At 71.4% G+C, this 903,992-nt stretch carries 863 protein-coding genes, 7 tRNA genes, 2 rRNA genes, 10 pseudogenes and 2 riboswitches (2 of these 884 running past the window's edge); of the genes and pseudogenes, 571 read left to right on the forward strand and 311 right to left on the reverse strand.

Annotated features, from left to right (window positions below):
• The 10 genes from JYK04_RS24295 to JYK04_RS24340 all read left to right on the forward strand — a co-directional run.
• Positions 1-2,123, forward strand: a 23S ribosomal RNA gene (locus tag JYK04_RS24295) (it extends 1,000 nt beyond the left edge of the window).
• Positions 2,124-2,201: 78 nt separating this feature from the next.
• Positions 2,202-2,318: ribosomal RNA gene (gene rrf / locus JYK04_RS24300) — 5S ribosomal RNA — on the forward strand.
• 196 nt (positions 2,319-2,514) lie between these two features.
• Positions 2,515-3,180 carry an HAD family hydrolase gene (locus JYK04_RS24305; protein ID WP_189733660.1) on the forward strand — a complete coding sequence of 222 codons (666 nt, stop codon included), beginning with the start codon at positions 2,515-2,517 and terminating at the stop codon, positions 3,178-3,180.
• A gap of 43 nt (positions 3,181-3,223) precedes the next feature.
• The gene (locus JYK04_RS24310) at positions 3,224-4,450 is read left to right on the forward strand and encodes an MFS transporter (protein ID WP_189733658.1); all 1,227 of its coding nucleotides are present in this window, start codon (positions 3,224-3,226) and stop codon (positions 4,448-4,450) included.
• Positions 4,422-5,570: an acetoin utilization protein AcuC gene (locus JYK04_RS24315; protein WP_189733803.1), complete on the forward strand. Its 1,149-nt coding sequence runs from the start codon at positions 4,422-4,424 to the stop codon at positions 5,568-5,570. Before JYK04_RS24310 ends, JYK04_RS24315 begins: the two co-directional genes overlap by 29 nt.
• A 94-nt stretch (positions 5,571-5,664) precedes the next feature.
• Positions 5,665-6,495, forward strand: a complete 831-nt coding sequence (locus tag JYK04_RS24320) for a phosphatase (protein WP_189733656.1) — start codon at positions 5,665-5,667, stop codon at positions 6,493-6,495.
• Between the two features lie 114 nt (positions 6,496-6,609).
• Positions 6,610-6,819 carry a helix-turn-helix domain-containing protein gene (locus tag JYK04_RS24325; RefSeq protein ID WP_008738568.1) on the forward strand — a complete coding sequence of 70 codons (210 nt, stop codon included), beginning with the start codon at positions 6,610-6,612 and terminating at the stop codon, positions 6,817-6,819.
• 142 nt (positions 6,820-6,961) lie between these two features.
• A complete protein-coding gene (locus tag JYK04_RS24330) occupies positions 6,962-7,060 on the forward strand; it encodes a 30S ribosomal protein bS22 (RefSeq protein WP_003948845.1) in 99 nt (32 codons plus the stop codon).
• Between the two features lie 95 nt (positions 7,061-7,155).
• Positions 7,156-8,241, forward strand: a complete 1,086-nt coding sequence (locus JYK04_RS24335; RefSeq protein WP_189733654.1) for an NAD-dependent epimerase/dehydratase family protein — start codon at positions 7,156-7,158, stop codon at positions 8,239-8,241.
• A complete protein-coding gene (locus JYK04_RS24340) occupies positions 8,241-9,221 on the forward strand; it encodes a lysophospholipid acyltransferase family protein (RefSeq protein ID WP_189733652.1) in 981 nt (326 codons plus the stop codon). The genes JYK04_RS24335 and JYK04_RS24340 overlap by 1 nt, the downstream gene beginning before the upstream one ends.
• 62 nt (positions 9,222-9,283) lie before the next feature.
• Here JYK04_RS24340 and JYK04_RS24345 read toward each other — a convergent pair whose 3' ends face one another.
• The 3 genes from JYK04_RS24345 to JYK04_RS24355 all read right to left on the reverse strand — a co-directional run bounded on the left by JYK04_RS24345 (position 9,284) and on the right by JYK04_RS24355 (position 12,868).
• The gene (locus tag JYK04_RS24345) at positions 9,284-10,492 is read right to left on the reverse strand and encodes a DUF5667 domain-containing protein (protein ID WP_189733650.1); all 1,209 of its coding nucleotides are present in this window, start codon (positions 10,490-10,492) and stop codon (positions 9,284-9,286) included.
• A 228-nt stretch (positions 10,493-10,720) separates the two neighbouring features.
• Complete coding sequence (locus JYK04_RS24350) at positions 10,721-11,533, reverse strand: ECF subfamily RNA polymerase sigma factor, BldN family (RefSeq protein ID WP_189733648.1); 813 nt, start codon at positions 11,531-11,533, stop codon at positions 10,721-10,723.
• A gap of 360 nt (positions 11,534-11,893) precedes the next feature.
• Positions 11,894-12,868 (reverse strand): HAD family hydrolase, encoded by a 975-nt coding sequence (locus tag JYK04_RS24355; protein ID WP_189733647.1) that lies wholly within the window; start codon positions 12,866-12,868, stop codon positions 11,894-11,896.
• Positions 12,869-12,966: 98 nt separating this feature from the next.
• Here JYK04_RS24355 and JYK04_RS24360 point away from each other — a divergent pair, with 98 nt between their 5' ends.
• The 6 genes from JYK04_RS24360 to JYK04_RS41945 all read left to right on the forward strand — a co-directional run bounded on the left by JYK04_RS24360 (position 12,967) and on the right by JYK04_RS41945 (position 20,469).
• Positions 12,967-13,254 carry a glutaredoxin family protein gene (locus JYK04_RS24360; protein ID WP_030012801.1) on the forward strand — a complete coding sequence of 96 codons (288 nt, stop codon included), beginning with the start codon at positions 12,967-12,969 and terminating at the stop codon, positions 13,252-13,254.
• 273 nt (positions 13,255-13,527) lie between these two features.
• Entirely contained in the window at positions 13,528-14,337 is an 810-nt protein-coding gene (locus JYK04_RS24365) for a redox-sensing transcriptional repressor Rex (RefSeq protein ID WP_189733645.1), read from the forward strand.
• A complete protein-coding gene (locus tag JYK04_RS24370; RefSeq protein WP_189733643.1) occupies positions 14,334-16,049 on the forward strand; it encodes a glutamyl-tRNA reductase in 1,716 nt (571 codons plus the stop codon). The genes JYK04_RS24365 and JYK04_RS24370 overlap by 4 nt, the downstream gene beginning before the upstream one ends.
• Positions 16,046-17,014, forward strand: coding sequence for a hydroxymethylbilane synthase (hemC, locus tag JYK04_RS24375; RefSeq protein WP_189733642.1), 969 nt, complete (start codon positions 16,046-16,048; stop codon positions 17,012-17,014). The genes JYK04_RS24370 and hemC overlap by 4 nt, the downstream gene beginning before the upstream one ends.
• Positions 17,011-18,678 (forward strand): bifunctional uroporphyrinogen-III C-methyltransferase/uroporphyrinogen-III synthase, encoded by a 1,668-nt coding sequence (locus tag JYK04_RS24380; protein ID WP_161288883.1) that lies wholly within the window; start codon positions 17,011-17,013, stop codon positions 18,676-18,678. The genes hemC and JYK04_RS24380 overlap by 4 nt, the downstream gene beginning before the upstream one ends.
• A 285-nt stretch (positions 18,679-18,963) precedes the next feature.
• Positions 18,964-20,469 carry a cytochrome D1 domain-containing protein gene (locus JYK04_RS41945; RefSeq protein WP_189733641.1) on the forward strand — a complete coding sequence of 502 codons (1,506 nt, stop codon included), beginning with the start codon at positions 18,964-18,966 and terminating at the stop codon, positions 20,467-20,469.
• A gap of 145 nt (positions 20,470-20,614) precedes the next feature.
• Here the strand turns inward: JYK04_RS41945 and JYK04_RS24390 are convergent, their stop codons facing one another.
• Positions 20,615-21,565, reverse strand: a complete 951-nt coding sequence (locus JYK04_RS24390) for a helix-turn-helix domain-containing protein (RefSeq protein WP_189733639.1) — start codon at positions 21,563-21,565, stop codon at positions 20,615-20,617.
• Between the two features lie 125 nt (positions 21,566-21,690).
• Here JYK04_RS24390 and JYK04_RS24395 point away from each other — a divergent pair, with 125 nt between their 5' ends.
• Together JYK04_RS24395 and hemB are read left to right on the forward strand one after the other, a co-directional pair.
• Positions 21,691-22,740 (forward strand): saccharopine dehydrogenase NADP-binding domain-containing protein, encoded by a 1,050-nt coding sequence (locus JYK04_RS24395; RefSeq protein WP_189733638.1) that lies wholly within the window; start codon positions 21,691-21,693, stop codon positions 22,738-22,740.
• Between the two features lie 94 nt (positions 22,741-22,834).
• Entirely contained in the window at positions 22,835-23,836 is a 1,002-nt protein-coding gene (gene hemB / locus JYK04_RS24400) for a porphobilinogen synthase (RefSeq protein ID WP_189733636.1), read from the forward strand.
• A 9-nt stretch (positions 23,837-23,845) separates the two neighbouring features.
• Here the strand turns inward: hemB and JYK04_RS24405 are convergent, their stop codons facing one another.
• Complete coding sequence (locus JYK04_RS24405; RefSeq protein ID WP_189733634.1) at positions 23,846-24,190, reverse strand: hypothetical protein; 345 nt, start codon at positions 24,188-24,190, stop codon at positions 23,846-23,848.
• 145 nt (positions 24,191-24,335) lie between these two features.
• Between JYK04_RS24405 and JYK04_RS24410 the strand changes: the two genes are divergently transcribed.
• The 7 genes from JYK04_RS24410 to JYK04_RS24440 all read left to right on the forward strand — a co-directional run bounded on the left by JYK04_RS24410 (position 24,336) and on the right by JYK04_RS24440 (position 28,811).
• Positions 24,336-24,722 (forward strand): WXG100 family type VII secretion target, encoded by a 387-nt coding sequence (locus JYK04_RS24410; RefSeq protein ID WP_189733632.1) that lies wholly within the window; start codon positions 24,336-24,338, stop codon positions 24,720-24,722.
• Between the two features lie 23 nt (positions 24,723-24,745).
• Positions 24,746-25,051: a WXG100 family type VII secretion target gene (locus tag JYK04_RS24415; RefSeq protein ID WP_189733630.1), complete on the forward strand. Its 306-nt coding sequence runs from the start codon at positions 24,746-24,748 to the stop codon at positions 25,049-25,051.
• Complete coding sequence (locus JYK04_RS24420; RefSeq protein ID WP_189733628.1) at positions 25,051-26,844, forward strand: RNase A-like domain-containing protein; 1,794 nt, start codon at positions 25,051-25,053, stop codon at positions 26,842-26,844. The genes JYK04_RS24415 and JYK04_RS24420 overlap by 1 nt, the downstream gene beginning before the upstream one ends.
• A 14-nt stretch (positions 26,845-26,858) precedes the next feature.
• Positions 26,859-27,446, forward strand: a complete 588-nt coding sequence (locus JYK04_RS24425) for a hypothetical protein (protein WP_189733626.1) — start codon at positions 26,859-26,861, stop codon at positions 27,444-27,446.
• A 43-nt stretch (positions 27,447-27,489) separates the two neighbouring features.
• Positions 27,490-27,789 (forward strand): RNase A-like domain-containing protein, encoded by a 300-nt coding sequence (locus tag JYK04_RS24430; protein WP_189733624.1) that lies wholly within the window; start codon positions 27,490-27,492, stop codon positions 27,787-27,789.
• A gap of 12 nt (positions 27,790-27,801) precedes the next feature.
• Complete coding sequence (locus JYK04_RS24435) at positions 27,802-28,458, forward strand: contact-dependent growth inhibition system immunity protein (RefSeq protein ID WP_189733622.1); 657 nt, start codon at positions 27,802-27,804, stop codon at positions 28,456-28,458.
• 80 nt (positions 28,459-28,538) lie between these two features.
• Positions 28,539-28,811 (forward strand): DUF1876 domain-containing protein, encoded by a 273-nt coding sequence (locus JYK04_RS24440; RefSeq protein ID WP_030721318.1) that lies wholly within the window; start codon positions 28,539-28,541, stop codon positions 28,809-28,811.
• A gap of 45 nt (positions 28,812-28,856) precedes the next feature.
• Here the strand turns inward: JYK04_RS24440 and JYK04_RS24445 are convergent, their stop codons facing one another.
• Both JYK04_RS24445 and JYK04_RS24450 read right to left on the reverse strand, forming a co-directional pair.
• A complete protein-coding gene (locus JYK04_RS24445) occupies positions 28,857-29,612 on the reverse strand; it encodes an ABC transporter permease (protein ID WP_189733620.1) in 756 nt (251 codons plus the stop codon).
• On the reverse strand, positions 29,609-30,544 hold the full coding sequence (locus tag JYK04_RS24450) for an ABC transporter ATP-binding protein (protein ID WP_189733618.1): 936 nt from the start codon (positions 30,542-30,544) through the stop codon (positions 29,609-29,611). Before JYK04_RS24450 ends, JYK04_RS24445 begins: the two co-directional genes overlap by 4 nt.
• Before the next feature lie 101 nt (positions 30,545-30,645).
• Here JYK04_RS24450 and JYK04_RS24455 point away from each other — a divergent pair, with 101 nt between their 5' ends.
• Positions 30,646-31,425 carry a TetR/AcrR family transcriptional regulator gene (locus JYK04_RS24455; RefSeq protein ID WP_189733616.1) on the forward strand — a complete coding sequence of 260 codons (780 nt, stop codon included), beginning with the start codon at positions 30,646-30,648 and terminating at the stop codon, positions 31,423-31,425.
• 191 nt (positions 31,426-31,616) lie between these two features.
• Complete coding sequence (locus tag JYK04_RS24460; RefSeq protein WP_189733614.1) at positions 31,617-31,958, forward strand: response regulator transcription factor; 342 nt, start codon at positions 31,617-31,619, stop codon at positions 31,956-31,958.
• A gap of 8 nt (positions 31,959-31,966) precedes the next feature.
• On the opposite strand, the gene JYK04_RS24465 is transcribed toward JYK04_RS24460, so the two are convergent.
• The 3 genes from JYK04_RS24465 to JYK04_RS24475 form a co-directional block, all read right to left on the reverse strand.
• Complete coding sequence (locus JYK04_RS24465; protein ID WP_229875003.1) at positions 31,967-32,800, reverse strand: DUF3152 domain-containing protein; 834 nt, start codon at positions 32,798-32,800, stop codon at positions 31,967-31,969.
• A gap of 3 nt (positions 32,801-32,803) precedes the next feature.
• Complete coding sequence (locus JYK04_RS24470; RefSeq protein ID WP_189733612.1) at positions 32,804-33,754, reverse strand: hypothetical protein; 951 nt, start codon at positions 33,752-33,754, stop codon at positions 32,804-32,806.
• Between the two features lie 101 nt (positions 33,755-33,855).
• Positions 33,856-34,251 carry a hypothetical protein gene (locus JYK04_RS24475; RefSeq protein WP_189733610.1) on the reverse strand — a complete coding sequence of 132 codons (396 nt, stop codon included), beginning with the start codon at positions 34,249-34,251 and terminating at the stop codon, positions 33,856-33,858.
• A gap of 213 nt (positions 34,252-34,464) precedes the next feature.
• Between JYK04_RS24475 and JYK04_RS24480 the strand changes: the two genes are divergently transcribed.
• The 4 genes from JYK04_RS24480 to JYK04_RS24495 are packed head-to-tail and all read left to right on the forward strand — an operon-like array spanning position 34,465 to position 38,718.
• Positions 34,465-34,986 (forward strand): hypothetical protein, encoded by a 522-nt coding sequence (locus JYK04_RS24480; protein WP_189733608.1) that lies wholly within the window; start codon positions 34,465-34,467, stop codon positions 34,984-34,986.
• Positions 34,983-36,749: a peptidoglycan-binding domain-containing protein gene (locus JYK04_RS24485; protein ID WP_189733606.1), complete on the forward strand. Its 1,767-nt coding sequence runs from the start codon at positions 34,983-34,985 to the stop codon at positions 36,747-36,749. The genes JYK04_RS24480 and JYK04_RS24485 overlap by 4 nt, the downstream gene beginning before the upstream one ends.
• A complete protein-coding gene (locus tag JYK04_RS24490) occupies positions 36,746-37,462 on the forward strand; it encodes an ABC transporter ATP-binding protein (RefSeq protein WP_189733604.1) in 717 nt (238 codons plus the stop codon). The genes JYK04_RS24485 and JYK04_RS24490 overlap by 4 nt, the downstream gene beginning before the upstream one ends.
• Complete coding sequence (locus tag JYK04_RS24495) at positions 37,459-38,718, forward strand: ABC transporter permease (RefSeq protein WP_189733602.1); 1,260 nt, start codon at positions 37,459-37,461, stop codon at positions 38,716-38,718. The genes JYK04_RS24490 and JYK04_RS24495 overlap by 4 nt, the downstream gene beginning before the upstream one ends.
• Before the next feature lie 7 nt (positions 38,719-38,725).
• Here JYK04_RS24495 and JYK04_RS24500 read toward each other — a convergent pair whose 3' ends face one another.
• Together JYK04_RS24500 and JYK04_RS24505 are read right to left on the reverse strand one after the other, a co-directional pair.
• Positions 38,726-38,905 (reverse strand): DUF397 domain-containing protein, encoded by a 180-nt coding sequence (locus tag JYK04_RS24500; RefSeq protein ID WP_189733600.1) that lies wholly within the window; start codon positions 38,903-38,905, stop codon positions 38,726-38,728.
• Complete coding sequence (locus JYK04_RS24505) at positions 38,902-39,687, reverse strand: helix-turn-helix domain-containing protein (protein WP_229875002.1); 786 nt, start codon at positions 39,685-39,687, stop codon at positions 38,902-38,904. The genes JYK04_RS24500 and JYK04_RS24505 overlap by 4 nt, the downstream gene beginning before the upstream one ends.
• Before the next feature lie 152 nt (positions 39,688-39,839).
• Between JYK04_RS24505 and JYK04_RS24510 the strand changes: the two genes are divergently transcribed.
• Both JYK04_RS24510 and JYK04_RS24515 read left to right on the forward strand, forming a co-directional pair.
• The gene (locus tag JYK04_RS24510) at positions 39,840-40,238 is read left to right on the forward strand and encodes an ATP-binding protein (protein WP_229875001.1); all 399 of its coding nucleotides are present in this window, start codon (positions 39,840-39,842) and stop codon (positions 40,236-40,238) included.
• Between the two features lie 252 nt (positions 40,239-40,490).
• Positions 40,491-40,685 carry a hypothetical protein gene (locus JYK04_RS24515; protein ID WP_189733596.1) on the forward strand — a complete coding sequence of 65 codons (195 nt, stop codon included), beginning with the start codon at positions 40,491-40,493 and terminating at the stop codon, positions 40,683-40,685.
• Between the two features lie 267 nt (positions 40,686-40,952).
• Here JYK04_RS24515 and JYK04_RS24520 read toward each other — a convergent pair whose 3' ends face one another.
• The 3 genes from JYK04_RS24520 to argS form a co-directional block, all read right to left on the reverse strand.
• The gene (locus tag JYK04_RS24520) at positions 40,953-41,750 is read right to left on the reverse strand and encodes a VOC family protein (protein WP_189733797.1); all 798 of its coding nucleotides are present in this window, start codon (positions 41,748-41,750) and stop codon (positions 40,953-40,955) included.
• A 104-nt stretch (positions 41,751-41,854) separates the two neighbouring features.
• Positions 41,855-43,609, reverse strand: a complete 1,755-nt coding sequence (locus JYK04_RS24525) for a hypothetical protein (protein ID WP_189733594.1) — start codon at positions 43,607-43,609, stop codon at positions 41,855-41,857.
• 287 nt (positions 43,610-43,896) lie between these two features.
• Positions 43,897-45,657, reverse strand: a complete 1,761-nt coding sequence (argS, locus tag JYK04_RS24530; protein ID WP_189733592.1) for an arginine--tRNA ligase — start codon at positions 45,655-45,657, stop codon at positions 43,897-43,899.
• Positions 45,658-45,826: 169 nt separating this feature from the next.
• Here argS and lysS point away from each other — a divergent pair, with 169 nt between their 5' ends.
• Entirely contained in the window at positions 45,827-47,554 is a 1,728-nt protein-coding gene (lysS, locus tag JYK04_RS24535) for a lysine--tRNA ligase (protein WP_189733589.1), read from the forward strand.
• A 96-nt stretch (positions 47,555-47,650) separates the two neighbouring features.
• Here the strand turns inward: lysS and JYK04_RS24540 are convergent, their stop codons facing one another.
• The 3 genes from JYK04_RS24540 to JYK04_RS24550 all read right to left on the reverse strand — a co-directional run bounded on the left by JYK04_RS24540 (position 47,651) and on the right by JYK04_RS24550 (position 50,881).
• Positions 47,651-48,982 carry a DUF2637 domain-containing protein gene (locus tag JYK04_RS24540; protein ID WP_189733587.1) on the reverse strand — a complete coding sequence of 444 codons (1,332 nt, stop codon included), beginning with the start codon at positions 48,980-48,982 and terminating at the stop codon, positions 47,651-47,653.
• A gap of 161 nt (positions 48,983-49,143) precedes the next feature.
• Positions 49,144-49,905 carry a DUF3558 family protein gene (locus JYK04_RS24545; RefSeq protein ID WP_189733585.1) on the reverse strand — a complete coding sequence of 254 codons (762 nt, stop codon included), beginning with the start codon at positions 49,903-49,905 and terminating at the stop codon, positions 49,144-49,146.
• 115 nt (positions 49,906-50,020) lie between these two features.
• The gene (locus JYK04_RS24550; RefSeq protein ID WP_229875000.1) at positions 50,021-50,881 is read right to left on the reverse strand and encodes a DUF3558 domain-containing protein; all 861 of its coding nucleotides are present in this window, start codon (positions 50,879-50,881) and stop codon (positions 50,021-50,023) included.
• Positions 50,882-51,072: 191 nt separating this feature from the next.
• Here JYK04_RS24550 and JYK04_RS24555 point away from each other — a divergent pair, with 191 nt between their 5' ends.
• Positions 51,073-52,266, forward strand: coding sequence for an RtcB family protein (locus JYK04_RS24555; protein ID WP_189733583.1), 1,194 nt, complete (start codon positions 51,073-51,075; stop codon positions 52,264-52,266).
• Between the two features lie 76 nt (positions 52,267-52,342).
• On the opposite strand, the gene JYK04_RS24560 is transcribed toward JYK04_RS24555, so the two are convergent.
• Positions 52,343-53,161 (reverse strand): LAGLIDADG family homing endonuclease, encoded by an 819-nt coding sequence (locus JYK04_RS24560; protein WP_189733581.1) that lies wholly within the window; start codon positions 53,159-53,161, stop codon positions 52,343-52,345.
• Between the two features lie 243 nt (positions 53,162-53,404).
• On the opposite strand from JYK04_RS24560, the gene JYK04_RS24565 reads away from it, so the two are divergent.
• Positions 53,405-54,214 carry a polysaccharide deacetylase family protein gene (locus tag JYK04_RS24565; protein WP_229874999.1) on the forward strand — a complete coding sequence of 270 codons (810 nt, stop codon included), beginning with the start codon at positions 53,405-53,407 and terminating at the stop codon, positions 54,212-54,214.
• A gap of 15 nt (positions 54,215-54,229) precedes the next feature.
• Here the strand turns inward: JYK04_RS24565 and JYK04_RS24570 are convergent, their stop codons facing one another.
• Positions 54,230-54,994, reverse strand: a complete 765-nt coding sequence (locus JYK04_RS24570) for an SDR family NAD(P)-dependent oxidoreductase (RefSeq protein WP_189733578.1) — start codon at positions 54,992-54,994, stop codon at positions 54,230-54,232.
• A gap of 290 nt (positions 54,995-55,284) precedes the next feature.
• On the opposite strand from JYK04_RS24570, the gene JYK04_RS24575 reads away from it, so the two are divergent.
• The gene (locus tag JYK04_RS24575) at positions 55,285-55,776 is read left to right on the forward strand and encodes a hypothetical protein (RefSeq protein ID WP_229874998.1); all 492 of its coding nucleotides are present in this window, start codon (positions 55,285-55,287) and stop codon (positions 55,774-55,776) included.
• Between the two features lie 28 nt (positions 55,777-55,804).
• Here the strand turns inward: JYK04_RS24575 and JYK04_RS24580 are convergent, their stop codons facing one another.
• Both JYK04_RS24580 and JYK04_RS24585 read right to left on the reverse strand, forming a co-directional pair.
• Positions 55,805-56,533, reverse strand: a complete 729-nt coding sequence (locus JYK04_RS24580; protein WP_189733574.1) for a Mut7-C RNAse domain-containing protein — start codon at positions 56,531-56,533, stop codon at positions 55,805-55,807.
• A 41-nt stretch (positions 56,534-56,574) separates the two neighbouring features.
• The gene (locus JYK04_RS24585; RefSeq protein ID WP_189733572.1) at positions 56,575-56,991 is read right to left on the reverse strand and encodes a winged helix-turn-helix transcriptional regulator; all 417 of its coding nucleotides are present in this window, start codon (positions 56,989-56,991) and stop codon (positions 56,575-56,577) included.
• Between the two features lie 154 nt (positions 56,992-57,145).
• On the opposite strand from JYK04_RS24585, the gene JYK04_RS24590 reads away from it, so the two are divergent.
• Positions 57,146-58,042 carry an NADP-dependent oxidoreductase gene (locus JYK04_RS24590; RefSeq protein ID WP_189733793.1) on the forward strand — a complete coding sequence of 299 codons (897 nt, stop codon included), beginning with the start codon at positions 57,146-57,148 and terminating at the stop codon, positions 58,040-58,042.
• Here the strand turns inward: JYK04_RS24590 and JYK04_RS24595 are convergent.
• Positions 58,026-58,592: a GNAT family N-acetyltransferase gene (locus tag JYK04_RS24595; protein ID WP_189733570.1), complete on the reverse strand. Its 567-nt coding sequence runs from the start codon at positions 58,590-58,592 to the stop codon at positions 58,026-58,028. The two genes, JYK04_RS24590 and JYK04_RS24595, sit on opposite strands and share 17 nt — an antisense overlap.
• A gap of 416 nt (positions 58,593-59,008) precedes the next feature.
• Between JYK04_RS24595 and JYK04_RS24600 the strand changes: the two genes are divergently transcribed.
• From JYK04_RS24600 to JYK04_RS24615, 5 genes are all read left to right on the forward strand, one after another.
• Positions 59,009-59,392, forward strand: coding sequence for a peptidase inhibitor family I36 protein (locus JYK04_RS24600; RefSeq protein WP_189733567.1), 384 nt, complete (start codon positions 59,009-59,011; stop codon positions 59,390-59,392).
• A gap of 92 nt (positions 59,393-59,484) precedes the next feature.
• Positions 59,485-60,408 carry a hypothetical protein gene (locus JYK04_RS24605; RefSeq protein ID WP_189733565.1) on the forward strand — a complete coding sequence of 308 codons (924 nt, stop codon included), beginning with the start codon at positions 59,485-59,487 and terminating at the stop codon, positions 60,406-60,408.
• Positions 60,409-60,415: 7 nt separating this feature from the next.
• Positions 60,416-62,017, forward strand: a complete 1,602-nt coding sequence (locus tag JYK04_RS41395; RefSeq protein ID WP_229874997.1) for a peptidoglycan-binding domain-containing protein — start codon at positions 60,416-60,418, stop codon at positions 62,015-62,017.
• The gene (locus JYK04_RS24610; protein WP_229874996.1) at positions 62,010-62,690 is read left to right on the forward strand and encodes an ABC transporter ATP-binding protein; all 681 of its coding nucleotides are present in this window, start codon (positions 62,010-62,012) and stop codon (positions 62,688-62,690) included. The genes JYK04_RS41395 and JYK04_RS24610 overlap by 8 nt, the downstream gene beginning before the upstream one ends.
• Positions 62,680-63,918: an ABC transporter permease gene (locus JYK04_RS24615; protein WP_189733562.1), complete on the forward strand. Its 1,239-nt coding sequence runs from the start codon at positions 62,680-62,682 to the stop codon at positions 63,916-63,918. Before JYK04_RS24610 ends, JYK04_RS24615 begins: the two co-directional genes overlap by 11 nt.
• A gap of 31 nt (positions 63,919-63,949) precedes the next feature.
• Here JYK04_RS24615 and JYK04_RS24620 read toward each other — a convergent pair whose 3' ends face one another.
• Entirely contained in the window at positions 63,950-64,558 is a 609-nt protein-coding gene (locus JYK04_RS24620) for a hypothetical protein (RefSeq protein WP_189733560.1), read from the reverse strand.
• Between the two features lie 133 nt (positions 64,559-64,691).
• Here JYK04_RS24620 and hemL point away from each other — a divergent pair, with 133 nt between their 5' ends.
• The 7 genes from hemL (at position 64,692) to JYK04_RS24655 (ending at position 72,298) form a co-directional block, all read left to right on the forward strand.
• Positions 64,692-66,014 carry a glutamate-1-semialdehyde 2,1-aminomutase gene (hemL, locus tag JYK04_RS24625; protein WP_189733558.1) on the forward strand — a complete coding sequence of 441 codons (1,323 nt, stop codon included), beginning with the start codon at positions 64,692-64,694 and terminating at the stop codon, positions 66,012-66,014.
• The gene (locus JYK04_RS24630) at positions 66,011-66,709 is read left to right on the forward strand and encodes a histidine phosphatase family protein (RefSeq protein WP_030008915.1); all 699 of its coding nucleotides are present in this window, start codon (positions 66,011-66,013) and stop codon (positions 66,707-66,709) included. Before hemL ends, JYK04_RS24630 begins: the two co-directional genes overlap by 4 nt.
• Positions 66,710-66,895: 186 nt before the next feature.
• Positions 66,896-68,131, forward strand: coding sequence for a polysaccharide deacetylase family protein (locus JYK04_RS24635; protein WP_189733791.1), 1,236 nt, complete (start codon positions 66,896-66,898; stop codon positions 68,129-68,131).
• Positions 68,132-68,220: 89 nt separating this feature from the next.
• Positions 68,221-68,862 carry a TlpA family protein disulfide reductase gene (locus tag JYK04_RS24640; protein WP_189733556.1) on the forward strand — a complete coding sequence of 214 codons (642 nt, stop codon included), beginning with the start codon at positions 68,221-68,223 and terminating at the stop codon, positions 68,860-68,862.
• Positions 68,863-68,971: 109 nt separating this feature from the next.
• The gene (resB, locus tag JYK04_RS24645) at positions 68,972-70,690 is read left to right on the forward strand and encodes a cytochrome c biogenesis protein ResB (RefSeq protein ID WP_189733554.1); all 1,719 of its coding nucleotides are present in this window, start codon (positions 68,972-68,974) and stop codon (positions 70,688-70,690) included.
• Positions 70,687-71,769, forward strand: coding sequence for a c-type cytochrome biogenesis protein CcsB (gene ccsB / locus JYK04_RS24650; protein ID WP_189733552.1), 1,083 nt, complete (start codon positions 70,687-70,689; stop codon positions 71,767-71,769). The genes resB and ccsB overlap by 4 nt, the downstream gene beginning before the upstream one ends.
• 25 nt (positions 71,770-71,794) lie before the next feature.
• Entirely contained in the window at positions 71,795-72,298 is a 504-nt protein-coding gene (locus JYK04_RS24655) for an SRPBCC domain-containing protein (protein WP_189733550.1), read from the forward strand.
• Positions 72,299-72,459: 161 nt separating this feature from the next.
• Here JYK04_RS24655 and JYK04_RS24660 read toward each other — a convergent pair whose 3' ends face one another.
• A complete protein-coding gene (locus JYK04_RS24660; RefSeq protein ID WP_189733549.1) occupies positions 72,460-72,771 on the reverse strand; it encodes a PLD nuclease N-terminal domain-containing protein in 312 nt (103 codons plus the stop codon).
• A gap of 91 nt (positions 72,772-72,862) precedes the next feature.
• Here JYK04_RS24660 and JYK04_RS24665 point away from each other — a divergent pair, with 91 nt between their 5' ends.
• The 4 genes from JYK04_RS24665 to JYK04_RS24680 are packed head-to-tail and all read left to right on the forward strand — an operon-like array spanning position 72,863 to position 75,949.
• Complete coding sequence (locus tag JYK04_RS24665; RefSeq protein ID WP_189733547.1) at positions 72,863-74,320, forward strand: menaquinone biosynthesis decarboxylase; 1,458 nt, start codon at positions 72,863-72,865, stop codon at positions 74,318-74,320.
• Entirely contained in the window at positions 74,317-74,793 is a 477-nt protein-coding gene (locus JYK04_RS24670) for a hypothetical protein (RefSeq protein WP_189733545.1), read from the forward strand. Before JYK04_RS24665 ends, JYK04_RS24670 begins: the two co-directional genes overlap by 4 nt.
• Complete coding sequence (gene mqnP / locus JYK04_RS24675; protein ID WP_189733543.1) at positions 74,790-75,713, forward strand: menaquinone biosynthesis prenyltransferase MqnP; 924 nt, start codon at positions 74,790-74,792, stop codon at positions 75,711-75,713. Before JYK04_RS24670 ends, mqnP begins: the two co-directional genes overlap by 4 nt.
• Before the next feature lie 5 nt (positions 75,714-75,718).
• Positions 75,719-75,949, forward strand: a complete 231-nt coding sequence (locus JYK04_RS24680; protein ID WP_229874995.1) for a hypothetical protein — start codon at positions 75,719-75,721, stop codon at positions 75,947-75,949.
• Here JYK04_RS24680 and JYK04_RS24685 read toward each other — a convergent pair.
• The gene (locus JYK04_RS24685) at positions 75,939-76,547 is read right to left on the reverse strand and encodes a rhomboid family intramembrane serine protease (protein ID WP_189733541.1); all 609 of its coding nucleotides are present in this window, start codon (positions 76,545-76,547) and stop codon (positions 75,939-75,941) included. The genes JYK04_RS24680 and JYK04_RS24685 overlap by 11 nt on opposite strands.
• Positions 76,548-76,633: 86 nt before the next feature.
• On the opposite strand from JYK04_RS24685, the gene JYK04_RS24690 reads away from it, so the two are divergent.
• Complete coding sequence (locus tag JYK04_RS24690; RefSeq protein WP_189733539.1) at positions 76,634-77,323, forward strand: UbiX family flavin prenyltransferase; 690 nt, start codon at positions 76,634-76,636, stop codon at positions 77,321-77,323.
• On the opposite strand, the gene JYK04_RS24695 is transcribed toward JYK04_RS24690, so the two are convergent.
• Entirely contained in the window at positions 77,320-77,457 is a 138-nt protein-coding gene (locus JYK04_RS24695) for a hypothetical protein (RefSeq protein ID WP_189733807.1), read from the reverse strand. The two genes, JYK04_RS24690 and JYK04_RS24695, sit on opposite strands and share 4 nt — an antisense overlap.
• A gap of 123 nt (positions 77,458-77,580) precedes the next feature.
• Here JYK04_RS24695 and JYK04_RS24700 point away from each other — a divergent pair, with 123 nt between their 5' ends.
• The 5 genes from JYK04_RS24700 to JYK04_RS24720 all read left to right on the forward strand — a co-directional run bounded on the left by JYK04_RS24700 (position 77,581) and on the right by JYK04_RS24720 (position 81,993).
• The gene (locus JYK04_RS24700) at positions 77,581-78,036 is read left to right on the forward strand and encodes an Lrp/AsnC family transcriptional regulator (protein ID WP_030009228.1); all 456 of its coding nucleotides are present in this window, start codon (positions 77,581-77,583) and stop codon (positions 78,034-78,036) included.
• 60 nt (positions 78,037-78,096) lie between these two features.
• On the forward strand, positions 78,097-79,260 hold the full coding sequence (gene mqnE, locus JYK04_RS24705; RefSeq protein WP_189733537.1) for an aminofutalosine synthase MqnE: 1,164 nt from the start codon (positions 78,097-78,099) through the stop codon (positions 79,258-79,260).
• Between the two features lie 98 nt (positions 79,261-79,358).
• Positions 79,359-79,883: a GNAT family N-acetyltransferase gene (locus JYK04_RS24710; RefSeq protein WP_189733535.1), complete on the forward strand. Its 525-nt coding sequence runs from the start codon at positions 79,359-79,361 to the stop codon at positions 79,881-79,883.
• A 146-nt stretch (positions 79,884-80,029) separates the two neighbouring features.
• Positions 80,030-80,302 (forward strand): DUF4229 domain-containing protein, encoded by a 273-nt coding sequence (locus tag JYK04_RS24715; RefSeq protein WP_189733787.1) that lies wholly within the window; start codon positions 80,030-80,032, stop codon positions 80,300-80,302.
• Positions 80,303-80,673: 371 nt separating this feature from the next.
• Positions 80,674-81,993, forward strand: a complete 1,320-nt coding sequence (locus tag JYK04_RS24720; protein WP_189733533.1) for a dicarboxylate/amino acid:cation symporter — start codon at positions 80,674-80,676, stop codon at positions 81,991-81,993.
• A gap of 96 nt (positions 81,994-82,089) precedes the next feature.
• Here the strand turns inward: JYK04_RS24720 and JYK04_RS24725 are convergent, their stop codons facing one another.
• The 4 genes from JYK04_RS24725 to JYK04_RS24740 are packed head-to-tail and all read right to left on the reverse strand — an operon-like array spanning position 82,090 to position 84,572.
• Positions 82,090-82,404, reverse strand: coding sequence for a hypothetical protein (locus JYK04_RS24725; protein ID WP_189733531.1), 315 nt, complete (start codon positions 82,402-82,404; stop codon positions 82,090-82,092).
• Between the two features lie 7 nt (positions 82,405-82,411).
• Positions 82,412-82,732 carry a hypothetical protein gene (locus JYK04_RS24730; protein WP_189733529.1) on the reverse strand — a complete coding sequence of 107 codons (321 nt, stop codon included), beginning with the start codon at positions 82,730-82,732 and terminating at the stop codon, positions 82,412-82,414.
• A complete protein-coding gene (locus tag JYK04_RS24735) occupies positions 82,729-84,132 on the reverse strand; it encodes a hypothetical protein (protein WP_189733527.1) in 1,404 nt (467 codons plus the stop codon). Before JYK04_RS24735 ends, JYK04_RS24730 begins: the two co-directional genes overlap by 4 nt.
• Positions 84,129-84,572, reverse strand: coding sequence for a hypothetical protein (locus JYK04_RS24740; RefSeq protein ID WP_229874994.1), 444 nt, complete (start codon positions 84,570-84,572; stop codon positions 84,129-84,131). Before JYK04_RS24740 ends, JYK04_RS24735 begins: the two co-directional genes overlap by 4 nt.
• A gap of 470 nt (positions 84,573-85,042) precedes the next feature.
• Between JYK04_RS24740 and JYK04_RS24745 the strand changes: the two genes are divergently transcribed.
• Complete coding sequence (locus JYK04_RS24745; protein WP_189733525.1) at positions 85,043-85,936, forward strand: helix-turn-helix domain-containing protein; 894 nt, start codon at positions 85,043-85,045, stop codon at positions 85,934-85,936.
• A 41-nt stretch (positions 85,937-85,977) separates the two neighbouring features.
• Here JYK04_RS24745 and JYK04_RS24750 read toward each other — a convergent pair whose 3' ends face one another.
• Complete coding sequence (locus tag JYK04_RS24750) at positions 85,978-86,811, reverse strand: DUF4190 domain-containing protein (protein ID WP_189733523.1); 834 nt, start codon at positions 86,809-86,811, stop codon at positions 85,978-85,980.
• A 216-nt stretch (positions 86,812-87,027) separates the two neighbouring features.
• Here JYK04_RS24750 and JYK04_RS24755 point away from each other — a divergent pair, with 216 nt between their 5' ends.
• The 3 genes from JYK04_RS24755 to JYK04_RS24765 all read left to right on the forward strand — a co-directional run bounded on the left by JYK04_RS24755 (position 87,028) and on the right by JYK04_RS24765 (position 91,571).
• The gene (locus JYK04_RS24755) at positions 87,028-87,918 is read left to right on the forward strand and encodes an NAD(P)H-binding protein (protein WP_229874993.1); all 891 of its coding nucleotides are present in this window, start codon (positions 87,028-87,030) and stop codon (positions 87,916-87,918) included.
• A gap of 99 nt (positions 87,919-88,017) precedes the next feature.
• Positions 88,018-89,889, forward strand: coding sequence for an AMP-dependent synthetase/ligase (locus tag JYK04_RS24760; protein WP_229875022.1), 1,872 nt, complete (start codon positions 88,018-88,020; stop codon positions 89,887-89,889).
• A 68-nt stretch (positions 89,890-89,957) separates the two neighbouring features.
• Positions 89,958-91,571 carry an alpha/beta hydrolase gene (locus JYK04_RS24765; RefSeq protein ID WP_229874992.1) on the forward strand — a complete coding sequence of 538 codons (1,614 nt, stop codon included), beginning with the start codon at positions 89,958-89,960 and terminating at the stop codon, positions 91,569-91,571.
• Positions 91,572-91,585: 14 nt separating this feature from the next.
• Here JYK04_RS24765 and JYK04_RS24770 read toward each other — a convergent pair whose 3' ends face one another.
• On the reverse strand, positions 91,586-92,182 hold the full coding sequence (locus tag JYK04_RS24770) for a dihydrofolate reductase family protein (protein WP_189733518.1): 597 nt from the start codon (positions 92,180-92,182) through the stop codon (positions 91,586-91,588).
• A 328-nt stretch (positions 92,183-92,510) separates the two neighbouring features.
• Here JYK04_RS24770 and JYK04_RS24775 point away from each other — a divergent pair, with 328 nt between their 5' ends.
• A complete protein-coding gene (locus JYK04_RS24775) occupies positions 92,511-94,232 on the forward strand; it encodes a lytic transglycosylase domain-containing protein (RefSeq protein ID WP_229874991.1) in 1,722 nt (573 codons plus the stop codon).
• A gap of 189 nt (positions 94,233-94,421) precedes the next feature.
• Here the strand turns inward: JYK04_RS24775 and JYK04_RS24780 are convergent, their stop codons facing one another.
• Positions 94,422-94,625, reverse strand: a complete 204-nt coding sequence (locus tag JYK04_RS24780; protein ID WP_030012116.1) for a cold-shock protein — start codon at positions 94,623-94,625, stop codon at positions 94,422-94,424.
• A gap of 237 nt (positions 94,626-94,862) precedes the next feature.
• Here JYK04_RS24780 and JYK04_RS24785 point away from each other — a divergent pair, with 237 nt between their 5' ends.
• From JYK04_RS24785 to JYK04_RS24800, 4 genes are all read left to right on the forward strand, one after another.
• Positions 94,863-95,726, forward strand: coding sequence for a menaquinone biosynthetic enzyme MqnA/MqnD family protein (locus JYK04_RS24785; RefSeq protein WP_030012117.1), 864 nt, complete (start codon positions 94,863-94,865; stop codon positions 95,724-95,726).
• A gap of 206 nt (positions 95,727-95,932) precedes the next feature.
• Positions 95,933-97,789: a serine/threonine-protein kinase gene (locus JYK04_RS24790; protein WP_189733516.1), complete on the forward strand. Its 1,857-nt coding sequence runs from the start codon at positions 95,933-95,935 to the stop codon at positions 97,787-97,789.
• Between the two features lie 78 nt (positions 97,790-97,867).
• On the forward strand, positions 97,868-99,067 hold the full coding sequence (gene mqnC / locus JYK04_RS24795) for a cyclic dehypoxanthinyl futalosine synthase (protein WP_033224154.1): 1,200 nt from the start codon (positions 97,868-97,870) through the stop codon (positions 99,065-99,067).
• A gap of 16 nt (positions 99,068-99,083) precedes the next feature.
• The gene (locus JYK04_RS24800; protein WP_189733514.1) at positions 99,084-99,728 is read left to right on the forward strand and encodes an imidazolonepropionase-like domain-containing protein; all 645 of its coding nucleotides are present in this window, start codon (positions 99,084-99,086) and stop codon (positions 99,726-99,728) included.
• On the opposite strand, the gene JYK04_RS24805 is transcribed toward JYK04_RS24800, so the two are convergent.
• Both JYK04_RS24805 and JYK04_RS24810 read right to left on the reverse strand, forming a co-directional pair.
• Positions 99,697-100,101 carry a response regulator transcription factor gene (locus JYK04_RS24805; RefSeq protein ID WP_189733512.1) on the reverse strand — a complete coding sequence of 135 codons (405 nt, stop codon included), beginning with the start codon at positions 100,099-100,101 and terminating at the stop codon, positions 99,697-99,699. The two genes, JYK04_RS24800 and JYK04_RS24805, sit on opposite strands and share 32 nt — an antisense overlap.
• Positions 100,102-100,147: 46 nt before the next feature.
• Complete coding sequence (locus tag JYK04_RS24810; RefSeq protein WP_189733510.1) at positions 100,148-101,050, reverse strand: DUF3152 domain-containing protein; 903 nt, start codon at positions 101,048-101,050, stop codon at positions 100,148-100,150.
• Between the two features lie 274 nt (positions 101,051-101,324).
• Between JYK04_RS24810 and JYK04_RS24815 the strand changes: the two genes are divergently transcribed.
• Both JYK04_RS24815 and JYK04_RS24820 read left to right on the forward strand, forming a co-directional pair.
• Positions 101,325-102,017 carry a demethylmenaquinone methyltransferase gene (locus tag JYK04_RS24815; protein WP_189733508.1) on the forward strand — a complete coding sequence of 231 codons (693 nt, stop codon included), beginning with the start codon at positions 101,325-101,327 and terminating at the stop codon, positions 102,015-102,017.
• Positions 102,018-102,022: 5 nt separating this feature from the next.
• Entirely contained in the window at positions 102,023-102,952 is a 930-nt protein-coding gene (locus JYK04_RS24820; protein ID WP_189733506.1) for a glutaminase, read from the forward strand.
• A gap of 90 nt (positions 102,953-103,042) precedes the next feature.
• On the opposite strand, the gene JYK04_RS24825 is transcribed toward JYK04_RS24820, so the two are convergent.
• Positions 103,043-103,570: a GNAT family N-acetyltransferase gene (locus tag JYK04_RS24825; protein ID WP_189733504.1), complete on the reverse strand. Its 528-nt coding sequence runs from the start codon at positions 103,568-103,570 to the stop codon at positions 103,043-103,045.
• Between the two features lie 97 nt (positions 103,571-103,667).
• Between JYK04_RS24825 and JYK04_RS24830 the strand changes: the two genes are divergently transcribed.
• On the forward strand, positions 103,668-104,951 hold the full coding sequence (locus JYK04_RS24830; RefSeq protein ID WP_189733501.1) for a geranylgeranyl reductase family protein: 1,284 nt from the start codon (positions 103,668-103,670) through the stop codon (positions 104,949-104,951).
• 9 nt (positions 104,952-104,960) lie between these two features.
• Here JYK04_RS24830 and JYK04_RS24835 read toward each other — a convergent pair whose 3' ends face one another.
• From JYK04_RS24835 to JYK04_RS24855, 5 genes are all read right to left on the reverse strand, one after another.
• Positions 104,961-105,248 carry a hypothetical protein gene (locus JYK04_RS24835; protein WP_189733499.1) on the reverse strand — a complete coding sequence of 96 codons (288 nt, stop codon included), beginning with the start codon at positions 105,246-105,248 and terminating at the stop codon, positions 104,961-104,963.
• 69 nt (positions 105,249-105,317) lie between these two features.
• A complete protein-coding gene (locus tag JYK04_RS24840; protein ID WP_229874990.1) occupies positions 105,318-106,538 on the reverse strand; it encodes an ABC transporter permease in 1,221 nt (406 codons plus the stop codon).
• Entirely contained in the window at positions 106,535-107,308 is a 774-nt protein-coding gene (locus JYK04_RS24845) for an ABC transporter ATP-binding protein (RefSeq protein ID WP_189733497.1), read from the reverse strand. The genes JYK04_RS24840 and JYK04_RS24845 overlap by 4 nt, the downstream gene beginning before the upstream one ends.
• Positions 107,305-108,891, reverse strand: a complete 1,587-nt coding sequence (locus JYK04_RS24850) for a peptidoglycan-binding domain-containing protein (protein ID WP_229874989.1) — start codon at positions 108,889-108,891, stop codon at positions 107,305-107,307. The genes JYK04_RS24845 and JYK04_RS24850 overlap by 4 nt, the downstream gene beginning before the upstream one ends.
• Positions 108,888-109,262: a hypothetical protein gene (locus JYK04_RS24855; protein ID WP_189733495.1), complete on the reverse strand. Its 375-nt coding sequence runs from the start codon at positions 109,260-109,262 to the stop codon at positions 108,888-108,890. Before JYK04_RS24855 ends, JYK04_RS24850 begins: the two co-directional genes overlap by 4 nt.
• A 334-nt stretch (positions 109,263-109,596) precedes the next feature.
• On the opposite strand from JYK04_RS24855, the gene JYK04_RS24860 reads away from it, so the two are divergent.
• Positions 109,597-110,007, forward strand: coding sequence for a hypothetical protein (locus JYK04_RS24860; protein ID WP_189733493.1), 411 nt, complete (start codon positions 109,597-109,599; stop codon positions 110,005-110,007).
• A 29-nt stretch (positions 110,008-110,036) separates the two neighbouring features.
• On the forward strand, positions 110,037-110,999 hold the full coding sequence (locus JYK04_RS24865; protein ID WP_189733491.1) for a hypothetical protein: 963 nt from the start codon (positions 110,037-110,039) through the stop codon (positions 110,997-110,999).
• Between the two features lie 346 nt (positions 111,000-111,345).
• Here JYK04_RS24865 and JYK04_RS24870 read toward each other — a convergent pair whose 3' ends face one another.
• Complete coding sequence (locus tag JYK04_RS24870; protein WP_189733489.1) at positions 111,346-112,182, reverse strand: C40 family peptidase; 837 nt, start codon at positions 112,180-112,182, stop codon at positions 111,346-111,348.
• A gap of 886 nt (positions 112,183-113,068) precedes the next feature.
• Here JYK04_RS24870 and JYK04_RS24875 point away from each other — a divergent pair.
• From JYK04_RS24875 to nuoN, 14 genes and pseudogenes are all read left to right on the forward strand, one after another.
• On the forward strand, positions 113,069-113,428 hold the full coding sequence (locus JYK04_RS24875) for an NADH-quinone oxidoreductase subunit A (RefSeq protein ID WP_030010013.1): 360 nt from the start codon (positions 113,069-113,071) through the stop codon (positions 113,426-113,428).
• A gap of 15 nt (positions 113,429-113,443) precedes the next feature.
• Positions 113,444-113,998, forward strand: a complete 555-nt coding sequence (locus tag JYK04_RS24880) for a NuoB/complex I 20 kDa subunit family protein (RefSeq protein WP_030162005.1) — start codon at positions 113,444-113,446, stop codon at positions 113,996-113,998.
• Positions 113,941-114,723, forward strand: a pseudogene (locus tag JYK04_RS24885) (NADH-quinone oxidoreductase subunit C); the annotation flags it as partial. The gene JYK04_RS24880 and the pseudogene JYK04_RS24885, both read left to right, overlap by 58 nt.
• Positions 114,723-116,063, forward strand: a complete 1,341-nt coding sequence (locus tag JYK04_RS24890; RefSeq protein WP_189733485.1) for an NADH-quinone oxidoreductase subunit D — start codon at positions 114,723-114,725, stop codon at positions 116,061-116,063. The pseudogene JYK04_RS24885 and the gene JYK04_RS24890, both read left to right, overlap by 1 nt.
• A complete protein-coding gene (nuoE, locus tag JYK04_RS24895; protein ID WP_189733482.1) occupies positions 116,060-116,815 on the forward strand; it encodes an NADH-quinone oxidoreductase subunit NuoE in 756 nt (251 codons plus the stop codon). The genes JYK04_RS24890 and nuoE overlap by 4 nt, the downstream gene beginning before the upstream one ends.
• Complete coding sequence (gene nuoF, locus JYK04_RS24900; protein ID WP_189733480.1) at positions 116,815-118,200, forward strand: NADH-quinone oxidoreductase subunit NuoF; 1,386 nt, start codon at positions 116,815-116,817, stop codon at positions 118,198-118,200. Before nuoE ends, nuoF begins: the two co-directional genes overlap by 1 nt.
• Positions 118,197-120,701: an NADH-quinone oxidoreductase subunit G gene (locus JYK04_RS24905; RefSeq protein ID WP_189733478.1), complete on the forward strand. Its 2,505-nt coding sequence runs from the start codon at positions 118,197-118,199 to the stop codon at positions 120,699-120,701. Before nuoF ends, JYK04_RS24905 begins: the two co-directional genes overlap by 4 nt.
• Entirely contained in the window at positions 120,698-122,053 is a 1,356-nt protein-coding gene (gene nuoH, locus JYK04_RS24910; RefSeq protein WP_189733476.1) for an NADH-quinone oxidoreductase subunit NuoH, read from the forward strand. Before JYK04_RS24905 ends, nuoH begins: the two co-directional genes overlap by 4 nt.
• Positions 122,054-122,056: 3 nt before the next feature.
• The gene (gene nuoI, locus JYK04_RS24915) at positions 122,057-122,653 is read left to right on the forward strand and encodes an NADH-quinone oxidoreductase subunit NuoI (protein WP_189733474.1); all 597 of its coding nucleotides are present in this window, start codon (positions 122,057-122,059) and stop codon (positions 122,651-122,653) included.
• Positions 122,650-123,465 (forward strand): NADH-quinone oxidoreductase subunit J, encoded by an 816-nt coding sequence (locus JYK04_RS24920; protein ID WP_189733472.1) that lies wholly within the window; start codon positions 122,650-122,652, stop codon positions 123,463-123,465. The genes nuoI and JYK04_RS24920 overlap by 4 nt, the downstream gene beginning before the upstream one ends.
• Complete coding sequence (gene nuoK, locus JYK04_RS24925; RefSeq protein ID WP_030653455.1) at positions 123,462-123,761, forward strand: NADH-quinone oxidoreductase subunit NuoK; 300 nt, start codon at positions 123,462-123,464, stop codon at positions 123,759-123,761. The genes JYK04_RS24920 and nuoK (JYK04_RS24925) overlap by 4 nt, the downstream gene beginning before the upstream one ends.
• 9 nt (positions 123,762-123,770) lie before the next feature.
• Complete coding sequence (nuoL, locus tag JYK04_RS24930) at positions 123,771-125,666, forward strand: NADH-quinone oxidoreductase subunit L (protein ID WP_189733470.1); 1,896 nt, start codon at positions 123,771-123,773, stop codon at positions 125,664-125,666.
• 1 nt (position 125,667) lies between these two features.
• The gene (locus JYK04_RS24935; protein ID WP_189733468.1) at positions 125,668-127,269 is read left to right on the forward strand and encodes an NADH-quinone oxidoreductase subunit M; all 1,602 of its coding nucleotides are present in this window, start codon (positions 125,668-125,670) and stop codon (positions 127,267-127,269) included.
• Entirely contained in the window at positions 127,266-128,921 is a 1,656-nt protein-coding gene (gene nuoN / locus JYK04_RS24940; protein WP_189733466.1) for an NADH-quinone oxidoreductase subunit NuoN, read from the forward strand. The genes JYK04_RS24935 and nuoN overlap by 4 nt, the downstream gene beginning before the upstream one ends.
• Positions 128,922-129,197: 276 nt before the next feature.
• Here nuoN and JYK04_RS24945 read toward each other — a convergent pair whose 3' ends face one another.
• From JYK04_RS24945 to fahA, 8 genes are all read right to left on the reverse strand, one after another.
• Positions 129,198-129,809 (reverse strand): hypothetical protein, encoded by a 612-nt coding sequence (locus JYK04_RS24945; protein WP_189733464.1) that lies wholly within the window; start codon positions 129,807-129,809, stop codon positions 129,198-129,200.
• Positions 129,810-129,922: 113 nt separating this feature from the next.
• Positions 129,923-132,658, reverse strand: coding sequence for a fumarate reductase/succinate dehydrogenase flavoprotein subunit (locus JYK04_RS24950; protein ID WP_189733462.1), 2,736 nt, complete (start codon positions 132,656-132,658; stop codon positions 129,923-129,925).
• 11 nt (positions 132,659-132,669) lie between these two features.
• Positions 132,670-133,434 (reverse strand): ABC transporter ATP-binding protein, encoded by a 765-nt coding sequence (locus JYK04_RS24955; protein ID WP_189733460.1) that lies wholly within the window; start codon positions 133,432-133,434, stop codon positions 132,670-132,672.
• Positions 133,431-134,345 (reverse strand): ABC transporter permease, encoded by a 915-nt coding sequence (locus JYK04_RS24960; protein ID WP_189733458.1) that lies wholly within the window; start codon positions 134,343-134,345, stop codon positions 133,431-133,433. Before JYK04_RS24960 ends, JYK04_RS24955 begins: the two co-directional genes overlap by 4 nt.
• The gene (locus tag JYK04_RS24965; protein ID WP_189733456.1) at positions 134,342-135,706 is read right to left on the reverse strand and encodes an ABC transporter substrate-binding protein; all 1,365 of its coding nucleotides are present in this window, start codon (positions 135,704-135,706) and stop codon (positions 134,342-134,344) included. Before JYK04_RS24965 ends, JYK04_RS24960 begins: the two co-directional genes overlap by 4 nt.
• 14 nt (positions 135,707-135,720) lie before the next feature.
• Positions 135,721-135,948 (reverse strand): 4Fe-4S dicluster domain-containing protein, encoded by a 228-nt coding sequence (locus JYK04_RS24970; RefSeq protein ID WP_030011381.1) that lies wholly within the window; start codon positions 135,946-135,948, stop codon positions 135,721-135,723.
• Between the two features lie 61 nt (positions 135,949-136,009).
• Positions 136,010-136,780: a GntR family transcriptional regulator gene (locus tag JYK04_RS24975; protein WP_189733454.1), complete on the reverse strand. Its 771-nt coding sequence runs from the start codon at positions 136,778-136,780 to the stop codon at positions 136,010-136,012.
• 139 nt (positions 136,781-136,919) lie between these two features.
• Positions 136,920-138,143, reverse strand: coding sequence for a fumarylacetoacetase (fahA, locus tag JYK04_RS24980; RefSeq protein ID WP_189733452.1), 1,224 nt, complete (start codon positions 138,141-138,143; stop codon positions 136,920-136,922).
• 339 nt (positions 138,144-138,482) lie between these two features.
• Here fahA and JYK04_RS24985 point away from each other — a divergent pair, with 339 nt between their 5' ends.
• Positions 138,483-139,301, forward strand: a complete 819-nt coding sequence (locus tag JYK04_RS24985) for an HAD family hydrolase (RefSeq protein ID WP_189733450.1) — start codon at positions 138,483-138,485, stop codon at positions 139,299-139,301.
• 137 nt (positions 139,302-139,438) lie between these two features.
• Here JYK04_RS24985 and JYK04_RS24990 read toward each other — a convergent pair whose 3' ends face one another.
• Positions 139,439-141,442, reverse strand: coding sequence for a CocE/NonD family hydrolase (locus tag JYK04_RS24990; RefSeq protein WP_189733773.1), 2,004 nt, complete (start codon positions 141,440-141,442; stop codon positions 139,439-139,441).
• Between the two features lie 515 nt (positions 141,443-141,957).
• On the opposite strand from JYK04_RS24990, the gene JYK04_RS24995 reads away from it, so the two are divergent.
• From JYK04_RS24995 to JYK04_RS25010, 4 genes are all read left to right on the forward strand, one after another.
• Positions 141,958-142,968: a polyprenyl synthetase family protein gene (locus tag JYK04_RS24995; protein ID WP_189733448.1), complete on the forward strand. Its 1,011-nt coding sequence runs from the start codon at positions 141,958-141,960 to the stop codon at positions 142,966-142,968.
• A 222-nt stretch (positions 142,969-143,190) separates the two neighbouring features.
• On the forward strand, positions 143,191-144,417 hold the full coding sequence (locus JYK04_RS25000) for a LolA family protein (RefSeq protein WP_189733446.1): 1,227 nt from the start codon (positions 143,191-143,193) through the stop codon (positions 144,415-144,417).
• A 106-nt stretch (positions 144,418-144,523) separates the two neighbouring features.
• Positions 144,524-144,727 (forward strand): ribbon-helix-helix domain-containing protein, encoded by a 204-nt coding sequence (locus JYK04_RS25005; protein WP_223835884.1) that lies wholly within the window; start codon positions 144,524-144,526, stop codon positions 144,725-144,727.
• Positions 144,724-145,140, forward strand: a complete 417-nt coding sequence (locus tag JYK04_RS25010) for a hypothetical protein (RefSeq protein WP_229874988.1) — start codon at positions 144,724-144,726, stop codon at positions 145,138-145,140. The genes JYK04_RS25005 and JYK04_RS25010 overlap by 4 nt, the downstream gene beginning before the upstream one ends.
• Positions 145,141-145,153: 13 nt before the next feature.
• On the opposite strand, the gene JYK04_RS25015 is transcribed toward JYK04_RS25010, so the two are convergent.
• The 7 genes from JYK04_RS25015 to JYK04_RS25045 all read right to left on the reverse strand — a co-directional run bounded on the left by JYK04_RS25015 (position 145,154) and on the right by JYK04_RS25045 (position 154,837).
• Positions 145,154-146,470, reverse strand: a complete 1,317-nt coding sequence (locus JYK04_RS25015) for a M28 family metallopeptidase (RefSeq protein WP_189733442.1) — start codon at positions 146,468-146,470, stop codon at positions 145,154-145,156.
• Between the two features lie 239 nt (positions 146,471-146,709).
• Positions 146,710-147,654 carry an EamA family transporter RarD gene (rarD, locus tag JYK04_RS25020; protein WP_189733440.1) on the reverse strand — a complete coding sequence of 315 codons (945 nt, stop codon included), beginning with the start codon at positions 147,652-147,654 and terminating at the stop codon, positions 146,710-146,712.
• 229 nt (positions 147,655-147,883) lie between these two features.
• Positions 147,884-148,954 carry a 2-oxoacid:ferredoxin oxidoreductase subunit beta gene (locus JYK04_RS25025; protein ID WP_189733438.1) on the reverse strand — a complete coding sequence of 357 codons (1,071 nt, stop codon included), beginning with the start codon at positions 148,952-148,954 and terminating at the stop codon, positions 147,884-147,886.
• The gene (locus tag JYK04_RS25030) at positions 148,947-150,890 is read right to left on the reverse strand and encodes a 2-oxoacid:acceptor oxidoreductase subunit alpha (RefSeq protein WP_189733437.1); all 1,944 of its coding nucleotides are present in this window, start codon (positions 150,888-150,890) and stop codon (positions 148,947-148,949) included. The genes JYK04_RS25025 and JYK04_RS25030 overlap by 8 nt, the downstream gene beginning before the upstream one ends.
• A 151-nt stretch (positions 150,891-151,041) precedes the next feature.
• Positions 151,042-151,701, reverse strand: coding sequence for a response regulator transcription factor (locus tag JYK04_RS25035; RefSeq protein ID WP_150262025.1), 660 nt, complete (start codon positions 151,699-151,701; stop codon positions 151,042-151,044).
• Positions 151,702-151,937: 236 nt separating this feature from the next.
• A complete protein-coding gene (locus JYK04_RS25040; protein WP_189733434.1) occupies positions 151,938-153,239 on the reverse strand; it encodes a sensor histidine kinase in 1,302 nt (433 codons plus the stop codon).
• 407 nt (positions 153,240-153,646) lie between these two features.
• Positions 153,647-154,837 (reverse strand): sensor histidine kinase, encoded by a 1,191-nt coding sequence (locus JYK04_RS25045; protein WP_189733432.1) that lies wholly within the window; start codon positions 154,835-154,837, stop codon positions 153,647-153,649.
• 147 nt (positions 154,838-154,984) lie between these two features.
• Between JYK04_RS25045 and JYK04_RS25050 the strand changes: the two genes are divergently transcribed.
• From JYK04_RS25050 to JYK04_RS25110, 13 genes are all read left to right on the forward strand, one after another.
• Positions 154,985-155,392 (forward strand): NADH-quinone oxidoreductase subunit A, encoded by a 408-nt coding sequence (locus tag JYK04_RS25050; RefSeq protein ID WP_030012240.1) that lies wholly within the window; start codon positions 154,985-154,987, stop codon positions 155,390-155,392.
• A complete protein-coding gene (locus JYK04_RS25055; RefSeq protein ID WP_189733430.1) occupies positions 155,383-155,991 on the forward strand; it encodes an NADH-quinone oxidoreductase subunit B in 609 nt (202 codons plus the stop codon). Before JYK04_RS25050 ends, JYK04_RS25055 begins: the two co-directional genes overlap by 10 nt.
• Positions 155,988-157,241: an NADH-quinone oxidoreductase subunit C gene (locus tag JYK04_RS25060; protein ID WP_189733428.1), complete on the forward strand. Its 1,254-nt coding sequence runs from the start codon at positions 155,988-155,990 to the stop codon at positions 157,239-157,241. The genes JYK04_RS25055 and JYK04_RS25060 overlap by 4 nt, the downstream gene beginning before the upstream one ends.
• Complete coding sequence (locus JYK04_RS25065; RefSeq protein ID WP_189733427.1) at positions 157,238-158,203, forward strand: complex I subunit 1/NuoH family protein; 966 nt, start codon at positions 157,238-157,240, stop codon at positions 158,201-158,203. The genes JYK04_RS25060 and JYK04_RS25065 overlap by 4 nt, the downstream gene beginning before the upstream one ends.
• A complete protein-coding gene (locus JYK04_RS25070) occupies positions 158,203-158,823 on the forward strand; it encodes a NuoI/complex I 23 kDa subunit family protein (RefSeq protein ID WP_189733425.1) in 621 nt (206 codons plus the stop codon). The genes JYK04_RS25065 and JYK04_RS25070 overlap by 1 nt, the downstream gene beginning before the upstream one ends.
• Positions 158,824-158,837: 14 nt before the next feature.
• Positions 158,838-159,419 carry an NADH-quinone oxidoreductase subunit J family protein gene (locus tag JYK04_RS25075; RefSeq protein ID WP_189733769.1) on the forward strand — a complete coding sequence of 194 codons (582 nt, stop codon included), beginning with the start codon at positions 158,838-158,840 and terminating at the stop codon, positions 159,417-159,419.
• On the forward strand, positions 159,419-159,766 hold the full coding sequence (gene nuoK, locus JYK04_RS25080) for an NADH-quinone oxidoreductase subunit NuoK (RefSeq protein WP_030726044.1): 348 nt from the start codon (positions 159,419-159,421) through the stop codon (positions 159,764-159,766). The genes JYK04_RS25075 and nuoK (JYK04_RS25080) overlap by 1 nt, the downstream gene beginning before the upstream one ends.
• On the forward strand, positions 159,763-161,796 hold the full coding sequence (locus JYK04_RS25085; RefSeq protein ID WP_189733423.1) for an NADH-quinone oxidoreductase subunit 5 family protein: 2,034 nt from the start codon (positions 159,763-159,765) through the stop codon (positions 161,794-161,796). Before nuoK (JYK04_RS25080) ends, JYK04_RS25085 begins: the two co-directional genes overlap by 4 nt.
• 38 nt (positions 161,797-161,834) lie before the next feature.
• A complete protein-coding gene (locus tag JYK04_RS25090; RefSeq protein ID WP_189733768.1) occupies positions 161,835-163,388 on the forward strand; it encodes a complex I subunit 4 family protein in 1,554 nt (517 codons plus the stop codon).
• 5 nt (positions 163,389-163,393) lie between these two features.
• The gene (locus tag JYK04_RS25095) at positions 163,394-164,917 is read left to right on the forward strand and encodes an NADH-quinone oxidoreductase subunit N (RefSeq protein ID WP_373297366.1); all 1,524 of its coding nucleotides are present in this window, start codon (positions 163,394-163,396) and stop codon (positions 164,915-164,917) included.
• 201 nt (positions 164,918-165,118) lie between these two features.
• Entirely contained in the window at positions 165,119-165,982 is an 864-nt protein-coding gene (htpX, locus tag JYK04_RS25100) for a zinc metalloprotease HtpX (protein ID WP_189733766.1), read from the forward strand.
• Positions 165,979-166,371 carry a YccF domain-containing protein gene (locus tag JYK04_RS25105; protein WP_189733420.1) on the forward strand — a complete coding sequence of 131 codons (393 nt, stop codon included), beginning with the start codon at positions 165,979-165,981 and terminating at the stop codon, positions 166,369-166,371. Before htpX ends, JYK04_RS25105 begins: the two co-directional genes overlap by 4 nt.
• A 120-nt stretch (positions 166,372-166,491) precedes the next feature.
• Positions 166,492-167,016 (forward strand): SMI1/KNR4 family protein, encoded by a 525-nt coding sequence (locus JYK04_RS25110; protein WP_189733418.1) that lies wholly within the window; start codon positions 166,492-166,494, stop codon positions 167,014-167,016.
• On the opposite strand, the gene JYK04_RS25115 is transcribed toward JYK04_RS25110, so the two are convergent.
• From JYK04_RS25115 to JYK04_RS25125, 3 genes are all read right to left on the reverse strand, one after another.
• Entirely contained in the window at positions 167,000-168,235 is a 1,236-nt protein-coding gene (locus tag JYK04_RS25115; RefSeq protein ID WP_189733416.1) for an APC family permease, read from the reverse strand. The two genes, JYK04_RS25110 and JYK04_RS25115, sit on opposite strands and share 17 nt — an antisense overlap.
• Before the next feature lie 18 nt (positions 168,236-168,253).
• A complete protein-coding gene (locus tag JYK04_RS25120; RefSeq protein ID WP_189733414.1) occupies positions 168,254-169,681 on the reverse strand; it encodes a SulP family inorganic anion transporter in 1,428 nt (475 codons plus the stop codon).
• Between the two features lie 194 nt (positions 169,682-169,875).
• Positions 169,876-170,364, reverse strand: coding sequence for a YajQ family cyclic di-GMP-binding protein (locus JYK04_RS25125; RefSeq protein ID WP_030009008.1), 489 nt, complete (start codon positions 170,362-170,364; stop codon positions 169,876-169,878).
• Positions 170,365-170,564: 200 nt separating this feature from the next.
• Between JYK04_RS25125 and JYK04_RS25130 the strand changes: the two genes are divergently transcribed.
• From JYK04_RS25130 to JYK04_RS25140, 3 genes are all read left to right on the forward strand, one after another.
• Positions 170,565-170,646, forward strand: a tRNA-Tyr gene (locus tag JYK04_RS25130).
• A gap of 222 nt (positions 170,647-170,868) precedes the next feature.
• Positions 170,869-171,828, forward strand: coding sequence for a hypothetical protein (locus JYK04_RS25135; RefSeq protein WP_229874986.1), 960 nt, complete (start codon positions 170,869-170,871; stop codon positions 171,826-171,828).
• Positions 171,829-171,979: 151 nt separating this feature from the next.
• Positions 171,980-172,420, forward strand: coding sequence for a DUF3574 domain-containing protein (locus tag JYK04_RS25140; RefSeq protein WP_189733412.1), 441 nt, complete (start codon positions 171,980-171,982; stop codon positions 172,418-172,420).
• A gap of 66 nt (positions 172,421-172,486) precedes the next feature.
• On the opposite strand, the gene JYK04_RS25145 is transcribed toward JYK04_RS25140, so the two are convergent.
• Together JYK04_RS25145 and JYK04_RS25150 are read right to left on the reverse strand one after the other, a co-directional pair.
• On the reverse strand, positions 172,487-173,143 hold the full coding sequence (locus JYK04_RS25145) for an SDR family oxidoreductase (RefSeq protein WP_189733410.1): 657 nt from the start codon (positions 173,141-173,143) through the stop codon (positions 172,487-172,489).
• Positions 173,144-173,196: 53 nt separating this feature from the next.
• Positions 173,197-174,465 carry an amidohydrolase family protein gene (locus JYK04_RS25150; RefSeq protein ID WP_189733408.1) on the reverse strand — a complete coding sequence of 423 codons (1,269 nt, stop codon included), beginning with the start codon at positions 174,463-174,465 and terminating at the stop codon, positions 173,197-173,199.
• A gap of 342 nt (positions 174,466-174,807) precedes the next feature.
• Between JYK04_RS25150 and JYK04_RS25155 the strand changes: the two genes are divergently transcribed.
• The 10 genes from JYK04_RS25155 to JYK04_RS25200 all read left to right on the forward strand — a co-directional run bounded on the left by JYK04_RS25155 (position 174,808) and on the right by JYK04_RS25200 (position 181,827).
• Positions 174,808-174,880 (forward strand) — tRNA-Thr (locus JYK04_RS25155).
• Positions 174,881-174,928: 48 nt separating this feature from the next.
• Positions 174,929-175,001: transfer RNA gene (locus JYK04_RS25160), tRNA-Met, on the forward strand.
• An 88-nt stretch (positions 175,002-175,089) separates the two neighbouring features.
• On the forward strand, positions 175,090-175,254 hold the full coding sequence (gene rpmG / locus JYK04_RS25165) for a 50S ribosomal protein L33 (protein WP_003956487.1): 165 nt from the start codon (positions 175,090-175,092) through the stop codon (positions 175,252-175,254).
• Between the two features lie 137 nt (positions 175,255-175,391).
• Positions 175,392-175,844, forward strand: coding sequence for a MaoC family dehydratase N-terminal domain-containing protein (locus tag JYK04_RS25170; RefSeq protein WP_189733406.1), 453 nt, complete (start codon positions 175,392-175,394; stop codon positions 175,842-175,844).
• A 1-nt stretch (position 175,845) separates the two neighbouring features.
• Positions 175,846-176,274 carry a MaoC family dehydratase gene (locus JYK04_RS25175; RefSeq protein ID WP_189733404.1) on the forward strand — a complete coding sequence of 143 codons (429 nt, stop codon included), beginning with the start codon at positions 175,846-175,848 and terminating at the stop codon, positions 176,272-176,274.
• A gap of 1,435 nt (positions 176,275-177,709) precedes the next feature.
• Positions 177,710-178,279 (forward strand): TetR/AcrR family transcriptional regulator, encoded by a 570-nt coding sequence (locus tag JYK04_RS25180; protein ID WP_189733403.1) that lies wholly within the window; start codon positions 177,710-177,712, stop codon positions 178,277-178,279.
• Between the two features lie 82 nt (positions 178,280-178,361).
• A complete protein-coding gene (locus JYK04_RS25185; protein WP_229874985.1) occupies positions 178,362-179,813 on the forward strand; it encodes an MFS transporter in 1,452 nt (483 codons plus the stop codon).
• A gap of 46 nt (positions 179,814-179,859) precedes the next feature.
• Positions 179,860-180,258, forward strand: a complete 399-nt coding sequence (locus tag JYK04_RS25190) for a DUF3291 domain-containing protein (RefSeq protein WP_189733401.1) — start codon at positions 179,860-179,862, stop codon at positions 180,256-180,258.
• Positions 180,255-181,394, forward strand: coding sequence for a UDP-N-acetylmuramate dehydrogenase (locus JYK04_RS25195; protein WP_268254135.1), 1,140 nt, complete (start codon positions 180,255-180,257; stop codon positions 181,392-181,394). Before JYK04_RS25190 ends, JYK04_RS25195 begins: the two co-directional genes overlap by 4 nt.
• 16 nt (positions 181,395-181,410) lie before the next feature.
• Positions 181,411-181,827 carry a hypothetical protein gene (locus JYK04_RS25200; protein WP_189733397.1) on the forward strand — a complete coding sequence of 139 codons (417 nt, stop codon included), beginning with the start codon at positions 181,411-181,413 and terminating at the stop codon, positions 181,825-181,827.
• On the opposite strand, the gene JYK04_RS25205 is transcribed toward JYK04_RS25200, so the two are convergent.
• Positions 181,817-182,836 (reverse strand): adenosine deaminase, encoded by a 1,020-nt coding sequence (locus JYK04_RS25205; protein WP_189733395.1) that lies wholly within the window; start codon positions 182,834-182,836, stop codon positions 181,817-181,819. The genes JYK04_RS25200 and JYK04_RS25205 overlap by 11 nt on opposite strands.
• A 318-nt stretch (positions 182,837-183,154) precedes the next feature.
• Positions 183,155-184,381 (reverse strand): pyridoxal phosphate-dependent aminotransferase, encoded by a 1,227-nt coding sequence (locus JYK04_RS25210; RefSeq protein ID WP_189733393.1) that lies wholly within the window; start codon positions 184,379-184,381, stop codon positions 183,155-183,157.
• A gap of 193 nt (positions 184,382-184,574) precedes the next feature.
• Between JYK04_RS25210 and JYK04_RS25215 the strand changes: the two genes are divergently transcribed.
• The 11 genes from JYK04_RS25215 to JYK04_RS25265 all read left to right on the forward strand — a co-directional run bounded on the left by JYK04_RS25215 (position 184,575) and on the right by JYK04_RS25265 (position 198,857).
• Positions 184,575-184,647 (forward strand) — tRNA-Trp (locus JYK04_RS25215).
• 104 nt (positions 184,648-184,751) lie between these two features.
• Complete coding sequence (gene secE / locus JYK04_RS25220; protein WP_189733391.1) at positions 184,752-185,033, forward strand: preprotein translocase subunit SecE; 282 nt, start codon at positions 184,752-184,754, stop codon at positions 185,031-185,033.
• A gap of 83 nt (positions 185,034-185,116) precedes the next feature.
• Positions 185,117-186,034, forward strand: a complete 918-nt coding sequence (nusG, locus tag JYK04_RS25225) for a transcription termination/antitermination protein NusG (RefSeq protein WP_189733389.1) — start codon at positions 185,117-185,119, stop codon at positions 186,032-186,034.
• A 165-nt stretch (positions 186,035-186,199) separates the two neighbouring features.
• Complete coding sequence (rplK, locus tag JYK04_RS25230; RefSeq protein WP_030008445.1) at positions 186,200-186,634, forward strand: 50S ribosomal protein L11; 435 nt, start codon at positions 186,200-186,202, stop codon at positions 186,632-186,634.
• A gap of 87 nt (positions 186,635-186,721) precedes the next feature.
• Positions 186,722-187,450 carry a 50S ribosomal protein L1 gene (rplA, locus tag JYK04_RS25235; RefSeq protein ID WP_189733388.1) on the forward strand — a complete coding sequence of 243 codons (729 nt, stop codon included), beginning with the start codon at positions 186,722-186,724 and terminating at the stop codon, positions 187,448-187,450.
• A gap of 176 nt (positions 187,451-187,626) precedes the next feature.
• Complete coding sequence (locus tag JYK04_RS25240; protein ID WP_189733385.1) at positions 187,627-188,574, forward strand: SCO4651 family lipoprotein; 948 nt, start codon at positions 187,627-187,629, stop codon at positions 188,572-188,574.
• A gap of 65 nt (positions 188,575-188,639) precedes the next feature.
• Complete coding sequence (locus JYK04_RS25245; RefSeq protein ID WP_189733382.1) at positions 188,640-189,530, forward strand: SCO4651 family lipoprotein; 891 nt, start codon at positions 188,640-188,642, stop codon at positions 189,528-189,530.
• A gap of 246 nt (positions 189,531-189,776) precedes the next feature.
• Positions 189,777-190,307, forward strand: coding sequence for a 50S ribosomal protein L10 (gene rplJ / locus JYK04_RS25250; protein ID WP_030008449.1), 531 nt, complete (start codon positions 189,777-189,779; stop codon positions 190,305-190,307).
• A gap of 110 nt (positions 190,308-190,417) precedes the next feature.
• Complete coding sequence (gene rplL, locus JYK04_RS25255) at positions 190,418-190,801, forward strand: 50S ribosomal protein L7/L12 (RefSeq protein ID WP_189733380.1); 384 nt, start codon at positions 190,418-190,420, stop codon at positions 190,799-190,801.
• Between the two features lie 576 nt (positions 190,802-191,377).
• A complete protein-coding gene (rpoB, locus tag JYK04_RS25260) occupies positions 191,378-194,860 on the forward strand; it encodes a DNA-directed RNA polymerase subunit beta (RefSeq protein WP_030008451.1) in 3,483 nt (1,160 codons plus the stop codon).
• Between the two features lie 97 nt (positions 194,861-194,957).
• Positions 194,958-198,857 (forward strand): DNA-directed RNA polymerase subunit beta', encoded by a 3,900-nt coding sequence (locus tag JYK04_RS25265; protein ID WP_189733378.1) that lies wholly within the window; start codon positions 194,958-194,960, stop codon positions 198,855-198,857.
• Positions 198,858-198,958: 101 nt separating this feature from the next.
• On the opposite strand, the gene JYK04_RS41950 is transcribed toward JYK04_RS25265, so the two are convergent.
• Entirely contained in the window at positions 198,959-201,430 is a 2,472-nt protein-coding gene (locus JYK04_RS41950) for a YfhO family protein (protein ID WP_268254133.1), read from the reverse strand.
• A gap of 368 nt (positions 201,431-201,798) precedes the next feature.
• Between JYK04_RS41950 and rpsL the strand changes: the two genes are divergently transcribed.
• From rpsL to tuf, 4 genes are all read left to right on the forward strand, one after another.
• A complete protein-coding gene (gene rpsL / locus JYK04_RS25275; protein WP_007265893.1) occupies positions 201,799-202,170 on the forward strand; it encodes a 30S ribosomal protein S12 in 372 nt (123 codons plus the stop codon).
• 2 nt (positions 202,171-202,172) lie between these two features.
• Entirely contained in the window at positions 202,173-202,643 is a 471-nt protein-coding gene (gene rpsG / locus JYK04_RS25280) for a 30S ribosomal protein S7 (protein ID WP_007265894.1), read from the forward strand.
• A 39-nt stretch (positions 202,644-202,682) separates the two neighbouring features.
• Positions 202,683-204,815, forward strand: a complete 2,133-nt coding sequence (gene fusA / locus JYK04_RS25285) for an elongation factor G (protein WP_033225050.1) — start codon at positions 202,683-202,685, stop codon at positions 204,813-204,815.
• A gap of 147 nt (positions 204,816-204,962) precedes the next feature.
• The gene (gene tuf, locus JYK04_RS25290; protein WP_030008455.1) at positions 204,963-206,156 is read left to right on the forward strand and encodes an elongation factor Tu; all 1,194 of its coding nucleotides are present in this window, start codon (positions 204,963-204,965) and stop codon (positions 206,154-206,156) included.
• A gap of 196 nt (positions 206,157-206,352) precedes the next feature.
• Here tuf and rfbC read toward each other — a convergent pair whose 3' ends face one another.
• Together rfbC and rfbA are read right to left on the reverse strand one after the other, a co-directional pair.
• Positions 206,353-206,952 carry a dTDP-4-dehydrorhamnose 3,5-epimerase gene (rfbC, locus tag JYK04_RS25295; protein WP_189733373.1) on the reverse strand — a complete coding sequence of 200 codons (600 nt, stop codon included), beginning with the start codon at positions 206,950-206,952 and terminating at the stop codon, positions 206,353-206,355.
• Positions 206,949-207,824: a glucose-1-phosphate thymidylyltransferase RfbA gene (gene rfbA / locus JYK04_RS25300; RefSeq protein WP_189733371.1), complete on the reverse strand. Its 876-nt coding sequence runs from the start codon at positions 207,822-207,824 to the stop codon at positions 206,949-206,951. Before rfbA ends, rfbC begins: the two co-directional genes overlap by 4 nt.
• A gap of 82 nt (positions 207,825-207,906) precedes the next feature.
• Between rfbA and rfbB the strand changes: the two genes are divergently transcribed.
• The 43 genes from rfbB to glmM all read left to right on the forward strand — a co-directional run bounded on the left by rfbB (position 207,907) and on the right by glmM (position 238,048).
• A complete protein-coding gene (gene rfbB, locus JYK04_RS25305; RefSeq protein WP_189733369.1) occupies positions 207,907-208,884 on the forward strand; it encodes a dTDP-glucose 4,6-dehydratase in 978 nt (325 codons plus the stop codon).
• Complete coding sequence (gene rfbD / locus JYK04_RS25310; protein ID WP_189733367.1) at positions 208,881-209,792, forward strand: dTDP-4-dehydrorhamnose reductase; 912 nt, start codon at positions 208,881-208,883, stop codon at positions 209,790-209,792. Before rfbB ends, rfbD begins: the two co-directional genes overlap by 4 nt.
• A 143-nt stretch (positions 209,793-209,935) precedes the next feature.
• Positions 209,936-210,337: a DUF2304 domain-containing protein gene (locus tag JYK04_RS25315; RefSeq protein WP_189733365.1), complete on the forward strand. Its 402-nt coding sequence runs from the start codon at positions 209,936-209,938 to the stop codon at positions 210,335-210,337.
• On the forward strand, positions 210,334-211,140 hold the full coding sequence (locus tag JYK04_RS25320) for a glycosyltransferase family 2 protein (RefSeq protein ID WP_189733363.1): 807 nt from the start codon (positions 210,334-210,336) through the stop codon (positions 211,138-211,140). Before JYK04_RS25315 ends, JYK04_RS25320 begins: the two co-directional genes overlap by 4 nt.
• 9 nt (positions 211,141-211,149) lie before the next feature.
• Positions 211,150-212,034, forward strand: coding sequence for a glycosyltransferase family 2 protein (locus JYK04_RS25325; RefSeq protein WP_189733361.1), 885 nt, complete (start codon positions 211,150-211,152; stop codon positions 212,032-212,034).
• A 25-nt stretch (positions 212,035-212,059) separates the two neighbouring features.
• A complete protein-coding gene (locus JYK04_RS25330) occupies positions 212,060-213,358 on the forward strand; it encodes a lipopolysaccharide biosynthesis protein (protein WP_189733360.1) in 1,299 nt (432 codons plus the stop codon).
• A gap of 185 nt (positions 213,359-213,543) precedes the next feature.
• Positions 213,544-214,653 (forward strand): hypothetical protein, encoded by a 1,110-nt coding sequence (locus JYK04_RS25335; RefSeq protein ID WP_189733359.1) that lies wholly within the window; start codon positions 213,544-213,546, stop codon positions 214,651-214,653.
• Between the two features lie 470 nt (positions 214,654-215,123).
• The gene (rpsJ, locus tag JYK04_RS25340; protein WP_003948644.1) at positions 215,124-215,432 is read left to right on the forward strand and encodes a 30S ribosomal protein S10; all 309 of its coding nucleotides are present in this window, start codon (positions 215,124-215,126) and stop codon (positions 215,430-215,432) included.
• A gap of 14 nt (positions 215,433-215,446) precedes the next feature.
• Positions 215,447-216,091: a 50S ribosomal protein L3 gene (gene rplC / locus JYK04_RS25345; protein WP_007265899.1), complete on the forward strand. Its 645-nt coding sequence runs from the start codon at positions 215,447-215,449 to the stop codon at positions 216,089-216,091.
• Positions 216,092-216,095: 4 nt separating this feature from the next.
• Positions 216,096-216,746 (forward strand): 50S ribosomal protein L4, encoded by a 651-nt coding sequence (gene rplD / locus JYK04_RS25350; RefSeq protein WP_030710344.1) that lies wholly within the window; start codon positions 216,096-216,098, stop codon positions 216,744-216,746.
• Positions 216,746-217,069 carry a 50S ribosomal protein L23 gene (gene rplW, locus JYK04_RS25355; RefSeq protein WP_007265901.1) on the forward strand — a complete coding sequence of 108 codons (324 nt, stop codon included), beginning with the start codon at positions 216,746-216,748 and terminating at the stop codon, positions 217,067-217,069. Before rplD ends, rplW begins: the two co-directional genes overlap by 1 nt.
• Positions 217,070-217,108: 39 nt before the next feature.
• Positions 217,109-217,945 carry a 50S ribosomal protein L2 gene (gene rplB, locus JYK04_RS25360; RefSeq protein WP_008739715.1) on the forward strand — a complete coding sequence of 279 codons (837 nt, stop codon included), beginning with the start codon at positions 217,109-217,111 and terminating at the stop codon, positions 217,943-217,945.
• Between the two features lie 12 nt (positions 217,946-217,957).
• Positions 217,958-218,239 carry a 30S ribosomal protein S19 gene (gene rpsS / locus JYK04_RS25365; protein WP_008739713.1) on the forward strand — a complete coding sequence of 94 codons (282 nt, stop codon included), beginning with the start codon at positions 217,958-217,960 and terminating at the stop codon, positions 218,237-218,239.
• Positions 218,240-218,282: 43 nt separating this feature from the next.
• Complete coding sequence (rplV, locus tag JYK04_RS25370; RefSeq protein ID WP_007265904.1) at positions 218,283-218,630, forward strand: 50S ribosomal protein L22; 348 nt, start codon at positions 218,283-218,285, stop codon at positions 218,628-218,630.
• A complete protein-coding gene (gene rpsC / locus JYK04_RS25375) occupies positions 218,630-219,472 on the forward strand; it encodes a 30S ribosomal protein S3 (protein ID WP_030230639.1) in 843 nt (280 codons plus the stop codon). The genes rplV and rpsC overlap by 1 nt, the downstream gene beginning before the upstream one ends.
• Before the next feature lie 5 nt (positions 219,473-219,477).
• The gene (rplP, locus tag JYK04_RS25380; RefSeq protein ID WP_008739704.1) at positions 219,478-219,897 is read left to right on the forward strand and encodes a 50S ribosomal protein L16; all 420 of its coding nucleotides are present in this window, start codon (positions 219,478-219,480) and stop codon (positions 219,895-219,897) included.
• A complete protein-coding gene (rpmC, locus tag JYK04_RS25385) occupies positions 219,897-220,121 on the forward strand; it encodes a 50S ribosomal protein L29 (RefSeq protein WP_008739703.1) in 225 nt (74 codons plus the stop codon). The genes rplP and rpmC overlap by 1 nt, the downstream gene beginning before the upstream one ends.
• Complete coding sequence (rpsQ, locus tag JYK04_RS25390; protein WP_030008467.1) at positions 220,121-220,402, forward strand: 30S ribosomal protein S17; 282 nt, start codon at positions 220,121-220,123, stop codon at positions 220,400-220,402. Before rpmC ends, rpsQ begins: the two co-directional genes overlap by 1 nt.
• Before the next feature lie 137 nt (positions 220,403-220,539).
• Positions 220,540-220,908 (forward strand): 50S ribosomal protein L14, encoded by a 369-nt coding sequence (gene rplN, locus JYK04_RS25395; RefSeq protein ID WP_008739701.1) that lies wholly within the window; start codon positions 220,540-220,542, stop codon positions 220,906-220,908.
• Between the two features lie 2 nt (positions 220,909-220,910).
• Positions 220,911-221,222, forward strand: a complete 312-nt coding sequence (rplX, locus tag JYK04_RS25400; RefSeq protein ID WP_150258782.1) for a 50S ribosomal protein L24 — start codon at positions 220,911-220,913, stop codon at positions 221,220-221,222.
• A complete protein-coding gene (gene rplE, locus JYK04_RS25405) occupies positions 221,222-221,773 on the forward strand; it encodes a 50S ribosomal protein L5 (protein ID WP_037792008.1) in 552 nt (183 codons plus the stop codon). The genes rplX and rplE overlap by 1 nt, the downstream gene beginning before the upstream one ends.
• Positions 221,774-221,778: 5 nt before the next feature.
• Positions 221,779-221,964: a type Z 30S ribosomal protein S14 gene (locus JYK04_RS25410; RefSeq protein ID WP_003956452.1), complete on the forward strand. Its 186-nt coding sequence runs from the start codon at positions 221,779-221,781 to the stop codon at positions 221,962-221,964.
• Positions 221,965-222,186: 222 nt separating this feature from the next.
• Positions 222,187-222,585, forward strand: coding sequence for a 30S ribosomal protein S8 (rpsH, locus tag JYK04_RS25415; RefSeq protein ID WP_007265911.1), 399 nt, complete (start codon positions 222,187-222,189; stop codon positions 222,583-222,585).
• A gap of 20 nt (positions 222,586-222,605) precedes the next feature.
• Positions 222,606-223,145, forward strand: coding sequence for a 50S ribosomal protein L6 (gene rplF / locus JYK04_RS25420; protein WP_189733357.1), 540 nt, complete (start codon positions 222,606-222,608; stop codon positions 223,143-223,145).
• Positions 223,146-223,147: 2 nt separating this feature from the next.
• Positions 223,148-223,531 carry a 50S ribosomal protein L18 gene (gene rplR, locus JYK04_RS25425; protein WP_030008471.1) on the forward strand — a complete coding sequence of 128 codons (384 nt, stop codon included), beginning with the start codon at positions 223,148-223,150 and terminating at the stop codon, positions 223,529-223,531.
• A 45-nt stretch (positions 223,532-223,576) separates the two neighbouring features.
• Positions 223,577-224,179 (forward strand): 30S ribosomal protein S5, encoded by a 603-nt coding sequence (gene rpsE / locus JYK04_RS25430; protein ID WP_030008472.1) that lies wholly within the window; start codon positions 223,577-223,579, stop codon positions 224,177-224,179.
• Positions 224,179-224,361, forward strand: coding sequence for a 50S ribosomal protein L30 (rpmD, locus tag JYK04_RS25435; protein WP_053682614.1), 183 nt, complete (start codon positions 224,179-224,181; stop codon positions 224,359-224,361). The genes rpsE and rpmD overlap by 1 nt, the downstream gene beginning before the upstream one ends.
• Positions 224,362-224,363: 2 nt before the next feature.
• Positions 224,364-224,819, forward strand: coding sequence for a 50S ribosomal protein L15 (rplO, locus tag JYK04_RS25440; protein ID WP_030008473.1), 456 nt, complete (start codon positions 224,364-224,366; stop codon positions 224,817-224,819).
• A gap of 187 nt (positions 224,820-225,006) precedes the next feature.
• On the forward strand, positions 225,007-226,320 hold the full coding sequence (secY, locus tag JYK04_RS25445) for a preprotein translocase subunit SecY (RefSeq protein ID WP_189733355.1): 1,314 nt from the start codon (positions 225,007-225,009) through the stop codon (positions 226,318-226,320).
• Positions 226,320-226,967 (forward strand): adenylate kinase, encoded by a 648-nt coding sequence (locus JYK04_RS25450; RefSeq protein WP_189733352.1) that lies wholly within the window; start codon positions 226,320-226,322, stop codon positions 226,965-226,967. The genes secY and JYK04_RS25450 overlap by 1 nt, the downstream gene beginning before the upstream one ends.
• Positions 226,968-227,070: 103 nt before the next feature.
• On the forward strand, positions 227,071-227,922 hold the full coding sequence (map, locus tag JYK04_RS25455; protein ID WP_189733350.1) for a type I methionyl aminopeptidase: 852 nt from the start codon (positions 227,071-227,073) through the stop codon (positions 227,920-227,922).
• Between the two features lie 138 nt (positions 227,923-228,060).
• Positions 228,061-228,282, forward strand: coding sequence for a translation initiation factor IF-1 (gene infA, locus JYK04_RS25460; RefSeq protein WP_003956442.1), 222 nt, complete (start codon positions 228,061-228,063; stop codon positions 228,280-228,282).
• A 73-nt stretch (positions 228,283-228,355) separates the two neighbouring features.
• A complete protein-coding gene (gene rpmJ, locus JYK04_RS25465) occupies positions 228,356-228,469 on the forward strand; it encodes a 50S ribosomal protein L36 (RefSeq protein WP_003956441.1) in 114 nt (37 codons plus the stop codon).
• 200 nt (positions 228,470-228,669) lie between these two features.
• Entirely contained in the window at positions 228,670-229,050 is a 381-nt protein-coding gene (rpsM, locus tag JYK04_RS25470) for a 30S ribosomal protein S13 (RefSeq protein ID WP_007265919.1), read from the forward strand.
• 54 nt (positions 229,051-229,104) lie between these two features.
• Positions 229,105-229,509: a 30S ribosomal protein S11 gene (gene rpsK, locus JYK04_RS25475; RefSeq protein WP_003956432.1), complete on the forward strand. Its 405-nt coding sequence runs from the start codon at positions 229,105-229,107 to the stop codon at positions 229,507-229,509.
• Between the two features lie 151 nt (positions 229,510-229,660).
• Positions 229,661-230,683 (forward strand): DNA-directed RNA polymerase subunit alpha, encoded by a 1,023-nt coding sequence (locus JYK04_RS25480; RefSeq protein WP_007265920.1) that lies wholly within the window; start codon positions 229,661-229,663, stop codon positions 230,681-230,683.
• A 140-nt stretch (positions 230,684-230,823) separates the two neighbouring features.
• Positions 230,824-231,285 (forward strand): 50S ribosomal protein L17, encoded by a 462-nt coding sequence (gene rplQ / locus JYK04_RS25485; protein WP_030008477.1) that lies wholly within the window; start codon positions 230,824-230,826, stop codon positions 231,283-231,285.
• A 110-nt stretch (positions 231,286-231,395) separates the two neighbouring features.
• Entirely contained in the window at positions 231,396-232,247 is an 852-nt protein-coding gene (gene truA / locus JYK04_RS25490; protein WP_189733348.1) for a tRNA pseudouridine(38-40) synthase TruA, read from the forward strand.
• Between the two features lie 57 nt (positions 232,248-232,304).
• Complete coding sequence (locus JYK04_RS25495; RefSeq protein WP_189733346.1) at positions 232,305-233,933, forward strand: ABC-F family ATP-binding cassette domain-containing protein; 1,629 nt, start codon at positions 232,305-232,307, stop codon at positions 233,931-233,933.
• Positions 233,934-234,003: 70 nt separating this feature from the next.
• Positions 234,004-235,314: a glycosyltransferase family 87 protein gene (locus JYK04_RS25500; protein ID WP_189733344.1), complete on the forward strand. Its 1,311-nt coding sequence runs from the start codon at positions 234,004-234,006 to the stop codon at positions 235,312-235,314.
• A 232-nt stretch (positions 235,315-235,546) separates the two neighbouring features.
• A complete protein-coding gene (gene rplM, locus JYK04_RS25505; protein ID WP_008739660.1) occupies positions 235,547-235,990 on the forward strand; it encodes a 50S ribosomal protein L13 in 444 nt (147 codons plus the stop codon).
• Positions 235,991-236,032: 42 nt separating this feature from the next.
• Entirely contained in the window at positions 236,033-236,554 is a 522-nt protein-coding gene (gene rpsI, locus JYK04_RS25510) for a 30S ribosomal protein S9 (protein ID WP_189733342.1), read from the forward strand.
• A gap of 135 nt (positions 236,555-236,689) precedes the next feature.
• Positions 236,690-238,048 carry a phosphoglucosamine mutase gene (gene glmM / locus JYK04_RS25515; RefSeq protein WP_189733340.1) on the forward strand — a complete coding sequence of 453 codons (1,359 nt, stop codon included), beginning with the start codon at positions 236,690-236,692 and terminating at the stop codon, positions 238,046-238,048.
• 7 nt (positions 238,049-238,055) lie between these two features.
• Here glmM and JYK04_RS25520 read toward each other — a convergent pair whose 3' ends face one another.
• Both JYK04_RS25520 and coaA read right to left on the reverse strand, forming a co-directional pair.
• Entirely contained in the window at positions 238,056-239,027 is a 972-nt protein-coding gene (locus JYK04_RS25520; protein WP_189733338.1) for a DUF389 domain-containing protein, read from the reverse strand.
• Between the two features lie 23 nt (positions 239,028-239,050).
• Positions 239,051-240,100 (reverse strand): type I pantothenate kinase, encoded by a 1,050-nt coding sequence (coaA, locus tag JYK04_RS25525; RefSeq protein ID WP_189733336.1) that lies wholly within the window; start codon positions 240,098-240,100, stop codon positions 239,051-239,053.
• Positions 240,101-240,397: 297 nt separating this feature from the next.
• Here coaA and JYK04_RS25530 point away from each other — a divergent pair, with 297 nt between their 5' ends.
• The 8 genes from JYK04_RS25530 to JYK04_RS25565 all read left to right on the forward strand — a co-directional run bounded on the left by JYK04_RS25530 (position 240,398) and on the right by JYK04_RS25565 (position 248,189).
• Entirely contained in the window at positions 240,398-241,168 is a 771-nt protein-coding gene (locus tag JYK04_RS25530) for a hypothetical protein (protein WP_229874983.1), read from the forward strand.
• Positions 241,169-241,276: 108 nt separating this feature from the next.
• Positions 241,277-243,124 (forward strand): glutamine--fructose-6-phosphate transaminase (isomerizing), encoded by a 1,848-nt coding sequence (gene glmS, locus JYK04_RS25535; RefSeq protein ID WP_189733334.1) that lies wholly within the window; start codon positions 241,277-241,279, stop codon positions 243,122-243,124.
• A gap of 29 nt (positions 243,125-243,153) precedes the next feature.
• Complete coding sequence (locus JYK04_RS25540) at positions 243,154-243,522, forward strand: holo-ACP synthase (protein ID WP_189733332.1); 369 nt, start codon at positions 243,154-243,156, stop codon at positions 243,520-243,522.
• A gap of 10 nt (positions 243,523-243,532) precedes the next feature.
• Entirely contained in the window at positions 243,533-244,933 is a 1,401-nt protein-coding gene (locus JYK04_RS25545) for an NAD(P)H-hydrate epimerase (RefSeq protein ID WP_189733330.1), read from the forward strand.
• Positions 244,934-245,030: 97 nt separating this feature from the next.
• Positions 245,031-246,167, forward strand: coding sequence for an alanine racemase (alr, locus tag JYK04_RS25550; RefSeq protein WP_189733328.1), 1,137 nt, complete (start codon positions 245,031-245,033; stop codon positions 246,165-246,167).
• Positions 246,112-247,371 carry an alpha/beta fold hydrolase gene (locus JYK04_RS25555; protein ID WP_189733326.1) on the forward strand — a complete coding sequence of 420 codons (1,260 nt, stop codon included), beginning with the start codon at positions 246,112-246,114 and terminating at the stop codon, positions 247,369-247,371. Before alr ends, JYK04_RS25555 begins: the two co-directional genes overlap by 56 nt.
• On the forward strand, positions 247,322-247,888 hold the full coding sequence (tsaE, locus tag JYK04_RS25560) for a tRNA (adenosine(37)-N6)-threonylcarbamoyltransferase complex ATPase subunit type 1 TsaE (RefSeq protein ID WP_268254132.1): 567 nt from the start codon (positions 247,322-247,324) through the stop codon (positions 247,886-247,888). The genes JYK04_RS25555 and tsaE overlap by 50 nt, the downstream gene beginning before the upstream one ends.
• Before the next feature lie 115 nt (positions 247,889-248,003).
• Positions 248,004-248,189, forward strand: a complete 186-nt coding sequence (locus JYK04_RS25565; protein ID WP_189733324.1) for a hypothetical protein — start codon at positions 248,004-248,006, stop codon at positions 248,187-248,189.
• A 53-nt stretch (positions 248,190-248,242) separates the two neighbouring features.
• Here the strand turns inward: JYK04_RS25565 and JYK04_RS25570 are convergent, their stop codons facing one another.
• Positions 248,243-248,797, reverse strand: a complete 555-nt coding sequence (locus tag JYK04_RS25570; RefSeq protein ID WP_189733322.1) for a hypothetical protein — start codon at positions 248,795-248,797, stop codon at positions 248,243-248,245.
• A gap of 119 nt (positions 248,798-248,916) precedes the next feature.
• Between JYK04_RS25570 and tsaB the strand changes: the two genes are divergently transcribed.
• The 4 genes from tsaB to JYK04_RS25590 are packed head-to-tail and all read left to right on the forward strand — an operon-like array spanning position 248,917 to position 251,495.
• Complete coding sequence (gene tsaB / locus JYK04_RS25575) at positions 248,917-249,579, forward strand: tRNA (adenosine(37)-N6)-threonylcarbamoyltransferase complex dimerization subunit type 1 TsaB (protein WP_189733320.1); 663 nt, start codon at positions 248,917-248,919, stop codon at positions 249,577-249,579.
• 29 nt (positions 249,580-249,608) lie between these two features.
• Positions 249,609-250,088: a ribosomal protein S18-alanine N-acetyltransferase gene (gene rimI, locus JYK04_RS25580; RefSeq protein ID WP_189733757.1), complete on the forward strand. Its 480-nt coding sequence runs from the start codon at positions 249,609-249,611 to the stop codon at positions 250,086-250,088.
• A complete protein-coding gene (gene tsaD, locus JYK04_RS25585; RefSeq protein WP_189733318.1) occupies positions 250,081-251,226 on the forward strand; it encodes a tRNA (adenosine(37)-N6)-threonylcarbamoyltransferase complex transferase subunit TsaD in 1,146 nt (381 codons plus the stop codon). Before rimI ends, tsaD begins: the two co-directional genes overlap by 8 nt.
• Positions 251,223-251,495: a hypothetical protein gene (locus JYK04_RS25590; RefSeq protein ID WP_189733316.1), complete on the forward strand. Its 273-nt coding sequence runs from the start codon at positions 251,223-251,225 to the stop codon at positions 251,493-251,495. The genes tsaD and JYK04_RS25590 overlap by 4 nt, the downstream gene beginning before the upstream one ends.
• 21 nt (positions 251,496-251,516) lie before the next feature.
• Here the strand turns inward: JYK04_RS25590 and JYK04_RS25595 are convergent, their stop codons facing one another.
• Positions 251,517-252,725, reverse strand: a complete 1,209-nt coding sequence (locus tag JYK04_RS25595) for a class I SAM-dependent methyltransferase (RefSeq protein WP_189733315.1) — start codon at positions 252,723-252,725, stop codon at positions 251,517-251,519.
• Positions 252,726-252,920: 195 nt separating this feature from the next.
• Between JYK04_RS25595 and JYK04_RS25600 the strand changes: the two genes are divergently transcribed.
• The 3 genes from JYK04_RS25600 (at position 252,921) to JYK04_RS25610 (ending at position 255,087) form a co-directional block, all read left to right on the forward strand.
• Positions 252,921-253,784, forward strand: a complete 864-nt coding sequence (locus JYK04_RS25600) for a polysaccharide deacetylase family protein (protein ID WP_229874981.1) — start codon at positions 252,921-252,923, stop codon at positions 253,782-253,784.
• Positions 253,781-254,662: a polysaccharide deacetylase family protein gene (locus tag JYK04_RS25605; protein WP_229874980.1), complete on the forward strand. Its 882-nt coding sequence runs from the start codon at positions 253,781-253,783 to the stop codon at positions 254,660-254,662. Before JYK04_RS25600 ends, JYK04_RS25605 begins: the two co-directional genes overlap by 4 nt.
• A gap of 83 nt (positions 254,663-254,745) precedes the next feature.
• On the forward strand, positions 254,746-255,087 hold the full coding sequence (locus JYK04_RS25610) for a VOC family protein (protein ID WP_189733310.1): 342 nt from the start codon (positions 254,746-254,748) through the stop codon (positions 255,085-255,087).
• Positions 255,088-255,154: 67 nt separating this feature from the next.
• Here the strand turns inward: JYK04_RS25610 and JYK04_RS25615 are convergent, their stop codons facing one another.
• Positions 255,155-255,439 carry a hypothetical protein gene (locus tag JYK04_RS25615; RefSeq protein WP_189733308.1) on the reverse strand — a complete coding sequence of 95 codons (285 nt, stop codon included), beginning with the start codon at positions 255,437-255,439 and terminating at the stop codon, positions 255,155-255,157.
• 224 nt (positions 255,440-255,663) lie between these two features.
• On the opposite strand from JYK04_RS25615, the gene JYK04_RS25620 reads away from it, so the two are divergent.
• Positions 255,664-256,131 carry an NUDIX hydrolase gene (locus JYK04_RS25620; protein WP_189733306.1) on the forward strand — a complete coding sequence of 156 codons (468 nt, stop codon included), beginning with the start codon at positions 255,664-255,666 and terminating at the stop codon, positions 256,129-256,131.
• Positions 256,132-256,155: 24 nt separating this feature from the next.
• On the opposite strand, the gene JYK04_RS25625 is transcribed toward JYK04_RS25620, so the two are convergent.
• Entirely contained in the window at positions 256,156-256,914 is a 759-nt protein-coding gene (locus tag JYK04_RS25625) for a GntR family transcriptional regulator (RefSeq protein WP_189733753.1), read from the reverse strand.
• A 339-nt stretch (positions 256,915-257,253) separates the two neighbouring features.
• Between JYK04_RS25625 and JYK04_RS25630 the strand changes: the two genes are divergently transcribed.
• Positions 257,254-257,463, forward strand: a complete 210-nt coding sequence (locus tag JYK04_RS25630; RefSeq protein ID WP_189733305.1) for a hypothetical protein — start codon at positions 257,254-257,256, stop codon at positions 257,461-257,463.
• Between the two features lie 332 nt (positions 257,464-257,795).
• Here the strand turns inward: JYK04_RS25630 and JYK04_RS25635 are convergent, their stop codons facing one another.
• The 4 genes from JYK04_RS25635 to JYK04_RS25650 form a co-directional block, all read right to left on the reverse strand.
• A complete protein-coding gene (locus JYK04_RS25635) occupies positions 257,796-259,190 on the reverse strand; it encodes an FtsW/RodA/SpoVE family cell cycle protein (protein WP_189733303.1) in 1,395 nt (464 codons plus the stop codon).
• A gap of 303 nt (positions 259,191-259,493) precedes the next feature.
• Positions 259,494-260,840 carry a sensor histidine kinase gene (locus JYK04_RS25640; protein ID WP_229874979.1) on the reverse strand — a complete coding sequence of 449 codons (1,347 nt, stop codon included), beginning with the start codon at positions 260,838-260,840 and terminating at the stop codon, positions 259,494-259,496.
• Positions 260,833-261,513, reverse strand: coding sequence for a response regulator transcription factor (locus JYK04_RS25645; protein ID WP_189733301.1), 681 nt, complete (start codon positions 261,511-261,513; stop codon positions 260,833-260,835). Before JYK04_RS25645 ends, JYK04_RS25640 begins: the two co-directional genes overlap by 8 nt.
• 583 nt (positions 261,514-262,096) lie before the next feature.
• A complete protein-coding gene (locus JYK04_RS25650; protein WP_189733299.1) occupies positions 262,097-263,137 on the reverse strand; it encodes a hypothetical protein in 1,041 nt (346 codons plus the stop codon).
• Positions 263,138-263,395: 258 nt separating this feature from the next.
• Between JYK04_RS25650 and groES the strand changes: the two genes are divergently transcribed.
• Together groES and groL are read left to right on the forward strand one after the other, a co-directional pair.
• Positions 263,396-263,704 carry a co-chaperone GroES gene (gene groES, locus JYK04_RS25655; protein ID WP_030389102.1) on the forward strand — a complete coding sequence of 103 codons (309 nt, stop codon included), beginning with the start codon at positions 263,396-263,398 and terminating at the stop codon, positions 263,702-263,704.
• 112 nt (positions 263,705-263,816) lie between these two features.
• Positions 263,817-265,445 (forward strand): chaperonin GroEL, encoded by a 1,629-nt coding sequence (groL, locus tag JYK04_RS25660; protein WP_189733297.1) that lies wholly within the window; start codon positions 263,817-263,819, stop codon positions 265,443-265,445.
• Positions 265,446-265,524: 79 nt separating this feature from the next.
• Here the strand turns inward: groL and JYK04_RS25665 are convergent, their stop codons facing one another.
• The 3 genes from JYK04_RS25665 to JYK04_RS25675 all read right to left on the reverse strand — a co-directional run bounded on the left by JYK04_RS25665 (position 265,525) and on the right by JYK04_RS25675 (position 267,823).
• Positions 265,525-266,220 carry an ester cyclase gene (locus JYK04_RS25665; protein ID WP_308430979.1) on the reverse strand — a complete coding sequence of 232 codons (696 nt, stop codon included), beginning with the start codon at positions 266,218-266,220 and terminating at the stop codon, positions 265,525-265,527.
• A gap of 111 nt (positions 266,221-266,331) precedes the next feature.
• The gene (locus JYK04_RS25670; protein ID WP_189733292.1) at positions 266,332-267,105 is read right to left on the reverse strand and encodes an SDR family NAD(P)-dependent oxidoreductase; all 774 of its coding nucleotides are present in this window, start codon (positions 267,103-267,105) and stop codon (positions 266,332-266,334) included.
• Between the two features lie 31 nt (positions 267,106-267,136).
• Positions 267,137-267,823 carry an MOSC domain-containing protein gene (locus JYK04_RS25675; protein ID WP_189733290.1) on the reverse strand — a complete coding sequence of 229 codons (687 nt, stop codon included), beginning with the start codon at positions 267,821-267,823 and terminating at the stop codon, positions 267,137-267,139.
• 89 nt (positions 267,824-267,912) lie between these two features.
• Between JYK04_RS25675 and JYK04_RS25680 the strand changes: the two genes are divergently transcribed.
• Complete coding sequence (locus tag JYK04_RS25680) at positions 267,913-268,812, forward strand: LysR family transcriptional regulator (RefSeq protein ID WP_189733288.1); 900 nt, start codon at positions 267,913-267,915, stop codon at positions 268,810-268,812.
• A gap of 163 nt (positions 268,813-268,975) precedes the next feature.
• On the opposite strand, the gene JYK04_RS25685 is transcribed toward JYK04_RS25680, so the two are convergent.
• Positions 268,976-269,302, reverse strand: coding sequence for a WhiB family transcriptional regulator (locus JYK04_RS25685; protein ID WP_189733286.1), 327 nt, complete (start codon positions 269,300-269,302; stop codon positions 268,976-268,978).
• Positions 269,303-269,682: 380 nt separating this feature from the next.
• On the opposite strand from JYK04_RS25685, the gene JYK04_RS25690 reads away from it, so the two are divergent.
• The 4 genes from JYK04_RS25690 to JYK04_RS25705 all read left to right on the forward strand — a co-directional run bounded on the left by JYK04_RS25690 (position 269,683) and on the right by JYK04_RS25705 (position 274,295).
• Entirely contained in the window at positions 269,683-270,294 is a 612-nt protein-coding gene (locus JYK04_RS25690) for a response regulator transcription factor (protein WP_003948568.1), read from the forward strand.
• Between the two features lie 360 nt (positions 270,295-270,654).
• A complete protein-coding gene (locus JYK04_RS25695; protein ID WP_030389108.1) occupies positions 270,655-271,284 on the forward strand; it encodes a sigma-70 family RNA polymerase sigma factor in 630 nt (209 codons plus the stop codon).
• Between the two features lie 243 nt (positions 271,285-271,527).
• A complete protein-coding gene (gene guaB, locus JYK04_RS25700; RefSeq protein WP_189733284.1) occupies positions 271,528-273,027 on the forward strand; it encodes an IMP dehydrogenase in 1,500 nt (499 codons plus the stop codon).
• A 143-nt stretch (positions 273,028-273,170) separates the two neighbouring features.
• The gene (locus JYK04_RS25705) at positions 273,171-274,295 is read left to right on the forward strand and encodes a GuaB3 family IMP dehydrogenase-related protein (RefSeq protein ID WP_189733282.1); all 1,125 of its coding nucleotides are present in this window, start codon (positions 273,171-273,173) and stop codon (positions 274,293-274,295) included.
• 136 nt (positions 274,296-274,431) lie between these two features.
• Here the strand turns inward: JYK04_RS25705 and JYK04_RS25710 are convergent, their stop codons facing one another.
• Positions 274,432-275,661 carry a nucleotide sugar dehydrogenase gene (locus tag JYK04_RS25710; protein WP_030011446.1) on the reverse strand — a complete coding sequence of 410 codons (1,230 nt, stop codon included), beginning with the start codon at positions 275,659-275,661 and terminating at the stop codon, positions 274,432-274,434.
• A gap of 229 nt (positions 275,662-275,890) precedes the next feature.
• Between JYK04_RS25710 and JYK04_RS25715 the strand changes: the two genes are divergently transcribed.
• The 7 genes from JYK04_RS25715 (at position 275,891) to JYK04_RS25745 (ending at position 290,011) form a co-directional block, all read left to right on the forward strand.
• Positions 275,891-277,609: a glycerol-3-phosphate dehydrogenase/oxidase gene (locus JYK04_RS25715; RefSeq protein WP_189733280.1), complete on the forward strand. Its 1,719-nt coding sequence runs from the start codon at positions 275,891-275,893 to the stop codon at positions 277,607-277,609.
• Between the two features lie 332 nt (positions 277,610-277,941).
• A complete protein-coding gene (locus tag JYK04_RS25720; protein ID WP_229874978.1) occupies positions 277,942-280,341 on the forward strand; it encodes a serine/threonine-protein kinase in 2,400 nt (799 codons plus the stop codon).
• Between the two features lie 78 nt (positions 280,342-280,419).
• Positions 280,420-282,888, forward strand: a complete 2,469-nt coding sequence (locus tag JYK04_RS25725) for a protein kinase (protein WP_189733278.1) — start codon at positions 280,420-280,422, stop codon at positions 282,886-282,888.
• A gap of 125 nt (positions 282,889-283,013) precedes the next feature.
• A complete protein-coding gene (locus JYK04_RS25730) occupies positions 283,014-284,609 on the forward strand; it encodes a serine/threonine-protein kinase (RefSeq protein ID WP_189733276.1) in 1,596 nt (531 codons plus the stop codon).
• A gap of 114 nt (positions 284,610-284,723) precedes the next feature.
• Positions 284,724-286,355 carry a succinic semialdehyde dehydrogenase gene (locus JYK04_RS25735; protein ID WP_189733274.1) on the forward strand — a complete coding sequence of 544 codons (1,632 nt, stop codon included), beginning with the start codon at positions 284,724-284,726 and terminating at the stop codon, positions 286,353-286,355.
• An 11-nt stretch (positions 286,356-286,366) separates the two neighbouring features.
• Positions 286,367-288,160: a GMC oxidoreductase gene (locus JYK04_RS25740; protein ID WP_189733272.1), complete on the forward strand. Its 1,794-nt coding sequence runs from the start codon at positions 286,367-286,369 to the stop codon at positions 288,158-288,160.
• A 189-nt stretch (positions 288,161-288,349) separates the two neighbouring features.
• Complete coding sequence (locus tag JYK04_RS25745; protein WP_189733270.1) at positions 288,350-290,011, forward strand: LPXTG cell wall anchor domain-containing protein; 1,662 nt, start codon at positions 288,350-288,352, stop codon at positions 290,009-290,011.
• A gap of 257 nt (positions 290,012-290,268) precedes the next feature.
• Here JYK04_RS25745 and JYK04_RS25750 read toward each other — a convergent pair whose 3' ends face one another.
• Positions 290,269-290,532, reverse strand: coding sequence for a chorismate mutase (locus tag JYK04_RS25750; RefSeq protein WP_030011742.1), 264 nt, complete (start codon positions 290,530-290,532; stop codon positions 290,269-290,271).
• A gap of 301 nt (positions 290,533-290,833) precedes the next feature.
• Between JYK04_RS25750 and guaA the strand changes: the two genes are divergently transcribed.
• The 4 genes from guaA to JYK04_RS25770 all read left to right on the forward strand — a co-directional run bounded on the left by guaA (position 290,834) and on the right by JYK04_RS25770 (position 295,210).
• Positions 290,834-292,420, forward strand: a complete 1,587-nt coding sequence (guaA, locus tag JYK04_RS25755) for a glutamine-hydrolyzing GMP synthase (RefSeq protein ID WP_189733268.1) — start codon at positions 290,834-290,836, stop codon at positions 292,418-292,420.
• Positions 292,421-292,555: 135 nt separating this feature from the next.
• On the forward strand, positions 292,556-293,317 hold the full coding sequence (locus tag JYK04_RS25760; RefSeq protein WP_189733266.1) for a class II aldolase/adducin family protein: 762 nt from the start codon (positions 292,556-292,558) through the stop codon (positions 293,315-293,317).
• Positions 293,318-293,419: 102 nt separating this feature from the next.
• Positions 293,420-294,676, forward strand: coding sequence for a hypothetical protein (locus tag JYK04_RS25765; RefSeq protein ID WP_189733264.1), 1,257 nt, complete (start codon positions 293,420-293,422; stop codon positions 294,674-294,676).
• An 18-nt stretch (positions 294,677-294,694) separates the two neighbouring features.
• Positions 294,695-295,210 (forward strand): TQO small subunit DoxD, encoded by a 516-nt coding sequence (locus tag JYK04_RS25770; protein ID WP_189733262.1) that lies wholly within the window; start codon positions 294,695-294,697, stop codon positions 295,208-295,210.
• Here JYK04_RS25770 and JYK04_RS25775 read toward each other — a convergent pair.
• Positions 295,156-295,380 (reverse strand): hypothetical protein, encoded by a 225-nt coding sequence (locus JYK04_RS25775; RefSeq protein ID WP_189733260.1) that lies wholly within the window; start codon positions 295,378-295,380, stop codon positions 295,156-295,158. The genes JYK04_RS25770 and JYK04_RS25775 overlap by 55 nt on opposite strands.
• Positions 295,367-296,692, reverse strand: a complete 1,326-nt coding sequence (locus JYK04_RS25780; RefSeq protein ID WP_189733258.1) for a PspC domain-containing protein — start codon at positions 296,690-296,692, stop codon at positions 295,367-295,369. Before JYK04_RS25780 ends, JYK04_RS25775 begins: the two co-directional genes overlap by 14 nt.
• A gap of 131 nt (positions 296,693-296,823) precedes the next feature.
• Here JYK04_RS25780 and JYK04_RS25785 point away from each other — a divergent pair, with 131 nt between their 5' ends.
• The 3 genes from JYK04_RS25785 (at position 296,824) to JYK04_RS25795 (ending at position 300,010) form a co-directional block, all read left to right on the forward strand.
• A complete protein-coding gene (locus tag JYK04_RS25785; protein WP_189733256.1) occupies positions 296,824-298,119 on the forward strand; it encodes an ATP-binding protein in 1,296 nt (431 codons plus the stop codon).
• Entirely contained in the window at positions 298,116-298,814 is a 699-nt protein-coding gene (locus JYK04_RS25790; protein WP_189733254.1) for a LuxR C-terminal-related transcriptional regulator, read from the forward strand. Before JYK04_RS25785 ends, JYK04_RS25790 begins: the two co-directional genes overlap by 4 nt.
• A gap of 92 nt (positions 298,815-298,906) precedes the next feature.
• Positions 298,907-300,010, forward strand: a complete 1,104-nt coding sequence (locus JYK04_RS25795; protein WP_189733252.1) for an alpha/beta hydrolase — start codon at positions 298,907-298,909, stop codon at positions 300,008-300,010.
• A gap of 34 nt (positions 300,011-300,044) precedes the next feature.
• On the opposite strand, the gene JYK04_RS25800 is transcribed toward JYK04_RS25795, so the two are convergent.
• Positions 300,045-301,106, reverse strand: a complete 1,062-nt coding sequence (locus JYK04_RS25800; protein ID WP_189733250.1) for a C40 family peptidase — start codon at positions 301,104-301,106, stop codon at positions 300,045-300,047.
• A 143-nt stretch (positions 301,107-301,249) separates the two neighbouring features.
• Positions 301,250-301,603, reverse strand: coding sequence for a hypothetical protein (locus JYK04_RS25805; protein WP_189733248.1), 354 nt, complete (start codon positions 301,601-301,603; stop codon positions 301,250-301,252).
• A 160-nt stretch (positions 301,604-301,763) separates the two neighbouring features.
• Between JYK04_RS25805 and JYK04_RS25810 the strand changes: the two genes are divergently transcribed.
• Positions 301,764-302,114, forward strand: a complete 351-nt coding sequence (locus JYK04_RS25810) for an ArsR/SmtB family transcription factor (protein ID WP_189733246.1) — start codon at positions 301,764-301,766, stop codon at positions 302,112-302,114.
• Positions 302,098-304,620: a DNA helicase PcrA gene (gene pcrA, locus JYK04_RS25815; protein WP_189733245.1), complete on the forward strand. Its 2,523-nt coding sequence runs from the start codon at positions 302,098-302,100 to the stop codon at positions 304,618-304,620. The genes JYK04_RS25810 and pcrA overlap by 17 nt, the downstream gene beginning before the upstream one ends.
• Before the next feature lie 88 nt (positions 304,621-304,708).
• On the opposite strand, the gene JYK04_RS25820 is transcribed toward pcrA, so the two are convergent.
• A complete protein-coding gene (locus JYK04_RS25820) occupies positions 304,709-306,292 on the reverse strand; it encodes a M23 family metallopeptidase (protein WP_189733243.1) in 1,584 nt (527 codons plus the stop codon).
• A gap of 221 nt (positions 306,293-306,513) precedes the next feature.
• On the reverse strand, positions 306,514-307,293 hold the full coding sequence (locus tag JYK04_RS25825; protein ID WP_189733241.1) for an esterase/lipase family protein: 780 nt from the start codon (positions 307,291-307,293) through the stop codon (positions 306,514-306,516).
• A gap of 174 nt (positions 307,294-307,467) precedes the next feature.
• Between JYK04_RS25825 and icmB the strand changes: the two genes are divergently transcribed.
• Entirely contained in the window at positions 307,468-307,869 is a 402-nt protein-coding gene (gene icmB, locus JYK04_RS25830) for a coenzyme B12-dependent isobutyryl CoA mutase small subunit (protein ID WP_030012651.1), read from the forward strand.
• 44 nt (positions 307,870-307,913) lie between these two features.
• Here icmB and JYK04_RS25835 read toward each other — a convergent pair whose 3' ends face one another.
• Positions 307,914-309,497 (reverse strand): DUF5691 domain-containing protein, encoded by a 1,584-nt coding sequence (locus JYK04_RS25835; protein WP_189733239.1) that lies wholly within the window; start codon positions 309,495-309,497, stop codon positions 307,914-307,916.
• Between the two features lie 269 nt (positions 309,498-309,766).
• Positions 309,767-311,110 (reverse strand): SWIM zinc finger family protein, encoded by a 1,344-nt coding sequence (locus tag JYK04_RS25840; RefSeq protein WP_189733237.1) that lies wholly within the window; start codon positions 311,108-311,110, stop codon positions 309,767-309,769.
• Positions 311,111-311,250: 140 nt separating this feature from the next.
• Between JYK04_RS25840 and JYK04_RS25845 the strand changes: the two genes are divergently transcribed.
• From JYK04_RS25845 to sucD, 5 genes are all read left to right on the forward strand, one after another.
• Positions 311,251-312,351 (forward strand): ATP-binding protein, encoded by a 1,101-nt coding sequence (locus tag JYK04_RS25845; RefSeq protein WP_189733235.1) that lies wholly within the window; start codon positions 311,251-311,253, stop codon positions 312,349-312,351.
• On the forward strand, positions 312,348-314,612 hold the full coding sequence (locus tag JYK04_RS25850; protein ID WP_189733233.1) for a DUF5682 family protein: 2,265 nt from the start codon (positions 312,348-312,350) through the stop codon (positions 314,610-314,612). The genes JYK04_RS25845 and JYK04_RS25850 overlap by 4 nt, the downstream gene beginning before the upstream one ends.
• 143 nt (positions 314,613-314,755) lie before the next feature.
• Positions 314,756-315,922, forward strand: coding sequence for a VWA domain-containing protein (locus tag JYK04_RS25855; RefSeq protein ID WP_189733231.1), 1,167 nt, complete (start codon positions 314,756-314,758; stop codon positions 315,920-315,922).
• A gap of 280 nt (positions 315,923-316,202) precedes the next feature.
• Positions 316,203-317,381: an ADP-forming succinate--CoA ligase subunit beta gene (gene sucC, locus JYK04_RS25860; RefSeq protein ID WP_030011549.1), complete on the forward strand. Its 1,179-nt coding sequence runs from the start codon at positions 316,203-316,205 to the stop codon at positions 317,379-317,381.
• Positions 317,382-317,402: 21 nt separating this feature from the next.
• Positions 317,403-318,290 (forward strand): succinate--CoA ligase subunit alpha, encoded by an 888-nt coding sequence (gene sucD / locus JYK04_RS25865; protein ID WP_189733229.1) that lies wholly within the window; start codon positions 317,403-317,405, stop codon positions 318,288-318,290.
• A gap of 79 nt (positions 318,291-318,369) precedes the next feature.
• Here sucD and JYK04_RS25870 read toward each other — a convergent pair whose 3' ends face one another.
• Positions 318,370-319,644: a helix-turn-helix domain-containing protein gene (locus tag JYK04_RS25870; protein WP_189733227.1), complete on the reverse strand. Its 1,275-nt coding sequence runs from the start codon at positions 319,642-319,644 to the stop codon at positions 318,370-318,372.
• Between the two features lie 119 nt (positions 319,645-319,763).
• Between JYK04_RS25870 and JYK04_RS41955 the strand changes: the two genes are divergently transcribed.
• Positions 319,764-321,368, forward strand: a complete 1,605-nt coding sequence (locus JYK04_RS41955; protein WP_189733226.1) for a cell division protein PerM — start codon at positions 319,764-319,766, stop codon at positions 321,366-321,368.
• A 134-nt stretch (positions 321,369-321,502) separates the two neighbouring features.
• Here the strand turns inward: JYK04_RS41955 and JYK04_RS25880 are convergent, their stop codons facing one another.
• A complete protein-coding gene (locus JYK04_RS25880; RefSeq protein WP_189733224.1) occupies positions 321,503-322,087 on the reverse strand; it encodes a hypothetical protein in 585 nt (194 codons plus the stop codon).
• A 243-nt stretch (positions 322,088-322,330) separates the two neighbouring features.
• Here JYK04_RS25880 and purN point away from each other — a divergent pair, with 243 nt between their 5' ends.
• Both purN and purH read left to right on the forward strand, forming a co-directional pair.
• Positions 322,331-322,954: a phosphoribosylglycinamide formyltransferase gene (purN, locus tag JYK04_RS25885; RefSeq protein ID WP_189733222.1), complete on the forward strand. Its 624-nt coding sequence runs from the start codon at positions 322,331-322,333 to the stop codon at positions 322,952-322,954.
• Between the two features lie 11 nt (positions 322,955-322,965).
• Positions 322,966-324,546 (forward strand): bifunctional phosphoribosylaminoimidazolecarboxamide formyltransferase/IMP cyclohydrolase, encoded by a 1,581-nt coding sequence (purH, locus tag JYK04_RS25890; RefSeq protein WP_189733746.1) that lies wholly within the window; start codon positions 322,966-322,968, stop codon positions 324,544-324,546.
• Positions 324,547-324,625: 79 nt separating this feature from the next.
• Here purH and JYK04_RS25895 read toward each other — a convergent pair whose 3' ends face one another.
• Positions 324,626-325,312 (reverse strand): hypothetical protein, encoded by a 687-nt coding sequence (locus JYK04_RS25895; RefSeq protein WP_189733220.1) that lies wholly within the window; start codon positions 325,310-325,312, stop codon positions 324,626-324,628.
• A gap of 248 nt (positions 325,313-325,560) precedes the next feature.
• Between JYK04_RS25895 and JYK04_RS25900 the strand changes: the two genes are divergently transcribed.
• Positions 325,561-326,421, forward strand: a complete 861-nt coding sequence (locus JYK04_RS25900) for a bifunctional methylenetetrahydrofolate dehydrogenase/methenyltetrahydrofolate cyclohydrolase (protein WP_189733219.1) — start codon at positions 325,561-325,563, stop codon at positions 326,419-326,421.
• Complete coding sequence (locus tag JYK04_RS25905) at positions 326,411-326,956, forward strand: DUF3017 domain-containing protein (protein ID WP_229874977.1); 546 nt, start codon at positions 326,411-326,413, stop codon at positions 326,954-326,956. Before JYK04_RS25900 ends, JYK04_RS25905 begins: the two co-directional genes overlap by 11 nt.
• On the opposite strand, the gene JYK04_RS25910 is transcribed toward JYK04_RS25905, so the two are convergent.
• On the reverse strand, positions 326,943-327,842 hold the full coding sequence (locus tag JYK04_RS25910; RefSeq protein ID WP_189733214.1) for a LysR family transcriptional regulator: 900 nt from the start codon (positions 327,840-327,842) through the stop codon (positions 326,943-326,945). The two genes, JYK04_RS25905 and JYK04_RS25910, sit on opposite strands and share 14 nt — an antisense overlap.
• 71 nt (positions 327,843-327,913) lie before the next feature.
• Here JYK04_RS25910 and JYK04_RS25915 point away from each other — a divergent pair, with 71 nt between their 5' ends.
• The 5 genes from JYK04_RS25915 (at position 327,914) to JYK04_RS25935 (ending at position 332,761) form a co-directional block, all read left to right on the forward strand.
• On the forward strand, positions 327,914-328,543 hold the full coding sequence (locus JYK04_RS25915) for a short chain dehydrogenase (protein ID WP_189733212.1): 630 nt from the start codon (positions 327,914-327,916) through the stop codon (positions 328,541-328,543).
• Positions 328,544-328,738: 195 nt separating this feature from the next.
• Positions 328,739-329,728, forward strand: coding sequence for a malate dehydrogenase (locus JYK04_RS25920; protein ID WP_189733210.1), 990 nt, complete (start codon positions 328,739-328,741; stop codon positions 329,726-329,728).
• A 136-nt stretch (positions 329,729-329,864) separates the two neighbouring features.
• Entirely contained in the window at positions 329,865-331,574 is a 1,710-nt protein-coding gene (locus JYK04_RS25925; RefSeq protein WP_189733208.1) for a hypothetical protein, read from the forward strand.
• Positions 331,571-331,945 (forward strand): hypothetical protein, encoded by a 375-nt coding sequence (locus JYK04_RS25930; RefSeq protein ID WP_189733206.1) that lies wholly within the window; start codon positions 331,571-331,573, stop codon positions 331,943-331,945. Before JYK04_RS25925 ends, JYK04_RS25930 begins: the two co-directional genes overlap by 4 nt.
• Positions 331,946-331,948: 3 nt before the next feature.
• Positions 331,949-332,761, forward strand: a complete 813-nt coding sequence (locus JYK04_RS25935) for a hypothetical protein (RefSeq protein ID WP_189733204.1) — start codon at positions 331,949-331,951, stop codon at positions 332,759-332,761.
• A gap of 12 nt (positions 332,762-332,773) precedes the next feature.
• Here JYK04_RS25935 and JYK04_RS25940 read toward each other — a convergent pair whose 3' ends face one another.
• On the reverse strand, positions 332,774-333,265 hold the full coding sequence (locus tag JYK04_RS25940; RefSeq protein WP_189733202.1) for a carboxymuconolactone decarboxylase family protein: 492 nt from the start codon (positions 333,263-333,265) through the stop codon (positions 332,774-332,776).
• Positions 333,266-333,312: 47 nt separating this feature from the next.
• Between JYK04_RS25940 and pdxR the strand changes: the two genes are divergently transcribed.
• Positions 333,313-334,707, forward strand: coding sequence for a MocR-like pyridoxine biosynthesis transcription factor PdxR (pdxR, locus tag JYK04_RS25945; RefSeq protein ID WP_189733200.1), 1,395 nt, complete (start codon positions 333,313-333,315; stop codon positions 334,705-334,707).
• A gap of 108 nt (positions 334,708-334,815) precedes the next feature.
• Here pdxR and JYK04_RS25950 read toward each other — a convergent pair whose 3' ends face one another.
• Positions 334,816-335,652 (reverse strand): DMT family protein, encoded by an 837-nt coding sequence (locus JYK04_RS25950; protein WP_189733744.1) that lies wholly within the window; start codon positions 335,650-335,652, stop codon positions 334,816-334,818.
• 116 nt (positions 335,653-335,768) lie between these two features.
• Here JYK04_RS25950 and JYK04_RS25955 point away from each other — a divergent pair, with 116 nt between their 5' ends.
• Both JYK04_RS25955 and JYK04_RS25960 read left to right on the forward strand, forming a co-directional pair.
• Positions 335,769-336,071, forward strand: coding sequence for a hypothetical protein (locus tag JYK04_RS25955; RefSeq protein WP_189733198.1), 303 nt, complete (start codon positions 335,769-335,771; stop codon positions 336,069-336,071).
• Between the two features lie 8 nt (positions 336,072-336,079).
• Entirely contained in the window at positions 336,080-337,282 is a 1,203-nt protein-coding gene (locus JYK04_RS25960; RefSeq protein WP_189733196.1) for a glutathionylspermidine synthase family protein, read from the forward strand.
• 180 nt (positions 337,283-337,462) lie between these two features.
• Here the strand turns inward: JYK04_RS25960 and rocD are convergent, their stop codons facing one another.
• The gene (rocD, locus tag JYK04_RS25965; protein WP_189733194.1) at positions 337,463-338,668 is read right to left on the reverse strand and encodes an ornithine--oxo-acid transaminase; all 1,206 of its coding nucleotides are present in this window, start codon (positions 338,666-338,668) and stop codon (positions 337,463-337,465) included.
• A gap of 130 nt (positions 338,669-338,798) precedes the next feature.
• Positions 338,799-338,889, forward strand: a riboswitch (ZMP/ZTP riboswitch).
• Positions 338,890-338,923: 34 nt separating this feature from the next.
• Here rocD and JYK04_RS25970 point away from each other — a divergent pair.
• From JYK04_RS25970 to JYK04_RS25985, 4 genes are all read left to right on the forward strand, one after another.
• Complete coding sequence (locus tag JYK04_RS25970; protein WP_189733192.1) at positions 338,924-340,192, forward strand: serine hydroxymethyltransferase; 1,269 nt, start codon at positions 338,924-338,926, stop codon at positions 340,190-340,192.
• 297 nt (positions 340,193-340,489) lie between these two features.
• Complete coding sequence (trpS, locus tag JYK04_RS25975) at positions 340,490-341,503, forward strand: tryptophan--tRNA ligase (protein WP_189733190.1); 1,014 nt, start codon at positions 340,490-340,492, stop codon at positions 341,501-341,503.
• A 97-nt stretch (positions 341,504-341,600) separates the two neighbouring features.
• Positions 341,601-342,215 (forward strand): 2'-5' RNA ligase family protein, encoded by a 615-nt coding sequence (locus tag JYK04_RS25980; protein ID WP_189733188.1) that lies wholly within the window; start codon positions 341,601-341,603, stop codon positions 342,213-342,215.
• Positions 342,216-342,417: 202 nt separating this feature from the next.
• Complete coding sequence (locus JYK04_RS25985) at positions 342,418-343,323, forward strand: YihY/virulence factor BrkB family protein (RefSeq protein ID WP_189733186.1); 906 nt, start codon at positions 342,418-342,420, stop codon at positions 343,321-343,323.
• Positions 343,324-343,401: 78 nt separating this feature from the next.
• Here JYK04_RS25985 and JYK04_RS25990 read toward each other — a convergent pair whose 3' ends face one another.
• The 3 genes from JYK04_RS25990 to JYK04_RS26000 all read right to left on the reverse strand — a co-directional run bounded on the left by JYK04_RS25990 (position 343,402) and on the right by JYK04_RS26000 (position 346,288).
• Positions 343,402-343,830 carry a hypothetical protein gene (locus JYK04_RS25990; protein ID WP_189733184.1) on the reverse strand — a complete coding sequence of 143 codons (429 nt, stop codon included), beginning with the start codon at positions 343,828-343,830 and terminating at the stop codon, positions 343,402-343,404.
• A 59-nt stretch (positions 343,831-343,889) separates the two neighbouring features.
• Positions 343,890-344,786, reverse strand: coding sequence for a hypothetical protein (locus JYK04_RS25995; RefSeq protein WP_189733182.1), 897 nt, complete (start codon positions 344,784-344,786; stop codon positions 343,890-343,892).
• Between the two features lie 293 nt (positions 344,787-345,079).
• Positions 345,080-346,288, reverse strand: a complete 1,209-nt coding sequence (locus tag JYK04_RS26000) for a D-alanyl-D-alanine carboxypeptidase family protein (RefSeq protein WP_229874976.1) — start codon at positions 346,286-346,288, stop codon at positions 345,080-345,082.
• 121 nt (positions 346,289-346,409) lie between these two features.
• Between JYK04_RS26000 and JYK04_RS26005 the strand changes: the two genes are divergently transcribed.
• From JYK04_RS26005 to JYK04_RS26015, 3 genes are all read left to right on the forward strand, one after another.
• Entirely contained in the window at positions 346,410-346,721 is a 312-nt protein-coding gene (locus JYK04_RS26005) for an SCO4848 family membrane protein (protein WP_229874975.1), read from the forward strand.
• Positions 346,718-347,974, forward strand: a complete 1,257-nt coding sequence (locus tag JYK04_RS26010) for a metallophosphoesterase (RefSeq protein WP_189733178.1) — start codon at positions 346,718-346,720, stop codon at positions 347,972-347,974. The genes JYK04_RS26005 and JYK04_RS26010 overlap by 4 nt, the downstream gene beginning before the upstream one ends.
• A gap of 123 nt (positions 347,975-348,097) precedes the next feature.
• Entirely contained in the window at positions 348,098-349,654 is a 1,557-nt protein-coding gene (locus JYK04_RS26015) for an ABC transporter substrate-binding protein (RefSeq protein ID WP_189733176.1), read from the forward strand.
• Between the two features lie 19 nt (positions 349,655-349,673).
• Here JYK04_RS26015 and JYK04_RS26020 read toward each other — a convergent pair whose 3' ends face one another.
• The 4 genes from JYK04_RS26020 to JYK04_RS26035 form a co-directional block, all read right to left on the reverse strand.
• Positions 349,674-350,414: a TetR/AcrR family transcriptional regulator gene (locus JYK04_RS26020; RefSeq protein WP_189733173.1), complete on the reverse strand. Its 741-nt coding sequence runs from the start codon at positions 350,412-350,414 to the stop codon at positions 349,674-349,676.
• An 11-nt stretch (positions 350,415-350,425) separates the two neighbouring features.
• Complete coding sequence (locus JYK04_RS26025) at positions 350,426-350,854, reverse strand: thiol-disulfide oxidoreductase DCC family protein (protein WP_189733171.1); 429 nt, start codon at positions 350,852-350,854, stop codon at positions 350,426-350,428.
• Positions 350,855-350,857: 3 nt separating this feature from the next.
• Positions 350,858-351,262, reverse strand: a complete 405-nt coding sequence (locus JYK04_RS26030) for a hypothetical protein (RefSeq protein ID WP_189733169.1) — start codon at positions 351,260-351,262, stop codon at positions 350,858-350,860.
• Positions 351,263-351,342: 80 nt separating this feature from the next.
• A complete protein-coding gene (locus JYK04_RS26035; protein WP_189733167.1) occupies positions 351,343-352,005 on the reverse strand; it encodes a DUF998 domain-containing protein in 663 nt (220 codons plus the stop codon).
• 145 nt (positions 352,006-352,150) lie between these two features.
• On the opposite strand from JYK04_RS26035, the gene JYK04_RS26040 reads away from it, so the two are divergent.
• Together JYK04_RS26040 and JYK04_RS26045 are read left to right on the forward strand one after the other, a co-directional pair.
• Complete coding sequence (locus JYK04_RS26040; RefSeq protein ID WP_189733165.1) at positions 352,151-352,474, forward strand: YciI family protein; 324 nt, start codon at positions 352,151-352,153, stop codon at positions 352,472-352,474.
• 74 nt (positions 352,475-352,548) lie between these two features.
• The gene (locus JYK04_RS26045) at positions 352,549-354,552 is read left to right on the forward strand and encodes a DUF6596 domain-containing protein (RefSeq protein WP_189733163.1); all 2,004 of its coding nucleotides are present in this window, start codon (positions 352,549-352,551) and stop codon (positions 354,550-354,552) included.
• On the opposite strand, the gene JYK04_RS26050 is transcribed toward JYK04_RS26045, so the two are convergent.
• The gene (locus tag JYK04_RS26050) at positions 354,528-355,085 is read right to left on the reverse strand and encodes a hypothetical protein (protein WP_189733161.1); all 558 of its coding nucleotides are present in this window, start codon (positions 355,083-355,085) and stop codon (positions 354,528-354,530) included. The genes JYK04_RS26045 and JYK04_RS26050 overlap by 25 nt on opposite strands.
• Before the next feature lie 345 nt (positions 355,086-355,430).
• On the opposite strand from JYK04_RS26050, the gene JYK04_RS41410 reads away from it, so the two are divergent.
• Positions 355,431-355,877: a hypothetical protein gene (locus JYK04_RS41410; RefSeq protein WP_229874974.1), complete on the forward strand. Its 447-nt coding sequence runs from the start codon at positions 355,431-355,433 to the stop codon at positions 355,875-355,877.
• On the opposite strand, the gene JYK04_RS26060 is transcribed toward JYK04_RS41410, so the two are convergent.
• The 5 genes from JYK04_RS26060 to JYK04_RS26080 form a co-directional block, all read right to left on the reverse strand.
• Positions 355,874-356,632 (reverse strand): succinate dehydrogenase iron-sulfur subunit, encoded by a 759-nt coding sequence (locus tag JYK04_RS26060; RefSeq protein ID WP_189733159.1) that lies wholly within the window; start codon positions 356,630-356,632, stop codon positions 355,874-355,876. The two genes, JYK04_RS41410 and JYK04_RS26060, sit on opposite strands and share 4 nt — an antisense overlap.
• Positions 356,632-358,386: a succinate dehydrogenase flavoprotein subunit gene (gene sdhA / locus JYK04_RS26065; protein WP_189733157.1), complete on the reverse strand. Its 1,755-nt coding sequence runs from the start codon at positions 358,384-358,386 to the stop codon at positions 356,632-356,634. Before sdhA ends, JYK04_RS26060 begins: the two co-directional genes overlap by 1 nt.
• Before the next feature lie 23 nt (positions 358,387-358,409).
• Positions 358,410-358,892 (reverse strand): succinate dehydrogenase hydrophobic membrane anchor subunit, encoded by a 483-nt coding sequence (locus JYK04_RS26070; protein WP_030712574.1) that lies wholly within the window; start codon positions 358,890-358,892, stop codon positions 358,410-358,412.
• A gap of 5 nt (positions 358,893-358,897) precedes the next feature.
• Positions 358,898-359,278: a succinate dehydrogenase, cytochrome b556 subunit gene (gene sdhC / locus JYK04_RS26075; protein WP_078892868.1), complete on the reverse strand. Its 381-nt coding sequence runs from the start codon at positions 359,276-359,278 to the stop codon at positions 358,898-358,900.
• A 152-nt stretch (positions 359,279-359,430) separates the two neighbouring features.
• Positions 359,431-360,063 carry a 2-oxo-4-hydroxy-4-carboxy-5-ureidoimidazoline decarboxylase gene (locus tag JYK04_RS26080; protein ID WP_189733155.1) on the reverse strand — a complete coding sequence of 211 codons (633 nt, stop codon included), beginning with the start codon at positions 360,061-360,063 and terminating at the stop codon, positions 359,431-359,433.
• Positions 360,064-360,403: 340 nt separating this feature from the next.
• Here JYK04_RS26080 and JYK04_RS26085 point away from each other — a divergent pair, with 340 nt between their 5' ends.
• On the forward strand, positions 360,404-361,147 hold the full coding sequence (locus JYK04_RS26085; RefSeq protein ID WP_189733742.1) for an RNA polymerase sigma factor: 744 nt from the start codon (positions 360,404-360,406) through the stop codon (positions 361,145-361,147).
• On the forward strand, positions 361,147-362,187 hold the full coding sequence (locus JYK04_RS26090) for a hypothetical protein (protein WP_189733153.1): 1,041 nt from the start codon (positions 361,147-361,149) through the stop codon (positions 362,185-362,187). The genes JYK04_RS26085 and JYK04_RS26090 overlap by 1 nt, the downstream gene beginning before the upstream one ends.
• 313 nt (positions 362,188-362,500) lie before the next feature.
• On the opposite strand, the gene JYK04_RS26095 is transcribed toward JYK04_RS26090, so the two are convergent.
• Complete coding sequence (locus JYK04_RS26095) at positions 362,501-363,385, reverse strand: L,D-transpeptidase family protein (RefSeq protein ID WP_189733151.1); 885 nt, start codon at positions 363,383-363,385, stop codon at positions 362,501-362,503.
• Positions 363,386-363,591: 206 nt separating this feature from the next.
• Between JYK04_RS26095 and JYK04_RS26100 the strand changes: the two genes are divergently transcribed.
• Both JYK04_RS26100 and leuE read left to right on the forward strand, forming a co-directional pair.
• On the forward strand, positions 363,592-365,172 hold the full coding sequence (locus JYK04_RS26100; protein ID WP_189733148.1) for an acyl-CoA mutase large subunit family protein: 1,581 nt from the start codon (positions 363,592-363,594) through the stop codon (positions 365,170-365,172).
• A 45-nt stretch (positions 365,173-365,217) separates the two neighbouring features.
• Positions 365,218-365,868, forward strand: a complete 651-nt coding sequence (leuE, locus tag JYK04_RS26105; RefSeq protein WP_189733146.1) for a leucine efflux protein LeuE — start codon at positions 365,218-365,220, stop codon at positions 365,866-365,868.
• 6 nt (positions 365,869-365,874) lie between these two features.
• Here leuE and JYK04_RS26110 read toward each other — a convergent pair whose 3' ends face one another.
• Together JYK04_RS26110 and JYK04_RS26115 are read right to left on the reverse strand one after the other, a co-directional pair.
• Positions 365,875-367,221: a polysialyltransferase family glycosyltransferase gene (locus JYK04_RS26110; RefSeq protein WP_189733144.1), complete on the reverse strand. Its 1,347-nt coding sequence runs from the start codon at positions 367,219-367,221 to the stop codon at positions 365,875-365,877.
• Positions 367,221-368,204: a glycosyltransferase family 2 protein gene (locus JYK04_RS26115; RefSeq protein WP_189733142.1), complete on the reverse strand. Its 984-nt coding sequence runs from the start codon at positions 368,202-368,204 to the stop codon at positions 367,221-367,223. Before JYK04_RS26115 ends, JYK04_RS26110 begins: the two co-directional genes overlap by 1 nt.
• Before the next feature lie 176 nt (positions 368,205-368,380).
• Here JYK04_RS26115 and JYK04_RS26120 point away from each other — a divergent pair, with 176 nt between their 5' ends.
• The 13 genes and pseudogenes from JYK04_RS26120 (at position 368,381) to JYK04_RS26175 (ending at position 382,436) form a co-directional block, all read left to right on the forward strand.
• On the forward strand, positions 368,381-369,730 hold the full coding sequence (locus JYK04_RS26120) for a DUF6716 putative glycosyltransferase (RefSeq protein WP_189733141.1): 1,350 nt from the start codon (positions 368,381-368,383) through the stop codon (positions 369,728-369,730).
• Positions 369,727-370,092 (forward strand): annotated as a pseudogene (locus JYK04_RS41415) (acylneuraminate cytidylyltransferase family protein); the annotation flags it as partial. The gene JYK04_RS26120 and the pseudogene JYK04_RS41415, both read left to right, overlap by 4 nt.
• Before the next feature lie 429 nt (positions 370,093-370,521).
• A complete protein-coding gene (locus JYK04_RS41420; RefSeq protein WP_229875020.1) occupies positions 370,522-371,430 on the forward strand; it encodes an N-acetylneuraminate synthase family protein in 909 nt (302 codons plus the stop codon).
• Positions 371,431-371,478: 48 nt separating this feature from the next.
• A complete protein-coding gene (locus JYK04_RS26130; protein ID WP_189733137.1) occupies positions 371,479-372,651 on the forward strand; it encodes a hypothetical protein in 1,173 nt (390 codons plus the stop codon).
• A 137-nt stretch (positions 372,652-372,788) separates the two neighbouring features.
• A complete protein-coding gene (locus JYK04_RS26135) occupies positions 372,789-374,033 on the forward strand; it encodes an amidohydrolase (RefSeq protein WP_189733740.1) in 1,245 nt (414 codons plus the stop codon).
• Between the two features lie 230 nt (positions 374,034-374,263).
• Entirely contained in the window at positions 374,264-375,325 is a 1,062-nt protein-coding gene (locus tag JYK04_RS26140; RefSeq protein ID WP_030009881.1) for a BMP family lipoprotein, read from the forward strand.
• A 231-nt stretch (positions 375,326-375,556) separates the two neighbouring features.
• Positions 375,557-377,215 carry an ABC transporter ATP-binding protein gene (locus JYK04_RS26145; RefSeq protein WP_189733738.1) on the forward strand — a complete coding sequence of 553 codons (1,659 nt, stop codon included), beginning with the start codon at positions 375,557-375,559 and terminating at the stop codon, positions 377,213-377,215.
• On the forward strand, positions 377,212-378,327 hold the full coding sequence (locus JYK04_RS26150) for an ABC transporter permease (RefSeq protein ID WP_189733135.1): 1,116 nt from the start codon (positions 377,212-377,214) through the stop codon (positions 378,325-378,327). Before JYK04_RS26145 ends, JYK04_RS26150 begins: the two co-directional genes overlap by 4 nt.
• On the forward strand, positions 378,324-379,586 hold the full coding sequence (locus JYK04_RS26155; RefSeq protein ID WP_189733133.1) for an ABC transporter permease: 1,263 nt from the start codon (positions 378,324-378,326) through the stop codon (positions 379,584-379,586). Before JYK04_RS26150 ends, JYK04_RS26155 begins: the two co-directional genes overlap by 4 nt.
• Entirely contained in the window at positions 379,583-379,981 is a 399-nt protein-coding gene (locus JYK04_RS26160; RefSeq protein WP_189733131.1) for a cytidine deaminase, read from the forward strand. The genes JYK04_RS26155 and JYK04_RS26160 overlap by 4 nt, the downstream gene beginning before the upstream one ends.
• Before the next feature lie 103 nt (positions 379,982-380,084).
• On the forward strand, positions 380,085-381,362 hold the full coding sequence (locus tag JYK04_RS26165; protein ID WP_030009876.1) for a thymidine phosphorylase: 1,278 nt from the start codon (positions 380,085-380,087) through the stop codon (positions 381,360-381,362).
• A gap of 95 nt (positions 381,363-381,457) precedes the next feature.
• On the forward strand, positions 381,458-382,048 hold the full coding sequence (locus JYK04_RS26170) for a Uma2 family endonuclease (protein ID WP_189733128.1): 591 nt from the start codon (positions 381,458-381,460) through the stop codon (positions 382,046-382,048).
• Positions 382,049-382,103: 55 nt separating this feature from the next.
• Positions 382,104-382,436 carry an STAS domain-containing protein gene (locus JYK04_RS26175; protein ID WP_189733736.1) on the forward strand — a complete coding sequence of 111 codons (333 nt, stop codon included), beginning with the start codon at positions 382,104-382,106 and terminating at the stop codon, positions 382,434-382,436.
• Here JYK04_RS26175 and JYK04_RS26180 read toward each other — a convergent pair.
• Positions 382,332-383,330 (reverse strand): sigma-70 family RNA polymerase sigma factor, encoded by a 999-nt coding sequence (locus JYK04_RS26180; RefSeq protein WP_189733126.1) that lies wholly within the window; start codon positions 383,328-383,330, stop codon positions 382,332-382,334. The two genes, JYK04_RS26175 and JYK04_RS26180, sit on opposite strands and share 105 nt — an antisense overlap.
• A gap of 198 nt (positions 383,331-383,528) precedes the next feature.
• On the opposite strand from JYK04_RS26180, the gene JYK04_RS26185 reads away from it, so the two are divergent.
• The gene (locus JYK04_RS26185; RefSeq protein WP_189733124.1) at positions 383,529-384,842 is read left to right on the forward strand and encodes an MFS transporter; all 1,314 of its coding nucleotides are present in this window, start codon (positions 383,529-383,531) and stop codon (positions 384,840-384,842) included.
• 59 nt (positions 384,843-384,901) lie between these two features.
• Here JYK04_RS26185 and JYK04_RS26190 read toward each other — a convergent pair whose 3' ends face one another.
• The gene (locus JYK04_RS26190; RefSeq protein ID WP_189733122.1) at positions 384,902-385,600 is read right to left on the reverse strand and encodes a L,D-transpeptidase family protein; all 699 of its coding nucleotides are present in this window, start codon (positions 385,598-385,600) and stop codon (positions 384,902-384,904) included.
• An 89-nt stretch (positions 385,601-385,689) separates the two neighbouring features.
• Positions 385,690-386,973 (reverse strand): MFS transporter, encoded by a 1,284-nt coding sequence (locus tag JYK04_RS26195; RefSeq protein ID WP_189733120.1) that lies wholly within the window; start codon positions 386,971-386,973, stop codon positions 385,690-385,692.
• 62 nt (positions 386,974-387,035) lie between these two features.
• On the opposite strand from JYK04_RS26195, the gene JYK04_RS26200 reads away from it, so the two are divergent.
• Positions 387,036-388,010: a LysR family transcriptional regulator gene (locus JYK04_RS26200; RefSeq protein WP_189733734.1), complete on the forward strand. Its 975-nt coding sequence runs from the start codon at positions 387,036-387,038 to the stop codon at positions 388,008-388,010.
• Between the two features lie 505 nt (positions 388,011-388,515).
• Here the strand turns inward: JYK04_RS26200 and JYK04_RS26205 are convergent.
• From JYK04_RS26205 to JYK04_RS26215, 3 genes are all read right to left on the reverse strand, one after another.
• The gene (locus JYK04_RS26205; protein ID WP_229874972.1) at positions 388,516-389,538 is read right to left on the reverse strand and encodes a helix-turn-helix transcriptional regulator; all 1,023 of its coding nucleotides are present in this window, start codon (positions 389,536-389,538) and stop codon (positions 388,516-388,518) included.
• 288 nt (positions 389,539-389,826) lie between these two features.
• Complete coding sequence (locus JYK04_RS26210; protein ID WP_189733118.1) at positions 389,827-390,198, reverse strand: cupin domain-containing protein; 372 nt, start codon at positions 390,196-390,198, stop codon at positions 389,827-389,829.
• Positions 390,199-390,279: 81 nt separating this feature from the next.
• On the reverse strand, positions 390,280-391,017 hold the full coding sequence (locus JYK04_RS26215) for an alpha/beta hydrolase (RefSeq protein ID WP_189733116.1): 738 nt from the start codon (positions 391,015-391,017) through the stop codon (positions 390,280-390,282).
• Positions 391,018-391,130: 113 nt separating this feature from the next.
• On the opposite strand from JYK04_RS26215, the gene JYK04_RS26220 reads away from it, so the two are divergent.
• The 3 genes from JYK04_RS26220 to JYK04_RS26230 all read left to right on the forward strand — a co-directional run bounded on the left by JYK04_RS26220 (position 391,131) and on the right by JYK04_RS26230 (position 393,585).
• On the forward strand, positions 391,131-392,279 hold the full coding sequence (locus tag JYK04_RS26220; protein ID WP_033219622.1) for an adenosine deaminase: 1,149 nt from the start codon (positions 391,131-391,133) through the stop codon (positions 392,277-392,279).
• A 139-nt stretch (positions 392,280-392,418) separates the two neighbouring features.
• Positions 392,419-392,676 (forward strand): hypothetical protein, encoded by a 258-nt coding sequence (locus JYK04_RS26225; RefSeq protein WP_189733804.1) that lies wholly within the window; start codon positions 392,419-392,421, stop codon positions 392,674-392,676.
• 132 nt (positions 392,677-392,808) lie between these two features.
• Complete coding sequence (locus tag JYK04_RS26230) at positions 392,809-393,585, forward strand: hypothetical protein (RefSeq protein ID WP_189733114.1); 777 nt, start codon at positions 392,809-392,811, stop codon at positions 393,583-393,585.
• A gap of 24 nt (positions 393,586-393,609) precedes the next feature.
• Here JYK04_RS26230 and JYK04_RS26235 read toward each other — a convergent pair whose 3' ends face one another.
• The 5 genes from JYK04_RS26235 to JYK04_RS26255 all read right to left on the reverse strand — a co-directional run bounded on the left by JYK04_RS26235 (position 393,610) and on the right by JYK04_RS26255 (position 396,880).
• Positions 393,610-393,810, reverse strand: a complete 201-nt coding sequence (locus JYK04_RS26235) for a PspC domain-containing protein (protein ID WP_189733112.1) — start codon at positions 393,808-393,810, stop codon at positions 393,610-393,612.
• A 37-nt stretch (positions 393,811-393,847) separates the two neighbouring features.
• Positions 393,848-394,420, reverse strand: a complete 573-nt coding sequence (locus JYK04_RS26240) for a VanZ family protein (RefSeq protein WP_189733110.1) — start codon at positions 394,418-394,420, stop codon at positions 393,848-393,850.
• Between the two features lie 109 nt (positions 394,421-394,529).
• Complete coding sequence (locus JYK04_RS26245) at positions 394,530-395,183, reverse strand: PH domain-containing protein (RefSeq protein WP_189733108.1); 654 nt, start codon at positions 395,181-395,183, stop codon at positions 394,530-394,532.
• A gap of 36 nt (positions 395,184-395,219) precedes the next feature.
• A complete protein-coding gene (locus JYK04_RS26250) occupies positions 395,220-395,831 on the reverse strand; it encodes a class F sortase (protein ID WP_189733106.1) in 612 nt (203 codons plus the stop codon).
• An 89-nt stretch (positions 395,832-395,920) separates the two neighbouring features.
• Positions 395,921-396,880 carry a hypothetical protein gene (locus tag JYK04_RS26255; protein WP_189733104.1) on the reverse strand — a complete coding sequence of 320 codons (960 nt, stop codon included), beginning with the start codon at positions 396,878-396,880 and terminating at the stop codon, positions 395,921-395,923.
• Between the two features lie 244 nt (positions 396,881-397,124).
• Here JYK04_RS26255 and deoC point away from each other — a divergent pair, with 244 nt between their 5' ends.
• From deoC to JYK04_RS26270, 3 genes are read left to right on the forward strand one after another with little or no spacing between them, the layout of a single operon-like run.
• A complete protein-coding gene (gene deoC / locus JYK04_RS26260) occupies positions 397,125-398,087 on the forward strand; it encodes a deoxyribose-phosphate aldolase (RefSeq protein ID WP_030712471.1) in 963 nt (320 codons plus the stop codon).
• A 5-nt stretch (positions 398,088-398,092) separates the two neighbouring features.
• A complete protein-coding gene (locus tag JYK04_RS26265) occupies positions 398,093-399,529 on the forward strand; it encodes an aldehyde dehydrogenase family protein (RefSeq protein ID WP_033219643.1) in 1,437 nt (478 codons plus the stop codon).
• Positions 399,522-400,424 (forward strand): aldehyde dehydrogenase family protein, encoded by a 903-nt coding sequence (locus tag JYK04_RS26270; RefSeq protein WP_189733102.1) that lies wholly within the window; start codon positions 399,522-399,524, stop codon positions 400,422-400,424. The genes JYK04_RS26265 and JYK04_RS26270 overlap by 8 nt, the downstream gene beginning before the upstream one ends.
• Positions 400,425-400,510: 86 nt before the next feature.
• On the opposite strand, the gene JYK04_RS26275 is transcribed toward JYK04_RS26270, so the two are convergent.
• Positions 400,511-400,861, reverse strand: coding sequence for a hypothetical protein (locus tag JYK04_RS26275; RefSeq protein ID WP_189733100.1), 351 nt, complete (start codon positions 400,859-400,861; stop codon positions 400,511-400,513).
• 51 nt (positions 400,862-400,912) lie between these two features.
• Here JYK04_RS26275 and JYK04_RS26280 point away from each other — a divergent pair, with 51 nt between their 5' ends.
• The gene (locus JYK04_RS26280; protein WP_189733730.1) at positions 400,913-401,614 is read left to right on the forward strand and encodes a uridine kinase family protein; all 702 of its coding nucleotides are present in this window, start codon (positions 400,913-400,915) and stop codon (positions 401,612-401,614) included.
• Positions 401,615-401,624: 10 nt separating this feature from the next.
• Here JYK04_RS26280 and JYK04_RS26285 read toward each other — a convergent pair whose 3' ends face one another.
• Positions 401,625-402,506 (reverse strand): hypothetical protein, encoded by an 882-nt coding sequence (locus JYK04_RS26285; protein WP_229874971.1) that lies wholly within the window; start codon positions 402,504-402,506, stop codon positions 401,625-401,627.
• A gap of 347 nt (positions 402,507-402,853) precedes the next feature.
• Between JYK04_RS26285 and JYK04_RS26290 the strand changes: the two genes are divergently transcribed.
• From JYK04_RS26290 to JYK04_RS26305, 4 genes are read left to right on the forward strand one after another with little or no spacing between them, the layout of a single operon-like run.
• Positions 402,854-405,112: a HAMP domain-containing protein gene (locus JYK04_RS26290; protein ID WP_189733727.1), complete on the forward strand. Its 2,259-nt coding sequence runs from the start codon at positions 402,854-402,856 to the stop codon at positions 405,110-405,112.
• A gap of 6 nt (positions 405,113-405,118) precedes the next feature.
• Positions 405,119-406,672, forward strand: coding sequence for a poly-gamma-glutamate synthase PgsB (gene pgsB / locus JYK04_RS26295; protein ID WP_189733096.1), 1,554 nt, complete (start codon positions 405,119-405,121; stop codon positions 406,670-406,672).
• Complete coding sequence (locus JYK04_RS26300; RefSeq protein WP_030009641.1) at positions 406,669-407,151, forward strand: poly-gamma-glutamate biosynthesis protein PgsC/CapC; 483 nt, start codon at positions 406,669-406,671, stop codon at positions 407,149-407,151. The genes pgsB and JYK04_RS26300 overlap by 4 nt, the downstream gene beginning before the upstream one ends.
• A 41-nt stretch (positions 407,152-407,192) precedes the next feature.
• The gene (locus JYK04_RS26305; protein WP_189733094.1) at positions 407,193-408,263 is read left to right on the forward strand and encodes an NlpC/P60 family protein; all 1,071 of its coding nucleotides are present in this window, start codon (positions 407,193-407,195) and stop codon (positions 408,261-408,263) included.
• Positions 408,264-408,418: 155 nt separating this feature from the next.
• Here JYK04_RS26305 and JYK04_RS26310 read toward each other — a convergent pair whose 3' ends face one another.
• On the reverse strand, positions 408,419-409,117 hold the full coding sequence (locus JYK04_RS26310) for a SigE family RNA polymerase sigma factor (protein ID WP_053705143.1): 699 nt from the start codon (positions 409,115-409,117) through the stop codon (positions 408,419-408,421).
• Positions 409,118-409,306: 189 nt separating this feature from the next.
• Between JYK04_RS26310 and afsQ1 the strand changes: the two genes are divergently transcribed.
• Genes afsQ1 through JYK04_RS26325 form a run of 3 tightly spaced genes read left to right on the forward strand, consistent with a single transcriptional unit; the run spans position 409,307 to position 412,090 of the window.
• Positions 409,307-409,984: a two-component system response regulator AfsQ1 gene (gene afsQ1, locus JYK04_RS26315; protein WP_063754818.1), complete on the forward strand. Its 678-nt coding sequence runs from the start codon at positions 409,307-409,309 to the stop codon at positions 409,982-409,984.
• Between the two features lie 53 nt (positions 409,985-410,037).
• Positions 410,038-411,468 carry a sensor histidine kinase gene (locus JYK04_RS26320; protein ID WP_229875019.1) on the forward strand — a complete coding sequence of 477 codons (1,431 nt, stop codon included), beginning with the start codon at positions 410,038-410,040 and terminating at the stop codon, positions 411,466-411,468.
• Positions 411,461-412,090: a hypothetical protein gene (locus JYK04_RS26325; RefSeq protein ID WP_189733725.1), complete on the forward strand. Its 630-nt coding sequence runs from the start codon at positions 411,461-411,463 to the stop codon at positions 412,088-412,090. The genes JYK04_RS26320 and JYK04_RS26325 overlap by 8 nt, the downstream gene beginning before the upstream one ends.
• Positions 412,091-412,461: 371 nt before the next feature.
• Here the strand turns inward: JYK04_RS26325 and JYK04_RS26330 are convergent, their stop codons facing one another.
• From JYK04_RS26330 to JYK04_RS26340, 3 genes are all read right to left on the reverse strand, one after another.
• Entirely contained in the window at positions 412,462-414,120 is a 1,659-nt protein-coding gene (locus JYK04_RS26330) for a phospho-sugar mutase (RefSeq protein WP_189733090.1), read from the reverse strand.
• 28 nt (positions 414,121-414,148) lie between these two features.
• Positions 414,149-414,955: a purine-nucleoside phosphorylase gene (locus tag JYK04_RS26335; RefSeq protein ID WP_150258917.1), complete on the reverse strand. Its 807-nt coding sequence runs from the start codon at positions 414,953-414,955 to the stop codon at positions 414,149-414,151.
• A 107-nt stretch (positions 414,956-415,062) separates the two neighbouring features.
• The gene (locus JYK04_RS26340) at positions 415,063-415,500 is read right to left on the reverse strand and encodes a gamma-glutamylcyclotransferase family protein (protein WP_030012228.1); all 438 of its coding nucleotides are present in this window, start codon (positions 415,498-415,500) and stop codon (positions 415,063-415,065) included.
• A gap of 173 nt (positions 415,501-415,673) precedes the next feature.
• Here JYK04_RS26340 and JYK04_RS26345 point away from each other — a divergent pair, with 173 nt between their 5' ends.
• Complete coding sequence (locus JYK04_RS26345; protein WP_030012229.1) at positions 415,674-417,113, forward strand: NAD(P)H-quinone dehydrogenase; 1,440 nt, start codon at positions 415,674-415,676, stop codon at positions 417,111-417,113.
• A gap of 175 nt (positions 417,114-417,288) precedes the next feature.
• Positions 417,289-418,239 carry a DeoR/GlpR family DNA-binding transcription regulator gene (locus JYK04_RS26350; protein ID WP_189733088.1) on the forward strand — a complete coding sequence of 317 codons (951 nt, stop codon included), beginning with the start codon at positions 417,289-417,291 and terminating at the stop codon, positions 418,237-418,239.
• A gap of 175 nt (positions 418,240-418,414) precedes the next feature.
• On the opposite strand, the gene JYK04_RS26355 is transcribed toward JYK04_RS26350, so the two are convergent.
• The gene (locus tag JYK04_RS26355; RefSeq protein WP_189733086.1) at positions 418,415-420,178 is read right to left on the reverse strand and encodes an acetyl/propionyl/methylcrotonyl-CoA carboxylase subunit alpha; all 1,764 of its coding nucleotides are present in this window, start codon (positions 420,176-420,178) and stop codon (positions 418,415-418,417) included.
• A 619-nt stretch (positions 420,179-420,797) separates the two neighbouring features.
• On the opposite strand from JYK04_RS26355, the gene JYK04_RS26360 reads away from it, so the two are divergent.
• Both JYK04_RS26360 and JYK04_RS26365 read left to right on the forward strand, forming a co-directional pair.
• On the forward strand, positions 420,798-422,252 hold the full coding sequence (locus JYK04_RS26360) for an MFS transporter (RefSeq protein WP_202186084.1): 1,455 nt from the start codon (positions 420,798-420,800) through the stop codon (positions 422,250-422,252).
• Positions 422,253-422,396: 144 nt separating this feature from the next.
• Positions 422,397-422,885 (forward strand): hypothetical protein, encoded by a 489-nt coding sequence (locus tag JYK04_RS26365; protein WP_229874970.1) that lies wholly within the window; start codon positions 422,397-422,399, stop codon positions 422,883-422,885.
• On the opposite strand, the gene JYK04_RS26370 is transcribed toward JYK04_RS26365, so the two are convergent.
• The 4 genes from JYK04_RS26370 to JYK04_RS26380 all read right to left on the reverse strand — a co-directional run bounded on the left by JYK04_RS26370 (position 422,866) and on the right by JYK04_RS26380 (position 425,565).
• Entirely contained in the window at positions 422,866-423,489 is a 624-nt protein-coding gene (locus JYK04_RS26370; protein WP_189733084.1) for a Maf family protein, read from the reverse strand. The genes JYK04_RS26365 and JYK04_RS26370 overlap by 20 nt on opposite strands.
• Before the next feature lie 41 nt (positions 423,490-423,530).
• Positions 423,531-423,665 (reverse strand): morphogenic membrane protein MmpB, encoded by a 135-nt coding sequence (gene mmpB / locus JYK04_RS41960; protein WP_263411711.1) that lies wholly within the window; start codon positions 423,663-423,665, stop codon positions 423,531-423,533.
• Between the two features lie 79 nt (positions 423,666-423,744).
• The gene (locus tag JYK04_RS26375; RefSeq protein WP_189733081.1) at positions 423,745-423,954 is read right to left on the reverse strand and encodes an acyl-CoA carboxylase epsilon subunit; all 210 of its coding nucleotides are present in this window, start codon (positions 423,952-423,954) and stop codon (positions 423,745-423,747) included.
• Positions 423,955-423,972: 18 nt separating this feature from the next.
• Complete coding sequence (locus tag JYK04_RS26380; protein WP_189733079.1) at positions 423,973-425,565, reverse strand: acyl-CoA carboxylase subunit beta; 1,593 nt, start codon at positions 425,563-425,565, stop codon at positions 423,973-423,975.
• Positions 425,566-425,696: 131 nt separating this feature from the next.
• On the opposite strand from JYK04_RS26380, the gene JYK04_RS26385 reads away from it, so the two are divergent.
• From JYK04_RS26385 to hutH, 5 genes are all read left to right on the forward strand, one after another.
• Entirely contained in the window at positions 425,697-426,563 is an 867-nt protein-coding gene (locus JYK04_RS26385; protein WP_189733078.1) for a biotin--[acetyl-CoA-carboxylase] ligase, read from the forward strand.
• A 196-nt stretch (positions 426,564-426,759) separates the two neighbouring features.
• Entirely contained in the window at positions 426,760-427,923 is a 1,164-nt protein-coding gene (locus JYK04_RS26390; protein ID WP_189733076.1) for an adenylate/guanylate cyclase domain-containing protein, read from the forward strand.
• Between the two features lie 153 nt (positions 427,924-428,076).
• Positions 428,077-428,877, forward strand: coding sequence for an enoyl-CoA hydratase/isomerase family protein (locus tag JYK04_RS26395; RefSeq protein ID WP_189733074.1), 801 nt, complete (start codon positions 428,077-428,079; stop codon positions 428,875-428,877).
• 159 nt (positions 428,878-429,036) lie between these two features.
• Entirely contained in the window at positions 429,037-430,152 is a 1,116-nt protein-coding gene (locus JYK04_RS41965) for a GGDEF domain-containing protein (RefSeq protein WP_189733072.1), read from the forward strand.
• Positions 430,153-430,259: 107 nt separating this feature from the next.
• A complete protein-coding gene (hutH, locus tag JYK04_RS26405) occupies positions 430,260-431,801 on the forward strand; it encodes a histidine ammonia-lyase (protein ID WP_189733721.1) in 1,542 nt (513 codons plus the stop codon).
• A 108-nt stretch (positions 431,802-431,909) separates the two neighbouring features.
• Here hutH and JYK04_RS26410 read toward each other — a convergent pair whose 3' ends face one another.
• Positions 431,910-432,272: a hypothetical protein gene (locus JYK04_RS26410; protein ID WP_189733070.1), complete on the reverse strand. Its 363-nt coding sequence runs from the start codon at positions 432,270-432,272 to the stop codon at positions 431,910-431,912.
• A 164-nt stretch (positions 432,273-432,436) separates the two neighbouring features.
• Here JYK04_RS26410 and JYK04_RS41430 point away from each other — a divergent pair, with 164 nt between their 5' ends.
• The 3 genes from JYK04_RS41430 (at position 432,437) to JYK04_RS26425 (ending at position 435,211) form a co-directional block, all read left to right on the forward strand.
• The gene (locus JYK04_RS41430) at positions 432,437-432,721 is read left to right on the forward strand and encodes a hypothetical protein (RefSeq protein WP_229874969.1); all 285 of its coding nucleotides are present in this window, start codon (positions 432,437-432,439) and stop codon (positions 432,719-432,721) included.
• A gap of 134 nt (positions 432,722-432,855) precedes the next feature.
• Positions 432,856-434,124, forward strand: coding sequence for a L,D-transpeptidase (locus tag JYK04_RS26420; RefSeq protein ID WP_189733067.1), 1,269 nt, complete (start codon positions 432,856-432,858; stop codon positions 434,122-434,124).
• A gap of 127 nt (positions 434,125-434,251) precedes the next feature.
• On the forward strand, positions 434,252-435,211 hold the full coding sequence (locus JYK04_RS26425) for a GNAT family N-acetyltransferase (protein ID WP_189733065.1): 960 nt from the start codon (positions 434,252-434,254) through the stop codon (positions 435,209-435,211).
• 97 nt (positions 435,212-435,308) lie between these two features.
• On the opposite strand, the gene JYK04_RS26430 is transcribed toward JYK04_RS26425, so the two are convergent.
• Positions 435,309-436,244, reverse strand: a complete 936-nt coding sequence (locus tag JYK04_RS26430; RefSeq protein WP_189733063.1) for a helix-turn-helix transcriptional regulator — start codon at positions 436,242-436,244, stop codon at positions 435,309-435,311.
• 165 nt (positions 436,245-436,409) lie between these two features.
• Here JYK04_RS26430 and JYK04_RS26435 point away from each other — a divergent pair, with 165 nt between their 5' ends.
• Entirely contained in the window at positions 436,410-437,492 is a 1,083-nt protein-coding gene (locus JYK04_RS26435; RefSeq protein ID WP_189733061.1) for an NAD(P)-dependent alcohol dehydrogenase, read from the forward strand.
• 124 nt (positions 437,493-437,616) lie between these two features.
• On the opposite strand, the gene msrA is transcribed toward JYK04_RS26435, so the two are convergent.
• The 4 genes from msrA to JYK04_RS26455 all read right to left on the reverse strand — a co-directional run bounded on the left by msrA (position 437,617) and on the right by JYK04_RS26455 (position 442,375).
• Entirely contained in the window at positions 437,617-438,285 is a 669-nt protein-coding gene (msrA, locus tag JYK04_RS26440) for a peptide-methionine (S)-S-oxide reductase MsrA (RefSeq protein ID WP_030011412.1), read from the reverse strand.
• A gap of 73 nt (positions 438,286-438,358) precedes the next feature.
• Entirely contained in the window at positions 438,359-439,513 is a 1,155-nt protein-coding gene (locus tag JYK04_RS26445) for a hypothetical protein (protein WP_189733059.1), read from the reverse strand.
• A complete protein-coding gene (locus JYK04_RS26450) occupies positions 439,510-441,108 on the reverse strand; it encodes a M48 family metallopeptidase (protein WP_189733057.1) in 1,599 nt (532 codons plus the stop codon). The genes JYK04_RS26445 and JYK04_RS26450 overlap by 4 nt, the downstream gene beginning before the upstream one ends.
• A 160-nt stretch (positions 441,109-441,268) precedes the next feature.
• Positions 441,269-442,375 carry a hypothetical protein gene (locus tag JYK04_RS26455; RefSeq protein WP_189733056.1) on the reverse strand — a complete coding sequence of 369 codons (1,107 nt, stop codon included), beginning with the start codon at positions 442,373-442,375 and terminating at the stop codon, positions 441,269-441,271.
• 74 nt (positions 442,376-442,449) lie between these two features.
• Here JYK04_RS26455 and JYK04_RS26460 point away from each other — a divergent pair, with 74 nt between their 5' ends.
• Complete coding sequence (locus tag JYK04_RS26460) at positions 442,450-443,607, forward strand: cystathionine gamma-synthase (protein ID WP_189733055.1); 1,158 nt, start codon at positions 442,450-442,452, stop codon at positions 443,605-443,607.
• Between the two features lie 304 nt (positions 443,608-443,911).
• Here the strand turns inward: JYK04_RS26460 and JYK04_RS26465 are convergent, their stop codons facing one another.
• The 3 genes from JYK04_RS26465 to JYK04_RS26475 are packed head-to-tail and all read right to left on the reverse strand — an operon-like array spanning position 443,912 to position 445,164.
• Positions 443,912-444,166 carry a hypothetical protein gene (locus JYK04_RS26465; protein ID WP_189733054.1) on the reverse strand — a complete coding sequence of 85 codons (255 nt, stop codon included), beginning with the start codon at positions 444,164-444,166 and terminating at the stop codon, positions 443,912-443,914.
• Positions 444,163-444,585 (reverse strand): sigma factor-like helix-turn-helix DNA-binding protein, encoded by a 423-nt coding sequence (locus tag JYK04_RS26470; RefSeq protein ID WP_189733053.1) that lies wholly within the window; start codon positions 444,583-444,585, stop codon positions 444,163-444,165. Before JYK04_RS26470 ends, JYK04_RS26465 begins: the two co-directional genes overlap by 4 nt.
• 57 nt (positions 444,586-444,642) lie before the next feature.
• Positions 444,643-445,164, reverse strand: coding sequence for a MarR family winged helix-turn-helix transcriptional regulator (locus tag JYK04_RS26475; RefSeq protein WP_189733051.1), 522 nt, complete (start codon positions 445,162-445,164; stop codon positions 444,643-444,645).
• Positions 445,165-445,337: 173 nt separating this feature from the next.
• Between JYK04_RS26475 and ilvA the strand changes: the two genes are divergently transcribed.
• The 3 genes from ilvA (at position 445,338) to JYK04_RS26490 (ending at position 448,584) form a co-directional block, all read left to right on the forward strand.
• Positions 445,338-446,570: a threonine ammonia-lyase gene (gene ilvA, locus JYK04_RS26480; RefSeq protein WP_189733049.1), complete on the forward strand. Its 1,233-nt coding sequence runs from the start codon at positions 445,338-445,340 to the stop codon at positions 446,568-446,570.
• A 119-nt stretch (positions 446,571-446,689) separates the two neighbouring features.
• Entirely contained in the window at positions 446,690-447,712 is a 1,023-nt protein-coding gene (locus JYK04_RS26485; RefSeq protein WP_189733047.1) for an ATP-binding cassette domain-containing protein, read from the forward strand.
• Complete coding sequence (locus tag JYK04_RS26490; RefSeq protein ID WP_189733045.1) at positions 447,709-448,584, forward strand: ABC transporter permease; 876 nt, start codon at positions 447,709-447,711, stop codon at positions 448,582-448,584. Before JYK04_RS26485 ends, JYK04_RS26490 begins: the two co-directional genes overlap by 4 nt.
• Positions 448,585-448,726: 142 nt before the next feature.
• Here JYK04_RS26490 and greA read toward each other — a convergent pair whose 3' ends face one another.
• Together greA and JYK04_RS26500 are read right to left on the reverse strand one after the other, a co-directional pair.
• A complete protein-coding gene (gene greA, locus JYK04_RS26495) occupies positions 448,727-449,224 on the reverse strand; it encodes a transcription elongation factor GreA (protein WP_030009952.1) in 498 nt (165 codons plus the stop codon).
• A 159-nt stretch (positions 449,225-449,383) separates the two neighbouring features.
• Positions 449,384-449,797: a DUF4307 domain-containing protein gene (locus JYK04_RS26500; RefSeq protein ID WP_189733043.1), complete on the reverse strand. Its 414-nt coding sequence runs from the start codon at positions 449,795-449,797 to the stop codon at positions 449,384-449,386.
• 107 nt (positions 449,798-449,904) lie between these two features.
• On the opposite strand from JYK04_RS26500, the gene mca reads away from it, so the two are divergent.
• Positions 449,905-450,786, forward strand: coding sequence for a mycothiol conjugate amidase Mca (gene mca / locus JYK04_RS26505; RefSeq protein WP_189733041.1), 882 nt, complete (start codon positions 449,905-449,907; stop codon positions 450,784-450,786).
• Between the two features lie 2 nt (positions 450,787-450,788).
• A complete protein-coding gene (locus JYK04_RS26510) occupies positions 450,789-451,013 on the forward strand; it encodes a hypothetical protein (RefSeq protein WP_189733039.1) in 225 nt (74 codons plus the stop codon).
• A 493-nt stretch (positions 451,014-451,506) separates the two neighbouring features.
• On the opposite strand, the gene JYK04_RS26515 is transcribed toward JYK04_RS26510, so the two are convergent.
• Positions 451,507-454,758, reverse strand: a complete 3,252-nt coding sequence (locus JYK04_RS26515; protein WP_189733037.1) for a tetratricopeptide repeat protein — start codon at positions 454,756-454,758, stop codon at positions 451,507-451,509.
• A gap of 433 nt (positions 454,759-455,191) precedes the next feature.
• Here JYK04_RS26515 and JYK04_RS26520 point away from each other — a divergent pair, with 433 nt between their 5' ends.
• The 6 genes from JYK04_RS26520 (at position 455,192) to JYK04_RS26545 (ending at position 465,548) form a co-directional block, all read left to right on the forward strand.
• On the forward strand, positions 455,192-456,478 hold the full coding sequence (locus tag JYK04_RS26520; RefSeq protein WP_189733035.1) for a recombinase family protein: 1,287 nt from the start codon (positions 455,192-455,194) through the stop codon (positions 456,476-456,478).
• A gap of 101 nt (positions 456,479-456,579) precedes the next feature.
• Complete coding sequence (locus JYK04_RS26525; protein ID WP_189733033.1) at positions 456,580-458,634, forward strand: thioredoxin domain-containing protein; 2,055 nt, start codon at positions 456,580-456,582, stop codon at positions 458,632-458,634.
• 241 nt (positions 458,635-458,875) lie between these two features.
• Complete coding sequence (locus JYK04_RS26530; protein WP_189733031.1) at positions 458,876-460,237, forward strand: glycosyltransferase; 1,362 nt, start codon at positions 458,876-458,878, stop codon at positions 460,235-460,237.
• Positions 460,234-461,931: an ArnT family glycosyltransferase gene (locus JYK04_RS26535; protein WP_373297358.1), complete on the forward strand. Its 1,698-nt coding sequence runs from the start codon at positions 460,234-460,236 to the stop codon at positions 461,929-461,931. The genes JYK04_RS26530 and JYK04_RS26535 overlap by 4 nt, the downstream gene beginning before the upstream one ends.
• A 6-nt stretch (positions 461,932-461,937) precedes the next feature.
• Positions 461,938-463,107 carry a glycosyltransferase gene (locus JYK04_RS26540; protein WP_189733029.1) on the forward strand — a complete coding sequence of 390 codons (1,170 nt, stop codon included), beginning with the start codon at positions 461,938-461,940 and terminating at the stop codon, positions 463,105-463,107.
• A 23-nt stretch (positions 463,108-463,130) separates the two neighbouring features.
• Complete coding sequence (locus JYK04_RS26545) at positions 463,131-465,548, forward strand: galactose oxidase family protein (RefSeq protein WP_189733027.1); 2,418 nt, start codon at positions 463,131-463,133, stop codon at positions 465,546-465,548.
• A 53-nt stretch (positions 465,549-465,601) separates the two neighbouring features.
• Here JYK04_RS26545 and trhA read toward each other — a convergent pair whose 3' ends face one another.
• Entirely contained in the window at positions 465,602-466,315 is a 714-nt protein-coding gene (gene trhA, locus JYK04_RS26550; protein ID WP_373297357.1) for a PAQR family membrane homeostasis protein TrhA, read from the reverse strand.
• 220 nt (positions 466,316-466,535) lie between these two features.
• On the opposite strand from trhA, the gene JYK04_RS26555 reads away from it, so the two are divergent.
• The gene (locus JYK04_RS26555; protein WP_189733023.1) at positions 466,536-468,374 is read left to right on the forward strand and encodes a phosphoenolpyruvate carboxykinase (GTP); all 1,839 of its coding nucleotides are present in this window, start codon (positions 466,536-466,538) and stop codon (positions 468,372-468,374) included.
• Positions 468,375-468,488: 114 nt separating this feature from the next.
• Here JYK04_RS26555 and JYK04_RS26560 read toward each other — a convergent pair whose 3' ends face one another.
• From JYK04_RS26560 to JYK04_RS26575, 4 genes are read right to left on the reverse strand one after another with little or no spacing between them, the layout of a single operon-like run.
• The gene (locus tag JYK04_RS26560; RefSeq protein WP_189733018.1) at positions 468,489-469,100 is read right to left on the reverse strand and encodes a hypothetical protein; all 612 of its coding nucleotides are present in this window, start codon (positions 469,098-469,100) and stop codon (positions 468,489-468,491) included.
• Positions 469,087-470,739 (reverse strand): substrate-binding and vWA domain-containing protein, encoded by a 1,653-nt coding sequence (locus JYK04_RS26565; RefSeq protein ID WP_373297356.1) that lies wholly within the window; start codon positions 470,737-470,739, stop codon positions 469,087-469,089. Before JYK04_RS26565 ends, JYK04_RS26560 begins: the two co-directional genes overlap by 14 nt.
• Positions 470,736-471,923 carry a toxic anion resistance protein gene (locus tag JYK04_RS26570; protein WP_189733016.1) on the reverse strand — a complete coding sequence of 396 codons (1,188 nt, stop codon included), beginning with the start codon at positions 471,921-471,923 and terminating at the stop codon, positions 470,736-470,738. Before JYK04_RS26570 ends, JYK04_RS26565 begins: the two co-directional genes overlap by 4 nt.
• A complete protein-coding gene (locus JYK04_RS26575) occupies positions 471,920-473,014 on the reverse strand; it encodes a substrate-binding domain-containing protein (RefSeq protein ID WP_229874967.1) in 1,095 nt (364 codons plus the stop codon). The genes JYK04_RS26570 and JYK04_RS26575 overlap by 4 nt, the downstream gene beginning before the upstream one ends.
• Before the next feature lie 143 nt (positions 473,015-473,157).
• On the opposite strand from JYK04_RS26575, the gene JYK04_RS26580 reads away from it, so the two are divergent.
• Positions 473,158-473,580 (forward strand): hypothetical protein, encoded by a 423-nt coding sequence (locus JYK04_RS26580; RefSeq protein ID WP_189733013.1) that lies wholly within the window; start codon positions 473,158-473,160, stop codon positions 473,578-473,580.
• Between the two features lie 45 nt (positions 473,581-473,625).
• On the opposite strand, the gene JYK04_RS26585 is transcribed toward JYK04_RS26580, so the two are convergent.
• From JYK04_RS26585 to JYK04_RS26595, 3 genes are all read right to left on the reverse strand, one after another.
• A complete protein-coding gene (locus JYK04_RS26585; protein ID WP_189733011.1) occupies positions 473,626-474,279 on the reverse strand; it encodes an RDD family protein in 654 nt (217 codons plus the stop codon).
• Positions 474,280-474,489: 210 nt separating this feature from the next.
• A complete protein-coding gene (locus tag JYK04_RS26590) occupies positions 474,490-474,882 on the reverse strand; it encodes an SCO4983 family protein (RefSeq protein WP_189733009.1) in 393 nt (130 codons plus the stop codon).
• Between the two features lie 123 nt (positions 474,883-475,005).
• A complete protein-coding gene (locus JYK04_RS26595) occupies positions 475,006-476,217 on the reverse strand; it encodes a pyridoxal phosphate-dependent aminotransferase (protein WP_189733007.1) in 1,212 nt (403 codons plus the stop codon).
• Positions 476,218-476,682: 465 nt separating this feature from the next.
• On the opposite strand from JYK04_RS26595, the gene JYK04_RS26600 reads away from it, so the two are divergent.
• Together JYK04_RS26600 and JYK04_RS26605 are read left to right on the forward strand one after the other, a co-directional pair.
• Complete coding sequence (locus tag JYK04_RS26600) at positions 476,683-476,916, forward strand: hypothetical protein (RefSeq protein ID WP_189733005.1); 234 nt, start codon at positions 476,683-476,685, stop codon at positions 476,914-476,916.
• Positions 476,917-478,163: 1,247 nt separating this feature from the next.
• Positions 478,164-478,640: a macro domain-containing protein gene (locus JYK04_RS26605; RefSeq protein ID WP_189733003.1), complete on the forward strand. Its 477-nt coding sequence runs from the start codon at positions 478,164-478,166 to the stop codon at positions 478,638-478,640.
• Positions 478,641-478,651: 11 nt separating this feature from the next.
• On the opposite strand, the gene JYK04_RS26610 is transcribed toward JYK04_RS26605, so the two are convergent.
• Positions 478,652-479,011: a hypothetical protein gene (locus JYK04_RS26610; protein WP_189733001.1), complete on the reverse strand. Its 360-nt coding sequence runs from the start codon at positions 479,009-479,011 to the stop codon at positions 478,652-478,654.
• Positions 479,012-479,201: 190 nt separating this feature from the next.
• On the opposite strand from JYK04_RS26610, the gene JYK04_RS26615 reads away from it, so the two are divergent.
• On the forward strand, positions 479,202-479,753 hold the full coding sequence (locus JYK04_RS26615) for a GNAT family N-acetyltransferase (RefSeq protein ID WP_189732999.1): 552 nt from the start codon (positions 479,202-479,204) through the stop codon (positions 479,751-479,753).
• A 31-nt stretch (positions 479,754-479,784) separates the two neighbouring features.
• Here the strand turns inward: JYK04_RS26615 and JYK04_RS26620 are convergent, their stop codons facing one another.
• Complete coding sequence (locus JYK04_RS26620) at positions 479,785-480,237, reverse strand: nitroreductase/quinone reductase family protein (RefSeq protein WP_189732997.1); 453 nt, start codon at positions 480,235-480,237, stop codon at positions 479,785-479,787.
• A 106-nt stretch (positions 480,238-480,343) separates the two neighbouring features.
• Here JYK04_RS26620 and JYK04_RS26625 point away from each other — a divergent pair, with 106 nt between their 5' ends.
• Positions 480,344-481,279 carry a LysR family transcriptional regulator gene (locus tag JYK04_RS26625; RefSeq protein ID WP_189732995.1) on the forward strand — a complete coding sequence of 312 codons (936 nt, stop codon included), beginning with the start codon at positions 480,344-480,346 and terminating at the stop codon, positions 481,277-481,279.
• 251 nt (positions 481,280-481,530) lie between these two features.
• Here JYK04_RS26625 and JYK04_RS26630 read toward each other — a convergent pair whose 3' ends face one another.
• Complete coding sequence (locus JYK04_RS26630) at positions 481,531-481,716, reverse strand: hypothetical protein (RefSeq protein ID WP_030013293.1); 186 nt, start codon at positions 481,714-481,716, stop codon at positions 481,531-481,533.
• 190 nt (positions 481,717-481,906) lie between these two features.
• On the opposite strand from JYK04_RS26630, the gene JYK04_RS26635 reads away from it, so the two are divergent.
• The gene (locus tag JYK04_RS26635) at positions 481,907-483,256 is read left to right on the forward strand and encodes a carbohydrate-binding protein (protein ID WP_189732993.1); all 1,350 of its coding nucleotides are present in this window, start codon (positions 481,907-481,909) and stop codon (positions 483,254-483,256) included.
• 81 nt (positions 483,257-483,337) lie between these two features.
• Here the strand turns inward: JYK04_RS26635 and JYK04_RS26640 are convergent, their stop codons facing one another.
• From JYK04_RS26640 to JYK04_RS26650, 3 genes are read right to left on the reverse strand one after another with little or no spacing between them, the layout of a single operon-like run.
• Positions 483,338-484,354 (reverse strand): YdcF family protein, encoded by a 1,017-nt coding sequence (locus tag JYK04_RS26640; RefSeq protein WP_189732991.1) that lies wholly within the window; start codon positions 484,352-484,354, stop codon positions 483,338-483,340.
• Positions 484,355-484,377: 23 nt separating this feature from the next.
• The gene (locus JYK04_RS26645; RefSeq protein WP_189732989.1) at positions 484,378-485,961 is read right to left on the reverse strand and encodes an N-acyl-D-amino-acid deacylase family protein; all 1,584 of its coding nucleotides are present in this window, start codon (positions 485,959-485,961) and stop codon (positions 484,378-484,380) included.
• Between the two features lie 10 nt (positions 485,962-485,971).
• On the reverse strand, positions 485,972-487,258 hold the full coding sequence (locus JYK04_RS26650; RefSeq protein WP_189732988.1) for an alanine racemase: 1,287 nt from the start codon (positions 487,256-487,258) through the stop codon (positions 485,972-485,974).
• Between the two features lie 248 nt (positions 487,259-487,506).
• Here JYK04_RS26650 and JYK04_RS26655 point away from each other — a divergent pair, with 248 nt between their 5' ends.
• Both JYK04_RS26655 and JYK04_RS26660 read left to right on the forward strand, forming a co-directional pair.
• Complete coding sequence (locus JYK04_RS26655; RefSeq protein ID WP_189732986.1) at positions 487,507-488,259, forward strand: IclR family transcriptional regulator; 753 nt, start codon at positions 487,507-487,509, stop codon at positions 488,257-488,259.
• A 26-nt stretch (positions 488,260-488,285) separates the two neighbouring features.
• The gene (locus JYK04_RS26660) at positions 488,286-488,696 is read left to right on the forward strand and encodes a RidA family protein (RefSeq protein WP_189733715.1); all 411 of its coding nucleotides are present in this window, start codon (positions 488,286-488,288) and stop codon (positions 488,694-488,696) included.
• Between the two features lie 66 nt (positions 488,697-488,762).
• On the opposite strand, the gene JYK04_RS26665 is transcribed toward JYK04_RS26660, so the two are convergent.
• The gene (locus JYK04_RS26665; RefSeq protein WP_189732985.1) at positions 488,763-490,100 is read right to left on the reverse strand and encodes a M14 family metallopeptidase; all 1,338 of its coding nucleotides are present in this window, start codon (positions 490,098-490,100) and stop codon (positions 488,763-488,765) included.
• Positions 490,101-490,225: 125 nt separating this feature from the next.
• On the reverse strand, positions 490,226-491,929 hold the full coding sequence (locus tag JYK04_RS26670) for a chitinase (RefSeq protein ID WP_189732984.1): 1,704 nt from the start codon (positions 491,927-491,929) through the stop codon (positions 490,226-490,228).
• 434 nt (positions 491,930-492,363) lie between these two features.
• On the opposite strand from JYK04_RS26670, the gene JYK04_RS26675 reads away from it, so the two are divergent.
• From JYK04_RS26675 to JYK04_RS26735, 13 genes are all read left to right on the forward strand, one after another.
• The gene (locus tag JYK04_RS26675; protein WP_189732983.1) at positions 492,364-493,269 is read left to right on the forward strand and encodes a hypothetical protein; all 906 of its coding nucleotides are present in this window, start codon (positions 492,364-492,366) and stop codon (positions 493,267-493,269) included.
• A gap of 48 nt (positions 493,270-493,317) precedes the next feature.
• Positions 493,318-494,019: a Flp pilus assembly protein CpaB gene (gene cpaB, locus JYK04_RS26680; protein ID WP_189732981.1), complete on the forward strand. Its 702-nt coding sequence runs from the start codon at positions 493,318-493,320 to the stop codon at positions 494,017-494,019.
• A gap of 7 nt (positions 494,020-494,026) precedes the next feature.
• Positions 494,027-495,307 carry a CpaE/TadZ family protein gene (locus JYK04_RS26685; protein WP_189732979.1) on the forward strand — a complete coding sequence of 427 codons (1,281 nt, stop codon included), beginning with the start codon at positions 494,027-494,029 and terminating at the stop codon, positions 495,305-495,307.
• A 3-nt stretch (positions 495,308-495,310) separates the two neighbouring features.
• The gene (locus JYK04_RS26690; RefSeq protein WP_189732977.1) at positions 495,311-495,682 is read left to right on the forward strand and encodes a TadE/TadG family type IV pilus assembly protein; all 372 of its coding nucleotides are present in this window, start codon (positions 495,311-495,313) and stop codon (positions 495,680-495,682) included.
• A gap of 1 nt (position 495,683) precedes the next feature.
• Positions 495,684-496,055 carry a TadE/TadG family type IV pilus assembly protein gene (locus JYK04_RS26695; protein ID WP_189732975.1) on the forward strand — a complete coding sequence of 124 codons (372 nt, stop codon included), beginning with the start codon at positions 495,684-495,686 and terminating at the stop codon, positions 496,053-496,055.
• A complete protein-coding gene (locus JYK04_RS26700) occupies positions 496,052-497,395 on the forward strand; it encodes a TadA family conjugal transfer-associated ATPase (RefSeq protein ID WP_189732973.1) in 1,344 nt (447 codons plus the stop codon). Before JYK04_RS26695 ends, JYK04_RS26700 begins: the two co-directional genes overlap by 4 nt.
• Complete coding sequence (locus JYK04_RS26705) at positions 497,392-498,330, forward strand: type II secretion system F family protein (protein ID WP_189732971.1); 939 nt, start codon at positions 497,392-497,394, stop codon at positions 498,328-498,330. The genes JYK04_RS26700 and JYK04_RS26705 overlap by 4 nt, the downstream gene beginning before the upstream one ends.
• 19 nt (positions 498,331-498,349) lie before the next feature.
• Positions 498,350-499,240 (forward strand): DUF5936 domain-containing protein, encoded by an 891-nt coding sequence (locus tag JYK04_RS26710; protein WP_189733713.1) that lies wholly within the window; start codon positions 498,350-498,352, stop codon positions 499,238-499,240.
• Positions 499,241-499,243: 3 nt separating this feature from the next.
• Entirely contained in the window at positions 499,244-499,930 is a 687-nt protein-coding gene (locus JYK04_RS26715) for a response regulator (RefSeq protein WP_189732969.1), read from the forward strand.
• 110 nt (positions 499,931-500,040) lie between these two features.
• Positions 500,041-500,289 (forward strand): hypothetical protein, encoded by a 249-nt coding sequence (locus tag JYK04_RS26720; RefSeq protein WP_189732967.1) that lies wholly within the window; start codon positions 500,041-500,043, stop codon positions 500,287-500,289.
• Positions 500,286-500,915 (forward strand): pilus assembly protein TadG-related protein, encoded by a 630-nt coding sequence (locus JYK04_RS26725; protein ID WP_189732965.1) that lies wholly within the window; start codon positions 500,286-500,288, stop codon positions 500,913-500,915. Before JYK04_RS26720 ends, JYK04_RS26725 begins: the two co-directional genes overlap by 4 nt.
• 31 nt (positions 500,916-500,946) lie before the next feature.
• Positions 500,947-501,534 (forward strand): hypothetical protein, encoded by a 588-nt coding sequence (locus tag JYK04_RS26730; RefSeq protein ID WP_189732963.1) that lies wholly within the window; start codon positions 500,947-500,949, stop codon positions 501,532-501,534.
• Positions 501,535-501,538: 4 nt separating this feature from the next.
• Positions 501,539-502,180, forward strand: a complete 642-nt coding sequence (locus JYK04_RS26735) for an OmpA family protein (RefSeq protein WP_189732961.1) — start codon at positions 501,539-501,541, stop codon at positions 502,178-502,180.
• On the opposite strand, the gene JYK04_RS41970 is transcribed toward JYK04_RS26735, so the two are convergent.
• From JYK04_RS41970 to JYK04_RS26745, 3 genes are all read right to left on the reverse strand, one after another.
• Positions 502,181-502,315, reverse strand: coding sequence for a hypothetical protein (locus JYK04_RS41970; RefSeq protein ID WP_268254131.1), 135 nt, complete (start codon positions 502,313-502,315; stop codon positions 502,181-502,183).
• 219 nt (positions 502,316-502,534) lie between these two features.
• Positions 502,535-503,008, reverse strand: a complete 474-nt coding sequence (locus JYK04_RS26740; RefSeq protein ID WP_189732959.1) for a carboxymuconolactone decarboxylase family protein — start codon at positions 503,006-503,008, stop codon at positions 502,535-502,537.
• Between the two features lie 94 nt (positions 503,009-503,102).
• Positions 503,103-503,630 (reverse strand): TetR/AcrR family transcriptional regulator, encoded by a 528-nt coding sequence (locus JYK04_RS26745; RefSeq protein WP_189732957.1) that lies wholly within the window; start codon positions 503,628-503,630, stop codon positions 503,103-503,105.
• A gap of 91 nt (positions 503,631-503,721) precedes the next feature.
• On the opposite strand from JYK04_RS26745, the gene JYK04_RS26750 reads away from it, so the two are divergent.
• Entirely contained in the window at positions 503,722-504,147 is a 426-nt protein-coding gene (locus JYK04_RS26750) for a nuclear transport factor 2 family protein (protein WP_189732955.1), read from the forward strand.
• Between the two features lie 44 nt (positions 504,148-504,191).
• On the opposite strand, the gene JYK04_RS26755 is transcribed toward JYK04_RS26750, so the two are convergent.
• Positions 504,192-504,773, reverse strand: coding sequence for a TetR/AcrR family transcriptional regulator (locus JYK04_RS26755; RefSeq protein ID WP_189732953.1), 582 nt, complete (start codon positions 504,771-504,773; stop codon positions 504,192-504,194).
• 131 nt (positions 504,774-504,904) lie between these two features.
• Between JYK04_RS26755 and JYK04_RS26760 the strand changes: the two genes are divergently transcribed.
• Positions 504,905-506,491 (forward strand): MDR family MFS transporter, encoded by a 1,587-nt coding sequence (locus JYK04_RS26760; protein WP_189732951.1) that lies wholly within the window; start codon positions 504,905-504,907, stop codon positions 506,489-506,491.
• 97 nt (positions 506,492-506,588) lie between these two features.
• On the opposite strand, the gene JYK04_RS26765 is transcribed toward JYK04_RS26760, so the two are convergent.
• Positions 506,589-506,975, reverse strand: coding sequence for a hypothetical protein (locus JYK04_RS26765; RefSeq protein ID WP_229874966.1), 387 nt, complete (start codon positions 506,973-506,975; stop codon positions 506,589-506,591).
• Positions 506,976-507,237: 262 nt separating this feature from the next.
• Here JYK04_RS26765 and JYK04_RS26770 point away from each other — a divergent pair, with 262 nt between their 5' ends.
• The 3 genes from JYK04_RS26770 (at position 507,238) to JYK04_RS26780 (ending at position 509,288) form a co-directional block, all read left to right on the forward strand.
• Positions 507,238-508,119 (forward strand): polysaccharide deacetylase family protein, encoded by an 882-nt coding sequence (locus JYK04_RS26770; RefSeq protein WP_189732949.1) that lies wholly within the window; start codon positions 507,238-507,240, stop codon positions 508,117-508,119.
• A 103-nt stretch (positions 508,120-508,222) separates the two neighbouring features.
• Positions 508,223-508,552, forward strand: coding sequence for a nuclear transport factor 2 family protein (locus JYK04_RS26775; RefSeq protein WP_189732947.1), 330 nt, complete (start codon positions 508,223-508,225; stop codon positions 508,550-508,552).
• A 109-nt stretch (positions 508,553-508,661) separates the two neighbouring features.
• Entirely contained in the window at positions 508,662-509,288 is a 627-nt protein-coding gene (locus JYK04_RS26780; RefSeq protein WP_189732945.1) for a hypothetical protein, read from the forward strand.
• 148 nt (positions 509,289-509,436) lie between these two features.
• On the opposite strand, the gene JYK04_RS26785 is transcribed toward JYK04_RS26780, so the two are convergent.
• From JYK04_RS26785 to JYK04_RS26795, 3 genes are all read right to left on the reverse strand, one after another.
• Complete coding sequence (locus tag JYK04_RS26785; protein WP_444545753.1) at positions 509,437-510,723, reverse strand: extracellular solute-binding protein; 1,287 nt, start codon at positions 510,721-510,723, stop codon at positions 509,437-509,439.
• A gap of 292 nt (positions 510,724-511,015) precedes the next feature.
• The gene (locus tag JYK04_RS26790; protein WP_189732943.1) at positions 511,016-511,633 is read right to left on the reverse strand and encodes an SMI1/KNR4 family protein; all 618 of its coding nucleotides are present in this window, start codon (positions 511,631-511,633) and stop codon (positions 511,016-511,018) included.
• 59 nt (positions 511,634-511,692) lie between these two features.
• Positions 511,693-512,067: a DUF192 domain-containing protein gene (locus JYK04_RS26795; RefSeq protein ID WP_189732941.1), complete on the reverse strand. Its 375-nt coding sequence runs from the start codon at positions 512,065-512,067 to the stop codon at positions 511,693-511,695.
• A 265-nt stretch (positions 512,068-512,332) separates the two neighbouring features.
• Here JYK04_RS26795 and JYK04_RS26800 point away from each other — a divergent pair, with 265 nt between their 5' ends.
• On the forward strand, positions 512,333-513,106 hold the full coding sequence (locus JYK04_RS26800; RefSeq protein WP_189732939.1) for a prepilin peptidase: 774 nt from the start codon (positions 512,333-512,335) through the stop codon (positions 513,104-513,106).
• 142 nt (positions 513,107-513,248) lie between these two features.
• Here the strand turns inward: JYK04_RS26800 and mgrA are convergent, their stop codons facing one another.
• A complete protein-coding gene (gene mgrA / locus JYK04_RS26805) occupies positions 513,249-514,286 on the reverse strand; it encodes an L-glyceraldehyde 3-phosphate reductase (RefSeq protein WP_189732937.1) in 1,038 nt (345 codons plus the stop codon).
• A gap of 129 nt (positions 514,287-514,415) precedes the next feature.
• Between mgrA and JYK04_RS26810 the strand changes: the two genes are divergently transcribed.
• From JYK04_RS26810 to JYK04_RS26835, 6 genes are all read left to right on the forward strand, one after another.
• The gene (locus JYK04_RS26810) at positions 514,416-515,177 is read left to right on the forward strand and encodes an isoprenyl transferase (RefSeq protein WP_030385783.1); all 762 of its coding nucleotides are present in this window, start codon (positions 514,416-514,418) and stop codon (positions 515,175-515,177) included.
• A 322-nt stretch (positions 515,178-515,499) separates the two neighbouring features.
• Complete coding sequence (gene phoH2, locus JYK04_RS26815) at positions 515,500-516,816, forward strand: RNA 5'-3' helicase PhoH2 (protein WP_030011185.1); 1,317 nt, start codon at positions 515,500-515,502, stop codon at positions 516,814-516,816.
• A gap of 414 nt (positions 516,817-517,230) precedes the next feature.
• Positions 517,231-517,944, forward strand: coding sequence for an aggregation-promoting factor C-terminal-like domain-containing protein (locus JYK04_RS26820; protein ID WP_189732934.1), 714 nt, complete (start codon positions 517,231-517,233; stop codon positions 517,942-517,944).
• A gap of 136 nt (positions 517,945-518,080) precedes the next feature.
• Positions 518,081-519,484, forward strand: coding sequence for an AI-2E family transporter (locus JYK04_RS26825; protein WP_189732932.1), 1,404 nt, complete (start codon positions 518,081-518,083; stop codon positions 519,482-519,484).
• Between the two features lie 104 nt (positions 519,485-519,588).
• Positions 519,589-520,305, forward strand: a complete 717-nt coding sequence (locus tag JYK04_RS26830; protein WP_189732930.1) for a hypothetical protein — start codon at positions 519,589-519,591, stop codon at positions 520,303-520,305.
• Complete coding sequence (locus JYK04_RS26835; RefSeq protein WP_189732928.1) at positions 520,302-521,006, forward strand: hypothetical protein; 705 nt, start codon at positions 520,302-520,304, stop codon at positions 521,004-521,006. The genes JYK04_RS26830 and JYK04_RS26835 overlap by 4 nt, the downstream gene beginning before the upstream one ends.
• 61 nt (positions 521,007-521,067) lie before the next feature.
• Here JYK04_RS26835 and JYK04_RS26840 read toward each other — a convergent pair whose 3' ends face one another.
• Both JYK04_RS26840 and JYK04_RS26845 read right to left on the reverse strand, forming a co-directional pair.
• Positions 521,068-521,604 (reverse strand): alkyl hydroperoxide reductase, encoded by a 537-nt coding sequence (locus JYK04_RS26840; protein WP_189732926.1) that lies wholly within the window; start codon positions 521,602-521,604, stop codon positions 521,068-521,070.
• Between the two features lie 3 nt (positions 521,605-521,607).
• Entirely contained in the window at positions 521,608-522,162 is a 555-nt protein-coding gene (locus JYK04_RS26845; protein WP_189732924.1) for a peroxiredoxin, read from the reverse strand.
• A 135-nt stretch (positions 522,163-522,297) separates the two neighbouring features.
• Here JYK04_RS26845 and JYK04_RS26850 point away from each other — a divergent pair, with 135 nt between their 5' ends.
• Positions 522,298-523,245 (forward strand): hydrogen peroxide-inducible genes activator, encoded by a 948-nt coding sequence (locus tag JYK04_RS26850; protein ID WP_189732922.1) that lies wholly within the window; start codon positions 522,298-522,300, stop codon positions 523,243-523,245.
• 121 nt (positions 523,246-523,366) lie between these two features.
• Here JYK04_RS26850 and JYK04_RS26855 read toward each other — a convergent pair whose 3' ends face one another.
• From JYK04_RS26855 to JYK04_RS26875, 5 genes are all read right to left on the reverse strand, one after another.
• Complete coding sequence (locus JYK04_RS26855) at positions 523,367-525,739, reverse strand: ABC transporter permease (RefSeq protein ID WP_189732920.1); 2,373 nt, start codon at positions 525,737-525,739, stop codon at positions 523,367-523,369.
• Positions 525,736-526,422, reverse strand: coding sequence for an ABC transporter ATP-binding protein (locus tag JYK04_RS26860; protein WP_189732918.1), 687 nt, complete (start codon positions 526,420-526,422; stop codon positions 525,736-525,738). The genes JYK04_RS26855 and JYK04_RS26860 overlap by 4 nt, the downstream gene beginning before the upstream one ends.
• Complete coding sequence (locus tag JYK04_RS26865) at positions 526,419-526,943, reverse strand: PadR family transcriptional regulator (protein WP_189732916.1); 525 nt, start codon at positions 526,941-526,943, stop codon at positions 526,419-526,421. Before JYK04_RS26865 ends, JYK04_RS26860 begins: the two co-directional genes overlap by 4 nt.
• 165 nt (positions 526,944-527,108) lie before the next feature.
• Positions 527,109-527,342, reverse strand: coding sequence for a type II toxin-antitoxin system antitoxin (locus tag JYK04_RS26870; protein WP_030010967.1), 234 nt, complete (start codon positions 527,340-527,342; stop codon positions 527,109-527,111).
• The gene (locus JYK04_RS26875) at positions 527,339-528,247 is read right to left on the reverse strand and encodes an SPFH domain-containing protein (protein ID WP_189732914.1); all 909 of its coding nucleotides are present in this window, start codon (positions 528,245-528,247) and stop codon (positions 527,339-527,341) included. The genes JYK04_RS26870 and JYK04_RS26875 overlap by 4 nt, the downstream gene beginning before the upstream one ends.
• 232 nt (positions 528,248-528,479) lie before the next feature.
• On the opposite strand from JYK04_RS26875, the gene JYK04_RS26880 reads away from it, so the two are divergent.
• Entirely contained in the window at positions 528,480-530,753 is a 2,274-nt protein-coding gene (locus JYK04_RS26880; RefSeq protein ID WP_189732911.1) for a transglycosylase domain-containing protein, read from the forward strand.
• A gap of 78 nt (positions 530,754-530,831) precedes the next feature.
• Here the strand turns inward: JYK04_RS26880 and JYK04_RS26885 are convergent, their stop codons facing one another.
• The 3 genes from JYK04_RS26885 to JYK04_RS26895 form a co-directional block, all read right to left on the reverse strand.
• Complete coding sequence (locus tag JYK04_RS26885; RefSeq protein ID WP_189732909.1) at positions 530,832-533,108, reverse strand: SpoIIE family protein phosphatase; 2,277 nt, start codon at positions 533,106-533,108, stop codon at positions 530,832-530,834.
• 309 nt (positions 533,109-533,417) lie between these two features.
• The gene (gene fomD / locus JYK04_RS26890; RefSeq protein ID WP_189732904.1) at positions 533,418-534,137 is read right to left on the reverse strand and encodes a cytidylyl-2-hydroxypropylphosphonate hydrolase; all 720 of its coding nucleotides are present in this window, start codon (positions 534,135-534,137) and stop codon (positions 533,418-533,420) included.
• A 112-nt stretch (positions 534,138-534,249) separates the two neighbouring features.
• Positions 534,250-535,653 (reverse strand): class II fumarate hydratase, encoded by a 1,404-nt coding sequence (locus JYK04_RS26895; RefSeq protein ID WP_189732902.1) that lies wholly within the window; start codon positions 535,651-535,653, stop codon positions 534,250-534,252.
• Between the two features lie 109 nt (positions 535,654-535,762).
• Here JYK04_RS26895 and JYK04_RS26900 point away from each other — a divergent pair, with 109 nt between their 5' ends.
• Complete coding sequence (locus tag JYK04_RS26900) at positions 535,763-537,292, forward strand: ricin-type beta-trefoil lectin domain protein (RefSeq protein ID WP_189732900.1); 1,530 nt, start codon at positions 535,763-535,765, stop codon at positions 537,290-537,292.
• Between the two features lie 198 nt (positions 537,293-537,490).
• Positions 537,491-537,967: a hypothetical protein gene (locus JYK04_RS26905; protein ID WP_189732898.1), complete on the forward strand. Its 477-nt coding sequence runs from the start codon at positions 537,491-537,493 to the stop codon at positions 537,965-537,967.
• A gap of 42 nt (positions 537,968-538,009) precedes the next feature.
• Here the strand turns inward: JYK04_RS26905 and JYK04_RS26910 are convergent, their stop codons facing one another.
• On the reverse strand, positions 538,010-538,783 hold the full coding sequence (locus JYK04_RS26910; RefSeq protein ID WP_229874965.1) for a glycerophosphodiester phosphodiesterase: 774 nt from the start codon (positions 538,781-538,783) through the stop codon (positions 538,010-538,012).
• A gap of 53 nt (positions 538,784-538,836) precedes the next feature.
• Between JYK04_RS26910 and JYK04_RS26915 the strand changes: the two genes are divergently transcribed.
• On the forward strand, positions 538,837-539,226 hold the full coding sequence (locus JYK04_RS26915; protein ID WP_189732896.1) for a hypothetical protein: 390 nt from the start codon (positions 538,837-538,839) through the stop codon (positions 539,224-539,226).
• On the opposite strand, the gene JYK04_RS26920 is transcribed toward JYK04_RS26915, so the two are convergent.
• Positions 539,189-539,797, reverse strand: a complete 609-nt coding sequence (locus JYK04_RS26920; RefSeq protein ID WP_189732894.1) for a hypothetical protein — start codon at positions 539,795-539,797, stop codon at positions 539,189-539,191. The two genes, JYK04_RS26915 and JYK04_RS26920, sit on opposite strands and share 38 nt — an antisense overlap.
• A gap of 314 nt (positions 539,798-540,111) precedes the next feature.
• Between JYK04_RS26920 and JYK04_RS26925 the strand changes: the two genes are divergently transcribed.
• On the forward strand, positions 540,112-540,696 hold the full coding sequence (locus JYK04_RS26925; protein ID WP_189732892.1) for a DUF6461 domain-containing protein: 585 nt from the start codon (positions 540,112-540,114) through the stop codon (positions 540,694-540,696).
• 218 nt (positions 540,697-540,914) lie between these two features.
• On the opposite strand, the gene JYK04_RS26930 is transcribed toward JYK04_RS26925, so the two are convergent.
• Complete coding sequence (locus JYK04_RS26930) at positions 540,915-542,582, reverse strand: fumarate hydratase (protein ID WP_189732890.1); 1,668 nt, start codon at positions 542,580-542,582, stop codon at positions 540,915-540,917.
• 150 nt (positions 542,583-542,732) lie between these two features.
• Between JYK04_RS26930 and JYK04_RS26935 the strand changes: the two genes are divergently transcribed.
• The 3 genes from JYK04_RS26935 to JYK04_RS26945 all read left to right on the forward strand — a co-directional run bounded on the left by JYK04_RS26935 (position 542,733) and on the right by JYK04_RS26945 (position 544,636).
• On the forward strand, positions 542,733-543,407 hold the full coding sequence (locus JYK04_RS26935) for a DUF1707 SHOCT-like domain-containing protein (protein WP_189732887.1): 675 nt from the start codon (positions 542,733-542,735) through the stop codon (positions 543,405-543,407).
• A gap of 98 nt (positions 543,408-543,505) precedes the next feature.
• Positions 543,506-544,105 (forward strand): TIGR03086 family metal-binding protein, encoded by a 600-nt coding sequence (locus JYK04_RS26940; protein ID WP_189732885.1) that lies wholly within the window; start codon positions 543,506-543,508, stop codon positions 544,103-544,105.
• 132 nt (positions 544,106-544,237) lie between these two features.
• Positions 544,238-544,636: a WhiB family transcriptional regulator gene (locus JYK04_RS26945; RefSeq protein ID WP_373297353.1), complete on the forward strand. Its 399-nt coding sequence runs from the start codon at positions 544,238-544,240 to the stop codon at positions 544,634-544,636.
• Positions 544,637-544,789: 153 nt separating this feature from the next.
• On the opposite strand, the gene glpX is transcribed toward JYK04_RS26945, so the two are convergent.
• The gene (gene glpX, locus JYK04_RS26950; RefSeq protein WP_030011229.1) at positions 544,790-545,821 is read right to left on the reverse strand and encodes a class II fructose-bisphosphatase; all 1,032 of its coding nucleotides are present in this window, start codon (positions 545,819-545,821) and stop codon (positions 544,790-544,792) included.
• Positions 545,822-546,068: 247 nt separating this feature from the next.
• On the opposite strand from glpX, the gene JYK04_RS26955 reads away from it, so the two are divergent.
• Positions 546,069-546,587 carry a DUF4245 domain-containing protein gene (locus tag JYK04_RS26955; RefSeq protein WP_189733704.1) on the forward strand — a complete coding sequence of 173 codons (519 nt, stop codon included), beginning with the start codon at positions 546,069-546,071 and terminating at the stop codon, positions 546,585-546,587.
• Positions 546,588-546,743: 156 nt separating this feature from the next.
• On the opposite strand, the gene JYK04_RS26960 is transcribed toward JYK04_RS26955, so the two are convergent.
• The 4 genes from JYK04_RS26960 to JYK04_RS26975 form a co-directional block, all read right to left on the reverse strand.
• Complete coding sequence (locus JYK04_RS26960; RefSeq protein ID WP_030712043.1) at positions 546,744-547,337, reverse strand: malonic semialdehyde reductase; 594 nt, start codon at positions 547,335-547,337, stop codon at positions 546,744-546,746.
• 121 nt (positions 547,338-547,458) lie between these two features.
• Complete coding sequence (locus JYK04_RS26965; RefSeq protein ID WP_189732883.1) at positions 547,459-547,677, reverse strand: exodeoxyribonuclease VII small subunit; 219 nt, start codon at positions 547,675-547,677, stop codon at positions 547,459-547,461.
• Positions 547,678-547,731: 54 nt separating this feature from the next.
• On the reverse strand, positions 547,732-549,030 hold the full coding sequence (gene xseA / locus JYK04_RS26970) for an exodeoxyribonuclease VII large subunit (protein WP_189732881.1): 1,299 nt from the start codon (positions 549,028-549,030) through the stop codon (positions 547,732-547,734).
• A 33-nt stretch (positions 549,031-549,063) separates the two neighbouring features.
• On the reverse strand, positions 549,064-550,467 hold the full coding sequence (locus JYK04_RS26975; RefSeq protein ID WP_189732879.1) for an APC family permease: 1,404 nt from the start codon (positions 550,465-550,467) through the stop codon (positions 549,064-549,066).
• 96 nt (positions 550,468-550,563) lie between these two features.
• On the opposite strand from JYK04_RS26975, the gene JYK04_RS26980 reads away from it, so the two are divergent.
• Positions 550,564-551,568, forward strand: a complete 1,005-nt coding sequence (locus JYK04_RS26980; protein ID WP_373297352.1) for a 4-hydroxy-3-methylbut-2-enyl diphosphate reductase — start codon at positions 550,564-550,566, stop codon at positions 551,566-551,568.
• Between the two features lie 21 nt (positions 551,569-551,589).
• Positions 551,590-552,354 (forward strand): polyphosphate--glucose phosphotransferase, encoded by a 765-nt coding sequence (ppgK, locus tag JYK04_RS26985; RefSeq protein ID WP_189732875.1) that lies wholly within the window; start codon positions 551,590-551,592, stop codon positions 552,352-552,354.
• A gap of 9 nt (positions 552,355-552,363) precedes the next feature.
• Here ppgK and JYK04_RS26990 read toward each other — a convergent pair whose 3' ends face one another.
• Complete coding sequence (locus JYK04_RS26990; RefSeq protein WP_229875013.1) at positions 552,364-552,756, reverse strand: DUF6542 domain-containing protein; 393 nt, start codon at positions 552,754-552,756, stop codon at positions 552,364-552,366.
• A gap of 264 nt (positions 552,757-553,020) precedes the next feature.
• Between JYK04_RS26990 and ychF the strand changes: the two genes are divergently transcribed.
• Positions 553,021-554,109 carry a redox-regulated ATPase YchF gene (ychF, locus tag JYK04_RS26995; protein WP_189732870.1) on the forward strand — a complete coding sequence of 363 codons (1,089 nt, stop codon included), beginning with the start codon at positions 553,021-553,023 and terminating at the stop codon, positions 554,107-554,109.
• 127 nt (positions 554,110-554,236) lie between these two features.
• Here the strand turns inward: ychF and JYK04_RS27000 are convergent, their stop codons facing one another.
• Together JYK04_RS27000 and JYK04_RS27005 are read right to left on the reverse strand one after the other, a co-directional pair.
• A complete protein-coding gene (locus JYK04_RS27000; RefSeq protein WP_189732868.1) occupies positions 554,237-554,500 on the reverse strand; it encodes a type II toxin-antitoxin system RelE family toxin in 264 nt (87 codons plus the stop codon).
• Positions 554,493-554,762 (reverse strand): type II toxin-antitoxin system Phd/YefM family antitoxin, encoded by a 270-nt coding sequence (locus tag JYK04_RS27005; protein ID WP_189732866.1) that lies wholly within the window; start codon positions 554,760-554,762, stop codon positions 554,493-554,495. Before JYK04_RS27005 ends, JYK04_RS27000 begins: the two co-directional genes overlap by 8 nt.
• Before the next feature lie 24 nt (positions 554,763-554,786).
• Between JYK04_RS27005 and JYK04_RS42150 the strand changes: the two are divergent.
• The 3 genes and pseudogenes from JYK04_RS42150 to JYK04_RS27015 all read left to right on the forward strand — a co-directional run.
• Positions 554,787-555,014, forward strand: a pseudogene (locus tag JYK04_RS42150) (type II toxin-antitoxin system Phd/YefM family antitoxin); the annotation flags it as partial.
• A 25-nt stretch (positions 555,015-555,039) separates the two neighbouring features.
• Positions 555,040-555,260: pseudogene (locus JYK04_RS27010) on the forward strand (Txe/YoeB family addiction module toxin).
• 197 nt (positions 555,261-555,457) lie between these two features.
• Positions 555,458-556,162, forward strand: a complete 705-nt coding sequence (locus JYK04_RS27015; protein ID WP_229874964.1) for a Crp/Fnr family transcriptional regulator — start codon at positions 555,458-555,460, stop codon at positions 556,160-556,162.
• Here the strand turns inward: JYK04_RS27015 and JYK04_RS27020 are convergent.
• Positions 556,142-556,657 carry a Pycsar system effector family protein gene (locus tag JYK04_RS27020; RefSeq protein WP_229874963.1) on the reverse strand — a complete coding sequence of 172 codons (516 nt, stop codon included), beginning with the start codon at positions 556,655-556,657 and terminating at the stop codon, positions 556,142-556,144. The two genes, JYK04_RS27015 and JYK04_RS27020, sit on opposite strands and share 21 nt — an antisense overlap.
• Positions 556,658-556,943: 286 nt before the next feature.
• On the opposite strand from JYK04_RS27020, the gene JYK04_RS27025 reads away from it, so the two are divergent.
• The 7 genes and pseudogenes from JYK04_RS27025 (at position 556,944) to JYK04_RS27055 (ending at position 566,106) form a co-directional block, all read left to right on the forward strand.
• Positions 556,944-557,783, forward strand: coding sequence for a hypothetical protein (locus JYK04_RS27025; protein WP_189732860.1), 840 nt, complete (start codon positions 556,944-556,946; stop codon positions 557,781-557,783).
• A gap of 225 nt (positions 557,784-558,008) precedes the next feature.
• On the forward strand, positions 558,009-560,189 hold the full coding sequence (locus JYK04_RS27030) for a hypothetical protein (RefSeq protein WP_189732858.1): 2,181 nt from the start codon (positions 558,009-558,011) through the stop codon (positions 560,187-560,189).
• The gene (locus JYK04_RS27035; RefSeq protein ID WP_189732856.1) at positions 560,186-561,904 is read left to right on the forward strand and encodes a coiled-coil domain-containing protein; all 1,719 of its coding nucleotides are present in this window, start codon (positions 560,186-560,188) and stop codon (positions 561,902-561,904) included. The genes JYK04_RS27030 and JYK04_RS27035 overlap by 4 nt, the downstream gene beginning before the upstream one ends.
• Positions 561,894-563,267: a DUF4407 domain-containing protein gene (locus JYK04_RS27040; RefSeq protein WP_189732854.1), complete on the forward strand. Its 1,374-nt coding sequence runs from the start codon at positions 561,894-561,896 to the stop codon at positions 563,265-563,267. The genes JYK04_RS27035 and JYK04_RS27040 overlap by 11 nt, the downstream gene beginning before the upstream one ends.
• 169 nt (positions 563,268-563,436) lie before the next feature.
• Positions 563,437-565,101, forward strand: a pseudogene (locus tag JYK04_RS27045) (DEAD/DEAH box helicase); the annotation flags it as partial.
• Positions 565,102-565,153: 52 nt separating this feature from the next.
• On the forward strand, positions 565,154-565,534 hold the full coding sequence (locus JYK04_RS27050; protein ID WP_189732852.1) for a PadR family transcriptional regulator: 381 nt from the start codon (positions 565,154-565,156) through the stop codon (positions 565,532-565,534).
• Positions 565,531-566,106: a hypothetical protein gene (locus JYK04_RS27055; protein WP_189732850.1), complete on the forward strand. Its 576-nt coding sequence runs from the start codon at positions 565,531-565,533 to the stop codon at positions 566,104-566,106. Before JYK04_RS27050 ends, JYK04_RS27055 begins: the two co-directional genes overlap by 4 nt.
• Before the next feature lie 68 nt (positions 566,107-566,174).
• Here the strand turns inward: JYK04_RS27055 and JYK04_RS27060 are convergent, their stop codons facing one another.
• Complete coding sequence (locus tag JYK04_RS27060; protein ID WP_229874962.1) at positions 566,175-567,221, reverse strand: SMP-30/gluconolactonase/LRE family protein; 1,047 nt, start codon at positions 567,219-567,221, stop codon at positions 566,175-566,177.
• Positions 567,222-567,300: 79 nt separating this feature from the next.
• Between JYK04_RS27060 and JYK04_RS27065 the strand changes: the two genes are divergently transcribed.
• The 4 genes from JYK04_RS27065 (at position 567,301) to JYK04_RS27080 (ending at position 571,176) form a co-directional block, all read left to right on the forward strand.
• A complete protein-coding gene (locus JYK04_RS27065; protein WP_189732848.1) occupies positions 567,301-567,738 on the forward strand; it encodes a MarR family winged helix-turn-helix transcriptional regulator in 438 nt (145 codons plus the stop codon).
• 163 nt (positions 567,739-567,901) lie between these two features.
• Positions 567,902-569,131 carry an alpha/beta hydrolase gene (locus JYK04_RS27070; RefSeq protein WP_425282272.1) on the forward strand — a complete coding sequence of 410 codons (1,230 nt, stop codon included), beginning with the start codon at positions 567,902-567,904 and terminating at the stop codon, positions 569,129-569,131.
• 243 nt (positions 569,132-569,374) lie between these two features.
• Positions 569,375-570,388 (forward strand): alpha/beta hydrolase, encoded by a 1,014-nt coding sequence (locus JYK04_RS27075; RefSeq protein WP_189732846.1) that lies wholly within the window; start codon positions 569,375-569,377, stop codon positions 570,386-570,388.
• Entirely contained in the window at positions 570,385-571,176 is a 792-nt protein-coding gene (locus JYK04_RS27080) for a trypsin-like serine peptidase (RefSeq protein ID WP_189732844.1), read from the forward strand. Before JYK04_RS27075 ends, JYK04_RS27080 begins: the two co-directional genes overlap by 4 nt.
• 17 nt (positions 571,177-571,193) lie before the next feature.
• On the opposite strand, the gene JYK04_RS27085 is transcribed toward JYK04_RS27080, so the two are convergent.
• The 3 genes from JYK04_RS27085 to JYK04_RS27095 all read right to left on the reverse strand — a co-directional run bounded on the left by JYK04_RS27085 (position 571,194) and on the right by JYK04_RS27095 (position 574,214).
• Positions 571,194-572,138 (reverse strand): EamA family transporter, encoded by a 945-nt coding sequence (locus JYK04_RS27085; protein ID WP_189732842.1) that lies wholly within the window; start codon positions 572,136-572,138, stop codon positions 571,194-571,196.
• A gap of 44 nt (positions 572,139-572,182) precedes the next feature.
• The gene (locus JYK04_RS27090) at positions 572,183-573,001 is read right to left on the reverse strand and encodes an isocitrate lyase/PEP mutase family protein (RefSeq protein ID WP_189732840.1); all 819 of its coding nucleotides are present in this window, start codon (positions 572,999-573,001) and stop codon (positions 572,183-572,185) included.
• Positions 573,002-573,119: 118 nt separating this feature from the next.
• Positions 573,120-574,214 carry a threonine synthase gene (locus JYK04_RS27095; protein WP_189732838.1) on the reverse strand — a complete coding sequence of 365 codons (1,095 nt, stop codon included), beginning with the start codon at positions 574,212-574,214 and terminating at the stop codon, positions 573,120-573,122.
• 238 nt (positions 574,215-574,452) lie between these two features.
• Between JYK04_RS27095 and JYK04_RS27100 the strand changes: the two genes are divergently transcribed.
• The 7 genes from JYK04_RS27100 to JYK04_RS27130 all read left to right on the forward strand — a co-directional run bounded on the left by JYK04_RS27100 (position 574,453) and on the right by JYK04_RS27130 (position 582,252).
• Entirely contained in the window at positions 574,453-575,625 is a 1,173-nt protein-coding gene (locus JYK04_RS27100; RefSeq protein WP_189732836.1) for a DUF4190 domain-containing protein, read from the forward strand.
• Between the two features lie 137 nt (positions 575,626-575,762).
• Entirely contained in the window at positions 575,763-576,515 is a 753-nt protein-coding gene (locus JYK04_RS27105; protein WP_189732834.1) for a GntR family transcriptional regulator, read from the forward strand.
• 441 nt (positions 576,516-576,956) lie between these two features.
• The gene (locus JYK04_RS27110; RefSeq protein WP_189732832.1) at positions 576,957-577,142 is read left to right on the forward strand and encodes an SPOR domain-containing protein; all 186 of its coding nucleotides are present in this window, start codon (positions 576,957-576,959) and stop codon (positions 577,140-577,142) included.
• A 39-nt stretch (positions 577,143-577,181) separates the two neighbouring features.
• On the forward strand, positions 577,182-577,592 hold the full coding sequence (locus JYK04_RS27115) for a (deoxy)nucleoside triphosphate pyrophosphohydrolase (protein ID WP_189732830.1): 411 nt from the start codon (positions 577,182-577,184) through the stop codon (positions 577,590-577,592).
• Positions 577,593-577,745: 153 nt separating this feature from the next.
• Positions 577,746-578,174 carry an ATP-binding protein gene (locus JYK04_RS27120; protein ID WP_189733696.1) on the forward strand — a complete coding sequence of 143 codons (429 nt, stop codon included), beginning with the start codon at positions 577,746-577,748 and terminating at the stop codon, positions 578,172-578,174.
• A gap of 200 nt (positions 578,175-578,374) precedes the next feature.
• Complete coding sequence (locus tag JYK04_RS27125) at positions 578,375-580,993, forward strand: SpoIIE family protein phosphatase (protein WP_229874960.1); 2,619 nt, start codon at positions 578,375-578,377, stop codon at positions 580,991-580,993.
• A gap of 41 nt (positions 580,994-581,034) precedes the next feature.
• Entirely contained in the window at positions 581,035-582,252 is a 1,218-nt protein-coding gene (locus JYK04_RS27130; protein ID WP_189732828.1) for a hypothetical protein, read from the forward strand.
• A 170-nt stretch (positions 582,253-582,422) separates the two neighbouring features.
• Here JYK04_RS27130 and JYK04_RS27135 read toward each other — a convergent pair whose 3' ends face one another.
• From JYK04_RS27135 to JYK04_RS27160, 6 genes are all read right to left on the reverse strand, one after another.
• On the reverse strand, positions 582,423-583,142 hold the full coding sequence (locus JYK04_RS27135; protein WP_189732826.1) for a PspA/IM30 family protein: 720 nt from the start codon (positions 583,140-583,142) through the stop codon (positions 582,423-582,425).
• Between the two features lie 38 nt (positions 583,143-583,180).
• Positions 583,181-585,307 (reverse strand): TPM domain-containing protein, encoded by a 2,127-nt coding sequence (locus JYK04_RS27140; RefSeq protein WP_373317593.1) that lies wholly within the window; start codon positions 585,305-585,307, stop codon positions 583,181-583,183.
• 107 nt (positions 585,308-585,414) lie between these two features.
• Complete coding sequence (locus tag JYK04_RS27145) at positions 585,415-586,185, reverse strand: succinate dehydrogenase/fumarate reductase iron-sulfur subunit (protein ID WP_189732822.1); 771 nt, start codon at positions 586,183-586,185, stop codon at positions 585,415-585,417.
• Positions 586,182-588,080 carry a fumarate reductase/succinate dehydrogenase flavoprotein subunit gene (locus tag JYK04_RS27150; protein WP_189732820.1) on the reverse strand — a complete coding sequence of 633 codons (1,899 nt, stop codon included), beginning with the start codon at positions 588,078-588,080 and terminating at the stop codon, positions 586,182-586,184. The genes JYK04_RS27145 and JYK04_RS27150 overlap by 4 nt, the downstream gene beginning before the upstream one ends.
• A gap of 1 nt (position 588,081) precedes the next feature.
• Positions 588,082-588,906 (reverse strand): hypothetical protein, encoded by an 825-nt coding sequence (locus JYK04_RS27155; protein ID WP_189732818.1) that lies wholly within the window; start codon positions 588,904-588,906, stop codon positions 588,082-588,084.
• A gap of 102 nt (positions 588,907-589,008) precedes the next feature.
• Positions 589,009-589,233 (reverse strand): hypothetical protein, encoded by a 225-nt coding sequence (locus tag JYK04_RS27160; RefSeq protein ID WP_030385851.1) that lies wholly within the window; start codon positions 589,231-589,233, stop codon positions 589,009-589,011.
• Positions 589,234-589,579: 346 nt separating this feature from the next.
• Here JYK04_RS27160 and JYK04_RS27165 point away from each other — a divergent pair, with 346 nt between their 5' ends.
• From JYK04_RS27165 to JYK04_RS27265, 21 genes are all read left to right on the forward strand, one after another.
• Complete coding sequence (locus tag JYK04_RS27165) at positions 589,580-591,901, forward strand: ABC transporter family substrate-binding protein (protein WP_229874959.1); 2,322 nt, start codon at positions 589,580-589,582, stop codon at positions 591,899-591,901.
• Between the two features lie 335 nt (positions 591,902-592,236).
• Positions 592,237-594,141 carry a translational GTPase TypA gene (gene typA, locus JYK04_RS27170; protein WP_189732816.1) on the forward strand — a complete coding sequence of 635 codons (1,905 nt, stop codon included), beginning with the start codon at positions 592,237-592,239 and terminating at the stop codon, positions 594,139-594,141.
• Between the two features lie 471 nt (positions 594,142-594,612).
• Positions 594,613-596,265 (forward strand): peptide ABC transporter substrate-binding protein, encoded by a 1,653-nt coding sequence (locus tag JYK04_RS27175; protein WP_229874958.1) that lies wholly within the window; start codon positions 594,613-594,615, stop codon positions 596,263-596,265.
• A gap of 198 nt (positions 596,266-596,463) precedes the next feature.
• The gene (locus JYK04_RS27180) at positions 596,464-597,390 is read left to right on the forward strand and encodes an ABC transporter permease (RefSeq protein ID WP_189732812.1); all 927 of its coding nucleotides are present in this window, start codon (positions 596,464-596,466) and stop codon (positions 597,388-597,390) included.
• A gap of 23 nt (positions 597,391-597,413) precedes the next feature.
• The gene (locus JYK04_RS27185; protein WP_189732810.1) at positions 597,414-598,337 is read left to right on the forward strand and encodes an ABC transporter permease; all 924 of its coding nucleotides are present in this window, start codon (positions 597,414-597,416) and stop codon (positions 598,335-598,337) included.
• Positions 598,338-598,346: 9 nt separating this feature from the next.
• Positions 598,347-599,438 (forward strand): ABC transporter ATP-binding protein, encoded by a 1,092-nt coding sequence (locus tag JYK04_RS27190; protein ID WP_189732808.1) that lies wholly within the window; start codon positions 598,347-598,349, stop codon positions 599,436-599,438.
• Positions 599,431-600,483 (forward strand): ABC transporter ATP-binding protein, encoded by a 1,053-nt coding sequence (locus tag JYK04_RS27195; RefSeq protein WP_189732806.1) that lies wholly within the window; start codon positions 599,431-599,433, stop codon positions 600,481-600,483. The genes JYK04_RS27190 and JYK04_RS27195 overlap by 8 nt, the downstream gene beginning before the upstream one ends.
• A gap of 128 nt (positions 600,484-600,611) precedes the next feature.
• A complete protein-coding gene (locus JYK04_RS27200; RefSeq protein WP_189732804.1) occupies positions 600,612-601,538 on the forward strand; it encodes a GNAT family N-acetyltransferase in 927 nt (308 codons plus the stop codon).
• A 107-nt stretch (positions 601,539-601,645) separates the two neighbouring features.
• On the forward strand, positions 601,646-603,274 hold the full coding sequence (locus tag JYK04_RS27205; protein ID WP_189732802.1) for a peptide ABC transporter substrate-binding protein: 1,629 nt from the start codon (positions 601,646-601,648) through the stop codon (positions 603,272-603,274).
• A 31-nt stretch (positions 603,275-603,305) separates the two neighbouring features.
• Positions 603,306-604,229 (forward strand): ABC transporter permease, encoded by a 924-nt coding sequence (locus JYK04_RS27210; protein ID WP_189732800.1) that lies wholly within the window; start codon positions 603,306-603,308, stop codon positions 604,227-604,229.
• On the forward strand, positions 604,222-605,229 hold the full coding sequence (locus JYK04_RS27215) for an ABC transporter permease (protein ID WP_189732799.1): 1,008 nt from the start codon (positions 604,222-604,224) through the stop codon (positions 605,227-605,229). Before JYK04_RS27210 ends, JYK04_RS27215 begins: the two co-directional genes overlap by 8 nt.
• Positions 605,230-605,241: 12 nt before the next feature.
• On the forward strand, positions 605,242-606,225 hold the full coding sequence (locus tag JYK04_RS27220) for an ABC transporter ATP-binding protein (RefSeq protein ID WP_189732797.1): 984 nt from the start codon (positions 605,242-605,244) through the stop codon (positions 606,223-606,225).
• Positions 606,218-607,282, forward strand: coding sequence for an ABC transporter ATP-binding protein (locus JYK04_RS27225; RefSeq protein WP_189732794.1), 1,065 nt, complete (start codon positions 606,218-606,220; stop codon positions 607,280-607,282). The genes JYK04_RS27220 and JYK04_RS27225 overlap by 8 nt, the downstream gene beginning before the upstream one ends.
• Positions 607,283-607,633: 351 nt before the next feature.
• Positions 607,634-607,828 carry a hypothetical protein gene (locus tag JYK04_RS27230; protein WP_030012369.1) on the forward strand — a complete coding sequence of 65 codons (195 nt, stop codon included), beginning with the start codon at positions 607,634-607,636 and terminating at the stop codon, positions 607,826-607,828.
• Between the two features lie 222 nt (positions 607,829-608,050).
• Complete coding sequence (mshB, locus tag JYK04_RS27235; protein WP_189732792.1) at positions 608,051-608,947, forward strand: N-acetyl-1-D-myo-inositol-2-amino-2-deoxy-alpha-D-glucopyranoside deacetylase; 897 nt, start codon at positions 608,051-608,053, stop codon at positions 608,945-608,947.
• Complete coding sequence (locus JYK04_RS27240) at positions 608,944-609,327, forward strand: DUF6113 family protein (protein ID WP_189732790.1); 384 nt, start codon at positions 608,944-608,946, stop codon at positions 609,325-609,327. The genes mshB and JYK04_RS27240 overlap by 4 nt, the downstream gene beginning before the upstream one ends.
• A gap of 205 nt (positions 609,328-609,532) precedes the next feature.
• The gene (locus JYK04_RS27245; RefSeq protein ID WP_189732788.1) at positions 609,533-611,548 is read left to right on the forward strand and encodes a peptidoglycan binding domain-containing protein; all 2,016 of its coding nucleotides are present in this window, start codon (positions 609,533-609,535) and stop codon (positions 611,546-611,548) included.
• A 150-nt stretch (positions 611,549-611,698) separates the two neighbouring features.
• A complete protein-coding gene (locus JYK04_RS27250) occupies positions 611,699-612,643 on the forward strand; it encodes an ABC transporter ATP-binding protein (RefSeq protein ID WP_189732786.1) in 945 nt (314 codons plus the stop codon).
• The gene (locus JYK04_RS27255) at positions 612,640-613,380 is read left to right on the forward strand and encodes an ABC transporter permease (protein ID WP_189732784.1); all 741 of its coding nucleotides are present in this window, start codon (positions 612,640-612,642) and stop codon (positions 613,378-613,380) included. The genes JYK04_RS27250 and JYK04_RS27255 overlap by 4 nt, the downstream gene beginning before the upstream one ends.
• Positions 613,377-614,555 (forward strand): sensor histidine kinase, encoded by a 1,179-nt coding sequence (locus tag JYK04_RS27260; protein WP_189732782.1) that lies wholly within the window; start codon positions 613,377-613,379, stop codon positions 614,553-614,555. Before JYK04_RS27255 ends, JYK04_RS27260 begins: the two co-directional genes overlap by 4 nt.
• Complete coding sequence (locus tag JYK04_RS27265; protein ID WP_189732780.1) at positions 614,552-615,169, forward strand: response regulator transcription factor; 618 nt, start codon at positions 614,552-614,554, stop codon at positions 615,167-615,169. The genes JYK04_RS27260 and JYK04_RS27265 overlap by 4 nt, the downstream gene beginning before the upstream one ends.
• 369 nt (positions 615,170-615,538) lie before the next feature.
• On the opposite strand, the gene JYK04_RS27270 is transcribed toward JYK04_RS27265, so the two are convergent.
• On the reverse strand, positions 615,539-616,333 hold the full coding sequence (locus JYK04_RS27270) for a transglutaminase family protein (RefSeq protein ID WP_229874956.1): 795 nt from the start codon (positions 616,331-616,333) through the stop codon (positions 615,539-615,541).
• Positions 616,330-617,316, reverse strand: coding sequence for a GNAT family N-acetyltransferase (locus tag JYK04_RS27275; protein WP_189732776.1), 987 nt, complete (start codon positions 617,314-617,316; stop codon positions 616,330-616,332). The genes JYK04_RS27270 and JYK04_RS27275 overlap by 4 nt, the downstream gene beginning before the upstream one ends.
• Positions 617,317-617,433: 117 nt before the next feature.
• Between JYK04_RS27275 and fdxA the strand changes: the two genes are divergently transcribed.
• The gene (fdxA, locus tag JYK04_RS27280) at positions 617,434-617,763 is read left to right on the forward strand and encodes a ferredoxin (protein ID WP_030011906.1); all 330 of its coding nucleotides are present in this window, start codon (positions 617,434-617,436) and stop codon (positions 617,761-617,763) included.
• A gap of 108 nt (positions 617,764-617,871) precedes the next feature.
• Positions 617,872-618,966, forward strand: a complete 1,095-nt coding sequence (dapC, locus tag JYK04_RS27285) for a succinyldiaminopimelate transaminase (RefSeq protein WP_189732774.1) — start codon at positions 617,872-617,874, stop codon at positions 618,964-618,966.
• A gap of 81 nt (positions 618,967-619,047) precedes the next feature.
• On the opposite strand, the gene JYK04_RS27290 is transcribed toward dapC, so the two are convergent.
• Both JYK04_RS27290 and JYK04_RS27295 read right to left on the reverse strand, forming a co-directional pair.
• Entirely contained in the window at positions 619,048-619,407 is a 360-nt protein-coding gene (locus JYK04_RS27290) for an ATP-binding protein (protein WP_189732772.1), read from the reverse strand.
• A 253-nt stretch (positions 619,408-619,660) separates the two neighbouring features.
• Positions 619,661-620,638: a hypothetical protein gene (locus tag JYK04_RS27295; RefSeq protein ID WP_229874955.1), complete on the reverse strand. Its 978-nt coding sequence runs from the start codon at positions 620,636-620,638 to the stop codon at positions 619,661-619,663.
• 87 nt (positions 620,639-620,725) lie between these two features.
• On the opposite strand from JYK04_RS27295, the gene dapE reads away from it, so the two are divergent.
• Together dapE and JYK04_RS27305 are read left to right on the forward strand one after the other, a co-directional pair.
• Positions 620,726-621,805: a succinyl-diaminopimelate desuccinylase gene (gene dapE, locus JYK04_RS27300; protein ID WP_189732770.1), complete on the forward strand. Its 1,080-nt coding sequence runs from the start codon at positions 620,726-620,728 to the stop codon at positions 621,803-621,805.
• A 64-nt stretch (positions 621,806-621,869) separates the two neighbouring features.
• Positions 621,870-622,637, forward strand: a complete 768-nt coding sequence (locus JYK04_RS27305; RefSeq protein WP_189732768.1) for an LOG family protein — start codon at positions 621,870-621,872, stop codon at positions 622,635-622,637.
• Between the two features lie 93 nt (positions 622,638-622,730).
• Here JYK04_RS27305 and folP read toward each other — a convergent pair whose 3' ends face one another.
• Positions 622,731-623,591, reverse strand: a complete 861-nt coding sequence (folP, locus tag JYK04_RS27310) for a dihydropteroate synthase (protein ID WP_189732766.1) — start codon at positions 623,589-623,591, stop codon at positions 622,731-622,733.
• Positions 623,592-623,667: 76 nt separating this feature from the next.
• Between folP and JYK04_RS27315 the strand changes: the two genes are divergently transcribed.
• Both JYK04_RS27315 and JYK04_RS27320 read left to right on the forward strand, forming a co-directional pair.
• Positions 623,668-624,021, forward strand: coding sequence for a DivIVA domain-containing protein (locus JYK04_RS27315; RefSeq protein WP_109781240.1), 354 nt, complete (start codon positions 623,668-623,670; stop codon positions 624,019-624,021).
• Entirely contained in the window at positions 624,018-624,596 is a 579-nt protein-coding gene (locus JYK04_RS27320; RefSeq protein WP_189732764.1) for a DNA-3-methyladenine glycosylase I, read from the forward strand. The genes JYK04_RS27315 and JYK04_RS27320 overlap by 4 nt, the downstream gene beginning before the upstream one ends.
• Positions 624,597-624,630: 34 nt before the next feature.
• On the opposite strand, the gene chcB is transcribed toward JYK04_RS27320, so the two are convergent.
• Positions 624,631-625,434: a 2-cyclohexenylcarbonyl CoA isomerase gene (chcB, locus tag JYK04_RS27325; protein ID WP_189732762.1), complete on the reverse strand. Its 804-nt coding sequence runs from the start codon at positions 625,432-625,434 to the stop codon at positions 624,631-624,633.
• A gap of 333 nt (positions 625,435-625,767) precedes the next feature.
• Between chcB and JYK04_RS27330 the strand changes: the two genes are divergently transcribed.
• A complete protein-coding gene (locus tag JYK04_RS27330) occupies positions 625,768-625,935 on the forward strand; it encodes a DUF3117 domain-containing protein (protein ID WP_003966491.1) in 168 nt (55 codons plus the stop codon).
• Positions 625,936-626,065: 130 nt separating this feature from the next.
• Positions 626,066-626,683, forward strand: coding sequence for a hypothetical protein (locus JYK04_RS27335; protein ID WP_189732759.1), 618 nt, complete (start codon positions 626,066-626,068; stop codon positions 626,681-626,683).
• 49 nt (positions 626,684-626,732) lie between these two features.
• Here JYK04_RS27335 and JYK04_RS27340 read toward each other — a convergent pair whose 3' ends face one another.
• Positions 626,733-627,395 (reverse strand): O-methyltransferase, encoded by a 663-nt coding sequence (locus JYK04_RS27340; protein ID WP_030385883.1) that lies wholly within the window; start codon positions 627,393-627,395, stop codon positions 626,733-626,735.
• A gap of 178 nt (positions 627,396-627,573) precedes the next feature.
• On the opposite strand from JYK04_RS27340, the gene sigE reads away from it, so the two are divergent.
• The 5 genes and pseudogenes from sigE to JYK04_RS27365 all read left to right on the forward strand — a co-directional run bounded on the left by sigE (position 627,574) and on the right by JYK04_RS27365 (position 631,939).
• Positions 627,574-628,353, forward strand: coding sequence for an RNA polymerase sigma factor SigE (gene sigE / locus JYK04_RS27345; RefSeq protein WP_189732757.1), 780 nt, complete (start codon positions 627,574-627,576; stop codon positions 628,351-628,353).
• Positions 628,350-628,832 (forward strand): annotated as a pseudogene (locus tag JYK04_RS27350) (anti-sigma factor family protein); the annotation flags it as partial. The gene sigE and the pseudogene JYK04_RS27350, both read left to right, overlap by 4 nt.
• 255 nt (positions 628,833-629,087) lie before the next feature.
• On the forward strand, positions 629,088-630,491 hold the full coding sequence (locus JYK04_RS27355) for a S1C family serine protease (protein WP_189732753.1): 1,404 nt from the start codon (positions 629,088-629,090) through the stop codon (positions 630,489-630,491).
• A 118-nt stretch (positions 630,492-630,609) separates the two neighbouring features.
• Positions 630,610-631,068 carry a sec-independent translocase gene (locus tag JYK04_RS27360; protein WP_189732751.1) on the forward strand — a complete coding sequence of 153 codons (459 nt, stop codon included), beginning with the start codon at positions 630,610-630,612 and terminating at the stop codon, positions 631,066-631,068.
• 139 nt (positions 631,069-631,207) lie between these two features.
• Entirely contained in the window at positions 631,208-631,939 is a 732-nt protein-coding gene (locus JYK04_RS27365) for a hypothetical protein (RefSeq protein ID WP_189732749.1), read from the forward strand.
• A gap of 164 nt (positions 631,940-632,103) precedes the next feature.
• Here JYK04_RS27365 and JYK04_RS27370 read toward each other — a convergent pair whose 3' ends face one another.
• From JYK04_RS27370 to JYK04_RS27380, 3 genes are all read right to left on the reverse strand, one after another.
• A complete protein-coding gene (locus tag JYK04_RS27370) occupies positions 632,104-633,264 on the reverse strand; it encodes an Mrp/NBP35 family ATP-binding protein (RefSeq protein WP_229874953.1) in 1,161 nt (386 codons plus the stop codon).
• Positions 633,265-633,306: 42 nt separating this feature from the next.
• A complete protein-coding gene (locus JYK04_RS27375; protein WP_033219039.1) occupies positions 633,307-633,882 on the reverse strand; it encodes a DUF1003 domain-containing protein in 576 nt (191 codons plus the stop codon).
• A 106-nt stretch (positions 633,883-633,988) separates the two neighbouring features.
• A complete protein-coding gene (locus JYK04_RS27380) occupies positions 633,989-635,260 on the reverse strand; it encodes a magnesium transporter MgtE N-terminal domain-containing protein (protein WP_189732747.1) in 1,272 nt (423 codons plus the stop codon).
• 241 nt (positions 635,261-635,501) lie between these two features.
• Between JYK04_RS27380 and JYK04_RS27385 the strand changes: the two genes are divergently transcribed.
• The gene (locus tag JYK04_RS27385; RefSeq protein ID WP_189733686.1) at positions 635,502-636,239 is read left to right on the forward strand and encodes a hypothetical protein; all 738 of its coding nucleotides are present in this window, start codon (positions 635,502-635,504) and stop codon (positions 636,237-636,239) included.
• 84 nt (positions 636,240-636,323) lie between these two features.
• Here JYK04_RS27385 and JYK04_RS27390 read toward each other — a convergent pair whose 3' ends face one another.
• Both JYK04_RS27390 and JYK04_RS27395 read right to left on the reverse strand, forming a co-directional pair.
• Positions 636,324-636,839 (reverse strand): hypothetical protein, encoded by a 516-nt coding sequence (locus JYK04_RS27390; protein WP_189732745.1) that lies wholly within the window; start codon positions 636,837-636,839, stop codon positions 636,324-636,326.
• 74 nt (positions 636,840-636,913) lie between these two features.
• Positions 636,914-638,029, reverse strand: coding sequence for a magnesium and cobalt transport protein CorA (locus JYK04_RS27395; RefSeq protein ID WP_189732743.1), 1,116 nt, complete (start codon positions 638,027-638,029; stop codon positions 636,914-636,916).
• A 394-nt stretch (positions 638,030-638,423) separates the two neighbouring features.
• On the opposite strand from JYK04_RS27395, the gene JYK04_RS27400 reads away from it, so the two are divergent.
• The 4 genes from JYK04_RS27400 (at position 638,424) to JYK04_RS27415 (ending at position 641,338) form a co-directional block, all read left to right on the forward strand.
• Positions 638,424-639,008 (forward strand): suppressor of fused domain protein, encoded by a 585-nt coding sequence (locus tag JYK04_RS27400; RefSeq protein WP_189732741.1) that lies wholly within the window; start codon positions 638,424-638,426, stop codon positions 639,006-639,008.
• Between the two features lie 60 nt (positions 639,009-639,068).
• Positions 639,069-639,713: a DUF6758 family protein gene (locus JYK04_RS27405; RefSeq protein ID WP_189732739.1), complete on the forward strand. Its 645-nt coding sequence runs from the start codon at positions 639,069-639,071 to the stop codon at positions 639,711-639,713.
• An 80-nt stretch (positions 639,714-639,793) separates the two neighbouring features.
• On the forward strand, positions 639,794-640,657 hold the full coding sequence (locus JYK04_RS27410) for a PHP domain-containing protein (protein ID WP_189732737.1): 864 nt from the start codon (positions 639,794-639,796) through the stop codon (positions 640,655-640,657).
• Between the two features lie 75 nt (positions 640,658-640,732).
• A complete protein-coding gene (locus JYK04_RS27415; protein ID WP_189732735.1) occupies positions 640,733-641,338 on the forward strand; it encodes a MarC family protein in 606 nt (201 codons plus the stop codon).
• 113 nt (positions 641,339-641,451) lie between these two features.
• Here the strand turns inward: JYK04_RS27415 and JYK04_RS27420 are convergent, their stop codons facing one another.
• The 3 genes from JYK04_RS27420 to JYK04_RS27430 form a co-directional block, all read right to left on the reverse strand.
• Complete coding sequence (locus JYK04_RS27420; RefSeq protein WP_167745535.1) at positions 641,452-641,604, reverse strand: hypothetical protein; 153 nt, start codon at positions 641,602-641,604, stop codon at positions 641,452-641,454.
• Between the two features lie 97 nt (positions 641,605-641,701).
• A complete protein-coding gene (locus tag JYK04_RS27425; protein WP_189732733.1) occupies positions 641,702-642,559 on the reverse strand; it encodes an alpha/beta fold hydrolase in 858 nt (285 codons plus the stop codon).
• Between the two features lie 108 nt (positions 642,560-642,667).
• Positions 642,668-644,701, reverse strand: a complete 2,034-nt coding sequence (locus JYK04_RS27430; protein WP_341875305.1) for a DEAD/DEAH box helicase — start codon at positions 644,699-644,701, stop codon at positions 642,668-642,670.
• A 471-nt stretch (positions 644,702-645,172) separates the two neighbouring features.
• On the opposite strand from JYK04_RS27430, the gene JYK04_RS27435 reads away from it, so the two are divergent.
• Positions 645,173-645,931, forward strand: coding sequence for a ferritin-like fold-containing protein (locus JYK04_RS27435; RefSeq protein ID WP_189732731.1), 759 nt, complete (start codon positions 645,173-645,175; stop codon positions 645,929-645,931).
• A gap of 124 nt (positions 645,932-646,055) precedes the next feature.
• Here the strand turns inward: JYK04_RS27435 and JYK04_RS27440 are convergent, their stop codons facing one another.
• From JYK04_RS27440 to JYK04_RS27455, 4 genes are all read right to left on the reverse strand, one after another.
• Positions 646,056-646,358: a hypothetical protein gene (locus JYK04_RS27440; RefSeq protein WP_189732729.1), complete on the reverse strand. Its 303-nt coding sequence runs from the start codon at positions 646,356-646,358 to the stop codon at positions 646,056-646,058.
• Between the two features lie 110 nt (positions 646,359-646,468).
• Complete coding sequence (locus JYK04_RS27445) at positions 646,469-646,696, reverse strand: DUF3107 domain-containing protein (protein WP_030011334.1); 228 nt, start codon at positions 646,694-646,696, stop codon at positions 646,469-646,471.
• 139 nt (positions 646,697-646,835) lie between these two features.
• On the reverse strand, positions 646,836-647,474 hold the full coding sequence (locus JYK04_RS27450) for a TetR/AcrR family transcriptional regulator (protein WP_030011335.1): 639 nt from the start codon (positions 647,472-647,474) through the stop codon (positions 646,836-646,838).
• Positions 647,475-647,647: 173 nt separating this feature from the next.
• On the reverse strand, positions 647,648-647,863 hold the full coding sequence (locus JYK04_RS27455; RefSeq protein ID WP_189732727.1) for a hypothetical protein: 216 nt from the start codon (positions 647,861-647,863) through the stop codon (positions 647,648-647,650).
• A gap of 133 nt (positions 647,864-647,996) precedes the next feature.
• Between JYK04_RS27455 and JYK04_RS27460 the strand changes: the two genes are divergently transcribed.
• The 12 genes from JYK04_RS27460 to moeZ all read left to right on the forward strand — a co-directional run bounded on the left by JYK04_RS27460 (position 647,997) and on the right by moeZ (position 662,175).
• Entirely contained in the window at positions 647,997-648,992 is a 996-nt protein-coding gene (locus JYK04_RS27460) for an alpha/beta fold hydrolase (protein WP_189732725.1), read from the forward strand.
• 5 nt (positions 648,993-648,997) lie between these two features.
• The gene (locus JYK04_RS27465; protein WP_189732723.1) at positions 648,998-650,344 is read left to right on the forward strand and encodes a DUF3152 domain-containing protein; all 1,347 of its coding nucleotides are present in this window, start codon (positions 648,998-649,000) and stop codon (positions 650,342-650,344) included.
• An 81-nt stretch (positions 650,345-650,425) separates the two neighbouring features.
• Positions 650,426-650,521 carry an Ms4533A family Cys-rich leader peptide gene (locus JYK04_RS42155; RefSeq protein ID WP_314243733.1) on the forward strand — a complete coding sequence of 32 codons (96 nt, stop codon included), beginning with the start codon at positions 650,426-650,428 and terminating at the stop codon, positions 650,519-650,521.
• Positions 650,522-650,701: 180 nt separating this feature from the next.
• Positions 650,702-652,450, forward strand: coding sequence for an ABC transporter substrate-binding protein (locus JYK04_RS27470; RefSeq protein ID WP_189732721.1), 1,749 nt, complete (start codon positions 650,702-650,704; stop codon positions 652,448-652,450).
• Positions 652,447-653,445, forward strand: coding sequence for an ABC transporter permease (locus tag JYK04_RS27475; protein ID WP_189732719.1), 999 nt, complete (start codon positions 652,447-652,449; stop codon positions 653,443-653,445). The genes JYK04_RS27470 and JYK04_RS27475 overlap by 4 nt, the downstream gene beginning before the upstream one ends.
• Positions 653,442-654,434 (forward strand): ABC transporter permease, encoded by a 993-nt coding sequence (locus JYK04_RS27480; protein WP_189732717.1) that lies wholly within the window; start codon positions 653,442-653,444, stop codon positions 654,432-654,434. The genes JYK04_RS27475 and JYK04_RS27480 overlap by 4 nt, the downstream gene beginning before the upstream one ends.
• Positions 654,431-656,143: a dipeptide ABC transporter ATP-binding protein gene (locus JYK04_RS27485; RefSeq protein WP_189732715.1), complete on the forward strand. Its 1,713-nt coding sequence runs from the start codon at positions 654,431-654,433 to the stop codon at positions 656,141-656,143. Before JYK04_RS27480 ends, JYK04_RS27485 begins: the two co-directional genes overlap by 4 nt.
• A 256-nt stretch (positions 656,144-656,399) precedes the next feature.
• On the forward strand, positions 656,400-658,019 hold the full coding sequence (gene pelF, locus JYK04_RS27490; RefSeq protein WP_189733683.1) for a GT4 family glycosyltransferase PelF: 1,620 nt from the start codon (positions 656,400-656,402) through the stop codon (positions 658,017-658,019).
• Entirely contained in the window at positions 658,016-659,023 is a 1,008-nt protein-coding gene (locus JYK04_RS27495) for a hypothetical protein (RefSeq protein ID WP_189732713.1), read from the forward strand. Before pelF ends, JYK04_RS27495 begins: the two co-directional genes overlap by 4 nt.
• Positions 659,024-659,158: 135 nt before the next feature.
• Positions 659,159-660,169, forward strand: coding sequence for an NAD-dependent epimerase/dehydratase (locus tag JYK04_RS27500; protein WP_189732711.1), 1,011 nt, complete (start codon positions 659,159-659,161; stop codon positions 660,167-660,169).
• Positions 660,157-660,912: a spherulation-specific family 4 protein gene (locus tag JYK04_RS27505; protein ID WP_189732709.1), complete on the forward strand. Its 756-nt coding sequence runs from the start codon at positions 660,157-660,159 to the stop codon at positions 660,910-660,912. The genes JYK04_RS27500 and JYK04_RS27505 overlap by 13 nt, the downstream gene beginning before the upstream one ends.
• Positions 660,913-660,996: 84 nt before the next feature.
• Positions 660,997-662,175: an adenylyltransferase/sulfurtransferase MoeZ gene (gene moeZ / locus JYK04_RS27510; RefSeq protein ID WP_030011110.1), complete on the forward strand. Its 1,179-nt coding sequence runs from the start codon at positions 660,997-660,999 to the stop codon at positions 662,173-662,175.
• A 97-nt stretch (positions 662,176-662,272) separates the two neighbouring features.
• Here the strand turns inward: moeZ and JYK04_RS27515 are convergent, their stop codons facing one another.
• The 3 genes from JYK04_RS27515 to JYK04_RS27525 all read right to left on the reverse strand — a co-directional run bounded on the left by JYK04_RS27515 (position 662,273) and on the right by JYK04_RS27525 (position 668,212).
• The gene (locus JYK04_RS27515) at positions 662,273-663,865 is read right to left on the reverse strand and encodes an alpha/beta hydrolase (RefSeq protein WP_189732707.1); all 1,593 of its coding nucleotides are present in this window, start codon (positions 663,863-663,865) and stop codon (positions 662,273-662,275) included.
• A gap of 84 nt (positions 663,866-663,949) precedes the next feature.
• The gene (locus JYK04_RS27520) at positions 663,950-665,209 is read right to left on the reverse strand and encodes an SUKH-4 family immunity protein (protein ID WP_189732705.1); all 1,260 of its coding nucleotides are present in this window, start codon (positions 665,207-665,209) and stop codon (positions 663,950-663,952) included.
• A 141-nt stretch (positions 665,210-665,350) separates the two neighbouring features.
• Positions 665,351-668,212: a lysylphosphatidylglycerol synthase transmembrane domain-containing protein gene (locus JYK04_RS27525; protein ID WP_189732703.1), complete on the reverse strand. Its 2,862-nt coding sequence runs from the start codon at positions 668,210-668,212 to the stop codon at positions 665,351-665,353.
• 119 nt (positions 668,213-668,331) lie between these two features.
• Here JYK04_RS27525 and JYK04_RS27530 point away from each other — a divergent pair, with 119 nt between their 5' ends.
• The 5 genes from JYK04_RS27530 (at position 668,332) to nudC (ending at position 679,146) form a co-directional block, all read left to right on the forward strand.
• Positions 668,332-668,694, forward strand: coding sequence for an MGMT family protein (locus JYK04_RS27530; protein ID WP_189732701.1), 363 nt, complete (start codon positions 668,332-668,334; stop codon positions 668,692-668,694).
• Positions 668,695-668,952: 258 nt separating this feature from the next.
• On the forward strand, positions 668,953-672,675 hold the full coding sequence (locus JYK04_RS27535) for an ATP-dependent DNA helicase (protein WP_373297364.1): 3,723 nt from the start codon (positions 668,953-668,955) through the stop codon (positions 672,673-672,675).
• Between the two features lie 86 nt (positions 672,676-672,761).
• Positions 672,762-676,718 (forward strand): UvrD-helicase domain-containing protein, encoded by a 3,957-nt coding sequence (locus JYK04_RS27540; protein ID WP_229874951.1) that lies wholly within the window; start codon positions 672,762-672,764, stop codon positions 676,716-676,718.
• 10 nt (positions 676,719-676,728) lie between these two features.
• The gene (locus tag JYK04_RS27545) at positions 676,729-678,135 is read left to right on the forward strand and encodes a dipeptidase (RefSeq protein WP_189732697.1); all 1,407 of its coding nucleotides are present in this window, start codon (positions 676,729-676,731) and stop codon (positions 678,133-678,135) included.
• Positions 678,136-678,189: 54 nt separating this feature from the next.
• Positions 678,190-679,146, forward strand: a complete 957-nt coding sequence (gene nudC, locus JYK04_RS27550) for an NAD(+) diphosphatase (protein ID WP_189732695.1) — start codon at positions 678,190-678,192, stop codon at positions 679,144-679,146.
• Between the two features lie 97 nt (positions 679,147-679,243).
• Here nudC and JYK04_RS27555 read toward each other — a convergent pair whose 3' ends face one another.
• Positions 679,244-679,504 (reverse strand): mycoredoxin, encoded by a 261-nt coding sequence (locus tag JYK04_RS27555; protein ID WP_030011087.1) that lies wholly within the window; start codon positions 679,502-679,504, stop codon positions 679,244-679,246.
• 170 nt (positions 679,505-679,674) lie between these two features.
• Here JYK04_RS27555 and JYK04_RS27560 point away from each other — a divergent pair, with 170 nt between their 5' ends.
• The 9 genes from JYK04_RS27560 to JYK04_RS27600 all read left to right on the forward strand — a co-directional run bounded on the left by JYK04_RS27560 (position 679,675) and on the right by JYK04_RS27600 (position 685,779).
• The gene (locus JYK04_RS27560) at positions 679,675-681,849 is read left to right on the forward strand and encodes an ATP-dependent DNA helicase UvrD2 (protein ID WP_189732693.1); all 2,175 of its coding nucleotides are present in this window, start codon (positions 679,675-679,677) and stop codon (positions 681,847-681,849) included.
• Positions 681,850-682,028: 179 nt separating this feature from the next.
• Positions 682,029-682,340, forward strand: coding sequence for a hypothetical protein (locus tag JYK04_RS27565; RefSeq protein ID WP_189733679.1), 312 nt, complete (start codon positions 682,029-682,031; stop codon positions 682,338-682,340).
• A 179-nt stretch (positions 682,341-682,519) separates the two neighbouring features.
• Entirely contained in the window at positions 682,520-682,891 is a 372-nt protein-coding gene (locus JYK04_RS27570) for a WhiB family transcriptional regulator (RefSeq protein WP_030010480.1), read from the forward strand.
• Positions 682,888-683,217, forward strand: coding sequence for a hypothetical protein (locus JYK04_RS27575; RefSeq protein ID WP_189732691.1), 330 nt, complete (start codon positions 682,888-682,890; stop codon positions 683,215-683,217). Before JYK04_RS27570 ends, JYK04_RS27575 begins: the two co-directional genes overlap by 4 nt.
• Before the next feature lie 126 nt (positions 683,218-683,343).
• The gene (locus JYK04_RS27580) at positions 683,344-684,258 is read left to right on the forward strand and encodes a ParB/RepB/Spo0J family partition protein (RefSeq protein WP_189732689.1); all 915 of its coding nucleotides are present in this window, start codon (positions 683,344-683,346) and stop codon (positions 684,256-684,258) included.
• A 52-nt stretch (positions 684,259-684,310) separates the two neighbouring features.
• Positions 684,311-684,889: a hypothetical protein gene (locus JYK04_RS27585; RefSeq protein WP_189732687.1), complete on the forward strand. Its 579-nt coding sequence runs from the start codon at positions 684,311-684,313 to the stop codon at positions 684,887-684,889.
• A gap of 56 nt (positions 684,890-684,945) precedes the next feature.
• Entirely contained in the window at positions 684,946-685,170 is a 225-nt protein-coding gene (locus JYK04_RS27590) for a hypothetical protein (RefSeq protein ID WP_189732685.1), read from the forward strand.
• An 81-nt stretch (positions 685,171-685,251) separates the two neighbouring features.
• Complete coding sequence (locus JYK04_RS27595) at positions 685,252-685,494, forward strand: hypothetical protein (protein ID WP_189732683.1); 243 nt, start codon at positions 685,252-685,254, stop codon at positions 685,492-685,494.
• Between the two features lie 78 nt (positions 685,495-685,572).
• Positions 685,573-685,779: a hypothetical protein gene (locus tag JYK04_RS27600; protein WP_189732681.1), complete on the forward strand. Its 207-nt coding sequence runs from the start codon at positions 685,573-685,575 to the stop codon at positions 685,777-685,779.
• A 13-nt stretch (positions 685,780-685,792) separates the two neighbouring features.
• Here the strand turns inward: JYK04_RS27600 and JYK04_RS27605 are convergent, their stop codons facing one another.
• Together JYK04_RS27605 and JYK04_RS27610 are read right to left on the reverse strand one after the other, a co-directional pair.
• Positions 685,793-687,121, reverse strand: coding sequence for an ABC1 kinase family protein (locus JYK04_RS27605; protein ID WP_189732679.1), 1,329 nt, complete (start codon positions 687,119-687,121; stop codon positions 685,793-685,795).
• Positions 687,122-687,193: 72 nt separating this feature from the next.
• The gene (locus JYK04_RS27610; RefSeq protein WP_189732677.1) at positions 687,194-688,327 is read right to left on the reverse strand and encodes a ThiF family adenylyltransferase; all 1,134 of its coding nucleotides are present in this window, start codon (positions 688,325-688,327) and stop codon (positions 687,194-687,196) included.
• A 155-nt stretch (positions 688,328-688,482) separates the two neighbouring features.
• Here JYK04_RS27610 and JYK04_RS27615 point away from each other — a divergent pair, with 155 nt between their 5' ends.
• From JYK04_RS27615 to JYK04_RS27630, 4 genes are all read left to right on the forward strand, one after another.
• Positions 688,483-689,121, forward strand: coding sequence for a M48 metallopeptidase family protein (locus JYK04_RS27615; protein WP_373297349.1), 639 nt, complete (start codon positions 688,483-688,485; stop codon positions 689,119-689,121).
• 186 nt (positions 689,122-689,307) lie between these two features.
• Positions 689,308-690,951, forward strand: a complete 1,644-nt coding sequence (locus JYK04_RS27620; protein ID WP_189732673.1) for a TerD family protein — start codon at positions 689,308-689,310, stop codon at positions 690,949-690,951.
• A 20-nt stretch (positions 690,952-690,971) separates the two neighbouring features.
• Positions 690,972-691,652: an AIM24 family protein gene (locus JYK04_RS27625; protein ID WP_030011152.1), complete on the forward strand. Its 681-nt coding sequence runs from the start codon at positions 690,972-690,974 to the stop codon at positions 691,650-691,652.
• Positions 691,653-691,669: 17 nt separating this feature from the next.
• Positions 691,670-692,425, forward strand: a complete 756-nt coding sequence (locus tag JYK04_RS27630; RefSeq protein ID WP_189732671.1) for an AIM24 family protein — start codon at positions 691,670-691,672, stop codon at positions 692,423-692,425.
• A gap of 69 nt (positions 692,426-692,494) precedes the next feature.
• On the opposite strand, the gene JYK04_RS27635 is transcribed toward JYK04_RS27630, so the two are convergent.
• Both JYK04_RS27635 and JYK04_RS27640 read right to left on the reverse strand, forming a co-directional pair.
• Positions 692,495-693,025: an NUDIX hydrolase gene (locus JYK04_RS27635; protein ID WP_189732669.1), complete on the reverse strand. Its 531-nt coding sequence runs from the start codon at positions 693,023-693,025 to the stop codon at positions 692,495-692,497.
• Entirely contained in the window at positions 693,022-694,428 is a 1,407-nt protein-coding gene (locus JYK04_RS27640) for a zinc-dependent metalloprotease (protein ID WP_189732667.1), read from the reverse strand. Before JYK04_RS27640 ends, JYK04_RS27635 begins: the two co-directional genes overlap by 4 nt.
• Positions 694,429-694,650: 222 nt before the next feature.
• Here JYK04_RS27640 and JYK04_RS27645 point away from each other — a divergent pair, with 222 nt between their 5' ends.
• The 4 genes from JYK04_RS27645 to JYK04_RS27660 all read left to right on the forward strand — a co-directional run bounded on the left by JYK04_RS27645 (position 694,651) and on the right by JYK04_RS27660 (position 698,168).
• A complete protein-coding gene (locus tag JYK04_RS27645) occupies positions 694,651-695,787 on the forward strand; it encodes an SDR family oxidoreductase (protein ID WP_373297348.1) in 1,137 nt (378 codons plus the stop codon).
• Between the two features lie 156 nt (positions 695,788-695,943).
• Positions 695,944-696,405 (forward strand): molybdenum cofactor biosynthesis protein MoaE, encoded by a 462-nt coding sequence (locus JYK04_RS27650; protein ID WP_189732663.1) that lies wholly within the window; start codon positions 695,944-695,946, stop codon positions 696,403-696,405.
• A 316-nt stretch (positions 696,406-696,721) separates the two neighbouring features.
• Positions 696,722-696,937: a hypothetical protein gene (locus tag JYK04_RS27655; RefSeq protein WP_189732662.1), complete on the forward strand. Its 216-nt coding sequence runs from the start codon at positions 696,722-696,724 to the stop codon at positions 696,935-696,937.
• 145 nt (positions 696,938-697,082) lie between these two features.
• Positions 697,083-698,168, forward strand: a complete 1,086-nt coding sequence (locus JYK04_RS27660; RefSeq protein ID WP_189732660.1) for a YlbL family protein — start codon at positions 697,083-697,085, stop codon at positions 698,166-698,168.
• A gap of 33 nt (positions 698,169-698,201) precedes the next feature.
• Here the strand turns inward: JYK04_RS27660 and JYK04_RS27665 are convergent, their stop codons facing one another.
• Positions 698,202-698,771, reverse strand: a complete 570-nt coding sequence (locus tag JYK04_RS27665) for a PPA1309 family protein (RefSeq protein ID WP_189732658.1) — start codon at positions 698,769-698,771, stop codon at positions 698,202-698,204.
• A gap of 127 nt (positions 698,772-698,898) precedes the next feature.
• Between JYK04_RS27665 and JYK04_RS27670 the strand changes: the two genes are divergently transcribed.
• The 3 genes from JYK04_RS27670 to JYK04_RS27680 all read left to right on the forward strand — a co-directional run bounded on the left by JYK04_RS27670 (position 698,899) and on the right by JYK04_RS27680 (position 703,965).
• Entirely contained in the window at positions 698,899-701,778 is a 2,880-nt protein-coding gene (locus tag JYK04_RS27670) for a UPF0182 family membrane protein (RefSeq protein WP_189733677.1), read from the forward strand.
• Between the two features lie 49 nt (positions 701,779-701,827).
• Positions 701,828-701,901, forward strand: a tRNA-Met gene (locus JYK04_RS27675).
• Positions 701,902-702,093: 192 nt separating this feature from the next.
• A complete protein-coding gene (locus JYK04_RS27680; RefSeq protein WP_189732656.1) occupies positions 702,094-703,965 on the forward strand; it encodes a tetratricopeptide repeat protein in 1,872 nt (623 codons plus the stop codon).
• Positions 703,966-703,992: 27 nt separating this feature from the next.
• Here the strand turns inward: JYK04_RS27680 and JYK04_RS27685 are convergent, their stop codons facing one another.
• Positions 703,993-705,069 (reverse strand): FAD-dependent monooxygenase, encoded by a 1,077-nt coding sequence (locus JYK04_RS27685; protein ID WP_189732654.1) that lies wholly within the window; start codon positions 705,067-705,069, stop codon positions 703,993-703,995.
• A gap of 107 nt (positions 705,070-705,176) precedes the next feature.
• Between JYK04_RS27685 and JYK04_RS27690 the strand changes: the two genes are divergently transcribed.
• Positions 705,177-705,773 carry a TetR/AcrR family transcriptional regulator gene (locus JYK04_RS27690; protein ID WP_189732652.1) on the forward strand — a complete coding sequence of 199 codons (597 nt, stop codon included), beginning with the start codon at positions 705,177-705,179 and terminating at the stop codon, positions 705,771-705,773.
• 47 nt (positions 705,774-705,820) lie between these two features.
• Positions 705,821-705,894 (forward strand) — tRNA-Met (locus JYK04_RS27695).
• Between the two features lie 130 nt (positions 705,895-706,024).
• Here the strand turns inward: JYK04_RS27695 and JYK04_RS27700 are convergent.
• Positions 706,025-706,441 carry a Fur family transcriptional regulator gene (locus tag JYK04_RS27700; RefSeq protein WP_189732650.1) on the reverse strand — a complete coding sequence of 139 codons (417 nt, stop codon included), beginning with the start codon at positions 706,439-706,441 and terminating at the stop codon, positions 706,025-706,027.
• A gap of 130 nt (positions 706,442-706,571) precedes the next feature.
• Here JYK04_RS27700 and JYK04_RS27705 point away from each other — a divergent pair, with 130 nt between their 5' ends.
• Positions 706,572-708,041: a catalase gene (locus tag JYK04_RS27705; protein ID WP_189732648.1), complete on the forward strand. Its 1,470-nt coding sequence runs from the start codon at positions 706,572-706,574 to the stop codon at positions 708,039-708,041.
• A 69-nt stretch (positions 708,042-708,110) separates the two neighbouring features.
• Here the strand turns inward: JYK04_RS27705 and JYK04_RS27710 are convergent, their stop codons facing one another.
• Both JYK04_RS27710 and hisN read right to left on the reverse strand, forming a co-directional pair.
• The gene (locus tag JYK04_RS27710) at positions 708,111-708,503 is read right to left on the reverse strand and encodes a CBS domain-containing protein (protein WP_030010856.1); all 393 of its coding nucleotides are present in this window, start codon (positions 708,501-708,503) and stop codon (positions 708,111-708,113) included.
• A 170-nt stretch (positions 708,504-708,673) separates the two neighbouring features.
• Complete coding sequence (gene hisN, locus JYK04_RS27715) at positions 708,674-709,477, reverse strand: histidinol-phosphatase (RefSeq protein WP_189732646.1); 804 nt, start codon at positions 709,475-709,477, stop codon at positions 708,674-708,676.
• A gap of 125 nt (positions 709,478-709,602) precedes the next feature.
• On the opposite strand from hisN, the gene JYK04_RS27720 reads away from it, so the two are divergent.
• Positions 709,603-710,145, forward strand: a complete 543-nt coding sequence (locus JYK04_RS27720) for a TetR/AcrR family transcriptional regulator (RefSeq protein WP_189732644.1) — start codon at positions 709,603-709,605, stop codon at positions 710,143-710,145.
• On the opposite strand, the gene JYK04_RS27725 is transcribed toward JYK04_RS27720, so the two are convergent.
• The 4 genes from JYK04_RS27725 to JYK04_RS27740 form a co-directional block, all read right to left on the reverse strand.
• Positions 710,111-710,434 carry a DMT family transporter gene (locus tag JYK04_RS27725; RefSeq protein ID WP_030711657.1) on the reverse strand — a complete coding sequence of 108 codons (324 nt, stop codon included), beginning with the start codon at positions 710,432-710,434 and terminating at the stop codon, positions 710,111-710,113. The genes JYK04_RS27720 and JYK04_RS27725 overlap by 35 nt on opposite strands.
• 103 nt (positions 710,435-710,537) lie before the next feature.
• Positions 710,538-711,548 carry a ribosome small subunit-dependent GTPase A gene (rsgA, locus tag JYK04_RS27730; RefSeq protein WP_189732642.1) on the reverse strand — a complete coding sequence of 337 codons (1,011 nt, stop codon included), beginning with the start codon at positions 711,546-711,548 and terminating at the stop codon, positions 710,538-710,540.
• Between the two features lie 8 nt (positions 711,549-711,556).
• Positions 711,557-712,939 (reverse strand): 3-phosphoshikimate 1-carboxyvinyltransferase, encoded by a 1,383-nt coding sequence (gene aroA / locus JYK04_RS27735; RefSeq protein WP_189732640.1) that lies wholly within the window; start codon positions 712,937-712,939, stop codon positions 711,557-711,559.
• 64 nt (positions 712,940-713,003) lie between these two features.
• A complete protein-coding gene (locus JYK04_RS27740) occupies positions 713,004-713,717 on the reverse strand; it encodes a M50 family metallopeptidase (RefSeq protein WP_189732638.1) in 714 nt (237 codons plus the stop codon).
• Positions 713,718-713,770: 53 nt separating this feature from the next.
• Here JYK04_RS27740 and JYK04_RS27745 point away from each other — a divergent pair, with 53 nt between their 5' ends.
• From JYK04_RS27745 to def, 9 genes are all read left to right on the forward strand, one after another.
• On the forward strand, positions 713,771-714,589 hold the full coding sequence (locus tag JYK04_RS27745; protein ID WP_189732636.1) for an SOS response-associated peptidase: 819 nt from the start codon (positions 713,771-713,773) through the stop codon (positions 714,587-714,589).
• 19 nt (positions 714,590-714,608) lie between these two features.
• A complete protein-coding gene (locus JYK04_RS27750; RefSeq protein WP_189732634.1) occupies positions 714,609-715,259 on the forward strand; it encodes an alpha/beta hydrolase family protein in 651 nt (216 codons plus the stop codon).
• 288 nt (positions 715,260-715,547) lie between these two features.
• Entirely contained in the window at positions 715,548-716,192 is a 645-nt protein-coding gene (locus tag JYK04_RS27755) for a sigma-70 family RNA polymerase sigma factor (RefSeq protein WP_030012983.1), read from the forward strand.
• Positions 716,189-716,494: a mycothiol system anti-sigma-R factor gene (gene rsrA / locus JYK04_RS27760; RefSeq protein ID WP_030012982.1), complete on the forward strand. Its 306-nt coding sequence runs from the start codon at positions 716,189-716,191 to the stop codon at positions 716,492-716,494. Before JYK04_RS27755 ends, rsrA begins: the two co-directional genes overlap by 4 nt.
• 200 nt (positions 716,495-716,694) lie before the next feature.
• Positions 716,695-718,206, forward strand: a complete 1,512-nt coding sequence (locus JYK04_RS27765; protein WP_189732632.1) for an HD-GYP domain-containing protein — start codon at positions 716,695-716,697, stop codon at positions 718,204-718,206.
• The gene (locus JYK04_RS27770; protein ID WP_189732630.1) at positions 718,203-719,462 is read left to right on the forward strand and encodes an HD-GYP domain-containing protein; all 1,260 of its coding nucleotides are present in this window, start codon (positions 718,203-718,205) and stop codon (positions 719,460-719,462) included. The genes JYK04_RS27765 and JYK04_RS27770 overlap by 4 nt, the downstream gene beginning before the upstream one ends.
• Positions 719,463-719,593: 131 nt before the next feature.
• Positions 719,594-720,583 carry a tetratricopeptide repeat protein gene (locus JYK04_RS27775; RefSeq protein ID WP_030011692.1) on the forward strand — a complete coding sequence of 330 codons (990 nt, stop codon included), beginning with the start codon at positions 719,594-719,596 and terminating at the stop codon, positions 720,581-720,583.
• A gap of 246 nt (positions 720,584-720,829) precedes the next feature.
• Positions 720,830-722,728, forward strand: coding sequence for a zinc ribbon domain-containing protein (locus tag JYK04_RS27780; RefSeq protein ID WP_229874950.1), 1,899 nt, complete (start codon positions 720,830-720,832; stop codon positions 722,726-722,728).
• A 77-nt stretch (positions 722,729-722,805) separates the two neighbouring features.
• Entirely contained in the window at positions 722,806-723,441 is a 636-nt protein-coding gene (def, locus tag JYK04_RS27785; RefSeq protein ID WP_189732626.1) for a peptide deformylase, read from the forward strand.
• A 15-nt stretch (positions 723,442-723,456) separates the two neighbouring features.
• On the opposite strand, the gene JYK04_RS27790 is transcribed toward def, so the two are convergent.
• On the reverse strand, positions 723,457-724,422 hold the full coding sequence (locus tag JYK04_RS27790; protein ID WP_189732624.1) for a helix-turn-helix domain-containing protein: 966 nt from the start codon (positions 724,420-724,422) through the stop codon (positions 723,457-723,459).
• An 81-nt stretch (positions 724,423-724,503) separates the two neighbouring features.
• Between JYK04_RS27790 and JYK04_RS27795 the strand changes: the two genes are divergently transcribed.
• Positions 724,504-724,731, forward strand: coding sequence for a hypothetical protein (locus JYK04_RS27795; RefSeq protein ID WP_189732622.1), 228 nt, complete (start codon positions 724,504-724,506; stop codon positions 724,729-724,731).
• A gap of 82 nt (positions 724,732-724,813) precedes the next feature.
• Here the strand turns inward: JYK04_RS27795 and JYK04_RS27800 are convergent, their stop codons facing one another.
• The 6 genes from JYK04_RS27800 to JYK04_RS27825 all read right to left on the reverse strand — a co-directional run bounded on the left by JYK04_RS27800 (position 724,814) and on the right by JYK04_RS27825 (position 732,476).
• On the reverse strand, positions 724,814-725,830 hold the full coding sequence (locus JYK04_RS27800; protein WP_189732620.1) for a ribonucleotide-diphosphate reductase subunit beta: 1,017 nt from the start codon (positions 725,828-725,830) through the stop codon (positions 724,814-724,816).
• On the reverse strand, positions 725,830-728,220 hold the full coding sequence (locus JYK04_RS27805; RefSeq protein WP_189732618.1) for a ribonucleoside-diphosphate reductase subunit alpha: 2,391 nt from the start codon (positions 728,218-728,220) through the stop codon (positions 725,830-725,832). Before JYK04_RS27805 ends, JYK04_RS27800 begins: the two co-directional genes overlap by 1 nt.
• Positions 728,221-728,363: 143 nt before the next feature.
• Positions 728,364-728,485: riboswitch (cobalamin riboswitch) on the reverse strand.
• Between the two features lie 51 nt (positions 728,486-728,536).
• On the reverse strand, positions 728,537-729,034 hold the full coding sequence (locus JYK04_RS27810) for a GNAT family N-acetyltransferase (protein WP_189732616.1): 498 nt from the start codon (positions 729,032-729,034) through the stop codon (positions 728,537-728,539).
• 138 nt (positions 729,035-729,172) lie between these two features.
• Entirely contained in the window at positions 729,173-729,370 is a 198-nt protein-coding gene (locus JYK04_RS27815; RefSeq protein WP_189732614.1) for a CstA-like transporter-associated (seleno)protein, read from the reverse strand.
• Positions 729,367-731,586: a carbon starvation CstA family protein gene (locus JYK04_RS27820; RefSeq protein ID WP_229874949.1), complete on the reverse strand. Its 2,220-nt coding sequence runs from the start codon at positions 731,584-731,586 to the stop codon at positions 729,367-729,369. Before JYK04_RS27820 ends, JYK04_RS27815 begins: the two co-directional genes overlap by 4 nt.
• A 125-nt stretch (positions 731,587-731,711) precedes the next feature.
• Positions 731,712-732,476, reverse strand: a complete 765-nt coding sequence (locus tag JYK04_RS27825; RefSeq protein WP_030016685.1) for a GntR family transcriptional regulator — start codon at positions 732,474-732,476, stop codon at positions 731,712-731,714.
• Positions 732,477-732,765: 289 nt separating this feature from the next.
• Between JYK04_RS27825 and JYK04_RS27830 the strand changes: the two genes are divergently transcribed.
• From JYK04_RS27830 to JYK04_RS27845, 4 genes are all read left to right on the forward strand, one after another.
• Positions 732,766-734,046 (forward strand): extracellular solute-binding protein, encoded by a 1,281-nt coding sequence (locus JYK04_RS27830; protein ID WP_189732612.1) that lies wholly within the window; start codon positions 732,766-732,768, stop codon positions 734,044-734,046.
• A gap of 126 nt (positions 734,047-734,172) precedes the next feature.
• On the forward strand, positions 734,173-735,192 hold the full coding sequence (locus tag JYK04_RS27835) for a carbohydrate ABC transporter permease (protein WP_189732610.1): 1,020 nt from the start codon (positions 734,173-734,175) through the stop codon (positions 735,190-735,192).
• A 50-nt stretch (positions 735,193-735,242) separates the two neighbouring features.
• Positions 735,243-736,079 (forward strand): carbohydrate ABC transporter permease, encoded by an 837-nt coding sequence (locus JYK04_RS27840; RefSeq protein WP_189733673.1) that lies wholly within the window; start codon positions 735,243-735,245, stop codon positions 736,077-736,079.
• Positions 736,080-736,086: 7 nt separating this feature from the next.
• On the forward strand, positions 736,087-737,568 hold the full coding sequence (locus JYK04_RS27845; RefSeq protein WP_189732608.1) for a glycoside hydrolase family 3 protein: 1,482 nt from the start codon (positions 736,087-736,089) through the stop codon (positions 737,566-737,568).
• 82 nt (positions 737,569-737,650) lie between these two features.
• Here the strand turns inward: JYK04_RS27845 and nagB are convergent, their stop codons facing one another.
• Entirely contained in the window at positions 737,651-738,436 is a 786-nt protein-coding gene (nagB, locus tag JYK04_RS27850; protein WP_189732607.1) for a glucosamine-6-phosphate deaminase, read from the reverse strand.
• Between the two features lie 227 nt (positions 738,437-738,663).
• On the opposite strand from nagB, the gene JYK04_RS27855 reads away from it, so the two are divergent.
• Positions 738,664-739,530, forward strand: a complete 867-nt coding sequence (locus tag JYK04_RS27855) for a leishmanolysin-related zinc metalloendopeptidase (protein ID WP_189732605.1) — start codon at positions 738,664-738,666, stop codon at positions 739,528-739,530.
• Between the two features lie 208 nt (positions 739,531-739,738).
• Here JYK04_RS27855 and JYK04_RS27860 read toward each other — a convergent pair whose 3' ends face one another.
• Complete coding sequence (locus JYK04_RS27860; protein ID WP_189732603.1) at positions 739,739-740,500, reverse strand: SDR family oxidoreductase; 762 nt, start codon at positions 740,498-740,500, stop codon at positions 739,739-739,741.
• An 85-nt stretch (positions 740,501-740,585) separates the two neighbouring features.
• Between JYK04_RS27860 and JYK04_RS27865 the strand changes: the two genes are divergently transcribed.
• On the forward strand, positions 740,586-741,182 hold the full coding sequence (locus tag JYK04_RS27865) for a TetR/AcrR family transcriptional regulator (RefSeq protein ID WP_189732601.1): 597 nt from the start codon (positions 740,586-740,588) through the stop codon (positions 741,180-741,182).
• 370 nt (positions 741,183-741,552) lie between these two features.
• Positions 741,553-743,022, forward strand: coding sequence for a sensor histidine kinase (locus JYK04_RS27870; RefSeq protein WP_189733671.1), 1,470 nt, complete (start codon positions 741,553-741,555; stop codon positions 743,020-743,022).
• A gap of 169 nt (positions 743,023-743,191) precedes the next feature.
• Here the strand turns inward: JYK04_RS27870 and JYK04_RS27875 are convergent, their stop codons facing one another.
• Together JYK04_RS27875 and JYK04_RS27880 are read right to left on the reverse strand one after the other, a co-directional pair.
• Positions 743,192-743,449, reverse strand: coding sequence for a WhiB family transcriptional regulator (locus JYK04_RS27875; RefSeq protein ID WP_003953983.1), 258 nt, complete (start codon positions 743,447-743,449; stop codon positions 743,192-743,194).
• A 324-nt stretch (positions 743,450-743,773) separates the two neighbouring features.
• Entirely contained in the window at positions 743,774-744,739 is a 966-nt protein-coding gene (locus JYK04_RS27880) for a diacylglycerol/lipid kinase family protein (protein WP_030011937.1), read from the reverse strand.
• An 84-nt stretch (positions 744,740-744,823) separates the two neighbouring features.
• Here JYK04_RS27880 and JYK04_RS27885 point away from each other — a divergent pair, with 84 nt between their 5' ends.
• On the forward strand, positions 744,824-745,273 hold the full coding sequence (locus JYK04_RS27885) for a hypothetical protein (RefSeq protein ID WP_189732598.1): 450 nt from the start codon (positions 744,824-744,826) through the stop codon (positions 745,271-745,273).
• Positions 745,274-745,312: 39 nt separating this feature from the next.
• Here JYK04_RS27885 and JYK04_RS27890 read toward each other — a convergent pair whose 3' ends face one another.
• The 3 genes from JYK04_RS27890 to JYK04_RS27900 all read right to left on the reverse strand — a co-directional run bounded on the left by JYK04_RS27890 (position 745,313) and on the right by JYK04_RS27900 (position 747,238).
• The gene (locus JYK04_RS27890) at positions 745,313-746,362 is read right to left on the reverse strand and encodes an RNA polymerase sigma factor SigF (RefSeq protein ID WP_189732596.1); all 1,050 of its coding nucleotides are present in this window, start codon (positions 746,360-746,362) and stop codon (positions 745,313-745,315) included.
• Positions 746,359-746,772, reverse strand: coding sequence for an ATP-binding protein (locus JYK04_RS27895; RefSeq protein WP_030012703.1), 414 nt, complete (start codon positions 746,770-746,772; stop codon positions 746,359-746,361). Before JYK04_RS27895 ends, JYK04_RS27890 begins: the two co-directional genes overlap by 4 nt.
• A 205-nt stretch (positions 746,773-746,977) precedes the next feature.
• Positions 746,978-747,238, reverse strand: coding sequence for a UBP-type zinc finger domain-containing protein (locus tag JYK04_RS27900; protein ID WP_189732594.1), 261 nt, complete (start codon positions 747,236-747,238; stop codon positions 746,978-746,980).
• A gap of 212 nt (positions 747,239-747,450) precedes the next feature.
• Between JYK04_RS27900 and JYK04_RS27905 the strand changes: the two genes are divergently transcribed.
• Complete coding sequence (locus tag JYK04_RS27905) at positions 747,451-749,031, forward strand: Na+/H+ antiporter (RefSeq protein ID WP_189732592.1); 1,581 nt, start codon at positions 747,451-747,453, stop codon at positions 749,029-749,031.
• Positions 749,032-749,041: 10 nt separating this feature from the next.
• Here JYK04_RS27905 and JYK04_RS27910 read toward each other — a convergent pair whose 3' ends face one another.
• Positions 749,042-749,950, reverse strand: coding sequence for a 1-aminocyclopropane-1-carboxylate deaminase/D-cysteine desulfhydrase (locus JYK04_RS27910; protein WP_189732589.1), 909 nt, complete (start codon positions 749,948-749,950; stop codon positions 749,042-749,044).
• A 153-nt stretch (positions 749,951-750,103) separates the two neighbouring features.
• Here JYK04_RS27910 and JYK04_RS27915 point away from each other — a divergent pair, with 153 nt between their 5' ends.
• Positions 750,104-750,298, forward strand: a complete 195-nt coding sequence (locus tag JYK04_RS27915; RefSeq protein ID WP_189732587.1) for a superinfection immunity protein — start codon at positions 750,104-750,106, stop codon at positions 750,296-750,298.
• Positions 750,299-750,381: 83 nt separating this feature from the next.
• Here the strand turns inward: JYK04_RS27915 and JYK04_RS27920 are convergent, their stop codons facing one another.
• From JYK04_RS27920 to JYK04_RS27930, 3 genes are all read right to left on the reverse strand, one after another.
• Positions 750,382-750,972 (reverse strand): N-acetylmuramoyl-L-alanine amidase, encoded by a 591-nt coding sequence (locus tag JYK04_RS27920; RefSeq protein ID WP_189732586.1) that lies wholly within the window; start codon positions 750,970-750,972, stop codon positions 750,382-750,384.
• A gap of 128 nt (positions 750,973-751,100) precedes the next feature.
• The gene (locus JYK04_RS27925) at positions 751,101-752,297 is read right to left on the reverse strand and encodes a globin domain-containing protein (RefSeq protein WP_189733669.1); all 1,197 of its coding nucleotides are present in this window, start codon (positions 752,295-752,297) and stop codon (positions 751,101-751,103) included.
• A gap of 166 nt (positions 752,298-752,463) precedes the next feature.
• A complete protein-coding gene (locus tag JYK04_RS27930; protein ID WP_189732584.1) occupies positions 752,464-752,919 on the reverse strand; it encodes an RrF2 family transcriptional regulator in 456 nt (151 codons plus the stop codon).
• 269 nt (positions 752,920-753,188) lie between these two features.
• Here JYK04_RS27930 and JYK04_RS27935 point away from each other — a divergent pair, with 269 nt between their 5' ends.
• The 5 genes from JYK04_RS27935 (at position 753,189) to JYK04_RS27955 (ending at position 757,322) form a co-directional block, all read left to right on the forward strand.
• Complete coding sequence (locus tag JYK04_RS27935; protein ID WP_189732582.1) at positions 753,189-754,595, forward strand: family 2B encapsulin nanocompartment shell protein; 1,407 nt, start codon at positions 753,189-753,191, stop codon at positions 754,593-754,595.
• A complete protein-coding gene (locus tag JYK04_RS27940) occupies positions 754,592-755,644 on the forward strand; it encodes a family 2 encapsulin nanocompartment cargo protein polyprenyl transferase (RefSeq protein ID WP_189733667.1) in 1,053 nt (350 codons plus the stop codon). The genes JYK04_RS27935 and JYK04_RS27940 overlap by 4 nt, the downstream gene beginning before the upstream one ends.
• Before the next feature lie 148 nt (positions 755,645-755,792).
• Positions 755,793-756,386 carry a GNAT family N-acetyltransferase gene (locus tag JYK04_RS27945; protein WP_030011814.1) on the forward strand — a complete coding sequence of 198 codons (594 nt, stop codon included), beginning with the start codon at positions 755,793-755,795 and terminating at the stop codon, positions 756,384-756,386.
• A 114-nt stretch (positions 756,387-756,500) separates the two neighbouring features.
• Positions 756,501-757,082 carry a dihydrofolate reductase family protein gene (locus JYK04_RS27950; protein WP_189732579.1) on the forward strand — a complete coding sequence of 194 codons (582 nt, stop codon included), beginning with the start codon at positions 756,501-756,503 and terminating at the stop codon, positions 757,080-757,082.
• Positions 757,083-757,118: 36 nt separating this feature from the next.
• Positions 757,119-757,322 carry a hypothetical protein gene (locus tag JYK04_RS27955; protein WP_189732577.1) on the forward strand — a complete coding sequence of 68 codons (204 nt, stop codon included), beginning with the start codon at positions 757,119-757,121 and terminating at the stop codon, positions 757,320-757,322.
• A gap of 2 nt (positions 757,323-757,324) precedes the next feature.
• Here JYK04_RS27955 and snpA read toward each other — a convergent pair whose 3' ends face one another.
• Entirely contained in the window at positions 757,325-757,993 is a 669-nt protein-coding gene (gene snpA, locus JYK04_RS27960) for a snapalysin (RefSeq protein ID WP_189732575.1), read from the reverse strand.
• Between the two features lie 209 nt (positions 757,994-758,202).
• Between snpA and JYK04_RS27965 the strand changes: the two genes are divergently transcribed.
• The 3 genes from JYK04_RS27965 to JYK04_RS27975 all read left to right on the forward strand — a co-directional run bounded on the left by JYK04_RS27965 (position 758,203) and on the right by JYK04_RS27975 (position 761,035).
• Positions 758,203-759,138 (forward strand): LysR family transcriptional regulator, encoded by a 936-nt coding sequence (locus tag JYK04_RS27965; RefSeq protein WP_189732573.1) that lies wholly within the window; start codon positions 758,203-758,205, stop codon positions 759,136-759,138.
• Between the two features lie 143 nt (positions 759,139-759,281).
• Complete coding sequence (locus JYK04_RS27970) at positions 759,282-759,911, forward strand: RNA polymerase sigma factor (RefSeq protein WP_189732571.1); 630 nt, start codon at positions 759,282-759,284, stop codon at positions 759,909-759,911.
• Positions 759,908-761,035: a CU044_5270 family protein gene (locus JYK04_RS27975; protein WP_189732569.1), complete on the forward strand. Its 1,128-nt coding sequence runs from the start codon at positions 759,908-759,910 to the stop codon at positions 761,033-761,035. Before JYK04_RS27970 ends, JYK04_RS27975 begins: the two co-directional genes overlap by 4 nt.
• A 15-nt stretch (positions 761,036-761,050) precedes the next feature.
• Here JYK04_RS27975 and JYK04_RS27980 read toward each other — a convergent pair whose 3' ends face one another.
• Positions 761,051-761,860 carry a hypothetical protein gene (locus JYK04_RS27980; RefSeq protein ID WP_189733666.1) on the reverse strand — a complete coding sequence of 270 codons (810 nt, stop codon included), beginning with the start codon at positions 761,858-761,860 and terminating at the stop codon, positions 761,051-761,053.
• Between the two features lie 154 nt (positions 761,861-762,014).
• On the opposite strand from JYK04_RS27980, the gene JYK04_RS27985 reads away from it, so the two are divergent.
• The gene (locus JYK04_RS27985) at positions 762,015-762,968 is read left to right on the forward strand and encodes a DUF4097 family beta strand repeat-containing protein (protein WP_189732567.1); all 954 of its coding nucleotides are present in this window, start codon (positions 762,015-762,017) and stop codon (positions 762,966-762,968) included.
• A gap of 1 nt (position 762,969) precedes the next feature.
• The gene (locus JYK04_RS27990; protein ID WP_189732564.1) at positions 762,970-763,863 is read left to right on the forward strand and encodes a PadR family transcriptional regulator; all 894 of its coding nucleotides are present in this window, start codon (positions 762,970-762,972) and stop codon (positions 763,861-763,863) included.
• Between the two features lie 157 nt (positions 763,864-764,020).
• Here JYK04_RS27990 and JYK04_RS27995 read toward each other — a convergent pair whose 3' ends face one another.
• From JYK04_RS27995 to JYK04_RS28010, 4 genes are all read right to left on the reverse strand, one after another.
• Positions 764,021-764,593 (reverse strand): Clp protease N-terminal domain-containing protein, encoded by a 573-nt coding sequence (locus JYK04_RS27995; protein ID WP_189732563.1) that lies wholly within the window; start codon positions 764,591-764,593, stop codon positions 764,021-764,023.
• On the reverse strand, positions 764,593-764,802 hold the full coding sequence (locus tag JYK04_RS28000; RefSeq protein ID WP_030013034.1) for a helix-turn-helix domain-containing protein: 210 nt from the start codon (positions 764,800-764,802) through the stop codon (positions 764,593-764,595). The genes JYK04_RS27995 and JYK04_RS28000 overlap by 1 nt, the downstream gene beginning before the upstream one ends.
• A gap of 58 nt (positions 764,803-764,860) precedes the next feature.
• Entirely contained in the window at positions 764,861-765,823 is a 963-nt protein-coding gene (locus JYK04_RS28005) for a zinc-binding dehydrogenase (RefSeq protein ID WP_189732561.1), read from the reverse strand.
• Between the two features lie 230 nt (positions 765,824-766,053).
• Positions 766,054-767,256 (reverse strand): NAD(P)-dependent malic enzyme, encoded by a 1,203-nt coding sequence (locus tag JYK04_RS28010; protein ID WP_189732559.1) that lies wholly within the window; start codon positions 767,254-767,256, stop codon positions 766,054-766,056.
• Positions 767,257-767,782: 526 nt separating this feature from the next.
• Between JYK04_RS28010 and JYK04_RS28015 the strand changes: the two genes are divergently transcribed.
• The 3 genes from JYK04_RS28015 to JYK04_RS28025 are packed head-to-tail and all read left to right on the forward strand — an operon-like array spanning position 767,783 to position 770,490.
• On the forward strand, positions 767,783-768,745 hold the full coding sequence (locus tag JYK04_RS28015; protein ID WP_189732557.1) for an ABC transporter substrate-binding protein: 963 nt from the start codon (positions 767,783-767,785) through the stop codon (positions 768,743-768,745).
• A gap of 39 nt (positions 768,746-768,784) precedes the next feature.
• Entirely contained in the window at positions 768,785-769,726 is a 942-nt protein-coding gene (locus tag JYK04_RS28020) for an amino acid ABC transporter permease (RefSeq protein WP_189732555.1), read from the forward strand.
• Positions 769,726-770,490 (forward strand): amino acid ABC transporter ATP-binding protein, encoded by a 765-nt coding sequence (locus JYK04_RS28025; RefSeq protein WP_030764406.1) that lies wholly within the window; start codon positions 769,726-769,728, stop codon positions 770,488-770,490. The genes JYK04_RS28020 and JYK04_RS28025 overlap by 1 nt, the downstream gene beginning before the upstream one ends.
• A gap of 83 nt (positions 770,491-770,573) precedes the next feature.
• Here the strand turns inward: JYK04_RS28025 and JYK04_RS28030 are convergent.
• Positions 770,574-770,975, reverse strand: a pseudogene (locus tag JYK04_RS28030) (SAM-dependent methyltransferase); the annotation flags it as partial.
• Between the two features lie 59 nt (positions 770,976-771,034).
• On the opposite strand from JYK04_RS28030, the gene JYK04_RS28035 reads away from it, so the two are divergent.
• A complete protein-coding gene (locus JYK04_RS28035; RefSeq protein ID WP_189732552.1) occupies positions 771,035-772,615 on the forward strand; it encodes a recombinase family protein in 1,581 nt (526 codons plus the stop codon).
• 764 nt (positions 772,616-773,379) lie between these two features.
• Here JYK04_RS28035 and JYK04_RS42425 read toward each other — a convergent pair.
• The gene (locus JYK04_RS42425) at positions 773,380-773,676 is read right to left on the reverse strand and encodes a chitin binding peritrophin-A domain-containing protein (RefSeq protein WP_189732550.1); all 297 of its coding nucleotides are present in this window, start codon (positions 773,674-773,676) and stop codon (positions 773,380-773,382) included.
• Between the two features lie 82 nt (positions 773,677-773,758).
• On the opposite strand from JYK04_RS42425, the gene JYK04_RS28045 reads away from it, so the two are divergent.
• Complete coding sequence (locus JYK04_RS28045; protein WP_189733664.1) at positions 773,759-774,097, forward strand: HNH endonuclease; 339 nt, start codon at positions 773,759-773,761, stop codon at positions 774,095-774,097.
• 72 nt (positions 774,098-774,169) lie between these two features.
• Here JYK04_RS28045 and JYK04_RS28050 read toward each other — a convergent pair whose 3' ends face one another.
• On the reverse strand, positions 774,170-774,496 hold the full coding sequence (locus JYK04_RS28050) for a hypothetical protein (protein WP_189732548.1): 327 nt from the start codon (positions 774,494-774,496) through the stop codon (positions 774,170-774,172).
• Between the two features lie 715 nt (positions 774,497-775,211).
• On the opposite strand from JYK04_RS28050, the gene JYK04_RS28055 reads away from it, so the two are divergent.
• From JYK04_RS28055 to JYK04_RS28075, 5 genes are all read left to right on the forward strand, one after another.
• Positions 775,212-776,144: a major capsid protein gene (locus JYK04_RS28055; protein ID WP_189732546.1), complete on the forward strand. Its 933-nt coding sequence runs from the start codon at positions 775,212-775,214 to the stop codon at positions 776,142-776,144.
• 162 nt (positions 776,145-776,306) lie between these two features.
• Positions 776,307-777,059, forward strand: coding sequence for a DUF6879 family protein (locus JYK04_RS28060; protein ID WP_189732544.1), 753 nt, complete (start codon positions 776,307-776,309; stop codon positions 777,057-777,059).
• The gene (locus JYK04_RS28065; RefSeq protein WP_189732542.1) at positions 777,056-777,901 is read left to right on the forward strand and encodes a helix-turn-helix domain-containing protein; all 846 of its coding nucleotides are present in this window, start codon (positions 777,056-777,058) and stop codon (positions 777,899-777,901) included. Before JYK04_RS28060 ends, JYK04_RS28065 begins: the two co-directional genes overlap by 4 nt.
• A 318-nt stretch (positions 777,902-778,219) precedes the next feature.
• Positions 778,220-779,341, forward strand: a complete 1,122-nt coding sequence (locus JYK04_RS28070) for an adenosylhomocysteinase (RefSeq protein ID WP_189732540.1) — start codon at positions 778,220-778,222, stop codon at positions 779,339-779,341.
• A gap of 4 nt (positions 779,342-779,345) precedes the next feature.
• Positions 779,346-779,888, forward strand: coding sequence for an NUDIX hydrolase (locus tag JYK04_RS28075; RefSeq protein ID WP_189732538.1), 543 nt, complete (start codon positions 779,346-779,348; stop codon positions 779,886-779,888).
• Positions 779,889-780,011: 123 nt separating this feature from the next.
• Here JYK04_RS28075 and JYK04_RS28080 read toward each other — a convergent pair.
• Positions 780,012-780,419 (reverse strand): annotated as a pseudogene (locus tag JYK04_RS28080) (class I SAM-dependent methyltransferase); the annotation flags it as partial.
• Positions 780,420-780,486: 67 nt separating this feature from the next.
• Between JYK04_RS28080 and JYK04_RS28085 the strand changes: the two are divergent.
• Positions 780,487-781,116, forward strand: a complete 630-nt coding sequence (locus JYK04_RS28085) for a CGNR zinc finger domain-containing protein (protein ID WP_189732536.1) — start codon at positions 780,487-780,489, stop codon at positions 781,114-781,116.
• Here JYK04_RS28085 and sodX read toward each other — a convergent pair.
• On the reverse strand, positions 781,020-781,442 hold the full coding sequence (gene sodX / locus JYK04_RS28090) for a nickel-type superoxide dismutase maturation protease (RefSeq protein WP_189732534.1): 423 nt from the start codon (positions 781,440-781,442) through the stop codon (positions 781,020-781,022). The two genes, JYK04_RS28085 and sodX, sit on opposite strands and share 97 nt — an antisense overlap.
• 171 nt (positions 781,443-781,613) lie before the next feature.
• On the opposite strand from sodX, the gene sodN reads away from it, so the two are divergent.
• Positions 781,614-782,009, forward strand: coding sequence for a superoxide dismutase, Ni (sodN, locus tag JYK04_RS28095; RefSeq protein ID WP_030009413.1), 396 nt, complete (start codon positions 781,614-781,616; stop codon positions 782,007-782,009).
• A gap of 131 nt (positions 782,010-782,140) precedes the next feature.
• Here sodN and JYK04_RS28100 read toward each other — a convergent pair whose 3' ends face one another.
• A complete protein-coding gene (locus JYK04_RS28100; protein WP_030009408.1) occupies positions 782,141-782,329 on the reverse strand; it encodes a DUF6104 family protein in 189 nt (62 codons plus the stop codon).
• 129 nt (positions 782,330-782,458) lie between these two features.
• Between JYK04_RS28100 and JYK04_RS28105 the strand changes: the two genes are divergently transcribed.
• From JYK04_RS28105 to fxsT, 7 genes are all read left to right on the forward strand, one after another.
• On the forward strand, positions 782,459-784,606 hold the full coding sequence (locus JYK04_RS28105; protein ID WP_229875004.1) for a VMAP-C domain-containing protein: 2,148 nt from the start codon (positions 782,459-782,461) through the stop codon (positions 784,604-784,606).
• A 42-nt stretch (positions 784,607-784,648) separates the two neighbouring features.
• Positions 784,649-785,674, forward strand: a complete 1,026-nt coding sequence (locus tag JYK04_RS28110) for an AAA family ATPase (protein ID WP_189732529.1) — start codon at positions 784,649-784,651, stop codon at positions 785,672-785,674.
• Positions 785,675-785,680: 6 nt separating this feature from the next.
• Positions 785,681-788,974, forward strand: coding sequence for an SAV_2336 N-terminal domain-related protein (locus JYK04_RS28115; protein WP_189732527.1), 3,294 nt, complete (start codon positions 785,681-785,683; stop codon positions 788,972-788,974).
• A gap of 112 nt (positions 788,975-789,086) precedes the next feature.
• On the forward strand, positions 789,087-789,281 hold the full coding sequence (fxsA, locus tag JYK04_RS28120) for an FxSxx-COOH cyclophane-containing RiPP peptide (RefSeq protein WP_189732525.1): 195 nt from the start codon (positions 789,087-789,089) through the stop codon (positions 789,279-789,281).
• A gap of 139 nt (positions 789,282-789,420) precedes the next feature.
• The gene (locus JYK04_RS28125) at positions 789,421-790,941 is read left to right on the forward strand and encodes an FxsB family cyclophane-forming radical SAM/SPASM peptide maturase (RefSeq protein ID WP_229874948.1); all 1,521 of its coding nucleotides are present in this window, start codon (positions 789,421-789,423) and stop codon (positions 790,939-790,941) included.
• Positions 790,938-792,194 carry an aKG-HExxH-type peptide beta-hydroxylase gene (locus JYK04_RS28130; RefSeq protein WP_189732523.1) on the forward strand — a complete coding sequence of 419 codons (1,257 nt, stop codon included), beginning with the start codon at positions 790,938-790,940 and terminating at the stop codon, positions 792,192-792,194. Before JYK04_RS28125 ends, JYK04_RS28130 begins: the two co-directional genes overlap by 4 nt.
• A gap of 63 nt (positions 792,195-792,257) precedes the next feature.
• On the forward strand, positions 792,258-795,281 hold the full coding sequence (gene fxsT, locus JYK04_RS28135; protein ID WP_189732521.1) for an FxSxx-COOH system tetratricopeptide repeat protein: 3,024 nt from the start codon (positions 792,258-792,260) through the stop codon (positions 795,279-795,281).
• Between the two features lie 683 nt (positions 795,282-795,964).
• Here fxsT and JYK04_RS28140 read toward each other — a convergent pair.
• Positions 795,965-796,378 carry a TetR-like C-terminal domain-containing protein gene (locus tag JYK04_RS28140; protein WP_189732519.1) on the reverse strand — a complete coding sequence of 138 codons (414 nt, stop codon included), beginning with the start codon at positions 796,376-796,378 and terminating at the stop codon, positions 795,965-795,967.
• 200 nt (positions 796,379-796,578) lie between these two features.
• On the opposite strand from JYK04_RS28140, the gene JYK04_RS28145 reads away from it, so the two are divergent.
• Positions 796,579-797,043, forward strand: a complete 465-nt coding sequence (locus JYK04_RS28145) for a hypothetical protein (protein WP_202186086.1) — start codon at positions 796,579-796,581, stop codon at positions 797,041-797,043.
• A gap of 22 nt (positions 797,044-797,065) precedes the next feature.
• On the opposite strand, the gene JYK04_RS41440 is transcribed toward JYK04_RS28145, so the two are convergent.
• On the reverse strand, positions 797,066-797,191 hold the full coding sequence (locus JYK04_RS41440; RefSeq protein WP_373297552.1) for a hypothetical protein: 126 nt from the start codon (positions 797,189-797,191) through the stop codon (positions 797,066-797,068).
• 231 nt (positions 797,192-797,422) lie between these two features.
• Positions 797,423-797,548, reverse strand: coding sequence for a hypothetical protein (locus JYK04_RS42160; protein ID WP_308431152.1), 126 nt, complete (start codon positions 797,546-797,548; stop codon positions 797,423-797,425).
• Between JYK04_RS42160 and JYK04_RS42165 the strand changes: the two genes are divergently transcribed.
• Positions 797,543-797,920 (forward strand): hypothetical protein, encoded by a 378-nt coding sequence (locus tag JYK04_RS42165; RefSeq protein WP_308431153.1) that lies wholly within the window; start codon positions 797,543-797,545, stop codon positions 797,918-797,920. The genes JYK04_RS42160 and JYK04_RS42165 overlap by 6 nt on opposite strands.
• Before the next feature lie 187 nt (positions 797,921-798,107).
• Here the strand turns inward: JYK04_RS42165 and JYK04_RS42170 are convergent.
• From JYK04_RS42170 to JYK04_RS28190, 9 genes and pseudogenes are all read right to left on the reverse strand, one after another.
• Positions 798,108-798,239: pseudogene (locus tag JYK04_RS42170) on the reverse strand (transcriptional regulator); the annotation flags it as partial.
• 54 nt (positions 798,240-798,293) lie between these two features.
• The gene (locus JYK04_RS28155; protein ID WP_189748438.1) at positions 798,294-798,935 is read right to left on the reverse strand and encodes an HAD family hydrolase; all 642 of its coding nucleotides are present in this window, start codon (positions 798,933-798,935) and stop codon (positions 798,294-798,296) included.
• 66 nt (positions 798,936-799,001) lie between these two features.
• On the reverse strand, positions 799,002-799,622 hold the full coding sequence (locus JYK04_RS28160) for a hypothetical protein (protein ID WP_189748442.1): 621 nt from the start codon (positions 799,620-799,622) through the stop codon (positions 799,002-799,004).
• Positions 799,623-799,779: 157 nt separating this feature from the next.
• Positions 799,780-800,142, reverse strand: coding sequence for a hypothetical protein (locus JYK04_RS28165; RefSeq protein ID WP_189748445.1), 363 nt, complete (start codon positions 800,140-800,142; stop codon positions 799,780-799,782).
• A gap of 175 nt (positions 800,143-800,317) precedes the next feature.
• Positions 800,318-800,941 carry a hypothetical protein gene (locus tag JYK04_RS28170; protein ID WP_202186087.1) on the reverse strand — a complete coding sequence of 208 codons (624 nt, stop codon included), beginning with the start codon at positions 800,939-800,941 and terminating at the stop codon, positions 800,318-800,320.
• 238 nt (positions 800,942-801,179) lie between these two features.
• The gene (locus JYK04_RS28175; protein ID WP_189748451.1) at positions 801,180-805,091 is read right to left on the reverse strand and encodes a multifunctional oxoglutarate decarboxylase/oxoglutarate dehydrogenase thiamine pyrophosphate-binding subunit/dihydrolipoyllysine-residue succinyltransferase subunit; all 3,912 of its coding nucleotides are present in this window, start codon (positions 805,089-805,091) and stop codon (positions 801,180-801,182) included.
• A gap of 270 nt (positions 805,092-805,361) precedes the next feature.
• Positions 805,362-806,447 carry a HAMP domain-containing sensor histidine kinase gene (locus JYK04_RS28180; RefSeq protein WP_189748454.1) on the reverse strand — a complete coding sequence of 362 codons (1,086 nt, stop codon included), beginning with the start codon at positions 806,445-806,447 and terminating at the stop codon, positions 805,362-805,364.
• Entirely contained in the window at positions 806,444-807,184 is a 741-nt protein-coding gene (locus tag JYK04_RS28185) for a response regulator transcription factor (RefSeq protein ID WP_030011297.1), read from the reverse strand. The genes JYK04_RS28180 and JYK04_RS28185 overlap by 4 nt, the downstream gene beginning before the upstream one ends.
• Before the next feature lie 166 nt (positions 807,185-807,350).
• Positions 807,351-809,198 (reverse strand): glycoside hydrolase family 3 protein, encoded by a 1,848-nt coding sequence (locus JYK04_RS28190; protein WP_189748457.1) that lies wholly within the window; start codon positions 809,196-809,198, stop codon positions 807,351-807,353.
• Between the two features lie 142 nt (positions 809,199-809,340).
• On the opposite strand from JYK04_RS28190, the gene JYK04_RS28195 reads away from it, so the two are divergent.
• Positions 809,341-809,991, forward strand: coding sequence for a TetR/AcrR family transcriptional regulator (locus JYK04_RS28195; protein WP_189748460.1), 651 nt, complete (start codon positions 809,341-809,343; stop codon positions 809,989-809,991).
• Positions 809,992-810,186: 195 nt separating this feature from the next.
• On the opposite strand, the gene JYK04_RS28200 is transcribed toward JYK04_RS28195, so the two are convergent.
• Entirely contained in the window at positions 810,187-811,140 is a 954-nt protein-coding gene (locus JYK04_RS28200) for an IS481 family transposase (RefSeq protein ID WP_189748766.1), read from the reverse strand.
• Between the two features lie 137 nt (positions 811,141-811,277).
• Positions 811,278-811,847: a hypothetical protein gene (locus JYK04_RS28205; RefSeq protein WP_189743213.1), complete on the reverse strand. Its 570-nt coding sequence runs from the start codon at positions 811,845-811,847 to the stop codon at positions 811,278-811,280.
• 54 nt (positions 811,848-811,901) lie between these two features.
• Here JYK04_RS28205 and JYK04_RS28210 point away from each other — a divergent pair, with 54 nt between their 5' ends.
• The 5 genes from JYK04_RS28210 to JYK04_RS28230 all read left to right on the forward strand — a co-directional run bounded on the left by JYK04_RS28210 (position 811,902) and on the right by JYK04_RS28230 (position 818,186).
• Positions 811,902-813,278, forward strand: coding sequence for a glycosyltransferase family 39 protein (locus JYK04_RS28210; protein ID WP_229876359.1), 1,377 nt, complete (start codon positions 811,902-811,904; stop codon positions 813,276-813,278).
• A gap of 72 nt (positions 813,279-813,350) precedes the next feature.
• The gene (locus tag JYK04_RS28215) at positions 813,351-814,250 is read left to right on the forward strand and encodes a sulfurtransferase (protein WP_189743209.1); all 900 of its coding nucleotides are present in this window, start codon (positions 813,351-813,353) and stop codon (positions 814,248-814,250) included.
• Positions 814,251-814,361: 111 nt separating this feature from the next.
• Complete coding sequence (locus tag JYK04_RS28220) at positions 814,362-815,129, forward strand: DUF4097 family beta strand repeat-containing protein (protein ID WP_189743207.1); 768 nt, start codon at positions 814,362-814,364, stop codon at positions 815,127-815,129.
• 94 nt (positions 815,130-815,223) lie between these two features.
• Positions 815,224-817,629, forward strand: a complete 2,406-nt coding sequence (gene lon / locus JYK04_RS28225; protein WP_189743205.1) for an endopeptidase La — start codon at positions 815,224-815,226, stop codon at positions 817,627-817,629.
• A 116-nt stretch (positions 817,630-817,745) separates the two neighbouring features.
• The gene (locus JYK04_RS28230; protein ID WP_033218751.1) at positions 817,746-818,186 is read left to right on the forward strand and encodes a MarR family winged helix-turn-helix transcriptional regulator; all 441 of its coding nucleotides are present in this window, start codon (positions 817,746-817,748) and stop codon (positions 818,184-818,186) included.
• 110 nt (positions 818,187-818,296) lie between these two features.
• Here JYK04_RS28230 and JYK04_RS28235 read toward each other — a convergent pair whose 3' ends face one another.
• On the reverse strand, positions 818,297-819,073 hold the full coding sequence (locus JYK04_RS28235) for a protein phosphatase 2C domain-containing protein (protein WP_189743203.1): 777 nt from the start codon (positions 819,071-819,073) through the stop codon (positions 818,297-818,299).
• A gap of 397 nt (positions 819,074-819,470) precedes the next feature.
• Here JYK04_RS28235 and JYK04_RS28240 point away from each other — a divergent pair, with 397 nt between their 5' ends.
• Genes JYK04_RS28240 through JYK04_RS28260 form a run of 5 tightly spaced genes read left to right on the forward strand, consistent with a single transcriptional unit; the run spans position 819,471 to position 825,285 of the window.
• Positions 819,471-822,473, forward strand: a complete 3,003-nt coding sequence (locus JYK04_RS28240) for a sensor histidine kinase (protein WP_189743201.1) — start codon at positions 819,471-819,473, stop codon at positions 822,471-822,473.
• Positions 822,470-822,955 carry a roadblock/LC7 domain-containing protein gene (locus tag JYK04_RS28245; protein WP_189743199.1) on the forward strand — a complete coding sequence of 162 codons (486 nt, stop codon included), beginning with the start codon at positions 822,470-822,472 and terminating at the stop codon, positions 822,953-822,955. Before JYK04_RS28240 ends, JYK04_RS28245 begins: the two co-directional genes overlap by 4 nt.
• On the forward strand, positions 822,952-823,341 hold the full coding sequence (locus JYK04_RS28250; protein ID WP_189743197.1) for a DUF742 domain-containing protein: 390 nt from the start codon (positions 822,952-822,954) through the stop codon (positions 823,339-823,341). Before JYK04_RS28245 ends, JYK04_RS28250 begins: the two co-directional genes overlap by 4 nt.
• Positions 823,322-823,954, forward strand: coding sequence for a GTP-binding protein (locus JYK04_RS28255; RefSeq protein WP_189743195.1), 633 nt, complete (start codon positions 823,322-823,324; stop codon positions 823,952-823,954). The genes JYK04_RS28250 and JYK04_RS28255 overlap by 20 nt, the downstream gene beginning before the upstream one ends.
• Positions 823,955-823,980: 26 nt before the next feature.
• Complete coding sequence (locus JYK04_RS28260; RefSeq protein WP_189743193.1) at positions 823,981-825,285, forward strand: styrene monooxygenase/indole monooxygenase family protein; 1,305 nt, start codon at positions 823,981-823,983, stop codon at positions 825,283-825,285.
• On the opposite strand, the gene JYK04_RS28265 is transcribed toward JYK04_RS28260, so the two are convergent.
• Positions 825,192-826,406, reverse strand: a complete 1,215-nt coding sequence (locus JYK04_RS28265; RefSeq protein ID WP_373297479.1) for a C40 family peptidase — start codon at positions 826,404-826,406, stop codon at positions 825,192-825,194. The two genes, JYK04_RS28260 and JYK04_RS28265, sit on opposite strands and share 94 nt — an antisense overlap.
• 678 nt (positions 826,407-827,084) lie before the next feature.
• Here JYK04_RS28265 and JYK04_RS28270 point away from each other — a divergent pair.
• From JYK04_RS28270 to JYK04_RS28285, 4 genes are all read left to right on the forward strand, one after another.
• Complete coding sequence (locus JYK04_RS28270; protein ID WP_189743191.1) at positions 827,085-827,438, forward strand: DUF1330 domain-containing protein; 354 nt, start codon at positions 827,085-827,087, stop codon at positions 827,436-827,438.
• A 101-nt stretch (positions 827,439-827,539) separates the two neighbouring features.
• Positions 827,540-827,989 (forward strand): DUF3995 domain-containing protein, encoded by a 450-nt coding sequence (locus tag JYK04_RS28275; protein WP_189743189.1) that lies wholly within the window; start codon positions 827,540-827,542, stop codon positions 827,987-827,989.
• Positions 827,982-828,494 carry an RNA polymerase sigma factor gene (locus JYK04_RS28280; RefSeq protein ID WP_189743187.1) on the forward strand — a complete coding sequence of 171 codons (513 nt, stop codon included), beginning with the start codon at positions 827,982-827,984 and terminating at the stop codon, positions 828,492-828,494. Before JYK04_RS28275 ends, JYK04_RS28280 begins: the two co-directional genes overlap by 8 nt.
• Positions 828,491-828,943, forward strand: a complete 453-nt coding sequence (locus JYK04_RS28285) for a hypothetical protein (protein WP_189743185.1) — start codon at positions 828,491-828,493, stop codon at positions 828,941-828,943. Before JYK04_RS28280 ends, JYK04_RS28285 begins: the two co-directional genes overlap by 4 nt.
• A gap of 106 nt (positions 828,944-829,049) precedes the next feature.
• Here JYK04_RS28285 and JYK04_RS28290 read toward each other — a convergent pair whose 3' ends face one another.
• From JYK04_RS28290 to JYK04_RS28300, 3 genes are all read right to left on the reverse strand, one after another.
• Complete coding sequence (locus JYK04_RS28290) at positions 829,050-830,042, reverse strand: alpha/beta hydrolase (protein WP_189743184.1); 993 nt, start codon at positions 830,040-830,042, stop codon at positions 829,050-829,052.
• An 83-nt stretch (positions 830,043-830,125) separates the two neighbouring features.
• On the reverse strand, positions 830,126-830,518 hold the full coding sequence (locus JYK04_RS28295) for an SHOCT domain-containing protein (RefSeq protein ID WP_189743183.1): 393 nt from the start codon (positions 830,516-830,518) through the stop codon (positions 830,126-830,128).
• Complete coding sequence (locus JYK04_RS28300; RefSeq protein ID WP_189743182.1) at positions 830,518-830,925, reverse strand: DUF6325 family protein; 408 nt, start codon at positions 830,923-830,925, stop codon at positions 830,518-830,520. Before JYK04_RS28300 ends, JYK04_RS28295 begins: the two co-directional genes overlap by 1 nt.
• A gap of 109 nt (positions 830,926-831,034) precedes the next feature.
• Here JYK04_RS28300 and JYK04_RS28305 point away from each other — a divergent pair, with 109 nt between their 5' ends.
• Positions 831,035-832,405, forward strand: a complete 1,371-nt coding sequence (locus JYK04_RS28305; RefSeq protein WP_229876356.1) for an FtsW/RodA/SpoVE family cell cycle protein — start codon at positions 831,035-831,037, stop codon at positions 832,403-832,405.
• Positions 832,402-833,862: a penicillin-binding transpeptidase domain-containing protein gene (locus tag JYK04_RS28310; protein WP_189743181.1), complete on the forward strand. Its 1,461-nt coding sequence runs from the start codon at positions 832,402-832,404 to the stop codon at positions 833,860-833,862. The genes JYK04_RS28305 and JYK04_RS28310 overlap by 4 nt, the downstream gene beginning before the upstream one ends.
• 241 nt (positions 833,863-834,103) lie before the next feature.
• On the opposite strand, the gene JYK04_RS28315 is transcribed toward JYK04_RS28310, so the two are convergent.
• Entirely contained in the window at positions 834,104-835,213 is a 1,110-nt protein-coding gene (locus JYK04_RS28315; protein WP_189743180.1) for a ferritin-like domain-containing protein, read from the reverse strand.
• Between the two features lie 168 nt (positions 835,214-835,381).
• Here JYK04_RS28315 and JYK04_RS28320 point away from each other — a divergent pair, with 168 nt between their 5' ends.
• Genes JYK04_RS28320 through JYK04_RS28330 form a run of 3 tightly spaced genes read left to right on the forward strand, consistent with a single transcriptional unit; the run spans position 835,382 to position 837,374 of the window.
• Complete coding sequence (locus tag JYK04_RS28320; RefSeq protein ID WP_189743179.1) at positions 835,382-836,332, forward strand: AurF N-oxygenase family protein; 951 nt, start codon at positions 835,382-835,384, stop codon at positions 836,330-836,332.
• Positions 836,333-836,380: 48 nt separating this feature from the next.
• Positions 836,381-837,094, forward strand: coding sequence for a TetR/AcrR family transcriptional regulator (locus tag JYK04_RS28325; protein WP_189743178.1), 714 nt, complete (start codon positions 836,381-836,383; stop codon positions 837,092-837,094).
• Positions 837,095-837,104: 10 nt separating this feature from the next.
• Entirely contained in the window at positions 837,105-837,374 is a 270-nt protein-coding gene (locus tag JYK04_RS28330; protein ID WP_189743176.1) for a hypothetical protein, read from the forward strand.
• Positions 837,375-837,913: 539 nt separating this feature from the next.
• On the opposite strand, the gene JYK04_RS28335 is transcribed toward JYK04_RS28330, so the two are convergent.
• The 3 genes from JYK04_RS28335 to JYK04_RS28345 all read right to left on the reverse strand — a co-directional run bounded on the left by JYK04_RS28335 (position 837,914) and on the right by JYK04_RS28345 (position 840,631).
• Positions 837,914-839,086, reverse strand: a complete 1,173-nt coding sequence (locus JYK04_RS28335; RefSeq protein ID WP_189743252.1) for a sensor histidine kinase — start codon at positions 839,084-839,086, stop codon at positions 837,914-837,916.
• A gap of 74 nt (positions 839,087-839,160) precedes the next feature.
• Complete coding sequence (locus JYK04_RS28340; RefSeq protein ID WP_229876354.1) at positions 839,161-839,880, reverse strand: hypothetical protein; 720 nt, start codon at positions 839,878-839,880, stop codon at positions 839,161-839,163.
• 106 nt (positions 839,881-839,986) lie between these two features.
• A complete protein-coding gene (locus tag JYK04_RS28345) occupies positions 839,987-840,631 on the reverse strand; it encodes a hypothetical protein (RefSeq protein ID WP_189743172.1) in 645 nt (214 codons plus the stop codon).
• Between the two features lie 187 nt (positions 840,632-840,818).
• Between JYK04_RS28345 and JYK04_RS28350 the strand changes: the two genes are divergently transcribed.
• A complete protein-coding gene (locus tag JYK04_RS28350; protein ID WP_189743170.1) occupies positions 840,819-841,658 on the forward strand; it encodes a nuclease-related domain-containing protein in 840 nt (279 codons plus the stop codon).
• 79 nt (positions 841,659-841,737) lie between these two features.
• Here the strand turns inward: JYK04_RS28350 and ku are convergent, their stop codons facing one another.
• Positions 841,738-842,817: a non-homologous end joining protein Ku gene (gene ku / locus JYK04_RS28355; RefSeq protein WP_189743168.1), complete on the reverse strand. Its 1,080-nt coding sequence runs from the start codon at positions 842,815-842,817 to the stop codon at positions 841,738-841,740.
• Positions 842,818-842,848: 31 nt separating this feature from the next.
• On the opposite strand from ku, the gene ligD reads away from it, so the two are divergent.
• Both ligD and JYK04_RS28365 read left to right on the forward strand, forming a co-directional pair.
• Complete coding sequence (gene ligD / locus JYK04_RS28360; protein ID WP_189743167.1) at positions 842,849-843,745, forward strand: non-homologous end-joining DNA ligase; 897 nt, start codon at positions 842,849-842,851, stop codon at positions 843,743-843,745.
• Between the two features lie 151 nt (positions 843,746-843,896).
• A complete protein-coding gene (locus JYK04_RS28365) occupies positions 843,897-844,799 on the forward strand; it encodes an ATP-dependent DNA ligase (RefSeq protein WP_229876352.1) in 903 nt (300 codons plus the stop codon).
• Between the two features lie 8 nt (positions 844,800-844,807).
• Here the strand turns inward: JYK04_RS28365 and JYK04_RS28370 are convergent, their stop codons facing one another.
• The 3 genes from JYK04_RS28370 to JYK04_RS28380 all read right to left on the reverse strand — a co-directional run bounded on the left by JYK04_RS28370 (position 844,808) and on the right by JYK04_RS28380 (position 847,252).
• Positions 844,808-845,800 carry a hypothetical protein gene (locus JYK04_RS28370; protein WP_189743165.1) on the reverse strand — a complete coding sequence of 331 codons (993 nt, stop codon included), beginning with the start codon at positions 845,798-845,800 and terminating at the stop codon, positions 844,808-844,810.
• Positions 845,801-845,826: 26 nt separating this feature from the next.
• A complete protein-coding gene (locus JYK04_RS28375; protein WP_189743163.1) occupies positions 845,827-846,108 on the reverse strand; it encodes a hypothetical protein in 282 nt (93 codons plus the stop codon).
• Between the two features lie 748 nt (positions 846,109-846,856).
• Positions 846,857-847,252 carry a DUF6479 family protein gene (locus JYK04_RS28380; RefSeq protein WP_189743161.1) on the reverse strand — a complete coding sequence of 132 codons (396 nt, stop codon included), beginning with the start codon at positions 847,250-847,252 and terminating at the stop codon, positions 846,857-846,859.
• A 114-nt stretch (positions 847,253-847,366) separates the two neighbouring features.
• Here JYK04_RS28380 and JYK04_RS28385 point away from each other — a divergent pair, with 114 nt between their 5' ends.
• On the forward strand, positions 847,367-847,690 hold the full coding sequence (locus JYK04_RS28385) for a plasmid stabilization protein (protein ID WP_189743159.1): 324 nt from the start codon (positions 847,367-847,369) through the stop codon (positions 847,688-847,690).
• A gap of 15 nt (positions 847,691-847,705) precedes the next feature.
• Here JYK04_RS28385 and JYK04_RS28390 read toward each other — a convergent pair whose 3' ends face one another.
• A complete protein-coding gene (locus JYK04_RS28390; protein WP_189743157.1) occupies positions 847,706-848,692 on the reverse strand; it encodes an XdhC family protein in 987 nt (328 codons plus the stop codon).
• Positions 848,693-849,266: 574 nt separating this feature from the next.
• Between JYK04_RS28390 and JYK04_RS28395 the strand changes: the two genes are divergently transcribed.
• Complete coding sequence (locus JYK04_RS28395) at positions 849,267-849,890, forward strand: hypothetical protein (RefSeq protein ID WP_189743155.1); 624 nt, start codon at positions 849,267-849,269, stop codon at positions 849,888-849,890.
• Here JYK04_RS28395 and JYK04_RS28400 read toward each other — a convergent pair.
• Together JYK04_RS28400 and JYK04_RS28405 are read right to left on the reverse strand one after the other, a co-directional pair.
• A complete protein-coding gene (locus JYK04_RS28400) occupies positions 849,883-850,809 on the reverse strand; it encodes a hypothetical protein (protein ID WP_189743153.1) in 927 nt (308 codons plus the stop codon). The two genes, JYK04_RS28395 and JYK04_RS28400, sit on opposite strands and share 8 nt — an antisense overlap.
• Before the next feature lie 935 nt (positions 850,810-851,744).
• Positions 851,745-851,969 (reverse strand): holin, encoded by a 225-nt coding sequence (locus tag JYK04_RS28405; protein WP_229876351.1) that lies wholly within the window; start codon positions 851,967-851,969, stop codon positions 851,745-851,747.
• A gap of 1,648 nt (positions 851,970-853,617) precedes the next feature.
• Here JYK04_RS28405 and JYK04_RS28410 point away from each other — a divergent pair.
• A complete protein-coding gene (locus JYK04_RS28410) occupies positions 853,618-857,130 on the forward strand; it encodes a HEAT repeat domain-containing protein (protein WP_189743149.1) in 3,513 nt (1,170 codons plus the stop codon).
• A 207-nt stretch (positions 857,131-857,337) separates the two neighbouring features.
• Here the strand turns inward: JYK04_RS28410 and JYK04_RS42175 are convergent, their stop codons facing one another.
• From JYK04_RS42175 to JYK04_RS28430, 4 genes are all read right to left on the reverse strand, one after another.
• Positions 857,338-857,790: a cytidine/deoxycytidylate deaminase family protein gene (locus JYK04_RS42175; protein WP_189743147.1), complete on the reverse strand. Its 453-nt coding sequence runs from the start codon at positions 857,788-857,790 to the stop codon at positions 857,338-857,340.
• A complete protein-coding gene (locus JYK04_RS42180; protein WP_189743145.1) occupies positions 857,787-858,470 on the reverse strand; it encodes a RibD family protein in 684 nt (227 codons plus the stop codon). Before JYK04_RS42180 ends, JYK04_RS42175 begins: the two co-directional genes overlap by 4 nt.
• Positions 858,471-858,513: 43 nt before the next feature.
• On the reverse strand, positions 858,514-859,932 hold the full coding sequence (locus tag JYK04_RS28425) for a helix-turn-helix domain-containing protein (protein WP_189743143.1): 1,419 nt from the start codon (positions 859,930-859,932) through the stop codon (positions 858,514-858,516).
• 233 nt (positions 859,933-860,165) lie between these two features.
• The gene (locus JYK04_RS28430; RefSeq protein WP_189743141.1) at positions 860,166-860,543 is read right to left on the reverse strand and encodes a winged helix-turn-helix domain-containing protein; all 378 of its coding nucleotides are present in this window, start codon (positions 860,541-860,543) and stop codon (positions 860,166-860,168) included.
• 551 nt (positions 860,544-861,094) lie between these two features.
• Here JYK04_RS28430 and JYK04_RS28435 point away from each other — a divergent pair.
• From JYK04_RS28435 to JYK04_RS28500, 15 genes and pseudogenes are all read left to right on the forward strand, one after another.
• Positions 861,095-861,397, forward strand: a complete 303-nt coding sequence (locus JYK04_RS28435) for a hypothetical protein (protein ID WP_189743139.1) — start codon at positions 861,095-861,097, stop codon at positions 861,395-861,397.
• Positions 861,394-862,038 (forward strand): GGDEF domain-containing protein, encoded by a 645-nt coding sequence (locus JYK04_RS28440; RefSeq protein ID WP_189743137.1) that lies wholly within the window; start codon positions 861,394-861,396, stop codon positions 862,036-862,038. The genes JYK04_RS28435 and JYK04_RS28440 overlap by 4 nt, the downstream gene beginning before the upstream one ends.
• Positions 862,038-863,126, forward strand: coding sequence for a conjugal transfer protein (locus JYK04_RS28445; protein WP_189743135.1), 1,089 nt, complete (start codon positions 862,038-862,040; stop codon positions 863,124-863,126). Before JYK04_RS28440 ends, JYK04_RS28445 begins: the two co-directional genes overlap by 1 nt.
• A complete protein-coding gene (locus JYK04_RS28450; RefSeq protein WP_189743133.1) occupies positions 863,126-863,509 on the forward strand; it encodes an RRQRL motif-containing zinc-binding protein in 384 nt (127 codons plus the stop codon). Before JYK04_RS28445 ends, JYK04_RS28450 begins: the two co-directional genes overlap by 1 nt.
• A 92-nt stretch (positions 863,510-863,601) precedes the next feature.
• Entirely contained in the window at positions 863,602-865,827 is a 2,226-nt protein-coding gene (locus tag JYK04_RS28455) for a cell division protein FtsK (RefSeq protein WP_229876348.1), read from the forward strand.
• Positions 865,828-865,966: 139 nt separating this feature from the next.
• Positions 865,967-866,218, forward strand: a complete 252-nt coding sequence (locus JYK04_RS28460; RefSeq protein ID WP_189743131.1) for a hypothetical protein — start codon at positions 865,967-865,969, stop codon at positions 866,216-866,218.
• Between the two features lie 23 nt (positions 866,219-866,241).
• Entirely contained in the window at positions 866,242-866,436 is a 195-nt protein-coding gene (locus JYK04_RS28465; RefSeq protein WP_030768821.1) for a hypothetical protein, read from the forward strand.
• Between the two features lie 12 nt (positions 866,437-866,448).
• A complete protein-coding gene (locus JYK04_RS28470) occupies positions 866,449-866,898 on the forward strand; it encodes a hypothetical protein (protein ID WP_189743129.1) in 450 nt (149 codons plus the stop codon).
• A gap of 11 nt (positions 866,899-866,909) precedes the next feature.
• Positions 866,910-867,416 carry a hypothetical protein gene (locus JYK04_RS28475; RefSeq protein WP_189743127.1) on the forward strand — a complete coding sequence of 169 codons (507 nt, stop codon included), beginning with the start codon at positions 866,910-866,912 and terminating at the stop codon, positions 867,414-867,416.
• A 143-nt stretch (positions 867,417-867,559) separates the two neighbouring features.
• Positions 867,560-867,928 (forward strand): annotated as a pseudogene (locus JYK04_RS41450) (DNA cytosine methyltransferase); the annotation flags it as partial.
• A gap of 348 nt (positions 867,929-868,276) precedes the next feature.
• Positions 868,277-868,435, forward strand: coding sequence for a hypothetical protein (locus JYK04_RS41455; protein ID WP_229876374.1), 159 nt, complete (start codon positions 868,277-868,279; stop codon positions 868,433-868,435).
• Positions 868,436-868,519: 84 nt separating this feature from the next.
• The gene (locus JYK04_RS28485; protein WP_189743124.1) at positions 868,520-870,502 is read left to right on the forward strand and encodes a DUF3987 domain-containing protein; all 1,983 of its coding nucleotides are present in this window, start codon (positions 868,520-868,522) and stop codon (positions 870,500-870,502) included.
• Positions 870,503-870,833: 331 nt separating this feature from the next.
• Positions 870,834-871,025 (forward strand): helix-turn-helix transcriptional regulator, encoded by a 192-nt coding sequence (locus JYK04_RS28490; protein ID WP_229876346.1) that lies wholly within the window; start codon positions 870,834-870,836, stop codon positions 871,023-871,025.
• A 182-nt stretch (positions 871,026-871,207) separates the two neighbouring features.
• Positions 871,208-872,488, forward strand: coding sequence for a tyrosine-type recombinase/integrase (locus JYK04_RS28495; RefSeq protein WP_237410264.1), 1,281 nt, complete (start codon positions 871,208-871,210; stop codon positions 872,486-872,488).
• Between the two features lie 33 nt (positions 872,489-872,521).
• On the forward strand, positions 872,522-873,172 hold the full coding sequence (locus tag JYK04_RS28500; RefSeq protein ID WP_202186088.1) for a hypothetical protein: 651 nt from the start codon (positions 872,522-872,524) through the stop codon (positions 873,170-873,172).
• 136 nt (positions 873,173-873,308) lie between these two features.
• On the opposite strand, the gene JYK04_RS28505 is transcribed toward JYK04_RS28500, so the two are convergent.
• Positions 873,309-873,380 (reverse strand) — tRNA-Arg (locus tag JYK04_RS28505).
• Positions 873,381-873,486: 106 nt separating this feature from the next.
• On the opposite strand from JYK04_RS28505, the gene JYK04_RS28510 reads away from it, so the two are divergent.
• The 25 genes from JYK04_RS28510 to JYK04_RS28630 all read left to right on the forward strand — a co-directional run bounded on the left by JYK04_RS28510 (position 873,487) and on the right by JYK04_RS28630 (position 899,582).
• A complete protein-coding gene (locus JYK04_RS28510) occupies positions 873,487-873,972 on the forward strand; it encodes a response regulator (protein WP_373297480.1) in 486 nt (161 codons plus the stop codon).
• 94 nt (positions 873,973-874,066) lie between these two features.
• Positions 874,067-874,999, forward strand: coding sequence for an ArgS-related anticodon-binding protein NrtL (gene nrtL / locus JYK04_RS28515; RefSeq protein WP_189743118.1), 933 nt, complete (start codon positions 874,067-874,069; stop codon positions 874,997-874,999).
• Between the two features lie 19 nt (positions 875,000-875,018).
• A complete protein-coding gene (gene lysA, locus JYK04_RS28520; RefSeq protein ID WP_189743116.1) occupies positions 875,019-876,410 on the forward strand; it encodes a diaminopimelate decarboxylase in 1,392 nt (463 codons plus the stop codon).
• 123 nt (positions 876,411-876,533) lie between these two features.
• Positions 876,534-877,826, forward strand: coding sequence for a homoserine dehydrogenase (locus tag JYK04_RS28525; RefSeq protein ID WP_189743114.1), 1,293 nt, complete (start codon positions 876,534-876,536; stop codon positions 877,824-877,826).
• A 6-nt stretch (positions 877,827-877,832) separates the two neighbouring features.
• On the forward strand, positions 877,833-878,903 hold the full coding sequence (gene thrC, locus JYK04_RS28530; RefSeq protein ID WP_189743113.1) for a threonine synthase: 1,071 nt from the start codon (positions 877,833-877,835) through the stop codon (positions 878,901-878,903).
• A 372-nt stretch (positions 878,904-879,275) separates the two neighbouring features.
• Positions 879,276-880,202, forward strand: coding sequence for a homoserine kinase (gene thrB, locus JYK04_RS28535; RefSeq protein ID WP_189743111.1), 927 nt, complete (start codon positions 879,276-879,278; stop codon positions 880,200-880,202).
• Positions 880,203-880,645: 443 nt separating this feature from the next.
• Positions 880,646-882,736 carry a transcription termination factor Rho gene (gene rho, locus JYK04_RS28540; RefSeq protein ID WP_189743109.1) on the forward strand — a complete coding sequence of 697 codons (2,091 nt, stop codon included), beginning with the start codon at positions 880,646-880,648 and terminating at the stop codon, positions 882,734-882,736.
• Positions 882,737-882,968: 232 nt separating this feature from the next.
• Positions 882,969-884,069, forward strand: coding sequence for an LCP family protein (locus tag JYK04_RS28545; RefSeq protein ID WP_189743107.1), 1,101 nt, complete (start codon positions 882,969-882,971; stop codon positions 884,067-884,069).
• A 183-nt stretch (positions 884,070-884,252) separates the two neighbouring features.
• Positions 884,253-884,471, forward strand: coding sequence for a 50S ribosomal protein L31 (gene rpmE, locus JYK04_RS28550; RefSeq protein ID WP_030008686.1), 219 nt, complete (start codon positions 884,253-884,255; stop codon positions 884,469-884,471).
• A 126-nt stretch (positions 884,472-884,597) separates the two neighbouring features.
• Positions 884,598-885,677 carry a peptide chain release factor 1 gene (prfA, locus tag JYK04_RS28555; RefSeq protein ID WP_150259359.1) on the forward strand — a complete coding sequence of 360 codons (1,080 nt, stop codon included), beginning with the start codon at positions 884,598-884,600 and terminating at the stop codon, positions 885,675-885,677.
• A 47-nt stretch (positions 885,678-885,724) separates the two neighbouring features.
• Positions 885,725-886,570 (forward strand): peptide chain release factor N(5)-glutamine methyltransferase, encoded by an 846-nt coding sequence (gene prmC / locus JYK04_RS28560; RefSeq protein ID WP_030008688.1) that lies wholly within the window; start codon positions 885,725-885,727, stop codon positions 886,568-886,570.
• 49 nt (positions 886,571-886,619) lie between these two features.
• On the forward strand, positions 886,620-887,267 hold the full coding sequence (locus JYK04_RS28565; protein WP_030720925.1) for an L-threonylcarbamoyladenylate synthase: 648 nt from the start codon (positions 886,620-886,622) through the stop codon (positions 887,265-887,267).
• Positions 887,264-887,920, forward strand: coding sequence for an arsenate reductase/protein-tyrosine-phosphatase family protein (locus JYK04_RS28570; RefSeq protein WP_189743105.1), 657 nt, complete (start codon positions 887,264-887,266; stop codon positions 887,918-887,920). Before JYK04_RS28565 ends, JYK04_RS28570 begins: the two co-directional genes overlap by 4 nt.
• A 238-nt stretch (positions 887,921-888,158) precedes the next feature.
• On the forward strand, positions 888,159-889,388 hold the full coding sequence (locus tag JYK04_RS28575; RefSeq protein WP_189743103.1) for a serine hydroxymethyltransferase: 1,230 nt from the start codon (positions 888,159-888,161) through the stop codon (positions 889,386-889,388).
• Between the two features lie 116 nt (positions 889,389-889,504).
• The gene (locus JYK04_RS28580) at positions 889,505-890,839 is read left to right on the forward strand and encodes an MraY family glycosyltransferase (RefSeq protein ID WP_229876344.1); all 1,335 of its coding nucleotides are present in this window, start codon (positions 889,505-889,507) and stop codon (positions 890,837-890,839) included.
• A gap of 274 nt (positions 890,840-891,113) precedes the next feature.
• Complete coding sequence (locus JYK04_RS28585) at positions 891,114-891,563, forward strand: Cg1360 family ATP-synthase-associated protein (protein ID WP_189743101.1); 450 nt, start codon at positions 891,114-891,116, stop codon at positions 891,561-891,563.
• 210 nt (positions 891,564-891,773) lie between these two features.
• A complete protein-coding gene (gene atpB / locus JYK04_RS28590) occupies positions 891,774-892,610 on the forward strand; it encodes a F0F1 ATP synthase subunit A (protein ID WP_189743241.1) in 837 nt (278 codons plus the stop codon).
• Positions 892,611-892,684: 74 nt separating this feature from the next.
• A complete protein-coding gene (locus JYK04_RS28595) occupies positions 892,685-892,933 on the forward strand; it encodes an ATP synthase subunit c family protein (protein ID WP_030008695.1) in 249 nt (82 codons plus the stop codon).
• 40 nt (positions 892,934-892,973) lie between these two features.
• Complete coding sequence (locus tag JYK04_RS28600; protein ID WP_030008696.1) at positions 892,974-893,519, forward strand: F0F1 ATP synthase subunit B; 546 nt, start codon at positions 892,974-892,976, stop codon at positions 893,517-893,519.
• Positions 893,516-894,331: a F0F1 ATP synthase subunit delta gene (locus tag JYK04_RS28605; RefSeq protein WP_189743099.1), complete on the forward strand. Its 816-nt coding sequence runs from the start codon at positions 893,516-893,518 to the stop codon at positions 894,329-894,331. Before JYK04_RS28600 ends, JYK04_RS28605 begins: the two co-directional genes overlap by 4 nt.
• A gap of 130 nt (positions 894,332-894,461) precedes the next feature.
• The gene (gene atpA / locus JYK04_RS28610; protein WP_189743097.1) at positions 894,462-896,057 is read left to right on the forward strand and encodes a F0F1 ATP synthase subunit alpha; all 1,596 of its coding nucleotides are present in this window, start codon (positions 894,462-894,464) and stop codon (positions 896,055-896,057) included.
• 20 nt (positions 896,058-896,077) lie between these two features.
• Positions 896,078-896,995 carry a F0F1 ATP synthase subunit gamma gene (locus JYK04_RS28615; protein ID WP_189743095.1) on the forward strand — a complete coding sequence of 306 codons (918 nt, stop codon included), beginning with the start codon at positions 896,078-896,080 and terminating at the stop codon, positions 896,993-896,995.
• Complete coding sequence (gene atpD / locus JYK04_RS28620; protein ID WP_030008700.1) at positions 896,995-898,437, forward strand: F0F1 ATP synthase subunit beta; 1,443 nt, start codon at positions 896,995-896,997, stop codon at positions 898,435-898,437. The genes JYK04_RS28615 and atpD overlap by 1 nt, the downstream gene beginning before the upstream one ends.
• Positions 898,438-898,600: 163 nt before the next feature.
• On the forward strand, positions 898,601-898,972 hold the full coding sequence (locus JYK04_RS28625) for a F0F1 ATP synthase subunit epsilon (protein ID WP_030008701.1): 372 nt from the start codon (positions 898,601-898,603) through the stop codon (positions 898,970-898,972).
• A gap of 163 nt (positions 898,973-899,135) precedes the next feature.
• Positions 899,136-899,582 carry a DUF2550 domain-containing protein gene (locus JYK04_RS28630; protein ID WP_189743093.1) on the forward strand — a complete coding sequence of 149 codons (447 nt, stop codon included), beginning with the start codon at positions 899,136-899,138 and terminating at the stop codon, positions 899,580-899,582.
• Between the two features lie 65 nt (positions 899,583-899,647).
• On the opposite strand, the gene JYK04_RS28635 is transcribed toward JYK04_RS28630, so the two are convergent.
• From JYK04_RS28635 to JYK04_RS28645, 3 genes are all read right to left on the reverse strand, one after another.
• Positions 899,648-901,501, reverse strand: a complete 1,854-nt coding sequence (locus JYK04_RS28635; RefSeq protein WP_189743091.1) for a glycoside hydrolase family 18 chitinase — start codon at positions 901,499-901,501, stop codon at positions 899,648-899,650.
• 173 nt (positions 901,502-901,674) lie between these two features.
• Positions 901,675-902,328 (reverse strand): response regulator, encoded by a 654-nt coding sequence (locus tag JYK04_RS28640; protein WP_189743089.1) that lies wholly within the window; start codon positions 902,326-902,328, stop codon positions 901,675-901,677.
• The gene (locus JYK04_RS28645; RefSeq protein ID WP_373297477.1) at positions 902,325-903,509 is read right to left on the reverse strand and encodes a sensor histidine kinase; all 1,185 of its coding nucleotides are present in this window, start codon (positions 903,507-903,509) and stop codon (positions 902,325-902,327) included. Before JYK04_RS28645 ends, JYK04_RS28640 begins: the two co-directional genes overlap by 4 nt.
• 163 nt (positions 903,510-903,672) lie before the next feature.
• Here JYK04_RS28645 and JYK04_RS28650 point away from each other — a divergent pair, with 163 nt between their 5' ends.
• Positions 903,673-903,992, forward strand: the 5' portion of a protein-coding gene (locus tag JYK04_RS28650; protein WP_189743087.1) for a hypothetical protein. The gene runs 265 nt beyond the window's last position; 320 of the gene's 585 nt are visible here — the first part of the coding sequence; the start codon lies at positions 903,673-903,675; the stop codon falls past the right edge of the window.

Here is a 903,992-nt window from a genome sequence, read left to right on the forward strand (position 1 = left end):
CTGACCTTAGCCAAACTCCGAATGCCGGTAAGTGAGAGCACGGCAGTGAGACTGTGGGGGATAAGCTCCATGGTCGAGAGGGAAACAGCCCAGAGCATCGACTAAGGCCCCTAAGCGTACGCTAAGTGGGAAAGGATGTGGAGTCGCAGAGACAACCAGGAGGTTGGCTTAGAAGCAGCCACCCTTGAAAGAGTGCGTAATAGCTCACTGGTCAAGTGATTCCGCGCCGACAATGTAGCGGGGCTCAAGCGTACCGCCGAAGTCGTGTCATTGCAGCAATAGGGCCAACGCCTGCTGTGATGGGTAGGGGAGCGTCGTGTGCCGGGTGAAGCAGCAGCGGAAGCTAGTTGTGGACGGTTCACGAGTGAGAATGCAGGCATGAGTAGCGATACACACGTGAGAAACGTGTGCGCCGATTGACTAAGGGTTCCTGGGTCAAGCTGATCTGCCCAGGGTAAGTCGGGACCTAAGGCGAGGCCGACAGGCGTAGTCGATGGACAACCGGTTGATATTCCGGTACCCGCTTTGAAACGCCCAATATCGAATCAGGCGATGCTAAGTCCGTGAAGCCGTTCCGGACCCTTCGGGGAAAGGAAAGTGGTGGAGCCGACGAACCAGACTTGTAGTAGGTAAGCGATGGGGTGACGCAGGAAGGTAGTCCAGCCCGGGCGGTGGTAGTCCCGGGGTAAGGGTGTAGGCCGAGGGGTAGGCAAATCCGTCCCTCATTAAGGCTGAGACCTGATGCCGAGCCGATTGTGGTGAAGTGGATGATCCTATGCTGTCGAGAAAAGCCTCTAGCGAGTTTCATGGCGGCCCGTACCCTAAACCGACTCAGGTGGTCAGGTAGAGAATACCGAGGCGTTCGGGTGAACTATGGTTAAGGAACTCGGCAAAATGCCCCCGTAACTTCGGGAGAAGGGGGGCCATCACTGGTGATCGGACTTGCTCCGTGAGCTGGGGGTGGCCGCAGAGACCAGCGAGAAGCGACTGTTTACTAAAAACACAGGTCCGTGCGAAGCCGTAAGGCGATGTATACGGACTGACGCCTGCCCGGTGCTGGAACGTTAAGGGGACCGGTTAGTGACCTTTCGGGGTTGCGAAGCTGAGAACTTAAGCGCCAGTAAACGGCGGTGGTAACTATAACCATCCTAAGGTAGCGAAATTCCTTGTCGGGTAAGTTCCGACCTGCACGAATGGCGTAACGACTTCTCGACTGTCTCAACCATAGGCCCGGTGAAATTGCACTACGAGTAAAGATGCTCGTTTCGCGCAGCAGGACGGAAAGACCCCGGGACCTTTACTACAGTTTGATATTGGTGTTCGGTTCGGCTTGTGTAGGATAGGTGGGAGACTTTGAAGCAGCCACGCCAGTGGTTGTGGAGTCGCCGTTGAAATACCACTCTGGTCGTGCTGGATGTCTAACCTCGGTCCGTGATCCGGATCAGGGACAGTGTCTGATGGGTAGTTTAACTGGGGCGGTTGCCTCCCAAAGGGTAACGGAGGCGCCCAAAGGTTCCCTCAGCCTGGTTGGCAATCAGGTGTTGAGTGTAAGTGCACAAGGGAGCTTGACTGTGAGACCGACGGGTCGAGCAGGGACGAAAGTCGGGACTAGTGATCCGGCGGTGGCTTGTGGAAGCGCCGTCGCTCAACGGATAAAAGGTACCCCGGGGATAACAGGCTGATCTTCCCCAAGAGTCCATATCGACGGGATGGTTTGGCACCTCGATGTCGGCTCGTCGCATCCTGGGGCTGGAGTCGGTCCCAAGGGTTGGGCTGTTCGCCCATTAAAGCGGTACGCGAGCTGGGTTTAGAACGTCGTGAGACAGTTCGGTCCCTATCCGCTGTGCGCGTAGGAATATTGAGAAGGGCTGTCCCTAGTACGAGAGGACCGGGACGGACGAACCTCTGGTGTGCCAGTTGTCCTGCCAAGGGCATGGCTGGTTGGCTACGTTCGGGAGGGATAACCGCTGAAAGCATCTAAGCGGGAAGCCTGCTTCAAGATGAGTATTCCCACCTCCTTGAGAGGGTAAGGCTCCCAGTAGACGACTGGGTTGATAGGCCAGATGTGGAAGCCCGGTAACGGGTGAAGCTGACTGGTACTAATAGGCCGAGGGCTTGTCCTCAGTTGCTCGCGTCCACTGTGTTAGTTCTGAAATAACGAACAGCTGTGTCAACACCAGCGTGTTCAAATTTCATAGTGTTTCGGTGGTCATAGCGTTAGGGAAACGCCCGGTTACATTCCGAACCCGGAAGCTAAGCCTTTCAGCGCCGATGGTACTGCAGGGGGGACCCTGTGGGAGAGTAGGACGCCGCCGAACAATCATTGTGGGAAAGCCCCGCACCTTATGGTGCGGGGCTTTTCTGCGTTCTGGGGCCGGGTCCGGCCGGACCGGCCTCGATCGCCCCGGCCGGCGCCTCCCGGCTGTCGTCCGAATGGCCGCAGCAGCCCGGTGACGCGTCATCGGCGGCCCGGCGAGACGGGCCCTACGTCCCTTTAGTTCGTACTGTGGGGGTATGGGCTACGACCTCGTCATCTTCGACAACGACGGCGTGCTGGTGGACAGCGAGCCGCTCGCCAACAGCATCCTCGCCGGGTACCTGACCGAGCTGGGGCACCCGACCACCTACGAGGAGTCGGTCCGCGACTACATGGGGTCCGCCGTGCACCGGGTGCACGACCTCGTCGTCGAGCGGACCGGGCAGCAGCTGCCGGCCGACTTCGACGAGACCCTGCACGCGCGGACCGTCGCCGCGTTCGAGCAGGAGCTGAAGCCCGTCCCCGGCGTGGAGGAGGTGCTGGGGGCGTTGACCGCGCAGGGGGTCGGGTACTGCCTGGCCTCCTCCGGGAGCCACGACCGGATCCGGGTCGGGCACCGGGTGGCCGGGCTCGACGGGTGGTTCGAGGAGGAGTGGATCTTCAGCGCGCAGGACGTGGGCCAGGGGAAGCCGGCTCCCGACCTGTACCTGCACGCGGCCTCGCAGATGGGCGTGGAGCCCGCCCGGTGCGTCGTCATCGAGGACAGTCCGCTCGGTGTCCAGGCCGCCGTCGCCGCGGGCATGGACGTGTACGCGTTCACGGCGATGCTGCCCGCCGACCGGCTCCCCGGGGCCACCGGGCACTTCGGTGACATGAAGCAGCTCACCGGACTGCTCGGGCTGGAGGCCGGACTGGGTATGTGATCTCTCTACCCACGGGTAGCCCGTGGCCCTACGCTGACCCGCCATGACGGATGATGTGCGGCTGCGGCGCGGCCGCGGCGCTCTGGGGTTCAGTTTCTTCGTGCAAGGCGTCGCCTTCGCGCTGCTCGTGACGCGGATCCCGGCCATCCAGGACCGGTACGGGATATCCGACGGCCTGCTGCCCGCCTTCCTCGCGGCGGTGCCGGTCCTCGCGGGGGCGTCGAGCGTGGCCACCGAGCACCTGGTGAAACGGGTGCCGCCCAGCGTCGTACTGCGGTGGGCGCAGCCGCTGGTGCTGCTGTCCCTGCTGGCCGTCGGGGCCGGCGGCCAGATGTGGCACGTGGCGGTGGCGCTGGGGGCGTTCGGGCTGTCGGTGGGTGCGCTGGACGCCTCGATGAACATGCTCGGGGTCAGCCTGCAGCGGGCGTACGGGCGGAGCATCATGCTGGGCTTCCACGCCGCGTACAGCCTCGGCGGGATCCTGGGGGCCTCGGCCGCGTGGGCGGGCGCGCACTGGCAGCTCAACCTCTTCGTCAGCTATCTGCCGGCCGTGGCCGTACTGCTGCCGCTGGCGCTGCTGGGGAGCCGGCGCTACGTCGACGGGACGGCGGGTCAGGGGGAGACCGGCGGGAAGGGAGCGGGGGCCGGCGGGTTCAAGCTGTTGCTGCCGCTCTGCCTGGTGATGGCGTGCGCGTACATCGGGGACTCCACGGTGGCGAACTGGAGTGCCAAGTACCTCCAGGACGTGCTCGGGAGCTCGGAGCAGATGGCGACCGTCCCCTACAACGTGTACATGGTGACCACCCTCGTGGGGCGGGCCGTCGGGGACCTGGGCGTGCGGCGCTTCGGGGCGGCGGCCGTGGTGCGGGCCGGGACGCTGGTGGCGGCCGCCGGGTTCGCCGTGGTGGCGGCGGCGCCGGGGGCGTGGGTGGGGATGCTGGGATTCACGCTGCTGGGCATCGGGCTGTGCGTGATCGTGCCGCAGACCTTCGCCGCCGCGGGACGCCTGTTCCCGGGGGCGTCCGACACGGCCGTCGCGCGGCTCAACATCTTCAACTACGTCGGCTTCCTGATCGGGTCTCCGCTCGTCGGGGCGGTCGGCGACGCCTGGAGCTACCGGGGCGCGATGCTGGTGCCGATGGCGCTGGTCCTGGTGACACTCTTCCAAGCCCGCTCGTTCGGCTCCGAGGGCGCCCGATACGGTGTCCGGCATGAGCGGCGAGCCGGTGACCGGGCTGTTGATGTGGGACGAGGCGGTAACGGGGTATGACTTCGGACCGAGCCATCCGATGGACCCGGTGCGCCTGGCGCTGACCATGGGCCTGGTGCGGGCCTTCGGGCTGGACCGGGCGATGGAGGTGCGGGCGGCGCCCGCGGCCGGGGATTCGACGCTGCGGCTCGTCCATCGGGAGGACTACGTGGCCGCGGTGCGCGCGGTGTCCGCCAACCCGGGGGTCGCGGACGGTTCGTACGGTCTGGGGACCCTGGACGATCCGGCCTTCCACGGGATGCACGAGGCGTCCGCGCTGATCGCCGGGCAGTCCGTGGCGGGCGCGGAGGCGCTCTGGCACGGTGAGGCCGAGCACGCCGTGAACTTCGCCGGCGGGCTGCACCACGCGATGCCGGGCGGGGCGGCCGGCTTCTGCGTGTACAACGACGCCTCGCTGGCGGTGGCGCGGCTGCTGGAGCTGGGCGCCGAGCGGGTCGCGTACGTGGACGTGGACGTGCACCACGGGGACGGTGTGCAGGCGGCCTTCTGGGACGACCCTCGGGTACTGACCATCTCCATGCACGAGCATCCGCGGACGCTGTTCCCGCAGACCGGTTGGCCCGAGGAGACCGGCGGCCCGGGGGCGGAGGGGTCGGCGGTGAACATCGCGCTGCCCGCCGGGACCGGGGACGAGGGCTGGCTGCGGGCCTTCCACGCGGTCGTGCCGGAGCTGCTGGCGGACTTCCGGCCGCAGGTGCTGGTGACCCAGCACGGGGCCGATACGCACTTCGAGGACCCCCTCGCCCACCTGGCGGTGTCGCTGGACGCCCAGCGGGCCGTCCAGGAGGCCTGTCACCGGCTCGCGCACGAGTACGCGGACGGGCGGTGGCTGGCGCTGGGCGGGGGCGGGTACGCGGTGGTGGACGTCGTCCCGCGGTCGTGGACGCATCTGGTGGGGATCGCGGCGCACCGGCCGGTGGATCCGGAGACGGCGGTGCCCGCCTCGTGGCGGGACGAGGCGTACGCGCGGACGCGGCAGTTGGCGCCGGCCCGGATGACGGACGGGCGGACTCCGTCGTGGCCGGATTGGGACGCGGGCTACGACCCGGCGGACCGGACGGATCAGGCCGTTCTGGCCACGCGTCGGGCGGTGTTCCCGCTGCGCGGCATGCTGACCTGAGCGTGCGGTACGGAACTGCCGCATCGTTACGCCAACTGTGGGGCTGTTCGGTGGAATTGATGAACCGCCAGATGCGTTGGGGCAGCATCGGAGGGTGTTGAGCACCGGCGCGCTGCGTGCGCATCTGCTGGCCGCCCGGTTGGCCGGGCCCGTCGCCACCTCCCGGGAGGAGAGCCTGCGCAGTTACCGGCTGTTCGCGGCGCGGGATCCGCGGGTGATGCTGGGGCTGGATCCGGAGTGGGCGTGGGGCGAGGGTGATCTGCTGAGGCTGATGGCGGACAAGTGCGGGGTCTCGGCGGATCCGGCGCACGTCAGCGGGCCGGACGTGATCGATCCGGAGCGGACGATGGCCGCGCTGGAGGCTTTCGCGGGGCGGCTGTGCGAGGCGGCGAGGGCGCGGTCGCCGGTGTTGTTCGGGACGGGCCATCCGCATCGACTCCTGGGTTTCTACGCCGGTTTGGCGGAGGCGCTGTCGGCGGCGGGATGTGATGTCCTCACCCCGGCGCAGGGGGTGAGTGTCGACATGACGACGCGGTTCGGCGTACGCACGCACAGCATCGAATACGTACGGGGGGTCGCACTGGTGCGGGAACCCGGCGTGCGGGTGCCGGGAAGTGCGACCGGCGTGCACACCCATTCGCCGCTGCCGGTTCGGGTGGCGCTGGGGGCCCTCGCGGAGGCCGGCGGGCCGCTGCCGGAGCTGGTGGTGGGGGACCACGGGTGGGTCTGCGGTGCAGGTCAGCTCGGTGTGGAGGCCATCGGGTTGGCGGATACGGATGATCCCGCGCTGTTCGTCGGGGAGGCCGAGGGGCGAGTCTCGGTGGCCGTTCCACTTGATGACGCGGTGCGAGCGGACTACTACCGACCGCTCACGCGGTACATCCTCGGCCGCGCGAGTCTGACGGGGCGGCAGGAGTGGCCGTAGCTCCTCTTCCCCACTCGTATCACGCGCCCCTACTCTGGGGAGTGAGCGTGCGACGACGAGGAGTAACCGGAGGGGAAGCCGGTGCCCGTCATGCGCGGAAGGTCAAGGTGTGTCATGGCTGCTGGCGAGAGGCCTCTCAGTGAGGTTCAGTTCCTGACCGTGGCGGAGGTCGCCTCGGTGATGCGAGTGTCGAAGATGACCGTGTACCGGCTGGTGCACAACGGTCATCTGCCCGCAATCCGGGTGGGCCGGTCCTTCCGGGTCCCCGAGAACGCGGTCCACGAGTACCTCCGAGAGTCCTATGTGGGGGTGGAGTCGGCCTGAGACTGAGGCTCGGGACGCCCCTGGCTACGACGCGGAAGCGCTCGGATTACAAGCTCAGAGCTCGGGCGGGTAGGCTAGGCCGACGTAGGTCGTGTGGGCCCAGACGCCCCGCACCAGTGAAGAGAAGTGAGCGAGGGTAGTCGTGGGCTCTGTTATCAAGAAGCGGCGCAAGCGGATGGCTAAGAAGAAGCACCGCAAGCTGCTCAAGCGCACCCGCGTCCAGCGCCGTAACAAGAAGTAAACGGCAGCTGTACGTGTTCTCCGCAGCCCCTCCACCATCCTTGGTGGAGGGGCTGCGGTGCAGCCGGGGGACTTCTCGAGGGAGGCGCTGAGCTCGTGGGGAAGGTCGTACTCGTCACCGGGGCTGCCCGGCAGTTGGGCGGCCGCTTCGTGCGCCGGATCCAGCGTGATCCGGACGTCGAGCGGGTGATCGCGGTGGACGCCGTGACACCGCCGCACCGGCTCGGATCGGCGGAGTTCGTCCGTACGGACATCAGACGGTCGGCGATCGCCAGAGTGCTGGCCGAGCACGCCGTCGACACGGTGGTCCATCTGGCGGTCACCGGAGGCAGCGCGGGAACGGGCGGTGCGCACAGCACCGTCAAGGAAACGAACGTCATCGGCACCATGCAGCTCCTCGGGGCCTGCCAGAAGTCGCCGACGGTACGACGGCTCGTGGTGAAGTCCAGTACCAGCGTCTACGGCGGCACCCCCCGGGACCCGGCCGTCTTCACCGAGACCACGGAGCCGAAGTCCCTGCCGGCGGGCGGCTTCGCCAAGGACGCCGCCGAGGTCGAGGGCTACGTACGGGGCTTCGCGCGCAGACGGCCGGACGTCGCGGTGTGCGTCCTGCGGTTCGCGAACATCCTGGGGCCCTTCGCGGACTCGGCGCTCGCCGAGTACTTCTCGATCCCGGTGATGCCGACCGTGCTGGGGTACGACCCGCGGCTGCAGTTCGTGCACGAGGACGACGTCCTCGAAGTGCTGCGGCTGGCGGCGCGGGAGCCCCGGCGCGGGACCTTGAACAGCGGGACGTTCAACGTCGCGGGTGACGGCGTACTGCTGCTGTCGCAGTGCTCGCGGCGGCTCGGCCGGCCCACGCTGCCGCTGCTGCTGCCCGCGTTGAACTGGGTGGGCGCCGCGCTGCGGACGGTCGGGGCCAGTGACTTCTCGCCGGAGCAGATAAGGCTGCTCACCCACGGCCGGGTCGTGGAGACCACGCAGATGCGCGAGGTCCTCGGCTTCGAGCCGCTCTACACGACCGCCGAGACCTTCGCGGACTTCGCGCGGAGCCGGGGGACAGGTCTGCTGCCGCCGGAGCGGGTCGGACGGGCCGTGGACCGGGTGGCGGCCATGCTGGACGCAGACGGGCTCGACGGGCTCGAGGACGACGCCTACGCGGCTGAAGGAGCGAAGCGATAGTGGCGGACGCCAAGGTCATTCCGTTCGACGAGGACCGGCCGCGGCGGCGGATCCCCCGCCGTGTGCGGGCGGTGCCCGCTGCCGAGCCGGTGGTGGAGCCGCCGGCGGCTCCCGAGCCGGCGCCGGCCGCGGCGCCCGGTGACAGCTGGGACCGGCGGATCGCCGGCGGGCTGGCGTTCCTGCGGCGGCGGGTCACCGGGGACTACGAGGTCGACGACTTCGGCTACGACAAGGAGCTGACGGACCAGGTCCTGATGTCCCTGATGCGGCCGCTGTACGACAAGTACTTCCGGGTCGAGGTCAAGGGCATCGAGAACATCCCGGCGGAGGGCGGCGCGCTGATCGTGGCCAACCACTCCGGGACGCTGCCGCTCGACGGGCTGATGCTCCAGGTCGCCGTGCACGACCACCACCCGGCGGAGCGGCACCTGCGGCTGCTGGCGGCGGACCTGGTGTTCATGCTGCCGGTGGTCAACGAGCTGGCCCGCAAGGCGGGGCACACCCTGGCGTGCGCGGAGGACGCGCAGCGGCTGCTGGAGGCCGGGGAGCTGGTCGGTGTGATGCCGGAGGGCTTCAAGGGGATAGGGAAGCCGTTCGGGGACCGGTACAAGCTGCAGCGGTTCGGGCGCGGCGGGTTCGTGTCGACGGCGCTTCGGGCGGGGACGCCGATCGTGCCGTGCTCGATCGTGGGGGCGGAGGAGATCTACCCCATGGTCGGCAACGCGAAGACGCTCGCACGGCTGCTGGGGGTCCCGTACTTCCCGATCACGCCGACGTTCCCGTGGCTGGGGCCGCTGGGCGCGGTGCCTTTGCCGACGAAGTGGACGATCCAGTTCGGGGAGCCGATCCCGACGGACGGGTACGCCGCGGAGGCGGCGGAGGACCCGATGCTGATGTTCAACCTCACGGACCAGGTGCGGGAGCAGATCCAGCACACGCTCTACAAGCTGCTGGTGCAGCGGCGGTCCGTGTTCTTCTGACGCACGGTCGGCGGAGGCCGAAGGAAAGGGCGGGGCTGCTTCGGCAGCCCCGCCCTTTCCTGTTACTCGGCGTCCTCCGCGCCCAGGCCCAGGCCCGGGAGGAGCCCCGGGAGCAGGGGCGGGATGGTGATGTCCGGCTTCGGATTCTCCGGCGTGCCCGAGGGGGGCGGGGTCGACTGTCCCGCGGGCGGGTTGAGCAGGTCGCCCGTACCGCCGAGGAGGCCGCCGGCGGGCGGCCGGGAGCTGCCCGAGGGGGACGGCGTCGCGGGGCTGCCGGAGGGCGTGCTGCCGGCCGCCGGGGCGGATGGTCGGGCGCCGCTGGGGGTGCCCGGCTTGGCGGACGAGCCGGGGGTGCCTCCGGTGCGGTGGGTCTGCTCCGGTGCCTTGGGGAGCAGGCTCTGCAGCGGCGCCACGTCTTCGTCTATGGCCTGGAAGACCGACTCCACCTCACCGCCGACGTCCGTGAGCTGCGCCGGGAGCTTTTCGCGGAGCTTGCCCCACGCGTCGCGGTGGGAGCGGGAGAACGACGACAGCTTCTGGATAGGGCCGAGCGAGCCGTCCCGTTCGTACGCGGCCTGGAGGAGGCGGTGGCCTTCCTCCGCGTCGTGCTTCACGCCCGCCAGGGCCCGGCGGATCGCGCCCAGGGACTCGTGGTCCAGGTCGCCCAGCCGGCCCCGTTCCATCAGCCGGCGGGCTTCCGACAGGCGGTTCGAGGCCTGGTCGAGATAGAGCTCGCCCCGGTCCGAGTCGTCGTCGGCCATCCCCAGCTTCAGGTCCTCCATGCCCCGCTTCACGGGGTAGAGGTGGTCACCGGGCAGGGCGTCGGAACTGGCAGCGGCCACTCCGCTGAAGGCCCCCGCGGCCACACCCACGGTGAGGCCGCCCGCTGCGATGCCCTTGGACCAGCGGGAGCGGGGCCGCAATTTCCGGAGCGGGGTCGCCCGGTGGGCGCCGCGGCCGGTCCGCTGTTCGGGCACCTGAGGGTCCGAGGCCGCACCGCCCCCGGCCCTCTCCTCCAGCACCATGGCCTCCATGGCGGCAATGAGCTGGGCTCGTTGCACCACTTTGACCTCGGGGTCCAGCACTGGGCGCGGCATTCTTTCGCCGAGCACGCTCGCCAGGGCCAACAGCCGGTCGTGGTCGGCAGGTTCGGCAGGTGCCTCGGACTGCTCGGCCGCCGAGTCCGGATCTGGAAGGTCGGACGGGGTCCGATCCTCCAGGGCCTGGGCGAAGGCGTTCGCCCGCCGGTGCGGGGTCACGTTCGCGATCACTGGCGGCACCTCCTCTCGTCATGACGATCGACTCCCCAAGGTGTCCGGAAGGTTGCCTTCCTTGAGCGCATCCACACTTTCGAGTGAGCGGCTTCGGGCAAAGCGTGTCCACAGGGAGCCTGCATTCCGCACAACGAGCGTCGCGGCACTTGGGTTACGGACGAAGGATGATCTGACCACAGCGTCATCGAGGGGTCACCGAATGTGAGGTTGTCTGGTGTCGGAGGGTCAGCGGGCGTCTTCGGGGAGGAGGCGGGCCAGGGTGCGCACCGCCCGGTACTGGAGCGTCTTGATGGCGCCCTCGTTCTTCCCCATCACCCGGGCCGTCTCGGCGACCGAGAGGCCCTGCAGGAAGCGCAGGGTCACGCACTCCTGCTGCTGCGGATTGAGCTTGCGCACGGCCTCCAGCAGGGCCGCGTTGGAGAGGGACTCCAGGACGGAGTCCTCGGGGCTGCGCTCGACCTCGTTCGCGTCGAGCATTTCGCCGGTGGTGACCTCCAGCCGGAAGCGGCTGGACTTGAAGTGGTCCGCCACCAGGTTGCGGGCGATCGTCACGAGCCAGGCGCCGAAGTCGCGGCCCTGCCAGGTGAAGGTGGAGATCCGGCGCAGGGCGCGCAGGAACGTCTCGCTGGTGAGGTCCTCCGCGGTCGCCTTACCGCCGACGCGGTAGTAGATGTACCGGTAGACCGTGTCGCTGTACTGGTCGTAGAGGCGGCCGAAGGCCTCGGCCTCGCCGGCCTGGGCGCGTTCGACCAGATCCATCATGCGGGCCTGGTCGCTGTCCGCCGTGGGGCGGCGGTGGGTGGTCTGGGTGCCGGTGCCGGTGGCGTTCGAGCCGCCGGCGGCGCGACCTCGTCTGCCCACCGTCGCGCCGCCGTCGGTCAGGGCATAGCAAGGACCGGCCGGGCCGAGGCCGGCAGGGACCGCGGCGGCGAAGGCGGGGGCGGCGTACGCGGTGGGGACGAAGCCGCGCAGGTGGTCGAGGACCGTTGCGCGCAGCTGAGCCAGGCCCGAGGCGTCAACCCCGACAGGTGGGTACACGGGACTCCCAGAGGCAGAGCTTCCATCACGTGCAGTGCGGAACCGTTCACCCGTCGTGGCGACAGATGGCCGGTGGCATGCGTTTGAGGAGAATAACGCTTCGTACAGGCAGCGCTACACCCAGTTGCTCAAATCACCGGTTCCGACACTTCTGTTGCGTGTCGAGGGCATATTCAGTCGCAGTTGGTGATCGATTCTTGATCGCTTGGATGCGCGGAATGGACGCTTCCAAGAGGTCCCGCGACCGAGTCGGGCATGCCGGAGTGCCGCGCCGGGGGCGCGGGTAGGGGTGTGCGAATGTCCGGGGCGGGGCCGCGGTCCGGGCGGGCCCGGGGCTCGCGGGCCCCGGGCCTGGTGTTGTTACTTGCGGCGGCGGTGCAGGGCGATGGCAGCGGCGGCGCCGCCCGCGATCGCGCCGACGCCGGCGGCCGCCGGGACGCCGACCTTCACGGCCTTGCGGCCGGTCCGATAGTCGCGCAGTCGCCAGTCGTTGGTGCGGGCATGCTTGCGCAGTTTTGTGTCGGGATTGATCGCGTACGGATGTCCGACCAGCGACAGCATGGGGATGTCGTTGTGCGAATCGCTGTACGCGGCGCAGCGTTCGAGGTCGAGCCCCTCGGCGGCGGCCAGGGCGCGGACCGCCTCCGCCTTCGCGGGGCCGTGCAGCGGCTCGCCGACCAGGCGGCCGGTGTAGATCCCGTCGACGGACTCGGCGACGGTGCCCAGGGCCCCGGTCAGACCGAGGCGGCGGGCGATGATCGTTGCCGTCTCCACGGGGGCGGCCGTGACCAGCCACACCTTCTGGCCGGCGTCGAGGTGGGCCTGCGCCAGGGCACGGGTGCCCGGCCAGATCCGCTCGGCCATGTACTCGTCGTAGATCTCCTCGCCGATCGCCATCAGCTCGGAGACCTTGTGGCCCTTGACGATGGACAGGGCGCTGTCGCGGGCGTCCTGCATGTGCTCGGGGTCCTCGACCCCGGCGAGCCGGAACCAGGCCTGCTGCCAGGCGAAGCGGGCGAGCTCGCGGCGCCGGAAGAACTCGCGCTTGTAGAGCCCGCGGCCGAAGTGGAAGATCGCGGCGCCCTGCATGACGGTGTTGTCGAGGTCGAAGAAGGCCGCGGCGAGATCGTCGCCGGCGACCGGGAAGGCGGGTTCGTCCGGGGTCTGCTCCGAGCCCTCTTCGGCGAGGGCTTCCGGTTCCGTTTCCGGTTCGGTGAGCGCGGGGGCCTCGGTCAGAGCGGTCTTGCGGGCGGCCTCGGCAGAGGCCTCGCCCGCCAGCACGCTGCGTGCGGTGGCGGAGCGCCGACGAGGGGGGAGCCATCCGAGAGCGGCCATGACGCGAGCATAGCCACTGTGTTCGGGAGTTCCCGAACCGATGGGATGCGGAGGCGTGAACTCTTCGGGGCGCTGCTGTTACGTGAGGGCGCGGGAGAATGGGTGGCATGAGCCCTTTGTTGCGCCGTAAGGAAAAGAAGAGTCCCGGCGAGCGGACGGTGACGCTCATCGGGAAGCCGGGGTGTCACCTGTGCGACGAGGCGGAGGAGGTGGTCGCGAAAGTGTGCGCCGAGACGGGTGCGCAGTGGGAGAAGAAGGACATCTCGCAGGACGAGGAGCTCTACCGGCTGCACTGGGAGCAGATTCCGGTCGTGCTCGTGGACGGGGAGCAGCACACCTTCTGGAGGGTGAACCCCGACCGGCTCCGGCGGGCGTTGGGGGCCTGACCCTCTTCCCGGTTACCATCATGGGCGATTTATGGGGTCTCGGGGGCGTATCTGTGAGGAGTGTGCACGGTTTTGCCCCCTTTGGGATTTGAACGGGTTCGGCGTACCGATGGTTCCGGCTTTACGTGCCGGAGTCGCGTGACCCCGGTCACTTTGGTCGGACAAACCGGACACAATCTTTGTGCACGCGTTCACAAAGGCATAGCCTGCTGTCGACGGGGCGGTCCTGGGACAAGTGGCCGCCTGCAGCCCCGCTCATCCCGCAGGAGCATCGTGGCAACTGGCCGAACTCACCGACCGGCGACCCGCAGCCGAGGTATTCCCGAGGCCACTGTCGCCCGGCTTCCGCTGTACTTGCGTGCCCTCACCGCGCTCTCCGAGCGATCGGTGCCCACGGTGTCCTCCGAGGAGCTCGCGGCCGCCGCCGGAGTCAACTCCGCGAAGCTGCGCAAGGACTTCTCGTACCTCGGTTCCTACGGCACCCGCGGCGTCGGCTACGACGTCGAGTACCTCGTCTACCAGATCTCCCGCGAGCTCGGCCTGACCCAGGACTGGCCGGTCGTCATCGTCGGTATCGGCAACCTCGGCGCCGCCCTGGCCAACTACGGCGGTTTCTCCGCGCGCGGCTTCCGCGTCGCGGCCCTCATCGACGCCGACCCGGCGATGGCCGGCAAGCCGGTCGCCGGCATGCCCGTGCAGCACACCGATGATCTGGAGAAGATCATCTCGGAGAACGGCGTCTCGATCGGCGTGATCGCGACTCCCGCGGGTGCGGCGCAGCAGGTCAGCGAGCGGCTGATCGCGGCGGGCGTGACCTCCATCCTGAACTTCGCGCCGACCGTGCTGTCCGTGCCCGAGGGCGTGGACGTGCGCAAGGTCGACCTCTCCATCGAGCTCCAGATCCTCGCCTTCCACGAGCAGCGCAAGGCCGGTGAGGAAGCGGCCGCCGCTGCCGCCGGCGGCTCCTCCTCCGTGGGCGGCGCCGCGGCCGCCGCGGCCGTGGTGCCGCCGGCCGGGCGGACCGCCGCCGAGCAGCGCAAGGGCGGGCCCGAGGGCGACGTGCCGGCGGTGATGCCGGCATGAGCCTGCTCGTCGTAGGGCTGAGCCACCGCAGCGCGCCCGTGAGCGTGCTGGAGCGGGCCTCGCTGTCCGCGGACGCCAAGGTGAAGCTGCTGCACGACACCCTCGCCGCCGAACCGGCGACCGAGGCGACCGTGCTGGCCACCTGCAACCGGATCGAGCTGTACGCGGACGTGGACAAGTTCCACGCCGGCGTCGCCGAGCTGTCCACGCTGCTCGCGCAGCACAGCGGGGTCGGGCTGGAGGAGCTCACCCCGTACCTGTACGTGCACTACGAGGACCGGGCGGTGCACCACCTGTTCTCGGTGGCGTGCGGCCTGGACTCGATGGTCGTGGGCGAGGGGCAGATCCTCGGCCAGATCAAGGACGCGCTGGCGCTGGGGCAGGAGCTCCACACCGCCGGGCGGCTGATCAACGACCTGTTCCAGCAGGCGCTGCGGGTCGGCAAGCGGGCGCACTCCGAGACCGGGATCGACCGGGCCGGTCAGTCGCTGGTGACGTTCGGGCTGGAGCAGCTGGCCGTGAACGTGCCGGTGGGCGAGTGGGCCGCGGGCAAGCGGGCGCTGGTCATCGGCGCCGGGTCGATGTCCTCGCTGGCCGCGGCGACGCTGGCGCGGGTCGGGGTCGCCGAGATCGTCGTGGCGAACCGGACCGCCGACCGGGCGGAGCGGCTCGCGGAGATTCTGGTTGCCTCGGGCACCGGGGTCTCGGCCGTGGCCGTGCCGATGGCTCGGGTGGCCGATGAGCTGACACGAGTCGACGTGGTCGTCTCGTGCACCGGTGCGACGGGGCTCGTGCTGAGCGCCGACGACGTGCTGGCCGCCGTCTCCTGGGGCGCCGGTGGGCTCGCGCCGGCGGAGCAGGGAGAGGCGGGGGCTGCGCCCCAGGCCGACCAGGGGCTCCGCCCCCGGACCCCCGCGCCTCAAACGCCGGCGGGGCTGGAATTGGCCGATGTGGTCGCGCGGCTGGCTGTTGCCGCGCAGACGCACGGGCGGCTCGCCGATGCCGGGGCCGTGCGGACCATCGCCGGTGGCGTCGAGGCCGACGGCTGTCCCGTCGGGCCGGACGGGCGCTCCGCGCTGACCGGGGTCGACGCCAACTCCCTCGAACTGCACGGGACCTGGGCCGACCAGGGCGAGGCCGCCGCACAGCGGCAGCCCCGCAGGAGCACCCGTACGCAGCCCCAGGCGACCACCGTCCGGCTCGCGCTGCTCGACCTGGCCATGCCCAGGGACATCGACGCGGCCGTGCACCGGATCCCGGGCGTCCGGCTCGTGGACATCGAGTCGCTCGCGGAGGCGTCCGCCGACGCCCCGATGGCGGCCGACGTCGACGCCGTACGCGGGATCGTGGCCCAGGAGGTGGCGGCCTTCGGGGCGGCGCAGCGGGCCGCGCACATCACTCCCACCGTCGTCGCCCTGCGCGCCATGGCGGCCGAGGTCGTGGCCATGGAAGTGGCGCGGCTCGACGGGCGGGTGCCCGACCTCGACGAACGGCAGCGCGCCGAGGTGACCCAGACCGTGCGCCGCGTCGTGGACAAGCTCCTCCACGCGCCGACCGTGCGCGTCAAGCAGCTCGCCAGCGAGCCCGGCGGCGCCGGGTACGCGGAAGCGCTGCGCGAACTCTTCGACCTCGACCCTCAGACGGTTGCTTCCGTCAGCCGGGCGGACGCGGCCGATCCGATGAACGACGACGACCCAGGACGGGCATCATGAACACACGTCCCGACCAGCCGCTGCGGCTCGGTACGCGGCGGAGCAAGCTGGCCATGTCCCAGTCGGGGCACGTCGCCGACGCGGTACGGGCCGTCACCGGCCGGGCCGTCGAGCTCGTGGAGATCACGACCTACGGCGACGTCTCGCGCGAGCACCTCTCGCAGATCGGCGGGACGGGCGTGTTCGTCACCGCCCTGCGCGACGCGCTGCTGCGCGGCGAGGTCGACTTCGCCGTGCACTCGCTGAAGGACCTGCCGACCGCGCAGCCCGACGACCTCGTGATCGCGGCCATGCCGCGCCGCGAGGACCCGCGGGACGCGCTCGTCGCCCGGGACGGTCTCACCTTCGAGCAGCTGCCCGACGGTGCCCGGATCGGTACCGGCTCGCCGCGGCGCACCGCCCAGCTCAACCACCTGGCGCTGTCGCTCGGCAAGCGGATCGAGACGGTGCCCATCCGCGGCAACGTCGACACCCGGATCGGCTTCGTCCACGACGGTGAGCTCGACGCCGTCGTCCTGGCGGCCGCCGGCCTCAACCGGATCGGGCGCGGTGACGAAGCGACCGACCTGCTGTCCGTCGACAGCGTCCTGCCGGCTCCCGGCCAGGGCGCCCTGGCCGTGGAGTGCCTCGCGTCCGACACGGACCTCGTCGCCGCGCTCGGTGTACTCGACGACCCGCACACCCGGGCCGCCGTGACCGCCGAGCGTTCCCTGCTCGCCGCCCTGGAGGCAGGCTGCAGCGCACCCGTGGGCGCGTTCGCCGACCTGTTGGCCGACGGGGAGATTGTCAATGAAATGCGCCTGCGCGGCGTCGTCGGAACCCTCGACGGCACGACGCTGGTGCAGCTGTCCACCACCGGTCCCGTGCCCCAGTCGTACGACGAGGCCATGGCGCTCGGCCGCGAACTCGCGGACGAGATGCTGGCCAAGGGCGCGGCCGGTCTGATGGGGGAGCGATCGCTTTGAACCCCTCAATTCCGACCACCTCCGCCTATCCGGCCGTCGCCGCCCACGGACGCGTCACCTTCCTCGGTGCCGGCCCGGGCGACCCGGGTCTGCTGACGCTGCGCGCCGTCGAGGCGCTCGCCGCCGCGGACGTACTGATCGCGGAGCCCGAGGTGCTCGAGGTCGTACGGACTCATGCGCGGGCGAACGTCGACACGCCGCAGCTGACGATTGCTGATGAAGTGTCAGCGGCCGCCGGGGTCCCGGTGATCCGGGACGCGGCCAATCTTGTCATGGAGGCCGCACGCTCCGGCAGGCGGGTCGTGCGTGCCGTCACGGGCGACCCCGGGCTCGACGGCAACGCCGCCGAGGAGATGCTCGTCTGCGCCACCGCCGGCATCCCCTTCGAGGTGGTGCCCGGTGTCGCGACCGCGGTGGGCGTGCCCGCGTACGCCGGCGTCCCGCTGCGCGACAAGCAGGGCGCGGACGTGCGGTTCGTCGACGCGAAGACCGCCTCGGCGCGCTGCTGGAGCGAGGTGGGCGCGAGCGACGGCATCCTCGTCGTGTCCGCGACGCTGGAGACCGTCTCGGCGGCCGCCGCCGAGCTGGTGAGCGCCGGGCGCAAGCCCGACACCCCGCTGACCGTGACCGTCGCCGGTACCACCACGCGGCAGCGGACCTGGTGCGCGACGCTGGGCACCATCGCCCAGGTGTTCAAGCAGGGCAAGGTGCTCCCCTCGCCCGAGGGCGCCCGGCCCGTCATAGCCGTGGTCGGTGAGCACAGCGCCGCCGCGCGGCGCGAAGACCTGTCCTGGTTCGAGTCGAAGCCGCTGTTCGGCTGGCGGGTCCTCGTGCCGCGGACCAAGGAGCAGGCCGCTTCGCTCTCCGACCAGCTGCGTTCGTACGGCGCGGTGCCCCACGAGGTGCCGACCATCGCCGTGGAGCCGCCGCGCACCCCGCAGCAGATGGAGCGCGCGGTGAAGGGCCTGGTGACGGGCCGCTACGAGTGGATCGCCTTCACCTCGGTCAACGCCGTGAAGGCCGTCCGCGAGAAGTTCGAGGAGTACGGGCTCGACGCGCGCGCCTTCGCGGGCATCAAGGTCGCCGCGGTGGGCGAGCAGACCGCCGCGGCCCTCGTGGAGTTCGGCGTGAAGCCGGACCTGGTGCCCAGCGGCGAGCAGTCCGCGGCCGGACTGCTGGAGGACTGGCCGCCGTACGACCCGGTCTTCGACCCGATCGACCGGGTGTTCCTGCCGCGCGCCGACATCGCGACCGAGACGCTGGTCGCCGGGCTGATCGAGCTCGGGTGGGAGGTCGACGACGTCACCGCCTACCGGACGGTGCGCGCGTCGCCGCCGCCGGCGGACACCCGCGAGGCGATCAAGGGCGGCGGTTTCGACGCCGTTCTCTTCACGTCCTCGTCCACCGTCCGCAACCTGGTCGGGATCGCCGGGAAGCCGCACAACGTGACCGTCATCGCCTGTATCGGGCCGGCGACGGCCAAGACGGCGGAGGAGCACGGGCTGCGCGTGGACGTACTGTCCCCGGAGCCGTCGGTGTCGAAGCTGGCGGAGGCCCTCGCCGAGTACGGTGCGGCGCGCCGCGAGGCGGCCAAGGAGGCCGGCGAGACGGTGTTCCGGCCGAGCGAGCGACGTCCGGGGGCGCGGCGGCGTCGCACGACGTGAGCGGTTTAAGGCCGGATCGACCGGTCGGAGAGGGGCCCGGGTGCGGTGAGCGCCCGGGCCCCTCTCGCGTACCCGGGCGCAATCCCTTTGTGGTCGCGTGTCCCAGCCATGCCAAATGTGGCGAACTGTCATAATCCGTCCGATTCTGTCAGTCCGGTCGGGAGGATTGCTGTGACTATCTGTCAAACCGTGAGCGGGGTGGGCGTGCAGGAGGCCCTCCCGCCGTCGGAGCCGCCTGGTCTTCGGGTGCGTCGCTCGTGGCGGGGTGGGTTGCTGCGGGCGCTGGTGGCAGGTCTCGTCCTGATGGCCGGCCTGGCCCTGCCCGTGGTGGCCCCGCAGCCCGCCCAGGCCGTACCGCCCGGCACCTACGCCTACGTCGCCAACTTCCAGGACGACACGGTGTCGGTGATCGACACGGCGACGAACACGGTGGTGGTCACGGTTCCCGTCGGCCATGCGCCGTGGGGAGTGGCGGTGTCGCCGAACGGCACCCGCGCCTACGTCACCAACCGCACCAGTGGCACGGTGTCCGTGATCAACACCGCGACCGACACGGTCGTCGCCACCGTCCCCGTCGGCCTTGAGCCCCTCGGAGTGGCGGTGTCGCCGAACGGCGCCCGCGCCTACGTCACCAACTACGGCGCCGACACCGTGTCCGTGATCAACACGAACACCAACACGGTCGTCGCCACCATCCCCGTCGGCGATGCGCCCATCGGGGTGGCGGTGTCGCCGAACGGCGCCCGCGCCTACGTCACCAATTCCGAAGCCGACACGGTGTCCGTGATCAAAACCGCCACCAACACCGTCGTGGCCACCGTCCCCGTCGGCGACTCCCCGTTCGGGGTGGCGGTGTCGCCGGACAGCGCCCGCGCCTACGTCACCAATTACGGCGCCGACACGGTGTCCGTGATCAACACGGCGACGAACATGGTCGTCGCCACCGTCTCCGTCGGCGATGCGCCCCAGGGGGTGGCGGTGTCGCGGGACGGCACCCGCGCCTACGTCGTCAACGCCGACGCCGACACGGTGTCCGTGATCAACACGGCGACGAACACGGTCGTCGCCACCGTCTCCGTCGGCGATGCGCCCCGAGAGGTGGCGCTGTCGCCGGACGGCACCCACGCCTACGTCACCAACGCCAACGGCGGCACGGTGTCCGTGATCGACACCGCCACCAATATCGTCGTGGCCACCGTCCCCGTCGACGACCTCCCGTTCGGGGTGGCGATCGGGGTCGTGCCCCGGCCGGCTCCGGCGCTGACCCTGATCAAGCTCACCGCCGGCGGGACGTTCACCCAGGGCGGGCAGGGCACCTACACCCTCACCGTCACCAACACCGGCGACCTGCCCACCGACGGCAGCACCGTCACCCTCACCGACACCCTCCCCGCCGGCCTGACCCCGGTCGGCTTCTCCGGCACCGGATGGACCTGCACCCTCACCCCGCTGTCCTGCACCCGCAGCGACATCCTCGCCCCCGGCGCCGGCTACCCGCCCCTCACCCTCACCGTCCGGATCGCTCCCCACGCGCCGAAGCAGGTCACCAACACCGCCACCGTCACCGGCGGCGGCGCCACCGGCACCAGCATCGCCACCGCGACCACCACCGTCGACAGGAAGCAGCAGCCCAAGCCCCCGCACCACGACCGCCCGGGCCACGGCAAGCCGGGTCACGGGAAGCCGGGTCACGGGAAGCCCGGCCACGGGAAGCCCGGCCACGGCAAGCCGGGTCACGGAAAGCCCGGCCACGACCGGCCCGACCACGGCCACCGCCCCGGCCCCCGGTAGCCGCACACCGGCATGACGAACGCCCCGGCGCCGGCCACCCACCCTCGGACCGCCGGCGCCGGGGCATCCCATGACCACGCAACCCCACACCACGGCGCGCCGCCCGAAGCCTGCGCCGGCCCCTCGCGCCCGACCGGACCACCGATCAGGTGGGGTTCGCGCTGCGGAACGCGCGGCGGTAGGTGTCGGGCGGGACGCCGACGACCCGTTTGAACTGGCGGCGCAGCGTCGTCGCCGTACCCATGCCGGTGGCGACCGCCACCGCCTCTATCGTCTCGTCGGTGGCCTCCAGCAACTCCTGTGCGCGGCGTACGCGCTGGGTCAGCAGCCATTGCAGCGGGGTCTGGCCGGTGACCGCCCGGAACTGCCGCCCCAGGTGGCGCGGGCTCGTACTGGCCCGGCGCGCCATGTCGGTGACGGTCAGCGGCCGGTCCAGGCGCTGCTGGGCCCAGGCGAGCAGCCCGGCGAGCTGGTGGTCGCCGCCCGTGACCTGCACCGGGGTGGCCACGAACTGCGCCTGGCCGCCGGGCCGGTGCGGCGCCATGACCAGGCGGCGGGCGATGGAGTTGGCGACGGCGGCGCCGTGGTCGAGGTGGATCAGGTGCAGGCACAGGTCCACGGCGGCGGCCTTGCCCGCGGCCGTGAGCACGCTGCCGTTGTCGGTGTAGAGCACGTCCGGGTCGACCTCGGCCAGCGGATGGCGTGCGCTCAGCTCCGCGGCGTGCGCCCAGTGGGTGGTGGCCCGCCGCCCGTCCAGCAGGCCCGCGGCGCCGAGCACGAAGGCCCCGGTGCACAGGGAGGCGACCCGGGCGCCCGCGGCGTGGGCCGCGCGCACGGCGTCGACCAGCTCGGGCGGTGGCGGCTCGTCCACGTCGGCGCAGGCGGGCACGATCACGGTGTCGGCCCGGACCAGGCGCTCCAGACCGTGGTCGGGCTCGACGGTGAAGGGGCCGACGCGCACCGGTCCGGGGCCGCAGAGCAGTACGTCGTACCAGCCCTGGGGGGCGTCGGGCGGGGGGTTGCCGAAGATCTCGTAGGCCACCGCCAGCTCGAAGTGCAGCAGGCGGCCGGCGGCCGCCAGGGCGACAGTGGGCATGTCCGAAAGTGTACGGGTGATGTCGTTCCGGACCATCACGTTCGGGCACGGCCCGCGCCGAGACTGGGTGCATCGAGCCGCACGGGGCGCACGGGCCGCAGCGGACGCAGGGGACGGGGAGAGCGATGAGCACGGTGGGTACGGCGGGCGCGGCGGGTGCGGTGGTGGTCTACGGGGCGACGGGGCACACGGGTCGTTTCATCGTCGCCGAGCTGCGCAGGCGCGGCATCGCCACGGTCGTCTCCGGCCGTGACGGAGCCCGGCTGGAGGCGCTGGCGGCCGAGGACGGGGACGTGCTCGTCCGCCCGGCCTCCGTGGACGACCCGGTCTCCCTGGACCGCGCCCTCGCCGGAGCCGCGGCCGTCATCAACGCCGCCGGGCCGTTCGCGGTGACGGGCGGTCCGGTCGTCGAGGCGGCCCTGCGCGCGGGGATCCCCTACGTCGACGTCGCGGCGGAGATCGAGGCGAACGCGGCGATGTTCGCCGACCACACGGAAGCGGCCCGTACGGCGGGGGTGCCCGTGGTGCCGGCCATGGCCTTCTACGGGGGCCTGGGCGACCTGCTGGCCGGCGCGGCGATGGGCGGCTGGACCGCGGCGGACGAGGTGCACGTCGCGTACGGGCTGAGCAGCTGGCAGCCCACGGCGGGCACCAGGAAGGCCGGAGAGGTGTCCCACGAGCGCCGCGGGGGCCGCCGGGTGAGGTTCGCGGACGGCGCCCTGCAGTACCACGACGACCAGTTGTCGCAGCAGGACTGGGTCTTCCCGGAGCCGCTCGGCCGGCGGGCGGTGATCGCGGAGTTCACCATGGCCGACGTCGTCACCGTGCCCAGCCACGTCGCCGTGCCGGAGGTGCGTACGTACATGGCCGTGGAGGCCGCCCGGGACCTCGCCGGGGCGGACACGCCGGCGCCGGAGGCCGTCGACGACCTCGGGCGGTCGGACCAGACCTTCGTCGTCGACGTCCTGGTCCGCGCGGGCGGCGTCGAACGCCGCGCCACCGCCCACGGCCGGGACATCTACGCGGTCACCGCGCCCCTGGCGGTGGAGGCCGTCGAGCGCATCCTGTCCGGGCGCACCCGGACGACGGGCGTGGCCTCGGCCGCGGCGATGTTCGACGCGCCGGACTTCCTGCGGGCGCTGGCGCCGTACCTGTCGGTGGACGTCTCGAACTGACCTGCTGCCGGCCGCACGGGTGGAGCCCGGGAACGGGGGGCCCGGGCTCTACCCTTGTCCGGACTGCTGTCGATGCTCGAAGAGGCGACTGAAGATGAGCGCGTACGGATCCTTCCCCGGTTCGCGGCCCCGCCGGCTGCGCACCACCCCGGCGATGCGGCGGATGGTCGCCGAGAACCGGCTGCACCCCTCGGACCTGATCCTCCCGGCGTTCGTCCGGGAGGGCATCAGCGAGCCCCTGGCGATCTCCGCGATGCCGGGCGTGGTGCAGCACACCCGGGACACGCTGCGGAAGGCCGCCGTCGAGGCGGTCGAGGCGGGGGTCGCCGGGATCATGCTGTTCGGTGTCCCGGCCGACGAGAACAAGGACGCGCTGGGCACGGCGGGCACCGAGCCGGACGGGATCCTGCAGGTCGCGATCCGCGATGTGAAGGCCGAGGTCGGGGACGACCTGGTGATCATGTCGGACCTGTGCCTGGACGAGTACACCGACCACGGCCACTGCGGTGTGCTGGACGAGCACGGGCGCGTCGACAACGACGCGACGCTGGAGCGCTACGCCGAGATGGCGCAGGTCCAGGCGGACGCGGGCGTCCACGTGGTCGGGCCGAGCGGGATGATGGACGGGCAGGTCGGCGTCATCCGTGACGCGCTGGACGAGACCGGGCACGAGGACGTCTCGATCCTCGCGTACACGGCGAAGTACTCGTCCGCCTTCTACGGCCCCTTCCGCGAGGCCGTCGCCTCCTCGCTGCAGGGTGACCGCAAGACGTACCAGCAGGACCCGGCGAACGCCCGGGAGTCGCTGCGGGAGCTCGCCCTCGACCTGGAGGAGGGCGCGGACATGGTGATGGTGAAGCCGGCCGGCCCGTACCTCGACATCCTGTACCGGGTCGCGCAGGCGGTGGACGTTCCGGTGGCGGCGTACCAGATCAGCGGCGAGTTCGCGATGATCGAGGCGGCGGCGGAGAAGGGCTGGATCGAGCGCGACCGCGCCATCCTGGAGACCCTGCTGGGCATCAAGCGGGCGGGTGCCGACACGATCCTCACCTACTGGGCGACCGAGGTCGCGGGCTGGCTGCGCGAGACCCGCTGACGGTCTGTCCTACGGCCAGTCGACGAGGCCGTGGAAGACGACGAAGTCGAAGACGGCGGCGGCCGGAGCGGCCACCGCGAACCACACCCTGGCGGCGGCGTAGCGCCGCTGCCAGGGCAGCCCCCACGCGGCGACCAGCACGGCCAGAACCACCAGCAGGCCGAACCCGAAGACGGGGAAGGCGACGTGGTACGAGGCGTCGAACCGGTCGCTCGCCGCGTCGCCGCAGGAGTCGCAGGCCATCGGGGACAGCCCGGCGAAGAAGAACGCGACGGCCGCGAGCGGCAGCGTCAGCAGGGTGGAGACGAGCGGCGCGACGAACGCGCGGGGGTGGCGGGCGGTGTCCGGTGTCATGGATCCAGTGAACTCCTTGCAAAGACATGGAACATGAGTGCGCGTACTCAGCTGACCCCCCTCGCCCACCTGCGAAACTCTTAGGCGTGCGTATGTATGTACGTACGCACGCATGTGGCGTGGCAGTGCCGAAGAGGGGGTGGACATGACGGACGGCGATCTCAGCGTTTCGGAGGACGGCCTCACCAGGCTCGCGGACGACCTCGACGCGATGCAGGGTCATCTGGAGCGCCAGATCCGGAACATGGACCGGGTGGTCGACAGCATCGCGGCGGGCTGGCAAGGGCCCACGGCCACGGCGTACCGCGCCCTGCACCGGGGAGCCGCCGAGGACGCCGTGCGGATCCGGCAGGTGCTCTCCCTCCTCGAAGACGCCACCAGGGCCTCCCGTGACGGCTTCACGGCCCAAGAGCTGGAGGTCCTGGCCGCGTTCAAGCGCGTCCAGAGCCAGGAGGACGTGTCCGCGTCGGCCGCGGAGCTGACCGTGCCGGACCAGCCGGCCGCCCCGCACAGCCGTCTGCAGGACATCTGAGAGCAGCGAGGAACAGCACCACCATGTCGGACGACGACCGGATAACTGTCGATTTCGCCACCCTGCAGCGCCTGTCGGGTGACCTGGAGGAGATCCTCAAGGACCTCAACGAGAAGCTGGACCTGCTCTACGAGCGCGCCAAGAAGGCCGTTCTGGGCTGGGACGGCGAGGCCCGGCAGGCCTTCATCGACGAGCTGGACAAGTGGGACCGCTCGGCCCAGGACCTCAAGGCCGCGCAGGCCTGGCTCCACGAGGTCGTGGTCAAGGGCCACCTCAACTACGCCGCTGCGAACAGGTCCGTGCTCCAGGGCTGGGGAGGCGGCGCCTGATGGCCGGACCCACCCCGGGCCCCGGCCCGGCGCAGCCGCCCGCCGGAGGCGGCAACATCGACGTCAAGCCGTCGAGCCTGTGGAACGTCTCCGGCCGGGTCGCCGGTCAGCAGGACCCCATGATGCGCGGCGGGAACACCCTCGTGCAGGAGCTGCAGAAGTACCCGGACGCCGGCGGGGCGGGCACCAGCGCCGAGAAGTTCGCGCAGGCCTACAAGAAGATAGGCAACCGCTGGCTGGAGGTGCTGGGCAAGAGCGTGGTGAGCATCGGGGGCGTCGCCGTCGGCTTCACGGAGACCGCCAACGCCTACACCAAGGCCGATGCGGCGGCCCACCCCAAGCCCGGACAGGCCCCGGAGCAGCGCCCGCTGCCCACGGTCATCGACAAGGACCCGAAGTTCGGCGACGTCCCCGACATCAAGTGGGGTGACGACGACGGCGGTGACGACCTGATCCGCGGCGCGATGGAGGGCATACCGGAGATCGTCCGGGACGTCCTGCAGCCCGTCGCGAAGCACGTCTTCCGTGTCGGCAAGGTGGCGGACGTCCACCCCTTCCCGCAGCAGCACTACCTCAACTCGCACTGCCACAGCTGGATGAACGCCTCGACCGTCCCGGGCAACACGGCAGCCGAGCTGACGATGATCGTCGGCACCATCACCAACCACCAGAAGGCCGACTGGGAAGAGGCCATGCGCACGTTCTGCAGTGCGCTGTGGGGCGGTACGGCATGGGGCCAGACCCGGCACGGCCTCCAGTGGGCGCACACCACGGGGCCGTACGGGGCGCAGGCCGCCACGGGCAGTCAGCCGGTGATGACCGTCCTGATGGACGTGGCGGTCAAGATCAGCGACTGCCTGCGCGAGTACGCGGAAGCGGCCGTCGAGCTGAACCACGACGTCTTCGAGGAGCTCAAGCGGGCCATGAAGCAGGCCGCCATGAGCATCATCGAGGACCTCGAGAAGGCCAAGGAGAAGCCCAGCCTCAAGAGCATCGCCGGTGCCGTCACCAGCGTGGCCAGCGGGATCGGCGGGGCCGCCGGATTGCTGCTGAAGTTCGACGTCAAAACGGTCCTGAAGCTGGACAAGGCCAAGCTCAACCGGATCGTGGACAAGTACACCGGCATCGTGGACGGCCTCACCACGCGCATGGAAGCGCTCAAGGACATCCTGGACGAAGCGCACCGCAGCGCCCCGAAGTTCGAGGCCGGCGTCGCCCGCGCCCACGGCTTCGGCGCCCGGTCCCTGGAGGAGTTCAAGAGCACCTCGCAGACCTGGTTGAAGATCGACTCGGCCACCGGCAAGTACGTGCTGGACCTGGGCGCCAACGAGTACATGGCGGACGGCCACACGCTGGACAAGCACGTGGGCAAGACGGACGAGCAGCTGGCGCAGCGCCTGCGCGACCAGCAGGCGAACGGCCCGACCCAGGCCTGGCCGTTCGGCAAGCCGAAGCCGAGTGCCTCCTCGGCCTTCCCGAACTACGAGCGGGCGCAGGAACTCACCCAGCACAACCTCAACGAGAACGCCGCGGCGATCGAGGCCTGGATCAAGGGCCCGCCGCCGCCGGGCGATGGCGACGTGAAGGACTTCAAGGGGACGGCGCCCAACGGTGAGGTCAGCGGCCGCAGCGTGAGCAAGCAGCCGACCGACCTGAACGATCCGCTGTCCGGATACAAGACGGGCGGCATGGACGCCAAGGCCGAGGACGTGAAGGGCATCGACACGAGGATCAAGTACGACAGCAGCCGCAATCCTCCGTTCACCGTCATGACGTCCATGCCCAGCAAGTGAAAGGCCCTTCGAAGATGTCCATCGACCAGGAGTCCTGGGAGGCGGCGGTACGGCACCTCTACGAGGACGCGTACGGGTACGTCGCCACCGGTCCGCGCAAGCACGAGGACTGGCGGATCGACGTGCTCGCCGTCATGGAGCGCGCCGTCCCCGACCCGCGCGGCTGGGCCGGGCTCGACGACGGCGTGAACGACCCCGGGCGGAAGGAACGCCCCGCCTATCCCTTCCGCCCGCCCTTCAAGGCCGATCCCCTCCGCCCGATCACCCCGGCCGACGTCGGGGAACGGCTGTGGGAGATCGACCGCGCGAGCGCCGAGAACCTGCTCCTCGCACTCACCGACGAGGGCTGCACCCTGCGGAACCTCGAACGGTTCAGCGAGAGCTTCGAGGAGTTGCAGGACATGGCCCGCACCGTCCTCGCCCGCTACGGGGACGGCTTCACCTGCCACACCAACGTCAGCACGGGCCCGCGCAACGGCACGCTGGACTTCCGGGGCGATTCCCGGGGCTGGACGCCGATGACCTTCTACGGGGAGGACTGCGGCCTGGTCGTGGTCTCCGACACGGAGGTCGGGCTGTTCTGGACCTTCGGCGACGTCTGAGCCCGTCTTCCGGTCGTTCAACGCGAATTGAGACAATGATCCGATGCTGACCCGATCCGCCACCTACCCCGACCGGGAGACCGCCCAGTGGGCCACCCAGCAGGTGGTGACCGCCAACGAGCAGGTCATCCACCGCTGGCTCGCCCAGGGAACGCGGGCCCGCCTCACCCTGGAGGCCGCCTGGCCGTCCCGTGAAGAGCCCGTGGGCCGGGTGCAGCTGCAGGCGGCGGCGCTCGCCGGCCAGGAACCCGTCGATGTCCGCGCCGCCCGTGTCGTGCTGCGCCGTGAGCCCGCCAGCCCGTACGGATTCGTCGTCCTGACCACCGTCCCGTTCTACCTGTAGAGGCAGCCGACCGTGTCCATGAAGCCCCTCGAACACGACCGGCGCTACGGCGAGCTGGATCAGGTGATGCGCGCCTACCTCGGCCGCCAAGGCGAGGACACGGCCGAGCAGCGCAGCCCTGCGCTCGACGCCTATCTGCGCCACACCTGGCACACCCGCCCCTGGGCCGTCGCGGAGGCGGAGCGCCAGCTGCGCGAGTACGGCCGCAACCCTCCGGGGCGCCTGCGGATCGACCTCGACGAGTTCTACGCCGTCCCCGACGTCGGGATCCCCCAGCCCGCCATCGGTGACTGGCTCCTCGTGCTCGCCGACCACCTCAAGCAGAGCGTCGAGAACGGCGAGGTGCCGCCGCCGGCGACCCCGCAGACGCACTGGGAGTGGCACGCACGGTTCCCGGAGACCGGGCAGCTGCTGGGCGGTTGGTTCTCGCAGGACATCGTCGACGAATTCCCCGACCACGAGGCCGCGGTCGCGGACTACGCCGCCACCACCGACCCGCAGCTCGTCGCCCGCCTCGTCGGCGAGCTCCACGAGCTGCTCGCCCTCCCGCTGGACGAAGGCGACTACGCCCTGGCCGCCGCGGAGCTCGGCATGGAGGTCGATCCGCCCGAGCCGTTCTCGTACGGAGCGTGGTTCCGGTCGGTGGCGGCGACCCTGACCGGGGGCTGACCGCCAGGAGCCCCGGCTCGCGCCGTCTGCGCTGCGGGCGCACCCTGGAGAGATGGGTGACCCCCTGGAGGTGATGCACCATGGCCACGCTCGTCGGGTGGCATGTGGAGCTCGAATTCACCGAGGAGGGCCACCGCACCAGTGCGGCGGCCCTGGTCAGGCTCGGGGACGGCTCCGAGATCAAGGCGCGGGGCTATGCCTTGCGTCATCCCTCCGACCCGGAGCAGCTGAGGGTCGGGGAAGAGATCGCGGGCGCGCGTGCGCTCATGGATCTCGCGTCGCAGATGCTGCAGAAGGCCCACGCCGAGATCGATGAGGCCACGGGCCGTCATTCCTACCCGCTCAACGGCTGAGCGGCACGCTCACAGGCCCGCTGACGGGTTCCGGCAAGGAGCCCGTCAGCGGGTCCTGCCGCGGAACAGGACCGCCGCCAGGGTCACGGCCACGGCCGTGATGCCCGCGCACCAGGTCAGGGCCACCCAGGGGGCGTTCTCCGCGGGCTGCGCCAGGAGCAGTGCGCGCAGGGATTCGATCACCGGGGTCAGCGGCTGGTGGTCGGCGAAGCCGTGGAGCCAGCCGGGCATGGTCTCGATGGGGACGAAAGCGCTGGACGGGTACGGCAGGAACATCATCAGGAAGGTGAAGCCGCCCGCCGCCTCCGGGGACTTGGCGAGCAGCCCGAGTGCGGCGGCCAGCCACGAGATCGCCGTGATGTACGTCAGCAGCAGGCCGGCCGCGGCGAGGAAGGCGGCCGGTCCGGCCTGCGGGCGGAATCCGATGGCGAGGGCGACGGCGAGGACCAGGGTGGTGGAGACCAGGTTGCGCACCACCGAGGCCGTGACGTGCCCGGCGAGGATCGGGATGCCGCCGACGTCGAGGGAGCGGAAGCGGTCGATGACGCCGTTCGCCATGTCCTCGCTGACGCTGACGGCGGTGGAGGCCGCGCCGAAGCCCGCGCAGAGCAGCATGGCGCCGGGCACCACGTACATCACGTACGCCGTGCCGGTGTCGATGGCACCGCCGAAGAAGTAGACGAAGATCAGCATCAGCATGACGGGCAGCATCAGGGCGGCGATCAGCGCGTCGGGGCGGCGGCTGCTGATGCGGAGGCTGCGGCCGGCCAGGGCGAAGGCGTGCACGGGCGGGGCGGTCATCGGTCGGCTCCCGTCAGGGCGAGGAAGACGTCGTCGAGGGTGGCGCTGCGCAGGGCGAAGCGGCCGATGTCGGTGCGGTCCGGGTCGAGTTCGTCGAGCAGGGTCCGGACGTGCGCGGCGCTGCCGTCGGTGGCCAGGCCGAGGGTGAGCTCTTCCGGGTCGAGGTGTACCGCGCGCGGGGCGAGCGCCTCGTAGGCGGCCCGGTTGGTGAGCGTGAGGTCCAGGCGGTGTCCGGCGACGCGGGCTTTGAGGTCGCCCGGGGTGCCCTCGGCGGCGATGCGGCCGTCGGCGAGGACGGCGACGCGGTCGGCGAGCCGGTCGGCCTCCTCCAGGTACTGGGTGGTCAGCAGGACCGTGGTGCCGTCGGCGCGCAGTTCCCGTACGAGATCCCAGAGGTCCTGGCGGCTGCGCGGGTCGAGGCCGTTGGTCGGCTCGTCCAGGAAGATCACCTCGGGGCGGGAGACGAGGCTCGCGGCGAGGTCGAGGCGGCGGCGCATGCCGCCGGAGTACGTCTTCGCGGTGCGTCCGGCCGCCTCGGTGAGGCCGAAGCGGGCGAGGAGCCCGTCGGCGCGGGTGCGGGCGGCGCGCGGGGAGAGCCCGGCCAGGCGGCCCATCATGCGCAGGGTCTCGGTGCCGGTCAGGAGTTCGTCGACGGCGGCGAACTGGCCGGTGAGGGCGATGAGTTCGCGGACCCGGGAGCGTTCGGCGACGGTGTCGTGCCCGGCGACGCGGACGCTGCCGGAGTCGGCGGCGGTGAGGGTGGCGAGGATCCGGACGGTGGTGGTCTTGCCGGCGCCGTTGGGGCCGAGGAGGGCGAGGACGCTGCCGCGCGGGACGGCCAGGTCGATGCCGTCGAGGACGCGGAGGTCGCCGTAGGACTTGGTGAGGCCGATGGCGTGGATGCCGAGGTCGGCGGAGGCGTGCGTGGTCATGAGGGACGGTGCTCCCTTCCCAGCTTCTGCGTATGCCTTACGCTCTTCTGTGTAAGTAATACACAGAACTAGGATGGGGGTCAATCGAGGAGTGGGCGGTCATGGCGGACGAGGACGACGAGGGCGGCGGGACCGGGCTCCCGGCCAGCCTGGAGATGGCCTGGGGCCTGCGCGAACGTCCGGGGAAGGGGCCGCGCCCCACGCTCACGCTGCCGAAGATCGTGGAGGCGGCCGTGACGCTGGCGGCCGGTGAGGGCATGGACGCCGTCTCCATGGGCCGGGTGGCCAAGGAGCTGGGCGTCTCGACGATGTCCCTCTACCGGTACGTCGCCGCCAAGGAGGAGCTGTACGTCCTCATGTCGGACGCGGGGGTCGGCACCCCGCCGCCGCTGCCGCCGGAGGCGGAGGGACGGGGCTGGCGCGAGCTGCTGACCGACTGGGCGTACGCGCAGCGGGCCGTGCTCATGGCCAACTCCTGGATCCTGCGCATCCCGATCACGGCCCCGCCCGCGACCCCGAACCAGCTGGCCTGGATGGACCGGGGCCTCGGCGCGATGGCCGGCACGGATCTGGCGGAGGGTGAGAAGCTCTCCACGATCATCCTGATCGGCGGCCTGGTGCGGAACGAGGCCACGATGGCCGCCGACATGATCGACGCCATCGTGAAGTCGGGCGTGACCCCCGAGCAGGCCCTGGCCCGGTACGTCCGCACCCTGCGGCTGCTCGCCGGCCCGGAGAGCCACCCGGCCGTGACGCGGCTGCTGGATTCGGACGCCTTCAGCGGCTCCGGCGAGCCGGACTTCCAGTTCCGCTTCGCCCTGGACCGGCTGCTGGACGGTCTGGCCGGGCTGATCGACAGCCGGAGCGGGTCCGCACCGTGAGGGCGGACCGGGCGGCGGCGGCAGCGACGTCCGTTATCCGGTCCCCCTTTTCCACTGATCGGCAACCGGGCGGTGTCCTTCGGAGGAACCGATGGTGACAGCCCGTCAGCAGTGTGGAAAACGACCAATGCTCTGACCGGTATCGGAAAGTTATGATCCGGTGCATTGTTTTTTGCACGGGGGAGCGTTCAGTGAATTTCGATGCCGACGGCAACCAAGTGGGAGAGGGGCATCCCTACTGCCCATACTGCAAACTCGGCGAGCGGGAGCGGTGGGACAAGGAAACGGAATGGATTCGTCAAGGCTTTCTGCGCATATCGGATCTCACCGCCCGGGAACTTCAGATGTTCCATGAGATGACGTGCGGGCCCTCGAACGGCGAGCTTGCGAAAAGGCTCGGCATGACCATTCGCACCGTGAAATTCCATCTGGAGAACATACGCGGGAAACTGGGCGGCATTTCCCGCACCCAGGCGTGCTTACTCGCCGTGCACCACCGGATCGCCACCTGCCCCGCCGGACACATGGCCTGAGGGGCTGCTCACGGTACGGCCGGACCCTGTATGTAGCGCCCGGCCGTGTCGTAGGGCCAGGCGTTGGACAGGCAGCCGTCGAGGCCCTTGATCTGCTGCATCATCGCGGGCGCGAGGGCGCCCGGACCGGCGCAGCTCTCGTGCCCGCGGCCTATCTCGTGGCCCACTTCGTGGTTGATGATGAGGGCCCGGTACTGCTGGACGGGCCCGTCGAACTGCGGCGAACCCCGGACCCAGCGCTTCAGGTTGACCACGACCGTGTGTCCCGTACGGCAGTTCACGTTCCCGCGGCTCGCCGGCGTGCTCACGTCGCACAGCCGGTCGGTGGTCCCGGGCGTCGCCACTTTGACGGTGAAGTCCACGGGCCCGGAGGAGACGAGCTGGAAGCCGTACGCCGTGTTCCTCGTCCAGCCGCGTGCGTGCCCGAGGATGTCGGACACCTCCCGGGCGGTCTGCGGCCCCGGTAACCGGATCCCGTCCTCGATCTCCACCCGGTAGCGCCGGATCTGCCCCTGTCCTTGGGCCTTCCCCTGGGCCTGGACGACCGTGAAGGTGCCCGGGCCGGTCTCCGGTACGTCATCACCGGGGGTCGCCGAGGGGGACGGGGAGGGCGTGGGGGACGCGGAGGGGGGAGGCGGCGGGGGCGCGGGGGGAGTCGCCGGGCCGGCGGTCGGCTCTGCCGGGGTCGCGCGCGCGGGCGGTTCGGACGGTGCGGGCAGGAGCGCGAGGGCGGTCCCCGCCCCGGCGCAGCCCACCGCCGCCACGATGGTGACGGCCAGGGTCCGTTTCTTCCTCCTGCGCCGTGCCTCGGTCCGGGTCAGGCCGGCGGCTCGCTTCCCCACGGGTCAGGCGCCGGCGATCAGGGACGCGGCGAGCTTCATCCGCTCGTCCAGCTGCTTCTTCGCCCGGTCGAGGTTCTCGGCGTTCTGCTCGATGACCCGCTTCTGGTAGGCGAGTTCCACCGTGTACCAGATGCCCACGAGGTTGGTTTCCTTCTTGCAGTCCACGTCCTGCTTGGCCATGGCGATCGCCTGCGGGCTGCTGAGGTTGGCGTCCTCGATGCCGGGCGGGCGGTCCATCGGGTTGTCGACGGTGTATCCGTGCTTGCCCATGCACTCGCTCCAGGACTTGATCGCCTTGGTGACCCTGCTGTCCTTCCGGGAGCGGGCGTAGGCGTCGAAACCGAAGCCCTGCACGACCATGGATTCCACCGTGTCCTTGGTGGGTGACAGCAGTTTCAGCGAGCTTTCGCGCGCGCAGCCGCCCGCGGGGACCTTCTGGCCGGCGACGACCGTGGTGGCGACGTCGGACTTCTCGGCCTCTTCCTGGCTCATGGGGACCGGGAGGGACGGGTCCACCTCGAGGCCGTGCAGGACCAGCTTCTCGTTGGGCCCGAGCTGCGGCTGCGGGGGCTTCTCCCGGCCGGAGAGCTGAGGGTTCTCGAAGCCCAACCGGGCCGCCTCGGCCGGATCGGAGAGCCCGTACCGCCGGGCGAAGTCGTGCTTGACCGCCGGGTCGGCCTTCTGCCGCAGTTGGTAGCGGAAGCCGTAGCGCTGCATGCACTGGTCGATGAGGATGTCCTGGGCCTCGCCGAGCACGCCCAGTTGCTGTTCGTCCGGGAGGTAGGCGGAGATCGGGAAGGTGAGGCTCCGGCTTTCGAGCAGCGTCGGCACGGCGCCGATCGCGGGTTCCTCGGCGGAGTCTTCGCCGCCCGACTGCGAGCATCCCGTCAGGAGGAGTGCCAGCACGGCTGCGGAAGCCGTCAGGACGGGGCGGGGTGAACGCGTCGAGAACATGGTGGCTCCGATGAGGGATGGCTAGGATGCAGGAGCGGCAGCTCCGCCCGGCGATTACGGGCGGAGCTGCCGTCTCTCGTGTGCGGTCCAGGCGGTGAGGCCTAGCGGGGGTACGCCGAGGAGATCGAGTTGACCCAGGTCCCCGCGAGGTTGCCGCGGGTGTTGGCGGAGAGGTAGCCGCCGTATCCCTGGCCCTTCCAGTTGGTGTAGACGTCCCAGGTGTAGGTGTCCTGGTTGATGAAGGACTCGGTGTAGTCGTTCGTGGTGTGGCCGGCGCAGCTCTGCGAACCCTTGAAGTAGTCGTTCGAGAAGTCCTCGTCGGAGCTGTAGAGGTCGAAGACCGAGTTCGTCTGGTTCGATCCGCAGAACAGGCCCAGCTCGCCGGAGGTGAGCCAGCCGTCCTTGGCGGCGGCGGAAGCGGAACCGGCGCCGACGGCCACGGCGCCGATGACGAGGCCGGCGGCCGCGAAGGCACGCAGGGAATTACGGAGCTTCATCATTCATCTCTTTCGGTGGAAGCGTTGAGATCTTCGGTGTCCGAGAACTCGTCCATTGCGGGTCGAGCCCCGAACGTCAAGGAGTGGATCACGCCATCCCGGGATTTCACAACTGTCCTCGGGTACAGGTGCGTGATCTTGTTTTTCCCCTAGGGTGTTGCTGATCCCACATGCCTCTGGAGGCCTGCTGTGCCATTTCGACGGGCCCGATCCGTGGCCGCCCCCGCGCTGTTGTCGGCGATTTTCCTGTTGTCCGGATGCGCGGGCGAGGATTCCGCATCTCCGTCTCCGTCTTCCTCTCCCTCCGTTTCTGGTTCCGTTTCTCCTTCCGCTGCCGCTCCGCAGTCCGGGCAGGCCAAGGGGGCGGTCGATCCCAAGCAGGCCGACTTCTTCCGGTGCCTCAAGGAAAAGGGGCTTCCCATGAAGGAAACGGATTCCGGAATTCCGGTCGTGGATTCGAGCAAGGCGGATCCCGCCAAGGTCAAGGAAGCCGAATCCGCTTGCGACAGCCGTCGATCGGTTCCGCCGGTGACCCCCGAACAGTTGGCCCAAGCGAAGACGTTCACCGCGTGCATGCGATCGAACGGCGTTGCCGACTTCCCCGATCCCGACCCGAAGACCGCCGAGCACGACATGGAGAAGCTCCGTCTGAAGGAGTCGCCGGAGGGTTTCGCCGCCCTGCAGAAGTGCGGTGGCAAGGGCGGTTCGCTGACCGGCGGGCAGAGCGCCGGATGACGGAGGACACAAGGGAAGTCGCGCCCGACGAACCCGCCGCGGAGGCTGCGGAGGCCGCGGAGGTCGAGGAGGTCGAGGACGCCGAAGAGGCCGAAGAGGCCGACGGCGCCGAGGCTTCCGCCGGTCTGTCCCGGCGCCGCACCTGGGTGGCGGCCGTCGCGGCGGGGGCGGTCCTGCTCTCCGCCGCCGGCGTCGCCGCCTCGCTGGTGATCAAGTCGCCCGCCCAGACCGCCGCGGAGGCGGGTCCGCCGCCCCTGGACGTACTCATCGCACGCGTCGAGAAGCGCGTGCTGCGCGACACCGTCATCCTGCGCGGCACGGTCACCTCGGCGCAGGCCGTCCAGGTCACCCCGACCGTCACGGGCGGGGAGGGTGCGGGCCCGGCCGTGGTCACCAAGGTCGCCGTCCGCCAGGGCGACAAGGTCGAGGCGGGCAAGGTGCTCCTGGAGGTGTCCGGGCGCCCCGTCTTCGCGCTCCCCGGCGGGCTGCCGGTGTACCGGGACCTGAAGCCGGGTGCCACCGGCGACGACGTGAAGCAGTTGCAGAAGGCCCTGGCCGGGCTCGGCCACGGCACCGGATCCGACGCGGCCGGCACCTTCGGCGCGGGTACCAAGGCCGCGCTGGGCGCCTTCTACAAGTCGATCGGCTACGACCCGCTGCCCGCGGTGGCCGACCGCGGCGAGGCCGTGAAGTCCGCCGAGGACGCGGTCACTTCCGCCGAGCGCTCCCTGGAGGACGCCAAGGCCGCCGCCGCGAACACCGGCACCGGCGGCACGGGCGGCACGGGCGGTACCGGGAGCACGGGCAGCACGGGCAGCACGGGCAGCACGGGTACGACGGGCACCTCCGGCACCACGGGTACGACGGGAAGTACCGGTACCACGGGCGGCTCGGGCACCAAGAGTTCCGGCGGCAGCGGTGGTGGTGGCAAGGGATCCGGCCAGGACGGCGCCCGCGCGGTCGCCCGTGCCCAGGAGGACCTGCGCAAGGCCCGCGAGCGCCTCGCCGAGGCCCGGGCGGCTGCCGGCCCCATGCTCCCGGTCGGCGAGGTCGTCTTCCTGGAGTCCTTCCCGGCCCGCGCCGACTCGGTCACCGTCCGCCCCGGCTCCCCGGTCAGCGGCTCCGCGATGTCCCTGTCGGCGGGTGCGCTCGTCGTCCGCGGCCAGCTCCAGGAACACCAGAAGGGCCTGGTCCACGCAGGCCAGAAGGTCGAGATCCTCTCCGAGATCAGCGGGGTCACGGCAGCCGCCGAGGTGCAGTCGGTCGCCGACACCGCGCAGTCGGCGCCCGCGCCGGGCACCGGGTCCAACGGCGGCCAGGGACAGGGCCAGGGCCAAGGCCAGGGGCAGGGCCAGCAGGCTCCCGCCCCCGGCGGGCCGAGCGGCTACGAGATGCTCGTACGCCCCCTCGCCCCGCTGGACACCAAGCTCGTCGGCCAAGACGTCCGGCTGACCGTGGAAGCCGCCGCGACCGACGGCAACGCGCTCGTCGTCCCGGTGTCCGCGGTCTCCGCCCAGGCCGACGGCCGCACCATCGTCACCGTGGTCGACGGTACGGGTGCCCAGCACCGCGTCGAGGTCCGGCCCGGCACCACCGGTGACGGCTACGTGGAGGTCCGGCCCACCGGGGACGGCACCCTCGCGGACGGCGACTCCGTGGTCATCGGCGTCAACCCCGGCGTCGCGAACAAGCAGCCCGGCAAGCAGAACGACGGGAAGAGCGGCGGGACCGGCGGGGGCGGCAAGAGTGGCGGCGGTTCATGACCGAGGCCACGACCGAGGCCACGACCGAGGACGAGACGCCCGTCATCGAGTTCCGGCAGGTGGGCCTGACGTACCCGGGCCCGCCACCGGTGGCCGCCTTCAAACCGTGCGATCTCACCATCCGGCGCGGTGAGTTCGTCACCGTCGTCGGCCCCTCGGGCTCCGGCAAGTCCACCTTCCTCAACATCGCCGGCCTGCTCGACGCCCCCACCGCCGGCCACTACCTCCTCGACGGCATCGACACCGGCGCGCTGGGCGACAACGACCGGACCGCCCTGCGCGGCCGCCGCATCGGCTTCGTCTTCCAGTCCTTCCACCTGCTGCCGCACCGCTCGGCCCTGGAGAACGTCGCCCTCGCCATGCTCTACAACGGCGTACCCCGCAAGGAGCGCCCCGCCCGCGCCCGGGAGGCCCTGACCCGGGTCGGGCTCGGCCACCGCCTCTCCGCGGTGCCCTCCCGGCTGTCCGGCGGCGAACGCCAACGCGTGGCCATCGCCCGGGCCCTGGTCGCCCGGCCGTCGCTGCTGCTGTGCGACGAACCCACCGGAAACCTCGACTCCGCCAACGCCGACACCGTGCTGGCCCTCCTGGACGAGCTCCACGCCGACGGGATGACCGTGCTCGTCATCACCCACGACCAGGAGGTCGCCGCACACGGCGGCCGGACCGTCGCGATCCGCGACGGCGTACTGCGCGAACAGGCCCCCGCATGAAACTGCCCCAGCTCCGCCGGTCCCGCACCACCGTCCGCGTCGAGCCCTCCCGCTTCGCCGCCCGCGACAACGTCTCGGAGGCCTTCGCCGGAGTACTGCAGCGACCGGCCCGTTCGGCGCTGACCGCACTCGGGACGGTCCTCGGCGTCGGCACCTTCGTCGCCGTCCTCGGCCTGACCGCCACCACCTCGTCCCAGATCGACAGCCGCTTCAACCTGCTCACCGCCACCGAGGTGACCGTCGAGGACATCGCCCGCGAGAAGAACAACTTCGCCGGCCCCGGATTCCCGGCCGACGCGGACCTCCGCGTCGAGCGGCTGGGCGGGGTCCAGCACGCGGGCGTCCTCTTCAAGGTCCGCCTCGACTCCACCACCGGAGGCGTCCGCTCCGCCCCGGTCGGCGGCGCCAAGGGCGGCAGCGAGAACACCGACGTGATCGCCGCCTCCCCCGGCGCGCTGCAGGCCGCCGTCCCCCAAATGGCCCAGGGCCGCCTCTACGACGAGTACCACTCCAGGACCAAGCAGCGCGTGGCCGTCCTCGGTTCGGCCGTCGCCGCCCGCCTCGGCATCACCACCCTGGACACCCGGCCGGCCGTCTTCATCGGCTCCGAGCCCTTCACCGTGATCGGCATCGTCCAGGACGTGCGGCGCAAGTCCGACCTGCTCCTCTCGGTCGCGGTACCCCGCACCACCGCCGAGGAGATCTGGGGCCCGCCCCAGAGCAGCGGCACCACCATGCTGATCTCGACCGATGTCGGTGCCGCCCAGCAGGTCGCCCGCCTGGCCCCCACGGCGCTGCGTCCCGACCACCCCGAGTACCTCAAGGCCCTCCCGCCGCCGGACCCGCGCACCCTGCGCTCCGGCGTCACCTCCGACCTGGAGCAGCTCTTCCTGATCCTGGCCGGGATCTGCCTGGTCATCGGCGCCGTCGGCATCGCCAACACCACGCTGGTCGCCGTCCTGGAACGCACCGGCGAGATCGGTCTGCGCCGCGCCCTCGGCGCCCGCGGCCGCCACATCACGACCCAGTTCCTGGCCGAATCGGGCGCGCTGGGCACCCTGGGCGGGCTCGTCGGCACCTCATTGGGCACCCTCACGGTGGTGGGCGTCGCCGTCATCCGCGAATGGACCCCGGTCATCCACCCGGCCACCGTCGCGTCGGCGCCCCTCCTCGGCCTGGTCACCGGCGTGCTGGCCGGTCTCTACCCGGCCTGGCGGGCCGCCCGCATCGAGCCCGCCGAGGCGCTCCGCCGCTGACCGTCGGCTACCGGCCGACCCACCCGGTCAGCGCCGCCCAGCTCGCCGGCCCGAGCTCCAGGACGGGGCCGTCCTGGACCTTCGAGTCCCGGACGTGGACCTGGGTCGCACCATGGGCGACTTCCACGCACTGGTCGCCGTCGGGACTACTGTGACTGGACTTGAACCACTTCAGTGCGGCGCTCATAGCTCTCCTAGCATGCGGTCCAACAGACCCCTTGTCTCGTGGGGGTTGAGGGCCTGGGTTCGCAGCATTGCATACCGCTGGGCCAGGATGCTGACGTCATCAGGGTCGGTTACGAGCTTGCTGCCACGCTGCCCTTCGAAGTAGCCGCGGTGCACGTGTTCAGGTGTTTCCAGCATGGTGAACGAGCCCGAAAGGGCTGGATGGTACGTCTGGCCGAGAGGCAGAATCTGCATGGTGACGTGGGGGATCTCCATGCAGGCCAGCAGGTGGCGTACCTGCTCGACCCAGATTGCGTCGCCGCCGATCCGGTCGCGGAGTACCGTTTCCGAGATCACGAAGGAGAAGCTCGGCGGGTGTTGCTGATGCAGCATCTGCACCCGGGAGAGCCGTCGGACGATCAGCGCCTCGATCTCCTCCGGGAGGAATGCCGGTACGCGGCAGCGGAAGAGTGCCCGCATGTAGTTCTCGGTCTGGAGGACTCCCGGAACGACCATGGCCTCGTACCAGTCGAGGGCGATGGCTTCCTTCTCGAGCTCCATGTACTCCTCCGACCAGGGAGGGCTCGCATCCCGCTCGGGCATCTCCAGGGCCGCCACGGTCAGCAGTCCCGGCAGGCCCAGGTGGAAGTCCATCAGCTCGGCGACGTTCGGCATCAGCGCGCGGCGGCCCTGCTCGATCGACGCGATGGTCTCCGCGTCCAGCCGGACCAGTTCGCCCAGCTGCTTCTGGGTCAGGTTCTTGGCGATGCGGGCTGCGGCCACCATCGCGCCGACCATCTTCATGGTCGTCGCGTTCGGCCGTACTCGTTTCCTCGGTGGCATGACAGCGAACTCCCCACCCACGCACGCGGAATACCCCGCGCGGACCCGTACTCATGAAGGAGTACGGGTCCGCGCTCAGCCACACGCTAGTCACGCAACGCGACGATCGTCCCGTGAATCCAACTATTCAGGCGGCGCTCGTACGCGAGCGTCTCTACCTGCGCTCACCCCGAACCGTCGCAGCTGCGCGCCAGTTCACACGTGACACCTTGCGGGCGTGGGGGGTGGCCGAGCGCCAGGACGAGATGTTGCTCTGCGTGAGCGAGCTGGCCACCAACGCCCTGCGGCACGGCGTCCCGCGCGGCCGCGGTTACCTGCTGCGGCTGTTCGGCTTCGAGGACGCGACCATCCGCATCGAGGTGCACGACGGCGGGCCCGGACTGACACGGATCGGCGAGCGGCCGCACGGCCGGGGCCTCACCCTCGTCACCGCGCTCGCCGACGAGTGGGGGGTGCTGGCGCGGAGCCCCGGAAAGGTCGTCTGGTGCGAGTTCCGAACCGGGCGCCCGTGACACTTTTCCTGAATAAGCTTTCCTGAAATCTCTAAATGGAAATGAATTCCACCCTCAAGAGATTCGTTTCTTCGTGAAATGGTAGCGCGTGAGGTGATTAAAGGCGAAGATGCGGCGACGTGGCGCGCCCGAGTTCCAGCTATTCGGTGCGTAGTATTCCCTTGTTCGGATCGCGACCCCATGTGCAGGCTCGCCATATCGGGCTCATCGCGTAGGGGTTCACGCCATCTCCACTCCAGAAAGAAGGCTTCCATGGCCCTCCCCCTTCCCAGCGACGTGACGGCGTTCCAGGACAACTGGCGCTTCTGCAACCACTGTTGCTCCATGTGGTGGAACGGTCGCGCCGACAACGGAGCCTGCCCCTCGGGCAACTCCCCGGACGGGCAGCACCACGGTCCGGGGAGCTGGAACTTCTACCAGCCGGCCAACCCCGATGAGGCCATCTGATCCGATCGGGTCGGGGTGTGTGGAATTCTCGGTCGCGGCCGGGGTGGTTTTGGTTGCCGATTTGATCAGCGCTCGGGGTCGTGCTGATATCGCCTTGCGTGCCGGTCGGAGAATGTCGCGCTTGCTGTAATCGAGCGAATGCCCCCCGGCTGCCGAAATCAGTCGGGGGGTATTCGCGTCCGGGATCCTTCCGTCTGCCGCGGATCGCGTGGCAGACGGATGGAGGAGGAGGCGCACAGGGGGACATTCCCTGTGCGCCCGGCCGCGTCAGGCGGGCTGCTCCGTGACCGTCGAGGTGATCACCGCGAAGGGTCCGCCCTGCGGGTCGGTCATGACGGCCATGCGGCCCGCCACCATGTCGAAGGCGGGGGCGAGGACGTTGGCCCCGGCCCGTACGGCGGCGGCCTGGATCTCGTCGACGTTGTCGACGTGGAAATACGGCAGCCAGTTCGGGGGAGTGCCGGGCGGCGACTGGTCGAGGTTCATCATCCCGCCCACCACGCGCCCGGAGGCCTTGAACTCCGTGTACCCCTCGGCGCCGGGCATGTGGGAGGCGGCCGTGGTGATCGGCAGGATGGCGGAGTAGAACGCGGCGGCGGCGGGGACGTCGCTGGTGCTGAGCTCGTTCCAGATGAGCGCGCCGTGCTCGTTGACGATGCCGGCACCGTCGAAGGAGCCCGGCTGCCACAGGCCGAACACGGCACCGGTCGGGTCGGTGACGACGGCCATCCGTCCGAGGTCCATGACGTCCATCGGGCCCATCATGACGGTGCCGTGGGCGTCGGTGACCGACTTGAGGGTGGAGTCGAGGGAGTCGGTGGACAGGTACGTGGTCCACACGGTCGGCGGCATCGGGTCCGGGACGGTGCCGTCCGGGTTCATCGCCTTCATGATGCCGGCGACCGGCCGGCCCTTGAGGGTGCAGACGGAGTAGCCGCCCTGCTCGGCCGGGCCGATCTCGCCCTGCCAGCCGAACAGGTCGCAGTAGAAGTCGAGGGCTGCCTGCTGGTCGGGGACCATCAGGTCGATCCAGCAGGGAGTGCCGGGCTTGTAGGGGCCGTTCATGTCGGGCACGGAGGCCTCCGGTGTCGCGTGGGGGAAGGACGGGCCGTCCCCTACCCGGCCCGTACGGCCCGAATCGGGCCGTACGGGTGAAACCGGGCGGGGCGTCAGTGGGTGCGGCGGCGGTGGCGGCCGGTGCCGGCGACCAGGGCGGCGCCCAGGGCCAAGGCCGTCCCCGCACCGCCCAGCGCCCAGCCGGTGGCCAGGTCGGCGCCGGTGGCGGCGAGCGCGGTGGCGCTGACGCCGGTGGGGACGGTGACGGTGCCGCCGTTCGGCTCCGGCACGTTGCCACCGGGTGCACCCCCCGGGGTTCCTCCCCCGAGAGTCTCCCCACCCGGGCTGCCGCCCCCGGGGGTTCCGCTGTCCGGGGTGCCTGCGACGGGGGTTGCGCTGCCCGGGGAGTCCCCGCCGGGTGTGCCTCCGCCGGGGGTCTCCGCTGGGGTGCCCCCTCCGGGTGTGCCTCCGCCTGGGGTGGCTCCGCCGGGTGTGCTTCCGCCCGGGGTCTCCCCACCTGGGGTCTCGGCGCCCGGAGTCCCCCCGCCCGGGGCTTCGCCGCCCGGGGTGGCGGCCGGTTGCAGGAGGGTGGCCAGTTGGCGCTTCGAGCGGGAGCCGGCCCAGGGCGGGGGTGTTTCCGCGTCGACCTGGGACGTGCCCCAGGCGAAGAAGGAGACCGAGCCGGTCGGGGCGTCGGCGGAGAAGCGGACGCGGACCGGGACGTCGAAGGCCGCGCCCGCGCCGATCGGGCCACGGACGAGGCCGCCCGCGAGGAAGTAGCCGTCCTCGTCCGAGGTGATCTCCACGGCCTGCCAGGCCGCCGGTTGTCCGTCCGCGGCCGGCCGCAGGATCTCGACCGAGATCTGCGAGACCTGCATGGAGACGAAGTCGGGCCGGGCCAGGACCAGTCCCAGGTAGAAGGCGGCCAGCTCACCCTTCCCCGCGTTGTCCACCCGGACGGAGAGGTCCGTCCAGTCGCCGCCCGCACGTACCGATTCCGGGACCCCGCTCACCGTCAGGGCGGGACCTTCGGTGAACAGCGGGTCCTCGTCGCCGCCAGGTGCGCCCGCGATCCTGGTCGAGTAGAGGGAGGTGGGGGAGCTGCCGGTGGTCGCCCCGACCCGGCCCGTCCCGTCCGCCGTCAGGTCGAACGGGACGACAGGGGTGTCCGCGGCGAAGCTGATCCGGACGTCGATCGTCCGGACCTGGCCGACGGGGACCGGGCCGGCACTGCCGAGGGCATAGCCGAGCGTGGGGGCCGCGGTGGGGACCGGCGCGGCGGCCGTCCACGGCCCGCCCGCGCTGCGGTACTCGACCTTGACGTGCGCCGGCCCCAACTGTCCGGCGGCCTGCGAGACGCCCAGCTTCGGGGTGTAGTCCGCCACGGCGACGTGGCCCGAGTTGTCGACGGTCACGGTGAGCGGAGTCCAGCTGCCGTCGGCCTTGAAACCGTCCTTCGGGATGCCTGCGACCGTGACCTCGGGCCCCACCAGGATCCGGTCGGACCCGGTGCCCGGCTCGTCCTCGACGGCCTCGGGCAGCGCCTGCGCCTGCACCTGTGTCTGCGTCGGCGGCTGTGCCTCGGCCGCGGCCGGGACGGTCGGTGTCTCCGGGCTCTCCGGGCTCTCCGGCGTCTCCGGTGCGGCCACGGCCTGCGCGGCGGGCTGCTGCGGGCCGGTGCCCTCGGCCTGTTCCTTCTCCCCGGCCTGCTCCTGCTCCGCTGCCTCCGTCGGTCCGGCGGCGTCTGCGGGTACCGCGTCCGGCGCGGTCACCGCCGGATGCTCCTCGGCCATCGCCGGTGCGGCGATCAGGAGCGTTTGGCCGGCCATCGCGGCTGCTGCCACGACGGCCATGCGCTTGAACTGCATGCTCTTTACCTCCCCGGGCTCCGGACATCAGACCGGAACCGCCCCAAACCCCTTGGGAGGCGCCCAGGTTAGTGAGACAGGCGGAGCTTGCAGAGGGCTACAGGATTGCGAAATATGTACGGTCCCACGACACGCCGTACGGGTGAACGCGGGCGTCGCGGTCGGGATGGTCGGGCCGGCCACGGCCACCGCGGCCACGGCAGCCATGCGCTTGATGGATCACGAAATGCGTCCGGCCCCGGCAGCAGCTGCCGGGGCCGGACGCATGTGGCGCGGATCGAGCCGGGTCAGAGCTTCTCGGGGGTCCGGATACCGAGGAGAGCCATGCCCTTCGTCAGCGTGCGGGCCGTCAGGTCGCACAGGAACAGCCGGTTCTCGACCTGCTCCGGGGTGTCGGCCTTGAGCACCGGGCACTCCGCGTAGAACGTCGTGTACAGCGACGCCAGCTGGTAGAGGTACGCCGCCACCTTGTGCGGGGCGTGCTCCGCGGCCGCCTCGGCGATCAGCTCGCCGAAGTGGTCCAAGTGCAGGCCCAGCGCACGCTCGGCCGGCGTGAGGACCAGCTCCGGGTGGGCGGCGGGCCGAGCGTCCCCGGCCTTGCGCAGGATCGACTGGATACGGGCGTACGCGTACTGGAGGTACACGGAGGTGTCACCCGTCAGCGACACCATCTGGTCGAGGTCGAACTTGTAGTCACGGGCCGCCGAAGTGGACAGGTCCGCGTACTTCACCGCGCCGATGCCGACCTGTGCCGCGCGCTCGGCGATCTCCGCCTCGGTGAGGTCCTGCGCCTTCTCGCGCACGACCGACGCGGCCCGGTCCACGGCCTCGTCCAGCAGGTCCACCAGTCGGACCGTCTCGCCCTCACGGGTCTTGAACGGCTTGCCGTCCTTGCCGAGCACCGTGCCGAAGGCCAGCTGCACGGCCTTGACCTCGTCGTTCAGCCAGCCCGCCCGGCGCGCCGTCTCGAAGACCATCTTGAAGTGCAGGGACTGCCGCGCGTCGACCACGTAGATCAGCTCGGTCGCGCCCAGGTTGCCCACCCGGTCGCGGATCGCCGACAGGTCGGTCGCCGCGTAGCCGAAGCCGCCGTCCGACTTCTGCACGATCAGCGGGGTCGGGTTGCCGTCCTGGCCCTTGATGTCGTCGAAGAACACGCAGAGCGCGCCGTTCGAGCGGACGGCGACACCCGACTCCTCCAGCAGCTTGCAGGTCTCGACCAGCATGTCGTTGTAGCCGGACTCGCCGACCACGTCGGGGTCCTGGATGTCCATGTCCAGCTTGTTGAAGACGGAGTAGAAGTAGATCTTCGACTCGTCGACGAACCGCTGCCACAGGTCGAGGGTCTGCGCGTCGCCGGCCTGGAGGTCGACCACCCGCGCCCGGGCCCGCGTCTTGAACTCCTCGTCGGAGTCGAAGAGCGCGCGCGAGGCCTTGTAGAGCCGGTTCAGGTTGGACATGGCCTCCTCGCCGGAGACCTCCTCGTCCGACTTGTGGTCCAGCTCGTGCGGGTGCTCCAGCAGGTACTGGATGAGCATGCCGAACTGGGTGCCCCAGTCGCCGATGTGGTGGCGGCGGACCACCTTCTCGCCCGTGAACTCCAGGATCTCCACCATCGCCGCGCCGATCACGGCGGACCGCAGGTGCCCGACGTGCATCTCCTTGGCCACGTTCGGCTGCGCGTAGTCGATCACCGTGGTGCCCGGGTTCGCCGCGAACGGGACGCCCAGACGGTCGTCACCGGCCCGCGCGGCCAGGGTCTCGACGATCGCCCGGTCGGTGATGGTGATGTTGAGGAAGCCGGGGCCGGAGACCTCGATCTCCTGGATCAGGTCACCGGTCGGGATGCCCTCGACCACGGTCGCCGCCAGCTCGCGCGGATTGGCCTTCGCCTTCTTCGCGAGCGCCAGGATGCCGTTGGCCTGGAAGTCGGCCCGGTCGCTTCGTCGCAGCAGCGGGTCCGCGCCACCGGCCTCCGGCAGGGCGGAGGCAAGGGCGTCCGCGACGCGCTGATTGACGGAAGAAGCGAGGGAAGGGACCGAGGCCATGAGCTGCCGTTCCTGTGAGGTCGTGCCGGTGAGTGCACTTGGTTGTTCCGACAAGAGCCGAGTATCCCACGCGGGGGCAAACCGTTTCCCGGTGGAAAAGCAACCTCTGAGCGACCCGTTCCGTCTGGGAGAATGGCTGAAGCCAGCATTCGAGATAGAAGGACGTGTCGTGGCTCAGAGCAGCACCGAGACCGACTGGGTCTCCCGTTTCGCGGACGAGGTCATCGCCGAGGCGGAGCGCCGAGCACCCGGCAAACCTGTCGTCGTCGCGTCCGGACTCTCCCCCTCCGGCCCCATCCACCTGGGCAACCTCCGCGAGGTCATGACCCCGCACCTGGTCGCGGACGAGATCCGCCGCCGGGGCATCGAGGTCCGCCACCTCATCTCCTGGGACGACTACGACCGGTACCGCAAGGTGCCCGCGGGCGTGCCCGGCATCGACGAGTCGTGGGCCCAGCACATCGGGCGCCCGCTCACCTCCGTGCCCGCCCCGGCCGGGTCCGCGTACCCGAACTGGGCCGAGCACTTCAAGGCCGCCTTCGTCGAGGCCATGGCCGAGATGGGCGTCGAGTACGACCCGATCAGCCAGACCGAGCAGTACACGAACGGCGTCTACCGCGAGCAGGTGCTGTTCGCGATGAAGCACCGCGGCGACATCGACGCGGTCCTCGACCAGTACCGCACCAAGCAGAAGCCGGGCGGCAAGAAGCCCCAGCAGAAGCAGGTCGACGAGGCCGAGCTGGAGGCCGCCGAGGGCTCCGGCGCCGCCGCCGAGGACGACGGCAGCACCGGCGAGGGCGGCTACTTCCCGTACAAGCCGTACTGCGGCCAGTGCGGCAAGGACTTCACCAAGGTCACCTCGTACGACGACGAGACCACCGAGATGACCTACGTCTGCACCGAGGACGAGTTCACCGAGACGGTCAAGCTCAGCGAGTTCAACCGCGGCAAGCTCGTCTGGAAGGTCGACTGGCCGATGCGCTGGGCCTACGAAGGCGTGATCTTCGAGCCCTCCGGCGTCGACCACTCCTCGCCCGGCTCCTCCTTCCAGGTCGGCGGCCAGATCGTGCACATCTTCGGCGGCGAGCAGCCGATCGGACCGATGTACGCGTTCGTCGGCATCAGCGGCATGGCGAAGATGTCCTCCAGCAAGGGCGGGGTCCCGACCCCGGCCGACGCGCTGAAGATCATGGAGCCGCAGCTGCTGCGCTGGCTCTACGCCCGCCGGCGCCCCAACCAGTCCTTCAAGATCGCCTTCGACCAGGAGATCCAGCGGCTCTACGACGAGTGGGACAAGCTGGAGGCCAAGGTCGCCGACGGCTCCGTGCTGCCCGCCGACGCCGCCGCGCACACCCGCGCCGTGCGCACCGCCGCCGCCGAGCTGCCGCGCACCCCGCGCCCGCTCCCGTACCGGACGCTCGCCTCCGTCGCCGACATCACCGCCGGCCACGACGAGCAGACCCTGCGCATCCTGACCGACCTCGACCCGACGCAGCCGCTCACCTCTCTCGACGAGGTACGGCCGCGCCTGGACCGCGCCGAGAACTGGATCACCACCCAGGTCCCGGCCGACCAGCGCACCCTCGTGCGCGAGGACGCCGACACCGAGCTGCTGTCGTCCCTGGACGACGAGGGCCGCGAGTCGCTGCGGCTGCTCCTGGAGGGCCTGGACTCGCACTGGTCCCTCGACGGGCTGACCACCCTCGTCTACGGCGTCCCGAAGGTCATGGCCGGCCTCGAACCCGACGCCAAGCCGACGCCGGAACTCAAGGTCGCGCAGCGCACCTTCTTCGCGCTGCTCTACCGGCTCCTCGTGACCCGGGAGACCGGACCGCGACTGCCCACGCTGCTGCTGGCGGTGGGCGCCGACCGCGTGCGCAAGCTGCTCGCCGTCTGAGCCGTCTGAGCCGTCTGAGCGGGCCGACCGGCCCGCCCGGAACGCGGAAGGGCCCGCACCCCTCGGGGTGCGGGCCCTTCCCGCTGTCCGTGGCCGTCAGGCGATGTGCTCGGCCTCACGGTCCTTGTGGTAGCGCTGCTTGAACGCCGGGATCATCCGGCGCAGCAGCGAACCGCTGCGCGGGTGGGTCACGCCGTAACCGTCCGACAGGTGTATGTCGAGGGCCTCCGCCGACGGGTAGTCCTGCTTCTCGTCGACCAGCGCGCAGAACACCTTGTACGCCGCCTCGGCGAACTCGGCCTCGTCAGGGGTCTCGGGACCCTCGGCCGGGGCCTCCTCCTGGCGCGGAGCCGGGACGGTGAGCTCCTGCTCCTCGTCCGGGCCCATCGGCGGCAGGACCGGGGTCGGCTCCAGGCCCTCCACGTACTGGGGGTTGTAGCCGCCCTCGTACGCCGCCTGCGGCGCCAGCGGCGCGGCGAACCACGCGCTGTTGTGCGCCGCCGGCATGGCCGTCGGGTCCACCGCGAAGGGCGGCGGGGCGGGCTGGACGGCACCGGGAACACCCGCAGCGCCCGCAGCGCCCGCAGCACCGGGCGCGCCGGCCGGGTTCTGCACCGGCTGCATCTGCTGGGCGGCCTGCTGGGCCTGCTGGGCCTGCTGTGCGAGCTCGGGTGCGGCCGCCAGCGCCGGAGCCTGCTGCGCCTGCTGGACCTGCTGCGCCTGCTGCTCGACGGGGGGCAGCACCGCCGGCTCGATACCCGTCGCCGCCAGCGCCTCCGGCGTCGTCTCCGCGAGCGGCACACCGATCTTGGCCAGCTTCAGCGGCATCAGCGCCTCCACCGGAGCCTTCCGCCGCCACGAACGCCCGTACCGGGCCTGCAGCCGGGCCTGGTAGATCAGCCGGTCCTGCTCCATGCCGACCGCCTGCTCGTAGGAGCGCAGCTCCCACAGCTTCATCCGGCGCCACAGCTTGAAGGTCGGCACCGGCGACAGCAGCCACCGCGTGATCCGCACACCCTCCATGTGCCGGTCCGCGGTGATGTCCGCGATCCGGCCCACGGCGTGCCGGGCGGCCTCCACCGTCACCACGAACAGCATCGGGATCACGGCGTGCATCCCGACACCCAGCGGGTCCGGCCACGAGGCCGCACCGTTGAAGGCGATCGTCGCGGCCGTCAGCAGCCACGCCGTCTGGCGCAGCAGGGGGAAGGGGATCCGGAGCCACGTCAGCAGCAGGTCCAGCGCGAGCAGCACACAGATGCCCGCGTCGATGCCTATCGGGAACACCAGCGAGAAGCTGCCGAACCCCTTCTGCAGGGCGAGCGCACGCACCGCGGAATACGAGCCCGCGAACCCGATCCCGGCGATGACCACGGCTCCCGCGACCACCACGCCTATGAGTATCCGGTGCGTACGAGTCAGTTGCATCGCGGCCACCCGCGATCCCCTCCCCTTGTCGAGCACATACCGAGCGCAGCGTGCTGGTACTCGGTACTGGGTACTTACCGAGCCTTTACAGAGCTGCGGCAGGCACAGCGTACGGGTGACTGGATGTCAGTGCCCCAGGAGGCCCCGACCCGCACCCGTCCCTACTGGGGCTGCGGGGACTGCGACTGCTCCGCCGGAGCCTTGTTGGCCGCGCCCACCGAGGTCACCGTCTCCTTGGCCGCGTTGATCGCGTCCTGGAGCAGCTTCCCGTGGTCCGGCGCGCCGGCCCCCTCGTACGCGGCACCGTTGTAGTCGATCCGGATGACCACGTTCTGGGTGCGCGCCACGATCGAGGTGTTGAAGGAGTCGACGTCCTTCTTCACCTTGTAGATCACCGACGACGCCTGGTCGCCGATCCCGGCCACCGCCTCCGTCTTCGGGTCCTGCGCGCCCTCCTCGGTCTTCGCCGTCTCGACCTCCTTGTTGTACTGCTCCTCCGCGCGCTTGTTGGCGTCACCGAGGGTGGCGTGGGAGTCGTAGCGGAAGAAGGAGAGCGAGAGCCAGCGGTACTGCGAGCCCTTCAGGCCGTCCTCGTCCAGACCGTTCCAGGAGCAGCTGGCACGGGTGGCCAGGTCGTTCGACTTGGTAGCCGTCCCGTTCTTGTCCTTCGCCTCCGGGACGAGCGTGTCTATCGTCGCCGTCGCCAGCGCCTTGCAGGGGTCCGGGAGCGTGGCGAACGCCGCCTTCTCCAGAACCTTGGAGGACTTCGGGTTGGGCTTGGCCGACGAGGACGAACCGGACTTCTTCTCGCCGTTCGAGCTCGTGTCCTTGCCCGAGTCGGACGAACACCCGGCGACGGTGAGGATCACCGGGACGGCTGCGCAGGCGAGAACGCGGGTGAGGCGCGAGGCTGATCGGTGCATGGTTCCTTCAGTACGTTTGTCGGTTGTTCTTCGGACGCGGGACCCGGGCAACGGTAGCCCGACCGGGTACCCGCCTGCTGTGCGCGCCATCACGCGAGAGTGCGGCGCGCACCGCTCATTCGCTGAAACGCTCGGCCAGGGCCTGCGCCAACTGCCGTGCCTTGTCCTGGGTTTCGGTGCTCGGCGGGACCGTGCCGGGCAGTGCGGGCTGCACGCTGTACTCGATGGTGACGATGACGTTCGAGGTGCGGAACACAATGCGCACGGTGCGGGACTGTGCGGCGCTGGCCCCGGCGGGGCTGAGCTTGTCCTCCAGGAAGGCGTCGCTGCCCAGGCCCTCCAGGACGCGTGAGCCGAGCTCGACCGGCGCCGACGGGCTCGCGGCCGGGGACGCCGGTGCTCCGGGGGCGGGGCCGCCGGGGGCGGGCGCGCTCTGGGGCGGGGCCGCCGGGTCGGGGGCGGCGGGGGTGGGGGCCGCCGGGGTGGGGCTCGCGGTCGGGCCGGGGAAGGGCAGCTTCGCGTCGGTGAGCCGGCGTACGTAGACCTGCTTGGCCTTGTCGTCGTCGCTGGTGGCGGTCCGGTCGTACGAGACCACGCGCTCGAAGCCGACCGCCAGCAGCCGGGTCTCCTCGGGGCTCTGCCCGGTCCAGCGGCAGCCGACGTGCCGGTCGCCGTCGTACGAGGCGTCCGCGACACCGGCGTACATCTGGTCCCGCTGCTCGGGGGTGAGGCTGTCCCCGGCCGGGAGCATGCCCTTGAGCTTCTTGCTGTCGGCGCCGGCCTTGCAGGGCGCGGGCAGACTGCGGTACTTCCCCGGTTGGGCGGGCGCGGCGGAGCTGCCGCCGGCCTTCGAGTCGCTGGTGCTTCCGCCGCTGCTCCCGCCGGTGCACCCGGTCAGACCGGCCGCCCCGGCGGCGAGCGCGGTGAGCATCGCGATGCCCGGCAGGACTCGCCCCCGTACCGCCTTGCGCTGCACGTCCACTGGCTCCCTTCGACCGGCGGGCCCCCCGACGGTCAGGAAAATGCGTTGCCGCGACTTGGGCGCGGCTGGACACAATGTCTATCGCACACGCTGGTGCTGGCGCCGGTCCCCTGTCGTATTTGGGATCAAGAGCGAGGCTTTTGCGCATTCTGACTTTTCTGTGATTTTCGGGGGATTGGTTCCTTATGTCGTATGTAGAGGTGTCCGGGGAGAAGATCCCGATCCGGATGTGGGCCGACCCGGCGTCGGTCGAGGACAGTGCGATGCAGCAGCTGCGCAACGTCGCCACCCTCCCCTGGATCAAGGGTCTGGCCGTCATGCCGGACGTCCACTACGGCAAGGGAGCCACCGTCGGCTCGGTGATCGCCATGAAGGACGCGGTCTGCCCGGCGGCGGTCGGCGTGGACATCGGCTGCGGAATGTCGGCGGTGAAGACGTCCCTGACGGCGAACGACCTGCCGGGGGACCTGTCGGGGCTGCGGTCGAAGATCGAGCGGGCGATTCCGGTGGGGGCGGGGATGCACCGGGAGGCGCTGGACCCGTCGCGGCTGTACGGGTTCTCGGTGGAGGGGTACGAGGGCCTCTGGAGCCGGTTCGACTACCTCGCTGATTCGGTCAAATTCCGTCATGAACGTGCCATGAAGCAGATTGGAACGCTCGGACAAGGCAACCACTTCATCGAATTTTGTCTCGATCAGTCAGATTCGGTCTGGTTGATGCTGCACTCCGGCTCCCGCGGCATCGGCAACCAGCTCGCGGCGCACCACATCGAGGTGGCCCGGGGGCTCGACCACAACCAGAACCTGGTCGACCGGGACCTGGCGGTCTTCCTCGCGGCCACGCCCGAGATGGCGGCGTACCGCAACGACCTCTTCTGGGCGCAGGAGTACGCGAAGTACAACCGCGCCGCGATGATGAGCCTCTTCAAGGAGGTCGTCCGCAAGGAGTTCCGGAAGGCGAAGGTCTCCTTCGACCGCGAGATCAGCTGCCACCACAACTACGTGGCGGAGGAGCGGTACGACGGCATGGACCTGCTGGTCACGCGTAAGGGCGCGATCCGCGCCGGCAGCGGTGACTACGGGATCATCCCGGGCTCCATGGGCACGGGCTCGTACATCGTGAAGGGGCTCGGCAACGAGAAGTCCTTCAACTCGGCCTCGCACGGCGCGGGCCGGAAGATGAGCCGGACGGCGGCGAAGAAGCGGTTCTCGGCACGTGACCTCGCGGAGCAGACCAAGGGCGTGGAGTGCCGCAAGGACTCGGGCGTCGTGGACGAGATCCCGGGTGCGTACAAGTCCATCGAGCAGGTCATCGACCAGCAGACCGACCTGGTGCAGGTCGTGGCCAAGCTCAAGCAGGTCATCTGCGTCAAGGGCTGAGGCCCGGGCGCGGATGTCGGGGGAATGCGGGAGCCCGGACCGATGGAGATCGGTCCGGGCTCCCGCATGTCGCTATCTATGCCTTGCCGGTGCGCAGGCGCCAGAGGCGCATGGAGCAGCTCTGCTCGGTGCGGTTGAGGGCGACTCCGGCTGCCGCGGGGTCGTCCAGCTGTAGAAGGGTCTCGTCGTCCTTCGGGGTCCAGCGCCGGCGGGGCGGAGCGACCCGCATGTCAGCCGGTCGGAGCCAGCCGCGAATTTCGGCTGCCTTGGCCTTCTTGCGCTCCAGGCCCAGGCAGCCGTCGTAGTACAGGTGTGCGGCCAGCTCCATCGCCGCTTCCTTCGTATAGAGGACGTTGTAGACCCCGTCCCGGGCATTGCGCTTGATGGTTCGCTGTGCGCCGGTGACCTTCCTGGCGAAGTGGCACAGGTATGCGCCCACTGCCGTGCTGGCGGTGGTGAGCGAGAGGAACGGATGGCCCTTGCCCGTGTAGCCGACGGATCCGTCGGCGTCGATGATCCCTCGAAGGTAGTCGCGGCGGGAGAACTCCACGCGGGGCGGCTTGATCGTCCTCGACTTGCGTCCGTAGGGCATTCCAAGCCTGTTGATCGTGCTCCGGGCTTCCAGGGAGCAGAGGCTCCACGTCGCGGAGGGGTGGGTCTCGGCGAAGTTCGTGCTCCTGACGCGCTCGGTGATGGAGCTGAAGTAGGGCGTGAGCTGCTGGAACTCGCGGAGGATGTGGATGTCCCGTGCGTTGATCTCGGCGGTGAGCTTGCCCTTCTGTCCCGCGCCCTGGGCGAGGTGCCCGTCGGCCTGGAGAAAACCGAACATGTAGGCGTAGCGGGGGTCGGTGAGGTCCATGAAGCGCGCGGCGGCGCTAGGGTCCTGTTCAGCCATGGGGAAGGTCCTACTTCCTTGTTGGTGAGGCCCTCGGCCGGGACTGCCATCCCGGTCGGGGGCCGTTCGCGTTGTGGCTGAACTTAGGCACGGATTCCCGGCGGATCCGGCGGATTCCCCGAGGATCGCTCGAACGTGTGACGGAATTTCACATTGCATCGCGCACGTCCGGATGTGGGACGCCAACTTCCGCTTGGGGTAAGGGGGTTGACCGAGGGATTGGTCTGGACCAAAGATTGCCGCATGTGGAGATCCCGCGTGCTAACCGCCGCGCTCGCGTCGTTGTCGCTCGCCCTCGGGGCCGTCGGGTCCGCCCAGGCGAAGGTGGGGCTGCCGCCCGTCGTGTCGCATGTGCCGACCCGGGAGAAGGTCGTCTTCATCACCGTCGACGACGGCTGGAACCACGATCCGGCCGCGGCCCGGATCCTGCTGGAGAAACGGGTGCCCGCCGCGCTCTTCCTGCTGCCCGGGGCGACCTCGTACGACACCGGGTACTTCACCCGGCTCACGGAGGAAGGGCGGGTCACCGTCGAGAACCACACCGTCGATCACCCGGACCTCACGACGCTCGACGCGGCCGGCCGGGACGCCGAGGTGTGCGGGGCCGGGGAGCAGCTCCAGGCGGTCTTCGGGCGGACGCCGAAGCTGCTGCGGCCGCCCTACGGGGCGGTGAACGACGATGTGCGGCTCGCGGCCAAGGCGTGCGGGGTGAAGGCGCTGGTCACCTGGACGCACGACTTCACCACCTGGGGCGAGACGCCGCCCGCGCCGCGGCTGCAGGCCGGGGACATCGTGCTGCTGCACTTCACGCCGACGCTGGCGGCGGACCTGCAGCGGGCCCTGGACGCGGCGAGGGCCGCCGGGCTGAAGCCGGCGGCCCTCATGCCGCACCTGAAGGCGGCGGGGGAAGGGGGTGTCTTGTCGATCAGGGCGGATCAGGGAGCGGGGTCTGGTGCCGTGTATCGCAAGGCGGACGAGGGAGGCGACGCGGAGCGTCGCCGACCGAGGACAACGCGGCGAGGCGCGGCACCAGGGCCCGCGAGCCCGGCCTGATCGGCAAGACACCCCCTAGAGCTCGCGGTGGACCTTGGTGTTCGAGGCCTGGGCGCGGGGGCGGACCACGAGGAGGTCGATGTTGACGTGGCTGGGGCGGGTCACCGCCCAGGTGATGGTGTCGGCCACGTCGTCGGCGGACAGGGGTTCCGCGACGCCCGCGTAGACCTTCTCGGCCTTCTCGGCGTCGCCGCGGAACCGGGTCTTCGCGAACTCCTCGGTCTTGACCATGCCCGGGGCGATCTCGATGACGCGTACGGGCTGGCCGACGATCTCCAGGCGCAGGGTCTCGGCGAGGACGCGGGCGCCGTTCTTGGCGGCGACGTAGCCGGCTCCGCCCTCGTACGTGGAGTGGCCGGCGGTGGAGGAGAGGACCACGACCGTGCCGTCGCCGGAGGCGGTGAGGGCGGGCAGCAGGGCCTGGGTGACGTGGAGCGTGCCGATGACGTTGACCTCGTACATCGTGCGCCAGTCGGCGGGGTCGCCGGTGGCGACGGGCTCGGCTCCGATGGCGCCGCCCGCGTTGTTGACGAGGACGTCACAGCGGTCCAGGGAGGCGGCGAAGGCGTCGACGGCGGTGCGGTCGGTGACGTCGAGGGCGTACGCGGTGGCCTGGTGGCCGGCTGCGGTGAGCTCGGCGGCGAGGGCCTCGATGCGGTCCTTGCGGCGGGCGGTGAGGGCGACGTGGTAGCCGGCTGCGGCGAGCTGCCGGGCGGTGGCCGCGCCGATGCCGCTGCTCGCGCCGGTGACTACGGCGGTTCGGGTGGCGGCCGTGCTCATGTGCGGGCTCCTCGGTCGTTCGTACGGGCGATTACCCGCCAGCATAGGCGTGGGTCGGGGGGCCGCGCGGGGTGCGCGTGATCACGGCTGCCGCCGTACGGGCCGAGGGTGATCGGCCCGGCGCCGATCCGGGCCCGGCCCTTGTGTGCGGGGGCCCTGCCGTGCGCACGGCAGATGGGGGTGGACGCGCCCTCGTCCGTGTGATGGTCCGACCGGTCGGGGTCGCCGGTGGCTAGCCTCCGCGCGAGGAGGTGGTGTCGGTGCGCCGTGGTGCCGTACGAAGTGTGGTGGTGGCGGGTTTGCTGGCGCTCGGCGCGGGTGTCCCCGGGTCGGCCCAGGCGTCGGCCCAGGCGTCGGTGCAGGCACCGGTCCGGGCGCCGGTGCCGGAGTGGGACGGGCCGGAGGCCGATGTGGCCTACCACGGCCGGGTGGCCCTGTCGGGGACGCGGCTGCGGATCTGGCTGGTCCCGGAGAACGACGGGCCCGCCGCGCTGCCGAACGCGACGGTGCGGGTGCGGCTGTCGGCGGAGCTCGCGGACCGGCAGGAGCTGGCGGAGGGCTGCGCGCGGGCGGGTCTGCGCGAGGTGGTGTGCGAGACGGGGCCGCTGCCGCTGCACGGGCGGGGGCGGCACATCGGGCTGCTGCTGGAGCTGCGGGACCGGGAGCCGGAGGTGGCGGTGCGGGTCGACACGTGGTGGAACGGCGGTGCGACGGACCGCAACCGCACCAACAACGAGCACGTGGTGCTCGCGCTGGACACGGGAGACGCCTACGCGTTCTAGGCCGTCGTGTGACCGCCCGCCCGGTGGCTCAGGCCGTGCCGAACTCCACGAGGGCCTCGTCGACGATCCGTTCCAGGCGGGCGTGGTGGGCGCCGCGCCAGTAGACGCGCTCGCACTCGGTGCACTGCGCGAACACGTCGTAGGAGCGGTGCGTGCCGTCTTCCAGGCGGTCGCCGACGCTCTCCTTGTCGGCCTCGTGGAGCGGGCCGTTGCAGGCGGTGCAGCGGGTCCACGGCGCGAGGGCGGGCGCGAACCGGCCGAGTACGTCGCGCAGTTGCTCGTCGGGGTTGTCGCTGTAGATGTACGCGCCGGCGAACAGCTCGCGGCGGCGCAGCAGTCCGCGGTCGCGGGAGAGCAGGACGCGCCGTTCGGCCGCGGAGCGGGTGGCGAGGGCGGGGTCGCCGATGTCCTCGTTCTCGTAGGCGGCGTCGACGCCGAGCAGGCGCAGGCGGCGGGCGAGGGTGCCGAGGTGGACGTCGAGGAGGAAGCGGAGCGGGGCGCCGGGGATCTGCTGGGGCCGCTCGACGCCGTACACCTCGACGTTCTGGCCGTCCTGGGGCACGTAGGAGACGGGTACCTCGTGGCCGTCGACGAGGAGGCGGCCGACCTCGGTGAGCGGGACGCCGGCCGATTCGACGACGTGGCCGAGGCTGGAGGCGCCGTCGGTCGCGGTCGGTACGCGGTCCGCGCGCCGGCTGGGCGGGGCGAAGAGGCGCAGTTCGGGGGCGAGGGTGAGCTGAATGCCGGGTCCGTTCACCCGCTCAGCATGCCATTTCCGGGGTGGTGGCCGCGGCCGAATTATGAGGTCGCGGTGGCCTGGTCGTAGGTGTCGCGGTGGGTGCTGACCTCGTCGAAGTGGTTCTCGGCCCAGAGCTTCACGGAGGACAGGAGGCAGCCGAGGCTGCTGCCGAGATCGGTGAGCCGGTAGTCGACGCGGGCGGGGACGGTGGGGGTGACGGTGCGCGTGACGAGGCCGTCGCGTTCGAGGGAGCGGAGGGTCTGGGTGAGCATCTTCTGGCTGACGCCGGGGATCTTGCGGCCGAGGTCGCTGTAGCGCATGGAGCGGTTCTCGGCCTGGCCGAGGGCGCTGACGATGAGGCCGACCCACTTGTCGCTGATGCGGGCCAGGAGCTGGCTGGTGGGGCACTCCTTGAGGAAGGCGTCGTAGGCGGTACGGGCTTCCTCGCGGCGGGCCGCGGCGGTGCTGGTGGCCATGGGTGCCCCACTTCCGGGTCGGGTACGCACCTTCGAGTGCGTACTTACGAAAAGAGAGTACCTCTCCTTAAGTTAGTGCTCATCAGGAACGCGAGAACACGCGATCGAACGAGCGCATCGGTGAACGGGAGAGATGAAGATGAGCGAGCAGACGATGCTGGCGGCCGTGGTGACCGGGTTCGGCGGCCCGGAGCGGGTCGAACTGGCCGAGGTCCCGGCGCCCCGCCCCGCGGCCGGCCAGCTCCGAATCAAGGTCACCGCAGCCGGGCTCAACCCGGTGGACGGCGCGGTCGTCGCCGGGGTCTTCGGCGGCGCCGGGCAGCGGCTCGGCCTCGGCTGGGACGTGTCCGGGGAGATCGACGAGATCGGCGCCGGGGTGACCGGCCGGCGCATCGGCGACCGGGTCGTGGGCCTGCACTACGGGCAGCTGAAGCCGCTGGGCACGCACGCGCAGTACGCGGTCCTCGACGCCACCGCCGTCGCGTCCGCCCCGGCCACCGTGGACGCGGTGACCGCGGCCGGGCTCCCGCTCGCCGGCCTCACCGCCGCTCGCGCCGTGGACCTGCTGGGGCTCGCCCCCGGCTCCTCGGTGCTGATCACCGGAGCCGCGGGCGTCGTCGGCGGCCTGGCCGTCCAGCTCGCCGTGCGGGCCGGCCTGGTGGTGACGGCCCTGGCGGGCGCCGAGGACGAGGAGCTCGTACGGTCCCTGGGCGCGACCGGGTTCGTCCCGCGCGGCGCGGTGCCGGCCGGGCCCGTGGACGGAGTCCTGGACGCGGCGGTACTGGGCGGGGCCGCGCTGGGCGCCGTGCGTGACGGCGGGGTCTACGTGGGCCTGATCCCGAACCACGCCCCGGCCGCGGAGCGCGGTGTGCGGGTGGTCGAGCAGGAGGTCGCGGCGGACGGGGCGCACCTGGCCCGCCTGGTGGCCCTGGTCGACGAGGGCGCGCTGACCCTGCGGGTCGCGGACACCTTCCCGCTCGGCGAGGCCGCCAAGGCCCACGCCCACCTGGCGACGCCCGGGGTCCGCGGCCGCATCATCCTGACGGTGTGAGGCCGCCTTGCGGACGCCCCACCCGGTAGCGCCAGTCGCAGCTCGGGTGGGGCACGCCGGGCGGGTACTCGAAGTCGACGTCGCCCAGGTAGGTGAAGCCGGCCCGCCGGCACACCGCGTTGGACGCCGGGTGGTCGGTGCCGGGGAAGGCGTGGACGCTGTCGCGGGTGCCGTGGGCGCGGACGTACGCCAGGAGCTCCGTGAGCGCCGCCACGGCCAGCCCGTGTCCCTGGAACTCGGGCAGGATGCCCCAGCCGGACTCGTAGACCGGCTCGCCCTGCCACTCGCGCTCCCAGAAGCCGACGGATCCGACGCTCTCGGTGCGTCCGCCGCCGTCGGCGCCCTCCCCGGCCGGGCTCCACACGACGCGGAACATCCGGCCGGCGGCCGGCTCCCGCGCGCTCAGGGCCTCGTAGCGCCGCTGCCGGTCGACGAGCTTCGCGACCGGCTCCGGGCCGCCCAGGAACCGGGTCATGGCGGGCTCGTTCTTGCGCTCCAGCAGCCAGAAGTCCCCGGCGGACCAGGGCTCCAGTCGTACGTGAGTCTGCATCGGGCCACCCTACGGAGGCGCGCGCGGCCCCTCCACGGGTTTCGGCCTCCGCGGCGTGGCGCGGGTCGTGAACGCGTCGATTTTCAGGGCGTGTTCGGGGTTTTTCCGGACCGTGTGCGTCCGGGTGGTGCGGCTCCGCCGGCGCTTCGCCGCCCCGTCCCGGCGTCCGTGGGGCTGACCTGCGCCGACCCCCATTTCCGAGGCGGGTGGCGGTGGGCCGGAATGGTGGATTCGCGTAGCGGGCACCGATCGGTGAATGATCAATTCCAATCACCAACAGCCCCTCGGGTAAAGAGAATTGACCTTTTGTTTCCGGTGGGCGTGGCCTAGCCTGATGTCAGCCGACCGGGGGGAAGGGCTTCGGCTGCCCTGCCCTCTCACTGCATCAGTCACCACCCGACGAGGGGGAGTCACGAGTGCTCAGTAAGAGGATTTCGGCCGGATTCATCGCGATGGCGGCCGTGGCCGGCGTCATCGCCGCGGCACCGTCCGCAGCGGCCGTGGACCGTACGTGTTACGACGGCAACTTCTGCATCTACAAGGACAGCAACTACAGCACCGACAACTCGATGTACCGGACGAAGTACGAGTCCGCCCGCTGGGACATCGACATGCCGGCCGTCTACGAGAACGACAGCTCCTGGTGGAACCGGCGCGGACAGTCGTCCAAGACCTACGGCGGTCGCTGGATGACGTGGGGCGTGGAGATCTGCCTCGTCCCCGGCGGTTCCGTGAACTACTACTGGGACGCCAACGACGACGGCGCGAGCAACACCCTGAACGACGGCAACAGCTGCTGATCACCGCCTGAAGGCCGGGCCGCCCCCGCGTCGCGGGGCGGCCCGGCCGCACCTTCAAGAGGACACGGACATTGAAGAAGCGCACCCGGTGTATGACGGCGATCGCGGTGACGGTGCTGCTGGGCGCGGCCGCCTCCGCCTGTTCGGAGGAAGCCCCGCGGGACTTGGAGACGGCCCGCAGGGCGCAGACGGCCCTCGACAGTGCCAACGCGGCGCTGGACCAGGAGCGTGACGCGGAGACCAAGCTGATCCGCAAGTGCATGAACGACAAGGGCTTCAAGGTCTTCCCCGCGAGCGGCACCGCCACCAACAGCGGCAAGAAGCGGAGCGAGGACCTCTCCCCGTCGGCCGAGACCGCGCGCACCGTGGGCTACGGGGCGGACCCGCGCCGGTCGGACAACCAGAAGGCCCAGGAGGGCCTGGACGACTTCGACGCGCTGCCCGAGGACGTCAAGCGGGCCCACAGCATGGCCATGGACGGGTACGTCGACAAGCCCGAGGGCGGCGTGGAGTTCGACTTCGGCGGCGGCAAGGTCATGGTGCCGTCGAAAGGCTGCCGCGGTGAAACGCTCAAGGCCGTGTACGGGGACGTGAAGGAATACCTCCGTCTCAACTGGACGGTCTACAACAGCGTCAAGCAGAACAGCGCGCATATCCTCGCCGATGACGACGGATATCAGAAGGCGCTCTCCGAGTGGGCCTCCTGCATGAAGTCCGGCGGATATCCGGAAATTCCGACTCCGGAGAAGGCCAGGGAATCGGCGCTCTCGCATTACGCGAATATTCCCGACGGTGACACCGCGGCGCTCGACAACGCCCAGCGCGCCGAGATCAAGCAGGCCACGACCGATGCCGAGTGCGGCACGAAGGCCGGTCTCAACACGAAGGCGCGGGAGGCCAAGAGCAAGGCCTCGGCCGCTTCGCTGGTGAAGCACGAAGCGGAGATCACGGCGTGGCTGGAACTCATCACGAAGGCCAAGGGCAAGGCCCAGGATCTACTGCGAGAGACGTCCTAATACTGTCATGAGCCTCGAACACCCCGATGAGACACAGGTGGAGACACAGGTGGACCAGCCGTCCGGCGGGCGGGCGGCGGGTGCGCGGCGGAGGTCCAGGCGGGGCCTGGTCGTCGCCGCCGTCGCCGTCGTGCTCTTCGGCAGCTCCGGTTCCGTCTGGTGGATCGCCTCCCAGGCCAGGACCCCCGAGCAGCGTGCCTCGAACGCAGCCGCGCCCCCGCCCTCCCAGATCACGGGGAAGGTCTCCGACCAGCAGCTCGTCGAGCGGATGGAACTCACCGGGAAGGTCGAGACGGCCTCCCGCACCACCATCACCGGCGTCCAGCCGCAGGGCACCAGCCGCGCGGTCGTGACGGCCCTGCCCGCGGCCGCGGGCAAGAGCCTCAAAGCCGGGGCGGTCGTCGCGGAGGTGTCGGGCCGGCCGGTCCTGCTGCTCCCGGGGCGCTTCCCCGCGTACCGGGACCTGAAGGCGGGGGACAAGGGACCGGACGTGCAGCAACTGCAGCGCGCGCTGCAGCCGTTGTACGGGACGGCGGTGAACGGCACGTACGGCCCGGCCACCGTGGAGGCGGTGCGCAAGCTGTACGCGGCGGCCGGGTACGAGGCGCCCGCAGGGCAGGGGCAGAGCACCACCGGCGGTGGCGGTTCCACCTCCGGCACGGCCCGTGGAGGCGGGGCGTCCCCGGGAGGCGGCACGGCTCCCCGGGGCGGCGCGGAGACCGACGGCGGCACCGGCGCGGCCCCCGGCACGAACGGCACGGGCGGTACGAACGGCACGGGTGGTGCGAGCGCGCCGCCCGCCCGCGGTGCGGACACGCCGCCCGCCGCCGGGCCGGCCAAGCCCGGCGAGGTGCTGCCGGCCGCGGAGGTCGCGTACGTCAGCGCCCTGCCCGCCACGGTGGTGCAGGTCGCCGCAGCGATCGGCGACGCGGCCGACAAGCCGCTGGTCGTCCTCGGCAGCGGCGGCCGCCAGGTGCGGGCCGCCCTGAGCGCGGACCAGCGCACGCGGCTGCGCGATCTGCCGGCCGACGCGGTCATCCGCTTCGGCACCGGCCCGTACGAGGGCCGGGAGGGCACCCTGGGCTCCCTCAACAGCCCCTCGGACGGCAAGAGCGGCGACCAGCAGGGCAAGAGCGGGGGACAGGACGGCGCGGCCACGGCCGGAACGGCGGGAGCGGGCGCGGGAGCCGGTGGCGGCAACGGCACCGGCAACGGCTCGGGTACCGCGGGCGGCCAGCACGAGGCCCTGTTCGTGCCCACCGGCGCGGAGGCCAAGGAGGGCTCGGCCCAGCAGATCAGCGTCGAACTGAGGCGCAGCCCCAAGGGCGCGCTGACCGTTCCGGTGTCGGCGGTCTGGACCGACCTCGGCGGCTCGTCCACGGTGACCGTCACCGAGGGCGGCAAGGAGCGGAACATCCCGGTCGAGGTGCTGTTCACGCATGAGGGCCTCAGCGCGGTCCACGCGCTCGACGAGAACCTCGCCGTCGGCCAGACGGTCGTCCTCGTCCGCCGCGGAGGCCCGGCGGGCGGTGACCCGGGCGGTGACCCGGGCAGCGGCTCGGGCGGCTCCGGCGGCTCCGGCGGTACCTCGGGCGGTACCGGTGACTGAGGACGCCCCGCCCCCCGTCATCGAGATGACCGGCATCGCGAAGACGTATCCGGGACCGCCGCCCGTGCACGCGCTGGCCGACGTCACGCTCGACATCCGGCCCGGCCGGCTCGCGGCCATCGTCGGCCCCTCGGGCTCCGGGAAGTCCACGCTGCTGAGCGTGCTCGGACTGCTCGACGTCCCGACCCGCGGCCGGTACCTGCTGCAGGGCAACGACACCACCGCCCTGTCCGAACGGGCCCGCACCGCCCTGCGGGCCTCGACGCTCGGCTTCGTCTTCCAGGCGTTCCACCTGGTCCCGCACCTGACCTGCGTGCAGAACGTGGCGCTGCCGCTGGTGCACCTGGGCGTGCCGCGCGCCGAGCGGCGGCCGCAGGCCGTGCGGGCACTGGAGTCCGTGGGCCTCGGGCACCGGCTCGACGTCAAGCCCACCACCCTCTCCGGCGGGGAACGCCAGCGGGTCGCGGTCGCGCGGGCCATCGTCCACCGGCCCGCGGTCGTCCTGTGCGACGAGCCGACCGGCAACCTGGACACCGCCAACTCGGCCCGCGTGATGGACCTGCTGACCGGCCTGGTCGCGCAGGACCGGGCCGTGGTCGTGGTCACGCACGAACCCGATGTCGCGGCCAGGGCCGACCGCGTCTTCAAGGTGGTGGACGGCCGTGTGGCGTAGGCGTACGAAGGGCCGGCCGCCCGGGCACCCCCGGACGTCGGCGGCGGATCTGCTCGTCCAGGCGTTCCTCGCGCTGTTCGGCCGCCGGTTCCGCACGCTGCTCACCATGGTGGGGATCTCCGTGGGGCTGGCCGCCGCCCTCGCCACGCTCGGCATCACGGCCAGCGCGGCCGGTGCCGTCTCCGACCAGTTCGACGCGCTCAAGGCGACGCGGGTGACGGTCAAGTACCCGTCGGAGGCCGTCGCCGGGGTCCGGCCGCGGCCCGACGGCGCCGACACCCAGCGGGTGCGCGACCTGAACGGCGTCCGCAGCGCCGGTCTGGTCAGCAGGGCCGGCGAGCAGCCGGCCGTCTCGCGGCTGCCCGGCGGCAAGGGCAACGACCTGCCGGAGGGCACGGTCATGGCCGCGCAGCCCGAAGCGCTGCTCGCGATGTCGGCCGAGCTCACCCAGGGCCGCTGGTTCGACACGGGGCACGACGCCCGGCGCGAGCGGGTGGCGCTGATCGACACGGCCGCCGCCTCCCGGCTGACCGTCGACGGCGGGGCCGGCAACTCGGTGATCCACGTCAACGGGGTCGCCTTCAGCGTGCTCGGCGTCTTCCGGGCTCCCACCGGTGACACGAACCTCACCGGTTCGGTGGTCATCCCCTACTGGGCCGCCCTGCAGGACCCGGCGGGACTGGGCTTCGCCCCCGCGGAAATGATCATCCGTACGGATCTGGGCGCCGCCGACCAGGTCGGCGAAGAGGCCCCCTTCGCCCTGGCCCCGGGCGCCCCGGACAAGCTCGTCGCGCTGGTGCCGCCGGACCCCCGGTCCCTGCGCCACGGTGTCGAGTCGCAGACCCGGGCCCTGTTCCTGGGCCTGGCCGCCGTCTCCCTCGGCGTGGGCGCGCTCGGCGTCAGCAACACCGCCTACGTGTCCGTGCTGGAGCGGCGCTCCGAGATCGGCCTGCGCCGGGCCCTGGGCGCCTCGCGGCGGGCGGTCGCCGGACAGTTCTGCGTCGAGAGCGGCCTGGTCGGGCTGGCCGGCGGCGTGGTGGGCACGGTGCTCGGCATCCAGATCACCGCGGTGACCTGCCTGGCCAAGAACTGGCTGGTGGTCCTCGACCCCGCCCTCACCACCGCGGGCCCGCTGGTCGGCCTGGTGGTGGGCCTGGCCGCAGGCCTCTACCCGGCCCTGGCGGCCGCCCGCATCCTCCCCGCCGAAACCCTGCGCGCGGGTGTCTGAGGGATGCCCGCGCGCCGGACGCCTTCGGCGGTCAGGGCCAGACCAGGCAGTACGGCTGGTGGCCGGCCTCGTGGAGGCGGTGGCTGAAATCCTGCCACTCGTGCAGCAGCTGGTAGACGTTGAAGGCGTCGCTCGGGCCGCCGCGGTCCGGGACCGTGGACCAGATGAAGGCCGCCGCGCCCACCGATTCCTCGCCGATCCCGCGCAGCGGGTCGACCACGGTCATCGGGAGCTTGACCACCGCGTAGTCGGGGTGGAGGACGACCAGCTCCAGCGGGGGCACCTTGTGGAGAGGTATGCCTTCGATGCCGGTCAGGACCATCGCGGCCACCGTCTCCGGCTTGATCTTGGTGAAGAGGCCGCCCATGCCGAGCTCGTCGCCGCCGAGCTCTTCCGGGCGCATCGTGACCGGGACCCGGGCCGCCGTGGCGCCGTCGGGGGCGCCGAAGTACTTGTACGTCACTCCCATGCCGCGGCCCTTGGGCAGGTCCTCGGGCGGGGTCGCCGGCCCGGGGACGGCGTCGGCCGCCTCCATGCCGTGGCGGCGGTGCTTGCCCCGTCGGCGGGCCTCGCGGGCTTCGCGGGCGCGCTGCGGATCGAGGCCGTCCGTACCCTCGCCCGGTCCACCACCGCGTTGCATATCTCCACCCGACTGGTCTTGCTCGCCCCGGCCCCGCGGCCCCCGCCACGCAGCCTGATCATCATGGCAGTGACCTCCCCCGCGGCGACGCGGTGAAACGCCCGTCCGCAAGTCTGTCGCGGCCTCTGAGACCATGGCAGGTGTGAGCTACCCGTACCCGTATGAAGCCCCAGTTTCGCAGACGCTCTTCGAGCGCGCCTCCCTCGTGACCCCCGGCGGCGTGAACTCTCCCGTGCGCGCCTTCCGCGCCGTGGGCGGTACGCCCCGGTTCATGGTGTCCGGGACCGGTCCGTACCTCACCGATGCCGACGGTCGTGAGTACGTCGACCTCGTGTGCTCGTGGGGGCCGATGATCCTCGGCCATTCGCACCCCGAGGTGATCGGGGCGGTCCAGGCGGCCGTCGCCCGCGGTACCTCCTTCGGTACGCCCGGTGAGGGAGAGGTGGCGCTGGCCGAGGAGATCGTCGCGCGCATCGAACCCGTGGAGCAGGTCCGACTGGTCTCCTCCGGCACCGAGGCGACCATGTCGGCGATCCGGCTGGCCCGCGGCTTCACCGGTCGCGCCAAGGTCGTGAAGTTCGCCGGCTGCTACCACGGTCACGTGGACGCGCTGCTGGCCGCCGCCGGTTCCGGTCTGGCGACTTTCGCGCTTCCCGACACCCCCGGTGTGACGGGTGCGCAGGCCGGCGACACGATCGTCCTCCCCTACAACGACCTCGAAGCGGTGCGGGCGGCCTTCGCCGCGCACCCGGGCGAGATCGCCTGTGTGATCACCGAGGCCGCGCCCGGCAACATGGGTGTGGTGACCCCCGCCGAGGGCTTCAACCAGGGGCTCGCGGACCTGTGCCGGGAGAACGGCGCGCTCTACATCTCCGACGAGGTCATGACCGGCTTCCGGACCTCCCGCGCCGGCTGGTACGGCGTCGACGGGGTCAAGCCCGACCTGATGACCTTCGGCAAGGTCATGGGCGGCGGCTTCCCGGCCGCGGCCTTCGGCGGCCGCGCCGACGTCATGGGCCACCTGGCCCCCGCCGGGCCCGTCTACCAGGCGGGCACGCTCTCCGGCAACCCGATCGCCACCGCAGCCGGTCTCGCGCAGCTGCGCCTGCTGGACGCGGCCGCGTACGAGAAGGTCGACGCGGTCTCGAAGGAGATCCAGGGCCTGGTCACCGGCGCGCTCGCCAAGGAGGGCGTGGCGCACCGGCTGCAGACCGCGTCCAACATGTTCTCCGTCTTCTTCACCGAGGACGAGGTGCGCAACTACGACGACGCCAAGAAGCAGGAGAGCTTCCGCTTCAACGGGTTCTTCCACTCGATGCTGGCTCAGGGCGTCTACCTGCCGCCGTCCGCCTTCGAGTCCTGGTTCGTCTCCACCGCCCACGACGAGAAGGCGATCGAGCGCATCGCGGCGGCGCTGCCGGCCGCCGCCCGAGCCGCCGCGGAGGCCACCGCATGAGCAGCAGCGCCACGCCCGCCACCCCCGAGCTCACCGTCGTGCACCTGGTGCGCCACGGCGAGGTGCACAACCCCGAGGGCGTGCTCTACGGGCGCCGTGACGGGTACCACCTCTCCGAGCTGGGCCGGCAGATGGCGGACCGGGTCGCCGAGCACCTCAAGGGCCGGGACATCGCCTACGTGGTGTCCTCCCCGCTGGAGCGCGCGCAGGAGACGGCGGAGCCGATCGCCAAGGTCCACGGCCTGGACCTGGCGACCGACGCGCGGCTGCTGGAGGCGGAGAACGTCTTCGAGGGCAAGACCTTCGGTGTCGGTGACGGCGCGCTGCGCAAGCCCGGCAACTGGAAGCACCTGACGAACCCGTTCAAGCCGTCCTGGGGCGAGCCGTACGTCGAGCAGGTGGTCCGGATGATGAGCGCGCTGGAGGCGGCGCGCGACGCGGCCCGCGGCCGTGAGGCGGTGGCGGTCAGCCACCAGCTGCCGATCTGGATCGTGCGCAGCTTCGCGGAGAAGCGCCGGCTGTGGCACGACCCGCGGCGCCGGCAGTGCACGCTCGCCTCGATGACCTCCTTCACCTTCCAGGGCGACAAGCTGGTGTCGGTGGGCTACAGCGAGCCGGCCCGGGACCTGGTCCCGGCCCATCTGCTGGCCGGGGCCAAGCCGGTGAAGGGTGCGTCCAAGGCGTTCGGCGCCTGATCGGGGGCGGCGGCCCCTGATCGGGTCTTGATCGACGGACTGTTACGGGCCGTTACGTTTCTGCACAACTAAAGAGAGGTCGCGCGGGAATCACCGTGTCAGCTCGCATATCAAATCTGATTGTCCGTTTATATGGACTTCAGGTCGGTATGGGTGATCGACAGTGGGGACGGTGACATGCGCGACATCAGGGGAGTCAGTCGGAGGGGGTTGCTGGGACTGGGACTTGGTGCGGCCGCCGCGATGGGAATCGCGGGCTGCGGCTCATCGGACACCTCCGGTCCCGGCGCTCCCGGACCCGTCAGGAACCCGAAGAACCCGAAGCCCGGCGAGAAACCGGCGGCCAGGCCCATCGGTGACGGCTCCACCGCCGACACCGGCCCCCAGCCCAACCAGCCGGACGCGCCCGTGCCGCTCCAGCCGGGCGAGACCCCGCCGCAGTTCGTCGTCTTCAGCTGGGACGGCGCGGGGGAGATCGGCAACGGTCTCTTCCCGCGCTTCCTCAAGCTCGCCAAGGACCACGGCGCGGCCATGACCTTCTTCCTCTCCGGCATCTATCTGCTGCCGGAGTCCAAGCGGCACCTCTACCGGCCGCCGAACAACCCCGTCGGGGCCTCGGACATCGGCTATCTCAAGGACGAGAACGTCCGCTCCACCCTCACGTACGTCCGTCAGGCCTGGCTCGACGGGCACGAGATGGGCACCCACTTCAACGGCCACTTCTGCGCCGGCTCCGGCTCGGTCGGCAGGTGGACGCCGGACGACTGGCAGAGCGAGATCGACCAGGCCGTGTCGTTCGTCACCAACTGGCGGACCAACACCGGTTTCACCGACCTCGACCCCCTGCCGTTCGACTACGCCAAGGAGCTGAAGGGCGCCCGCACCCCCTGCCTCCTCGGCCGGGACGGCCTGCTGCCGACCGCCCAGCGGCTGGGCTGGCGCTACGACTCCAGTTCGCCCGGCGGCCTGCAGGTCTGGCCGGTGCGCCGGTCCGGCGTCTGGGACCTGCCGCTGCAGTCCCTGCCCTTCCCCGGTCACTCCTTCGAGGTCCTCTCGATGGACTACAACATCCTCGCGAACCAGTCGAAGAGCACGACGAGGGGCGTGCCCGCCAACTACCCGGGCTGGCGCACCCAGGCCACGGCCACCTACCTGGGCGGCTTCCGGCGGGCCTACGAGACCAACCGCGCGCCCCTGTTCATCGGCAACCACTTCGAGGAGTGGAACGGCGGCATCTACATGGACGCCGTCGAGGAGGCGCTCAAGGGCATGACGGACAAAAGGGATGTTCGACTCGTATCCTTCCGGCAGTTCACCGACTGGCTGGAGGTCCAGGACCCCAAGGTGCTCGCCAGGCTCCGGGGCCTCGGCCCCGGCCAGTCACCGGCCGGCGGCTGGAGCGCGTACATGACCGCCGCCTGACGGGGCGGCGGATCGCCGCCTGACCAGGGCGCCGGCACCGCTCCGGGGGGTGCGGAAGATCCGCGAATTGCTCATGCGAAACTTTTCACATGAGCCTTAGCCGCGCGCGTATCCGTCGTAGTAGCCGCCGCTCGACCGGCGGCCGTGCCACCCTGCTGGCCGTGGCGGCCCTGGCCGGCGCCCTCACGCTGTCGGCGTGCGGGGGGCCGGACGGCGGCAAGCCGGTCAGCGGGTCCGGCGGCAACTACGTCACGGGTGCGAGCGGCATCTCCACCGTGTCCAAGGAGGAGCGCGCCGAGGCCCCCAAGCTCGACGGCGAGACGGTCGACGACGGGACCCTCGACACCGCCGCGCTCAAGGGCAAGGTCGTGGTCCTCAACGTGTGGGGCTCCTGGTGCCCGCCGTGCCGCGCCGAGGCCGGCCACTTCGCGACCGTCTCCAAGGAGTACGCGGACGCCGGCAAGGACGTCGCCTTCGTCGGGATCAACACCCGCGACAACAGCAAACAGAACGCGATCGCCTTCGAAGAGACCTACGGGATCACCTACCCGAGCCTCTACGACCCCGCCGGGAAGCTGATGCTCCGCTTCCCCAAGGGCACGCTCAACCCGAACGCCATCCCCTCCACGATCGTCCTCGACAAGGAGGGCAAGATCGCCGCCCGCACCCTGGCCCCGGTCAACGCCGAGCAGCTGCGGTCGATGATCGAGCCGGTCCTCGCGGAGAAGTGACCGCCCGGGCGATGCGGACGTTCCGCATCACAGGTTCGTGGGACAGCATCGTCAGCGACACAGAGCGGGACCCAAGGCTTCACGGTGGGGATCTGAGGACTGAAGGCACATGAGTACGACAGACAAAGCGACCACTGAGACGCCCGACGAGGCCTCGCACACGTCCGCCGCGGCGGACTCCGCCGACGCCGCCGCCGGTGCCCAGCTCTCCACCGCCCCGCTGGAGGACAGCCCCACCGGGCCGCCCGTCGGCATCGGTGTGATCGGCTGGGCCCGCTGGTTCTGGCGCCAGCTCACCTCCATGCGGGTGGCGCTGATCCTGCTCTTCCTGCTGTCCCTGGGCGCCATCCCCGGCTCGATCATCCCGCAGAACAACGTCGACGCGATGAAGGTCGCCGACTGGAAGCGGGACAACCCCTCCTGGGTGACCGTCGCCGACAAGCTCCAGCTCTTCGACGTCTACAGCTCGGTGTGGTTCTCCGCGATCTACCTGCTGCTGTTCATCTCGCTCATCGGCTGCATCGTGCCGCGCTCCTGGCAGTTCGTCGGCCAGCTCCGCGGCCGCCCGCCGGCCGCCCCCCGGCGCCTGGACAGGCTGCCCGCCCACACCACCTGGCGCACCGGGAAGACCCCGGACGAGGTCCTCTCGTACGCGCGCACGGTGCTCCGCGGCAGCCGCTTCCGCACCGAGGCCGGCGAGGGCCACGTCGCCGCGGAGAAGGGCTACCTCCGCGAGGCCGGGAACCTGATCTTCCACGTCGCGCTGATCGTGATGCTGGTGGCCTTCGCCTGGGGCCAGTACTTCAAGTCCGAGGGCGGCAAGCTGGTCCTGCGCGGCACCGGCTTCTCGAACACGCTCACCCAGTACGACGACTTCAAGTCCGGCACCCTCTTCGACCCGGACGACCTGCCGCCGTTCAGCTTCACGCTGGACCGGTTCGACGCGACGTACGAGATGACCGGCCCGCAGCGGGGCACCCCGCGCGACTTCAAGGCGTACGTCACCTTCTCGGACGGCGCCCACGGCGCTCCGCAGAAGCGTGAGATCCAGGTCAACAAGCCCCTGGAGGTCGACGGCTCCAAGGTCTACCTGCTCGGCCACGGCTACGCGCCGATCATCTCGGTGACCGACCCCACCGGCAAGGTGATCTTCAAGGACGCCGTGCCGATGCTCCCGCAGGACGCCAACCTCACCTCCACCGGTGCCGTCAAGGTCACCGACGGCTACAAGGACAAGGACGGCAAGAAGGAGCAGCTCGGCTTCAACGCCGTCTTCGTGCCGAGCTTCGCCGGTGAGGGCATGGGCACGATGTTCTCGCAGTTCCCCGCCCTCCTGAACCCGCAGCTCATGCTCAACGCGTGGCACGGCAGCCTCGGCGTGGACTCGGGTCTGCCGCAGAACGTCTACCGGCTCACCACCACCAAGATGGAGCCCTTCAAGGACGAGTCGGGCGGGCAGTTCAAGCAGAAGCTGGCGCCCGGTGACACGATGACGCTGCCCGGTGGCGCGGGCACCGTGAAGTTCGAGGGCATCGAGCGGTGGGCCACCTTCTCCGTCACCCACCAGCCCGGCAGCGGCCTCGCCCTCACGGGTGCGATCGCAGCCATCGCGGGCCTGGCCGGATCGCTGTTCATCCAGCGCCGCCGGGTCTGGGTCCGCGCGGTGACCGGCAAGGACGGCGTGACCGTCGTCGAGATGGCGGGCCTGGGCCGCAGCGAGTCCACCAGGCTCCCGCAGGAGCTGGCGGAGCTCGCCGCCCAGCTGCACCAGCAGGCGCCCACGGCGTCTGATCCTGTCGAAGAAACCCCTGAAGGAGAGCGCGGATGACGCCGCTCGCAGCCGCAGCCAACGAGAACCTGGCTGAGATCAGCAACTACCTGATCTATTCGTCGATGGCGGTCTACATGCTCGCCTTCTTCGCGCACATCGCCGAGTGGACCTTCGGCAGCCGCAGCAAGGTGGGCCGTACGGCCGCCGCGCTGACCGGCGCCGACGCGGCCGCGGCCCCGGCCGTGCAGGTGCGCGGCAAGGGCGGCGCCACCGCCGTCCTGGACCGGCCCAAGGTCACCACCCGCTCCGCCGTCGGCACCCGCGACGTCCCGGACGGCCCCGGCGCCGCCGGCGGCACCGTGCAGGGCGACCTGTACGGGCGGATCGCGGTCTCGCTGACCGCGCTCGCCTTCCTCGTCGAGGCGGCCGGAGTGGTCGCCCGCGCCCTGTCGGTGGAGCGGGCCCCCTGGGGCAACATGTACGAGTTCTCGATCACCTTCTCCACGGTGGCCGTCGGCGTGTACCTGGTGCTGCTCGCCCTGAAGAAGAACGTCGGCTGGCTCGGCCTGATCCTGGTCACCACCGTCCTGCTGGACCTCGGCATCGCGGTCACCTGGCTCTACACCGACAGCGACCAGCTGGTCCCGGCCCTGCACTCGTACTGGCTGTGGATCCACGTCTCCACGGCGATCTTCTGCGGCGCGGTCTTCTACATCGGGGCCGCGGGCGCGGTCCTCTACCTCTTCCGGGACTCCTACGAGAGCCAGCTGGAGGCGGGCCGCACGCCGGGCAGGTTCCGCACCTCGGTACTGGAGCGGCTGCCCTCGGCGGCCTCCCTCGACAAGTTCTCGTACCGGATCAACGCGGCCGTCTTCCCGCTGTGGACCTTCACGATCATCGCGGGCGCGATCTGGGCCGGCGACGCCTGGGGCCGCTACTGGAACTGGGACCCCAAGGAGGTCTGGTCCTTCGTCACCTGGGTGGCCTACGCCTGCTACCTGCACGCCCGCGCCACCGCCGGCTGGAAGGGCCGCAAGGCCGCCTATCTGGCGCTCTTCGCCTTCGCCTGCTGGATCTGGAACTACTACGGCGTGAACATCCTGCTCAGCGGCAAGCACTCGTACGCGGGCGTCTGACCGGCGGGAGTGGGACGCTGGTGGCATGTCTCTCGTGAGCCATGCCACCAGCGAGCAGCGCGGCGAGAACCGCTGGCTGCTCCGCTTCGAGCTGCACCTGCCGCACGCCTACGCGGCCCTGTGGCCCGCCCTGACCACGCCGTACGGGCTGCGCGGCTGGCTGGCGGCGGCGGACGTCCTGGAGCGCAGGCTCGGCGGGGCGGTCACGCTGCGCTGGCTGAACACCGGGACCGTGGCGACCGGGCGGGTCACCGCCTGGGACGTGGAGCGGGTCGCCGAGTACACGGTCACCGAGCACGGGCGGATCCGCTTCCACCTGGAGCCGGTCGGGACCGATTCGACCGTGATCCGGTTCGTGAACGAGCGGGACGGGACCGAGGACGAGCGCCTGGACTGCCTGGCCGGCTGGCACGAGCACTTCGAGCTGCTGGACTCCGCCCTGGCCGGGCGGCCGGCGGACTGGTCCACCTGGACGGACATCCGCTGGACGACCCTCCGCGAGGCCTACGCCTCCCTCGCCCGCGCCTAGGCCGTCTCTTCCGGATCTTGCCGGGCCCGCGACGCCCGGCACCGCACCTGGCCGCGTTGTCGGGGCGCCCGAGTACGTCCAGTACACGGTGCGCTCCTCCGCCTTGCCAGGCACGGCACCGGACGCCGCGGGCTCGGCCGACAAGATCCGAAAGAGACGGCCTAGCTCGGGCCCTGGTCCTTGTCCTGGTCCTTGTTCTTCTTCTCCTGCTCGTCGCGCAGCGACTTCAGGAACTCCGGGTTGTCGTCGGGCGCCACCCACTGCGTCCGGCGCGCCCGGCCCCCGCCCGCGGCCGCCCGGTCCTTGCCCGCGAACAGCCACACGACCGGCCCCACGATGGAGAAGAGCAGGATGATGATCACCCAGACCACCTTGGGGAGGTGCTTGACCTCCGGCTCCGGAGTGTTCAGGCAGTCGATGAAGGCGTAGATGGTCAGCGCGAGGATCAGCAGGAACGGCAGATAGCGCAGCACGGTGTGGGACCGACTCCCAGTCAGTGACGGGGGGCCCGCGTCAGGGCCCCGGTGACGCCTCCAGGGTAGTTGGTGACGGATACTGACCCCTATGGCTTACGACGATCTCCGCTCGCTGCTCCGGGCTCTGGAGCGGGAGGGCGACCTCAAGCGCATCAAGGCCGAAGTCGACCCGTACCTGGAGGTCGGGGAGATCGTCGACAGAGTGAACAAGGCGGGGGGCCCGGCACTCCTCTTCGAGAACGTCAAGGGCTCGGCGATGCCGCTGGCCATGAACGTCTTCGGCACCGACCGCCGCCTCCTGAAGGCCCTCGGCCTCAAGTCGTACGGCGAGATCAGCGAGAAGATCGGCGGCCTGCTCAAGCCGGAGCTCCCGCAGGGCTTCATCGGGGTCCGCGAGGCCTTCGGCAAGCTCGGCTCGATGGTGCACGTGCCGCCGAAGAAGGTGAAGGGCGACTCCGCGCCCGTCCAGGAGGTCGTCCTCACCGGCGACGACGTGGACCTCGACCAGCTCCCGGCCCTCTTCACCTGGCCCAAGGACGGCGGCGACTTCTTCAACCTCGGCCTGACCCACACCAAGCACCCCGAGACCGGCGTCCGCAACCTCGGCCTCTACCGGCTCCAGCGCCACGACAAGCGCACCATCGGCATGCACTGGCAGATCCACAAGGACAGCCGCAACCACTACGCCGTCGCCGCGGCGAAGGGCGAGCGTCTGCCGGTCGCGATCGCCTTCGGCTGCCCGCCCGCCGTGACGTACGCGTCCACCGCGCCGCTGCCGGGCGACATCGACGAGTACCTCTTCGCCGGCTTCGTCGCGGGCAAGCGGATCGAGATGGTCGACTGCAAGACGGTTCCGCTCCAGGTCCCGGCCAACGCGGAGGTCGTGATCGAGGGCTGGCTGGAGCCCGGCGAGATGCTCCCGGAGGGTCCCTTCGGCGACCACACCGGCTTCTACACCCCGCAGGAACCCTTCCCGGCCCTGAAGATCGACTGCGTGACGATGCGCAAGCGTCCGCTCATCCAGTCGATCGTCGTCGGCCGGCCCCCGACCGAGGACGGCCCGCTCGGTCGCGCGACGGAGCGGTTCTTCCTGCCCCTGCTCAAGATCATCGTGCCGGACATCGTGGACTACCACCTCCCGGAATCGGGCGGCTTCCACAACTGCGCGATCGTCTCGATCGACAAGAAGTACCCCAAGCACGCCCAGAAGGTCATGCACGCCATCTGGGGCGCCCACATGATGTCGCTGACCAAGCTGATCATCGTGGTCGACAAGGACTGCGACGTCCACGACCTGCACGAGGTCTCCTGGCGGGCCCTCGGCAACACCGACTACTCCCGCGACCTCACCGTCGTCGAGGGACCGGTGGACCACCTGGACCACGCCTCGTACCAGCAGTTCTGGGGCGGCAAGGCGGGTATCGACGCCACCAAGAAGCTGCCCGAGGAGGGCTACACCCGCGACGGCGGCTGGCCCGACATGGTCGAGTCCGACCCGGACACCGCGGCCCTGGTGGACCGCCGCTGGAAGGAGTACGGCCTGTGAGCCCGATCGCCGTCGACGGCCCGGAACTGCTGATCGGCACCGCCGAGGTCTACGTGGCCCTGATGCGCCCGGAGATCGACCCGACCCAGCCCGGCGTGCTCATCGCCGCCCGCGACGCGGGCGTGAGCCCGGAGGAGTTCGCGGGCACCGGTGACGTCTGGACGCTGATGTACGACGTGGACGGCGAGGGCGACGGCTTCGAACTGCCCGGCGCCCGGGACGTGGAGGCGGACGCCTTCGCGGAGCAGCTGCAGCAGGCCCTGTCCGCGGCCGAGCCGTTCACCGTCGAGGCCGGCAACTTCCTGAGCCTCGAAGCCCGCCCCTCGGGCGGCGACTGGGTGGTCACCGCCCGGGTCACCCCGCCCGAGGACGAGGAGGACGGCGCCGCCGGCCCCCGGACCCTGGAGCTCGGTGCGCTCCCGGCGGCGGAACTGCTGGCCGACCTCGAAGACTTCCGGAGAGCCCTCGCATGATGACGACCGCCGACGGGGTGATCGGGCAGAGCCCGGCGCCGCAGCCGACCGGCAAGGTCAAGGCGTTCCTGAGACTCGTGCTGATCGAGCACTCGGTCTTCGCGCTGCCCTTCGCCTACATCGCGGCGTTCACCGCCATGTTCCAGCTCGACCGGCGCATCCACTGGGGCGTCCTGCTGCTCGTCACCATCTGCATGGTGGGGCTGCGGACCTTCGCGATGGCCGCCAACCGGATCATCGACCGCGAGATCGACGCCCGTAACCCGCGGACGGCCGGCCGCGAGCTGGTCACCGGCGCGGTGTCGGTCCGCGCGGCCTGGACCGGGGCCGGGATCGCGCTCCTGGTCTTCCTCGGCTCGGCGGCGCTGCTGAACCCGCTGTGCCTGGCGCTCGCGCCGGTCGCCGTGATCCCGATGGTGGTCTATCCGTACGGCAAGCGGTTCACGAACTTCCCGCACGCCATCCTCGGGCTGGCCCAGGCGATGGGCCCGGTCGGGGCCTGGCTCGCGGTCACCGGCGAGTGGTCCTGGGACGCGGTCGTCCTGGGCCTGGCGGTGGGCGTGTGGATCGGCGGCTTCGACCTGATCTTCGCCTGCCAGGACGTGGCCGCCGACCGTGCGGAGGGCGTCAAGTCCGTCCCGGCCCGCTTCGGCGTCCCGGCCGCCCTCTGGGGCGCGCGCGGCGCGCACGCCGTGACCACGGCCTTGCTGGCCTGGTACGCGCTGGCCACCGACGCGGGCGTGCTGTTCTGGACGGGCCTGGCGGTCGTCGTCGCCGCCTTCCTCTACGAGCACACGATCGTCAAGCCGCACGACCTGTCCCGGCTGAACCGGGCCTTCTTCACGGTCAACGGCTTCATCGGCATTGCCCTTTTCGTGTGTGCGCTGCTGGATCTCGTGGTGCGGGGTCTGACGGTCTGAGCAGCGTGCGGCCTGCCATCGAGGACCGGGCCTACGCCCGGCGGGGCATTCCGAACCACCTGGTCTTCGATCAGTACCAGGCGCACTGCGTGGCGCTGTGGAATCCGGGTCCGGACGGCTACCGGGGCCGGGACACCATCCCGTACGGCGGGAAGGTCGTCGTCGGGACCGGTCTCGGGAAGCTGACGGTCGACACCTCCACCCTGCCCGTGGACCCCTGCGCCGTCAGCCGGTGAGGGCGGGCTGCCGGCGGGCCGGGCGGCGGAAGTACAGGCCCGTGGCGATGCCCGCCACGAGGCCGCACAGGTGGCCCTGCCAGCTGACGCCCGTGTCCGTCGGGAGGATGCCGGCGAAGAACGAGGTGCCCCAGACGGCGGTGACGGCCACGGCCACCGCGACGCCCAGCACCTTGCGCTCGACGAAGCCGCGTACGAGCAGGTAGCCGAAGAGGCCGAAGACGACGCCGGAGGCGCCCAGCGTCAGGGTGCCGGACGGGGATACCAGCCAGGTGCCGAGGCCGTCGCCCAGCACGATCAGGCCGCACACCGCGAGGAAGCGGCGGATCCCGGACAGGGCCGCGATGAAGCCGAGGACCAGCAGCGGGACGCTGTTGGAGGCGACGTGGTCGAAGCCGAGGTGCAGGAAGGCCGCGGTGACGACGCCGGTCAGGCTGTCCGGGTCGCGGGCGACGATCCCGTACTGGTCGAGGGCGTGGCCGGTGGCGTGGTCGACGGCCTCCAGGGCCCACAGCAGGGCCACCCAGCCCAGCATCAGCTTGGCCGCCGCCTTGGCCCGGTCGGTCTGCGTCCAGCCGTCATCGACCGTCGTGCTCATCTTCGCCCCCTCGTCGTGTCCCGTCACGGGAACGTCCCGACACCTTACTGAGTGCCCACCGGTGGTGGCCGGATAGTCTCGGAGGTATGACTGAGCGCAAGCGCACCCCGTGGGTGGTCGGGGTTTCCGGGGCGTCCGGGACGCCGTACGCGGCGGCGGTGCTCCGCGGGCTGCTGGCCGCGGGGGAGAGTGTCGACCTGGTGGTGAGCCGCGCCTCGCGTCTCACCCTGCTGGACGAGACCGGGATCGCCTTCCGTGACGCGCACTGGCGCGAGGACCTGGGGGAGTGGCTGGAGCGCGGTGCCGACGGGAAGCCCGGGACCTTCGCGCGGCCGGAACTGGACGACGTCCGGTACTGGGGCGCGGGGGACCTGGCGGCGGGCCCGAGTTCGGGCTCGTATCCGGTCAAGGGGATGCTCATCGTCCCCGCGTCCACGGCCTGTGTGGCGGGGGTCGCGCTCGGACTGTCGAAGGACCTGCTCCAGCGCGTGGCGAGCGTGACGCTCAAGGAACGGCGCCGGCTGGTGGTCGCGGTGCGGGAGACCCCGCTGAACGGGCAGACGCTGCGCCATCTGGTGGCGCTGGACGAGGCGGGCGCGGTCGTGCTGCCCGCCTCTCCGGCGTTCTATACGGGTGCGACGCACATCCAGGATCTGGTGGACTTCGTCGCGGGGCGGGTGCTGGACGCGGCAGGGGTGCCGCACCAGCTGTACCGCCGGTGGGAGGGGGAGCTGGGAGGCTCCCGTACTCCCCGGGAGGCAAGCGCCGGTGACTAGGCCTTCTTCTTGCGGCCGAGCGGCTTGCGGGCCTTGTCGACGCGGTGGGCTGCGGCGGGCTGGTGGGCACGGGATCGGTTGGCCAGCTCCTGGAGCTCCCGCATGTGTGCGTAGGCCATCTCGATCGTGAACACGGTGAACCACTCCTGAAGATCGTCATTGATCAGCTGAAAGATTTCACAGGGTGTTGACCCTGTGTGCCTTAGATTCTATACCTAGACTTGCAGGATCGCCGAATAATGGAAGGCTCCACGTAAATGGACACGGTGGACAGGCAGCTCATCCAGGCACTCCGGGAAAACGGCCGTGCCTCGTACGCGGAGCTGGGCCGTCTCGTGGGCCTCTCCGGCCCCAGCGTCACCGACCGCATCAACCGGCTGGAGACGGCCGGCGTCATCACCGGCTACCGCGCGACGGTCGACTCCGCCTCGCTGGGCCTCGGCGTCACGGCGCTGATCGGCATCTCGCTCTCCGACGCCGCGGACCACGAGGACGTGGCCCGGCGGCTGCGCGACCTCGCGGAGATCGAGGACTGCTGGTTCATCGCGGGCGACGACTCCTTCATGCTGAAGGTGCGCGCCAACGACGTGGACGGCCTGGAGAAGATCATCCGCAAGCTCTCCGGCACCAAGGGCGTATCGCGCACCCGCACCACCATCGTGCTCTCCACCAAGTGGGAGAACCGGGTCGGGGAACTTCCCGAGGAAGCCTGAGAGTACGGTTGGCCAGGGTTCGCAGGACAGGCAGAGGCATCTAGAGGAGGCGACCGGCACATGGACGCTGGGCTCAAGCGTGAGCTGGAGGAGAAGGTCCGCTCCGGCGAGCGGCTGACCCGTGAGGACGGTATCGCCCTCTACGAGTCGGACGACCTGGCCTGGCTCGGTGGCCTCGCCCACGAGGTGCGCACGCGCAAGAACGGTGACGTCGTCCACTTCAACGTCAACCGGCACCTCAACATGACGAACGTGTGCACCGCCTCGTGCGCGTACTGCTCGTTCCAGCGCAAGCCGGGCGAGAAGGACGCGTACACGATGCGCATCGAGGAGGCCGTGCGCCTGGCCAAGGCCATGGAGAACGACAACCTCACCGAGCTGCACATCGTCAACGGCCTGCACCCGAACCTGCCGTGGCGCTACTACCCGCGCTCGCTCTCCGAGCTGAAGAAGGCGCTGCCGAACGTCTCGCTGAAGGCGTTCACGGCGACCGAGATCCACCACTTCGAGACGATCTCGGGGATGTCGGCCTCCGACATCCTCGACGAGCTGATCGAGGCCGGTCTGGAGTCGCTCACCGGCGGCGGCGCGGAGATCTTCGACTGGGAGGTCCGGCAGCACATCGTCGACCACCGCACCCACTGGGAAGACTGGTCGCGCATCCACCGGCTCGCCCACGAGAAGGGTCTCAAGACCCCCTCGACCATGCTCTACGGGCACATCGAGGAGCCGCGCCACCGCGTGGACCACGTGCTGCGGCTGCGCGAGCTCCAGGACGAGACCGGCGGTTTCCAGGTCTTCATCCCGCTGCGGTACCAGCACGACTTCGTGGACATGCAGGACGGCAAGGTGCGCAACAAGCTCCAGGCGCGTACGACGATGGCGACCGGCGCCGAGGCGCTGAAGACCTTCGCCGTCTCGCGGCTGCTCTTCGACAACGTGCCGCACGTCAAGGTCTTCTGGGTGATGCACGGTGTGCAGACCGCCCAGCTCGCGCTGCAGCACGGCGCGGACGACATGGACGGCTCGGTCGTCGAGTACAAGATCACGCACGACGCGGACAACTACGGCACCCCCAACAAGCTGGGCCGTGACGATCTCCTGGAGCTGATCCGGGAAGCGGGCTTCCGCCCGGTCGAGCGCAACACGCGCTACGAGATCATCCGCGAGTACCCCGGTCCGGACGCGAGCCTGCGCGAGACCCCGCAGGCGATGCGCGTCTGACCCCTCGTCCGACCGTTCCAGGTGTGGTGGACCCCGGCCCGTGGGCCGGGGTCCGGCTTTTCTGGACGAGCCGATGAGGTAATGGATAATCTTACTCAATGACCCTTACGTTTACTCTGGACCCGGTCGTCGACCCCTGCCTGCGTGAGGGAATCCTGGCGCTGTGGGCCGACGTCTCCAACGCGGGGGGTGCCGTGGGCTTCGTGCCCCCGGTCACCCTCGACGACGTCCGCCCCGCGCTCGACAGGCACCTCGCCGGCGTCGCCGACGGGAGCTGCCGCCTGCTGGTCGGGCACGACGGGGGCGGGGCGGTCGCCGCGACCGCCGTCCTCGCGCGCAACACGCACCGGCTCCAGCTCCACTGGCTGTGGGCCTACACGGTGATGGTCCATCCGCGGCACCAGGGCAAGGGGTACGGGCGCGAGCTGATGGCCGCGACCGAAGCCGCGGCCCGCTCCATCGAGGGCATCGACGCGATCCGCCTCGGCTGCCGCGGCGGTCTCGGCCTGGAGCACTTCTACGCCTCCTGCGGCTACAAGGAGGTCGGCCGCGTCCCCGGCGCCATCCGGGTGGCCCCGGGCGACGACCGCGACGACATCACGATGCTGCTGCCGCTGCACTGACGTGCGGCCGGGCCCGCCGCCGGACCCCGGAGGCCCGCGGCCGCACCCCGGCGTGCTTCACTGGACGGGCACCGGCCACCGCAGACGACGAGAGAGAAGGGGTCACCGTGTCCCTCAAGACGAGCGCAACGATCCGCTACACCGCGATGCGCCTGGGCATCTTCGTCGGCTGCCTCGTCGCCGTCGCGGGCTTCGTCCGGCTCGGCTGGGTGCCCGCAGGGCTCGGGGACGCCAATGTCGCCTGGGTCGTGCTCCTCGCCATCGTGATCTCCGCCCCGCTCTCCTTCGTCCTTCTGCGCAAGCAGCGCGACGAGATGTCCACGCAGATCTCCGGGCGCGTCGCGGGTGCGAAGGAGCGGCTCGCCGCGAACCGCAGCCAGGAGGACCAGGCGGACGACGCGGCACGCGTCACCTCGTAACGGCCCAGTTGGCTTCATCACACATCGAACCGCCCCAGCACCGGGTATACCGCCCGTAACGCTGGGGCGGTGGTGTTTTCCGGGCCTGCGCAAGAGGGCCTCGTGCGCCGTTGTCTCAAAGCGCCCCTTTGAGATTCCCAAAGGGAAAGTGTTAGCGTGTTCAACATGTTGACCACAGTTGCGCACCCCATGATCGCGAGCCGTCCGCTCGTGACGCGCCTGCACGTCGACCTCTGCCGCCGCGCGTCCGCGGCCTGTTGCTGTTGAGCTGAATCGATACAGCAGCCGTCCCGGCCGGCCCTTCTGGCTGCTGCCGCACCGCTTCACCACCGCAGTACTTCCCCCCTGTCTTCGTGCGCCACCTCCGGAGAGTGTCCGTGTCCGCGACCCCCCAGGCCCCTGCCAAGGCCTCGTTCAAGTTCCCCTTCTGGGCCCAGATCGTCGCCGGTCTCGCCCTCGGTGTCCTCTTCGGCTGGATAGCCCGCAGCCAGGACATCAGCTGGCTCGCCACCACGCTGGAGAAGACCGGCGACCTCTTCGTCCAGCTGCTGAAGCTGGCCATCGCCCCGCTCGTCTTCTTCGCGATCCTGGTGTCGATCACCAACCTGCGGAAGGTGAACAACGCGGCGCGCCTCGCCTCCCGCACCCTCCTCTGGTTCATGATCACCTCGCTGATCGCGGTCGGCATCGGCATCGCCATCGGCCTGCTGACCGACCCCGGTTCCGGCACCGGCCTCACCGCCGCCGACGGCAAGGACCCGAAGAAGACCGGCTCCTGGATCGACTTCCTCACCGGGATCGTGCCCACCGACATCGTCACGCCGTTCACCGAGCTGAAGGTCCTTCAGATCGTCTTCCTGGCCGTCGTCGCCGGTATCGCCGCCCTCCAGCTGGGCGGCAAGGCCAAGCCGGTCCTCGACCTCGCCGAGTCCGCCCTGGAGCTGCTCCAGAAGGCCCTGTGGTGGGTCATCCGCCTCGCCCCGATCGGCACCGTCGGCCTCATCGGCACTGCGATCGCCACGTACGGCTGGGACCTGATCGGCAAGTACGCCACCTTCACCGCCGACATCTACATCGGCTGCGCCCTCGTGATGTTCGGCGTCTACCCGCTGCTGCTCGCGACGGTCGCCAAGGTCAGCCCGCTCCAGTTCTTCAAGGGCGCCTGGCCCGCCATCCAGCTGGCCTTCGTCTCCCGCTCCTCGGTCGGCACCATGCCGGTCACCCAGAAGGTAACCGAGCGCCTCGGCGTCCCGAAGGAGTACGCCTCCTTCGCCGTCCCGTTCGGCGCCACCACCAAGATGGACGGCTGCGCCGCGATCTACCCGGCCCTCGCCGCCATCTTCATCGCGCAGATCTTCGACGTGCAGCTCGGCATCAAGGAGTACCTGCTCATCGTCTTCGTCTCGGTCATCGGCTCCGCAGCCACGGCCGGTCTGACGGGCGCCACCGTCATGCTGACGCTGACCCTGTCCACGCTGGGCCTGCCGCTCGCCGGCGTCGGCCTGCTGCTGGCGATCGACCCGATCCTGGACATGATGCGCACCGCCACCAACGTGGCCGGCCAGGCCCTGGTCCCGGTCATCGTCGCGGCCCGCGAGGGGATCCTGGACAAGGAGGCCTACGCCTCCGCCTCGGCCTCCCCGCTGGACGAGCCCGCCCCGGCCGCCGAGGCGGTCGCGGTCGCGGCCTGACCCGCACCGCACACCACGCACCACCTGCCGCAGCCCCCGCCCCCGACCGGGCGGGGGCTGCGGCCTTCGCCCGGCCCGCGCCGGGGCCCCCTCCGGTCAGACCGTCTGCGCGCGGACGTAGGCGACCGTCGCCAGCAGGAACGGCAGGGCGAACCACCACCGGCCCATGGTCCGCCGGAACAGCGGGGTGATGGTGATCAGCAGTCCTGCCAGGCACAGTGCCAGGCAGCAGCCGGCCAGGAAGCGGACGTCCTCGCGCAGCACGTCGTCGTGGGGCTCCGGGCTCAGCGACAGGGCGAGGTAGCAGGTGAACACCGCGGGGACGTAGGAGAGGGCGAGCGGTATCCCGAGGACCCACTGCAGGCAGCCGCGGTCCTCGGGCAGGTCGATGTTCTCGCGCCGGAGCCTCATCCGGACCTCACCCGAGCGTCGCGCCGCGGAGGAACGCGGTCAGCCCGAGGAGGAGGGGCGGGGCGAACCACCAGGGGCCCATCGTCCGGCGCACGCTCGGTACGGCGGTGATGAGCAGGCCCAGCACGCTGAGCGACACGGAGACGAGGCACAGCGCGCCGACGTTCTCGTATCCCTGGTCGTCCCACTCGCCCTGGGGCCCGGCGAACAGGGCCCCGAACACGGCGGCGCCGTTCAGCAGGTGGACGATCCCGAGCGGAACGCCCAGTACCCACCGCAGGCAGCCCTGGTCCTCGGGCAGGTCGATGCCCTCACGGGGGTATGTCATCGCATTGCGTCCTTCGCTTGGGCGAGGTTCCCGACGAACCGGTCGCCGTAGCCCTGGGCCTTGGGGAGGTCCCAGTAGGGGCCTCCGTTGTAGCGGGCGGCGATCTCCCGCATCTGGGCCTCCGTCATCCGGTCGGCCGGGACGTCGGCGAGACCGCTCTCCGCCTTGATCTGGGCCAGGAAGCCGGCCGCTATGAAGGCATTCTGCTTGGGGTCCTGGAGCGCCTCTTCCACCAGGGTCCGCTGGTGGTCGGTGAGGTTCGCCGGATCGTAGCCGAGCACTTCGGCGCCGCGCCGGAGCTGGATGGCGATCGGCCCGTACGAGGTCTCGTCCAGCTTTCCGCCGAGCCGCCACGGAAGGTTCTCGGGGGTGACCGGGCTCAGGCCCCACGGGGCCGCGGCCTGTTCGCGGATCGTGCCGGTGACGTCGTCCAGCAGTCCGGGCTGGTAGCCGCCGATCTCCTGCCAGGCCACGCCCGCGACCAGCTCCTCCGGCAGACCGGCGTTCTTGGCAGCCGCCCGCAGGATCTCCTTGTTCTGGGAGATCCAGTCGGCGTGCTGGCCGTCCGTGACCAGCGGGATCCAGTAGTTGTCGGCGGCGTCCCCCGGCAGCCCGGCGACCTGCAGCCGGATGTCGCGCAGCTGCGGGGAGACCGGGGTGTCCGGCCCCACCGGGCCGGCCATGTCCTTCTTCGGACCGCTGCCCGGCAGCCGGGTCAGGGGGTTGGTGCGGGCCTCCGCCGCCTCGCGGCGGATGTCGGCCATGGCCGCGTAGAGGTCGACCCCGCTCGCACCGCCCTTCAGCCGGAACTCGGGCAGCAGCTCGTACGCCTGCTTCAGCGCGTGGACGCAGGAGCTGCGCGCCTCCTGCTCGGTGGTCTTCGCCAGCTGGAAGTTGCCGCCCGCGTCGTCGTGGAGGCGGTTGGCCTCGTCACGGATGTCGTCCACGTCCATCGTGAGCTCGGCGAGACCGTCGAGGAACCCGGTCGTCGCCCGCATGTCCTCCCACTGGCACATCGGCTCCGCCTCCTGGGCCGTGCGGGTGACCGCGGTGCCCTTCGTGGCGATCAGGGCGGCGAGCTTGCGCTCGGAGCCCTTGCCGTTCGCGTAGTGGGACTTGGCGGTCATCAGGGCCGCCGCGTACGCGTGCAGGGCGCTCGCGGCCTTGTCGTAGCCCTCGGCGATGTGCTGCACGAGCTGCCGCGCCTCGGACAGGCGCGCGGTGTAGGTGTGGCTGCCGTCGCTGTGCCACTCCGTACCGGTCTCGGCGCGCCGGGCGGGCTCCTCGACCTGCACGAGCAGATCGCGCAGGCGTTTGAACTCGGCGGCGTTGCGCTCCACGAGTGCCGGGTTGCACTCCTCCAGGAACTGGACGTCCTTGCGGTGGCTGAGCCCGCTCACTTGGCCTCCGGCTTCACGTACCGACCCGATTCGAGGAGGCCCGCGAGGAAGGACCGGGCGGTGCCGTCGTCCACCCGGGCGAAGTCGGTGCCGGTCGTCTTCAGGCGGGTGGCCAGGGCGGCGAGCAGGCTGATCGTGTCCTTGAACTGGTCGTCGGCGAACTGGGCGAAGCGCAGGACCTGCGCCGAGACGTCGGCGTGGGCGCGCGGGGCGCGGGCCATCGTGCCGGCGTCGCCGTCGGGCCGGCCCTCGTGGAGGAGGGCGGCGATCTCGATCAGCAGGTTGGCGTTGCCGTTGATGGAGGCGGCCCCGGCCACCAGGCTCCCGGCGGGGCTGCCCGGCGCGCTGCCGTCCCCCGGCGCGTGGTTGAGGCGCATGACGGGTGACTGCTGTGCGAGGGCGGCGGCCTTGTGCTCGGCCCATTCCGCGTCGAACGACATGTATCCCCTGGATAGTTGATAACTGGACATGGCCAGAATCAGCTGGTCATGTGCATGCTAATACGGGGATTTCCGCATGCGGAACCTCGTGGTTCCGATATGGACCGGAGACGCGGTAGGCGCCCGTCCGGTTCCGCGGGGGGCCGGGGCCGGCCGGATCCCGGGGACCCGCGACGCGGCCCGGGGCGGTGCGGGGGAGGCGGTCCCGGACCGGGTCACGGGGGGCCGAGATCCGGGGCGCTTAGCCGCATAAGACCCCAAAGGACCGGGGGAAAGAACCAACCGACCCGACCCAACCCCGGCGGCCGGGGGCGCGTCGCTCGGTCGGGTGAATCATGCCAACTGGGCTGGATTTCATACGGGTTGCCGGGCATATGCTCGCCTCGACCACCGCAGACATGAGACGGCCCCCGACGGGAGCGCAATCCCGGCGAGGGCCTCACCAACGTAGGAAGTTGACCCACTTCCCCATGGCTCATCAGAACCCTAGCGCGCCCTCGCGCCTCTCGCCCGTCGTTCCCACCGCGATCCCCCGATCCGGTGTCATCCACGTCAACGCGCGGCACGCGAGTCACTACACCGTGGTCGGCAACCACCTGCTCCAGCACCGGGAGTTGTCGGCGACGGCGATCGGGATCGCGGCGCACATCCAGTCGCTGCCGCAGGGGGCGCCGATCGGCATCAAGGCGCTGGCCGCACGGTTCCCGGAGGGGGCGATCCGGATCGGGTCCGCCCTGCGGGAGCTGGAGCGGCACGGCTACCTGGAGCGGCGGCGCGAGCGGCTGGCGTCCGGGCGGGTGGTGACCCGGACGTACTCGTACAACAAGCCGGGGAGCACCTCGGCGGAGCCGCCCACGGCTTCACCTCCGCCGCCTCCGCCGGTGGCCCGGGAAGCCGAACCCGAGGCGATGCCCGAGCCGACGCGCGAGCCTGCACCCGAGCCCGCGCCCGGGCCGGAAGCCGTTGCTCCGCCCCCTGCCCGGCGCGTGCACCCCGGTGCGGCCGAACTGCTCGCAGGGCTGCGGCGCCACGACCCGCGGCTCCTGCTCTCCGAGCGCGACGTACGGCAGCTCGCGCCGGACGTATCGGCCTGGCTGGAGCGCGGGATCACCCCGGAGGTGGTCGCGAGAGCCCTGTCCGCAGACCTCCCCGAGCGGATGCGGCGCCCCGCGTCGGTACTCGCGTACCGCCTCACCGCGCTCCTCCCGCCGCACCTGCCCCCGGCCCCGGCGGCCCCGGAGGTCCGGGACGGCAGACGGCCGGACCCGTTGCAGAACTGCGGCGGCTGCGAGCGCGCCTTCCGCGCCCCACGCCCCGGCCGCTGCCGGGACTGCCCGCCCGAGGAGGACGCGGCGGCGGCGTGAGCGGGCCCGGCCCTGCCGGGTCCCTCAGGAGCCCGGGTCCTTCAGGAGCCGGCGGCGCGGACCGAGCCGGTGGTCGGGCCGCTGGGGTCGCCGACGAAGCAGGTGACCTCGCGATCGCCGAGGAGCCAGCTGGCGGCCTGCGGGTAGTAGTAGTAGACCTCCAGCTTCTCCGAGACCTTCGGGTTGTTGCCCACGTACGAGGTGAGGGCGGTGCCGCTGCACTTCTCCTCGGCGCTCTTGGTGACCTTCTCGTTGCCCGGGTACGCACCGGCGTCCAGGTTGAAGACGGCGTAAGCCTCGCCCTTGTGCGGCTGGGTGCAGGGCACGATGCTCACCGAGCGGGCGGCCTGGGTGCCGTCCTCGTCGCCGTACTCGGCCAGATCGTCCTTCGTGTTGAAGCAGTCGCCCTTGCGGATCTCGGTCAAGCCGCTGGAGGCCGGGCGGGTGGCGGCCGGTCCGGTGGCGGCCGGTCCGGTGGCGGCCGGTCCGGTGATCTGGCCGGTGGTGTCGCGCTTCTTCGGGGCGTTGTCGCCCAGCGATCCGACGAGGCCGAGGGCCACGACGACGATCCAGAGCACGATGACCAGGCTGTGGATGACGATCGCCGCGATGGCGAGGCCCTTGCCCTTCTCACCGCGGGACTTGATCTGGGAGAGGGCGACGATGCCGAGGATCAGCGGGACCAGCGGGATGCCGCAGACGAGCGCCATGACGAACGCGACGATGGCCAGCGCGTTGGTCTTCTGCTGCTGCGGCGGGTACCAGCCCTGCGGCGCGCCGCCGTACGGCGGCGGAACGGGCTGCCCCGGCTGTCCGTACGGTCCGGGCTGCCCGTACGGGCCGGGGGACGACGGGGGCTGCGGTGGTATGGACATGCGTGTGGAGCTCCTTGCTCAGAGGGTGGGACGCAACAACGGCCCGGCAGTCGCAACGCACCGACGCATGCCTGCCCGTGGTCTTTACGCCGCCCCTACGCTACCTCCCGCTGCCGACAGGGATCGAGAACGGCCGGGCCGGAGCCTGGACGCTGGGACATGTACCTGAGCGGGACGGCCATTTCGCGTCCGGGCGCCGCCGGATTGACTGGTCGCATGACGACGAAGACGAACAACACGACGGCGAACGACATGACCGCCAAGCCGATCCTGGTCCTGGGCAGCACCGGCAAGACGGGAAGCCGGGTGGCCGCGCAGCTGCGGCAGCGCGGCCACGAAGTCCGGGGGGCCTCCCGGAAGGGGCCGGTCGCCTTCGACTGGACCGACGAGAACACCTGGGAGCGGACGCTGGAGGGGGTCGGCGCGGCCTACCTGGTCGACTCGCAGCTCCCCGACGCCGCCGAGTCGATGCGTTCCTTCGGCAAGCTGGCCGTGGCCTTCGGCGTCGAGCGGCTGGTGCTGCTGTCCGCCCGCGACTGGGTGGTGCCGGAAGGGCAGGAGAAGCTCCCCTGCGAGCGCGCGGTCCGCGAGTCCGGCGCGCAGTGGACCATCCTCAAACCGTCCTGGTTCTTCCAGAACTTCAGCGAGGACCCGTTCATCACGGGGCAGGTCCAGGGCGGCGAGCTCGTGATGTCGACCGGCGGCGGTGTCGAGCCCTTCATCGACGCCGATGACATCGCCGAGGTGGCCGTGGCCGCCCTCACCGAGGAGGGGCACGGCGGGCAGGCCTACGAGCTGTCCGGCCCGCGGCTGCTGAGCCTGGCGTCCGTGGTCGACGAGATCGCCCGCGCCACCGGCCGGGTCATCACCTACCGTCCGCTCCCGGCGGGCGAGTTCGCCGCCCACGCCGTGGCGCAGGGCGTGCCGGAGGAGTTCGCCGGCCTGCTGAACCTGCTCTACGGCTGGATTGCCGAGGGCCGCTTCGCCACCCTCGCCGACGGCGTGCAGCGGGTGCTCGGCCGGGAGCCCCGAGACTTCGAGGCCTACGTGCGGACCGCCGCCGCAACCGGGGTGTGGGGCGGTGGCGGTGGCGTGGAGCGTCCGTGAAGAACGGCTCCAGGGGCTGGTCGGAGCGGGTTACCGCTACGTAAATTACCGGCGGTAACACTCGTGCCGAGCCAAGGAGAGTGCGCCGTGGGAGCCGAGCTGAGGCCGGTCCGGGCCGTAGAACCGGTCGAACCCGTCAAGACCCTGATCGACGGAGTGGTCCGCGAGGTACGGGTGCCCGCGCTGGTGGGCCCTCCGGACCGGGGATCCCTCGGGGACCTCCCCTTCGTCAACGCCTGGGAGGCCCCCGGGGAGGCGGTGTTCGCCCGCAAGGACCAGGACGGCGTCTGGCACGACGTCCCGGCGGCGCAGTTCGCGGCCGAGGTGCTCGCCGTGGCCAAGGGCCTGATCGCCGAAGGGCTCCGGGAGGGCGACCGGCTCGCCATCATGGCCCGTACGACGTACGAGTGGACCCTGCTCGACTTCGCCGGCTGGGCCGCCGGCCTGGTCACCGTACCGATCTACCCGACCTCCTCCTCCCTCCAGGCGCGCTGGATCATCCAGGACTCCGGGGCCGTGGCCTGCGCCGTGGAGGACACCGCGCAGGCCCGGCTCATCAGCGCCGAGCGCGCCAACCTGCCCTGGCTGGCCCACCTGTGGGAGTTCGACACCGGCGCGGTGGCCCGGCTGGTCAAGGCCGGGGAGCGCATCCCGGACGCGGTGGTCCACAACCGGCGGGCCGCCCGCTCCCCGGACTCCGTCGCCACCCTCATCTACACCTCCGGCACCACCGGGCAGCCCAAGGGATGCGTGATCACCCACGCCAACTTCTTCGCCCAGGTGGACAACGCGGTGGAGCTGCTGCACCCCGTCTTCAAGTCCGTCAGCAAGGACCCCGCCTCCACCCTGCTGTTCCTGCCGCTCAGCCACGTCTTCGGGCGGATGGTGGCCGTCGGCTGCATGCGGGCCCGCGTCAAGCTCGGGCACGCCCCCAGCATCCGTACCGAGGACCTCCTCGCCGACCTCGCCGGCTTCCGGCCCACCTTCCTGCTGGCCATCCCCTACGTACTGGAGAAGGTCTACAACACCGCCCGGGCCACCGCCGAGAAGATGGGCCGGGCCTCCTCCTTCGACCGGGCCGCCCGCATCGCGCAGCGCTTCGCCGAGACCGCCGAGGCCAGGACCCCCGGGCCCGTGCTGCGCCTCGCCCGGTCCCTCTACGACCCGCTCGTCTACCGGCGCATCCGGGCCGCGCTCGGCGGCCGCGTCCGCTACGTCCTGAGCGGCGGATCCCCCCTGGGCCGACGGCTCGCCGCCTTCTACACCGGCGCCGGCATCGAGGTCTTCGAGGGCTACGGGCTGACGGAGACCACCGGCGCGAGCACCGTGACCCCGCCGCTACGGCCCCGCCTGGGGACGGTCGGCTGGCCGCTGCCGGGCACGGCCGTACGGATCGCGGACGACGGGGAGGTGCTGCTGGGCGGCGGGCACGTCTTCGCCGGCTACTGGAACAGCGGGCACGCCCTCCCGTACGGGAGCTGGCTGGCCACCGGCGACATCGGCGAGCTCGACGCCGACGGGTACCTCACCATCACCGGCCGCAAGAAGGACCTGATCATCACCTCCGGCGGCAAGAACGTGGCCCCGGCGCCGCTGGAGGACTGGCTGCGGGCCCATCCGCTGGTCGGCCAGTGCATGGTGGTCGGCGACAACCGGCCCTACATCACCGCGCTGATCACCCTGGAATCCGACGGGCTGCAGCACTGGCGCCAGATGCACAAGAAGCAGAACGTGCCGATGCGCGAGCTGGTGCGGGACGAGGAACTGCGGGCGGACCTCCAGCGGGCGGTGGACGAGGCGAACCGGCTGGTCTCGCGCGCCGAGTCGATCCGCCGCTTCGCCGTCCTGCCGGGCGATTTCACCGAGGCGCGCGGCCACCTCACCCCGTCGCTGAAGCTCAGGCGGGGCGCGATCGCCCGGGACTACGCGGACCGGATCCAGGAGCTGTACCGGGGGCCGCGCGAAGCCTGAGCGGCGGGCCCCGCGGACCCGTTCTATGGTGGACAGATGGGTCCGGGGGGCCGCCCGAGGAGGGCGCCGTGCACCGTTCCCGCGTCCGTAGGGTCATAGCCGGCGGGACAGCTGTCGGCGCGATGCTCCTGGCCTCGCTGGGGGCGGCGCCGACCCCCACACCCGCGTCCGCACCCGCGCCCACACCCGCGTCCACCTCCAGCGCGCCCGCCGGGGGCGACGACCCCCTGGCGCGGTTCCACGACCAGCGCCTGCGCTGGGGCGACTGCCCCGAGAAGCCCGTGCCCGCCGAGATGCGGTGCACCGTCGTGGAGGTCCCGCTCGACTACGCGGCCCCGGGCAAGGGCACGGTCAAGCTGGCCCTGGGCCGGCTCCCGGCCACGGACCCGGACCGGCGCATCGGCTCGATCCTGATCAACTTCGGCGGCCCCGGCGCCCCGGGCCTGGCCGGCCTCGCCGCCGATCCCAAGACGTTCGCCGACCTCGGCGAACGCTACGACCTGATCGGCTTCGACCCCCGCGGCGTGGGCCACAGCGATCCGGTTTCCTGCGGCGCCGGCGACACCGTAGGAGACCCGAGCGCCGACACGGCCGCGGCGCTGTCCGCCCTGCGGGACGAGGTCAAGCGCTGCGAGATCAACTCCGGCCCGGTCCTGGCGCACATGGGAACCATGGACGTCGCCCGCGACATGGACGTGATGCGCCGCCTCCTCGGGGACGAGAAGCTCAACTTCCTCGGCTTCTCCTACGGGAGCCGGCTCGGCGCCGTGTACGCCGCCCTGTTCCCCCGGGACACCGGCCGCATGGTCCTGGACGGCGTCGACACCCTCACCGAACCGCTGATGGAACAGGCGCTGGTATCGGCCCGCGGTCAGCAGCGGGCCCTGGACAACTTCCTGACCTGGTGCGCCCACCAGAACGACTGCGTCTACGGGACGAACACCCGTACCGCCAGGGAAAAGGTGGCGGCCCTGGTGGAGCGGACCGACACGCAGCCGCTGGTCGGCGACGACGGCACGGAGGTGAGCGGCCCGATCATCGTCCTCGCGATCGGCCAGGCCCTGTACTCACCGCTGGCGTGGCCCGCGCTCGCCAAGGCGCTGGCGCAGGCGGAGCGCGAGCGCGACCCGGCCGGGATGCTGGCCCTGCTCGGCCTGGGGGCGGAGCCGACGGACCCGACCGCCCCGCCGGACCCGACCGACCCGGCCCAGGCAGGCGGCTCCGATCCGGTGCCCGCCGACAACCTCGCCGCCGCCCTCGCCGCCGTGACCTGTGCCGACGACCCGGACCGGTCGATCGAGAAGGCCACCCCGGCCGCACTGGAGAAGGAGATCGAGGAACGGGCGGAGGAGTTCCTGAAGGTCTCCGAGGTGTTCGGGGTGCCACAGCTGTTGTCCGTGCTCACGTGTTACGGACGGCCCGCCGGCACCGACTTCATCCAGAAGATCCACCACCCGGGAGCCCCGCCGATGCTGCTGATCGGCACCCGCGGCGACCCGGCGACACCGTACGAGTGGACGGAGGAGACCGCCGAGCGGCTGGGCTCGGCGGTGATCGTGGACCACAAGGGCGACGGCCACACCGGCTACTCGACCTCGCGCTGCGTGCAGGAGTACGCCGACGACTTCCTCATCTACGGACGCCTCCCATCCGGAACCCGCTCCTGCCCGGCCGGAGAATGAACCGGTGAGACGGCCTAGGCCCGGGCGGCCGGGCGGTAGGTGCACACGTGGACGCCGGCCGGGCTGATCGCCGTGGAGACCAGTTCGAGCGTGCGCAGTCCGCCGTCGGCGGGGAAGATCGACTTGCCGCCGCCGAGCAGCACCGGCATGACCATCAGGCGGAGTTCGTCGACCAGGCCCTCGCCCAGCAGGGTGCGTACGAGGGTGGGGCTGCCCATGACCACCAGGTCGCCGCCCTCGGCCTCGCGCAGCTCCCGGATCCGGTCGACGGCCTTGTCGCCGGCGATGAGCGTGGTGTTGTTCCACGTCAGATCGGCCTCGCCCAGGGTCTGGGACACCACGTACTTCGGGACGGAGTTCATCCGGTCGGCGAACGGGTCGCCCGCCCGCTCCGGCCAGGCCCCGGCCATCGTCTGCCACGTGCGGCGCCCGAACAGCAGGGCCTCGGCGTTCTCCATCGCCTCGGTGAAGGAGCCGCCGACCACCTCCGGGTCGAAGAACGGGTGCGACCAGCCGCCGTGGGCGAAGCCGCCGTCGTTGTCCTCGCCCTGGCCGCCCGGGGCCTGTACGACGCCGTCCAGGCTGATGAACTCGGTGATGACGATACGCATGGGGTTGTTCCTCCGCCTCGGTCCGGTGTGTACGCAAGGGAGACCGCCGCGCTCCCCGGAATTCATCGCACCCGGCCGGGCCTTGTCGAGTGAGCTGGGTCACACCCTCGATGAGGGGTGGTAGAAATGGTCTGTCATCGGGGTGATTCGGGCGAGGGTCCGGGCCGGTTGTCCATTCGGTCGTGAGACCCGGGTGAAGCCGAGACGAATGGTGCGTCACATCTCCCGGAGGGACGGCGAGTCGGGGGCGAATACCTGATAGACAGTGGATATTCACGGCTCGACCAGCCATGTACCTTTGACGGCTCCTTGGGGGGATCGCCGCACTGTGAAGCCGCTTCACCGCCACCTCGTCAACACCTCGCGCAAGGTCCTGTGCACGGCCGCGCTCGCGGCCAGCCTGACCACCGCCGCGGTCGTGACCAGCCCGTCGACCGCCGACGCGGGAGAGTCCGAGCCCACTCCGGACAGTCCGCAGGCCGCCGACCGCGGTGACGCCCGGCTGGATCTGCCCGACATCATCGCCGACCCGCCGCCCGCCGGGGTGGGCGCTCCGGAGGGGGCCAGCGGGATACCCGCGACCGCCCTCGACGCCTACAACCGTGCCGAGCTGTCGGTGGCCGCCGCGCTCCCCGGCTGCAAGCTGCCCTGGCAGCTGCTCGCGGGCATCGGCCGGGTGGAGTCCGTCCACGCCTCGGGCTACGGGCTCAAGGCGGACGGCTACACCGAGAAGCCCATCCGCGGCCCCCGCCTCGACGGCAACGGCTTCGCCGAGATCCGGGACACGGACAAGGGCGAGTGGGACGCGGACGCGGTGTACGACCGGGCCGTCGGCCCGATGCAGTTCATCCCGTCCACCTGGCGCACCTGGGGTGCCGACGGCAACGGCGACTCCAAGCGCGACCCGAACAACATCTACGACGCGGCACTGGGCGCGGGCCTCTACCTGTGCGCGGGCGACCGCGACCTGTCGAACGCGGCCAAGCTCGACCAGGCGATCCTCAGCTACAACAACTCGCGCGAGTACGTGAACACCGTGCTCGGCTACATGCGCCAGTACCAGGCCGGCGGCGCGGGCGAGGTGCCGAACCCGCCCGTCGGGGACTACCCGACGCAGCCGCCGGGCACCCTGCCCACCCCGCGCGTGCCGGTCACGCCGTCGAACCCGGTGACGCCGACCCCGACGCCGACCCCGAAGCCGACGCCGACCCCCACCCCCAAGCCGACGCCCACGCCGACTCCGACGCCGGAGCAGCCGAAGCCGACGACCCCGCGCCTGGCGGAGCTGACGCTCCTCGGCGGTCCCGGCCTCACGGCCGAGGCCGGTGCGGCCTTCGCGGAGGTCCCGAAGGTCAAGGTGCTCCTCAGCGACGGCAAGCCCGCCGTCAACCAGGAGGTCGTCTTCGCGGTCGAGGGGGACACCACCGGCGGCACGCTCTTCGGGACGGCGGACTCCCTGGTGGTCAAGGCGGGCGCCGACGGCATCGCCGCCGCGCCCGGGCTCAAGGCGGGCCCCAAGGCCGGCACCTTCACCCTGCGGGCCTCGGCCTACGACCCGCAGGGCAGGATCACCGTGCAGTTCGAGGGCAAGGTCACGGTGACGGTCGCCGACAAGCTGGCCCGCGCGGGTGACGCGAAGCCGCTGGAGGCGGTCGCCGGCAAGAGCTTCACGGGGGTGGAGGTCTTCGCCACCGCCGCCGGGAAGCCCGTCGCGGGTACGGAGGTCATCGCCGACCTGGTCGTGAAGGACGCGGACGGCACGTGGGTCCCGGTGGACCCGGAGACCGCGAAGGGGCCGTTCTTCAAGGACGAGGCCGGGAAGCCGGTCTTCGGCCGGCTGCTGGCCAAGGCGGGCGCCGACGGCAAGATCGTCCTGCCGGAGCTGTTCACCACGGACGTGGCCCCGGGCACCTACTTCGTGCGCCTGACCACCAAGGAGAAGGTGACCCTGGTCCTGGAGCTCAAGATCACGGCTCCGGCCACGACGCCGACCACGCCCACGACCCCGACGAAGACCCCGGTTCCCGCGAAGGCGCCGGCCCGCCCCTGAGGCCGTACGTACGCCAGTGGCCCCCGGCACCGTTCCCACGGTGCCGGGGGCCACTGCGTTGCCCGCCCCGCTCCGCCCCGCCGGGGAGAGAGGGGAAAGGCAGGAGCCCTGCCGGATCTGCTCGCGCAGAGGGGACAGGGCTCCTTGGGTACTGCTTTTCCAACCCGCGATTTAGGTTGGCCCAGGCGACTAAGCCGGGGTGACGTTCTCCGCCTGCGGGCCCTTCGGACCCTGCGTGACGTCGAAGTTCACCGTCTGGTTCTCCTCGAGGGAGCGGAAGCCAGAGGCGTTGATCGCGGAGTAGTGGACGAAGACATCCGGGCCGCCGCCGTCCTGGGCGATGAAGCCGAAGCCCTTTTCAGCGTTGAACCACTTCACGGTTCCGGTAGCCATGAGCCCTCCTATGGGCCAAAGGGTCGCCCTGCTCCAGAACCTGCTAAGAAGTCTGAAAACTACAAAAGCCTGCGGGTCACATTCTCCGCAGGCCTCGTACTGCAAGGGAAACCAAACTGCAACTTGCGTCGAGCCTAGCACGCACCCTGCGGCCGAGACCAGAGGGAAAGATCACGTCACCCGGACGTTTGAGACCCGCCGCAAGGCTGACGCGGACCCGGCCGCTAGTCTCGCGATGTGGACGTCTATCGCAGCCGGCCCCGCGTCGGCCACATTCAGTTCCTGAACTGCCTGCCCCTCTACTGGGGGCTGGCCAGAACCGGCACTCTGCTGGACCTGGAGCTGACCAAGGACTCCCCCGAGAAACTCAGTGAGCGCCTCGTCCAGGGGGACCTGGACATCGCCCCGATCACCCTCGTGGAGTTCCTCCGCAACGCCGACCAGCTCGTCGCCTTCCCCGACATCGCCGTCGGCTGCGACGGTCCGGTCATGTCCTGCGTGATCGTCTCGCAGGTCCCCCTGGAGCAGCTCGACGGAGCCCGCGTCGCACTCGGCTCCACCTCCCGTACGTCCGTGCGCCTCGCCCAGCTGCTGCTTTCCGAGCAGTACGGCGTACGGCCCGACTACTACACCTGCCCGCCCGACCTGAGCGTGATGATGCAGGAAGCGGACGCGGCCGTACTGATCGGGGACGCTGCGCTCCGGGCCTCCCTGCACGACGCGCCCCGGCTCGGGCTGACCGTCCACGACCTGGGGCACATGTGGAAGGAGTGGACCGGGCTGCCGTTCGTCTTCGCCGTCTGGGCCGCCCGCAAGGACTACCTCGCCCGCGAGCCCGCCGTCGTACGGGAGGTCCACGAGGCCTTCCTCTCCTCCCGGGACGTTTCCCTGGAGGAGGTCACCAAGGTGGCCGAGCAGGCGGCCCGCTGGGAGGCCTTCGACGCGGAGCTGCTGGAGCGGTACTTCACGACGCTCGACTTCCGCTTCGGTCCCGAGCAGTTGGCCGGTGTACGTGAATTCGCACGCCGTACGGGATCGACGACCGGGTATCCCGCGGATGTCGACGTGGAGCTGCTGAGCACGGTGGTCCAGGAGTGCTGACCGGGTTTACCCGGCGGTAGTCCAAAGGGCGGACGGGCGGATGTGCGGTTTACCGGGAATTCCCGCCCTTTCTGCATTTCCGGCCCGGGGGCGGAAATGCAGAAAGGATGACCGCGCCCGGTCCCCGGCCCGTCCCGGCACCGCCTAGGCTGCTGCTCGGCCGGGCGGCACAAGGCGCCCGGGATCAAGGGGAATTGGGGGACGCGATGCAGCCGCTCGAAGCCGGTGAGCCGCGGACCATCGGCGCCTACCGGCTGCTCGGCCGGCTCGGCGCGGGTGGCATGGGCCGGGTCTACCTCGGGCGCAGCGCGGGCGGCCGGACCGTCGCCGTCAAGATCGTGCACCCGCATTTCGCCACCGACGAGGAGTTCCGGGCCCGGTTCCGCCGCGAGGTGGAGGCGGCCCGGCGGGTCGGCGGCGAGTGGACCGCGCCGGTCCTGGACGCGGACCCCGAGGCCCCGGTGCCGTGGGTGGCCACCGGGTACGTGGCCGGGCCCTCCCTGGACCGCGCGCTGGCCGCGCACGGCCCGCTGCCCGAGGCCTCCGTACGGGCCGTCGGCGCGGGCCTGGCCCGCGCCCTGGTGGCCGTGCACGGCCTGGGCCTCGTCCACCGGGACGTGAAGCCGTCGAACGTGATGATCACCCTCGACGGGCCGCGGCTGATCGACTTCGGCATCGCGCGGGCCACGGACGGCACCGCCTCGCTGACCTCCACCGGGGTATCCGTCGGCTCGCCCGGCTACATGTCGCCCGAGCAGATCCTCGGCAAGGGGATCACCGGGGCGGCCGACGTGTTCTCGCTCGGCGCGGTCATGGCCTTCGCGGCGACCGGCCGGCCGCCGTTCACCGGGGACAACTCGGCCACCCTCCTCTACAAGGTGGTCCACGAGCCGCCCGAGCTGGGCGCGCTGCCCGCCGGGGAACTGCGCGACCTGATCGAGGCCTGCCTGGCCAAGACGGCGACCGACCGGCCGGCCCCCGAGGCGGTCGCGGCGGCCCTCGGCGGGGCGCTGGGCGCGCCCGGCTGGCTGCCCGGGCCGCTGGTCGAGGAGGCCAGCCGGGCCGCCGTGGCCCTGCTGGACCTGGACGCCGATGCCTCCGAGGGCGGTGCGGGAGGCGGGCCTGCCCCGGCCGGAGCCGGGGTCGCGGCGGCACCGGAGGCCGCGTCGGGCCCGGTCCCCTTCACCGCCGGGTACTACACCCCCGCCGGCGCAGGCTTCGGGGCGCCGGACCCTTCGTACGGTGGCGGCGTCGGCCCGTATGCCCCGCCCGGCTCGCCCGGCGCTCAGCCCGGGACGGCCGGCCCGTACGGGAGCGCGCCCACCGGCGGCTCCGGCCTGGCGGCGGGTCCGTACGGGAGCGCGCCCACCGGCGGCTCCGGCCCGACGGCCGGTCCGTACGGCTTGCCGACCGAGACCGCCGGTGGCGGGCTGCCCGGGCAGCGGACCCCCTCCGGCGGGCGGCAGGTCACCGTCAGGGCGGCCGGGCGGCGGTTCAGCTGCACCCTGGTCCTGGCCGCGGCGGCCGCGTTGGCGGTGCTGTCCGGCGGGCTGTACTGGCTGGACGTGCTGCCCGGCCAGGGCGGCAGGGAGCGGGACCTGGCCGACGCCGGAGCGCACCCCTCCACCTCGGCGTCCGCGCCGGCCCCGGCGGCCACGGGCCCCTCGGCCCCGACGGGGAGCGCCGCACCCAAGGGGACCCGCACCGATGTCCCCAAGGAGCTCATCGGCACGTGGAAGGGCACGGTCACCACCGCCCACACGCGCCTGGCCACCGAGTTCGAGATCACCATCAAGGCCGGCAAGGTCGGTGACGCCGTCGGCCGCGACAAGTCGGTCATCCCCATCCTCGGCACCGATTGCAGCGGTGACTGGAGGCTCGCCGCGGCGACCGACCGCTCCCTCGTCCTGGACACCTCCGCCGGCCCCAACCCGGCGCCCGGCATGTGCTCCAACGGCTCCGCCGACGAGCGTTTCACGCTCAACGAGAACGGGACGCTCCACTACAAGTCGGGCGACGCCGCGGCCGGAAACCCCGAAGGCGACCTCACGCGCAGCCCCTGAATTCCGTCGCCGGACCCTGGCGTAGGCTGGATCGGTCCGGACCTTGACACAGACACACCGCCGAAAGGTGACTCACCGGTGACCGACCAGGCCGTTCTCCAGTCTGTCCTCGACCGCGCCGCCGCGGGGGGCCGGATCACCAAGGAAGAGGCGCTCGACCTCTACCGCCATGCGCCGCTGCACGCGCTGGGCCAGGCGGCCGACGCCGTGCGCCGCCGCCGCTACGCCGGTACCGAGCACATCGCGACGTACATCATCGAGCGCAACATCAACTACACCAACGTGTGCGTCACGGCGTGCAAGTTCTGCGCCTTCTACGCGGCCCCCAAGGACGCCAAGAAGGGCTGGTCCCGCGACCTCGACGACATCCTGCGCCGCTGCGCGGAGACCGTCGAGCTCGGCGGCACCCAGATCATGTTCCAGGGCGGGCACCACCCGGACTACGGCGTCGAGTACTACGAGCACCACTTCTCGGCCATCAAGAAGGACTTCCCGCAGCTGGTCATCCACTCCCTCGGCGCGTCCGAGGTCGAGCACATGGCCCGCATCTCGGGCGTCTCGGCGGAAGAGGCCATCCAGCGCATCCACGCGGCCGGCCTCGACTCCTTCGCGGGCGCCGGCGCCGAGCTGCTGCCGGAGCGGCCGCGCACGGCGATCGCGCCGCTCAAGGAGTCCGGCGAGCGCTGGCTGGAGATCATGGAGATCGCCCACAAGCTGGGCGTGGAGTCCACCTCCACCATGCTGATGGGCACCGGCGAGACCAACGCCGAGCGCATCGAGCACATCGCGATGATCCGCGACACGCAGGACCGTACGGGCGGCTTCCGCGCCTTCATCCCGTACACCTACCAGCCCGAGAACAACCGCCTCAAGGGCCGCACCCAGGCGACGATCTTCGAGTACCTGCGCATGATCGCGATCGCGCGCCTCTTCCTCGACAACATCGCCCACATCCAGGGCTCCTGGCTGACCGTCGGCAAGGAGGCGGGCCAGCTCTCGCTGCACTACGGCGCCGACGACCTCGGGTCGATCATGCTGGAGGAGAACGTCGTCTCCTCGGCCGGTGCCAAGCACCGCTCCAACCGCCAGGAGATCATCGACCTGATCCGCAAGGCGGGCCGCACCCCGGCGCAGCGCGCGACGACCTACGAGCACCTGCTCGTGCACGACGACCCGGCGAACGACCCGGTCGACGAGCGCGTGGTCTCGCACATCTCCTCCACCGCCATCGAAGGCGGAACGGCGCACCCCGAGCTGAAGCTCATCTCCACGAACTGACGACGCCCGCCGACCGATGCTGACGCTGCACACCGCCGAACTCCTGCTCCCCGGGCCGGGATCCGCGCCGCTGCCGGGCGGTGCGGTCCTCGTCGACGGCGACCGGATCGCCCGCGTGGGGCCGTACGAGGAGGTCGCCGCGGCCCACCCGCACGCCCGGACCCGTCGCTGGCCCGGGGTGATCACCCCGGGGCTGGTGGTGCGCGGGGCGGACGAGCTGCTGGAGCGCACGTACTACCCGGACGACCCGTACGAGGTCACCGAGCTCGGCGCCGACCCGATCCGGGGGGCGGCCGCGCTGGAGGCGCTGAAGATGACCGAGCCGCGGTGGGGCCACAGCGCCCGGCGCGGTACGCAGCGGCTGCTGGCCCGCGGCGTGGTGGCGGTCTGCGGCCGCTTCACGATCCCGGCGGTGCGCACGGCGGTGTCCCGGTCCGGGCTCACGATCCTGCCGCCCGCCGCCTACGAGGGGCCGCCCGCACTGGATCCCTTCGCCGGGCGGGGCGCCGCGGCGGAGGCCTTCCACGGGATCCTGGAGGCGGGGGTCCCGGCGCGCTTCGCGGTCTTCGCGGTGGCGGACGGGGCCGAGTTGCTGGAGCGGGGTGCGACCACGTGCGTGGCCACGGTCATCAGCGGGCGGCTGCTCCACCGCCGCCGCTGAGCCCGCTCTCCCCGCCGCGGGCGGTGTCCTCGGCGCGCCGGGTGTCCTCCCGGGCGAGGGCGGCCAGCAGGCAGGCCTGCAGGCGGCTGATGCCGCCCAGCTTCGCCCGTATGTTGACCACGTGGAACTTGACCGTGCTGACGGAGAGTTGAAGCTCGACGGCGAGTTCCCGGTTGGAGGCGCCGGTGGCCAGGCACAGGAACACCGCCGATTCCTGCTCGGTCAGCTGGGCTTCGGCGGGCCGGTCCCCGTCCGGTGCGGTGCCGTCCGGCACGGCGGCCCCCGGCACGTCCTCGTGCGGCGCCTGTTCCTCCGCGCCCGGCTCCTCGTACGAGGGGAACCACGCCGGGACGCTGAAGCTGACGACGCGCACGTTTTCTCCTAGCCCCCGGGCGCCCGTCCTGTGGCCGCCTCTCCCCCTATGGGACGGACGGACCGGACAGGTAGGTTCCCTTCGCGTCGTACGGCCAGGCGTTGGACTTGCAGCCGAGGAGCCCCTTGATCTGCTGCATCATCGCCGGAGCGGGCTTTCCGGGGGCGGGGCAGGTCTCGTGCCCGCGGCCGAGCTCGTGCCCGACCTCGTGGTTGACGATCAGGGCCCGGTACTCCTCGGGCGAGCCGTCGAACTGCGGCGAACCCTCCTGCCAGCGCTTGAGGTTGACCACGACGGTGTGCCCCGTGCTGCAGTTGGTCTCGCCGATGAGCTCGGGCGTGACCACCTCGCACAGGCGGTCGGTGGTCTTGGGCGTGGCGATCTTGATGGTGAAATCGACCGGCTGGCCCGCCCCGACGAGCTGGAAGCCGTACTTCGGGTCCTGGGTCCAGCCGCGCCGGTCCCCGAGGATCGCCTCGACCGAGCGGGCGGCCGACTCCGGGTCGACCCCGCTGCCGTCCTCGACCTCGATCCGCCAGCGGCGCGCGGGTCCCTTGCCCTGCGCCTTGCCGGCGGTGGTGGAGGCCTTGAAGGCGCCCGGCTGGGCGGGCGTCGCGGCGTCGGGCGACGGCGTGGGCGAGGCCGGGGGAGGCGCCGCCGGTGAGGCGGACGGCTGCGGGGAGGGGGACTCCTGGCCGCCCTGCGGGAGCGCGTTCGCGGAACCGTCGGCGGATTCCCCGGCCGTCGGGTCCGGCTTGGCCGCGGCCCGGCCCGCGGCGGCCTTCGCGTCGTCGTCCTGGGGCAGCAGCGTGTACGCCGTCGCCGAGACCACGGCCAGTGCCGCCGAGCCGAGGAGGATGGTGCGCCGCAGCCGCTTGCGCCGCTCCGCCCGGCGCTGGGCGCGCGGGCTGGTGCGGCTTGAGCGACCGGTGGAATGGCCTGGCGGCATCGTGAAGCTTCCTGTTCGCGGCGGCCGCTGCCGGACCGGCCACGATTCGGTCACCGATCCGGTGGGTGACCCTCACCGGGCCGCACCCTGTCAGTCAACGTGTCCGCCGGGGCGCGGCGTAACTGTCCTTCGGAACAGTTTCCGACACCCGTCCGATGGGAAGGGGGGCCGGGGGTGCCGGGGTGGCGGAGCCCCCGCGGCTCGCGGGGGGCGGGGCCTGAGAGGATGGGTGCGTACCCGCCGATCCGCATCGCACACCGAGGGGCGAACGCCAGTGACAAGGGCTTCCCTGGACAAGCAGCCGCACGAAGTCGCCTCCATGTTCGACGGCATCGCGGCGAAATACGACCTCACCAACGACGTCATCTCGCTGGGCCAGGCCCGGCTGTGGCGCAAGGAGGTCGCCAAGGCGGTCGGCGCGCGCCCCGGGCACGTGGTCCTCGACCTGGCCGCCGGAACCGCCACCTCCTCGCTGCCCTTCGCCGCCACCGGCGCGTACGTCGTCCCCTGCGACTTCTCCCTGGGCATGCTCATGGAGGGCAAGAAGAAGCACTCCTGGCTGCCGCTGACCGCCGGTGACGCGACGAAGCTGCCGTTCAAGGACGACGCCTTCGACACCGTCACGATCTCCTTCGGGCTGCGCAACGTCCAGGACACCGACGCCGCCCTGCGCGAGCTGTACCGGGTGACCAAGCCCGGCGGGCAGGTCGTCATCTGCGAGTTCTCGCAGCCCACCTGGGCGCCGTTCCGCACGGTCTACACGGAGTACCTGATGCGGGCGCTGCCGCCGGTGGCCCGCACGGTGGTGTCCGACCCCGACCCGTACGTGTACCTCGCCGAGTCCATCCGCGAATGGCCCGACCAGCCGGCGCTGGCCGCGCTGCTGCAGAAGGCCGGCTGGTCCAAGGTCGCCTGGCGCAATCTCAGCGGCGGCATCGTCGCGCTCCACCGGGGCATCAAGGACTGACCGCCGTGCCAGACGTCGCGCCCACGGACTACGGGCCCCTGCTGGAGCGGATCGCCGCCGACATCGCCCCGCTGATCGGCAGCGGCACCCCGGCCGAGTACATCCCGGCGCTGGCCTCCGTGGACCGGCGGCAGTTCGGGATGGCCATCGCCGACCTCGACGGCAACGTCTTCGGGGTGGGCGACTGGCGGGTCCCCTTCTCCGCCCAGTCCATCACCAAGGTCTTCGCGCTCGCCCTGGCCCTGGCGGAGGGCGGCGACAGCCTGTGGGAACGGGTCGGCCGGGAGCCTTCCGGCAACCCGTTCAACTCACTCGTACAGCTGGAGTACGAAAACGGCATTCCTCGCAATCCATTCATCAACGCGGGCGCCCTCGTGGTCACCGACCGGCTCCAGACCCTGACGGGCGACGCGAGCAGCGAGCTGCTGGAGTTCCTGCGGCAGGAGAGCCAGAACCCGGACATCGGCTTCGACGCCGAGGTCGCGGCCTCCGAGCAGGAGCACGGCGACCGCAACGCGGCCGTCGCCCACTTCATGGCCTCGTACGGGAACATCGACAACCCGGTGCCCGCGCTGCTGGAGCACTACTTCTGGCAGTGCTCCATCGAGATGAGCTGCGCCGACCTGGCCCGCGCCGGGCGCTTCCTGGCCCGGCACGGGCTGCGCGCCGACGGCACGCGGCTGCTGACGCGCAGCGAGGCCAAGCAGATCAACGCCGTGATGCTGACCTGCGGGACGTACGACGCGGCGGGCGAGTTCGCCTACCGCGTCGGGCTGCCCGGCAAGAGCGGGGTGGGCGGCGGCATCGTCGCCGTCGTCCCGGGCCAGTGCACCCTCGCCGTGTGGAGCCCGGGCCTGGACGCCCGGGGCAACTCGGTGGCGGGCGTGGCCGCCCTCGACCGCTTCACGACGCTCACCGGGCTTTCCGTTTTCTGAACGCCGGAGGGGCTGGGCATTCCAGCCTCGCCGGAGTTTGAGGCGCGGGGTCCGGGGCGGGGCGGGGAGACGGCTCCGCGCAGCGGCCCGTCAGCCCCGGCCGAGCGCCAGCTCGTAGCGCCGCGCCGGATTGCCGCCCGGCGTGGTGAACTCCTCGGCCAGGGTCATGCCCAGACGCTCCGCCACCGCCACCGAACGCGCGTTCCGGGCGTCGATCATCGCCACCACGTGCGGGACACCGGCCGCGCGGACCCGCTCCAGCGTGGCGAGCGCGGCGGCGTACGCGTAGCCCTGGCCCCACGCGGAGCGACCCAGCCGCCAGCCGATCTCGATCTCCCCGACCGGGCCCCACTCCTTCTCCCGGGGCCACGGCTGGGCGCCGGTGAAGCCGATCACCGCGCCCTGCGCGTCCACCAGGGTCCACAGGCAGTAACCCAGTTGGGCGTCGTGCATGCGCTGGCGCGCAGTGAACTCCTCGTACGCGGACAGCTCCGCGGGACCTCCCAGGAACTCCATCACGTCGGGGTCGGCGAAGGCCGCGTGCCAGGCGTGCGCGTCCTCGTCGGTGGGCACGCGGAGCTGAACGGCCGGAAGCGGCCGGGTCGGCGAGGTGGTCATCGGAGGCACCCTTCGGATCGCGATCTCTCTCGCTGCATAGACTGCACATGTCCGGTGCCGCCTGGCACCCTATATCGAGCCTTCGGGAGATCCCGCAGTGACCGAGCTCCTCTCCGAACACTCCGCGGACGTGATCGTCGTCGGGGCCGGGCCCGCCGGCTCGACCACCGCCTACTACCTCGCCAAGGCCGGATTGGACGTCCTGCTGCTGGAGAAGACGGCGTTCCCGCGCGAGAAGGTCTGCGGCGACGGCCTGACCCCGCGCGCCACCAAGCAGCTGGTGGCGATGGGAATCGACATCTCCGAAGAGGCCGGCTGGCTGCGGAACAAGGGTCTGCGGATCATCGGCGGCGGCCAGCGGCTCCAGCTGGACTGGCCGGAACTCGCCTCCTATCCGGACTACGGACTCGTCCGCAAGCGCGACGACTTCGACGAGACCCTGGCCCGCCAGGCGCAGAAGGCCGGAGCCCGGCTGTACGAGCGCTGCAATGTCGGCGAGCCCGTGCGCGACGCGCGCACCGGCCACATCACCGGCGTGCACGCGAAGCTCGGCGAGGAGAAGACCCCGGTCACCTTCCACGCCCCGCTGGTCGTCGCGGCCGACGGCAACTCCTCCCGGCTGTCCCTGGCGATGGGCCTGCACCGGCGCGAGGACCGCCCGATGGGCGTGGCCGTGCGGACGTACTTCACCTCGCCGCGGCACGACGACGACTACCTGGAGTCCTGGCTGGAGCTGTGGGACCGGCGCGGCGCGCAGGACCGGCTGCTGCCCGGCTACGGCTGGATCTTCGGCATGGGCGACGGCACCTCCAACGTGGGCCTCGGCATCCTCAACTCCTCCTCCGCCTTCAAGGAGCTGGACTGGCGCGAGGTCCTCAAGGCCTGGTGCGCCTCCATGCCGGAGGACTGGGGCTACACCCCCGAGAACATGACGCAGCCGATCCGCGGCGCGGCCCTGCCGATGGCCTTCAACCGGCAGCCGCACTACACCAAGGGCCTGCTGCTGGTCGGCGACGCGGGCGGGCTCGTCAACCCGTTCAACGGCGAGGGCATCGCGTACGCCATGGAGTCGGGCCAGATCGCGGCCGACGTCATCGTGCAGGCACATGCCCGCGCCACCCCCGCCCAGCGGGAACTGGCGCTGCACAACTACCCGAAGGTGCTCAAGGAGACCTACGGCGGCTACTACACCCTGGGCCGCGCCTTCGTGAAGCTGATCGGCAACCCGAAGGTCATGAAGATCGCCGCCCAGCGCGGTCTGACCCACCCGGTGCTGATGCGGTTCACCCTGAAGATGCTCGCCAACCTGACCGACCCGACGGGCGGCGACGCGATGGACCGCATCATCAACGGCCTCTCGAAGGTGGCCCCGAAGGCCTGAGCCGACCGGTCAGTCGTCCGTGCCCGTGCCCGCTTCGGTGGGGGCGGGCACGTCCGCGTCCGGCTCCGGGCGGCCGTGGACGGTACGGACGCACCTGGCCAGCAGGACCAGCCCGCACACCAGCAGCGCCCCCGAGGCGGTCCAGCCGAGGCCCAGCGTGAGCGGGTGGCCGGGCTTGTGCCAGGGGCGGGCGGTGGTCAGCAGCCAGCCGCCCACCGCGAGCAGGCCGAGTCCGAGCGCGGCCGGGACCGCGGTCGGGTCGCCGGCGCCGTGGGACGGGTACGGCTTCGGGTTCACGGGACCACCAGCTCCAGGGGCGGGTCGGGGCGGGTCGGGGCGGCCCCGAGGGTCGGGCGCGCGCTCCCGCTATCTTCGCAGGGCCTCGGCCGGTTCGACACGGGCCGCCCGCCAGGCGGGATGGAGCCCGGCCAGCAGCCCGGTGACCAGCCCGGCGAGCGGGGCCGCGGCGACGGTGACCGGATGGATCACCGGGGTCCAGTCCCGGGCGAGGGCGACGGCGACCACGGTCAGCTCGCCCAGCGAGGTCCCGACCAGGCCGCCGAGGCCCCCCAGGGCCGCCGACTCGGTGAGGAACTGGGCCGCGACGTGCCGCCCCCGCGCGCCGAGCGCCCGGCGCAGCCCGATCTCGCCGGTCCGCTCCAGTACGGCGACCAGGGTGGTGTTGGCGATCCCGACCGCGCCGACGACCAGGCAGATCCCGGCGAGCAGCAGGAAGAGCGCGCTCAGGTCGGCGGTGACGCCGGAGCGCAGCGTCCGCGGATCGGGCGGCGGTACGGCCTTGAGGTACTCGGGGTGGTCGGGGCGCAGCGCGAGCGGGGCGAGGCCGGCGACCTGGCGGGCGGCGCCGAGCCGGGTGGAGATCAGCATGGTCGCAGCACCGGGCGGGGGCGGCCCCCAGAGCTGCTCGGCGGTGGAGCGCGGGACGAGGACCGACATCAGGTGTTCGGGCCGGCGCCGGAGGTCCGTGACGATGCCCGCCACGGTGAAGGGCTCCTGGCCGATGTAGAGGGCGGGCCGGGTGGCCAGCGTGGTGATGCCGAGGCGGGTGGCCAGCCCGCTGCCGATGACGACGACGCGCTCGTGGCCGCGCTCGGCGAAGTCGTCGTAGAGCCGGCCCTGCTGGAGGGTCGGCACGAGGGCGGCGACGGCACCGGGGGAGGCGGCGACGACGGCAGCGCCGGTGGCCGGGTCGCCGGCGCCGGACGGCAGGGTGGCGACGGCGGTGCGCGGATCGAGCCGGACCGTCCACAGCACCCCGGCGTGCTCGATGCCCGCGACGGCGCGCAGCCGCTGCTCGGCGTCGGCGGGGAAGCCGGTCCCGGCGAACTCGTCCTGCTGGGCGGCGACGTCCTCGACGCCGACCTCGGTGGCGGTCAGGACGTCGAACCTGGCGTCGATCTGCGAGGAGAGGGTGGCGGTGAGGCCGAGCACCGCCACGAAGCTGCCCACGCCGAGGACGGTGCCGAGGGCGGTGAGCACGGCCCGGCCGGGGCGGCGCAGCATCCCGGCGACGGCCTCGGCCAGGGCGTCGCGCACGGCCAGCCGGGTGGGTGCGACGGCGCTCACGGATCCAGCCGCCCGTCGCGGATGGTGAGGGTCCGGGCGCCGCGCCGGGCCACCCCGGGGTCGTGCGTGATGACGAGGACGGTCATCCCGGCGCCGTGCACTTCGTCCAGCAGCCCGAGGACGGACGCGGCGTTCACGGAGTCGAGATTGCCGGTCGGCTCGTCGCACAGCAGCAGCGAGGGGCGCCCGACCAGGGCGCGGGCGATCGCCACCCGCTGGCGCTCGCCGCCCGACAGCCGGCCGGGCACGGCGCCGGCCCGGTGTCCGAGACCGACCCGGGCGAGGGCCTCGCGGGCCCGTACGAGGCGCTGGGCGGGCGGGACCGCGGTGTAGAGCATGGCGAGGGCGACGTTCTCCAGGGCGGACCGGTGGGGGAGGAGGTGGAAGGACTGGAAGACGAAGCCGATCCGGCGGCCGCGCAGGGCGGTGCGCTCCCGGTCGGGGAGGGCCGCGGTGTCGATCCCGTCCAGCAGGTACCGGCCGCTGGTGGGGGAGTCGAGCAGCCCGGCGACGTTGAGGAAGGTGGACTTCCCGGAGCCGGAGGGGCCGACGACGGTGACGAACTCGCCGCGCCGGACGGTCAGGTCGCAGGGGTGCAGGGCCTCGACGGGCGGCGGCCCGGGGTAGGTGAGACCGACCCCGCGGAGTTCGATCACGGGGCTTTCGCCGGTGCCCTTTCCGCCGTCGCCGTCGCCGTCGCCGCCGCCCTCGCCGCCGGAGGGCTGCCGGGACGGCAGGGACGGCCGGGTCCGTCGGGACAGGAGCTTCATCCGGTCTTTCCCCGGGTCTCGCGGGGCGCGACCCCGATCACCACTTTGGTCCCGGCGGCGAGGGCGCCCGCCTGGGCCGGGGTGACGGCCACGAAGCCGTCGCCGCGGGTGCCGGTCCGTACCTCGATGCGCCGCTGGGTGCCTTCGGCGGACACGGCGGTGACGACCGTACGTCCGTCCGCGCCCGCCGAGACGGCGGTGACCGGGACGACGAGCGCCTCGCCGTCGGTGGCGGCGGACTCGACGGTCAGCCGGACGTCCTGCCCGGCGAAGCCGGCCGGCAGCGGCTGGTCGGCGCGGACCACCATCCGGTAGCCGAGGTCGGCGCCGCCGCCCGGGCCACCGCTCCCGCCGCCCTTGGGGTTCTGGCCGGGGTCCGGCTGCGGCTGCGGTCCGGCGGGCTGCGCGGCGGACCGCTCGGTGGCGACGAGCGCCACCTTCCCGCGGACATCGGTGCCGGCGAGCTCGGAGGAGATCACCACGGTCATCCCGGCACGCAGCAGCTGCCGCTTGTCGTCCTTGAGGTAGGCCTCGACGACGAGCTCGCCGCCGGAGAGCGTGAGCACCGGCCCGGACACGGGGGAGCCCGCACGGGCGCCGACGGAGCTGACGCGGGCCGGGAAGGAGCCCAGGAACACGCTCTCGGCGGCGGGCAGCATCGGCCCGTCGGCCGCCTCGGCGGCGGCGAGCGCGGCCTGGGCCTCGCCGAGGGCCTGCCGGGCCCGCGCGAGCTCCCGGCCGGAGCCCGCGCCGGGACGGGGGCCGGAGCCGGGGCTGGCCGCCGCGCCGGGGCTGGCCGCCGCGCCGGGGCCCGGCGTCGCCCCGCCCTTGCCGGATCCGCCCTCCGCGGGCGCGCCCACGGAGCCGGTGGGGCCGCTCACGTCCTCCAGGGCCCACGTCGCGGACCGCACGGCATCCCGCGCCGACCTGAGAGCCGCGCCCCCGTCGGCGACCGCGGGCAGCGGCTCGTACCCGACGGCCCGGTAGCGGGCGGCGAGCGCGGCCTTCGTACCGGCCCCGAAGACGCCCGTCGCGTCGCCGCCGGTCCCGTGCCCGAGCTCGCGCAGGGCCCGCTGCAGCTGCGCGACGTCGTCGCCGGTGGCCCCGGGCTTCAGGTCTCGGTACATCGGCTGCGCGCCGTGCAGGGTGAACACCGGACGCCCGGACACCTCGGCGATCAGCTGCCCCGCCGTGACCGGGTCCCCGGCCTTCAGCGGCAGTTTCGTCACCAGGGCCGCGCCCGTCCCCTCGCCGGAGCGCACCCCCTGCGGGGACACGGCGACGCTCTGGTCGGCGACCACCGTCCCGCGCATGACCACGGTCTGCGCGAGCACCCGCCGCTCGACGTCCGCGGTCAGGGGCCCCTGCGCGGGCGGGCCGGTCTCCGCGGCCACCTGCGCGGGGGACTTCACCAGCGTGGTCGCCAGCAGCCCGCCGACCGCCATCAGCGCGGCCCCGCCGACGAGCGCGAGCACCACGCGCCGCCCGCGCGCGAGTCCGCCGCGGTCGTCCTCGGGGACCGCCGGGTCCGGGTCCGGGGCCGGGTTCTCGGGCTGCCCCACGAGCCGCTCCGGTCCGCTCATCCCTCCGGCCGGCACTTCTTCAACGCGTCGAGGTGGTCGCGCTTGAGCGAGCTCCACTGTTCGGGAGTGCCCTTGCGCTCGTCGATCTGGCCGGTGACCGGGTCCGGGTCCGGGTACCAGGAGATGCCCTCGGCCCGCAGGCACGCGGACTCCTGCTGCGCGGCGGCGATCCGGACGGGCGCGGCCGGCTGGGGCTTCGGCGGGGGCGGCAGCATCGGCGCGCAGGTCTTGTGCGCCTCGTCGTTCCAGGGCCTCGACTTGTCCTCGCGCGGAGCACCGTATTCCGTGTACACGATCGCCACTCCCTGCTTCTTCAGGCAGTCGTAGTAAGCGATTTCCTCCGCGGTGGGTGGCGGACTGTCGCTCGTCACAGGCTTTTTGTCGCCGCCCCCGCATCCCGTCAGTGAAATGCACAGGAGAAGGAGAGGGGGCAGATATCTCGCGTGCACGACGGGTTTCCCCTTGCGTCGGTAGGAGTGGATCGGGCGCATCCGTACGACGGGTGGGGGAGCGCGCGCCAGATAGTAGGGACCTGTGGTCGGGCAGGACAAGTTACCTATCGGACAAGAGAGTTGACGATCCATCAGCTGAGAAGGAGCTTGAACCGGCAGGGGGTTCGCTGTTGAATCCCCTGCCGGGCGGAAATGCGCCACCCCGGTCCGCCCGAACAGCCCCGATCTCCACCCGAAGAGTGAGGTAAGCGTGATGGGCAACGCAATGAGCAAGCTGACGGCCGGCTGCGTCGCCGCCGTTTCGGTGGGTGCCATTCTGCTGGGAACCGCGGGTCCGGCGACCGCCTGGGGGCGCGACGGAAATCTGGAGAACCAGGAGTTCGGGCTTTTCTACTGGCAGAACCAGTCCGGTTGCGTCTTCGACCTGGTGACGAGCGACGTGAACTTCAGCGACGACAAGTACCAGGGCTCCTGCTCGGCCAGCGGGAACTGGATCAACGACACCACCGAGTCCTACCGGAACCGGGACGTCTACGCCTGGAAGGTCGGCACCGACAAGGACCTGGGCGGCAACGTCGGGGAGATCCCGTCGAACTACGCGGGCAACGCCTCGGCGAACTTCAAGAACAAGATCAGCTCGGCCAAGTACACCCTCCACCCGTAGTCCGGAACCAGCAGAAGGAGTGCCACGCGATGGACACCTCCCGGCGCCGCCGGCCCGCCGCCCCGGCCGCGGCTCTGCTGTCGGCCGCCCTCCTGGCCGGCTGCGCAGGGACCGGCGGCTCCGGGGGCGGTGAACCGGAGCTCGGCCCCGTCGAGGTGAACCCGGCGACGGCCGCGCTGTCCCTCCCGATGGACGCGTACACGGACACCGAGGCCGAGCGGATCCGGATGGGCCGGGTCCAGCAGGCCCTGGTCTCCCGGTGCATGGCCCGGTACGGGTTCACCTACGAGGGCGTGCGCGCGGCCGAGGCCCCCGGCGCCGGCGCCGAGGACCGGCACGCGTACCTCTTCGGCCTGGCCGATCCGGCGTACGCGGCGGCCCACGGGTACGACAAGTCGGCGGGGGCGGGGAGCCCGGCGAAGCCCGCCGCCCCGCAGCTGAGCGACAGCGCGTACGTCGTGATGAACGGCGAGCGGCCGGGTGCCCAGGGCGGCACGGCTCCCGACGCGAACTCCGAGGAGGAGGCCGCGCTGGTGGACAGCGGCCTGACGGCGGCCGGGCAGAAGGTGCCGGCCGGCGGGTGCGGGCGCGAGGGGTTCCGCAAGCTGTACGCCCCGACCAAGGACAGCGTGGACCTGATGTTCGCGTTCGGCCTGGCCTCGGAGGCGCACGACCGCTCCCGGCAGGACTCCCGGGTCGTCGACGCCCTCGGGAAGTGGTCGTCATGCATGGCCGCGGCGGGATACGCCGGGATCGAATCGCCGTACGACGTCGTGGAGAAGCTGGGCCTGCAGGACGCCCCGGGCGGTCCGAAGGCCGTGACGGCGGCCAAGGCCGATGTCGCGTGCAAGCGCGAGGTGAACCTCGTCGGCATCTGGGGCGCGGTCGAGAAGGCGTACCAGGAGCGGCTCGTCGAGGAGCACGCCGAGACGCTCGCGCTCTACAGGGAGCAGCGGGAGGCCCGCTTCAAGCTGGCGGCCTCGCTGGCCTGAGAAGGGCCCGGGAGGCCCCGGGGCACCCCCTGACGGCCCGGAAGCACGAAGAACGGCCCCAGGGCCGGTACTCCGCCCCCGAGCGGGGGAGTACCGGCCCCTGGGCCGTCTCTTTCGGATCTTGCCGGGCCCGCGACGCCCGGCACCGCACCTGGCCGCGTTGTCGGGGCGCCCGAGTTCGTCCAGTACACGGTGCGCTCCTCCGCCTTGCCATGCTTCCCCTCGGCCCTGGCGGGCCTGGGGAGGCCCCATGGCACCGGACGCCGCGGGCTCGGCCGACAAGATCCGAAAGAGACGACCTAGGCGTGTCTCCCGGCCTTGCCTGGTGCCCCGGTCCGAGCGGTGCTCAGAGGACGCGGACGGCGCCAGTCGGCTTGTCGTAGCTGAGGTTGCGCTCGACGATGCCGGTGCTGGGGTTCTGCGCGCCGACGAACTTGCCGCCGCCGACGTAGATGGCGACGTGGTACGCGCTGCCCTTGGAGCCCCAGTACAGGATGTCGCCCGGCTGCAGGGCGTCCAGCGACACCGAGGTGCCGAACGAGGACTGCGCCTGGGACATGCGCGGCAGGGTGACGCCGGCCTGGCGGTAGGCGGCCTGGACGAGACCGGAGCAGTCGAACGAGGAGGGGCCGGTGCCGCCCATCACGTACGCCTTGCCGACCTGCGCGCGGGCGAAGTTGACGATGGCCGCGGCGGAGCCGGTGGCCGGGGCGGAGACGGTGCCGGTGCCCTGCGGGGCGGCGGTGCTCTTCAGCGTGGTGCGGTCGGAGCTGCGGCTGGAGCGCTCGGCCTCGGCCTTGCGGACGGCTTCTTCCTTCGCCGTCTTCTCGGCCTTCTCGGCGTCGGCCTTCTTCTGGGCCTCTTCCTTGGCCTGCTTCGCCTCGGCGGCGGCGCCGGTACGGGCGCTCTCCTCCTGGGCGGTCAGTTCGCCCTCGACGGCCGCGAGACGGGTGTTCTCGGCGGCCACGGTGACGGCGGAGGAGACGTCGGCGCCCAGGTCCAGGTTGAGGACCGGCATTTCGAGCGTCGTCTCGGCCACGGGCTCGGCGGACGGGGACGCGCTCGCGGTGCCGGCCATGGCCAGGGTGCTGAGGACGCCACCGGCAACTCCGGCGCGGACCGCGAGCTTCGAGGCGCTGCGGCGGGGCTTCCGGTGGCTGGGTATGTGAGCGGTGTGGGACATGAGGACAACCGCTATCAGGGCGTCCGGGTTCCCTTCAAGAAACGTGGGGTGCGCCACAGTTGCGCGAGAAAGGCGCGAACCGGGCGCGTCCGACTTCTTATTGACGCCGTAACGGGCGAATCGGACAGGCCCTCACAAGGCTGTGATCATGGGGTTTCGGTATTAAGTCCTAATTGATCCTTGACCTACCATCACTCCGCACAGATGGCCAAGCCCTCTTTCGGAAGGCTCGATTCGGAGTGGCGCAGGTCACAGCCGTGTCACGTCATGCGGACGCTGTGCCCCTCCCGTGACCTTCCTGTGAGCGTGCCGAGAGGTTCGTGAACGGATGCACGCACTCGCACGGTCCCCCGGGCCGGCGGCGGCGGGGGCGTCGACACGCCTCCGGGTGACCCTCCGCTCCCCCGTCGGCGCTCCCGCCCGCCCCGCATCCACCCCCGCGCCTGCCCCGTGTCCACCTCCGTACACACGGGCTCCCCCGACCGGGGGACGCCGATCCCTTTATCACCCCCGCACCCCCCTTGCCAATTTGCCTGCACCTGGCATCGTTTGATAGGGCGAGCCGCCTTCTACCTGCGGTAACAAGCTCGGATGTCACCTTTGGTAACCATGCGGATGCTTCGCGTATGAAGATCACCACTCATCGCGCTTCATGATCGTTCGTCAGGTGGTGGAGATCACAAACTCGGTGTTGTTGCCCGTGTCGCAGATCACAGACGAGCAGGCATAAGATGCGCACCAGTCCGGCTTGTGAACTGCCTCACATGCGAGCGCTCGATCGGGGGCGTGATCTTCGTGGGGCGGCGCACGCCCCCAGCTGTCGCTGGGAGGTGCCCCCGGCCGGCAGCGGTCCAACGGTCAAGGACGACTGGAAGGAGCGAGGAGCGTGAATGCGTACGCACCCATCCTCGTGCTCGGCGCCCTCGGCGCAGGGTTTGCGATCTTCTCCGTGGTCATGGCCACGCTGATCGGTCCAAAACGGTACAACCGGGCAAAGCTTGAAGCCTACGAATGCGGCATCGAGCCGACGCCGATGCCGGCCGGCGGCGGCCGCTTCCCCATCAAGTACTACCTGACGGCGATGCTCTTCATCGTCTTCGACATCGAGGTTGTCTTCCTCTACCCCTGGGCCGTCACCTTCGACTCCCTGGGGATCTTCGGGCTCGTCGAGATGCTGCTCTTCGTGCTCACCGTCTTCGTCGCCTACGCCTACGTGTGGCGCCGCGGCGGCCTGGAATGGGACTGAGGGGCTGAATTTTCCATGGGACTGGAAGAAAAGCTGCCGAGCGGCTTCCTGCTGACCACCGTCGAACAGGCCGCGGGATGGGTGCGCAAGTCGTCCGTCTTCCCGGCGACCTTCGGTCTGGCCTGCTGCGCCATCGAGATGATGACCACCGGAGCGGGCCGGTACGACCTGGCCCGCTTCGGCATGGAGGTCTTCCGCGGCTCCCCGCGCCAGGCCGATCTGATGATCGTGGCCGGGCGGGTCAGCCAGAAGATGGCGCCGGTGCTGCGGCAGGTGTACGACCAGATGCCCGCTCCCAAATGGGTCATCTCCATGGGGGTTTGTGCATCTTCGGGCGGAATGTTCAACAACTACGCGATCGTCCAGGGCGTCGACCACATCGTCCCGGTGGACATCTATCTGCCCGGCTGCCCGCCGCGCCCCGAGATGCTGATGGACGCGATCCTCAAGCTCCACCAGAAGATCCAGGGCGGAAAGCTCGGCGTGAACCGGGAGGAAGCGGCCCGTGAGGCGGAGGAGGCGGCCCTCAAGGCCCTCCCCACCATCGAGATGAAGGGGCTGCTCCGGTGAGCGAGACCCAAGAGCCGGAGAACGGCAGCAACGGAAGCAACGTCCCTGCGCCGCGTGACCAGGGCCCCGAGGTCATCGGCGTCCGCAAGGGCATGTTCGGTGCCGCGGGCGGCGGGGACACCAGCGGCTACGGCGGCCTCGTGCAGACCGTGGCCATGCCCGGCGCGACGAGCCGGCCGTACGGCTCCTACTTCGACGAGGTGGCCGACGAGCTCGAAGGTGCGCTGGAGGAGCAGGACCTGGTCCCGGGGAACGCCATCGAGAAGACGGTGGTCGACCGGGGCGAGCTCACCTTCCACATCGCCCGCGAGCACCTCGTCCGGGTCGCGCGCACCCTGCGCGACGACCCGGCCCTGCGCTTCGAGCTCTGCACCGGCGTCTCCGGCGTGCACTTCCCCGGGGACAAGGGCCGCGAGCTGCACGCCGTCTACCACCTGCGCTCGCTCACGCACGGCCGGATCCTGCGGCTGGAGGTGTCCGTCCCGGACGGCGACCCGCACGTCCCCTCGCTCGTCTCCGTCTACCCGACCAACGACTGGCACGAGCGCGAGACGTACGACTTCTTCGGCCTGATCTTCGACGGGCACCCGGCCCTCACCCGGATCATGATGCCGGACGACTGGCAGGGCTTCCCGCAGCGCAAGGACTACCCGCTCGGCGGCATCCCCGTCGAGTACAAGGGCGCCCAGATCCCGGCTCCCGACCAGCGGAGGTCGTACAGCTGATGTCCACGTCAAATCACGCCTCCGCCGATCACGCCTCCGCGCGCGAGACGACCGAGGGCACCGTCTACACCGTCACCGGCGGCGACTGGGACGAGATCGTCCAGTCCGCGGCCAAGGCCGACGACGAGAGGATCGTCGTCAACATGGGTCCGCAGCACCCCTCCACCCACGGAGTGCTGCGCCTGATCCTGGAGATCGACGGCGAGACGGTCACCGAGGCCCGCTGCGGCATCGGCTACCTGCACACCGGCATCGAGAAGAACCTCGAATTCCGGAACTGGACGCAGGGCACCACCTTCGTGACGCGCATGGACTACCTGACGCCGTTCTTCAACGAGACGGCGTACTGCCTCGGCGTCGAGAGGCTGCTCGGCATCACCGACCAGATCCCGGACCGCGCCACCGTCATCCGCGTCCTGCTGATGGAGCTCAACCGGCTCTCCTCCCACCTGGTGTGCATCGCCACCGGCGGCATGGAGCTGGGCGCGACCACGATCATGATCTACGGCTTCCGCGACCGCGAGCTGATCCTCGACATCTTCGAGCTGATCACCGGACTGCGCATGAACCACGCGTTCGTCCGCCCCGGCGGCCTCGCCCAGGACCTCCCCCCGGGCGCCGTCGACCAGCTGCGCGAGTTCCTCAAGACCATGAAGAAGAACCTGCCGGAGTACGACAAGCTCGCCACCGGCAATCCCATCTTCAAGGCCCGCATGCAGGACGTCGGCTACCTCGACCTCACCGGCTGCATGGCGCTCGGCGCCACCGGCCCGATCCTGCGCTCCGCCGGCCTGCCGCACGACCTGCGCAAGTCGGACCCGTACTGCGGCTACGAGAACTACGAGTTCGACGTGCCGACCACCGACACCTGCGACTCCTACGGGCGGTTCCTGATCCGCCTGGAGGAGATGCGCCAGTCGCTGCGGATCGTCGAGCAGTGCCTGGAGCGCCTGGAGCCCGGACCGGTGATGGTCGCCGACAAGAAGATCGCCTGGCCGGCGCAGCTCGCGATGGGCCCGGACGGTCTCGGCAACTCGCTCGACCACATCAGGAACATCATGGGCACCTCCATGGAGGCCCTCATCCACCACTTCAAGCTGGTGACCGAGGGCTTCCGGGTACCGCCCGGCCAGGCGTACGCGGCCGTCGAGTCACCCAAGGGCGAGCTCGGAGTGCACGTCGTCTCCGACGGCGGGACCCGCCCCTACCGGGTCCACTTCCGCGACCCGTCCTTCACCAACCTGCAGGCCATGGCCGCGATGTGCGAGGGCGGCCAGGTCGCCGACGTCATCGTCGCCGTCGCCTCCATCGACCCCGTGATGGGAGGCGTCGACCGATGACCGCCAGTCCTTCGAACCAAGGGGTCTCGCTGGGCATGCCCCAGCTGCCGGCCCCCGACTTTCCGGCGGAGGTACGCGAGCGCCTCGAAGCCGACGCCAGGGAAGTCATCGCCCGCTACCCCGACAGCCGCTCCGCCCTGCTGCCGCTGCTGCACCTGACCCAGTCCGAGGAGGGCCACGTCTCGCGCACCGGCATCCGCTTCTGCGCCGAGGTACTGGGCCTGACCACCGCCGAGGTCACGGCCGTGGCGACCTTCTACACGATGTACCGGCGGGGGCCCTCCGGTGACTACCAGGTCGGCGTCTGTACGAACACCCTGTGCGCGGTGATGGGCGGCGACGCCATCTTCGAGGAGCTCAAGGAGCACCTCGGGGTCGGCAACAACGGGACCACCCCCGACGGCAAGATCACCCTCGAACACATCGAGTGCAACGCGGCCTGCGACTACGCCCCCGTGGTGATGGTCAACTGGGAGTTCTTCGACAACCAGACCCCCCAGTCCGCCAAGGCCATGGTCGACGACCTGCTGGCCGGCCGCGAGGTCTCGCCGACCCGGGGCGCGCCGCTGTGCACGTACAAGGAGACCGCCCGGATCCTGGCCGGCTTCCCGGACGAGCGCGAGGGCGCGGTCGAGGCGACCGGCGGCGCCGGCCCCGCCTCCCTGATCGGGCTGCGCATCGCGCGCGGCGAGTCCGCGCACACCCCGATCGTCCACCCGCGCGGCGAGGCCACCACCGAGGGAGGGGAGTGATGTCGGTGTCTTCCGAACTGAGCAACGGGGGCAATGGGAGCACCTCCCATCCGGCGGCCGGCGGCGGTACCAGCCCGGAGAAGCTCCTCGCCCCCGTGCTGTCCGCCTTCTGGGACGAGCCGCGGTCGTGGACGCTGGAGACCTACCGGCGCCACGAGGGGTACGAGGGCCTGCGCAAGGCGCTCGCGATGACCCCGGACGACCTCATCGCCTACGTGAAGGACTCGGGCCTGCGCGGACGCGGCGGCGCGGGCTTCCCCACCGGAATGAAGTGGCAGTTCATCCCGCAGGGCGACGGAAAGCCGCACTACCTCGTCGTGAACGCGGACGAGTCGGAGCCGGGCACCTGCAAGGACATCCCCCTCCTCTTCGCCAACCCGCACTCCCTCATCGAGGGAATGATCATCGCCTGCTACGCGATCCGCTCGGAGCACGCCTTCATCTACCTGCGCGGGGAGACGGTGCCCGTACTGCGGCGCCTGCACGAAGCCGTGCGCGAGGCGTACGCGGCCGGATACCTCGGCAAGGACATCGACGGCACCGGGCGCAACCTCGACATCACGGTGCACGCGGGCGCGGGCGCGTACATCTGCGGCGAGGAGACGGCGCTGCTCGACTCCCTCGAAGGCCGGCGCGGCCAGCCCCGGCTGCGTCCCCCCTTCCCCGCGGTCGAGGGGCTCTACGCGTGCCCCACTGTCGTCAACAACGTGGAGTCGATCGCCTCGGTTCCCGCGATCCTGAACAAGGGCAAGGACTGGTTCAAGTCGATGGGGACCGAGAAGTCCCCCGGCTTCACGCTGTACTCGCTCTCCGGGCACGTGGCCGGCCCCGGCCAGTACGAGGCCCCGCTCGGCATCACCCTGCGCCAGCTCCTCGACATGAGCGGCGGCATGCGCCCCGGGCACCGGCTGAAGTTCTGGACCCCGGGCGGCTCCTCCACCCCGATGTTCACCGACGAGCACCTCGACGTCCCGCTCGACTACGAGGGCGTGGGCGCCGCCGGCTCGATGCTCGGCACCAAGGCCCTGCAGTGCTTCGACGAGACGACGTGCGTGGTGCGGGCCGTGACCCGGTGGACCGAGTTCTACGCCCACGAGTCCTGCGGCAAGTGCACCCCGTGCCGCGAAGGCACCTACTGGCTGGTCCAGCTGCTCCGCGACATCGAGGCCGGCCAGGGCGTCATGTCCGACCTCGACAAGCTGAACGACATCGCCGACAACATCAACGGCAAGTCCTTCTGCGCGCTCGGCGACGGCGCGGCCAGCCCGATCTTCTCCTCGCTCAAGTACTTCCGCGAGGAGTACGAGCAGCACATCACGGGCAAGGGCTGCCCCTTCGACCCCAGGAAGTCGACCCTCTGGGCCGACACGGAGGTGAACGCATGACCGTCACCACTCCAGCGGCCTCCGGGGGCGGAGCGGCGGTTCCACCGGAGAACACCGTCTCGCTGACCATCGACGGGGTCGAACTGTCCGTGCCCAAGGGCACCCTCGTCATCCGGGCCGCCGAGCAGCTCGGCATCGAGATCCCCCGGTTCTGCGACCACCCCCTCCTCTCCCCGGCCGGCGCCTGCCGCCAGTGCATCGTCGAGGTCGAGGGCCAGCGCAAGCCGATGGCCTCCTGCACCATCACCTGCACCGACGGCATGGTCGTCAAGACCCAGCTGACCTCCGAGGTCGCCGACAAGTCCCAGCGCGGGGTGATGGAGCTGCTGCTCATCAACCACCCGCTGGACTGTCCGGTCTGCGACAAGGGCGGCGAGTGCCCGCTGCAGAACCAGGCGATGTCGCACGGCAACGCCGAATCGCGGTTCGAGGGCAAGAAGCGCACCTACGAGAAGCCGGTCCCGATCTCCACCCAGGTGCTGCTGGACCGCGAGCGGTGCGTGCTGTGCGCGCGCTGCACCCGCTTCTCCAACGAGATCGCCGGCGACCCGATGATCGAGCTGCTGGAACGCGGCGCGCTCCAGCAGGTCGGCACCGGCGAGGGCGACCCCTTCGAGTCGTACTTCTCGGGCAACACCATCCAGATCTGCCCGGTCGGCGCCCTCACCTCGGCCGCCTACCGGTTCCGCTCCCGCCCCTTCGACCTCGTCTCCTCCCCGAGCGTGTGCGAGCACTGCGCGGGCGGCTGCGCGACCCGCACCGACCACCGGCGCGGCAAGGTGCTGCGCCGCCTCGCCGCCGAGGACCCCGAGGTCAACGAGGAGTGGATCTGCGACAAGGGCCGCTTCGGGTTCCGCTACGCGCAGCGCCCGGACCGGCTGACCACCCCGCTGGTGCGCAGCGCCGCCGGGGTGCTCGAGCCGGCGAGCTGGCCCGAGGCCCTGGAAGCCGCGGCCAACGGACTCGCCGCCGCGCGCGGCCGGGCCGGGGTGCTGACCGGCGGCCGGCTCACCGTCGAGGACGCCTACGCGTACGCCAAGTTCGCGCGGGTGGTGCTCGACACCAACGACATCGACTTCCGGGCCCGCGTGCACAGCGCGGAGGAGGCCGATTTCCTGGCCTCGGAGGTCGCCGGGTACGGGGTCGACCTCGGCGGGCAGCGGCTCTCGTACACCGCCCTGGAGGCGGCCCCGGCCGTGCTGCTCGTCGGCATCGAGGCGGAGGAGGAGGCCCCCGGCGTCTTCCTGCGGCTGCGCAAGGCCCACCGCAAGCGGAAGCAGCGGACCTTCTCCGTCGCCCCCTTCGCCACCCGCGGCCTGCAGAAGGCGGGCGGCACCCTGCTGGCCGCCGCCCCCGGCACCGAGCCCGAGTGGCTCGACGCGCTGGCCTCCCGGACGGGCCTGGAGACCGGCGGCGCCGAAGCCGCCGAGGCGCTGCGGCAGCCCGGCGCGGTCATCCTCGTAGGGGAGCGCCTCGCCGGAGTGCCGGGCGCGCTGACCGCCGCCGTACGGGCCGCCGGGGTCACCGGAGCCACCCTGGTGTGGATCCCGCGCCGGGCCGGTGAGCGGGCCGCCATCGAGGCGGGCGCGCTGCCGTCCCTGCTGCCGGGCGGCCGCCCCGCCACCGACCCGCGGGCCCGCGACGAGGTCGCCACCGCCTGGGGCCTGGACGAACTCCCGCACCGCTACGGCCGCGACACCGGCCAGATCGTCGAGGCCGCGGCGACCCGGGAGCTCTCGGCCCTGCTGATCGCGGGCGTCGAGGTCGCCGACCTGCCGGACCCGGCCCGCGCGCGGACCGCCCTCCAGGAGGCCTTCGTGGTCTCCCTGGAACTGCGGCCCGGCGAGGTCACCGACCACGCGGACGTGGTCCTCCCGGTCGCCGCGGTCGCCGAGAAGTCCGGCGCCTTCATCAACTGGGAGGGCCGGGTCAGGCCGTTCGAGGCCGCGCTCAAGCCCGACCAGATGACCCGCCGGCTCGCCCCGGCCGACGCCCGCGTGCTCCACATGCTGGCCGACGCCGCCGACCGGCCGATCGCCCTGCCCGACGTGCACGCCGTACGCCGGGAGATCGACCGGCTCGGTCCGTGGGCCGGGGAGCGGGCCGCCGCGCAGAGCGCGGACACGGTGGCACTGCCCCGTCCGGGCACCGGCGAGGCGGTCCTCGCGGGCCACCGGCTCCTCCTGGACCTCGGCCGGCTGCAGGAGGGCGACGACGCCCTGGCCGGCACCCGGCACGAGGCGAGCGCCCGGCTGTCGGCCGCCACGGCAGCCGAGACCGGCGTCAAGGACGGCGACGTCCTCGCGGTCACCGGCCCGGCCGGCTCCGTGGAACTCCCGCTCCGGATCACCGAGATGCCCGACCGCGTGGTCTGGCTCCCGCTGAACTCCACCGGCTCCGGCGTCCTCGCCGACGCCGGCGCCCGCCCGGGCACCCTCGTACGCATCGGCCCGGCGACCCCGGCCGGCGCAGGCGACACCACTGCGGAGGTGGGCGCGTGAACACCGTTCAACTCGCTGCCGAGGACCTGTCCCTGTTCGGCAAGGACGTCTGGTGGCTCGTCCTCCTGAAGGCGGTCTTCTGCTTCGCCTTCCTGATGGTGACGGTGCTCTTCTCCATCGTGTGGGAGCGCAAGGTCGTCGCCTGGATGCAGCTGCGCATCGGCCCGAACCGGCACGGACCCTGGGGCATGCTCCAGTCGCTCGCCGACGGCGTGAAGCTGATGCTCAAGGAAGACCTGATCGTCAAGCGGGCCGACAAGGTCATCTACGTCCTGGCCCCGATCATCGCGGCGATCCCGGCCTTCATGGCCATCGCGGTGATCCCCTTCGGGCCCGCGGACGACGAGATCTCCATCTTCGGCCAGCGCACCACGATGCAGCTGACCGACCTGCCCATCGCGATGCTCTACATCCTCGCGGTGGCCTCGGTCGGCATCTACGGCATCGTGCTGGCGGGCTGGTCCTCCGGCTCCACCTACCCGCTCCTCGGCGGCCTGCGCTCCTGCGCGCAGATGATCTCCTACGAGATCGCGATGGGCGCGGCCTTCGCCTCGGTCTTCCTCTACTCCGGATCGATGTCGACCTCGGCGATCGTCGAGGCCCAGGCGGACCGCTGGTTCATCGTCCTGCTGCCGGTGTCCTTCATCATCTACGTCGTCACGATGGTCGGCGAGACGAACCGCGCCCCCTTCGACATGCCGGAGTCCGAGGGCGACCTGGTCGGCGGTTTCAACACCGAGTACTCGTCCATCAAGTTCGCGCTGTTCATGCTGGCCGAGTACGTCAACATGGTCACCGTCTCGGCGGTCTCGGTCACCCTCTTCCTGGGCGGCTGGCGGGCCCCGTACCCGATCAGCTCCTTCTGGGAGGGCGCGAACCACGGCTGGTGGCCGATGCTCTGGTTCGTCCTCAAGGTGCAGCTGCTGCTGTTCTTCTTCATCTGGCTGCGCGGCACGCTGCCCCGCGTGCGCTACGACCAGCTGATGAAGCTCGGCTGGAAGGTACTGATCCCGGTCTCGGTGGTCTGGCTGATGCTGGTGGCCACCGTCCGGGCGCTGCGCAACGAGGCGTACGACTTCAGCGAGATCGTCCTCTACGTCGGCGGCGCCGTCGTGGCGATCCTGCTCCTCTCCTTCGTCGCGGACGTCTTCCGCGACAAGCGGGAGAAGAAGACGGCGGCCGCCGAAGCGGTGCACGACGCCGAGCCCTTCGACCCGCTGGCGGGCGGCTTCCCCGTACCGCCCAAGCCCGGCCAGCACCTGGCACCCGTACCGCGCAGGCGGTCCCGCACCGAGCGGGAGCTGATTGTCAGTGGTGGGACGAATACTGACAGTGACCGAGAGGAGGCTTGAGAGATGTCCGACGAGAAGTGGCAGAACCCGGTGGCGGGCTTCGGCGTGACCTTCAAGGCCATGTTCAAGAAGCGCCTCACCGAGCAGTACCCGGAGCAGCAGAAGACGACCGCACCGCGCTTCCACGGACGGCATCAGCTCAACCGGCACCCCGACGGTCTGGAGAAGTGCATCGGGTGCGAGCTGTGCGCCTGGGCCTGTCCCGCCGACGCGATCTACGTGGAGGGCGCGGACAACACCGAGGAGGAGCGCTACTCCCCGGGTGAGCGGTACGGCCGGGTCTACCAGATCAACTACGCCCGCTGCATCCTGTGCGGGCTGTGCGTGGAGGCGTGCCCGACGCGCGCGCTGACCATGACGAACGAGTTCGAACTGGCCGACTCCAGCCGCGAATCGCTCATCTACACCAAGGAGCAGCTGCTGGCCGGCCTGACCGAGGGCATGGTCGAGGCACCGCACTCGATCTTCCCCGGCACGGACGACACGGACTACTACCGGGGTCTGGTGACCGGGGCCGCCCCGGGCACCGTCCGGCAGGTCGCGGTCTCCAAGGGCGAAGTCGCTCCGGAGAACGGGCAGTCCGAGGAGGTGGACGCATGAGCGCCATCGCCGCTTCCGCCACCTCCATGACCTCCACGGGCGAGGCGATCCAGTTCTGGATCCTCGGCACGGTCGCCGTGATCGGCGCACTGGCCACGATCCTGATGAAGAAGGCCGTGCACAGCGCCCTCAGCCTGGCCGGGACGATGATCATCCTGGCCGTCTTCTACCTCGCCAACGGGGCGTACTTCCTCGGCGTCGTCCAGGTCATCGTCTACACCGGCGCGATCATGATGCTCTTCCTCTTCGTGGTCATGCTCGTCGGCGTCACCGCCGCCGACTCCCTGAAGGAGACCATCAAGGGGCAGCGCTGGCTGGCCGCCCTGTGCGGGCTCGGCTTCGGCATCCTGCTGATCGCCGGCATCGCCAACGCCGGGCTCACCCACTTCAACGGGCTCGGCCGGGTCAACTCGGGCGGGCACATCGAGGGCCTGGCGCAGCTGATCTTCACCAAGTACGTCTTCGCCTTCGAGATCACCGGCGCGCTGCTGATCACCGCAGCCGTCGGCGCGATGGTGCTCACCCACCGCGAGCGCACCGAACGGGCCGCCACCCAGCGCGAACTCGCCGAGAAGCGGGTCCGCGAGGGCGTCCAGCTCCCGCCGCTGCCCGCGCCCGGCGTCTACGCCCGGCACAACGCGGTGGACGTCGCCGGACTGCTGCCGGACGGCACCCCGTCCGAGCTGACCGTCAACCGCACGCTGCGCGCCCGCGGCCAGATCCGGGACGTCTCCAGCCAGGCGATCGACGACCTCAAGGCACTGGAGCAGGCCTCCTCGGAGCGCCTCGGCCGTGAGGAGGCCTCGAAGTGAATCCGGTCAACTACCTGTACCTGGCGGCCCTGCTGTTCACGATCGGTGCCACCGGGGTCCTGATCCGCAAGAACGCGATCGTGCTGTTCATGTGCGTCGAGCTGATGCTCAACGCCTGCAACCTCGCCTTCGTCGCGTTCTCCCGGATGCACGGCAACCTCGACGGCCAGATCATCGCGTTCTTCACGATGGTCGTCGCCGCCGCGGAGGTCGTGGTCGGCCTGGCGATCATCGTGTCGCTGTTCCGTACCCGCCACTCGGCCTCGGTCGACGACGCCAGCCTGATGAAGCTGTAAGGGGTCGCTGTGGAGAACCTGATTGCGCTGCTGATCGCGGCGCCCCTGCTCGGAGCGGTGGTGCTGCTCTGCGGCGGCCGGCGCCTCGACAAGGTCGGTCACTGGATCGGCACCCTGCTCGCGGCCGTCTCCTTCGGGATCGGCGTCGTCCTGTTCGCCGACATGCTGGGGCGCACGGCCGAGGACCGGACCCTGACCCAGAACCTGTACACCTGGATCCCCGTCGAGGGCTTCCAGGCGGACATGGCCTTCCAGCTGGACCAGCTGTCGATGACCTTCGTCCTGCTGATCTCCGGGGTGGGCACGCTCATCCACGTGTACTCGATCGGGTACATGGAGCACGACGAGCGCCGCCGCCGCTTCTTCGGCTACCTCAACCTGTTCGTCGCGGCGATGCTGCTGCTGGTCCTCGCCGACAACTACCTGCTGCTGTACTTCGGCTGGGAGGGCGTGGGCCTCGCCTCGTACCTCCTGATCGGCTTCTGGCAGCACAAGCCCAGCGCGGCCACGGCCGCGAAGAAGGCCTTCCTGGTCAACCGCGTCGGCGACATGGGCCTGTCGATCGCGATCATGCTGATGTTCACCACGTTCGGCACCTTCGCCTTCGAGCCGGTGTTCGCCTCCGTGGACAAGACCTCCGAGGGCATGCTGACGGCCATCGGCCTGATGCTGCTGCTGGCCGCCTGCGGCAAGTCGGCCCAGGTCCCGCTGCAGTCCTGGCTCGGGGACGCGATGGAGGGCCCGACCCCGGTCTCGGCCCTGATCCACGCGGCCACCATGGTGACCGCGGGCGTGTACCTGATCGTCCGCTCGGCCGCCGTCTTCAACGGGGCGCCGGACGCCCAGCTGGTGGTCACCGTCGTGGGCGCGGTCACGCTCCTCTTCGGTGCGATCGTCGGTTGCGCGAAGGACGACATCAAGAAGGCCCTGGCGGGCTCGACGATGTCGCAGATCGGCTACATGATCCTCGCCGCGGGCCTCGGCCCGATCGGCTACGTCTTCGCGATCATGCACCTGGTGACGCACGGCTTCTTCAAGGCGGGCCTCTTCCTCGGCGCGGGTTCCGTGATGCACGGGATGAACGACGAGGTCGACATGCGCAGGTACGGAGGTCTGCGGAAGTACATGCCGGTCACCTTCGTCACCTTCGGCCTCGGATACCTGGCGATCATCGGCTTCCCGGGCCTGTCCGGCTTCTTCTCCAAGGACATGATCATCGAGGCGGCCTTCGCGAAGGGCGGCACCGAGGGCTGGATCCTCGGCGGGGTCACCCTGCTGGGCGCCGGCATCACCGCCTTCTACATGACCCGCGTCATGCTCCTCACCTTCTTCGGCGAGAAGCGCTGGCAGCCGGACGATGCCGGCCACGAGCCGCACCCGCACGAGTCCCCGAAGTCCATGACCATCCCGATGGTCATCCTGGCCTTCGGCTCGGTTTTCGCCGGAGCCTTCTTCGAGATCGGCGAGCGCTTCCTGAAGTGGCTGGAGCCCGTCACGGGCTACTCGCACGGCAACCCGCCGGTCAGCGCCATGACGGTGACCGCGGCCACCATGGTGATGCTCCTCGTCGGCGTCGGCATCGCCTGGGCGATGTACGGCAAGCGCCCCGTCCCGGTCGTCGCCCCGCGCGGCTCGTTCCTCACCCGGGCGGCACGCAAGGACCTCTACCAGGACGACTTCAACCACGTCGTGCTGGTGCGCGGCGGGGAGCACCTGACCCGCTCGCTCGTGTACCTCGACCACAGCGTGGTCGACGGGGTGGTCAACGGGACGGCCGCCTCGGTCGGCGGGCTCTCGGGCCGCCTGCGCAAGCTGCAGAACGGCTACGCCCGCAGCTACGCGGTCTCGATGTTCGGGGGCACGGTGGTCCTGATCGCCGCGACCCTGCTGATGAGGGCGGTGTGAAATGAGTTTCCCGCTTCTGACGGTGACGGCCGCGGTCCCCGCGGTCGGCGCGGTCCTGACGGCGGCCGTACCGGCCGCCCGCAGGACCGCCGCCAAGTGGCTCGCGCTGCTCTTCTCGCTGGCGACACTGGCCCTGGCCGTGCTCGTCGCGGTCCGCTTCGACCCGAGCGGTGACCGCTACCAGCTCACCGAATCCCGGCCCTGGATCGCCGACTTCGGCGTCCGCTACGAACTGGGCGTGGACGGGATCGGGGTGGTGCTCATCGGGCTCACCGCGCTGCTGATCCCCTTCGTGATCGCGGCCGGCTGGCACGACGCCGACCCCCTGGAGACCAAGAGCTCCCGGTGGCGGCCGACCCAGGGCTTCTTCGCCCTGATCCTGATGGTCGAGGCGATGGTGATCATCTCCTTCGAGGCCACCGACGTCTTCCTCTTCTACATCTTCTTCGAAGCCATGCTCATCCCGATGTACTTCCTCATCGGCGGCTTCGGGGACCGGGCCCACGGTGGCTCCGAGGAGAACGCGGCCACGCAGCGCTCGTACGCGGCGGTCAAGTTCCTCCTCTACAACCTGGTCGGCGGCCTGATCATGCTGGCGGCCGTCATCGGCCTCTACGTGGTCGCGGGGAACTTCTCTCTCCAGGAGATCACCGCAGCCCGCGCCGCGGGCACGCTCGACATGTCCACCAACACCGAGCGGCTGCTGTTCCTCGGGTTCTTCTTCGCCTTCGCGATCAAGGCCCCGCTGTGGCCGCTGCACACCTGGCTGCCGAACGCGATGGGCGAGTCCACCGCCCCGGTCGCCGTACTCATCACCGCCGTCGTCGACAAGGTCGGCACCTTCGCGATGCTCCGCTTCTGCCTCGGGCTCTTCCCCGACGCCAGCAAGTGGGCCACGCCGGTGATCCTCGTCCTGGCCCTGATCAGCATCGTCTACGGCGCGCTGGTCGCGGTCGGCCAGCGGGACATCAAGCGGCTGGTCGCCTACGCCTCGATCTCGCACTTCGGCTTCATCATCCTGGGCATCTTCGCGATGACCTCCCAGGGCCAGTCCGGCGCCACCCTCTACATGGTCAACCACGGCCTGTCGACGGCGGCGCTGATGCTGGTGGCCGGCTTCCTGATCTCGCGGCGCGGCTCGCGGCTCATCGCCGACTACGGCGGTGTCCAGAAGGTCGCCCCGGTCCTCGCCGGCACCTTCCTGATCGGCGGCCTCGCCACCCTCTCGCTGCCGGGCCTCGCGCCCTTCGTCAGTGAGTTCCTGGTCCTGGTCGGCACGTTCGCCCGGTACCCGGCCGTCGGCATCATCGCCACCACCGGCATCGTGCTCGCCGCGCTCTACACCCTGGTGCTCTACCAGCGCACGATGACCGGCCCGGTGAAGGAGGAGGTCCGCACCATGCCGGACCTGCGCCTGCGGGAGGTCCTGGTGGTCGCCCCGCTGATCGCCCTGCTGATCGGGCTGGGCGTCTACCCGAAGGTGCTCACCGACATCGTCAACCCGGCGGTCGAGCACACCATGTCGGACGTGAAGCAGACGGACCCGCAGCCCGAGGTCGACGTCGAAGCCGAGCACGCCAAGAATGGGGAGGTGGCGAAGTGAGCACGCTGACTTCCGCCCACAGCCTGTGGACACTGGCGGCCGAGGCACCGGCCGAACGGATCCCGGCACCGACCATCGAGTACGCACAGCTCGCGCCCACGCTGATCGTGGTGGGCGCGGCGGTGCTAGGGATCCTCGTCGAGGCCTTCGTGCCCCGCAAGTCCCGTTACTACGTCCAGGTGTTCCTCGCCCTCGCCGCGCTGGCCTCGGCCTTCGCCGCGGTCGTCGGCCTCGCGGCCGGCGGGTACGGGTCCGGCAAGGCGCACATCGCCGCGATGGGCGCCGTCGCCGTGGACGGCCCGGCGCTCTTCCTGCAGGGCACCATCCTGCTGGCCTCGGTCGTGGCGGTCTTCACCTTCGCCGAGCGGCGGCTGGACCCCGCGGCGCACGGAAACCGGGTGGACTCCTTCGCCGCCCAGGCGGCGTCCGTGCCGGGCAGCGACAGCGAGAAGGCCGCCGTCAAGGCGGGCTTCACCACCACCGAGGTCTTCCCGCTGGCCCTGTTCGCGATCGCCGGCATGCTGATCTTCCCGGCGGCCAACGACCTGCTGACGCTGTTCATCGCCCTCGAGGTCTTCTCCCTCCCGCTGTACCTGCTCTGCGCCGTCGCCCGCCGCCAGCGGCTGATGTCGCAGGAAGCCGCGGTGAAGTACTTCCTCCTGGGTGCCTTCTCCTCCGCCTTCCTCCTCTTCGGCATCGCGCTGCTCTACGGGTACGCGGGCTCGGTCTCGTACGCGGTGATCGCAGACGTGGTCGACGGCACGGTCGCGAAGATCGACCCGGCGCTGGCCTCCACCATGGGCAATGACGCGCTGCTGCTGATCGGCGGCGCGCTGATCCTGATGGGCCTGCTCTTCAAGGTCGGCGCGGTCCCCTTCCACATGTGGACCCCGGACGTCTACCAGGGCGCCCCGACCCCGGTCACCGGTTTCATGGCGGCGGCGACCAAGGTGGCCGCCTTCGGCGCCCTCCTGCGCCTCCTCTACGTCGTCCTGCCGGGGCTGCGCTGGGACTGGCGTCCGGTGATGTGGGCGGTGGCCATCGTCACCATGCTCGCGGGTGCGGTGATCGCCGTGACCCAGACGGACGTCAAGCGGCTGCTCGCCTACTCCTCGATCGCGCACGCGGGCTTCATCCTGGCCGGTGTGATCGCGACCTCGGCGCAGGGCGTCCAGTCCGTCCTCTTCTACCTGGCCGCCTACTCCTTCGTGACGATCGGCGCCTTCGCGGTGGTCACGCTGGTGCGCGACGCGGGCGGCGAGGCCACGCACCTGTCCAAGTGGGCCGGGCTCGGCCGGCGTTCGCCGCTGACGGCGGCCGTCTTCGCGGTGTTCCTGCTCGCCTTCGCGGGCATCCCGCTCACCTCCGGCTTCACGGGCAAGTTCGCCGTGTTCAGTGCGGCGGCGGAGAGCGGCGCCGGGGTGCTGGTCGTGGTCGGTGTGATCTCGTCCGCGATCGCCGCGTTCTTCTACATCCGGGTGATCGTCCTGATGTTCTTCAGCGAGCCGAAGGCCGACGGCCCGACGGTGGCGGTCCCCTCGCCGCTGACGATGACCACCATCGCGGTGGGCGTCGCCGTCACCCTGGTCCTGGGCCTCGCCCCGCAGTACTTCCTGGACCTGGCGGGGCAGGCGAGCACCTTCGTCCGCTGACCGGTCCGGCCCGGAGGAAGGGCCCGGCTCCCCTTGGGGAGCCGGGCCCTTCGCCCGTTGCGCGGGGCTCCTTCTCCGGACGGTCGTGGAAGATCCCCGTCCGGACGCGGCCTGGGTCGTCTCTTTCGGATCTTGTCGGCCGAGCCCGCGGCGTCCGGTGCCGTAGATGGCAAGGCGGAGGGGCGTGCCGTGTACTGGACGTACTCGGGTGCCCCGACAACGCGGCCAGGTGCGGTGCCGGGCGTCGCGGGCCCGGCAAGATCCGGAAGAGACGGCCTAGTGGCCGTGCGGGTGGGCGGCGGCCGGCTTGCCCGGGGTGGGGGCCTTCTTCGGGCAGGTCAGCGCCGGGTTCCAGTTGTGGAAGCGGCCGGCCGGGTTCTCCTTGTACGCCCACATGTGCAGGTCGTAGTGCTTGGGCATGCCCGCCCAGTGGCCGGGCATCGGCCCGTCGAAGGGGAGGCCGAACATGCTCGGCCGGTCGTCGCTGGTCTTCAGGTCCTGGTCCCGGTCGGTCGACATCCACTCCACCGTCTCGAGCCTGCGGCGGCCGTTGCGGTCCTTGTCCTTGCTGTAGAGGAGCGCGGTCGGCCTGGCGGGGTCCATCGAACCCCAGTTGGCCTGCTTCACGTAGTGGTAGCCCATGGCGCCCACCCCGAACGGGTTGGTCATGCACGCCTCGCCGTGCGGGACGTACCCGTCCTTGAGCGCCGCCCGCTCGTCCGCGTACTTGGCCGTCACCGCGATCGCCGTGGCCATGTCCCGCATGGCCTGCTTGTTCCGCGGGTCGGGCGCGGGACCCTCCACTCCGTGCGCCGGGACCACGGCGGCCAGGCCCAGCGACACGGCGGCGGCGATCACGAGGGCGGTCTTGCGGACATCGGGGGACATGGGGACTCCTGCCGTCGACGGGCTTTCGTCCACCATCCCGGCGCCCCGCGGGCCCTGCACGCCGCGGACCCCCGAACGGGGGTCCGGCACCGCCGCCTGACACCGCGTGAGGGTCAGGCCGCACGCCCCGCGTACGCGCGGACGTCCGCGTCCGGGTCCGAGACCGCCGTGGTGAGGGCCGCCCGGGCCTCCGGGGTGTCCCGATGCGCCAGCAGGGCGAGGACCGCGGCCTTGCGGACGTCCGCGTTGGCGTCGGCCAGGGCCTTCGCCAGAGCCGGTACCGCCGCGGCCGGGGCGGCCGCGGACAGTCCGGCCGCCGCCCCCGCCCGGACCTGCCAGGCCGCGTCGGCAAGGGCAGCCACCGCGGTACGGGCGTACCCGCCAGGGCAGCCGACCGAGGCCAGCGCGCCCAGCGCGGCGCCCCGAACCAGCGGGTCCGGGTCGGCCAGCAGCGGGTCCAGCGGGGCCGGGGCCGGGGCGTGCACCGAGGCCAGTCCCTTGGCCACCGCCACCCGGACCTCGCGGGCCGGATCCGCGGCCGCCGCGGCCAGCTCCGGGACGGCGTCCACCGAGACCAGTGCGCGGACCGCGTGGATGCGGACCTCCGGGTCGGTGTCGGCCAGCGAGGCGGCGTACAGCTCCGCGTCGCCGAGCCGCAGCGCCCGCAGGGCTTCGAGCGCGGCGGAGCGCACCGCGGGGTCGGGCACGGCGAGGGCGGCGCGCAGGCCCGTGCCCAGCTCCGGCCCGCCCGGCAGGACCTCCACGAGCTCGCGCAGCGCGGCCGCGGCGGCCGCCCGTACGACCGGGGCGGCGTCGGCCAGGCGTGCGGCCAGCGCCGGCCCGGCGCCGGCCGGGACGGTCTCGCCGAGCGCGGCCACGGCCGCGGCCCGTACCGCCGGATCGGGGTCGGCCAGATAGGGCGTGAGGGCGGCCAGGTCGGGCGACTCCTCGGCCAGGGCGAGCAGTTCCAGGATCCGCGGCGAGGAAGCGGAGCCGTGCGCGGGCGCGGGTACCGCGTCCGGGCCGTCCGGGCCGTCCGGGGCCGGGGAGGCCTGCGCGCGGGCCGCCGGGGCCGCCTCCCGGGGGCCCGCCGTGGCCACCGGGACCAGGCCGACCTCGCCCAGGTGCCGTGCGGGGCCGCCGGCCGGGGCGAACCCGTCGACCGGCACCAGGTACGGCTCCACCGGCCGGGCGGTGAACTCCATCGCCCCCGAGGCCGATTTGCGCAGGTCCAGGTGGTGCAGCCAGCCCGTGTCGTCGCGCTCCGGGTGGTCGAGACGCTCGTGGTAGAGGCCCCAGCGGGACTCGGTACGGGCCAGCGAGGAGCGGGCCGCCATCTCCGCGCAGTCCCGGATGAAGGACACCTCCGCGCACCGCATCAGCTCGTGCGCGGTCCTCGCCCCCATCTCCGCGATCTCACCGGTCATCCGGTCGAAGGCCGCCACGGCGAGCGAGAGCTTCGCGCCCGTCTTCGGCGGGGCCACGTAGTCGTTGACGAACCGGCGCAGCTTGTACTCCACCTGCGGCTGCGGCGGCCCCTCCGGATGGCGCAGGGGCCGGTAGATCAGCTCGTGGGCCGCCGCCAGCTGGTCGGCCGGCAGCGCGCCCTCGTACGCCGTGTACCGGGCCGCGTCCCCGCCCGCCAGATCGCCGAAGACGAACGCCCCGATCATGTAGTTGTGCGGTACGGACGCCAGGTCCCCGGCCGCGTACAGCCGCGGCACGGTGGTGCGGGCGTGGTCGTCGACGCGGACGCCGGACGCCGAGTGGCCGCCGCACAGTCCGATCTCCGAGATGTGCATCTCGACGTCGTGGGTGCGGTAGTCGTGGCCGCGGCCCGCGTGGAAGGTGCCGCGGGTCGGCCGCTCGGTGGTGTGCAGGATGGACTCCAGGGAGGCCACCGACTCCTCCGGGAGGTGGCTGAGCTTGAGGTACACCGGCCCCCGGTCCGAGGCGAGTTCGGCGGCGAACTCGGCCATCATCTGCCCCGACCAGTAGTCGGAGTCGACGAAGCGTTCGCCGTGCCGGTTGACCTGGTAGCCGCCGAAGGGGTTCGCCACGTACGCGCACGCCGGGCCGTTGTAGTCCTTGATCAGCGGGTTGATCTGGAAGCACTCGATCCCGGTCAGCGCGGCGCCCGCGTGATAGGCCATGGCGTAGCCGTCACCGGCGTTCGTCGGGTTCTCGTACGTGCCGTACAGGTAACCGGAGGCCGGCAGACCGAGCCGTCCGCACGGGCCCGTCGCCAGGATCACCGCCCCCGCGCGCACGGTCACGAAGGCGCCGGTGCGGGTGTTGAAGGCGGCCGCGCCGATCGCCCGGCCGTCCTCGGGCGAGGTCAGCACCCGTACCGGCATCACCCGGTTCTCGATCCGGATCCGCTCGCGCATCTCGCGGCGCCGCAGCTGCCGGTACAGGACCTTCTTGACGTCCTTGCCCTCGGGCATGGGCAGCACGTACGAGCCCGAGCGGTGCACCTGGCGCACCGCGTACTCGCCGTGCTCGTCCTTCTCGAACTTCACCCCGTACGACTCCAGGCGCTGCACCATCGCGAACCCGCGGGTGGCGGTCTGGCGGACCGTGGACTGGTCGACGATGCCGTCGTTGGCGCGGGTGATCTCGGCGACGTAGTCGTCGGGCTCGGCGCGGCCGGGGACGACGGCGTTGTTGACCCCGTCCATCCCCATGGCGAGCGCCCCGGAGTGACGGACGTGCGCCTTCTCCAGGAGCAGGACCCGCGCGCCCCGCTCGGCGGCGGTCAGCGCCGCCATCGTGCCGGCGGTGCCGCCGCCGATGACGAGGACGTCGCAGGAGAGTTCCTCGGCGTCGCCGATGGCGGGGATGTCCATGGTGCGGCCCTTCAGAGTGAGTGGATGATCTGCTGCCGGAGCCCGGCGTACGCGGCCCCGCGGTCGCGCGGCCGCGGTACGGGGACCACCTGCGCGGCGGCGAGCAGTGCGACGCGGTCACCGAGGAACAGGGCCTCGTCCACGTCGTGGGTGACGAAGACGACGGTCGCGCCGGTGCCCGCGAGGACGTCCACGAGGAGGTCCTGCATCCCGGCGCGGGTCTGGGCGTCGAGCGCCCCGAAGGGTTCGTCCATCAGGACGGCGCGTGGGCGCGCGGCGAGGGCGCGGGCCAGCTGCACGCGCTGGCGCTGCCCGCCCGAGAGTTGGTGCGGGAACTTGTGCGCGTGCGCGTCCAGGCCGACCCGCTCCAGCCATTGCCCGGCGGTCCGCCGGCGCTCGGCCCGGCCGTGCCCGCGGATGGCGAGGGGCAGTTCGACATTGGCGCGGACCGTGCGCCAGGGGAGCAGGGCGTCGTCCTGGAAGACCAGCGCCCGGTCGCCGTCCGGGCCGCGGACCGGGGCGCCGTCCTGTTCCACCGCGCCGTCGAGCGGCGGCAGCAGCCCCGCGAGGGTGCGCAGGAGCGTGGACTTGCCGCAGCCGGACGGGCCCACGACGGCGAGCACCTCCCCGGGCTCGACCGTCAGATCGACCCGGTCGAGCACCGCGTTCCCGCGGTGCCCGAGCCGTACGCCGCGCAGCGCGAGCCGCGCCCCGTGCGGCGCGGGGTGCGATGCGGCGCCGGTACCGGTCCGGGCATCTGCCCGGGTCACGCTCATGGGGTCACCTCTCGGGTCTGGCCGGGGAAGGTCCCCGGTCCGGAACGCGCGTCGGCCACGCCGGCCACGCCGGCCGGGGCCGGGAGCGGGGCCCGGGGCGATCGGCCGGGGCCCCGCCCCGTACGGGTGCGTGCGGTGCCCGCACCCTCGCGCGCCGGCAGCCACCGCGTCAGCCGTCGGCCCGCGCGCTCCACGGCCGTGGAGGTCAGCCAGCCCAGCGCGCCGATGGTGACCATGCCGACGAAGACGCCCGGGTAGTCGATCACCGTGTAGTCCTGCCAGGTCCGGTAGCCGACCCCGTACTCGCCGGAGATCATCTCGGCCGAGATCACACAGATCCAGGCCACCCCGATCCCGACCGACAGGCCACCGAAGATGCCCGGCAGGGCCCCCGGCAGCACCACGGAGAAGAGGATCCGCGCCCGCCCGCCGCCCATGGTCAGGACCGCTTCCTCCCACACCGGGGTCAGCGCCCCCACCGCGTGCCGCGTCGAGACCAGCACCGGGAAGAAGGCGGCCGTGCAGGTGATGAACACGATCCCCTGCTCGTTGGAGGGGAACAGCAGGATCGCCACCGGTACCAGCGCGATCGCCGGTACCGGACGCAGTACCTCCAGCAGCGGGCCCAGCACATCGGCCGCGATCCGCGACCGGGCGATCGCCGTGCCCACCGCCACGCCCAGGACCGCGGCGAGCGCGAAGCCCGTCACGATCCGGCGCAGGCTGGAGGCCAGGTCCTGCCAGAAGGGCCCGGTCCCGGCCCGCTCGGCGAACGCCCCGGCGACCTCGCCCACCGTCGGGAACTGCTCGAAGCGCAGCCACACGTTCACGTCCAGCGAGGTCAGCCCCTGCCACACGAGCAGGGCCGCGCCGAGCGAGGCCACCCGCAGCAGCCGGCGACCGCCCGTCATGACGCCAGGGTCCCGGCCTCGGCGAAGCTCACGATCCGCGCCCCGGACCCCTGGTGCGCCGCCACGTACGCCTTCGCGCCCGCCGGCGTGACGAAGGCGCGCAGCTCCGTCCCCTCGGCGACCCACACCGCCTTGTCCGCGAACCAGAGCGTGCCCGTCACCGCGTCCGGCACGTACGCGGCCCGGACGTCCGCGCCGCGCGCCGCCTTCAGCAGCTCGCGCGGGGAGTCGAAGGACTGCGTGCGGGCCTGGCCCTTCAGCCACAGCTCGGGGCGGGCGGCCACCGCCTTGGGGTACTCCGCGGCCCCGGCCGCCACCCGCGCCAGGGGCTGCGGGTCCACGAACGCGTCCACGTCCACGTCACCGACCAGCTTGGCGTCCTTCAGCACCGGGACGTCCTGCTTCAGCGCGTCGATCAGCTCCGGGCGCAGGGCCGGGTCGAAGGTCGCGATGCCGTTCGCGCCGTTGTAGAGGTACACCACCTCCGCCGGCAGCCCGGTCTCCTTCGCCACCGACTCGGCGGCCGCGACCGGCTCCGCGCGCAGGTGGTCGGTGGCCCGGCGCTGTGCCCGCAGGAAGTCGTCCAGCACGCCGGCCCGCTCCTTGGCGAACTTCTCCCGCACGGTGACCCCGTGGAAGGTCGGCAGGTTCAACTCGGCGCCGTCGTACAGGGCCTTGGCCCGGCCCTCGTACGCCAGCTGGCCCGGCCACGCCACGAACTGCGAGAGCGCGTCGACGCTGCCCGCCTGGAGCGCCGAAGCGCCCACGCTGGGCTGCTGGTTGAGCTTCTCGATGCCGCCCGACGGATCGATCCCGGCGCGCTGCAGCGCCCGTACGAGCGTTCCGTCGGCCGCCGAGCCGACGCTCGTCGACACCTTCTTGCCGCGCAGGTCGGCCAGGGACTCCAGCTTCGAATCCGGTTCGGTGACCACGGTGTTGAGGCCGCCGTGCAGGTTGTAGCCGGTCACGGAGACGAGGTGGGTGGGCTGCTTCAGCTCCTTGCCGCGCACCGCGTTGATGAGGAGCGGGAAGTCGCCCATCGAGCCGATGTCGATCTTCCCTGCCGTCATCTGGGCGGTGATGGGGGCGCCGGTGGCGTAGTCCTGCCAGTCCACCCGGTAGGTGATGCCGTCCTTCCTGCCGCGCGCGGCGAGCTCCTCCTCGAAGTAGCCGAGCGAGCGCAGCAGGGTGCCGGCGGTGACGGTGTTGATGGTCTTGGACTGGTAGCCGACGGTCACGGTGACCGTCGTGGAGCCGGCCGCCCCGGCGGAGCCCGAGCAGGCCGTGGCCACGGGGGCGAGGAGCAGGGCGAGCGCGGCGGGCGCGAGTGCCTTCGTACGCGTCGTGCGCGTCGTACGCATGGGGAGGGGACCTTTCACCGGAGCAGGTAGGGCATGTTGACGGTGACCGCGCCGGTGGGACAGCGGGCGGCGCACGGGCCGCAGTACCAGCACTCGTCGACGTGCATGTAGGCCTTGCCGTTGTCCTCGCGGATCGCGAGCGAGTCGAGCGGACACATGTCGACGCAGAGCGTGCAGCCGTCGATGCACAGGGACTCGTCGATGGTCACGGGCACGTCGCCGCGCTGGGGGACCACGGGCATGGCTGTCTCCAGGAAGGTGGGTACGTTCGGTGTCGGAGGGGGCTGAGGGGGCTCGGAGGGCTCAGAGGGAGCGGCGGAGCAGGCCGCTCATGGTGATCCGGTCGCCGCGGAAGCGGATGAACTCCAGGTCCACCGGCCGGCCGTCGCCGAGGTGGGTGAGGCGCTCCAGCATCAGGACGGCGGCCCCGCGCGGGGCCTGGAGGACGGCGGCGGAGTGCGCGTCGGCGTTGACCGCCTCGAGGGTGATCTCGGCGTGCCCGAGCGGCTGTCCGGTCAGCTGCTCCAGGAGCCGGAAGACGTCGGTGTTCTCCAGGTCGCAGCCGAGCAGTCCGGCGCCGATGTCCATGGGGACGTAGGTGAGGTCGAGGGAGAGCGGCAGCCCGTTCAGGCGCCGCAGCCGTTCGATGTAGAGCACGTCGGCGTGGTCGGGCAGGCCGAGCCGCCCGGCGACCGGGGCGGGGGCGCGGACGGGGCCGACGGTGCGGACCTCGTTGGTCACCCGGCCGTGCTCGTTCAAGGTCTCCGCCAGGCCTTGCAGGCGGTCCAGGCCGTGCGGGTACTTCTCGCAGACCACGACGGTGCCCACGCCCGGGCGGCGCTCCACGAGCCGCTCGCCGCGCAGCAGGTCGAGGGCCTGGCGGACGGTGTTGCGGCCGGCGCCGTAGGAGTCGGCGAGTTCGCCCTCCAGGGGGAGGACCCCGCCGGGGTAGCCGCCCACCAGGATCTGGTGGCGCAGCAGGTCGGCGAGCTGCCGCGCCTGGTCCGCGCGCAGTCGCCGGCGGCGCGCGGCGGCGACCGGGACGGTGTGCGTGGCGGTTCGTTCGGCTGGCATGGCAGGGAACGTACCGGCGGCCCGGCGCCGGTGGTGTTGCCGCAGTGTTGCGCCACCTGACGGCACTTATGCAATGCTCTGACCTGCGGTTTCGGCGGGGTGGCGGAAAGATCCGCCACCCCGCCGACCGAAGTGTGGACTAGCGGGAGCCCACGATGCGGCCGGTGACCTCGCCGAGGCCGACGCGCGTGCCGTCCGGGCCGGGGGCCCAGGCGGTGAGGGTGACGGTGTCCCCGTCCTCCAGGAAGGTGCGCTTGCCGTCGGTGAGCTCGATGGCGTCGCGGCCGTTCCAGGTGAGCTCCAGCAGCGAACCGCGCTGGCCGACCTCGGGGCCGCTGACGGTGCCGGAGCCGAAGACGTCGCCGGTGCGCAGGGAGGCGCCGTTGACGGTCATGTGGGCGAGCTGCTGGGCGGCCGTCCAGTACATGGTGGCGAAGGGCGGCTGTGCCACCTCCTGCCCGTTGATGGAGACGGTGATGCGCAGGTCGAAGCCGCCCGGGCGGTCGAAGTCGCTGTCGTCCAGGTAGGGCTGGAGCGGGAAGTCCCGGGCGGGCGGGGCGACCCGGGCCGCGTCGAGGGCCTCCAGCGGGGTGACCCAGGCGGAGACGGAGGTGGCGAAGGACTTGCCGAGGAAGGGGCCGAGCGGCACGTACTCCCAGGCCTGGATGTCGCGCGCCGACCAGTCGTTGAGCAGGAACAGCCCGAAGACGTGCTCCTCGAAGTCGCCCAGCGCCACCGGCCGGCCGAGCTGGGAGGGGGTGCCGACGACGAAGCCGACCTCGGCCTCGATGTCGAGCTTGACGGAGGGGCCGAAGACGGGCGCCGGGTCGGTGGGCGCCTTGCGCTGGCCGCTCGGGCGCACGACGTCGGTGCCGGAGACCACGATGGTGCCGGAGCGGCCGTGGTAGCCGATGGGCAGGTGCTTCCAGTTGGGCGTCAGCGCGTCGCCGTCGGGGCGGAACATCTTCCCGACGTTGGTGGCGTGGTGCTCGCTCGCGTAGAAGTCGACGTAGTCGGCGACCTCGTACGGCAGGTGCAGGGTGACCTCGTCGAGCGGCACCAGGTGCGGCTCGACGGCGGGGCGGTGGCCGGGGTCGGTCACCCAGGCGGTCAGCGCGCGGCGCACGTCGCGCCAGGCGGTGTGGCCGGCGCCCAGCAGGGGGTTGAGGGAGGCCTGTCCGAGCAGGCCCGCGAACGGGGAGCCGAGCGCGGCCGCGGCCGCCCCCGCGTCGAGGACGAATCCGCCGATGCGCACGCCGACCCGCCGCCGGTCGTCCGCGGCGGTCGAGAAGACGCCGTAGGGGAGGTTGTGCGGCCCGAACGGGTCGCCCTCGGGGACATCGAGGGGGCTCTGCTGGGGCATGGGGTACTGCCTCGCTTTCGACGCGGTCCGGGGGTGTCCCGGTAGACACGGTGCGGGACACGCTACTCAGGATCCCGCGGGAACGCGCGGGTACCCGGTCGGAGATGAAACACACCCCGCGGCGACTCCTGTGGTCAGGTATCCACAGTTCCGGTCATATCTGATCTTTTGGTGCGTGCGGTCGATCGAGGGCTCTACCGTCGGGGTTGTGCACTTCCCTGCCCCGCCCCTGTCCCGCTCGACGCGGGAGCGCGCCAAAGTGACGGATGGGACGTGGGGGAGGCCGGATTCGGGCTCTATTTGTAGGACTTGTCCAAAGGGGTCCGTATCCTAGGCGCCGTGACTTCCGCCCCGCCTCCGGCCCTTCCCTATGCCTTGATCGCCACAGACCTGGACGGGACTCTGCTGCAAGCCGGGGACACCGTCTCCGCCCGCTCGTACGAGGCACTCGCGACGGCGCGCGCGGCCGGCGCCCAGCACATCATCGTCACCGGACGCCCCGTCCCCCAGGTCCGACACGTCCTGGACGGGCTCGGATATACGGGGCTCGCGGTGTGCGGGCAGGGCGCGCAGGTGTACGACGCGGCGCGCGGGCGCCTGCTGCACTCCGTGTCCATGGACCGGGAGCTGGCCGAGGTGGCCCTCGGCAAGATCGAGGCGGAGGTCGGCGAGGTCTACGCGGCGGTCAACCAGGAGGGCCTGGACGCGGAGATGCTGATAGGGCCGGGCTACCGGATGTGGCACCCCCACCTGCCGACGGTCCGCGTCCCGAGGCGCTGCGACCTGTGGTCGGCGCCGATCAACAAGGTGCTGCTCCAGCACCCGGAGCTGGACGACGACGAGCTGACGGAGGTGGCGCGGTCGGTGGTCGGCCACCTGGTGAACGTCACGATGGCGGGCGAGCACACGGTGGAACTCCAGCCGCCGGGCATCGACAAGGCCAGCGGGCTCGCGCGGGCGGCGGACGTCCTCGGCGTCTGCCCGTCCGGGACGATCGCCTTCGGCGACATGCCCAACGACATCCCGATGTTCGCGTGGTCGGCCCACGGGGTGGCGATGGCGAACGCGCACCGCGAGCTGGTGGCCGTCGCGGACGAGCTGACGCTGTCCAACGAGGACGACGGCATCGCGGTGGTACTGGAACGCCTGTACGGCTGACCGCCGTCTCCGGGGCTCCGCCCCCGCACCCCCGCGCCTCAAACGCCGGCGGGGCTGGTGGTTCAGCCCCGCCGGCGTTTGAGGCGCGGGGTCCGGGGCGGCGCCCCGGGGCCGCCCGCCAGGGCGGTTCGTCCTGCTCAGCCCGCCGCGCGCGGCAGCCGGCGCTCCCACGTCCGGTGGAAGACCACCTCGTCCCCCTCCCGGCACACCACCTCGTTCGACGTCAGGAAACCGCCCTCGTCGCAACTGATCTCCGACCGGGTCTCCACCCTCGCGTCCCAGCCCAGTTCCGGCCGGTGGAGCCGGATCCGCCACCGCGACCGCGTCCGCGCCGACAGCGCGTCCGCGTCCTGGATCTCGTACACCTCCTGCGCGTCCTCGTCGTACTCCAGGCCGTCCGGGTACACCCGGGTGCCCCCGTACCGCGGGTCCACCTCCAGCCGCCACGTCCCGCGTGCGACGTCCCGTACGACCAGCCGTTCCGGGCGCCGTTCGTCCAGCGTCTCCGGGAAGACCACACCCAGCGGCTCCGCCTGCTCCGGGGCCTCGAAGACGATCCCGCCGTCCGCCGCGGAGCCCGCCCGCACCGGCAGGGTCAGCGCGCTGCCCGCCGGGTCCAGGGTCCAGCCGGCCTCGGACCCGGCCCGCGGCCAGATCCAGGGCCAGTACGCGGAGGACACGGCGAGCCGGATGCGGTGCCCCGGCGCGAAGGCGTGGCCGATGCCGTTCAGCTCGAAGGCGACGTCCTCGTACGCGCCCACCGGCCAGGGCATCGCCCGGTCGCGGCCCCGGCGGGCGGAGAGGTTCAGCGCGCCCCGCGTGACCAGCGTCGAGGAGCCGTCCGGGGCCACGTCGCACAGCCGGGCCACCACCTGCCCGTACGGCACGTCGAGCCGCAGCCGCAGGGTGACCGACGGCCGTCCCAGGATTTCCACCGGCTCCTCGCGCCCCACCGGGAACTCGAAGCACGCCGACTTCGCGTCCTCCTCACGCTGGTCCGGCGGCAGGTCGGCGTCGTTGCCGAAGGGGAAGAACCGGCCCGCGTCCAGCCCGGTGTGCTGCGGGGAGGCGACCTCCACCGGCGCGCCCTGGAACACGTAGGGGACGGGGATGACGGACGCCGACGGCCAGGACCTCTCGCCGACCCAGCGGCCCGGGAGCTCCTCGTACACCGTCGCGGGCGGGTGCGACTCGCTGATCCACGTGCGCAGCAGCGGCTCCTCCATCACCCCGTTGTCCGCACCCTTCAGCCAGTGGTCCCACCAGCGCAGGGTCTCCTGCAGGAAGCCGATGGCCGGCCCCGGCGGCAGGCCGCGGTCCGGGTACTGGTGCGACCAGGGGCCGATCAGGCCCCGCACGCGGGCGGACGGCAGGTGTTCGACCAGCCGCAGCACGGTGTCCCGGTACGGGTCGTGCCAGCCGCCGACGGCGAGCACGGCCGCGCCGATGGCCGGATAGCCCTCGCAGACGCTGCCGTGGCGCCAGTAGGCGTCGCGCGTCTGGTGGGAGAGCCAGGTGTGGATCAGCGGTTCCACGGCCTCCAGCCGCTCCAGCCACTGCCGGCGCCAGTCGTCGCCGACGAACTGCGGGTCCGGCGGCCGGGAGGCGAAGGCCAGCATGGTCGCCGCCCACGCGTGCATGTCCACGGCGAGCACCGAGCCGCCCATGTAGTGGACGTCGTTGTCGTACCGGTCGTCCGTCGAGCAGACCGAGACGACCGCCTTCAGCGGCTCCGGGGCCAGCGCCGCGATCTGGAGGGAGTTGGACCCGCCCCACGAGATCCCGAACATCCCCACCGATCCCGTGCACCACGGCTGCGCCGCCAGCCACTCCACCACCGCCACGCCGTCGGCCAGCTCGCGGGCGTCGTACTCGTCACCCGGCAGGCCCCCGCTGCAGCCGTGCCCGCGCATGTCCACCCGTACGGAGGCGTAGCCGTGCCCCGCGTACCAGGGGTGGCGCTGCCGGTCGCGCGGCGCGGTCCAGTCGGTGAGCCGGTACGGGAGGTACTCCAGCAGCGCCGGAACCGGCTCGTCCGTCACCGGGCGCCAGATCCGGGCGTACAGCTCGACACCGTCGGGCAGTGGGATCCGGACATCCTCGTGGGTGGTGTCGTACGGGAAGTCGGTACGGATGATCATCTGCTCCCAGCCTCCGATCGCCTCGGACGTATCGCCTCGGACCCGGCCCCGGCGGACGGGGCGCTTGCGGCCGGCCGGACGGCGGCCACCGCCATGGCGTAATGGAGGGCAGGCGATCAGGATGCCGCCCCACAGCACGGCCCGGCACGAACCGGGGATGCGGTCGGCGAGCCATCCGCCGGCAAGGGAGACGGGGTGGACCATGGTCCCGTGGGCCGCCGGGACGGAGGCGGCGGTGCCCGGGGAAGGCATGGTCGACCTGGGGCGGCTGCCGGTCGGCCTCCGGATCCGCGGGCTCGTCCATCTCGGTCGCAGTTCTGGGCAAAACGCCTTCTCCGGTTGTTTCGTCTCCTCCAGAACATACCGGTGCTCATCGGACAGTGCGCGGGTGGTGGCCGGGAAGGCGCTCTCGGTGATCGAAAACAGACCCGATACGCTGGCTTGAGTGATGGCAGCGACACATCGACAATCCATGTGATCGTCAGCGTGATCGTCAGCAGACAGGAGTACCCCTCGTGACCGTCGTCGGGCCGTTCGGACTGAGCGTGCGGGACCAGGCTCTTGAAACCGATGTCCAGGCCGGACTGGCCGCCGTCGAGGCGGGTCTGCTGGAAGCCACCAAGAGCGAAGTCCCCTTCATCACCGAGGCCGCACAGCACCTGGTCCGGGCCGGAGGCAAGCGGTTCCGGCCGCTGCTGGTGATGCTCGCGTCCCGTTTCGGTGATCCCTACGCGCCCGGCATCGTGCCGTCCGCCGTCGTGGTCGAGCTCACGCACCTCGCGACGCTCTACCACGACGACGTCATGGACGAGGCGGACGTCCGCCGCGGGGTGGAGAGCGCCAACGCCCGCTGGGGCAACTCGGTGGCGGTCCTCACGGGTGACTTCCTGTTCGCCCGTGCCTCGCACATCCTGGCCGACCTCGGGCCGGAGGCCGTACGCATCCAGGCCGAGGCCTTCGAGCGGCTGGTGACGGGCCAGATCCTGGAGACGGCCGGCCCGCGCGACGGCCGCGACCCCGTCGCCCACTACCTCGACGTCATCGCCGGCAAGACCGGCTCGCTGATCGCGGTCTCCGGCCGCTTCGGCGCGCTCATGTCCGGCGCCGACGAGTCGGTCGTCGACATCCTGACCCAGTACGGCGAGCGGCTCGGCACCGCCTTCCAGCTCGCCGACGACGTCCTCGACATCGCCTCCGACGCGCACGAGTCCGGCAAGACCCCGGGCACCGACCTGCGCGAGGGCATCCCGACGCTGCCCGTGCTGCGGCTGCGCGAGATGGCGGCCCAGGGCGGCGACCCGGCGGACCTGGAGCTCGTACAGCTCCTGGACGGCGACCTGACGGACGACGCCCGCCACGCCGAGGTGCTCACCCGGCTGCGGGCGCACCCCGCCCTGGAGCGGGCCCGCCGCGACACCATCCAGTACGCCGAGGACGCGCGGGCCATGCTGGCCCCGCTGCCCGAGTGCTTCGCCAAGTCGGCGCTCGAAGAGCTCTGCGACGCGGTGGTGCACCGCGCCGGGTAACGGCAACGACTGCGGAACGGGCCCTTCCGCCCCGGCGACCCCTACGGGTCGGGGGAGGAGGGCCCTTTCCATGTCATCCCACGGGCGTACGCGGAGTTGCGTCCGGGGACTGACGCCCCGGGGCCGCGGATTTGGTCAGATGGAGTCATCAAACCCCACCAGATCGGGTGAGCGCGGCGACACGGTGGTCACCGCAGTCGACACAGAGGGCAGGGCACTGACATGGCACCGAACACCAAGACTTCCCGCAAGGCCGCCCGGTACGCCGTACCGGTAGCGGTGGCGGGCGTGGCCGCGGCGACCGTTGCGATGGTCCCGGCCTTCGCCAACGCCGGCGGGCCCGACCTGCCGAAGGTGACGGCGCAACAGCTCATCGAGAAGGTCGCCGCCTCGGACGTGCAGCAGCTGTCCGGCACCGCCCGGATCACCACCGACCTCGGGCTGCCGAAGATCGCGAGCGGGCTGCTCGGCGGCGGTGGCGTCGCGGGCGGCTCCGCCAACCCGGAGGACAAGGTCGCCCAGCTGGCGAACGGCAGCCACACCCTGCGCGTCGCGGCCGACGGCCCGGACCGCCAGCGGCTGACCTTCCTCGACGGCAAGGACGAGTACAGCCTCATCCACAACGGCGACGACGTGTGGGGCTACGACTCCAAGTCGAACGAGGTCTTCCACGAGAAGAACGCCGAGGGCGGCCAGGGCAAGGGCAAGGAGGGCGGCAAGGAGCACAAGACCGGCGACCGGCTGGCCGCCTCGCCGCAGAAGCTGGCCGAGGAGATCCTGAAGGCCGCCGGCCCCACCACGGACGTCAGCGTGGGCGACACCGCGCAGGTGGCCGGGCGGGACGCCTACCAGCTGGTGCTGAAGCCCAAGCAGTCCGGCTCCACGGTCGGCTCGGTCCAGATCGCGGTGGACGCCAAGAACGGCGTGCCGCTGCGCGTGCAGCTGCTGTCCGCCCAGGGCGGCAAGCCGATCGTGGACGCCGGCTTCACCAAGGTCGACTTCGCCAAGCCGGCCGCGGACACCTTCTCCTTCACCGCATCCAAGGGCGCCAAGCTGACCGAGGGCGTGGACGGGGCGGGCAAGGGCAAGGGCAAGGGTGGCGCGGACGAGCACTGGAAGGCGCTGGAGTCCTTCCCGGGCCTCGGCGGTCTGGCCGGCGGCGCGGGCGGCAAGGGCGACGTGAAGGTGCTCGGCGAGGGCTGGTCGACCATCGCCCGGATCGACAGCGGCGAGGGCCGGAGCCTGAAGGACCTGCAGAACGACAAGAACGCCCCGAAGGAGGCCAAGCAGTTCCTCGACTCCCTCGGGGACAAGGTCACCGGGAAGTTCGGTGAGGGCCGCGTCCTGTCGACCCGCCTGGTCAACGCCCTGATCACCGACGACGGCAAGGTCTACGTCGGCGCGGTCACCAAGGACGCGCTGGTCAAGGCGGCCGACGCCAACAAGTAGCCGGCAGCCGCACGGGCAGCCGCGAGGGTGGACCGGGACTGTGTCCCTGCCCACCCTTGCGGCGTTCCCGCTCCCCGTACAGCACACCCGCTGTACGGTGTTGGACATGTCGAGACACGTCACCATCCGCCTGGACGAAGAGTTCCACGAACGTCTGAAGGCGCGTGCGGCGGCACTGGGGACGACGGTCACCGCGCTGATCACCGAGGTCACGGAGCGCGAACTCGACGAGGACCGGAAGAACTTCCTCTCCGGCATAGAGGAGTTCGCCGACCACTGGGGCTACTTCCAGCAGCGGTTCGGCAATTGAAGATCACCATGGAGTGGGCCTGGACGGCTCTGGCCCACCATCTCCCGTCCGATCCCGCCGTGTGGGATCCCTCCGGGGTGGCCGCCGCGGTCGCCCGGCACCAGAACGACCTCGTCCTGGTGCCCGAACAGCCCGCCCCGGACACCGCGTGGCGGGCCGCCGCGTTTTTGCACACCCTCGCGGTGTGCCCCGCGCTGGAATCCCCGATGAACGAGTTCTACGCGGCCGCGGCCACCCGCTCGTACCTGCGGGTGGCCGGGGCGAAGCAGCTGCCCTCGCCGGAGGAGCTCGGCGACCTGGTGGAGGCCGCGAAGCTGGGCCGCGCGGACATCGCCGCCGTGGCCGAGGAGCTGCGCGCCCGCATCCAGGAGCCGCTCCAGGCGTCCTCGCAGTCCCGCGCCGAGGACGCCTGAGCAGGCGGAAGGCCTAGAAGGTGATCTTCCAGCTGTTGATGTAGCCGACGTCCTGCGCCGCCGTGTCCTTGACCCGGAGGTTCCAGACGCCGTTGGCGACCTCGCTGGAGGCGTTGACGGTGTACGTCTGGACGAGGTTGTCGGCGCTGCCGCCGGTGCGGTTGTGCAGGTTGTAGACGGTGCCGTCGGGGGCGACCAGGTCGACCACCAGGTCACCGCGGTAGGTGTGGACGATGTTCACGTCGACCTTGGTGGTCGCGGGAGCGTTGCCCGTCACGCCGGAGACCGTGATCGGCGAGGAGACCGCCGCCGCGGGGGAGTCCGGGATGTTCACGTCCGCCGTGTTCTCGAAGGACTGGCCCGGAGGGACCGGAGTGGCCGCCCCGAGCGTCCAGACCGCGTAGGCGACGGCGTCGGAGTTGCGGTCCAGGGCGGTGTCGTTGATGTTCGTCAGGCTGTCGCAGGAGGAGTGGTAGCAGCGGTCGAAGGCCTGACCGGAGGTGCCGCCCCACTTCTGCGCCTGCGCCGCCGTCTTGGTGTAGTCGGCGCCGGAGAACAGGCCGCCGACGGGGATGCCCGCGCTCTTGAAGGGGGCGTGGTCGGAGCGGCCGTCGCCCTCGGTCTCGATCTCGGTCGGGATGCCGAGGCCGGTGTAGTAGTTCTTGAAGGTCTGCTCGATCGTCGGGTCGTCGTCGTAGACGAAGTAGCCCGGGTTCGGCGAGCCGATCATGTCGAAGTTCAGGTAGCCGGAGATCTTCGCCTTCTCGGCCGCCGGCAGGTTGTTGACGTAGTACTTCGAGCCGATCAGGCCCAGCTCCTCCGCGCCCCACCAGCCGAAGCGCAGGTGCTTGGTGGGCTGCAGACCGGCCCGGGATACGGCGAGGGCCGTTTCGAGGACGGCCGCGCTGCCGGAGCCGTTGTCGTTGATGCCCGCGCCCGCGGTCACCGAGTCCAGGTGCGAGCCGGCCATCAGCACCGAGTTCGGGTCGCCGCCCGGCCAGTCGGCGATCAGGTTGTAGCCGGTGGCACCGCTGGAGGTGAAGGTCTGCAGGGTGGTCGTGAAGCCGGCCGCGTCGAGCTTGCCCTTCACGTAGTCGATCGAGGCCTTGTAGCCGGCCCTGCCGTGGGCGCGGTTGCCGCCGTTGTTGGCGGCGATGGTCGAGAGCTGCGACAGGTGGGCCTTGACGTTGGCCAGCGGTATGTCGGGCGGTGTCGGCGCCGCGGCGACCGCCGTGGGGGCGGCGAGTGCGGCGGGGACGGCGGAGGCGAACAGGCCGGCGACCGCGAACGCGGTCACGGCAGCAAGGCGCCGGGAGACGGACAGGCTCATGTGGGGGCTCCGGGATTCCGCGGGGATATGACGGAACGAGTGGGGATAGAGCGGGTGAGCGTTAGTGCGTCAGTGCGAGCCTGATGTTCAGCGAGAGTATGACTGTCCGTCAAGACCACAATTCGGTCAGGGCAGTTCGGAAAACGGACGATCCCCGGTACGGGTGGTCCGTACCGGGGATCGAGGGTGTGGAGGGCTTGCCGGCGCGAGTCCGGCGGGCGGCGCCACGGCGGGCGGTGCTACGCGGGCTCGCGGGCCGGCGTCGGCAGGACGGCCGGTGCCGCCTCCACCCTGGCCCGGGACCGCCGCGCCGTACGCAGCGCGTCCCAGGTGAGGAGCACGAGCGCGGCCCACACCAGGGAGAAGCCCGCCCAGCGCTCGGGCGGCATGGCCTCGTGGAAGTACAGGACGCCGAGGCCGAACTGGAAGACCGGGGCCATGTACTGGAGCAGTCCGAGGGTGGACAGCGGGACCCGGACCGCCGCCATCCCGAAGAACACCAGCGGGATCGCCGTGACCAGCCCGGTCGCGGCCAGCAGGAGCGAGTGGGCGACGCCGTGCGAGGCGAAGGTGGACTGCCCCTGCGCGCCGAGCCACAGGACGTATCCGAGGGCGGGCAGGAACAGCACGGCCGTCTCGGCGGTCAGCGACTCCAGGCCGCCCATGTCGAGCTTCTTCTTGATCAGCCCGTACGTGGCGAAGGAGAAGGCGAGGATCAGCGAGATCCACGGCGGCCGCCCGTAACCGATGGCGAGCACCAGCACGGCGGCGAAGCTGAGGCCGACCGCCACCCACTGCGCCCGGCGCAGCCGCTCGCCGAGCACCAGCACGCCGATGGCGATGCTGACCAGGGGGTTGATGAAGTAGCCGAGGCTGGCCTCGACGACGTGCTCGTTGTTGACGGCCCAGATGTACAGGCCCCAGTTCACGCTGATCACCGTGGCGGCCAGCGCGGTCAGGCCGAGCTTGCGGGGCTGGTGGAGCAGCTCCCGTATCCAGCCCCAGCGGCGCAGCGCGAGCAGCGCCAGACCGACCACGGCCAGGGACCACACCATGCGGTGGGCGAGGATCTCGATCGCCCCGGAGGGCTTGAGGAGCGGCCAGAAGAGGGGGACCAGCCCCCACATCCCGTAAGCGCCGAATCCGTAGAGCAAACCCGTGCGCTGCTCGTTCTCTGCCTTCACGGGGCCTCCTGTACGACTTCCAGCCAACTTCACGACGGTATCGCCGTACGGCTCAGATGTCATGCCCGTAATCAAGAGATACTCATGACATCCTTCGGGGCCCGCGCGTCCGGCGGGGCTCGGCGAGGCCTGGTGGGGCCCGGCGGGGCCGCGGTGCCGCGCCGGACGCGACGGAGCCCGGATCCTGGTGCAGGATCCGGGCTCCGTCGCGAGCGGGAGATGCGCCGCGCTACCCGACGACGGTCCAGGTGTCGTTGCCGGTCAGCAGCGCCCCGAGGTCGCCCTTGCCGCTGCGGTCGATCGCCGCGTCGAGCTGGTCGGCCATGAGGGTGTCGTAGACGGGCCGCTCCACGCTGCGGAACACCCCGATCGGGGTGTGGTGCAGCGTGTCGGGGTCGGCGAGGCGGGAGAGCGCGAACGCCGTGGTGGCACTGGCGTTGCGTGCGTCGTGCACCAGGATCCGGGCCTCGTTGGCCGCGGTGACGTCCACGACCTCCAGGTCTCCGGTGGCCGGGTTGCGTACGACACCCTTCGCGCCGTCCGCGCCGAAGCGGATCGGCTGCCCGTCCTCCAGCCGGATCACGGCCTCCAGGGCCTGGTCCTTGTCCTTGAGGACCTCGAAGGCGCCGTCGTTGAAGATGTTGCAGTTCTGGTAGATCTCCACGAGCGCCGTGCCCTGGTGGTCGGCCGCCTGGCGCAGCACCTCGGTGAGGTGCTTGCGGTCGGAGTCGACGGTCCGGGCGACGAAGGAGGCCTCGGCCCCGATCGCCAGCGACACCGGGTTGAAGGGCGCGTCCAGCGAACCCATCGGGGTCGACTTGGTGATCTTGCCGAGCTCGGAGGTGGGGGAGTACTGGCCCTTGGTCAGCCCGTAGATCCGGTTGTTGAAGAGCAGGATCTTCAGGTTGACGTTGCGGCGCAGGGCGTGGATGAGGTGGTTGCCGCCGATGGACAGCGCGTCGCCGTCGCCCGTGACCACCCAGACCGACAGGTCCCGGCGGGAGGTGGCGAGGCCCGTGGCGATGGCCGGGGCGCGGCCGTGGATCGAGTGCATCCCGTACGTGTTCATGTAGTACGGGAAGCGGGAGGAGCAGCCGATGCCCGACACGAAGACGATGTTCTCCTTCGCGAGGCCCAGTTCGGGCATGAAGCCCTGAACCGCGGCCAGCACGGCGTAGTCACCGCAACCGGGGCACCAGCGGACCTCCTGGTCCGACTTGAAGTCCTTCATCGACTGCTTGCTCTCGGCCTTCGGTACCAGCGAGAGCAGCGTCCGCTCCCCTTCGGTCACCTCAGTCATCGATGGCCTCCTTGAGAACCGTGGCGAGCTGCTCCGCCTTGAACGGCATTCCGTTGACCTGGTTGTACGACTGGGCGTCGACCAGGTATTTCGCCCGGATCAGGGTGGCGAGCTGCCCGAGGTTCATCTCCGGCACCACTACCTTGTCGTAACGCTCCAGGACCGTGCCGAGATTCCTGGGGAAGGGGTTGAGGTGGCGCAGGTGGGCCTGGGCGATGGGGAGTCCGGCGCCCCGCAGCCGGCGGACGGCCGCGGTGATGGGGCCGTAGGTGGAACCCCAGCCCAGGACCAGGGTGGTGGCACCGTCCGGGTCGTCGACGTCGATGTCGGGCACCCGGATGCCGTCGACCTTGGCCTGGCGGGTGCGGACCATGAGGTCGTGGTTGGCCGGGTCGTAGGAGATGTTGCCGGTGCCGTCCTGCTTCTCGATGCCGCCGATGCGGTGTTCGAGGCCGGGGGTGCCGGGGATGGCCCAGGGTCGGGCGAGGGTCTTCGGATCCCGTTTGTACGGCCAGAACACCTCGGTGCCGTCGGACAGGGTGTGGTTCGCGCCGGTGGCGAACTTGATCTTCAGATCGGGCAGGTCGGCGACCTCCGGGACCCGCCAGGGCTCGGATCCGTTGGCGAGGTAGCCGTCGGAGAGCAGAAAGACGGGGGTCCGGTAGGTGAGCGCGATCCGGGCCGCGTCGAGGGCGGCGTCGAAGCAGTCCGCGGGGGTCCGCGGCGCCACGATCGGGACGGGTGCCTCGCCGTTGCGGCCGAACATGGCCTGGAGGAGGTCCGCCTGCTCCGTCTTGGTCGGCAGTCCGGTGGAGGGGCCGCCGCGCTGGATGTCCACGATCAGCAGCGGAAGCTCCAGCGACACCGCGAGGCCGATCGCCTCCGACTTGAGCGCCACACCGGGCCCGGAGGTGGTGGTCACCCCGAGCGCGCCGCCGAAGGCCGCGCCGAGCGCCGCGCCGATGCCGGCGATCTCGTCCTCGGCCTGGAAGGTCCGCACGCCGAAGTTCTTGTGCTTCGACAGCTCGTGCAGGATGTCCGAGGCCGGGGTGATCGGGTAGGAGCCCAGGTAGAGGGGCAGGTCGGCCTGCTGGCTCGCGGCGACGAGACCGTAGGAGAGCGCCAGGTTCCCGGAGATGTTGCGGTAGGTGCCGGTGGGGAAGGCGCGGGTGGCGGGGGCGACCTCGTAGGAGACCGCGAAGTCCTCGGTCGTCTCCCCGAAGTTCCAGCCGGCCCGGAAGGCGACGACGTTCGCCTCGGCGATCTCGGGCTTCTTCGCGAACTTCTGCCGCAGGAAGTTCTCGGTGCCCTCGGTGGGCCGGTGGTACATCCACGACAGCAGGCCCAGCGCGAACATGTTCTTGCTTCGCTCGGCCTCCTTGCGGGAGAGGCCGAACTCCTTCAGCGCCTCGACCGTCAGGGTGGTCAGCGGTACCGGGTGCAGGCTGTAGGCGTCGAGGGAGCCGTCCTCCAGCGGCGAGGTGGCGTAGCCGACCTTGGCCATGGGGCGCTTGGTGAACTCATCCGTATTGATGATGATCTCGGCGCCGCGCGGCAGGTCCCCGATGTTCGCCTTCAGGGCCGCCGGATTCATCGCCACCAGCACGTTCGGGGCGTCGCCCGGGGTGAGGATGTCGTGGTCGGCGAAGTGGAGCTGGAAGGAGGAGACGCCCGGGAGGGTTCCGGCGGGGGCGCGGATCTCGGCGGGGAAGTTCGGCAGCGTCGACAGGTCGTTCCCGAAGGACGCCGTTTCCGAGGTGAAGCGGTCACCGGTGAGCTGCATACCGTCACCGGAGTCACCCGCGAATCGGATGATCACACGATCGAGGCGGCGCACTTCCTTGCCGCCCGGACTCTCCGGGGTGCGCTGTCCACCGACAACCGCACCCCCGGCCCCGTCGGCCTGCTCGGCTGGGCTGCTGACCTGGCTGGTCACTGAACTGGACCTCCTTCGAGGCGTGAGCACCCCCGGAACCAACCCTACGTCGGCAGGGATGAGGTCCCCAGGAGCGACCACATTCTGGACCGTAGGACCGCCCCTTGAGACGGCCCTGCCGGTATGCCATATCTGACAGAGTGTCAGTCGATCAAGATTTCAGATAGGTGAGAACGGCCAGTACTCGCCGGTGATCCCCGTCACTCGGCGAAAGGCCCAATTTCATGAAGATGTTGCTGACGTGCTTCTCCACCGCGCCGTCGCTCACGACAAGCTGCTTGGCCACGGCGGAATTCGTCCGCCCCTCGGCCATCAGCCCGAGCACCTCGCGCTCGCGCGGGGTCAGGCCCGCCAGGACGTCCTGCTTCCGGCTGCGACCGAGCAGCTGGGCGACGACCTCGGGGTCCAGGGCCGTACCGCCCCGGGCCACCCGCACCACCGCGTCCAGGAACTCCCGCACCTCGGCCACCCGGTCCTTGAGCAGATACCCCACCCCGGTGCTGGAACCGGCCAGCAGCTCGGTGGCGTACTGCTCCTCCACGTACTGGGACAGCACGAGCACACCTATCCCGGGATGGTCGCGGCGCAGCCGCACGGCCGCCCGTACCCCCTCGTCGGTGTGGGTCGGCGGCATCCTTACGTCCGCCACCACCACATCCGGCAGCGCCCCCTCGGCCGCCAAGTCCGCCACCGTCTTGATCAGGGCCTCTGCGTCCCCGACGCCCGCCACGACGTCATGCCCCCGGTCGGTCAGCAACCGGGTCAGGCCCTCACGCAGCAGCACTGAATCCTCGGCGATGACCACCCGCACCCTGTCTTCCACGACTCAGCAGCTCCCGCGTCCACTCGTTCATGCACTACCCGACTCAGCCAAGCATCCCAGTCTTGGCTCCCGGTGAAGGCAGAGCCGGGACAACGCGTCGCCGTACGGGGGGAGTTTTCGAGTACTGGAAGGTCGCATACCGCAAACGGGCGCCGCGCGCGCCGGGAGTTGCGAAGGGCCGGGCCATCCGGCCCGGCCCTTCCGTCGGCGGCTCCGCCCAGCCCCTACGGGCGCCAGGGCAGCTCGGCCGTGACCGTCGTCCCGCCGCCGGCGGGGGAGTCGACGACCAGCACCCCGTCCACGGCGTCCAGCCGCTCGGTCAGCCCCGCCAGCCCCGTCCCCTCCCGCGGCCCGGCCCCGCCCCGGCCGTCGTCGGCGACCTGGATCAGCAGCCGCTCCCCGGACTTCCACACGTCCACCGAGGCCGACCGGGCCAGCGCGTGCTTGCTGACGTTCTGCAGCAGCTCCGAGACCGTGAAGTACGCGATCCCCTCGATCGCCGCCGCGGGCCGGGCCGGCAGGTCCACGGCCACCCGTACCGGCACCGCGCACCGCGAGGCCACCGAGGACAGCGCCGCGTCCAGCCCCCGGTCGGTCAGCACGGCCGGGTGGATCCCGCGGGCCAGGTCGCGCAGCTCCTGGAGGGCGATCTTCACCTCGCCGTGGGCCTCGTCCACCATCCGGGCGGCGGCCTGCGGATCCTCGGTCAGCTTCTCCTTCGCCAGCCCCAGATCCATCGCCAGCGCCACCAGCCGGGCCTGCGCCCCGTCGTGCAGGTCCCGCTCGATGCGCCGCAGGTCGGCGGCCGCGGTGTCCACGACCACCCCGCGGTCGGACTCCAGCTCGCTGACGCGGGTGGCCAGGCTGGACGCCCCGAGCAGCCCGCCGACCATGACCCGGTCCACGGTGGTCAGGGCGCGGACCACCCACGGGGTGGCGAGGGTGGCGGCCAGCCCGACGAGGCAGGTGAGGACGATCATGGCCGGCGAGTCGAGGTAGAAGGTGTAGTCGTCGTTCTGGAAGAGCTGCAGACCCGGCTGGTCGGTGTAGGCCGGGAAGACCCAGAACCAGAGCGGGTACAGCAGGTACGCCCACCCGCACGCCCAGAGCGTCAGGGACAGGCAGAAGGAGAACACCGCCCACGGGAAGTGGATGACCGAGTACAGCGCGTGGCGCCAGGCGCTCCCGCTCTTGAGCAGCGCACCCATGGCGGCCAGCGGCCCGGCCTTCTTCGCCCGGATCGGCGCGGGGGCGGCGATGTCCGTCCCGAGCAGCGCGCGCACCCGGGCCCGCTCCACGTGCCCGAAGCCGCGGCCCATGGCGAGCACGCCGGCCAGGACCGGAACGCCGAGGAAGGTGACGAGCAGTCCGGCGCCGAGGCTCACGCCGGCGATGACGAGGGAGAAGTACAGCGTGCTCAGCGGCAGCCCGATCAGCAGGTACCCGAACTCCCGCCAGGTCCGCCCCGCGACCGGAGCCCGCAGCACCGCGCCGATCCCGCCGCCCGTGCCTGTGCCGTTGCCCATGATCCCGCCCCGCCCTTCCGGTCCTCCATGACACCCCCACCCTGCCGCCCCCGCCCACCCACAACCATGCGGCGGGTCGGCATCTCCACCGGGGGGTTAACCCCACCCCTCGGCCGCGCCACATTCAGCCCCGCCGGCGTTTGAGGCGACCCACCCACCCCGCCGGTATCCGACGCGGCGTCGCCACATTCAGCCCCGCCGGCGTTTGAGGCGCGGGGTCCGGGGCGGAGCCCTGGGAATCGGCGGCGCAGCGGAATCCGTACGGGACCCGGCCCATCCCCGCAGCCCCGCCGGCGAGGCGCACGGCGGAGCCCCGGGAAACGGCGGCGAGCCGGACACACGAACGGGACCCCCGCCCACCCTGGACAGGAGTCCCGCTCACCTACGAAACAAGGGGCCCGGGGGGCCTAGCCCCGGTCCCGCCACGGCAGCTCGGCCGTGACCACCGTCCCCGCCCCCGCGGGCGAGTCCACCACCAGCACCCCGTCCACCGCGCCCAACCGCTCCGCGAGCCCCGCCAGCCCACTCCCCCCGGAGGGACTCGCCCCGCCGCGCCCGTCGTCCGACACCCGGATCATCAGCCGCGCACCCGCCCGCCACACCTCCACCGTCGCGCCCCGCGCCCCCGGCCCCGCGTGCTTGCTCACGTTCTGCAGCAGCTCGGACACCACAAAGTACGCGATCCCCTCGATCGCCTCCGCCGGCCGCGCCCCCGGCGGATCCGCCGGCAGATCCACCACCACCTTCACCGGCACCACGCACCGCGCCGCCACCGACGACAGCGCCGCGTCCAGCCCCCGGTCCGTCAGCACCGCGGGGTGGATCCCCCGTGCGAGGTCCCGCAGCTCCTGCAGGGCCAGCTTGACCTCCCCGTGCGCCTCGTCGACCATCGCCGCCGCGCCCTCCGGGTCCTCCAGCAGCTTCTCCTTCGCCAGGCCCAGCCCCATCGCCAGCGCCACCAGCCGGGCCTGCGCCCCGTCGTGCAGGTCCCGCTCGATGCGCCGCAGGTCCGCCGCCGCCGTGTCGACCACCACGCCCCGGTCGGATTCCAGCTCCGCGATCCGCCGCTCCAGGTCGTCGGAGGGCGACAGCAGCCCCCGTACCATCGCCCGGTCCACGTTCGCCATCAGCCGCACCAGGTACGGCAGCACCGGCCACAGCACGAACAGGCCGGTCAGCGCTACCGTGAAGGTGAGTACTCCCCACGGCAACCGGATCAGCTGGTACAGCACCGTCCGCCAGCCGACCGGGTCCTTGATGCTCGTCCACAGCCAGGGGAAGAATCCGCCGGCCCGCTTCGGACCGGGGATCGGGGTCGGCTCGTCCACCCGTACGCCCAGCAGCCCGCGGGCGCGCGCCCGGTCCAGCCGTCCCAATTGCCGAGACAGATACAGACCGCACGCGAGCAGGGGAATTCCGACCGCGGTCACGGAAAGACCGCCGGCCGTGGAAACCATGACAACCGCGTAAACAAAACCGACGATCGCCAGCGGCAGGTTGCTCACGAGATAGGCGATCTCCTTCCACGTCACGCCGCTGAAGACGGCGCGTACGGGGGGAGGTCGATCGTTGTCGGGCACGGCATGGCTCATGGTCATGGGCCACACCCTGTCAAGTACGACCCGCTGATGCCATGGGGTGGCCGGGGTGCTGTGAACGGGGGATAACCCCACCCTGTGTGAGGCAGGCCCTAGACTCCCGTCCGTACCAGATCGTCGACAGTGACCGAGGAGCGAGGAACGGACGTGCCTGAACCAACGGTATCGACCGTAACCGTGCTCGCGGCGGACTACTTCCGGAGTTATTCGGTCGTCGGCCTGCTGGCCGCGCTCGGTGTGCTTTTCGTGGCCGTCGCCTTCGGCGCGGGCCGCCTGCTGCGGCCCGTCGTCCCGACCCCCGAGAAGCTGCTGACCTACGAATGCGGTGTGGACCCGGTCGGCGAGGGCTGGGCGCACACCCAGGTCCGCTACTACGTCTACGCGTTCCTCTACGTCATCTTCGCCGTCGACTCGATCTTCCTGTTCCCGTGGGCGACGGTGTTCGCCGCCGCCGGTTACGGCGCCACGACGCTGGTGGAGATGTTCATCTTCCTGGGCTTCCTGGCCGTCGGCCTGCTCTATGCGTACAAGAAGGGCGTCCTCGAATGGACGTGACACCGGCTGTGACGCCGACCGAGGGCGTGCTGCTCCCGGAGCCCAAGCGCCTCGGAGTCCTCTCCCGCCTGGCCCCGGAACCGATGAAGGTGGTCCTGAACTGGGGCCGCCGGTACAGCCTGTGGGTCTTCAACTTCGGCCTGGCCTGCTGCGCGATCGAGTTCATCGCCGCGTCCATGGCCCGGCACGACTTCATCCGGCTCGGCGTCATCCCCTTCGCACCGGGGCCGCGTCAGGCCGACCTGATGATCGTCTCGGGCACCGTCACGGACAAGATGGCCCCGGCGGTGAAGCGGCTCTACGAGCAGATGCCGGAGCCGAAGTACGTCATCTCCTTCGGCGCCTGCTCCAACTGCGGCGGCCCCTACTGGGACTCGTACTCGGTGACGAAGGGCGTCGACCAGATCATCCCGGTCGACGTCTACGTGCCGGGCTGCCCGCCGCGCCCCGAAGCCCTCCTCCAGGGCATCCTCAAACTGCAGGAGAAGATCGCCCGCGAGTCGCTGGCCGAGCGCTACGCGGCCGGGCCGTCCGTGTCCCAGCTGACGAGCGGCCTGGTCACGCCCCCTCCGGCACCCGCGCAGGGGGCCGGAGCGTGAACCTCTACGACTCCCTTCCCGACGCGGCGGCAACGGTCTTCGGCGCCGAGGCCGTCGCCGAGATCTCGTACGACGTCCTCACGGTGGACGTGCCCGTCGGCAGCTGGATCTCCGCCCTGGAGATCGCCCGGGACAAGCTGGGCTGCACGTACTTCGACTGGCTGAGCGCGGTGGACGAGCCCGGCACCGGCTTCCGGATCTGCGCGCACGTCGCGTCCCTGGAGAACCACCGGGTGCGCCGACTGCTGCTGCGCACGACCGTCCCGCACGGCGCCGCCTCCCTGCCGTCCGCGGTCGCCGTCTACGCGGGGGCGGAATGGCACGAGCGCGAGACGTTCGAGATGTTCGGGGTGACCTTCACCGACCACCCGCACCTCGTTCCCCTCCTCCTCCCGGAGAACTTCGAGGGCCACCCGCTGCGCAAGGACTTCGTCCTGGCCGCGCGCGTCGCCAAGGCCTGGCCCGGTGCCAAGGAGCCCGGCGAGGCGCACGACCCGGACGCGCCCAAGCGCCGCCAGATGCTCCCGCCGGGCGTACCGGACCCCAACGACTGGGGCCCGATGAAGGGCCAGCTCCCGCCGGCCCCGTCCCGCCCGGCCCGCACCCCGCGTGCGGCCGGCGCGGCGGGCGCCGCCGCGCGCACCCCGCGCGAGGGCGCCCCGGTCCGCCGCACCCGCTCGGTCACCGAGGGCTCGGCCACCCAGTCCCCGGCCGACGCGGCCACCGGGACGGGCGCGGAAGCCGCCCCCCGCCCGCCGCGCCGCACCCGCTCGGTGTCGGAGGGCTCGGCAAGCCAGTCGGCCCCGGCCGACGCCGCCACCGACACGGCTGCGGAGTCCACCCCCCGCCCGCCGCGCCGCACCCGCTCGGTCGCCGACGGCTCGGTGAGCCAGGCCCCGGCCCCGGCTCCGGACGCGGAGGAGGCGGCCGCCGCGCCGCGCCGCACTCGCTCGGCATCCGAGGGCTCCGCGAGCCAAGCTGCCGCAGGCGCCGCCCCGGACGCGGAGGAGGCGGCCGCCGCGCCGCGCCGCCCGGCACCGCGCAGCTCGGACGCCCCCTGGCACGACCCGAAGCCCGCCTTCGAGGAACCGGCTCCCGGGTCGGCTCCGAAGGCGGAGCCGGGGACCGGACCCGAGCCGGCCCCCAAGGCCGCACCCAAGGCAGAACCGGAAACCGGGCCCGCTGCGGGCGACGGGACCCGACCCACCACCGACCCCACCACCGACCCCGACAACGGAGGCGACGCGTGAACGACGTCCTCGACGTCGCCCTGCGGCTGATCGTCGTCTTCGCCGTCTTCCTGGTGCTCCCGCTCGTCGTCGGGCAGACCGAGCACAAGGTGATGGCCCACATGCAGGGCCGCCTCGGCCCCATGTACGCCGGCGGCTTCCACGGCTGGGCCCAGCTCGTCGCCGACGGGGTGAAGTTCGCGCAGAAGGAAGACATCGTCCCGGCGGGCGCCGACCGCCGGATCTTCCAGCTCGCCCCCGCCGTCGCGCTGCTGCCGTACCTCCTCGTCCTCCTGGTCATCCCCATCGGCCCGGGCGAGGGCGCCGTAGGCCAGCTCATCGACGCGGGCCTGTTCTTCGCGCTCGCCGTCATGGGCGTCGGAGTCCTCGGCTCCCTGATGGCCGGCTGGGCCTCGGCGAACAAGTTCTCCCTGCTCGGCGGCCTGCGCACCGCCGCGCAGCTGCTCGCCTACGAGCTCCCGATGCTGCTCGCGGCCGCCTCCGTCGCCATGGCGGCCGGTACGGTCTCGCTCCCCGGGATCGTCGAGGCCTTCGAGTGGTGGTGGCTGCCCTGGCAGATCGCCGGCGCGCTCGTCTTCTTCGTCGCCGGCCTCGCCGAACTGCAGCGGCCCCCCTTCGACATGCCCGTCGCCGACTCGGAGATCATCTTCGGCGCGTACACCGAGTACACCGGCCTGCGCTTCGCACTGTTCCTCCTCGCCGAGTACGCCGGCATCGTCGTCCTCTGCGCCCTGACCACCGTCCTCTTCCTCGGCGGCTGGCACGGCCCGTTCGGCGACGACCTCGGCTGGGTCTGGACCCTGCTCAAGATCGCGATCCTCGCCTTCGTCGTGATCTGGCTCCGCGTGAGCTACCCGCGCCTGCGCGAGGACCAGCTCCAGAAGCTCGCCTGGACCACACTCATCCCGCTCGCGCTCGCCCAGATCGCGCTCACCGGCATCGTGAAGGTGGCGATCCAGTAATGCCCATCCCCGGATCCGGCCTGGCCAAGGGCCTGGCCGTCACGCTGCGCACGATGACGAAGCGCTCGCACACGGCCCAGTACCCCGAGGTCCAGCCCGAACTGCCGCCCCGCTCCCGCGGGGTCATCGGTCTGTTCGAGGAGAACTGCACCGTCTGCATGCTCTGCGCCCGTGAGTGCCCCGACTGGTGCATCTACATCGACTCCCACAAGGAGACGGTCCCGGCGTCCACCCCCGGTGGCCGCGAGCGCAGCCGCAACGTCCTCGACCGCTTCGCCATCGACTTCTCCCTCTGCATGTACTGCGGTATCTGCATCGAGGTGTGCCCCTTCGACGCCCTCTTCTGGTCGCCGGAGTTCGAGTACGCGGAGACCGACATCCACGAGCTGACCCACGAGCGCGACAAGCTCCGCGAGTGGATGTGGACCGTCCCGGCGCCGCCCGCGCTGGACCCGGCGGCCGAGGAGCCCAAGGAGATCGCCGCCGCCCGCAAGGCGGTGGAGAAGGCCGAAGCCGCAGCCGCGGCGGCAGCCGCCGCCGAAGCCGCAGCAGCCGAAGCCGCCGCCCAGGCGGCCGAGACCGAACCGCCGACCGAACCGACCCCGGAGGGAGACGCGTGAGCCCCGCCGCCACCCTGGCCGAAGCCGCCACCACCACCGGGCCCGGCTTCCTCTCCCCGGCCGGCGTCGAGATCGCCTTCCTCCTCGTCGGACTCGCCACCCTCGGCGCGGCCCTCGTCACGGTCACCACCAAGCAGCTGGTGCACGCCGCCCTGTGGCTGGTCGTCGCGCTCGGCGGCATCGCCGTCGAGTACCTGCTGCTGACCGCCGAGTTCATCGCCTGGGTCCAGGTCCTCATCTACCTCGGCTCCGTGGTCGTCCTCCTCCTCTTCGGGCTGATGCTCACCAAGGCCCCCATCGGCCGCTCCCCGGACGCCGACTCCGGCAACCGCTGGATCGCGCTCGGCGTCGCCGTCGTCGCGGCCGTGTCGCTGGTCTGGGTGGTCGTCGACGCCTTCCGCACCACCTGGATCGACCTCGACGGACCGGCCCAGGGCTCCACCAAGGTCTCCGGCGAGATCCTCTTCCAGCACTGGGTGCTGCCGTTCGAGGCGCTCTCCGTCCTCCTCCTCGCAGCCCTGATCGGCGCCATCGTGCTGTCCCGCAGGAACGAACCCACCGACGCCACCGACGCCAGCGACAAGGGGCAGCGCTGATGCACCTCGCCTACCCCGCCGTACTCGCGGCGCTCCTCTTCTGCACGGGCCTGTACGGGGTACTCGCCCGCCGCAACGCCATCCTGGTCCTGATGTCCGTCGAGCTGATGCTCAACGCCGTCAACCTCAACCTGGTGGCCTTCGACGTCTGGCTGCGCGACGCCCTGCACGCCGGCCAGGCCCTCACCCTCTTCACCATCGCGATCGCCGCCGCCGAGATCGGCATCGGCCTCGCGATCGTGCTGATGGTGTACCGCAACCGGGGCACCTCCGACGTCGACCGGCTGCGCGACACCGCCGAAGGCCACGAGCCCGCCGCGAACAACCAGAGCGAGGTCACCGCGTGAGCACCACGACCCTCGCCGCCCTCGTCCCGCTGCTCCCCTTCCTGGGCGCGGTGGCGGGACTGCTGCTCGGCCGCACCGCCCCCGGGTTCGTCCGGCCGCTCGCGATCCTGCCGACGCTCGGGGCCGCCGTACTGGCCGTACTCGTCGCCCTCCGCCAGGGCGGCGGCGAGACGATCTATGCCGCGACCGAGCTGACCCCGACCGGCTCGGTGCCGATCGACCTGTCGCTCTACATCGACGGCTTCGCCGCGCTGGTCGCCGTCCTGGTCGGGGTGGTCGCCACCTGCGTACAGGTCTACTCGACGGCGTACCTCCGTGAGGACCCGCGCTACCCGTCGTATGCCGCTCTCGTCTCACTGTTCACCTCCGCCATGCTGCTCGTCGTCTACTCCGGCGACCTGATGGTGCTGCTGGTCGGCTGGGAGGTCATGGGCATCTGCTCGTACTTCCTGGTCGGCCACTACTGGGAGACCGAAGCGGCCCGCTCCGCCTCCCTGAAGGCCTTCCTCGTCACCAAGCTCGGCGACGTCCCCTTCCTGATCGGCCTGTTCGCGCTCGCGGCCGACGCCGGTTCCTTCGAGATCCCGAAGATCCTGGGCACCGTCGCCGCGGGCGGACTCGACCACCCGACCCTGATCGCGCTGCTCCTGCTCGCCGGTGTCGCGGGCAAATCCGCGCAGTTCCCCCTGCACACCTGGCTCCCCGACGCCATGGCGGGCCCCACCCCGGTCTCGGCGCTCATCCACGCCGCGACGATGGTCGCCGCCGGTGTCTACTTCATCGCCCGCCTCCTGCCCGTCTTCGCGTCCTCCTGGGCCGCGCTGGTGGTCATGGCCGTGATGGCGGCCGTCACGATGGTCGGCTCCGGCCTGGCCGCCATCGCCCAGGACGACATCAAGCGGGTGCTCGCGTACTCCACGATCGGTCAGCTCGGCTACATGGTCGGCGCCCTGGCCGTCGGCGACCGCGGCGCCGCCGTGTTCCACCTCCTGTCCCACGGCGCCTTCAAGGCGCTCCTCTTCCTCGGCGCCGGCGTGATCATCCACGCCGCCGGTACGAACTCCCTGGGCGTCATGTCCCGGATGGACGGCCTGGCCAAGCGCATCCCCGACGCCTTCTGGACGATGACGATCGCGCTGCTCGCGCTCGCCGCCGTGCCGCCCTTCGCCGGCTTCTTCTCCAAGGAAGCCGTCCTCGTCGCCGCCGAGCACACCGCGACCGGCCACTCGGAGTTCGCGCCCAGCGCCGCCGGCTGGCTGGTGCTCGTCGCCGGTCTGCTGACCGCGCTGCTCACCGCCGCCTACGCCACCCGGCTGTGGCTGATGGCCTTCCGCGGCCGGGGCGCCGCCGCCCCCGACCACGGCAAGGAGCCCCTCGCCATGACCGGCGTGCTGTGGCTGCTGGCGATCCCGTCGATCGGCTTCGGCCTCGCGGCCGGCCCCCTCTCCGACTGGTTCGACGGCGGGGAACTCACCCCGACCCTCGTCACCTCCGTCCTCGGCACGGGTGCCGCGGCCATCGGCGCGATGCTCACCTACGCCCTCTGGCAGCGCGCCTCGGCGAAGGCCGCCCTCGCGACCGCCGCCGGCACCGGAGCCGGTGCCGCAGCCGGTGCCGGAGTACCCGCAACCGTCGCAGTCGCCGCCGCCGAATCCGCCGCGGAAGCCCCGGAGGTGGCCGAGGTGACCCACGATCACCCCGCCGTCCCGGCCGGCCCCGCCGCCGACCCCGGCAAGGCGTTCCTCGGCCCGCTGCACCGCCACGCGGCCGTCGGTTTCCACCTCGACGCCGTCTACGACCGGCTGTTCGTCCGGCCCGTCCGGGCCGCCGCGAGCCTCGTCCGCTTCCTCGACCGCGAGGTCGTGGACACATACGTCCGCGGCGCGGGCACCGGCACCCAGCTGCTCGGCAGCCTCGTACGCCGCGCCCAGACCGGCAACGTGCAGAGCTACCTGAGCGCCCTGCTCGCCGGCGCCGTGGTCCTGGCGATCGCCACCGCCGTCCTCGCCAACGTCAACGCCGGATCGTGAGCCGTGAGTCAGCCGTGATTGATATCAGCCCGTCCGTGATGCAGTTCCTTCTGGCGTTCATCGTGGCCGCACCGCTCCTCGGCTCCGCCGCGGCGCTCCTGCCGGCCCCGCCCGGCCTCAAGGGCAAGAGCCCCGAGCAGGCCGTGCTCCGCCACGGCGTGACCGTGACCAGCGTGATCCTCGCCGCGGCCGTCGCCCTCACCCTGGGCTTCGACCACGACGCCCCGTCCCGCATCCAGGCGACGACGGACATCAGCTGGATCCAGGCGCTGAACGTCCGGATCCACCTCGGCGTCGACGGCATCTCGCTCCCCCTCCTCCTGATGACCGCGCTGCTGTTCTTCCTCTGCGCGCTCTACAGCTACTTCAAGCTGCCCGCGGGCCCCTCCCCGAAGGCCTTCGTCGCCCTGCTCCTGGTCCTGGAGTCCGGCACCCTCGCGACCTTCGCCGTCCTCGACCTGCTGCTCTTCTTCCTCGCCTTCGAGATGGTCCTCATCCCGATGTACTTCCTCATCGCCCGCTGGGGCGGTGCTCAGCGGCAGGCCGCCGCCTGGAAGTTCATCCTCTACACGCTCCTCGGCTCCGTCGTCATGCTGCTCGGTCTGCTCCTGATCGGACTGAACAGCGGCACTTTCGACATGGTGACACTGGCCTCTGACAACGGCCGCGAACTGTCCCACACCACCCAGCTCCTGGCCGTTCTCGCCATCGGCATCGGCCTCGCCGTGAAGACCCCGATGTGGCCCCTGCACAGCTGGCTGCCGGACGCCCACACCGCCGCGCCCACCGTCGGATCCGTCCTGCTGGCCGGCGTCCTGCTCAAGATGGGCACGTACGGGTTCGTCCGCATCCTGCTGCCCATCACCCCCGACGGCATGGCCACCTTCGCCCCCTACCTGGGCGCCTTCGCGGCAGTCGGCATCGTCTACGGATCGCTCGCCTGCCTCGCCCTGGCCCGCAAGGGGAACAAGGGCGACCTCAAGCGCCTGATCGCCTACTCCTCCGTCGGCCACATGGGCTTCGTCCTCCTCGGCATCGCGAGCATGACCCCCACCGGCGTCAACGGCGCGCTCTTCGCCAACATCGCCCACGGCCTGATCACCGGCCTCCTCTTCTTCCTGGTCGGCGCCCTCAAGGACCGCTACGGCACCGCCGACCTGGACACCCTCGCCGGAGCCACCGGCGCCGCCCTCTACGGCCGCGCCCCCCGCCTCGGCGCACTCCTCGCCTTCGCCGCCGTCGCCTCCCTGGGCCTGCCGGGCCTCGCCGGCTTCTGGGGCGAGATGCTGGCCCTCTTCGGCGCCTTCGACCCCGCCGAGGGCCTCTCCCGCCCCGCGTTCCTCACCTACGTGGCCGTCGGCGCGTTCGGCACCCTGCTCACCGCCGCGTACCTCCTGATCGTCGTACGGCGCGTCTGCATGGGAGACCCGAAAGCCGGTCCCGAGCTCGCCGTCGCCGACATCCAGCGCTACGAGTTCGCCGCCTGGACCCCGCTCGTCGCCCTCACCGTCCTCGCCGGCCTGTGGCCCGCGGTCCTCCTCGGCCTCACCGACCCGGCCGTCCAGAAGCTCCTCGCAGGAGGCAATTCATGACGGCCATGACGGCCCTGACGGTCCTCTCCGCCGAGGCCCCGAGCCTGGTCCAGTCCGTCGACTGGCTCGCCATCGCACCCGTGGTGATCACCGCCGCCGTCGGCCTGGTCGTCCTCGTCGCCGACCTGTTCCTCACCGAACGCCACAAGCCGGTCCTCGGCTGGATCTCGGTCGCCGGCCTCGCCGCCGCGACCGCCACCCTGCTGCCGCTGCGCGCCGGTGACCGCGCCACCTTCTGCCTCACCGGCGACCCCGCGGCCTGCAGCTACGTCGCAGACCACTTCACGCTCGTCATCCAGTTCCTGGTGCTGGCCGGCGCACTGGTCACCGCCCTGGTGTCGGTCACCGCCGTCCACGACACCCGCATGCCGGCCGGCGAGTACTGGTTCCTGCTGCTCTCCTCCGCCTCCGGAGCGGCCCTGCTGCCCGCCTCCCGCGACCTCGCCACCCTGATCGTCGCGCTGGAAGTCGCCTCGCTGCCCGCCTTCGCCCTCGTCGGCATGCGCCGCGGCGACCGGCTCTCCTCCGAGGCCGCCCTGAAGTTCTTCCTGTCCTCCGTCACCGCCACCGCCGTGTCGCTGATGGGCGTCAGCTTCGTCTACGCCGCCACCGGCTCCCTGCACCTCACCCAGGTCGCCGACCGCCTCGAAGACGTCCCCGGGCAGCTCGACACCCTCGCCATCGCCGGCGTCGTCCTCACCCTCGTCGGCTTCGCCTTCAAGACCGCGGCCGTCCCCTTCCACTTCTGGGTCCCCGACACCTACGTCGGAGCCCCCCTGCCCATCGCCGGCTACCTCTCGGTGATCGGCAAGGCCGTCGGCTTCACCGGCCTCATCCTCGTCACGGTGATCGCCTTCCCGGCGTACTCCGACGTCTGGGGCCCGGCCCTGGCCGTCCTCGCCGCCCTCACCATGACCCTGGGCAACGCCGCCGCCCTGCGGCAGTCCCCGGACCGCCCCAACAGTGCCGTACGGCTGCTCGCCTGGTCCTCGGTCGGCCAGGCCGGATACCTGCTGGTCCCGATCGCCGCGGCCGCGTACTCCGGGCGCGACCAGATCGGCTCCACCGTCGCCTACGCCCTCATGTACGCCGCCGTGAACCTCGGCGCCTTTGCCGTGGCCGCCCTGGTCGCCCGTACCAAGCCGCTCCACCGGATCAGCGACTACCGCGGGCTCTACGCCGAGCGCCCGCTGGCCGCCCTCTCCCTCGGCTTCTTCCTGCTCTGCCTGGCGGGACTGCCGCCGGGCATCATCGGGCTCTTCGCCAAGGTCACCGTCTTCCGGTCCGCGGTCGACGCGGGCCTGGGCTGGCTGGCCGTGGTCATGGCGATCAACGTCGTCATCGCCCTGTACTACTACCTGCGCTGGACGGCCCTGCTCTTCCGCACCCCCGAGGGCGCGCAGACCCGTACGCGCGCCCCCTGGCCGGTGGCGGCGGCCATCGTCGTCACGGCGATCACGGCGCTCGTCGTCTCGGCCGCCCCGGAGCTCATCCTGCGCGTCACCTCGGGCAGCCTCTTCGCCCAGTAACGGGCGCTTGTAATCCGTACGGAGCAACGCCCGCCGCGTCCCCGCCGCCCCCCGCGCAGGGGCGGCGGCGGGCGGCCGCCCCTGCGCGCCCTGGGAACCAGACGCCCTCACCTCGCGTTGACCAGGAAGGGAGGGTCCACTGGACCGTAGACCCTCAAATCCATGACGGGCTCCCCTGCCGCACCACTTGGAGGGCGTACCGTGCACCGCCGGCACAACGGGCTGAAGACCGCCGTACTCCTCGGCGGGCTGTCCGCACTCATCATCCTCATCGGAAGCTTCTTCGGACGGGGCGGCCTGATCATCGCCGTCCTCGTCGCCCTCGGGACCAACGCCTACGCGTACTGGAACAGCGACAAGCTGGCTCTACGCGCGATGCGCGCCCGCCCCGTGAGCGAGTTCGAGGCTCCCCAGCTCTACCGCATGGTGCGCGAGCTCTCCACGTCCGCGCGCCAGCCCATGCCACGCCTGTACATCTCACCCACCGAGGCCCCCAACGCCTTCGCCACCGGCCGCAACCCGCGCAACGCCGCGGTCTGCTGCACCGAGGGCATCCTGCGCATCCTCGACGAGCGCGAGCTGCGCGGGGTCATCGGCCACGAGCTCAGCCACGTCTACAACCGCGACATCCTGATCTCCTCGGTCGCCGGCGCCCTCGCCTCGGTGATCATGTTCCTGGTCAACTTCGCCTGGCTGATCCCGATCGGCCGCTCGAACGACGACGAGGGCCCCGGCCTCCTCGGCATGCTGCTGATCATGATCCTGGGCCCGCTGGCCGCCTCCGTGATCCAGCTGGCCATCAGCCGCTCGCGCGAGTACGAGGCCGACGCCTCCGGCGCCCAGCTCACCGGCGACCCGCTCGCCCTGGCCAGCGCCCTGCGCAAGCTCGACGCGGGCACCAAACAGCTCCCGCTGCCCCCGGAGCCTCGGCTGGAAGCGGCGAGCCACATGATGATCGCCAACCCGTTCCGCCCAGGTGCGGGCCTTTCTAAGATGTTCTCCACACACCCTCCGATGGCCGAGCGCATCGCCCGGCTCGAACAGATGGCAGGCCGCCGCCGATGAAGACAATCCTCAACATCATTTGGCTCATCCTCAGCGGCATCTGGCTGTTCCTGGGCTACCTCCTCGCGGGTGTGCTGCTCTGCATCACGATCATCGGCATCCCGTTCGGCATCGCCGCCTTCCGCATCGCGGTCTACGCCCTGTGGCCCTTCGGCTACACCACGGTCGAGCGCCACGACGCGGGCGCCCCGTCCTGCATCGGCAACGTCCTGTGGCTGGTGCTGGCCGGCTGGTGGCTGGCCCTCGGCCACATCGTCACGGGCATCGCCCTCTGCGTCACGATCATCGGCATCCCGTTCGGCATCGCCAACTTCAAGATGGTCCCGCTCTCCCTGCTCCCGCTGGGCCGCGAGATCGTCCCGACGGACGCGCCCTTCGCCTCGCGCTGACGCAGCCCACGGCGTCGTGAACGCCGCAGCACACCCGCCCGCAGGCCGACCGGATCGGCCTGCGGGCGGAGTTGTCCACAGGCCTGGGCGACTGTCGGTGGGGTGCGTCACCATGAACGCATGAACGAGACCGAGCAGTTGCTGGAGCAAGTAGCCGTGCGGGCACGCAACTCCGCGCAGGGGCACGGAAAGCCCCTGCCCGCCGTCCTGGGCGCACAGGAGATCACCCGGGCCGAGGGCATACTCGGCTTCGCCCTGCCGCCCCTGCTCGCCGCGCTGTACACCCGCGTCGGCGACGGCGGATTCGGCCCGGAGTGCGGACTGCTGTCACTGCACGACTCCGTCCGTGCCTACCGGGCGGGCCGCTCGTCGGCCTGGCGCTGGCCCGAGGGCGTGCTGCCGATAGCCGACTTCGGCTGCTCCATGTCCGTCTGCGTCGACTGCCGCTCCGACACCGCCCAGGTCCTGCTCTTCGACCCCGGCCTCGGGGAGCCGGAGCTCGCCTGGTCCATCGACACCCCCAGCCTCGCGGCCTGGCTGCACGGCTGGCTCGACGGCACCGCCTGGTACTGCGACGGGTCCCCGGCGGGGGAGGAGTACGACCTGGAGCTGGCGCCCTGGGACGGATTCAGATCCCGGATCTGAGCCGCCCCCGCACCCCGTGGACCAGTACGCCCACCACCAGCACCGCCGCCCCCCACGCCGCGGACGCGAGGGGCAGCGCACACGCCAGCACCACACAGCCGGACAGCCCGACCACTGCCACGGCCCGACCCTTGACAGCTGAATCGAGAGTCCACGCGGAGGCGTTCGCGATCGCGTAGTAGACGAGCACTCCGAAGGAGGAGAAACCGATCGCGCCCCGCAGATCGGCGGTGGCCGCCAGCACCGCCACGACCGCACCCACTGCCAGCTCCGCATGGTGCGGCACCTGATGCCGAGGATGTACGGCCGCCAGGGCGCGCGGCAGATGGCCGTCCCGGGCCATCGCCAGGACCGTCCTCGAAACACCGAGCACGAGCGCCAGCAACGAGCCCAGCGCGGCCAGGGCCGCGCCCACCCGGACCACCGGGGCCAGTCCGGGCCAACCGGCCGCCCGCACCGCATCGGCGAGCGGCGCCGGCGACTGCGCCAGCCCCTCCACACCGAGCACCGACAGCGCCGCCACCGCCACCGCGGCGTACACCAGCAGCGCGATCCCCAGCGCGATCGGCACCGCCCGTGGGATCGTCCGTTCCGGATCGCGCACCTCCTCGCCCAGGGTGGTGATCCGGGCGTAGCCCGCGAAGGCGAAGAACAGCAGACCCGCGCCCTGCAACAGCCCGAGGACGCCCCGGTCGGACCCGCTCAGCCGCCCCGGGTCGGCCGCCTCGGAGGACAGACACACCACGACCACCCCGGCCAGCACCGCCAGCACCACCGCCACGATCAGCCGGGCGATACGGGCCGACTTCTGCACGCCGCCGTAGCTCGCGGCGGTCAGCGCCACCACCGCCGCGACGGCCACGGCGTGCTGCCGCCCCGGCCACAGGTACGCCCCCACCGTGAGGGCCATCGCCGCGCAGGACGCCGTCTTGCCGATCACGAACCCCCAGCCGGCCAGATACCCCCAGAAGGGCCCGAGCCGCTCCCGCCCGTAGACGTACGTGCCGCCGGACGCCGGGTACCGGGCGGCCAGCCGCGCCGAGGAGTGCGCGTTGCAGTAGGCCACCAGACCCGCCACGCCCAGAGCGGCGAGCAGAGCGCCACCCGCCGCCCGCGCCGCGGGAGCCAGCGCGGCGAAGATACCGGCGCCCACCATCGCGCCGAGTCCGACGGCGACGGCGTCGGACACCCCCAGGGTGCGCTTCAACTCGTTTTCCACGGGCGGAGGGTAACCCCGCTAGATGACGCCCTCCCGGCCGGTCAGTGGCGTCCGCGTGCGCTCCCAGCCCTCCAGGGCGGTCAGACAGGCATGGTCCAGGTGGCGCAGCCCGCTCAGATCCAGCCGCACCGGCTGCCCGTGCGGCAGCGCGTCCAAGGCGTCGAGCAGCTTGGGAAGCCGCAGGAAACTGGCGTTCCCCAGGACCTGCACACACAGCTCCTCGTCCTCCCACACCTCCTCGATGTGCACGTGGGAGGTCTCCCAGGCCGCCTTGGCGACAGCGAGCCCCAGCCCGATCAGCACGCCCTCGAAGAGATTGGTGACCACGATCGCCGAGGCCGTGACCACCAGCACCACCGCCTCGCCCCGGTGCGTCCGCCACAACGCGGCCACCGCCCTGGCCGGCAGCAGCTTCCAGCCCGCGTGCAGCAGCACCCCGGCCAGCGCCGCCAGCGGCACACTCTCCAGGAGCTGGGGGAACGCCACGGCGAAGAGCAGCAGCCAGCCGCCATGCAGCACCCTGGCCGCGCGGGTCCGCGCCCCGGCCTCCACATTGGCGGCGCTGCGCACGATGACCGCGGTCATCGGCAGCGCGCCGAGCAGCCCGCACACGCTGTTGCCCACACCCTGGGCGATGAGCTCCTTGTCGTACTCGGTCCGCGGCCCGTCGTGCATACGGTCCACGGCCGCGGCGCTGAACAGCGTCTCGGCGGAGGCGATCAGTGCCAGCGCGACCACGGTGCCGACCGCGCCGACCGAGGCCAGGACCTCGAAGTCCCCCCAGCCGGGCGGGGACACGGCTGCCAGTACGCCCGTCACCCGCACCTTCTCGACGGGCAGCCGCAGCAGGATGGCCGCGGCGGTGGCGGCGGCCACCCCGACGAGCGCCCCGGGCACGATCCGCAGCCGGGCGGGCACCCGGCGCCAGGCGACCATGGCGGCGATCGTCCCGACCCCGAGCAGTACGGCGGCCAAGTCGGCCTGCGCGCCCAGCTCGTGCACCCCGCGCAGCTTCGCCAGGGTCTGCCCCGGCGCCTCCACACCGCCCAGGGCATACAGCTGCCCGGAGATCAGCACCAGCCCGATCCCGGCCAGCATCCCGTGCACGACGGCGACGGAGATCGCCCGGAACCACCGCCCGAGCCGCAGCATCCCCATGCCCAGCTGCGCCACCCCGGCGGCCAGCACCAGCACCCCGAGCGCGGGAAGCCCGTAGGCCTGCACCGCCTCGTAGACGAGGACGGTGAGACCGGCCGCGGGCCCGCTCACCTGCAGGGAGCTCCCTCGGAACCATCCGGTGACCAGCCCGCCGACCACCCCGGTGACGATCCCCAGCTCGGCCGGCACCCCGGAGGCGACCGCCACCCCGACGCACAGGGGTAGAGCGACCAGCGCGACGACCACGGATGCCCCGAAGTCATCACGGAACGTGCCGGCCCCAGCCATGCGAGAACCCCCTGCCACGCGGTGATGTGATGCCATCCAGCGTGGTGGGCGTACTCATCGTGTCCCAAGTGCCCACAGGAGTCCGCGGTGGCGCGTGCGCCGCACACGCCCCGCACACACCCCCTTCACGACCGCCGCGGCCCGGCGGTCGGTGAAGACCGCCGGGCCGGCGTGGGGCAGGTCGCGGAACAGGGTCAGCGGTAGTTCACGAACTGGATCGCGAAGTCCAGGTCCTTGCCCTTGAGCAGCGCCTGGACCTCCTGGAGGTCGTCACGGCTCTTGGAGCTGACGCGCAGCTCCTCGCCCTGGACCTGGGCCTTGACGCCCTTGGGACCCTCGTCCCGGATGATCTTCGCGACCTTCTTGGCGTTCTCCTGGGAGATGCCCTCCTCGATCGTGGCGAAGATCTTGTACTCCTTGCCGGACAGCTGCGGCTCCCCGGCGTCCAGCGCCTTCAGCGAGATCCCGCGCTTGACCAGCTTGGTCTCGAAGACGTCGAGGACGGCCTTCACGCGCTCCTCGGAGTTCGCCTCCATGAGGATCTTCTCGCCGGACCAGGCGATGGTGGCGCCGGTGCCCTTGAAGTCGTAACGCTGCGAGAGCTCCTTGGCGGCCTGGTTGAGGGCGTTGTCGACCTCCTGCCGCTCGACCTTCGAGACGATGTCGAAACTGGAGTCGGCCATGTGCTGTGGCTCCTTGAAGTCGGTTGTGATCACCCCGGAGGGCGGGGCCGGACATGCCCGGCCCGCTCGGCAAAGCCTAGCCACCGCGCCCACCCGCGGTGCTGATCAATCCGGTGGTGAAGCACCCCCGGTCATCAGGTATCGTTTACGTCGTTGCCAGGGAGCGCCGCCGCAAGGCGGAAAAAATGGCAGCAACTCTTGGCGGTGTGCCCGAGTGGCCAAAGGGAGCAGACTGTAAATCTGCCGGCTCAGCCTACCCAGGTTCGAACCCTGGCGCCGCCACGCGAGTGGAACCCCCGTTCATCTGTGGAATCACAGTGAGCGGGGGTTCTTTCGTATCCCGGGTTGCTCCGGTCAGATGAACTACTCACCTGACTGGGCCACAGCCCCGGCCCTGCCAGCGCCACAGCGAGGCCGTGGCCAGGTCGGATGGGCGGCGCGTGACGCACGCACCCCTCCCATCGCATCCCGCGGCAGCCCTCGGCGCCGGCGGGTAAGGAAGCCATGAACCTGAACCATCAGCCGGCGACGATTCAACGGCCCCGGGGGCGCTCCCGGGTTCTGCTCGCCTCCATCGCCGCCGCGGCGGCCCTCACCGGCCAGCTGATCGCGCTGGCGCCGGCCGCATCCGCGGACGGGCCCAAGCCGACGGGCCACCACGACGTGAAGCCCGTCGAGGGCAACAAGCACGGGCTCTCGGAGCACGACAAGCACAAGAAGCACTCGCCCCTGGTCGTGCACGGCCTGCGGCAGTTCACCTCGGACAACACCTTCACCCCGCCGCCGGGCGTCACCTCGGTGTTCGTCCAGGCGTGGGGCGCCGGCGGTGGCGGCGGCGGTGGCGGCGGGTCCGCGCGCAACAACGGTGGCGGCGGCAACCCGAACAACCCCAACAACTCGAACAACCCGACCGGTGGGGCCGACGGAGCCGCGGACACGGACGCAGCCGCGGCCGCGCGGAACGTCGGTGGCCACGGCGGTGGCGGCGGTGGCGGCGGCTTCACCTGGTGCGTCATCCCGGTCACCCCGCTGACGGACTACGGAGTGGACGTCGGCACCGGAGGCGCCAACGGCCTCGGCGGCGCGCCGGGCGCCAACGGCACCGCCGGCACCGCGGGCACCACCACGTCGCTGACCGTGGCGTCGAGCAACACCGTGCTCCTCACCGCCACCGGCGGCGGGGGCGGCGGTGGCGGCGGCGCCGCGGACCGCGGTCCCGGCGAGCCCGGCACGCCCGGCCTGGGCGGCACCGGAACGTGCTCCTCGGGCGGCGTCAACCACGACGGTGACCCGGGCAACCCCGACGGCACCGGCGGCGGCACCGCGGACGGCATCGTCCAGCTCCCGGACGGCACGGCCGTGGGCGGCGACGGCGGCCGCGGCGGCGGCACCAACCGGGCCATCGGCAACTCCGGCTCCCGCGGCAAGGACGGCGGCGACGGCTACGTAGTCATCTACTGGTAGCCGCACCTCCGCACTGCCGCACCACAGCACCGACCGGAAGCCCGTCCCGCCCGCCACCACGGACGGGCGGGCTTCCCGCCGCCGGCCGCCGTCGCCCGACGGCGTACCGGCCACGGCCGCAACGTCGGCAGCCCCTGTTCGTTCACCAGGGGTGAAATGGACATCTGACACGCGCGGGAAGGTCGGCGGCGGGGTGCTCGCGGCCCTGCTCGGCGCAGGGATCCCGGCTCTGGTGGGAGCGGCTCTCCACACGGACGTGGGGGATCCCTACCAGGAGACCCGGCTGTACTTCGGCACCCAACGGGCCGACGGCCGCGACCCGGTGGAGGAACGCGAGTTCATGCGCTTCCTGGACCTGGAGATCACCCCCGCCTTCCCCGAGGGGCTGACCCTCCACGACGGGTACGGCCAGTGGCGCGGCCAGGACGGCAAGATCGTCCGCGAGACCTCGTACGAGGTGGTCCTGCTCTACCCGGAGAAGGAAGCCGACGAGCGCAGCACGCGCATCGAGCGGATCCGGCAGGCGTACGAGGACCGGTACCAGCAGGATTCCGTCGGCCGGTCCGACGACAAGGTCAGCGCCGGGTTCTGAACCGCCGGACCACCGGACCGCCGCGCTGCCGGGCCACCAGGTCGCCGGACTGCCGGGGCGTCGGCCTCAGTTGCCCGCCACGTCCTTCACGGCCACCTGGACCGGCGTCGAGCCGGAGACCAGCTCCAGCGTCAGGCCCGCCGTCGCCGGGGTCTCGATCAGCTCGGCCAGCACCGCCGCCACGTCGTCGCGCGGGACGGCCCCGCGGCCCGTCTGCGCCTCCAGACGGACCAGGCCCGTCCCGGCGTCGTCGATCAGCGAACCGGGGCGCAGGACGGTCCACTCCAGGCCCAGCCGGGTCCGTACGTGGTCATCGGCCTCGCCCTTGGCCCGCAGGTACGCGTCGAAGACCTCGTCACCGCCGTGGTGCGCGTCCGCACCCATCGAAGAGACCATCAGGAAGCGCCGCACGCGGGCCCGTTCGGCGGCATCGGCGAACAGCACCGCCGCGCCCCGGTCCACCGTGTCCTTCCGCCCGATTCCGCTGCCGGGGCCCGCACCGGCCGCGAACACCGCCACGTCCGCGCCCTGCAGAATCCCCGCCACATGCTCCACCGAGGCCGATTCCAGATCGCACAGCACCGGCTCGGCGCCCGCATGCCTCAGGTCGTCGCCCTGTGCCGGGTCGCGGACGATGCCCGCGACCTCGTACCCGCGCGCGGCGAGCAGGCGCTCCAGCCGCAGCGCGATCTGACCGTGTCCACCCGCGATGACGATGCGCATGACCCGACCGTACGACGAGCCGGGCGCCGACGCCCGCGAGCGGACGGCGAACTTCAGGGCCCCGCCTCCGTACGGCCCTGCCGGGGCAGGTCCAGGGCCACCGCGACGGCGGAGTCGCAGTACTCCCGTACGGCACTCGTACGGGCTACCACGCGCCCGCGGTGGATCACGATCCGGCTGTAGGCGAGGGACAGCACGCCCGCGATCCGGTCCCCGCGCACGGCGAGCAGCTCCGCCGGGAAACCGGCCTCCACCCGGACCTCCGGCAGGCCCATGGCCTCGCGGGCACAGCGGCTGACGGATTCGTACGCCTCGCCGGCCCGGAGCCCTCCCTGGGAGGCCAGCAGGTACGCGGCCTCCAGGGGATCCCCGCGGCCGACGGGGTTCCCGGCGTCCCGCAGCGCCCCGCTGCCGGCCGCGACGCGCACACCGGCGGCCCGCAGCAGCCGGACGGGGGCGGTGCGCAGGCCGCGGCGCTCCAGGGCCGCGCAGTCGCCCTGGGGCAGGCAGGTGACCCGTACGCCGGCCGCGGCCAGCTGATCGGCGGCGCGGGCGGCCGCGTCCAGCGGGAGCCGGGACAGGCCGCCGCACGGGCCGATGGCCACTCCGGGGCGCAGCCCGCCGGCCATCGCCGCGAGCCGGGCGAGACGGCCCGGGTCGTCACCGTCTGTGTGCAGATCCACGGGGCAGCCGTGCTCGGCGGCGAGTTCCAGGACGGCTTCGAGGAAGCCCGTCGGGTCCGGGTCCAGGTCGGGGCAGCCGCCGATCACGGAGGCGCCCATCTTGACCGCGTCCCGCAGCATGGCCAGCCCGTCCGCGCCGGCCGCCCCGGTCAGCAGCCGGGGTACGGCCACGGCGGTGAGGTCGGCGAGCCCGCGCAGGGAGCGGCGGGCCTGGAGCACGGCTTCCATGGGGCCGAGGCCGTGCACGTCGCCGATGCGGACGTGGGAGCGGACCGCGGTGGCGCCGTGCCCGAGCTGGAGCAGGGCGGCTTCGGTGGCCCGGCGCTGAACCTCGTCGGGGGCGTAGGAGACGGGCCCCTCGGCGTCGGCGGTCAGCGCGGTGTCCCCGTGGGCGTGCGGCTCGGCGGGGGCGGGCAGCAGCAGATAGCCGGTCAGGTCCACCCGGGCCGGCGCGGGGGAGGGGAGGCTGCCCGCGGTGCCGACGGCCTGGATCCGGCCGCCGCCGAGGCGTACGTCGACGGTGCGGCCGTCGGTGAGGCGCGCCCCCGCGAGCAGCAGGGTGGTGGCCTCGGCGGCGGCCGCGTTGCCGTTTCCGCCGCGGGGCGCTTGGAACGGCTGCGGCGGCTGGCTGTCGGACATCGCGCTCCTGCGGTGGCTCGGGCGGTTCCTGGAGCCGTGGCCCGCGGCCCAAGATCACGCAGCGTGCTCAGAGCCTAGGGCGCGGCGCACCCCGCTTCGCGGAAGAGCGCAATAGTCGTACCGGTGTGGTGCCACGCGCCGGGGCGCTCGCGCGTGCGCCCGAGGGGCTCCAGGGCTCCGACCGGCGGGCGCCGGAGTGTGAGCCCGCCCACATTTCGCCCGAGAAGTGGGGTGGAAGTGATCGGTGGGTTGATCGAGAGCGACTGGCGGACCCCCTCGGAGCCCTGTCCCCGCAAAGGATTTGGGCGATCGGCAGGCAACCGTGTAATGTCTTCATCGCTCGCCCCAATAGCTCAGTCGGTAGAGCGTCTCCATGGTAAGGAGAAGGTCTGCGGTTCGATTCCGCATTGGGGCTCTGGTGAGAGAGGTTCCCCACCCTCGGGTGGGGAGCTGATCACATCAAAGCGGCGTAGCTCAGTCGGTAGAGCAAGCGGCTCATAATCGCTGTGTCACCGGTTCAAGTCCGGTCGCCGCTACACACAGTAGCCGATTGCGGGGTCGGTCTCCCGATCGGCTACTCTTTTATGCGTTCATCCGTCCCATAGTCCGTCAAGGAGCACTCACGTGGCTGCCACCGACGTCCGCCCGAAGATCACGCTGGCCTGCGTGGAGTGCAAGGAGCGGAACTACATCACCAAGAAGAACCGGCGTAACAACCCGGACCGTCTTGAGATGAAGAAGCACTGCCCGCGCTGCAACTCGCACACCGCGCACCGCGAGACCCGCTGACCCTAGCGAAGTCTCGAATAACAGGCACCGTCATGAGGTCGTCCCCTTCATCGGGGGGCGGCCTTGTGTCGTTTCCGTGCCCGTTCCTGTCTTTCTTCTTGCGTCATTCGTGTCCCTTCAACAGGAGGTAGTGAGTCATGGCTCTCGACCAGTCCTTCGTGGGGCGGAGCTACCCGCCCACCGATCCGTACGAGGTCGGCCGGGAGAAGATCCGCGAATTCGCGGCCGCGGTGGGTGACACCAATCCCGTCTACAGCGATCCCGAAGCCGCGAAGTCGTACGGCTATCCCGATGTGATCGCTCCGCCGACTTTTGTGTTTGCGATCACTTTCAAGGCCGCCGGCCAGGTCGTCGAGGACCCGCAGCTGGGACTGGACTACAGCCGCGTCGTGCACGGTGACCAGAAGTTCGCGTACTCCCGGCCGGTGCGCGCCGGTGACCGGCTGTCAGTGGTCTCCACCATCGAGTCCGTGAAGTCGCTCGCGGGCAATGACGTCATCGACATCCGCGGTGAGGTCCACGACGAGACCGGCGAGCACGTGGTGACGGCGTGGACGAAGCTCGTCTCCCGCGCCCCCGAGGAGGCCTGACATGGCAGCGCAGATCCAGTACGCCGAGGTCGAGGTCGGCACCGAGCTGCCGGCGGCGTCCTTCCCCGTGACGCGCGCCACGCTCGTCCAGTACGCGGGCGCCTCGGGCGACTTCAACCCGATCCACTGGAACGAGAAGTTCGCCAAGGAGGTCGGACTGCCGGACGTGATCGCGCACGGCATGTTCACCATGGCCGAGGCGATCCGCGTGGTCACCGACTGGGTCGGCGACCCGGGCGCGGTGGTCGAGTACGGCGTCCGCTTCACCAGGCCTGTCGTGGTCCCCAACGACGACCAGGGCGGGCTGATCGAGGTCACCGCGAAGGTCGCCGCGAAGCTGGACGACAACCGCGTCCGGGTCGACCTGACGGCCATGAGCGCGGGCCAGAAGGTCCTGGGCATGTCCCGTGCGGTCGTCGAACTGGCCTGAGCCGACGGCTCGACGCGAAGCGCGGCGCAGAGCGGCGCAGTGCGGCGCAGCGAAGCGAAGCGCAGTGAAGCGGGAGGGGCGGGGGCGCCGGTGGCGCCTCCGCCCCTTTTTGCTGGGTGGGGGTGGGGGTGGGGGAGCCGGCTGGGTGGGGTCGAGGGGGGCGGGGCGGGGGCTGGGGTGGTCGGGAGCCTCTCGGTCGGTATCAGAGTGGCGTGTGGGGGTTTCCCGTCAGTCCGATCGTCTCCGGGTCGGGACGGTCCCTCAAGGGCGCTCCCTTCGGTCGCGTCACTGCGTGATGGCCTTCGGCCACCCTTGACCGACCGTCCCGCCCCGGAGGAACGAAGACTGCCGGGAAACCCCCAAAAGAACGGGCCGGGCGTTCCTTTCCAGGGACGGGCCCGTCAGAGATGCCCAGCCCGGTTCCGGCGGGGCATGTCCGGCAGGCGGGGTCATCGAGACCAGGGCCTGTGTCGGGGGAAGCGCGTCCAATCGCTACGCGCTCCTCATCTCTCAGCGTCCGACGGCCGTCTGGGGCTGGACATAGGCCGCCCACGAGCTCGGTCCGCCGCTCGACCTGCGTCCGATGACCGGCCGTGGCCGGACATAGGCCGCCCCAGATCGCTACGTGCTTCTCCATGACCGCGACCGACGGCTGACAGGGCTGAGGAGCGCTGCTGGGAGGGGCTGACCGCCGGGACTTCACCTATTCCGTAGTGGGGCCGGGTCAGTGCGAGCAGGACACCACAAAGCCGCTACCAAATAGGTGTAATTGGGGCAAACGGTCGGCCTTTCGGGGTGCCCACGTGCGCTGACCCGCACCCACTACGAAATAGCCGCTGTCGCAGGTCTTTTCGCCCCGGATGACCGTCGGACGCCTCCCGAGATGAGCGTCCAAGGGGCGTGGGCGGCCTATGGCCAGCCGCAGACGGTCGTCGGACGCGGGTCGAGCGCCGGACCGAGCTCGTGGGCGGCCTATGTCCAGCCCAGGGCGGGGTGGAGACGCTGAGAGATGAGGAGCGCGTAGCGATCTGGCGCGCCCCACCGACCCGGGCCCTGGTCCGGATGGGTCCCGTCTCAAGAACATGCTCGCCGGGACAGGGCTGGGCATCTCTGATCGCCCCGTCCTGATCCTTGAACGCCCGGCCCGTTCTTTTGGGGGTTTCCCGGCAGTCTTCGTTCCTCCGGGGCGGGACGGTCGGTCAAGGGTGGAGCGCAGCGACATCGCGAAGCGACGCGACGAAGGAGCGCCCTTGAGGGACCGGCCCGACCCGGAGACGATCGGACTGACGGGAAACCCCCACACGCCACTCTGATACCGACCGAGAGGCTCCCGCCCACCGAAGCCCCCGCCCCGCCCACCGAAGCCCCCACCTCCCGAAGCCCCGACCCACCCCACCCCTTGACTTAGTTAGTGATTGAGTACTAACTTTGTCTCATGGTCAGGATGAGCGCAGATGAGCGGCGTGAGAGCGTCATTCGGGCGGCGGTGCATGAGTTCGCGCGTGGAGGTTACTACGGGACCTCCACCGAGGCGATCGCCAAGCGGGTGGGGGTTTCGCAGCCGTATCTCTTCCGGCTCTTCCCCAGCAAGCAGGCGATCTTCCTGGCGGCTGCCGAGCGCTGCCTGATGGAGACGCGCGACCTCTTCGCCGCCGCAGCCGAAGGGCTGCAGGGGGAGGAGGCCACGCAGGCGATGGCGAACGCCTACACCCGGTTGATCGCTGAGGATCCCGACAAGCTCCAGATGCAGCTCCAGATGTACGTCAGCGTCGCCGCCGCCGAGGCGGCCGGCGACCGCGAGCTCGGCGAGCTCGTGCGCAAGGGCTGGATGGAGCTCTGGGACACGGTCAACGTGCCCTTCGGCGGGGACGTCGGTGAGGCCACGACCTTCATGGCGTACGGGATGCTGATCAACACTCTCGCCGCCATGGGCTTCCCTCCCGGGCACCGGGTCTGGGAGGGTCTCTACCCGTCGGCGGGTGCCAAGGGGCGTCTGGAGAAGTGACCGGTGCGCGAGATCTGCTCGCGCGCCTTTTCATGGCCATGAAAGTTAGTCAGCAATAACTAACAAATCGCAGGGGGAAACCGTGCACACGCAAGACACCACGGACACCAAGCTCCGCGGGCCCGCCGTCTGGGCCCTCGTCCTCACCGGCGTGGCCAGCTTCATGGCCGCACTCGACAACCTGGTCGTCACCACCGCCCTCCCCGCCATCCGCGAGGACCTCGGCGGCAAGCTGGAGGACCTGGAGTGGACGGTGAACGCGTACACGCTCACCTTCGCCGTCCTCCTGATGTTCGGCGCCGCCCTCGGGGACCGCTTCGGCCGCCGCCGGCTGTTCATCGTCGGCCTCACGGTCTTCACCGGCGCCTCCGCCGCGGCCGCCCTCTCGACCGGCATCGACGCGCTCATCGCCGCCCGCGCCGTGCAGGGCGTCGGCGCCGCGATCATGATGCCGCTCACGCTCACCCTGCTCACCGCCGCCGTTCCCGCCGCCCGCCGCGGCATGGCCCTCGGGATCTACGGCGCCGTCACCGGCCTCGCCGTCGCCAGCGGCCCCCTCATCGGCGGCAGCCTCACCGAGCACATCTCCTGGCAGTGGATCTTCTGGCTCAACGTGCCGATAGGCCTCGCCCTGATCCCGCTCGCCCGCCTGCGCCTCGCCGAGTCCACCGCCCCCGGCGCGCGCCTCGACATCCCCGGCACCCTGCTGATCAGCGGCGGCCTCTTCGGCATCGTCTACGCCCTGGTCAACGCCAACTCCGAGGGCTGGACCAGCGCCCCCGTCCTGACCGGCCTGATCGTCGGCTCCGCGCTCGTCGGCGGCTTCATCCACCACGGCTTCAACAACGCCAACCCCATGCTCCCCATGCGGCTCTTCCGCGACCGCGGCTTCCTCGGGATCAACCTGGCCAGCCTGCTGATGTTCCTCGGCATGTTCGGCTCGATCTTCCTGCTCAGCCAGTTCCTCCAGGGCGTCGCCGGCTACTCGCCCACCGAGGCCGGCCTGCGCATGCTCCCCTGGACCGGAATGCCGATGATCATCGCGCCGCTGGCCGGGATCCTCTCCGACCGCATCGGCGGCCGCCCCGTCGTCGCCGCCGGGCTCGCCTTCCAGGCCCTCGGCCTCGGCTGGTTCGCGGCGATCCTGAGCGCGGACGTCTCGTACGCGGCCCAGCTCCCGCCGCTGATCCTCAGCGGGATCGGCATGGCCCTCTACTTCGCCCCCGCGGCCAACGTCCTGATGTCCACCGTCGCCCCGGCCGACCAGGGCAAGGCCTCCGGCACCAACAACGCACTGCGCGAGGTCGGCGGAGCCCTCGGCGTCGCGGTCCTGGCCTCGGTCTTCTCCTCCCAGGGCGGCTACGAATCCCCGCAGGCCTTCACCGACGGCACCGTCCCCGCCCTGTGGATCGGCGCCGGCGCGGTCGCCCTCGCCGCCGGCCTGGCCCTGCTGGTGCCCCGTAAGGCCAAGGCCGCCCAGGCTCCCGCGAGCCGGACCGCCGCCGTCCCGGACAAGGTCCCCGCGGCCGGCTGACCCCACCCCACCCGCACACGGCCCCGACCGCCAAGGAGAGCCCGCCATGCCCGACATCCCCTGGTCCACGCCCACCCAGGCCGCCCCCGACGCCGAGGTCTACGTCATGGCCTCCCGCTTCGAGACCGCCACGCTCGCCGGCGCCGTCAAGTTCTTCCTCAAGGCGCCCGGCATCATCCTCCAGATCCGCAAGGCCCCCGGTGCCCACGGCGTCGCCCTGCGCGCCCGCGTCTTCAGCCGTACCTTCCTCACCCTCTCCGCCTGGCAGGACCGCGACGCGCTCTACCGCTTCGCCCGCAGCGAGCCCCACCGCTCCAGCTCCCGCGCCGCCAGCGCCTACATGAAGGAATCGGCGTTCACCTACTGGACCGTGCGGGCCGACGAGCTCCCCCTCACCTGGGCCGAGGCCGAACGCCGCCTCGCCGAGCAGAAGCCGGACCACTGACCCCGCCGGCAGGGGGGACGAGAGAGTACGGTCCGTGGCCACGCAGGGATGCGAGGGGCACGGACCGTACTCTTGTCCACGTGCAGGAACTCCACGATGCCCCCCTCGCCCCGCTGACCACCTTCCGTCTCGGTGGTCCCGCCGCCCGCTTGGTCACCGCGACCACCGACGCCGAGGTCGTCGCCACCGTGCGCGCCGCGGACGAGAGCGGAACCCCGCTCCTGATCATCGGCGGCGGCAGCAACCTGATCATCGGCGACCGGGGCTTCGACGGCACCGCCCTGCGCATCGCGACCACCGGCTTCACCCTCGACGGCACCACCCTGGAACTCGCCGCGGGCGAGAACTGGAGCGACGCCGTCGCCCGCACCGTCGAGGTCGGCCTCGCCGGTATCGAGTGCCTCGCGGGAATCCCCGGCTCGGCCGGCGCCACCCCGATCCAGAACGTGGGTGCGTACGGCCAGGAGGTCTGCGACACCATCACCGAGGTCGTCGCCTACGACCGCACCACCGGAGAAACGGTCACCCTGAGCGCCTCCGAGTGCGCCTTCCGGTACCGCAACAGCACCTTCAAGGACCAGCCCGACCGCTACGTCGTCCTGCGCGTGCGCTTCGCCCTGGAGGACGCCGGCGGCCTGTCCGCGCCGATCAAGTACCCCGAGACCGCCCGCGCCCTCGGCGTCGAGGCCGGCGACCGGGTCCCCGCCGCCACCGCCCGCGAGACGGTGCTGCGGCTGCGCGCCGGCAAGGGCATGGTCCTCGACCCCGCCGACCACGACACCTGGTCGGCCGGCTCCTTCTTCCACAACCCGATCCTGACGGACGAGGCCTACGCCGCCTTCCTCGCCCGCGCCCAGGACCGCCTCGGCCCCGCCACCGCCCCGCCCGCGTACCCCGCCGGCGACGGCCGTACGAAGACCAGCGCGGCCTGGCTGATCGACAAGGCCGGTTTCACCAAGGGCTACGGCACCGGCCCGGCGCGCATCTCCACCAAGCACACCCTCGCCCTCACCAACCGCGGCGAGGCCACCACCGAGGACCTCCTCACCCTGGCCCGCGAGGTCGTCGCGGGCGTCCACGCGGCCTTCGGCGTCACCCTGGTCAACGAACCGGTGACGGTCGGCGTCAGCATCTGAGGAGCCCCGGCCGCCCATGCTCTGTCCCCTGCACGGGGCCGGTACGGACCCCACCCGTCTCGTGGGGCGCACGCTCAGCCGAGTCGTCGCGTCCTGGCACATCAGCGACGGCGAACGCTCCGAGGCGCCCCTCGACGTCTGGCTGATCGACAGCATCGGCGACACCATCCGGATCACCACCGGATCCGACCAGTGCCTCATCGTCGAGTCCGCCACCCCGCACGCCGCGTACGACATGGGGGAGTGGGGCCGCATCGAGGTCGGCGAGGACCTCGGCGACCACCCCTTCCTGGAGCACCTCGGCGAGACCGTCGCCTCGGTCGCCGAGTTCGCCCTGCCCGAGCAGGGCCGCACCCATCTGGAGATCGGCTTCCTGGACGGCGGGCGGGTACGCGCCGACTGCTACGAGGGGGACCTGCGGCTCACCCGGTGAGCCAGTGGTCGATCCCCGACAGCAGCTTGGCCTGCACCTCGTCGGGCGCCGCGCTGCCGCGCACCGACTGGCGGGCCAGCTCGGCGAGCTCCGCGTCCGTGAAGGCGTGGTGGCGGCGGGCGATCTCGTACTGGGCCGCGAGCCGGGACCCGAAGAGCAGCGGGTCGTCGGCGCCCAGCGCCATGGGGACCCCGGCCTCGAAGAGGGTGCGCAGCGGGACGTCCTCGGGCCGCTCGTAGACCCCGAGGGCGACGTTGGAGGCCGGGCAGACCTCGCAGGTGATCTGCCGGTCGGCGAGCCGCTTGAGCAGCCGGGGGTCCTCGGCGGCCCGCACCCCGTGCCCGATGCGGGAGGCGTGCAGATCGTCGAGGCAGTCGCGGACGGAGGACGGGCCGGTGAGCTCGCCGCCGTGCGGTGCCGCGAGGAGACCGCCCTCGCGGGCGATGGCGAAGGCCCGGTCGAAGTCGCGGGCCATGCCGCGGCGCTCGTCGTTGGAGAGGCCGAAGCCGACGATGCCGCGGTCGGCGTAGCGGACGGCGAGGCGGGCGAGGGTACGGGCGTCGAGGGGGTGCTTCATGCGGTTGGCGGCGATGAGGACCCGCATGCCGAGGCCGGTCTCGCGGGAGGCCGCGTCGACGGCGTCGAGGATGATCTCGACGGCCGGGATCATCCCGCCTAGCAGGGGGGCGTAGGAGGTGGGATCCACCTGGATCTCCAGCCAGCCGCTGCCGTCCCGTACGTCCTCCTCCGCGGCCTCGCGGACCAGGCGCCGGATGTCGTCGGGCTCGCGCAGACAGGAGCGGGCGGCGTCGTAGAGCCGCTGGAAGCGGAACCAGCCGCGCTCGTCGGTGGCGCGGAGCTTGGGCGGCTCCCCGGCCGTGAGGGCGTCGGGAAGGCGCACGCCGTACTTGTCGGCGAGCTCCAGCAGGGTCGATGGCCGCATCGACCCGGTGAAGTGCAGGTGGAGGTGGGCCTTGGGCAGAAGCGTGAGATCGCGTGCGTGCTCCATCTGGTGATCCTGCCGTACCGCTGCGCTCGGCGGGAGGGGGTTTTACCGATCGGGGGCTTGCGCGAACGCGTGAGCGGGCGCGGATCCGCTGCGCGGGGGCCTTCCGGGCGCCGCCCCGGACCCGCGCCTCAAACGCCGGCGGGGCTGAAAGATCGCCTCAAACGCCGGCGGGGCTGGATGTGGCCAGGCGGGGCTGGATGTGGGCCGGCGGGGCCGGATGTGGCCAGGCGGGGCTGGATGGTGGGGGCGGGGGGATATGCCTGAGCGGCGCCGCCCCGTGCAGGGGAGACGCCGCTCAGGTTCGGGCTGCGGGCCGCTCTAGGCCTTGGCCTCCGCCAGGAGCTTCTGGATGCGGGAGACGCCCTCGACCAGGTCCTCGTCGCCCAGGGCGTAGGACAGGCGCAGGTAGCCGGGGGTGCCGAAGGCCTCGCCCGGGACGACCGCGACCTCGACCTCGTCCAGGATCAGGGCGGCGAGCTCGACGGAGGACTGCGGGCGCTTGCCGCGGATCTCCTTGCCGATGAGCTCCTTGACCGACGGGTACGCGTAGAACGCGCCCTCGGGGGTCGGGCAGAAGACGCCGTCGATCTCGTTGAGCATCTTCACCATCGTCTGGCGACGGCGGTCGAAGGCCTTGCGCATCTCCGCGACCGCGTCGAGGTTGCCCGAGACGGCGGCCAGCGCGGCGACCTGGGCCACGTTGGAGACGTTGGAGGTGGCGTGCGACTGGAGGTTGGTCGCCGCCTTGATGACGTCCTGCGGGGCGATGACCCAGCCCACGCGCCAGCCGGTCATCGCGTACGTCTTGGCGACGCCGTTGACGATGATGCACTTGTCGCGCAGGGCCGGGACCAGGACCGGCAGCGAGGTGAACTTCGCCTCGCCGTAGACGAGGTGCTCGTAGATCTCGTCCGTGAGCACCCACAGGCCGTGCTCGGCGGCCCACTCGCCGATCGCGCGGGCGTCGGCCTCGCTGTAGACCGAGCCGGTCGGGTTGGACGGGGAGACGAACAGGACGACCTTGGTGCGCTCGGTGCGCGCGGCCTCCAGCTGCTCGACGGAGACGCGGTAGCCGGTGGTCTCGTCGGCGACGACCTCGACCGGGACACCGCCGGCGAGGCGGATCGACTCCGGGTACGTGGTCCAGTACGGAGCCGGGACGATGACCTCGTCACCCGGGTCCAGGACGGCCGCGAAGGCCTCGTAGATCGCCTGCTTGCCGCCGTTGGTCACCAGGACCTGCGAGGCCTCGACCTCGTAGCCGGAGTCGCGCAGCGTCTTGGCCGCGATGGCGGCCTTGAGCTCGGGCAGACCGCCGGCCGGCGTGTAGCGGTGGTACTTGGGGTTGCGGCAGGCCTCGACCGCGGCCTCGACGATGTAGTCCGGGGTCGGGAAGTCGGGCTCGCCGGCACCGAAGCCGATCACCGGGCGACCGGCGGCCTTGAGGGCCTTGGCCTTGGCGTCCACGGCGAGGGTGGCGGACTCGGAAATGGCGCCGATACGGGCGGACACCCGGCGCTCGGAGGAAGGCGTTGCAGAGGTCATGTGAGCAATCGTCCCAGACGGCAAAGAAGCGCCGCACACCGTTTCAGTCAACGGACCGGCGCATGTCAGCTCGGGTGCTGTTCGACGTCACGGTCCGGTTCACGTACACTCACCTGTCGTTGGACCTCACCAGCCGCTGCAGAGCGCGAGCACTCCGTGCACTCGCTCGGATGCGGTAGGTTGGGGGACGCAAAGGGTCGTAGCTCAATTGGTAGAGCACTGGTCTCCAAAACCAGCGGTTGGGGGTTCGAGTCCCTCCGGCCCTGCTCCACACTCCATCTCGGACGTGTGTGCGCAGGTACGTACTTATGCAACGCCGTGCGGCGCAACCGGGCGCGGTACGGCCACGACCCGGATTCAGGTGAGAGACGTGACGGACGCCCTGGGCTCCATCGACATGCCTGACGCCGAGGACGAGACGCGCGAGAAGAAGGCCCGCAAGGGCGGCAAGCGCGGCAAGAAGGGCCCCCTGGGCCGGCTTGCGCTTTTCTACCGCCAGATTGTCGCGGAACTCCGCAAGGTTGTTTGGCCGACTCGCAACCAGCTCACGACGTACACCACCGTGGTGATTGTCTTCGTGATCATCATGATCGGTCTGGTAACCGTGATTGACTTTGGGTTTGAAAAAGCCATCAAGTTCGTCTTCGGCTGATCCCCGCGGAGGGCGGCGCCTTGATGGTGTCGCCCGTTTTCGCATGTACCACCACCTTTTGTATCCAGGAAGAAGCAGCCACCGTGTCTGACCCGAACCTGAACGCGAGCCACGACTCCGTCGAGTCCGTCGAGGACGAGCTCGACATCGTCGAGGCGGCGGACGCTGTGGAGCCCGACGAGGCCGAGCTCGCCGACGTCGAGGCGGGTGTCGCCGCCGAAGAGGCCGCGATGCACGTCGAGTCCGACGAGGACGAGGACGAGGACGACGCCGAGGTTGACGCCGAGGTCGAGGTCGACGCCGAGGCCGAAGAGGCTGCTGACGACGCCGAGGCCGACGAGGAAGAGGCCGAAGAGGCCGCTCCGGTCGAGCCCGCCGAGCCGGTCGACCCCATCCAGGCCCTGCGCGAGGAGCTGCGCCTGCTCCCCGGCGAGTGGTACGTGATCCACACCTACGCCGGCTACGAGAAGCGCGTGAAGGCCAACCTGGAGCAGCGCGCCGTCTCGCTGAACGTCGAGGAGTTCATCTACCAGGCCGAGGTGCCCGAGGAAGAGATCGTCCAGATCAAGAACGGCGAGCGCAAGAACGTCCGGCAGAACAAGCTGCCCGGCTACGTTCTCGTCCGCATGGATCTGACGAACGAGTCCTGGGGTGTCGTCCGCAACACGCCTGGCGTCACCGGCTTCGTCGGCAACGCGTACGACCCGTACCCGCTGACGCTGGACGAGATCGTCAAGATGCTCGCCCCGGAGGCGCAGGAGAAGGCCGCCAAGGCCGCCGCGGAAGAGGCCGGTCTGCCCGCGCCCGCCGTCAAGCGCACCATCGAGGTCCTGGACTTCGAGGTCGGCGACTCGGTCACCGTCACCGACGGCCCGTTCGCGACGCTGCAGGCGACCATCAACGAGATCAACCCCGACTCGAAGAAGGTCAAGGGCCTCGTCGAGATCTTCGGCCGCGAGACCCCGGTCGAGCTCAGCTTCGACCAGATCCAGAAGAACTGATCTTCTGAGCGACAGCTTCCGGACAGGTCAGATCGCCCCGTGAAGGGCGGTCTGACCTGCTCGGTTTTTAGCCCCGCACCGATACCCGTTATCGTGGTGCGGTATGCCTCCATCCGGATGACCGGATGGGCGGCTGAAAACTCTCACTAGGACCCGGAGAGAGCAATGCCTCCCAAGAAGAAGAAGGTCACGGGGCTTATCAAGCTCCAGATCAAGGCCGGTGCGGCCAACCCGGCTCCGCCGGTCGGCCCCGCGCTCGGTCAGCACGGCGTCAACATCATGGAGTTCTGCAAGGCCTACAACGCCGCGACCGAGTCGCAGCGTGGCATGGTCGTGCCGGTGGAGATCACGGTCTACGACGACCGCTCCTTCACCTTCATCACCAAGACTCCGCCGGCCGCGCGCCTCATCCTGAAGCACGCGGGCATCGAGAAGGGCTCCGGCGAGCCCCACAAGACCAAGGTCGCCAAGCTCACGGCTGCCCAGGTCAAGGAGATCGCCGAGCTGAAGATGCCCGACCTGAACGCCAACGACATCGACGCCGCCGTCAAGATCATTGCCGGCACCGCGCGTTCGATGGGCGTCACCGTCGAAGGCTGATCCAGCCACCCCAGCACCATCAGTGGTAGGACCAAGCGCTGGTCCGCACCACGACTCCATGCCTGAAGCCAAAACACAGGAGCAGAAGTGAAGCGCAGCAAGACTCTCCGCGCTGCGGACGCCAAGGTCGACCGGGAGAAGCTTTACGCCCCGCTCGAGGCCGTCCGTCTCGCCAAGGACACCTCCACGACCAAGTTCGACAGCACCGTCGAGGTCGCCTTCCGCCTGGGTGTCGACCCGCGCAAGGCCGACCAGATGGTCCGCGGCACCGTGAACCTCCCGCACGGCACCGGCAAGACCGCCCGGGTCCTGGTCTTCGCGACCGGTGACCGTGCTGCGGCCGCGGAAGCCGCCGGCGCCGACATCGTCGGCGACGACGAGCTGATCAACGAGATCGCCAAGGGCAACCGCCTGAACGAGTTCGACGCCGTTGTGGCCACCCCGGACCTCATGGGCAAGGTCGGCCGCCTCGGCCGCGTGCTCGGTCCCCGTGGCCTGATGCCGAACCCGAAGACCGGCACCGTCACGATGGACGTCGCGAAGGCTGTCACCGAGATCAAGGGTGGCAAGATCGAGTTCCGCGTCGACAAGCACTCGAACCTGCACTTCATCATCGGCAAGGTCTCCTTCTCCGATGAGCAGCTGGTCGAGAACTACGGCGCGGCCCTGGACGAGATCCTTCGTCTGAAGCCGTCCGCCGCGAAGGGCCGGTACATCAAGAAGGCCGCCCTCAGCACCACCATGGGCCCCGGCATCCAGCTGGACTCGAACCGCACCCGGAACCTCCTCGTCGAGGAAGACCCGGCTGCTGTCTGAGCCTGACGGCTCACCGAGTGGCTCAGCGGGCCCCTCGCCCCCTTCACAGGGTGGCGGGGGGCCCGCTTCCGTGTTCAGGGCCACATATCCCTCGACGCGGGCTCAAATGGGGCGCGATCCGGCCGAGGGGGAACGTAGGGTCGGTTCGAACAAGCGATTGATCAAGGGGTGGGGGGATGCGCGTGTCCGCGTACCGGAAGAAGACCATCGGCGCGGCGCTGGCCGCCGTACTGCTCGTCGGCGGTGCCACGGCGTGCGAGAGCGGCAGGAAGGACGATGCCGGCAAGGCCGCCGTCGGGGGATCCGCGGCGCCGGACCGGCCCGTGGTGAGCGGTGCCACCACCGAGGCGCTCACGGCCGCGTACAAGAAGACCTCCGCCGCCAAGTCGGCCAAGTTCCGCATGACCATGTCGATGCCCGGGTCGCTGGGTGCGGGCGGCACCGTGGAGATGACCGGTGTCCAGGGCTGGGACCCGCAGATCATGGACGTCACCGTGAAGGGCGCGCTCGCCCCGGGGGCGGGCGCCGACTCCATGCGCATGGTCATGTCGAACAACGTCATGTTCATGGAGGTGCCGAAGGACTCCCCGATGACCGGGGGTCTGGAGGGCAAGCGCTGGATGAAGCTGGACCTCAATGCCGCGGCGCAGGCCTCCGGCGACGCCGAGGCGCTCAAGAAGCTCAGCGGCATGGGCAGCATGGATCAGAACCAGGACCCGGCCAAGCAGCTCGCCCTCCTGCTCAGCTCGCCGAACGTGAAGCACCTCGGAGCCGAGAAGGTCGAGGGCGCGGACGCCGAGCACTACAAGGGCACCCTGACCTTCGAGGAGATGCTGGCGGCCGACGGGTCCGCCAAGGTGCTGTCCGACGCCGAGCGCGCGAAGCTCGTCGAGGCCACGAAGAAGGCCGGCATCAAGGGCTACGACATGGACGCCTGGGTCGACAAGGACGGCTACCCGGTCCGCATGAAGGTCGGCATCGGGACGCCGCAGGGGATCTTGAACATGGACGCCTCCTACTCGGACTACGGCTCCGCGGCCACGGTCCGGACGCCGCCGGAGAACGAGACCTTCGACCTCTTCGCGATGCTCAAGGAACTGGGCGGGCGCGGCGCGGGGGCCTGACCGTCCCGCGCGCCGCGAGCCGTACGCATTTTCGGAACGAAGATCCACTCATGGGGGAGAACCAGATGAACAAGGCTGTCCGGACCCGGGCCGGTATCGCGGTGGCGGGCACCGCACTGCTCGTGGGCGGCCTCACGGCCTGCGGTGGCGACAAGGCCGACGGGGGCACCGCCAAGGCCGACGGGGGCAAGGGCGGCGAGACGAAGGCGCATTCCTCCGTGGAGGCGGTGAAGGCGTCCTACCTGAAGACGGTGGCCGCCAAGTTCGCCAAGGCGGAGTTGTCCATCGCCGGGGCCGACGGCAAGACCCGCGGTCAGTCCGGGACCAAGGGCTGGTACCCCTCCAGCCACGACGTGATCCTCAAGAGCGAGAAGCCCGACACCCGCTCGATCATGATCGGCGACATGACCTACTCCGGCCTGGCCCAGCCCCGGGACGGCAAGGCCTGGATGAGCATGAACCTGGCCAAGGACGGCAAGCCCGGGGTCCGGCTCAACGACGACCCGGCGGAGTACCTCGCGATGCTGCTGGGTCAGGAGAAGCTCACCCACGTCGGCGCGGAGAAGACGGCCGACGGTGTCGACGCCGAGCACTACAAGGGCAGCTTCACCACCGCGGACCTGCTCAAGGCGGACGAGTCCACCAAGGTCATGGAAGAGGCGAACCGCCAGTACCTCCACGAGGCCGTGAAGCACATCACCACCTTCGAGGTGGACCTGTGGATCGGCAAGGACGGCTACCCGGTCCGCGCGGACACCGTGAGCACGGACGCCGAGGGCACGACGAAGACCACGGCGAAGTTCTCCGACTTCGCCGCGGCCACCCCGGTCCAGGCCCCGCCGGCCGAGCAGGTCGTCTCCTTCGACGACATGAACAAGGAGACCGACCGCAAGCTGAAGGAGGCCGACCAGAAGCTCCGGGACGCCGGACTGGGCGGCCTGGACGCCGCCTCCTGAGGCGATTTGCCTCGGCTGCACCCCTTCACGTAGTCTTCCCCAGAAGCCAAAGACCGCTGGTCGTTGCCGTGCCCGCAAGGGTTCGGTGGCCGAAGGATCCGTTGAACACGGACGACCCGCGTAGGTGACTGTGGAAGGTTCCCGGAATTCGTTCCGGTCGAGCCACGCCCTGGCGCCTGCGCCGGGGCGTTTCTTGTTTGGCCCCTTCTGAGCGGTCCTCATCACCCGGAAGGAGGCGAACGCACCATGCCGACGCCCAACAAGGCTGCATCGGTAGCCGAGCTCAAGGACGCGTTCCAGAGCTCGAACGCCGCCGTGCTGACCGAGTACCGGGGTCTCACCGTCGCGCAGCTCAAGACGCTGCGTCGCTCCCTTGGTGAGAACGCCCAGTACGCCGTGGTGAAGAACACGCTGACCAAGATTGCGGCCAACCAGGCCGGGATCACCGCGCTGGACGAGCACTTCGCTGGTCCGACCGCGGTCGCCTTCATCACCGGTGACCCGGTGGAGTCGGCGAAGAGCCTGCGTGACTTCGCCAAGGACAACCCGAACCTCATCATCAAGGCGGGTGTCCTTGATGGTAAGGCGCTCACCGCCGATGAGATCAAGAAGCTTGCGGACCTCGAGTCCCGCGAGGTTCTGCTCAGCAAGCTGGCCGGCGCGTTCAAGGGCAAGCAGTCTCAGGCTGCCTCGCTCTTCCAGGCGCTGCCGTCGAAGTTCGTCCGCACCGCGGAAGCGCTTCGCGTCAAGCTCGCCGAGCAGGGCGGTGCCGAGTAATTCGGCTCGCGCACTGATCCACGCCGCCTAGTGCGTGGGTCGTAGCGGGCCGTTACGCCCGCCTCTATATACATCCGGCACCTGCCGAATTAGTGGAAGGATCGCCCATCATGGCGAAGCTCTCTCAGGACGACCTCCTCGCCCAGTTCGAGGAGATGACCCTCATCGAGCTCTCCGAGTTCGTTAAGGCCTTCGAGGAGAAGTTCGACGTCACCGCCGCCGCGGCCGTCGCCGTTGCCGGTCCGGCCGGCCCGGGCGCCGTTGCCGACGCCGTTGAGGAGCAGGACGAGTTCGACGTCATCCTCACCGGTGCCGGCGACAAGAAGATCCAGGTCATCAAGGTCGTGCGCGAGCTGACCTCCCTGGGTCTGAAGGAGGCCAAGGACCTCGTGGACGGCGCCCCGAAGCCGGTCCTCGAGAAGGTCGCCAAGGAGGCCGCTGACAAGGCCGCCGAGGCCCTCAAGGCTGCCGGCGCGGCTGTCGAGGTCAAGTAACACCTCTGAGGCCCTCCAGGGCCTCAACCAAGGGCGATCACCCGTAAGGGTGGTCGCCCTTTGGCGTACCCGCAGTGCCTGATTTGCCCTGGTCCCGTTGGGGAGTAGGGTGATCATCGTTGCTCCGACGCAGGGTCCGAAGATGATCCGCTCGGAGCAGGGGGCCTTGACGAACGGGACGCGGCGCGCAATTCTCAGTCCCGTCGAGAGGTCGACCACCTGGATCCGAGATCCGAGGCATGGATCGACTACGAAGAGGGCAGTACTGATACGCGCTCTGTGCACGAGTACGGGCGCCGCAGCGTTGGAAACAGTGTTGGTTGAACGACATGGGGAAGGCCTGTTGCCGGTTTCCGGAAACCTGGTCTGGACATCAGTGAGCCGAGTGGCTACACTGACCCTTTGCGCTGCCTGTTAGCTGTCCCCTGCCCGTCGCCAGGGACATGCCCACGCTTGAGCACACTTGATTGATCCACCCTGACCTGGCCTTTTCGGTTGGATTCGGGGGGCTTGTCTTCTGTGTCTGCTGGGACCGGTACGCGCGTAGTGAGTCCGAGCCCTCGGAAGGACCCCCTCTTGGCCGCCTCGCGCAACGCCTCGACCAATACGAACAACGGTGCCAGCACCGCCCCGCTGCGCATCTCCTTTGCAAAGATCAAGGAGCCCCTCGAGGTTCCGAACCTCCTGGCGCTGCAGACCGAGAGCTTTGACTGGCTTCTCGGCAATGCCGCCTGGAAGTCTCGCGTCGAGTCGGCGCTTGAGAGTGGACAGGACGTCCCCACCAAGTCCGGTCTGGAAGAGATCTTCGAGGAGATCTCGCCGATCGAGGACTTCTCCGGGTCGATGTCGCTGACCTTCCGCGACCACCGTTTCGAGCCGGCGAAGAACTCTGTCGACGAGTGCAAGGAGCGCGACTTCACGTACGCGGCTCCGCTGTTCGTCACGGCCGAGTTCACGAACAACGAGACCGGAGAGATCAAGTCTCAGACGGTCTTCATGGGCGACTTCCCGCTCATGACCAACAAGGGCACCTTCGTCATCAACGGCACCGAGCGTGTCGTCGTGTCGCAGCTTGTCCGCTCCCCCGGTGTCTACTTCGACTCCTCCATCGACAAGACGTCCGACAAGGACATCTTCTCCGCCAAGATCATCCCGTCCCGGGGTGCCTGGCTGGAGATGGAGATCGACAAGCGCGACATGGTCGGTGTCCGCATCGACCGCAAGCGCAAGCAGTCCGTCACCGTCCTCCTGAAGGCTCTCGGCTGGACCACCGAGCAGATCCTCGAGGAGTTCGGCGAGTACGAGTCCATGCGCGCCACCCTGGAGAAGGACCACACCCAGGGGCAGGACGACGCGCTGCTCGACATCTACCGCAAGCTGCGTCCGGGCGAACCGCCGACCCGTGAGGCCGCTCAGACGCTGCTCGAGAACCTCTACTTCAACCCGAAGCGCTACGACCTCGCCAAGGTCGGCCGCTACAAGGTGAACAAGAAGCTCGGCGCCGACGAGCCGCTCGACGCCGGTGTGCTCACCACCGACGATGTCATCGCGACGATCAAGTACCTGGTCAAGCTGCACGCCGGCGAGACCGAGACGACCGGCGAGTCCGGCCGTTCGATCGTGGTCGAGACCGATGACATCGACCACTTCGGCAACCGTCGTCTGCGCAACGTCGGCGAGCTCATCCAGAACCAGGTCCGCACGGGTCTGGCTCGTATGGAGCGCGTCGTCCGCGAGCGCATGACGACCCAGGACGTCGAGGCCATCACGCCGCAGACCCTGATCAACATCCGGCCGGTCGTCGCCTCCATCAAGGAGTTCTTCGGCACCAGCCAGCTGTCGCAGTTCATGGACCAGAACAACCCGCTCTCGGGCCTGACCCACAAGCGCCGCCTGTCGGCGCTGGGCCCCGGCGGTCTGTCCCGTGAGCGGGCCGGCTTCGAGGTCCGTGACGTCCACCCGTCGCACTACGGCCGCATGTGCCCGATCGAGACCCCTGAAGGCCCGAACATCGGTCTGATCGGCTCGCTCGCCTCCTACGGTCGCGTCAACGCGTTCGGTTTCGTCGAGACCCCGTACCGCAAGGTCATCGACGGTGTCGTCACCGACGAGGTCGACTACCTCACGGCCGACGAGGAAGACCGCTTCGTCATCGCCCAGGCCAACGCCGGCCTGTCCGAGGACATGCGCTTCACCGAGAACCGCGTGCTGGTGCGCCGTCGTGGCGGCGAGATCGACTACATCGCCGGCGACGACGTCGACTACATGGACGTCTCCCCGCGCCAGATGGTGTCCGTCGCGACCGCGATGATCCCCTTCCTGGAGCACGACGACGCCAACCGTGCCCTCATGGGCGCGAACATGATGCGCCAGGCCGTTCCGCTCATCAAGGCGGAGGCCCCGCTCGTCGGCACCGGCATGGAGTACCGCTGTGCGGTCGACGCCGGTGACTCGATCCGTGCGGAGAAGGACGGTGTCGTCCAGGAGGTCTCGGCCGACTACATCACCGTCGCCAACGACGACGGCACGTACACCACGTACCGCGTCGCCAAGTTCTCCCGCTCGAACCAGGGCACCTCGGTCAACCAGAAGGTCATCGTCAACGAGGGCGACCGGATCATCGAGTCCCAGGTCCTCGCCGACGGTCCCGCGACCGAAGAGGGCGAAATGGCCCTCGGCAAGAACCTGCTCGTCGCGTTCATGCCGTGGGAAGGTCACAACTACGAGGACGCGATCATCCTGTCGCAGCGCCTCGTACAGGACGACGTCCTCTCCTCGATCCACATCGAGGAGCACGAGGTCGACGCCCGTGACACCAAGCTGGGCCCCGAGGAGATCACCCGGGACATCCCGAACGTCTCCGAGGAGGTCCTCGCCGACCTCGACGAGCGCGGCATCATCCGCATCGGTGCGGACGTCGTCGCCGGCGACATCCTGGTCGGCAAGGTCACGCCCAAGGGTGAGACCGAGCTGACCCCGGAGGAGCGCCTGCTCCGCGCGATCTTCGGTGAGAAGGCCCGCGAGGTGCGTGACACCTCGCTCAAGGTCCCTCACGGTGAGATCGGCAAGGTCATCGGTGTCCGCGTCTTCGACCGCGAGGAGGGCGACGAGCTTCCTCCGGGCGTGAACCAGCTGGTCCGCGTCTACGTCGCCCAGAAGCGCAAGATCACCGACGGTGACAAGCTCGCCGGCCGCCACGGCAACAAGGGTGTCATCTCCAAGATCCTTCCGATCGAGGACATGCCCTTCCTTGAGGACGGCACGCCGGTCGACATCATCCTGAACCCGCTGGGTGTCCCGTCCCGAATGAACCCGGGACAGGTCCTGGAGATCCACCTCGGCTGGCTCGCCAGCCGCGGCTGGGACGTCTCCGGGCTCGGCGAGGAGTGGGCCGAGCGTCTGAAGGTCATCGGGGCCGACCGTGTCGAGCCCGGTACCAACGTCGCCACCCCCGTGTTCGACGGTGCCCGCGAGGATGAGCTCGCCGGCCTCTTCGAGCACACCATCCCGAACCGCGACGGTGACCGCCTGGTCCTCCCGTCCGGTAAGGCGCGCCTGTTCGACGGCCGCTCCGGCGAGCCGTTCCCGGACCCGATCTCGATCGGGTACATGTACATCCTCAAGCTCCACCACCTGGTCGACGACAAGCTCCACGCTCGGTCGACCGGTCCGTACTCGATGATCACGCAGCAGCCGCTGGGTGGTAAGGCGCAGTTCGGTGGCCAGCGCTTCGGTGAGATGGAGGTGTGGGCGCTCGAGGCTTATGGCGCCGCTTACGCCCTCCAGGAGCTGCTGACCATCAAGTCCGACGACGTCACCGGCCGCGTGAAGGTCTACGAGGCCATCGTCAAGGGCGAGAACATCCCCGAGCCGGGCATTCCCGAGTCCTTCAAGGTGCTCATCAAGGAAATGCAGTCGCTGTGCCTCAACGTGGAGGTGCTGTCCTCGGACGGCATGTCCATCGAGATGCGCGACACCGACGAGGACGTCTTCCGCGCGGCGGAGGAGCTCGGTATCGACCTGTCCCGGCGCGAGCCGAGCAGCGTCGAAGAGGTCTGACGGGCCTGACGGGGGGCTCGCTCAAGAGCCCCCCGTCATCCCCGGGACCGTTCAGACCATGATTGAGACTCGACCCCGAAAGAGGGATTGACGCACAGTGCTCGACGTCAACTTCTTCGACGAGCTGCGGATCGGCCTTGCCACCGCGGACGACATCCGAACCTGGTCGCACGGCGAGGTCAAGAAGCCGGAGACCATCAACTACCGCACCCTCAAGCCCGAGAAGGACGGACTCTTCTGCGAGAAGATCTTCGGTCCTACCCGGGACTGGGAGTGCTACTGCGGCAAGTACAAGCGTGTCCGCTTCAAGGGCATCATCTGTGAGCGTTGTGGCGTCGAGGTCACGCGCGCCAAGGTGCGCCGTGAGCGGATGGGCCACATCGAGCTTGCCGCTCCCGTCACCCACATCTGGTACTTCAAGGGCGTCCCGTCGCGCCTCGGATACCTGCTGGACCTCGCGCCGAAGGACCTCGAGAAGGTCATCTACTTCGCCGCGTACATGATCACGTTCGTCGACGACGAGCGTCGCACCCGCGACCTCCCGTCGCTGGAGGCGCACGTCTCCGTCGAGCGCCAGCAGATCGAGAACCGTCGTGACGCGGACCTCGAAGGCCGGGCCAAGAAGCTCGAGACCGACCTGGGCGAGCTCGAGGCCGAGGGCGCGAAGGCCGACGTACGCCGCAAGGTGCGCGAAGGTGCCGAGCGTGAGATGAAGCAGCTCCGTGACCGCGCCCAGCGCGAGATCGACCGCCTCGACGAGGTGTGGGCCCGCTTCAAGAACCTCAAGGTCCAGGACCTGGAGGGCGACGAGCTCCTCTACCGCGAGCTGCGTGACCGCTTCGGTACGTACTTCGACGGCTGCATGGGCGCCGCCGCGCTGCAGAAGCGCCTGGAGTCCTTCGACCTCGAGGAGGAGGCCGAGCGCCTCCGCGAGATCATCCGTACCGGCAAGGGCCAGAAGAAGACCCGTGCGCTCAAGCGCCTCAAGGTCGTCTCCGCGTTCCTGCAGACCAGCAACAAGCCCAAGGGCATGGTTCTGGACTGCGTGCCGGTGATCCCGCCGGACCTGCGTCCGATGGTGCAGCTGGACGGTGGCCGCTTCGCGACCTCCGACCTGAACGACCTGTACCGCCGCGTGATCAACCGCAACAACCGTCTGAAGCGCCTTCTCGACCTCGGTGCCCCCGAGATCATCGTGAACAACGAGAAGCGCATGCTTCAGGAGGCCGTGGACGCCCTCTTCGACAACGGTCGTCGTGGTCGTCCGGTGACCGGTCCCGGCAACCGTCCCCTGAAGTCCCTCAGCGACATGCTGAAGGGCAAGCAGGGTCGATTCCGTCAGAACCTTCTCGGTAAGCGTGTGGACTACTCCGCGCGTTCCGTGATCGTCGTCGGTCCGCAGCTGAAGCTGCACCAGTGCGGTCTGCCCAAGGCCATGGCGCTGGAGCTCTTCAAGCCGTTCGTGATGAAGCGCCTGGTCGACCTGAACCACGCGCAGAACATCAAGAGCGCCAAGCGGATGGTCGAGCGCGGCCGCACGGTCGTCTACGACGTCCTCGAAGAGGTCATCGCCGAGCACCCGGTTCTGCTGAACCGTGCGCCCACGCTGCACCGCCTCGGCATCCAGGCCTTCGAGCCCCAGCTGGTCGAAGGCAAGGCCATCCAGATCCACCCGCTCGTCTGCACCGCGTTCAACGCGGACTTCGACGGTGACCAGATGGCCGTGCACCTGCCGCTCTCCGCGGAGGCGCAGGCCGAGGCCCGCATCCTGATGCTGTCCTCGAACAACATCCTCAAGCCGGCCGACGGCCGTCCGGTCACGATGCCGACCCAGGACATGGTCCTCGGTCTGTTCTTCCTGACCACCGACGGTGAGCTCCGTGACACCAAGGGCGAGGGCCGAGCGTTCGGCTCCACGGCCGAGGCGACCATGGCGTTCGACAACGGCGAGCTGGCGCTCCAGTCGTCCGTCGACATCCGCTTCCCGGTGGGCACCATCCCGCCGCGCGGCTGGGTGGCGCCGGTCGCCGAGGAGGGCGAGCAGGAGTTCCAGCCGGGCGACAGCTTCCGTCTGCGCACCACCCTGGGCCGCGCGCTCTTCAACGAGCTGCTGCCCGAGGACTACCCGTTCGTCGACTACTCGGTGGGCAAGAAGCAGCTCTCCGAGATCGTCAACGACCTGGCGGAGCGCTACCCCAAGGTCATCGTGGCGGCGACGCTCGACAACCTGAAGGCGGCCGGCTTCCACTGGGCGACCCGTTCGGGCGTCACCGTGGCCATCTCCGACGTCGTCGTGCCCGAGGCCAAGAAGGCCATCGTCGCGGGCTACGAGGCGCAGGACGAGAAGGTCCAGAAGCAGTACGAGCGCGGTCTGATCACCAAGGACGAGCGCACGCAGGAGCTCATCGCGATCTGGACCAAGGCGACCAACGAGGTTGCCGAGGCGATGAACGCGAACTTCCCCAAGACGAACCCCATCTTCATGATGGTTGACTCGGGTGCCCGAGGAAACATGATGCAGATGCGACAGATCGCCGGTATGCGTGGTCTGGTGTCGAACGCGAAGAACGAGACCATCCCGCGTCCGATCAAGGCGTCCTTCCGTGAGGGCCTCACCGTTCTGGAGTACTTCATCTCCACGCACGGTGCCCGTAAGGGTCTGGCGGACACCGCCCTGCGTACCGCCGACTCGGGTTACCTGACCCGTCGTCTGGTGGACGTCTCGCAGGACGTGATCATCCGCGAGGAGGACTGCGGCACCGAGCGCGGTCTGAAGCTGAAGATCGCCGTTCGCGGCGAGGACGGCGTGCTGCGCAAGGCCGACGACGTCGAGACCTCGATCTACGCCCGCATGCTGGCCGAGGACGTCGTCATCGACGGCAAGGTCATCGCGCCGGCCAACGTCGACCTCGGTGACGTGCTCATCGACGCCCTGGTCGCCAACGGCGTCGAGGAGGTCAAGACCCGCTCGGTCCTGACCTGTGAGTCCGCGGTCGGCACCTGTGCCTTCTGCTACGGACGCTCGCTCGCCACCGGCAAGCTGGTCGACATCGGTGAGGCGGTCGGCATCATCGCCGCCCAGTCCATCGGTGAGCCCGGTACCCAGCTGACGATGCGTACCTTCCACACCGGTGGTGTGGCCGGTGACGACATCACGCAGGGTCTGCCGCGTGTCGTCGAGCTCTTCGAGGCCCGTACCCCGAAGGGTGTCGCCCCGATCTCCGAGGCCGCCGGCCGCGTGCGGATCGAGGAGACCGAGAAGACGAAGAAGATCGTCATCACGCCCGACGACGGCAGCGACGAGACGGCGTTCCCGATCTCGAAGCGCGCCAAGGTCATCGTGCACGAGGGCGACCACGTCGAGGTGGGCCAGAAGCTCACCATGGGTGCCACCAACCCGCACGACGTGCTGCGCATCCTCGGCCAGCGTGCCGTCCAGGTCCACCTGGTCGGCGAAGTCCAGAAGGTCTACAACTCGCAGGGCGTGTCGATCCACGACAAGCACATCGAGATCATCATCCGGCAGATGCTGCGCCGCGTGACGATCATCGAGTCCGGCGACGCGGAGCTCCTGCCGGGCGAGCTGGTCGAGCGGTCGAAGTTCGAGACCGAGAACCGTCGTGTGGTCACCGAGGGCGGTCACCCCGCCTCCGGCCGTCCGCAGCTGATGGGTATCACCAAGGCCTCGCTGGCGACGGAATCCTGGCTGTCGGCCGCCTCCTTCCAGGAGACGACCCGAGTCCTGACGGATGCGGCGATCAACGCCAAGTCCGACAGCCTCATCGGCCTCAAGGAGAACGTCATCATCGGTAAGCTCATCCCGGCCGGTACGGGCCTCGCCCGCTACCGCAACATCCGGGTGGAGCCCACCGAAGAGGCCAAGGCCGCGATGTACTCGGCCGTCGGTTACGACGACATCGACTACTCGCCCTTCGGCTCCGGCTCCGGCCAGGCTGTCCCGCTGGAGGACTACGACTACGGCCCGTACAACGGCTAAGAGCTCGTAAGAAGAAGCCCCCCGCCGCTCCGAGAGGAGCGGCGGGGGGCTTCTTCGTTCCCAGGGGGCCGCGGGGAGATCCCGGGCCCCCGGGTGGGTGGTCAGCGGCGCCGACGGCGCAGGGTGGTGACCTGGACCGCCGTGAGGGCCAGGAGGGACAGGGCGGCGCCTGCGAGGCCGGGGGTGAGGCCCTTCGGGGTGAAGGTGCAGGAGACCTTGGTCGTGCCCGGGGGGAGGTCCACGGCCAGCAGGCCGTGGAAGGGCTTCAGGGGAGCCGAGCACTGCCAGCCCGGGATGGCGGTCGTGGCGATGACGGCCGTGCCCCCGGCGGGCGTGGGGAGGGTGGCCTCGATGGTGTGGCCGGCGGGGCGGACCGTGGTGGCGCCGGTGGCGGTGAGGTGGTGGACGGCTGCGTCGAGCGCGGCGCGGTCCAGGCAGCCGAGCGGGTGCGCGCCCGCGTCCGCGTCGTTCGTACGGGTCTGCACGGTGACGTCGACCCGGCCCGAGGCGGGGACCGTGCCCAGCGGGGTCACGCCGGTCATCCGGTCCTCCAGGAGCCGCTGGGGGCCGTCGCCGGCGCGGACCGTGCCGTAGAGGGCGGGGGAGTACCAGTAGGCCTCGGAGCCGGGGGTGCACCGGGAGGTGTACGTCTGCTCGGTGGCGGTTCCGCCGCGGGTGACCGGCGGGACCTGGTGGACGGTGGCGCCCAGGACGTTCTCCTGGCGGGCGTAGACGCTGTCCGCCGGGTTGGGGGAGGTGTACGGCGCGCTGCGGACGGTGACCAGCGGGGGCGCGGGGAACTTCGAGGCCGTCCAGGTGCCCGGGGCGGTCCCCGGGCGGACCCGCGCGCCGATCGAGAAGATCGCGTCGAGTACCGGGTCGTCGTCGCCGAAGAAGGTCCGGCCGTCGTTCTTGAAGCCGTATCCCAGGGGCTCCAGGGCCTCGTAGGTGGCCTGGGGGAGGTAGCTGCTGTAGTACTGCGGGCCCTCCGCCCGCAGCGCCAGGGCGTCGTTGTACGCGCTCTGGGGCGCGCCCGAGTCGGTCCGGTAGGCGGGCCAGCCGGCCACATCGCGGACGGCCTCGAAGTGGTCGCCGATCGACCGGCTGGAGGTGGTGACCGGCTTGGCCCAGCGCTCGCGGGCCCGGCGGGCGTCCGCGTTCGCGGCGGCCACCGTGGATTCGGCGAACACGACGCCGATCATCAGCGCGGCGGCCACCGGGATCAGGAACCGGCGCTTCTCGCCGAGCCGCAGCAGGACCAGGGCGAGCAGCGAGACCGCACCGCCGCCGAGCACGGCCGGCCAGGTCCAGCCGCCGAAGTCGTCGGTGCGCCGCAGTACCCAGGTGGCCGCCACCAGGAGCGCCGCCACCAGGGCCAGGTGCAGCGGGCGCGGCCGGTTGGCCAGCGCCAGCCAGGCCACGATCACGACCATCCCGCTGAAGACGAAGGCCTCGCGGTACGGGTTGCCGTTCGGCACCGCCAGCCCGTGCCACAGGTACTGCGTGGGCGGGAACTGGAAGGAGGCGACCACGAGCAGGGTCGCCGCCGCCCACACCAGGCGGGTCCGCCGGGCGACCGCCGTGTTGAGGACGAAGGCGCCGGCCAGGATCAGCCCGAGCGAGGCGACGTAGAGCCGAGGGCGGCCGCCCCACAGGTGCGTGGCCGGGAGCATCCCCGCGAGGAAGAGCTCGATCCGTACGGGGTCGAAGGCGGACGCCTTCGTCGGCTGCGCGGCCCCGCTGGACAGGAACGAGGGCAGCAGCAGGGGCAACGTGAGCAGGATCCCGGTCCCGGTCGCCGTCGCGGCCCGCCACAGGGCGCGCAGCCGGTCGCGCGCCGTCATCTCGCGGGTGGCCATGCGGATGGCCAGCAGGACGCACGCGGCCATCGTGGCCATCATCGCGGTGTAGAAGTTCCCCAACCAGGCGAGCGCGACCAGCAGGGCCACGCCCGGCCAGCGGCGCTCCTCCAGGCACCACTCGACGGCGATGCCGAGCATCGGGAGCGCGACCAGGCCCCAGAGCCACATGGGGATGTACGAGGCGTCGCTCAGCGCCCAGCCGCACAGCCCGTACGTGGCTCCGAGCACGCCCCGCTGCCACCACGGGCCGGGGTGCAGTTTGCCGAGGTACACCGTCATCACGGCGGCGGCGGTGCCCATGGTGATCGGGGTGATCGCGAAGACCGCCAGGTCGACGTGGGCGCGGGGGACGAGGACGGCCAGCCACGAGAAGGGATTGCCGAGGTAGGTGTGGTAATCGGCGAGGAACTGCTGTCCGAAGCCGGCGCGCCAGGTGAACAGGACGTCGCCGGCGGCCTGCCCGTGGACCAGGTCCCACAGCGCCCGGTGGAAGGGCACGTACTGGTTGGCCTGGTCGTTCAGGGCCCGGCCGGTGTTCCCGAAGGGGAAGGTGCCGCGCACCACCCAGGCGGCGCAGAAGGCGCCCGAGGTGATCAGGAAGGCCAGCAGCGGACCGCGGGAACGGGTGATCCGGCGGACGGCCGGTCCGCGCGGGGCGGGTCTGCGCGGGGCGGCGGGACGGGCGTCGACTGTGGTCGGCTCGGGTGCCACGGTCCCCAATGTCCTGCTCCCTGCTGATCGACTCGCGGGCGTCCCGCGCCGGTCAAGCCGTCAGTTTAGGGCGCCGGGGCCGGGCGGAGGGCCGATCCGGCCGTTCCCCACTTGCGCGCGGCGGGTTTTCGTGCTGGGCATTTGTTTTGACCTACCTCTGTGAGGTAGGTACGCTCTGACCTTGTGCCTGGGGTGTGCCCTGGGCTCCCGCGTGTGCTTAAGACCCCGCGGAGAGCCGAGAAGACCACATCGCAATCTGCGCCCGACTCACTTCGGTGAAAGCGTGCAGTGTTCGACACACCCGACCGCGTGGGTCGGGGAAGTTCCAGGTTAGTTTCACTACACGGCACACAGAAACCGGAGAAGTAGTGCCTACGATCCAGCAGCTGGTCCGTAAGGGCCGGCAGGACAAGGTCGAGAAGACAAAGACCCCCGCGCTTGAGGCTTCGCCCCAGCGTCGCGGCGTCTGCACGCGTGTGTTCACGACCACCCCGAAGAAGCCGAACTCGGCGCTCCGTAAGGTCGCGCGTGTGCGTCTGACCTCCGGCATCGAGGTCACCGCCTACATTCCGGGTGAGGGACACAACCTGCAGGAGCACTCGATCGTGCTCGTGCGTGGTGGCCGTGTGAAGGACCTGCCGGGTGTTCGTTACAAGATCATCCGCGGTGCGCTTGACACCCAGGCTGTCAAGAACCGCAAGCAGGCCCGCAGCCGCTACGGCGCCAAGAAGGAGAAGTAAGAATGCCTCGTAAGGGCCCCGCCCCGAAGCGCCCGGTCATCATCGACCCGGTCTACGCATCTCCTCTGGTGACGTCGCTCATCAACAAGATCCTCCTGAACGGCAAGCGCTCCACCGCCGAGCGCATCGTTTACGGCGCCATGGAAGGCCTCCGCGAGAAGACCGGCAACGACCCGGTCATCACGCTGAAGCGCGCGCTGGAGAACGTCAAGCCGTCCCTCGAGGTCAAGTCCCGCCGTGTCGGTGGCGCGACCTACCAGGTCCCCGTCGAGGTCAAGCCGGGTCGCCAGTCGACCCTGGCCCTCCGCTGGCTCGTGGGTTACTCCCGCGCCCGTCGTGAGAAGACCATGACCGAGCGCCTCATGAACGAGCTGCTCGACGCCTCCAACGGTCTTGGCGCTGCCGTCAAGAAGCGCGAGGACACGCACAAGATGGCCGAGTCCAACAAGGCCTTCGCGCACTACCGCTGGTAGTCCCACCCCACATCGAGACCGAGAGAAGACCGAAGCCTTATGGCTACCACTTCGCTTGACCTGGCCAAGGTCCGCAACATCGGGATCATGGCCCACATCGACGCGGGCAAGACGACCACCACCGAGCGCATCCTGTTCTACACCGGTGTGTCGTACAAGATCGGTGAGGTCCACGACGGCGCCGCCACGATGGACTGGATGGAGCAGGAGCAGGAGCGTGGTATCACCATCACGTCTGCCGCGACGACCTGCCACTGGCCCCTCGAAGACGTTGACCACACGATCAACATCATCGACACCCCGGGTCACGTCGACTTCACCGTCGAGGTGGAGCGTTCGCTCCGCGTCCTCGACGGCGCCGTCACCGTCTTCGACGGTGTGGCCGGCGTCGAGCCGCAGTCCGAGACCGTTTGGCGTCAGGCGGACCGCTACGGCGTGCCGCGCATCTGCTTCGTCAACAAGCTCGACCGCACCGGCGCCGAGTTCCACCGTTGCGTCGACATGATCAAGGACCGCCTCGGTGCGGTTCCGATCGTCATGCAGCTCCCCATCGGTGCCGAGATGGACTTCCAGGGCGTTGTCGACCTGGTCACCATGAAGGCGTTCGTCTGGTCCGCCGAGGCGACCAAGGGCGAGATGTACGACATCGTCGACATCCCGGCCACGCACACCGAGGCTGCTGAAGAGTGGCGCGGCAAGCTGGTCGAGACCGTCGCCGAGAACGACGACGAGATCATGGAGCTGTTCCTGGAGGGCAACGAGCCCACCGTCGAGCAGCTGCACGCCGCCGTCCGTCGGATCATCCTGAACTCCGGCAAGGGCAAGGGCGAGCCCACGATCACCGCGGTGTTCTGTGGCACGGCGTTCAAGAACAAGGGCGTTCAGCCCCTGCTCGACGCCGTCGTCCGCTACCTGCCGTCGCCGCTGGACATCGAGGCCATCGAGGGCCACGACGTCCGCGACGCCGAGGTGGTCGTGAAGCGCAAGCCGTCCGACGAGGAGCCCCTCGCCGCGCTCGCGTTCAAGATCATGAGCGACCCGCACCTCGGCAAGCTCACCTTCGTCCGGGTTTACTCGGGCCGCCTGGAGGCCGGCACTGCGGTGCTGAACTCCGTCAAGGGCAAGAAGGAGCGCATCGGCAAGATCTACCGCATGCACGCCAACAAGCGTGAAGAGATCGCCGCGGTGGGCGCCGGTGACATCGTCGCCGTCATGGGCCTGAAGCAGACCACGACCGGTGAGACGCTGTGTGACGACAAGGCACCCGTGATCCTGGAGTCCATGGACTTCCCGGCTCCGGTCATCCAGGTCGCCATCGAGCCCAAGTCCAAGGGTGACCAGGAGAAGCTGGGTGTCGCCATCCAGCGTCTCGCGGAGGAGGACCCCTCCTTCCACGTTCACTCGGACGAGGAGACGGGCCAGACCATCCTCGGCGGTATGGGCGAGCTGCACCTCGAGGTGCTGGTCGACCGTATGAAGCGCGAGTTCAAGGTCGAGGCCAACGTCGGCAAGCCGCAGGTCGCGTACCGCGAGACGATCCGCAAGGCCGTCGAGCGTCACGACTACACGCACAAGAAGCAGACCGGTGGTACCGGTCAGTTCGCCAAGGTGCAGATCGCGATCGAGCCCATCACCGAGACCGACGGTCCGGCGTACGAGTTCGTGAACAAGGTCACCGGTGGACGCGTCCCGAAGGAGTACATCCCTTCGGTCGACGCCGGTGCGCAGGAAGCCATGCAGTTCGGCATCCTGGCCGGGTACGAGATGACGGGCGTTCGCGTCACGCTTCTCGACGGTGGCTACCACGAGGTCGACTCCTCGGAGCTCGCCTTCAAGATCGCCGGTTCGCAGGCCTTCAAGGAGGCCGCGCGCAAGGCTTCTCCCGTGCTCCTCGAGCCGATGATGGCCGTAGAGGTCACCACGCCCGAGGACTACATGGGTGACGTCATCGGTGACATCAACTCCCGCCGTGGCCAGATCCAGGCCATGGAGGAGCGTCACGGTGCTCGCGTCGTGAAGGGCCTCGTGCCCCTTTCGGAGATGTTCGGCTACGTCGGAGACCTCCGCAGCAAGACCTCGGGTCGCGCCAGCTACTCGATGCAGTTCGACTCCTACGCCGAGGTTCCCCGGAACGTCGCCGAGGAGATCATCGCGAAGGCCAAGGGCGAGTAACTCTTCCGAGTACACGCTTTAGGCTTGTCACCGGAGCCTCTGGGGCAACAGGAGTAACAATCCGTTGCCCCGGGGGGCCGGCTTTCCAGCAAAGATCACCTGGCGCCGATCTGTAAGGCGTACAGAACCACTCTCCAGGAGGACCCCGTGGCGAAGGCGAAGTTCGAGCGGACTAAGCCGCACGTCAACATCGGCACCATCGGTCACATTGACCACGGTAAGACGACCCTCACGGCCGCCATTACCAAGGTGCTGCACGACGCGTACCCGGACCTGAACGAGGCCTCGGCCTTCGACCAGATCGACAAGGCTCCTGAGGAGCGCCAGCGCGGTATCACCATCTCGATCGCGCACGTCGAGTACCAGACCGAGGCGCGTCACTACGCCCACGTCGACTGCCCGGGTCACGCCGACTACATCAAGAACATGATCACCGGTGCCGCGCAGATGGACGGCGCGATCCTCGTGGTCGCCGCCACCGACGGCCCGATGCCGCAGACCAAGGAGCACGTGCTCCTGGCCCGCCAGGTCGGCGTTCCCTACATCGTCGTCGCCCTGAACAAGGCCGACATGGTGGACGACGAGGAGATCCTGGAGCTCGTCGAGCTCGAGGTCCGCGAGCTCCTCTCCGAGTACGAGTTCCCGGGCGACGACCTGCCGGTCGTCCGCGTCTCCGCGCTGAAGGCGCTCGAGGGCGACAAGGAGTGGGGCGAGAAGCTCCTCGGCCTCATGTCCGCCGTCGACGAGGCCATCCCGACCCCGCCGCGTGACACCGAGAAGCCGTTCCTCATGCCCGTCGAGGACGTCTTCACGATCACCGGTCGCGGTACCGTCGTCACCGGCCGTATCGAGCGTGGTGTCCTGAAGGTCAACGAGACCGTCGACATCATCGGTATCAAGGAGACCAAGACCACCACCACGGTCACCGGTATCGAGATGTTCCGCAAGCTCCTCGACGAGGGCCAGGCCGGTGAGAACGTCGGTCTGCTCCTCCGTGGCATCAAGCGCGAGGACGTCGAGCGCGGCCAGGTCATCATCAAGCCCGGTTCGGTCACCCCGCACACCGAGTTCGAGGCCCAGGCCTACATCCTGTCGAAGGACGAGGGTGGCCGTCACACCCCGTTCTTCAACAACTACCGTCCGCAGTTCTACTTCCGTACCACGGACGTCACGGGTGTCGTCACCCTGCCGGCCGGCACGGAGATGGTCATGCCGGGCGACAACACCGAGATGACGGTCGCGCTGATCCAGCCGGTCGCCATGGAGGAGGGCCTGAAGTTCGCCATCCGTGAGGGTGGTCGTACCGTGGGCGCCGGCCAGGTCACCAAGATCACGAAGTAATTTCGTGCTCTGACCTGGTAGCCCGTTCATCGGGCACCAAGTTGTACTGAAGGGCCCCGGCCCATCGCCTCGGCGGTGGTACGGGGCCCTTCGGCATGTCCGCGCGTCCCCTCATGCCGGGTGGGCAGGGCGGCGGGTACGACCGAGGGCCGCACCCCGTTCGGGGTGCGGCCCTCGGTCGCGTGGCGGCGGTGGGTCAGTTCACGCGCAGGGACTCGGTGAACTCGACGCAGGCGGCGTGGTCGGGCAGCAGGCCGGTCGCGAGGGCGTCGGCCAGCGAGGGGGCGGCCTCGTCGCGGGCGGACAGCAGCGGCACGTCGGCCGGCCACTCGATGCCCAGGTCGGGGTCGAGCGGGTGCACGGAGTGCTCGCCGGTCGGGTTGTACGTCTCCGAGCAGAGGTACGACAGCGTCGCGTCGTCGCTCAGCGCGCAGAAGCCGTGGCCGAGGCCCTCGGGGATGTAGACCGCGCGGCGGTCCACGTCGTCGAGGCGGACACCCTCCCACTGGCCGAAGGTGGGGGAGCCGACCCGCAGGTCGACGATGACGTCGAGCACGGCGCCGCGTACGCAGGTCACGTACTTGGCCTGGCCGCGCGGTACGTCGGCGAAGTGGATGCCGCGGACCACGCCCGCGGAGGAGACCGAGAGGTTCGCCTGCGCCAGGTTCAGCGGGTGACCGACGACCTCGGCCAGCCGGTCGAAGCGGTACCACTCGGTGAACAGGCCGCGCGGGTCGCCGTGCAGCTGCGGGGTCACCTCGAAGGCGTCGGCTATGGAGAGTTCGCGGAACTTCATCGGGCGTCCTCCTCGGCGAGCAGCATCAGCAGGTAGTCGCCGTAGCCGCTCTTGGTCAGCGGCTCGGCGAGCGCGCGCAGCTGCGCGGAGTCGATCAGGCCGGCCCGCCAGGCCGCTTCCTCGATGCAGCCTATTTTGAAGCCCTGGCGCTCCTCGATCACGCGGACGAACTCGGAGGCCTGCACCATCGAGACGAAGGTGCCGGTGTCCAGCCACGCGGTACCGCGGTCGAGGATGGTCACGTTGAGCTCGCCGGCCTGGAGGTACGCGTCGTTGACGGCGGTGATCTCCAGCTCGCCGCGGGCGCTGGGCTTCAGGCCGCGGGCTATCTCGACGACCTGGTTGTCGTAGAAGTACAGACCCGGCACCGCGTAGCGGGACTTGGGCTTCTCCGGCTTCTCCTCGATGGAGATGGCCTGGCCGTCCTCGTCGAACTCGACCACGCCGTAGGCGGTGGGGTCCGCGACCGGGTACGCGAACACGCGGCCGCCCTTGGCGTCCGTGTGCTGGGCGAGGCGGGTGCCGAGGCCACTGCCGTGGAAGATGTTGTCGCCGAGGATCAGGGCGACGGACTCGTCGCCGATGAAGTCGGCGCCGAGGACGAACGCCTGGGCGATGCCCTCCGGGCGCTCCTGGACGGCGTACTCCAGCCGCAGGCCGAACTGCGAGCCGTCGCCGAGCAGTCGCTCGAACTGGTCGCGGTCGTCCGGGGTGGTGATGATCAGGATCTCGCTGATACCCGCCATCACCAGGGTGGAAAGGGGGTAGTAGATCATCGGCTTGTCGAAGACGGGCAGCAGCTGCTTCGAGACGGCCCGGGTCAGCGGCCAGAGTCGAGATCCGGTGCCACCGGCCAAGAGGATTCCACGCATGGGGAGAACCCTATGCGAGAGGGCGTGGGGGAGCAGAGTTCAGCACATGTGACGTTGGGCGGACCGCTAGACTCTTCGTATTATGCGCATCCTCGTGACCGGCGGCGCCGGCTTCATCGGTTCAGAATTCGTCCGCCAGCAGCTCGCTGCAGATGCCACGGCGCAGATCACTGTCTTCGACAAGCTGACGTACTCGGGCGTCGAGGCCAACCTCGCCCCGGTCGCCGACCACCCCGGATACACCTTCGTCAAGGGCGACATCTGCGACGCGGACGCCGTCGACCAGGTCATGCCCGGTCACGACGTCGTCGTGCACTTCGCGGCCGAGTCCCACGTGGACCGCTCGATCGCCGGCGCGGGCCCGTTCGTGATGACCAACGTCGTGGGCACCCAGGTGCTGCTCGACTCCGCCCGCAAGCACGGCGTCGGCCGCTTCGTCCACATCTCCACCGACGAGGTCTACGGCTCGATCAGCGAGGGCTCCTGGACCGAGGAGTGGCCGCTGGTGCCGAACTCCCCGTACTCCGCCTCGAAGGCGTCCTCCGACCTGCTGGCGCTGGCCTACGCGCGCACGCACGGCATGGACGTGGTGGTCACCCGCTGCTCCAACAACTACGGGCACTACCAGTTCCCGGAGAAGGTCATCCCGCTGTTCGTCTCGAACCTGATGGACGGCAAGAAGGTCCCGCTGTACGGCAACGGCGGCAACGTCCGCGACTGGCTGCACGTCTCCGACCACTGCCGCGGCATCGACCTGGCCATGCGCAAGGGCCGGGCCGGCGAGGTCTACAACATCGGCGGCGGCACCGAGCTCACCAACAAGGAGCTCACCGGTGTCCTGCTGGAGGCCGCCGGCCTCGGCTGGGACATGGTCGAGCACGTCGAGGACCGCAAGGGCCACGACCTCCGCTACTCCATCGACATCAGCAAGATCGGCGCCGAGCTGGGCTACGCCCCGCAGGTCACCTTCGAGGACGGCATCAAGGCCACCATCGAGTGGTACCGCGAGAACCGTGCCTGGTGGGAGCCGCTGAAGGCGAAGGCGGCCCTGCAGAAGTGACCGCGAACCCGGAAGCCGGCCGCTGGCTCGTCACCGGCGCCGCCGGAATGCTCGGCCAGGACGTCCTGGCCGCGCTGAAGGACGCCGGCATCGAAGCCGCGGGCCTGCGGCGCGCCGATCTCGACATCACCGACCCGGCAGCCGTCCGGGCCGCCGTCGAGGGTGCCGCCGTCGTCGTCAACTGCGCGGCCTGGACCGACGTGGACGGCGCCGAGACCGCCGAGGAAGCCGCCACCGCCGTCAACGGCACCGGCGTACGCGTCCTCGCCGCGGCCTGCGCCGACGCCGGTGCGCGCCTGCTGCACGTCTCCACCGACTACGTGCTGCCCGGCAATGCCGCGCAGCCGTACCCCGAGGACGCCGAGACCGGTCCGGTCAACGCCTACGGGCGCTCCAAGCTGGTCGGTGAACAGGCCGTCGCCGAGCTGCTCCCGCAGGACGGCTACATCGTGCGGACCGCGTGGCTGTACGGCGAGCACGGGGCGAACTTCGTCGCCACCATGCTGAAGCTGGCCGCCCAGCGGGACACCCTCGACGTGGTCGACGACCAGCACGGCCAGCCCACTTGGTCCTACGCGCTGGCCCGTCACCTGGTCGACCTCGGCCTCGCCGCGCTGGCGGGCAAGGCCCCGGGCGGGGTCTACCACGGCACCGCGAGCGGCCGTACCACCTGGATGGGGCTGGCGCGCGAGGCGTACCGGCTGAGCGGACTCGACCCCGAGCGGATCCGGCCGACGACCTCCGAGGCGTTCGTCCGCCCCGCGGTGCGACCGGCCTTCAGTGTCCTTGCTCACGACGGCTGGTCGGCCGCCGGGCTGGAACCACTGGCCGACTGGCGGGCGCAGCTCGCCGAGGCGATCACCCGCCCGGCCTTCGCTGATCTGCTGGGACTCCCCTCCACGAGGTGAGCCGGCGAGGCTGATCAATCACACACGCACGTCGCAGACGGGGCCCGGGATGCAACCTTTCGGGCCCCGTTGGCGTCATGTGCCGTGCCATATGCTTCTCCTATAAAGATGTTGGCCCCTTCGCGCGAAAGGCGCCGTCCGCTGTGCGACTCTCCGTTCTGACCTCCATCACCGGTCTTCTGGTGCTGGGGTACATCCTCGAGCTGCTGCGCCGCCAGCAACTGCGGGAGAAGTACGCGGCGATATGGCTCGCCATCGGACTGCTGGCCGCCCCGCTCGGCTTCGTCCCCGACCTGCTGGACCCGGTGGCCCGGAGCCTCGGCGTGGCATCCGGCGTGAGCCTGGTGTTCTTCATCGGCTTCGTCCTGGTCCTGCTGGTGAGCCTGCACCTCAGCTGGGAGACCAGCCGGCTGGAGGCGGAGACGCGCACCCTGGCGGAGGACGTCGCGCTGATCCGCGCGCACCTCGTCCAGCAGGGCGGTTACCCCAGTACGTCGCCGCGCGCGGAAGAGGCCGGCGCCATCGAGGCACAGGTGAACTCGTGAACGACGGTCGTCGCGTCCTGATCATTCTTCCCGCCTGGAACGAGGAGGACGGACTGCCCTCCGTCCTGCGCGAGATCCAGCAGCAACTGCCTTACGTGGACACCCTCGTGGTCGACGACGGCTCGGCGGACAACACGGCCGAGGTGGCCCGGGCGGCCGGCTCGGCCGTCGCCCAGCTGCCCTTCAACCTCGGTGTCGGCGGCGCGATGCGGCTCGGCTACCGCTACGCGCAGCAGCACGGCTACGACGTGGCGATCCAGGTGGACGCCGACGGCCAGCACGACCCGGCGTACGTGCCGGCGCTGCTGGAGCGCCTCGCCGTCGGCGACGCCGACCTGGTCATAGGCGCCCGGTTCGCCGGCGACGGCGACTACACCGTGCGCGGCCCGCGCAAGTGGGCGATGTCGCTGCTGTCCGTGGTGCTGTCGCGCATCACCCGGACCAAGCTCACCGACACCACCTCGGGCTTCCGCGCCTGCAACCGGCCGCTCATCGAGTTCTTCGCCCGCTGGTACCCCGTGGAGTACCTCGGGGACACCATCGAGTCGATGGTGGGCGCCGCCCGCTCCGGCTTCACCGTGCGCCAGATCCCCGTGGCGATGCGCGAACGGACCACCGGCCGCCCGAGCGCCTCCCCGTTCCGGGCGATGGTCTACCTCACCCGGGCCGGCCTCGTGCTGCTGCTCGCGATGATCCGCCGGATGCCCGGCGAGCTCAAGGCGTTCACGCCCGGCACCCCGGCGTACGCCGCCTTCCAGCAGCGCACCGCCGAGCTGGTCGCCCGCGAGCTGACCCGGGCCTAGGCGGAGAACATGTCGCGTTTCGAGATCCTCCTGCCGTACTACGGCGATGTCGCGCTGATGCAGGACGCCGTCCGCAGCGTCCTGGCCCAGGACGGCGACGACTGGCGCCTGACCGTCGTCGACGACGGCCGTGAGCCGGGCGTCCCCGAGTGGTTCGAGCAGCTCGCCGACCCCCGGGTCCGCTACCTGCGCAACGAACGCAACCTCGGTGTGACCGGCAACTTCAACCGCTGCGTCGAGCTCGCCGAGTACGAGTACCTGGTGCTCATGGGCTGCGACGACCTCATGCACCCGAACTACCTGCAGGTGGTGCGGGCCGCGGCCGACCGCGAGCCGGCCGCCGCGATGATCCAGCCGGGCGTCCTGGTGATCGGCACCGACGGCCAGGAGTACGACACCCTGGTCGACCGGACCAAGCGCAAGCTGTACTCGCCCAAGGGCCCCGGCCGGGCCCTGCTCGGCGGCGAGGAGCTGGCCGTCAGCCTGCTGCGCGGCAACTGGCTGTACTTCCCGTCGATCTGCTGGCGCACCGAGGCGGTCAAGCGCTTCGGCTTCCGCGACGACCTGGGCGTGATCCAGGACCTGGCCCTGGTCGTCGACCTGCTGGTGGCGGGGGAGACCCTGGCCACCACGCCGGAGGTCTGCTTCAGCTACCGCCGGCACGCCGGGAGCGAGTCCTCCGCCAAGGCCTACACCGGCCACCGCTTCGAGGAGGCCAAGCGCTTCTTCGTGGAGACCGCCGACCGCCTGGAGCGGCACGGCTGGCCGCGTGCGGCCAAGGTCTCCCGGCTGCACCTCTCCTCCCGGCTGCACGCCATCACCCTGCTGCCCGGCGCCGTGAAGCACGCCGGCCGGCCCGGTGTCAGTGCCATGCTCCGCCACGCCACGCGCTGAGCGTGCGGCCGATGAAAGCCACGGGATGAACCCGATCGCGAAACTGCTCAAAGCCCTGCCCCCCGGGACCGCGATGGTCGCGGGGGGCACCGCCGTACTCGGCGCCGCCTCCTACATCCACCTCGCGGTGGCCGGACACAGCCTCTCCGAGGCCGACAAGGCCGGCGTCTCGGTGCTGTGGACCCTGGTGATGTCCGTCGGGATCGGCTTGTTCTTCCCGATCGAGCAGGAGCTCACCCGGATCGTCGCCGCCCGTGTGGTGCGCGGTGAGGGCGCCGCGCCGGTGCTCCGGAAGGCGGGACTGCTGACCGGGGGCGTCCTCGGCGCGGTCCTGGCGGCGCTCGCCGTCTTCGCCCGGCCGATCGCCGACCGGCTGTTCCACGGCGACCTCCAAATGGTCGCCGTGCTCGGCGGGGCCTTCGCCGGGATGGCCCTGTGCTACCTCACCCGGGGCATCCTGGCCGGCGTCGGCCGCTTCACCGCGTACGGCTCCCAGCTCGCGGTCGACGGCGGCCTGCGGATCGTGCTGGCCTTCGCCTGCGCCGCCGCCGGGCTCCACTCGGCGCTCGCCTTCAGCCTGATCCTCGTGGTGGCGCCGTTCGTCGCCCTGCTGGTCACGCTGGCCCCGACGCTGCGCGCGGCGCGGCCCGGCGCCGTGTTCCCCACCCGGGAGCTGGCCCGCGGCCTCGGGCCGCTGACCGCCTCCACGCTGCTGGCGCAGGTGGTGGTCAACGCGGCGGTGATGAGCACCCAGCTGCTGGAGCCGACCCGCACCGCCTTGATCTCGGCCCTGCTCAGCGCGCTGGTGCTGGCCCGGGTGCCGCTGTTCGTCTTCGGTTCGCTGCAGGCCTCGCTGCTCTCGGGCCTGTCCACCGTGGTGGCCGCCGGAGACCACCAGGGCTTCGCCCGGATGCTGCGCAAGGCCTGCCTGGTGGTGCTCGGCCTCGGCGCCGTCGGCGGTGTGCCGGCCGTGCTGCTCGGCCCCTGGCTGATCGAGGTCCTCTTCCGTGCCGAGCCCGGCCAGCTCTTCCACCTCGACTTCCTCTGGTTCTCCATCGGGACGACCTGCTACATGCTGGCGATGGTGCTCGGCCAGGCCCAGATGGTGCTGCACAAGCACCGCGCGCAGCTGGCCTGCTGGGCGTTCGGCACCGCGGTGCTGCTCGGCATCACGCTGGTACCCGGGGACATCGCGCTGCGCGTGGGCCTCGGCTACGCGGTCGGTTCGCTGGCCACCGCCGCCGCGATGCTGCTGACCCTGCGCGGGGCCGTGCCGCGCCGTACGGCGGCACCGGCACCCGACGGACAGCTCACCGGGGTCTGACCCCATTGACGTGACGGTCACTTCCGTGCGGGGCGTGCCGCCCCGCCGGCTTGATCGTCCAGGAGTACGATCTTGCGATCGGGTGACGCGACCAGTCGCCCGATCGGTGGCCGAGAGGCCCCGCACCGCACGGTGCGGGGCCTCTCGGCCGTATCGGACACATGCGGATGCACACGGGGTGGGACATGGGCGGGAAAGACGAGAACGCGCGGAGCTCGGGGATATCCGACGAGGAGCTGGCGGCGTTCCTGGAGCGGGCCGCCGCGGGTGCCGGGGAGGCGCCGCGGGAGCCGTCGGCGCGGGCCCGGATGGTGACCGCGCGGCTGCGCGACCAGCAGGAGCCGCCGGGCTGGCGCACCGGTCCGACCGGGCGGGGGACGCGGGGCGGGCGGGGCCGGGCCAAGCGGGGGATCAAGATCACCCTGGCCGTCGTCTTCATCGCCGGGCTCGCGCTGGTCGCCGTACGGCCCGAGCTGGTGATCGACCGGGTCACGGGCAAGACCGCCGCCCGGCAGGACGCGAAGGCCCTGCTGCCCGCGGAGACGGCCCGGCCGACCGCGGCCCCGGGCGCCGTGCCCCCGGACCTGCCGACCCTGGCGGAGCCCTTCCGGGGCTCGCCGGCCCTGCGGTGGGCCGACGGTGCCGCCGGGATCGAGGTCCCCGAGGCCACCGCCGTGGACTGGATGCCGAAGGAGAAGGTCGCGGACGCGCTGCAGCGCGTCAGGCAGTTCCTCGTCGCGGCCAACCTGGACCCGGCGACCCTGCGCGGCGAACGCCCCGCCGCGGCCTTGGCGCTCCTGGACCCGCAGCAGCCGGACGTCCCGCAGCGGCTGGAGCAGTACCTGACGAAACCCACGGCGCAGGACAACCCGACCCTGCTGTTCACCCGCTTCGACCCGGCCGAGGTCAAGCCCGTCGGCAACGTGGTCAAGGTGCGCGGCAGCATGCGCGTGGAGCAGGGGGAACCCGGGGAGGTGCGCGTGGTGACGGACCACACCTTCGTCCACCCGATGACCAAGGGGGGCACGAGCGTGCAGCGCACGATCGTGCGCCGGCAGATCACCTTCTCCCTGCTCGACCCGGCGCGCTGGAAGGCCGACGGGAACCGGCTCCAGCTGAGCGAGTACCACGCGGAGCGGTCGAACGTGGAGTGCGAGGCGGCCGGCGGCTACGTGCACCCGATGTTCCCGCAGGACGCGCCGGCCGGTACGGCACCCACCGGGCCCGCCACGGACCCGTACGACCGCAGCACGGACATCAAGGGCGGAGCGTGCGGGACGGTCACCCGCTCCTGACCGGGGGAGAGGCCCTGCCGCGCCCCGGGCGTGGTGCAGTTTGACCACTCAGCGTGGCGGGGTATTCTCTTCGGCCCGATTGGCCAGGTACGTGCCTCGTATGGCAGACTACTCAAGTTGCTCGGCTGAGTGCCGATGCTGCGCGCCTCCCGCCGGGAGGACCGGAAGCGAGTCCCACAGTACTCGTCGTCCTTAATCTGCCTCTCGGGGCAGCAATGGGGGCGGACGTACGGGAATCTTCTGGGAAGTGTCAGCACGGTGCCCACCAGGCACTCGGTGGGTGTTTCTCCCCCGAATCGCGGTCATTGGGACCGTACCCCCTTGGATGAGGGAATTTCCGTATGGGAATTTTCTGTAGAGGGAGTGCGACACGCCCGACCGCGTGGGTCGGAGGAGAGGCCGCGGGATCCATCCCGCAGCCGACCGGGAGCCAGAGCGTTTCCACATACAGACAGGACTACGGAGTAGCCATGGCGGGACAGAAGATCCGCATCCGGCTCAAGGCCTACGACCACGAGGTCATCGATTCCTCGGCGAAGAAGATCGTCGAGACGGTGACGCGCACTGGTGCGTCGGTCGCGGGCCCGGTGCCGCTGCCCACTGAGAAGAACGTGTACTGCGTCATCAAGTCGCCGCACAAGTACAAGGACTCGCGCGAGCACTTCGAGATGCGCACGCACAAGCGCCTGATCGACATCCTCGACCCGACTCCCAAGACCGTTGACTCGCTGATGCGCCTGGACCTTCCGGCCGGCGTTGACATCGAGATCAAGCTCTGAGAGGCGTCGAGAAGATGGCAAAGCAGATCAAGGGCGTCCTGGGCGAGAAGCTCGGCATGACCCAGGTCTGGGACGAGAACAACCGTGTCGTCCCGGTGACCGTGGTCAAGGCCGGACCCTGCGTCGTTACCCAGGTCCGTACGAACGACATCGACGGCTACGAGTCGGTCCAGATCGCCTTCGGCGAGATCGACCCGCGCAAGGTGAACAAGCCCCTCAAGGGCCACTTCGCCAAGGCCGACGTGACCCCCCGCCGCCACCTGGTGGAGCTCCGCACCTCCGACGCCAGCGAGTACACGCTCGGCCAGGAGATCACTGCTGAGGTGTTCGAGTCCGGCGTCAAGGTTGACGTCACGGGCAACAGCAAGGGCAAGGGCTTCGCCGGTGTCATGAAGCGGCACAACTTCCGGGGCCTCGGCGCCGGTCACGGTGTGCAGCGCAAGCACCGCTCCCCCGGTTCGATCGGTGGCTGTGCCACCCCTGGGCGTGTCTTCAAGGGCATGCGCATGGCCGGTCGCATGGGTAACGAGCGTGTCACCACCCAGAACCTGACCATCCACGCGGTTGACGCGGAGAAGGGTCTGCTCCTCATCAAGGGTGCGGTCCCCGGTCCGAACGGCGGCCTCGTCCTGGTCCGTACCGCGGCCAAGGGGGCTTGAGGTAATGAGCACCATTGACATCCTTTCGCCGGCAGGCGACAAGGCCGGTACCGTCGAGCTCCCCGCGGAGATCTTCGACGCGAAGACCAGCGTTCCGCTGATCCACCAGGTCGTTGTCGCTCAGCTGGCTGCTGCCCGTCAGGGCACGCACAAGACCAAGCGTCGTGGCGAAGTCCGTGGTGGTGGCCGCAAGCCGTACCGCCAGAAGGGCACCGGCCGCGCGCGCCAGGGTTCGACCCGTGCGCCGCAGTTCGTCGGCGGTGGCGTCGTCCACGGCCCGCAGCCGCGTGACTACTCCCAGCGGACCCCGAAGAAGATGAAGGCCGCCGCCCTCCGCGGTGCCCTCTCGGACCGTGCGCGTCACTCCCGCATCCACGTCGTCACCGGCGTGGTCGAGGGTTCCGCCTCCACGAAGGCCGCCAAGACGCTGTTCGGCAAGATCTCGGAGCGCAAGAACCTGCTCCTGGTCGTCGAGCGCGCCGACGAGGCCGCGTGGCTGTCCGCCCGCAACCTGCCCCAGGTTCACATCCTGGAGCCGGGCCAGCTGAACACGTACGACGTGATCGTCTCTGACGACGTGGTCTTCACTCAGGCCGCTTTCGAGTCCTTCGTGTCTGGCCCCAAGGCCGATGAGACCGAAGGGAGCGACGCCTGATGTCTGAGGCGACCGTTACCAGCAAGACCTTCACTGACCCGCGCGACCTGCTGATCAAGCCGGTTGTCTCGGAGAAGAGCTACGCGCTGCTGGACGAGAACAAGTACACGTTCATCGTCGCGCCCGGCGCCAACAAGACCCAGATCAAGCAGGCCGTGGAAGCGGTCTTCTCGGTCAAGGTCACCGGGGTCAACACGATCAACCGTCAGGGTAAGCGCAAGCGCACCAAGACCGGTTTCGGCAAGCGTGCGAACACCAAGCGCGCCATCGTGACCCTTGCCGAGGGCAACCGTATCGACATCTTCGGCGGCCAGGCCTCCTAACGGAGGTCTAGTCGTCCGGAATCGGACGAGGACTGAGAAATGGGTATCCGCAAGTACAAGCCGACGACCCCGGGCCGTCGTGGCTCCAGCGTCGCCGACTTTGTCGAGATCACGCGGTCCACGCCGGAGAAGTCGCTGGTTCGCCCCCTGCACAGCAAGGGCGGCCGTAACAACACCGGTCGGATCACCGTTCGCCACCAGGGTGGTGGACACAAGCGCGCCTACCGCGTGATCGACTTCCGTCGTCACGACAAGGACGGCGTGCCGGCCAAGGTCGCGCACATCGAGTACGACCCCAACCGCACCGCGCGCATCGCGCTCCTGCACTACGCGGACGGCGAGAAGCGCTACATCATCGCGCCGAAGGCTCTGAAGCAGGGCGACCGGATTGAGAACGGCCCCACGGCCGACATCAAGCCCGGTAACAACCTGGCCCTCCGCAACATCCCGGTCGGTACCACGATCCACGCGATCGAGCTCCGTCCCGGTGGTGGCGCCAAGTTCGCCCGTTCCGCGGGTGCCTCCGTGCAGCTGCTGGCGAAGGAGGGCACGATGGCCCACCTTCGTATGCCGTCCGGTGAGATCCGTCTCGTCGACGCGCGCTGCCGCGCCACGGTCGGCGAGGTCGGCAACGCCGAGCAGTCGAACATCAACTGGGGCAAGGCCGGCCGTATGCGCTGGAAGGGCGTTCGCCCGTCCGTCCGCGGTGTCGCGATGAACCCGGTTGACCACCCGCACGGTGGTGGTGAGGGCAAGACCAGTGGTGGTCGCCACCCGGTCTCCCCGTGGGGTCAGAAGGAGGGTCGTACTCGCTCGCCGAAGAAGGCTTCGAGCAAGTACATCGTCCGCCGCCGCAAGACGAACAAGAAGCGCTAGGAGCGGGTTTAGATGCCGCGCAGTCTCAAGAAGGGGCCCTTCGTCGACGACCACCTCGTAAAGAAGGTGGACGTCCAGAACGAAGCCGGCACCAAGAACGTCATCAAGACCTGGTCCCGTCGCTCGATGATCATCCCCAGCATGCTGGGTCACACCATCGCGGTGCACAACGGCAAGACCCACGTCCCGGTGTTCGTCACCGAGTCGATGGTCGGCCACAAGCTCGGCGAGTTCTCGCCGACTCGCACCTTCCGCGGCCACGTCAAGGACGACCGGAAGTCGAAGCGCCGCTAAAGGCGGGGTGGTTATGACTATGACTTACACCGAAGGGACAACCATGGAAGCCAGGGCCCAGGCGCGGTACATCCGCGTCACGCCCATGAAGGCCCGCCGAGTGGTGGACCTTATCCGTGGCATGGATGCCACGGAGGCTCAGGCGGTCCTGCGTTTCGCCCCGCAGGCCGCGAGCGTGCCGGTTGGCAAGGTGCTTGACAGCGCCATCGCCAACGCCGCACACAACTACAACCACCCGGACGCCTCCACGCTGGTCATCAGCGAGGCGTACGTGGACGAGGGCCCGACCCTGAAGCGGTTCCGTCCGCGTGCGCAGGGCCGTGCCTACCGGATCCGCAAGCGGACCAGCCACATCACCGTGGTCGTCAGCAGCAAGGAAGGTTCCCGGTAATGGGCCAGAAGGTAAACCCGCACGGGTTCCGGCTCGGCATCACCACCGACTTCAAGTCGCGTTGGTACGCCGACAAGCTGTACAAGGACTACGTCAAGGAAGACGTCGCCATCCGTCGGATGATGACGTCCGGCATGGAGCGCGCCGGCATCTCGAAGGTTGAGATCGAGCGCACCCGTGACCGCGTGCGTGTGGACATCCACACCGCTCGTCCGGGCATCGTCATCGGCCGCCGTGGCGCCGAGGCCGACCGCATCCGCGGTGACCTCGAGAAGCTCACGGGCAAGCAGGTCCAGCTGAACATCCTCGAGGTCAAGAACCCCGAGCTTGACGCTCAGCTGGTTGCCCAGGCCGTTGCCGAGCAGCTCTCCTCCCGCGTCTCCTTCCGTCGCGCCATGCGTAAGAGCATGCAGGGCACGATGAAGGCCGGCGCCAAGGGCATCAAGATCCAGTGTGGCGGCCGTCTCGGCGGCGCCGAGATGTCCCGCTCCGAGTTCTACCGCGAGGGTCGTGTGCCGCTGCACACGCTGCGCGCGAACGTGGACTACGGCTTCTTCGAGGCCAAGACCACCTTCGGCCGTATCGGTGTGAAGGTCTGGATCTACAAGGGCGACGTCAAGAACATCGCCGAGGTTCGCGCCGAGAACGCTGCGGCCCGTGCGGGTAACCGCCCGGCCCGTGGCGCGCAGGGCGCTGGCGACCGTCCCGCCGGCCGTGGTGGCCGTGGTGGCGAGCGCGGCGGCCGTGGTGGCCGCAAGCCGCAGCAGGCTGCTGGTGTCGAGGCCCCCAAGGCCGACGCTCCCGCCGCCGCTCCGGCCGAGAGCACCGGAACGGAGGCCTGACCGACATGCTGATCCCTCGTAGGGTCAAGCACCGCAAGCAGCACCACCCGAAGCGCAGCGGTATGGCCAAGGGCGGTACTGAGGTCACGTTCGGCGAGTACGGCATCCAGGCGCTGACCCCGGCTTACGTGACGAACCGCCAGATCGAGGCGGCTCGTATTGCGATGACCCGCCACATCAAGCGTGGCGGCAAGGTCTGGATCAACATCTACCCGGACCGCCCGCTGACGAAGAAGCCGGCCGAAACCCGCATGGGTTCCGGTAAGGGTTCTCCCGAGTGGTGGATCGCCAACGTGCACCCGGGTCGGGTCATGTTCGAGCTGTCCTACCCGAACGAGAAGATTGCTCGTGAGGCGCTCACCCGCGCTGCTCACAAGCTTCCGATGAAGTGCCGGATTGTTCGGCGCGAGGCAGGTGAGTCGTGATGGCGACGGGAACCAAGGCGTCCGAGCTGCGTGAGCTCGGCAACGAGGAGCTCGTTGGCAAGCTGCGCGAGGCCAAGGAGGAGCTGTTCAAGCTCCGCTTCCAGGCGGCCACGGGTCAGCTGGAGAACAACGGCCGGCTCAAGTCCGTCCGTAAGGACATCGCTCGCATCTACACCCTGATGCACGAGCGTGAGCTCGGTATCGAGACGGTGGAGAGCGCCTGATGAGCGAGAACAACGTGACTGAGAAGACCGAGCGCGGCTTCCGCAAGACCCGTGAGGGTCTGGTCGTCAGCGACAAGATGGACAAGACCGTCGTCGTCGCCGTCGAGGACCGCGTCAAGCACGCCCTGTACGGCAAGGTCATCCGCCGTACGAACAAGCTCAAGGCGCACGACGAGCAGAACGCTGCCGGCGTCGGCGACCGCGTCCTCATCATGGAGACGCGTCCGCTGTCGGCGAGCAAGCGCTGGCGCATCGTCGAGATCCTCGAGAAGGCCAAGTAAGGCAATTCGCGCAAGCGAATTCCAAACAGACACAGTCTGAGGGGTTTCCCTCGGATTCGTTCCGCCAGGCTCGGTGGGGGCGACGCTCTCCGGAGTGAAGCCCCCGCCGGGAACCGGCAGACAAACAGGAGATACACGTGATCCAGCAGGAGTCGCGACTGCGTATCGCCGACAACACTGGTGCGAAGGAAATCCTTTGCATCCGTGTTCTCGGTGGTTCGGGTCGCCGCTACGCGGGCATCGGTGACGTCATCGTCGCCACCGTCAAGGACGCGATCCCCGGTGGCAACGTGAAGAAGGGTGACGTCGTCAAGGCGGTCATCGTTCGCACCGTCAAGGAGCGTCGCCGCCAGGACGGCTCGTACATCCGCTTCGACGAGAACGCCGCCGTCATTCTGAAGAACGACGGCGACCCTCGCGGCACCCGTATCTTCGGCCCGGTGGGCCGTGAGCTGCGCGAGAAGAAGTTCATGAAGATCATCTCGCTCGCGCCGGAGGTGCTGTAAGCATGAAGATCAAGAAGGGCGACCTGGTCCAGGTCATCACCGGTAAGGACAAGGGCAAGCAGGGCAAGGTCATCGTTGCCTTCCCCGCTGAGAACCGTGTCCTCGTCGAGGGTGTCAACCGGGTCAAGAAGCACACCAAGGCTGCGCAGAACCAGGCCGGTGGCATTGTGATCACCGAGGCCCCGGTCCACGTCAGCAACGTTCAGCTGGTTGTGGAGAAGGACGGCAAGAAGGTCGTCACCCGCGTCGGCTACCGCTTCGACGACGAGGGCAACAAGATCCGCGTTGCCAAGCGGACGGGTGAGGACATCTGATGGCTACCACTCCGCGTCTCAAGACGAAGTACCGCGAGGACATCACCGGCAAGCTGCGTGAGGAGTTCTCCTACGAGAACGTCATGCAGATCCCCGGCCTCGTGAAGATCGTGGTCAACATGGGTGTGGGCGACGCCGCCCGCGACTCCAAGCTGATCGACGGCGCCATCAAGGACCTGACGACGATCACCGGTCAGAAGCCGGCCGTCACGAAGGCCCGCAAGTCCATCGCGCAGTTCAAGCTGCGCGAGGGTCAGCCGATCGGCTGCCACGTCACCCTCCGTGGTGACCGCATGTGGGAGTTCCTGGACCGTACGCTGTCGCTCGCGCTGCCGCGTATCCGTGACTTCCGTGGTCTGTCGCCGAAGCAGTTCGACGGCCGTGGTAACTACACCTTCGGTCTCACGGAGCAGGTCATGTTCCACGAGATCGACCAGGACAAGATCGACCGTACCCGGGGTATGGACATCACCGTGGTCACCACGGCGACCAACGACGCTGAGGGCCGCGCGCTCCTTCGTCACCTCGGCTTCCCCTTCAAGGAGGCGTAAGCGAGATGGCGAAGAAGGCTCTCATCGCGAAGGCTGCCCGTAAGCCCAAGTTCGGTGTGCGTGCGTACACCCGCTGCCAGCGCTGCGGTCGCCCCCACTCCGTGTACCGCAAGTTCGGCCTGTGCCGCGTCTGCCTTCGTGAGATGGCTCACCGTGGCGAGCTGCCGGGCGTGACCAAGAGCTCCTGGTAATTCCCTTCCGTCCGTAAGGACTTGGGAAGTTCCAGAGACTCTCGGTAAGCATCTGGTCGGTGGGTGCCCAGCTCCGCATGCCGTAGGCTTGTGGGGTTGGGCGTCCGCCGCCCTATCGACTTACTACGCCGTAGGTCCCCGCACCGCACCCGTCCCGCCACTGAGTGGGGAGAGGGATGGCGCATACAGGAAACCCCGGCGAGAGAGGCCGAAGGCCACTTCATGACCATGACTGACCCGATCGCAGACATGCTGACCCGTCTGCGTAACGCTAACTCGGCGTACCACGACACCGTCGTGATGCCGCACAGCAAGATCAAGTCGCACATCGCAGAGATCCTCAAGCAGGAGGGTTTCATCACCGGCTGGAAGGTCGAGGACGCCGAGGTCGGCAAGAACCTCGTCCTCGAGCTGAAGTTCGGGCCGAACCGTGAGCGCTCCATCGCGGGCATCAAGCGGATCTCGAAGCCCGGTCTGCGCGTGTACGCGAAGTCCACCAACCTGCCGAAGGTGCTCGGCGGCCTGGGCGTGGCGATCATCTCCACGTCGCACGGTCTGCTCACCGGCCAGCAGGCAGGCAAGAAGGGCGTAGGTGGGGAAGTCCTCGCCTACGTCTGGTAGTCGGGAACGGAGGAAAAGCAATGTCGCGAATCGGCAAGCTCCCCATCCAGGTTCCCGCCGGTGTGGACGTCACCATCGATGGCAGCACGGTTGCGGTTAAGGGCCCCAAGGGTTCCCTCTCCCACACCGTCAAGGCTCCCATCGCCGTTGTTAAGGGCGAGGACGGCGTTCTGAACGTCACCCGTCCGAACGACGAGCGTCAGAACAAGGCCCTGCACGGCCTGTCCCGCACGCTGGTGGCGAACATGATCACCGGTGTGACCACGGGATACGTCAAGGCTCTCGAGATCAGCGGTGTCGGTTACCGTGTCCTGGCGAAGGGCTCCGACCTGGAGTTCCAGCTGGGTTACAGCCACCCGATCCTGGTGGAGGCGCCCGAGGGCATCTCCTTCAAGGTCGAGTCGCCGACCAAGTTCACGGTCGAGGGCATCGACAAGCAGAAGGTCGGCGAGGTCGCCGCCAACATCCGCAAGCTGCGGAAGCCCGACCCGTACAAGGCCAAGGGTGTCAAGTACGCCGGCGAAGTCATCCGCCGCAAGGTCGGAAAGGCTGGTAAGTAGCCATGGCATACGGTGTGAAGATCGCCAAGGGCGACGCGTACAAGCGCGCTGCCAAGGCTCGCCGCCACATCCGCATCCGCAAGAACGTCTCGGGTACGGCGGAGCGTCCGCGCCTCGTCGTGACGCGTTCGAACCGCAACATCGTTGCTCAGGTCATCGACGACCTCCAGGGCCACACCCTGGCGTCCGCGTCGACCCTGGATGCTTCGATCCGCGGTGGCGAAGGCGACAAGAGCTCGCAGGCCCAGGCTGTCGGCGCGCTCGTCGCCGAGCGTGCCAAGGCTGCGGGTGTCGAGACCGTCGTGTTCGACCGCGGTGGCAACCGATACGCCGGGCGCATTGCCGCTCTGGCTGACGCCGCCCGCGAAGCCGGGCTGAAGTTCTAAGCCCCGGTTCCGGGACTCACGGACGTAACAGAGAGAGGTAATCCAATGGCTGGACCCCAGCGCCGCGGAAGCGGTGCCGGTGGCGGCGAGCGGCGGGACCGGAAGGGTCGCGACGGTGGCCCTGCCGCCGAGAAGACCGCTTACGTTGAGCGCGTTGTCGCGATCAACCGCGTCGCCAAGGTTGTCAAGGGTGGTCGCCGCTTCAGCTTCACCGCGCTGGTCGTGGTGGGCGACGGTGACGGCACTGTAGGTGTCGGTTACGGCAAGGCCAAGGAAGTTCCCGCGGCCATCGCCAAGGGTGTCGAGGAAGCCAAGAAGAACTTCTTCAAGGTTCCGCGCATCCAGGGCACCATCCCTCACCCGATCCAGGGCGAGAAGGCTGCGGGCGTCGTCCTGCTGAAGCCTGCTTCCCCCGGTACCGGTGTTATCGCCGGTGGCCCGGTGCGCGCCGTTCTGGAGTGCGCCGGCGTTCACGACATCCTGTCGAAGTCCCTGGGCTCCGACAACGCGATCAACATCGTGCACGCGACCGTGGAGGCCCTGAAGGGCCTGCAGCGTCCCGAGGAGATCGCGGCTCGCCGTGGTCTGCCCCTCGAGGACGTCGCCCCCGCGGCTCTGCTTCGTGCACGTGCTGGGGCGGGTGCGTAATGGCTCGCCTCAAGATCACGCAGACGAAGTCGTACATCGGCAGCAAGCAGAACCACCGCGACACGCTGCGTTCGCTCGGGCTCAAGCGCCTGAACGACGTCGTCGTCAAGGAGGACCGCCCCGAGTTCCGCGGAATGGTGCAGACCGTCCGCCACCTCGTGACGGTTGAGGAGGTTGACTAATCATGGCTGAGAACAGCCCGCTGAAGGCCCACAACCTCCGTCCCGCCCCCGGCGCCAAGACCGCGAAGACCCGTGTCGGTCGTGGTGAGGCGTCGAAGGGTAAGACGGCCGGTCGTGGTACGAAGGGCCAGAAGGCCCGCTACCAGATCCCGCAGCGCTTCGAGGGTGGGCAGATGCCCCTCCACATGCGTCTGCCGAAGCTCAAGGGCTTCAAGAACCCGTTCCGCACCGAGTTCCAGGTCGTGAACCTGGACAAGCTCGGCGCTCTCTACCCCGAGGGTGGAGAAGTCACGGTGGCCGACCTGGTCGCCAAGGGCGCGGTTCGCAAGAACAGCCTCGTCAAGGTCCTGGGCCAGGGCGAGATCTCCGTGGCGCTGCAGGTTTCGGTTGACGCCGTCTCCGCCTCCGCCAAGGAGAAGATCGCCGCTGCCGGCGGCACCGTCACCGAGCTCGTCTAAGACGATTTCAGTGGCTGAATAGCTCGAAACCCGACCGGGGATGCCTCACATATGGGGCATCCCCGGTCGGTCGTTCCACGGAAGGCACACTCGCCGGTAAGGTGGCGTGCACCTTTGCTTTGTCGTATTCGTCGATCCCTCAGACCGTCACCTCTGACGCAGTAGCGCGGGGGTCGCAGGAGGCACCGTGCTCACCGCGTTCGCCCGGGCGTTCAAGACGCCCGACCTGCGCAAGAAGCTGCTCTTCACGCTCGGCATCATCGTGCTGTTCCGGCTCGGGTCCCATGTACCGGTACCCGGCGTGAGCTACAAGAACGTTCAGATCTGTGTCGAGCAGGCAGGCAACAGCAGTGGGCTGTTCGGCCTGGTCAACATGTTCAGCGGCGGTGCGCTGCTGCAGATCACGATCTTCGCGCTCGGCATCATGCCCTACATCACGGCGAGCATCATCCTGCAGCTGCTGACCGTGGTCATCCCGAAGCTGGAGACCCTCAAGAAAGAGGGACAGTCCGGCACGGCGAAGATCACTCAGTACACGCGCTATTTGACGGTTGCCCTTGCGATCCTGCAGGGCACCGGCCTTGTCGCCACCGCCCGCACCGGTGCCCTTTTCGGGACCTGCCCGGTCGGTCGCGAGATCGTCCCGGACCGGTCGATCTTCACCACGGTCGTCATGGTGATCACCATGACCGCCGGTACCTGCGTCGTCATGTGGCTCGGTGAGCTCATCACCGACCGCGGCATCGGCAACGGCATGTCGATCCTCATGTTCATCTCGATCGCCGCCGGCTTCATCGGCGCCCTCTGGCAGATCAAGCTCCAGGGCAAGATCGCTGACGGCTGGGTCGAGTTCGGCGTCGTCATCCTGGTCGGCCTGGCGATGGTGTGCCTGGTGGTCTTCGTCGAGCAGGCGCAGCGCCGGATCCCGGTCCAGTACGCGAAGCGCATGATCGGCCGCCGTGCCTACGGCGGTACCTCGACCTACATCCCGCTCAAGGTGAACCAGGCGGGCATCATCCCCGTCATCTTCGCCTCGTCGCTGCTCTACATCCCGGCGCTGGTCGTGCAGTTCAGCGGCTCCCAGGCAGGCTGGGCCGTCTGGATCCAGAAGCACTTCGTCAAGGGCGACCACCCGTACTACATCGCGGCGTACTTCCTCCTGATCGTTTTCTTCGCGTTCTTCTACGTGGCGATCTCGTTCAACCCCGAGGAAGTTGCAGACAACATGAAGAAGTATGGTGGGTTCATCCCGGGCATCCGCGCCGGTCGGCCCACCGCCGAGTACCTCAGCTACGTACTCAACCGGATCACCTGGCCGGGGTCGCTGTACCTGGGTCTCATCGCTCTTGTGCCGACGATGGCGTTGGCCGGCTTCGGAGCGAACCAGAACTTCCCGTTCGGCGGGACGAGCATCCTGATCATCGTGGGTGTGGGTCTGGAAACCGTGAAGCAGATCGAGAGCCAGCTCCAGCAGCGTAATTACGAAGGGTTCCTCCGCTGATGCGAATCGTCCTCGTTGGACCGCCCGGTGCGGGCAAGGGAACGCAGGCCGCGTTCCTTGCCAAGAACCTGTCGATTCCGCACATCTCCACGGGTGACCTGTTCCGGGCCAACATCAGCCAGGGCACCGAGCTCGGCAAGCAGGCGAAGGCGTACATGGACGCCGGCGACCTGGTTCCCGACGAGGTGACCATCGGCATGGCGAAGGACCGCATGGAGCAGCCGGACGCCGTGAACGGCTTCCTGCTCGACGGTTTCCCGCGCAACGTCTCGCAGGCCGAGGCGCTCGACGTGATGCTCCAGGCCGAGGGCATGAAGCTCGACGCCGTCCTCGACCTGGAGGTCGAGGAGGACGAGGTCGTCAAGCGGATCGCCGGCCGGCGGATCTGCCGCAACGACTCCTCGCACGTCTTCCACGTGACGTACGCCCCGGCGAAGGCCGAGGGTGTCTGCGACACCTGCGGCGGCGAGCTGTACCAGCGCGGCGACGACTCCGAGGCCACGGTCCGCAACCGGCTGGAGGTCTACCACACGCAGACCGAGCCGATCATCGACTACTACAAGGCCCAGGGCCTGCTGGTGACCATCCCGGCCCTCGGTGAGGTCGCGGACGTCACGAAGCGCGCGATGGACGCCCTCAAGAAGTAGTAACTCTTCGTGTGCAGGTACGGCCGCGGTGTCCCCGGGACATCGCGGCCGTACTGTTGAGAAGACCTGAACAACGCAGATCCGAAGGTGGAAGGCATTTCCCATGGTCCAGATCAAGACCCCCGAGCAGATCGCGAAGATGCGCGAGGCAGGGCTGGTCGTCGCGGCGATCCACGCTGCGACCCGTGAGGCGGCCGTGCCGGGCGCCACGACGCGGGATCTGGACATGGTGGCCCGCAAGGTCATCGCGGACGCCGGGGCCAAGTCGAACTTCCTCGGCTACGGCGGCTTCCCCGCGACCATCTGCACCTCGGTGAACGAGGTCGTCGTCCACGGCATCCCGGACGACAAGACCGTCCTCAAGGACGGCGACATCATCTCGATCGACGCGGGCGCGATCGTGGACGGCTGGCACGGCGACGCCGCGTACACCGCCTTCGTGGGCACCGGGCACGCCCCTGAGCTCGTGGAGCTGTCCCGGGTGACCGAGGAGTCCATGTGGGCCGGTATCGCCGCCATGAAGCTCGGCAACCGCCTCGTGGACATCTCCAAGGCGATCGAGACGTACATCAAGCGCCAGCCCCGCCCCTCCACCGGTGAGCACAGCCTCGGCAAGTTCGGGATCATCGAGGACTACGGCGGCCACGGCATCGGGTCCGAGATGCACATGGACCCCCACCTGCTGAACTACGTCTCGCGCAAGCGGGGCAAGGGGATCAAGCTGGTTCCGGGCCTCTGCCTGGCGATCGAGCCCATGGTCTCCCTGGGAACCGCCCAGACGGAGGTCCTTTCGGACGACTGGACGGTCATCACGACGGACGGCACCTGGTCCTCGCACTGGGAGCACTCCATCGCGCTGACGGAGGCCGGCCCCATCGTCCTGACCAGCCCGGACTGCGGAAAGGCGAAGCTGGCGGAGTACGGAGTCACCACGGCTCCGGACCCCCTCGGTTAATGATCTAGACTCTGGGGCAAACTTTCCGGATTCGTCTTTCTGGGTGCCCTGACGTAGACTGACTCGTCGGCTCTCGTGCACTTCCATGCCTGCATGGCGCACGGAGCTGATCAAGGTAGCCGATTCGAAAGGCGAAGCGTGGCCAAGAAGCAAGGTGCCATCGAAATCGAGGGCACCGTGATCGAGTCCCTCCCGAACGCGATGTTCAAGGTGGAACTCCAGAACGGTCACAAGGTCCTCGCGCACATCAGCGGCAAGATGCGCATGCACTACATCCGCATCCTCCCCGATGACCGGGTCGTTGTGGAGCTGTCTCCGTACGACCTGACGCGTGGCCGGATCGTCTACCGATACAAGTAGATCTTGCTCTCACTCCTGCCTGGGCATCCGTCCCGGTGCGGGTGGTGGCACTGACCCGGAGAACCTCACCAACATGAAGGTCAAGCCGAGCGTCAAGAAGATCTGCGACAAGTGCAAGGTGATCCGCCGTCACGGCCGGGTCATGGTCATCTGCGACAACCTGCGCCACAAGCAGCGCCAGGGCTGACGCACGCCGACCGACCTGCCTTCCGCAGTTCTTCGCGCGACGTAAGAAAACGTACATACGCAGAACCCGCCCAGCCCTTCACGGGGCCGGCGGTACCTCCGGCGGGGGCCGGGGACCCGGACGTACCATCACCCACTTCGGGGTGGTCGGCGGTCGGGGTCGGTTCTGCTGAAGACCCCCGAACACACAGGAGCCATTGAATGGCACGCGTTTCCGGTGTTGACATCCCGCGCGAAAAGCGCGTGGAGATCGCACTCACCTACGTCTTCGGTATCGGGCGCACCCGGTCCAAGGAGATCCTCGCCTCCACCGGCGTGAACCCGAACACCCGCGTTCGTGACCTGGCCGAAGAGGACCTCGTCAAGATCCGCGAGTACGTGGACGCCAACCTCCGTACCGAGGGTGACCTCCGCCGCGAGATCCAGGGCGACATCCGCCGCAAGATCGAGATCCAGTGCTACCAGGGTATCCGCCACCGTCGCGGCCTCCCGGTGCACGGTCAGCGCACCAGCACCAACGCGCGTACCCGCAAGGGCCCGCGTCGCGCGATCGCCGGTAAGAAGAAGCCGGGCAAGAAGTAGTCCTGTTCAGCGGTCTTGCGCTGTAGGACCGACCACCTCCCGTAGGAGATTTAGATGCCCCCCAAGGGTCGTCAGGGCGCTGCCAAGAAGGTGCGCCGCAAGGAAAAGAAGAACGTCGCTCACGGGCACGCCCACATCAAGAGCACGTTCAACAACACCATCGTTTCGATCACCGACCCCTCGGGCAACGTGATCTCCTGGGCCTCCGCCGGCCACGTCGGCTTCAAGGGCTCGCGCAAGTCCACCCCCTTCGCCGCGCAGATGGCCGCCGAGTCGGCCGCCCGTCGCGCGCAGGAGCACGGCATGCGCAAGGTTGACGTCTTCGTGAAGGGTCCGGGCTCCGGCCGCGAGACCGCGATCCGCTCCCTCCAGGCCACCGGCCTCGAGGTCGGCTCGATCCAGGACGTCACCCCCACCCCGCACAACGGCTGCCGCCCGCCGAAGCGCCGCCGCGTCTGACGCAGCGGACGCACCTGTGCGTTCTTGAGTGTCCGGGCGGTACGACCCCTTCGGGGGACGTACCGCCCGTACCCTTGCAGTAGCCGTACCCCCGGTACGGCGTCCCGTCGGGCGTCAAATAGTGGGCGTCCACGAATGAAGGAACACAGACATGCTTATCGCTCAGCGTCCTTCGCTGACCGAAGAGGTCGTCGACGAGTACCGCTCGCGGTTCGTGATCGAGCCGCTGGAGCCGGGCTTCGGTTACACCCTCGGCAACTCCCTGCGCCGTACCCTCCTGTCCTCCATCCCGGGTGCCGCTGTCACCAGCATCCGCGTGGACGGCGTCCTGCACGAGTTCACCACCGTGCCGGGCGTCAAGGAAGACGTCACCGACATCATCCTCAACATCAAGCAGCTGGTCGTCTCCTCGGAGCACGACGAGCCGGTCGTGATGTACCTGCGCAAGCAGGGTCCCGGCCTGGTCACCGCTGCCGACATCGCGCCCCCGGCCGGTGTCGAGGTGCACAACCCGGACCTGGTCCTCGCCACGCTCAACGGCAAGGGCAAGCTGGAGATGGAGCTGACCGTCGAGCGCGGTCGCGGCTACGTCTCCGCCGTCCAGAACAAGCAGCTGGGCCAGGAGATCGGCCGCATCCCGGTCGACTCCATCTACAGCCCGGTCCTCAAGGTCACCTACAAGGTCGAGGCGACCCGAGTCGAGCAGCGCACCGACTTCGACAAGCTGATCGTCGACGTCGAGACCAAGCAGGCCATGCGCCCGCGTGACGCCATGGCGTCCGCCGGCAAGACCCTGGTCGAGCTGTTCGGTCTGGCGCGCGAGCTCAACATCGACGCCGAGGGCATCGACATGGGCCCCTCGCCGACGGACGCGGCCCTGGCCGCCGACCTGGCGCTGCCGATCGAGGAGCTCGAGCTCACGGTCCGCTCGTACAACTGCCTCAAGCGCGAGGGCATCCACTCCGTGGGTGAGCTCGTCGCCCGCTCCGAGGCCGACCTGCTCGACATCCGCAACTTCGGTGCGAAGTCGATCGACGAGGTCAAGGCGAAGCTGGCCGGCATGGGCCTGGCCCTCAAGGACAGCCCGCCCGGGTTCGACCCGACCGCCGCCGCCGACGCCTTCGGCGCCGACGACGACGCGGACGCCGGTTTCGTCGAGACCGAGCAGTACTGATCCACCCCGCCGCCGGCGGCTGAGGCCTTGTGCCTGGGTCGCCGGCCGGGCTTGGAGTGAAATCTTTCCCGCGGCATCCGCCTCGGGGGAACTGACACCGGTACCTGACACGGCCGGTGCAGATATGAAGGAGTAACACCATGCCGCGTCCCGCAAAGGGTGCCCGCCTGGGCGGTTCCGCCGCGCACGAGAAGCACCTCCTCGCGAACCTCGCGAAGTCGCTCTTCGAGCACGGCCGCATCACCACCACCGAGGCCAAGGCCCGCCGCCTGCGTCCCTACGCCGAGCGTCTGGTCACCAAGGCCAAGAAGGGCGACATCCACAACCGTCGCCTGGTGCTGCAGACGATCACGGACAAGAGCATCGTGCACACGCTGTTCACCGAGATCGCCCCGCGCTACGAGAACCGCCCCGGTGGTTACACGCGCATCACCAAGATCGGCAACCGTCGTGGCGACAACGCCCCGATGGCCGTGATCGAGCTGGTCGAGGCCCTGACGGTCGCCCAGCAGGCCACCGGTGAGGCCGAGGCCGCCACCAAGCGCGCGGTCAAGGAGGCGGAGGCTGTCGAGACCCCCGCCGAGGAGACCAAGGAGGCCTGATCCCCCGGGATCACGCTTGCTTGAACGGCTCTGAACGGGCCCGCCCCCTTCCGGGGCGGGCCCGTTCTGCTTTTGCCTGGCGGTATCGGCTTTCTGAGAGGATCGGTCACGTGAGTGACGAGGTGGAGCCCGGGCACGTCCGGGTGCGGCTGGACCTGAGCTACGACGGCAAGGACTTCTCCGGCTGGGCGAAGCAGCGCGTGCTGCGGACCGTCCAGGGCGAGCTGGAGTCGGCCCTGCAGACCGTGATGCGGCTGTCCGAGCCGGTCGAGCTGACCGTGGCCGGGCGGACCGACGCGGGTGTGCACGCGCGCGGGCAGGTCGCCCAGTTCGACCTCGCCGGGGAGGTGTGGGCCGAGCACCACGACAAGCTGCTGCGCCGCCTCGCGGGCCGGCTGCCGCACGACGTACGGGTGTGGAAGGTCGCCGAGGCCCCCGAGGGCTTCAACGCGCGTTTCTCGGCCATCTGGCGCCGCTACGCCTACCGTGTCGGCGACCACCAGGGCGGTGTCGACCCGCTGCGCCGCGGGCACGTGCTGTGGCACCAGTGGCCGCTCGACGTGGACGCCATGAACGAGGCCGCCGCCCCGCTGCTCGGCGAGCACGACTTCGCCGCGTACTGCAAGAAGCGCGAGGGTGCCACGACCATCCGTACCCTCCAGCAGCTCAGCTGGGAGCGGGGCGAGGACGGGATCGTCACCGCGACCGTCCGGGCCGACGCCTTCTGCCACAACATGGTCCGCTCGCTGGTGGGCGCCCTGCTGCACGTCGGCGACGGGCACCGGCCCACGGACTGGCCCGGCAAGGTGCTGGCGGCCGCCGTACGGGACTCCTCGGTGCACGTGGTCAAGCCGCACGGCCTGACCCTGGAGGAGGTCGGCTACCCCGCGGACGAGCTGCTGGCCGCCCGCAGCAAGGAAGCGCGCAACGTGCGGACCCTGCCGGGCGCCGGCTGCTGCTGACCGGGCCCGCGGGCGTCCGGCTAATCCGTTTGGGCGGATCGGCGCCGGACCTGGACAATGCGCGGCATGGGACATCTCGAAGCCAGCCACCTGGAGTACTACCTTCCCGACGGGCGGGTACTGCTCCCTGACGTCTCCTTCCGCGTGGGGGAGGGGTCGGTCGTCGCGCTCGTCGGGGCGAACGGGGCCGGCAAGACCACACTGCTCAAGATGATCTCCGGCGAGCTCCAGCCGCACGGCGGCGGGATCACCGTCTCCGGCGGACTCGGCGTGATGTCGCAGTTCGTGGGCTCGGTGCGGGACGAGACGACCGTGCGGGACCTGCTGGTCTCGGTGGCCCAGCCGCGCATCCGGGAGGCCGCCAAGGCGGTGGACCGCGCCGAGCAGCTGATCCTGACGGTGGACGACGAGGCCGCCCAGATGGCCTACGCACAGGCGCTGAGCGACTGGGCGGACGTCCAGGGGTACGAGGCGGAGACGCTGTGGGACGTCTGCACCATGGCCGCGCTGGCGATCCCGTACGACTCCGCGCAGTTCCGCGAGGTGCGCACGCTGTCGGGCGGTGAGCAGAAGCGCCTCGTGCTGGAGGCGCTGCTGCGCGGGCCGGACGAGGTGCTGCTGCTCGACGAGCCGGACAACTATCTGGACGTGCCCGGCAAGCGCTGGCTGGAGGAGCAGCTGAAGGCCACCCGCAAGACGGTGCTCTTCGTCTCCCACGACCGGGAGCTGCTGACCCAGGCCGCCGAGAAGATCATCAGCCTGGAGGCGAGCCCCACGGGCTCCGACGTCTGGGTGCACGGCGCCGGCTTCGCCACGTACCACGACGCCCGCAAGGAGCGCTTCGCGCGCTTCGAGGAGCTCAAGCGGCGCTGGGACGAGGAGCACGCGCGGCTGAAGGCGCTGGTGCTGCGGCTGCGCAACCAGGCTGCGAGCAGCCCCGACATGGCCTCGCGGTACCACGCGATGCAGACCCGCTTCAAGAAGTTCGAGGACGCCGGCCCGCCGCCGGAGCCGCCGCGCGAGCAGGACATCAAGATGCGGCTCAAGGGCGGGCGCACGGGCGTGCGCGCCCTGACCGTGGAGAACCTGGAGCTGACCGGCCTGATGAAGCCCTTCTCCCTGGAGGTCTTCTACGGGGAGCGGGTCGCGGTCCTCGGCTCGAACGGCTCGGGCAAGTCGCACTTCCTGCGCCTGATGGCGGGCGAGGACGTCAAGCACACGGGTACGTGGAAGCTGGGCGCGCGGGTGGTTCCCGGCCACTTCGCACAGACCCACGCCCACCCCGAACTCTTCGGGCGGACCCTCGTCGACATCCTGTGGACGGAGGCGGCGAAGCCCCTGGGGCAGGCGATGGGCGCCCTGCGCCGGTACGAGCTGGAGCGCCAGGGCGACCAGCCGTTCGAGAAGCTCTCGGGCGGGCAGCAGGCGCGGTTCCAGATCCTGCTGCTGGAGCTGGCGGGCACCACGGCGCTGCTGCTGGACGAGCCGACGGACAACCTGGACCTGGAGTCGGCGGAGGCCCTGCAGGACGGACTGGAGGCGTACGACGGCACTGTGCTGTGCGTCACGCACGACCGCTGGTTCGCGCGCACATTTGACCGTTACCTGGTCTTCGGTTCGGACGGTGTTGTGCGGGAGACTCAGGAACCCGTCTGGGACGAACGTAGAGTCGAACGCAAGCGCTAGGGGGGCGACCGTGGCCCCCTCGGTCGAGTGAGGGGCAGGCGTCGTGGGGCTGCGGCCTAGCATCTGGCTGATGAAGTGGGAGAACCAGGTCGCCGGGAACCGGGGTGCCGGGGACGAGGGCGCCGGGGACGGGGACACGGGGGGCGGGGGAGCGGGCAGCAGGGTGATCGGCTGGCTGCTGCAGCCGGCCGCCCGGTCCTGGCAGCTGGTCTCCCTCGCGGTGCTCCTCGGGATCGCCGTCTCCACGAGCCTGCGGGCGAACTGGGGCTCCGACAACGCGTTCGTGGTCAAGGCGGCGGAGACGCTGCTGGCCGGAGGATCCCCGTACGAGGACAAGCGCTTCCTCTACCTGCCCAGTGCCGTGCTCATGGCGGTTCCCGAGGCGCTGCTGCCGCGTGAGGTGCTGCGGTGGCTGCTGCCGCTCGGGATGTCGGGGCTGCTGGGCGCCGGCTGGCTGGCCGCGCTGCGGATATTCGCGGTGCCGCTGCGCTCGCGCTTCGCGGTCGGCGGTTTCGCGGTGTTCGCCCTCGTCTACAAGCCGTACGTCAACCTCGTGCTGATCGGCAACTGGACCGCCATCTCGGCGGCCGCCCTGCCGGTGGCGCTGCTGCTCGCGCAGCGGCGCTCGTGGGGGTCGGCCGGGCTGGTGGTGGGGCTCGCGATCGCGTGCAAGCCGATGCTCGTGCCGCTCGGGCTGCTCTTCCTGGTCGCCCGGCGGTGGCGGGCGCTGGCCGCCGCCGTGCTGGTGCCGCTGGGGTTCTCGCTGGCCGGTGCGCTGGTGATGCCGAGCCCGTCGCTGTTCTTCACCAAGACCCTGCCCTTCCTGCTCCAGGGGCAGGACTCGTACGCGCTGCCGTGGGACGCCTCGCCGATCGCCGTACTGCCGAGGCTGGGCGTGCCGGCGCCGGTGGCGGTGCTGGTGGCCTTCGCGGGGGCCGGGGCGGGCCTGTGGGCGGCCTGGGTGCGGTGGCGGCGGGAGGACGCCGACGGGGGCGAGCTGCGCCTGGTGGAGACGTCCTGCATGGTGATGCTCGCCGCATTCCTGGTGTCGCGGCCGTCCTTCGACCACTACCTGCTGGTGGTGCTGCCGCTGCTGATGGCCTCGGTGGTGCGGCCGGACGCGGCGGCGCGTTCGCCCTGGTTCTGGGCGGTGCTGGGGCCCCAGGTGGCGGGCATTCCGTGGCCGTCCGAGCTGGAGGCCAAGCGGCGCGCCTTCAAGGACTGCGCCACCCTGTGCGGGCTCGCGTTCGTGCTGGCGCGTCGTGCGCTGCGCCCGGGACGGGTTACTCTGGAGCCCGTAACAACTGCGGGGTCCCCACCCAGGACCGAACCGGAGTGCGCCGCGACGCCAGCAGAATCGGCATCGCGGACCGCGTTTTGACCCGTACGGGTTTGCTTGGGTATCCTGCTGGTTTGTTATGCGTATTGGCTTTCTCATTCTCACGTGAAAGGGCCTTGCGCCGGTCCACCGGACCGATGACCAGCAGTTTCACGCGGGTGCGTCCCCGCTGTGAACGAGGGCTGTCGTGATCGTCCGTGGTGACCCTGTCAGGACCTTCCCGTGGGGCTTTGCGCCCTTGGGATACCACCACTGAAGAAGCGAAGGCATACGCGTGCGTACGTTCAGCCCCAAGCCCGGCGACATCTCGCGCCAGTGGCTCGTCATCGACGCCCAGGACGTTGTCCTCGGCCGTCTGGCGACCCAGGCCGCTGCCCTCCTGCGGGGTAAGCACAAGCCGACTTACGCCCCCCACATGGACATGGGCGACTTCGTCATCATCGTCAACGCCGACAAGGTTCACCTGTCCGGCAACAAGGCGTCGCAGAAGATGGCGTACCGCCACTCCGGCTACCCGGGTGGTCTCCGCTCGGTGCGCTACGACGACCTCCTGGCGAACAACCCGGAGAAGGCCGTCGAGAAGGCCATCAAGGGCATGCTCCCCAAGAACACCCTGGGCCGTCAGATGCTCTCGAAGCTGAAGGTCTACTCGGGCGACCAGCACCCCCACGCTGCCCAGCAGCCGGTGCCGTTCGAGATCACCCAGGTCGCGCAGTAGTTCCGGCCACCCCCTAAGACGTAGAAAATTCTGAGGAGCATCGTGGCCGAGACCACCGCCGAGACGACCCCCGTCGACGAGTTCGAGGGCAACGTCGAGGAGTACACCAGCGAGTCTGAGGTCGTCGTCGAGGGCGACTACACCTCCGAGTCCCTTGCCGGTCGCTTCGGCGACCCCCAGCCGGCCGCCGGCCTGGGCCGTCGCAAGAACGCCATCGCCCGCGTCCGGATCGTTCCGGGCACCGGCAAGTGGAAGATCAACGGTCGCACCCTTGAGGACTACTTCCCCAACAAGGTGCACCAGCAGGAAGTCAACGAGCCCTTCAAGCTCCTCGAGCTTGACGGCCGCTACGACGTCATCGCCCGCATCGCGGGTGGCGGCGTGTCCGGCCAGGCCGGCGCCCTGCGCCTCGGTGTGGCCCGTGCGCTGAACGAGGCGGACGTGGACAACAACCGCCCGGCGCTGAAGAAGGCCGGCTTCCTCTCCCGCGACGACCGTGCGGTCGAGCGCAAGAAGGCCGGTCTCAAGAAGGCCCGTAAGGCTCCGCAGTACAGCAAGCGTTAATCTGCGCCTGCTGTTCTGCAACGAAACCGCCCCGGCAGCACTCTCTGTGCTGCCGGGGCGGTTCGTTTACCGCCACAAGCGGCAAATATCTGTCACAAGCGGTCATACGCGAAGCGGAAACTCGGGAGGACAACAGTGGGACGACTCTTCGGGACGGACGGTGTACGCGGCGTTGCCAACGCGGATCTGACGGCGGAGCTCGCGCTCGGCCTCTCCGTGGCGGCTGCCCACGTACTGGCCGAGGCGGGCACCTTTGAGGGCCACCGGGCGACCGCGGTGGTCGGCCGGGACCCCCGCGCCTCCGGCGAATTCCTGGAGGCCGCGGTCGTGGCCGGCCTCGCGAGCGCGGGCGTGGACGTCCTGCGCGTCGGTGTGCTGCCCACCCCGGCGGTGGCGTATCTCACCGGTGCGCTGGGCGCCGACCTCGGCGTGATGCTCTCCGCCAGCCACAACGCCATGCCCGACAACGGCATCAAGTTCTTCGCGCGCGGCGGCCACAAGCTCGCCGACGAGCTGGAGGACCGCATCGAGTCGACCTACGAGCAGCACCGCACCGGCGCCCCCTGGGACCGGCCCACCGGTTCCGGTGTCGGCCGCGTCTCGGATTACACCGAGGGCTTCGAGAAGTACGTCTCCCACCTCATCGGTGTCCTCCCGAACCGCCTCGACGGACTGAAGATCGTCCTCGACGAGGCCCACGGCGCGGCCGCGTACGTCTCGCCCGAGGCGTTCGCCCGGGCCGGCGCGGAGATCGTCACGATCGGCGCCGAGCCCAACGGCCTCAACATCAACGACGGCTGCGGCTCCACTCACCTCGGTCTGCTCAAGGCGGCCGTGGTCGAGCACGGCGCCGACTTCGGCATCGCGCACGACGGCGACGCCGACCGCTGCCTGGCCGTGGACGGCTCCGGCGAGGAGATCGACGGCGACCAGATCCTCGCCGTGCTGGCCCTGGCCATGCGCGAGGCCGGCCAGCTCCGCGAGAACACCGTGGTCGGCACCGTGATGTCCAACCTGGGCTTCAAGCTGGCCATGGAGGCCGAGGGCATCCAGGTCGTGCAGACCGGGGTCGGCGACCGCTACGTGCTGGAGTCGATGAAGGAGCACGGCTACGCCCTCGGCGGCGAGCAGTCCGGCCACGTGATCATCCTCGACCACGCGACGACCGGCGACGGCACGCTGACCGGCCTGCTGCTGGCGGCGCGCGTCGCGGCCACCGGCAAGTCCCTCGCCGAGCTGGCGGGCGTCATGCAGCGGCTGCCGCAGGTGCTCATCAACGTTCCCGACGTGGACAAGTCCCGCGTCACCACCTCCGCCGAGCTGGCCGCGGCGGTCGCCGACGCCGAGCGCGAGCTGGGCACCACCGGGCGGGTGCTGCTGCGTCCCTCCGGTACGGAGCCGCTGGTACGGGTGATGGTCGAGGCCGCCGACATCGAGCACGCCCGCTCGGTCGCCGGCCGCCTCGCGGACGTCGTGAAGTCCGCGCTCGGCTAGGCCGTTTCTAACGGGCTCCGCCCGGCCTGCGTGGCGCACCCGGCTTCCGGACCATCCGGCCCTGCTGGGTGCGCCACAGCAGTTTCCAGCAGATGAGGGTGGCCGTTCCGGCGAGGATGATGCCGCCCAGGTTCACCGCCAGCTGCACAGCCGAGCCCCACATCTGGGACAGGTCGCCGTAGCTGAGGGCCACCGCCGCGTTCGCGCCCGCCGGGACGGTGGTGACGGAGATCGCCACGCCCACCAGCGCACCGGCCTTCGCCGAGGTCAGCGAGAGCATGCCGGCCACACCGGCGAGCAGCGCCACGACGAAGGAGAACGGGTCGGGCTGCCAGATGAAGCTGGTGTTCGGCCGGGGGTTCTCCAGCATCGACTCCTGGAACAGGCCGAGCGCGTTCATCCCGAGGCTGAAGACCGTCGTCGCCACGATCGCCGCCGTGAACCCGATGAACAGCGCGAAGAGCGAGCGCCCGGCGAGCCGCGGCTCGCGCTGCACCAGGCCCGTGCAGATGCCGGCGAGCGGACCGAACTCCGGGCCGACCGCCATGGCGCCCACGATCAGGATCGCGTTGTCCAGGACCACACCGCAGGCCGCGATCATCGTCGCCACGATCATGAAGGCGCTGTAGGTGATGGTGAGGGTGGACTCCTCGTGCGTCGACTCGGCGAGCTGCTCCCAGATCACCGCGTCGGCCGCCTCGCCGGGCGCCTCCTCCTCGGCGTCGTCGGCGCGTCTGGAGATCGACAGGTCGATGTGCTCGACGGCGATCGACCCGTTCTCGTCGATGCCGAGCGAGCGCATCTCCTGCAGCAGTTCGTCGGCCGCCTCGCGGGCCACGTCGCACAGGACGAGATCGCCCTCGGGGTCGCGGGCGGCGCCGGTCAGTACGACCAGGTGGGTGGTCCCGACCGTCCGGTCGATCAGTGCCACCACCCGCTCGGTGAGGTGGTGCGGGGTGATCATCCGCAGATGCAGCATTTTCGCACCCTAGCGACTGCGCGCTAGAGCTTGCGGAGGCTCAGCTTCTGCACCTTGTGGTCCGGTCCCTTGCGGACGACGAGGGTGGCCCGTCCTCGGGTCGGCGCCACGTTCTCCAGCAGGTTGGGCCGGTTGATCGTGCGCCACATCGTCTGCGCGTATTCCATGGCCTCCTCCTCGGAGACCTGGGTGTACTTGCGGAAGTAGGAGAAGGGGTTCTGGAACGCGGTCGCGCGCAGCTTCCGGAAGCGGTTCAGGTACCAGCGCTCGATGTCCTCGGGGCGCGCGTCCACGTACACGCTGAAGTCGAAGTAGTCGGCGAGGGCGACGCGGGTACGGCCGTCCGTGCCGGGGAGGGCCGGCTGGAGCACGTTGAGGCCCTCGACGATGAGGATGTCCGGGCGGCGGACGACGAGCTCCTCGCCGGGGACGATGTCGTAGATCAGGTGCGAGTAGACCGGGGCCCGCACCTCGTCCTTGCCGGCCTTGATGTCGGCGACGAAGCGGGTGAGCGCGCGCCGGTCGTAGGACTCCGGGAACCCCTTGCGGGAGGTCAGCCCACGCCGCTGGAGCTCCTTCATCGGGTACAGGAAGCCGTCGGTGGTGACCAGCTCCACGCGCGGGTGCTCGGGCCAGCGGGCCAGCAGGGCCTGCAGCAGGCGCGCCACGGTGGACTTGCCGACGGCGACGGAACCGGCGACCCCTATGACGAAGGGGGTGCCCTGCTGGGCGCCGTGCCCGTTGCCCGCGTCGCCGAGGAAGGTGTTGAGGGTGCCGCGCAGGTTGCTGGTGGCGCCGACGTAGAGGTTCAGGAGCCGGGACAGCGGCAGGTAGACGTCGCGGACCTCGTCGAGGTCGATGACGTCGCCGAGGCCGCGCAGCCGCTCCACCTCGTCGGCGGTCAGCGGCAGCGGGGTCCGCTCCCGCAGGGCGCTCCACTCGGCGCGGGTGAGGTCGACGTAGGGCGAGGCCTCGGGGCCCCGGCGGTGCGCGGGGCGTGTGGGGGGCCCGTCCCGGCCGGTGCGCTCCGTTGCGTCGTCCGGCGTGTTGCTTCGTGGCGGCGAAGTGATCACACCGCCATTGTCGGGGCTCCGGGGCGGTTGTGGGTGGTGTGGTCGGTCACGTGCGGAGCGGGAGGGGCCACCGTCGGACAGGGCCTGGCCCGTCCTGGTCCGGTTGTACGCCGGGTGGTTTCGATTGGAAATTCTTGGGGTCTCGTCCGGGTCACGATCCGCCGTGATCGCGGCCCGGGGCGGCGGGGTGATCCGGCGCCCCGTACATTGTTGATCACCGCAGTCATGTCCACGCCCCGCTTCCGGGGCGCCGTTCGGGCTGCCCTGTCTCAGCCGTATCCATGGGGGAGTCTTCTCGTGCGCAACGCTCTTGTCCGTCGTACCGTCCTGGCCGCGTCCGCGGTGTCGCTGACCCTGCTGGCCACCGCCTGCGGCTCCGACAAGGCCGACACCAAGGCGGACGCCAAGCCGTCCGAGGCGGCGGCGACGTCGGCCGCCCCGGCCGCCAAGGCGAAGACCACCGCCGAGCTGGCGGGCGTGCTCGTGGTCCAGGCCGACCTGCCCAACCACGTGGTCAAGGCGGCCACCCCGGCCGAGCTCGCCGCCGCGTCCGCCACCAAGAGCGACAAGCCGGAGTGCCAGCCGCTGGTCTCCGCCCAGTCGATGGCCCCGATCGGCACCGCCGCGGGCACGGCCGGGACCAAGGCCGTCGCCAAGGGCAAGGAGCCGGCCGCCGACGCCAGCCCCGAGGAGAAGCTCAAGGCCGGTCTGGCCGCCCTGAGTGCCACCGCCACCTCGGTCTCCCTCCACTCGTACGAGGGCACGGGCGCCGCGGAGGCCCTCGCCACCATCAAGAAGGCGGGCACGGCCTGCGCCGGCGGCTACACGGGCGGCCAGGGCGGCGACTCGCTGAAGATCACGAAGGTGGCCCCGGGTGCCGCCGTCACCGCGGGCGACGAGGCCCTCGCGTACACCGTGACGGGTGACGCGGACGGCGAGCCGATGAGCATGGAGCTCGTGGTCGTCCGCAAGGGCAGCACCGTGGCGACCTTCTCGGCCCTGAGCCTGGCCGGCGCCGCCGAGCAGCCGAAGGACGTCGTCGACGCCCAGGTGAAGAAGCTCGGCTGATCCCTGCCCGACGACACGTCGAACCCGCCCCGGCGCACGCGCCGGGGCGGGTTTTTCGTCTTGTTCCGCTACGGGGCAGACGGCCAACTACGGCGTACGCTGCGGCCTATGTGCGGAATTGTGGGTTACGTGGGAGCGCAGTCGGCGCTCGATGTGGTCATCGCCGGACTCAAGCGGCTCGAGTACCGCGGCTACGACTCGGCCGGGGTCGCCGTGCTCGCGGACGGCGGCCTGGCGGCCGTCAAGAAGGCCGGGAAGCTCGTCAATCTGGAGAAGGAGCTGGTCGGGCACCCGCTGCCGACCGGTTCCACGGGGCTCGGGCACACCCGGTGGGCGACCCACGGCGGACCCACCGACGCCAACGCCCACCCGCACCTCGACAACTCGGGGCGCGTGGCCGTCGTGCACAACGGCATCATCGAGAACTTCGCCGCGCTCCGGGCCGAGCTGGCCGAGCGCGGACACCGGCTGGAGTCCGAGACCGACACCGAGGTCGTGGCACACCTGCTGGCGGAGCAGTTCTCGGCCACCGGCGACCTCGCGGAAGCCATGCGGCAGGTGTGCCGGCGCCTGGAAGGCGCCTTCACCCTGGTCGCCGTGCACGCCGACGAGCCGGACGTGGTGGTCGGCGCGCGCCGCAACTCGCCCCTGGTGGTGGGCGTAGGAGAGGGCGAGAACTTCCTCGCCTCGGACGTGGCCGCGTTCATCGCCCACACGCGGTCCGCGATCGAGCTGGGACAGGACCAGGTCGTCGAGCTCCGCCGCGAGGGCGTCACGGTGACCAACTTCGACGGGTCGGTCGCCACCGTGCGGGCCTACCACGTGGACTGGGACGCCTCGGCGGCCGAGAAGGGGGGCTACGACTACTTCATGCTGAAGGAGATCGCCGAGCAGCCGAAGGCCGTCGCCGACACCCTCCTGGGCAGGATCGACGCGAGCGGCTCGCTGACCCTGGACGAGGTGCGCATCCCCGTCTCGGTGCTCAGGGAGGTCGACAAGGTCGTGATCGTGGCGTGCGGAACGGCGTACCACGCAGGCATGATCGCGAAGCTGGCCATCGAGCACTGGACGCGCATCCCGTGCGAGACGGAGCTGGCGAGCGAGTTCCGCTACCGCGACCCGATCCTCGACCAGCGGACGCTGGTGGTCGCGATCTCGCAGTCGGGCGAGACCATGGACACCCTGATGGCGCTGCGGCACGCGCGCGAACAGGGGGCCAAGGTGCTGGCCATCTGCAACACGAACGGCTCGACGATCCCGCGCGAATCGGACGCCGTCCTCTACACGCACGCCGGCCCCGAGGTGGCCGTCGCCTCGACCAAGGCCTTCCTGACGCAGCTGGTGGCCTGCTACCTGGTCGCGCTCTACCTCGGACAGGTCCGGGGCACGAAGTGGGGCGACGAGATCGAGGCCGTGATCCGGGAGCTGTCGGACATCGCCGCCGCCGTGGACACCGTCCTGGAGACCATGGAGCCGGTACGGGAGCTCGCGCGCTCCCTCGCCGACAAGAACACCGTGCTGTTCCTGGGACGGCACGTCGGGTACCCGGTGGCGCTGGAGGGCGCGCTCAAGCTCAAGGAGCTGGCGTACATGCACGCCGAGGGCTTCGCGGCGGGCGAGCTCAAGCACGGGCCGATCGCGCTGATCGAGAAGGACCTGCCGGTGGTGGTGGTCGTCCCGTCGCCGCGCGGCCGGTCGGTACTCCACGACAAGATCGTGTCGAACATCCAGGAGATCCGGGCGCGCGGGGCGCGGACGATCGTGATCGCGGAGGAGGGTGACGAGGCGGTCGTCCCGTACGCCGACCACCTGATCCGGATCCCCGTGACACCGACGCTGCTCCAGCCGCTGGTGGCGACGGTCCCGCTGCAGGTGTTCGCGTGCGAGCTGGCCACGGCGCGCGGCAACGAGGTGGACCAGCCGCGTAACCTCGCCAAGTCGGTGACCGTGGAGTAGCGGTCGCCCCAGCCAGTGGAGTTGTCGTTGTGATTATCGGCGTCGGGATCGACGTAGCGGAGATCGAGCGGTTCGGCGCGGCGCTGGAGCGCACCCCGAACCTGGCCGGGCGGCTCTTCGTCGACGCCGAGTTGACGCTGCCGAGCGGCGAGCGGCGCGGGATCGCCTCGCTCGCCGCGCGGTTCGCCGCCAAGGAGGCCCTCGCCAAGGCCCTCGGCGCGCCCGCCGGGCTGCTGTGGACCGACGCCGAGGTGTACGTCGAGGACAGCGGGCAGCCGCGGCTGCGGGTGTCCGGGACGGTCGAGGCGCGGGCGCTGGCGCTGGGCGTGAAGTCCTGGCACATCTCGCTCAGCCACGACGCCGGGGTCGCCTCCGCCGTGGTGATCGCAGAAGGGTAGGGGGCGGTCCGTGCGAACTGCTTACAGCGTGGAGACCGTACGGGCCGCCGAGCGGGAGCTGATGGCCCGGCTTCCCGAGGGCGCCCTGATGCAGCGCGCGGCCGCCGGCCTGGCCGCCGCGTGCGCCGGGCGGCTGCGGCGGACCCGCGGCGGGGTGTACGGGGCCCGGGTCGTCCTGCTCGTCGGCCCCGGGGACAACGGCGGCGACGCGCTGTACGCGGGCGCCCGGCTGGCCCGGCGCGGGGCCGCTGTGACGGCCGTGCCGATGGACCCCGAGCGGACGCACCCGGGCGGGTCGGCCGCGCTGCGGGCCGCCGGGGGACACCTGGCGCGAGCGGTCCCGCAGCGGGCGGACCTCGTCCTGGACGGACTGCTCGGGATCGGCGGGCGGGGCGGGCTGCGCCCGGCGGCCGCGGCCCTGGTGGAGCGGATCCCGCCAGGGGTCCCCGTGGTCGCGGTGGACCTGCCGAGCGGGGTGGACGCGGACACCGGGGAGGTGGCGGGTCCGGCCGTGACGGCCGATGTGACGGTGACCTTCGGGGCGTACAAGCCCGGCCTGCTGATCGACCCCGGGGCCTCGCGGGCGGGCGCGGTGCACCTCGTGGACATCGGGCTGGAACTGCCGTCGCCGCAGGTGGAGGCCCTGCAGCACGCGGATGTGGCGGGGCTGCTGCCGGAGCCGACCGCGACGAGCGACAAGTACCGGCGGGGCGTGGTCGGGATCGTCGCCGGGTCCGCGCAGTACCCGGGCGCGGCGGTGCTCGCCGTGGCCGGAGCGCTGCGGGGCGGCGCGGGTGCGGTGCGGTACGTGGGGCCGGCGGCGGAGGCGGTGCTCGCCCGCTACCCCGAGACGCTGATCGGGCCCGGCCGGGTACAGGCGTGGGTGGTCGGCCCCGGGCTGGGCGAGGGACGCGCCGGGGAGGTCGCGGAACTGCTGGCGGGGGACGCGGCGGTGCTCGTCGACGCGGACGGGCTGCGCGGGCTGGACGCGGCGGCCCTGCGGGCCCGGAGCGCCCCCACCCTGCTGACCCCGCACGCGGGGGAGGCGGCGGCGCTGCTTGGCGTGTCGCGGGAGTCGGTGGAGGCGGGCCGGCTGGACGCCGTACGGATGCTGACGCAGCGGTACGGGGCGGCGGTGCTGCTGAAGGGCTCGACGACGCTGGTCGCCTCGGGCGGTGCAGCCGTTCGGGTGAACCCGACGGGCACCCCGTGGCTGGCCACCGCCGGCAGCGGGGACGTGCTGTCCGGGCTGACGGGCTCCCTGCTGGCGGGCGGGCTGTCCGGGGCGGACGCGGGGGCGGTGGGCGCGTACCTCCACGGCCTGGCGGCCCGCCGCGTCGGGGGCCCGCTCCTGGCCCAGCAGGTGGCCGAAGCCCTCCCGGACGCCTGGCAGGACACCCGCCACCCCTGACGCCGACGACCCCGGCGCGTCGGCCGCCGGACGACATGCGCCCCCGGTTTGCCCAGCCCCCGCAAGGCCGGGCGGGGGTTCTGAGAGACTGGGAGCGATGAACGAGACAGCGACGCGCGTGTACGCCGAGATCGATCTTGACGCCGTACGGGAGAACGTGCGCGCACTGCGCGAGCGGGCGCCCCGGGCAGAGTTGATGGCCGTGGTCAAGGCGAACGCCTACGGGCACGGGGCCCTGGAGTGCGCCAAGGCGGCCCAGGAGGCCGGTGCCACCTGGCTGGGGGCGGCCACGCCCGACGAGGCCCTCGCGCTCCGCGCCGCCGGGATCCAGGGGCGCCTCATGTGCTGGCTCTGGACCCCGGGCGGGCCCTGGCAGGAGGCCGTCGAGGCCGATCTCGACGTCTCCGTCAGCGGAATGTGGGCCCTCGACGAGGTGCGCGCGGCCGCCCGCGCGGCGGGCCGCACCGCCCGCATCCAGCTCAAGGCCGACACCGGCCTCGGCCGCAACGGCTGCCAGCCCGCCGACTGGGAGGCGCTGGTCGCGGCGGCCGTCGCCGCCCAGGCCGAGGGGAGCGTCCAGGTCACCGGCGTCTGGTCGCACTTCGCCTGCGCCGACGAACCCGGGCACCCCTCGATCCAGCTCCAGCTGGCCGCCTTCCGCGACATGCTCGCGTACGCCGAGAAGGAGGGCGTGGAGCCCGAGGTCCGGCACATCGCCAACTCGCCGGCCACCCTGACCCTGCCCGAGTCCCACTTCGACCTCGTGCGCTGCGGGCTGGCCGTCTACGGGGTCTCGCCCGCCCCCGAGCTCGGCACCCCGGCCCAGCTGGGCCTGCGGCCCGCGATGACCCTCAAGGCCTCCCTCGCGCTGGTCAAGACGGTCCCCGCCGGGCACGGCGTGAGCTACGGCCACCACTACGTCACCGACGCCGAGACGAACCTCGCGCTGGTGCCGGCCGGCTACGCCGACGGCATCCCGCGGCAGGCCTCGGGCCTCGGCCCGGTGCTCGTCGCCGGCAAGGTCCGCCACGTCGCCGGACGCGTCGCGATGGACCAGTTCGTGGTCGACTTGGGGGGAGACCACGCCCGCGCGGGTGACGAGGCCGTCATCTTCGGGGACGCGGAGCGCGGTGAACCCACCGCCGAGGACTGGGCCCGGGCGGCGCACACGATCGCGTATGAGATCGTCACCCGTATCGGTGGACGTGTGCCCCGGGTGTACCTGGGCGGCTGAGCGGAACGAGGGCGGCGGCGTGAGCGAGAACTGGCGCAAGGCCGGCTGGGCCGGTGCCGCCATCGGCGTGATAGCCGCGGGCGCGGCGGCCGGTGTCGCGGTCGAACGGATCACCGTCGGACGCGGCATGCGGATGAAGGCACGCCTGGCACTCGACGCGGCCGGGGACTACGGGTCCCTGCGCGGTGCCGAGGGAATCTGCCGGGCCGAGGACGCCACCGAGCTCTACTACGAGGTCGACGAGCTCCCCGAGGACGGCAAACGGCGGCGGCTGCGGCGCAAGGCCGAGCCCCAGGCCACCGTCGTCTTCTGCCACGGCTACTGCCTCGGCCAGGACTCCTGGCACTTCCAGCGCGCCGCCCTGCGCGGCGTGGTCCGGGCGGTCTACTGGGACCAGCGCAGCCACGGCCGCAGCGCCCGCGGCCTCGCCCAGGCCGACGGCGAGCCGGTGAGCATCGACCAGCTCGGCCGGGACCTGAAGGCCGTCATCGACGCGACCGCCCCCGAGGGGCCGCTGATCCTGGTGGGTCACTCGATGGGCGGAATGACCATCATGGGATTCGCCGAGCAGTACCCCGAGACCGTCCGCGACCGCGTCGTCGGCGTGGCCCTGGTCGGCACCTCCAGCGGCCGCCTCGACGAGGTGACGTACGGGCTTCCGTCCGTCGGCATGGGAGCCGTGCGCCGACTCCTGCCGGGCGTGCTCAAGGCGCTCGGCTCCCAGGTGGAGCTGGTGGAGAAGGGCCGCCGGGCCACCGCGGACCTGTTCGCCGGAATGATCAAGATGTACTCGTTCGGCTCCCGGGACGTGGATCCCGGCGTCGCGCGGTTCGCGGAGCGGCTGATCGAGGCCACGCCCATCGACGTGGTCGCCGAGTTCTACCCGGCCTTCCAGACCCACGACAAGACCTCCGCGCTCCGGCTGTTCGCGGACCTGCCGGTCACGGTCATCGCCGGGGACAAGGACATGATCACCCCGCCCGCGCACAGCGTCGCCATCAAGGAGGCGCTCCCCGGCGCCGACCTCGTGGTCCTGGAGTCCACCGGGCACCTGATGATGCTCGAACGCCCGGAGACCGTGACGCGGCTGCTCACCGAGCTGCTGGCGCGCACCGGGGCGGCGGCCGTCCCCGCAGCGACTAACGTTGGCGGGCATGGAAGAAGTACCGCTGGAAGCACAGCGCAGCCAGGCGCCGGCACCTGAGGCCGCGGCCGGCGCGGAGACCCGGATCGTCATCGACTCCCCGGACGCGATGCAGGAATTGGGCCGCAGGATCGCCGCCCTGCTGCGCCCCGGCGACCTCGTCCTGCTGACCGGCGAGCTGGGCGCGGGCAAGACCACGCTCACCCGGGGCCTCGGTGAGGGCCTGGGCGTGCGCGGGGCCGTGACCTCGCCGACCTTCGTGATCGCCCGGGTGCACCCCTCGCTGACCGGCGGACCGGCGCTGGTGCACGTGGACGCGTACCGCCTGGGCGGCGGGCTGGACGAGATGGAGGACCTGGACCTCGACGTCTCGCTGCCCGAGTCGGTGGTCGTCGTGGAGTGGGGCGACGGCAAGGTGGAGGAGCTCTCAGACGACCGGCTGCACGTGGTGATCGCGCGCGCGGTCGGCCACGAGGAGGTCCTGGACGACGTACGGGAGGTCCTCGTGCGCGGGGTCGGGTCGCGCTGGAGTGCCGGAGCCGGGCTGGACGCACTGGCCGGCGCCCTCTCGGAGTAAACGTACCGACAACTCGTCGGCAAGATATTGCGCTGTCGGCGGCCCTCGTGGTGACATGGTACCGAGAGTTTCTTAGGTATGCCTAAGTACGGTGTCCCGGGTCCAGGAGGCAGCCATGTCGGCACCAGCAGGAGCACAGCGCGAACCCCGCCCGTCCACCGTCTCCATGTGGACGCTCCTCGCCGCCGGCGTGGCCGCCACCGCCGTCTCCACACCGCCCGTGCGGGAGTACGCCACGCGCCCGGGCGGGCCCGTCGACACCGCACGCGAAGAGGCCGCTCCGGAATCCGAAGCGGCCTGAGCGCGGTGCGAGCGGCGCCCCGTCACCCGGTCGGGTGAAGCGAGGGCGATCCGTCAGGGAACGACGACGACCTTCGACGCGATCGTCGCGAAGGCCCACATCGCATCGCCGTCGGCGCGGCTCATCCGGATGCCGCCGGTCTTCTTGTTCGGGTCGGGCTCCGGCAGCGCGCCGTCCGTACGGGCGCTGAACCCGACCGCCACACCCTCCGCGGTGGCGAACCGCACGACGTGCTCGATCGGCACGCCGTCCGAGCCGGTGACCGAACCCGAGCGCGACCCGACCGTGTAGCTGCCCGGCTTGGGGTGCACCGTGCTCGGCATCACCGTGAACGACTTCGGCGGCTGCGCGGGGTCGCCGACCAGCCACACCCGCTTCTGGCCCACCGAGTACACGACGCGCACCCCGGTGCCGGAACCCTCGGGCACCGCCGCCGGCTTCGCCGGATCCTGCTTGGCGGCCGGGCTCGCTGCGGGGGCCGGTTCCTGCACGGCGGCCTTCGGGGGACGCGCGGGCGCCGTGGCGGAAGCCTGGTAGCCGAGGAAGCCGACGACGGCCACTGCCGCGGCGGTGAGCCCGGCCACGATTCCCGAGCTGCTGCGTGCCACCTTGCTCCACCTCTCCGCGCCGACCGATACCACGTCCGGTACCCCGTCGAAAGGTAGCAGCCGCCCTGGTCCGAGACCGGCCGCAAGGGGTGCGGTCGCCGGAGTCGTAGGCTGTTCGCGTGCTCTTGCTCGCCGTAGATACCGCCACGCCCGCCGTCACCGTCGCCCTGCACGACGGTGAGTCCGTCGTCGCCGAGTCGAACCAGGTCGACGCCCGCCGCCACGGGGAGCTCCTGCTGCCCTCCGTGGACAAGGTCCTCGCCGAGGCCGGGGTCACGCTCGAAGCCGTCACCGGCGTCGTCGTCGGTGTCGGCCCCGGCCCCTACACCGGGCTGCGCGTCGGCCTCGTCACCGCCTCCACCTTCGCCGCCGTGCTGGGCGTGCCCGTGCACGGCCTGTGCACGCTCGACGGCCTCGCGTACGCCGCCGGGGCCGCCGGCATCGAGGGCCCCTTCACCGTCGCCACCGACGCGCGGCGCAAGGAGGTCTACTGGGCCCGGTACGAGGACCCGCGCACGCGCGTCGGCGAGCCCGCCGTGGACCGCCCGGCGGACATCGCCGAGCAGGTCGCGGGCCTGCCCGCGGTCGGCCAGGGCGCGCTCCTGTACCCCGAGGTCTTCCAGGACGCCCGGGGCCCCGAGCACCAGTCGGCCGCGGCGCTGGCCTCGCTGGCCGCGGAACGACTGGCCGCCGGCCTGGAGTTCCTGCCTCCGACCCCGCTCTACCTGCGCCGGCCCGACGCCCAGGTACCCAAGAACTACAAGGTGGTCACCCCGCAGTGACCCCGGCGACCCCGCACACGCTGCGCGAGATGCGCTGGTGGGACATCGGGCCGGTGCTGGAACTGGAGCACGAGCTGTTCCCCGAGGACGCCTGGTCCGCCGGTATGTTCTGGTCCGAACTCGCCCACGCCCGCGGCCCCCAGGCCACGCGCCGCTACGTCGTCGCCGAGGACGCGGCGGGCCGGCTGGCGGGCTACGCCGGACTGGCCGCAGCCGGCGACCTGGCCGACGTACAGACCATCGCGGTCGCGCGCGACCAGTGGGGGACCGGGCTCGGCGCCCGGCTCCTGACCGAGCTGCTGCGCGCCGCCACCGCGTTCGAGTGCGCCGAGGTGCTGCTGGAGGTACGGGTGGACAACACCCGCGCCCAGAAGCTCTACGAGCGCTTCGGCTTCGAGCCCATCGGCTTCCGGCGCGGCTACTACCAGCCCGGCAACGTCGACGCGCTCGTCATGCGACTGACCGACCCCGCACAAGCACGAACTGAGAGCAGTGAGAGCAATGGCTGACGAACCGCTCGTCCTCGGCATCGAGACCTCCTGCGACGAGACCGGCGTCGGCGTCGTCCGCGGCACCACCCTGCTCGCGGACGCGATCGCGTCGAGCGTCGACGAGCACGCCCGCTTCGGCGGCGTCGTGCCCGAGGTGGCCTCGCGAGCCCACCTGGAGGCGATGGTCCCCACCATCGACCGCGCCCTGAAGGAGGCCGGGGTCAGCGCCCGCGACCTCGACGGCATCGCCGTCACCGCCGGCCCCGGCCTCGCCGGCGCGCTGCTCGTCGGCGTCTCGGCGGCGAAGGCCTACGCGTACGCGCTCGGCAAGCCGCTGTATGGGGTCAACCACCTGGCCTCCCACATCTGTGTGGACCAGCTGGAGCACGGGCCCCTGCCGGAGCCGACGATGGCGCTGCTGGTGTCCGGCGGGCACTCCTCGCTGCTGCTGGCCCCGGACATCACCTCCGACGTACGGCCGCTCGGCGCGACCATCGACGACGCGGCGGGCGAGGCCTTCGACAAGATCGCGCGCGTGCTCCAGCTGGGCTTCCCCGGCGGTCCGGTCATCGACCGGCTCGCACGCGAGGGCGACCCGAAGGCGATCAACTTCCCGCGCGGGCTGACGGGGCCGCGCGACGCCGCGTACGACTTCTCCTTCTCCGGGCTCAAGACGGCCGTCGCCCGCTGGATCGAGGCGAAGCGCAACGCGGGCGAGGACGTCCCAGTGCGCGATGTGGCGGCGTCCTTCCAGGAGGCCGTGGTGGACGTGCTGACGCGCAAGGCGATCCGGGCGTGCAAGGACGAGGGCGTCGACCACCTGATGATCGGCGGCGGCGTCGCGGCCAATTCCCGGCTTCGCTCGCTGGCACAGGAGCGGTGCGACGCCGCGGGCATCGTGCTGCGCGTGCCGCGGCCGAAGCTGTGCACGGACAACGGCGCGATGGTCGCGGCGCTGGGCGCGGAGATGGTCAAGCGGAACCGGCCGGCATCGGACTGGGACCTGTCGGCGGACTCCTCGCTGCCGGTGACGGACCCGCACGTGCCGGGTACCGCGCACACGCACACGCACGGGGACGCGCAGGGGCACTCGCACTCGCACTCGCACGATCACGACCACGTGCACGAACTGAGCAAGGACAACCTGTACTCGTGAGCACCGTCGCGCTGATGTGGGAGGCCCGGGCCGCCGAGGGCCGGGGCAACGAGCTGCTGGAGTGGGCCCGCGCCCAGGTCCTCGCCCGGGAGCCGGTGCGCCGCGAGGTGTTCCGGGCCCCGCAGGACCGGGTCCTCGTGATCACCTGGTGGGAGGCCGCCGAGGGCGTGGCGGCCGACCTCCCCGAGCTGCCCGAACCCGCGGCCGACCTGATCACGCGGGCGGTGCACCGCTGGCGGTTCGAGTCGGTGGAGGTCGACGGAGCCTGACCGGGTCCGCCGGCCGGGGCCTCACCGGCCGGGCGTCGCCGCAGGCGGTACGGCGGGGGGTGTAGCGGGGGCGCCGATGAGCATCGAGGGAGCTCCCGCCACCCGGGTCAGGAAGACGGTCGCGGAGTTCGGCCCCTGCGGCTTGACCTTCTTGCGCAGCTCCTCGGGCTCGATCGCCGAGCCGCGCTTCTTCACGGTCAGGATCCCGACCCCGCGCTCGCGCAGCAGCGCCTTCAGCTTCTTCAGGCCGAAGGGCAGCACGTCGGTGATCTCGTACGCCGTCGCGTACGGCGTCGCGCGCAGCTCGTCGGCGGTGATGTAGGCGATCGTCGGGTCGATCAGCCGCCCGTCCAGCCGGTCGGCGACCTCGGCGACGAGATGGGCGCGGATGACGGCGCCGTCGGGCTCGTAGAGCCAGCGGCCGACCGGGCCGGCCGCCGGATCGGGCAGCGGGTCGGCGGTGTGCAGCTCGCGCGGCCCGGGGAGCAGGGTGGCGCGCACGGTCCCCGGCGCGGTCCCGAACCAGAGCACGGCCTCCTTGACGTCCCCCTGGTCGGAGATCCACTCGGCCTCGGCCTCCGCGGGCACGGCCTCGTGCGGGATCCCGGGGGCGATCTTGATGGCGGCGTACTTCGCCGCACGGGCCGTCTCCACCGCCCACGACAGCGGCGGCGAGTACGACTCCGGGTCGAAGATCCGGCCGCGCCCCCCGCGCCGGGCCGGGTCGATGAAGACGGCGTCGTAGCCGGAGGTGTCGACCTCCGTCACGTCCGCCTCCCGGACCTCGATCAGGTCCGCCAGTCCCAGCGCCTCGGCGTTGGCCCGCGCGACGGCGACCGTGAGCGGGTCGTGGTCCACCGCGAGCACCCGGATGCCGAGCCGGGCCAGGGCCAGGGCGTCGCCGCCGATGCCGCAGCACAGGTCCGCCAGGCTCCGTACGCCGAGGGCGGCGAGCCGCTCGGCCCGGTACGAGGCCACGGACGCGCGGGTGGCCATCTCGCCGCCGCCGGGCGTGAAGTACATGCGGAAGGCGTCCTCGGCGCCGAACTTCGCCACCGCGCGCTGCCGCAGCCGGGCCTGCCCGAGCGCGGCGGAGACCAGGGCGGCGGGGTGCTCGCGGCGCAGCCGGGTGGCGACGGCCAGCTCCTGGGAGGGGTCGTAGTCGCGGAGCGAGTCGAGGAGGGCGCGGCCCTCGGGGGCGAGGAGGGCGGCGAAGTCTTCGGGGGTCACGGGTCCATTGTCGGCGACGGGCCGGCCCCGGCCGGTGTGGGCCAGTCGAAGGAAGGTGGGACCGCGTTCGCGGTGTCTTCCGGGGAGTCCGTGTGTCGGGTGCCAGGATGCGCTGCTATGCAGCTAGTACGACAAAAGGGAAATAAGTCGCAACAGGGTCACCGGTACGCGGCAGGTCCGCGCGGCCGGTTCGGGGTGGCCGTCGCAGCCCTGCTCGTCGCCGCCCTCGGGACGGCGTGCGGCTCCGGGGACGCAGGGCCGGACAAGGCCGCGAAGGAGAAGGCCGCCAAGGCCGCGGGCGCCGCGGGCGCGCTCGGCGCCGCCGAGAAGGCGAAGGCGGCCCAGCAGGCGCGCGTCGTCGCCGCGAAGAAGTGGGGACTGCGCAAGACCCCGCTCGCCGCCCCGCCGGCGCCCAAGGAGAAGCCCCACATCACCACGCGCGACGGCTTCGAGGTGGAGGACCAGGAGGAGTACCCCAACGTCTTCACCACCATCCCGACCGAGGACAAGGTCGTCTTCCTGACCATCGACGACGGCTCGGAGAAGGACCCCGAGTTCCTGAAGATGATGCAGGAGCTCAAGATCCCGTACACGGCCTTCCTCAGCGACTACGTCGTACGGGACAACTACCCGTACTTCAAGCAGATGCAGGCCGCGGGCGTCACCCTGAACAACCACACGCTCAACCACCGCTACATGCCCGGCCTCTCGTACGAGCAGCAGCGCGAGGAGATCTGCGGCCAGCAGGACACCATCCAGAAGCAGTTCGGCAAGCGGCCGACCCTCTTCCGGCCGCCGTACGGCAACTACAACCAGGACACGCTGCGCGCGGCCAAGTCCTGCGGCATCAAGGCGGTCCCGCTGTGGAACGCGGAGGCGTTCACCAACCGGATGGACTACCGGGAATGGGACCGCGATCTGCACCCCGGTGACATCATCCTCACTCACTTCCGGGGCAAGGAAGACTGGAAGGGCACGATGCCTGACATGATCCGTCATGTCATGAAGACCGTCACGGACAAGGGATACGCCGTGGCTCGCCTGGAGGACTATCTGTGAAGCACGCGCGCCGGTTGGTAGCCGGAACGCTGGCGGCCGGCGCGCTCGCGCTGTCCCTGACGGGGTGCGGGGACAGCGCGGCACCCACCGAACGGCTGGCCGCCAAGACGGCGCAGCCGACACCGGAGGCCGGCGGCGCCACACCGTCGACGGCGTCGCCGACTCCGGCCCCGGGGGGCGCCTCCGACGAGGCGTACAAGAAGTGGGGCCTGACGGCCCCCCTCCAGTACGCGCCCAAGCCGGCCCAGAAGCCGCAGATCCCGAAGCCGGGCCCGGGCAAGGTCCCGGTGATAGACCGAATACCCGTCCCGGCGGACGACAAGGTCGTCTTCCTGACCTTCGACGACGGCGCGGAGAAGGACCCCGAATTCCTGAAGATGGCCGCCGACCTCAAGCTGCCGATCAGCATGTTCCTCACGGACAGCGTGGCTTCGTCGGACTACGGGCACTTCGAGAAGATCCGCGACAACGGCTCGTCGAGCACGATAAACAACCACACGCTGACGCACCCGAATCTGCGGACCCTCTCCTTCGAGGCGCAGAAGAAGGAGATATGCGGCCAGCAGGAACGCCTGGAGAAGCGCTTCGGCAAGCGCCCGCCGCTCTTCCGCCCGCCCTTCGGCAACTACAACGACGACACCCTCCGGGCGGCCTCGGAGTGCGGAGTCTCGTCCCTGGTGCTGTGGCGGGTCTCGATGCAGATCAACAACTTCCAGTACGCCGAGGGCTCCGCCCTCAAGCCGGGCGACATCATCCTGGCCCACTTCCGCGGCCCGTCCGAACTCAAGGGCGCGACGGAGATCCAGATGACGACCCGCATGCTCCAGCGCATCCAGGAACAGGGCTACCGCATCGGCCGCCTGGAGGACTACCTGTAGGGGCGGCTTCGGGGCGGGGTTCCGGTGGGGAGGCGTCACAAACCCCTCGGAGACGGCGCCCCGAAGATGTGATGATGACGGCCATGGCTATCGATTCAGTGGTCGTACGGCAGCGTGTCGAAGATCTGGACGCGGCTGTGCCCTTCTACGAGAAGCTGACCGGAACCACGGCAGCGCGGTTCGCCTTCGCCGGCGTGACCCTGGCGAGCGTCGGCCCCTTCCTCCTGTTCGCCGGACCCGACGAGGCGGTGCAGCGGGTCGCAGGCGTGGCGGCGACGCTCTCGGTCTCCGACCTGAACGCCGCAGTGGAGGAAGCCGAAGCGGGGGGAGCCGTCATCGTGATGCCCATCCAGCCCACCCCGAACGGTCACCGAGCAGTGCTGCGGCACCCCCATGGCGGTGTCTACGAGTACGTCGGTCCGTGACCCGGCGCCCTTCACGGCCGGGCGGGAGCCGGTCTCCAGCACTCCGGCGGGCTCGCCAGGACACCCCCTAGGCGGAGGCGACGACTTTGCCGGCGGTGACCTGGGGCGGGTTGGGCAGGAACCGGGCCAGGTTGTCGCGGACGAAGAGCGCAGCCCTCTCGACCGACTGGTCGGCGCCCGCACGGTCGCGGAAGACGCTGGTGGACACCATCACCCCGCCCCCGGCGTCGACCCAGAAGTACGCCACGAATCCGGGGACCTGACGCATGATCGGCACGAACCCCTCGTCGACGATGCGTCCGGCCTCGGCCGGGTCGGTCACGCCTTCGTAGCGCCGGACAGCTGCGTACATGGTTGATCTCCCTCAACGGTGCTCGACTGCCGTCGTTGCGAAGAGGGCGTACCCGTACCGGCCCCGCCCGTCCCGCGCGGCGCCCGGTAATCACCGGAAGGGACCCCGCCCGGCCGCGCGAACGGGCGGCGTCCCCGGGTCGTAGGAGCGCCCGACGGGCGGTACGTGGGCAGGCTCCAGTCAGCGGTGGAGCCGCGGACGCGACGTCCGGGAGGGGAAGCACCATGCCGAGGCGTGACTACGAGGACGACCCCGAAGCCCCCATGGCGAACAGTCTGGTGCCGGCCGCTTCCGCGATCGTCGTCGATGGCGAGGGCCGTGTGTTGCTGCAGCGACGTACGGACAACGAGATGTGGGCCCTGCCCGGCGGAAAGATGGAGCTCGGGGAGAGCATCGGCGACTGCGCGGTCCGGGAGACTTTTGAAGAGACCGGCATCACGGTTGAGATCGCCGGGATCGTCGGTACGTACACGAACCCCGGGCACGTCTTCGCCTATGACGACGGGGAAGTCCGTCAGGAATTCTCGATCTGCCTTCTCGCCCACTCCGTCGGCGGAAGCCTGCGGACGTCCGACGAGTCGCTCGAAGTCGCGTGGTTCACCCCCGAAGCGACCGACGATCTCCCGATGGTGTCCGGCATCCGCAAACGCATCAGTGACTGGCGAGCAGGCAGCGGGCCTGTCGTGCGCTGACCTCAAGGAGGACAGCGGACTCTCTCAGGCGTCGAAGTCGTACTCCAGCACGTAGGAAGCGGAGTCCAGCGTCATCTCGTTGATCTCCACAGCTCGCCCGCCCTCGGCGAACGCGGTGCGCACGATCTGGATGACAGGCGTGCCCAAGGAGAGCGCGAGCCGCTCGGCCTCACCGGCCGAGGGCATCCGGGAGCGGATCTCCTCCCGGAAATGCACGGGCGCATGCCCCAGCTCGGCCAGCCGCGCGTACGTTCCGCCGGGACCGGTGTCGGCCTGTGTGATGGCAGAGTCGCCGACGATGTCCGCCGGCAGGTACGACACCGCGAACAGCACGGGCTTGCCGTCAAGCACGAAGCGGCGGCTGCGGGCCCACACCTGAGTCCCTGCCGGAACACCGAGCGCGGCGCAGACGGGGCCGTCCGCCTCTTCTTCACGCACGTCGACCTGGTCGACTACCAGCTCCCGATCCTCGGAATCGGCGGACCAGACGGACCGCCCCGAGCCCCACTGCTCCCGCGCCAGCCGCTGGATACCGCGCCGCCGCAGAGGCGTGAACGCCCGGACGAACACGCCGGCACCCTTTCGTGCCTCCGCAAGTCCTTCGTTCTGCAGTACGCCGAGGGCCTGACGTGCGGTCATCCGCGCGACCTCGTAGGTGGCCATGAGGTCGTTCTCACCCGGCAGACGGTCCCCCGGGCCGTACTCGCCCGCCTGAATAGCCGCCCTCAGCGCATCGGCGATCCGCTGGTATTTCGGCTGACGGGTGCTGCCCTGGCTGGTCATGAAAACGATCACTCCTTCTCCTCTCTAGACACCCTAGGGCCAGAGGTGTGTCGCCGCATGCACCGGCACCGAGCCCCTTTTCCGCGAGATCTCTAGAGATGTATTGACGGATCGAGGTGGTGTCGGCTGTAGTGGATACATCTCTAGAGAGGCAGCCTTCGGGGTGGCCTCGCGAGTGAGGAGTGATCTGTATGTCGCAGCGCCGAGATGTTTTCACCGTCGACACGGACGACGCCCTCCCTGCGAGGGTGGCTGTCATACGCGAGCCCAGTGAAGATCTGCTGGGTCGGGCGCTGATCGGCTGGGAGCGCTTCCTCGGCACCCTGCGAGGGGTGTCCGATGAGTGAGCGTTACGAATACGTGCCGCACCGACTCCTGCGTCGGCGCGTCCGCGACATCGCTTCGGGTGTCGAGGGTGAATTGATGGCCGTGATCAACGAGAACGTCTCGAATGCCGACATCGAGCACTGGATGGAGCTGGCTTACATCCGTGGCGCGTCCGGTCGGGAATTCACCACCTCGGTCGCCAACGTCGAGGCGGCGGACTGACGATTCGTCGGCTCTCCAGCGGGTGCCTGGTCCGTCTGGCGACTGCACTCAGCCAAGCCGATGTGTACTCGGGCTTGGGTGTGGAGGTACTCACGGGGGTGACAAGAGGACGGCCACGGTCGCGCAGGCCCGGCAGCAATCGGACCCGAGGCGAGTTATCAGTGGCCATTCAGCCCCGGATGGTCGCCGGACGCTGAGACGTGGGGAGCGCGTAGCAATGTGGTGCGCTCCCCCCGACGCGGGCCCCGGTCTGGATGGGCCCCGCCTCCCGCTCGTCCCCCAAATCCGACCAGGCAGCACATCTCTGATGCTGCCCGAGCGGCTCCCGCCTTTCACACCCGCACCACCGGGGTGATCGTCGTTTCCGCCGGGCCGTGGGTGTCCGCCTCGCGTTGGCGTTCCGCGCTGTCGCTGATGCGCAGGAGCAGCGCGATCATGATCCAGTTGGCCAGGAGGGATGAGCCGCCCTTGGCCAGGAAGGGCAGCGCCTTGCCCGTCAGGGGGATCAGGCCCGTCACGCCGCCCGCGACCACGAAGACCTGCAGGGCCAGCGCCGCCGCAAGGCCCACCGCGAGCAGCTTGCCGAACGGGTCGCGGGCCCCGAGGGCCATCCGCAGCCCCCGCTGTACGAGGAGCGCGTAGAGGATCAGTACGGCCATGACTCCGGCCAGGCCCAGCTCCTCGCCCACCGTGGTCAGGATGAAGTCGCTGCGCCCCGCGAACGCGATCAGCTCGGGGTGGCCCATGCCGAGGCCCGTGCCGGAGACGCCGCCCGTGCCGAAGCTGAAGAGCGCCTGCGCCGACTGGTCCGAGGTGACTCCGGCCGGCCGGTTCTCCCAGTAGTACGACAGCGGGTTGAGCCACGCGGCCACGCGGGCCTTGACGTGCGGCTCCGTCGAACCGACCACGAAGGCGCCCGCCGAGGCCATGACCAGGCCGCAGACGATCCAGCTGGTGCGTTCGGTGGCGACGTACAGCATCACCACGAACACCCCGAAGAAGATCAGCGAGGTGCCGAGGTCGCGTTCGAAGACCAGGACCAGCATCGAGACGATCCACACCGTGACGATCGGGCCGAGCTGGCGCATCGGGGGCAGTCGCATGCCGAGGAACCTGCGGCCCGTCAGGGCCAGCGAGTCCCGGTGGATGACCAGGTAGCCGGCGAAGAAGATCGCGATCATGATCTTCACGAACTCGCCGGGCTGCAGCGAGAAGCCGAAGAGTTTGATCCAGCGCTTCGCGCCGTAGGTGTCCGCACCGAAGAAGGCGGGCGCGATCAGCAGCACCAGCGCGACGGCCATGTTGATGTAGATGAACCGTTGCAGCAGCCGGTGGTCGCGCAGCAGCGCCAGCACCAGCAGGCAGGCGGCGATCCCGACGACCGTCCACATCAGCTGGCCGGGGGCGTTCGCGTCCGAGTTGTAGCGCTCGATGTAGCCCTGGTCGAGGCGGTGCAGCAGCACCAGACCGAGGCCGGTCAGCAGCATGGCGAGCGGGAAGATCAGCGGGTCGGCGTAGGCGGCGAACCGGCGTACGCCCAGATGCCCCACCAGCGACAGCAGGGTCATGCTGATGGTGAAGTCGACGAATTTGGGCGGCAGCTCGCCGTTCATGGCGAGGCCCGCGGCGGCGTGGCCGAAGACGGCGATGGCGATGACGAAGGCCAGGAGCAGCGCCTCGGTGCGGCGGCGGGCGACCGCCGACGTCAGGGGTTTCAGTCCACGCACGGGACGCCGCCACCGTCCTTGGGGGCGGACGGGGAGGGTGAGGACGAGGGCGGGGGTGAGGACGTGGCGCCCGGTGCGCCGGGGTCAGCGGAAGCTTCGGGTCCGATCTGCTCGGCAATGAGGCGCTTTATCTTCATATCTTCTACGACGTTGATGTCCTCCCCATGGTTCCTTCCGAAACCTTCGATGGGAAGTGTCGTGAATTGCACCTTCCCGCCGGACGGATTCCGATCCCTCGTCCGTGACCACGTCCTGCGTGGCGGTCGGTGAAGGTCCCGGCCGAGTTCAGCCTCCTCCGGAGCGCTACGGGATGCGCAGCACCAGCCGCGCGCCCCCGGCGGGCGCCGACAGCGCGTGGACGTCGCCCCCGTGCGCCCGCGCGATCTCCCGGGCGATGGCCAGGCCCAGCCCGGTGCCGCCGCTGGCCCGGCCGCGGTCCGCGTCCAGCCGTACGAAGCGCTCGAAGACCCGGTCCCGGTCCGCCTCCGGGATGCCCGGGCCGTCGTCCGTGACCTCCAGCACCGCCCAGCCGTCGTGCGCCGCCGCCCGTACGGTCACCTCGGCGCGGGCGTACCGCACGGCGTTGTCCACGAGGTTGGCCAGCGCCCGCTCCAGCCACGCCGGGTCCCCCGAGGCCGGTACGGGAGCCTGCGCGTCCAGCCGTAGCGCGACCCGCGAGCCGACCCGCGAGGCGCTCCGGCGCGCCGCGTCCTCCGCGGCCAGCAGGGCCAGGTCCACCGGCTCGCTCCGCGGCGCCGACGCCGGTCCGCCGTCGAGGCGGGCCAGCAGCAGCAGGTCCGCCGCGATGGCCTGGAGCCGCTCGGTGTCGGCCAGCGCGGCCGCGACCGACTCCCGGTCGGGGCGGTCCATGGCGAGGGCCACCTCCAACCGGGACCGGACGGCGGCCAGCGGGTTGCGCAGCTCGTGGGAGGCGTCCGCGGTGAACTGCCGCTGCCGGGCGTCGGAACGCTCCAGCCGGTCGAGGGTGTCGTTGACGGTCCGGGCCAGCCGTGCGATCTCGTCCGCCCCGCCCGGGTCCGGAACCCGCCGGTCCAGCTCGCTCGCCGTGACCGCCGCCAGTTCGGAGCGGATCGCGCTCACCGGGCGCAGCGCGCGGCCGGTCACCCACCAGGCCAGGGCCGCGGCGAAGCCGGTCAGCGGGGGCGCCCCCGCCAGCAGCCCGATCGCGACCGCCCGGGTCGCATCGTCCACATCGCCGAGCACGGTCATTGCGTACACCGTGTGCGCCCCCGGCGCCTCGACGACGACCACCGCACGCCGTTCCCCGCCGGGGCGCGCGGGCGGGAGCACGGACGACCGGGAGTCGTCGCCGGGGCCGGGCAGCGGAGCGCCGCCGAGGTCGGGGGTGTGCTTCGGGTCGCCGGTGCTGGCGACCGTCCGCCCGGCCGCGTCCCGTACGAGGACCAGGTCCACCCCGCTCTCGGGCGCGGGCAGCCGTCCGCCGGTCGGCAGGGTCCGGCTGTCGAGCTGGGCGGCGACCTTGCGGGCTGCGAGCTCCGCGCGGCCGGTGGTGTTGTCGAGGAGGTTGGCCCGTAGCAGGGCGTGCAGCCACAGCCCGCCGCCGGCGAGGACGGCGGCCATCGCGAGCGCGGCGGCCGCGGCGGTGCGCGCCCGGATGCCGCTAACCACCGTCGGGGGCCATCCGGTAGCCGGTCCCGTGGACGGTGCGGATCGAGCGGCGGCCGAAGGGCGCGTCGATCTTCTTGCGCAATGAGGAGACGTACACCTCCACGATGTTCGGGTCGATGCCGTGCGGGGTGTTCCAGACCTCGTCCAGGATGTCCTGCTTGGCGACTGCCCGGCCGGGCCGCTCCATCAGGCAGGCGAGGACGCCCAGTTCGCGGGCGGTCAGTTCGATGTCCCGGTCGCCGCGGCGGCAGCGGCGGCCCTGCGGGTCCAGGACGAGGTCGCCGGCCTGCAGGGTGCCGCGGTCGGGGGTGCCGGCGCGGCGGGCCAGCGCCCGGATCCGGGCGGCCAGGACCACGAAGGAGAACGGCTTGGTGAGGTAGTCGTCGGCGCCGGAGTCCAGGCCCTCGGCCTCGTCGTACTCGCCGTCGAGGGCGGTGAGCATCAGGACCGGGGTGGTGTCGCCGTGGGCGCGCATGCGGGTGCAGATCGCGTGGCCGCCGGGACCCGGGAGCATCAGGTCGAGGAGGACGACGTCGTACGGGCCGCCGGCGAGGGCGAGGTCGAGCCCGCGGTGGCCGTCGTGGGCGACGTCGACGCGGTGTCCGTCGGCGGAGAGGCCGCGCCGCAGGGATTCGGCGAGGCCTGCTTCGTCTTCGACCACGAGGATGCGCACGGCTCCAGCGTCACATATCCCCTTCGGGCGGCCCCGCCGGATCGACGCCGAGCCCCTGCCCGGGCCCCTGCGGGGTGCTCGGCGGTGTGTTCGGCTCGGGTCGTGTGCCGGGCTCTGCCCGGACCCGCGCCTCAAACGCCGGCGGGGCTGGGTGTGGCGGGCTTGTCGGTTCGGGTCGGTCCGTGGGGCCGGGGCGGGGTGTCTCCTCGGCTCGGCGCGTGCTGCGTGTCTCGGTTGTGCCCGGTGGTCGCGCCTCGTCCTGCGGGGACACCCCGCCCCGTCCCCACTCCCCTTCCGCCGTCGAAGCCCTGCCGTGGGGCGGGGACACGCAGGAGGGTCCCCGCAGGACGAGGCGCGACCACGGCCGCCTGGCCGGGACGAGCCCGAACGCGCCGAGCCGAGGAGACCCTCGTGCGGGGCACCGCCCCACACCACCCAGCCCCGCCGGCGATTGAGGCGCCGCCCCGGCGGGGGCAGCCCGCGCCATGAACTGCCGAGCCGCCCGCAGGGCACCCGGCCCCGGCGGGGGCAGCCCGCGCCGTGAACTGCCGAGCCGCCCGCAGGGCACCCCGCAGGGGAGGGGTCACACGGACGGGAGCGGGCCCCACGAGTTGGGGTCGCCGTCCGTCTGCGGCGGGCGGTTTCGGCGACGCCTGCGGCGGTCGAGGGCGTCGCGGGTGGCCGCGGTCAGGGCCCAGGCCGGGAACGCGAAGGCGGTCAGCCCCAGGCCTATGGGCGCGAGCGAGGTGGCGAAGTCCATCTGCACCGCGTGGTCGGCCGACCGCCCGCTGACGCGAGCGCGAACCCCGGCCACCGGTCGGTCGTCGAACGTGCCGTCGATCTTGATCCCGGGGAGGGTGAACGATCCGTCGGAGGTGGTGAAGTCCCCCGCGCAGGACATCGTCCGGTCCCCGTCGGAATCGACGTCGCTCCAGGTGCAGCGCTCCGCGCGGAACGTGCCGTCCACCCCCGTCAGTTGGGTGATCAGCCGCGGTACGGCCGTGTGACACGCGAAGACGCCGACGGCGATGCCGATGGCGATCGGTACGGCGTGGATCCATCGCACACCGGAGTTCGACCTGGTCATACCGGGGACAGTAGTGAGGTCGAACGGACGTGCGTATGATTTTTCGGGGACGGTCGCCGCGGCCGCGGCGGTATCGGCCCCCGGGGCCCTGCCCCGGCGGCGGCGTCGCACGCGGGCGAACAGGTCGAGAGTGGCGGCGACCAGGGCCCACAGCGGGTAGGCGAAGCCGAGCAGCCCGATGCCCAGCAGGGGCGCCAGCGACATGAGCCCCGGCTGCACCGCCTCCTTGGCCGACGGTCCGCTGACCCGTGAGGCCACCGGTCCGGCCGGATCGGTCTCGAACAGCTCCTCGGCCGTGATCCGGTGGATGGTGAACGATCCGTCGGCGGCGGTGAAGGAACCGGCGCACGCCCGCTGCGCCACCCCGTCGTAGTCCTTCTGCTCCCAGCACTGTTCCGCGCGGAAGGTGCCCTCCACCCCCGTCAGCTTGGTCATCAGTCGCGGTCCGGCCAACGAGAACGCGGAGATCCCGATCGCCAGACCGACGGCGATCGAAATGATGTCGCGCCAGCGCAGTTCGGCGTTTCTCCAGCTCATGCGGTGGAGAGTAGCGATCCTGAGCCTGCGTGTGACCCCGGGGGGCGGTCTTGCGGATCCGGTCCGCGCAACGCCCGGGGGTCGGGAATTGGCACTCCGCTTGACCGAGTGCTAATCGCCGGAATAGTCTCGCACCTGGCACTCACCCCCGGTGAGTGCCAACACAGCGACAGGCAGATCCGGCACCCGCGACGACGGATCGACCTGGTCGCCACCTCAGACAGTTAACCCCGGATCTCCGAAGGGGGAGGTCGGATCGTGACGACCACCAGCTCCAAGGTTGCCATCAAGCCGCTTGAGGACCGCATTGTGGTCCAGCCGCTGGACGCCGAGCAGACCACGGCCTCCGGCCTGGTCATCCCGGACACCGCGAAGGAGAAGCCCCAGGAGGGCGTCGTCCTCGCGGTGGGCCCGGGTCGCTTCGAGGACGGCCAGCGTCTCCCGCTGGACGTCACCGTCGGCGACATCGTGCTCTACAGCAAGTACGGCGGCACCGAAGTGAAGTACAGCGGCGAGGAGTACCTCGTCCTCTCGGCTCGCGACGTGCTCGCGATCGTCGAGAAGTAATTCTCTTCATCAGTACTGCTTTGAGCTGCGCCCCTGGTCACCCCGCTGATTGCCGGGCGGCGAGGGGCGCAGCTCGTTAAACCCGAGTTTTCGAGAGGGCTGAACCGCTCCCATGGCGAAGATCCTGAAGTTCGACGAGGACGCCCGTCGCGCCCTCGAGCGCGGCGTCAACAAGCTTGCCGACACGGTCAAGGTGACGATCGGCCCCAAGGGCCGCAACGTCGTCATCGACAAGAAGTTCGGCGCCCCCACCATCACCAACGACGGTGTCACCATCGCCCGCGAGGTCGAGCTGGACGACCCGTACGAGAACCTGGGCGCGCAGCTCGTGAAGGAGGTGGCGACCAAGACCAACGACATCGCGGGTGACGGCACCACCACCGCCACCGTGCTGGCCCAGGCGCTGGTCCGCGAGGGTCTGCGCAACGTCGCCGCGGGTGCTTCCCCGGCCGCCCTCAAGAAGGGCATCGACGCCGCGGTCAAGGCCGTGTCCGAGGAGCTCCTCGCGACCGCCCGCCCGATCGAGGACAAGTCCGACATCGCTGCCGTGGCCGCGCTCTCCGCGCAGGACCAGCAGGTCGGCGAGCTCATCGCCGAGGCGATGGACAAGGTCGGCAAGGACGGTGTCATCACCGTCGAGGAGTCCAACACCTTCGGCCTGGAGCTGGAGTTCACCGAGGGCATGGCCTTCGACAAGGGCTACCTCTCGCCGTACATGGTTTCCGACCAGGAGCGTATGGAGGCCGTCCTCGACGACCCGTACATCCTGATCAACCAGGGCAAGATCTCCTCGATCCAGGACCTGCTGCCGCTGCTGGAGAAGGTCATCCAGGCCGGCGCCTCCAAGCCGCTGCTGATCATCGCCGAGGACGTCGAGGGCGAGGCGCTCTCCACCCTCGTCGTCAACAAGATCCGTGGCACCTTCAACGCGGTGGCCGTCAAGGCCCCCGGCTTCGGTGACCGCCGCAAGGCGATGCTCCAGGACATGGCCACCCTCACCGGTGCCACCGTCATCGCCGAGGAGGTCGGCCTCAAGCTCGACCAGGCCGGTCTGGACGTACTGGGCTCCGCCCGCCGCGTGACCATCTCCAAGGACGACACCACCATCGTCGACGGTGGCGGCAGCCACGACGAGGTCCTCGGCCGCGTCAACCAGATCAAGGCCGAGATCGAGTCCACCGACTCGGACTGGGACCGCGAGAAGCTGCAGGAGCGCCTGGCGAAGCTCGCCGGCGGCGTCTGCGTCATCAAGGTCGGCGCTGCCACCGAGGTGGAGCTCAAGGAGAAGAAGCACCGTCTCGAGGACGCCATCTCGGCGACCCGCGCCGCGGTCGAGGAGGGCATCGTCTCCGGCGGTGGCTCCGCGCTCGTCCACGCCGTGAAGGTCCTCGAGGGCAACCTCGGCCTGTCGGGCGACGAGGCCACGGGTGTCGCGGTCGTGCGCCGCGCCGCCGTCGAGCCGCTGCGCTGGATCGCGGAGAACGCCGGTCTCGAGGGTTACGTCATCACCTCGAAGGTCGCCGAGCTCGACAAGGGCCAGGGCTTCAACGCCGCCACCGGCGAGTACGGCGACCTGGTCAAGGCCGGCGTCATCGACCCGGTGAAGGTCACCCGTTCCGCGCTGGAGAACGCCGCCTCCATCGCCTCCCTGCTGCTCACGACCGAGACCCTGGTCGTCGAGAAGCCGGCGGACGACGAGGGCGACGCCGGTCACGGCCACGGTCACGGCCACAGCCACTGATCGCGCGCACCACGCCTGGAAGGCCCCGTTCCGCAGCTGCGGAACGGGGCCTTCCCGTTGCCTTCCCCGTGATGGGGCCTCAGGTTCCGTACGGGGAACCCGTTCCGCCCATCTGCTGCTGCAGGGCTCCGGGGTTGTAGTGCCACCAACCCTCGATGATCTCTCCCTCCAGGCACCGGAACGTGGTGCTCCCGGACAGGTAGTACGTCTTCCCGGTCGGTGCGACTCCCATGAACGAGCCCTTGTGGACGCCGGTCCAGTTCCACACCGTCGTGACCATGTCGCCTTCGGCCAGCTGGGCCGTCGGCTCGAAGGTCATGTCGAAGGCCGCGCGCCACGTCTCCATGTCCGACTTCATGGCATCGCGTCCGACGACGGTGGACTCCGCCCTGCTGGCGTCGTGGTTGATGTAGTTCGTCGCGAAGCACTCGTCGAGGACGCTCATGTTCCCCACCATGGCCGCTTCTTCGAACACCCGGTTGGCGAGCTGCTTGTTGAGGTGCTCATCGCGGACCACGTCGAGGTTCATGAACTTCGGCATGCCTTCGCAGAGAGCCACCATCTCCTGGAACATCCGGTCCGTTTCGGGGAGGTGGGAGTTCTTCATGGCCTCCTCGTACGAGGCGAACTCCACCATGTCCACGTAGTGGTTCCGGGCCTCGCGGTCCTGGCCGATCATCGTGTGCGTGGCGGTGCGCCTGCCGCTGCTCTGCTCCGCCCAGCGGTCGATGAGCGCGTTCATCTCGTCGAACCGCCTGGTCTCATAATCGATCACTTGTACGAATGTCATCGCGTCGCCTCCCGCGCTGGATGGGACAGGTCCAGTTTAGGGAGATTTCGCCTGGTTGGCTGCTTGTGGCGGGGCCCCTCGGGGCGCTCTCCAGGGCTACTGGGGGCCGTACTTGCGGCCCGTGCGCGAGGACATCCCGCCCAGCAGTCCGCGCGGCGTCAGCTTCACCACGCCCATCAGCGCCTTGTACCGCGGGTCCGGGATCGACACCGTCTTCCCGCGGGCCAGGTCGGCCAGGGCCGCGGCCACCAGCTTGTCGGCGTCCAGCCACATCCAGCCGGGGATGTTGTCCGTGCCCATGCCGGCCCGCTGGTGGAACTCCGTCCGGACGAAGCCGGGGCACAGCGCCATCAGCCGCACCCCGGACCCGCCCAGGTCCCGCGCCGCGCCCTGGGTGAACTGCACGACCCAGGCCTTGCTCGCCCCGTACGTGCCGCGCGGTACGAAGGCGGCCACCGACGCCACGTTGATCACGCCGCCGCGGCCGCGTGAGCGCATCGACTCCGTGGCCGCCGAGGTCAGCCGCAGGACCGCCTCGATGTGCACCTTCAGCATGGTCAGCTCGTCGGCCATGGAGACTTCGAGGTAGCGGCCCTTGTTGCCGAAGCCCGCGTTGTTGACCAGCAGGTCCACCGGGTGGGTGCGGTCGCCCAGGCGCTGCTCGACCGCCGCGATGCCCTCGTCCGTGGAGAGGTCGGCGGCCAGCACCTCGGCCTCGATTCCGTGCCGGTCGTGCAGCTCGGTGGCCTGCTCGCCGAGCCGCTTCGTGTCGCGTGCCACCAGCACCAGATTGTGCCCCTGGGCGGCCAGCCGCCGGGCGAAGGCGGCGCCGATGCCCGCCGTGGATCCCGTAATCAACGCAGTCGTCATAGGCGCAACCTAGCTTCCCGGAATGACGGCTCTACCGCGCCCCGGCCCCTGCCCCGTGCTTCTCCACGTACAGGCGTACCCGCTCGCGGGCCTCCGGCTCCATCGCGTCGCCCGCGGCCAGGGTGAGCGGCAGCAGCGCCCGCTCGGTGGTGAAGGCGCGGAACCACATCCGCACCGTGACGTCGTGGTCCGGCCGGTGGATGATCCGGATCGGGTCGCCGGGGGAGACCGAACCCTCCTCGATCACCCGCAGATACGCGCCCGGCCGGGCCTCCTCGGTGAACCGCTTGACCCAGCCGGCCTCTCCCATGGCTCCCTGGAAGGTCCGGCACGGGATGCGGGCCGAGGCCACTTCGAGGACGAGGTCCGCGCCGACCCGCCAGCGGTCGCCGATCCGCGCCGCGTTCAGGTCGATGCCGGAGGTGGTGAGGTTCTCGCCGAAGAGCCCGCCGGGCAGCTCGCGGCCCAGCAGGTGCTCCCACAGGTCCAGGTCCTCGCGGGCGTACGCGTAGACGGCCTGGTGGTCGCCGCCGTGGTGGCGCCGGTCGAAGACCGCGTCACCCTCCAGGCCGCTGCCGAGGCCGGTGGCCTTCGGGCCCGGGGCGACGACGCGGACCGGTCCGGGGACGGGGCGCTTGCCGATGCCCGTCACCCCGCCCTCCGCGTCCGTGTAGTCGGCGGCCGTGGCGCGGCCGAGGTTCACAGAGATCAAGTGCATGGAGCCCATGGGACCACGCTAACCCCAGCCGCCCCAAAGCGACTCTGGAGTATTCGCGTGGAAATCAAAGTAGGGCTTATGCTCGAAGGGTGATCGAAGCACGCCATCTCCGGGTCCTGCGCGCCGTCGCCGGGACCGGGTCCTTCTCCGCCGCGGCCCGCGAGCTCGGCTGCACCCAGCCCGCCGTCTCCCAGCAGATGAAGGCGCTGGAGCAGTCGGCCGGCACCCCGCTGCTCATCCGCACCGGCCGCGAGATGCGGCTGACCCAGGCGGGCGAGGCCCTGGTCCGCCACGCCGCGGGGATCCTGGCCGGGCTGACCGCCGCCGAGGAGGAGGTCGCGGCCATCGCCGGGCTGCGCGCGGGCCGGGTCCGGCTCGTGTCCTTCCCCAGCGGCAGCTCCACGCTGGTGCCGACCGCGCTCGCGGCAATGCGCGCCGAGCACCCGGGGACCCGTATCTCGCTGGTCGAGGCGGAGCCGCCGCGTTCGGTGGAGATGCTGCGCGAGGGCGACTGTGACCTGGCGCTGGCCTTCCGCTACGGCGGGGCGGACCATTCCGCGGCGGAGTGGGACGACCTCGTGGTGCGGCCGCTGCTGACCGACCGGCTCGTCGGGCTGGTCCCGGAGGGGCACCGGCTGGCCGGTGCGGAGCGCGTGGGCATGGCGGAGCTCGCGGACGAACCCTGGATCGCGGGCTGTCCGCGCTGCCGCCGCCACCTGGTGGACGTGTGCGAGGGCGCGGGCTTCACCCCGCGCATCGACTTCGCCACCGACGACTACCCCGCGGTGGTCGGCCTGGTCGGCGCGGGGCTGGGCGTCGCGGTGCTGCCGGAGCTCGCGGTGGAGTCCGTACGGGCCAAGGGCGTGAGCACGGTGGCGGTGGAGCCGGCCGTCGAGCGGGAGGTCGTGGCACTGACCCTGCCCGACCTGGCCCGGGTGCCGGCCGTGGCCGCGACCCTGGCCGAGCTGGAGCGGGCGGCCGCGCGCTGATCCCCGGCCGGGCGCCGACCCGCGTCCGCCCCCGGCGGCGGCCGGGGGCGCACACGTCGCAGGGCCTGGTACGGCCGAACGGGTGAAACGGGGGCCGGGCGGCGACACGCCCGGGGTGTGCTGGTGATTCGAGGAAACGTTCCTTCGGACGTTTCTGCGACTCTCAGTTCGGCGCGATCGGTCCGATCGCAGTCGACGCGGGGATCAGGCGGTGTCGGGCGCGGCCCATCAGTTCCTCGCGCTCGTCCTCGGTGAGGCCGCCCCACACCCCGTAGGGCTCTCGGACGGCGAGTGCGTGCGCGGCGCATTCCGAACGCACCGGGCATCTCATGCAGACCTCTTTAGCCGAGGCCTCGCGCGCGCTCCTGGCCGCGCCCCGCTCGCCTTCCGGGTGGAAGAAGAGAGAGCTGTCGACCCCGCGGCAGGCGGCTAGCAGCTGCCAGTCCCAGAGGTCGGCGTTCGGTCCGGGGAGGCGGGAGAAATCTGCCATTGGTAGTCCCTCTTGGTGCCGGTACTGAGGCGGATACGGTCCATGTCTCCACACCTACTGTCGGAGTAGATGTAAATATGACTCATTGGGAATCTAGCCTCAGACACGTGCCAAACGGAAGGAAAGCCGCCAAATAGGGCATAGCTCCAGATGGAGGACAAGCGGCTCGTGGCTCCTGCGCCGTGATCGCTTCCTCACGTAGAGTGCTGAAGGTGTCCGTCCGACCCGTAACTCTTTCGAGTGACCATCGTTGAGAGTGCGAAGGCGGTTGAACCAATAAGTTCTCGGACAGGTGTCCGGGGGCATCGACCGCACAGGTGACGATACGTACCAGCCTGGAGGCTCAAGGTGACGCGCATCAGCAGCTGCGGAGGGCGGTCATGACATCCGTCCTCGTCTGCGACGACTCCCCGCTTGCCCGAGAGGCGCTCCGTCGCGCGGTTGCCACCGTGCCCGGCGTCGAGCGTGTGACGACGGCTGCCAACGGCGAGGAAGTCCTCCGCCGCTGGGGCGCCGACCGCTCCGACCTGATTCTGATGGATGTACGGATGCCCGGGCTGGGCGGTGTGGAGACGGTCCGCCGGCTGCTCTCGGCCGACCCCGGCGCCCGCATCATCATGCTGACGGTCGCCGAGGACCTGGACGGCGTGGCCCTCGCGGTCGCCGCCGGCGCCCGTGGGTACCTGCACAAGGACGCCTCGCGCGCCGAACTGCGGGCCACGGTCACCCAGGCCCTCGCCGACCCGACCTGGCGACTGGCGCCGCGCCGGCTCCGCTCGGCCGAGATGGGCGCCGCGCCCACGCTCACCGCGCGTGAGATCCAGGTGCTGGAGGGCATGAGCCACGGCCGGTCCAACGCGGAGATCGGGCGCGAGCTCTTCCTCTCCGAGGACACGGTCAAGACGCACGCCCGCCGACTGTTCAAGAAGCTCGGCGCCTCGGACCGGGCGCACGCCGTGGCACTCGGTTTCCGCTGGGGTCTGGTCCGCTGACCTCCCGGTCGCGGCCGGGCCCGGCCCGGTCCGCCGCAGGCCGCGGATCGTCGAGAGAGGTCCCGTCCGCCACCCGCGGACGGGGCGGCGCGCCGCCCTCGACGGCTCCTGTTGTCGAGGGCATCCCTGTCCCCGCCGTACCCGGTGCGCACCCGGGGGTTGGCGGGGCACAATCCGGGGGACGTCTCGCTTCGTGCGCGATGCCGCATCCTTGAGGGTGTGGAGTCTCTCGGGGACTATTCGGCCGAGCGGGAGGGGAGGGCGCAGATGATGAGTTCCGGCGCACCTGCTCATAACGCTTCGATGCACAACAAGGGCCATGGCGGCGCGGATGCTCCGGCGCCAAGGCACCATGGATTGATGCGCGACGACGAGGCCCTGGGGTCACCCGCGGCCACAGGCCCGACCGGCGCCGCCAAAGGCGGCAGTGCCGGGGGCGTCAGCGCGCTCGTACGCAGGGCGGTGGAGGGTGACGAGCAGGCCACGCACGACCTGCTGGCCTTCGTGCACCCCCTCGCGATCCGCTACTGCCGCACCCGGCTCTCGCGATTGCCGGGTGACGCTCGTCACTTCGTCGAGGACCTGGCGCAGGAGGTCTGCGTCGCAGTCCTGATGGCGCTGCCGCGCTACCGGGACACCGGGCGGCCCTTCGAGGCCTTCGTCTTCGCCATCGCCGCGCACAAGGTCGCCGACCTGCAGCGGGCCGCCATGCGGCACCCGGGCAGCACGGCCGTGCCCTCCGACGAGATGCCGGAGCGGCCCGACGACTCGCTGGGCCCGGAGGAGCGCGCGCTGCTCAGCAGCGACGCCGCCTGGGCCAAGAAGCTGCTGGCCAACCTTCCGGAGAACCAGCGCGAGCTCCTCGTGCTGCGGGTGGCCGTCGGGCTGACCGCGGAGGAGACCGGGCAGATGCTCGGAATGTCCCCGGGGGCCGTGCGGGTGGCCCAGCACCGCGCGCTCAGCCGGCTGCGGGCACTCGCCGAGCAGTAGGCGGCCGCGTGCATGCCCTCGGGGCCCTGGCGGCCCCGGGAGCCCGGCGAGGGCCGTGCCGGTCCGTGCGCCACCGCGGCGGTCCGCGCCGGCGGCTCGGCGTAGCTCTGCGTGGGGCTCGGTCGCGGGCCGCAATCGTAGGAAACGACGAATCTTCTGCTTGACCTTGGTCGTGGAATGAGACGCGTCGGGATCCCGTTAGCATGGACATCCGCGCTGAGCAAGACCATTTGGGAAGGTGTCATGACCGCCGACGGAGTGCCCGACAAATTCGCCACGCTCGGACTGACCTACGACGACGTGCTGCTGCTGCCGGGCGCGTCGGACATGTCGCCTGACGCGATCGACACCTCTTCCCTCATCTCGCGCAACGTGCGCGTGAACGTTCCGCTGCTGTCCGCCGCCATGGACAAGGTCACCGAGGCCCGCATGGCCATCGCCATGGCCCGTCAGGGTGGCGTCGGCGTACTGCACCGCAACCTCTCCATCACCGACCAGGCCAACCAGGTCGACCTGGTCAAGCGCTCCGAGTCGGGCATGGTCACCGACCCGATCACGGTGCACCCGGACGCGACGCTGCGCGAGGCCGACGAGCTCTGCGCGAAGTTCCGCATCTCCGGCGTCCCGGTCACCGACCCCGCCGGCAAGCTCCTCGGCATCGTCACCAACCGCGACATGGCCTTCGAGTCGGACCGCAGCCGCCAGGTGCGCGAGGTCATGACCCCGATGCCGCTGGTCACGGGCAAGGTCGGCATCTCGGGCGTGGACGCCATGGAGCTGCTGCGCCGCCACAAGATCGAGAAGCTTCCGCTGGTCGACGACGCGGGCATCCTCAAGGGCCTCATCACGGTCAAGGACTTCGTCAAGGCCGAGAAGTACCCGAACGCCGCCAAGGACAAGGGCGGCCGGCTCCTCGTCGGCGCGGCCGTCGGCGTCGCCGGCGACGCGTACGAGCGCGCCCAGGCCCTGATCGAGGCGGGCGCCGACTTCATCGTCGTCGACACCGCCCACGGTCACTCCCGCCTGGTCGGCGACATGGTCGCCAAGATCAAGTCGAACTCCACCGTCGACGTCATCGGCGGCAACGTCGCCACGCGTGATGGCGCCCAGGCGCTGATCGACGCCGGCTGCGACGGCATCAAGGTCGGCGTCGGCCCCGGCTCCATCTGCACCACCCGCGTCGTCGCCGGCATCGGCGTTCCGCAGGTCACCGCGATCTACGAGGCCTCGCTCGCCGCCAAGGCGGCCGGCGTCCCGGTCATCGGCGACGGCGGCCTGCAGTACTCCGGCGACATCGCCAAGGCCCTGGTCGCGGGCGCCGACACGGTGATGCTCGGCTCGCTGCTCGCGGGCTGCGAGGAGTCCCCGGGTGAGCTGCTCTTCATCAACGGCAAGCAGTTCAAGTCGTACCGCGGCATGGGTTCGCTCGGCGCGATGCAGTCCCGCGGCGAGCAGAAGTCCTTCTCCAAGGACCGCTACTTCCAGGAGGGTGTGGGCGGCGACGACAAGCTCATCCCCGAGGGCATCGAGGGCCAGGTTCCCTACCGCGGCCCGCTCTCCGCGGTCGTGCACCAGCTCGTCGGCGGCCTGCGCCAGTCGATGTTCTACGTCGGCGGCCGTACGGTCCCCGAGCTGCAGGACCGCGGCCGGTTCGTCCGGATCACCTCGGCGGGCCTCAAGGAGAGCCACCCGCACGACATCCAGATGACGGTGGAGGCACCGAACTACTCCCGCAAGGGATAGCAGACCGACCGAGAGGGGCGGGCCCGGGTGACCGGGCCCGCCCCTTCGGCGTGGGCCGGTCGTCCGTACAGCGGTCACCGGAACGCGGGCCCCCGGCGTTCGGGGATACTGGACGGGCAGACCCAGAGGAAAGGCCACCACACGTGACTGAGATCGAGATCGGGCGCGGCAAGCGCGGCCGCAGGGCGTACGCGTTCGACGACATCGCCATCGTCCCGAGCCGGCGTACCCGGGATCCGAAGGAGGTCTCGATCGCCTGGCAGATCGACGCGTACCGCTTCGAGCTCCCCTTCCTGGCCGCCCCCATGGACTCGGTCGTCTCCCCGCAGACCGCCATCCGCATCGGCGAGCTCGGCGGCCTCGGCGTGCTGAACCTCGAAGGCCTGTGGACCCGGTACGAGGACCCGCAGCCGCTGCTCGACGAGATCACGGAGCTGGACGAGGACGCGGCCACCCGCCGCCTCCAGGAGATCTACTCCGCGCCGATCCAGGCGGACCTGATCCGGCAGCGCATCAAGGAGGTCCGCGACTCCGGCGTCGTCACCGCCGCCGCGCTCTCCCCGCAGCGCACCGCCGAGTTCTCCAAGGCCGTCGTCGACGCGGGCGTGGACATCTTCGTGATCCGCGGCACCACCGTCTCCGCCGAGCACGTGTCGGGCGCCGCCGAGCCGCTGAACCTCAAGCAGTTCATCTACGAGCTCGACGTCCCGGTCATCGTCGGCGGCTGCGCCACCTACACGGCGGCCCTGCACCTGATGCGCACCGGCGCGGCCGGTGTCCTCGTCGGCTTCGGCGGCGGCGCCGCGCACACCACGCGCAACGTGCTCGGCATCCAGGTCCCGATGGCGACCGCCGTCGCGGACGTGGCCGCGGCCCGCCGCGACTACATGGACGAGTCCGGCGGCCGCTACGTGCACGTCATCGCCGACGGCGGCGTGGGCTGGTCCGGCGACATCCCGAAGGCCGTCGCCTGCGGTGCGGACGCCGTGATGATGGGCTCCCCGCTGGCCCGTGCCACCGACGCGCCCGGCAAGGGCAACCACTGGGGCATGGAGGCCGTCCACGAGGACGTGCCGCGCGGCAAGAAGGTCGACCTCGGCACCGTGGGCACCACCGAGGAGATCCTCACCGGTCCCTCGCACACCCCGGACGGCTCGATGAACATCTTCGGCGCGCTGCGCCGCTCGATGGCCACCACCGGCTACAGCGAGCTCAAGGAGTTCCAGCGGGTCGAGGTCACGATCGCGGACTCGCAGCACAGCCGCTGATCGCTTCGCCGTACGCCGGAGGGCCGGCACCCCGCTCGGGGTGCCGGCCCTCCGGCGTTTCCGGGGCGTGGGCGGGTCCGGGGCGCCGGCACGGGCCCGCCCGGCCCGGGTCGGTGCGGTCGGCCCAGCCGTCGCCTCAGAGGCGGTGGGCCGCGCCCACGGGGCTGGCGCCGCGGGTGTCCAGGAGCAGCTGGGCCTTCACGGCGAGGCCCTGCAGGTCGTAGGTGCGGTGGTGCTGGAGCAGGATGGTCAGGTCCGCGTTCGCGGCGGCCTCGTAGAGCGACTCGGCGCGGGGGACCGGCTGGTCCCTGACCCGCCAGCCCGTGATGTACGGGTCGTGGTAGCTGATCAGCGCGCCCAGATCGAGGAGGCGGCTGGCGATCTCGCGGGCCGGGGAGCCCTCCTGGTCTGCCAGGTCGGGCTTGTAGGTGACGCCGAGGAGCAGGACGCGGGCCCCGCGGGCGGATTTGCCGTGCTCGTTCAGCAGGGTGGCCGAGCGCTGGATGACGTACTGCGGCATCCGGTTGTTGATCTCCTGTGCCAGGCCGACCATGCGCAGGGGGTGGCCGGGGGTGCGCGTGGTGTGGGGGAGGTAGTTCGGGTCGAGGGGGACGCCGTGGCCGCCGACGCCCGGGCCGGGGCGGAAGGCCTGGAACCCGTACGGCTTGGTCTCGGCACAGCGGATGACGTCCCACAGGTCGACGCCGAGGTCGTGGCAGAGCACCGCCATCTCGTTCATGAGGGCGATGTTGACGTGGCGGTAGTTCGTTTCGAGGAGCTGTACGGTCTCGGCCTCGCGCAGGCCGCGGGCGCGGACCACCTTCTCGGTGAGGCGGGCGTAGAAGGCGTGCGCGGACTCCGTGCAGGCGGGGGTGAGGCCGCCGATCACCTTGGGGGTGTTGGAGATGCCGTGGGTGCGGTTGCCCGGGTCGTGGCGGCTGGGGGAGTAGGCCAGGTGGAAGTCGCGGCCCGCCCGCAGCCCGGATCCGGCTTCGAGGATCGGGCGGAGGTAGTCCTCGGTGACACCCGGGTGGGCGGCGGATTCGAGGATCACGGTGGTGTGGGGGCGCAGCCGGGCGGCGAGCGCGCGGCCGGCCTCGCCGACGGCGGAGAGGTCCAGCGCGCGGTCGGCGCCGAGCTGGGTGGGGGCGCAGATGACGGCCGTGCGGACCCGGCCGAGCTCGGCGGGGTTGGTGGTGACCCGGAAGCCGGCCGCCGACATGCGGCGGATCTCGGCGGCGGTGAGGGTGGAGTCCGTGACCGGACCGCTGTCGTAGCCGACCGTCTCGATTCCGGCGGCGACGGCCGCCTGGGCGAGCGGGAGGCCGAGATGGCCGAGTCCGATGACGGCGAGATCTGCGGGCATGGGGGTGCCGTCCCTTCCCTGACATGAGGGGGCTGCCGCGCAAGTTCTCCGGGGGACAGGGGAGCTGGCGCAATGTCAGACTAGGCTTATATATGACAGATATGTCGCATTCTGGAGTGAACGCCACCGTTGTGTTGTCCACAGGCGGTGGCTGATGTGGGTGCGGGCGGTCAGAATCGTGGAACGGGGCATGTGAGCGGGATCTCACCCGCACCAACGGGAGGCAGCCGTGAGGACAGCGACACTGGGGCCGGTGCAGCGGGCCGAGGCCCTCACCCGGATGGCCGAGCGGGAACTGGACGTGCTGGTGGTGGGCGCGGGCGTGGTGGGCGCCGGCACCGCGCTCGACGCCGTGACACGCGGCCTGTCGACCGGCCTGGTGGAGGCGCGCGACTGGGCCTCGGGCACCTCCAGCCGCTCCAGCAAGCTGATCCACGGCGGCCTGCGGTACCTGGAGATGCTCGACTTCGCCCTCGTGCGCGAGGCGCTGAAGGAGCGCGGCCTGCTGCTGGAGCGCCTCGCCCCGCACCTGGTGAAGCCGGTGCCCTTCCTGTACCCGCTGCAGCACAAGGGCTGGGAGCGGCTCTACGCCGGCGCGGGCGTCGCGCTGTACGACGCGATGTCGGTCTCCAGCGGCCACGGGCGCGGCCTGCCCGTGCACCGGCACCTGTCGCGGGGGCGCGCACTGCGGGTGGCGCCGGCGCTCCGCAAGGACGCGCTGGTGGGGGCCCTGCAGTACTACGACGCCCAGATGGACGACGCGCGCTACGTCGCCACGCTCGTGCGGACGGCCGCCGCGTACGGGGCGCACTGCGCCAATCGGGCGAGGGCCGTCGGCTTCCTGCGTGAGGGCGAACGGGTGGTCGGCGTGCGGGTGCGGGACGTGGAAGGGGGGCGGGGGGCGACCGGGGAGTACGAGATCCGCGCGAAGCAGGTCGTGAACGCGACGGGGGTGTGGACGGACGACACCCAGGCGCTGATCGGGGAGCGCGGCCAGTTCCACGTCCGGGCCTCGAAGGGCATCCATCTGGTCGTACCGAAGGACCGGATCCATTCGAGCACCGGACTGATCCTGCGGACCGAGAAGTCGGTGCTGTTCGTCATCCCGTGGGGCCGGCACTGGATCGTGGGGACCACGGACACCGACTGGGACCTGGACAAGGCGCACCCGGCGGCGTCGAGCGCGGACATCGACTACCTGCTGGAGCACGTGAACTCGGTGCTGGCGGTGCCGCTCACGCGCGACGACGTCCAGGGCGTGTACGCGGGCCTGCGGCCGCTGCTGGCCGGGGAGTCGGACGCGACGAGCAAGCTGTCGCGCGAGCACACGGTGGCGCATCCGGTGCCGGGGCTGGTGGTGGTCGCCGGGGGCAAGTACACGACGTACCGGGTGATGGCCAAGGATGCGGTCGACGAGGCCGTGCACGGCCTGGACCAGCGGGTGGCGGAATGCGTGACGGAGGACGTGCCGCTGGTGGGGGCGGAGGGATACCGGGCGCTGTGGAACGGGCGGGCGCGGATCGCGGCCCGGACGGGGCTTCATGTGGTGCGGGTGGAGCACCTGTTGAACCGCTTCGGGTCCCTGACGGAAGAACTGCTGGACCTGATGGCCGCCGATCCGGGACTGCGCGAACCGGTCTCCGGGGCGGACGACTACCTGAGGGCGGAGATCGTGTACGCGGCCTCGCACGAAGGAGCCCGGCACCTGGACGACGTACTGACGCGGCGGACACGGATCTCGATCGAGACCTTCGACCGGGGGACGCGGTCGGCCCGGGAGTGCGCGGAGTTGATGGCGCCGGTGCTGGGGTGGGACGAGCGGCAGATCGAGAAGGAAGTGGAGCACTACGAGAAGCGGGTCCAGGCGGAGCGGGAGTCGCAGCGCCAGCCGGACGACCAGACGGCGGACGCGGCGCGGCTGGGGGCGCCCGACATCGTTCCGTTGTAACTCCGGGATGCGGAAGGGGGAACCGTAGACCCGGGGCGCCCGTCCGTTGCGGAGTGAGGAAGAATGAGGGTTCTGCCGGGGCGGGTTACAGCGGGCCCCGGCCGCCGGGTCGCTCAGCCGCTGGGGCAGGCGGAGCAGCGGCACGATCGCAGAGGGGACGCATGTCGAAGCCGGAGCACACCGAGTCGCCTGCCGGGTCGCCTGCCGGGTCGCCTGCGGCGAAGCCCAGCAGTGAGAAGTCCGGGGCCGGCGCCGCGGCTTCACCTGCGGGGTCGCCTGCGGCGAAGCCCGGCAGTGAGAAGGCTGTGGCTGCGCCCGCGGATGCCGGGCCGGTGGCTGACGCTGCGCCTGCGGCGAAGCAGGCCGGGGCCGAGTCGGCTGATGCCGCGTCCGAGGCGAAGCCGGTGCTGGGCAAGCCCGTGGCGAAGCCCGCCGGGGCCGGGCCGGCTGATGCCGGGTCCGGGGCGAAGCCGGTGCTGGGCAAGCCCGTGGCGAAGCCCGCCGGGGCCGGGCCGGCCGACGCCGTGCCCGCGGCTGCCGGGGCCGGGCCGGGCAAGGCCGCCGGGCCGGTTGCCGCGAAGGCTGCGGAGGCCGAGCCCGTGGCTGACGCTGCGCCCGCGGCGAAGCCGGCGCCCGGCGACGAGAAGTCCGCAGCGCCGAAGCCCGGGTTGAGCAAGGCCGTCGGCGCCGAGCCGGCTGCGAAGCCCGCGGGGAATCCCGTCGTCGAGAAGGCCGATGCCATGGCCGCCGCCGTCAAGGCCGCGGCGGCCAAGGCCGCCGCGGGCGGGGAGGACAAGGGGCGGTTGCTGGCCGGGCGGTACCGGCTGGGGGCCGTGCTCGGCAAGGGCGGGATGGGTACCGTCTGGCGGGCCCAGGACGAGACGCTGGGCCGGACCGTCGCCGTCAAGGAGCTCCGCTTCAGCACCGGGGTCGACGAGGACGAGAAGCGACGCCTCATCACCCGTACCCTCCGCGAGGCCAAGGCCATCGCCCGGATCCGCAGCGGCGGCGCCGTCACCGTCTACGACGTCGTCGACGAGGACGGCCGGCCGTGGATCGTCATGGAACTCATCGAGGGCCCCTCGCTCGCCGAGTTCATACGTGAGAACGGCCCCCTCACCCCGCACCGCGCGGCCGAGGTGGGCCTCGCGGTGCTCGACGTGCTGCGCGCCGCGCACGGCCAGGGCATCCTGCACCGCGACGTGAAGCCGTCGAACGTGCTCATCGCCGGCAACGGCCGTGTCGTCCTGACCGACTTCGGCATCGCGCAGGTCGAGGGCGACCCCTCCGTCACCTCCACCGGCATGCTCGTCGGTGCCCCCTCCTACATCTCTCCCGAGCGCGCCCGTGGCCACAAGCCCGGCCCGCCCGCCGACATGTGGTCGCTCGGCGGTCTGCTGTACGCCTCCGTCGAGGGAGTGCCCCCGTACGACAAGGGATCCGCGCTCGCCACGCTCACCGCGGTGATGACCGAGCCGGTGGACCCGCCGAAGAACGCCGGCCCGCTGACCGAGGTCATCTACGGCCTGCTCGCCAAGGACCCGATACACCGGCTCGACGACGCCCGCACCCGGGCGATGCTGGGCGCCGTCCTCGCGGCACCCGAGCCCGAGCCGGCCCCGGTAGCGGCTCCGGCGGCCGAGGAGACCCGGCAGATATCGCTGGCCGACGCCAAGGACGCCGTGGAGAAGGCCGCCGCGGACAAGGCGGAGAAGGCGGCCGAGCGGGCGGCGAAGAAGGAACGCGAGCGGCGCGAGCGCGAGCAGCGCGAACGCGCCCGCGCCGCGCTGAAGGCCGCCCGCAAGGCGGCGACGGCCGCGGCCGCCACCACGGCCGTCTCCGCCGCGGAGCCGCCGAAGTCCAAGCCGTCCCCCGTCAAGGCTCCGCTCACGGACGTCATGCAGCGCCGCACCATCGTGCTCGCGGCGGCGGCCGTGGTCGTGGTGCTGGCGGTCGTCGGCTCGCTCATCGCCTACGCCTTCAGCGGCGACGACAAGGACACCAAGGACGAGAGCAAGGGCGGCAACGGCAAGCCCACTCCGGCGGCCTCGGCCCCGAAGGACCCGGGCAGCGGCGGCGGCAGCGGCAGCGGCGGGACCGGGGAGACCTCTCCGAAGCCCTCGGGGAACACGGGGGAGACGGCCGGCAGCGGCAGTGCCGGTACCAGTACCGGTACCGGCGCCGCCACCGGCGGGCAGCCGGGCCAGGGCCAGCAGAGCCCGGGCGCGGGCCAAGGCCAGGGCGCCACGTCAGGTGGGGCCGGCGGCGCGGTCCCGGCGGGATACGCCATGATCCAGGAGTTCGGGTTCCACTTCTCGATGGCGATGCCCGAGGGCTTCAAGCAGATCGCCATAGCCGGCGACAACTCCGGCGGCATCTACGCCCGTGAAAGCGGCGGCTTCCCCAGGATCCAGGTCGACTACACCAGCAAGCCGGGCGACGACGCGCGCATCGCCTGGGTCAAGTCGGTTCCCGGCGTGGCCAGCGACAGCAAGGGATACCACCAGATCCGGATCGACCTGGTCGACTACCGGGGCTACCCGACCGTCGCGGACTGGGAGTTCGAGCGGGAGCAGAAGGGCATCAAGGTCCGTGTGCTCAACCGCGGCTTCAAGCTGGACGCGACGCACGGCTACGCCATCATGATCAGCTGTGCCGCCGACCAGTGGGACGGCCCCGAGTGCACGCAGATGCGCAACGTCGCCTTCGAGACCTTCCAGCCGCTCGGCTGACCTCGGGACGCGGGCGGCCCCGGCGACGTATCGTGTCGGAGGGGCCATGGGGAGCCCGCCGCACTCGGGGGAGGCGAAGTGGAGGAGTATGCGGGCCGGATCCTGGCCGGCCGCTACCGCCTGCCCCTGCCGCCGTCCGACGAGTACGAACTGATAGAGACCCGCGCCTTTGACACCCGCAGCGGGCAGGAAGTCCTGGTACGGCAGGTGCCGTTGCCGGAGGTCGTGGACGCCGAGCTGCTGGACGGGCCGCGGGCCGTTCCGGCGGCGCGCCGCTCGCCCGCCGATCTGCCGGCCGTGCGCCGCGCCATCGAAGCGGCGCAGGCCGCGGCTTCGATCCCGGACCATCCGCGGCTGGACCAGGTCTTCGACGTGTTCGCCGAGGGCGAGTCGCTGTGGATAGTGAGCGAACTGGTCCCGGCCCGGCCGCTGGCCGCGCTGATAGCCGATGAACCGCTGAGCCCCTACCGGGCCGCCGAGGTGGCCTCGGACGTACTGACCGCACTGAGGGTGCTGCACGCGCACGGCTGGACGCACCGGAACATCACCGTCCGGACGGTGCTGGTGTGCGAGGACGGGCGCGTCGTGCTGACGGGCCTCGCGGCCGGCGCGGCGGAGGAGGCCCTGTGCGGGTACGACCCCGTCCCGAGCGCCGAGGACACCGACGGCGGAGCGGCGGGGTGGGGTACGGCCACAGCCACAGCCCCGGTGTCGACTCCGGTGTCGACTCCGGCCCCGGATCCGGTGCCGGACCCCGCTCCGGCCGCCGCCGGTCCGGTGGACGTCGCGTACGCGCCGCTCGTGGCCCCCGGGTACGACACCGGGCCGCGGTACACCGATCACATCACCCCCGGCCGTCCGCAGGACCGTCCCGACCCGCAGGCCGCCGCGCGGGCCGGGGCCATCGCCGCCTACCGGGCCGGGGCGCGGGCGGCCGCCGCCCGGGTGATCGAGGAGCGCCGGGCTGCGACGGCCGAGATCGAGGCCGGTGCGCCGCCGGAGCGCCGCCCCGAGGGGTCGACCCTCCCGCAGGGGTACTCGTACCCGTACGGCGGCCCGGAGACCGGCGCCGCCCCATGGCACGGCGCGACCCCCCGCCGGGCGGAGCTTCCCGCGACCGCCCCGGAAACGGAGCCGGAGCCGGAGCCGGAGCCGGAGCTCGTACCCGACCCCCAGCCCGAGTACCGACCCGATCCCGATCCCGAACCCGCTCCCGATGCCGAGCAGGCACCGCAGGCACCGCCCGAGCGCACCGCCCTGCCCGCCCAACTCGCCCTGCCCCAGGGTTACCGGCAGGCCGATGTCCCGGCCCCGGCCGCCCCCGACCGGCCACAGCCCGCCGGCAACGGCTGGTCCGGCCCGCGGACCGGCCTGGACGCCGAGCGTGCGCGGCAGACCCGGATGGCCGTCGTCGGGGCCGTCACCGAGCGGTGGGCCCCCGAGCAGGCCGGCCCCGTGCACGGGCACTGGCAGCTCGCGGCCCCCGTCGGGCCCGCCACCGACCTCTGGGCGCTCGGCGCGCTGCTCTACCGCGCCGTGCAGGGGCACGCCCCGTACCCGGAGGACAGCGTCGCCGAGCTGGTCGAGATGGTCTGCGCGGAGCCGCCCGCCTTCGCGGAGGAGTGCGGGGCGCTGCGCCCGGTCGTGGAGTCGCTGCTGCGCCAGGACCCCACCGAGCGGCCCGACTTCGAGGAGCTCCGCGGCTGGCTGCGGTCGCTCGTCCGGTCCGCGCCCGAGCCGGACGCCGGGTTCGGTGCGCTTCCGATGCCGGAGCCGGATCCGGCGCGGCTGCCCGTCGTACGCCGCCGAGGTGAGGTCCACGGCCGCCACCGCAACCCCGCGGGCCCCCGCAAGCCGCGCGCCCTCGGCCGGAGCCTGCTCGTCGGGATCCTGGTCCTCCTCGCCGGCGGGGTGGCGTACGCGATGCTGTTCCTGCCCCGGTCCGCCGACCAGGAGCCCGCGGGCGATGCCCGGGGCAGCACCGCGCAGGCGCCGGCGAAGCCGAGCCCCTCTCAAGTCCCTTCGGGCACGCCCGAGTCCAAGCCCGCCCCGCAGACGACGGCGCCCGCCGAATCACCGGCGGCCCCGGCACCCGCCCCGGCCGGTTACACCACCCAGCAGGACCCGGAGCACTTCGAGATCGCGGTGCCCGACGGCTGGGAGCGCCGCGGAATCAATGAATCCGGTCAGGTCCGGTACACCGACGGGCAGTTCGTGCTGACCGTCGTCCCCGGCCGCGACAAGGTCCAGGGCAATCCGGACCCGGCGGCGTACCAGAAGGACAAGGAGCCGGAGCTGACCCCGTACCGGACGTCCACCTGGTCGACCGTCGGCGATGTGAAGACCACCAAGGTGGGCCAGCAGTTGCGCGCGACGGGCCGGTACACGTGGATCGACGGGACCGGCCGCAACGTCTTCGCCCGCAACTTCGTCGTGGCGCTGGGCGGCAGCTACCACGTCGTCCTGGTCACCGGTCCGGAGGACGAACAGTCCAAGGTCACCGAGGTCTTCGAGAAGGCCACGGCGAGTTACAAGGCGGGCGGTTGAACGGATACTGACGACTGATCAGTACGGCGATTGCGTCACAGTGCCGTCTTTCGGCGCCCGGGCGGTTCCGGCAGCCCCTCCGGGCTCCGTAATCTGGCCTGAAGTGCAGAGAGCGGCGGGATTTCGTGGAACAGCAGACAGGTGGGGGCGCCGTGTTGGCGGGCCGGTACCGGCTCGTCGAGCCGATCGGCCGGGGCGGCATGGGCAAGGTGTGGCGTGCGCATGACGAGCTGCTCCACAGGACCGTCGCCGTCAAGGAACTGACGGCGGGTCTGTACGTCGCCCAGGCCGACCGGGACGTCATGCACGCCCGGACCCAGAAGGAGGCCCGGGCCGCGGCCCGGATCCAGCACCCGGCGGTCGTCACCGTCCACGACGTCCTGGAGCACGACGACCGGCCGTGGATCGTCATGGAGTACATCGACGGGCCCTCCCTCGCGGACGCGGCCAAGGCGGCAGGGCGGATCGAGCCCCGCGAGGCGGCCCGGATCGGCCTGCACGTGCTGGGCGCGCTGCGCGCCGCGCACGCGGTCGGCGTGCTGCACCGCGACGTGAAACCGGGCAACGTGCTGCTGGCCAAGGACGGCCGGGTCTTGCTCACGGACTTCGGGATCGCCGCGATCGAGGGCGACTCGTCCATCACGCGCACCGGTGAGATCGTCGGCTCCATCGACTACCTCGCGCCCGAGCGGGTCACCGGTGGCATCCCGGACCCGTCCTCCGACCTGTGGTCGCTGGGAGCCACCCTCTACACGGCGGTGGAGGCCCGCTCCCCGTTCCGCCGTACGTCGCCCATCTCCAGCCTGCAGGCCGTGGTCAACGACGAGCCGCCGGCGCTGCGCCAGGCCGGGGCGCTGGGTCCGATCATCACGGCCCTGCTGCGCAAGGATCCGACGGAGCGCCCCTCGGCCGAGGAGGCCGAGCGGATGCTGCTGGAGGCGATGGAGGGCCGCGAGCCGAAGGCCGCGCAGGCGTACGTGCCCACGCGCGCGGTGACACCGGAGGAACTGGCCCCGGCGCAGGAACGGTTCGAAGTGCCGGTTGTGCCGGCGGAGCCCGCGCCGACGGCCGCGCCGGCGGAGCCCCTGGTGCCCGCGGCGACCACCACGACCACCTCCGACCCGGCCCGGGGCTGGCGGGGACGGGCCGTGGTCGTGGCCCTGGTGGCGGCGCTGCTCGGCGGCGGCGGTGTGTTCGGGGTGCTCAAGTACACCGGGGACACGGGGAAGGACGAGGCCCCGGACAAGGTGGCCACCTCGGCGGGCCCCCCGGCGGGCTGGACCAAGGTGACCGATCCGACGGGCTTCAGCCTCTTCGTCCCGGAGGGCTGGACGCGCCAGATGGACGGCGACCAGATCGACTACACCCCGGACAACGGGAAGCACTTCATCCGGATCGCCGCCGACCCCAGCCCGGACTACCCGAACCCGTACGCGCACCTGCTCGACCTGGAGAAGCAGGTGCAGAAGCGGCTGGACTACAAGAAGGAGCGGCTGAACCAGAACACCTTCCGGGACAGCACCCGGGCCGCGCTCTGGGACTTCAGCTGGACCGAGAAGGGCACGCACGCCGGACCGCGCCGGGCGATCGAGCAGATGTACATCGCCCCGGACGACACCGAGTACGCGATCTACATGTCGGGCCCCACCGCGGACTGGAACACGACCCGCCAGCAGTTCGACATCGTGCTCAGCGGCTGGGAGCCGCCCGCCGAGCCCTGATCGGGCCTTGGTCGGGCCTGATTCCGGCACCCTGCCAGCGATCGCTGGCGGAAATGGCAAAATCCGGTTACCGGCGGGTACCCAAAGGCTGTCCGGCGCAATACGCTCACCGGCATGACGGACTCGCAGGCCCCCGCCGCCCCCCTCCGGACCGCACCGGAGCCCACCAACCCGGTCGCCCCGGCCCCGGCCGGTGCCCGCACCGCCGCCGACGTGGTGACCCCCGACCTGGTCGCCCGGCTGACCCGCGGAGTGATCGGATCCGGCCGCACCGCCAACCACACCCCCTTCACCGGGGACCGGCTGGCAGAGCTCCCGGAGGCCACCCCCGAGGACGTGGCCGAGGCCTTCGACCGGGCCCGCGCCGCCCAGCCCGCGTGGGCGGCGGTCCCCGTCGCCAAGCGGGCGGCGGTCCTGCTGCGCTTCCACGACCTGGTCCTCGACCGGCAGGCCGAGGTACTCGACCTGATCCAGCTGGAGACCGGCAAGGCCCGCCTGCACGCGCACGAGGAGGTCCAGGCGGTCGCCGTCTCGGCCCGCCACTACGGGCGCAAGGCCCCCGGCTACCTGCGCCCCAAGGGCCACACCGGCGCCATGCCCACCCTCACCAAGGTCACCGAACTGCGCCAGCCCCGCGGGGTCGTCGGCCAGATCGCCCCCTGGAACTACCCCCTCGAACTGTCCGTCGGCGACGCCCTGCCCGCCTTCGTGGCGGGCAACGCGCTCGTCATGAAGCCCGACACCGAGACCGCGCTGACCGCCCTGTGGGCCCGCGACCTGCTGATCGAGGCCGGCCTGCCCGCCGAGGTGTTCCAGATCGTGCTCGGCGAGGGCCCCGTCGTCGGCCCCGAGGTGGTCCGGCACGCGGACTACGTCTCCTTCACCGGCTCCACCCGCACCGGCCGCGAGGTCGCCCGGGGCGCCGCAGACCGCCTCGTCGGGGTCTCCCTCGAACTCGGCGGCAAGAACGCCATGCTCGTGCTGCACGACGCCGACATCGAGAAGGCCGCCGCGGGCGCCGTCCGCGCCTGTTTCTCCTCCGCCGGACAGCTCTGCATCTCCATCGAGCGGCTCTACGTCCACGCCTCGATCGCCGACGCCTTCGTGGAGCGGTTCGCCGCCCGTACGAAGGCCATGCGGCTCGGCGCCTCCCTCGCCTACGGCGCCGACATGGGCTCCCTGGTCGGCGAGCGCCAGCTGGAGACCGTACAGCGGCACGTGGACGAAGCCGTGGCCAAGGGCGCCACCCTCGTCGCCGGCGGCACCGCCCGCCCCGACATCGGCCCGCTCTTCTACGAGCCCACCATCCTGGACGGCGTCGAGGCCCCCATGGCGGTGTGCGGCGAGGAGACCTTCGGCCCCGTCGTCTCGATCTACCGCTTCACCGACGAGGACCGGGCCATCGCCGAGGCCAACGCCACCGCGTACGGCCTGAACTCCAGTGTCTGGACCAAGGACGCCCGCCGCGGCCACGCCGTCGCCGCCCGCCTGCGCACCGGCACCGTCAACATCAACGAGGGCTACGCCCCCGCCTACGGCAGCGCCCAGGCCCCGATGGGCGGCATGAAGGACTCCGGCCTCGGCCGCCGCCACGGCTCCGAGGGCATCCTCAAGTACACCGAGGCCCAGACCGTCGCCCACCAGCGACTGCTCCCGATGGCGCCCTCGCTGGGCATGGACGACGAGAAGTACGCGGCGTTCATGACCCGCAGCCTCAAGGTCATGAAGGCCCTCCGACTCCGCTAGGGAGCAGCACCGTGTCTGAGTCCGAGTCGGCATCTGATTCCTACGACTACGACGTCATCGTCATCGGATCGGGCTTCGGCGGATCGGTCGCCGCGCTGCGCCTGACCGAGAAGGGCTACCGGGTCGGCGTCCTGGAGGCCGGACGCCGCTTCACCCGCGAGAGCCTGCCGAAGAACAGCTGGGACCTGCGCAACTACCTGTGGGCCCCGGCCCTCGGGCTGTACGGGATCCAGCGGATCCACCTGCTCGGCAACGTGATGGTGCTCGCGGGCGCCGGTGTCGGCGGCGGCTCGCTCAACTACGCCAACACGCTGTACGTGCCGCCCACCGCCTTCTTCGAGGACCGGCAGTGGGCCTCCATCACCGACTGGCGCGAGGAGCTCACCCCCTACTACGAGCAGGCCAAGCGGATGCTCGGGGTGCGCCTCAACCCGACCATGACCCCCTCCGACGTCCACCTCAAGGCGACCGCCGAGAAGATGGGCGTCGCGGACACCTTCCACATGGCCCCGGTCGGCGTCTTCTTCGGCGACGGCGACGACGGCGAGGGCCAGCCCGGGGTCCGGCCCGGGGACGAGGTCCCCGACCCGTACTTCGGCGGCGCCGGCCCCGCCCGCAAGGCCTGCACGGAATGCGGCGAGTGCATGACCGGCTGCCGGCACGGCGCGAAGAACACCCTGAACGAGAACTACCTGCACCTCGCCGAGCGCGCCGGCGCCGTCATCCACCCGATGACCACCGTCACCGCGCTCTCCGACCACCCCGGGGGCGGCTACCGCGTCCGCACCGTCCCCACCGACGGCCGCCGCCGGGGCCGGGCGAAGGTGCTGCGCGCCCGGTACGTCGTCGTCGCGGCGGGCACCTACGGCACGCAGACCCTGCTGCACACGATGAAGGACCGCGGCGAGCTCCCGCGCCTCTCGCACCGGCTCGGGGAACTGACCCGGACCAACTCCGAGGGCCTGGTCGGCGCGCAGACCGACGACCGCCGCTACCGCAAGCGGCACGGAGGCGACCGCCGCGCCGACTTCACCCGGGGCGTGGCGATCACCTCCTCCGTACACCCCAACGCCGACACCCACATCGAGCCCGTCCGCTACGGACGGGGCTCCAACGCCATGGGGTTCATGACCGTCCTCCAGGTCCCCCACAGCAAGCACCGGGTCCGTGCCTGGCTCGGCCGGACCGTGCGGCACCCGGTGCAGCTGGCGCGTTCGCTGTCCAACCGGCGCTGGTCGGAGCGGACCATCATCGGCCTGGTCATGCAGTCGCTGGACAACTCGCTGACCACGTACCGCAAGCCCGGCGGGATCGGGAAGGGCCTGCTCACGGCCCGCCAGGGCCACGGCGCCCCGAACCCGGTCCAGATCGCGGAGGCCACGCAGGCCGCGACCCTGCTGGCCGAGGAGATCAACGGCTTCCCGGGCAGCAACATCGGCGAGCTGATGGGGACCCCGCTGACCGCGCACTTCCTGGGGGGCTGCCCGATCGGCGCCTCGCCCGACGAGGGGGTCGTGGACCCGTACCACCGGCTCTACGGGCACCCGGGCATCTCGGTGGTGGACGGCTCGGCCGTCTCCGCGAACCTCGGGGTGAACCCGTCGCTGACGATCACCGCGCAAGCGGAACGGGCGATGTCGTACTGGCCGAACAACGGCGAGCGGGACCCGCGGCCCGAGCAGGGGGCCGCGTACGTGCGCCTGGACGCGGTGGAGCCGGTCCGTCCGGCGGTGCCGAAGGAGGCCTTCGGCGCGCTGCGGCTGCCGTTCATGGCGGTCCCGGAGGTTCCGCCGCGCCGGCCGTGAGGAATCCGGAACCGCTGGTGTGACAGCGGTGGGTACCGCGCTCCCCCTCCGAGCGCGGTACCCACCGCGGTACATACGTGACAGATGTTCAGCCTTGATGGTTGTACCGGAATCCGCCGTGCCGGGCTGTGGCGTCGATCACACGGTGAAGTGTGCAACTGCGACTGATGTTCGACAGTCAACGGCTTCATGAGAAAGCGCATCTCGTTGCTGGCAGCCGGCGCCCTCGTGGCCCTGGGGCCGGCCACCACTCCCGCACACGCCGCGGACCCCGTCTTCACCCTGGCCGGACCGGCCGGGATCGGTCTGCGCCCGCACCCCGGGCAGAGCGGTGAGCCGCAGAAGACCTCGGTGGAGTTCCGGATCGTCAACGACTCGGCCAAGACGTTCGACCGCCAGAGCACGTTCACGATCGACCTGAGCGGCCTCAAGGGCGTCGCCGACGTGGCGCTCGCGAAGGAGAAGGGCGCGGACTGCACGCTCACGGCCGCGGCCGTGACCTGCAAGCGCTGGGCCCTGTGGACGGGCGACAGCGCCGTCGTGAAGCTGGACCTCAGCGCGGCCAAGGACAGCAAGGCCGGCGCGAGCGCCGACCTGACGGTCACCGGCGCGGCGGAAGGCGCCACCTTCAGGTCCGCCACCACCAAGGTGCGCGTCGGCGGCCCCGACCTGGTGCTGGAGCGGGCCCGGCTGAAGGCGGATCAGAAGCCGGGCGACCGGCAGAACCTGTCGATCATCTTCGCCAACGAGGGCACCGACCCCGTCAACGGCGTGGTGCTCGAAATGCGCACCACGCACGGCATCGACCTGGTCGAGCAGTACGACAACTGCTCCTACTCCGACGACACCGGCTCCGGCCGGCCGTGGACCACGGGCTGGACCACGGTGCAGTGCCTGCTGGAAGGCGAGTACGAGCCCGGCGCGGTCTACGGCGTCGACGGCCCGCTGACCCTCAAGGCCGCCCCGCACGCCTTCATCGACGGCCTGACCTACGCGGTGTACGCGGCCGGCGACCAGCCGAAGGCGGCGAAGAACCGCGCGCCCGCGGCCGCCCGCACCAAGCTGGCCGCGGCGAAGCAGGCACCCAAGGCCGCGGCCCGGTCCGCCCAGCAGCCGGCGGACCTCGACCCCTGGGACAACATCCAGGAGTTCGACTTCGCGACGCGCAACACCGCCGACCTGGTGGCGACGGGCGTGTCCCTCAAGGGCAAGGCCGGCGAGACGGTCACCGCCGACTTCGGCTTCCGCAACGACGGCCCCGCGTGGGTCGCCTACCTGCGCTCCCACGAGGCCGTGGCCCGTACCGACATCGTGATCCCGGCGGGTGCGAAGGTCACGAAGGTCCCGGCCGGCTGCACGGGGGTCAACGCCGACGGCACCCACCGCGACCAGACCCTGGGCGCGCCGCGCTACTTCTGCTCCACCGGCCATGTCGTCGGGGAGAAGGAGACCTTCACCTACCCGTTCCAGCTGAAGATCGAGAAGGTCGTGGCCGACGCCAAGGGCGCGATCACGGTCGGCCAGTGGACGCCGGAGGGCACCACGGGCCAGCGCTGGGACCCGAACCACGCCAACGACAAGGCGGCCTTCGTGATCAACGCGAAGGACACCGGACCGGCCCCGACCACAACCCCCACCACCTCGGCCACGCCGGCCCCGACCGGCTCCGCGACGCCCACCGCGACTGCGACGCCGAGCGCCTCGGCCACCGGCACGGGTGTCACGCCGAACGGCGGCCTGGCCTCCACCGGCAGCTCCGCCCAGGCGATCGCGCTCGGCGGCGCGGTGCTCCTGGCCGTCGGCGGCGGGCTGTTCCTGGCGTTCCGCCGCAAGGCGGGCGGGCACGCGTAACGCCCGACGACGCAGAACGGCCGGCCCGGGGCGTCCCCTGGGCCGGCCGTCCTCTACGGGGTGACCGGGCTGCTGTCCCCTGCCGTCCGGTCACGCGAAGGAGCGAGGTCCCACGACGCACGCTCCACGGGGCGTGCGTCTCATCGCTCCAGCGGATCCACGCGTGGTGTTGCGGTTCCGCGGCTGGCTGACGCGGACACCCTCACCAACGAAGGGCCCCGGGGCCGGTCACGGTCCGGACGGGTGACGAACAGCCGTCACACGCGCCCCCGGCACAGTTCCAGCAGGGTCATGGCGAGGGCGGTCCCGGGCTTTCCGAGCGCATCGCTCCAGTGGGACAGCACCTCCATCTCGCGCGACAGGTGCACCCGGCGCCCTCCGGACGCGATCCGCGCGTCCTGGATGACCGTCGAGACGGCCATCCGCTCCTGGATCAGCCCGATGATCCGGTCGTCGAGGGCGTCGATGCGCGCACGGGAGTCGGCGATCAGCTGCTCGGGGGTGGTGGTGATCGTGGTCATGGCGTTCTCTCCTGTGGGTCGTGTCGTGCCGGCAGGAGCGGAAACGCGCAAGCGCCCCGGTCCTGTCGGACCGGGGCGCTTCCGGGAAGTCAGTGGCTCAAGCGAGCATCACGAGGACCCATGGCGACCGGACCGACCGGTGCCATAGGTAAAGACGAAGCTCAGCTGCTTGCGCATGGAGGGGATTATTACCTTCCTCCCGCCCCCGGGCCAAGCCGATTCGGATGGTGAGACGAAGAGGGCCCGGCGTCCCCCGTTAGAATCGACAAAACAGCCACCTCTTCCGCCGGAAGGCCGCCCCGTGCCAGAAGCACCCTCCGCCGCCCACGACAGCGCCCCGGACACGGTTCTCGTCGTCGACTTCGGCGCCCAGTACGCCCAGCTCATCGCCCGCCGCGTCCGCGAAGCACGGGTCTACAGCGAGATCGTGCCGAGCTCGATGCCCGTCGACGAGATGCTGGCCAAGAACCCCAAGGCGATCATCCTCTCCGGCGGTCCGTCCTCCGTGTACGAGGAGGGCGCCCCGCAGCTCGACCGTGCGATCTTCGAGGCCGGCGTCCCCGTCTTCGGCATGTGCTACGGCTTCCAGCTGATGGCGGTCACCCTCGGTGGCACCGTCGACAACACCGGCGCCCGCGAGTACGGCCGCACCCCGCTGGCCGTCTCCAAGGCCGGCTCCACCCTCTTCGAGGGCACCCCCGACAACCAGTCGGTGTGGATGTCCCACGGCGACGCCTGCTCCGCCGCCCCCGAGGGCTTCACCGTCACCGCGTCGACGAACGTCGTCCCGGTCGCGGCCTTCGAGAACGACGAGAAGAAGCTGTACGGCGTGCAGTACCACCCCGAGGTGATGCACTCCACGCACGGCCAGCAGATCCTGGAGCACTTCCTCTACCGCGGCGCGGGCCTCGCCCCCACCTGGACCACCGGCAACATCGTCGAGGAGCAGATCGCGGCGATCCGCGAGCAGGTCGGCGACAAGCGCGCCATCTGCGGCCTCTCCGGCGGCGTCGACTCCGCCGTCGCCGCGGCCCTCGTGCAGAAGGCCATCGGCTCGCAGCTGACCTGCGTCTACGTCGACCACGGCCTGATGCGCAAGGGCGAGACCGAGCAGGTCGAGAAGGACTTCGTCGCCGCGACCGGCGTGCAGCTGAAGGTCGTCGACGCGCAGGAGCGCTTCCTGACCGCGCTGGCCGGCGTCTCCGACCCGGAGACCAAGCGCAAGATCATCGGCCGCGAGTTCATCCGCGTCTTCGAGCAGGCCCAGCTGGAGATCCTCCAGGAGGACGGCCCCGCGGTCGCCTTCCTCGTGCAGGGCACCCTGTACCCGGACGTCGTCGAGTCCGGCGGCGGCACCGGCACCGCCAACATCAAGTCCCACCACAACGTGGGCGGGCTCCCCGACGACATCGAGTTCGAGCTCGTCGAGCCGCTGCGCCAGCTGTTCAAGGACGAGGTCCGGATGGTCGGCCAGGAGCTCGGCCTGCCCGACGAGATCGTCCAGCGCCAGCCCTTCCCGGGCCCCGGCCTCGGCATCCGCATCGTCGGCGAGGTCACCAAGGAGCGCCTGGACCTGCTCCGCGAGGCCGACGCCATCGCCCGCCACGAGCTGACCGCGGCCGGCCTCGACCGCGAGATCTGGCAGTGCCCGGTCGTCCTGCTCGCGGACGTCCGCAGCGTCGGCGTCCAGGGTGACGGCCGCACCTACGGCCACCCGATCGTGCTGCGCCCCGTCTCCTCCGAGGACGCGATGACCGCGGACTGGACGCGCATGCCGTACGAGGTGCTCGCCCGGATCTCGACCCGCATCACCAACGAGGTGCCGGAGGTGAACCGGGTGGTCCTCGACTGCACGAGCAAGCCCCCGGGCACCATCGAGTGGGAGTAGTCCCACCCGGTCCCACCCGGAACGCCGTGAAGCCGCCGCCCCGCACCAGCGGGCGGCGGCTTCGCCGTTCCTCTGGCCACTTGGCAGGGCCCCGGGTACCTTGCGCGGCGAACCGAGCCGTTCGAAGGAGCGCCCATGCCGGACCAGCCCGTACCCGTGCCCGTGGAGCGGCTCGGCTTCGAGATGCCGCCCGTGCACGACACCGCCGACGCGGCGCGCGCCCACCGCAAGGAGCGGCTCGCCGAGGCACTGCGGCTGCTGGGCCGCCTCGGGTACGAGGACGGGGTGGCGGGGCAGATCACCGCACGGGACCCCGAGTTCGAGGACTGCTACTGGGTGAACCCCTTCGGCCGGGCCTTCACCGCGCTCACCGCCGACGACCTGCTGCTGGTCGACGGCGACGGCCGGGTGGTCCGGGGCGGGCGCCGGGTCAACCAGCTGGCCTTCGCCGTGCACGCGGCGATCCACCGCCGGCGCCCCGAGGTGGTCGCCGTCGTCCGCGCGCAGGGCCCGTACGGCCGGGCCCTCGCGGCCCTGGGCGAGCTGCTGGCCCCGATCACCGAGGAGGCCTGTGCCTTCTACGAGGACCACGCGCTCCTCGACGAGTACTCCGGGGCCGACGAACCGGAGCGGACCGCGCTCGCGCTCGGCCCGTACAAGGCACTGGTCCTGCGCAACCGGGGGCTGCTGACCGTGGGGGACTCGGTGGACGCCGCGGTCTGGTGGTTCATCGAGGCGGAGCGGGCCGCGCAGGTGCAGCTGATCGCCCGGGCCGCCGGGAAGCCGGTGCCCATCGACCACCGCGCCGCGGCCCTGACCCGCGGGCGGTTCGGGTCCGATCTGGCCGCCTGGGTGAGCTACCAGCCCCTCAGGGAGCTGGTGGCGTCAACATCATGAACCGTTAATCACCTGCTCTGACATCGTGCGCAATCCGGAGCACTGCCGCAGTGGTGCACAATTCGCTGGCATTGCACCGTAGTTCAGAGAGGCGGCACGTACGTGGCTGTCCAAGAGATGTCCCGCGGTACCCACACCACCGCCTGCGCCTGCGACGAGTGCGCCCGCGAGGGCCACCGACGCGCGGTCACGGCGTTCCTCGAGAAGCGTGACGAGTTCGCCTCCGGGCAGGGCGTGCCGGCCGCCGTGGCCCACTCGCTCGGCGCCTCCCGCCAGTGGGTCTCCGACGAGCTGACCCTGTCGGCCCGCACCGTCGCCGACCGGGGCCGGGAAGCCGGGAACTCCTGGCTGTACCTGTTCTCCCGGCGGGCCGTCCTCGCCATCTGGATCGCCGCCGGGGTCCTGCTGCTGGTGCAGGTCGCCGCCGCGCTCGGCACCGGCTGGTCCACGGCGCGCACCGCCGGGCTGCTGGCGGCCCTGGTGCTGGCCGGGCTGCTCACGGTCGCGGCCCGCGCCCAGTCCGTGCGCGGCGGGCTGCTGGCCCCGCTGGTCGGCGAGGACAACCGGCTGTCCACGTCGAAGGCGGTGCCCAGTGCCTGGGTGGTGCTGACGGCCTTCGCCACGCTGCTGCCCGCGCTGCGGCTGGCCACCTCGGCGCCCGGGCCCGAGCGGCAGGCGCTGTACGCGGGCCTCGCGCTGGACCGGGCGCTGCCGCTGCTGGCGGTGGTCTCGCTGACCTCGGCCGTCGCGGTGCTGGTGCGCCGCGTGGTCTCCGTACGGATCATGGGCCAGCGGCTGCAGAAGCTGCCGGCCGACCGGCCGCGCGGGGTGGACCTCCTGACGGACGACGCGGGCCGCGGGAGCTTCCCGGACGCGCAGTACGTGCTCGTCTCGACGGTGGTGCTCGGCTACGCGGCGGCCTCGCTCGCGCGTTTCCCCGCCCGGCTGCCGCAGCTGCCGTGGGCGCTGGCCCTGCTGGTGGCGCTGTCGGCCGCGGTGTACCTGGCGGCGAAGTACGCGGAGGGCAGCCGCCCGCTGGTGCTGTCCGTGGTGCGCAGACGGGAGCCCGGGGATCTGGACGCGGCCGTCCGCCCCGGGGACGACATCGAGATCCGGGGCGTGGGCTTCGTGCCGCCCGGGGCGCAGACGCCGGAGATGCTGGCCCGTCTGGTGGTACGGGTCGGGGCGGTGCACGTGCACGTGCCGCTGGTCCCGGTGGCGGGCGGATTCACCAATCCTTCCGACGCCGTGCTGACCGTGCCGGTCCCGGCGGAGGTGGAGCCCGGGCGCGTCGAGATCCAGGTGGTCACGGCCGCAGGGGTGGAATCCAACCGCTGCACCATCGATGTTGCCGAGTGATGGGGGTACACATGTTCCGTGAACCGAACCGATGTTCTTGAAACCGACGCCCCTCGCGAGGTCGTGGGCCTGCGCGAGCTGGCCTCCCGGCACGCGCTGCTGCCCCTGCGGCTCTTCCTCGGCGTGACCTTCGTGTACGCCGGTCTCGACAAACTGACCGACCCGGCGTTCCTCTCCGCCTCCGGCGACGGCTCCATCGGGGACCTGATGCGCGGGGTGCGCGACACCTCCGCGATCCCCGGCCTCGTGGACCTGTCGCTGAACGCGCCCGTCGGCTTCGCCGTCGCCCTGGCCATCGGGGAGATCCTGGTCGGCCTCGGGGCCCTGGCCGGCCTGCTGACCCGCATCGCGGCCGTCGGCGGGGCGCTGATCGCGCTCAGCCTGTGGCTCACGGTGTCGTGGGCGGTGACCCCGTACTACTACGGCAACGACCTGATCTACCTGATGGCGTGGACCCCGTTGATCCTGGCCGGGGCGCCCTACCTGTCGCTGGACTCGGTGATCCGGTCGCGCCTGTCCCGGCGCACGGCGTAGGTCACCAGCCCGGCCAGCGCGGCGAGGGTGAGGCCGCCCATGGTGATCGGGACGACCGCGAACCAGGGCAGGTCCGCCTCGCCGGTGCTGTCGAGCAGGTAGAGCACGCCCGCCACCAGCAGGGCCAGCCCCGCGATCAGCCGTCCCGGCTGGAACTCATGACGCCGCACGGGCCACCTCCACCTGTCCGAAGTCCGCACCGAGGTGCAGTTCGATCGTCCCGCCGGCCTCCGTGCCGGCAGCCGGCGCGAGGGTCTCCTTGCGGTTCTGCGCTCCGGCCCGCTCGATCCGGTCCGCGCGGTCCCCGGGCATCTGTACGTCGCCCACCCGCCGGATGGTGACATCGGCCAGCGCGGTGACCTCCCGCGGCAGGACCACCTTGAGCCGGCCCGCTTCGATGGACGCCCCGACGGCCACGGTGGTGCCCTTCGGCACGTCCAGGCGGCTCAGGTCCAGCGTGGCGAGCCCGGTGCCCGCCTCGTACACGGGCTTCACGTCGGCCACTGCGGCCGGACGCCACTCGACCTCCCGCCAGTCCGTGCCGATCTCCTGGGGCAGGACGGCCGCGCCCGCGAGCAGGCCCGCGGTGCACACGGCCAGCACGACCGTGCCGAAGCCGGTGCGTCCCAGCAGGGAGCTGACCGCGAGGCCCAGACCGAAGACGACCAGTGCGGCGGCGAGCCCGGTCTGCAGGGCCTCGCCGAGCGGATTGCCCTCCCAGGTGGCGGCGGTCCCCGCGATCCCGGCGAGCAGCGCCAGTACGAAGACCCGGCCGCCGATGCCGCCGCGCGGGCGGGCCGGGGCGGCGGGCGCCTTCGGGGACGAGCGCGGGGAGCGGCCGGTCGGCACGGGGTCCGCGGTGTCGTCGGGCCCCCACAGGTATCCCGTTCCGCCGACCGGGCCGGTCGTACCGTCCTTGACCAGCGGGTCCCGCCACCACGACGGGCCGCCGGGGGTGGGCGGAGCCTGCGTCTCCGGCGGGGCGGGCGAGTGCGCGGCGCGGGGGGCGCTGCCGGCCGCGTCGGGTGCCTGCGCCTCGGGCGGGCCGGTGTGCCGCCTGCGCTGCGACCAGTACGAGGCCCCGCCCAGCGCCAGGACGACCAGCACCGAGAAGGCCGCCAGCCCGCCGTTGTCCAGCATCGACAGGAACAGCGCGCAGCCCACCAGCGCGGCGAACACCGCCGCCAGCGTGGCCCCCTCGACCCGGCCGGTCAGCAGCTTCTTCGCCTCGCTGTCCTCCTCGCCCTCCAGCGGGAGCAGCAGCCACGCGAAGCCGTAGAAGATGAGACCGACGCCGCCGGTGACCGCGAGGACCCCGAGGACGATGCGGAAGACCACCGGGTCCAGGTCGAAGTACCGGCCGAGGCCGCCGCACACACCCGCGAGGACCTTGTCGCGCTTGCTGCGGCGCAGGAGCGGCCTGCCGTCGGCGGCCCGCGGGGCCCCGGGTCCGGCCGGCGGGGCGTCGTGTACTTCGGTCATGGGTCCATGGTGACGGGCCGCGGAAGCGGACGGCACCGGGCCCTACCCTGGTGCAACCCTGATATCCCCCGGGTACAAGTGGGGGGATGCCCTGATGACCGGCCCCCGCCGGGCGTGTGACCCTTGGTGACATGCCCGTAGCCGCCGCTCCCCGTACCCCGCACGCACCGGACGCCGACGACGTGCCGCAGCGCAAGCTCTACCGCAGCGCCGACGGCCGGATGCTCGGCGGTGTCGCGCGCGGTCTCGCCGGGCACCTCGGGCTTCCGGTGGGCTGGGTCCGCCTGGCGTTCCTCCTGCTGTTCATGTGGGGCGACGGGCTGGGCGTGCTGCTGTACGCGGCGTTCTGGGTCTTCGTACCGCTCGGCGTCGGCGGCCGGACCGGGCACCGCTCCTTCTTCGAGACCCTCCCCGACGGGACCCGCCGGGTGCGCAAACCCGACCGGGGGCAGATCACCGCGCTGATCGCCCTGTTCATCGGTGCGGGCATCTTCATTTCCAAGGTCCAGCTCGGCGGCGCGTCCGGCCGGTACGTGTGGCCGACGCTGCTGGTCGGGGCCGGGGTCGTGCTCGTATGGCGGCAGGCCGACAACGCCCGCCGCGCCCACTGGTCCACGGCCGCCGAACGGCGCGGACGCCTCTTCCAGGTCGCGCGGGCCCTCGCCGGTGTCGTCCTGGTCGGGGTGGGCCTGACCGTGTTCATCGTCGTACGGGGCTCCGCCGCACAGCTCGGCAACGTCCTCACCGCCACCCTCGCCGTCCTCGTCGGCGTGGCCCTGCTCGCCGGACCCTGGCTGATCCGGATGACCCAGGACCTGTCCGAGGAACGCCTGATGCGCATCCGCGCCCAGGAGCGCGCCGAGGTCGCCGCCCACGTGCACGACTCGGTGCTGCACACCCTCACCCTGATCCAGCGCAACGCGGAGGACGTCTCCGAGGTGCGCCGCCTCGCGCGGGCGCAGGAACGCGAACTGCGGAACTGGCTCTACAAGCCCGAGGGCACCGGCAAGGAGGAGGCGGAGGAGCCGGCCACCCTCGCGGAGGCCGTGAAGAAGACCGCCGCCGAGGTGGAGGACCACCACGGCGTCCCGATCGAGGTCGTGGTCGTCGGTGACTGCCCGCTCGACGAACGGCTGGCGGCACAGATCCAGGCCGCGCGCGAGGCGATGGTCAACGCCGCCAAGTACGGTGGCGAAGGCGGGCCCGTACAGGTGTACGCGGAGGTGGAGGGGCAGACGGTGTTCGTGTCCGTACGGGACCGGGGACCGGGCTTCGACATCGACGCGGTACCCGGCGACCGCATGGGCGTACGAGAATCGATCATCGGCCGGATGCAGCGCAACGGCGGGACCGCACGGCTGCGGTCCGCGCCCGACGGCGGCACGGAAGTCGAGCTGGAGATGGAGAGGGCGGCGAACACAGGATGACCGAGGCCGGAGAGAACGCAGGCGCGGCGGAGACCAGGCGCGTCCGCGTGGTGCTCGTCGACGACCACAGGATGTTCCGTACGGGGGTGCAGGCCGAGATCGGCGAGACCGACCGGACGGGCGTCGAGGTCGTCGGCGAGGCGGCCGACGTCGACCAGGCCGTCACCGTCATCACCGCCACCCGCCCCGAGGTGGTCCTGCTCGACGTGCACCTGCCCGGCGGCGGTGGCGTCGAGGTACTGCGGCGCTGCGCCCCGCTGATGGCGGCGGCCGTGAACCCCGTGCGGTTCCTGGCGCTGTCGGTGTCGGACGCGGCCGAGGACGTCATCGGGGTCATCCGCGGCGGTGCGCGCGGGTACGTCACCAAGACCATCACCGGCACCGACCTGGTGGACTCGGTCTTCCGGGTGCAGGACGGGGACGCGGTGTTCTCGCCGCGGCTGGCGGGCTTCGTGCTCGACGCGTTCGCCTCGACGGACGCGCCGCCGGTCGACGAGGACCTGGACCGGCTCACGCAGCGCGAGCGCGAGGTGCTGCGGCTGATCGCGCGCGGGTACGCGTACAAGGAGATCGCCAAGCAGCTCTTCATCTCGGTGAAGACGGTCGAGTCGCACGTCTCGGCCGTCCTGCGCAAGCTCCAGCTCTCCAACCGGCACGAGCTGACCCGCTGGGCGACGGCCCGCCGCCTGGTCTGAGCCCCGGGCCGGACGTCTGACCTGCGGTGTGACCCACGCCGCAGGCCGACCTGGCAACCGGAAGCGCACACGCCGCCCTCTAGGGTGGCGTGATGAGCTTGACCGGTACACCCTTCTTCGCGACGGTGATCGCCCTGACGGTGATCGCCGTCGTCCTGCCGCTGGCCGTGTGGAGCAAGGTGCGCGGCCCGGCCGCCGTACGCACCGCCCTGCGCGCCCTGATGGTGGTGTTCGCCCAGGTCACAGCGGTCGCCGTGGTGTTCGTCGCGGTCAACCGGGCCGAGCACTTCTATGCCTCCTGGAGCGACCTGCTCGGCACCGGCAAGTACGTCACGGCCGCCCCCGACCTCGGCCCGGACGGGCTCGGCGGCAAGAAGGTGGAAGAGGCGCCGAAGGTCAAGCAGGAGTTCCAGCCGGTGGAAGGGCTGGGCGGTCGCGTCAAGAAGACCGAGCTCGACGGCAAGATCTCCGGGGTCAAGGGCGATGTCATGGTGTGGCTGCCGCCGCAGTACGACGACCCGGCCTACAAGGACAAGAAGTTCCCGGTGGTCGAGCTGATACCGGGCATACCGGGGACGGGGAAGTCCTGGTTCCAGGGGCTCAAGGCGCACGAGGTGCTGGAGCCGCTGATGAAGAGCGGCAAGGTGCAGCCGTTCATCCTGGTCTCGCCGCGCGCCATGCTGCTCGGCAATGGCGACACCGGCTGCGCCAACCTCCCCGGCAAGGTCAACGCGGACAGCTGGTTCAGCGTCGACGTCCGCAAGATGGTCGTCGACAACTTCCGGGCCTCCGACGAAGCCCGCACCTGGGGCGTGGCAGGCTACTCGGCCGGCGCCTACTGCGCCGCCAAGCTCGCCATCGCGCACCCCGACCGCTACAGCGCGGCCGTCTCCCTGTCCGGCTACAACGACCCGGGGCAGGAGCCCTCGTCTCTGGTCGCCAAGGACCCCGAACTGCGCAAGACGCACAACCTGAAGAACTGGCTCCAGGCCGCGCCCACCCCGCCCGCGGTGTCGCTGTGGATGTCGGGCGCCGAGCAGGACGGCTACCTGTCCGGCACGGACCTCAAGGCGATCGCCAAGAGCCCGACCGTGGTGCACGCGGAGAAGGTCGTCGGCGGGCACAACCTCGAATCGTGGTCCAAGCAGCTGCCGCAGACCTTCGGCTGGCTGAGCGGCGTGGTCAAGGCCCCGTAGGCCGTCCCTTCCGGATCTTGCCGGGATGCCGGGACTACGCGGGGCGGGAGGCGCCGGCCCAGGGCATGGAGTCGATCGGGGCCAGCCGGACCGTCGACCCGGGGCGCGGGGCGTGGATCATCTGGCCGTTGCCGACGTACATGCCGACGTGGGTGACCCCGGAGTAGAAGAAGACGAGGTCGCCGGGGGCCAGCTGGTCGCGGGACACGCGCCGGCCGGCGTTGATCTGGGTGTAGGTGGTGCGGGGCAGGGAGACCCCGGCCGAGCGCCATGCCGCCTGGGTCAGACCGGAGCAGTCGAAGGACCCCGGGCCGGTCGCGCCCCAGACGTACGGCTTGCCGATCGCCCCGTACGCGAAGGCAACGGCGCGGGCCGCGCGCGAACCGTCGGACGGGGGCGCGGGGGCGGCGCCGTTGGCCGGGGCGGTTGCGGCGGGCGCGGCGGCCGGTCCGCCGGGCGACCGGGCCTCGTAGGCGGCCCGCTCCTCGGCGGTGAGCCGGGCCAGCAGGTTCTTGGCGGCGGTGAGCCTCTCCTCGATCACGGCCTTGTGCCCGGCGAGTTCGTCCTGCCGGGAGCGGAGGTCGGCGAGCCGTCCGGCGGCCTGCTCGCGGAGCTTGCCGACCTCGTCGAGGCGGCGGCGCACGGTGGTGATCCCGGCGGCGTTGCGGTCCCCGGCGCGGGAGATGAAGGCGGCCTGGGAGAGGTACTCCTGGGGGTCGGAGGACAGCGCGAGCTGGACGGCGGTGCCCAGGGAGCCGCTGCGGTACTGGGAGGCGGCGAGCGTCCCGAGTGCGCTGCGGGCGGTGTTGAGCTGGTCGGTCTTGCGGGCGGTCTCCTCGCGCAGTCCGGTCAGTGCGCGTTCGGCCTCGTCCGCCCGTTCCTTCGCCCCGTTGTACTGCTCGGTCGCCGCCTCGGCCTCCTCGTAGAGCCGGTCCACCTCCGACTTGACCTGGGCGGGGGTGGGCCGGGGGTCGGCCTGGGAGGTGCCTTCGAAGACGGTGGCGGTGGCAGCGCCCGCGAGGGCGAGGGTGGCGGCGGTCGTCCGTGCCGGGCCGCCGGAGAGCGGGCGCTGCCTGGGCTTTCGATGACTGGCCACGAGGGCCTCACGTCCTTCCTCTGTCGGTGCCTGGAGGAGGACGCTAGACCTGCAGGTAACGGGCGGATGACGAGATGATCGTAAGTGGCTCGATACGACCGGAGCTGGCCGCCGAAGGCCGGAATGGATCGTTCCGGTGCGGGTCAGTGCCAGAGAACGGCGATGAAGATGTTGATCACGGTCAGCCCGCCGACCGCGCCGAACAGCGCCTTGTCCACGTGCTCCTCGTCGCGCTTGACGTAGACGAGGCAGAGGATCACGAAGAGGATCGCGAGCTTCACCCCGACTTTGATGTTGTTGACGGGGTCCCCGGCCATCTGGTTGAAGCCGACCAGGGCTACGCCGGTGACGAGCATGGTGAGCGCGCCGTGCAGCATGGCGGGCGTGAAGCGGGCGGTGCCCGCGCTCATCGCCTTCATCTGGGTCAGGAAGCCGCCGAGGAGTGCGGCGATCCCGATGATGTGCAGGCCGACGAAGGCGTTGATGAGAGCGTCCATGGCGTGAGCGTACGAGGCGGCCCGGTCGGCCCGAGAAGCGGGTCGGTCCGCCCGTGACGGCCTCCGACCGCTCCTGTGGGACCGCGGTCGGGGAGTCGACTGTACGAGATCTTCGAATGGACGAGCGGGTGTCCGTACGAGAACTGCGTACAGTGGGGTCATGCCTGCTGCCGCCGCCGAGCCGACCCACCCCGCCGCCGCCCGCATCGAGCTGGTCGAGGTCCTGGCGGCGCTCGGACACCCCGTCCGGCTGGAGATCGTCCGCAAGCTGGCCGCCAGCGAGGAGGCGTTCTGCGGCGAGGTCGTCCCCGACCTCCCCCGCTCCAGCGTCACGCACCACCTCAGGACGCTGCGCGAGAGCGGCGTGATCTGCCAGCGACCCCAGGGCCGCAAGCTCTTCCTCGCGCTGCGCCGCGAGGACCTGGAGCACCGTTTCCCCGGTCTGCTCGAACTCGTGCTGGCCTGTCGGTCCCGCCCCCTAGACTCGGAATGCGATGAGCAGCCTCTTTGACGACAGTTTCCTGGCGGACCTCACCCCCTCCGACGAGGTCCCGCCGCCGCCCGAGGATCACGCCGCCCCCGAAGCGGGCGCGGACGATCTCTTCGGGGGGCGGTTCGACGTACCCATGAGCGGGGACGCGTACTACCGGGACGGCGCCCCCAGGCCCGTCATCGACCCGGCGACGCTCCTGGACGGGCTCAACGAGCAGCAGCGCGCGGCCGTGGTGCACGCGGGCTCCCCGCTGCTCATCGTGGCCGGCGCCGGCTCCGGCAAGACCCGGGTGCTGACCCACCGCATCGGACACCTGCTGTCCGCGCGGAACGTCCACCCCGGCCAGATCCTGGCGATCACCTTCACCAACAAGGCCGCCGGCGAGATGAAGGAGCGCGTCGAGGGCCTGGTCGGCCCGCGCGCGAACGCCATGTGGGTCTCCACCTTCCACAGCGCGTGCGTGCGCATCCTGCGCCGCGAGTCCAAGCGGCTCGGCTTCACCTCCTCGTTCTCGATCTACGACGCGGCCGACTCGAAGCGCCTGATGGCGCTCGTCTGCCGCGACCTGGACCTGGACCCGAAGAAGTTCCCGCCGAAGGCCTTCAACGCCAAGATCTCGAACCTGAAGAACGAGCTGATCGACGAGGAAGCCTTCGCCGACCAGGCCGTGGACGGCTTCGAGAAGACCCTGGCCCAGGCGTACGCGATGTACCAGGGGCGGCTGCGCGAGGCCAACGCCCTCGACTTCGACGACATCATCATGACCACGGTCCACCTGCTGCAGGCGTTCCCGGACGTCGCCGAGCACTACCGGCGCCGCTTCCGGCACGTCCTCGTCGACGAGTACCAGGACACCAACCACGCCCAGTACACGCTGGTGCGCGAGCTGGTCGGCACCGGCTACCCGGACCTGCCCCCGGCCGAACTGTGCGTGGTGGGTGACGCCGACCAGTCGATCTACGCCTTCCGCGGCGCGACCATCCGCAACATCCTCCAGTTCGAGGAGGACTACAAGGACGCGACGACGATCCTGCTGGAGCAGAACTACCGCTCCACGCAGACGATCCTCTCCGCGGCCAACGCGGTCATCGAGCGCAACGAGAACCGCCGCGCCAAGAACCTGTGGACCCAGGCCGGCACCGGCGCCGTCATCACCGGCTACGTCGCGGACACCGAGCACGACGAGGCCCAGTTCGTCGCCGACGAGATCGACCGGCTGACGGACGCGGGCGACGCCAAGGCGGGCGACGTCGCGATCTTCTACCGGACCAACGCGCAGTCCCGCGTGTTCGAGGAGATCTTCATCCGGGTCGGACTGCCCTACAAGGTCGTCGGCGGCGTCCGCTTCTACGAGCGCAAGGAGGTCCGCGACGTCCTCGCGTACCTGCGCGTCCTGGCGAACCCGGAGGACAACGTCCCGCTGCGGCGCATCCTGAACGTGCCCAAGCGCGGCATCGGCGAGCGCGCCGAGGCGATGATCGACGCCCTCGCGATGCGCGAGAAGATCACCTTCCCGCAGGCGCTGCGCCGCGTGGACGAGGCCTTCGGCATGGCCGCACGCTCCACGAACGCGGTGAAGCGGTTCAACGTGCTGATGGAGGAGCTGCGCACGATCGTCGACTCGGGCGCGGGTCCGGCGGTGGTGCTGGAGGCGGTGCTGGAGCGGACGGGCTACCTCGCCGAACTCCAGGCGTCCACCGACCCGCAGGACGAGACGCGCATCGAGAACCTGCAGGAGCTCGCGGCCGTGGCGCTGGAGTTCGAGCAGGCGCGGGAGGCCGCGGCGGCCGAGGCCGCGGAGACCGGCGCCCCGGCTCCCGGGTCCGGCACCCTGGCCGAGTTCCTGGAACAGGTCGCGCTCGTCGCCGACTCCGACCAGATCCCGGACGAGGACACCGAGGGCACGGGCGTCATCACGCTGATGACCCTGCACACCGCCAAGGGCCTCGAGTTCCCGGTGGTCTTCCTGACCGGCATGGAGGACGGGGTCTTCCCGCACATGCGGGCGCTGGGCCAGACCAAGGAGCTGGAGGAGGAGCGCCGCCTCGCGTACGTCGGCATCACGCGGGCGCGCGAGCGGCTGTACCTGACCCGCTCCAGCATGCGCAGCGCGTGGGGCACGCCCTCGTACAACCCGCCCTCGCGGTTCCTGGAGGAGATTCCGGCGGAGTACCTCCAGTGGAAGCGGACGGGCGCGACCCAGAAGCCGGCCGGTCCGATGCGGAGTTCGGGGTACGGGTCGTCGTCGTCCGGATCGGGCAGGGCGGCGTTCGGCACCTCGCCGGAGGCGTTCCTGTCCTCGTCGCGTACGAAGTCGGGCCCGTCCGGGTTCGCGACGCGGCGGGCCGCCGACAAGCCGGTCATCGCCCTGGTGGTCGGGGACCGGGTCACGCACGACCAGTTCGGGCTCGGCACCGTCATGGAGGTCAAGGGAGCGGGCGCGGACGCGCAGGCCACCATCGACTTCGGGGACGACAAGCCCAAGCGGCTGCTGCTGCGTTACGCGCCGGTGCAGAAGCTGTAGGACGGCGGGCGGCCGCGCGGCCTTCGGGCCGCGCGGCGGTCACACCGGTTGCGTCGGGTGGTTGCTTCGGGCTTCGGGCTTCGGGCGGTTACGTCGGGTCCAGGCCGTGGCTGCGGAGCCACGGCAGGGGGTCGATCGCGGATCCGCCGCCGGGCCGGACCTCGAAGTGGAGGTGCGGGCCGGTGGAGTTGCCGGAGTTGCCCGAGTAGGCGATGACGTCGCCCGCCTTGACCTTGCCACCGCGGATCTTGGTGGAGCTGAGGTGGCAGTACCAGGTCTCGGTGCCGTCGGGCGCGGTCACTATCGCCATGTTCCCGTAGGCGCTGTTGTACTGGGTGCGCACGGTGCCGTCGGTGGCCGACATGACCGGCGTCCCGTAGGAGACCGGGAAGTCGATGCCGGTGTGCACCGACATCCACATGCCGCCGGCCTGGCCGAAGTTGGCGCTCAGGCCGTGCTGCTCGACGGGGATGGCGAACTTGGGGCGGGCGGCCTCCTTGGCCGCGGCCTCCTCCGCCTTCTTCTTCTTTTCCTCTTCCTGGCGCTCGCGCAGGTCGATGCGCTCCTGCGTGCGGCTCGCGCGGTCCGCGAAGTCGCCCGCGTCGGCGCTGAGCGCGACCAGTTGGGTGTCGAGCTTGGTGTTCGCCGCGACCGGTTTCACCGAGGCCGGGTCGGGCGCGGCCATCGTGGTGGGCTCCTCGGCGGGCCGGTCCGTGCCGGTGAGACCGCCGACGGAGGCGGCCGCGACGCCCGCGACGCCCATCACGCAGGCGGAGGGCACGGCCACGGTCAGCAAGGCGGAACGCTTCGCCGGGTTGCGGCGACGGCTGCTGCCGCCGCCGGTGCCGGTGCCGCTGCTCGCCTTGGCGGCGGCCTTGCCGTTGCCCTTGGCACTGCCCTTGGCGGCGGTCCGGCGCGCGGAGCGCGGAGCCGAGGTCACGGGCATGGCCTGGGTGGGGAGGTCGTGGACCGCGGGCGCCTCGGGCACCTCGGATGCCTCGGGTGCCTCGTGGACCTGCGGAGTTTCGTCGGAGAGCACCTCGAAGACGGCGGTCTCGCTGTAGGTGTCCGCCCCGGTCTCGAAACCGGTCTCGAATCCGTTCTGGTGCACGGAGTCGACGACGACGGCCTGGGTGGCCTCGTAGGCGTAGCCGACCGAGGTCGCCTGGTACGTGTACTCCTGCTGCGCGGGCTCGGGCTCCGGCGCGGGCTGGTACTCGTAGGCGTAGGCGGCCTCGGGCTGGGCCGGGGTCTCGGCGACGGTGTTCCACGCGGTGGCGTCGTAGGCGCCGGTCTCGGTGCCGGTGGTGCCGTAGCCCGGCATCGCCCAGTGCCCGGTCTGCTCGCCGGAGGTGTCGTAGCCGAAGGAGGGCTGCTGGTACTGCGCGTAGCCGGAGTAGTCCGCGCCCTGCGTGTTCCAGGCGCTCGCGTCCCAGCTCCCGGTGGTGTCCTCGGGGGCGGCCTGGGTCGGGATCGTGGACAGGTAACTGTCCTGCGAGGCCCACGCGGTGGTGTCGTACGCGCCGGTGTCGTAGGAGCCGTAGGCGGCGTAATTGACCCCCTGGCCCTGCGTTTCATAGGAAACGTAGGTCGAGTCACCAGCGAAAGCGGTGGTGGAAAGGCCGTCGTACCCGGCATCCGGATACTGGCCCGACGTGGGGCGGTCGTTCACCAACTTCTCTTTCGCCTCGGCAGTGGGGGCCTGGGTGGCCGGGAACTCAAGGTTCACCGGAGGAGAGCAGTGGCGTGACTGTACCCGGCGGTTACTCGCATCGACAATCTTCGCCGGGTCCCCAGATCTCCGGAACCGGGCATTCGGCCGTCTTTCGGTCGTCGAAATGCGGACCCTTGGCCTTGAGTTCGAAATTAGTTCGACTGCCGGTCGCTCGTCGGCTAGGCGACGGAGGCGGCGTCCGAGCCCGTGACGGCGGCCAGACCGGGCCCTTCGAGGGTGCGCCGGACCGCCGCGATGACGGCGGGATGGATGGGCAGTGCGAGATGTCCGATACCGGTGACCTGCACGTTCTCCACACACAGATCCGGATGTTCGATCCGTGCGGTCCCGACCGGGGTCATGATCGCGTCGAACTCGCTCCAGAACGCCACGCACCGGGTGGCGCAGCCGGGCGCGGGCGCGGCGAGCTCGGTCAGCACCTCGGATTCCGGGCGTATCTGCCGGATCAGCGGGTGCGCGTCCATGAAGGGGGCGACCCGGGTGCCGGAATGCGGGGTGCCGAGGGTGACGAGGGTCCGGACCCGCGTGTCGCCGCCCAGTCGCTGCACGTAGTACCGGCCGACCAGCCCGCCCAGGCTGTGTCCGACCAGATCCACCCGCTCCTGTCCGGTGCGCTCGCACAGCTCCTCGACGCGCCGGGCGAGATGGCGGGCGGTGACGCGCAGGTCGAGGGTGAAGGGCGAGTAGTTGTACGCCTCCACGTGCCGGCCCCCCGCCCCGAGGGCGCGGCGCAGCAGGACGAAGACGGACCGGTTGTCGGTGAAACCGTGGAGGAGGAGGACCGGCGGCCGTGTCGCGGGCGGCCGGGTGTCGACCTTCTCCTGGCAGACTCCGGTGGGATACAGCAGGAGGTGCCCGCCGAGCACCACCATCTCGAGCGCGCCGGCCCGCAGCGCGGCGCCGGACAAGGGCATGGACATGGGTATGGACAGCCCCATAGACGGCCTCCCCTGAGCCTTTGCGGGACCCTGGAGCTCGCGCCACCGTGCCGTGCGGCTGTCGGCACGGTGGCGCAATGCCGTCCCACGTGTGATTTCCCCCTCGTGATTGACCGCGAAACGGCGGCGTGCGCGATGCTGTACTTAACGTTCGTTCACTCGGGAGGCAGTGCGATGGGTGTGACCGGTCCGATCCGTGTGGTGGTGGCCAAGCCGGGTCTCGACGGCCACGACCGCGGGGCCAAGGTGATCGCGCGGGCGCTGCGGGACGCGGGCATGGAGGTCATCTACACCGGCCTCCACCAGACCCCCGAGCAGATCGTGGACACCGCCATCCAGGAGGACGCCGACGCGATCGGCCTCTCGATCCTCTCCGGCGCCCACAACACGCTCTTCGCGCGCGTGCTGGAGCTCCTCAAGGAGCGCGACGCGGAGGACATCAAGGTCTTCGGCGGCGGCATCATCCCGGAGGATGACATCGCCCCCCTGAAGGAGAAGGGCGTGGCCGAGATCTTCACGCCCGGCGCGACCACGACCGCCATCGTGGAGTGGGTCCGCGCCCACGTCCGCCAGTAGCCTCCGACGGCCCGCAGCCCGGCTTCCGGGCCCCGGACCCCGGCCTAGGCCGGGGTCAGCTCGGCCAGCATCGTCGCGCGGAGGCGGAGGGTCGAGACCAGGCGCTGGAACGCCTCGGCCCAGTACGCGGCCGCGCCGGGGGCCGCGTCCGGCAGGTCCTCCGCGGCCGTGGTCAGGGCCTCCAGCCGGTCCGCTTCCGCGGGGTCGAGGCAGCGCTCCGCCAGGCCCATCACCCCGCTGAAGCTCCACGGGTAGCTGCCGACGTCGCGGGCGGTGTCCAGCGCGTCCACGACCGCCCGGCCCAGTGCTCCCGCCCACGGCACCACGCACACCCCGAGCAGCTGGAACGCCTCCGACAGCCCGTGGGCCCGTATGAACTCCGCGACCCACTCCGCCCGCTCCGCGTGCGGGAGGGTCTCCAGCAGCTTGGCCCGCTCCGCGAGCGAGGCCGTGCCCGGGCCCGCCGCGGGCGGCGCGGACGCCGGGCCGAGCAGGGCCCGTGACCACGGCGCGTCGCGCTGGCGCACGGCGGCCCGGCACCACGCCGCGTGCAGCTCCTCCGTCCAGCCGTCGCCCGCGGCCACCGGCAGCGCCACTATCTCCGCCGGGCCGAGCCCCCCGAACCGCTCCCGCCAGCACGACAGCGGCGCCGCCTCCACCAACTGGCCGAGCCACCAGGCCCGCTCCCCGCGCCCGGCGGGCGGCCGCTTGACCACCCCGTCGCGGAGCATCCCCGCGTCGCACTCGGCCGGCGGAGTCACTCCCTCGGGGCCCACGCAGGCCAGTGCGCGCTCCGCCATCCGCCCCGCCAGCGCCGAGGCCGGCAGCGCCGACAGCAGTTCGGCGGCCGTGGCGCGGACATTGCGGCTGCGGTCACCCAGCGCCGCCTCCAGGAAGGGCTCGTCCCCCTCCGACAGCCCCACCCTCAGCGAATCGAGGAACATCAGCCGGTCCTCGGCCCGTTCAGTGGCCCAGGTCGTCGTCAGCAGCCGCGGCGCGGCCGTCGCGTCATGGGCCCGGACGGCCCCGAGCAGGGCCACCCGCTCCGCGAACAGCCCCTCCTGCCACAACCGTTCCACCGCCACCCGGTCCGTCACCTCCGGCAGTTCCCCTGCGCCGCCCGAACCGCCGCGCAGGGCGAACCGCCAGTCCGGATTCATCCGCGCCAGCCACAGCCCGCGCGTCCCGGCCAGGGCCAGGGCCTGCGGCCGCAGGTCCGTACGGGCCCGGGCCGCGTCCAGCAGCGCCGGTACGAGCGCCGCCGGCGAGCGGTAACCGTGCCGCGCGGCGGCGGCCAGCCACTGCGGCAGCAGCTCCGTCAGGTCCGGGGCGGTCCCGCGCCGCCCGCCGCCGTTGACCGGGCCGCTGCGGCCGGCCAGCAACTGCGCGAGCCTGCGGCCGGCCGCCTCCGGTGGCGCCGGCCGGGGGTCCCGGGGCGCGGGCTCCGGGCGCGGCCCGGCCTCGGCCGGACGCAGCCCGGCCCGGCGCCGTACGGCGTGCACGGCCGCCGCGTCCAGCAGCGCCTCCGGCGAGCCCGCCGGGCCCCCGCCCCGGCGCCGCTCGGTGCCCAGCAGCGCGGCGGCGACCAGCTCCTCCCACTCCCCGTACCCCTCGTCACCCTTGTCCATCGGGCCCCTCCCTCGTCGCTCACAGTTCGTCGTCGGTCGTCCGTCGCGTCATGGGCTCCGGTCCCGCCCCCTCCACGGGACCGGAGCTGTCGATGTCCCCGTCTGCCTGCCCGCGTTCAGCTGGCGTGGTTGTCGTTCATGCAAGCCCCCCGGCTCGTCGTCGTTTCGCGTACGGCGCCCCCCGGCGCCGTACGCCTCCTCGCCGCCCCCGTGTGACGGCACAGGACCCCCCAGGCCCCCTGCTATGTGTTCCTTGTTTCCGCTCCTGATCAGGACAGGGCGACGGGCTCGGTCGAGTCCGGCTGCCAGGCCGTCAGAGGGGTGAAGCCGCGGTGCCCGCACTCGCCGAACACCGTCACCGGACCTCCGCCCGACAACGCCGCCAGCTGCCAGAGCCCCCCGCGGGAGCGGCCGCCGCCCCCGGTGAGGGGCACCGGCAGGGCACAGGTGCCCTCCGCGTCCGCCAGCTGCCAGCCGAGCTCTCCCGGTATCGGAACCACCGGACCGAGCACCACCGGCCAGGACTCCAGCCACGGGTCCTGCCGCAGGGCCGCCCCGTACGCCTCCAGAGCCGCCCCCGTGCTCACCCCGGCCGGAACCTCCGCGCACGGCGCGGCTGCCGCGAACCTCTCACCGAGGTCCGCCCGCAGCCCCGCCGACCCGGGCCGGAAACGCATCTCCGCCTCCAGCACCAGCCCCACCGGCAGCGCCAGCCCCGGTGGCCGCCCCGGCGGTCCGAAGTCCAGCACCAGAGCGGGCCGCCCGCCCGCCAGCCCGCGCAGCCATATCCGGCGGGTGGTGAGCCGGCCGTCCGGCGACACCGCGTCGTACTGGGCGAGCACCAGCCAGCGGTCCCGTAGGGCCTCCCCCTCCCCGGAGGCCGGCAGTCCCACGCGGCTGCGCACCGTCGCCGCCAGCTCTTCCGGCAGCCCGGCCACCCCCAGCCAAGCCCGGTCGAGCAGGTGCAGCAGCGCCGCCTCCTCCAGCATCCGGGCGGGCCAGCCGGGGCCGCAACTGGGTATCGTCCCCAACTCCCTTACCCGCCCCGCCAGTCCCGGCGCCTGGGCGTCGACCATGCGGGCCGCCGTCTCCTCCCACCCCGCGTACCCCGCCTGCTCCTGGCCCGCGAGGCCGCCGCGCAGCAGATCGGCGAGCCGCTGCTCCAGCTCGGTGACGCCCGCGCCGACGCGCGCCGCCCGCCGCTCGGCCCGCTTGCGGGCCCCCTCCTCGTCGACCGGCGCGGCCCTCCCGCCCTGCGGCCGTGCGGCCTTGGCCGCCCGGTCCGCCAGCCACTGCGCGGCCCACTCCGGAGCCTCGCCCGGCTCGCCGACACCCTCCGCCGACCAGAGCAGCAACAGCCCCAGAGCGTGCTTGCAGGGGAACTTCCGGCTCGGACAGGAGCACTTGTACGCGGGGCCCGTCAGGTCCACGACCGTGCGGTACGGCTTGCTGCCGCTGCCCTTGCACAACCCCCACACAGAACCGGAAGCGGAACCTCCGATCTGCAACCACGGCCCCGCCCCGCCGAGTCTGCCCCCCGCCTTGCGCGAGGCATCGTCAGGAGCCAGATCCAGTACCTGTTCCGCTGTCCAGCGGTCCCCCTGATCAGTCATGTGAACAACCGTAGAGACCCCCACTGACAATCGCTCTGACCAGCAACAACGCTATCGGGCAGGCCCGTTGTCAGTGGCGTGGTGCACCGTGGGTACAGCAGTCGGGAGCGGCTGCCGAGCTTTGGAGGGGGACCATCATCATGCACGGGAACGAGCAGCGGGCAGAGGCTCTGCGACCGCACGCCGAAGACGCCTTCGCACACGAACTGAAAGCCCTGGCGGCCGCCGACGACCGGCCCCGCCCGACCCGTTGGAAACTCTCCCCGTGGGCCGTCGCCACGTACCTGCTCGGCGGCACGCTCGACGACGGCACGGTGATCACACCCAAGTACGTGGGGCCGCGCCGCATCGTCGAAGTGGCCGTCACCACCCTGGCCACCGACCGCGCCCTGCTCCTGCTGGGCGTCCCCGGCACCGCCAAGACCTGGGTGTCCGAACACCTCGCGGCCGCCGTCAGCGGAGACTCCACCCTCCTCGTCCAGGGCACCGCCGGCACCCCCGAGGAAGCCATCCGGTACGGCTGGAACTACGCCCGGCTGCTCGCCCACGGCCCCAGCCGCGAGGCGCTCGTCCCCAGCCCCGTCATGCGGGCCATGGCCGACGGCATGACCGCCCGCGTCGAGGAGCTCACCCGCATCCCCGCCGACGTCCAGGACACCCTCATCACCGTCCTGTCCGAGAAGACCCTCCCGATACCGGAACTGGGCGAAGAGGTGCAGGCCGTGCGCGGCTTCAACCTCATCGCCACCGCCAACGACCGCGACCGCGGGGTGAACGAGCTCTCCAGCGCGCTGCGCCGCCGCTTCAACACCGTGGTGCTGCCCCTGCCCGCCACCGCCGACGCCGAGGTCGACATCGTCGCCCGCCGCGTCGACCAGATGGGCCGCGCCCTCGACCTGCCGGCCGCACCCGAAGGCCTGGAGGAGATCCGCCGCGTCGTCACCGTCTTCCGCGAGCTGCGCGACGGCGTCACCGACGACGGCCGGACGAAGGTGAAGTCGCCCAGCGGCACCCTGTCCACCGCCGAGGCCATCTCCGTCGTCACCGGAGGCCTGGCCCTGGCCGCCCACTTCGGGGACGGCGTGCTGCGGCCCTCCGACGTGGCCGCCGGGATCCTCGGCGCCGTCGTCCGCGACCCGGCGGCCGACAAGGTGGTCTGGCAGGAGTACCTGGAGGCCGTGGTCCGCGAGCGCGACGGCTGGAAGGACTTCTACCGGGCCTGCCGGGAGGTGACCGTATGAGCCCGAGCCCGGCGAAGGGCCCGCTGCTGCTGGGCGTACGGCACCACGGGCCCGGCTCGGCCCGTGCCGTCCGGGCGGCCCTGGAGGCCGCCCGGCCCGAGGCGGTGCTGATCGAGGGCCCGCCCGAAGGGGACGCGCTGCTGCCGCTCGCCGCCGAGGAGGGGATGCGGCCGCCCGTCGCGCTCCTCGCACACGCCGCGGACGATCCGGGCCGGGCGGCGTTCTGGCCGCTGGCCGGGTTCTCACCCGAATGGGTGGCCATCCGCTGGGCCCAGGAGCACGACGTCCCGGTCCGGTTCATCGACCTCCCGGCGGCGCACTCGCTCGCCGCCGAAGGGGACGGGCAGGAAGGGGACGGGCCCGAAGCCGTCCGGCTGGACCCTCTCGCCGTGCTGGCCGAGACCGCCGGGTACGACGACCCCGAGCGCTGGTGGGAGGACGTGGTCGAGCACCGCGGCGCCGGGGGCGCACGGGAGGACGTGCTCGGCGCCTTCGAGGTGCTCGGGGAGGCCATGGGAGCCCTGCGCGAGGCGTACGGCGACGGGGGCCACCGGCGCGACCTGGTGCGCGAGGCGTACATGCGCCAGCGGATGCGGGCCGCCCGCCGGGAGTTCGGCGACGCCTACGCCGTGGTGTGCGGAGCCTGGCACGTGCCCGCGCTGCGGGCCAAGGCCACCGTGGCCGCCGACAAGGCCCTGCTGAGCGGCCTGCCCAAGGTCAAGGTGGAGACCACCTGGGTGCCCTGGACGCACCGCAGGCTCGCCCGGGCCGGCGGGTACGGAGCGGGGATCACCTCGCCCGGCTGGTACGCCCACCTCTTCTCCGCCCGTGACCGGCCCGTCGAGCGGTGGCTGACCAAGGTCGCCGGCCTGCTGCGGGAGGAGGACCGGCAGGTCTCCTCGGCACACGTCATCGAGGCGGTCCGGCTGGCCGAGACCCTCGCCGCGATGCGGGGCCGGCCGCTGCCCGGCCTGACGGAGACCCTGGAAGCGGTCCGGGCGGTGATGTGCGACGGCTCCGACATACCGCTCGCACTGATCGAGGACCGGCTCGTCGTCGGTGACGTGCTCGGCGAGGTCCCGGACGGAGCCCCCGTCGTACCCCTCCAGCGCGACCTGACGCGACAGCAGCGCACGCTGCGGCTCAAGGCCGAGGCGCAGGACCGCGAGCTGGAACTGGACCTGCGCAAGGACACCGACACGGCGAAGTCCCTGCTGCTGCACCGGCTGCGGCTGCTCGGCGTCGGCTGGGGAACACCCGCCGCCTCCCGGTCCGGCACCGGAACCTTCCGGGAGACCTGGCGGCTGCGGTGGGAGCCGGAGCTGTCGGTGCGGATCGCCGAGGCCGGGATATGGGGGACCACCGTCCTCGGCGCGGCCACCGCCAAGGCCGAGGCGGACGCGGCCGGGGCCGAGGAACTGGGCGACATAACGGCCCTGGCCGAGCAGTGCCTGCTGGCCGGGCTCGCGCAGGCGCTGCCCGCCGTGCTGCGGGCCCTCGCGGACCGGGCCGCGCTGGACACCGACGTGGCGCGGCTCGCCAAGGCCCTGCCGGCCCTGGCCCGTTCGCTGCGGTACGGGGACGTCCGGGGCACCGACGCGACGGCGCTCGGCGCCGTGGCGGCCGGGCTCGCCGAGCGGATATGCGTGGCGCTGCCGTCGGCGTGCACGGCCGGTCTGGACGCCGACGCGGCGGCGGAGATGCGCGGACACGTCGACGGGGTGCACGGGGCGATCGGCCTGCTGGCGGACGCCGGCGAAGGGCTGCGGGAGCGCTGGTCCGCGGTGCTCGCCACGCTGGCCGGCCGGGACACCGTGCCCGGCCTGATCCGCGGCCGGGCGGCCCGGCTGCTCCTCGACGACGGGCGGCTGTCGGCCGAGGAGACGGCCCGGCTGATGGGGCTCGCCCTGTCCCCGGCGTCCTCCCCGGCCGACGCGGCGGGCTGGATCGAGGGCTTCGCGGGCGGCAGTTCGGGCGGGGGCACGCTGCTCGTCCACGACGACCGGCTGCTGGGCCTGATCGACACCTGGCTGGTGGGGGTGCCGGAGCGTGCGTTCACCGACGTACTCCCGCTCCTGCGGCGGACGTTCGGCGCGTACGAGCCGGGCGTGAAACGGACCCTGGGCGAGCTGGTGCGACGCGGGCCGGGCGGTTCCGCCGCGGCCTCGGCGTCCTCGGCGCCGGACGGCTTCGCCCCGGAGCTGGATCCGGAGCGGGCGGACGCGGTGGTGGGGCTGGTGCGGATGCTGCTCGCCGGGTGAGGTGCGGGGCCGTTGCCGGGGCTCCGCCCGGACCCCGCGCCTCACCCGCCGGCGGGGCTGAAGAGGTCAGCCGGCGGGGCTGGAAGAGGGCCTCGGGCGATGGCAGGGCTGAAACAGGTGGATACGACGAGGGGGACGGACGGATGAGCGGTACGGACATGGGCACCGCCGGAGGCGAGCGGCTGCGGCGGTGGCGGATGGTGCTCGGCGGGGGAGAGGCCGACGGCACCGGCTGCGCGCTGACCGGGCGGGACGCGGCGATGGACGCCGCGCTCGGCGCGCTGTACGGCGGGGGCGGCGAGGCGGGGTCCCGCAGGACTTCGGGGGCACGGTCGGCCGGGCTCGGCGGGTCCGCGCCGAACGTGGCCCGCTGGCTCGGGGACATCCGTACGTACTTCCCGAGCTCCGTGGTCCAGGTCATGCAGCGCGATGCCATCGAGCGGCTGGGCCTGGCCGCACTGCTGCTGGAACCGGAGATGCTGGAGGCCGTCGAACCGGACGTGCACCTGGTCGGCACCCTGCTCTCGCTGAACAAGGCGATGCCCGAGACGACGAAGGAGACGGCCCGGGCCGTGGTCCGCAAGGTGGTCGAGCAGTTGGAGAAGAAGCTCGTGGCGCGGACCCGGGCGACACTGACCGGCGCCCTGGACCGGTCCGCGCGGATCAGCCGGCCCCGTCACCACGACATCGACTGGGACCGCACGATCCGGGCCAACCTCAAGAACTACCTGCCCGAGTACCGCACCGTCGTCCCCGAGCGGCTGATCGGCTACGGCCGGGCGGCGCAATCGGTGAAGAAGGAGGTGATCCTCTGCATCGACCAGTCGGGTTCGATGGCGGCCTCCGTCGTCTACGCCTCCGTCTTCGGCGCGGTCCTCGCCTCGATGCGCTCGATCGCCACCCGGCTGGTCGTCTTCGACACCGCGGTCGTCGACCTGACCGACCAGCTCGACGACCCGGTCGACGTCCTCTTCGGCACCCAATTGGGCGGTGGCACCGACATCAACCGCGCTCTCGCCTACTGCCAGTCGAAGATCACCCGGCCCGCCGACACCGTCGTCGTCCTGATCAGCGACCTCTACGAGGGCGGTATCCGCAACGAGATGCTGAAGCGGGTCGCCGCGATGAAGGCGGCGGGCGTCGAGTTCGTGACCCTGCTGGCCCTGTCCGACGAGGGAGCCCCCGCCTACGACCGCGAACACGCCGCGGCCCTTGCGGCGCTCGGGGCGCCGGCCTTCGCCTGCACCCCCGACCTGTTCCCGGACGTGATGGCCGCGGCGCTGGAGAAACGCCCCCTGCCGACCCCTTGACGCCCACGGCCCGGCCTTTGCTGTGAATCGGTGAATCACACGAACTTCCAGTTCAACCGTGAGGCGTTCTGTGACAGGTATCACCGCTCAGGTGTGATCTGCGATTTAGGGTCCCACGTCCCTCGGGGATAACCTGCGGGACGGACATGCCGCGTCCACGGTCACCGTGTGCGCCTTCCTTGTGACAGCGCCGTCACGTTGCCCTCCGCGGCACGCCCACGCAGATAGCAGACAACCGCGAATCACTGCGAATCTTTAAAAAGACAAGGGACGGACGCGCGTGGACCTGTTCGAGTACCAGGCGAGGGACCTCTTCGCCAAGCACGGTGTACCGGTGCTGGCCGGTGAAGTCATCGACACGCCTGAGGCGGCTCGCGAGGCCACCGAGCGGCTGGGCGGCAAGTCGGTCGTCAAGGCGCAGGTGAAGGTCGGCGGCCGCGGCAAGGCCGGTGGCGTGAAGCTGGCCGCCACCCCGGACGAGGCCGTCGCCCGGGCGACGGACATCCTCGGCATGGACATCAAGGGCCACACGGTCCACAAGGTGATGATCGCCGAGACGGCTCCGGAGATCCTGGAGGAGTACTACGTCTCGTACCTCCTCGACCGGACCAACCGCACCTTCCTCGCCATGGCGTCCGTCGCGGGCGGCATGGACATCGAGCAGGTCGCCGAGGAGACCCCGGAGAAGCTCGCCAAGGTCCCGGTGAACGCCAACGAGGGCGTGACCATCGAGAAGGCCCGCGAGATCGTCGCGCTGGCGCAGTTCCCGGCCGAGGTCGCCGAGAAGGTCGCCGAGGTCCTCGTGACCCTGTGGGCGACCTTCATCGCCGAGGACGCGCTCCTCGTCGAGGTCAACCCGCTCGCGAAGGTCGCCTCCGGCGACGTCATCGCGCTCGACGGCAAGGTCTCGCTGGACGAGAACGCCGAGTTCCGCCAGCCGGGTCACGAGGAGTTCGTGGACCACGCGGCCGCGAACCCGCTCGAGGCCGCCGCCAAGGCGAAGAACCTCAACTACGTCAAGCTCGACGGTGAGGTCGGCATCATCGGCAACGGCGCGGGTCTCGTCATGAGCACCCTCGACGTCGTCGCCTACGCCGGCGAGAACCACGGCGGCGTCAAGCCCGCCAACTTCCTGGACATCGGCGGTGGCGCCTCCGCCGCCGTCATGGCCAACGGTCTCGAGATCATCCTCGGCGACCCGGACGTCAAGTCCGTCTTCGTCAACGTCTTCGGTGGCATCACCGCCTGTGACGAGGTCGCCAACGGCATCGTCCAGGCGCTGCAGCTGCTCGCGGACAAGGGCGAGGCGGTCACCAAGCCGCTGGTCGTCCGTCTCGACGGCAACAACGCCGAGCTGGGTCGCAAGATCCTCTCGGACGCCAACCACCCGCTGGTCCAGCGCGTGGACACCATGGACGGCGCGGCCGACAAGGCCGCCGAGCTCGCGGCTGCGAAGTAAGGGCAGAGGTCACAGACTCACATGGCTATCTTCCTCAACAAGGACAGCAAGGTCATCGTCCAGGGCATGACCGGTGCCACGGGCATGAAGCACACCAAGCTGATGCTGGCTGACGGCACCAACATCGTCGGCGGCGTGAACCCGCGCAAGGCCGGCACCACCGTCGACTTCGACGGCACCGAGGTCCCGGTCTTCGGCTCCGTCGCCGAGGCGATGGAGAAGACGGGCGCCAACGTCTCCGTCCTCTTCGTCCCGCCGGCCTTCGCCAAGGCCGCCGTGGTCGAGGCGATCGACGCCGAGATCCCGCTGGCCGTCGTCATCACCGAGGGCATCGCGGTGCACGACTCCGCCGCCTTCTGGGCGTACGCGACCGCCAAGGGCAACAAGACCCGGATCATCGGCCCGAACTGCCCGGGTCTGATCACCCCCGGCCAGTCCAACGCCGGCATCATCCCGGGCGACATCACCAAGCCCGGCAAGATCGGTCTCGTGTCCAAGTCGGGCACGCTGACCTACCAGATGATGTACGAGCTCCGTGACATCGGCTTCACCTCGGCCGTCGGCATCGGTGGCGACCCGGTCATCGGCACCACGCACATCGACGCCCTGGAGGCCTTCGAGGCCGACCCGGACACCGAGCTGATCGTCATGATCGGCGAGATCGGCGGCGACGCCGAGGAGCGTGCGGCGGACTTCATCGCGAAGAACGTCACCAAGCCGGTCGTCGGCTACGTCGCGGGCTTCACCGCCCCCGAGGGCAAGACCATGGGCCACGCGGGCGCCATCGTCTCCGGCTCCTCCGGCACCGCGCAGGCCAAGAAGGAGGCCCTCGAGGCCGCCGGCGTGAAGGTCGGCAAGACGCCGACCGAGACCGCGAAGCTGGCGCGCGAGATCCTCGCCGCCAAGTAAGCGCGACGCGACACTGCACGGGCGTGGCCCGCACCCCTCCGGGGGTGCGGGCCACGCCCGTTCTCATCGGCTCATCGGTTCATCCGGCCTTCGGGGCGATCCGTGCCGGTCCGGCCTCCGGGTCGGCCAGCAGCTTGTCGTGGAGCTGCTTGCTCCGCTCGGTGAGCCGCTGGGGGCCGGCGAGCGGGGGCACCCCGGAGACGCTCTCGCCGGGCGCCAGCGGGGGCTCGTAGTGGGTGGGCGCGGTCATGACCGTGTAGGCCGTCGAGACGGCGATCATCGCCGTCAGGCTGAGGGTCGCCCGGGTCCACATGCGGGTGCGCCGCTCGCCGCCGCCGCGGACGGCGACCGCCGGGCGCGGGTCGAGGTCGACAGCCGGCCGCAGCGCGGTGAGCAGGTCGCGCAGCAGCGCGGACTGCTTCTCGAGCGGTACGTCGGCCAGTTCGGGGATCCGGTCGGCGAGGTCGGCGTGCGCGTGCACGAGCCGGTTGCCCGCGGTGGGCGTGGTGGCCTCGGTCTCGGCGGCGGTGTCGGGGAGGTCGAGGCCGACGCCGTCGTAGAGCAGGACCGTACGGCGGTTCGCGGGGGAGAGCGCGAGCAGGGCGTCGAGCAGGATCCGGTCGGCGGGCTCGGCGGGCGGCTTGTCGGGATGGCGGTGGGCGGGCCGGAAGCGGTGCCAGGGGGAGAGCGCGTACTCGTACGCGATCGCCCGCACCCAGCCCACCGGGTCCGGGTCGGCGGCCACCTCGGGCCAGCGGTCCCAGGCCTGGACGAAGGCCTTCTCCACGGCCTCCAGGGCGAGTGCCCGGCGGCCGGTGAGCAGGTAGGCCTGCCGGGCGAGGTCGTGGGCGGCGTGTGCGTAGAGGGCGTCGAAGGCCTCGGCGGGCCCCGGCGCCGGGACCCTCACGGGAGCCTCGTCGGGGATCTCGGCGGGGGCCTCGGAAGAGATCTCGGAGGGGATCTCGGAGCGGGCCTCGGAGAGGATCTCGTCGGGCTCGGTCCGCGCGTCCGCGGCCGGTCCGTCCGCGGCCGGTCCGTCCGCGGCGGGTGGGTCCGCGGCGGGTTCCTCTGCCGCCCTGGCCGTCTTCGCCTCCCCGGGCGCCCCGGCGGGCCCGGCCTCCTGCGGCGAGGCCGCCAGGCGCGCCAGGAACTGCGTGTACAGCTCGCGCTTGCGCCCGCGCGGGGCCGTGCGGCCCGCTTCCCAGGAGCGGATGGTCGCCGCGGTGACGCCCACGGCCGCCGCGACCTCATCGTGTGTCAGTTCCGCCGCCTCGCGCAGTCTGCGGCGCTCCTTGGGGGCGGGCAGGCTCAGCTCCGAGTCCTCTGAGGAGGTCGTCTCGACGCTTGGTGTCATGCCACACTCCCCGCGAACCTGACGCTCTGGGCGAAAAAGTACATAAACGTATATTGAGCGACACCACGGGCATTCGCCTGTTACCCGTCCATAGCGCGTGTCGTTGGCACCATGGCGGGGTGACCCAAGTGACCGAACGCGGGACCCCGTTGTCAGCGGCCCCGCGAGCCGGCGTGCGGCGCCGTTCACCGGCCGCCGCCGCATGCGTCGTGGGCGGCGCCGTGGCGGCCGGACTCGGGCTCGGCTTCCTCGCCGTGCTCGTCATCGTGCTGTGGATCAGTTCCCCCTACCCCGACAGCGGCCCCGGCGGGGCCCTGCACCTGGCCGCCGGGCTGTGGCTGCTCGCCCACGGGACGGAGCTGGTGCGCTACGACACCCTGTCCGGCGTCCCCGCACCCGTCGGAATGACGCCCTTGCTCCTCGTCGTGCTGCCCGTGCTGCTCATGCGGCGGGCCGCCCGGCTGGGGAGCGCCGCCGAGGAGGACGACGAGGAGGTGCTGCCCGCCGGAGCCGTGTTCTCGGCCGTGCTCTGCGGATATCTCGCCGTCGGGGCCCTCGTCACGGTGTACGCCGCCGGCGGCCCCCTGTCGGCCGATCCCATCAGCGCGGCCTGGCACATCCCGCTGGTGGCCGTACTCGCGGCCGCCGCCGGGGTGTGGGGGGCCCGGGGGCGTCCGCTCGGGCCGCTGCCCTCCTGGCTGCCCAAGGGCGTACGGAACGCTGTCGTGCGCCCCCGTTACGCGCTGGCGCTCCGGGCGGGCGCGGGCGGCGCCCTGGTGCTCCTGGGCGGCGGCGCGCTCGTCGTCGGCGCCTCGCTCGCGTGGCACGGCGCCGAGGTCCAGGCCTCCTTCCTGTCGCTGACCGGCGTCTGGTCGGGCCGCTTCGCCGTCCTGCTGCTCGCGCTCACCCTGATCCCCAACGCCATGGTGTGGGGAGCGGCCTACGCCCTCGGGCCCGGCTTCGCCCTCGGCGCCGATGTGACGGCCACCCCGCTCGGCTTCCCGGGCGCGCCCGGACTGCCCCGCTTCCCGCTGCTGGAGGCGCTCCCGGCAGCAGGGCCCGGAACGCCGTTGACCTGGGCGGTCGCCGGGGTTCCGGTGGTCGCCGGGCTCGCGGTGGGCTGGTTCGCCGTACGCCGGGCACGCGAGGTCTCGTACGGGGAGACCGCGCTCACGGCGGCCCTCGGCGCGGTGGTGTGCGGCCTGGCGATGACCGGGCTCGCGGCGGCCTCGGCGGGGCCGCTGGGCTCGCGGCGGCTGTCGGAATTCGGGCCGGTGTGGTGGACCACCGGGGTGGCGGCCTTCGCCTGGACGGCGGTCCTGGCCGTGCCGGTGGCGGTGGCGGTGCACGCGTGGCGGACCCGCCCGGCGATCGGGCCGGCCGCCCCGGAGGGCGATGAAGCGGTGGCTGTGGACGACCGGTGGCACGACAGCGGGGTGCGGGAGATCCGGTGGGCGGCGATGCGGAAGGCTGCGGGTGCGCTGATTCCGGATATCGCGCTCCCGCCGGTACCTCCGGTGGTTCCGGCGGATTCGGTGGCTCCGGCGGCTCCGGTGGGCGTGCCTGGGCGGCGGCGGGCCGTCACCGTGGTGTCCGGGCTGGATCTGGATCCGGGGCTGCTGGCCGGGGCGGCCGGGCCCGTGGAGGCGGCGGCGTCGGCACCGTTGGCTCCGCCGGTGGTCGGTGCGCGGGTGCTGGCCCGGCGGAAGCCGCCGCCGGAGTAGGCCGTTCGGGTGCGGCGCCGCTGCTGGGGCTCCGCCCCAGACCCCGCGCCTCAAGCGCCGGCGGGGCTGCGTTGGGTCGGCGGGGCTGGGGTGGGTCGGCTGGGCGGGTGTCTCAAGCGGCCCTGGGGGACGTTCTACTGGCGGACCTTCAGGACGTCGCCCAGGAGGTTGTCCGGGAGGAGGGTGTTGCACTGCAGTTCCGCCGACTTGGTGAGGGCGTCGTCGCGGCAGACGTAGAAGTCCTTGTAGGCGAGCTGCACGGCGTACGAGCTGAACGCCAGCAGGATCGCCAGTGAGGCCGTGACCAGGCCGCTCACCGCCGCGGTGCGCTGGGGGCGGGCCGCCGGGCCCAGGGCGTCCAGGCCGGACGGTGCCGCCGGGGCGCCCTCGGCCGTCGCCGGTGCGGGCTTGCCGCGCAGCGCGCTGATGCCCCAGTAGAGGGCGAGTGCCCCGAGCAGCAGTCCGACCGACGGGATCCCGAAGATCCCGAAGAAGAAGCCCCACATGCCGGCCAGCAGCGCGTAGCGGGCGCGGCGCTGGATCGGGTCCGTCGGGTCCCAGCGCGCCGGACCCCGCTGGCCGTCCGAGTCCTTCGGGCCGTCGCCGTTCCCGCCGCCACCACCGTTGCGCGGCTGCCACGGCTGGTCGGGCCGGCCTTCCGGCGGAGCCGCGAAGGGGTTGTCGTCGGTGGGGGAGTCGGGCTGACGGCGGTCCGGCATCGGGTGTGTTTCTTCCCCTGTGTCATGGACGTCGCGGGGACGTCGTTACGAGGTGAGGCCAGTTCGTGGCTTGTACGCCAGACGCTACCGCCCGGCCGTCCCCCCGTCCCTCGGGGGCCGTCCCGTGTACCGGTATCGTTGCAGGCGGTCGGTGGCTTCGTATGGTTCCCCATATACCGGTACCCCGAAGTTTCGTATGACCACACAAGACGAACACCGCAATCCCGCGAGAAAGGGCCTCCCATGGCCGCCTCCCGCCTGGTCGTGCTGGTCTCCGGTTCCGGCACCAACCTCCAGGCCCTGCTCGACGCCATCGACGCCCACCCCGGCGGATCCGAGGGCTTCGGTGCCGAAGTCGTCGCCGTGGGAGCCGACCGCGAGAACATCGCCGGCCTGGAGCGGGCGGAGAAGGCGGGGATCCCCACCTTCGTCTGCCCGGTCAAGGGCTACGGCAGCCGCGCGGAATGGGATGTCGCCCTCACCGAGGCGACCGACGCGTACGCGCCGGACCTCGTCGTGTCCGCCGGATTCATGAAGATCGTGGGCAAGGTGTTCATCGACCGCTTCGGCGGCCGGTTCATCAACACCCACCCCGCCCTCCTCCCCGCCTTCCCGGGTGCGCACGGCGTCCGGGACGCCCTCGCCTACGGCGCGAAGGTCACCGGCTGCACGGTCCACTTCGTGGACAGCGGCGTGGACACCGGTCCGATCATCGCCCAGGGTGTGGTCGAGGTCCGGGACGAGGACGACGAAGCCGCTCTCCATGAGCGCATCAAGGAAGTCGAGCGCCAGCTGCTCGTCGATGTCGTGGGGCGTCTGGCCCGGCACGGCTACCGCATTGAGGGACGAAAGGTAACAATCCAGTGACCGCCGCAGACATGGCAGCGAGCAACGACCCGACCACGAACCAGCGGCCGATCCGGCGTGCGCTCATCAGCGTCTACGACAAGACGGGACTGGAAGAGCTGGCCCTCGGCCTGCACGGGGCGGGCGTCGCGCTCGTCTCCACCGGCTCGACCGCCTCGAAGATCGCCGCCGCCGGGGTGCCCGTCACCAAGGTGGAGGAGCTGACCGGCTTCCCCGAGTGCCTGGACGGCCGGGTCAAGACCCTGCACCCGCGCGTGCACGCCGGCATCCTCGCCGACCTGCGCCTGGAGGACCACCGCAACCAGCTCGCCGAGCTGGGCGTCGAGCCCTTCGACCTCGTCGTCGTGAACCTGTACCCGTTCCTGGCGACCGTCCAGTCGGGAGCCACCCCCGACGAGTGCGTGGAGCAGATCGACATCGGCGGCCCGTCGATGGTCCGCGCCGCCGCCAAGAACCACCCCTCGGTCGCGGTCGTCACCAGCCCGGCCCGCTACGCCGACGTCATCGCGGCGGCCCAGGGCGGCGGCTTCGACCTCACCGCCCGCAAGCGGCTCGCGGCGGAGGCCTTCCAGCACACCGCCGCCTACGACGTGGCCGTGGCCTCCTGGTTCACGAACGCGTACGCCCCGGAGGGCGAGGAGGGCGCGCTGCCCGAGTTCCTGGCCGGCGCCTGGGAGCGCAAGTCGACCCTGCGCTACGGCGAGAACCCGCACCAGGCCGCCGCGCTCTACACGGACGGCCAGCCGGGCGGCCTCGCCAACGCCGAGCAGCTGCACGGCAAGGAGATGTCCTTCAACAACTACGTGGACACCGAGGCCGCGCGCCGCGCCGCCTACGACCACGACGAGCCCTGCGTCGCGATCATCAAGCACGCCAACCCGTGCGGCATCGCGGTCGACACGGACGTCGCCGCGGCCCACCGCAAGGCGCACGCCTGCGACCCGCTGTCGGCCTTCGGCGGCGTCATCGCCGTCAACCGTCCGGTGACCGTCGAGCTCGCCGAGCAGGTCGCGGAGATCTTCACCGAGGTCATCGCCGCCCCCGCCTACGAGGACGGCGCGGTCGAGATCCTGGCCAAGAAGAAGAACATCCGCGTGCTGAAGGTGGACGGCACCCCGCACCAGCCGGGCGACCTCAAGCCCATCTCCGGCGGTGCGCTGCTCCAGCAGAGCGACCTCTTCCAGGCCGAGGGCGACGACCCGGCCAACTGGACCCTGGCCACCGGCGAGGCCCTGTCCCCGGCGGAGCTCGCCGAGCTGGCCTTCGCGTGGAAGGCCTGCCGGGCGGTCAAGTCCAACGCGATCCTGCTCGCCAAGGACGGCGCCTCGGTCGGCGTCGGCATGGGCCAGGTCAACCGTGTCGACTCGGCGAAGCTCGCCGTCGAGCGGGCGGGCGCCGAGCGCGCGCAGGGCTCGTACGCCGCGTCCGACGCCTTCTTCCCGTTCCCGGACGGGCTGGAGATCCTGACGGCCGCGGGCATCAAGGCCGTGGTCCAGCCGGGCGGTTCGGTCCGTGACGAGCAGGTCGTCGAGGCCGCGCAGAAGGCCGGTGTGACCATGTACTTCACCGGGACCCGGCACTTCTTCCACTGAGTCCGGCACACCTGGCACACGGCGAAGGCCGCGCCCCGCACTGCGGGACGCGGCCTTCGCCGTGTGTGGAGCGGGAGCGTCAGTACTGGGGGCGGCGGAAGTAGTCCCCGGCCTTGGCGAGGCCGATGACGATGGTGAGGCCGAGGGCGAGGGAGACCAGCGACGGCAGCGAGGCGACCAGGCCGAGTCCGGCCGGGGTGTTCTCGTCGGCGCTGAGCGCGATCAGGTTCCCCAGTACGCCGAAGACGGCGAAGAGGCTCTGCAGCGATCCGAAGATGATTCCGGAGACACGGACGCCGCCCCGTCCCTTGGCCATCTTGGCCGCGGTCAGGATGGGCCACACGGACAGGCCGATGAAGAAGATCCCGAGGACGACGCCCACGGTGCCGGCGATGGCCCCCGCGTCCTCCGTGGCGGAGCCGGAGGAGCTGGCGTCCGAGAGCACCGCGGCGAACACGGCGCCCCCGATGATGACGAACAGGCCGCCGAGCACCTGCAGGGCGCCCACGATCCAGAGGATGACGCGGGCCGCCTTGGCGCCGCCGGGCATCTCCATCTGGGCGCCCGGGTAGCCGCCCGGACCGCCCGGGTACCCGCCGGGACCGCCCGGGTAGCCCTGCGGGGCCTGCTGCGGGTAGGCGTAGCCGCCCTGCGGCGGGATGCCCTGGGGTGCCTGCTGGGGGTAGCCGTAGCCGTAGCCGGGCTGGCCCTGCGGGGCCTGGGGCGGCTGCTGTCCGTACGGATTGTGCGGTTCGCCGAAGCTCATGTTGGGGTGTTCCTCCGTGGAAGTGCGGGGACGCACGGCATGAGCACGGAGGAATCCTGTCTACGGTGCGGTCCCGCCCCCCGGCACTGCCCGCGGCACATCAGTCGTTTCATCGTGGTCCGACGGGCCCCGGCTTGTCCAGTTGGTTGGTGTACGGCCGGTCACTTGTTGTGCAAGTGCAATGAACCCCGGACCCCTGCGAGTGCCTTGACTGGAACCGGGGCCACCTCATCCGGGAGGATGGGGTCATGACCGCCCAGATTCTCGATGGCAAGGCCACCGCCGCAGCGATCAAGTCCGAACTGACCGCCCGTGTGGCGGCCCTGAAGGCCCGGGGCGTCACGCCCGGCCTCGGCACCCTCCTGGTCGGAGACGATCCGGGCAGCCGCTGGTACGTGAACGGCAAGCACAAGGACTGTGCCGAGGTCGGCATCGCCTCCATCCAGCGCGAACTGCCCGGGACGGCCTCCCAGGAGGACATCGAGGAGGTCGTCCGGGAGCTCAACGCCAACCCGGAGTGCACCGGCTACATCGTCCAACTCCCGCTCCCCAAGGGCATCGACACCAACCGGGTCCTGGAGCTGATGGATCCGCTGAAGGACGCCGACGGCCTGCACCCCATGTCGCTCGGCCGGCTGGTGCTGAACGAGCCGGGACCGCTGCCCTGCACCCCGTACGGGATCGTCGAACTGCTGCGCCACCACGGCGTCGCCATCAACGGCGCGCACGTCGTCGTCCTCGGCCGCGGGATCACCGTCGGGCGCTCCATCGGCCTGCTGCTGACCCGCAAGTCCGAGAACGCCACCGTGACGCTCTGCCACACCGGTACGCGCGACCTCTCCGAGCAGCTGCGCCAGGCGGACATCATCGTCGCGGCGGCCGGTGTCCCGCACCTGGTCAAGCCGGAGGACGTGAAGCCGGGTGCGGCCGTGCTCGACGTCGGCGTCAGCCGCGACGGGGAAGGGAAGATCGTCGGCGATGTGCACCCCGGCGTGGCCGAGGTGGCCGCGTGGATCTCGCCGAACCCGGGCGGCGTCGGCCCGATGACCCGCGCCCAGCTGCTCGTCAATGTGGTCGAGGCGGCGGAACGGACCACCAGTGCAGGCTGAATCGGACGCGGAGAACGCGACGGGCGGCGGCGCGGCCCGGGCGAACGGCACCCCCGTCGCTCCGGACGTGCCCGCGAAGCCCGTCGCGCCCGGTCCCGCCAAGGCCGGGCCCGGGGCAGGGGCAGGGGCCGGGGCCGAGGCGCCGGTCAGGTCCCGCCGCTTCCCCTCCATCACCCGGGACACCGCGCGCCCCGAGGGCAGCGGCCGTGCCGTTCCCGGGGCCGTGTCCACGCCGGCCCGTCAGTGGCCGATGCTCAGCGTGCTCACCGCGACCGCGGTCGGGCTGCTGGCCACGGCCTTCGGGCACCCGCGGGCCGGCTGCCTGGCCATCGGCGTGGCCTTGATCGCCGCCTCGGTGATGCGGCGCGTGCTGCCCTCGGTGGGGATGCTCGCGGTGCGCTCCCGCTTCACGGACATGATCACGTACGGGCTGCTCGGCGTGGCGATCACGCTGCTCACGCTGGTGATGGCGGCGCCCAAGCCGTGGCTGGTGATCCCGTTCATGGAGAGTGCGGTCCGCTTCACCGTGCGGTGAGCTGCGTGAGCGACGTGAGTGCGGCCAGGGTGGCCGCGACGGCCGGCTGGGTCTCCGTGCCCGCCCGGACCACGACGTCCAGCGTCCGCCCCGGGCCCGGCAGCTCCCGTACGGCGGTGCCGGGCGGCGGGGCGTCGCACAGCAGTTTCGGCAGGATCGACACGGCCTGCCCGGTGGCGACGAGCCAGAGCCCGGACCGCAGGTCCGCGCACTCGTGCGCGATGCGCGGGGTGAATCCGGCGTTCCGGCAGGCGTGCAGCAGCATCTCGCGGCAGCTGCTCGGGGCCGGGGCCGAGACCCAGGCGCTGTTCCGCAGCGCGACGAGCCCGTCGCGCTCGTAGGCGGGGAGCAGGGCCTGCGGCAGCGCCAGGCACAGCGGGTCGTCGAAGAGCGGCACCGCGGTGGTCCCGGCCGCGGGCGGGGCCCCGAGCAGCGGGTAGGCGTAGGTCACCGCCAGGTCCAGGCGGCGCTGCCGCAGCCGCGGCAGGGCCTCCTCGGGGTCGGCCTGCACGATGCGCGGGCGCAGCCGGGGGTGGCGTACGGCGAGCTCGGCGACGAGCGGGGCGGCCACCGTGGCCAGGGCGCTGGGGGCGCAGCCGATGGCCAGCTCCCCGCTCAGCTCGGCGTCGAGGGCGCGTACGGCCCCCTCGGCCCGCTCCAGGGCCGCGAGCACCGGTTCGCACGCGGCGGCCAGGGCCACGCCGGCGGGCGTCAGGCGCAGCCCGCGCCCGTCCCGCTCGACCAGGGCCGCCCCGGCCTCGGCCTCCAGGGCGCGCAGCTGCTGGGAGACGGCGGAGGGGGTCACTCCGTGCAGATCGGCGACGGCGGTCACCCGGGTGTGCTCCGCCAGGTCCCGCAGGATGACCATGCGCTTCACATCAAGCATGAGTTCATCTTAATGATGGCTGTAGCCGAGGTAGCTGGACTTAACGGTCGGGTGGCGCCGATGCTCGTGCCATGAACGCGAAGACGAAGAAGGTCGTACTGATCGGCGCGCACGGAACCCTCGGCCGCGCGGTCCACGAGGCCCTGCGCGAGCGCGGCCACCACGTCGTCACCGCCTCCCGCACGGGCGCCGACATCCACGTCGACATCACCGACCCGGAGTCCATCCGTGCCATGTACGCCCAGGCGGCGCAGCGGGTGGGGGAGATCGACGCGGTGGCGAGCGCCGCCGGCAGCGTGCCGTGGCGCCCGCTCGGCGAGCTGACCACGGAGGACATCCGGGGCGGCCTCGAAGGCAAGGCGGTCAGTCAGATCGAGCTGGTCCGCCAGGGCGCCCGGCACCTGCCCGCGCACGCCTCGTACACGCTGGTCACCGGGATCCTGGCCCGCGAGCCCCTGCTCACCGGATCGGTGGCCGCCCTGGTCAACGGCGCCGTCGAGGCCTTCGTGCGCGCCGCGGCCGTCGAACTGCCCGGCCGCCAGCGGATCAACGCCGTCAGCCCCACCGTCTTCGAGGAGTCCCTCGACGCGTACGGGGACACCTTCGCGGGATTCGACGCCGTGCCCGTGGCCCGCGCGGCGAACGCCTACGTCAAGTCGATCGAGGGGCACCGGACGGGCCAGATCTTCCTGGTCGAATAGCGGTCCGGTAGCCGGTCGGACCTTCGAACTTCGGGGTCCGTGTGCCGCGCACCACACGGACCCGGGGATTAGCCCGGTCCCGGGTCGGATAGCCTGACCGCGGATGTCTCTTCACGTCAAGATTTACTGGGGAGCGGCGTCCTCCAGCACATGGGGCAGGGACGCCCCACCGCCAGCTGTCTAACGGAGAAGGCCATGACCCGCACTCCCGTGAATGTCACCGTCACCGGCGCCGCCGGCCAGATCGGCTACGCGCTGCTCTTCCGCATCGCTTCCGGTCACCTGCTCGGCGCGGACGTGCCGGTCAAGCTCCGTCTTCTGGAGATCCCCCAGGGCATGAAGGCCGCTGAGGGCACCGCCATGGAGCTCGACGACTGCGCCTTCCCGCTGCTCGCCGGCATCGACATCTTCGACGACCCGAACCAGGGCTTCGACGGTGCGAACGTCGCGCTGCTCGTGGGCGCCCGCCCGCGTACCAAGGGCATGGAGCGCGGCGACCTGCTCGCCGCCAACGGCGGCATCTTCAAGCCGCAGGGCCAGGCCATCAACGCGCACGCCGCGGACGACATCAAGGTCCTGGTCGTGGGCAACCCGGCCAACACCAACGCGCTCATCGCGCAGGCCGCCGCCCCGGACGTACCGGCCGAGCGCTTCACCGCGATGACCCGTCTGGACCACAACCGCGCGATCTCGCAGCTGGCCGCCAAGACCGGCAGCGCCGTCTCCGACATCAAGCGCCTGACCATCTGGGGCAACCACTCGGCGACCCAGTACCCGGACATCTTCCACGCGGAGATCGCCGGCAAGAACGCCGCGGAGGTCGTGGGCGACGAGCTGTGGCTGTCCGACACCTTCATCCCGACCGTCGCCAAGCGCGGCGCCGCGATCATCGAGGCCCGTGGCGCGTCCTCGGCCGCCTCGGCCGCCAACGCCGCCATCGACCACGTCCACACGTGGGTCAACGGCACCGCCGAGGGCGACTGGACCTCGATGGGCATCCCGTCGGACGGCTCCTACGGCGTCCCGGCCGGTCTGATCTCCTCCTTCCCCGTCACCTGCAAGGACGGCAAGTACGAGATCGTCCAGGGCCTGGACATCAACGAGTTCTCCCGCACCCGCATCGACGCCTCCGTCCAGGAGCTGTCGGAGGAGCGCGACGCGGTTCGTGAGCTCGGCCTGATCTGATCCGGTCGCCCGAGACCCGATCCGCTCTTCCGAAAGGCCCCGGCGCAGTGCGCCGGGGCCTTTTGGCGTGATCGCGCCTGTCGCGCGCCCCATGATCGCCCTATCGTTTCCCTCCGCACACCGAAAGGGGGATTCGGTGACAAGCACCGCGGACGACAGAACTCCGGTGCACCCTTCGCTCAGCGAAGCGGGCCGACTGCTGTGCGCCGGAAGCTATCTCGACGCCGCGTACCGCGACCGGGTGATCCAGGAGCTCTATGTCCACGAGGAGCGCTACGTCGCGCCCTCCTACGGCTTCGACGCCGCCCGCGTCCTCGCCCACGCGCTCCAGGCCCGCCGCGCCGAAGTGGCCTGGGCCTCGGCCGTCCTGGCGGTGTGGGGCCTCGGGCTGCTGCTGGCCCAGCCGCTCCTGCTCTTCCTGCTCCTGCCGGCCGCCTTCCTGAGCGGCGCCGGGCGGATCGCGCGACGCAGGGCGGCGACGGGGCGCGGCAGCCGCTTCCTCGAACTCCTGCTGCGCGGCTGTGGCTACGTGCTGCTCATCGGCGTCGGCCTGGGCGTGCTGCAGGGCGCGCTCCAGGGCGAGACCAACGTCGGAGGGACCGACGACTCGCTCGCGGCCTACGAGCACATCCTGCGCCAGATCGAGCGGGAGCCGTTCACCGTCGTCTTCGGGCTGCCCCAGCTCGGCTACGTGATCGCCGGCGCATACGCCTGGACCGCCCTGATCGTCTTCGCCCTCCTGACCCTGGTCGTCGGCTTCCAGCGGGGCCACTTCGCCCGCGTCATCAGCACCTCGCTCAGCCGGACGCGGTACGCCGACCCGAACGCCGACCCCGCCTCCGGCAGCCGGTTCGCCAGGATCCGCGACCGGATCCTGCGGACCCAGCACAGCCGCCTGGTCGTCTACAACGTCGACGATCCGTTCTGCGGCGCCGGCGCGGCCTACCGCCCCTGGCACCTGTCGGTCGAGCTGCGCCCCCGCACGGACGGGGTCCCGCCCGAACCGCTGGACAACGAGCGGATCGTGGCCCGGATCAGGCCCCGGCTGGAGGCCCTGCGCGTCCCGTCGCCGCACGGCTCACCGGAGGCCGAGCAGGCCGTACTGGACCGGCTGCGGGAACTGGTCGTCGACGAATGCGTGTTCCTGCCGGCCAACGGGCTGCCCGTGGCGCACCGGCCGGACCTCTCGGACCAGGCGTTCGACGCGCACCGGGCCGGAGCCGTGGAGGAGGGCGGGGAGCGCCGCCGGCACTTCCTGCGGGTACGGGTCGGCGGCTGGGACGAGAACCTCGTCATCACCGTCTTCGTGCGCGTCCACACCCAGGGCGGGATGCTGATGCTGGAAGTGGCGCCGCACGTGCTGCTGCCCGTACGGCCCCAGTTCCAGGAGGCCGACGACGTGGCCCGGCGCCACCTGCGGAACAACCCCTTCGCCAAGACGGTGTGGGCGCTGCAGCACGCCCCGCGCTCGCTCTCCAAGGCGCTCACCACCCTCTCGGGCGGCAGCCGCGGCCCGTGGCAGATCGCCACGGAGGGCCACGGCGGCGCGCTCCCGGCCGGCCCGGCCGTGTCCGTGCGCGAGCTGGCGGCGCAGCAGGACGCCTCGCTGTTCCAGCTGATGGACCTGGACCGGTACCTGAAGACCATCCAGGACCGGATCGTCGCCGGCGTGACCCTGGCCCTGCACGAAGCGGGCTGGCACACGGAGGAGTTCGCGCAGCGCGCGGTCACCGTCGCGGAGGGCGGCGTGTACATCCAGTCGGTGAGCCACAGCGCGTTCAGCGTGGGCGGCAGCGGACACCGCAACCAGACGAGCCACCACACAGGCAGGGGAGACCGGCAGTGACGCAAGACGGGGGAGCCGGGGAGGTGCGGATCGGCCGCATCGACGGCAGCACCTTCAGCATCGGCGGCACCAACATCACCAACACCACCGTCCACCACGACGGTTCCGGGGCGGCCGCCCCGGGCGCGGCGGAACTGCTGGAGGCCGTACGGGAGCTGCGCATCGCCCTCGTGCACCTGCCCCGCAGCGCCGACTGTTCGGCGCTCGACGCCGAACTGGTCGAGGCGGCCGGCGAGCTGGAGGAGGCCGGGGAGATCCGGCCCGGCCTGCCCGCCCGGCTCCGGGGCGCGCTCCAGCGCTGGGCCCCGGTGGTGGACTCGGTGAACGCGGCCGCCGCCCTCGGCGGGCTGCTCGCCGCGCTGGGGAGCTGACCGGTGTCCACGGGCGGCGGTGCCCACTGGAATCCGCAGTCGCAGCGCTGGGAGTGGGCGGAGCAGCCGCCGCCCCCGCCGCCGCTCCCGCCCTCGTACCCGCCCCGCCCAGCAGGGGCCGGGCCGGGCGGCCAGGGCGGCCAGGGAGGCCCGGGCCGGGAGCGGGCGTGGAAGGTCCCGCTGCTGGTGGCCCTCGGGGCCGCGGTGGTGGGCGGCTGCGCCGTGGCGGGATGGTTCGTCCTGGGCGACGGGGAGCCGCAGGAGCCGAAGGCACCCGCCGCGGCCCCGTCGGCTTCGGGCACCCCGGTCCCGCCGTCCGGTACGGGTCCGCAGACGGCCCCGACCGCCACCGCCTCCTCCTCCGCGTCGCCCTCGGTCCCGCCGCCGTACACGGTGGTCCGCGACGACGGCGGCTTCTCGGTCGCCGTCCCCACGGGCTGGGAGCGCAGCCGCGACGAGGACGGCAGCGGCTCCTTCTACCGGCGGCCCGGAGACCGCAGCGCGCTGATCCAGATCTTCCGCGTCGCCGAGCCGGACGGTGTCGGAGCGTGCGAGCTCCTGCGGATCTCCTCGCAGGCCCTCGGGAACCGTCCCGGCTACCAGGAGGTCTCCCTCGATCCGGCGCCCGGCGGGTCCTGCGAGCTGGTGTACGAGTACGACAACCAGGAGTCGCACGGACGCCGCCGCGCCATCGAGCGGATCACCGTCGCCCCGGACGGCAGGCGGTGGGCGCTGCTGGCGGCCGGTCCGGCCGCCGACGGCACGACGGTGCGCGCGAACCTGACGGCGGCCGTGGAGTCGTTCAGGCCGCAATGACCGGGACCGGCCCTACTTGTACATGCCCGGGGTGTAGTGGCCCGGCACCATGCGGGTGGTGACGCCGATGCGGTTCCAGACGTTGATCGTCGCGATGACGGCGATCAGCTGGGCGAGCTCGCGCTCCTCGAACTGCTCGGTGGCCTTCTCGTAGACCTCGTCGGGCACGAAGCCGTCCGTCAGGACGGTGACGGCCTCGGTGAACTCGATCGCGGCCAGCTCCTTCTCGGTGTAGAAGTGCCGCGACTCCTCCCAGGCGCCCAGCTGGATGATGCGTTCGACGCTCTCACCGGCGGCGATCGCGTCCTTGGTGTGCATGTCGAGACAGAAGGCGCAGTGGTTGATCTGGGAGGCCCGGATCTTGACGAGCTCGACCAGGGAAGGGTCCAGACCCTTCTTGGAGGCGATCTCCAGGGCGAGGACGGCCTTGTAGACCTCGGGGGCGAGCTTCGCCATGTGCATGCGCGGGGTGTGCTCGGGGGCGTGTGCGTGCGTGGTCGTCATGTGATCCACCCTAGGAGGCAGGCGGCCCACCGATATGGTCCATATCCATGACGGATTCATGGGCCACTTTCGGTGCCGACCTGCACCTGGACCTCACCGCCGGACGCGGCCTGCGGGCCGGGCTCACCGAGGCCCTGCGCGAGGCCGCGCGCAGTGGGCGGCTGGCGGCCGGGACCCGGCTGCCGTCCTCCCGCACCCTCGCCGCCGACCTGGGCATCGCCCGGAACACGGTCGCCGAGGCGTACGCCGAGCTCGTCGCCGAGGGCTGGCTGACGGCCCGCCAGGGCTCCGGTACCCGCGTCGCCGAACGGGCCCGACCGCGCCGGCCCGCGGCCGCCGCCCCCGTACGGCGCCCCGCGCGCGAGGGGCCCGCGTACAGCCTGATCCCCGGCTCCCCGGACCTGGGCGGCTTCCCGCGCGCGGCCTGGCTGTCGGCGGCCCGGCGGGCGCTGACCGACGCGCCGAACGAGGCCTTCGGGTACGCGGCCGACCCGCGCGGCCGCGTCGAGCTGCGGCAGGCGCTGGCCGGATACCTGGCGCGGGCGCGCGGGGTGTACGCCGACCCCGAACGGATCGTGCTGTGCGCGGGCTTCCTGCACGGGCTGGCGCTGCTGGCGGGCGTACTGCGGGCGCGGCGGGTGCGGGAGGTGGCGGTGGAGGGCTACGGCCTGGACTTCCACCGGAACCTGCTGGTGCGGGCGGGGCTGCGGACGCGCCCGCTGGGCGTGGACGGGGCGGGGGCCCGGACGGGGGAGCTGACCGCGTCGGCGGGCGCGGTGCTGCTGACCCCGGCGCACCAGTTCCCGACGGGCGTCGCCCTGACCCCGGCCCGGCGGGCGGCGGCGGTCGACTGGGCCCGGACCACGGGCGGGCTGATCCTGGAGGACGACTACGACGGGGAGTTCCGCTACGACCGCCAGCCGGTCGGCGCGCTGCAGGGACTGGACCCGGACCGGGTGGTGTACCTCGGGACGGCCAGCAAGTCACTGGCGCCGGGGCTGCGGATGGGCTGGATGGTGGTCCCGCCGGGGCTGCTGGAGGAGGTGCTCGAGGCCAAGCGGCCCACGGACTGGGCGTGCGGCGCGCTGGATCAGCTGACGCTGGCGGAGTTCATCACCTCCGGGGCGTACGACCGGCACGTGCGCGGGATGCGGCTGCGGTACCGGCGGCGCCGGGACGAGCTGGTGGCGGCGGTGGGGGACCGGGTGGGCGTGTCGGGGATCGCGGCGGGGCTGCACGCGGTGCTGGACCTCCCGGAGGGACTGGAGCGGTCGGTCCTGCAGTCGGCGGCCTGGCAGGACCTTGCCCTGCACGGGCTGGGGCGGTTCCGGCATCCGGAGTCCGGACTGCCGTGGCGCGACGCGCTGGTCGTCGGCTACGGGACTCCGTCGGACAGCGCGTGGGGGCCGACGCTGGCGGCCCTGTCGGCGGCGCTCCCGTGACCTGCGGCGCCGCCCCCGGACCCCCGCGCCCCAATTTTTTCAGCTACCGCTGGGAGGTGCCCCCTTGCGAGGCTGAAAGACCCGGGGCTCCGCCCCGAACCCCGCGCCTCAAACGCCGGCGGGGCTGGATTTGTCCGGGGCCGGGGGTTCGCCGAAGCGGGCCAGGGCCAGGGAGCCGGCCACCGCCACCGCGAAGCCCGTCACCGCCAGCCAGGTCAGGCCCTCGCGGGTGCTGTCGCCGAGCCAGACCACGCCCACCACCGCCGGGCCGATCGTCTCGCCGAGCACCATGCCCGCCGTCGCCACCGTCACCGAGCCGCGCGCCAGGGCCGAGGTGAGGAGCAGGAAGGCCGCGCCGCCGCCCAGCAGGAGGGCGTACAGGGCCGGGTTGCGCAGGTCCCAGGGGGAGTCGAGGAGTCGTACCGAGACCTCCACCACCCCGAAGCCCGTCCCCGCCGCGAGGCCCAGGACCAGCGCCCGCGGCCCGTCCGGGAGCCGGCCCGCGACCAGGCCGACCAGCAGCACCAGCCCGGCCACCGCCAGCATGCCCAGTTCCAGCGCCGTCGACCCGGTCCCCGTGCCCTCCTCCCCGGCGGACAGTCCGAGCATCAGCAGACCCGCGCACACCACCGCCACCGCGCCCCACTCGGTCCGGGACAGCCGCACCCGCAGCAGCCGCGCCGCGACCACCGCCGTCACCGCCAGGCTGGCCGCCAGCGCGGCCCCCACCGCGTAGATCGGGACGTGCCGCAGGGCGATGATCTGGAGCACGAAGCCGGCTCCGTCGAGGCCCAGACCCGCCAGGTACCGCCACTGCCGCACGGCCCGCAGGAACAGCGCCGTGTCCACTCCGGACCCGGTACCCGGCTCCGCCGCCCGCGCCGCGACCGCCTGCAGGACCGAGGCCGTACCGAAGCAGACCGCCGCACCGAGCGCGCAAATCATCCCAATCAGCACGAACTGACTCTAGGTCACGGATCTCACAGCGGCCGGATTCCATCGGCCGGTTACCCCGCTCTACTCTGTCGGCAGCACGCGAGGCCCCAGGGGGAGCAGCAGACATGGACAGCAGCAGCACCAATCAGCGCCGCATGCGCTCCGGCGCCGTCGCCCTCGGCGGCATGGGCCTGCTCGCGGCCACCCTCGTGGCCTGCGGCAGCAGCGACGAACCGGACAAGCGCTGCGCGTCCCGCTCCACGCTGCAGCACCTGAACAACAAGGAGTGCAAGAGCGGCGGCACCGGCTCGTACTACTACGGCGGCTACGTCAGCTCCGGCAAGGTCGCCGGCGGCAGCTTCGAGAAGTCCGCCGTCACCCGGGGCGGCATCGGCGGCCACTCCAGCTCCGGCTCCAGCGGCGGCTGACCGGCACCATGGAGCGGCACACCATCGAACCCCGTCCCGACTGGCAGAAGACCGTCGAGGAGCAGGGTCTGATCTATCCCCTGACCCGCTTCCCCGACGACTCCCTGCGCCCCTACTGGGACGAGAGCGCGTACTACTCCTTCTCGCTCCCCGAGGTCGAGGCCCTGGAGAACGTCGTCGAGGAGCTGCACGCCATGTGCCTGGCCGCGGCCGCGCACATCGTCGAGCACGACCGCTTCGCCGACCTCGGCATCACCGATCCGGAACTGGCCGCGCTGATCGCCGAGTCCTGGCGGCGCCGCGCCGAACAGCCCTCCCTCTACGGCCGATTCGACCTGCGCTACGACGGCACCGGCAGCCCGGCCAAGATGCTGGAGTACAACGCCGACACCCCCACCTCCCTCGTGGAGGCGGCCAGCCCCCAGTGGTTCTGGATGGAGGAGCGCTTCCCCGGTGCCGACCAGTGGAACTCGCTCCACGAGCGCCTCGTCGACGCCTGGCGGCGCCAGGCCGAGCTGCTCCCGCCCGGCCCGCTGCACTTCGCGCACTCCGAGACCGACGAGCTCGGCGAGGACCTGATGACGGTCGCCTACCTCCAGGAGACCGCCGAGCAGGCCGGCCTGGAGACCCAGGCCCTGTCCGTCGAGCAGATCGGCTGGGACAGCCTGTCCGGCCGGTTCGTGGACGAGAAGCTCCGCTTCATCCGCTCCTGCTTCAAGCTCTACCCGTGGGAGTGGCTGGCCACGGACGAGTTCGGCCCGCAGGTCCTCGGCACGTACGACCACGGCGGCGGCTCCGGCTCCACCTGCTGGATCGAGCCGCTGTGGAAGATGCTGCTGTCCAACAAGGCGCTGCTCGCGATCCTGTGGGAGCTCTTCCCGGAGCACCCCAACCTGCTGCCCGCCTACCTCGACGGCCCGCGCGAGCTCGCCGGTCCCGGGTCCGCCGGCTACGTGGCCAAGCCCCTCCTCGGCCGTGAGGGCGCGGGGGTCACCCTGCACGAGGCGGGCGAGGGCGGCGAGCCGTTCGTACCGGAGGAGGGGGAGCGGTACTGCTTCCAGGGCCTGGCCCCGCTGCCCGACTTCGACGGCAACCGGGTGGTGCTCGGCGCATGGGTCGTCGAGGACGAGGCGGCGGGACTCGGCATCCGCGAATCGGCGGGGCCGGTCACGGACGAGTACGCCCGCTTCCTGCCCCACGTCATCCTCTGACCGGACCGGGCGGGCCCTGGGCCGTCTCTTCCGGATCTCGCCGGGCCCGCGACGCCCGGCACCGCACCCGGCCGCGTTGTCGGGGCACGCGAGTACGTCCAGTACACGGGCGCCCCTCCGCCTTGCCATGTACGGCACCGGACGCCGCGGGCTCGGCCGACAAGATCCGAAAGAGACGACCTAGGCGCCGAGCACCGACCGGAGCTGGTCCAGGCCCCAGTCCAGGTCCTCCTTGCTGATCACCAGCGGTGGGGCGATCCGGATCGTCGACCCGTGGGTGTCCTTCACCAGCACGCCGAGCTCCATCAGCTTCTCGGAGATCTCCCGGCCGGTGCCCCGCGACGGGTCGATGTCGACGCCCGCCCACAGCCCGCGGCCGCGGACGGCGGTCACCGCGCCCCCGCCGACCAGCAGGTTCAGCTCCCGGTGCAGGTGCTCGCCCAGCTCGGTGGCGCGGCCCTGGAACTCGCCGGTCCGGAGCATCGCGATCACCTCCAGCGCGACCGCGCACGCGAGCGGGTTCCCGCCGAAGGTGGACCCGTGCTGCCCGGGCCGGAACACCCCGAGCACGTCCCGGTCGGCGACCACGGCCGACACCGGCACCACGCCGCCGCCGAGTGCCTTGCCGAGGATGTAGACGTCCGGGACGACCCCCTCGTGCTCGCACGCGAAGGTCCGGCCGGTCCGCCCCAGCCCCGACTGGATCTCGTCCGCCATGAACAGGACGTTCCGCTCGCGGGTCAGTTCCCGTACGCCGCTCAGGTACCCGGCGGGCGGCACCAGCACCCCCGCCTCGCCCTGGATCGGCTCCAGCAGCACCGCCACCGTGTTCTCGGTGACGGCGTGGGCCAGCGCGGTGAGGTCCCCGTACGGAACGATCTCGAAGCCCGGCGTGTACGGGCCGAAGTGGTCGCGGGCGTCGTGGTCCGTGGAGAAGGAGACGACGGTCGTGGTGCGCCCGTGGAAGTTGTCGGCGGCGACCACGATCTTGGCGTGCCCGTCCGGGACGCCCTTGACCTCGTAGCCCCACTTGCGGGCGGTCTTCACCGCCGTCTCCACGGCCTCCGCCCCCGTGTTCATGGGGAGCACCATCTCCTTGCCGCACAGCGCGGCGAGCTCGGTACAGAAATCGGCGAAGCGGTCGTGGTGGAAGGCGCGCGAGGTGAGCGTGACCCGTTCCAGCTGGGCGTGGGCGGCGTCGATCAGACGGCGGTTGCCGTGCCCGAAGTTGAGGGCCGAGTACCCGGCGAGCATGTCGAGGTATCTGCGGCCCTCGACATCGGTCATCCACGCGCCTTCCGCGGACGCGACGACCAGGGGCAGCGGATGGTAGGTGTGCGCGCTGTGCGCGTCTTCGGAGCGGATGGCATCAGCAGTTGTCGACACGGGGTCTCCGATCGTCCGTCCGGCGCGGTGAAGCGCCGGTGCAGCGGTGACGAGGGTGGCGTCACCTTCTTATCGTCGCTCGTATCGCGGACGCAGAAACCTCTCTCCCGGCGCGCCCGCTAAGGTGTCCGGTACGCACGGCGACTGGCGTACGGAGAACCAACTCCGGGGGAGTCGTGCGCGCTCGACCGCATACAGGGCCGCTCGCCTGGGCCTCGCGGGGTACCGATCACATCGACCCCGGAGGAGCCCGCCATGTCCGCGAGCCGCCATCCCGCCCTTCTCTCCACCGACCCCGAGCTGGCGTCCTTCGTCGCGGCGGAGGAAGTGCTGCAGGCGCAGACCCTGCGCCTGATCCCCAGTGAGAACTACGTGTCCGCGGCCGTCCTCGAAGCCTCCGGCACCGTGCTGCAGAACAAGTACAGCGAGGGCTACCCCGGCCGCCGCTACTACGAGGGCCAGCAGAACATCGACCGCGTCGAGGCGCTGGCGATCGAGCGGGCCAAGGGCCTGTTCGGGGTCGACCACGCCAACGTGCAGCCGTACTCCGGCTCGCCCGCCAACCTCGCCGTGTACCTGGCCTTCGCGAAGCCGGGCGACACCGTGATGGGCATGGCCCTGCCGATGGGCGGGCACCTGACGCACGGCTGGGGCGTCTCGGCGACCGGCTCCTGGTTCCGGGGCGTGCAGTACGGCGTCCGGGCCGACACCGGGCTGATCGACTACGACGCGGTGCGCGAGCTGGCCCTCGCCGAACGGCCCAAGCTGATCTTCTGCGGCGGTACCGCCCTGCCGAGGACCATCGACTTCGCCGCCTTCGCGGAGATCGCGCGGGAGGCGGGCTCGATCCTGGTCGCCGACGTCGCCCACATCGCGGGCCTGATCGCCGGCGGCGCGCACCCGTCCCCGGCGGACCACGTCGACGTCATCTCCACCACCACGCACAAGACCCTGCGCGGACCGCGGGGCGCGATGCTGATGTGCCGGGAGGAGCACGCGAAGGCCATCGACAAGGCGGTCTTCCCGGGCCTGCAGGGCGGCCCGCACAACCAGACGACGGCCGGTATCGCGGTGGCGCTGCACGAGGCCGCGCAGCCGTCGTTCGTCTCGTACGCCCACGCGGTCGTCGCCAACGCCAAGGCGCTGGCCGCGGCGCTGCTGCAGAAGGGCTTCGACCTGGTCTCGGGCGGTACGGACAACCACCTGATCCTGATCGACCTGACCGGCAAGGACGTACCGGGCAAGATCGCGGCCAAGGCCCTGGACCGGGCGGGCATCGTCGTGAACTACAACACGGTGCCGTTCGACCCGCGCAAGCCGTTCGATCCCTCGGGCATCCGCATCGGCACGCCGTCGCTGACGTCCCGCGGGCTGTCCACGGAGCACATGCCGCTGGTGGCCGAATGGATCTCGCGCGCGGTCGACGCCGCCGCGAAGGGGGACGAGCAGGCGCTGGCCGTGATCCGCGCCGAGGTGACGGACCTCATGGCCGCCTTCCCGGCCCCGGGCCTGCCGCTGTCGTAGCCAGCGGCACCGCTGCCGGGGCTCCGCCCCAGACCCCGCGCCTCAAACGCCGGCGGGGCTGGATCTTCCAGCCCGCCCGGCGTTTGAGGGCGTCGCGGCCGGAGCCGCCGCCGCACCATTGAGCACCGCGCAGCGGTGTCGGGTCCGGCCCGGAAATCGGTCGCTCGGCCGGGGCCGGATCCGGCCGCACCGCTACCGCCGGGTACCCCCGCACCGCACCGGCACCAGCGCTGCGACCCGGAATGATCCGGCCAGCGGCGGGCACGGGCCCGCCCCCGCACCTGAGAGAATGAAGCCATGGCTTCTGATCGTCCTCGCGCGCTCTCCGGCATCCAGCCCACCTCCGGTTCGTTCCACCTCGGGAACTACCTCGGAGCCATCCGCCAGTACGTCGCCCTGCAGGAGACGCACGACGCCTTCTACATGGTGGTCGACCTGCACGCGATCACCATGCCGCAGGATCCGAAGGATCTGCGCGCGAACACCCGCCTCTCCGCCGCCCAGCTGCTGGCCGCCGGCCTGGACCCCGAGCGCTGCACGCTCTTCATCCAGAGCCACGTGCCCGAGCACGCGCAGCTCGGCTGGGTCATGAACTGCATCACCGGCTTCGGCGAGGCCAGCCGGATGACCCAGTTCAAGGACAAGTCGGCCAAGGGCGGCGTCAACAGCGCCAGCGTCGGCCTGTTCACGTACCCGATCCTGCAGGTCGCCGACATCCTGCTGTACCAGGCGAACGCGGTCCCCGTCGGCGAGGACCAGCGCCAGCACATCGAGCTGACCCGCGACCTGGCCGAGCGCTTCAACAGCCGGTTCGGCCGGACGTTCACCCTCCCCGCCGCGCACATCGTCAAGGAGGTCGCGAAGATCTACGACCTCCAGGACCCGGCGATCAAGATGTCGAAGTCCGCGTCGTCCCCCAAGGGCCTGATCAACCTCCTCGACGAGCCCAAGGTTACCGAGAAGAAGATCAAGAGCGCGGTCACCGACACCGAGGCCGAGATCCGCTTCGACTCCGAGAAGAAGCCCGGCGTCAGCAACCTGCTCACGATCTACTCCACCCTCACGGGCGAGACGATCGCCGAGCTGGAGGCCAGGTACGAGGGCAAGGGCTACGGCGCACTCAAGACCGACCTGGCCGGCGTGATGGTCGATTTCGTCACACCGTTCAAGAAGCGGACCCAGGAATACCTGGACGACCCGGAGACGCTGGACTCCATCCTGGCCAAGGGCGCGGAGAAGGCCCGCGCGGTCGCCGCCGAGACGCTCGCACAGGCCTACGACCGCCTCGGTCTGCTGCCCGCCAAGCACTGACGAACGCAACTACGGACAGAGAGACCTGGCACGAATGGGGGTGCTGCCGCCACACTGGGGCGGCAGCAGTCCACAGCGACAAGCGGAGGAGAGATACGTGGGGACCGTAACGCTCGGCGTTTCGATCGCGGTCCCGGAGCCGTACGGCAGCCAGCTCCAAGAGCTGCGCGCCGGCTTCGGGGACGCTGCCGCGCACGGCATCCCCACGCACGTCACCCTCGTCCCGCCCACCGAGGTGGAGGCGGACCGGCTCCCCGCGATCAGGGCCCACCTCGTCGAGGTCGCGGCCGCCTTCCGGGCCTTCCGGATGCGGCTGGCCGGCACGGGAACCTTCCGCCCCCTCTCGCCGGTCGTCTTCGTCAAGATCGCCGAAGGGGTGGCGGGCTGCACCCGCCTCCAGAGCGAGGTCCGCGACCCCCAGGGGCCGCTGGACCGGGAGCTGGCGTTCCCGTACCACCCGCACGTCACGGTCGCCCACGGGATCTCCGAGGAGGCGATGGAAGTGGCCTTCACGACCCTCGCCGAGTACGCCGCCGAGTGGGTCTGCGAGGGCTTCGCGCTCTACGAGCAGGGCTCGGACGGGGTCTGGCGCAAGCTGCGCGAGTACCCGTTCGGGACCGGGCTGAACGGTGTCCCGGCGCAGGCCGGCTCACCCGCCGACCAGGCCGCCGGGACGGCCGGGGCCGCCGGGGCGACCGTACCGCCGTCCTGACGGAGCGGGCGCGGCGCCAGGGGCGGGCGCAGGGTCAGGGGGAGCCGGGCGATGCGCCGGGCACGGAATCTCAGCCTTCGCAGGACCAGGGTGTGGAACGGGCGACCCGTAGGGCGCGTTTCGGGAAAAGTCACAATCGACGACCGTAGCCGCCAGAAGCGACAATCCCGGCTATTTCCGGCGGCTGAATTACGGTGACCCCATGGACTGGCTGACGAAACTCCCGGTGATCGGGCCGATGGCGTCCCGTCTGATGCGCACGCACGCGTGGCGTTCGTACCAGCGCCTCGACCGCGTGCACTGGACCCGCCTCGCCGCCGCGATCACCTTCATCAGCTTCCTCGCCCTCTTCCCGCTGATCACCGTGGCCGCCGCGATCGGCGCGGCGCTGCTCACCCCGCAGCAGCTGGACCGGCTGGAGAAGAACCTCGCCGAACAGGTCCCCGGCATCTCCGACCAGCTCAACATCGAGGGGCTCGTCGCCAACGCCGGCACGGTCGGTCTCGTCGCCGGCGCCCTCCTGCTCGTGACCGGTGTCAGCTGGGTGGGCTCGATGCGGGACTGCCTGCGCGCGGTGTGGGAGAAGGACGACGAGGACGACGGGAACCCGATCGCCCGCAAGGGCAAGGACACGCTCGTCCTGCTCGGCCTCGGCGGCGTGGTCCTGGCCTCCGCCGCCGCCTCCATCCTCGGATCCAGCGCGGTCGGGAAGACCGCCGAATGGCTGGACATCCCGCGCGAGGGCGCGGGCGGCGCGCTGCTGCGCTCCTGCGCCTTCCTCGTCGGCGTCGTGGCCGCCTTCCTGCTGCTGCTCTACGTACTGACCCTGCTCCCGGGCGTCGAACCGCCGCGCGGCCGCCTGATCCAGGCGGCCCTCATCGGCGCGGCAGGCTTCGAACTGCTGAAACTGCTGCTCAGCGGCTATATGCGGGAGGTCGCCGCGAAGAGCATGTACGGGGCCTTCGGCGTGCCGATCGCCCTGCTGCTCTGGATCAACTTCACGGCGAAACTGCTGCTCTTCGTCTCGTCCTGGACGGCCACGCGCGACGACGCGGACGGCGACGGTACGGAGGACCCGCCGGCCGCCGAGGCGGCGCGGCCGGCCTAGTCCGTCTCCGGGCGACGCGCGCCGGTGGCGCACCGGTGTGGGGCCCGGTGCGCCACCGGGGTACTGCCGGCGGGCGCTCTACCAGGTGCCGTTGCCGCAGCCGTACACCCACCGGTGCGAGGCGGCGTTGTCGTGGACCGCCTTCCACTGACCGCTGGTGTCACCGTTGCGGGTCCAGTTGAACGACTGTGCGTTGCCCCGCAGGTTCCATTCGGTGCCGTAGCCGATACAGGCGTAGGCGCCGGTGTTGTTCTCGTTGTAGTAGATGTTGACGTGGTCGCGGCCGCCGGCGCTGCCGCTGTTGCGGACCCAGTCGACCTTGTTCTTGACCTGGTAGGGCCAGTCGCTGGAGTTGCCGGCGTTCTGGTAGAGGTAGTTGTAATCGTCCGAGTAGGCACAGAAGTTCGTGTATCCGCAGCCGCCGTCGGCCTGCGCCGCGGTCGGAACGGCCACCACCGCCGCACCGGCGATCGCGAGCCCCGCGAGGAGCGTCCTGAGCTTGTTCATCTGGGGTCCCTCCCAAAGAGTGCCGTACATGGTTCACCGCCGGTCGGCGGTACGCGATGTCAGCTCCCGGCGTGCCGGGCGACCACATCGCGAGCTGTGGGCAGGGCCGCCACCTGCAACCGCCGCATGGCGTCGAAGGCGGCCCCGTGCTCGGCGCGGATCAGGTCCGAATAGCGCCGGTGCAGGTCCTGCGCGGTGTCGGCGAGGCCGGTCGAGCGGGCGCACTCGGCCTGGGCGGTGGCCATCGGTACGTCCTCGGCCTCGGCGGCCGGACCGGTCCGTGCCAGTTGTTCGTCGCGCTGCCTGGCCGGGTGCACGGCCGGGAAGCCGCGCGCGCCGACGCACTCGCTCCACCCGGCCAGCGCCGTCCGGAAGGCGGGGTCCTGGTCGACCCGGCCCGTGCGCACCGCGCCGAGCTGCTTGACGGTCTCGCTGGAGCCGTACCAGAGGCGCACGTCCCCGTAGAGCTGCCGCCACGACGTGGCGATGCAGCCCCGGTCGCTGTGGCTCAGCGTGCCGCCGCCCGGGTTCTCGACCGCCAGCCCCTTCGCGTCGGGTCCCATGAGGGCCGCCCCCAGGGCCTCCAGCCGCTCCGCGGAGAGCCCGCTCTGGTACCGGCCGCGCGGGCCCGACGCCGCCTCCTCGTCCAGCTGCCGCTCGATCCGGCGCCCGAACCCGTGGCGGCGGGCCCAGTCCACGTCGTCCACGCCGTACGGGAAGTCCCGCCAGTCCGGGTGCGGGACGCGCGGGACCGGCCAGTACGAGAACCCCTGCGCCCGCATGCAGTCCTGTACGAGCAGCTCTCCCGCGGTGTGGAGCACGTCCAGCTCGGCGGTCTCCAGGGCGCGCGCCGGGGTCCGCTGTCCGGCGCCGTCGGCCGGCAGGGCGGTCCAGGCCGCCGCGGCGAGCAGCGTGCCGCAGGCCACCACGACGACGGCCGACCATCTCCTCCGCATGGGAGGACCCCCTTCCCGACGGCGTCATACCGTCGGGACCGAGCAAACCCTGGCGAAGTCCTGTGGTGTACCTGTGAGTTGATAGGTGGCGCGGGCCCGGGAACCGGGCTAGGCCGTCTCTTCCGGATCTTGCCGGGCCCGCGACGCCCGGCACCGCACCTGGCCGCGTTGTCGGGGCGCCCGAGTACGTCCAGTACACGGCGCGCTCCTCCGCCTTGCCATGCACGGCACCGGACGCCGCGGGCTCGGCCGACAAGATCCGAAAGAGACGGCCTAGTGCCGCTGCGGCCGTCTCAGATCAGCTCTTCGCCCCGGCCGCGGCGTCCCCGGGGCCAGCGGCGGTTGACCGCGAAGGCGCCGCCCGCCAGGACGGCCAGTACACCGCCCGCGACGGCCAGCGCGGTGCCCGCGCCGCCGCCCGAGTCCTTGCCGGCCGCCGACGGGTCCTTCTCGTGCGACTGCGCCGGGGAGCCGTGCGAGGAGGTGTCCGCACTCTTCGGCGGCACCAGCTCACCCACCGGCTTGACCTTCCCGGCGGCCGCGAAACCCCAGTCGAAGAGCGCGGCGGTCTCCTCGTAGACCGAGTTCGCCCCGCCCGTTCCCGGATTCATCACCGTGACCAGCAGCTTCCTCGAACCCTGCTGCGCGGCGCCGGTGAAGGTGGAGCCGGCCATGGTGGTGTTGCCGTTCTTCACCCCGGCGATGCCCTTGTAGGGGGTGATGCCGCCGGCTCCCGTCATCAGCCGGTTGGTGTTCTGGATCTCGAAGTAGTCCCGCGGCTTCCCGGGCTCCTGCAGTCCGGGGAACTTCGCGCTCACCGTGCCGCAGTACTCCCTGAAGTCCTGCTTCTGCAGTCCGGAGCGGGCGACGAGCGTCAGGTCGTACGCGCTCGACACCTGCTCCGGGGCGTCGTACCCGTCGGGCGACACGACATGGGTGTCCAGGGCCTGCAGCTCCTCGGCGTGGGCCTGCATGTCCTTGACGGTCTTCTCGACGCCGCCGTTCATGGCCGAAAGTACATGCACGGCGTCGTTCCCCGACCGCAGGAACACCCCGAGCCACAGGTCGTGGACGGAGTACTCGAGGTCCTCCTTGACGCCGACCAGGCTGCTGCCCGGGCCCACGCCCTCCATGTCCTTGTCGGTGACCTTGTGGACCTGGTCCTTGGGCAGGCCCGGCAGCACGGTGTCCGCGAAGAGCATCTTCATGGTCGAGGCGGGGGGCAGCCGCCAGTGCGCGTTGTGCGCGGCCAGGACCTCGCCGGACTCGGCGTCCGCCACGATCCACGACCGCCCGGTGAGGTTCGCCGGCAGCGCGGGCGCGCCCGGCAGCAGGTTCACCTGGGTCCCCGGCTGGCCGAGCAGGGATCCGCCGACCGTGGACATCGAGACGGGCGGAGCGGGGGCCGGCGGGGTCGGCGCGGCGTACGCGGGGACCACCAGCGCGGCGGGCACCAGCAACGCGGCGGAAAGGACCGTCAGCGCGGTCGTCTTGGCAGACACGCAGGTGAAAGTACATCCCGATGAGCTGGGGGAGGCAGCGGACCGGCCAATTCCAGGCAACCGACCCCGGGACAGCCCACCCCCGCGCGTCCGTCCTGGGGACGAAACCGATACTGAAGGCATGAGACTCAGTCGTACCGCCTCCTGGTTCCTGCTCGCCTTCGGCGTGTGGAGCTGGTTCATCTGGGTGTCTTTCGTCCGGAACCTGTGGAAGAACGGCAGTGGTCTTGCCTTCGATGCGGCCGGCGATCCCACTTCCTACTTCTGGGTGCACCTGACGCTCGCGGTGACGTCCTTTCTCCTGGGGACGGCGGTCGGTCTGATCGGGTTGCGCAGCGTCCTCGCCCTGCGGCGTTCGTCACGTGCGGAGGGTGCGGAAGGCGCCGAGCGCCCGGACCGTACGGACCGCCCCGACCGGGGCACCTCGGCATGACGGTCCTGGTCTTCGCACTCGTCGCCCTGGCGGTCTGCGCCCTGCTGGTCCTGGTCCACCGCTGGCTCTGGACCCGCCTGGTCCGCGACACCACCGCGCCCGGCGGCCGGACCCGGCGCATCGGCACGGCCTTGGCCATCGCCCTGCCCCTCCTCTCTGTGGCCGCGCTCACCACGGGCCGGGCGGGCGCCCCCTTCTGGCTCCAGCAGACGGTGGCCTGGCCCGGGTACCTCTGGCTCGCGGTACTCCTGTACCTGACCCTGACGATGCTGGTAGCGGAGCCGATCCGCGCGCTGTCGCTGCGCCGTCTGGCCCACCGTGATTCCGCCGGAGCGGTGGCCGACCGGCCCGAGCCCGTGGAGGTGCCCGCCGCGGCGGCACCCGCGGCCGCCCCGGCCACCGCCGAGCGGCCCGCCGCCGGCGCCGGGCTGAGCCGTCGCCGGTTCGTCGCCCGCACGGTCGGCGGGACGGCCGCCGCCGTGGCCCTCGGCACGGTCGGGGCCGGGACCTACGGGGTCCTGCGCGGGCCGAGCGTGAAGCGGGTGCGGGTCCCCCTCGCCAAACTGCCCCGCGCGGCACACGGCTTCCGGATCGCCGTCGTCAGCGACGTCCACCTCGGCCCGGTGCTGGGCCGCGCCCACACGCAGCGCATCGTCGACACCGTCAACCGCACGCAGCCCGACCTGATCGCCATCGTCGGCGACCTCGTCGACGGCAGCGTCCCGGACCTCGGGCCCGCCGCGGAGCCGCTGCGCCGGCTCGCCGCCCGCCACGGCTCGTACTTCGTCACCGGGAACCACGAGTACTTCTCGGGCGCCCGGCAGTGGATCGACCACGTCCGCGAGCTGGGGCTGAACCCGCTGGAGAACGCCCGCCGCGAGCTGCCGTACTTCGACCTCGCCGGGGTCAACGACATCCAGGGGGAGCGGGAAGGGAGCGGGCCCGACTTCCGGGCGGCGCTCGGCGACCGGGACCGGACGCGGGCCGCCGTGCTCCTCGCGCACCAGCCCGTCGTCATCCACGACGCCGTCCGCCACGGCGTCGACCTCCAGCTCTCCGGCCACACCCACGGCGGCCAGCTCTGGCCCGGCAACTACCTCGCGGAGCTCGCCAACCCCACCGTCGCCGGTCTGGAGCGCTACGGCGACACCCAGCTCTACGTGTCCCGCGGGGCCGGGGCCTGGGGGCCGCCGGTCCGAGTCGGAGCGCCGTCCGACATCACGGTCGTCGAACTCGCCTCATTCCAGGCCTGATCGGCGCCAAGCGCCCGCAGCCGCCGCCCCAACTGGCCTTCCGGAGGCCGAAATTCCGTGATGGGATGACCGTTAATCGGACAGCACGTCGCTGTCATCGGGTCATGGGGTGGGGTTCAGGGGATGCGGTCTGTCCGCTCGAAGATAATCGCGGCCGGGCTGGTCCTCGGCGTGGCCGGCGTGGGTGCCTGGCAGCTGCTGCCCGAGGACGGCGGCGGCCGCGGTGCCGTCCGCGTCGGAACGAGTGACGTCGTCTCCTCCCTCGACCCCGCCGGGGCGTACGACGCCGGTTCCTGGGCCCTGTTCAGCAACATCTACCAGTCGCTGCTGACCATCAAGCCCGGCTCCGACACCCCCGTGCCGGACGCCGCCGCCTCCTGCGGTTTCGTGGGCCAGAAGCTCACCACCTACGCGTGCGAGCTCCGCCCCGACGTGAAGTTCGCGGGCGGCCGCACCATCACCGCCGAGGACGTCAAGCACTCCTTCGACCGCATCAAGGCGATCAACTCCGACCAGGGTCCGGCTCCGCTCTTCAACACCCTGGAGTCGGTCAAGGCCGAGGGGCGCACGGTCACCTTCAACCTCTCCGCCGGCGACTCCACCTTCCCCTTCAAGATCGCGACGGGCGCCGCCTCGATCGTCGACAAGGACAAGTACCCGGCCAAGTCCCTGCGCGAGGACGGCAAGGCGGACGGCTCCGGCCCGTACACCCTGGGCGGCTACAAGGCCGGTACGAGCGTCGAGCTCAAGCCCAACGGCTCGTACAAGGGCCAGGGCAAGCCGGCCCACACGCCGGTCACCGTCAAGTACTTCAAGGACTCCGAGCAGCTCGACCAGGCCTGGAAGGCCCACCAGGTCGACGTCGCCCACCGGGACATGCCGCCCGCCGTGCTCGCCGGTCTCAACCCGGGCATGAAGGACACCCGCTACCAGGCCTCCGGCGGCAGCGAGACCCGCTCCATCGTCTTCAACGTCCGCCCCGGCTCCACCGCGGCCCCGCTCGCCGTCCGCCAGGCCGTCGCCGCCGTCCTCGACCGCGCCAAGGTGGCCACCGAGGTCCACCTGGGGACCGTCACCCCGCTGTACTCCCTGGTCCCGGCGGGCATCGCCGGCCACAGCACGCCGTTCTTCGACGCCTACCCGGCCCCGAACGCGGCGACGGCCAAGAAGCTCCTCAAGGACGCCGGGATCACCGGTCCCGTCCACCTCAACCTGGGCGTGAACGTGCGCGGCGCGAACATGCCCGAGGCCGAGGAGCTCAAGCGCCAGCTGGAGTCCACCACCCTCTTCCAGGTGACGATCAAGCCGGTCGACGTGTGGAGCGACTTCCAGAAGGCGTACGCGGCGGGCGAGTTCGACGCCTACACCATCGGCTGGATCGCGGACTTCCCGGACGCGGACAACTTCCTCGCCCCGCTCGTCGGCGCCGACTCGTCCATGAACAACGGCTTCTCCGACAAGCACGTCGACGAGCTGATCACCCGTACCCAGTCCCACGCGGAGCGGAGCGAGGCGGCCGCCGAGTTCCGCGACCTCCAGAAGCTGGTCGCCCAGCAGGCCCCGATGGTGCCGATCTGGCAGAAGAAGGACTACGTGATGTCCCGCGAGGACGTCACCGGAGCCCAGTACCTGTCCGACGGCACCGGCGTCTGGCGCCTGTGGGAACTCGACTGGCTGTAGCCAGTCGCGTTCCCGGCGGTCACGCGGGGTCCGTCTCCGGGTAGGGGTCCGAGGCCCTGCGCCGGGCCCCCGCGGTGGCCGTCTGGGCCATGCCCGGCAGGAAGTCCGCGAACAGCTCGTGCACTTCCCGCACCAGCGGCCGCAGCACCCGGAAGCGGGCCAGCACGATGCCCCGCGTCGTCAGCTGCGCGCCGCGCTCGGCGAGCCGGCGCGTCTTGTCGCTGTTCGGCGAGCGGTCGAAGACCCAGTACAGGACCAGGCCCATCTGCGCGAGCCACATCAGCTCGGGCAGTACGTCGGCCAGCTCGGCCGGCACCTTGGTCTTCGCGCCGGCCAGCACCTCGCGGTGGATGCTGATCGCCGCCTTCCGCGCCTGCTCGGACTCCGGCGAGAACGGGCTGAGCGGACTCTCGGGATCCGCCGCGTTCTTGAAGAACTGGGAGGCGAACTCGTGGTACGGGGCCGCGATGTCCAGCCAGGACGTCAACACGCCCGCGTACCGCTTCTGCAGATCGGTCTCGTTGTCCAGGATGGGCCGGACCGCCGCCTGGTGGGCGGCGCCGATCCGGTCGTAGAACCCCTGGACCAGGTGTTCCTTCGACTCGAAGTAGTAGTAGGCGTTGCCGACCGAGACGCCGGCCTCCTTCGCGATACCCCGCATCGTCGTCTTGTCGAAGCCGCGTTCTTGGAAGAGGCGGAGCGCGGTTTCGAGGATGAGCGTGCGGGTCTGCTCGCTCTTGGGAGCCTTCTGATCAGTCACGGTGTATGAGCCTATCGGGGGACGGAGCACTCGTCGTCACAGGCCGGTCCCTCGGCGGCCTCGGGGTAACCCTCGGTACGCACGGCCTGCCGCCAGGCAGAGGCCGTGTGCATGGCCGCCCGGGCGAAGGGCCGGCCGGCCGGGGTGGCCAGCCAGTTCGCCTTCGGCCGGTGCTCGGCCAGCGCCCACAGGCACACGATGAAGGCGTCGGTCCCGGTCCACACCTGCCCCGTGTCCCCGATGACGGTGATCTCCCGCAGCGTCGACGCGTGGTCGAGGCGGGGGAACCGCCGCCGCGCCTCCCAGGAGGCGGCGGGGACGAGGGCGAGCGGGACAAGCCACCGCTGCGCGAGCAGCCAGTGCCGGATGTGCACGCAGAGCGGGCAGCCGGCGTCGTAGAGGACGGTCAGCTTCCGTACGGGCGCGGCGGCGGTCGTCACGGCTCAGGCCCCGACCGGTGCGGTCCACGCCTGCGGGGGGACGGGCGGGGTCTGCTGGCGCTCCATGATCCCGCGGCGGCGCATCTTGTTCAGCACCCACACGTTCCCGAGGTGCATGACACCGAGGACCAGCAGGACGACGCCGAGCTTGACCGAGAGCGCCTCGAAGAGCGCGCGGGGGGTCTGGATCTCCTCACTCGACCGGAGGTAGAGGGTCACGAAGCCGATGTTCACGAGGTAGAAGCCGACCACCAGGAGCTGGTTGACGGCGTCCGCGAGCGTCTCGTTCCCGTGCAGGACGTCACCGATGAAGACGCGGCCGTTGCGGCTGAGCGTGCGGGCCACCCAGATGGTGAGGGCGATGCTGATGAGCAGGTAGATGACGTACGTGATGACGGTGAGGTCCATGTCCCCAGCCCCTTTGAACGTGTTCAAACTTGCTGACAGGGATGACTGTAGGCCTCTTTTTGAACAAGTTCAAGCGTTGTTCAGCGGGCGCTGCGGAGGTGGTTCGCGATCAGGGAGATCGAGAGCATCGCGGTGATGACGCCGACGGCCAGGGTGAGCGTGCCGGCCGTGCCGCCTCCCATCGCCCAGCCGTTGCCGAGCAGGAGGGCGGTGCCGCCGACGCGGGAGAGCAGGGCGTACCGGCGGTCGCCGGCGCGGCCGAAGTGGCGACCCAGGACGAAGCAGGCGGCGATCAGCGAGAGGAAGGTGACCGACCCCGCGGCGAAGTGGGCGTAGCTGTGCCAGGTGAGGGTGGTCGGCTGCCCGTACGGGGTGCCCGCGGGGAAGCCGTCGGCCGGGTCCATGACGAACACCCCCGCGGCGATCATGCCGACGCCGGCGACGCGCACCAGACGCGGCGCCCAGGTGCCCCCGGGCGTCCCGAGCAGGGCCCGGCGCAGGCCGGTCGCCCCCACGGCGAGCAGGGCCCCGACGACCAGGAAGTCGGTGATCTGCAGCCACCCCAGGGATCCGTTGCTCAGGGCGCTCAGCGGGTGGCGGGTGATGTCGAAGCCCTCGCGGAGCGCGGCCTGGGACAGGGCGACGGCCGCCCACAGAGGGGTCGCCGTGACCACGCAGGTGAGCAGCGGGCGGGTGGCGGTGCGGGTGTGGGACCGGGTCGCGGGTGCGGAGTTGGTGGTCATGGCGGATGCCTCTCGGGTCGGTCGTCTCCGGTGCTTGCGACACCACGTCGATTCGGAGATGTGACGGGGAACGGATGGCATTCCCTGTCACATCGCCTCGTTCGACGTGGTGTCGCAAGCACCGCACGACCGAGGAGAGGGACCCATGCGCTACCTGATGACGACCCGGCCTTCCGATGCCGCCCCGGACGAGAACCTGTACGCCGAGATGGGCAGGTTCATCGAGGAACTGTCGGCCGCCGGCGTGCTCCTGGCGACCGGCGGCCTGGAGCCGGGCGGCGTCCTGGTGACGTCGCTCGGGGACGAGATCACCGTGACGGACGGGCCGTTCGCCGAGACCAAGGAGGCCGTGGCCGGATTCGCCCTGATCGAGGTCCGCTCCAAGGAGGAGGCGATCGAGCTGGCCCGCCGCTTCCGCAGGATCGTCGGTGACGGCGAGAGCGTGGTCCAGCAGGTCTTCGGCCCCTGACCCGCCGGCGCCGCCGCGCCCCGCATCCGGCCCCGGCTTGCGTGCGAGCCGGGGCCGGTGCTGTGATCGTCCCTGTGCCGGACACCCATCGCACGATCGACGCCGTCTGGAAGCTGGAGTCCGCGAAGATCATCGCCGGGCTCACCCGGATGGTCCACGACGTCGGTCTCGCCGAGGAACTGGCCCAGGACGCGCTCGTCGCCGCACTCGAACAGTGGCCCGTCTCGGGGATCCCCGACAACCCCGGCGCCTGGCTGACGACCACGGCCAAGCGGCGGGCGGTCGACCACATCCGGCGCGACCGGCGACTGACGCACAAGCAGGAACAGCTCGCCCACGAGCTGGCACAGCAGCGGGAACCCGACCAGGGCGACGTCCTGCGGCTGATGCTCATCTCCTGCCACCCCGTCCTGCCGACCGAGGCCCGGGCCGCACTGACGCTCCGGCTGCTCGGCGGTCTGACGGCCGAGGAGATCGCCCGCGCCTTCCTCGTCACCGGAGCCGTGATCGCCCGGCGCATCGCCGCCGCCAAGCGGACGCTGGCCGAGCGGCAGGTGCCCTTCGACCTGCCGGACGAAGCCGAGCTGACCGAACGCCTCTCGTCCGTCCTGGAGGTCATCTACCTGATCTTCAACGAGGGGTACTCGGCGACCTCGGGCGACGATCTGATGCGGCCCGGACTCTGCCTCGAAGCCCTGCGGCTGGGCCGGCTGCTGGCGGAACTGGCGCCGCAGGAGGCCGAGGTGCACGCGCTCGTGGCCCTGATGGAGATCCAGGCCTCCCGCTCGGCCGCGCGCACCGGCCCGTCGGGCGAGCCCGTACAGCTGCACGAGCAGCAGCGCGGACGCTGGGACCAGCTGCTCATCCGCCGCGGGTTCACCGCGATGCTGCGCGCCCGGCAGGTCGGCGGCACCTCGCCCGGCCCGTACGTCCTGCAGGCGGCGATAGCCGTGTGCCACGCGCAGGCAGCCACCGCCGAGGACACCGACTGGGTCCGGATAGCCGGCCTGTACGGGGCCCTGGCGCACCTGCTGCCGACGCCCGTCGTCCAGCTCAACCGGGCCGTGTCGCTCGGGATGGCGTACGGGCCCCGGGCGGGCCTGGACCTGGTCGACTCCCTGACCGCCGATCCCGCACTGCGCGACTACCACCTCCTGCCGAGCGTCAGGGGAGACCTGCTGGCGCGCCTCGACCGGCACCAGGAAGCACGGCTGGAGTTCCACCGGGCGGCCGCCCTCACCCGGAACGCCGCCGAGCGCGCCTTTCTGGAGCGGCGCGCGGACGCGATCGCCGGCCCGGACCCGACCGGTCCCACGCTCGGGGAGGCCGCCCGCGATTTCCTCGCCCGCGACGACCTGGACCGGGCGACGGTCCGCTCCTACGGCCAGACCCTCCGGCGGCTGTGCCTGGCCCTCGGCGACCGGCGGCCGCTGGCCTTGCTGACGGCCGGTCAGGTGGCGGGCGTCTTCGCGACGGCCTGGGGCGCGGCGGCGGCCAGGACCTGGAACCGGCACCGCTCGGCCGTGCGGTCCTTCGGCTCCTGGGCCGGCCTGGACGACCTCGCGGCAGGGCTGGAGCGGCGCGCGGAGACCGGCTCCCGCGCGCCGGCGCTGGGCCCCGCCCAGCTCGACGCGCTCTGCGGCCGCCCGGACCTGCCGCTGCGCGAACGGACGCTGTGGCGGCTCCTGTACGAGTCGGGGGCCGGGGTGAAGGCGGTCCTGTCACTGAACGTCGAGGACCTCGACCTGGCGGACCGCCGGGCTCCGGCCGGCGGACCGGGGCGCCGCACCTGGGTGAGCTGGCGTTCGGGGACCGCGGCTCTCCTGCCCGGGCTGCTGGCCGGCCGGACCCGGGGCCCGGTGTTCCTCTCCGACCGGCGGCCCGGACCGGCCCGGACGCCCGCACCGGCCGACCTCTGCCCGCAGACGGGCCGCCGCCGCCTCTCCTACGAGCGGGCCGAGTACCTCTTCAAGGAGGCCACCAGGTCCCTGGACCCGGCGGCCGGCGGCTACACGCTGGGCCGGCTGAGGCCCGGCCCGGCGGAGCGCGTGCCTCACATGCTCATCGACCGCGCGTAGTTGAGCTGGCCCATCACCCACTGGTAGGTGTACGCGTCCACCGCCGGGATCATCGTGGAGTGGTGGCGGCCGCCGCTGGTCACCGTGACCTGGATGTAGCCGGTCGTGGTCTTCTGCTTCATCAGCAGGAAGAGCAGGCCGAGCAGGCAGAAGAGGAAGAAGACGATCGCGAGCACGATCGCGTGCGGCGGGATCTTCTCTTCGGTGCGCGAGAAGTCGGTCGCGTTCCACATCGCCCCCCGCAGCGGCATGGTGCCCGACGGGGTGATGATCTGGTCCCCGGCGACAGTGATGTCACCGAGGGACAGACCGGCTCCGCCGACCGGGGCGGCAGCCTGGTAGGCAGGGGAGGGGATACCGCCGCCGATGGTCGGCTGGTAGGCCGGAGGCGCCGGATAGGGCTGCGGGTAGCCGTAACTGGCCTCGCCGGGACCCCACTTGTAGTCACCCTGGCCGGGCGTGGCAGGCGTGCCGGGCTGACCGCCCTGGCCGGCGGGGTCGCTCGTGTACGGATTCGGCTGCTGCTCACTCATGCCGCCGATCCTTCCACAGGGACTTCCTCCCCGTACCCCCGGTCCCGCAACCCAGGTCAGAGCGCCGCACGGACCGGAGCCGCGATGTGCCCCGCATCAACTCACGGTCCTCGCCCGCCGGAAGGAGGAAGCAGACGGCCGTCCCGGCGCCCGAACACTCCGCTCGCGGAACGGACCGTGGAGCCGGCCTTGCCCCGGACGACGGCGCCGCCGATCTCCGCGCGCATCAGCCCGCCCGTGCTGAGGCGGTCCACCGCCCTCGGCCCAGGCCCACGGTTCGATCTCACCGCCGCCGGCGAGCACCGGCGCGGGGACCGAGCGGTCACCGGGCTCCGGGGAGTACGTGTGGCCCAGCCCCAGCGGCCGGACGATGCGGCGCTGGATCCCGTCGGCGTAGGAGAGGCCGGCTTGGTGACGCTGCCGATACGGCGGACCGGCCAGGTGCGCTTCTACCCGGTCGGCGCCCCGCAGAACGAGGCGGGCGCGTACGGCGGCGACCACGCGGTGCGGGCGCGCGACGGCCGGGACCCCGTCGAGCCGCTGCCCCTCACGGAGATACCGGCGCTGGTGCTGAGCGAGGTGCTGCGGGACGTCGACCTCTTCGTGGGCGTGGCCGGCGTCGGCAATGACCCGGCCGGCTCCGCCGCTGAGCTCCTCGGGAACGTCGAAGGCCCCGCCCCCGGACGAACCGGGGACGGGGCCGAGACCGACGGACGGAGTCCGGCGCAGCGCCTCGCAGCCGGGGAGGCCCGCCAGGGCCGAGCCGTGCGAGAGGCGCGTCGAGAAGGCTAGAAGCGGCGCGTGATCAGCGCACGCTTGACTTCCTGGATCGCCTTCGTGACCTCGATGCCACGCGGGCACGCGTCGGTGCAGTTGAAGGTCGTGCGGCAGCGCCACACGCCGTCCTTGTCGTTCAGGATCTCCAGCCGCTGCTCGCCGGCCTCGTCACGCGAGTCGAAGATGAAGCGGTGCGCGTTGACGATCGCCGCCGGGCCGAAGTACTGGCCGTCGTTCCAGAACACCGGGCACGAGGACGTGCACGCGGCGCACAGGATGCACTTGGTGGTGTCGTCGAAGCGCTCGCGGTCCTCGGCGGACTGCAGACGCTCGCGCGTCGGCTCGTTGCCCTTGGTGACCAGGAACGGCATGACGTCGCGGTACGCCTGGAAGAAGGGCTCCATGTCGACGACAAGGTCCTTCATCACCGTGAGGCCCTTGATGGCCTCGACGGTGATCGGCTTCTCCGGGTTGATGTCCTTGATCAGCGTCTTGCAGGCGAGCCTGTTCTTGCCGTTGATCCGCATCGCGTCGGAGCCGCAGATGCCGTGCGCGCACGAGCGGCGGAAGGTCAGCGTGCCGTCGAGGTCCCACTTGATCTTGTGGAGACCGTCGAGCACGCGCTCCTTCGGGTCGATCTCGACCTGGAAGTCCTGCCAGGTCGACTCCTCGGAGATCTCCGGGTTGAAGCGGCGGATCCGGAAGGTGACCGTGATGAACGGCGAGGCGGCGGCCGCCGCCTCCATCTTGTCCAGGGTGGGGGTGGCCATCAGTACTTACGCTCCATCGGCTGGTAGCGGGTGACGACGACGGGCTTGTAGTCCAGGCGGACGGAATCCTTGCCGTCGGCGCCGACCTCGCGGTACGCCATGGTGTGGCGCATGAAGTTGACGTCGTCGCGGTTCGGGTAGTCCTCGCGGTAGTGACCGCCGCGGGACTCCTTGCGCGCCAGCGCGGACACGGCCATGACCTCGGCCAGGTCGAGCAGGTTGCCCAGCTCGATGGCCTCCAGCAGGTCCGTGTTGAAGCGCTTGCCCTTGTCCTGGACGGACACGTTCTTGTAGCGCTCGCGCAGCTCCGCGATCTTCTCGACCGCGGTCTTGATGGTCTGCTCCGTACGGAACACCATCACGCACGCGTCCATCGTCTCCTGGAGCTCCAGACGCAGTTCGGCGACCCGCTCGTTGCCCGTGGAGTTGCGCAGGTGCTCGACGAGGTCGGCGACCTGCTGCGCCGGGTTCTCCGGGAGCTCGACGTAGTCGTTCTCCTGGGAGTACTTGGCGGCGGCGATGCCGGAGCGCTTGCCGAAGACGTTGATGTCCAGCAGCGAGTTGGTGCCGAGGCGGTTCGCGCCGTGCACCGACACGCACGCGACCTCGCCGGCCGCGTAGAGGCCCGGGACGACGGTGGTGTTGTCGCTGAGGACCTCACCCTCGACGTTGGTCGGGATGCCGCCCATGGCGTAGTGCGCGGTGGGCTGGATCGGGATCGGGTCCGTGTACGGCTCGATGCCCAGGTAGGTGCGCGCGAACTCGGTGATGTCCGGGAGCTTCGCGTCGAGCTGCTCCGGCGGCAGGTGCGTCAGGTCCAGGTACACGTGGTCACCGGCCGGGCCGCAGCCGCGGCCCTCGCGGATCTCGGTGTAGATGGAGCGCGAGACGACGTCACGGGACGCGAGGTCCTTCATGACCGGCGCGTACTTCTCCATGAAGCGCTCGCCGTCCTTGTTGCGGAGGATGCCGCCCTCACCGCGGGCGCCCTCCGTCAGCAGGATGCCCATGCGCCAGATGCCCGTCGGGTGGAACTGGAAGAACTCCATGTCCTCCAGCGGCAGGCCGCGGCGGTAGCAGGCCGCCTGGCCGTCACCCGTGAGGGTGTGCGCGTTGGAGGTCACCTTGAAGAACTTGCCGGTGCCGCCGGAGGCGTAGATGACGGCCTTGGCCTGGAACACGTGGATCTCGCCGGTGGCGAGCTCGTACGCGACCACACCGGCCGACTTCTTGACGCCGTCCTCCTCGACGAGGAGCTGGTCGAGGACGTAGAACTCGTTGAAGAACTCCACGCCCTCCTTGACGCAGTTCTGGTACAGCGTCTGGAGGATCATGTGACCGGTGCGGTCCGCGGCGTAGCAGGACCGGCGGACCGGGGCCTCGCCGTGGTTGCGCGAGTGACCGCCGAAGCGGCGCTGGTCGATGGTGCCGTCCGGGGTGCGGTTGAACGGCAGGCCCATCTTCTCCAGGTCGAGGACCGCGTCGATGGCCTCCTTCGCCAGGATCTCGGCGGCGTCCTGGTCGACCAGGTAGTCACCGCCCTTGACCGTGTCGAAGGTGTGCCACTCCCAGTTGTCCTCTTCCACGTTGGCCAGCGCGGCGGCCATGCCGCCCTGCGCGGCGCCCGTGTGGGAGCGGGTGGGGTAGAGCTTCGTCAGCACGGCGGTGCGGCTGCGCTTCGTCGACTCGATGGCGGCGCGCATGCCCGCGCCGCCCGCGCCGACGATGACGGTGTCGTACTTGTGGATCTTCATTGGTTTCGCCTCAGCCCCGTTGCCTAGCGGATGTTCGGGTCGAAGGTGAAGATCACCAGCGTGCCCAGAAGGATGGTGAACACCGTGGCGGTGTAGAGCAGGCCCTTCAGCCACAGCCGCGTGTTGGCACGCTCCGCGTAGTCGTTGATCACGGTACGCAGGCCGTTGGCGCCGTGCAGCATGGCCAGCCACAGCATCAGCAGGTCCCAGACCTGCCAGAACGGGGACGCCCAGCGGCCGGCCACGAAGGCGAAGCCGATCTTGGACACGCCGCCGTCGAGCACCAGCTGGATCAGCAGGTGGCCGATGACCAGGACGACGAGCACGATGCCCGAGAGGCGCATGAAGAGCCACGCGACCATCTCGAAGTTCCCGCGGGTCGAGCGCGGGGTCTTGCCGGTCCGCTTGCGCGGGGCCTCGATGTAAGGCGCCGGGTTGTCCACGTCGTAGAGGGAAACGCCCTCCACGTCGCCGACTCCCTTTTCGAAAGAAGTGTCAGAAGACATGCGTGTCACTTCCCGAACAGTTCAAGGTAGGCGTGGCCCAGGACGGGGTACAGGGCCCCGACCATCAGCACGATCCAGATGCCCACGACGGTCCAGAGCATCTGCTTCTGGTAGCGCGGGCCCTTGGACCAGAAGTCCACGGCGATGACACGGAGACCGTTGAGCGCGTGGAAGAGGATGGCGGCCACGAGGCCGTACTCCAGCAGCGCGACGATCGGAGTCTTGTAGGTAGCCACGACATCGTCGTACGCCTCGGGGGAGACGCGGACGAGAGCGGTGTCGAGGACGTGTACGAACAGGAAGAAGAAAATGAGGACGCCGGTGACTCGATGAGCCACCCAGGACCACATTCCTTCCCGGCCGCGGTACAACGTTCCAGCCGGCACGGAAAACCCTCCGGAAGCGGGGCGGGGGCCAGCCGGCTTCTTTGTCGGTCGGGCCCGGCCGGGTACGGTCCTCCGGCCCCGGACATCGTAGCGACGCTTTGTCGGTTCCCTTGCGCGGGGGCCATCGGTGTGATCAAACAGGCACGTACGGGCTATCCCACAGGGGCGAATAGCCCGATTTCCGTGGCAGTCAGCCCATCCGGCGAGGTCAGCCAGCGTGTCAGATCCCGGAGCCGGGCCTGCGCGACACGGCGCAGCTCGTCCGCGGAGATCGAGCGCTCCTCGTCGACCTCGTGGCCCATCCTCCGGCGGATCGCGCCCAGCAGCTGGTCGGCCTGCTCCTCCGGAGGGTGTCCGTCGAGGCAGATCACGAAGGCGTGCCCGAACTTCCGTTCGTACTCCGCGTGGGCCGCGTCGAGGGCGAGCAGTGCGGCGTACGGGGCCCCGTGGTCCAGCTCCGCCGAGCACTCCGCAGCGAGCGCCTCGGTCAGATCGCCCTGCGAGAGGTCGTACGAGGCCTCGTCGGCGGCGGCGAGCAGGACCCCGGCGTCCGGGTAGGGGCGGTGCGCCGCCACCCGGTGCGCCCAGCGCCTGCTGCCGCAGCAGTGCAGCAGGACGGCCCGGGCGGCCTCGGGGGACAGGGCGTTGAACCGGGCCAGTCCGAAGCCGTGGGAAGGGGCGGAGCTTCCTGTGGATCCGGTCCGGGAGGTGCGCCCTGGGGCCTGTGCCGGAAGGTGGCTGGACAGCAGGGGGCTCCTCGGGGCGCGGCGGGGGTGTACCGCCACGCTATCGACGCAGGGCAGGGTGTGTCGTACCGATTCGGGGATTTCACCCGGAAGTGAGCCGAAAGGATGACGTGAGCGCCACGGGCAGGCATGGTGAGGGCCCCGGGAAGGGGAGGGCGACCGAGGCCGCCACCCCCCACAGGAGAGGCCCCGGCCGCCATCCGTCACGGGCTCGTGCGACAAGCCCGTACCCCTGTCAGCGCCTCGGGTGCGTTTTGTGTCACACCTCGCTCCGCACAGGATTGGTTGCGCGTTGTATCACTCGTGGACGAGAGGTGCTGGAAAGCCGTAACGTGCTGATTTGCGCCACACGTACAGGACAGTGAACGGGTTGGGGACTTTGCTGGGGGACGACGCGGAGCTGACCGCCGCGGTGCTCGCGGCACAGGACGGCGACGAGAACGCGTTCCGTGCTGTGTACCGCGCCGTGCACCCACGGCTGCTGGGGTACGTACGCACGCTCGTCGGCGACGGCGACGCCGAGGACGTGACCTCGGAGGCCTGGCTGCAGATCGCCCGCGACCTCGACTCCTTCACCGGTGACGCCGACCGCTTCCGCGGCTGGGCGGCCCGTATCGCCCGCAACCGAGCCCTCGACCACATCCGCATGCGCGGCCGCCGCCCCGCCATCGGCGGCGACGACACCGAGCTGACGAGCTGGGCCGCCGAGTGCGACACCGCGGGCGCGGCCATGGAGTCCCTCTCCACCGGGCGGACCATGGCGCTCATCGCACAGCTTCCGCAGGACCAGGCCGAGGCCGTCGTCCTGCGCGTCGTGGTCGGCCTGGACGCCAAGAGCGCGGCCGAGACCCTGGGCAAGCGGCCCGGCGCCGTACGGACCGCGGCCCACCGGGGCCTGAAGAAGCTGGCCGAGCTGCTCGGCCCGGAGGGCGGCTTCGAGCCGGAGTCGGAGACCGGCTCGGATCCGGGCCCGACGGTCGGCCATAATGCCCGTGGCCAGGCATGGGGCGGCGGGGGCGGGAGGGATCTCGACGCCGTACCCGCGCAGCGTGGCCGAGGCGGGGGCTTCGCAGAACAAACCGGTGTGACGGATTCACGTTGGCGGACGCAGAAGGACATGTGATGGCCGACGAGCGCAACAGGTGGCTGGACGAAGCCGCTGCGGAAAAACTGCTGCGCGGCGAACCGGTGGAACCTGTGGGGCCGGCCGCCGATCAGCGTGCCCGCGACGAGGCCGCCCGGCTGCGTGCCGCCCTGGACGCCCTGGGTGGCGGGAACGGTTCGCTGCCCGCGGGCACGGAACTGCCCGGTGAGGCCGCGGCGGTGGCCGCCTTCCGTACGGCGCGCGGCGGCGCGCGCCCTTCCGTGACGCCCCCCGTGGTGCCGGCGGCGGCCGCGTCCGCCGAACCCCTGGTCGACCTCGGCCGCATCGTTCCCGCCCCCGCCCCCCGACGCGGCCGGGCCGTGAGCTTCGGCCTGGCGGCGGCCCTGGCCAGTGTCGCCGTCGGCGGACTGGCCGCCGCGGCGGGCGCCGGACTGCTGGAGCGGTCCCGGCACGACACCGCGGGACCCGGTCCGGCGATGTCCGTGAGCGCGGGCGAGGACCCGGCCCCGGGCATCGGCAGCGGAGCTCCGAGCGCCAGCCCGAAGCCCACGCCCACCCCGCTGCCGAGTGGCTCGAATGTGACGGCCGTCCCGGGGACGGTGCAGCCGCCCGGTGCGGACGGGCGCGGTGCGACCCCCGGGAACGGCGCGAGCACCGGCGCCTCCTCGGGCTCGTCGGCGACGGCCGGCTCGGGCAAGGACATACCGGGCGGCTCGGCGGCCACGGGCGGCACGGGCGGCAAGGACGGCGACCGGGACACCTTCGTCGGCGGCGACACGGGCGGCAAGGACCGCGACCGGGACGGCGAGAGCCGTCTCAAGGTCACCGACCTCTGCACGGAGTTCAAGGCGGGCCGGCTCGACGAGGCCCGCCGTGAGCGGCTTTCGCGCCTGGCCAACGGCCTCACCCGGATCCCGGACTACTGCAAGTCGGTGCTCGACGACGGGGGCTCCGGCGGCCCCAAGCGCAGCGGCACCCAGCTGGGCGGGACGCTCAGGGCGCCGACCCTGACGCCGACGGTTCCGCGGGGTTCGGCCGACCCGCGCACCGGCCGCTGAAACGTGCGCCGAAACGTGCGCTGAGCTGCCTGTAACACTTTTCGAACCTGCGGCGCAGTACATATCGAGCCGACTGGTCATCGGCCGCGCATGAGCCGGGGTTCCCCCCGTACCCCTGGGCTCTGCGCAACCGGCGCGGGCGGGGCACGTTCCCCCGGCCCTGCCCGCGCCCATTACGTTCGGACCGGGAAACCGGACCGAGAACCAGGAAAGCCCGAGGCGATGCCTCGGGCTTCTTGCTTGCTTCCTGTCCGTCGCGGGCACGGGGCCTCGCGGGACCGGACACCGGTCCCGCCCCCGGCCCCGGTGGGCCTCACCAGTAGACGACGACCTTGTCGCCGACCTGCACCTGGTCGAACAGAGCCGACAGCTTGCCCTTGTCCCGGACGTTCACGCAGCCGTGCGAGGCCCCGTTGTAGCCGCGGGCCGCGAAGTCGGCCGAGAAGTGCACCGCCTGGCCGCCGCTGAAGAACATCGCGTACGGCATGGGCGTGTGGTAGAGCGTCGACGTCCACTCCTTGGCCTTCCAGCCCACGTTGAACACGCCCTCACGGGTCGGGGTGTTCTCGGAGCCGAAGCGCACGTCCATCGTGGAGACGACCTTGCCGTCGATCATCCAGGCGAGGGTGCGGCTCTCCTTGCTGATGCACATGACGCGGCCCTGCATGCAGCGCGGGTCCGGAGCGTCGACCTCGTTGACGGTCGAGGGACGCAGCTCGTCGGCGGTGGGCTTCTTGCTGGCGGCCTGGATCTTCTTCCAGGTGGCCTCGTCGACCGAGCCGGTCGCGTTCAGCCCGTTCTTCGACTGGTAGGACTTGACCGCGGCGGTCGTCTTGGAGCCGTAGAAGCCGGTCGGCGCGACCGACATCAGCTTGAGCTGGCGCAGTCGGGCCTGGAGCTCGCGCACCTGCTCGTTCTCGTCGCCGTTGGCCATGAGCTGCTTCACCGACGGTGAGGGGGAGGCGGAGGAGGAGGCCGACGCGGAGGGGGAGGCGGAGGCGGACGGCGACGCCGAGGCCTCGCCGGGCTTGTTGTCGGTGGAGGGTGAGGCTTCGGGGGAGCTGCCCGCCGTGGGCGAGGACGAGACCGAGGAGGCGGAGGCGGCGGGCTCCGTCTTCTGCGGTCCGCAGGCGGTCGCGGCGAGTGCGACGGCGGTTGCCACCCCGATCGTGCGGATTATGACTCTCTGGCGCTGCATTGCAGTCCCCCCGGTTTCTACGTCGTGTATCTAGGTGATGCTCCGCGTGCGTGGACAGTTGCGCTCGGCTCCGGGATGTTGCGCCATTGTGACCGGCAGCCGTCCGCATCCTTACGAAACGATGCGCGGCTGGGGGCGCCCCAGCGGTGGCCCGGGGGAGGTCCTGCCGGTCCCGGGCCCGCTTGCTCCATGGAGGACTACGTCACATGGCACACACCGAGAGCGGAATCCCCATCGAACCCGTCTACGGGCCCGGTGACCTGACGGGGTGGGACCCGGCGGCCGAGCTCGGGCAGCCGGGCGACTTCCCCTACACGCGGGGGATTTATCCGAACATGTACACCGGTCGGCCCTGGACGATGCGGCAGTACGCCGGCTTCGGCACGGCCGCCGAGTCCAACGCCCGCTACCGGCAGCTCATCGAGGGCGGCGGCACCGGGCTGTCCGTCGCCTTCGACCTGCCGACCCAGATGGGACACGACTCCGACGCGCCCCTCGCACAGGGCGAGGTCGGCAAGGTCGGCGTCGCCGTCGACTCGCTCGACGACATGCGGACGCTGTTCGACGGGATCCCCCTCGACCGGGTCTCCACCTCGATGACGATCAACGCGCCCGCGGCGCTGCTCCTGCTGCTCTACCAACTGGTGGCGGAGGAACAGGGCATTCCGGGCACGCAGCTGACGGGGACGGTCCAGAACGACGTACTGAAGGAGTACATCGCGCGCGGGACGTACATCTTCCCGCCCGGCCCCTCGCTGCGCCTGACGGCCGACACCTTCCGCTACTGCCGGGCCGAGATCCCCCGGTGGAACACCATCTCCATCTCCGGCTACCACATGGCCGAAGCCGGCGCCTCGCCCGCGCAGGAGGTGGCCTTCACCCTGGCCGACGGCATCGCCTACGTCCGTACGGCCCTGGCGGCCGGGATGGCGGTCGACGAATTCGCCCCCCGGCTCTCCTTCTTCTTCGTCGCCCGCACCACCCTGCTGGAGGAGGTCGCGAAGTTCCGCGCGGCCCGGCGGATCTGGGCCCGCGTCATGCGCGAGGACTTCGGGGCCCGGGACCCGAAGTCGCTGATGCTGCGCTTCCACACCCAGACCGCCGGCGTCCAGCTCACCGCCCAGCAGCCGGAACTCAATCTCGTACGGGTGGCCGTGCAGGCCCTGGCCGCCGTGCTCGGCGGCACCCAGTCGCTGCACACCAACTCCTTCGACGAGGCGATCGCGCTCCCGACCGAGAAGTCCGCCCGCCTCGCGCTGCGCACCCAGCAGGTCCTCGCGTACGAGACGGACGTGCCGCACACCGTGGACCCCTTCGCCGGGTCGTACGCGGTGGAGCGGATGACGGACGAGCTGGAGGCGGCGGCGCTCGCGCTGATGCGCCGGATCGAGGACCAGGGCGGGGCGGTGGCCGCGATCGAGGCCGGGTTCCAGAAGGCCGAGATCGAGCGGAACGCCTACCGCATCGCGCAGGAGACCGAGAACGGGGAGCGGGTGGTGGTCGGGGTCAACCGCTTCGCGCTGGAGCGCGAGGAACCGTACGAGCCGCTCCGCGTGGACCCGGCGATCGAGGCGCGGCAGTGCGCGGCGCTGACCCGGCTGCGGGCGGAGCGCGGCGGGGCGGCGGTGACGGCGGCGCTGGCCGCCCTGAGGGAGGCGGCGGCGGGGACGGCGAACGTGCTGTACCCCATGAAGGAGGCGCTGCGCGCCCGGGCCACGGTGGGGGAGGTGTGCGGGGCGCTGCGGGAGGTGTGGGGCACCTACGAGCCCGCCGGTTCCACCTGGTGAAACACACTGGCGCGACAGGTGCAACCTTGTGGGACACTCCTGCCCATGCTGGGTGTGACAGATCTTCCGACTTATCTCGCCGGCCTGGTGCTGATCATTCTGCTGCCGGGGCCGAACTCCCTCTACGTGCTCTCCGTGGCCGCCCGCCGCGGGGTGCGCACCGGCTACAAGGCCGCCGCCGGGGTGTTCACCGGCGACGCCGTGCTCATGCTGCTGACCGCCGTGGGCGCCGGGGCGCTGCTGCGGGCGAGCCCGCTGGTGTTCACCGTGGTGAAGTTCCTCGGGGCCGGCTACCTGGCGTGGCTGGCCGTGGGGATGATGCGGGGCGCCTGGGCGCTGTGGCGCACGCGCGCGGAGCGGGCCGAGGCGGAGGCAGCCGTCCCCGCCGACCCGGCCGAGAACGAGCGGCCCTACCGGCGGGCACTGCTGATCAGCCTCCTCAACCCGAAGGCCATCCTCTTCCTGATGTCCTTCTTCGTGCAGTTCGTGGACCCGTCCTACGCCTACCCGGCGCTGTCCTTCCTGCTGCTGGGCGGTCTGCTGCAGACCGGCAGCTTCCTGTACCTGACGATGCTGATCTTCGGCGGGACCCGTCTCTCGGCGGCCTTCCGGCGCCGCAAGCGGCTGTCGGCCGGGGCCACCTCGGCGGCGGGCGTGCTCTTCCTCGGCTTCGCGGCCAAGCTCGCCGTCAGCTGAGGCCCCTCAGCTGACGACGCGGCGCAGCCATCCCATCCGCCGCACGGCCCGGCGCACCGCCCGGCTGCGCGGCAGGAACGACAGCTGCGCCGGGATGCCGCCCGGCAGACCGAGCGCGGTCAGCCGGCGGCGCGTGAAGTACCGCCAGGTCTGCGGGGTCAGGCGCTTGGCCAGGTAGGCCTCGGCCGCCGGACGCCGCGCGGCCAGGATCTGCGGCTGCATGGTGAACCCGACGGCGGTGAGCAGTGCGGCCGGTTCCGCCCGGACCCGCTCGGCGGTCGGGGGCGTCCAGGTGCGGACGGCCTCGGCGTCGGCGAGGTCCGGAAGCAGGGCGTCCACCAGGGCCAGCGGGACCCGGTTGCTGTTCGGGTACGGGGTCAGGGCGGCCAGCACCGCGCCGGTGCCGGTCCGGGCCACCGGGAGCCCGTACAGCGTGGCGGCGGTCAGCAGCCCGGTGGAGAAGCAGCCGACGACCAGCGCGGGGCGCAGCCGCTGGTAGAGGGTCTCGGCCAGGACCGGGGCGGCGATCACGGTCAGCCGGGCGCCGAGCCGCTCGGCCTCCTCCTCGGCCCGGCGCCAGTACGCGGCCGGGGCGCCCGGGTGCGGTTTGAAGACCAGCTCCCGGTGGCCCAGGGCGTACGCGCCCCGCACCATCGACACGTGCAGCTCCTCCTCCTCGGCCAGGGTCATGAGGTCGAGCGCGGAGAGGTACTGGCCCAGCAGGAGGGCCGGGGGCCCGGCGGGCTCGGGCGCCTCGTCCGCGGTGGCCTCGGCGAGCTCCGCGAGGACCTTGAGGAACGGCTCCGTCGGCACCAGTTCCACCCGCACCCCGAACTCGGTCAGCAGCAGGGGCTCCAGCCCGGGTACCAGGTCCAGGTGGAGCACCCGCCGTACCCGCATCCCGAGCTGCGGGTCGAGGCGGAAGCGGGTGGGTCCGTAGCTCATGAGCCCGTCGGCGTAGACGTCGACGGCCGCGCCGGGGAACAGCCGGCACAGGCTCTGGGCCGGCGGGACCTGGAGGGACTCCACGATCAGCTCGACCCGGTCCTCACCCAGGTTCCACAGCGTGCGCAGTTGCCGCTCCCAGATCGGGACGTCCTCCGCGCGCGGGGCCCAGGTGCTCGGGTGCTGCGGCTCGATGACCCGGTTCCAGTCGAGGACCTCGTCGAAGCGGGGGCGCAGGGCGGCGAAGCCCGGCATGTCCGTGACCCCCGGGGTGACCTCGGCCGTGACGGCGTGGTTGCTGGTCAGCAGGATGCGGCGGCCGGCCGGCGGGAAGGAGCCCGCGTCGATGCCCGCCGCGAGCGTGGCCGCGCCGTAGAGGGTGGAGGCCAGGAAGATCTGGGTGGGCATCAGGCACCCGCTCCCGACGGGGCGGCGCGGCGGCCGGTGCGCAGGCGGCGCAGCACGGTGGAGCGCTCGACGTCCATCGAGTCCAGGACGTGGTCCAGTACGTCCTGCGGCATGCGGCCGAGCGCGGCCGAGCTCATGAGACGGAGTTTCTTGGCCACGTCCGGCTCGAACCTTTCGATGGACCCGAAATGGTGGGCGATAATTGCACAATAAGTCCGTACGGCTTTCGGGAGCAGTCGATCGGATTCCCGGTCGGCGATGACCTCCGCGAGCGCTTGATCGAATGCGCGGATGAAATCGAGCTGTCGTTCGTCTCCGACCTGCGTCAATGAGGTGGAAACCCCGCGACGGTAGAAGATACCGGGAAGCCCGACGGCGGCGAACGACTCCGCCTCCCGGTGCAGCCGCCAGATCCACGGCCGGTCCTCCGCGGTCCGCAGCCCGTCGGTGAAGTGCAGCAGCCCCCGGTCCAGCAGCCGCCGGTGGTACATCCCGGCCCAGGCGTACGGATAGTCCACCGAGGTGGCCCGGTCGGCGGGCAGGATCGCCGTGCGCGGCCCGGCGACCACCGACTGCGGGCCGTAGGGGACGCGCTGCACGCTCCGCGACCGGCCGGTGCACCGCACATGGTCGGTACGGACGAAATCGCAGCCCAGGGCCTCTATGGCGGCCAGCGTCCGGGCCAGGTGGCCGGGCGCCAGCCAGTCGTCCCCGTCCAGGAAGGCCAGGTACTCGCCGCGGGCCGCGTCCAGACCGGTGTTCCGGGCGGTGGCCAGGCCGCCGTTGCGCTCGTGTCTGAGGTGCACCGCACCCGGCAGCTCGCGCGCCGCCCGTTCCAGCAGGCCGGGCGTCCCGTCCGTCGAGCAGTCGTCGACGAGCAGGAACTCGAAATCCTCCCGGGCGTTGAGTTCGAGACTCTTCAGGGCGTCCGGTGCGTATGTCTGGACGTTGTAGAACGGCACGACAACAGAGAGCTTGGGCACCTGCGAGACATTAGGGCGCCGCCCGTCATTCACTGTGGCCCGTATGCGGAATCCATGTGAACGGCGCGGGGCGGGCGAGTTAACCTGCACGCTTTCGCATTTCGTCGACGCGTTGTTAACCCGCTGTTGTGCGGTCGTTGGGCCGATCACCGAAATCGCGGAATAGCTTCTGCCGCGTGCCAGAACGCAAACGCGTCGCCGTACTCGCCGATTCCGACACGCGATGGAAATGGGGCGCACTCACCGCCCGCCGTCTCGTACCCGACCACCAGCTCACCGGATTCCTGCTGCGCGGCCGGGCCACGCCCACCGCGCGCCAGCTCGGCGAGGTGGGGGTGCGGGCCGACCGGCTGTCCGAGGTGACCTGCGCCGAATTCCTCGCCGAGATCGAACGCGAGCGCTACGACGTGGTCGTCCTCGCGCTCGTCGGCGGGGCCGTCCAGGCCGTCCTGCACGGGGCCCGCGCCCTGTGGCCCGCCCCGGCCCGGCGCCCCGTCCTCGTCACCGGCTACGTGGGCGTCGTGTACGAGAAGCTCGCCGACGGGCTGCTGCTGCGCCACGGCGCCGACCTCGTCCTCGCCAACTCCCGCCACGACGCACAGCGGTTCCGCGCCGTGTACGAGGGCGTCGGCGCGGACGCCGCCGCCGTCACCGAGACCGCACTGCCCTTCCTGGGCGGAGCGCCGTACGAGCCGGCCGGGAGCCGGGCCCACACGGTGGTCTTCGCCGTCCAGCCCTCCGTGCCCGACAGCCGCGCCGACCGCGCCTACCTGCTGGAACGGGCCGCCGGACACGCCCGGCTGCACCCCGGTCGGGAAGTGCTGATCAAGCTGCGCAGCAAGCCCGGGGAGCACACCACGCACCTGGAGGAGCAGCCGTACCAGCGGCTCGCCGAGAAGATCCCGGGTGGACTGCCCGCCAACTGCCGCCTGGTGTACGGGAACATGGGCGAGGTCCTGGACGGCGCCGACCTGCTCGTCACCGTCTCCTCCACGGCCGCCCTGGAATCCCTGCACCGGTCCATCCCGACGGCGATCCTCACCGACCTCGGCATCCGCGAGGCCCTCGGCAACCACCACTTCCTCGGCTCCGGCTGCCTGGCCTCCTGGAACCAGATCGACTCCGGTCTGCTGCCGGTGGGGGACCCGGCCTGGCTGGCGGCGCAGGGCGTCCTGCCCGCTGCCCACACCGCTGCGGACACGGCTGCGGGCACGGCTGCGGACACGGGCGCGGACGCCTACGCCGTCGCCCGGGCCAAGGTCGCCGGACTGCTCGCCGCCGCCCGGCTGCCCTCGCCCGCCCCGTACTACACGCGCACCACCGCCCCCGGATACCTCCCCGGGATCCTCGCCCGCCACCACCTCGCGCCCGACGGCACCCCGCTGCCCGGCGCGGTGCGCCCCGCGGCGGGGGAGTCCCGGCTGCGCCGCCGGCTCCGCGCCCACCTGCGCGAGGCCGCCCGCGGGGCCTACCGGCACGGCGTCCAGCGCGTGGCCCCGGTGATCCGCAGGCTGGGGGAGCTGTGAGGGTCCTCGCCGTCATCCCGGCCCGCGGCGGCTCCAAGGGAGTCCCCGGCAAGAACCTCGCCGAGGTCGCCGGCACCCCGCTCGTCGCCCGCGCCGTCCTGGCCTGCCGGGACGCGCCGACCGTCACCGACGTGGTGGTCTCCACCGACTCCGAGGCCATCGCCGCCGCCGCCCGCGCCGCCGGAGCCGACGTCATCGCCCGCCCCACCGCGATCTCCGGTGACACCGCGAGCAGCGAGGCCGCCGTCCTGCACGCCCTCGCCGCCTTCGAGGAACTGCACTCCCTCGCCGTGGACGTGGTCCTCCTCGTCCAGTGCACCAGCCCCTTCCTCGCCACCTCCGACGTCGAGTCGGTCGCCGTGGCCGTCGCCTCCGGGGCGGCCGACTCGGCCCTGACCGTGGCCCCGTTCCACGGGTTCCTCTGGCGGGAGGGGGCCGACGGCTCCGGGGCCGGGGTCAACCACGACGCCGCGTACCGCCCCCGGCGCCAGGACCGGCCGCAGGACCTGCTGGAGACCGGCGCCGCCTACGCCATGGACGCCGCCGGCTTCCGTACCGCCCGGCACCGGTTCTTCGGCCGCACCCTCCCCGTCGCCACCGACCCCGCGCGGGTCCTGGAGGTCGACGACCCGCACGACCTGGACCGCGCCCGACTGCTCGCCCCCCTGCTCGACCCGCGCCCCGGAGCACACCCCGCACAGCCCGCCCCGGACCACGACGCGCACCCCGGCCCGAAACCCGACCCGCAGCCCACACCCCGTACACCCCCGCACCGAAGGACGCCTCCTGCCATGACGACCCTCCCCGACTCCCGCCTGCGTACCTTCGGCTCCCGCACCGCGGGCCCCGGCCGCCCCGTCTACGTCGTCGGCGAGATCGGCATCAACCACAACGGCGACCTCGGCAACGCCTTCGCCCTCATCGACGCCGCCGCCGAAGCCGGCTGCGACGCCGTGAAGTTCCAGAAGCGCACCCCGGAGATCTGCACCCCGCGCGACCAGTGGGACATCGAACGCGACACCCCCTGGGGCCGGATGACCTACATCGACTACCGCCACAAGGTCGAGTTCGGCGAGGACGAGTACCGCGCCATCGACGACCACTGCGCCAAGCGCGGCATCGACTGGTTCGCCTCCCCGTGGGACACCGAGGCCGTCGCCTTCCTGGAGAAGTTCGACGTCCCCGCCCACAAGGTGGCCTCCGCCTCCCTCACCGACGACGAGCTGCTGCGCGCCCTGCGCGCCACCGGCCGCACCGTCGTGCTGTCCACCGGCATGTCCACCCCGCAGCAGATCCGCCACGCGGTGGAGGTGCTCGGCAGCGCCAACATCCTTCTCTGCCACGCGACTTCGACGTACCCGGCCAAGGCCGAGGAGCTCAACCTGCGGGTGATCAACACCCTGCGGGAGGAGTACCCGAACGTACCGATCGGCTACTCCGGCCACGAGACGGGCCTGCAGACCACCCTCGCCGCGGTCGCCCTCGGCGCCACCTTCGTCGAGCGCCACATCACCCTCGACCGCGCCATGTGGGGCTCCGACCAGGCCGCCTCCGTCGAGCCCGGCGGCCTCACCCGCCTGGTCCGCGACATCCGCACCATCGAGACCGCCCTCGGCGACGGCGTCAAGCGCGTCTACGAGTCCGAGCTCGGCCCCATGAAGAAGCTCCGCCGCGTCCGGGGCGAGCTCGCAGCCGTCTGACGCCCCGCCCGGCGCGTACGCGTTCCGTCCCCCGACAAGGAGCACGTGGTGACCCCCTCCAGCCCCTCCGCCTCCACCCTGGCGTTCGTCGAGAGTCCGGTCCAGCTCCTGAACGTGCTGGAGTGGGCGTACGCGCGCCCCGGAGGGCAGCCGCAGCTGGACGGCGTCCCGCGCCAGCGGGGGCGCCGCGCCGGCGGCGGGGACCTGCCCGGCCCCGCCGCCCCCCGGCCGGCGGGCGCCGAGTCACCCCTGCGGATCGTCGTCCTGCCGCCCACCGACCCGATGTCCCGCGGCCAGCTGCGCCGGGTGGCCGCGCTGGCGCGGGACGAGGGGCACGAGGTCCGGTGGCAGGAGGCGCGCGGCAGCCGGTTCGCACCGCTGAAGGCGCTCGCCGCGCTGGCGCGCGACGTGCGCGCCGCGCGCACGGTCGTCGTCGGAGACCCCTTCTCGCGCTACGTCCAGCTGCTGCTCACCCTCGTGCGCGCCGAGGAGCTCGTCGTGGTCGACGACGGCACCGCCACCATGGAGTTCATGGCCCAGACCGCCCGCGGCGAACGCCTCGTACGGTGGCACCGGGTCGGCGGCGGACTGCCCGGCCGGGTCCGCGAGCTGGCGTACGCACCCGTCTCGGCGACCGCGCGCCGCCGCTTCACCCCGGCCGCGCACCGCGGCCACCGCGTCGAGGTCTTCAGCTCGATGCCCGTCACCGCCCACGGCGGGATGACGCTGCGGGTCAACGACTTCGCCTGGACCCGTGCCCGGTTCGGCCCGCCCCGGCTGACCAAGGGCACCGACCTGGTCGGCACCTCGCTCGTGGAGACCGGGGTGGTGGACCCGGACCGCTATCTGGACGCCGTGCGCGCCCTGACCCTGGAGCACGGGGCCACCCGCTACTTCGCCCACCGCCGCGAGTCCCCGGAGAAGCTGCGCGCCCTGAGCCGGGCCACGGGACTGGAGATCGTGCGCCCGGACCTGCCGCTGGAGCTGATCGCCCGGCGCGGACCGGTCGGCCGGACGATCGTCAGCTTTCCGTCCACCGTCGTCCACACGCTGCCGTACGCCCTGACCGGTACCGGTGTCACGGTCGCCGTATGCGATGTGGACCCCGCCTGGCTCACCGGGTCCGCCTCCCCGCGCGCCCGCAGCTTCCTCGCGGGGGTCACCGACACGGCCCGTGATGTGCGCAGACTGCCTGCCCAGGCGGCTCCCACGGCCGGATGAGCGCGCGAGTTTACCCCCGGGCGCATCCGGTCATGCGTCCAGAGGCCGGGTTTCTTTCCCCTAACGGCATGAACTTTTCGTGATCCCCGGCCAGTTGACCCGTCCGTGGGCCTACCCTTCAACGGGTGAACCAGTTGATGTCCCGCGAGTCCCAGACCGCCCAGCCCGCCGCGTCCGACCGGCCCGAGCTGCCCGGCAAGCTTCCGGACCACCTGCGTACCGAACTGATCGCCTTCCGCCGGGACTTGCACATGCACCCGGAGCTCGGACACCAGGAATTCCGTACCACCGCGGCGATCAAGGCCCGGTTGGAGAAAGCCGGCCTGCGACCACGGGTGCTGAAGTCCGGCACGGGCCTGATCTGTGACGTGGGCACCTGGGACGGGGGCCGGCCGATGCTGGCCCTGCGCGCGGACATCGACGCCCTGCCCATCCCGGATGCCAAGACGCACGTCTCGTACCGCTCGACCTTCGCGGACCGCGCCCACGCCTGCGGCCACGACGTGCACACCGCGGTGGTCCTCGGCGCCGGGCTGGTCCTCGCCGAGCTCGACCGGCAGGGGCTGCTGCCCCGCCCCGTGCGGCTGCTCTTCCAGCCCGCCGAGGAGGTGCTCCCGGGCGGGGCCACCGACGCCCTCGAGTCCGGGGTCCTGGACGGGGTCGGCCGGATCGTCGCCGTGCACTGCGACCCCCGGGTCGACGCGGGGCGCATCGGGCTGCGGGCGGGCCCCATCACCTCCGCCTGCGACCGGCTGGAGGTCACCCTCTCGGGCGCCGGCGGGCACACCGCGCGGCCGCACCTGACCACCGACCTGGTGACGGCCGCCGCCCGGGTGGCCGTCGACGCCCCGGCGCTGCTGGCCCGCCGGATGGACGCCCGCTCGGGCATGTCCGTCACCTGGGGCCGGATCGAGGCCGGGCACGCCTGCAACGTCATCCCGATGCACGCCGAGCTCTCGGGAACCGTGCGCTGCCTGGACCTGAACGCCTGGCACGAGGCGCCGGACATGATCCACGCGGCGATCGACGAGATCGCGACCATGCACGGGGCCAAGTTCGAGATCAACCACGTGCGCGGGGTGCCTCCGGTGGTCAACGACCCGGTGATCACCGAGCTGCTGCGGGAGGCGATGGGCGTCCGCTGCGGAGCGGAGTCGGTCGAGGACACCGAGCAGAGCCTGGGCGGAGAGGACTTCTCCTGGTACCTGGAGCACGTTCCGGGCGCGATGGCCCGGCTGGGGGTCCGGGCGCCCGGGGACACCGCCCAGCGTGATCTGCACCGCGGTGACTTCGACGTGGACGAGGCCGCGATCGGCGTCGGCGTGGAGTTCTTCACGGCCGCCGCACTGATCGACGGGCGTCGCGCCGGGGCTGGGAGGTAGCCGGCCGGTCCGAACTCCCTACAACATCGGCGGGCCTCCCGGTGGGCATGTCCAGCCCTTGGTACGCAAGGGCTGGGCACGTAAGGAGTCACCAATCGGTCACTGTCCGGTTCGCGACGATCCGATAACGACTCATGAACGGGCCTTTAACTGACATCTACGCGCGTTACGATCGCCGCGAAACCAGCGCCGGTCGTGGCGCTTCGGTCAGGTTTTGAAGGAGCCTCCCCTTGCGCCGGATCACCAGGATCGCCACCGTGGGCATCGCGTCCGCGGCGCTGGCCCTCTCGGCCACCGCCTGTGGCGGAAAGAAGTCGTCGGACGCCTCGTCCTCCCCCTCGGAGTCGGGTCAGAAGTCCGCAGCCATCGCGTACGACATCGGTGGCCGCGGCGACCAGTCGTTCAACGATGCCGCCTACGCCGGCCTGAAGAAGGCCGAAACGGACCTGAAGGTCAAGACCGCCGAGGCGGAGCCCACCGACGGTGAGGGCGAGGCCGACAAGGTCCAGCGCCTCACCGAGCTCGCCCGTAAGGGCAACAACCCGGTCATCGGCGTCGGCTTCGCCTACGCCCCGGCCATCAAGAAGGTCGCGCCGAAGTTCCCGAACACCACGTTCGGCATCATCGACGACACCTCGGTCACCGGCCCGAACATCGCCAACCTCGTCTTCAACGAGGAGCAGGGCTCCTACCTGGCCGGCGTCGCCGCCGCCAAGGCGTCCAAGACCGGCACGGTCGGCTTCATCGGCGGTGTCGAGGTTCCGCTGATCAAGAAGTTCGAGGCGGGCTTCACCCAGGGCGTCAAGGACACCAACCCGAACGCCAAGGTGCTCTCCGCGTACCTGACGCAGCCGCCGAACTTCGACGGTTTCGCCAAGCCCGACCTCGGCAAGGCCGCCGCGCTGGGCCAGCTCGACGCGGGCGGCGCCGACGTGGTCTACGCCGCTGCCGGTCTCGCCGGCTCGGGCGCCATCGAGGCCGCCTCCTCCAAGGGCAAGTGGGCCATCGGTGTCGACTCCGACCAGTACAACCAGGCCGGTCTGGCGAAGTACAAGGACTCGATCCTGACCTCGGTCACCAAGGACGTCGAGGACTCGGTCTTCAACCTGATCAAGTCGGTCGAGGACGGCAAGCCGACCACCGGTGAGATCCGCTACGGCCTGGACAAGGACGGCGTCGGCCTGGCCGACTCCAACCCGAAGTACAAGGAGATGGCCGACGTCGTCGCCGCGGTCGAGAAGGCCAAGGCCGACATCATCGCCAAGAAGATCACCGTCAAGACCGCGCCGTAAGGCCGTTCCTGACATGTAGTCCTGGTCTCCGGGGTCCGGGAAGCGGTCACTATCGCTCCCGGGCCCCGTGCCACGTTCTGTGATCATTAGTCTGTGACCACGCGGCCTGCCTGGCCGCAAGTTTTCACTTCCGACAGTGCTACGCGCGTAGAAGCATCGTGGACGCGATACTTTCTCTCCCCGCCCTGTCCCCCCTGCCTTCCGCTCCTTCCGCGCCAAGGAGAGTGCGTCATCAACGCGTCCAGCCCGCCCCACGCCGTAGAACTGCACGGCATCACAAAGCGCTTCCCCGGCGTCGTCGCCAACAAGGACATCGCGATCACCGTCCGCAAGGGCACGGTCCATGCCTTGATCGGTGAGAACGGCGCCGGCAAGTCGACTCTGATGAAGATCCTCTACGGCATGCAGAAGCCGGACGAGGGCACCATCGCCATCGACGGGGAGCAGGTCTCCTTCAACACTCCCGGCGACGCCATCGCCCGCGGCATCGGCATGGTGCACCAGCACTTCATGCTCGCCGACAACCTCACCGTCCTGGAGAACGTGGTTCTCGGCGGCGAGAAGCTGTACGGCATCGGCGCCAAGGCCCGCAAGAAGATCAAGGAGATCTCGGACGCGTACGGCCTCGGCGTACGCCCCGACGTCCTGGTCGAGGACCTCGGTGTCGCCGACCGGCAGCGCGTGGAGATCCTCAAGGTCCTCTACCGCGGCGCGAAGATCCTCATCCTCGACGAGCCGACCGCCGTGCTCGTGCCGCAGGAGGTGGACGCACTCTTCGACAACCTGCGCGAGCTCAAGTCCGAGGGCCTGACCGTCATCTTCATCTCGCACAAGCTGGGCGAGGTCCTGAAGGTCGCCGACGACATCACCGTCATCCGGCGCGGCACCACGGTCGGCACCGCCGACCCCAAGACCGCCACCCCCAAGCAGCTCGCCGAGCTGATGGTCGGTGCGGAGCTGCCCTCGCCGGAGACCCGCGAGTCGACCGTGACCGACGTTCCGATGCTCCAGGTGACGGGCCTGACCCTCGCGGCGAGCGACGTCGTCGTCGCCGAGCCGGAGGTTCTGGTGCCCGCGCCCGCCGCGGACTCCGCCACCGTGGAGAACGTCGGGGCCGGCCGGCTCCTGCTGGACGACGTCAACCTCACGATCCACAAGGGCGAGATCCTCGGCATCGCCGGTGTCGAGGGCAACGGCCAGACGGAGCTGATCGAGGCCCTCATGGGCATGGCCGCCGCCGACGCGGGCGTGATCACGCTGGACGGCAAGGACATCACCAAGACCTCGGTGCGCAAGCGCCGCGAGGGCGGCATCGGCTACATCCCCGAGGACCGCCACCGCCACGGCCTGCTGCTGGAGTCCCCGCTCTGGGAGAACCGGATCCTCGGCCACGTCACCGAGGCGCCCAACTCCAAGAAGGGCATCCTCGACCCGAAGGCGGCCCGCAAGGACACCGAGCGGATCGTGCGCGAGTACGACGTCCGCACGCCCGGCATCGACGTCACGGCGGCCTCGCTCTCCGGCGGCAACCAGCAGAAGCTGATCGTCGGCCGCGAGATGAGCCACAACCCGAAGTTCCTCATCGCCGCCCACCCCACCCGCGGTGTGGACGTCGGCGCGCAGGCGCAGATCTGGGACGCGATCCGCGAGGCCCGTCGCGAGGGCCTGGCCGTGCTGCTGATCTCCGCCGACCTGGACGAGCTCATCGGCCTGTCCGACACCCTGCGCGTGATCTACCGCGGCCGCCTGGTGGCCGACGCCGACCCCGCGACCGTCACCCCCGAGGAGCTCGGCACCGCGATGACGGGCGCCGCTTCGGGGCACCTGGAAGCAACCGACAACCACTCCGCCGCTGCCAACGGTGACACGACGGAGGACGAGGCCCGATGAAGACATTCGACAAGGACCGGCTGATGCTCGCCATCGCCGGGCCCCTGCTCGCGCTGGTGTCCGCCTTCGCGCTGACCATGATCGTGCTGGCGGCGACGGGCATCAACCCGATCGAGCCGCTGCGCATCATGGTCGAGAACGGCGGCTACGAGGACATCCAGGTCCTCATCGTCAACCAGGCCGGCACGTACTACCTGGCAGCCCTGGCCGTCGCCATCGGCTTCCGGATGAACCTCTTCAACATCGGCGTGGACGGCCAGTACCGCCTCGCCGCGATGATCTCCGCCGTGGTCGGTGGCGCCATCGTGCTGCCCGGCCCCCTGCACATCCTGCTGATCGTGGTCGTCGCGATGCTGACGGGTGCCGCCTGGGCCGGTATCGCGGGCGTCCTGAAGGCCAAGCGCGGGGTCAGCGAGGTCGTCTCGACGATCATGCTGAACGCCATCGCGACCAGCCTCATCGCCTGGCTGCTCCTGCCGAAGAACCTCGGCGTCCAGGTCGAGGGGTCCAACGACCTCACCACCGGCGAGATCGCCCAGTCCGGCTGGTTCCCGGCGCTCTCCCTCGGCGACTCGGGCGAGATCTACGGCTTCACCTTCGTGGCCTTCGCCCTCGGCATCGTCTACTGGTTCGTGCTCAACCGCACCCGTTTCGGCTTCGACCTGCGCGCCAGCGGCGCGAGCGAGTCCGCCGCCGCGGCCTCCGGTGTCGACTCCAAGAAGATGATCATCACCGCGATGCTCATCTCCGGCGCCGTCGCCGGTCTGTCCGGCATGCCGGTGCTGCTCGGTGAGAGCCACACGTACACCCTCGTCTTCCCCGTGGGCGTCGGCTTCACCGGCATCACCATCGCCCTGCTCGGCCGTAACAGCCCCGTCGGCATCTTCTTCGCCGCCCTCCTGATGGCCTTCATCGACAAGGCGTCCGCCGGCCTCGACACGGCCGGCTACGCCAAGGAGATCGGCACGATCATGAAGGGCCTGATCGTGATCGCGGTGGTCGTCTCCTACGAGCTCATCCGCCGCTACGGCATCCGCCGCCAGCAGCAGAAGGTCGGCGAGGAGCTGGCCGCGGGCCACGCCATGAAGACCGAGAAGGAGGTCGCGGCGTGAGCGCCAGCACCGTTTCCACGAAGAAGGCGGCACCCGCCACGGGCAGCCGCAAGAAGCTCACCCTGCCCTGGATCCTGCTGATCGTCGCGGGCGCCCTCGCGCTGGTCTCCGTGGTCCGCCTGATCTCCGGGGCCAACGACCTGACCTCCGTCGGCCAGGTCTCCGGCGCCCTCTCCCTCGCCGTGCCGATCGGCCTCGCCGGTCTCGGCGGTCTGTGGGCCGAGCGCGCGGGCGTCGTCAACATCGGCCTCGAAGGCATGATGATCCTCGGCACCTGGTTCGGTGCCTGGGCCGGTTACCAGTGGGGCCCGTGGACCGGTGTGCTCGTCGGCATCGCCGGCGGCGCCGCCGGCGGCCTGCTGCACGCGATCATCACGGTGACCTTCAACGTCAACCACATCGTCTCCGGTGTGGCCGTGAACATCCTGGCGCTGGGCTTCACCCAGTACCTGTCGAACTTCACGTTCGCCGAGGCCCCGGGCGGCTCCTCCAAGCAGTCCCCGCAGGTCGAGCCGATCGCCAAGATCACCATTCCAGGCCTGTCGGACTGGATGGCCGACCTCCAGGCCAAGCACTGGTTCTTCATCTCGGACCTGGCCGGCGTCATCGGCGGTCTGGTCACCGAGATCTCGCTGCTGACCATCGTGGCCCTGCTGCTGATCCCCGGTACCTGGTGGGTGCTGTGGCGGACCTCCTTCGGTCTGCGCCTGCGCTCCTGCGGTGAGAACCCGATCGCCGCGGAGTCCCTCGGCGTCAACGTCTACAAGTACAAGTACATCGCCGTGATCGTCTCGGGCGCCCTCGCGGGCCTCGGCGGCGTGTACCTGTCCGAGGTCGCGAGCCCCATCTACCAGGAGGGCCAGACCGGCGGCCGCGGCTACATCGGTCTCGCCGCGATGATCTTCGGTAACTGGATGCCGGGCGGCATGGCGCTCGGCGCCGGCCTGTTCGGCTTCATCGACAGCCTCAAGCTGCGCGGTGGCGCCGAGAACGTCCACGCGATGCTGCTGCTGATCGCGATCCTGCTGGTGCTCGTCTGCGTCTGGCAGCTGTACAAGAAGAAGTACATCCAGGCCGGCGTCGCGGCCGTCTTCGCCGCGCTGCTGTTCCTCTGGTACGCGACGACGGACTCGGTGCCGAGCCAGTTCGTGGACGCCGCTCCGTACCTGACCACGCTGCTCGTGCTCGCCCTGTCGGCGCAGCGCCTGCGGATGCCCAAGGCGGACGGCATGCCGTACCGCAAGGGTCAGGGCAAGTGACCCCCGGCGTGTCGGTGGACTGGGAAGCCCTGCGGACGTCCGCCCGGGAAGCGATGACCCGGGCGTACGCCCCGTACTCGGGCTTCCCGGTCGGGGTCGCCGCCCTGGTCGACGACGGCCGCGTCGTGACCGGCTGCAACGTCGAGAACGCCAGCTACGGGCTGGGCCTGTGCGCCGAGTGCGGACTCGTCTCCTCCCTCCAGGCGACCGGCGGCGGCCGCCTCACGCACTTCACGTGCGTGGACGGCAAGGGCGAGATCCTCGTCCCGTGCGGCCGCTGCCGCCAGCTGCTCTACGAATTCGGCGGCGACGAGCTGCTGGTGGAGACCCCGGACGGGATCCTCCCGCTGGCGGCGATGCTGCCGCAGGCCTTCGGGCCCGACCACCTGAGATAGCCGTGCCGACGGCCCTTCGCCCCTGCCGGGGCGGAGGGCCGTCGCACTTCCGTTCCCGAACCCCTCATCTCCCTCTCTCTATGCGCGTAGAAGGAAGCACCTCATGGACGTCATCTCCGTCATCCGGACCAAGCGGGACCGCGGTGAGCTGAGCCCCGAGCAGATCGACTGGGTCATCGACGCGTACACCCGCGGTGTCGTGGCCGACGAGCAGATGTCGGCGCTGGCGATGGCCATCCTGCTCAACGGCATGAACCGGACCGAGATCGCCCGCTGGACCGCGGCGATGATCGCCTCCGGTGAGCGCATGAACTTCGACTCCCTCTCCCGCCCGACCGCCGACAAGCACTCCACGGGCGGCGTCGGCGACAAGATCACCCTCCCGCTCGCCCCGCTGGTCGCCGCGTGCGGCGCGGCCGTGCCCCAGCTCTCGGGCCGCGGCCTCGGCCACACCGGCGGCACCCTCGACAAGCTGGAGTCCATCCCCGGCTGGCGCGCGCTGCTCTCCAACGAGGAGATGCTGCACGTCCTGGACACCACCGGCGCGGTCATCTGCGCGGCCGGCGACGGCCTGGCCCCGGCGGACAAGAAGCTCTACGCGCTGCGCGACGTCACCGGCACGGTCGAGGCCATCCCGCTGATCGCCTCCTCGATCATGTCGAAGAAGATCGCCGAGGGCACCGGCTCGCTCGTCCTGGACGTCAAGGTCGGCACCGGCGCCTTCATGAAGAACATCGAGGACGCCCGTGAGCTGGCGCGCACCATGGTCGGCCTCGGCACCGACTCGGGCGTCAAGACCGTCGCGCTCCTGACGGACATGTCCACCCCGCTGGGCCTGACCGCCGGAAACGCGCTGGAGGTCCGCGAGTCCGTCGAGGTCCTGGCCGGCGGCGGCCCCGCCGACGTGGTCGAGCTGACCATCGCGCTGGCCAAGGAGATGCTGGACGCGGCGGGCATCAAGGATGCCGACCCGGCGAAGGCCCTGGCCGACGGCTCCGCGATGGACCACTGGCGCCGGATGATCGCGGCCCAGGGCGGCGACCCGGACGCGACCCTCCCGGTGGCCCGCGAGCAGCACGTGGTCACCGCCCCCGAGTCGGGCGTCCTGACCCGCCTGGACGCGTACGGGGTCGGCGTCGCCGCCTGGCGCCTGGGCGCCGGCCGCGCGCGCAAGGAGGACCCGGTGCAGGCGGGCGCGGGCGTCGAGCTCCACGCGAAGCCGGGCGACACGGTCACGGCGGGCCAGCCGCTGATGACCCTGCACACGGACACCCCGGAGAAGTTCGACTACGCCCTCGCCTCCCTGGCGGGCACGTACGACATCGCTCCGGCGGGCACGGCCTTCTCCGCCACGCCGATCGTCCTGGACCGCATCGCCTGACCTGCGGCTTCCCTTTCGGGTGAACGGGACCGGTGGACCCCCGCCGGTCCCGTTCGGCATGCTGGGATCGGTGCCAACAGCTTGAGGAGCACGCCATGAGCGCACTCACCGTCCAGCAGGAGCCCGCAAGCGGCGACGACTGGGACGAGCTCGTCCGTCTCTGGGAGGAGACGGACGCGCCGGAGGGCTGCAAGGTGGAGATCATCGAGGGGATCATCACCTTGGCACCACCGCCCGTCAACCACCACAACTACATCGCGGTCAAGGTCCAACGGGCCCTGTTGCCAGTTCTCCCCGAAGCCTGTGAGGTGTACCAGACGCTCAATGTGGCGGTCCCGTCCCGCGTGGGCCTCTACATCCCGGACCTGGTGGTCGTACCCGACGAGGCTGCCCTGGAGGAAGGCAACTACGTCCCGGCCGCCGTTGCGGAACTGGTGGTGGAGATCACCTCGAAGTCCAACGCCGTCAACGACCGCGTCGCCAAGCTGGCGGGCTACGCGACCGCCGTCATCCCGCTGTATCTGCTCATCGACGCCTTCGCGTCCGGCGGCCCGACCATCACGCTGTATGGCGAGCCGAAGAACGGGCACTACCGGATTCTTCAGGCAGGCAAGTTCGGCGAGACCTTCCACCTCCCCGCGCCCTTCGACCTGAAGCTGGACACGTCCGCCTTCCCGACGCCCTGAGGCCGGCCCGGCGCCGATGAGTTCCGGCGGCCCGGGGAGTCACCCTCTCGTGACGATGAGACGACTCGTGGTGCCCGGACCCACTCCGACCGCCACGGACGGCGCGCGCCTGTGCGCACGGCTGGTCCGGCTGTACGAAGGCGGGGCGACGGCCGTGGAGTGCGATGCCGGGGCCGTCACCGCGCCGGACCTGGCCGCCGTCGAGGCGCTGGCCCGGCTGCGGCTGACCGCCCGCGGGCACGGGGGTTTCACCGTGACCGGCGCCGACCCGGCCCTACGCGCCCTACTGGACCTCGTGGGCCTCGTCGAGCTGCTCGGGGAGGCCGAACAGCGGGAACCACCGCGCGGTGTCCAGGAAGGCGTTGAGCCCGACGATCTTGCCGTCTGAGATCTCCAGCACCTGGAGCGCCCACGGGGTGTGGCCCGGCCGCCCGTCCTCGCGCGGACGGTACTGGCCGAAGGCGGGCAGGCCGTTCGCCGTCGTCGGGACGAGCCGGGAGCCCTTGCAGCCGATGCCCTGGTTCAGGTGCCAGGCCGCGATGTCCTCGTGGCCCTGGAGCCACAGGTCGAACGGCGGCATCGAGAGCACCGCGTCCTCGTGGAGGAGGGTGGTGAGCCGCGAGATGTCGTAGGCCTCGAAGGCGGAGAGGTACCGCTCCAGCAGCTTGGCCTGGTCCGCGTCGAGCGGATCCGCCGGGTCGCTGTCGCGCAGCGACTGCCCGGCCAGGGTGGCCCGTGCCCGCTGGAGGGCGCTGTTCACCGAGGCCGTCGTGGTCTCCAGGAGCCGGGCCACCTCGTCGGCCTTCCAGGCCAGCACCTCGCGCAGGATGAGCACCGCCCGCTGCTTCGCCGGCAGGTGCTGGAGCGCCGCGACGAAGGCCAGGCGTACGGACTCCTTCGCCAGCGCCATCTCGGCGGGGTCGGCCGTCTGCGGCAGCACCCGGGCGTCCGGAACCGGCTCCAGCCAGGTCACCTCGGGGCGCTCGTTCAGCACGGCGGAGGCCTGGTGCTGCGGGGCGGTCAGGTCCATCGGGCGGGCCCGCTTGTTCCCGGCGTTCAGCAGGTCCAGGCAGACGTTGGTGGCGATCCGGTACAGCCACGACCGCAGCGAGGAGCGGCCCTCAAACTTCTCGTAGCTGCGCCAGGCGCGGATGTACGTGTCCTGCACCGCGTCCTCGGCGTCGAAGGACGAGCCGAGCATCCGGTAGCAGTAGCCGGTGAGCTCGACCCGGTACCGGTCCATCGCGGTGTCGAGGTCCACATCGGTGGCGAGGTCGCTCATGTCCGTTCATCCCCCTGGTCGTTCCGCTCCTTCGGAACCTACCGGAGGGGTGTGACAACGGCAGCCGGAAGGGCCGGAGAGCCCATGTATGTCGTCATCAAGTTTCTTGACGTCAAGATTAATCTGCGGCAGGCTTCCTTCATGTATCTCGACGTCGAGATACCTGGACGGTGGACGCGGTCGATACGGGGGACTGGGATGCGGCGCGGCAAGGGGATCCGGAAGGCACGGCAGGGGGACGGTGGTCTGCTGGCGCAACTGCGCCGGCCGCCCGGCGGCCGTGACGCGCGGATCATGCTGCTCACCCAGGCGCTGGACCGCGCGGGTACCGGCGTGTGGGCCGCGTCCTCCGTCCTCTACTTCACCTTCGTCGTCGGCCTCGACGCCGGTCGGCTGGGCCTGCTGCTGGGCGCGGCCGGGGTGGCGGGCATCGCCGGATCGCCGCTCGCGGGCCACCTCGCCGACCGCTTCCAGGTGCGCACCCTGCTGATCGGCTGCCACCTCGTCCGCCTCGGGGCCCTCTGCGTGCTGCTGGTGGTCACCGACTTCGGCCCGCTGCTGCTCCTGTTCGCCGTCACCCACCTGGGAGACCGGGCGGCCAAGACGCTGGAGATGCTGTTCGCCACCCGGGTCGCGGGCGAGCGGCGCTCCACCTACCAGGCGCTGTCGCGCAGTTCGGCGAACGCCGGATACGCCCTCGGCGCGGGCCTCGCCGCCATCGGACTCGCCGTCGGCACCCGCGGCGCCTACCAGGTGCTGATCCTGGCCAACGCCCTGTCGTTCCTGGTGGCCGCGGCCCTGGTGTGGCGCACCCGGGAGCCGAACGGCCACGGGCTCGTGGTCGCACGGCCCGGAGGGCAGGACGACGCCCCGGTGGCCGGGGCCGGGGCCGGCCCCTGGCGGGACCGCGGCTACCTGCGGTTCGTCCTGCTGGACATCCCGATGAACCTGGACGACTCGATCCTCGGTGTCGGCGTGCCGCTGTGGCTCGTCGGCCACACCGCGGCCCCGCACGCCCTGATCCCGGCCTTCCTGGTCATCAACACCGTGCTCGTCGTCGCCCTGCAGCTACGGGTGTCGGCGCGGGTACGCGACGCGCGCCAGGCGGCGGGCGCGGTCGCCCTGTACGGCCTGACGACCCTCGCCTGCTGCGCCGTCCTGGCCGCCGCCCCCGCGGGCGGGGCCCGGGCCGCCTCGGCCGCCCTGCTCGCCGCGGCCGTGCTGGCCACCGCGGCGGAGCTGATGCGCTCGGTGAGCTCCTGGGAGCTGGCGGTCTCGCTCGCACCCCGGGAGGCGCGCGCCTCCTACCTCGGGGTGGCCGGCATGGCCCAGTCCGTCCAGAAGTCCGCGGGCCCGCTGCTGCTCACCGGCGCGGTGATGGCGGCCGGCCCGGCCGGCTGGCTGGCCCTCGGGGCCGGGGTGGCGGGCCTGTCCCTCGTCCAACGCCGGGCCGCCCTGCGGCGGTTGGCCCACCTGGGTGCCGCGCCCGCGCCCGAGCCCGCGCGGGCCTAGACCGTCTCTTCCGGATCTTGTCGGACGACCCGGGCCCGGCAGGATCCGAAAGAGACGGCCTAGGTGCCGGGCTTGCGCCCGTACACGTAGACGTCCTCGCCCTGCCCCAGCAGGTTCCAGTACGCCTTGGCGTCGGCGGAGCGCATGTTCACGCAGCCACCCGAACCGGGCGGGTTCCACATGCTCTTGGTGGTCGAGTGGAAGGCGATGCCGCCGTCGAAGAACTGCGCGTACGGCATCGAGACGTTGTAGAGCGTCGACCAGTGGTCGATGTTCCGGTAGTAGATCTTCTTCAGCCCGGTGCGCGTCTCCGTGCCGTCCTTGCCGGTGCGGACCGGGACGGGCCCGTACGTCAGGGTGGCGCCGTCCTGGATCCAGCTGAGCTGCCGCGTCAGGTCCACGCAGGCGATCCGCCCCCGGTCCACCGGGCAGTCACCCGCCCTGTTCGGGGTGGTGCCGGCCGCCCGCTGGGCCAGCATCGTGCTCATCGTCTGCCAGGTCAGCGGCCCGGCGTAGCCCTGGGTCGGGGTGATCCCGTGGGTCGCCTGGAAGGAGCGGATCGCCGTGCAGTCGGCCGCCGACTGCTTCCCGTCCACCGGCCGGCCGAGGAACTGCTCGACCTGCCGCTGGTACGGCCCGGTGGTGAGGTTGCAGGAGGCGGCGGCCTGCGCCGCCCCGCCCCCCGCGACCACCACCGGCAGCGCCAGCGCGACCGCCACGCCCAGCACCGCCGCCCGCGCCCCGAACCTCGTACCCATCCGGTCCTCCCCTGCTCGCACAGCATGTCCTCCGTGTTGAATGCCCGGAAAACAAGCAGGGGTTGCCTGCGGCGGGAGCGTAGTTTCCCTCAGCGCGCGCCCATGGCCGACGCCGGCATCCGCCGCTCGGCGCGCGCCGCGTGCGACCCGTACAGGGTGATCGACACGACGCCGAGCACCGCCAGCAGCGCGATGCCGACCGTGGCCGCCCAGCCGGCCCCGTGGTAGGCCAGGGCGCCCAGGGTGCCGCCCGCGCTGGAGCCGAGGTAGTACGCCGACTGGTAGAGCGCGGAGGCCTGCGCCCGGCCCGTCTTCGCCGTCCGGCTCACCGCGGCCGAGGCCACCGCGTGCCCCGCGAAGAAGCCCGCGGTGATCAGGACCAGCCCGAGCATGATCGCCGCCAGGGAGTCGGACAGCGACAGCAGCAGGCCGAGCGCCGTGGTCGTCACGGCCAGGTACAGCGCGCCGCGCCGCCCGGTGCGGGCCACCAGCTTGCCGGCGGCGGCCGAGGAGACCGTACCGACCAGGTAGATCAGGAAGATCGACCCGACCACGCCCTGCCCGAGCGAGAACGGCTCGTCCACCAGGCGGTAGCCGATCACGGTGTAGACCGCGCCGAAGACCGTCATGAACAGCGCGCCGATCCCGTACAGGCGCAGCAGCAGCGGATCGCGCAGATGGCCGGCGACGGTACGGCCCACCGCGCGCGGGTTCAGCGACGCCGGGCGGAAGAACCGCGCCCGGGGCAGCAGCACCAGGAAGGCCACGGCGCACGCCAGCGCCATCAGGGCGACGGCCAGCAGGCCCGCCCGCCAGCCCCACAGCTGCGCGGCCCAGCCGGTGACGAGACGGCCGCTCATCCCGCCGATGGAGTTCCCCGCCACGAACAGGCCGATCGCGGCCACCAGGGCCTTCGGCTTGACCTCCTCCGCCAGGTAGGCCATCGCGGAGGCCGGGATCCCGGCGATCGCCGCGCCCTGGACGGCGCGCAGCACCACCAGCCACTCCACGTTCGGCGCGAACGGCACCAACAGGCCGACGCCGACGGCGATCACCATCGAGTACGTCATCATCCGGGTGCGGCCGAACCGCTCGGACAATGCGCTCAGCGGGAGGACGAACAGCGCGAGCGCGCCGGTGGCCGCGGACACCGTCCAGCTGGCCTGGCCCGCCGTCACCCCGAAGCCGGCGGAGATCGCGGGCAACAGCGCCTGGGTGGAGTAGAGGAGGGCGAACGTCGCGAGTCCGGCGGCGAAGAGCGCGAGGCTCATCCGGCGGTAGCCGGGGCGGCCGGGGGAGAGGGGCTGCGGTGCGGGGGACGACGGGGTGGAGGCACCCGGGATGACGGGTGCCCCGGTATGAACGGGAGGCATGCTTCGACGGTAGGCCTGTCATTTTCATGCGTCCAATGCACAGAATCGCGATAATCGATCCGCTGATGCATCAACCGAGCTCAGAGGCGTGGATGTCGATGAACCGTTACGTAGAAGACATGGCCGTGACAACCTTGCTCGCGCCGCGGCTGGCCTATTTCGTCGCCGTCGCCCGCCACGAGCACGTCACGCGGGCCGCCCACGAGCTGGGCGTCCCGCAGTCCACCCTGTCCCGGGCCATGGTCCGGCTCGAACAGGACCTCGGCGTCACGCTGTTCGCCCGCAAGGGCCGTACGGTCGCGCTCACCACGGCCGGCCGCACCTTCCTGGCCTCGGCCGAGCAGGCCCTCACGGAGATCGACCGCGCCGCCGAATCCGTACAGCAGGACGCCGATCCGGCGGCCGGCAAGGTGGCCTTCGGCTTCCTGCACACCCTCGGGTCCGAGACCGTGCCCGGCCTCATCCGCGCCTTCCGCGCCGACCACCCGCGCATCCGCTTCTCCCTCGTCCAGAACTACGGCGAGGCCATGCTGGAGAAGCTCCGGGCCGGCGAACTCGACCTGTGCCTGACCTCCCCGCTGCCGGACGCGCCCGACCTGGTCGCCCGGCGCCTCGACGAACAGCGGCTGCGGCTGGTGGTCCCGGACGACCACCGGCTCGCGACGCGCAAGCGCATCCGCCTCGCCGAGGCCGCCGAGGAAACCTTCGTCACCCTGGAGCCCGGTTACGGCATGCGCCGCATCACCGACGACCTGTGCGCGGAGGCCGGGTTCACCCCGAAGGTCGCCTTCGAGGGCGAGGAGGCCGAGACCCTGCGCGGCCTCGTCGCCGCCGGCCTCGGCGTGGCCCTCCTGCCGCCCCCGGCCGTGGCCCGCCCCGGGGTGGTCGAGCTGACGGTCACCGCCCCGCGCGCCGTCCGCGAGATCGGCGTCGCCTGGCTGGACGGCCACCCCGACACCCCGCCGGTGGCGGAGTTCAAGCGCTTCCTCCTCTCCCGCCGCGGCCGCCTGATCCCCGAACTGGAACCCCTGCCCTAGCCGCCGGGCCCTGCCCTGCCCGGACCGGGCCGCCACGCGGCCGGCCGATTCCCTTTGGCCGGGCCAATTCCGCCCCGCCCGGGTGCATTGGGCCTTGCCCGGCCAATCCAGCCTCGCCGGCGTTTGAGGCGCGGGGTCTGGGGCGGAGCCCCGGGAAACCCGGCTCCGCCGGGCACCGGGCTCCGCCCGGACCCTCCCCCAGCTACCGCTGGGAGGTGCCCCCTCCTCAAACGCCGGCGGGGCTGGGATGTGCCCGGCAGGGCTGGATGTGCCGGGGCGGGGCTGGGATGTGCCCGGGCAGGGCTGGATGTGCCGGGGCGGGGCTGGGATGTGCCCGGGCAGGGCTGGGATGTGCCGGGGCGGGGCTGGGATGTGCCCGGGCAGGGCTGGGATGTGCCGGGGCGGGGCTGGGATGAGCCCGGGCGAGGCTGGGATGTGCCGGGGCGAGGCTGGGATGTGCCCGGGCGGGCTGGATGTGCCCCTGCGGGGCCTGGTGGCCCGGTGGTCAAGGGGTCGGCGGTCGGGTCGGGGTCGGGGCGAGCAAGTAGCCCGCCTGGAAGCGGGATTTGGCGCCCACCGCGCGCATGATCTCGGCGATGTGGCGCTGGCAGGTCCGCTCCGACATGCCCAGCCGGCGCGCGATCACCTTGTCCTCCAGCCCCTCCGACAGCAGCCGGACGATCGTCTGCCGCAGTTCGTCCGAGATCGACCGGGCCGCCTCCGGGCTCACCGACGTGGGGAAGGGCTCCGCGCCCACCCAGGAGCGTTCGAAGGCCGCCGTCATGAAGTGCACGACGCTCGGCTCCCGCACCACCAGCGCCGCCCCGTTGCGGTCCGGCACCGCCATCACGCCCGTGTGTTCGTCGAAGATCAGCATCCGCATCAGCCCGTCGCCCAGGGTCCGCACCTGGGCGCCCAGCGCCGTCACCCGCTCGACGTACGCCGCCGTGGGCCGTGAGTAGCGGGCCGTGTGCTGGTAGATCGTGCGCATCCGGACCCCGCGCGCCAGCAGCGACTCGTCCCGCCCGATCGACTCCTCCAGGGTCTCCACCGGGCGGCCCCCGCCCGGCTGCGAGGTCAGCAGCTCCCGCTCGCACGCCGCGACGAGCTCCGCGATCAGCCCCCGTACCGCACCGAGGTCCGTGACCAGTTCCAGCCGGCCCGATCCGCCGAGGTCCCGCTGCGCGGCCCCCGCCTCGTACGCGGGTACCAGCGCCTCCAGCCGCCCGCGCAGCCGGTCCATCTCGTCGTGGGTCTCCCGTACGAGCAGGGCCAGCGGGGCCAGGGCCCGGGCCGCCGCGGCCCGGGGGGCCACCGCGCTCCAGCGGTCCGGTCCGTCGCCCGGCACCCGCTGGAGCAGGTGCGCGGCGGCCAGCTCGGTGATCGCGGCGGCCGCGCGCACGCCCAGGGCCCCGGTGGCCTCGCACAGGTCAAAGCCGTGCCGCTCGACGGCGTACGCGTACAGGCGCCGGGCGGCGGGGCTCAGCTCCCCGGCCGCTGCGGGCGGCCCGGATTCCTCGGCAGGCATACGCGTATGCGTCCCGAGTTGTCGGGATTTGTAAACCCCTCGTGTTCCCGCAAGGCGGCAAGACGACGCCTGGACGGGCGCCATCGGCACATGCCGATGCGGCACAGTGGTCGGCACGGCGTGAGGGGGAAGCGCGGTATGCGGCAGCGGACACCCAGGCGAGGACGGGGGCCCGTGTCCTGCCGAGTCCGCGGCCCGCCGTGGTGGTCGCGCCGGATCCGTCGGTGCCATCCGACCGTGAGGGGGCGGAACGGCGGGTACGGACGGACTGGCGCGCCCCCGAAGCCGTCAGCCGTCGGCCGGCTTCGCGTAGTCGGTGTAGCCGGTCCAGTCCAGCGCTACGCACGGCTCGTCGCCCAGGACCCAGGCGTCGTGCCCGGGGGCGATCTGGATGAAGTCGCCCGGGCCGATCTCGCCGCTCTCCCCGTCGTCCATGACGATCTTCATCCGGCCGCTCACGACGTACCCGGTGTGGGCGGAGCGGCAGCTGTCCGTGCCGGCCAGCGGCTTGATGTGCAGCGACCAGCGCCAGCCCGGCTCGAAGACCGCGCGCCCCACCGCGCCGCCCTCGGTGTTGAACAGGTCCAGCCTGCCCGTGCCGGCCTCGAAGGGCCGCGTCTCGTCGGGCTTGTCGAAGTTCCTGTGGACCAATCCGCCCATGGCCGGTCGCCTCCGGGAGTAGAGCAGCACCCCGAGTCCAAGTCCCACGGTACGCGCGCCGCGCCGTGCCGCGCCCGTGGATCACCTTCTCAGCGACCTCCCGAAGCCCGAGGCCAGCGGCATCCGCAGGCCCAGCGGCGGGGGCGCGGCCAGGGCGTCCGTCACCGGCCGCGAGTACCGCCCCGAGGCGACCGCGCCCAGGATGAAGTCCACGGCCAGCGCCACCACTTCCGGCTGGTGCTCGCGCAGCCCGTGCCCGTCCGAATGCACCTCGAAGCGGCAGGTCGAACGATTCGCCTTCTTCGCGCGCGCCGCCAGCCGGAAGGAGGCCTCCGGGTCGCTGCGCGCGTCGTTGGTGCCGTGCACGATCAGCACCTGCCGTCCCGACAGCTGTTTCACCGGTTCAGGGGAGTCGTCCCGGGCCGCCGCCGCCGCTAAGCAAGGGGCGATCAGCACCACCGAGTTGACGGCCCCGTGTCCCGCCGCCCGCAGCGCGGCCAGGCCCCCCGCGTCATAGCCGGCCAGGCACACCGGCACGTCCCCGTACCGCCGCACCGCCTCGTCCGCGGCCCACCCCGCCTGCTCCTCCCGGGCGGAGTCCCCGCCGTGGACGACCACGTGCGTGACCAGCCCCTCGGCCCCGCCCGCCCGGGCCAGCGCCCGCGCGAGCGGACGCATGGGTCCCGGCGAGAACCTGGAGGCCCCGGGAAGCAGGAGCACCACCCCGTTGACCGTGCTTTCCGTCGAACCCGAGCCGGTTCTCGCGCCGACCGCCCGCCCCAGGCGGGCCCCGCGCGCCGGCGGCGCATGCTGTGCCATGGCGGAACAGTCTCAGACCTTGAGGTGTACGCCATCCGTCCGCGCGGTCTCTGTTACATATCGACGCCCGCCGGGGACATTCCGCTCTACGCGCGTAGGAGTAGAGTGCGCAGATGACGAGCGAGACCCCCAACCTGCCGACCCCGGATCAGATCCGTCGTTCCCCGAAGGTGCTGCTGCACGATCACCTCGACGGTGGACTGCGTCCCGGGACCATCATCGAGCTGGCCCGCGAGGTCGGCTACGAGAACCTCCCCGAGACCGACGCCGACAAGCTCGGCATCTGGTTCCGCGAGGCCGCCGACTCCGGTTCCCTGCCGCGCTACCTGGAGACCTTCGCGCACACCTGCGCGGTCATGCAGACGAAGGCCGCCCTCTTCCGGGTCGCCGCCGAGTGCGCCGAGGACCTGGCCGAGGACGGCGTCGTGTACGCCGAGATCCGCTACGCGCCCGAGCAGCACCTCGAAGCCGGCCTTTCCCTCGAAGAGGTCGTCGAGGCCGTGAACGACGGCTTCCGCGAGGGCGAGCGCCGCGCGAAGGCCAACGGGCACCGCATCCGCGTCGGCGCCCTGCTGACCGCGATGCGCCACGCCGCCCGCGCGCTGGAGATCGCCGAGCTGGCGAACCGCTACCGCGACAACGGCGTGGTCGGCTTCGACATCGCCGGCGCCGAGGCCGGGTTCCCTCCCACCCGCCACCTCGACGCCTTCGAGTACCTCAAGCGCGAGAACAACCACTTCACCATCCACGCGGGCGAGGCCTTCGGCCTGCCGTCGATCTGGCAGGCCCTGCAGTGGTGCGGCGCCGACCGCCTCGGTCACGGTGTGAAGATCATCGACGACATCGAGGTCGCCGAGGACGGTTCCGTGACCCTGGGCCGCCTGGCCTCGTACGTCCGGGACAAGCGCATCCCCCTGGAGATGTGCCCGACCTCGAACCTGCAGACCGCCGCGGCCGCCTCGTACGCCGAGCACCCGATCGGTCTGCTGCGCAAGCTGCACTTCAGGCTCACGGTCAACACGGACAACCGCCTGATGAGCGGCACCAGCATGAGCCGCGAGTTCGAGCACCTGGTCGACACCTTCGGCTACACCCTCGACGACATGCAGTGGTTCACCGTCAATGCGATGAAGTCCGCGTTCATTCCTTTCGATGAACGACTGGCCATGATCAATGAAGTGATCAAGCCCGGTTATGCGGAGCTGAAGTCGGAGTGGCTGTTCCAGCAGACCGCTTCCACCAGCGGTTCCGTCTCGGCCTAGGCCATGGCATGACATAGCGAGAGCGCCCGGGAAGGATAATTCCCGGGCGCTTTCTCGTATTTAAGGATGTTTGCGGACCGGGGTTTGAAGTGACTAGTTTGCGGAGCCGCTCAATTCCCCGTCGCAAGGACAACCCTTCATGAAGAAGTCAGCTGCCAAGACCCTCGGTACCGCCGTTCTCGGTGTCGCGTTCGCCGCGGTCGCCGCCGGTACCGCCTCCGCCGCCGTTCCGGCGGTCGGCCTCACCGACGCGCTGGGCTCCGCCGCGGGCATGCTCCAGGGCGCCACCAGCCAGCAGAAGGTGGGCGGCGGGGCCCAGCAGTCGAGCGACCCCACCTCCCAGATCACCGGAGCCCTGACCCCGCTGACCGGTGCCCTGAACGGCCTCGGCAGCTGACATCGCTGCCGCTGTGACACGTACACGTGTGCGGTGGGTGCATGCTCCTCGATCGGGCATGTGTCCCGCCGTGCCGTGTGCCACGATCGCCACCAACTGCCCGCCGACGTCTTGGGTACGAGGTTCTCGGTCATGCGCATGAAGGCACGAGCGACGATGGTCGCGCTGGTCCCCGCCCTGCTGTTCGCGGCGGTGGGGTGCAGCAGTACGAACACCCCCGCGACGGGCAAGGCCCCCGATCCCAAGGGCTCCGCGGGCAGCGCCCCAGCCGCGCCCGGAGCCCCGGCGCCGTCCGCCGCGGCGACGGGATCGGCCGCGCCGAAGACCGGTGGCAGCAGGCTTGAGCGGTCCGCGCTGGCACAGGGCGACCTGCCCGGCTACCAGGTCTCCGCCCAGGGCAAGAACCCGAACGCCCCGGACGGCCAGCCGCAGGCCGACAAGAAGGCCTGTCAGCCGCTGGCCGACATCATGGGCGACAAGCCGGACCCGTCCGCGCGCGAGGTCCTCAGCCGCGGCGTCGGCTCCCAGAAGCAGGTCGGGCTGGCCGTCTCCGCCACTGTCGGTTCCTACTCCGAGAGCGACGCCAAGGCGCTGATCGCCCGGCTCAAGGCCGCCGTCGCCGCCTGCGGTTCGGGCTTCTCGGCCACGGTCGGGAAGCAGACCGGCGCCTACCGCGAGGTGCGCCCCGCCGACTACCGCACGGGCGGCGACGAGAGCGTCAGCTGGACCATGACCGCCGCCGCCGAGGGCGTCTCGGCGCAGGTCCACCTGGTCGTCGTACGCGAGGGCGACACCGTCGTGCGGCTGACGGCCCTCAACGTGGCGGCGGCCCAGCAGAAGGCGCAGGTGCCGCAGGAAGTGGCCGACAAGCAGCTGGAGAAGATCAAGAAGGTCCAGCAGGCCGGCTGACCGCAGGACCCGCCGGCCGCCGGACTACCAGGCGGCCGAAGCGGACTTCTCGTTGGGCAGCAGTACCCACAGCGCTATGTAGATCAGGAACTGCGGGCCGGGCAGCAGGCACGAGACGACGAAAATGGCGCGCATCGCGTTCGCGGAAATTCCGAAACGCCGCGCCAGTCCGGCGCAGACTCCGCCGATCCAGCGGCCGTCACGGGGGCGGACCAGGGCGCTCATGAGATTCTCCTTCGTCGGTATCGCTTTCTGCGATGGCTCAATACTCCCGCTGGACCGCCGACAGAACGTCGGTCCAGGGGCCGAGCCCGACCCTGGAAATCTTCGGGGTATCCCCCTGATAAACGGGGTGTGAGCGCCTCAGCCGCGCCCGCAGCGCCGGTACGACGGCGATGTGCGCGAGCACCACGCCGACGGTGTTCAGCAGCACCGAGTCCACGTCCACGACCTGCCCCGGAACCGCTGTCTGCAGCATCTCGATGCACACCGAGACCAGCGCGCCCGCGGCGGCCGTCCGGGCCAGCGAGGACCACGCGGACAGGGCCGACGGCGCCAGCCGTCCGCTGATCAACGGCACCAGCACCCCGAGCGGGGCCAGCAGCGCGAGCCCCTCGCCGATCTGCCGGGCCGCCTCCAGCGGTCCGAGGGCCAGGTCCGCCGCGATCCCCTCCAGCGGGCTCAGATTGGCCGCCGCGGCCCAGGGCACGTCCAGCGGCCGCAGAGTCAGCCAGCCGACGACCACGAAATGGGCGGCGAGCAGGACCCCGGCCAGGAGTCGGAGACGGAGGTGGATCGCGGTGGCGGCGTTTTCGCCGCCCTCATGACGCTGCACACCTGCGAGGACGCATCACCCGGTGGCCCCGGTTCCGAGCCTGAGGGGGGTGTGGCGGGGAGCACCCGGACAGCTCTGGGACGGGGCCCGGACCCGGCGTCCCGGCCGGTCAGCGCGTGGCGACGAGGACGATCAGGAGCAGCGCGCCGATGAGGGCGGGCGCGATGATCTCGTACGACCAGCGCACGCGCACACTGCCCTGCGCGCCCGGCCGCGCGGCGTTCAGCTCGGCCAGTCCCTGGAGCTCGTCGACGATCCGGTCGGCGTTGGCGCGCATCGGTTCGGAGGCGGCGGCGGAGGTGCGGGACCGCGCGGCGGGGTCGCCCGAGCTGCCCGGGTCGCGGCGGTCGATCGCGTTGCGGCGCATCTGCTGCCGGTTGGCCTTCTTCCGCTCCCGCAGCGAGACCGGCACGGACCAGAGCTGGTACTTCGACCCCTCGGCCAGCACCTCGGCCGAGTACCCGGCGCGCACCGCGTCCACGGCCGCCCAGGGCAGCTCGATGATCCGGAAGGGGTTCCGCACGCGCATCCGGTCCTCGTTGGCGAAGACGGCCGGGCGGATCGTGAACGCGACGATCAGCGGTACGGCGCACAGCGCCACCGCCAGTCCGATCCACGGGGTGTTGCCGGAGCCCCGCAGTACGGCGTCGCCGCAGAGCCAGGCGGTGAGCGCGAGCAGCAGTACCCCCGAGACGACGCCCATGGAGGATCGGTAGACCCGGTCTGCGTACACCGGTTCGTCGGTCGGCTGCTGGCTGCTCATGGGGTCGATTCTGCCCCACTGCGCCGCCTGGGTGTATCAGCCCACGAGATCGGCGTACAGGATGATGTTGTCGGGCCGGTGGCCGTCGGCGAGCTCGCCGCCGCAGGTGATGACGCGCAGCTCAGGGCGGGCTGTGTCGCCGTACACCTTGGCGGTCGGGAACTCCTTCTTCCCGACCTGCTCCAGCTCCCGGACGCGGAAGACGGCGGTGGTGCCGTCCGCCCGGTCGACGGTGATCTCCTCGCCGGTGCGCACGTGCGAGACGTCCTTGAGCACGGCCGGGCCGCGCGCGGTGTCGAAGTGGCCGATCAGCACGGCGGGACCGGTCTGGCCGGGCGTGACGCCCTTGGTGTACCAGCCGATCCTGTCGGCGTCGGCCGCGGAGGGCACCTCGACGGTGCCGTCGGCGGCCAGCCCCAGCCCCAGCACCGGGGAGGCGTCCACCCCGGCCGAGGGGATCCGTACGCGTACGGGCTCCGAGGCGGGCATCGGGCCGGCGGCCGGGGCCTCGGCCGGGGCGGCGGAGGCCGGGGTGATGTGCGGGGCGGCCGGCGCCGGGTCCGCGGCGGGGGCGCCGCCGCAGCCGGTCAGGGCGGCGAGGGCGAGCGGGGCGAGCAGGGCGGTGGCGCGGAGGGCGGCGCGGGACATGCGGGGCTCCTGAACGGGGACCGGCGGGCCACCACGAGGGTGGCCCGCCTGGAGGTCGGGTGGTGCGGGGGCCGCGGGGCGGCCGTTCGTCAGCTGTGGCTGCGGCGACGGCGCAGGACGGTCGCACCGACCAGGGCGAAGACCGCGAGGAGGCCGGCGCCGGCCGCGACGGTGGTGCTGTTGTCGGTGTCCTCGGACGCGATCTCGGCGCCCGCGGCGACGGATCCCTGGGGGACGACGGTGGTCTGGCCCGTGGTCTGGGTGGAGACGTTCGTGGCGGTCACCGGCTTCGCGGTGGAGGGCTCGGGCTTCGGGGCCGGGGTCTCCTGCGTGACCTGGTAATCGAGGGTGCAGCCCTTGGGGAGGGCGGGGAAGTTCGCGAAGCCGGAGGGGACGTCCAGGCCGCCCTGGGTCTTCCACTCGAAGACGGGCTTGGCGCCGCTGGGGTTGTTGATGCGGGAGAAGTACTCCGGCGAGCCCTGGGGGTTGGTGCGGGTGAGGGTCTGGGTCCAGGTGTCGGCGGGGTCGCTGCCGTGCATGACGACCTTGGGGCCCTTGGGGGACATGGTCAGGTCGGCCAGCAGGCCGGCGCCGAGGGCGACCTGCTTCACCTTGGAGACGCAGTCGGCCGGGCCCGTCGTCGCCTGCGGCAGCGGGTAGGACTTGGTCGTGCCGCCCTTGGCCACCGCGAGGGACGGGTGCGGGGAGTCCTTCCCGGCGAGCTCCAGCTCCAGGCCGTTCACCGAGGCCTTGGGGTGCGTGGCGTCCAGCGTGGCGAGCAGGCGGCCCATGTAGTCGTCACCCGGCTTCCAGTCGTCGGAAACGGCGCGGACCCAGACCTCGGGGCCCTCGGACTCGTGGCGCAGCACCGCGACGACGCCCGTGCCGATCAGGACAGGGGTGCCGGTGTAGCGGGCGGGGACGGTTCCGGCGACGGCCGCCGCGGCCGGCGCGGTGGTCGTGGCGGCGTACGCCGTGCCCGCGATCGGGGCGAGGAGGGCACCGGCGAGGACGGCGGTGGAGATGGAGGCACGGAGGGCGGTACGCATAACGACTCCTTGAAGCGTGGTCTCGGGAAGGTGGAGGAGAGTCGCATGCCGCGGTTTTCTCTGTCGGTGAGAGCCGGGTGAGTGTCTGGCGGGCTGCTGAGAACAAAGTTACGGATCGTGTGCGCGCGGAAGATCTTGCTCCTGTCATGGACCCGTAACGGAGAGTGGAGGTGTCGATTCCATAGCGGATCCGGGGGCGGGGGTGACAGGTCGCTACGCGCGTAGATATGCTCATCTGGTGACCATGCCCACCACCCTCACCGCATTCGCTGACGTGACGACGTCCGACAGTGCGCTGCGCCGCTTCCTGCACGGGCTGCCCGGCGTCGACGCTGTCGGCCTGGAGGCCCGCGCGGCCTCCCTCGGCACCCGTTCGATCAAGACGACGGCCAAGGCGTACGCCATCGACCTGGCCATCTCGATGATCGACCTGACGACGCTGGAAGGCGCGGACACCCCGGGCAAGGTCCGGGCGCTCTCCGCCAAGGCCGTCAATCCCGATCCGACCGACCGTACGACCCCGATGACGGCCGCCGTCTGTGTCTACCCCGACATGGTGGCCACGGCGAAGGCCGCGCTGAACGGCGCCGACGTCAAGATCGCCTCCGTCGCGACCGCCTTCCCGGCCGGCCGCGCCGCCCTGCCCGTCAAGCTCGCGGACACCCGTGACGCCGTCGCCGCCGGCGCCGACGAGATCGACATGGTCATCGACCGTGGCGCCTTCCTCGCCGGCCGCTACCTGGAGACGTACGAGCTGATCAAGGCCATCAAGGAGGCCTGCGTCCGCGAGGACGGCAGCGCCGCGCGCCTGAAGGTCATCTTCGAGACCGGTGAGCTGTCGACCTACGACAACATCCGCCGCGCCTCCTGGATCGGCATGCTGGCGGGCGCCGACTTCATCAAGACGTCGACCGGCAAGGTCGGGGTCAACGCCACTCCGGCGAACACCCTGCTCATGCTCGAGGCCGTACGCGACTTCCGCGCGCAGACTGGAATCCAGATCGGCGTGAAGCCGGCCGGCGGCATCCGCACCACCAAGGACGCGATCAAGTTCCTGGTCCTGGTCAACGAGACCGTGGGCGAGGACTGGCTGAGCAACCACTGGTTCCGCTTCGGCGCCTCCAGCCTGCTCAACGACCTGTTGATGCAGCGCCAGAAGCTGAGCACCGGCCGTTACTCCGGTCCCGACTACGTGACGGTGGACTGATCACCATGGCATCTGTATTCGAGTACGCACCGGCTCCCGAGTCCCGCTCGGTCGTCGACATCGCCCCCTCCTACGGGCTCTTCATCGACGGTGAGTTCACCGACGCCGCTGACGGCAAGGTCTTCAAGACCGTCTCGCCGAGCAGCGAGGAGGTCCTCGCCGAGGTCGCCCAGGCGGGCGCCGCCGACGTGGACCGCGCCGTCAAGGCCGCCCGCAAGGCCTTCGCCTCCTGGTCCGCGCTGCCGGGCTCCGAGCGCGCCAAGTACCTCTTCCGCATCGCCCGGATCATCCAGGAGCGCAGCCGCGAGCTCGCCGTCCTGGAGACCCTGGACAACGGCAAGCCGATCAAGGAGACCCGCGACGCGGACCTCCCCCTGGTCGCCGCGCACTTCTTCTACTACGCGGGCTGGGCCGACAAGCTCGACCACGCGGGCTACGGCCCGAACCCGCGCCCGCTCGGCGTGGCCGGCCAGGTCATCCCGTGGAACTTCCCGCTGCTGATGCTGGCCTGGAAGATCGCCCCGGCGCTCGCCACCGGCAACACCGTCGTGCTGAAGCCCGCCGAGACGACCCCCCTCTCCGCGCTGTTCTTCGCGGACATCTGCCGCCAGGCGGGCCTGCCCAAGGGTGTCGTCAACATCCTCACCGGCTACGGCGACGCGGGCGCGGCCCTCGTCGAGCACCCGGACGTCAACAAGGTCGCCTTCACCGGCTCGACCGCCGTGGGCAAGAAGATCGCCCGCCACGTCGCCGGCACCGACAAGAAGGTCACCCTGGAGCTGGGCGGCAAGGGCGCCAACATCGTCTTCGACGACGCCCCCATCGACCAGGCCGTCGAGGGCATCGTCAACGGCATCTTCTTCAACCAGGGCCAGGTCTGCTGCGCGGGCTCCCGCCTGCTGGTCCAGGAGTCGATCCACGACGAGCTGCTGGACTCGCTCAAGCGCCGCCTCTCCACGCTGCGCCTGGGCGACCCGCTCGACAAGAACACCGACATCGGCGCGATCAACTCCGCCGAGCAGCTCGCCCGGATCACCGCGCTCGCGGAGACCGGCGAGGCCGAGGGCGCCGAGCGCTGGTCCCCGGCGTGCGAGCTTCCGTCCTCCGGCTACTGGTTCGCCCCGACGCTCTTCACGAACGTCACCCAGGCGCACACCGTCGCCCGTGACGAGATCTTCGGCCCGGTGCTGTCCGTGCTGACCTTCCGTACGCCCGACGAGGCCGTCGCCAAGGCCAACAACAGCCAGTACGGCCTGTCCGCCGGCATCTGGACGGAGAAGGGCTCGCGCATCCTCGCGGTCGCGAACCAGCTGCGCGCCGGCGTCGTCTGGGCCAACACGTTCAACAAGTTCGACCCGACCTCGCCCTTCGGCGGCTACAAGGAGTCGGGCTTCGGCCGCGAGGGCGGCCGCCACGGCCTGGAGGGCTACCTCGATGTCTGATCAGTCAGCGGCGTCCCGCCTGCATGTCTTCAAGACCTACAAGCTGTACGTCGGGGGCAAGTTCCCCCGCTCCGAGAGCGGCCGGGTGTACGAAGTGACGGACTCCAAGGGCAAGTGGCTGGCCAACGCCCCCCTGTCCTCCCGCAAGGACGCGCGTGACGCCGTCGTCGCGGCCCGCAAGGCCTTCGGCGGCTGGTCCGGCGCGACCGCGTACAACCGCGGGCAGATCCTCTACCGCATCGCCGAGATGCTGGAGGGCCGCCGCGAGCAGTTCGTCCGCGAGGTCGGCGAGGCCGAGGGCCTGTCGAAGTCGAAGGCCGGCGCGGTCGTCGACGCGGCCATCGACCGCTGGGTCTGGTACGCGGGCTGGACCGACAAGATCGGCCAGATCGTGGGCGGGGCCAACCCGGTCGCGGGCCCGTTCTTCAACCTCTCCACCCCGGAGCCGACCGGTGTCGTCACGGTCGTCGCCCCGCAGGAGTCGTCCTTCCTGGGCCTGGTCTCGGTGATCGCCCCGGTGATCGCGACGGGCAACACGGCGGTCGTGATCGCCTCGGAGAAGGCGCCGCTGCCGGCCCTCTCCCTGGGCGAGGTGCTCGCCACCTCCGACCTGCCCGGCGGCGTGGTCAACATCCTGTCCGGCAAGGCCGGCGAGATGGGCCCGCACCTGGCGTCCCACCAGGACGTCAACGCGATCGACCTGGCCGGAGCCGATGCGGCGCTGGCCAAGGAGCTGGAGATCGCGGCGGCCGACAACCTCAAGCGCGTCCTGCGTCCACAGCCTGTGGACGACTGGAGCGCCGACCCGGGCACCTCCCGTATGACGGCGTTCCTGGAGACCAAGACCGTCTGGCACCCCACCGGGTCGCTGGGCGCGGGCGGCTCGTCCTACTAGCCCTCCCGGGGCAGGCCCCGTACGAGACCGGGCCCCGGCAGCGTCCCCCGCGCTGCCGGGGCCTTCTCGTGCCCGCCACCCCGTGCCTACTTCTTCGGGAGCACCGGTCCGAGCAGCGAGGAGGCGGCGGCGGTCGGCAGCTCGCCGACGGAGGGCCCCTGGGTCAGGATTCCGGTGACCATGCCGGTCCCCACGGACGGGAAGTCGGCGACCTTCGTGGCGACGCCGTTGTCCAGCGGGTCCACGCCGGTGTGGGCGAGCGGGTTCACCTTGAGGTTCGCGATCGGGTCGGTGACCCCGGCCAGGGCCGCCGGGACGTCGAGTTCACCGGCCTGCGCGCCACCCGCGGCCATCGCCAGGGCCGCGCCGGCCATCGAGACGGTCAGTCCTGCGCTGCGGAGCCGGTTCGGAAGGGAAGGGGCTGCGTGACGTGCCATGGAGATCCCGCCTGAGGTCGTGGTCGCGTGCGCACGCAGCGTAGTCGAGGTGTGTTCCTGGACACCAACCGGTCACCGGGAGGATCCCCTACCCGGGGGAATGGTTCAGACTGGTGTCCCGTGAGCTCCCCCTCTACTTCACCGACCCGCGTCGTTCTGCTGACCGGTCCGTCGGGCTCCGGAAAATCCTCGCTGGCCGCCCGATCGGGCCTGCCCGTGCTGCGCCTCGACGACTTCTACAAGGAGGGCGTCGATCCGACCCTCCCGCTCGTCGACGGCAGTTCCGACATCGACTGGGACTCCCCGCTGTCCTGGGACGCGGACGCGGCGGTCGCCGCGATCGCCGAACTGTGCGCGGCGGGGCGGACCGACGTCCCCGTCTACGACATCGCGACGAGCTCCCGCACGGGCACCGAGAGCCTCGACATCGCCCGCACCCCGCTGTTCATCGCGGAGGGCATCTTCGCCGCCGACGTGGCCGCCCGCTGCCAGGAGCTCGGCCTCCTCGCGGACGCCATCTGCCTGCGGGGGCGCCCCTCGACGACCTTCCGCCGCCGACTGGCCCGTGACCTGCGCGAAGGCCGCAAGTCGGTGCCGTTCCTGCTGCGCAGGGGCCTGCGGCTGATGCGCGCCGAACGCGGCATCGTGGCCCGCCATGTCGCCCTGGGCGCGCACGCCTGCGCCGGCGACGAGGCGCTCGGCCGCCTGGCGGCGGCCGCGGCGGGCCGCCACCGCACGGCGACCCCGGCGTAGGGGGTTTTGCTCAGCGGCGGGACCAGCGGTCCGTCAGGGTGGTGATCGCGGCCGCGGCCCGGTCGAGGCCGCGGTCGTCGCCGCGGAGCGTCTTGTTCAGCTCGACGTGGAGGAAGCGGGACTGCCGGTCGGCGGCGGTCCTGCCCTGTTCGTTCTCCCGCCCGGCGAGCTTGCAGCGCGCGGAGTACGCCGTGCAGACCTCCAGGCCGTCGCGCCGCAGCGCGGCGGTCAGTTGTTCCGCGTCCGCCAGGGCGCTGTCGCCGGCTCCCGTGGAGACCACCGCGTCGCGCCCGCGGAACGACTCGTCGGCGAACCCGTGCAGCTGGACCCCCGGCAGGTTCCGCCGTGCCAGCTCCTCCACCACGCCGTGGAAGACGGAGTCGTCGCGGTGCGCCACGTCCGCCGCCCCGTTCTCGCCCGCGTCGCGGTGGGCGCCCGCGAGCACCAGCACCCCGCCGGGTGCGCCGCGCAGCACCCGTGCCCCCAGGAGCTCGGTGCGGGAGTCGGCGACGGGGTGGGGGACCTGCACCGACCAGCGTGCGGGCCGGTCCAGGTCGACGTAGATCCGGCCCCAGCCGCGGCTGGTGTGGCCCGATTCACTCACCCCGTCCGCCACTTCGGCGTACCGGCGTCCGCCCGTGGCGTCCGTGACGGTACGGAGGGTGAAGTCGATCTGGGCGAAGCCGGTCCGCGCCGCTTCCTCATCGCCGTCGAGCAGGTGGGCGAACGCGCGGACGAAGGCCAGTCGTTCCTGGTCCGTGGGGGCGCGGTAGCCACCGTGCTCGCCGAAGCCGGCGGTGAAGCGGGCGATCCGCTGCTCCAGGCCGATGTCGGCGGAGCGCTGGGGAGCGGGACCGGCCGGACGGGCCGGCGGCACGCGTCCCGAGCTCACCGCCCAAAGGGTCAAAACGGCACAAAGAGAAATGAAGATGCCGCACAGAGCCGCAATCGTTATTCGCCTGGTCGGTGGAGCGCTCATAGTCATACGAAAATAACGGAGTGATGACCTCCGGTTTCCGTCCCTCCGTTCCTCGTTCCGGCTCGCCCGCCACCGGGCCGCGCCGGCGGACCGGCCCACGCTGACCGGACGGACCGAAGCCCGCGCGGCACTGCCCGCGCACCGTAAGCCCAGATCATCACATTCCCTAGGCCGCACCGGCTCCAGGACAGAACGAAGAGGAGCCCGCGTTGGCCGCGTCGCGACCGAAGCGGCGGCACCGGACCCGCCGTCGGGCTGACATGTCGCTGCTGGGCGGCATCCGTCCGCCCATCGCCGCCCTGTCCGCCCTGCTGCTCGCCCTCGCCGCCCTCACCGCGTTCCAGCTCGGCCACGTGGGCCGGGAGAGCGTACCGCCGGCCGTTCTCACCTCCCAGCAGTACTTCGCGGAAGACGGCGCCATCGCCCTGCGCGCCTCCCTCGACGAGAGCATCACGGACATCGGCAGGACCGCCTCCCTGTTCGGCTCCGGCGAACCGGTCTCCCCCGACTCCGTGCTCGACAAGCTCGGCAGCGTCTACCAGAAGTGGCGCGGCACGGCCGTGATCGAGATCAAGTCGGGCCGTCTGGAGGCGCAGCGCGGCGAGAACCTCCCGCTGACCGCCCTCGACCTGACCGCGCTCGACGGGGAGTCCGGCCTCGCCCCCCGCATGGTCCGGCTGGAGAACGGCGAGACCCGCCTGCTCACCCTCGCCCTGCTGTCCTGGCCCGGCCGCCCCCAGCAGCTCCTGGTCGCCTCCAGCAGCCTGAAGGTCCCGGGCATCAGCCTGGGCCGCTCCCGCGCCATCGCCGTCCTCGACTCCTCGGGCCAGGTCCTCGGCAGCGACGGCGTCGGTGGTTCCGGGCAGGAGAAGAAGCAGCTCGCGAAGTTCGCGAAGACCGTCGCCGAGAAGGCCGCGCGGAACCCCCTCCAGGCCAAGGAGCCCGGCTCCGGCGGCTTCGCGGGCGTCAGCGGCAGCCTGCTCGGGGACTCCAAGGACGGTCGCCGCTCCGTGGCCGGCTACGCGAAGCTCACCGGCTCGCAGCCCGGTGTGGGCACCGACGCGAGCGCCCTCGGCCTCACCGTCGTCTCGTTCGTCGGCGTCGCCGAGGAACGCTCCGCCGCCGTCGACTCCTTCTTCTGGATCGCCGCGTCCGCCGCCCTGCTGGTGCTCGGCGCACTGGCCGTGGCCCTGCTCGTGACCACCGTGCAGCGTCCCCTGCTCCGGCTGTTCCTGGAGAGCCGCCGGATCGGCCGCGGCGACCTGAACCGGCCGGTCACCGTGCCGAAGTACGGCGAGGCGGCCCGCATCGGCGCCGCCCTCGACCGCCTGCGCCGGCAGCTCCTCGGCGAGCCCGGAGCGCAGACCGGTGGTCCGCGCGCGGGCCGGCGCGCCCGGATCGGGACCCGCGCCCTCCTCGGGGTGTGCGGGGTCCTGCTCCTGGTGTGGTCGGCGCCGCTCCTGCTGACGCTCAACCGCGCGGGCGCCTCCGTCGCCGTACCCAAGACGATCGTCGAGGACCAGCGCGAACGCACCGACACCCTGGCCGACCGGGTACGCCGCGCCCTCAACGAAGGACACGCCGACCTCACCTCCGTCGCCTCCGTCATCAGCGACAAGACCACCCCGGCCGAGCTGACCAAACTGCTGGAGCGCACCCGGAACCAGCACGGACGCTACGAATCCCTGTACGTCCTGAAGGCCGACGGCACCGTCCTGGCCCGCGCCGGCGCCGCGCCCCACCACCCCGCCGGCAAGGGCCCCTCGAAGCACCCCGTGACCCTGGTCGACAGCGGCAACCGGCCGGTCATCACCGAGTACGCCGAGGCGACCGGCCTGGCCGGCGCCGCCGTGGTCGGCGAGCTGCGCATCGACTTCCTCAACGCCCTGCTCAAGCGGCCCGGCCTGGGCGAGGTCCGCGTCGTCGACGCGGAGCACCGGGTCGTCGGCGGCAACAACGGCTACCGGGCCTTCACCCCACTGTCGGACGCCGACCTCGACGCCCTGGTGAGCTCCGCCAACGACAAGAGCGGCGCGAACGACAAGGGCGACGCCGGCGACAAGTCGGACAAGGGCCCGCACGCCAAGAGCGCCCTGCTCCGCGACGGCGGCGTCGCCGTCGCCGCCGCGGCGCCGATGACCGGCGGCGGCGTGGCACAGCCCCTGGACTGGACCGTCGTCACCTGGCAGCCGGCCAAGGGCCTGGAGATCCCCGCGTACACCACCCAGAACCGCACCGTCCTGGCCGGACTGCTCGGCCTCACGGGCGCCGTGGCCTGCCTCGGCTGGATCCACATCATCGTGGTGCGGCCGTTGCGCGACCTCGCCCGGCGCGCGGAGGCCCTGGCCGACGGCGACCGCCGCACCGTCGTCTACCCGACCCACCACGACGAGGTCGGCGCCGTCACCCGCAGCCTCGAAGTCATCCGCCTGCAGCTGCTGGAGCAGCGCAAGCGGGACGCCGCCGGCGGCACCACCGGCCGGACGCCCGGCGGAGCCACCCCGGCCGGAAGGAACTGATCCACCGTGCTCTTCCTCTACTGCGTGCTGCTCTTCTGCTGCCTGGTCATGCTCGTCGCGGGCGTCGTCGAGCAGCGCCGGCACTACGCCAACCTCGCGCACATACCCAACCGGGTACTGGTCAACGGCATCCGCGGCAAGAGCTCCATCACCCGGCTGTGCGCGGGAGCCCTGCGCGGCGGCGGGCTGCTGACGGTCGCCAAGACCACCGGCACCGCGGCCCGCTTCATCCACCCGGACGCCACCGAGGAGCCCGTCTACCGGAAGTTCGGCATCGCCAACGTCGTCGAACAGATCGGCATCGTCCGGCGCGCCGCGGCCTACCGGCCGCACGCACTGGTCATGGAGTGCATGGCGGTCATGCCCGCACTCCAGGAGATCAACCAGTCGAAGCTGATCCAGTCGACCATCGGCGTCCTGTGCAACGTCCGCGAGGACCACGTCGCCGAGATGGGCCCCACCCTCGACGACATCGCGCGCTCCCTGTCGCGCTCGATGCCGCACGGCGGCATCTGCGTCACCGCCGAGAAGGAGCGCTTCCACGTCCTCCAGGAGGAGGCCGACGCACGGAACTGCACGCTCGTCTACGCCGACCCCGACACGGTCAGCGACGACGAGCTGCGCGGCTTCAGCTGGTTCACCTTCAAGGAGAACGTCGCCATCGCGCTCACCGTCGCCGAGCTCCTCGGCGTCGACCGCGAGACCGCCCTCCAGGGGATGTACGACGCCCCGCCGGACCCCGGCGTGCTCTCCGTCGAGCGGTACGTGGCCCCCGGCGGCAAGCGGGTGCGCTTCGCCAACGTCTTCGCCGCGAACGACCCCGAGTCGACGCTGATGAACATCAACCAGCTCCTCGACCTCGGCGCCGTCGACCGCCCCCTCAACGTCGTGATCAACTGCCGCCCGGACCGCGTCGAGCGCAACGGCCAGATGGGCGCGATCGTCCCGGACCTGATGCCCGACAAGGTCTTCGTGATCGGGCACCCGGCCAAGAGCGCCATCGACGCGATCCCGGCCGAGTGGCGCGGGCGCGCCGTCGACCTCGGCGGCGACCAGCGCGACGGCGAGGAGTTCATGCACGAACTCCTCGGCCACCTGGGCGAGAGCTCCTCGCTGGTCGCCATCGGCAACATCCACGGCCAGGGCGAGATCCTCCTGGAACACCTGGCGGAACTCCCCGGCTTCGAGGACGAGCCCGACCGGGAGGAGCCCCCCGCGGCGGCCCCGGACGGCGAGCCCCCCGTGCCCCGGCGGGCCGCCCCCGTACAGCCTCTGTACGTTCCGCACCTCGACCCGTACGCCGACCTCAGCGACGCCCAGGAAGCCCGGTTCACGCAGGCCCCCGTGCCGCGGCAGTACGTCCACCCGCCGCAGCAGCCCCCTCGGCCCGCCCCCCAGGGCCGGCCGCCGTACGAGGAGCAGGGCCCGTACCCGCGGCAGCCGGACGGGCAGTGGCACCAGGGCCCCTACCCGCAGCAGCAGTACGGGGAGCCCTGGCCGCCCCACCCGTACGAGCCCCACCCGAACCAGCAGTGGCAGAGCCCAGGAGACCCCCGTTGATCCCCGCAGTCCTCACCCCCGAGATCGCCGCGATCGGCATCGCGCTGGGCCTGCTGTTCTCCCTGCTCTGCTACCTGACGACGAACCTCTCGCCCGGCGGCATGATCACCCCCGGCTGGCTCGCACTCACCCTCATCGAGGACCTCCAGCGCGCCGCGCTCGTCGTCGGCATCACCGCCCTGACGTACGCGCTCACCCTCGTCACCCAGAAGTTCGTCATCCTCTACGGCAAGCGCCTGTTCGCGGCCGTCGTCCTCATCGGAGTGCTCCTCCAGGCCACGGTGGTGATCGTGCTCCAGATGAAGTTCCCCCTGCTGTACGCGAACCAGACCCTCGGCTTCATCGTCCCCGGACTGATCGCCTACCAGCTCGTCCGCCAGCCCAAGGGCGCCACGCTGCTCGCCACCGGCTCCGCGACCCTCATGACGTACGTCGTCCTGACCTCGGGCATCCTGCTCGGTTTCATGCCGCACGCCTGACCGACGCCAGCCCGATCACCCGCACCGCCCGGAGCGCACCGATGACCGCCAAGCCCGCCCGCCGCACCCACCCCGTCCTGCACGCCGCCGTCGTGGGGATCCTGCTGGCCGGCAGCGCGTACTTCACCTACGAGCTGCGCAAGGAGGAGCAGGCCAAGGCCCCCGCCGTGCTGCGCGTCACCGACCAGGCGCAGCAGGGCGGCGCCCAGCAGGGCGCCCAGAAGTGGGAGCGGCTGAAGAACCCGGAGCGCTCGGTCCTGCGGGGCGCCGACGGCGCCGTCCTCGCCACCTTCACCGACGGCGCGCGCACCGCGTCGCTCACCGGCAAGAGCCGCACCTTCACCGAACCGGCCTCCACCAAGACCCGCGTCGTCACCGACGACTGGGTCCGCCTGCTGCCGGAGAGCTGGCGCAACGGCGCGGAGCGCGAGCAGTGGTTCCAGGACTGGTTCAAGAAGTACCAGGGGAGCGAGGAGGACGACCTCTTCGCCATCGCCTTCCAGTACGGGGACCAGGCACCGGTCAAGAAGGACGCGGCGGGCGTCCCGTACGCGGGCGACGCGGCCTTCGGGCCGCTCAACCCGAAGGGCTCCGTGGGCAACGACCTCCGCCTGGAGCAGTCGGACTTCTACGACTACCTCGGCATCCCGTACACCTTCCGCAACGGCACCACGGAACAGCCGGAGAAGGCCAAGCACCGGTCCCTGGACTGCTCCGGCTTCATCCGCACGGTCTTCGGCTACCGCGGCCGCTTCCCCCTGATGGCCTCCGACACCGGAGGCAACGGACTGGCGCGCACCGCCAACGGAATGGCCCGCGCGAAGACCGGCGTGGACATCCTGCCCCTCAAGGGCGTCGGCCCGCAGGACCGGCCGGCCTCCATCGACGTCCTGCAGCCGGGCGACCTGGTGTTCTTCAAGCTCGACGCGCGCACCGGCGACCGGCTGGACCACACCGGCATGTACCTCGGCAACGACGCCGAAGGGCACAAGATCTTCATATCGAGCCGTGAAGAGGCCAACGGCCCCACCATCGGCGACAAGGGCGGCGCCTCCCGCCTCGACGGCAACGGCTACTACGCCGCCGCCCTGCGCAGCGCCAAGCGCCTGTGACCCGTGCGTCCGCGCGGCCCGCGGGCGCACCGGACATGCGAAAAGGCGGGATCAGGCGGACCCCCGTCCGCTTGATCCCGCCTTTTCCCCCCGCGACCCCCGTCCCACCCCCGTAGGACGGGCCCCCTGGCCCGATGGCTTCTGTGTGTGCCGCGTTACGCGACGAGCTCCTCGAAGGACTCCGCCTCGTCACGGCCGAAGCTGAGCGCCTCGTCCTCCCGCAGGCGGCGCAGCGAGCGCCAGATGCTCGACTTCACCGTGCCGACGCTGATGCCGAGGATCTCCGCGATCTCCGGGTCCGTGCGGCCCTCGTAGTAGCGGAGCACCAGCATCGTGCGCTGCGGCTCCGGGATACGGGTCAGGGCCTGCCACAGCACCGCGCGCAGCTCCGTACCGCGCATCGCGTCCGTGTCGGAGGCCGTCTCCGGCAGCTCCTCCGTCGGGTACTCGTTCAGCTTCCGCCGACGCCACGCGCTGATGTGCAGGTTCGTCATCGTGCGGCGCAGGTACCCGCCGACGGCCGCCTTGTCGCTGATCCGGTCCCAGGCGCGGTAGGTGGAGAACAGTGCGCTCTGCAGCAGGTCCTCGGCCTCGTACCGGTCGCCGGTGAGGTGGAAGGCCGTCGCGTACAGGGCGGCGCGCCGCTCCTGGACGTACGCCGTGAACTCCGCCTCCGAGGTGGAGGAAGGAGTCTGCTCGGCGGCGGGAACCGCCTGGTACTGGTTTGCGTCAATGGCTACGACGTGGGCCGGCCGGGGACGGGCGACCGCCACCGTACGGACACCCGCCCGGCGGTTCACATCGTGCAGCCGCGTGACAACCGCGCTGGTCGTGGTGCTGTGCAGCGTGTTCATCTCGCGCCCCCCGTCGTGGAGTGTCTGTGCTTCGGTCCGTTGTGCGTTGATGAAAAGATTGCCCCGCCGACTTAACCGCGGTGTCCGTCGACTGTCACAGCCGTGTCACAGCGACTTCTGACAGGGCCCCGACAGGATCACGTCGCACGACGGTCGAACTCCCGACGGCCGATGGGACAGAATGAGCCCGTGCCTTTCCTGTTGCTGATCGAGGACGACGACGCCATCCGCACGGCCCTCGAACTCTCCCTGTCTCGCCAGGGCCACCGTGTGGCCACTGCGGCGACGGGCGAGGACGGCCTGAAACTGCTGCGCGAGCAGCGGCCGGATCTGATCGTGCTGGACGTGATGCTGCCAGGGATCGACGGCTTCGAGGTGTGCCGGCGGATCCGCCGCACCGACCAGCTGCCGATCATCCTGCTCACCGCGCGCAGCGATGACATCGACGTGGTCGTCGGCCTGGAGTCCGGAGCCGACGACTACGTGGTCAAGCCCGTCCAGGGCCGGGTCCTCGACGCCCGGATCCGGGCCGTACTGCGCCGCGGCGAGCGCGAGTCGAGCGATTCGGCGAGCTTCGGCTCCCTGGTCATCGACCGGGCCGCCATGACCGTGACGAAGAACGGCGAGGACCTGCAGCTCACGCCGACCGAGCTGCGCCTGCTGCTCGAACTGAGCCGCCGGCCCGGGCAGGCGCTCTCGCGCCAGCAGCTGCTGCGGCTGGTCTGGGAGCACGACTACCTCGGTGACTCGCGGCTCGTCGACGCCTGCGTGCAGCGGCTGCGCGCCAAGGTCGAGGACGTGCCCTCCTCGCCCACCCTGATCCGTACCGTCCGGGGCGTCGGATATCGCCTGGACTCCCCACAGTGATCCGGGCGTTGCTCGCGGGCCGGCGCTGGACCAGCCTGCGGCTGCGGCTCCTCATGGTGTTCTGCCTGGTCGCGCTGACAGCCGCGGTCTCGGCCTCCGGGATCGCCTACTGGCTCAACCGCGAGGCCGTCCTCACCCGCGTCCAGGACGCGGCCCTCGGCGACTTCCGGCAGGAGATGCAGAACCGGGCCGCCGCGCTGCCCGCCGATCCCACCGCCGAGGAGCTGCAGCGCACCGCCGAACTGATGGCGGGCAGCAGCCCCGGCTACAGCGTGCTGCTGGTGCAGGTGGGCAAGGACAACCGGCAGATCTTCGGAGCGGCGGGGCCCGACTCCTTCGGGCTGGCCAACGTACCGAAGTCCCTGCAGAACGCGGTGAACGACCGGCAGAAGACGACCGCCGCGAACGACTCCGAGTACCACGTGTACTGGCAGCGGACGAAGCCGCACGGCAATCCGTACCTGGTCGGCGGGACGCGGATCGTGGGCGGCGGGCTCACCGGCTACATGTCCAAGTCCCTCGCGCAGGAGCGGGACGACCTGAACGCGCTCGGCTGGTCGCTGACCATCGCCACCGGTCTCGCGCTGCTCGGCTCCGCCCTGCTGGCCCAAGCCGCGGCCCGTACCGTCCTCAAGCCCGTGCAGCGGCTCGGGGACGCGGCGCGGCGGCTCGGCGAGGGCGAGCTGGACCACCGCCTCGACGTGTCGGGCACCGACGAACTCGCCGACCTGTCGCACACCTTCAACAAGACGGCCGAGGCGCTGGAGAAGAAGGTCGCCGACATGAGCGCGCGGGAGGAGTCGAGCCGGCGCTTCGTCGCGGACATGTCGCACGAGCTGCGGACCCCGCTGACCGCGCTGACGGCTGTGGCGGAGGTGCTGGAGGAGGAGGTCGACGACCTCGATCCGATGATCGCGCCGGCCGTGGCGCTCGTCGTCAGCGAGACGCGCCGCCTCAACGACCTGGTGGAGAACCTGATGGAGGTCACCCGCTTCGACGCGGGTACGGCCAAGCTGGTGCTGGACGACGTGAACGTCGCCGACCAGGTCACGGCCTGCATCGACGCCCGGGCCTGGCTCGACGCGGTCGAACTCGACGCAGAGCGGGGCATCGTGGCCCGCCTCGACCCGCGCCGCCTCGACGTCATCCTCGCCAACCTGATCGGCAACGCGCTCAAGCACGGCGGCTCGCCGGTACGGGTGTCGGTGACGGTGGAGGGGGAGTGGCTGGTGATCGCGGTGCAGGACAACGGACCGGGCATTCCCGAGGAGGTCCTGCCGCACGTCTTCGACCGGTTCTACAAGGCGAGCGCGTCGCGGCCGAAGTCGGACGGCAGCGGGCTCGGCCTGTCGATCGCCATGGAGAACGCGCACATCCACGGCGGCGACATCACGGCCGCCAACGTGGCGGGCGGCGGGGCGCTGTTCACGCTGCGGCTGCCGGTGGACGTGGGAAAGGTGATCGCGGGTGACGAGAATGCGTAGGGCGCTGCCGGGGGCACCGGTGGTGCGGGTCCCGTTCGTCGCGGCCCTGCTGCTCGCGACGTCGGCCTGCGGGATCCGGGCGACGACCGTGCCGGTGGACGTGGGCCCGGCGCCGTCGCGGGTGTCGTGCGACACGCAGGAGCAGCCGAGCGGGGTGCAGGGCTTCCGGGCCACGGTGGAACTGGTCTGCGGATCGCAGCTGGTGGGCGTGGAGCGCGTGGTCCCGGTGCCCGAGAAGAAGCCCGCACGGGACCCGCTGGCGCTGGTCGCGCAGGCGCTGCTCGAAGCGCTGGAGCGGACGCCGAGCACGGAGGAGCGGGACGCCGGCTTCACGAGCGAGGTCCCGCTCGGGCTGTCGGCGGGAGCGCCGAGGGCGGGCGACCCGGCGGGCACGGTGCGGCTCAGCCGCAGGCCGGAGGACCTGCCGCCGGTGGCGCTCTCGCAGATCGTGTGCACGCTGGCGGGCAGCGAGGCCCTCAAGGCCACCCCGGGCCCGGTGATCCTGGGCGGGCCGGACGTGGACCCGCCGCGGGCCTGGGAGTGCACGGAGGCGGTCCGCTCGCGGCCGGAGTCGGTGCCGACGCTGGGCGAACTGGTCCGCCCGACGCCCACGCCTTCCTGACGCGCCGCTCTCCTCCTCCACGCGCCGATCGCGCGGCTCGGCGCCGGGGCGCCTCCCCGGCTTCGCGCCGCCGCGCCGGCCTCCGGCCGGCGTGCGTCCGGCCCCGGTCGCGGAGGCCGGCAGGGATCGCCGCGCTTCGGCGCGGCGCGCCCGACACCCGGTCCCGCTGAGGCCGCCGAAGAACGCCACCGGCCCCCGAGCCGGAGCTCAGGGGCCGGGAGGAGTTGATGGCCCGGTCCCGCCGGACGGGGCGGGACCGGGCCGGGCAGGGGGCCGAAGCCCCGGCTTCGTGCCCGACGGACGGAGTCCGGCGCGGCGGCGCGAAGCCGGGGAGGCCCCCTGGGCCGAGGCGCGCGAGCGGCGCGGGAAGACTAGATGCCCATGGCCGCCGAGAGGTCCTTCTTGATCGCGTCCAGGACCTCCTGGCCGCGGACGCGGGCCGCCGCCAGGTCGGAGGCCTCGGCCACCGGGACCACGACCTCCAGGTAGCACTTCAGCTTGGGCTCGGTACCCGACGGGCGGGCGATGACCCGGGCCTTGTACGCGCCGTCCAGGTAGTAGCGCAGGCCGTCCGTGGGCGGGAGGGTCTCCGTGCCCTTGGACAGGTCCTCCGCCGAGACCACCCGCAGACCCGCCAGCGACACCGGCGGCTGCGCGCGCAGCGCCGCCATCGCGTCGGCGATGATCGACAGGTCCGAGACGCGCACCGACAGCTGGTCCGTGGCGTGCAGGCCGTGGGCCATCGCCAGGTCGTCCAGCAGGTCGGTCAGGGTGCGGCCCTGCTCCTTGAGCACCGAGGCCAGCTCCGCCACCAGCAGGGCGGCGGTGACGCCGTCCTTGTCGCGGACCCCCTCGGGGTCCACGCAGTAGCCGAGCGCCTCCTCGTAGCCGTAGCGCAGGCCCTCGACGCGGGCGATCCACTTGAATCCGGTCAGGGTCTCCTCGTAGCCGACGCCCGCCGCCTCCGCGATCCGGCCCAGGAGGCTGGAGGAGACGATGGACTCGGCGAAGACGCCGCGAGCCCCCTTGTGGACCAGGTGGGCCGCCAGCAGCGCGCCGACCTCGTCGCCGCGCAGCATCCGCCAGCCGTCCCCGGTGGGCACGGCCACGGCGCAGCGGTCCGCGTCCGGGTCGTTGGCGATCACGATGTCGGGCCGGACCTCGGCGGCCTTCGCGAAGGCCAGGTCCATCGCGCCCGGCTCCTCCGGGTTCGGGAACGCCACGGTCGGGAAGGCCGGGTCGGGCTCGGCCTGCTCGGCGACGAGCACCGGCTCCGGGAAGCCGTGCCGGGCGAAGGCCGCCAGCACGACGTCCTTGCCGACGCCGTGCATGGCCGTGTAGACGGTCCGCACGCCCCGGGGGGAGCCGGGGGTAAGGACGGCGTCCGTGCGCGCCAGGTAGGCCTCCAGGACCTCGTCGCCGAGCTCCTGCCAGCCGGACTCCGGGCGCGGTACGTCGGCCAGCTTCTCGACCGCCGCGATCTGCGCCGCGATCTCGGAGTCGGCCGGGGAGACGATCTGCGAGCCGTCGCCGAGGTAGACCTTGTAGCCGTTGTCCCGGGGCGGGTTGTGGCTCGCGGTCACCTCGACGCCGGCGACGGCGCCGAGGTGCCTTATCGCGTACGCGAGGACGGGCGTCGGCAGCGGGCGGGGCAGGAGGGCCGCACGCAGCCCGGCGCCGGTCATGACGGCCGCGGTGTCGCGGGCGAAGTCCGCCGACTTGTAGCGGGCGTCGTAGCCGACCACGACCAGGCCGCCGTCGTGGCCCTGCGCCTTCAGGTAGGCCGCGAGGCCCGCCGCGGCCCGGATGACCACGCCGCGGTTCATCCGCATCGGGCCGGCACCGATCTCACCGCGCAGTCCGGCGGTGCCGAACTGCAGGGTGCCCGAGAAACGGTCCGCGAGTTCCGCGGTGTCGCCGGCCTCGATGAGCGCGGACAGTTCCGCGGCCGTCTCCGGGTCCGGGTCCTCGGCCAGCCAGGCCTGCGCCCGGGTGATCAGGTCGTCCTGTGCCTGTGCCTGTTCCTGCACTGCTTCCGCCTTAGCTCTCGTACGTCGATCAGATGCGGGCGAGGACCTGCGTCAGCAGCGTGCCCATGCGGGCGGCCGAGTCGCGGCCGGCCTGGAGGACCTCTTCGTGGTTCAGCGGCTCGCCGGACAGGCCCGCCGCCAGGTTGGTGACCAGGGAGATGCCGAGCACCTCGGCGCCGGCCTCACGGGCGGCGATGGCCTCCAGGACGGTGGACATGCCGACCAGGTCGGCACCCATGACGCGGATCATGTTGATCTCGGCCGGGGTCTCGTAGTGCGGGCCGGGGAACTGGACGTAGACGCCCTCTTCGAGGCTCGCGTCGATCTCCTTGCACATCGCGCGCAGGCGCGGCGAGTACAGGTCGGTGAGGTCGACGAAGTTCGCGCCGACGATCGGCGAGGTGGCCGTCAGGTTGAGGTGGTCGCTGATCAGGACGGGCTGGCCGGGCTTCATGCCCTCGCGCAGACCGCCGCAGCCGTTGGTCAGCACGACGGTCTTGCAGCCTGCGGCGACGGCGGTGCGCACGCCGTGGGCGACGGCGGCGACGCCGCGGCCCTCGTAGAAGTGGGTCCGGCCGAGGAAGACCAGGGCGCGCTTGTCGCCGATCTTGTACGAGCGGATCTTGCCGCCGTGGCCCTCGACGGCGGCGGGCGGGAAGCCGGGCAGCTCGGTGACCAGGAACTCGGCCTCGGGGGCGCCGAGCGCCTCTGCGGCGGGGGCCCATCCGGAGCCCATGACGAGGGCGACATCGTGGGTGTCCACGCCGGTCAGCTCACGCAGGCGGGCGGCTGCGGCGTCGGCGGCGGCGAAGGGGTCGGTAACAGATGCGTTCACGCGGACGAGCGTAACCGCTTTCCGGCTACGCGCGTAGATGGCACAGCTCACGGTGTTCGGATCGTTGCCTTGTCGTTTCCGCCGAAACGTCCCCGCGGGGCCGGGGCTCAACAGGGGCGCTTGCGGATTTCCATCACGTAGTCGTGGGGAGCGCCCGCGGACTCGGCGGCATCGGCGATCTCGCCGAGGTAGCGGGCCGAGGGCAGACCGCCCTCGTAGCCGTTCAGGACGTACACCCAGGCCGCCTCCTCGCCGTCCAGCGTGTGCACGCGCACCCGCATCCGGCGGTAGATGTCGAGTCCGACACCCTCCCAGCGGTCCATCGAGTCCTCGTCCAGCGGCGCGATGTCGTACAGCGCGACGAAGACCTGGTGGCGCGGGGCTTCGACGATCGTGGCGAGAGCGCCCTCCCAGCCCATCTGCTCGCCGCCGAAGGTCAGCCGCCAGTCGTTGATCCAGCCCGTGCCGCGCAGCGGCGAATGCGGAGCGCGGCGCGTCATCAGCCGCGGGTCGAGGTTGCCGGCGTACGCGGCGTAGAGCGACATGGAGTCGAGAGTACGGGAGGGGTGCCGGTGCACGCGTGCCCGGATGGAGGGACCGGGCGCGAAGCACCGTGAACCGTGCGGGACAATGGAGCACGGAATGCATCCCCCGGGGAGACCCCCCGGAACACCGGCCGGGGCGGCAGCCGGCCGGGTAGACGTGAGGCGGACTTTTCGTGACCCGGATCGTGATCATCGGCGGCGGACCCGGCGGGTATGAGGCAGCCCTGGTGGGGGCCCAGCTCGGCGCGGAGGTGACCGTCGTCGACTGCGACGGTCTGGGCGGGGCCTCGGTCCTGACCGACTGCGTACCTTCCAAGACTCTGATCGCGACCGCCGAGGTGATGACGACCTTCGACTCCTCGTACGAGGAGCTCGGCATCGTCGTCGCGGACGACACCCCGCACATCGAGCAGGCCGCGCGCGTCGTCGGCGTGGACCTCGGCAAGGTGAACCGGCGTGTCAAGCGTCTCGCGCTCGCCCAGTCGCACGACATCACCGCCTCCGTCACCCGGGCCGGCGCCCGCGTGGTGCGCGGCCGCGGCAAGCTCGGCGGACCGCAGGGCATCGACGGCACCCGGGACGTCATCGTCACCGCCGCCGACGGGTCCGAGACGATCCTGACCGCGGACGCCGTCCTGATCGCGACCGGCGGCACCCCGCGCGAGATCCCCGACGCCATGCCCGACGGCGAGCGGATCCTGAACTGGACCCAGGTCTACGACCTCGACGAGCTCCCCGAGGAGCTCATCGTGGTCGGCTCCGGCGTGACCGGCGCCGAGTTCGCCGGCGCCTACCAGGCCCTCGGCTCCCGGGTGACCCTCGTGTCCTCCCGCGACCGCGTGCTGCCCGGCGAGGACCCCGACGCCGCCGCCGTACTGGAGGACGTCTTCCGGCGCCGCGGCATGAACGTCGTCGGGCGTTCGCGCGCCGAATCCGCCAAGCGGGTGGGCGACCGGGTCGAGGTCACCCTCTCCGACGGCCGCGTGCTGACCGGTACGCACTGCCTGATGGCGGTCGGCGCGATCCCCAACACCAAGAACATGAACCTGGAGGAGTCCGGGGTCCGGCTCAAGGACTCCGGGCACATCTGGACCGACAAGGTCTCGCGCACCTCCGCGCCCGGCGTGTACGCCGCCGGCGACGTCACGGGCGTCTTCGCGCTCGCGTCGGTCGCGGCGATGCAGGGCCGCATCGCGATGTACCACTTCCTCGGTGACGCGGTGGCCCCGCTGAACCTCAAGACGGTCTCCTCGAACGTCTTCACCGACCCCGAGATCGCCACCGTCGGCTACACCCAGGCGGACGTGGACGCCGGCAAGATCGACGCCCGCGTGGTGAAGCTCCCGCTGCTGCGCAACCCGCGCGCCAAGATGCAGGGCATCCGGGACGGCTTCGTGAAGCTGTTCTGCCGTCCGGGCACGGGCATCGTCGTCGGCGGCGTGGTCGTCTCCCCGCGCGCGAGCGAGCTGATCCACCCCATCTCGATCGCCGTCGACAACAACCTGACGGTCGAGCAGATCGCAAAAGCGTTCACCGTGTACCCCTCGCTGTCGGGTTCGATCGCCGAGGTGGCCCGCCAGCTGCACACGCGGAAGGCCGCGGGCGAGGCGTGAGCCCCGCTAACCGCCGCACACCGTAAGGGGTTTGGGGCGGGGCGCGGTTTCGTGGCGAGATGTTCACGCAACTCTCGGGCCGCGTATACCACTAGTCGCCCCGCCTTATGGACAACTTCGGTATTCCGGCGCAAAGAGCTGAAAGCAGACGGTCGTTGGCGTTACTGTCAGTTTCGTGTTCGCTGCAGAACGTCGTCAATTGATCCTCGAAATGGTGCGGGCCAACGGAGCGGTATCGCTCCGGGAGCTCGCCCGCGTCGTCCAGACCTCCGAAGTGACCGTACGGCGGGACGTGCGGGCGCTGGAGGCAGAAGGACTCCTCGACCGCCGACACGGCGGTGCGGTTTTGCCGGGCGGTTTCACGCGGGAGTCCGGCTTTCCGCAAAAGTCCCATCTCGCGACGGCGGAGAAGACCGCCATTGCCGATGTCGCCGCCTCCCTCGTCGAAGAGGGCGAGGCCGTCGTCGTCGGCGCGGGCACCACGACCCAGGAGCTGGCCCGCCGGCTCGCCCGCGTGCCCGGACTGACCGTCGTCACCAACTCGCTGCTCGTCGCCCAGGCCCTGGCCCACGCGAACCGGGTGGAGGTGGTCATGACCGGCGGCACCCTGCGCGGGTCCAACTACGCCCTCGTGGGCAGCGGAGCCGAACAGTCCCTCCAGGGGCTGAGGGTCTCGCGGGCCTTCCTGTCGGGCAGCGGTCTGACCGCCGAGCGCGGGCTGTCCACGTCCAACATGCTGTCCGCCAGCGTGGACCGGGCGCTGGTGCAGGCGGCCGCGGAGGTGGTGGTGCTGGCCGACCACACGAAGCTCGGTACCGACACCATGTTCCAGACCGTGCCCACCGACGTGATGACGCGGCTGGTGACGGACGAGCCGCCGCCGCACGACGACCGGGCGGGTACGGAGCTGCAGGCGCTGGCGGACCAGGGCGTGCAGATCACCGTGGCCGGCGGGGCCGTGGCCTCCGGCGGCGTGGACGGGATGCAGGGGCGGCGGCCGCGCCGCGAGTCGCCGCTGCCGGTGCAGCGGCGGGGCGGCCCGACGGCGCAGCTGCGCAGTGCGGCCGGCGGGATGCTGGAGCCGCAGGCGGAGCGGGCGCGCGTGGCCGACATGCGCCGCCGCTAGCCTCCGCGGGCCGTGTGCCGGGGCTCCGCCCCGGACCCCGCGCCTCAAACGCCGGCGGGGCTGAAGACCAGCCCCGCCGGCGATTGAGGTTCCGGAGGCAGCGCCCCCGGAACGGCGCCGCACATGCGAAACGGGGTCCCCGGGGCGGAAGCCCCGGGAACCCCGTAGCAGGACGTCAGTCCTTGATCTCGCAGATCGTGGCGCCCGAGGTGACCGACGCGCCGACCTCGGCGCTGAGGCCGACGACGGTGCCGGAGCGGTGCGCGTTCAGCGGCTGCTCCATCTTCATGGCTTCGAGTACGACGACCAGGTCGCCCTCGTTGACCTGCTGGCCCTCCTCGACCGCGACCTTGACGATCGTGCCCTGCATCGGGGAGGCGAGGGTGTCGCCGGAGGCGGCCGGGCCGGACTTCTTGGCCGCGCGGCGCTTCGGCTTCGCGCCACCGGCTGCGGCCGTGCGCGCCAGGGTCATGCCCAGGGACGACGGGAGCGAGACCTCCAGGCGCTTGCCGCCGACCTCGACGACCACGGTCTCGCGGCCCGGCTCGTCCTCGGTGTCCTCCGCGGCCGGAGCCGTGAACGCCGGGATCTCGTTGACGAACTCGGTCTCGATCCACCGGGTGAAGACGGTGAAGGGGCTGCCGTCGGTGGGGGCGAACGCCGGGTCGGCGACGACCGCACGGTGGAACGGGATGGCCGTGGCCATGCCCTCGACCTCGAACTCGGCCAGCGCGCGGGCGGCGCGCTGCAGGGCCTGCTCACGGGTGGCCCCGGTGACGATCAGCTTGGCCAGGAGCGAGTCCCAGGCCGGGCCGATCACCGAGCCGGACTCGACGCCCGCGTCGAGGCGGACGCCCGGGCCCGACGGCGCGGCGAACTTCGTCACCGTGCCGGGCGCCGGGAGGAAGCCACGGCCCGGGTCCTCGCCGTTGATGCGGAACTCGATGGAGTGACCGCGCAGGACCGGGTCGCCGTAACCGAGCTCCTCGCCGTCGGCGATGCGGAACATCTCGCGGACCAGGTCGATGCCGGAGACCTCTTCGGTGACCGGGTGCTCGACCTGGAGGCGGGTGTTGACCTCCAGGAAGGAGATCAGGCCGTCGGCGGAGACGAGGAACTCGACGGTGCCGGCGCCGACGTAGCCGGCTTCCTTCAGGATGGCCTTGGAGGCGGCGTACAGCTCCGCGTTCTGAGCCTCGCTCAGGAACGGCGCCGGGGCCTCCTCCACGAGCTTCTGGTGGCGGCGCTGCAGCGAGCAGTCACGGGTCGACACGACGACGACGTTGCCGTGCGAGTCGGCCAGGCACTGGGTCTCGACGTGGCGCGGCTTGTCGAGGTAGCGCTCGACGAAGCACTCGCCGCGGCCGAAGGCGGCGACGGCCTCACGGACGGCGGACTCGTAGAGCTCCGGCACCTCTTCGAGGGTGCGGGCGACCTTCAGGCCGCGACCGCCACCACCGAAGGCCGCCTTGATGGCGATCGGCAGGCCGTGCTCCTTGGCGAAGGCGACGACCTCCTCGGCTCCGGAGACCGGGTCCGGCGTGCCGGCGACCAGCGGTGCCCCGGCGCGCTGGGCGATGTGACGGGCGGCCACCTTGTCGCCGAGGTCACGGATGGCCTGCGGCGGCGGACCGATCCAGGTCAGGCCGGCGTCGATCACGGCCTGGGCGAAGTCGGCGTTCTCGGAGAGGAAGCCGTATCCGGGATGGATGGCGTCCGCACCGGAGTCGGCTGCGGCCTGGAGGACCTTGGAGATGTCCAGGTAGCTGGCGGCCGGGGTGTCACCGCCCAACGCGAAAGCTTCGTCGGCCGCGCGGACGTGCAGAGCGTCCCGGTCCGGATCGGCGTAGACGGCTACGCTCCCGATCCCGGCGTCCCGGCAGGCCCGAGCAACGCGGACAGCGATTTCGCCACGGTTGGCGATGAGCACCTTGCGCACGATGGCTCCCTCCTTGAAACAAGCTGAGTTTAGGGACAGCCCACACGGCCTTTCGACCCTTCCCCGGTGGTGACCTTGCCCACACAGAGTGTGATGCGAGGGTCGATCCGCCGGGAAACCCTTGTGGCGCCCCAGGTCAGGGGGATCCCCGACTGCACAGTAACCCCGTCATGTATCCAAGGTCTCTGTCCCCCCGGTCAGCGGCCCCGGGTGATTCTTTGTCGAGTCCCTACGAACGGCCCAGAGTTTCTTTGCGGTCGTGAGCGGAGTTGTCCCCTTGTTTACTGATTGGTAGCCCGGTCGTCCCGCAGGGCGAACAGGGACAACACCGTACCCACAGCGATGCGCCCCGTACGGGCCCGGGCGGGCGGCAGCGCGCCGGGCGTGTCCTACGAACGGACGACATCGGGGCCCGCGACCGCGCGGCGGCGGTGTCACCGGCGAGTTGACAACCCGGGCGGGCCGAACGGCGTCTTACCGGCGGCGTGGAAACGACGACGACGGCCGGACGACGGCGGGACGAGGACGAGGCGATGGCGTTGGAGGACTTTTTACCGGGGCCCGCCCCCACCCGATCCGACGCGGCGGGGGCCGGGTGCCGCCCGTCGGCCGCCCAAGCGTGAGCGCCGGCACGGACGCGCCCGCGGATCGGGCCGGGCGCCGGGTCCTGTCGGCGGCGCTGTTCGCGAGCGCCCCGGCGGAGGTGCTCGATTTCCTGCTGCCGCTGTGGGCCGGGTCGACACTCGGTGCCGGGGCCTTCGTGGTCGGTGCGCTGATCGCCTTCGAGGCGGTGCTGTCGCTGATCGTGCGCCCGCTGGCCGGGGAACTGGCCGACCGCTTCGACCAGCGACGGGTGGCCGCCGCCGGTGCGGGCCTGTACGCCCTGTCGTTCGCGGGCTACGCGCTCGCCGGCTCGCCGGTGGCGGCCTTCGTCGCGGCGGGCCTGGGCGGCGCCGGCGGCGCCCTGTTCTGGGTCGCGCTGCGGGCCTGGACGGGGCGGCGGGCGCAGGACGGTGACGCCACCTCCGCGTACGGCAAGCTGCTGTCGGCGGAGGGTCAGGGCGCCTTCGTCGGCTACCTGGTGGCGTTCTCCCTGCTGGAACGCGGCGGCTATCCGCTGCTGTTCTGGCTGGGCGGCGCCGCCTGCGCGGTGGCCGCCGGCCTGCTGCTGCGCGGGCCCCGCCAGGAGCCGGCCCGCGCCGCGACCGGGCGCCGGGAGCGGCGGGGTGCGGCGGAGCGCCGGCTGCTGCCGCTGATGGCCGTGTCCGCGGTGACGGCCGCGGCCGAGGCCGGGCTGTGGATGCTCCTGCTGCTCCGGCTGCACGCGGACCTCGGGCTGTCCCCGAACGAGATCGCGCTGGTCTTCGCCCCCGGCTTCGTGGTGTTCGTCCTGCTGCCGGCGCACGCGCACCGCCTCACCGACCGGCTGGGCCGTACGCCGGCCATGGTCGCCTCGTTCGCCGCGAGCGCGCTGTTCGCCGCGGGGCTCGCCGTGGTCTCCACGCCCCCGGCCGTCGCCGTGCTGTGGACCGTGGCCGCCGCCTGTTTCGCCGCGCAGATCCCGGTGGAGCAGGCGACCGTGGCCGCCGCCTCCGGGGGGCGGATCGGCCGGGCCATGGGCCTGTACGAGAGCGCCCGCCTGGCCGGTGTGGTGGTCGGCCCCCTGGTGATGGGCCTGCTCTACGAGGAGGCCGGCTGGGTCGCCGCCTGCGTGGCGGCCGCGGCCACCTCGGTCCTGGGGGCGCTCGTGGTGCCGTACGCGGTCCGCACCCTGGGCCTGGCGCCGGAGCGGAAGGAGTCCGGGCCGCCGACCGGTCCGAAGGCCCACGCCCGCAAGGAGCGGCGGGACTGGTACCTCCATACGGCCGTGTTCGCGCTGGGGCAACTGGTCCTGTGGGCCCTGGACTCCAGCTGGCTCGTCCGGCAGATCACGGACGGCGGCGTGCCCGACGGCGAGCGCGGACCGCTGGTCTGGGCCGGCCGGATCTGGCTGACCATCTGGGTGGTCGACACCGTCTGGTCCTGGTCGTACACCGCCTGGCCGCGGGAGAAGGAGCCGAAGCCGCCGGCGTAGGACCGCCGTAGGGCGTGGCGTGGGACGTGCCGTGGGGCGGGAGGCGTCCGCAAGCCGGGTGCGCGGATCCCTTGCCCACCGGGCTACCCGTTAGTAGCCTCCAGGGCGTCGAACGGGCTTGTGACACGTGGGGGGTGGGGCGTCGTGCTGCGAAGACTCGTGGCCGGACTGGCCGCGATCGTGCTCGTCGTGGAAGCGGCGGTGCTCGTGCTCGTCCACATCGTGCTGGGCCGGACCACGGCGAACCAGTCGATGTCGATCGCGGGCAGCGATCCGGATGTCATGTCCAAGGCGACCTACGCCACGGGGGCGGGCATGGGCGCCTTCCTCGTCCTGTGCGCCGTGCTCGCCGCCACCACCGCGCTCCGCGACCGCTCCCCGGGCCGCTTCGGCCGCGTCGTGCTCATCAGCGGCGCCGTCGCCCACGGGGTCCTCGGCATCCTCTCCGTCGTCCTCGTCGGCTGGGCCGCCTTCGCGACGATGATGCTGATCCTGTGTCTCCTCGTACTGACCCTGACGTCCTACGCCGCCCGGAACGGCGGGAACGGCGGCGGCGAGGGCGACCCGGGCGGGGACGCCCCGCCACTGCCGCCACCGCCGCCGTTCGGGGAGCTCAAGCCCACAAGTCCGTGATGGACACGTCCAGTTCGCCCAGCAGGGAACGCAGCAGCGGCAGCGACAGCCCGATGACGTTGCCGTGATCCCCGTCGATGCCGTCGATGAACGGCGCCGACAGCCCGTCCAGGGTGAACGCCCCCGCCACGTGCAGGGGCTCCCCGCTCGCCACGTACGCCGCCACCTCCGCGTCCGTGGGCTCACCGAACCGGACCGTCGTCGACGCCGTGGCCGAGACCTGACGGCCGTCCGCCGTGTCGATCACACAGTGCCCGGTGCGCAGTACGCCCGCCCGTCCGCGCATCGACTTCCAGCGCGCCGTGGCCTCCTCGGCGTCCGCCGGCTTGCCCAGGGCCTCGCCGTCCAGCTCCAGCACCGAGTCGCAGCCGATCACCAGGGCGCCCGCGGCCTCGTCCAGCCCCGCCACGACGGCGGCCTTCGCCTCGGCCAGGGCCAGCGCCAGGGCGGCCGGCTCGTCGTGGTCCAGGGTGTCCTCGTCGAAACCGCTGACGATCACGTGCGGGGCGAGCCCGGCCTGCCGCAGCAGGTTCAGCCGGGCGGGGGAGGCGGAGGCGAGGACGAGCTTGCGCCCGGTCGTCCGGGGCTCAGGTGTCGCAGTCATGGGGGCCATCGTAGGCGCGGCCCGCACCCCCCGGACAGCGTCTAGAAGTGGCCCACACCCAGGACGTACACCACCACGAGCATGGCGAGCGCGAGCACCAGGGTCAGCCGCCGGATCATCGCCTGCGCGTCGCGCATGTCCTTGGGCGGCTCGTTCTTCGGGTCGGACCAGAGCATGTCCCGATCCTGGCGCGGGAACGGCTGTGGCGCCTGAGTACGGGTACTCAGGCGCCACCACGCGTTCATATCGATCCGGCTACGCGGGCCAGTACGTACGGCCCCAGGCCCGCGGCCCCGGACGCGGAACCCGCCGCCGGGCCACCCGGGCCGGCGCCGACCACTCGTCCGCGACCGGCGGAGCGCCCGACGGGGCCATGGCCAGCACCGCCGCGCGCGCTTGGACCACCGCCAGTGCGGCGGCCAGCTCCTCCGGGGTCGGGTTGCCCTTGACGACCTTGATCACCACAGAGTCCTCCTGGAGGGGCTAGAGCGGGATGTTGCCGTGCTTCTTGGGGGGCAGGGACTCCCGCTTGGTGCGCAGCTGCCGCAGCCCCTTCACCACGTGCGCCCGGGTCTCGGACGGCATGGTCACCGCGTCGATGTACCCGCGCTCGGCCGCCGTGTACGGGTTGAGCAGCGCGTCCTCGTACTCGGCGATGAGCCGGGCCCGGGTCTCCTCCACCTCCTCGGGAGCGGCCTCCGCGATGGTGCGGCGGTGCAGGATGTTCACGGCGCCCTGCGCGCCCATGACGGCGATCTGAGCGGTCGGCCAGGCCAGGTTCAGGTCCGCGCCGAGGTGCTTGGAGCCCATGACGTCGTACGCACCGCCGAAGGCCTTGCGGGTGATGACGGTGATCAGCGGAACGGTGGCCTCGGCGTACGCGTAGATCAGCTTGGCGCCGCGCCGGATGATTCCGTTGTACTCCTGGTCGGTGCCCGGAAGGAAGCCCGGGACGTCCACGAAGGTCAGCACCGGGATGTTGAAGGCGTCGCAGGTCCGCACGAACCGCGCCGCCTTCTCGGAGGCGTCGATGTCCAGGCAGCCGGCGAACTGCATCGGCTGGTTGGCGACGACACCCACCGGGTGGCCCTCGACCCGGCCGAAGCCGGTCAGGATGTTCGGCGCGAAGAGCGCCTGCGTCTCCAGGAACTCCGCGTCGTCGAGCACGTGCTCGATCACGGTGTGCATGTCGTACGGCTGGTTCGCGCTGTCCGGGATCAGTACGTCGAGCTCGCGGTCGGCGTCGGAGACCTCGGTGTCCGCCTCCTCCGGGAAGGCGGGCGGCTCGGAGAGGTTGTTCGACGGCAGGTACGCGAGCAGCGACTTCACGTACTCGATGGCGTCCTTCTCGTCGCCCGCCATGTGGTGCGCGACGCCGGACGTGCTGTTGTGCGTGCGCGCCCCGCCCAGCTCCTCGAAGCCGACGTCCTCGCCGGTGACCGTCTTGATGACGTCCGGGCCGGTGATGAACATGTGCGAGGTCTGGTCGACCATGACCGTGAAGTCGGTGATGGCGGGGGAGTACACGGCGCCGCCCGCGCAGGGCCCGACGATCAGGCTGATCTGCGGGATCACGCCGGACGCGTGCACGTTGCGGCGGAAGATCTCGCCGTACATGCCCAGCGCGCTGACGCCCTCCTGGATGCGGGCGCCGCCGGAGTCGTTGATGCCGACGAGCGGGCATCCGGTCTTCAGCGCGAAGTCCATGACCTTCATGATCTTCTGGCCGTAGGTCTCGCCGAGGGCCCCGCCGAAGACGGTGAAGTCCTGCGAGAACACGGCCACCGGGCGGCCGTCCACCGTGCCGTAGCCGGTGACGACGCCGTCGCCGTAGGGCCGGGTCTTCTCCAGCCCGAAGCTGGTGGAACGGTGCCGGGCGAACTCGTCGAGCTCGACGAAGGATCCCTCGTCCAGCAGCAGGGCAACCCGCTCACGCGCCGTCAGCTTGCCCTTGGCGTGCTGCTTCTCCACGGCACGCGCGGACCCGGCGTGGGTGGCTTCGTCGATGCGGCGCTGCAGATCCGCGATCTTGCCCGCGGTGGTGTGCATGTCGATCGGCTCTGACGGATGTGACATCGGGGTCGCGGCTCCCTGCGTGGTGTCAACTGCCTGGTCAATTGATTGACTACTGCTGGCTACTGGTGCGTAGCGTATCGGCGGGCATGGCGCTCGGCAGTGCGGCGTTTGACACACCTACATTGGGTTGCATGACGCCATCAGATGCCTCAGCAGGAGCTTCCGCCGGTCGCTGGTCGAGCCTGGACCGGCCGCCCCTCAATGCCGCCGCCCTCCAGAGGGCCCTCGTCACCGGGGACGGGCTGTGGACCTCCGTGGAGGTCGTCGCCAGTACCGGGTCCACCAATACCGACCTTGCCACCCGGGCGGCGCAGCTGCCCGAGGGAGCCGTGCTCGTCGCCGAGGAGCAGAGTGCCGGGCGCGGGCGGCTGGACCGGAGCTGGGTCGCGCCCGCGCGGTCGGGGCTGTTCTTCTCCGTCCTGCTCAAGCCGGGCGACGCGGTGCCGCAGGAGCGGTGGGGGTGGCTGACCCTGCTGGCCGGTGTGGCCACCGCGACCGGGCTGTCCCGGGCGGCCGGCGTGGACACCGCCCTCAAGTGGCCCAACGACCTGCTGGTCACCGTGGACGGCGAGGAGCGCAAGACCGGCGGGATCCTCGCCGAGCGGGTCGAGGACGGCGTGGTCCTCGGGATCGGGCTCAACGTCAGCCTGACGGAGGACGAGCTGCCGGTACCGGCCGCGGGGTCGCTGGTGCTGGCCAAGGCCTCCGTGACCGACCGGGACCCGCTCCTGAAGGCCGTACTGCGCTCGCTGGAGGAGTGGTACGGCAGGTGGCGCGCGGCCGGCGGCGACCCGGCCGCCAGCGGCCTCCAGGAGACCTACGCGGCGGGCTGCGCCACCCTCGGCCGGCACGTCCGCGCGGAGCTGCCCGGCGGGCGCACTCTCACCGGAACGGCCGAAGCGGTGGACACCGATGGCCGCCTGGTGATCCGTACGGCCGAGGACCGGCACGAGACGGTGGGCGCGGGCGACGTCATCCACCTGCGTTCCGTGCACTGACACGGGGAGCGGGCGCTGGGTGCGGCGCCGCCCCGGGGCCGCCGCCCCGGACCCCGCACCCAGGTCGCGGGCGGGCCGGAAGCGGGGAGGGGGAGTGAGCTACGGCACACCTGCCGTATGGTTTAGGCGATCCCGGTGCTCGTGGTGATCAACCGGTTCGCAGGGCAGTGCGCACGGAATGGACAGGAGGCGGCCCTTGACCGTCGACGACCCTACGTCCAGCGCGTCCGCCGGTGGCGGCTCCGCGTCCGGCCCGGGCACCCCGATCGGCCGTGACCAGCACACCCCGCACCACGAGGTCGATCACACGGCCCAGCCGACGGCGGATCCCCTCGCCATCCGGCTGGAGCAGCTGATCCTCGGTGCCGAGCGCCGGTACACGCCGTTCCAGGCCGCCCGGAGCGCGGGCGTGTCCATGGAGCTGGCTTCGCGCTTCTGGCGGGCCATGGGCTTCGCCGACATCGGGCAGGCCCGGGCGCTGACCGAGGCCGACGTGCTGGCCCTGCGCCGGCTGGCCGGTCTGGTGGAGGCCGGGCTGCTGTCCGAGCCGATGGCCGTGCAGGTGGCTCGGTCCACGGGGCAGACCACCGCCCGGCTGGCGGAGTGGCAGATCGACTCGTTCCTGGAGGGGCTGACGGAGCCGCCGGAGCCGGGCATGACCCGTACGGAGGTCACGTACCCCCTGGTGGAGCTGCTGCTGCCCGAGCTGGAGGAGTTCCTCGTCTACGTGTGGCGGCGCCAGCTGGCGGCCGCGACCGGGCGCGTGGTGCAGGTGGCCGACGACGACGAGATGGTCGACCGGCGGCTCGCGGTGGGCTTCGCCGACCTGGTGGGCTTCACGCGCCTGACGCGGCGGCTGGAGGAGGAGGAGCTCGGCGAGCTGGTCGAGTCCTTCGAGACGACCGCGGCGGACCTGGTGGCCGCGCACGGCGGCCGGCTGATCAAGACCCTGGGTGACGAGGTGCTGTACTGCGCCGACGACGCGGCGACGGCGGCGGAGATCGCCCTGCGGCTGATCGAGACGATGGAGCTCGACGCGCAGATGCCCGAGCTGCGGGTCGGGATCGCCTTCGGCACGGTGACCACCCGGATGGGCGATGTCTTCGGGACCACGGTGAACCTGGCCAGCAGGCTGACGTCCATAGCCCCCAAGGACGCGGTGCTGGTGGACGGCGCGATGGCCGAGGAACTCTCCCGGACCGGTGCCGCCCCGGTGTCGGAGAAGGAGGCCGAGACGGCGCCCGACGAGGGCGCGTCCTACCGCTTCGCGCTGCAGCCGATGTGGCAGCGCCCGGTGCGCGGACTCGGCGTAGTGGAGCCCTGGTCGCTGACGCGCAGGAAGCCCAGGAACCCGGCCTGACGCGACCGCGGGCCGGGGCGGACGGGCGGGCCCGTGCTTCCTGCCGACGGGCCGGGGCCCAGCCGTGCCCCGCAGCGGCGCAGCCTTGACCCGGTGGCCTCCCCGCGCACTAGAGTGCGGCGATAACGCTCGTTAACCGGGAGGGTCGCAGGCATGTCTGAGCAGCGCTTCGGAGAGTTCGTCGCGGTACGTCGGGAGGGCGACGGGCACGTCGCGGAGCTGGCGATGGACCGCCCCAAGGCGATGAACGCGGTGTCGACGGAGATGGCCCGGTCGATCGGCGCCGCCTGTGCGGCGCTCGCGGCGGACCCGTCGGTGCGGGTGGTGGTGCTGTCCTCCACCGCGGAGCGGGCCTTCTGCGTCGGGGCGGACCTCAAGGAGCGGAACTCCTTCTCGGACACCGAGCTGGTCCGGCAGCGGCCGACCACGCGGGGGGCGTACGGGGGCGTGCTGGCGCTGCCGATGCCCACGGTCGCGGCGGTGCACGGGTTCGCGCTGGGCGGCGGCTTCGAGCTGGCCCTGGCCTGCGATGTGATCGTCGCCGACGAGACCGCGGTGGTGGGCCTGCCCGAGGTGTCGGTGGGCGTGATCCCCGGCGGCGGAGGCACGCAGCTGCTGCCGCGCCGGGTGGGCGCGGCGCGGGCCGCGGAGCTGATCTTCACGGCGCGCCGGGTGGAGGCGGCCGAGGCGCTGTCCCTGGGGCTGGTGGACTCGCTGGTCCCGGCCGGCCGGGACACGGCGGAGGCGCTGGCGCTGGCGTCCCGGATGGCGGCGAACTCCCCGGTGGGCCTGCGGGCGGCCAAGCGGGCGCTGCGGCTGGGGCACGGGATGGACCTGGAGGCCGGTCTGGAGATCGAGGACGCGGCCTGGCGGACGGTGGCCTTCTCGGGCGACCGGGTGGAGGGCGTCGCGGCGTTCAACGAGAAGCGCAAGCCGAACTGGCCGGGGGAGTAGCCGGCCGGGCGGTATCGGGGCGGGGATCCGGGTGGCGTCCGTGTGGTGTCCGGATGCCGCCCGCGCCCCGGTGTCGCCCGATCGCCCTTGGTGATCTTGGTGGCGCCGAAAGTCGTGCCAATTGTCTCCAAATCTGACAAAAGTCCCTAGCCTGGGGTGATGGGAGTTGACGGGCGGCTACGAGCCGTGGTGGGACTCGCTCAGGCGATGGCCGCGGCGTGCGCGCCGCGGGACAGTGTGCGGGCGGCCGCGCGGGGGGCGCGCGTGGCGCTGGACGGCTCGTTCGCCGCGATCTCCGCGTGGGAGCGGGAGCGGGGGCGCCTGCGGGTGCTCGTGAACGAGGGCGAGCGGCGGGCGGGCGAGGAGGAGTTCCCCGAGGACGAGTCCTACCCCGTGCACGACTTCCCCGAGATCACCGAGTTCCTGCACGAGCTCTGGGTGGGCGGCGGCGGCCCGCACGCCTGGGTCGAGAGCGCCGTCGGCGACCGCCCGGGGCGGCGCGGGGAGGCCCTGCGCCGGCGCGGCCGCGGGACCTGTGTGGTCGCGCCCATCGTGCTCAGCGGCCGCGCCTGGGGCGAGCTGTACGTCGCCCGGGACGAGGGGCTGCCCGACTTCGACGAGGGCGACGCCGATTTCGCCACGGTGCTCGCCGCCGTGGTCGCGGCCGGTCTCGCGCAGAACGAGCGGCTGGAGGAGGCCCGGCGGCTCGCCTTCACCGACCCGCTGACCGGGCTCGCGAACCGGCGGGCGGTCGACATGCGGCTCGACGGGGCCCTGGAGGAGCACCGGCGGACCGGGGTGGTCGTCAGCCTCGTCGTCTGCGACCTGAACGGGCTGAAGACGGTCAACGACACCCTCGGCCACGCCATGGGCGACCGGCTCCTGGAGCGGTTCGGGTCGGTCCTGAGCCTGTGCGGGGCGATGCTGCCCGGATCGCTGGTGGCCCGCCTCGGCGGCGACGAGTTCTGCCTGGTCGGGGTCGGCCCGACGGCGGACGAGATCGTGCGCGTCACCGAGGAGGTGTGCACCCGGGCGGCCGAACTGGAGCTGGGCGAGGGGGTGGCCTGCGGCGTGGCCTCCACCGGGGACCCGATCGGGCTGGTGAAGTCCTCCCGGCGGCTGTTCCGGCTGGCGGACGCCGCCCAGTACAAGGCGAAGGCCGCGCGCTCGCCGAAACCCGTCGTGGCGGGCCGGGACACCGCGGTGGTCCGGCTCGCGGACGCCGCCGCCGAGGAGGCTCCCGGGGAGCGGCGCCGCTTCCGGGGCCGTCTGTGACCGGCCGCTCGCGCTACCGGCCCGTAAGGGGTCCAACCGCGTCGCGATCGTGACGAATCCAGCTAGTGACATGAAGCGATTCAATCCGTAGGGTGCTGAATATGGATATGCACACTGTCGTGGTGGGGACGTCCGGGACCACCGCCGAGGACGTCATCGCCGTAGCCCGCGGCAACGCACGCGTCGAGCTCTCCGCGGAGGCGCTCGACGCGCTCGCCCGGGCCCGCGAGATCGTCGACGCGCTGGCCGCCAAGCCCGAGCCCGTCTACGGCGTGTCCACCGGGTTCGGTGCGCTCGCCTCCCGGCACATCAGCCCCGAGCTGCGTGCCCAGCTCCAGCGCAACATCGTCCGCTCGCACGCCGCCGGCATGGGCCCGCGCGTCGAGCGGGAGGTCGTCCGCGCGCTGATGTTCCTCCGCCTCAAGACCGTCGCCTCCGGTCACACCGGCGTCCGCCCCTCCGTCGCGCAGACCATGGCCGACGTGCTCAACGCCGGGATCACCCCCGTCGTCCACGAGTACGGCTCCCTGGGCTGCTCCGGCGACCTCGCCCCGCTGTCCCACTGCGCGCTCGCCCTCATGGGCGAGGGTGACGCCGAGGGCCCGGACGGCACCGTCCGCCCCGCCGGCGAACTGCTCGCCGAGGCCGGCATCGAGCCCGTCGTGCTCCGCGAGAAGGAGGGCCTCGCCCTCCTCAACGGCACCGACGGCATGCTCGGCATGCTGATCATGGCCCTCGCCGACCTCGGCAAGCTCTACACCTCCGCCGACATCACCGCCGCCCTCACCCTGGAGGCGCTGCTCGGCACGGAGAAGGTGCTCCAGCCCGAGCTGCACGCCATCCGTCCGCACCCGGGGCAGGGTGCCTCCGCCGCGAACATGGCCGCCGTCCTCAAGGGCTCCGGGCTCGTGCGCCACTACCAGGAGGAGACCGCCCCGCGCGTGCAGGACGCCTACTCCGTGCGCTGCGCCCCGCAGGTCGCCGGCGCCGGCCGCGACACCATGGCGCACGCCGCCCTGGTGGCCTCCCGCGAGCTGGCCGCCGCCGTCGACAACCCGGTGGTGCTGCCCGACGGGCGCGTGGAGTCCAACGGCAACTTCCACGGGGCCCCGGTCGCCTACGTGCTGGACTTCCTCGCCATCGCGGCCGCCGACCTCGGTTCCATCGCCGAGCGCCGCACCGACCGGCTGCTCGACAAGAACCGCTCGCACGGCCTGCCGCCGTTCCTCGCGGACGACGCCGGCGTGGACTCCGGTCTGATGATCGCCCAGTACACGCAGGCCGCCCTGGTCAGCGAGATGAAGCGGCTCGCGGTGCCGGCCTCGGCCGACTCGATCCCCTCCTCCGCCATGCAGGAGGACCACGTCTCGATGGGCTGGTCGGCCGCGCGCAAGCTCCGTACCGCCGTCGACAACCTGACGCGGATCATCGCCATCGAGCTCTACGCGGCCACCCGCGCCATCGAGCTGCGCCACGGTCTGACCCCGGCCCCGGCCAGCCAGGCCGCGATCGCGGGCGCCCGTGCGGCGGGTGTCCAGGGTCCCGGGCCGGATCGTTTCCTCGCGCCTGACCTGGCCGCCGCCGACGAGTTCATCCGTACGGGCGGCCTCCTGGCCGCGGTGGAGCCGGTGACGGGTCCGCTCGCCTGACGGCAGGCCGCGTACACGGCGAAGGGCCGCCCCGGGACCTGACCCCGGGGCGGCCCTTCGCCGTGTCCGGGGCCCTGCGGCCCTGGAGCTCCGAGAGCCCTGAGGGCTCTACAGCGCGTGCGAGCGGCGGACCGAGAAGGCCACGAAACCGGCCCCGACGCCGAGGAAGAGGGTCCCGCCCAGGAGGTAGGGGGTGGTGTCCACGGATCCGGTGGCGGCGAGCAGGGGCTGCGGGTGCGAGGCCGGTCCGGAGGCCGTTCCCGTGACCGCCCCGGGGGCGTCGGAAGTGGAATCGGAGTCGGCGGAGCCGGTCGCGTCGGTGGTCGTCCCGGAGGCGTTCGCGCCCGCGGGCACGCCGGAACGGGTCTCCTCGACACCGGCTGAGGTGGCGCCCGCCGAGGGTACGAACCACAGGGCGGCGAGGAGGGTGGTCGCTCCGAGAGCGGTGAGCAGCGGTCGGCGTGCGGACACGGTGCGATCCCCCTTGTGGCAGCAGCGAATTGGCCGTGTGCGGTGATGCTACGGAAAGGGGCGGGTCGTGGGAAAGTCGGGGCTTCCGCGGGCTTACTCTCCGTCGTATGAACTCTTCTGAGACATCACGTTACGTACGACTTCGGGTGGATTTGGTATTGGAGGTGCCGGACGTTCAGGCACTCACGGGAGCCGCACTCGCGCACATCAAGGCCGACGAGTTCATGCCGGACGAGGAGCGCGGCCACGCCGAGTCCGCCGTCCGCGAGGACGAGTCGGAGGCCCTCGCCTACCTCGTCGACCCCACTGACCTGGTCGCGGACATTCCCGGGGTGGAGCTCGCCCAGGCCTCCTGGAGCAGCGAGCCCGTCGAATACGACCCCGAGTCCATGGAGTGGGACCTGGACGAGGAAGATGGGGACTTCGACGAGGAACCCGACAACGCCTGACCGTGTGGTGGACCACATCCGAACGGAATGTGGAACCGGCCGGCGCCGTTAACGCGTTGTCATGACCAGGCAGGGGGTACGCCCCCTGCCGGGCCAACCCCGGGGACGGCCAGCCTCCGGGGGATCCGGCAACGATGGAGTGGCGTGTGAGGACGGACAGTATGCGGCGGAGCAGGTCCCTGGTGGCCATATCCGCCGTGCTCGGTGGGGTACTGATGCTCACGGCGTGCGGCGGCGGAGACGACGCGAAGCCCAAGGGCTCCGAGGCGGGCAAGGCGCAGGCGGATGTCGACGCGGCGGCCGCCAAGGACACCTCCAAGGCCAAAATAACCATCACGCCGAAGGACGGGGCCACGAACGTAGGCCTCAACGACGCGGCCAACGTGGCCGTCGCCGACGGCACCCTCACCCAGGTCGAGCTGAAGACCAGCGAGGGCACGGCAGTGGCCGGCAAGATCGCCGCCGACGGCAAGAGCTGGAAGCCGGACGCCGCGCTGAAGCGCTCCACGAAGTACGCCCTGGCGGCGACCGCCAAGGACGCGGACGGCCGCGAGGCGCACGAGAACGCCTCCTTCACCACCATCTCCCCGGAGAACAGCTTCGTCGGCTCGTTCATCCCGGACGAGGGCCAGACGGTCGGCGTGGGCATGCCGGTCTCGATCACCTTCAACAAGCCGATCCAGGACAAGAAGGCCGTCCAGGCGGCGATCTCGGTCACCTCCAGCAGCGGCCAGGAAGTCGTCGGCCACTGGTTCGGCGCGCAGCGCCTGGACTTCCGCCCGGAGCAGTACTGGCAGGCGAACTCCACCGTCACCATGAAGCTGGCGCTGGAGGGCGTCCAGGGCGCTCCCGGCGTCCAGGGCGTCCAGAACAAGACCGTCAACTTCAAGATCGGCCGCAGTCAGGTCTCCACGGTCGACACGAAGACCAAGAAGATGACGGTCACCCGGGACGGCGCGGTCATCAAGACCATCCCGATCTCGGCGGGCTCCCCGGAGAACCCGACCTACAACGGTCAGATGGTGATCTCCGAGAAGTTCAAGGAGACCCGGATGGACGGCTCCACCGTCGGCTTCAAGGACAGTGAGGGCAAGGGCGAGTACGACATCAAGGACGTCCCGCACGCCATGCGGCTGTCCCAGTCCGGCACCTTCATCCACGGCAACTACTGGGGAGCCGACTCGGTCTTCGGCAGTGCGAACACCAGCCACGGCTGTGTCGGCCTGAACGACGCCAAGGGCGCGGGCGACCCGAACCAGCCCGCCGCGTGGTTCTTCGACAACTCGCTCATCGGCGACGTGGTCAACGTGGTCAACTCCCCGGACAAGGTCGTCAAGCCCGACAACGGCCTCAACGGCTGGAACATGGGCTGGGCGGAGTGGAAGGCCGGCTCCGCCGCCTGACCTCCCGCACCGCGCACGCCGAACGGCGGGGACCCCTCACGGGGTCCCCGCCGTTCGTCTTGGGGCCGGCCGAGGGTGGCCGAAAAGCACTCAACGGTGGCGCCGGGGCGCGTCTAGGGTCGGGGACATGATGATCCACTCCCTCGATCTGCCTCCGTCCGACGACGCGGTCGACGCCTGGCTGGCGGTCCTGACCGACGCGGGGGCCGCCGATCTTCCGCAGCTGCCCGCGCCGTCCCGCAGGGAGGTCGCCGGGCGCCTGCGCGTCAGGCCGGCGCGCGGCCGGTACGTGCTCCTGGCGGCGGACGGGGGCGCGGGCGTAGCGGCCCTGATCCTGTTCACGGACGAGGGCAACACGCACACCGCGCTCCTGGACGTACTGACCGTACGGCCGCAGGAGCGGCGGCGGGGCGTGGGCACCGCCCTGTGGGAGCGGGTCCGCGAGGAACTGCTCGCGCAGGGCCGGACCTCGGTCATGACCCAGTTCGACCTGGGAGGCCCGGGGCAGGCGTTCGCGGAGCCACTGGGGTTCGAGAACGTCCTGCCGATGGCCTGGTACGAACAGGAACTCCCCGCCGACGGGCCCGCGCAGGTTTCGGCCGCCCCCGGATACGAGCTCCTCACCTGGCACGGCACGGTCCCCGACGCCTGGGCGCCGGCCGCCGCCGCGGCCCACGCCGCGATGGACGACGCGCCGAGCGGGGACATGGACGAGCGGCCCCCGGTCTGGACGGAGCAGCGGCTGCACGACATGCAGCAGGTGATCACCGACCGGGGCTGGGAGCAGATCACGGTCGCAGCCGTGACCGAGGCCGGCGAGGTGGCGGCGTACACCGAACTCGTCCTGCCGGACCCCTCCGGCCCGCGCGCCCTCCAGCACGGCACGGTGGTCGTCCCCGGCCACCGCGGCCACGGCCTCGGCCGCGCCGTGAAACTGCGCATGGCGGCCGAGGCGGCCGCACGCTACCCGGCGCTGCGCCGCATCGCCACGACCGTGGCCGACGCGAACCCCCACATGCGGGCGGTGAACGAGTCCATCGGCTACCGGCGGGGGCGCGAGGCGGGCATCTTCCAGCTCAAGCTCTAGGCCGTCTCTTCCGGATCTTGCCTGACCGGCAAGATCCGAAAGAGACGACCCAGAGGCGGGTTGGCCGGACACCGGCCGCCCTCGGCCGTGCCGCCGGTCACCGTGTGGCCGAGCGGCCCTCCGACGGCTCCGCCGAGCGCGCGGGCGACTGCCCGGGTGCCTGTGCGGGCCGCGCCCCGGCCCCCTCAGACGGGGCCGACCACGACGCCAGCAGGCGCAGGGCGTCCGCCGACGGGGAGCCGGGGGCGGCGTGGAAAGCGACCAGCGACTGCGCCGGATCGTCCGGGAGCTTCAGCGTCTCGAAGGACAGCCGCAGCTCACCCACGAGCGGGTGCCGCAGCACCTTCTCCCCGTGCGTCTTGTCCGCGACCGTGTGCGCCGCCCACAGCCGCCGGAACTCCTCGTTCTTCACCGACAGCTCACCGACCAGCGCCGACAGCTGCTCGTCGTCCGGGTTCTGGCCGGCGTACATCCGCAGGTTGCTCACCACCTCGCACGCCCGGCACTCCCACTCCCGGTACAGCTCCGCCGTCGCCGGGTCCAGGAACACCAGCCGCACCAGGTTCCGCTCGGCGGGCGGCAGCGCCCCGAAGTCCCCGAAGACCGCGGCCGCCAGCCGGTTCCAGCCGATGACGTCCTGCCGGTGCCCCACCAGGTACGCCGGTACGCCGCACATCGCGTCCATCAGCGTGCGCAGCTCCGGCCGCACCTGCTGCGGGCGCCGGCTGTGGCGGCGCCGGTGCGCCTTGGGCCGCGCCAGGTCCATCAGGTGCGCCCGCTCGCTCCCGTCGAGGCGCAGGGCCCGCGCGAGCGCGTCCAGGACCTCCACCGACACGTTGTGCCCGTCACGCTGCTCCAGCCGCGTGTAGTACGCGACCGACACCCCCGCCAGCTGCGCCAGTTCCTCCCGGCGCAACCCGGGCACGCGCCGGCGGCGCCCGTGGTCGGGCAGGCCCACGTCCTCGGGGCGCAGCCGCGCACGCCGGGAGCGGAGGAACTCGCCGAGGCAGGCTCGCTGATCAAGCTGATCCATTCCGCAAGTATCCCCGGGCGGCGTGCCGCGGTGCAGACGTGAGCCTGACCCCGCCAGGAGTAGGTTCACCGGTCGTAGGCAGGACAGGGGGCTGGCTGCCCGCCGGACGGACCGGCAGCGTGGGGTTCACCGCAGAGGCACGACCCCCGTTCGAGGAGCACCGCCATGTCCGTCACCCACGCCGCCCGGGACACGCACGCCGCCCACGCCACCCGGGTCGCCGCGTACGCCGCCCCCGCCGCCAAGGCTCCGCTGGAGCGCACCACCATCACGCGGCGGCCCGTCGGCGCGCACGACGTCCTCATCGACATCAAGTACTCCGGCATCTGCCACTCCGACATCCACCAGGTGCGCGACGGCTGGGGCGAGGGCATCTACCCGATGGTCCCCGGCCACGAGATCGCCGGTGTCGTCTCCGAAGTCGGCCCGGCCGTCACCCGGTTCTCCGTCGGGGACCGGGTGGGCGTCGGCTGCTTCGTCGACTCCTGCCGCACCTGCGCGTACTGCCTGCGCGGCCAGGAGCAGTACTGCGCCGAGGGCATGACCGGCACCTACAACGCCCTCGACCGCAACGGCGACCCCACGTACGGCGGTTACTCCACCCACCTCGTCGTCGACGAGAAGTACACCGTCCGCATCCCCGACGGCCTCGCCCTCGACGTCGCCGCCCCGCTGCTGTGCGCCGGCATCACCCTCTACTCCCCGCTCAAGCACTGGCAGGCGGGCCCCGGCAAGCAGGTCGCGGTCGTCGGCCTCGGCGGCCTCGGCCACATCGGCGTGAAGATCGCGCACGCGCTCGGCGCGGAGGTCACCGTCCTGTCGCAGACCCTGCGCAAGAAGGAGGACGGCCTGAAGCTGGGCGCCTCCCACTTCTACGCCACCGGAGACGAGGCCACCTTCGAGGAACTGGCCGGCCGCTTCGACCTGATCCTTTCCACCGTCTCCGCGCCGCTCGGCCTGGACGCCTACCTGGGCCTGCTGAAGGTCGACGGCGCGCTGGTGAACGTCGGCGCCCCGGAGGAGCCCGTCGCGCTCAACCTCTTCTCCGTCATCGGCGGCCGCAAGACCCTCGCCGGATCGATGATCGGCGGGATCGCCGAGACCCAGGAGATGCTGGACTTCTGCGCCGAGCACGGGCTGGGCGCGGAGATCGAGCTGATCGCCGCCGGGCAGATCAACGAGGCGTACGAGCGGGTGCTGGCGAGCGACGTGCGCTACCGCTTCGTGATCGACGCGTCGACGATCTGACCCCGGGCGGCTTCAGTACGCCCCGGGATGGGCGAACGGCCGGCCGGCGTGCCGCTCGCGCATCCGTGCCGCCGCCGCACACGCGTCAGCCCCTCGTGCGAGGCGGCGGCGACGGCGGGGGCACTCACGCCCCAGGGGCCTTGGCCACACCGATCGGGCAGGACACGCCCGTGCCGCCGATGCCGCAGTAGCCGCCCGGGTTCTTGTCCAGGTACTGCTGGTGGTGGGCTTCCGCGGGCCAGAAGGGGCGCTCCGCCGCCGGCAGCACCGCCGTGGTGATCGGGCCGTAGCCCGAGGAGGCCAGGACCTGCTGGTAGGCCGTGCGGGAGGCCTCCGCCGTCGCCTGCTGGTCGGGGGAGTGCGTGTAGACCGCCGAGCGGTACTGGGTGCCGACGTCGTTGCCCTGGCGGAAGCCCTGGGTGGGGTCGTGGGACTCCCAGAACAGCTTCAGCAGCGCGGCGTAGGAGACCTGGGACGGGTCGAAGACCACGCGGACCACCTCGGTGTGGCCGGTCAGACCCGAGCAGACCTCCTCGTACGTCGGATTCTCGGTGAAGCCGCCCTGGTAGCCGGCCAGCGTGGTCCACACCCCGGGGGTCTGCCAGAACTTGCGCTCCGCACCCCAGAAACAGCCCAGACCGAAGTCGGCGACTTCCAGGTGCGCGGGGTAGGGGCCGGACAGCGGGTTGCCCAGCACGGTGTGCCGGTCGGGCACGGCGAACAGCGGCTCCGCGCGGCCCGTCAGGGCCTCCTCGCGGGTGGGGAGCTCGGGCGTACGGCGGTACGAGAACATGGATTCCCTCCTTGTGGGAGTGACAACGTGCGAAGGGCGGGCCGGGATTCCCCGACCCGCCCTCCGCGACGGGTCACAGACCCGGCGTGACCTCGCGTACCGCCCAGTCCCGCGCGTACACGTAGCGCGACTTCGGCCAGTAGCGCCAGGGCATCGCCCCGATGTGCCCGTCGATGTGGCGGAACTGCTCGACCGCCTCCGCGTCCCGGTCCTGCCAGAACAGGAACCACGCGAGCGGGTGACGCAGCCGGATCGACCGCCAGTCGGCCGGATCGGCCGCCGCCAGGTCGACGAGGGCGGCATCGACCGCCGCGACGACCTCCGGCTCCTTGAAGAACGTCTCCGGCTTGAGGTCCGACTCGTGCAGCTCCTGCTCGATGTAGGCGATGAGCGGCAGCACGGACAGCAGCTCACCCGGCTCGGCCTTGGCTGCGCACTCGCGGGCGAAGGCGAGCGCCAGCTCGTGCGAGCCGCGCCACTTCTGGCTCCAGTACTGCATGGCGTTCGTGTGGGCCGACAGGAGCTTCGGGTCCCGCTTCATGATCTGCGCCCACAGCTGCCCGTACTCCTCGTGGGAGTAGCCCAGGCCCTGGCTGATGGACTGCTCCACCATGTACGGAACCGGGTCCGCGGGGTCCGCCAGCCGCTGGGCCTCCCGCGCCTGCTCCTGCGCCTTGAGCAGCAGCTCGCGGAAGATACGGAACTGCTCCTGGGTGGTGTGGCTGGCCCGCGCGGAGCCCCGCACGTTCCACGCCACCAGGACGCCCGTGTCCGCGTTCACCAGCGCCGCGGACGGGTCCGACGGCCGGGCCGCGCGCCAGGCGAGCAGCCAGGCGTCGTCCTCGGCCGCCGCCTCGGACAGGGGGCGCATGCGCTGCCAGCGCTCCTCCCAGTCCTGCCCGGCCGCCTCCAGATAGGCCGCGCCCGCTTCCCAGTCGCCGGCCTTGACCGCCGCGACGGCGGCGGTCTGCTCGGGCGACACGGGCAGCGCGTTGTCCGTGTCGAGCTCGGCCTCCGGTACGAAGCCCAGCGCGACGACCGCCGCGGCCTGCTGCGCCTTGCGCTCCGCCTTGGCGGCGGCCGTCTCGGCGTTCATGGCCTCGGTCCGGCCCTCGATGACGGCGATCTCGGCCTCCAGCCGCTTCGCCTTGCGGATGTAGTAGACGCCGCGCAGGAACTTGAACGCGCCGAACAGCAGCATGGCGCCCAGGACGTACAGGCCGATCACGGGGCAAGCACCAGCTTTCGCAGGGATTCGGTGTCGGGCAGGTCGGCGACGGCCGCGTCCAGGGCAGCGCCCAGGCGCTCCTCGAAGCCGTCGGCCGGGTAGCTCAGCGAGGCCGAGTCGGACCACGACAGCTGCCAGCGGGCGGCGCCGCGGCCCGTCAGCTCGACGGTGACCAGCTGGTTCAGGGCGCGCCGGACCACCGGGCGGGCGAACTCGCGGGCCGTGCGGCCGGTGGCGGCCTGGGCCTCCTCCGACTTCGGGAAGCGGTCGGCGATGCGCCAGCGCACCGCCGGGTCGGCGTCGAACGCGTCGAGCACGGCGTCCAGCCCGGGGCCGGCTCCCTCGGCGGCGAAGGCCTCGCGGATGTCCTCCGCGCCCTGGCCGACGTACGTGGTCATCGACTCGTGGACGAGGTCCTCCCAGCCGACCCGCTTGAGCGCGAGCGCCTCCGGGGTGAGGACGACCTGCTCCAGCGCGGCCAGCGCCGCGTCGGCGTCGGCCAGCAGCTCCAGGGACGGCCGGGCGGCCTGCCCGCCGCGGCCGTCGTCGGGCAGGGCCTCGATGCGGGCCACGCGCTCGGCGAGCGCGGGGTGGGAGTCGTAGGGGGAGGCGGGCTCGGTCGACAGTTCCCGGCGCAGCTCTTCCAGGTCGGCCGAGCGCGCGTCCAGGAGGCGGCGCAGGCCGCCGAAGACCTCGCCCGGGCGGGGCAGCAGGCCGGCGCCGACGCCGAGGGTGGCGTAGGAGCTCATGTAGAAGTCGTGCGCCGAGTCGAGGGCGTTCAGCTCGCGCAGCGCGGACGCGGCGGAGTCGCGGCCGGCGACCCGCACCGAGGCGAGGTCGGCGGCGAGCTCCTGGCGGCGGGAGGTGGAGAGGGTGGCGCGCATGTAGAAGTTGCCGTACGCGATGTAGATCTTGGCCATGGCGCGGTACATCGCGCCCTCGCCCCCGGTGTCGACGCCCTTGGCCTTCTTGCCCTTGGCGATCCGCTTCTCGTCCTTGCGCTCCTGCTTCGCGCGCTCCTTGGCGACCTTCTTGTCGGCCCGCTCGTGGAAGTAGCCGATGGTGCGGATCAGTTGGGCGCGGCCGCGGGCGATCAGCGGGGTCAGGCGGGTGTCGAAGTTGGCGTAGTGGCCCATCTCGTGGGCGAGCACCGCGCGCAGCTGCATCTCGTCCAGGCCCGTCATCAGCGGCAGGCCGAGGTAGAGGCGGCGGGTGCCGGGCCGCAGGCCCAGCAGCTTGGCGTCCTCGGCGACGGCCGCGTTCACCTCGTCGATCAGCACGATCTCGTCGGGGGCGCGGGTGCCGACCTGCTGCGCGATGTCGCGTACGACCGCCCACAGTTCGGGTTCCTGCGCCTCACCGACCGTGACCCCGGCCGGACCCTCGCCCCTGGGCGTGCGCAGCATGAACAGGCCGCGCACGATCGGGATGGCGAGGACGACGGAGACCAGCAGCAGCTTGCCCGCGACGGGTCCGTGCAAGTTGGTGACGACGGCGTAGTCGATGCCGCCGAGGGCGGCCAGCAGGAACACGCCGAGCAGGTAGAAGCCTGCGAGCAGGACGAGAGCGCGCAAGGCGCGCAGTGAAGCGCCCATATGGACAGATCCCCCCACGGGATGAAAGCGGTGCTGAAGCAGGTGGCAGGGCAGAAGGCCGCCACCGCCGCATCATGCGGCCTGTGATTACTTACGGCAACTTTATTGGCCGAAGCTTCTGCCCGTCCCGTGGGGCGATCCGGGGCGATCCGCCCGGCGGCTACTGCGCCAGCGTCGCCGGCGACCCGCCGTTCGCCTCGTACCCCGCCACCGCCATCGCCCGGTACACCGCGTACGCGGCGGCCGGGTCGTCCGTCTCCGACCACGGCCGAGCGCCCACGTACCCGTCCACGTGCCGCACCTGCTCCATGGCCTCCGCCCACCGCTCCATGCAGACCAGGAACAGCAGCAGCAGGTGCCGCACGTGCGCCACCATCGGGTCGTCCTGCCGCGCCGTGTGCACCGCGTACAGCGCGCCCTCCACCGCCCGCGTGACGACCGCGCCCCGGTAGAAGCTCGGGCTCAGCACGATGTCCGGCTGGTTCTCGCGCAGCGCGAACAACGGCAGGGCCGCCAGCAGCGAGCCCTGCGGGGCGCGCGCCGCGGCCGCGTGCGCGAAGGCGTCGGCCTTCTCGCGCGAGCCGTGCCACTGCGCGCCCCAGTAATGCAGCGCCGCGAGATGGGCGCCCATGTGCTCCGGGGCCCGGTCGACGACCTTCGCCCACAGCTCGTCGAACTCCGCCTCCGGGTACGCCAGTCCCCGTGCGACCGCCAGCTCCGTGATGTACGGGACCGGGTCCCCGGGGGCCAGCAGCGCGGCCCTGCGGCACGCATCCCGGGCCTCCTCCAGGATGATCCGGTGGTCGTCGGAGCCGACCCCGCCCGACTGCCGCCACGCCTGCTGCACCAGCAGCTCCGCGTGCACCTGCGCGCCGCCCGGGTCCTCGTCCGCCTCCAGCCGCCACGCCTTCAGCCACTGCGCGCCCGTCCCGGGCTGCGCCATCAGTTCCAGGGCCGCGGCCCCGCCGAAGGCCTGCACGCGCTGCCAGCGCCGCTCCCCCTCCCGCGGGGTCCCGGCGAGCAGCTGAGAGGCCGCCTGCCAGCTGCCGGTGAGCCGCACGTTGTCGAGGGCGTCCATCAGGTCCCGGTCGGGCCCGGGGACGCGGATGTCGAGCTCTTCCTGCCGGTCGAATCCGTAGTTCGCCGGGTCGGCGGCGTCGGGGCTGTCCGGCGCGACCAGGCGGATACCACCGCGCCGGCGCCGTATGTACGGACCGAGAATGAACACGATCATGAGCATCGCGAACACCAACCACAGAATCTCCATGCCTCCAGCGAACCAGACCGAGGGGGGAGCAGGCCAATAGGGGGCCGGGCACCGGGCGGGCATAGCATCGGACCATGAGCGACGACAGCCACGAGCACCAGAGCTTCGAGACCCGCGCGATCCACGCGGGCAACACGGCGGACCCGCTGACCGGCGCGGTCGTACCCCCGATCTACCAGGTTTCCACCTACAAGCAGGACGGCGTCGGAGGGCTCCGCGGCGGCTACGAGTACAGCCGCAGCGCCAACCCGACCCGGACCGCGCTGGAGGAGAACCTCGCGGCCCTGGAAGGCGGCCGTCGCGGTCTCGCCTTCGCGTCCGGACTCGCCGCCGAGGACTGCCTGCTGCGTACGCTGCTCGCCCCGGGCGACCACGTGGTCATCCCGAACGACGCGTACGGCGGAACCTTCCGCCTCTTCGCGAAGGTCGTCTCCCGCTGGGGCGTGGAGTGGTCGGTGGCCGACACCTCCGACCCCGAGTCGGTACGGGCGGCCCTCACCCCGAAGACGAAGGTCATCTGGGTCGAGACCCCCTCCAACCCGCTGCTCGGCATCACGGACATCGCCGTGGTCGCGGACATCGCGCGCTCGGCCGGCGCCAAGCTGGTCGTGGACAACACCTTCGCCTCGCCGTACCTCCAGCAGCCCCTGGCGCTGGGTGCGGACGTGGTCGTGCACTCGCTGACCAAGTACATGGGCGGGCACTCCGACGTGGTCGGCGGCGCGCTGGTCGCCGCGGACGCGGCGCTGGGCGAGGAGCTGGCCTACCACCAGAACGCGATGGGCGCGGTGGCCGGTCCGTTCGACTCGTGGGTCGTCCTGCGGGGCATCAAGACCCTGGCCGTGCGCATGGACCGGCACGCGGAGAACGCGGGCAAGATCGTCGAGCTGCTCAAGCGGCACCCGAAGGTCACCAAGGTCCTCTACCCGGGCCTGCCCGAGCACCCGGGCCACGAGGTCGCGGCCAAGCAGATGCGCAACTTCGGCGGCATGATCTCCTTCCAGGTCGCCGGCGGCGAGGAAGAGGCGGTCGCGGTCTGCGGCCGCACCAAGATCTTCACGCTGGCCGAGTCCCTGGGCGGCGTCGAGTCCCTGATCGAGCACCCGGGCCGTATGACGCACGCGTCGGTGGCCGGCTCGGCGCTGGAGGTCCCGGCGGACCTGATCCGCCTGTCGGTGGGCATCGAGAACGCCGACGACCTCGTGGCGGACCTGACCCAGGCCCTGGGCTAACCCCCCCCGCCGGGCCCACCCGGGCCCGGCACCCCCACCCTTCCCGGCTCCGCCGAGCCCACTCCGGCTCCGCCGGGGCCACCTCCAGCCTCGCCGTCCACTCCGGCTTCGCCGGGGCCACCTCCAGCCTCGCCGGCGTTTGAGGCGCGGGTCCGGGCGGAGCCCGGTGCCCGGCGGAGCCGGGTTCCCTGGGGCTCCGCCCCAGACCCCGCGCCTCAAACGCCGGCGAGGCTGGACATGCCCGGCGCAGCCGGAAAGGGCCTGGCAGGGCTGGGTGTTGCCCGGCGCAGCCGGAGTTGGTGGGTTACCAGCCTTGCAGGGGTGGGGAGATGCCGCTCGGCGGTGTGAGCCAGGGGCGGGTCAGGGAGGCCCACACCACGAAGGCCACCGCGGCAGCGAAGAGCACGGCCCACCCGAACATCCGCAGCGCCCGCCGCCGTCGCAGCAGACGGTCGCCCCGGGCCGCGGCGCCCGCCGCGAGCCCCGTCGGCACCGGCGGGTACGGACCCTCCAGGAGCCGTTTGACCTGGGCTTCCTTCCGGTCGGGGAGCCCGCTCACGCCGCCCCCCGGCCCCTCAGCGCGGCCACGGCCCGATTGCACAGCACCCGTACCCGCTCCACCGGCATCCCGAGCTGTGCCGCCGCGACCTCCTCCGCGACCCCTTCGTAGAGCCGCAGGACGAGGACGAGCCGCTCCGGCGGGCTCAGCCGCGCCAGCACCCCGGCGCCACCGTGATGGCGCCAGCCGGTCCGGGCGAAGGCCGTGCACAGCTCCTGGCGGGTGAAATCGTACGGATCGTCCCCGCGCAGGCGCCGCCAGTTCGCGTACGTACGGGCCAGCGCGCCCGCCAGCAGCCGCCGGGCCGAGTCCGGTTCACCGGTCAGCAGGAGCGCGACATGCAGCAGGCGCCCGGCCGCGCCCGCCACGAAGGCTTCGAACTCCGCGTAGGAGCCCGCCTGTTGATCAACCACCCGCATAGTCCACATAGTGCGGGCAGCGGGGCCGCTCAGGTCAAGAGGCCGGACGGACTCCGCTCAGGAGGCGGGACCGGCTTCGGCCACGGCCGCCATGAGCTCCGACAGCGACAGGTTGAAGCGCGTCAGCAGACCGGTGAAGGATTCCCGCTCGCCCTCGCTCCAGCCCTCCGTCACCCGGGCCATCAGCTCGCGCCGCGAGGAGCGGACCTCGTCCAGCCGGGCCAGTCCTCGCGGGGACAGCGCGAGCACCACGGCCCGCCCGTCCTCGGGGTGCGAGGTCCGCTTGACCAGACCGCTGTCGACCAGCGGCGCGACCTGCCGGGTCACCGTGGAGGAGTCGATCCCCATGCCGCCGGCGAGCGCCTTCACGCCCATCGGGCCCTCCAGGTCGAGCCGGTTCAGCAGCAGGTAGGCGGCGCGGTCCATCGAGTTGCGGGCCTGGCCCACACCGCCCAGACGGGTCTGCTCGGCACGGCGGGCGAAGACCGCCACCTGGTGCTGGAGCGCGTCGAGGAGACCGGCTCCGGCGGGCGCGTCCGGCGCCGCGGGCAGATCGGAATTGGCCGAGGTGGAAGGCATGGCCGTGGGCTCTCTTCGCGTGGGTCCGACAAGGATGGGGGACAGAGTACGCGGCCGTGCGGCGGCTCGTACGCCTCGTACGAGAACTGATACGGCCGGTTGGGACTCCCGCGCCGAGCGTGTCCCGGATGGCGAGATATCGACCCTCCCGCACGCCCTGCGAGACTGGCGGCATGAACTACCGCGTGCCCCAGCCCGTCCCCCAGGTCATCCTCGACGACGTCCGGGGGGCCCAGAAGATGCTGTCGGGCGTCTCGCGGGTCACCGCCATGGAGGGCAGCCGGCACCTCTCCGCACTCACCGGCTCCCCGGTCCACCTCAAGTGCGAGAACCTCCAGCGCACCGGCTCCTTCAAGCTCCGCGGCGCCTACGTGCGCATCGCGTGCCTGCGCCCCGAGCAGCGGGCCGCCGGTGTCGTCGCCGCGAGCGCGGGCAACCACGCGCAGGGCGTGGCGCTGGCCTCCTCCCTCCTCGGGGTCCGCTCGACCGTGTTCATGCCGGTCGGGGCGCCGCTGCCGAAGGTGGCCGCGACCCAGGAGTACGGCGCCGACGTGCGCCTGCACGGGCAGGTCGTCGACGAGACCTTCCTGGCCGCCCAGGAGTACGCGGACCGCACCGGCGCGGTGTTCATCCACCCCTTCGACCACCGCGACATCATCGCGGGGCAGGGCACGGTCGGCCTGGAGATCCTGGAGCAGTGCCCGGAGGTGCGGACCATCCTCGTCGGGATCGGCGGCGGCGGTCTCGCGGCCGGCGTCGCGGTCGCCGTGAAGGCGCTGCGGCCGGACGTGCGGGTCATCGGGGTGCAGGCGGCGGGCGCGGCCGCGTACCCGCCCTCGCTCAGGGCCGGACATCCGATCTCGATCGACGATCCGAACACGATGGCCGACGGGATCAAGGTCGGCCGCCCCGGGGACATCCCCTTCAACATCATCGGCGAGCTCGTCGACGACGTGCGCACGGTCTCCGAGGACGCCCTCTCCAGCGCCCTGCTGCTCTGCCTGGAGCGGGCCAAGCTGGTGGTCGAACCGGCAGGGTGCAGCACGGTCGCGGCCCTGCTCAGCGAGCCCGAACTGTACGGCGGCGGCCCGGTGGTGGCCGTCCTGTCCGGTGGGAACGTCGATCCGCTGCTGCTCCAGCGGATCCTGCGGCACGGCATGGCGGCGGCGGGCCGGTACCTGTCCCTGCGGCTGCGCGTGACCGACCGGCCGGGCGCCCTGGCCGGGCTCCTGGCGGTGTTGTCAGTGGTGGATGCGAACGTGTTGGACGTGAGCCACGTGCGGACGGACCCGCGGCTGGGGCTCACGGAGGTGGAGGTGGAGCTGCAGCTGGAGACGAAGGGCCCGGAGCACTGCGCGGAAGTCGCGCGTTCCCTGCACGGCGCGGGATACAAGGTGATGAGCTAGGAGGCGTCCCCGGCCATCCCCCGTTCGGTCGAGCAGGACATGCCCGGCGCTCATAGGATTTGCCTAGAAATGCCCTGAATATCCTGATTCTACTGGCCCGATTCACTGGGAGAATCCATATGCCAGGCGCTATCTACGCCGAAGGTCTGGTCAAGACCTTCGGCGATGTACGGGCTCTCGACGGCGTGGACCTCGATGTCCCCGAAGGCACCGTCCTGGGTCTTCTCGGCCCGAACGGCGCGGGCAAGACCACGACCGTACGCGTCCTGACCACCCTCCTGCGGCCCGACAGCGGCAAGGCCGTCGTCGCCGGCATCGACGTGCTCAAGCACCCCAACGAAGTCCGCCGCGCCATCGGCCTGTCCGGCCAGTTCGCGGCCGTCGACGAGTACCTGACCGGCCGCGAGAACCTCCAGATGGTCGGCCAGCTCTACCAGATGAAGGCCAGGGCGGCCAAAGCCCGGGCCACCGAACTCCTCGAACGCTTCAACCTCTCCGACGCCGCGGACCGCACCGCCAAGACGTACTCCGGCGGCATGCGCAGGCGCCTGGACCTCGCGGCCGCCCTCGTCGTCAGCCCACCCGTGATGTTCATGGACGAGCCGACCACCGGACTCGACCCCCGCAACCGCCAGCAGCTGTGGGGCATCATCCAGGAACTGGTCGCCGGCGGCACCACCCTGCTCCTCACCACCCAGTACCTGGAGGAGGCCGACCACCTCGCGCACGACATCTGCGTGGTCGACCACGGCAAGGTCATCGCCCGCGGCACCTCCGACCAGCTCAAGGCCCGTACCGGCGGCGAGCGCGTGGAGGTCGTCGTCCACGAGCGGCAGCACATCACCACCGCGCGCGAGGTGCTCGCCGGCTTCGGCAAGGGCGAGACCACCGTCGAGGAGCACACCCGCAAACTGACCGTGCCCGTGTCCGGCGGCGCCAAGCTGCTCGCCGAGGTCATCCGCGAACTCGACGGCCGGGGCATCGAGATCGACGACATAGGCCTGCGCCGCCCCACCCTCGACGACGTGTTCATCTCCCTGACCGGGCACGCCGCCGAACTGGCCGCGGACGAGAACGGCGACGCGCCGGCCGGTCCCGGGACCAAGGGCCGCAAGGCGGCCCGCAAGGAGGCGGCGAAGTGACCCTCACCTCCCCGAACCCGGGCGCCTCCCCGCACCGCGACCTCGCGGCGCCCCGCCCGCGCGGCGGCGTCGTCCAGAGCGTGAACGACTCCCTCGTGATCGCCAAGCGCAACCTGATCCGGATGTCCCGGATCCCCGAGATGATCATCTTCGGTGTGATCCAGCCGGTCATGTTCGTCGTCCTGTTCAGCTACGTCTTCGGCGGCTCGATCAGCGTCGGCGGCAGCACCTCACCCGCCGCCTACCGCGAGTTCCTGATGGCCGGCATCTTCGCCCAGACCGTCACCTTCGCCACCGCCGGCGCGGGCGCCGGCATCGCGGACGACATGCACAAGGGCCTGATCGACCGCTTCCGCTCCCTGCCCATGGCGCGCGGCGCCGTCCTCACCGGCCGCACCCTCGCCGACCTCGTCCAGACCACGTTCACCCTGGTCATCCTGGCGATCGTGGCCCTCCTCGTCGGCTGGCGCACCCACACCAGCCTCGGCGAGGTCCTCGCCGGCTTCGGCCTGCTGCTCCTGCTCGGCTACGCCTTCTCCTGGATCGGCGCCCTGATCGGGCTGTCGGTGCGCACCCCCGAGGCGGCCACCTCGGGCGGGCTGATCTGGCTCTTCCCGCTGACGTTCATCTCGAACGCCTTCGTCCCCGCCGAGAACATGCCGCCCTTCCTGCGCACCATCGCGGAGTGGAACCCGTTCAGCGCCACCGTGCAGGCGGCCCGCGAGCTCTTCGGGAACCTTCCGGAGGGCTACCCGGTCCCGGACGCCTGGCCCATGCAGCACCCGATCACGGCGTCCATCCTCTGGTCGGTGCTGATCGTCGTGGTCTTCCGGACCCTGTCGGTGCGCAAGTACCGCTCGGCGACCGCGTAGGACCCGCACGGGCGTCGGACCCCGGGCGTCGGACGCCGGGCCCCGGGCGCCCGTACCGGCAGCAACGCGCGATGCCCGGCCGGAAGGATCCGGCCGGGCATCGCGCGTCGTCGGTCAGGAAGAAAACGGTGACCGAGGGTGATCAGCCGGTGAAGGGCTTGACGTCAAGGATCTTGACGGAGGCCTTCTTGCCGTTCGGCAGCTCGTACTCGGCGTCCTCGCCGATCGCCTTGCCCAGCACACCGCTGCCCAGCGGGGACTGGGGGGAGTACGTCTCGAAGTCCGAGGACGCGTACTCGCGCGAGGCCAGCAGGAATTCCATGGTGTCGTCCTCGTCGCCGTCGAAGGCGATCTTGACGAGCGTGCCGGGGGCCACCACGCCGTCGGACGCGGGCGCGGTGCCGACCTTGGCGTTCTCCAGGAGCTGCGTGAGCTGGCGGACCCGGAGCTCCTGCTTGCCCTGCTCCTCCTTCGCCGCGTGGTAACCGCCGTTCTCGCGCAGGTCGCCCTCCTCGCGGGCGGCTGCGATCTTCGTGGCGATCTCCGTGCGGGCGGGACCAGAGAGGTAGTCCAGCTCCGCCTTCAGCTGGTCGTACGCCGCCTGGGTCAGCCAGGTGACGCTTTCGCTCGTCTGGGTCACGGGTGCTCCTCGTCGGTACAGGGGACTACTGGCCGCCATCGGCGGACGAAACCACGAGCCTAACAATTCGGGAAGAAAAGGGGGAGGACCCCAGAGGCTCATTGCCTCGTGGGGCGCTACTTCAATCCTCTTTCGGACCTCGGCGGACCGCTTCGGACCTCAGCGGGCGGAAGGCGCCGACTGGCAGCCGATCAGCTCGATCATCGTGGCCCGGTTCGTGGTCTTCAGGGTGACGATCTCGTCCACCCGCGACCGGTTCTGCGCGAAGGTGAAGTCCGCGCGGCCCACCTCGGCGTGCTCCTTGTCCTGGGAGCTCAGGGAGCAGACCCCGGTGACCGAGGACTCCTTGCGGACCTCCAGGTGCACCTTCACCTCGGTGTCCGAAATCACCTGGAACTTGATCACCTCGGCGCTCACGCTCTGCCCCGCGACGTAGTCCCAGCCGATCCAGCCGACCACGCCCAGCAGCGCCACACCCAGCACCGATCCGATGATCTTGAGCTTCCGGTCCGCACGCTCGTCCGCCGACCGGCCGTACCGGCCCTCGGGCAGTCCCTCGCGCACCGCGCTCATGATCGTTCCTCTCGCCGGAGACGGCTGGGTCACCCCTGGAATTTTCCGCCCCCCGGTTCGGTCACTATAGGAGCTGAGTGTCGCGCCGAATCGCAGAGGATCCTGTTTTGACCGAGCAGCTTCGACTGATGGCCGTCCACGCCCACCCCGACGACGAGTCGAGCAAGGGCGCGGCCACCATGGCCAAGTACGTGTCCGAGGGGATTCCCGTGCTGGTCGTCACCTGCACCGGTGGCGAGCGCGGCTCGATCCTGAACCCCAAGCTCCAGGGCGACAAGTACATCGAGGAGAACATCCACGAGGTCCGCGCCAAGGAGATGGACGAGGCGCGCGACATCCTCGGCATCCAGCAGGAATGGCTCGGCTACGTCGACTCCGGCCTCCCCGAGGGCGACCCGCTGCCCCCGCTGCCCGAGGGCTGCTTCGCGCTCGCGGACGCCCACGAGGCCGCCGGCGAGCTGGTGAAGAAGATCCGCGCCTTCAAGCCGCAGGTCGTCACCACCTACGACGAGAACGGGGGCTACCCGCACCCCGACCACATCATGACCCACACGATCTCCATGCTGGCCTTCGAGAGCGCGGCCGACACCGAGAAGTACCCGGAGAGCGAGTACGGCCCGGCCTACCAGCCGCAGAAGCTCTACTACAACCAGGGCTTCAACAAGCCGCGCACCATCGCCCTCCACGAGGCGCTGCTCGCGCGCGGCCTGGAGTCCCCCTACGGGGAGTGGCTGGAGCGGTGGAAGGAGTTCGAGCGCAAGGAGCGGACCCTGACCACCCACGTGCCCTGCGCCGACTTCTTCGAGATCCGTGACAAGGCGCTCATCGCGCACGCCACCCAGATCGACCCGGACGGCGGCTGGTTCCGCGTCCCGATGGACATCCAGAAGGAGGTCTGGCCCACCGAGGAGTACGAGCTCGCCAAGTCGCTCGTCGACACTTCCCTCCCCGAGTCCGACCTCTTCGCGGGCATCCGGGAGAATGCGTAGCTATGAGCGCTACGCAGGCAGCACTGACCCAGCTCCTTCCGCTGGCGGGTGACACCTTCGACAAGAACAAGGTGACGCCCGGCCTCCTCGGCTTCATCGTGTTCGCGGCCCTCGCCGTCGGCGTGTGGGCCCTGATGAAGTCCATGAACCGGCACATGGGCCGGGTGAACTTCGAGGAGGCCCCGGAGCCGGGCGCCTCCGGCGGAGACGGCACCCGGGCCCCGTAAGACCGGTCCGGGGTCGGTACGGGCCTGCGGGGACCCTCGCGTGCATGCGATCGCCCGGGCCGCCCCCGGCGCGGACGGCAGCCTCGGCCCCGTAAGGCCGGTCCGGGACCGGTGTGGCGCTGCGGGGACCCTCGCGTGCATGCGATCGCCCGGGCCGCCTCCGGCGCGGACGGCAGCCTCGGCCCCGTGAGGCCGGTCCGGGACCGGTGTGGCGCTGCGGGGACCCTCGCGTGCATGCCGCCGCCCCGGCCGGGAAGCCGGCGGCCGGGAGCTCGTGCGCGTGCGCGATCCGGCTGCCGGGTCCGCCGCGGGACGCCTCCCGCGGTTTCCCCCCGCCCTCGGTCCGCCTCCGGCCCGCGGCCCCCGGCGGGTTTCCGCCGCTTCCGGTCCCCGGGCCACCACGGAGCCGCCCGTCGGGCCGGTGGCCGGCCGAGGAGCGCGCCCTGGGGCGCGCCGTGCCGTGACCCACCCTGCCCGTCGGGACGCGAGCCCGTCAGGTCCGTGGGACCCCCATGACCTCCCGCGAGTGCAGGTTCGGGACCAGGCCGAGCCGCCACGCCTGCCAGCCCTCCGCCGGATCCACCCCCCGGCCCAGGATCACCCCGTACGTCTCCAGGCAGTCCTCCAGCCGGCCGTCCCGCGCCGGATGCGGCGCCTGCGCGAGGCGCCCCAGCTCCGCCCGCGCCTCCTCCGGCGCCGCCGGCACCGCGTACGGCAGCATCGTGCACCGCAGGAACCGCGCCCAGTCCTCCCCGCGCCGGTCCCCGTACGCGATGAACAGCCGCACCGCCTCCTCGCACAGACCCAGCGCCTGCGACAGCCGGCCGTTGCCCGCGTCGACCACCGCCAGCTCCAGACACGTCCACGCCTCGCCGTGCGCCAGCCCGATCCGCCGGAAGTCCGCCCGCGCGTCGACCAGCAGCTGACGGGCGAAGCCGGAGTTGCGCAGGTTCCCCGTCTGCGCCGCCCGCTGGTCCCGCGTCACCCGGCCCGAATGGTGGCGGGCGTACGCCAGCCCGTACACGTCCCGCATCCGCGAGAACATCGTCCGCGCCCGCTCCAGCTCCCGTACCGCCTCGTCGCGCTCGCCGCCCACCTCCAGCGCCTGCCCGAGGTAGTACTGCGTCCACGCCTCCCCCCGCGCGTCCTCCGCCTCCCGGTGCCGGGCCAGCGCCTCCCGCAGCCCGTCCACCGCCGGCCCCGGATCCCCGTCCACCACCCGGGCCCGGCCCAGCTGCGTCAGCGCCCAGGCCTCACCGCGGTCGTCGCGGGTCCGCCCGTACAGGTCCAGAGCCCGCCGCAGCTCCACCTCCGCCCGCTCCACGTCCCCGAACCGCAGGTGCACCTGACCCAGCTGGAAGTGCGCCCACGCCTCCCCGTGCACGCTCTCGCTCTCCCGGTGCAGGGCCAGCGAGGTCTCCAGCAGCCGCGCCGCCTCCGCCAACCGCGCCCGGTCCCGCTCCACCGCCGCCAGTGCGTGCAGCCCCCACGCCCGGTCGCCCGCCAGCTCCGGCGGCTCCTGCAGCACCAGCGCCTCCCGGATCCGCACCGCCGCCTCCGGCAGGTTGCCCTGGTGGTGCAGCGTGATCCCGAGCGAGATCAGGGCCATCGCGGCCGCCGCCTCCTGATCGGCCTCCATGTACTGGTCCACCACCGAGGCCAGCGTGGTGCGGGCCTTGTCGAGCTCGCCCAGCTGGCGCGCCGCGATACCCGTACGCCACTGCACCGACCGCACCAGCCGCCCCTGCTGCCCCTTCAGCCCGTTCTGGCCCGCAGCCACCACCTGCGTCAGCTCGTCGATCTCACCCAGCCGGTACAGGTCCCCGCGCAGCAGACAGAAATCGCACAGCGCGCCCAGCAGATCCAGCACCGCCTGCTGATCCACCCCCTCCGAATGCCGCAGCGCCGCCGTGATGAAGCTCGACTCGTCGTCCAGCCAGCGCAGCGCCGCGTCCAGCGACGTGAAACCGTGCCCGCCGACCGGCCCCTTGAGGAACGTGTTCGCCCGCGTCGACATCTTCCCGTCGACCATCCGGATCACCGAGTCCGCGAGCCTCGCGTAGTCGCGGATCAGCCGCTCGTGCGCTGCCGCGGCCTGCGCCCGGTCCTCGTCCGCCGCCGACCGCGCCGCCGCGTACGCACGCACCGCGTCGTGCATCCGGAACCGCCGGCCGCGCACCCGCTCGATCAGCCCGGCCTCCCACAGCTCCTCCAGCGTGCGCAGCGCCGCCGCCTCCGGTACGTCGGCCAGCGCGGCCGCCGCCGCAGCACCCAGCGAAGCCCGCCCCGCCAGCGGCAACCGCCGCAGCAGCTGCCGGGCGGGCTCGGCCAGCCGCGCGTCCGCCGCCCGCAGCGCCGCCTCCACCGGGTGCGCCACCGCACCGTCGGCCAGGGCCCGGCCCTCGCCCGCCAGCGGAGCCAGCAACCGCAGCGCGAGCGGCAGCCCGCCGCTCAGCTCCACCACCGCGGCCACGTCCTCCTCCGCCACATCCGCCGGCCCGGCCACACCCGCCTGCGGCGCCCGGAGCAGCTCCGCCGCCTCCTGCGGCGCCAGCCGCTCCACTTGCAGCTGGTACACCCACGCCGCCAGATCCGCCGGCAGCTCCAACGGCTCCCGCGCCGTCACCAGCACCAGGCTCTCCGAGCGCTCCGGAACCAGCATCCGCACCTGCGCCGCATCCACCGCGTCGTCCAGCAGCACCGTCACCGGCAGCCCCTGCAGGTGCTGGTGGTACAGCTCGCCCAGCCGCCGCACCTGCTGCTCCGCCGACGCGCCCTCGCGGAACAGCAACTGCTCGCGGGGCGCCCCCAGCCGGTTCATCAGGTGCAGCAACGCCTCCCGGGTGGACAGCGGCGCGTCCCCGGAGGCCTCCCCGGCCGACCCGCCCCGCAGGTCCACCACGCACGCGCCCCGGAACTGGTCCCGCAGCCCGTGCGCCGCCCGCAGCGCCAGCGCCGTACGGCCCACCCCCGGCTCACCGTGCAGCACCACCACCACCGGCCGGGTCTCCGTACTCGCCCGGGCCGCCTGCACCCACTGCGCGATCCGCGTCAGCTCGGACCGCCGCCCCGCGAACACCTCCGCCGGAGCCGGCAGCTGCCCGAAGGAATGCTCCAGCGCACTGCGCCGCCGCGCCTCCGCGCTGCGGTCCGTACCCCGCAACCGCGGAGCGGGCCGTGCCGCCTGCCCGGCCGCGGCGGGCCGGGCCGCCCGGGCCGCCGCGGCCACCGCACGCTGCTGCTCCAGGAACGGCCGTATCCCGCGCAGCTCCAGCGCCGACAGCCACTGCAGCCTCAACTGTTCCGGCCCGCCCGGCCGGCCCCGCTCCCCGGCCCGCCGGTTCGCGGCCGGCAGGTGCAGCGCCGTCACCTTCACCACCGTCGCCACCGCCCCGGAGATCCCCACCACGGCCCCCGCGGTCAGCGCCGTACCGGCCGCGACGCCCAGCGACAGGTCCGCGCCCACGGCCGTGGCCGCCGCGACCGCCGTCACCAGCAACGCCGTGGAATGGTCGCCCCGCCGGAAGGCGTCACCGAGCGACTGGTCCCCGGCCGCAGCCTCGTCCAGAGCCCGCACGTACGCCTCGTACTCCGGCGCCGCACTCGCGGCGAGCGCGTCCAGCGCGTCCCGGCCCCGGGCCAGCAGCGTCGCACGGTCGATGCCCGCCCCCGTTCCCCGCTGCGCCGCATCGTCCACGGCCCGCTCCAACAGCCGCTCGGCATCACCGCGATGGCTGTCCCGCATCGGCATCCCCCTCAGAGAGCTCCGGCAACGAGCCCCAAGTGTCCTGCGGGACTCCGCCGAGCGCGAGGGAATCTGAGCTAGTTCAGAGGGAAGTGCGCACTCTCCCTCAAGGACGGGTCGAATTCCGTCAACTGGCATATTCGGGCGGCAACATGACACGGCATCGCTTACGCACGGCTGGCCTGCCGACCCGGTGCGCGACGGCGCCGCTGTCGGCACTGCCCGGACGCGAACCCCCGCCGCCCGCGCGCCGGTTCGTACCACGCCACGAGAAACCGGCCGAGGCCGACCGCAACGGCTACCTCGACGCCCCCGCGACACCTGGACCGCCGACCTGACCCCACTCCTGAAACGACAGTGATGCCGTAACCCGACCATCCTTTCGTTCGTTGAAGCGAGTGTCGGACGTGAGCTCGAAAAGCGAGGGACGGCCATGGAATCCAAGCCGCACGAGACCGAGGGCGGCCGCATTCCGGTCGCGTCCTACGCACGTACATCGCAGGACGCACCACGACAGGAGGGGCGCGGCGTACGGCACCAGCACCGCATCAACGAACGCACCGCCGCACAGTACGGCTGTGTCGTCGTCGCGACGTACACGGACAGCGCGCGTACCGCCACGAAGGACGACCGGCAGCGCCCGGCCTTCGACCACTTGCTCGCCGACCTGCACCGCGGACACGCCTTCGCCGCCGGACCGTTGATGGGCGTCGTCGCGGTCGCCGACGACCGGCTGTACCGCAGGCCGGATGACTTCATCCGCTTCATGGCGGCGCTGACGAGCGAACCCGGGCGGGTGTACGTCGACCGGGCCGGCCTGCGCGACCCGTACAGCAAGGCGGGTCTCCTCCAGGGTGCGGAGTCCCTTCAGGCAGCCGCCGCGGAAGGCCGGACACGGAGCCGCAGGGTGCAGGACTGGCACTGGTCACGGGCGATGGACGGGCTTCCGCACAGCGGCCCCAGGCCCTTCGGATGGCAGGAGGACCGGAAAACCCTGCACCCGGTGGAGTCCGCACTTGTACGAAAGGCGATCGAGGACCGGACCGCGGGCAAGGCCGTAGGCCAGGTCGCGCGGGAGTGGAACGCGCTCGGCATCACAGGGACCCGTGGGGGCCGTCCCAACCCGCAGACGGTCACCCAGATCATCACTTCCCCGCGCGTTTGCGGATTCCGCGGCAACCGGGGCGAGCTGCTGGCGGATCCGGAGACGGGGGAGCCGGTGGTCGGAGCCTGGCAGGCCATCGTCACGCCCGAACAGTGGAAGGCGGTCTGCGCGACTTTCGCGCCCGGCAGTCAGTTCATGCACAGGGGGCCGCTCAGCCCGAGGCTCACCGACCGCAGAGCCGGCCCGAAGTACCTTGCCAGCGGGTTCCTGCGGTGCGGGGCAGAGCTGGAGGAAGGAGGCACGTGCGGGCGCTCGATGGGAGCCACGAGCAGCCGCAGCCAACGGAGTCCGTACAACTACGTCTGCAACGGGGCTGCCGGACGTGGCTGCGGTCGTTGTGCCATCAGCGGGCCGCTCGTGGAGGAGGCCATCGAACGACTCCTTTTCCCGGAGGACGGGCGGGGCCGGGTCAGGCTTCCGGAGCCCGTACGGCTGCGGTGGCTATCGGGTGGGATGGCATTCGAGGAGAAGCGCAAGGTGGTCACTTCGGTCCTCGCGAGTCTGGTGATCAGGCTGGGCGCAAGGGCTGCGGCACTTGGGACCATTCGCGTGTGATCCCGGTGTGGAAGTGGGCCGATCGTGTCCAACCGGTTGATGCGGCGACCTGAGGGCGCCGCCACGAGTCCACATCGTGCGCGGTGCGGCAGGATGATCCCATGCCGAACCGCCTCGCGAACGAGACCTCCCCCTACCTCCTCCAGCACGCCGACAATCCCGTCGACTGGTGGCCGTGGTCGCCCGAGGCCTTCGCGGAGGCACGTGAGCGCGGAGTGCCCGTGCACCTCAGCGTCGGCTATGCGAGTTGCCACTGGTGTCATGTCCTCGCCAGCGAGAGCTTCGAGGACGAACTGACCGCCACCTACATGAACGAACACTTCGTCAACATCAAGGTGGACCGCGAGGAGCGCCCCGACGTCGACGCCGTCTACATGGAGGCCGTACAGGCTGCCACCGGGCAGGGTGGCTGGCCCATGACCGTCTTCATGACCGCTGACGCCGAGCCCTTCTACTTCGGGACCTACTTCCCGCCCGAGCCCCGGCAGGGGATGCCCTCCTTCATGCAGGTGCTCGAAGGGGTGCGGACCGCCTGGGTGGGACGGCCCGAGGAGGTCGCCGAGGTCGCGCAGCGGATCGTACGGGATCTGGCCGGGCGGGAGTTGGACTACGGAAAGTCCGGGACGCCCGGCCCCGAGGAGCTCGCGAGGGCACTGCTCGGGCTGACGCGGGAGTACGACGCCGTGTACGGCGGATTCGGCGGGGCGCCGAAGTTCCCGCCGTCCATGGTGCTGGAGTTCTTGCTGCGCCACCACGCGCGCACCGGGTCCGAGGGCGCGCTCCAGATGGCCGCGGACACGTGCGAGGCGATGGCGCGCGGCGGGATCTACGACCAGCTCGGGGGCGGCTTCGCGCGGTACTCCGTGGATCGGGAGTGGAAAATTCCGCACTTCGAGAAGATGCTCTACGACAACGCGCTGCTGTGCCGGGTGTACGCGCACCTGTGGCGCGCCACCGGGTCCGATCTCGCGCGGCGGGTCGCGCTGGAGACCGCCGATTTCATGGTCCGGGAGCTGCGTACCGACCAAGGCGGCTTCGCCTCCGCGCTCGACGCCGACAGCGAGGACCCGCTGACCGGGGAGCACGTGGAGGGGGCCTACTACGCCTGGACCCCCGCCCAGCTGCGCGAGGTGCTGGGGGAGGCCGACGGGGAGCTGGCCGCCGGGTACTTCGGGGTGACCGAGGAGGGGACCTTCGAGCACGGGACGTCCGTGCTGCAGCTCCCCCAGGACGGGCCCGCGGTGGAGGCGGGCAGGCTCGCCGGGATCAAGGAGCGGCTGTTGGCCGCGCGGGGGCGGCGACCCGCGCCCGGGCGGGACGACAAGATCGTCGCCGCGTGGAACGGACTGGCGATCGCCGCGCTCGCCGAGTGCGGGGCGTACTTCGAGCGGCCCGACCTGGTGGAGCGGGCGACCGAGGCGGCCGATCTGCTGGTGCGCGTGCACATGGACGGCCGGGGGCGGCTGTCGCGCACCAGCAAGGACGGGCGGGCCGGCGCCAACGACGGGGTCCTGGAGGACTACGGCGACGTGGCGGAGGGCTTCCTCGCGCTGGCGTCCGTGACCGGCGAGGGGGTCTGGCTGGAGTTCGCCGGGTTCCTCGCCGACCTGGTCCTGGACCGGTTCGCCGCCGAGGACGGGTCGCTGTACGACACGGCGCACGACGCGGAGAAGCTCATCCGCAGGCCGCAGGATCCGACGGACACGGCCGCCCCGTCGGGGTGGACGGCCGCCGCGGGCGCGTTGCTCTCGTACGCGGCGCACACCGGATCCCAGGCGCACCGTACGGCGGCGGAGCGGGCGCTCGGGGTGGTGCACGCGCTCGGGCCGCGGGTGCCGCGCTTCATCGGGCACGGGCTGTCGGTGGCCGAGGCGCTCCTGGACGGGCCGCGTGAGGTGGCGGTCGTCGGCCATCCGGAGGATCCGGCGCTGGCGCTGCTGCACCGGACCGCGTTGCTGGGGACGGCTCCTGGGGCGGTGGTGGCGGCCGGTCTGCCGCGCGCGGCGGACGGCGACGACGGCGAATTCCCCCTTCTTGCCGAGCGCACACTCGTGCACGACCTTCCGACGGCGTATGTCTGTCGACATTTCGTCTGCGCGCGGCCTACGACGGATCCGGTCGAGCTGGCCGAGCAGTTGGGTGCGATTCGCCCCTGAAGCTGTCGGAGTAGCGTCAATTCCGGTTGCGCGTACATGAGTTGAGAAACAAGCTCTTTATCGACGATGCGGCTGAGTGTCATGTTCACTGCCTAATCTCGTAGCTTCGGGAGTCACCGAGACGGCGTACTGGGGGGTGCGCGCAAGGGGGAAGCGGGGGCGGCGGGCCGGGGGGCCCGCCGTGAGCCCCCGGGGGGTTTGCTGATCGCCGCCGGGGGGCGGCGGGTCTGTGGGGGACTTTTTGTACACATCTGTGTTCATTGTTGTCATTTCCCTGGCGCTCTTCTGGATGGCCGCGTTCACGCTCTGGTGGCAGATGCACGCGTGGCGGACCCCCGAGGTGCTCGCCTCCACGCGTTTCGACCGCCCCGACGGGGAGGGCCGCCTCGCCTTCTCGCTGCTGCTGCCCGCCCGCCACGAGCAGGCGGTCCTGGAGCACACCATCGACCGGCTGCTGGAGTCGAGCCACACCGACTACGAGATCATCGTGATCGTCGGACACGACGACCCCGGGACGGCGGCCGTCGCCGAACGGGCCGCCGCCCGCGCGCCGGCCCGCGTACGGGTCGTCGTCGACCACCACGAGACGAAGAACAAGCCGAAGGCCCTCAACACCGCCCTCCCGTCCTGCCGCGGTGACATCGTCGGGGTCTTCGACGCCGAGGACCAGGTCCACCCCGAGCTGCTCGCCCACGTCGACCACGCCTTCCGCTCCACCGGCGCCGACGTGGTCCAGGGCGGGGTCCAGCTCATCAACTTCCACTCCAGCTGGTACAGCCTGCGCAACTGCCTGGAGTACTTCTTCTGGTTCCGCTCCCGGCTGCACCTGCACGCCGAGAAGGGCTTCATCCCGCTCGGCGGCAACACCGTCTTCGTGCGCACCGAGGTGCTGCGCGAGGCCGGCGGCTGGGACCAGAACTGCCTCGCCGAGGACTGCGACCTCGGGGTGCGGCTGTCGTCGGTCGGCAAGAAGGTGGTCGTCGCCTACGACTCCGACATGGTCACCCGCGAGGAGACGCCCGGCTCGCTGGTGAGCCTGCTCAAGCAGCGCACCCGCTGGAACCAGGGGTTCCTTCAGGTGTACCGGAAGAAGGACTGGCAGCAGCTGCCGGGCCGAGGCCAGCGCTGGCTGGCCCGCTACACGCTGATGACGCCCTTCATGCAGGCCGCCTCCGGAGTGATCATTCCGCTCAACTTCGCCGTCGCGGTCCTCCTCGACGTGCCGGTCGGCATCGCGATCATCACCTTCCTCCCCATGATCACGGCGATGGTGACCTTCGTGTTCGAGATCGTCGGCCTGCACGACTTCGGCCGCCAGTACGGTCTGCGCGTCCGTCTCGTGCACTACGTCAAGCTCGTCGTCGGCGGCCCGTTCTACCAGGTGATGCTCGCGGGGGCCGCGATCCGTGCGGTCTGGCGCGAGCAGCGCGGCCGCAACGAGTGGGAGCTGACCAGCCACACCGGCGCCCACCTGACCGCGACCGACACCGCGCCCGCCGCCGCCGTGCCCGCCGCCCCGCCCGCCGCCGTGCCCGTTCCCGCCACCGCCGCATCCGGTGTCGTCTCCGCCTCCACCGCGATCCGAGAGGACAGCCGCCAGTGACCGCCACCCTGCCCACGGCCACTGATCCCCAGCCCGAGACCCAGCCCGGGACCCGGCCCGAGACCGGGACCCCCACCGTCCCGGCCCGGCGGGCGCCCGCCACCGGCGGCCTCGGCGTACGCCCGGCCGCGCCCGCCCGCCCGCTCGTGCGCTTCCGCTCCTCCCGCCCCGACCTGCTGCTGTGCGGCGCCCTGCTGCTGGTGATCGTGCTGGTCCAGGGCTGGAACATCACGAACTTCCCGACCCTGAGCGACGACGAGGGCACGTACCTCGCGCAGGCCTGGGCCGTCCAGCAGGGCGACGGCCTCGCCCACTACACGTACTGGTACGACCATCCGCCGCTCGGCTGGATCCAGATCGCGGGCCTGACGTACCTGCCGTCGCTGTTCGTGCCCGACTGGATGACCGTCGCCCCGATGCGGTTCTCGATGCTCGCCGTCTCCGCCGCCTCCTCCGTACTGTTGTACGTCCTGGCGCGCCGGCTGTGGCTGCCGCGCTGGGCCGCCGGACTCGCGATGGCCCTCTTCGGGCTGTCGCCGCTCTCCGTGGTCCTCCAGCGGGAGATCTTCCTCGACAACCTCGCCGTGATGTGGATGCTGCTGGCGTTCTGCCTCGCCGCGTCCCCGAACCGCCACCTGTGGCACCACTTCGGCTCCGGGCTGGCGGCCGCCACCGCCGTCCTGACCAAGGAGACGATGCTGGTGGTGCTCCCGGCGCTGCTGGTGACGATGTGGCGCCACAGCCATCGCGACACCCGTAAGTTCGCGGTCACCGGAGCGATCACCGCCTGTGCGCTGATCGGGCTGTCGTACCCGCTGTACGCCCTGCTCAACGGCGAGCTGCTGCCCGGCTCCGGGCACGTCTCGCTCATCGACGGCATCACCTACCAGATGGGCCGCGAGGGCTCCGGCTTCATCCTCACGCCCGGCTCCGGCTCGAACGGCGTGTTCCGGTCCTGGCTCTACTACGACACCGTCCTGCCGCTCGGCGGGCTGGCCGGCGCCGTCCTGCTGCTGGCCACGTTGCGCTGGTCGGTCACCGCCCGCGCGCTGGCCGGCCCCGCGCTCGCCGCCGTGATCCTCGCCGCCGTCGCGATGCGGCCCTCCGGTTACCTGCCGGCGATGTACGTGATCCAGGCGCTGCCGTTCCTCGCGCTCGTCCTGGCCGGGGGCGCGGCCAGTGTCACGCACGCCGTACTGCGCCGCCGCCGCGGGCCGGGGGAGCGCAGGCCGCTGGTGTGGGCGCGCTGGGCGCTGCTCGGCGTACTCGCCGCGTCGGCCGCGGCGTACGTGCTGCCGCGCTGGTACGACGGCGACCGCACGGCGCTGACGGTGGACGCGAACGCCCCGTACCGGCAGGCCGCGGCCTGGCTGGGCCGCGAGGTCCCCGATCCGGCGAACACCCGGGTGCTGCTGGACGACGCGCTCTGGCTGGACGCGGTGCACCACGGCTTCGAGCCCGGCCCCGGCGCGATCTGGTTCTACAAGGCGGATCTCGACCCGGCCGTCACCCGGACCCTGCCGCGGGGCTGGCAGGACATCGACTACGTCGTCTCCTCGCCCACCGTGCGCCGTGACGCGGTGAACCTGCCCAACGTGAAGGCGGCGCTGGAGCATTCGGCGGTGGTGGCGGTCTTCGGCTCGGGCGAGGACCGCATCGAGATCCGCCGGACCGACCGTACGAGTGGGAGCTGAGCGCGTATGAGCGAGGACCTGTGGCCCCTCCATGCCCCGATCGATGCGGACCTCACCCTTCCGCAGGCGGTGACCGGCAGCGTCACCCTCATCATCCCGACCTTCAACGAGGCCGGAAACGTAGGCGAGTTGCTGCGCAGGCTCGGTGACGCGCTGCCCGACCCCGCGCAACTGCCCTGCGAGGTGCTGTTCGTGGACGACTCCACGGACGACACCCCGGCCGTCATCGAGAAGGCCGCCGCCGACCACCCCTTCCCGGTGTCGGTCCTGCACCGGGAGACGGCCGACGGCGGGCTCGGCGGCGCCGTCGTCGAAGGGGTCAAGCGCGCGGACACCGACTGGGTCGTCGTCATGGACGCCGACCTCCAGCACCCGCCCCACCTGGTGCCCGAGCTCGTCGGCGAGGGCATGCGCACCGGTGCCGATCTCGTCGTCGCATCCCGCTACATCAGCGGCGGCAGCCGGGCCGGGCTCGCCGGGAGCTACCGCGTCGCCGTCTCCCGCGCCGCGACCTGGCTGACGAAAGGGCTCTTCCCGCGCGCGCTGCGCGGGATCAGCGACCCGATGAGCGGCTTCTTCGCGATGCGCCGCTCCGTCGTCACCGCGGAGGCCCTGAAGCCGCTGGGCTACAAGATCCTGCTGGAGCTGGCGGTGCGCTGCCGCCCCGGCAAGGTCGCCGAGGTGCCGTTCGTCTTCCAGGACCGCTTCTCGGGGGAGTCGAAGTCCACCGCGCGCGAGGGCATGCGCTTCCTCGCCCACCTCGCCTCGCTGCGCTCGGCCGCCCCGCTGGCCCGGATGATCGGCTTCGGGCTGATCGGGCTCTCCGGCTTCGTCCCGAACCTGGCCGCGCTCTGGCTGCTCACCCATGCGGGCATGCACTACCTGCCGGCCGAGATCGTCGCCAACCAGGCGGGGGTCCTGTGGAACTTCCTGCTCATCGAGACCCTGCTCTTCCGCGACCGGCGCCGGCACCGCCACTGGGCGGACCGGGTCGGGCGTTTCGCGCTGCTCGCCAACGCCGATCTGCTGCTGCGCATCCCGCTGATCGCGGTGTTCGTCGCCGAGCTCGGGATGGAGGTGCTGCCCGCCACCGCCCTCGCCCTGGTGACGACCTTCGTCCTGCGGTTCGCGGCCACGGAGGCCCTCGTCTATCTGCCGCGTCACAACATGAGTTGAGCCGCACAGAAAGGAACCTTTCCATGCGTCTGACGATCCGGCGGAGGGCAGGGCGGCGGGCCGCCCTGCTCGCCGTCGGGGCGATGACCGCGAGCCTGCTGCTCACCGCACCGCAGCAGGCCACGGCCGGTCCGCCCAATCTGCTCTCCAATCCCGGTTTCGAGACCGCCGGAGCCGCCGGCTCCGACATGCCGTCCTGCTGGTCCAAGTCCGGCTGGGGCGACAACGACTTCACCTTCGCCACCGTCGCCGACGCGCACGGCGGCACCAAAGCGATGAAGGTCTCGCTCACGCGCCGCGTGGACGGCGACCGCAAGGCGCTGGTCACGGAGAACGGCACCTGCGCCCCGACCGTCGTGCCGGGCAGGCAGTACGACCTGTCCGCCTGGTACAAGTCGAACACCCCGGACGTGTCGGTGACCGTGTTCCGCCATGACACGACGGCGGGCTGGCAGTACTGGACCGACCTGCAGAATCCGCCCGTCAGCGCGGCATGGGCGCGTACGGAGGTCCGTACGCCGGCCGTCCCGCCGGGCACCGACAAGATCGCGTGGGGTCTGTCGGTCTACGGGGTGGGCACGCTCACCACCGACGACTACGCGCTGGAGGAGGTGGGCGCCGTCCCGCCGCAGCCGGCATGTTCGGGTACCGCGGAGGAGTGCGCCAAGGGCACATGGCAGGTGATCCCGGCGCAGAACCCGGTGCGTTCGATGCACGCGGTCGTGCTGAAGAACGGAAAGGTGCTGCTGATCGCCGGCTCGGGCAACGACATCGCCCAGTTCAACGCGGGCACCTTCACCTCCGCCGTCTACGACCCGGCGAACGGGTCCTTCAAGACGATCCCGACCCCCGTCGACATGTTCTGCGCGGGCCACGTGCAGCTGGCGGACGGCCGGGTGCTGGTGATGAGCGGCAACAAGGGCTACCCGTCGGCCGACGGCAAGATCGGCTACCAGGGGCTGAAGGACTCGTACACCTTCGACCCGGCGACCGAGAAGTACACCAAGACCAACGACATGAACGGCGGGCACTGGTACCCGTCGGCGACGATCCTCGGCAACGGTGACGTGATCTCCTTCGGCGGGCTGAAGGAGGACTCCACGGGCAATGTGACGGCGGAGAAGTTCTCGGCGGCGCAGAACAAGTGGCTGCCGATGAACCAGGTCAACCAGACGTGGTCGTACTGGGGCCTGTACCCGTCGATGATCCTGATGCAGGACGGGCGGCTCTTCTACTCGGGCAGCCACACCTTCGGCAACGGCACCCCGGGCACCGGGGCCTCGATCTACGACTACGACGCCAACACCGTCACCGACGTACCGGGCCTGCGGAACAAGGACGAGCGGGACGAGTCGGCGAGCGTGCTGCTGCCCCCGGCCCAGGACCAGCGGGTGCTGACCATCGGCGGCGGCAACAACGAGCGCAATCCGGCGGCCAACCGGCTCACCGACATCATCGACCTGAAGCAGCCCGGTCCCGCCTACACGGCCGGCCCGCCGATCCCGCAGGGCCTGGTCGACCAGGGCCAGGGCAAGCGGCCGCAGACCGGCGCCGAGGGCAAGATGTTCGTGTCGGCGGTGCTGCTGCCGGACGGCAAGGTGCTGGAGACCGGCGGCGGGCTGCACGACCGGGCCGACCCGGTCTTCGAGGCCTCCTTCTTCGACCCGACGACCAACACCTACCAGGCGGGTCTCGCCACCGACCCGATCCCGCGGACCTACCACTCGGCGTCGTTCCTGATGCCGGACGGCCGGGTCATGTCGGTCGGCGACAACCCGGGCAACGGGACGTACAACCACAACGTGTCGATCTACACCCCGCCCTACCTCTTCAAGGGCGCCCGCCCGCAGATCACCTCGGTGATCGACACGCAGTGGGTGTACGGGGACACGCAGCGGATCACCGTCAACCGGCCGGTGGCCAAGGCGGAACTGATCCGTCCGGCGGCGGTCACCCACTCCTCCGACCCGAACCAGCGCTTCGTGGACCTGCCGATGACCGTCGTCAACGGCACGACCATCGACCTGAACGTCACCAGCAACCCCAACCTGGCGCCGCCCGGCTGGTACATGCTCTTCGCGGTCGACGCGAACGGCGTCCCGTCGATCGCGACCTGGGTGCACCTCGGCGGCCCGTCCGCGCTCGCGGCCACCCAGGAGCAGCCCTCCGCGCACGAGCACACCTTCGCCGACAAGCTGGGGCCCGCCAAGGAGAACCCGGCCCAGCGGGACTCCGCCCCGGTCGCGCCCAGCGCGGCCGGCTGCGACCGGCACTACGGCACGGCCAACGTGTGCGTACCGACCCGCTTCCCGGCCGAGGTGCGGGAGACGACGAAGGCCCGCTGCGACTGGCTGGCCGCCCACCAGTACCCGAAGCGCCTCAAGGTCAACGGCAGCGATCCGCTGCGCCTGGACCCCGACCGCGACGGCTACGCCTGCTGAAGCCGGATCCGGCGACGGACCGCGACCCCGCCACCCCACCCGGGGCGGCGGGGTCAGTGCTGGTACGCGGCGAGCGAGATGCCGACGTAGTGGGCCACGAAGGCCGCGAGGGTCAGCGAGTGGAAGACCTCGTGGAAGCCGAAGAAACGCGGGGAGGGGTTCGGGCGCTTCATGCCGTAGATGATCCCGCCCACGCTGTAGAGGAGGCCGCCGACGATCACCAGGACCAGGACGGCGATCCCGCCGGAGCGCATGAAGTCGGGCAGGAAGAAGACCGCCGCCCAGCCCATGGCGATGTAGCAGGGCGTGTAGAGCCAGCGCGGGGCGCCGACCCAGAAGACCCGGAAGGCGATGCCGGCGGCGGCCGCGATCCACACCGCCCACAGCAGGGTCCGCCCGGTGGAGGGCGGCAGCAGCAGGACGGTCAGCGGGGTGTAGGTGCCCGCGATGATCAGGAAGATGTTGGCGTGGTCGAGCCGTCGCAGGATGGCCTCGCCGCGCGGCCCCCAGGTGCCGCGGTGGTAGACCGCGCTGACGCCGAAGAGCAGGCAGGCCGTGAGGACGTAGACGCCGCAGGCGACGCGGGCCCGGGTGGAGTCGGTGAAGGCCATCAGCACCAGGCCCGCGATGACCACGGCGGGGAACATCCCGAGGTGCAGCCAGCCGCGCATCAGCGGCTTCTCCTCCAGGGCGGTCTCCGCCGCCTCCAGGGCCTCGACTACCGGTGTGGCCTCGGCGGCCGGGACGGCGGCGGCATCAGAAGTCATGCGCGCCATGCTACCTACGGGTCCGTAGGTTTCCGTTAGTGGTCTTTACGGAAGATTGACGGACGTGGCAATGCTCACGTGAGAGGCCCTCTGGACATATGCGCACATCCACCGGATGATCAGATGAGTGCGGTCGGCACCGGATGAGCGGAGCGCGAAGCGTCCGGGTCGCAGCCCCCACGGGGCAAACACCAAACACACCCCTCAACAAGGAGCAATCGTGGCGCGCGACAACGCGGCTCCCACCATCCCGACGACTCACCAGGAGCTGATCTCCTGGGTGGACGAGATCGCAGCCCTCACCCAGCCGGACCGCGTCGTCTGGTGCGACGGCTCCGAGGCCGAGTACGAGCGCCTGTGCGAGGAGCTCGTCGCCAAGGGCACGTTCAAGAAGCTCGACGAGACGAAGCGCCCGAACTCGTACTACGCCGCCTCCGACCCGTCCGACGTCGCGCGCGTCGAGGACCGGACCTTCATCTGCTCCGAGAAGGAGGAGGACGCGGGCCCGACCAACCACTGGAAGGCCCCCGCCGAGATGAAGGAGATCTTCGCCGGCGGCGAAGGCATCTTCCGCGGCTCCATGAAGGGCCGGACGATGTACGTCGTCCCGTTCTGCATGGGCCCCCTCGGCTCCGAGCTCTCCGCGATCGGCGTCGAGATCACCGACTCCGCCTACGTCGCGGTCGCCATGCGCACCATGACCCGCATGGGCAAGGCCGTCCTCGACGAGCTCGGCACCGACGGGTTCTTCGTCAAGGCCGTCCACACCCTCGGCGCTCCGCTCGCCGAGGGCGAGGCCGACGTGCCGTGGCCCTGCAACACCACCAAGTACATCTCGCACTTCCCGGAGACCCGCGAGATCTGGTCCTACGGATCCGGCTACGGCGGCAACGCCCTCCTCGGCAAGAAGTGCTACGCCCTGCGCATCGCGTCCGTCATGGCCCGCGACGAGGGCTGGCTCGCCGAGCACATGCTGATCCTCAAGCTCACCCCGCCGGCCGGCGAGGGCGACACCGAGGCCACCCCGACGTACATTGCCGCCGCCTTCCCGTCCGCCTGCGGCAAGACCAACCTGGCCATGCTGGAGCCCACGATCCCCGGCTGGACCGTCGAGACCATCGGCGACGACATCGCCTGGATGCGCTTCGGCGAGGACGGTCGCCTCTACGCGATCAACCCCGAGGCCGGCTTCTTCGGCGTCGCCCCCGGCACCGGCGAGCACACCAACGCCAACGCCATGAAGACCATGTACGCCAACACCGTCTTCACCAACGTCGCGCTCACCGACGACGGCGACGTGTGGTGGGAGGGCATGACCGAAGAGGCGCCGAAGCACCTCATCGACTGGAAGGGCAACGACTGGACTCCGGACTCGGAGACCCCGGCCGCCCACCCCAACGCCCGCTTCGCCGTCCCGGCCTCCCAGTGCCCGACGATCGCCGCCGAGTGGGAGGACCCCAAGGGCGTCCCGATCTCCGCGATCCTCTTCGGCGGCCGCCGCGCCTCCGCCGTGCCGCTGGTCACCGAGTCCTTCGACTGGAACCACGGCGTCTTCATCGGCTCGAACATCGCCTCCGAGAAGACCGCCGCCGCCGAGGGCAAGGTCGGCGAACTGCGCCGCGACCCCTTCGCCATGCTGCCGTTCTGCGGCTACAACATGGGCGACTACATGGCCCACTGGGTCAAGGTGGCCGCGGACAAGGACCAGGCCAAGCTCCCGAAGATCTACTACGTGAACTGGTTCCGCAAGAACGACGCGGGCAAGTTCGTGTGGCCCGGCTTCGGCGAGAACAGCCGCGTCCTGAAGTGGATCGTCGGCCGCCTCGACGGCACCGCCGAAGGCGTGGAGACCCCCATCGGCATCCTGCCGACCAAGGACTCCCTCGACCTCGACGGCCTGGACCTCCCGGCCGAGGACCTCGACTTCCTCCTCACCGTCGACAAGACGGTCTGGCGCGAGGAGGCCGCCCTGGTACCCGAGCACCTCAACACCTACGGCGACCACACTCCCAAGGAGCTGTGGGACCAGTACCACGCACTCGTGGAGCGCCTGGGCTGAGCCAGGACGCGCCCTGAAGAAGGGCCGATGAACGTGGGAGCCCCCGACCAAGCGGCGTCCCACCGCTGTGGGAGCCCCCGACCAAGCGGTTCCCACCGCAGCACATGACCGACCTCAGGAGCGTCCGCGCTCCTCCAGGTAGGCCGTGTGCGTCTGCTGACGGCGGGCCTCTGTTTCACGGAGGTCCGCCGTCACTCTTTCCGCCTCCTCGCGCAGGAGCCCCAGCTGCCGCTCCAGGTGCCGCTCCGGCGACTCGCCGCCCGGCGTCAGCCGGCTCCACCAGCGGGTCCGGTTGTACGCGTCCACGCTCTCCGGCACGTCCTGCCGGACCGCCCGGGACACCGCGTGCACCGCCTCCGGATCGGTCACCAGCACATCGGCCACCCACCCCGGCTCCAGCAGCGCCCCGTACAGCTCCAGCAGTCCGGCGAGCGCCTCCTGCGCCCCCGACGGCAGCTCCACCCCGTCCACGTACGCCCGCAGCCGCCCGAGGTCCTCGCGCAGTACGCCGAGCTCCTCCCGCGGATCGAAGGGCGGCGGCGCCGTCCGCTCCGGCGGGGCGATCAGCGCGCCCGCCCCGTACAGCCCCGCGACCACCACCGGCCAGTACGCACCGGCCACCCCGGCGAGGGTGAGGGCCAGGCCGGCCACGCCGCAGGCGGAGCCGGCCAGGTTCTTCTTCGACTCCAGGTACTTCAGGACCCCGGTCGCCCTACTGGTAGCCACGGATCTCCTCGAAGGCTCCGGCCAGCGAACCGTTCCCGCCGGTGGCGTCGAAGAGCCGCCCGCCGGTCAGTTCGGTGATGTGGGTGAGCTCCTTGCGGTCCGAGTCGCCGAACAGCACGGCGAAGACCGGCGTCCGCTTCTGTGCCTCGGGCAGCGCCGCGTAGAAGGAGTCGAAGTGCTTGGCCCCGACGCCCTCCGTGTTCTCCCCGTCCGTCATCAGCACGATCGAGGTGAAGGCGTCCGTACCGCCCTTGCCCAGCTGCTGGTACGCCGCCTCCAGGCTGCCGTAGACCGCCGTCCCCCCGTCCGGCTCCAGCGACTTCACGTCGCGGCGGATCGCGTCCAGGGCCGGCCCCGGATTGCCCGGCTCCACCACGTGCGTGTTCACCTTCTTCACCTTCGACCCGAAGGGCAGCAGCGTCACCTCCTCGCGGTCCCGGAACCGCTGCCCGGTGCCCGAACTGCCACTGCCCGTCAGATCGGTGAGCGCCGACTTCAGCCGCCCGATCCGGTCCTCCTCGCTCATCGAACCCGAGGTGTCCAGCACGTACACCGTCCGCGAGGGCCGGCGCAGCTCGTTCTCGTACGAGGCCAGCAGCCCGTCGGCGACCGACCGCGACCCCGGGAAGGGCAGCTCGCGCCGCTTCTCGGCGTCCAGTCCGGCGGCCGGCGCCACCCCGGCCGCGACCGGGCGGCGGAAGGTCTGCTCGGTGATCGCCTTCTGCGCCTGCGGCCCCCGCAGGTACTCCGTGAGCGCCCGCCCCGCATCACGCGCCCCGGCCGGGGCCGAGGTCAGCAGCGTCAGCGGATAGTGGGCCGTGACCACACCGTCGCGCGGCCGGACCACCGTCAGCGGAGCCCCGGCGTCCTTCGCGTCCCGGTTCATGGACAGCAGCACCGACTCGTAGTTCACCAGCGCGTCCACGTCCCCGCGCTTGCCGTACGCGGTGACGAGCCAGCCCGAGGAGCCCGACGTCAGCTTCTGCCCGGCGAAGAACTCCTTCAGCCGGGGCGTGGCCGTCTGCACGTCCGCGTCGCTCAGCGCCGCCTGCGCGCCCGACAGCCCCGAGGCCACCGAGACCAGCGCGGAGAAACCGGAGTTGGAGCGCACCGGGTCGGTCATCCCGTACGTCAGCTTCCCGGCGGCGACGGCCTCGTGCACCGCCGGCCAGGTGACCTCCCCGGGCTTCCAGCCGAGCCGGGCCAGCGCCTCCGGCTTCACGCCGAGGGCGACGGGCGAGGACATCACCGGGGTCTCGCTGGTGAGCTTCCCGGCCGCCTCCGGCCGCAGCCGCAGGTAGTCGTTGGAGGAGAGCCAGATCGCGTCGTACTTGCCGTCGGCCTGCCCGGAGGCGACCTGCTCGGCGGCGTCCAGCGTCCCGGACCACGTGAGTTTCACGGTGACCCCGGTCGCCTTCCGGGCCTGCTCCAGCACCGGTTCCATGTCCGCGAGCTCACTGGAGGCCAGCACCCGCAGCGTGCCCTCCTTGTAGGCCGTTTCCGTCGGCCCGGCCGCACCCCCGGAGGTGCAGGCCGTCGCCGCGGTGAGCACGGCGAGGGCGAGTGCGAAGCCCGTCCAGGCCCGCCGACGCCCCGGCTGCGGGGTTCCCGCGACCCGGACCCGCTCGGCCCCGCTCACAGGGCACCGCCCTCGAGCGCACCGGCGGTCCGCGTCCGCGCGAGGTACGCCGACGCGCTCTGCAGCTCACCGGCCAGCGACTCCACCGTCGCCGCCATGTTCTCCGTCGCCTGCACCTTGAACGTGTCGATCGCGTCGAGCGTCTTGTAGATCTGCGCGAACGCCGTCCGCAGCGTCTCCGCGCCCACCGCCGGATCGGCTGCGATCCGCTGGATCTCGCCGCTCTGCGTCGACAGCATCTCCGCGTTGCCCCGGATCAGCTCCTCGGTGGTCCCCTTCAGGGCGTTGACCTGCTCGATCACCTTGCGCTGGTGGTCGAGGGCCGAGGCCAGCATCACGGCGATCCGCAGCGCGGACACGGTGGTGGTGGCGGCCCGGTCGACGCCCTTGATCAGCTCGTCGTTGCTGCGCCGGACCACGTCCATCGCCAGGTAGCCCTGCGCGCAGACGGCCAGCTGCGTCAGCAGGTCCTGGTGCTTCTGCCGGACCGGGAAGAGCACGTCCGCGCGCAGCGCGTCGGCCGCGCCCGGATCGGTGTGCTCCGCCTCGGCGACCCGCTGCCCGACGGCACCGTCCAGGGCCTCGGTCAGGACCGCGTACTCCTGGAGCTTGCCCATCGTCTCCCACAGGCGCGAGCGCTCGGTGTGCAGGGCCGCGTTGTCGCGCCGCAGTTCGTCCTGGCCGCTGCGCAGCGAGCCCACGATCTTGTTGAGGGTGGCCTGTGAGGAGGCGTACTTCGCCACGTGGTCGCGGAACTTGTTGCCGCCCGGCAGCTTCGCCAGCAGCCTGCGGGCCCCCTTGGCGGGCGTGTCCCGCGGGTCGAGGTCCTCGACCGTGCGCCGCAGTTCCACCAGGGAGCCGGCGACCCGGGCCTGGGCGTCGCCGCCGCCGTCCGGGCCCAGCGAGCGCACGGCCCGCTCCAGCATCCGGTTGGACTGCTGGGCGGCGCTGCGGATGTCGGCCTGGCCGAGGCCGGTTATCTCGCCGATGCGCTGCGCGAATTCGGGGGAGCGGGTGTCGATCGAGGCGAGCGAGCCGATGTACTCCGCGGCCCGGCGGGCCATCTCCTCGCGGACGCCGTCCTGCAGCGGGACCAGCCCGGCGGCCTGCTCCTTGCGTACGGGGGCGACGGGCTCCGGAGGGCTCAGGTGGAAGGACGTGTCCTCGGGCGGTGTCAGTGTCATGGCGTGTCCCCCTGGCCCTTGGCGCGCTGGGCCAGCGCCATCAGGATCTTGACGGTGGGTGTGCCGACCTGGCGGATGCCGGTCAGCCCCGTGTTGAGGTAGGCGGTGTGCGGTGCGGTCGCGGCGGTGAACTCGGCCACGCCCTCCTGCGGGCGGAACCCGCGGAGCACGGCCAGTTCGCGCAGCCTCGGATCGGTGGCGAGGAGCGTGCCCAGCTCCCTCGCCCGCTCGGTCAGCGGCACGAAGGTGTGCGCCGAGTTGACGGTGGTGTCCGGGTAGAGCACGACCATGTCGCCCGGATCCTGCTTCTGCATCAGCAGCGAGGCCACCTGGGACTCGTACACCAGGATCAGCGGTTCGCCGCTGCCGCTGATGAAGGCCCGGAAGGGGTCGTCGGTGCTGGGCTCCAGCGCGCCCTGGACGGAGATCAGCTTGCGCATCAGCGGCGCGGTGCGGGCGATGCCGGCGTCGTCGGCGACCACGGTGTTGCCGTTCGCCACGTTGGACGTGGCGGCGAGGAAGAGGGCGCCGGAGTTGGAGGAGGACGGGTCGGTGGTCTTGATGAACACCGTGCCGGTCAGCTCGGCGTGGGCCGCGGAGCCGGGCAGCTGCTGCCAGGTGCGGTCCTCGCCGGAGGCCGTGAGGAAGGGCCCCATGAGCAGGGTCCCGGAGTGCGTGCCGGTCATCTTGGCGAGGCCGTTGTCGGCCAGCACCTTGGCCGCGCCGGGGCGGGCGATGACGACGAGGGGGGAGAAGAACGGCTTGGTCTCCTGGGCCCCCTTGAGTCCGGCGGCGGCCGCGACCTCCTTGGCGGGTTCACTGCTGCTGGGGAAGGCGAAGTCGAACTCCTTGAGGGCGAGCTGGTCCATCGCCCAGGAGCCCGAGGTCTCCGTCTTGACGGTGTAGCCCTTGGCGGCAAGGGCCTTGACGACGTCGGGGTCGCGGAAGAATTCGGACTTCTCCGAGCCGATGACGCCACGCACGGTCTTCGTTGCCGTGGTTTCTGGGTGATCCTGCCCCTGGAACGCGACGACGTAGAGCACGCCGCCGATCAGGAGGAGGCCCAGGACGATTCCTAGGATGCGTCTCACGGGTGCAGCGTGCTCGCGGAAACCCACATTCCGCGCCGATTTGAATGAACGTCAGGTGTCCAGGCGGTCCCACTTCGAAATGCTGTGTGGGCCCTCGGGTGCTGGTGGGAGGGGCGGCGGCCCGGGAGGATCGGGGCATGGGCGTGAGCACGTTGAAATGGCAGGGCTGGCTGGTCGGCCTGGTGACGGTGGCCGGGCTGCTGGTGTTCGCCCCGCTGGGTCTGTACGTGTGGGCGAGCGGCGGCGATCCGCCGCAGGCGCCGCCGCGGCCCGCGGTGGAGGACGTACGGGTCACCGGGTGCCGAATCGATCCGGCCAGCCGCCGGGTGGTGGCCGCGGTGGAGGCGGCGGGGCGGGCCGAGGGCCCCGGCGCGTACGTCGTCACGGTGGAGTTCCGCGACCGCGCCGAAGCGGACCCGCAGGCGCGGGCCGCGCAGGCGCTGGTGAAGATCCCCGGCGTGGCGCCGGGCGAGACCGAGTACGGGGAGGCGGTCGGCCCGGTGTGGCCGGTGGCGACGGTGCCCTGGTGCGGGGTCGCCGGCGCGGAGTTCGCGCGGGCGGCCTGAGAAGGCATGGCGCAGGGGTCGCCACCGGTCCTCACCGTGGGGCGATCAGCCGTTCTTGTTCACCTTGATGACGACGGTGCTGCACACCTTGTCGGCGAAGGTCTGCTTCTTCTCGTCCCACAGCGGCCACAGGTAGCCGATGTAGCAGGCGATGCCGTCGAGGAAGTGCGCCAGCTTGCGGACGAACGCCATGCCGAAGCCGAGCGTGGCCCCGTCGGCCTCGCGGTGCACACTGATGCCGACGACCTTCTTGCCGATCGTCTGGCCGGTGGTGCCTTCCTTGTAGATCTGGAAGAGGACCATACCGAAGAAGTACAGCGTGCCGATCAGGCTGAGGACGCCGGCGATCGCCTCGGTCGACTCGTCGCTGGCGACGGCCGCGCCGACACCGATCAGGGCGTACATCGGGCCCGCCATGATCAGTCCGTCGAGCAGGGCGGCGCCCACGCGCAGACCCCAGTGGGCCAGCGGCGGCATCCCCGAGCCCGGCATGCCCGGCACGGGCATCCCCGGCGGCGGGTACGCGCCGTACGGCGGCGGGGCCTGCTGCGGGTAGCCGTACTGCGGGGCGGCGCCCTGCGGCGGCTGCTGCGGGTAGCCGTACTGCGGCGGCACTCCCTGCGGGGCCTGCTGCGGGTGGCCGGGCTGACCCTGCGGGGGCTGCTGACCGTAGGGGTTGTTCGGGTCGCCGAAACTCATGCGCGAATCTCTCCAGAATGCTCGAACGGGGACGAAGCACAGTGGAGGAGATGGAGCATGTGGAGCGGCCTCCCCCGTGCAACCGCGATCTTTCAGCCCTCATCGTGTTCGGAGCACCGGATTCTGTCCAATTTCCGCCCCTGCCGTAGGCCTTCGCGCACGGAGCGTGGCACCCGGTCCGGAGCCTCCGCGGCCCCGGACCGGGGCCGTCTAGAGGGCGCCGGCCAGGTCCGAGGACTTCAGGGCGGCGGCGTGCGCGTCCATGCGCTCGGCGGCGAGGATCGCGACGGTGGTGTCGGCACGGGACGCGGCGACGAGGAGCGCGCGGGCGGCGAGGTCGTGGGCGCGCTGGTGGAGCGCGGCGGCGTCCTCGGCGGAAGGGCGCGGCGCACGGGCGGGCTGGGCCCCGCGCAGTCGTGCGACCTGGGCGGCGATCTCCGCGGCGTCCTCGTCGAGCCCGAGCTCGTCGGTGACGGCGAGCAGGGCCGCGAGGTGGCCGGCGAGCTGGATGTCCAGTGCTTCGCCGCGGCTGCTGTGCGGGTAGTCGGCCGGGGTGGCGCCCATGCGGTGGACGACCGGCTTCGTGCGGATCGGCTCGTACATGAGGTGGCCTCCTGCGTGGTCAGGAGACCATCCTACATTGGATTGGTTCTAAAGTTGAGCTGAATCCTGTTGTTGGGGGGCGTGTCTCGCCGGCTGGACTCCGGCGAGTCGCACCGTGCGCCGCTACAGCTGGCTGTAGCCGTCGAGGAAGTTCCCGATCCGGGTCACCGCGTCGGCCAGGTCCTTGGCGTTCGGCAGCGTCACGATCCGGAAGTGGTCGGGCTCGGGCCAGTTGAAGCCCGTACCGTGCACCACCATGATCTTCTCGGCCCGCAGCAGGTCCAGGACCATCTGCCGGTCGTCCTTGATCTTGTAGACGGACGGGTCCAGCCGCGGGAAGGCGTAGAGCGCGCCCTTCGGCTTCACGCAGGTGACGCCCGGGATCTGGGTGAGCAGGTCGTACGCGACGTTGCGCTGCTCCAGGATCCGCCCGCCGGGCAGGACCAGGTCCTCGATCGACTGCCGGCCGCCGAGCGCGGTGGCCACGGCGTGCTGCGAGGGCATGTTCGCGCACAGGCGCATGTTCGCCAGGACCGTGAGGCCCTCGATGTAGCAGGCGGCGTGCTTCTTGGGTCCGCAGACCGCCATCCAGCCGGCCCGGTAGCCGGCGACGCGGTAGTTCTTCGAGAGCCCGTTGAAGGTCAGCGTCAGTAGGTCCGGGGCGATGGCGGCGGTGTTGTGGTGCACGGCGCCGTCGTACAGGATCCGGTCGTAGATCTCGTCCGAGCAGACGACCAGGTTGTGGCGGCGCGCGATGTCCGTGAGCCCGCGCAGCATCTCTTCGTCATAGACGGCGCCGGTCGGGTTGTTCGGGTTGATGATGACGATCGCCTTGGTGCGATCGGTGACCTTGCGCTCGATGTCGGCGAGGTCGGGCATCCAGTCGGCCTGCTCGTCGCAGCGGTAGTGCACGGCCGTGCCGCCGGCGAGGGACACGGAGGCGGTCCACAGCGGGTAGTCCGGCGCGGGGACCAGGACCTCGTCGCCGTCGTCGAGCAGCGCCTGCATCGACATCTGGATCAGCTCGGAGACGCCGTTGCCGAGGTAGATGTCCTCGACGTCCAGGTCGATGCCCTTGGTCTGGTAGTGCTGCATGACCGCGCGGCGCGCGGAGAGCAGCCCCTTCGCGTCACCGTAACCGTGGGCGGTGCCCAGGTTGCGGAGCATGTCCTCAAGGATCTCCGGAGGGCACTCGAAGCCGAAGGCCGCGGGGTTGCCCGTGTTGAGCTTGAGGATGCGATGACCTGCTGCTTCGAGCCGCATCGCCTCTTCGAGCACGGGGCCGCGGATCTCGTAACAGACATTGGCGAGTTTGGTTGACTGGATCACCTGCATGACGGGAGCTTACGGGCCCGGGTGCGAGCTTGACGTGTGTTTTCGAGGAGAAGCCCGAAGGGTGGTTTGTCCCACTTCGGGTAATGGGTGGGTGGGGACGTGGTCCCCCCTTGGAATCCGGGGCCGCGCCCGCGTTCCGACCTGCGGAATGAGTGGGGCGCGGGCCTGCGCGAGCGCATGGTGTTGCGCTCGTCACCCCAGGTGGCCGGGTGGATCGCACATGACCGGGTAGGCCGCATGAGTACCCCGGATGAGTACGCACACTCATGTGGGCGCCCGTGCCGCGGTGGAGGCTGGGCGCATGAACCAGGGCGGGTGGAAGCCGGCGGAGCACCGCCGGGGGAACCGAACGGGTCGCCGCGGTCGTCGTCGCCGTGGCGGGCGCCCTCGTGGCGGCAGGAGCGATTTTCATGGCGCTCGTCTGGCTGGTGCACGTGTAGAGCGGCAACTGAGGAGCGCGGGACAGTGGTTTTCGTAGTCGGCGACATGGAGATCGCCACGGTCGGTACGGATGGCGACGACCGGGCGATCGAGTTCCTGGTCAGGCCGGAAGGAGTCCTGGAGGAGGCCCGCTTCGCGATCTTCCGCGAACACGACCAGGACTGGGACTCGGCCCGCCTCGCCATCGACCCCCACTCGGGCAGCGTCCCCCTGGCGGCGGTGGAATGGGCGGTGGAGTTCGCCCGCGAGTACCTCTGAGGAGGGCGGGGCGGGGTCGGGCTTCGGTGGTCGGGAGCCTGTCGGCCGGTATCAGGGAGGGGTTGGGGGTTTCCCGTCAGTCCCATCGTCCCTCCGGGGCGGGACGGTCCCTCAAGGGCGCTCGTTCCTCGCGTCGCTTCGCGATGTCGCTGCGCTCCACCCTTGACCGATCGTCCCGCCCCGGAGAAACGAAAGACTGCCGGGAAGCCCCCAAAGGAACGGGCCGGGCGTTCAAGGATCAGGACGGGGCGGCCAGAGTTGCCCAGCCCGGTTCAGCGTGAGGGGCGAGCAGGAGACGGGGCGATCCAGACCAGGGCCCGGGGCGAGGGGCGCGTCCAATCGCTACGCGCTCCTCACCTCTCAGCGTCCGACGACCGCCTTGGGCTGGACATAGGCCGCCCACGACCTCTGATGCCCATCACTGACGGCGTCCGGCGACCGTCTGTCGCTGTTCATAAGCCGCCCACGACCCGCAGGCGCTCCTCCCGGGAGGCGTCTGACGGCTGTCCGGGGTGGAAAAGCGTGAGACAGCGGCTATTCCGCAGTGGATGCGGGTCAGCGCACGTGGGCGCCCCGAAAGGCCGACCCTTTGCCTCAATTGCCCATGTTTGGTGGCGGCTTTGTGGTGTCCTGCTCGCACTGACCCGGCTCCACTACGGATCAGGCGAAGTGCAGGCGGTCGGCCCCTGCCAGGCGTCAGACGCCTCCCGGGAGGAGCGCCTGCGGGTCGTGGGCGGCCTATGTCCGGCCACGGCCGGTCGTCGGACGCAGGTCGAGCGGTGGACCGAGCTCGTGGGCGGCCTATGTCCAGCCCAAGACGGTCGTCGGACGCTGAGAGATGAGGAGCGGGTAGCGATCTGGCGCGCCCCACCGACCAGGGCTCTGGTCTCGATGACCCCGCCTGCCGGACATGCCCCACCGGAACGGGGCTGGGCATCTCTGACGGGCCCGTCCCTGGAAAGGATCCTCCGGCTCGTTCCTTTGGGGGCTTCCCGGCAGTCTTTCGTTTCTCCGGGGCGGGACGGTCGGTCAAGGGTGGCCGAAGGTCATCGCGAAGCGACGTGACGAAGGAGCGCCCTTGAGGGACCGTCCCGCCCCGGAGGGACGATGGGACTGACGGGAAACCCCCAACCCCTCCCTGATGCCGGCCAAGTGGCTCCCGACCGCCGCAGCCCCGCCCCGCCCCGCCTCGCCGCCGCCCCCGTTCGTTCCTCGGGGTGTCAGTGGTGGCGAATACCGTTCGAGGTGTGAAGCCGCTCAGGATCATTGCCGGGGATGCGACGAGCCCCCAGGCCAAGGGGCCCAAGGTCGTCGCGCATGTCTGCAACGACCTCGGGGGGTGGGGGAAGGGCTTCGTGGTGGCCGTTTCGAAGCGGTGGGCCGAGCCTGAGGCCGAGTACCGGGCGTGGCATCGGGGGCGCAGCGGGAACGACTTCGGGCTGGGTGCCGTGCAGCTGGTGCGGGTGAAGCCCGACGTGTGGGTGGCCAACATGGTCGGGCAGCGCGGCATCCGGACCGGGAGCGGGGGGCCGCCCATTCGTTACGACGCCGTGGAGCGGTGCCTTGCCGCGCTCGCCGGTCATGCGGTCGAGCTCGGGGCGAGTGTGCACATGCCGCGCATCGGGTGCGGACTCGCGGGCGGTACGTGGTCGCGCATCGAGCCGCTGATCACCGGGACCTTGTGTGCGCGCGACGTGGAAGTGACCGTGTACGACCACGGGTGAGTCGCGCGTCCTCAGCGACCGGCGAACGGCGGCCGGTGGGCGGGCCAGGCCGACGCCGGGATCCGGGGTGCGCGCCGCTTGTGTGCTTCGCGTGCGAGGAAGGCGGCCCCCGAGGTGACTGCCGTGAGGAACGGCAGTGCCAGGGCGGCCGGCCGCCAGATGGCCCAGAAACCCAGGGCGCTCACCCACGCCGCCGAGGAAGCGGCGGCCAGGACCGCCAGCAGCGTGATCCTGGCCCAAAGGGGCAGCCTGCCGCTCACCGCGACGGTCGCGTACCCGAGGACCGCGCTCGCCGTGAGGGTCACGGCCAGGGCCGCGAGCGTGACGGCGAGCCAGAGGACAAAGCCGAGGACAAGCATGGGAAGGCCCATGTCGTGCCGACCTCCGGACTCGTGGCGACCGGTCGCGAGGGCAGACGGATTCGCGTTCCCGCTGTTCCGACAGGTTCACCGGAGGTCATACTGCCAGAACATTGAACGTGTTCAACACCGCCCCCGTGTCACCCGTAGGCCCCGGTGTCGGCGGCACGGTCCGGCCGTGGGGGCGTGGCACGATCGCGGGATGGAGTACCGGTACGCCAGCGAGGCCGACGCGCCCGCCATGGCTGAGCTCTTCGCCGCCAACCACCACGACGCGCTGACGGAACGGCAGCGGGCGGAGCAGGGTTTCGTGCAGGGCCGCTTCGACGTCGGCGTGCTGCGGGCGATGGCCGGTGCGCGCGAGCTGCTGGTCGCGGACGACGCGGGCCGGATCGCCGGGCTGCTCGCGCTGTCGGCGCCCGAGGCTCTGGCCGACCCGTCGCCGCCGGTCGCGGGCCTGCTCCAGGCCCAGGAAGCCCTGGAGTGGCAGGGGCACCCGCTGGCCGAGGCGCGGTGGCTGCTCTACGGGCCGGTCGTGGTCGCCGCCGCGTACCGGGGGCGTGGTGTGGCCCGGGCGCTGTTCACCATGGGCGTGGCGGCGGCCTCGGAGCGTGCGGAAGCCGTGGTCGCCTTCATCGAGGCCGGGAACGTGCCGTCCTGGAAGGTGCACGTCGACGGCTTCGGCATGGTCCCGCTGGGCGACTACGTCGCGGGCGGGCGCACGTACAGCGCGGTCGCCGCGCCGACGTTCTGACCGTTCCGGGCCGGGCGGAGTGCTCGGTCGCTCAGACCGCGCGCTCCAGGATCACCAGCGGGATCTCGCGGGGCCGGGCCGCGGCGCGGTCCTCCTCGAACGGGGGCCACAGGGCCGTCATCATCTCCCAGTACACCTCCCGTTCCTGGGGCGTCGCGGTGCGCGCCCGCGCCGTGAAGGCGGCGGCGCCGACCTGGAGGCGGACCTCCGGGTGGGCGGTGAGGTTCCGGTACCAGCGGGGGTGCTCCAGGGCGCCGTAGCCGGAAGCCAGCACGATGTACCGGCCCGCGTCCTCGCCGTAGATCAGCGGGGTGCGGACGGCGCGGTCTCGGGTGCGGTCGAGCGTGGTCAGCAGGAGGGTGCGGACTCCGTGCCAGAGGTGCCCGTCGGCTCCCGCGGTGCTCACGTAGGCGCGTACGTGGTCGAGCCGCGGGCCGGGGTGCGGGTCGGTGGGGTGGTCCCAGTCGACATCGAGTGCGTGCATTTTCCTGTCCTTAGGGTCGTGTCCCCCTTGCGGCTAACGAGCATTAACGATTCTGGATGCGCCCGACCCGTAGCGCATGCCCACAGGTCTGGACCAAGCTCGTCGTATGGATCTGGAGCTGAGGCACCTCAAGATCGTCCGGGCCGTCGCCGACGCCGGGAGCCTGACGCGGGCCGCCACCGCGCTCGGCCTCGCGCAGCCCGCGCTCAGTACGCAGCTCAAACGCATCGAGCGGGCGCTGGGCGGGACGCTGTTCCTGCGGGGGCGCGACGGCGTACGGGCCACCGCGCTCGGTGAGCTGGTGCTGGAGCGGGCCAGGGTGCTGCTGCCCGCCGTGTGCGAGCTGCAGGAGGACGCCCGGCGGTTCGCCCGCCAGGGGGCGCACGGCTACCGGCTCGGCGGCACGCACGGACCGCTGCTCGGCGGGCTCGTGGACCGGCTCGCCCATGAGGAATCCGGCGTGCCCGTGTCCACGTACACCTCCTGGTCGGAGAAGGAGGTCGCCGCCGGCGTCGCCGACGGCCGCCTGGACTTCGCGCTGGTCGGGGTCTGCGGGGAGAGCGTGCCGCCCGAGCCGGGGCGCCTGGCCTGGATGGGGGTGGCGCGCGACCCCGTGCACGTGATGCTGGCCGAGGACCATCCCCTCGCCCTGGCCGCGCGCACCGGGATCGAGCTGGCCGAGCTGGCCGCCGAGGCGTGGACGGACGTCCCCGGCGACGGGTGTTTCGGCGACTGCTTCGCCGCGGCCTGCGTACGGGCCGGTTTCACGCCCGCCTGCGTCTACGAGACCGACACCGCCTCGTGCGTGCACCTGGTGCAGGTGGGGCGGGCGGTCGGGCTGTGCCGGGCCACGTTCCCGGTGACCCCGGGGGTGGTCACGCGGCCCCTTGCCGGGACCCCGCTCGTCTGGCGGCACCTGCTGGGCTGGCACCCTGCGGCGCGGGTCGCCGCGCGGGCTGCCGGGGTGCTGGGCCATGCGCGGGCTGCGCATGCGGAGGCCCTGGTGCGGTCGGCCGGAGGCGTTGCCTTGCCGGCGGCCTAGCCGGGCACCGGGCGGGTGCGGCGCCGCTGCGGGGGCGCTGCCCCCGAGCCCCCGCGCCTCAAACGCCGGCGGGGCTGGGAGATCGGGGCTCCGCCCCGGACCCCGCGCCTCAAACGCCGGCGGGGCTGGATCATGCCGACGGGGGCTGGAGGGGTGTCGGCGGGGCTGGAGGGGTGTCGGCAGGGCTGGAGTGGGGACGCCCCCGGCGGGGCCGGGGGCGGTTGCGGCAGTCCTCGGGCGGTTTGCCGTGGCTACGGCAGGTAGCGCTCGATGACCTGCGGGCCCTCCTTCTCCATGAGCTTCCGGGCCTTCTCGATCCGCTCCGGAGTCGGGTCGTGGCCGGTCACCATCACGAGGTCCTCGGGGTCGTACGGCCGTTCCCCGCCCGTGAAGAGCCGGTCCGACCGTGTGGGCTGCTCGTCGGGTTCACTGACCATCGCGTACCTCCTACGGTTTCCCCTGGCCCCATCCTCCGGCCGCCGCCCCATGAACGCACCTCGACCGTGCGCGGGCCGCCGGACGGCCCCGGGCATAACACCGGGGCAGGGGTCAACCGGCAGCTCCCGTACGACGGTTCGGATTTCTACGGTTTCCGCAGACCCCCACCGGAAACCGAGGAGATCCCCCATGCCCAAGCGACACGCCCGCGCGGCGTGTACCGCCCTGGCCGCCGCCGGGCTGCTGCTGGCCGGGACCGGCGGCGCCATCGCCGATTCCGCCCCCGCCGCGCCCTCCGCGGCGGCCACCCTGCGTACCGCCGACGCCCCGCCCGAGCTGCTCGCCGCGATGCAGCGCGACCTCGGCCTGACCCCCACGCAGGCCAAGGCGCGCCTGGCCCACGAGGCCGAGGCGGGGGCCGCCGCCGCCCGGCTGCGCGACCGGCTCGGCACCGCCTTCGCCGGGGCCTGGGTGGACGGGGCCGACGCCGGCACCCTCACCGTGGCCACCACCCGGGCCGCCGACACCGCCGCGATACGGGCCGGCGGGGCCCGGGCGAAGCTGGTCGGCCGCACCCTGGCCGACCTGGACGCCGCCCGGGCGGCACTGGACCGGGCCGCCGGCCCCGCGACCCCGGTCCGCTACGTCGACCCGCGCTCCAACACCCTCGTCGTCGAGGAGGCCGAGGCGGGGGCGGCGGCCGCGCTGCTGGCCGCCACCGGGACCGACCCGGCCGGTGTCACGGTGGTCCGTACGGCCGGCGCCCCGCGCCCGCTGTACGACCTGCGCGGCGGGGACGCGTACTACATGAACGGCAGCGGCCGCTGCTCCGTCGGCTTCCCCGTCACCAAGGGCTCCGTGAACGGCTTCGCCACCGCAGGGCACTGCGGGCGCGCCGGAACCGGCACCAGCGGCTTCAACCAGGTGGCCCAGGGCTCCTTCCAGGCCTCGGTCTTCCCCGGCAACGACATGGCCTGGGTGGCCGCGAACACCCAGTGGACCGCGACCCCGTACGTGAAGGGCAGCGGCGGCGCGAACGTGCAGGTCACCGGCTCGGTGCTGCAGCCGGTCGGAGCCTCGGTATGCCGCTCCGGATCGACCACCGGATGGCACTGCGGCACGATCCAGCAGCACGACACCAGCGTCACCTACCCCGAGGGCACCATCTCCGGCGTGACCCGTACGACCGTCTGCGCCGAGCCGGGCGACTCGGGCGGCTCCTACATCTCCGGGAGCCAGGCCCAGGGCGTCACCTCGGGCGGCTCCGGCAACTGCTCCGGCGGCGGGACCACCTTCTTCCAGCCGCTGAACCCGATCCTGTCCGCGTACGGACTGACCCTCAAGGTCGGCGGCAGCGACCCCGGTCCGGGCCCCGGCCCCGGTGACCCCGAGCCGGGCGGCACTTGGAAGGCGGGCACCGTCTACGCGGCCGGCGCCACCGTCACGTACGGCGGTTCGGCCTACCGCTGCCTGCAGGGCCACCAGGCCCAGACGGGCTGGGAGCCGCCGAACGTCCCGGCGCTCTGGCAGCGGGTCTGACCGGCCTCGCGAGGCCGCGAACCGGTGCCGTGACTGCCAAGGGGGGAGTCACGGCACCACCGCGTGCGCGCGGGACACGGGTCAGACGAGGACCGCCGCCAGCGTGCCGAGCCCGCCGAGGACGGTGAGCAGGGCGCAGATGGACAGGTTCACGATCCGGTGCTCCCAGAAGACCGCGACGAACTCGCGGATGGTGGCGCTCGGCCAGTAGTACTTCGCGGTGGGCGAGCCCAGCACCTGCCCGTTGACGCCGGTCTTGCGGGCCAGCATCGCCGCCCGGAACGCGTGGAAGTTGTTGGTGACCACCACGCACCGGTAGGCCGGGTCGTGCGCCGTCATGATGTTCCGGCTGAAGAGCATGTTCTCCTCGGTCGTGGTGGAGCGGTCCTCCAGCACGACGTGCTGCTCGGGCACGCCCTGCGCGATCAGCCAGTCCGCCATCGCCCGGGCCTCGGAGACCTTCTCGTCCGATCCCTTGCCGCCCGAGACCAGGAGCACCGGCGGCCGGCCGCTCCGGGCCAGCTGGGCCTCGTAGATCTGCTGCCCCTTGCGCAGGCGGGAGGCCAGCAGCGGCGGCACGCGGTCGCCGCCGATCAGGCCCGAGCCCAGCATGACCACGTGGTCGACGTCGCCGCGCACCTTGATCCGGCCGTAGAGGAAGGCGTAGCCGAGGAAGCAGAAGAAGACGAAGGAGACGTAGCCGGCGACCACGGTGACCGTGCCGGCGATGCCGCCGAGGAGGGGGGAGCCGACCACGCCGACGAGGATCAGCAGCGCGAGCAGCGCGAAGATCGTGAGGCCCGTGAGCATCGACAGCAGGTTGGCCGGCCGGAAGCCCTCCTTGCGGATCATGACCATGCCGTTGCGGACGAGGAAGACGCCCAGCCCGAGGAAGCCGAACGCGGGCGAGGCGAAGGCGAGGACGACGACCGTGATCGCCGCCCAGGTGGGCAGTTTGCCCACCTGGAGGAACAGGGCGGAGAACGCGCTGAGGAAAGTCAGCCCCAGGAGCACGGCGTTGCTGAAGCGGCGCCGGTCCTGCCGGACACTGATGCAGAAGGCGAGGAAGAGCACGGCGGCAAGCGCGAAGGCGACCATGCCGCCCATCGTAGATGTCCGATTTACCGAAGATCGCGGGCGGTTCGGCGCACCGCGCGCCCGGCCAGCACGTCCGTCCGGCGTCCGTCGCACAGCACGAAACGCCCGTCGATCAGGACGTGCGGGATCCCGGTCGGCAGCACGCGCGGCCGCTCGTACGTGGACCCGGCCGCGACCGTGTCCGGGTCGAAGAGGACGAGGTCGGCGCGGTACCCCACGCGGACCAGCCCCCGGTCGGGCAGCCGCAGGCGCGCCGCGGGGCGCCCGGCCAGGTGCGCCACGCACTCCTCCAGGGAGAGCAGGCCGAGTTCGCGGACGTAGTGGCCGAGGTAGTGGGGGAAGGTGCCGTAGGCGCGCGGATGCGGTTTCGCGCCCTGGAGGATGCCGTCGGAGCCGCCGGTGTGGACCCGGTGACGCATGATCGCCCGGACGTTCTCCTCGTGGCCGACGTGCTGGAGGACCGTCGGCGCGAGCCGGTCGCCGAGCAGGAGCCCGCGGGCGGTCTCCCAGCCGTCCAGGCGCCTGCCGACGTACGGGCCGTAGGCGGGGTCGGCGGTGCCCGAGATCTCGATGGTCGACCAGTCGACGGGGACCCCGTGGCAGCCGTCGGAGCCCTCGGTCTCCAGCGCGTGGCGGATCCGTTCGGCCTGGGCGTCGTCGCGCAGCCGCGCCAGGACCGCCTCCGGGCCGCCCTCGTGCGCCCAACCGGGCAGGAGCGCGGCGAGGGTGGTGCAGCCGGGGGTGTACGGGTAGCTGTCGAGGGTGATGTCGACGCCCTCGGCCAGGGCCGCGTCGAGCAGGTCGAGCAGTTCGCCGGCCCGGCCCCGGTTCTCGCCGAAGTTCATGGTGGCGTGCGCGAGGTGCAGGGCGCAGCCGGCCTCCCGGGCGAGGGCGACCATCTCGGCGTAGGCGGCCGGCGCGCCCCGGCCGTAACTGCGGTGGTGGGGGCAGTAGTAGCCGCCGTACCGGGCCACGACCCGGCACAACTCGGTCAGTTCGGCCCCGGTGGCGTACATGCCGGGGGTGTAGGTGAGGCCGGAGGACATGCCGACGGCGCCCTCGGCGAGGCCCTCGGCGACGAGCTGCCGCATCCGGTCCAGCTCGGCCGCGGTCGCCGGGCGGTCGTCCCAGCCGAGGGCGTACGCGCGGACCGTGCCCTGGGGGACCAGGTAGGCGGCGTTGACGGCCACGCCCTGACCGCCGTGGGCCCGGTCCAGCCGGTCGAGGTACCCGCCGACCGTGCGCCAGTCGAAGTCGACGTCGTCGCCGGGACCGTTCCAGCCGGCGATGGCGGCCCGGACCTCGCCGAGGGTCCGGTCGTCGACGGGCGCGTACGACAGGCCGTCCTGGCCGAGGACTTCGAGGGTCACGCCCTGCGCCGCCTTCGCGCTGTGGTCCGGGTCGCGGAGCAGGGCGAGGTCGCTGTGGGCGTGCATGTCGACGAAGCCCGGGGCGAGGGCGAGGCCGTGCGCGTCGAGGGTCCGGCGCCCGCCGCCCGGGAGCCGGCCGATCTCGGTGATCCGGCCCTCGTGGACGCCGACGTCGGCGGTGTACGAGGGCCCGCCCGTGCCGTCGACGACGCGGGCCCCCCGGATGACCAGGTCCACCGGCCGGTGCCTAGAAGAAGGTGCGGACGTAGTCGGTGACGGCGCCGTCGGCCTGCACGACCGGGATCAGCGGCCACTTCTCGAAGATCGTGCAGGGGTGGGACATGCCGAGGGCCACCCAGTCGCCCACCTGCACGTCCTCGGCCGAGTCGGTCTCCAGCCAGGCGTGCTGGTCGGACAGCTTGACCACGCGGACGCCGGCGGCGGGGCGCTCCGCGCCGGTGAGGGCGTCGCGGACCAGCTCGGCCTCGGGCAGCCCCAGGTCGTAGGCGATGTCGCGCTTGCCCGCGTTGACGAAGGCCTGGGTGGGGGAGGGGCGGGAGACGACCTGGGTCCACAGCCGGAACGCCGGGCGCAGACCGCCCTCCTCCGGGTGCCGGTTGAAGGGGGTCAGCCGGGTGTACCAGCCGTGGTCGTGGGAGACGTACGCGCCCGAGCGCAGCAGCTTGAGGACCGGGCGGGAGAGCTCCGGGAGCTCGGCGAACACGTCGGCGACCGCGTCGAACCAGGCCGAGCCGCCGGCGCTGACGACGATCTCGTCGAGGTCCGCCGGGAAGCGGCCGGCCTTGTCGAACTCGACGGCGAGCGCGGTGAGCCGGCGCAGGTACGCGTGGACGGAGTCGGGGTCGGCGCCGGGGACCTCGGCCTCGTAGCCGCCCATGCCGACGAGGCGCAGGGTGGCGGTGGCGGCGACCGCGTCGGCGACGGCGCGGCAGTCCTCGTCGCTGCGGGCCCCGGTACGGGCGCCCTCGCCGGCGCCGAGCTCGACGACGACGTCGATGACGGCGGCCGAGTCGCGCAGGGCGCGGTCCATGAGGTGGACCCCGCGGACGGAGTCGACGTAGCAGACGAAGCGGAACTCGGGGTCGGCGGCGAGCTCGCCGGCCACCCAGCGCAGGGCGGCGGGATCGACGAGCTCGTTGGCGAGGAAGATCCGCTGGATGCCGAAGGCGCGGTAGACGCGGGCCTGGTGGGGGACGGCGGCGGTGATGCCCCACGCGCCGTGCTCCAGCTGGCGCCGGAAGAGCTGCGGGGACATGCAGGTCTTGCCGTGCGGGGCGAAGGCCAGGTCGTGACGGGCGGCGTAGGCGCCGAGCGCGGCGAGGTTGTGCTCCAGCGCGTCCGCGTCGAGGGTCAGGACGGGGGTGGTGAAGCCGCCGGTGTACAGGTCGCGGCGCTCGGCGGCGAGCCGGCCGACGGTGAGGCCGTGCGTCTGGGCGTCCGGGGGCAGGCCTTTGAACCGGTGGTCGACCGGCTCGTCGGCGAGGTCCTTGACGGGGTCGCTGTCGCTGGCCATGCGGGGTGCCTCCCGGTTGTGTTGCGTGAGCTGCAACGGCCGTTGCGTGTGCAGCTGCATGCTGTCTAACATCCGTGTGACGCCGGGTCAACGTGCGGCGCCGCTGCCGGGGCTCCGCCCCGGACCCCGCGCCTCAACGCCGGCGGGGCTGGATCTGAGCCGGCGCGAGCCTTGGGGTCCGGCGCAGCCACGTCTAGCCTCGCCGGCGGAGCCGGTGTTTGCAGTGACGGTCACGAAAGGGACGCGGCATGAGCCAGTCCGTGGAACGGGCACTCGCGGTGCTGCCGCTGCTCGCGAAGGGCCCCGCCTCGCTCGGCGACGTCGCCGATGAGCTCGGCGTGCACAAGAGCACCGCGCTGCGCCTCCTGCGCACCCTGAACGAGCGCGGCTTCGTCTACCGCCGGCCCGACGGCCGCTACCGGCTCGGCGCGCAGCTCTTCGCGCTCGCCGCCGAGGCCATCGAGAACCTGGACGTCCGGGAGATCGCGCACCCCCACCTCGTCGAGCTGAACCGGGCCACCGGGCACACCGTTCATCTCGCCCTCCACCAGGACGACGAGGTCGTGTACGTCGACAAGGTCGACAGCCGCTACCCGGTCCGCATGTACTCCCGCATCGGCAGGCCCGTGCCCCTCACGGTCGCCGCCGTGGCCAAGCTGCTCCTCGCCGACCTGCCCGAAGCCGAGCTCCGGGCCCTCGCCGCCCGCATCGACTACCCCCGCTACACCGCCCGCTCCACCCCGGACGCGGCGGCCTTCCTGCGCGAACTGGATCTCGTACGGGAGCAGGGCTGGGCCACCGATCTCGGTGGGCACGAGGAGTCCATCAACTGCCTCGGCGCGCCCGTGCACGGGCCGGACGGGCGGGTCGTCGCGGCGCTGTCGGTCTCCGCGCCCGGTGTGGTCATCCCCGCCGAGGGGCTGCTCGAACTGCTGCCGCAGGTGCTGCGTACCGCCGAAGCCATCAGCCAGGACTACTCAGGAGCACAGGAGAGCGCGTGAGCGAGAAGAGCGTGACCGAGGAGAACGTGACCGAGAAGGTCGCCATCACGCCCGGCACCCACACGACCCCGCCGGCGAGGTTCTCGCACGGCGTGCGGAAGGGGAACATCCTCCAGGTCGCGGGCCAGGTCGGCTTCCTCCCGCACGTGGAGGGGCAGCCGCCCACCCCCGCCGGTCCGGCCCTGCGCGAGCAGACCCTCCAGACGCTGGAGAACGTCCGCTCCGTCCTGGAGGCCGGCGGTGCGGGCTGGGACGACGTGATGATGATCCGCGTCTACCTCACCGACACCGGGCACTTCGCCGAGATGAACGCCCTCTACAACGCCTACTTCGAGGAGCAGGGCCTGAAGGAGGCCCCCGCCGCCCGCACCACCGTGTACGTGGGCCTGCCGGCCGGGCTGCTCATCGAGATCGACGCCCTCGCCGTCCTCGGCTGACGCGCGGGCGGGGCGCCCCCCTGGCGGTGGGGCGCCCCCTTTCACACGCTCACGTGCCGCACGGGGTCACGGCGTCGCGCAGTACTGGGCTTCCTTGCCGATCGAGCGGTACATGCAGTCCGCGTTCTCCAGCAGCTGGAGCACCGCGTCCTTGTTGCGCGCGGTCTCGCGGTCGATGACCTCGTCCGGCGGGTAGAAGCCGCCGCCGCCGCTCTCCGGGTACATCTCGAAGGTGTAGGAGAAGATCTTCTGGTTGCCCCACAGCCAGTCGTCGATCGTCCCGTCCGTGATGTACAGGTCGCTCGACTGCTCCGGCGTGTAGCCGTTGCTCGCCGCCATGCTGGTGCCGATCTTCTTGTAGACGGCGAGGTCGTCGGCGGTCAGACCCGGGGCGGTGTCGTTGTAGGTCCAGCCGAAGGGCCACAGGACGAGCTCGCTGTAGGTGTGGAAGTCGATGGCGGCCTTGATCTGCTGCTTGCCGCCGATGACCCGGCTGCGGACGAAGTCCGCGACGACCTTCACCTCGGGCGCCGACTCGGCGGCCGCGCCCCGGTAGGTCTCGGAGCTCTTGCTGCTGCTGGAGCCGCCGCAGCAGCCCCACTTGTAGTTCCAGTTGCGGTTCTCGTCGGTGCCGACGTAGGAGGACCCGGAGTTCGGCTGCCGGTTCTTGCGCCAGGAGCGGTAGGAGCCGGTGGCGATGTCGTACTCGCCGCCGTCCGGGTTGAGGTCCGGGACGATCCAGATCTCGCGGCCGTTGACGGCGCCCGTGACCCGGGAGTCGGTGCCGTACTTGGAGGTGAACTCCTTGAGCAGGTACAGCGCCATCTCGACGGTCAGGTGCTCGCGGGCGTGCTGGTGGGCGGTGAAGAGCACCTCGGGCTCGGCCTCGTCCGCCGCGACGTTGTCGCTGATCTTGATGGCGAACATGTCCCGGCCCTGGTACGACTTCCCGATCACCTGCTTGCTCGCGATCGCGGGGTACTGCGCGACGAGCTGGTTGATCTCCGCCGTCGCCTCGGCGTAGTTGTGGTACTTCGAGTCCGCCGAGGGGAAGTCCATCGGGCTCGCCGCGATACCGGGCACCGTGCGGTCCGGGGGTCCGGGCAGGGCCGTCAGTTTGTAGCCGAGCTCCTTGAGCTTCTTGGCCTGCATCGTGTCGGCGCTGACCACGACGGTGTGGTCGTCCACCTCGTCGATCGAGACGCCCGTACGGAGCAGGGCGGTGCGGTCGGCGGCGGTGGAGGGGCCGTGGATCCGGTACTGGACGATCGCCTCGTCCTGGGTGGCGGTCGAAGGGGTGGGCGGAGGGGAAGCCGTCGCGCTCATGCCGTAGGCGGGTGCGCCCAGCGCGAGCGCCAGCAGGGCCGCCGTGAGGGCGGCCCTCCGGCGGGTATGGAGCCGCATGCGTTCTCCTGGGTCGGGAGTGTGGGGATAGCCGTGCGGACGCGCACAGCGTGCTCTCGTGGCATGTCCCGGTCAAGGGCCCGCTGTGCAGGCCGTACCGATCCGGCCATCCCCAGACGTACCGCCTACGGCAGCCCGTGAACCTTCGGACCCACCGAGTTGGACCAAGCACTACCCGCCTTGGCGTCCCAGTTGGTCGACCAGGTCATCGCGCCGCGCAGCCCCGGGTAGGTCTTCGACGGCTTGAAGGAGCCGCAGTTCGTTCCCCGGGTCAGGCAGTCCAGGGCGTTGTTGACGATCGTCGGGGACACGTAGCCGCTGCCCGCGCCGCTGGGCGAGGCCGGGACGCCGATGCCCACCTGCGAGGGGTCGAGGCCGCCCTCCAGCTGGATGCAGGCGAGCGCGGTGAGGAAGTCCACCGAGCCCTGGGAGTAGACCTTGCCGTCGCAGCCGTTCATCGAGCCGCTGTTGTAGTACTGCATGTTGACGACGGTGAGGATGTCCTTGATGTTCAGCGCCGTCTTGAAGTACCCGCCCTGCGTGGACTGCATGTCGATCGTCTGCGGGGCCATGGTGATGACGAGCGAGGATCCCGCCTTTGACGACAGCGAGCGCAGGGCCTGCGTCATGTAGGTGGGGTTCAGGCCGTTCTCGAGGTCGATGTCGATGCCCGTGAACCCGTACTCCTGCATCAGGGCGTACGCGGAGTTCGCGAGGTTGTTCGCGGAGGTCGAGTCGTTGACCGTGATGGTCCCCTTCTCGCCGCCGATGGAGAGGATGACCGACTTGCCGGCCGCCTTCTTCGCGGCGATGTCGGCCTTGAACTGGGCGACCGTGTAGCCGCCGAGACCGGCCGAGTCGAGGTTGAAGGTGATGGCGCCGGGCGTGGTGGTGGCGTCCGCGAAGGAGACGGCGATGATGTCGTACTGCGCCGAGACGTCGGAGATCCTCTGGACGGTCGCGCCGTTGTTGAAGTTCTGCCAGTAGCCGGTCAGGGCGTGCTTGGGGACGGCGGGCCCGGGGCCCGGGCCCGGGTCGGTGCCGGTGGTCGTGCCGGTCACCGGGGCGGACTTCGGGCCCTCGCCGGCCGCGTTGTACGCGCTCACCTGGAAGGAGTACGAGGTCGAGGCCGCGAGTCCGGTGATCTGGGTGGAGGCGGCGCCGCCGGTCACCGTCCTGACGCGGACGCCGTCCTGGTACACGTAGTAGCCGGCGGCCGAGCCGACCGCGTTCCACGAAAGGGTGAGGGCGTTCGCGCTCTGGCCGGAAACGGCCGCACCGGCCGGGGCTCCGGGGACCGACGGGCCGGGGTCGGTGCCGCCTCCGCCGTCCGGGCCGAAGACGCTGAACTCGTCGACGACGTAGGCCGGCTGGCCGTACCAGCCGTGCGTGTAGACGGTGACCTGGGTGGTGCTGGGGCCGGTGGTGAAGGTGGTGGAGAGCTTCTGCCAGCCGGCGCCCGACCCGGGCGTCCAGGTGGAGACGTCCTGGGTGCCGGTCCCGGTCGCGCCGAGGTAGACGTAGCTGCCCTGGACCTGCGTGCTCAGCGTGTAGGTCGAGTTCGGCTTGACCGTGACGGTCTGGCTGCAGCGGGCGTTGTCCTGGCCCGCCGGGGTGGCCTTCAGGGCGCCGGATCCGGCGTAGACGGGCGAGGAGACGGAGGCGCCGGTTCCGCCGGTGCAGGACCAGTTGGCGAGACCCGACTCGAAGCCGCCGTTGCGGGCGACGTTCACGTCGGCGGCCTGTGCGGTACCGGCGGCGAGGGCGGACAGGGCGCCCGCGGCCAAGGTGACGGCGATGGGCAGGGCGAGGGAGCGTATGCGGTTCACGTGGGCTCCGGTGGGGGGAGGGAAAGGGGTGTGGAACGAGGCGGACCGCGTGGGGTGGGTCCGACTCGAGGCGTTGGCTGCCAAGTTGGTCCAGACCAATCCCCGTGTCAAGGGTCTTCGCGATGTGGCTTGAAATGGCCCGCTATGCGATCCCTGTTGTCCGGGTTTCCGCCCCCTGTGACACGTGCCGGCAGCACGGGAATCTTCAAGGCCCTGCCCCGCCAGGGGTGACGCGGATATGGTGCTGGAGCAAGGGGGAGCGGGTCGATCGGATGCGGTCGCGCGGTGCGGGCGCGGACGCGGGAAGTCCGCATCGGATCCGCGTCGAGTCCGCGTCGGATCCGTGCCAGGTCCGTGTCGAGCGCGCGTCGAGCACGTGAAGTGCCCGCGGCGCACGGGGCGTACGTACGGGGCGTACGTGGGGGAACGGGGGAATGCGCGTGCCGACCGCCATCGCTGTCACCAGCGCCGATCTGGTACTTCCGGCCCCTGACCGGCACACGCCAGGGGCCGCGTTACTGCACCCGCCCGAGCAGCTCGACCTGGAGTCCGCGCTCGCCGAGACGGGCGCCCTGCTGGAGCGGCACGGCCACCTCGTGGCCCTCGTACCGCCGTGGCTCCCGCGCTCCACCGTCCAGCGCCTGCACACCGTGCGCGCCATCCTGGAAACCGACCGGATCGCGCTCCTCGGCATCGATCTGCCGCCGCTGGGAACGGCCCTGCTGGTGCGTCAGCTGCGCCAGCTCAGCGTCTGTGACTTCAGCCCCGGAATCATCGCCTCCGCAGCCCGGCTGCTGTCCCACTACATCTATGCGGGCGCCCTGCTGGGCTCGGTCGCCAAACTCGACCGGGTCCGGGTCCCGGTGGGACTCGGGGCGCACGCCAGGTCCTGGTCGCCGAGCGCTCAGTTCGCCGTCATGGCCCACCCGAAACCGCACCTGGCGAAACTGGGCGGAGGCGGCGGATCCCAGGGCGGCGCCCACGGCCCCCGCGGCGCGCTGCTGCCGGCCGGCCCCGAGTTCGCCACGCACCTCACCTTCGCCCGCGGCCAGCTCACCTCCGACTGGGTCACGGCCGAACTGGCGCCCGCCTGGCAGGTCCAGGGCGTCCTGGAGAACCCGCTGCCCGCCGCGTCCCCCGGCTGGTGGGGCACCCCGAAGCTCGTCGAGTTCGCCGCCGGCATCCCGGACCTGTCCGTGCTCTACCAGCTCGTCGCCTCCGTCCGCCGGGAGGAGTGCCGCTGGTGCGGCCTCGAACTCATCGGCGACCGCTGCGGCTTCTGCGCGGCACCGCTCACCGCACCGCCGCCGCCCACGAGCGCCGCCCGTTCCAGACCCTGATCACTCGAACGCCCGAATGAATGAAGAACGGCGAGGTAGGTAAGGCCCATGAACTCACGCCAGCGCCGCGGCGTCATCCTGCTGCTCCTGTCGGTCCTGTGCGCGCTCGGGGCCTTCGCCGGAGTCCTCGTGGTGATCGGCGACGTCAACTCCAAGGTCGGCGCCGAGGTCGTCGCGTACCGGGCCAAGGGCGACATAGCCCCGTACAGCCCGCTGGCGGCCGGCCAGTTCGAGGAGGTCAGGATCCCCAAGCGGTGGCTCTCCGACACCGCGGTCACCGACCTCGGCGCGCTCAAGGACAAGATCGCCCTCACCACGCTCAAGAAGGGCTCGCTGCTCCAGGCGGACATGTTCGTCGACCGGCCGCAGCTGCAGCCCGGTGAGCAGGAGATCGCCATCATGATCGACGCGGCCACGGGCGTGGCCGGCAAGATCACCTCCGGCGCCAAGGTGAACATCCTCGCCACCTTCAAGGGCGCCAAGGACGGCGACCCCTCGCGCTCGGTGATCATCGTCGCCAACGCCCGGGTCCTGGGCGTCGGCAAGCTCACGGCCCTGGACAAGGACAGCGACCGCAAGGGCCCCGCCGAGGCCGTCCCGATCACCTTCGCCCTGAGCACCAAGGACACCCAGCGCGTCGCGTACGCCGAGTCCTTCGCGGAGCACGTCCGCCTGGCCCTCGTGGCCCCCGGCACCGACTCGGCGCCCGCCCCGGGCGACCGCACGTACACCCTCGACGGGGACAGGTGAGGCCCGGATGACCACCCGAATCCTCCCCGCGGTCGGCGACGCGGACGCCGCACGCGCCATCGTGACCCTGCTCAGCCAGCTCCCGGCCGCCGAGCCGGCCGCCCCCGTCCCCGACGCGACCACGCTCCTGGACACCCTCGCCCGGCTGGCCGCCGACTCCATCGACGAACTCCCCGAGGTCGTCCTCGTCCACGAGCGGATCGGCCCGGTGCCCGCCCTGGAGCTCATCCGGGAAGTCGCCCTGCGCTTCCCGGCGGTGGGCGTCGTCCTGGTCTCCTCGGACGCCGGCCCGGGCCTCTTCTCCGCCGCCATGGACTCGGGCGCGCGCGGCCTGATCGGCCTCCCGCTCTCCTACGAGGAACTCGCCGCCCGCGTCCAGGCCGCCGCCCAGTGGTCCGTGGGCGTACGCCGCCACCTGGGCGGGGGCGCCGCCGCCGACGTCTTCACGGGCCCCGGCGGCCGGGTGGTCACCGTCGCCGGAGCCAAGGGCGGCGTGGGCACCACCTTCACCGCCGTGCAGTTCGCGCTGGCCGCGGCCGCCTCGGGACGGCGTACCGCACTGGTCGACCTGGACCTCCAGGCGGGCGACGTCGGCTCGTACCTCGACGTGCAGTTCCGGCGCTCCATCGCCGACCTGGCCGGGATCCAGGACATCTCCCCGCGGGTCCTCCAGGACGCCGTCTACGACGACGCCTCGGGCCTCGCGCTGCTGCTGGCCCCGGCGGACGGGGAGCGGGGCGAGGAGGTCGACGACCGGGCCGCCCGGCACATCGTCGGAGCCCTGCGCAGCCGCTACGAACTCGTCGTGGTCGACTGCGGCACCCAGGTCACCGGTGCCAACGCGGCGGCCGTGGAGATGGCGGACGTGGCGGTGCTGGTCACCACCCCGGACGTGGTCGCGGTACGGGCGGCGAAGCGCATGGTCCGGATGTGGGAACGGCTCCAGGTCCGCAAGGCGGAGGACACGGCGATGGTCGTCAACCGCTGGAGCAAGCACACGGAGATCCAGCCCGCCCTGATCGAGAAGATCACCAAGACCCGCGCCACCCGCACCCCGGTCCCGGCCGCCTTCAAGGAGCTCCAGGCCGTGGTCGACGCGGGCCGCGTCCAGGACCTCGACAACCGCTCGACGGTCAAACAGGCCCTGTGGACCCTGGCCGGCGAACTCGGCCTCCTCTCCACCCCGGACACCGCCACGTCCTCCACGTCGCCCGCCACCCCGGGCGCCTCCCTGGCGGTCCGTGCCTCGGGCCCGGTGGCCCGCCTGCGCCGCGGCCGGGAGGGCTGACACATGCCCGCCCGCAGACCGGGGCGCGGGGACCGGGGCCAGGTGGCGATCGAGTTCGTGGGCACGGTCCCGCTGATCCTGCTGCTCGTGGCGGCGGTGTGGGAGTGCGTACTGATCGGGTACGCCTTCTCGCTGGCGGGCAACGCGGCGGACGAGGGGGCGCGGGCGGGGGCGGTGAGCGGGGACTCCAGCCTCTGCGAGGCGGCGGCGAAGAAGCACATCGGGGAGGCATGGAAGCCCCGGGTGAGGTGTGAGAAGTCAGGGGACATCTACCGGGTGAAGGTCACCCTGGGGATCCCGGTCCTCTTCCCGGGCCTTGACTTCGGCGAGATCGACGGCACCGGCGGCGCGGCGTTGGAGAAGGAGGCGAAGTGACATGAGACGGCGACGCATTCGTTCCGACCGGGGCCAAGTGGCCCTGGAGTACATCGGCTTCGTGCCCATCCTGCTGTTCGTCGCGCTGTGCGGGATCCAGCTGGGCTGGGTCGCGTACGTCCACGAGCAGGCGGACACCGCCGCCCGTACGGCGGCGCGCGTGGAGGCCCAGCACCCGGGACGGGGGGAGGCCGCGGGATATGCCGCCATCCGCGAGGGGCTCCCGGCGACGGTGGTCGTGCCCCCGGGAGGCGATGCGGTGACCGCGACCGTGACCATACGGATCAACTCGATCATCCCCGGGCTTCCCGCCGGCGAGGCCAAGGCGACGGCCATCATGCCCAACGACGACCCGAAGGTGACCGGACCATGAGCCTGCGTTCCCGGGTCAACACCCCCGACGACCGCCACAGCCCGCGCGAGGACGGCCGCCTCGTCTCCTCCTACCGCGCCAAGCTGCTGGAGGAGATCGACCTCGCCGAGATGTCCGCGCTCGCACCCGCCGAGCGCCGGGCGCGCCTGGAGCGCGTACTCGGCCACATCATCAGCCGCGAAGGACCCGTCCTCTCCACGGTCGAGCGCGCCCAGCTGATCCGCCGCGTCGTCGACGAGGCCCTCGGGCTCGGCGTGCTCGAGCCGCTCCTCGAAGACGCCTCGATCTCCGAGATCATGGTCAACGGCCCCGACCACATCTACGTGGAGCGCGCCGGCCGGGTCGAACAGCTGCCCATCCGTTTCGCCTCGCACGAGCAGCTGATGCAGACCATCGAGCGCATCGTCTCCACCGTCAACCGGCGGGTGGACGAGGCCAATCCGATGGTCGACGCCCGCCTCCCCAGCGGCGAGCGCGTCAACGTCATCATCCCGCCGCTCTCCCTGACCGGTGCCACCCTCACCATCCGCCGCTTCCCGCGCGCCTTCACCCTGCACGAGATGATCGCCCTCGGCTCGCTCGACGAGCAGATGCTGATCCTGCTCTCCGGCCTCGTGGGGGCGAAGATGAACGTGATCGTCTCCGGGGCCACCGGCACCGGCAAGACCACCCTCCTCAACGCCCTCTCCGGGCTGATCCCCGAGGGCGAGCGCATCATCACCATCGAGGACTCGGCCGAACTCCAGCTCCAGCAGGCCCACGTCATCCGCCTCGAATCCCGCCCCGCGAACGTGGAGGGCAAGGGCCAGATCACCATCCGCGACCTCGTACGCAACTCCCTGCGCATGCGACCCGACCGCATCATCGTCGGCGAGGTCCGCGGCGGCGAGACCCTGGACATGCTCCAGGCGATGTCCACCGGCCACGACGGCTCCCTGGCCACCGTCCACGCCAACAGCTCCTCGGACGCCCTGATGCGCCTGCAGACCCTCGCCTCCATGTCGGAGGTCGAGATCCCCTTCGAGGCGCTGCAGGACCAGATCAACAGCGCGGTGAACGTCATCGTCCAGCTGACCCGTTTCGGCGACGGCTCGCGCCGCATCACCGAGATCTCCGTTCTCGAATCGCACGGCCGCGAAGCCTTCCGGATCACCACGGTCTGCCGCTTCGGGGCCCAGCCGATGGGCGCGGACGGGCGCGTCCACGGCTATTTCGAGTACTACCCGCTGCCCCGCCGGATCGCGGAACGGCTCTACATGAACAACCAACCCATCCCGCAGGCCTTCGGCGTCGCGCCGGAGGACCCCCTGACCGCCCGCATCACCCGGACCGCCCTGTGAACCCACTCATCCTCGCCACCCTCGGCGCCACGCTGCTGGCCTGCGTACTGGTCGTCGCCGGCCTCCAGGCGTACATGGCCGGCCGCGCCCAGCGCGCCGCCCTCATCGAACGCCTCTCGGCGAGTGGTGTCCCGGAGCCCGTCGGCCGCCGCCGCCGCTTCCCGGCGGTCGACCGCCGGCTGCGCAGGACGAGGCTCGGCCGCCGTATCGAGCTGAAGCTGGCGACGACCGGCCTGGACTTCACTCCCGGCGAGTTCTTCGTCTACATGCTGGGATCGATCGCGGGGGTCTGGCTCATCGCGTCCTCCCTCCTCGCACCGTTCTTCGGCCCGGTGGCGGGTGCCATCGGCATCTGGGCGGCGAACGCCTTCCTCAACTGGCAGCGGGCACGGCGTACGGAACGGTTCATCAACCAGCTCCCCGACCTGGCCCGCATCCTCGCCAACGCCACCCAGGCCGGACTGGCGCTGCGCACGGCCATCGGCATCGCGGCCGAGGAGCTGGAGGCACCGGCCGGCGAGGAACTGGCGCGCGTCGCCGACCGCCTCGCCGTCGGCCACTCGATCGACGAGTCCCTCGGCGAACTCACTGAGCGGCTGCCGTCCCGGGAACTGGTCGTCCTGGTCTCCACCCTCGTCCTGTCGGCCCGCGCGGGCGGCGCGATCGTGGACAGCCTGCGCAACCTCACGGTGACGCTGGAGCAGCGCAAGGAGACCCGCAGGGAGATCCGTACGCAGCTGTCCCAGGTGACGGTGACGGCGTACCTGGTCCCCGCCATCGGCCTCGGGTCCCTGCTGCTGGTCGACCTGATGATGCCGGGCGCGCTGGACCGGATGACGGGGGCGTTCATCGGGCAGACGGCCGTCCTGATCGCCCTCGGCCTCTTCGCCCTGGGCTTCGTCCTCATCCGCCGCCTGTCGAAGATCGACGTGTGAGGGGGTGGACGGGACGATGATCGGACTCCTTCTCGCACTGGCCGTGGCCCTGTCGGTGCTCGGCGCGTTCCACGGCATCCGCCTCTACCGCGCGGACGTGAAGCTGCCCACGGACCTCGCGCTCGCCCTGGAGGTCGGAGCCACCCGTACGACGGCGGTCGGCTCCCTGGTGGACCGGATGGGCATCCGCTGGGCCCCGGCGGTGCTGCGCCTGATGGGGCCGACGCGGGTGGCCCGCAAGCGCCGCCAGATCGACATGGCGGGCAACCCGGCCGGTCTGACGATCGACCGCTACGCGGCTCGGCGCGCGGTGTACGGGGCCCTGGGCGCCCTCGGCGCCTTCTCGATGCTGATCAACGGTCAGCTGGTGGCCGCACTCCTCATGGTGGCCTTCGGCCTGTTCTGGATCGAGGCCGGCCTGTGGTCCGCGATCCGGGTCCGCCGCGACCACATCGAGCGGACCCTGCCGGACTTCCTGGACGTACTCGCGGTCGTCGTCAGCGCCGGGCTGGGCTTCCGGCAGGCGCTGGAGCGGGTGGCGGACAAGTACGAAGGCCCCTGGGCCGACGAAATCCGCATCACGCTGCAGCAGATGAACATGGGCGTCAGCCGCCGTCAGGCCTTCGACGAACTGCGCCGCCGCAACGACAGTGAACAGGTCGCCCAGTTCGTCACGGCGCTGCAGCAGGGCGAGGAGCTCGGCTCGCCGATCGTCGAGACCCTGATCGCGATCGCCGAGGACATGCGCCGCACGGACGCCCAGAACGCCCGGCGCCGCGCGGCCCGGGCCGTCCCGAAGGCGACGTTCGCGGTGACCATGTTCATGCTCCCCGGCACGCTGATCCTGCTGGTCTGCGGCTTCGTCTACGGCGCGAACGTCGACTTCGACGCGCTGTTCGGGGGTGGCTGAGCCATGGCCCGGCTGAGCGTGCTCATCGCGGACGGCAACCCGGTCGTCAGGGCGGGCCTGGCGGCCATCCTGTGCACGGCCGAGGACCTCGACGTCATCGCCCAGGCGGCGGACGGGCGCGAAGCACTGAGCCTGACCCGCCGGTACGCCCCGGACGTGATCCTGCTGGACGTCCGGATGCCGGGCGTGGACGGGATCTCCGCGCTGCCGCACCTGGTGCAGCTGGCACCCGTACTGATGCTGACGTACAGCAGGGAAGCCGAAATCATCTGCGAGGCCCTGTCGTTGGGGGCCGGCGGCTACCTCGTACACGGCGAGTTCACGACGGACGACCTGCTGAGGGCGGTACGCGACGCCCCGCTGGGCCGCCCCCACTTCACCCCGACGGCGGCGAGCGCCCTCCTGGCAGAGCTCCGGGCCTCTTCGCATCCGCAACGAGGTGTGGCACAGTCTTCTGAGCGGATGCACAACTCTGTTGTCTTCGGGCTGAGTTCCCGGGAGGTGGAGATCATGGATCTGATCGCGTCCGGGATGAGCAACCAGCGGATCGCGGCGGCCTGCTTCATCAGCGAGAAGACCGTCAAGAACCACATCAACCGCATCTTCGCGAAGCTCCAGAGCGCCACGCGCAGCGAGGCGATAGCCCGCTGGCTGGGAACCGCCCGTCCAGGAGTGACCGGTCATGGGTAGACAGAGTGCGCAGTGGGTCCGTAATTGGGTCCCGGGACCCTTGGTGACGACTGGTGACTCGCCGTACCGTCCGCAGATCGACACCGGTACCGGCCCGGGAGGGAACCCCCATGTCACAGAACACGCTGCTGAAGGCCGCCGTGGAGGCACGGATCAGGGTGAACGGCTGGACGGACACGGCCGTGACGAGGCTCCGCAAGCGCCACGCGAACCTCGACCGCGGCCAGACCGCCTTCGAATACCTGGGCATCATCCTGGTGGTCGTGGTGATCATCGGCGCGATCGTCGGTACAGGCATCGGGCAGGAGATCACCAGCAAGATCAAGACGGCGATCAACAACATCAAAGCCGGTACGTGACCACGCGGCAGCGATTCGGTGATCGAGGGCAGGCGTTCCCCATCTATGTTGTGGTGGTGGTAGGCCTGCTCTTCGCCGCGCTCGCCTTCTTTGCCATCGGTCAGGCGTCAGTCACCAGGAGCAACGCGCAGGGGGCAGCCGATGCAGCTGCGTTGGCGGCAGCCCGAGAGGCCAGAGACCACCTGGCGCCGGGGCTGGACTTGGCGGTGCTGAAGCCCGGGGACTGGGAAGGCGTCCTCGGAGGCAAGCGCCTGTACTTGGACAGCGGCTGCGAGAAAGCGCCGAGTTTCGCGGCTATGAACGATGCGGAAGCAACGTGCCGGAGGTCGGCTCTCAGTTTCACCGTTGAGGTTAAGACGAACCGAACGGTGGGGGAGTCGGTGATTCCCGGGACCGACTCAATGCATGGGACGGCCAACGCCACGGCTGTGATCGAGCCACGCTGCCACCTCGGTTTGCTTCCCGCACCCACCAAGTCGCCCGACCCCGTCGATACGGGTGTGGAGAAGCCGGGGCCGATCAAACTCCGTTGCAAGGGCGGCCAGGAAATCGACTTCGACCCGCTGAAGCCCGATCCGTGGCGCACGTTGGCGAGGGCCCTGTTCGACGTGAGACTGACCGACTGACAGCGACCCGTGAGACAAGGAAGCAGCACACATGAGCATTCGGCACACGGTGAAGGTCCGCAGGGGAGCGGCCGTTACGGTTGCGGCGGTCATGGCACTCACTTTGGCCGGATGCGGGGGAGGCGACGACCCGAAGTCGAAGGATCCGCAGCGCCCCTCGGCGCCGCAGTCCCAAGGGGCAGGCTCGCAGGTCGCTCCCAGCCAGGCGCAGAGTTCCGCGCCGCCCCCGGTGATTGCCACGGTGGATGGCGCGAACGGCATGGTGCTGACCATCAACTCGGCGACGCGTGATGCAGGCGGTTTCCTGACGGTGAACGGGCAGTTGAAGAACAACGGCAAGGAGCCCTTCGTTGGAACTTCCGCTTGGCGGGGCAATGAGTTGACCCAGAGCGGCGAGTCGGTAGCTGGGGCGACGCTCGTGGACAAGGCCGCCAAGAAGCGCTACTACGTTCTGCGGGATACAGATGGCAGGTGCCTTTGCACGACTGGCATCTCTAGTGTGGGGGCAGGTCAGACCGTGCCTATCTTCATCCAGTTCCCCGCGCCGCCGACGAGCACCACCGAGGTTGAGTTCAGCCTCCCGACCTTCGCTACGGCCGTCGTCAAGGTATCCGGGTGACCTCATGACAAATCGCCAGCGCACTATCGCCGCAACGGCCGTCGTAGGCCTTGTCATTGCCGGTGGGCACCTGATCGGCGCCACCACCGCGTACGCCGATGGCGTCAAGCCGTCCGTCCCCCCCGGCACCGAGCCGTCCGCCGCCGCGCCCGTGCAGATCGATTCCAACGCCCCCGGGCTGAAGATCCCGCAGGGCGGGACCCTCGCTCCCGTCAAGGTGCTGGACATCGCCGAGGTCGTCGAAGACCTCGGTGGGGAGCAGCGGCGGCAGGAGACCAATCAGACCGTCATGATGGCGCTGCAGTCCGAGGTGTTGTTCCCCGAGGACAGTGCCGTGTTCAACGCTCAGGCCGCCGCCCGGATCCAGGCCATCGCCAACGAGATCAACACGCAGAAGGCGACCCGCATCCGCGTCTTCGGGTTCACCGACGACCAGGGCAGCTACGAGCACGGCAAGGAGCTCTCCAAGAAGCGGGCCGATGCCGTGCAGGCCGAGCTGGCCAAGACCGTCACCGATCCGAACGTCGTCTTCGACGTCCGCGGCTACAGCGAGGACTACCCGATCGCCGACAACGGCACCGAGGAAGGCCGCAAGAAGAACCGCCGGGTCGAGATCACCTTCCCCCGCAGCGCGGGCGGCGGCTAGTCAGCCGGTCCGCAGGCGGCGGAGGCGGCCGCGGGAGGTCTCCACGATCGTGCCGAGGGCGAGCGACTGGGCCAGTACGCAGAGGATCGGCTCGGCGAGGAAGAGCCATGTTGCGGCTGTGCCGACCGGCGCCACGAAGAGGAACAGCGGGAACGCGAACAGGGCGGGCAGCGAACAGCGTGACGCCCGTCGCGAGGGCCGCCGCGGCGCCGACGAGGCCCGGGCAGATCGCCGGGGCGGGGTTCGCGAAGGTCGGGCGGACGAGCGTGCGAGCGGTCACCGGTTCCCCCGCACCCAGATCGTTGTCCACGGGTCCGGCCCCTCCCCTGTCGGGGCCGGACCCGTGGGGCGGGATCAGCCGAACTGGCCCGGCTGGTAGTCGCCCGCCGGCTGCTGGACGATCACGTTCATGCGGTTGTACGCGTTGATCAGCGCGATGAGGGTGACCAGTGCGGCCAACTGGTCCTCGTCGTAGTGCTTGGCGGCATCGGCCCACGCCGCGTCCGTGACGCCGCCGGCCGCGTCGGCGATGCGGGTGCCCTGCTCGGTCAGTTCCAGAGCCGCCCGCTCGGCGTCGGTGAACACCTTCGCCTCGCGCCAGGCGGCGACCAGGTTCAGCCGCACCGGGTCCTCCCCGGCGTGTGAGGCGTCCTTGAAGTGCATGTCGGTGCAGAATCCGCAGCCGTTGATCTGGCTGGCCCGGAGCTTCACGAGCTCCTGCGTGGCGTGCGGCAGGGTCGAGTCCGAGATGACCTTGCCCGCGGAGTTGATGTACCGGGCGAACTTGGTCGCGACCTCGTTGCCGTAGAAGTTGAGACGCGCTTCCATCGTGATCTCCTCGCTGTGCCGACCGTTACACAGCTCTGACGGAAAACGCGGCCCGGATGTGACAGCCCTGCGGGACAGCGTGACGTGACCTGCGTCACTCTCCCAGGAGGAGCTCCGCGATCTCCCGGGCCCGGTGGGCCGGCTCCGGGCCGGGGGTCAGGGTGGCCACCGCCGTCGCCCCCTCGGTCAGGATCAGGAGCCGGTCGGCGAGGGCGGGGTCGGCGGTCAGGCCGGCCAGCAGGGCGCGGAGTTCCGCCTTGTGGATGCGGACGATCTCCGGGGCCGCCGCCCCCAGCTCCCCGTACGCGTTGAGGAACGCGCAGCCCCGGAAGTCGGGCTCGGCGAACCAGTCCGCCAGCCAGTCGAAGACCGCGAGCACGCGTGCCCGCGGCTGGGCCGGGGCGAGGGCCGCGGTGCGGAGGGAGTCCAGCCAGCGTCGGTCGCGGCGTTCCAGGTAGGCCGTGACGAGGGCTTCCTTGGCCGGGAAGACCCGGTAGAGGCGCTTGAGGGGGACCCCGGAGGCGGTGCGGATGCGGTCCATGCCGACGGCCTGGATGCCGTGCCGGTAGAACAGCTCCTCCGCCGCGTCCAGGAGCCGGGTGCGGGCCTCTTCGTCGTCCATGCGGGCAGCGTAGTCGAGATTCCCCTTGCGTGGAGAACGCTCGTTCTCTAATGTCGAGAACGATCGTTCTCGCAATCGAGAGGTGACCGTCATGACCGACATCCCCGCCGTACGACCGCCCCTGCCGCCCTTCACCGAGGAGTCCGCGCGGGCCAAGGTCCAGGCCGCCGAGGACGCCTGGAACAGCCGCGATCCGGAGCGCGTCGCGCTCGCCTACACGGAGGACTCGGTCTGGCGCAACCGCGACCGCTTCCTCACCGGCCGCGCCGAGATCCGCGCGTTCCTCGCCGACAAGTGGGCGCGCGAGCTCGACTACCGGCTCCGCAAGGAGCTGTGGGCGTTCACCGGGAACCGCATCTCGGTCCGCTTCGAGTACGAGTGGCACGACGCCGGCGGCCAGTGGTTCCGCAGCCACGGCAACGAGCAGTGGGAGTTCGCGGACGACGGCCTGATGCGCCGTCGCGAGGCGAGCATCAACGACGTCCCGATCGCCCCCGGGGACCGCCGCATCGCCTGAGCCGGTTCAGCGCGCGGCGGCGTTGCCCGTGGCGCCGCCGCGGGTCAGGAGTGCTCGTGGTGGGCCTGGGTGATGAGGTCCGTGGCGACCTCCAGGGCCGCCAGGCGGGTCTCCTCCGGGTTGCCCTCGACGTGCTGGAGGAACATCATCCCGGCGTGCAGCGTGAACAGCGCGCTGACGCAGCGGACCTGGTCCGTCAGCGGGCCGTCCTGTGTGCGGAGCAGTTCCACCAAGGCGAAGAGCCGCTTCTTCACCGTCTCGCCGATGGTGAGCTCGCGCATCGTCGCCTGGTTCTCCTGCATGAAGCGGTACAGCACGGCGCCGCCCGCCATCGCCTCGCTGTAGCGGCGCAGCACCTCGCGCTTGGTCTCCAGGGTGCGCGGCTGGCCCTCCGCCCACGTGATCAGCTCGTCGATGGGCCGCGTCAGGTCCTCGAAGAGGCTGATGATGATGTCTTCCTTGGTCTTGAAGTGGTAGTACAGCGCCGCCTTCGTGACCTCCAGCCGCTCCGCGATCTCGCGCAGTGACGTCTTCTCGTACCCCTGCTCGGCGAAGAGCTCCAGTGCGACGTCCTGGATGCGCTGACGCGTGTCGCCACGACGCCGCTGCGGACTGCTGCTGGACATGGCTCTCCCCAATTACTTACTTGACGCCCGGCTAGTTGCGGGTCTACCGTCCCCATTGTAATGAACTAGCCGGGCGGCAAGTAAGTGCCGGTGTGGGACGCAGTGCGATCGGTAGGGCCAGGGGAGTGGACATGGTGGACAAAGTCAAGCCTGCGGGGACCTCGGAGGAGGTGAAGCCGCGCAGCGTGCGGGTCGTCCTCATGGCGCTCATGATCGCGATGCTGCTGGCCATGCTCGACAACATGATCATCGGTACCGCGATGCCCACGATCGTCGGCGAGCTCGGCGGTCTGGAGCACCTGTCGTGGGTGGTCACCGCGTACACGCTGGCCACCGCGGCCTCCACCCCCATCTGGGGCAAGATCGGCGACATGTACGGGCGGAAGGGCTCCTTCCTCACCTCGATCGTCATCTTCCTCATCGGTTCCGCGCTCAGCGGCATGGCCCAGGACATGGGCCAGCTGATCGGCTTCCGTGCGATCCAGGGCCTCGGCGCCGGCGGTCTGATGGTCGGCGTCATGGCGATCATCGGCGACCTGATCCCGCCCCGTGAGCGCGGCAAGTACCAGGGCATGATGGCCGGCGTGATGGCCCTCGCCATGATCGGCGGCCCGCTGGTCGGCGGCACCATCACCGACCACATGGGCTGGCGCTGGTCCTTCTACATCAACCTGCCGCTCGGCGCGGTCGCGCTGGCCATGGTCACCGCCGTGCTGCACCTGCCCAAGAAGCGGGCGCAGGGCAAGATCGACTACCTCGGCGCCGCGCTGCTGACCGTCGCGATCACCTCCACCGTCCTCGTGACGACCTGGGGCGGCACCGAGTACGCGTGGGGCTCCGTCGAGATCCTCGCCCTCATCGTCGTCGGCGTCCTGTCGACCGCCGCGTTCCTCTACGCGGAGACCAAGGCCGCCGAGCCGGTCATGCCGCTGCACATCTTCCGCAGCCGCAACTTCACCCTCATGTCGGTGATCGGCTTCCTCGTCGGCTTCGCGATGTTCGGCGGCGTGCTCTACCTCCCGCTGTTCCAGCAGTCGGTGCAGGGTGCCTCCGCCACCAACTCGGGCCTGCTGCTCCTGCCCATGCTGCTCTCGATGATGGTCGTCTCGCTGATCGCGGGCCGCGTCACCACCAGCAGCGGCAAGTACAAGATCTTCCCGATCGCGGGCGGCGCGCTCCTGGTCGTCGGGATGTTCCTGCTCGCGACCATGGACACCGGCACCACGCGCCTCGTGTCGGGCCTCTACATGGCCGTCCTCGGCGCCGGTCTCGGCTTCCTGATGCAGATCACCATGCTGGTCGCGCAGAACAGCGTCGAGATGAAGGACATGGGCGTCGCCTCCTCCTCGGCGACCCTCTTCCGTACGCTCGGCGGCTCCTTCGGCGTGGCCCTGATGGGCTCCCTCTTCACCACCCGGGTCACGGACACCATGGCCGAGCGCCTGGGCCCGGAGGCCGCCGGAGCCGCCGGCTCCGCCCAGCTGGACGCCGCGAGCCTGGCCAAGCTGCCCGAAGCGGTACGCGACGCCTACCAGCACGCGGTCGCCGCCGGCACGCACTCCGCGTTCCTGCTCGGCGCGGCCATCGCCGTACTGGGCTTCGCGGCGGCCTGGTTCGTCAAGGAGGTCCCCCTCCGCGGTGCGGGCCCGGCCGCCCCGGCCGGCGCCGCGGACGGCGAGAAGGCGGCTCCGGCCGCGCAGGAGTCGCTCGCGCACTGACACCGAGTACGCGCCGCCAGGAAGGCGGCACCACCGGGACGACCGGGGGTGCCGCCTTCCGGCGTGTCCGGGCCCGGCAGGATCGGGACGAGACGGCCTAGCTGGGGTCGTCGGTCTCCCAGGGGTACGCGAAGGCGTCGGGGTGCAGGCCCCACGCGGTGAGCGCGGCGAGCAGGCCGGCCTCGTCCGCGGCCTCGGCGGACGCGACGAGGACCGCGCCGATGTCGTGGTCGAAGCCGTCGAGGCGTTCGCCGTCGTACTCCCGGTGCTTCAGGCGGAAGCGGCGGCCCGTGTCGCCGCGCGTCCAGCCCTCGTCCCGTGCCCGGTCGTCGGCCGGGCTCCGGGCGGGGGTCACGTCCACGAACGCGCGCCGGTCCGGTCGGGACGCCGGGACCTCCGTCACCAGTCTCCGGCCGAGGCGGAGCGCGGCGAGCTTGTCCGCCGGCCAGTCGGATCCGGTGTGCGAGGCGTCCGGGGAGTCCATGGGCTCCATTCTGGTCGAGCACCCCGGCGGTGAACCCCCGGGCGGGTGCGCCGATATGGGATCCGGAACGGGTGCTGTCGAAGACCTGTCCGTTTCGGGCGTGTTCGGGCGGGCAGGTTTCAACTCCATGCAGGACTAAAGTCCCATCGGCCCCAACAGTCCCATAACAGGGAATTTATGGGCTATTTGGTTGGAACTCCTCGGCGGCGACGAACGTCCTGATCCACAGAACGCTCCAAAGCGGATGGGGAGGGGACAGTTCATGAGCTTCTTGGCGCGCGCGAACAACAAGGGCGTCCGAACCGGTGCCGCCGTCGTGGCCTCGGCCGCCGCCGTGGCGGCGACCGTGTGGGGCGCGGCGGCCCTGTTCGGACCGGACGGAACCGCTGCCTCCCAGCAGAACGTGGCCCGGCCGGGCGCCACCGACCACTCCGGCCGCGGCGACGACGGCCGGCCCGGGCAGCAGCCGCAGGGGATACCCGACGGCATAGCCCACGCGTCCGAGAGCGGCGGCAACGCCGTCAACATCACCATCGACGACGGCCCCGACCCCCGCTGGACCCCGAAGGTGCTGGACGTCCTGCGGCGGCACGACGTCAAGGCGACCTTCTGCATGGTCGGGCCGCAGGCCAAGGCCCACCCCGACCTGGTGAAGAAGGTGGTCGCGGGCGGACACCGGCTCTGCGACCACACCATGAACCACGACACGGCCATGGACAAGAAGCCCGTCGCCTACCAGGAGCAGCAGATCCTGGAGGCGAAGAAGCTGATCGAGGAAGCCGCGGGCGGCGGCGCGAAGGTCGAGTACTACCGGGCCCCCGGCGGCGCGTTCACCCCCGACAGCCGGCGCATCGCAGCCGCGCACGGCATGCGGCCGCTCGGCTGGAACGTCGACACCAAGGACTTCGGCAAGCCGGGTACGGCCGCCATCGTGAACGCCGTCAAGCGCGAGATCGGCAACGGCCCCACCGTGCTCTTCCACGACGGCGGCGGCGACCGCGCCCAGACCGTCGACGCCCTCGACCAGGTGCTCACCTGGCTCAAGGAGCAGGGCCGGCCCACCGGCTTCCCCGTCCGCACCGCCCCGGACGCCCCCGAAACCGCAGACGCCCCCGCCACCCCCGCCACCCCCGGCGCCCCCTGACACGCCGTCCGCCGTGCGAACGGGTGACGGTCGACGACGCGGACCCGCCCGCGTTGTTCCCTGGTCGGGCACGGACGAACGCACGCCCGACCAGGAGGCTCCTGTGGCCATCGCCCCCGCCAGACTGTCCGACCCGGTGGTCGGCGCCCTCGTCGCCGCCGTCAACGCACACGACAAGGACGCCTTCCTCGCGGTCCTGACCGCCGACGCGACCATGTCCGACGACGGCTCCGACCGCGATCTGCAGGACTGGATCGACCGGGAGATCTTCGACTCCGGCGGCCACATGGACGTCCAGTCCGAGTCCGACGGCGGCCGCACCCTGCTCGTGAACTACCGCAACGACACCTGGGGCGAGATGCGCACCACCTGGCGCTTCGTGATCGCCCCCGGAGGCGGCCGGATCAGCCGCTTCGAGACCGGCCAGGCCTGAGCGGACTCCTGGGCGGGCCGCTGGGCGGGCCGCCGGGGGTGCGCTCCCGTACGGGTGAAAGCGCGCCCGGCGTCGTTCCGGCCCGCCGCGGGGTGCCGTTGGGCCGGGCATGAAGCGCACCCGCATCGCCGCTCTCGCCCTCGCCACCGCCTCCGCGGCCCTCGCACCCCTCCTGGGCCAGGCCGCCACCGCCGCGGAGGGAACGGCGTACCTCCAGGACCCGGCAGGCGGCGAGAAGACCATGAAGTCGATGTGGACCAAGGACGAGATGCACAAGGTGGAGGCGCAGTTCCGCTTCCACCCCGGGATCCAGTACCGGACGGTCACCCGCCCCGGCCCCTCGGCCGCGCCGGACTACCAGTACCAGGTCGGCGACCCGAAGACCCTGGCGTGGCTGCCCGGGTACGAGTTCGCCTGGTCGGTGTCGGACTCGACGGTGGTGAAGAAGGCGCTGACGGTGAAGGAGGGCGAGCACCCGATCGTCGTGCACGCCGTACTGCGCTCGGCCGACCGGGCCAAGGTCGCGGAGGTGCGCAGGGAACTGACCGGGAAGCCGGCGGCCGGGCGGGAGAAGGTCGCGGGCGGCAAGCGGATCGCGTGCGACACCGGGGAGTACACGGTGGAGTGGTCGGTCACGCGCTCGGGCTACGGAACGCTGGGCGGGACGCTGCGCTGGAACTCCGGCTGCGAGCAGTACCGGACGGCGTTCGCCTCGGACCACGGGCAGCAGCGCTGAGGGTCCGGGTGGAGGCCGGCCGCCCCGTGCACCTTGTGGGTGCTCGTCGGGCGACTGGGCCGAGGCCTTGGATCAAGTGCCGTAGGGGCCATGGTGCCGCACGGGGTGGTCTGCGGCAGGGGTCGAAGGTCCCGTGTCGAGGAAATTCTCAGTGCTTCTTGGCGGCCTGGGCGGCCTGTCCGGCGATGTCCTCCAGCACGCCCTTCGGGCTGCCGGTCGGTTCCACGGCGCGTCCGATGTTGCGCTTGATGGTGTCGCTGACGGTCAGCCAGGCCGGGTCGTTGACCGGGTAGAGCTGAGCGCCGCGCAGCGCGTTCAGGAACTGCGTGTCGTTCTTGTCCAGTCCGCCCCCGGCCGGGGTGCGCGAGGCGCTGACGGTGGACGGCAGCAGGTGGTAGCGGTCGGCGAAGTCCGACAGGTTCTTGTCCTGGTAGATGAACTCCAGGAACTTGCCGATCTCCGCGCGCTTGCCGTTCTGCTTGAAGGCCATCATCCAGTCGGCGACGCCGACGGTGGGCGGCGGCACACCGGTGCCGAGGTTGTCCGAGACGGGCATGGAGGTGGTCGTGACGCTGATGCCCTTGGCGCGCGCCTCGTGGGCGAGCGAGGGATAGCCGTTGACCATGCCGACCTCGCCGCGCAGGAAGGCGGCGAAGGCGTCGGCGCGGTTCAGCTGGGACGGCGGGGTCGGGCCGGTGAACCCGGTGGCGACCATCTCCTTCTTGACCCAGTCCCAGGTCGCGATGTTCTGCTCGGAGGCCAGGCTGTAGTTGCCGCTGCTGTCGGCGTAGCCGCCGCCGTTGCTCAGCTCCCAGATCAGCGCCTCGGCGTGCGCCTCCTCAGGACCGAGCGGCAGGGCGTAGGGGTACTTCACGCCCTTGTCCTTGAGCGCCTTGGCGTCGTCCTTGAGGTCGGACCAGGTCTTGGGGGGCGCCTTGATGCCGGCCTTGGCGAAGAGCGCCTCGTTGTAGAAGAGGAGACGGCTGCTCGCCACGAAGGGCAGGCCGTAGAGCGTGTTGTCGACGGAGCCCGCGTCGGCGAGCGGCTGGAGGAAATTCGCCTCGGCGGTGACCGAGAGGAGTTCGTCCGCGGGATACAGCTTCCCCTGGGCCGCGAAGTCCGAGTAGGACCCCATCAGCGCCACATCCGGCGCCTTGCCGGCCTTGACCATACGAGAGACCTCGCGGTCGATGTCGGCCCACGGCAGGAGCTTGACGTCGAGCTTGATTCCGGGGTTCGCCTCGTTGAAATCGGCCGCCATCTTCTCCCAGTAGGGCTTGGAACTGGTGGCCGGGCTGTCGCCGTATTCGGCGGCGACCAGATGCAGCGTACCGCTGTCACCTGCATCGTCTCCGGAGCCACCACATCCGGCCAGAGGCATCATCAGACCGAGCACGGCCGTGGTGGCGGTCGTGCCGGAAATTCTTCGTCGCACGGGTGTAATCCCCTGATTTTCTTTTGGATCCAGTTATTACTTATGAGTTGCTCCGGGCTGGGGTGTCCCTCGATGGCCCGTTGGCCGGAATTCTCTCCTGAGGGAGGGGTGGTTGATTCCATTGGGGGCGCACTTGTGGTCAATGCTCCAACTGGGGCTTTTCCTTATGGTGTTTTCCGATATGCGATCCGAATACTGGACGCGCGTAGACATGCCGAAAAGCCCGTTTCCGGTCTCGGAACGGGCTCTGCGGGTTTTTCGGTCTCTTGGGGCTCTTGGGGTGCGGAGCGGGCTAGTCGGCGAACTCGCCCGCGTACGGGTCGGGCTCGCCCGTCTCCGGGTTGCGGCCCTCCTGCCAGCGACGCTGGGCCTTGCGCCAGTGCACGAAGCTGAGGTGGCCGCCGTCCCAGAAGGTGATGCTGACGGGGCTCACGTCGAACTCGTCGGAGCACAGCCGGTAGAGGAACTCGGCCATGCCGTACGGATACACCGCGAAGGAGTCGGCGGTGTGCCGCCCGCAGACCAGGACCGGCCACCGGTCCGGGTCGGGGTCGGAGGTGAGCCAGCACAGGATGTCCGACCCGCCGGTGACGCCCCAGGCGATGATCGACTCGGGGTCCACGTCGAAGGCGGAGCGGCCGCCCTCCGCCTCCCAGGTCTGGCGGGCGTTGTCGGTCTCCTCGGCCATCCCGGCCGGGTCCCACTGGAGCCCGGGCTTGGGCAGCGGCAGCAGGATGCTGGCCTCGCCGTTGATGGAGCCCGCGCCGAAGCGGCCCATGAACGCCACGAAATCGGCCGGGAACCGGGTCCCCCAGACGGCCTCCACCGCCGGCCAGTCGATGTCCTCGTCGGCGCCGTGCGTCGCCGGCATGATCTGCTCCAGCGCCTTGATCCGCGCGTTCTCCGTCATGCCGCTCCCCTGATGCCCCAGCTCAACCGCCCCAACCTACTGCCAGCGAGGGGCCTCGCCTAGCGGGGAGTGAGACGCCCGGGTACGTCCACCTTGATGGTGGTTCCGGCCCGCAGGCCCCAACTCGCCATCGCGCCGGCCGCCGACTCCAGGACGTGCCGGGAGCGCAGTCGCGGCAGCCCGAGCCGGCCCGGCGCCATGGTGACCACGGCGAGTACGCCGAGCTCGCGGTCGAGGTACGCCACGTCGATCGCGAACCGCATCCGGAAGGTGTGCACGCTCGCCGCGGGGGTCAGCAGCATCGCCCCGTCGATCCCGTCCCGCCCGAGCAGCCCGCGGGTCCGCGCCCCGTACGAGGCGGCGACCTCCAGCGGGATCTCCGCAGGGTCCGCGCCGACCAGCAGGATGCCGTTGCCGTCACGCCAATTCGCCATGGCGGCCAGCCTAGGGGGCATCCTGCCCCCAGGCCGTCTCCTCCGGATCTTGCCGGGCCCGCGACGCCCGGCACCGCACCTGGCCGCGTTGTCGGGGCGCCCGAGTACGTCCAGTACACGGGCGCTCCTCCGCCTTGCCATGTACGGCACCGGACGCCGCGGGCTCGGCCGACAAGATCCGGAAGAGACGGCCTGGGCCGTGTGCCGCTGTGCGGAGCTGCTCCCCGCCCCGCGCTGCCGCAGCCGTCGGCGCTACCGTCGCCACATGGGTGTCGCCCTGATCGTTCTTGCCGCCGGATACGGCGCCACCGCGGGATGGCTGCTGCCGCGTGCCGCATACCGGTTCTCGGTCGAGCCGGGGGAGCCCTGGCGCGACCGCTGCCCGCAGGGGCACCGGGTGCGCGGCTGGCTCGGACCGGCCCGCTGCCGGGTTCCCGCGGTGGTCGCCCCGCGGGGCCCCGGCGGCCGGCCCCCCGAGTCCGCGGCGCCGCACGCCTACGGGAGGCGCGCCGTCCCCCTCGCCGCCCTCGTCGGGGCGCTCTGCGCCCTGCTCGCGGCCGCCGTCGGGGTGCGGCCCGAGGCGCCGGCCTATGTGGGGCTCGCCCCGGTGGTCGTTCTGCTCTCGCTCGTGGACCGCGCCGTGCACCGGCTGCCGGACGTGTTGACCCTGCCCCTCGCCGCCGCGGTCGCCGCCGGGCTCGGTGCGGCCGCCCTCCTGCCCCGCGCCGCAGGCGACTGGCGGCTCGCGCTGCTGGGCGGCGGCGCGCTCGGAGCGGCGTACCTGCTGCTCCATCTGATCAACCCCGCCGGCATGGGCTTCGGCGACGTCAAGCTGGCGCTCCCCCTGGGGGTCGCTCTTGGGTGGTACGGGTGGGGGGTATGGGCCGCCGGGGCCTTCCTCGGCCTGCTCTACGGGGCCCTGTACGGGCTGATCCTGCTGCTGCGCCGCCCCGACGAGCGGAATCGGGGGTACGCGTTCGGCCCCTTCATGGCGGCCGGAGCGCTCACCGGAGTGCTGCTGGGTGGTTTCGGAGCGTAATCATCGCGCGCCAATGCACGCAGCATGCTTTACGAAGGGTTATGGTGGAACCCCCCCCTCGGGCCGGTCCGTATCCCCCCCACGGACCGGCCCGTTTTTTATTCCCCGGCTTCTCGACCGTGCTGCGCGATGAAAGCGCAGGTCAGCCGCGTTGGGCCCAGATGTTGGTGCCGGGGGTGGAGACGGCGAGGGAGTCGATCTCCTTCAACTCCTCCTCCCCGAGCGGCGCGGACGCCAGCGCGGCCACGTTCTCCTCCAACTGCGGCACGCTCGACGCGCCGATCAGGGCCGAGGTCATCCGGTCGTCGCGGAGCACCCACTTGAGCGCCAGCTGGGCGAGGGACTGCCCGCGGCGGGCCGCGATCTCGTTCAGACCGGTCAGCCGGCGGAGCACCTCGTCCGAGAGCAGGTCCGGGTTCAGGGACTTGCCCTGAGCGGCCCGCGAGTCCGCCGGGATGCCCTTCAGGTACTTGCCGGTCAGCATGCCCTGCGCGAGCGGCGCGAAGGAGATGCAGCCCATGCCGGCGTCCTCCAGGGTGTCCAGCAGCCCGTCCTCCTCCGTCCAGCGGTTGATCATGGAGTAGGAGGGCTGGTGGATGAGCGGGCGCACGCCCATCCCGCGCAGGATCCGAACGGCCTCGGCCGTCTGCTCCGCCGTGTAGGAGGAGACGCCCACGTACAGGGCCTTGCCCTGCTGGACCGCGGACGCGAGGGCGCCCATGGTCTCCTCCAGCGGGGTCTCCGGGTCGAAGCGGTGCGAGTAGAAGATGTCGACGTAGTCCACACCCATCCGCTTCAGCGAGGCGTCGAGCGAGCTGAGCAGGTACTTGCGGCTGCCCCACTCGCCGTACGGCCCGGGGTGCATCAGGTAGCCGGCCTTGGTCGACAGGATCAGCTCGTCGCGGTAGGACGCGAAGTCCTGCGAAAAGATCTTGCCGAAGTTCAGCTCGGCCGAGCCGGGCGGCGGACCGTAGTTGTTCGCCAGGTCGAAGTGGGTGATGCCGAGGTCGAAGGCCCGGCGGAGGATCGCCCGCTGGGACTCCAGGGACTTGTCGTCGCCGAAGTTGTGCCAGAGGCCGAGGGAGATGGCGGGGAGTTTGAGGCCGCTGTGGCCGGTGCGCCGGTACTCCATGGAGTCGTAGCGCGAGGGCTCTGCCCGATAGGGATTGGTATCAGTCACGTTGTCCTCCCTATCACGGACTTGTGACAGACCGAGTTGGGTACCCGATCCCAGCGCGCAGTAATGTGGCGGACTCGGGGGAGGGACCGCATTTCGCACGGGGGCAAGGCACGGAGGGGCTGGAAGATCGTGAAGCTGCGCGACCTGGTGTACAGGCTTTACGCACGCCGGGTGGAAGGCCGCCTCGACCATGATGCGGCGCCCAAGCACATCGGCGTCATCCTGGACGGAAACCGCCGCTGGGCGAAGGCGTCCGGAGGCACGACGGAGCAGGGCCACCAGGCCGGCGCCGACAAGATCTCCGAGATGCTGGGCTGGTGCACCGAGACGGACGTCGAGGTCGTCACCCTGTGGATGCTCTCCACGGACAACCTGGACCGGCCGGAGGTCGAGCTCCGCCCGCTGCTCAACATCATCGAGAACACCGTGCGGGGCCTCGCCGCGGACGGCCGCTGGCGCGTCCACCACGTAGGCAACCTCGACATCCTGCCCGCCCGGACGCAGACCGTGCTCAAGGAGGCCGAGCAGGCCACCCACGACGTCGACGGGATACTCGTCAACGTCGCCGTCGGCTACGGCGGCCGTCAGGAGATCGCCGACGCGGTGCGCTCGCTGCTGCTGGAGCACGCGCGCAAGGGCACCTCCTTCGAGGAGCTCGCCGAGATCCTCGACATCGACCACATCGCCGAGCACCTCTACACGCGCGGCCAGCCCGACCCGGACCTCGTCATCCGCACCAGCGGCGAGCAGCGGCTGTCCGGATTCATGCTCTGGCAGAGCGCGCACAGCGAGTACTACTTCTGCGAAGTCTTCTGGCCGGCCTTCCGCAAGGTCGACTTCCTGCGGGCCCTGCGCGACTACGCGGCCCGTCACCGGCGCTACGGCACCTGAGTCACCGTAGGGGGCCTCCCGCCCCCGAGGCCTCCGTACCCCCTCCCCTCGAAGCCTTCACCAGGGATTCACCGAGCGTCCGTCATATGCCATGGCATGGCCTGGCCTGTTCGGGGAATATCCCTTTCAGGTCGATGCCCGATCCACGGGTGTCGAGTCTCAGCGGACGGCATGGGGTCGTCCGCCCGGGAGGCCCTTTGCACCAGGACGCACGTGCGGTTCGCACGGACGGAGTGGAGGGCCGGAAATCGGCCCTGGCATGGGTGCCGATGACCGGTCCGGTCTTCATGGCCCGACCTCTTCCGAGGGGGTACGTCCTTCCGTGGTGACCAGCACAAAGAGCCGCCTGCCCGACAGGCGGACCTACGTCCTCGACACCAGCGTCCTGCTGGCAGACCCCAACGCGATCTCCCGCTTCGACGAGCACGAGGTCGTGCTCCCGATCGTGGTGATCACCGAGCTGGAGGCAAAGAGGCACCATCCCGAACTCGGCTACTTCGCGCGCCAGGCCCTGCGCCTGCTCGACGACTTCCGGGTTCGCAACGGTCGCCTGGACGCCCCCATCCCGCTGGGCGATCTGGGCGGCACCCTGCGCGTCGAGCTCAACCACTCCGACACGAGCGTCCTGCCCGCCGGCTTCAGGTTGGGGGACAACGACTCGCGGATCCTCGCGGTCGCCCGCAACCTCCAGGCCGAGGGCTACGACGTCACGGTGGTCTCGAAGGATCTCCCGCTGCGCATCAAGGCCTCCTCCGTGGGGCTGATCGCCGAGGAGTACCGCGCCGAGCTCGCGATCACCGACGCCGGCTGGACGGGCATGAGCGACCTCGCCCTCTCCGGGGAACAGGTGGACCTCCTCTACTCGGAGGACCGCCTCTACGTGCCGGAAGCCGCGGAACTGCCCGTGCACACCGGACTGGTCCTGCAGTCCGAGCGCGGCAAGGCCCTGGGCCGGGTCACGGCGGACGGCAACGTGAGGCTCGTACGCGGCGACCGCGAGGCCTTCGGGCTGCACGGCCGCAGCGCCGAGCAGCGCATCGCGCTGGACCTCCTCCTCGACCCCGAGATCGGGATCATCTCGATGGGCGGCCGGGCCGGCACCGGAAAGTCGGCGCTGGCGCTCTGCGCGGGACTGGAAGCGGTCCTGGAGCGCAGGCAGCACCAGAAGGTGATGGTCTTCCGGCCGCTGTACGCGGTGGGCGGCCAGGATCTCGGCTATCTGCCCGGGGACGCCTCCGAGAAGATGAGCCCCTGGGCGCAGGCGGTCTTCGACACCCTCTCGGCGGTCGCCGGGCGCGAGGTCATCGAGGAGGTGCTGAACCGCGGGATGCTGGAGGTCCTTCCGCTCACGCACATCCGCGGCCGTTCGCTGCACGACGCCTTCGTGATCGTGGACGAGGCGCAGTCGCTGGAGCGCAATGTCCTGCTGACCGTTCTGTCCCGGATCGGGGCCAATTCGAGGGTCGTTCTGACCCACGATGTCGCCCAGCGGGACAACCTGCGGGTCGGCCGGTACGACGGAGTGGTCGCCGTGGTCGAGAAGTTGAAGGGCCACCCGCTCTTCGCCCACATCACGCTGACGCGCTCGGAGCGCTCCCCGATCGCCGCGCTGGTCACCGAGATGCTGGAGAACCTCTGACGGTCGAATCGGTCAAAAACCCCATAGCGGGAAGGTGAGTTGACGCCGCCCGGCAAAGGCCCCAGAGCCTAGCCGGGCGGCGTCGTGCTGCACAGGTCTTTGCCCGAATCGGCGGCGACATGCCAGGTGTGATCTTTCACACGCAATGGAGAATTGCCTTGCGGTGTCGCGTTCCGGCAGAGTCTGGTTTCCGTCAGGCCCCGCATACGGCACACCTGTATCTCCCGTGAGGTACGCGCAGCACCACAACTCCACAGCCGATCGCCGTATGCCGCCCGGAGTTTCACGCGGCAGTCCCCGCAAGGGGGTTGCCCACGGGCCCGCGCCTCCAGTGACCGTAGAACCACGGAGGCCAGAGTCGAGGGCACTTTTGCGCCCGCGCGGTCACTGCGGACGCTGCTGGAAGGACACCGTGTGAGCCGGATCTCGGTCCGGGGGTTCGCCGTGGCTTCGGCCACCGCGGTCACCACCGTCGGCGCAGTCGTAGGCGTTGCCACCGGCGACCCCACGAACGATCTCGAGACGACCGCGTCCGGCGCGACTCTCCTTGCCGACATCCCGGTCGGCGACCAGGCGCAGGTCCAGAGCGCGTCCCTGACGCAGCAGGCCGATGCCATCGCCCACGCCGCCGATGTCGACGCCAAGCGTTCCGCCGAGGAGGCGGCGCGCGTCCAGGCCGCCGAGGACGCCAAGGCCAAGAAGGCCGAGGCCGAGAAGGCCGAGAAGGAGAAGGCCGAGGCCGAGGCCAAGCTCAAGAAGGAACGCGAGGAGAAGGAGCAGGTCGCCAGCCGCTCCGCCGCCCGCGACGCCGGGGACTTCGCCCCGCAGAGCTCCTACACGGTCGCCCAGGTCAAGGCCATTGCCCAGCAGATGGTCCCGGCCGGGCAGTTCCAGTGCTTCTCGAACATCATCAACCAGGAATCCACCTGGAACTACAAGGCCGTCAACTCCTCCTCGGGAGCCTACGGTCTGGTCCAGGCCCTGCCCGGTTCGAAGATGGCCTCGGCCGGCGCGGACTGGCGCACCAACCCCGCCACGCAGATCAAGTGGGGTCTGAACTACATGGAAGACCGCTACGGCAGCCCCTGCAGCGCCTGGAGCTTCCACCAGGCCAACGGCTGGTACTAGAGGAGCCCGCGACGCCGCGAGCGCCGCAGCACCGCACAACCCCGGGCAGCCCCGCACCGTCCTACGGTGCGGGGCTCGTCGCGTGTACGGTCTTCGAGGTGAGCCCGTAGACCGGGGGCGGGGGAAGGGAAGCGACATGGCGAAGAGGGAAGGCTGGCTCGGCCGGCTCGGGAACAAGCTGAACCGGATGGAGGCGCGGCTCAACGAGCGGCGCGCCGAGGTCGAAGCCGAGACCAGCGGCGATCTGCCGCGCCCCGTCGGGCCCGGCCGGGCACCGGAGTCCGGGGCCGACCGGGCGTCCGCCGCCGCGGCGGTGGCGACCGTTCCCGCGCCGCCCTCCTACCCGCCCGTGGTCCCCGCGCCCCACCTCGCCGCCCCGGCGGTGCCCGTGCGCCCCGACCCGGCGAGCGTCGTCCCCTGGGGGATGCGCGTCGCCGCCGAGGCCAGCTGGCGGCTGCTGCTGCTCGCCGGGATGCTCTGGGTGCTGATGAAGGTGATCAGCGAAGTCCGCCTGGTCGTCCTCGCCTTCGCCGCCGCCATGCTCGTCACGGCGATGCTCCAGCCCTTCGTGGTCCGGCTGCGCAGACTGGGCCTGCCGCGCGGACTGGCCACGGCCGTCACGGCGATCCTCGGCTTCGTGGTCATCGGGCTCGTCGGCTGGTTCGTGGTCTGGCAGGTCATGGAGAACCTCGACGACCTCTCCGACCGGGTCCGCGACGGCATCAACGAGCTCAAGCTCTGGGCACTGGACAGTCCGTTCCACGTGACCGAGAAGCAGATCAACGACATCGCGAAGAACCTCAGCGAGACCATCGGCACCAACACCGAGCAGATCACCTCCGCCGGACTGCAGGGCGTGACGGTGCTCGTCGAGGTCCTGACGGGCATCCTGCTCGCGATGTTCTCCACGCTCTTCCTGCTCTACGACGGCAAGCGCATCTGGAACTGGGCGCTGGGCCTGGTCCCGTCCGCCGCCCGCGCCGGTGTCGCCGGCGCCGGTCCGCGCGCCTGGCGCACGCTGACCGCGTACGTGCGGGGCACGGTCATCGTCGCCCTCATCGACGCCATCTTCATCGGTCTCGGCATCTACTTCCTGGACGTGCCGATGGCGGTGCCGCTGGCCGTCTTCATCTTCCTGTTCGCATTCATCCCGCTGGTCGGCGCCGTGGTGTCGGGGGCCCTCGCGGTGGTCGTGGCGCTCGTGACCCAGGGCGTGTTCACCGCCCTGATGGTGCTGCTGGTGGTGCTGGCGGTGCAGCAGATCGAGGGCCACGTGCTCCAGCCCTTCATCCTGGGCCGGGCCGTACGGGTGCATCCGCTCGCGGTGGTGCTCTCGGTGGCCGCCGGCGGCATGATCGCGGGCATCGGCGGAGCGGTCGTCGCCGTGCCGCTGGTGGCCGTCACCAACACGGTGGTGGGCTACCTGAAGGCGTACTCGCGCGAGCAGCACCACCTCGGATCCGGAATGATCGGCCCCGCCCCGCACGGTTCGACGGCCCTGAGCGTCGCTCCCGAGGGCGAGGGGCACGTCACACCCTGACCGTCTCCCCGGAACCAGATATTCCGGCGATCGAGGCTGCGATGATCGAATTCATTCGCGTGCCGACGGCATCGCGGGGGAATCGGGAACACGGGGGGACAGGCATGATCACCGATCCGGAGCTCGGCGAGGAATGGAAGACCGAGGCCCTGGAGCCGGCCCGGTCGGCGGACCGGACCGCTCCGGATGAGCGGTCGACGGGCGGTCCGGGCCCGCGGTCGTGGCTGTGGGCGCTGGGCGGCGTCGTGGCCGCATCGGCGGTGTGGGGCGGCGGGCTGTACGCGTTCGGGGACCGGGCGGCCGAGCCGGAGATCTCCTACCGGGCGTCGAAGAACCTGTGCCAGGACTTCAAGGCCCGGGCGCTGAGCGGGATCACCGGTGACATGCACAACAAGAAGCCGGTGAACCTCGAGGGCGACCACCCGGCCGTGTACGCGGCGCGGTGTGGCCTGGAGAACGCCGGAAAGGACGGGGTGGCCCCGGACTTCGACGTGGTCGCCCAGGTCGCCCTGCACAAGAAGACCGATCCCTCGGCCGAGTTCGACGCACCGGACCTCCGCACCATGGCCTACGCGGGCGGCGTGCGCACTGCGGCGGTGCCGGACCTCGGGGAGCGTGCCGTGATGCATGTGATGTCCGGCGACAGCTGGCTGATCCTCAAAGTGCTGGACGGCGGCGCGGTGTTCACCGTCGAGGCGGGCGCACGCACCCTCGCGGAGACGAACGGCCGACCCGCCACCGACGTCGACGCGGTCCAGGCGGCGATGATCGAGGACATGCGTGAGCTGATGTCGGCGTTGAAGGGGCAGGGGCGGCGATGATCACGGAGCCGGAGGTGTACGGGGACGGGGAGTCGGCGCGACCGGCCGAGGTCGTGCAGGACACCGTCGTGCGCGAGGCGCGGGCGCCGGGCCGGCCGTGGCGGTGGGTGGTGGCCGCGGTGGTGGCCACCTCCGCGCTGTGGGCGGGCGGGCTGTACGCCTTCGGGGACCGGATGGCCGAGCCGGAGATCCGCTACCGGGTCACGGACGACCTGTGCGGCCAGTTCAAGGCCCCGACCCTGGACGTGGTGCTCGGTGGTCTCGCGGACCCCGCACCGCAGGCGGGCAGCCGGCATCCGGCGCTGGACTGGGCGTCGTGCTCCCGCAGCAGCGACAGGCCCGCCTCCAGCGGGAGCATTTACGTCGCGGCCGTGGTCGAACTGCACAAGAAGACCGACCCGAAGGCGGAGTTCGCCGCCAATGCCCCTGATGCCCGGTGGTTCGTCAGCGGCGACGGCGGGTGGGAGTCGGTGCCCGGTCTCGGGGAAGAGGCCCTCGTCACCAGTCCCGGGGCCGGTGGCAACATCCGGCTGCGGGTCCGTGACGGCGGCGCGGTGTTCACGATCGGCGTGACGTTCCTCGAACCGGACGGCGAGTCCGACCCCGCGGTGGATCCTCTGCCGCACCCGGACCGGGAGGCCCTGGTGGCCGCGGCGGCCGAGGACGCGCGGGCGCTGATGGCCGCGCTGCGCACGGGCTGACAGCACAGGGCCCCGCGACCGGAAACGGTCGCGGGGCCCTGTGTCGTCGTACGGGGTGCCGTTACTCGGCGGCGAGGGCGGCCTCGGCGTCGAGGGTGACGGCGACGGCCTGGATCACGGAGGCGATCTTGAAGGCCTCCTGGATCGTCTCGCGGTCGACGCCCGCCTTGCGCAGGACCTGCTCGTGCGAGTCCAGGCACTGGCCGCAGCCGTTGATCGCGGAGACCGCGAGCGACCACAGCTCGAAGTCGATCTTCTCCACGCCCGGGTTGCCGATGACGTTCATCCGCAGGCCCGCGCGCAGCGTGCCGTACTCCGGGTCGGAGAGCAGGTGCCGGGTGCGGTAGAAGACGTTGTTCATCGCCATGACCGCGGCGGCGGACTTGGCGGCGGTGTACGCCTCCGGCGAGAGGTTCGCCTTCGCCTCGGGCTCCAGCTCACGCAGGACGATGGCCGAGCGGGCGGCGATCGCGCAGGACAGGACGGTGCCCCACAGCTGCTGCTGCGGGAGGTCGCTGTTGCCGATGACCGAACCGAGGTTCAGCTTCAGGTCCTTGGCGAAGTCCGGTATGGCCGACTTCAGGGAGTCGAGGGACATCCGTCACTCACCGGCCAGCAGCGCGCCGGCGTCGATGGTGGCCTCACCCTTGTTCCAGTTGCACGGGCACAGCTCGTCGGTCTGCAGGGCGTCGAGGACCCGCAGGACCTCCTTGGGGTTACGGCCCACGGAACCGGCGGTCACCATCGAGAACTGGATCTCGTTGTTCGGGTCCACGATGAAGACGGCGCGCATCGGGAGGCCGTCCTCGCCCAGGATGCCCAGCTCGGTCGACAGCTCGCGCTTGATGTCGGACATCATCGGGAAGGGCAGGTCACGCAGGTCGGCGTGGTCCTTGCGCCAGGCGTGGTGCACGTACTCGGAGTCGAGCGAGAAGCCGAGGATCTGCGCGTCGCGGTCGGCGAACTCCTCGTTCAGCTTGCCGAAGGCGGCGATCTCGGTCGGGCACACGAAGGTGAAGTCCAGCGGCCACGCGAAGATGACCTTCCACTTGCCCTCGTAGGTCTTGTGGTCGATCTGCGCGAACTCGGCTCCGGCCTCGAGCGAGACACAGGCGGTCAGGTCGAAGGCGGGGAACTTGTCACCAACAGTGAGCACGCGCTCTCCTTATGCAGTGGAAAATAACCCTTTTGGGGGTTTTCCGATGGGGTTGGACGTATCTCACATGCTGACACACCTGCATTGATTACAGAAATAGCTACTCTTGTGCCGGGTGATCGGAGGTACCTATCAGTGGCTGTCAGTAGTAGGGGAACGAAGCAACCGACGCTCGCGCAGTTGCGCGCCTTCGCGGCGGTCGCCGAGCACCTGCACTTCCGGGACGCCGCCGCGGCCATCGGGATGAGCCAGCCCGCGCTCTCCGGATCCGTCTCCGCCCTGGAGGAGACCCTGGGGGTGCAGCTGCTGGAGCGCACCACCCGCAAGGTGCTGCTCTCCCCGGCGGGCGAGCGGATCGCGGCCCGCGTGCAGGTGGTCCTCGACGCCATGGGCGGGCTGCTGGAGGAGGCCGAGGCGGTACGGGCGCCCTTCACCGGAGTCCTGCGGCTCGGGGTGATCCCCACGGTGGCGCCGTACCTGCTGCCGACCGTGCTCGGACTGTTCCACCGGCGCTACCCGCGGATGGACCTCCAGGTGCACGAGGAGCAGACCGCCTCGCTGCTGGAGGGCCTCGGCGCCGGACGCCTGGACCTGCTCCTGCTCGCGGTGCCGCTCGGGGTCCCCGGGGTGACCGAACTACCCGTCTTCGACGAGGACTTCGTCCTGCTCGCACCCAGGGAGCACGCGCTGGCCGGGCGCCGGGACATCCCGCTGGAGGAACTGCGCGGACTGCAGCTGCTGCTGCTCGACGAGGGGCACTGCCTGCGGGACCAGGCCCTCGACATCTGCCGGGAAGCGGGCCGGACGACCGGTGCGGACGTCACGACGACCGCCGCCGGGCTGTCCACCCTCGTACAACTGGTCGCCGGGGGACTGGGGGTGACGCTGTTGCCGCGAACCGCGCTGCGGCTGGAGACCGCCCGCAACGAGTACCTGTCCACCGGGTACTTCGCCGAGCCCGCCCCCTCCCGGCGGATCGCCCTGGCCATGCGCACCGGAACCGCCCGGCAGGAGGAGTTCAGGGCGATCGCCGCCGAGCTGCGCGAAGCCGTCCGCCCGCTCCCGGTCTGGCCCACCGACTAGGCCGTCTCTTCCGGATCTTGTACGCCGCGGGCCCGGCAAGATCCGGACGAGACGGCCTAGGGGGAAGTCGGGACGCCGGGGCCTCGCCGGGAGCGGGCGGACGGGTCAGTGGCGTACGGGGTCACTCCGTGCGCAGGCCGTCCGGGCGCATCAGCCGCAGCAGCGGCGGCAGGCTGAGCAGGGTCACCACGACCACCACACCCGCTCCGGCCGCCGTCATCCCGAGCACCGACGCCCAGTCGATCCGGACCGGCTGGGCGGCCATGCCCATCAGGACGGCGCCCAGCCCCACCCCGACCCCGGCCGCCGGCACCAGGCCGAGCGCGATCGGCACGGCCGTCTGCCACAGCACCGACAGGCTCAGCGTGGAGCGCTTGGTGCCGAAGGCGACCAGGGAGGACAGCAGCCGCCGACGCTCGCGCAACTGCTCCAGCTGGGAGACGAGCAGGCTTCCGCCGATCAGGACCAGTACGGCGGTGGCGCCGAAGAACAGCCCCGTGCGGATCGAGGAGTAGCCGGCGGCCTCCTTGGTGTCCCGCAGGGTCATCGCCGTGACGAAGGGGTCCGCCTTGAACACGGCGTTGCGCGCCCGGTCCAGGGCGTCCGGACGGGACTCGTCGACCTGGACGTAGATCCGCGCGTCCGGGAAGTCGCCGATCTCCTTCGGCGCGGCCGACGGGGTGACCAGCAGGCCGCTGCGCAGCTCCCCGGTGGGGTCCGGCCGGCTGGGGACCGTACGGGCGCCGGCCGGGACCTGCCACTTCGCCGGGGCGGGCCGGTCGGCCGTCCCGGTCCCGGACCCGTACTCCCGGACGTTGCCGACGAACAGCTCGTCACCGGGCTTCGCCGTGGCTCCGTAGAGACCCTGCCCCTGCGTGACCGGTGCGGGGGAGCCGGTCAGTACGAAGGCGTCGCCTTCCGTGCAGGAGTCGAGCACCGCCACCTCACCGAGCGCGTCGCAGGTGCCGATGGTCACCTGGACCGTCTCCTCCGTCGCGGGCACCTGGTGGGCGGCCTGCGCGGAGGTCAGCGGCACGGCCCGGGTGACGCCCTGCATGGCGGTGATCCGCTGCGCGAGGTCGTCCAGGTCCGTCTGCGTATCGCGGTTCACCATGACCGCGACGGCGGCCCGGCCGGGATCCTGGCCGGTCGACCGGGTGTAGTCGCCCTCGACGCCCGCGAAGAGCATCTGGAGGGCGATGGCGCCCGCGACGGCCACGGCGATGCCGTTGACGAGGCGGGCGGCGGCGCCGCTGTTGACCTGCAGCCGGCGCACGGCCAGCTGCCAGGAGACCGGGCCGCCGGACAGCTTCGCGACGAACCGTTCCAGCAGCCAGGGCAGCAGCACGGTGACCCCGACCAGCAGCAGTACGACACCTCCGCCGACCTGCCACTGGTTGAACCTGCCGTGGTCGTTGCCGCGGCCGCCCAGGGGCACGAGCAGGCCGAGCCCGACCAGCGGGAGCAGCAGCCGCCACCAGATCCGGCGCCGGGAGGGCCTGGCCGTACGGACGACGCCCAGCGGCTCGATGACCACGCTGCGCAGCGCGAACAGCGTCACGGCCACCGCCGCCGCGGGCACCGCGAGGGCGACCAGGACGGCGAGCCAGGGCGCCGGGTCGAGGTCGGCGGGGAAGACGCTGCGCTGCTGGAGGCTGACGCTGCCGACCAGGGAGCGGCCGACCACGAAGAAGCCGCTGCCCAGCACCAGTCCGACCAGGGAGCCGGCCAGCGCCTCGCCGGCCGCGATCCGGCGCACCGTCCGGCTGTCGGCGCCGACCAGCCGCAGCGCGGCGAGCCGCCGGTCGCGCCGGTCCCCGCCGAAGCGGACGGCGGTGGCGATGAACACGGCGACGGGCATCAGCAGGGCGATGAACGTCACGACGACCATCAGCATGAGCACGGGGTCCAGGCCCTCGCGGTCCGCGTCGTAGCCGAAGCCGGTGACGCGCTCGACGCGGTAGTCCTCGGGGCCGTTCTTCAGGAGGGTGTCGCTGCCCAGGTAGAAGAGCAGTTCGCCGGGACCCACCAGCCCCGGGTCGCCGACGACCTCACTGACCCGCGCGTCGAGCCGCTCGCGCAGCAGGGCGCCGTCGGGGGACTTCAGCAACGCGTCGAGCGCCGGGGAGAGGGCCATCTCGCCCGGGCCGGGGATCCGCGTCAGACCGGGCGGCAGCGGGGCGTCCGGGCCCTCGGCCCGGACCACGTGCCCCTCGATGTCCTTGTGCCGGTACGTCTGGCCGATGCGGGCGATCAGCAGGGTGCCGGGTCCGGGGGCGTCGGCCCGCTCGGAGCTCATCGTCGACCGTGCGTCGCCGCGCTCGTACCGGGCGGCGAGCGCGCCGGGGATGGCGGTGCTGATCAGCAGCAGTGCGACGCCGAGCCCGACGCCGACGCCGGTGAGCAGGGTGCGGATCCACCCCTCACGGCCGCCGCCGAAGGCGAAGCGGGCGCCCATGCCGAGGTCGCGGGCCCAGACCTGGAGACGGCTCATACGATCCGCTCCATGTCACGGGATTTGCCGTCGCGTACGACGATCTCGCGGTCGGAGTAGGCGGCCACGCGCGTCTCGTGCGTCACGAGGACGACGGCGGCGTTCGCGGACCGGGCGGCCTCGGTGAGCAGCTGCATGACGAGTTCGCCGTTGAGGGAGTCGAGGGCTCCGGTGGGCTCGTCGGCGAAGATCACGCGCGGGTCGGTGACGAGGGCGCGGGCGACGGCCACGCGCTGCCCCTGGCCGCCGGATATCTCGCCGGGCCGCTTGGCGCCGAGGTCCTCCACCTGGAGCTGCTCCATCCGGTGCAGGGCGGTGCGTTCGGCCTCCTTGCGCTTGACGCCGGTCAGGCGCAGCGGGAGGGCGACGTTCTCCACGCAGGTCAGCTCCGGTACGAGCTGGCCGAACTGGAAGACGAAGCCGAACGCGGTGCGGCGCAGCTCGCTGCGCTCGGCGTCGCTCATGGAGGTGAGCTCGCGGCCGGCGTAGGTGATGGAGCCGGAGTCGGGCGGGACGATGCCCGCCAGGCAGTGCAGCAGGGTCGACTTGCCCGAGCCGGAGGGGCCCATGACGGCGACGACCTCGCCGGCGTGGATGGAGAACTCGGCGCCGTCGAGGGCGTTGGTGGTCCCGTACGCCTTGCGCAGGTCCGTGGCCGCGAGGAGCGAGCCGGCCGGGGTCATCGGCCCACCTCCTTGGCGAGCTGGTCGAGACGGGCCGCGGTGAGCTCCAGCCACCGCAGGTCCGCCTCCAGGTGGAAGAGGGCGTGGTCGCACACGAGCTGGTCGGCGATGTCCCCCTTGCGCTTGCGCTGGGTGAGGATGCGCATGAGGCGCAGGTGCTCGGCGCGCTGGGTGTCCAGCAGCTCGTCGGCGCGGCGGCCGGTGAGCAGGGCGAGGACGACCTTCGTGTAGAGGGTCGAGTGGAGATAGGGCTCGGGCTTCTCGGGCTGCGCGAGCCAGGCTTCGACGTCGGTGATGCCGGCGTCGGTGATGGCGTACCGCTTGCGGTCGGGGCCGCCGCCGCTCTCTATCCCGTCGACCTCGACGAGGCCGTTCTTCAGGAGGCGGGACATGGTCGAGTAGACCTGCCCGTACGCGAGGGGGCGGTCGTGGCCGAACTTCTCGTCGAAGGCGCGCTTGAGGTCGTAGCCGTGGCGCGGGCCGGCCTCTAGGAGGCCCAGGAGGGTGTGACCGATGGACATGACCCCGACTCTACACCGTGTGTATACGCGGAGTGTATAGAGGGCGGGAGGAGGGTCGGGCCTCACGGAGGGGCGGACGGGGAACGGGTGGGCGGGGCCGGAGCCGGGGCCGGGAACGCCGCACGCCCGGTGGGCCGGGTCACCGGCCCACCGGGCGTGGCGGGGTCATTCCGTGGGCTTGGGGGGCCGTCCCCGGCGGGGGATGGGGCCGGGGGCCGAGGGGAGGCGGCCGGCCTCGGCGAGGGCCCGGCGGAGCAGGAACTCGATCTGCGCGTTGGCGCTGCGCAGTTCCTCGCCCGCCCAGCGGGCCAGCGCGTCGTACACCTGCGGATCGAGCCGCAGCAGCACCTGCTTGCGTGCCTGCCGACCCGCCGGCTTCTCCTCGCCGCCGGGGGTCACTGGTAGAGGGTCCCCGTGTTGACGACCGGCTGGGCGGCGCGGTCGCCGCACAGGACCACCATCAGGTTCGAGACCATGGCCGCCTTGCGCTCCGGGTCCAGGTCCACGATGTCCTGCTCCGCCAGCCGGGTCAGTGCCAGTTCGACCATGCCCACCGCGCCCTCCACGATCTGCTTGCGCGCCGCCACGACCGCGCCCGCCTGCTGGCGCTGGAGCATCGCGGAGGCGATCTCCGGAGCGTACGCGAGGTGCGTGAAGCGGGACTCGATGATGTGCACACCGGCCGCGTCGGCGCGGTCGCGCAGTTCGGCCGACAGCTTCTCGGTGATCTCCTCGGCGTTCCCGCGCAGCGACAGGCCGCCCTCCTCGTGCGCGTCGTAGGGGTACTCGATGGCGATGTGCCGGACCGCCGCCTCGGCCTGGGTCTCGACGAACTCCGTGAAGTCCTCGACCTCGAAGGTGGCCCGGGCCGTGTCCTCGACCCGCCACACCACGACCGCCGCCAGCTCGATCGGGTTGCCGTAGGCGTCGTTGACCTTCAGGACGGCCGTCTCGTGGTTGCGCACCCGGGTGGAGATCCGCTCGCGGGAGGTCAGCGGGTTGGCCCAGCGCAGCCCGTCGGTGCGGATGGTGCCCCGGTAGCGGCCGAACAGCTGGACGACCCGGGCCTCACCCGGTGCCACCGTGTTCAGCCCGCACATCGCCAACGTGGAGGCGAGGCTCAGGAGTACGCCGAGGGCTATCAGGGCCGCCTTGACCCCGACGGCCGTGGCCACCGCGCCGGCCACGATCAGGCCCGCACTCGCCAACAGGCCCAACAGACCGAGCAGCAGTGCCAGTCCGCCGCCGACGCTGCGCGCGGTGAACTCCCGTACTCCGTCAGGGGTGGCGTTTTCGTTCGTCATGGTTTGCCCCGTTTCTCAGCTCACGGCCGGTCGGACCGTCTAGCAAAGTGATATCACTTTTTTGCGCTACAGCAACCCTTCCGCTTAGGTGGGCGTCGGTTCCCATGACGCGGGTGCTGATTCTCACGTCCGAAATGACCGTAATTAGTCATGGTTGGCCAACTTTTGTCACAGCCTGCGGTGTTAGCTTTCTGAGCTGACGTCGGGGGGGAAATCGAGCGGAGCGGGAGCGATGGGCCGAGCAGAAGTGCGTAAGGCGCAGCAGCAGCGCGGTGCGCGGCGTGCGCCGAGCGGACGCGCGCAGGGCACCGAGGGAAGCGGAAGTACCGGCAAACGCACCGGCATACGCCGCTTCTTCACCTGGAAGAAGATCCTGGGCACGTTCTTCGGGCTGGCCCTGCTCGGCATGGGCGCGCTGGTCGCCCTGTACTTCTATGTGGAAGAGCCGGACCCCAACAAGCAGGCGCTCCAGCAGAGCAACGTCTACAAGTACTCAGACGGCACGATCATGGCCAGCAAGGGCAAGGTCAACCGCGAGATCCTTGCGATCGACAAGATCCCGATGGACGTGCAGGAGGCGTTCATTGCGATCGAGAACAAGTCCTTCCGCAACGACCAGGGTGTGGACTTCAAGGGTCTGGCCCGCGGTCTGTGGAACACGGCCACCGGGCGCGGCAAGGCCGGCGGCTCCACGATCACCCAGCAGTACGTCAAGAACTACTACCTGACCCAGGATCAGACGGCGAGCCGCAAGCTCAAGGAGCTGGTGATCTCCCTCAAGGTCGACCAGCGCATGAAGAAGCCCGAGATCCTCGCCGGTTACCTGAACACCAGCTACTTCGGGCGCGGCGCGTACGGCATCCAGGCGGCCGCCCAGGCCTACTACGGCGTCGACGTCGGCCAGTTGACGCTGGAACAGGGCGCCTACCTCGCCACCCTCGTCCAGGCCCCCAGCCAGTACGACTGGTCGACCGCCAGCGATGACACCAAGAAGCGGATCATGATCCGCTACAACGCCACCTTCGTGAACATGGTCGAGAACGGCAAGCTGGACGAGGCCAAGCGCCAGACGCTGAAGTTCGCCGAGCCGATCCCGCCGCAGCCGCCGATGGGCATGGACGGCCAGAAGGGCTACCTGGTCCAGGCGGCCGAGGCCGAGCTCAACGCCCAGGGCGTCGAGCGGAAGCTGATCGACGCCGGTGGCTGGACGTTCACGCTGAACATCGACCCCAAGAAGCAGGAAGCGCTGGAGAAGGCCGTCCAGGACGAGCTGGAGTCCAAGCTCGACCGCAAGGACACCAAGGGCAAGCCCCAGGACCAGAGCGTGCAGGCCGGCGCCACCTCGGTGGACCCGAAGACCGGCGCGATCGTCGCGATGTACGGCGGCACGAGCCTGAAGGACCACTGGTCGAGCAACGCCCTGCGCAAGGACTACCAGCCGGGCTCGACCTTCAAGCCGATCGTGCTCGCCTCCGCGCTGGAGAACGGCGCGAAGACCCAGGACGGCAAGCCGATCACGCCGAACGCGCTCTACGACGGCACCAGCAAGCGGCCGGTCGTCGGCAGCGACATCCCCTTCGCCCCGCAGAACCAGGAAGACCGCAACTTCGGCACCCCGATGATGACGGTCCAGGAGGCGACCAACTTCTCGGTCAACTCCGTCTACGCGCAGATGATCGTCGACGTCGAGCCGCGCAACGTGAAGAAGACGGCCCTGGCCCTCGGCATGAAGGACCGTGAGGGCTGGCCCGAGGACAAGCCGGCCATGTCGCTCGGCACCATGAGCGCCAACACCGTGGAGATGGCCGGCGTCTACGCGACGTTCGACAACCACGGCAAGAAGGTCACGCCGACCATCATCAAGAAGGCCGAGCACAAGGACCGCGAGGTCGCGCCGGCCCAGCCCGTCGGTTCCCAGGCCATCAGCCGCAAGACCGCCGACACCGTCACGAAGGTGCTCACGGGCGTCGTCAACGACGAGGGCGGCTCCGGCAACAAGGTCCGCAGCAGCGCCTACGAGGCCGCCGGCAAGACCGGTACCACCGAGAACAACGTCTCCGGCTGGTTCTCCGGGTTCACCCCGGAGCTGGTCACCGTCGTCGCGATCTTCGGCGAGGAGCCCGTCACCGCCAAGCAGGTCACGCTGACCGGTACGGCCGGCCTCGGCCGATTGGGCGGTTCCAGCTTCCCGGCCTCGATCTGGAAGGCGTACACGCTCGCCGTCCTCAAGGGCAACGCGGGCAAGTTCCAGCTGAGCGAGGCGGAGATGGGCGCCGTGCAGACGCCGTCCCGCAGCGCCTCGCCGACGCCGTCGACGTCGCCGTCCTCCAGCTCCCCGACGGCCAGCACCAGCCCGACACAGTCCCCGACGACATCCCCGTCGCCCACGGCGACCAAGACGGCCCCGACGTCGCCGGCCCCGACGACGACGACGTCCCCGTCGCCCACGGCGACCAAGACCGGCGGTCCCAAGCCGCCGGACCCGCCGCTGGTGCCCGAGCGCTAGTCCCCGCCGGCAGATGACAGACCGCCGCCCCGCAGCCTTGGAAGGCTGCGGGGCGGCGGTCTTTCCGTCGTCGCGCGATCAGCGCCGCTCGGGCGTCCCCGGCAGCGACAGTTCGAACCAGACGACCTTTCCGCTGCTGAGCCGCGTCGCACCCCAGCGCCGGGCCATCCGGTTGACCAGGAACAGGCCGCGGCCGCCCTCGTCGGTGTCCCGCGCCCGGCGCTGGCGCGGCAGCTGCGGCGAGTCGTCACCGACCTCGCAGCGCAGTACGTCCGTACGCAGCAGGCGCAGGGTCACGGGCCGCTCCGCGTACCGGACGGCATTGGTGACCACCTCGCTGACCAGCAGCTCCAGCGAGTCCTCGAGCTCCTCCAGGCCCCACCGGGCCAGCGCCCGGCGGGCGAACCGGCGGGCCCGGCCCGGGGCGGTCTCCTCCGGGTCCAGGAACCAGTACGCGACGTCGCTCGGCGCGATCCCGTCGAACCGGGCCGCGAGCAGCGCGATGTCGTCGTCCCGGTCGCCCGGGCCGAGCATGTCCAGCACGTCGTCGCAGAGGGCCTCCAGCGGCGGCGGGTGGTCCAGGCCGGTCAGCTGGGCGGTGGTGGCGAGGCGCTCGCGGAGCTGCTCGATACCGGTCCACACGTCCCGCAGGCGCGACTCCACCAGGCCGTCGGTGTAGAGCAGCAGGGTGCCCCCGGCGGGCGCGTCCAGCTCCACGGCCTCGAAGTCCACGCCGCCGACGCCGATGGGGGCGCCGGGGGGTACGCGGAGCACCTCCGCGCGGCCGCCCAGGTGCAGCAGCACCGGCGGCGGATGGCCGGCGTTGGCGATGGTGATCCGGTGCGCGACGGGATCGTAGACGGCGTACAGGCAGGTGGCCATGCGGTCGGAGCCGAGGCGCTGCGCCTGCTCGTCCAGGTGGTGCAGCACCTCGGCGGGCGGCAGGTCCAGCTGCGCGAGGGTCTGCGCGGTGGTGCGCAGCTGGCCCATGATCGCGGCGGAGGTCATGGAATGGCCCATGACGTCACCGACGACGAGCGCGACGCGGCTGCCGGGCAGCGGTATGGCGTCGTACCAGTCGCCGCCGACCCGTGCCGTCTCGGCGGCGGGCAGGTAGCGGGAGGCGAGCCGCACGCCGGTGGGCTGCGGGAGGCTGTCGGGCAGCATGGTGCGCTGCAGCTCGTCGGCGATGTACGCCTCACGGCCGTACAGGACCGCCTTGTCGATGCCGAGCGCCGTGTGGGTGGCCAGCTGGGCGGCGACCAGGAGGTCGTTCTGCTCGAAGGCGGGCCGCTCGGGGCTGCGCAGGAAGACGGCGGCGCCGATCACCCGGCGGCGGCCGCGCAGGGGCGCGAGGACGGCCCGGTTGCCGCGCGGCAGCGGGTGGTCCACGCCGAGCAGCTCGGGCAGCGCGGCCCGGGCGGCGGCGGAGGACCCGAAGACGGGCCGTACGCCGCGCAGCACCTCGGCGAGCGCGCCGCCGGGCCGGATCTCGCACAGCTCGGCCGCGGGCAGGTCACCCTGCGGGCCGACCAGCGGCAACTGGCTGAAGTCGAGCTCGCCGGTGGCCCCCGCGGCCCCGGCGAGGTCCATCCCCGCGCCGATGGTGCTGCTGATGTCCGTCAGGTCGTCGATCGGCCGGAGCCGGTCGGTGCGCCGGAGCCTTAAAACGACCGGGCCGACGGGCCGCTCGTCGCCGACCGGGAGCGGGTCGCGCAGATAGACGAGGATGGCGTCCGAGAAGGTCGGCACGGTGGCCCGGCACAGCCCCAGCACGATCTCGTCGAGGTCGATGCCGCGGGCGATCCGCCGGGTGGCGGCGCCGACGAACCGCAGCCGGTCCCCCTCGCGGCGTGCGGCGGTCGCCTCCCCGGAGGGTACGGCGCCCCCGCCACCCCCGTGGCGTCCGGCTCCGCCGTCACCGCCCGTGATCGTGCCGGCCGGCGGGCCGTCGCCGTCATCGGTCATGTCGTCACTCCCGCCGCGCGGGCGCGGCGCCTCGGCGGGACCATCGTGCCCGGCCGCCCCGGCCGACGCGTCGAGGGCGCTCGCACCGGGCCGCGGACGGGCCGCGCCCCGGCCGGGCTCGGCCGCGGCCGGTACCTCGCCGGAGGCGGCCGCGTTGCGGCGGGGCCGGGGGAGCCCGGCGCCGCCGCCCGCGCCCGCCGCGGAGCGGGCCGCGCGCGCGTCGGAGGCCGCGGCGGCGCTGCCGCCCGGCTCCGGGCCCGTGCCCGGCGCATGCGTGCGTACGGCCTCGGTGGCGGCGATGGGCGCCTTGCCGTGGCCGGGCTCGTCCGTACCTCCGCCGGAGGCGACGGGCTGCGGGCCCTCCTGGGAGGTGGGGTACTCCGTCACGCGTGGATTTCCGTCCGTTTGCGCTCGATGTGCGCTGCACTCAACTCGGTCAGTCGCGGTATACCCGCTCAGCGGCCCGGGCACCATCACCCCGAGGTTCCTGCCCCAAACTTCTCTCCCAACCTCCGGCCGGGAGGCGCCCCTGACGGACCCCCGCCCCCTCGTCGCCTCTCGTCGTGCGTCCGACCTCCGGTCAGATCCCGTGTGCGGAGCGGCACTTGCGCGGTGGTACGGCGACCGCACCGTTCCGCGCGCGTGACCTCGTGGAGGACGATCCTACGTTTGAACCCTGGGGGCGCATCAAGGGTCTCATGAGGTCATATGCGCCGGGGTGATGTCCCAGTCATCCGGAAGGGCCGGAATCCTCCAGGCCGGATCCGGCCGCCAGTCCTCCCAGCCGCCGGAGAAGGGGACTCCCCATTCCTCGATCACCCCGACCGCCGCGCGGCCCGCCTCCCTCACCCGGTCGGCCTGCTCACGGTCCATCAGGCCGCACCGCTGCGCCTGCGCGAACTCGTCCTCGTCCAGCCACTTCCAACTGCGGTCCGGGTAGACGGCGATGTCCAGGAAGTGGTCAACGGAGTCCACTCCGCCGGCCCAGCGCGAGCGCGGCTCCTCCAGGTTGACGTACCAGTTCTTGAACTGCCAGCCGGGGCCCCAGAACAGCCACACCGACCAGGAGTCCCCGGGCCGGGCCAGTTTCAGGACACCGCCGCCGAACCATCGCGACCGTACGGTCGTGCGCGGCGCCGTGTAGCGGGTGGCGAGCGGTTCCTCGTGGACGGAGGTGCCGTCGGCGAGGACCGGCTTGACGCATTCGGTGCCGGGGGCCATCCACACCGCCAGCAGCTCGTCCGTGTCCTGGACCACGGTCACCGGGCGGCAGATGTGGACCGGGCCCTTCAGTCCCGGGGCGTGATCGCGGTAGCGCCAGAGGATCTGCTCCCCGGGTGCCCAGCGCGGACCCCGCGCGGTGCCCCGCGGCGCGCTCCGCGCCGCGGAGTTCCCGGGCTTGAAAGTACCTGTCATGCGCAGATCTTAGGGCGGGGGTCCCCGCGCCCGCTGCGGCGCAGGTCACCGGGGGGTTCGGCGATGACAATCGACCGGATCCGGCCCCCGTCCGCGGGTGCGGTCGGACGGGTCAGGGATGCGTCATGCGCAGGACGTCGAGGGCCTCGTCGAGCTGCTCCAGGGTGAGGGCGCCGCGCTCCACGTACCCGGACTCCAGGACCACCTCCCTGATCGTCTTGCGCTCGGCGAGGGACCTCTTGGCGACCTTGGCGGCCTCCTCGTAGCCGATGTAGCGGTTCAGCGGGGTGACCACGGAGGGCGAGGACTCGGCGTATTCCCTGGCCCGGGCCTCGTTGGCAGTGATCCCGTCGATCGTGCGGTCGGCCAGCAGGCGGCTCACGCTGCCGAGCAGGCGGATCGATTCGAGGAGGTTCCTGGCCATCACCGGGAGCATCACATTCAGCTCGAAATTGCCGGCCGCGCCCGCCACGGCGACGGCCGCGTCGTTCCCCATGACCTGTGCGGCGACCATCAGGACGGCCTCCGGCACCACCGGATTGACCTTCCCGGGCATGATCGAGGAGCCCGGCTGGAGATCCGGGAGATTGATTTCGGCCAAACCGGTGCGCGGTCCGGAAGCCATCCAGCGGAGGTCGTTGGAGATCTTGGTGAGGGAGACGGCGATCGTGCGGAGCATTCCGGAGGTTTCCACGAGGGCGTCCCGGGCCCCCTGCGCCTCGAAGTGGTCGCGGGCCTCGGTCAGCGGCAGCCCCGTCGTGGCGGCGACCTCGGCGATCACCGCGGCGGAGAACCCGGGCGGGGTGTTGATGCCGGTGCCCACCGCGGTGCCGCCCAGCGGCAGCTCGGCCAGCCGCGGCAGGGCCGCCCGCAGCCGCTCGACGCCGTAGCGGATCTGGACGGCGTACCCGCCGAACTCCTGGCCGAGGGTGACCGGGGTGGCGTCCATCAGATGGGTCCGCCCGGCCTTGACGACCTGGGCGAACTCGGCGGCCTTGCGCTCCAGCGCGGCCGCCAGGTGCTCCAGGGCCGGGATCAGCTCGCCGGTGACGGCGGCGGTGGCGGCGATGTGGATGGACGAGGGGAACACGTCGTTGGAGCTCTGCGAGGCGTTGACGTGGTCGTTGGGGTGGACCTCGCGGCCCAGGCGCTCGGTGGCCAGGGTGGCGATCACCTCGTTGGTGTTCATGTTGGACGAGGTCCCGGATCCGGTCTGGAAGACGTCCACGGGGAAGTGGTCGTCCCAGCGGCCGTCCGCGACCTCGTCGGCGGCGGAGCGGATCGCGTCGGCGGTGTCCTGGTCCACCACTCCGAGCTTCGCGTTCACCGCGGCCGCGGCGGCCTTGATCCGGGCGAGCGCCTCGATGTGGGCGCGCTCCAACCGCTGCCCGGAGATGGGGAAGTTCTCCACCGCGCGCTGGGTCTGGGCACGCCATTTGGCGTGCCGGGGAACCCGTACGTCACCCATGGAGTCGTGCTCGGTCCGGAACGCGTCGGCCTGCTGGTCATCCGTCATTTCTGTGACCTCCTCAAAAAGTTGAGCAATCGTCTTGTTCGAAGTGTTCCCAACTCGCCTACCGGCCAGTAAATACCGGGGGTAACACCCACTTCCGGGGAGGCGTTCCATGGCACGTTCCCGTACGAGACCCATGCTCAGATCTACCTTCGCCGCCGCCCTGGCGATCGCGGCCGCCCTGGGTGGTGTCACCGCCGTCACCCCCATGGCCCAGGCGGCACCCGCCTCCGGCTCCGTCGCCGTGCCGCTGTCGCCCGAGCTGGAGGCCATCCGGGCCGCAGAGGCCACCAAGATCTACGGCGATCCTGCCGTACGTCCGCTGAACGAGCGCAAAACAGGCTTGATCTCGCTGGGCGACAGCGAGATTTCGGGCGAAGGCGTCGGCAACTACGACCCCGCGACCAACACGCCGAACAACCAGTGCCACCGCTCGCCGGACTCGGCGATCCACCGCACCGGCATACCGGCCGACCTGACCTTCAACGTCGCCTGCTCCGGCGGCTACACCGGCAACATCAGGATCGGCGGAGCCAAGCAGTACGCCGACGAGCTGGTGCAGAGCGACAACCTGGCCGTCAAGGCGCGCAACACGAAGATCAAGATGGTCCTGCTGGTCGCCGGGGCCAACGACGACCTGCAGTTCGGCCCGGTCATGACCGACTGCGTGACCCGCTGGGTGCTCAGCCAGGGCACCTGCGAGCCCAAGTACGGGCCCGGCTGGCAGGCGCGGGTCGACGGCCTGAAGCCCAAGGTGGAGGCCACGGTCGCGGACCTCAGGACCGTCATGCGCGACGCCGGCTACGCAGACTCCGACTACAAGCTCGTCGTGATGGGCTACCCCAGCCCCATCGGGCCCGACTTCTACGACAACCCGAACTTCCCCGGCAAGCTGCCCGGCGGCTGCGCCGGCTACGACTCCGACGCCGCCTGGGGCCGCAACTACGCGGTGCCCGCCTTCGAGAAGGGCATGCGCGCGGCGGCCCTCGCCTCCGGCGCGGTCTACCTGGACAACTCGCGGCTCTTCCACGGCCACGAGGTCTGCATGGAGGACACCTGGGCCCGCGGCCTCTACCTGGACCTCGGGGACCACTTCCCGTGGGACGAGAACACCGCCCGCCAGTCCTTCCACCCCAACTACCGCGGCCACGGCGCCTTCGCGTCGTGCCTGACCCAGCTCTACGACTCGGGCCTGCGCGAGGCCTCCTGCGCCGACCCCGCGAGCACCGGGACGCCCGTCCTGCAGGCCGGGGCCTGGGACGACACGTACAAGGCCCTCAGGAACGAGGCCACCGGCAACTGCCTGGACTCCTTCGGCGGCGCCAGCGCGAACGGGACCAGGATCGTCGGATGGGACTGCCACGGCGGTCGAAACCAGGGCTGGTGGTACGACGGCGTCCGCAGGTCCGTCCACATCGAACTCACCCAGGACCGCTGCCTCGACGCCCCCGGCGCCAACTACGGCCCCGGCACCGGCCTGATCATCTGGAACTGCCACGGCGGCGCGAACCAGCAGTTCGTCCGCGACGGCGCCACCTTCCGCCCCGCCGCCGCCCCGGGCATGTGCCTGACGGTGGCCGCCGCCCACGAGCCGCTGCGCCTGCAGACGTGCAACGGGTCCGCCGACCAGCGCTTCGTGTAACCGCCCCGCACCCGCAGACCCCCCGCGCCCGGCCGGCGCACCCCGGCCGGGTGTTTCCATGCCGGGCGCCCGATGCCGTGCAGACGTTCTCGTGTTCGGCGAACGTATGTCCGCTGATCGGAGGGGGTGTTGTGGCAGGGTGACCGTGGCCCCCGGCCTCCGGTGGGCGCCGACCCGATGCCCCGCTCCCACGTAAGGGTGAGTCCGATCCTCGTAGCAGTCGCAGCCCTCCTCCTGGCCCTCCCGGCCGGTGCCTTCCTCCTCGTCAAGGTGGTGCACCTGCTGGCCACCCGAAGACCGGGCATGAGCCGCGGCGCCGTCGGCCCCTGGGTGGAATGGGCCTTCGCCTGCCTGGGCATCGCCGTCCTCGCCTATGCCCTCGGCGGCCTTGGCGGCATCAACTCCCGCCCCACGCGGCCCTGTCTCGCAGAACAAGCCGCGCAGTTCGGCCCCCAGTCCTATCGGACGCCCGACGCCGACATAAAGATCACCTCGCGGTACTTCCCCCTGTCGACGGTGTGCACGTTCCCGGGCGGCCCCAGCGTCGAGCTCGTCCCGGTGTGGACCAACCCCCTGATCGTGGCCGCGCTGGCCGGCGTCGCCGCCTGCGGGGTGGGTGCCGTACGCGCCGGCTCCTCGTCGAGGTCCTCGCGCACCGCGGGGCAGTGGGCCTGACCGGCCCCGGCCCCGGCCCCGGTTTCCGTCCCGGGGCCCGCGTCAGCGGCCCTCCAGCTGCTCCCGCACCTGCCGGGGCCGGTTGGTGATGATCGTGTCCACGCCGAGCCGCAGGCACAGCTCCACGTCCTGCGGCTCGTCCACCGTCCACACCCGCACCGACAGCCCCTTCGCCTTCAGCCGGGCCACCAGCCCCGGATCCTTGCGCACCAGGTCGATGCCCGGCCCGGCATGCCCCGCGAACGGCGGCCGGAGCGGCCGCAGCCGCCGCTCGATCAGGTAGACGGCCGGCAGGCCGGGCGCGAGCCGGTTCAGCCTGATCAGGGCGTTGCGCGAGAAGCTCATGACCTCGACCAGGCCCGCCCGGCCGTCGGCCAGTCCGTGGTCCTTCAGGACCCGTACGAGCTCGGCCTCCAGACGGCCGCCGGCGCGGGTGGGGTGCTTGGTCTCCACGGCCAGCCCGACGGGCCGGTCGGCGGCCAGCGCCTCCTTCAGGAGGTCCTCGAAGAGGAGCACCTGCGCCCCGCGGTGCTCCGCGCCCTTCCAGCCGCCGAAGTCGAGCGCGGACAGCTGCGCGTAGGTCATCTCGGAGACCACCCCGCGCCCGTCGGAGGTCCGCTCCACCCGCCGGTCGTGGACACACACCAGCTTGTGGTCGGCGGTCAGGCGTACGTCGCATTCGAGCGCGTCGGCCCCGTCGGCGATGGCCTGCCGGTAGGCGGCCAAGGTGTGCTCGGGGTGCTCGTCGGAGGCCCCGCGGTGGGCGACCACCCGGACGGTGCGGGCGGTGGCGGGGAGCATGGACTGCCGGTTCATGGGACAGACGTTATCCGGATGCGTGGAACGCCCCGGTACCGCATCCTGCCCGGGTGGCCGAACAGCAGATGTACCTGACCTTGCACTGCGAGCCGTGCGAGGACTGCGTCCAGGAGGACTGGCAGTTCATCCGGGACGGCGAGCTGCACTGGGCGGGGTTCGAGCACTGCCCGCGGTACGAGGCCTACGTCTGCGACGACGGCCGGGGCGTACCGCCGCCGTGGATCCGGGACCGCATCGTGGCCCGGGAAGGCACGGTCCACCTACCGGTCGGCGGGCCCGACGGGGTGCCGATCACGCTGCTGCGCCGGGTGTACGGGCTGAGCATCGCCGAGGTGGCTGCCGCGCGGAAGACGGGGTACCGGGCCACCCCCGTTGAGGCCCGGTACCTGTCCGACGCCGCGACTAGGACTTCGGCCGCGGGGCCAGGGGCGCCGGGGTGACCTTGAAGCCGCCCTTGGTGACCTCGGTGAAGGGGGCCGGGGCCATGCACGTGCCCACGCGGGGCTCGGACACCGATCCGTCGGGCTTCACGTCGACGTTGGCGATGCCCCACGAGAAGCCCACCCGGTCGGGCCCGCCGCGCTCCCCGTCCTGGACGCTGATCCCGATCCGCTTGCCCTCCCAGCCGACGTTCGAGGACGTGACCACCGCGGTGATCGTGGCCGTTTTGCCGCCGGTGACCATGCAGTCCACCTCCGCCTCGGCGACGCCGGTGAAGCCCGCGTCGGGCATGGCGTGGTAGACGGTCACCTTGCCGCGCGCGTCGACCGGCATGCCCTGCTCCCCGCCCGGGGCCGGGAAGGGCCTGCTCCACGGGGCGGCGTCGGCGTCGACGGTGAAACGGATGTCGTGCTCCTTCGGCACGTAGGGATAGGACACCGTCCCGCCGCCGTGCACCGAGGCGAGCTTCGGCGCGGCCGGCGCCGCGGGGGCCGGGGCCGCGCCGATCAGCGTCGCCACCAGGGCGGCGGCGGTCCCGGCCAGGACGAGCGCGCGCTTGCGGTTCTTCATCGTGAACTCCCGTTGAAAGTCGAGCCGTTCGGCTACGGGAAACAGCCTCGCCGGGAGCCCGCCGGCCTGCCATCTGCCGATGGGCGGACATGCCTGAGGGCCTCTCCCCCGAACGGGGGAGAGGCCCTCAGGCATGTCCGGTAGATCCGGCGCTTCGGTGGGCAGGCCGCAGCTCTCCTGGCGGGTACCTTCTCGTGCGGAAGCAGGCTCACGGGTCTGCTCGACCCTGCGGGGGCCCCGGTTGCGCACGACCCGGCCGTTGCCGGAATCTGCTTGCCCGTCTACCGCATCGAGACACTTCGCCAGGAGCTTATATGCCGGTTCTGGAAGATGGCCTTGCGTGGCTTCCGTCCTCCTTCCCCCAGGGGTTTTCCCTGCTGTTCGCCCGGGATGTGGAACCTCGAACACTTCTCGAGTTGATGGGATGTGAGGAAGGGTCATTCGAAGTCATGGACAGGGACGACGCCGAGGAATTCCAGCAGGAAGATCCCGAGGAACGGAGCATGCTGCGAGCCGGTTCGGTCGGACCGTGGGCATTTGCCGTCCAGTCGTGGGGGGCGCACATTCTGGAGAGCGACGCCCTGCAGAATGTTTCCGCTGTGGCCGAAACCGTTGCCATGGTGCGCACCGAGACTGTTCCGTGGTTCGCCTACGCGAAGGACGGGCAGACACTGTGCAGCTTCGATCCCGGCCTTCCTGACCTCCGTGACGGTGCCGATCGCGATGTTCTGCTTTCCCATATGGTGGAATCCGGTTTTCGGGTCGAGGGGCGGGACTCCGGCGTCTCTCCGGTCGATGCGATGCTCGGACTCGCCGAAAGGGCCTTCGGGCTGGGGCTCTCACGCGAATTGGTCGTGGACGGCGAGCTGCTCGCCGGCGTTGCCGAGGCGACGCCCTGAGTCCGGTGTGTGAAACCACGTGTGGCCCGCCGGATGTCCGGCGGGCCACACGTATATGTCACGGAAGTTCGCAGAGCGTCTGATCGCAGTTCTCGAACCCTGGAGTGCTCACGTAGTAGCGGTCCTTGTCATGCAGGCGAACCGCCGTGGTGAAGTTGCCCGACCCGCCGCCCGGCGCGGCGGCGCCGGGGGCTCTCCGGGGGCGGGGGAGTGCCGGGCTATGCCAGGCCGGGTCCGCGCACCGGGATGTGGGTGAACGTCGGCTCCGGGGCCGGGTTCTGGAAGAAGTCGTTGCCCTTGTCGTCGACCACGATGAAGGCCGGGAAGTCCTCGACCTCGATCTTCCAGACCGCCTCCATGCCGAGCTCCTCGTACTCCAGGACCTCGACCTTCTTGATGCAGTCCTGGGCCAGGCGCGCCGCCGGGCCGCCGATCGAGCCCAGGTAGAAGCCGCCGTGCCGGCCGCACGCGTCCGTCACCTGCTGGGAGCGGTTGCCCTTGGCCAGCATGACCTTGGAGCCGCCCGCCGCCTGGAACTGCTCGACGTAGGAGTCCATGCGGCCGGCCGTGGTCGGGCCGAAGGAGCCCGATGCGTAGCCCTCGGGGGTCTTCGCGGGACCGGCGTAGTAGACCGGGTGGTCCTTCAGGTACTGGGGCATCTCCGCGCCCGAGTCCAGCAGTTCCTTGATCTTGGCGTGCGCGATGTCGCGCGCCACGACCAGCGGGCCGGTGAGGGACAGGCGGGTTTTGACCGGGTGCTGCGTGAGGGTCGCCAGGATGTCGTCCATCGGCTGGTTCAGGTCGATCTTGACGACGTCCGCCGCGTCGTTCAGGTGCTCGTCCGTGGTCTCCGGCAGGAAGCGGGCCGGGTCGCGCTCCAGCTGCTCCAGGAAGACGCCCTCGGCGGTGATCTTCGCGGTGGCCTGGCGGTCCGCCGAGCAGGACACGGCGATGGCGACCGGCAGGGACGCGCCGTGCCGGGGGAGGCGCACGACGCGGACGTCGTGGCAGAAGTACTTGCCGCCGAACTGCGCGCCGATGCCGATCTTCTGGGTCAGCTCGAAGACCTGCTGCTCCAGGGCCTCGTCGCGGAAGCCGTGGCCCAGCGCGGAGCCCTCGCGGGGCAGCTCGTCCAGGTAGTGCGCCGAGGCGTACTTGGCGGTCTTCAGCGCGTGCTCGGCGGAGGTGCCGCCGACCACGATCGCCAGGTGGTAGGGCGGGCAGGCCGCCGTACCGAGCGAGCGGATCTTCTCCTCCAGGAACTTCATCATGGAGGCCTCGTTGAGGACCGCCTTGGTCTCCTGGTAGAGGAACGACTTGTTGGCCGAGCCGCCGCCCTTGGCCATGAAGAGGAACTTGTACGCGCCGCCGTCGGTCGCGTACAGCTCGATCTGCGCGGGCAGGTTCGAGCCGGTGTTCTTCTCCTCCCACATGGTGAGGGGGGCCATCTGCGAGTAGCGCAGGTTCAGACGGGTGTACGCGTCGTAGATGCCGCGGGAGAGCGCCGCCTCGTCACCGCCCTCGGTGAGGACGTTCTGGCCGCGCTTGCCCATGACGATCGCCGTGCCCGTGTCCTGGCACATCGGCAGGACGCCGGCCGCCGCGATGTTCGCGTTCTTCAGGAGGTCGAGCGCGACGAACTTGTCGTTCGAGGAGGCCTCGGGGTCGTCGATGATGCGGCGCAGCTGCGCGAGGTGCGCGGGGCGCAGGAAGTGCTGGATGTCGTGGATGGCCTCTTCGGCGAGCTTGCGCAGCGCCTCCGGCTCGACCTTGAGGAACGTACGGCCGTCCGCCTCGAAGGTGGACACGCCCTCGGCGGTCACCAGCCGGTACGGGGTGGTGTCCTCGCCCAGGGGCAGCAGGTCGGTGTACGCAAACTCTGGCATGACGGCAGTCATTCCTCACTCGGCAGACGGCGCTGGCGACCAATTGGCAGCGCGGTTAACCAGCGTAGGACCTCTCCCCGGGGGCGGGACTGTGAGGTAAGGCTCACTCAGCAGTATCGCGATCTATCGTGTCTGGCTATGCTGGGCGTCGTGGACCTGGAAAAGCACCCCGCCGCCCCCGCACCCGCTCCCGCGAACTCCGCCCCCGCCGAGCTGCGCGCCTCCGACGCGGACCGGGACCGGATCGCGCAGATCCTCGGCGATGCCCTCGCCGAAGGCCGGCTGACGGCCGAGGAGCATTCCGACCGCCTGGACACGCTCTACGCGGTCAAGACCGTCGGCGAGCTGGAAGTGCTCGTACGGGATCTGCCCGCGCCCGGCGGCGTCCATGCCCCGTCCGCGTACGCGCCCCCCGCGACCGCCCCGGGCGGCCCCGCCGAGACCATAGTGGCCGTGTGCAGCAGCTCCGCGCGCAAGGGCCGCTGGCGGCCCGGCGCGCACACCCGCGCGATCTCGGTGATGGGCGACATCAACATCGACCTCACCGAGGCGGTCTTCGAACAGCAGGTCACCGAGATCAACGTGACCTGCGTCCTCGGCAACGTCGAGGTCCTGGTCCCGGAGAACGTCACCCTGCGCGGCTACGGCAGCGGGGTCCTCGGCAACTTCGAGGTGCGCGGCGAGGGCCGCGGCGAGAGCGACCCGCAGGCGCCGGTGGTGATCGTGCGGGGCTTCGCCCTGCTGGGCAACATCGAGGCGCGGCCCAAGCCGGGAGCCCGCCTGGTGGACCTGGCCCGCAAGCTGCGCAAGCGCCTGGACGGCTGAACCCGCAGGGCCCGGCGCGGTCGCGGGGCCCGGCGCGGCCGCGGGGTCCGGCGAAATTCGGCCGACGGTCCGCACGGGCAGCCCCTAGGGTCCGGACCATGACGACGACAGAGTGGGAACTGCTCGACCGGGCGCACGCGACCCTGCGCGAGGCCGTCGCCGGGGTACCCGCCGACGGCTGGGACCTCCCGACCCCCTGCGCGCAGTGGAACGTCACCCGGGTCCTCCAGCACGCCGCGGGCGACCAGCTGGCGTACGCCGCCCGCCTGACCGGCGGGCCCGGGCCCGCCGAGGACCCCTTCGCGCCCTCCGGCACCCTGGCCGGCACGCCGGCGGGCCTGCTGGACCCGGCGCTCGCCGCCGCGGCCGAGGCCTTCGCCGGGGTCGCCCCCGACGACGCCGAGGTGGCCGTGCCGCTGCCGCCCTTCTCCGTACCGGCGGCGACGGCCGTCGGCGCCGCCGCACTCGACGCCGCCGTGCACGCCTGGGACATCGCCGTCGCCACGGGCCGGCCGCCGGGTCTGACCGACGAGCTGGCCGCCGCCCTGCGCCCGGCCGCCGACGTCCTCGCCGAGCCCCTGCGCGGCTTCGCCTACGGCCCGGCCCTCACCCTGGCGCCCGGCGCGGACGACGGTGCGGCGGCGCGCCTGCTGGCCTTCCTCGGACGGCATCCCGGGTGGGCCGCACCCGCGGCGTGACGGTCCGCCCGGCGGGGTCTCGTTTCGGACGAACCCCCGGCGGCCCGTGGCGCGCGGTGCATAGGGGCGCGTACAGCGGGTAGGGACAGGTGCGTCGTCTCTCGCTCACGTATACGTCGTCAGGAGTAGACCGTGCCGCATCCGCCGCATCAGTCCTTGCAGGTAGCCGCCGTCCAGAGTCTTCCGGGGCGTGCGGCCGCCGTGCCGAAGCCGCGGGTGCCGGCGAGGGCGGAGGACGGCCCATGGCATGCGGAGGCGGTGTGCCGCCGCGACGAGGCGGGGCTCTTCTTCGCGCCGTCCAAGGAGCCGACCGCGGCCAGGCTCTCCCGCGAGGAGGCCGCCAAGCGCGTCTGTGCCCGCTGCCCGGTGATGGTCGCCTGCCGGGAGCACGCGCTGCTCCAGCCCGAGCCGTACGGGGTGTGGGGCGGGCTCACCGCCGCCGAGCGCCGGGTGGTGCTGGCGAGGATGCGGCGCAGGGCCGCCGAGCTGCGCCAGGCCCCGGGGGCCGGGCCGATCGCCGCGGCGGGCTGAGCCGGTCGCCGGGTCGCCGGCCGCGGGCGCCGGACGTGGCGCGGGACGTGGCGCGGCACGCCGGGCATGGCGCCGGACGCCGGACGTGGATGTGCGAGAGGGGCGGTACCGCCGCACGCGGTGACCGCCCCTCTCGCTTCCTCACGCCGGTGACTAGTGCGCGCGGTCGAAGTCGATCGCGCTGTACGCGCGCAGCTTCGACAGGCGGTGCGTGGAGTCGATCCGCCGGATCGTGCCCGACTTCGAGCGCATGACCAGCGAGGACGTGGTCGCGGTCTCCGAGCGGTAGTGGACGCCGCGCAGCAGCTCGCCGTCGGTGATGCCGGTGGCGACGAAGAAGACGTTCTCGCCGGACACCAGGTCGTTCGTGGTCAGGACGCGGTCGAGGTCGTGACCGGCGTCGAGCGCGCGCTGGCGCTCGGCCTCGTCCTTCGGCCAGAGCTTGCCCTGGATGGTGCCGCCGAGGCACTTTATGGCGCACGCCGAGATGATGCCCTCGGGGGTGCCGCCGATGCCGAGGAGCAGGTCGACGCCGGTGCCCTCGCGCACGGCCATGACCGAGCCCGCGACGTCGCCGTCGGAGATGAACTTGATCCGGGCGCCGGTCTCGCGGATCTCCTTGACGATGCCCTCGTGGCGGGGGCGGTCCAGGATGACCACGGTGACGTCCTCGACGGCCATGTTCTTGGCCTTGGCGACCCGGCGGATGTTCACCGAGACGGGCGCGTTGATGTCGACGAAGTCGGCGGCCTCGGGGCCGGTGACCAGCTTCTCCATGTAGAACACCGCGGACGGGTCGAACATGGTGCCGCGGTCGGCGGCCGCCAGGACGGCGATGGCGTTCGGCATGCCCTTGGCGTTCAGGGTGGTGCCGTCGATCGGGTCCACGGCGATGTCGACCTCGGCGCCCGTGCCGTCGCCGACCCGCTCGCCGTTGAAGAGCATGGGGGCCTCGTCCTTCTCCCCCTCGCCGATGACGACGACGCCGTTCATCGAAACGGTGGAGATCAGGGTGCGCATCGCGTTGACCGCGGCACCGTCCGCGCCGATCTTGTCACCGCGTCCGACCCACCGGCCCGCGGCCATGGCGGCGGCCTCGGTGACCCGTACGAGTTCCAGTGCGAGGTTGCGGTCGGGGGCCTCCGGAGAGACTTCGAGCTGGGGCGGCAGGTTGTGCTCGGTCATCGGAGCGCACCTTTCTGTACGGCGACGGCCGGGAAGTGAGGGTGCTGGAACTCTATCGGTACGTCGACATATTGAGCAGGGCGGGTCACGTATGAGCGGCATATCGGTCAGTCGATTGTCCTGAGCGAACGTCTTGCGGTCCTCCAGGACCCACCGGGACTCTCCAGGGTCCGCCGAGGCGCGCCGCTCCGCGACCCCGGCGGTGATCGCCGCCCCGCGATGCGGGACGATGGGTCCCGTGGCAGGTATGAAAGGCAAGCAGACGGTCTGGGACATGGTCCGGTCGCTGGGGGTGATCGGCGTCGTCGTCGCCGGGATCTACCTCTTCGTCCCGCATGACGAGAAGGCCGATCCGACGCGCACGGTCGACTACCGGGTGGAGACCCTGACGGCCCGGCGCGCGGCCCCGTATCCGGTGGCGGCCCCCGTGGGGCTCCAGGAGCAGTGGCGGGCGACCTCGGTGACGTACGAGCGCAAGAACGCCAACGCCTGGCACCTGGGCTTCCTCGACCCGGAGCAGCAGTACGCGGCGGTGGAGCAGTCCACGGACACCTCGGCGAAGTACCTCGCCAAGGTCACCCAGCACGCGAAGGCCACCGGGCAGACGCAGCAGATCGGCGACCTGGCCTGGGAGCGCTGGGACGGCGAGAAGTACGACGCCCTCGTACGGCAGGACCAGGGCCACGTCACGGTGGTGACCGGCACGGCCTCCTTCGAGCAGCTCGGCGCGCTCGCGGCGGCGCTGGAGTTCAAGCAGGGCAAGTAGGACGGGCAGGGCGAGCGGCGCGCCAAGCGCGGGCGGGGCGCGCGGAGCGGGCAAGGCCTCGCGCACCTGTCCGGAGCGCGCGACGCGAGAAGGGCCGTGCGCCCCGGGATCCCGGGGCGCACGGCCCTTCTGCGTGTGCTGCTGCGGCGGCGCCGGTCAGACGGTCGTGATGACCTCGTCGAAGCCCAGGCGCGGGGAGCGGTCGAACCAGGCACCCTCGGCGGCCGGCTTGCCGATGTTGATGACCATGATCGGGGTGTGGTCGGCGTCCAGGAATTCCTTCTGGATGCCCGCGAAGTCGGCGCCGGTCATCGGGCCCGCGGCCAGGCCCGCGGCGCGGATGCCGATGATGAAGTAGGCGGCCTGCAGCGCGGAGTTCAGCAGCGCGGACTGCTCGCGGACCGGGCGCTCGGAGAAGAACGCGTCCTTGGCCTGCGGGAAGTGCGGCAGCAGCTGCGGGAGCTCCTCGTGGAACTCGTTGTCCGCGGAGAGGATCGCGACCAGCGGGGCGGTGGCGGTCTTGGCGTCGTTGCCCTTGGCCATGTGCTGCACGAGGCGCTCGCGGGCCTCGGGGGAGCGGACCAGGGTGATGCGCAGCGGGGTCTGGTTGAAGGCGGTGGGACCGAACTTCACCAGGTCGTATATCGCCTGGACCTGCTCCTCGGTGACCGGCTCGTCGGTGAACGAGTTGGCCGTGCGGGCCTCGCGGAACAGCAGGTCCTGCGCGGCGGAGTCAAGAACGAGAGACATCGGAAAGCCTTCTTCCATACGGAGGTGAAGCGATGTCCCAGACTCTACGGCGGAGGTAGATGAATTTTCAACTAAATCCGCCTCCGGGTGACCGGGATCACTCCCCGGTCAACCTCCCCGGTCACTCCTCCTCGGCCGGCTCGCGCGCCGCCAGCGCCGAGTCCAGCCGGGCCCGGGCCCCCTCCAGCCAGTGCCGGCACACCTTCGCCAGCTCCTCGCCGCGCTCCCAGAGGGCGAGGGAGTCCTCCAGCGAGGTCCCCCCGGCCTCCAGCTTGCGGACGACCTCGATGAGCTCGTCGCGGGCCTGCTCGTACCCCAGCGCCGTTCCGGCCTCTGCCATTCCCGTATCCATCCTCTGTGTGTCGTGCGACCACGTGATTGCGGCCGTGTGTCGCTATTCCGAAGCGGCTGGCGCGTCCGCCGCACCCTCCGGGGCCTCCTGGGCCTCCTGGGCCTCCTGGGCCTCCTGAGCCTCCGGGGCGTGCTGCGAGGAGACCTCCACGGAGAACGTGCCCTCCGCCACCCGCGCGCGCAGCACGTCGTGGGGAGCCACCTCCCGCGGCGAGCGCACCACATGGCCGTCGGCCCGCTGCAGCACGGCGTACCCCCGCTCCAGGGTCGCCGCCGGGGACAGCGCCACCACCCGGGCCAGGGTGTGCGCGAGCTCCGAGTCGGCCCGGTCCAGCAGGTGCCCCACCGTGCGCCGCGACCGGGCCAGCAGGGCGTCCAGCTCGTCCTCGCGGATCTCCACCATCCGCTGGGGGTGGACGAAGACCGGCCGGGCCAGGGCGTGCGCGAGGCCCCGCTCCTCCCGGTCGAGCAGCCCGCTGACCGCGCGCAGCCCCCGGGCCTGCAGCTGGCGTACGCGCTCCAGCTCCTCGCCGACGTCCGGCACCACCTTCTTCGCCGCGTCCGTGGGGGTGGAGGCCCGTACGTCCGCGACCAGGTCCAGCAGCGGGGAGTCCGGCTCGTGGCCGATCGCCGAGACCACCGGGGTGCGGGCCGCCGCGACCGCCCGGACCACCTCCTCGTCGGAGAAGGGCAGCAGGTCCTCCACGCTGCCGCCGCCGCGCGCCACGATGATCACGTCGACCTCGTCCAGGGCGTCGAGCTCCTTGACCGCCTGGACCACCTGGGGCACCGCGTGGACCCCCTGGACGGCTACGTTGCGCACCTCGAAGCGGACCGCCGGCCAGCGGCGCCGGGCGTTCTCCAGGACATCGCGCTCGGCCGCCGAGGCCCGCCCGACCACCAGCCCGATCAGCTGCGGCAGGAAGGGCAGCGGCTTCTTGCGCTCCAGCGCGAAGAGCCCCTCGGAGGCCAGGGACCGCTTGAGGCGCTCCAGCCGGGCGAGCAGCTCCCCGATGCCGACCGGCCGTATCTCCGTGGCCCGCAGGGACAGCTGCCCGCGCGGGGCGTACCACTCGGGCTTGGCCAGCAGCACGACCCGGGCGCCCTCGGAGACCACGTCCGCGACCTCGTCGAAGACCTGGCGGAAGCAGGTCACGCTGACGGAGATGTCGTGCGAGGGATCGCGCAGCGTCAGGAAGACCACCCCCGCTCCCGGCCGCCGCGAGAGCTGCGTGATCTGCCCCTCCACCCACACCTGGCCGAGCCGCTCGATCCAGCCCCCGATGAGCCGGGACACCTGGCCTACCGGCAGCGGCGCCTCGGCCGACGTATTCAGACCCATGCACGCAGGCTATCCGGCGCCGCCGACAGTGCGTCAGGTGCCGGCGCCGGTGTCGGTGCCGGTGCCGGTGTCGTGGGCGTGGGGAACCTCCCGGCGGCCGCGCTGGACGAGCAGCACGACCAGGCCCGCCGCCAGCCACCCCGCCGCCACCAGCTGCGCCGTCCAGGAGGCCTCGAAGATCACCGCGACGGTCACGGCCGCGCCCAGCACCGGCATCACCAGGTGCTTCCACCAGTTCGGCGGGCCCTCGCGCCGCTTGACCACGAACCAGCCCACCACCGAGGCGTGCAGCAGGGTGAAGGCCACCAGCGCCCCGACGTCCACCACCGACACCAGCCGGTCGAGCCCGTCGTCGCGCCGGGCCGCCCACACGGCCGCCACCAGCGTGACGGCGGCCGCCACCAGCAGCGCGGGCCGCGGGGTGCCGTCCGAGGTCCGGGCGAGCACCCGGGGCAGCCGCCGCTCCCTGGCCATCGCGAACACCAGCCGGCCGGCCGCCGCCTGCCCGGCCAGCGCCGCGAAGGCCGCCCCGATCGCCTTGCTGACCGCCACCAGGTCGTGCAGCCAGGGGCCGACCGCGGACTCCACCGCGTCGTAGAAGGCCGGTCCCTGCAGCGCCGGCTCGGCCGCCAGCCCGGCCGCGGACACGGGCATGAGCAGCGCCGCCAGATAGCTCTGGGCGATGAACAGCACCCCGGCCAGCGCCAGGCAGAACAGCACCGCCCGCGCCACCCGCTCCGAGCCGCCCGTCACCTCCTCGGCGAAGGAGGCGATGGCGTCGAAGCCGAGGTAGGACAGGACCGCGACCGACACCGCGCCCAGCACGGCGGCCGTGCTGAAGCCGAGCGAGCCGTCGCCGGTCAGCGGGGACAGCCAGCCGCGCCGCGCCCCGCCCTGGACCAGCACGGTCACCGCGGCCACCAGGAAGACGAGCAGGACCGCGATCTCCATGGCCAGCACGGCGAAACCCACGCGCGCGGCCGCCCGGACGCCCCACAGGTTCAGCAGGGTGGTGATCACGACGGCCAGGGCCGTCCACACCCACCGGGAGACCTCCGGGACCAGCGCGTTCATCGCGATCCCCGAGAAGAGGTACGCGACCGCCGGGATCAGCAGGTAGTCGAGCATCGCCATCCATCCGGCGATCAGCCCCGGGCCCTCGCCGAGACCCTTCCGGGCGTACGTGAAGACCGAACCGGCCTGCGGGGCGACCCGCACCATCTGCGCGTAGGAGAAGGCCGTGAAGGCCATCGCCACGGTCGCGCACAGGTAGACGAGGGCGACGGCGCCGTGGGACCTGGCGTCGAGCGTGCCGAAGACCCCGACCGGGGCCATGGGGGCGATGAACAACAGGCCGTAGACGACCAGATCCCGGAAGCCGAGGCTCCGCCGCAGCGCCGTGGGCGCCGCGGCACTGGAATCCGTCACGGAAGCCATCCGTCCTCCGGGGTAGGGGCAGGTCTGCGCGGTACGGGCTTTCGGGCAAGTGTGTGCCGTACGGGGGACGCCCGGCCTCCTGGAGACCCCCGTACGATGGAGCACATGACTGCTCCCGCCCCCGCTCCTGCTTCCCGCCGTGTCCTGCTCGCCGCGCCCCGCGGCTACTGCGCGGGCGTGGACCGAGCCGTGATCGCCGTCGAGAAAGCCCTCGAGCAGTACGGTGCGCCGGTGTACGTCCGCCACGAGATCGTGCACAACAAGTACGTCGTCCAGACCCTGGAGAAGAAGGGGGCCATCTTCGTCGAGCGGACGGAGGAGGTGCCCGAGGGCTCCATCGTGATGTTCTCCGCGCACGGCGTGGCGCCGGTGGTGCACGAGGAGGCGGCGCGCGGCAAGCTCGCGACGATCGACGCGACCTGCCCGCTGGTCACCAAGGTGCACAAGGAAGCCATCCGGTACGCGAACGAGGACTTCGACATCCTCCTCATCGGCCACGAGGGCCACGAGGAGGTCATCGGCACCTCCGGCGAGGCCCCGGACCACATCACCATCGTCGACGGCCCGCACGACGTGGACAAGGTCACCGTCCGTGACGAGTCCAAGGTCGTCTGGCTGTCCCAGACCACTCTCTCGGTCGACGAGACCATGGAGACGGTCGACGCACTGAAGACCAAGTTCCCGCTGCTGGTCTCGCCGCCGAGCGACGACATCTGCTACGCCACCTCGAACCGGCAGGCCGCCGTCAAGGTGATGGGCGCCGACTCCGACCTGGTCATCGTGGTCGGCTCGAAGAACTCCTCGAACTCGATCCGGCTCGTCGAGGTCGCCAAGGACGCCGGCGCCAAGGCCGCGTACCTGGTCGACTTCGCCAGCGAGATCGACGAGGCCTGGCTGGAGGGCGTCACCACGGTCGGCCTCACCTCGGGCGCCTCGGTGCCGGAGGTCCTGGTCGAAGAGGTCCTGGAGTGGCTGACGGTGCGCGGCTACGCGGACGTGGAGATCGTCAAGACCGCCGAGGAGTCGATCGTCTTCTCGCTGCCGAAGGAACTCCGCCGCGACCTGCGTGCCGAGGCTGCCGAACTGGTCGCCGACAAGTAACTCGTTTCGTACGGTATGTCCATGCAGATCTTCGGCGTGGACATCGGCGGAACCGGGATCAAGGGCGCTCCCGTGGACCTGGAGCGCGGCGACCTGGCTCAGGAGCGCCACAAAGTACTGACACCGCATCCGGCCACCCCCGAGGGGGTGGCCGGATGCGTCGGCGAGGTGGTGCGCCACTTCGAGTGGCACGGGCCGCTCGGGGTCACCTTCCCGGGCGTGGTCACGGGCGGCGTCATCCGTACGGCGGCCAACATGGACAAGTCCTGGATCGGAGTCGACGCGGCGTCGCTGATCGCGCGCGAGCTGGGCGGCATGCCGGTCACGGTGCTGAACGACGCGGACGCGGCGGGCGTCGCCGAGATGACGTACGGGGCCGGGCGCGGACGGGACGGCACCGTCCTCCTGCTGACCCTGGGGACGGGCATCGGGAGCGCCCTGTTCACGGACGGGCGGCTGGTCGCGAACTCGGAACTCGGCCACCTGGAGCTGAAGGGCCACGACGCGGAGACGCGGGCGTCGGTGAAGGCCAAGGAGGACCACGACCTCACGTGGGAGCGCTGGGCGCACCGCGTGCAGAAGTACCTCCAGCACGTGGAGATGCTGTTCTCCCCGGACCTCTTCATCATCGGCGGCGGAGTCAGCCGCAAGCCGGAGAAGTTCCTGCCGCTGATCGAGGGCGTGCGGGCCGAGATCGTCCCGGCGAAGCTGCAGAACAACGCGGGCATCGTGGGAGCGGCGATGGCGGCCAAGGCGGCCAAGGCGGCCAAGGCGGCGAAGAAGTAGGGCCGGCGCTCACTGGGTGATGCGCCGGGGCACCCGCCGCCTGCCGATCAGCACGGCCTTGCGCACGACGGCGATCAGCGCGGCGACCAGCGTCCCGGCGTACAGCCAGCCGGCGTGCAGGGACAGCGCGGACACCAGCCCCATCAGCTGCCCGCCGATGCCGCCGGAGCCGCCCGAGATGGGCCACACTCCGGCGGCGAAGGCGATGGGCACGCCGATCGGCGCGGTGATCAGGTCGGCGGGCCGTACCCAGAGCGCGGTGGCGGCCGCGACGGGCAGGAAGAGCAGCCCGTAGACGAAGAGCGAGGAACCGAACAGCAGCCAGCAGATCCCGCCCACCAGCACCATGGCGGCACACGCGAACAGCCCGCCGCCGAGCCCGGTCAGCCGGGGCCGGGGCATCCGCCGCGCGAGCGCCGACCGGCGCGGACCGCCACCGGCCTGGGCGGGCACCGCGGCGGACCGGGGACCCTGCCGCTGGGCCGGCGGTCGCTGCTGGTGAGGGGCCGATCGCGTCCTGTATTGCTCCACCCCACCAAACTAGGCGGGGAGCGGGCCGGATCGGGCCCCGGACACGCGTACATCCACCGCCACTCATCGGAAAGTAAACTGTCCGGTGGCCCACTCCCGGGCCGCCGCCCCCTCCAGCTACGGGAAGTCGCCAACGTGTCGCTCACGATCGGAATCGTCGGCCTGCCGAATGTCGGCAAGTCGACCCTGTTCAACGCCCTGACCAAGAACGACGTGCTGGCGGCCAACTACCCGTTCGCCACCATCGAGCCGAACGTCGGCGTCGTCGGTGTCCCGGACCAGCGTCTGGCCGTCCTCGCGGGCATCTTCGGATCGCAGCGCGTCCTCCCGGCGACCGTCGACTTCGTCGACATCGCGGGCATCGTGCGCGGCGCCTCGGAGGGTGAGGGCCTGGGCAACAAGTTCCTGGCGAACATCCGCGAGTCGGACGCCATCTGCCAGGTCATCCGCGCCTTCAAGGACGAGAACGTCGTCCACGTCGACGGCAAGGTCTCGCCGAAGGACGACATCGAGACGATCAACACCGAGCTGATCCTCGCCGACCTCCAGTCCATCGAGAAGGCCGAACCGCGCCTGACGAAGGAGTCCCGCCTCCAGAAGGAGAAGGTCGCGGTCCTCGCGGCCGTCGTCGAGGCCAAGAAGATCCTCGAAGCGGGCGACACCCTCTTCTCCAAGGGCATCACCAAGGGCACGGAGCAGGGCGACCTCCTCCACGAGCTCCACCTGCTCACCACGAAGCCCTTCCTCTACGTCTTCAACGTGGACGAGGACGAGCTGACGGACGACGCCTTCAAGGCCGAGCAGAGCGCGCTCGTCGCCCCGGCCGAGGCGATCTTCCTCAACGCCAAGCTGGAGCAGGACCTCTCCGAGCTGGACGACGAGGAGGCCCTCGAGCTCCTCCAGTCGGTCGGCCAGGACGAGCCCGGCCTCGCCACCCTCGGCCGCGTCGGCTTCGACACCCTGGGCCTGCAGACGTACCTGACGGCCGGCCCGAAGGAAACCCGCGCCTGGACGATCAAGAAGGGCGCCACGGCCCCCGAGGCGGCCGGCGTGATCCACACCGACTTCCAGCGCGGCTTCATCAAGGCCGAGGTCATCTCCTTCGCCGACCTGGTCGCCTGCGGCTCGGTGGCCGAGGCCCGCGCCAAGGGCAAGGCCCGCATGGAGGGCAAGGACTACGTCATGCAGGACGGCGACGTGGTCGAGTTCCGCTTCAACGTCTGAGCGGATGAAAAGACGCCACGTCGCTGACGTGGCGAACACGCAGGTCAGAAGGGGTCGACTCCTCCAGGGGTCGGCCTCTTGCTGTTTCCCGTGCGGGATGGTGCCGACGCGTCGGCGGCGTCCACCGTCAGGTCTCGTGGACGGTGGACCGGTGTCCGACGTGAACGACCCAGACCACCAGCTCCCCGTTGTCGATCGTGTACACGACGCGGTAGTCGCCGACGCGCAGGCGGCGACGTTCGGGCTGGGACACGAGTGCGGTGGTGCCGAGGCCGAGAGGGTCGGTCTCCAGCTCGGTCAGCTTGGCCAGGATGCGCAACGCCATGTCGCGAGGGATCTTCCGAAGTTCGGCCTGCGCCTCGGGGCGGAAGACGGTTCGGTACTCACTCACCGCGCGCCAGCGTCTCCCTCATGATGTTCTCGATCGGGATGCCGCGTGCGGGATTGGCCATGCGCTCGTCGATGATCCGGTTGATCTCGCGCTCTTCCCACTCCTGGTACTTGCGCAGTACCTCGATGGAGACGATGGCGGCGACTTCCTTGCCCCGGCGCGTGATCACCGTCGGCACGTCGTCGCGGTCCGCGCGCTCCACGACCTCCGCCAGGTGCGCACGTACGTCGCGGATGGACTCCATGGGCAGTGGCTGCGTCATGGGCTCAAGCGTACCGAGTGACCCATGTGTACACAGCGGCTCGGCCTCGCCGTGGCTGCGCGTGCCGGAAACCGCGTTTTCGCGGGTGGGAGCTATGCCGTCCTCATTTCGGCCGAGGACTACGCGGCGCTGCGCGAGGGCTCGTACCTGCTGCGCTCTCCGGCGAACGCCCGGCGGCTGCTCAAGGCGTACGAGAACGCCCTGGCGAACATCAACGTGTCGGAGCGCGAGCTGATCGACCCGGACTCGGCGACGCGGGTGCGGGTACGGGTGCCGCGTGAGGCTCGTCTTCGAGGACCAGGGCTGGGAGGACTGCACGTCCTGGCTCAAGGACGACCGCAAGATGCTCACCAGGATCAACAAGCTCATCGAGGACGTCAGGCGTGACCCGTTCTCAGGGATCGGCAAGCCCGAACCTTTGAAGTACCACCTGCCTGGCGCGTGGTCGCGGTGACCGGCAAGGAGATCGTCGTCCTGGCGGCCCGGTACCGCTACTGACCGCTCGGCGGTCGAACGTGAGCGTCGGAAGGGGTCGGGCTCCGTCGAGTCCGGCCCCCTCTGCGTTCCGGCGCGCGGGTGGGGGCATTTGGTGGGGGAGGGCCTAGCCTGGCGGGCGCGGGGTGTGGGTGCGGAAGGTGGAGGGTGGCGTGGGGCCGGGTGCGCAGTGGGAATGGCCGGGTCGGAGTCTGCTCGGGGTGCTGTCCGCTCCCGCGCGGGCAGAACTGCTCGGGCTGGGTTCGGAGTTGACGCTCGACTCCGGCGGCGTGCTGCTCACCGAGGGCGCCACCGATCGGCACCTGTACGTGATTCTCAGCGGGTTCGCCAAGGTCACCGCGACCGTCGAGAACGGGCAGGAGTCGCTGCTCGCCGTTCGCGTCGGCGGGGACAGCGTGGGCGAGATGGCCGCGCTCGACGGCGCCCCGCGGTCGGCCGGGGTGGTGGCCTGCGGGCCGTTACGGGCGCGGGTGATCGGGCCCGGGGCCCTGCACGCGCTCATGCTGCGGCGGCCCGAGGTCGCGATGGCGCTGACCCGGATCGTGGCCGACCGGCTGCGCTGGGCCAACCGGCGGCGGCTCGAGTTCCGCGGATACCCGGTCAAGGTGCGACTCGCGCGGCTCCTGGTGGAGCTGGCCGTGGCGTACGGGCGGCCCGAGGCGGGCGGTGGTCATGTGATCGGCTTCCAGCTCACCCAGCCCGAACTCGCCGCGCTCACCGGCGCCGCGGAGACCACCGTGCACAAGGGACTGCGCGAGCTGCGCGACGAGGGACTGCTCGGCACCGGTTACCGGACGACCACCGTGCACGACCTCGCCCGGCTCGCCCGGGTGGCCGAACTCGCCGAGCCGGTGACGCCGCCCGCCCCGCGCCGGCCCCGCGGGTCAGCCGAGCAGCGGCCGTAGCAGCAGGCAGAGGCCGGCGGTGGTTCCCATCACCGCGGTGCACACCACGGCGGCCGTGACGCAGCGGTACTTCCGCAGGGCCACGTCGGAGAGGAAGCGGATCATCGCGTGCAGCTGCCGCTCGTCCTCGGCGGTGGTGGGCGGCGACGGGTCCGCGGCCGCGGCGAGTCGGACGAAGCTGTAGTCGTTGGGGCCGGTGGGTCGCCAGACGCGCGGCCGGAGCGCCAGCGCGAGCGAGGCCGCGCCGCCGAAGAGGCCGCAGGCGAAGAGGGCCAGCAGCACCCCCGCCAGCCAGCCCAGCGGGCCGCCGCGCCGCCAGCCGTCGAGCGCCGCCTCGCTCCACGCGCCCGCCGTCCCCACGAGCGCCGCCTGCACGGCGGAGAGGATGCCGGCCTTGGCGTCGGCGTGCTGGTGCGTCGTCTGCAGGACGGTCAGCATCGTGCGCGAGGCCGGGCCGGGCGCCGCCGTCGGTGCGGTGGGCGGGATGGATGTCACGGAACCTCCAACGCGGCTCGGGTGGAGTTCCATTGAGCTGCCCGCCCGCCGGGCGGACCAGGCACTTCTACGGGATCGGACGACTGCGCCGGATCCCGTATTTCCACGGGGTGCGCGTGGCCGGTTCCGGTGTACGACTGGCAGGGCGGCCGGCGCTCCACGGGGGTGGGCAACGGTCCGGGAGCGGCATGCCGCATCGCTCTGCACCTCGTAACTCTCCTGATTCGCGAGTGAGTTGGAGGTGCGGCATGCTGTGCTTCCCGATGTCACGGACGAGGAGGACGGGATGTCCGTAGGTGCGATGGGCGTGTTCGACAGGCGGCTTCTGCTGGCCGTCGACGCGCGAGGTTACGGCAGCGCGGACACCGCGCGACAGCGCGAGATCCAGACAGTGTTGCCCCGGCTTCTCTCCGAGTCGGCCGAGGCGGCCGGGCTCGACCGGGCCTCCTGGGTGCGCCAGGCCGCCGGGGATTCCGAGTTCGCCGTGCTCCCGGCCGGCTCCGACGAGCAGGCGCTCGTCGAGCCGTTCATGCGCAGGCTGGACGCCGGACTGCGGGCCCACAACCGCGACCGGGTGCCCGGCGCGCGGCTCGCGCTGCGCGCCGCCGTGCACTTCGGCCCGGCGTCCGAGGCGCCCAACGGCTTCGTGGGCCCCGGTCCCGTCGAGGTCTCCCGCATCCTGGAGAGCGACCCGCTGCGCCGGGCCCTCGCCGCGGCCCCGGACGCCGCGCTCGCCGTCGCGCTGACCGCGCCGGTCTTCACGGAGCTCGTCGCCCAGGGGTACACCAACTTCCGGCCGGAGGAGTTCCGCGAGGTCGTCGTCGAGAAGAAGGAGTACCGGGGCCGGGCGTGGCTGTGGGTGTCGGGGTACGACGTCCACACGCTGGACCTCGGTGATTCCGTTACCGGCTCCCGTTCTGCATCGGATTCCGGTTCCGGTTCCGGTGATGGATCTGGTGATGGCTCTGGTTCCAGTGACAGTTCTGGATCTCGTACAGACTCCGGTTCTGCCTCCGGCTCGGGTTCCGGTTCTGCTGCGGCCGGCGCCGGCGGAGGCGACTCGGTCACCACCAACCTGCACGGAACCGTCTTCAACGGGAACGTCGTCTTCGGCATCTCCAAGTGAGTGGAGCGGACGGGGAGACGGGGTGCACACGTGAGATCCACGGATCGGCCCACGGAGAACCACGGAAGTAGTGGGGAAGGAGACGGCGTGCCCGGCGAACCCCGGCAGTTAACCGACGAGGCGAACGGCAGCGCCGATCCCCTCTCCGCCCCCGAGTCGCCGGCGAGTCCGACCCCGCCCGCGTCCCCGACCCCGTCCACACCCACGCCACCGTCACCCTCACGAGTGAATTCCGGAGCGAATTCCGGGCCGACTTCCGGAGCGGATCCCGGAGCCGATTCCTCCGAGGGCGACTACCGCGTCTACAACAACTTCTACGGCCCGCAGTACCACGGCCGCGCCCACTTCGGCATCGCCACCGCCGCCGAGCGGCCCGGGCGGGCCCGCGCCACCGGCCTCCTCGACGGCGACGAGATCGACGCGCTGCTGCGTTCCTACATCCGCCCCGACTGCTTCGACGAAGCAGCCCGCGAGCTCTCCCGTACCGGCATCGTCGTCCTGACCGGCCCCCAGGGCACCGGCAAGCGCTCCGGCGCGGTCGCCCTGCTCCGCGAGACCGTCGGACCCTCCGCCGACTACGTGGTGCTCTCGCCCGACATCGGCCTCGACCAGCTCGCGGAGCGCACCTTCGACGCGGGCGTCGGCTACGTCGTCCTCGACCGCACCGGAGCCGCCGCAGCGGCGGGAGCCACCGGAGCCGCCGGGACCGGTGTGGACGCCGCCGGCCCGCCCTCCGACTTCGACTGGCGCCGGGTGCGCGACCAGCTGCGCCGCCACCGCGCCCATCTGGTGATCACCACCGTGCACGGCGTGGCCGGCCGCTCGCCCAAGGCCGTACGCCACCTGCCGTGGCGGCCACCGGTCCTGGACAAGGTGGTACGGGCCCGGCTGGTCCAGGCCCGCATCCCGCGGGAGATCGTCGACCGGGCCGTGGCCGGCATCCCGCCCCGCTGCCCCATCGCGGTCGTCGCCGACGCGGCACAGCGCATCGCGGCGGGCGCCGACCCCGACCAGGCGTGGAAGGAGCACAGCGGCAGCGCGCCGCAGGCCGTCCAGGAGTGGTTCGGCGCCGAGGAGGAGCGGAGCCTGCGCGAGATCGCCGAGGTCACCACCCTCGCCTTCGCTCCCGGCATCGGGCGGCGCGCCTTCGAATCGCTCCAGGACCTCCTCGAACGGCTCCTCGGACCGGTCTACTTCACACCGGAAGCCGCGGTCGGGGCCGGGGCCGGGGCCGCCGCCGACGGTGCGGCAGCCCCCGACGCCACGGGGCAGGCCGCCGCCGACGGTCCGGACCCGCAGCAGCGCCGCCGCGCCCGCCCGGTGGACCGGCGCCGCTCGCTCTCCCGCAACGCCCTGATCACCACCGAGATGCAGGTCTACGGCGCGACCACCCGCGAGGTCATGGTCTTCGCCGACTCCGAGCTGCGCCGCTGGGTGCTGCAGGCGCTGTGGCGCGACCACCCCACCGAGTACTGGGACGCGGTCCGCCACTGGCTGGAGGCGCTCGTCGACGCCGACCCCGACCCCGCCCTCCAGCTCTCCATCGCCTCCGGACTCACGCTGCTCGGGCACATCGCCTTCGACGAGGTCGTGCAGAGCTACCTCGACCCGTGGGCGCGCGGCGAGAGCGGCGAGACCGGGCAGACCCTCGCGGTGTACGTGCTCTGGTACATGTGCCTGGAGGAGACCCAGGCGGCCGCCGCGCTCACCCTGGCCCGCACCTGGGCCCAGTCCCTCCACCCCACCCTGCGGGGCACCGCGCTGATCGCCTTCAGCGGCCAGCTCGGCGTCACCTTCCCCACCGACGCGGTGAAGTGGCTCTGGGCGGTGCTGCGCACCAGCGCCCTCGAAAAGCGGGAGGAACGCGAACACGGGCTGCGCGCCTGGGCTCAGCTGTTCCTCACGTTCGTCGACTGCCAGGAGGACGCCGGCATCGTGCTCGACGCCCTGGCGCACCGGATCAGGAAGGAACGGCGCACCCGGTCCGCCGCCTACTCGGCGACCGGCCTGCTCGTCCTCGAAACCACCCTCTGGGTCTTCACCGCCACCGAGCGGCTCTCGGGCCGCCCGGCCGTCGCCCGCTACGTCGCCGACCGGCCCGAGGAGGCCGACGTCGTCGCCGAGTTGTGGGCGGCGGTCCTCTGCTACCGGCCGCTGCGCCGCAGCGCCCTGTCCGCCCTGCTCGTCACGGTCCGTGGCCTGCCCGCCGTGACCTCCGACCCCACCGCTGCGGCCGCGCGACTCGGTCACGCCCTCGCCGCCGCGCTTCCGCAGGTCGAGCACCCCTTGCTGACAAGCGAGCTGGGCCGACTCGCGGTCTCCCGTCCCACCCGCGCCACTGGTCCCGACTGCGTCGCGACCCTGCTCGGCGCCCTGAACCGTGTGAAGGACACCGAACCACGATGACCACGATCCGCAGGACCTATCCCCTGGTCGAGGAGCGGGTGCTGGCTCCCGCGCCCCGCACCGGGCGCCGCTTCTGGAACCAGCCGACCCGCTCGCACGACGAACTGCCCCGCGTCTCCGCCCACCAGGTCCTCGTCTACCGCACCGGGGACCAGTACCTCACCGACCACGGCGTCCGCGGACCCGGCGACGAGACCGTCCTGAACGCCGGCTCGGTCACCGTCGTCGACTGCCGCACCGCCGTGCCCGTCACCGTCGGAACCGACGTACCGTCCGCCGAGACCGACGGCTTCACCGTCCAGGTCGCCTTCCACTGCACGGTCACCGACCCCGTGGCCGTCGTCCGCGAGGGCGTCGTCGACGTGGAGTCCCGGCTGCTCGGCTACCTCCGGGCGCTGCCCGGACTCACCGACGTCACCCAGGAATGGCCGCTCGAAGCCGGCAAGGAGGTGTCCCGGAGGCTGACCGCGCGCCTGATCTCGTACCTGGAGATGGAACCGCCGCGGATCGCCGGGCTCTCCGTCGGCGATCCGTACCTGACGGTGCTCACCCCGCAGGAGTTCGCCGACCAGCAGCGCCGAGCCGACGAGGAGCGGCGCGAACGCGAGCACGACCGCGTGAAGGAGGCGGTACGCCGCGAGCGCGAGCTGATGGAGCACGAGCGCGAGAAGGAACGCAAGGCGATGGAAGCCGAGCGCACGTCGCTCGAAATGCGGCACCAGCAGGAACTGGACGACCTCCGGCGGTCGTACACCCAGCGGACGGACGCCGAGGACCAGCACTACACCCACAACCTCAAGCGCAAGGACTACGAGTTCGAGCGCACGGAGGCGCTCAAGGACCTCGAGGACTTCGGCACCGACCCGGCCAACACCGACATCCTCGCCCAGCGCCGGGGCGAGATCGGGTACTCCGAGCTGTCCGAGCGGCAGCGCGAGACCGACCGGCTGCGGCGCGAGCGGCAGCGCGAGGACGAGGAGCGCCACTGGGAGAACGCCGAACGGCGGCGCCTCGCCGAACGGGAGGACCTCCGCTACAGCCTGGAGCGCGATGACCGCCACCGTGAGGTCGACCGCCAGGACCAGCGCGCCGCGCTCGACGCCGCCCGGGAGGAGCAGCGAGAGCAGCGGTCCGCGGACCGCGACGACCGGCTGCGGCAGCGCGCGGAGCAGCGCGAGGACGTGCTGGCCGACCGGGCCGAGCGGCGTCACCGGGCCGACCGGCGCGACAACATCAACCAGGAGCTGGGCCGCCAGATGATCAACCGCGGCCTCCTCGACAACGCGCCGATCGACGCCCGTGCCTTCGTCGAGCGCCTCAGCACCGGGCAGGGCCTCCTCGACCAGGACCCGCCCGCCGCCGCGCAGGTGGCCGGCGCCGCCGAGACCCCGCAGCTGAAGGAGGGCACCGGCGCGTCGTCCCGGGACCGTTCCGACGAGCGCCGCGGCCGGTCGTACGACGGGGAGGACCCGTACGAGAAGGAGGAGTACGGACGGGAGAACGGCCGGCGCGACGCCCGGCGTGACGATGCGTACGGGGACGACCGCTACGGCGACGACCGCTACGGCGACGACCGGTCCGCACGCGACGGCGGCCCCGACCGGGACCGGGACCGGGACGGGGCAGGCGACGACGACGGCGCCCGCGCCGCGCGCCGCCCCCTGATCGCCGACGACGACCTCGGTGAAGCGGGGAGGGAGGAGCGTGGCCGCTGACACCCCCGTACGCCCGCCCGAGGAGGAGTACGACGCGTGGGCGGCCGAGACCCGGCCCGCCCGCCCCTCCCACCGCTCCTACCGGGCCTGGGGTGGCCGCGGCCGCAGCCCCGCCGCGCTCCTGCGCCGCCTGATCGGCATCCGCGAGGAGATCCTCGACCGCGAGAGCGCAGAGCGCGCCCGCTACACGTGGTACGGCGCCATCGTCCTCAACACCGCGCTGCTCGGCGGCGCCTCCATGGCCATGGCGATCGGCACGGTCCGCGAGGGCACGCCGGTCGCGGTGGCCGTCGTCGTCGGCATGGTGTGGGCGTGGATCGTGCTGGCGCTGGACAGCTGGCTGGTCTCCAGCACCCACGGCTACACCGGCGGTCGGGCGGCCCGCATGCTGGTGCCCCGGCTGTTCCTGTCCGTGGTGCTCGGGCTCACCATCGCCGAGCCGCTGCTGTTCCAGATCTTCGACCGGGAAATACGCCAGGAGATGGCGGTCAGCAGGGAGCGCGACCTCGCCGACTTCCGGGGCCACCTCACCGACTGCAACCCCCTCGACGGCCAGGACACCACCAAGCGAGGCGAGTGCGGTGACTTCCATATGACGGTGCCGGGCGAGCCGGCCTCGATCAAACAGGACATAGCAGACATCGCCGCCGCCACCGCCCGTCTCGACGAGCAGATCAAGACCTACAACGACACCCTCGGCGGGAAGCTGGCGACCGAGCGCCGCGAGTGCGCCGAGGACCGCTGGATCCGGCGCGGCAACGGCTGGGACACCTCCGAGACCTGTGAGCGCGCCCGCACCGACACCAGCGCGTACAAGGAGACGAGCAAGGTCGCCGAGTACGAGGCGAAGCGCGCCGAGCTCGTCGGCAAGGGCAACGTCCTGTCCGAGCGGCTGATCAACACCGGTACCGCCTACCGTACGGACGTCAAGAAGGCGATCGACGCCAAGGTCGCCGAGCGGCAGACGTCGCAGCAGCACGACGGACTGCTGCTGCGCGCCGGCGCGCTGTCCACGGTGGCCTGGTCCGACGGTTTCGCGCTCTTCATGATGTTCCTGCTGCACGCCGTGCTGCTGCTGGTCGACGCCATGCCGGTGCTCGCCAAGCTGATGAGCGGCCCGTCCGAGTACGACCGCAGGCTCGCCGAGCGGCGCGAGGCCAACAAGCGCATCCACCTGGAGGACCAGGAGGCGCAGCGCCGGGTCGACGCCATCGACCACGAGGTCCGCCGGTACGCGGCCGAGGTGTGGGCCGAGGAGGACAAGGCCCGGCTGGGTCACGACCACTACAAGGCGCGCACCGAGCACGCCCGCATGGTCCGCGAGGAGCTCGACGCCCGGACCGCCCGGCTCCTGGGCGAGTGACGCCCGGCGGTGACCGGTTGCCCCGACCGCCCCGGCGGTCGCGGCGACCGGTCACCGTCGCGTCCGGCCCGGACCGCGCCGGTCGTCGCAGTACCCCGCCCGGGCGGGCCACGGACCCGGGTCGGTGACGGGGGGCGGCGGTGGGAGGATGCGGGGACACGGAGAGAGAGGCCGGGGCCGGATGCTGCTGGCGGGACAGGCCAAGCGGGACCGGGCGCTCGGCGCCGTCGCGGAGGTCCGAGGCCTGACCGAGGAGGCGGAGCAGGGCGCGGTGCCCGAGCTGCTCGCGCAGGCTTCGGTGGATCTGCTGCGCGGTCCCTCGACCGAGGTGGCGGCCTGGGTCGACTTCGAGCTGCGGTCCGCCGAGTACTACAGCCTCCTCGCGGAGATCTCCGGCCGCAGCCCCGACGCGGCCGCCGCCGAGGGGTTCCTGCCCGACGAGGTCGCCGAGCGGGTCCGCCGCCAGCTGCTCGACGACACGCACCGCAGGGTGTCGCTGCGCGGCTACCAGTCCTTCGGGGCGCGTTTCGCGCTGGCGCAGCGCAAGGTGATCCTCGGGGACGAGATGGGGCTCGGGAAGACCATCCAGGCCATCGCCGCCCTGTCCCACCTCGCCGCCGAAGGCCGCAGCCACTTCGTGGTCGTCTGCCCGGCCAGCGTCCTGATCAACTGGACGCGTGAGATCGAGGCCCGCAGCAAGCTGCGCGTGATGTGCCTGCACGGCCCGGACCGGCAGGAGGCGTTCGCCGACTGGAAGGGCCGGGGCGGGGTCGCAGTGACCACCTTCGACGCCTTGCGCGGCTTTCCCGCGCCCGGGGGCGGCGAGATCGGGATGCTGGTCGTGGACGAGGCGCACTACGTGAAGAACCCGAAGACCCGGCGGGCCCAGGCCGTGACCGAATGGTCCGAACGCTGCGACCGCGTGCTGTTCATGACCGGAACGCCCATGGAGAACCGGGTCGCCGAGTTCCGCAGCCTGGTGAACATCCTCCAGCCCGACCTGGCCGCGGCCGTCGGCGACCGGGACGGCGTGGCCGGCTCCAAGGCCTTCCGGAAGGCCGTCGCCCCGGTCTATCTGCGCCGCAACCAGCAGGACGTGCTGACCGAACTGCCCGCGCTCCAGCACACGGACGAGTGGGAGGAGCTGAGCGCCTCGGACGAGGCCGCCTACCGCGAGGCCGTGCGCTCCGCCAACTTCATGGCGATGCGCAGGGCGGCGTACGCGCACCCCGAGAGGTCGGCGAAGCTGAACCGGCTGCGCGAGATCGTCGAGGACGCCGCCGAGAACGGGCTGAAGGTGGTGGTGTTCTCCAACTTCAGGCAGGTCCTGGGGGTGGTGAAGGACGCCCTGGAGGCCGCGCCGGGTCCCGGCGGCGGCCGGGTGTTCGGCCCGCTCTCGGGGAGCGTGCCGCCCGCCCGCCGCCAGCAGGTGGTGGACGAGTTCGCCGCCGCGCCGGGGCACGCGGTGCTGGTGGCGCAGATCGAGGCGGCGGGAGCGGGGCTCAACATGCAGGCCGCCTCCGTCGTGATCATCTGCGAGCCCCAGGTCAAGCCGACCATCGAGAACCAGGCGGTGGCGCGGGCCCACCGGATGGGGCAGGTGCGTCCGGTCCGGGTGCACCGGCTGCTCGCCACGCGCGGGGTGGACGAGCGGATGGTCCGGATGCTGAAGAACAAGAGCCGGCTGTTCGACGCGTACGCACGGCGCAGCGCCGTCGCCGAGTCCACGCCGGACGCGGTCGACGTGTCGGACGTCGCGATGGCCCGCCAGATCGTCGAGGAGGAGCAGGCGAGGCTGGGGACGGTCGGCCGGCAGGGCGCCGGACCGGCGTGAGCGGGCCGGATTATCTTGCGGTGCAAGGAAGTCGCTGACTATCCTGTACCGCATGACAAAGGAGCCGAACGCGACCGCCGACCAACGGCGCAGTCAGCTCCTGCGCGGAGTGCTCGACCTCTGCCTGCTGTCCCTCATCGCCGAACGGCCCAGGTACGGCTTCGAGTTCGCGCAGGCGCTCGCCGACGGTGGGCTCGACCTCGTCAGTGAAGGCAGCATCTATCCGCTGCTCGCACGGATGGAACGGGCGGGGCTCATCTCCTCGTACCGTGCCCCGTCCCCCAGCGGCGGCGCCCCGCGCAAGTACTACCGACCGACCGAGGCCGGGCACGCCGAGCTGACCGGGGGGCGGGCCGACTGGCAGGCCTTCGCCGGGCCCGTCGGCCGGATCCTGAGCGCCGGTACGCACTCCACGGGGGAAGGCACACCATGACCAACGAGCAGATACTCGCGGCCTGCCGCAGCAACTGGGAGTACCGCGGCGTCGGTGAGGCCGCCATGCGGGAGATGCTCGACGAGCTCTCCGCGCACCTGGAGGACGCGGAGGCCGCCGGGCGCACGGCGCAGGACGTCGTCGGCCCGGACGTACGGGCCTTCGCCGCGGCCTGGGCGCGCGAGCGTGCCCCCTTCACCCGGCGGGCCCTGCGCACGATGGCCATGGCCTGCTTCGTCCTCGGTTTCCTGCCGGTCTTCTCGCACCTGATCCGGTGGACCGTCCAACTGCCCGTGACCGCCGACTACCTCGCCTTCTGGGTGGCCATCGGCTCGATCACGGTCGCCTGGGAGCTGCGGCGGGGCACCATGCCCGTGCACCAGCACTGGCTGCTCTCCTTCGCCGTCGGTCTGCCCGTGATGATCCTCACCAAGTGGCTGACCGGGGACGGGGTGCTGTTCACGCTCCCGCTGTGGGTCGCGGCCCTCCTGCTGCTGCCCGGGCTGCCGTACGCACTCGCCGACCTGCGGGCCCGCCGGAAGGCCAAGGCGGGCGCAACTCAGCCTTGCTGAGGGCGGCATGACGGTACGTCCGGTCGGTGTGCCGCCGGACCGGAACGCTCAGGCACCGCCGGCGCGGGTCACAGGCCGCGGACCGCGGCGACCGTGAACGTGGTGGGGGTGCCCGAGTCCGGGGACATGGGGCCGCCCTTGTCGAACTGGGAGCGGACCACCAGCGTGCGGCCCGGGGTGTGCGCGAGGGTCGTGGGGATCTGCAGGGACGGGTCCGTGATCGTGCGGGTCAGGCGGGCGCGGGTGCCGTCCGCGCAGACCTGCCAGCGGGTCAGCGTGTTGGTGGCGTTGTGCGCCACGCGCAAGGTGCCGTCGGGAGAGAGGTCGAGGCCGTCGGCGGCCTTCAGGTCGCCGCCGCCGAGGTCGACGCGGCGGACGGCGCCGGTGCGCAGGTCGACGCGGTAGAGGTCGCCCTCCGGCATGTCGACGGTGAGGAGGTAGCGGCCCGTCCGGTCGACCGCGATGCCGTTCAGGCTGAAGCCGCCGGCCGGCCGGGGGCGCAGGGCCGCGGAGAGGTCGTAGGCCTCGGTCAGGGCGCCGCTCCCGTGGGCCAGTTGCTCGGGGGTCACCCGGTAGATCACGCCGCGGACGCTGTCCGTGAGGTACGCGGTGCCGTCCGGGGTGAGGGCCAGGTCGTTGATGAAGTGGGCGGGGGCCCCGGCTCCCCGGGCCACCTCGAAGTGGGCCAGGCGGGACCCGTCGGCGGTGTCGTAGACCGCCACGCCCGCGGTCGAGTCGGTGACCCACAGACGGCCGAGCGCGTCGACGCGCAGGCCGTTCGCCGTGCGGCGGCCGTCGGTGCCGGAGGGCAGGAACACCTCGGCCTCGGGCCGGCCGGGACGGGCCCGGTAGACGGTGCCGTCCGCGTACGAGCCGACGTAGACGGTACGGGTACGGGGGTCGGTGGCGATGCCCTCCGGGTAGACCTTCCCGCCGGGCAGGGCGAAGGCCGTGGATATCCGGGGGTCGCCCGCCGGGGCGTGCGCCTGTGCCGGGGCCGCTCCCAGGCCGAGGGTCACGGCCAGGGCCGTCGCCAGGGCCGCGGTCCAGGCCGTGGTCGGGACCGGAGTGCGGGCAGGGGTGAGCGCGGCAGGCAGGAATGACTTCGTCTTCACGGGTGTCCTCTGATGAGTAGGTGAAGGCGAATCTATGTGAGAGCTCTAATGCTTGCAAGGGTGGCCGTAAGATGCGGGCATGACCTCCATGGCCCCCGAGGAGCGCATCGGCTCTCACCTCAAGCGTGCGGAGCAGGCGCTTCTCGCGGCGAAGAACACGGCGTGCAAGCCGGCCGCAGTAACGGTTCCGCAGTACGCCGCGCTGCTCTGGCTGGCTGAGAAGCCCGGCATCTCGGCCGCCGCGCTCGCCCGCCTGTGCGGGGTGACGCCGCCGACCATGAACACCGTGCTGAAGAACCTCCAGGAGCGCGGGCTCATCGAGCGGACCCCGCACGAATGGCACCGCAACGTGCTGGAGACCCGGCTCACGGACGAGGGACGCACGGCGATGGAGCTGGCGGACTCCGGTGCGGTGCGGGTGGAGCGGGCGCTCGCCGCCGCATTCACCCCTGAGGAGCGGGAGCTGCTGATCCAGCTGCTCGGGCGGTGCGCGGAGGCGCTCGAAGCCCAGCGCTGAGCCGGCCGTCCTGCCGGATCCCGGCAGGACTTTGCTCTTCCTTGGAACTGTGCGGGGCTTCCGCACATCAGAACCAGGGGGTGTCCGACCGGCAGGACGCCCTCTGGGGGATGTCCAGCCGTTCTGCCCCGGGGGGCAGTCATGACCGTTCGGAGTGAAGTCCGTGCACCAGCACCCGCAGCGCCCTCGGCCCGATGAGCAGCCGTCGTACCAGGAGTACCCGCCCCGGGAGCAGTACCAGGGGCACGAGGACTTCCCCGGGTACCCGGGCCCGCCGCAGCAGTACCGGCCGTACGGCGAGCGGCCCGCCGCCGCCCGGACCCCGGAGCCGAAGCGCTCCCGGCGCCGAATACGGATCGGCGCGGCGGTCGCCCTCGCACTCCTGGTCGGCGGCGCCGGGGTCGGCGCCTGGAAGCTCGACTGGTTCTCCGGCAACGGCGAGGAGGTGAGCTTCGGGAAGGGCACCCCGCCCCCGGCCACGGCCAAGGCGGAACCGAGCGCCCCGGCGACCGCCGCCACGCCCTCCGGCGACCCGGACGTGGCTCTGCCGGCCGGCCCCAAGTCCGGCTTCAAGCAGACCGCCAAGCTCGACGACGGCACGATCATCGCCAAGACCCGTCTCGCCGGCGCGAAGTCCGGCTTCGAGGGCGACGTATGGGTGTGGGCGCCCAAGGAGTACGACGACCCCAAGTACGCCAAGAGCGGCTTCCCGGTCCTCATCGCGCTCCCCGGCGGCAACGGCTTCCCGGACAACTACTGGGCCGACCGCAGCCTCGGCCTCCAGAAGGCCATCAGCGACGGCGCCAAGGCGGGCACCAGCCTGCCGTTCATCGTGATCATGCCGGTGCTCAACCCGGACGCCAAGTACTACTACGACGGCTCCGACATCCCCGGCCAGGCCAAGATGGGCACGTGGATGGCCGAGGACGTCCCCGACTTCGTCAAGGCCAACTTCCGTACGTACAAGTCCCGTGACGGCTGGGCCTTCATGGGCTCCTCCTCCGGCGCATTCGTCGGCATGAAGACCGTCCTGCAGCACCCGGACCGGTTCAAGGCCGTGATCGCCAGCGGCGGCGAGATCGTCCCGGACTCCCCGCTCTGGAAGGGACACCAGGCCGAGATGGACGCGAACGACCCGGAGAAGCTCGCCCAGAAGCTGATCGACACCAAGGGTCCCGAGGTCTACATCAACTTCCAGATCGGCACCAAGGAGAGCGGGAAGGAGCGGATGACGAAGTTCCAGCAGCAGTACGGCAAGGGGCCGGTCAAGATGACCATCCGCGACATCCAGAACGGCGAGCACAACGGCTGGCACTACGTCCGGGGCATGAAGGAAGGCTCCCTGGAGTGGGTCAGCAAGGTCCTGAAGGGGCCGAAGCCCGAAGCGGGCTGACCTGCCCGGCCGCGCCGCAGCCGCGCGTCCCGGCCGGCCGCGTGGTGCTCGCCACGTCACCCCCGTCCCAGGCAACCCATCCCGTCGTTCATACCTCTGTAAAGGGTGTAAGGGGGACCGATCGGTCCGACCCGCGCTCCTGGTGGGCGCCGGAGAAGGAACGGGACAAAAACCGTGCAGCAAGACCAGCAAGGCGACGGCAGCCCTGTGACCGAGGGCGGCCGTCGCCCCCATCGCCTGCGCATGATCCTGATCAGCGGCGGGCTCGCGCTCACCCTCGCCGCAGGCGGAACCGCGGCGTACAAGTTCGGCCTCTTCTCGGACATAGGGGATCCGGTCTCCTTCGGCAAGGTCCAGGAGAAGGCCGGCGCGGCCGCCGAGCTGCCGCCCGAAGTGCAGATGCCGACCGGGCCGAAGGCCTCGTTCATCCGCACCTCACGGCTGCCGGACGGCACCCAGATCGGCCGCACCACCCTCACCGGCAAGAAGTCCGGCTTCACGGGTGACGTGTGGGTGTGGGTGCCCAAGGAGTACGACGACCCGAGGTACGCCAAGAGCGGCTTCCCGGTCCTGATCTCCCTGCCCGGCGGCCGCGGCTACCCCACCAACTACTGGGGCACGGGCCCCGGCCTCGGCCTCCAGAAGGCCGTGAGCGACGGGGCCAAGGCCGGTACCAGCCTGCCCTTCATCCTGATCATGCCGGTGCACAACGCGGACACCAAGCACCACTTCGACGCCTCGGACATCCCCGGCCAGCCCAAGATGGGCACCTGGATGGTCGAAGACATCCCGGATTTCACGAAGGCCAATTTCCGGACCTTCACCTCCCGCGACGGCTGGGCCTTCATGGGCTCCTCCGCGGGCGGATTCGGCGCCTTCAAGCACGTCCTCAAGTATCCCGACCGGTTCAAGGCGGCCATCGCGAGCGGGGTCGACATCGTCCCCGACTCCCCGCTGTGGCAGGGGAACAAGCAGGCCATGGACGCCGACAACCCGGAGAAGCTCGCCGAGAAGCTGATCGCGGCGGGCGGTCCGGACGTCTACATCAACTTCCAGATCGGCACCGCGGAGACCGGCCGCGACAAGGCCGAGAAGTTCATGAACGACTTCGGGAAGGGCCCCGTGCACACCTCGCTGCAGGTGATCCAGGATGGTGAGCACAACGGAAAGTCGTACGTGCGCGGTATGAGGGAGGGCGCTCTGGAGTGGATCAGCAAGGTGATGAAGGGACCGACACCCGATCCCGGCGTGCGATGAGCACGGTGGTGAAGGGGGCGTCGGCGGCCGCCGCGGCGGGGATCGCGGCGGTGTTCGCCGTCGCGTTCCTCAAGGCGCCCGGCGAGCGGCCGGTGCTCCCCTTCCCCACCGTCGGAGTACTCATGGCGGGCGGCGAGCACTGGTGCACGGCGAGCGTCGTCGACAGCCCGCGGGGCAACGTCGTCGCGACCGCCGCGCACTGCGTGGCCCCCGCGGGCGAGGACGGCCGACCGGGCGAGGTGGCCCACGACGGGCTGGCCATCGGCGAGCTCTCCTTCGCCCCGGCCTTCTCCGGCGAGGGCGCCGGCACCCAGCCGCTGGGGGTGTGGAAGGTCAAGTCGATCCACGTGGACGACCGCTGGACGAAATGGGGCGAGGACACCGCCGACTTCGCCTTCCTCACCATCGAGCCGGACGAGGACGGGCGCAGCATCCAGGAAGCGGTCGGCGGCGGCGCCGAGGCCCCCAAGCCCGAGTGGACCTCGGGGTACGAACGGGACGTGACCGTCGTCGGCTACCCGGAGTCCGAGCACAACCCGCAGAACAAGCCCGTCTCCTGCACCACCCAGACCCGCCACGACGAGGACGACCCCGACATGCTCTACATGAGCTGCGCCGGGTTCTGGACGGGGACCAGCGGCAGCCCCTGGATCGCGGACCGGGGCGGGCCGGACCGGGCCGGGCGGCTGATCGGGGTGCTGAGCGGCGGGGACACGGACGTGGACTCCACGGCCGCGTTGTTCGACGAGCACGCGAAGGCCCTGTACGAGGCGGCCGCACGGGGCTGAGCGCGCCCGCGCCGCCGCTACTTCTTCCGCTCGGTACCGACGATCACGCCCACCGCCGCCACGACGATCGCACCGCCGACCAGGATCTGCCAGGACAGGGCCTCGTCGAGGATCAGCGTGCCGAGCGCCACGGCGACGACCGGATTGACGTACGCGTACGTGGACACCAGCGACAGCGGCGCGGCCTGGAGCAGCCACACGTACGCCGTGAAACCGACGAGCGAGCCGACGACCGTCAGATAGCCGAGGGCCAGCCAGGAGGCGGTGGAGAACGCCGCCGGGTCCAGACCGTGGTGCTCGCCGCGCAGCAGGCCGACGACCACGGCGGCGGCCCCGCCCGCGAACATCTGGTAGGCGCTGCCGGTGAAGGGATTGTCCGGCAGCTTCAGCCGCGGCGCCGAGAACGAGCCCAGCGACCACAGGACCGAAGCCGCCACGACCATCAGCACCCCCGACAGCCGCACCGAGCCGCTGAGCCCCGGGCTGGTCAGCACCGCGAGCCCGGCGAGACCCACGAGCACCCCGGCCAGGGTGCGCGGCGGGGGCCGGTCCCCGGTGCTCGCCCGGAGCACCACCACCCACATCGGCACCGCCGCCACCAGCAGCGCGGCGAGGCCCGACGGCACCGAGGTCTCGGCGAGGACCACCAGGCCGTTCCCGCCCAGGATCAGCAGCAGCCCGACCAGGGCCGCCGAGCCGAGCTGGGCGCGGGTGGCCCGCAGCGCGGCCGGACCGTACCGCCAGGCGACGACGGCGGACAGCAGCAGGCCGGCGGTGATGAACCGGGCTCCGGCGGAGAGGAAGGGCGGCATGGTCTCGACGACGATCCGGATGCCGAGGTAGGTCGAGCCCCAGACGACGTAGACGACGGCGAGGGCGGCCCAGACCGTGCCCGGGATCCTGCCGCGGGGGGTGGTGGCCGGGCCGGCGGCCCTGCCGTCGACCGGCGTTGAGGTGCTCATGCTCGGATCCTAAGGTCGTTGGCCCATGCACGCTTCCCTGTTTCTCATCCCTTGAGCAGGTCGTTCAGCTCGCTGTAGGGGAGGGAGTGGGCGAGTGCTCCGTAGGTGCCCTCCGCGATCAGCTCCTCGGTGGCGCGGCGGACCACGGCGTACGCGGCTTCGGCGACCCAGGAGCCGAGGCTGACGCGGGAGACGCCGAGGGCGCCGAAGGCGGCGACGGTCGGGGCGCCCGGGCCGAGCAGGATGTTGAGGGGCGCGTCGATGCCCTTGGCGAGCTCGGTGACGGTGGCCGGGTCGAGGACACCGGGCACGAAGACGCCGGTGGCTCCCGCCCGCAGGTACGCGGCGGCACGGGCGAGGGTGTCGTCCAGGCGGGTGGCGTCCTCGCCGAAGGCCCGCAGGTAGGTGTCGATGCGGGCGTTGATGTAGAGCGGGACCCCGGCGGCGTCGGCCGCGGCGCGGGCCGCGGCCAGGCGCTCGATCTGCTCGGCGGGGTCGCGGTGGCCGTCCTCGATGTTGATGCCGACCGCGCCGGCGGCGAGGACTCCGGTCACGGTCTCGCCCACGGCGGCGGGGTCGGCCCCGAAGCCGCCCTCGATGTCGGCGGTCACGGGCACGGGGACGGCGGCGACCACGCGGGCGACGAGGTCGAGGGCCCGGTCCCGGGCGAGCGCGTCGCCGTCGGGGGACCCGAGGGACCAGGCGACGCCGGCGCTGGTGGTGGCGACGGCGGGGGCGCCGGCGGCCGCGACGATGCGGGCGCTGGCCACGTCCCAGGCGTTGGCGAGGGCGAGCGGGGCGGCGGGGGTGTGCAGGGCCGTGAACGCCGCGGCCTTGGCGGCGAGATCAACATGGGTGGTCATGGGGTCAGTTCACCAGACCGGGTGCGTCCGGTCTCGCGGAATTCCGACATGGACGTGGGGCGGGAGGGACGGCTGGGGCGGTGGTGGTGCGCCGCCGCCTGTTCGCCGTCCGTACGGCCTAGCCGCCCGCGCCGCACAGGGGGAGCACGGCGGTGCGGCCCTGCAGGGGGTCTCCCGGGGCCGCCGGGCCCACCGCGGCCCAGCAGGCCGCTGCCGTCGGCTCCACGGAGAGGCCGCGGCGGGCCAGGTCCCGCTGGGCCTCCTGCAGCCGGTCGTCCGGGACGGTCAGGACGGTGCCGCCGGACTTGCGGACCGCCGCCAGGATCTGGCGGGCGCGGGGCGGCGCCGGGATGGCGATCCCCTCGGCCAGGGTCGGCCGCTGTTCCACCGGGGCGGCTTCCTCGGCGCCCGCCGCGAAGGCCTGCGCCAGCGGGGACACCGCCTCCGCCTGGACCGCGATCAGCGCCGGCGGCCGGACCCCGCGCCGGGCCAGCTCCTCCACGGCCAGGGCGGCCCCGAGCAGCAGGGTGCCGTTGCCCACCGGGACCACCAGGGCCTCCGGGAGCCGCCCGCCCAGCTCCTCCCACACCTCGTACACGTACGTCTTGGTCCCGTGCAGGAAGTACGGGTTGAACACGTGGCTCGCGTAGAAGACCCCCGGCGCGTCCGCCGCGGCCCGCGCCGCCTCCGAGGCGGCCTCGCGGCCACCGGGGACCACCCGGACCTCCGCGCCGTGCGACCGCATCCGTTCCGTCTTCTTCTCCGACGTGCCCTCGGGTACGAAGATTTCGCAGGCCAGTCCGGCCCGCGCGCAGTACGCGGCCACCGCCGTCCCGGCGTTGCCGCTGCTGTCCGCCACCACCCGCTGCGGTGCGAGCCGCCGGGCGAGCTCCACGAGCATCACCGCGCCCCGGTCCTTGAAGGACCGCGTGGGCATCAGGAAGTCGAGCTTGGCGTGGATCCGCTCCGCCAGCGGGACCATCGGGGTGTGCCCCTCGGCCAGCGACACGGAGAACGCCCCGGGCAGCGGCAGCACGGACCCGTACCGCCACAGCGAATTCGGTCCCGCGGCCGGTTCCAGTACCGCGGCCGGGTCCGGCGTGAAATCGAGGTCCCAGGGGCCGCCGCAGACCGGGCACCCCCACGGGGCGGTCCGGACGTCCGCGCGGGTGCCGTCCTCGGAACAGATGTAGCCGGGGAGTGCGTGCGTCATGTGGGGAACACCTTTGCTCGGTCATGGCCGGTGTACAGCAAGGATGTTACGCGCCGGTGATCACCGACGGGCTCCGTGTCACGCGCCGCCGCACGGGAGCGGAGGGCGCCGGCCGGGCCGTGCGGGGCAGCGGGGGCGACCGACCTGCCGGGCGCCCCCGCTGCGTACTATTTCGCGCATTCGTTCGCGCCTTCCGCGGCGCGCCCCGCGATGCCGCCCTGCGATGGAGTCCGCCCCCGTGAGCACCCCGCCGAGTCCTCCTCCCGGACCGGGCCACTCCTGGCCCCCGCCGCCGCCCCACTGGCAGGGCTGGGGTCCGCCGCCCGGTCACGGGCAGCAGCCGCCGGCGCTCAACGGCTTCGCACTCGCCTCGCTGCTGTCCGGGCTGCTGTGCTTCCCGCCGCTCGGCGTGGCCTTCGGCATCGCGGCCCTCGTGCAGATCACCAAGCGCGGGGACCGGGGCAAGGCCCTGGCGATCGTGGGCCTGGTGGTGTCCGTGGTGATGACCGGCGTGCTGGTCTTCACCGCCGGCCGGTTCCTGAGCGCCGCCGACGACCGGTTCCCGTCGCTGAGCGAGTACACCGACGTCGAGGGCGAGCTCACGGACCTCGGCGACCTGCGGGCGGGCGACTGCTTCAACGTTCCCGGCGGGGACCTGGTCGACGAGCGGCCGGTGACGTACCGGATCGACTGCGCGCGGGTGCACCACGGTGAGGTCACCGCCTCCAAGGCGCTGGACGCGCCGGACGTTCCCGAGTCGCGCGAGGCCGACCGCGCCTCCGAGGACGCGTGCTGGAAGGCCCAGGACGAGTACGCGATGGACACCTGGGCGCTGCCCGAGTACGCGGAGATGTTCTACTACGCGCCCTCGCGCGAGTCCTGGCGCGAGGGGGACCGGACGCTGCTCTGCGTGATCGGTACGACCGACGAGGAGTGGCGGGGCAGCCTGCGCAAGGACGCCGGAATGCTGAAGCCCGAGCAGTCGGCCTTCCTGCGGGCCGCCAACACCGTCGAGTTCGTCATGAGCCGGCCTCCCGAGGACGACGTGGAGGACGCGCTGCCCGCCTACCAGGCGTGGGCGCGCGAGGTGCACGCGGTGCTGGGCGCCGAGGCGAAGGTCCTCCAGGGGGACGCGGCCCGGGCGGGGCTGGAGAAGGCCGTTCCGGCACAGCTGGCGGAGATCGAGGCGGCGCGTGCGCAGTGGCAGCGCGCCTCGCAGGCCAGGACGCCGGAGGAGTTCGACAAGCAGTGGGACCGGGCGCTGGCCGCGATGTCCATGGAGACGGAGCGGGCGCTGCGCGGTGCGTACGGGCTTTCGACGGTCATTCCGCAATGGCTGCAGGACAGCCGGAGCGACGCGGAGGACCCGGACGGCGGGACCGGCGAGGGGCCCTCGTCCGAGTCGGTGTGACATCGCACGGGTAACGCACGGTAGCGGGTTTGAGTGACCTGGCTTCATCACTTCGAGTGAAACTCTGGCCCTTGCTTGCGGTCTTCAACCGTCGGTTGCCAGGGTGTAGCTGTCTGTCAACCTGATGGGAGTGGCCAGTGACTTTCGGTGAGCAGCCGGCCTATCTGCGCGTGGCCGGGGATCTGCGACGGAAGATCGTCGACGGTTCTCTGCCCCCGCACGCCCGGCTCCCCTCTCAGGCACGCATCCGCGAGGAGTACGGGGTCTCCGACACCGTGGCCCTGGAGGCGCGCAAGGTCCTCATGGCGGAGGGACTGGTCGAGGGCCGGTCCGGATCCGGCACGTACGTACGGGAGCAGCCGGTCCCGCGGCGGGTCGCCCGCGCCGGCTATCGCACGGGCGGCGCCTCGACGCCGTTCCGGCAGGAGCAGGCCGACGCGGAGGCGCGCGGCACGTGGGAGTCGAGCAGCGAGCAGACGGGCGCGCCCGCGGAGATCGCGAAGCGGCTCGGCATCGAGCCCGGCGAGCGCGTGATGCGGACGCGGTACGTCTTCCGCGACGCGGGGGAGGTGATGATGCTGTCGACCTCCTGGGAACCGCTGGCCGTGACCGGCCGGACCCCCGTGATGCTGCCGGAGGAGGGGCCGCTGGGCGGCTCCGGGGTGGTCGACCGGATGGCCGCGATCGACGTCGTCGTGGACAACGTGGTCGAGGAGGTCGGGGCGCGGCCCGGTCTGGCGGAGGAGATCCTGCTCCTCGGCGGCGTGCCGGGGCACGTGGTGCTGGTGATCGGCCGCACCTACTACGCCTCCGGCCGCGCCGTGGAGACGGCCGACGTGGTGGTCCCGGCGGACCGCTACCGCCTGGCGTACCACCTCCCGGTGAGGTAGCCGCTCCCCGGCGGTGTGAACCCCCGGGCGCCGCCCGGGGGTTCACGCGCGCCCGGTGCGACGCCCACGACCCGGCGGATTTCGGCGCGATGGCGGACACCCCCGGCCACCCGGCCCCCGGCGTCCCCGGACCGTTCGGTCCGCATGCCGGGACCCCCGCCCGGAGCGCCGCGGCCCGGATCGTGCCGGACGCCCCGCCGCCCCCTCGGCGCCACCTGCGCCGATGCCCGCCGTACGGCGGCGCGGCGGCCCCGCGCCGGCCTCCCGCGCGCCCCGTTCGGACCGGCGCGCACGGCCCGCTCGTACGCATGGCCGGATGCGTACGCCTGCGAGGTACCTCTTCGTGAAAAACCGTATCCGCTCTGTAAAGGTCGGGCGTAAGCTCGGGCATATGCGCAATGCGGTTTCCCGGACAGATACGTCGGCGGAGGGTGTAACGCAATGAACGACGGCGGGGCCCTGCTTCCGTGGCTGGTCATACGCGAGGACGACAACGGCAACCGCTACCGGGTGGGCCGGTACGCCACCCGGGCCGAGGCCCAGAAGGTCGCCGACAGCCTCGAGGACCGAGGACACAAGCAGCTCTACTGGGTCGAGCGGATCGGTCAGACCGCCACGATGAACTGAGCGTCGCAGCGCCCCGCGACGCTGGCATAGGCTCCGCCCATGACGGTACGAGTGGTCGTGGGCGGAGCCCTTTGTCATGAGGGGCGCCTGCTGGCCGCCCGCCGCAGCGCACCGCCCGAGCTCGCCGGACGCTGGGAGCTGCCGGGCGGGAAGGCCGAGCCGGGTGAGTCCGTCCCCGACGCGCTGGTGCGGGAACTGCGCGAGGAGCTCGGCGTGGAGGCCGAGCCGCTGGAGCGGATCCCGGGGGAGTGGCCGCTGCGCCCCGGGCTCGTCCTGCACGTGTGGACCGCCCGGCTGCTCTCCGGAGTGCCCGCCCCGCTGGAGGACCACGACGAGCTGCGCTGGCTCGGGCCGGAGGAGCTGGAATCGGTGGACTGGCTGGACCAGGACCGGCCCGCGGTCGCCGAGGCCGGACGCCGGCTGCGCCACGGCGGTGGCGGGGGCGCGTGACGCTCGCGGTCTAGGCCGTCTGCGCCACAGTGCGCCGGTGGGCGGGGATCGAGTGGTACGACGCCCCGAATATCGGGTATGTCGCTATTAATCCCTATCTCGTCCCCCTTTCGTCCCCGACGAACCGGACTGGGGTCGCTGTTGGCCCGGGAAGTGATCGGCGTGATCGACACAGACGGTGAGTGCGCCGAGTGGGCCTTCCCCGCCGAGCCCGGTGCCGTCCGCACCGCCCGCCACGCCGTCCGCGGCACCTTGCACGACTGGGGCCTGGAGGCCGTCGGCGACCTGACCGTCCTGCTGGTCAGCGAGCTCGTCACCAATTCCCTGCGGTACGCCTCCGGCCCCATCGGAGTCCGCCTGGAACGGCGCAATCCAGCCGCCGGCAGCCCCGCGGGCGGCCCCGCACTGCTCGTGGAGGTTTCGGATCCGCTTCCGGATCCGCCCCGCGAGCGGGTCGCGGACCACGACGACGAGGGGGGCCGTGGCCTGCACCTGGTCGCCGTCTCCTCGCAGCGCTGGGGGACCCGGCACGGGAAATCGGGCAAGACTGTGTGGTTCGAATTGGCTCTTCCTGGTGAGTAACAAGGAGAACGGTGGCGTGTGACCTTTCGAGAACGCCTCCCGGCGGCAGTCGGCGGGAGACACTCGGGGGAGATCGCGCGACATGGCTCGAAATCATCGAGACCGTGCTGTGATCGTGAACGCCGTGCCGTCCGGGGCCGTGGTGCTGAATACTTCGGTCATGGCCGGTCCGGTTGCGGTGAGCTGGAGGGGACGGTCGCGTGAGCGAGATACCTGCGCAGGCACATCAGGCCGACGTGCCGCGCGAGACATGGCACGACGCCCTGTGGCACAGCAGTCCGCCTGGCTCGATATATGACTACATAAAGGTCGCCTCCTTCTCGATCGGGCCGGACGGGCTCATCGACCAGTGGAGCCTGCGCGCCGAGGAACTCTTCGGGCTGAGCGCCTCCCAGACCGTGGGACGCGACCCGGTCGACGCCTTCATGCCGCCCGAGCTGCGTCCCGACGCGCACCGCAAGGTCGCCGAGATCCTCGACGGCAAGGAATGGACGGGCCTGATCCCCTTCCGGATCCCGGGCGGGAACGGCGCGCACGGCGTGGCCGAGATCTATGTGATGCCCACCCAGACCGAGACCGCCGAGCGGGCCGCGCTGTGCGTCGTCGTCGACGTGCGCGCGCTGCGCCGGATCGAATCCGACCTCGCGGCTTCACAGGCCATATTCGGCCAATCTCCCTTCGGGTTCCTGCTCTTCGGCACGGACCTCACCGTGCAGCGGGCCAACCGCCGCTTCGCCACCGTCTTCGGGGGCGCCGTCGAGGAGCACCGCGGCCGCACCGTGCACGACTACCTGCCGGCGCACGAGGCCGACCGGATGACCGAAGCCCTGCGCCGGGTACTGGACACCGGGGACTCGGTCACCGATCTGCGGATCACCGGCGCCACCCCCCGCAGCCGGGAGGACCGCCACTGGTCCATCAACCTCTACCGCGTCCACGGCGGCAGCGGCCGCCCCATCGGTGTCGCCGGGATCGGCACCGACGTCACCCGCCGCCACCTCGCCGCCCGCGAGGCCGCCGGGGTCCGGCGCAACCTCGCCCTGCTCAACGAGGCCGGGCACCGCATCGGGAACTCCCTCGACCTGGAGACCACCGCCCGCGAACTCCTCGACGTCACCGTCCCCGGCTTCTGCGACCTGGCCGCCGTCGACCTCTACCAGGGCCTGCTGCTCGGCGACGACGACCGGCCCGCCCGGCCGCAGGGCCCCGGCGTGCCCAGCCTGCCCGGCCAGGGCCCGGCGCGGACGCCCTCGGCCGCCCTGCGCCGGGTGGCCTTCGCCTCCGCCGTCTCCGACGCCCCGCTGTCCGGTCCGGGCGCACCGGTCTCCGTGGGCGACATCCACCGCTACCCGGCCGCGTCTCCGGGCGCGCTGGCCCTGCGTACGGCGCGGCCCCGGCTGATCGAGGGCGGCGGACCGGAGGACCTCGTCCAGTCCACGCTGGTCGTGCCGATGGTCGCCCACGACACCGTGGTCGGGCTCGCGCAGTTCTCCCGCACCAAGGGCAGCGAACCCTTCGGCGAACGCGACCGGGCGGTGGCCGTGGAACTGGCCGCACGGGCCGCCGTATGCATCGACAACGCCCGCCTCTACCGGCGCGAGCACGAGCGGGCACTGATCCTGCAGCGCAGCCTGCTGCCCCCCGGCGACCCGGAGGCGGCCGGCCTCGACATCGCCTGCCGGTACCTGCCCGGCAACGCGGCCACCGAGGTCGGCGGCGACTGGTTCGACGTCATCGAACTCCCCGGACACCGCACCGCGCTGGTCGTCGGCGACGTCATGGGCCGCGGCCTGCGGGCCGCCGTGGCCATGGGAGAACTGCGCACCGCCGTACGGACCCTCGCACTGCTGGACCTCGAACCGGCGGAGGTGCTCACCGCGCTCGACGAGATCGCCCGCGGCCTCGGCGCCCCCGGCGGCTCCCAGCAGGCCTCCCGGGCGGCCCTGCACTCGCGGGACGCGGACCGCTCCGAGGTGTACCTGGCCACCTGCGTGTACGCCGTCTACGACCCGGTGACGCGGCGCTGCACCATCGCCAACGCGGGCCACATGCCGCCCGTGCTGGTCGAACCCCCGGACGAGGCCGGCGTGCCGCGGCCCGCACTGCTCTTGGAGGTGCCGCCCGGAATGCCGCTGGGCGTGGGCGGCGAACCCTTCGAGGAGGTCGAGGTCGACCTGCCGGAGGGCGCCCTGCTGGCCCTCTACACGGACGGACTCGTGGAATCCCGCGACCACCCCCTGGAGGAGGGGCTGCGCGGACTGCGCGCGGCCCTCGCGGACCCGGTCCGGCCGCTGGAGGACGTCTGCGACCACGTGCTGAACACCCTCGACACCCGGCACGGCGAGGACGACATCGCCCTGCTCATGGCACGGGTGCAGGGCCTGCCGCTGGACGCGGTCGGCGACTGGCAACTGCCGCGCGAGGCCCGCTCGGTGGGCCGGGCCCGCGAACTGGCCCGGGCCAAGCTCCCGGCCTGGGGCCTGGAGGGCCTGCTCGACACGACCGAACTGCTGGTCAGCGAACTGGTCACCAACGCCCTGCGCTACGGGGAGGGCGAGATCCGGCTGCGGCTGCTGCTGGACCGCACGCTGGTCTGCGAGGTCTGGGACGCGAACCTGGTCCAGCCCCGCCGCCGGCGCGCCCGCGACACCGACGAGGGCGGCCGCGGCCTCCAGCTGGTCGGCCTGCTCTCGGCGGGCTGGGGCACGCGCCGCACCCACCGCGGCAAGACGGTCTGGTTCGAACTCCCGCTGCCCGGCGCGGCATCGGAGGCCGTCACCGAACTGTCGGCGGAGCAGCTGCTGAGCATGTACGGATAACGAGTGGCGGCCCCGTACCGCGACGGGCAGGGTGCGGGGTGATGAGCGACGAAGACGAGATGTCCTACGCCCGCCACGACCGTCTCGAAGGGCTGCTGCAACGAGGCCGGGGCCTGGGCGCCGTGAGGGCGCTGCAGGACCCGGCGGCGGCCGCGCCGTTCGTGTACGACGGGATCCGGCGGGACTGGCGGTGGGACGGGATCGACGAACGCTCCCTCTACCTGGCCCGCTTGGTCCGGGACCTGGAACTGTCCCCGACGCCGGTCGTGGAACAGCTGGCGGGGGACGAGGACGCATGCCTGCGGGCCGTCCGCGTGCTGGAGCTGCTCGCGCTCTCCGGCTCGGCCGAGGCCCGGGACGGGCTGCGGGCCCACGTCCGGGAGGGCGAGCACTGGGCCGACGTACTGGAGTCGGTCGCGGACCGCTGGCCGGCCGACTGGTGGGAGGACCTGGGCGAGGTCGCCCGGGCCCGCACGGGCCGGGAGGCGCAGCCGCCCTGGCCCCGCGAGCCCTGGATCCGGTTCGGCATCGGGACGCGGGACGTACCGGCCCGGCCGCGCCGGGGCCTGGACGGCCACAGCGACGAGGAGCTGCTCTCGCTGCTGGCCGACACCCGCGGCAGCGACCGCGCGAAGGCGGACGCACTGCGCGAGCTCGCCGGCCGGCCCGCCACGGAAGAGCTGATCCCGCTCGTGCCGTCGCTCGGCGCCTCCGCCGGCGGACGGCCGCTCGCGCCGCTGCGCCGGGCGGTCGAACGCCTCGGAGCCCGGGCCGTGCCGGCCGCGCGCGGGTGGGCGGCGGACGACCGGGAGTGGCTGGCGGAGCTCGGGGTGGACGTACTGGCCGACCACGGGGAGGCCGAGGCGCTGCCCTCGCTCCTCCGCCGGCTCGCGGACCAGTGGGAGGTGCGGGCCTGGTGCGGCCCCGACCCGACCGCGAGGCGGCTGGCCCGCTTCGGGTCCGCCGCCGCCTCGGCCGCGCCCGTCCTGCGGCTCTACTGGCTGCGGAACCCGCACTCCAGCGAACGGCCCGGCTACCTGGAGGCACTGGCCGCCATCGACCCGTCCGGCCTGGACCACGCGCACACCGAATCCCTGTGGGACTGCGAGCAGACGGCCCGCACGCTGGGCATCGCGCACGCCCCGGACCTCCCGGAGGTGCGCGAGCGGCTGGCAGCACTGCGCGAGGACCCGATGGAGGAACCGGAGGTCCGGGCGGCCGCGGCGGAGCGTTCCGCGCAGCTCGCGGAGACGGCTTAGGCCGTCTCTTTCGGATCTTGTCGGCCGAGCCCGCGGCGTCCGGTGCCGTACATGGCAAGGCGGAGGAGCGCACCGCGTACTGGACGTACTCGGGCGCCCCGACAACGCGGCCGGGTGCGGTGCCGGGCGCCGCGGGCCCGGCAAGATCCGGAAGGGACGGCCCAGGGAGCCTAGGCTGCGCGGTCTTGCTTGAGCGCGGCCAGGCGGGCCTCGATCTCCGAGGCCTTGCCCAGGTCGTCCAGGGCTTCGAACTGGGCGTCCAGGGAGGACGCGGCGAGCTCCTGCCTGCCCAGCGCCCGCGCCTCCTCCCGCCGCACCTTGTCCTCGAAACGCGCCAGGTCGCTCGTCGGGTCCATGACGTCGATGTTCTTCACCGCGTCCAGCATCGTGTTCTGCGCCTGCGCCGTCTTCGCCCGGGCCACCAGCTCGTCACGCTTCGCCTGGAGCTCCGTCAGCTTGTTCCGCATCGCGTCCAGGCCCGACTTGAGCTTGTCGACGACCGCCGTCTGGGCGGCGATCGTCGGCTCCGCCACGGCCGCCTCCTTCTCCGACCGGATCTGCCGGCCCAGCGCCACCTTCGCGAGGTTGTCGAACGTGTCGGCGTCCGCCGCCGCACCCGACGCCCGCAGCTCGTCCGCCTTCCTGCTCGCCGCCAGGGCCTTGCCGCCCCACTCGGCGGCCGCCTCCACGTCCTCCTTGTGGTCCGCCTCCAGCATCCGCAGGTTCCCGATCGTCGTCGCGACCGCCTGTTCCGCCTCCGAGATGTTGTTCGTGTAGTCGCGGATCAGCTGGTCCAGCATCTTCTGCGGGTCCTCCGCCTGGTCCAGCAGCGCGTTGATGTTCGCCTTGGCGAGCTGGGTGACGCGGCCGAGGATCGTCTGCTTGCTCATGGTGGGTCTCTCCTGGTCAGGGCCGATGTGTGTGCCGTTCAGAAGCGGCCGCCGCCGCCCATGCGGCCGCGGGTTCCGCCGCCGCCGAAGGAGCCGGGACCGCTGCCGCCCCCGCCGCCCCCGAAACCGCCGGCACCGCCCCCGCCTCCGCCGCCGAAGCCCCCGAAACCGCCCCCGCCGCCCCGCAGGATCTCGCCGAGGATGATCCCGCCCAGTACGGCGCCGCCCTGGCCGCCGCCGTACCGCCGCCCCGCGTACGGGTCCTGGAACGCCCGTACGTCCTGCTCCGCCAGCTCCTGCGCCTGCCGCGCCAGCCCGTCCGCCCGCTGGGCCTCCGCCAGAGCCCCCGCCGGGTCGGCCGCCGCCACCGACACCGCCCGCTCCAGGTGCCGGCCCGCCTCCGCCAGCCGGGTGCGGGCCTGACTGCCCACCGCGCCCCGGGTGGTGGTGATGTAGTCCGTCGCCGCGCCGATCGAACTGCGCGCCGCCAGCAGGGCCTGGTCGAGCAGGGCCACCGCCCGCTGCCGCCCCGACTCCCGTTCCCGCGCCCCGGCCAGCGCCTCGTCGAGGGCCGCGTCGGCCTCCTCGATCCGGCGCAGGGCGTCGATCGGGTCGTACCGGCCGGCCGCCTCCTCCCGCCGTACGTCGGCCAGTACGGCCTCCGCCCGGCCGATCCGCCCGCGCAGGTCCGCCGTCGAGGTCCCCTCCGCGGTGCCGGTGAGCAGCCCGCGGGCGTCCGCGAGGTCGGTGTCCGTCTCGGTGAGCGCGCCCGGCAGCTTCCCGGCCGCCTCCGCCAGTTCCTGCGCCCGCCGCTCGACCGCGTCCACCAGGGTCGCCGCCTGGTCCACCGCGCCCTCGGCGGCCCGTACGTGCACGGCCGCCGTGCCGTTCTCGCCCGCGTCGAGGGCCGCGTGGGCCAGGCCCAGGTTGGTCGCGGTGAACAGCAGCCGGTCCTTGGCCTGTTCGGCGTTGGAGGCGACGGGCGCGGACGCCGAGTCCGCGTACCGCCGGGCCAGCGCCGTCAGCGTCGCCTCGGCGGTGGCGGCGCGCCCGGTCAGGTCCAGGTAGCCCTGCTCCACGGACGCCAGGGCCTGCGGGGCGTTCTTCTCCAGGTCCCGCAGCCGGTCGAAGTCCGCCGACTCGGCGTCCAGCCGCCGGTTCGCCTCCGTGCACCGGGCGACGATCTCGTCCAGCATCCGGCGCCGGGTCGCGTCGTCCTCCGGGTAGGCGTCGTCGAGCTGCTGGCGCAGCCGGAAGGCGTGCGTCAGCTCGTCCTTGGCGAACGCCACGGCCGCGACGAACGGGCGGGCCGCCTCCTCGCCGAACTGGGCCGTCGCGAAACCGAGTTCCTCGGTGCTCGTGCGGACCGCGTCGTCGGTCTCCACCAGCAGGGTCTTGGCCGAGGCGTCCAGCTCCGGCAGCGGGAGCCGGTCCGGCGCCCCCTCGGGCCAGCCCGGCCCGGTCGTCGTACCGCGCCCGCCTCCGGCGGCGTCCCTGCGCTTGCGGCGGGTGTACGTGTACGCCGCGAGCGCCCCGGCCGCGCCGACGGCGACCACCGGGAGCACGAAGTCCCCGGCCCCGCTCTCGCCGCTCTCCTTGCCGCCGGGATCCGCCGGGCCGGGGGTGATGGTGGGCACGGGGACCGGCTGACCGCCGAGGACGGCGTTGTAGCCGTTGGCCGCGCCGATGGCGGCGCCCGCCCAGTCGTTCTGCCTCAGGGCGGGCTCGATGGCGGTCTGCGCGACGGTGGCCAGCTGCTGCTCGGTGAAACCGGAGTCGACATCGGCCGAATAGGCGTACTGGCGGGCCCCGGTCGCCACGGCCAGCAGGACGTCGTTCTGGCCGAGGCCGTTGCGCTGCGCGGTGGCGTCGGCCCAGCTCTGGGCGGAGCGCCCGGAGAAGTCCCGTACGTAGGCGACGAAGAGCTGGATCCTCCGGTCGGCGTACAGCTTGTCGAGCGCGGCGGTGACGGCGCCCTTCCGGTCGCCCAGGGCCCCCACGAGGTCGGTGATCTGCCCCTGCTGGGACAGGGTGACGGGATCCTCGGCCCGCGCGGGCACCGCCCCGGCCGCGCCCCAGCCGCCGACCGCGAGCAGCCCGGCCGCGAGGGCGAGCCCGGCCCGTACGGACGTCCTGCGGCGCGGTCTGCTTCTCGGCGGAATCACAATTCGGAGGTTATGGGTGGTTCCCGGGCCCCGCATTCGGAGTCGTACCGGTGACCGCCCCGCCCGGGCCCTCCCTCGGGGGTGTCTCGGGCCCGGGCCCGGGTCCGTCAGCCCTGCCGGCGCCCGATCTTGTTCCCCAGCCACACCAGCGGGTCGTACTTGCGGTCCACCGCCCGCTCCTTCAGCGGGATCAGCGCATTGTCGGTGATCTTGATGCCCTCCGGGCAGACCTCCGTACAGCACTTGGTGATGTTGCAGTAACCGAGCCCGTGCTCCTCCTGCGCGGTCCGTTTGCGGTCCAGGCCCGCCTCCGCCGCCGCGTCCAGCGGGTGCATGTCCAGCTCCGCCACCCGCATCAGGAAGCGCGGGCCGGCGAAGGCGCCCTTGTTCTCCTCGTGGTCACGCACCACGTGACAGGTGTCCTGGCACAGGAAGCACTCGATGCACTTCCTGAACTCCTGCGAGCGCTCCACGTCGATCTGCTGCATCCGGTACTCGCCCGGGGCCACCCCCTCCGGCGGGACGAACGCCGGCACCTCCCGCGCCTTCGTGTAGTTGAAGGACACGTCCGTCACCAGGTCCCGGACCACCGGGAAGGCGCGCAGCGGGGTGACCGTGATCGTCTCGGACCGCTCGAAGGTCGACATGCGCGTCATGCACATCAGCCGCGGCCGGCCGTTGACCTCCGCGCTGCACGAGCCGCACTTGCCCGCCTTGCAGTTCCAGCGCACCGCCAGGTCCGAGGCCTGGGTGGCCTGGAGCCGGTGGACGATGTCCAGGACCACCTCCCCGTCGTGCACCTCGACGGTGAAGTCCCGCAGTTCCCCGCCCTCCGCGTCGCCCCGCCAGATCCGGAAGCTCGCGTCGTACGTACTCATTCGTACAGCTCCTCTTCGGCGAGGTACTTGACCAGCTCTTCCTTCTCGAAGAGCGCGAGCAGGTCGGGACGGATGGGCTCGGTGCGGGTCCGTTCGAGGGCGATCCGGTCGGCGGCCGGGTCCTGCGGCGCCGGGTCCACCGGGCGGCACAGCAGGTTCACCGGCCGCCAGCCGCGCTCCATCGACGGGCAGTCCTCACGGGTGTGCCCGCCCCGGCTCTCGGTGCGCTCCAGGGCCGCGCGGGCCACGCACTCGCTGACCAGCAGCATGTTCCGCAGGTCCAGGGCGAGGTGCCAGCCGGGGTTGAACTGCCGGTGTCCCTCGACACCGGCCCGGGCGGCCCGTACGCGCAGGGTCGCGAGCCTCTCCAGCGCCTCGGCCATCTCGCCCGCACGCCGGATGATGCCGACGAGGTCGTTCATGGTCGTCTGCAGCTCCTGGTGGAGCGTGTACGGGTTCTCCGCGCCCTCGGCGGCGTGGAAGGGGGCCAGCGCCTCCGTCGCCGCCGCGTCGATCTCCGCCTGGGCGACCGCCGGGCGTCCGGCTGAGTCGGCGTACTGCGCCGCGTGCAGCCCGGCCCGCCGTCCGAAGACCAGCAGGTCGGAGAGGGAGTTGCCGCCGAGCCGGTTCGAGCCGTGCATCCCGCCCGCGACCTCACCCGCCGCGAACAGCCCCGGCACCCCGACGGTGGCGGCGGACTCCGAGTCGACCGCGATCCCGCCCATCACGTAGTGGCAGGTCGGGCCGACCTCCATCGGCTCCGCCGTGATGTCCACGTCCGCCAGCTCCTTGAACTGGTGGTACATCGACGGGAGCCGCCGCTTGATCCGCTCGGCCGGCATCCGGGTGGACACGTCGAGGAACACGCCGCCGTGCGGTGAGCCGCGGCCCGCCTTCACCTCGGAGTTGATCGCCCGCGCCACCTCGTCGCGCGGCAGCAGCTCGGGCGGGCGCCGGTTGTGGTCCGGGTCCTCGTACCAGCGGTCGCCCTCCTCCTCCGACTCGGCGTACTTCTCCTTGAAGACGTCGGGGACGTAGTCGAACATGAACCGCTTGCCCTCGGAGTTGCGCAGCACCCCGCCGTCACCGCGCACGGACTCGGTGACGAGGATGCCCTTGACCGACGGCGGCCAGACCATGCCGGTCGGGTGGAACTGCACGAACTCCATGTTGAGCAGGGGCGCGCCCGCGAGCAGGGCCAGCGCGTGGCCGTCGCCCGTGTACTCCCAGGAGTTGGAGGTGGTCTTGAAGGACTTGCCGATCCCGCCCGTGGCGAGGACGACCGCCGGGGCCTCCAGCACGAAGAAGCGGCCGGTCTCGCGCTCGTAGCAGAAGGCCCCCGAGACCCTCGGCCCCTCCTTCAGGACCCTGGTGACCGTGCATTCCTGGAAGACCTTGAGCCGGGCCTCGTGGTCCCCGTACTCCTTGAAGTCCTCCTGCTGGAGCTGGACGATCTTCTGCTGGAGCGTGCGGATCAGCTCCAGGCCGGTCCGGTCGCCGACGTGGGCGAGGCGCGGGTACTCGTGCCCGCCGAAGTTGCGCTGGGAGATCTTCCCGTCGGGCGTCCGGTCGAAGAGCGCGCCCCAGGTCTCCAGCTCCCAGACCCGGTCCGGGGCCTCCTTCGCGTGGAGTTCCGCCATCCGCCACTGGTTGAGGAACTTGCCGCCGCGCATGGTGTCGCGGAAGTGCACCTGCCAGTTGTCGCCCTCGTTGACGTTGCCCATGGAGGCGGCGATCCCGCCCTCCGCCATCACCGTATGGGCCTTGCCGAACAGGGACTTGCAGATCACGGCCGTACGGGCGCCGCGCTCGCGGGCCTCGATCGCGGCCCGCAGCCCGGCACCCCCGGCGCCGACCACGACCACGTCCCACTGCTGCCGTTCCACTTGAGCCATCTCAGAAGATCCTCGGGTCGGTGAAGGCGCCGCTGGCCAGCAGGTACACGTAGAAGTCGCACAGGGCCACGCTGATCAGCGAGGCCCACGCCAGCTGCATGTGGCGGGCGTTGAGGCGGCTGATCCAGCCCCAGAGCCGGTAGCGCACCGGGTGCTTCGAGAAGTGCTTGAGCCGGCCGCCCATGATGTGGCGGCAGGAGTGGCAGGACAGGGTGTAGGCCCAGATCAGCGTGATGTTGACCAGGAACAGCAGGGTTCCGAGGCCCATGTGGCCCCAGGCGTAGTGCTCGTCGCGGAAGGTCAGCACCGTGTCGTACGTGAGGATGCCCGCGACCGGGACCGCCGCGTAGAAGAAGTACCGGTGCGCGTTCTGGAGGATCAGCGGGAAGCGGGTCTCGCCGGTGTACCTCGTGTGGGGTTCGGCGACGGCGCAGGCGGGCGGTGAGGCCCAGAAGCCCCGGTAGTAGGCCTTGCGGTAGTAGTAGCAGGTCAGCCGGAAGCCGAGCGGGAAGACCAGGATCAGCAGGGCGGGGGACAGGCCCCACCAGCTGCCGAAGATCTCCCAGTTGGGCCCGCCCTTCATCGGGACGCAGTTCTCCGCGAGACACGGGGAGTAGAAGGGGGAGACGTACGGGGCCGCGTAGTAGTCGGCGTTCGCGAAGGCCCGCCAGGTCGAGTAGACGATGAAGGCGAACAGCCCGGCCGCGGTGCCGGCGGGGGCCAGCCACCACCGGTCGGTCCGCAGGTGCCGGGCCGCGATCGCGGCCCGTGAGGCGTCGTGGACGCCGCCGGGCCGCTGCTGGGGTCGTTCCGTGCCTGTGGCCAAAGAAGACTCCGGGAGGAGTGATGAGGGGTGCCCCGGACGGTCCGGCCGCGGACGGCCGGACCGGACGGGGCGTGGGTGGATGCGGGTCCGGGACGGGCTGCCTCAGGGGGCGCGGCGGTCGCGGGCGCCCAGGCCCTCGTCGTCGGAGTCCGTCCACAGGGAGCTGTCGTACGGGGTGTCCGGGACCGTCACCATCCGGGACGGGTCCGGACCCGCCGCCGTCGTCGACGGCTTCTGCCGGGCGGCCTGCTGTTCCAGCCGCTCGACCTTGCGCGTCAGCTCGTCCAGGTTGCGCCGTACGGCACTCAGATCGTCTTGCAGGGACATGATTTGCCCTCACTTCCGCCAGGTGCGGTGGCAACGCTCATGTGCGCCTGCGAGTGTCGCGCTTCCCGTCCCCCGTTGTGAAGGGACGTGCAGCGATTGCGGGCGCGCAGGCGTGAACCGTGCGCCCCTCCCTGCCCCCCATTCTCATCCCTCTCCCGGGGGAACGCCTCCTGCCGCGCAAACGGGATTGGTCCGCACGGGTGGGGTTCGCGGCGTGGCGAGAGGCGGCTGCGAGGGGTGCGGCGGAGCGTCGATTTCAGTGGGTTCCGGCAACCGGTGTGATCAGCTCCATATACCGCCGAACGTGATCATGCTTCCCCCACGCCCCGCCCCGGAGGTACCACCCATGTCCCAGAGAAGGCGCAGGTCCTTGGCGCTCCTGACCTCGGGAGTCCTCGCACTGCCGCTGCTCACGGGCTGCGGCGCGGGTGACGACGAGGGCGGTCAGGCCGCCGCAGGACAGGACATCGCCCCGACCACCCGCGACAAGGTCGCGGACGGGGGTGTGCTGCGCTGGGCGGTGGACACGCTCCCGGACACCCTCAACACCTTCCAGGCCGACGCGGACGCCACCACCAACAGGATCGCCGGCGCCGTGCTGCCCCAGCTCTTCGTGCTGGACGCCAAGGGCCGGCCGGTGGCCAACCCGGACTACCTGGAGAAGGCCGAGGTCATCGAGCGGGAGCCGAAGCAGGTCGTCCAGTACAAGCTGAACCAGAAGGCGGTGTGGAGCGACGGGCGTGAGATCGGCGCCGCCGACTTCGTGGCGCAGTGGCGGGCCCTGAACGGCAAGGACTCGGCGTTCTGGACGGCGCGCAACGCCGGCTACGACCGGATCGAGAAGATCGAGAAGGGCAAGACGGACCTGGAGGTCAGGGTCACCTTCAACAAGCCGTACGCCGACTGGCGCTCCCTCTTCACCCCGCTCTACCCCAAGCAGGTCACCGGTACCCCGGAGGCCTTCAACGAGGGCGCCCGCGGCGCGCTGAAGATCACCGCCGGACCCTTCGCGCTCGGCGCGATCGACAAGAAGACCGGGACCGCCGCCCTGACCCGCAACGCCCGCTGGTGGGGCCGGCAGGCCAAGCTGGACACGCTGATCCTGACGGCGGTGCCACGGGCCGAGCGCCCGGCGGCGCTGGCCGCCGGGAAGCTCGATCTGGCGGAGATCGACCGGGCCGGGGCCGACCGGATCGCACTGGCCCGCCGGGACGCGGCCGCCAAGAAGGGACCGGGCGCGGGCGGCGCCCCGGCCCACGGCCCGGAGGCCGCGCTGACCCCGGCGCAGGCCACGCTGTCCTGGGCGACCGCCTTCGGGGCGGACGAGGAGAAGGCGGCGGCGGAGACGGAGAGCCGTCAGAAGCACCTCGCCTCGGTCAAGCGGTACGCGGACGAGCAGACGGCGCTGAAGGCCTTCACCGTACGGAAGTCCCTGGAGCCGGCCTACACCCAGCTCGCGATGAACGGGGCCTCCGGCCCGCTGGCGGACGAGCGGGTGCGCCGGGCGGTGGCCCGGGCCCTGGACCGCCGGGCGCTGGCCGAGGCGGTGCTCAAGCCGCTCGGCCTGCCCGCGAAGCCGGTCGGCAGCCACCTGGCCCTGGCCGGGCAGCGGGCGTACGCCGACAACAGCGACGCGCTCGGCGGCCTGGACCCCCACGCGGCCCAGGCCCTGTTCGCGGACGCGGGCTGGCGCAAGGGCGGCAAGCTCACCGAGCCCGCGGGCGCAAAGGCCGGCCCGGAGAGCGCGCCGCAGGACGACTCGAAGACCCCGTCGGGCCCGGGCACCGGAAACGACGGGCTCTACATCGTGGGCCAGGACGACGGGGCCAACGGCGAGCCGCGGGAGGCGACCGCGGACCGCCCGAAGGCCGACACCGCCCCGGCACAGGCCCAGGACGGGCCGTCCCAGGTGCTCGCCCCGGCCCCCTTCGGGGCCCAGCAGCGGGCGTCCCTGCTCGCCCAGGCGGCCCGGGTCGCCCGGGCGGCCCGGGCGGAGGCCGCCGAGGACGACGGCAAGGGGGTCCCGGCCCGCGACGGCGAGGCCGACCCCGCCAAGGCCTCCCCGGCCCCGGCCCCCGCCAAGCAGCCCGTCCGCACCTCCGGCAGCATGCTCGCCAAGGACGGCAAGGCGCTGAGCCTGCGCTTCGTCCTCCCGGCGGGCCCCGGCTCGGAGTCCCTGCGCACGGTCGGCGAGCGGATCGCCGGGATGCTCCGCAAGGTCGGCGTGAACACCGAGACGATCAAGGTGGCCGACGAGAGCTTCTTCAAGGACCACATCGCCTCCGGCCAGTACGACCTGGCCCTGTACTCCTGGCCCGCGACGGCCTACCCGGCCACCGACGCCCGGCCCATCTTCGCCAAGCCGGAGCCGGCCGCGGACGGCTCGCTCCTCGTCGAACAGAACTACACCCGGGTCGGCACCGACCACATCGACCAGCTCTTCGACCAGGCGCTCGGCGAGCTGGACGAGGAGCAGTCCCGCGAGCTGATGCGCAAGGCGGACGCCCGGATCTGGGCCGCGGCCGGCTCCATCCCCCTCTTCCAGCGCCCGGAGCTGGTGGCGGTCAAGCCGGGCCTCGCCAACGCCGGCGCCTTCGGCCTCGGCGCCCCCCGCTACCAGGACATCGGCTGGAAGAAGGCGCCGACCGCGAAGGACAAGAAGAAGTAGGGCGGGAGAAGAAGTGATGACAAAGCGGTGCCTGTCTGGTTGACCGCAGGGTCGCAAGCTCAGATGTGACTCAAGTCCCTTGCCCGCCGGATCCTCCGGCGGGCAAGGTCGTGCGTACCCGTTGACCCGTGCGATTACCAGCAGGAACGGCGGTCGAGCCACCCCACGCAGCGCTCGGCCGCACTCATTCATCCGGCCTCTTGACAGACCCCCCGGCAGGCGGTTCCCGCCACGCGACGTACCATGGGGTAAGGCCGTGGCAGGTTTTCGCCCGGCCGAGGCGCGCGTGCCGGACCGTACGCGACGCCATCCACGATCCCGGGAGAAGCGCCGAAGTGCCCACGCGCCACGACATCCGTAACGTCGCCATCGTCGCCCACGTCGACCATGGCAAGACGACCATCGTCGATGCCATGCTCAAGCAGGCCGGTGCCTTCGCCGCCCACCAGCACCTCGACGACCGCATGATGGACTCGAACGACCTGGAGCGTGAGAAGGGCATCACGATCCTCGCCAAGAACACGGCGGTGAAGTATCACCCCAAGGACGGCGGGGCCCCGATCACGATCAACATCATCGACACCCCCGGCCACGCCGACTTCGGTGGTGAGGTCGAGCGCGGTCTGTCGATGGTGGACGCCGTCGTTCTGCTGGTGGACGCCTCCGAGGGTCCGCTGCCCCAGACCCGCTTCGTCCTGCGCAAGGCCCTGCAGGCGAAGATGCCGGTCATCCTCTGCATCAACAAGACCGACCGCCCGGACTCCCGGATCGACGCCGTCGTCAACGAGACGTACGACCTCTTCCTGGACCTGGACGCGGACGAGGACCAGATCGAGTTCCCGATCGTCTACGCCTGCGGCCGTGACGGCGTGGCCTCGCTGACCAAGCCCGAGGACGGCACCGTCCCCGCGGACAGCGACAGCCTGGAGCCGTTCTTCTCCACCATCCTGGAGCACGTCCCCGCCCCGGTGTACGACGAGGAGGCCCCCCTCCAGGCCCACGTCACGAACCTGGACGCCGACAACTTCCTCGGCCGCATCGCGCTCCTGCGCGTCGAGCAGGGCGAGCTGCGCAAGGGCCAGACCGTCACCTGGATCAAGCGTGACGGCACCCAGTCGAACGTCCGCATCACCGAGCTGATGATGACCGAGGCGCTCACCCGCAAGCCGGCCGAGATGGCGGGCCCGGGTGACATCTGCGCGGTCGCCGGTATCCCCGACATCATGATCGGTGAGACCCTGGCCGACCCGGAGAACCCGATCGCGCTCCCGCTGATCTCGGTCGACGAGCCGGCGATCTCCATGACCATCGGTACGAACACCTCCCCGATGGTCGGCCGCGGCGGCAGCGGCAAGGGCGCGGACGCCAAGTCCGCGGTCAAGGACCGCAAGGTCACCGCGCGCCAGGTCAAGGACCGTCTGGACCGCGAGCTGATCGGCAACGTCTCGCTCCGCGTGCTGGAGACCGAGCGTCCGGACGCCTGGGAGGTCCAGGGCCGTGGTGAGCTCGCGCTCGCCATCCTGGTCGAGCAGATGCGCCGCGAGGGCTTCGAGCTGACCATCGGCAAGCCGCAGGTGGTCACGCAGGAGATCGACGGCAAGGTGCACGAGCCGGTCGAGCGCATGACGATCGACGTCCCCGAGGAGCACATGGGCGCGGTCACGCAGCTCATGGGCGTCCGCAAGGGCCGCATGGACAACATGTCGAACCACGGCTCCGGCTGGGTCCGCATGGAGTTCGTCGTCCCGTCGCGCGGTCTCATCGGCTTCCGTACGGAGTTCCTGACCGGTACGCGCGGCACGGGCATCGCCCACTCGATCCACGAGGGCCACGAGCCGTGGTTCGGCCAGCTGGTGACCCGTAACAACGGTTCGCTGGTCGCCGACCGCGCCGGCTCCGTGACGCCGTTCGCGATGATCAACCTGCAGGAGCGCGGCGTCCTGTTCACCGACCCCGGCACCGAGGTGTACGAGGGCATGATCGTCGGCGAGAACTCGCGCTCCGACGACATGGACGTGAACATCACCAAGGAGAAGAAGCTCACCAACATGCGTGCGGCTTCCGCGGACAACACCGAGAACGTGGTGCCGCCCCGCAAGCTGTCGCTGGAGCAGTCCCTGGAGTTCTGCCGCGACGACGAGTGCGTCGAGGTGACCCCGGAGGCCGTCCGCATCCGCAAGGTCGTCCTGGACCAGAAGGACCGCTCGCGCACCGCGTCGCGCGCCAAGTCCGCCAAGTAACAACAGCCGTACGGCCGTTCGCCCGGGTTTGCTCGGGCGGCGGCCACGGCGGGCGTAGCCGCCCGCAGGGCCCTGGTAGTGCAGCAGCCCCTCTCTTCACGGAGTCCGTGAAGAGAGGGGCTGTTCGCTTCTGTCAAGCGGATTTTTGCGTTCAGGTGTCCGCATACCGACCGTGACGCTCCGGATGATGAGCTAACCGTCCGTTTCGCACGTGTCTGTCTCCTATCCGTTTGTCCGGATTTCGGGTTTCTGACGCGGATCGATGTTGTGAAAACGAGACCACTTAAGTGTGGTTTACGGCCTGGCAGTCCCTGAGGATGGCTCCATTGAGCTCGGGTCAATGGGTCACGCGATGTGGGGATCGCGCCGACTCACGAGCACACTATGGGCACGGAAATGCTCGCCGTCAGGGGTGTCGGCGAGGTTTTTTTGCCCCTCAAGTCGATCAGTGGACTCATGAGGAGGAAACCCATGCGCGGTGCCAAGAGCGCCAAGTGGGTCGTGGGCGCGGTTGTCGTCGCCCTGGCCGCTACCGCCTGTGGCGGCGGTGACGGTGACAGCAAGGACAAGGGAAGCGCCGACGGTGGCGTGTTCCGTCTCGGTAGCACCGAGCCGGACACCATCGACCCGGGGCGTGCCCACGAGTCCACCGGTGTCCTGCTGGCCAACGCCCTGTTCACCGGCCTGTACGGAAACACGCCGGACGGCCTGGCCGAGCCCGCGCTCGCCGAGTCGGCGACGTCGGACGAGGGTTGCACGTCCTGGACCTTCAAGATCAAGCCCGACACCAAGTTCTCCAACGGCGAGGTCGTCGACGCCGAGTCGTTCGCCCGTGGTTGGGCCCGTGCCGCGCACAAGGCCGCCGCGTCCGACGTGGCGTACCACTTCGCCGGCATCAAGGGTTACGCCGAGCTGCAGGACGGCTCCGCCAAGACCTTCTCCGGTGTCACCACCCCGGACCCGACCACCATCAAGGTGGACCTGTCCAAGGCGGACTGCGAGTTCGTCCTGAAGACGGCGCACAACGCCTACAGCCCGGTCCCGAAGGTCGCCAAGGTCGGCGAAGAGGACAAGGCGTTCGGCGAGGCCCCCATCGGCAACGGTCCGTTCAAGATGGACGGCACGTGGGAGCACAACAAGTCGATCAACCTCGTCCGTAACGACACCTACGGGCTCGAGAAGGCGTCCCTGGGCAAGGTCCAGGTCACCCTCCTCAACGACAAGACCGCGCAGCAGCTCGAGTACGACGGCTTCCAGGCCGGCACCTTCGACTACGCGCACATCCCGACGCCGATGCTGAAGACGGCCGAGGCGAAGTACAAGCCGCAGAACAAGTGGTTCGCCAAGGACACCAACGGCATGAACTTCGTTCTGCCGATCGGTGACAACGGTCCGACGAACAACAAGGACGCCCGTCTGGCGATCTCCTACGCGATCGACCGTCAGGCCATCGCCAAGGGTGTCTTCCAGGGCTTCCAGACCCCGTCGACCACCATCGTGCCGCCGTCGTTCCCGAAGGCGTACCAGAAGGACCTGTGCGTCTCCTGCGTCAAGCAGGACGTCGCCAAGGCCAAGGAGCACGCCGAGAAGGGCGGCCTGAAGCCGGGTACCGAGATCAAGTTCAGCTTCAACACCGGTGCGGGCCACGAAGAGTGGGTCCAGGCCATCGCGAAGCAGCTCGAGGACGTTCTCGGCGTCAAGGTCAAGCTGGACGGCAAGGACTTCCCGGGCATGCTCAAGGAGCAGCAGGGTGGCGGCGCCACCGGCATCTACCGCTTCGCGTGGGGCGCGGACTACCCGACCCCGGAGAACTTCCTGTTCCCGCTGCTGCACTCGACCTCGATGTCCAAGGACGCCGAGGGCAACGTGACCGGTGACAACCGCGTCCGTTACAACAACCCCGAGTTCGACAAGCTGATCGACACGGCCCGTGGCACCAAGGACGAGGCCGCGCGACTGGCGATGTACAAGCAGGCCGAGAAGATGGCCATGGACGACATGGCCCTCATCCCGACCTTCAACCGTTCCCAGTTCCGCCTGATGGCGACCGACAAGTTCAACGGTCTGGACGACATCAACTTCAACGAGGACCCGATCCTCGAGAAGATCTCGCTCAAGAAGTAATCGGTTCGGACGGTATATCCGTCAGGAGCGAACGTGCCGCGGCCCCCGGGTGACCGGTGGGCCGCGGCCCCGCTCGGCAGGCCGTTTTTACTTCGGCACCCCTCACATCCGCGGGCAATCCCCGCAGGCCGAGAGCCGGCCCGTTCCTTGGGCCGGAGGCCGCTGCTCCCAGAAGCGGCCAGGTAGAGAGGCACAAACATGGGAAGGTACGTCGCCCGTCGCCTCGGGCAGATGGTCATAGTCCTCATCGGCGCGACCATGGTTCTGTTCGCTTGTCTGTTCGTTCTCCCCGGTGACCCCGTGGGTTCGATCGCGGGCAGCGACAAGGCACGCGACCCTGCAGTGGTCGCGGAACTGAAGGCGCGTTACGGGCTCGACAAGTCGCTGCCCGAGCAGTATGTGAACTACGTGGCAAAGGTCGCGACCGGAGACCTCGGCGAGGACTTCGTCCAGCGCCGCGAGGTGTCCGAAATCCTCGGCCCCAAGCTGCAGAACACCGCGAAGCTGGCCCTGCTGGCCATCGTCCTCGTCACGGTGTTCGGTATGGGGGTCGGCATCATCGCCGCCCTCTACAGATACAGCATCTTGGACATGGCCACGACATTTTTTACGACCATGGCCGTCGGCTTCCCGACGTTCGTGATCGGCATGCTGCTCATGAAGTACTTCGCCGTGGAACTCCAGTGGTTCCCGCAGCTCGGCGGCGACAAGCTCGAAGGCATGGTCCTTCCCGCGGTCACCCTCGCGATCACCGACATCGCGTTCGTCGCCCGCCTCACCCGCGGCACGATGCTCGAGGTGCTGCGCGCGGACTACGTGAAGACGGCCGTGGCCAAGGGACTTCCGCGCCGGCGCGTGCTCTTCAAGCACGTACTCCGCAACTCGTCCATCCCCGTGGTCACCTACCTGGGCATCTCGTTCGGCGGACTCCTCGGTGGTGCGCTCATCACTGAGGCGATCTTCAACTGGGACGGTGTCGGTCTGGCACTGGTTCAGGCGATTCAGCAGCAGAACAACCCGATTGTGATCGGCGTCGTGACCTACAGCGTCGCCATCTTCGTCGTCCTCAGCCTCATCGTGGACCTGCTGTACGCGGCCCTCGACCCGCGTATCCGCCTCAGCTGACCGCCCCCAAGGAGGATTTCCTCATGTCTGAGCTCGCAACGAGCCCGGCGATCGGGGACGAGAACCCCGTGTCGTCCGCTTCGGCCCCGGCCGAACCCCGACCCAAGCAACTGAGCCAGTGGGGCGAGATCCGCCACCGCTTCGTCCAGAACAAGCTGGCCGTCGTCGGCCTCGTGATCATCTCGCTGCTGTTCCTGACGGCGATCTTCGGGAACATGCTCACCCCGTTCGACCCCGGTGCGCAGGACCTCGAGAACACCCTCGCCTCGCCCAACGGCACCCACTGGATGGGTACCGACGCCCTGGGCCGCGACATGTTCTCGCGCCTCATAGCCGGTACCCGCGTGGCCATGTTCGTCGGCCTCGCCTCGATCTTCTTCGCGGTGCTGATCGGTGTCGCCCTCGGCGCCATCGCCGGTTACTTCGCCGGCTTCGCCGACACGCTGGTCATGCGCATCGCGGACGTGTTCCTCGCGTTCCCGCTGATGATCGGCGCCGTCGTCATCATCCTGGTCACCGGTCGCGGCATCACCCCGGTGGTCATCTCGCTCGCGATCTTCTCGTGGGCGACCGTGTCCAGGCTCCTGCGCAGCTCGATCCTGTCGGTGCGCGAGATGGACTACGTCCACGCGGCCAAGGCACTCGGCGCGAGCGGCTGGCGGATCGTGCGCACGCACATCCTGCCCAACTCGCTGACCGCCGTGCTGGTCTACGCGACCTTCAACGTCGGCACCACGATCGTCGGTGTCGCGGCGCTGTCCTTCCTCGGCGCCGGCGTCCCCGTCGACGTCCCCGAGTGGGGCAACATGCTGGCGGCCGGTCAGGGCTTCATCGGTGTCAACGACTACCTGTGGTACTTCCCCAGCCTGTTCGTCGTCATCACCGTGCTCGGCTTCGCCTTCGTCGGCGACGGCCTGCGTGACGCGCTCGACCCGAAGCTCCGGTAGGGCCGCCCGATGCCCCGAGACAACATCAGCAAGCAGGACGAAGGTGGCGGCGTGACCACGTCGGAGATTCTCAGCGTTGCGGAGACGGGCGGCGGATCCGCCGTGCCGCTGCTGGAGGTCGACAACCTCCAGGTCGAGTTCAAGACCCGTGACGGGGTCGCCAAGGCCGTCAACGGCGTGAGCTACAGCGTCAGCGCCGGCGAGACCCTCGCCGTGCTCGGCGAGTCCGGCTCCGGCAAGTCCGTCACCGCTCAGGCGATCATGGGCATCCTCGACAGCCCGCCCGGACGGGTGTCCGGCGGCGAGGTGCGCTTCCACGGCAAGGACATCCTCAAGATGTCCGACGAGGAGCGCCGCAAGCTCCGTGGCGACAAGATGGCGATGATCTTCCAGGACGCGCTGTCCTCGCTGAACCCGGTCTACTCGGTGGGCGACCAGCTCGGCGAGATGTTCCGGGTCCACCGCGGCATGTCCAAGAAGGACTCGAAGGTCAAGGCCATCGAGCTCATGGACCGCGTGAAGATCCCCGCCGCCAAGGCGCGCGTGGGCGACTACCCGCACCAGTTCTCCGGCGGTATGCGCCAGCGCATCATGATCGCCATGGCGCTGGCCCTGGAGCCCGACCTGATCATCGCCGACGAGCCGACCACGGCCCTCGACGTGACGGTCCAGGCACAGGTCATGGACCTGCTCGCGGAGCTCCAGCGCGAGATGAACATGGGCCTGATCCTGATCACGCACGACCTCGGCGTCGTCGCCGACGTCGCGGACAAGATCGCGGTCATGTACGCGGGCCGGATCGTCGAGACCGCTCCGGTCCACGAGATCTACAAGCGCCCGTCCCACCCGTACACCCGTGGCCTGCTGGACTCGATCCCGCGCCTGGACCAGAAGGGCCAGGAGCTCTACGCGATCAAGGGCCTGCCGCCCAACCTGCTCCGCATCCCGGCGGGCTGTGCCTTCAGCCCCCGGTGCCCCAAGGCGCAGGACATCTGCCGTACGGAGATCCCGGTGCTGCACCCGGTCACCGAGCAGGACGGCACCGAACTGCCCGGCCGCGGCAGCGCGTGCCACTTCTGGAAGGACCAGATCCATGGCTGAGCTCAGCAAGACGACCACCGAGCGCGAGCCGATCCTCCAGGTCCGTAACCTGGTCAAGCACTTCCCGCTGACCCAGGGCATTCTGTTCAAGAAGCAGGTCGGTGCGGTCAAGGCCGTCGACGGGATCTCCTTCGACCTGTACCGGGGCGAGACCCTCGGCATCGTGGGCGAGTCCGGCTGTGGCAAGTCCACGGTCGCCAAGCTCCTGATGAACCTGGAGCGGGCCACCGCCGGCGAGGTCTTCTACAAGGGCCAGGACATCACCAAGCTGTCCGGCCGCGCGCTGAAGGCCGTCCGCCGCAACATCCAGATGGTGTTCCAGGACCCGTACACCTCGCTGAACCCGCGCATGACGGTCGGCGACATCATCGGGGAGACCTTCGAGATCCACCCCGAGGTGGCCCCGAAGGGCGACCGGCGCCGCAAGGTCCAGGAGCTCCTGGACGTCGTGGGCCTGAACCCGGAGTACATCAACCGGTACCCGCACCAGTTCTCCGGCGGTCAGCGCCAGCGCATCGGCATCGCCCGCGGCCTCGCGCTCAACCCGGAGATCATCATCTGCGACGAGCCGGTCTCCGCGCTCGACGTGTCGGTGCAGGCCCAGGTCATCAACCTGATGGAGAAGCTGCAGGACGAGTTCAACCTCTCCTACCTCTTCATCGCGCACGACCTCTCGATCGTCCGGCACATCTCGGACCGCGTGGGCGTCATGTACCTGGGCAAGATGGCCGAGATCGGCTCCGACGCCGAGATCTACGAGCACCCGACCCACCCGTACACCCAGGCGCTGCTCTCCGCCGTCCCGGTCCCGGACCCGGAGGCGCGCGAGGGCCGCGAGCGGATCATCCTCACCGGTGACGTCCCGTCCCCGGCCAACCCGCCGTCGGGCTGCCGCTTCCGCACCCGCTGCTGGAAGGCCCAGGACAAGTGCTCCACCGAGGAGCCGCTGCTGGCGATCCCGGAGCGCTTCAAGGGCGTGAACACCCTGGCCGCGCACGAGTCCGCGTGCCACTTCGCCGAGGAGAAGGCCATCCTGGCCGTCTGACCGACGCGTTGCTTTCGACGGCTGGTCCCCGGTGCCGCACGGCGCCGGGGACCAGCCGTTTCCGCGTCCGGTCCGGGACCCGGGGAAACCGGTTGCGCCCCCGCGAGCCGGGGACGGAGAGTGACGGCATGACCCTCACCGTACGGCCCGCCGGGCCCGGGGACGCGGCCGACATCTGCGCCCTGCTCAATGCCGTCGACGTGATCGAGATCGGCCGCCCGGAGACCGATCTCGGCACCGTCGAGTCCGATCTCAACGCCCCGGACGTGGACCTGGCCACCGATTCCTGGCTCGCGCACGAGGACGGCCGGCTCGTGGCCTACGCCCTCGTCTGGGCGGACTCCGGCCCGGGCCGCGTCGACGGGGACCACTACGTACTGCCCGGACACGACGAGGCCGCCGCCTCGCTGCTGGAGCGCATGGAGGCCCGGGCCCGGGAGCTGACCGGCGGTCAGGGCGTGCTGAGAATGCAGCTCAACGTGCGGCCCACCCTCGACCTGTCCCTCCTGACCGGCCGCGGCTACCGCACCATCCGCCGCTACCAGGTCATGACCCGCTCCCTGTCACCGGCCGCCGACCCGGCGCCGACCCCGCCGGACGGGCTCACCCTGCGCCACTGCGGCGAGGACGAGGCCGACCGCCACCGGGCCCACGCCCTGATCGAGCGGACCTTCGCCGCGCACTTCGGCCATGTGGACCGCCCGTACCAGACCTGGCTCGACCACATGGAGGGCCGCACGCTCGACTGGTCGCTGGTGTGGATCGCGAGCCTGCCCGGCCACGGCGACGTGGCCGTGCTGCTCACCCGGGACGACCGGACGAGCATGGCCTGGATCAGCCACCTCGGCGTGGCGAAGGAGGTACGGGGCCTGGGCCTCGGCGGCTTCCTGCTCCGCCACTGCTTCGCCGTCTACGCGGAGCGCGGCCGGGACTGCGTGGGCCTCGGCGTGGACACCCACAACGAGACCGGTGCGCTCGCGCTGTACGAGGCGCACGGCATGGGCCTGCACTACGCGGTCGACTCGTGGGAGCTTTCGTTGCACCCCCAGGGGTGACAGGGGCGGGACGCGCGGGTGCAATCGGTCCAACCAGGAGTGTGCAGGGCCCCACATAGGGTGACATTGGCCCCTAAGCGAGTCTTGGGATCCATAGGAGGCACTCCATGCGCGGAGCCACCCACGCCCAGTGGGCCGCATGTGCGGTGGCCGTCGCTCTCGCGGCGACGGCCTGCGGCGGCGGTAGCGACAGCGGCGGAGGCGGCGAGGCGGGGATCGTCAGCTCCTCGTGGGGTGACCCGCAGAACCCACTGGAGCCCGCCAACACCAACGAGGTGCAGGGCGGCAAGGTGCTCGACATGCTCTTCCGGGGCCTCAAGCGCTACGACCCGAAGACGGGCGAGGCCCTCGACATGGTCGCCGAGAAGATCGAGACGACGGACAGTCAGAACTTCACCATCACGCTGAAGGACGGCTGGAAGTTCAGCAACGACGAGCCGGTCACCGCCCAGTCCTTCGTCGACGCCTGGAACTACGGCGCGGACGTGCGCAACAAGCAGAACAACTCGCCGTTCTTCTCCGACATCGTCGGCTACGCGGACGTCCACCCCGCCTCCGGTGAGCCCAAGGCCAAGACGATGTCCGGACTGGTCGTCAAGAACGACAAGACCTTCACGGTCGCCCTGAAGAACAAGTTCTCCACCTGGCCCGAGACCCTCGGCTACCAGGCCTTCTCCCCCCTGCCCAAGGCCTTCTTCACCGACCACGCCGCCTGGCTGGACAAGCCGATCGGCAACGGCCCGTACACGGTGGACTCGTACACCAAGGGCACCGGCATGAAGCTGCGCAAGTGGGACACCTACCCCGGTCCGGACAAGGCGCAGAACGGCGGTGTGGACCTGAAGGTCTACACCGACAACAACACCGCCTACACCGACCTGATCTCCGGCAACCTCGACCTCGTCGACGACGTGCCCGCGCAGCAGCTGAAGAACGTCAAGAACGACCTGGGCGACCGCTACATCAACCAGCCGGCCCTCATCATCCAGACCCTCACCTTCCCGCTGTACGACCCGCAGTGGAGCAAGGAGGGCATGGAGAACGTCCGCCGCGGGATCTCGATGGCCATCAACCGCGACGAGATCACCAAGCAGATCTTCCGTGAGACCCGCACCCCGGCCAAGGACTGGACCTCCCCGGCCCTCGGCGAGAAGGGCGGCTTCTCCTCCACCGTCTGCGGCGACGCCTGCGTCTACGACCCGGTCAAGGCCAAGAAGCTCATCACGGACGCCGGCGGGCTCCCCGGCGGCAAGGTCACGCTGACCTCCAACGTGGACACCGGCTCGCACCGCGACTGGATGGACGCCGTCTGCAACAGCATCAACAACGCGCTGGGCGAGGGCCCGGTCTGCACGGTCAACCCGATCGGCACCTTCGCCGACTTCCGCAACCAGCAGAGCAGCTTCAAGCTCACCGGCCCCTTCCGCTCCGGCTGGCAGGCCGACTACCCCCTGATCCAGAACTTCCTCCAGCCCCTCTACTACACCGGGGCCTCCTCCAACTACGGGAAGTTCAGCAACGCGGACTTCGACAAGCTCGTCGACGAGGCCAACCAGGAGAGCGACCAGGCCAAGGCCGTCGCGAAGTTCCAGGACTCCGAGAAGATCCTCGCCGCGCAGATGCCGGCCATCCCCCTCTGGTACCAGAACGGCAGCGCGGGCTACGCCGAGCGGCTCTCGGACGTGGCGCTCAACCAGTTCAGCGTCCCCGTGTACGACCAGATCAAGGTCGGCTGACCCGCGTTTCGGATCGATCCTGGAGCAGTCCATGGGACGTTATGTGATCCGGCGGCTGCTCCAGATGATCCCGGTGTTCATCGGCAGCACGTTCCTGATCTTCTTCATGGTGTACGCGCTCGGTGACCCGGTCGCGGCCCTCTTCGGCGACAAGGCGCCCGACCCGGCCACCGCCGCGCGCATCCGCAAGGACCTCTACCTCGACCGCCCCCTGTGGGAGCAGTACGTCCACTACATGGGCCAGATCTTCCAGGGCGACTTCGGCACGGCCTTCAACGGCCAGCCGGTCACCGAGCTGATGGCCTCGGCCTTCCCCGTCACCCTGCGCCTGACCCTGGTCGCGATCTTCTTCGAGATCGTCATCGGCATCACCCTGGGCGTGATCAGCGGCCTGCGCCGCGGCAAGTCCGTGGACACCTCCGTGCTGGTCCTCACCCTCGTCGTCATCTCCGTACCGACGTTCGTGACGGGCTATCTGCTCCAGTACCTCTTCGGCGTCAAATGGGGCTGGGTGCGGCCCACCGTCTCCCCGGACGCCCCCCTCAACGAGCTGATCCTGCCCGGCATCGTGCTCGCGCTGGTCTCCCTCGCCTACGTCACCCGGCTCTCGCGCACCTCCATCGCCGAGAACGTCAAGGCCGACTACGTGCGCACCGCCGTCGCCAAGGGCCTGCCGCGCCGCCGGGTCGTCACCCGCCACCTGCTGCGCAATTCGCTCATCCCCGTCGTCACCTTCATCGGCACCGACATCGGCGCCCTGATGGGCGGCGCCATCGTCACCGAGCGGATCTTCAACATCCACGGCGTCGGATACCAGCTCTACCAGGGGATCCTGCGCAACAACTCCCCGACGGTGGTCGGCTTCGTGACCATCCTCGTCATCGTCTTCCTGCTGGCGAACCTGCTCGTCGACCTGCTCTACGCGGTCCTGGACCCGAGGATCCGTTATGCCTGAGCGCAGCGAGCCCGTCTACGACCCACTGGAACCCGGAGAGGGGGAGGCCATCGCACCCACCGGCCAGGGCGGGCCCATGGATCTGGCGCTGGACGAGGCGGAGAGCCTGGAGAAGACCTTGGGCGACGCGTCCTCCGGGCCGGGCCCGCAGGACAAGCCCCGCTCACTGTGGTCCGACGCCTGGCACCAGCTGCGCCGCAACCCCGTCTTCATCATCTCCTCGCTGATGATCCTCTTCCTCGTGATCATCTCGATCTGGCCGCAGCTCATCGCGAGCGGCGACCCGCTGCAGTGCGATCTGTCCAAGTCCCAGCAGGGCTCCTCCCCGGGCCACCCCTTCGGCTACGACACCCAGGGCTGCGACGTGTACACCCGTACCGTCTACGGGGCCCGCGCCTCCATCACCGTGGGCGTCTGCGCCACCTTCGGCGCCGCCCTGCTCGGCTCGCTGCTCGGCGGGCTCGCCGGGTTCTTCGGCGGCTGGGGCGACGCGCTGCTCTCCCGGGTCGCGGACATCTTCTTCGGCATCCCCGTCGTCCTCGGCGGCCTGGTCTTCCTGTCCGTGGTCACCAGCACCACCGTCTGGCCGGTGGTCGGCTTCATCGTGCTCCTCGGCTGGCCGCAGATCGCCCGCATCGGGCGCGGCTCCGTCATCACCGCCAAACACAACGACTACGTCCAGGCGGCCCGTGCCCTCGGCGCCGGCAACGGCCGGATGATGCTCCGGCACGTGGCGCCCAACGCCATCGCCCCCGTCATCGTCGTCGCCACCATCGCGCTCGGCACCTACATCGCCCTGGAGGCCACCCTGTCCTTCCTCGGCGTCGGCCTGCGCCCGCCCACCGTCTCCTGGGGCATCGACATCTCCAACGCGGCCTCGCAGATCCGCAACGCCCCGCACATGCTGCTCTGGCCGGCCGGCGCGCTGAGCCTGACCGTGCTCGCCTTCATCATGCTCGGCGACGCGGTGCGCGACGCCCTCGACCCCAAGCTGCGCTGAGGAGCCCCGCACATGCTGCTCGAAGTCCGCGACCTGCACGTGGAATTCAAGACGCGCGACGGAGTCGCCAAGGCCGTCAACGGCGTCAACTACTCGGTGGCCGAGGGGGAGACGCTCGCCGTGCTCGGCGAGTCGGGCTCGGGCAAGTCGGTCACCGCCCAGGCCGTGATGGGCATCCTCGACATGCCGCCGGGCCGGATCGCGGGCGGCGAGATCCTCTTCAAGGGCAAGGACCTCCTCACGATGAAGGAGGAGGAGCGGCGCAAGATCCGCGGCGCCGAGATGGCGATGATCTTCCAGGACGCCCTCTCCTCCCTGAACCCGGTCCTGAGCGTGGGCGCGCAGCTCGGCGAGATGTACGAGGTGCACCGCGGGATGTCCCGCAAGGAGGCCAAGGGCAAGGCCGTCGAGCTGATGGACCGGGTGAAGATCCCGGCGGCGAAGGAGCGGGTGGGGGACTACCCGCACCAGTTCTCGGGAGGCATGCGCCAGCGCATCATGATCGCGATGGCGCTGGCCCTGGAGCCCTCGCTGATCATCGCGGACGAGCCGACGACGGCCCTGGACGTCACCGTCCAGGCCCAGGTGATGGACCTGCTCGCCGAGCTCCAGCGCGAGCTGAACATGGGCCTGATCCTGATCACCCACGACCTGGGCGTGGTCGCGGACGTCGCGGACAAGATCGCGGTCATGTACGCGGGCCGGATCGTCGAGGCGGCTCCGGTCCACGAGATCTACAAGGCGCCGGCCCACCCGTACACGCGCGGCCTGCTGGACTCCATCCCGCGCCTGGACCAGAAGGGCCAGGAGCTGTACGCCATCAAGGGGCTGCCGCCGAACCTGGTGGCCATCCCGCCCGGCTGCGCCTTCAACCCGCGCTGCCCGATGGCGCAGGCGGTGTGCCGCACGGACGTCCCGCCGCTGTACCGGGTGACCGAGTCCCCGGTGGAGCGGACCAGCGCCTGCCACTTCTGGAAGGAATGCCTCCATGGCTGAGTCCCTGCTGGAAGTGAAGGACCTGGTCAAGCACTACCCGCTGACCCGGGGCATCCTCTTCCGCAAGCAGATCGGCGCGGTCAAGGCGGTCGACGGGGTCTCCTTCGACCTGCGCGCCGGTGAGACGCTCGGCATCGTGGGCGAGTCCGGCTGCGGGAAGTCCACCGTGGCCAAGATGCTGGTCAACCTGGAGCGGCCGACGGCGGGCGCGATCTCGTACAAGGGCGAGGACATCACCAAGCTGTCGGGGCGCGCCCTGAAGGCCGTGCGCCGCAACATCCAGATGGTCTTCCAGGACCCGTACACCTCGCTGAACCCGCGCATGACGGTCGGCGACATCATCGGGGAGCCCTACGAGATCCACCCCGAGGTGGCCCCCAAGGGCTCGCGCCGGCAACGCGTCCAGGACCTCCTGGACGTGGTCGGCCTGAACCCGGAGTACATCAACCGGTACCCGCACCAGTTCTCCGGCGGCCAGCGCCAGCGCATCGGCATCGCCCGCGGCCTCGCCCTCCAGCCCGAGATCATCGTCGCCGACGAGCCCGTCTCGGCGCTGGACGTCTCCGTCCAGGCCCAGGTGATCAACCTGCTGGACCGGCTGCAGAGCGAGTTCGACCTGTCCTACGTCTTCATCGCGCACGACCTCTCGATCGTCCGGCACATCTCCGACCGGGTCGGCGTCATGTACCTGGGCCGGATCGTCGAGATCGGCACCGACAGCCAGATCTACGACCACCCGACCCACCCGTACACCCAGGCACTGCTCTCGGCCGTCCCGGTCCCGGATCCGCAGGCCCGCGCCCACCGCGAGCGGATCATCCTCACCGGCGACGTGCCCTCCCCGGCCAACCCGCCCTCGGGCTGCCCCTTCCGCACCCGCTGCTGGAAGGCCGAGCCCCGCTGCACGGCGGAGGTCCCGCTGCTCGCGGTCCCGCAGGTCTTCCCGTCGGGCCCGGCGGCCCACCCGTCGGCCTGCCACTTCGCGGCGGAGAAGCAGGTGGTCCCGCCGTCGGACCAGCCGCCCCCGCCGCCGACGGATCCGCTGACGAAGGAGTAGGCGTCGACCGATCATTTCCGGCCACCACTGTGCGTTGTGCGGGAAGGGGTGGACACCCTCGGCAACTCCGTTTACGTGGGGGCAACTTGACCGTTTCTGCCCCGAGATCTGGGGCATGCAACCTGGATGCCGTGCGGCCGTGCGGGTGCCGACAGCCGGCCGGGGAGGCGTACAGCCTCGCCGGCCGGCCTCCCCGTGACCCCACTCATGCGCGGCATGCGCCCCTCGTGCTGCCGGATTTCGATCGATGCGCTGGTACGGATAGTTATGATCCGTAGCGCACGGTGGGTATGACTCCTGCCGAGCACGAATGCGCTTACCGATGTCCGCTCGACGTGGAGGTGAAACGCCGTGGCACTCTCGATCTCCGCCGTGGTGCTGCTGGCGATCATCGTCTTCCTGCTGGTCCGAAGGGCGGGCCTGAAGGCGGGACATGCGGTGGTCTGCGTACTGCTCGGCTTCTACCTGGCGAGTTCCACCATCGCCCCGACCCTCAGCCAGCTCACCTCGAACGTGGCGAGCATGATCAGTGGCCTCAAGTTCTAGGTCCTGTCTTCAAAGTGGCGTCTGGCCCGCGACGCCCGGCACCGCACCTCGCCGCGTTGTCGGGGCGCCCGAGTACGTCCAGTACACGGGCGCCCCTCCGCCTTGCGATGCTTCCCCTCGGCCCTGGCGGGCCTGGGGAGGCCCCATGGCACCGGACGCCGCGGGCCTTACCGACGCCACTTTGACGACAGGACCTAGGCCCCGCCTCGTAGGCTAGGCCCCATGAACGGTCTTCCCGCCCGTCGTCTGCTCCTCGTGCACGCGCACCCGGACGACGAGTCGATCAACAACGGCGTCACCATGGCCAAGTACGCGGCCGAGGGCGCCCACGTCGCGTTGGTGACCTGCACCCTGGGCGAGGAGGGTGAGGTCATCCCGCCCGGGCTCGCCCACCTGGCGGCCGACCGCGACGACACCCTCGGCGCCCACCGCGTCGGCGAGCTCGCCGCGGCCATGGCGGAACTGGGCGTCCACGACCACCGGTTCCTCGGCGGCCCCGGCCGCTTCCGGGACTCCGGGATGATGGGCGCCCCGCAGAACCACCGCCCGGAGGCCTTCTGGTCCGCCGACGTGGACGAGGCCGCCGCGTACCTCGTGGAGGTCATCCGGGAGCTGCGCCCGCAGGTGCTCGTCACCTACGACCCGGACGGCGGATACGGGCACCCCGACCACATCCAGGCCCACCGGGTCGCCATGCGCGCCGCCGAACTGGCCGCGGAGACCGCCTTCCGGCGCGACCTCGGCGTGCCCCACGCGGTCGGGAAGATCTACTGGAACCGCGTCCCGCATTCGGTGGTCGAGGAGGGCTTCGCCCGGCTGCGCGCCGCCGGGGCCGAGCTGCCCTTCCCCGCGGTGGGCTCGCCCGGGGACGTGCCGGGGGTCGTCGCCGACGAGCGGATCACCACGGAGATCGAGGCCAAGGACACCTTCGCGGCGGCGAAGGCGGCCGCCATGCGGGCCCACGCCACCCAGATCGCCGTGGACGGGTCCTTCTTCGCCCTCTCCAACGACCTGGCGCAGCCGCTGTTCACCCGCGAGTACTACGAACTCGTCGAAGGCCGGCCGGGCGTCCCGGCGGGCGAGCGCGAACACGACCTCTTCGCGGGGGTGGAGGCATGAGCGGCACGGTCACGGCCGGCCGGATCGCCGGCTGCCTGGGCATGCTGGTCGCGGGCGCGCTGACCGGCGCGGCCGGCTGGCTGGTGGTCGGCCTCTGGCCCCCCGGCGGTCTGCTGCTCGCCCTGCTGGCCGTCCTCGGGCTGTTCCTCGGGGGCCGGATCGCCCTCGGGACCGGCTTCGGGGTGGGCGGCGCCGCGGTCGGCTGGTTCCTCTCGTACGTGATGCTCGGCATTCCGCGCCCCGAGGGGGACTTCCTCCTCGGTTCGTCCGGAATCGGCGTGTACGTCTACCTTTTGGGTGGAACCGTTCTCGCTGTGATGTGTGCCACGATGCGCGGTCCGCTGGAACGGCCGGTTTCGGCCTCCCGGCCTGCCAAGTGACGTGGTGTCGGACCTCGTAGGGAGGTTCGCCGGGGAGGGCGCGCGCGTGGTCAACGGGCACTTCAGAGGGGTTTGACGGGCGCTATCAGGAACCGCTGATTCCCGCCAGTCAGTTGCCTGCGGGCGGCGGCCAGTATGGTGGACGGGCCGCCGAGCTGCCCGCGCACGGTATGACGGGCGGCGGAGCCAACCGGGAGAACCTGCCTTGAGTCGTGAAACCGACAGTTCGTCCTCCGGGCCCAAGGGGCACGGTGGAGCCGCTTACCCCTCGGGTACACCGCCGTACGGAACCGGCCAGTACCCGTCCACGGACGCTGCGGCGACCGCTCCGGAGGAGAACGCTGTGACCTCGAAGCCGTCCACGCCCGATTCCGACGGGCCCAAGACCGAGACCACCCTGACGACCCGGATCCGGATCAACATCCCGGGTTCGCGGCCGATCCCGCCGGTGGTCGTGCGCAAGGCGATGGGCAACGGCTCCGGCTCGGCCGGCGCCGGCGAGCGGACCGGACCGGAGCCCACCCCCGAGCAGGCCTCCCCGCCGCCGCTCGCGCAGCGGCGCGGACCGCAGCCGACCCGCATCGAGGCCGCCCCGGAGCCGGCCGACGCGCCCGCGCCCGCCCCGGCGGCCGAGGCCGAGGAGCCGGCCAGCAACTGGTTCGCCCCCCGCAAGTCGGCCAACCCGGCCCCGGCCCCCGCGCCCGCTCCCGCCGCGGACCGGATGCCGCCGGCGGCGGCCGCCCCGCCGCTCGCGCAGCGGCCGTTGCCCACCCGGACGCCGTCCCCGACGCCGACTCCGGCGCCCACGCCGCCGGCCATGCCGGGCGGGGGATTCGCCCCGCCGCAGCGCACCCAGGCCCCGCCGGTGCCCGGACCGGACGCCGCCTTCGCGCCGCCGCGCACCACGCCGCCGCCCGTGGTCCCGGACTACAGCCAGGGCTTCGCCCAGGCCTCCGCACCCGCCCCCACGGCCCCGATGCCCGGCGGCCCGGGCGTCGGGACGACCCAGGGCTTCCCCGCGTACGGGGGCGACCAGGACGACACCGGCCCCGTCACCGAGGCGTTCCCGGCCTACGGCGGCGGCCCCGCCGGACCCACCGGCGGCCCCGGCTTCGGCACCGGCCCCGTCGGCGGCCCGGCCGGCGCGGCCGCCTTCGACGAGGCCCCGCAGTGGCCCGGCCCCGAGCTGGACGGCCCGCTGCCCACCCCGGTACCGGCCCCCGCGCCGGCCGCCCCCCGCCCCGCGGCCGCGCAGCCCAAGGCCACCGGCAAGCCGGCCAAGAAGGGCCGCTCCAAGCTGGTCCTGCTCGGCGGCGGTGTCATCGCCCTCATCGGCGTGGCCTACGGCGCCGGGCTGCTCCTGAACCACTCCGACGTCCCCAAGGGCACCACCGTCCTCGGCGTCGACATCAGCGGCAGCCGCGACGAGGCCGTCTCCAAGCTCCAGACCGCCTTCGGCACCCGCGCCGCCGCCCCGATCCAGCTCAGCGTCGGCGGCAAGCCGGTCGAGCTGAAGCCCGAGAAGGCCGGCCTGACGCTGGACGCCCAGACCACCGTCCGCAACGCGGCCGGCAGCGACTACAACCCGATCACGGTCATCGGCTCGCTCCTCGGCAACGAGCGGGTCGCCGACCCCGTGATGCCGACCGACGAGGAGAAGCTCCAGGTCGCGCTGCAGGAGCTCGCGGGCACCTCCGGTACGGCCACCGAGGGAACGATCAAGTTCGACACCGGCAAGGCCGTCGCCGTCCCCGGCACCCCCGGCACCACCCTCGACGTGGACGCCTCCGTCCAGCTGGTGGCCAAGACCTTCAAGGACCAGGTCGCCACCGGCAAGGCGGCCGTGGCCGAACTGCCGACCACCACCAAGGCGCCGGCCATCGGCCAGGCCGAACTGGACCGGGCCATGAAGGAGTTCGCCGAGCCCGCGATGTCCGCGAACGCCACCGTCAAGGTGGGCACCAAGTCCATCGCCTTCGGCGCCCGGTCCCTGCCCAAGATCCTGAGCATGCAGCCCGTCGACGGCCGCCTGACCGAGAAGTTCGACCTGGAGGCGCTCAAGGCGACCTACGGGAACACCTTCGACGGGATCCTGATCACCCGCGGCACCGGCGAGAAGACGGCCGTCACCCCCCAGGACATCGCCGGCGCCCTCGGCAAGGCCCTGCGCGGCAAGACCACGGCCGAACGCACCGTGGTCGTCGACACCAACCCGAGCTAGTCCGTCCCGTCCCGTCCGGACCGGCCGACCGGTGCCCCCGCCCGTACCCCGGGCGGGGGCACCGTCATGTCCGCCGCATGACATCCGTCATCCGGCACACACGACGCCCGACACTGCCGCGCGGGACCCCGTACGGGCGAATCTCTACCCATGACGACGACGACCGCGACACGCACCGCGAAGCCCACCACCGACAGCGTGGTCAGCTTCGAGAACGTGACCAAGAGCTACGGCACGGTCCGGGCGGTCGACGGCCTCTCCCTCACGCTCCACCCGGGCGAGACCGTCGCGCTCCTCGGCCCCAACGGCGCCGGCAAGTCCTCCACCCTCGACCTCCTCCTGGGCCTGCGCCCCGCCGACTCCGGCTCCGTCCGGATCTTCGGCACCACCCCGCGCGAGGCCGTCGCCGCCGGCCGGGTCGGCGCGATGCTGCAGAGCGGCGGCCTGATGGAGGAGGTGACCGTACGGGAGATCGTCGCGCTCGGCTGCGCCCTGCACCCGCGGCCGCACCCGGTCGACAAGGTGCTCTCCCGGGCCGGCATCGACAAGATCGCCGACCGCCGGGTCGACAAGCTCTCCGGCGGCCAGGAACAGCGCGTGCGCTTCGCGCTCGCCACGGCCGGCCACAACGACCTGATCGTGCTCGACGAGCCGACCACCGGCATGGACGTCACCGCCCGCCAGTCCTTCTGGGCCACCATGCGGGAACAGGCCGACCAGGGCCGCACCGTCCTCTTCGCCACCCACTACCTGGAAGAGGCCGACGCGATCGCCGACCGGGTCCTGGTGCTCAGCAAGGGCCGGCTCCTCGCGGACGGCACCGCCGCCGAGATCAAGGCCAAGGCCGGGGCCCGGAAGATCTCCTTCGACCTGCCCGCCGCCGTCGGCACCGACATCGAGCAGCTGCGCGCGCTGCCCTTCCTGACGGCCTTCGAGCACCACGGCGACACCGTGCGCATCCAGTCCCGCGACGCCGACGCCACCGTCCACGCCGTGTACGGACTCGGTCTGTACCCCCGCAATCTGGAGGTCGCGGGCCTCGGCCTGGAACAGGCCTTCATCGCTCTCACCGAGGCCGAGGAGGCCACCCAGTGAACGCCCTGATCAAGCTGGAGATCGTCCGCGCCCTGCGGAACAAGAAGTACCTCTTCTTCACGATCATGTACCCGGCCGCGCTGTTCCTGATGCTCGGCGGAACCCTCGACGGCACCACCAAGGTCATGGGCACCGAACTGACCATGCCCGCCTTCTACATGGTCGCCATGGCCTCCTTCGGCGCCCTGACCGCCGTCCTGATGGGCAACAGCGAACGCATCGCCAAGGAACGGGAGAAGGGCTGGGTCCGCCAGCTGCGCCTCACGGCCCTCCCCGGCCGCGGCTACGTCCTCGCCAAGACCGCGGGCGCCGGCGTGCTCTCGCTCCCCGCCATCCTGGTCGTCTTCGCGGTGGCGGCCGCCGTGAAGGGCGTACGGTTCGACGCCTGGCAGTGGCTCGCCCTCACCGGCTCCATCTGGGCCGGCAGCCTGGTCTTCGCGGCGCTCGGCGTCGCCCTCGGCTACCTGGCGAGCGGGGACAACGTCCGCCCCATCACGATGCTCGTCTACTTCTCCCTGTCGATCCTCGGCGGCCTGTGGATGCCCACCGCGAACTTCCCGCAGTGGCTCCAGAACATCTGCGAGTGGCTCCCCACCCACGCCTACGCGGGCCTCGGCCAGGCCATCGAGCTCGGCGGCGCGCCCCGGGCCGGGGACGTGGCGCTCCTCGCGGTCTACTTCGTACTGTTCACCGGTGCGGCCGCCTGGCTGTACCGCAAGGACTCACTGAAGGCATGAAACCCGTGGCGCTGACGAAGGAAGACGAGGACCGGGACTTCCCCGAGATCGCCAAACAGCCCGAGAACCGTCATCAGAAGATGGTGAAGGCGCTCTGGATCAGCGTCTGGCTCTTCTACCTGAGCGCCCCCGTCGCCGACCTGGCCGACGGCGGGCACGGCCCCGCGGCCCGGGTGCTCGCCGGCCTGGGCCTCGCGGTCTTCGTCGCCTGGTACCTGGTGCTGGTCTTCCGCACCGCCCACCCGATGCCGGTCCGCCGGGTGCTGTTCTCCCTGGCGGTGCTCGCCGCCGAGGCCATGGTCCTGTCGCTGGCCCTGGGCCGCGAATGGCTCGTCCTCTTCGTCTACGTGGCCATCTCCTCCGGAGCCGCGCTGCCGCCCCGGTACGCCCGCTGGACCGTCCTCGTCACCACCGCCCTGCTGGCGGTCACGGCGAACGCGGTCCCGGACGGCACCGCCTACCTGGCGGGCCTGCTGATCCCGGCCCTGATGGGCGGATTCGCCATGGCCGGGGTCCGGGCGATGATCCGCACCACGATGGAGCTGCGCGAGGCCCGGGCCACCGTGGCCCAGCTCGCGGCCAACGAGGAGCGGCTGCGGATGGCCCGGGACCTGCACGACCTGCTGGGGCACTCGCTGTCGCTGATCACGCTGAAGAGCGAGCTGGCGGGCCGGATGCTGCCCGGGCAGCCGGAGGCGGCCGCCCAGCAGGTCGCCGACATCGAGCAGGTCAGCCGGCAGGCGCTGGTCGACGTACGCGAAGCGGTGAGCGGCTACCGGCGGCCCACCCTCCCCGGCGAACTCGCGGGCGCACGCACGGCCCTGGCCGCGGCGGGCGTCCTGGCCGACCTCCCGGCGCCCCCGGCCGACGACCTTCCGGAGGCGGCGGAATCGGCCCTGGCCTGGTCCCTGCGCGAAGCGGTGACGAACGTGGTGCGGCACAGCGGCGCGAAGCGCTGCCGGGTCACGCTGGAGACCAGCCAGACCCTCGACGGGCCGGTACTGGAACTGACCGTCACGGACGACGGCACGAGCGGCGTCCAGGGCGGCCCCGGCAACGGCCTGACCGGCCTGACGGAACGTCTGGAGGCCCTCGGCGGAACCCTGTCGGCGGGCGCCGCAGGCCGGACCGGCTTCGCCCTCACCGCCCGCGTCCCCCTAGGATCGAGCACATGACCTCACGTCCCATCCGCATCCTCCTGGCGGAGGACCAGTCGATGGTCCGCGAGGCCCTCGCCGCGCTGCTCGGCCTGGAACCCGACATCGAGGTACGGGTCCAGGTGGCCCGCGGCGACGAGGTGCTGGCGGCGGCCCGCGCGCACGACGTGAACGTGGCCCTGCTGGACATCGAGATGCCGGGCATGACGGGCATCGAGGCGGCCGCCGCCCTGCGCGCCGAACTCCCCGACCTGCGGATCGTCATCCTGACCACCTTCGGCCGCCCCGGCTACCTCCGCGGCGCGATGGAGGCCGGAGCCTCCGCCTTCCTGGTCAAGGACGCCCCGGCCGCGCAGCTGGCGGCCGCCGTGCGCAAGGTCCTCCAGGGGGAGCGCGTCATCGACCCCACCCTGGCCGCGGCCGCCCTCGCGGAGGGCGCGAACCCGCTGACGGACCGCGAACGGGAGGTCCTGCGGGAGGCGGAGAGCGGCGCGACCAACGCGGAACTCGCGGCGCGGCTCCACCTGTCCCAGGGCACGGTCCGCAACTACCTCTCCACGGCGATCCAGAAACTGGCGGCCCGCAACCGCGCCGAAGCCGTGCGCACAGCCCGCGAAAAGGGCTGGCTCTAGCCTTTGCCGCCCCGCCGGGGTTCGAGACCCGGGCCAACCCGGCCCCGCCGGCCGCACTTCAGCTTGGCCGGGCCAAACCCAGCCTCGCCGGCCGCCCCCAGCCTCGTTGGACCCACCCAGCCTCGCGGGCCGCACTCCGGCTTCGCCGGGGCCACTTCCAGCCTCGCCGGCGTTTGAGGCGCGGGTCCGGGCGGAGCCCGGTGCCCGGCGGAGCCGGGTTTCCTGGGGCGCCGCCCCAGACCCCGCTCCTCAAACGCCGGAGGGGCTGAATGTGGCCTGGGCGAGCCTGGAAGTGTCGGCGGGGCTGGATGTGGCCCAGGCGAGCCTGGAGGCGCCGACGAGGCCGGGAGGCGCGGGGCGGAGGCCCGGTCAGTTCAGGAGGGCGCGGGCCGAGACGGCTTCCGCGCGGATGCGGGCCGCCGCGTCGGCGTCCACCGCGGAGACCACCCCGGCGTACGCGTCGAGCTCGGCCGCCCCCTCCTGGAAGGAGCCCCGCTCCACCAGCAGCCGCGCCCGCTCGTACCGCAGCGCCGCCGGATGCGACGGCAGCAGCAGCGACAGCTCCACCGCCCACAGGGCCACCCCCGACTGCTCCGGGCGGGCCGAGGCCCAGGCCCGGATGTTCGCCAGGATCCGCTGCACGATGTCCAGCGTCCGGGCGGGCTCACGCGGCCCCGAAGCCAGCTCCGCCGGCCCGGTGCCCAGGGACGCGCCACCCGCGAAGGGGTCCACCACCACGCCCTCCTCCGGGTCCCCGAAGCCCACCACGAAGTGCCCCGGCAGCCCCAGCCCGTACACCGGCGCCCCGGCCCGGCGGGCCACCTCCAGCCACACCACCGACAGCAGGATCGGCAGCCCGCGCCGCCGCCTCAGCACCTCGTGCAGCAGCGAGGACGACAGCCGGTCGTAGTCCGCCGGGGTGCCGTGGAACCCGAGGCGCCCGCCCAGCAGTTCCGTCACCGCGTTCGCCCACGCCCGCCCGCCGCGCAGCCCGTACGGCAGCATCCCGGCCAGCCGGTCCAGCTCGATCTGCGCCCAGTCCATGGCGCGTTCGTCCAGCTCCGGGTCCCCTTCGGTGGCCAGCAGCAGGCACAGCAGCGCCAGGTCGGGCCGTTCCGCCCGGGCCTCGGCCGCGAACTGCTCCCGCCAGGCCGCGGAACTCACGAGGCCGCCCGGTAGTGGTGGTACGCGTGGTGCGTCGCGAAGCCCAGCCCGTCGTACAGCGCCAGCGCCCCCGGATTGTCCGTCTCGACCTGCAGCCACGCCGCCGACGCGCCCTCCTCCAGCGCCCGCCGGGCCAGCGCGGCCATCACCGCCGTCGCCAGGCCCTCCCGCCGGTGCGCGGGGTCCACGGTCACCGCCGCGAAGCCCGCCCACCGCCCGTCGACCACGCAGCGCCCGATGGCCCGGCCCCCGGGCAGCGCCGCGAACCACACCGACGGCCCTTCCACCAGCATCCGCCGGGCCAGGTCCGGGTCGCTCACCTTCCCGTAGCGCCCGAGCCACTCCCCGTCCGGGACCCGGGTCAGGTGTACGTCCCCGACCGCGGGCGCGTCCACGTCGGCCACCGGCGCCAGCGCCCCGATCCGTACCTCCGCCGACACCTCGTTCACCCAGCCGCGCCGCTCCAGCTCCGCGCCGAGCATCTCCTGGGTGCCGGCGGCCCCCGTCGCGACCTGCACATAGGCCGGAAGCGACCGCTCCGCGTACCAGGAGGTCACTCGCGCGAGTGCATCGTCCAGCGGTATGCCCGGGTCGCCGAGCGGCAGCACGGAATTGGCCCGCCGGGTGAATCCGGCGGCCGCCCGCAGCGTCCACCCGCCCAGCCGCTCGCTCTCCAGCGGCTGCCAGGCCCGCGCGGCGACCCGCGAGAGCTCCTCGAAGGAGGCCGCGGGACCCCGCCGCCGGGCCGGCGCCGGAGGCACGATCTTGCCCGCCACCAGCGAGGATTCCGAGATGCGGACGGATTGCCCGTCCTTCTTTGTGATCAGCAGCACACCCTGGTCCCAGGATGTGAGAACCCCGACCGTGTCCGTGAACTCGGGTGATCCGCTCACTACGGCCTCCACCCGTCGTACAGAGACTCGTTTACCCACGTCAGCCGGGGTAATACGGACCTCCAGCAGTCCACCGGCAGTGATTTCCACAGCTCTGTCCGCCCCTCCTGTTCGGATCGTGCCCGGGAACGGAGATACTAGGTGCGGGCATCGACGACGCCGCGCTCCCGCGCGATATGGAAAGCCCTACCGAGGAGGAACGAGAGCGTGACCTACGTCATCGCGGAGCCTTGTGTCGACGTCAAGGACAAGGCATGCATCGAAGAGTGCCCCGTCGACTGCATCTACGAGGGCCAGCGGTCCTTGTACATCCACCCGGACGAGTGCGTCGACTGTGGTGCGTGTGAGCCGGTCTGCCCGGTCGAGGCCATCTTCTACGAGGACGACACCCCGGAGGAGTGGAAGGACTACTACAAGGCGAACGTCGAGTTCTTCGACGAGCTCGGTTCGCCCGGTGGTGCCTCCAAGCTGGGCCTGATCGAGCGCGACCACCCCTTCGTCGCGGCGCTGCCCGCCGGTATCAACGGCGAGCACTGACCTTTCAGGCAGACGCGCCCCTCGGTCCCGTACGGCCTTCCCGCCGCACGGGACCGACGTGTTTCCGGCACCCGTACCCACCAGCACTCAGAGAGAGCAGAGACCACCGTGGCCGCAGTATCCGACCGTCTTCCCGCCTTCCCCTGGGACAAGCTGGAGCCCTACAAGGCCACGGCGGCGGCCCACGCGGACGGCATCGTCGACCTGTCGGTCGGCACGCCCGTGGACCCGGTCCCGCAGCTGATCCAGCGCGCCCTGATCGAGGCCGCCGACTCCCCGGGCTACCCGACCGTGTGGGGCACCGTCGCCCTGCGCGACGCGATCACCGGCTGGGTGCGCGGCCGCCTCGGCGCGAGCGCCGCCGAACACCGCAACGTCCTGCCGGTCGTCGGCTCCAAGGAGCTGGTGGCCTGGCTGCCGACCCAGCTGGGCCTGGGCGCCGGGGACAAGGTCGCCTACCCGCGGCTCGCCTACCCCACCTACGAGGTCGGCGCGCGGCTGTGCGGCGCCGAAGCGGTCGTCTACGACGACCCGACCGAGCTCGACCCGGCCGGTGTGAAGCTGCTGTGGCTCAACTCCCCGTCGAACCCCACCGGCAAGGTCCTCGCCAAGGAGGACCTCGTCCGCATCGTGGCCTGGGCGCGCGAGCACGGGATCCTGCTCTTCAGCGACGAGTGCTACCTGGAACTGGGCTGGGAGGCCGAGCCCGTCTCCGTCCTCCACGACGACGTCTGCGGCGGCTCGTACGAGGGCATCGTCGCCGTCCACTCCCTCTCCAAGCGCTCCAACCTGGCGGGCTACCGGGCGGCCTTCGTCGCCGGTGACGCGGACGTGCTCGGCGAGCTGCTGGAGATCCGCAAGCACGGCGGCATGATGACCCCCGCCCCGGTGCAGGCGGCCACGGTCGCCGCGCTCGGCGACGACACCCACGTCGAGGAGCAGCGCGAGCGCTACGCGGCCCGCCGCGCGGCGCTGCGTACGGCGCTGGAGGCGCACGGCTTCCGGGTCGAGCACAGCGAGGCGAGCCTGTACCTGTGGGTGACCCGCGACGAGCCCTGCTGGGACACCGTCGCCCACCTCGCGGGCCTGGGCATCCTGGTCGCGCCGGGCGACTTCTACGGCGAGGCGGGCGCACGGTTCGTGCGCGTCGCCTTCACCGCCACCGACGAGCGGGTCGAGGCGGCGGTCAAGCGCCTCGGCTGACGGCCGGATTTCACGACGGCAACGCCCGAGGGGGCCGGGAGTTCGCACTCCCGGCCCCCTCGGCGGTTCGTTCCCGAGGCGTCAGCCGCCCAGCGGCAGGCCACCGGGCAGCCCGCCCGGCAGGACACCGGAGGTCGGCAGCGAGGACGTCGGCAGGGAGGACACCGGCAGCTCCTGCGTCGCGGGCAGTCCGCCGAGCAGGCCCTGCGCGGTACCTGCCACGTCGGCGGCGGGGGCCGGGAGGGCCTTGGTGGCGCTGTCGGCGGCGTCCGTGGCCGCGTCCGCCGTCGCGGCGGTGTCGGTGGCGGTGAGCTGGCCCAGCTGCGGCACGGACTCCAGACCGGCGGCGCTGGCCGCGCCGGCCGCACCGACCACGGGCGCTGCCCCGGCTGCGATCAGCAGCGCGGCACGGGCGATCCGACGGGTCAGGGGGAGAGACATGTTGCTCCTAAGCGGTAGCGGCTGAGTACGCCGTGCTAACCGCTCCCGGGGCGGGTGGAGTTGCGGTGCCGGTGGGTAAAGGATCGGTAACGCATCGTTTAATCGGCTTCCGCGAAAAGCGCATTGGATGCGCGCCGACCAGGGATTCCGTCCTGATCGGGCATCCGTGGCCCGCTACACGGATCCCCCCGCAGGAGTGATCGCTCGCACGTGAGCCCGGGCGCCCCCGACGCGTGCCCCGCATCGGAGCGGATCAGCGGGCCATGAAGATCCGTACCTCGCCCGGCCCCGCGTAGTGGGGGTCCTTGACGCCGTCCTTCGTCCCCGTGGATCCCTTGTCCTGCCACCGTCCCCGGTCCTTGCCGGCGATCCAGCCGTGCCGGCCGTACGACACCCGGGAGATGCCCATCGCCTTCGAGTTGGCCACCGCCCAGTGGGCCATCGCCCGGCTGCGGCGCGTCGCGTCCTCGCCGCCGTTCTTCTTCTCCGTCACGGTGACCTCGGCCTCCGGGGCGGCCTGCCCGCCGCCGGTGTTCCGGCCGGCCTGGCCGCCCTGCGGGGACATGGTGTGCGTGCCGTCCTTGCCGAAGATCCGGACCAGGTCGGCCCGTACCTTCTCCGGGTCGCCCGGCCCGGTGGGCGCGGGCCCGCCGCAGTTGAGGGTGCCGCCGCCGGCGAAGGCCGCCGTCAGCACGATCGCGTCGGGCTCGTGCTTCGCGTACGCCTGCGGGAAACCGCTGCGCTGCACCTTCTGCGCGGCCACCGTCAGCGGCAGGCGCGAGTACCCCGGCACGTCGACGAGGTGGTCGTAGAAGATCCCGGCCGAGTAGACCGGGTCCGTGATCTGCGCCGGCGTGCCCCAGCCCATCGACGGCCGCTGCTGGAAGAGGCCCAGCGAGTCCCGGTCGCCGTGATCGAGATTGCGCAGCGCGGACTCCTGCATGGCGGTCGCCAGCGCGATGGTCACCGCCCGGTCCGGCAGGCCCTTGGCGACGCCGACGGCGGCTATCGTCGCCGCGTTGGCCGCCTGCTCCGGCGACATCTCGTACGTTTCGGAGGTTTCCTCCCCCCCGACCGGATCCGCGCTGGCCACGCAGAACGGGGCACCGCCGCCACCGTTCGAATCGTGCTGCACGGCGAAGTACCCGATCACCGCGAGGAGAACGAGCATGCCGACCGCCGCCCGGACCAGCCGGCGGCGACGAGGACGGGGATCACGGGTCTCGGACACGCGGCCCACCGTACTTGAGGCATATGACGCGTCCACCGGCCGGACGTACGAGGCTTCGCCGCATCCCGGGGCGTTAGGGTCAGTTCCATGTCCGAATCCGAGCTGGACCTCACCCTGGACGCCGCCGAGCTGACCGCCCGGCTCGTCGACATTCCGTCCGTGAGCGGCGACGAGAAGGTACTCGCCGACCTCGTGGAACACGCGTTGCGCGGCCTGGCGCACCTCACCGTGGACCGCTTCGGCAACAACGTCGTCGCCCGCACGGACCTCGGCCGCGCCGAGCGCGTCGTACTGGCCGGCCACCTCGACACCGTGCCGATCGCCGACAACGTCCCCTCCCGCCTCGACGAGAACGACGTGCTGTGGGGCTGCGGCACCACCGACATGAAGTCCGGTGTCGCCGTGCAGCTGCGCATCGCCGCGACCGTGCCCGAGCCGAACCGGGACCTCACCTTCGTCTTCTACGACCAGGAGGAGGTCGCCGCCGACCTCAACGGCCTCGGCAAGGTCGCCGAAGCCCACCCCGACTGGCTGACGGGCGACTTCGCGGTCCTGCTGGAACCCTCGAACGCCGAGGTCGAGGGCGGCTGCCAGGGCACCCTGCGCGTCCTGCTCCGCACCGCCGGCGAGCGCGCGCACTCCGCCCGCAGCTGGATGGGCTCCAACGCCATCCACTCGGCGAGCCCGATCCTCGCCCGCCTCGCGGCCTACGAGCCCCGCAAGCCGGTCATCGACGGCCTGGAGTACCACGAGGGCCTCAACGCGGTCCGCATCGAGGGCGGCGTCGCCAACAACGTCATCCCCGACGCGTGCACGGTGACCGTGAACTTCCGCTACGCCCCGGACCGGAGCGAGGCCGAGGCGCTGGCCCACGTACGGGAGGTGTTCGCGGACTGCGACATCGCCGAGTTCGTGGTCGACGACTCCTCGCCCGGCGCCCTCCCGGGCCTCTCCCACCCGGCCGCCGAGGCCTTCATGGAGGCGGTCGGCGGCCGCGCCATGCCCAAGTTCGGCTGGACGGACGTCTCCCGCTTCAGCGCCCTCGGGGTCCCGGCGGTCAACTACGGCCCGGGCGACGCCCTGCTGGCGCACAAGGTCGACGAACGCGTCGAGACGAAGGCGATCCTGCACTGCGAGGAACGACTCCGCGCCTGGCTGACCTCCTGAATTCCGCTTCTCGTCACCTTTGTGCGCCTACCCTGATCCAACGATCAGCAGGAGGGAGCACAGCATGGGCAACCACGGCAGTCCCGAGGGTTCCGCTCGTCGTCGGCCCGAGGAGCAGCAGCTCGGGCCGGTGCTGAGGAGGCGGAGCCAGGTGCAGGCGGGCAGTACGACGGACCAGCGGCTGCTGGACTCGGCGGGGCCCTCCGAGTGGGTGCACACCGATCCCTGGCGGGTCCTGCGCATCCAGTCGGAGTTCATCGAGGGCTTCGGCACGCTCGCCGAGCTGCCGCCCGCGATCAGCGTGTTCGGATCGGCCCGTACGCCGGAGGGCTCGCCCGAGTACGACGCGGGCGTGCGGATCGGCAGCGCGCTGGTCGAGGCCGGCTTCGCGGTGATCACCGGCGGCGGTCCGGGGGCCATGGAGGCGGCCAACAAGGGCGCCCGCGAGGCGAACGGCGTCTCGGTCGGCCTCGGCATCGAGCTCCCCTTCGAGCAGGGGCTCAACCAGCACGTCGATCTCGGCCTGAACTTCCGGTACTTCTTCGTCCGCAAGACGATGTTCGTGAAGTACAGCCAGGGCTTCGTCGTCCTGCCGGGCGGCCTGGGCACGCTGGACGAGCTGTTCGAGGCGCTGACCCTGGTCCAGACCCAGAAGATCACCCGCTTCCCGATCGTGCTGTTCGGCACGGAGTACTGGAGCGGCCTGATCGACTGGCTGCGCGGCACCGTGATCGCCCAGGGCAAGGCCTCGGAGAAGGACCTCTACCTGTTCCACGTCACCGACGACGTGGACGAGGCCATTGCGCTGGTGACGAAGGAAGTCGGCAAGTAGGCCCCGGGCCCGGGCCCTGTGCGGCCCGGGCCCGACCCGGCCCCGGGCCCGACCCGGTACGGGCGTGTCAGGCGAGCTCCGGCCGTCGGGACGTCAGGCGAGGCCGCGGCGGGCGACGGCCGGGGGGCGGTGGCCCTGGATGGACCGGACCATGTCCAGGATCTGCCGGGTCTCCGCCACCTCGTGGACGCGGTAGACCTGTGCGCCCAGCCACGCCGAGACGGCGGTCGTGGCCAAGGTGCCCAGCAGGCGTTCCTTGACCGGCTTGTCGAGGGTCTCGCCGACGAAGTCCTTGTTGGACAGGGAGACCAGGACCGGCCAGCCCGTCGCCGTCATCTCGTCCAGCCGGCGCGTGGCCTCCAGCGAGTGCCGGGTGTTCTTCCCGAAGTCGTGTCCGGGGTCGATCATGATCGCGTCGCGGCGGACGCCCAGCGCCGCCGCCCGCTCCGCCAGCCCGACCGTCACGCGCAGCACGTCCTCCATGACGTCCTCGTACGCGATCCGGTGCGGCCGGGTGCGCGGCTGCACACCGCCCGCGTGGGTGCAGACCAGGCCCGCGCCGTAACGCGCGGCGATCTCCGCGAGCTTGGGGTCCACCCCGCCCCAGGCGTCGTTCAGGACGTCGGCCCCGGCTTCGCACACGGCCTCGCCGACCTCGTGCCGCCAGGTGTCCACGCTGATCACCACGTCGGGGTGGCGGCGCCGGACCTCGGCCACGAAGCCGACCGTGCGCCGTGCCTCCTCGGCCGCGTCCACGTGCTCGCCGGGGCCCGCCTTGACCCCGCCGATGTCGATGATCGCCGCGCCCTCGGCGATCGCGTGCTCGACCCGGTCCAGCGCCGGCTCGTCGCGGAACGTCGCGCCCTGGTCGTAGAAGGAGTCCGGCGTCCGGTTCACGATGGCCATGATCACCGGCTCGTGGGTGTCGAACTCGCGCCTGCCCAGTCGCAGCATCCTGCTCTTTCCTCCTTCGGCGGCCCTTGCGCCTCGCCTGCGACCTTAACCTGGTGGCCGGAGTCTCTCAGGGGAGTTGATCGTGTTCTTCTTCTTGATGATCGCGCTGGTCGTGGTCGTGGCAGCGGTCACCCTGGCGGTGATCGGCGGCGGTTCGGAGGCCGTCCTGCCGGAAGCGGAGCCGGACCGGGTCGCGGACGGGCTGCCGGAGACCCGGCCCGTCGTACGGGCCGACATCGACGCGCTGCGGCTGCCGGTCGCCCCGCGCGGGTACCGCATGGCCGAGGTGGACGACGTACTGGAGCGGCTCGCGGCCGAACTGGCCGAGCGGGACGCGCGGATCGCGCAGCTGACGGCCGCCGCGGCGCCCGCCGCCGCCCCGTCGGACGCGCCCGGGCACGTCGACCTCAGCAAGGGCGGTGAGCGGTGAGCGGCTCGGTGGCGGGTGCGGACGGGCTGCTGCGCTGCCCGTGGGGGCTGTCCACGCCGGACTACGTCGACTACCACGACACCGAGTGGGGCCGTGCGGTGCACGGGGACGACGCCCTCTACGAGCGGCTGTGCCTGGAGGCGTTCCAGTCGGGGCTGTCCTGGATCACGATCCTGCGGCGCCGCGAGGGCTTCCGCAAGGCCTTCGCGGACTTCTCGATCGCGGCGGTCGCGGAGTTCGACGACCGCGACGCGGAGCGGCTGCTGGCCGACGAGGGGATCATCCGCAACCGGGCCAAGATCGAGGCGACCCTGGCCAACGCGAAGGTCCTCGCCGGATGGGAGCCGGGCGAGCTGGACACCCTGATCTGGTCCCACGCCCCCGAGGAGCCGGGACCGGCACCGCTGACGGTCACCGAGGTCCCGGCGGTCACGACGGAGTCCACCGCCCTCGCCAAGGCGCTGAAGAAGGCCGGCATCCGCTTCGTCGGCCCCACGACGGCCTACGCCCTGATGCAGGCCTGCGGGCTGGTCAACGACCACCTGGCCGACTGCGTCGCCCGCGACCCGGCCTGAGCCGGCCGGGCCGGGCCGGATCGCGGGAGGTGTCTCAGCGGCCCAGGTACTTCGGCGGCTGCTTCGCGAGGAAGGCCTGGACGGCGATGGAGTGGTCCTCGGAGGCCCCCGCACGGGTCTGGAGGGTGTCCTCGTGGGCCAGGGCCTCGGAGAGCGTGTGGGAGGCCCCGTAGGCCAGGGACTCCTTCAGCGCGGCGTACGCGACCGTCGGGCCGGCCGCCAGCGCGCGGGCCACCGCCTCCGCCTCGGCGTGCAGGGAGTCCGAGGGCACCAGGCGGTTGACGATGCCGAGCTCGTACGCCTCCTGGGCCTTGATCGAACGCGGGAACAGCAGCAGGTCCGAGGCGCGGGAGGCACCGATCAGCCGGGGGAGGGTCCAGGAGACCCCGGAGTCGGCGGTCAGCGCCACCCCGGCGAACGAGGTGTTGAAGGAGGCGGTGTCGGCGACCACCCGGAAGTCCGCCGCCAGCGCGAAGCCGAAGCCCGCCCCGGCCGCGACGCCGTTCACACCGGCCACCACGGGCTTCGGCATCTCGGTGAGCGCCCGCACGATGGGGTTGTAGTGGTCGGCCACCGTGGTCATGGTCAGCGAGGTGCCGGTCTCGCGGTCCGAGGCGAGGTTCCCGATGTGCTCCTTGAGGTCCTGGCCCACGCAGAAGGCCCGGTTCCCGGCCGCGGTGAGCAGCACGGCCCGTACGGCGGTGTCGGCGGCCGCCGCCTGGACCGCGTCGCGCAGGGCGACCTTGGCCTCGGTGTTCATCGCGTTCATCGCGTCCGGGCGGTTGATCGTGATGGTGGCGAGTCCGTCGGTCACTTCGTAGAGCACGCTGTCGGCCATGGCAGGGGGTCCCCCTTCGTCGCGGGCTTGGCTACCGGTCGGTACTGTCCGGTACAAAGGTCAGCATGGCGGACCGGACGTGGCGCGCACATGTGATGTGCGTCAAAGAAAGCCGATGCCGCTTCCCGGTTGCGGCGGCGAAGTATCGCAGGCGGATCCCCGAAATGAGTGGTTTTGGTCGAGCGCGTTGCCCAAGCGTTCCCTTGCGATGTTGGTCATCGGGTCCTGACATGCGGGATAATGGCTGGGAAGCAATGTGTTCGATGCCGGGTATTAGGCGCCTGAACGGGGCCGTCGGCTGACGATGAGCTGGTTTCAGGAAGGGGAACGAGCATGGCGGCCATGAAGCCGCGGACGGGCGACGGCCCGCTCGAGGTCACCAAGGAGGGGCGGGGCATCGTCATGCGCGTACCGCTCGAGGGCGGCGGTCGGCTTGTCGTCGAGCTGACCCCTGATGAGGCGGACGCCCTGGGTGACGCCCTGAAGAAGGTCGTCGGCTGACCCCACGGGGACACCGACAGCACTCCCGCCTTCTGCTTTTCCGTATTCTCTGCGCTGCCCCGACCGTGATCCCGCGGCCGGGGCAGCGTTGTGTCGTCGTCCCTGGACCCGAGCCCTCCGGAGCCGCGCCGTGCCCTTCACCCCGCCCGCGCCGCCCGCCTTCGCCGACTGCACGCCCCGCCAGAAGGCCGCCCGGATCCTCTCCGACGCGCTGGCCCCGGCCCATCTGGTGGTCGCGCTGCTCCTGCTCGTCGGATGGCACAGCACCACGGCGTGGGCCGGGCTCGGCTGGGGCCTGTTCGCCGCCCTCTTCTGCGGGGTGGTCCCGATCGGGATCATCGCCCTCGGCGTCCGTCGGGGCGCGCTGACCGACCAGCACATCCGCATACGGCGCCAGCGGGTCGTCCCGATGGCCCTGAGCCTGCTCTCCGTCGTCGCCGGGGTCGCGCTCCTGCACCTGCTGGGCGCCCCCCGGGACGTGTTCGCGCTGGTCGTCGCGATGCTGGTGGGCCTGGTGTCCTCGCTGCTGGTCACGGTGGTCTGGCAGATCTCGATCCACATGTCGGTGGCCGGCGGCACCGTGATGATCCTGCTGCTCGTCCTCGGGCCCCAGGTGCTCCCCGCGGTGCTCGTGGCCGCAGCCGTGGGCTGGTCCCGGCTGGTGCTGAAGGCGCACACCCCGGCCCAGCTCCTCGCGGGCACCGCGCTGGGCGGCACCGCGGCCCTCACCTTCGCGCTCCTCGGCTGACCCCGCGGGGCCGATGCCCCGCGGCTCAACGGCTCAACGGTTCAAGGGCTCAGCGGCGTACGGCGCACAGCAGTCCGTCGCCCACCGGGAGCAGCGCGGCCTCCAGTGCGGGGCTCTCGCGGACGCTGCGCAGCAGCTCGCGGACGCGCAGGACCTCCACCGGCTGGGCCGCGGAGTCGACGGTGCGGCCGTCGGAGAAGACCCCCTCGAAGCACACCAGTCCGCCGGGGCGCAGCAGCCGCAACGATTCGGCGAGGTAGTCGAGGGACTCGGAGGGGTCCCCGTCGCAGAAGACGAGGTCGTATCCGCCGTCGGCGAGGCGCGGGAGCACGTCGAGGGCGCGGCCGGGGATGAAACGGGCGCGGTTGCCCGCGAAGCCGGCGGCGCGGAAGGCCTGGCGGGCGAAAGCCTGCCGGTCCGCTTCGGGATCCACCGTGGTCAGGACCCCGTCGGGGCGCATTCCGTGCAGCAGGTGGATGCCGGAGACGCCGGTTCCGGTGCCGATCTCGGCGACCGCCTTGGCGTCCGCGGTGGCGGCCAGCAGGCGCAGCGCGGCCCCGGTGCCGGGGGAGACGGACCTCAGGCCCGCTTCCCTGGACCGGTCGCGGGCCCATCGCAGAGCGTCGTCCTCGGCGACAAACGCGTCGGCGAACGCCCAGCTCGTCTGCCGGTTGCCGGTAATGACCCTCTCCTGTCCCCATAGTTGGCGCAACGGTGACTGTATCCGTTGACGTCGGGAACCCGCAGATGGGACCGGGCGTTGTGAAGGGTGGAGGCGGGATAAGAAGGGACGGTGCCGGGCAGATCGACGGCCAGGACCGCTCCCGGACTTAAACCTCGCGTAAAGATACTGCAAAAACGCTTATCCGGAGCTGACAGAGGGGGTGGCTATGGTAGGGACTCCACTGGACACCACCAGAGCCGACAGGGGAGGTGCGGCTGCGCCTGTGGATCGTAGGGGCGTACTGAGACGCCTCTTCTGGTCGGCGGGTGAGCCGAAATCCGTGACCTACATTGCTGACCGCTTCCACACCGCCGACGCCGCAACCACCGCGACCTTTGCCGCCGATGCGGGCTCCCAGGCGTGGACCCCTCCTTCATGGGAGGAGATCGTCAGCACGCACAGCGCGCGGGTCTACCGCCTTGCCTACCGTCTGACGGGTAACCAGCACGACGCCGAGGACCTGACGCAGGAAGTCTTCGTCCGCGTCTTCCGCTCGCTGTCCACGTACACCCCCGGCACCTTCGAGGGCTGGCTGCACCGCATCACGACCAACCTGTTCCTGGACATGGTGCGCCGCAAGCAGCGGATCCGCTTCGACGCGCTCGGCGACGACGCCGCCGAGCGGCTGCCGAGCCGTGAGCCGTCCCCGCAGCAGGTCCTGCACGACACCCACTTCGACGCGGACGTGCAGCAGGCGCTGGACACCCTCGCCCCCGAGTTCCGCGCGGCCGTGGTGCTGTGCGACATCGAGGGCCTGTCGTACGAGGAGATCGCCGCGACGCTGGGCGTGAAGCTCGGCACCGTGCGCAGCCGTATCCACCGGGGCCGTTCGCACCTGCGCAAGGCACTCAAGCACCGGTCCCCGCAGGCCCGTGCCGAGCAGCGCGCGCTGGCCGGAGTGGCGATGGGCGCACCCGGCGCCGGGGGAGAGGGCGGAGCCGAGTGAGCGACGTCAGTCCGTCACCCGCCGAACAGCACCTGGGAGACCGGCTCGCCGCCCTGGTGGACGGGGAGCTGAAACACGACGCGCGCGATCGGGTCCTGGCCCACCTGGCGACCTGTGCCCGGTGCAAGGCCGAGGCCGATGCCCAGCGACGTCTGAAGACCATGTTCGTGGAGAGCGCGCCGCCGCCGCTGTCCGCGGGGCTGCTGGCGCGGCTGCAGGGGCTGCCGGGCGGCGGCCTCGACGATCCGTCGGGTCCCCTGGGTCCCGCCGGTCCCGGCCGTCCCGCCGACCCGGCGGGCACCGCGGGCCCCGACCCCTTCGACGCGTTCGCGTACGGGCTGCCGGTCGCCGCCCGGCCGCGGCCGCAGGAGGGCTTCCGCATCCACGAGGTGGGCCGTCCGCGCCGCAGGTTCGCCTTCGTCGCCGCCGGGGCCGTCTCGCTGGCCGCGCTCGCGCTCGGTGGCGCCCTGCCGTTGGAGGTGGACCCCAACCTGCGGGGTGATTCCCCGGCCCCGGCCTCCCGGCCCGGGCCTGCCCTGCCGGCGGCCGATCAGGGGGTCCGTGACCGCCTGCCCACCCCCGAGGCCGTCCCGACCCTCCTGTCGGCCGTGGCGACCCCGCTGCCGCCGCTCCAGCCCACCCCGCAGTACCCGGCACGCCCGGTCTCCCTGCTGCGCTGACGCGGGACCTGATTGAATCTTCGGCACATGCGCATAGGTACGCGGGGAGCGCCCATGGCCGACAGGCAGCAGACCGACCCGGCTCCACAGTGGTGGAGCCGGCCCGAGGGGACGGCCGGGGACGGCCGCGGCGAAGGGGTTCCCGCGCCACGGCCCGAAACCGGGGGCGAGGACCACGTACAGGACGCGGCCCCGGGCGTGTCGGACCTGACCCCGGACGCGCCGGCCGCGGATCCGGACGTGTCGACTTCGGCTCCGGGCGTGTCGGATCCGACCCCGAGCGCACCGGCCGCGGTCCCCGCGGTGCGGTACGACCCCTGGGGCGCCGAGCCGTTGCAGGTCGTGGACCGGGGCCGGACGCCGCGCGGGATCCGGCTGTGGCAGGTGGTGGCCATCAGCCTCGGAACGGCCCTGCTCGCCGGCAGCGTCGGCGGCTACCTCGGCGTGCTCGCCGAGCGGCGGAGCAGCACTCGCCTGGAACTCCCCCAGGCCGCCGCCGCCGACCGGGGCCGGGCCCCCGAGAGCGTGGCCGGGATCGCGGCCACCGCACTGCCCGGCGTGGTGACCCTGCACGTCCGCGGCACGAAGGGCAGCGGTACGGGTACCGGCTTCGTGCTCGACCAGCAGGGGCACATCCTGACCAACAGCCACGTGGTGGCCGACTCCCAGGAGATAACGGTCACCTTCAGCACCGGCGAGAGCGTCACCGCCCAGCTGGTCGGCCGTGACTCCGGCTACGACCTGGCCGTGGTCAAGGTCGGCGGGGTGCGCGGGCTCCAGCCGCTGAGCCTGGGGAACTCCGAGAACGTGAAGGTCGGGGACCCGGTGGTGGCCATCGGTGCGCCCTTCGACCTGTCGAACACCGTCACCGCCGGCATCATCAGCGCCACCGGCCGGCCCGTCACCGCGGGCGGCGACAAGGGCGACGGCAGCGACATCAGCTACGTCGACGCGCTGCAGACCGACGCCCCCATCAACCCGGGGAACTCCGGCGGCCCGCTCCTCGACGCGAAGGCCCACGTGGTCGGCATCAACAGCGCGATCCGCGGGGCCGACAAGGAGGATGCCACCCGGCAGGGCGGCTCCATCGGGCTCGGCTTCGCCATCCCCGTCAACCAGGGCAAGCGCGTCGCCGAGGAGCTCATCCGCACCGGCCGCGCCACGCACCCGGTCATCGGGGTCACCCTCGACATGGACTACTCGGGCGACGGGGCCCGGGTCGGGGACAAGGGAGAGGACGGCAAGCCGTCCGTCGTCGCCGACGGACCGGGCGCGCGCGCCGGGATCCGGGCCGGGGACGTGATCACCAAGGTGGACGGCCAGCGGGTCCGCGGCGGCGACGAGCTGATCATCAAGATCCGGGCCCACCGCCCCGGCGACCCGCTGGACCTCACCGTGCTCCGCGGCGGCCGCGAAAGCACACTAAAGGTGGTCCTCGGATCGGCGAACGGCTCATGAGCGCGGGATGACGACAGGGTGAAACCGCCGCGGAGGCGGTACGCAGGTATGGGCGCGTGGACAACGCCGGGTACCGTGTGTCGGGGCCCGAAGTGATAGAGAGCCGAGGAGCGGCAAGGTGTTCAACGACATAGGCGCACTCGAACTTGTCACGATCGTGGTGCTCGGCATCCTCGTCTTCGGACCGGACAAGCTGCCCAAGGTCATTCAGGACGTCACGGGCTTCATCCGGAAGATCCGGGCGTTCTCGGACAGTGCGAAGCAGGACATCCGCTCCGAACTCGGCCCGGAATTCAAGGATTTCGAGTTCGAGGACCTGAACCCGAAGACCTTCATCCGCAAGCAGCTGACGGAGAACGAGGACCTCAAGGAGATCCGCACCAGCTTCGATCTCCGCAAGGAGCTCAGCGACGTCTCCGACGCCGTGAAGAGCTCGGAGGCCGGCGCCGCCCCGGCCCCTTCGGCCACGGCCGCAGCCGGCTCCGCCACGCCCGCCGTGACCGGCCCGGACCTGCTGAAGAAGCCCGCCGCCCCGGCCCCGGAGGAGCGCTCGCGCTTCGACGCCGACGCCACCTGACGCGCGGCCTTCCCGGCGATCCGCGGTCGGATGGCTATCCTCCATCTGTCCGGATCGCAGGACGCCCGAGGGAGGGGGTCCCCCCAGCACAGCGAGGGGGAGGGCCGTTCCGGACCCCACGGAACGAGAGGCCGCCCAGATGGAGACGACGAGCAGCAGCCGGGTAGGGGCACAGACCGCGGAGGCCCCCGCCCCCGCAGGCGCACCCGCCCAGGAGCCGGATACCGGCCCACACAGTGATACGGAGCCACAGGAGGCCCCCGCGCCCGTACCGGCGGCCCGCCGGACGGCCGAGGGCTTCCTGGCGGCCGACTTCCCCTGGTACGGGCTGGACGGGGCCTTCACCGGTCCCCGCTGGCTCATGCAGGTCGCCGTGGCCGCCGACGGCACGGTGGAGCACGGTTCCACCGGCCACGGAGACGAGCCCTCCGCCCGGGGCGAGCTCGCCACCGGTGAGAAGGAGCGCTTCGCGGTGGTCATCACCGTCGCGAGCAACCCGCTGCGCCGCAGCGGAGACGGCACCGGCGTCCTGGAGGCCACCTCGGTCGCCTCGGCGGCCTGGCTGGCCGGCTCCGGGCTGCTGGCGTACAGCTGGCCCGGACAGATGGACCACGCGCTGCGCAACGACTGGCTGGACCAGCAGACCGAGGCCGCGTGGGAGCTGGCGGACGACCTGGCCGGTGAGGACTGGTCCACGCTGTCGCTGCCGGTGGACGGGGAGCCGACACCGTTCCACTACCGCGAGTCGGAGTTCGGCTGGGTGCTGGCCGGCTCCACGGGCAGCGGAGTCCACCTGGGCGCGTACGGCCGGGGCATGAGCGCGTACGGGCTCGGCTTCTCGGCGATCGGGGACCTGGCCTCGTACGAGTAGCCGTACGGGTACGGGCAAGCGGAAGGGCACCGCCTTGCGGCGGTGCCCTTCTCACGCTGTGCGGCCCCTGCGGGCCACCGCTCCGGTGTGCCCGCCCGCTCCATCCCCCAAGGGCTTCGTCCAGGGGGGACCCTCAGGCCGAACGACCGTCCACACCGGGGCGGTCAGAACTTGTTCCGGGGAGTGATGCCCAGGGACATGCCCGACAGGCCGCGCGCCCGGCCGCCCAGCTTGCCCGCGATCGCGCGCAGGGCCGCGCCGGCCGGGGAGTCCGGGTCGGACAGGACGACGGGCTTGCCCTCGTCGCCGCCCTCGCGCAGCCGGACGTCGATCGGGATCGAGCCCAGTACCGGCACCGTCGCGCCGACCGTCTTGGTCAGGCCGTCCGCGACCTTCTGGCCACCGCCCGAGCCGAAGACGTCCACCATCTCGTCGCAGTGCGGGCACGGCAGGCCCGACATGTTCTCGACCACGCCGACGATCTTCTGGTGGGTCTGCACGGCGATGGAGCCGGCCCGCTCCGCGACCTCGGCCGCGGCCTGCTGCGGGGTGGTGACGACGAGGATCTCCGCGTTGGGCACCAGCTGGGCCACGGAGATCGCGATGTCACCCGTACCCGGCGGCAGGTCCAGCAGCAGCACGTCCAGGTCGCCCCAGAACACGTCGGCCAGGAACTGCTGGAGCGCGCGGTGCAGCATGGGCCCGCGCCACACCACCGGGGCGTTGCCCGGGGTGAACATGCCGATGGAGATGACCTTCACGCCGTGCGCCGACGGCGGCATGATCATGTTCTCGACCTGGGTCGGACGGCCGTCCACACCCAGCATGCGCGGCACGCTGTGGCCGTAGATGTCCGCGTCGACCACGCCGACCTTCAGGCCGTCCGCCGCCATCGCCGCGGCCAGGTTCACCGTGACGGAGGACTTGCCGACACCGCCCTTGCCGGACGCGACCGCGTACACACGGGTCAGCGAGCCCGGCTTGGCGAAGGGCACCTCGCGCTCGGCGGTGCCGCCGCGCAGCGTGGCCGCCAGGTCCTTGCGCTGCTCGTCGCTCATCACGTCGAGGGTGACGGCGACGGAGGTGACGCCCGCGACCTTCTCGACGGCCTCGGTGACGTTCTTCGTGATGGTCTCGCGCATGGGACAGCCCGACACCGTGAGGTAGACCGTGACGGCGACCTCTCCGCCGTCTCCGATCTCCACCGATTTGACCATGCCGAGCTCGGTGATCGGCCGGTGGATCTCGGGGTCGTTCACCGTCGCCAGTGCGTCCAGGATCGCGTCCTGCTCAGGCGCGGCGGCGGAGCTTGTGTCGGTAGCCATGCCCCGATGGTACGGCTCGGTAGCAGGCCGCAGGAAAGCCCGTCAGCGGTCGCCTTCGTCACGTTCGGCGGGGAATAGACGCCGCTCGTCCATCTCCTTGATCAGGTCCTGGAACTCGGACCTGATCCAGTCGCGGGTGGCGACCTCGCCCAGGCCCATGCGCAGGGCGGCGATTTCCCGGGTCAGGTACTCGGTGTCGGCGATGGAGCGCTCGTTCTGCTTGCGGTCCTGCTCGTGGGTGACCCGGTCGCGGTCGTCCTGCCGGTTCTGCGCGAGCAGGATCAGCGGAGCCGCGTAGGAGGCCTGGAGCGACAGCATCAGCGTCAGGAAGATGAACGGGTAGGGGTCGAACCGAAGGTCGTCCGGCGCGAAGATGTTCCACAGCACCCAGACGATGATGACCAGGGTCATCCAGACGATGAACCGGCCGGTGCCCAGGAAGCGCGCCACCCGCTCCGACAGCCGCCCGAAGGCCTCCGGGTCGTACTCGGGCAGCAGCGACCGCCGCGGGGCGCGCGGCAGGTCCAGGCGCACGCGTGAGCGCGTCAGCGCGCTCGATCCGGCGCCCGAGGACCTCCCGGCGCGCTCGCCGGAACGTTCCGCCGCTTCCGCCGCCAGCCCGTGCTCGCGCGCCTGCGTCCGGGCCTGCTCGCGCCGCTCCCGGATCTGCTCGCGGCGCCGCTCGCGCGCCTGCTCGCCCCGCCCGCGGTCGAAGCGTCCTCGTTCAGCGGCCACCGACGGCCTCCTCGGAATGGAAGTCCGTCTCCCGCCAGTCGTCCGGCAGCAGGTGGTCCAGCACGTCGTCCACGGTCACCGCGCCCAGCAGCGAGCCGCTCTCGTCGACCACCGGCACCGCCACCATGTTGTAGGCGGCGAGGTGCGTGGTGACGGCGGGCAGCGAGGCGTTCGGCCGCAGCGGCGGCAGGTCCGTGTCCACGATCGAGCTGACCAGCGTGAACGGGGGGTCCCGCAGCAGCCGCTGGAAGTGCACCGTGCCCAGGTACTTGCCCGTCGGCGTCTCGTCCGGCGGCCGGCACACGTACACCTGCGCCGCCAGCGCCGGCGACAGGTCCGCCTGCCGTACGCGGGCCAGGGCGTCCGCGACGGTCGCGTCCGGCCGCAGCACGATCGGCTCGGTGGTCATCAGACCGCCCGCGGTGTTCTCCTCGTAGGACAGCAGGCGGCGCACGTCGGCCGCGTCGTCCGGCTGCATCAGGGTCAGCAGCCGCTCCTTGTCGTCCTCCGGCAGCTCGGAGAGCAGGTCGGCCGCGTCGTCCGGGTCCATCGCCTCCAGGACGTCGGCGGCGCGCTCCTCCTTCAGCTTGCCGAGGATCTCCACCTGCTCGTCCTCGGGCAGCTCCTCCAGCACGTCCGCGAGCCGGTCGTCGTCGAGGGCGTTGGCCACCTCGGCGCGCCGCTTCGGCGTCAGGTGGTGCAGCACGTTCGCCACGTCGGCCGGGCGCATCTGCTCGAAGGTGGCGACCAGGTTCTCGGCGCCCTGCCCGTGCTCCTCCAGCGAGAAGCCGGTCACCGCCGACCACTCCACCGTCAGGGCCTCGCCGCGCCGGCGCAGCGCCCCCGACTTGCCCTTCCGTACGAAGATCCGGTCGATCTCCCAGTCCCGGCGGGCCGGCAGCTGCTGGATGGCCACGTCCAGGACGGTGACCTCCTCGCCGCTCGCGACCAGCGTCACCCGCCGGTCCAGCAGCTCGCCCAGGACCAGGCGTTCGGTCGGGCGCTGCTCGAACCGCCGCATGTTGACCACACCGGTCGTGATGACCTGCCCGGACTCCACTCCGGTGACGCGGGTCATCGGCAGGAAGATCCGCCGCCGGCTGACGACCTCGACCACCAGGCCCAGCAGCCGCGGCGGGCGCCCGCCGACCCGGAGCATCGCGACGAGGTCGCGCACGCGGCCCACCTGGTCGCCGTTGGGATCGAAGACGGGCACACCCGACAGATGCGAGACGAAGATCCGCGGGGCGCCTGCAGCCATCCGAGCGCCTCCTAGTGCGTCGATCAAGAGTCGTGCCGCCCCTCAGGCTAGCCCGTGCCGCCCGAAGGCGTCCTGGTGGGGCGGTCCGCCCGGGGGCGGGCGAACACCGGGGCGCGGTCGCGGGGCTCGGGGTACGGGCGGGTACGCTGCCTGCTGCTCGCAGACGACCGACGAGAGGCACCCGCCCGTGACCGCCTACTTCCCTGCCGCGCGGCTGCGCCGGGCCGCCTTGATCGGTGTGATGTGCGCGGGCCTCGCCGTCACCGGTACGGGCTGCGGGGAGGACCCCGACGAGGGCACGAACGGCGTCGGCAAGCTGTCCGCCGACAAGATCGAGGCGAAGGCGAAGGCGGCCGCGACGGAGGCCGACTCGGTGCACCTGTCCGGCACGCTGGTGAGCGGCGGCAAGTCCTTCACGCTCGACATGCAGCTGAAGGCGGACGGCGGCTCCGGCGAGGTGAAGTCCAACGAGGACACCTTCCAGCTGCTGCGCGTGGGGGAGCAGCTGTACCTGAAGGCGAGCGCGGCGTTCTGGGGCCAGTCCGATTCGGCGGGCAAGCTCGGCGACAAGTTCGTGAAGGTGCCCGAGGGCGACCCCTCGTACAAGCAGTTCCGCGGTTTCACCGACATGGACGTGCTGCTGGACGGACTGCTCGGACTGGAGGGCAAGCTCGCCAAGGGCTCGTACACCAAGGTCGGGCACACCCGCGCGGTCCAGGTCACGGCGGACGCGGGCAAGGGCGGCAAGCTGTCGGTCTCGCTGGAGGGCACCCCGTACCCGCTGATGATGGAGCGGGCGGGCGGCGCCGGCCGGGTGGAACTCGCCGAGTGGGGCAAGACGTTCCCGCTGGAGGCACCCGCGCAGGACCAGACGGTCGACTACGGGTCCCAGCTGCCGACGACCAAGGACCAGGGCGGCGCCCCCGCCCCGGCCCCCTCCAAGGGGTCCGGCCAGGGCGCGAACCCGACGAAGCCGTAACGATCCGCCGGGTCGGGCGGATGCGGCCCTGCCGGGGCCGGGCGACCCGGCAGGCACCCCTCCCCGGCACCCCCGTACGGCAGCTCAGCCCCGGGCGGCCTTCTTGCGCTTCAGCAGCAGCTTCGGCAGGCCCGCCGGGACGGCCTGGCGGGTCGTCGCCGGGGACGGCAGCGGGACGGCGGCCAGCGAGCCGTCCGGGAGCTGCGCCCGGACCGCTTCCGGCTCCAGCCGCAGCAGCCGGCACTCCCGCGCCCACCGCTCGGTCATGTCCTCCGAGTCGGACGCGTTCAGCCGCTTGCCCTTGAGCTCGGCCACGGCCGCGTGCCACTCCTCGCCGCGGGGCGCCAGCTCCCGTACCGTCGCCGTCCATGCCACCAGCCGGCCGCCCTTGTCCTTGCTCCGCACGGTCACCTCGGCACGCGCACCGTCCGCCAGCCCCGGGAACGGCTGCTCGCCGGGCCCGTCGCCCAGTACGTGGGCCGCGCCGTCCACCCAGGCGTGCCACAGGGCGCGGTCGGCCCCGCCGCCGCGCACCCAGATCAGGCCGGACTTCTTGGTGGCCTCCTCGACGAGGGCCAGGTCGAGCGTGCTGAGAGTCATGCCGACAGGGTAGGGGGTCGCTCCCCGCGCGCGGGCGGGCGTCCCGGCCCGCAGGACCCGGGGGCGGGCCCGGCTCAGAGCCAGCCGTTGCGGCGCAGTGCGCGGTGGATGGTGAAGCAGGAGGCGGCGATCGCGGCCATCACCATCGGATAGCCGTAGCGCCAGTGGAGTTCGGGCATGTGGTCGAAGTTCATCCCGTACACGCCGCAGATCATCGTCGGCACGGCGACGATCGCCGCCCAGGAGGTGATCTTGCGCATGTCCTCGTTCTGGGCGACCGTCGCCTGCGCGAGATTGGCCTGGAGGATCGAGTTCAGCAGCTCGTCGAAGCCCACCACCTGCTCGTGCACCCGCGCCAGGTGGTCGGCGACATCGCGGAAGTACTTCTGGATGTCCGGGTCCACCAGCCGCATCGGCCGTTCGCTCAGCAGCTCCATCGGACGCAGCAGCGGCGAGACCGCCCGCTTGAACTCCAGCACCTCGCGCTTGAGCTGGTAGATGCGGCCCGCGTCGCCGCCGCGCGCACTGCCCTTGGCGGGGGCGGCGAAGACCTCGCTCTCCACCTCGTCGATGTCGTCCTGCACCGCCGCCGCGACCGCGATGTAGCCGTCGACCACGTGGTCGGCGATGGAGTGCAGGACCGACGAGGGGCCCTTGGCGAGCAGGTCCGGGTCGTCCTGGAGGCGGTGGCGCAGCCCCTTGAGGGAGCCCTGCCCGCCGTGCCGGACGGTGATGACGAAGTCGGGGCCGGTGAAGCACATCACCTCGCCGGTCTCCACCACCTCGCTGGTGGCGGTCAGTTCGGCGTGGTCGATGTAGTGGATCGTCTTGAAGACGGTGAAGAGGGTGTCGTCGTAGCGCTCCAGCTTCGGCCGCTGGTGCGCGTGCACCGCGTCCTCCACGGCCAGCGGGTGCAGTCCGAAGGTCGCGGCGATCCCCGCGAACTCGGCCTCCGTCGGCTCGTGCAGGCCGATCCAGGCGAACCCGCCGTCCTCGCGGACCCGGCGGATCGCCTCACGGGGCGTCAGACACGCCGGACCCAGCATCCGCCGCCCGTCGCGGTACACGGCGCAGTCGACCACCGCGCTGCTCGCCGACGGGTCGCGGGTGGTGTCGTAGCCGGGCTGTACGGGGGTGGCCCTGCGCAGGGCCGGGCGAACGGCGGCACGCAGGTAGGGCAGCATCGACATGGCAGGCTCCTTCTCGCGCACGGCTGCGGACCGCACGGGTGGGAGACCCTCCTCCGCAGGCGGGCGGGCAGGCCCGGGCAGGGGAGGGAACAGGACGGGAGGACAAACGTTCTGCCGTCGCTCTTCTACTGATCAGCGGATCAGGTGGATCGAGCAGATCAAAGGGGGCGGGATGCGCCCGTCACAGAAGTGGAAGAGCGATTGGTACTGCACGATCGACTTCGGTCCACCGCAGCCCCACCTCCTCCGGCCGGTCCCCCGTGAGGGACGTCCTGTTGCCGGGGCACTGAAACACCGCTTCTGCGTGCGGCCCCGAACAGCTGTCAACACTATCAGCCGACGGATGGTCAAGACCCGCCCTTTACCCGCCTGATACGAGTTCTATGCTCGGTTCATGGCAGAAATTCTGGCTCTCGTGGAGGCCCGGCTGCGCACCGCGTTCGGTGAACCCGACGCACGCGCCGCCGTCACCTTCCTGGGCACCGACCGCATCGAGGTACTCCGTTTCGCCGAGGGCGACCTCGTGCGGTACGCGACCCTCGGGATGTCCGCGCACCCGATGACCGATCCGACCGCCGTGGTCGCCGACCCCGTACGGGGCCCGCGCGCCGAGCTCGTGCTGACCGTACGGGCGGGCCTTGCGGCCACCGACAAACTCCTGCGGCCGCTCGCGGTGCTGGCCGCGTCCCCCCAGGTCGAGGGGCTGATCGTGGCCCCGGGGGCCTCGCTGGACGTGGGCGAACCGCTCTGGGACGGGGCCCCCTTCAGCTCCGTCCTCGTGGCGGAACCGGGCGGTCTGGTCGAGGACCTGGAGCTCGACGAGCCCATGGACCCGGTCCACTTCCTCCCCTTGCTGCCGATGACGGCGAACGAGGCCGCCTGGAAACGCGTGCACGGAGCGGCCGCCCTCCAGGAACGCTGGCTCGCGCGCGGAACCGACCTGCGGGACCCTGTGCGCAGCGCCGTCGCGCTGGACTGAGGGCCCGGACGGGTGAGCGTGCCTTGACTGGGGGCCGGGCGGGGAGGAGCGTGGCTTCTTATGAGGGGTGAACCAAGTTGCCCGAAGTGCGGTGGCCGGGTCAGGGCGCCCGGACTCTTCTCCGACTCCTGGCAGTGCGCGGTGCACGGCGCTGTCCACCCCCTGCAACCCGTCATCCCGCCGAGCGTCGAAGGCCTGAACGTGATGGTGCACCGGGCGCGGGTGCCGGTGTGGATGCCGTGGCCGCTGCCGGTGGGGTGGCTGTTCACCGGGGTCGCGTCCGCCGGTGACGACCGCAGCGGCGGCCGGGCGACGGCGGTGGCCTGTTCCGGCCCCGGCCCGTTGGGCGGGATCGGCGAGCTGCTGCTGATCGCGGAGGAGCTGGGCGTGGGCCTCGGCGCGCGGTACGCGGGCATCGACGGCGTCGACCCCGGCTCGTCCATCGACGTATCGGCGCCGCCCCACGCCAAGGTGGTCGCGGCGGGCCGCCCGACACCGCTGTGGCACGTGGCCGGCGGCCCCGACGACCGGGCCGTCTTCGCCGGCGAGGCGCGCGGCCTGTGGCTCTGGGCGATCGTCTGGCCGGAGCAGTCCGGCCTGCTGATGTACGACGAGCTCGTCCTCACCGACCTGCGCGACGCGGGAGCCGAGGTCGAGCTCGTTCCGTGCGGGGCCCTGAGCCCCCGCATCCTGGGCCCCGCCTGAGGCGCTCGCGGGGCCCGAGGGGCTCCGCGGCCCGGTTATCCTGGAGTGTCCCCCGTACGTACGACCCATGGAGCCAGGCTGTGCGCATCGACCTGCACGCCCACTCCACGGCCTCCGACGGTACGGACACCCCCGCCGAGCTGATGCTGGCCGCCGCCGGCGCCGGGCTGGACGTGGTCGCGCTGACCGACCACGACACCGTGCGGGGATACGGCGAGGCCCTCGCGGCCCTGCCCGCCGGACTGACGCTGGTGACCGGGGCCGAGCTGTCCTGCCGGCTCGACGGGATCGGCGTGCACATGCTCGCGTACCTCTTCGACCCCGAGGAGCCCGAGCTGGCCCGGGAACGGGAGCTCGTCCGCGACGACCGCACCCCGCGCGCCCGGACCATGATCGGCAAGCTCCAGGACCTCGGCGTCGACGTCACCTGGGAGCAGGTGGCCAGGATCGCCGGCGACGGCTCCGTCGGGCGGCCGCACATCGCCACCGCCCTCGTCGAGCTGGGCGTCGTACCCACCGTCTCGGACGCCTTCACGCCCGACTGGCTCGCCGACGGCGGCCGCGCGTACGCCGAGAAGCACGAGCTCGACCCGTTCGAGGCCGTGCGCCTGGTCAAGGCGGCCGGCGGGGTCACCGTCCTCGCGCACCCCGCCGCCGTCAAGCGCGGCCGGTGCGTCTCCGAGTCCGCGATAGCCGAGCTGGCGACCGCGGGCCTGGACGGCGTCGAGGTGGACCACATGGACCACGACACCGACACCCGCGTGCGGCTGCGCGGTCTGGCGGCCGACCTCGGCCTGCTGACCACGGGCTCCAGCGACTACCACGGCAGCCGCAAGACCTGTCGCCTCGGGGAGTACACGACCGACCCCGAGATCTACGGCGAGATCACGCGCCGCGCGACGGGGGCCTTCCCGGTGCCGGGCGCCGGCGGACGCGAGCGCTGACCGGCCGGATCCGGCCCGCTCCACCCGTCCCACACCTCTTCTTCGCGACACCCCTCTCTTCTGCAAGGCATCACTGTGTTTGATTTCGCCGTCTTCGGATCCCTTTTTCTCACCCTTTTTGTGATTATGGACCCCCCGGGGATCACGCCGATCTTCCTCGCCCTGACCTCCGGCCGCCCCGTCAAGGTGCAGCGCCGCATGGCCTGGCAGGCGGTCTGCGTGGCCTTCGGTGTCATCGCGGTCTTCGGTATCTGCGGCCAGCAGATCCTGGACTACCTGCACGTCTCCGTCCCGGCGCTGATGATCGCCGGTGGTCTGCTGCTCCTGCTCATCGCGCTGGACCTGCTCACCGGCAAGAACGACGAGCCGAAGCAGACCAAGGACGTGAACGTGGCCCTGGTCCCGCTGGGCATGCCGCTGCTGGCCGGCCCCGGCGCGATCGTGTCGGTGATCCTGGCCGTCCAGAAGGCCGACGGCGCCGCGGCTGAGGTCTCGGTCTGGGCCGCGATCGTGGCCATGCACGTCGTGCTGTGGATCACCATGCGCTACTCGCTGGTGATCATCCGGGTCATCAAGGACGGCGGCGTCGTCCTCGTCACCCGGCTCGCCGGCATGATGCTCTCGGCGATCGCCGTCCAGCAGATCATCAACGGCGTGCTCCAGGTGGTCGGCGCGGCCTGAGGCCCCGTCCCCGCCCGCCCCGCCCGCCCCCGTGCCTGCCGCGCGCGGCCGGCACATGCGAACGCCCCCGCACCGGGAACGGTGCGGGGGCGCGAACGTTTTCGTGCGGTGCGTCAGCAGGACGCACTCTCGGCCGGTCGGATCAGGATGCGCTGGCCGACGGCTGCGGCCTGCTGCACGATCCGGTTGACGGAGGCCGCGTCGACGACGGTGCTGTCCACGGCGGATCCGTCGACGTCGTCCAGGCGCAGAATCTCGAAGCGCACGGGGCTTCTCCCTTCGTCAGTGTTTCTCCTTGCACTGGTCCAACGAAGTGTAGGCCGCAATCATTCCCTACGCTAAGGAAATTTTTTCACTGGCTAACTACAGGCCGGTGCAGGAGTCCCAGAACGCGGCCAGCTCGCGCGCCGTCGTGGCGGGGTCCTCGGCGTTCGGGGAGTGGTCCGTCCCCGGCACGATCACCCGCCGAGCGGCCAGGCGCCGGGCCGTCTCGTCCAGCAGCGGCACCGGCCAGGCCTGGTCCACGGCCCCGGACAGCACCAGCTTCGACAGCTCGACCCGGCTCAGCTCCTCGATCCGGTCGGGCTCGGAGATCAGCGTCCGGCCGGTGACGATCAGCTGCTCGGGGACGGTGGCCAGCCACCGCTCGCGCAGGAAGTGCGCGAGCTCGGGGGAGTCCGCGGCCGCGTCCTCGGGATCGTGGGCCCGCATCGCCGCCCAGATGCCGGGCATGTCGTCGCCCATCGCCTCCAGTGCGGCGACCAGCAGCTTCGTCCGCGCCTGCTGGTCCTCGGAGATCGCGGCCGGCCCGCTGCTCATCAGGGTGAGGGAGGCGAAGGGCGAAGGGTCGCGGAGCACGGCGGCGCGGGAGATCAGACCGCCGAGCGAGTGGCCGACCAGGTGCACGCGGTCCGCGCCCAGCGCGCGGACCTGGGCGAGGACGTCCCGAGCCAGCTCCTCCAGGGCGTACGGGGCCTCCTCGCGCGGGCCCGGGGTCTCGTGCTGGCCGCGGCCGTCCACGGCGACGACCCGGTACCCCGCGGCCGCCAGCGGCTCCAGGAGGCCGATGAAGTCCTCCTTGCTGCCCGTGAAGCCGGGAACCAGCAGGGCGGTGCCGCGCACGGGCTCACCGGCTTCGTGCACGGCGAAGGAGCCACGGTCGGTGGTGAGGAGGTACGCGCGGGCGGCGGAGGGCAGGGTGAGGCGCGGCGGCTTGCTCATGGCCCGAGGTTACCGGCCCGTACGGGTGCCCCGCACGGCCCGGGCAGGCCGATGGCCCCGGCCCCCTCGGAAGGGGAGCGGGGCCATCGGCGGGGTGCTGCGCGAGGCTTACGCCTCCGGCGCGGCCGCGACCTTGCGGGTGCGGGTGCGCTTCGGCTTGACCGGGGCCTCCTCGGCCACGGCGGCGGCCTCGGCGACCGGTGCGGCTTCCGCGACCTTGCGGGTGCGGGTGCGCTTCGGCTTGACCGGAGCCTCCTCCGCCACCGCGGCGGCCTCGGCGACCGGTGCGGCTTCCGCGACCTTGCGGGTGCGGGTCCGCTTCGGCTTGACCGGAGCGTCCTCGGCGGGAGCCTCGGCGACCGGGGTCACCGCGGCGGCCGGGGCTGCCTTGCGGGTGGTGCGCCGGGCCCGGACGGGCTCGACCAGCGGCGGCATCTGGAAGTCCGGCTCCGGCTCGGCCGGGGTGACCTTGCGGGTACGGACGCGCTTCGGCCGGGCCGGGGCCTCCTCGGCGGGGACCTCGGCGACCGGGGTCACCGCGGCGGCCGCGGTGGCCTTGCGGGTCGGGACGCGCTTCGGGCGGGCCGGAGCCTCCTCGGCGACCGGGGTCACCGGAGCGGCCGGAGCCTCGACGACAGGGGCCGGGGCGGCCGGAGCCTGGACGGCCGGAGCCTCGGCGACCGGAGCGGCCACGGCGGCCTGGGCCGGGACCGCGGCCACACGGGTGCGGCGGCGGCGCGGACGGCGCGGCTCGTCGGCGGCCGGGGCCGCGGGGGCCTCGGGAGCCTGGACCGGGGTCACCGGCGCGGTGGCCTCGGCGCCCTCGGCGAGCTCCGTCCCGCCCCGCGTACGGCGGCGCTGGCGCGGCGTACGGGTCCGGGCCGGACGCTCCTCGGTCACCACGGCGGCGGCCGCCGGACCGGAGCGGCCGCCACGGCCACCGCGGCCGCCGGTCTCGCCCAGGTCCTCCAGGTTCTCGGCCTTCAGGCCGGCCCGCGTGCGCTCGGCGCGCGGCAGGATGCCCTTGGTACCGGCCGGGATGTTCAGCTGCTCGAACAGGTGCGGCGACGTGGAGTACGTCTCCACCGGGTCGTGGAAGTCCAGCTCCAGCGCCTTGTTGATCAGCTGCCAGCGCGGGATGTCGTCCCAGTCGACCAGGGTGACGGCGATGCCCTTGTTGCCCGCGCGGCCGGTGCGGCCCACACGGTGCAGGAAGGTCTTCTCGTCCTCCGGCGTCTGGTAGTTGATGACGTGGGTCACACCCTCGACATCGATGCCGCGCGCGGCGACGTCGGTGCACACCAGCACGTCGACCTTGCCGTTGCGGAACGCGCGCAGCGCCTGCTCGCGCGCACCCTGGCCCAGGTCGCCGTGGACGGCGCCGGACGCGAAGCCGCGCTTCTCCAGCTGCTCGGCGATGTCGGCCGCCGTGCGCTTGGTACGACAGAAGATCATGGCCAGGCCGCGGCCCTCGGCCTGCAGGATGCGGGAGACGAGCTCCGGCTTGTCCATGTTGTGCGCACGGAAGACGTGCTGCGTGATGTTGGCGACGGTCGCGCCCTCGCCGTCCTCGGAGACGGCGCGGATGTGGGTCGGCTGCGTCATGTACCGGCGGGCCAGACCGATGACCGCACCCGGCATGGTCGCCGAGAACAGCATCGTCTGACGCTTCGCGGGCAGGTACGACATGATCTTCTCGACGTCGGGCAGGAAGCCCAGGTCGAGCATCTCGTCGGCCTCGTCCAGGACGAGGGCCTTGACGTGCGAGAGGTCGAGCTTCTTCTGCCCGGCCAGGTCGAGCAGGCGGCCCGGGGTGCCGACGATCACGTCGACGCCCTTCTTGAGCGCCTCGACCTGGGGCTCGTACGCGCGGCCGCCGTATATGGCGAGGACGCGGACGTTGCGGACCTTGCCCGCGGTCAGGAGGTCGTTGGTGACCTGGGTGCACAGCTCGCGGGTCGGAACCACCACGAGGGCCTGCGGAGCGTCGGTCAGCTGCGCCGGGGTGGCGCGGCCGGCCTCGACGTCCGCCGGGACGACGACCCGCTCCAGCAGCGGAAGGCCGAAACCGAGCGTCTTGCCGGTTCCGGTCTTGGCCTGGCCGATGACGTCCGTGCCGGAAAGGGCGACGGGGAGGGTCATCTCCTGGATCGGGAAGGGGGACACGATGCCGACGGCTTCAAGGGCCTCGGCCGTCTCGGGAAAGATCCCGAGGTCTCGGAACGTAGTCAGGGTGCTGCCTCTTCTGTGAGACGCGGCGCGAGGCGGCGAGGGGGGTCGTACCGTGCCGTGCTTGCAGTACTGCTACGTACGAAGCTGCGCGGGACCACTAGCCTTCGCTCAAGCGCATCTGCCGCTGAGGGGGCCCCTCGTGGTAGGCGGTACGCATGAACGTACGCACCTCACCGAGGGCGGTCGGTTGGAGCCGATCGGGCCACCGACCGGGCATCCTCATTCGGATGGCCCGCCGAGTATTCGGCAGGCGCATTACCACTGTACCCCGGAATCGCGCAGGTGTGTCGGGTGAATTCACCGGGTAGGCGCGTTTAGCTGGACAGGCAAGGAACCGGCGTGGTGACTTGGAGGGCCATTCGGCGGGCTATTGTGCGGAGCATGTCGACCGTAGAAAACGCCTCGCCCGCCGACGACAGCACCCCCGCCGAAGCCGTGGGGATCGCCGCCCAGGACTGGGCCGCCGCCTCTGCCTCGCCGCAGTACCGGGCCGCCGTCGTGGACCTGCTCGGGGCGCTCGCGTACGGAGAGCTCGCGGCCTTCGAGCGCCTGGCGGAGGACGCGAAGCTCGCGCCCACCCTGGACGACAAGGCCGAGCTCGCCGCGATGGCCTCCGCCGAATTCCACCACTTCGAGCGGCTGCGGGACCGGCTCGCGGCGATCGAGGTCGAGCCCACCGCCGCCATGGAGCCCTTCGCGAAGGGCGTCGACGACTTCCACCGCCAGACCGCGCCGTCGGACTGGCTGGAAGGCCTGGTCAAGGCCTACGTCGGCGACTCCATCGCCAGTGACTTCTACCGTGAGGTCGCCTCCCACCTGGACACCGACACCCGCGCCCTCGTGCTCGGCGTGCTCGACGACACCGGCCACGGCAACTTCGCCGTCGAGAAGGTCCGCGCGGCGATCGAGGCGGACCCGCGATGCGGCGGCCGGCTCGCGCTGTGGGCCCGCCGACTGATGGGCGAGGCCCTCTCGCAGGCCCAGCGCGTGGTCGCCGAGCGCGACGCGCTCTCGACCATGCTGGTCGGCGGTGTCGACGGAATGGCGGCCGGCTTCGACCTGGCGGCCGTCGGCGAGATGTTCACCCGCATCACCAAGGCGCACACCAAGCGCATGGCGGCCCTCGGCCTCGCCGCCTGACCGTACGGAAGCCGGTGCGGCTGCGTACCCGCTCCACACGTCGGCCCCGGCGCGCACACGGCGCGCCGGGGCCGACGTACGTCGTTCAGGGGCAGGGTTCAGGAGCGGGCTTCAGGGGTCGTGGTCATCCCCGCGACGGGAGTGAAAACGGAGTCCGGTGGGACGGCCTGCGGGGCCCTGCGGCCGGACGGAGCAGCAGGGACAGGACCACGGCCGACACGAGCACCGCGCCGATGAGCGTCGCGGTCAGGGTGTTGTGCCCGGGCCCCAGCGCGAAGTGGGTGAGATACGCCCCGAACAGCGCCCCCAGTACCCCGCTGACCAGCACGACTTTGGTGGAAGGCAACCGGCGCGTGAGTACCCGGGCGGCTGTCGCGGACAAGGCGAGGCCCAGGAGTGCGGAGCCGAGCACTTCCAGCAGCAGCATGAGGTCTCTCCCATACGTCAGGGCAAACCGGGTCACTGCGGTCCTACCCGAAGCGGAAGAAACAGAAACGGCCCGGTGGGATCAACCACCGGGCCGTTTCCAACAGTTCTTCAGAGCGCGCCGAAGCCCACCTTGCGCACGCTCGGCTCGCCCAGGTCGACATACGACAGGCGGTCGGACGGCACCAGGACCTTGCGGCCCTTGTTGTCGGTGAGGCTCAGCAGCGGCGCGGTGCCGGACAGAGCGGCGGTGACGATGCTCTCCAGCTCCTCGGCGCTCAGGTCGCTCTCCAGCACGATCTCCCGGGGTGCGTGCTGCACGCCGATCTTGACCTCCACGGCTTTGTCCCTCCGACGATCCGGTTCGCGCGATCAGCCGCGCCGTACGCGGTCCACATTAGCCCGGTGAGGGGACGCGGACCGCGCAGAGCGGACACGCTCGCAGCGAACAGCGGCCGACGAGGACCGCCGGCGGCCCTCAGGACTCCGTGCCGTGCAGCGGGAACCCGGCGATGCCGCGCCAGGCGAGCGAGGTCAGCAGGCCGACCGCCGTCTCGCGGGCGACCGGGCTCTCGCTGGAGAGCCAGTAGCGGGCCACGACCTGCGAAACCCCGCCCAGGCCCACGGCCAGCAGCATCGACTCGTCCTTGGACAGGCCGGTGTCCTCGGCGATGACGTCGGAGATGGCCTCGGCGCACTGGAGCGAGACGCGGTCGACGCGCTCGCGCACCGCCGGCTCGTTCGTCAGGTCGGACTCGAAGACCAGCCGGAAGGCGCCGCCCTCCTCCTCCACGTACGCGAAGTAGGCGTCCATCGTGGCCGCCACGCGCAGCTTGTTGTCCGTCGTCGACGCGAGGGCCGTACGCACGGCCAGCAGCAGGGCCTCGCAGTGCTGGTCCAGCAGGGCCAGGTACAGGTCGAGCTTGCCGGGGAAGTGCTGGTACAGCACCGGCTTGCTCACACCGGCCCGCTCGGCGATGTCGTCCATGGCCGCCGCGTGATACCCCTGCGCGACGAAAACCTCCTGGGCCGCGCCCAGCAGCTGGTTGCGCCGGGCTCGGCGCGGCAGTCGCGTGCCCCGCGGACGCGCTGCCTCGGTCTGCTCGATGGCTGTCACGCCGCCTCCCACTTTCTCTAAGAACACAGTGCGCTCTGCGCCGCGCGGCCATCGTACTTTTCGGTAACCGAATCTGGAGGGTTCAAGCCGAGTTTTCTCGCGGTACGGACGGCCCGGAGGCGCTGGTCAGCGGTTTGATCAGCGGTTTGGTCGGTGCTCGGTCAGCTGATGGGTCAGCGGTAGTCGTCCTCGTCCAGCGGCACCACCCGCGCCTGCTCGACGGCATCGCCGTCCGTGACCCCGTCCACCGCGCGCGCGGTGATCGGGTCGTCCTCGTCCGGCCGGAGATCGGCGAGCTGCTCCGCCACATCCGCCTCGGGCGCCTCAGGATCGAGGGATTCCGGAAACTGCTCCCGGAAGGTGTCCGGCTCCGCAGGGTCGACAGTCATGCCGCTCCCCTCGCTTCCTTGTGCTCACTTACGAGCCTAGGAGGATCGCGGAGGCACCGCTATATGGATCCGGCCTGTGTCTGTGACGGCGAACACAGGAAGAGGAACGTGATCGTCTCGTAACATTGCCCGCATGTCTTCGACCGAGCTGCCAGGCGTGCGGTCCACCGCCGAGCCGTCCTCCCAGGCGGGAGCCGCCCGGGTGGCCGAAGGGGAGCAGCTGCGCACCGCCGTGCTGCCCGGCCTGGAACTGGCCGTGCGGGTCCGCCCGCCCCTGCGCACGGGACTGCCGCCCGCCCTGTTCGTGCACGGACTGGGCGGTTCCTCCCAGAACTGGTCGGACCTGATGGCGCGGCTGGCCGACACCGTCGACGGCGAGGCCCTCGACCTGCCGGGCTTCGGCTGGTCCCCACCACCCGCCGACCGCGACTACTCCGTCACCGCCTTCGCCCGAGCCGTCATCCGGCACCTCGACGCCGCCGGGCGCGGCCCGGTCCACCTCTTCGGGAACTCCCTCGGCGGAGCCGTCTCCACCCGCGTCGCGGCCGTCCGGCCCGACCTGGTGCGCACCCTGACCCTGATCTCGCCCGCCCTGCCCGAGCTGCGCGTACAGAAGTCGGCCGTGCCGACCGCGCTGCTCGCCGTGCCCGGGGTGGCCGCGCTCTTCGGCCGGCTGACGCAGGGGCTCAGTGCCGAACAGCGCACCCGCGGGGTGACGGAGCTCTGTTACGGAGACCCCTCCCGGGTGACACCCGAGGGATTCCGCCACGCCGTGGAGGAGATGGAGCGGCGGATGGCCCTGCCGTACTTCTGGGACGCGATGACGCGCTCCTCGCGCGGCATCGTCGACGCCTACACCCTCGGTGGCCAGCACGGACTGTGGCGTCAGGCGCAGCGGGTGCTCGCGCCCTCGCTGCTGGTCTACGGTGGCCGGGACCAGTTGGTCTCGTACCGCATGGCGCACAAGGCGGCCGCGGCGTTCCGCGGTTCGCGACTGCTGTGCATGCCCGAGGCCGGACACGTGGCGATGATGGAGTACCCCGAGGCGGTGGCCGCCGCCTTCCGGGAGCTGCTGAGCGACACCGGGACGGGCGAGAGTGACCGATATACCGAAGACGGCAGAGGCTGAGGACCGTGGGACGACATAGTCGCAAGGGCCCTGCCCCAGCTCCGGCTCCCGCCGCTCCGGCACCCGTCCGGCCGCAGCCGGAGCCCGCGCCCCTGCCCTACGAGGAACCGTCCGCCGGGTACTGGCCCGAGCCGACCGTCACCCACCAGGGGTACGTGCCCCAGGACCGGTACCACGCCGACGCGCGCACCGGAGGCCATCCCCAGCAGTACGAGTCCGACGACGTCTGGGGTGCCCACCCCGACTCCGTGTACGGCGACTGGCGCGGAGTGCGGCGCCCGCACGAGCCCGCCGCGCCCGCGCCCAGCCCTGCGCCCACGGCCTTCCGTGACAGCGACACCCCGGCCTTCGGGACCCCCGCGGTGGGCTTCCCGCAGGTCACCCTGACGCCGCCGGCCGGATTCGACCTGGACCCCGTCACCTCCACCGGCGCGCAGCCCCGGGTGCCCGGACCGCGCAAGCCGGTCGATCCGGTGGCTCCGGCCGTGCCCGAGGACGCCGACGACGGCGCCGGGGAGTCCTCCGGCTCCGGCCGTGGCCGGAAGGTCCGTACGTACACCGCCGTGGCCGCCGTGGCCGTCACCACCGTCCTCGCCGTCGTCGTCGCCGGCCAGGTGACCTCGGACGGGGAGGGCGAGAAGTCCGGTGCGCAGGCCGCCGGCAACAGCCGCGCCGACGCCGGCGCCTCCCGCTCGGACGACCGGGCGACCCCGCCGCAGGCGGCGGCGCCCGCCGCGCCCGAGGTGGAGCTGACGTACGAGCAGAAGATGGCCCAGCAGCTGCCGATCGACGCGAAACTCGCCGGACCCGGCACCTTCGACACCGTGCCCGGTGTGGCCAAGGCCCCCGGCAAGGGCAAGCTCGTGCGCTACCGGGTCGACGTCGAGCAGGGTCTCGGCCTGGACCCGCAGCTGTTCGCCGAGGCCGTCCACCGCACCCTCAACGACCCGCGCAGCTGGGCCCACAACGGCGAGAAGACCTTCGAGCGGGTGCCGGGCGGCGAGGCGGACTTCGTGATCACCCTGGCCAGTCCCGGGACCACCGGGGTCTGGTGCGCCAAGTCCGACCTGGACACCACCGTCGACAACGTCTCCTGCGACTCCGCGTCCACGGACCGGGTGATGATCAACGCGTTCCGCTGGGCGCAGGGCTCCGCGACCTACGGGCCGGACCAGATGTTCACCTACCGGCAGATGCTCATCAACCACGAGGTCGGACACCGGCTCGGACACGGCCACGTGAACTGCCGCACCCCCGGCGCGCTCGCGCCGATCATGCAGCAGCAGACCAAGTCCCTCGACATCAACGGCATCCAGTGCAAGCCCAACCCCTGGGTTTTCCCGGACAGTTGACCGACGCGCCGGGACCCCGCCCGCCGGCCGGGCGGGGATCCGCGTTGACAATCCGTCCGATCATCGGCAATCGTTCTCCGCATGTCGCACCACCACACCATGACCGCGAGCGCCGCCATTGAGCTGGCGCTGCTTGGTGTGACCGCGCACAGCGTGGCCGACATCTTCTGTCGCTGACGCCGACCCGCAAGCGCCGCGACCCTTTTTCGAGCTCCTTCGCCGCGCCCGGGTGCACGCACGCCCGCAGGCGCGGCTTCCTCGTGTTCCGGCAACCGGTGATCCATCGGTACCGCTGTCGACCGCTGCCCCTCGCGTGGCCCTTCCGCACTTCCTTCACGCCGAGAGGTCTTCACACCCATGTCTTCCGCCGGACCCGACCGCCATCTCATAGCGCGCCGCGTGGCCGCCGTCACCGTCAGCCTCGTCCTGGCCGGGGGCGCCGTGGCCTGCGGCCCCGAGGACGGTGCGAGCAAGGCCGGTTCGGGCGACAGGCCGGGCGCCGCGGGCGCGCCGCGCAAGGGCGGCACCCTGACCGTCCTCAACTCCGAGCCGCAGAGCGACTTCGACCCGGCCCGGCTCTACACCTCGGGCGGCGGGAACGTTCCCTCGCTGGTCTTCCGTACACTGACCACCCGCAACCGCGAGGACGGCGCGGCCGGCGCCAAGGTCGTGCCCGACCTGGCCACCGACACCGGAAAGCCCAACGCCGACGCCACCGAGTGGACGTACACGCTCAAGGACGGGCTGAAGTACGAGGACGGCTCCCCGATCACCACCGCCGACATCAAGTACGGCATCGAGCGGTCCTTCGCCGCCGAGCTGTCGGGCGGCGCCCCGTACCTGCGGGACTGGCTGGTCGGCGGGGAGAGCTACGAGGGCCCGTACAAGGACGGCGGCAAGGGCCTCGACTCGATCGTCGTGCCCGACCCGAAGACGATCGTCTTCAAACTCCGCAAGCCCGAGGGCGAGTTCCCCTTCGTCGCCACGCAGACGCAGTTCGCACCCGTCCCCAAGGCCAAGGACACCGGCGTCAAGTACGAGGAGCACCCCGTCTCCTCCGGCCCGTACAAGGTCGTCAAGAACGACAACGACGGCGAGCACCTCACCCTGGAGCGCAACGAGCACTGGGACGAGAAGAGCGACGAGGAGCGCAAGGCCTACCCGGACAAGATCGACGTCCGCTCCGGTCTGGACGCCGCCGTCATCAACCAGCGCCTGACCACCAGCTCCGGCCCCGACGCCGCCGCCGTCACCACCGACACCAACCTGGGACCTGCCGAGCTCGCCCAGATCGGCGACAACAAGGAGCTGGCCGCACGCGTCGGCACCGGCCACTTCGGCTACATCAACTACCTGGCCTTCAACCCGAAGGTGGCCCCCTTCGACAACCCGAAGGTGCGCCAGGCCATCTCCCACGCGATCAACCGCACCAGCGTGATCAACGCCGCCGGCGGATCCGCGCTGGCCGAACCCGCCACCACCTTCCTGCCCGAGCGCGAGGCCTTCGGCTTCACCCCGTACGACCACTTCCCGGCGGGGAAGACCGGCGACCCGGCCAAGGCCAAGCAGCTGCTGGCGGAGGCGGGCTTCCCCGACGGCATCACCGTCACCCTGACCCACTCCACCGCGCAGAACCGCCAGACCAGCCCCGAGGTCGCCACCGCCGTGCAGCAGGCCCTCGCGGCCGCCGGCATCACCGTCAAGCTGGAAGGCCTGGAGAACAACGCCTTCAACGAGAAGCGCTGGGACGCCAAGAACACCCCCGGCTTCTTCCTCTCCCGCTGGGGCGCCGACTGGCCGTCCGGAGCCCCCTTCCTCGCGCCGATCTTCGACGGCCGGCAGATCGTGACCAACGGCTCCAACTACAACCACGCGCAGCTGAACGACCCGGCCGTGAACGCCGAGATCGACGAGATCGCCAAGCTGACCGACCTCGCGGCGGCCGGCAAGCGCTGGGGCGCACTCGACAAGAAGATCGGTGAGCAGGCCCTGGACGTGCCGCTCTTCCACCCGGTCTACAAGCGGCTCGTCGGCAAGGACATCAAGAACGTCGTGATCAGCGACTGGACCGGCGTCCTCGACATCTCGCAGGTCTCCGTCAAGTGAGCACCGCCCTCAAGCAGTCGGCGCCGCAGCAGCCGGCGCCCGCGCCCGGGGCCCCCGCCCCGGGCGCGGGCACCGCGGGCCAGGTCCGGCGGCGCCTGCGCCGCCGGCCGGCGGCCCTCGCGGCCGCCGGGGTCATCGCCCTGCTCGTCCTCCTCGCCCTCGCCGCACCGCTGGTCGCCCAGCTCACCGGCCAGGACCCGAACGCGTACCACGACGACCTCGTGGATTCCGCGCGCGGCGGGGTACCGCTCGGCTCCTTCGGCGGGATCTCCGCCGACCACTGGCTCGGCGTCGAACCGGGCACCGGCCGCGACCTGCTCACCCGGCTGCTGTACGGGGCGCGGATCTCGCTGCTCGTCGCCCTCGGCGCCGTCGTCGTGCAAACGCTCGTCGGTGTCGGCGTCGGACTCGCCGCCGCGCTCGGCGGCCGGTTCACTGGCCAGCTCATCGGCCGGTTCACCGACGTGATGATCGCGCTGCCGATGCTGGTGATCGGCATCGCCCTCACCGCCGTCGTCCCGCCCGACTTCCCCCGGCCGCTGCTGCTGATCCTCATCATCGGACTGCTCGACTGGGGCGGCACCGCCCGGATGGTGCGCGCCCAGGCCCTCGCCCTGCGCGGCCTCGACTTCGTCGACGCCGCCCGCCTCTCGGGCCGGGGCACGCTCGGCATCGCCCGCCGCGAACTGCTGCCCTCGCTGGCCGCGCCCGTCATCACCTACGCCGCGATCAAGGTGCCCACCGCCATCGTGGCCGAGGCCTCGCTGTCCTTCCTCGGCGTCGGCGTCAAACCGCCCACGCCCTCCTGGGGACAGATGCTCTCCAGCGCGCAGACCTGGTTCCGCGCCGACCCGGCCTACGTCCTGCTCCCCGCCGGGCTGCTCTTCGTCACCGTGCTCGCCTCCACCGTGCTGGGCGACGCCGTCCGCACCGCCCTCGACCCGCGCGAAGGCTCCCGGCTGCGGGTCGGCACCAGAAAGGAGCGCACGGCGTGACCCGCTTCGTGCTCAAACGGACCGGCGGCGCACTGCTCGTGCTGCTCACCCTGTCCGTGATCGTCTACGCCCTCTTCTACCTCGCCCCCGGCGACCCGGCCCGCCTGGCCTGCGGCGAGCGCTGCAACCCGGCGCAGATCGCCCAGGTCCGCGAACAGCTCGGGCTGAACGAGTCCGCCCTCACCCAGTACCTGCACTTCCTCCGGGGACTGCTGGCCGGCCGGGACTACTCCGGCGGCGCCGGGCTCATGCTGCACTGCGACGCGCCCTGCCTGGGCTTCTCGTACCAGAACGACCAGCAGGTCACCGGGCTGATCCTGGACCGGCTGCCCGCCACCCTGTCGCTGGCGCTGGGCGCACTGGTGATCTGGCTGGTGGTCGGCGTCGGCACCGGACTGCTGTCCGCGCTGCGCCGCGGCGGGATCACCGAGCGGGCCCTGACCGTCCTGACCCTCGCCGGGACCGGCACCCCCGTCTTCATCCTGGGGCTGCTCCTGCTCATGACCGTCTGCGCCTACCTCCAGTGGCTGCCGTTCCCGACGTACGTGCCGCTGACCGAGGACCCCGAGCAGTGGGCCTGGAACCTGCTCCTGCCCTGGGTGACCCTCGGCTTCTTCGAGAGCGCCAAGTACGCCCGCCTTACGCGCAGTTCGACCCTGGAGACGCTCGCCGAGGACCACATCCGGACCTTCCGCGCCTACGGGGTGGGGGAGCGGGCCGTGGTCACGCGGCACGCGGTGCGCGGCGCCGTGGCCCCCGTGATCGCGCTCAGCGCCGTGGACTTCGGCACGATGATCGGCGGCGCGGTGCTGACGGAGTCGCTGTTCGGGATCCCCGGCCTCGGCAAGACCCTCATCGACGGCGTACGGGTCGTGGACCTGCCCGTCGTCGTCGGCGTCGTCCTCGCGATCGGCACGGCCGTGGTCCTCGCGGGCGCGATCGCCGACCTGCTGTACGCCGCCGCGGACCGAAGGGCGACCCTCGCATGACGCACTCACTGGTGGAGGTCACCGACCTCGTCGTCGACTTCCCGGTCGGCGGGGAGGGGGAGCACGTACGGGCCGTGGACGGGGTCTCCTTCACCCTGGAGGCGGGCCACGCCCTCGGCGTCGTGGGCGAGTCCGGCAGCGGCAAGTCCACCGTGGCCGCGGCCCTGCTGGGACTGCACCGCGGTACGGGCGCCCGGCTGGGCGGCACCGTCCGGGTCGGCGGCACGGACGTGGCCGCGGCATCGGCGGCCGAACTGCGCCGGCTGCGCGGCGGGACCGCCGCCATGGTCTTCCAGGACCCGCTGAGCTCCCTGGACCCGTACTACGCCATCGGCGACCAGATCGCCGAGGTCCACCGGATCCACGCGGACGTCTCCCGGCGGGCCGCCCGGGCCCGCGCCGTCGAGGTGCTCGACCGGGTGGGCATCCCGGACGCGGTACGCCGCTCCCGCGCGCGGCCGCACGAGTTCAGCGGCGGCATGCGGCAACGGGCCCTCATCGCGATGGCGCTGGCGTGCGAGCCGCGGCTGCTGATCGCCGACGAGCCGACCACCGCACTGGACGTCACCGTGCAGGCCCAGATCCTCGACCTGCTGCACGGGTTGCGCGAGGAGCGCGGACTCGGGCTGCTGCTGGTCACCCACGACGTCGGGGTGGCGGCGGAGAGCGTGGACGAGGTGCTGGTCATGCGGGGTGGCTCCGCCGTCGAGCGGGGGCCGGTCGCTTCCGTGCTGGCGGCGCCGTCGGAGCCGTACACGCGGGCGCTGCTGGCCGCCGTACCGAGGCTGGACGGGCCGCGCCCCGTACGGGGGGCCGCGGGTGAGCAGGCGCGGCGCCGTTCCCGGGGCTCCGCCCCGGACCCCGCGCCTCAAACGACGGAGAGGCCGGATTCGTCCCCGGCGGGGCCGGAACCGGCGGACGTGCCCGTCGTCGAGGCCTTCTCCCTGCGGAAGGAGTTCGGGCGGGGCCGGCGCAAGGTCGCCGCCGTCGCCGGGGTGTCCCTCGCCGTGCACGCCGGGGAGACCCTCGGGATCGTCGGCGAGAGCGGATCCGGCAAGAGCACGCTCGGGCGGATGCTCGTCGGACTGCTGGAGCCCGGCTCCGGGCAGGTGCGGCGGGACGGCGTGGAGGTCACCGGCATCGCGGGCGGTGTGCAGATGGTCTTCCAGGACCCGGTGTCCTCCCTCAACCCGCGCCGGTCCGTCGGCGAGTCCATCGCCGACCCGCTGCGCGCGGCCGGGGAGCGGGACGAGGCGGCCGTCCGGGCCCGGGTGGAGGAGCTGCTGCTGCGCGTCGGGCTGGAGGCCGGGCACTACGACCGCTACCCGCACGAGTTCAGCGGCGGCCAGCGCCAGCGCGTGGGCATCGCGCGGGCGCTCGCGCCCCGGCCCCGGCTGATCGTCTGCGACGAGCCGGTCTCCGCCCTCGACGTGACCACCCAGGCGCAGGTCACCGCCCTGCTGGCGGAGCTCCAGCGGGAGCTGGGCATCGCGTTGGTCTTCATCGCGCACGACCTGGCGGTGGTCCGGCAGGTCAGCGACCGGGTGGCCGTCATGCGGGCCGGGGAGATCGTCGAGGAGGGCCCCGTGGACGAGGTCTACGACCGCCCCGCCCACCCCTACACCCGGCAGCTGCTGGCCGCCGTACCGGCCCTGGATCCCGCGCTGGCGGCCGGCCGCCGCAGGACGCGGCAGGAGGTCTTCGCGTAGCCGGGTGCCGGACGGCGCGGCACCGGCGGCGGCTCCGGCAGCGGTCCCGGGAGTGGTCCGGCCCGGGCCGGTTCCGAGGCTGTACTTCTAGCGTGCTCGAACGCGAACCGTACGGGAAAGTTACGACTCTTCACCCCTTCCGGTGGCGCGACGGACAACCGTCCGTCGCGCCTTCGGCATATCCGCTTGAGTTTTCCCGCGGCGGGTCGCCTGACCGAACGGCGACCGCCTGAACGGGAGATCGGGGGTGCCACTCGTGCGGATCGGACTGCTCACGGAAGGTGGTTATCCGTATGCCACGGGAGAGGCGAGGCTGTGGTGCGACCGGCTCGTGCGCGGGCTCCCGCAGCACGAGTTCGAGATCTACGCACTGAGCCGCAGCGCCGAGCAGGAACGCGCCCGGGTGCCACTGCCCGAGCACGTCACCCGGGTCCGGACGGCCCCCCTGTGGGCCCCTGCCGACGACGGGCGGACCTACTCCCGGCGGGAGCGCCGGCGGTTCCTGGACTGCTTCAAGGAGCTGGTCCACGGGATCTGCGCCGGCGAGGCGCAGCCCTTCGCCGCCGGGCTGTACGGGCTCGCCGGACTCGCCCGCGAACAGGGCGGGATGTACGCGGCCCTGCGCTCCGAGTCCGCGGTGCGGGCCCTGGAGTCCGCCTGCCGGGCGCCGGGCGCCGCTCGCACCGTACAGGCCGCGCAGGTGGCCGACCTGCTGGAGTTCGCGGACGAACTGGAGGTCATGCTGCGGCCGCTGTCCCTCGACTGGTACGGGGAGGACGCCCGGGCAGGGGGCGGTCTCGGCGAGGCCGACATCTGCCACGCGGCCGCGGGCGGCGTGGCGGCGCTCCCCGGACTCCTGGCCAAACGCTTCTTCGGGGTCCCGCTGCTGGTCACCGAGTACGGGGTGCAGCTCCGGGCCCACTACCTGGCCCAGCTCGACAACCGCGGCGAGCCGGAGACCCGCCCCGCCGTACGGGCCCTGCTCGCAGCCTTCCAGCTGCGGCTCGCCACCGAGATCTACGCCCGGGCCGACTTCCTGACCCCCGGGAACGCGCACGCCCGGCGCTGGCAGGAGCGGTGCGGGGCGACCCGGGAACGGCTGCGGACCGTCTATCCCGGGATGGAGGCGGACCGATTCGCCACCGTCGGCGAGGCCGCTGACCTCGGGGACCCCGACACCCTGGTGTGGGTCGGCCGGATCGAGCCCGCCAAGGACCTCATCGCCCTGCTGCACGCCTTCGCCGAGGTCCGCCGGGCCGCGCCCGACACCAGGCTGCGGATCTTCGCCACGGCCACGGCCCCCGGCTACCTCGCCGACTGCCGCTCCCTGGCCGCCCAGCTCTTCCCCGACGAGGCCGCCGACTCGGTCACGGCCGGGGAGAACCCGGTCACCTTCGAGGAGATCGGCGGACCCGAAGTCCCCACCACGGCCGAGGCGTACGGCGCCGGGCGCGTCGTCGTCCTGTCCTCCGTGATCGAGGGCTTCCCGGTCACCCTCGCCGAGGCGATGCTCTGCGGGCGCGCCACCGTCTCCACCGACGTGGGCGCGGTCCGCGAGGTCATCGGAGGCACCGGGCTCGTCGTCCCGCCGCGCAATCCCCGGGCGCTCGCCGAGGCCTGCCTGTCCCTGCTGCGGGACCCCGAGCGGGCGCAGCGGCTCGGCGCCGCCGCCCGGGCGCGGGCCCTGGAGCTCTTCACCGTCGAGCAGAACGTGGCCGCCTTCCAGGAGATCTACCTGCGGCTGCTGGCCAAGGGCTCCGCGCGGCCCGACGGCGAGATCCCCTTCGCCCGGCCCCCGGAGGCCCGGGTGCCCGGCCACTGGACCAGCCCGACGTGGGCCCCCGCCCCCGAGCCGTCCCCGGAGGCCGCCGTATGACCACCATCGACCCCGAGATCACGGCCCCGCCGAATTCAGCCCCGCCGGCGTTACCCCCAGCCCCGCCGGCGTTTGAGGCGCGGGGGTCCGGGGGCAGCGCCCCCGGCAACGCCGGCGAGGCTGAACGGGTCGGCGGGACGGCCGCGAGGCCGGTGCGGCGGCGGGCCGGCGGGGACCCCGTCAAGGCCCTGCTGCACCGGCACCGGGAACTGTGCGAGCGCGCCGTCGACCCGCTGGAGATCGCCGCCGGGCTGGAAGCCCACGGCATCACCGACCGCACCGCCGCACGGTTCCGGCACCGGGACGTCTTCTCGCTCGCCGAGGAGCTGTACGCGCGCAGCCCCCACGAGGAGGTCGCCGCCGCCGCACCCGCCCTGGTCCCGGCCGGCCCCGACGCCTTCCGCGCCGTCGGCTACGCGCTGCTGCCCGCCGCCCTCGCCTGCGCCGCGGCCGCCGCCGGTCAGGCGTGGGCCGGGGCCGCCGCCGTGACCGCGGTCGCCGCCGCCCTGGTGTGGCCCGGGCGGGCCGCCGGGGGCCGCTTCCCCTACGCGGCGCACGTGCTGGCCGCGGCCGTCGCCGGCTGGGCCGTGTACCGGCACGGCACGGCCCTCGCCGTCGGCCTGGCGCTGGCCGTCGTCCCCGGGCACCTGGCCGCCGTCGCCTTCGCCGCCGGGGCGCGGGCCCGGCTCGACGGGAGCCGCGCCCTGGAGGACTTCGCCGACCGGGCGCGTCCGCTCCTGCTGGCGGCCGTCGCCCTGTTCACCGGGGCCGCCGCCGCGGCCGCGGCGCTCGCCGGAACACCGCTCCCGGTGGCCGTGCCCCTCGCGCTGCTGCTCTTCCTGACCCGGCTCCTGCTGCGGCACGGAGCCCACCGCGCCCCCGTCGGCGCGGCCCTCGCCCTCGCCCTGGTCCCCGTCCCCGCGGCGGCCCTCGCCGCCGTGGCCGGACTCCTCGTACACGCCGTGCTCGCCCTGGCCCGCGCCTCCGCGCATGCACGGCCCTGACGTCCCCGGGACGTCCCCAGACCTTCGGAGCCGACGCCGAGGCGCTTTACCCGTACCCCGCCCCACCCATCCGTCCATCCGTCCGCAAGGAGACACAGACATGACCGGCCAGCCAACCAACCAAGGGGTCACGCGATGAGGGTGCTGCTGATCGGAGCCAACGGATACCTCGGCCGCTACGTCGCCGACCGGCTGCTCGCCGACCCCGCCGTCCAGCTCACCGCGCTCGGCCGCGGCGACGACGCCGACGTCCGCTTCGACCTCGCCACCGGCAGCCCCGGCGCGCTCACCCGCTTCCTCGACGCCGTCCACCCGGGCGTCGTCATCAACTGCGCCGGAGCCACCCGGGGCGGGGCCCGGGAACTCACCCGGCACAACACCGTCGCCGTCGCGACGATCTGCGAGTCGCTGCGCCGCAGCGGCTGCGGGGCCCGCTTGGTGCAGCTCGGCTGCGCCGCCGAGTACGGGCCCAGTCAGCCCGGATCGTCCACGGCCGAGGACGCCGTGCCGAGACCGGGCGGACCGTACGGGGTGAGCAAACTGGCCGCCACCGAACTGGTCCTGGGCTCCGGACTCGACGCCGTCGTCCTGCGGATCTTCTCGCCCGTCGGCCCCGGCACCCCCGCCGGATCCCCGCTCGGCCGGCTCGCCGAGGCCATGCGCCGCGCGATGCAGGCGGGCGACGGCGAGCTGAAGCTCAGCGGGCTCGGCGTGCAGCGCGACTTCGTGGACGTACGGGACGTGGCGCGGGCCGTGCACGCCGCCTCGCTGTCCGCCGCCCAGGGCGTGGTCAACATCGGCACCGGCCGCGCGGTCCGGCTGCGCGACGCGGCCGGGGTCCTCGCCCGGGTCGCCGGGTACGCGGGCGCCCTGCACGAGCTGGACGTCCCGCACGGCGGACCCCAGCAGACGCACGGGCACCCCGGCCGCCCGGGCGGACTCGGCGCCATCGGATCGCCCCGCTCCGAGGCCACCACCGAGCAGATGGCCGCCGCGGCTCCCCAGTCGTACCCGTACCCGGACGGTTGCGGAGCCTGGCAGCAGGCGGATGTCCGTACCGCGCGCGACCGGCTCGGCTGGCGGCCCCGGATCAACCTGGAGGAATCCCTCGCGGACATCTGGATGGAGGCGGCGTGCCGTATCTGACGACGCCGCCCGGGGCCGTGACCGCCGCCGCGACCGAGGCCGGCCGTCTCGGCCTCGGCATCCCGGGCTACGCGCACCCGCTGCTCGCCCCCGTCGAGTGGGCCGAGCTGACCCGCCCCGGCACCCCGCTGCACTGGGCCGTGCTCAACGTGGCGGACGGCCCGGGCGGGCGGCCCGATCCGCACTGCACGGAAGCGGCCGCGAAGCTGCGCCGCACGGGCGGCATGATCCTCGGTCATCTCGCGATGCGGGACGGCTCGCGGTCCTTCGGGGAGCTGGTCTCCGACGCCCACCGCTTCCGCGACTGGTACGGGGTCGCCGGCTTCTACCTGGCCGGGACCCCGGCCGGCAAGGCGGAGCTGGCCTCGGTGAGCCGGGTCGTGGACACCCTCCGGGGGCTCGGCGAGGACCTGCGGATCGTGCTCGGACACGGCACGCACCCGTACGAGGGCTATGCGGAGGCCGCCGACCAGCTGGTCACCTTCTCCGGGGCCTGGTCCGACTACCGCTGGTCGCAGGTGGCCGAGTGGACCGCGGACCATCCGGCGGAGCGGTTCTGCCACCTCGTCCACGGGGTGCCGCGCGCGCATCTGGAGGAGGCGATGCGGATCGCCCGCTGGCAGGGGGCGGGCACGATCTGGTTCACCGACCGGCTCGGGACGCGCGGCAGCGACCCCTGGGCCTCAATGCCCGCGTACTGGGACGAAATCGTCTCAAGGATCGGGACAGGTGTCTTGGAATGAAGACGGGCGTGGCAGTGTTACTGGGAGAACAACCATCAGTTTGCTCCCTGCACCTGCGGGGATGCTCCCATCTTCGGAGTGCCCGTGTCGCTGCCACCGCTGGTCGAGCCAGCAGCTGAGCTCACCGTTGACGAGGTCCGTCGGTATTCGCGGCACCTGATCATCCCGGACGTCGGGATGGACGGCCAGAAGCGCCTGAAGAACGCCAAGGTGCTGGCCGTGGGTGCCGGCGGTCTCGGTTCGCCCGCCCTCATGTACCTGGCCGCGGCCGGCGTCGGCACGCTGGGCATCGTGGAGTTCGACGAGGTCGACGAGTCGAACCTGCAGCGCCAGATCATCCACAGCCAGGCGGACATCGGCCGTTCCAAGGCCGAGTCGGCCCGTGACAGCGTGCTGGGCATCAACCCGTACGTGAACGTGGTCCTTCACGAAGAGCGGCTCGAAGCCGAGAACGTGATGGAGATCTTCAGCCAGTACGACCTCATCGTCGACGGCACGGACAACTTCGCCACGCGCTACCTGGTGAACGACGCCTGCGTGCTGCTGAACAAGCCGTACGTGTGGGGCTCGATCTACCGCTTCGACGGCCAGGCCTCGGTCTTCTGGTCCGAGCACGGCCCGTGCTACCGCTGCCTCTACCCGGAGCCCCCGCCGCCGGGCATGGTCCCGAGCTGCGCCGAGGGCGGCGTGCTGGGCGTGCTCTGCGCGTCCATCGGGTCGATCCAGGTGACCGAGGCCATCAAGGTCCTCACGGGCGTCGGCGAGCCGCTGGTCGGCCGTCTGATGATCTACGACGCCCTGGAGATGCAGTACCGCCAGGTCAAGGTCCGCAAGGACCCCGACTGCGCGGTCTGCGGTCCGAACGCGACCGTCACCGAGCTCATCGACTACGAGGCCTTCTGCGGCGTCGTGTCGGAGGAGGCCCAGGAGGCGGCCGCCGGTTCGACGATCACTCCCAAGCAGCTCAAGGAGTGGATCGACACCGACGAGCCCATCGAGATCATCGACGTCCGCGAGATCAACGAGTACGAGATCGTCTCGATCCCCGGCGCGAAGCTGATCCCCAAGGGCGAGTTCCTGATGGGCACCGCCCTCCAGGACCTGCCGCAGGACAAGCGCATCGTCCTGCATTGCAAGACGGGTGTCCGCAGTGCGGAAGTCCTCGCCGTCCTGAAGTCCGCGGGCTTCGCGGACGCGGTGCACGTCGGCGGCGGCGTGATCGGCTGGGTCCACCAGATCGAGCCCGAGAAGCCGGTCTACTAGGCCGGGCTTCCCGGCCGGTCCACCAGCAGTGGCCCGAAGGGGCCGTACCCCGGGCGACCGGGGTACGGCCCCTTCGGCGTTCGTCCCGCGGACCGGATCAGGCGGCCGACGACTCCGGCGCCTCGGGCGGCGGCGTCGGGTTCGGGGCCGCGGTGCAGACGGTGCCCTCGGGCGGCGTCTTCCCGTCCAGCAGGTAGCTGTCGACCGCCTTCTGCACGCACGGGTCGCCGCTGTTGTACGCGCCGTGCCCCTCGCCCTTGTAGGTGAGCTCCACGCCCACGCCCGGGCCGAGCCGCTCCACCATCTTGCGGGCGCCCTCGTACGGGGTGGCCGGGTCACCGGTGTTGCCGATCACCAGGATGGGGTCGGAGCCCGGCGCCGAGACGTCGGGGGTCTCCCAGGTGCCGGGGACCGGCCAGCCGGTGCACGACATCATGCCCCAGCCGAGGAGGTCCCCGAAGACCGGAGACGCGGCCCGGAACTCCGCCAGCTTGGCCTTCGTCTGCTCCAGGGTGTTGCGTTCCTTGTCGTCCACGCAGTTGATCGCGGTGTTGGCCGCGCCGATGTTGCTGTAACGCCCCTGCTGGTCACGGCCGTTGAGCGCGTCGGACAGGGCCATCAGCAGCTGCCCCTGACCGCCCTCCGCCTCGTCGAGGCCCTGTTCCAGCAGCGGCCACAGCTCCTTCGAGTACAGGGCCTGCGCGATGCCGTTGGTCGCCTGGGTCTCGGTGAGCATCCGGTCCCCGATGCCCGGGATGGGCTTGGCGGCCAGCGCCTTCTGCAGCTTGATGATGTCGGCCTCGATCTCCTTGGGCGTGCTGCCCCGGAGCCGGCACTCGTCACCGCGGTCCACGCAGTCCTGGGCGAAGTTGCCGAGCGCGAGCTGGAATCCCTTGGCCTGGCCCAGGGCGCTCTCCTCGGCGGTCTTGGTCGGGTCCACGACGGCGTCGAAGACGGCCCGGCCGACGTTCTTCGGGAAGAGGTGGGCGTAGACCCCGCCGAGCTCGGTGCCGTAGGAGATGCCGAAGTAGTTCAGCTTCTCGTCACCGAGGGCCTGGCGGATGCGGTCCAGGTCGCGGGCGGCGTTCTCGGTGCCGACGCGGGGGAGCAGCTCGGCGGAGTTCTTCTCGCAGGCCGCCTGGTACTTCCGGATGTTCTCGAGGAAGGCCTTCTCCTCCGCCGGGGTCTCGGGGGAGGAGTCCTCGCTGAAGTACTGGTCCAGCTGCTTGTCGTTCTCGCACAGGACCGGATCGCTGCCGCCCACCCCGCGCGGGTCGAAGCTCACCAGGTCGTACCGGGCGCGCAGGGCCTCGTACTCCTTCGCGGCGCCCGGCAGCGTACTGATGCCCGAGCCGCCGGGTCCGCCGAAGTTGAAGACCAGCGAGCCCAGCCGGTTCTTCTGGTCCCGGGCCTTGGCCCGGATCAGGGCGATCGGGATCGTCTCGCCCTCGGGCTTCGCGTAGTCGAGCGGGACGTCGAGGGTGGCGCACTGCCAGTCCTTGGGCGGGGCCTGGCCGCCGCCCTGGGCGGCGGTCGGGGCCTCGCAGTCGCCCCATTTCAGGGGCTTGACCTCCGGGGTGCCGTCGGCCGTCGTCTTCTTCCCGTCGCCGTCTGCGGAACAGGCGGCCGTGGCGATCAGCCCGGCGGCGAGCGTGGCGGCGGCGGTGACCCGCCAGGCGTGTGTCGGCATGTCCCCATCCTGTGGGCCCCGCGGCGACCCCGCCCGTGCGCTGACCCGAACGGGGGGCCGCCCGCCCGCCTTCCGGCCCGCCGCTCAGTAGCCGTACACGCTCAGCTCCGTGATCGCGGCGAACAGGTGCTCCCAGGTCTCGGCGGAGGGCGAGCCGTCGGCCAGCGCCCCGGGATCCAGGGCCGCCATCGCCTCCCGGAAGTCCCCGATGCCGTCCTCGGCCGGGTACGAGGACCAGCAGGCGCCCATGTACCGGCGTACACCGTCGAGGAACCCGACGAAGGACGCCAGGTCCCGGGCCAGCGGGATGACGGACTCCTGGTACATGTGCACCGCGCCGGTGACGCGGTGGACGCCCACCAGGCCCGGGTCCGTGTACCCGAAATCGAAGGTTCCGAGGTGCAGGAGGTCCTCGTCCCCGGCCTCCGGAGCCTGCGCGGTCAGCGGCCGCAGCAACTCCGGGGCGACCTCGAACGAGCTGACGCCCGCGGCCCAGTGGCGCGGCAGCCCGACCCCGCTCAGGAACTCCCGGGTGGCCGGGTGCTCCAGCGCGTCCGGGAGCTCGTCGGCGGGGACGCGGGTGACCCACGCGTCCCCGAAGGTCCGGGCGAGTCCGGCGGCGGTGAGCGGGCCGGAGCCGCGCGTGCCCGGGCGGAACCACGGGGTGTCCTCGGCCGACGCCCAGGAGGAGGAGTCGGCGGTGCCCCGGGGCCAGTCGGCGAGCGCCGCGGCGTTCTCCTCCACCACGACGACCCCGCGCGCCTCCGCGTACAGGTAGCGGCCGCCGCCGAGCGGAACCGGCTCCTCCCAGGTGCCGGGGCAGTTCAGCGCCCGGCTCTCCTCGTACGCGTCGAACAGCCAAGGGCCGTCCGGATCTTCCACCTCGCGCTCCACGGCCGCACCGTCGGCCGGTGCGGGCAGCCGGCGTCCCGTTTCCAGGTCGAACCACGCGTCCTCGCACCACAGGGCCCACACCTTCACGGCCGCGCCCCCGTCGAGGTCGTACACCTCGGCGGTGTGGTCACCGCTGAGGTTCGGCTCGGCCACGTAGGCGCCGACGGGCCGCCACCAGGCCCACACCGTCCGCCAGGGCAGCCCCGGTTCGGCCTCGGCGACGCGGGCGGCGTAGTCGTGGTGCCCGAGCACGGTCGCGGCGAAGTGCAGCCAGGAGGCGAACTCCGCCCGCCCCACGTCGGCCCGCCCGAAGACGGCCTCGGCCTGCGTGAACACCTCCCGCCCGATGCCCCCTCCACCGGCGGCCCCGCCCCGCAGGGCCGCCCGGTCCGCGCGCAGCACCGCGGCCGGATCGTCGAACGGGCAACGGCTGTCCTGGTCTTCACTCATGGACGCATGCTGCCACCCGCCTGGGACACCGCCCCCGCCGGGCGGATCATCCGGCCACGCCGGCGTTCGAGGCGCGGGCGCGAAGCGCCGTGGCGGGTACGGGAGCGCCCCGGTGCCGAATCCGCCGGCCGGAGCCGGAGGCTAGATGGCTTCCTTGCGGGTCAGGAAGTTGAACGAGATCCACCCCGGCAGCACCGGCAGCCAGAAGGTCATCAGACGGAACAGCAGTACCGCCGAGATCGCGACCTCCTTCTCCAGACCCGCCGCGATCAGCCCGAGGGTCAGCGTGGTCTCCACCGCGCCCATGCCGCCCGGTGTCGGCGCCGCCGATCCGAGCGCGTTGCCCGCCAGGAACACCACCGCGATGCTCGCGTAGCTGATGGCCTCGCCGCCGCCGAACGCGCGGATCGACGCGTCCAGGCACATCACGAAGCAGCCCGTCAGCAACAGCATCCCGCCGATGCCGGTCAGCAGCTTCTTCGGCCGCTGGAGCACGTCCAGCATGCGCGGCACCACGCCCGCGAACAGCGCCCGTACCCGCGTCACCACGAACTTCCGCAGGAACGGGACCGCCGTCACCACCAGCACCAGCACGGCCACCGTCAGCAGACCCGCGATGACCGCGCGGGACGGGGTCATCTCCGGGGTCTTCTCGGTCCCGGTCAGATAGCCGAACGACAGCAGCAGCAGGATGTGGCTGGCCAGCCCGAACAGCTGGGAGGCGCCCACGCTCGCGACCGCCAGCCCCGGCCGGACCCCCGCCCGCTGCAGGAACCGCGTGTTCAGCGCGACACCGCCGACGGCCGCCGGGGCCACCAGCTTCACGAACGATCCGGCCACCTGCGCGACCACGGTCCGCAGGAACGGCACCCGCTCCGGGACGAAGCCCAGCAGGCTCATCGCCGCCGCGAAGTAGGTCAGCGCCGAGAAGGCGAGCGCCGCCCCGACCCAGCCCCACTGCGCCTGGCCGATGATGGTCGCGAAGTCCACGTGGGCGAGCTGCGTGAGCAGGAAGTACGCACCGAACGCGCCCGCGATGAACGAGACCAGCGTGCGCGGCCGGATCCGCTCCAGCCGGGCCGGCTCCACCGGCGCCTGCGGCCGGATCAGCAGCACCTGGTGGCGGATCTGGGTCAGCAGATCCTCCTCGCGGGCCCCGTCCAGCGCATCCTCCAGGGCCTTCTTCTCGGCCTTGCGGTCGGCGGCGGCCGAGGCGGAGACCGGGGTCGCGGAGGCCGCGGACTCCGCCTCGCGCGCCGCCTTCGCCGCCCGCGAGGACTCCAGTACGGCCTCGCGCTGCCGCTCCGCCCGCTCCCGGGCCAGCTTGCGCAGCGTGGCCCGGGTGGAACGGCTCAGCGCGATCGGCTGGAGCAGCGGCAGACAGTCCGCCACCGCGTCCGGGCCGAGCACCGACACGGCCGAGGCCACCGCGCGCTCGGCGCCGACCCGCAGGCCGAGCGTGGTCAGCAGCTGGGCGATGTCCATCCGGAGCACCAGGTCGCCGGCGGCGATCTCGCCGCCGCGCAGGTCGGTCAGGATGACATTGCCGGAACGATCCACCACAAGGGCGTCCCCGGTGAGCCGGCGGTGCGCGATCCGCCGCGACTGCAGGGCCCGTACCTGCTTCCACGTGTGGTGGATCAGCTCGTCGGTGATCTCCTCGTCGGCGAGCGCGTCCAGCGCCCGGACGTCCAGGTGCTCGTACACGAGCATCACCGCGTCCGGACCGAGCTCGGAGGTGGCGATCAGCTTCGGCGCGTTCGCCCCGGCCGCGATGGCCGCGTAGGCGAGGAGCGCCTCCTGCTCCAGCGCCTGGCGCAGCGACTGCAGGCTGCGCCCGGTGGTGATGCCGCGCAGGGTGAGCCGGCGCCAGACCCGGTAGAAGAAGCCGTGGGCCTGCTGCTCGCGGTCGACGATCGTGACGTCCAGCGGCGGCCCGTCCTCCAGGGTCACGTGGTAGCGGCGACCCCGGTCGTTGGCCTCGGAGGGCTCGGGGCCCTCGGGCATCTCGGCGCGCATCGCGCTGACCGGCTGGAAGCCGACCCGGCGCAGTCCGGCGAGGAGGTGCTGGCCGGTGGGGCGGACGTTGGGCGAGCCGACGGCGTACAGGGTGCCGTAGGCGACGCTCCAGCCGATCAGCACCGTGAGGATGATCGAGAAGGGGGTGGTGTAGCCGTTGACCAGCATGGCGAAGGCGTTGAGCAGGAGGACCATCCACAGGGCGACGCGCCAGTGGGGTCTGCGGGTCATCCCGACCGCGGTCATGTACGCGATGACGGGCGCGAGGTAGCCGTGCACCGGGTCGGTGAGGGTGCCACCGGCCGCGGGGCGGGTCAGGGCGTCCTGGATGGTGTCGGGGGCGGCCTGCGAGACCCACAGGTCGGTGGCGAGGGTGACGCCGTGCGCGAGGACGGCGGCGAGCACGCCGTCGGCGATGCGCAGCCCGTCGCGTTTGATCAGCCGCTCGATGGCGAAGGCGACGGGCAGCAGCAGCACCGCGATGCTGGAGACCAGGGCGGCGACCTTGATCAACAGGGCGGGTGCCTGGCCGGTGCCCTTGCTGATGTCCTCCTCCAGACCCACGGTGGTGCCGTGGGCGAAGGCGGCGATGGCGAGGAGGACGGCGATGCCGAGGATGCCGACGAGCAGGCGTACGAGGTCGGACGGCCGGTGCACGCGGGCGGCGAGCAGCGGTTCGTCGACCTCGACCCGGTCGGCGTCGGTGGCGGCGTGACCGTGCGCGTCCTCGGCGGCCTCGGCCGGCTCGGCTTCGGCCGGCTCGGCTTCAACCGGCTCGGCCTCGGCCTCGGCCTCGCCCGTGCGGTCGGTCCGGTCGGTCCGGCCGTCGGGGCGCGGGGGCTCCGGACGGGGCTCCGGGACGGGTTCGGGGCGGGCGGCGCGGCCGTCGTCAGGGCGTGCGCCGTCGTCGGTCGCCGCGCCGTCCGGAGGGCTCACACCCTGCTCCTTCGTCGTCACATCCGTCTCTTCTTGATCACGTATCACCAGTCACCGCCCGGAAGATGGTGGCACGGACCGGCGGGCCTGCGGGGCATCAGGGTGCGCGCCGGTGCGGAAGCGAGACCTCCGCCGGAGCGGGGCCGACGTACTGCACCATGTGCTGAATGAGTGAGGAGCTGCCCGCGTACGCGGAGCGCGTACTGGAGGTGGCCGAGCGTATTCCGCCCGGCCGGGTGATGACGTACGGGGACGTCGCCGAGTGGCTCGGCGAGGGAGGACCCCGCCAGGTCGGGCGTGTCATGGCCCTGTACGGGGGAGCCGTGCCCTGGTGGCGCGTGGTGCGGGCGGACGGCCTGCCGCTGCCCGGCCACGAGGTGCGCGCCCTGGAGCACTACCGGACCGAGGCCACCCCGCTGCGCCTGACCGCGGGCGGCGAGCCGCGGCTGGACATGCGCCGGGCGCGCTGGGACGGGTCCCCCGGACCGGATGGCGGGGAGGACGGCACGCGCGACGAGGCTCACACCTGACAGCTTCGGCCATGCGCGGCCCGGACGGGCGATCGGGCGACGGGCCGAACGCCCGTCCGGGGTACCCGGGGGGACTGCGCGCCGTCGGCCGGTTGCCGTAGCGTTGCCTCTTCGGCTTCCGCGGCGGATTCCGCGCGAGCCGTCACGGCAGCACCGCCACACCCCGCAGACCCACCAGGACCGGCACCCCACGTGATCACCTCTTCCTCCGACCGCACCGAACGGCGGCGTACGCGGACCCCCGACGCGTACCGCCTCGTGCGCACCGGGCCGGAACGGGTGGATCCCCCTGTGCTGGACGCAGCGCAGCGGGCTGTGGTTGACCACACCGGCGGACCACTGCTGGTCCTCGCCGGACCGGGCACCGGGAAGACGACCACGCTGGTCGAAGCCGTCACCGCCCGGGTCGAAGCGGGCACCGACCCCGCCCGGATCCTCATCCTCACCTTCAGCCGCAAGGCGGCGGTGGAACTGCGCGACCGGGCCGCCCTGCGCCTCGGCGGCGCGCGCGCCCCGCAGGCCACCACCTTCCACTCCTTCTGCTACGGACTCGTCCGCGCCCACCAGGACACCGACCTCTTCGCCGACCCGCTGCGGCTGCTGTCCGGCCCCGAGCAGGACGTGATGGTCCGCACCCTCCTGGAGGGCCAGCGCCGGATCCGCTCCATCCGCTGGCCGGACGACCTGCGGGCCGCGCTGACCACGCGCGGGTTCGCCGACGAGGTCCGGGCGGTGCTCGCCCGCGCCCGCGAACTGGGCCTCGGGCCGCAGGCCCTCTCCTCGTTCGCCGACCGCATCGGCCGCCCGGACTGGAAGGCGGCGGCGGCCTTCCTCTCCGAGTACCTCGACGTCCTCGACATGCAGGGCACGCTCGACTACGCGGAACTCCTGCACCGGGCGGTGCTCCTCGCGGAACGCACGCCGTCCCTCGCCTCCGCCTACGACGCGATCTTCGTCGACGAGTACCAGGACACGGACGCCTCGCAGCTGCGGCTGCTGCGCGCCCTGACCGGCCCCGGCGGCACGCTGGTCGCCTTCGGCGACCCCGACCAGTCGATCTACGCCTTCCGCGGCGCCGACATCAACAACGTCCTGGACTTCGGATCGGCCTTCCCCGGCGCGCGGGTCAAGGCCCTCACCGTCGGCCGCCGCTCCGGCGCGGCCCTGCTGGCGGCCACCCGGCTGCTCACCACCCGGATGCCGGTCCCGCGACTGCCGGCCGAGGCGGTCCGCGCGCACCGCGATCTCGCGCCGGTGCGGGAGGGCGGGCGGGTGGAGGTCTTCACGTACCCGACGGCGGGCGCCGAGCTGGACAACATCGCCGACATCCTGCGGCGGGCCCACCTGGAGGACGGGGTGCCCTGGCAGGAGATGGCCGTCTTGGTCCGTGCGGGCGGCCGCACCCTCCCGGCGATGCGCCGCGCCCTGATCTCGGCGGGAGTCCCGGTCGAAACGGACGGCGCGGACACCCCCCTGCGCCACGAACCGGCGGTCTCCCCCCTCCTGACGGCCCTCCGCGCCGCAGCCACCACCGCCGAGTCCGACCCTGGGCGGAGCCCCGCCGTAGCCGTGGGCGACCCGGCGCAGGCCGCGGACGAGGGCGAGCCCGCCGGCGCCGAGCCGAACCCGGGGCGCAGCCCCGAAGCCCCTACCGGCTCCGCCGACGCGCCACCGTCCGCTCCGCAGGACCGGGCCGAAGCGGCGGCGCCGGGCGCGGACCTCTCGGGAGTCGCCCCCGAAGCCGCTACCGGCTCCGCCGCCGCGTCGCCGGCCGACCCGTCCGCGCCGCAGGACCGGGCCGGCGTGGCCTCCGGGCAGCACGCCGGCCCCGACGGCGGCCCGGCGCGGCTCGACGGCCCGACGGCGGCCGACGTCGTGGGCGAGCCGGGCGCGGGGCGGAGCCCCGAGGCCGGCACCGGCTCCGCCGCCACCCGGGCCGACGCGGTCGGGGCGGGTCCCGGCGGTCAGGCCGACGAGCTCGCTCGCACTGTAGGGGCGGGTGGGCGGGAAGCATCCCCCGCCGCAGCCGACCCCGACGCCGTCGAGCCCGCCCCGGGGGGCTTCGCCGACCCCGCCGGGGGCGACGCGGCCGGGGGCGACGCCGCCGGGGGTGTCACCGTCGAGGCCGCCCTCACCCTGCTCGCCTCCCCCCTCGGCGGGATGGACGCCGCCGACCTGCGGCGGCTCGGCCGTGCCCTGCGCGACGAGGAGCGCGCCGCCGGCGTCAAGGTGCCCGCGCCCTCCGACGTACTGCTCGCCCGCGCCCTCGCCGAGCCCGAGCGGCTCACCGCCCACGACCCCGCCTACGCCCGCGGCGCGCAACGCCTCGGCCTGCTCCTGCGCAAGGCCCGCGAGCTGCTCCAGGGCGGCGGCACCGCCGAGGAGGCCCTGTGGGTCCTCTGGGACGGCACCCCCTGGCCGCAGCGGCTGGAGCGCAGCGCCCGCCGCGGCGGCGCGGCCGGCCGCAACGCCGACCGCGACCTCGACGCCGTCTGCGCCCTCTTCGACACCGCCGCCCGCGCCGAGGAACGCACCGGCGGCCGCGGCGCGCTCAACTTCCTCGAACAGCTGGAGGCGGAGGACATCGCCGCCGACACGTTGACGGCCCGCGCCACCCGCCCCGACGCCGTCCGGCTGATGACGGCCCACCGCTCCAAGGGACTGGAGTGGTCCCTCGTCGTCGTCGCCGGCGTCCAGGAGGGCCTGTGGCCCGACCTCCGCCGCCGCGGCTCCCTCTTGGAGGCCGACCGCATCGGCCGCGACGGCCTCGCCGAGCCCCTCACCCCCGGCGCCCTGCTCGCCGAGGAGCGCCGGCTGTTCTACGTGGCCGCCACCCGCGCCCGCGACCGCCTCGTCGTCACCGCCGTCAAGGCCCCCGCCGACGACGGCGACCAGCCCTCCCGCTTCCTCACCGAGCTCGGCGTCACTCCGCGCGACGTCACCGGCCGTCCCCGCCGCCCCCTCGCCGTCGCCGCGCTCGTCGCCGAGCTGCGCGCCACCACCGTCGACCCCGACGCCTCGCCCGCCCTGCGCGACGCGGCCGCCCGCCGCCTCGCCCGCCTCGCCGCGCTCACCGACGACGAGGACCGCCCGCTGGTCCCCGCCGCGCACCCGCAGCGCTGGTGGGGCCTGTACGAGCCCACCCGCAGCAGCGTCCCCCTCCGTGACCGGGACCGGCCCGTCGCCCTGTCCGGCAGCGCCCTGGAGCAGCTCGCCAACACCTGCTCCCTCCAGTGGTTCCTCGGCCGCGAGGTCAAGGCCGACACCCCCTCCACCGCCGCCCAGGGCTTCGGCAACGTCGTCCACGTCCTCGCCGACGAGGTCGCCTCCGGCCGCACCCCCGCCGACCTGGCCGTCCTCATGGAACGCCTCGACTCGGTGTGGGACGCCCTCGCCTTCGACGCCCCCTGGAAGTCCCGCCAGGAGAAGGACAACGCCCGCGCCGCCCTGGAGCGCTTCCTGCGCTGGCACACCACCGACCGCGGCGGCCGCGAGGCCGTGGCCACGGAGCACGAGTTCGACGTCACACTCGAAGCCGGCGAGGTCGCCGTCCGCATCCGGGGTTCCATGGACCGGGTCGAATCGGACCCGCAGGGGCGTGCGTACGTCGTCGACTTCAAGACCGGCAAATCCGCGCCGACCAAGGACGAGGTGGCCCGCCACCCCCAGCTCGCCGTCTACCAGCTCGCCGTGCGCGAGGGTGCCGTCGACGAGGTCTTCGACGGCCTGCGCCCCGCGCCGGGCGGCGCCGAGCTCGTCCAGCTCCGCCAGGGCGCCGCGATCCGCGAGGGCGGCGACGCGGTGCCCAAGGTGCAGGCCCAGCAGCCGCTCGACGGGGAGTGGGTCGGCGACCTGCTGGCCACCGCCGCGGGCCGGGTCCTGGACGAGCGGTTCGCGCCCGCCGCGGGCCGCCACTGCGACCACTGCTCCTTCCGCAGCTCGTGCAGCGCCCGCCCGGAGGGCCGCCAGACGGTCGAGTGAGCTCGCCGGTCGCCGGTCGCGTGTCGGCGCTCGGCGCTCGGCGTTCGGCGGTCGGGGCTGTCGGTGGGGGCGGCTAGCCTTTTTACGTGCCCGCGCGTCCGCCCGCCCTCTCCGACCCCGAGCAGCTCAAGGAGCTCCTCGGGATCCCTTTCACGCCCGAGCAGATGGCCTGTGTCACCGCCCCGCCCGCCCCCCAGGTCGTCGTCGCGGGCGCCGGCTCCGGCAAGACCACCGTCATGGCGGCCCGCGTCGTCTGGCTCGTCGGTACGGGCGCGGTCGCACCCGAGCAGGTGCTCGGCCTGACCTTCACCAACAAGGCCGCCGGTGAACTGTCCGAGCGCGTACGCAAGGCCCTCGCGCGGGCCGGCATCACCGACCCGGACCCCTCCCCGGCCGACCCGGACGCGGCCGGCGGCGAGCCCCGCATCTCCACCTACCACGCCTTCGCCGGACAGCTCCTGAAGGACCACGGCCTGCGCATCGGCCTGGAGCCCAGCTCCCGGCTGCTCGCCGACGCCACCCGCTTCCAGCTCGCCGCGAAGGTGCTGCGCGAGGCCCCCGGCCCGTACCCCTCGCTCACCAAATCGGTCCCCGACCTGGTCGGCGACCTCCTCGCGCTCGACGGCGAACTCTCCGAGCACCTGGTCGAGCCCGAGCGGCTGCGCCTCCACGACACCGAGCTGCTCGGTGTCCTCGCCGGCACCAAGCTCACCAACGAGGACCTCCGCAAGGTCCCCGAGGCCGTGCGCGGCCGCCTCGAACTGCTGGAACTGGTCGTCCGCTACCGCGCCGCCAAACGCTCCCGCGACCTCTTCGACTTCAGCGACCAGATAGCCCTCTCCGCGCAGCTCGCCACCACCCGCCCCGAGGTCGGCGCACTGCTCCGCGAGGAGTTCCGGGTGGTCCTGCTCGACGAGTACCAGGACACCTCCGTCGCCCAGCGGCTCCTGCTGTCCGGCCTCTTCGGCGCGGGCTCCGGCCACGCCGTGACCGCCGTGGGCGACCCCTGCCAGGCGATCTACGGCTGGCGCGGGGCCTCCGTCGCCAACCTCGACGACTTCCCCGAGCACTTCCCGCACGCCGACGGGACCCCCGCCACCCGGCTCTCCCTCAGCGAGAACCGGCGCAGCGGCGGCCGCCTGCTGGACCTCGCCAACGGACTCGCCGCCCCGCTGCGCGCCATGCACGAGGGCGTGGAGGCACTGCGCCCGGCGCCGGGCGCCGAGGCCGCCGGGCAGGTCCGCTGCGCCCTGCTGGAGACCCACGCGCAGGAGCTCGACTGGCTCGCCGACTCCGTCGCCCACCTGGTCCGTACCGGGACGGAGCCGCGCGAGATCGCCGTACTGTGCCGCTCCGCCGGGGACTTCGCGCAGATCCAGGCCGTGCTCGTGGACCGGGACGTGCCGGTGGAGGTCGTCGGGCTCTCCGGGCTGCTGCACCTGCCCGAGGTCGCCGACCTCGTCGCCGTCTGCGAGGTCCTCCAGGACCCGGGCGCCAACGCCTCCCTGGTCCGGCTGCTGATCGGCCCGCGCTGGCGGATCGGCGCGCGCGACCTGGCCCTGCTGGGCCGCCGGGCGCGGCAGCTGGTGAGCCGCGCGCCCGCCGGGTCCGACCCGGACGAACGCCTCGCGGCGGCCGTGGAGGGCGTGGACCCGGCGGAGATCGTGTCGCTGGCCGACGCCCTGGAGACCTTCCTCGACGGCGCCGGACAGGCCCCGGACGACCTCCCCTTCTCGGCGGAGGCCCGGATCCGCTTCGCGCACCTCGCCCAGGAACTGCGCGACCTGCGGCGCTCCCTCGCGGACCCGCTGATGGACGTCCTGCACCGGGTGCTGACCGCCACCGGCCTGGAGGTGGAGCTGTCGGCCTCCCCGCACGCGCTGGCGGCCCGCCGCCGCGAGACCCTGTCGAACTTCATGGACGTGGCGGCCGGTTTCGCCGCCCTCGACGGCGAGGCCACGCTGCTGGCCTTCCTGGCCTTCCTGCGCACGGCCGCCCAGTACGAGAAGGGCCTGGACCACGCCCTGCCCGGCGGCGAGAACACGGTCAAGGTGCTCACCGCCCACAAGTCCAAGGGCCTGGAGTGGGACGTCGTGGTGGTCCCGGACCTGTGCGCGGGCGCCTTCCCGAAGGAGAAGCCGCCGGAGGCCTGGACCTCGTACGCGAAGGTGCTCCCGTACGCGCTGCGCGGCGACGCCCCCACCCTGCCCGGGGATCCGGCCTGGACCTCGGCGGGCCTGAAGGCCTTCAAGGCCGCGCTCAAGGACCACAAGTCGGTGGAGGAGCTCCGCCTCGGCTACGTGACCTTCACCCGGCCGCGCTCCCTGCTGCTGGCCTCCGGCCACTGGTGGGGGCCGAGCCAGAAGAGGCGCCGCGGCCCGTCGCCGTTCCTCGAAGCCCTGTACGAGCACTGCGCGGCCGGTTTCGGCGAGATCGAGGCCTGGGCGGACGAGCCCGACCCCACCGCCGAGAACCCGGCGCTGTCCGGCGAGTCCACCCCGGACCACTCCTGGCCCCTCCCGCTCGACCCGTACTCCCTCACCCTGCGCCGCGCGGCGGCCGCCCTGGTGGAGTCCTACCTCGCGGCCCCGCCCCCGGAGGAGGACGAGTACCTCTGGCCCCCGGACTGCGAGGAGCCGTGGCCGGCCGAAGACCCCTGGGAACCGGACGCCCCGGCCGACGGCACCTGGCCCCCGGGCCCCCCGGCCGACGGCGCCGGTACGCCTTCGGCGACGACGGAGCCCGGAGCCCCGGCCCGGCCCGGCGACGCTCTGCTGCCGCAGACGCCCGCGCAGCGCCCGGCCGAGGCGGCCGGCACCGCCGGGCCGGACTTCGACGATCCCTGGGCGGCCGAGCCCTGGCCCGAAGCCCGGCCGGGGGACGGCGCGGCCGCGCCGGCTCGCCACGGGGTCCGGGGCAGCGCCCCGGCTCCGGGAAGGGGTGGGGTGGGGGACGAATCCGCCCCTACCGCCGCCGCCGAGCCGCCCGACGACCTCTGGTCCGGCGAAGCCTGGGCAGGTCCGGCCCGGCACCCCGCCGGGCCGGACTTCGACGACCCCTGGGCGGCCGAGGCATGGGCCCGGGGCCTGCCCGGGGACGGCGCGGCCGCGTCGGCGCCCCACGGGGCCCGGGGCGGCGCCCCGGTTCCGGGCGGGGCGGGGGACGCATCCGCCCCGGCCACCCCCGACGCGCCGGACGGGGATCTCCGGGCGGCCGGGGCGGCCCCGCCCTCGGTACGTCCCGTTGCCGGAAGGCGGCCCGGCACGGCAGTGCCCCCCGACCCCGCCGACCCCGCCGGGAGGCACGGCGGTGACCTCGTTCCCGAGGAGGCCCGCGCCGTCGCCTCCTGGGACCGCGATCTCGACGCCCTCGAGGGCGAGCTCCGCCGTGCCCGCGCGGCCGTCCGCGACGTCGAGCTGCCGTCCGCCCTGTCGGCCAGCCAGCTGCTCCGGCTCGCCGCCGACGAGCAGGGCTTCGTACGCGACCTCGCCCGCCCCATGCCGCGGCCCCCGCAGCCCGCCGCCCGCCAGGGCACCCGGTTCCACGCCTGGGTCGAGTCCCGGTTCGACGAGCTGCCGCTGCCCTTCCTCGACGTCCTCGACCCCGTCACCGACCTGCCCGGCGCCGGCTCCGACCAGGAGATCGCCGACGAGGCCGACCTCGACTCCCTCAAGGCCGCCTTCGAACGCAGCCCGTACGCGGACCGCCCCCCCCACCGCATGGAGGCCCCGGTCCAGCTCACCCTCGCCGGCCGGGTCGTGCGCGGCCGGATCGACGCCGTCTACCGCAACCCGGACGGCTCGTACGAGATCGTGGACTGGAAGACCGGCCGCACCACCGAGGCCGACCCCCTCCAGCTCGCCGTCTACCGCGTGGCCTGGGCCGAGGCCACGAACACCCCGCTCGACCGGGTCTCCGCCGCCTTCCTGCACGTCCGCAGCGGCCGCGTGATCCGCCCCCGCAACCTCCCGGACCGCGCCGGCCTTGAGCGGATCCTCCAAGGCGGATCGGACCCGGACGGTGACCACCAGGCGGACAGCTAGGCTCGGGGGCATGAGCGACACCCCGCCGGACAGCGTCGTCCGCACGTACATCGACACCCACCGCGCCGCCTTCCTCGACGACCTCGCCGAGTGGCTCCGCATTCCCTCCGTCTCGGCCCAGCCCGAGCACGCGGGCGACGTACGCCGCAGCGCCGAATGGCTCGCGGCCAAGCTCAAGGAGACCGGCTTCCCGGTCGCCGAGGTGTGGGAGACCCCCGGCGCGCCCGCCGTCTTCGCGCACTGGCCGAGCGAGGACCCGCACGCCCCGACCGTCCTCGTGTACGGGCACCACGACGTGCAGCCCGCCGCCCTCGCCGACGGCTGGCACACCGACCCGTTCGAGCCGGTGGTCCAGGACGGCCGCATGTACGCGCGCGGCGCCGCAGACGACAAGGGGCAGGTCTTCTTCCACACCCTCGGGGTACGGGCGCACCTGGCGGCCACCGGCGCCGCCGCTCCCGCCGTCCACCTCAAGCTCCTCATCGAGGGCGAGGAGGAGTCCGGCTCCCCGAACTTCCGCGCCCTCGTCGAGGCCCGCGCCGCCGAGCTCGCCGCCGACGTCGTGATCGTCTCCGACACCGGCATGTGGTCCGAGACCACCCCCACCGTCTGCACCGGCATGCGCGGCGTCGCCGACTGCGAGATCGACTTCCACGGCCCGGACCAGGACATCCACTCCGGCGCCTTCGGCGGGGCCGTGCCCAATCCGGCCACCGTCGCCGCCCGCCTGGTCGCGGCCCTGCACGACGCCGACGGACGGGTCACGATCCCCGGCTTCTACGACAACATCGCCGAGCTGACGGACGCGGAGCGCGCGCTCATCGCCGAGCTGCCCTTCGACGAGTCCGAGTGGCTGCGTACGGCCAAGTCCCACGCGGCCGCGGGCGAGGCCGGGTACTCCACCCTGGAGCGCGTCTGGGCCCGCCCCACGGCCGAGGTCAACGGCATCGGCGGCGGCTACCAGGGCCCCGGCGGCAAGACCATCGTGCCCGCCTCCGCCCACCTGAAGCTGTCGTTCCGCCTGGTGTCCGGGCAGGACCCCTACGAGGTCGAGGCGGCCGTCAGGGACTGGGTCGCGGCCGGGATCCCGGACGGGATCCGCCACTCCATCACCTTCGGCGCACCGACCCGCCCCTGCCTGACCCCGCTGGACCACCCGGCCCTGCAGTCGGTCGTCCGCTCCATGGGCCGCGCCTTCGGCGAGAAGATCCGCTTCACGCGGGAGGGCGGCTCCGGCCCCGCCGCGGACCTCCAGGACGTCCTGGACGCACCCGTCCTCTTCCTCGGCATCTCGGTACCGTCCGACGGCTGGCATTCACCGAACGAGAAGGTCGAGCTGGACCTCCTGCTCAAGGGCGTCGAGACGACCGCGTACCTCTGGGGAGACCTGGCCGCCCACCACCGCACCACCGCCTGACACCCGACGCACACACCTGCCGTACCGAGCCTGCCTGTCCCACCACCGGGGGAGTTGGAAGTACCTGTGAGCACCCATACCGAGCGCCCTCTCACCGAGCGCCCTCTTTCGCTCGCCGCGCCCAGCGGGATCGACCGCGCCGCGCACCACCGTCTCGACGAGGCGTGGCTCGCCGCGGCCTGGAGCCACCCCACGACCCGTGTCTTCGTCGTCTCCGGCGGCCAGGTCCTGATCGACGACACCCCCGACGGCGGTAGCGGCATCGTGATGACCCCGGCCTTCGAGGCCCCGGTCACCGAGACCCACCGCTACTTCCTGGGCACCGACGAGGACGGCGTACGGTACTTCGCGCTGCAGAAGGACGCGCTGCCCGGCCGCATGGACCAGTCGGCCCGCCCGGCCGGCCTGCGCGAGGCCGGACTGCTGCTGTCCCCGCGCGACGCCGGGCTGATGGTGCACGCGGTGGCGCTGGAGAACTGGCAGCGGATGCACCGCTTCTGCTCGCGCTGCGGCGAGCGCACGGTGGTCGCGGCGGCCGGGCACATCCGCCGCTGCCCGGGCTGCGGCGCCGAACACTACCCGCGCACCGACCCGGCCGTGATCATGCTGGTCACGGACGAGCACGACCGTGCGCTGCTGGGCCGCCAGGTGCACTGGCCCGAGGGCCGCTTCTCCACGCTGGCGGGGTTCGTGGAGCCGGGCGAGTCGATAGAGCAGTCCGTCATCCGCGAGGTGTGGGAGGAGGCGGGCGTCCGGGTCGGCGAGGTCGAGTACGTGGCCAGCCAGCCGTGGCCCTTCCCGTACAGCCTGATGCTGGGCTTCACGGCCCGCGCCACCACCTCCGAGATCACGGTGGACGGCGAGGAGATCGAGGAGGCCCGCTGGTTCTCCCGCGAGGAGCTGCGGGCGGCGTTCGCGTCGGGCGAGGTGCTGCCCCCGTCGGGCATCTCCATCGCCGCCCGGCTGGTCGAGCTCTGGTACGGCGAGCCGCTGCCGAAGGCCGCCGCGTAACCTTCGTCACTTCCCCGCCCCGTGACGCGGTGGTCGTGACGCGGCGGAGGGCCCCCGCTTCGGCGGGGGCCCTCCGCTGTGTCCGCTCCTGGGCCGGTCAGACGGCGAGGGCCTGCTTGACCTGGGCCAGGCTCGGGTTCGTCATGACGGACTCACTGCCCGCGGCGGACTTCACGAGGACGGTGGGGACCGTCTGGTTGCCGCCGTTGGCCTTCTCCACGAACGCGGCGGACTCCGGGTCGAGCTCGATGTTGATCTCGTTGTACGCGATGCCTTCCCGGTCCAGCTGGGTCTTCAGCCGACGGCAGTAGCCGCACCAGGTCGTGCTGTACATCGTGACGGTGCCCGTGTCCTGCATGCTGCGCTCTCCTTCGTGAGGGCTCGGTGGTCCGAGTACTCGAACGTACGGGACCCTGCGGCCATTCCCGTGCGGTCGCCCCGGCGCACGCGGTGTGACTGATACGACTGATACGTACTGCCTGTGGACAATTTTCCCGCCAGACTCACGAGACCTGGCAGCATGGCGGGGTGACAGCAGCAACGCACTCCTCATCGTTCCCGGGTGGCCCCGCCTCCGCCGACTCGGCCGACGCGGTGCTCCTGGGCCTCGACCCGGAGCAGCGCGAGGTCGCGACGACCCTGCGCGGGCCGGTGTGCGTGCTGGCGGGTGCCGGTACCGGCAAGACCCGCGCGATCACCCACCGGATCGCCTACGGCGTCCGGTCGGGGCAGCTCATGCCGGCCAGTGTGCTCGCCGTCACCTTCACCAACCGCGCCGCGGGTGAGATGCGCGGACGTCTGCGCACCCTGGGAGCGGGCGGGGTCCAGGCCCGCACCTTCCACTCCGCCGCCCTGCGCCAGCTCCAGTACTTCTGGCCGAAGGCGGTCGGCGGGGAGGTGCCCCGGCTGCTGGAGCGCAAGATCCAGTTCGTGGCCGAGGCCGGCGCGCGCTGCCGGATCCGTCTCGACCGCAACGAGCTGCGCGACGTCACCGGCGAGATCGAATGGGCGAAGGTCACCCAGACCGTGCCCGCCGACTACCCGGTGGCCGCCCTCAAGTCGGGCCGCGAGGCCCCCCGCGACCTCGCCGAGATCGCCCAGATCTACGGGACGTACGAACAGCTCAAGCGCGACCGCGGCATGATCGACTTCGAGGACGTGCTGCTCCTGACCGTCGGCATCCTCCAGGACCGCCACGACATCGCCGAGCAGATCCGCACCCAGTACCAGCACTTCGTCGTCGACGAGTACCAGGACGTCAGCCCGCTCCAGCAGCGGCTGCTGGACCTGTGGCTCGGCGAGCGCGACAGCCTCTGCGTCGTCGGTGACGCCAGCCAGACCATCTACTCCTTCACCGGCGCCACCCCCGACCACCTGCTGAACTTCCGCACCCGCTACCCGCAGGCCACGGTGGTCAAGCTGGTCCGCGACTACCGCTCCACCCCCCAGGTGGTCCATCTGGCCAACGGGCTCCTGAACCAGGCCAAGGGCCGCGCCGCCGAGCACCGCCTGGAGCTGATCTCGCAGCGCGAGACCGGCCCCGACCCCGTCTACGCCGAGTACGCGGACGAGCCCGCCGAGGCCGAGGGCGTCGCCCGCCGGATCCGCGACCTGATCGCCGCGGGTGTTCCGGCGGGCGAGATCGCCGTGCTCTACCGCATCAACGCCCAGTCCGAGGTCTACGAGCAGGCCCTCGCCGACGCCGGGGTCCCCTACCAGCTGCGCGGAGCCGAGCGGTTCTTCGAGCGCCAGGAGGTCCAGAAGGCGATCCTCGCGCTGCGCGGAGCCGCCCGCTCCGGCGGGAACGACCCGCTGCTCGACGACGTCGTGGAGCTGGGCTCCCAGGTCCGGGCGGTGCTCAGCTCCACCGGCTGGGGCACCGAGCCGCCCGCCGGCTCCGGCGCCGTGCGCGACCAGTGGGAATCGCTGGCCGCACTGGTCCGGCTCGCCGAGGACTTCGCCCGGTCCCGGCCCGGGGCCACGCTGGCGGACCTCACGATCGAGCTGGAGGAGCGCAAGGCGGCCCAGCACGCCCCGACCGTCCAGGGCGTCACGCTGGCCTCGCTGCACGCGGCGAAGGGCCTGGAGTGGGATGCCGTGTTCCTCGTCGGCCTCACCGACGGCATGATCCCGATCACCTATGCGAAGACCGACGAGCAGGTCGAGGAGGAACGGCGGCTGCTCTACGTCGGCGTCACCCGGGCACGGATCCACCTGAACCTGTCGTGGGCGGTCTCCCGCGCCCCCGGTGGCCGGGCCTCCAGGCGCCCCAGCCGCTTCCTCAACGGCCTGCGGCCGGGCTCCGCGGCCCCGGGGGCCACAGCGGGCTCCGCGGCCGAGCGAGGGGTGCGGGGGCGCGTGCGCCGCGGTCCTGTGCTGTGCCGGGTCTGCGGCAAGACCCTGACCGAGGCCGGCGAGCTGAAACTGATGCGCTGTGAGGACTGCCCGTCCGACATGGACGAAGGCCTCTACGAGCGACTGCGGGACTGGCGTGCGGCCCAGTCGAAGGAGCAAGGACTGCCCGCCTACTGCGTCTTCACGGACAAGACGCTGATGGCCATCGCGGAGGCCGCGCCGGCCGAGGAGGGGGAGCTGTCGATGATCTCCGGAGTGGGCGGCCGTAAGCTTGACCGGTACGGAGCCGATGTCCTGGCCATCTGCGCAGGTCAAGAGGTTGCGGCCGGGCATCCTGACGACGCGTAGAAACTCGTCGGAAAAATAGTTTGCACATGCCCAGCGAAGACCCATAGGTTCTTAGCAACGGAAACGGTGGCTTCTCCGAAGCCCTGGATCCGTGCTGTACTTATCCGAATACGTATGGGACAGGCCCCCGGGCCGAGTCCCCGAGACGCCGAGAGGAGGCGAGACCAGTGACCAGCTTCATGACCTTCACCAACATGACCGATCGCTCGGTCGACGCTTCCTGCCTGCTCGGTTCCGTCTCCCTCCTGGGTACCGGTGTGTCCGCGATTTCCGCCGACCGCCCCGCCCTGCTGGCGATCCTTCCGGTCAGTGAGCGCAATGAGCGACCGACCAAGGCACCGGTGGCAGTACTGGCAGCAGAAGCGCAGACGCATGGCGCCTATGGATTCGCTGCCGCAGCCGGTGCCGGATCCCAGAAGAAGCAGACGAAGCAGCAGCACCACCTGATGTGGGCCTTCCGCGGGCTCGAACCCTGGAGTGATCCAGCCTGATCGCATGATCAGGCCGGCGCCTTCAGGGCCGCGGAACCCCACCCGGGATCCGCGGCCCTTCTGTTTGTCCCGAACCGGGACGACGGAGCGAAGGGGCCACGGGACTGGCAGCCAGGTACCAGCCGAACCCGGCCGACCGGCCGGAACGACTAGCCGAACAAGACGAGGAAGAAAACACCGTGCAACTCGAAGCGCACGCCCCGTCCGTACCGCAGACCCAAATGATCTCCCCGCCCGCAGTCCCGGAGGACCACACCTTGACCCCGCTCACCGCGCTGACCGCGCTCGACGACGCCATCGAGAACCTCGGCGTGCCCGTCCCCTGCCGCACCTTCGACCCCGAGGTCTTCTTCGCCGAGTCCCCGGCCGACGTCGAGTACGCCAAGTCCCTCTGCCGCACCTGCCCGCTGGTCGAGGCCTGCCTCGCCGGGGCTGTCGAGCGCCGCGAGCCCTGGGGTGTCTGGGGTGGCGAGCTCTTCGTCCAGGGTGTCGTCGTCGCCCGCAAGCGTCCCCGTGGCCGCCCGCGCAAGAACCCGGTTGTCACGGCATGACCGCCATCGGAACCATCGACCGCCCCCTGACGCACGACCCCCTGAAGCAGGCCCTCATGACCTCCTACACCACGAGCGAGCAGCCCCACGGCGCCGCCCACGCAGACTTCATCACCGCCGGCGCGATCACCTCGCGTCAGAACAGGACCCGCGAAATGCAACTCATCCCAGAAGCCCTGGCTCGCGCCCATATGGACGACCGTATGCGTGAGGCGGACGCCGAGCGTCACGCCGTGCGCCTGGTCGCCGCCCGCCGCATGCAGCGGCGTGCCGAGCGCGTCTCCATGCGCGCCCGGCGCGCGCTGGCCATGGCCGTCATGCACTGACAGCTGAAGAAACAGCAGGCGTCGGCCCCCGTCACCCGGACCACCGGGCGTCGGGGGCCGACGCCTTTCCGTATTCCCCCTCTTCCCGGCACGCCCGCTCCCGGCGTCCGCTCTAGGGTGCTGCGCATGCAGCGTGATACGAGGAGCGAGCCGCTCGCAGTGAGGCCGGTCGAGCTCGCACACAACCCGTTCAATCCGCGTGACGAGCTCGGTGACATCGAGGAGATGGCCGGGTCGCTGAGGAGCAAGGGGCAGATCCACCCCGTCACCGTGGTCCGGCGCGCGGCGTTCCTCGCCGTCCACGCCGGGCAGGAACGCGGCCTCGGTGAGGCCGCCTACGTCGTCGTCGACGGAAACCGCAGGCTCGCCGCGGCGCGCGTGGCCGAGCTCGACGAGCTGCGGATCGACATCCGCGACGAACTGGCCCTGAGCTCCGAGGACATCCTGGAGTCGGCGCTGATCACCAGCATCCACCGGGCCGGTCTCGGCCCGCTCGAGGAGGCGAACGCGATCCGGCGACTGGTCGTGGCGTACGGATCCCAGAGGAAGGTCGCCGAAAGGCTGGGCAAGTCCCCGGCGTGGATCTCGCAGCGGCTCGCCCTGCTCAAGCTCGCCGACGACCTCAAGGACAAGGTCCGCAGCGGAGAGCTGCCGGTGAAGGAGGCGCGCCGCATCGGCGGCCTGCCGCCGGAGCGGCAGCACGCGGAGGCCGAGCAGGTGATGAACCGGCCCAAGTCCCCTCGCAGGCCGGTGACTCCGGCTGTCACCGGTGTGGTGGAGCGGATTAACCCGGTTAACCCGGTCGACCCGGTGGAGGCGTTCGCCGAGTACGTCGAGCGTGCCGTCGACTTCGCCTACGGGATGCGGGACATCGCCGCCGCCTACCGCCTGGCCGCCACCGCCGATCAGGTCGCGGCGGACCGGCTCGTGGCGAGCCTGCGGGAGCGCCTGGACCGCGTCGCGCGACACCTCCCCGACTCGGGTACGCCCGGCGCACACCCCGGCGATCGTGTTCCGCCTGGAGTGCGCCACACCTCCTGAGGCTTTCCTGGCACCGTAGTTGGTGGTCGGGGCAAGACCAGAGGAGGTGCCGGTGTCCGTTTTCGACAAGAACATGCGAGTCAACGGTCGGGTCAGGTTCTATGAGAAGACGCCCGAGATCATCGCCGCGCAGCGGGCTCTGATCGACGATCAGACCGTGTTCTGTCAGCGGATCGCGTTCACCAGGTGCGCCGATCCCCGCGTGGACATCCTGTGCGTCGTCGAGGACGCCTACGCGTGGCTCTGCGCGGACTGGGTGAACCAGCAGCACCGCAAGGAGCAGGCGTTGCGGCAGCTGGTGCACCACTACGCACGCAAGGCCATGAGCGAACGCAAGGACCTCTGGACCGGCAAGCATTGGCACGAGGTCCAGTACGCCACCCTGTTCGCCGATGTCGCGGACGAGGAGGTGATGAAGGGCCTGCGGGTCATCGATGCGATGCCCGAGGCGATGAAGCGGGTCTTCGAGGCACGGAGGGTCTACGCCTACCCCATGACGGTGGCCGCGGCCCGGCTCCGCGTCTCCAGGAACTCCGTCGGGACCACGAAGGCGGATGCCCGCATCGGCAAGGTGACCGACCTCGACGCGGTGGTCAAGTTCTTCGCAGATCACATGGAAGGGGGATCCTGATGCACGGCAAGGAGGTTCGACACAGCTCAGTCCATGACCAGCACTACGCACGCATCATGCAGAAGACCGATGCGATCCAGGCCCGGCAGCGCCGGGCGGACGAACGGACCAGCGTGGTGCTCGGGGCGACCTCGCTCCTCACCCTCGGGCTCGTGGTGAGCATGATCGTCACCATGTTCGTGGCGGATCCGTCCACGGCCTTCATCTCGCGTGTCATGTCCGTGGTCGCCGCCCTCCCGGGCGCGGTCGCGCTCTATCTACGTTTCAAGAACCGCAGCTGACAGACAGGCCGGGCCTCTCATCGACCGTCTCTCACAACACCCGATGAGTGGCCGGCCCACGGCACATCCGGAGGACACACCATGTGCAATCGTTGCACAACCAGCTCGTCGGCACCGGCCCCGTCGGACATCCGGCCGGGACGGACGGCACCGACCTCTCGGACGGCGCCCGTCGTCCCGGAACTCGCGCCGGCGTCCCCGCGCTGGCTGCCCGATCCCGTCACCCGATGGGGCGCCACCCTGTACGCCTTCGCCGGTGCGGTGCTCTGGGAGGCCGTCAGCTACACGGCGCACCACGTCGACGTGACGATCACCCTCGTCTGAACAGGGCCGAAGGGGAACGAGCCCTTCGGCCGGTGCGTTGCGCGGGGTCTGCGACCCGTACGGGGATATCGTCCGGAGGTGGACCAGCCGACTCCCCATCCCGGCCCGTCGGGATCCGAGGCCCAGCCCGTCGTCTGCGCGGGCTGTGGCGCGAAGGCCCCGGGCGAGATCCCACCCACCTGGACCTGCTCGGTGGAGAACGGGACCAGACAGTACTTCTGCGTCGACTGCGCGCGCGCCAACCTCCGGGCGATCGAGGGCAGGCTCGATTCGTCCTGGTGGTGACGCGCCCGCGCAGTCACTCGGCGGAGGCGAACCCCGGCAGCCAGGTGTCCAGTTCGTCCCGCAGCCGCACCGTCGCGCCCAGCTGGCACAGCACCCCGATGGTGCTCAGCGTCACGCGGTGGATCAGCAGATAGGACGGCGGCAGGTTGATCTGCCGGCCCAACTGGTGCGCGGGGGAGCGGGGATCGGCGATCCGCGCCGCCTGGCCGCGCAGCCACGGCCGGGTGAAGGTGAACTCCTCGGCCTCGGCGGGCTCGATGATCGGCTTCAGGTAGTCCAGCACCGCGTCGGGGTCGAGCTCGACGGACTCCTTCACGAACCCCTCCGCGCACAGGTGCCCGTAGACCCCCTCGGCGTCACCGTCCAGCGTCATCCGCAGCGACCTGCCGATCGGCTTGGGCCAGCCCCCGGGCAGCCGGTCGACCGTGCCGAAGTCCAGGACCCCCAGCCGCGTCCGGCCGTCCGCCCCCGGTATCAGCCGGAAGTTGCCCGGGTGCGGGTCCGCGTGCAGCAGGCCGGTGCGCGCCGGACCGGAGAACAGGAACCCGGCCAGCAGCTGTCCGGCGCGGTCCCGCTCCTCCTGGGTCCCGTCGGCTATCACCTCCGACAGCGGGGTCCCCTCCATCCACTCGGTCACCAGCACCTGGTCGCCCTGGTGCACGACGTCCGGCACGACCACGTCCGGGTCGTCCACGAAGGCGTCCGAGTGCGTCCGCTGGGCCTCGGCCTCCAGCTCGTAGTCGAGTTCCTCCGCGACCCGGTCGCGCAACTCCTTGATCAGCGGCTTGATCTCCATGCCGGGGACCAGCGGTCCCAGCAGCCCCGCGAACCGGCCCAGCTGCTTCAGGTCCGACAGCAGCGCCTCACCGGCCCCCGGGTACTGGACCTTGACGGCCACCTCCCGGCCGTCGTGCCACACCGCCCGGTGCACCTGCCCGATCGAGGCCGCCGCGGCCGGCTTGTCCTCGAACTCCTCGAACAGGTCCCGCCAGTCAGCGCCGAGACGGTCCGCCAGCACCTGGTGCACCGTCGCCGCAGGCAGCGGCGGGGCCGCCTCCTGAAGCTTGGTCAGCGCTGCCCGGTAGGGCCCCGCGACCTCCTCGGGCAGCGCCGACTCGAAGACCGACAGGGCCTGCCCGAACTTCATGGCACCGCCCTTCAGTTCCCCGAGCGTGCGGAACAACTGCTCGGCGGTGCGCTGCTGGAGCTCGCGCGCCACGATCTCCGCGGACTTGCCCCCGATCCGCTTGCCCAGCCCCCACGTGGCCCGCCCCGCTATGCCGAGCGGCAGCGCGGCCAGCTTGACCGTACGGGTGACCGCCTTCCGGGGAAGATCAGACATACGCCCCTCCATGTCCCAGACAGCTGCGCCGCGAACGGCGGACTCAGGAAGGGCTCCGCCGCCCCGACACCATCAGCGCATCCTGTCATGGCCCTCCCGGCCGCTGCCCGCCCGATCGGCCTCAGGCGACCCACCCGCCCCGCAGGGGCAGTCGGGATGCGGGGGGACCGGGGTGGATTCCCAGTGCAGGGTGGGGAGGGCCGCCTCCCAGCGGGAGGCCGTGGAAGCGGGGAGATGCCCGTCGAGGAAGGCCAGCGCGTGGGCCGCGGCCAGCCCGGCCACCGCCGTGGACAGACCCAGGTCGCAGGCCGCACCCGCGCGGCGGCGGTGGGCCGAGCGCCACTGCACGAGCATCCTCGGCCAGGCCGCGTCCCGGTCCACGCGGTCGCGCTCCATGCACCCCGCACAGGCCGTCGAACCCGGCAGCACCAGCGGCCCCACCAGCCCCGTCCCCTCCAACACCCCCGCGAACAGGTGGGGGATGCCCGCGGCGATCCAGTCGGCCGCGGTGTCCGGATCCGGGGCCCAGGCGTGCAGCCCGTCCCGGGGCGCGACCACCACCAGGGCCAGCCCCGGCTCCGCCCCCGCGTCCTTCCCGGCCCCCGGGGCGCGCCCCGGGGCCGACTCGCGCACCAGCCTGCCCGCGGACTCGGCCCGCGGCCGGCCCACGCTGCCGGGGTCCAGCCCGCCCGGCGCCACGTCCGCCGGCTCCACCCGGCCCCCGTCGAGCACCTCCACCCGGCCCACGCCGGCTCCCGCCAGGACCGCGGCGATCACGGCCCCCACCCGGCCGCTCCCGCGCACCCGGACCCGTATCGCCCGGCGGGCGGCGATCCCCCGCAAGTCCCCGCCGGGCTCCCGGTGGACCAGGGACAGCGAACCCAGGTCGGGCCCCAGCCGTTCCACGGTCTGCGGATGCCCCCGCAGGGCCTGGGCCCGCGGGCCGCCCGCCGTGGCGTCGTCGAGCAGGCCGGCCCCCGCCAGCGTCCTGACCACCTCGTCGGCCCGGCCGTCCGGCAGTCCCATCCCCGAGGCCTCGGCCCGCAGCAGTTCCATCCCCCGGGTCCCGTCGATCCGGTCGATCAGCGTGCCCGTCGCCGTGTCCACGGGGCCGAGCACCACCGCGTGGGCGGGCGTCACCCCGAACTGAACCGTCTGCAGATCCCGCCACGCCCGCGCCAGCGCCGGCTTCACCTTCGGATACATGTCCCGTCCCCCTCGATATCCCGTGCGCACGCGTGGGCACTTGTGGCCACCGGTGCGCCTATGCGCAGCCCGTTTCCCGTTCTTCCGCAACAGTGCCCGCCCACCGGAATCCGTGCCGAAGTTTGTCCACAGGTGCGAGTTATTAGGCATATGAGATGAAGGGAAATGGGATTCCGGAAAACGGCCGTGAATCCCTCGTGTTCGAACCGCGGGCGGGCGGGACTTCCGCCACCGCGACCGGGTACCGTCGTGGCGTGTCCGCCGACCCACCGCAGCGCGCCGTCGAAGTCCGCCGGAGCGCGCGCCGCCGCAGGACCGTATCCGCCTACCGCGAGGGTGACCGTACGGTCGTGCTCATCCCTGCCCGGATGTCCGAGGCGGAGGAACAGCGCTGGGTGGGGGTCATGCTCGACAAGCTGGCCGCCCAGGAGAGCCGGCGCACCTTCGGGGACGCGGAACTCACCGAGCGGGCCGCGCAGCTGTCCGAGCAGTACTTCGACGGCCGCGCCCGCCCCAACACGGTCCGCTGGGTCACCAACCAGAACACCCGCTGGGGCTCCTGCACCCCCGCCGAAGGCAGCATCCGGCTCTCGCACCGGCTCCAGGGGATGCCCGAGTACGTCGTCGACTACGTGCTCCTGCACGAGCTGGCCCACCTCCTCGTACCCGGCCACGGGCCCCGCTTCTGGGAGCTGCTGGAGGCGTACCCGCGCACCGAGCGGGCCCGCGGCTACCTGGAGGGCGTGGTCGCCGCCGAGCGGCTGCCGAAGGTCCCCGCCGCCCGCGAGGAATGAGCCCGCCGCCCCGCCTGCCGCCCCTCCCGCCGACCCGCCCGCCCACCCTCCCGCCGGCCCACCGGCCGCCCCTCGTGCCGCACGCAGTGTTTTGTACCGGGTCGGTACCGGCTTGGCCGGATGTCGGCAATTGCCGTTAGCCTGAGCGCCACGCATTCACAGTCGGGATGGGGGACGGTCGTACGTATGGCCAGGGAATTCCAACGCGGCCACAAGGCCAAGATCAGTGATCTCACGGCGGGCACCGATCTGTACGTAGGCGTCCAGATCGCCGGATCCGGGCTCGCCTTCGACATCAGCTGTTTCGGCCTCGACGCCAACGAGCAGCTGTCGGACGACCGTTACTTCGTCTTCTTCAATCAGCCGAAGTCGCCGGAAGAGTCCATTCAGCAACTCGGTGCGCAGTCCGGCGACACCGAATCCTTCCGGGTGACGCTGGACCGCATTCCGGCGTCCATCCACAAACTGTCCTTCACCGCCACCATCGACGGTGCCGGACAGATGTCGCAGATCGGCCCCGGCTACATCCGGATCGTGGCCGGCGGCGAAGAGGTCGTCCGCTACGCGTTCACCGGCTCGGAGTTCACCACCGAGCGGGCCGTGATGCTCGGCGACTTCTACCTGAAGGACGTGTGGCGCTTCGCCGCCGTCGGCCAGGGCTTCGACGGCGGGCTCGACGCGCTGCTGCGGAACTTCGGCGGCGAGGTCGCCGAGGACCCGCAGCCGGCGCAGCAGGCCCCGGCCGCCGCCTCGCCCGGGTTCGCCCCGCCGCCGCAGGCGGCCGCCCCGGCCCCGGCCTTCGGCGCCCCGGCCCCCGCCCAGCAGGCCCCGGCCCCCGCGCCGTCCTTCGGCGCGCCCGTGCCCGCGCCCGGCGCCGTCCCGCAGCCGCAGTACCAGCAGCCCGCGGCCCCGGCCCCGGTGCACGCCGCGCCCACCATGGCCGCGCCGCTCGCCCCGCCGGCCCCCGCCCCGTACGGCCAGCCGCCGCAGCCGTCCTACGGCCAGGTGCCGCCGCCCGCCCCGGCCCCCGCGCCCTACGGGCAGCCGCCGCAGCAGCCCTCGTACGGCCAGGTCCCCGGCCAGCAGCCGCCCCCGTACGGCCAGCAGCAGCCCGCCTTCGGCCAGCAGCCGCCGCAGTACGCGCAGCAGCCGCAGCAGGCGGCCGCCGGAGCGGGCCTCGCCGCCGCGCTCCAGCCGTACAAGGAAGCCCCCACCGGCACCCGCTGGACCCCGCAGAACCAGCAGCTCATGCGCGTCGACCTGTCCATGGGCGGCCAGGCCGTCCTCGCCCGCCAGGGCAGCATGGTCCTCTACCAGGGCAAGGTCGACTTCAGCTACAAGGGCGCGGGCTTCGCCGGCCGCATCGTCGGCAACGCCACCGGCCAGGAGATGCAGCTCATGCGCTGCACCGGCCGCGGCCAGGTCTTCCTCGCGGAGAACGGCGCCCACCTGCACGCCATCGAGCTGCAGGGCGACGGGATCTGCGTCTCCGCCGAGGCCGTCCTCGCCTTCGACGAGTCGCTCCAGCACGAGGTCCGCCGCATCGAGGGCCACGGCATCCCCGGCGGCGCCCTGTTCACCATGCAGTTCCAGGGCACCGGCACGGTCATCGTCAAGACGCACGGCGTCCCGGTGGTCCTGCCCGTCACCCCGACCACCTTCGCGGACAGCAACGCCATCGTCGCGTGGTCCTCCGCCTCGCAGGTGATCATCTCCAGCCAGGTCCGGCTGCGGCGCAACGCCTACCCCGGCCACAGCGGGGAGACCGTGAACCTCCAGTTCCGCGGCGCTCCCGGCAACTTCATCGTCGTCCAGCCGTACGAGGTCTGAGGGAGCCCGACATGAACGCAATGAACCAGCAACTCGCGGGCTTCGCCCCGACCCCCGTCACGGCCCGCATGGAGAACCACGGCCGGGCCATGCTCAAGGTCGCCATGCAGAGCGGCCAGGACCTCTTCGCCCGCACCGGCTCGATGGTCGCCTACGAGGGCTTCGTCCAGTACGAGCCGAACCCGCCGGCCGTCCGCCAGATGGCCTCGCAGTGGATCACCGGCGAAGGCGCACCGCTGATGAAGTGCACCGGCGACGGCCTGCTCTACCTGGCCGACTACGGCGCCGACGTGGTCGTCATCAACCTCAACAACGACTCGCTCTCGGTCAACGGCACCAACCTGCTCGCCTTCGACGCGCACCTCCAGTGGGGCGTCGAGCGCGTCAAGGGTCTCGCCAAGTTCGCCGGCCAGGGCCTGTTCAACGTGCAGATCGCGGGCACCGGGTGGGTCGCCCTGACCTCCCGAGGCACCCCGATCGTGGTCGACTGCGGCCGCGGCGAGGACGAGACGTACGTCGACCCCGACGCGCTCGTCGCCTGGTCGCCGAATCTCAAGGTCAAGGGCAAGCGCAGCTTCAAGGCCTCGTCGATGATCGGCCGGGGCAGCGGGGAGGCCTACCAGATGGCCTTCTCCGGCCAGGGCATCGTCGTCGTACAGCCCAGCGAGGACAGCACCGACCGGCTCCGGGCCCGGGGCTGAGGGGGAGCGGACACATCATGCAGAGCGCACTTTTCGCCCACGCCGAGGCGCAGTCCCAGGAGCGGTACGCCATCCAGAACCCGCAGCTGCTGCGGGTCTCGCTGACGGGCTCCGACGACGTACTCGCCCGCAAGGGCGCGATGGTCGCCTACCAGGGACTCATCGACTTCGACGGCGAGTACCAGAGCACGAGCCAGCGCAACGCCCGCAGCCGCACCGGCGAGGGCCTGGACCTCATGCGCTGCTCCGGGCAGGGCACGGTCTACCTGGCCAACCTGGCCCAGTACGTCCACGTCGTGGACGTGGACCAGGACGGCCTCACGGTCGACAGCAGCTATGTGCTGGCCCTGGACTCCACCCTGCACACCGAGGTCATCGCGGTGGACAGCCAGTACGGGATCTCCGGCTCGGGCAAGTACCAGCTCAACATCTCCGGCCGCGGCAAGGTCGCGCTGATGACCTCCGGGCAGCCGCTGATGATGCACGTCACGCCCGACAAGTACGTCAATGTCGACGCGGACGCCATCGTGGCCTGGTCCACGTCGCTGCGGGTCCAGATGCAGGCCCAGACGCACTCCAGCGGGGTGTGGCGGCGGCGCGGCAACACCGGCGAGGGCTGGGAGCTGAGCTTCCTCGGCACCGGCTTCGCGCTGGTGCAGCCCAGCGAGGTGCTGCCGCCGCAGAACGCGCAGCTCGGCCAGGGCGTCGCCGCGCAGTTCGGCATGGGCCAGCACGGCTCGCACGCGCAGAACCAGAACAACGCCTGGAACTGACGGTTCCCGGCACGGCGAAGGGGCGGCCCCGCACGGGACCGCCCCTTCGCCGCATCCGCCTCGGCGGGCTCAGCCGCCGAGGCGGGCCAAGGTCGCCTCCAGCAGCCGTACGACGGACGTGTCGGCCACCGCCGCCACCTCCTCGTACGGGAACCAGCGCAGGTCCAGGGACTCCTCGCTGATCTCCGCCACCGCGCCGGCCGGAGCCAGCGCCGCGTACTGCACGTCCAGGTGCCAGTGGCACGGAGCCGGGATCGGATGCCGGTCCAGGCGCACCGGCCCGCCCTCGAGCAGGGTCAGCCCCGATGCGATGCCCGACTCCTCCCGGGCCTCGCGCAGCGCCACGTCGGCGAGGGTCCGGTCACCGGGCTCGCAGTGGCCGCCCATCTGGAGCCACATGCCGAGCTTCTTGTGCAGGGTCAGCAGGACCCGCCCCCGCACCGGGTCGATCACCAGCGCGCTGCCCGTGACGTGCCCGGCCCCGCAGGGCTTGTAGACCCCGTCCGGGTGGGCCGCCAGGTGCTCCAGGTACAGATCGCGCAGCTCCGGCTGGTCCTCGTACGCCTTCAGGACGAGGACCGCGTCTTCGTGCAGGCTCACTTCTTCTCGTCGCCGTCCTGCTCGCGCTTCTCGGCGGCCTCGCCGAGCATCTTGTCGATCTCGGAGAAGTCCAGCTGCTCGCGGTGCACGAAGCCGTCCGGGTCGTCCAGGTCGGAGGCCGTCGGCAGCATGTCCGGGTGCTCCCAGAGGCCGTCGCGGCCGTCCACACCGCGCGCGTCCGTGAGGGAGGCCCACAGCCGCGAGGCGTCGCGCAGCCGGCGCGGGCGCAGCTCCAGGCCGATCAGCGTCGCGAAGGTCTGCTCCGCCGGGCCGCCCGAGGCGCGCCGCCGCCGCATGGTCTCGCGCATCGCGTCCGCCGAGGTCAGCCGGGGCTTGGCGGCCTCGTGCACCACCGCGTCGACCCAGCCCTCGACCAGCGCGAGTGCCGTCTCCAGGCGGGCGAGGGCGGCCTTCTGCTCGGGGGTGTCCTGCGGCTGGAACATGCCGCCCTGGAGCGCTTCCTGCAGCTGCTCCGGGTTGGACGGGTCCAGCTGGCCGACGACGTCCTCCAGCTTGGAGGTGTCGACCTTGATGCCGCGGGCATAGCCCTCGACCGCGCCGAACAGGTGCGAGCGCAGCCACGGCACGTGGGCGAAGAGCCGGGCGTGGGCCGCCTCGCGCAGGGCCAGGTAGAGCCGTACCTCGTCCGGGGGCACGCCCAGGTCCTTGCCGAAGCTCTCGATGTTCAGCGGCAGCAGCGCGGCCTTCCCGGCCGGGCCCAGCGGCAGGCCGATGTCCGTCGAGCCGACGACCTCGCCCGCGAGGGTGCCGACGGCCTGGCCGATCTGCTGGCCGAACATGGCGCCGCCCATGGAGCGCATCATGCCGAGCAGCGGCCCCGCCATGGCCTGCATCTCCTCGGGCAGCACGCCGCCCATGGCCGCGCCGACCCGCTCCGCGACCGGGTCCACGAGCTCCTTCCACACCGGGAGGGTCGCCTCGACCCACTCGGCGCGGCTCCACGCCACGGCCGTGGTGGCGCCGGAGGGCAGCGAGGTCACACCGTCCAGCCAGTGGTCGGCGAGGCGCACGGCCTCCTCGACGGCGGACTTCTCGGCGACGCCGACGCTCGTGTCCTTCACGCCGTCCGCGGTGCCCTGCGCGACGGTCTGGCGGGCGATGTCCTTGGCCATGTCCCAGTTCACGGGACCGCCCTCGTAGCTCAGCATCTGGCCGAGCTGCTGGAAGGCGGCACCGAGGTCGTTCGGGTTCATCGAACCGAACATCGCGGCGAACGGGTTGTCCGCTCCGGGAGCGCCCGCCCCGCCCGGCAGACCCATGCCGGGGAACCCGAAGGGATTCGCCGGGCCGCCCTGACCGCCCTGATTGCCCTTCTTCTTGCCATCGTCGCCGTTCTCCGGCTCCTCCGGCGGAAGGCCGAATCCGAATGGGGTGTCGCTCACGGGTTTCCTCGGCTCGTAGGGCCGCCGGCGGGAGCCGACGGGCAATGGTCCGACAACACCACCCAGCGTAGACACCGCGGCCGCATCCGGGCTCGGTGCTCCGCCGACTCCTGGGCTGCGGCAGGATGGACATCACCTGGTGGGTACGCGTCACGACGCGTCCCTACTGAAGACAACCGCTGGAGACGCCCGGTGAGTTCCCCAGATCCGCAGTTTCGCGCGATGCACGACGACGAAAACAGCTCCGAGCACGGTGACGGCGCCCCCGGCGTTCGCCAGCCGCGAAACCCGGAGGGAATCCGCCGGCGCAGCCCGGTGATCGCCGTGACCGGCGCCGCCTCGGGAGTCGGCGCGGCCCTGGTGAGCCGCCTGGCCGCCTCCGACGAGGTCAAGCAGGTCGTCGCCATCGACGAGCGGCGGGGGGACTGCGCCGCCGCGCAGTGGCACATCCTCGACGTACGGGACCCCGCGATCGCCGAGAAGCTGCGCGGCGCGGACGTCGTGGTCCACCTCGCGCTGGACCTCGACCTGGAGACCGACCCGGCCGCCCGCACGGCGTACAACGTGCGCGGCACCCAGACCGTCCTGACGGCCGCCGCCGCGGCCGGCGTGCACCGCGTCGTGCTCTGCACCTCGGCGATGGTCTACGGGGCCCTGCCGGACAACGACATCCCGCTGTCCGAGGACTCCGAGCTGCGGGCCACCGCCGAGGCGACCGGCGTCGGCGACCTGCTGGAGATCGAGCGCCTCGGCCGCCGGGCCCCGCGCGCGCACCCCGGACTGAACGTCACCGTGATCCGTCCGGCCGTCCTGGTCGGCGGCACCGACACCGCCCTGACCCGGTACTTCGAGTCCCCGCGGCTGCTCGTCGTGGCGGGATCCCGCCCCACCTGGCAGTTCTGCCACGTGGACGACCTGGTCAGCGCCCTGGAGTACGCGGCCCTGGAGAAGGTCGAGGGCGAGCTGGCCGTGGGCTGCGAGGGGTGGCTGGAGCAGGAGGAGGTCGAGGAGCTGAGCGGCATCCGCCGCATGGAGCTCCCCTCCGCGGTCGCCCTGGGAGCGGCGGCCCGGCTGCACCGGATCGGTCTGACCCCGTCCCCGGCCGGGGACCTCGCCTACACGATGCACCCGTGGGTGGTCAGCGTCAGCGGGCTGCACGCGGCGGGCTGGCGGCCGCGCTGGACCAACGAGGAGGTGCTCGCCGAGCTGCTCCAGGAGGTCTCGGGCCGCCACACGGTCGCGGGCCGCCGGCTGGGCCGCAGGGACGCCGCCACGGCCGCCGGTGCGGCGGGCGCGACGGTGGCGCTGCTGGGCGCGGCCGCCGCCGTCCGCCTGGCACGCAAGCGCCGCGGGATCTGACCGGCCCCCGCCCCGGCTCCGGCGCCGCGCACGCCGTCCGGCCGGGCGGACCGCAGGGTTCCGCGGGTCCGCCCTGTAGGAGGCTCCCAAGGCGGCGCCCGCGCCCCGGGCGAATCTGCTATTTCGCCGTGTCAGCGGCTAGGGCACGATGAGGGCATGGCACCGCACTTCGACCACCCCGGTGAGCAGGCCGCTTCGGACCCGATCCGGCTGCTCCAGATCCGCGAGACCGCCCTGTCGATCGACGAGGTCTTCCAGGCCGTCGGCGACGACGCGTCGGGCGGTACGACGCTCTTCGTCGGCACGGTGCGCAACCACGACGGCGGGGCGGACGTCGACTCGCTCGGCTACTCCTGCCACCCGACCGCCGAGGCCGAGATGCGCCGCGTGGCCGAGCGCGTCGTGGCCAAGTTCCCGGTCCGCGCCCTGGCGGCCGTGCACCGCGTCGGCGACCTGGCCGTGGGCGACCTGGCCGTCGTCGTCGCCGTGTCCTGCCCGCACCGGGGCGAGGCCTTCGAGGCCGCCCGGATGCTGATCGACGACCTCAAGCACGAGGTCCCGATCTGGAAGCACCAGACGTTCAGCGACGGCACCGAGGAGTGGGTCGGCGCCTGCTGAGGCTCCGGCTACGCAGGCCCGCCGGGAGGAGTCCGGCCTTCAAGGAGGGCGTCGTTCAGCGACGGCACCGAGGAGTGGGTCGGCGCCTGCTGAGGCTCCGGCCGCGCAGGCCCGCCGGGAGGAGTCCGGCACGGCCGGGCGAAGCCCGTGAGGCGCTCCGGCGCCGACTGAACCCCCGGTCACGGAACGCCACCCGGAAGGCGGTAGCCTCGCACCCGTTCGGCCGCGCAACACGCCCTCGATTTGCGTAACCCCCCCATGGGCACGAGCGTTGAAGCCACCAACGAAACGTACTTCGGGGTAGGGAGGCACGCCCATGGCGTCTTTGGCGTGGTTGCTGATTCCGCTGTTCGCCGCGATCGGAGCGGCGATATGGGGCAGCTGGGCGGCACGCGACCGCACACAGGGTGACATATCCGAGCTCGCGGGTTATGCCCGGTTCCGGGAAGCCATGGCCAACGCCGATCAGGCGAGGGTGAAGGCCGACGCCCATTCCTCCTCGTCCGCCCACTCCGCCTCCGACGCCGTCTGAGGCGTCCGCCGCCGTTCGACGCTCCGCGTCCGTCCCGCTCCGGTCCGCCGCCGTCGGTGAGATTCCGCTGAGAGTTTCGCGTGCGGACCCCGTACGGACCGGCCCCGAGGGCCGCCCGCCAGGGCCGTCCCGTACTGTCGGATCCATGCCACGCCGCACCGCGACGATGCTCGCTTCCACCCTGGTGCTGTTCGCGCTGCTCTGCGCAGGGGTGTTCATCAAGGTCCCGTACTCCGAGATGAGCCCCGGCCCGACGGTGAACACGCTCGGGGACTCGCACGGCGCGCCCGTCCTCAACATCGCCGGACGCAAGACGTACCCGACCAGCGGTCACCTCAACATGACCACGGTCCGCGTCACCGGTGCGGACTACGACATGAGCCTGGTGGAAGCGGTCTACGGCTGGCTGGCCGGCGACAACATCGTCGTCCCGCACGAGAACCTCTACCCGAACGGGAAGACGGAGGCGGAGTCCACCCAGGAGAACGCCGAGGAGTTCAGCCAGTCGCAGCAGAGCGCCAAGGTGGCGGCCCTGAAGCAGCTCGGCATCCCGGTCACCGCCCGGGTGATCGTCTCCACCGTGGTCAAGGACAGCCCCGCCGAGGGCCGGCTGCACGCCGGGGACGTGATCAAGGCCGTGGACGGCACCGCCGTCACCGCACCCGAGGACGTGGCCAAGCTCGTCACCAAGCACAAGCCGGGCGAGCCGGTGGAGTTCACGATCGTGCCCGCCAAGGAGGCGACCGAGGCGGCGAAGGCCGGCAACAACGACCCCGCCACCTCGAAGCTGACAATCACCGCGGGCAAGGCGGAGGGCGACGGTCACGCCATCGTCGGCATCCGGGCCGGCACCGACCACACCTTCCCGTTCACGATCGACATCAAGCTCGCCGACGTCGGCGGCCCGAGCGCCGGGCTGATGTTCGCCCTCGGCATCGTCGACAAGCTCACCCCGGAGGACCTGACCGGCGGGAAGTTCGTCGCGGGCACCGGCACCATCGACGACGCGGGCAAGGTCGGCCCCATCGGCGGCATCCAGATGAAGACCATCGGCGCCCGCAAGGCCGGTGCCGAGTACTTCCTGACGCCCGCCGAGAACTGCGCCTCCGCGGCCTCCCACACCCCCGACGGGCTGACCCTGGTCAAGGTGTCCACCATCGACGACGCCACGAAGGCACTGGAGAAGATCAGCAAGGGGGACACGGCCGGGCTGCCGCGGTGCACGCGCTAACCCCGACCGTTCCGTCCCCCTGACGGGCAAGGCTTACGAGAAGGTCGCCGCCAGGGCCTCCGCGAGGCCGGGGACCAGGCCCGCACCGGTGAGGACCTCCGTCGAGGAGTCCTTCTCGCGCAGTCGTACGGCCGACTCGCGCGATCCGTCGCGCAGCACGGCCACGGTGAGGCGCACCTCCTGCCGCTCCGGGTGCCCGGCGACCCACTTCGCGAGCTGCTTGTCGTTCAGCCCCTCCGGTACGGAGGCCTCCGCGGACGGCGGCAGCATCAGCCGCTCCACCGTGAGGGCACAGCCGACGACGGCGTCGGGCCAGGCGATGGTGCCGAGGAACTTGTCGAGCGGCGTCCCCTTCGGGACCTCGTCCTGCTCGATGGGGGTGAGGGAGGACTTGCCGGCGTCGTCCTGGTCGAGACCGAGCTGGCTCGCCAGCCGCGGCTCCTGCTTCTTGAGCCGGGCGGTGTCGACGAGGGCGAAGAGCCGCGCGGGCTTGTCCCAGCCGAGGCCGGCCGCGTACTCGTCGATCTCGAGGCAGGCGCGGGTGAGCGGGCCGGCCGCCATGGGGGTGCCGGGGGAAGGTGAAAGGTTGGACATGGGCAACATCCTGCCTCCTTTCCATCGATTACCGGGAACTGACCGAAGCCTCAGTAAGTTGCATGAGTGGGCCCTACGATCGGGGGCCCGTTCATTACCAGACTCAGCTTTCGAGGTGCGCACCTTGGCTTTCCAGATGCCGGACCGCGGCGGAGGCCCTTCCGGGCCACGGATGAGAGTCGGCCGCCCCTCCCGGCGGGCGAGAACTCTCCTCATGACCTTGGGCGTACTGGCCGTCCTGGCCATGCTCTTCATCATGTTCGCGGGCTTCTGGACTGACTGGCTCTGGTTCCGCTCCGTGAAGTACTCCACCGTCTTCACCACCACCCTGTGGACCAAGATCGGCCTCTTCGCCGTCTTCGGTCTGCTGATGGCCGGTGCGGTCGGGCTGAACATCTGGCTGGCCTATCGGCTGCGGCCGCCGCTCAGCGCGATGTCGATGGAGCAGCAGAGCCTCGACCGCTACCGGATGAGCATCGCCCCGTACAAGAAGTGGCTGCTGCTGGGCATCGCCGTGCTCGTCGGCCTGATCGCGGGCGCTTCGGCGGCCGGCCAGTGGAAGACCTGGCTCATGTACGTGAACGGCGTGCCCTTCGGTTCGAAGGACCCGCAGTTCCACATGGACGTGTCCTTCTACACCTTCGACCTGCCCTGGTACCGCTTCCTGCTCGGCTTCGGCTTCGCCGCCGTCGTGCTGTCGGTGATCGCCGCGGCCGTCGTGCACTACCTGTACGGCGGACTGCGCGTGACCAGCCCGGGTGCACGGGCCACCGCCGCCGCCACCGGGCACCTCTCGGTGCTGCTCGGCCTCTTCGTCACGCTCAAGGCGGTCGCCTACTGGCTCGACCGGTACGGGCTCGCCGTGAAGTCCAGCGACTTCAAGGCCGCCGACAACTGGACGGGCCTGCGCTACGTCGACGCCAACGCCTACCTGCCGGCGAAGACGATCCTCGTCGCCATCGCCGCGATCTGCGCCGTGCTGTTCTTCGCGACGCTGTGGCGCCGCACCTGGCAGCTCCCGGTCATCGGCTTCGGCCTGATGGTGCTCTCGGCGATCCTGATCGGCGGGCTCTACCCGGCGATCGTGCAGAAGTTCCAGGTCCAGCCGAACGAGCAGGCCAAGGAATCCCCGTACGTCCAGAAGAACATCAAGGCCACGCGCGACGCCTACGGCATCGCCGGCTCGGAGGTCACGGACTACCCGGGCGTCCCGCAGACGGAGGACCGGGGCAAGCTGCGGCCGCAGGCCGACACCACGGCCAGCATCCGCATCCTCGACCCGAACATCGTCTCGCCGGCCTTCCAGCAGCTCCAGCAGGTCAAGGGCTACTACGCCTTCCCGTCCACGCTCGCCGTGGACCGGTACAGCGGCCAGGACACGGTCATCGGGCTGCGCGAGCTGAACATCGGCGGCATCCCGAAGAACAACTGGATCAACGACCACTTCAAGTACACGCACGGTTACGGCGTGGTCGCGGCCAAGGGCACCACCGTGAAGGAGGGCGCTCCCGACTTCACCCAGTCCGACCTGCCCTCCAAGGGTGTGTTCGGCACGGACTTCGAGCAGCGCATCTACTACGGCGAGCAGACGAAGCAGTACTCGATCGTCGGCGGTCCGCAGAAGGAGCTCGACTACTCGGACGACAAGGGCGAGAAGGAGACGAGCTACAAGGGCGACTCCGGCGTCAATCTCGACAACCCGGTCAACCGGGCCGCCTACGCGCTCACCTTCAACGAGCCGCAGATCCTCTACTCGGGCGCCATCGGCGACGGCTCGCGGATCCTCTACAACCGCACGCCCAAGCAGCGCGTCGAGGCCGTCGCCCCGTGGCTGACCATCGACGGTGCGCCCTACCCGGCCGTGATCGACGGCCGGATCAAGTGGATCGTCGACGCGTACACGACCACCAACGGCTACCCGTACGCCTCGCGCACCACGCTGGGCCAGAGCACCGCGGACTCGCTGACCAACAGCCAGCGCGCGGTGGTCGCCCAGGAGAACCAGGTCAACTACATCCGCAACTCGGTCAAGGCCACCGTCGACGCGTACGACGGCTCGGTGGACCTGTACCAGTGGGACACCCAGGACCCGGTCCTGAAGACCTGGATGAAGGCGTTCCCGGGCACGGTCAAGCCCAAGGCCGACATCGCCAAGCCGCTCATGGAACACCTCCGGTACCCGCAGGACCTCTTCAAGGTCCAGCGCGAGCTGCTGACCCGGTACCACGTCACCGACCCGCAGACCTTCCTCAGCGGCAGTGAGGCGTGGGCGGTCCCGGACGACCCGACGACCAAGGCCGGTACGGCCGTTCCGCCGTACTACCTGTCGATGAAGATGCCGGGCCAGAAGGAGAAGGACCAGGTCTTCTCGCTCACTACGACGTTCACGCCGAACGAGCGGCCCAACCTGAGCGCCTTCATGGCGGTCAACGCCGATCCGGGCACCCCGGACTACGGCAAGATCCGCATTCTGAAGATGCCGACGAGCAAGCCGCCGGACGGCCCCGGCCAGGTGCAGAGCAAGTTCCAGTCGGAGCCGAAGATCGCCGAGTCCATCCGCCTGCTGCGCGGTGGCGACTCGGAGATCGAGTACGGCAACCTGCTCGCGGTGCCGCTCGACGGCGGGATGCTCTACGTGGAGCCGGTCTACGTCCGCAGCTCCGGCCTGAAGTACCCGCTGCTGCGCAAGGTGCTGGTGACCTACGGCAACCAGACCGCCTTCGAGGACACCCTCGAGAAGGCGCTGAACGTGGTCTTCGGGGCCGAGGCGCCGACCGTTCCGGTACCCCCGGCGCAGCCGCCCGGCGAGGGCACCGTCACGCCGCCAACCGCCCAGGACCCGACGGTCAAGGCGGCTCTCGGTGACGCGCAGAAGGCCATCGAGGATGCCGAGAAGGCCCGGCAGGCCGGCGACTGGGCGGCCTTCGGCAAGGCCCAGGACGAGATCAAGGCGGCGCTGAAGCGGGCGATCGAGGCCGAGGCGAAGCTGACGACACCCACCCCGTCCGGCCAATGATCACTGGGTAATGGTTCCACCCCGCGTCGTGATACGGTGGTTTCACCGACGCGGGGTGGAGCAGCTCGGTAGCTCGCTGGGCTCATAACCCAGAGGTCGCAGGTTCAAATCCTGTCCCCGCTACTGAAGATGAAGGCCCGGATCCATGGGATCCGGGCCTTCGTCATGTCCGGGACGGACACGCGGTAACCGGGGAGGGTGACTTGTGGGTGGAGCGTGTTTGACTTACCCCACTGTGGGCATGTCGACAAAACGCTGTAGTGACCTCACTGGCTGCGACATACCAGGTGTACGCGGGTAGCAGGTGATGCGACGATGGGATTTATGGGGGACAGGTCAACTCTGCTGGAGACAGGGCGGTTTGTGAGGGCGGAGTCCGGGACGGACACAGAGGCCGAGGGGGCGGCTCCGGTCGCCGACGCGCAGATCGCACTGACCGATGCGGACTTCTTGGACAAGCACAGCGCGGAGGAGATTTTCGCCGAGACCGACGCGGCGAGCGACGCCGAGCTCGAAGCCCGGCACCGGGCGGCCGCCGACAAGGGCGACCCCGGAGCCATGAGCGTGCTCGGCGCGCTGCTGCTGCGCCGCGGCGACCTCGACGGCGCCGAACCGTACCTGAGGGGAGCCACCGGGGAAGGGGACCGCGCCGCCGCGAACAACCTCGGCGTGCTGCTCCACCAGCGGGGCTACCCCGAGGATGCGGCCGGCTGGTGGCGGGTCGCCGCCGTCGCCGGATCCGCCCCCGCCGCGCACGCCCTGGGCCGCTACTTCCGCGAGCGCGGGGACGAGCCCGCCGCCGAGTACTGGATGCGGCAGGCGGCCGAGTCCGGCCACGCGCTGGGCGCGTACGGGCTGGCCGACCTGCTGGAGCACCGCGGGGACAAGGGCGTCGAGCGGTGGTTCCGCGCCGCTGCCGAACAGGGGCACCGCGAAGCCGCGTACCGGCTGGCGAGGCACCTGCGCAAGGGCGACCCCACCGAGGCCGAGCAGTGGTACCGGCAGGCGGCCGCGCGCGGGCACCGGCGCGCCGCCCTGCACCTGGGCGCCCTGCTGGAGGCGCGCGGCGAGCTCAAGGAGGCCGGACGCTGGTACCTGACCTCCGCCAAGCAGGGCGAGGCCCGGGCCGCGTGCGCGCTCGGCTTCCTGCTGCGCGACGCCGGCGACGAGGAGAGCGCCGCCGTGTGGTGGCACCGGGCGGCGCAGGACGGCGACGGCAACGCCGCCAACGCGCTGGGCGCGCTGCACGCCGCACGCGGCGAGACCCAGACCGCGGAGCGCTGGTACCGGACCGCCATGGATGCGGGCGACCAAAACGGGGCGTACAACCTTGCTCTGCTGTGCGTCGCACAGGACCGGACCGCGCAGGCCGAGCAGTGGTACCGGCGGGCCGCCTACGCCGGGCACCGCGAGGCGGCCAACGCGCTGGCGATCATGCTGCTCCAGGTCGGGGACGCCGCGGGCGCCGAGCCGTGGTTCTCCAAGGCCGCCGAGGCGGGCAGCGTCGACGCCGCGTTCAACCTCGGGATCCTGTTCGCCAGCCGCGACGAGGACCGGACGGCGCTGAAGTGGTACGAGCGGGCCGCGTCGGCCGGTCACACCGACGCGGCGCTGCAGGTCGGCATCGCGCTCGTGCGGGACGGCGAGGACCGGGCGGCCGAGCGGCACCTGCGCTGCGCGGCGGGCGGCGGCAGCGCGGAGGCGGCGTTCCGCCTGGCCGCGCTGCTGGAGTCGCTGGCCCCGCCGCCGGAGCCGGTGGCCCTGGGCGAGCCCGTGGGCGGCGCCCCGCGCACCGAGAGCGAGGAGTGGTACGAGCGGGCCGCCGAGCTGGGGCACCGCCGGGCCCAGGTGCGGGTCGGCATGCTGGCCGCCGCCCGCGGCGACCTGGCCGTCGCCGCGCGCTGGTACCGGGAGGCGGCCGAGGCCGGCTCCCGCAACGGCGCCTTCAACCTCGGGCTGCTGCTGGCCCGCGAGGGGAACGAGCCGGAGGCCGCCCTGTGGTGGACCCGCGCTGCGGTGGCCGGCCACGGCCGCGCCGCCCTGCGCCTCGGCCTGCTGGCGGCCCGCCACGGGGACCTCGCGGAGGGCCAGAAGTGGTGCGTGCGGGCCATGGAACTGGGCCCGGCCGAGGTCTCGGAACGCGCGGCCCGGCTCCGCGAGGCCCTGGCCGAGGAACTCTCGGCCTGAGGCCCGGCGGGGCGCCCGCTCCGGCTCCTAGCGGTAGAGCCAGGAGGTGGAGCGGGAGTAGACGTGCCGGAAGGCGATCGGCATCAGCAGGTCGTTGACCCGGCGCCGCACCGTGCCCGGGGTCTTCGCGTCGCGGTTCGTCGCCGCGGCCCGGGTCATCCGGGCCACCCGGGGGCGGCGCAGCCGGGTGTACTCGGCCAGGGCCGCCTCCACGCCCGGAACCGACGCGACGCACCGGGCCAGGGCCACCGCGTCCTCGATCGCCATCGACGCGCCCTGCCCGGCCCCGACCGGGTGGGCCGCGTCGCCGATCAGGACGGTGCGCCCGTCGTGCCAGACGGGCACGTCCGCCAGCCGGTGCATCGGCATCGGCCGGTCGACGCGGGTGGCCGCCCGGATCAGGGACAGCGGCAGCTCCTCCTTGCCGTACAGCTCCGCCAGGCGGGCCCGGGTGGCCTCCGCCGGGTCCGGGGGCTCCGGGGCCGGCACCTGGGCCGACCACCAGACCGTGCCGTCCGCCGCCGGGACGCACAGGAACGCCCCCCGCCGGCCGAAGACGAAGTGGTAGGTGCCGGGGGTGAGGTGCACGCCTTCGGAGACCCCCGACACGCAGTAGAGCCCCGCGTACCGCACCTGTGGCGCCGCCGGGTCCAGCGCCGAGCGGGTGGCGGACCAGATGCCGTCGGCCGCCACCACCAGGTCCGCGTCCAGGTCCGCCGGGTCCACCCGCCGCCCCGTCTCGATCCGGGCTCCGGCCCGGACCGCCTCGGTGCGCAGCACCTCCACCAGCCGCCCGCGCAGCAGCGTCGTGCTGTGCAGGCTGTCCGAGGCGAGCCGGCCGCGCGGCACCTCCCCGAGGAGCTTGCCCGACGCGGACCACATCCGCTGCAGGGCGACCGGGAACCCGGCGGCCTGTACCTGCGGGAGGCAGCCCAGGGCCTCCAGCCCCCGCAGCCCGTTGACGGCGAGGCTGAGGTACGAGCCCACCTGCCCGGCCGGATCCTCGTACGCCTCGTGGATCGTGACCTCCGCGCCGGTCGCGCGGCGCAGGGCGATCGCGCTCGCCGATCCGGCGACTCCGCCCCCGATGACTGACACACGCATGCCCGACCTCTTTCGCTGAATTCACATTCACTGAACTCTGATTCGGTGAAACTCGGTTCAGTATGATGAGGCGCGGAAGACGGCGTCAAGTGGGAACGGGGATCGCGGTGGGAGTGCGCAAGGAGCGGGCGGCAGGCACGGAGGCGGCGCTCAAGGAGGCGGCGCGGGCGCTCTTCCTGGAGCGCGGCTACGCGCAGACGAAGATCACCGACATCACCAAGGCCGCCGGCCGGTCCACCGGGTCGTTCTACGAGCACTTCGCGGGCAAGGACGAGCTGCTGGACGCGCTGCTCGCGGACATGGGGGCCCAGGTGGATGCGGCGGTCGGTGCCGACGACCACCCCCGCGAGCACGACCTCGCCGACCGGGCGCAGCTGCGGACGCATGTAGCGGTCGCCTGGGACGCCTTCCGGGACCATCTGCCCGTCGTGGTCGCCCTCTTCCAGAAGTCCATGGCCGAACCGCCCGGCTCGGGACGGGCCTGGGGGGGCCTCGTCGAGGACACCGCGCCCCTGCGCGAGCACCTCGCGTACATGCGCGAACAGGGCCGTGAGCTGCCCGGGGACCCCGAACTGGTCGCGGCGGCGATCGGGGCGATGATCTCGATGCTGGGGTACGCCGCCATGACCGGCGGGGCCGGACTCGACGACGACGAGGTGGTGGAGATGCTGACCGCGCTCCTGCACCGGGGGCTGGCCGGTTAACCGATTTGCATCTGCCGCGGGCCTTCACGTAACGTTGGGTTTACCGACGCGGGGTGGAGCAGCTCGGTAGCTCGCTGGGCTCATAACCCAGAGGTCGCAGGTTCAAATCCTGTCCCCGCTACTGAAGACTCAGGGCCCGGATCCAATGGATCCGGGCCCTGGGTCGTTCCTGGCGCGTTTTCGACTGCAAGAAGGCGAACGCGAAGGGCTCGGACCCCTCAGGGGGTCCGAGCCCTTTCGTGTGCGTGCGCTCAGGCGGCCGCGCAGTTCGGGCAGACGCCGCGGTACGTCACCTCGACCGCCGACACGACGAAGCCGAAGCGTTCCGTGTCCGGCAGGTCCGCCAGCGGGTTGCCCGCCGGGTGCACGTCGCGGATCGCGCCGCACTGGGCGCAGACCAGGTGCTGGTGGGGCCGGTGGGCGTTCGGGTCGTACCGCTTGGCGCGGCGGTCCGTGGAGACCTCCAGTACCTCGCCGAGGGTGACGAGTTCGCCCAGGGTGTTGTAGACGGTCGCACGGGAGATCTCGGGCAGCCTGGCCACCGCGAGCGCGTGCACCTCGTCGGCCGTCAGGTGCACGTGGTCACCGTCGAGCACCTCGGCCACGACACGCCGCTGCGCCGTCATGCGCCAGCCGCGTCCGCGAAGTCGATCCAGCAGGTCACTCATAGACATCAGCCTAACAGTGAGGGGATTCGGTGTAACTCCCGAACCGGTGCGGACTTGGATGCTTACTTGACTTAGACAAAGTCCATCGTAGGATCGGTTACGGCAAACGCCAAGGACAGGACACGCAGGCATGACGCAGGAGGCGCACGTGACGCAGGGACCGCTCACCACGGAGGCCGGAGCGCCGGTCGCCGACAACCAGAACAGCGAGACCGCCGGCGTCGGCGGCCCCGTTCTGGTCCAGGACCAGCTGCTGCTCGAGAAGCTCGCGCACTTCAACCGCGAGCGCATCCCGGAGCGCGTGGTGCACGCCCGCGGCGCCGGTGCGTACGGCACCTTCACGCTGACCCGCGACGTCTCGCAGTGGACCCGGGCCAAGTTCCTGTCCGAGGTCGGCAAGGAGACCGAGACCTTCCTGCGCTTCTCCACCGTCGCCGGCAACCTCGGCAGCGCCGACGCGGTCCGCGACCCCCGCGGCTGGGCGCTGAAGTTCTACACCGAAGAGGGCAACTACGACCTCGTCGGCAACAACACCCCGGTGTTCTTCATCAAGGACGCCATCAAGTTCCCCGACTTCATCCACACCCAGAAGCGCGACCCGTACACGGGCTCGCAGGAGGCGGACAACGTCTGGGACTTCTGGGGCCTGTCGCCCGAGTCCACCCACCAGGTGACCTGGCTGTTCGGCGACCGCGGCATACCCGCGTCCTACCGCCACATGAACGGCTACGGCTCGCACACGTTCCAGTGGAACAACGAGGCCGGCGAGGTCTTCTGGGTCAAGTACCACTTCAAGACCGACCAGGGCATCAAGAACCTCACCCAGGCCGAGGCCAACAAGCTCGCCGGCGAGGACCCCGACTCGCACCAGCGCGACCTGCGCGAGTCCATCGAGCGCGGCGACTTCCCGACCTGGACCGTGCAGGTCCAGATCATGCCCGCGGCCGAGGCGGCCCAGTACCGCTTCAACCCGTTCGACCTCACCAAGGTGTGGCCGCACGAGGACTACCCGCCGATCGAGATCGGCAAGCTGGAGCTCAACCGCAACCCGGAGAACGTCTTCGCCGAGGTCGAGCAGAGCATCTTCAGCCCGGCGCACTTCGTCCCCGGCATCGGTCCGTCCCCGGACAAGATGCTCCAGGGCCGCCTCTTCGGCTACGGCGACGCCCACCGCTACCGCGTCGGCATCAACGCCGACCACCTGCCGGTGAACCGCCCGCACGCCACCGAGGCGCGCACCAACTCCCGCGACGGCTACCTGTACGACGGCCGCCACAAGGGCGCGAAGAACTACGAGCCGAACAGCTTCGGCGGCCCGCACCAGACGGACCGCCCGCTGTGGCAGCCCATCGACGTGACCGGTGGCACCGGCAACCACGCCGCCGCCGTCCACAGCGAGGACAACGACTTCGTCCAGGCGGGCAACCTCTACCGCCTGTACTCGGAGGACGAGAAGTCCCGCCTGATCGAGAACCTGTCCGGCTTCATCGCCAAGGTCTCCCGCGACGACATCGTCGAGCGCGCGATCAACAACTTCCGCCAGGCGGACGGTGACTTCGGCAAGCGGCTCGAAGCCGCGGTCCAGGCCCTCCGCGGCTGACACGGAGCGCTTGCCGTAGCAGGACGCCGGGCCGCAGCCCTCCTCGGAGGGCTGCGGCCCGGCGTCGTTTCACGCGGCGACCGTGCGCCGCGCCGGGACCCAGCAGCGGATGACGTCGCGCACGGACACGATGCCGACGGGTCCGCCGTGCTCCAGCACGATCAGGTGCCGGAAGCCGCCGTGGGCCATGGCCTCGGCGGCTTCCTGCACGGTGGCTTCAGGGGTGCAGAACACGACGTTGTTGGTGGTGTGCGCGCCCACGGACTCCCGGTCCGGGTCGTGGCCCGCGCCGATCGAGTTGAGGATGTCGCGCTCGGTCAGGATGCCGATTCCGCTGTGGTCGGGGTCGAGGACGACGGCCGCGCCGACGCGCCGGCCGGACATCAGGCAGGCCGCCTGCCGGAGGGTGTGTGCGGGTCCGAGGGTGAGGATCACGGTGCTCATGGCGTCACGGACGAGCATGAAGAGAGCCACCTCCTGGGGTGAGTCCCCCCGCCTGGGTGGGTGCGTCCGGGGAGCCGCCTCAAGAGAAACGGTTCACAAGCGCACAAGCGGGGGGAGTATCAGATTCCCATGGACCCGCAGGGCCGACAAGAAGGCGCGCGACGGAGCGTGAACAGCGCGCGGCGGGCTCAGGCACGCGGGCGCAGCAGGCCCAGCATCTCCTCGTGGAGCAGTCCGTTCGAGGCCGCGGCGTTCCCGCCGTGCACCCCGTCCACGCCGTCCAGGCTGGTGAAGCGGCCGCCCGCCTCCTGGACCACGACCGCGATGGCCGCCATGTCCCAGAGGTTGAGCTCGGGCTCGGCGCACAGGTCCAGCGAGCCCTCGGCGACCATCATGTACGGCCAGAAGTCGCCGTAGCCGCGGGTCCGCCAGCATGCCCGGGTCAGGTCCAGGAACCCGGCCAGCCGGCCCTGCTCCTCCCAGCCGCTCAGTGAGGAGTACGCGAACGAGGCGTCGCCCAGCCCGCCGACCTTGGACACGCCGATGGCGCCGGTCTCGCCGAGCGCGCCGCCCGCGTACGCGCCCCCGCCCCGGGTCGCCCACCAGCGGCGGCCCAGCGCCGGCGCGGACACCACGCCGACCACCGGGCGGAACTCGCCGTCGGGGTCCTGGGCCATCAGGGAGATCAGGGTCGCCCAGACGGGAACCCCGCGCACGTAGTTCTTCGTGCCGTCGATCGGGTCCACCACCCAGCGGCGCGGACCGCTGCCCTCCAGCCCGTACTCCTCGCCCAGGACGGCGTCGTCCGGCCGCGCGGCCGCGATGCCGGCCCGGATGATCTCCTCGGCCGCCTTGTCCGCCTCGCTCACCGGGGTCATGTCCGGCTTCGTCTCGACCTGCAGGTCGAGGGCGCGGAAGCGCTCCATCGTGGCGGCGTCCGCCGCGTCGGCGAGTTCGAGGGCAAGGCGCAGGTCATCGTCATACTCGGGCATGCCCGAACAGTATCGAGACTCCCGGAGCCCGGCCAACGCCGTCCACAGTGCGGCCCCGACGCGCCCTTGACAGGATCTGGCGGCCCGTCAACTCTGGCCGGAGAGAGCCGAACGGGGAGGCGCGGATGCCGGCAGCCCGGGAGTCCTTGCTGGAGGCGGCGGGAGCGGCGCTCTCGGCGCGCCCCTGGCCGGACGTGCGCATGGTCGACGTGGCCGCCGCGGCCGGGGTGTCCCGGCAGACCCTCTACAACGAGTTCGGCGGCAAGGCGGGCCTGGGCCGCGCGCTGGTCCGCCGCGAGGCCGACCGCTACCTCGACGGGGTCGACCGGGCCCTGTCCGCCCCGGCCCAGGCCGCCGAGCGGCTCGCCGCCGTCGCGGAGTGGACCGTACGGGCGGCCTGCGCCCAGCCCCTCGTACGGGCCCTGCTCACCGGCTCCTGGGACACGGGCCTGCCCGCGGCGGGCGGCCGGGCACCCGGGCCCGGCGAGCTGGCCCGGGCCGTCCGGGACCGGGCGGCCGCCGCGCTGACGCCGGGGGAGGGTCCGCAGCGCTGCGAGCTCGCCGTGCGCCTCGCCCTCTCCTACGTGATCGCCCCGGGGGAGGAGCCGGGGCCGGGCGAGCTGCGCAGGCTGCTCAGTGCGCAGACCCGGACAGCTGGAGCCCGATGACGCCCAGGATGACCAGCGAGATCGAGACGAGTTTGAGGGTGGAGACGAGGTCGCCGAGGAAGACCATGCCGTAGATCGCCGTCCCGGCGGCGCCGATGCCCGTCCACACCGCGTACGCCGGTCCCACGTCCAGCTTCTTGAGCGCCAGGGTCAGCAGACCGAAGCTGCCGAGCGCGAAGCAGGCGAAGGCGATGGTCGGCCCCAGCCGGGTGAATCCGTGGGAGAGCTTGAGGCATACCGCGAAACCGGTCTCCAGGAGTCCCGCGACCACGACCAGCAGCCACGCCATGTCGAATGCCTCCCCGCGTCACGTGACATCACGTCACTTGGTGCGATTATGCATTTATCCAGACAGGGCCCCCGACAAACGCGGCCGAACCTCCGTGGGACGGTCAGTCGCCCTCGCGCCGCTCGCGCGTCTCCAGCAGCCGGCGCAGCGAGTACAGCCGGGCCGGGTCCGCGTGGCCGTCCTCCACCCACTTGTCGAGCGCGCAGTCCGGCTCGTCGTGGCTGCACGCGCGCGGGCACTCCTCGGTGCCCGGCACCAGGTCCGGGAAGGCCAGGATCACCCGGGACGGGTCCACGTGGTGCAGGCCGAAGGAGCGCACGCCCGGGGTGTCGATGACCCAGCCGTCGCCGCTCGGCAGCGGCAGCGCGAGCGCCGAGGTGGTGGTGTGCCGGCCGCGGCCGGTGACCGCGTTGACATGGCCGGTGGCGCGCTGGCGGCCCTCGGCGACCAGCGAGTTCACCAGGGTGGTCTTGCCGACGCCCGAGTGCCCGACGAAGGCGGTGATGCGGCCGTCGAGCCGCTCGCGCACCCGGTCGGCCGCGTCACCGGTGGCCAGCTCCTCGCGGTTGGTCACCACGTAGTTCACGCCGAGCGTCGCGTAGATCTCCAGGATCTTGTCCGCGGAGGTCAGGTCGGACTTGGTGAGCACCAGCAGCGGCTCCAGCCCGGCGTCGTACGCCGCCACCAGACAGCGGTCGATCATCCGGGGCCGCGGCTCCGGGTCGGCCAGGGCCGTGACGATGGCCAGCTGGTCGGCGTTGGCGACGACCACCCGCTCGTACGGGTCGTCGTCGTCGGCGGTGCGCCGCAGGACGGACCTGCGCTCCTCGATCCGCACGATGCGGGCCAGGGTGTCCTTCTTGCCGGAGAGGTCGCCGACGATCCAGACCCGGTCGCCGACCACCGCGGCCTTGCGGCCCAGTTCGCGGGCCTTCATCGCGTGCACGGAACGGCCCTCGACCAGGCAGGTCAGCCGGCCGCGGTCCACGGTGAGGACGAAGCCCTCGGCCGCGTCCTCGTGCTTGGGCCGGATGCTGGTCCGCGGCCGGTTGCCCTTGGGGTTCGGGCGCTGGCGGATGTCGTCCTCGTCGGTGTGCTTGCCGTACCTGCGCATGACGGGCCCTACGCTCCCGCACCCGTTCCGGGTGCCCCGGAGCCACCGGCGTCCCCGGCGAGCATGTCCGTCCACATCTTCGGGAAGTCCGGCAGGGTCTTCGCGGTCGTCGCCACGTTCTCGATCTGCACGCCCTCCACCGCCAGGCCGATCACCGCGCCCGCGGTGGCCATCCGGTGGTCGTCGTACGTGTGGAAGGTGCCGCCGTGCATCCGGCGCGGCCGGATGCGCAGGCCGTCGGCGGTCTCGGTGACATCCCCGCCGAGCCCGTTGATCTCCGCGGTCAGCGCGGCCAGCCGGTCCGTCTCGTGCAGCCGCAGGTGCGCGACCCCGCGCAGCACCGAATCGGAGTCGGCCAGCGCGGCCACGGCCGCGATGCCCGGGGTGAGCTCGCCGACCTCGCTCAGGTCCACGTCGATGCCGTGGATCTTGCCGGTGCCGGTGAAGACCAGACCCGCGTCGGTCAGCTCGCAGGAGCCGCCCATCTCGGTGAAGATCCGGCGCAGCGCGTCGCCCGGCTGGGTGGTGCGGCGCGGCCAGTCGGGGATGGTCACCGTGCCACCGGTGATCAGGGCCGCGGCCAGGAAGGGCTGCGCGTTGGACAGGTCCGGCTCCACGACCATGTCGCGGCCCAGCAGCGCGCCGGGGGTGACCCGCCAGACGTCCTTCTCGCCGCCGGCCTCGGGGGTGTCGACCTGGGCGCCCGCCGCGCGCAGCATCTCCACGGTCATCCGGATGTGCGGCATCGACGGCAGGTTCCCGCCCACGTGCCGGACCTCGACGCCCTGGTTGAAGCGCGGGGCGGAGAGCAGCAGCGCGGAGACGAACTGCGAGGAGTTGCTGGCGTCGATCTCGACCGCGCCGCCCTCCAGGGCCCCGCCGCCCATGACGGTCATGGGCAGCGAGCCGCGGCCGTCGTCGTCGATGCGGGCACCGAGGGTGCGCAGGGCGCTGATGACCTGGCCCAGCGGGCGCTCGTAGGAGCGCGGGTCGCCGTCGAAGCGGATGTCGCCGTCGGCGAGGGTGGCGACGGGCGGCAGGAAGCGCATGACCGTGCCCGCGTTGCCGACGTCCACGGTCGTCGGGCCGTGCAGGGCCGCCGGGATGATCCGCCAGGCCTCGCCGCCCACCGCGCCGTCGGTGGCACCGGCCGAACTGGACGAGACGGTCTCCTCGATGCCGACGCCCAGCGCACGCAGCGCGTCGGACATCAGCTGGGAGTCGCGCGAGCGCAGCGGGCGGCGCACCCAGCCGGGCTCGGCGGCGAGCGCGGCGAGCACGAGGGCCCGGTTGGTGACCGATTTGGAGCCCGGCACCGTGACGGTGGCGTGGACGGTCCCCTCGGCGAGCGGAGCGGGCCAGAGGGCAGGGAGCGCGGGGGTCTCGGTCATGGCCACCACTTTAGTGGCTTCCCCCGACCCCAGATCTTGATCCCGGCCCCGTCTCAGGGAGCGGTCACAGGGCGAGCAGCCAGCGGGCGCCGCCGATCAGCGAGCACAGCGCGACGACGTGGAAGAAGAGCAGCCACACCACCGGGTGCAGGTGCGTGAGCCGGCCGAGCTGGTCGGCGTCCGAATCGGGTGCGCCGCCGCCCCGGCGCTTGGCCCCCAGCTCGAAGACCGGCCGGACCCCGCCGAACAGCAGGAACCACACCACCAGGTAGGCGAAACCGGCCTGCACCCCGGCCGGGGCGAGCCAGGACACCAGCAGGAAGGTTCCGCCGGTCAGCACCACCGTCAGCGCCCCGTACGCGTTCCGGATCATCACCAGCATCGCGACCAGCAGGGCGGTGGCCACCCACAGCAGCAGCGTGATCCGGTGCGCGGACAGCAGCGCCGCCCCGCCCAGGCCGAGCAGCGAGGGCGCCGTGTACCCGCCCGCGGCGGTCAGGATCATCCCCAGCCCGGTCGCCTTGCCCCGGCTGACGGTGACCCCGCTGGTGTCCGAGTGCAGCCGTATCCCGCTCAGGCGCCGCCCGGTCAGCAGTGCCAGCAGTCCGTGCCCGCCCTCGTGCGCGATGGTGACGGCGTTGCGCGAGAGCCGCCACAGCGGGCGGGGCCCCACCGCGGCCGCCGCGACGAGCCCCGTCACGATCACCAGCCACAGGTCGGGCGCGGCCTGTATGCCCGTGAGCCGGTCCCACAGACCGGCCGTCGTGCTGCTGTCCATAAGGTGGCGGACTCCTTGCGGTGAGGTACGGGCGACATGGCAGTGTGACAGCCATGTGCGGACGGTATGCGGCGGGTCGTGGGCCCGAGGACCTCGTGGAGGCCTTCGGCATCGAGAGGTGGGAGCCGGAGGAGGCCCTGGCCCCCGATTTCAACGTGGCGCCGACGAAAGAGGTCCACGTGGTCCTCGACCGTCCCCTCAAAGACGCCTCGAACCCGCGTCCGGTTCGCCAGCTGCGCGTCCTGAAATGGGGGCTGGTCCCCTCCTGGGCCCAGAACCCCGACGGCGCCGCCCGGATGATCAACGCCCGGTCCGAGACCCTGCACGAGAAGCCCTCCTTCCGCCGGCCCTTCGCGCAGCGCCGCTGCATCGTCCCCGCCGACGGCTACTACGAGTGGGTCACCGCCCACGACGAGCGGCAGCTGGAGGTGGAGGGCAAGAAGAAGCGGGCCCGCAAGCAGCCCTACTTCGTGCTCCCCTCCGACGGCGCCGTCTTCGCCATGGCCGGGATATACGAGTTCTGGCGCGACCGGACCCTGCCCGACGAGCACCCGCTCTCCTGGTGGGTCACCTGCTCGGTGATCACCACGGAGGCCGAGACCGGCCCCCTGGGCGTGGCCCCCGCCGAGGGACCGCGCTCGCTCGCCGACATCCACCCGCGGATGCCGCTCATGCTCACCCCCGACCGCTGGGACGCCTGGCTGGACCCGGCGAACACCGACACCGAGGGCTCCCTGCGGGAGCTGCTCGCCCCGCCGCCCGGCGGGCTGATGCGGGCCTACCCGGTGTCGACCGCCGTGAGCAACGTGCGCAACAACGGCCCCGAGCTGCTGACGGAGCTGGCCGCGCCGGAGGAGGGCACCCTCTTCTGACCCGGGCAGGATGGGACGCATGACCACGTGTACCGAGAGTGTCGACACCACTGCGGGCGAGGCCCGCATCACCTGGCACCCGGCGCCGCGGCCGAGGCTCGTGCTCGCCGTGAGCCACGGCGCCGGCGGCGGCATCGAGGCCCGGGACCTCCAGGCGCTGGCCGCCGCCCTGCCCGCCCGCGGGATCACGGTGGCCCTGGTCGAACAGCCGTGGCGGGTCGCCGGGAAGAAGGTCGCCGCCGCGCCCAAGGTGCTGGACGAAGGATGGCGCGGGCTGTGGCCGGCGCTCACGGGGCCCGGACTGCCGGTGGTCGCGGGCGGGCGCAGCGCCGGGGCCCGGGTGGCCTGCCGGACCGCCGCCGGGCTGGGGGCCGCCGGGGTGCTGGCGCTGGCCTTCCCGCTGCACCCGCCGGGCCGGCCGGAGAAGTCCCGCGCCGGGGAGCTCACCGGGGCCGGCCGGCCGGCCCTCGTGGTCCAGGGCGGCCGCGACCCCTTCGGGCGGCCCGGGGAATTTCCGCCGCCGGGCGCGCAGGACCCGTACGAGCTCGTGGAGGTGGCGTACGCCGATCACGGCTTCGCGGTGCCGAAGAAGGCGGACACCACCCAGGAGGAGGCGCTCCGGACGATCACCGACGCGGTCGGGGAGTGGCTCGCGCGGCTCCCCCTCTGAGGCCCGCAGGCCGCGTCCCGGAGAAAGCCGGAAACCCGCCGGGCGCCCGGGAATGCGCCGCCCGCCCCTTCTGTTGTCTCGGATGTCGGAACGTAGGGGAACTCGTCGGAGGAGAGGGAGCGCATGACCCAGGTCATCAGCCAGAACCGTCGGCAGGCCGCTGACCTGGACTGGACCGTGCTGCCGGCGCCGAAGCGCGGCTCGCTTCGGGCGGCGGAGGGCCGGGAAGGTCGACTATTCTCCGATTCGAGCGGATCCGCTTTCGGATCCGCCACGCTGTCGGAGGAGGTGGGTCCTGTCGCTGGGACCGACGAAGGCCACGCGGAGGAGACGACCCTGGAGCGCAACGCGCGCTTCGAACGGGACGCCCTCGGCTACCTCGACCAGATGTACTCGGCCGCGCTGCGCATGACGCGCAATCCGGCCGACGCCGAGGACCTGGTCCAGGAGACGTACGCGAAGGCGTACGCGTCCTTCCACCAGTTCCGCGAGGGCACCAACCTGAAGGCGTGGCTCTACCGCATTCTGACGAACACCTTCATCAACTCCTACCGCAAGAAGCAGCGTGAGCCCCAGCGCAGCGCCGCGGAGGAGATCGAGGACTGGCAGCTGGCGCGCGCCGAGTCGCACATGTCGACCGGGCTGCGCTCCGCCGAGTCGCAGGCGCTCGACCATCTGCCGGATTCGGACGTGAAGGAAGCCCTGCAGGCCATTCCGGAGGAGTTCCGCATCGCGGTCTACCTTGCCGACGTAGAAGGCTTTGCGTACAAGGAGATCGCGGACATCATGGGTACACCCATCGGTACGGTCATGTCACGACTGCACCGTGGCCGCCGTCAACTCCGCGGAATGCTGGAGGACTATGCCCGTGAGCGCGGGCTGGTTCCCGCGGGCGCGGGAGAGTCGAACGACCGGAAAGGCTCGGACTCATGAGTTGCGGAGAGCCGCACGAGACAGAGTGCTCCGAGGTCCTGGATCACCTGTACGAGTTCCTCGACCAGGAGATGCCGGACAGTGACTGCACCAAGTTCGAGACGCATTTCGGCGAGTGCAATCCCTGCCTGGAGAAGTACGGCCTCGAACAGGCCGTGAAGAAGCTGGTGAAGCGCTGCTGCGGGTCGGACGACGTACCGACCGACCTGCGGTCGAAGGTGATGGGCCGGATCGAACTGATCAGGTCCGGTCAGGCGGTGCCCGACCACGACGTCACCGCCGACAATCCCGCTCCCGGCTGATACGAGTCGGTGACCGGCCGGACGATTGAACACCCGCCCCCGGAAGAGCACTTCCTTCACCCGAATGTGCTAATCCGGGGGCGTCCGCATGGCCCAATGCGGAAATGTGGCCCACCTCGCTCCGGGCCCCACCTATTCTCCCCATTCGGTGCTGGCCCGATTCAGCACCCGGTGTGCACGGCACAGGGGAGGAGGGCGCTATGCGGGCACTTCCGCCGGGGGCGCGCGGATACATCCTGTGCGCCGTTCTCGCGGCCGTCGCGTGCGTCACCCCCGCCCTCACGGATTCCGGTACGCCCTGGGCGGCCGCGGCCCTGCTCGCCGTGCTCCACCTCGGCTGCGAACTCGTCAAGGTCTGCCCGCCGCTGCGCGGCCGGGTGCCCGAAGGCATCGGCCCCTTCTTCCCCGTGGTGCTCGCCGCCGTCTTCCTGCTCCCGCCCGCAGCCGCCGCGCTCGTGGCGCTGCCCGGGGGCCTCGCGGGCACCGTCGTCCAGCGGCCCGCCCGGGTGCGCCGCGTGTGGCACGGCGCACAGCAGGCGAGCGCGGCCTGGGTCGCGGGACAGGTCCACGGGCTGCTGCGCGGCCCGGTCACCCTGGGCGGCGGGTCCTCCGCCGGCTCCGGGTCCCCCGCAGGGCCGGCCGACTTCCCCTCCGTACTGCTTCCCGCCACGGCCGCGGCCATCGCCTTCTGCCTCGTGCTCACCGCCCTCGACGGCGGCATCCTGGCCACCGCCGAACGCCGCCCGGCCGCCACCGCCTGGCGCGGGCTCGTGCCCTTCTCCCTCGCCCCGCACTGCGTCCACGGCCTCGCCGGCCTGATGACGGCCGTCATGTGGCGCAGCCCCTACGGGCCCCCGGCCGCGCTGCTCGTCCTGCTGCCGATGTACATCTCCTGCTGGGTCTTCGCCCAGTACCACCGCGAGCGCGCCGCCCACCAGGCGACCATCCGCGCCCTCGTCCAGGCCGTCGACATCAAGGACCGCTACACGCGCGGCCACAGCGAACGGGTCGGCCAGGCCTCCACGATGATCGCCCGGGAGCTGGGCATGACGGAGGACCGGCTGGAGACGGTGCGCATCGCCGGGATCCTGCACGACGTGGGCAAACTCGGCGTCCCCACCCGGCTGCTGCGCAAGGACGGGCCGCTCACCCCGCAGGAGCGCCGGATCATCGAGCTGCACCCCGAGTACGGGCACGAGATGGTGCGCGGCATCGGCTTCCTCGGCGAGGCCCGGTCCGCGATCCTGCACCACCACGAGCGGGTCGACGGCTCCGGCTATCCGTACGGGCTGACCGGCGAGCAGATCCCGGTACTGGCCCGGGTGGTGGCCGTGGCCGACGCCTTCGACGCGATGACCTCGACCCGCTCGTACAGCCGGGCCCGGCCGGTGCCGGTCGCCCTGGCGGAGCTGGAACGCTGTGCGGGGGCGCAGTTCGACCCGTCGATGGTGCGGGCGCTGGTCGACGCGATCGGCCGGACCGGCTGGCACCCGGTGGTGACCTCGGACGAGGACCTCCAGGTGATCCCGGCAGGCCCCGCCGCGGCGGGGACGGGAGCCGGGCCGGGGCCCTCGGTGCTGGCCGGGATGCCGGACCAGGGCTCCCGTCCGGCCGCGGCCGCCCCGCCGCCGGACCGGGTCCCCGCTGCCCCCGGCCCGGCCGGCGGGTCCGGCCCGGACCCGGACGGCGCCGGGGCGGGCGGAGGCGGATGAGGGCCACGGCCGCGTGGACCGTGCGCGGCGCCGCCGGGGTGCTCACCGGCGCCGCGCTCGGCCACACCCTGTGGAACGGCGTCGCCGAGCCCGGCGCCGCCCTGGCCTTCGCCATCCTGATCACCATCGGGGAGCTCGCCCTCCGGGACCGCCGGGACCTCCTCGGCCGCCGCCCCGCACCGCTCGGCTCCGCCGGAGCCCTCGCCTACGCCCTGCTCGGCCAGAACGCCGGTCAGCCCACCCACCACGGGGTGCTCCAGACCATCGCGGTCGTCGTCGCGGCCCTCCTCGCCGGGATCGTCCCGCACATCGCCCGGGGCCGTGGGCCCGCCCTCGACCACCTCTCCCGCCGGGTGCTCACGGTCGCCTTCGCCGCCGCCTGTTTCCAGCCGCTCTACAACTCGGGCCGGCTGGAGCGGTGGGTGGGCCAGGGCCCGTACCTCGTCGGCTACCTGCTCCTCCTCCTCGGCCTCACCGCCCTGTGCGACGCCGTGCTCGCCGCCGCGCTCGCCGGGGCCCGGACCGGCCGGCCGTACGGTCGGCTGCTCCACGACGAACTGCGCGCCCAGCTCGGCGTCGGCGCGGCGATCTGCGCCACCGGGGTCGTGACGGCGCTCGGCGCGGCCGTCGCGGGCCTGTGGGCCGTCACCGTCTTCTGCGTGCCCCTGCTGCTGACCCAGCTGTCCTTCCACCGGATCACCGCGATCCGCACCACCTACCGCCAGACCATCACCTCGCTGGCCCGCGCCACCGAGATCGCCGGCTGCACCCGGCCGGGCCACTCCCGCAGGGTGGCCGCCCTGAGCTGCGCCGTCGGCCGGGAGCTGGGCCTGTCGGAGCGGGAGCTCACGGTGCTGGAGTACGCCGCCCTGATGCACGACATCGGTCAGCTCTCCCTCGTGGACCCGGTCCCGGACGGGGCCACGGCCGGGCTGCCCGACGGCGAGGCCCGCCGGATCGCCGAGCTGGGCGGGGAGGTGGCCCGGCAGACCGGGGTGCCCGCCGAGGTCGCCGTGGTGGTGGAGCGGCAGGCGGATCCGTACCGCGAGCAGCCCACGGCGGCCCGGATCGTGCGTACGGTGAATGCGTACGACGATCTGGTCGGCGGGAGCCGTCACCCGGGTGGCTCACTGGCCGCCCTGGAGCGGCTCCGCCTGGGCACCGGGCACGATTACCAGCCGGAGGTCGTGGAGTGCCTGGCAAGGGTTCTGGCCAGGGGCGGACGTGGCAGAGTGGTGCCCGTCCCACCTGGGTAACCCATGGGTAATGAGCGGCCGTCCGAGTGGGCATGGTTGGATGCCAGTAAGAGGGACCGTAGGAGTGTCCGCAAGGCTGCACCGTTGTCCCCCAGCGACCGCTGGGAGGTGCCCCCAGGCAGGCGGGAATCGTGAGGATCTTCGGGAAGGTACGGCATCGGCCCTCCGCCTCGTGGCGGCAGGCCACCGACCGCGCGTTCACGCTGATCGGCGACGGGCGGTACGAGGACGCGGGCGCGCTCCTGACGAGAGCGGCGGACCTGGAGCCCTGGCTGTCCGAGTCCTGGTTCAATCTGGCGCTGCTGCACAAGTTCCGGCACGACTGGGAGCAGGCGCGGGCCGCCGGGCTGCGCGCCGTGGCCCTGCTGGACCGTGAGACGGGCGCCCCGGACTGGTGGAACGTGGGGATCGCCGCCACCGCGCTGCAGGACTGGCCGCTGGCCCGGCGGGCCTGGCAGGCGTACGGGCTGAAGGTGCCCGGGGACGCGGCCGGGGCGGGTGAGCCGGTCGGGATGGAGCTCGGCAGCGCCGCCGTGCGGCTCTCGCCCGAGGGCGAGGCCGAGGTGGTCTGGGGCCGTCGGCTGGACCCGGCCCGGCTGGAGGTCCTGTCGATCCCGCTGCCCTCCTCGGGGCGGCGCTGGGGCGAGGTCGTGCTCCACGACGGCGTCCCGCACGGCGAGCGCGTGACCGCGGCCGGCCCTTCGTACCCCGTGTTCGACGAGATCGAGCTGTGGGCGCCGTCCCCGGTGCCGACCTGGGTGGTGCTGCTGGAGGCGGCCACCGAGGCGGACCGCGACGCGCTGGAGCAGCTGGCCTCGGACGCCGGGTTCGCCGCCGAGGACTGGTCCTCGTCGGTGCGGCTGCTGTGCCGGACCTGCTCGGAGAGCGAGATGCCGAGCGACGAGGGGGACGGCGAGCAGCACCTCGATCCGCACGACCACAGCGAGCCGGGCCACCCCGGACCGCTCGGGCACCGTACGGCCGGCTCGGGCTCCCTGTGGGTCCCCGAGCGCGAATGCGGGATCGCGGCACCGGCCGGTCTGGTGCGCGGACTGCTCGACGGCTGGGTCGCGGACAGCCCGGGTACCAGGGAGTGGCGGGATCTCGAAGAAGTCTGCTGACCCTGGGCCGTAGGATCACCTGGTTTCAAGGCATCTGTAGCGAACGTGTGCGTTCCCGTCATGGTGTTCGTGCTGCGCGGATATCAGATACGGGTTCGCGGGTCGAATGCGTGACCCTTCATGGGGTGTGTCGTTGATCGGATGACAGCACCGGCGGCATGGGGGTGAGCGGTGGGGTGGAAGGTGCCAGTCACCGAGGGCGAGACCACCCGGACCGCTTGTGCTCTTGGCCTGCTGCGGACGGGTGTGGATGAGAAGACCGGTGAACTGCTGACGGTCTCAGTGCTGGCGGAGCGTGTCGGCTGGACAGTCGATCTGGTCTCTGGCATGTCCGCCGCATTGCTGGCCGCGCGCTGGAATGCGGCCGATGTGGGAGTGCTCGCGTCCGGTGTGGACGGTGGGGGCAAGAGGCTGCCATCGAACGCGTGGATGGCGCTGCGCCGCCTGGGATGGGCCGTCGTGCCACCCGAGGGTGTTCGTGTCAATGACAGGATCGTTCGGATGGCACAGGAGCAGGCCGGGCGCTTGCTGCGGGCGGTGAGGTGGCGTGCTGACCTGACCGCCGGGGTACTCGCAACGTGGCCCGCCGCCCCGGGGAAGCGGACTTCGGAGGAGTGGGACGCGGTACGCGTGGCGGTGCCGGGCGGGCAGCATCAACCGTCCAGCGTCATCAACTCCCGCACCCGGCAAATCGCTGCGTTCGTCAAAGAACACGACCGGATGCCTGTTGACCTGTTCGAGGTGGAGAGCAAGCCCAGGGCGGCGCGGGTGCTGCTGTTGTCGGCCTGTGACGGGCAGCAGGCCACCATCGAACGGGCGGATGCGCCGGGCCGTGCGCTGCTGCGTTTGCAGCTCCCGACCCGGCCCGATCCGCAGTCGTACCGGGACTGGACGTGGGTGTCCTGCCCCATCAAGCTGCCGCCTGTGATCCCCGCCGGCGCGGTGCTGCACCTGCCCACCCTCCGCCCGCACCAGGGGCGTGTCCGCGCCGATCTCGCTTACACCCACCCAGTGCCGAAAACGGCCCGCAGCGGGCACGTGGTCGCGCTCGGCGTGGACTGGGGCCTCAACACCTTGCTCAGCGCGGGCGCGGCCCGCCTCCACGGCGACGGCGGCATCACCGAACTCGGGGCCGGGGGTATGTTCCGGGCGGCCGGCGTCCTCGCCAAACAGCACCGGCTGCGCCGACTGTCCGAGCGTCTGCAGGCCAAGGCCGACCACTACCAGCGACTCACGGCCGGAGACGAGCAGCACGTCCTGGCCGCCAAACACACCGTCCTCAGCGAGGAGATCAGCCGGGTCTGTGCACGCCGGTCGAACCTCAACGGCGCATTGGCCTGGGCCGCCGCCCGGTGGGCGGTTGACCAGGCCATCGCCGCCGGGGCGAGCGTCATCTACGTCGAAGACCTCCGCTCGATGGAAGCCCGTGGCATGGGCCGCACCCTCAACACGCGCATGTCCCAGCAGGTACGCGGGAAGATCGTGGACCGCATGCGGCATCTGGGCGCCGAGACCGGCATAGCCGTCGTCACCGTCCCCGCGCGCAATACCTCCAGGCACTGCCCGCGATGCCTCACCCCACTACGACACCGTAAAGCCCCAGACCGGCCCACCCTGCCCGGTTGGAAATGGGCCGTCTGCCCCTCCTATTCCTGGCAGGGCGACCGAGATCAAGGTGCCTGGCGGCGCATCGCATCACGCGGCCTCACCCACCAGAGCAAAACCGTCTGCGACCGCATCACAGGCGACCTGGCCATCCGTACGGTCGTGGACACACTCGAAGCGGGCGCGGTCATCACTCCGACCACGCCGAAGAACGGCCGGGACCGATCCAAGACCGGGTCTACCCGACGCAAGGCAACACGTCCGACGCCCAGGCGACGCCGGACACCCTCCCCCGCCGGTCCGCAAAGCCCGGCGGGAAAGCGTCCGGAGGGACATGCTCACCCGGACCGGCCCCGACTGCCCCGCGCAGCCCACCGGCACCAGGACGTGACGACGATCAGCACACCCACCACCAGCCGACACCGGCCTCAAGGGGCAGCGCTGGGCGCGGGATTTCACCTCCACGCCCACGCCACTCCACCACGGTGGGTGCGCGTCCTCGGACCAGATACCCGGTCCGGCTCGGGATTACTCAGCTGATCTGAGACGCTGTACGGGCACATCGGTGGCCACCACGACCATCGGTGACCGGGACTTACGGAAGGCGTACGGCGGACATGGCGCAGCAGGAGAACGAGGTTGTCGAGGGCGTGAACGACGGGTACGTCGTGGACACCGAGGACTGTGAGGCGCGCGAGCTCGCCCACCGTCAGCGCGGTACGGCCCGTCCGATCACCGTGGTCGGCAACCCGGTCCTGCACCGGGAGTGCAAGGACGTCACCGAGTTCGGCGACGAGCTGGCGCAGCTGATCGACGACATGTTCGCCAGCCAGAAGGCCGCCGAGGGCGTGGGCCTGGCCGCGAACCAGATCGGCGTGGACGCCAAGGTCTTCGTCTACGACTGCCCGGACGACGACGGCAAGCGGCACACCGGTGTCGTCGTCAACCCGAAGCTGATCGAGCTGCCGGCCGCCGCGCGCGTGCTGGACGACTCGAACGAGGGCTGCCTGTCGGTCCCGACGGCCTACGCCGCGCTGGCCCGCCCGGACTACGCCGAGGTCGAGGGCCAGGACGCCCAGGGCAACCCGATCAAGGTGCGCGGCACCGGCTACTTCGCCCGCTGCCTGCAGCACGAGACCGACCACCTGTACGGCTACCTGTACATCGACCGCCTCTCGAAGCGGGACCGCAAGGACGCCCTCCGCCAGATGGAAGAGGGCACCCCGCGCTACGAGACCGTCCCCAACGCCTGATCGTGAAGTGACGGTCTAGGCGGCCTGCGGGCCCCGGAAGGCGCGCCGGAACGAGTTCGGCGTGGTGCCCAGGGTCCGCAGGAAGTGGTGGCGCAGGGCGGCCGCGTTGCCGAAGCCGCAGCGGCCGGCGATCGCGTCCACCGTCTCACCGGTCGACTCCAGCAGCTCCTGCGCCAGCAGGACCCGCTGGCGCAGCACCCACTTGTACGGGGTGGTGCCGGTCTCCTGGAGGAAGCGGCGGGCGAAGGTCCGCGGGGACATGTGCGCGCGCTCCGCGAGCTGCTCGACGGTGATCTCCTCGTCCAGGTGGCGGGCCATCCACTCGATCACCTCGCCCACCGTGTCACAGGCCGTGCGCGGCAGCGGCCGCTGGATGAACTGGGCCTGCCCGCCGTCCCGGTGCGGCGGTACGACCATCCTGCGCGCGATGATGTTGGCCACCTCGGCCCCGTGCTCCTGGCGGACCACGTGCAGGCACGCGTCGATGCCCGAGGCCGTGCCGGCGGCGGTGATCACCGAGCCCTCGTCGACGTAGAGCACGTCCGGGTCGACGACGGCCCGCGGGAAGCGGCGGGTCAGGGCCGCGGCGTGCATCCAGTGCGTGGTGCACCGGCGGCCGTCCAGCAGCCCGGCGGCGCCGAGGATGTAGGCCCCGCTGCACACGCTCAGGACCCGCGCACCCCGGTCCACGGCCCGGCGCAGGGCCTCCAGCAGGGGCTCGGGGTAGATCCGTACGCCGGCGTCATTGGCGGCGGGCAGGCAGACGAGGTCGGCCTCCTCCAGTCGCTCCAGCCCGTGCGCGGGGGTGATCCCGAAGGCGCCCCCGCCCACGGTCAGGGGCCCCTCCTCCGCCGCGCACACGGCGAAGTCGTACACCGGCACGCCCATGTCACTGCGATCGATTCCGAACACCTCGCAGAAGATCCCCAGCTCGAAGGGGGCGACTCCGTCGACGAGGGCCACGGCCACGTTGGTCAGCATGACCCCAGTGTGGCAGTAATTCGGTCTTTCATGACAGTACTGCCACTGTCGATCATGGGCGATCAGGCGGACAGTAGACCTATGACCACCTTCGTGAGTTACCTCGCCGTCCTCGCCATCGCCGCCCTCGTACTCGGGCCCGGCCTCTACGGGATCCTGCGCGACCGGCGGATCGACCAGCAGATCCGGGCCGTCGCGACCCGGCTGGTGTGGCTGCCCCGCCAGCGTGCGGGCGGCCTCCCGCCCACCCCGCGCCGGCGCACCTTCCGGCCCTCCGCCCGGCGGTACTGGGGCCCCATCGCCCACTGAGCACCCGGGAAACGCGAGAAGCCGGGACACGGAAACTCCGCATCCCGGCTCCCCGGTCAATTCGTACGGGTCGTACGAGGCCTCAGAAGTCCTCGTCCAGGTCGACCGTGCCCTCGACCGCGACCTGGTAGGCCGACGGACGGCGCTCGAAGAAGTTCGTCAGCTCCTGCACGCCCTGCAGCTCCATGAAGGAGAACGGGTTCTGCGAGCCGTACACCGGCGGGAAGCCCAGCCGGACCAGGCGCTGGTCCGCGACGCACTCCAGGTACTCGCGCATCGACTCGGTGTTCATGCCCGGCAGGCCGTCACCGCACAGGTCGCGGCCGAACTGCAGCTCCGCCTCCACGGCCTCCTTGAGCATGTCGGTGACCTGCTGCCGGAGGGCGTCGTCGAAGAGCTCCGGCTCCTCCTTGCGGACCGTGTCCACGACCTCGAAGGCGAAGTTCATGTGCATGGTCTCGTCGCGGAAGACCCAGTTGGTGCCGGTGGCCAGGCCGTGCAGCAGACCGCGCGAGCGGAACCAGTACACGTACGCGAAGGCGCCGTAGAAGAACAGGCCCTCGATGCACGCGGCGAAGCAGATCAGGTTCAGCAGGAAGCGGCGGCGGTCGGCGGCCGTCTCCAGGCGCTCGATCTTCTCGACCGAGTCCATCCACTTGAAGCAGAACTGCGCCTTCTCGCGGATGGAGGGGATCTCCTCGACCGCGTCGAAGGCGGCCGCGCGGTCGTCCGGGTCGGGCAGGTAGGTGTCGAGCAGCGTCAGATAGAACTGGACGTGCACGGCCTCCTCGAACAGCTGGCGCGACAGGTACAGGCGCGCCTCCGGGGAGTTGATGTGCTTGTAGAGCGTCAGCACCAGGTTGTTCGAGACGATCGAGTCGCCCGTCGCGAAGAACGCGACCAGCCGGCCGATCATGTGCTGCTCGGAAGGCGTCAGCTTCGCCAGGTCGGCGACGTCCGAGTGGAGGTCGACCTCCTCGACGGTCCAGGTGTTCTTGATCGCGTCCCGGTAGCGCTCGTAGAAGTCCGGGTAGCGCATCGGGCGGAGCGTGAGCTCGAAGCCCGGGTCCAGGAGGTTCTTCTGGTCGTTGGAGCTCATTACTGGCAGGCCTCGCAGGACTCGGGGTTCTCAAGGGAGCAGGCCAGCGCCTCGGCGTCGGCGACCGCCTGCGGCAGCTCGACGGGGGTGGCCGCCTGCGCGGCGCGGGCGATCTTCGTCGCCGGGCGCGAGCGCAGGTAGTAGGTGGTCTTCAGACCCTGCTTCCAGGCGTACGCGTACATCGAGCTGAGCTTGCCGATGGTGGGCGTCTCCAGGAACAGGTTCAGCGACTGCGACTGGTCCAGGAACGGCGTACGGGCCGCCGCCATGTCGATCAGACCGCGCTGCGGGATCTCCCACGCCGTGCGGTACAGCTCGCGGACCTCGGCCGGGATCCAGCCGAAGCCCTGGACCGAGCCGGAGGAGTCGCGCAGCGCCTCGCGGGTCTGGGCGTCCCACACGCCGAGCTGCTTCAGCTCCTCCACCAGGTAGCCGTTCACCTGGAGGAACTCACCGCTGAGCGTCTCGCGCTTGAAGAGGTTGGAGACCTGCGGCTCGATGCACTCGTACACGCCGGCGATCGAGGCGATCGTGGCCGTCGGGGCGATGGCGAGGAGCAGGGAGTTGCGCATGCCGGTCTCGGCGACGCGGGCGCGCAGCGCGGCCCAGCGCTCCGGCCAGTTCAGCTCGACGTCGTAGTGGTCCGGGTGCAGGACACCGCGGGCGGTACGGGTCTGCTCCCAGGCCGGCAGCGGGCCGCTGCGCTCGGCGAGGTCGCAGGAGGCCTCGTAGGCGGCCAGCATGATGCGCTCGGAGAGCTTGGTGGACAGAGCCTTCGCCTCGGGGGAGTCGAAGGGCAGCTTCAGCTTGAAGAAGACGTCCTGGAGGCCCATCGCACCCAGGCCCACCGGGCGCCAGCGGGCGTTGGAGCGGCCGGCCTGCTCGGTCGGGTAGAAGTTGATGTCCACCACGCGGTCGAGGAAGGTGACGGCGGTGCGGACGGTCTCGTCGATCCGCTCCCAGTCGATCTCGCGACCGTCCGCCGTGTCGATGACGAACGCGCCCAGGTTGACCGAGCCGAGGTTGCAGACGGCCGTCTCGCCGTCGTTGGTGACCTCGATGATCTCGGTGCACAGGTTCGAGGAGTGCACGACGGTGCCCGGCTCGGCGGTCTGGTTCGCCGTGCGGTTGGAGGCGTCCTTGAAGGTCATCCAGCCCTGGCCGGTCTGCGCGAGGGTGCGCATCATCCGGCCGTACAGGTCGCGGGCGGGCATGGTCTTGCGGGCCAGGCCGTCCGCCTCGGCCTTGCGGTAGGCGGCGTCGAACTCGTCGCCCCACAGGTCGACCAGCTCGGGCACGTCGGCCGGGGAGAACAGCGACCAGTCGGCGTCGGCGTTCACGCGGCGCATGAACTCGTCCGGCACCCAGTGGGCGAGGTTCAGGTTGTGCGTACGGCGCTGGTCCTCACCGGTGTTGTCGCGGAGCTCCAGGAACTCCTCGATGTCCGCGTGCCAGGTCTCCAGGTAGACGGCGGCGGCGCCCTTGCGGCGGCCACCCTGGTTCACGGCGGCGACGGAGGCGTCGAGGGTCTTCAGGAACGGCACGATGCCGTTGGAGTGGCCGTTGGTGCCGCGGATCAGCGAACCGCGGGCACGGATGCGGGAGTACGAGAGGCCGATGCCGCCGGCGTGCTTGGAGAGGCGGGCGACCTGGTGGTAGCGGTCGTAGATCGAGTCGAGCTCGTCCAGCGGGGAGTCCAGCAGGTAGCAGGAGGACATCTGCGGGTGCCGGGTGCCGGAGTTGAAGAGCGTGGGGGAGGACGGCAGGTAGTCCAGGCGGCTCATCAGCCGGTACAGCGAGGCCACTTCCTCCACGGCCTGCACGCTGTCGTCCGCGGCGAGGCCGCAGGCCACGCGCAGCATGAAGTACTGCGGGGTCTCGATGACCTGACGGGTGATCGGGTGGCGCAGCAGGTACCGGCTGTGCAGGGTGCGCAGGCCGAAGAAGCCGAAGCGGTCGTCGGCGCCCTCGGCGAGGGTCAGCTCGACGAGCGAGTCGAGCCGGCTCGCGTGGGTGCGGACGAACTCGGCGGTGCGGTCGGCGATGAGGCCCTCGCGGTGGCCGACCTCGACCGAGGCCGAGAAGGAGGTGGAGCCCTGGCTCGCGGCCTCGTCGCGCACGGCCAGCGTCAGCAGGCGGGCGGCGAGCCGGGAGTAGGCCGGGTCCTCGGAGATGAGGCCGGCGGCGGCCTCCGTGGCCAGCCCGCGCAGTTCGGCGTCGTCGGCGGCGGAGCTGCGGCCGCGCAGCGCGGAGGCCGCGACCCGGCCGGGGTCGGTGTCGGGGAGGTCCGCCGTAAGTTCGGTGAGGGTACGCAGCAGCGTGGCCCCCGGGCCCTCGGTGTTGTCGCCAGAAGTGGACTCGGCGCGCGGTGCGGAAGGCGCGATGGTCACGGCGGGAGCTCTCCCTCGCTCGGCCCGGTCATCGGCGGAGCGGGGCGCGAGCGGGCGCACGCGGGCGCGACGAGAACGCGTACCCCGCATGGCGTCCACCGGCCCAACCGCGAGGCCCGGACGAATCGGCACCCGGTTCGGTCGATCCGGGCGCGCTGTCGGCAGGTCATCGGACTTGGCATCCGGTAGCCGGACACTTCATACCGTTGCGGGACAGTTCCGGATTCGCACCGGATTCCCCTGCGGCGACAGCAGGCATGAGCATACATGTGGGGGCGGCCCTGTGCGGTAACCCCCACATGTAGTGTCGGCACGGCTACAGCTTGAGCCGGTAAGTGAGGAGTGTCAGGCCCTCGATCGGCGCCCAGTCCCGCTCCGGAGTGCGTACGAAGCCCAGGCGCGCGTAGATCCGATGGGCTCCGGCCATGCTGCGCTGGGTGGAGAGAACCAGGCCGGTCACGCCCTCCAGGGCCCGCGCCCGCTCGACGCAGGCCCGCACCAGAGCCTCGCCGGCGCCCTGGCCGCGCGCCTCGTGGGCCACGGCGAGCATCCGGAACTCCGCCTCGTCGGGGGCGGCGATGTCGGCGAGCGGACTGCCCGGAGCGGCGAAGGTCACACCGCCGAGCAACCGCCCGTCCCGCTCGGCGACGAGCACCTCGGCCCGGGCGGCCCGGCCGGCCACGTCGCGCAGCACGTTCAGGTACGCGTCGTCCTCGTTGAAGTCCAGATGCCCGTCGGCGAGGTAGGCCTGCGCCGTGATCTCACCCAGCTCCGCGTAGTCGTCGGGCAGCGCCGTTCTGATCACCATGTCCATGCGGTCGAGTGTGCAGGACGGCGGTCGGCGCCGTCGTCGCCGTAGCCGCAGGCAGGAGAAGCCCCGGGTGTACAGGAGACCGAACAGCCCGAAGGCCCCGCCGGAAGCATCCGGCGGGGCCTTCGCGTGCGGGGTGGCTCAGCAGCAGCGGAAGCCCTCGCGGGGGTCCGCCTCGCGGGCGTCCGTACGGGCGCGTTCGAAGGCGCGGCGGGTGAGGACCTCCGCGTCCGGGTCGTGGGAGCGGGCGTGGGCCACGTAGCGGTCGTACGCGGCCTCCCCCGAGAACTCCCGTACGTAGAACCGGGCCCTGGCCAGCACGTTCCGTACGGTGCTCACGCCACCGGCTCCCTGACGGGTCCGCCGCCCGCCTCCGGGCCCGCCGCGGCGAGCTCCGCCCGCTCCTCGGCGGTCGCGATCAGCCCGGCCGGGGCGACGATCTTCGACTCGGTCCACGGGGTCTCGGAGAGGGTCGCCGACCCCGGGTCGCGGACGGCCTTGAGGCAGGTCCGGGCCGCGTCCGCGAGGACCACGATGATCAGGAGGGCGAAGAGGGCGCACAGCACGCCGTCGACCGTGGCGTTGGTGACCACGGTGTGCATGTCGTCCATGTTCTTGGCGGGCGCCAGCACCTTGTCGGCGTCGATGCCGGCCTGGTACTTGTCGCGCTGGGCGAAGAAGCCGACCTTCACGTCCTCGGAGAAGATCTTCTGGTAGCTCGCGGTGAGGGTCACCGTGGCGTCCCAGACCAGCGGAACGCCCGTCACCCAGGCCCACTTGAGCCGGCCGGACTTGACCAGCAGCGTGGTGCAGACGGCCAGTGCGACCGCGGCGAGCAGCTGGTTGGCGATGCCGAAGAGCGGGAAGAGCTGGTTGATGCCGCCCAGCGGGTCCTTGATGCCGACCCACAGGAAGTAGCCCCAGCCGCCGACGACGATCGCGCTCGCGAACCACACGCCGGGCTTCCAGCTGACGTCCTTGAAGGACTTGTGCACGTTGCCGAGGGTGTCCTGGAGCATGAACCGGCCCACGCGGGTGCCCGCGTCGAGCGTCGTCAGGATGAAGAGCGCCTCGAACATGATCGCGAAGTGATACCAGAAGGCCTTCATGCCGGCGCCGCCGACGACGGCGGAGAAGATCTCCGACATTCCGAGTGCGAAGGTCGGCGCGCCACCCGTGCGCGAGAGCAGACTGGCTTCCTCGACGTCCTTCGCGGCCTGGGCGAGCGCCTCGGGGGAGATGGCGAAGCCGAAGTTGGTCACCGCCTGGGAGGCGGACTCGACCGTGGTGCCGATGACGCCGCCGGGGGAGTTGACCGCGAAGAAGAGGCCGGGCTCGATGATGCAGGCCGCGATGATCGCCATGACGGCGACGAAGGACTCGGTCAGCATGGCGCCGTAGCCGATCATGCGGACCTGGGTCTCCTTCTGGATCATCTTCGGGGTGGTTCCCGAGGAGACCAGCGCGTGGAAGCCGGAGAGCGCGCCACAGGCGATGGTGATGAAGACGAAGGGGAACATCGACCCGGCGAAGACCGGTCCGTCGCCGCTCGCCGCGAAGTCGGTGACCGAGGGCATCTTCAGGGTGGGCATCGCGATGACCACGCCGAGCGCGAGGAGCGCGATCGTGCCGACCTTCATGAAGGTGGAGAGGTAGTCGCGGGGCGCGAGCAGCATCCACACCGGCAGCACCGATGCCAGGAAGCCGTACACCACCATCCAGATGACCAGCGTCTCCTTCTCCAGGGTGAAGGTCCCGGCGAAGGAGGACTCGGCGACCCAGCCACCCGCGACGATGGCGAGCAGCAGCAGCGCGACACCGATGACGGAGACCTCGGTGACCCGGCCCGGCCGCAGCACGCGCAGGTAGAAGCCCATGAAGACGGCGATCGGGATGGTCATGCCGATGGAGAAGACGCCCCAGGGCGAGTGTGCCAGTGCGTTGACGATGACCAGGGCCAGTACCGCCAACAGGATGATCATGATGGCGAACACGGCGACCAGGGCGGCGGCCCCGCCGACGGGGCCGATCTCGTCCCGGGCCATCTGGCCGAGCGAACGCCCGTCGCGGCGGGTGGAGAAGAACAGCGTGACCATGTCCTGGACGGCCCCGGCGAAGATGACGCCGGCGACGATCCAGATGGTGCCCGGCAGATAGCCCATCTGCGCGGCGAGTACGGGTCCGACGAGCGGGCCGGCGCCGGCCACGGCCGCGAAGTGGTGGCCGAAGAGCACCCGGCGGTCGGTGGGGTGGAAGTCGACACCGTTGTCGAGGCGTTCGGCGGGGGTGGCCCGGGTGGCGTCCACCTTCAGTACGCGGTCCGCGATGAAGCGTGCGTAGAAGCGGTAGGCGATCGCGTACGAGCCCAGTGCCGCGGCGAGCAGCCAGGCGGCGGAGATCTCCTCGCCGCGCGAGAGCGCCAGCACGCCCCAGCCGATGGCGCCGACGAGACCGACGAGCACCCATGCGGCGATGGATCTGGGAGAAGGCGAGCCCGCCGTGCCGCCCGGACTCGCCGCGTCCCGTTCTGTCCCTGTTGCTTCCGGTTCAGGCATGACCTCGTCCCCTCGTCGATCATCTGCGTAAGCAGGCGGAATCTACGGGGGATTGCCTGGTGAACGTAAGACCCCGTCCGCATTCCGGTCGTGGGATTCCGGTACGCGGAGCGGGGTGACAGGGGTCAGACGGCGGGGCGCTTGAGCCGGGCGACGAACTTGTACCGGTCGCCGCGGTACACCGAGCGCACCCACTCCACCGGTTCGCCGTCGGCGTCCAGGGAGTGCCGGGAGAGCATCAGCATCGGCAGCCCGACGTCGGTGCCGAGCAGCCCGGCCTCGCGCGGGGTGGCCAGTGAGGTCTCGATGGTCTCCTCGGCCTCGGCCAGGTGCACGTCGTAGACCTCGGCGAGCGCGGTGTAGAGGGACGTGTACTTGGCCAGCGACCGGCGCAGCGCGGGGAAGCGCTTGGCCGAGAGGTGGGTGGTCTCGATGGCCATCGGCTCACCGCTGGCCAGGCGCAGCCGCTCGATGCGCAGCACCCGTCCGCCGGTGGTGATCTTGAGCAGTCCGGCGAGGGTGTCGTCGGCCGTCACGTATCCGATGTCGAGGAGCTGGGACGTCGGTTCCAGGCCCTGGGCCCGCATGTCCTCCGTGTACGAGGTCAGTTGCAGGGCCTGGGAGACCTTGGGCTTGGCGACGAAGGTGCCTTTGCCCTGGATCCGTTCCAGTCGCCCCTCTACGACCAGTTCCTGGAGGGCCTGCCGGACGGTGGTCCGCGAGGTGTCGAACTCGGCCGCGAGCGTGCGCTCGGGCGGTACCGGCGTGCCGGGCGGCAGTGTTTCGGTCATGTCGAGCAAGTGCCGCTTGAGTCGGTAGTACTTGGGCACACGCGCCGTGCGAGTGGCTGCCCCGCCTTCCGGCTCCGTGGTCGCCCCTTCGGTGGCCATCGCCGCCCGCCTTCCCGACTCCAGTTTCGCTGCCGTCACCGGCTCCTCCGATATGTGCGGTCACATCGTGACACGTAAGGGGGGACAGGCCTTCTCTCTCCCCAGGTGTCGGTCCGATAACGGACCGGGCACCCGCTCATTAGACCCTTGACACCCCTAAAGGTCTAGGCCAAGCTCCAGCTACTGGTCTAAACCAATATGGATCAGATCCCGGCCCCACGGCAGTACTTCGCGTATGTCACCGCGGCGGGCAAGGGAAGTGCAGGCAGGCATCCCTGAGGAGGGTGGCGTGAAGCGCAAGCTCATCGCGGCGGTTGGAGTCGCGGGCATGGTTATCGGCCTCGCGGCTTGTGGCAACGGGGACGACGACAAGGCCAAGGCCGACGCGGGCCCCAAGGAGATCACCGTCTGGGTCATGGACGGCTCCGCGCCGAAGGCCTGGATCGACGAGGTCAACAAGGAGTTCTCGGCCAAGCACCCCGGTGTGACGGTCAAGGTCGAGGAGCAGAAGTGGACCGGCATCCAGGAGAAGGTCACCACGGCCCTCTCCGAGAACACGCCTCCGGACGTTCTTGAGCTCGGCAACACCCAGACCGCGGGCTACGCGGTCACCGGCGGTCTCGCCGACCTGACGAAGGACAAGGCCCAGCTCGGCGCCGACGCCTGGCAGAAGAGCATGCTCGCCTCGGCCGAGGTCGAGGGCAAGCTCTACTCCGCCCCGTGGTACGCCGCCAACCGCGTCGTCATCTACGACAAGAAGGCCTTCGCGAAGGCCGGCGTCACCCCGCCCACCACCCGCGACGAGTGGGTCGCCGGCCTGGAGAAGCTGAAGGCGGCCGACCCGGCCTCGCAGCCGATCTACCTGCCCGGCCAGAGCTGGTACGTCCTCGCGGGCCTGATCTGGGACGAGGGCGGCGACCTCGCCGTCAAGGACGGCAGCAAGTGGAAGGGCGGACTGGGCACCCCGCAGGCCGCCTCCGCCATGGACTTCTACAAGAAGCTCCAGTCCTTCTCCACCGCCCCCAAGGACAAGGACGAGGCCACCCCGCAGCAGTCCACCGACATCGTTCCCAAGGGCGGCGTCGCCTCCTGGATCGGTCTCGGCTGGGAGGCCGGCGGTGCCGAGAAGGCCCTGAAGGACGCGGGCAAGGAAGCCGACTTCGGCTACTTCCCGATCCCCGGCAAGACCGCCGACAAGTCCGGCACCGTCTTCCTCGGCGGCTCGAACCTCGCCATCGCCGAGCGCTCCAAGAACAAGGAGCTCGCCAAGGAGTGGCTGGCCCTCGCCGCCGGCAAGGACCAGATGACCAAGTACGCCGCCGAGACCAAGGGCGCGCTGCTCCCGAACCAGGCCGGCGCCAACTTCACCCCGGCCGCGGGCTCCTTCGCCGAGGCCATGGGCAAGGCCGGCGCCAACGGCAAGATCACCCCGGTCACCGCGGGCTGGGCGAACGTCGAGACCGAGCCGAACCCCATCAAGGAGTTCATGACCAAGGTCCTGAAGGGCGAGGACGCAGCCAAGGCGGGCGCGGACGCGGACGCGGAGATCGCGAAGCGCATCAACAAGTAGTCCCGCCCCGCAGTACCGCACGACCCAGCAGTGTGAACGCACCGGGGAGTGCGGCAGGTGCCCGGACACCCGCCGCGCCCCCGGTCGCGCATTTGACTCCACAGTCAACCGCGAGGAAGCCAAGCCATGACCGTGCACTCCCAGGGAGCGGTGACCAGCGCTCCACAGGACGCACCACCGAAGTCCGCCGGACTGCCCGAGACGCCGGCCCCAGCGACCGGCCCCGGCCCCACGCCGCCTCGCGGGGGCGGGAAGTCGCTCCCCACGGGGTGGCTGCCCTATCTGTTGGTCGCGCCCGCGGTGCTCGCCCTCGCGACGCTCCTGCTGTACCCGCTGATCAAGAACGTGATCCTGTCCCTCCAGGACATCAACAAGATCGAGTTCATCCAGCGGAAGTACCCCTTCGCGGGACTCGACAACTACACCGAGCTGCTCGGTGACACGAAGTTCTGGACCGTGGTCGTCCGCAGCTTCGGCTTCACCCTGGCCAACGTCGCGCTGATCATGGTGCTGGGAAGCCTCATCGGCATCCTGCTGAACAAGCTCGGCAAGAAGATGCGACTGGTCCTCTCGATGGCCCTGGTGATGGCCTGGGCCATGCCCATCGTCGCCTCGGTACAGGTCTTCCGCTGGCTGTTCGACGAGCAGTTCGGCGTCATGAACTGGGTCATGCGCACCGCCGGCTTCTCCGGCTACGAGCAGCACAACTGGATGGAGACCGGCCTCTCCACCATGGTGATCGTCACGATCCTGGTGGTCTGGGGCTCCATCCCGTTCGTCGCCCTCAACATGTACGCCGGCCTCACCACGGTCGGCGCCGAGCTGTACGAGGCCGCCCGGATGGACGGGGCCAACGGCTGGCAGACCTTCTGGAAGATCGTCTTCCCGAACCTGAAGCCCTTCTTCCTCATCACCACCTTCCTCGAGGTGATCTGGGTGTTCAAGGCCTTCACCCAGGTCTACGCGATGAACAAGGGCGGCCCGGACCGCGCCTCCGAGATCCTGCCGGTCTTCGCCTACGTCGAGGGCCAGAGCCAGGCCCACTACGGCCTCGCCGCCGCGATCTCCGTCCTGACGATCGTGATCCTCGTGATCGTCATGTCCTTCTACTTCCGCCTGATCCTGAAGCAGGAGGAGGAGCAGTGAGCACCACCACCGCCCCGAAGCCCGCGGCTCCCGAGAGGCCCGCACAGCAGCTGCGCACCCGCCGCCCGGTACGCCCCGCGGCCGTGGCCAAGAACCTCGGCGCGCTCCTGCTGGCCCTGGTCTTCGTCTTCCCCGTGTACTGGATGTTCTCCTCGGCCCTCAAGCCGGCCGACCAGATGCTCACGAAGGACCCCGTCTTCGTCTTCACGCCGACGACGGCCAACTTCGCCAAGGCCACCGGGGTCGAGAACTTCTGGACGTACGTCACCAACAGCGTCCTGGTCACCGTCGGCGCCGTCCTGCTGGCCCTGCTCGTCGCCCTCGCCGCGAGCTTCGCGATCGCCCGCATGAGGTTCAAGGGCCGCAAGGGCCTGGTCCTCACCGTGATGATGGCCCAGATGGCCCCCTGGGAGGTCATGGTCATCGCGATGTACATGATCGCCCGCGACGGCGAGATGCTGAACAGCCTCCCGCTGCTCACCGCGATCTACTTCGTGATGATCCTCCCCTTCACCATCTGGACCCTGCGCGGCTTCATCGCCGCCGTCCCGGTGACCCTGGAGGAGGCGGCGCAGATCGACGGCTGCACCCGCGGCCAGGCCTTCCGCAAGGTGATCTTCCCGCTGCTGGCCCCCGGCCTGATGTCCACCTCGCTCTTCGGCTTCATCACGGCCTGGAACGAGTTCGCCATGGTCCTGATCCTGAACAAGGACAAGAGCGCGCAGACCCTGCCGCTGTGGCTGACCGAGTTCATGTCCGCCTTCGGCAACGACTGGGGCGCCACCATGGCCGCTTCCTCGCTCTTCGCGGTCCCGGTCCTGCTGATCTTCATCTTCCTCCAGCGCAAGGCCGTCGGCGGCATGACCGCCGGCGCCGTGAAGGGATGACGCCGTCATGACTGTCCTTGCGCACCGCACCGATACGCTCACCCGCGACGCCCTCGCCGTCCTCCAGCCCGGTTTCGAGGGCACCACCGCCCCCGCCTGGCTGCTCCGCCGGGTCGGCGAAGGCCTCACCGCCGTCGGCCTGTTCGGCCGCAACATCGCCTCGCCCGAGCAGCTCGCCGCGCTGACCGCGCAGCTGCGTACCGAGCGCGACGACGTCCTGGTCGCCATCGACGAGGAGGGCGGCGACGTCACCCGCCTGGAGGTCCGCGGCGGCTCGTCCTTCCCCGGCAACCTGGCCCTCGGCGCCGTCGACGACACCGGCCTCACCCGGGACGTCGCCCGTGAGCTGGGCCGCCGCCTCGCCGAGTGCGGGGTCAACCTCAACTGGGCCCCCTCCGCCGACGTCAACTCCAACCCGGACAACCCGGTGATCGGCGTACGGTCCTTCGGCGCCGACACCCGCCTCGCCGCCCGGCACACCGCCGCCTACGTCCAGGGCCTCCAGGCCGCCGGCGTGGCCGCGTGCACCAAGCACTTCCCGGGCCACGGCGACACCAGCGTCGACTCGCACCACGCCCTGCCGCGCATCGACGTGGACCTGGACACCCTCCAGGCCCGCGAACTCGTCCCCTTCAAGGCGGCGATCGAGGCCGGCACCAAGGCCGTGATGAGCGCGCACATCCTGGTGCCCGCCCTCGACCCGACCCGCCCGGCCACGCTCAGCCCGCAGATCCTGACCGGTCTGCTGCGGGGGGAACTCGGCTACGAGGGCCTCATCGTCACCGACGGCATGGAGATGAACGCCATCGCCGGGACGTACGGGATCGAGCGCGGCTCGGTCCTGGCCATCGCGGCCGGCGCCGACGCCATCTGCGTCGGCGGCGGACTCGCCGACGAAGCCACCGTCCTGCGGCTGCGCGACGCGCTGGTCGCGGCCGTCCGCGGGGGGGCACTGCCCGAGGAGCGCCTCGCCGACGCCGCCGCCCGCGTCCGCGCGCTCGCCGCATGGACCCGCGGAGCCCGGCCGGACGCGCAGCCGGAGGGGAGCCGCGCGTCCGGCATCGGGCTGACGGCCGCCCGCCGCGCCGTGGCCGTCACCGGCTGGGCGAAGCCGCTCACGGCGCCCTACGTCGCCACGCTCGCGCCCGTCGCGAACATCGCGGTCGGGGACGAGACCCCGTGGGGCCTGGCGGCGGAACTCGCCGGGCTGCTCCCGGGCACCGCGGCGGGCGTCTATCCCGAAGGCTCCTCCGCCGGGGACGTCCTGGCGGCGGCGGGGGACCGTACCGTCGTCGCGGTGGTCCGCGACGCGCACCGGCACCCCTGGATGACCGAGGCCCTCGACGCGCTGGTCGCGGCCCGGCCGGACACGGTCGTCGTCGAGATGGGCCTCCCCCGGACGGAGCCTCGCGGAGCGCTCTACATCGCGACGCACGGCGCCTCCCGCGTCTGCGGCCGAGCCGCGGCCGAGGTCATCGCAGGGGCGTAGCGCCCGCGCAGCGGCTGCCCACACACGACAGAAGGGCCGGACTCCCGCCGATGGAGTCCGGCCCTTCTGTCGTGCCGTGCGGCTAAAGGCCCTGCCAGGCGGGCTTGTTGGCGTAGGTGTGGCGGAAGTAGTCGGCCAGCTTCAGCTTCGAGGCGGCGGCCTCGTCCACGATCACGGTGGCGTGCTGGTGCAGCTGCAGCGCGGAGGCCGGGACCAGCGCGGACAGCGGGCCCTCGACGGTCTGCGCGACGGCCTCGGCCTTGCCCTCGCCGGTGGCCAGGAGGACCAGGTGGCGGGCGTCGAGGATGGTGCCGATGCCCTGGGTGATGACGTGGTGCGGCACCTGCTCCAGGTCGTCGTCGAAGAAGCGCGCGTTGTCCACGCGGGTCTGCTCCGTCAGCGTCTTGATCCGGGTGCGGGAAGCGAGCGAGGAGCAGGGCTCGTTGAAGCCGATGTGGCCGTCCGTGCCGATGCCCAGCAGCTGGAGGTCGACGCCGCCGGCCTCCGCCAGGGCGCGGTCGTAGGCCTCGCACGCGCCGACGATGTCCTCGGCCGAACCGTCGGGGCCCATGAAGGAGGCCTCGGACAGACCCAGGGGCTCGACGACCTCGCGGAGCACGACGGCACGGTAGGACTCGGGGTGCCCGGCCGGCAGGCCGACGTACTCGTCGAGCTGGCAGATCCGGGCCTTGGAGGCGTCGACCTGGCCGGCCTTGACCTTGGCGGCGAGGGCCTCGTAGACGGGCAGCGGGGTAGAGCCGGTCGCCACGCCGAGCAGGGCGTCGGGCTTGCGCCGCACCAGGGCGGCCATGGCCTCCGCGATGAGCTCGCCGCCTGCCTTGGCGTCCGGGACGATGACAACTTCCACGCGGGGCCTGCCGATCTGGAGTGGGTAAGGTGGTATAGACCAATCTAGCAGAGGCTGCCGTCCATGACAGGGTCTCGTCGCCATCCATGGCGGTCCGGTTCCGGAGGTCCGGCCTCCCGTGAGGCCGGGAGAACCTTCAACCTTTTGGTTGTCCTGTCTACAACTCCATTCTCCCCTACGGTGGTTTATGTAGGTAAATCATGGTATATGCGATTGGAGTGGTCGCCATGGGCAGGCACACCACGTACGCCTTCGAGACCTACAGAGCCGTCGCGGATGCCGGGCGCGCCGAGCTGCTCGCCGCGACCACCTCCCCGTTCCAGATCGAGGTGCGGTTCATCGGTGGACTGACGAGTGGCCAGCGGGACGTCTTCGCCGAGGCCGCCGAACGCTGGGCCAAGGTCATCGTCGGTGACCTGGAGACCGCGATCGTGCGCGACTTCACCGGCGAGGTCGTCATCGACGACCTCTTGATCGACGCCGAAGGCGTGGTGATCGACGGGGTCTTCGGCACGCTCGGGGAGGCGGGGCCGACCCGCTTCCGGCGCGATACCGCGGTCACCGGAGCGCGCCTCCCCGCCACGGGCATGATGCGGTTCGACAAGGCGGACCTGGGGCAGATGGAGGACGACGGCTCGCTGCTCGACGTCATCACGCACGAGATGGGCCACGTGCTGGGGATCGGGACGATCTGGGACACCTTCGGTCTGCTGAAGGACTTCCCCGGCCCCAACCCCACCTTCGTCGGTCCCGGCGCCATGAAGGAGTTCGGCGCGCTCATCGGGTCCGGGCAGCCCACTCCCGTGCCGGTCGCGAATGTCGGCGGCGCGGGAAGCGCGGGCGGCCACTGGCGGGAGCGGGTCTTCGGCAACGAGTTGATGTCGCCGACCATCGGGGGCCCCGGCAACCCCCTGAGCCGGCTGACCGCGGCGAGCCTCGGGGACCTCGGCTACCAGGTCGACCTCGATGCCGCGGAGCCCTACGAACTCCCCGACGCCTTCGGCATCGCGATGGCCGGCGGCGCGGAGTCCGCGGCTCCCAGGGGCGTCATGCTCCCGACCGTCCCCAGCAGCATCCCCGCCGACCGACCCTAGGCCGGGTCTTGCCGATCAGCCCGGCGTGATCGGCAGGACGCCCCTAGGTCGTCTCTTCCGGATCTTGCCGGGCCCGCGACGCCCGGCACCGCACCTGGCCGCGTTGTCGGGGCGCCCGAGTACGTCCAGTACACGGTGCGCCCCTCCGCCTTGCCATCTACGGCACCGGACGCCGCGGGCTCGGCCGACAAGATCCGAAAGAGACGGCCTAGATCAGCGCGAGCTGCAGGCCGCCCGTCGCGTCCAGGTGCTGGCCCGTCACCCAGCGGGAGTCCGGCGAGGCCAGGAAGGCCACCACGTCGGCGACCTCCCGGGCCGTGCCCACCCGGTGGAAGACGGAGCGGGCGGCCAGGTGGGCCCGGGTCGCCGCGTCGGCGAGGAGGTCCGCATTGAGGTCGGTCTCGGTGATGCCGGGGCCGACCGAGTTCACGGTGATCCCGCGCGGAGCCAGTTCGGCGGCGAGCGACCGGGTCAGCGCGTTCGTGGCGCCCTTGGCCGTGACCGTGGCCAGGATGGCCGGCAGGGCGATGTCCGGGGTGCCGGTCACGTTCACGATCCGGCCCCCGTCGCGCAGCCGCTCCAGCCCGTACTTGATCACGAAGAACGGCGCCTTGGCGTTGAGCGCGTGCGCCCGGTCGTACAGCTCCTCGTCGGTGTCCGTGATCCCCGCGTAGGCCGCCGCCCCGGCGTTGTTGACCAGGATGTCCACGCCCTCGGTGTGGTCGGGATGGGCCTCGTACGCGGCCCAGAGGGCCTGCGCGTCGCCGGGGACGCCGAGCTCGGCCCCGATGGCGAACGCCCGTCCGCCGGCCGCGCCGATCGCCGCGACCGTCTCCTTCGCCGCCGCCTCGTCGCGTCCGTAGTGCACCGCGACGAGTGCCCCGTCCCGCGCCAGCCGCTCGGCCACGGCCCGTCCGATGCCCCGGCTGCCGCCGGTGACCAGTGCCGTCTTCCCCTTGAGCACGCCCATGACGCGCCCCCCCTCCAGTAATCGCTAGTGGTCGCTACAGAAATGAACGTACCAGATTTCCTAGCGCCCGCTATAGAATGCGGGCATGGTGACCGGACAGCGCGGCAGGCCCCGTTCCTTCGACCGCGACTCCGCCCTCGACAAGGCGATGCTCGCCTTCTGGGAGCGCGGCTACGAGGCGACCTCCATCTCCGACCTGACCGCCTCGCTCGGCATCAGCGCGCCCAGCCTCTACGCGGCCTTCGGCGACAAGCGCAAGCTCTTCGACGAGGTCGTCGTGGTGTACGGCGGCCGGTACGGGGACTTCGCGAGCGTGGCGCTCGCCGAGGAGCCCACCGCTCGGGCGGCCGTCGCCCGCATCCTGCGCGAGGCCGCCGAGGTCTACACCGACCCGGCCCACCCGCCGGGCTGCATGGTGATCAGCGCCGCGATCAACACCACCTCGGACGAGGTGGCGCAGGCGCTGCGCGAGCGCCGCAACGCCAACCTGGTGATGTTCGAGAGCCGGATCCGGGCCGACGTGGCCACCGGCGCGCTGCCCGCGGACACGGACGCGCGGGCGCTGGCCCGGTACGCCGGAGCGGTGCTTCAGGGGATGTCCCAGCAGTCGCGCGACGGGGCGAGCCGGGAGGAGCTTGAGGCGGTGGCGGAGCGGGCCCTGCTGGCCTGGCCCGCGGCCTGACCGGCTCGGGGCGTTCCGCGGAGGGGTTCCTCTGGGCCACGGTGCAGGACGGGACCCTCGACCCGCCCGGCACCGTAGCCCGGAGTACTTACGGCCGACAGGTGTGCGGTTCCCGACGGCCGGTGGAGGTGCCTGCGCGGTCAGGGCAGAGCGCGCGGCTTACCTCGATCCGTCCTCCTGTGCGGGGAGGGCGGAGGTTCTGAAATCAATTGTGGACTAGACCATTCTGTTCTGTCCATCCAATGACAGGGCCTGGAAACCCGTCACTTCCTCCAACAGTACGCGGCCTGCGCCCCCCTTGGATACTCCTGAGTACCGTCGTGGGGAAAGTCATGGCGCGTACCCGGGGTACGCTCGCAACGTGCCCTCCATGAACGACCTCGTACGCCAGCACACCGCTCTCGGTGAAACCGACCTGGAGTGGCTCCACCTGCTGGTTTCGGAGTGGCAGCTGCTCTCCGACCTGTCCTTCGCCGACCTCGTCCTGTGGGTGCCCACCCTCGACGGCACGCGGTACGTCTCGGTCGCCCAGATGCGCCCGAACACCGGCCCCACCTCGTACCAGGACGACATGGTCGGCCACCTGGTGCCGCGCGGCCGCCGCCCGCTGCTGGACGCCGCGCTCGACGAGGGCCGGATCGTGCGCGAGGGCGACCCCGAGTGGCGCGAGGAGGTGCCGGTCCGCGTCGAGTCGATCCCCGTCCGCCGCGAGGGGCGGGTACTGGGAGTGATCGCGCGCAATACCAATCTGCTCACTGTGCGTACACCGAGCCGACTGGAGCTGACCTACCTCCAGTCCGCCTCCGACCTCGCCCAGATGATCGCGGCGGGCTCCTTCCCGTTCCCCGGCCAGCAGGTCGACATGGACGCCTCCCCGCGGGTCGGGGACGGCCTGATCCGCCTCGACGCCGACGGCGTGGTCACCTACGCCTCCCCGAACGCGCTCTCCGCCTACCACCGGCTCGGCCTCGCCTCCGACCTCGTGGGCCAGCACCTGGGCAACATCACGGCCGAACTCGCCCCCTCCCGCGGACCGGTGGACGAGGCACTGGTCAAGCTCGCCAGCGGCTGGGCCCCCCGGGAGACCGAGGTCGACGGCAACGGCGGGGTCATCCAGCTGCGCGCCATCCCGCTCAAGCCGAAGGGCACCCGGATCGGCTCCCTGGTGCTGTGCCGCGACGTCACGGAACTGCGTCGTCGCGAACGTGAATTGATCACCAAGGACGCGACCATCCGGGAGATCCACCACCGGGTGAAGAACAACCTCCAGACCGTGGCCGCGCTGTTGCGGCTCCAGTCCCGCCGGATGGATTCGCCGCAGGGCCGCGAGGCACTGAACGAGGCCGTGCGCCGTGTCGGATCGATCGCGATCGTGCACGAGACGCTGTCTCAGAACCTCGACGAGCGGGTCGAGTTCGACGAGATCGCCGACCGTGTCATCGCGATGGTCTCGGAGATCTCACCGGGCAAGGTCGACTGCCGGCGCACCGGAAGGTTCGGGATCCTGGACGCGGAGGTTGCCACTCCGCTGTCGATGGTGCTGACCGAGATCCTGCAGAACGCCCTGGAGCACGCCTTCACCCAGGGCGAGGGGGGCACCGTGGAGGTGTCCGCGATCCGCACCGGAACCGGCCGCACCGACGGCCGGCTGCTGATCACCGTGCTCGACGACGGCAGCGGTCTGCCCGAGGGGTTCGACCCCCAGCGGGCCGGCAATCTCGGACTGCAGATCGTACGGACCCTCGTGGAAGGGGAGCTGGGCGGCACGTTCGACATGCTCCGGGCCGAGCCGCGCGGCACCAAGGTCGTCCTCGACATCCCGTCCAGCCCGCAGAAGTAGCAGCGGTGCAGTGACTCAACGTGACGGCCCGGGTTCACCCAGCGTGCCGGAACCGGGTCCCGAACAGCACTGAGCCCCGGACCGAATGCTTCGGTCCGGGGCTCAAGAGCACAGTGCTGAGCGCTTGTTCGGTTACTACGCGCTGCGCGTCGAGGCTCGAAAGTCGTTGTCAGGCGCTGGCGTTGCGCGCCCGGTTGCGAGCGGCGCGGCGCTTCATGGCGCGGCGCTCGTCCTCGCTGAGACCGCCCCAGACACCGGAGTCCTGACCGGACTCGAGCGCCCACTGCAGGCACTGCTCCATGACGGGGCAACGGCGGCAGACGGCCTTGGCTTCCTCGATCTGCAGCAGCGCAGGACCGGTGTTGCCGATGGGGAAGAAGAGTTCCGGGTCTTCCTCACGACAAACGGCGTTGTGACGCCAGTCCATGGCTGCTCCATCTCCTTGTATTGCGGGCAAGTTGCTTGTGAATGTGAACGCTTTCACGAATCCCCCCGTGAGGGAAGCGCGACCGCCCGGTTTCACGCGGGTGATCAGTCAGAGATTCGTGGAGGGGTTCTGGCGGTCTGTGTGGGTGCCGGGTGTTGCGGGCTGTCCCGATCGCCATGAAGAGATTCGCAAACCTCGGACGGGGATACAACCCCTTCCGGAAAGTTTTTTTTGATTCGTCGGTGTCTACTAGGTCACAGCCCTACATCGTGAGGGTGGACCGACGTGTAAACGTTCGAGTGAAAGGCCCGCGGGCCCTTCTACTCACACAATCACACGCAGTGCACGGCGTACGCCTGTGAACCGAACGCTGGTCCGCAGTCCGAGGTGATCGCCGTCCATCTGGAAGGGAAGCGGAACCTTCGAATGCAAGGTGAAGTCGGTCAGATCGTGCAGAGACACCGCGTGCTTGCCGTGCGGACCCCGCTCAGGAGTGGAGGTCAGGAGCTGTGTCGCGTACCGCGCGACCGCCGGAGTTGACAAACGGTCCAGTGCCAATACGTCAAGCGCAGTATCGAACGAGGCTTCGGGGGAGGCGTAAAGCGGACGATTCCCCAGATACGTCCACGGTGACGTATTGCACACTATCGACAGCACCAGATCGGTCACCGGGTCCGCTCCGGGACGCTCCAGCGTGACCGTGCCGTGACGCCGGTTCGGCTCCTCCCAGAACTGGCGCATGAGCTGTCGCACATACAGGGCGTGCGTCGAACGCTTGCCGCGCTCGCGCTGCTGCTCCACCCGGCCCACCACGCCCGCGTCGAAGCCGAAGCCCGCGCAGAAGGTGAACCAGCGGGCCGGGACCGACTCGTCCTCCGTGCCCGGGGTGCCGGCCGCCAGGCCCAGACCCACCGTCCGCTCGCGCTGCTCCCGCAGCGCGTCCAGCAGGGCGCCGGTCGCCTCGACCGCGTCGTTGGGCAGACCCAGGGCGCGCGCGAACACATTGGTGGAGCCGCCGGGAACCACCGCCAGCCGCGGCAGCCGCTCCGGATCGGGCCCGTTGTGCAGGAGTCCGTTGACCACCTCGTTGACCGTGCCGTCGCCGCCGAGGGCGACGACGAGGTCGAGCCCCTCGTGCGCGGCCTTGCGCCCCAGGTCCCGGGCGTGCCCGCGGTACTCGGTGGTGACCGCCTCCAGCTTCATCTCGCTGGCCAGGGCGTGGGTCAGGACGTCGCGCGTGCGCGCACTGGTGGTCGTCGCTGCTGGGTTGGCCACGAGAAGTGCACGCATGAGCGCCAGACTACCCACCCCTTCGGACGCCGACCCTACTGCCCGTCCCCTCCGGGGCCCGGGGCGCGCCGCTACCCTGCTGGAGTGAGTAAGAAGCAGCCCGCGAACGCCCCCGCCCCCGCCGCCGTCCCGACCGCCGCGCTGCCCGGCCGGCTGACCGCGGCCGCCGCGCTCACCGCCCTGGAGGGCCTGGCGCTGGCCGGCCTCGGGATCTACATGCTGTTCGTGGGGATCGCCGGTGACCCCGATTCCCCGCAGCAGGCCGAGACGGGCGGGCTCACCCTGCTCGCGCTCGCCGCGCTGCCGCTGGTCGCGGCCCGCGGGCTGCGCCTGGGACGCCGCTGGAGCCGCGGCCCGGCCCTGATCACCCAGCTGATGGCGCTGCCGGTGGCCTGGACCCTCTACAACACCGGCGGCGCGGTGATCGCCGCCGCCGTGGCGCTGGCCGTGGCCGCGGTGGCCGTCGTCGCGCTCCTGGTGAATCCGACGGCGACCGAGGCTCTCGGTATCGGGCCCGGGGAACAGGCCCGATAACCGGTCGTCCGGTTCTTCCTCCGCTCCTCCGCTCCTCGGCTACTCCTCGACGAGGAGCTTCTCGCGGAGCTGGGCCAGCGTGCGGGCCAGCAGCCGGGAGACGTGCATCTGGGAGATGCCGACCTCCTGGGCGATCTGCGACTGGGTCATGTTGCCGAAGAAACGCAGTAGCAGGATCCGCTTCTCCCGCGGCGGCAGGCCCTCCAGCAGCGGCTTGAGGGACTCGCGGTACTCGACCCCCTCCAGGGCCTCGTCCTCCGCTCCCAGGGTGTCCGCGACCGCCGGCGACTCGTCGTCGGTGTCCGGGACGTCGAGGGAGAGCGTGCTGTAGGCATTGGCCGATTCCAGCCCCTCCAGCACCTCCTCCTCGGAGATCCCCAGCCGCTCGGCCAGTTCGTGCACCGTCGGGGAGCGGCCGTGCTGCTGGGACAGTTCGGCCGTGGCCGTCGTCAGCGAGAGCCGCAGCTCCTGCAGACGACGCGGTACCCGCACCGCCCAGCCCTTGTCACGGAAGTGGCGCTTGATCTCGCCGACCACCGTGGGCGTGGCGTACGTGGAGAACTCGACCCCGCGGTCCGGGTCGAACCGGTCCACCGATTTGATGAGGCCGATCGTCGCGACCTGGGTCAGGTCGTCGAGCGGCTCACCGCGGTTGCGGAAGCGCCGCGCCAGGTGTTCCACCAGCGGCAGGTGCATCCGTACCAGCCGGTTGCGCAGCTCGGCCTTCTCCACCGAGCCGTCGGGCAGCGCCCGCAGCTCGATGAACAGGGCCCGCGCGCCGCTGCGGTCGCGCGGATCCGGCAGCGCCGGGGTCACCGGGAACGCCGGCACCGGCGCTGCCGGGGGCACCACCGGGGCCGGGGCCTCGGCCCCGGCTCCCGTCCCGGTCGCCCGGTCTGGTTGTGGTTGTTCCTGCTGGTTCTCGCTCATAGGGCCCGCCCGTCGCTCCGCCGAGTCCAAAAAGCCGTCTTCCGCATCCGCGTCAGCCGGGTGCGGCCGGGCGTGCTGCTGCTCCGGGATGCCGCCGTCGACCTCGTGCCGTACTCGGGGCCGATCCCCGCCCCGCACCGGGATCTCCCCGCCGCTCACGCCGGGCCTGGTCCCGCGCCGCGCTGTTTGTAGAGGCTGATGCTCACCGTCCGGTTCTCCTCGACCGTGGCCTCGACCTTGCCGGCCAGTGCCGACAGGACCGTCCACGCGAACGTGTCACGCTCCGGTGCGCGCCCGTCGGTGGTCGGCGCCGAGACGGTCACTTCCAGCGAATCGTCGATCAGCCGGAACACGCAACTGAGGACGGAGCCCGGCACGGCCTGCTGGAGCAGGATCGCGCAGGCCTCGTCCACCGCGATGCGGAGGTCCTCGATCTCGTCGAGGGTGAAGTCCAAACGTGCCGCGAGACCGGCCGTGGCCGTCCGCAGCACCGACAGGTAGGCACCCGCAGCGGGCAGCCGGACTTCCACGAAGTCCTGAGTCCCGGGCTCGCCTGCGATCTGGGACACCCTCACCTCCAAGGTGGTACGAGCTCTGTTCGCCGGTGACGCTATCGCGATCCGGGCGATCGTGTCGCGGCACCCCTCTTGGTGCCCGCTTCGTGCACCCCGCCTGCGAGCCAGTGACTGATGGTAAGCCCATGGGTACGCACAGTGGCTAGGGGTCTGCGGGGCCCAAATCAGGGGAACCGGCGGAGGGTTGAACTACCCCGCTTCAGACGATCGAACCGTCGACAAAACACCAGCGCCAGGTCTCACCCGGTTCGAAGCTCCGCATCACCGGATGACCGGTCTCCTGGTGGTGGGCCGTGGCGTGCCGGTGGGGCGAGGAATCACAGCAGGCCACGTGCCCGCAGGCCAGGCACATCCGCAGCTGTACGGGGTGGCTGCCGAGGGTCAGGCACTCGGGGCAGGTGTGGTGTGAGGGCACCGGTTCGGGACGCGGCAGTTCGGCAACGTGGGTGCACTCGCTCATCGCATTCTCCTTGTACCGGAACCCCGGCCTTCAGTCTCGGGGCGAACCGTGCGCACGGGCCGGAGCCGCGAGGCAGCGGAGTGTCGTTGCGTCACGCTTTGACCGGAGCTTGATCTCGTACAGAATACGTTCCCGCCGTGCGAGTCATGGGGATCTCCTCGGCCAAGCCCGCGCGTTCGGGGCGAGCGGCCGACGATTGAGGTGGATCTTCGATGGAGGTATTGCCGCTGGTGGCGCTCGTCGCCGGCAGCGCGGCCGTAGCGGGGCTGGCGCGCCGCACCCCGGTGCCCGCACCGCTGCTGCTGGTCGCCGCCGGTCTGCTGGCCGCGTACGTCCCGGGGGTGCCCGACTACGCCCTCGACCCGCACATCGTGCTGCCGTTGCTGCTCCCGCCGCTGCTGTACACGGCCGCCGTGGACAGCTCGTACCTGGACCTGCGCGCGAACGTCCGGCCGATCGCCATGCTGTCGGTGGGCTACGTGCTCTTCGCGACGCTCACCGTCGGGTACGCGGCGTACCTGCTGGTGCCGGGGCTCTCCCTGCCGGTGGCGCTGGTGCTGGGCGCGGTGATCGCGCCTCCCGACGCCGTCGCCGCCACCGCCATCGCCCGCAAGCTGCGGCTGCCGAACCGGATCACGACCATCCTGCAGGGCGAGTCCCTGGTCAACGACGCCACCGCGATCACCGCCTACAAGGTGGCGCTGGCGGCGGCGGTCGGGGTGAGCGCCGGCTGGGCGGGCGGCATCGCGGAGTTCCTGCTGGCCTCGGTCGGCGGCATCGGCGTGGGCCTGCTCCTGATGGTGCCGATCCACCACCTGCGCACGCGGCTGAGGGAACCCCTGCTCCAGAACACCCTGTCGCTGCTGATCCCCTTCGTGGCGTACGCGGCCGCCGAGCGGGTGCACGCCTCCGGGGTGCTCGCGGTGGTCGTGGTCGCGCTGTACCTCGGGCACCGCAACTGGCAGGTCGACTTCGCCACCCGGCTCCAGGAGGAGGCGGTGTGGAAGGTGGTCGCCTTCGTACTGGAGTCGGTGGTCTTCGCGCTCATCGGGCTCCAGCTGCCGGTGGTCCTCACGGGGCTGGGGGAGTACGACGGCCTGCACGCGGCCACCTACGCGACCGCCGTGTTCCTCGCGGTGGTGGTGGCCCGGTTCCTGTGGGTGTTCCCGGCGACCTTCGTGCCCCGCTGGCTGTCGCCGCGGATCCGGGACCGGGAGCCGGAGACCGACTGGAAGGCCCCGGTGATCGTGGGATGGGCCGGGATGCGGGGCGTGGTCTCGCTGGCCATCGCCTTCTCCGTGCCGGTGGACGTACCGCACCGGAACCTGATCCTCTTCCTGACCTTCACCACCGTCATCGGGACGCTGGTGGTGCAGGGGCTGACGCTGCCGCCGCTGATCCGGGCGCTGAAGCTGCCGCCGAAGGACGTGCAGGCCGAGACCCTGGCGGAGGCGCAGGCGCAGAGCGAGGCCTCGCGGGCGGCCGAGGAGCGGCTGGCGGAGCTGCTGGAGGAACCGGAGAACAGCACGCTGCCACCGCCGCTGGCGGACCGGCTGCGGACGGTGATGGAGCGCCGGCGCAACGCGGTGTGGGAGCGGCTCGGCGAGGTCAACCCGGAGACGGGGGAGTCGGCGGACGACGTCTACCGGCGGCTCGCACGGGAGATGATCGCGGCCGAACGGGAGGTCTTCGTGACGCTGCGGGACGACCGGCGCATCGACGACGAGATGCTGCGGGCGCTCCTGCGCCGGCTGGACCTGGAGGAGGCCGCGGCCTACCGCGAGGAGAGCTGAGCGCGGCCGGTCACGGGCGGCCCGTGACCACCGCGGCGAGGGCCGTGCCGCGCGGGAAGGCGCCGGACGCGGTGAGCTCGGTCAGGGCCCAGAGCAGCTTGGCCACGTAGATCCGCTCCACCGGGAGGCCGTGGCGGGACCCGAAGTCGGCGGCGAAGGCCTCCAGCTCGTCCGGGACCCGGGCGTAGCCGCCGTGGTGGTAGTCCTCGGCCAGGGTCCACGCGCCGGCCGGACCCCCGAAGGCGGCCGCCTGGAGGGAACGTATCTCCGCGGCCAGGAAACCGCCGGCCAGGACCGGAACCCCGAGCGCCCGCTGCCCGGGAGCCAGCCCGGCCGCGAGACCCGCCAGTGTCCCGCCGGTACCGCAGGCCACCGCGACCACGTCGGCGGCGCCGCGCAGTTCCCGGCCGAGCTCGGCGCAGCCGCGCAGGGCGAGGGCGTTGCTGCCGCCCTCGGGGACCACGTACGCGCCGCCCGCGCCCGCCGAGTCCACGAGCCGGGCCAGCTCCCGCGGCTCGGCCTTGCGGCGGTACTCCGACCGGGACACGAAGTGCAGCCGCATCCCGTCGGCTGCGCACCGGGCGAGCGAGTCGTTCAGGGGCCGTCCGGCCAGCTCGTCCCCGCGTACGATGCCGACCGTCCGCAGCCCGAGCAGCCGCCCGGCGGCGGCGGTGGCCCGCAGGTGGTTGGAGTACGCCCCGCCGAAGGTGACCAGGCCGTCGTGGCCGGCGTCCACGGCCGCGCGCAGGTTGGGCGCGAGCTTGCGCCACTTGTTGCCGGGCAGCTCCGGATGCACGAGGTCGTCGCGCTTGAGCAGGAGCCGTACGCCGTGCCGCTCGAACCTGTCGTCGCGGACCTCCCGCAGGGGTGACGGCGGGCGGGGCTGCAGGAGCGCGTCAACGTTCGCGGGCGGGTTCACCCGTCCATTGTGATCCGCCCCTGCCCGTGCTGCCGCACATCAGGTCCGCAGTGCGCGTCCGGCCGGGCGGGGCCGGGCCCGGGAGGTTCTTCACGTGCAGTGGGTCATCAGTGATGATGGATCGTCAAATCCGTTGAACATGGGGGGGAATTCATGGGCAGCAGTGATGCGATTCCGTTCGGTGCGCTGGGACTTCTGATCATCGTCCTGGCCTATTTCATTCCCACCGCGGTCGCGTTCGGGCGAGGGGTGCCCAACAAGGGTTCCGTTCTGGTGGTCAACCTGTTCCTGGGCTGGTCCGTCGTGGGGTGGGTGATCGCGCTGGCCATGGCCGCGCGCAGCAGGTAGAGGTGCTCCGTCGCCGTCCCCGGCGTGGTGCCGGGGACGGCGGCCCGGGGAGGACGGCCCCGAGCCGCCGGCCGCGGGGCCGGCTACTTCAGGCGCTCGCCGATGCGGGCGCGCATGGCGTCCATCGTGAAGCCCCTGGGGTCGACCTTGCCCGGCTGCCACTCGCGGTGGCCGATCACCGAGCGCTCCGTCCAGCGGTGGAACCGGCAGATCGCGGCCGAGGCGCGGGCTATGGCGTCGAGCTGGACCGCCGGCCAGGGGTCCGCGCCGTCGCCCAGGTTCTCGCACTCGAAGCCGTAGAAGTGGCGGTTGCCGTCGGTGTCCGTCTCGTTGTCCGGCGGCAGCCGCTTCTCGGCGATCACCGCGGCCAGGACGTCGGAGTCGCCGGCGCCCGCGTGGTTGGCGCGGCCGTAGCCCACGAGGTGGACGCGGCCGTCCTTGGCGATCACTCCGTGGCAGAGCGGGCCGGGGAGCTCGCTGTAGCCGTTCCGGCAGAGCTCGACCGTGTACGGGGTGCCGCGGGTGACGGTGTGGTGGATCATCACCCCGTGCACGGGCCCCCAGGGACCCTTGTGGTTGCGGTTGTGGGTGCGCCAGGCGCCGACCTCGACGACGGTCAGGCCCTCATTGCGCAGTGCGTTGATGAAACGGTCCGCGGACATGGGTGCGGCCATGGCCGCCTCCTTCGTTGCGGTGCGCGGCGGGCACCCTCTGTGCCCGTCTCGTCACCCTCCGGTTTAGTGGAGGCGGCCCTTCCGCGGCTAGTGCATTCGTACGGCGAGCGATCCGATCCAGCCAGGGATCAGGCCGATGCGAGCCACAGGTCCGGGCCGAAGACCTCGTAGTGGATGTCGGCGGCCGGCACCCCCCTGGCGATCAGCTGCTCGCGCACGGCCCGCATGAAGGGGAGCGGCCCGCACAGGTAGGCCCTGGTGCCCGGGGCGAGGGGAACGGCCGAGAGGTCCATGAGGCCCTCGCCGTCGCCCGGCTCCGCCGACTCCTCGTACCAGAACCAGGCCGAGGCGTCGGGCAGCTTGTGCGTCAGTGCCCGGTGGTCGCCCCGCAGCGGGTGGTCGGCGGGGGAGCGGTCGGCGTGCAGCACGGTCACCGGGGCGGCGTGCCCGGTGTCGGCCAGGTGCTCCAGCATCGAGAGCATCGGGGTGCAGCCGATGCCGGCCGAGGCGAGCAGTACCGGGGCGGCCGAGTCCGCCAGGACCAGGTCGCCGTACGGGGCCGAGACCCGCAGGGTGTCTCCGGTCCGGACGCGGGTGTGCAGGTGGTTGGAGACCTCGCCGTCGGGGCCCGCGGCCGCCGGGCCGTGGACCCGCTTGACGGTGATCGCGCGGACCGCGGAGCCCGGGGAGGTGATGAGGCTGTACTGGCGGATCTGGCGGGCGCCGTCCGGGAGCTCGACCTGGACCGAGACGTACTGGCCGGGCCGGTGGGCGGGCGCCGGGGCGCCGTCCGCGGGGACGATCCGGAAGGTGGTGCAGTCCGCGGTCTCGGCCACCCGCTCGGTGACGGTCCACTCGCGCCACACGTCGCCGGCCGCGACCCGCTGCTCGGCGTAGAGGCGCTCCTCCAGGGCGATCAGGGCGTTCGCCATCAGCCAGTAGACCTCGTCCCAGGCCTGGGCGACCTGGGGGGTGACGGCCTCGCCGAGGACCTCGGCGATGGCCTCGAAGAGGTGCTGGTGGACGACCGCGTACTGCCCGCGGGTGACGCCGAGGCTGGCGTGCTTGTGGGCGATGCGGCCGAGCATCACGTCGGGCCGGGTGTCCGGGTGGGCGAGGAGGTGGGTGGCGAAGGCGGCGACGGAGCCGGCGAGGGCCTGCTGCTGGAGGCCGGCCCGCTGGTTGCCCCGGTTGAACAGGTCGCGGATCAGGGCCGGGTGGGCCGCGAAGAGCTTGGTGTAGAAGAGCTCGGCTATGTCGCCGATCGCGGCCCCGACGGCGGGCAGGGTGGCTCGTACGGTCGCGCTCGACTTCTCGGACAGCATGCGGAACTCCTCGCGTGATGCGTTGTTGGACGTGACTGTGTGAATTTGCATCTAAGATGCGTATTTTTGATCGCAGAAGGACCGCCGTGGTGCGGACTTCTGTTCGGACTCCCGCCGGCCCGGCCGGGCCGGCCGGCCCGGCGGGTGGACGGGCCGGCGGGACGGGTCAGGGGCCCCCGGATCCGGTCGGCGCCCTGCTCGAAATGCCCAGCAGGAGCGGTCCCGTGGGGGATGCCACCAGGTCGTTCACCGTGAGCGGGTCCAGTGCGGCGAAGAAGGCCTCCTGGGCCCGGCGCAGGGCGCCGCGCAGTACGCAGGCGCCGCGCAGCGGGCAGGGGGTGGTGCCCTCGCACTCCACGACGTCGCCCTCGCCCTCCAGTTCGCGCACCACCGCACCGACCGGCGCGGCGCGCCCGGCGGCGGTCAGGGCGAGCCCGCCGCCACGGCCGCGCCGGGCCTCGACCAGGCCGAGGTGCTGCAGCCGGGCGACCACCTTGGCGGTGTGCGTGTAGGGGACCTCCATCGTCGCCGCCACGTCACGGGTGGTCGGGAGGTCCGTTTCCTCGACGGCCAGGCGCATCAGGACGCGCAGTGCCAGGTCGGTGAATCGGGTCAGCCGCATGGGGTCACCGTAGGCAAACTTGCATCCATGATGCAAGTTAGGTCGGCGCGAGGCTCCTGCGAGGCTCACGTGTGGCTCACGCGTGGCTCACGTGTGGCCGAAACCGATGGGGTGCATGGTGCTGAAGAGGCTCATGAGGGGGATGGGTGACCCCAAAGAGTGCCCCGTGCCCGGACGGAGTAGTCCCACCCTTTTGTGTAATGGTCCCACCACGTTCCGTGCTGAAAGGCTTCTCCCGCAGATCCATGGAGTGATCGAAAGGGAAAGACATGTCGGTCCAGGCGGGTTCCGAGTCCGAGGCCCAGACGCCGCAACGCAGTCTTGGGACGACGGCCGCACGGAACTTGGCAACCACGACCAAGTCCGCGCCGCAGATGCAGGAGATCACCTCGCGGTGGCTCCTGAAGATGCTGCCGTGGGTGTCCGTGCAGGGCGGCACGTACCGCGTCAACCGCAGGCTGAGCTACTCGGTCGGCAACGGCGTCGTGGAGTTCGTCAAGACCGGCACCCAGGTCCAGGTGATCCCGGCCGAGCTCGGCGAGCTCCCGCTGCTGCGCGACTACGAGGACCTCGACGTCCTCGGCGAACTCGCCCGGCGGTGCCGACAGGTCGACTTCGAGGCCGGCCAGGAGCTGACCTCCTTCGGCAGCCCCGCCGACCAGGTCTTCCTGCTCGCCCACGGCCGCATCGAGCAGATCGGCCCCGGCCCCTACGGGGAGGACGCCGTCCTGCGGACCGTCGCCGACGGCGCGTACTTCGGCGACGACTCCCTCGTCGATGAAGAATCGATTTGGGAGTACACCGCCCGAGCCGCCACCTCCGGCACCGTGCTCACCCTGTCCCGGCAGGACTTCCAGCTCCTCGCCGACCGGGTCGAGTCGCTGCGCGCGCACGTGGAGGACGTACGGACCCGGCCCGGCCGGGAGACCAACAAGTACGGCGAGGCCGCGATCGAGCTCTCCGCCGGCCATCAGGGCGAGGCCGTCCTCCCCGGTACCTTCGTGGACTACGAGGCCCGGCCGCGCGAGTACGAACTCTCCATTGCACAAACGGTCCTGCGGGTCCACAGCCGCGTCGCCGACCTCTACAACCACCCGATGAACCAGACCGAGCAGCAGCTGCGGCTCACGGTCGAGGCGCTGCGCGAGCGCCAGGAGCACGAGATGCTCAACAACCGCGACTTCGGCCTGCTCCACAACGCCGACTACGACCAGCGCATCCAACCGCACGACGGCGCGCCCAGCCCCGACGACATGGACCAGCTCCTGAGCATGCGGCGCGGCTCCAAGCTGTTCCTGGCGCACCCCAAGGCGATCGCCGCCTTCGGCCGCGAGTGCAACAAGCGCGGCATCTACCCGGAGTCGGTGGACGTCGGCGGCAACCGGGTGCCCGCCTGGCGCGGGGTGCCGATCTTCCCGAGCAACAAGATCCCGATCAGCGACGCCCGCACCACGTCCATCCTGTGCATGCGCACCGGCGAGGACGAGCAGGGCGTGATCGGGCTCCACCAGCCGGGCATCCCGGACGAGATCGAGCCGAGCCTGTCGGTCCGCTTCATGGGGATCAGCGAGCAGGCGATCATCTCCTACCTGGTCACCGCCTACTTCTCGGCCGCGGTGCTGGTGCCGGACGCGCTCGGCGTACTGGAGAACGTCGAGATCGGCCGTTGGCGCTGACCGCCGTGAACGCCATCGCGACCGGTGAGGGCCAGGACGCCGCGGCCCTGCTGGAACGGACGAGAGAAGCGGTCGACCCGCAGCTGCGCCACACGGTCGAGAGCCTGCCGGGTCATATGCGGCGCGTGGCGATGTACCACTTCGGCTGGGAGCACGAGGACGGCAGCCCCGCCGACGGCGGGGCCGGGAAGGCCATCCGGCCGGCCCTGGTGCTGGCCGCGGCCCAGGCCCTGCGCGGTCCCGGGGCCGGCCCGGCCGAAGAGGCGGTACGGGCGGCGGCGGCCGTGGAGTTGGCGCACAACTTCACGCTGCTGCACGACGACATCATCGACAAGGACGTCCGGCGGCGGGGCCGGCCCACGGCCTGGACCGTCTTCGGGACGCCGGACGCCATCATCACGGGCGACGCGATGATGGCGCTCGCGCTGCGGCTGCTCGCGGAGGACCCGCATCCGGCCGCCGCGGCGGCCTCGGCCCGGCTCGCGGCCTGTGTCATCGAACTGTGCGCGGGCCAGCAGGCGGACTGCGCCTTCGAGCAGCGCCCGCAGGTCTCGCTCGACGAGTGCCTGGCCATGGCCACGGCCAAGACCGGGGCACTCCTGGGCTGCTCGTGCGCGCTGGGCGCCCTGTACGCGGGGGCCGGGCCGGACGAGGTCGACGCCATGGACGCCTTCGGGCGGGAGGCCGGGCTGGCCTTCCAGCTGATCGACGACCTGATCGGCATCTGGGGGGACCCCGGGCACACCGGCAAGCCCGCCGGGGCCGACCTGATCGCCCGCAAGAAGTCCCTCCCCGTCGTGGCCGCCCTCACCTCGGACACCGCGGCGGGGAAGGAGCTGGCCGAGCTGTACGCGGGCCCCATGACCGGGGACGACGTACGCCGGGCGGCCGACGCGGTGGACCGGGCCGGCGGGCGCGACTGGGCGCAGGCCCAGGCCGCGGACCGGATGGGGCGGGCGGTCCAACAGCTGTCCCGGGCCGTTGCGGACCTCGGAGCGGCGGGCGGGCTGCTGGCGCTCGCGGAGTTCGTGACGCGCCGTACGAGATGAGGGCGCGGGGGGCGCGAGCAGATCCGGGGAGCCCGAGGGGGCGAGGCCTGTTCCGGTACCGCACGGTGCCGGAACGGGCCTTACCGCATGTCCGCGTCAACTCTAGGATCGCTCACGGTTGTTGACGCGTGAGTGAAGGGTGTGACCAGTGGCGCTGGAGATACGTCAGGCGGATCAGTCGGACCGGGACGCCGTGGCGCGGCTGCTCGACGAGGCCTTCCGGACCGACCCGGTGAGCAGCTGGGTCTTCCCGGACCCGGAACACCGGGCCGCGGTGCACGGGAAGTTCCTGGGCGTCTTCGTGGACGTGGCCCTGGAGGAGGGCCGGATCGACTACGCCGTGGACGGGTCGGCGGCCGCGCTGTGGCTGAGGATCCCGGCGGGGGTTCCCGAGGGTGAGGACGAGGTCCCGGCGAGGATGCGGGCCGTGGCGGACCCGGACAACGAGCGGTGCGAGCTGGTCGGGCGCCTCACGGGCGCGGTGCACCCGACGGCGGAGGAGCACGAGTACCTGCTGATGATCGCGGTCGCCCCGGGCCGGCAGGGGCAGGGGCTGGGGAGCGAGCTGATCCGGCCGGTGCTGGAGCGCTGCGACCGCGAGGGCGTGCCGGCGTACCTGGAGGCGAGCAGCGAGCGCAGCAAGGGGCTGTACGAACGGCTCGGCTGGGAGTTCACGGGGGAGGCGGTACGGCTTCCGGACGGGCCGCTGATGTGGCCGATGTGGCGCAAGCCGCGCGGCTGAGAGCCGCGGTCCCGCCCCCCCCCAGGGGGGATATCCCTTGCGTAACCACTACAGGCGAAGTACTTTGCATGATGTGCCCCGGTGCGGTGGCGCTGCCCAGTGGAAGAGAATCGCTTGCGCAAGCTCACGTACTTCATCGCCGCGTCCGTCGACGGGTTCATGGCGGACCCGGACGGGGACGGCGACTTCTTCAACGACTACCTGGACCCCGAGTACCTCGGATACCTCACGACCGAGTACCCGGAGACCCTGCCGACCCACGCTCACGAGATGTTCGGCGTCGACATCTCGACGGCCCGGCGCTTCGACGCGGTCGTCATGGGACGCGGCACCTACGACCCGGCCCTCAAGGCGGGCGTCACGAGCCCGTACGCCCACCTGAAGCAGTACGTGGCCACGCGCTCGATCGCGGTCACCCCCGACCCGGCGGTCGAGCTGATCAGCGGGGACGTGGCGGCCCGGGTGCGGGAGCTGAAGGCCCGGGACGGGCTCGGCATCTACCTCTGCGGAGGTGCGGACCTCGCCGCCCAGCTGGTCGAAGAGATCGACGAGTTCGTGATCAAGACCTACCCGGTCCTCACCGGGAGCGGGATGCCCCTCACGCGGGCCGGCTTCGCCCGGCGCGACCTGGAGCTGACCGGCGTCAGGACCTTCGGCGGCGGGCAGGTCGTGACCACCTACGCGCGGGGGCGCTGACCCGCCGAACGCACGGAACCGGCCTACCGTGGAGGTATGGCCGGTGAACAGCATCACCACGCGCACGAGACGGTGGCCCCGCAGGCCGGGCACGAACAGCAGACGTGCCCGGCGTGCGGGCGCCGCGTCGACACGGTGGTCAGGCGGCGCAAGTCCCTCGGGATCTTCATCCCCGTGTGGGGCCGGGGTCCCTGCCGGAACCCCGACTGCCCCGATTACGCGGATCCCGAGGAGCGGTGACCTCAGCCCTTGGCGGCGAGATCCTTCGCACCGAGACCGGAGGCGAAGCCGTTGGCCCAGAGCTGGTTGACCCGTGCCCGCTCGGCGGAGTTCGGGTTGGCGTTCTGGCACGAGGTGCCCGGGCCGCCACCCGACATCAGCTCACTGCACGGACCCGAGTAGTGGTCCGGCAGGCCCAGCACGTGGCCGGTCTCGTGCGCCGTCACCCGGGTGGAGTTGTACTGCTGGTTCTGCCGGTAGTCCAGGAAGATGTAACCCCGGCCGTGCCCGTCCGTGCTCGCGTACGAGCCACGTGAGTCATTGCCCTCGCGGTACGAGAAGTTCCCGCCCGAGGACACCTCCTGCAGCTTCACGTTGGACACCGAGCTGTTCCAGATCTGCGTGGAGCGGGCTATCTGGCTGCGGAAGCTCGGGGCACTGCGGGTGTTGTACGTGACGGTCACGGCCAGGGCGCCCGGGTTCGCGGCGCGCTGCTCGGCGACCGAACGCTGCACGGCCTCGAAGAAGGCGCGGTTCGCGGCGTCGTTCTCCGGCGAACGCTCGTACGCGGCGTAGCTCACGGCGTTTCCGACGGGAGCGGGCGCGGCGGTGGCGGTGGGGACGACACCAAGGGCGGCGGCGAGGCCGAGGCCGACGGTCGTGGCCAGCATGGCCTTACGGGAGTGGCGCATGTGGGGGAGCTCCTACTCGTCCGGTGCGGTGGGGGGTGGTCTTTCGAACCGGAGTCTGCGGGAGCACAAGTGCCCGGCGGATGATGTCACTCCCCGATAACGCGGACCTATCAGGGAGATTTCGGCAGCCCAACTAGCGTGAGAATGGCGGGATTCGGGGGGCTATCGGTGGCTGGTGCGGTCAGCAGTGACCGGCCTACCCTCAGGGCATGGAGCTTGAGGTCAGGCACCTGCGCGCGCTGTGCGCCATCGCCGACGCCGGAAGCCTGCACAAGGCCGCCCGGCAACTCGGCGTGAGCCAACCCTCCCTGACGACCCAGCTGCGCCGCATCGAACGGGCCCTCGACGGCGAGCTGTTCCTGCGCGAGCGGACCGGCTGCCGGCCCACCCCCTTCGGCCGGACCGTGCTGGGCCGGGCCCGCCCGCTGCTCGCCGAGATGGCCGCGCTGGTGGCGGAGGCCCGCGAACTGGCCCACGCCTCACGGCTGCGCATCGGCTCCACGGCCAGCAGCGCGCTGCCGGGCTGGCTGCGGCGGATCCACCGGCGGCTTCCGGACACCGAGACCTCGCTCGTGGTCGACGTCTCCGCGAACGCACTGCTCAGGATGGTCGCCGCGGGACAGCTGGACGTGGCGTTCGTGCACGAGGTGGAGGGCAGTCCGCTGCGGGTGCCGCCCGGGCTGCAGATGCACGTACTGATGGAACGGGAACCCCAGTTCGTGTCGATGTCCCGGGACCATCCGGCCGCCGGGCAGGCCGTGGTCTCCTTACGGGACCTGGCCGCCGACCGCTGGATGGTCGACCCTTCGGTCGACGGCGAGTGGGACGGCCTCAGACGCGTCTTCGCCGGCGCCGGACTCGACCCGCCGGTGCTGCACGCCGACTACCACACGGCGACCTCGCTGATCATCTCCGGCGAGGCGGTGGCCCCGTGCCAGCCGACCTCGGGGCCGCGCGAGGACATGGCGATCCGGCCGCTCTGCGGGGACCCCCTCGCCGTGCGCCTGCTGCTGGCCACCAGACCGGGCGCGCACGCCGAGGTCTACGAGGACCTGCGCGCCGCCTATCGCGAGGCCGCCCTGCGGACGCCCCCGTACCGGGCCTGGCTCCACCACCACGCGAGCCCGCTGCTGGAGGCGGCGTAGCCGGGCCCGTACGGGCGCTCGCCTAGGCTGTCCCCTCCGGGGGCCGGGGTCTGACCGGCCGTCCACCGCTCCGCGGTGGACGTGACGCAGGTCACGGGAACTCCGCCCCGGGTGCCGGACAGCCCACAGGAGTGACGACAGAGATGCGAACCCGGGTGCGGTCCGGGGATCCGGACGCCTATGCGGAGCTGTTCGACAGCTACGCCCGCACCCTCTACAACCATGCCTTCCGGATGACCGGCGACTGGGCCGCCGCGGAGGACGTCATGTCGGCCGCCTTCATGGAGGCGTGGCGGCTGCGCGGCACGGTCGACGCCGAGGGCGGCTCGCTGCGGCCCTGGCTGCTGGGCATCGCCACCAACCTCGCCCGCAACCACTGCCGCAGCAACCGCCGCTACCGGGCCGCCGCTGCCGCCGCCACGGCGGCGGCCGGTGCCGCGTCCGTGCCCGACCACGCCGAGGAGGTGGCCGGCCGGCTGGACGACCGGCGGCAGATCGCGGCCACGCTCGGGCAGTTGAGCGCGCTGCGCCCGCCCGAGCGCGAAGTCCTCCTGTTGTGCCTGGGCGAAGGCCTGGAGTACGCCGAAGCCGCCCGAGTCCTCGGCATCCCGGTCGGAACGGTCCGTTCCAGGCTGTCCCGGGCCCGTACGAAGCTACGCAAACTCGCTGAAACAGAACTGAAGAAGAAAAAGCGGGAACCCGCGGCTCGGCCCCGACAGACATATGGCGACCGCACGAACACGGTCCGGTCCGCACAGGAAGGAACCCGATGAACCCCGACCCCTCCCGGCCCCGCCCGGCCGGCCGGGAGGAGCACCCGCTCCTCCCGCCGTTCGCCGCACGGGATCTGCCCGCGGGCCGCCACCAGTTCCACAAGGAGCGCCTGATGGCCCAGATCCACGAAGACCTCCGAGCCGCCGACGTTGCCCACGTCGTCGCCGCCCCGGCTTCCGCCCCCGGCCGTGCCACCGGGCCGCGCAACCCGTTCCTGCGCCGGGCGGTGTTCGTGCCCGCCGCCGCCTTCGCGCTGGCCGGAGCACTTGCCGTCGGCTTCTTCTCCTACCTGGACCGGGGCGCCGCGGACGGACCCGGTTCCACCGTCGCCACCGGCCCGGCGCTGACCACCCGGATCGGCGCCGCCGACCCCAAGGGGGCGCCGCAGCTCCTGGACCGGATCTCGCTGGCCTCCGCCTCCGTCGCCGGCCCGGCCGTGCGCGCGGACCAGTTCGTCTACATCGGCAGCAAGACGGCCAACACCTATGTGAAGACCGAGGGCGACAAGAGCACCCTGGTCAGCGAGCAACTGCACGTGCGCCACCAGTGGAACTCCCCGGACGGCACCAAGGGCTGGCTGATCGAGCCCGGCAACACCGGACCGGAAGGCGTGACCCTGGCGGGCCCCGACGAGATGGGCAACACCCCCACGCCGCACCTGAACGCGCCCACCCACAACTACCTCGCCACCCTGCCCACCGACCCCGACGTGCTGCTCCGGCGGATCTACGAGGAGACCAAGGGCAAGGGCAGGGGCCCCGACCAGGAGGCCTTCACCACGATCGGCGACCTGCTGCGCTCCAGCTACCCGCCGGCCGAGCTCACGACCGCGCTCTACCGGGCGGCGGCGAAGATCCCCGGCGTGGTGACGGTCGACGACGCGGTCGACGCCGCGGGCCGCAGCGGCATCGCGGTCGCCCGGCTCGACGAGCACTCCGGCCAGCGCGAGGAGTGGATCTTCGACCGCGAGACCCTCGCCTTCCTCGGCGAGCGCAGCGTCCAGGTGCAGGGCGAGTCCGGCGAACAGGGCCTGATCAAGCCCGGCACGGTCGTGTACACCAGCGCCGTCATGACCCGTACGGTCGTCGACCGGATCAAGGAACTGCCGCCCACGGCCCGCTGACCGGCAAGGCGCCGATCAGCGCCGCGCCCGGGCCCGGTCGTACGCCAGGGAGGCGGCCCCCTGCGCCAGCAGGACCGCGCCCGCCGCCGCCCAGCCCGGGCGGCGGCGGTGGGCCGCCCAGGCCAGCAGGGGCGCGCCGGCCGCCACTTGGGCCGCGCCCAGCAGCCGGGCCCTCGGGCCGCGGACCCACGGGCCGAGCCGGCCCCGCTCCACCGCGTCGAGCCCGGCCCGTACCGCGTCGCGCCGGCCGGACCACTCCAGCGTCTCCACGCCGGGAGCCACTCCGGCGGCACCCCGCAGCCGGTCGGCCGATTCGCCCGGGGAGAGCCCGGGCGGCAGGGCCAGTCCGGCGCGCCTCAGCAGGGCGACCAGTGCGAGCAGCCGGGCCTCCCCGTCCACGGCGGGGTCGGCGTCGGGGCGGGTGAGGCGCTCCAGTTCCGCCAGGTCGAGTACGGGGTCCAGGCCGAGCCGCGCCGACAGGGTCCGCATGGTGTCGGGCTCACCGGCCGGCCGCCCGGCCGCGTCCCACGCGTAGACGACGGTCCGCCGGAAGCCGCCGGCCAGGGCGAATCCGGTCCGGCCGGCCTCCCACCACAGGCTCAGCACCGGCCGGTCGGTGCCGATCGCGATCGCCGACCCCCAGCCGGAGAGGACCTCCGCCACGCTCTCCGGGCCGCCCCGCCACGGCTTGTCCTCGGGGACGAGCACGCTCCACGCGCCCGCCGGGGCGAGCAGCAGGCGTACGCGCAACAGGTGTGCCGGGGGCCGGACGGCAAGGGGTTCGGCACGGCAGAGCAGCATTCCGCCGGTCGCGGCCCTGGATATTGACATGCCCACACAATAGTGCAAAACACCCCGAACCGTGGGGTTTCGGAAGGGCGCTTGACTTCGCTCAACCGCGATATATCGTGTTAGCAGAAGACGCGATATGTTGCGTGCGTCGAGCCCGGTCCGTGAACGCACGAGGAGGATCAGCACCATGGCAGAGCAGTCGCCCGAGTCGTCGCCGTCGCCGTCGCCGTCGACATGGCACTTCGACGAACCGCAGAAGCTCACCTTCGAGGAGCCGGTGACCGAGCTCCGCGTCCGCCTCGTGAGCGGCACGGTCAACGTGGTCGCCGCCGAGGAGGGTCCGGCCCGCCTGGAGGTGACCGAGGTGGACGGACCGCCCCTGTACGTCGTGCAGGACGGCGGCACGCTCACCGTCTCCTACGAGGACCTGCCCTGGAACGGCTCCCAGGGCCTCAAGCAGTGGTTCGAGACCAAGCCCTGGAAGGCCTGGGCCGGTTCCGCCTCCGGCCGCAAGGCCTGGGAGCGCAGCGTCGCGATCACCCTCACCGTGCCCGCCGCCACCCAGGTCCACGTGGCCGCGGTCGGCGCCGCCGTCTTCGTCTCCGGCATCTCCGGCGGCACCGACGTCAACGGGGTCTCCGGCGACGCCACGCTGGTCGGACTGTCCGGCCGGGTCAAGGCGCACACCGTCTCCGGCAGTGTCGAGGCCCAGTCCGTCTCCGGCGAGTTCGGCTTCCACTCCGTCTCCGGCGGCCTGACCGTGGTCGACGGCTCGGGCGGGAACGTGCGGGCGGACTCGGTCAGCGGCGACATGCTCATCGACCTCGCCGCGGACCCCGCCGACCCCCGGCCGGTGGACATCTTCCTCAACTCCGTCTCCGGACAGGTCGCGATCCGCCTCCCGCACCCCGCCGACGCCAAGGTCGAGGCGAACACCGCCACCGGCCGCGTCTCCAACGCCTTCGAGGACCTGCGGGTCTCCGGCCAGATGGGAGCCAAGCGGATCACCGGGACCCTCGGCTCCGGTGCCGGCGCCCTGCGGGCGACCACGGTCTCCGGCTCGATCGCGCTGCTGCGCCGCCCGCAGGCCGACGCGGACCGCCCCGCCGCCCCCCTCGCGCTCGACAAGAAGGTGCTCTGACATGCCGCCCGTCTTCGCCCACGGCCGACTCCGCCTGTACCTCCTCAAGCTGCTGGACGAGGCCCCGCGCCACGGGTACGAGGTGATCCGCCTGCTGGAGGAGCGCTTCCAGGGCCTGTACGCGCCCTCCGCGGGCACCGTGTACCCGCGGCTGGCGAAGCTGGAGGCCGAGGGTCTGGTCACGCACGCCACCGAGGGCGGGCGCAAGGTGTACTCGATCACCGATGCCGGCCGGGCCGAACTCGCCGACCGCGGCGGCGAACTGGCCGACCTGGAGGTGGAGATCCGCGACTCGGTCACCGAGCTCGCCGCCGAGATGCGCGACGACGTCCGGGGCGCGGCGGGTGACCTGCGCCGTGAGATGCGGGCCGCGGCGTCGGCATCGGCGACCCAGGTCGAGGACGAGTCCTGGAAGGCCGCCAAGGAGGACCTGCGCAAGGCGCGGCAGGAGTGGAAGGAACAGGCGCGCCGGGCGAAGGACGAGAGCCGCCGTGCCCGCGAGGAGGCGCAGCAGGCCCGCCGCCAGGCCAAGGAGGCCCAGGAGCGGGCCCGCGAGGAGGTCCAGCGCATCGCGGGCCAGCTCCAGGAGCAGTTCGCCAAGTCCGGCGGCGTCCTGGGCAGCCTGGCCGGAGCCTGGCTCGGGAGCGGTGCGCAGGGCGCGTCCCCCGCGGGGGCGGCGGATGCGGATGTGTCGGCGGACGGCGACTGGGCGGCCGATCTGGCGTCCACCGGAGACCCGGCCCGTGACCTGGACCGGCTGCTGGACCGGTTCCGCGACGAGGTCCGAGACGCGGCGCGGGACCGCGGGGTGACCGCGGCCCAGGTGGCCGAGGCCCGCGGGCACCTCAAGGCCGCCAGCGGCCGCCTGGGGGCCACGTTCGGAGCCAGGTCCTAGGCCGTCTCTTTCGGATCTTGCCGGGCGTCGCGGGCCCGGCAAGATCCGGAAGAGACGGCCTAGCCCGCCTGCGGCGCCGCGGCCGGGGCTCCGCCCCGGACCCCGCGCCTCAAACGCCGGCGGGGCTGAAGGGGCGGGGCTACAGGCGTAGGGGCGGTCAGGCTGCCAGGGTCGTTTCGGCCGTGCCGTAGGTGACGCCGTGGTCCGACAGGACCTCGGAGACGGTGCCGGGGCGGGAGGTCAGGGCCAGCAGCAGGTGCAGGGTGCCGATGTGGTTGTCCTTGCGGCCCAGTGCGATGCGCAGGGACTGCTCCAGGACCTTCTTCGACCCCTCGGCGAAGGGGATGTGGCGGCCGCCGGTGCGGTCGTCCGCGTCCTCCCGCCCGAGGGCGGAGCGGATCGAGGAGCCCAGGGTCCGCCTGCGGGGCGCGGGGGCCGCGAGGGCGCCCTCGCCGTGGCTCTCCTCGACGCGGGAGACGATCTCGGTCAGGTCGATGCCGAGTCCGGCCAGCGCCTCCTCGTCCGCCCTGGACATGCCGCCCCGGCGGCGGGCCGCCGTGAGGTCGGCGGTCACCGCCGCGCGGTCCACGCCGAGCGGGTCCAGGGCGCCCAGGGCCAGCAGGGAGAGCAGCAGGTGCTCCTCGGTGACGGTGGGTGCCCCGGCCTGCCGGGCCTCGGTCACCGCTCCGGTCACGGTCGACCGGGCGTCGCGGGTGAAGCGTTCGAACATCAGAGCCTCCCGTATTTCTTGTGCACGGCCTGCCGGCTGACGCCCAGCTCGGCCGCGATCTCCTGCCAGGACCACCCCTGCGCGCGGGCGCTGCGTACCTGTACGGCCTCCAGCTGCTCCAGCAGCCTCCGGAGGGCGGCCACGGCACGCAGGCCCACGCGCGGGTCACGGTCACCGGCCCGTTCGGCGAGATCAGTGGCTTCGGTCATGGATGTCAATGTAGGTTGACGCGAGAGGTTCGTCAACCCTGGTTGACATCGAGGCCGGTCAGGGAGTGAGTACGATCTTGCCGAAGAGGTCGCCCGCCGCGAGCTTCTCGAATCCCTCCCGCGCCCGGTCCAGCGGCAGCACCTCGTCGATGACCGGCCGCAGCCCGGTGGTCGCGCAGAAGGCGAGCAGGTCCTCCAGCTCGTCCTTCGAGCCCATCGTCGAGCCGACCACCTTCAGCTCCAGGAAGAAGATCCGGGTCAGCTCGGCGTGCGCGGGGCGGTCGCCGCTCGTGGCGCCGGAGATCACCAGGGTGCCCCCCGGGCGCAGGGACTTCACGGAGTGCGACCAGGTGGCGGCGCCCACCGTCTCGATCACGGCGTCCACCCGCTGCGGCAGCCGCGCGCCCGGCTCGAACGCCTCCACCGCGCCCAGCTCCACGGCGCGCTTGCGCTTGGCCTCGTCCCGGCTCGTGGCGAACACCCGCAGGCCGGCCGCCTTGCCGAGGGCGATCGCGGCCGTCGCGACACCGCCGCCGGCCCCCTGCACCAGGACGGAGTCCCCGGGCCGGACCCCGGCGTTGGTGAACAGCATCCGGTACGCCGTCAGCCAGGCCGTCGGCAGGCAGGCGGCCTCCTCGAAGGTCAGCTCGGCGGGCTTGCGCAGCACGTTCCAGGCGGGGACGGTCACCTGCTCGGCGAAGGTCCCCTGGTAGCGCTCGGTCAGGATCGAGCGCGGCTCGTCCGGGCCGACCCCGTGGCCGCTCTGGCCGATCACGGAGTGCAGGACGACCTCGTTGCCGTCCTGGTCGATTCCGGCGGCGTCGCAGCCGAGGATCATCGGGAGTCTTTCCTCGCCGAGGCCGACCCCGCGCAGCGACCACAGGTCGTGGTGGTTGAGGGAGGCGGCCTTGACGTTCACGGTCACCCAGCCGGGCCGGGCCTCGGGGGCCGGGCGGTCGCCCAGCACAAGGCCGTTCAGCGGCTGGTCACGGTCGATTCGGGCGGCGTAGGCAGCGAACATGCCGCGACGCTACCGCTCGGTAGGGCCCGGTTCCAGACCTCCCGCGACCGCACGGGTGAGGCCTTCGTCGCACCCGGCCCGGTCCCGGGCCCGACGGACGGAGTCCGTCGCAGCGGCGCGAAGCCGGCAAGGCCCGCCAGGGCCGCACCGCGCGAGCGCCGCGTGCAAAAGCAGAGGCCCGGCCGGATGGGATCCGGTCGGGCCTCTTGGCGTACTGCTCAGGTCCGGTCTCAGACGAGACGGGCCACACCGTCGATCTTGGCCGCCGCGGCCACGGCCGTGGCGACGGCCTCGGCCACGCGCTCGTCGAACGGCGACGGGATCACGTAGTCGGCGGCGAGCTCGTCACCCACGACACCGGCGATGGCGTCGGCGGCGGCGATCTTCATGCCCTCGGTGATCCGGGTGGCGCGCACCTTGAAGGCACCCGCGAAGATGCCCGGGAAGGCCAGCACGTTGTTGATCTGGTTCGGGAAGTCCGAACGGCCCGTGGCCACGACCGCCGCGTACTTGTGCGCGACGTCCGGGTGGACCTCCGGGTTCGGGTTGGCCATGGCGAAGACGAACGCGTCCTTCGCCATGGTGGCCACCGCCTCCTCGGCGACGGAGCCGCCGGAGACGCCGATGAAGACGTCCGCGCCGTTCAGCGCGGTCTCCAGGGAGCCCGTCTGGCCGGTCTTGTTGGTCAGGCCGGCGATCTCCGCCTTGACGTCCGTCAGGTCGGAGCGGTCCGCGGACACGACGCCCTTGCGGTCGGTGACGCAGACGTCGCCGATGCCCGCGTCCACCAGGATCTTGGCGATGGCGATTCCCGCCGCGCCCGCGCCCGCGATCACGGCGCGCAGGTCGCCGAGGGTGCGACCGGTGAGCTTGGCGGCGTTGCGCAGCGCGGCCAGCGTCACGATGGCCGTGCCGTGCTGGTCGTCGTGGAAGATCGGGATGTCCAGCGCCTCCTGGAGGCGGCGCTCGATCTCGAAGCAGCGGGGCGCCGAGATGTCCTCCAGGTTGACCCCGCCGAAGGACGGGGCCAGACGGATGACCGTCTCGACGATCTCGTCCGTGTCCTTGGTGGCGAGCGCGATCGGGACCGCGTCCACACCACCGAACTGCTTGAAGAGGATGGCCTTGCCCTCCATCACGGGGAGGGAGGCTTCCGGGCCGATGTCACCGAGGCCGAGCACGGCCGTGCCGTCGGTGACGACGGCGACCACGTTGGACTTCCAGGTGTACTCGTTCACCAGTTCCGGCTGCTCGGCGATGGCCGTGCACACCTTCGCCACGCCCGGCGTGTAGGCCAGGGACAGGTCGTCCTTGTCGTTCACCGGAACCGTGGCCTGGATGGCCATCTTGCCGCCCCGGTGCAGTGCGAACACCGCGTCGGGGTTGTTGTCCGTCGCGCTGTCGCTGCGAGGGTTGACGATCTCCGCTGCCACTTCGTGTGACCCCTTAATTCCTTTTGTTCGTTGAGGGTGGCCACTCCTGGTTAAGGGGTGGGCGGGCACCGCGTCCGTACTCCGCGTCAACGGTTGGCCCGTCTCCGCGAAGGGGAGGTTCGTACGCGCGGGCGCGCCGCACGCGCGCCCTGAGCCCCGGATGAGGGGTGTAAGGATCTGTTCTACCCGAAGAACGCTCGCCCAGACGAGTCGATTCCCGCTCAACTGTAGGCCCGCTGCCCGGCTTTTGGCGAAAAGTCCAAACCTTGCCGTCCAGTGGGCGAGACGCCCCGTAGAAACTGCGGCCAAAACAGCAGGTCACAGCAGTATCTGCGGCCTCGAACCCCGTTCTCCGCAGTCCTGTTGGGCTACCCAGGGCGCCCGTTATGCGATTTTGACCTGACGGGCACCCTGAATGTCTCAGTCCGAATGGCAAGATGCCGTAATCACACAAGGTCGCGACACTCGATGGTGCGTGTCCGACCGTTTTTCGATGCTTTTCCACCAGCGCCGGAGGAACCAAGCCATGACCGCTAGCACCACCCGTCGTACGACCGCTGCACGGTCCCGGATCGCCGCGGTCGGCGCGATCGCGGTCGCGGGCGCCCTGATCCTCACCGGCTGTGGTGACCAGACCGACAAGGCCTCCAGCACCCCGTCGGGCGCGGCCGCCAACAGCAGCGCCCCGCTCTTCTCCAAGCTCCCGAAGAAGGTCCAGGACGCTGGTGTCATCAAGGTCGGCACGGACGCCACCTACGCGCCGATGGAGTTCACCGAGGGCGGCAAGATCGTCGGCGTCGACCCCGACGTGGCGGCGGCCATGGCCAAGCAGCTCGGCGTGCAGTTCAAGTTCGAGTCCGGCACCTTCGACACGCTGATCGGCAGCATGCAGACGGGCCGCAGCGACCTGGTCATGTCCTCGCTCACCGACACCAAGGCCCGTCAGGAGGGCCTGGACGACAAGGGCGCCAAGACCGGTGCCGGTGTCGACTTCGTCGACTACTTCTCCTCCTCGACCGGCATCCTGGTCAAGAAGGGCAACCCCCAGGGCATCAAGACCCTCGACGACCTGTGCGGCAAGACGGTCGCCGTGCAGCGCGGCACCACGTACGAGGAGTCGGCCAAGACCCAGGCCGAGAAGTGCAAGACGGACGGCAAGGGCGAGCTCAAGATCGAGTCCTTCCCGACCGATGCCGAGGCCCAGACCCGAGTGAAGGCCGGCGGCGCCGCCGCGGACCTGAACGACTCCCCGGTCGCCGCGTACATCGCGCAGACCGCGGGCGGCGGCAACGACTTCGAGGCCATCGCCAACCCGACCGACGCCGGTCTCTTCGGCATCGCGGTGGACAAGAAGAACACCCAGCTGCGCGACGCGCTCAAGGAAGCCCTTGACGCGGTCATCAAGGACGGCACGTACAAGGCCGCCCTGGACAAGTGGAACGCGGGCTCCGGCGCCGTGACCGAGGCCAAGATCAACGCCGGTTCCTGATCTCCGCGTACCACCGCAGCACACTGAAGGGCAGTCACTGTGACTGACAAGCTCGACAAGGTCCCGGGCCCGGCGGACAACCCGCCGGCCGGGGCCCTCCCCCCCGAGGCCATCAAGGCCATCCCGGTGCGCCACTACGGCCGCTGGGTCAGCGCCGTGGTCGTCATCGGCCTGGTCGTGGCGCTCGCCGTCGCCTTCTCGCAGGGCAACGTGCGCTGGGCGACCGTGCCGGAGAAGCTGTTCGACCCGACGATCCTGCGCGGCGTCGTCAACACGGTCTGGATCAGCATCACCTCGATGGCCCTGGGCCTGGTCCTCGGTATTCTCTTCGCCGTCATGCGGCTCTCGAAGAACCCGGTGACCAGCACCATCGCCTGGTTCTACATCTGGCTGTTCCGCGGCACCCCGGTGTACGTGCAGCTGCTGATCTGGTTCAACCTCGCCCTGATCTTCCCGATCCTGAACCTCGGGTTCTACAAGGACGAGATGACGCAGGTCATGACCCCGTTCCTGGCCGCCCTGCTGGGTCTGGGCCTGAACGAGGGCGCGTACATGGCGGAGATCGTCCGCGCCGGCATCCAGTCGGTCGACGAGGGCCAGACCGAGGCCTCGCACGCGCTCGGCATGACCCGCACGCAGACGATGCGCCGCGTCGTGCTGCCGCAGGCCATGCGGGTGATCGTGCCGCCGTCGGGCAACGAGTTCATCAACATGCTCAAGACCTCCTCGCTGGTGGTCGCCGTGCAGTACTTCGACCTGCTGCGCGCGGCTCAGGACATCGCCTCGACCTCGTTCGCGGTGATGGAGATGTTCTTCGTCGCTTCGATCTGGTACCTCGCCCTGACCTCGGTGTTCAGCGTCGGCCAGTACTACCTGGAGCGCCGCTACGCCCGTGGTGCGCTCCGCTCGCTGCCGCCGACACCGCTGCAGAAGGTCAAGGCGAAACTGTCCAGCTTCTCGAACCGCAAGGCGGTGGCCTGATGACGACTGCCATGGTGAAGGCCGAGGGCGTCCACAAGTCCTACGGTGCGGCGCACATCCTCAAGGGCATCGACCTGGAGGTCGCCCCGCGTGAGGTCTTCTGTCTGGTCGGCCCGTCCGGCTCCGGCAAGTCGACCTTCCTGCGGTGCATCAACCACCTGGAGCAGGTCAACGCGGGACGGCTGTACGTCGACGGGCAGCTCGTCGGCTACCGCCAGAAGGGCGACAAGCTCTACGAGCTGAAGGACAGCGAGGTCGCGGCCCAGCGCCGGGACATCGGCATGGTCTTCCAGCGCTTCAACCTCTTCCCGCACATGACGGCCATCGAGAACGTGATGGAAGCCCCGGTCATGGTCAAGGGGGAGTCCAAGGCGGTGGCGCGCGAGCGCGCCGTCAAGCTCCTGGACCGCGTCGGTCTCGGCGACAAGGGCGGGAACTACCCCACCCAGCTCTCCGGCGGCCAGCAGCAGCGCGTGGCGATCGCCCGCGCGCTGGCCATGGAGCCGAAGCTGATGCTCTTCGACGAGCCCACCTCGGCCCTCGACCCGGAGCTGGTCGGTGACGTCCTCGACGTCATGCGGGACCTCGCCGAGTCGGGCATGACCATGATCGTGGTCACCCACGAGATGGGCTTCGCCCGCGAGGTCGGCGACAACCTCGTCTTCATGGACGGCGGCGTGGTCGTCGAGTCGGGCCACCCCCGCGAGGTCCTGGGCAACCCCCAGCACGACCGCACGAAGGCATTCCTCTCCAAGGTGCTGTAGTTCCGGGGTGCAGTGACCTGCACCCGCGGACGGACGAGGGGCGGTACGGGAATCCGTACCGCCCCTCGGTCATTTCGGGATCCCTACTTCAGGCCCAGGACCAGCGCGTCCGAGGGGGAGCGCCAGACCGTACGGGCCTCCGCGAAGCCGGCGGCGCGCAGGGTCTCGGCGTGCCAGGCCTCGGAGGGGGTGTCGCCGTCCGCGTGCTCCCCGTAGATCTCGAAGCGCCGCTCGACCTGCTCGGCCAGCGCCGGGTCGGCCCCCGCCAGCGCCCACCACTCGCGCCAGTCCACCGCTCCGGCGGCCTTGGCCCGGTCCATGCCGGCGTGCCGGTGGGCGTGCTCGGCGGCGTCGATGCGCGGGGTGGCGGGGTCGGGCATGTGGTCGGCGTTCATGAACACCCCGCCCGGAACCAGGAGCGGCGCGAGCTGTCCGTACAGGACGGCCAGCTCCGCGCTCGGCAGCCAGTGCAGGGCGGTGGCCGTCGGGAGATCCCGCAAAACGCACATGCGTGCGGGAAGCGAGATCGCGCAAGATGAACCGCATGATCACGAGTGAGTGCGACGGATGCGGAAAGTGCCTGGTGGGGGTACGTCGCCTCTCTCGCCTGAAGGACTCGACCAACAGCCCTGAGAAGCAGTTGGACCAGGTGCTCAGCGCCGTTGCCGCCGTGGGGGGCCACCTCATCGCATGGGCCGACGACTGGGAGGTCTCGGGCGCCACTGACCCGATGGCGCGCCCGCAGCTCGGCCCCTGGCTGCGGGACGAGATGGGCCCGTACGACGGGATCGCGGGCTCGGCCGTTGACCGGATCGGCCGTAACCAGCGGGACGTATTGAACACGGCCTACACGGTCCACGAGTCCGGGCGTCTGCTGATCACATACGGTCACGAGGGTCCGTGGAACCTGGACGACCCCAACGACGAGATGCGCCTGTCCATGGAGTCCTTCGGGGCACAGATGGAGCTGCGGGCCATCCAGAAGCGCAACCGGGACGAGACCAAGCGTGCCCGTGCGGCCGGACAGCCCAAGCAGAAGAACCGGTACGGGTATCAGTTCGTCCGCCTGCACCCCACGGCCAAGGTCGATCACGTGGAGCTGGACCCGGTTGCCGCGCTGATCATCCGGGACGTGGCGCAACGCATCCTCGCCGACGAGACGGGCATGGTGACCGTCCACACGGAGGCCGTCCGGCTCAACCGGGCGGGAGTGCTCTCTCCGGCCGATCACCGATCGGTCATGTACGGGCGGCAGCCCAAGGGGACGCTGTGGAACCCGAAGGCGATCAAGCGGATGCTGACCAGCGAGGCGTCTTTGGGGTACCTGATGCACGACGAGCGCCCGGTGATCGGTCCGGACGGTCACGCCGTGCGCATTGCCCCTCCCCTGTGGGACCACGCGACCCGGGACGCCTTGATCGCGAAGACGGCTGCGAAGTGGACGGGTGCACGTGCCCCGAAGGGCGAGCACCTGCTGTCTGGTCTGGCGTTCTGCGGCACCTGCGGTCACCGGCTGTGGGTGGCGTCCCGCCACAAGCAGAACAACGCGTACGGCTGCTCGGCACGTGTACGGGGCATCCCCACGTCGGCGCACTGCAAGCCCGCACCGACGATGTCCATTCCGATGCTGGATGAGCTGGTTACGGAGTGGTTCCTTGTGGCGTTCGGATCTCACGACGTCCGGCGCAAGGAGTTCGACCCCGGTACCGGGTACGCCGCGCGAATCGCGGAGATCGAGGCCGACCGTACGCGGCTCCGGGGAGACCGCCAGGCGGGCCTGTACGAGTCGGAAGAGGACACGGAGTGGTTCCGGACCGAGTATGCCCGGATGACGCGGGAGATCGCCGAACTGAAGGAGCTTCCGGAGCGTCCGGCGGGGATGCGCTGGATGTCGGTCGGCCGCACCGTGGAAGAGGACTGGCTGTCCGCTCCTGACAATGTGGCACGTCGCGAGATCCTCGCGGAGTTCGACGTGCGGATAGAGCTTCACCCTGGCCACTCCACGCGCCGGTTCCGCGCAACGGCGCTCGACCCGGAGCAGCAGGCAGCGAATCGGAAGGCGGCACAAGAACATGCAGAAGAGGCCGCGCTGGCCGAGCTTGAAGACATCGATGCCAGTGCCTGACGGCCTGTAAGCGGCCGAACAGCCCCGGATGGTCCCCGTGACCGTCCGGGGCTTTCTCGTGCCCGCAGGCAGGCGTATGGGGCGTTCCGCGACTGCTCGCTGGCGGCCCCTTAGGGCTCGGGCAGCTCACCAGCGGGGCGAGTGGTGTTGGAGTGACGGTTACAACCGTCTTTTTAGAACACGTAGAAAAAATAAGAAAGAACAGAGACAGCTACCCCGAACGCCACCGCATCACCGACCGGGCTCGGGGCAAGGGTTGCTCTCCACTAGGACCGAGAGAGAAACCGGCTCTGCCCCACGCCACTGCGAGGGCGGGCAAGGGTTGCTCTCCACATAGACCGGAGCAAGCGCAGCCAACCTCACCCCGGTGGGGTGCGGCAAGCCTTGCTCTCCACTACTTCCGAGACCGGGAATACCGCGCACCCACCCAACGGGGGAACCCGGCGGACAGAGTGCCCGCTCTCGGAATCAACGCGCTGCCCGTGCACCACGCACCCCCTCGTTACGGGGGTGGCCGCAGGGGTCGTGAGGCAGCGAGCGGGGACCACACCGCCCATGAGTAACCGCCCTCCGGGGTGCCGAAAGGGGTTGTAAGCGCGTGTGGTCCCCATCGCGTCTGGGCTGGTCCCGAGCCGGCGAGGACGACGAGGGCTACGAGGAACGGCGCCGAACGGCGCCATGGTTGGGAGCCCAAGGCATCGGTGCCACGGTTTGCCTCACACATATCAGCCCGATGACCCAACAACAGCGTTTCCTTGTACGGGCTAAGAAGGCGTCTGGCCTGAGTTTTCCGGCCAGTCGCAACGGTTGCCTTCAGGGCTCCACCAAAGACCGTCTCCGCAATAGTGGAGTTCCCATCGACCGAGAGCGATGTTGCACTGGTAGTACCCCCTGGCATCGGTTTCGTCGAGCTTGAACATCTCGGATCCATCGCACTGTTCGCGTTCGATGCCAGCGGTGCTGTCAACTGGCCCGGCCTGCGCGGCTGACCAAGACGGGGCACATCCGAGGGCAAATAGTGCGGCCAGGGCGCCGCCAACGACGATCTTTCGCGTGTCCATACTCGGCTCAACGAGCCCCTATCGGTGGCGGTCACTGCACCGCGTCATCGAGCACCAGGACCACGACGACCAGGGGGTCATCATGCACTGTATCGACTGCACCGAGCCCGCCACACACCGCGGACGCTGCCACGGCCACCACCAGGACTACGAGCGTCGCCCCGCTGTTCGGGCACGGCGGTCACGGAGCCGGCGACGGGCGGCACGGTATGACGCTGCTGCGCGGCTCCGCCGACACGTGCAGGAACGGGGTACGGCCTGGTGTGACTGGTGCCTGGAAACGTACGGCTCCGATGACGTGGACGTGGACCATGTGCGCCCGCTGTCCCTCGGTGGCGAGGACACAGACGAGAACGTGCAGGTGCTGTGCCACGGGTGCCACGCGCTTAAGACAGCAACGGAGTTCGGGGCCGCTGCGTGACGGACACGGACGGCAACGTTCAGGCGCTACGCCGCCCGTGCCACAGGGCCAAGACCGCTGCTGACTTCGGAGCTAGCGTCCGATCGGATCCCCGTTGGTGGCCCCAGGACCGAGGTAGAACCAGTGGGAATCGTTCTCAAGGTGTGGCTTGAACGTTGCCAGGTCGCGAACCCGGGCGTAGCCGGGTGTGGGGGCTCCGGAGCCGACGACAGGGAGGTGCGCTGGAATGACAGTCCCCCCGCTGACGACGACCACAGGTTGACCGTCCCGGTACTCGATCGACAGTTTGCCGATGTCCTCGGGCTTGACCTGGTCCGCCGGGATGAGCGTCGGTTCGGTCGCTGCGGGCTTGTACGTGACCGGGGCCGGTCCCTTGGCGTTGGACGTGGTTTCAGACATGGCGTCTCCTCGCTGGCCGGCTACCTGCCTGCCTGGTCAGAGCGTTGCACTGCGCAACGTCACCGCAACCGCGACTTGCGGTGGAACGGCCGGGAATCGGCGAGGTGGCGCGAACGAGATCGCCCGTGTGGCCCTTGACTCCACTACCCCACCCTTTTTGGAGGTGATCCCCCATGCCCCGACGACCCCGCCCCCCTTGCTCTGTACCCGGGTGCCCCGAGCTGACCGCCCGTGGTGGCCGCTGTGCCGCTCATGAGCGCGAGGCAACCGCGCAGCGGGTCACGCCAGGGACGAGCGCGTACGGGCCTCGCTGGCCTTACATCCGGCGCGCGTACCTGTACCGGAACCCGTGGTGCGTGCTGTGTGGAAAGACCGCGACGGTTGCGGACCACTTCCCCGAGTCGCGTCGGTCGCTGCTTGCTCGGGGGGTTGCCGATCCGGACGTTGCCTCTCGCCTGCGTCCGCTGTGCACGTCGTGCCACAGCAGGGAGACCGCGAGGCATCAGCCGGGCGGATTCGCTGCGGAAGCGCGTTCGCGGCGTGAATCGCTGGAGCGTCCGCCGTTCTGACCCAGGGGGGTGACCCCTGCCCCTCCCGAGACCGCACGGCAGGGAGGCAAAAAACTTGCACGGCTCATTAGAGCTTTCCTGTGGAGCGACACCGAGTTCACGGTTTCGCTCCTTTGCTGTATCCACTATCACCATTGGAGAATTCAATGATTACTCTGGCCGAATCTGCCAAGCTCTCGCAGGACCAGTTGCAGCGCGGTGTCATCGAGACGTTCGTTCAGGAATCGCCGATCCTGGATCGCCTTCCGCTGCTGACGGTCGCTGGAAATGCCTACCGATACAACGAGGAATCCACTCTCCCGGGCGTCTCGTTCCGCGCGGTCAACGAGGCGTATCCGGAAAGCACGGGAACTCTGAATCAGAGGATCGAGACGCTTGCCATCCTGGGTGGTGACGCGGACGTGGACAAGTTCATCGCGCAGACCCGCGGCAACCTGAACGATCAGCGGGCCGTTCAGATCATGATGAAGGTCAAGGCGGCATCCGTTCATTTCTCGGATCAGTTCTTCAACGGCGACGTGATGGTGGACCCGAAGGGGTTCGACGGTCTGCGTAAGCGCCTCTTCGGCACTCAGGTCACCGATGCCAAGGGGCTCGGACCGGTGGCCAACGGCTACGAGTTCTTCGATGCGCTGGACACCCTGACCGCACGCGTCCGCGGCATTAACGGTGCCAACGGCGCGCTCTACATGAACGCCGACATCCGAGCCAAGATCGCATCAGGGTTCCGCCGGCTCGGCGGTTCCGAACTGCTGACGTCGGAGATCGCGGGCAAGCGTGCCGTGATGTGGAACGGAATCCCGATGCTCGACGCGGGCCAGAAGCTCGACGGTACGGACGTGCTGCCCCTGACGGCTGGGACCGGCGGCAAGCAGACCGGTGACATCTACGCGGTCCGCTTCGGGTCCACCGAGGCTGACGCAGGGGTCACCGGACTGACCAACGGTGGCGTACAGGCGACCGACCTCGGCGAGTCCCACGACAAGCCCGTCTACCGGACCCGCATCGACTTCTACTGCGGTCTCGCACTGTTCGGAGGAAAGGCAGCCGCCCGACTGACCAACGTGCTGACCGGCTGATCAACCCACAGAGCCCCCGTGCTCGTCTCCCTTCACAGGGTGGCGGGTGCGGGGGCTTTCTGCGTGTGGCCAGGGATGCGAATAATCGAGAATCACCCCGGACAGGGGCCCCTTCGGATCATCATGCTTGCGCTGTTGTGTCCGACGACGAGGGGAACAGCCATGGCAAGGCGACTGCGGGTCCTCGGGAGCACATCCGGAGTGGGCGACTGCCCGACGCTGTATGAGGACCTGGACACTGGGGAAGTGCTCGTACAAGGGGATGCGGTGACCGACCCCACGGACGTGGCACAGCTCAAGTACGTCAAGGAGGGAGAAGCGTTCGTGGTCGTGCCTCGGGCGCTGCTGGCGAACTTCTCCCCGAGGGAGGTCACGCACGTGCCCGAGTTCGTGCCGCAACAGAAGATCAGCGAGTTCATCAACGACGGGTTCGAGCACACCGCATGGCGGCTGGAGACCCGAAGCGGATACGCGTCCGATCAGGCGATGCCGTCCTATCAAGAGTTCCTGCGGACCGGTGACACGGCCGGGGAAGTCGGGCACCCGTGGTTCGCCAACGTCCGGCGCATGGTGGACAGCGGCAAGCGCTTCGAGCGGGTACGGATCGTGGACAACCCGCCGACCACCGGTCAGCGGTACCTGCTCGCCTGCGCTCGGACGAACGTGGCAGCCGGCGAGGACATCCGCCACCTGTGGCGCGATGATGCCGAGCGCTACGGCGTGAACCTCTCGGACTTCTGGCTGTTCGACTCCCGCACCGTGGCGCGCTTCCACTTCGAGGGTGAGCGCACCATCGGCATGGAGTTGATCACCGATCCGGCGGAAGTGCTGCGGGCCTGCCAGGTGCGGGATGCGGCATGGCACCACGCAGTCCCGTACCAGGAGTTCACGGCTCAGGTACCGTCCGCTGAGTGAGTACGGACTTTCAGCAAGCCCGGGTGTCCCTCGGCGCGCGCCTGCGGGAGCTGCGTACCGAGGGCGGGCTTACGGGCCGCGAACTTGCCGACCGGCTTGAGTGGGGACAGTCCAAGGTCAGCAAGCTGGAAAACGGCAAGCAGACGCCGACCGTCGCCGATCTCAAGGCGTGGGCCGAGGGGACCGGGAGCCCGGAGGTGAGCGGTGAACTGGTCGGTCGGCTGCGCGGGCTGGAGACGCAGTACCGATCATGGCGCAGACAGCTGGCGGGCGGTTATCGCGCCGTGCAGGAAGCGCACTGGGCACAGGCTCAGAAGACTCACTCTCGGCGCAGCTTCGATCCCGCACTGATACCCGGGCTTTTTCAGACCGCCGACTATGCGCGCGCCGTTCTCACTCGATACTCGGCGATCCACACCGCCCCCAGGGACATCGAGGCCGCCGTGCAGGCGCGCATGGGGCGGCAGGACATCCTCACGGACCAGAGCCGGACGTTTCACTTTCTCATCTGGGAAGGGGCTCTAAGGGCCCGCCCGTGCTCACCCCCGGTGCTCTCGGCGCAGCTTGATCGAATCGTGGGGCGGCTCGGCTCGGGGAACGTGAGGGTAGGGATCGTGCCGTTCGAAGCGGACATGAACGTCCCCGCCGGGGTCGGATTCTCGGTCCATGACGACAACCTCGTGATCACCGAGACGTGGCACGCCGAAATGTGGTTGGACGATCCGGAAGACGTCGCCCTGCACGTTCGTGCGTGGGAAGCGCTGGAGAGGAACGCTCTCTACGGCGCAGAGGCGCACCGGATGCTTATGCGGGCAAGGCAGTCTTTGAGTCCGCGAGAATAACCGCGAATACCCTCCCTCCGGCATCCCGCGCCTTGCCTAGCGTTCTGTCAGACAGAGCCAGAGGCGAAGGGTGGGGCGGTGAGCCGAGACAATACGAACACCACCAGGCGTAGTGCCATGACGCTGCGCGTATCTCGGGACAGCGGAAAGACCTACGGTCCCGAGATCATCGTGCCGAGTGATCCACAGAACCCGCTGCCTGCCAGCACCGCCGAGCCCCGCTGTACCTGTCGGCGATGCCAGGACATGTGCTGAGTACGCGCGCGGTAGTTCGATTCGCCCACTTCCGCTGACCGACGACAACAAGAAAGGATGTCCATGGAAACAGCCGATCGTGCACGGCTTGACACGTACTTCGGCAAGGTCGCCGAAGCGTTCACGCCGCCCGAGCGTCCGTCCTCGCTCTTGATCACTCACCTGTTGCCCGAGCGACCCGCGTTCGTCGGGGCCGTGGGCAAGGTGTCGCACCTGCGGGCCGTTCTGCCCAAGCCCAAGTCCATCCACGCGAGCGCTCGCCGAGAGATCGAACGAACGGTGGCGTGCGATGAACTGTCCCGTTACATGTTCAGCGACCCGGACACCGCCGTGACGTACCTGGAGACCAGAGCGGCCGGCGAGAGCGTTGTTCTGCTCGACGTGGGCGGGTACTTCGCGCCATCGCTGGACGCACTGTGTGAACGGTTCTCGGGAACCGTCCTCGGAGTGGTCGAGGACACCGAGAACGGACACAAGCGCTACGCCGAACGGGACAAGCTGCCGTGCCCGGTCGTGTCCGTGGCTCGCTCGCCACTCAAGGACCCGGAAGACTTCCTCGTCGGGCAGAGCGTGGTGTTTTCCGCCGAAGCGCTGTTGCGGCAGCGCGGGGACATCCTGCACGGGCGCCCGGCCCTGGTCCTCGGGTTCGGCAAGCTCGGATCCAGCATCGCCCGACTGCTGCACGTCAAGGGCGTACGGGTGATCGTCTACGACATCGACCCCGTACGGCGCGCACAGGCCATGTCGCAGGGGTTCGAAGTTGCCCGGGACCGGGACCAAGCCATAGCGGCGGCCGGACTCGTTCTCTGCGCAACGGGGGCGCTGTCTCTGCGCGGCGAGGACTTCCCGCAGCTCAAGAACGGGGCCTACGTGGCGACGGTGACCAGCTCGGAAGACGAGCTGGAGTTGAGCGGCCTGCCCTCGGGCTACACCCGCGACAGCGCCGGCGAGCACGTGAGCCGCTACAGCACGACCGGCCACTACTTCTATCTGCTGAACGGAGGCGAGGCGGTCAACTTCATCCACGGTGCGAGCGTTGGACCGTTCATCTTCCTCGTTCAGGCCGAAATCCTCGCGGGCGCGGCCATGCTGGCTCGCGGTGGGCTGGATGCCGCCATGCACGAGGTGCCCACCGCCGACCGGGAAGCCATCGCGGCTACCTGGCTCCACTACTACAACAGGTGATCGAATGCCCATCACGGCAGACCACATCCGTACGACCCTCGCCGAGTACACCGACGCGCACCCCGAAGACAAGTCCGCCCTGGCGGTCGTTCACGAGCTGATCGACCAGGGGGCCGACGTGACCAGCCGGAAGGAATTCCGGGGCCACGCCACAGCGGGGGCCTTGGTCATCAACAACGCGGGTCAGGCGCTGTTCATTCGGCACGTGGCGCTTGGTAAGTGGCTGACTCCGGGCGGGCATCTTGAGCCCGAGGATGCGGATCTGTTGGGTGCCGCACTCCGTGAGCTGATCGAAGAGACCGGCATCACCCTGAGTGTCTCCCCGGTCCACGCGGTCCCGGTCCACATCGACGTGCACCCGATTCCCGCGAACGAGAGCAAGGGGGAGCCTGCGCACCAGCACTTCGACTTCCGGTACCTCTTCCGGCTGGAGGGGGATCAGACCGTGGCGCTCCAGGAGGAAGAGGTGAGCGGGTACGCGTGGCGCAGCGTGGAAACGATCACGGATGAGACGTTGCGGGCACGGGTCCTCGCGTCGCTTCGCTAGACGCGCCCCAGACACTGATTCGGCCCCGCCCGTCAGCTTCCTCCGAGGCAGACAGGCGGGGCAGACGTCTGTTCGGGTGTTCGCCGTACTAGATCAACAACGGCGCAGTAGGGTGTGTGTTTAGAGGGATTTCCTGGTCAGGATCGCGTCGAAGGAACCGCGGGGGAGGGCGGCGCGCCAGTCGGGGTCCTTGAGGTCGGCGGTCACGAAGGTGACGCGTGCGTCGCCCGCGAAGTGCCCCTCGGCGATGGTCAACAGGGCGGGGTCGAGATCGACGCCCGTACTGGTGGCTTCCGGGAACCGCTTGAGGACGCGGTCCGTGATACTTCCCGTACCGCATGCGAGATCCAGCACCCGGGGGGCGGGTCCCACCAGTGCCTCGACCATGTCCAGCATCACGCGGAACCGCTCCTCGCGGTCGGGCATGTACCACTCCTGCTGCCGGTCCCAGCTGTCCTGCCAGGCCTGCCAGTCGGTCGTGCCCGCCGCTTCGGCCGTATCCGCCGTATCCGTCATCCCGAACCCCTCCATACGTAATACCCTCGAAGACGTCTCAGCCGTTACCGGAGACACTAATCCGCAGCCGTAAGGACTACAAGTGGAACTGGCCCATTACTCGGACTTCGCCGTGCGCCTGGTCAACACCGAGGAGCCGGCCCGCAACAAGGACGCGCTCACCTCGGTGGACGCCGTCCGCGCCCTGTTCGGCGCCAGTCAGCAGATGGCGCGCCGCGTCACCGACGGTGACGTCACCCGCTTCCGCAACGTCCGCGGCCGCCTGCGCTCCGTCTTCGAGGCCGCCGACGGCGGCGACGAGGTCCTCGCCGTCGACCTGCTGAACTCGCTGCTCATGGAGTTCCCCGTCAGCCCCCAGGTGTCCGGCCACGAGACCCTCGCCGACGACGGCCGCCCCGACTGGCACATCCACCTCGCCGAGCACCCCTCGAACGCCTCCGCCGGCTACGCCGCCATGGCGGCCATGGGCCTGGCCTTCGCCCTCACCGAGCACGGCCCCGACCGCCTCGGCCTGTGCCAGGCCGCGCCCTGCCGCAACGCCTACCTGGACACCTCCACCAACCGCTCCCGGCGCTACTGCTCCGACCGCTGCGCCACCCGGGCGAACGTGGCCGCCTACCGCGCCCGCAAGCGGCTGGAGGCCGAGGAGTCCGCCCGCAGCGGGCGCAGCGCCGAGGCCGCCCAGGACAGCCGGGCCCTGAGCGAACGCTGATCCTCCTCGCGCGGCCGGAAGCGCAGCACCGCCGTCGCCAGCACCAGCTCCGCGGGCACCGGCCCGAAGACGGTGCTGTCGCCGGTCTCGTTGTACGGGTTGTCGCCGAGCACCCACCAGCTGCCGCCCGGCCGCCGCTCCACCGCGCGCTTGACCACCAGCAGGTCCTGCTGGAGCGGATGCCGCAGCACGACCACGTTGCCCGGCCGTACGGCAGCCCCGTACCGGACGACCAGCCGGTCCCCGTTCAGCAGCGTGGGAACCATCGAAGGCCCCGTCACCTCCACCACCTCGAACCGCCCGCGCGGGCGCCCGAACTCCACCATGCGTGTCCTCCTCGTCACCCCCGCATGCTGCCGCACCGGTCCGTACATTCGCTCACCGGTCCGGCCGTGCCCCTGGACTTTTGTCCTAAGCCCATGGGGGCGCCCGCGAAATCCGGTTGTTCAGCGAGTAATCTCCCCCTTGAGAAGACGATCACGAGGAGGACAAACTCCATGCTTTCCCGCCTCTTCGCCCCCAAGGCGAAGGTCTCCGCCCACTGCGATCTTCCGTGCGGCGTGTACGACCCTGCCCAGGCCCGCATCGAGGCCGAGTCCGTCAAGGCCGTGCAGGAGAAGTACCAGGCCAACGAAGACGCCGACTTCCGCGCGCGCGCCATCACCATCAAGGAGCAGCGCGCCGAGCTCGCCAAGCACCACGTCTCGGTGCTGTGGAGCGACTACTTCAAGCCCCCGCACTTCGAGAAGTACCCGCAGCTGCACACCCTGGTCAACGACACCCTGAAGGCCCTCTCGGCCGCCAAGGCGTCGAACGACCCGGCGACCGGCGCGAAGGCTCTTGAGCTCATCGCCGAGATCGACCGCATCTTCTGGGAGACCAAGGCCGCCTGAGCCTTCCCTCCCACGCGCAGAGGGGCCCGTCCGCACGTGCGGACGGGCCCCTCTGCGCGTGCCGTCGCACCGGACGGTCACGTACGTGCGGTCCGGGCAGGGCCGTCAGCCCCGCGTCCGGACCCGGAGGATCACTCGTCGTCCGCGTCCTCGTCGTCGTCCAGCCGGGCCAGCCAGGTGGCCAGGCGTTCCACCGGGACCTCGAAGTCCGGGTTCAGGTCGACGAAAGTGCGCAGCTGCTCGGCGAGCCACTCGAAGGTGACCTCCTCCTCGCCGCGCCGCTTCTCCAGCTCCTCGATGCCGCGATCGGTGAAGTACAAGTCGGGCTCCGTGCCGTGATGGGGGTGTGCAGGGGGTGTTTCCCGCCAGGATAATCCGCCTATCGGCGAGACCTCCCGCACGCGCCGTCCCCGGGTCTAGCCTGGATGCCCAACGAGCGGGGGGTGCGGATGACGGACGGGCGCACGACCGGGTCCGCGCGCGCCTTCGAGCTTCTGGAGCCCCTCGTCCAGGCGGCGACCGTACGCGTTCACGCCCCGCCGGGCGGGTATGACAACCCTCGCAGTCATCGGACCGGTCCCACGTGGGGGAGCGGCTTCTTCATCGCCCCCGGCTGGGTCCTGACGTGCGCGCACGTGGTCGGCGAAGGGGGTGCTGCGGTGCGTCTGACGGGACGCGAGGTCGGCATCACCTTTTCCGCCGGGAGCATCACGGGCACGGTCACCGGGCGCGTGGAGTGCGTACTGCCCGAGCGGCTGGAGGAACGGCGGCCCGGCCGGCACGCGCTGTGGGACCTGCCCGACCTGGCGCTGGTCAGGGTGCTGGCGCCCGTCTCGCACGCCTGCGTATGGCTGACCGACCGATCCAGACCACGCTTCGACGAGGTCGCCTACTTCGGCTGCACCGAGGACCTCGGCACCCCCGAGATCACCGGCCGCACCACCCGGCTGCGCGGCACGGCCGGGAACGGAGCGGCCATCCGGCTCGGCGACGACGACGAGATCGAGCCCGGCATGTCCGGCGGGCCCGTGGTGGACCTCGTCCGCGGCGAGGTCGTCGGCGTGCTCAAGGCCCGGCGGCAGACGGGCGGCGGCGGGCTCGCCGTCTCCGTCGTGCAGCTGCGCACCCTGCCGATGGCCGCGCGGGGCCAGGTCGGCCTCTACCGCCGGATCATGCAGGCCCACGACCTGTACCACTACGACCAGCACCTCAGCGACCTCGACAACCGGCGGACCTGGACCGACGTGCACGGCGAGCTCCCGCCGCAGGAGGGCGACCCGTACGCCGGCCGGGGCCGGCTCACCCCCGGCGAACGCACCACCCTGTTCGGGCTGCTGGCCGAGCTGCCCCCGCCGGGCTCCTCCGAGGTCGTACGCGCCCTGGTCGAGGAGGCGCGCGGCGAGGAGCCGGACCCGCTGCCGCCGGCCCCGCTGAGCTGGCGCGACGGGCTGGGGCTGCTGCACGACCCGCCGGGCGGGACCGCGGAGGCCGCGGCGATGCTCCGGTACGCGACGGACGTGAGCGTGGCCGAGTACCGGGAGCCGGCCACGCCGGGCGCGGACGAGGAACTGTGGGACTGGGTACGGGCCACGGCCGAGCGGCTGTGGCGGCCGCTGCGGCGCGAGCTCGGCGAACGCCACGAGCGGGGCCTCGCCGAGCGCGAACGGCGCCGCCGGGCCTCGGCCGGGCGGACGGCGTACGGCCCGGCCCGGCGCTCCAGCGGGCTGCCGCCCGGGGCCTCGGTGCTGCTGGAGGTGTGGGCGCACGGCTGGGAGGACGTCTACGACTGGCGGGTCTCGGTGCTGGCCGGCCCCGCGCACGCCGGGCGGGTGACACCCGTGGACTCGGGCGTACGGGCCACCCTGACGGGCCTGCCGGAGGCCCTGCGGGCCCCGCTCGCCGAGGGCTTCCGGCGCTGCGACACCCACGAGGCGGCCGCCCTGCTCGAAGTGGCCGTGGCCCCCGCGCTGTTCGGGCTGGCGGTGGACGAATGGGTGGTGGTGGGCGGCGTACCGCTCGGCGTGCAGCGGCCGGTGGTCCTGCGCCACCCCGCCGGGACGAACCCCGCCGGGACGACGAACCGGGCCGGCGCGAACCCGGGCGGCGCCGGCCCGGGCGAGGCCAGGGAGCACCCCGCCGACCGCGAGGGCACCGACGCCTCCGCCCGCTGGGCACGGGTCCAGGCCGGACCGCTGCAGGACGAACGCGCCGACTGCATACGGGGGCGCCCGCGCAGCCCCGCCGCCGAGTGGCTGACGGGACTCCCCGACAACACCGTGCCCGTGCACTGCCGCGCGGCCGACCAGGAGCCCACGCTCGGCTCGCTGCACGCCGTACGGGACGCCGGATACGGGGTGGTGGTGACCCGGCGGCCACCGCCGGACCCGGGAGCCTCCTGCGCCCCCTTCCACCGCGGGCTGCGGGAGGAACTGGCCGACGCGGGGCGGGCGGAGGTGCTCCCCGTACGCCTGCAGAACCTGCGGGGCCGGGCGTACGGGGCGGATCCCGACGCCTACTGGGCGGCCGGGACGGGGCTGGTGTGGGAGGACCCGGCACGGCCGCTGCCGGAGGAGGAGCCGCTCCAGGGCGACCTGTGACGGGGGCGCCGCGGACGACGCGAGGGAGGGAGCAGGAGCACCATGAATGACGAGTGGCTCATATACCGCGGGGTGGGCGAGCCCCACGACGGGATCGACGCCCTGCCCGACCCGCCGCCCTGGCGGGACTTCGACGGCGGCCCCGTGGCGGAACCGGGCGGTGCGGCCCGGGCCGCCGACGGCAACGTGGCCCGGCGGCTCGGGGCGCACCGGCAGGCCGCCGAACTGCACCGGCCGGAACCGGAGGAGCTGGAGGCCATCAACGCGGCCCTCTACCTGCGGCGGCCGCTGCTCGTGACCGGCTTCCCCGGCACCGGGAAGTCCACCCTCGCGCACGCCGTCGCCCACGAGCTGAAGCTGGGGCGGGTACTGCGGTGGCCGGTGGTGTCCCGGACCGTGCTCCAGGACGGCCTGTACCGCTACGACGCCCTGGCCCGGCTCCAGGACGTCCAGATCGCCGCGAGCGGCGGAGGCGGCCCGGCCGCCGCGCACTCCGGGGTGCCCGGCATCGGGAAGTACATCCGGCTCGGACCGCTCGGCACCGCCCTGCTGCCGACGGCCCGGCCCCGCGTCCTGCTCATCGACGAGCTCGACAAGAGCGACATAGACCTCCCCAACGACCTGCTGAACGTGCTGGAGGAAGGCGAGTTCGCCCTCCCCGAGCTGGAACGGGTCGCCGACAGCGAGCCCGAGGTCCAGGTGCTCACCGACGACGGGACCAAGGTCACCGTCCGCGGCGGCCGCGTGCGCTGCCGGGCCTTCCCGTTCATCATCCTGACCAGCAACGGGGAACGGGACTTCCCGGCCGCCCTGCTGCGCCGCTGCATCCAGCTGAAGCTCGGTCAGCCCGGTGAGAAGCGGCTCGCCACCATGGTCCGCGCCCACCTCGGCGAGGAGGCCGCCCGCCTCGGAGCCGACCTGATCCGGGAGTTCCTCAGCCGCTCCCAGTCCGAGCTGGTCGCCGCCGACCAGCTGCTCAACGCCGTGTACCTGACCCACTACGCCGCCCCGCCCACCCGGGAGGACCTCGCCGACCTGCTCATCCAGCGCCTCGACCGCCCGAGGTGATCGGCCGTGGCATCCGCCGGCGCACCCGGCGTCCGTGAACTGGCCGCGCTGCTGCTCTCCGCCGGGCTCGACCCGTCCGCCGGGGAACTCGCCGACGCCCTGTGGCTGGCCGGCCACATCGGCCCGCCCGGGCCGGCCGCCCCGGGCGGGCCGGGGCCGGGCGCCCCGCAGACCCCGGCCGAGGAGCCGGCCGGGGAGCCCGCCGAGCCCGTACGCACAGATACGGAGGCCGACGCGCCGGTCGGGCTCTACGCACCCGGCGCGGCCCGGGCCGACGGCGCCGACGGGGAACGGCCGGGGGAGTCCCCCGAGGAGTACGGAGTGCCCGTACGCGTGCCCGGCGCCGCCGCGCTGCCCCGCATCCTGGACATCCAGCGGGCCCTGCGCGCCCTCCAGCGGCACCGCCCGCCCGGCCCGCCCACCCGGCTGGTGATCGACGAGGCCGCCACCGCCGAGGCCAGCGCCCGCACCCTCGGACTGGTCATCCCGGTGCTCCGGCCGGAGAGCCGGCGCGAGGCGACCGTACGGCTGGTGATGGACGCGTCCCCGTCGATGGCCGTCTGGCAGGACATGTTCGAGGAACTGCGGTCCGTGTGCGAGCGGTTGGGTGCCTTCCGGGACGTCCAGGTGCACTATCTGCACCGCCTCGCCGACGGCACGGCCGCACTCGGCCGCAGCCCCGCACCCGGCTGCGTACGCGCCTCCGGCCTGCGCTCCGGCGACCAGTTACGGGACCCGACCGGCCGGGCCCTGACCATGGTGGTCTCCGACTGCGCCGGGCCGCTGTGGCGCGAGGGCACCGCGCAGCGGCTGCTGCACCGGTGGGCCGAGTGCACCCCGTGCATGGTCGTCCAGCCGCTGCCGCAGCGGCTGTGGGGGCGCAGCTGGCTGCCCACCGAGCGGGGCACGCTCACCCGGCCGGAGGGCGGCGGGCAGAAGCTCGCCTTCCGGCCCGACCGGCCGCCGCTGCCCGGGCGCCCCACCGGCGGGCTGACCGTGCCGGTGCTGCCGCCGAGCGCGACCGCCCTCGGCGCGTGGGCCCGGCTGCTGGCCGGGCTCACGGCCGGGCCCGTACCGGCCGAGGTGGGCCGGGTACGGGCCGACCATCCGGCCGCGCCCCTGCCGCCGCCGCGTGCGATGCGCCCGCCGCGCGAGCTGGTGGCCCGGTTCCGGTCCTCGGCCGCGCCCCGGGCCGTACAGCTCGCGGTGTACCTGTCGGCGGCGCCGCTGACGCTGCCCGTGATGCGGCTGGTGCAGCGCACGATGCTGCCGGACTCCGAGCCCTCCGACCTGGCGGAGGTACTGCTGAGCGGGCTGCTGCGGCGCAGCGGCCCGGGGCCGGGGCACTGGTACGAGTTCGTCCCCGGGGTGCAGGACGTCCTACTGGGGCCGCTGGGGCGGGACGAGGCCGCGCTGGTGCTCAAGCACTGCTCGGAGTACGTACTGGCGCACTTCGGCCGGGGCGTACGGAACTTCCCCGCGCTCGCGGTCTCGCAGCTGACCGGGACCCCGCCGGCGGTCGCCGACCCCGGACCCGAGGAGGACGAGCGGGTGCCTGAGGGGCGGCTCCCGCAGGCCTTCGCACAGGTTTCGGCCAAAGTCGTACGGCGCTACCTGCCCGGGATGCCGCAGGAGGGCCCCGCGGTACGCCGGCCCCCCGCGGCCCCGGTGCCCACCCGGGCCGGGGCGGTGCGCGCCGCCCGGGACCGGCTCGCGGACGCCGACGCCGACGGGGACGGCGGCGCACGGGCGCTGTACGAGGCCGTGGCGGTGCTCCGGCGGGCGGTGACGGCCCCGCCGGGACCCGGCGACCCGCCGGAGGAGGCGGAGACCGAGCTGGCGGGGGCGCTGCTGCGGCTGTGGGCGGCCCAGCGGGACCCGGAGCTGCTGGCCGAGGCGGAACGGGCCGTGACCGGGCTGCGGACGGCACGCGCGGGCGCGGTGCTCGGCCGCGTGCTGTACGAGCGGGCGCTGGCCGCCGGACCGGACGCGGAGCTGCTGGCGGCGGCGGACATGGAGTTCGCGGCGGCCGGAGCCGCGGCCGACCCGGAACTGCGCCGGGACTGCGCGGTGCGGCGGGCGGAGACCCTGATCCGGCTGAGCGGACTGCGGGACGAGGCGGGCGCGCTCCGCGAGGCCCGGACGGCCCTGGAACCCCTGGCGGGCCGGGCACCGGGCGCGGCCCCGGCCTCCGGCACCGACGGCGGCCCGGAGGGCGGCGGGGACGGAGGCGGGGAGGGCGCCGGGGAGGGCGCCCGGGACGGCGGTCCGGCCCCGTACCCCGAGCTGCACCTGGCCCTGGGCCGCGTCCTGCTGGCCCTGCTGCCCCGCACCCCGGACCCGGCCGAGCGCACCGCCCTGGCCGAACAGGCCGCAGCCCGCCTGGCCGCGGCCCTGGCCGTCCCGCCCGCCGCCCCCGGCCGCACCGGCCGTACCGGCCCGGGCACCGCACAGGTCCGGGTGGAGCTCGCCGACGCGCTGCGCCGCCTCCCCGGCCGGCTGGAGGAGGCCGCCGGGCAGCTGGAAGCGGCCCTGGCGGAGGCGGGCGGCGACCCGGAGCTGCGGGTCGCCGCCCTGGTCTGCCTGGCGCGCGTGCACCGGGAGCGGTACGCGCGGGACGCCGACCCGACGGCACTGGAGGACGCGGCCGGGGCGTACGCCCGGGCCCGGCGGCTGATCCCCCGCGACGCGGAGGCCTTCGGGGAACTGCTGCCCGAGTGGGGCGACGTACTCCTGGACCGGGCCCGGGCCACCGACGGGCGGCCGTTCACCGGGGCCGCCGTACGCGTCCTGCGCGAGAGCCGGGCCGCGGTCCCGCAGTCCGACCCCGGTGCGGCCCACCGGCTGCTGCGGCTGGCCACCGGGCTCCGGCTGCGGCACGCGTACGAGGGCGACCCGGTGGACCTGCGGGAGGCCGAGTACCTGCTGGAGCTGGCCGTCCGGCACAGCCGCAACCCGCTGGAACAGGCCCGCATCTGGCGGGACCACGGCGACGTCCAGCAGGAGATCCACGGCCACACCCGGGCGCTGGAGCGCCTCGACCGGGCGGCGGACTCCTACCGGCGGGCCTGGCGGGCCGCCCTGGAGGCCGACGTGGAGGACCGCGCGGACACCGCCGTCCAGCTGGCCGCCCGCGTCCAGCAGTTGCGCGGGGACGTGCTGGAACGCCTGGCCCGGCCCCGCGCGGCCCTGGACGCGTACCGTTCGGCTCTGGAGCTGTGGACGCGGACCCGCGAGGGCGCCGCGGGGCGCTCGGAGGCGGTCCGCGTACGGATCCTGGCCTTGGAGGCAGGGCTCTGACGCCCGCGCCGAGGGCGCGGGCCGGGCCGGGGACCGCTGTTTCCACGGACCGGCCGACGGGAAAGGGAAGTGGACCATCCGGTGTGCGACGCGACAGGGGGCCCGGCGGCACATGGTGACGAAGCAGCAGGAAGTGGCGGCGGCGACCCCGGGATGCCCGGGGCGGCTGCCGGATCTCTCCGGGCTGGACCTGGCGGCGCTGCGCGGGATCGACCATCCCGTGCTGGCCGGGGTGATCGAGGGCATGGTCGAGCGGGTGACCCATCCCGCGGAGATCCTCAACGCCTTCGACTCCAGCGTGGCCTGATCGCACCATGCCTGATCCGTCCTACCTTGAAACCGAGTTGACCACTTTCCGCCGTTAGCCGGGACCGTCCCCAGGGCAGGGATGGACCGTCCGCCGGGGTGTCCCCGGGCGGTTGTTGCCGGGGGAGGGAGGTGCGGCGATGCGGCGAGCGGCCACGAGCGGAACCCCGCTGCCCGCACCCGACGGCCCCGACCCGACCGCGCCCCCCGCTCCGACCGCACCTCCCGCTCCGGCCGCGCACGCCGACGCGGCCGCACCTCCCGCCCCGGCCGCGCACGCCGACGCGGGTCCCGCCCCGTACGGCGACGCCGCGCTGGCCGCCCAGCGGCTGCGCCACGCCCGGTACGCGCCCTGGCCCCACACCCGGCTCGACGTGGCCGCCGCGCGGGCCGCCGGCCACCGGCCCCACCCGATCCGCCAGTTCGTCCTCAAGACCCGCAGCCGCTGCAACCTCGCCTGCACCTACTGCTACGTCTACGAGATGGCCGACCAGGGCTGGCGCGACCAGCCGACCGCCATGACCCCGGCCACCACCGCCCGCGCCGCGCAGCGGATCGCCGAGCACGCCGCCGCCCACGACCTGCCCCGGATCGACCTCGTCCTGCACGGCGGCGAACCGCTGCTCACCGCCCCCGCCCGACTGGCCGCGCCCGTCGACGCCGTCCGGGCCGCCGTGGCCGGGGCCGCCCCGCGCACCCGGGTCACCGCCACCGTCCAGACCAACGGCACCCTGCTCACCCGCGGCCGCATCGCCGCCCTGGCCGCCGCCGGGATCCGCGTCGGCGTCAGCCTCGACGGCGGGCTGCCCGCGCACAACACCCGCCGGGTGGACCACGCCGGACGGCCCGGCTTCGCGTCCGCCGCCCGCGGCCTGCGGCTGCTGGCCCGCCATCCGCAGAGCTACGCCGGAGTGCTCTGCGTCGTCGATCTCGACCACGACCCGGTGGAGACCTACGAGTCCCTGCTCGCCTTCGCCCCGCCCAGCATCGGGCTGCTCCTGCCGCTCGCGAACTGGAGCGATCCGCCCCCCGGCCACCACCCGGGCCGGACCCCCTACGCGGACTGGCTCCTCGCCGTCTTCGAGCGCTGGTGGCACGACGGCGTACGGCGCACCCGGATCCGGCTCTTCGAGGAGATCATCGCCCTGTTGCTCGGCCTGCCCACCACCACCGAGACCCTCGGGCTCACGCCCGCCGCCACCGCCGTGATCGAGACCGACGGCTCCATCGAACAGGCCGACTCGCTGAAATCCGCGTACGAGGGGGCCGCCGCGACCGGGATGACCCTCGACACCCACAGCTTCGACCAGCTCCTCGACCACCCCGGGTTCGCCGCCCGCCAGCTCGGCCGGGACGCGCTCGCCGCGCGGTGCCGCGCCTGCGAGCTGGTCGACGTGTGCGGCGGAGGGCATTACCCGCACCGCTACCGCGCCGGCGAGGGCTTCCGCCGGCCGTCCGTGTACTGCGCCGACCTCCAGCCCCTGATCCGGCACATCGCCGCCGCCGTCCAGCGGGCCGCGCAGACCGCCGCCCAAGCCCCCGCGACCCATGCTCCCGCGACCGGAACCCGCTCCGCCCAAGCACCTGCCGCCCAAGGTCCCGCCGCCCAGGGTCCCGCCGTCCAAGCCCCCGCCGTCCAGCCCCCGGCGGTCGCCTCATGACCGACGCCCTCACCGCCTTCAGCGTCCCCCCGCCCACCCTGCGCGCCCTCGCCTCCACCGAACCCTCCCCGGAGGGCACCCGCCTGGTCCGCGACGTGCGCCGCTCCAAACGCCTGCTCCTGCTGCGCGCGGTCCTCGACGCCGCCCCCGGCGGCCGGTCCGGGGAGACCGCCGACCACTGGGCCCTGCTGGAGGAGGCCGAGCGCCGCGACGCGGGCGCCGTGCGCGACGTACTGCACTACCCGGCCACCGGGGTGTGGGCCGAGGAGACCCTGCGCCGGCTGCACGCCCCGTGCGGACCCGCGCCCGACCTCGGACACCTCGGGGCCCTCGCCGTCGCCGCCGCCCTGCGCGCCGGGATCCCCTTCAGCCACACCCTGCGGCCCCTGCACGGCCGGCTCGTACTGCCCACCCTCGGACTGCTGCGCCCGGACCGCCCCGGCCCGCTCGCCCTCTGCGAACGCTCCTGGGACCCCGACCACCCCGCCACCGTGCCCCTGCACGCTCTGCCCGGCGGCCGGACCGCCCTCGACGACCTCGACCCCTACCGGGCGCCCGGCCCCGCGCAGCCCGCCCCGGTCCGCCCCGCCCGCCGGCTCACCCCCAAGGGCCACAAGCGGTGGGACACCCAGTGGTCCGGCGCGCTCACCCTGCTCCAGCGCTACGACACCGGCCGCGCCGAGGAGACCGTCCAACTGCTGCGCTCCCTCGTGCCGCTGGCCGGCGGCTCCCGCTCCAGCGGTGCCACCCTCCCCGCGGCCGCCGGCTCCGTACTCGCCCGCGCCCAGGCCCCGCCCGCGCTCGCCGCGACCCTCGTCCACGAGGTCCAGCACGGCAAACTGAGCGCCCTCACCGACGTCCTGACCCTGCACACCGCCGACCACACGCCCCGCCACTGGGCCCCCTGGCGCAGCGACCCCCGCCCCCTGGAGGGCCTGCTGCACGGCGCCTACGCCCACCTGGCCCTCGCCGGGTACTGGCAGCGCGCCGCCCTCTACGGGGCCCGCGGCGCCTGGGCCCAGCACGCCCGGATCCGCGCCCAGGTGGCCGCCGTCCTGCCCACCCTGCGGGCGCACGAGCTACTGACCGCCGCCGGACGGGAGTTCACCGACGCGATGGGAGCCGCCGAACGCGCCATGGACGACCTGCCGCCGCCCGGCGACCAGCACACCGCGGCCCGCCGAGCCGTCGACCGCGAACGCCGCGCCTGGTGCGAGGCACACCCCGAACTCGCGCCGTTCGCACAAGGCTGACGGACCGTCCGCTGCGGTACCTTTCAAGCCCGTCCACCGCCCGGATTCCAGGGAGACGGCCCGATGACCACCGGTAGTCGCCAGGACCGTGAACCGGCGGCGCAGCAGCCGCCCCAGCCGCCCCAGCCACAGCGATTCGTCATCAGCTTCGCGGGATTCAACCGCCCCTGGGCGGTGTGGATCGCGCACCGCCTGGAGGAGCACGGCCACCGCGTCGCCCTCCAGCGCTGGGACCCGCAGAACAGTCCCGGCATCGACCAGGCCCTGGACGACCTGGCCCGCTCGGGCAGCCGGGTCCTCCTCGTCCTCAGCGAGCGCTACTTCTCCGCCGGCACCCACACCGACGAGCAGTGGAACACCGCCCTGCGCGCCGTCACCGACCGCCACCCCGACCGGTTCGCGGCGGTCTGCCTCACCGACGCCCCGCTGCCCAGCGCCGTCGCCGTGCTGGAGAAGACCGACCTGTGGGGCCTGGACGCGTACGAGGCCGAGTACCGCGTGCTGCGCCGCCTGGAGCTGCCCACCGACCGGATCGGCACCGAGACCGGCCGCCGCGGGCCGCGCTTCCCCAACGACCCGCCGGAGATCTGGGGCCGCGTCCCGCGCCGCAACCCGCGCTTCACCGGCCGCAACGACGTCATCGGCAACCTGCGCGAGGCACTGACCGACGCCCCGCCCGGCGCGTCCACCGTCACCCTCCTCGGGCTCTCCGGCGTCGGCAAGACCCAGGTCGCCACCGAGTACGCCTACCGCTTCGCCTCCGAGTACGACATCGTGTGGTGGGTCCCCGCCGAGGACCGGCCCACCCTGCGCGAACGCCTCGCCGACCTGGCCCCCGCGCTCGGGCTGCCGCGCGGCGCCGGCAGCTACGGCGAGCAGATCCGGGCCGTACTCGAAGCGCTGCGGCGCGGGAACCCGTACGGCCGCTGGCTGATGGTCTTCGACGGCTGCGACAACCCGGACGACCTGATCGACCTGCTGCCCTCCGGCGCGGGCGACGTGATCATCACCTCGCGCAACCGCGAGTGGGCCGCCCGGCACACCAGCCTCGTCGAGGTCCCGCTCTACGCCCGCCCCGAGTCGATCACCTTCATCCGCCGCCGGGCCCTGCGCCTGACCGCCGACGAGGCCGACCAGCTCGCCGAGGCCCTGGAGGACTACCCGCTCGCCCTCGACCAGACCGCCGGCTGGCTCGCCGACTCCCCGCTGCCGGTCGGCGACTACCTCGTCCTGCTCCAGCACCGGATGGACTCGCGCGAGGCCGTCACGGTCTCCGAGGACTACCCCCTGCCCTTCCCCACCGCCCTCGCCATACTGCTCAACAACGTCCGGGAGAACTTCCCCGACGCCCTCGCCCTGCTCCGGCTGTTCGTCTTCTTCGCCCCCGGCCCGGTGCCGCTGCGCCTGCTGCGCGAATTCCCCGCCGACGACGTGCCCGAACAGCTCGCCGGGCTGATCAACGACCAGATCCGGTGGAACGCCGCCCTCAACAAACTCGTCCAGTTCTCCGTCGTCCGGCTGGAGTACTCCGACCTGGCCGTGGAGGAAGGCGGCAGCGGGCTGGAAACCGTACAGCTGCACCGCATGGTCCACGGCATCGTCCGCGAGGACCTCTCCGAGGCGGAGGCCGAGCCCCTGGCCCGCGCCGTACGCCAGGTACTAGCCGCCGCCGACCCGGGCCGGCCCTCGGACTCCCGCCTGTGGCCCCGGTACGCCGAACTCATCCCGCACCTGGCCACCTCCGGCGTGCTCACCAGCAGCAACCCGCGCATCCAGAACTTCCTGCTGCACTGCCTGCGCTACCTGATCCTCGCCGGGGAGTACCGCACCTGCCTGCGCCTGTCCGAGGAGACCGACCTGATCTGGCGGGCCCTGCTCGGCGAGGACCACCCCAAGGTCCGCGAACTCAGCTACCAGTACGGCGAAGCCCTGCGCAACCTCGGCCTGTTCCGGCGCGCCGAGACCCTCACCCGCGCCCGCGCCGACCGGCTCGCCGGGGAACGCGGCGACCGCGACCTGGAAACCCTGCGCGCCACCAGCTCGTACGGCGGGGTCCTGCTGTGCATCGCCCGCTTCGAACCGGCCCGGGAGATCTTCGAGCACTGCCTGGCCACCTACCGCGAACTGCTCGGCGAGGACGACTCCACCACCCTCGCCGCCCAGAACAACCTGGCCGCCACCTACCGCCTCCTCGGCCGCTACCAGGACGCCTACGACCTCGACCTGGACACCCTGCGCCGCCGCGAACGGGTCCTGCGGACCCACCACATCTCCACCCTGTCCTCCGGGATCGCCTGCGCCATGGGACTGCGGCTGATGGGCCGCTACCACGAGGCCCAGACCCGGCAGGAACAGGGCGTGAAGATCAACACCCAGGTGCTGGGCCTGGAACACCCCCAGACCCTGCGCGCCGAGCACAACCTCGGGATGTGCCTGCGCCGCTCCGGCGACATCCCCGGCGCGGGCCTGCGGCTGCGGACCGTGTGGGAGCGGGCCACCCGGGTCTTCGGGGTCGACTACCCGTGGACCCTGATGGTCGCCTCCGACTACGCCACCTACCTCAGGGAGTACGGGGACATCGGCGAGGCCCGCCGGATCTCCGAGGACGTGGTCCGCGGCTACCAGTCCCAGCTCGGCCTCGCCCACCCGTACAGCATCGGCACGGTCGGCAACCTCGGCCTCGTGCTCCGGGCCCAGGGGGAGCGCGCGGCGGCCCTCTCGCTGGCGGAGCAGGCGCTGGTCGGCATGCGGGGCGCACTCGGCGACCGGCACCCCTGGACGCTGGGCTGCGCCCTGAACGCCACCGGGCACCGCAACATCACCGGGCGGCTGGAGGACGCGCTGGACCTGAGCCGGGACACGCTGCGCACGGCGGAGCGGGTCCTGGGCCCGGACCACCCGATGGCCCTGAGCGCCCAGATCGCCCTGGCCGCGGACCTCCGGTCGGTACGGGAGTACGAGGAGGCGGCGAAACACGAGGACGCCGGCATCAAGGGCCTCACCCGCACCCTGGGGGCCCAGCACGTCCACACGATCTCGGCGAAGCAACAGACCAGACCGTACTGGGACTTCGAGCCACAGCCGTAGGGAGGGGCGGTACGGGGCCTACGTGTGCGGGGCCTTCACCCCCTCGGCCCCACCGCTCCGGGGCGGCGGCTGCCCACCCGCCTCCCTCGGCGGCGGGGCGGGGCAGCGATGGCCTGCCGGGCGGGGTCGGGCGGTGGCGAGGTCCGGCCCGGCCGGGCTGTCCCGCGAGGGTGGGGCGTGGGTGCGGGAGCCGCTCGGGCGGCATCAAGGAGGCGGATGGGGGCTTCCCGTCAGTCTCATCGTCTCTCCGGGGCGGGCCGATCCCTCAAGGGCGCTCCTTCGTCGCGTCACTGCGTGATGGCCTCCGGCCACCCTTGACCGACCGTCCCGCCCCGGAAAGTCGAAGACTGCCGGGAAGCCCCCGAAGGAACGGGCCGGGCGACAAGAGCCCCCCGGGGACATCGGCGATGCGCGGGCGGATGCCCGAGGGGCGGGTCCCGAGGCGGGGCCCATCCGCATCGGATCCCGGGTCTGGCGCGGCCGAAGCTCCGTCACACGGCGGCCGGATGGACCTGGCGGCCTGTCAGGCGGCCTGGACGCGCCAGATCGCTACGCGCTCCTCGACGACGGCGGCGCACGGCCGTCCGGTCTCGTGCACGGGTTGTGGAGCCTGGCGCGCCAAGCGGGTCGCGGAGCTGACGTTCAGGTGCGGCCCACCCCTCTCGCGGCGCTGCACGCCGCCCTCACGCCTGACCGGCGTCCTCTTCGGTCGCCTCGACGGCTACGGCGGAGCCCCGGGCCAGGGCGCCGGCGCGGGCGGCCGCGGGCGTGATCCGCACGGCCTGCTCGGCGGTGCCTTCCTCCACCGGATCGGCGCTGACCGGCAAGCGGAAGTGGATCGGGGCGACCAGAGTTCTGATCAGCTCGACCGGATCGGTGTCGGCCGGGAGTCCGCCCCGTTCGACGGCGCGCGCGATGACGGGCTCGGCCCGCCGGAACCGGTCGGCGAAGATCCGCCGCCTCGCCTCGCCTTGGCGACTTCCGGCAGTCGGCCGGCGTCGGAGAACATCGCGGTCTGCACCGCCCTGCCCACAGGGTCGGTCATGCTCTGCACGAGCGCCCGCGCGTGGGCTTGCAGGTCGGTCCAGGCGTCCCACTGGCCGACTGTCGTCGGCAGCCCCGGGAGGTGCCGCAGCCGCCGCGTTCCACGCCTGCTCCTGACCTGACCCGTACGGCGCCGGGCCGCCGGAACGCCGCCGCCACCCGCGACCGCGGAACCCGCGTCGTCGTTCACCGCGAGGAAGCCGCCCCCACGCGCGTGAGCAGTACCTCGACCCCGGACAGGAGCCCCACCCCCGTGACCCGCACACCCGACGCCGTCACCCTCGCTTCCCTCGACACCCACCGCCTGATCGTCACCCTCCCGAACCAGGGCCCCGCCGACGTCCGCTCCAACCTCCCGCGCGCCACCGCCGCCGCCATGCTGCGCCGCCTCGCCGACGAGCTCGACACCGAACAGCTCCTCCCCGCCCCGCCCGGGGAAGCCTTCGCCACCCTCACCCAGCAGCTCACCCGCCGCCACCGCCCGGCCGAAGCCGCCCGACTCGCCGCCGACGCCCTCGCCCACCACACCCGCGAGCTCGCCGACATGCTCACCGCCGCCCTCGACCGAGGCGACCCCACCGAAGCCCCGTCGGCCGGCCGGCACCTGATCTCGTTGCTCCGCAGCCACGCCGCCACTCTCGGCAGCCCACCCCGGACCCCCAACGACAACGTGCTCCACCTCGCCGCCGCCCGCCTCACCCGCCGCACGCAGCGATGAGCGACGACACCACCGGGGTTGGTCATTCGGCCGGCTCGACGTTGCCTACCGCGGTGGTGAACTCGCGACCCGAGGCGGCTCGGATGTAGGCCAGTTCCATCCAGTGCGGGTGGACGGAGTCCGACACGTCCTCGTTGATCACGGCCATCAGCAGTCCTTCGGCGCCGGACGCGACATCGCGTACACGGCGGCGGCCCGTGCAGGGTTTCCTGTTCGCCGAGTCGGCGCGGGCAGTGCGTGATCTGCCAGGGGTGGTCCGGCTTGGGGCGTTCGACATGCTGAGTCACGAGCCCTCCCATCTGTCGGTGTGCGGGCAGACAGATGGTGTTCCGCTACGAGTGCCGCAAGGGATGCAGGCTGTATCCCTGCCAGGGGTTGCTCAGATCGCTCCGATCCACTCGGCGTAGGACGTCAGTGAGCTGGCGGCAGCCCGCTTGAGGCGGCGGATCTTCCCGATGTCCTCTCGGGCCCACGGGTGCTCGCGCACATGTTGCGCCGCGTGCATGCGGGCTTCCTTGAGGCAGTCGAAGGCTCTGTCGGGCTCCCGTACGAGCTGACCGACCCGGTGCGCGCGGGCGGCAAGGAAGGTCTCAGCCCATACGTAAGCGACGCAGGCCGTCAGGTCAGGGTCATTGGAGTGGCCGGCCGCCCACCGCATCACGTCGATCAGCCGGGCCGAGAGATCGTGAGCGCCGAATTTCTAGGCCACGGCATCAACGGTCCGCGCTGCCGCCACGACGAGGCGCGCGGCTTCCTCTCTCTGGCTGCCGGCGGCCGAGTGCAGGTACGCCAGCGCGTCTCCGAGAAGTTTGGGGCCCTGCGCCGCGATCAGGCCGTACTGGGCTGCGAGGCGAAAGCCGACAGCCGACAGCAATAGAGATGTCGTTCCGCAACTGGCCCAGTGGCCTGCCGGCTGCGTCCGGCATGAACTCGTATCCGGCGATCGCCGCAGAGATCGCCGGGAGTGCGGCGTGCACGCGGCGGCCGGTACCGATGTAGGCCGGATCGAGGCGGGATGCGTCCACGCCGAGAGCTGCGGCGATCGCTTCCAGCGTGGACGGGCCGGGTGAACGGACGCCTCGTTCACAGCCTTTGATCATCGGGACTGAGACGTGGGCTTCGCGAGCGAGGTCGGCTTGTGCCATGCGTCGAGCTCGCCGCCGAGCGGCGATGCGCTGCCCGATGTGTTCGGCCATGGCCGGACGGTACCGTGCGGAGCAGTGGGCGTCCCGCGAACGGGCACCCGTTCCCTACTGACCGACGATGTCCGGCAGTTCGGTGAGGGAGTCGATCGACCAGTCTGCGGCGGCCCGGACCTCGGGGGCGTCCGCCCACCAGTGGCCCCAGGGGCCGCGCCGGATGTGGGCCGTGCGCAGTCCTGCGGCTCGCGCGGGGTGGACGTCGTTGGCCGGGTGGTCACCCACGTACAGGGTTTCGGCGGCGGGGCTGCCGGACACCGCCAGCACCTGTTCGAAGAAGGCGCGCGCCGGCTTGGACACGCCCCACTCGCCCGAGGTGACGACGAGGTCTGCAGGGAGGTCGAGCGCGCGCAGCAGGTCACCGGCCCGGGGGCTCTGGTTGCCCGCGACGATCACCCGTAGTCCGGTGGCCCGGAGTGCTGTCAGGGCCGGACGGACGTCCTCGTACAGGTCCCTCTCGTCGAGCCGTTCGCCGAGCCCCGCGGCGTCCCGGGCGGCGTATTCGGCGGCGATGTCGATGCCCGGGCGCAGGAGTCGGATCGCGTCCGCGTTGTCCCGGCCGTCCACGACCACGGCACCCACCAGCGCGGAGAGGGTGTGCCTGGGTACGCCGAGCCAGTCCGCCCATGCGGCCCAGTAGCGGTCGTCTCGGGTGAGGGTCTCACCGATGTCCAGAACGACGGTCCGAATCACTCGGCCAGCCTACGGGCGTCGTGGTGGGGTTGCTCCCGTCCGGTGCACGGGAACAACCCTCAAGGGCTACAGGCCGGGGATCCCGATGAGGTTGGGGCCGTCGTCGATCGTCCTGGCCTGGCTCCCCTTGGCCCGGTCGCGTTCCGCGGGCGTGACGCACTGGGTGTCGCCCTCCCACTTCTCGCGCCAGACGTAGCCCTGCTTGCACGTGCTCGGTCCGTAGACGCCGCCGCCGGGCTGGCGGTTGGGGTTGGCGTCGTGGACGCGCTGGCGTTCCTCCGGGGTGACGCACAGGGTGTCGCCGTCGTAGCTGTCCCGCCAGACGTAGCCCTGCTTGCACGTGCTCGGTCCGTAGACGCCGCCGCCGGGCTGGCGGTTGGGGTTGGCGTCGTGGACGCGCTGGCGTTCCCCCGGAGTGACGCACAGGGTGTCGCCGTCGTAGCTGTCCCGCCAGACGTAGCCGGGTTTACACGTGTTCGGCCCGTACGCACCCCCGCCGGGCTGGCGGTTGGGGTTGCTGTCTTCGGTGCGGACGCCGACCGTGGCACGGGGTGGGTGGCCGATCGCCGCCGATGCAGGCAGCGCGACGGCTCCGGAGATGAAGGCGACCGAGGCGACGGGTATGACGAAGCGCGCGATGCGGCGCTTCGGTCGGGTGGCGGCCGGGGTGTGGACGTCGTAGGACATGGTGGGCTCCTCGAAGGTGTGGACCGACTGGGTCGGTGGCCCCGCGGTCAGCGCCGCGGGGTCACACCTCCAGTACGCCCGCCGGCGCCCGTCCCGGTCATGTCCCGCAAGCCCGTGACTTGACAGGACGGCGCACCCGGGGTGCCCCCGGCTCTTGTTACTTGAGCTGGATGCTGGCTCCGAAAATGTTGCCGACCTCCGCGCATTCCTTGACGTCATCGCGGCTGAAGTAAGGGGTGCTGGCGGTGCCGGTCAGTCCCTTCGCGGTCGAAGTGCAGTACCACTTGCGCGGCCCCTTGTACGCCACCTTCCAAACCTCGCTCTTTCCTGCCGCCATGTTTCCGGAGCATTGTGTTGCGATGTCCGTGTGGACGCAGATGTTCGCGATGGTCGCCGAGAAATTGCTGAGGCGGAAGGCCGCGACCGGAGCCGCCTGACTCGCAGGTGCGGTCACGACCATTCCCGCACTGACGGCTGCCACCATCCCGGCGACGGTGGCCAGCTTGGTGGTCCGCTTCATGGTTCGAGACATCGTTTCCTCCGGTGGTGGTATTTCCGTGCCGCAATGGATGGCCGAGAAGGGTGCGTGCAATTCCCGTCGCCGCCTTATATCGGCGCAATTCGCGATCGCCCGATACGCCCGTCTGCAATGGCGGCGGTTCCGCATTCAACTTTCCGTGTCCCGGATCGGTGATTCACGGCTGCCGTGCGAGCTCCCCGCGCTCCCGGCGGGCCGCGTCCGCCTCCTCGCGCATCCTGTCGAGTCGCTCCTCCAGCTGGGCGACCCGCTCGCGGTAGCGCTCCAGCTCGGCCCGCACGAACTGCACGTCGGCCACCTGCTGCGCGGACGCCTGGCGGATCTCGTCCGCCTCCACCTCGAACCGGTGCCTGGCCACGTCCAGTTGGGCGATGGCCATGTCCGCGGCCTCCTCCGCCAGCGCGGTGCGCCCTTCGGCGTCCAGGGCCCGCTGGGCCGCGGCCTCGGTCACCGCCCTGATGCGCTCCTCGGCCGCGGCCGAGTCCGTGATGATCGCGAGCTCCTCGATGTAGCCCGGCAGGTCCGTGGACAGCTGGGAGATGAGCGCCACGAGGTCGGCGCGGGCGCCGGATCCGTCCTTGCCCGTCTTCTTGACCTCGGCCGCCCGGCGTTTCTCGTCCTTGCGCTGCTGCCGCTTGGCTCGGAACCTGCGGAACGCCCCCAGCGCGTTGTGATCCGGGTGGGCGCAGTACGCGGGCTCGGGGTTGCCGGGCGTCGGCGCCTCGGGGTGGTTGGTGCACTCCGGGTAGGCGCAGAGGGGAAGCGTCTCGACCGTCATCATCCTGCTTTCTCATGAGATTTCGGGTTCGTCGGAGACAACCGGTAGCGGATGCGGCGCGCGCCGTCCGGTCGGACTCGGTGATGTACGAACACGCTAGAGGCGGCAGGGGACTTGTGGGCGTCCCAAGAGGGGGGCGTCATGAATCGGTAAGATCATCGGCCGCCCGGGGCCACGACAGCCGGAAGGCCCGGCCCCCGTGAGGGGCCGGGCCTTCCGTACTGCCGGGATCGGGGCGGGGTTACGCCTCGAAGACCTCGTTCAGCAGGAGCTGCTGCTCCGCCTGGTGGCGCTTCGCGGAGCCCACCGCCGGCGACGAGCCGTGCGGGCGCGAGATGCGCCGCAGGCGCTCGCCCGACGGGACGTCCGCGCCGACCGCCAGGTCGAGGTGGTCGATCAGGTTCAGCGCGATGAACGGCCACGCACCCTGGTTCGCCGGCTCCTCCTGGGCCCAGATGTACTTCGCCGCGTTCGGGAACTTGGCGATTTCCGCCTGGAGTTCCGCGCCCGCCAGCGGGTACAGCCGCTCGATGCGGATGATCGCGGTGTCCGTGATGCCGCGCTTCTCGCGCTCGGCCTCCAGGTCGTAGTAGACCTTGCCGGCGCAGAAGACGACCTTGCGGACCGCGTTCGCGTCCACCGTGGTGTCACCGATGACCGGACGGAACGAACCGGTCGTGAACTCCTCCGCCTTCGACGCCGCCGCCTTCAGACGCAGCATCGACTTCGGGGTGAAGACGATGAGCGGCTTGTGGTGCGGGTTGTGGACCTGCCAGCGCAGCAGGTGGAAGTAGTTCGAGGGCAGGGTGGGCATGGCCACCGTCATGTTGTCCTGCGCGCACATCTGGAGGAAGCGCTCGGGACGCGCGGACGAGTGGTCCGGGCCCTGGCCCTCGTAGCCGTGCGGGAGGAGCAGCGTGACGCCGGAGGTCTGGCCCCACTTCTGCTCGGCCGAGGAGATGAACTCGTCGACGACGGTCTGCGCGCCGTTGACGAAGTCACCGAACTGGGCCTCCCAGAGGACCAGCGCGTCCGGACGGGCCAGCGAGTAGCCGTACTCGAAGCCCATGGCCGCGTACTCGGAGAGCAGCGAGTCGTAGACGTTGTAGCGGGCCTGGTCCTCCGACAGGTAGAGGAGCGGGGTGTAGTCCTCGCCCGTTTCCCGGTCGATGAGGACCGCGTGGCGCTGGCCGAAGGTGCCGCGGCGGGAGTCCTGGCCGGACAGCCGGACCGGGGTGCCCTCCATCAGCAGCGAGCCGAAGGCGAGGGTCTCGCCCATGCCCCAGTCGATGGTGCCCTCGTCGATCATCGCCGCGCGGCGCTGCAGCTGCGGCAGCAGGCGCGGGTGGACGGTGACGCCCTCGGGGATGGTGACCTGGGACTCGGCGATCCGCTTGACGACGTCCTGGGAGATCGCGGTGTTCACGGCGACCGGGAAGTCGGCGGACGGGGCCGGGGCGGCCGGCGCGGCGACCGCGGGCTGCGTGGCGGCCTCGCGGACCTCCGCGAAGACCTTCTCCAGCTGGCCCTGGAAGTCCTGGAGCGCCTGCTCGGCCTCTTCCAGCGTGATGTCGCCGCGACCGATGAGGGACTCGGTGTAGAGCTTGCGCACCGAGCGCTTCTTGTCGATCAGGTCGTACATCAGCGGCTGCGTGAAGGCCGGGTTGTCGGACTCGTTGTGGCCGCGGCGGCGGTAGCAGATGAGGTCGATGACCACGTCCTTGTTGAACGCCTGGCGGAACTCGAAGGCCAGCCGGGCCACGCGGACGACGGCCTCGGGGTCGTCGCCGTTCACGTGGAAGATCGGCGCCTCGATCATGCGGGCCACGTCGGTCGCGTACATCGAGGAACGCGAGGACTCCGGGGCGGCGGTGAAGCCGACCTGGTTGTTGATGACCACGTGCACGGTGCCGCCGGTGCGGTAGCCGCGCAGCTGCGACATGTTCAGCGTCTCGGCGACGACGCCCTGGCCCGCGAAGGCCGCGTCGCCGTGGAGCGCGAGCGGGAGGACCGTGAAGTCCGTGCCGCCCTTGTTGATGACGTCCTGCTTGGCGCGGGCGACACCCTCCAGGACCGGGTCGACCGCCTCCAGGTGCGAGGGGTTCGCGACGAGCGAGACCTTGATCTGCTCGCCGTCCAGGCCGGTGAAGGTGCCCTCGGCGCCCAGGTGGTACTTGACGTCGCCGGAGCCGTGCATGGACTTCGGGTCGAGGTTGCCCTCGAACTCGCGGAAGATCTGCGCGTACGACTTGCCGACGATGTTCGCCAGGACGTTCAGGCGGCCGCGGTGGGCCATGCCGATGACGACCTCTTCGAGGCGTGCCTCGGCGGCCGAGTCGATGACGGCGTCGAGCAGCGGGATGACGGACTCGCCGCCCTCCAGGGAGAAGCGCTTCTGGCCGACGTACTTCGTCTGCAGGAAGGTCTCGAAGGCCTCCGCCGCGTTCAGGCGGCGCAGGATGCGCAGCTGCTCCTCGCGCTCCGGCTTGGAGTGCGGGCGCTCGATGCGGTCCTGGATCCAGCGGCGCTGCTTGGGGTCCTGGATGTGCATGAACTCGACGCCGGTGGTGCGGCAGTACGAGTCGCGCAGCACGCCGAGGATGTCGCGGAGCTTCATCATCGACTTGCCGGAGAAGCCGCCGACCGCGAACTCGCGCTCCAGGTCCCACAGGGTGAGGCCGTGCTCGGTGATGTCGAGGTCGGGGTGCTTGCGCTGCTTGTACTCCAGCGGGTCGGTGTCGGCCATGACGTGGCCGCGGACCCGGTAGGAGTGGATCAGCTCGAAGACGCGGGCGGCCTTCGTGACGTCGTCGTCGTGCGAGGCGTCGATGTCCCGGTTCCAGCGGACGGGCTCGTACGGGATGCGCAGCGACTCGAAGACGGCGTCGTAGAAGCCGTCCTCGCCGAGCAGCAGGTTCGCGACGATGCGCAGGAACTCGCCGGAGGCCGCACCCTGGATGACCCGGTGGTCGTAGGTCGAGGTCAGGGTCATGACCTTGGAGATGCCCAGCTTGTTCAGGGTGTCCTGCGAGGTGCCCTGGAACTCGGCGGGGTAGTCCATGGAGCCGACGCCCATGATGACCGACTGTCCGGGCATCAGGCGGGGCACGGAGTGGACGGTGCCCAGGCCGCCGGGGTTGGTGAGGGAGCACGTCACGCCGGTGAAGTCGTCCATCGTCAGCTTGCCGACGCGGGCGCGGCGGACGATGTCCTCGTAGGCCTGCCAGAACTCGAAGAAGTTGAGGGTCTCGGCCTTCTTGATGCCGGCGACGACGAGCTGGCGGTCGCCGTTGGGCTTCACCAGGTCGATGGCGAGGCCGAAGTTCACGTGGTCGGGCTTGACCAGGGTCGGCTTGCCGTCCTTCTCCGCGAAGGAGTAGTTCATCGACGGCATGGCCTTGATGGCCTGCACCATCGCGTAGCCGATCAGGTGCGTGAAGGAGATCTTCCCGCCCCGGGCGCGCTTGAGGTGGTTGTTGATGACGATGCGGTTGTCGAACAGCAGCTTCACCGGGACGGCGCGGACGGAGGTGGCCGTCGGCACGTCGAGGGAGGCGTTCATGTTCTTGGCGACGGCAGCCGCCGGGCCGCGGAGCGTCACCAGCTCGGGGCCCGCGGGGGCCTCGGTGGCGGGCGCGGCCTTCTGGGGGGCTACGGCGGAGGGGGCGGGCGCGGCCGGTGCGGCGGCCGGGGCCTGGGAGGTGACAGTCACAGCAGGGGCACCAGAGGGGGTGGCAGGAGCAGGGGCAGGAGCTGACACAGGCGCAGAAGCTGGCGCGGCGGCAGCCGCTCCAGGGGAGCCGGCGCTCGCACCGGGTGTTGGGGCAGGGGCTGCGGCGCGCGCCGCCCCCGTGGCGGCGGCGTCGGCGACCTGCGGCGCCGCGGTGACGGTGGTGGCGGCCTGTGCGGAGGCGCCGTCCGTCGTCGCGGGCTTCTCGGGACCGTCCGACTTCACCGGAGCGACAGCGCCCCCCGGCTTGTAGTCGGCGAAGAAGTCCCACCAGGCCCGGTCGACCGAGTTCGGGTCCTGGAGGTACTGCTGATAGATCTCGTCGACGAGCCACTCATTGGCACCGAAGCCTGAGGCAGGGTTCTTCCCGCCCTCTGCTGCTTCGGTCGTGGTGCTCGAGTTACTGGGGGACTGTGGCGACACGGCGGCAACCGCCCTCTTCCGCTTCACAAGGTATGGACAGCGGGAATAAAGGCTACGCCTCCTCGGGCGCTGCATGCAGGCCGGGCGGGACTTACGTCGCGCAGGTCACATCGAACGGCGGGTTTCATCACGTGGAATGGCGGGAAACGAGCCTGGTTCGGGTAGGGGGCACCGAGGTTGCGGCCCCCATGGCTTCGCACCCCTGACGGACCCCGGTTCGTGTGGCCGAGATCATGTCCTTCCCACTCGAACCCTACGTCAACACGAGACCTATGAGCTGCCCGGAAGCGTGACGAGGATGCGGCAGCCGCGTGACGATTCGGCCACTCCGATCCGGCCCCCGTGCAGCTCCACGGCCCAGCGGGCGATCGCCAGGCCCAGTCCGGTTCCTCCGTCGCCGCCGCGCGCGCTGCCCCGGTTGAACCGCTCGAAGACGCGGTGGCGCTCCGCCTCGGGGATGCCCGGGCCCTCGTCGCGCACCTCCAGCACCAGGCTTCCGGGCGCGTCGCCGGTCCGGGCGCGGACCGTGACCCGGCCGTGCGGAGGGCTGTGCTTGACCGCGTTGTCGATCAGATTTGCGACCACCTGGTGAAGCCGCTCGGCGTCCGCGTGCGCCCACAGCTCGGGCGGGAAGACGTCCAGGTGCAGGTGCACGTCGTTGCGGGTGTGCCCGCCCGAACCGGAGAGGAGCCCCGGCCGGCCGGCGGCCGCCAGCCGCGATTCCTTCAGCACGCCCGACAGGTACGGCCACACCTCGAAGCGGCGGGCGCGCAGCGGGACCACGCCGTTGTCGACCCGGGACAGGTCCAGCAGGGTCTCCACGAGCCCGCCGAGCCGCTCGGTCTGCTTCAGCATCGTGCGCATGGTCTCCGGATCGGCGGCCGAGACCCCGTCCACCACGTTCTCCAGCACGGCCCGCAGCGCCGCGATGGGCGTGCGCAGCTCGTGCGAGACATTGGCGACGAGCTCCTTGCGGTGCCGGTCCACGGCCTCCAGGTCGTCCGCCATCAGATTGATGGTGGAGGCCAGGTCGCCCAGCTCGTCGCGGCGCCCCGCCCCGCGGACCCGCCGGGTGAAGTCGCCGTGGGATATCGCCCGGGCCACCGTCGTCATGTCGTCCAGCGGCGCCGTCAGGCTGTGCGCCACGAACTGGGTGATCAGCATCGAGGCGATCACCGAGAAGACCGTGATGAAGCGCAGCTCGGTGTCGGTCCGCAGGGCCACCAGCAGCAGGCCCGTCGTGATGAAGACCGAGACCACCACGAGCGTGCCCAGCTTGGTCTTGATCGAGAAGGGCGAGAAGGGCCGCAGCCCCGCAGGAGGCCGCTGCCGCTGCCGGATCGGCGGGCCGCTCATGCCTGGGCCGGGGTCTCCAGGGCGTACCCGACGCCGTGGACCGTACGGATCCGCTCCGCCCCGATCTTGCGGCGCAGGGCCTTGATGTGGCTGTCGACGGTACGGGTCCCGGACGCGTCGGCCCAGTCCCACACCTCGGCCAGCAGCTGCTCCCGGGAGAGCACCGCCCGCGGGGTCCCGGCCAGGCACACCAGCAGGTCGAACTCGGTGGGGGTCAGGTGTACGTCCTCGGTGTGCACCCGGACCCGGCGCTGTGCGTGGTCGATCTCCAGATCGCCCAGGCGCAGGGTGGCCCCGCGCGGGGTGTGCGCGGCCATGGTGGCCCGCTCCACGCGCCGCAGCAGGACGTGGACCCGGGCGGCCAGCTCGCGCATCGAGAACGGCTTGGTCATGTAGTCGTCCGCGCCGACCCCGAGCCCGACGAGCAGGTCGGTCTCGTCGTCACGCGCCGTGAGCATGAGGACCGGCACGGGCCGCTGCGCCTGGACCCGGCGGCAGACCTCCAGGCCGTCGAAGCCGGGCAGCATGATGTCGAGGACCAGCAGCTCCGGCAGCCAGCTCTCGGCCGCCGCGACGGCCGAGGGGCCGTCGCCGGCGGTCTGCACCTGGAAGCCCTCCGCGCGCAGGCGGGCCGCGATGGCCTCGGCGATGGTGTGGTCGTCCTCGACGACCAGCACACGCCGCTGGGCGCCCGGTGTCGCCGCGGCGCTCTGATGGGTGGTGTGTGTCTGTTCCATGTCCGCCCCTGAAGATCCCGCGTGAATGGGAGGCAGCGTAGAGGAGGCGTCGGCCTGCGGCTACGTGGGGTTCGGACATGGCATATGTACGGGACCACAGTAAGCGGAATATGTGATACCGGGTGCCGGTCCCCCCACGGGACCGGCACCCGGCGGGCGAGACCGGTCAGGTGCCTCGCCGTTCCTGGCCTCCGAGCGGCTCCTGGGAAGGGGCCCGGAGGGTGCTCGGGGGGTGCTCGGGCGTTGCCCGGGGCCGCTGGAGGGGCAGCCCGTGGCCGTGCGGGAAGACCGGGTCGAGCGTGTCGTTCGGCACATCCGGACGGGAGGCCTCGACGGCCTTCATCGAACGCGGGAGCTCGAAGGGGAGGCGGCCCTCGGGGGCGGCGCGCCCGAAGGCGACGTCCAGCAGCGCGGCGTCGCAGGCCCCGTAGTCGGCGACCAGGGCCGCCGCGCGCTCGGCGATCTCCGGGATGACGGCGGCCCGCTCCAGGTTGATGCAGACCAGGGTCGGGACCCGGTCCAGGAGAGCCAGGATCTCCGCGAGCTCGGGCTCGGGGAAGGCCAGTGAACCCGAGTGGAAGTAGGACTCGAAAATGTTCTCCCGCGGCTCGTACGGGGTACGCAGCCGCAGTACGGCGAGATCCGCGTCCGCCGGGTCGCCGACGACCTCGCCGTACCCGGCGGCGACGGCCGCGTCCACGTTCCGCACGTACAGCTTCGGCCCCGCGGTGAGCGGGAGCAGCCCGTCCGGGTTGGTCAGGACGGTGAGGGAGCGGCGCTGGGCCGCGGCCCCCAGGGCCGTGAAGTCGGACCGGCCGACGATCTCGGCCGCCGCGTCCGGGTCCACGTACGGGTCCTCGAACAGGCCGAGCGTGAACTTCTCCCGCAGCAGGCGGCGTACCGACTCGTCGATCCGGGACTCCGCGACGCGGCCCGAGCGGACCAGCTCCACGATCACCTCGGGGCACTGCTCGCCGCCGAACTGGTCGCAGCCGGCCTCCAGGCCGCGCGCCGCCCGCTCGGCCACGCTCAGGTGCTCCAGGCCCCAGGCGCGCGCCGGGTGCACCTGCCCGAAGATCGTCGCGTCGTTGAGCAGCCCCCAGTCGGCGCAGACGATGCCGTCGAAGCCGAGCTCCTCGCGGAGCAGGCCGGTGACCACGTCCTTGTTGAAGCCGAAGCCGACCTCCTCCCAGTCCGTGCCGATCGGCTGGCCGTAGTACGGCATCATCTGCGCGCATCCGGCGGCGATCGCGGCCCTGAACGGCTCCAGGTGGTGCTCGCGCATGCCGCCCGGGTAGACCTGCTCCTTGCCGTGCGCGAAGTGCGGGTCCTCGCCGTTTTTCTGCGGGCCGCCGCCGGGGAAGTGCTTGACCATCGCGGACACCGACCCGGGGCCGAGGGCCGGGCCCTGCAGGCCCCGTACGTACGCCGCCACGAGCTCGCCCGTCAGCCGGGCGTCGGAGCCGAAGGTGCCGGACTGGCGGGCCCAGCGGGGCTCGCTGGCCAGGTCGATCTGCGGGTGCAGGGCGACGCGGAAGCCGACGGCGAGGTACTCGCGGCGGACGGTGTCGGCGAAGCGGTGGACCAGCTCGGGGTCGCCGATGGCGGCCAGGCCCAGGGCCTCCGGCCAGGCGGAGAAGGCGCCGGAGTTGAAGGAGGCGCCGATGTTGTCGGTGAAGGTGTGCCGCGGGTCGGTGGAGAGGGTGACCGGGATGCCGAGGCGGGTGGCCGCGGCCATCTCCTGGACGGCGTTCTGCCACCGGGCCATCTCGCGGGGCCCGTAGGTGCCGAGCAGGTTGAAGTGGGTGAGGAAGCGGTCCTCGATCAGCTCGGGCGTGGTGAAGGGGAGCATCGAGCCGTCGGTCTCGGTGACCGGGGTGCCGTCCGCGTTCATCATCAGCATCGAGTGGAAGAGCTGGCCGGCCTTCTCCTCCAGGGTCATCCGGGAGAGCAGGTCCTCCACGCGGCGGCCCACGGGCAGTGCTGCGTCTTTGTAATCGGGCGTCGCGTTCATGGCGGGGCTCCTGGAGCACGGGACCGGGCGGATCGGCACGGTCACGGTAGAGCCGAAAACCGCGTACCTGCTAGGTTTTTGAAAAGTGAGCCGGGTCACACGCCCCGGGCGGCCGGAAAGGGCTGCGGCTTAGGGTGTCCGCATGGCACAGGACACGGGGCGGACGGCCTCGAAGACCTCGAAGGGCTCGGCCCGGGGGACCTACGCGGTGGGCGACGCCCGGCGGCAGAAGATCCTCGACACGGCCGTCGAGCACTTCGCGCAGTGGGGCTTCAACGCGTCCTCGCTGGCCCGCATCGCCGCCGACTGCGGCATCACCCAGGGCGGACTGCTGCACCACTTCCGCGGCAAGGAGGACCTGCTGCTCTCGGTCCTCGCCCAGAGCGAGCGGCACGACGTGGACCGCCTGTTCAGCGAGCCCGCCGAGTCGGTCGCCGCCCACTTCGCCACCGTCGTGGGGCTCGCCGCAGACAACGAGCGGCGGCCCGGCATCGTCCGGATGTTCAACACCCTGGTCGGCGAGTCCGGCAACCCGGAGCACCCGGCACACGCGTACTTCACCCAGCGCTACGCCCGGGTGCTCGGCTACACCGTCGACCTGCTGGAGGCGGGCGTCGCCCGCGGCGAACTGCGCCCGGACACCGACTGCGAGGCCGTCGGCCGGGAGATCCTCGCCGTCATGGACGGCCTGCAGATCCAGTGGGTGCTGGCCCCCGGAAGCGTGGACATGCCGGCCCGGCTGCGCGGATTCCTGGACCGGCTGCTGCGGGAGATCGCGGCCACGCCGGCCTAGGCCGTCTCTTTCGGATCTTGTCGGCCGAGCCCGCGGCGTCCGGTGCCATGGGGCCTCCCCAGGCCCGCCAGGGCCGAGGGGAAGCATGGCAAGGCGGAGGAGCGCACCGTGTACTGGACGTACTCGGGCGCCCCGACAACGCGGCCGGGTGCGGTGCCGGGCGTCGCGGGCCCGGCAAGATCCGGAAGAGACGGCCTAGGTGTGTTGTTCGGACAGGTTGGTGCCGCGGCTGGCGGGTGTTTGGCCTGCGATGCCGGTGTGGGGTCGGTGGTAGTTGTACCAGTGCAGCCAGTCGGTAAACGCTTCCATGCGCTCGTGGTCTGAGGTGTAGGGCTGCCGGTAGGCCCATTCGTCGAGCAGGGTGCGGTGGAAGCGTTCGACCTTGCCGTTGGTCTGTGGACGCCAGGGCCGAGTCCGCCTGGGGCTGATCCCCAGGTCACGACAAGTATCGCGCCAGGTGTTCTTGCTGTAGGCCCAGGCGTTGTCGGTCAGGACCCGCTCGACGGTGATGCCCAGGGAGGCGAACCAGGCGGTCGCCCGCTGCAGGAACGCGGCGCAGGTGGGGGCGGTCTCGTCGGGCAGGTCTTCTGTGTAGGCGAGGCGGGTGTGGTCGTCGAGCGCGGTGTGTAGGTAGGCCCAGCCGGTACCGGTCTTGTTGCGGCGTCCTTCGGCTCTGCCGAGGGTCTTGTGGCCGCCGCCGTCGGGGATCCGGCCGAGTTTCTTGACGTCGATGTGGACGAGTTCGCCGGGGCGGGCGCGTTCGTAGCGGCGGATGGGTTCGCCGGTGGCCCGGTCGAGTGCGGCCAGTGGTGGCTGGCCGTGACGGATCAGGATGCGGTGGGCGGTCGAGGGTGTGATGCCGCAGCGCGCGGCGAGCCGTAGCGGCCCGATCCGGTGTTCACGCCGCAGACGCAGTACCTGGTCTTCCACCTCGGCCGGTGTTCGGCGCGGCTGGTGGTGCGGTCGGCTGGAGCGGTCACTCATTCCGGCGATGCCCAGCTGCCGGTAGCGGGTGGCCCAGCGGGCGGCGGTGGTGTGGCTGACCTGGAAACGTTCCGCTGCCCGCCGCAGCGGCCAGCCGTCGTCCACGACACAGCGGGCCAGGCGCAGTCGCCCGGTCTCGGTCAGCGGGGCGTTACGGTGGGGCACGAGGGCCTCCTCGGATCGGTGCAGATGTCGCAATCCACACCGAACCCGGAGGCCCTCACCCATTTCAAGTACCCAGCACGCGTGTCACCAACGTCCCGGGACAACACACCTAGGCCGAAAGAGACGGCCCGGACGGCCTAGCCGCCGGTGAACGGGGGCAGCGCGTCCAGCACCTTCGTCAGGGCCTCCGGCAGGGACCCCTGGTCGCCGGCCACCTCGTGGCCGTCGTGCACGAAGACGTAGGAGAACCCGTCGTAGATCGTGGGACCGCCGGTCGCGACCCGGGGCAGCCGGGCGAAATCGGCCTCCCGCAAGGCGGTGCTCAGGCGGGCGAGCTCCGCCCCGGACAGCTTGCCCGTGCCCGTCGGCTTCGCCTCGGCGTCCAGCCGGGTGAAGGAGCCGTCGCCTTTGACGACGAGGGTGTGGGTCCGCCCGGCGAAGCCGCCGGTCCGGGTGACCCGGACCAGGGTCTCGCCGGGGGCGGGGACCTGACCGGCCGTGGGGCTCGCGGTCGGGCCGGCCGTCGCGTCCGTGCTCGGGCCCGTACTCGCGCCCGTGCTCGGGTCCGCGGACGCGCTCGCGCTCGTGCCCGGCTCCGTGGAGGGCTTCGGGGCCGGGTCGTCGCCGCCCCCGGGCCCCGAGGGCCCGCAGCCCGCCAGGACCACCGTGCTCAGCACCGCCACCGCAACCGCTCGTAACGTGCGCACACCCACCTCCGCCGGGACTCGTGCCCAACCCCGAGTATGGAGTCCGCACACCCGTTGCGACACCCGTCCCGACCGCACGCGGAGGCCGACATCAGCCGGATCGCCCCCTGGCGCCTGCTCCCGCCGCTGCTGGCCGTGCTCCTCGGCCTGTGGGACCTGGAGCGGGGCGGCAGCATGTGGCGCGACGAGTCCGTCACCTGGCAGGTGGCCCACCGGCCGCTCGGCGGGATCGTGGAGCTGCTGGGCCGGGTCGACGCCGTGCACGGCCTGCACTACGTGCTCATGCACGGGGTGTTCCAGGTGTGGGAGGGCGGCCTGTGGGCGCTGCGGCTGCCCTCCGTGGCCGCCACCGCCCTCGCGGCCGCCGGGGTGGCCGCCGTCGCCCACCGGCTCGCGGGGGAGCGGGCCGCGCTGCTCGCGGGCTGTGCGTACGCCGTACTGCCCCCCGTACAGATGTACGCCCAGGAGGGGCGCTCGTACGCCCTGGTCGCGGCCGCCGTGGTGTGGGCGACGTACCTGATGCTGCGCGAGCGGTGGCCGGCCTACACGGTGGTGCTGCTGATCGGCTGCTGGCTGCACGAGTTCGCCGCGCTCGCCCTGCTCGCCCACGCCTTCACCGCGTGGCGTTCGCGCGGCTGGCGCCGGAGTGCCGCCGTCCTGGTGGTCCTGCTGCTGCCGCTGGCCGTGGTGAGCGCCCGGCAGGCCGAGCAGCAGCTCGGCTGGCTCGGGCGGCCGAGCTGGCAGGACTGGGTGGCGTACGGGGTGGTGGGCACAGCGTCCCTGCTCCTCGCGCGGGGCGCTCCGCCCGACCTCGTACGGGTGGCGCTCCCGCTCGTCCTGCTGCCGCCCGGGGTGCTGATGGTGATCTCACTGTTCAACCCCTGGTACGTCGACCGGTACGTGATCTACGCGCTGGCCGGGCTCGCCCTGCTGGCGGGGGTCCGGCTCGCGCAGGCCCGCGGGTGGTGGCCGTGGCTGCTGGCGGGCGCGCTCCTGGTGCCCTTCGGCATCTGGTCGGTGTGGCTGCGTACCCCGGAGAGCCGCAAGGACGACGTGCTCGCGGTGGCCGCAGCGGTCCGGGAGCGGGCCCGGCCGGGAGACGCGGTGCTGTTCACGCCCTCGCGCAGGCGCGAGTGGCTGCTGTCATCGCCCGGGCTGTACGCGGAACTTCGCGACGTGGCCCTGGACCGCACCCCGGCGGCCTCGCACAGCCTCCAGGGCACCGAGCTGCCCCCGGACCGGATCCGGTCGGCCCTGCTGGCCTCGCCCCGGGTGATCGTGCTGCTGGACCCGGCCGGTCAGCCGCTGGACGCGTACCCGCGGGAGGCGGTCAAGCGGGAGGAGCTGGCCGCCCACTTCGACCTGTGCTCGATGACCGGGGTGCGCGGCGCCCGGGTGGCGGTCTACGCCCGGCCGGGCGGCTGCGGCTGACCCCGGGCGGGGAGCCGGTGCGGGCCGCGTCGCAGGATGGGGCGACACGTGTCGTACAGCCGGAGGTGCCGCATGACCCAGCCCCAGGACGCCGCGTCCCAAGCACGGCCCGAAGCGCGGCCCGGGCCCCTTCCCGGACCGCTCGTCGGGGTGGACTGGCTCGCCCGGCGGCTGGGTGCCCCCGGCCTGGTCCTCTTCGACGCCTCCGTCGGCGCCCACCGCGCCGCGGCCCGGCGGATTCCGGGCGCCCGCCCCTTCGACCTCGACGGCCCCCTGTCCGACCACTCCGCGCCCGCCCCGCACACCATGCCCGGGGCCCCGGAGTTCACCGAGGCGATGCGCGCCCTCGGCGTAGAGGACACGGACACCGTCGTCGTCTACGACGGCGCCGGCGTCTACTCCAGCGCCCGCGCCTGGTGGATGCTGCGCGCCATGGGCTTCGACCGGGCCGCCGTCCTCGACGGGGGACTGCCCGCCTGGACCGCAGCCGGCCTGCCGGTCTCGGACACCGGCCCGTCGTACGAGGGGCCGCGCGGCTCCTTCACCGCCCGGCCCCGGGCGGGGCTGCTGGTCGACGGCGCCACCGTCGCGAGGGCCCTGGCCGACCCGGCCGCGGCCGTCCTCGACGCCCGCACGCGGGAACGCTTCGCCGGTACCGCCCCCGAACCCCGCCCGGGCCTGCGCGGCGGCCACATGCCCGGCGCGGTCAACCTGCCGTTCGCCGAACTCCAGGACCCGAGCGGCCTGATGCGGCCGGCCGGGGAACTGCGCGCGGCCTTCCGGGCGCTGACGGGGGATCGGGAACGGCTCTACCTCAGCTGCGGATCCGGGGTGACCGCCTGCGTACTGGCCCTCGGCGCCGACCTCGCCGGGTACGAGGAGATCGCGGTGTACGACGGCTCCTGGAGCGAGTGGGGCATGCCCGGCACGCCCGCCAGGCCCTCGGAGTTCCCCGTGACCACCGGCCCGTGACCACCGGCCCGTGACGGCCGGGGGGACGGGGCACGACGGGGGTTAGCCCCACCCCGGGTTCGGGTACGAGCCCCATCGGCCCGGGGCGCGCTCCCGAACCAGAATCGGGCCATGACCTCTCACGCCACCTCCACCCGCACGGCCCGCACCGCGATCGCCGCCCTCGGCGCCGGCCTCCTCCTGGCCGGCTGCTCCTTTTCGGGCGGCGCCTTCGCGGACGGTGCCTACAAGACGGCGGCCGCCGATGCCGCGGTCACCGAGGCGGTCGGGGCGGTGAAGGTGACGGGGGCCCGGTCCGGCTCGATCGCCGTCACCCCCGGGACCGGTCCCGGAGTCACGGTCCACCGCACCGTCCACTACCGCGGGGACACCGTCCCGGCGACCGGCCAGAAGGTCACCGGGGGCGTACTGACCTTCAGCGACAGCTGCTCCGGCAACTGCTACATCGACTACCGGCTGGAGGTTCCGGCCGCGGCCACGGTCGAGCTGGAGAGCTCCAGCGGCGCCATCACGGTGACGGGGGTGGCGGGGGCCGAGGTGGAGGCCGACTCCGGGACGGTCACGGCCGACCGGATCGGCGGCCCGCTGAAGGTCCGCACCTCCTCGGGCGAGATCACCGCCACCGGCCTGTCCGGCCCGAGCGCCGACATCCGCTCGTCCTCGGGCGACGCCCGCCTGGACTTCGCGAAGGCCCCGGCATCGGTGCTCGCCGAGACCAGCTCGGGCGACGTCGCCCTGAAGGTCCCGCAGGCCCCGTACCGCATCAAGGTCTCCACCGACTCCGGCGCCCGCGACGTCACCCTTCCCGACGAGGCCTCCGCGCCCTCCCGCGTCTCGGTGCAGACCACTTCGGGCAACATCCGCGTCTCCGCGGTCTGACGCGTTCGCCCCGGGCGAACGGGCCTTGGGGAACAACAGGAGGCGCACATGCATTGAGTCGGCAGAGCTCAACTTCACTGCCGGAGGGAAGATCATGGCTTCGACGTCCGTCACACTCACCCTGCCCGTGCTGCCGCTCGACGACGAGGTCGTGCTGCCCGGAATGGTCGTACCGCTGGACCTGTCCGACGCCGAGGTACGCGCCGCCGTGGAGGCGGCACAGGCCGCCGCAGGGAAGAGCGGCAGCGGCAAGCCCCGGGTCCTGCTCGTGCCGCGCATCGACGGGACGTACGCCGGGACCGGTGTGCTCGGCACCGTCGAACAGGTCGGCCGGCTCTCCGGCGGGGACCCCGGCGCGCTCATCCGCGGCCTCGGCCGCGTCCGCATCGGCGCCGGGACCACCGGCCCCGGAGCCGCGCTCTGGGTCGAGGGCGAGACCGTCGACGAGACGGTGCCCGATCCGCTGCCCGGGGCGGTCACCGAGCTCGTCAAGGAGTACAAGGCACTCGCCACCAGCTGGCTCAAGAAGCGCGGCGCCTGGCAGGTCGTGGACCGGGTCCAGCAGATCGAAGGCGTCTCCGCGCTCGCGGACAACTCGGGGTACTCGCCCTTCCTGACGGTCGAGCAGAAGGTCGAACTGCTGGAGACCGCCGACCCGGTCGCCCGCCTCAGGCTCGCCGTCAAGGCGCTCAGCGACCACCTCGCCGAGCAGGACGTGGCCGAGTCCATCGCCAAGGACGTCCAGGACGGCGTCGACAAGCAGCAGCGCGAGTTCCTGCTCCGCCGGCAGCTGGAAGCCGTACGCAAGGAACTGCGCGAGCTGAACGGCGAGAAGGACGGCGAGGAGTCCGACGACTACCGCGCCCGCGTCGAGGCCGCCGACCTCCCCGAGAAGGTGCGGGAGGCCGCGCTCAAGGAGGTCGAGAAGCTGGAGCGGGCCAGCGACCAGAGCCCGGAGGGATCCTGGATCCGCACCTGGCTCGACACCGTGCTGGAACTGCCCTGGAACGAGCGCACCGAGGACGAGTACGACATCCGGGGGGCCAGGGCCGTGCTCGACGCCGAGCACGCGGGCCTCGGCGACGTGAAGGACCGCATCACCGAATACCTGGCCGTCCGCAAGCGGCGCGGCGAGCGCGGCATGGGCGTCATCGGAGGCCGCCGCGGCGGCGCCGTCCTCGCCCTCGTCGGGCCGCCCGGCGTCGGCAAGACCTCGCTGGGCGAGTCCGTGGCCCACGCCATGGGCCGCAAGTTCGTCCGCGTCGCCCTCGGCGGCGTCCGCGACGAGGCAGAGATCCGCGGCCACCGCCGGACCTACGTCGGCGCCCTGCCCGGCCGGATCGTCCGGGCGATCAAGGAAGCCGGGTCGATGAACCCGGTGGTCCTCCTCGACGAGATCGACAAGGTGGGCTCCGACTTCCGCGGCGACCCGGCGGCCGCCCTGCTGGAGGTCCTCGACCCGGCGCAGAACCACACCTTCCGCGACCACTACCTGGAGGTGGAACTGGACCTCAGCGATGTCGTCTTCCTGGCCACCGCCAACGTCCTGGAGGCCATCCCCGAGGCCCTGGCCGACCGGATGGAGCTCGTCCGGCTCGACGGGTACACCGAGGACGAGAAGGTCGTCATCGCCCGCGACCACCTGCTGCCGCGCCAGCTGGAGCGTGCCGGACTCGGCCCCGACGAGGTGGTCCTGGGGGAGGACGCCCTGCGCAGGCTGGCCGGGGAGTACACCCGCGAGGCGGGCGTACGCACCCTGGAGCGGTCCCTCGCCCGGCTGCTGCGCAAGGTCGCCTCGCAGCACGAACTGGGCGAGCGCGAGCTGCCCCTGAGCATCGGCGCCGACGACCTGCGGGCCCTGATCGGACGCCCGCACCACGTACCGGAGTCCGCCCAGGACCCGGCCGAGCGGCGCACCGCCGTCCCCGGCGTGGCCACCGGCCTCGCGGTGACCGGCGCGGGCGGCGACGTGCTGTTCGTGGAGGCCTCGCTGGCCGACCCGGAGACGGGCGCGGCCGGCCTGACCCTCACCGGCCAGCTCGGCGACGTCATGAAGGAGTCGGCGCAGATCGCCCTCAGCTTCCTGCGCTCCCACGGCGCGGAACTGGAGCTCCCGGTCGCCGATCTGAAGGACCGGGGCGTGCACATCCACTTCCCGGCGGGCGCCGTGCCCAAGGACGGTCCGAGCGCGGGCATCACCATGACCACCGCGCTCGCCTCGCTGCTCTCCGGACGGCAGGTGCGCACGGACGTGGCCATGACCGGTGAGGTCTCGCTGACCGGGCGGGTCCTGCCCATCGGCGGGGTGAAGCAGAAGCTGCTCGCCGCGCACCGGGCCGGACTGACCACCGTCATCATCCCGAAGCGCAACGAGGCCGACCTGGACGACGTCCCGGCCGAGGTGCTGGAGAAGCTGGAGGTGCACCCGGTGACGGATGTGCGCCAGGTCCTGGAGCTCGCCCTGGCCCGGGCGGAAGCCGCGGTCGTCGCGGCGGCCTGACGCGTGCACACGGCCCGGTGTCCCGCTCCGGCGGGGTACCGGGCCGTCGGCACACCCGCTGCGAAATACTGGCCCCGCATCCACGTGGGTGCCACACATCATCGAAGGAGCGGGACGTGCACGGGAGCGAAGACCAGGAGTTCCTTGCCCTGGAGCGGGAGCTGTCCGTCTTCCTCCGGCGGGCCCGCGCCTCCTCGGGCGAGATGGCCCGCGAGCTCCACCCCGAGCTGGAGCCGGCCGCGTACGGGCTCCTCGTACGCCTGGAGGCGGCCGGCCGGCAGCGGGCCACCGAGCTCGCCGCCTACTTCGGGGTCGGCAAGGCCACCATGAGCCGGCAGCTGCGGGCCCTGGAGGTGCTCGGCCTGGTGGCCCGCGAGCCGGACCCCGCCGACGGCCGGGCCTCCCTGGTCGGCCTCACGGAGGAGGGCCGGGAGCGGTTCCTCCGGGTCCGCGGAGCGCGCCGCGAGCAGTACATGCGCAAGCTCGCCGACTGGGACCGCGGCGAAGTGGCGGAACTGGCCCGGCTGCTGAACCAGTTGAACGCGGGCGGGGAGTAGGGCACCGCAGGACCCCGGAGCCGGGACCGCCCGGAGTCCGGATCCCCGGACCGCCCGGAGCCGGGACCGCCCGGAGTCCGGATCCCCGGACCGCCCGGAGCCGGGACCGCTCAGAGCTCCGCGTAGACCGCCGACGCGTCGTCGTGCCGCTTGGACCGGGCCGCCGCCGGGCGGGCCGCGTCGGACTCGATGGCACGCACCCGGCCGATCAGCCCCTGCGCACCCTCCTTCCGCAGCACCGCCAGGCAGTCGGCCCAGTCGCCCTGCCCGAAGGTGTCGGTCCACCGGCTCGCCCCGTCCGTGAGCGCGGCCACCGCCCGTACCCGCCCGCGCGGGGTACGCCCCGTCACCGCCCGGGCCGCCACCGCCGGATCCGCGGCCGCCGTGAAGAAGCCGCCCTCCGCGTTGCGCAGGGCGTCGGTCGCGGCCACCGAGCGCAGCACCTCCGGCGGCATCCGGTCCAGCCGGTCGTCGAGCACGGCCGTCACCTCGCCGCCGGGCGCCTGCAGGAGCAGTACGGAGTCCGAGAGGACGAGGTGTTCCACGTACTCCGCGTCCCAGCGCACCACGACGACCGTCGCCTGCGGGGTGCGTACGTGAGAAAGGTCACAGGTGTCCCGGTGGGCTTCGGCCGTGGCGCGGACGGACTCGGCCAGAACCTGATCGAGCGGCATGTCCCGCCGCGATCCGGACAGTTCGGTCAATCGGCCGCCGAGGCGGGCGGCGAACCAGGGCACTCCGTGCACGCATCCGTCGTCGCCGCGGGGCGGGGTGACCCCGTCCAGAACCACCAGGACGCCGCCGCCCGAAGCGGGGATCGCGGCCGACACCCAGTCCTCATTGGGGCGTTCCTGGTGGCCGGGGGCCGAGGCGAGGTCGATGCGCATGGCCGCATTCTGCCGCGCGCGGCGCGGTGGGCGGGGGAAGGTCCGTACCAAATCGGGTGCGCGCGGGCCGCCCCGCGCACCCGCCGCCCGGGGCGGGCCGCGAGGGTCGGGGCGCCGGGGCGGTCGTGTGGGCGGGCATCCTGCCAAAGCCCGTATCGATCTTTCAACCACCTGTCCAGGGAGACGCTCCGGCACGGGGTGCCCGAGTTGGTCGGCAACTCATCCTTGATGTTCACTCGTTCGGGTGGCCGGTTGGGTGATGTGCGGCTCTCTCCCCAGCACGCTGCAAAGGTCTGAGGCGGTACGAGGGGGCAGGGGGCGTTTACTTGTTGACCGGCCGTTACCTCGGCCACACGAGTAGACGAGCAAGAGCACACGTACAGGATTGCGAGCACCGGTGCAGAAGAAGCGGTCTCGGAAGAACGGCACCGCCGCCGACGGCCCGGCCCCCGCAGGACGCCGCGTCCGCGTGCGCCGCAGGCTGGTCGTCGGCGTAGCCGTCGCCGGCCTCACAGTCCTCGCGGCAGGCGCGCCCGCCGTCGTCTCCGCGTCGAGGGAACTGAACGACTCCCAGCACCTGGTCACCCTCGCGGAACGGACCCGGCAGACCCTCACCCTCACGCACCTCCTCGGTGACGAGCGTGACGCGGTCGTCGAGTACGCCGCCAAGGGCCGGCCCGGCACGGCCAAGGGACCCGTCCAGGAGCGCATCGCCGGGACCGACCGGCAGCTCGCCGAGGTCCAGGCCGAGGCCGACGAGGCGACCGCCCAGGCCCTCGCCCGCGTACGGACCGTCCGCACCGAGGCCGTCGACGGCAAGGGCAGCGCCCTCGCCGTCCACCAGGCCTACGCCGGGGTCATCGCGGAACTCCTCGCCCCCGGCGACCGGCTCGCCGTGCTGACCCCGCCGCGCGCCGAGGCCGCCCTCACCACCACCCGCCCGCTGGCCCCGCTGGGCCAGGCCGTGGAACAGGCCTCGGCCACCCGCGGACTGCTGCTCGCCGCGCTGGCCGTCCCCCGCGGCGACCAGCCCCCCAACTCGGCCGTCGTCGACGAACTCACCGCCGCCGCCCAGCGGGCGCGCGTACGGGAACAGGCCGCCCTCGACGACTTCGCGCGGGCCGCGCGGCCCGACGTACGCCAGACCCTGGCCGCCACCGTCACCGGCCCCGAGGTCAAGACGGCCGACGACTTCCTCAAGCGGCTCACCGACCGGCCCACCCTGACGCCCGCCGACCGAAAGACCGACGGGGCCGCCGTCGGCACCGCGCTGACCGCCCGCATCGACCGCATGCGCACCGTCGAGGCCACCCTCGCGAGCGAACGGGCCACCGCCCTGGCCACGCTGCGCGACGACGACGTGACCCGGCTCGAAATCGTGATCGCGCTGCTGGGCCTGCTGTTCCTGTTCGCCGTCGGCGTCTCGACCGCCGTGGCGCGGTCGCTGACCCGGCCGCTGTCGGTCCTGCGCCGCGGCGCGGAGCGGCTGGCCACGCCCGAGGGCTCGGTGGAACCGGTGCGGTTCACGGGCCGCAACGACGAGTTCGCCGAGGTCGTGCGCCACCTGAACGCGGTGCGCGACCAGACCGTCTCCCTGCACACCCGGATCGCCGGGCTCGACGCCGACCGGCGCCGGATCATCGGCCGCAGCGAGGCGCTGGCCGCCGGCCGGGAAGTGCTGGAGGAGGAACTGACGAAGCTGCGGGCGGGGCTGGAGGAGCACCGGCGCATCATGTCGACGACCTCCGTCTCGCTGTCGCTGCGGACCCTGGGCCTGGTGGAGCGCCAGCTCGCGGTCATCGAGGAGCTGGAGTCCAAGGAACAGGACCCGGACCGCCTGGCGACCCTCTTCAAGCTGGACCACCTGGCGACCGTGATGCGCCGCCACAACGAGAACCTGCTGGTCCTCGCCGGGCAGGAACACGGACACGGGCAGGGCCTGCCGGTGCCGCTGGTCGACGTGATGCGGGCCGCCGTCAGCGAGATCGAGCGCTACGAGCGCGTCGACATCGCCGCGCTGCCCTCGTACACGCAGGTCGCGGGGCACGCCGCCGACGACATCTCGCACGTACTGGCCGAGCTGCTGGAGAACGCGACCACGTTCTCCCCGCCGGAAGTCAAGGTGAAGGTGTCCGGCTGGCTGCAGGGCTCCGGCGACGTGGTGCTGTCCGTCGTGGACGAGGGCATCGGCGTCACCGAGGACCGCCTGGAAGCGCTGAACGCCCGGCTGGCCACGCCCGAGGCCTACGACGAAGAACCCGAGGCGGAACACGGCCTCGGCCTGGGCCTGTACGTGGCCGGACGGCTCGCGGCCCGGCACGGGGTCACCGCCGAGCTGCGCACCCCGCGGCACGGCGGGACCGAGGCCCTGGTGGTCGTTCCGGCGGCGCTGCTGCCCAACACCCCGGCGGTCTCACCGGTGCACACCCTGGCCATGCCGGGCGCGCCCGCGCTGCGGCTGCCGGGAGTGATAGCGGAGGCGAACGAGAACACGCTGCCGCCGCGGCGGCGCGGGGCGCATGCCGCTCCCGACGCGGCCGCGGACGCAGGCGTGGACGCGGATGCAGGCGTGGACGCGGATGCCGCCACGGAAGCGGCTGCGGAAGCCGAGGCCGAGGCGCAGACCGAAGCCGTGGCTGCTGCTGCCGAGGTCCTCGCCGAGGAGCCGGTCGTCCCGGTCGCCGCCGAGCCGGAACCGGCCCCCGAGCCCGCCGTCGCGGCGGTCCCGATCACCCTGGCCGAGGCGCTCGCCGGCCCCGCCGTCGTCGCCGGGACGGAGCCGGCCGCCGACGCGCCGGCCGAGGCCGAACCGGTCCCCGCCGACCAGGTGTTCGTGGCCGAGGCTCCGGCAGGGGACGGGCCCACCCCCGAGGAACAGCTGCTCGCCCGGGTCGTCCCCGACGCGGAGCAGCCCGTCTCCGGCGCGGTGGACCCCGCCGAGGAGATCCCGGCCGCGGCGCACACCGCCGCGCCCGTGGCCGACGTACCGGAAACCGAGCCGGAGCCGGAGCCGCACACCCACGCCCCGGCCGAGGGCAACTGGCTCCCCCGCCAGGGCAGCCACCCGGCCGACCAGGCCGAGGGCGAAGCCGACGTCACGGACAAGGGCCTGCCCAAGCGGACCCCGCGCACCGTCCCCGCCAAGCGCACGGCCCGGGCCGACGGACCGGCCCAGCCGCCACGCCGGGTCGACGCCGAGGAGTTGCGGCGCCGCCTCGGAGGCTTCTACCAGGGAGCCCAGGACGGACGGCGCGTCGTCGCCGCCGAACTGGCCCAGGACCAGGGGCCCGACCACGCCCCTGACCGGACGCTCGACCAGCCCCTCGACCAGGGGCCGGCGCAGCGGCAGGGCCAGAGCAAGACCGACCGGGGGGACACCGCACAGGAGGCACGCACATGACCGCGCCCAGTACGTACGGACTGAGCACCCAGGCCCGCAACCTGCAGTGGCTGCTGACCGACCTGGTCGAGGAGGTGCCCGGCGTCAACTCCGTCGCCGTCGTCTCGTCGGACGGGCTGCTGCTCCTGTCCTCCGACCCGGGAGCGGGCGCGGCCGAACCGGCCGACCGGCCCAAGCCCAGGGGCCCGCGCGGCGCGTCCGCCGACCTCGCCACCATCGTCTCCGGCCTCGGCAGCCTCACCACCGGCGCCGCCGCCCTCATGGAGACCGGCTCGGTCAAGCAGACCATGGTGGCGATGGAGCACGGCTCCGTCTTCGTCATGGCCATCAGCGACGGCTCCCTGCTGGGCGTGCACGCCACCCCCGACTGCGACATGAGCGTCGTCGCCTACCACATGGCCCTGTTCGTCGGCCGCGCCGGCCACGTCCTGACCCCCGAAGTCCGCAGTGAGCTGCGCCAGTCGATGGAGAACACCCCGTGAGGAGTACGGCCTCCGACCGGCTGCCGATACGCGGCGCCGACCGCCGCCCCGCCCGCGTCCGCCCGTACTCCCTCACGGGCGGCCGCACCCGCTTCACGCAGGTCCTGCACGTCGAGACGTTCGTCGCCACCCTGGACACGAAGGTCTCCGAACCGCAGAAGCCCGACCGCATGCCCGAGATGCCCGCCATCGTCGAGGTCTGCCGCCGCATGCGGACGATCGCCGAGATAGCCGCGCTCCTGAAGCTCCCGCTCGGCGTGGTGCGGGTCCTCGTCAGCGACCTCGCCGACCAGGGACGGATCCGCGTCTACGGAACGGGCCACGGCAGCGGCCGGCCCGACCGCGCGCTGCTGGAAAGGGTGCTCAGTGGTCTTCGCCGTCTCTGACAATCCGGTGTCCCTGCCGCAGTCGGACGACGAGCCGGCCCAGCCCTGGCAGTACGACCGCTCCCGTGCACCCGTCGCCGTCAAGGTGCTGGTCGCGGGCGGTTTCGGCGTCGGCAAGACCACCTTCGTCTCCTCCGTCTCCGAGATCACCCCGCTGCGTACCGAGGCGGTGATGACCCAGGCGAGCGCCCCGACCGACGACCTGTCCGGCACCCCCGACAAGAACACCACCACCGTCGCCATGGACTTCGGCCGCGTCACGCTCGACGACGACCTCGTCCTCTACGTGTACGGGACCCCCGGCCAGGAGCGGTTCTGGTTCATGTGGGACGACCTGGTGCGCGGCGCCATCGGCGGTCTCGTCCTCGCCGACACCCGCCGCCTGCGCGACTGCTTCCCGGCCCTCGACTACTTCGAGACCTGCGGGCTCCCGTACGCCGTCGCCGTCAACCACTTCGACGGCTCGCAGTCGTACGAGCCCGACGACGTGCGCGAGGCGCTCAGCGTCCCGCCCCACGTACCCGTCGTGATCATGGACGCCCGGCGCCGCGACACGGTGGTCGAATCACTGCTCGCCCTGGTGGGCCACGCCCTCGACACCACCCCCGAATAGAGCACCCCGAACAGAGAGCGTGAGAGATGCGCAGGATACTTGTCGTGGGAGCCGGCCAGTCCGGTCTCCAGCTCGCCCTCGGACTCCAGTCGAAGGGGTACGAGGTCACCCTCATGTCCAACCGGACGGCGGACGAGATCCGCACCGGGCGGGTGATGTCCACGCAGTGCATGTTCGACACGGCCCTGCAGCACGAGCGCGATCTCCAGATCAACTTCTGGGAGCAGCAGGCCCCGAAGATCGAGGGCCTCGGCGTCTCCGTCGCCACCCCCGACGCCGGCCGCGCCATCGACTGGCTCGGCAGGCTCAAGGGGTACGCCCAGTCCGTCGACCAGCGCGTGAAGATGGCCGGTTGGCTCGACACCTTCGTCCAGCGGGGCGGGCAGCTCGTCATCCACGGCGCCTCGGTCGCCGACCTCGACTTCTTCTCCCGTACGTACGACCTGGTGCTGGTCGCCGCCGGCAAGGGCGAGCTCGTCTCGATGTTCGGGCGGGACGCGGCGCGTTCCCCGTACGACGCCCCGCAGCGCGCGCTCGCCGTCGCCTACGTGCACGGCCTGGGCCCGCGCCCGGAGCACCCGGAGACGGAAGCGGTCCGCTGCAACCTGGTCCCGGGCGTCGGCGAGCTGTTCGTCATGCCCACCCTGACCACCTCGGGCCGGGCGGACATCCTGTTCTGGGAGGGCCTCCCGGGCGGTCCGCTGGACGTCTTCAACGGCGTCAAGGACCCGGCCGAGCACCTGGCGCTCACGCTGGAGCTGATGGAGAAGTTCGTGCCGTGGGAGTACTCCCGGGCGACGAAGGTGGAGCTGACGGACGCGGGCGCCACGCTCGCCGGGCGCTACGCGCCGGTCGTCCGCAACCCGATCGGACGCCTCCCCGGCGGCGGCCTGGTGCTGGGCGTCGCGGACGTGGTCGTCGCGAACGACCCGATCACCGGGCAGGGCTCGAACTCCGCCGCGAAGTGCGCCGCCTCGTACCTGTCGTCGATCCTGATGCACGGGGACAAGCCGTTCGACGAGGCCTGGATGAAGGCCACCTTCGACAAGTACTGGTTCACCACGGGCAAGCCGGTGACCCAGTGGACGAACGCGATGCTGGGCGTCCCGCCGGAGCACGTACTGAACCTGATCGGCGCGGCCGGGCAGCTGCAGCCGGTGGCGAATCGATTCGCCAACGGCTTCGACAACCCGGCCGACTTCGACTCGTACTTCTACGACCCCGAGGACACCGCCGACTACCTGGCGGAGGTCGCTTCGGCGTCGGCGTCGGCGTCGGCAGCCGGGGCGTCCGCGGCCGCCGGGGCCGCCGGGGCCTCCTCCGCGGAGTAGCCGGCATCGTCCTCCACCCCGCCCGCCGCCGCCTCGGGCAGCGCGGGCGGGGTGAACTCCGCGAGCGGGGCACCGTCCGGGTCCGGCCGGACCGCCCCCAGCAGCGGGTTCGCGGCGATCGGCGAGACCTTGACCCGCGCCCCCGGCCGCGGCGCCTGGATCACCTTGCCGTCGCCGACGTACAGGCCCACGTGGGTGGCCTTGGGGAAGTAGACCACCAGGTCCCCGGGGCGCAGCCGGTCCAGCGGCACCTTCGGCAGCTGGGCCCACTGCTCCTGACTCGTCCGCGGGATGACGCGCCCGGCGTGCGCCCAGGCCTGAGAGGTAAGCCCGGAGCAGTCGAATGACCCCGGCCCCTCGGCGCCCCAGACGTACGGCTTGCCGATCTGGGCCGCCGCGTACGTGAGGGCGGCGCCACCGGCCGCCGTGGGGGTGCCCGTACGGGTGGGCAGGCGGCCCGAACCGACCAGGTCCCGCTGCGCGGCGGCGGTGTTCTCGGCCTCCTTTGCGCCGAGCCGGGTGAGCTGATCCGGGGTCAGGCCGGCGAGCAGCCGCTCGACCTCCTTGAGCTGCGCGGCGACCTCGTCCTTGTGGAGCTTCTGCTGCGCGGCCAGGGCCTGCCGGGTGTCCAGGGCCTCGCGGGCCCGGACGGCGAGCGCGTCGGCCTTCTTCTCGCCCCGGGCGAGCCGGGCCAGTACGCCCGCCCGCCGGGCACCCTCGCGGGCGGCGAGCCGACGCTGGTCGAGGGCGGCCTGCGGGTTCCCGGCGAGCAGCATCCGCGCGTACGGGGACAGCCCCAGGCCGCCCTGGTACTGCTCCCGGGCGATCCGCCCGGCGAGGGCCCGCTCGGAGTCGAGCGCGGTACGGGCCTTGCCGAGTTCGGCGGCGCGCAGCCGCTCCTCGGCCTGGCCGGCCCGGAGGGCCACGTCGGTGGCGTTGTAGGCCTCGGCGGCCTCCTCCGCCTTCTGGTACAGGCCCTGCAGGCGGGTGAGCAGCACCCCGACGGACTCCCCCTCGGGAAGCCCGGGCTCGGCCCCGGCCCCGGGGACCGGCCCGGCGACGACGAGCACTGCGGCGATGCAGACGGCGCGAAGCGGCCGATATGTCAGCCGATATGACATGTGATCACCTCCGAGGCGGCCGATGCTGCCACGCCCGGTATGACAAATCCTCCAGCGGAGTCGGCCGGTCGCCGGACCTCACCCGGTTGGGGGCCTCGGGGGCGGGAGACGCTCTGGCGGAATCAGGGAGGCGTATGGGGGTTTCCCGTCAGTCCCATCGTCCCTCCGGTTCGGGCCGGTCCCTCAAGGGCGCTCCTACGTCGCGTCACTGCGTGATGGCCTTCGGCCACCCTTGACCGACCGACCCGCCCCGGACATACGAAGACCGCCGGGAAACTCCCAAAGGAACGGGCCGGGGGATGCCTTCAGGCGCGGGGCGGCCAGAGATGCGCGAGGAGGTCCCGGCCGGCACGACCGAGAGGCGGGGCCCATCACAGACCAGGGCCCGCGTCGGGGAGCGCGCCCGATCGCTACGCGCTTCTCATCTCTCGGCGTCCGACGGCCATCCGGGGCTGAGCGCTCGCTGTTTCGTCGTGGAGCCGGGTCAGCGCGAGCATCACCCCATAGCCACGTGCCCAGACTGGGGCTGACCTGCATCCACGACGAAATGGGCGCTGTCTCATGCTTCTTGGCCCAGGTCACCCGTCTGCTCAATTACCTGCGGGGTAATCGCACTGCCCAAGGGCTCTCGGCTACCTTCCCGGTCATCACTCACCCAAGGAACGAAGGAGCCCCGTGGTGCCTGCTTACGGCTTCGCTCATCTCCGCAGCCGCCGGAATCACTCCGACGTCATCGAGTACCTGGAGAGGATCCAGGCGACCCTCGACCCCTTCGCCGGCCGCTTCGTCATTCACGGCCCGCCGGCGGAAGTCGTAGAGGGCAGTTGGCCCGGCAGCATGGTGCTGATCGAGTTCCCCGGTCTGACCGAAGCCCGTGCCTGGTACGGCTCTCCCGCCTACCGGAGCATCCTGCACCTGCGCACCGACCACATCGAAGGCGACCTGCTGCTGATCGAAGGTGTCGGGCCGACCTACCACCCGGCCGAACGGGCCCGCAAGCTGCAAGAAGAAGCCGGCCGAGCCGGCCGGTAGACCGGTTGGGCACGGAAGAATTCACGTACTCCGAGGGAACGTTTCGCGGGGACGGCTCCTCATCAGGGCGACGGAATCCTCTCGCCGACGTAGGAGAACCCATGCCGTACCGGCCCGCCGCCCCGGCCCCGACCCGCGCTGCCGCGCTCGTCGCCTCGGTGCTCACCGCGGACGCAGTGCTCCACCTGTACTGGACGACGGGAGCCACATGGCCCGCGGCCGACGAAAAGAGCCTGTCCCACGCAGTTCTCGGGACGGACGTGCCGTTCACACCACCGGTCCTGCTTCCCCTTGTCGCCCTGCTCCTCACCGCCGCCGCCTTCGTCCTCGCCCGCTCGCGCCGGCCCCGCCCGCTGATACTCCGCGTCGGTACCCTGGCCGTGGCCGCGGGCCTCTCGCTGCGCGCTTCGGCGGGCATCTACTGGCTGTTCGCCAAGGAGACCGGCACCGCCTTCTACTGGCTCAACCTCATCCTCTACACCCCACTGTGCGCCGCCCTGGCCGTCGCCGCCCTGCGCGTGGCGAGGTGGAAGGAAACGGCCCGTGCCTGACGAACGACCACAGGACCGGACGGTCCGGCTCGTGCGAGCCGCCCAGCGTGGCGACACCCTCGCCATGGCCGAACTCCTGGACGTCCTCGCCCCGTACGTGAGCCGCGTCTGCGCGCCCATAGCCCTGGGCCAGGGCCCGGACGCTGCGCAGGAGGCCCTGGTGGCGGTCTTCAAGTCGCTGCGCACGCTGAAGGAGCCGGCCGCACTGCACGGCTGGGTCCGTGCCATCGCGGTACGGGAGGCGATCCGCATCGCGCACCGCGCCGCCCGCACCGTACCGGCCGATCTCAGCGCGCTCCCCGACCGAGGCGACCCGCAACTCTCCGCCGACATCAAGGACGTACTGGGCCGGCTCTCCCCCGAGCACCGCGCGGTACTGATGCTGCGCGACATCGAAGGCCTGGACGAGCGCACCGCCGCTGACCTGCTCGGCGTGCGACCGGGCACCCTCAAGTCGCGGCTGCACCGCGCCCGCAACACCTTCAGGAAGGCGTGGACGTCATGAACGAGCCCTGGCCCGTCACGGACCTCGACCCCGTACGCCGTCTGCACGCCTTGGCCGGAGGCGTTCGCGGCGCCTACGTGACCGAGGCGTACGTCGACGCCCCCTTCGAACGGGTCTGGTCCCTGCTGGGCGACCTGGAAGGCGCCTTCGGGCAGGTCGTGCCCGACATGGAGCGGCTGCGCGTCGTGCGCCGACAAGGCAGGCACGTGGAGGCGCTGGTGCGCAGCAGGTACGGAATGCGGGCGCGACTGCGCGGGGTGCAGCAGCCCGGCTGGTGCTGGTTGCAGAGCCGATTCCTCCTGCTCGGCGTGGCGGCGGCGCCGGAAGGCCCGGGAACCCGGGTGGCGTTCACCGGGGGAGTGCGCCTGCCGGCCCACGCCGCTCTGATCCCCCTGGGCGTGCGCCGTGAGGGCGGCCGCAGCGTTCAGCGCCTGACGGCCTTGCTGTGACCCCCCGCCCCGGGGCGCGCGTCCATGGTGTGCTCCTCGGTGGTCGTCGTTGGCTACACCCCTGAGACGAGGTGGCCCGACCCCCTGTGACACGGGTGCGCGTGACCTAAGTCTCCACGTTCGCGGGCTGCGCGAGGACGCGCCGGAGCCAGCGGGTGCGGGCGTTGCGCGCGTCCTGGCTGAGGGCCGCCTCGGGGGCGAGGCTGTCGAAGCCGTGGAAGGCGCCGGGCCATACGTGCAGTTCGGCCTGGCCGCCGGCGCGCCAGATCGCGTCCGCGTACGCGACGTCCTCGTCCCGGAAGGTCTCGGCCGACCCGACGTCGATGTAGGCCGGGGGGAGCCCCGACAGGTCCGTGGCGCGGGCGGGAGCGGCGTACGGCGGGAGGTCCGCCGCGCCGAACCGGTCGCCCAGGAGCGCCTGCCACGCGGTGGTGTTGGAGGTGCGGTCCCAGATGTCGACGCCGGCCATCTGGTGGCTGGAGAAGGTGGTGTTGCGGTCGTCGAGCATCGGGCACAGGAGCAGCTGGCCGATCGGCGTGGGGCCGCCCCGGTCGCGGGTGAGCAGGGCGAGCGCGGCGGCGAGGCCGCCGCCCGCGCTCTTGCCGCCGATGACGATGCGCTCGGCGTCGATGCCGAGGCCGGCCGCGTGCTCGGCCGCCCAGGCGAGGCCGGCGTAGCAGTCCTCCAGCGGTTCCGGGTACTGCGCCCGGGGCGCGAGGCCGTATTCGACGGAGATGACGGCCAGGCCGAGGGGGGATGCCCATTCGCGCAGCAGCTGCGGGAGTACGGACGGGGCGTTGCCCATGACCATTCCGCCGCCGTGCATGTAGTACAGCAGGGGGAGCGGGCCCGTGGCTTCGGCGGGCCGGGCGCTCAGGAGCGTGACGTCCCGTCCCGGTACGCGCAGCTCCGCCACCTCGAAGCGTCCGTCGGCCCGGAGTTCCCCGACCGTCGGCCGGGGCCGGGTCGCGAGGTCCCGTTCCTGCTGGGCCGCGAGGTTCTCCGGTGTGAGGGGGTCGCGCACCGCGTCCCCCCAAGCCGCCAGTACGAGGCCCAGTTCGGGGTCGAAAGGGGGTGTGTCCCCCTGTGCGAGGTCCATGCGGGGCAGTCAACCACAGCCGGATGTGCGTTCGATCCGAAGTGTGTGCGGGGGGTTCCGTCCGGCGCCGAGCAGCCGCTCCCTCAGCCGCGCAGCAGGCGGGCCTTGGCCGTCGTGAACTCCTGGGGGGTCAGCAGGCCCTCGCGGGCCAGGCCGGCCAGCTGGGTGAGCTCCGCCACCAGGCCGGCCGAGGGGGCCGGCGCGGCCGCGGCGGCCCGGTCCGGCGGGGTCACCGCCCCAGGCTCCGCCTCCGCCTCCGGTTCGGCCGGCTGCGGGAATTCCTGCGGTGGTCCGGGTGGTGGTTCTGCCGGGCCCGTCGGGCCCGCCAGGCCCGCTGCGGTCGGCCCCGGGGCCCCCACCGAGCCCGCCGTCGGCTCCGCCGCCCCCGACGCCCGAGCCAGCAGGCCCCGCAGCAGCGGGTGCCCCGGCGGGCGGTTCGCCGCGCGGACCGTTACTCCCATCGGGCGGATGAACATCAGGCCACCCCCGCCCGTGGGTCCGCCGGTACCCGGTCCGGCGGGATGCGGACCGAGCCGACGATCCGGCCGCCCGCGGCCCGTACGGCGATCGCCGCGTCCTCGGCCCACAGGTGTTCGACGACGAGCAGCAGTGCGCAGCTTCCGCGTTCCAGCAGCCCCGCCGCCTCCTGGATGTCCTCCGGCCCGATCAGCCGCGCCACGTCCCGGCCCGTCAGCAGGCCGTTCAGTTCCACGAACTCGTCGAACTCGGCCGCCAGCACTTCCCCCGACGCCGTCCTCGTCGCCACGATCCCGTCGATCAGCCGGACCACCCCGGTCTTGCGCAGTCCCATCACGGCCTCGACCGCCGGGGCCCGCAGCTGTTCCTCCGGAAAGGCGAGGACGATGAATTCCACAGGTCCCATGCGCCTCGGCTCCTCACGTGCGGGGATACTTCCGACCGTTTGTGACGACTCTTCGGCACACTATGGCATAAGCGGACATATCATCCGCCTGCTTGCTACGTTTCGGTGTATGACCGCTCTGACGGCAAAGGTGGCGGAGCCCGCCCCGCCCCCGCCCCCGGGCGCCGGCGCCCCCAAACGGCGCGGCGTCGAGCTGACCCTCCTCGCCGGAGCCGTCCTGATCTCCGTCCTCGGTCACCTCTACGTCGGCCTCGCCACCTCCGGCCACATCCCCGGCCCCGCCGCCCGCTACGCCACCGGTCTGTGCGCCGCCGCCCTGCTCGCGCACCTCGCCGTCCGCCTGCGGGCCCCGTACGCCGATCCCCTCCTGCTCCCCATCGCCGTCCTCCTCAACGGCCTCGGCCTCGTCCTCATCCAGCGCCTCGACGCGACCACCCCCGGGCACCTCACCGCCGGGGACCAGCTCCTGTGGTCCGCGCTGGGCGTGGCACTCTTCGTCCTGGTCGTCGCGCTGCTCGGCGACCACCGGGTGCTCCAGCGCTACGCGTACCTCTCCGTCGCGGTGGCCCTCGTCCTGATGCTGATCCCCGTCTTCTTCCCGGCGGTCAACGGCGCGCACATCTGGATCCGGTTCGCCGGGCTCTCCTTCCAGCCGGGGGAGTTCGCCAAGATCCTGCTCGCGGTCTTCTTCGCCGCCTACCTCGCCGCGAACCGCACCGCGCTCGCCCTCACCGGCCGCCGGCTCTTCTGGAAGCTCCGGCTCCTCCCCGGCCGCGTGCTCGGCCCGATCCTCGCGATCTGGCTGCTCAGCGTCGGTGTGCTGGTCCTGGAACGGGACCTGGGAACCTCGCTGCTGTTCTTCGGGCTGTTCGTGATCATGCTGTTCACCGCCACCGGGCGGATCGGCTGGATCGCGATCGGGCTGCTGCTCGCCGCCCTCGGCGCGTACGCCGTCGGGACCTTCGAACCGCACGTGCACGGCCGGGTGGACGACTGGCTGAACCCGTTCGCCTCCATCGAGCGCGGCGAGGGCCCCGGCCAGCTCGCCCAGTCGCTCTTCGCCTTCGGCGCCGGCGGCATCCTCGGCGCCGGCCTCGGCCACGGCCAGTCCTTCCTCATCGGGTTCGCCGCCAAGTCGGACTTCGTCCTCGCGACCGCGGGCGAGGAGCTCGGCCTCGTCGGCCTCGCCGCGATCCTGCTCCTCTACGGGCTCCTCGTCGCCCGCGGCTTCCGCGCCGGGCTCGCCCTGCGCGACCCCTTCGGGCGGCTGCTCGCCACCGGGCTCGCCTCGATCGTCGCGCTCCAGGTGTTCGTCATCGCGGGCGGCGTCACCGGCCTGATCCCGCTCACCGGCATGGCCATGCCCTTCCTCGCGCAGGGCGGCTCCTCCGTCGTCACCAACTGGATCATCGTCGCCCTGCTGGTCCGGCTCAGCGACAGCGCCCGCAGACCCCGCCCCGCGAAGGAGCCGGCCGAGTGATCCGCTACATCCGCTGGTGCGCGTACTTCTGCGCCCTCCTGCTGGTCGCCCTGCTGGTCAACATCGCCCGCGTGCAGGTCTGGGAGTCCGCCGCCTACGGCGCGAACCCGGCGAACAAGCGCCCCGCCATCGAGCGCTACGCCAAGCCCCGGGGGGACATCCTGGTCGACGGGCGCCCCGTCACCGGCTCCCGCGACAGCGGCCAACTGCTGCGCTACGAGCGGACGTACGCGAACGGCCCGCTCTACGCGCCCGTCACCGGCTTCTCCTCCCAGACCTACGGGACCAGCTTCGTCGAGCGCGCCGAGGACGCGATCCTGTCGGGCACCGACCCCGGGCTCTCCGCCTTCCCGCTCTGGTACGAGCTGGCCCGCGGCCGCCCCGCCGGCGGGAACGCCGCCACCACCGTCCGCTCCGGCATGCAGCTCGCCGCGTACGCCGGGCTCGCCGGCAAGCGCGGCGCGGTCGCCGCCGTCGAGCCCGCCACCGGGAAGATCCTCGCGCTGGTCAGCAGCCCCTCGTACGACCCTTCCGTGCTCTCCGGTACGGGTACGAAGGTCAAGGAGGCCTGGTCCGCCCTGAACGCGGACCCCGCCCGGCCGATGCTCAACCGGGCGCTGCGCGAGACGTACCCGCCCGGCTCCACCTTCAAGATCGTGACGGCTGCGGCCGCCCTCGACGCGGGCGTGGTCACCGATGTGGACGCGCCGACCCGCACCCCCGACCCCTACCCGCTGCCCGGGACCAGCACCCTGCTGCCGAACGCGGGCACCGGCTGCGAGGACGCCTCGATGGCGGACGCGGTGCAGTGGTCCTGCAACACGGTGATGGCGAAGATCGGCGTACAGGTCGGGCTGCGCAAGATGGTGGAGGCCGCGCGGCGCTTCGGCTTCAACACCGAGGGGCTGCGGGTGCCCTCGTGGGTCTCCCGGTCGAACTTCGACACCGACATGAGCCAGGACCAGCTGGCCCTGTCCTCGATCGGGCAGTTCAACACCACGGCGACACCGCTGCAGATGGCCATGGTGGCGGCGGCCGTCGCGAACGGCGGCGAGCTCACGTACCCCTACCTGGTGGAACGGACGACCCAGGACGACGGTTCCCAGGTCCGGCGCGGCGACCAGCGCAGCCTGGGCCGGGCGATGAACCCGGCCACCGCCCTCCGGCTGCAGGAGCTGATGGTCAAGGTGGTGGAGAACGGGACGGGCCGCAACGCCGCGATCCCGGGCGCGGTGGTCGGCGGCAAGACGGGCACCGCGCAGCACGGCGTCGGCAACGCGGGGACCCCGTACGCCTGGTTCATCTCCTGGGCCAGGGCCGAGGGCACGGCGCTGCCGCAGGTGGCGGTCGCGGTGGTGGTCGAGGACGCGTCGGCCGACCGGGGCGACATCAGCGGCAACGGCGCGGCGGCGCCGATCGCGCGGGCGGTGATGGAGGCCGCGCTGGCGACCGGCTGACCGGAGCCGCGGCCCGACCGCCCAGGAGATCCCGGACGCCCGCCAGGCCGTCCCTTCCGGATCTTGCCGGGCCCGCGACGCCCGGCACCGCACCTGGCCGCGTTGTCGGCGCACCCGAGTACGTCCAGTACACAGCGCGCCCCTCCGCCTTGCCATGCTTCCCCTCGGCCCTGGCGGGCCTGGGGAGGCCCCATGACGCCGAACGCCGCGAGCTCGGCCGACAAGATCCGAAAGAGACGGCCTAGGGGGCGCCCGATCCCTCGGCGATGGCTGCCTCGACCTCCGCCACCCGCGCCGACTCCTCGGCCGCGAACCGCTCGCGGTCCAGGGCCTCGGCGATCTCCTCGTCCTGGCTCATCAGCAGGTCCAGGTTCGAGTCGCCCATGTCGAAGACGCCGAGGTCCAGATAGGCCCGCTGCAGTCGCTCGCCCCACAGCCCGATGTCCTTCACGCACGGCACGATCCGGCTGAACAGCAGCTTGCGGAACAGCTGCAGGAACTCCGACTGCTCACTGATCAGCGCCGCCTCCTTGGCCGCGATCCCGAAGTTCTCCAGCACCTCCACCGCGAGCAGCCGGTCCCGCATCAGGTAGCAGCCCTCGATCACGAACTCCTCGCGCTCGCGCAGTTCGGCGTCCGTGAGCTGCTTGTAGTAGTCCCGCAGCGCCATCCGCCCGAAGGCCACGTGCCGGGCCTCGTCCTGCATCACGTACGCCAGGAGCTGCTTGGGCAGAGGCTTGGTGGTCGTGTCGCGGATCAGCCCGAAGGCGGCGAGCGCCAGCCCCTCGATGAGCACCTGCATGCCCAGGTACGGCATGTCCCAGCGGGAGTCGCGCAGGGTGTCGCCCAGCAGCCCTTGGAGACTGTCGTTGATCGGGTACAGCATCCCGACCTTCTCGTGCAGGAAGCGCCCGAAGATCTCGGCGTGCCGGGCCTCGTCCATGGTCTGCGTGGCGGAGTAGAACTTCGCGTCCAGATCGGGCACCGACTCCACGATGCGTGCCGCACACACCATCGCGCCCTGTTCGCCGTGCAGGAACTGGCTGAAGTTCCAGGAGGCGTAGTGCCGGCGCAGCTCGCCCTTGTCCTTCGCGGTGAGCTTGGCCCAGTGCCGCGTCCCGTACAGCGGCAGGGCCTCTTCGGGGGTGCCCAGCGGATTGAACGGGTCCACCTCGATGTCCCAGTCGATGCGCTTGCCGCCGTCCCACTGCTTGTCCTTGCCCTTCTGGTAGAGCGCCAGGAGCCGCTCGCGGCCGTCGGCGTACTCCCAGCTGAAGCGGGCGGAGCCGGCGGCGGGAACCTGCCAGACCGGCTCGCCCGGGATCTCGGTGTAGAGCTCGTGCGTCGACACTGACGCCCCCTCGTCTCACGTACTGCCTTGTGGGACCGGACAGTTGGCAGCGTCACACGTTGGTAGACACGGGGTCAACAAGTCGTGCGCGAGGGATTGACGACCTTGCTGACAAGCAGTCTCATAAGTAGCGACCGCCGGTAACTCGACGACGAGGTGTCCGAACCCATGACGACCGTGACCGAACGAGCCGCGCTCAAGGACGCCCTCGGCCTGCTCAAGGACCGCGAGCAGATAGCCGAGCGACTGCTCGAATCCTCGGCCAAGCACTCCTTCGACCCCGACAAGGAACTCGACTGGGACGCCCCGGCGATCGAGGGCAAGTACTACTGGCCGCCGGAACTCCTCTCCCTCTACGACACCCCGCTGTGGAAGAAGATGGGGGAGGAGCAGCGCATCGACCTCTCCCGCCACGAGGCGGCGGCGCTCGGCTCGCTCGGCATCTGGTTCGAGATCATCCTCATGCAGCTCATGGTCCGGCACATCTACGACAAGTCCCTGACCAGCAAGCACGTCCGCTACGCACTCACCGAGATCGCCGACGAGTGCCGCCACTCGATGATGTTCGCCCGCATGATCCAGAAGGCCGGCGCCCCCGAGTACCCGGTCTCCCGCCTCAACCACAACCTCGCGCGGATCCTGAAGACCGTCTCCACCACCCCCGGCTCCTTCGCCTGCACCCTCCTCGGCGAGGAGATCCTCGACTGGATGCAGCGCCTGACCTTCCCCGACGAGCGCGTCCAGCCGCTGGTCCGCGGCGTCACCCGGATCCACGTCATCGAGGAGGCCCGGCACGTCCGGTACGCCCGCGAGGAACTGCGCCGCCAGATGCTGACGGCCCCGCGCTGGGAGCAGGAGCTCACCCGGATCAGCTGCGGCGAGGCCGCCCGCGTCTTCTCGCTGGCCTTCGTGAACCCGGCCGTCTACGACAACGTCGGCCTGGACCGCCGCGAGGCCGTCGCCCAGGTGAAGGCGAGCGGCCACCGCCGCGAGGTCATGCAGAGCGGAGCGAAGCGGCTCACCGACTTCCTCGACGACATCGGCGTGCTGCGCGGGGTCGGCCGCAGGCTCTGGCAGAGCTCGGGGCTGCTGGCGCAGGAGGCGAGCCGCCGGTCCTGATCCACAGGACACCCACTCGTCCGGCGCCCGCGGGGCTACCCTGCGGACATGACCGTACGCGCGTACCGCAGGCTGAGCGTCGAGGAGCGGCGAGCCCAACTCCTCGACGCCGCCCTCTCGCTGTTCGCGCACCGGGCACCGGAGGAGGTCTCGCTCGACGACGTCGCCGAGGCCGCCGGGGTGTCCCGTCCGCTCGTCTACCGCTACTTCCCGGGCGGCAAGCAGCAGCTCTACGAGGCCGCCCTCCGCTCCGCCGCCGACCTCCTCGAACAGTGCTTCGCCGAACCCCAGCAGGGGCCCCTCACCCGGCGCCTGTCCCGGGCCCTGGACCGCTACCTGGCCTTCGTCGACGAACACGACGCCGGCTTCGCCGCCCTCCTCCAGGGCGGCAGCGTCGTGGAGACCTGCCGCACCACGGCGACGGTCGACGGCATCCGGCGGGCCGCCGCCGAGCAGATCCTCTTCCACCTGGGCGTACCGGCCCCCGGCCCCCGGCTGCGGATGATGGTCCGTACGTGGATCACGGCCGTCGAGGCGGCCTCCCTCATCTGGATCGACGAGGGCAAGCAGCCCGAGGTCGAGCGCCTCCGGGACTGGCTGCTGGACCAGTTCATCGCCCTGCTGACGGCCACGGCCGCCACGGATCCCGAAACGGCCGAGGCCGCCCGGGCCGCCCTGGCCCTGGAATCGCCCGACGGTCCCGTCGGGGTCCTGGCCCGCCGTGTGATCCCGGTGGTGTCCGAGGCCGCCCACCTGCTGTGACACTGGTGCGGTGAGAAGCCAACCGACCCCGTTCGAGGGCGGCCCGATGGACGGCCGGGTCCTCCCCGTCCTCCTCGGCCCGACCGGACACCCCCCGAAGTGGTACGAGATCCCCGTCCCGGCCCCGGACGGCGGCCCGCCGACGGTACTGCTGTACGAACGCGTCCCGGCGGGGTACTCCAAGCGGCTCGGCCTGCAGAAGGGCTGGAAGTACGACTTCCGCCCCTCGGGCACCAAGCCCAAGATCCGCTGGCCCTGGACGAAGCCCCCCCGCCCCTGAGCCCGCCGATCCGGTACCCGGGGCGGCTCCGGGTCCGGGCGGGGCCGCGAGCGTCGGGTCGGGCTTCGGCCGGGGTCGGGTACCTCTGGGCGGGGCTCCGGCCGGGGCCGGGCGCGCGCCGGGGTGTCTCCTCGGCCGCCGAACGTGACGAGGCGTCGGAAAGCGCGGCGGCAAGGCGTTCGGCGCCCTGCGGGGACACCCCGGCACACACCCGTCCCCGCCCTCCGCCCGGTTCCGCGACGGGGGAGCCGCCCCGTGTTCCGCCGAGCCTCCGGCAGGGTGCGGAGGCCGGGGTTGGGTGTGTGCCGGGGCGCTCCCCGCAGGGCGCCGAACGCACTGCCGCCCGGCTTTCCCGACCCCTCGTCACGTTCGGCGCCCGAGGAGACGCCCCGGCGCGCGCCCAGCCCCGGCCGTCGGCCTGCGCCCCGCACCGCTGCTCCGGCGGCTCCGGTCGGCAAGGCCGAGCCCGTACCCCCGGTCGGCAGCGCCGACCCCGCGGCCGCGCCTCCGGTCGGCAACACCTCCGGCCAGGAGACCGGCTAGTGGCCCGGGAGGCTGAGGACCGCCAGGCCGCCGCCGTCGCCGTCCTCCGCCGCGCGGAACTCCAGCCGCGCCCCGATCACCGCCGCCTGCCCCACCGCGATGGTCAGCCCCAGCCCGTGGCCCTTGCCCCCGCTGCGGAAGCGCTGCGGGCCGTGGGCCGCCAGGTACTCGGGGAACCCGTCCCCGTGGTCCCGCACGGTCACCACCGGCCCGTCCACCGTCAGCACCACCGGCGGCCGCCCGTGCTTGTGGGCGTTGGCCACCAGGTTCCCGAGCACCCGTTCCAGCCGCCGCCGGTCCGTCTCCACGTGCGCGTCCCGGACGACCACCACCTCCGAGTCCGTCCCGGACGCCCGCACCACCCGGCGTACCAGCCGCCCCAGCTGGTGCAGATCGCTCTCCACCACCTCGCTGCCCGAGTCCAGCCGGGAGATCTCCAGCAGGTCCTCCGTCAGCTGCCGCATCGTCCGGACCCGCTCGCGCACCAGCTCCGTCGGCCGCCCCTCCGGCAGCAGCTCCGACGCCGCCTGCAGACCCGTCAGCGGGGTGCGCAGCTCATGCGCCACGTCCGCCGTGAACCGCCGCTCGCTCTCCAGCTTCGACTGCAGGCTCCCCGCCATCGTGTCCAGCGCCGCGGCCACCGTCGCCACCTCGTCCTGGTGCCGCGAGGGGGTCCTCGTCCGCGGGTCGTCCACCCGCGCGTCGAGGTCGCCCTGGGTGATCCGCCGGGCCACGGCCGCCGTCAGGTGCAGCCGCCGGGTCACCCGGGTCACCGCGAAGGCACCCACCAGCAGCGTCCCGCCGATCGCCAGCAGCGAGGACCAGATGATCGCGTTGTCCAGCCCGCTGATCGTGCGGGCGCTCTGCCCGTAGTCGACGGTCGTCGCGAGGGCGCGGCCGTCCGCCGGGCCCGCCGCCCACATGGTCGGGCGGCCCCGGTGGTCCGCCACCACGGTGCCCCGGCGCCCGCTGACGGCGAGCTTCCGCAGCTCCGGCGGCAGCCCGACGGGGTCGAGCCAGGAACCGCGCGGAAGCGGCTCTCCCGCCTCGTACGCGCGCGAGACCTCCAGCAGTCTGCCGAGTGCCTTCTCCCGCGCCGTGGCCACCGTCTGGCGGGTCACCTCCACGTGCACGAGGGCGCCCAGCACGGCGGCCAGCGAGCAGCACATCACCACGATGAAGCACGCCGACTTCCAGGTCAGCGTGGCCGTCCAGGAGGGCAGCCGCACGGGCGTCGCGGGCGTCACGGCCGACCCGGCGCGGGAGCGGGTTCCCGGCTCCCCGGGGCCTGCGGATTGCCGGGCACCCGTACGATCTGCTCGCGCGTCGGCAGCATGGTGAGCTGCTTCTCGTCCCAGGACCAGGCGGTGACCAGCTCGTAGCCGCGGTTGCCGCTGGGCACCCGCAGGATCACGTCACGCCCGGCCAGTTCCACCGCGATGACGGTCTCCGTGGTCGCCATGATCCGGTTGAGCCGCCCGTCCGGGTCGGCCGTGTACACCCGTACGGACATCATCTTGTCCGGGAACTCGATGCCGACGATCAGCTCGTCCGTGCCGTTGCCCGTGAGGTCCCGGTAGTACGGCTTCAGCACCGGGCACGCCTCCGGCTCCTTCTCGTCCTCGACCTTCGGGCACTCCTGGATCGCGGCCGCCGTCCGGGGCGGCATCCCGTCCGGGCCGACCTCTTTGTCCGGATGGGCGCGCAGCTCGGCCTGGACGAGGGCCACCGGGTCGACGGCGTGCACGTCCTGGTCGCGGACCGGCGGGATCCCCTTGACGTACTCGGGCGGGGCGCCACCCGGATCGGCGGGCGGTACGGACGCCCCGCGGCGGTCGGGCCACAGATGTACGGGTCCGCTCGCGGTCGGCGTGGAGCCGGCGCTCACCAGCCCGCCGGTGTCCCCGCAGCCCGCCAGCAGCGGGGCCAGCGCGAGGAGGGGGAGCAGCGGGCGCGCGGACACACGCAAGCGCAACCTGTTCACAGCCCCTGTGCCCTTCTGCCCGCGATAGTCCGACGGCCGATCACGTCAACCATATGCGGAGGTACAACCGCTTTACGCGGCGGTCTCAGCTGTCCGTGCGCCCTCGGCGCAGCATCGCGAAGCCCAGCCCGGCGGCGCCTACGGCCGCGATCCCGCCGGCGGCGCCGAGCAGCAGCACACCGTCGCCCGGTCCGTCCGCCAGCGTACTCAGCCGCCGCCCACCGCCGGAACCGTCGGCGACGACGTGGGTGTCCCCGGTGGACGCCTTCCGTGGAACGGAGGCCGGGACGACCTGCCCGCCGCGGGCCTCGTGGCGGGTCCCGGTCTTGTGCCCGTCGCCCGCCACGGTGTGGTCGCCGCCCTGGGCCTGGACGTCCCCCACCCAGGAGGTCAGCCGTCCGGAGGAGTCCAGCGCCGCGTGCAGGTCCCCGGAGCCGCCGAAAGCGGTGACCCCGTCACGGCTGGTCAGGGTGGCCGTCGTGGTGCCGTCGGCCGCCAGGATCTCGGCCTGGTAGGCGCCGTTGGCCGCACGGTAGACGTTCGCCGTGGAGACCCCGTCCGCGAGCGAGAGGCTCTTGAGGAGGATCGCCTGCGGGGCCGCGGAGTGCGCGGACGAGGCCGCGGGCACCCCTTCGGCCAGGGCGGCGGCGGTGGGCAGCGCCAGCAGACTTCCGGCGCATGCGGTCACGGCGGCGGCGCGAACGAGAGTGCGGCGGCTGACGGTGCTCACGGGGGAAGTCCTTCGGTGCCGGTCAGGGCCTGGGCCATCCAGGTGGGTCAAACCTAGGGCCCGGCCGTTGCGGCAGCGCCCCGTTCGTGTAACAGCGGAGTCGCAACGTTCCGTCGGAGTCGTTACACATCCGAGGGATTGCCCTGCGGCGCCCCGGCTGCTCCCATGGACGGCGGGGGTGAGGGCGATGCGCGGACTCAAGGTTCTGCCGAGCGGCCGGCCCGGCCGCGGGCGCTTGTACGTCAATCTGCCCGACGGGCAGGCGGTGGCCTGGTACGACCGGCAGGCCAACCGGATCAGCGTCCTCGCGGACGACCACCGCGAGGCGATCCTGGCGGTGCTCCGCCCCTACCTGAGCGGGACGGTCTCGATCGGCCCGCCCCCGGTTCCCACCGCCTCCGACCTGCGACGTCTCGCGCTGCCGCCGGACGCGGACCTGGCCCCGAACCGCCCGGGGGAGACCCTGCTGGGCGAACTGGAACACGGCCCGGCGGGCACCAGGGTCCGGCACCGGCTGCGCCAGGACCTGACCGCGCAGCAGCGGATGGGCGACGCCTTCGACGCCCTGGAACCCGAAGGCTGGCGGACCCTGCACTGCGTTCCGCTCCCGGGCCTGGGCCGCATCGACCACCTGCTCATCGGCCCGGCGGGGATCTTCTGCGTGCGTACGATCCCGGGCCGACGCCAGCGCGCGGTGATCGGCGACCTCCTGCTCACGGTGGGCCGCGCGGAACCCCGCCCGGACCCCCGCTGGATCCGCCGCGCGGCGGCCTTCGCCACGGCGGCCCTGGCCGCCAAGGTCACCCCGGCGCTGGCGCTGGTCGACGCCTCGCGGGTCGAGACGGCCCCCACGGTCCGCGACATCCGCATCCTCCAGCCCCCGACGGCGACCCCGAACCTCGTGGCATCCCCCACGACGCTCAAACCCCCGGAGGTCGAAACCCTTTTCGCCCGAGCCCGCGACACCACCACCTGGCTCACCCCCACCAACCGCCCCGGCGGATACTCCAGCCCCGCCGGCGTGTGAGGCGCGGGGTCTGGGGCGGAGCCCCGGTTTCGGGACGGGGCGGGTGGGGGAAAGCTCCGCAGGCCCCCACCGCCAAGGCTCAGGCGGAGGTCCGCTTCCGCGGTGTCGCGGCCTTCTTCGCCGCCGCACCGGTCTTCTTCGCCGCTGCGGTCTTGGCCGTACTCTTGGCCGCCGAAGTCGACTTGCCCGCAGCCGCCTTGCCGGTGGTCGTCGCCTTCTTCTTCGTCGCGGCCGAAGCCGCGGTCTTCTTGGCCGAAGCCGCCGTCGACTTCTTCCCACCGACCGCCTTCGGCGCAGTCGCACCCGCACCCGCACCGGCACCCGCCTTCCGCCGGATCGGCGTCACCTCGGCCTCCGCCCCGCCGACGGCCCCCGCCTCCCCCCGGGAAGCCTTCGCGGCCCGCACGCTCTTCTCCAACGCCGCCATCAGGTCGATCACTTGCCCACCGGCCGGCTCCACCGCGGCCTCCGTCGGTTCGAACGCCCCACCCGACTTCGCCACGATCAGCGCTTCCACGGCCTCCCGGTAGTCGTCGTGCAGCGAGGCCATCTCCACCTCTCCCAGGGTCGCCATCAGCGCGTCCGCCAGGTCGAGTTCGGCCTCCCGCACGGACACCGTGACCTCCGGTGCCACCCCCTCCGGCGCCCGGATCTCGTCCGGCCACAACAGCCCGTGCATCGCGATCACGTCGTCCACGACCCGCAGCATGCCCAGCCGCTCCCGCCCCCGCAGCGCGTACTTGGCGATCGCGACCTTCCGGCTCCGCTTGAGCGCCTCCCGCAGCAGCGTGTACGGCTTCGCCGCCGTCGCGCCGTTCGCCGCGAGGTAGTACGCCGCGTCCATCTGCAGCGGATCGATCTCCTCCGCCGGTACGAACGACATGATCTCGATCGTCTTCGCGGTCGCCAGCGGCAGCTGCGCCAGGTCCTCGTCCGTGATCGGGACGATCGACCCGTCGGCCTCCTCGTACCCCTTGCCGATCTCGGCGCTCGGCACCTCCTCCCCGTCCAGCTCGCACACCTTGCGGTACCGGACGCGCCCGCCGTCACTCACATGGATCTGGCGGAAGGAGATCGAGTGGCTCTCGGTGGCGTTCACGAGCTTGATCGGGATGCTGACCAGGCCGAAGGAGATCGCCCCATTCCATATGGATCGCACGGTTCCTCCTGTTTCGTGGCAGTCTCATCGTATGACGCCGATCACCATGGTGGAGGGCCGTCGCATCGCGCTCAGCAATCTCGACAAGGTCATCTACCCGGAGACCGGCTTCACCAAGGGCGAGGTGCTGCACTACTACGCCACCGTCGCGGGCCCGCTGCTCGCCCACATCCACGACCGGCCCGTGTCCTTCCTGCGCTATCCCGACGGACCGGACGGGCAGCTCTTCTTCACCAAGAACCCGCCGCCCGGCACACCCGACTGGGTGAGGACCACCCCCGTGCCGCGCTCCGAGGACCTCTCCGCCGCCCAGGTGGTCGTCGCCGACATGGCCACCCTCATGTGGTCCGCCAACCTCGTCGTGGAGTTCCACACCCCCCAGTGGACCGCCGACCACCCCGCCCTCGCCGACCGGATGGTCCTCGACCTCGACCCCGGCCCGCCCGCCACCGTCGTCGAGTGCTGCACCGCCGCGCTCTGGCTGCGCGAGCGGCTCGCCGCCGACGGCCTGGACGCCTACGCCAAGACCTCCGGCTCCAAGGGCATGCACCTGGCCGTGCCGCTGGAGCCGACCCCGTCCGCGCGGGTGTCCGCGTACGCGAAGCAGCTCGCCCAGGAGGCCGAGCGCGAGCTCCCCGACCTGGTCGTCCACCGCATGGCCAAGGCGCTGCGCCCCGGCAAGGTCTTCGTCGACCACAGCCAGAACGCCGCCGCCAAGACGACCGCGGCCCCCTACACCCTGCGCGCGCGGGCCCGGCCGGCCGTGTCCGCGCCCGTCTCCTGGGCGGAGGTCGAAACCTGCCGGACCGCCGCCGGGCTCGTCTTCCTCGCCGACGACATCGCCCCGAGGCTGGCCCGCGACGGAGACCTCTTCGGCCCGCTGACCGACCCCGCACGGGCCCGCCCCCTCCCCGGCACCCGCCCGTGATCCGCGTGCGACCGTCATCCCGCGCGACGGCACGTACGCCATCCGTGAACGATCTCCGAGCTTGCGCGGGGTGAGGCTGTTCCGGTGACAGGGCGGCCGGAGCAGCGAGCCCCACTGCGTCCCGAAGGCCGGGCGGACAGACCCTGTCGGCATGGAAGAGAGTTCGCCGAAGGTGGTCCTCCGGCCGCCCCTCGATGTGATGCGTCCGCGCCCGGCCGATGAGATCCCCGAGCAGGACAGCATGCCCGGGGGCCTCCAGTACTCCCTCAAACTGGATGGGTTCCGCGCACTCGCCTTCATCCCGGAGGGCGGAAGAGTGTTCTTGCAGTCACGATCCGGGAGGGACCTCACCATGGAGTTCCCCCGGGTTTCCGCATACCTGCAACAGAATCTACCGCCCGGAATCGTCCTGGACGGGGAGCTCTGCGCCTACCGGGACGGGCGACTGAACTTCACTGATCTGCTTCGGTCCCGCGCCGATCGCGAGCGGTCGGGAATCCCGGTCTACTACATCGCCTTCGACATCCTCGCCATCCCGGGGACCGACGTCAGGGGCCTGCCCCTGTGGGAACGGTGGGAGCTACTCGGTGGGGCTTTGGGCGATGCCGAGCCACCCCTCCAGCGGGTGCTGGCCACCCTGGACGAGGAGACCGCGCACCTCTGGTACCGCGAGATGAGGGCGGTGGGCGTCGAAGGGATCGTGGCGAAGTCGCTCAGTTCGACCTATCAGCCGGGGGAAACATGGGCCTGGAGGAAGATCAGGCACTCCGATACCCGGGACGGCAGACTCCTCGGCGTATTCGGTCCGGAACAGCGGCCGCACGCTCTCCTCGTGGAGCTTCCCGACGGCCGAACCGTCAAGACCTCCCCGCGTCTGACGGGAGTGCAGGCCCGGCAGGTCGGCGAATCGGTACGCGGCCTCCTGGGAGAGCGGATCGAACATCCCGACCACGGGCTCGTGACGCTTCTGATCGAGCCTGTCCTGGTCGAGGTGCGCGAGACGGCCGGTCGCCACGAGACGGCGAAGTTCGTGCGTGTCCGGTTCGAGGGATGAGGCAGCAGTCAGGACTTGATCTCGCGGTACGCGCCGAGTGCGCTGCGTTCGACTTTGGCGAGCAGCCCCTGTTGCGTCTGCTCGTCCATCCTTCGTTCCCGGGCCCACGTACGGGCCATGTCGACACCTTGTGCACGCAGCCGGTCGAAGCGCTCCTCCTCGGAGGCATTCTGCAGGTTCTGGAGCCATGCCATCGTGAGATGAGAGGCCTGGGGATCCTGCTCGCTCTTCGGGGAGGCAGGTCCGTCCAGCAGAGTGTCCATGACGACCGTGCGCCACGCCCGTGCCTGCCCCTTGTCCTTGCCGTGAGTGACCGCGTCGGAGATGCCGTCGAGGATGCCCAGTGCTCGCGCGCTCTCCGTCGGGGGAACGCTGAGGCCGTAGTCCGTGGCATCGGCCGGGACCGCCGCGAGCCTCTGCGCCGTGGTCCGGGTCTCCGTCATGCGCAGCAATGCGTAGGCCTCGGGGTCCTGCGCGACAGCGCGGACGACGCCCCTGAGGGTGTCGGCGAAGACGGTGAGGTGGTGGGTGCCGTCTGACTGCCACGGCGGGGCCTGGGGTGCGGCCTTGGCCAGGAAGTCGGTGGTGCCGATACCGCCGAGCATCTCGTGCAGATCGGGCGCGTAGTCGGCCAGGGCGGTGGCGAGGGGGACACGCAGTGCGGGATCCAGGGTGAGTTCCGCTGGTTCTCCGGATCCGAGGGCGACGAGCACGTCCTTCAGGGCCTGGGCCTGGGCCTGAGCCTGAGTGTGACGGCCGGGCGCCTCCCCGGCCGACGCCTTCACGATGGCCTCGGCAAGAGCAGCGCAGCTCGTGCCCGGGCGGACGGCCGCACCCGCTGACTTCTGCACGCGTTCGTCCCCGGCCAGGCCATTGCACGGTTCAGCGGCCTCCCTGCCGATCAGCAGCCATGCCCCGACCCCTCCCAGCACGGCCAGACACAGCCCGAGCACGATGAACGCCTTGGCTGGTGTCGTGCGGCCGGGGGTCTCCTGCGGCATGGCTGCCTTTCCTGTACGGGGTCGCGTCAGTTGGCGGTGTCGGTCGGGTACTTGTGCGTGCTGTTGCTTCCTCGGTCGTGGCCATCGAGGATTTCGTCCTTCAGGCCGGCCCTGGCATCGGCGTTGATGTCCTGTCGGCCGTTCGCCCACGAGTCGACCACGAGGCCCATCTGGTCGTTGGCGTTGAGGTAGAGGTCGGCGATGCCCGCGTTCGCCGTGACGTCCGCCTCCGCCTTCAGGTTGTTGCCCATGACCCAGGCCCAGGTGTCCACACCGCGCTGCATCGAGTCGCCGATGGCGATGGACATGCCTCCGGCCGTCGTCTTCCCTGATCGCGCTGTACGCCCCCAGGACAGCGCCGGCGTTGCTCGGCGGATTGCTCTGGGCGAAGCCGGTGGCGCCCTGTGGGATCTTCTCCATCTCCAGGCTGATGTAGCGGGACTCGGCTCATCGGCCCCGCCCGCGCGCGACTGACCCCACTCCCGATCGAAATCCCCCCACTATCCGCCTCCCGTCGGCAATTCTTGATCGTAGGCACGGCGACTGCCCGCGTGGCAGGAAAGCAGCCACCGGTGGCCGTCGATCCGGTCGCCGGTCCGGGGCGCGGCCACCAAGCCGGACGCGCTCTCTTCACGCTCCGCGGTGACACCGCTCATCGCCGCTCTTCTGCCGTTGGCATCGCCAAAGGCCAGGTCGGGTAGTACCCCACAGAACGCGTGCTGCTACTGGGCGGACGCTCCGGGTCTACTGCGGAACCCGCCGGCGCAGCGGAGGGCGGCGGCCGCCGCGGCGCGGGCCGCCGTGCTCGCGCAGAGCCTGCCCGCCTCGTACGCCGCCTTCGATGCGCCGGACCAGGCCTACCCGGCCGGCGGGCGGTGCGGCCGGCGGAAGCTGCGGTTCCTTCCCGGGCGCTCGGGCCACCGCGCACGGCGGAGGTCCGGCACACCTCGACGCGGCACCCGCCGCCGGAGGTGCTGCGGCTGCGGACGGACCTCTGACCCGCGCGGGAGGCGCGGGTCAGAGGGTGAGGGGGCGACGGGGCGAGGGGGCGTTGTGTCAGGCGTGTGCGCCGCGCCCCGCGTCCGGCGGGGCTCCCGGCTGTGGATGCGGTCCCGGCCCCTCCGGGAGTTTGTAGCCGGACTCCCGTTCCGCACGGACCTCGTCCGGATGGCTGGAAGTGGTGGAGCCGAAGTTCCCGTAGCCCTGCATCTCGTGCGGGCGTAGCCCGCCCTCCGGGATCTCCACCTGGTCACGCTCCTCGCGGACCTCGTAGACCGCGCCACCCTCGGGCAGGTGCGGCTGGCTCTCGGGGGTGGGCGGGGGTGGCTCCTTCGCCCGTACCCTCTTGCCCAGCAGGAAGCCGCCCAGCAGGAAGCCGGCGACGAGGATGCCGACGACCAGGAACCATGCGATGTCGGCGAGGGTCGCGTCCACGCTCAGGGTCGTGTCCATAACGACCATGTTCCCGCACTGAGGTCCGAAATGCTTTGCTATGCCCTGGATACCTTGGGCCATCCGGGGTACGCGCCGGGTGTGCGTACCCCGGACACGACAAGGAGGCCGGCCATGCCCCGCGGATCTTCCCCGAAGCGCGAACGGCAGTACGAGCACATCAAGGAAGGCCTGGAGCGGCGCGGCGAGCCCGAGGAGAAGGCGAAGGAGATCGCCGCCCGGACGGTGAACAAGGAACGCGCCCGGGCCGGCGAATCCCGGACCGCGAGCAAGGAATCCGTGGAGGACATCTCCTCGTCGCGGCGCGGGGGCCTGCACTCCCACTCGGGCGCGCAGGGCCCCACGTACGAACAGCTCTACGCCGAGGCCCGGCGCCGCAACATCCACGGCCGCTCGGACATGAACAAGACACAGCTCAAACGGGCCCTGGGGCAGTGAAGGCCGTTGCCTCTGCTAGGAGTTGATGGGGCCGTCGGCATCCCGCAGGGCGCCGGCGGCCTTGCGCCGGCCGAGCTCCCCCAGGATCTCGGCGCAGATCGCCAGCGCGGTCTCCGCCGGGGTACGGGCGCCGAGGTCCAGGCCGATCGGACCGTGCACCCGCGCCAGTTGGGCCTCGGTGACCCCGGCCGCGAGCAGCCCCTCCCGCCGCCGGGCCGTGGTCTTGCGGGAGCCGAGCGCGCCGACGTACGGCACCTCCCGGGTCAGGGCCACCCGTAGCGTCGGTACGTCGAACGACTCCTCATGGCTCAGCATGACCAGGCACGCGGCGTCCCGGCGCGCCTCCAGCACCTTGTCGGCCTCCTCCGGGCCGGTGACCAGAACGGCCTCCCAGCCCAGCAGCAAGGCCTGCCGCTCGATGATGTCGGCGAGCTCACCGCCGCCACCGATGACCACGTACGGGGCCGACGGGAACGCCTCGACCAGCACCAGCCCCGACTCCGCGTACAGCGCGTCCCGCCCGGCCCGCCGGGTCGCCAGCAGCTCGCCCGCCCGCCGCCCGGCATCGTCACCGGGCGCGTCCGTGGCCCGTACGACCTCACTGGCGGCCTGGTCCGCGGCCTCGTTCAGCCGGGTCACCAACGCCACCCCGACCCCGTCGCCGAGCAGCTCCCACCACTGCGCCGGGATCGCCGACAGCGGCTGCAGCAGCACCTCGGCCTGCCCGCCGCAGGTCAGCCTCGCGGCCACGGCCTCGGAGGCCCGTACGGACACCTCGCACACCCGCGCCGTGACCCCGGCCGGCAGGGCCGCGACCTCGGCGGCGAGCTCGGCGTCGAAGACCCCGCGGTAGAGCGTGCCGACACACTCCCCCCGCGTGTCGATGAGCACGGCACCGGCCGGATCCCGCGGCCCGAACCCCTGCTCGGTCACGGGCCGGGCCAGATACCCGGCCCGCCCCTCGGCCACCCACCGCCGCGCCGTCTCCACCAGCTCACGCATCCGTGCCGCCCCTTCTCGGTCGTCAGAGCCCGCCACAGGGGCACCTGGCCAGCGGCGCCATGCGGCCTCACCCCCAACGTACGCACGCACCCCGCCCCTACCCACCCCCCAGATCCCACAGACCCCGCCCCACCTCCCTCGTACGGACCACCGGAAACGGCCGGGCCCGGGCGCATCCCGGTTCGAGGTTCGGATCCTCGGGGCGAACGACACCCGTCGGGAGGTCCGCGACCGGGTGCCCGCCGGCCGGAACGTGGTCGCCGAGCTGGATCCGTCGCGCCGAACGACCGCTCGCACGCACGTTGTCAGAGCGAGCTTTCCGCTTGGCACGACAGGGGGAGGCTCCGGCGACGTTCGACGTCCACGGTCACGCCCCGCCCCGGACTGGACGGGACGGGACGGGACGACGGACGGCCCCGGGGCGGGAGGACGGCGAGAACCGCTGTTCGCGGGCGTCAGCAGCAGGCCGGCCGAGTGATAACAGTGTGTCACCATTCCCGTCTACGTGCTGACAGTGAGTTGCTGTGCGACGTTGGGAGCCGACCAGAGCCGGAGGGGAGGTGCCGACACCGTGATGCCGGACATCAGACGCGGCTTCGCCGCGGTGGCACTGCTGACGGCCCTGACCACGACGGCGTCGGCGTGCTCCGACTCCGACCCCGACACCAATCCGACCCGACCCGCCACGACCACCGACACGTCCCCCACCGCGCCGGAGGACGATGACCTGGGCAAGGTCTTCCCCGGCACCAGCGGAGGCTCCGGCGGCGGCTCGACGGTCGCCGTGCCGAGGGCGCAACTGGACGAGCCGGCAGGAGGGACCATGGAGTTCGCCAACGACCAGCAGGTGCCCCTGACCGTCCAGCCGCTGACGGCCACCGCGAACAGCGGAGACCTCTCGATCGTCGCGGACGGCTGCAGTGGCGTCACTCTTCAGCCCCAGGAGGCGTGCAGCGTCCGGATCAGCCACGTCGCCCACGTACCGGGCACGTGGACGGGGACGGTCACCGCCCCGACCGCCGAGGGGCCCGTCTTCTCGGTGACCGTGACCGGTGAGGCCGTCGAGGCCGCACCGGAGACGACCTCCGAAACCCCGACGCCGGAGCCCGACGGAACCCCGGCAACCCCCGACGAAACCGAGACCCCTGAGACCCCGGACGAGACCGAGACCCCCACGCCCGAGCCCGCGCTCACCTGACTGAGCCCTTCATCTGCACCCGGACCGTACCGTCGTCGTCCGGGAGCACGACGGTCACGGTGTTCGCGTACCCCCCGTAGTAGGGGACGAGGTAGAAGCGGGTCGGGGTCTTCACCAGGAGGCGAAAGCCTCTGTACCGGTACCGGTAGGGCCCGGCCTTGGCGCCCAGGTCCTTGAACTTGATGTTCTTCGCGTGGTGGACCAGCGGCAGGCGCGAAAGGACCTCAACGGCCGGGTTTCGCCGCATCCCGTTGTTCGCGTCCGCCACCGCCTGCTCCTCGCCCGCCATCGCCGCGTACCGGGACACGCCGTAGAACAGGCTCAACGTCAGCAGCCCCAGGAGCAACGCCCCGGCCACGAGCCACAACCGGTCGGCGTCGCGGACCTGAGGGCTCCGCCGCCCGGGGTCGTGCTGCCCGAGGCGCACCTGGATGGCGAAGAAGGCCAAGCTGACTCCCAGAGCCACCACGAGGGTGGGCAGCAGCCCGCGTGGCGAACCCGCGGGGAGGAAGGTGAGCAGGTCGTCCTGGAAGAAGACGGGGTAGCCCCCGACCACCCCCAGGAGCAGGCCCACCGCCAGCAGCGCGCGGTACGCCGTACGACGCCGCCCCTCGTTCTCGGGTCGAGCCAGGGCGTGCCCGATCCGGCCGAGCACGAGCAGGACGACGAGCCCGCAGACGAGCAGTATCCAGACCGGGAAGAAGAGGGCATCCGGGCTGCGCGCGAGGACGGCCTGAATGGAGAGGGGCAGATCGCTGAGTGGGACGCCGAACGCGCGGTAGTAGGCCTCGTTGTACTGGTTGCCGAAGTAGTAGAGCAGCCCGAGGACGACGGTCCCCGGCGCCGCGACGTACGCCAGCTTGTCCAGGAACGACCTCTCGGGAGGGTCCTCTGGCGGCCGCTGCGCCTGTTCGGGCATGGGCCCAGTCTGTCCGCCCGCCCCCAGGCCCGCACGTAATGGCCGCCCGCACGGCTGACACCCCGCCGCGCCGTCTGGCGTCGCTCACCGGGCAATCGGACGACGGCGGCCACGTAGGAGCCGGTCGCCAGGTCCCCGTCCGTCGGTTGGTGATGCAGCATCGGCGGGCGGGTCTCCGCTGGGGAGGATCCGGTGCCGTGGACCTGCTCATGGCGCTGAGCCCGTGCATTCCAGCGTCACGAGAGACCGATTGGCCGACCGGGCATTGGCTGTCCTCAAGGCACTCTCTCCGTGGCGATGGTGGCGCGTCGCGAGCGGGTGCCATGGGAAGGGCTGTCACCACTGCCAGGTGTTGCGAGGGCGAAGAAGTCGTCGTTGCCGGAGCGGATCCGCGGTCAGACGAAAACCTGCCAGTTGGGGCGCTGGGGCACCCGTGAGGTCTGCGAAGAAAGTGGGCCCCCTCATGGGGGACCGTAATTCGGGCTGCGGTTGAGAATCCTCGACGGCGGCTCCGGCCTGCTACAGGGGCCCCGAGCGTCCGTCCCATGGAACACCGAACAGGAGAACATCGGCCCTGTCGACGATCTGGCCAATGACGACAATGGGTGCCTCCCCGCCTCCGACCAGGGGGTGGTGCCTGATTCCCGGAAGTGCGGGTCAAATCTTATTTCCATGAGAGGCGCCTACAGGCTGCGCGGAACTTCCACACGGCTGTCCGGATTGTCCTTGCCGCAGGTCTCTCGCGTGGTGGCAGGAGACCGAAAAGTCGTCATGCGGAAAGTTGCTGCAATCAACCGTCCAACTCAGTCCCAAGTCAGGCGCGCCGAGTTGTCGCGGCGACGTGGTCTGCGGTGTTGGGCCATGCAGATCCAGTCCGGCTGAGCTGTTGGCAGGGACGGGGCTATCCGCGGCCCTCTTGGCTGCACATCACTCAGTCATTGATTTCTGACCGCCTCTTCGGTCACGCCCGGGCCCGGGGGACCGATGGGTCCAGCAGCGACGGCGGTGAGCAGCGCCAACACCGCAGCCATCCCGGCGGTGCCGAGTGCAGCCGGCCAAGGCACCGAAAGCAGACTTGCGCCCCCGGCGATGAGTGTGGCCGCCAGAGCCTGTGCGAAGGTTCGGATGACGCGCTCTGTAGTGGCCTTCCAGAAGGTCACATCAAAGATTGAAGGCACGGCGTGGTCCTTTCGGAGTTCAGCCTCTGGGTCCGATACGAGCGTCTCTTTCCAGTGAACTGGCAATAGTGGTTCTGCCACTGCCGACATGCCAGCTCGTGCTCGCCGAAACGATCCTGTTGGAAGTGTTTGCTGCTCGGTCCAAACTGCGCCGGCATCATCTCCTGCCACAACGCTGGCAGTCTGAGATCGGCGGAGCGAATTTTGGTCGGCGCCCGGCCCGGGTTGGGTCCAGCATGACCTGGGAGCCGTACCCTGTCGGCGACTCGGGCAGGTCTGCGTGACGAAAGCCCATCGGCCATGAAGAGACCGGTATCGACGCGGAGCGGCCGCAGGGCCGGGCGGGGGACTGCTCGGCAGCTGCTTGACGACCGAGTATCCGACTCCGAGTGCCTTGTTGACGGCTGAGGCCACTTGCAGGACCTCATGCGTCAGTGCCATCTGCGCCCGGGAGTACTGCTCGGCCCTGGCCTCCTTGGCGGTGTCGAGAAGCGCCGCGTCGACGCTCTCACCGCGTTCGGCAGCCTCGACGGCGACCCGGTAGGCGCGAGCCGTGGTGTTCAGGTGGGCGTAGAGGTCGCGCTTGGCCTGGAGCGCTCGCTCGGCGCGCGTGCACGGTCCGCACACTGGTTCTGCTCCGCCGCTTGGGCTCGGCTGGCGCGCCCAGGGTGCCGCCCAGCGTTCCTCCGACACCTATGAGCGCGACGGAAGGCGTGTTCACATCCACGAGACCCGCACCAGGCCGTCCATGAGCGATACGACGGCAGTTGGCTGCGCATACGCGAAGACCCCGTCTCAGCTAAAGCGCTGATGGCGGGGTCTTTGGGCACTTCCTGCGAAGTGCCCCCGGCAGGATTCGAACCTGCGCACACGGCTCCGGAGGGCATCTGCGGAAGCGGCAGTTCAGGGTCGCTGACCTGCAGGAACGTTGAAAGAGAAGTAACCCATCCAACACCTCACACGCTGCTCACACGAGGGTGCTCCGTCAGCTACCTTCTGCGCTTGACCCCAGCCAGCGGCCGACCACAGGCAGGAGCTTGGCTCCAACCTGTACCACTGACCTGTGGATTGTCAGGCCGGACTGTTCGATGTGTAGCTGCCAGATTCGTGATGGGGACCTGAGCAACTGCACGCACAAGCTGTGTGCCTTGGCCTAGGCTCAGTTGAGCTTGTGCTTACGAACTCTCGGCTCGGGGAGGCGGAACCTCATGGGTGCCGGAAGGACTGTGTGGGCAGTCGCAGGGCTCTGCGGCCTCACCGCGGTAGGGCTTCTGCTGGTGGCAGTGCTCCTTGATCTAGACACGGGTGATCGTGTCGCGAGCGTCGCAGGGGCTGTTGCTGGTCTCCTAGGCTGCGCGCTGACCGTCTACTTTGGGATGCAGCAGGGCGGGCGCGTTAATCTTTCGGTTCAGGCGAAGGGACGTAGCGCGGTTGCCGGCGGCCGCGATGTTTCCGGTAATGCTGTGGGGAAGAATTCCAAGGTTACGCGTGCTGCGAATTCCTCTGCCTCAAGGCAGGTTTCAAATGCCCGATCCGATGCTCCTGTCAGCGCACGCGGGCATGGAGCAACGGCGGCTGGAGGACACGTTACCGGAAATGCGATCGGTGAAGGTAGCGAGGTTGAGGAGAGTTGAACCGTGACGAATCTTCGGACGCGGCAAGCAGAAATGAATCTAAGCAGGTAAGCACACGTGGAACCAGTGCTCTAAGTGCAGGCGGCGACGCTGCCTATAACGCCACTGGCAAGGGTAGTAGCGTTCAAGATAACCGCACGATTATCATCGTCAACGATGCCACAACTGATGTCGGTGTGGCGATGACAGCGGAAGAAGCAATTGATGCATCGAACGTTTACGCCGAACAGATTCGTTCCGCTTACGGGCGGCTCGATCTAGAAGCGCTCATACCGACGACCGAGGGTGAGCATCCTCGGGTGGAACTGCGCGAGGTCTTCGTACCGCCAATGCTCCGCGCTGATCCCCCACGCGTGGAGCTGCCCGTGGAGCTGCACCGCCGGTTGGTGGATTGTGGTGAGCTCTCGGACCAGAAAGACGATGCGACACTGCTACCCGGTGTCGATCGGGAAATGTGGGAACAGGCTCGCCAAGCCTACCGGGAGCGGCCTGCAATTCGGTTGCTGGAAACTCTTGCATCCGCAGGATCTGACCGTGTTGTTCTCCTTGGTGACCCAGGTGCAGGAAAATCAACTCTCGCTCGCTACCTGGCTCTAGTGCTCACGTCTCAGATTCTTACGGGGCCGCTTCAGTCGCTATCTGGGTTGCTGCCAGTAGTGATTGAGCTGCGTCGATACGCAGACGCAGACTGGAGGGAAAGATCTTTCGAAGATTTTCTGGATTATGTACATGTGCACGAGGGGCATGCTCCAGCGCCAGCCTTGCTGCGCCGCTGTCTGACCAGCGGCTTGGCCTTGGTGGTTTTCGACGGCCTAGATGAGCTATTCGACCCCCGCGTCCGGGATGACGTTACGCGCCGAATTTCTGGATTCGCTGCTCGCTATCCAAATATTCGGGTTGTAGTGACCTCTCGAGTAATTGGCTACAACCGGCACGCTTTGGATGCGGCGGGGTTCCGTCATTACATGCTCCAGAGTCTTGATGACGCTCAGATCTTTGAATTTACGGCACGCTGGTATGAGGCGGTCTGTCCGGCCGATAAGTATGAAGCTGAAAGGCTTCGAATCCGCCTCGGTGACGCGATCAATCGCTCGCGGCCAGTGCGTGAATTGGCAGGAAATCCGCTCTTGCTGACTATTCTTGCGATTATTGCCCGTCGGCAGAGACTTCCTCGGGACCGTGCCGGAGTCTACCAGCATGCCGTCAACGTGCTTATAGCCCATTGGGACGAAGATGCGAAGCATCTTGACCTGGCTTCGGACATTCGCGCTATTGCTGACCTCGATGACCGCGATCGTCGAGAAATGCTCGAACGCCTCGCTCGGCACATGCAAAGCGGAGAGGGCGGTATTGCTGGCAATCACGTGCTGACCGAAGATGTGGAGCAAGTCTTCACCGATTATCTTCGTGAAACACTCCAGCTTGATATGGCGCCTGCCAGAAAAGTTAGCCGCGCCATGGTGAGACAATTCCGTGAACGGAATTTCATTCTAAGTCTCTACGGAAGTCAGGTGTACGGATTCGTTCACAGGGCTTTCCTGGAATATCTGGCGGCTTCCGATATTGTTCGACGGTACGAACAGCGTGACTTGAGCGACGAAGATCTTCTGGATGGCATCTTCATGCGGCACGCCCCTGACCCTGCATGGCATGAAGTTTTGTTGCTGATTGTGGGACAATTGGGTGAGAAAGTTGCTGCATCAGCGATCGATAGGATCCTCGCCTCCAAGAGTAAAATCGTGGCGCCGTCCGCCGTTCTCGCGCTGCGTGCACTGGCGGAAGTACGCCGAGTGGGGGCGCTTGAAGACCAGAGTATTAAGACCGCGCAGGCTCTTACGCGTCATTGGGAGATTCATCACGTAGTTCGGCCAAGCGTCGAGGCGGATACGGAAACTTCACTCAATTCTCTTGGTCCCCAATGGGCCGGTAGTCGACATATTCGCCGCTGGCTCCTTGCGACGGCGGGTGGGATAAGGTCGTCAGCCGTCGCTTACGATTTGTTCGAAGATGTGGATGTCCTTCTGGCTATCGCATCCGGGTCTGGGCAGCCAGCTGCGCGAATAAATGTTTTGCCGCGGCTCGGGCAAAAGTGGCCGCATGAGGAAAAGGTGTTCAGATTCATCCAAAACGCCGCCCTCCAAGATGCCGATACTGGTGTCCGGAGCGTGGCCCTGGAGGTGCTTGCCGAGCACTGGCCCGAGGAGTCGGCCGTACGGGAGCTTGTGCAGTGGTGCGCGACTGAAGACCCCCATCGAGATGTACGTAGCGACGCCCTCGACACTCTTGCAGATCACTGGCCCAAGGAGTCGGCGGTGCGGGAGCTTGTACAGCGCTGCGCCACTGAAGACCCTGACGACTACGTACGGCGTTGGGCTTTCGTCACGCTAGCCAGGAACTGGCCTGAGGAGCCAGCTGTACGGGAGCTTGTGCAGTCGTGCGTCATGGAAGACCCCAGTCACCAGGTGCGCAGCGAGGCTCTGGCCTTGCTTGCTGACCAGTGGAGGGGCGACCCTGCCGTTCGGGAAACCGTCCAGCGCCGTGCCACTGAAGACGCTAGCGAGGATGTACGGAGCAGGGCGCTTGCTTCCTTGGGTCAGCATTGGGCAGATGATCGGGCGGTTCGGGAACTCATCCAGCGCTGCGCCATTGAAGACCCCCACCAACAGGTGCGCAGCGACGCCCTCGACGCGTTCGCAGACCACTGGTCCGATGACCCTGCCGTGCGAGAGTTCGTGCAGCTCCGCGCTACGGAAGACCCGCACGAGCACGTTCGGAACTGGGCATTGGCCAAGCTTGGAGACCACTGGACTGATGACCCTGCGATACGGGAGTTCGTGCAGCGGCGTGCCATTGAAGACTCTCACGCAGAAGTACGTAGCAGGGCCCTCAGCACGCTCGCCGCTTGCTGGCCCGAAGACCAGGTTGGACGCGAACTCATCCAGTGCTGCGCCACTGACGATCCCCACGAAGACACACGCGTTGACAGCTTGAGCATCCTCGCTCACTTCTGGACCGATAACCCCGATGTGCGGGAGTTCGTGGAGCGCCGAGCTATTGCAGATCCATCGGAGCATGTGCGAAGTAGTGCCCTCGGTGCGCTCGCCAACTACTGGACCGATGACCCCGCAGCGCGGGAGCTTGTGCAGCACCGTGCGACGGAAGACCCGCACGAGCTGGTACGAAGCAGAACCCTTGTAACGCTCTCCCATTACTGGACAGAAAAGCCCATTGTGGACAAGCTCGTCCGCGATCTTCACGCACGGGCTTGTCGCGACAGCTCCGACAGCGCTCGGGACTTCTTCATGGCACATCTTGTGAATGAATCGTTTCCAGCTGTGCGGATCGTCGCAGCTCAAGTACTTGGGAGCCTTTGGTCCGCTGACCCGCTGAGTGTCGCAGCGCTGCGTGCGCAGGAAGAGAATGAACCGGATCGGAAAGCCCGAGAGGTGATTGCTCAGGCGGTGGCTATGGCAGAGGCCTACGCTCCACTGCGCGGGCGGCTCTGGTAGGCCCTGCCCTGATGTGATTCCTATGGTCGTGGGCCCACGTTGCCTTCTGCTTCAAGGAAACTGGCTTCGAAGGTAAACCCCGGCGATTCTTGCAAGATTGTTCTCCCTGCCAGCCTATTTTGAGGCCGGTGGGGCAGTCGGCTCCCGTCCGCTTAATCGGCTGAAGCCTAGTGGACGGCGGAAAATCGAGCCATTTCTGAAATCTTTCTAAGTTAGCAGATGGGCGTTCACCGCGCGGGCCTGATCGGCTAGGTCGGAGAGCTCACCAACCTCGATGCCTTTGGTGCGAAGGGTTTCCACGCCTACGCAGTCGGCCACTAGGAGGCTCGGCTCTCGCCAGGCGATGACCACGCGGCGGATTGGGGAGCGGAGGATCAGCTGAGTGCAGGTGAGAGGGCGGGACTTGCGTTCCGAGCAGGGTTCCAGCGTGCTGTAGAGCGTGGCGCCGGCCAGGCGGGGGTCGTCCGCGGTGAGCTTGGCCAGGGCCGATTCTTCGGCGTGGACGTGGGCGTCCGTCTCGCGGGAGTAGCCGTGGGCGAGCTCCTCGCCGTCGGCGCTCACGATGATGGCGCCAACGGAGAAGGCGCCCTCGGCCGGCGGGCACTTGCGGGAGAGTTCGATGGCCCGCTCCATCCAGGTCACATCATCGGCGTGCGTCATGCGGAGCCCTCCTGCTTGGGCAGGTAGCGGAGTAGGGCCACGTCACCGATGGTGCTGGCCTCGGCGAGGTGCATTCGGCGGGTGGATCCGCCGGGGTAGGTGGCGGGGTTCAGGAAGCGAGGGGCGCTCGGGTCGCCGACGACCAGGGGGGCGATGGCGAGGTGGATCTCGTCGGCCAGGCCCTGTGAGAGGAAGCCCGTGTGGATCTGTCCACCGCCCTCCACCATCAGCCGCTCTATGCCGCGGGCTCCGAGGTCGTCCAGGAGGGCGCCGAAGTCGATGGCCGGGCCCGTGGAGACCACGTCCGCCAGGCCAGCCAGCCGCTCGCGGAGCTTCTCCTCGCCCACGTCCGTGGTGTATGCGAGCTTCTCTCCGCCGTGGTGCCAGAACTTCAGGTCGGCATCCAAGTCTCCGCTCGCGGAGATGGTGACCTTGAGCGGGTAGGCGGGCTTTCCTGCGGCCACCCGCGCCGCGCGCCGCTCCTCGCTGTTCACCAACAGGCGGGGGTTGTCGGACCGCATCGTGCCGGCGCCGATCAGGATGGCGTCCGACTCGGCACGCACCTGGTCCACCCGGTCGAAGTCCTCGCTGTTGCTCAGCAGAAGGCGTGCGGTGCTGGTGTCATCGATGTAGCCGTCCACGGATGTGGCCACGCTCAGCAGGACGTACGGGCGGGGCATTAGGGGTCTCCTTCAGTTGCTGGTCAGGGCGGAGGGAGCCTGTTCAGGCCTGGCGTAGTACTGCCTCGGTCAGAGCGTCCTTGAAGTCGCTCACGCCACGGACCGTATGCCATTGATCAAGTACCCCATCGAGCTGGGCCAGCTCCCGCGCGATGCGGTCAGACCCGGTCTCCTTCGCGACGGCCAAGGCCTGCAGCCCCGCGGAGGCCGCCTGCTCGGCCTCGCCCGCGCGGGCAAGGGAAACGGCCTCCCGTCCCAGGTAGACCCCGCGGTCGCGGTGGTAGCCGGCGGGCAGTCGGCTGATGGCATCCCGGAAGCCTGCAGCCGCTCCCCGATGGTCACCGAGTGCGGCAAGGCTGTGCGCCCGCTGCACGTCTATGTACGCGCCATCGAGCCAGACACCCCAAGGCGAGCTGGGATCCGGGTCCATCTTGGCGAGCAGCTCCCGCGCGTGCTCGTAGGCCCGCTGCGCCATGAGCTGGTCATTCCGGAGTGCGTGACCGTGGGCCCCATACGTTGCGGCCACTGCGGCCAGACGACTCCTCGGCGCGGCTCGGTCCTCCGCGGCCTCGGCCACGTCCACCGCCTCGATCGGGTCGTTCATGTCGCCGGCGAGTTGGCTGCGGCGAGCCAGGATGTACGTGGTCAGTTCGTCGTCGCCTGCCATGTGGGAGGCCTCCAGAGCCTCGCGCATCCAGTGCTGGGCGGCGCGGAAGTCCCCGAGGTCTTGGTAGAGCCAGCCGCACAGTTCCGAGTACTGGGTCTGTAGCTGGAGCAGCTTCCGGCGATCGGTTCCGCGGCGATTCGCGCGCAGCTCCTTGATGGCGGCGATCTGCTGCTGAACCGTCGGTATCACCCGATGGGGACCGAACAGGTTGTCGTTGTCGATCAGCACGCGTCGGGTGGCTTGGAGGAGCTCGATGGGGTCGGCCCCGGAGGCGATGAGATCGGATCGGGGGGCAGGGCTCGCCGCTGCTGAGAGGTCGGAGGCTGCAGCGATGGCGGCACCAGCGCCAAGCGCGCCAATCAGAGCCCTTCGGGACAGTGACACGAAGATGATCCTTCCGTCATCGGAACGAACGGGGACGGACATCCCCTCCTCCGACGGTGCCTGAGTCTCCGGTTTCTCAGCCAGGGCCACAGAGCCGTTGGCCACATGGGGCCCTCGATTAGCCACATCCCCCTGGGGGAGGCCCTCAAGGCTGATCCCTTCGAGGACCGATGCGTGCAGCCGGACGAGCGAGCCGCCGGCGCCGAGCGCGTCGTCGTAGGCCCGGACCAGATCGGCCGACGCGGCCTGCCCGCCACGCTCAACGCGGGCCATGTAGCTGGTGTTGAACAGGATCGATCGGCTGAGCTTGCCCAGCGATAAGCCCCGCTGCGTGCGCCAGGCGCGCATTTCGGCGCCGAGGTAGTGCTGAGGGCTTGCATGCGGTGTCAGGTCGTTCGGTCGCTGCCCCACTCGTCCCCCCTCATGCGGCCTATGTGGCCGCCTCTTGGCGGCCACATAGCGGATCTGTCGGTCACTCAACTGCCCGGTCTACAAAGGATGCAGAGGGGCGACGACAGCCTAGCGACGCAGGTCGGAGCCCTCCATTCGATCCGAACGAAGGGGGCAAGATCGTGACAACGGCAGCCGCTCGTGAACCCATCACGTGCCCCGGCGGCGACGGCTGGATCGGCGCGCGCCGGGAGCTACTTCTCCTCCAGCTCCGCGACCCGCTCGCGGAGTTCGGCGACCTCGCCCTGGAGTCGAGCAAGCTGGTCGCGAAGCTCTGCGATCGCGTTCTCGGGGCTGGCGAGCTTCGCGGCGTCGGAGGCCTCCGCGGTCAGGAACGCCCCCTTGCCCTGATGACTGACCGCGAGGCCGTCCGTCTTGAGCTGGCGGATGGCGTCGCGAGCCACGGTCACGGTGACGCCGTACGTTGCCTGGAGGTCTGCCAGGGACGGGAGCTTGCGGGACTCCGCGAACTCGCCGGCCGCGATCCTCCGCCGCAGCTGCTCCGCCACCTGCTGGTAGGCGGGCTTGCCGGTCCACTCGACCATCTGCACCTCATGTCTCTTCGCTGTCACTGCCTCAGTGTGCCCAAGCGGCACAGAGAGAGCTAGCGCTCGCCCTGCTCTTACGCGGAGAAGGGCTTGCACAACTCTGCCTCACAGTGCACTCTGAGGCAGAGTTGAGCTTCGCCGGAAACGCGACTCAACCGGCCGTAACTGCCGTGCAGGCAGCTGCGATCGATCCGTCATTTGCCCTGCCCGGAGGGCCCTCGAAAGGGGTCTGAAGGAAGCACTCGCACTTTGAGAACTCAACAGCGTGCCAAGTGATACGAGGCGGGGCGTGATCCCCGTCCCCATGGCGACGGGTTGTCGCCGGCGGCCACTTCTTCCGCGTGCTGGCTTCTGGAGAACACCCCTCGGGGTGCCACCCGGCACGCGCCGCCCTGCTGGCGTCAGAGCAGTGACGATGACGCACCCGATTCTCAGGCTCGGGGCCGGAGTGCCGTGGCAACGGTGCGCCGGTGAAGCCTCGCTCCACCGAGTTAGGGCTTGACCCCCGGGGCTGGTCGCCTCTCGCCAAAAGACCGCGACCGCCTCGGTGTCCCTTCGACTTCAGGAGAAAGACGATGCGTACGTACATCGGCGGCCAGGAGGCCGTCAGCGTCAACGAGTTCATCGAACTGGCCCTCGGTACCCCGCTGGAGCTGTGGCTCGGGGTGGAGGGGGAGACCGAGGAGGAGCGCGCGGCCCGCATGGACGCGGCCCGCGACATCCTCGCCGAGCACCCCGACCTGCCCGACGACGTGAGCCGGATCGCTGCCCAGGTGATCGAGGCCAACGCCCCGGAGCTGTTCAACATCACCCCGCTGGTGCGGCGGCCCGCCAGCCGCCGCCCGGCGCGCAAGGGCGGCAAGGGGGCCGCGGCATGAGCCACACCCTGACCGCCCTGTCTGCCGCCTTACCGCTCGCATCTGGCTGGTCGGTTCACAGCCTGTGGATGCGGCGCCGGATCGAGACCGCCCGCCGCGACCCGCTCACCGGCCTGTGGACGCGGGATCCGTTCGCGGAACGCGCTCGCAAGAGCCTCGCCCGGAAGTGCCAGCTCGCCGTACTCGTCTTGGACCTCAACCGGTTCAAGGAGATCAATGACTCCCTCGGGCACGCGGCCGGAGATGCGGTCATCCGCGCGACCGGCCAGCGCCTGGGCGAGTGGGCCGAGGAGCGCGCCGGCGTAGCCGGGCGCCTGGGCGGAGATGAGTTCGCCGCCGTCATCCCGGGCTACGGCGTCGACAAGCTGCGCGCAGACCTACACATGCTCACCGATCGACTGGACCGGTCAGTGCCGTTCGACGGTCACCTGGTCGAGGTACATACGTCGATCGGCGCCGCCTACTACCGGGCCGGCGCCGCGGAGCTCTCCACTCTTCTGCGCCGTGCGGATGAGCAGATGTACCGGGCCAAGCAGGGCGGTGGGGGCTGGCGCATCGCGCAGCGGTTGACCGTCCCGGAGATGCGTACGGTCAACGGCCGCCGGGACGGCCGACGTGGCACCGGCGGTGAGGCGGCGTGATGACGGCTCGCAGGTCGCTGACCAAGGTGCAGAGGGCCGTCTTGACGGCCGCGTTCGTGCCCATGGTGGCCACCGGCGTCGCTGGTGGCGCGGGCACCTTCAGCAACATCAGCCGTGCCTACGGTTCGGGTACGGCGCTGGGAGCGGTGGCGGCCGGTGAGGGTGCGACTGCCGTGCTGGCGCTGGTGCTGCTCGGCCTGACGATGCTGGGGCAGTCCTCCCCAGGGATCATCCGGGTGGGCTTGTGGGCCTTGCCCGCCGCCGCATCGGTGATGGCTGCGATGGCTGCCGATGGCCCGGGCCGCACTGTGATCTACGCCGTGACGCCGATGGGCATGTGTGTGTCGGCCGAGGGCATGGCGTTCCTGGCCCGGCGGATCGTGGTCCACCAGGACGGCCGCGACGCAGAAGCCGAAGCCAAAGCGGCCGCCGTGGTGCGTGCCCTGGCGTACCACCGGGGTCGTGCCGCGAACCATCCGTCGGGTTGGGTGCGGAAGTGGTCCGACCGGACATCGTGGCGGCTGGCCCGGAAGGTGGGGCTGGGTGATGCGTCGCTGGGTGCCAGGCTCCTGGATGTCCAGCGCGACCGGCTCACCAGCGGCGCGGACGCCGCCCTCGCGGCCATGTTCACCGGGACCGCAGATCGGGATGTACCACCCGGGATCGCCGAAAATCGGTTGGGGTCTGACCTGCACAAGTCGACTGCCGAGGGCCCGACCGTCGCTGGCGACGTATCCCTTCCCGAGTCGGCCGACCCGGTACCCGCCATTGAGGCAATCGGACAGGCCGAGGCGGTGCCGGTGGCCGAGCCGGTCGAGCTTCCCCAGTCGGCTCCTGCGCGGGCAGTCGCGGCCGCCGAGTCCGCTCCCCGCCGGGCGACTGGTCGGGTGCCGCAGTCGGCTCGTACGCCCCGACCGACTCGCACCCCGGACGAACTCCTCGCCGAAGCCAGGTCGGTCACGGCCGACTGGCCCGACGCCCGATTGACGGCGGAGGGGATCCGCAAGGCGGTCCGTACGTCGTCCGCCAACGGCCGGACGTTGCGTGACGCGCTCAAGGCCGAGCGTGCCGAGCCTGAGGCAGCTTGATGACCTCGCTGACGTTCGCCAAGTGCTTCGACCCGGACGGTGCCCGGTTCGGGATACCGACCTACCCGTGGCGCCTGGCCCCCGAGGGCCTGGCCACCCGCCGCCAACTCCGCGCCGAGGGGCTGCGGCCCGGTGGCCAACCGATCGCCGCGCAGCTCCTGCGGCCCCGGTTCCGGCGTGAGCCGTTGGTGGCCTACCTGTACCGCGTCGACCTGGCCAAGCCGGTCCGGCCCATGACCTCGCGCAAGTGGGGAGCGCTCGCTCTGGCGATGCTCGCCCGCCGCACCTGCCCCCAGTGCACCACCGACGCCGGATACGTCATTCCGGCCTCGCTCGGCATGTGCGTCCCCTGCGCCTACCCCGAAGAACAGCGCGCCGCCTGACCGCACAGATCGCGAGCTACAGGCCCGGACGGTCGGCCGTCCAAAGCGCCGTCCGGGCCCCTTCCCACCGCTACAGAGGGAGCAGACCCACCGTGTCTGAGATCCACGTCATCGAGCAGTCCGGTGAAGAGCCGGACAGCACGCAGAACTCCCCGGGGTCGGCGTCGGTCCTGCCGTTCCCCGCAAAGAAGGGCAAGACCGAGCCGCTGGCCCCGGGCGAAGCCAGGCCGGGGGAGTGGGAGGCCGAACTCCCCGACGACCAGCCGGACGACGACGGGACCGTCGCCGAGGGCGATCCGGTCGACCCGCCCAAGCACGAGTTCCCGCCCTCCATCGCCGAAGTCATCGAAGCCAAGGACAAGGCCCGCCGGCCGGTTCTCCCGGACTGGCTGACGAGCGCCAAGCAGCGTGCCGCCGTCGCGAAGTGGGCGGCCGGCCACTACGGCCAGACCACCGCCTACCACCTGGTGCGGACTCCCGTCTACTCGGCGAAGCTGCTGGCCTACGCACCGCGCGGCGCCTTCCGCTGGGTGGGTGCGACGGGCCGTTGGGTCTCCGACGCCGAGGGCCTCCCGGTCCGCCTCGCCGCAGTCCGGACCGAGGACGCGGGGGAGTACCTCAAGCTCTCCCGGCAGCGGGACGCCCGGGTGAAGCTGCGCAGCATCATCGCCACCCTGGCCAGCGTGACCGGCCTCGGCGCGGCTCTGGCCATGTGGGTGCTCGCCCCGGCCTGGCTCCGGACCCTGGCCCTGATCGCCCTGACCGGGGCGCTCGGGTGGGTGGGCGCGCCGGCGGACCGGCCGCTGATCGACGCGGCCAAGGTGAAGTTCCGCCACCGCAAGCTGACCTCGGACATCGTGACCCGCGCCTTCTTGGCCGCCGGACTCACCAAGCCGGATCAGGGCATCGCCTTCCCGCAGCCCATCCGGCAGGACGGCGACGGCTGGCGCGTCGTCGTGGACCTCCCGTACGGCAAGACGTTCTCCGACGCGGTCAAGAAGCGCGACGCGCTCGCCTCGGGCATCGACGTCGCCGAGACGCAGGTGTTCCTGGACCGCGATACGACCAGCTCACGCCGGGTCTCCATGTGGGTGGCCAACCGCGACCCGCTCGCTGTCCCCACCGGCCGCACCCCGCTCCTCGGCGTAGACCGCGTGGACTTCTGGAAGCCCTTCCCGTGGGGGCGCGACGAACGCGGCGTCGAAGTCGAGATCAGCATGCTGTGGCTCTCGCTCCTGGTCGGCGCCGTCCCCCGGCAGGGCAAGACGTTCTCCGCCCGCACCATCGCGCTCGCCGCGGCCCTCGACCCGTACGTCCGCCTGTACGTGTTCGACGGCAAGGCTTCCCCGGACTGGCGGAAGTTCTCAATGGTCGCCCACCGGGTCGGCTTCGGCACCGTCCCCCAGAGCGGGGTGGACCCGGTCATGCACCTGGTCAACTCGCTCCAGGAGCTCAAGGCCGATGTGGAGGACCGCTACCACCGGCTCTCCGAACTCCCGCTGCACGTCTGCCCGGAGGGCAAGCTCACCCCGACCATCTCGCGGGACAAGAAGTACGGCATGCCGCTCGTGCTCTTCGTGGTGGATGAGGTGCAGGAGTACCTGATGCACCCTGTCCACGGGAAGACCATCCTTGACCTGCTGGTCTTCCTCGCCCGCGTCGCGCCGGCCGTCGGAGTCTCGGTGATGACCGCGACGCAGAAGCCCGACGACACCGCCTGCCCGTCCGTGCTCCGCGACCAGCACCAGGCCCGATTCGCCCTGCGGGTCGGCGCCTACCAGGTCTCGGAGACCATCCTCGGCGCCGGATCTTACGGCGAAGGCCTGGATGCCTCGCGGCTCCTCAAGTCCCACAAGGGAGTCGGCCTGCTCAAGGGCATGTCCGACGACGCCGGAATCGTCCGCACGTACCTGGCCGACGGCCGCGACGCGGAGACCATCCTCACCCGCGCTCAGGCCCTCCGGCAGTCGGAGGGCACGCTCTCCGGCGACGCGGCCGGAGAGGCGCCGGCCGATGCCGCGCTCGCCACGATCCTGGACGACATCGCCGCTGTCATCGGCAAGGGCGAGACCAAGATCTGGTCCGAAACCATCGTGGACCGGCTCGCCGACCACCGCCCCGAGGTCTACGGGCCGTGGGCCGAGATGGACCCCAAGCCCAAGGCCGAACAGCTCACCGCGGCGCTCAAGCCGTACGGCATCGGCACCGACCAGATCGGCCGCCGCATCGACGGCAAGACCGTCAACAAGCGCGGCATCGAACGCGCCCACATCGCCAAGGCGATTACAGAGCGCAACAAGAAGCGGGACGCGGGCTAGCCCCACGGGTCGCTGGTGCTAGCAGCGGACGTTGCTAGCGCTAGCGACCCCGCTAGCGGCCTGTACGCCACCTGATCAGGTCGCTAGCAGATAGCGGCCCACCTGCGGAAACCATCGAATCCCGCCCTGGAGGCCCCTTGTGACTCTCTTCCTGCTCGCTAGCGTCCTTGCCCTGTTGTTCACGCTCGGTTACGCGGGCCTGTGTGCGGCCTCGCCGTTCGGCCGCTGCCGCAAGTGCAACGGGCTCGGCTTCGCCCTCACCCACGACCGCAAGGGCAGGCCCAAGCGCGGCAAGCACTGCCGCCGCTGCGACGGCCACGGCATCTGCATCCGCGTCGGCCGCCACCTCTACAACCTGTGGGCCCGCACCTACCGCAACGGCACCCGCTGAACCACACACCGACTGGAGTCGCCATGACCTTCACCATCTCCGCGGTCCTGCTCTTCGGCGCCGGATCGTTCTTCGTCCTCAAGTCCAAGTCCGCCGGGGCCGGAGCCGCGATGGTCCTGTTCCTCTTCGGCTTCTTCACCGCCGGGACCGGCGCCTACGAGCCCATCACCAACCTCGTGAAGTCCGCCGCCGTCGCTGTCACCGACATCGCCGAGTAAGGAGGCACCGCCGTGAACCACCACGACCCCGCCCGCTGGGAGACCACCCAGACCCACCACCCGGTCCCCTTCACGCCCGCCCCGCTGGCCGTTCACCACCCGCACGCCGTCCCCGACATCCAGACCATCCAGCTCCCGGACGGCCGCATCATCACCGGCTACGCCATCGCCCCCACCAAGGCCCCCGAGCCGGTCCCGGACCGGCCGGCCATCAACCCGCTCGCCGTCAACATCGCCCTCGGCGGCATCGGCTTCGCCGCGGCCTGCGGCGGGCTGATGCTCCTGACTACCTTCATCGCCGCCGTCGCCGCGCTCATCCAGCAGCTCGTCGTCCTGGCCGCCGTCATCTTCGGCGGCTTCGTCGCCACCCAGGTCCTCGGCACCAACAACGGCCGCGGCAACGGCGGGACGGTCGTCAACATCCGCCGGGCCGTCTTCAAGCGCAACAACTTCCGAGGGTGAAGGAGCCAACCGTGTTCGAGATCCGCGTCATCTGCCGTCCGGCCGAGGCACCCGAGATCACCAAGGCCTTGGCCGAGACGTTCACGACCGGCCCGGTCCGCCGACACCCCACCCGCGACGGCGAGCGCGTCCGGCTGTACGTCACCGCCGAGCAGCAGCCGAGCCACTGGCCCGCGCCCGAGACCGCCTACGCCGCCGCACCGAGCGTCATCAGCGAGATCGGATGGACGGCCCGAGGAGTCCGTGACTGCCTGCACGGCGTCCATGTCCGCGAGTTCTGGCTCCGCAAGGCCGCGCTCCTGGACCGCATCGCCCTTACCGACGACGACCCCGTGAGCGGCGACGCCGCCACCCTCGCCGTCGAAGCGGCCCGCCGCCTGATGGACATCGACCAGACCGCCGGCATCGGCCCCAGCGGCTACGCCGACGGCCCGTACACCCCGGACCACCCGGACAGCGTCCGCGAGCCCCGCGGCTACGTCCGCCAGGAGTACGCCCTCTGGAAGCGGCACCACTAGCTGTGCCCGGGGCGGTCGCCTCTCGCCAAAGACCGCGACCGCCCCGGTTCTCCGTCCCTTCGACAGAAACAGGAGATCCCCGCGTGAGCCCTCCCACCACCTTGCGACTCGGGTCACTGTGCACCGGTTACGGCGGCCTCGACATGGCCGTGCAGCGCGTGCTCGGCGGCTCGCTTGTATGGGTTGCGGACAACGACCCTGGAGCCTCCCGCATCCTCGCCCACCGCCACCCGCAGGTGCCCAACCTCGGCGACATCACCGCCACCGACTGGGCGGAGGCGCCGCCAGTCGATGTCGTCCTCGGCGGCTACCCGTGCCAGCCATTCAGCACAGCTGGCAAGCGAAAGGGAACCGGAGATGCCCGCCACATCTGGCCCCATATCGCAGACGCCCTTGGCGTTCTACGACCCCGACTCGCGGTGTTTGAGAACGTCGCAGGGCACCTTTCCCTCGGATTCGACATCGTCCTCGCCGACCTTGCCGCCCTCGGGTTCGATGCGAAGTGGGGCACTGTTCGTGCGTCCGACGTTGGCGCTGCCCACCAGCGCAACCGCCTCTTCTTCTGTGCCTGGCCTGCCAACACCAGCAGCCAGGGATTGGCGGGGCGGTGGGCAGAATGGGCAGCTCCCCACCGCGATCACTTCGCTGTTCCCGACCGAGGCGACCGGAGCCGGGGGCGCGGGACAGGGCCATATAGACCTGCCGGGGTACAAGGGGGACCTGACGCTCCCCTCGGCAGCGCAACGAACTGGGGCGAGTACGCCCCGGCCATCCTCAGCTGGGAGTCCGCCCTCGGACGGACAGCTCCCGAGCCAACTGACCCTGTGGGACGGCTGAGCCCCGCATTCGTGGAATGGCTCATGGGGTTGCCCGCCGGCCACGTCACCGAGGTACCCGGGCTCTCCCGCACCGCGCAGCTCAAGGCACTCGGCAACGGCGTCGTCCCGCAACAGGCTGCTCATGCCATCCGCGCGCTGCTCGCCTCCACCGCGGCCGATCACATCACGGCCGCCGCCTAGATACGCCCGGGGCGGTCGCCTCTCGCCAAAGACCGCGACCGCCCCGGTTCTCCGTCCCTTCGACAGAAACAGGAGACCACCAGCATGACACCCGAACCGGAGTCGGAGCAGTACGCCTCCGTGCTGCCCCTGCGGGCAGCGCCCGCGGGCAACCTGGAGCGTGTCCCGCCGCACGACCTGGAGGCCGAACAGGCCGTGGTCGGGGCCCTGATGCTGGCCCCCGAGGTCACTGCGCACGTGGCTGCGGCGATGGACCCCGCCGACCACTACCGCCCGGCGCACGAGACGATTCACCGCGCGATCCTGGACCTGCACTGCCGGGGCCAGGCCGCGGACCCCATCACCCTCGGCCATCACCTCGACCACGCCGGCGTCCTCGGCAAGGTCGGCGGACGGCCCTACCTCCACACCCTTGTCCAGGCCGTCCCCAGCACGGCCAACGCCGAGTACTACGCCGGGATCGTCCACCAGCTGGCGCGCCGCCGCCGCAGCATCGAAGCCGGTACTCGCATCGTCCAGGCCGGCATGTCCCCGGACGCCACGGACGACGACCTGCGTGAGGCCCTGGCCCTGGGAGCCGAGACCATCCCGGCGACATGGGCAGAACCCATCCCGCTCAACGTCCAGCCCAAGCTCCCGCCCTTCCCCACACAAGCCCTCCCCAGGTGGCTCGCCGACTACGTCGCCGCCGTAGCCGAGGAGACCCAGACCCCGCCCGATATGGCCGGAGCGCTGGCCCTCTCCGTCCTGTCCGCTGCCTCCGGCGGTCGCGCCGTGGTCCAGGTGCGCGGTCGCTGGAGGGAGCCCACTAACCTGTTCGTGGTCGTCGCGCTCGGTCCCGCCAACCGGAAGTCCTCTGTCTTCGCCGCGATGACCCGCCCCCTGTACGAGGCGGAGAAGAGCCTCGTGGAGGGGGCGAACCTCACGATCGTGGAGGCGGAGGTCACCGCGAGGATGGCCCGCGAGGCAGCGGAGAAGGCCGCAGCCCAGGCCGCGAAGGCGGAAGGGCCGGAGCGAGACAACCTGATCGCCGAGGCCATCGGCCTCGCCCAGGTCGCCGAAACCCTGACCGTGCCGGCCAGCCCGCGGCTCCTCGCTGATGACGCCACTCCCGAGGTCATCACCACCCTCCTGGCCGAGCAGGGCGGCAGGCTCGCGGTCATGTCCGCCGAGGGCGGCATCTTCGACATCATCGCCGGGCGGTACTCGGGCATCCCCAACTTGGAGGTCTTCCTCAAGGGCCACGCTGGCGACCGGCTCCGGGTGGACCGCCGGAGCCGTGAGGAGTTCATCGAAGCCCCGGCCCTCACCATGGGCTTGGCCGTCCAGCCCAGCGTTCTCGAAGAGATCGGCAAGAACCGCGGCTTCGATGGCCGCGGCCTGCTGGCCCGCTTCCTGTACTGCCTGCCCGAATCCCTGGTCGGCCGCCGGAGGATCAATCCGGACCAGGTGCCGCCCGCCGTGGCGGCGACGTACGAGCGCAACGTGTACGCCCTCACCTTGCGGCTGGCCGACTGGACGGACCCTCTCGTCATCCAGCTCACCCCCGAAGTCGATCGGGCCCTGATCGCCTACGAGGAACGGTTGGAGCCGCAGCTCAGGGCCAAGGGCGGCAGGCTCGGTCACATCGACAAGTGGGCGGGCAAGCTCGTCGGCGCCACCGCCCGCATCGCCGGACTCCTCCACCTCGCGGCCCACATCGACGGTGGGCACCACGAACCCATCACGGAAGCCACCCTGAGTGCCGCCATCGAGATCGCGGACTACTTCACCGCTCATGCCCTAACAGTCTTCGATCTCATGGGTGCGGACACATCGCTGGCCAGGGCCCGCGTCCTGCTGACGGCTCTGGAGCACAACGGCTGGGAGAGCATCACCCGCCGAGACCTCTTCGCCAAGCTGTCCCGCTCCGAATTCCCCACGGTCGCCGAGCTGGAGCCTGCCATCGCGCTCCTGGAGGAACACGGCTACCTCCGTACCGACACCCCGCCCCGGACCGGCAAGCGCGGACGTCCGCCGGCCCCTCGGTACGTCATCCACCCGAACGTCCGGGAGCCCAAGGCGTGAGTCCTCGACGGAGCGGCGCCCCCTGCGCCCCGCCGCAGAAACCGCAGAATCCGCAGAAACCCGCCACGACGCACTCTGACCAGCGACGACGCCACGCCAGCGCGGCCGCCGCAGAAAGCCTTGGAACTCCCGCAGAAATCAGCGCCCGCAGCTGGCGCCGCCTCGCCCCACGTGCCGCCACCTATTTCTGCGGAGATTCGCGTGGTTTCTGCGGCGCGTACCGGCAGGGCCCCAACGCCGCAGGTCAGGCCACAGATCCCGGTATTTCTGCGGATTCTGCGGTTTCTGCGGCGCCGTCCCGTAGCTCAGCAATCTGCCCAGTGGAGGAACAGTGGCCGGCCCGCGTGACGAGATGTTGACCATCCCCCAGGTCGTCGAAGAGATCGGCGTACCGCTGGCGACGTTCTACCGCTGGCGGCAGCTGAGGAAGGGCCCCAAGGCAATCAAGCTCCCGAACGGCTCGGTGCGAATCCGGCGGTCTGAGCTGGAGCGTTGGATCGCAACCCTGGAAGAGGCCGCGTGACCAACCGCAAGACCGCGAACGTGCCGGGCCCCCGCAGCAGTGGGGGCCCGGCCCCCACGGCGGAACTCACCCTGACAACGGACGTCCGGATTTGGAAGATCAGCAGGCTTTCCAGTAAGTCCGCTCCCTATCAGCTGCGATGGGTCGTGGCCGGGCAAGTTCGGCACGCCACGTTCGCCACCGTGGCGCTCGCCGAAAGCCGCCGTTCCGAACTCTGGAACGCGATGACGAAAGGGCAGCCGTTCGACGTCGAATCGGGCTTACCGGAATCCGAGGTCCGGAAAGCCGCTGCCAAAGAGAACGTCCGCCCCGATCCCACCTGGTGGGACTTCAGCCGTGAGTACATGGCCGTCCGGTGGCGGACAGCTGCGGCAAAGACTCGCGAGGGGCTGGCGGACAGCCTCGCCACGGTGGCCATCGCGATGATGGGCGACGGCGCCAAGGCGCCCACCCCTGAAGAGGTACGTCTGGCGGTGCGCTGGGCCGTCGTACCGGCCCACAAGGGCGAGGAGCCTCCGCCGGAGCTCGTGCGGCCCTGTACGTGGCTCTCGCAGCGCTCCCGGCCGCTCTCGGACCTCCAGGACCCGAGGGTGCTCCGGGACGTCCAGTACCGGCTTTCGTTCAAGCTGGACGACACCCCGGCGGCGGGGGAGACCTACAAGCGGCGCCGGCGCGGCTTCAACACCGCCATGGAGTACGCGATCGAGTCGGGCTACCTGGACGCGAACCCTCTCGCCGGGGTGAAGCGGGCCGGGCCCAAAGGCGGCGACGCGGTGGACCCCAGGGTTCTGGTCAATGCCGTCCAGGGCAGCCAGCTTCTGACCGCCGTCTCCTACGTGGGCTCCGTCCACCGCAACCGCGGGCGGCGACTTGTCGCGTTCTTCGCCTGCCAGCTCTACGCGGCGATGCGGCCGGCGGAAGCGGTCGGCCTGAGGGAGCAGGACTGCCACCTTCCTGAGACGGGGTGGGGCACGCTCACGCTCAGGGAGACGCTGCCGGTATCGGGGAAGAGGTGGACCGACTCCGGGAAGCGCCACGACAAGCGCGGCCTCAAGTCGCGCGAGGCCAAAGCCGACCGGCCGGTGCCCATCCCCCCGCTCCTGGTGGCGATGCTCCGCGAGCACATCGAGGAGTTCGGGACAGCTCAGGGCGGCAGGCTCTTCGCCAACGAGCGAGGAGGCGTGCTGGGGACCTCCAGCTACTGGAGGGTCTGGCAGGAGGCGCGAGCATTCGCCTTACCTCCCGACCGGGCCGCCTCGCCGCTCGCGCGGCGGCCGTACGACCTGCGGCACACCTGCATCACGAACTGGCTGAACGCCGGAGTTCCGGTGGCTGAGGTCGCCCGCCGCGCCGGCAACTCGCCGGAGGTCATCCACCGGCGATACGAAGGATGCATCGACGGCCACGAGAAGCTGAACAACGCGAAGATCGCAAGGGCGATGGGATGGGCAGAACCCGAGTGAGTACGAGCAGCGGCACGCACTAATCTGCCGATCATGCGACAAGCAGCGAGCCGATTAGGGCTGTTGGGGTTCCTGATGGTCATAGCCGGTTGCGGGGGCCGGCAGACGACGACCACGACCGGCGACGTGACCACGACGGTGGTGCAGGACAGCCAGTGGGTCACTGCCGCGATCTCGGCTGGCGCTGTCCTCATCAGCTCGGCTGCAGCTGCCTGGATCACTCACTACTTCACCGGGCGGACCGAGAGGAGGAGGCAGCAGCACGCCGACGCCCTGGAGGCCGCGAAGCGCGACCATGAGGTCAAGCTGGCCCACGAGCAGCGCATTCGCGAGCAGGTGATCGCCACCTCTACGACGATCTCGAAGATGCTCCAGGACTTCCGGGCGAAGATCGGTGAGGCGACGGAGGCACCGGACACCCTGGCCGCCACGCTGCTGTACGACGAATGCGCCGCCGTAGTCCGCCGGCACCACGACGATGCCTTGCCCGTCATCGAGGTCATGCCGGACCTGGAGCTCCGGCAGCGGGCCAACGCCGTCTTCGAGGCCTACGGGGAGTGGGCGGCAGGCACTGCTGAAGCGCTGTCGAATCTGACGAGGCGACCGGATGCCGCGGGGCTGGACGGGACGCGCGAGCAGTTCTACGAGCGCGCCCGACGGGTGATCAGCGATGCATCAGGCTGACGCGTGGCCCACACGCCCCTCACACGGGACCAGTGCGTAACAACGACAAAGGCCCGGACTCAGTGGGACTGAGTTCGGGCCTTCATGCTTGGCACTTCAGCTGGTCAGCGGCGTGATCGCCCTGTCTCTGCTGGAGTGCCCCCGGCAGGATTCGAACCTGCGCACACGGCTCCGGAGGCCGTTGCTCTATCCCCTGAGCTACGGGGGCGCGTCGTTGGTGTTGCGGCGACGGGTTGAACACTACCAGCTTCCGCGGGGTGATCAGGAACCGGTTTGCGGGGGAGGAGGGAGTGGTTCGCCCGCAGGGGGTGGAAGTGGCGAAAAGCCGGACGCGGGGGCCCGGGCGGACCTACTCTCGAGTTGTGCCAGGCGTCTCGGGCCGGGTGCTTGTTGTCGACGACAACAAGGTCATCCGGCAGCTGATCAAGGTCAATCTCGAGCTGGAGGGCTTCGAGGTCGTGACCGCGAACGATGGTGCCGAGTGTCTGGACGTCGTGCACCGGGTGTGTCCCGATGCGATCACTCTTGACGTGGTCATGCCGCGACTGGACGGGTTCGGGGCGGCCGCGCAGCTGCGGGCCGATCCGCGGACCAGGGACGTGCCCGTCGCCATCGTCAGCGCCTGTACGCAGCAGGAGGTGGAGGCCGGGATCGCGGCCGGGGTGGATGCCTTCCTCGCCAAGCCGTTCGAGCCCACCGAGCTGGTACGGGTCGTGCGCCGGCTGATCGAGCGCAAGGACCGGCGCGACGGGAGGAGAGGGGCGCCCGCCGGGAGGGGGAGGGGCGGTCCCCACCAGTAGGACGTGCTCCCCGTCGGCTTCGGTTGTCCAGTGCTCTGTTCACATGGCGAAACCCTTCGACTGATGACGGTGCGTCTCCCCTAGGCTGGGTCCCGTGACCCCCGCAGACCTCTCCCGTTGCGTCGTGAGCGCCGTGCGCTGCGCCGTCGAGGACGGTGAGCTGGGCGGGGCGGTGCCCGCGCGGGTGGTGGTCGAGCGGACCCGGCCCGGTGGGGTGGGGGAGTACGCCACCCCCGTCGCCTTCCAGATCGCGAAGGGTGCCGGAGTGCGGCCGGCCGAGGTCGCCGAGGTGCTGGCCCGCCGGCTCGGCGCGGTGGCCGGGATCGAGCGGGTCGAGGTCACCGGGGCCGGGTTCCTGAATTTTTCGCTGACCTCCCTTTCCGCCGCCCGCCTGGTGCGCGACGTGCGCCGAGCCGTGGCGGTCGAGGTCCCGGACATGCGGCCGTCCCGTGAGCCGCGCGAGCGGCTCGTACGGGCCGCCGTCGCGCGGATCGAGGCCGCGCAGGGGCTCGGACCCGGTCCGGAGCCCGTCGTCGCGCCCGTCGCCCGCCGCGACGGGGACGTGCTCGCGCGGTACGGGGCCGACGCCGTCGCCTGGGCCGTGCTCACCACCCCCGCGCGCGAGACCCCCGAGTTCTGCGACGCGCTGCTCGTACAGGGGGAGGGCAACGAGCTCCACCGGGTGCGGTACGCCCACGCCCGCGCCCACGCGCTCGTACGCAATGCCGAGCAGCTCGGGTTCCGCCCCGAGCCGGGTGAGGTCGACGCGCCCGCCCTGCTGCGCGTCCTCGCCGATCACCCCCTCGTCCTCGAAGCCGCCGCGCACCACCGCGCGCCCGAGCGGCTCGCCCGGCACCTCGTCGAGCTGGCCGACGCGCTGCTCGACTTCCAGTACCGCGTCCTGCCCAAGGGCGACGAGAAACCCTCGGCCGCCCACCGTGCCCGGCTGGCTCTTGCCGAAGCCGCCGGGACGGTGCTGGCCGGCGGCCTGGCCCTGCTCGGCATAGACGCACCGACACGCTTGTGACCCGCGAAGAGAGATACCGATGAGCCGTTCCGCGCACCCCGCCGGGCCCCGCCACGCCGACGTCCTGCCCGAGGGGCACTACTCCCCGCCGCCCGCCGACCTGAACGCGCTCGACGAGAAGGTCTGGGCCCGGACCGTCGAGCGTACGGCCGACGGGGTCGTCGCCGTGGGCGGCATCGAAGTGACCCGGCTCGCCGAGGAGTTCGGGACCCCCGCCTACTTCCTCGACGAGGAGGACTTCCGGTCCCGGTGCCGGGCCTGGGCGCACGCCTTCGGTCCCGACGCCGACGTGTTCTACGCCGGCAAGGCGTTCCTCTCCAAGGCCGTCGTGAAGTGGCTGAAGGAGGAGGGGCTGAACGTCGACGTGTGCTCCGGTGGGGAGCTGACCACCGCGCTCGCCGCCGGGATGCCCGCCGCGCGGATCGCCTTCCACGGGAACAACAAGTCCGAGGGCGAGATCCGCCGGGCCGTCGAGGCCGGGGTCGGGCGCATCGTGCTCGACTCCTTCCAGGAGATCGCCCGCGTCGCGCACATCGCCCGTGAGCTGGGCGTACGCCAGCCCGTCCAGATCCGCGTGACGGTCGGCGTCGAGGCGCACACCCACGAGTTCATCGCGACCGCGCACGAGGACCAGAAGTTCGGCATCGCGGTGGCCGACGGGTCCGCCGCCGAAGCCGTGCGCCGGGCGCTCGGGCACGACTCGCTGGAGCTGCTCGGCGTCCACTCCCACATCGGTTCGCAGATCTTCGACATGGCCGGCTTCGAGGTCTCCGCCAAGCGCGTCGTGCGGCTGCTGGCCGCCGTACGGGACGAGCACGGGGTGGAGCTGCCCGAGATCGACCTGGGCGGTGGCCTCGGCATCGCGTACACCTCGAACGACGACCCGCGCGAGCCCCACGAGATCGCCAAGGCCCTGCACGAGATCGTGGCCCGGGAGTGCGAGAGCGCCGGACTGCGGGCGCCGCGGATCTCCGTCGAGCCCGGCCGCGCCATCGTCGGCCCGACCGCCTTCACCCTGTACGAGGTGGGGACCATCAAGCCGCTGGAGGGGCTCCGTACCTACGTGAGCGTCGACGGCGGGATGTCCGACAACATCCGCACCGCCCTCTACGACGCCGAGTACTCCATCTCACTCGTCTCCCGCACCTCCGACGCCGAGCCCATGCTCGTGCGCGTCGTCGGCAAGCACTGCGAGAGCGGCGACATCGTCGTGAAGGACGCGTTCCTGCCCGCCGACCTCGCGCCCGGCGACCTCCTGGCCGTCCCGGCCACCGGCGCGTACTGCCGCTCCATGGCCAGCAACTACAACCACGCTCTGCGCCCGCCCGTCGTCGCCGTGCGCGACGGACAGGCCCGAGTGATCGTCCGCCGCGAGACGGAGGAAGATCTCCTGCGCCTCGACCTCGGATGATGAAATAGGTGTCTCACTCAATGGACCGAGGATGGAAACTGCTGTCCATTGAGTGAGACTGGTTCCACCCGGCGGGCAAACCGCCCGCGGGGTACTGATGGAAGATCGAAAGGCGTAGGTCGAATGATGCGTACGCGTCCGCTGAAGGTGGCGCTGCTGGGCTGTGGAGTGGTCGGCTCAGAAGTGGCTCGCATCATGACGACGCACGCCGACGACCTCACGCAGAGGATCGGCGCGCCCGTCGAGCTCGCCGGCGTGGCCGTGCGCCGCCCCTCCAAGGTCCGCGAGGGCATCGACCCCGAGCTGGTCACCACCGATGCCACCGCCCTCCTCAAACGCGGTGACATCGACATCGCCATCGAGGTCATCGGCGGCATCGAGCCCGCCCGCACCCTCATCACCACCGCCTTCGAGCACGGCATCTCCGTGGTCTCCGCGAACAAGGCGCTGCTCGCCCAGGACGGCGCCGCGCTGCACGCCGCGGCGGAGCAGCACGGCCTCGACCTCTACTACGAGGCCGCCGTCGCCGGCGCCATCCCGCTGGTCCGCCCGATGCGCGAGTCGCTCGCCGGCGACAAGATCAACCGCGTGATGGGCATCGTCAACGGCACGACGAACTTCATCCTCGACAAGATGGACTCCACCGGCGCCGGATACCAGGAGGCGCTCGACGAGGCCACGGCCCTCGGGTACGCCGAGGCCGACCCGACCGCCGACGTCGAGGGCTACGACGCCGCCGCCAAGGCCGCGATCCTGGCCGGCATCGCCTTCCACACCCGCGTCCGCCTGGACGACGTGTACCGCGAGGGCATGACCGAGGTCAGCGCGGCCGACTTCGCCTCCGCCAAGCGGATGGGCTGCACCATCAAGCTCCTCGCCATCCTGGAGCGCGCCGCCGACGGCGAGTCCGTCACCGCCCGCGTCCACCCGGCGATGATCCCGCTCAGCCACCCGCTCGCCTCCGTCCGCGAGGCGTACAACGCAGTCTTCGTCGAGGCGGAGGCCGCCGGGCGGCTCATGTTCTACGGGCCGGGCGCGGGCGGTGCGCCCACCGCGTCCGCGGTCCTCGGCGACCTCGTCGCCGTCGCCCGCAACAAGCTCGCCGAGGCAACGGGGCCCGGCGAGTCGGCGTACACCCAGCTGCCGGTCAGCCCCATGGGGGACGTCGTCACCCGCTACCACATCAGCCTCGATGTGGCGGACAAGCCGGGCGTCCTCGCCCAGGTGGCGACCACCTTCGCGGAGCACGGTGTCTCGATCGACACCGTGCGGCAGCAGGGCAAGGACGGCGAGGCCTCCCTCGTCGTCGTCACTCACCGCGCACCCGACGCCGCCCTCTCCGGGACCGTCGAGGCGCTGCGGAAGCTGGACACCGTCCGCGGTGTCGCCAGCATCATGCGTGTTGAAGGGGAGTAAGGACCCATGAGCAGCAATCGCACCCACCAGTGGCGCGGCATCATCGAGGAGTACCGGGACCGCCTGCCGGTGACGGACACGACTCCCGTGGTGACGCTCCGCGAGGGCGGCACTCCCCTCGTCCCCGCCCAGGTGCTCTCCGAGCGCACCGGCTGCGAGGTGCACCTGAAGGTCGAGGGGGCGAACCCCACCGGGTCCTTCAAGGACCGCGGCATGACCATGGCGATCACCAAGGCCAAGGAGGAGGGGGCGAAGGCCGTCATCTGCGCCTCCACCGGCAACACCTCCGCCTCCGCCGCCGCGTACGCGGTGCGCGCCGGGATGGTCTCCGCGGTGCTCGTGCCCCGCGGCAAGATCGCGCTCGGCAAGATGGGCCAGGCCCTGGTGCACGGCGCCAAGATCCTGCAGGTGGACGGCAACTTCGACGACTGCCTGAACCTGGCCCGCGCACTCTCCGACAACTACCCGGTCGCACTGGTCAATTCGGTCAACCCGGTGCGTATCGAGGGCCAGAAGACGGCCGCGTTCGAGATCGTCGACGCGCTGGGCGACGCCCCCGACATCCACGTGCTGCCGGTCGGCAACGCGGGCAACATCACCGCGTACTGGAAGGGCTTCAAGGAGTACAAGGCCGACGGCCTGTCCACCCGTACGCCCCGTGTGTGGGGTTTCCAGGCCTCCGGTTCCGCGCCCATCGTGCGCGGCGAGGTCGTCAAGGAGCCGCACACCATCGCCACCGCGATCCGGATCGGCAACCCGGCCTCCTGGGACTACGCGCTCGCCGCGCGTGACGAGTCGGGCGGCCTCATCGACGAGGTGACGGACCGCCAGATCCTCGCCGCCTACCGGCTGTTGGCCGCGCAGGAGGGCGTCTTCGTCGAGCCGGCCTCGGCCGCCTCGGTGGCCGGTCTGCTCAAGGCCGCCGAGCTGGGCCTGGTCGACCCCGGCCAGAAGATCGTGTGCACCGTCACCGGCAACGGCCTGAAGGACCCCGACTGGGCGATCGCCGGCGCTCCGCAGCCGGTCACCGTTCCGGTGGACGCCGAAGCCGCCGCCGTGCGCCTCGGCCTGGTCTGACGGCAGCGCCCGCCGCAGCTGCCCCGCAGTGCCGCGGCGCCACCGTGTGAAGCCGGGTCCCGGAGGGCTCGTGAGGTCCCGCAGAGGCCTTCCCGAGATCCTTCGGAACCCGGCAACTCACCCGTACGACAACAAAAATACGGCTGAAGTCGGTCGAAGCCGGTCGAAGTCCGCGACACGCATCGTGCGCCTCCTGTGCGCCCTATGTCGCGAGAGAACCTTCCTTCGATACGCTGTACCTACATCCGCCACCGCGCATATGACTGCGGTGCTGCCCCGAGGGCCTTCGGGTGTCGTACGTTCTCCAGTACATTCGCAGCGAGCCAGCGAAGAGCGAAGATCTCGCACAGTCACAAGGAGTGTCATCGGACGATGGCCGGTCCAGCGTTCCGCGCCGCCGCCGTACGGGTGCGCGTCCCCGCCAGCAGTGCCAACCTCGGCCCGGGCTTCGACGCCCTGGGTCTGGCCCTGGGGCTCTACGACGACGTAGTCGTCCGGGTGGCCGACTCCGGCCTGAACATCGACATCGCGGGCGAGGGCGCCGACACCCTCCCGCGGGACGAGAGCCACCTGCTCGTACGCTCCATGCGCACCGCCTTCGACCTGCTGGGCGGCCAGCCGCGCGGCCTGGAGGTCGTCTGCGCCAACCGCATCCCGCACGGCCGCGGCCTCGGCTCCTCCTCCGCCGCCATCTGCGCCGGCATCGTCGCCGCCCGCGCCGTGACCATAGGCGGGGAGGCCAAGCTCGACGACGCGGCGCTGCTGGAGCTCGCCACCGAGATCGAGGGCCACCCCGACAACGTCGCAGCCTGTCTGCTCGGCGGCTTCACCCTCGCCTGGATGGACGGCGGCAGCGCCAAGGCGATCCGGATGGAGCCCGCCGACTCCATCGTTCCGGTGGTCTTCGTACCCTCCAAGCCGGTCCTCACGGAGACGGCGCGCGGCCTGCTGCCGCGTACCGTCCCGCACGTGGACGCGGCCGCCAACGCGGGTCGCGCGGGCCTGCTCGTGGAAGCCCTGACCAGGCGTCCCGAGCTGCTCCTGCCGGCCACCGAAGACCGGCTCCACCAGGAGTACCGGTCCCCGGCGATGCCCGAGAGCGTGGCACTCGTCAACAGGCTGCGGGCGGACGGGATCCCCGCGGTCATCTCCGGCGCGGGCCCCACGGTCCTCGCGCTGGTCGACAACGGCGCGGCCGACAAGGTCGCGCAGCTCGCGGGCGAGGGATGGGCGGCCAACCGGCTCGCCCTCGACGCCGCGGGCGCGAGCGTACTTCCGCTGGGCACCCAGGGCGGCTAGACCCGCTTTCCCGGAGTGCACAGCCGGTCAGGGGCGGGCGGCCGGGGCAGGCCGCCCGCACGGAAGGGCGCGATTGCCGGTGATTGAGAGGGGGAATATCTATTGGATCCGGTAGTGTTAGTCTCAAGTGCGCATCGGAAGCCGCCATGGCTCGGTGCTCAGTGTCCCCATTCGGGACCACATTTCTTCCGGGAGCCTCCCCGACTGCTTTGATCACCTCCAGCAGTTTCGAGCACGCTCCGGAATCGGCGTGACATTCCCACGCTTTCAGCTCGGGGGCTTCTCGCCGGAACCAGCCATGCACGTTTCTTCCGCCGTACTTCTACCGGCGGACCACCGCCCCGGCTGCGGTCCACGACCCATCAGGTCAAGGCCCGCTGTCGGACAGCACAACCGGTCGCCGAGCCAGACAGGCCGACGTCCGCTCCAGGGAAGGACCCTTCGTGAGCGACACCACCGATCTGATGGGCGCTGCCGACACCTCTGTCGACACCAGTGCCCCCGCCGCGGGCGCCGCACCCAAGCGCCGACGCTCCGGCACCGGCCTTGACGGCATGGTCCTGGCCGAGCTGCAGCAGGTCGCGTCGGGCCTCGGGATCAGGGGCACCGCGCGGATGCGCAAGAGCCAGCTGATCGAGGTCATCAAGGAGGCGCAGGCGGGCAGCGGTGCCCCCAAGGCCGCCGCCTCCACCGCCGCAGCCACCGCCGAGGCCAAGCCGAAGCGCCGCGCCACCAGCAAGGCCCGCACGGGTGAGGCCGCCGCCGAGGCGCCCGCCGAGAAGCCCGCCGCGCAGGCGCAGATCGAGATCCCCGGCCAGCCGGCCAGCGACGACGCCCCGGTCGGCGAGCGCCGCCGCCGTCGGGCCACGGCCCCCTCCGGCAGCCCGGAGGCCTCGGCCCCCGTCGCCGTACAGGTCGAGCAGAAGACCGAGACCGCGCCCGCCGCGACCGCCCCGTCCGAGGCCAAGGCCGAAGCCGCCACCGCGGTCTCCGCCGGCCAGGCGCAGGGGCAGGACGGCGAAGGCCGTGGCCGTCGCGACCGCCGCGACCGCGGTGACCGTGCCGACCGCACCGACCGTCAGCGCGACCGCCGTGACCGCGGCGCCAAGGCCGACGACCAGGGCCAGGGCGGCCAGGGTCAGGGCCAGGGCGCGCAGGGCGGCCAGGGCGGCGGCCGTCAGGACCGCGCCGACCGCCAGCAGCAGGGCGGCCGCGGCCAGGGCCAGGGCCAGGGCCAGGGTCAGCAGGGCCGTCAGGACCGCCAGGACAACGGCCCCCAGGACGACTTCGACGGTGAGGACGGCCGTCGCGGCCGTCGCGGCCGCTACCGCGACCGCCGTGGCCGCCGTGGCCGCGACGAGTTCGCGCCGAGCGAGCCGCAGGTCGCCGACGACGACGTGCTGATCCCCGTCGCGGGCATCCTCGACATCCTCGACAACTACGCGTTCATCCGGACCTCGGGCTACCTGCCCGGCCCCAACGACGTGTACGTCTCCCTCGCCCAGGTCCGCAAGGCCGGCCTGCGCAAGGGTGACCACACCACCGGTGCCGTGCGCCAGCCCAAGGACGGCGAGCGCCGCGAGAAGTTCAACGCCCTCGTGCGTCTGGACTCGGTGAACGGCATGGCGCCCGAATCCGGCCGCGGCCGCCCGGAGTTCCAGAAGCTCACCCCGCTCTACCCGCAGGACCGGCTCCGTCTGGAGACCGACCCGGGCGTGCTGACCACCCGAATCATCGACCTCGTGTCGCCGATCGGCAAGGGTCAGCGAGGCCTGATCGTGGCCCCGCCGAAGACCGGTAAGACCATGATCATGCAGGCGATCGCCAACGCGATCACCACCAACAACCCCGAGTGCCACCTGATGGTCGTCCTGGTCGACGAGCGTCCGGAAGAGGTCACCGACATGCAGCGGTCGGTCAAGGGCGAGGTCATCTCCTCGACCTTCGACCGCCCGGCCGAGGACCACACCACCGTCGCCGAGCTGGCCATCGAGCGCGCCAAGCGTCTCGTCGAGCTGGGTCACGACGTGGTCGTCCTGCTGGACTCCATCACCCGTCTGGGCCGCGCGTACAACCTCGCGGCGCCCGCCTCCGGCCGCATCCTGTCCGGTGGTGTCGACTCGACCGCGCTGTACCCGCCGAAGCGCTTCTTCGGTGCCGCGCGCAACATCGAGGACGGCGGCTCGCTGACCATCCTGGCCACCGCGCTCGTCGACACCGGCTCGCGCATGGACGAGGTGATCTTCGAGGAGTTCAAGGGCACCGGCAACATGGAGCTCAAGCTCGACCGGAAGCTCGCCGACAAGCGCATCTTCCCGGCCGTCGACGTCGACCCGTCGGGCACCCGCAAGGAGGAGATCCTCCTCAACGCGGAGGAGCTCGCCATCGTCTGGAAGCTGCGCCGGGTGCTGCACGCGCTCGACTCGCAGCAGGCGATCGAGCTGCTGCTCGACAAGATGAAGCAGACGAAGTCGAACGCCGAGTTCCTGATGCAGATCGCGAAGACGACCCCGTCGGGCAAGAACGACGACTGACGTCCGGCACGCGCATCACCGCGACAGCCCCCGCCGCACCCGCGGCGGGGGCTGTCGCGCGTACGGGCGCATTTTCGGGGTACGGGCGCACGGGCGGGGCGGCTGCGCCCCGGCTGGGCGGTTAGGGCCGGAATGGAACCCTGCGCGGCGTACGCCCGTCTGTGTCAGCGGGACCGCGGGGTGGACGGCGGGCCGCAGCGACCAGGGGACCGGACACAGGACTGAGGAGAGCATGACCGAGGAGAGCAAGGACCACGGCGGCCGTGCCGCGGCCCGGCGCCGCCGCAAACCGGCGAGGCGCCGCAGGGCCGTCGCCGTCGCCGCCTGGAGCGCCGCGGGGGTGGTCCTGCTGGGGGGAGCGGGCCTCGGCTACTTCTACTTCAAGTTCAACGGCAACCTGAAGACCGTCGACATCGACCAGGCCCTCGGCACCGACCGCCCGCAGAACGTCGACAACGGCTCGATGGACATCCTGGTCCTCGGCTCCGACTCCCGCGGCGGCGCCAACGGCGAGTACGGCCAGGACGACGGCGGCTCCGCCCGCTCCGACACGGCGATGATCATCCACCTGTACGAGGGCCACGAGAAGGCCAGCGTCGTGTCGATACCGCGCGACACCATGATCTCCCGGCCCTCCTGTGCGACGGCGGGCGGGAAGACCGACCCCGGCGGCCAGCGCACCCAGTTCAACGAGGCGTTCACCGTCGGCGGGGCCGCCTGCGCGGTCAAGACCGTCGAGAAGATGTCGGGGATCCGCATGGATCACTACATAGAGGTCGACTTCACCGGCTTCAAGAAGATCATCGACAACCTCGGCGGCGTCGAGGTGACCACCACCAAGCCGATCAAGGACGGGTCCAGCCACCTCGACCTCGCGGCCGGCACCAACAAGCTCGACGGGGAGCAGGCCCTCGGCCTCGTACGCACCCGCAAGAGCGTCGGCGACGGCAGCGACCTGGGCCGAATACAGCTCCAGCAGGCCTTCATCAAGGCACTGATCAAGCAGGTGAAGGGCATCGGGGTCTTCGACAACCCCAAGAAGCTGCTCGGCATCGCCGACTCCGCGACCAAGGCGATCACCACCGACAAGGCGCTCGGCGATGTGAAGTCCCTCATGGGCTTCGCCCAGGGACTCCAGGGCATCGACGCCCGGGACATGCAGATGATCACGCTGCCGGTGACCACGGACCCCCGTGACCCGAACCGGGTGGCCCCGCTCACCAAGGAGACGAAGATGGTCTGGGACGCCCTGCTGGCGGACCGGCCGATCCCGGCCGAGGCCACCGTGAACTCCTCCGGGGACAAGAGCGCCGCCGGGTCGATCGTCCAGTAGGGCCCCGCCCGGCCGGGCCCCCGGACCGGTGCGGAATAGACGGCGACCCCGTGCCGTTGAGGGAGGCGTCCTCAGAATTTTGACAGGCGGCCCGGTCCTGGCAGACTGGTCTGTCGGCCCCGGTTCACGCAGTACGCAATTCGGCTCCTGCGACCCGGCGCCCTCCCGAATCTAGGAGACACCTTGAAGCGCGATGTTCACCCCGAGTACGTCGAGACCGCGGTCAGCTGCACCTGCGGCGCGTCGTTCACCACCCGTAGCACCCTGACCGAGGGCACCATCCGTGCCGAGGTCTGCTCCGAGTGCCACCCGTTCTACACGGGCAAGCAGAAGATCCTCGACACCGGTGGCCGCGTGGCCCGCTTCGAGGCGCGCTTCGGCAAGGGTGCGGCCAAGAAGTAGCGCGACCCAGGCGCCGGTCTCCGGCCGCCCCCTGTCCACTCGGGGGCGGCCGGACCGGCGCCTTTGTCGTCGTTCCGGCACGTCCCCCTGCAGTCCTTCGCACCTTTTCACCCCAGGAGTCCCCCGATGTTCGAAGCGGTCGAGGAATTGGTCGGCGAACACGCCGATCTTGAGAAGAAGCTCGCCGACCCTTCGGTCCACTCGGATCAGGCCAACGCGCGCAAGCTCAACAAGCGCTACGCGGAACTGACCCCGATCGTCGCGACCTTCCGTGCCTGGAAGCAGTCGGCCGAGGACATCGAGACGGCCAAGGAGCTCGCGGCCGACGACCCCGACTTCGCCGCCGAGGCCAAGGAACTGACCGCACAGCGCGAAGAGCTCACCGAGAAGCTCCGCCTGCTGCTCGTTCCGCGCGACCCCAGCGACGACAAGGACGTCCTCCTCGAGGTCAAGGCGGGCGCGGGCGGCGACGAGTCGGCGCTGTTCGCCGGCGACCTGCTGCGCATGTACCTGCGCTACGCCGAGCGCGTGGGCTGGAAGACCGAGATCATCGACGCCACCGAGTCCGAGCTCGGCGGCTACAAGGACGTCCAGGTCTCCGTCCGCACCAAGGGCGGCAACGGCGCCACCGAGCCCGGCCAGGGCGTGTGGGCCCGCCTGAAGTACGAGGGCGGCGTGCACCGCGTCCAGCGGGTTCCGGCCACCGAGTCCCAGGGCCGCATCCACACCTCCGCCGCCGGCGTGCTCGTCACCCCGGAGGCCGAGGAGGTCGAGGTCGAGATCAACATGAACGACCTCCGCATCGACGTGTACCGCTCGTCCGGCCCCGGCGGCCAGTCCGTCAACACCACCGACTCGGCCGTGCGCATCACGCACATCCCCACCGGTGTGGTCGCCTCCTGCCAGAACGAGAAGAGCCAGCTCCAGAACAAGGAGCAGGCCATGCGCATCCTGCGCTCGCGGCTCCTGGCCGCGGCCCAGGAGGCCGCCGAGCAGGAGGCCTCGGACGTGCGCCGCAGCCAGGTGCGCTCCGTGGACCGTTCCGAGAAGATCCGTACGTACAACTACCCGGAAAACCGGATCTCGGACCACCGGACCGGTTTCAAGGCGTACAACTTGGACCAGGTGCTCGACGGTGACCTCGACGCGGTCATCCAGGCCTGCGTCGACACGGACTCCGCGGCCAAGCTCGCGGCCGCGCACTGACCCCACCCCCGCATCACCCCCGTACGACAGCAGCCCGGAGGACCAGCGTGAACTTGCTGCTTGCCGAGGTGGCCCAGGCCACCCAGCGGCTGGCCGCCGCCGGCGTGCCCTCACCGCGCTTCGACGCGGAGGAGCTCGCCGCCTTCGTGCACGGCGTCAAGCGGGGGGAACTGCACCACGTCAAGGACGCGGACTTCGACGCCCGCTACTGGGAGGCCGTCGCCCGCCGCGAGGCGCGCGAGCCGCTCCAGCACATCACCGGCCGCGCCTTCTTCCGGTACCTGGAGCTCCAGGTCGGGCCCGGGGTCTTCGTGCCCCGGCCCGAGACCGAGTCGGTCGTGGACTGGGCCATACACGCCGTGCGCGCGATGGACGTCGTCGAGCCGCTGATCGTGGACCTGTGCACCGGCTCCGGCGCCATCGCGCTGGCCATGGCCCAGGAGGTGCCGCGCTCGCGCGTGCACGCGGTCGAGCTGTCCGAGGACGCCCTGCGGTGGACCCGCAAGAACGCCGAGGGCTCCCGGGTCACCGTCCACCAGGGCGACGCCCTGAGCGCGCTGCCCGAGCTCGACGGCCAGGTCGACCTGGTCATCTCCAACCCGCCGTACATCCCGCTCACCGAGTGGGAGTACGTCGCCCCCGAGGCCCGCGACCACGATCCGGAGATGGCGCTCTTCTCCGGCGAGGACGGCCTCGACACCATCCGCGGTATCGAGCGGACCGCCCACCGGCTGCTGCGGCCCGGCGGCATCGTCGTCATCGAGCACGCCGACACCCAGGGCGGCCAGGTGCCGTGGATCTTCGCCGAGGAGCGGGGCTGGGCCGACGCGGCCGACCACCCGGACCTGAACAACCGCCCGCGCTTCGCGACGGCCCGCAAGGCCCTGCCGTGACCGGCCCGACGAATCCCGCCACCCCCCTGCTGCACGAGGAGGCCCGCTGATGGCCCGGCGATACGACTGCAACGACGCGACGGACCGTAAGACGGGTCTGCGTGAAGCCGCATCCGCCGTGCGCCGCGGCGAGCTCGTCGTGCTGCCCACCGACACCCTGTACGGGATCGGCGCGGACGCCTTCAGCCCCGAGGCCGTCCACGACCTGCTCGCGGCCAAGGGCCGGGGCCGCGGGATGCCCACCCCGGTGCTCATCGGCTCCCCGAACACGCTCCACGGCCTCGTCACGGACTTCTCCGAGCAGGCCTGGGAGCTCGTCGACGCCTTCTGGCCGGGCGCGCTGACGCTGGTCGCCAAGCACCAGCCCTCGCTGGCGTGGGACCTGGGGGACACCCAGGGCACCGTGGCCGTGCGCATGCCCCTGCACCCCGTCGCGATCGAGCTGCTGACCGAGGTCGGCCCGATGGCGGTGTCCTCGGCCAACCTGTCCGGTCACCCGGCGCCCGAGGACTGCGACGCCGCGCGCGAGATGCTCGGGGACTCCGTGTCCGTGTACCTGGACGGCGGCCCGACGCCCGGCATCCAGCCGTCGTCGATCGTCGACGTCACCGGGAAGGTTCCCGTCCTGCTGCGCGAGGGGGCACTCACCGCAGACCAGCTGCGGGAGGTCGTACCCGACCTCGAGGTCGCCCCGTGAGCCCTGAGGGGCGTGGCATAGCAGGGGGGTACCGGCCGGCGGCAGCCGGAGGAACCACTTTCCGCATACTCCACGTCAGCACCGGGAACGTCTGCCGCTCGCCCATCACGGAGCGGCTGACGCGCCATGCCCTCTCGCACCGCCTCGGCGGCCTCGTCACCGGCGACCTCATCGTGGAGAGCGCCGGCACCTGGGGCCACGAGGGCGCCCCGATGGAGGCGAACGCGGCCGCCGTGCTGGCGGACTTCGGGGCCGACGCGTCCGGGTTCACCGGGCGGGAGCTGCTGGACGAGCACGTCATACGCGCCGACCTGGTGCTGACCGCCACCCGCGACCACCGCGCCCAGGTCATCTCGATGGGCCACTCGGCGGGGCTGCGCACCTTCACGCTGAAGGAGTTCACCCGGCTGGTGCGGGCGATAGATCCGGCCACGCTGCCGCCGCTGGACGACGGCATGGCGGAGCGGGCGCGGGCGCTCGTACGGGCCGCCGCGGCCCTGCGCGGCTGGCTGCTGGCGCCGTCACCCGACGCGGACGAGGTGTACGACCCGTACGGAGCCCCGATCACCTTCTTCCGCTCGATCGGCGACGAGATCAACCAGGCGCTGGATCCGGTCGTGACCGCGCTGACGGGCGTGACCGCCGCGCGCTGAGCGTTCGCCGGCCGGAGGCCGGCGCAGCGGTACGAAGCCCGGGAGGCCCCCGGGGCCGAGCGGCGCGAGCGCCGCGTCGAGGAGGGGCTCAACCAGGCGCTGGATCCGGTCGTCACCGCGCTGACGGGCGTGACCGCCGCGCGCTGAGCCTGACGGGCGTCATCGCCGCGCGCTGACAGGGCACCGAGGGGTCCGCGGGCCTACAGTGGCTGGTACCCGGTACCCCTGGAGCGCCGCCATGAGCGTCATCACCCAGCCCACGGACCTGCTGCGCGCGCAGGACCCGCAGATGGCCGACGTACTGGCCGGGGAGCGGCAGCGGCAGGCCGGCACCCTGCAGATGATCGCCGCGGAGAACTTCACCTCGACCGCCGTGCTCGCCGCGCTCGGGTCCGCGCTCGCCAACAAGTACGCCGAGGGGTACCCCGGCGCCCGGCACCACGGCGGGTGCGAGTACGCCGATCTGGCCGAGCGGACCGCCGTGGAGCGGGCCAAGGCGCTCTTCGGGGCCGAGCACGCCAACGTGCAGCCGCACTCCGGCTCCTCCGCCGTCCTGGCCGCGTACGCCGCCCTGCTGCGGCCGGGGGACACCGTGCTGGCGATGGGGCTCCCGTACGGCGGGCACCTCACCCACGGGTCGCCCGCCAACTTCTCCGGGCGGTGGTTCGACTTCGTCGGCTACGGAGTCGACGCCGGGACGGGCCTCATCGACTACCGGCAGGTCCAGCGCCTGGCCCACGCGCACCGTCCCAAGGCGATCGTGTGCGGCTCCATCTCCTACCCCCGCCACCCCGAGTACTCCGCCTTCCGGGAGATCGCCGACGAGGTCGGGGCCTACCTCATCGTGGACGCCGCCCATCCGATCGGGCTGGTGGCCGGCGGGGCCGCGCCCAGCCCCGTCCCGTACGCCGACATCGTCTGCGCGACCACGCACAAGGTGCTGCGCGGCCCGCGCGGCGGCATGGTGCTGTGCGGCGCCGAGTACGCGGAGCGCGTCGACCGGGCGGTGTTCCCCTTCACCCAGGGCGGGGCCCAGATGCACACCATCGCCGCCAAGGCCGTGGCCTTCGGCGAGGCGGCCCGGCCGGCCTTCACCACGTACGCGCACCGGGTCGTCGCCAATGCCCGGGTGCTGGCGGGCGCGCTCCAGGAGCACGGGTTCACCCTCACCACCGGCGGCACCGACACCCATCTGATCACCGCCGACCCGGCGCCGCTGGGTGTGGACGGCCCGACCGCCCGCGGCCGGCTGGCCGCCGCCGGGATCGTGCTGGACACCTGCGCCCTCCCCTACGGGGACCAGCGCGGCATCCGGCTGGGAACGGCCGCCGTGACCACCCAGGGGATGGGGGAGGAGGAGATGGTCCGGATCGCGGCGCTGTTCGCCTCGGCCCTGGACGGAGATGGCGTGAAAACACGTACGGAGGTCGGCGAGCTCACGGCAGGATTTCCCCCTTACGGGGAGTAAGTAGGACAAGCAGGGCGTACTGGAACCGTGATACCGCCCCCTCGCGTCCTCGATGGAGGTGACATCGCAGCTAATGTGTGGGGCTGAGATGGCCGGCGATACATCTGGGGCAGCCCGTGCGTGAATATCTGCTGACGCTTTGCGTCACGGTCGCGGTGACCTACCTGCTGACCGGGCCCGTGCGGAAGTTCGCGATCGCGGCCGGGGCCATGCCGGAGATCCGCGCCCGCGACGTGCACCGCGAGCCCACACCGCGACTGGGCGGCATCGCCATGTTCGGCGGTCTGTGCGCGGGCCTGCTGGTCGCCGACCACCTGCGCAACCTCAACGGCGTCTTCGAGCTGTCGAACGAGCCGCGCGCGCTGCTCTCCGGCGCGGCGCTGATCTGGCTGGTCGGCGTCCTCGACGACAAGTTCGAGCTCGACGCCCTGATCAAGCTCGGCGCGCAGATGATCTCCGCCGGTGTGATGGTCATGCAGGGTCTGACCATCCTGTGGATCCCCGTCCCGGGCATCGGGACGGTCCCGCTCACCCAGTGGCAGGGCAACCTGCTCACGGTCGCCCTCGTCGTGATCACCATCAACGCGGTGAACTTCGTCGACGGTCTGGACGGCCTGGCCGCAGGCATGGTCTGCATCGCCGCCGCCGCGCTCTTCCTCTACGCGTACCGGATCTGGTTCGGCTACGGCATCGAGTCGGCCGCGCCGGCGACCCTCTTCGCCGCGATCCTCATGGGCATGTGCCTGGGCTTCCTGCCGCACAACATGCACCCCGCGCGGATCTTCATGGGCGACTCCGGCTCGATGCTCATCGGCCTGGTGCTGGCCGCCTCCGCGATCTCCCTCACCGGGCAGGTGGACCCGGACGCGCTGGCCCTCTTCGCGGGTGGTGAGCGCAACGCGACGCACGCGATGCTCCCCGCCTACATCCCGCTGATCCTGCCGCTGACGGTCATCGCGATCCCGATGGCGGACCTGGTCCTGGCCATCGTCCGGCGCACGTGGAAGGGCCAGTCGCCGTTCGCCGCCGACCGCGGGCACCTCCACCACCGGCTGCTGGAACTCGGGCATTCGCACAGCCGCGCGGTCATGATCATGTACTTCTGGTCAGGGCTGATCGCCTTCGGCACGGTGGCCTATTCCGTGCATTCCGCCACGATGTGGATCGTGCTGGCGATCGTCGCATTGAGTGCGGTCGGCCTGATCCTGCTGCTCCTGCCGCGCTTCACCCCGCGCGCCCCGCGCTGGGCGGAGGGTCTGGTTCCGCCGCGCTACCGCCATGCCGAACGTGCGGCCGAAGCCGCCGCGGAGGCGGCCGCACAGGATGTCTCGGGTGCGGAGCCGGAACCGGCGCGGCCCGTGGCCGCGGGTGTCTCCGGCGTCAACGGAGCGACCGCCGTGGGCCCCCGTTCGCGCTTTCCCGACCGGCGTAAGGCTGAATCCGCCCGCTGACGGCCGATTCGCATGTCGGACATGGATGGCCTTTATCAGACAAGCCACCCCCCTGTCGCGCACACACGGGCAGGGTCACTCTCATGTGTGACAGTCGGCACACCCGACAGGTAAAGCTCTCATCAAATAGTTTGTGATACCGTTCACTAAACCCGGCGACAGAGCCGAAGGACCGTAGTGCGACGGTCCCTTGGCCCGAGGTCCTCTCTCGGACCGGGCTTACGCTCGTCCCGTACGAGTCCCGTTACCCCACCATCACGCGGAGCCATGCGCCATGCTGTCCGATGACGCCCGAACCCTTTTGCACACCGCCGTACCCACTGCTGCCGTCGGCGTCGTTGCCGCCATCATCTGTGGCGTGGTCGCGGGCGGTAAGGGGGCGATCGGGGCGATCGCGGCCACGGTCGTCGTGATTCTGTTCATGGGTATCGGATTCGTCATCCTGCAGCGGACGGCACGATCGCTGCCGCATCTGTTCCAGATGATGGGTCTGGCGCTCTACACGACCCAGATCCTGCTGCTCTTCGTCTTCGTCGCCGTGTTCAAGAACACGACGCTGTTCAATCCCAGGGCATTCGCGATCACCATCGTCGCGGCGACCCTTGCTTGGATCGCCGCGCAGACGCGCGCGCACATGAAGGCCAAGATCCTTTACGTCGAGCCCGAGTCCACCACCAAGCGTGGCAAGGGTGAGAAGCCTGAAAACACGGGGCCCTCGTCGTGAACGGTAGGGGCGGAATAAGTGCGCGTTCGAGATGCTGCTATCGTCCGGTGCCATATGCGGCATCGCGGGCGCAGGCATCTGAGCTGACGCCTGCTCAATCGCGAGGCTCACTGCCTGCAAGCCGCCCCCACATCCGTAAGACCAGTCCCGTGCCGAACCGCGGCTGTGCGCCGCGCCGACACAACGAGGTTGCCGTACCTATGCGCCACGCTGAAGGAGCCCGCGGTGAGTGCTGACCCGACGCAGGTGCTCGCCTTCGAGACCGATTGCCACATCTTCGACGGCTGTGGTTTCCCGGCTCCTGGCCTGCACTCGTTCCTGTTCGAGCCGATCTTCGGCGACATGGACGGAGCCGTCTACTTCAACAAGACGATGCTCCTGGCCCTGCTCGGGTCCGTCATCATCGTCGGATTCTTCTGGGCCGCCTTCGCCAAGCCGAAGCTGGTTCCGGGGAAGCTCCAGATGGTTGCCGAAGCCGGCTACGACTTCGTCCGCCGCGGGATCGTCTACGAAACGATGGGCAAGAAGGAGGGCGAGAAGTACGTCCCCTTCATGGTCGCGACGTTCTTCTTCGTCTGGATCCTGAACCTCTGGTCGATCATTCCGGTCGCCCAGTTCCCGGTGACCGCGGTCATCGCGTACCCGGCCGGTATGGCCCTGGTCATCTACTTCATGTGGATGTCGGTCACCTTCAAGCGCCACGGTTTCGTCGGCGGCCTGAAGAACCTCACGGGCTACGACAAGTCGCTCGGCGGGATCCTGCCGCTGGTCATGCTGATCGAGTTCTTCTCGAATGTGATCGTCCGCCCCTTCACCCACGCGGTCCGTCTCTTCGCGAACATGTTCGCCGGTCACACGCTGCTGCTGCTCTTCACGATCGCCAGCTGGTACCTGCTGAACGGCATCGGCATCGCCTACGCGGGCGTGTCCTTCGTGATGGTCATCGTGATGACCGCGTTCGAGCTCTTCATCCAGGCTGTCCAGGCCTATGTCTTCGTGCTGCTGGCCTGCAGCTTCCTCCAGGGCGCCGTCGCCGAGCACCACTGACCGCCCCACCCCCAAACCACCAGTCGTCCGGTGGCCAACCCCCACCGGTCCATGAAAGAGAAGGAAGAACCGGCATGTCCGCTCTCCAGACCCTCGCTGCTGGCGTCGAAATCAAGGGCAACCTCGGCTCCATCGGTTACGGCCTCGCGGCCATCGGCCCCGGCGTCGGCGTCGGCATCATCTTCGGTAACGGCACCCAGGCCCTGGCCCGCCAGCCCGAGGCCGCCGGCCTGATCCGCGCCAACCAGATCCTCGGCTTCGCCTTCTGTGAGGCGCTCGCCCTCATCGGTCTGGTCATGCCGTTCGTCTACCCGACCTCCTGATCCCGGTAGCGAACAGACCCTTTAGTCGGAAGGCACTGATGTGAACCCTCTGGTTCAGCTCGCGGCCGAAGAGGCGGAAAACCCCCTCATCCCGCCGATCCCCGAGCTCGTCATCGGTCTGATCGCCTTCGTCATCGTCTTCGGTTTCCTCGCGAAGAAGCTCCTCCCGAACATCAACAAGGTTCTGGACGAGCGTCGCGAGGCCATCGAGGGCGGTATCGAGAAGGCTGAGGCCGCTCAGACCGAGGCCCAGAGCGTGCTGGAGCAGTACAAGGCCCAGCTCGCCGAAGCCCGGCACGAGGCCGCGCGCCTGCGCCAGGAAGCGCTGGAGCAGGGCACTGCGCTCAAGGAAGAACTGCGCGCAGAGGGCCAGCGGCAGCGTGAGGAGATCATCGCTGCCGGCCACGCCCAGATCGCGGCGGACCGTAAGGCCGCCTCTCAGGCGCTGCGTCAGGACGTTGGCAAGCTCGCCACCGACCTGGCCGGAAAGCTCGTCGGCGAGTCCCTCGAGGACCACGCCCGGCAGAGCCGCACCATCGACCGTTTCCTCAGCGAGCTTGAGGAGAAGGCCGAGGCGGCCCGATGAACGGAGCGAGCCGCGAGGCGCTGGCCTCCGCGCGTGAGCGTCTCGACGCGCTGACGGACAACACGTCCGTCGACGCGGCGAAGCTCGCCGGTGAGCTGGCTGCCGTCACCGCGCTGCTCGACCGTGAGGTCTCGCTGCGTCGGGTCGTCACGGACCCGGCGCAGTCCGGCGAGGCCAAGGCCGAGCTTGCCGGTCGGCTGCTCGGCGGCCAGGTCGGCGGGGAAACCCTCGACCTGGTGTCCGGCATGGTCCGGTCCCGCTGGTCGCAGTCCCGCGACCTGGTGGACGCGCTGGAGGAGCTGGCGGCCACCGCCGACCTCACGGCGGCCCAGCGGGCGGGCGCGCTCGACAACGTCGAGGACGAGGTGTTCCGGTTCGGCCGGATCGTCTCCTCGAGCACCGAGCTGCGTGCCGCGCTGACCGACCGTGCGGCCTCCGCCTCCGCCAAGAGCGAGCTGCTGCGCAGCCTGCTCGGCGGCAAGGCGAACGCCGTCACCGAGCGCCTGGTGATCCGTCTTGTCACGCACCCGCGTGGACGTAGCCTGGAAGCGGGACTGGAGTCCCTTTCCAAGCTCGCCGCCGAGCGCCGTGACCGCATGGTCGCCACCGTGACCAGCGCGGTTCCGCTCAGCGACGTCCAGAAGGCGCGCCTCGGCGCGGTGCTGGCCAAGCTGTACGGCCGACAGATGCACCTGAACCTCGACGTGGACCCCGAGGTCCTCGGCGGGATCTCGGTGCGAGTCGGCGACGAGGTCATCGACGGCACCATCGCGGACCGCCTCGCCGAGGCGTCGCGCCGCATGGCCGGCTGACCAGCCACCAATAGAACAGAAGCATTCCTAGCGGCCCGGTTGGGCCGTGCAGAACTTGCAGAAGATTCCTGGGGGTCGCCCCCAGACCCCTAAGAAGCTTCAGGCCCAACAAGGAGAGCAGGGAACCCAGATGGCGGAGCTCACGATCCGGCCGGAGGAGATCCGGGACGCACTGGAGAACTTTGTCCAGTCGTACCAGCCGGACGCGGCCTCGCGCGAGGAGGTCGGAACGGTCAGCGTTGCCGGCGACGGCATCGCGAAGGTGGAGGGCCTGCCCTCCGCCATGGCGAACGAGCTGCTGAAGTTCGAGGACGGCACCCTCGGTCTCGCCCTCAACCTCGAGGAGCGCGAGATCGGTGCGGTTGTCCTCGGCGAGTTCAGCGGTATCGAGGAGGGCCAGCCGGTGCAGCGCACCGGTGAGGTGCTCTCGGTCGGCGTCGGCGAGGGCTACCTCGGCCGCGTCGTCGACCCGCTCGGCAACCCGATCGACGGTCTCGGCGAGATCGCGACCGAAGGCCGTCGCGCCCTGGAGCTGCAGGCTCCGGGCGTCATGGTCCGTAAGTCGGTCCACGAGCCGATGCAGACCGGCTACAAGGCCATCGACGCCATGGTGCCCGTCGGCCGTGGCCAGCGTCAGCTGATCATCGGTGACCGTCAGACGGGTAAGACCGCTCTGGCCGTCGACACGATCATCAACCAGCGCGACAACTGGCGCTCGGGCGACGTGAACAAGCAGGTTCGCTGCATCTACGTCGCCATCGGCCAGAAGGGCTCGACCATCGCGTCCGTTCGCGGCGCCCTGGAAGACGCCGGTGCGCTCGAGTACACGACGATCGTCGCCGCCCCGGCGTCCGACCCGGCCGGCTTCAAGTACCTGGCGCCGTACACCGGTTCCGCCATCGGCCAGCACTGGATGTACGCCGGCAAGCACGTCCTGATCATCTTCGACGACCTGTCGAAGCAGGCCGACGCCTACCGCGCCGTGTCGCTGCTGCTGCGCCGCCCGCCGGGCCGCGAGGCCTACCCGGGTGACGTCTTCTACCTGCACTCCCGTCTGCTGGAGCGCTGCGCGAAGCTGTCCGACGACATGGGCGCCGGTTCGATGACCGGTCTGCCGATCGTCGAGACCAAGGCGAACGACGTGTCGGCGTTCATCCCGACCAACGTCATCTCCATCACCGACGGCCAGTGCTTCCTGGAGTCCGACCTGTTCAACGCGGGCCAGCGCCCGGCGCTGAACGTCGGTATCTCGGTCTCCCGCGTCGGTGGCTCCGCCCAGCACAAGGCCATGAAGCAGGTTTCCGGCCGTCTGCGCCTGGACCTGGCCCAGTACCGCGAGCTGGAGGCGTTCGCCGCCTTCGGTTCCGACCTGGACGCCGCGTCGAAGGCTTCGCTGGAGCGCGGCAAGCGTCTGGTCGAGCTGCTGAAGCAGGGCCAGTACCAGCCGATGCCCGTCGAGGAGCAGGTCGTCTCCGTCTGGGCCGGCACCACCGGCAAGATGGACGACGTCCCGGTCAACGACATCCGTCGCTTCGAGTCGGAGCTGCTGGAGCACCTGCGCCGCGAGCGCAAGGACCTCCTCACCTCCATCGCCGAGGGCGGCAAGATGTCGGACGACACCCTGACGTCGATCGCGGACGCCATCGCTTCCTTCAAGCGCCAGTTCGAGACCTCGGACGGCAAGCTCCTGGGCGAGGACGCACCGGCCGTCAACGTCTCCAAGTGACGACGGAAGGGACCTGACTCATGGGAGCGCAGCTCCGGGTCTACAAGCGTCGCATCCGTGCCATCACGGCGACCAAGAAGATCACCAAGGCGATGGAGATGATCGCCGCCTCGCGCATCGTCAAGGCGCAGCGCAAGGTGGCGGCATCGATGCCGTACGCGACCGAGCTCACCCGTGCGGTGACCGCGGTGGCGACCGGCTCCAACACCAAGCACGCCCTGACGACCGAGGTCGAGGCGCCGACCCGCGCCGCGATCGTGCTCATCACGAGCGACCGCGGTCTGGCCGGCGGCTACTCCTCGAACGCCATCAAGCAGGCGGAGCGGCTCACCGAGCGGCTGCGCGGCGAGGGCAAGGAGGTCGACACCTACATCGTCGGCCGTAAGGGGCTGGCCTACTACGGCTTCCGCGAGCGCAAGGTCGTGGATTCGTGGACCGGCTTCACCGACAGCCCGGCCTACGCCGACGCCAAGCGCGTCGCGGCGCCGCTGATCGAGGCCATCCAGCTGGAAACGGCCGAGGGTGGCGTCGACGAGCTGCACATCGTCTACACGGAATTCGTGTCGATGATGACGCAGAACCCGGTCGACGGCCGGATGCTGCCGCTCAGCCTCGAGAAGGCTCCGGAGGAGACCGGTGCGAAGGGCGAGATCCTTCCGCTGTTCGACTTCGAGCCGTCGGCGGAGGACGTCCTCGACGCCCTGCTGCCGCGCTACGTCGAGAGCCGCATCTACAACGCACTGCTGCAGTCGGCCGCTTCCGAGCACGCCGCCCGCCGCCGTGCGATGAAGGCGGCGACCGACAACGCCGGAGACCTCATCAAGAGCCTCTCCCGGCTTGCCAACGCGGCCCGCCAGGCCGAAATCACCCAGGAAATCAGCGAGATCGTCGGTGGCGCGAGCGCCATGGCTGACGCGACCGCGGGGAGTGACAAGTAATGACGACCACTGTTGAGACGGCCGCCGCCACGGGCCGCGTCGCCCGGGTCATCGGCCCGGTCGTCGACGTGGAGTTCCCCGTCGACGCCATGCCCGAGATCTACAACGCCCTCAAGGTCCAGGTCTCCGACCCGGCCGAGGACGGCGCGCTCAAGACCCTGACCCTCGAGGTCGCGCAGCACCTGGGTGACGGCCTCGTCCGTACCATCTCGATGCAGCCGACCGACGGTCTGGTCCGCCAGGCCCCGGTGACCGACACGGGCGAGGGCATCACCGTCCCCGTCGGTGACTTCACCAAGGGCAAGGTGTTCAACACCCTCGGTGAGGTGCTGAACTACCCGGAGGAGAACGCCAACGTCACCGAGCGCTGGCCGATCCACCGCAAGGCGCCCCGCTTCGACGAGCTCGAGTCGAAGACCGAGATGTTCGAGACCGGCGTCAAGGTCATCGACCTTCTCACCCCGTACGTCAAGGGTGGAAAGATCGGTCTGTTCGGTGGTGCCGGTGTCGGCAAGACCGTTCTGATCCAGGAAATGATCTACCGCGTCGCCAACAACCACGACGGTGTGTCGGTGTTCGCGGGCGTCGGTGAGCGTACCCGTGAGGGCAACGACCTCATCGAGGAGATGGCCGACTCCGGCGTCATCGACAAGACGGCGCTTGTCTTCGGTCAGATGGACGAGCCCCCGGGCACCCGTCTGCGCGTCGCGCTTGCCGGTCTGACCATGGCGGAGTACTTCCGCGATGTGCAGAAGCAGGACGTGCTCTTCTTCATCGACAACATCTTCCGGTACACCCAGGCGGGTTCCGAGGTGTCGACCCTGCTCGGCCGTATGCCCTCCGCGGTGGGTTACCAGCCGAACCTGGCCGACGAGATGGGTCTCCTCCAGGAGCGCATCACCTCGACCCGTGGTCACTCGATCACCTCGATGCAGGCGATCTACGTCCCCGCGGACGACCTGACCGACCCGGCGCCGGCGACCACCTTCGCCCACCTCGACGCGACGACGGTTCTCTCCCGTCCGATCTCCGAGAAGGGCATCTACCCGGCCGTGGACCCGCTGGACTCGACGTCCCGCATCCTCGACCCGCGGTACATCGCGGCGGACCACTACGCCACGGCGATGCGCGTCAAGGGGATCCTCCAGAAGTACAAGGACCTCCAGGACATCATCGCGATCCTCGGTATCGACGAGCTGGGCGAGGAGGACAAGCTCGTTGTCCACCGTGCCCGTCGCGTCGAGCGCTTCCTGTCGCAGAACACCCACGTGGCGAAGCAGTTCACCGGCGTGGACGGTTCGGACGTTCCGCTCGACGAGTCGATCACCGCGTTCAACGCGATCTGCGACGGTGACTACGACCACTTCCCCGAGCAGGCGTTCTTCCTGTGCGGTGGCATCGAGGACCTGAAGGCCAACGCCAAGGAGCTGGGCGTCTCCTGATCCGGCGCGCTCCTCACGGAGCGCATCCGGTTCGAAGGCCCGCCGGCTCGCCGGCTGGTGTCTCGCAGGAGAGGGGCGGGTGTGTCCCGTCCCTCTCCCCACGCCCATTAGAATTTGACCCAACACCCGGCCGACCCGCCGGGTGGTGACCCGAGGAGCCACCTTGGCTGCTGAGCTGCACGTCGAGCTGGTCGCGGCGGACCGCAATGTCTGGTCCGGCGAGGCCACCCTTGTTGTCGCCCGCACCACGTCCGGCGACATCGGCGTCATGCCCGGTCACCAGCCGCTTCTCGGTGTGCTGGAATCGGGCCCGGTGACCATCCGCACCAGCGACGGCAACACGGTCGTCGCCGCGGTGCACGGCGGTTTCATCTCGTTCGCGGACAACAAGCTGTCCCTGCTGGCCGAGATCGCCGAGCTCGCGGACGAGATCGATGTCCAGCGTGCGGAGCGGGCACTGGAGCGCGCGAAGGCGGAGGCCGACGCGGCCGCCGAGCGTCGCGCTGATGTCCGGCTGCGCGCCGTAACGGGCTGAATGCCCGTCGGAGTTTGATCGTTCGAGTGCCGGGGGGCGACCTCCGGGACTCGGCAGACCTCAGCCGCGGTCCGTGCTGGAATTTTCCAGACCGGGTCGCGGCTGAGGCGATGCAGGTCCGTTTTTTCTCATGTGTATTCGATGAGCGAGGAGGTCGGTGAAGATGCTCCTCGCTCTGCTTGTGAGCGGCCTGGTCGTAACCCTGGTGGTGATCGGGCTGTTTGTCTTCGGGCTGCGCCGCAGACTCATCCAGCGGTCCGGCGGCACCTTCGACTGCAGCATGCGCTGGGGTGTGTCCGAGGAGCCCGACATCTCCGGCAAGGGCTGGGTGTACGGGGTCGCGCGCTACAGCGGTGACCGGATCGAGTGGTTCCGGGTGTTCTCGTACTCCCCGCGCCCGCGCCGGCTGCTGGAGCGGTCCTCCATCGAGGTCATCGCCCGCCGTGCCCCGGAGGGCGAGGAGGAGCTGGCCCTGCTCTCGGACGCCGTCGTGCTCGGCTGTCTCCACCGGGGGACCCGCCTGGAGCTGGCGATGAGCGAGGACGCGCTGACCGGCTTCCTCGCGTGGCTGGAGGCGGCGCCTCCCGGCCAGCGGGTGAACGTGGCCTAGTAAGGGCGACGAGAAACCGAGAAGCCGGGGAGACGGGGGCGGACCCGTCTCCCCGGCTTCGGTCTTTACTGCAGCCCGGTGTGGATCGCGTTCGCGAGCTCACCGTTCGCGGTGTCGCCGCTGAACTCCCAGAAGAAGGCTCCCCTGAGGCCCTGCTGCTTGGCCCAGGTCATCTTCCCGGCGATCGTGGCCGGGGTGTCGTAGCTCCACCAGTTGCTGCCGCACTTGGCGTAGGCCGTGCCGGCGATCGTGCCGGTGGCCGGGCAGCTGGTCTTGAGCACCTTGTAGTCCTCGATGCCCTGCTCGTACGTGCCCGGCGCGGGCCCGGTGGCGGTGCCGCCGGGGGCCGCCTGGGTCACTCCGGTCCAGCCGCGGCCGTAGAAGCCGATGCCGAGGTTGAGCTTGGCGCCGGCGACGCCCTTGGCCTTGAGCTTGGCGATGGCGTCGGCCGAGTTGAAGCCGGCCTGCGGGATGCCCGCGTAGGAGGTGAGCGGGGAGTGCGGGGCCGTCGGGCCCTGGGCCGCCCAGGCGCCGAAGAAGTCGTACGTCATGACGTTGTAGAAGTCGACGTACTGCGCGGCGCCGCCGTAGTCGGCCGCGTCGATCTTGCCGCCGCTGGAGGCGTCGGCGGTGATGGCCGCGGTGACCAGGTTGTTCGCGCCGAACTTGGCGCGGGTCGCCTGCATCAGGTTCTTGAAGGCGGCCGCTCCGCTGGTGTCGCAGGACAGGCCGCAGGCGTTCGGGTACTCCCAGTCCAGGTCGATGCCGTCGAAGACGTCGGCCCAGCGCGGGTCCTCGACCAGGTTGTAGCAGGACTGGGCGAAGGCGGTCGGGTTGGCGGCGGCCTGGGGGAAGCCGCCGGACCAGGTCCAGCCGCCGAAGGACCACAGGATCTTGATGTTCGGGTAGGCCTTCTTCAGCTTGCGCAGCTGGTTGAAGTTGCCGCGCAGCGGCTGGTCCCAGGTGTCGGCGACGCCGTCGACGCTCTGGTCGGCGGTGTAGGCCTTGTCGTAGTCGGCATAGGCGTCACCGATGGTGCACTGGCCGTTCTGGACGTTGCCGAAGGCGTAGTTGATGTGGGTGATCTTGCCCGCGGTGCCGGAGGTGACCAGGTTCTTCACGTGGTAGTTGCGGCCGTAGACGCCCCAGTTGGTGAAGTAGCCGAGCTTGACCTTGCCGCCCGGGTCCGGGGGGATCACCCCGCCGGTCGTCGTCACCGTGGCCGAGCCGGAGGAGGGGCCGGTCTGGTCGATGGTGTCGCGGGCGGTGACGCTGTACGTGTACGTCGTGCCCTTGGTCAGGCCGGAGTCGGCGTAGCTGGTCCCGGTGACCGTGGCGATCTTGGCGGAGCCCCGGTAGACGTCGTAGTTCTTGACGCCCTTGTCGTCCGTGGCCGGGGTCCAGGTCAGGGTGAGCGAGGTGTCGGCGACGTTGCTCGGGGCGGGGGTGCCGGGAGCGGTGGGGGGAGTGTCGCCGGGCTGGGTGCCGCCGTCGCAGGAGGCTCCGTTGATCTTGCAGCCGGACGGGGCGCCGCCGCCGGCGCCGTTGAAGCCGAAGCTGGCGGTGGCGCCGGGGGCGAGGGTGCCGTTCCAGCCGAGGTTCTTCGCCGTCCAGTGGGTGCCCGAGCCGGTGACCGTGGCGTCCCAGGCCGAGGTGACCGAGGTGCCCGCCGGGTAGTCCCACTCCACGGTCCAGCTGCCGAGGGTGGTGGTGCCGGTGTTCTTCACCACCCACTTGCCCTCGAAGCCGGAGCCCCAGTCGGAGACCTTGGTGTACGTCGCCGTCGCCGAGGCGGCCGCCTGGGCCGGGCCGGCCAGGGCGACGAGTCCGCTGACGGGCAGGGCGAGCGCGGCCACGATCGCCGCGACTCGGCCGAAGAACCGGGTGCGCCTGGTGCGGGGTGGGGATGCTGTGCTCAAGGGTGATCCTCCGTAGGTCCGTCGCGGTCGTGGGGGCCGACTACGACATGGGGGTGGGACCTGCGCCGCCCGTGAGCACGCTTTGTCATGGCACGCTCACCACAGTGTTGCGGCGAGCGTAGAAAGGTCTGGACCAACCGTCAAGAGGTCCAGACCGGTGCGCGCCTGTTCGTCTATATCCCCAACTCCTGTGCCAGCACGGCCGCTTGGAGCCTGCTGCGCAGCTCCAGCTTGCCGAGCAGCCTGCTGACGTGCGTCTTGGCCGTCGCCTCCGCCATCTCCAGGCGCACGGCGATCTCCGCGTTCGACAGGCCCTCGCCCAGCGCGCTCAGCACCTCCCGCTCCCGCGGCGTGAGGGAGGCGACCGCCGCGGCCCGCTCCGGCGCCGGAGCGGGCCGCGCCGGGCGGGGCGCCGCGAACTCCGCGATCAGCCGCCTGGTCACCGCCGGGGAGATCAGGCCCTCCCCGCGCGCGACGGTCCGTACCGCCCCGATCAGCTCCGCGGCGTCCGCGTTCTTCAGCAGGAAGCCCGCGGCCCCCGCCCGCAGCGCCCCGAAGACGTACTCGTCGAGGTCGAAGGTGGTCAGCACCAGGACGTCGGCCAGGCCCTCCGAGACCACCTGGCGGGTCGCGGACACCCCGTCGAGCCGGGGCATCTGCACGTCCATGAGGACGAGATCCGGCCGCAGCTCACGGGCCAGGCGCACCGCCTCCTCCCCGTCGCCCGCCTCGCCCACGACCTCCACGTCGCCCGCGCTGCGCAGAATGAGCACCAGCCCGGCCCGGACCGCGCCCTGATCCTCCGCCACCACCACCCGAATGGTCATGCCTCCACCGCCTTCTCCTCCGCGGGCAGTGTCGCCCGTACCTGCCACACCGCACCGGACCGCCCCGCCGTGAACTCCCCGCCCAGCAGCTCCGTCCGCTCCCGCATGCCGATCAGCCCGGCGCCCGATCCGGGCGCGCGGGGCCCGGGGCGGTCCCCGAAGGGCGAGTCCACCCCTACGGTCAGCATCCCGTCGGCGTGCGCCACGCGGACCGTGACGGTGCCCGGGGCGGCGTGCTTGAGGGCATTGGTCAGGGACTCCTGGACGATCCGGTACGCCGCCAGCTCCACGGGCGCGGCCGCTGGCTCCCCGGAGGTCCGGTCGTCGTGGAGCACGAACGTCAGCCCGCTCGCCGAGCCGTTGGTCCTGGCCTGCCCGAGCAGGGCCTCCAAGCCGTCCAGCGAGGGCACCGCGACCGGTTCCTTGTCGCCGCCGGCGTCCCGCAGCAGCCCGATCAGACGGCGCATTTCGGCCAGCCCCTGCACGCTGTTCTCGCGGATCACCCCGAGCGCGTCCCGGCTCGTCGCGGCCGTGTCGATGGAGAGCGCGGCGGTGGAGTGGATGGCGATGGCGGAGAGGTGGTTGGCCACCATGTCGTGCAGCTCCCGGGCCATCCGGGCGCGCTCGGCGGCCACGGCCTGGCTGCGGTCCATTTCGGCCAGCAGCGCGGTCTGCTCGGCGCGCAGCCGGGCGGCCTCGGCGGCCTCGCGGTGGTTGCGCAGGGTGGCGCCGGTCAGGGCCGGGCCGAAGCTCACGATGCCGGTGATCGCACCGATCAGCAGGGCCTGCGGGGTGCGCAGCCAGGCCACCGAGGCGATGGTGACCACGACGGTGATCAGGCCGGTGGTGACCGGGAGCAGCCGGGCCATGGCCGGTTTTCCGTACACGACGGCGGCGTACATCAGGTCGGTGAAGATCACGACGGTGGCGAGGCTGCCGACCGTGAACTGGTCGGCGAGCACCCCGACGGTGCCGACGACCAGGGTCAGGTACGGCCTGGTGCGGCGCAGCAGTTCCATCGCGCCGAGGGCCACGAGCGGGACCAGGGCCGCCCAGGCCGGCAGGAAGCCCCGGCCGGGGCTGCTGTAGACGCCGAGCGACCAGAAGGCCAGGCCCGCGGCCGTGCCGACCACCGCGAGGAAGACGTCGTCACGGTGGGGGCGCAGGCTCTTCTCGGTCACGGTCCCATCCAACAGGGTGCGCGGGCCCCGCACCTCGGCGGAGAGGCCGAGGTGCGGGTACATCGAACGATGCAGGCCCACATGGTCAATGGAGACGACGTATCGGGCCCCTCCGGACGGGAGGCTGGAAGGGAACGGAGAACCCGAGCGGACGGAGAGTCCCATGATCGTCGCGCTGATCATCGCCTGCGAGGTCGGCTTCTGGGTACTGCTGGCGGCGGGCCTGGCCCTGCGCTACCTCGCGAAGAAGCCCAGGCTGGGTGCGGCGGTCCTGCTGTGCGAGCCCCTGATGGAGCTGGTCCTGCTGGTGGTCACCACGCTCGACCTCAAGAACGGCGCCGAGCCGGACTGGAAGCACGGACTGGCCGCCCTGTACATCGGCTACACCGTCGCCTACGGCCACTACACGATCACGTGGCTCGACGGGCACGCCGCGTACCGGCTGGCCGGGGGACCGAAGCCGGCTGGTCCCGGGTACGGGAG

Origin of the sequence: Streptomyces nojiriensis (genome assembly GCF_017639205.1) — a bacterium.
GTDB classification, from domain to species: Bacteria; Actinomycetota; Actinomycetes; order Streptomycetales; family Streptomycetaceae; genus Streptomyces; species Streptomyces nojiriensis.

Coding starts and splice junctions, on each gene's coding strand:
- JYK04_RS27565 (WP_189733679.1), top strand. CDS start 682,029: ATGACCTTCACCAACATGACCGATCGCTCGGTCGACGCTTCCTGCCTG.
- JYK04_RS25760 (WP_189733266.1), top strand. CDS start 292,556: ATGCCGGACCAGCCCGTACCCGTGCCCGTGGAGCGGCTCGGCTTCGAG.
- JYK04_RS27820 (WP_229874949.1), bottom strand. CDS start 731,586: ATGCCTGAACCGGAAGCAACAGGGACAGAACGGGACGCGGCGAGTCCG.
- JYK04_RS27610 (WP_189732677.1), bottom strand. CDS start 688,327: ATGTATCCGAAGGTGAAGCCGGCGCTGGCGCGGGCGTGGCGGGATCTG.
- fxsA (WP_189732525.1), top strand. CDS start 789,087: ATGGTGACGAAGCAGCAGGAAGTGGCGGCGGCGACCCCGGGATGCCCG.
- thrC (WP_189743113.1), top strand. CDS start 877,833: ATGAGCAGCAATCGCACCCACCAGTGGCGCGGCATCATCGAGGAGTAC.
- JYK04_RS26210 (WP_189733118.1), bottom strand. CDS start 390,198: ATGGGCGGATTGGTCCACAGGAACTTCGACAAGCCCGACGAGACGCGG.
- JYK04_RS27860 (WP_189732603.1), bottom strand. CDS start 740,500: ATGGGCGTGCTCAAGGGGAAGACGGCACTGGTCACCGGCGGCAGCCGG.
- JYK04_RS26955 (WP_189733704.1), top strand. CDS start 546,069: ATGAAAGGCAAGCAGACGGTCTGGGACATGGTCCGGTCGCTGGGGGTG.
- JYK04_RS41455 (WP_229876374.1), top strand. CDS start 868,277: ATGGGGTTGCCCGCCGGCCACGTCACCGAGGTACCCGGGCTCTCCCGC.
- JYK04_RS28050 (WP_189732548.1), bottom strand. CDS start 774,496: ATGTCTGAAACCACGTCCAACGCCAAGGGACCGGCCCCGGTCACGTAC.
- JYK04_RS27455 (WP_189732727.1), bottom strand. CDS start 647,863: ATGACTGTCGACCCTGCGGAGCCGGACACCTTCCGGGAGCAGTTTCCG.
- JYK04_RS24485 (WP_189733606.1), top strand. CDS start 34,983: ATGACGGAGGACACAAGGGAAGTCGCGCCCGACGAACCCGCCGCGGAG.
- JYK04_RS27035 (WP_189732856.1), top strand. CDS start 560,186: ATGACCACGATCCGCAGGACCTATCCCCTGGTCGAGGAGCGGGTGCTG.
- JYK04_RS24800 (WP_189733514.1), top strand. CDS start 99,084: ATGCTGACGCTGCACACCGCCGAACTCCTGCTCCCCGGGCCGGGATCC.
- JYK04_RS28260 (WP_189743193.1), top strand. CDS start 823,981: ATGCGCAGGATACTTGTCGTGGGAGCCGGCCAGTCCGGTCTCCAGCTC.
- JYK04_RS25120 (WP_189733414.1), bottom strand. CDS start 169,681: ATGGCTGGGGCCGGCACGTTCCGTGATGACTTCGGGGCATCCGTGGTC.
- JYK04_RS27395 (WP_189732743.1), bottom strand. CDS start 638,029: ATGTCGATGCTGCCCTACCTGCGTGCCGCCGTTCGCCCGGCCCTGCGC.
- JYK04_RS24710 (WP_189733535.1), top strand. CDS start 79,359: ATGACCCTTACGTTTACTCTGGACCCGGTCGTCGACCCCTGCCTGCGT.
- hemL (WP_189733558.1), top strand. CDS start 64,692: ATGGCAGGTGTGAGCTACCCGTACCCGTATGAAGCCCCAGTTTCGCAG.
- JYK04_RS25840 (WP_189733237.1), bottom strand. CDS start 311,110: ATGACTGATCAGGGGGACCGCTGGACAGCGGAACAGGTACTGGATCTG.
- JYK04_RS24955 (WP_189733460.1), bottom strand. CDS start 133,434: ATGAGCGTGACCCGGGCAGATGCCCGGACCGGTACCGGCGCCGCATCG.
- JYK04_RS26010 (WP_189733178.1), top strand. CDS start 346,718: ATGACGGTCCTGGTCTTCGCACTCGTCGCCCTGGCGGTCTGCGCCCTG.
- JYK04_RS24755 (WP_229874993.1), top strand. CDS start 87,028: ATGACGACGAAGACGAACAACACGACGGCGAACGACATGACCGCCAAG.
- JYK04_RS26460 (WP_189733055.1), top strand. CDS start 442,450: ATGAGCGACGACAGCCACGAGCACCAGAGCTTCGAGACCCGCGCGATC.
- JYK04_RS26250 (WP_189733106.1), bottom strand. CDS start 395,831: ATGTCCCGCGCCGCCCTCCGCGCCACCGCCCTGCTCGCCCCGCTCGCC.
- JYK04_RS26305 (WP_189733094.1), top strand. CDS start 407,193: ATGACCGCCAAGCCCGCCCGCCGCACCCACCCCGTCCTGCACGCCGCC.
- JYK04_RS26780 (WP_189732945.1), top strand. CDS start 508,662: ATGAAGCGCACCCGCATCGCCGCTCTCGCCCTCGCCACCGCCTCCGCG.
- JYK04_RS27970 (WP_189732571.1), top strand. CDS start 759,282: ATGCGAACCCGGGTGCGGTCCGGGGATCCGGACGCCTATGCGGAGCTG.
- JYK04_RS24475 (WP_189733610.1), bottom strand. CDS start 34,251: ATGAAGCTCCGTAATTCCCTGCGTGCCTTCGCGGCCGCCGGCCTCGTC.
- JYK04_RS24865 (WP_189733491.1), top strand. CDS start 110,037: ATGGACACCTCCCGGCGCCGCCGGCCCGCCGCCCCGGCCGCGGCTCTG.
- dapE (WP_189732770.1), top strand. CDS start 620,726: ATGTCCGAATCCGAGCTGGACCTCACCCTGGACGCCGCCGAGCTGACC.
- JYK04_RS26595 (WP_189733007.1), bottom strand. CDS start 476,217: ATGCAGGTGATCCAGTCAACCAAACTCGCCAATGTCTGTTACGAGATC.
- JYK04_RS26420 (WP_189733067.1), top strand. CDS start 432,856: ATGGAGTGGCGTGTGAGGACGGACAGTATGCGGCGGAGCAGGTCCCTG.
- JYK04_RS42175 (WP_189743147.1), bottom strand. CDS start 857,790: ATGACGCACGCCGATGATGTGACCTGGATGGAGCGGGCCATCGAACTC.
- JYK04_RS25190 (WP_189733401.1), top strand. CDS start 179,860: ATGCCCGACATCCCCTGGTCCACGCCCACCCAGGCCGCCCCCGACGCC.
- JYK04_RS24410 (WP_189733632.1), top strand. CDS start 24,336: ATGACGGACGGCGATCTCAGCGTTTCGGAGGACGGCCTCACCAGGCTC.
- JYK04_RS25805 (WP_189733248.1), bottom strand. CDS start 301,603: ATGGACGCTCTCATCAACGCCTTCGTCGGCCTGCACATCATCGGGATC.
- JYK04_RS26980 (WP_373297352.1), top strand. CDS start 550,564: ATGGAGCACATGACTGCTCCCGCCCCCGCTCCTGCTTCCCGCCGTGTC.
- JYK04_RS24590 (WP_189733793.1), top strand. CDS start 57,146: ATGCTGGCGGCCGTGGTGACCGGGTTCGGCGGCCCGGAGCGGGTCGAA.
- JYK04_RS28585 (WP_189743101.1), top strand. CDS start 891,114: ATGCTGTCCGATGACGCCCGAACCCTTTTGCACACCGCCGTACCCACT.
- JYK04_RS25200 (WP_189733397.1), top strand. CDS start 181,411: ATGCTCTGTCCCCTGCACGGGGCCGGTACGGACCCCACCCGTCTCGTG.
- JYK04_RS24585 (WP_189733572.1), bottom strand. CDS start 56,991: ATGGCCACCAGCACCGCCGCGGCCCGCCGCGAGGAAGCCCGTACCGCC.
- JYK04_RS28605 (WP_189743099.1), top strand. CDS start 893,516: ATGAACGGAGCGAGCCGCGAGGCGCTGGCCTCCGCGCGTGAGCGTCTC.
- JYK04_RS28265 (WP_373297479.1), bottom strand. CDS start 826,406: ATGTCATATCGGCTGACATATCGGCCGCTTCGCGCCGTCTGCATCGCC.
- JYK04_RS26800 (WP_189732939.1), top strand. CDS start 512,333: ATGGGTGTCGCCCTGATCGTTCTTGCCGCCGGATACGGCGCCACCGCG.
- JYK04_RS28400 (WP_189743153.1), bottom strand. CDS start 850,809: ATGCCCGAACAGGCGCAGCGGCCGCCAGAGGACCCTCCCGAGAGGTCG.
- purN (WP_189733222.1), top strand. CDS start 322,331: ATGGCCGCCTCCCGCCTGGTCGTGCTGGTCTCCGGTTCCGGCACCAAC.
- JYK04_RS24450 (WP_189733618.1), bottom strand. CDS start 30,544: ATGACCACGCACGCCTCCGCCGACCTCGGCATCCACGCCATCGGCCTC.
- JYK04_RS26920 (WP_189732894.1), bottom strand. CDS start 539,797: ATGAAGAACCGCAAGCGCGCGCTCGTCCTGGCCGGGACCGCCGCCGCC.
- JYK04_RS25960 (WP_189733196.1), top strand. CDS start 336,080: ATGGAGCGGCACACCATCGAACCCCGTCCCGACTGGCAGAAGACCGTC.
- JYK04_RS24665 (WP_189733547.1), top strand. CDS start 72,863: ATGGCTTACGACGATCTCCGCTCGCTGCTCCGGGCTCTGGAGCGGGAG.
- rpsQ (WP_030008467.1), top strand. CDS start 220,121: ATGAGCGAGAACAACGTGACTGAGAAGACCGAGCGCGGCTTCCGCAAG.
- JYK04_RS27520 (WP_189732705.1), bottom strand. CDS start 665,209: ATGAGTGAAGACCAGGACAGCCGTTGCCCGTTCGACGATCCGGCCGCG.
- JYK04_RS41420 (WP_229875020.1), top strand. CDS start 370,522: ATGACGACCCTCCCCGACTCCCGCCTGCGTACCTTCGGCTCCCGCACC.
- JYK04_RS26570 (WP_189733016.1), bottom strand. CDS start 471,923: ATGACACTGACACCGCCCGAGGACACGTCCTTCCACCTGAGCCCTCCG.
- JYK04_RS28025 (WP_030764406.1), top strand. CDS start 769,726: ATGACGACTGCCATGGTGAAGGCCGAGGGCGTCCACAAGTCCTACGGT.
- JYK04_RS25685 (WP_189733286.1), bottom strand. CDS start 269,302: ATGGCAGATTTCTCCCGCCTCCCCGGACCGAACGCCGACCTCTGGGAC.
- JYK04_RS27005 (WP_189732866.1), bottom strand. CDS start 554,762: ATGACGCAGCCACTGCCCATGGAGTCCATCCGCGACGTACGTGCGCAC.
- glmS (WP_189733334.1), top strand. CDS start 241,277: ATGTGCGGAATTGTGGGTTACGTGGGAGCGCAGTCGGCGCTCGATGTG.
- rpsM (WP_007265919.1), top strand. CDS start 228,670: ATGGCACGCGTTTCCGGTGTTGACATCCCGCGCGAAAAGCGCGTGGAG.
- JYK04_RS28350 (WP_189743170.1), top strand. CDS start 840,819: ATGCGCGGACTCAAGGTTCTGCCGAGCGGCCGGCCCGGCCGCGGGCGC.
- JYK04_RS27470 (WP_189732721.1), top strand. CDS start 650,702: ATGTCTTCCGCCGGACCCGACCGCCATCTCATAGCGCGCCGCGTGGCC.
- JYK04_RS28640 (WP_189743089.1), bottom strand. CDS start 902,328: ATGACCATTCGGGTGGTGGTGGCGGAGGATCAGGGCGCGGTCCGGGCC.
- JYK04_RS25500 (WP_189733344.1), top strand. CDS start 234,004: ATGAAGTGGGAGAACCAGGTCGCCGGGAACCGGGGTGCCGGGGACGAG.
- JYK04_RS25180 (WP_189733403.1), top strand. CDS start 177,710: ATGGTCAGGATGAGCGCAGATGAGCGGCGTGAGAGCGTCATTCGGGCG.
- JYK04_RS24905 (WP_189733478.1), top strand. CDS start 118,197: ATGACCGTCACCACTCCAGCGGCCTCCGGGGGCGGAGCGGCGGTTCCA.
- JYK04_RS24850 (WP_229874989.1), bottom strand. CDS start 108,891: ATGAGCGGACCGGAGCGGCTCGTGGGGCAGCCCGAGAACCCGGCCCCG.
- rpmC (WP_008739703.1), top strand. CDS start 219,897: ATGGCGACGGGAACCAAGGCGTCCGAGCTGCGTGAGCTCGGCAACGAG.
- JYK04_RS24390 (WP_189733639.1), bottom strand. CDS start 21,565: ATGCCCACTGTCGCCCTGGCGGCCGCCGGCCGCCTGCTGCACTTCGAG.
- JYK04_RS27710 (WP_030010856.1), bottom strand. CDS start 708,503: ATGCTCGTCCGTGACGCCATGAGCACCGTGATCCTCACCCTCGGACCC.
- JYK04_RS26655 (WP_189732986.1), top strand. CDS start 487,507: ATGAGCCAGTCCGTGGAACGGGCACTCGCGGTGCTGCCGCTGCTCGCG.
- JYK04_RS26960 (WP_030712043.1), bottom strand. CDS start 547,337: ATGTCTCTCGTTCTTGACTCCGCCGCGCAGGACCTGCTGTTCCGCGAG.
- JYK04_RS24495 (WP_189733602.1), top strand. CDS start 37,459: ATGAAACTGCCCCAGCTCCGCCGGTCCCGCACCACCGTCCGCGTCGAG.
- JYK04_RS27750 (WP_189732634.1), top strand. CDS start 714,609: ATGACCACGTGTACCGAGAGTGTCGACACCACTGCGGGCGAGGCCCGC.
- JYK04_RS27405 (WP_189732739.1), top strand. CDS start 639,069: ATGAGGGGTGAACCAAGTTGCCCGAAGTGCGGTGGCCGGGTCAGGGCG.
- JYK04_RS27765 (WP_189732632.1), top strand. CDS start 716,695: ATGCGGGCACTTCCGCCGGGGGCGCGCGGATACATCCTGTGCGCCGTT.
- JYK04_RS25735 (WP_189733274.1), top strand. CDS start 284,724: ATGACGGACTCGCAGGCCCCCGCCGCCCCCCTCCGGACCGCACCGGAG.
- JYK04_RS26875 (WP_189732914.1), bottom strand. CDS start 528,247: ATGACGAACGAAAACGCCACCCCTGACGGAGTACGGGAGTTCACCGCG.
- JYK04_RS28195 (WP_189748460.1), top strand. CDS start 809,341: ATGGCACAGGACACGGGGCGGACGGCCTCGAAGACCTCGAAGGGCTCG.
- JYK04_RS28320 (WP_189743179.1), top strand. CDS start 835,382: ATGACGACCGTGACCGAACGAGCCGCGCTCAAGGACGCCCTCGGCCTG.
- JYK04_RS26720 (WP_189732967.1), top strand. CDS start 500,041: ATGTCACAGAACACGCTGCTGAAGGCCGCCGTGGAGGCACGGATCAGG.
- fomD (WP_189732904.1), bottom strand. CDS start 534,137: ATGACAGGTACTTTCAAGCCCGGGAACTCCGCGGCGCGGAGCGCGCCG.
- folP (WP_189732766.1), bottom strand. CDS start 623,591: ATGCTGCGACTGGGCAGGCGCGAGTTCGACACCCACGAGCCGGTGATC.
- JYK04_RS27745 (WP_189732636.1), top strand. CDS start 713,771: ATGTGCGGACGGTATGCGGCGGGTCGTGGGCCCGAGGACCTCGTGGAG.
- JYK04_RS26035 (WP_189733167.1), bottom strand. CDS start 352,005: ATGACCACCAACTCCGCACCCGCGACCCGGTCCCACACCCGCACCGCC.
- JYK04_RS25070 (WP_189733425.1), top strand. CDS start 158,203: ATGCCCATCCCCGGATCCGGCCTGGCCAAGGGCCTGGCCGTCACGCTG.
- JYK04_RS26755 (WP_189732953.1), bottom strand. CDS start 504,773: ATGTCCAGCAGCAGTCCGCAGCGGCGTCGTGGCGACACGCGTCAGCGC.
- JYK04_RS28365 (WP_229876352.1), top strand. CDS start 843,897: ATGGAAGAGAGTTCGCCGAAGGTGGTCCTCCGGCCGCCCCTCGATGTG.
- JYK04_RS27290 (WP_189732772.1), bottom strand. CDS start 619,407: ATGTCTCTCCCCCTGACCCGTCGGATCGCCCGTGCCGCGCTGCTGATC.
- rpsE (WP_030008472.1), top strand. CDS start 223,577: ATGGCTGGACCCCAGCGCCGCGGAAGCGGTGCCGGTGGCGGCGAGCGG.
- JYK04_RS26485 (WP_189733047.1), top strand. CDS start 446,690: ATGCCAGGCGCTATCTACGCCGAAGGTCTGGTCAAGACCTTCGGCGAT.
- argS (WP_189733592.1), bottom strand. CDS start 45,657: ATGGCCTCGGTCCCTTCCCTCGCTTCTTCCGTCAATCAGCGCGTCGCG.
- JYK04_RS27740 (WP_189732638.1), bottom strand. CDS start 713,717: ATGGACAGCAGCACGACGGCCGGTCTGTGGGACCGGCTCACGGGCATA.
- JYK04_RS27975 (WP_189732569.1), top strand. CDS start 759,908: ATGAACCCCGACCCCTCCCGGCCCCGCCCGGCCGGCCGGGAGGAGCAC.
- JYK04_RS26245 (WP_189733108.1), bottom strand. CDS start 395,183: ATGAGCAGCCAGCAGCCGACCGACGAACCGGTGTACGCAGACCGGGTC.
- JYK04_RS27460 (WP_189732725.1), top strand. CDS start 647,997: ATGTCTTCGACCGAGCTGCCAGGCGTGCGGTCCACCGCCGAGCCGTCC.
- JYK04_RS24715 (WP_189733787.1), top strand. CDS start 80,030: ATGCGCCTGGGCATCTTCGTCGGCTGCCTCGTCGCCGTCGCGGGCTTC.
- JYK04_RS27400 (WP_189732741.1), top strand. CDS start 638,424: ATGGCAGAAATTCTGGCTCTCGTGGAGGCCCGGCTGCGCACCGCGTTC.
- JYK04_RS26650 (WP_189732988.1), bottom strand. CDS start 487,258: ATGGCCAGCGACAGCGACCCCGTCAAGGACCTCGCCGACGAGCCGGTC.
- JYK04_RS26625 (WP_189732995.1), top strand. CDS start 480,344: ATGGATCTGGAGCTGAGGCACCTCAAGATCGTCCGGGCCGTCGCCGAC.
- JYK04_RS26425 (WP_189733065.1), top strand. CDS start 434,252: ATGATGATCCACTCCCTCGATCTGCCTCCGTCCGACGACGCGGTCGAC.
- JYK04_RS24620 (WP_189733560.1), bottom strand. CDS start 64,558: ATGCAACGCGGTGGTGGACCGGGCGAGGGTACGGACGGCCTCGATCCG.
- nuoK (WP_030726044.1), top strand. CDS start 159,419: ATGCACCTCGCCTACCCCGCCGTACTCGCGGCGCTCCTCTTCTGCACG.
- JYK04_RS27605 (WP_189732679.1), bottom strand. CDS start 687,121: ATGTCTGATCTTCCCCGGAAGGCGGTCACCCGTACGGTCAAGCTGGCC.
- JYK04_RS28035 (WP_189732552.1), top strand. CDS start 771,035: ATGATCACGAGTGAGTGCGACGGATGCGGAAAGTGCCTGGTGGGGGTA.
- JYK04_RS28005 (WP_189732561.1), bottom strand. CDS start 765,823: ATGTTCGCTGCCTACGCCGCCCGAATCGACCGTGACCAGCCGCTGAAC.
- JYK04_RS24430 (WP_189733624.1), top strand. CDS start 27,490: ATGCTGACCCGATCCGCCACCTACCCCGACCGGGAGACCGCCCAGTGG.
- JYK04_RS25900 (WP_189733219.1), top strand. CDS start 325,561: ATGACCGCCCAGATTCTCGATGGCAAGGCCACCGCCGCAGCGATCAAG.
- JYK04_RS26865 (WP_189732916.1), bottom strand. CDS start 526,943: ATGTCCATCGGTCACACCCTCCTGGGCCTCCTAGAGGCCGGCCCGCGC.
- JYK04_RS26665 (WP_189732985.1), bottom strand. CDS start 490,100: ATGCGGCTCCATACCCGCCGGAGGGCCGCCCTCACGGCGGCCCTGCTG.
- JYK04_RS25690 (WP_003948568.1), top strand. CDS start 269,683: ATGACATCCGTCCTCGTCTGCGACGACTCCCCGCTTGCCCGAGAGGCG.
- JYK04_RS24725 (WP_189733531.1), bottom strand. CDS start 82,404: ATGAGGCTCCGGCGCGAGAACATCGACCTGCCCGAGGACCGCGGCTGC.
- JYK04_RS24890 (WP_189733485.1), top strand. CDS start 114,723: ATGTCCACGTCAAATCACGCCTCCGCCGATCACGCCTCCGCGCGCGAG.
- JYK04_RS26835 (WP_189732928.1), top strand. CDS start 520,302: ATGATCACGGAGCCGGAGGTGTACGGGGACGGGGAGTCGGCGCGACCG.
- JYK04_RS25170 (WP_189733406.1), top strand. CDS start 175,392: ATGGCTCTCGACCAGTCCTTCGTGGGGCGGAGCTACCCGCCCACCGAT.
- JYK04_RS27700 (WP_189732650.1), bottom strand. CDS start 706,441: ATGAGTGACCTGCTGGATCGACTTCGCGGACGCGGCTGGCGCATGACG.
- JYK04_RS25870 (WP_189733227.1), bottom strand. CDS start 319,644: ATGACACCAAGCGTCGAGACGACCTCCTCAGAGGACTCGGAGCTGAGC.
- JYK04_RS24810 (WP_189733510.1), bottom strand. CDS start 101,050: ATGCCGCCAGGCCATTCCACCGGTCGCTCAAGCCGCACCAGCCCGCGC.
- JYK04_RS28295 (WP_189743183.1), bottom strand. CDS start 830,518: ATGTTCATCCGCCCGATGGGAGTAACGGTCCGCGCGGCGAACCGCCCG.
- JYK04_RS27720 (WP_189732644.1), top strand. CDS start 709,603: ATGCCGGCAGCCCGGGAGTCCTTGCTGGAGGCGGCGGGAGCGGCGCTC.
- JYK04_RS25555 (WP_189733326.1), top strand. CDS start 246,112: ATGAGATCGTCACCCGTATCGGTGGACGTGTGCCCCGGGTGTACCTGG.
- JYK04_RS27685 (WP_189732654.1), bottom strand. CDS start 705,069: ATGCGTGTGTCAGTCATCGGGGGCGGAGTCGCCGGATCGGCGAGCGCG.
- rplK (WP_030008445.1), top strand. CDS start 186,200: ATGCCTCCCAAGAAGAAGAAGGTCACGGGGCTTATCAAGCTCCAGATC.
- atpD (WP_030008700.1), top strand. CDS start 896,995: ATGACGACCACTGTTGAGACGGCCGCCGCCACGGGCCGCGTCGCCCGG.
- map (WP_189733350.1), top strand. CDS start 227,071: ATGGTCCAGATCAAGACCCCCGAGCAGATCGCGAAGATGCGCGAGGCA.
- JYK04_RS27915 (WP_189732587.1), top strand. CDS start 750,104: ATGGGCAGCAGTGATGCGATTCCGTTCGGTGCGCTGGGACTTCTGATC.
- JYK04_RS27240 (WP_189732790.1), top strand. CDS start 608,944: ATGAGCGGCACGGTCACGGCCGGCCGGATCGCCGGCTGCCTGGGCATG.
- JYK04_RS25015 (WP_189733442.1), bottom strand. CDS start 146,470: ATGAGCCTGTCCGTCTCCCGGCGCCTTGCTGCCGTGACCGCGTTCGCG.
- JYK04_RS26050 (WP_189733161.1), bottom strand. CDS start 355,085: ATGAGTGAGCAGCAGCCGAATCCGTACACGAGCGACCCCGCCGGCCAG.
- JYK04_RS24860 (WP_189733493.1), top strand. CDS start 109,597: ATGGGCAACGCAATGAGCAAGCTGACGGCCGGCTGCGTCGCCGCCGTT.
- JYK04_RS28055 (WP_189732546.1), top strand. CDS start 775,212: ATGATTACTCTGGCCGAATCTGCCAAGCTCTCGCAGGACCAGTTGCAG.
- JYK04_RS26715 (WP_189732969.1), top strand. CDS start 499,244: ATGGCCCGGCTGAGCGTGCTCATCGCGGACGGCAACCCGGTCGTCAGG.
- JYK04_RS27790 (WP_189732624.1), bottom strand. CDS start 724,422: ATGCTGACCAACGTGGCCGTGGCCCTCGTCGACGGAGTCGCCCCCTTC.
- JYK04_RS26070 (WP_030712574.1), bottom strand. CDS start 358,892: ATGTCTTCTGACACTTCTTTCGAAAAGGGAGTCGGCGACGTGGAGGGC.
- JYK04_RS27530 (WP_189732701.1), top strand. CDS start 668,332: ATGAGTGAGGAGCTGCCCGCGTACGCGGAGCGCGTACTGGAGGTGGCC.
- JYK04_RS26900 (WP_189732900.1), top strand. CDS start 535,763: ATGGCACGTTCCCGTACGAGACCCATGCTCAGATCTACCTTCGCCGCC.
- JYK04_RS28450 (WP_189743133.1), top strand. CDS start 863,126: ATGACCTCGCTGACGTTCGCCAAGTGCTTCGACCCGGACGGTGCCCGG.
- hemB (WP_189733636.1), top strand. CDS start 22,835: ATGAGCGCGTACGGATCCTTCCCCGGTTCGCGGCCCCGCCGGCTGCGC.
- JYK04_RS26700 (WP_189732973.1), top strand. CDS start 496,052: ATGAGCCTGCGTTCCCGGGTCAACACCCCCGACGACCGCCACAGCCCG.
- JYK04_RS28500 (WP_202186088.1), top strand. CDS start 872,522: ATGCGACAAGCAGCGAGCCGATTAGGGCTGTTGGGGTTCCTGATGGTC.
- JYK04_RS28465 (WP_030768821.1), top strand. CDS start 866,242: ATGACCTTCACCATCTCCGCGGTCCTGCTCTTCGGCGCCGGATCGTTC.
- rpmJ (WP_003956441.1), top strand. CDS start 228,356: ATGAAGGTCAAGCCGAGCGTCAAGAAGATCTGCGACAAGTGCAAGGTG.
- JYK04_RS26615 (WP_189732999.1), top strand. CDS start 479,202: ATGGAGTACCGGTACGCCAGCGAGGCCGACGCGCCCGCCATGGCTGAG.
- JYK04_RS26525 (WP_189733033.1), top strand. CDS start 456,580: ATGCCGAACCGCCTCGCGAACGAGACCTCCCCCTACCTCCTCCAGCAC.
- JYK04_RS26290 (WP_189733727.1), top strand. CDS start 402,854: ATGTCGCTGCTGGGCGGCATCCGTCCGCCCATCGCCGCCCTGTCCGCC.
- rpsG (WP_007265894.1), top strand. CDS start 202,173: ATGCCTCGTAAGGGCCCCGCCCCGAAGCGCCCGGTCATCATCGACCCG.
- JYK04_RS27075 (WP_189732846.1), top strand. CDS start 569,375: ATGATCCTGATCAGCGGCGGGCTCGCGCTCACCCTCGCCGCAGGCGGA.
- JYK04_RS26770 (WP_189732949.1), top strand. CDS start 507,238: ATGAGCTTCTTGGCGCGCGCGAACAACAAGGGCGTCCGAACCGGTGCC.
- JYK04_RS27705 (WP_189732648.1), top strand. CDS start 706,572: ATGACGCAGGAGGCGCACGTGACGCAGGGACCGCTCACCACGGAGGCC.
- JYK04_RS27865 (WP_189732601.1), top strand. CDS start 740,586: ATGGTGACCGGACAGCGCGGCAGGCCCCGTTCCTTCGACCGCGACTCC.
- JYK04_RS28380 (WP_189743161.1), bottom strand. CDS start 847,252: ATGGACACGACCCTGAGCGTGGACGCGACCCTCGCCGACATCGCATGG.
- JYK04_RS27770 (WP_189732630.1), top strand. CDS start 718,203: ATGAGGGCCACGGCCGCGTGGACCGTGCGCGGCGCCGCCGGGGTGCTC.
- JYK04_RS26185 (WP_189733124.1), top strand. CDS start 383,529: ATGCGGCGCGGCAAGGGGATCCGGAAGGCACGGCAGGGGGACGGTGGT.
- JYK04_RS25330 (WP_189733360.1), top strand. CDS start 212,060: ATGAACCCGATCGCGAAACTGCTCAAAGCCCTGCCCCCCGGGACCGCG.
- JYK04_RS28060 (WP_189732544.1), top strand. CDS start 776,307: ATGGCAAGGCGACTGCGGGTCCTCGGGAGCACATCCGGAGTGGGCGAC.
- JYK04_RS24730 (WP_189733529.1), bottom strand. CDS start 82,732: ATGACATACCCCCGTGAGGGCATCGACCTGCCCGAGGACCAGGGCTGC.
- JYK04_RS27185 (WP_189732810.1), top strand. CDS start 597,414: ATGTCTGAGCTCGCAACGAGCCCGGCGATCGGGGACGAGAACCCCGTG.
- JYK04_RS24700 (WP_030009228.1), top strand. CDS start 77,581: ATGGACACGGTGGACAGGCAGCTCATCCAGGCACTCCGGGAAAACGGC.
- JYK04_RS25745 (WP_189733270.1), top strand. CDS start 288,350: ATGAGAAAGCGCATCTCGTTGCTGGCAGCCGGCGCCCTCGTGGCCCTG.
- JYK04_RS27935 (WP_189732582.1), top strand. CDS start 753,189: ATGTCGGTCCAGGCGGGTTCCGAGTCCGAGGCCCAGACGCCGCAACGC.
- JYK04_RS25845 (WP_189733235.1), top strand. CDS start 311,251: ATGCACGGGAACGAGCAGCGGGCAGAGGCTCTGCGACCGCACGCCGAA.
- JYK04_RS27175 (WP_229874958.1), top strand. CDS start 594,613: ATGCGCGGTGCCAAGAGCGCCAAGTGGGTCGTGGGCGCGGTTGTCGTC.
- JYK04_RS28045 (WP_189733664.1), top strand. CDS start 773,759: ATGCACTGTATCGACTGCACCGAGCCCGCCACACACCGCGGACGCTGC.
- JYK04_RS25795 (WP_189733252.1), top strand. CDS start 298,907: ATGAGCTTGACCGGTACACCCTTCTTCGCGACGGTGATCGCCCTGACG.
- JYK04_RS27555 (WP_030011087.1), bottom strand. CDS start 679,504: ATGCAGGACACGGGCACCGTCACGATGTACAGCACGACCTGGTGCGGC.
- JYK04_RS24395 (WP_189733638.1), top strand. CDS start 21,691: ATGAGCACGGTGGGTACGGCGGGCGCGGCGGGTGCGGTGGTGGTCTAC.
- icmB (WP_030012651.1), top strand. CDS start 307,468: ATGGGTGTGACCGGTCCGATCCGTGTGGTGGTGGCCAAGCCGGGTCTC.
- ppgK (WP_189732875.1), top strand. CDS start 551,590: ATGCAGATCTTCGGCGTGGACATCGGCGGAACCGGGATCAAGGGCGCT.
- JYK04_RS28395 (WP_189743155.1), top strand. CDS start 849,267: ATGCCGGACATCAGACGCGGCTTCGCCGCGGTGGCACTGCTGACGGCC.
- JYK04_RS25955 (WP_189733198.1), top strand. CDS start 335,769: ATGGACAGCAGCAGCACCAATCAGCGCCGCATGCGCTCCGGCGCCGTC.
- JYK04_RS26990 (WP_229875013.1), bottom strand. CDS start 552,756: ATGCCCCGGCCCCGGCTGACCGGGCTCGGCGGCGGGCTGTTCGCGTGT.
- JYK04_RS25920 (WP_189733210.1), top strand. CDS start 328,739: ATGACCCGCACTCCCGTGAATGTCACCGTCACCGGCGCCGCCGGCCAG.
- JYK04_RS26685 (WP_189732979.1), top strand. CDS start 494,027: ATGACCACCCGAATCCTCCCCGCGGTCGGCGACGCGGACGCCGCACGC.
- JYK04_RS24750 (WP_189733523.1), bottom strand. CDS start 86,811: ATGTCCATACCACCGCAGCCCCCGTCGTCCCCCGGCCCGTACGGGCAG.
- JYK04_RS25410 (WP_003956452.1), top strand. CDS start 221,779: ATGGCGAAGAAGGCTCTCATCGCGAAGGCTGCCCGTAAGCCCAAGTTC.
- mqnE (WP_189733537.1), top strand. CDS start 78,097: ATGGACGCTGGGCTCAAGCGTGAGCTGGAGGAGAAGGTCCGCTCCGGC.
- JYK04_RS27515 (WP_189732707.1), bottom strand. CDS start 663,865: ATGCCGACACACGCCTGGCGGGTCACCGCCGCCGCCACGCTCGCCGCC.
- JYK04_RS25125 (WP_030009008.1), bottom strand. CDS start 170,364: ATGGCCGACTCCAGTTTCGACATCGTCTCGAAGGTCGAGCGGCAGGAG.
- JYK04_RS28335 (WP_189743252.1), bottom strand. CDS start 839,086: ATGTGCTGCTCGCTGGCCGCCGTGCTGGGCGCCCTCGTGCACGTGGAG.
- rplB (WP_008739715.1), top strand. CDS start 217,109: ATGGGTATCCGCAAGTACAAGCCGACGACCCCGGGCCGTCGTGGCTCC.
- JYK04_RS26590 (WP_189733009.1), bottom strand. CDS start 474,882: ATGTACGAGCCGATCCGCACGAAGCCGGTCGTCCACCGCATGGGCGCC.
- JYK04_RS27855 (WP_189732605.1), top strand. CDS start 738,664: ATGGGCAGGCACACCACGTACGCCTTCGAGACCTACAGAGCCGTCGCG.
- JYK04_RS24505 (WP_229875002.1), bottom strand. CDS start 39,687: ATGAAGATGGTCGGCGCGATGGTGGCCGCAGCCCGCATCGCCAAGAAC.
- hemC (WP_189733642.1), top strand. CDS start 16,046: ATGAACACACGTCCCGACCAGCCGCTGCGGCTCGGTACGCGGCGGAGC.
- JYK04_RS28325 (WP_189743178.1), top strand. CDS start 836,381: ATGACCGTACGCGCGTACCGCAGGCTGAGCGTCGAGGAGCGGCGAGCC.
- JYK04_RS24440 (WP_030721318.1), top strand. CDS start 28,539: ATGGCCACGCTCGTCGGGTGGCATGTGGAGCTCGAATTCACCGAGGAG.
- mmpB (WP_263411711.1), bottom strand. CDS start 423,665: ATGCTCTGGTCCGACCCGAAGAACGAGCCGCCCAAGGACATGCGCGAC.
- JYK04_RS28375 (WP_189743163.1), bottom strand. CDS start 846,108: ATGTCCATCGCCATCGGCGACTCGATGCAGCGCGGTGTGGACACCTGG.
- JYK04_RS25495 (WP_189733346.1), top strand. CDS start 232,305: ATGCGCGGCATGGGACATCTCGAAGCCAGCCACCTGGAGTACTACCTT.
- JYK04_RS26195 (WP_189733120.1), bottom strand. CDS start 386,973: ATGCCTCCCGTTCATACCGGGGCACCCGTCATCCCGGGTGCCTCCACC.
- JYK04_RS42425 (WP_189732550.1), bottom strand. CDS start 773,676: ATGGACACGCGAAAGATCGTCGTTGGCGGCGCCCTGGCCGCACTATTT.
- JYK04_RS26855 (WP_189732920.1), bottom strand. CDS start 525,739: ATGAGCCGTCTCCAGGTCTGGGCCCGCGACCTCGGCATGGGCGCCCGC.
- JYK04_RS24880 (WP_030162005.1), top strand. CDS start 113,444: ATGGGACTGGAAGAAAAGCTGCCGAGCGGCTTCCTGCTGACCACCGTC.
- JYK04_RS25520 (WP_189733338.1), bottom strand. CDS start 239,027: ATGCTGCATCTGCGGATGATCACCCCGCACCACCTCACCGAGCGGGTG.
- deoC (WP_030712471.1), top strand. CDS start 397,125: ATGCCCACCACCCTCACCGCATTCGCTGACGTGACGACGTCCGACAGT.
- JYK04_RS27195 (WP_189732806.1), top strand. CDS start 599,431: ATGGCTGAGCTCAGCAAGACGACCACCGAGCGCGAGCCGATCCTCCAG.
- JYK04_RS26940 (WP_189732885.1), top strand. CDS start 543,506: ATGACGACGACAGAGTGGGAACTGCTCGACCGGGCGCACGCGACCCTG.
- sodN (WP_030009413.1), top strand. CDS start 781,614: ATGCTTTCCCGCCTCTTCGCCCCCAAGGCGAAGGTCTCCGCCCACTGC.
- JYK04_RS28390 (WP_189743157.1), bottom strand. CDS start 848,692: ATGCGTGAGCTGGTGGAGACGGCGCGGCGGTGGGTGGCCGAGGGGCGG.
- JYK04_RS25895 (WP_189733220.1), bottom strand. CDS start 325,312: ATGAGCTTCGGCGAACCGCACAATCCGTACGGACAGCAGCCGCCCCAG.
- JYK04_RS26255 (WP_189733104.1), bottom strand. CDS start 396,880: ATGCGTACCGCCCTCCGTGCCTCCATCTCCACCGCCGTCCTCGCCGGT.
- nuoI (WP_189733474.1), top strand. CDS start 122,057: ATGTCCGACGAGAAGTGGCAGAACCCGGTGGCGGGCTTCGGCGTGACC.
- lon (WP_189743205.1), top strand. CDS start 815,224: ATGGCTTCGACGTCCGTCACACTCACCCTGCCCGTGCTGCCGCTCGAC.
- JYK04_RS41440 (WP_373297552.1), bottom strand. CDS start 797,191: ATGGCCGTGATCAACGAGGACGTGTCGGACTCCGTCCACCCGCACTGG.
- JYK04_RS24745 (WP_189733525.1), top strand. CDS start 85,043: ATGGCTCATCAGAACCCTAGCGCGCCCTCGCGCCTCTCGCCCGTCGTT.
- JYK04_RS26470 (WP_189733053.1), bottom strand. CDS start 444,585: ATGCGGGTGGTTGATCAACAGGCGGGCTCCTACGCGGAGTTCGAAGCC.
- JYK04_RS28300 (WP_189743182.1), bottom strand. CDS start 830,925: ATGGGACCTGTGGAATTCATCGTCCTCGCCTTTCCGGAGGAACAGCTG.
- JYK04_RS27800 (WP_189732620.1), bottom strand. CDS start 725,830: ATGAGCTCCAACGACCAGAAGAACCTCCTGGACCCGGGCTTCGAGCTC.
- JYK04_RS24445 (WP_189733620.1), bottom strand. CDS start 29,612: ATGACCGCCCCGCCCGTGCACGCCTTCGCCCTGGCCGGCCGCAGCCTC.
- groL (WP_189733297.1), top strand. CDS start 263,817: ATGGCGAAGATCCTGAAGTTCGACGAGGACGCCCGTCGCGCCCTCGAG.
- JYK04_RS26925 (WP_189732892.1), top strand. CDS start 540,112: ATGCCGGTTCTGGAAGATGGCCTTGCGTGGCTTCCGTCCTCCTTCCCC.
- JYK04_RS26790 (WP_189732943.1), bottom strand. CDS start 511,633: ATGACGGAGAACGCGCGGATCAAGGCGCTGGAGCAGATCATGCCGGCG.
- JYK04_RS26265 (WP_033219643.1), top strand. CDS start 398,093: ATGGCATCTGTATTCGAGTACGCACCGGCTCCCGAGTCCCGCTCGGTC.
- rpsS (WP_008739713.1), top strand. CDS start 217,958: ATGCCGCGCAGTCTCAAGAAGGGGCCCTTCGTCGACGACCACCTCGTA.
- rfbB (WP_189733369.1), top strand. CDS start 207,907: ATGCGCATCCTCGTGACCGGCGGCGCCGGCTTCATCGGTTCAGAATTC.
- rpsC (WP_030230639.1), top strand. CDS start 218,630: ATGGGCCAGAAGGTAAACCCGCACGGGTTCCGGCTCGGCATCACCACC.
- JYK04_RS25005 (WP_223835884.1), top strand. CDS start 144,524: ATGTCGAGACACGTCACCATCCGCCTGGACGAAGAGTTCCACGAACGT.
- JYK04_RS27430 (WP_341875305.1), bottom strand. CDS start 644,701: ATGACCCTCCCCGTCGCCCTTTCCGGCACGGACGTCATCGGCCAGGCC.
- atpA (WP_189743097.1), top strand. CDS start 894,462: ATGGCGGAGCTCACGATCCGGCCGGAGGAGATCCGGGACGCACTGGAG.
- JYK04_RS27990 (WP_189732564.1), top strand. CDS start 762,970: ATGCCGCCCGTCTTCGCCCACGGCCGACTCCGCCTGTACCTCCTCAAG.
- JYK04_RS24565 (WP_229874999.1), top strand. CDS start 53,405: ATGTGGAGATCCCGCGTGCTAACCGCCGCGCTCGCGTCGTTGTCGCTC.
- JYK04_RS26325 (WP_189733725.1), top strand. CDS start 411,461: ATGCGTAGGGCGCTGCCGGGGGCACCGGTGGTGCGGGTCCCGTTCGTC.
- JYK04_RS26630 (WP_030013293.1), bottom strand. CDS start 481,716: ATGGTCAGTGAACCCGACGAGCAGCCCACACGGTCGGACCGGCTCTTC.
- JYK04_RS27115 (WP_189732830.1), top strand. CDS start 577,182: ATGACGGTACGAGTGGTCGTGGGCGGAGCCCTTTGTCATGAGGGGCGC.
- JYK04_RS26475 (WP_189733051.1), bottom strand. CDS start 445,164: ATGCCTTCCACCTCGGCCAATTCCGATCTGCCCGCGGCGCCGGACGCG.
- JYK04_RS27090 (WP_189732840.1), bottom strand. CDS start 573,001: ATGACCACCCATGTTGATCTCGCCGCCAAGGCCGCGGCGTTCACGGCC.
- JYK04_RS28545 (WP_189743107.1), top strand. CDS start 882,969: ATGACCGAGGAGAGCAAGGACCACGGCGGCCGTGCCGCGGCCCGGCGC.
- JYK04_RS25090 (WP_189733768.1), top strand. CDS start 161,835: ATGCAGTTCCTTCTGGCGTTCATCGTGGCCGCACCGCTCCTCGGCTCC.
- JYK04_RS26230 (WP_189733114.1), top strand. CDS start 392,809: ATGCGCATGAAGGCACGAGCGACGATGGTCGCGCTGGTCCCCGCCCTG.
- JYK04_RS25110 (WP_189733418.1), top strand. CDS start 166,492: ATGAACGAGACCGAGCAGTTGCTGGAGCAAGTAGCCGTGCGGGCACGC.
- JYK04_RS27810 (WP_189732616.1), bottom strand. CDS start 729,034: ATGGACATGGTGATCAGAACGGCGCTGCCCGACGACTACGCGGAGCTG.
- JYK04_RS26320 (WP_229875019.1), top strand. CDS start 410,038: ATGGTGTTCTGCCTGGTCGCGCTGACAGCCGCGGTCTCGGCCTCCGGG.
- JYK04_RS27385 (WP_189733686.1), top strand. CDS start 635,502: ATGTGCGCGGGCCTCGCCGTCACCGGTACGGGCTGCGGGGAGGACCCC.
- JYK04_RS27095 (WP_189732838.1), bottom strand. CDS start 574,214: ATGACGCACGCACTCCCCGGCTACATCTGTTCCGAGGACGGCACCCGC.
- aroA (WP_189732640.1), bottom strand. CDS start 712,939: ATGACCGAGACCCCCGCGCTCCCTGCCCTCTGGCCCGCTCCGCTCGCC.
- JYK04_RS26215 (WP_189733116.1), bottom strand. CDS start 391,017: ATGGCACAGCATGCGCCGCCGGCGCGCGGGGCCCGCCTGGGGCGGGCG.
- JYK04_RS24515 (WP_189733596.1), top strand. CDS start 40,491: ATGGCCCTCCCCCTTCCCAGCGACGTGACGGCGTTCCAGGACAACTGG.
- JYK04_RS26040 (WP_189733165.1), top strand. CDS start 352,151: ATGCGCTACCTGATGACGACCCGGCCTTCCGATGCCGCCCCGGACGAG.
- JYK04_RS26895 (WP_189732902.1), bottom strand. CDS start 535,653: ATGACGGATGACCAGCAGGCCGACGCGTTCCGGACCGAGCACGACTCC.
- JYK04_RS28015 (WP_189732557.1), top strand. CDS start 767,783: ATGACCGCTAGCACCACCCGTCGTACGACCGCTGCACGGTCCCGGATC.
- thrB (WP_189743111.1), top strand. CDS start 879,276: ATGGCCGGTCCAGCGTTCCGCGCCGCCGCCGTACGGGTGCGCGTCCCC.
- JYK04_RS28440 (WP_189743137.1), top strand. CDS start 861,394: ATGAGCCACACCCTGACCGCCCTGTCTGCCGCCTTACCGCTCGCATCT.
- rsrA (WP_030012982.1), top strand. CDS start 716,189: ATGAGTTGCGGAGAGCCGCACGAGACAGAGTGCTCCGAGGTCCTGGAT.
- mqnP (WP_189733543.1), top strand. CDS start 74,790: ATGATGACGACCGCCGACGGGGTGATCGGGCAGAGCCCGGCGCCGCAG.
- JYK04_RS27625 (WP_030011152.1), top strand. CDS start 690,972: ATGAACCAGCAACTCGCGGGCTTCGCCCCGACCCCCGTCACGGCCCGC.
- rpsH (WP_007265911.1), top strand. CDS start 222,187: ATGACCATGACTGACCCGATCGCAGACATGCTGACCCGTCTGCGTAAC.
- JYK04_RS26205 (WP_229874972.1), bottom strand. CDS start 389,538: ATGCCTGCCGAGGAATCCGGGCCGCCCGCAGCGGCCGGGGAGCTGAGC.
- JYK04_RS25145 (WP_189733410.1), bottom strand. CDS start 173,143: ATGCGCATCGTCATCGCGGGTGGACACGGTCAGATCGCGCTGCGGCTG.
- JYK04_RS26740 (WP_189732959.1), bottom strand. CDS start 503,008: ATGGAAGCGCGTCTCAACTTCTACGGCAACGAGGTCGCGACCAAGTTC.
- JYK04_RS25835 (WP_189733239.1), bottom strand. CDS start 309,497: ATGGACAAGGGTGACGAGGGGTACGGGGAGTGGGAGGAGCTGGTCGCC.
- JYK04_RS24605 (WP_189733565.1), top strand. CDS start 59,485: ATGACGGCGATCGCGGTGACGGTGCTGCTGGGCGCGGCCGCCTCCGCC.
- JYK04_RS24595 (WP_189733570.1), bottom strand. CDS start 58,592: ATGCAGACTCACGTACGACTGGAGCCCTGGTCCGCCGGGGACTTCTGG.
- JYK04_RS24570 (WP_189733578.1), bottom strand. CDS start 54,994: ATGAGCACGGCCGCCACCCGAACCGCCGTAGTCACCGGCGCGAGCAGC.
- rpsK (WP_003956432.1), top strand. CDS start 229,105: ATGCCCCCCAAGGGTCGTCAGGGCGCTGCCAAGAAGGTGCGCCGCAAG.
- JYK04_RS27645 (WP_373297348.1), top strand. CDS start 694,651: ATGCACGACGACGAAAACAGCTCCGAGCACGGTGACGGCGCCCCCGGC.
- JYK04_RS28190 (WP_189748457.1), bottom strand. CDS start 809,198: ATGAACGCGACGCCCGATTACAAAGACGCAGCACTGCCCGTGGGCCGC.
- JYK04_RS25095 (WP_373297366.1), top strand. CDS start 163,394: ATGACGGCCCTGACGGTCCTCTCCGCCGAGGCCCCGAGCCTGGTCCAG.
- sigE (WP_189732757.1), top strand. CDS start 627,574: ATGGTAGGGACTCCACTGGACACCACCAGAGCCGACAGGGGAGGTGCG.
- JYK04_RS26750 (WP_189732955.1), top strand. CDS start 503,722: ATGACCGACATCCCCGCCGTACGACCGCCCCTGCCGCCCTTCACCGAG.
- JYK04_RS25025 (WP_189733438.1), bottom strand. CDS start 148,954: ATGACTGAGGTGACCGAAGGGGAGCGGACGCTGCTCTCGCTGGTACCG.
- JYK04_RS28105 (WP_229875004.1), top strand. CDS start 782,459: ATGACGGACGGGCGCACGACCGGGTCCGCGCGCGCCTTCGAGCTTCTG.
- JYK04_RS42180 (WP_189743145.1), bottom strand. CDS start 858,470: ATGCCCCGCCCGTACGTCCTGCTGAGCGTGGCCACATCCGTGGACGGC.
- JYK04_RS27725 (WP_030711657.1), bottom strand. CDS start 710,434: ATGGCGTGGCTGCTGGTCGTGGTCGCGGGACTCCTGGAGACCGGTTTC.
- JYK04_RS25450 (WP_189733352.1), top strand. CDS start 226,320: ATGCGAATCGTCCTCGTTGGACCGCCCGGTGCGGGCAAGGGAACGCAG.
- def (WP_189732626.1), top strand. CDS start 722,806: ATGGCGCAGCAGGAGAACGAGGTTGTCGAGGGCGTGAACGACGGGTAC.
- fusA (WP_033225050.1), top strand. CDS start 202,683: ATGGCTACCACTTCGCTTGACCTGGCCAAGGTCCGCAACATCGGGATC.
- JYK04_RS27660 (WP_189732660.1), top strand. CDS start 697,083: ATGCCACGCCGCACCGCGACGATGCTCGCTTCCACCCTGGTGCTGTTC.
- JYK04_RS27145 (WP_189732822.1), bottom strand. CDS start 586,185: ATGAGTACGTACGACGCGAGCTTCCGGATCTGGCGGGGCGACGCGGAG.
- JYK04_RS26675 (WP_189732983.1), top strand. CDS start 492,364: ATGCGCGTGCCGACCGCCATCGCTGTCACCAGCGCCGATCTGGTACTT.
- JYK04_RS26795 (WP_189732941.1), bottom strand. CDS start 512,067: ATGGCGAATTGGCGTGACGGCAACGGCATCCTGCTGGTCGGCGCGGAC.
- JYK04_RS27875 (WP_003953983.1), bottom strand. CDS start 743,449: ATGGACTGGCGTCACAACGCCGTTTGTCGTGAGGAAGACCCGGAACTC.
- JYK04_RS24370 (WP_189733643.1), top strand. CDS start 14,334: ATGAGCCTGCTCGTCGTAGGGCTGAGCCACCGCAGCGCGCCCGTGAGC.
- rpsJ (WP_003948644.1), top strand. CDS start 215,124: ATGGCGGGACAGAAGATCCGCATCCGGCTCAAGGCCTACGACCACGAG.
- JYK04_RS26695 (WP_189732975.1), top strand. CDS start 495,684: ATGAGACGGCGACGCATTCGTTCCGACCGGGGCCAAGTGGCCCTGGAG.
- JYK04_RS27985 (WP_189732567.1), top strand. CDS start 762,015: ATGGCAGAGCAGTCGCCCGAGTCGTCGCCGTCGCCGTCGCCGTCGACA.
- JYK04_RS26370 (WP_189733084.1), bottom strand. CDS start 423,489: ATGACTGCGACACCTGAGCCCCGGACGACCGGGCGCAAGCTCGTCCTC.
- JYK04_RS24305 (WP_189733660.1), top strand. CDS start 2,515: ATGGGCTACGACCTCGTCATCTTCGACAACGACGGCGTGCTGGTGGAC.
- JYK04_RS27080 (WP_189732844.1), top strand. CDS start 570,385: ATGAGCACGGTGGTGAAGGGGGCGTCGGCGGCCGCCGCGGCGGGGATC.
- JYK04_RS28275 (WP_189743189.1), top strand. CDS start 827,540: ATGCCGTACCGGCCCGCCGCCCCGGCCCCGACCCGCGCTGCCGCGCTC.
- hutH (WP_189733721.1), top strand. CDS start 430,260: ATGCACACTGTCGTGGTGGGGACGTCCGGGACCACCGCCGAGGACGTC.
- JYK04_RS27630 (WP_189732671.1), top strand. CDS start 691,670: ATGCAGAGCGCACTTTTCGCCCACGCCGAGGCGCAGTCCCAGGAGCGG.
- resB (WP_189733554.1), top strand. CDS start 68,972: ATGAGTACGACAGACAAAGCGACCACTGAGACGCCCGACGAGGCCTCG.
- JYK04_RS26100 (WP_189733148.1), top strand. CDS start 363,592: ATGGCACACACCGAGAGCGGAATCCCCATCGAACCCGTCTACGGGCCC.
- xseA (WP_189732881.1), bottom strand. CDS start 549,030: ATGGGTCTGAATACGTCGGCCGAGGCGCCGCTGCCGGTAGGCCAGGTG.
- pcrA (WP_189733245.1), top strand. CDS start 302,098: ATGAGCAGCCTCTTTGACGACAGTTTCCTGGCGGACCTCACCCCCTCC.
- JYK04_RS28180 (WP_189748454.1), bottom strand. CDS start 806,447: ATGAGCGGCCCGCCGATCCGGCAGCGGCAGCGGCCTCCTGCGGGGCTG.
- JYK04_RS27930 (WP_189732584.1), bottom strand. CDS start 752,919: ATGCGGCTGACCCGATTCACCGACCTGGCACTGCGCGTCCTGATGCGC.
- JYK04_RS24825 (WP_189733504.1), bottom strand. CDS start 103,570: ATGACCACCTCGCCGACCCGGCCGCTTCCGGCCGTTCAGCTCCGCGTG.
- JYK04_RS26225 (WP_189733804.1), top strand. CDS start 392,419: ATGAAGAAGTCAGCTGCCAAGACCCTCGGTACCGCCGTTCTCGGTGTC.
- JYK04_RS26150 (WP_189733135.1), top strand. CDS start 377,212: ATGAAGACATTCGACAAGGACCGGCTGATGCTCGCCATCGCCGGGCCC.
- rplD (WP_030710344.1), top strand. CDS start 216,096: ATGAGCACCATTGACATCCTTTCGCCGGCAGGCGACAAGGCCGGTACC.
- chcB (WP_189732762.1), bottom strand. CDS start 625,434: ATGGCCGACAGCGTGCTCTACGAAGTGACCGACGGACTCGCCACCATC.
- JYK04_RS24950 (WP_189733462.1), bottom strand. CDS start 132,658: ATGGACATCCCCGCCATCGGCGACGCCGAGGAACTCTCCTGCGACGTC.
- JYK04_RS26380 (WP_189733079.1), bottom strand. CDS start 425,565: ATGTCACATCCGTCAGAGCCGATCGACATGCACACCACCGCGGGCAAG.
- JYK04_RS25630 (WP_189733305.1), top strand. CDS start 257,254: ATGAGTGAGCGTTACGAATACGTGCCGCACCGACTCCTGCGTCGGCGC.
- JYK04_RS26235 (WP_189733112.1), bottom strand. CDS start 393,810: ATGAGCGCCCTGGTCCGCCCCCGTGACGGCCGCTGGATCGGCGGAGTC.
- JYK04_RS27670 (WP_189733677.1), top strand. CDS start 698,899: ATGCCGGACCGCGGCGGAGGCCCTTCCGGGCCACGGATGAGAGTCGGC.
- JYK04_RS24685 (WP_189733541.1), bottom strand. CDS start 76,547: ATGAGCACGACGGTCGATGACGGCTGGACGCAGACCGACCGGGCCAAG.
- JYK04_RS25940 (WP_189733202.1), bottom strand. CDS start 333,265: ATGACGACCACGCACGCACACGCCCCCGAGCACACCCCGCGCATGCAC.
- JYK04_RS26180 (WP_189733126.1), bottom strand. CDS start 383,330: ATGAGCGACCTCGCCACCGATGTGGACCTCGACACCGCGATGGACCGG.
- JYK04_RS25915 (WP_189733212.1), top strand. CDS start 327,914: ATGAACGCGAAGACGAAGAAGGTCGTACTGATCGGCGCGCACGGAACC.
- pdxR (WP_189733200.1), top strand. CDS start 333,313: ATGACGGATTCATGGGCCACTTTCGGTGCCGACCTGCACCTGGACCTC.
- JYK04_RS41395 (WP_229874997.1), top strand. CDS start 60,416: ATGAGCCTCGAACACCCCGATGAGACACAGGTGGAGACACAGGTGGAC.
- JYK04_RS26015 (WP_189733176.1), top strand. CDS start 348,098: ATGCGGTCTGTCCGCTCGAAGATAATCGCGGCCGGGCTGGTCCTCGGC.
- JYK04_RS27085 (WP_189732842.1), bottom strand. CDS start 572,138: ATGAGCACCTCAACGCCGGTCGACGGCAGGGCCGCCGGCCCGGCCACC.
- JYK04_RS27150 (WP_189732820.1), bottom strand. CDS start 588,080: ATGGCTCAAGTGGAACGGCAGCAGTGGGACGTGGTCGTGGTCGGCGCC.
- JYK04_RS27210 (WP_189732800.1), top strand. CDS start 603,306: ATGGGACGTTATGTGATCCGGCGGCTGCTCCAGATGATCCCGGTGTTC.
- JYK04_RS26095 (WP_189733151.1), bottom strand. CDS start 363,385: ATGCAGCGCCAGAGAGTCATAATCCGCACGATCGGGGTGGCAACCGCC.
- sodX (WP_189732534.1), bottom strand. CDS start 781,442: ATGGTGGAGTTCGGGCGCCCGCGCGGGCGGTTCGAGGTGGTGGAGGTG.
- JYK04_RS25650 (WP_189733299.1), bottom strand. CDS start 263,137: ATGAGCTGGAGAAACGCCGAACTGCGCTGGCGCGACATCATTTCGATC.
- JYK04_RS27900 (WP_189732594.1), bottom strand. CDS start 747,238: ATGAGCGAGTGCACCCACGTTGCCGAACTGCCGCGTCCCGAACCGGTG.
- JYK04_RS24470 (WP_189733612.1), bottom strand. CDS start 33,754: ATGTTCTCGACGCGTTCACCCCGCCCCGTCCTGACGGCTTCCGCAGCC.
- JYK04_RS25880 (WP_189733224.1), bottom strand. CDS start 322,087: ATGCCGGACCGCCGTCAGCCCGACTCCCCCACCGACGACAACCCCTTC.
- rplE (WP_037792008.1), top strand. CDS start 221,222: ATGGCTACCACTCCGCGTCTCAAGACGAAGTACCGCGAGGACATCACC.
- JYK04_RS25810 (WP_189733246.1), top strand. CDS start 301,764: ATGCCTGCTGCCGCCGCCGAGCCGACCCACCCCGCCGCCGCCCGCATC.
- trpS (WP_189733190.1), top strand. CDS start 340,490: ATGGCTTCTGATCGTCCTCGCGCGCTCTCCGGCATCCAGCCCACCTCC.
- JYK04_RS27190 (WP_189732808.1), top strand. CDS start 598,347: ATGCCCCGAGACAACATCAGCAAGCAGGACGAAGGTGGCGGCGTGACC.
- JYK04_RS24690 (WP_189733539.1), top strand. CDS start 76,634: ATGACTGAGCGCAAGCGCACCCCGTGGGTGGTCGGGGTTTCCGGGGCG.
- JYK04_RS28070 (WP_189732540.1), top strand. CDS start 778,220: ATGGAAACAGCCGATCGTGCACGGCTTGACACGTACTTCGGCAAGGTC.
- JYK04_RS27870 (WP_189733671.1), top strand. CDS start 741,553: ATGAACGACCTCGTACGCCAGCACACCGCTCTCGGTGAAACCGACCTG.
- JYK04_RS26175 (WP_189733736.1), top strand. CDS start 382,104: ATGAGACGACTCGTGGTGCCCGGACCCACTCCGACCGCCACGGACGGC.
- JYK04_RS27380 (WP_189732747.1), bottom strand. CDS start 635,260: ATGGCTGCAGGCGCCCCGCGGATCTTCGTCTCGCATCTGTCGGGTGTG.
- purH (WP_189733746.1), top strand. CDS start 322,966: ATGGCAGCGAGCAACGACCCGACCACGAACCAGCGGCCGATCCGGCGT.
- JYK04_RS24425 (WP_189733626.1), top strand. CDS start 26,859: ATGTCCATCGACCAGGAGTCCTGGGAGGCGGCGGTACGGCACCTCTAC.
- JYK04_RS25985 (WP_189733186.1), top strand. CDS start 342,418: ATGGACTGGCTGACGAAACTCCCGGTGATCGGGCCGATGGCGTCCCGT.
- JYK04_RS26635 (WP_189732993.1), top strand. CDS start 481,907: ATGCCCAAGCGACACGCCCGCGCGGCGTGTACCGCCCTGGCCGCCGCC.
- JYK04_RS27825 (WP_030016685.1), bottom strand. CDS start 732,476: ATGGCCACCGAAGGGGCGACCACGGAGCCGGAAGGCGGGGCAGCCACT.
- JYK04_RS25480 (WP_007265920.1), top strand. CDS start 229,661: ATGCTTATCGCTCAGCGTCCTTCGCTGACCGAAGAGGTCGTCGACGAG.
- JYK04_RS24770 (WP_189733518.1), bottom strand. CDS start 92,182: ATGCGTATCGTCATCACCGAGTTCATCAGCCTGGACGGCGTCGTACAG.
- rfbC (WP_189733373.1), bottom strand. CDS start 206,952: ATGAAGTTCCGCGAACTCTCCATAGCCGACGCCTTCGAGGTGACCCCG.
- JYK04_RS28185 (WP_030011297.1), bottom strand. CDS start 807,184: ATGGAACAGACACACACCACCCATCAGAGCGCCGCGGCGACACCGGGC.
- JYK04_RS28615 (WP_189743095.1), top strand. CDS start 896,078: ATGGGAGCGCAGCTCCGGGTCTACAAGCGTCGCATCCGTGCCATCACG.
- JYK04_RS26520 (WP_189733035.1), top strand. CDS start 455,192: ATGGAATCCAAGCCGCACGAGACCGAGGGCGGCCGCATTCCGGTCGCG.
- JYK04_RS28165 (WP_189748445.1), bottom strand. CDS start 800,142: ATGAAGCGGACCACCAAGCTGGCCACCGTCGCCGGGATGGTGGCAGCC.
- JYK04_RS25710 (WP_030011446.1), bottom strand. CDS start 275,661: ATGCCCGCAGATCTCGCCGTCATCGGACTCGGCCATCTCGGCCTCCCG.
- glpX (WP_030011229.1), bottom strand. CDS start 545,821: ATGACCGAGCACAACCTGCCGCCCCAGCTCGAAGTCTCTCCGGAGGCC.
- JYK04_RS27925 (WP_189733669.1), bottom strand. CDS start 752,297: ATGCTGTCCGAGAAGTCGAGCGCGACCGTACGAGCCACCCTGCCCGCC.
- JYK04_RS27305 (WP_189732768.1), top strand. CDS start 621,870: ATGGGCAACCACGGCAGTCCCGAGGGTTCCGCTCGTCGTCGGCCCGAG.
- rplP (WP_008739704.1), top strand. CDS start 219,478: ATGCTGATCCCTCGTAGGGTCAAGCACCGCAAGCAGCACCACCCGAAG.
- JYK04_RS24965 (WP_189733456.1), bottom strand. CDS start 135,706: ATGCGTACGACGCGCACGACGCGTACGAAGGCACTCGCGCCCGCCGCG.
- JYK04_RS25205 (WP_189733395.1), bottom strand. CDS start 182,836: ATGGAGCACGCACGCGATCTCACGCTTCTGCCCAAGGCCCACCTCCAC.
- JYK04_RS28130 (WP_189732523.1), top strand. CDS start 790,938: ATGACCGACGCCCTCACCGCCTTCAGCGTCCCCCCGCCCACCCTGCGC.
- JYK04_RS24560 (WP_189733581.1), bottom strand. CDS start 53,161: ATGGCTGAACAGGACCCTAGCGCCGCCGCGCGCTTCATGGACCTCACC.
- JYK04_RS27500 (WP_189732711.1), top strand. CDS start 659,159: ATGAGGGTGCTGCTGATCGGAGCCAACGGATACCTCGGCCGCTACGTC.
- JYK04_RS26030 (WP_189733169.1), bottom strand. CDS start 351,262: ATGGACCTCACCGTCATCACGTACGTCATCTACCTGCTCATCAGCATC.
- rpmD (WP_053682614.1), top strand. CDS start 224,179: ATGGCTCGCCTCAAGATCACGCAGACGAAGTCGTACATCGGCAGCAAG.
- JYK04_RS27955 (WP_189732577.1), top strand. CDS start 757,119: ATGGCCGGTGAACAGCATCACCACGCGCACGAGACGGTGGCCCCGCAG.
- JYK04_RS27220 (WP_189732797.1), top strand. CDS start 605,242: ATGCTGCTCGAAGTCCGCGACCTGCACGTGGAATTCAAGACGCGCGAC.
- JYK04_RS24630 (WP_030008915.1), top strand. CDS start 66,011: ATGAGCAGCAGCGCCACGCCCGCCACCCCCGAGCTCACCGTCGTGCAC.
- cpaB (WP_189732981.1), top strand. CDS start 493,318: ATGAACTCACGCCAGCGCCGCGGCGTCATCCTGCTGCTCCTGTCGGTC.
- guaB (WP_189733284.1), top strand. CDS start 271,528: ATGACCGCCGACGGAGTGCCCGACAAATTCGCCACGCTCGGACTGACC.
- JYK04_RS26910 (WP_229874965.1), bottom strand. CDS start 538,783: ATGAACCGGCAGTCCATGCTCCCCGCCACCGCCCGCACCGTCCGGGTG.
- JYK04_RS24655 (WP_189733550.1), top strand. CDS start 71,795: ATGTCTCTCGTGAGCCATGCCACCAGCGAGCAGCGCGGCGAGAACCGC.
- JYK04_RS25245 (WP_189733382.1), top strand. CDS start 188,640: ATGAACAAGGCTGTCCGGACCCGGGCCGGTATCGCGGTGGCGGGCACC.
- JYK04_RS24845 (WP_189733497.1), bottom strand. CDS start 107,308: ATGAAGCTCCTGTCCCGACGGACCCGGCCGTCCCTGCCGTCCCGGCAG.
- JYK04_RS24455 (WP_189733616.1), top strand. CDS start 30,646: ATGGCGGACGAGGACGACGAGGGCGGCGGGACCGGGCTCCCGGCCAGC.
- trhA (WP_373297357.1), bottom strand. CDS start 466,315: ATGACTTCTGATGCCGCCGCCGTCCCGGCCGCCGAGGCCACACCGGTA.
- JYK04_RS26840 (WP_189732926.1), bottom strand. CDS start 521,604: ATGTCCCTCGACTCCCTGAAGTCGGCCATACCGGACTTCGCCAAGGAC.
- JYK04_RS26340 (WP_030012228.1), bottom strand. CDS start 415,500: ATGTCGCTCTACGCCGCGTACGCCGGCAACCTCGACCCGCGGCTGATG.
- JYK04_RS25565 (WP_189733324.1), top strand. CDS start 248,004: ATGTCGGCACCAGCAGGAGCACAGCGCGAACCCCGCCCGTCCACCGTC.
- JYK04_RS28220 (WP_189743207.1), top strand. CDS start 814,362: ATGACCTCTCACGCCACCTCCACCCGCACGGCCCGCACCGCGATCGCC.
- rplO (WP_030008473.1), top strand. CDS start 224,364: ATGGCTGAGAACAGCCCGCTGAAGGCCCACAACCTCCGTCCCGCCCCC.
- JYK04_RS27655 (WP_189732662.1), top strand. CDS start 696,722: ATGGCGTCTTTGGCGTGGTTGCTGATTCCGCTGTTCGCCGCGATCGGA.
- JYK04_RS27200 (WP_189732804.1), top strand. CDS start 600,612: ATGACCCTCACCGTACGGCCCGCCGGGCCCGGGGACGCGGCCGACATC.
- fahA (WP_189733452.1), bottom strand. CDS start 138,143: ATGCCCCAGCAGAGCCCCCTCGATGTCCCCGAGGGCGACCCGTTCGGG.
- JYK04_RS28170 (WP_202186087.1), bottom strand. CDS start 800,941: ATGATGACGGTCGAGACGCTTCCCCTCTGCGCCTACCCGGAGTGCACC.
- JYK04_RS25620 (WP_189733306.1), top strand. CDS start 255,664: ATGCCGAGGCGTGACTACGAGGACGACCCCGAAGCCCCCATGGCGAAC.
- JYK04_RS25780 (WP_189733258.1), bottom strand. CDS start 296,692: ATGACCGAAGTACACGACGCCCCGCCGGCCGGACCCGGGGCCCCGCGG.
- JYK04_RS26545 (WP_189733027.1), top strand. CDS start 463,131: ATGCGTCTGACGATCCGGCGGAGGGCAGGGCGGCGGGCCGCCCTGCTC.
- JYK04_RS25335 (WP_189733359.1), top strand. CDS start 213,544: ATGGGCGGGAAAGACGAGAACGCGCGGAGCTCGGGGATATCCGACGAG.
- JYK04_RS27580 (WP_189732689.1), top strand. CDS start 683,344: ATGCAGCGTGATACGAGGAGCGAGCCGCTCGCAGTGAGGCCGGTCGAG.
- JYK04_RS27620 (WP_189732673.1), top strand. CDS start 689,308: ATGGCCAGGGAATTCCAACGCGGCCACAAGGCCAAGATCAGTGATCTC.
- rplW (WP_007265901.1), top strand. CDS start 216,746: ATGTCTGAGGCGACCGTTACCAGCAAGACCTTCACTGACCCGCGCGAC.
- JYK04_RS26190 (WP_189733122.1), bottom strand. CDS start 385,600: ATGGGTACGAGGTTCGGGGCGCGGGCGGCGGTGCTGGGCGTGGCGGTC.
- JYK04_RS26110 (WP_189733144.1), bottom strand. CDS start 367,221: ATGCCCACCCAGATCTTCCTGGCCTCCACCCTCTACGGCGCGGCCACG.
- JYK04_RS27130 (WP_189732828.1), top strand. CDS start 581,035: ATGAGCGACGAAGACGAGATGTCCTACGCCCGCCACGACCGTCTCGAA.
- JYK04_RS26735 (WP_189732961.1), top strand. CDS start 501,539: ATGACAAATCGCCAGCGCACTATCGCCGCAACGGCCGTCGTAGGCCTT.
- JYK04_RS24420 (WP_189733628.1), top strand. CDS start 25,051: ATGGCCGGACCCACCCCGGGCCCCGGCCCGGCGCAGCCGCCCGCCGGA.
- sucD (WP_189733229.1), top strand. CDS start 317,403: ATGGCTATCTTCCTCAACAAGGACAGCAAGGTCATCGTCCAGGGCATG.
- JYK04_RS24555 (WP_189733583.1), top strand. CDS start 51,073: ATGTCGTATGTAGAGGTGTCCGGGGAGAAGATCCCGATCCGGATGTGG.
- JYK04_RS25210 (WP_189733393.1), bottom strand. CDS start 184,381: ATGACCTCTGCAACGCCTTCCTCCGAGCGCCGGGTGTCCGCCCGTATC.
- JYK04_RS24415 (WP_189733630.1), top strand. CDS start 24,746: ATGTCGGACGACGACCGGATAACTGTCGATTTCGCCACCCTGCAGCGC.
- JYK04_RS27160 (WP_030385851.1), bottom strand. CDS start 589,233: ATGTCCCTGCAAGACGATCTGAGTGCCGTACGGCGCAACCTGGACGAG.
- JYK04_RS25750 (WP_030011742.1), bottom strand. CDS start 290,532: ATGACCACGATCACCACCACCCCCGAGCAGCTGATCGCCGACTCCCGT.
- alr (WP_189733328.1), top strand. CDS start 245,031: ATGAACGAGACAGCGACGCGCGTGTACGCCGAGATCGATCTTGACGCC.
- JYK04_RS24520 (WP_189733797.1), bottom strand. CDS start 41,750: ATGAACGGCCCCTACAAGCCCGGCACTCCCTGCTGGATCGACCTGATG.
- snpA (WP_189732575.1), bottom strand. CDS start 757,993: ATGCGCCACTCCCGTAAGGCCATGCTGGCCACGACCGTCGGCCTCGGC.
- JYK04_RS25675 (WP_189733290.1), bottom strand. CDS start 267,823: ATGCACTTGATCTCTGTGAACCTCGGCCGCGCCACGGCCGCCGACTAC.
- leuE (WP_189733146.1), top strand. CDS start 365,218: ATGCTGGGTGTGACAGATCTTCCGACTTATCTCGCCGGCCTGGTGCTG.
- JYK04_RS27215 (WP_189732799.1), top strand. CDS start 604,222: ATGCCTGAGCGCAGCGAGCCCGTCTACGACCCACTGGAACCCGGAGAG.
- JYK04_RS24405 (WP_189733634.1), bottom strand. CDS start 24,190: ATGACACCGGACACCGCCCGCCACCCCCGCGCGTTCGTCGCGCCGCTC.
- JYK04_RS24790 (WP_189733516.1), top strand. CDS start 95,933: ATGCAGCCGCTCGAAGCCGGTGAGCCGCGGACCATCGGCGCCTACCGG.
- JYK04_RS27495 (WP_189732713.1), top strand. CDS start 658,016: ATGACCACCATCGACCCCGAGATCACGGCCCCGCCGAATTCAGCCCCG.
- JYK04_RS26275 (WP_189733100.1), bottom strand. CDS start 400,861: ATGGCACGTCACGCAGCCCCTTCCCTTCCGAACCGGCTCCGCAGCGCA.
- ilvA (WP_189733049.1), top strand. CDS start 445,338: ATGAACTACCGCGTGCCCCAGCCCGTCCCCCAGGTCATCCTCGACGAC.
- JYK04_RS26830 (WP_189732930.1), top strand. CDS start 519,589: ATGATCACCGATCCGGAGCTCGGCGAGGAATGGAAGACCGAGGCCCTG.
- JYK04_RS27965 (WP_189732573.1), top strand. CDS start 758,203: ATGGAGCTTGAGGTCAGGCACCTGCGCGCGCTGTGCGCCATCGCCGAC.
- JYK04_RS27905 (WP_189732592.1), top strand. CDS start 747,451: ATGGAGGTATTGCCGCTGGTGGCGCTCGTCGCCGGCAGCGCGGCCGTA.
- JYK04_RS28305 (WP_229876356.1), top strand. CDS start 831,035: ATGACCGCTCTGACGGCAAAGGTGGCGGAGCCCGCCCCGCCCCCGCCC.
- JYK04_RS26220 (WP_033219622.1), top strand. CDS start 391,131: ATGACGAGCGAGACCCCCAACCTGCCGACCCCGGATCAGATCCGTCGT.
- JYK04_RS27575 (WP_189732691.1), top strand. CDS start 682,888: ATGACCGCCATCGGAACCATCGACCGCCCCCTGACGCACGACCCCCTG.
- JYK04_RS26450 (WP_189733057.1), bottom strand. CDS start 441,108: ATGGGCGCTTCACTGCGCGCCTTGCGCGCTCTCGTCCTGCTCGCAGGC.
- rplX (WP_150258782.1), top strand. CDS start 220,911: ATGAAGATCAAGAAGGGCGACCTGGTCCAGGTCATCACCGGTAAGGAC.
- JYK04_RS26500 (WP_189733043.1), bottom strand. CDS start 449,797: ATGAGCGCGGTGCGCGAGGGACTGCCCGAGGGCCGGTACGGCCGGTCG.
- JYK04_RS26690 (WP_189732977.1), top strand. CDS start 495,311: ATGCCCGCCCGCAGACCGGGGCGCGGGGACCGGGGCCAGGTGGCGATC.
- tsaD (WP_189733318.1), top strand. CDS start 250,081: ATGGCTGACGAACCGCTCGTCCTCGGCATCGAGACCTCCTGCGACGAG.
- JYK04_RS25325 (WP_189733361.1), top strand. CDS start 211,150: ATGTCGCGTTTCGAGATCCTCCTGCCGTACTACGGCGATGTCGCGCTG.
- JYK04_RS25105 (WP_189733420.1), top strand. CDS start 165,979: ATGAAGACAATCCTCAACATCATTTGGCTCATCCTCAGCGGCATCTGG.
- JYK04_RS27050 (WP_189732852.1), top strand. CDS start 565,154: ATGACAAAGGAGCCGAACGCGACCGCCGACCAACGGCGCAGTCAGCTC.
- JYK04_RS27545 (WP_189732697.1), top strand. CDS start 676,729: ATGAGCGACACCCCGCCGGACAGCGTCGTCCGCACGTACATCGACACC.
- JYK04_RS27995 (WP_189732563.1), bottom strand. CDS start 764,593: ATGTTCGAACGCTTCACCCGCGACGCCCGGTCGACCGTGACCGGAGCG.
- mshB (WP_189732792.1), top strand. CDS start 608,051: ATGAACGGTCTTCCCGCCCGTCGTCTGCTCCTCGTGCACGCGCACCCG.
- JYK04_RS24640 (WP_189733556.1), top strand. CDS start 68,221: ATGAGCCTTAGCCGCGCGCGTATCCGTCGTAGTAGCCGCCGCTCGACC.
- JYK04_RS28435 (WP_189743139.1), top strand. CDS start 861,095: ATGCGTACGTACATCGGCGGCCAGGAGGCCGTCAGCGTCAACGAGTTC.
- JYK04_RS26090 (WP_189733153.1), top strand. CDS start 361,147: ATGGCCGACGAGCGCAACAGGTGGCTGGACGAAGCCGCTGCGGAAAAA.
- JYK04_RS28565 (WP_030720925.1), top strand. CDS start 886,620: ATGGCCCGGCGATACGACTGCAACGACGCGACGGACCGTAAGACGGGT.
- JYK04_RS26585 (WP_189733011.1), bottom strand. CDS start 474,279: ATGAGTTTCGGCGACCCGAACAACCCCTACGGTCAGCAGCCCCCGCAG.
- JYK04_RS27110 (WP_189732832.1), top strand. CDS start 576,957: ATGAACGACGGCGGGGCCCTGCTTCCGTGGCTGGTCATACGCGAGGAC.
- JYK04_RS25995 (WP_189733182.1), bottom strand. CDS start 344,786: ATGCGGAGGAGATGGTCGGCCGTCGTCGTGGTGGCCTGCGGCACGCTG.
- JYK04_RS27435 (WP_189732731.1), top strand. CDS start 645,173: ATGTCGACCGTAGAAAACGCCTCGCCCGCCGACGACAGCACCCCCGCC.
- JYK04_RS26515 (WP_189733037.1), bottom strand. CDS start 454,758: ATGCGGGACAGCCATCGCGGTGATGCCGAGCGGCTGTTGGAGCGGGCC.
- JYK04_RS26765 (WP_229874966.1), bottom strand. CDS start 506,975: ATGGACTCCCCGGACGCCTCGCACACCGGATCCGACTGGCCGGCGGAC.
- JYK04_RS26610 (WP_189733001.1), bottom strand. CDS start 479,011: ATGGGCCTTCCCATGCTTGTCCTCGGCTTTGTCCTCTGGCTCGCCGTC.
- JYK04_RS24545 (WP_189733585.1), bottom strand. CDS start 49,905: ATGCACCGATCAGCCTCGCGCCTCACCCGCGTTCTCGCCTGCGCAGCC.
- JYK04_RS26005 (WP_229874975.1), top strand. CDS start 346,410: ATGAGACTCAGTCGTACCGCCTCCTGGTTCCTGCTCGCCTTCGGCGTG.
- JYK04_RS27055 (WP_189732850.1), top strand. CDS start 565,531: ATGACCAACGAGCAGATACTCGCGGCCTGCCGCAGCAACTGGGAGTAC.
- JYK04_RS25825 (WP_189733241.1), bottom strand. CDS start 307,293: ATGGGGCTGTCCATACCCATGTCCATGCCCTTGTCCGGCGCCGCGCTG.
- JYK04_RS26930 (WP_189732890.1), bottom strand. CDS start 542,582: ATGCCAGAGTTTGCGTACACCGACCTGCTGCCCCTGGGCGAGGACACC.
- JYK04_RS28630 (WP_189743093.1), top strand. CDS start 899,136: ATGCTCCTCGCTCTGCTTGTGAGCGGCCTGGTCGTAACCCTGGTGGTG.
- rfbA (WP_189733371.1), bottom strand. CDS start 207,824: ATGCGTGGAATCCTCTTGGCCGGTGGCACCGGATCTCGACTCTGGCCG.
- JYK04_RS25055 (WP_189733430.1), top strand. CDS start 155,383: ATGGACGTGACACCGGCTGTGACGCCGACCGAGGGCGTGCTGCTCCCG.
- JYK04_RS25045 (WP_189733432.1), bottom strand. CDS start 154,837: ATGACCATGAGCCATGCCGTGCCCGACAACGATCGACCTCCCCCCGTA.
- JYK04_RS24935 (WP_189733468.1), top strand. CDS start 125,668: ATGAGTTTCCCGCTTCTGACGGTGACGGCCGCGGTCCCCGCGGTCGGC.
- JYK04_RS26540 (WP_189733029.1), top strand. CDS start 461,938: ATGAGCGAGGACCTGTGGCCCCTCCATGCCCCGATCGATGCGGACCTC.
- JYK04_RS28595 (WP_030008695.1), top strand. CDS start 892,685: ATGTCCGCTCTCCAGACCCTCGCTGCTGGCGTCGAAATCAAGGGCAAC.
- JYK04_RS28445 (WP_189743135.1), top strand. CDS start 862,038: ATGACGGCTCGCAGGTCGCTGACCAAGGTGCAGAGGGCCGTCTTGACG.
- JYK04_RS26135 (WP_189733740.1), top strand. CDS start 372,789: ATGTCCCGCGAGTCCCAGACCGCCCAGCCCGCCGCGTCCGACCGGCCC.
- JYK04_RS26060 (WP_189733159.1), bottom strand. CDS start 356,632: ATGGCCACCCCCACCCTGGACAAGATGGAGGCGGCGGCCGCCGCCTCG.
- JYK04_RS27440 (WP_189732729.1), bottom strand. CDS start 646,358: ATGCTGCTGCTGGAAGTGCTCGGCTCCGCACTCCTGGGCCTCGCCTTG.
- rsgA (WP_189732642.1), bottom strand. CDS start 711,548: ATGCGCAGGTACGGCAAGCACACCGACGAGGACGACATCCGCCAGCGC.
- JYK04_RS25855 (WP_189733231.1), top strand. CDS start 314,756: ATGAGCGGTACGGACATGGGCACCGCCGGAGGCGAGCGGCTGCGGCGG.
- JYK04_RS24490 (WP_189733604.1), top strand. CDS start 36,746: ATGACCGAGGCCACGACCGAGGCCACGACCGAGGACGAGACGCCCGTC.
- JYK04_RS42155 (WP_314243733.1), top strand. CDS start 650,426: ATGTCGCACCACCACACCATGACCGCGAGCGCCGCCATTGAGCTGGCG.
- JYK04_RS27665 (WP_189732658.1), bottom strand. CDS start 698,771: ATGTTGCCCATGTCCAACCTTTCACCTTCCCCCGGCACCCCCATGGCG.
- prfA (WP_150259359.1), top strand. CDS start 884,598: ATGTTCGAAGCGGTCGAGGAATTGGTCGGCGAACACGCCGATCTTGAG.
- JYK04_RS27590 (WP_189732685.1), top strand. CDS start 684,946: ATGCAGAAGACCGATGCGATCCAGGCCCGGCAGCGCCGGGCGGACGAA.
- JYK04_RS25625 (WP_189733753.1), bottom strand. CDS start 256,914: ATGACCAGCCAGGGCAGCACCCGTCAGCCGAAATACCAGCGGATCGCC.
- rimI (WP_189733757.1), top strand. CDS start 249,609: ATGCGCTGGTGGGACATCGGGCCGGTGCTGGAACTGGAGCACGAGCTG.
- JYK04_RS27265 (WP_189732780.1), top strand. CDS start 614,552: ATGACCTCACGTCCCATCCGCATCCTCCTGGCGGAGGACCAGTCGATG.
- JYK04_RS28245 (WP_189743199.1), top strand. CDS start 822,470: ATGACCGCGCCCAGTACGTACGGACTGAGCACCCAGGCCCGCAACCTG.
- JYK04_RS27330 (WP_003966491.1), top strand. CDS start 625,768: ATGGCGGCCATGAAGCCGCGGACGGGCGACGGCCCGCTCGAGGTCACC.
- JYK04_RS28125 (WP_229874948.1), top strand. CDS start 789,421: ATGCGGCGAGCGGCCACGAGCGGAACCCCGCTGCCCGCACCCGACGGC.
- ligD (WP_189743167.1), top strand. CDS start 842,849: ATGACGCCGATCACCATGGTGGAGGGCCGTCGCATCGCGCTCAGCAAT.
- JYK04_RS25990 (WP_189733184.1), bottom strand. CDS start 343,830: ATGAACAAGCTCAGGACGCTCCTCGCGGGGCTCGCGATCGCCGGTGCG.
- JYK04_RS27845 (WP_189732608.1), top strand. CDS start 736,087: ATGACTGTCCTTGCGCACCGCACCGATACGCTCACCCGCGACGCCCTC.
- JYK04_RS27680 (WP_189732656.1), top strand. CDS start 702,094: ATGGGATTTATGGGGGACAGGTCAACTCTGCTGGAGACAGGGCGGTTT.
- msrA (WP_030011412.1), bottom strand. CDS start 438,285: ATGTTCTCGTACCGCCGTACGCCCGAGCTCCCCACCCGCGAGGAGGCC.
- rplL (WP_189733380.1), top strand. CDS start 190,418: ATGGCGAAGCTCTCTCAGGACGACCTCCTCGCCCAGTTCGAGGAGATG.
- JYK04_RS26760 (WP_189732951.1), top strand. CDS start 504,905: ATGGTGGACAAAGTCAAGCCTGCGGGGACCTCGGAGGAGGTGAAGCCG.
- JYK04_RS27795 (WP_189732622.1), top strand. CDS start 724,504: ATGACCACCTTCGTGAGTTACCTCGCCGTCCTCGCCATCGCCGCCCTC.
- JYK04_RS25790 (WP_189733254.1), top strand. CDS start 298,116: ATGACCGAGGCCGGAGAGAACGCAGGCGCGGCGGAGACCAGGCGCGTC.
- JYK04_RS26880 (WP_189732911.1), top strand. CDS start 528,480: ATGGGCCGAGCAGAAGTGCGTAAGGCGCAGCAGCAGCGCGGTGCGCGG.
- JYK04_RS24740 (WP_229874994.1), bottom strand. CDS start 84,572: ATGTCGTTCGACGCGGAATGGGCCGAGCACAAGGCCGCCGCCCTCGCA.
- JYK04_RS24990 (WP_189733773.1), bottom strand. CDS start 141,442: ATGATCATCCGTACCGACTTCCCGTACGACACCACCCACGAGGATGTC.
- JYK04_RS28285 (WP_189743185.1), top strand. CDS start 828,491: ATGAACGAGCCCTGGCCCGTCACGGACCTCGACCCCGTACGCCGTCTG.
- JYK04_RS28235 (WP_189743203.1), bottom strand. CDS start 819,073: ATGCGCATCGACCTCGCCTCGGCCCCCGGCCACCAGGAACGCCCCAAT.
- JYK04_RS26510 (WP_189733039.1), top strand. CDS start 450,789: ATGAGCGCTACGCAGGCAGCACTGACCCAGCTCCTTCCGCTGGCGGGT.
- JYK04_RS24500 (WP_189733600.1), bottom strand. CDS start 38,905: ATGAGCGCCGCACTGAAGTGGTTCAAGTCCAGTCACAGTAGTCCCGAC.
- JYK04_RS25615 (WP_189733308.1), bottom strand. CDS start 255,439: ATGTACGCAGCTGTCCGGCGCTACGAAGGCGTGACCGACCCGGCCGAG.
- JYK04_RS24360 (WP_030012801.1), top strand. CDS start 12,967: ATGGGTGGCATGAGCCCTTTGTTGCGCCGTAAGGAAAAGAAGAGTCCC.
- JYK04_RS42160 (WP_308431152.1), bottom strand. CDS start 797,548: ATGCACGCGGCGCAACATGTGCGCGAGCACCCGTGGGCCCGAGAGGAC.
- rplJ (WP_030008449.1), top strand. CDS start 189,777: ATGCCGACGCCCAACAAGGCTGCATCGGTAGCCGAGCTCAAGGACGCG.
- JYK04_RS26385 (WP_189733078.1), top strand. CDS start 425,697: ATGACGCCATCAGATGCCTCAGCAGGAGCTTCCGCCGGTCGCTGGTCG.
- JYK04_RS25910 (WP_189733214.1), bottom strand. CDS start 327,842: ATGCTTGATGTGAAGCGCATGGTCATCCTGCGGGACCTGGCGGAGCAC.
- JYK04_RS27260 (WP_189732782.1), top strand. CDS start 613,377: ATGAAACCCGTGGCGCTGACGAAGGAAGACGAGGACCGGGACTTCCCC.
- JYK04_RS25150 (WP_189733408.1), bottom strand. CDS start 174,465: ATGTCCGACAGCCAGCCGCCGCAGCCGTTCCAAGCGCCCCGCGGCGGA.
- JYK04_RS24355 (WP_189733647.1), bottom strand. CDS start 12,868: ATGGCCGCTCTCGGATGGCTCCCCCCTCGTCGGCGCTCCGCCACCGCA.
- JYK04_RS27180 (WP_189732812.1), top strand. CDS start 596,464: ATGGGAAGGTACGTCGCCCGTCGCCTCGGGCAGATGGTCATAGTCCTC.
- nuoF (WP_189733480.1), top strand. CDS start 116,815: ATGTCGGTGTCTTCCGAACTGAGCAACGGGGGCAATGGGAGCACCTCC.
- JYK04_RS25610 (WP_189733310.1), top strand. CDS start 254,746: ATGGCTATCGATTCAGTGGTCGTACGGCAGCGTGTCGAAGATCTGGAC.
- sdhA (WP_189733157.1), bottom strand. CDS start 358,386: ATGAAGATCCACAAGTACGACACCGTCATCGTCGGCGCGGGCGGCGCG.
- JYK04_RS28215 (WP_189743209.1), top strand. CDS start 813,351: ATGACCCAGCCCCAGGACGCCGCGTCCCAAGCACGGCCCGAAGCGCGG.
- JYK04_RS25670 (WP_189733292.1), bottom strand. CDS start 267,105: ATGACGACTGCGTTGATTACGGGATCCACGGCGGGCATCGGCGCCGCC.
- JYK04_RS25135 (WP_229874986.1), top strand. CDS start 170,869: ATGAACCTGAACCATCAGCCGGCGACGATTCAACGGCCCCGGGGGCGC.
- JYK04_RS26270 (WP_189733102.1), top strand. CDS start 399,522: ATGTCTGATCAGTCAGCGGCGTCCCGCCTGCATGTCTTCAAGACCTAC.
- JYK04_RS27225 (WP_189732794.1), top strand. CDS start 606,218: ATGGCTGAGTCCCTGCTGGAAGTGAAGGACCTGGTCAAGCACTACCCG.
- JYK04_RS24780 (WP_030012116.1), bottom strand. CDS start 94,625: ATGGCTACCGGAACCGTGAAGTGGTTCAACGCTGAAAAGGGCTTCGGC.
- JYK04_RS26965 (WP_189732883.1), bottom strand. CDS start 547,677: ATGGCAGAGGCCGGAACGGCGCTGGGGTACGAGCAGGCCCGCGACGAG.
- hisN (WP_189732646.1), bottom strand. CDS start 709,477: ATGCCCGAGTATGACGATGACCTGCGCCTTGCCCTCGAACTCGCCGAC.
- JYK04_RS27365 (WP_189732749.1), top strand. CDS start 631,208: ATGGAGACGACGAGCAGCAGCCGGGTAGGGGCACAGACCGCGGAGGCC.
- JYK04_RS27025 (WP_189732860.1), top strand. CDS start 556,944: ATGTCCGTAGGTGCGATGGGCGTGTTCGACAGGCGGCTTCTGCTGGCC.
- JYK04_RS24525 (WP_189733594.1), bottom strand. CDS start 43,609: ATGCAGTTCAAGCGCATGGCCGTCGTGGCAGCAGCCGCGATGGCCGGC.
- JYK04_RS24960 (WP_189733458.1), bottom strand. CDS start 134,345: ATGACGGGCGGTCGCCGGCTGCTGCGGGTGGCCTCGCTCGGCGCGGCC.
- JYK04_RS26745 (WP_189732957.1), bottom strand. CDS start 503,630: ATGGACGACGAAGAGGCCCGCACCCGGCTCCTGGACGCGGCGGAGGAG.
- JYK04_RS24975 (WP_189733454.1), bottom strand. CDS start 136,780: ATGCCAGCCGAACGAACCGCCACGCACACCGTCCCGGTCGCCGCCGCG.
- JYK04_RS27650 (WP_189732663.1), top strand. CDS start 695,944: ATGGCACCGCACTTCGACCACCCCGGTGAGCAGGCCGCTTCGGACCCG.
- JYK04_RS27390 (WP_189732745.1), bottom strand. CDS start 636,839: ATGACTCTCAGCACGCTCGACCTGGCCCTCGTCGAGGAGGCCACCAAG.
- rplF (WP_189733357.1), top strand. CDS start 222,606: ATGTCGCGAATCGGCAAGCTCCCCATCCAGGTTCCCGCCGGTGTGGAC.
- JYK04_RS27880 (WP_030011937.1), bottom strand. CDS start 744,739: ATGCGTGCACTTCTCGTGGCCAACCCAGCAGCGACGACCACCAGTGCG.
- JYK04_RS27485 (WP_189732715.1), top strand. CDS start 654,431: ATGACGCACTCACTGGTGGAGGTCACCGACCTCGTCGTCGACTTCCCG.
- JYK04_RS26435 (WP_189733061.1), top strand. CDS start 436,410: ATGTCCGTCACCCACGCCGCCCGGGACACGCACGCCGCCCACGCCACC.
- JYK04_RS28075 (WP_189732538.1), top strand. CDS start 779,346: ATGCCCATCACGGCAGACCACATCCGTACGACCCTCGCCGAGTACACC.
- ccsB (WP_189733552.1), top strand. CDS start 70,687: ATGACGCCGCTCGCAGCCGCAGCCAACGAGAACCTGGCTGAGATCAGC.
- JYK04_RS26165 (WP_030009876.1), top strand. CDS start 380,085: ATGGACGTCATCTCCGTCATCCGGACCAAGCGGGACCGCGGTGAGCTG.
- JYK04_RS26730 (WP_189732963.1), top strand. CDS start 500,947: ATGAGCATTCGGCACACGGTGAAGGTCCGCAGGGGAGCGGCCGTTACG.
- JYK04_RS25970 (WP_189733192.1), top strand. CDS start 338,924: ATGTCCGCGAGCCGCCATCCCGCCCTTCTCTCCACCGACCCCGAGCTG.
- JYK04_RS24310 (WP_189733658.1), top strand. CDS start 3,224: ATGACGGATGATGTGCGGCTGCGGCGCGGCCGCGGCGCTCTGGGGTTC.
- JYK04_RS25040 (WP_189733434.1), bottom strand. CDS start 153,239: ATGGGCAACGGCACAGGCACGGGCGGCGGGATCGGCGCGGTGCTGCGG.
- JYK04_RS24945 (WP_189733464.1), bottom strand. CDS start 129,809: ATGTCCCCCGATGTCCGCAAGACCGCCCTCGTGATCGCCGCCGCCGTG.
- JYK04_RS25695 (WP_030389108.1), top strand. CDS start 270,655: ATGCGCGACGACGAGGCCCTGGGGTCACCCGCGGCCACAGGCCCGACC.
- JYK04_RS24315 (WP_189733803.1), top strand. CDS start 4,422: ATGTGGGACGAGGCGGTAACGGGGTATGACTTCGGACCGAGCCATCCG.
- JYK04_RS27425 (WP_189732733.1), bottom strand. CDS start 642,559: ATGAGCAAGCCGCCGCGCCTCACCCTGCCCTCCGCCGCCCGCGCGTAC.
- JYK04_RS26430 (WP_189733063.1), bottom strand. CDS start 436,244: ATGGATCAGCTTGATCAGCGAGCCTGCCTCGGCGAGTTCCTCCGCTCC.
- JYK04_RS25240 (WP_189733385.1), top strand. CDS start 187,627: ATGCGCGTGTCCGCGTACCGGAAGAAGACCATCGGCGCGGCGCTGGCC.
- JYK04_RS28110 (WP_189732529.1), top strand. CDS start 784,649: ATGAATGACGAGTGGCTCATATACCGCGGGGTGGGCGAGCCCCACGAC.
- JYK04_RS27165 (WP_229874959.1), top strand. CDS start 589,580: ATGTCCCAGAGAAGGCGCAGGTCCTTGGCGCTCCTGACCTCGGGAGTC.
- JYK04_RS26620 (WP_189732997.1), bottom strand. CDS start 480,237: ATGCACGCACTCGATGTCGACTGGGACCACCCCACCGACCCGCACCCC.
- JYK04_RS25175 (WP_189733404.1), top strand. CDS start 175,846: ATGGCAGCGCAGATCCAGTACGCCGAGGTCGAGGTCGGCACCGAGCTG.
- JYK04_RS28525 (WP_189743114.1), top strand. CDS start 876,534: ATGATGCGTACGCGTCCGCTGAAGGTGGCGCTGCTGGGCTGTGGAGTG.
- JYK04_RS26975 (WP_189732879.1), bottom strand. CDS start 550,467: ATGGCTTCCGTGACGGATTCCAGTGCCGCGGCGCCCACGGCGCTGCGG.
- rplQ (WP_030008477.1), top strand. CDS start 230,824: ATGCCGCGTCCCGCAAAGGGTGCCCGCCTGGGCGGTTCCGCCGCGCAC.
- JYK04_RS27135 (WP_189732826.1), bottom strand. CDS start 583,142: ATGAGCAAGCAGACGATCCTCGGCCGCGTCACCCAGCTCGCCAAGGCG.
- JYK04_RS26170 (WP_189733128.1), top strand. CDS start 381,458: ATGAGCGCACTCACCGTCCAGCAGGAGCCCGCAAGCGGCGACGACTGG.
- JYK04_RS28485 (WP_189743124.1), top strand. CDS start 868,520: ATGACACCCGAACCGGAGTCGGAGCAGTACGCCTCCGTGCTGCCCCTG.
- JYK04_RS25000 (WP_189733446.1), top strand. CDS start 143,191: ATGGCACCGAACACCAAGACTTCCCGCAAGGCCGCCCGGTACGCCGTA.
- JYK04_RS28370 (WP_189743165.1), bottom strand. CDS start 845,800: ATGCCGCAGGAGACCCCCGGCCGCACGACACCAGCCAAGGCGTTCATC.
- rplV (WP_007265904.1), top strand. CDS start 218,283: ATGGAAGCCAGGGCCCAGGCGCGGTACATCCGCGTCACGCCCATGAAG.
- JYK04_RS24970 (WP_030011381.1), bottom strand. CDS start 135,948: ATGCCCGTGGTCCCCCAGCGCGGCGACGTGCCCGTGACCATCGACGAG.
- JYK04_RS26825 (WP_189732932.1), top strand. CDS start 518,081: ATGGCGAAGAGGGAAGGCTGGCTCGGCCGGCTCGGGAACAAGCTGAAC.
- fxsT (WP_189732521.1), top strand. CDS start 792,258: ATGACCACCGGTAGTCGCCAGGACCGTGAACCGGCGGCGCAGCAGCCG.
- JYK04_RS27065 (WP_189732848.1), top strand. CDS start 567,301: ATGACCTCCATGGCCCCCGAGGAGCGCATCGGCTCTCACCTCAAGCGT.
- JYK04_RS27370 (WP_229874953.1), bottom strand. CDS start 633,264: ATGGCTACCGACACAAGCTCCGCCGCCGCGCCTGAGCAGGACGCGATC.
- JYK04_RS24870 (WP_189733489.1), bottom strand. CDS start 112,182: ATGTCCCACACCGCTCACATACCCAGCCACCGGAAGCCCCGCCGCAGC.
- JYK04_RS28290 (WP_189743184.1), bottom strand. CDS start 830,042: ATGGACCTCGCACAGGGGGACACACCCCCTTTCGACCCCGAACTGGGC.
- JYK04_RS25950 (WP_189733744.1), bottom strand. CDS start 335,652: ATGATTTGCGCGCTCGGTGCGGCGGTCTGCTTCGGTACGGCCTCGGTC.
- JYK04_RS25850 (WP_189733233.1), top strand. CDS start 312,348: ATGAGCCCGAGCCCGGCGAAGGGCCCGCTGCTGCTGGGCGTACGGCAC.
- JYK04_RS27205 (WP_189732802.1), top strand. CDS start 601,646: ATGCGCGGAGCCACCCACGCCCAGTGGGCCGCATGTGCGGTGGCCGTC.
- JYK04_RS28000 (WP_030013034.1), bottom strand. CDS start 764,802: ATGACCGAAGCCACTGATCTCGCCGAACGGGCCGGTGACCGTGACCCG.
- JYK04_RS27615 (WP_373297349.1), top strand. CDS start 688,483: ATGAAGGGAAATGGGATTCCGGAAAACGGCCGTGAATCCCTCGTGTTC.
- JYK04_RS27920 (WP_189732586.1), bottom strand. CDS start 750,972: ATGGCCGCACCCATGTCCGCGGACCGTTTCATCAACGCACTGCGCAAT.
- JYK04_RS28385 (WP_189743159.1), top strand. CDS start 847,367: ATGCCCCGCGGATCTTCCCCGAAGCGCGAACGGCAGTACGAGCACATC.
- rplC (WP_007265899.1), top strand. CDS start 215,447: ATGGCAAAGCAGATCAAGGGCGTCCTGGGCGAGAAGCTCGGCATGACC.
- JYK04_RS28160 (WP_189748442.1), bottom strand. CDS start 799,622: ATGTCCTACGACGTCCACACCCCGGCCGCCACCCGACCGAAGCGCCGC.
- JYK04_RS27355 (WP_189732753.1), top strand. CDS start 629,088: ATGGCCGACAGGCAGCAGACCGACCCGGCTCCACAGTGGTGGAGCCGG.
- JYK04_RS26395 (WP_189733074.1), top strand. CDS start 428,077: ATGTCTGAGCAGCGCTTCGGAGAGTTCGTCGCGGTACGTCGGGAGGGC.
- JYK04_RS24540 (WP_189733587.1), bottom strand. CDS start 48,982: ATGCAACTGACTCGTACGCACCGGATACTCATAGGCGTGGTGGTCGCG.
- tsaE (WP_268254132.1), top strand. CDS start 247,322: ATGGAAGAAGTACCGCTGGAAGCACAGCGCAGCCAGGCGCCGGCACCT.
- JYK04_RS28575 (WP_189743103.1), top strand. CDS start 888,159: ATGAGCGTCATCACCCAGCCCACGGACCTGCTGCGCGCGCAGGACCCG.
- JYK04_RS27835 (WP_189732610.1), top strand. CDS start 734,173: ATGACCGTGCACTCCCAGGGAGCGGTGACCAGCGCTCCACAGGACGCA.
- nuoE (WP_189733482.1), top strand. CDS start 116,060: ATGACCGCCAGTCCTTCGAACCAAGGGGTCTCGCTGGGCATGCCCCAG.
- JYK04_RS26860 (WP_189732918.1), bottom strand. CDS start 526,422: ATGACCCCGGCCGGCTCGCTCCTCGCGGCCACGGACCTGCGCAAGGCG.
- JYK04_RS27595 (WP_189732683.1), top strand. CDS start 685,252: ATGTGCAATCGTTGCACAACCAGCTCGTCGGCACCGGCCCCGTCGGAC.
- lysA (WP_189743116.1), top strand. CDS start 875,019: ATGAGCCGTTCCGCGCACCCCGCCGGGCCCCGCCACGCCGACGTCCTG.
- JYK04_RS25785 (WP_189733256.1), top strand. CDS start 296,824: ATGCCCGTAGCCGCCGCTCCCCGTACCCCGCACGCACCGGACGCCGAC.
- JYK04_RS27250 (WP_189732786.1), top strand. CDS start 611,699: ATGACGACGACGACCGCGACACGCACCGCGAAGCCCACCACCGACAGC.
- JYK04_RS26640 (WP_189732991.1), bottom strand. CDS start 484,354: ATGGTCGCCTTCGCGCTTGCCGCCGTGCTCTTCCTCGCCTTCTGCATC.
- JYK04_RS26310 (WP_053705143.1), bottom strand. CDS start 409,117: ATGAACACGCTGCACAGCACCACGACCAGCGCGGTTGTCACGCGGCTG.
- JYK04_RS24325 (WP_008738568.1), top strand. CDS start 6,610: ATGGCTGCTGGCGAGAGGCCTCTCAGTGAGGTTCAGTTCCTGACCGTG.
- JYK04_RS24920 (WP_189733472.1), top strand. CDS start 122,650: ATGAGCGCCATCGCCGCTTCCGCCACCTCCATGACCTCCACGGGCGAG.
- JYK04_RS41965 (WP_189733072.1), top strand. CDS start 429,037: ATGGGAGTTGACGGGCGGCTACGAGCCGTGGTGGGACTCGCTCAGGCG.
- rplR (WP_030008471.1), top strand. CDS start 223,148: ATGGCATACGGTGTGAAGATCGCCAAGGGCGACGCGTACAAGCGCGCT.
- JYK04_RS26455 (WP_189733056.1), bottom strand. CDS start 442,375: ATGGAGATTCTGTGGTTGGTGTTCGCGATGCTCATGATCGTGTTCATT.